This is a genomic window from Enterobacter sp. MEB024 (genome assembly GCF_030209635.1).
GTDB classification, from domain to species: domain Bacteria; phylum Pseudomonadota; class Gammaproteobacteria; order Enterobacterales; family Enterobacteriaceae; genus Enterobacter; species Enterobacter ludwigii.
Map to the genome: position 1 here is coordinate 1 of NZ_JARVRQ010000002.1, position 839,839 is coordinate 839,839.

At 54.1% G+C, this 839,839-nt stretch carries 792 protein-coding genes, 4 tRNA genes, 1 other RNA gene, 24 pseudogenes, 1 riboswitch and 2 other annotated features; of the genes and pseudogenes, 394 read left to right on the top strand and 427 right to left on the bottom strand.

Annotated elements, in window-relative coordinates; translation table 11 throughout:
* The first annotated feature begins 94 nt into the window (after positions 1-94).
* A complete protein-coding gene (locus tag QRN24_RS02195; protein ID WP_284942280.1) occupies positions 95-949 on the top strand; it encodes an aldo/keto reductase in 855 nt (284 codons plus the stop codon).
* A gap of 47 nt (positions 950-996) precedes the next feature.
* Here QRN24_RS02195 and QRN24_RS02200 read toward each other — a convergent pair whose 3' ends face one another.
* The gene (locus tag QRN24_RS02200; protein WP_014169640.1) at positions 997-1,881 is read right to left on the bottom strand and encodes a D-hexose-6-phosphate mutarotase; all 885 of its coding nucleotides are present in this window, start codon (positions 1,879-1,881) and stop codon (positions 997-999) included.
* Positions 1,882-1,955: 74 nt separating this feature from the next.
* On the bottom strand, positions 1,956-2,951 hold the full coding sequence (gene gapA, locus QRN24_RS02205) for a glyceraldehyde-3-phosphate dehydrogenase (protein WP_020884442.1): 996 nt from the start codon (positions 2,949-2,951) through the stop codon (positions 1,956-1,958).
* A 341-nt stretch (positions 2,952-3,292) separates the two neighbouring features.
* Between gapA and msrB the strand changes: the two genes are divergently transcribed.
* Both msrB and QRN24_RS02215 read left to right on the top strand, forming a co-directional pair.
* Positions 3,293-3,706, top strand: a complete 414-nt coding sequence (gene msrB, locus QRN24_RS02210) for a peptide-methionine (R)-S-oxide reductase MsrB (protein WP_020884441.1) — start codon at positions 3,293-3,295, stop codon at positions 3,704-3,706.
* A gap of 56 nt (positions 3,707-3,762) precedes the next feature.
* Positions 3,763-4,026, top strand: coding sequence for a YeaC family protein (locus tag QRN24_RS02215; protein WP_153852331.1), 264 nt, complete (start codon positions 3,763-3,765; stop codon positions 4,024-4,026).
* Positions 4,027-4,081: 55 nt separating this feature from the next.
* Here the strand turns inward: QRN24_RS02215 and chiD are convergent, their stop codons facing one another.
* The 4 genes from chiD to sppA all read right to left on the bottom strand — a co-directional run bounded on the left by chiD (position 4,082) and on the right by sppA (position 9,099).
* The gene (gene chiD, locus QRN24_RS02220; protein ID WP_284942281.1) at positions 4,082-5,341 is read right to left on the bottom strand and encodes a chitinase ChiD; all 1,260 of its coding nucleotides are present in this window, start codon (positions 5,339-5,341) and stop codon (positions 4,082-4,084) included.
* 170 nt (positions 5,342-5,511) lie between these two features.
* Positions 5,512-6,153 carry a bifunctional nicotinamidase/pyrazinamidase gene (gene pncA / locus QRN24_RS02225; protein ID WP_020884439.1) on the bottom strand — a complete coding sequence of 214 codons (642 nt, stop codon included), beginning with the start codon at positions 6,151-6,153 and terminating at the stop codon, positions 5,512-5,514.
* Between the two features lie 9 nt (positions 6,154-6,162).
* The gene (ansA, locus tag QRN24_RS02230; RefSeq protein WP_020884438.1) at positions 6,163-7,179 is read right to left on the bottom strand and encodes an asparaginase; all 1,017 of its coding nucleotides are present in this window, start codon (positions 7,177-7,179) and stop codon (positions 6,163-6,165) included.
* 63 nt (positions 7,180-7,242) lie between these two features.
* Entirely contained in the window at positions 7,243-9,099 is a 1,857-nt protein-coding gene (sppA, locus tag QRN24_RS02235) for a signal peptide peptidase SppA (protein ID WP_014169647.1), read from the bottom strand.
* A gap of 167 nt (positions 9,100-9,266) precedes the next feature.
* Between sppA and QRN24_RS02240 the strand changes: the two genes are divergently transcribed.
* The 3 genes from QRN24_RS02240 (at position 9,267) to QRN24_RS02250 (ending at position 12,890) form a co-directional block, all read left to right on the top strand.
* Complete coding sequence (locus tag QRN24_RS02240; RefSeq protein ID WP_014169648.1) at positions 9,267-9,818, top strand: NAD(P)H nitroreductase; 552 nt, start codon at positions 9,267-9,269, stop codon at positions 9,816-9,818.
* A gap of 116 nt (positions 9,819-9,934) precedes the next feature.
* Complete coding sequence (gene selD / locus QRN24_RS02245; protein ID WP_047744466.1) at positions 9,935-10,978, top strand: selenide, water dikinase SelD; 1,044 nt, start codon at positions 9,935-9,937, stop codon at positions 10,976-10,978.
* Between the two features lie 4 nt (positions 10,979-10,982).
* Positions 10,983-12,890, top strand: a complete 1,908-nt coding sequence (locus QRN24_RS02250; RefSeq protein ID WP_025204419.1) for a DNA topoisomerase III — start codon at positions 10,983-10,985, stop codon at positions 12,888-12,890.
* A 49-nt stretch (positions 12,891-12,939) separates the two neighbouring features.
* Here QRN24_RS02250 and gdhA read toward each other — a convergent pair whose 3' ends face one another.
* A complete protein-coding gene (gene gdhA / locus QRN24_RS02255; RefSeq protein ID WP_284942282.1) occupies positions 12,940-14,283 on the bottom strand; it encodes an NADP-specific glutamate dehydrogenase in 1,344 nt (447 codons plus the stop codon).
* A 228-nt stretch (positions 14,284-14,511) separates the two neighbouring features.
* Here gdhA and QRN24_RS02260 point away from each other — a divergent pair, with 228 nt between their 5' ends.
* Entirely contained in the window at positions 14,512-14,784 is a 273-nt protein-coding gene (locus QRN24_RS02260) for a YnjH family protein (RefSeq protein ID WP_032677956.1), read from the top strand.
* Here the strand turns inward: QRN24_RS02260 and QRN24_RS02265 are convergent.
* The gene (locus QRN24_RS02265; protein ID WP_025204417.1) at positions 14,744-15,160 is read right to left on the bottom strand and encodes a pyrimidine (deoxy)nucleoside triphosphate diphosphatase; all 417 of its coding nucleotides are present in this window, start codon (positions 15,158-15,160) and stop codon (positions 14,744-14,746) included. The genes QRN24_RS02260 and QRN24_RS02265 overlap by 41 nt on opposite strands.
* Before the next feature lie 75 nt (positions 15,161-15,235).
* Between QRN24_RS02265 and QRN24_RS02270 the strand changes: the two genes are divergently transcribed.
* Entirely contained in the window at positions 15,236-15,805 is a 570-nt protein-coding gene (locus QRN24_RS02270) for a carboxymuconolactone decarboxylase family protein (RefSeq protein ID WP_284942283.1), read from the top strand.
* Positions 15,798-16,415: a CDP-alcohol phosphatidyltransferase family protein gene (locus QRN24_RS02275; RefSeq protein ID WP_284942284.1), complete on the top strand. Its 618-nt coding sequence runs from the start codon at positions 15,798-15,800 to the stop codon at positions 16,413-16,415. The genes QRN24_RS02270 and QRN24_RS02275 overlap by 8 nt, the downstream gene beginning before the upstream one ends.
* On the opposite strand, the gene QRN24_RS02280 is transcribed toward QRN24_RS02275, so the two are convergent.
* The 6 genes from QRN24_RS02280 to xthA form a co-directional block, all read right to left on the bottom strand.
* Positions 16,412-17,719, bottom strand: coding sequence for a rhodanese-like domain-containing protein (locus QRN24_RS02280; protein WP_181216470.1), 1,308 nt, complete (start codon positions 17,717-17,719; stop codon positions 16,412-16,414). The genes QRN24_RS02275 and QRN24_RS02280 overlap by 4 nt on opposite strands.
* Positions 17,720-17,792: 73 nt before the next feature.
* The gene (locus tag QRN24_RS02285; RefSeq protein ID WP_025204414.1) at positions 17,793-18,413 is read right to left on the bottom strand and encodes an ATP-binding cassette domain-containing protein; all 621 of its coding nucleotides are present in this window, start codon (positions 18,411-18,413) and stop codon (positions 17,793-17,795) included.
* Positions 18,413-19,942 (bottom strand): ABC transporter permease family protein, encoded by a 1,530-nt coding sequence (locus tag QRN24_RS02290; RefSeq protein ID WP_284942285.1) that lies wholly within the window; start codon positions 19,940-19,942, stop codon positions 18,413-18,415. Before QRN24_RS02290 ends, QRN24_RS02285 begins: the two co-directional genes overlap by 1 nt.
* A complete protein-coding gene (locus QRN24_RS02295; RefSeq protein WP_502875264.1) occupies positions 19,915-21,075 on the bottom strand; it encodes an ABC transporter substrate-binding protein in 1,161 nt (386 codons plus the stop codon). Before QRN24_RS02295 ends, QRN24_RS02290 begins: the two co-directional genes overlap by 28 nt.
* Before the next feature lie 15 nt (positions 21,076-21,090).
* Complete coding sequence (locus QRN24_RS02300) at positions 21,091-21,750, bottom strand: TVP38/TMEM64 family protein (protein WP_502875259.1); 660 nt, start codon at positions 21,748-21,750, stop codon at positions 21,091-21,093.
* A gap of 30 nt (positions 21,751-21,780) precedes the next feature.
* Positions 21,781-22,587 carry an exodeoxyribonuclease III gene (gene xthA, locus QRN24_RS02305; protein WP_020884424.1) on the bottom strand — a complete coding sequence of 269 codons (807 nt, stop codon included), beginning with the start codon at positions 22,585-22,587 and terminating at the stop codon, positions 21,781-21,783.
* Between the two features lie 433 nt (positions 22,588-23,020).
* On the opposite strand from xthA, the gene astC reads away from it, so the two are divergent.
* The 7 genes from astC to ves all read left to right on the top strand — a co-directional run bounded on the left by astC (position 23,021) and on the right by ves (position 30,735).
* Complete coding sequence (gene astC / locus QRN24_RS02310; protein WP_284942288.1) at positions 23,021-24,241, top strand: succinylornithine/acetylornithine transaminase; 1,221 nt, start codon at positions 23,021-23,023, stop codon at positions 24,239-24,241.
* The gene (gene astA / locus QRN24_RS02315; protein WP_284942289.1) at positions 24,238-25,272 is read left to right on the top strand and encodes an arginine N-succinyltransferase; all 1,035 of its coding nucleotides are present in this window, start codon (positions 24,238-24,240) and stop codon (positions 25,270-25,272) included. Before astC ends, astA begins: the two co-directional genes overlap by 4 nt.
* Positions 25,269-26,756 (top strand): succinylglutamate-semialdehyde dehydrogenase, encoded by a 1,488-nt coding sequence (astD, locus tag QRN24_RS02320; RefSeq protein ID WP_020884423.1) that lies wholly within the window; start codon positions 25,269-25,271, stop codon positions 26,754-26,756. The genes astA and astD overlap by 4 nt, the downstream gene beginning before the upstream one ends.
* A complete protein-coding gene (gene astB, locus QRN24_RS02325; RefSeq protein WP_284942290.1) occupies positions 26,743-28,068 on the top strand; it encodes an N-succinylarginine dihydrolase in 1,326 nt (441 codons plus the stop codon). Before astD ends, astB begins: the two co-directional genes overlap by 14 nt.
* 10 nt (positions 28,069-28,078) lie before the next feature.
* Positions 28,079-29,044 carry a succinylglutamate desuccinylase gene (gene astE, locus QRN24_RS02330; RefSeq protein WP_059305971.1) on the top strand — a complete coding sequence of 322 codons (966 nt, stop codon included), beginning with the start codon at positions 28,079-28,081 and terminating at the stop codon, positions 29,042-29,044.
* A gap of 338 nt (positions 29,045-29,382) precedes the next feature.
* Positions 29,383-29,880, top strand: coding sequence for an ATP-independent periplasmic protein-refolding chaperone Spy (gene spy / locus QRN24_RS02335; RefSeq protein ID WP_020884420.1), 498 nt, complete (start codon positions 29,383-29,385; stop codon positions 29,878-29,880).
* Between the two features lie 297 nt (positions 29,881-30,177).
* Positions 30,178-30,735 (top strand): environmental stress-induced protein Ves, encoded by a 558-nt coding sequence (gene ves / locus QRN24_RS02340; protein WP_020884419.1) that lies wholly within the window; start codon positions 30,178-30,180, stop codon positions 30,733-30,735.
* Here ves and cho read toward each other — a convergent pair.
* Together cho and nadE are read right to left on the bottom strand one after the other, a co-directional pair.
* Positions 30,713-31,591 (bottom strand): excinuclease Cho, encoded by an 879-nt coding sequence (cho, locus tag QRN24_RS02345; protein WP_014169671.1) that lies wholly within the window; start codon positions 31,589-31,591, stop codon positions 30,713-30,715. The genes ves and cho overlap by 23 nt on opposite strands.
* Before the next feature lie 123 nt (positions 31,592-31,714).
* Positions 31,715-32,542 (bottom strand): NAD(+) synthase, encoded by an 828-nt coding sequence (nadE, locus tag QRN24_RS02350; RefSeq protein WP_284942291.1) that lies wholly within the window; start codon positions 32,540-32,542, stop codon positions 31,715-31,717.
* A 232-nt stretch (positions 32,543-32,774) separates the two neighbouring features.
* Between nadE and osmE the strand changes: the two genes are divergently transcribed.
* From osmE to chbG, 7 genes are all read left to right on the top strand, one after another.
* Positions 32,775-33,119: an osmotically-inducible lipoprotein OsmE gene (osmE, locus tag QRN24_RS02355; protein ID WP_014169673.1), complete on the top strand. Its 345-nt coding sequence runs from the start codon at positions 32,775-32,777 to the stop codon at positions 33,117-33,119.
* 281 nt (positions 33,120-33,400) lie between these two features.
* Positions 33,401-33,718 carry a PTS N,N'-diacetylchitobiose transporter subunit IIB gene (chbB, locus tag QRN24_RS02360; protein ID WP_008500676.1) on the top strand — a complete coding sequence of 106 codons (318 nt, stop codon included), beginning with the start codon at positions 33,401-33,403 and terminating at the stop codon, positions 33,716-33,718.
* 79 nt (positions 33,719-33,797) lie between these two features.
* Entirely contained in the window at positions 33,798-35,156 is a 1,359-nt protein-coding gene (gene chbC / locus QRN24_RS02365; RefSeq protein WP_014169674.1) for a PTS N,N'-diacetylchitobiose transporter subunit IIC, read from the top strand.
* Positions 35,157-35,203: 47 nt separating this feature from the next.
* On the top strand, positions 35,204-35,551 hold the full coding sequence (chbA, locus tag QRN24_RS02370) for a PTS N,N'-diacetylchitobiose transporter subunit IIA (RefSeq protein WP_032681213.1): 348 nt from the start codon (positions 35,204-35,206) through the stop codon (positions 35,549-35,551).
* Between the two features lie 8 nt (positions 35,552-35,559).
* Positions 35,560-36,399 carry a transcriptional regulator ChbR gene (gene chbR / locus QRN24_RS02375; RefSeq protein ID WP_014169676.1) on the top strand — a complete coding sequence of 280 codons (840 nt, stop codon included), beginning with the start codon at positions 35,560-35,562 and terminating at the stop codon, positions 36,397-36,399.
* Between the two features lie 110 nt (positions 36,400-36,509).
* The gene (locus QRN24_RS02380) at positions 36,510-37,865 is read left to right on the top strand and encodes a 6-phospho-beta-glucosidase (RefSeq protein WP_284942292.1); all 1,356 of its coding nucleotides are present in this window, start codon (positions 36,510-36,512) and stop codon (positions 37,863-37,865) included.
* A gap of 11 nt (positions 37,866-37,876) precedes the next feature.
* A complete protein-coding gene (chbG, locus tag QRN24_RS02385; RefSeq protein WP_284942293.1) occupies positions 37,877-38,635 on the top strand; it encodes a chitin disaccharide deacetylase in 759 nt (252 codons plus the stop codon).
* Between the two features lie 87 nt (positions 38,636-38,722).
* Here chbG and katE read toward each other — a convergent pair whose 3' ends face one another.
* Entirely contained in the window at positions 38,723-40,972 is a 2,250-nt protein-coding gene (katE, locus tag QRN24_RS02390; RefSeq protein WP_020884413.1) for a catalase HPII, read from the bottom strand.
* A 187-nt stretch (positions 40,973-41,159) separates the two neighbouring features.
* Here katE and cedA point away from each other — a divergent pair, with 187 nt between their 5' ends.
* Positions 41,160-41,414: a cell division activator CedA gene (cedA, locus tag QRN24_RS02395; protein WP_071605472.1), complete on the top strand. Its 255-nt coding sequence runs from the start codon at positions 41,160-41,162 to the stop codon at positions 41,412-41,414.
* A gap of 48 nt (positions 41,415-41,462) precedes the next feature.
* Here the strand turns inward: cedA and QRN24_RS02400 are convergent, their stop codons facing one another.
* The 4 genes from QRN24_RS02400 to hxpB all read right to left on the bottom strand — a co-directional run bounded on the left by QRN24_RS02400 (position 41,463) and on the right by hxpB (position 45,229).
* The gene (locus QRN24_RS02400) at positions 41,463-42,854 is read right to left on the bottom strand and encodes an L-cystine transporter (protein ID WP_014169681.1); all 1,392 of its coding nucleotides are present in this window, start codon (positions 42,852-42,854) and stop codon (positions 41,463-41,465) included.
* Between the two features lie 127 nt (positions 42,855-42,981).
* Positions 42,982-43,572, bottom strand: a complete 591-nt coding sequence (locus QRN24_RS02405) for a metal-dependent hydrolase (RefSeq protein ID WP_020884412.1) — start codon at positions 43,570-43,572, stop codon at positions 42,982-42,984.
* A 93-nt stretch (positions 43,573-43,665) separates the two neighbouring features.
* Positions 43,666-44,427 (bottom strand): 2-dehydro-3-deoxy-D-gluconate 5-dehydrogenase KduD, encoded by a 762-nt coding sequence (gene kduD / locus QRN24_RS02410; protein ID WP_014169683.1) that lies wholly within the window; start codon positions 44,425-44,427, stop codon positions 43,666-43,668.
* Between the two features lie 130 nt (positions 44,428-44,557).
* Positions 44,558-45,229, bottom strand: a complete 672-nt coding sequence (gene hxpB, locus QRN24_RS02415; protein WP_025204401.1) for a hexitol phosphatase HxpB — start codon at positions 45,227-45,229, stop codon at positions 44,558-44,560.
* A gap of 148 nt (positions 45,230-45,377) precedes the next feature.
* Between hxpB and QRN24_RS02420 the strand changes: the two genes are divergently transcribed.
* The gene (locus QRN24_RS02420) at positions 45,378-45,914 is read left to right on the top strand and encodes a YniB family protein (protein WP_014169686.1); all 537 of its coding nucleotides are present in this window, start codon (positions 45,378-45,380) and stop codon (positions 45,912-45,914) included.
* Positions 45,915-45,950: 36 nt separating this feature from the next.
* Here the strand turns inward: QRN24_RS02420 and QRN24_RS02425 are convergent, their stop codons facing one another.
* From QRN24_RS02425 to pfkB, 3 genes are all read right to left on the bottom strand, one after another.
* Positions 45,951-46,811: a fructosamine kinase family protein gene (locus QRN24_RS02425; protein ID WP_014169687.1), complete on the bottom strand. Its 861-nt coding sequence runs from the start codon at positions 46,809-46,811 to the stop codon at positions 45,951-45,953.
* 105 nt (positions 46,812-46,916) lie between these two features.
* The gene (ghoS, locus tag QRN24_RS02430; RefSeq protein WP_014169688.1) at positions 46,917-47,207 is read right to left on the bottom strand and encodes a type V toxin-antitoxin system endoribonuclease antitoxin GhoS; all 291 of its coding nucleotides are present in this window, start codon (positions 47,205-47,207) and stop codon (positions 46,917-46,919) included.
* Between the two features lie 105 nt (positions 47,208-47,312).
* Positions 47,313-48,245: a 6-phosphofructokinase II gene (pfkB, locus tag QRN24_RS02435; RefSeq protein ID WP_183516659.1), complete on the bottom strand. Its 933-nt coding sequence runs from the start codon at positions 48,243-48,245 to the stop codon at positions 47,313-47,315.
* A 295-nt stretch (positions 48,246-48,540) separates the two neighbouring features.
* Here pfkB and QRN24_RS02440 point away from each other — a divergent pair, with 295 nt between their 5' ends.
* Positions 48,541-49,299, top strand: a complete 759-nt coding sequence (locus QRN24_RS02440) for a DUF481 domain-containing protein (RefSeq protein ID WP_025204400.1) — start codon at positions 48,541-48,543, stop codon at positions 49,297-49,299.
* A gap of 272 nt (positions 49,300-49,571) precedes the next feature.
* Positions 49,572-49,805, top strand: a complete 234-nt coding sequence (locus tag QRN24_RS02445) for a YdgH/BhsA/McbA family protein (RefSeq protein ID WP_284942294.1) — start codon at positions 49,572-49,574, stop codon at positions 49,803-49,805.
* Positions 49,806-50,018: 213 nt separating this feature from the next.
* Here the strand turns inward: QRN24_RS02445 and yniD are convergent, their stop codons facing one another.
* Together yniD and yncL are read right to left on the bottom strand one after the other, a co-directional pair.
* The gene (yniD, locus tag QRN24_RS02450; RefSeq protein ID WP_008500658.1) at positions 50,019-50,126 is read right to left on the bottom strand and encodes a small membrane protein YniD; all 108 of its coding nucleotides are present in this window, start codon (positions 50,124-50,126) and stop codon (positions 50,019-50,021) included.
* Between the two features lie 99 nt (positions 50,127-50,225).
* A complete protein-coding gene (gene yncL / locus QRN24_RS22695; RefSeq protein ID WP_071843307.1) occupies positions 50,226-50,498 on the bottom strand; it encodes a stress response membrane protein YncL in 273 nt (90 codons plus the stop codon).
* A 143-nt stretch (positions 50,499-50,641) separates the two neighbouring features.
* Between yncL and thrS the strand changes: the two genes are divergently transcribed.
* From thrS to selO, 14 genes are all read left to right on the top strand, one after another.
* Positions 50,642-52,570, top strand: a complete 1,929-nt coding sequence (thrS, locus tag QRN24_RS02460; RefSeq protein WP_014169692.1) for a threonine--tRNA ligase — start codon at positions 50,642-50,644, stop codon at positions 52,568-52,570.
* Between the two features lie 3 nt (positions 52,571-52,573).
* Positions 52,574-53,116, top strand: coding sequence for a translation initiation factor IF-3 (gene infC, locus QRN24_RS02465; RefSeq protein ID WP_023616141.1), 543 nt, complete (start codon positions 52,574-52,576; stop codon positions 53,114-53,116).
* Positions 53,117-53,213: 97 nt separating this feature from the next.
* Positions 53,214-53,411 carry a 50S ribosomal protein L35 gene (rpmI, locus tag QRN24_RS02470; RefSeq protein WP_003030583.1) on the top strand — a complete coding sequence of 66 codons (198 nt, stop codon included), beginning with the start codon at positions 53,214-53,216 and terminating at the stop codon, positions 53,409-53,411.
* 50 nt (positions 53,412-53,461) lie between these two features.
* On the top strand, positions 53,462-53,818 hold the full coding sequence (gene rplT, locus QRN24_RS02475) for a 50S ribosomal protein L20 (protein WP_000124850.1): 357 nt from the start codon (positions 53,462-53,464) through the stop codon (positions 53,816-53,818).
* Positions 53,819-53,936: 118 nt separating this feature from the next.
* Positions 53,937-54,061 (top strand) — a sequence feature (Phe leader region).
* A complete protein-coding gene (pheM, locus tag QRN24_RS02480) occupies positions 53,942-53,986 on the top strand; it encodes a pheST operon leader peptide PheM (protein WP_001386830.1) in 45 nt (14 codons plus the stop codon). It overlaps the preceding feature by 45 nt.
* A gap of 62 nt (positions 54,062-54,123) precedes the next feature.
* Positions 54,124-55,107, top strand: coding sequence for a phenylalanine--tRNA ligase subunit alpha (pheS, locus tag QRN24_RS02485; protein ID WP_020884406.1), 984 nt, complete (start codon positions 54,124-54,126; stop codon positions 55,105-55,107).
* 15 nt (positions 55,108-55,122) lie between these two features.
* Positions 55,123-57,510, top strand: coding sequence for a phenylalanine--tRNA ligase subunit beta (gene pheT, locus QRN24_RS02490; RefSeq protein WP_284942295.1), 2,388 nt, complete (start codon positions 55,123-55,125; stop codon positions 57,508-57,510).
* 4 nt (positions 57,511-57,514) lie between these two features.
* On the top strand, positions 57,515-57,814 hold the full coding sequence (gene ihfA, locus QRN24_RS02495; protein ID WP_003857805.1) for an integration host factor subunit alpha: 300 nt from the start codon (positions 57,515-57,517) through the stop codon (positions 57,812-57,814).
* A 103-nt stretch (positions 57,815-57,917) separates the two neighbouring features.
* The gene (gene btuC / locus QRN24_RS02500) at positions 57,918-58,898 is read left to right on the top strand and encodes a vitamin B12 ABC transporter permease BtuC (protein ID WP_284942499.1); all 981 of its coding nucleotides are present in this window, start codon (positions 57,918-57,920) and stop codon (positions 58,896-58,898) included.
* Between the two features lie 33 nt (positions 58,899-58,931).
* Positions 58,932-59,483: a glutathione peroxidase gene (locus QRN24_RS02505; RefSeq protein ID WP_014169696.1), complete on the top strand. Its 552-nt coding sequence runs from the start codon at positions 58,932-58,934 to the stop codon at positions 59,481-59,483.
* Positions 59,483-60,238 carry a vitamin B12 ABC transporter ATP-binding protein BtuD gene (gene btuD / locus QRN24_RS02510; protein WP_284942296.1) on the top strand — a complete coding sequence of 252 codons (756 nt, stop codon included), beginning with the start codon at positions 59,483-59,485 and terminating at the stop codon, positions 60,236-60,238. Before QRN24_RS02505 ends, btuD begins: the two co-directional genes overlap by 1 nt.
* Before the next feature lie 74 nt (positions 60,239-60,312).
* Entirely contained in the window at positions 60,313-60,777 is a 465-nt protein-coding gene (locus QRN24_RS02515) for an NlpC/P60 family protein (protein WP_020884403.1), read from the top strand.
* A 294-nt stretch (positions 60,778-61,071) separates the two neighbouring features.
* A complete protein-coding gene (locus tag QRN24_RS02520) occupies positions 61,072-61,782 on the top strand; it encodes an EAL domain-containing protein (protein WP_020884402.1) in 711 nt (236 codons plus the stop codon).
* 64 nt (positions 61,783-61,846) lie between these two features.
* Positions 61,847-63,289, top strand: a complete 1,443-nt coding sequence (gene selO / locus QRN24_RS02525; protein ID WP_284942297.1) for a protein adenylyltransferase SelO — start codon at positions 61,847-61,849, stop codon at positions 63,287-63,289.
* A 59-nt stretch (positions 63,290-63,348) separates the two neighbouring features.
* On the opposite strand, the gene QRN24_RS02530 is transcribed toward selO, so the two are convergent.
* Genes QRN24_RS02530 through QRN24_RS02550 form a run of 5 tightly spaced genes read right to left on the bottom strand, consistent with a single transcriptional unit; the run spans position 63,349 to position 68,135 of the window.
* The gene (locus QRN24_RS02530) at positions 63,349-64,119 is read right to left on the bottom strand and encodes a 3-hydroxybutyrate dehydrogenase (protein ID WP_032681201.1); all 771 of its coding nucleotides are present in this window, start codon (positions 64,117-64,119) and stop codon (positions 63,349-63,351) included.
* Positions 64,120-64,129: 10 nt separating this feature from the next.
* Entirely contained in the window at positions 64,130-65,524 is a 1,395-nt protein-coding gene (locus QRN24_RS02535; protein ID WP_202815532.1) for a GntP family permease, read from the bottom strand.
* A 53-nt stretch (positions 65,525-65,577) separates the two neighbouring features.
* On the bottom strand, positions 65,578-66,759 hold the full coding sequence (locus QRN24_RS02540; protein WP_284942298.1) for an acetyl-CoA C-acetyltransferase: 1,182 nt from the start codon (positions 66,757-66,759) through the stop codon (positions 65,578-65,580).
* A gap of 9 nt (positions 66,760-66,768) precedes the next feature.
* On the bottom strand, positions 66,769-67,425 hold the full coding sequence (locus QRN24_RS02545) for a CoA transferase subunit B (RefSeq protein ID WP_014169704.1): 657 nt from the start codon (positions 67,423-67,425) through the stop codon (positions 66,769-66,771).
* 2 nt (positions 67,426-67,427) lie between these two features.
* Positions 67,428-68,135, bottom strand: a complete 708-nt coding sequence (locus tag QRN24_RS02550) for a CoA transferase subunit A (protein WP_284942299.1) — start codon at positions 68,133-68,135, stop codon at positions 67,428-67,430.
* A gap of 140 nt (positions 68,136-68,275) precedes the next feature.
* Between QRN24_RS02550 and QRN24_RS02555 the strand changes: the two genes are divergently transcribed.
* Positions 68,276-69,199: a LysR family transcriptional regulator gene (locus QRN24_RS02555; protein ID WP_020884395.1), complete on the top strand. Its 924-nt coding sequence runs from the start codon at positions 68,276-68,278 to the stop codon at positions 69,197-69,199.
* Here QRN24_RS02555 and QRN24_RS02560 read toward each other — a convergent pair.
* From QRN24_RS02560 to ppsR, 8 genes are all read right to left on the bottom strand, one after another.
* Positions 69,166-69,945: a heme ABC transporter ATP-binding protein gene (locus QRN24_RS02560; protein ID WP_041162550.1), complete on the bottom strand. Its 780-nt coding sequence runs from the start codon at positions 69,943-69,945 to the stop codon at positions 69,166-69,168. The genes QRN24_RS02555 and QRN24_RS02560 overlap by 34 nt on opposite strands.
* Positions 69,938-70,930: a FecCD family ABC transporter permease gene (locus QRN24_RS02565; RefSeq protein ID WP_196355659.1), complete on the bottom strand. Its 993-nt coding sequence runs from the start codon at positions 70,928-70,930 to the stop codon at positions 69,938-69,940. The genes QRN24_RS02560 and QRN24_RS02565 overlap by 8 nt, the downstream gene beginning before the upstream one ends.
* On the bottom strand, positions 70,930-71,751 hold the full coding sequence (locus QRN24_RS02570) for a heme/hemin ABC transporter substrate-binding protein (RefSeq protein ID WP_049022953.1): 822 nt from the start codon (positions 71,749-71,751) through the stop codon (positions 70,930-70,932). Before QRN24_RS02570 ends, QRN24_RS02565 begins: the two co-directional genes overlap by 1 nt.
* Positions 71,748-72,776, bottom strand: a complete 1,029-nt coding sequence (locus QRN24_RS02575) for a hemin-degrading factor (RefSeq protein WP_044867859.1) — start codon at positions 72,774-72,776, stop codon at positions 71,748-71,750. Before QRN24_RS02575 ends, QRN24_RS02570 begins: the two co-directional genes overlap by 4 nt.
* 47 nt (positions 72,777-72,823) lie before the next feature.
* On the bottom strand, positions 72,824-74,809 hold the full coding sequence (locus QRN24_RS02580; protein WP_284942300.1) for a TonB-dependent hemoglobin/transferrin/lactoferrin family receptor: 1,986 nt from the start codon (positions 74,807-74,809) through the stop codon (positions 72,824-72,826).
* Positions 74,810-74,885: 76 nt separating this feature from the next.
* Positions 74,886-75,074, bottom strand: coding sequence for a hemin uptake protein HemP (hemP, locus tag QRN24_RS02585; protein WP_020884389.1), 189 nt, complete (start codon positions 75,072-75,074; stop codon positions 74,886-74,888).
* Positions 75,075-75,240: 166 nt separating this feature from the next.
* A complete protein-coding gene (gene aroH, locus QRN24_RS02590; protein ID WP_025204385.1) occupies positions 75,241-76,287 on the bottom strand; it encodes a 3-deoxy-7-phosphoheptulonate synthase AroH in 1,047 nt (348 codons plus the stop codon).
* A gap of 152 nt (positions 76,288-76,439) precedes the next feature.
* Positions 76,440-77,273, bottom strand: coding sequence for a posphoenolpyruvate synthetase regulatory kinase/phosphorylase PpsR (ppsR, locus tag QRN24_RS02595; RefSeq protein ID WP_020884387.1), 834 nt, complete (start codon positions 77,271-77,273; stop codon positions 76,440-76,442).
* Positions 77,274-77,608: 335 nt separating this feature from the next.
* Between ppsR and ppsA the strand changes: the two genes are divergently transcribed.
* The 3 genes from ppsA to QRN24_RS02610 all read left to right on the top strand — a co-directional run bounded on the left by ppsA (position 77,609) and on the right by QRN24_RS02610 (position 83,999).
* Positions 77,609-79,987, top strand: coding sequence for a phosphoenolpyruvate synthase (gene ppsA / locus QRN24_RS02600; protein ID WP_020884386.1), 2,379 nt, complete (start codon positions 77,609-77,611; stop codon positions 79,985-79,987).
* 232 nt (positions 79,988-80,219) lie between these two features.
* A complete protein-coding gene (locus tag QRN24_RS02605) occupies positions 80,220-81,620 on the top strand; it encodes an MFS transporter (RefSeq protein ID WP_284942301.1) in 1,401 nt (466 codons plus the stop codon).
* A 3-nt stretch (positions 81,621-81,623) separates the two neighbouring features.
* The gene (locus QRN24_RS02610) at positions 81,624-83,999 is read left to right on the top strand and encodes a glycoside hydrolase family 3 N-terminal domain-containing protein (protein ID WP_284942302.1); all 2,376 of its coding nucleotides are present in this window, start codon (positions 81,624-81,626) and stop codon (positions 83,997-83,999) included.
* A gap of 5 nt (positions 84,000-84,004) precedes the next feature.
* Here the strand turns inward: QRN24_RS02610 and rprA are convergent.
* Together rprA and ydiK are read right to left on the bottom strand one after the other, a co-directional pair.
* An RNA gene (gene rprA / locus QRN24_RS02615) (antisense sRNA RprA) lies at positions 84,005-84,112 on the bottom strand.
* A 208-nt stretch (positions 84,113-84,320) separates the two neighbouring features.
* A complete protein-coding gene (ydiK, locus tag QRN24_RS02620; protein ID WP_020884383.1) occupies positions 84,321-85,436 on the bottom strand; it encodes an AI-2E family transporter YdiK in 1,116 nt (371 codons plus the stop codon).
* A 197-nt stretch (positions 85,437-85,633) separates the two neighbouring features.
* Between ydiK and ydiJ the strand changes: the two genes are divergently transcribed.
* From ydiJ to QRN24_RS02635, 3 genes are all read left to right on the top strand, one after another.
* A complete protein-coding gene (gene ydiJ / locus QRN24_RS02625) occupies positions 85,634-88,690 on the top strand; it encodes a D-2-hydroxyglutarate dehydrogenase YdiJ (RefSeq protein ID WP_284942303.1) in 3,057 nt (1,018 codons plus the stop codon).
* A complete protein-coding gene (gene menI, locus QRN24_RS02630; RefSeq protein WP_284942304.1) occupies positions 88,687-89,097 on the top strand; it encodes a 1,4-dihydroxy-2-naphthoyl-CoA hydrolase in 411 nt (136 codons plus the stop codon). The genes ydiJ and menI overlap by 4 nt, the downstream gene beginning before the upstream one ends.
* 85 nt (positions 89,098-89,182) lie before the next feature.
* Complete coding sequence (locus QRN24_RS02635) at positions 89,183-89,377, top strand: YdiH family protein (RefSeq protein ID WP_003857766.1); 195 nt, start codon at positions 89,183-89,185, stop codon at positions 89,375-89,377.
* Positions 89,378-89,428: 51 nt separating this feature from the next.
* Here the strand turns inward: QRN24_RS02635 and QRN24_RS02640 are convergent, their stop codons facing one another.
* Together QRN24_RS02640 and QRN24_RS02645 are read right to left on the bottom strand one after the other, a co-directional pair.
* Entirely contained in the window at positions 89,429-90,058 is a 630-nt protein-coding gene (locus tag QRN24_RS02640) for a winged helix-turn-helix transcriptional regulator (protein WP_044858819.1), read from the bottom strand.
* A 67-nt stretch (positions 90,059-90,125) separates the two neighbouring features.
* Complete coding sequence (locus QRN24_RS02645) at positions 90,126-90,785, bottom strand: winged helix-turn-helix transcriptional regulator (RefSeq protein ID WP_025204381.1); 660 nt, start codon at positions 90,783-90,785, stop codon at positions 90,126-90,128.
* A 451-nt stretch (positions 90,786-91,236) separates the two neighbouring features.
* Between QRN24_RS02645 and QRN24_RS02650 the strand changes: the two genes are divergently transcribed.
* The 7 genes from QRN24_RS02650 to fliB all read left to right on the top strand — a co-directional run bounded on the left by QRN24_RS02650 (position 91,237) and on the right by fliB (position 98,581).
* Complete coding sequence (locus QRN24_RS02650; RefSeq protein ID WP_020884377.1) at positions 91,237-91,767, top strand: fimbrial protein; 531 nt, start codon at positions 91,237-91,239, stop codon at positions 91,765-91,767.
* Between the two features lie 54 nt (positions 91,768-91,821).
* Positions 91,822-92,499, top strand: a complete 678-nt coding sequence (locus QRN24_RS02655; protein WP_020884376.1) for a fimbrial biogenesis chaperone — start codon at positions 91,822-91,824, stop codon at positions 92,497-92,499.
* A gap of 44 nt (positions 92,500-92,543) precedes the next feature.
* The gene (locus tag QRN24_RS02660) at positions 92,544-95,069 is read left to right on the top strand and encodes a fimbria/pilus outer membrane usher protein (RefSeq protein ID WP_284942305.1); all 2,526 of its coding nucleotides are present in this window, start codon (positions 92,544-92,546) and stop codon (positions 95,067-95,069) included.
* Positions 95,070-95,071: 2 nt separating this feature from the next.
* Positions 95,072-96,019, top strand: coding sequence for a fimbrial protein (locus tag QRN24_RS02665; protein ID WP_020884374.1), 948 nt, complete (start codon positions 95,072-95,074; stop codon positions 96,017-96,019).
* 8 nt (positions 96,020-96,027) lie between these two features.
* On the top strand, positions 96,028-96,543 hold the full coding sequence (locus QRN24_RS02670; protein WP_014169728.1) for a fimbrial protein: 516 nt from the start codon (positions 96,028-96,030) through the stop codon (positions 96,541-96,543).
* A gap of 47 nt (positions 96,544-96,590) precedes the next feature.
* The gene (locus QRN24_RS02675; RefSeq protein WP_214578801.1) at positions 96,591-97,253 is read left to right on the top strand and encodes a helix-turn-helix transcriptional regulator; all 663 of its coding nucleotides are present in this window, start codon (positions 96,591-96,593) and stop codon (positions 97,251-97,253) included.
* Between the two features lie 110 nt (positions 97,254-97,363).
* Positions 97,364-98,581 carry a flagellin lysine-N-methylase gene (gene fliB / locus QRN24_RS02680; RefSeq protein ID WP_014169730.1) on the top strand — a complete coding sequence of 406 codons (1,218 nt, stop codon included), beginning with the start codon at positions 97,364-97,366 and terminating at the stop codon, positions 98,579-98,581.
* Between the two features lie 37 nt (positions 98,582-98,618).
* Here the strand turns inward: fliB and fdhF are convergent, their stop codons facing one another.
* From fdhF to ycgZ, 4 genes are all read right to left on the bottom strand, one after another.
* Positions 98,619-100,769: a formate dehydrogenase subunit alpha gene (gene fdhF, locus QRN24_RS02685; protein WP_041162557.1), complete on the bottom strand. Its 2,151-nt coding sequence runs from the start codon at positions 100,767-100,769 to the stop codon at positions 98,619-98,621.
* A gap of 192 nt (positions 100,770-100,961) precedes the next feature.
* Positions 100,962-101,240: a biofilm development regulator YmgB/AriR family protein gene (locus tag QRN24_RS02690; protein WP_014169732.1), complete on the bottom strand. Its 279-nt coding sequence runs from the start codon at positions 101,238-101,240 to the stop codon at positions 100,962-100,964.
* Positions 101,241-101,269: 29 nt separating this feature from the next.
* On the bottom strand, positions 101,270-101,590 hold the full coding sequence (locus QRN24_RS02695) for a hypothetical protein (RefSeq protein ID WP_020884369.1): 321 nt from the start codon (positions 101,588-101,590) through the stop codon (positions 101,270-101,272).
* A gap of 4 nt (positions 101,591-101,594) precedes the next feature.
* Entirely contained in the window at positions 101,595-101,834 is a 240-nt protein-coding gene (gene ycgZ, locus QRN24_RS02700) for a regulatory protein YcgZ (protein ID WP_020884368.1), read from the bottom strand.
* A 341-nt stretch (positions 101,835-102,175) separates the two neighbouring features.
* On the opposite strand from ycgZ, the gene QRN24_RS02705 reads away from it, so the two are divergent.
* The 9 genes from QRN24_RS02705 (at position 102,176) to ldtE (ending at position 111,255) form a co-directional block, all read left to right on the top strand.
* On the top strand, positions 102,176-103,396 hold the full coding sequence (locus QRN24_RS02705) for a diguanylate phosphodiesterase (RefSeq protein WP_063156083.1): 1,221 nt from the start codon (positions 102,176-102,178) through the stop codon (positions 103,394-103,396).
* 188 nt (positions 103,397-103,584) lie between these two features.
* Positions 103,585-104,313, top strand: coding sequence for a MerR family transcriptional regulator (locus QRN24_RS02710; protein ID WP_020884367.1), 729 nt, complete (start codon positions 103,585-103,587; stop codon positions 104,311-104,313).
* 313 nt (positions 104,314-104,626) lie between these two features.
* On the top strand, positions 104,627-104,995 hold the full coding sequence (sufA, locus tag QRN24_RS02715; RefSeq protein WP_008500631.1) for a Fe-S cluster assembly scaffold SufA: 369 nt from the start codon (positions 104,627-104,629) through the stop codon (positions 104,993-104,995).
* A gap of 8 nt (positions 104,996-105,003) precedes the next feature.
* Entirely contained in the window at positions 105,004-106,494 is a 1,491-nt protein-coding gene (gene sufB, locus QRN24_RS02720) for a Fe-S cluster assembly protein SufB (RefSeq protein ID WP_032681183.1), read from the top strand.
* A gap of 9 nt (positions 106,495-106,503) precedes the next feature.
* Complete coding sequence (gene sufC, locus QRN24_RS02725; protein ID WP_014169738.1) at positions 106,504-107,250, top strand: Fe-S cluster assembly ATPase SufC; 747 nt, start codon at positions 106,504-106,506, stop codon at positions 107,248-107,250.
* Positions 107,225-108,496 carry a Fe-S cluster assembly protein SufD gene (sufD, locus tag QRN24_RS02730; RefSeq protein ID WP_040017285.1) on the top strand — a complete coding sequence of 424 codons (1,272 nt, stop codon included), beginning with the start codon at positions 107,225-107,227 and terminating at the stop codon, positions 108,494-108,496. The genes sufC and sufD overlap by 26 nt, the downstream gene beginning before the upstream one ends.
* Complete coding sequence (gene sufS / locus QRN24_RS02735; protein ID WP_284942306.1) at positions 108,493-109,713, top strand: cysteine desulfurase SufS; 1,221 nt, start codon at positions 108,493-108,495, stop codon at positions 109,711-109,713. Before sufD ends, sufS begins: the two co-directional genes overlap by 4 nt.
* 14 nt (positions 109,714-109,727) lie before the next feature.
* On the top strand, positions 109,728-110,144 hold the full coding sequence (gene sufE, locus QRN24_RS02740) for a cysteine desulfuration protein SufE (protein WP_025204370.1): 417 nt from the start codon (positions 109,728-109,730) through the stop codon (positions 110,142-110,144).
* A gap of 97 nt (positions 110,145-110,241) precedes the next feature.
* Positions 110,242-111,255: a L,D-transpeptidase LdtE gene (ldtE, locus tag QRN24_RS02745; protein ID WP_149376630.1), complete on the top strand. Its 1,014-nt coding sequence runs from the start codon at positions 110,242-110,244 to the stop codon at positions 111,253-111,255.
* A gap of 60 nt (positions 111,256-111,315) precedes the next feature.
* Here the strand turns inward: ldtE and lpp are convergent, their stop codons facing one another.
* The 5 genes from lpp to QRN24_RS02765 form a co-directional block, all read right to left on the bottom strand.
* Complete coding sequence (gene lpp / locus QRN24_RS02750) at positions 111,316-111,552, bottom strand: murein lipoprotein Lpp (RefSeq protein ID WP_001082307.1); 237 nt, start codon at positions 111,550-111,552, stop codon at positions 111,316-111,318.
* 310 nt (positions 111,553-111,862) lie between these two features.
* The gene (gene pykF, locus QRN24_RS02755) at positions 111,863-113,275 is read right to left on the bottom strand and encodes a pyruvate kinase PykF (RefSeq protein ID WP_014169744.1); all 1,413 of its coding nucleotides are present in this window, start codon (positions 113,273-113,275) and stop codon (positions 111,863-111,865) included.
* 7 nt (positions 113,276-113,282) lie between these two features.
* Positions 113,283-113,579 (bottom strand): protein YnhH, encoded by a 297-nt coding sequence (gene ynhH, locus QRN24_RS22765; protein WP_419145756.1) that lies wholly within the window; start codon positions 113,577-113,579, stop codon positions 113,283-113,285.
* A 73-nt stretch (positions 113,580-113,652) separates the two neighbouring features.
* A complete protein-coding gene (locus QRN24_RS02760) occupies positions 113,653-114,798 on the bottom strand; it encodes a trans-sulfuration enzyme family protein (protein WP_041162559.1) in 1,146 nt (381 codons plus the stop codon).
* Positions 114,799-114,809: 11 nt separating this feature from the next.
* A complete protein-coding gene (locus QRN24_RS02765) occupies positions 114,810-116,180 on the bottom strand; it encodes a pyridoxal-phosphate dependent enzyme (protein ID WP_014169746.1) in 1,371 nt (456 codons plus the stop codon).
* Between the two features lie 399 nt (positions 116,181-116,579).
* On the opposite strand from QRN24_RS02765, the gene QRN24_RS02770 reads away from it, so the two are divergent.
* The 4 genes from QRN24_RS02770 to fumD all read left to right on the top strand — a co-directional run bounded on the left by QRN24_RS02770 (position 116,580) and on the right by fumD (position 119,422).
* Positions 116,580-117,602, top strand: a complete 1,023-nt coding sequence (locus QRN24_RS02770; protein WP_020884357.1) for a methionine ABC transporter ATP-binding protein — start codon at positions 116,580-116,582, stop codon at positions 117,600-117,602.
* Positions 117,595-118,263, top strand: coding sequence for a methionine ABC transporter permease (locus QRN24_RS02775; protein ID WP_025204366.1), 669 nt, complete (start codon positions 117,595-117,597; stop codon positions 118,261-118,263). Before QRN24_RS02770 ends, QRN24_RS02775 begins: the two co-directional genes overlap by 8 nt.
* A gap of 28 nt (positions 118,264-118,291) precedes the next feature.
* Positions 118,292-119,104 (top strand): MetQ/NlpA family ABC transporter substrate-binding protein, encoded by an 813-nt coding sequence (locus QRN24_RS02780; protein WP_014169750.1) that lies wholly within the window; start codon positions 118,292-118,294, stop codon positions 119,102-119,104.
* A 108-nt stretch (positions 119,105-119,212) separates the two neighbouring features.
* Positions 119,213-119,422: a fumarate hydratase FumD gene (gene fumD / locus QRN24_RS02785; protein ID WP_014831602.1), complete on the top strand. Its 210-nt coding sequence runs from the start codon at positions 119,213-119,215 to the stop codon at positions 119,420-119,422.
* On the opposite strand, the gene QRN24_RS02790 is transcribed toward fumD, so the two are convergent.
* The 4 genes from QRN24_RS02790 to QRN24_RS02805 are packed head-to-tail and all read right to left on the bottom strand — an operon-like array spanning position 119,403 to position 122,466.
* Entirely contained in the window at positions 119,403-120,089 is a 687-nt protein-coding gene (locus QRN24_RS02790) for an amino acid ABC transporter permease (RefSeq protein ID WP_047357333.1), read from the bottom strand. The two genes, fumD and QRN24_RS02790, sit on opposite strands and share 20 nt — an antisense overlap.
* A complete protein-coding gene (locus QRN24_RS02795) occupies positions 120,073-120,819 on the bottom strand; it encodes an amino acid ABC transporter permease (RefSeq protein ID WP_284942307.1) in 747 nt (248 codons plus the stop codon). The genes QRN24_RS02790 and QRN24_RS02795 overlap by 17 nt, the downstream gene beginning before the upstream one ends.
* A complete protein-coding gene (locus QRN24_RS02800; protein ID WP_284942308.1) occupies positions 120,819-121,634 on the bottom strand; it encodes an amino acid ABC transporter ATP-binding protein in 816 nt (271 codons plus the stop codon). Before QRN24_RS02800 ends, QRN24_RS02795 begins: the two co-directional genes overlap by 1 nt.
* Before the next feature lies 1 nt (position 121,635).
* The gene (locus tag QRN24_RS02805) at positions 121,636-122,466 is read right to left on the bottom strand and encodes an ABC transporter substrate-binding protein (protein WP_284942309.1); all 831 of its coding nucleotides are present in this window, start codon (positions 122,464-122,466) and stop codon (positions 121,636-121,638) included.
* Between the two features lie 244 nt (positions 122,467-122,710).
* Between QRN24_RS02805 and QRN24_RS02810 the strand changes: the two genes are divergently transcribed.
* The 4 genes from QRN24_RS02810 to QRN24_RS02825 all read left to right on the top strand — a co-directional run bounded on the left by QRN24_RS02810 (position 122,711) and on the right by QRN24_RS02825 (position 125,484).
* Complete coding sequence (locus QRN24_RS02810) at positions 122,711-122,878, top strand: hypothetical protein (RefSeq protein WP_014169756.1); 168 nt, start codon at positions 122,711-122,713, stop codon at positions 122,876-122,878.
* A 107-nt stretch (positions 122,879-122,985) separates the two neighbouring features.
* Complete coding sequence (locus tag QRN24_RS02815) at positions 122,986-124,311, top strand: sensor histidine kinase (RefSeq protein ID WP_284942310.1); 1,326 nt, start codon at positions 122,986-122,988, stop codon at positions 124,309-124,311.
* Complete coding sequence (locus tag QRN24_RS02820) at positions 124,304-124,915, top strand: response regulator transcription factor (protein WP_014169758.1); 612 nt, start codon at positions 124,304-124,306, stop codon at positions 124,913-124,915. The genes QRN24_RS02815 and QRN24_RS02820 overlap by 8 nt, the downstream gene beginning before the upstream one ends.
* Positions 124,916-125,004: 89 nt before the next feature.
* Positions 125,005-125,484, top strand: coding sequence for a GlcG/HbpS family heme-binding protein (locus QRN24_RS02825; RefSeq protein WP_020884350.1), 480 nt, complete (start codon positions 125,005-125,007; stop codon positions 125,482-125,484).
* A 35-nt stretch (positions 125,485-125,519) separates the two neighbouring features.
* Here QRN24_RS02825 and QRN24_RS02830 read toward each other — a convergent pair whose 3' ends face one another.
* Complete coding sequence (locus tag QRN24_RS02830) at positions 125,520-125,660, bottom strand: hypothetical protein (protein WP_020884349.1); 141 nt, start codon at positions 125,658-125,660, stop codon at positions 125,520-125,522.
* A 125-nt stretch (positions 125,661-125,785) separates the two neighbouring features.
* On the opposite strand from QRN24_RS02830, the gene QRN24_RS02835 reads away from it, so the two are divergent.
* Entirely contained in the window at positions 125,786-126,568 is a 783-nt protein-coding gene (locus tag QRN24_RS02835) for an MBL fold metallo-hydrolase (RefSeq protein WP_284942311.1), read from the top strand.
* Positions 126,569-126,640: 72 nt separating this feature from the next.
* Positions 126,641-127,276 carry a carbonic anhydrase gene (locus QRN24_RS02840; RefSeq protein ID WP_014169762.1) on the top strand — a complete coding sequence of 212 codons (636 nt, stop codon included), beginning with the start codon at positions 126,641-126,643 and terminating at the stop codon, positions 127,274-127,276.
* Between the two features lie 28 nt (positions 127,277-127,304).
* Here the strand turns inward: QRN24_RS02840 and QRN24_RS02845 are convergent, their stop codons facing one another.
* From QRN24_RS02845 to mdtK, 4 genes are all read right to left on the bottom strand, one after another.
* The gene (locus QRN24_RS02845; RefSeq protein ID WP_284942312.1) at positions 127,305-128,900 is read right to left on the bottom strand and encodes an FAD-NAD(P)-binding protein; all 1,596 of its coding nucleotides are present in this window, start codon (positions 128,898-128,900) and stop codon (positions 127,305-127,307) included.
* Between the two features lie 118 nt (positions 128,901-129,018).
* Positions 129,019-129,095, bottom strand: a tRNA-Val gene (locus QRN24_RS02850).
* A gap of 4 nt (positions 129,096-129,099) precedes the next feature.
* Positions 129,100-129,176: transfer RNA gene (locus tag QRN24_RS02855), tRNA-Val, on the bottom strand.
* Between the two features lie 153 nt (positions 129,177-129,329).
* Positions 129,330-130,703 carry an MdtK family multidrug efflux MATE transporter gene (gene mdtK / locus QRN24_RS02860; protein WP_284942313.1) on the bottom strand — a complete coding sequence of 458 codons (1,374 nt, stop codon included), beginning with the start codon at positions 130,701-130,703 and terminating at the stop codon, positions 129,330-129,332.
* Positions 130,704-130,928: 225 nt separating this feature from the next.
* On the opposite strand from mdtK, the gene QRN24_RS02865 reads away from it, so the two are divergent.
* Positions 130,929-131,570 carry a riboflavin synthase gene (locus tag QRN24_RS02865; protein ID WP_020884345.1) on the top strand — a complete coding sequence of 214 codons (642 nt, stop codon included), beginning with the start codon at positions 130,929-130,931 and terminating at the stop codon, positions 131,568-131,570.
* 28 nt (positions 131,571-131,598) lie between these two features.
* Here QRN24_RS02865 and cfa read toward each other — a convergent pair whose 3' ends face one another.
* Entirely contained in the window at positions 131,599-132,747 is a 1,149-nt protein-coding gene (gene cfa / locus QRN24_RS02870; protein ID WP_284942314.1) for a cyclopropane fatty acyl phospholipid synthase, read from the bottom strand.
* A 299-nt stretch (positions 132,748-133,046) separates the two neighbouring features.
* Positions 133,047-134,246: a purine nucleoside transporter PunC gene (punC, locus tag QRN24_RS02875; protein WP_284942315.1), complete on the bottom strand. Its 1,200-nt coding sequence runs from the start codon at positions 134,244-134,246 to the stop codon at positions 133,047-133,049.
* A gap of 115 nt (positions 134,247-134,361) precedes the next feature.
* Here punC and punR point away from each other — a divergent pair, with 115 nt between their 5' ends.
* Positions 134,362-135,273 carry a DNA-binding transcriptional activator PunR gene (punR, locus tag QRN24_RS02880; RefSeq protein WP_284942316.1) on the top strand — a complete coding sequence of 304 codons (912 nt, stop codon included), beginning with the start codon at positions 134,362-134,364 and terminating at the stop codon, positions 135,271-135,273.
* Positions 135,274-135,289: 16 nt separating this feature from the next.
* Here the strand turns inward: punR and purR are convergent, their stop codons facing one another.
* Positions 135,290-136,315: an HTH-type transcriptional repressor PurR gene (gene purR / locus QRN24_RS02885; RefSeq protein ID WP_252068129.1), complete on the bottom strand. Its 1,026-nt coding sequence runs from the start codon at positions 136,313-136,315 to the stop codon at positions 135,290-135,292.
* Between the two features lie 297 nt (positions 136,316-136,612).
* On the opposite strand from purR, the gene cydH reads away from it, so the two are divergent.
* Positions 136,613-136,702 (top strand): cytochrome bd-I oxidase subunit CydH, encoded by a 90-nt coding sequence (gene cydH, locus QRN24_RS02890; RefSeq protein WP_032670423.1) that lies wholly within the window; start codon positions 136,613-136,615, stop codon positions 136,700-136,702.
* Positions 136,703-136,865: 163 nt separating this feature from the next.
* Positions 136,866-138,032 carry an MFS transporter gene (locus tag QRN24_RS02895; protein WP_284942317.1) on the top strand — a complete coding sequence of 389 codons (1,167 nt, stop codon included), beginning with the start codon at positions 136,866-136,868 and terminating at the stop codon, positions 138,030-138,032.
* A 38-nt stretch (positions 138,033-138,070) separates the two neighbouring features.
* Here QRN24_RS02895 and sodB read toward each other — a convergent pair whose 3' ends face one another.
* Both sodB and QRN24_RS02905 read right to left on the bottom strand, forming a co-directional pair.
* Positions 138,071-138,652 carry a superoxide dismutase [Fe] gene (gene sodB / locus QRN24_RS02900; RefSeq protein ID WP_020884341.1) on the bottom strand — a complete coding sequence of 194 codons (582 nt, stop codon included), beginning with the start codon at positions 138,650-138,652 and terminating at the stop codon, positions 138,071-138,073.
* A 122-nt stretch (positions 138,653-138,774) separates the two neighbouring features.
* On the bottom strand, positions 138,775-139,548 hold the full coding sequence (locus QRN24_RS02905; protein WP_284942318.1) for a C40 family peptidase: 774 nt from the start codon (positions 139,546-139,548) through the stop codon (positions 138,775-138,777).
* 339 nt (positions 139,549-139,887) lie between these two features.
* On the opposite strand from QRN24_RS02905, the gene grxD reads away from it, so the two are divergent.
* On the top strand, positions 139,888-140,235 hold the full coding sequence (gene grxD, locus QRN24_RS02910; protein WP_003832760.1) for a monothiol glutaredoxin 4: 348 nt from the start codon (positions 139,888-139,890) through the stop codon (positions 140,233-140,235).
* A 45-nt stretch (positions 140,236-140,280) separates the two neighbouring features.
* On the opposite strand, the gene rnt is transcribed toward grxD, so the two are convergent.
* The 5 genes from rnt to eptA all read right to left on the bottom strand — a co-directional run bounded on the left by rnt (position 140,281) and on the right by eptA (position 144,953).
* Positions 140,281-140,931, bottom strand: coding sequence for a ribonuclease T (gene rnt / locus QRN24_RS02915; protein WP_014169774.1), 651 nt, complete (start codon positions 140,929-140,931; stop codon positions 140,281-140,283).
* Positions 140,932-141,027: 96 nt separating this feature from the next.
* Positions 141,028-141,435, bottom strand: coding sequence for a lactoylglutathione lyase (gloA, locus tag QRN24_RS02920; RefSeq protein ID WP_020884340.1), 408 nt, complete (start codon positions 141,433-141,435; stop codon positions 141,028-141,030).
* A 100-nt stretch (positions 141,436-141,535) separates the two neighbouring features.
* On the bottom strand, positions 141,536-142,633 hold the full coding sequence (locus tag QRN24_RS02925) for an alkene reductase (protein ID WP_020884339.1): 1,098 nt from the start codon (positions 142,631-142,633) through the stop codon (positions 141,536-141,538).
* A gap of 53 nt (positions 142,634-142,686) precedes the next feature.
* Positions 142,687-143,286, bottom strand: coding sequence for a TetR/AcrR family transcriptional regulator (locus QRN24_RS02930; protein WP_014169778.1), 600 nt, complete (start codon positions 143,284-143,286; stop codon positions 142,687-142,689).
* A gap of 41 nt (positions 143,287-143,327) precedes the next feature.
* On the bottom strand, positions 143,328-144,953 hold the full coding sequence (gene eptA / locus QRN24_RS02935) for a phosphoethanolamine transferase EptA (RefSeq protein ID WP_032678018.1): 1,626 nt from the start codon (positions 144,951-144,953) through the stop codon (positions 143,328-143,330).
* A gap of 149 nt (positions 144,954-145,102) precedes the next feature.
* Here eptA and QRN24_RS02940 point away from each other — a divergent pair, with 149 nt between their 5' ends.
* The 3 genes from QRN24_RS02940 to sodC all read left to right on the top strand — a co-directional run bounded on the left by QRN24_RS02940 (position 145,103) and on the right by sodC (position 146,885).
* Positions 145,103-145,342 (top strand): DUF1289 domain-containing protein, encoded by a 240-nt coding sequence (locus QRN24_RS02940; RefSeq protein ID WP_020884337.1) that lies wholly within the window; start codon positions 145,103-145,105, stop codon positions 145,340-145,342.
* A 48-nt stretch (positions 145,343-145,390) separates the two neighbouring features.
* Complete coding sequence (locus QRN24_RS02945) at positions 145,391-146,287, top strand: aldo/keto reductase (protein WP_014169781.1); 897 nt, start codon at positions 145,391-145,393, stop codon at positions 146,285-146,287.
* Between the two features lie 79 nt (positions 146,288-146,366).
* Positions 146,367-146,885 (top strand): superoxide dismutase [Cu-Zn] SodC, encoded by a 519-nt coding sequence (gene sodC / locus QRN24_RS02950; protein ID WP_020884336.1) that lies wholly within the window; start codon positions 146,367-146,369, stop codon positions 146,883-146,885.
* Here sodC and QRN24_RS02955 read toward each other — a convergent pair.
* From QRN24_RS02955 to QRN24_RS02965, 3 genes are read right to left on the bottom strand one after another with little or no spacing between them, the layout of a single operon-like run.
* On the bottom strand, positions 146,864-148,897 hold the full coding sequence (locus QRN24_RS02955) for an FUSC family protein (protein ID WP_284942319.1): 2,034 nt from the start codon (positions 148,895-148,897) through the stop codon (positions 146,864-146,866). The genes sodC and QRN24_RS02955 overlap by 22 nt on opposite strands.
* Positions 148,897-149,757, bottom strand: coding sequence for an efflux RND transporter periplasmic adaptor subunit (locus QRN24_RS02960; protein ID WP_068794549.1), 861 nt, complete (start codon positions 149,755-149,757; stop codon positions 148,897-148,899). The genes QRN24_RS02955 and QRN24_RS02960 overlap by 1 nt, the downstream gene beginning before the upstream one ends.
* A gap of 2 nt (positions 149,758-149,759) precedes the next feature.
* Entirely contained in the window at positions 149,760-149,996 is a 237-nt protein-coding gene (locus tag QRN24_RS02965; protein ID WP_020884333.1) for a DUF1656 domain-containing protein, read from the bottom strand.
* A gap of 186 nt (positions 149,997-150,182) precedes the next feature.
* Between QRN24_RS02965 and slyA the strand changes: the two genes are divergently transcribed.
* Positions 150,183-150,623: a transcriptional regulator SlyA gene (slyA, locus tag QRN24_RS02970; RefSeq protein WP_014169785.1), complete on the top strand. Its 441-nt coding sequence runs from the start codon at positions 150,183-150,185 to the stop codon at positions 150,621-150,623.
* Between the two features lie 35 nt (positions 150,624-150,658).
* Here the strand turns inward: slyA and QRN24_RS02975 are convergent, their stop codons facing one another.
* Positions 150,659-152,020, bottom strand: a complete 1,362-nt coding sequence (locus tag QRN24_RS02975; RefSeq protein WP_138278257.1) for a sensor domain-containing diguanylate cyclase — start codon at positions 152,018-152,020, stop codon at positions 150,659-150,661.
* Positions 152,021-152,255: 235 nt separating this feature from the next.
* The gene (gene slyB, locus QRN24_RS02980) at positions 152,256-152,723 is read right to left on the bottom strand and encodes an outer membrane lipoprotein SlyB (RefSeq protein ID WP_014169789.1); all 468 of its coding nucleotides are present in this window, start codon (positions 152,721-152,723) and stop codon (positions 152,256-152,258) included.
* Positions 152,724-152,978: 255 nt separating this feature from the next.
* Here slyB and anmK point away from each other — a divergent pair, with 255 nt between their 5' ends.
* The 5 genes from anmK (at position 152,979) to pdxY (ending at position 157,560) form a co-directional block, all read left to right on the top strand.
* Positions 152,979-154,103 (top strand): anhydro-N-acetylmuramic acid kinase, encoded by a 1,125-nt coding sequence (gene anmK, locus QRN24_RS02985; protein ID WP_020884330.1) that lies wholly within the window; start codon positions 152,979-152,981, stop codon positions 154,101-154,103.
* 93 nt (positions 154,104-154,196) lie between these two features.
* Positions 154,197-154,520 carry a C-type lysozyme inhibitor gene (gene mliC / locus QRN24_RS02990; RefSeq protein WP_020884329.1) on the top strand — a complete coding sequence of 108 codons (324 nt, stop codon included), beginning with the start codon at positions 154,197-154,199 and terminating at the stop codon, positions 154,518-154,520.
* A 57-nt stretch (positions 154,521-154,577) separates the two neighbouring features.
* Positions 154,578-155,234, top strand: a complete 657-nt coding sequence (gene pdxH / locus QRN24_RS02995; protein WP_025204349.1) for a pyridoxamine 5'-phosphate oxidase — start codon at positions 154,578-154,580, stop codon at positions 155,232-155,234.
* Between the two features lie 125 nt (positions 155,235-155,359).
* Positions 155,360-156,634: a tyrosine--tRNA ligase gene (gene tyrS, locus QRN24_RS03000; protein WP_025204348.1), complete on the top strand. Its 1,275-nt coding sequence runs from the start codon at positions 155,360-155,362 to the stop codon at positions 156,632-156,634.
* 65 nt (positions 156,635-156,699) lie between these two features.
* A complete protein-coding gene (pdxY, locus tag QRN24_RS03005) occupies positions 156,700-157,560 on the top strand; it encodes a pyridoxal kinase PdxY (RefSeq protein ID WP_014169794.1) in 861 nt (286 codons plus the stop codon).
* Positions 157,561-157,619: 59 nt separating this feature from the next.
* Here pdxY and gstA read toward each other — a convergent pair whose 3' ends face one another.
* The 12 genes from gstA to blr form a co-directional block, all read right to left on the bottom strand.
* Positions 157,620-158,225, bottom strand: coding sequence for a glutathione transferase GstA (gene gstA, locus QRN24_RS03010; RefSeq protein ID WP_284942320.1), 606 nt, complete (start codon positions 158,223-158,225; stop codon positions 157,620-157,622).
* Between the two features lie 105 nt (positions 158,226-158,330).
* Positions 158,331-159,833, bottom strand: coding sequence for a dipeptide/tripeptide permease DtpA (gene dtpA / locus QRN24_RS03015; RefSeq protein ID WP_284942321.1), 1,503 nt, complete (start codon positions 159,831-159,833; stop codon positions 158,331-158,333).
* Positions 159,834-160,450: 617 nt separating this feature from the next.
* A complete protein-coding gene (nth, locus tag QRN24_RS03020) occupies positions 160,451-161,086 on the bottom strand; it encodes an endonuclease III (RefSeq protein WP_014169797.1) in 636 nt (211 codons plus the stop codon).
* On the bottom strand, positions 161,083-161,769 hold the full coding sequence (locus QRN24_RS03025) for an electron transport complex subunit E (protein ID WP_020884326.1): 687 nt from the start codon (positions 161,767-161,769) through the stop codon (positions 161,083-161,085). Before QRN24_RS03025 ends, nth begins: the two co-directional genes overlap by 4 nt.
* Positions 161,770-161,771: 2 nt before the next feature.
* A complete protein-coding gene (gene rsxG / locus QRN24_RS03030) occupies positions 161,772-162,392 on the bottom strand; it encodes an electron transport complex subunit RsxG (protein ID WP_020884325.1) in 621 nt (206 codons plus the stop codon).
* Between the two features lie 10 nt (positions 162,393-162,402).
* Positions 162,403-163,455 carry an electron transport complex subunit RsxD gene (gene rsxD, locus QRN24_RS03035; protein ID WP_014169800.1) on the bottom strand — a complete coding sequence of 351 codons (1,053 nt, stop codon included), beginning with the start codon at positions 163,453-163,455 and terminating at the stop codon, positions 162,403-162,405.
* On the bottom strand, positions 163,456-165,678 hold the full coding sequence (gene rsxC / locus QRN24_RS03040) for an electron transport complex subunit RsxC (RefSeq protein ID WP_284942322.1): 2,223 nt from the start codon (positions 165,676-165,678) through the stop codon (positions 163,456-163,458).
* Positions 165,671-166,249 (bottom strand): electron transport complex subunit RsxB, encoded by a 579-nt coding sequence (rsxB, locus tag QRN24_RS03045; RefSeq protein WP_014169802.1) that lies wholly within the window; start codon positions 166,247-166,249, stop codon positions 165,671-165,673. The genes rsxC and rsxB overlap by 8 nt, the downstream gene beginning before the upstream one ends.
* Complete coding sequence (gene rsxA / locus QRN24_RS03050; protein ID WP_284942323.1) at positions 166,249-166,830, bottom strand: electron transport complex subunit RsxA; 582 nt, start codon at positions 166,828-166,830, stop codon at positions 166,249-166,251. The genes rsxB and rsxA overlap by 1 nt, the downstream gene beginning before the upstream one ends.
* 76 nt (positions 166,831-166,906) lie before the next feature.
* The gene (locus QRN24_RS03055) at positions 166,907-167,347 is read right to left on the bottom strand and encodes a DUF2569 domain-containing protein (protein ID WP_025204344.1); all 441 of its coding nucleotides are present in this window, start codon (positions 167,345-167,347) and stop codon (positions 166,907-166,909) included.
* Positions 167,348-167,433: 86 nt separating this feature from the next.
* Positions 167,434-167,649: a transcription modulator YdgT gene (gene ydgT / locus QRN24_RS03060; protein ID WP_006174966.1), complete on the bottom strand. Its 216-nt coding sequence runs from the start codon at positions 167,647-167,649 to the stop codon at positions 167,434-167,436.
* A gap of 232 nt (positions 167,650-167,881) precedes the next feature.
* Entirely contained in the window at positions 167,882-168,007 is a 126-nt protein-coding gene (gene blr, locus QRN24_RS03065; RefSeq protein ID WP_168112406.1) for a division septum protein Blr, read from the bottom strand.
* A gap of 243 nt (positions 168,008-168,250) precedes the next feature.
* Here blr and QRN24_RS03070 point away from each other — a divergent pair, with 243 nt between their 5' ends.
* Positions 168,251-169,291, top strand: coding sequence for an oxidoreductase (locus QRN24_RS03070; protein WP_284942324.1), 1,041 nt, complete (start codon positions 168,251-168,253; stop codon positions 169,289-169,291).
* 45 nt (positions 169,292-169,336) lie between these two features.
* Here the strand turns inward: QRN24_RS03070 and add are convergent, their stop codons facing one another.
* From add to malX, 3 genes are all read right to left on the bottom strand, one after another.
* Positions 169,337-170,338, bottom strand: coding sequence for an adenosine deaminase (gene add, locus QRN24_RS03075; RefSeq protein WP_014169807.1), 1,002 nt, complete (start codon positions 170,336-170,338; stop codon positions 169,337-169,339).
* 96 nt (positions 170,339-170,434) lie between these two features.
* Entirely contained in the window at positions 170,435-171,607 is a 1,173-nt protein-coding gene (locus tag QRN24_RS03080) for a MalY/PatB family protein (RefSeq protein WP_284942325.1), read from the bottom strand.
* Positions 171,608-171,655: 48 nt separating this feature from the next.
* Positions 171,656-173,248 carry a maltose/glucose-specific PTS transporter subunit IIBC gene (gene malX, locus QRN24_RS03085; RefSeq protein ID WP_014169809.1) on the bottom strand — a complete coding sequence of 531 codons (1,593 nt, stop codon included), beginning with the start codon at positions 173,246-173,248 and terminating at the stop codon, positions 171,656-171,658.
* 177 nt (positions 173,249-173,425) lie between these two features.
* Here malX and QRN24_RS03090 point away from each other — a divergent pair, with 177 nt between their 5' ends.
* Positions 173,426-174,454, top strand: a complete 1,029-nt coding sequence (locus tag QRN24_RS03090) for a Mal regulon transcriptional regulator MalI (RefSeq protein WP_014169810.1) — start codon at positions 173,426-173,428, stop codon at positions 174,452-174,454.
* A gap of 69 nt (positions 174,455-174,523) precedes the next feature.
* On the opposite strand, the gene QRN24_RS03095 is transcribed toward QRN24_RS03090, so the two are convergent.
* Both QRN24_RS03095 and manA read right to left on the bottom strand, forming a co-directional pair.
* Positions 174,524-176,074, bottom strand: coding sequence for a YdgA family protein (locus QRN24_RS03095; RefSeq protein WP_284942326.1), 1,551 nt, complete (start codon positions 176,072-176,074; stop codon positions 174,524-174,526).
* A 99-nt stretch (positions 176,075-176,173) separates the two neighbouring features.
* A complete protein-coding gene (gene manA / locus QRN24_RS03100; protein WP_284942327.1) occupies positions 176,174-177,349 on the bottom strand; it encodes a mannose-6-phosphate isomerase in 1,176 nt (391 codons plus the stop codon).
* A 197-nt stretch (positions 177,350-177,546) separates the two neighbouring features.
* Between manA and fumA the strand changes: the two genes are divergently transcribed.
* The gene (gene fumA, locus QRN24_RS03105; protein ID WP_025204339.1) at positions 177,547-179,193 is read left to right on the top strand and encodes a class I fumarate hydratase FumA; all 1,647 of its coding nucleotides are present in this window, start codon (positions 177,547-177,549) and stop codon (positions 179,191-179,193) included.
* Positions 179,194-179,330: 137 nt separating this feature from the next.
* Complete coding sequence (fumC, locus tag QRN24_RS03110) at positions 179,331-180,725, top strand: class II fumarate hydratase (protein ID WP_020884315.1); 1,395 nt, start codon at positions 179,331-179,333, stop codon at positions 180,723-180,725.
* Here fumC and tus read toward each other — a convergent pair whose 3' ends face one another.
* From tus to rstA, 3 genes are all read right to left on the bottom strand, one after another.
* On the bottom strand, positions 180,726-181,655 hold the full coding sequence (tus, locus tag QRN24_RS03115) for a DNA replication terminus site-binding protein (RefSeq protein WP_284942328.1): 930 nt from the start codon (positions 181,653-181,655) through the stop codon (positions 180,726-180,728).
* 74 nt (positions 181,656-181,729) lie between these two features.
* The gene (rstB, locus tag QRN24_RS03120) at positions 181,730-183,028 is read right to left on the bottom strand and encodes a two-component system sensor histidine kinase RstB (protein WP_059306021.1); all 1,299 of its coding nucleotides are present in this window, start codon (positions 183,026-183,028) and stop codon (positions 181,730-181,732) included.
* 485 nt (positions 183,029-183,513) lie between these two features.
* Positions 183,514-184,230 carry a two-component system response regulator RstA gene (gene rstA, locus QRN24_RS03125; protein WP_025204337.1) on the bottom strand — a complete coding sequence of 239 codons (717 nt, stop codon included), beginning with the start codon at positions 184,228-184,230 and terminating at the stop codon, positions 183,514-183,516.
* 128 nt (positions 184,231-184,358) lie between these two features.
* Here rstA and QRN24_RS03130 point away from each other — a divergent pair, with 128 nt between their 5' ends.
* The gene (locus QRN24_RS03130) at positions 184,359-184,694 is read left to right on the top strand and encodes a GlpM family protein (protein ID WP_025204336.1); all 336 of its coding nucleotides are present in this window, start codon (positions 184,359-184,361) and stop codon (positions 184,692-184,694) included.
* Here the strand turns inward: QRN24_RS03130 and folM are convergent.
* The 3 genes from folM to ydgH form a co-directional block, all read right to left on the bottom strand.
* Positions 184,691-185,413: a dihydromonapterin reductase gene (folM, locus tag QRN24_RS03135; RefSeq protein ID WP_284942329.1), complete on the bottom strand. Its 723-nt coding sequence runs from the start codon at positions 185,411-185,413 to the stop codon at positions 184,691-184,693. The two genes, QRN24_RS03130 and folM, sit on opposite strands and share 4 nt — an antisense overlap.
* 39 nt (positions 185,414-185,452) lie before the next feature.
* Positions 185,453-186,835 (bottom strand): amino acid permease, encoded by a 1,383-nt coding sequence (locus QRN24_RS03140; RefSeq protein WP_020884310.1) that lies wholly within the window; start codon positions 186,833-186,835, stop codon positions 185,453-185,455.
* 185 nt (positions 186,836-187,020) lie between these two features.
* Positions 187,021-187,965, bottom strand: a complete 945-nt coding sequence (gene ydgH / locus QRN24_RS03145; protein WP_020884309.1) for a DUF1471 family protein YdgH — start codon at positions 187,963-187,965, stop codon at positions 187,021-187,023.
* Between the two features lie 535 nt (positions 187,966-188,500).
* Here ydgH and pntA point away from each other — a divergent pair.
* The gene (gene pntA / locus QRN24_RS03150) at positions 188,501-190,030 is read left to right on the top strand and encodes a Re/Si-specific NAD(P)(+) transhydrogenase subunit alpha (RefSeq protein WP_020884308.1); all 1,530 of its coding nucleotides are present in this window, start codon (positions 188,501-188,503) and stop codon (positions 190,028-190,030) included.
* A gap of 10 nt (positions 190,031-190,040) precedes the next feature.
* Positions 190,041-191,429 carry a Re/Si-specific NAD(P)(+) transhydrogenase subunit beta gene (pntB, locus tag QRN24_RS03155; protein ID WP_025204333.1) on the top strand — a complete coding sequence of 463 codons (1,389 nt, stop codon included), beginning with the start codon at positions 190,041-190,043 and terminating at the stop codon, positions 191,427-191,429.
* 50 nt (positions 191,430-191,479) lie between these two features.
* On the opposite strand, the gene uspE is transcribed toward pntB, so the two are convergent.
* The 7 genes from uspE to QRN24_RS03190 all read right to left on the bottom strand — a co-directional run bounded on the left by uspE (position 191,480) and on the right by QRN24_RS03190 (position 198,658).
* Positions 191,480-192,430, bottom strand: coding sequence for a universal stress protein UspE (gene uspE, locus QRN24_RS03160; protein ID WP_014169827.1), 951 nt, complete (start codon positions 192,428-192,430; stop codon positions 191,480-191,482).
* A 110-nt stretch (positions 192,431-192,540) separates the two neighbouring features.
* On the bottom strand, positions 192,541-192,693 hold the full coding sequence (locus QRN24_RS03165) for a hypothetical protein (RefSeq protein WP_223398027.1): 153 nt from the start codon (positions 192,691-192,693) through the stop codon (positions 192,541-192,543).
* A 176-nt stretch (positions 192,694-192,869) separates the two neighbouring features.
* The gene (gene fnr, locus QRN24_RS03170; protein ID WP_014070017.1) at positions 192,870-193,622 is read right to left on the bottom strand and encodes a fumarate/nitrate reduction transcriptional regulator Fnr; all 753 of its coding nucleotides are present in this window, start codon (positions 193,620-193,622) and stop codon (positions 192,870-192,872) included.
* Between the two features lie 183 nt (positions 193,623-193,805).
* A complete protein-coding gene (gene ogt / locus QRN24_RS03175) occupies positions 193,806-194,321 on the bottom strand; it encodes a methylated-DNA--[protein]-cysteine S-methyltransferase (RefSeq protein WP_020884306.1) in 516 nt (171 codons plus the stop codon).
* A 10-nt stretch (positions 194,322-194,331) separates the two neighbouring features.
* Positions 194,332-195,858: a p-aminobenzoyl-glutamate transporter gene (gene abgT / locus QRN24_RS03180; RefSeq protein WP_020884305.1), complete on the bottom strand. Its 1,527-nt coding sequence runs from the start codon at positions 195,856-195,858 to the stop codon at positions 194,332-194,334.
* A 44-nt stretch (positions 195,859-195,902) separates the two neighbouring features.
* Positions 195,903-197,348 (bottom strand): M20 family metallopeptidase, encoded by a 1,446-nt coding sequence (locus QRN24_RS03185; protein ID WP_251884760.1) that lies wholly within the window; start codon positions 197,346-197,348, stop codon positions 195,903-195,905.
* Positions 197,348-198,658, bottom strand: coding sequence for a M20 family metallo-hydrolase (locus QRN24_RS03190; protein ID WP_284942330.1), 1,311 nt, complete (start codon positions 198,656-198,658; stop codon positions 197,348-197,350). Before QRN24_RS03190 ends, QRN24_RS03185 begins: the two co-directional genes overlap by 1 nt.
* A 175-nt stretch (positions 198,659-198,833) precedes the next feature.
* On the opposite strand from QRN24_RS03190, the gene QRN24_RS03195 reads away from it, so the two are divergent.
* On the top strand, positions 198,834-199,745 hold the full coding sequence (locus QRN24_RS03195) for a LysR family transcriptional regulator (RefSeq protein WP_014169834.1): 912 nt from the start codon (positions 198,834-198,836) through the stop codon (positions 199,743-199,745).
* Positions 199,746-200,100: 355 nt separating this feature from the next.
* Positions 200,101-200,664 carry a DNA endonuclease SmrA gene (gene smrA, locus QRN24_RS03200; RefSeq protein ID WP_044866938.1) on the top strand — a complete coding sequence of 188 codons (564 nt, stop codon included), beginning with the start codon at positions 200,101-200,103 and terminating at the stop codon, positions 200,662-200,664.
* Between the two features lie 37 nt (positions 200,665-200,701).
* Here the strand turns inward: smrA and tcp are convergent, their stop codons facing one another.
* Complete coding sequence (tcp, locus tag QRN24_RS03205) at positions 200,702-202,363, bottom strand: methyl-accepting chemotaxis citrate transducer (protein ID WP_284942331.1); 1,662 nt, start codon at positions 202,361-202,363, stop codon at positions 200,702-200,704.
* Between the two features lie 144 nt (positions 202,364-202,507).
* On the opposite strand from tcp, the gene QRN24_RS03210 reads away from it, so the two are divergent.
* From QRN24_RS03210 to umuC, 3 genes are all read left to right on the top strand, one after another.
* Positions 202,508-203,374 (top strand): aldo/keto reductase family oxidoreductase, encoded by an 867-nt coding sequence (locus QRN24_RS03210; protein WP_284942332.1) that lies wholly within the window; start codon positions 202,508-202,510, stop codon positions 203,372-203,374.
* A gap of 233 nt (positions 203,375-203,607) precedes the next feature.
* On the top strand, positions 203,608-204,042 hold the full coding sequence (gene umuD, locus QRN24_RS03215; protein ID WP_014169838.1) for a translesion error-prone DNA polymerase V autoproteolytic subunit: 435 nt from the start codon (positions 203,608-203,610) through the stop codon (positions 204,040-204,042).
* Entirely contained in the window at positions 204,026-205,288 is a 1,263-nt protein-coding gene (gene umuC / locus QRN24_RS03220; RefSeq protein WP_113656715.1) for a translesion error-prone DNA polymerase V subunit UmuC, read from the top strand. The genes umuD and umuC overlap by 17 nt, the downstream gene beginning before the upstream one ends.
* A 7-nt stretch (positions 205,289-205,295) precedes the next feature.
* On the opposite strand, the gene QRN24_RS03225 is transcribed toward umuC, so the two are convergent.
* Positions 205,296-206,177 carry a LysR family transcriptional regulator gene (locus tag QRN24_RS03225; RefSeq protein WP_113656716.1) on the bottom strand — a complete coding sequence of 294 codons (882 nt, stop codon included), beginning with the start codon at positions 206,175-206,177 and terminating at the stop codon, positions 205,296-205,298.
* 97 nt (positions 206,178-206,274) lie between these two features.
* On the opposite strand from QRN24_RS03225, the gene QRN24_RS03230 reads away from it, so the two are divergent.
* Entirely contained in the window at positions 206,275-207,330 is a 1,056-nt protein-coding gene (locus QRN24_RS03230; RefSeq protein WP_193162000.1) for an SDR family oxidoreductase, read from the top strand.
* Between the two features lie 66 nt (positions 207,331-207,396).
* On the opposite strand, the gene QRN24_RS03235 is transcribed toward QRN24_RS03230, so the two are convergent.
* Positions 207,397-208,905: an aminotransferase-like domain-containing protein gene (locus QRN24_RS03235; protein WP_284942333.1), complete on the bottom strand. Its 1,509-nt coding sequence runs from the start codon at positions 208,903-208,905 to the stop codon at positions 207,397-207,399.
* 36 nt (positions 208,906-208,941) lie between these two features.
* On the opposite strand from QRN24_RS03235, the gene QRN24_RS03240 reads away from it, so the two are divergent.
* Complete coding sequence (locus QRN24_RS03240) at positions 208,942-209,709, top strand: arylamine N-acetyltransferase family protein (RefSeq protein ID WP_284942334.1); 768 nt, start codon at positions 208,942-208,944, stop codon at positions 209,707-209,709.
* A gap of 120 nt (positions 209,710-209,829) precedes the next feature.
* On the opposite strand, the gene QRN24_RS03245 is transcribed toward QRN24_RS03240, so the two are convergent.
* Positions 209,830-210,099, bottom strand: a complete 270-nt coding sequence (locus QRN24_RS03245) for a hypothetical protein (protein ID WP_014169844.1) — start codon at positions 210,097-210,099, stop codon at positions 209,830-209,832.
* Positions 210,100-210,155: 56 nt separating this feature from the next.
* Entirely contained in the window at positions 210,156-210,503 is a 348-nt protein-coding gene (gene yajD, locus QRN24_RS03250) for an HNH nuclease YajD (RefSeq protein ID WP_014169845.1), read from the bottom strand.
* 178 nt (positions 210,504-210,681) lie between these two features.
* Between yajD and QRN24_RS03255 the strand changes: the two genes are divergently transcribed.
* Positions 210,682-211,707, top strand: coding sequence for an LLM class flavin-dependent oxidoreductase (locus tag QRN24_RS03255; protein WP_014169846.1), 1,026 nt, complete (start codon positions 210,682-210,684; stop codon positions 211,705-211,707).
* Positions 211,708-211,803: 96 nt separating this feature from the next.
* Here QRN24_RS03255 and QRN24_RS03260 read toward each other — a convergent pair whose 3' ends face one another.
* Positions 211,804-212,847 carry an AI-2E family transporter gene (locus QRN24_RS03260; protein WP_014169847.1) on the bottom strand — a complete coding sequence of 348 codons (1,044 nt, stop codon included), beginning with the start codon at positions 212,845-212,847 and terminating at the stop codon, positions 211,804-211,806.
* A 133-nt stretch (positions 212,848-212,980) separates the two neighbouring features.
* On the opposite strand from QRN24_RS03260, the gene QRN24_RS22770 reads away from it, so the two are divergent.
* From QRN24_RS22770 to QRN24_RS03275, 4 genes are all read left to right on the top strand, one after another.
* Complete coding sequence (locus tag QRN24_RS22770) at positions 212,981-213,151, top strand: protein YdgV (protein ID WP_502875260.1); 171 nt, start codon at positions 212,981-212,983, stop codon at positions 213,149-213,151.
* 117 nt (positions 213,152-213,268) lie between these two features.
* The gene (gene mdtJ, locus QRN24_RS03265) at positions 213,269-213,631 is read left to right on the top strand and encodes a multidrug/spermidine efflux SMR transporter subunit MdtJ (RefSeq protein ID WP_025204323.1); all 363 of its coding nucleotides are present in this window, start codon (positions 213,269-213,271) and stop codon (positions 213,629-213,631) included.
* Positions 213,618-213,947: a multidrug/spermidine efflux SMR transporter subunit MdtI gene (gene mdtI, locus QRN24_RS03270; protein WP_014169849.1), complete on the top strand. Its 330-nt coding sequence runs from the start codon at positions 213,618-213,620 to the stop codon at positions 213,945-213,947. The genes mdtJ and mdtI overlap by 14 nt, the downstream gene beginning before the upstream one ends.
* An 85-nt stretch (positions 213,948-214,032) precedes the next feature.
* Positions 214,033-216,195: a bifunctional diguanylate cyclase/phosphodiesterase gene (locus QRN24_RS03275; protein WP_014169850.1), complete on the top strand. Its 2,163-nt coding sequence runs from the start codon at positions 214,033-214,035 to the stop codon at positions 216,193-216,195.
* Between the two features lies 1 nt (position 216,196).
* On the opposite strand, the gene QRN24_RS03280 is transcribed toward QRN24_RS03275, so the two are convergent.
* The 4 genes from QRN24_RS03280 to QRN24_RS03290 all read right to left on the bottom strand — a co-directional run bounded on the left by QRN24_RS03280 (position 216,197) and on the right by QRN24_RS03290 (position 219,348).
* On the bottom strand, positions 216,197-217,018 hold the full coding sequence (locus tag QRN24_RS03280; protein ID WP_020884292.1) for a trypsin-like serine peptidase: 822 nt from the start codon (positions 217,016-217,018) through the stop codon (positions 216,197-216,199).
* A 102-nt stretch (positions 217,019-217,120) separates the two neighbouring features.
* Positions 217,121-217,204 (bottom strand): small membrane protein YdgU, encoded by an 84-nt coding sequence (ydgU, locus tag QRN24_RS22775; protein ID WP_021241182.1) that lies wholly within the window; start codon positions 217,202-217,204, stop codon positions 217,121-217,123.
* Between the two features lie 92 nt (positions 217,205-217,296).
* Complete coding sequence (asr, locus tag QRN24_RS03285) at positions 217,297-217,683, bottom strand: acid resistance repetitive basic protein Asr (protein ID WP_025204322.1); 387 nt, start codon at positions 217,681-217,683, stop codon at positions 217,297-217,299.
* A gap of 177 nt (positions 217,684-217,860) precedes the next feature.
* The gene (locus QRN24_RS03290; protein ID WP_044866433.1) at positions 217,861-219,348 is read right to left on the bottom strand and encodes a carboxypeptidase M32; all 1,488 of its coding nucleotides are present in this window, start codon (positions 219,346-219,348) and stop codon (positions 217,861-217,863) included.
* A 155-nt stretch (positions 219,349-219,503) separates the two neighbouring features.
* Between QRN24_RS03290 and QRN24_RS03295 the strand changes: the two genes are divergently transcribed.
* Complete coding sequence (locus QRN24_RS03295) at positions 219,504-219,866, top strand: cell envelope integrity TolA family protein (RefSeq protein ID WP_044857725.1); 363 nt, start codon at positions 219,504-219,506, stop codon at positions 219,864-219,866.
* Between the two features lies 1 nt (position 219,867).
* On the opposite strand, the gene ynfM is transcribed toward QRN24_RS03295, so the two are convergent.
* Positions 219,868-221,121 carry a multidrug efflux MFS transporter YnfM/SxtP(Kp) gene (gene ynfM, locus QRN24_RS03300; RefSeq protein ID WP_284942335.1) on the bottom strand — a complete coding sequence of 418 codons (1,254 nt, stop codon included), beginning with the start codon at positions 221,119-221,121 and terminating at the stop codon, positions 219,868-219,870.
* A 121-nt stretch (positions 221,122-221,242) separates the two neighbouring features.
* Here ynfM and ynfL point away from each other — a divergent pair, with 121 nt between their 5' ends.
* From ynfL to bioD, 3 genes are all read left to right on the top strand, one after another.
* Positions 221,243-222,175 carry a multidrug efflux transcriptional activator YnfL/SxtR(Kp) gene (gene ynfL / locus QRN24_RS03305; protein WP_014169855.1) on the top strand — a complete coding sequence of 311 codons (933 nt, stop codon included), beginning with the start codon at positions 221,243-221,245 and terminating at the stop codon, positions 222,173-222,175.
* Positions 222,176-222,269: 94 nt separating this feature from the next.
* A complete protein-coding gene (gene mlc, locus QRN24_RS03310; RefSeq protein WP_044857727.1) occupies positions 222,270-223,490 on the top strand; it encodes a sugar metabolism global transcriptional regulator Mlc in 1,221 nt (406 codons plus the stop codon).
* A 130-nt stretch (positions 223,491-223,620) separates the two neighbouring features.
* A complete protein-coding gene (gene bioD, locus QRN24_RS03315) occupies positions 223,621-224,316 on the top strand; it encodes a dethiobiotin synthase (protein ID WP_014169857.1) in 696 nt (231 codons plus the stop codon).
* Here bioD and clcB read toward each other — a convergent pair.
* The 8 genes from clcB to QRN24_RS03355 form a co-directional block, all read right to left on the bottom strand.
* Positions 224,251-225,561: a voltage-gated ClC-type chloride channel ClcB gene (gene clcB / locus QRN24_RS03320; RefSeq protein WP_042866465.1), complete on the bottom strand. Its 1,311-nt coding sequence runs from the start codon at positions 225,559-225,561 to the stop codon at positions 224,251-224,253. The two genes, bioD and clcB, sit on opposite strands and share 66 nt — an antisense overlap.
* Positions 225,562-225,729: 168 nt before the next feature.
* Complete coding sequence (osmV, locus tag QRN24_RS03325; RefSeq protein ID WP_284942336.1) at positions 225,730-226,878, bottom strand: osmoprotectant ABC transporter ATP-binding protein OsmV; 1,149 nt, start codon at positions 226,876-226,878, stop codon at positions 225,730-225,732.
* Positions 226,878-227,525 carry an osmoprotectant ABC transporter permease OsmW gene (osmW, locus tag QRN24_RS03330; protein ID WP_014169860.1) on the bottom strand — a complete coding sequence of 216 codons (648 nt, stop codon included), beginning with the start codon at positions 227,523-227,525 and terminating at the stop codon, positions 226,878-226,880. Before osmW ends, osmV begins: the two co-directional genes overlap by 1 nt.
* Before the next feature lie 8 nt (positions 227,526-227,533).
* Positions 227,534-228,433 (bottom strand): osmoprotectant ABC transporter substrate-binding protein OsmX, encoded by a 900-nt coding sequence (osmX, locus tag QRN24_RS03335; protein ID WP_014169861.1) that lies wholly within the window; start codon positions 228,431-228,433, stop codon positions 227,534-227,536.
* An 18-nt stretch (positions 228,434-228,451) separates the two neighbouring features.
* Complete coding sequence (gene osmY, locus QRN24_RS03340; RefSeq protein WP_032678051.1) at positions 228,452-229,162, bottom strand: osmoprotectant ABC transporter permease OsmY; 711 nt, start codon at positions 229,160-229,162, stop codon at positions 228,452-228,454.
* A gap of 273 nt (positions 229,163-229,435) precedes the next feature.
* Complete coding sequence (locus QRN24_RS03345; RefSeq protein WP_032678052.1) at positions 229,436-230,179, bottom strand: YoaK family protein; 744 nt, start codon at positions 230,177-230,179, stop codon at positions 229,436-229,438.
* A 156-nt stretch (positions 230,180-230,335) separates the two neighbouring features.
* Positions 230,336-230,959: a glutathione S-transferase family protein gene (locus QRN24_RS03350; protein WP_032678053.1), complete on the bottom strand. Its 624-nt coding sequence runs from the start codon at positions 230,957-230,959 to the stop codon at positions 230,336-230,338.
* A gap of 106 nt (positions 230,960-231,065) precedes the next feature.
* Complete coding sequence (locus QRN24_RS03355; protein WP_032678054.1) at positions 231,066-231,356, bottom strand: DUF1330 domain-containing protein; 291 nt, start codon at positions 231,354-231,356, stop codon at positions 231,066-231,068.
* Positions 231,357-231,427: 71 nt separating this feature from the next.
* Here QRN24_RS03355 and QRN24_RS03360 point away from each other — a divergent pair, with 71 nt between their 5' ends.
* The 8 genes from QRN24_RS03360 (at position 231,428) to atzF (ending at position 241,833) form a co-directional block, all read left to right on the top strand.
* Entirely contained in the window at positions 231,428-231,880 is a 453-nt protein-coding gene (locus QRN24_RS03360) for a MarR family winged helix-turn-helix transcriptional regulator (protein ID WP_106504010.1), read from the top strand.
* 216 nt (positions 231,881-232,096) lie between these two features.
* Positions 232,097-232,195: riboswitch (guanidine-I (ykkC/yxkD leader) on the top strand.
* Positions 232,196-232,252: 57 nt separating this feature from the next.
* Positions 232,253-233,311: a putative urea ABC transporter substrate-binding protein gene (locus tag QRN24_RS03365; RefSeq protein WP_014169868.1), complete on the top strand. Its 1,059-nt coding sequence runs from the start codon at positions 232,253-232,255 to the stop codon at positions 233,309-233,311.
* Between the two features lie 17 nt (positions 233,312-233,328).
* Positions 233,329-234,144, top strand: coding sequence for an ABC transporter permease (locus QRN24_RS03370; RefSeq protein WP_014169869.1), 816 nt, complete (start codon positions 233,329-233,331; stop codon positions 234,142-234,144).
* Entirely contained in the window at positions 234,141-234,917 is a 777-nt protein-coding gene (locus tag QRN24_RS03375) for an ABC transporter ATP-binding protein (protein WP_032678056.1), read from the top strand. The genes QRN24_RS03370 and QRN24_RS03375 overlap by 4 nt, the downstream gene beginning before the upstream one ends.
* A 13-nt stretch (positions 234,918-234,930) precedes the next feature.
* Positions 234,931-235,638, top strand: coding sequence for an urea amidolyase associated protein UAAP1 (locus QRN24_RS03380; protein WP_032679675.1), 708 nt, complete (start codon positions 234,931-234,933; stop codon positions 235,636-235,638).
* An 11-nt stretch (positions 235,639-235,649) separates the two neighbouring features.
* Positions 235,650-236,282 carry an urea amidolyase associated protein UAAP2 gene (locus tag QRN24_RS03385; RefSeq protein ID WP_032678057.1) on the top strand — a complete coding sequence of 211 codons (633 nt, stop codon included), beginning with the start codon at positions 235,650-235,652 and terminating at the stop codon, positions 236,280-236,282.
* 152 nt (positions 236,283-236,434) lie between these two features.
* Complete coding sequence (uca, locus tag QRN24_RS03390) at positions 236,435-240,037, top strand: urea carboxylase (RefSeq protein ID WP_106504011.1); 3,603 nt, start codon at positions 236,435-236,437, stop codon at positions 240,035-240,037.
* Positions 240,034-241,833, top strand: a complete 1,800-nt coding sequence (gene atzF, locus QRN24_RS03395) for an allophanate hydrolase (RefSeq protein ID WP_284942337.1) — start codon at positions 240,034-240,036, stop codon at positions 241,831-241,833. The genes uca and atzF overlap by 4 nt, the downstream gene beginning before the upstream one ends.
* A gap of 18 nt (positions 241,834-241,851) precedes the next feature.
* Here the strand turns inward: atzF and dmsD are convergent, their stop codons facing one another.
* The 6 genes from dmsD to catA all read right to left on the bottom strand — a co-directional run bounded on the left by dmsD (position 241,852) and on the right by catA (position 247,736).
* The gene (gene dmsD / locus QRN24_RS03400; protein ID WP_020884270.1) at positions 241,852-242,466 is read right to left on the bottom strand and encodes a Tat proofreading chaperone DmsD; all 615 of its coding nucleotides are present in this window, start codon (positions 242,464-242,466) and stop codon (positions 241,852-241,854) included.
* A 42-nt stretch (positions 242,467-242,508) separates the two neighbouring features.
* Positions 242,509-243,363, bottom strand: a complete 855-nt coding sequence (locus QRN24_RS03405; RefSeq protein ID WP_284942338.1) for a dimethyl sulfoxide reductase anchor subunit family protein — start codon at positions 243,361-243,363, stop codon at positions 242,509-242,511.
* A 1-nt stretch (position 243,364) separates the two neighbouring features.
* Entirely contained in the window at positions 243,365-243,982 is a 618-nt protein-coding gene (locus tag QRN24_RS03410; protein WP_014169373.1) for a DMSO/selenate family reductase complex B subunit, read from the bottom strand.
* Between the two features lie 10 nt (positions 243,983-243,992).
* Positions 243,993-246,431 carry a selenate/tellurate reductase subunit YnfE gene (ynfE, locus tag QRN24_RS03415; protein ID WP_063925017.1) on the bottom strand — a complete coding sequence of 813 codons (2,439 nt, stop codon included), beginning with the start codon at positions 246,429-246,431 and terminating at the stop codon, positions 243,993-243,995.
* Positions 246,432-246,576: 145 nt separating this feature from the next.
* A complete protein-coding gene (locus QRN24_RS03420; RefSeq protein WP_014169881.1) occupies positions 246,577-246,870 on the bottom strand; it encodes a DUF1161 domain-containing protein in 294 nt (97 codons plus the stop codon).
* Positions 246,871-247,037: 167 nt separating this feature from the next.
* Complete coding sequence (gene catA / locus QRN24_RS03425; RefSeq protein WP_014169882.1) at positions 247,038-247,736, bottom strand: type A chloramphenicol O-acetyltransferase; 699 nt, start codon at positions 247,734-247,736, stop codon at positions 247,038-247,040.
* Between the two features lie 386 nt (positions 247,737-248,122).
* On the opposite strand from catA, the gene QRN24_RS03430 reads away from it, so the two are divergent.
* Entirely contained in the window at positions 248,123-248,869 is a 747-nt protein-coding gene (locus tag QRN24_RS03430) for a YnfC family lipoprotein (protein ID WP_032670404.1), read from the top strand.
* 16 nt (positions 248,870-248,885) lie between these two features.
* Here the strand turns inward: QRN24_RS03430 and speG are convergent, their stop codons facing one another.
* Positions 248,886-249,446, bottom strand: a complete 561-nt coding sequence (gene speG, locus QRN24_RS03435; protein WP_020884265.1) for a spermidine N1-acetyltransferase — start codon at positions 249,444-249,446, stop codon at positions 248,886-248,888.
* The gene (locus tag QRN24_RS03440; RefSeq protein WP_020884264.1) at positions 249,446-249,784 is read right to left on the bottom strand and encodes a DUF1283 family protein; all 339 of its coding nucleotides are present in this window, start codon (positions 249,782-249,784) and stop codon (positions 249,446-249,448) included. The genes speG and QRN24_RS03440 overlap by 1 nt, the downstream gene beginning before the upstream one ends.
* Positions 249,785-249,936: 152 nt before the next feature.
* Between QRN24_RS03440 and QRN24_RS03445 the strand changes: the two genes are divergently transcribed.
* From QRN24_RS03445 to QRN24_RS03465, 5 genes are all read left to right on the top strand, one after another.
* Positions 249,937-250,263 (top strand): YnfA family protein, encoded by a 327-nt coding sequence (locus tag QRN24_RS03445; protein ID WP_025204305.1) that lies wholly within the window; start codon positions 249,937-249,939, stop codon positions 250,261-250,263.
* 113 nt (positions 250,264-250,376) lie between these two features.
* Entirely contained in the window at positions 250,377-251,591 is a 1,215-nt protein-coding gene (gene rspA / locus QRN24_RS03450) for a starvation-sensing protein RspA (protein WP_032678062.1), read from the top strand.
* Positions 251,592-251,605: 14 nt separating this feature from the next.
* Positions 251,606-252,625 (top strand): Zn-dependent oxidoreductase, encoded by a 1,020-nt coding sequence (locus QRN24_RS03455; RefSeq protein WP_020884261.1) that lies wholly within the window; start codon positions 251,606-251,608, stop codon positions 252,623-252,625.
* 73 nt (positions 252,626-252,698) lie between these two features.
* The gene (locus tag QRN24_RS03460) at positions 252,699-254,078 is read left to right on the top strand and encodes an MFS transporter (protein ID WP_014169890.1); all 1,380 of its coding nucleotides are present in this window, start codon (positions 252,699-252,701) and stop codon (positions 254,076-254,078) included.
* A 220-nt stretch (positions 254,079-254,298) separates the two neighbouring features.
* On the top strand, positions 254,299-255,762 hold the full coding sequence (locus tag QRN24_RS03465) for a mannitol dehydrogenase family protein (RefSeq protein WP_284942339.1): 1,464 nt from the start codon (positions 254,299-254,301) through the stop codon (positions 255,760-255,762).
* Positions 255,763-255,805: 43 nt separating this feature from the next.
* Here QRN24_RS03465 and ydfZ read toward each other — a convergent pair whose 3' ends face one another.
* Positions 255,806-256,009 (bottom strand): putative selenium delivery protein YdfZ, encoded by a 204-nt coding sequence (gene ydfZ / locus QRN24_RS03470; protein WP_013096785.1) that lies wholly within the window; start codon positions 256,007-256,009, stop codon positions 255,806-255,808.
* A gap of 289 nt (positions 256,010-256,298) precedes the next feature.
* Between ydfZ and QRN24_RS03475 the strand changes: the two genes are divergently transcribed.
* A complete protein-coding gene (locus QRN24_RS03475; protein ID WP_014169892.1) occupies positions 256,299-256,730 on the top strand; it encodes a universal stress protein in 432 nt (143 codons plus the stop codon).
* 35 nt (positions 256,731-256,765) lie between these two features.
* Here QRN24_RS03475 and QRN24_RS03480 read toward each other — a convergent pair whose 3' ends face one another.
* Together QRN24_RS03480 and ydfG are read right to left on the bottom strand one after the other, a co-directional pair.
* Positions 256,766-257,452 (bottom strand): GntR family transcriptional regulator, encoded by a 687-nt coding sequence (locus QRN24_RS03480; protein ID WP_014169893.1) that lies wholly within the window; start codon positions 257,450-257,452, stop codon positions 256,766-256,768.
* A 91-nt stretch (positions 257,453-257,543) separates the two neighbouring features.
* Positions 257,544-258,290 (bottom strand): bifunctional NADP-dependent 3-hydroxy acid dehydrogenase/3-hydroxypropionate dehydrogenase YdfG, encoded by a 747-nt coding sequence (gene ydfG / locus QRN24_RS03485; RefSeq protein ID WP_020884259.1) that lies wholly within the window; start codon positions 258,288-258,290, stop codon positions 257,544-257,546.
* A gap of 142 nt (positions 258,291-258,432) precedes the next feature.
* Between ydfG and dcp the strand changes: the two genes are divergently transcribed.
* The 3 genes and pseudogenes from dcp to QRN24_RS03500 all read left to right on the top strand — a co-directional run bounded on the left by dcp (position 258,433) and on the right by QRN24_RS03500 (position 263,515).
* Positions 258,433-260,466, top strand: coding sequence for a peptidyl-dipeptidase Dcp (gene dcp / locus QRN24_RS03490; RefSeq protein ID WP_284942340.1), 2,034 nt, complete (start codon positions 258,433-258,435; stop codon positions 260,464-260,466).
* Between the two features lie 84 nt (positions 260,467-260,550).
* A pseudogene (locus tag QRN24_RS03495) lies at positions 260,551-260,841 on the top strand (DUF4113 domain-containing protein); the annotation flags it as partial.
* Between the two features lie 277 nt (positions 260,842-261,118).
* Positions 261,119-263,515 carry an AAA family ATPase gene (locus QRN24_RS03500; protein ID WP_284942341.1) on the top strand — a complete coding sequence of 799 codons (2,397 nt, stop codon included), beginning with the start codon at positions 261,119-261,121 and terminating at the stop codon, positions 263,513-263,515.
* A gap of 218 nt (positions 263,516-263,733) precedes the next feature.
* On the opposite strand, the gene QRN24_RS03505 is transcribed toward QRN24_RS03500, so the two are convergent.
* Both QRN24_RS03505 and QRN24_RS03510 read right to left on the bottom strand, forming a co-directional pair.
* Positions 263,734-264,240, bottom strand: a complete 507-nt coding sequence (locus tag QRN24_RS03505) for a P-loop nucleotide/nucleoside kinase family protein (protein WP_049022516.1) — start codon at positions 264,238-264,240, stop codon at positions 263,734-263,736.
* A gap of 288 nt (positions 264,241-264,528) precedes the next feature.
* Positions 264,529-265,431: a LysR family transcriptional regulator gene (locus QRN24_RS03510; RefSeq protein WP_040017377.1), complete on the bottom strand. Its 903-nt coding sequence runs from the start codon at positions 265,429-265,431 to the stop codon at positions 264,529-264,531.
* Between the two features lie 136 nt (positions 265,432-265,567).
* On the opposite strand from QRN24_RS03510, the gene QRN24_RS03515 reads away from it, so the two are divergent.
* Together QRN24_RS03515 and QRN24_RS03520 are read left to right on the top strand one after the other, a co-directional pair.
* On the top strand, positions 265,568-266,314 hold the full coding sequence (locus QRN24_RS03515) for an SDR family oxidoreductase (protein WP_284942342.1): 747 nt from the start codon (positions 265,568-265,570) through the stop codon (positions 266,312-266,314).
* A 79-nt stretch (positions 266,315-266,393) separates the two neighbouring features.
* Positions 266,394-267,068 (top strand): glutathione S-transferase family protein, encoded by a 675-nt coding sequence (locus tag QRN24_RS03520; RefSeq protein ID WP_232946668.1) that lies wholly within the window; start codon positions 266,394-266,396, stop codon positions 267,066-267,068.
* Between the two features lie 283 nt (positions 267,069-267,351).
* On the opposite strand, the gene QRN24_RS03525 is transcribed toward QRN24_RS03520, so the two are convergent.
* Both QRN24_RS03525 and QRN24_RS03530 read right to left on the bottom strand, forming a co-directional pair.
* Complete coding sequence (locus QRN24_RS03525) at positions 267,352-268,098, bottom strand: SDR family oxidoreductase (protein WP_279262183.1); 747 nt, start codon at positions 268,096-268,098, stop codon at positions 267,352-267,354.
* A 223-nt stretch (positions 268,099-268,321) separates the two neighbouring features.
* Positions 268,322-268,446, bottom strand: a pseudogene (locus tag QRN24_RS03530) (LysR family transcriptional regulator); the annotation flags it as partial.
* Positions 268,447-268,671: 225 nt separating this feature from the next.
* On the opposite strand from QRN24_RS03530, the gene QRN24_RS03535 reads away from it, so the two are divergent.
* From QRN24_RS03535 to asd, 3 genes and pseudogenes are all read left to right on the top strand, one after another.
* Entirely contained in the window at positions 268,672-269,124 is a 453-nt protein-coding gene (locus tag QRN24_RS03535; protein WP_284942343.1) for a cyclophilin-like fold protein, read from the top strand.
* 37 nt (positions 269,125-269,161) lie between these two features.
* Positions 269,162-269,356 (top strand): annotated as a pseudogene (locus QRN24_RS03540) (M3 family metallopeptidase); the annotation flags it as partial.
* A 234-nt stretch (positions 269,357-269,590) separates the two neighbouring features.
* A complete protein-coding gene (gene asd, locus QRN24_RS03545) occupies positions 269,591-270,709 on the top strand; it encodes an aspartate-semialdehyde dehydrogenase (protein WP_284942344.1) in 1,119 nt (372 codons plus the stop codon).
* 88 nt (positions 270,710-270,797) lie between these two features.
* On the opposite strand, the gene iraP is transcribed toward asd, so the two are convergent.
* From iraP to QRN24_RS03560, 3 genes are all read right to left on the bottom strand, one after another.
* Positions 270,798-271,133: an anti-adapter protein IraP gene (gene iraP, locus QRN24_RS03550; protein WP_014169912.1), complete on the bottom strand. Its 336-nt coding sequence runs from the start codon at positions 271,131-271,133 to the stop codon at positions 270,798-270,800.
* 135 nt (positions 271,134-271,268) lie between these two features.
* Complete coding sequence (locus tag QRN24_RS03555; RefSeq protein WP_014169913.1) at positions 271,269-272,174, bottom strand: alpha/beta fold hydrolase; 906 nt, start codon at positions 272,172-272,174, stop codon at positions 271,269-271,271.
* A gap of 51 nt (positions 272,175-272,225) precedes the next feature.
* Positions 272,226-272,834, bottom strand: coding sequence for a TetR/AcrR family transcriptional regulator (locus QRN24_RS03560; RefSeq protein ID WP_284942345.1), 609 nt, complete (start codon positions 272,832-272,834; stop codon positions 272,226-272,228).
* 219 nt (positions 272,835-273,053) lie between these two features.
* On the opposite strand from QRN24_RS03560, the gene QRN24_RS03565 reads away from it, so the two are divergent.
* Positions 273,054-274,250: an MFS transporter gene (locus QRN24_RS03565; RefSeq protein ID WP_284942346.1), complete on the top strand. Its 1,197-nt coding sequence runs from the start codon at positions 273,054-273,056 to the stop codon at positions 274,248-274,250.
* A gap of 38 nt (positions 274,251-274,288) precedes the next feature.
* Here the strand turns inward: QRN24_RS03565 and QRN24_RS03570 are convergent, their stop codons facing one another.
* Positions 274,289-275,278 carry a 2-hydroxyacid dehydrogenase gene (locus QRN24_RS03570; protein WP_014169916.1) on the bottom strand — a complete coding sequence of 330 codons (990 nt, stop codon included), beginning with the start codon at positions 275,276-275,278 and terminating at the stop codon, positions 274,289-274,291.
* 210 nt (positions 275,279-275,488) lie between these two features.
* Between QRN24_RS03570 and QRN24_RS03575 the strand changes: the two genes are divergently transcribed.
* From QRN24_RS03575 to QRN24_RS03585, 3 genes are read left to right on the top strand one after another with little or no spacing between them, the layout of a single operon-like run.
* Positions 275,489-278,128, top strand: coding sequence for a YdbH family protein (locus QRN24_RS03575; protein ID WP_284942347.1), 2,640 nt, complete (start codon positions 275,489-275,491; stop codon positions 278,126-278,128).
* Positions 278,125-278,316: a YnbE family lipoprotein gene (locus QRN24_RS03580; RefSeq protein ID WP_014169918.1), complete on the top strand. Its 192-nt coding sequence runs from the start codon at positions 278,125-278,127 to the stop codon at positions 278,314-278,316. Before QRN24_RS03575 ends, QRN24_RS03580 begins: the two co-directional genes overlap by 4 nt.
* Before the next feature lie 7 nt (positions 278,317-278,323).
* The gene (locus QRN24_RS03585; protein ID WP_014169919.1) at positions 278,324-278,641 is read left to right on the top strand and encodes a YdbL family probable chaperone protein; all 318 of its coding nucleotides are present in this window, start codon (positions 278,324-278,326) and stop codon (positions 278,639-278,641) included.
* Here the strand turns inward: QRN24_RS03585 and feaR are convergent, their stop codons facing one another.
* Positions 278,642-279,550 carry a transcriptional regulator FeaR gene (feaR, locus tag QRN24_RS03590; protein WP_014169920.1) on the bottom strand — a complete coding sequence of 303 codons (909 nt, stop codon included), beginning with the start codon at positions 279,548-279,550 and terminating at the stop codon, positions 278,642-278,644. It lies immediately after the preceding gene.
* Positions 279,551-279,791: 241 nt separating this feature from the next.
* On the opposite strand from feaR, the gene QRN24_RS03595 reads away from it, so the two are divergent.
* Entirely contained in the window at positions 279,792-281,291 is a 1,500-nt protein-coding gene (locus tag QRN24_RS03595; protein ID WP_252069521.1) for an aldehyde dehydrogenase family protein, read from the top strand.
* A gap of 41 nt (positions 281,292-281,332) precedes the next feature.
* Here the strand turns inward: QRN24_RS03595 and QRN24_RS03600 are convergent, their stop codons facing one another.
* The 4 genes from QRN24_RS03600 to paaZ all read right to left on the bottom strand — a co-directional run bounded on the left by QRN24_RS03600 (position 281,333) and on the right by paaZ (position 289,136).
* Complete coding sequence (locus QRN24_RS03600) at positions 281,333-282,439, bottom strand: GGDEF domain-containing protein (protein WP_025204287.1); 1,107 nt, start codon at positions 282,437-282,439, stop codon at positions 281,333-281,335.
* A gap of 74 nt (positions 282,440-282,513) precedes the next feature.
* The gene (locus QRN24_RS03605) at positions 282,514-284,487 is read right to left on the bottom strand and encodes an alkyl/aryl-sulfatase (protein ID WP_279259236.1); all 1,974 of its coding nucleotides are present in this window, start codon (positions 284,485-284,487) and stop codon (positions 282,514-282,516) included.
* A 167-nt stretch (positions 284,488-284,654) separates the two neighbouring features.
* Positions 284,655-286,931: a primary-amine oxidase gene (gene tynA, locus QRN24_RS03610; RefSeq protein ID WP_284942348.1), complete on the bottom strand. Its 2,277-nt coding sequence runs from the start codon at positions 286,929-286,931 to the stop codon at positions 284,655-284,657.
* A 165-nt stretch (positions 286,932-287,096) separates the two neighbouring features.
* Complete coding sequence (gene paaZ / locus QRN24_RS03615; RefSeq protein ID WP_151712612.1) at positions 287,097-289,136, bottom strand: phenylacetic acid degradation bifunctional protein PaaZ; 2,040 nt, start codon at positions 289,134-289,136, stop codon at positions 287,097-287,099.
* Positions 289,137-289,420: 284 nt separating this feature from the next.
* Here paaZ and paaA point away from each other — a divergent pair, with 284 nt between their 5' ends.
* From paaA to paaY, 13 genes are all read left to right on the top strand, one after another.
* Positions 289,421-290,350, top strand: coding sequence for a 1,2-phenylacetyl-CoA epoxidase subunit PaaA (gene paaA, locus QRN24_RS03620; RefSeq protein WP_014169925.1), 930 nt, complete (start codon positions 289,421-289,423; stop codon positions 290,348-290,350).
* An 11-nt stretch (positions 290,351-290,361) separates the two neighbouring features.
* Entirely contained in the window at positions 290,362-290,649 is a 288-nt protein-coding gene (gene paaB, locus QRN24_RS03625; protein WP_003857353.1) for a 1,2-phenylacetyl-CoA epoxidase subunit PaaB, read from the top strand.
* 8 nt (positions 290,650-290,657) lie between these two features.
* Entirely contained in the window at positions 290,658-291,404 is a 747-nt protein-coding gene (gene paaC / locus QRN24_RS03630; protein ID WP_020884245.1) for a 1,2-phenylacetyl-CoA epoxidase subunit PaaC, read from the top strand.
* 14 nt (positions 291,405-291,418) lie between these two features.
* Positions 291,419-291,916, top strand: a complete 498-nt coding sequence (gene paaD / locus QRN24_RS03635; protein WP_020884244.1) for a 1,2-phenylacetyl-CoA epoxidase subunit PaaD — start codon at positions 291,419-291,421, stop codon at positions 291,914-291,916.
* 7 nt (positions 291,917-291,923) lie between these two features.
* Complete coding sequence (gene paaE / locus QRN24_RS03640; protein WP_040017388.1) at positions 291,924-292,994, top strand: 1,2-phenylacetyl-CoA epoxidase subunit PaaE; 1,071 nt, start codon at positions 291,924-291,926, stop codon at positions 292,992-292,994.
* Positions 292,991-293,758 (top strand): 2,3-dehydroadipyl-CoA hydratase PaaF, encoded by a 768-nt coding sequence (gene paaF / locus QRN24_RS03645; RefSeq protein WP_014169929.1) that lies wholly within the window; start codon positions 292,991-292,993, stop codon positions 293,756-293,758. The genes paaE and paaF overlap by 4 nt, the downstream gene beginning before the upstream one ends.
* On the top strand, positions 293,758-294,546 hold the full coding sequence (paaG, locus tag QRN24_RS03650) for a 2-(1,2-epoxy-1,2-dihydrophenyl)acetyl-CoA isomerase PaaG (RefSeq protein WP_284942501.1): 789 nt from the start codon (positions 293,758-293,760) through the stop codon (positions 294,544-294,546). The genes paaF and paaG overlap by 1 nt, the downstream gene beginning before the upstream one ends.
* 1 nt (position 294,547) lies before the next feature.
* Complete coding sequence (paaH, locus tag QRN24_RS03655) at positions 294,548-295,975, top strand: 3-hydroxyacyl-CoA dehydrogenase PaaH (protein WP_183516388.1); 1,428 nt, start codon at positions 294,548-294,550, stop codon at positions 295,973-295,975.
* Positions 295,965-296,387 (top strand): hydroxyphenylacetyl-CoA thioesterase PaaI, encoded by a 423-nt coding sequence (gene paaI / locus QRN24_RS03660; protein ID WP_284942349.1) that lies wholly within the window; start codon positions 295,965-295,967, stop codon positions 296,385-296,387. Before paaH ends, paaI begins: the two co-directional genes overlap by 11 nt.
* Positions 296,387-297,592: a 3-oxoadipyl-CoA thiolase gene (gene pcaF / locus QRN24_RS03665; protein WP_040017391.1), complete on the top strand. Its 1,206-nt coding sequence runs from the start codon at positions 296,387-296,389 to the stop codon at positions 297,590-297,592. Before paaI ends, pcaF begins: the two co-directional genes overlap by 1 nt.
* Positions 297,593-297,618: 26 nt before the next feature.
* Positions 297,619-298,935 carry a phenylacetate--CoA ligase PaaK gene (paaK, locus tag QRN24_RS03670; RefSeq protein WP_148575735.1) on the top strand — a complete coding sequence of 439 codons (1,317 nt, stop codon included), beginning with the start codon at positions 297,619-297,621 and terminating at the stop codon, positions 298,933-298,935.
* A gap of 130 nt (positions 298,936-299,065) precedes the next feature.
* Positions 299,066-300,001: a phenylacetic acid degradation operon negative regulatory protein PaaX gene (gene paaX, locus QRN24_RS03675; RefSeq protein ID WP_044867798.1), complete on the top strand. Its 936-nt coding sequence runs from the start codon at positions 299,066-299,068 to the stop codon at positions 299,999-300,001.
* Between the two features lie 9 nt (positions 300,002-300,010).
* Positions 300,011-300,607 carry a phenylacetic acid degradation protein PaaY gene (gene paaY, locus QRN24_RS03680; RefSeq protein WP_020884237.1) on the top strand — a complete coding sequence of 199 codons (597 nt, stop codon included), beginning with the start codon at positions 300,011-300,013 and terminating at the stop codon, positions 300,605-300,607.
* A gap of 94 nt (positions 300,608-300,701) precedes the next feature.
* On the opposite strand, the gene QRN24_RS03685 is transcribed toward paaY, so the two are convergent.
* Both QRN24_RS03685 and QRN24_RS03690 read right to left on the bottom strand, forming a co-directional pair.
* Positions 300,702-301,640, bottom strand: a complete 939-nt coding sequence (locus QRN24_RS03685; protein WP_025204278.1) for an omptin family outer membrane protease — start codon at positions 301,638-301,640, stop codon at positions 300,702-300,704.
* A 193-nt stretch (positions 301,641-301,833) separates the two neighbouring features.
* Positions 301,834-302,739, bottom strand: a complete 906-nt coding sequence (locus QRN24_RS03690; RefSeq protein ID WP_014169938.1) for a LysR family transcriptional regulator — start codon at positions 302,737-302,739, stop codon at positions 301,834-301,836.
* A gap of 149 nt (positions 302,740-302,888) precedes the next feature.
* Between QRN24_RS03690 and QRN24_RS03695 the strand changes: the two genes are divergently transcribed.
* Positions 302,889-303,176, top strand: coding sequence for a DUF1330 domain-containing protein (locus QRN24_RS03695; RefSeq protein WP_014169939.1), 288 nt, complete (start codon positions 302,889-302,891; stop codon positions 303,174-303,176).
* Here the strand turns inward: QRN24_RS03695 and QRN24_RS03700 are convergent.
* Positions 303,173-304,567 carry an amidohydrolase family protein gene (locus tag QRN24_RS03700; protein ID WP_284942350.1) on the bottom strand — a complete coding sequence of 465 codons (1,395 nt, stop codon included), beginning with the start codon at positions 304,565-304,567 and terminating at the stop codon, positions 303,173-303,175. The genes QRN24_RS03695 and QRN24_RS03700 overlap by 4 nt on opposite strands.
* Positions 304,568-304,695: 128 nt before the next feature.
* Here QRN24_RS03700 and QRN24_RS03705 point away from each other — a divergent pair, with 128 nt between their 5' ends.
* Positions 304,696-305,676 carry a LysR family transcriptional regulator gene (locus tag QRN24_RS03705; protein WP_151887537.1) on the top strand — a complete coding sequence of 327 codons (981 nt, stop codon included), beginning with the start codon at positions 304,696-304,698 and terminating at the stop codon, positions 305,674-305,676.
* On the opposite strand, the gene QRN24_RS03710 is transcribed toward QRN24_RS03705, so the two are convergent.
* From QRN24_RS03710 to QRN24_RS03725, 4 genes are all read right to left on the bottom strand, one after another.
* Positions 305,599-308,658, bottom strand: a complete 3,060-nt coding sequence (locus QRN24_RS03710; protein WP_284942351.1) for an efflux RND transporter permease subunit — start codon at positions 308,656-308,658, stop codon at positions 305,599-305,601. The two genes, QRN24_RS03705 and QRN24_RS03710, sit on opposite strands and share 78 nt — an antisense overlap.
* Positions 308,655-309,764, bottom strand: a complete 1,110-nt coding sequence (locus QRN24_RS03715; protein ID WP_025204274.1) for an efflux RND transporter periplasmic adaptor subunit — start codon at positions 309,762-309,764, stop codon at positions 308,655-308,657. The genes QRN24_RS03710 and QRN24_RS03715 overlap by 4 nt, the downstream gene beginning before the upstream one ends.
* A gap of 74 nt (positions 309,765-309,838) precedes the next feature.
* Positions 309,839-310,453: a TetR/AcrR family transcriptional regulator gene (locus QRN24_RS03720; protein WP_014169944.1), complete on the bottom strand. Its 615-nt coding sequence runs from the start codon at positions 310,451-310,453 to the stop codon at positions 309,839-309,841.
* A 273-nt stretch (positions 310,454-310,726) separates the two neighbouring features.
* Positions 310,727-311,545, bottom strand: a complete 819-nt coding sequence (locus tag QRN24_RS03725; RefSeq protein ID WP_063924992.1) for an SDR family NAD(P)-dependent oxidoreductase — start codon at positions 311,543-311,545, stop codon at positions 310,727-310,729.
* Positions 311,546-311,641: 96 nt separating this feature from the next.
* Here QRN24_RS03725 and QRN24_RS03730 point away from each other — a divergent pair, with 96 nt between their 5' ends.
* Entirely contained in the window at positions 311,642-312,010 is a 369-nt protein-coding gene (locus QRN24_RS03730) for a MerR family transcriptional regulator (RefSeq protein WP_284942352.1), read from the top strand.
* Positions 312,011-312,050: 40 nt separating this feature from the next.
* Here QRN24_RS03730 and QRN24_RS03735 read toward each other — a convergent pair whose 3' ends face one another.
* Complete coding sequence (locus QRN24_RS03735; protein ID WP_284942353.1) at positions 312,051-312,986, bottom strand: LysR family transcriptional regulator; 936 nt, start codon at positions 312,984-312,986, stop codon at positions 312,051-312,053.
* Positions 312,987-313,085: 99 nt separating this feature from the next.
* Between QRN24_RS03735 and QRN24_RS03740 the strand changes: the two genes are divergently transcribed.
* The 3 genes from QRN24_RS03740 (at position 313,086) to QRN24_RS03750 (ending at position 315,530) form a co-directional block, all read left to right on the top strand.
* Positions 313,086-314,198, top strand: coding sequence for an alkene reductase (locus QRN24_RS03740; protein ID WP_250368865.1), 1,113 nt, complete (start codon positions 313,086-313,088; stop codon positions 314,196-314,198).
* Positions 314,198-314,917: an SDR family oxidoreductase gene (locus QRN24_RS03745; protein WP_284942354.1), complete on the top strand. Its 720-nt coding sequence runs from the start codon at positions 314,198-314,200 to the stop codon at positions 314,915-314,917. Before QRN24_RS03740 ends, QRN24_RS03745 begins: the two co-directional genes overlap by 1 nt.
* Before the next feature lie 73 nt (positions 314,918-314,990).
* Entirely contained in the window at positions 314,991-315,530 is a 540-nt protein-coding gene (locus QRN24_RS03750; protein WP_149376570.1) for an ester cyclase, read from the top strand.
* A 111-nt stretch (positions 315,531-315,641) separates the two neighbouring features.
* Here the strand turns inward: QRN24_RS03750 and QRN24_RS03755 are convergent, their stop codons facing one another.
* On the bottom strand, positions 315,642-316,109 hold the full coding sequence (locus tag QRN24_RS03755) for a nuclear transport factor 2 family protein (protein WP_014169951.1): 468 nt from the start codon (positions 316,107-316,109) through the stop codon (positions 315,642-315,644).
* A 103-nt stretch (positions 316,110-316,212) separates the two neighbouring features.
* On the opposite strand from QRN24_RS03755, the gene QRN24_RS03760 reads away from it, so the two are divergent.
* Positions 316,213-316,797: a TetR/AcrR family transcriptional regulator gene (locus tag QRN24_RS03760; RefSeq protein ID WP_284942355.1), complete on the top strand. Its 585-nt coding sequence runs from the start codon at positions 316,213-316,215 to the stop codon at positions 316,795-316,797.
* Between the two features lie 86 nt (positions 316,798-316,883).
* Here the strand turns inward: QRN24_RS03760 and QRN24_RS03765 are convergent, their stop codons facing one another.
* Together QRN24_RS03765 and QRN24_RS03770 are read right to left on the bottom strand one after the other, a co-directional pair.
* Complete coding sequence (locus QRN24_RS03765; RefSeq protein ID WP_014169953.1) at positions 316,884-317,654, bottom strand: hypothetical protein; 771 nt, start codon at positions 317,652-317,654, stop codon at positions 316,884-316,886.
* A 1-nt stretch (position 317,655) separates the two neighbouring features.
* A complete protein-coding gene (locus QRN24_RS03770) occupies positions 317,656-317,853 on the bottom strand; it encodes a hypothetical protein (protein WP_008502331.1) in 198 nt (65 codons plus the stop codon).
* 263 nt (positions 317,854-318,116) lie between these two features.
* Here QRN24_RS03770 and QRN24_RS03775 point away from each other — a divergent pair, with 263 nt between their 5' ends.
* Genes QRN24_RS03775 through QRN24_RS03810 form a run of 8 tightly spaced genes read left to right on the top strand, consistent with a single transcriptional unit; the run spans position 318,117 to position 323,991 of the window.
* Positions 318,117-318,551, top strand: coding sequence for a nuclear transport factor 2 family protein (locus QRN24_RS03775; protein ID WP_014169955.1), 435 nt, complete (start codon positions 318,117-318,119; stop codon positions 318,549-318,551).
* Positions 318,548-319,267 (top strand): SDR family NAD(P)-dependent oxidoreductase, encoded by a 720-nt coding sequence (locus tag QRN24_RS03780; protein ID WP_025204266.1) that lies wholly within the window; start codon positions 318,548-318,550, stop codon positions 319,265-319,267. Before QRN24_RS03775 ends, QRN24_RS03780 begins: the two co-directional genes overlap by 4 nt.
* Positions 319,264-320,523, top strand: a complete 1,260-nt coding sequence (locus QRN24_RS03785) for an NAD(P)/FAD-dependent oxidoreductase (RefSeq protein WP_151887541.1) — start codon at positions 319,264-319,266, stop codon at positions 320,521-320,523. Before QRN24_RS03780 ends, QRN24_RS03785 begins: the two co-directional genes overlap by 4 nt.
* Position 320,524: 1 nt before the next feature.
* Positions 320,525-321,247 carry a DUF1365 domain-containing protein gene (locus tag QRN24_RS03790; protein WP_284942356.1) on the top strand — a complete coding sequence of 241 codons (723 nt, stop codon included), beginning with the start codon at positions 320,525-320,527 and terminating at the stop codon, positions 321,245-321,247.
* Positions 321,244-322,464, top strand: coding sequence for an SAM-dependent methyltransferase (locus tag QRN24_RS03795; RefSeq protein ID WP_047744609.1), 1,221 nt, complete (start codon positions 321,244-321,246; stop codon positions 322,462-322,464). The genes QRN24_RS03790 and QRN24_RS03795 overlap by 4 nt, the downstream gene beginning before the upstream one ends.
* A complete protein-coding gene (locus QRN24_RS03800) occupies positions 322,461-322,946 on the top strand; it encodes a DUF2878 domain-containing protein (RefSeq protein WP_040017417.1) in 486 nt (161 codons plus the stop codon). The genes QRN24_RS03795 and QRN24_RS03800 overlap by 4 nt, the downstream gene beginning before the upstream one ends.
* The gene (locus QRN24_RS03805) at positions 322,943-323,467 is read left to right on the top strand and encodes a hypothetical protein (RefSeq protein WP_138613930.1); all 525 of its coding nucleotides are present in this window, start codon (positions 322,943-322,945) and stop codon (positions 323,465-323,467) included. The genes QRN24_RS03800 and QRN24_RS03805 overlap by 4 nt, the downstream gene beginning before the upstream one ends.
* On the top strand, positions 323,464-323,991 hold the full coding sequence (locus QRN24_RS03810) for a DUF3833 domain-containing protein (RefSeq protein WP_193162066.1): 528 nt from the start codon (positions 323,464-323,466) through the stop codon (positions 323,989-323,991). Before QRN24_RS03805 ends, QRN24_RS03810 begins: the two co-directional genes overlap by 4 nt.
* 2 nt (positions 323,992-323,993) lie before the next feature.
* Here the strand turns inward: QRN24_RS03810 and QRN24_RS03815 are convergent, their stop codons facing one another.
* Positions 323,994-324,464, bottom strand: coding sequence for a DMT family transporter (locus QRN24_RS03815; protein WP_244047963.1), 471 nt, complete (start codon positions 324,462-324,464; stop codon positions 323,994-323,996).
* A gap of 4 nt (positions 324,465-324,468) precedes the next feature.
* Positions 324,469-324,903: a DMT family transporter gene (locus tag QRN24_RS03820; protein ID WP_025204258.1), complete on the bottom strand. Its 435-nt coding sequence runs from the start codon at positions 324,901-324,903 to the stop codon at positions 324,469-324,471.
* Between the two features lie 99 nt (positions 324,904-325,002).
* Here QRN24_RS03820 and QRN24_RS03825 point away from each other — a divergent pair, with 99 nt between their 5' ends.
* Positions 325,003-325,935, top strand: a complete 933-nt coding sequence (locus QRN24_RS03825) for a LysR family transcriptional regulator (RefSeq protein ID WP_284942357.1) — start codon at positions 325,003-325,005, stop codon at positions 325,933-325,935.
* Positions 325,936-325,938: 3 nt separating this feature from the next.
* On the opposite strand, the gene QRN24_RS03830 is transcribed toward QRN24_RS03825, so the two are convergent.
* Together QRN24_RS03830 and QRN24_RS03835 are read right to left on the bottom strand one after the other, a co-directional pair.
* On the bottom strand, positions 325,939-326,967 hold the full coding sequence (locus tag QRN24_RS03830; protein ID WP_025204256.1) for a methionine synthase: 1,029 nt from the start codon (positions 326,965-326,967) through the stop codon (positions 325,939-325,941).
* A gap of 26 nt (positions 326,968-326,993) precedes the next feature.
* Positions 326,994-327,968, bottom strand: a complete 975-nt coding sequence (locus tag QRN24_RS03835) for a DUF1852 domain-containing protein (protein WP_151712626.1) — start codon at positions 327,966-327,968, stop codon at positions 326,994-326,996.
* 171 nt (positions 327,969-328,139) lie between these two features.
* Here QRN24_RS03835 and QRN24_RS03840 point away from each other — a divergent pair, with 171 nt between their 5' ends.
* Positions 328,140-328,679: a DUF2058 domain-containing protein gene (locus QRN24_RS03840; RefSeq protein ID WP_014169968.1), complete on the top strand. Its 540-nt coding sequence runs from the start codon at positions 328,140-328,142 to the stop codon at positions 328,677-328,679.
* A gap of 7 nt (positions 328,680-328,686) precedes the next feature.
* On the opposite strand, the gene QRN24_RS03845 is transcribed toward QRN24_RS03840, so the two are convergent.
* Together QRN24_RS03845 and azoR are read right to left on the bottom strand one after the other, a co-directional pair.
* Positions 328,687-329,370, bottom strand: a complete 684-nt coding sequence (locus tag QRN24_RS03845; protein WP_284942358.1) for an RluA family pseudouridine synthase — start codon at positions 329,368-329,370, stop codon at positions 328,687-328,689.
* Between the two features lie 96 nt (positions 329,371-329,466).
* The gene (gene azoR / locus QRN24_RS03850) at positions 329,467-330,072 is read right to left on the bottom strand and encodes an FMN-dependent NADH-azoreductase (RefSeq protein WP_284942359.1); all 606 of its coding nucleotides are present in this window, start codon (positions 330,070-330,072) and stop codon (positions 329,467-329,469) included.
* Between the two features lie 205 nt (positions 330,073-330,277).
* Here azoR and hrpA point away from each other — a divergent pair, with 205 nt between their 5' ends.
* Positions 330,278-334,180: an ATP-dependent RNA helicase HrpA gene (gene hrpA / locus QRN24_RS03855; protein WP_032678113.1), complete on the top strand. Its 3,903-nt coding sequence runs from the start codon at positions 330,278-330,280 to the stop codon at positions 334,178-334,180.
* Between the two features lie 43 nt (positions 334,181-334,223).
* Here the strand turns inward: hrpA and QRN24_RS03860 are convergent, their stop codons facing one another.
* The 4 genes from QRN24_RS03860 to QRN24_RS03875 form a co-directional block, all read right to left on the bottom strand.
* Positions 334,224-334,883 (bottom strand): O-methyltransferase, encoded by a 660-nt coding sequence (locus QRN24_RS03860; protein ID WP_020884214.1) that lies wholly within the window; start codon positions 334,881-334,883, stop codon positions 334,224-334,226.
* An 86-nt stretch (positions 334,884-334,969) separates the two neighbouring features.
* Positions 334,970-336,349, bottom strand: a complete 1,380-nt coding sequence (locus QRN24_RS03865; protein ID WP_138013814.1) for an efflux transporter outer membrane subunit — start codon at positions 336,347-336,349, stop codon at positions 334,970-334,972.
* Positions 336,346-337,428, bottom strand: a complete 1,083-nt coding sequence (locus QRN24_RS03870; protein WP_014169974.1) for an HlyD family secretion protein — start codon at positions 337,426-337,428, stop codon at positions 336,346-336,348. Before QRN24_RS03870 ends, QRN24_RS03865 begins: the two co-directional genes overlap by 4 nt.
* 31 nt (positions 337,429-337,459) lie before the next feature.
* Positions 337,460-339,112: an MFS transporter gene (locus tag QRN24_RS03875; protein WP_044866484.1), complete on the bottom strand. Its 1,653-nt coding sequence runs from the start codon at positions 339,110-339,112 to the stop codon at positions 337,460-337,462.
* Between the two features lie 202 nt (positions 339,113-339,314).
* Between QRN24_RS03875 and QRN24_RS03880 the strand changes: the two genes are divergently transcribed.
* Positions 339,315-340,118 carry a YdcF family protein gene (locus QRN24_RS03880; RefSeq protein ID WP_148575699.1) on the top strand — a complete coding sequence of 268 codons (804 nt, stop codon included), beginning with the start codon at positions 339,315-339,317 and terminating at the stop codon, positions 340,116-340,118.
* Positions 340,119-340,166: 48 nt separating this feature from the next.
* On the opposite strand, the gene gap is transcribed toward QRN24_RS03880, so the two are convergent.
* Positions 340,167-341,168, bottom strand: a complete 1,002-nt coding sequence (gap, locus tag QRN24_RS03885) for a type I glyceraldehyde-3-phosphate dehydrogenase (RefSeq protein ID WP_020884211.1) — start codon at positions 341,166-341,168, stop codon at positions 340,167-340,169.
* Positions 341,169-341,357: 189 nt separating this feature from the next.
* On the opposite strand from gap, the gene cybB reads away from it, so the two are divergent.
* On the top strand, positions 341,358-341,888 hold the full coding sequence (cybB, locus tag QRN24_RS03890; RefSeq protein WP_032678116.1) for a cytochrome b561: 531 nt from the start codon (positions 341,358-341,360) through the stop codon (positions 341,886-341,888).
* Positions 341,889-341,937: 49 nt separating this feature from the next.
* On the opposite strand, the gene QRN24_RS03895 is transcribed toward cybB, so the two are convergent.
* Entirely contained in the window at positions 341,938-343,005 is a 1,068-nt protein-coding gene (locus tag QRN24_RS03895) for an oxidoreductase (RefSeq protein WP_020884209.1), read from the bottom strand.
* 13 nt (positions 343,006-343,018) lie between these two features.
* Entirely contained in the window at positions 343,019-343,762 is a 744-nt protein-coding gene (locus QRN24_RS03900) for a DeoR/GlpR family DNA-binding transcription regulator (RefSeq protein ID WP_020884208.1), read from the bottom strand.
* Positions 343,763-344,498: 736 nt separating this feature from the next.
* Here QRN24_RS03900 and QRN24_RS03905 point away from each other — a divergent pair.
* From QRN24_RS03905 to QRN24_RS03920, 4 genes are all read left to right on the top strand, one after another.
* The gene (locus QRN24_RS03905) at positions 344,499-345,836 is read left to right on the top strand and encodes a TolC family outer membrane protein (RefSeq protein ID WP_020884207.1); all 1,338 of its coding nucleotides are present in this window, start codon (positions 344,499-344,501) and stop codon (positions 345,834-345,836) included.
* 120 nt (positions 345,837-345,956) lie between these two features.
* The gene (locus tag QRN24_RS03910; protein WP_284942360.1) at positions 345,957-363,962 is read left to right on the top strand and encodes an Ig-like domain-containing protein; all 18,006 of its coding nucleotides are present in this window, start codon (positions 345,957-345,959) and stop codon (positions 363,960-363,962) included.
* 76 nt (positions 363,963-364,038) lie between these two features.
* Complete coding sequence (locus QRN24_RS03915; protein ID WP_279259257.1) at positions 364,039-366,219, top strand: type I secretion system permease/ATPase; 2,181 nt, start codon at positions 364,039-364,041, stop codon at positions 366,217-366,219.
* Positions 366,216-367,391, top strand: a complete 1,176-nt coding sequence (locus tag QRN24_RS03920; protein ID WP_014169984.1) for an HlyD family type I secretion periplasmic adaptor subunit — start codon at positions 366,216-366,218, stop codon at positions 367,389-367,391. The genes QRN24_RS03915 and QRN24_RS03920 overlap by 4 nt, the downstream gene beginning before the upstream one ends.
* Positions 367,392-367,426: 35 nt before the next feature.
* Here QRN24_RS03920 and QRN24_RS03925 read toward each other — a convergent pair whose 3' ends face one another.
* The gene (locus tag QRN24_RS03925; protein ID WP_014169985.1) at positions 367,427-368,311 is read right to left on the bottom strand and encodes a MarR family transcriptional regulator; all 885 of its coding nucleotides are present in this window, start codon (positions 368,309-368,311) and stop codon (positions 367,427-367,429) included.
* Between the two features lie 291 nt (positions 368,312-368,602).
* On the opposite strand from QRN24_RS03925, the gene QRN24_RS03930 reads away from it, so the two are divergent.
* Positions 368,603-370,066 carry an EAL domain-containing protein gene (locus QRN24_RS03930; RefSeq protein WP_151712269.1) on the top strand — a complete coding sequence of 488 codons (1,464 nt, stop codon included), beginning with the start codon at positions 368,603-368,605 and terminating at the stop codon, positions 370,064-370,066.
* Between the two features lie 32 nt (positions 370,067-370,098).
* Here the strand turns inward: QRN24_RS03930 and QRN24_RS03935 are convergent, their stop codons facing one another.
* On the bottom strand, positions 370,099-370,371 hold the full coding sequence (locus tag QRN24_RS03935) for an ElaB/YgaM/YqjD family protein (protein ID WP_014169987.1): 273 nt from the start codon (positions 370,369-370,371) through the stop codon (positions 370,099-370,101).
* A gap of 119 nt (positions 370,372-370,490) precedes the next feature.
* Positions 370,491-371,159: an epoxyqueuosine reductase QueH gene (locus QRN24_RS03940; RefSeq protein WP_032681052.1), complete on the bottom strand. Its 669-nt coding sequence runs from the start codon at positions 371,157-371,159 to the stop codon at positions 370,491-370,493.
* An 801-nt stretch (positions 371,160-371,960) separates the two neighbouring features.
* Between QRN24_RS03940 and QRN24_RS03945 the strand changes: the two genes are divergently transcribed.
* From QRN24_RS03945 to QRN24_RS03990, 11 genes and pseudogenes are all read left to right on the top strand, one after another.
* Entirely contained in the window at positions 371,961-372,764 is an 804-nt protein-coding gene (locus QRN24_RS03945; protein WP_284942361.1) for a DUF6694 family lipoprotein, read from the top strand.
* Positions 372,765-373,130: 366 nt separating this feature from the next.
* Positions 373,131-374,162, top strand: coding sequence for a phosphoribosyltransferase-like anti-phage protein (locus QRN24_RS03950; protein WP_284942362.1), 1,032 nt, complete (start codon positions 373,131-373,133; stop codon positions 374,160-374,162).
* A gap of 493 nt (positions 374,163-374,655) precedes the next feature.
* Entirely contained in the window at positions 374,656-375,675 is a 1,020-nt protein-coding gene (locus QRN24_RS03955) for a phosphoribosyltransferase-like anti-phage protein (protein WP_284942363.1), read from the top strand.
* Positions 375,676-375,677: 2 nt separating this feature from the next.
* The gene (locus tag QRN24_RS03960; RefSeq protein ID WP_284942364.1) at positions 375,678-376,289 is read left to right on the top strand and encodes an NADAR family anti-phage protein; all 612 of its coding nucleotides are present in this window, start codon (positions 375,678-375,680) and stop codon (positions 376,287-376,289) included.
* Between the two features lie 105 nt (positions 376,290-376,394).
* Positions 376,395-376,649, top strand: a complete 255-nt coding sequence (locus QRN24_RS03965; RefSeq protein ID WP_284942365.1) for a hypothetical protein — start codon at positions 376,395-376,397, stop codon at positions 376,647-376,649.
* A gap of 114 nt (positions 376,650-376,763) precedes the next feature.
* Complete coding sequence (locus tag QRN24_RS03970) at positions 376,764-377,117, top strand: hypothetical protein (RefSeq protein WP_284942366.1); 354 nt, start codon at positions 376,764-376,766, stop codon at positions 377,115-377,117.
* A gap of 444 nt (positions 377,118-377,561) precedes the next feature.
* Positions 377,562-377,762: a hypothetical protein gene (locus tag QRN24_RS22780; RefSeq protein ID WP_502875261.1), complete on the top strand. Its 201-nt coding sequence runs from the start codon at positions 377,562-377,564 to the stop codon at positions 377,760-377,762.
* A gap of 160 nt (positions 377,763-377,922) precedes the next feature.
* Positions 377,923-378,102, top strand: coding sequence for a hypothetical protein (locus tag QRN24_RS03975; protein ID WP_284942367.1), 180 nt, complete (start codon positions 377,923-377,925; stop codon positions 378,100-378,102).
* Positions 378,074-378,538: a phage terminase large subunit family protein gene (locus QRN24_RS03980; RefSeq protein ID WP_284942368.1), complete on the top strand. Its 465-nt coding sequence runs from the start codon at positions 378,074-378,076 to the stop codon at positions 378,536-378,538. The genes QRN24_RS03975 and QRN24_RS03980 overlap by 29 nt, the downstream gene beginning before the upstream one ends.
* A 25-nt stretch (positions 378,539-378,563) precedes the next feature.
* A pseudogene (locus QRN24_RS03985) lies at positions 378,564-379,159 on the top strand (DUF4113 domain-containing protein); the annotation flags it as partial.
* A 143-nt stretch (positions 379,160-379,302) separates the two neighbouring features.
* Positions 379,303-379,962 (top strand): hypothetical protein, encoded by a 660-nt coding sequence (locus tag QRN24_RS03990; protein ID WP_284942369.1) that lies wholly within the window; start codon positions 379,303-379,305, stop codon positions 379,960-379,962.
* Between the two features lie 485 nt (positions 379,963-380,447).
* Here QRN24_RS03990 and QRN24_RS03995 read toward each other — a convergent pair whose 3' ends face one another.
* Both QRN24_RS03995 and QRN24_RS04000 read right to left on the bottom strand, forming a co-directional pair.
* Positions 380,448-380,900 (bottom strand): hypothetical protein, encoded by a 453-nt coding sequence (locus tag QRN24_RS03995; RefSeq protein WP_284942370.1) that lies wholly within the window; start codon positions 380,898-380,900, stop codon positions 380,448-380,450.
* Positions 380,901-381,035: 135 nt separating this feature from the next.
* Positions 381,036-381,707: pseudogene (locus tag QRN24_RS04000) on the bottom strand (SOS response-associated peptidase).
* A 345-nt stretch (positions 381,708-382,052) separates the two neighbouring features.
* Here QRN24_RS04000 and QRN24_RS04005 point away from each other — a divergent pair.
* The 3 genes from QRN24_RS04005 to QRN24_RS04015 all read left to right on the top strand — a co-directional run bounded on the left by QRN24_RS04005 (position 382,053) and on the right by QRN24_RS04015 (position 385,333).
* Positions 382,053-382,328 carry a metal/formaldehyde-sensitive transcriptional repressor gene (locus tag QRN24_RS04005; protein WP_014169989.1) on the top strand — a complete coding sequence of 92 codons (276 nt, stop codon included), beginning with the start codon at positions 382,053-382,055 and terminating at the stop codon, positions 382,326-382,328.
* Between the two features lie 33 nt (positions 382,329-382,361).
* The gene (locus QRN24_RS04010) at positions 382,362-383,480 is read left to right on the top strand and encodes an S-(hydroxymethyl)glutathione dehydrogenase/class III alcohol dehydrogenase (RefSeq protein WP_284942371.1); all 1,119 of its coding nucleotides are present in this window, start codon (positions 382,362-382,364) and stop codon (positions 383,478-383,480) included.
* Between the two features lie 161 nt (positions 383,481-383,641).
* Complete coding sequence (locus tag QRN24_RS04015; RefSeq protein ID WP_219372983.1) at positions 383,642-385,333, top strand: methyl-accepting chemotaxis protein; 1,692 nt, start codon at positions 383,642-383,644, stop codon at positions 385,331-385,333.
* A 56-nt stretch (positions 385,334-385,389) separates the two neighbouring features.
* On the opposite strand, the gene QRN24_RS04020 is transcribed toward QRN24_RS04015, so the two are convergent.
* The 4 genes from QRN24_RS04020 to QRN24_RS04035 all read right to left on the bottom strand — a co-directional run bounded on the left by QRN24_RS04020 (position 385,390) and on the right by QRN24_RS04035 (position 390,501).
* Complete coding sequence (locus tag QRN24_RS04020) at positions 385,390-387,771, bottom strand: glucose/quinate/shikimate family membrane-bound PQQ-dependent dehydrogenase (protein WP_284942372.1); 2,382 nt, start codon at positions 387,769-387,771, stop codon at positions 385,390-385,392.
* Positions 387,772-388,053: 282 nt separating this feature from the next.
* On the bottom strand, positions 388,054-388,977 hold the full coding sequence (locus tag QRN24_RS04025) for a LysR substrate-binding domain-containing protein (RefSeq protein WP_032681049.1): 924 nt from the start codon (positions 388,975-388,977) through the stop codon (positions 388,054-388,056).
* Positions 388,978-389,162: 185 nt separating this feature from the next.
* Positions 389,163-390,047, bottom strand: coding sequence for an SDR family oxidoreductase (locus tag QRN24_RS04030; RefSeq protein WP_284942373.1), 885 nt, complete (start codon positions 390,045-390,047; stop codon positions 389,163-389,165).
* A gap of 64 nt (positions 390,048-390,111) precedes the next feature.
* The gene (locus tag QRN24_RS04035) at positions 390,112-390,501 is read right to left on the bottom strand and encodes a YdeI family stress tolerance OB fold protein (RefSeq protein WP_020884197.1); all 390 of its coding nucleotides are present in this window, start codon (positions 390,499-390,501) and stop codon (positions 390,112-390,114) included.
* A gap of 138 nt (positions 390,502-390,639) precedes the next feature.
* Between QRN24_RS04035 and QRN24_RS04040 the strand changes: the two genes are divergently transcribed.
* The 4 genes from QRN24_RS04040 to QRN24_RS04055 are packed head-to-tail and all read left to right on the top strand — an operon-like array spanning position 390,640 to position 393,133.
* Positions 390,640-391,143 carry a hypothetical protein gene (locus QRN24_RS04040; RefSeq protein ID WP_284942374.1) on the top strand — a complete coding sequence of 168 codons (504 nt, stop codon included), beginning with the start codon at positions 390,640-390,642 and terminating at the stop codon, positions 391,141-391,143.
* Between the two features lie 9 nt (positions 391,144-391,152).
* Entirely contained in the window at positions 391,153-391,599 is a 447-nt protein-coding gene (locus QRN24_RS04045; RefSeq protein WP_020884195.1) for a DUF421 domain-containing protein, read from the top strand.
* Positions 391,600-391,610: 11 nt separating this feature from the next.
* The gene (locus QRN24_RS04050; protein ID WP_014169998.1) at positions 391,611-392,129 is read left to right on the top strand and encodes a 2-oxo-tetronate isomerase; all 519 of its coding nucleotides are present in this window, start codon (positions 391,611-391,613) and stop codon (positions 392,127-392,129) included.
* Between the two features lie 17 nt (positions 392,130-392,146).
* The gene (locus tag QRN24_RS04055; protein ID WP_025204235.1) at positions 392,147-393,133 is read left to right on the top strand and encodes an SDR family oxidoreductase; all 987 of its coding nucleotides are present in this window, start codon (positions 392,147-392,149) and stop codon (positions 393,131-393,133) included.
* Here the strand turns inward: QRN24_RS04055 and QRN24_RS04060 are convergent.
* The 8 genes and pseudogenes from QRN24_RS04060 to QRN24_RS04095 form a co-directional block, all read right to left on the bottom strand.
* A pseudogene (locus QRN24_RS04060) lies at positions 393,134-394,742 on the bottom strand (alpha-amylase family protein).
* A gap of 8 nt (positions 394,743-394,750) precedes the next feature.
* Positions 394,751-395,761, bottom strand: coding sequence for a cytochrome d ubiquinol oxidase subunit II (cydB, locus tag QRN24_RS04065; protein ID WP_014170001.1), 1,011 nt, complete (start codon positions 395,759-395,761; stop codon positions 394,751-394,753).
* Complete coding sequence (locus QRN24_RS04070; protein ID WP_284942375.1) at positions 395,761-397,164, bottom strand: cytochrome ubiquinol oxidase subunit I; 1,404 nt, start codon at positions 397,162-397,164, stop codon at positions 395,761-395,763. The genes cydB (QRN24_RS04065) and QRN24_RS04070 overlap by 1 nt, the downstream gene beginning before the upstream one ends.
* Before the next feature lie 68 nt (positions 397,165-397,232).
* Positions 397,233-398,105: a manganese catalase family protein gene (locus tag QRN24_RS04075; RefSeq protein WP_020884190.1), complete on the bottom strand. Its 873-nt coding sequence runs from the start codon at positions 398,103-398,105 to the stop codon at positions 397,233-397,235.
* 16 nt (positions 398,106-398,121) lie between these two features.
* Positions 398,122-398,628 carry a ferritin-like domain-containing protein gene (locus QRN24_RS04080; RefSeq protein ID WP_059305991.1) on the bottom strand — a complete coding sequence of 169 codons (507 nt, stop codon included), beginning with the start codon at positions 398,626-398,628 and terminating at the stop codon, positions 398,122-398,124.
* Between the two features lie 25 nt (positions 398,629-398,653).
* Complete coding sequence (locus QRN24_RS04085) at positions 398,654-398,857, bottom strand: hypothetical protein (RefSeq protein ID WP_062729560.1); 204 nt, start codon at positions 398,855-398,857, stop codon at positions 398,654-398,656.
* Positions 398,858-398,880: 23 nt separating this feature from the next.
* Positions 398,881-399,375, bottom strand: a complete 495-nt coding sequence (locus QRN24_RS04090) for a YciE/YciF ferroxidase family protein (protein ID WP_020884188.1) — start codon at positions 399,373-399,375, stop codon at positions 398,881-398,883.
* Between the two features lie 90 nt (positions 399,376-399,465).
* Positions 399,466-399,645, bottom strand: a complete 180-nt coding sequence (locus QRN24_RS04095) for a con-10 family general stress protein (RefSeq protein WP_020884187.1) — start codon at positions 399,643-399,645, stop codon at positions 399,466-399,468.
* A 624-nt stretch (positions 399,646-400,269) separates the two neighbouring features.
* Between QRN24_RS04095 and hglS the strand changes: the two genes are divergently transcribed.
* Together hglS and QRN24_RS04105 are read left to right on the top strand one after the other, a co-directional pair.
* The gene (gene hglS / locus QRN24_RS04100) at positions 400,270-401,613 is read left to right on the top strand and encodes a 2-oxoadipate dioxygenase/decarboxylase HglS (protein WP_284942376.1); all 1,344 of its coding nucleotides are present in this window, start codon (positions 400,270-400,272) and stop codon (positions 401,611-401,613) included.
* A gap of 42 nt (positions 401,614-401,655) precedes the next feature.
* Positions 401,656-403,161: a carboxylesterase/lipase family protein gene (locus QRN24_RS04105; protein WP_284942377.1), complete on the top strand. Its 1,506-nt coding sequence runs from the start codon at positions 401,656-401,658 to the stop codon at positions 403,159-403,161.
* On the opposite strand, the gene QRN24_RS04110 is transcribed toward QRN24_RS04105, so the two are convergent.
* Positions 403,133-403,990, bottom strand: a complete 858-nt coding sequence (locus QRN24_RS04110) for a LysR family transcriptional regulator (RefSeq protein ID WP_020884185.1) — start codon at positions 403,988-403,990, stop codon at positions 403,133-403,135. The genes QRN24_RS04105 and QRN24_RS04110 overlap by 29 nt on opposite strands.
* A 113-nt stretch (positions 403,991-404,103) precedes the next feature.
* On the opposite strand from QRN24_RS04110, the gene QRN24_RS04115 reads away from it, so the two are divergent.
* From QRN24_RS04115 to rimL, 4 genes are all read left to right on the top strand, one after another.
* Positions 404,104-405,273 (top strand): pyridoxal phosphate-dependent aminotransferase, encoded by a 1,170-nt coding sequence (locus QRN24_RS04115; RefSeq protein ID WP_014170012.1) that lies wholly within the window; start codon positions 404,104-404,106, stop codon positions 405,271-405,273.
* A 10-nt stretch (positions 405,274-405,283) separates the two neighbouring features.
* Positions 405,284-406,057, top strand: coding sequence for a transporter substrate-binding domain-containing protein (locus QRN24_RS04120; protein ID WP_025204230.1), 774 nt, complete (start codon positions 405,284-405,286; stop codon positions 406,055-406,057).
* Positions 406,058-406,299: 242 nt separating this feature from the next.
* Positions 406,300-407,955, top strand: coding sequence for a glucan biosynthesis protein D (locus QRN24_RS04125; protein WP_025204228.1), 1,656 nt, complete (start codon positions 406,300-406,302; stop codon positions 407,953-407,955).
* A 47-nt stretch (positions 407,956-408,002) separates the two neighbouring features.
* Positions 408,003-408,551 carry a 50S ribosomal protein L7/L12-serine acetyltransferase gene (gene rimL / locus QRN24_RS04130; RefSeq protein ID WP_284942378.1) on the top strand — a complete coding sequence of 183 codons (549 nt, stop codon included), beginning with the start codon at positions 408,003-408,005 and terminating at the stop codon, positions 408,549-408,551.
* Here the strand turns inward: rimL and ydcK are convergent.
* Entirely contained in the window at positions 408,546-409,526 is a 981-nt protein-coding gene (ydcK, locus tag QRN24_RS04135; protein ID WP_047366223.1) for a YdcK family protein, read from the bottom strand. The genes rimL and ydcK overlap by 6 nt on opposite strands.
* A gap of 122 nt (positions 409,527-409,648) precedes the next feature.
* Between ydcK and tehA the strand changes: the two genes are divergently transcribed.
* Both tehA and tehB read left to right on the top strand, forming a co-directional pair.
* Positions 409,649-410,650 (top strand): dicarboxylate transporter/tellurite-resistance protein TehA, encoded by a 1,002-nt coding sequence (tehA, locus tag QRN24_RS04140; protein WP_044867108.1) that lies wholly within the window; start codon positions 409,649-409,651, stop codon positions 410,648-410,650.
* Positions 410,650-411,243: a tellurite resistance methyltransferase TehB gene (gene tehB / locus QRN24_RS04145; protein WP_284942379.1), complete on the top strand. Its 594-nt coding sequence runs from the start codon at positions 410,650-410,652 to the stop codon at positions 411,241-411,243. Before tehA ends, tehB begins: the two co-directional genes overlap by 1 nt.
* Here tehB and pepT read toward each other — a convergent pair.
* A complete protein-coding gene (pepT, locus tag QRN24_RS04150; protein WP_284942380.1) occupies positions 411,240-412,469 on the bottom strand; it encodes a peptidase T in 1,230 nt (409 codons plus the stop codon). The two genes, tehB and pepT, sit on opposite strands and share 4 nt — an antisense overlap.
* A gap of 111 nt (positions 412,470-412,580) precedes the next feature.
* Here pepT and QRN24_RS04155 point away from each other — a divergent pair, with 111 nt between their 5' ends.
* On the top strand, positions 412,581-414,176 hold the full coding sequence (locus tag QRN24_RS04155) for an ABC transporter substrate-binding protein (RefSeq protein WP_284942381.1): 1,596 nt from the start codon (positions 412,581-412,583) through the stop codon (positions 414,174-414,176).
* A 135-nt stretch (positions 414,177-414,311) separates the two neighbouring features.
* On the top strand, positions 414,312-414,986 hold the full coding sequence (locus tag QRN24_RS04160; protein WP_020884175.1) for a DUF3313 domain-containing protein: 675 nt from the start codon (positions 414,312-414,314) through the stop codon (positions 414,984-414,986).
* 33 nt (positions 414,987-415,019) lie between these two features.
* Here QRN24_RS04160 and QRN24_RS04165 read toward each other — a convergent pair whose 3' ends face one another.
* Positions 415,020-415,916 (bottom strand): DMT family transporter, encoded by an 897-nt coding sequence (locus tag QRN24_RS04165; protein WP_284942382.1) that lies wholly within the window; start codon positions 415,914-415,916, stop codon positions 415,020-415,022.
* 173 nt (positions 415,917-416,089) lie between these two features.
* Between QRN24_RS04165 and QRN24_RS04170 the strand changes: the two genes are divergently transcribed.
* A complete protein-coding gene (locus QRN24_RS04170) occupies positions 416,090-416,962 on the top strand; it encodes a helix-turn-helix domain-containing protein (protein WP_032681026.1) in 873 nt (290 codons plus the stop codon).
* On the opposite strand, the gene QRN24_RS04175 is transcribed toward QRN24_RS04170, so the two are convergent.
* Positions 416,942-418,108 (bottom strand): benzoate/H(+) symporter BenE family transporter, encoded by a 1,167-nt coding sequence (locus QRN24_RS04175; protein ID WP_078774035.1) that lies wholly within the window; start codon positions 418,106-418,108, stop codon positions 416,942-416,944. The genes QRN24_RS04170 and QRN24_RS04175 overlap by 21 nt on opposite strands.
* Before the next feature lie 92 nt (positions 418,109-418,200).
* On the opposite strand from QRN24_RS04175, the gene QRN24_RS04180 reads away from it, so the two are divergent.
* Both QRN24_RS04180 and QRN24_RS04185 read left to right on the top strand, forming a co-directional pair.
* Positions 418,201-418,728 carry a helix-turn-helix domain-containing protein gene (locus QRN24_RS04180; protein ID WP_185791222.1) on the top strand — a complete coding sequence of 176 codons (528 nt, stop codon included), beginning with the start codon at positions 418,201-418,203 and terminating at the stop codon, positions 418,726-418,728.
* Between the two features lie 80 nt (positions 418,729-418,808).
* Complete coding sequence (locus QRN24_RS04185) at positions 418,809-420,773, top strand: peptidase U32 family protein (RefSeq protein ID WP_284942383.1); 1,965 nt, start codon at positions 418,809-418,811, stop codon at positions 420,771-420,773.
* Here QRN24_RS04185 and QRN24_RS04190 read toward each other — a convergent pair whose 3' ends face one another.
* Positions 420,774-421,004 carry a DUF2554 family protein gene (locus QRN24_RS04190; RefSeq protein ID WP_025204219.1) on the bottom strand — a complete coding sequence of 77 codons (231 nt, stop codon included), beginning with the start codon at positions 421,002-421,004 and terminating at the stop codon, positions 420,774-420,776.
* 242 nt (positions 421,005-421,246) lie between these two features.
* Here QRN24_RS04190 and QRN24_RS04195 point away from each other — a divergent pair, with 242 nt between their 5' ends.
* Positions 421,247-421,609 (top strand): hypothetical protein, encoded by a 363-nt coding sequence (locus QRN24_RS04195; protein ID WP_020884170.1) that lies wholly within the window; start codon positions 421,247-421,249, stop codon positions 421,607-421,609.
* Between the two features lie 158 nt (positions 421,610-421,767).
* Here QRN24_RS04195 and ftrA read toward each other — a convergent pair whose 3' ends face one another.
* Complete coding sequence (ftrA, locus tag QRN24_RS04200) at positions 421,768-422,769, bottom strand: transcriptional regulator FtrA (RefSeq protein ID WP_134179030.1); 1,002 nt, start codon at positions 422,767-422,769, stop codon at positions 421,768-421,770.
* Positions 422,770-422,842: 73 nt separating this feature from the next.
* Here ftrA and QRN24_RS04205 point away from each other — a divergent pair, with 73 nt between their 5' ends.
* From QRN24_RS04205 to zinT, 8 genes are all read left to right on the top strand, one after another.
* Positions 422,843-423,256, top strand: a complete 414-nt coding sequence (locus QRN24_RS04205) for a rhodanese-like domain-containing protein (protein ID WP_284942384.1) — start codon at positions 422,843-422,845, stop codon at positions 423,254-423,256.
* A 156-nt stretch (positions 423,257-423,412) separates the two neighbouring features.
* Entirely contained in the window at positions 423,413-424,516 is a 1,104-nt protein-coding gene (locus QRN24_RS04210) for a cobalamin-independent methionine synthase II family protein (RefSeq protein WP_047356507.1), read from the top strand.
* 203 nt (positions 424,517-424,719) lie between these two features.
* Positions 424,720-425,991 (top strand): urea ABC transporter substrate-binding protein, encoded by a 1,272-nt coding sequence (urtA, locus tag QRN24_RS04215; RefSeq protein WP_020884166.1) that lies wholly within the window; start codon positions 424,720-424,722, stop codon positions 425,989-425,991.
* 24 nt (positions 425,992-426,015) lie between these two features.
* The gene (gene urtB / locus QRN24_RS04220; protein ID WP_196087814.1) at positions 426,016-427,590 is read left to right on the top strand and encodes an urea ABC transporter permease subunit UrtB; all 1,575 of its coding nucleotides are present in this window, start codon (positions 426,016-426,018) and stop codon (positions 427,588-427,590) included.
* Positions 427,590-428,663 (top strand): urea ABC transporter permease subunit UrtC, encoded by a 1,074-nt coding sequence (gene urtC, locus QRN24_RS04225; protein ID WP_047744640.1) that lies wholly within the window; start codon positions 427,590-427,592, stop codon positions 428,661-428,663. Before urtB ends, urtC begins: the two co-directional genes overlap by 1 nt.
* On the top strand, positions 428,663-429,460 hold the full coding sequence (gene urtD / locus QRN24_RS04230) for an urea ABC transporter ATP-binding protein UrtD (RefSeq protein ID WP_014170037.1): 798 nt from the start codon (positions 428,663-428,665) through the stop codon (positions 429,458-429,460). The genes urtC and urtD overlap by 1 nt, the downstream gene beginning before the upstream one ends.
* A 9-nt stretch (positions 429,461-429,469) precedes the next feature.
* Positions 429,470-430,168: an urea ABC transporter ATP-binding subunit UrtE gene (gene urtE, locus QRN24_RS04235; protein ID WP_014170038.1), complete on the top strand. Its 699-nt coding sequence runs from the start codon at positions 429,470-429,472 to the stop codon at positions 430,166-430,168.
* A 52-nt stretch (positions 430,169-430,220) separates the two neighbouring features.
* Positions 430,221-430,859: a metal-binding protein ZinT gene (gene zinT / locus QRN24_RS04240; RefSeq protein WP_041162947.1), complete on the top strand. Its 639-nt coding sequence runs from the start codon at positions 430,221-430,223 to the stop codon at positions 430,857-430,859.
* A gap of 48 nt (positions 430,860-430,907) precedes the next feature.
* Here the strand turns inward: zinT and ydeE are convergent, their stop codons facing one another.
* Positions 430,908-432,101: an efflux MFS transporter YdeE gene (gene ydeE, locus QRN24_RS04245; RefSeq protein WP_059305981.1), complete on the bottom strand. Its 1,194-nt coding sequence runs from the start codon at positions 432,099-432,101 to the stop codon at positions 430,908-430,910.
* 247 nt (positions 432,102-432,348) lie between these two features.
* Here ydeE and eamA point away from each other — a divergent pair, with 247 nt between their 5' ends.
* On the top strand, positions 432,349-433,248 hold the full coding sequence (eamA, locus tag QRN24_RS04250; protein ID WP_020884160.1) for an O-acetylserine/cysteine exporter: 900 nt from the start codon (positions 432,349-432,351) through the stop codon (positions 433,246-433,248).
* 38 nt (positions 433,249-433,286) lie between these two features.
* On the opposite strand, the gene marB is transcribed toward eamA, so the two are convergent.
* From marB to marR, 3 genes are read right to left on the bottom strand one after another with little or no spacing between them, the layout of a single operon-like run.
* Positions 433,287-433,505 carry a multiple antibiotic resistance protein MarB gene (marB, locus tag QRN24_RS04255; protein WP_014170042.1) on the bottom strand — a complete coding sequence of 73 codons (219 nt, stop codon included), beginning with the start codon at positions 433,503-433,505 and terminating at the stop codon, positions 433,287-433,289.
* A gap of 32 nt (positions 433,506-433,537) precedes the next feature.
* Positions 433,538-433,918: an MDR efflux pump AcrAB transcriptional activator MarA gene (gene marA, locus QRN24_RS04260; RefSeq protein ID WP_008502237.1), complete on the bottom strand. Its 381-nt coding sequence runs from the start codon at positions 433,916-433,918 to the stop codon at positions 433,538-433,540.
* Positions 433,919-433,938: 20 nt separating this feature from the next.
* On the bottom strand, positions 433,939-434,373 hold the full coding sequence (marR, locus tag QRN24_RS04265) for a multiple antibiotic resistance transcriptional regulator MarR (protein ID WP_020884159.1): 435 nt from the start codon (positions 434,371-434,373) through the stop codon (positions 433,939-433,941).
* A gap of 256 nt (positions 434,374-434,629) precedes the next feature.
* Between marR and QRN24_RS04270 the strand changes: the two genes are divergently transcribed.
* Entirely contained in the window at positions 434,630-435,295 is a 666-nt protein-coding gene (locus QRN24_RS04270; protein WP_014170045.1) for a MarC family NAAT transporter, read from the top strand.
* A 58-nt stretch (positions 435,296-435,353) separates the two neighbouring features.
* Here QRN24_RS04270 and QRN24_RS04275 read toward each other — a convergent pair whose 3' ends face one another.
* Positions 435,354-436,550: a sugar transporter gene (locus QRN24_RS04275; RefSeq protein ID WP_020884157.1), complete on the bottom strand. Its 1,197-nt coding sequence runs from the start codon at positions 436,548-436,550 to the stop codon at positions 435,354-435,356.
* Positions 436,551-436,727: 177 nt separating this feature from the next.
* Here QRN24_RS04275 and QRN24_RS04280 point away from each other — a divergent pair, with 177 nt between their 5' ends.
* Both QRN24_RS04280 and QRN24_RS04285 read left to right on the top strand, forming a co-directional pair.
* Positions 436,728-437,516, top strand: a complete 789-nt coding sequence (locus tag QRN24_RS04280) for a PhzF family phenazine biosynthesis protein (protein WP_176587228.1) — start codon at positions 436,728-436,730, stop codon at positions 437,514-437,516.
* Between the two features lie 27 nt (positions 437,517-437,543).
* Positions 437,544-438,344, top strand: coding sequence for a PhzF family phenazine biosynthesis protein (locus tag QRN24_RS04285; protein WP_063924952.1), 801 nt, complete (start codon positions 437,544-437,546; stop codon positions 438,342-438,344).
* A 51-nt stretch (positions 438,345-438,395) separates the two neighbouring features.
* Here the strand turns inward: QRN24_RS04285 and QRN24_RS04290 are convergent, their stop codons facing one another.
* The gene (locus QRN24_RS04290; RefSeq protein WP_063924951.1) at positions 438,396-439,358 is read right to left on the bottom strand and encodes an NmrA/HSCARG family protein; all 963 of its coding nucleotides are present in this window, start codon (positions 439,356-439,358) and stop codon (positions 438,396-438,398) included.
* Positions 439,359-439,450: 92 nt separating this feature from the next.
* Between QRN24_RS04290 and QRN24_RS04295 the strand changes: the two genes are divergently transcribed.
* Both QRN24_RS04295 and QRN24_RS04300 read left to right on the top strand, forming a co-directional pair.
* Entirely contained in the window at positions 439,451-440,362 is a 912-nt protein-coding gene (locus QRN24_RS04295) for a LysR family transcriptional regulator (protein ID WP_236900304.1), read from the top strand.
* A 61-nt stretch (positions 440,363-440,423) separates the two neighbouring features.
* Positions 440,424-440,906: a GNAT family N-acetyltransferase gene (locus tag QRN24_RS04300; protein ID WP_014170050.1), complete on the top strand. Its 483-nt coding sequence runs from the start codon at positions 440,424-440,426 to the stop codon at positions 440,904-440,906.
* On the opposite strand, the gene ptrR is transcribed toward QRN24_RS04300, so the two are convergent.
* Positions 440,860-441,738: a putrescine utilization regulator PtrR gene (gene ptrR, locus QRN24_RS04305; RefSeq protein ID WP_014170051.1), complete on the bottom strand. Its 879-nt coding sequence runs from the start codon at positions 441,736-441,738 to the stop codon at positions 440,860-440,862. The genes QRN24_RS04300 and ptrR overlap by 47 nt on opposite strands.
* 99 nt (positions 441,739-441,837) lie before the next feature.
* On the opposite strand from ptrR, the gene sad reads away from it, so the two are divergent.
* From sad to QRN24_RS04350, 9 genes are all read left to right on the top strand, one after another.
* Positions 441,838-443,226 carry a succinate-semialdehyde dehydrogenase gene (gene sad, locus QRN24_RS04310; RefSeq protein ID WP_032681013.1) on the top strand — a complete coding sequence of 463 codons (1,389 nt, stop codon included), beginning with the start codon at positions 441,838-441,840 and terminating at the stop codon, positions 443,224-443,226.
* Positions 443,227-443,342: 116 nt separating this feature from the next.
* Positions 443,343-444,932: a methyl-accepting chemotaxis protein gene (locus tag QRN24_RS04315; protein ID WP_284942385.1), complete on the top strand. Its 1,590-nt coding sequence runs from the start codon at positions 443,343-443,345 to the stop codon at positions 444,930-444,932.
* Positions 444,933-444,994: 62 nt separating this feature from the next.
* The gene (gene glsB / locus QRN24_RS04320) at positions 444,995-445,921 is read left to right on the top strand and encodes a glutaminase B (RefSeq protein ID WP_025204200.1); all 927 of its coding nucleotides are present in this window, start codon (positions 444,995-444,997) and stop codon (positions 445,919-445,921) included.
* Positions 445,921-446,277, top strand: coding sequence for a DUF4186 domain-containing protein (locus QRN24_RS04325; RefSeq protein WP_047356499.1), 357 nt, complete (start codon positions 445,921-445,923; stop codon positions 446,275-446,277). Before glsB ends, QRN24_RS04325 begins: the two co-directional genes overlap by 1 nt.
* Before the next feature lie 113 nt (positions 446,278-446,390).
* Positions 446,391-447,836 carry a sensor domain-containing diguanylate cyclase gene (locus tag QRN24_RS04330; RefSeq protein ID WP_020884148.1) on the top strand — a complete coding sequence of 482 codons (1,446 nt, stop codon included), beginning with the start codon at positions 446,391-446,393 and terminating at the stop codon, positions 447,834-447,836.
* 109 nt (positions 447,837-447,945) lie between these two features.
* The gene (locus tag QRN24_RS04335) at positions 447,946-448,911 is read left to right on the top strand and encodes a sensor domain-containing diguanylate cyclase (RefSeq protein WP_063156410.1); all 966 of its coding nucleotides are present in this window, start codon (positions 447,946-447,948) and stop codon (positions 448,909-448,911) included.
* An 82-nt stretch (positions 448,912-448,993) separates the two neighbouring features.
* A complete protein-coding gene (locus QRN24_RS04340) occupies positions 448,994-449,521 on the top strand; it encodes a GNAT family N-acetyltransferase (RefSeq protein ID WP_284942386.1) in 528 nt (175 codons plus the stop codon).
* A 117-nt stretch (positions 449,522-449,638) separates the two neighbouring features.
* The gene (locus QRN24_RS04345; protein ID WP_284942387.1) at positions 449,639-451,090 is read left to right on the top strand and encodes a tagaturonate reductase; all 1,452 of its coding nucleotides are present in this window, start codon (positions 449,639-449,641) and stop codon (positions 451,088-451,090) included.
* A gap of 202 nt (positions 451,091-451,292) precedes the next feature.
* Entirely contained in the window at positions 451,293-452,207 is a 915-nt protein-coding gene (locus QRN24_RS04350; protein ID WP_014170060.1) for a bestrophin family protein, read from the top strand.
* On the opposite strand, the gene QRN24_RS04355 is transcribed toward QRN24_RS04350, so the two are convergent.
* Positions 452,195-452,743 (bottom strand): GNAT family N-acetyltransferase, encoded by a 549-nt coding sequence (locus QRN24_RS04355; protein ID WP_284942388.1) that lies wholly within the window; start codon positions 452,741-452,743, stop codon positions 452,195-452,197. The genes QRN24_RS04350 and QRN24_RS04355 overlap by 13 nt on opposite strands.
* Positions 452,744-452,886: 143 nt before the next feature.
* Here QRN24_RS04355 and QRN24_RS04360 point away from each other — a divergent pair, with 143 nt between their 5' ends.
* From QRN24_RS04360 to QRN24_RS04380, 5 genes are all read left to right on the top strand, one after another.
* Positions 452,887-453,327 carry a GNAT family N-acetyltransferase gene (locus QRN24_RS04360; protein WP_284942389.1) on the top strand — a complete coding sequence of 147 codons (441 nt, stop codon included), beginning with the start codon at positions 452,887-452,889 and terminating at the stop codon, positions 453,325-453,327.
* Positions 453,328-453,472: 145 nt separating this feature from the next.
* Positions 453,473-454,468: an alpha/beta fold hydrolase gene (locus tag QRN24_RS04365; RefSeq protein ID WP_032681006.1), complete on the top strand. Its 996-nt coding sequence runs from the start codon at positions 453,473-453,475 to the stop codon at positions 454,466-454,468.
* Positions 454,469-454,512: 44 nt separating this feature from the next.
* Positions 454,513-455,253, top strand: a complete 741-nt coding sequence (locus QRN24_RS04370) for a response regulator (RefSeq protein WP_025204193.1) — start codon at positions 454,513-454,515, stop codon at positions 455,251-455,253.
* Positions 455,250-456,548, top strand: a complete 1,299-nt coding sequence (locus tag QRN24_RS04375; protein ID WP_025204192.1) for an ATP-binding protein — start codon at positions 455,250-455,252, stop codon at positions 456,546-456,548. The genes QRN24_RS04370 and QRN24_RS04375 overlap by 4 nt, the downstream gene beginning before the upstream one ends.
* A gap of 137 nt (positions 456,549-456,685) precedes the next feature.
* On the top strand, positions 456,686-457,876 hold the full coding sequence (locus QRN24_RS04380) for a cytochrome c biogenesis protein/redoxin (protein ID WP_284942390.1): 1,191 nt from the start codon (positions 456,686-456,688) through the stop codon (positions 457,874-457,876).
* A gap of 6 nt (positions 457,877-457,882) precedes the next feature.
* Here the strand turns inward: QRN24_RS04380 and tam are convergent, their stop codons facing one another.
* Together tam and QRN24_RS04390 are read right to left on the bottom strand one after the other, a co-directional pair.
* Positions 457,883-458,641, bottom strand: a complete 759-nt coding sequence (gene tam / locus QRN24_RS04385; protein ID WP_020884139.1) for a trans-aconitate 2-methyltransferase — start codon at positions 458,639-458,641, stop codon at positions 457,883-457,885.
* A gap of 82 nt (positions 458,642-458,723) precedes the next feature.
* Positions 458,724-459,308: an NUDIX hydrolase gene (locus QRN24_RS04390; protein WP_025204189.1), complete on the bottom strand. Its 585-nt coding sequence runs from the start codon at positions 459,306-459,308 to the stop codon at positions 458,724-458,726.
* Positions 459,309-459,394: 86 nt separating this feature from the next.
* On the opposite strand from QRN24_RS04390, the gene QRN24_RS04395 reads away from it, so the two are divergent.
* Positions 459,395-460,168: a DeoR/GlpR family DNA-binding transcription regulator gene (locus QRN24_RS04395; RefSeq protein WP_020884137.1), complete on the top strand. Its 774-nt coding sequence runs from the start codon at positions 459,395-459,397 to the stop codon at positions 460,166-460,168.
* A 60-nt stretch (positions 460,169-460,228) separates the two neighbouring features.
* Here the strand turns inward: QRN24_RS04395 and QRN24_RS04400 are convergent, their stop codons facing one another.
* Positions 460,229-460,591 (bottom strand): TIR domain-containing protein, encoded by a 363-nt coding sequence (locus QRN24_RS04400; protein WP_079231031.1) that lies wholly within the window; start codon positions 460,589-460,591, stop codon positions 460,229-460,231.
* A 225-nt stretch (positions 460,592-460,816) separates the two neighbouring features.
* Here QRN24_RS04400 and QRN24_RS04405 point away from each other — a divergent pair, with 225 nt between their 5' ends.
* The 3 genes from QRN24_RS04405 (at position 460,817) to QRN24_RS04415 (ending at position 463,993) form a co-directional block, all read left to right on the top strand.
* Entirely contained in the window at positions 460,817-462,436 is a 1,620-nt protein-coding gene (locus QRN24_RS04405) for a mechanosensitive ion channel family protein (protein WP_284942391.1), read from the top strand.
* An 835-nt stretch (positions 462,437-463,271) separates the two neighbouring features.
* The gene (locus QRN24_RS04410) at positions 463,272-463,532 is read left to right on the top strand and encodes a protein L (RefSeq protein ID WP_204247281.1); all 261 of its coding nucleotides are present in this window, start codon (positions 463,272-463,274) and stop codon (positions 463,530-463,532) included.
* Positions 463,529-463,993, top strand: a complete 465-nt coding sequence (locus QRN24_RS04415) for a hypothetical protein (RefSeq protein WP_284942392.1) — start codon at positions 463,529-463,531, stop codon at positions 463,991-463,993. Before QRN24_RS04410 ends, QRN24_RS04415 begins: the two co-directional genes overlap by 4 nt.
* Positions 463,994-464,030: 37 nt before the next feature.
* Here QRN24_RS04415 and QRN24_RS04420 read toward each other — a convergent pair whose 3' ends face one another.
* Positions 464,031-466,400 (bottom strand): glycoside hydrolase family 19 protein, encoded by a 2,370-nt coding sequence (locus QRN24_RS04420; RefSeq protein WP_284942393.1) that lies wholly within the window; start codon positions 466,398-466,400, stop codon positions 464,031-464,033.
* Positions 466,401-466,494: 94 nt separating this feature from the next.
* On the opposite strand from QRN24_RS04420, the pseudogene QRN24_RS04425 reads away from it, so the two are divergent.
* Both QRN24_RS04425 and QRN24_RS04430 read left to right on the top strand, forming a co-directional pair.
* A pseudogene (locus QRN24_RS04425) lies at positions 466,495-467,047 on the top strand (putative quinol monooxygenase); the annotation flags it as partial.
* Positions 467,048-467,124: 77 nt separating this feature from the next.
* On the top strand, positions 467,125-468,327 hold the full coding sequence (locus QRN24_RS04430) for a serine hydrolase domain-containing protein (protein ID WP_284942394.1): 1,203 nt from the start codon (positions 467,125-467,127) through the stop codon (positions 468,325-468,327).
* A 155-nt stretch (positions 468,328-468,482) separates the two neighbouring features.
* Here the strand turns inward: QRN24_RS04430 and QRN24_RS04435 are convergent, their stop codons facing one another.
* The 5 genes from QRN24_RS04435 to QRN24_RS04455 form a co-directional block, all read right to left on the bottom strand.
* Positions 468,483-468,794 carry a PcoE/SilE family metal-binding protein gene (locus QRN24_RS04435; RefSeq protein WP_284942395.1) on the bottom strand — a complete coding sequence of 104 codons (312 nt, stop codon included), beginning with the start codon at positions 468,792-468,794 and terminating at the stop codon, positions 468,483-468,485.
* Positions 468,795-469,015: 221 nt separating this feature from the next.
* Positions 469,016-472,150 (bottom strand): Cu(+)/Ag(+) efflux RND transporter permease subunit SilA, encoded by a 3,135-nt coding sequence (gene silA, locus QRN24_RS04440; protein WP_284942396.1) that lies wholly within the window; start codon positions 472,148-472,150, stop codon positions 469,016-469,018.
* 10 nt (positions 472,151-472,160) lie between these two features.
* Positions 472,161-473,411 (bottom strand): efflux RND transporter periplasmic adaptor subunit, encoded by a 1,251-nt coding sequence (locus tag QRN24_RS04445; protein ID WP_284942397.1) that lies wholly within the window; start codon positions 473,409-473,411, stop codon positions 472,161-472,163.
* Positions 473,412-473,422: 11 nt separating this feature from the next.
* Positions 473,423-473,764 (bottom strand): cation efflux system protein CusF, encoded by a 342-nt coding sequence (cusF, locus tag QRN24_RS04450; protein ID WP_185791204.1) that lies wholly within the window; start codon positions 473,762-473,764, stop codon positions 473,423-473,425.
* A 33-nt stretch (positions 473,765-473,797) separates the two neighbouring features.
* Complete coding sequence (locus tag QRN24_RS04455; RefSeq protein WP_284942398.1) at positions 473,798-475,183, bottom strand: efflux transporter outer membrane subunit; 1,386 nt, start codon at positions 475,181-475,183, stop codon at positions 473,798-473,800.
* Between the two features lie 190 nt (positions 475,184-475,373).
* Between QRN24_RS04455 and QRN24_RS04460 the strand changes: the two genes are divergently transcribed.
* Together QRN24_RS04460 and QRN24_RS04465 are read left to right on the top strand one after the other, a co-directional pair.
* The gene (locus QRN24_RS04460) at positions 475,374-476,057 is read left to right on the top strand and encodes a copper/silver response regulator transcription factor (RefSeq protein WP_050736804.1); all 684 of its coding nucleotides are present in this window, start codon (positions 475,374-475,376) and stop codon (positions 476,055-476,057) included.
* Positions 476,047-477,507: a Cu(+)/Ag(+) sensor histidine kinase gene (locus QRN24_RS04465; RefSeq protein WP_284942399.1), complete on the top strand. Its 1,461-nt coding sequence runs from the start codon at positions 476,047-476,049 to the stop codon at positions 477,505-477,507. The genes QRN24_RS04460 and QRN24_RS04465 overlap by 11 nt, the downstream gene beginning before the upstream one ends.
* On the opposite strand, the gene QRN24_RS04470 is transcribed toward QRN24_RS04465, so the two are convergent.
* Complete coding sequence (locus tag QRN24_RS04470) at positions 477,494-478,417, bottom strand: LysR family transcriptional regulator (protein WP_044859325.1); 924 nt, start codon at positions 478,415-478,417, stop codon at positions 477,494-477,496. The genes QRN24_RS04465 and QRN24_RS04470 overlap by 14 nt on opposite strands.
* A gap of 116 nt (positions 478,418-478,533) precedes the next feature.
* Here QRN24_RS04470 and QRN24_RS04475 point away from each other — a divergent pair, with 116 nt between their 5' ends.
* Entirely contained in the window at positions 478,534-479,943 is a 1,410-nt protein-coding gene (locus QRN24_RS04475; RefSeq protein ID WP_284942400.1) for an MFS transporter, read from the top strand.
* 35 nt (positions 479,944-479,978) lie between these two features.
* Here the strand turns inward: QRN24_RS04475 and QRN24_RS04480 are convergent, their stop codons facing one another.
* The 3 genes from QRN24_RS04480 to QRN24_RS04490 are packed head-to-tail and all read right to left on the bottom strand — an operon-like array spanning position 479,979 to position 482,706.
* On the bottom strand, positions 479,979-480,974 hold the full coding sequence (locus tag QRN24_RS04480) for a DUF2891 domain-containing protein (protein WP_284942401.1): 996 nt from the start codon (positions 480,972-480,974) through the stop codon (positions 479,979-479,981).
* Between the two features lie 26 nt (positions 480,975-481,000).
* Positions 481,001-481,987, bottom strand: a complete 987-nt coding sequence (locus QRN24_RS04485; RefSeq protein ID WP_284942402.1) for a DUF979 domain-containing protein — start codon at positions 481,985-481,987, stop codon at positions 481,001-481,003.
* Entirely contained in the window at positions 481,984-482,706 is a 723-nt protein-coding gene (locus QRN24_RS04490; protein WP_014170091.1) for a DUF969 domain-containing protein, read from the bottom strand. The genes QRN24_RS04485 and QRN24_RS04490 overlap by 4 nt, the downstream gene beginning before the upstream one ends.
* 244 nt (positions 482,707-482,950) lie before the next feature.
* Here QRN24_RS04490 and QRN24_RS04495 point away from each other — a divergent pair, with 244 nt between their 5' ends.
* Entirely contained in the window at positions 482,951-483,499 is a 549-nt protein-coding gene (locus tag QRN24_RS04495; RefSeq protein WP_014170092.1) for a winged helix DNA-binding protein, read from the top strand.
* Here QRN24_RS04495 and glgX read toward each other — a convergent pair whose 3' ends face one another.
* The 3 genes from glgX to treZ are packed head-to-tail and all read right to left on the bottom strand — an operon-like array spanning position 483,500 to position 489,844.
* Positions 483,500-485,575, bottom strand: a complete 2,076-nt coding sequence (glgX, locus tag QRN24_RS04500) for a glycogen debranching protein GlgX (RefSeq protein WP_284942403.1) — start codon at positions 485,573-485,575, stop codon at positions 483,500-483,502.
* Positions 485,576-485,591: 16 nt separating this feature from the next.
* Positions 485,592-488,060, bottom strand: a complete 2,469-nt coding sequence (gene treY, locus QRN24_RS04505; RefSeq protein WP_284942404.1) for a malto-oligosyltrehalose synthase — start codon at positions 488,058-488,060, stop codon at positions 485,592-485,594.
* Positions 488,057-489,844, bottom strand: a complete 1,788-nt coding sequence (gene treZ, locus QRN24_RS04510) for a malto-oligosyltrehalose trehalohydrolase (RefSeq protein ID WP_284942405.1) — start codon at positions 489,842-489,844, stop codon at positions 488,057-488,059. Before treZ ends, treY begins: the two co-directional genes overlap by 4 nt.
* 132 nt (positions 489,845-489,976) lie before the next feature.
* Here treZ and QRN24_RS04515 point away from each other — a divergent pair, with 132 nt between their 5' ends.
* From QRN24_RS04515 to QRN24_RS04530, 4 genes are all read left to right on the top strand, one after another.
* Positions 489,977-490,504: a GNAT family N-acetyltransferase gene (locus tag QRN24_RS04515; RefSeq protein ID WP_020884118.1), complete on the top strand. Its 528-nt coding sequence runs from the start codon at positions 489,977-489,979 to the stop codon at positions 490,502-490,504.
* Between the two features lie 178 nt (positions 490,505-490,682).
* Positions 490,683-491,426, top strand: a complete 744-nt coding sequence (locus tag QRN24_RS04520; RefSeq protein ID WP_369797155.1) for a 5'-nucleotidase, lipoprotein e(P4) family — start codon at positions 490,683-490,685, stop codon at positions 491,424-491,426.
* Between the two features lie 142 nt (positions 491,427-491,568).
* Positions 491,569-492,555: an MBL fold metallo-hydrolase gene (locus QRN24_RS04525; protein ID WP_284942406.1), complete on the top strand. Its 987-nt coding sequence runs from the start codon at positions 491,569-491,571 to the stop codon at positions 492,553-492,555.
* A 13-nt stretch (positions 492,556-492,568) separates the two neighbouring features.
* A complete protein-coding gene (locus tag QRN24_RS04530; RefSeq protein ID WP_050736812.1) occupies positions 492,569-493,480 on the top strand; it encodes a LysR family transcriptional regulator in 912 nt (303 codons plus the stop codon).
* Here QRN24_RS04530 and QRN24_RS04535 read toward each other — a convergent pair.
* Positions 493,471-494,355 carry a LysR substrate-binding domain-containing protein gene (locus QRN24_RS04535; protein ID WP_063214437.1) on the bottom strand — a complete coding sequence of 295 codons (885 nt, stop codon included), beginning with the start codon at positions 494,353-494,355 and terminating at the stop codon, positions 493,471-493,473. The genes QRN24_RS04530 and QRN24_RS04535 overlap by 10 nt on opposite strands.
* Positions 494,356-494,470: 115 nt before the next feature.
* On the opposite strand from QRN24_RS04535, the gene QRN24_RS04540 reads away from it, so the two are divergent.
* From QRN24_RS04540 to QRN24_RS04550, 3 genes are all read left to right on the top strand, one after another.
* Positions 494,471-495,961: a UbiD family decarboxylase gene (locus QRN24_RS04540; protein WP_020884113.1), complete on the top strand. Its 1,491-nt coding sequence runs from the start codon at positions 494,471-494,473 to the stop codon at positions 495,959-495,961.
* A 153-nt stretch (positions 495,962-496,114) separates the two neighbouring features.
* Positions 496,115-496,402 (top strand): VF530 family protein, encoded by a 288-nt coding sequence (locus tag QRN24_RS04545; RefSeq protein ID WP_014170105.1) that lies wholly within the window; start codon positions 496,115-496,117, stop codon positions 496,400-496,402.
* Between the two features lie 7 nt (positions 496,403-496,409).
* On the top strand, positions 496,410-497,702 hold the full coding sequence (locus QRN24_RS04550; protein WP_025204161.1) for a glycoside hydrolase family 10-like protein: 1,293 nt from the start codon (positions 496,410-496,412) through the stop codon (positions 497,700-497,702).
* Positions 497,703-497,750: 48 nt separating this feature from the next.
* Here the strand turns inward: QRN24_RS04550 and dsbG are convergent, their stop codons facing one another.
* The 20 genes and pseudogenes from dsbG to QRN24_RS04650 form a co-directional block, all read right to left on the bottom strand.
* Positions 497,751-498,509 carry a thiol:disulfide interchange protein DsbG gene (gene dsbG, locus QRN24_RS04555; RefSeq protein WP_284942407.1) on the bottom strand — a complete coding sequence of 253 codons (759 nt, stop codon included), beginning with the start codon at positions 498,507-498,509 and terminating at the stop codon, positions 497,751-497,753.
* A gap of 42 nt (positions 498,510-498,551) precedes the next feature.
* Complete coding sequence (locus tag QRN24_RS04560) at positions 498,552-499,163, bottom strand: DsbA family protein (protein WP_020884110.1); 612 nt, start codon at positions 499,161-499,163, stop codon at positions 498,552-498,554.
* Between the two features lie 7 nt (positions 499,164-499,170).
* Complete coding sequence (locus QRN24_RS04565; RefSeq protein WP_284942408.1) at positions 499,171-501,204, bottom strand: protein-disulfide reductase DsbD family protein; 2,034 nt, start codon at positions 501,202-501,204, stop codon at positions 499,171-499,173.
* Between the two features lie 47 nt (positions 501,205-501,251).
* Entirely contained in the window at positions 501,252-501,623 is a 372-nt protein-coding gene (locus QRN24_RS04570) for a hypothetical protein (protein WP_284942409.1), read from the bottom strand.
* A gap of 87 nt (positions 501,624-501,710) precedes the next feature.
* The gene (locus tag QRN24_RS04575) at positions 501,711-502,268 is read right to left on the bottom strand and encodes an RNA polymerase sigma factor (RefSeq protein ID WP_284942503.1); all 558 of its coding nucleotides are present in this window, start codon (positions 502,266-502,268) and stop codon (positions 501,711-501,713) included.
* Between the two features lie 5 nt (positions 502,269-502,273).
* On the bottom strand, positions 502,274-502,693 hold the full coding sequence (locus QRN24_RS04580; protein WP_284942410.1) for a hypothetical protein: 420 nt from the start codon (positions 502,691-502,693) through the stop codon (positions 502,274-502,276).
* A 296-nt stretch (positions 502,694-502,989) separates the two neighbouring features.
* A pseudogene (locus QRN24_RS04585) lies at positions 502,990-503,104 on the bottom strand (phage tail protein); the annotation flags it as partial.
* A 56-nt stretch (positions 503,105-503,160) separates the two neighbouring features.
* Positions 503,161-503,589 (bottom strand): WapI family immunity protein, encoded by a 429-nt coding sequence (locus tag QRN24_RS04590; RefSeq protein WP_284942411.1) that lies wholly within the window; start codon positions 503,587-503,589, stop codon positions 503,161-503,163.
* 443 nt (positions 503,590-504,032) lie between these two features.
* Positions 504,033-504,263: a protein L gene (locus QRN24_RS04595; RefSeq protein WP_238460399.1), complete on the bottom strand. Its 231-nt coding sequence runs from the start codon at positions 504,261-504,263 to the stop codon at positions 504,033-504,035.
* A gap of 236 nt (positions 504,264-504,499) precedes the next feature.
* Positions 504,500-504,721 (bottom strand): DNA-binding transcriptional regulator, encoded by a 222-nt coding sequence (locus tag QRN24_RS04600; protein ID WP_284942412.1) that lies wholly within the window; start codon positions 504,719-504,721, stop codon positions 504,500-504,502.
* A 132-nt stretch (positions 504,722-504,853) separates the two neighbouring features.
* The gene (locus tag QRN24_RS04605; RefSeq protein WP_284942413.1) at positions 504,854-505,285 is read right to left on the bottom strand and encodes a phage tail protein; all 432 of its coding nucleotides are present in this window, start codon (positions 505,283-505,285) and stop codon (positions 504,854-504,856) included.
* A 10-nt stretch (positions 505,286-505,295) separates the two neighbouring features.
* Positions 505,296-505,909 (bottom strand): annotated as a pseudogene (locus QRN24_RS04610) (phage tail tape measure protein); the annotation flags it as partial.
* Positions 505,910-506,075: 166 nt separating this feature from the next.
* Entirely contained in the window at positions 506,076-507,626 is a 1,551-nt protein-coding gene (locus QRN24_RS04615; RefSeq protein ID WP_059306097.1) for a methyl-accepting chemotaxis protein, read from the bottom strand.
* A 97-nt stretch (positions 507,627-507,723) separates the two neighbouring features.
* Positions 507,724-508,740, bottom strand: coding sequence for a LacI family DNA-binding transcriptional regulator (locus tag QRN24_RS04620; protein WP_014170151.1), 1,017 nt, complete (start codon positions 508,738-508,740; stop codon positions 507,724-507,726).
* Positions 508,741-508,768: 28 nt separating this feature from the next.
* Positions 508,769-510,175, bottom strand: coding sequence for a sucrose-6-phosphate hydrolase (locus tag QRN24_RS04625; protein WP_284942414.1), 1,407 nt, complete (start codon positions 510,173-510,175; stop codon positions 508,769-508,771).
* The gene (locus tag QRN24_RS04630; RefSeq protein ID WP_182268598.1) at positions 510,175-511,545 is read right to left on the bottom strand and encodes a sucrose-specific PTS transporter subunit IIBC; all 1,371 of its coding nucleotides are present in this window, start codon (positions 511,543-511,545) and stop codon (positions 510,175-510,177) included. Before QRN24_RS04630 ends, QRN24_RS04625 begins: the two co-directional genes overlap by 1 nt.
* Positions 511,546-511,612: 67 nt before the next feature.
* A complete protein-coding gene (locus tag QRN24_RS04635) occupies positions 511,613-513,130 on the bottom strand; it encodes a carbohydrate porin (protein WP_284942415.1) in 1,518 nt (505 codons plus the stop codon).
* Positions 513,131-513,303: 173 nt separating this feature from the next.
* A complete protein-coding gene (gene cscK, locus QRN24_RS04640; protein ID WP_151887476.1) occupies positions 513,304-514,209 on the bottom strand; it encodes a fructokinase in 906 nt (301 codons plus the stop codon).
* Positions 514,210-514,298: 89 nt separating this feature from the next.
* A complete protein-coding gene (locus QRN24_RS04645; RefSeq protein WP_025204149.1) occupies positions 514,299-515,510 on the bottom strand; it encodes a diguanylate phosphodiesterase in 1,212 nt (403 codons plus the stop codon).
* A gap of 93 nt (positions 515,511-515,603) precedes the next feature.
* Positions 515,604-517,085 carry an alpha/beta hydrolase gene (locus QRN24_RS04650; RefSeq protein WP_284942416.1) on the bottom strand — a complete coding sequence of 494 codons (1,482 nt, stop codon included), beginning with the start codon at positions 517,083-517,085 and terminating at the stop codon, positions 515,604-515,606.
* Positions 517,086-517,351: 266 nt separating this feature from the next.
* Here QRN24_RS04650 and QRN24_RS04655 point away from each other — a divergent pair, with 266 nt between their 5' ends.
* The 7 genes from QRN24_RS04655 to QRN24_RS04685 are packed head-to-tail and all read left to right on the top strand — an operon-like array spanning position 517,352 to position 524,189.
* Positions 517,352-518,206, top strand: coding sequence for a MurR/RpiR family transcriptional regulator (locus QRN24_RS04655; protein ID WP_025204147.1), 855 nt, complete (start codon positions 517,352-517,354; stop codon positions 518,204-518,206).
* 12 nt (positions 518,207-518,218) lie between these two features.
* Positions 518,219-518,794, top strand: a complete 576-nt coding sequence (gene ddpX / locus QRN24_RS04660) for a D-alanyl-D-alanine dipeptidase (RefSeq protein ID WP_014170160.1) — start codon at positions 518,219-518,221, stop codon at positions 518,792-518,794.
* 15 nt (positions 518,795-518,809) lie between these two features.
* Positions 518,810-520,342 carry an ABC transporter substrate-binding protein gene (locus QRN24_RS04665; protein WP_025204146.1) on the top strand — a complete coding sequence of 511 codons (1,533 nt, stop codon included), beginning with the start codon at positions 518,810-518,812 and terminating at the stop codon, positions 520,340-520,342.
* Between the two features lie 23 nt (positions 520,343-520,365).
* A complete protein-coding gene (locus tag QRN24_RS04670; protein ID WP_014170162.1) occupies positions 520,366-521,388 on the top strand; it encodes an ABC transporter permease in 1,023 nt (340 codons plus the stop codon).
* Positions 521,385-522,281 (top strand): D,D-dipeptide ABC transporter permease, encoded by an 897-nt coding sequence (ddpC, locus tag QRN24_RS04675; RefSeq protein ID WP_020884090.1) that lies wholly within the window; start codon positions 521,385-521,387, stop codon positions 522,279-522,281. Before QRN24_RS04670 ends, ddpC begins: the two co-directional genes overlap by 4 nt.
* Entirely contained in the window at positions 522,278-523,264 is a 987-nt protein-coding gene (locus QRN24_RS04680) for an ABC transporter ATP-binding protein (RefSeq protein WP_020884089.1), read from the top strand. The genes ddpC and QRN24_RS04680 overlap by 4 nt, the downstream gene beginning before the upstream one ends.
* Positions 523,257-524,189: an ABC transporter ATP-binding protein gene (locus tag QRN24_RS04685; RefSeq protein WP_025204144.1), complete on the top strand. Its 933-nt coding sequence runs from the start codon at positions 523,257-523,259 to the stop codon at positions 524,187-524,189. Before QRN24_RS04680 ends, QRN24_RS04685 begins: the two co-directional genes overlap by 8 nt.
* 26 nt (positions 524,190-524,215) lie before the next feature.
* Here the strand turns inward: QRN24_RS04685 and QRN24_RS04690 are convergent, their stop codons facing one another.
* Positions 524,216-524,965: an SDR family NAD(P)-dependent oxidoreductase gene (locus tag QRN24_RS04690; protein ID WP_020884087.1), complete on the bottom strand. Its 750-nt coding sequence runs from the start codon at positions 524,963-524,965 to the stop codon at positions 524,216-524,218.
* 153 nt (positions 524,966-525,118) lie between these two features.
* Between QRN24_RS04690 and QRN24_RS04695 the strand changes: the two genes are divergently transcribed.
* The 3 genes from QRN24_RS04695 to QRN24_RS04705 all read left to right on the top strand — a co-directional run bounded on the left by QRN24_RS04695 (position 525,119) and on the right by QRN24_RS04705 (position 526,962).
* The gene (locus QRN24_RS04695) at positions 525,119-526,024 is read left to right on the top strand and encodes a LysR family transcriptional regulator (RefSeq protein WP_047955649.1); all 906 of its coding nucleotides are present in this window, start codon (positions 525,119-525,121) and stop codon (positions 526,022-526,024) included.
* Between the two features lie 148 nt (positions 526,025-526,172).
* Positions 526,173-526,565: a polymorphic toxin type 44 domain-containing protein gene (locus QRN24_RS04700; RefSeq protein WP_020884085.1), complete on the top strand. Its 393-nt coding sequence runs from the start codon at positions 526,173-526,175 to the stop codon at positions 526,563-526,565.
* Positions 526,543-526,962, top strand: a complete 420-nt coding sequence (locus QRN24_RS04705) for a hypothetical protein (RefSeq protein ID WP_020884084.1) — start codon at positions 526,543-526,545, stop codon at positions 526,960-526,962. Before QRN24_RS04700 ends, QRN24_RS04705 begins: the two co-directional genes overlap by 23 nt.
* Positions 526,963-527,039: 77 nt before the next feature.
* On the opposite strand, the gene QRN24_RS04710 is transcribed toward QRN24_RS04705, so the two are convergent.
* Positions 527,040-527,468 carry an OsmC family protein gene (locus tag QRN24_RS04710; RefSeq protein WP_014170171.1) on the bottom strand — a complete coding sequence of 143 codons (429 nt, stop codon included), beginning with the start codon at positions 527,466-527,468 and terminating at the stop codon, positions 527,040-527,042.
* 127 nt (positions 527,469-527,595) lie between these two features.
* On the opposite strand from QRN24_RS04710, the gene QRN24_RS04715 reads away from it, so the two are divergent.
* The gene (locus QRN24_RS04715; RefSeq protein WP_284942417.1) at positions 527,596-528,555 is read left to right on the top strand and encodes a hypothetical protein; all 960 of its coding nucleotides are present in this window, start codon (positions 527,596-527,598) and stop codon (positions 528,553-528,555) included.
* Positions 528,556-528,578: 23 nt separating this feature from the next.
* Here QRN24_RS04715 and QRN24_RS04720 read toward each other — a convergent pair whose 3' ends face one another.
* Entirely contained in the window at positions 528,579-529,454 is an 876-nt protein-coding gene (locus QRN24_RS04720) for a LysR family transcriptional regulator (protein WP_020884082.1), read from the bottom strand.
* Between the two features lie 111 nt (positions 529,455-529,565).
* On the opposite strand from QRN24_RS04720, the gene QRN24_RS04725 reads away from it, so the two are divergent.
* From QRN24_RS04725 to adhP, 6 genes are all read left to right on the top strand, one after another.
* Positions 529,566-530,417 carry a Vmh family MBL fold metallo-hydrolase gene (locus QRN24_RS04725; protein ID WP_025204138.1) on the top strand — a complete coding sequence of 284 codons (852 nt, stop codon included), beginning with the start codon at positions 529,566-529,568 and terminating at the stop codon, positions 530,415-530,417.
* Positions 530,418-530,648: 231 nt separating this feature from the next.
* Positions 530,649-530,864 (top strand): biofilm-dependent modulation protein, encoded by a 216-nt coding sequence (gene bdm / locus QRN24_RS04730; protein WP_020884080.1) that lies wholly within the window; start codon positions 530,649-530,651, stop codon positions 530,862-530,864.
* Between the two features lie 95 nt (positions 530,865-530,959).
* Positions 530,960-531,097: a stationary-phase-induced ribosome-associated protein gene (gene sra / locus QRN24_RS04735; RefSeq protein ID WP_013096533.1), complete on the top strand. Its 138-nt coding sequence runs from the start codon at positions 530,960-530,962 to the stop codon at positions 531,095-531,097.
* Between the two features lie 176 nt (positions 531,098-531,273).
* On the top strand, positions 531,274-532,971 hold the full coding sequence (locus QRN24_RS04740; RefSeq protein WP_020884079.1) for an NAD-dependent malic enzyme: 1,698 nt from the start codon (positions 531,274-531,276) through the stop codon (positions 532,969-532,971).
* A 322-nt stretch (positions 532,972-533,293) separates the two neighbouring features.
* Entirely contained in the window at positions 533,294-535,003 is a 1,710-nt protein-coding gene (locus tag QRN24_RS04745) for an ABC-F family ATP-binding cassette domain-containing protein (RefSeq protein WP_284942418.1), read from the top strand.
* A gap of 204 nt (positions 535,004-535,207) precedes the next feature.
* Positions 535,208-536,218, top strand: coding sequence for an alcohol dehydrogenase AdhP (gene adhP / locus QRN24_RS04750; RefSeq protein ID WP_020884077.1), 1,011 nt, complete (start codon positions 535,208-535,210; stop codon positions 536,216-536,218).
* A gap of 43 nt (positions 536,219-536,261) precedes the next feature.
* Here adhP and QRN24_RS04755 read toward each other — a convergent pair whose 3' ends face one another.
* Entirely contained in the window at positions 536,262-536,768 is a 507-nt protein-coding gene (locus QRN24_RS04755) for an RrF2 family transcriptional regulator (RefSeq protein WP_284942419.1), read from the bottom strand.
* A gap of 199 nt (positions 536,769-536,967) precedes the next feature.
* Here QRN24_RS04755 and QRN24_RS04760 point away from each other — a divergent pair, with 199 nt between their 5' ends.
* Complete coding sequence (locus QRN24_RS04760; protein WP_014170179.1) at positions 536,968-538,170, top strand: NAD(P)/FAD-dependent oxidoreductase; 1,203 nt, start codon at positions 536,968-536,970, stop codon at positions 538,168-538,170.
* A gap of 30 nt (positions 538,171-538,200) precedes the next feature.
* Here QRN24_RS04760 and araJ read toward each other — a convergent pair whose 3' ends face one another.
* Positions 538,201-539,379 (bottom strand): MFS transporter AraJ, encoded by a 1,179-nt coding sequence (gene araJ, locus QRN24_RS04765; RefSeq protein WP_040017569.1) that lies wholly within the window; start codon positions 539,377-539,379, stop codon positions 538,201-538,203.
* A gap of 166 nt (positions 539,380-539,545) precedes the next feature.
* Here araJ and ppk2 point away from each other — a divergent pair, with 166 nt between their 5' ends.
* On the top strand, positions 539,546-540,364 hold the full coding sequence (gene ppk2 / locus QRN24_RS04770; RefSeq protein WP_025204134.1) for a polyphosphate kinase 2: 819 nt from the start codon (positions 539,546-539,548) through the stop codon (positions 540,362-540,364).
* A 43-nt stretch (positions 540,365-540,407) separates the two neighbouring features.
* On the opposite strand, the gene fdnI is transcribed toward ppk2, so the two are convergent.
* The 3 genes from fdnI to fdnG are packed head-to-tail and all read right to left on the bottom strand — an operon-like array spanning position 540,408 to position 544,997.
* Entirely contained in the window at positions 540,408-541,061 is a 654-nt protein-coding gene (gene fdnI / locus QRN24_RS04775) for a formate dehydrogenase-N subunit gamma (RefSeq protein WP_284942420.1), read from the bottom strand.
* A complete protein-coding gene (gene fdxH, locus QRN24_RS04780) occupies positions 541,054-541,938 on the bottom strand; it encodes a formate dehydrogenase subunit beta (RefSeq protein ID WP_121339651.1) in 885 nt (294 codons plus the stop codon). Before fdxH ends, fdnI begins: the two co-directional genes overlap by 8 nt.
* Before the next feature lie 11 nt (positions 541,939-541,949).
* Positions 541,950-544,997 (bottom strand): formate dehydrogenase-N subunit alpha, encoded by a 3,048-nt coding sequence (gene fdnG / locus QRN24_RS04785; protein WP_229216828.1) that lies wholly within the window; start codon positions 544,995-544,997, stop codon positions 541,950-541,952.
* Positions 544,998-545,218: 221 nt separating this feature from the next.
* Here fdnG and yddG point away from each other — a divergent pair, with 221 nt between their 5' ends.
* The 3 genes from yddG to QRN24_RS04800 all read left to right on the top strand — a co-directional run bounded on the left by yddG (position 545,219) and on the right by QRN24_RS04800 (position 548,339).
* Positions 545,219-546,097: an aromatic amino acid DMT transporter YddG gene (yddG, locus tag QRN24_RS04790; protein ID WP_014170222.1), complete on the top strand. Its 879-nt coding sequence runs from the start codon at positions 545,219-545,221 to the stop codon at positions 546,095-546,097.
* A 630-nt stretch (positions 546,098-546,727) separates the two neighbouring features.
* Positions 546,728-547,801: a porin OmpD gene (gene ompD / locus QRN24_RS04795; protein ID WP_020884056.1), complete on the top strand. Its 1,074-nt coding sequence runs from the start codon at positions 546,728-546,730 to the stop codon at positions 547,799-547,801.
* 79 nt (positions 547,802-547,880) lie between these two features.
* Positions 547,881-548,339 (top strand): GFA family protein, encoded by a 459-nt coding sequence (locus QRN24_RS04800; RefSeq protein ID WP_020884055.1) that lies wholly within the window; start codon positions 547,881-547,883, stop codon positions 548,337-548,339.
* Between the two features lie 38 nt (positions 548,340-548,377).
* On the opposite strand, the gene QRN24_RS04805 is transcribed toward QRN24_RS04800, so the two are convergent.
* Entirely contained in the window at positions 548,378-549,865 is a 1,488-nt protein-coding gene (locus QRN24_RS04805) for an MFS transporter (protein WP_032680951.1), read from the bottom strand.
* A gap of 116 nt (positions 549,866-549,981) precedes the next feature.
* Between QRN24_RS04805 and QRN24_RS04810 the strand changes: the two genes are divergently transcribed.
* The 6 genes from QRN24_RS04810 to narI (QRN24_RS04835) all read left to right on the top strand — a co-directional run bounded on the left by QRN24_RS04810 (position 549,982) and on the right by narI (QRN24_RS04835) (position 558,869).
* Complete coding sequence (locus QRN24_RS04810) at positions 549,982-550,557, top strand: TetR family transcriptional regulator (RefSeq protein ID WP_020884053.1); 576 nt, start codon at positions 549,982-549,984, stop codon at positions 550,555-550,557.
* A gap of 206 nt (positions 550,558-550,763) precedes the next feature.
* A complete protein-coding gene (locus QRN24_RS04815; RefSeq protein WP_284942421.1) occupies positions 550,764-552,149 on the top strand; it encodes a NarK family nitrate/nitrite MFS transporter in 1,386 nt (461 codons plus the stop codon).
* A gap of 66 nt (positions 552,150-552,215) precedes the next feature.
* A complete protein-coding gene (locus QRN24_RS04820) occupies positions 552,216-555,956 on the top strand; it encodes a nitrate reductase subunit alpha (RefSeq protein WP_284942422.1) in 3,741 nt (1,246 codons plus the stop codon).
* A complete protein-coding gene (gene narH, locus QRN24_RS04825) occupies positions 555,953-557,497 on the top strand; it encodes a nitrate reductase subunit beta (RefSeq protein WP_020884050.1) in 1,545 nt (514 codons plus the stop codon). Before QRN24_RS04820 ends, narH (QRN24_RS04825) begins: the two co-directional genes overlap by 4 nt.
* The gene (gene narW / locus QRN24_RS04830; protein WP_025204126.1) at positions 557,497-558,192 is read left to right on the top strand and encodes a nitrate reductase molybdenum cofactor assembly chaperone; all 696 of its coding nucleotides are present in this window, start codon (positions 557,497-557,499) and stop codon (positions 558,190-558,192) included. Before narH (QRN24_RS04825) ends, narW begins: the two co-directional genes overlap by 1 nt.
* Positions 558,189-558,869 carry a respiratory nitrate reductase subunit gamma gene (gene narI, locus QRN24_RS04835; RefSeq protein WP_014170231.1) on the top strand — a complete coding sequence of 227 codons (681 nt, stop codon included), beginning with the start codon at positions 558,189-558,191 and terminating at the stop codon, positions 558,867-558,869. Before narW ends, narI (QRN24_RS04835) begins: the two co-directional genes overlap by 4 nt.
* Positions 558,870-558,911: 42 nt before the next feature.
* On the opposite strand, the gene nhoA is transcribed toward narI (QRN24_RS04835), so the two are convergent.
* A complete protein-coding gene (gene nhoA / locus QRN24_RS04840) occupies positions 558,912-559,757 on the bottom strand; it encodes an N-hydroxyarylamine O-acetyltransferase (RefSeq protein WP_284942423.1) in 846 nt (281 codons plus the stop codon).
* A 143-nt stretch (positions 559,758-559,900) separates the two neighbouring features.
* Between nhoA and QRN24_RS04845 the strand changes: the two genes are divergently transcribed.
* Positions 559,901-560,476 carry a flavin reductase family protein gene (locus tag QRN24_RS04845; RefSeq protein ID WP_063924912.1) on the top strand — a complete coding sequence of 192 codons (576 nt, stop codon included), beginning with the start codon at positions 559,901-559,903 and terminating at the stop codon, positions 560,474-560,476.
* A 42-nt stretch (positions 560,477-560,518) separates the two neighbouring features.
* Here the strand turns inward: QRN24_RS04845 and fusA are convergent, their stop codons facing one another.
* On the bottom strand, positions 560,519-562,618 hold the full coding sequence (fusA, locus tag QRN24_RS04850; RefSeq protein ID WP_223399179.1) for an elongation factor G: 2,100 nt from the start codon (positions 562,616-562,618) through the stop codon (positions 560,519-560,521).
* Between the two features lie 160 nt (positions 562,619-562,778).
* Between fusA and QRN24_RS04855 the strand changes: the two genes are divergently transcribed.
* Positions 562,779-563,078: an ArsR/SmtB family transcription factor gene (locus tag QRN24_RS04855; RefSeq protein ID WP_014170235.1), complete on the top strand. Its 300-nt coding sequence runs from the start codon at positions 562,779-562,781 to the stop codon at positions 563,076-563,078.
* 43 nt (positions 563,079-563,121) lie between these two features.
* On the opposite strand, the gene pptA is transcribed toward QRN24_RS04855, so the two are convergent.
* From pptA to QRN24_RS04905, 11 genes are all read right to left on the bottom strand, one after another.
* Complete coding sequence (pptA, locus tag QRN24_RS04860; RefSeq protein ID WP_020884045.1) at positions 563,122-563,352, bottom strand: tautomerase PptA; 231 nt, start codon at positions 563,350-563,352, stop codon at positions 563,122-563,124.
* A gap of 37 nt (positions 563,353-563,389) precedes the next feature.
* The gene (locus QRN24_RS04865) at positions 563,390-564,007 is read right to left on the bottom strand and encodes a glutathione S-transferase family protein (protein WP_284942424.1); all 618 of its coding nucleotides are present in this window, start codon (positions 564,005-564,007) and stop codon (positions 563,390-563,392) included.
* A 40-nt stretch (positions 564,008-564,047) separates the two neighbouring features.
* On the bottom strand, positions 564,048-564,935 hold the full coding sequence (locus QRN24_RS04870) for a transporter substrate-binding domain-containing protein (protein ID WP_014170238.1): 888 nt from the start codon (positions 564,933-564,935) through the stop codon (positions 564,048-564,050).
* Positions 564,936-564,944: 9 nt separating this feature from the next.
* Complete coding sequence (locus QRN24_RS04875) at positions 564,945-565,718, bottom strand: amino acid ABC transporter ATP-binding protein (RefSeq protein WP_014170239.1); 774 nt, start codon at positions 565,716-565,718, stop codon at positions 564,945-564,947.
* The gene (locus tag QRN24_RS04880) at positions 565,702-566,628 is read right to left on the bottom strand and encodes an amino acid ABC transporter permease (protein WP_047744704.1); all 927 of its coding nucleotides are present in this window, start codon (positions 566,626-566,628) and stop codon (positions 565,702-565,704) included. Before QRN24_RS04880 ends, QRN24_RS04875 begins: the two co-directional genes overlap by 17 nt.
* 9 nt (positions 566,629-566,637) lie before the next feature.
* Positions 566,638-567,147, bottom strand: coding sequence for a GNAT family N-acetyltransferase (locus QRN24_RS04885; protein ID WP_020884041.1), 510 nt, complete (start codon positions 567,145-567,147; stop codon positions 566,638-566,640).
* A 9-nt stretch (positions 567,148-567,156) separates the two neighbouring features.
* Positions 567,157-568,089, bottom strand: coding sequence for an ABC transporter substrate-binding protein (locus QRN24_RS22785; protein ID WP_020884040.1), 933 nt, complete (start codon positions 568,087-568,089; stop codon positions 567,157-567,159).
* A gap of 14 nt (positions 568,090-568,103) precedes the next feature.
* On the bottom strand, positions 568,104-569,420 hold the full coding sequence (locus tag QRN24_RS22790) for an LLM class flavin-dependent oxidoreductase (RefSeq protein ID WP_020884039.1): 1,317 nt from the start codon (positions 569,418-569,420) through the stop codon (positions 568,104-568,106).
* A 16-nt stretch (positions 569,421-569,436) separates the two neighbouring features.
* The gene (locus QRN24_RS04895) at positions 569,437-570,558 is read right to left on the bottom strand and encodes an amidohydrolase (protein ID WP_020884038.1); all 1,122 of its coding nucleotides are present in this window, start codon (positions 570,556-570,558) and stop codon (positions 569,437-569,439) included.
* Entirely contained in the window at positions 570,537-571,556 is a 1,020-nt protein-coding gene (locus QRN24_RS04900; protein ID WP_032678238.1) for an LLM class flavin-dependent oxidoreductase, read from the bottom strand. Before QRN24_RS04900 ends, QRN24_RS04895 begins: the two co-directional genes overlap by 22 nt.
* Positions 571,557-571,666: 110 nt before the next feature.
* Positions 571,667-572,206: an AAA family ATPase gene (locus QRN24_RS04905; RefSeq protein ID WP_025204120.1), complete on the bottom strand. Its 540-nt coding sequence runs from the start codon at positions 572,204-572,206 to the stop codon at positions 571,667-571,669.
* A 341-nt stretch (positions 572,207-572,547) separates the two neighbouring features.
* Between QRN24_RS04905 and QRN24_RS04910 the strand changes: the two genes are divergently transcribed.
* Positions 572,548-574,083, top strand: a complete 1,536-nt coding sequence (locus tag QRN24_RS04910) for a methyl-accepting chemotaxis protein (RefSeq protein WP_025204119.1) — start codon at positions 572,548-572,550, stop codon at positions 574,081-574,083.
* Positions 574,084-574,430: 347 nt separating this feature from the next.
* On the top strand, positions 574,431-575,927 hold the full coding sequence (gene ansP, locus QRN24_RS04915) for an L-asparagine permease (RefSeq protein ID WP_020884034.1): 1,497 nt from the start codon (positions 574,431-574,433) through the stop codon (positions 575,925-575,927).
* Between the two features lie 71 nt (positions 575,928-575,998).
* Here ansP and yncE read toward each other — a convergent pair whose 3' ends face one another.
* Complete coding sequence (gene yncE, locus QRN24_RS04920) at positions 575,999-577,060, bottom strand: 7-bladed beta-propeller protein YncE (protein WP_047366413.1); 1,062 nt, start codon at positions 577,058-577,060, stop codon at positions 575,999-576,001.
* A 241-nt stretch (positions 577,061-577,301) separates the two neighbouring features.
* Here yncE and pqqU point away from each other — a divergent pair, with 241 nt between their 5' ends.
* Positions 577,302-579,416 carry a TonB-dependent receptor PqqU gene (pqqU, locus tag QRN24_RS04925; RefSeq protein ID WP_284942425.1) on the top strand — a complete coding sequence of 705 codons (2,115 nt, stop codon included), beginning with the start codon at positions 577,302-577,304 and terminating at the stop codon, positions 579,414-579,416.
* Positions 579,417-579,549: 133 nt separating this feature from the next.
* Here the strand turns inward: pqqU and QRN24_RS04930 are convergent, their stop codons facing one another.
* The 3 genes from QRN24_RS04930 to QRN24_RS04940 form a co-directional block, all read right to left on the bottom strand.
* Positions 579,550-580,218 carry a GntR family transcriptional regulator gene (locus tag QRN24_RS04930; protein ID WP_020884031.1) on the bottom strand — a complete coding sequence of 223 codons (669 nt, stop codon included), beginning with the start codon at positions 580,216-580,218 and terminating at the stop codon, positions 579,550-579,552.
* A gap of 253 nt (positions 580,219-580,471) precedes the next feature.
* Positions 580,472-581,512: an NADPH-dependent curcumin/dihydrocurcumin reductase gene (gene curA, locus QRN24_RS04935; RefSeq protein ID WP_284942426.1), complete on the bottom strand. Its 1,041-nt coding sequence runs from the start codon at positions 581,510-581,512 to the stop codon at positions 580,472-580,474.
* A gap of 65 nt (positions 581,513-581,577) precedes the next feature.
* Positions 581,578-582,153 (bottom strand): helix-turn-helix domain-containing protein, encoded by a 576-nt coding sequence (locus QRN24_RS04940; RefSeq protein ID WP_044858780.1) that lies wholly within the window; start codon positions 582,151-582,153, stop codon positions 581,578-581,580.
* Positions 582,154-582,303: 150 nt separating this feature from the next.
* On the opposite strand from QRN24_RS04940, the gene QRN24_RS04945 reads away from it, so the two are divergent.
* Entirely contained in the window at positions 582,304-582,822 is a 519-nt protein-coding gene (locus tag QRN24_RS04945; RefSeq protein ID WP_284942427.1) for a GNAT family N-acetyltransferase, read from the top strand.
* Positions 582,819-583,268, top strand: coding sequence for a DMT family transporter (locus tag QRN24_RS04950; RefSeq protein WP_014170257.1), 450 nt, complete (start codon positions 582,819-582,821; stop codon positions 583,266-583,268). The genes QRN24_RS04945 and QRN24_RS04950 overlap by 4 nt, the downstream gene beginning before the upstream one ends.
* 14 nt (positions 583,269-583,282) lie before the next feature.
* Here QRN24_RS04950 and QRN24_RS04955 read toward each other — a convergent pair whose 3' ends face one another.
* A complete protein-coding gene (locus QRN24_RS04955; protein ID WP_049023144.1) occupies positions 583,283-583,516 on the bottom strand; it encodes a YdcY family protein in 234 nt (77 codons plus the stop codon).
* 51 nt (positions 583,517-583,567) lie between these two features.
* Positions 583,568-585,166 (bottom strand): ABC transporter substrate-binding protein, encoded by a 1,599-nt coding sequence (locus QRN24_RS04960; RefSeq protein WP_025204114.1) that lies wholly within the window; start codon positions 585,164-585,166, stop codon positions 583,568-583,570.
* Between the two features lie 283 nt (positions 585,167-585,449).
* Between QRN24_RS04960 and QRN24_RS04965 the strand changes: the two genes are divergently transcribed.
* From QRN24_RS04965 to QRN24_RS04975, 3 genes are read left to right on the top strand one after another with little or no spacing between them, the layout of a single operon-like run.
* Positions 585,450-586,802: an SrfA family protein gene (locus tag QRN24_RS04965; protein WP_284942428.1), complete on the top strand. Its 1,353-nt coding sequence runs from the start codon at positions 585,450-585,452 to the stop codon at positions 586,800-586,802.
* A gap of 4 nt (positions 586,803-586,806) precedes the next feature.
* Positions 586,807-589,788 (top strand): virulence factor SrfB, encoded by a 2,982-nt coding sequence (locus tag QRN24_RS04970; protein ID WP_063156463.1) that lies wholly within the window; start codon positions 586,807-586,809, stop codon positions 589,786-589,788.
* Positions 589,785-591,959, top strand: a complete 2,175-nt coding sequence (locus QRN24_RS04975; RefSeq protein ID WP_284942429.1) for a virulence factor SrfC family protein — start codon at positions 589,785-589,787, stop codon at positions 591,957-591,959. Before QRN24_RS04970 ends, QRN24_RS04975 begins: the two co-directional genes overlap by 4 nt.
* A 33-nt stretch (positions 591,960-591,992) precedes the next feature.
* Here the strand turns inward: QRN24_RS04975 and QRN24_RS04980 are convergent, their stop codons facing one another.
* From QRN24_RS04980 to ymcF, 9 genes are all read right to left on the bottom strand, one after another.
* On the bottom strand, positions 591,993-592,751 hold the full coding sequence (locus QRN24_RS04980; RefSeq protein WP_044857706.1) for an alpha/beta fold hydrolase: 759 nt from the start codon (positions 592,749-592,751) through the stop codon (positions 591,993-591,995).
* A gap of 86 nt (positions 592,752-592,837) precedes the next feature.
* On the bottom strand, positions 592,838-593,011 hold the full coding sequence (locus tag QRN24_RS04985; RefSeq protein ID WP_032670341.1) for a GhoT/OrtT family toxin: 174 nt from the start codon (positions 593,009-593,011) through the stop codon (positions 592,838-592,840).
* A gap of 155 nt (positions 593,012-593,166) precedes the next feature.
* Positions 593,167-594,591: an aminobutyraldehyde dehydrogenase gene (gene patD / locus QRN24_RS04990; RefSeq protein WP_044857707.1), complete on the bottom strand. Its 1,425-nt coding sequence runs from the start codon at positions 594,589-594,591 to the stop codon at positions 593,167-593,169.
* Positions 594,592-594,615: 24 nt separating this feature from the next.
* Entirely contained in the window at positions 594,616-595,422 is an 807-nt protein-coding gene (locus QRN24_RS04995) for an ABC transporter permease (protein ID WP_032680927.1), read from the bottom strand.
* A complete protein-coding gene (locus QRN24_RS05000; RefSeq protein ID WP_108648610.1) occupies positions 595,412-596,314 on the bottom strand; it encodes an ABC transporter permease in 903 nt (300 codons plus the stop codon). The genes QRN24_RS04995 and QRN24_RS05000 overlap by 11 nt, the downstream gene beginning before the upstream one ends.
* A gap of 43 nt (positions 596,315-596,357) precedes the next feature.
* Positions 596,358-597,371 carry an ABC transporter ATP-binding protein gene (locus QRN24_RS05005; protein ID WP_044859298.1) on the bottom strand — a complete coding sequence of 338 codons (1,014 nt, stop codon included), beginning with the start codon at positions 597,369-597,371 and terminating at the stop codon, positions 596,358-596,360.
* Positions 597,372-597,386: 15 nt separating this feature from the next.
* On the bottom strand, positions 597,387-598,532 hold the full coding sequence (ydcS, locus tag QRN24_RS05010; protein WP_044866723.1) for a putative ABC transporter substrate-binding protein YdcS: 1,146 nt from the start codon (positions 598,530-598,532) through the stop codon (positions 597,387-597,389).
* 273 nt (positions 598,533-598,805) lie between these two features.
* On the bottom strand, positions 598,806-600,215 hold the full coding sequence (locus tag QRN24_RS05015) for an aminotransferase-like domain-containing protein (RefSeq protein WP_044866726.1): 1,410 nt from the start codon (positions 600,213-600,215) through the stop codon (positions 598,806-598,808).
* An 82-nt stretch (positions 600,216-600,297) separates the two neighbouring features.
* A complete protein-coding gene (gene ymcF, locus QRN24_RS05020) occupies positions 600,298-600,486 on the bottom strand; it encodes a cold shock small protein YmcF (RefSeq protein ID WP_020884014.1) in 189 nt (62 codons plus the stop codon).
* A 394-nt stretch (positions 600,487-600,880) separates the two neighbouring features.
* Here ymcF and QRN24_RS05025 point away from each other — a divergent pair, with 394 nt between their 5' ends.
* The 4 genes from QRN24_RS05025 to hslJ all read left to right on the top strand — a co-directional run bounded on the left by QRN24_RS05025 (position 600,881) and on the right by hslJ (position 603,984).
* A complete protein-coding gene (locus tag QRN24_RS05025) occupies positions 600,881-602,281 on the top strand; it encodes a cytochrome ubiquinol oxidase subunit I (protein ID WP_284942430.1) in 1,401 nt (466 codons plus the stop codon).
* Positions 602,281-603,291 (top strand): cytochrome d ubiquinol oxidase subunit II, encoded by a 1,011-nt coding sequence (gene cydB / locus QRN24_RS05030; protein WP_108648208.1) that lies wholly within the window; start codon positions 602,281-602,283, stop codon positions 603,289-603,291. Before QRN24_RS05025 ends, cydB (QRN24_RS05030) begins: the two co-directional genes overlap by 1 nt.
* Positions 603,291-603,419: a DUF2474 domain-containing protein gene (locus QRN24_RS05035; protein ID WP_014170274.1), complete on the top strand. Its 129-nt coding sequence runs from the start codon at positions 603,291-603,293 to the stop codon at positions 603,417-603,419. Before cydB (QRN24_RS05030) ends, QRN24_RS05035 begins: the two co-directional genes overlap by 1 nt.
* Before the next feature lie 127 nt (positions 603,420-603,546).
* Positions 603,547-603,984, top strand: coding sequence for a heat shock protein HslJ (gene hslJ / locus QRN24_RS05040; protein ID WP_014170275.1), 438 nt, complete (start codon positions 603,547-603,549; stop codon positions 603,982-603,984).
* On the opposite strand, the gene QRN24_RS05045 is transcribed toward hslJ, so the two are convergent.
* Entirely contained in the window at positions 603,985-604,251 is a 267-nt protein-coding gene (locus QRN24_RS05045; protein WP_014170276.1) for a putative hemolysin, read from the bottom strand. It lies immediately after the preceding gene.
* Positions 604,252-604,524: 273 nt separating this feature from the next.
* Between QRN24_RS05045 and nifJ the strand changes: the two genes are divergently transcribed.
* The 3 genes from nifJ to QRN24_RS05060 all read left to right on the top strand — a co-directional run bounded on the left by nifJ (position 604,525) and on the right by QRN24_RS05060 (position 609,901).
* Entirely contained in the window at positions 604,525-608,049 is a 3,525-nt protein-coding gene (gene nifJ, locus QRN24_RS05050; protein ID WP_284942431.1) for a pyruvate:ferredoxin (flavodoxin) oxidoreductase, read from the top strand.
* A gap of 392 nt (positions 608,050-608,441) precedes the next feature.
* Positions 608,442-609,551 (top strand): porin OmpC, encoded by a 1,110-nt coding sequence (gene ompC, locus QRN24_RS05055; protein WP_284942432.1) that lies wholly within the window; start codon positions 608,442-608,444, stop codon positions 609,549-609,551.
* A 143-nt stretch (positions 609,552-609,694) separates the two neighbouring features.
* Positions 609,695-609,901: a hypothetical protein gene (locus tag QRN24_RS05060; protein ID WP_032678257.1), complete on the top strand. Its 207-nt coding sequence runs from the start codon at positions 609,695-609,697 to the stop codon at positions 609,899-609,901.
* A 58-nt stretch (positions 609,902-609,959) separates the two neighbouring features.
* On the opposite strand, the gene QRN24_RS05065 is transcribed toward QRN24_RS05060, so the two are convergent.
* From QRN24_RS05065 to QRN24_RS05085, 5 genes are all read right to left on the bottom strand, one after another.
* Positions 609,960-610,037, bottom strand: coding sequence for a hypothetical protein (locus QRN24_RS05065; RefSeq protein ID WP_223263916.1), 78 nt, complete (start codon positions 610,035-610,037; stop codon positions 609,960-609,962).
* A gap of 69 nt (positions 610,038-610,106) precedes the next feature.
* Positions 610,107-610,520 carry a GFA family protein gene (locus QRN24_RS05070; protein ID WP_047356426.1) on the bottom strand — a complete coding sequence of 138 codons (414 nt, stop codon included), beginning with the start codon at positions 610,518-610,520 and terminating at the stop codon, positions 610,107-610,109.
* A gap of 3 nt (positions 610,521-610,523) precedes the next feature.
* Complete coding sequence (locus QRN24_RS05075; protein WP_014170281.1) at positions 610,524-610,721, bottom strand: hypothetical protein; 198 nt, start codon at positions 610,719-610,721, stop codon at positions 610,524-610,526.
* A gap of 134 nt (positions 610,722-610,855) precedes the next feature.
* Positions 610,856-611,305, bottom strand: a complete 450-nt coding sequence (locus QRN24_RS05080; protein WP_020884006.1) for a hypothetical protein — start codon at positions 611,303-611,305, stop codon at positions 610,856-610,858.
* A 144-nt stretch (positions 611,306-611,449) separates the two neighbouring features.
* Positions 611,450-611,794, bottom strand: a complete 345-nt coding sequence (locus QRN24_RS05085; RefSeq protein WP_284942433.1) for a DUF1294 domain-containing protein — start codon at positions 611,792-611,794, stop codon at positions 611,450-611,452.
* 90 nt (positions 611,795-611,884) lie between these two features.
* On the opposite strand from QRN24_RS05085, the pseudogene QRN24_RS05090 reads away from it, so the two are divergent.
* Both QRN24_RS05090 and ttcA read left to right on the top strand, forming a co-directional pair.
* A pseudogene (locus tag QRN24_RS05090) lies at positions 611,885-612,001 on the top strand (hypothetical protein); the annotation flags it as partial.
* Positions 612,002-612,142: 141 nt separating this feature from the next.
* On the top strand, positions 612,143-613,078 hold the full coding sequence (ttcA, locus tag QRN24_RS05095; RefSeq protein ID WP_284942434.1) for a tRNA 2-thiocytidine(32) synthetase TtcA: 936 nt from the start codon (positions 612,143-612,145) through the stop codon (positions 613,076-613,078).
* Positions 613,079-613,120: 42 nt separating this feature from the next.
* On the opposite strand, the gene dbpA is transcribed toward ttcA, so the two are convergent.
* The 4 genes from dbpA to QRN24_RS05110 form a co-directional block, all read right to left on the bottom strand.
* Positions 613,121-614,494 (bottom strand): ATP-dependent RNA helicase DbpA, encoded by a 1,374-nt coding sequence (gene dbpA, locus QRN24_RS05100; protein ID WP_284942435.1) that lies wholly within the window; start codon positions 614,492-614,494, stop codon positions 613,121-613,123.
* A gap of 27 nt (positions 614,495-614,521) precedes the next feature.
* A complete protein-coding gene (ynaL, locus tag QRN24_RS22795; protein ID WP_020882481.1) occupies positions 614,522-614,704 on the bottom strand; it encodes a proline-rich small protein YnaL in 183 nt (60 codons plus the stop codon).
* A gap of 274 nt (positions 614,705-614,978) precedes the next feature.
* On the bottom strand, positions 614,979-615,962 hold the full coding sequence (zntB, locus tag QRN24_RS05105) for a zinc transporter ZntB (protein WP_014170313.1): 984 nt from the start codon (positions 615,960-615,962) through the stop codon (positions 614,979-614,981).
* Positions 615,963-616,162: 200 nt separating this feature from the next.
* Complete coding sequence (locus QRN24_RS05110; RefSeq protein WP_284942436.1) at positions 616,163-617,314, bottom strand: methyl-accepting chemotaxis protein; 1,152 nt, start codon at positions 617,312-617,314, stop codon at positions 616,163-616,165.
* Between the two features lie 457 nt (positions 617,315-617,771).
* On the opposite strand from QRN24_RS05110, the gene QRN24_RS05115 reads away from it, so the two are divergent.
* The 4 genes from QRN24_RS05115 (at position 617,772) to QRN24_RS05130 (ending at position 622,221) form a co-directional block, all read left to right on the top strand.
* Positions 617,772-619,901: a putative bifunctional diguanylate cyclase/phosphodiesterase gene (locus QRN24_RS05115; RefSeq protein ID WP_083599681.1), complete on the top strand. Its 2,130-nt coding sequence runs from the start codon at positions 617,772-617,774 to the stop codon at positions 619,899-619,901.
* 92 nt (positions 619,902-619,993) lie between these two features.
* Positions 619,994-621,226, top strand: a complete 1,233-nt coding sequence (locus tag QRN24_RS05120) for a sensor domain-containing diguanylate cyclase (RefSeq protein WP_014170316.1) — start codon at positions 619,994-619,996, stop codon at positions 621,224-621,226.
* Positions 621,227-621,299: 73 nt separating this feature from the next.
* Positions 621,300-621,440 (top strand): Ecr family regulatory small membrane protein, encoded by a 141-nt coding sequence (locus QRN24_RS05125; protein ID WP_020882478.1) that lies wholly within the window; start codon positions 621,300-621,302, stop codon positions 621,438-621,440.
* Positions 621,441-621,657: 217 nt separating this feature from the next.
* Entirely contained in the window at positions 621,658-622,221 is a 564-nt protein-coding gene (locus QRN24_RS05130) for a DJ-1/PfpI family protein (RefSeq protein ID WP_284942437.1), read from the top strand.
* A 69-nt stretch (positions 622,222-622,290) separates the two neighbouring features.
* Here QRN24_RS05130 and QRN24_RS05135 read toward each other — a convergent pair whose 3' ends face one another.
* A complete protein-coding gene (locus QRN24_RS05135) occupies positions 622,291-623,049 on the bottom strand; it encodes a hypothetical protein (protein ID WP_284942438.1) in 759 nt (252 codons plus the stop codon).
* Between the two features lie 115 nt (positions 623,050-623,164).
* Positions 623,165-624,781: a peptide ABC transporter substrate-binding protein gene (locus tag QRN24_RS05140; protein WP_086532461.1), complete on the bottom strand. Its 1,617-nt coding sequence runs from the start codon at positions 624,779-624,781 to the stop codon at positions 623,165-623,167.
* 185 nt (positions 624,782-624,966) lie between these two features.
* Between QRN24_RS05140 and mpaA the strand changes: the two genes are divergently transcribed.
* Positions 624,967-625,680 (top strand): murein tripeptide amidase MpaA, encoded by a 714-nt coding sequence (mpaA, locus tag QRN24_RS05145; RefSeq protein ID WP_020882474.1) that lies wholly within the window; start codon positions 624,967-624,969, stop codon positions 625,678-625,680.
* Here mpaA and ycjG read toward each other — a convergent pair.
* The gene (gene ycjG / locus QRN24_RS05150; RefSeq protein WP_284942439.1) at positions 625,671-626,636 is read right to left on the bottom strand and encodes an L-Ala-D/L-Glu epimerase; all 966 of its coding nucleotides are present in this window, start codon (positions 626,634-626,636) and stop codon (positions 625,671-625,673) included. The genes mpaA and ycjG overlap by 10 nt on opposite strands.
* Before the next feature lie 107 nt (positions 626,637-626,743).
* Between ycjG and tpx the strand changes: the two genes are divergently transcribed.
* Positions 626,744-627,250 (top strand): thiol peroxidase, encoded by a 507-nt coding sequence (tpx, locus tag QRN24_RS05155; RefSeq protein WP_014170323.1) that lies wholly within the window; start codon positions 626,744-626,746, stop codon positions 627,248-627,250.
* Positions 627,251-627,582: 332 nt separating this feature from the next.
* Positions 627,583-628,791 (top strand): aldose 1-epimerase family protein, encoded by a 1,209-nt coding sequence (locus QRN24_RS05160; protein WP_284942440.1) that lies wholly within the window; start codon positions 627,583-627,585, stop codon positions 628,789-628,791.
* 35 nt (positions 628,792-628,826) lie between these two features.
* Here the strand turns inward: QRN24_RS05160 and tyrR are convergent, their stop codons facing one another.
* The 3 genes from tyrR to QRN24_RS05175 all read right to left on the bottom strand — a co-directional run bounded on the left by tyrR (position 628,827) and on the right by QRN24_RS05175 (position 632,928).
* Entirely contained in the window at positions 628,827-630,368 is a 1,542-nt protein-coding gene (gene tyrR, locus QRN24_RS05165) for a transcriptional regulator TyrR (RefSeq protein ID WP_014170325.1), read from the bottom strand.
* Positions 630,369-630,481: 113 nt separating this feature from the next.
* Positions 630,482-631,534, bottom strand: coding sequence for a YcjF family protein (locus QRN24_RS05170; RefSeq protein ID WP_020882470.1), 1,053 nt, complete (start codon positions 631,532-631,534; stop codon positions 630,482-630,484).
* Positions 631,531-632,928, bottom strand: a complete 1,398-nt coding sequence (locus QRN24_RS05175; RefSeq protein ID WP_284942441.1) for a YcjX family GTP-binding protein — start codon at positions 632,926-632,928, stop codon at positions 631,531-631,533. The genes QRN24_RS05170 and QRN24_RS05175 overlap by 4 nt, the downstream gene beginning before the upstream one ends.
* A gap of 155 nt (positions 632,929-633,083) precedes the next feature.
* Between QRN24_RS05175 and QRN24_RS05180 the strand changes: the two genes are divergently transcribed.
* Positions 633,084-634,094, top strand: coding sequence for a LacI family DNA-binding transcriptional regulator (locus QRN24_RS05180; protein WP_059306831.1), 1,011 nt, complete (start codon positions 633,084-633,086; stop codon positions 634,092-634,094).
* 34 nt (positions 634,095-634,128) lie between these two features.
* Here the strand turns inward: QRN24_RS05180 and QRN24_RS05185 are convergent, their stop codons facing one another.
* The 15 genes from QRN24_RS05185 to pspA form a co-directional block, all read right to left on the bottom strand.
* Entirely contained in the window at positions 634,129-635,043 is a 915-nt protein-coding gene (locus QRN24_RS05185) for an OmpG family monomeric porin (protein ID WP_025204021.1), read from the bottom strand.
* Between the two features lie 66 nt (positions 635,044-635,109).
* Positions 635,110-636,192: an ABC transporter ATP-binding protein gene (locus tag QRN24_RS05190; protein ID WP_059305684.1), complete on the bottom strand. Its 1,083-nt coding sequence runs from the start codon at positions 636,190-636,192 to the stop codon at positions 635,110-635,112.
* Between the two features lie 2 nt (positions 636,193-636,194).
* A complete protein-coding gene (gene pgmB / locus QRN24_RS05195) occupies positions 636,195-636,872 on the bottom strand; it encodes a beta-phosphoglucomutase (RefSeq protein WP_020882465.1) in 678 nt (225 codons plus the stop codon).
* Positions 636,862-639,141, bottom strand: coding sequence for a glycoside hydrolase family 65 protein (locus QRN24_RS05200; RefSeq protein WP_284942443.1), 2,280 nt, complete (start codon positions 639,139-639,141; stop codon positions 636,862-636,864). The genes pgmB and QRN24_RS05200 overlap by 11 nt, the downstream gene beginning before the upstream one ends.
* Positions 639,135-640,193 (bottom strand): D-glucoside 3-dehydrogenase, encoded by a 1,059-nt coding sequence (ycjS, locus tag QRN24_RS05205; RefSeq protein ID WP_025204017.1) that lies wholly within the window; start codon positions 640,191-640,193, stop codon positions 639,135-639,137. The genes QRN24_RS05200 and ycjS overlap by 7 nt, the downstream gene beginning before the upstream one ends.
* 11 nt (positions 640,194-640,204) lie before the next feature.
* A complete protein-coding gene (gene ycjR, locus QRN24_RS05210) occupies positions 640,205-640,993 on the bottom strand; it encodes a 3-dehydro-D-guloside 4-epimerase (protein ID WP_121339617.1) in 789 nt (262 codons plus the stop codon).
* A 16-nt stretch (positions 640,994-641,009) separates the two neighbouring features.
* On the bottom strand, positions 641,010-642,062 hold the full coding sequence (gene ycjQ / locus QRN24_RS05215) for a D-guloside 3-dehydrogenase (protein WP_284942444.1): 1,053 nt from the start codon (positions 642,060-642,062) through the stop codon (positions 641,010-641,012).
* Between the two features lie 28 nt (positions 642,063-642,090).
* Entirely contained in the window at positions 642,091-642,933 is an 843-nt protein-coding gene (locus QRN24_RS05220; protein WP_284942446.1) for a carbohydrate ABC transporter permease, read from the bottom strand.
* On the bottom strand, positions 642,920-643,801 hold the full coding sequence (locus tag QRN24_RS05225; RefSeq protein ID WP_134178758.1) for a carbohydrate ABC transporter permease: 882 nt from the start codon (positions 643,799-643,801) through the stop codon (positions 642,920-642,922). Before QRN24_RS05225 ends, QRN24_RS05220 begins: the two co-directional genes overlap by 14 nt.
* A gap of 22 nt (positions 643,802-643,823) precedes the next feature.
* Positions 643,824-645,116, bottom strand: a complete 1,293-nt coding sequence (locus tag QRN24_RS05230; RefSeq protein ID WP_284942447.1) for an ABC transporter substrate-binding protein — start codon at positions 645,114-645,116, stop codon at positions 643,824-643,826.
* A 15-nt stretch (positions 645,117-645,131) separates the two neighbouring features.
* Positions 645,132-646,829 carry a sugar phosphorylase gene (locus tag QRN24_RS05235; RefSeq protein ID WP_284942448.1) on the bottom strand — a complete coding sequence of 566 codons (1,698 nt, stop codon included), beginning with the start codon at positions 646,827-646,829 and terminating at the stop codon, positions 645,132-645,134.
* 185 nt (positions 646,830-647,014) lie between these two features.
* Positions 647,015-647,239, bottom strand: coding sequence for a phage shock protein PspD (pspD, locus tag QRN24_RS05240; protein ID WP_014170342.1), 225 nt, complete (start codon positions 647,237-647,239; stop codon positions 647,015-647,017).
* A gap of 12 nt (positions 647,240-647,251) precedes the next feature.
* Entirely contained in the window at positions 647,252-647,611 is a 360-nt protein-coding gene (pspC, locus tag QRN24_RS05245; protein ID WP_014170343.1) for an envelope stress response membrane protein PspC, read from the bottom strand.
* Complete coding sequence (gene pspB, locus QRN24_RS05250) at positions 647,611-647,835, bottom strand: envelope stress response membrane protein PspB (RefSeq protein ID WP_025204011.1); 225 nt, start codon at positions 647,833-647,835, stop codon at positions 647,611-647,613. The genes pspC and pspB overlap by 1 nt, the downstream gene beginning before the upstream one ends.
* Before the next feature lie 54 nt (positions 647,836-647,889).
* The gene (gene pspA, locus QRN24_RS05255; RefSeq protein WP_014170345.1) at positions 647,890-648,558 is read right to left on the bottom strand and encodes a phage shock protein PspA; all 669 of its coding nucleotides are present in this window, start codon (positions 648,556-648,558) and stop codon (positions 647,890-647,892) included.
* 166 nt (positions 648,559-648,724) lie between these two features.
* Between pspA and pspF the strand changes: the two genes are divergently transcribed.
* From pspF to sapF, 6 genes are all read left to right on the top strand, one after another.
* Positions 648,725-649,702, top strand: a complete 978-nt coding sequence (gene pspF, locus QRN24_RS05260) for a phage shock protein operon transcriptional activator (protein ID WP_044857368.1) — start codon at positions 648,725-648,727, stop codon at positions 649,700-649,702.
* 88 nt (positions 649,703-649,790) lie between these two features.
* Positions 649,791-651,431 carry an ABC transporter substrate-binding protein SapA gene (gene sapA, locus QRN24_RS05265; RefSeq protein ID WP_020882454.1) on the top strand — a complete coding sequence of 547 codons (1,641 nt, stop codon included), beginning with the start codon at positions 649,791-649,793 and terminating at the stop codon, positions 651,429-651,431.
* Complete coding sequence (gene sapB / locus QRN24_RS05270; RefSeq protein WP_014170348.1) at positions 651,428-652,393, top strand: putrescine export ABC transporter permease SapB; 966 nt, start codon at positions 651,428-651,430, stop codon at positions 652,391-652,393. The genes sapA and sapB overlap by 4 nt, the downstream gene beginning before the upstream one ends.
* Positions 652,380-653,270: a putrescine export ABC transporter permease SapC gene (gene sapC, locus QRN24_RS05275; RefSeq protein ID WP_014170349.1), complete on the top strand. Its 891-nt coding sequence runs from the start codon at positions 652,380-652,382 to the stop codon at positions 653,268-653,270. The genes sapB and sapC overlap by 14 nt, the downstream gene beginning before the upstream one ends.
* On the top strand, positions 653,270-654,262 hold the full coding sequence (gene sapD, locus QRN24_RS05280; RefSeq protein WP_014170350.1) for a putrescine export ABC transporter ATP-binding protein SapD: 993 nt from the start codon (positions 653,270-653,272) through the stop codon (positions 654,260-654,262). The genes sapC and sapD overlap by 1 nt, the downstream gene beginning before the upstream one ends.
* 1 nt (position 654,263) lies before the next feature.
* Positions 654,264-655,070 carry a putrescine export ABC transporter ATP-binding protein SapF gene (gene sapF / locus QRN24_RS05285; RefSeq protein ID WP_014170351.1) on the top strand — a complete coding sequence of 269 codons (807 nt, stop codon included), beginning with the start codon at positions 654,264-654,266 and terminating at the stop codon, positions 655,068-655,070.
* A 147-nt stretch (positions 655,071-655,217) separates the two neighbouring features.
* Here the strand turns inward: sapF and QRN24_RS05290 are convergent, their stop codons facing one another.
* Positions 655,218-655,808, bottom strand: a complete 591-nt coding sequence (locus QRN24_RS05290) for a TetR/AcrR family transcriptional regulator (RefSeq protein WP_032678285.1) — start codon at positions 655,806-655,808, stop codon at positions 655,218-655,220.
* A 132-nt stretch (positions 655,809-655,940) separates the two neighbouring features.
* Between QRN24_RS05290 and QRN24_RS05295 the strand changes: the two genes are divergently transcribed.
* Entirely contained in the window at positions 655,941-656,336 is a 396-nt protein-coding gene (locus QRN24_RS05295; protein ID WP_134178754.1) for a RidA family protein, read from the top strand.
* A 72-nt stretch (positions 656,337-656,408) separates the two neighbouring features.
* Positions 656,409-657,233, top strand: a complete 825-nt coding sequence (locus QRN24_RS05300) for a helix-turn-helix domain-containing protein (RefSeq protein WP_134178753.1) — start codon at positions 656,409-656,411, stop codon at positions 657,231-657,233.
* A gap of 52 nt (positions 657,234-657,285) precedes the next feature.
* Here QRN24_RS05300 and QRN24_RS05305 read toward each other — a convergent pair whose 3' ends face one another.
* The 4 genes from QRN24_RS05305 to QRN24_RS05320 form a co-directional block, all read right to left on the bottom strand.
* Entirely contained in the window at positions 657,286-658,635 is a 1,350-nt protein-coding gene (locus tag QRN24_RS05305) for a sensor domain-containing diguanylate cyclase (RefSeq protein ID WP_134178752.1), read from the bottom strand.
* A gap of 182 nt (positions 658,636-658,817) precedes the next feature.
* The gene (locus QRN24_RS05310; RefSeq protein ID WP_032678287.1) at positions 658,818-659,102 is read right to left on the bottom strand and encodes a hypothetical protein; all 285 of its coding nucleotides are present in this window, start codon (positions 659,100-659,102) and stop codon (positions 658,818-658,820) included.
* A 107-nt stretch (positions 659,103-659,209) separates the two neighbouring features.
* Positions 659,210-659,446: a hypothetical protein gene (locus tag QRN24_RS05315; protein ID WP_284942449.1), complete on the bottom strand. Its 237-nt coding sequence runs from the start codon at positions 659,444-659,446 to the stop codon at positions 659,210-659,212.
* A 113-nt stretch (positions 659,447-659,559) separates the two neighbouring features.
* A complete protein-coding gene (locus QRN24_RS05320; protein WP_063214348.1) occupies positions 659,560-660,384 on the bottom strand; it encodes a helix-turn-helix transcriptional regulator in 825 nt (274 codons plus the stop codon).
* A gap of 317 nt (positions 660,385-660,701) precedes the next feature.
* Here QRN24_RS05320 and fabI point away from each other — a divergent pair, with 317 nt between their 5' ends.
* The 4 genes from fabI (at position 660,702) to pdeR (ending at position 666,972) form a co-directional block, all read left to right on the top strand.
* Complete coding sequence (fabI, locus tag QRN24_RS05325) at positions 660,702-661,490, top strand: enoyl-ACP reductase FabI (RefSeq protein ID WP_020882447.1); 789 nt, start codon at positions 660,702-660,704, stop codon at positions 661,488-661,490.
* Between the two features lie 156 nt (positions 661,491-661,646).
* Positions 661,647-662,633 (top strand): CMD domain-containing protein, encoded by a 987-nt coding sequence (locus tag QRN24_RS05330; protein WP_284942450.1) that lies wholly within the window; start codon positions 661,647-661,649, stop codon positions 662,631-662,633.
* An 88-nt stretch (positions 662,634-662,721) separates the two neighbouring features.
* Positions 662,722-664,656, top strand: coding sequence for an exoribonuclease II (locus QRN24_RS05335; protein ID WP_020882446.1), 1,935 nt, complete (start codon positions 662,722-662,724; stop codon positions 664,654-664,656).
* Positions 664,657-664,980: 324 nt separating this feature from the next.
* Positions 664,981-666,972, top strand: coding sequence for a cyclic di-GMP phosphodiesterase (pdeR, locus tag QRN24_RS05340; RefSeq protein WP_014170361.1), 1,992 nt, complete (start codon positions 664,981-664,983; stop codon positions 666,970-666,972).
* On the opposite strand, the gene QRN24_RS05345 is transcribed toward pdeR, so the two are convergent.
* Positions 666,969-667,835, bottom strand: coding sequence for a crotonase/enoyl-CoA hydratase family protein (locus QRN24_RS05345; protein ID WP_014170362.1), 867 nt, complete (start codon positions 667,833-667,835; stop codon positions 666,969-666,971). The genes pdeR and QRN24_RS05345 overlap by 4 nt on opposite strands.
* Positions 667,836-668,027: 192 nt before the next feature.
* On the opposite strand from QRN24_RS05345, the gene QRN24_RS05350 reads away from it, so the two are divergent.
* The 3 genes from QRN24_RS05350 (at position 668,028) to osmB (ending at position 669,488) form a co-directional block, all read left to right on the top strand.
* Positions 668,028-668,210 carry a YciZ family protein gene (locus QRN24_RS05350; protein ID WP_025204000.1) on the top strand — a complete coding sequence of 61 codons (183 nt, stop codon included), beginning with the start codon at positions 668,028-668,030 and terminating at the stop codon, positions 668,208-668,210.
* A 43-nt stretch (positions 668,211-668,253) separates the two neighbouring features.
* Positions 668,254-669,006: a DNA-binding transcriptional regulator YciT gene (gene yciT / locus QRN24_RS05355; RefSeq protein WP_020882444.1), complete on the top strand. Its 753-nt coding sequence runs from the start codon at positions 668,254-668,256 to the stop codon at positions 669,004-669,006.
* Between the two features lie 263 nt (positions 669,007-669,269).
* The gene (osmB, locus tag QRN24_RS05360) at positions 669,270-669,488 is read left to right on the top strand and encodes an osmotically-inducible lipoprotein OsmB (RefSeq protein ID WP_008501216.1); all 219 of its coding nucleotides are present in this window, start codon (positions 669,270-669,272) and stop codon (positions 669,486-669,488) included.
* Positions 669,489-669,592: 104 nt separating this feature from the next.
* On the opposite strand, the gene yciH is transcribed toward osmB, so the two are convergent.
* The 5 genes from yciH to pgpB all read right to left on the bottom strand — a co-directional run bounded on the left by yciH (position 669,593) and on the right by pgpB (position 673,242).
* Positions 669,593-669,919 carry a stress response translation initiation inhibitor YciH gene (gene yciH, locus QRN24_RS05365; RefSeq protein ID WP_014170365.1) on the bottom strand — a complete coding sequence of 109 codons (327 nt, stop codon included), beginning with the start codon at positions 669,917-669,919 and terminating at the stop codon, positions 669,593-669,595.
* A complete protein-coding gene (gene pyrF / locus QRN24_RS05370; protein WP_284942451.1) occupies positions 669,919-670,656 on the bottom strand; it encodes an orotidine-5'-phosphate decarboxylase in 738 nt (245 codons plus the stop codon). The genes yciH and pyrF overlap by 1 nt, the downstream gene beginning before the upstream one ends.
* Positions 670,657-670,841: 185 nt before the next feature.
* The gene (gene lapB / locus QRN24_RS05375) at positions 670,842-672,011 is read right to left on the bottom strand and encodes a lipopolysaccharide assembly protein LapB (RefSeq protein ID WP_014170367.1); all 1,170 of its coding nucleotides are present in this window, start codon (positions 672,009-672,011) and stop codon (positions 670,842-670,844) included.
* Between the two features lie 6 nt (positions 672,012-672,017).
* Positions 672,018-672,326, bottom strand: coding sequence for a LapA family protein (locus tag QRN24_RS05380; RefSeq protein WP_013096374.1), 309 nt, complete (start codon positions 672,324-672,326; stop codon positions 672,018-672,020).
* A 148-nt stretch (positions 672,327-672,474) separates the two neighbouring features.
* Positions 672,475-673,242 (bottom strand): phosphatidylglycerophosphatase B, encoded by a 768-nt coding sequence (gene pgpB, locus QRN24_RS05385; protein ID WP_020882442.1) that lies wholly within the window; start codon positions 673,240-673,242, stop codon positions 672,475-672,477.
* Positions 673,243-673,439: 197 nt separating this feature from the next.
* Here pgpB and ribA point away from each other — a divergent pair, with 197 nt between their 5' ends.
* Entirely contained in the window at positions 673,440-674,030 is a 591-nt protein-coding gene (gene ribA, locus QRN24_RS05390) for a GTP cyclohydrolase II (protein ID WP_003856813.1), read from the top strand.
* A gap of 44 nt (positions 674,031-674,074) precedes the next feature.
* On the opposite strand, the gene acnA is transcribed toward ribA, so the two are convergent.
* The 6 genes from acnA to topA all read right to left on the bottom strand — a co-directional run bounded on the left by acnA (position 674,075) and on the right by topA (position 681,564).
* Positions 674,075-676,750 (bottom strand): aconitate hydratase AcnA, encoded by a 2,676-nt coding sequence (gene acnA, locus QRN24_RS05395; protein ID WP_284942452.1) that lies wholly within the window; start codon positions 676,748-676,750, stop codon positions 674,075-674,077.
* Between the two features lie 163 nt (positions 676,751-676,913).
* Positions 676,914-677,012, bottom strand: a complete 99-nt coding sequence (gene ymiC, locus QRN24_RS05400; protein WP_032669830.1) for a small membrane protein YmiC — start codon at positions 677,010-677,012, stop codon at positions 676,914-676,916.
* 140 nt (positions 677,013-677,152) lie between these two features.
* Complete coding sequence (locus QRN24_RS05405; protein ID WP_032669764.1) at positions 677,153-677,323, bottom strand: YciX family protein; 171 nt, start codon at positions 677,321-677,323, stop codon at positions 677,153-677,155.
* A 2-nt stretch (positions 677,324-677,325) separates the two neighbouring features.
* Positions 677,326-677,466, bottom strand: a complete 141-nt coding sequence (locus QRN24_RS05410) for a YmiA family putative membrane protein (protein ID WP_214579162.1) — start codon at positions 677,464-677,466, stop codon at positions 677,326-677,328.
* A gap of 338 nt (positions 677,467-677,804) precedes the next feature.
* Positions 677,805-678,779, bottom strand: a complete 975-nt coding sequence (cysB, locus tag QRN24_RS05415; RefSeq protein ID WP_006175683.1) for an HTH-type transcriptional regulator CysB — start codon at positions 678,777-678,779, stop codon at positions 677,805-677,807.
* A gap of 187 nt (positions 678,780-678,966) precedes the next feature.
* On the bottom strand, positions 678,967-681,564 hold the full coding sequence (gene topA, locus QRN24_RS05420) for a type I DNA topoisomerase (RefSeq protein ID WP_020882439.1): 2,598 nt from the start codon (positions 681,562-681,564) through the stop codon (positions 678,967-678,969).
* Between the two features lie 399 nt (positions 681,565-681,963).
* Between topA and QRN24_RS05425 the strand changes: the two genes are divergently transcribed.
* Positions 681,964-682,215 carry a YciN family protein gene (locus QRN24_RS05425; RefSeq protein ID WP_020882438.1) on the top strand — a complete coding sequence of 84 codons (252 nt, stop codon included), beginning with the start codon at positions 681,964-681,966 and terminating at the stop codon, positions 682,213-682,215.
* 34 nt (positions 682,216-682,249) lie between these two features.
* Here QRN24_RS05425 and sohB read toward each other — a convergent pair whose 3' ends face one another.
* The gene (gene sohB / locus QRN24_RS05430; protein ID WP_049022540.1) at positions 682,250-683,296 is read right to left on the bottom strand and encodes a protease SohB; all 1,047 of its coding nucleotides are present in this window, start codon (positions 683,294-683,296) and stop codon (positions 682,250-682,252) included.
* Between the two features lie 250 nt (positions 683,297-683,546).
* Here sohB and QRN24_RS05435 point away from each other — a divergent pair, with 250 nt between their 5' ends.
* Positions 683,547-684,308 (top strand): YciK family oxidoreductase, encoded by a 762-nt coding sequence (locus QRN24_RS05435; RefSeq protein ID WP_020882436.1) that lies wholly within the window; start codon positions 683,547-683,549, stop codon positions 684,306-684,308.
* Positions 684,305-684,895, top strand: a complete 591-nt coding sequence (cobO, locus tag QRN24_RS05440; RefSeq protein ID WP_025203995.1) for a cob(I)yrinic acid a,c-diamide adenosyltransferase — start codon at positions 684,305-684,307, stop codon at positions 684,893-684,895. The genes QRN24_RS05435 and cobO overlap by 4 nt, the downstream gene beginning before the upstream one ends.
* Positions 684,896-684,930: 35 nt before the next feature.
* Here the strand turns inward: cobO and rluB are convergent, their stop codons facing one another.
* The 3 genes from rluB to rnm all read right to left on the bottom strand — a co-directional run bounded on the left by rluB (position 684,931) and on the right by rnm (position 687,413).
* Entirely contained in the window at positions 684,931-685,806 is an 876-nt protein-coding gene (gene rluB / locus QRN24_RS05445) for a 23S rRNA pseudouridine(2605) synthase RluB (RefSeq protein ID WP_008502809.1), read from the bottom strand.
* A gap of 96 nt (positions 685,807-685,902) precedes the next feature.
* Complete coding sequence (locus QRN24_RS05450) at positions 685,903-686,523, bottom strand: L-threonylcarbamoyladenylate synthase (protein WP_003856793.1); 621 nt, start codon at positions 686,521-686,523, stop codon at positions 685,903-685,905.
* A complete protein-coding gene (gene rnm / locus QRN24_RS05455; protein WP_106504174.1) occupies positions 686,520-687,413 on the bottom strand; it encodes an RNase RNM in 894 nt (297 codons plus the stop codon). Before rnm ends, QRN24_RS05450 begins: the two co-directional genes overlap by 4 nt.
* A 127-nt stretch (positions 687,414-687,540) precedes the next feature.
* On the opposite strand from rnm, the gene trpL reads away from it, so the two are divergent.
* The 6 genes from trpL to trpA all read left to right on the top strand — a co-directional run bounded on the left by trpL (position 687,541) and on the right by trpA (position 694,214).
* Entirely contained in the window at positions 687,541-687,585 is a 45-nt protein-coding gene (gene trpL, locus QRN24_RS22700; RefSeq protein WP_106993556.1) for a trp operon leader peptide, read from the top strand.
* Positions 687,562-687,656, top strand: a sequence feature (Trp leader region). (Overlaps the previous gene by 24 nt.)
* A 25-nt stretch (positions 687,657-687,681) precedes the next feature.
* Entirely contained in the window at positions 687,682-689,244 is a 1,563-nt protein-coding gene (locus QRN24_RS05460; RefSeq protein ID WP_025203978.1) for an anthranilate synthase component 1, read from the top strand.
* Positions 689,244-690,839 carry a bifunctional anthranilate synthase glutamate amidotransferase component TrpG/anthranilate phosphoribosyltransferase TrpD gene (gene trpD / locus QRN24_RS05465; RefSeq protein ID WP_014170382.1) on the top strand — a complete coding sequence of 532 codons (1,596 nt, stop codon included), beginning with the start codon at positions 689,244-689,246 and terminating at the stop codon, positions 690,837-690,839. The genes QRN24_RS05460 and trpD overlap by 1 nt, the downstream gene beginning before the upstream one ends.
* Positions 690,840-690,842: 3 nt before the next feature.
* A complete protein-coding gene (gene trpCF / locus QRN24_RS05470) occupies positions 690,843-692,201 on the top strand; it encodes a bifunctional indole-3-glycerol-phosphate synthase TrpC/phosphoribosylanthranilate isomerase TrpF (RefSeq protein WP_014170383.1) in 1,359 nt (452 codons plus the stop codon).
* Between the two features lie 10 nt (positions 692,202-692,211).
* The gene (trpB, locus tag QRN24_RS05475) at positions 692,212-693,405 is read left to right on the top strand and encodes a tryptophan synthase subunit beta (protein ID WP_020882431.1); all 1,194 of its coding nucleotides are present in this window, start codon (positions 692,212-692,214) and stop codon (positions 693,403-693,405) included.
* Entirely contained in the window at positions 693,405-694,214 is an 810-nt protein-coding gene (trpA, locus tag QRN24_RS05480; RefSeq protein WP_040017647.1) for a tryptophan synthase subunit alpha, read from the top strand. The genes trpB and trpA overlap by 1 nt, the downstream gene beginning before the upstream one ends.
* A gap of 43 nt (positions 694,215-694,257) precedes the next feature.
* On the opposite strand, the gene QRN24_RS05485 is transcribed toward trpA, so the two are convergent.
* Both QRN24_RS05485 and QRN24_RS05490 read right to left on the bottom strand, forming a co-directional pair.
* Complete coding sequence (locus QRN24_RS05485; protein ID WP_121339601.1) at positions 694,258-695,286, bottom strand: zinc-binding dehydrogenase; 1,029 nt, start codon at positions 695,284-695,286, stop codon at positions 694,258-694,260.
* Between the two features lie 25 nt (positions 695,287-695,311).
* Complete coding sequence (locus QRN24_RS05490; RefSeq protein WP_044858489.1) at positions 695,312-696,088, bottom strand: SDR family NAD(P)-dependent oxidoreductase; 777 nt, start codon at positions 696,086-696,088, stop codon at positions 695,312-695,314.
* A 176-nt stretch (positions 696,089-696,264) separates the two neighbouring features.
* Between QRN24_RS05490 and QRN24_RS05495 the strand changes: the two genes are divergently transcribed.
* The 8 genes from QRN24_RS05495 to QRN24_RS05530 all read left to right on the top strand — a co-directional run bounded on the left by QRN24_RS05495 (position 696,265) and on the right by QRN24_RS05530 (position 701,815).
* Positions 696,265-697,179 carry a LysR substrate-binding domain-containing protein gene (locus QRN24_RS05495; protein ID WP_014170388.1) on the top strand — a complete coding sequence of 305 codons (915 nt, stop codon included), beginning with the start codon at positions 696,265-696,267 and terminating at the stop codon, positions 697,177-697,179.
* Positions 697,180-697,395: 216 nt separating this feature from the next.
* Complete coding sequence (locus QRN24_RS05500; RefSeq protein ID WP_014170391.1) at positions 697,396-697,677, top strand: hypothetical protein; 282 nt, start codon at positions 697,396-697,398, stop codon at positions 697,675-697,677.
* Positions 697,678-697,715: 38 nt separating this feature from the next.
* Positions 697,716-698,060, top strand: coding sequence for a carboxymuconolactone decarboxylase family protein (locus QRN24_RS05505; RefSeq protein WP_014170390.1), 345 nt, complete (start codon positions 697,716-697,718; stop codon positions 698,058-698,060).
* A gap of 43 nt (positions 698,061-698,103) precedes the next feature.
* Positions 698,104-698,787 carry a cupin domain-containing protein gene (locus tag QRN24_RS05510; RefSeq protein WP_086532439.1) on the top strand — a complete coding sequence of 228 codons (684 nt, stop codon included), beginning with the start codon at positions 698,104-698,106 and terminating at the stop codon, positions 698,785-698,787.
* Positions 698,784-699,887, top strand: coding sequence for a flavin monoamine oxidase family protein (locus tag QRN24_RS05515; RefSeq protein ID WP_284942453.1), 1,104 nt, complete (start codon positions 698,784-698,786; stop codon positions 699,885-699,887). Before QRN24_RS05510 ends, QRN24_RS05515 begins: the two co-directional genes overlap by 4 nt.
* Positions 699,888-700,060: 173 nt before the next feature.
* On the top strand, positions 700,061-700,417 hold the full coding sequence (locus QRN24_RS05520; protein WP_223399141.1) for a cyclophilin-like fold protein: 357 nt from the start codon (positions 700,061-700,063) through the stop codon (positions 700,415-700,417).
* 112 nt (positions 700,418-700,529) lie between these two features.
* Positions 700,530-701,024 (top strand): (R)-mandelonitrile lyase, encoded by a 495-nt coding sequence (locus tag QRN24_RS05525; RefSeq protein WP_284942454.1) that lies wholly within the window; start codon positions 700,530-700,532, stop codon positions 701,022-701,024.
* Positions 701,024-701,815 carry a carboxymuconolactone decarboxylase family protein gene (locus QRN24_RS05530; protein ID WP_148576738.1) on the top strand — a complete coding sequence of 264 codons (792 nt, stop codon included), beginning with the start codon at positions 701,024-701,026 and terminating at the stop codon, positions 701,813-701,815. The genes QRN24_RS05525 and QRN24_RS05530 overlap by 1 nt, the downstream gene beginning before the upstream one ends.
* Before the next feature lie 75 nt (positions 701,816-701,890).
* Here QRN24_RS05530 and QRN24_RS05535 read toward each other — a convergent pair whose 3' ends face one another.
* Positions 701,891-702,790, bottom strand: coding sequence for a LysR family transcriptional regulator (locus QRN24_RS05535; RefSeq protein WP_014170396.1), 900 nt, complete (start codon positions 702,788-702,790; stop codon positions 701,891-701,893).
* A 266-nt stretch (positions 702,791-703,056) separates the two neighbouring features.
* Here QRN24_RS05535 and QRN24_RS05540 point away from each other — a divergent pair, with 266 nt between their 5' ends.
* The 3 genes from QRN24_RS05540 to QRN24_RS22800 all read left to right on the top strand — a co-directional run bounded on the left by QRN24_RS05540 (position 703,057) and on the right by QRN24_RS22800 (position 706,405).
* On the top strand, positions 703,057-703,821 hold the full coding sequence (locus tag QRN24_RS05540; RefSeq protein WP_284942455.1) for an SDR family NAD(P)-dependent oxidoreductase: 765 nt from the start codon (positions 703,057-703,059) through the stop codon (positions 703,819-703,821).
* A gap of 143 nt (positions 703,822-703,964) precedes the next feature.
* Entirely contained in the window at positions 703,965-704,834 is an 870-nt protein-coding gene (locus QRN24_RS05545) for an aldo/keto reductase (RefSeq protein WP_284942456.1), read from the top strand.
* A gap of 314 nt (positions 704,835-705,148) precedes the next feature.
* The gene (locus QRN24_RS22800; RefSeq protein WP_047356781.1) at positions 705,149-706,405 is read left to right on the top strand and encodes a mechanosensitive ion channel family protein; all 1,257 of its coding nucleotides are present in this window, start codon (positions 705,149-705,151) and stop codon (positions 706,403-706,405) included.
* A gap of 166 nt (positions 706,406-706,571) precedes the next feature.
* On the opposite strand, the gene cspE is transcribed toward QRN24_RS22800, so the two are convergent.
* Complete coding sequence (cspE, locus tag QRN24_RS05560) at positions 706,572-706,784, bottom strand: transcription antiterminator/RNA stability regulator CspE (RefSeq protein ID WP_014170400.1); 213 nt, start codon at positions 706,782-706,784, stop codon at positions 706,572-706,574.
* Positions 706,785-707,373: 589 nt separating this feature from the next.
* On the opposite strand from cspE, the gene QRN24_RS05565 reads away from it, so the two are divergent.
* A complete protein-coding gene (locus QRN24_RS05565) occupies positions 707,374-707,979 on the top strand; it encodes a transporter (RefSeq protein WP_284942504.1) in 606 nt (201 codons plus the stop codon).
* Between the two features lie 77 nt (positions 707,980-708,056).
* Here QRN24_RS05565 and QRN24_RS05570 read toward each other — a convergent pair whose 3' ends face one another.
* Together QRN24_RS05570 and QRN24_RS05575 are read right to left on the bottom strand one after the other, a co-directional pair.
* Entirely contained in the window at positions 708,057-708,710 is a 654-nt protein-coding gene (locus tag QRN24_RS05570) for a DsbA family protein (RefSeq protein WP_138013913.1), read from the bottom strand.
* Between the two features lie 129 nt (positions 708,711-708,839).
* On the bottom strand, positions 708,840-709,319 hold the full coding sequence (locus QRN24_RS05575) for a MarR family winged helix-turn-helix transcriptional regulator (protein WP_025203961.1): 480 nt from the start codon (positions 709,317-709,319) through the stop codon (positions 708,840-708,842).
* Positions 709,320-709,459: 140 nt separating this feature from the next.
* On the opposite strand from QRN24_RS05575, the gene QRN24_RS05580 reads away from it, so the two are divergent.
* Together QRN24_RS05580 and QRN24_RS05585 are read left to right on the top strand one after the other, a co-directional pair.
* Positions 709,460-710,281 (top strand): alpha/beta fold hydrolase, encoded by an 822-nt coding sequence (locus tag QRN24_RS05580; RefSeq protein ID WP_047356786.1) that lies wholly within the window; start codon positions 709,460-709,462, stop codon positions 710,279-710,281.
* Positions 710,282-710,356: 75 nt separating this feature from the next.
* Positions 710,357-711,124 carry an alpha/beta fold hydrolase gene (locus tag QRN24_RS05585; protein ID WP_020882412.1) on the top strand — a complete coding sequence of 256 codons (768 nt, stop codon included), beginning with the start codon at positions 710,357-710,359 and terminating at the stop codon, positions 711,122-711,124.
* Positions 711,125-711,229: 105 nt separating this feature from the next.
* Here the strand turns inward: QRN24_RS05585 and QRN24_RS05590 are convergent, their stop codons facing one another.
* Complete coding sequence (locus QRN24_RS05590) at positions 711,230-712,171, bottom strand: MBL fold metallo-hydrolase (protein WP_284942457.1); 942 nt, start codon at positions 712,169-712,171, stop codon at positions 711,230-711,232.
* 174 nt (positions 712,172-712,345) lie between these two features.
* On the opposite strand from QRN24_RS05590, the gene QRN24_RS05595 reads away from it, so the two are divergent.
* Positions 712,346-713,242 (top strand): helix-turn-helix transcriptional regulator, encoded by an 897-nt coding sequence (locus tag QRN24_RS05595; RefSeq protein ID WP_284942458.1) that lies wholly within the window; start codon positions 712,346-712,348, stop codon positions 713,240-713,242.
* A 39-nt stretch (positions 713,243-713,281) separates the two neighbouring features.
* Here the strand turns inward: QRN24_RS05595 and QRN24_RS05600 are convergent, their stop codons facing one another.
* The 3 genes from QRN24_RS05600 to QRN24_RS05610 form a co-directional block, all read right to left on the bottom strand.
* Positions 713,282-714,487, bottom strand: coding sequence for an NAD(P)/FAD-dependent oxidoreductase (locus QRN24_RS05600; RefSeq protein WP_284942459.1), 1,206 nt, complete (start codon positions 714,485-714,487; stop codon positions 713,282-713,284).
* Positions 714,488-714,624: 137 nt separating this feature from the next.
* Complete coding sequence (locus QRN24_RS05605) at positions 714,625-715,377, bottom strand: SDR family oxidoreductase (protein WP_502875262.1); 753 nt, start codon at positions 715,375-715,377, stop codon at positions 714,625-714,627.
* Between the two features lie 37 nt (positions 715,378-715,414).
* Positions 715,415-715,762, bottom strand: a complete 348-nt coding sequence (locus QRN24_RS05610) for a MerR family transcriptional regulator (RefSeq protein WP_020882407.1) — start codon at positions 715,760-715,762, stop codon at positions 715,415-715,417.
* Positions 715,763-716,010: 248 nt separating this feature from the next.
* Here QRN24_RS05610 and QRN24_RS05615 point away from each other — a divergent pair, with 248 nt between their 5' ends.
* On the top strand, positions 716,011-716,901 hold the full coding sequence (locus QRN24_RS05615; protein ID WP_284942460.1) for a GNAT family protein: 891 nt from the start codon (positions 716,011-716,013) through the stop codon (positions 716,899-716,901).
* A gap of 247 nt (positions 716,902-717,148) precedes the next feature.
* Here the strand turns inward: QRN24_RS05615 and QRN24_RS05620 are convergent, their stop codons facing one another.
* Positions 717,149-718,351, bottom strand: coding sequence for a sensor histidine kinase (locus tag QRN24_RS05620; RefSeq protein ID WP_086532427.1), 1,203 nt, complete (start codon positions 718,349-718,351; stop codon positions 717,149-717,151).
* Complete coding sequence (locus QRN24_RS05625) at positions 718,348-719,034, bottom strand: response regulator (RefSeq protein WP_020882404.1); 687 nt, start codon at positions 719,032-719,034, stop codon at positions 718,348-718,350. The genes QRN24_RS05620 and QRN24_RS05625 overlap by 4 nt, the downstream gene beginning before the upstream one ends.
* Positions 719,035-719,139: 105 nt before the next feature.
* On the opposite strand from QRN24_RS05625, the gene QRN24_RS05630 reads away from it, so the two are divergent.
* Positions 719,140-719,916 (top strand): MipA/OmpV family protein, encoded by a 777-nt coding sequence (locus tag QRN24_RS05630; RefSeq protein ID WP_284942461.1) that lies wholly within the window; start codon positions 719,140-719,142, stop codon positions 719,914-719,916.
* A gap of 46 nt (positions 719,917-719,962) precedes the next feature.
* Here the strand turns inward: QRN24_RS05630 and QRN24_RS05635 are convergent, their stop codons facing one another.
* A complete protein-coding gene (locus QRN24_RS05635; protein WP_350225034.1) occupies positions 719,963-720,841 on the bottom strand; it encodes a LysR family transcriptional regulator in 879 nt (292 codons plus the stop codon).
* Positions 720,842-720,987: 146 nt separating this feature from the next.
* On the opposite strand from QRN24_RS05635, the gene QRN24_RS05640 reads away from it, so the two are divergent.
* The 3 genes from QRN24_RS05640 to QRN24_RS05650 all read left to right on the top strand — a co-directional run bounded on the left by QRN24_RS05640 (position 720,988) and on the right by QRN24_RS05650 (position 723,342).
* Positions 720,988-721,593: an NADPH-dependent F420 reductase gene (locus QRN24_RS05640; RefSeq protein ID WP_032678321.1), complete on the top strand. Its 606-nt coding sequence runs from the start codon at positions 720,988-720,990 to the stop codon at positions 721,591-721,593.
* A gap of 18 nt (positions 721,594-721,611) precedes the next feature.
* Positions 721,612-722,493 carry a helix-turn-helix domain-containing protein gene (locus QRN24_RS05645; protein ID WP_284942463.1) on the top strand — a complete coding sequence of 294 codons (882 nt, stop codon included), beginning with the start codon at positions 721,612-721,614 and terminating at the stop codon, positions 722,491-722,493.
* A 102-nt stretch (positions 722,494-722,595) separates the two neighbouring features.
* Positions 722,596-723,342, top strand: coding sequence for an SDR family oxidoreductase (locus QRN24_RS05650; RefSeq protein WP_198922398.1), 747 nt, complete (start codon positions 722,596-722,598; stop codon positions 723,340-723,342).
* Positions 723,343-723,483: 141 nt separating this feature from the next.
* Here QRN24_RS05650 and QRN24_RS05655 read toward each other — a convergent pair whose 3' ends face one another.
* A complete protein-coding gene (locus QRN24_RS05655; protein ID WP_020882398.1) occupies positions 723,484-724,206 on the bottom strand; it encodes an SDR family oxidoreductase in 723 nt (240 codons plus the stop codon).
* A gap of 98 nt (positions 724,207-724,304) precedes the next feature.
* On the opposite strand from QRN24_RS05655, the gene QRN24_RS05660 reads away from it, so the two are divergent.
* Entirely contained in the window at positions 724,305-725,207 is a 903-nt protein-coding gene (locus QRN24_RS05660; RefSeq protein WP_063214319.1) for a LysR family transcriptional regulator, read from the top strand.
* Positions 725,208-725,367: 160 nt separating this feature from the next.
* On the opposite strand, the gene QRN24_RS05665 is transcribed toward QRN24_RS05660, so the two are convergent.
* Positions 725,368-726,267 carry a LysR family transcriptional regulator gene (locus QRN24_RS05665; protein ID WP_047955720.1) on the bottom strand — a complete coding sequence of 300 codons (900 nt, stop codon included), beginning with the start codon at positions 726,265-726,267 and terminating at the stop codon, positions 725,368-725,370.
* A gap of 161 nt (positions 726,268-726,428) precedes the next feature.
* Here QRN24_RS05665 and attM point away from each other — a divergent pair, with 161 nt between their 5' ends.
* Positions 726,429-727,220 (top strand): AttM family quorum-quenching N-acyl homoserine lactonase, encoded by a 792-nt coding sequence (gene attM, locus QRN24_RS05670; protein ID WP_252067984.1) that lies wholly within the window; start codon positions 726,429-726,431, stop codon positions 727,218-727,220.
* An 87-nt stretch (positions 727,221-727,307) separates the two neighbouring features.
* On the opposite strand, the gene QRN24_RS05675 is transcribed toward attM, so the two are convergent.
* The 4 genes from QRN24_RS05675 to QRN24_RS05690 all read right to left on the bottom strand — a co-directional run bounded on the left by QRN24_RS05675 (position 727,308) and on the right by QRN24_RS05690 (position 730,435).
* A complete protein-coding gene (locus tag QRN24_RS05675) occupies positions 727,308-728,327 on the bottom strand; it encodes an NADP-dependent oxidoreductase (protein ID WP_284942465.1) in 1,020 nt (339 codons plus the stop codon).
* The gene (locus QRN24_RS05680; RefSeq protein ID WP_138013927.1) at positions 728,324-728,734 is read right to left on the bottom strand and encodes a hypothetical protein; all 411 of its coding nucleotides are present in this window, start codon (positions 728,732-728,734) and stop codon (positions 728,324-728,326) included. The genes QRN24_RS05675 and QRN24_RS05680 overlap by 4 nt, the downstream gene beginning before the upstream one ends.
* A 4-nt stretch (positions 728,735-728,738) precedes the next feature.
* A complete protein-coding gene (locus QRN24_RS05685; protein ID WP_284942467.1) occupies positions 728,739-729,557 on the bottom strand; it encodes an oxidoreductase in 819 nt (272 codons plus the stop codon).
* 98 nt (positions 729,558-729,655) lie between these two features.
* Positions 729,656-730,435, bottom strand: a complete 780-nt coding sequence (locus QRN24_RS05690) for an SDR family NAD(P)-dependent oxidoreductase (protein WP_025203939.1) — start codon at positions 730,433-730,435, stop codon at positions 729,656-729,658.
* 240 nt (positions 730,436-730,675) lie between these two features.
* Here QRN24_RS05690 and QRN24_RS05695 point away from each other — a divergent pair, with 240 nt between their 5' ends.
* Positions 730,676-731,224 (top strand): TetR/AcrR family transcriptional regulator, encoded by a 549-nt coding sequence (locus QRN24_RS05695; protein WP_284942468.1) that lies wholly within the window; start codon positions 730,676-730,678, stop codon positions 731,222-731,224.
* Between the two features lie 243 nt (positions 731,225-731,467).
* Here QRN24_RS05695 and QRN24_RS05700 read toward each other — a convergent pair whose 3' ends face one another.
* Entirely contained in the window at positions 731,468-732,124 is a 657-nt protein-coding gene (locus QRN24_RS05700; RefSeq protein ID WP_158701866.1) for a helix-turn-helix transcriptional regulator, read from the bottom strand.
* A gap of 1,084 nt (positions 732,125-733,208) precedes the next feature.
* Between QRN24_RS05700 and QRN24_RS05705 the strand changes: the two genes are divergently transcribed.
* From QRN24_RS05705 to uspF, 8 genes are all read left to right on the top strand, one after another.
* Positions 733,209-733,766 carry a fimbrial protein gene (locus tag QRN24_RS05705; protein WP_236900307.1) on the top strand — a complete coding sequence of 186 codons (558 nt, stop codon included), beginning with the start codon at positions 733,209-733,211 and terminating at the stop codon, positions 733,764-733,766.
* Positions 733,767-733,832: 66 nt separating this feature from the next.
* On the top strand, positions 733,833-734,534 hold the full coding sequence (locus tag QRN24_RS05710; RefSeq protein ID WP_032678329.1) for a fimbrial biogenesis chaperone: 702 nt from the start codon (positions 733,833-733,835) through the stop codon (positions 734,532-734,534).
* A gap of 42 nt (positions 734,535-734,576) precedes the next feature.
* Entirely contained in the window at positions 734,577-734,909 is a 333-nt protein-coding gene (locus QRN24_RS05715) for a FimD/PapC N-terminal domain-containing protein (RefSeq protein ID WP_284942470.1), read from the top strand.
* Positions 734,854-737,127: a fimbria/pilus outer membrane usher protein gene (locus QRN24_RS05720; RefSeq protein ID WP_284942471.1), complete on the top strand. Its 2,274-nt coding sequence runs from the start codon at positions 734,854-734,856 to the stop codon at positions 737,125-737,127. The genes QRN24_RS05715 and QRN24_RS05720 overlap by 56 nt, the downstream gene beginning before the upstream one ends.
* A 36-nt stretch (positions 737,128-737,163) precedes the next feature.
* Positions 737,164-738,432, top strand: a complete 1,269-nt coding sequence (locus tag QRN24_RS05725) for a fimbrial protein (RefSeq protein ID WP_284942472.1) — start codon at positions 737,164-737,166, stop codon at positions 738,430-738,432.
* Between the two features lie 279 nt (positions 738,433-738,711).
* On the top strand, positions 738,712-739,923 hold the full coding sequence (gene yedE / locus QRN24_RS05730; protein ID WP_244047239.1) for a selenium metabolism membrane protein YedE/FdhT: 1,212 nt from the start codon (positions 738,712-738,714) through the stop codon (positions 739,921-739,923).
* Positions 739,920-740,153 (top strand): sulfurtransferase-like selenium metabolism protein YedF, encoded by a 234-nt coding sequence (gene yedF / locus QRN24_RS05735; protein WP_014170428.1) that lies wholly within the window; start codon positions 739,920-739,922, stop codon positions 740,151-740,153. The genes yedE and yedF overlap by 4 nt, the downstream gene beginning before the upstream one ends.
* A gap of 140 nt (positions 740,154-740,293) precedes the next feature.
* Entirely contained in the window at positions 740,294-740,728 is a 435-nt protein-coding gene (gene uspF, locus QRN24_RS05740; protein WP_025203936.1) for a universal stress protein UspF, read from the top strand.
* A gap of 334 nt (positions 740,729-741,062) precedes the next feature.
* Here uspF and ompW read toward each other — a convergent pair whose 3' ends face one another.
* Positions 741,063-741,695 (bottom strand): outer membrane protein OmpW, encoded by a 633-nt coding sequence (gene ompW, locus QRN24_RS05745; RefSeq protein ID WP_014170432.1) that lies wholly within the window; start codon positions 741,693-741,695, stop codon positions 741,063-741,065.
* A 282-nt stretch (positions 741,696-741,977) separates the two neighbouring features.
* On the opposite strand from ompW, the gene QRN24_RS05750 reads away from it, so the two are divergent.
* The 4 genes from QRN24_RS05750 (at position 741,978) to yciA (ending at position 744,243) form a co-directional block, all read left to right on the top strand.
* Entirely contained in the window at positions 741,978-742,382 is a 405-nt protein-coding gene (locus QRN24_RS05750) for a YkgJ family cysteine cluster protein (RefSeq protein ID WP_284942473.1), read from the top strand.
* Between the two features lie 25 nt (positions 742,383-742,407).
* Positions 742,408-743,151: a YciC family protein gene (locus QRN24_RS05755; protein WP_020882388.1), complete on the top strand. Its 744-nt coding sequence runs from the start codon at positions 742,408-742,410 to the stop codon at positions 743,149-743,151.
* Positions 743,152-743,203: 52 nt separating this feature from the next.
* A complete protein-coding gene (locus tag QRN24_RS05760) occupies positions 743,204-743,743 on the top strand; it encodes a septation protein A (protein ID WP_020882387.1) in 540 nt (179 codons plus the stop codon).
* A 104-nt stretch (positions 743,744-743,847) separates the two neighbouring features.
* The gene (yciA, locus tag QRN24_RS05765) at positions 743,848-744,243 is read left to right on the top strand and encodes an acyl-CoA thioester hydrolase YciA (RefSeq protein WP_014170435.1); all 396 of its coding nucleotides are present in this window, start codon (positions 743,848-743,850) and stop codon (positions 744,241-744,243) included.
* Positions 744,244-744,281: 38 nt separating this feature from the next.
* On the opposite strand, the gene tonB is transcribed toward yciA, so the two are convergent.
* Positions 744,282-745,010 carry a TonB system transport protein TonB gene (gene tonB, locus QRN24_RS05770; protein WP_284942506.1) on the bottom strand — a complete coding sequence of 243 codons (729 nt, stop codon included), beginning with the start codon at positions 745,008-745,010 and terminating at the stop codon, positions 744,282-744,284.
* 221 nt (positions 745,011-745,231) lie between these two features.
* On the opposite strand from tonB, the gene QRN24_RS05775 reads away from it, so the two are divergent.
* Positions 745,232-745,528, top strand: coding sequence for a YciI family protein (locus tag QRN24_RS05775; protein ID WP_014170437.1), 297 nt, complete (start codon positions 745,232-745,234; stop codon positions 745,526-745,528).
* Between the two features lie 35 nt (positions 745,529-745,563).
* Here QRN24_RS05775 and leuE read toward each other — a convergent pair whose 3' ends face one another.
* The 4 genes from leuE to QRN24_RS05790 form a co-directional block, all read right to left on the bottom strand.
* Entirely contained in the window at positions 745,564-746,199 is a 636-nt protein-coding gene (gene leuE / locus QRN24_RS05780; RefSeq protein WP_063214312.1) for a leucine efflux protein LeuE, read from the bottom strand.
* A gap of 67 nt (positions 746,200-746,266) precedes the next feature.
* On the bottom strand, positions 746,267-746,677 hold the full coding sequence (locus tag QRN24_RS05785; protein ID WP_284942474.1) for an Exc2 family lipoprotein: 411 nt from the start codon (positions 746,675-746,677) through the stop codon (positions 746,267-746,269).
* Between the two features lie 12 nt (positions 746,678-746,689).
* Positions 746,690-746,818: a KPN_01571 family protein gene (locus tag QRN24_RS22705; protein WP_014170440.1), complete on the bottom strand. Its 129-nt coding sequence runs from the start codon at positions 746,816-746,818 to the stop codon at positions 746,690-746,692.
* Between the two features lie 116 nt (positions 746,819-746,934).
* Positions 746,935-747,108 (bottom strand): YciY family protein, encoded by a 174-nt coding sequence (locus tag QRN24_RS05790; protein ID WP_086463573.1) that lies wholly within the window; start codon positions 747,106-747,108, stop codon positions 746,935-746,937.
* A gap of 144 nt (positions 747,109-747,252) precedes the next feature.
* Between QRN24_RS05790 and cls the strand changes: the two genes are divergently transcribed.
* Together cls and QRN24_RS05800 are read left to right on the top strand one after the other, a co-directional pair.
* The gene (cls, locus tag QRN24_RS05795) at positions 747,253-748,713 is read left to right on the top strand and encodes a cardiolipin synthase (RefSeq protein WP_014170441.1); all 1,461 of its coding nucleotides are present in this window, start codon (positions 747,253-747,255) and stop codon (positions 748,711-748,713) included.
* Positions 748,714-748,746: 33 nt separating this feature from the next.
* Positions 748,747-749,076 carry an HI1450 family dsDNA-mimic protein gene (locus QRN24_RS05800; RefSeq protein ID WP_006810881.1) on the top strand — a complete coding sequence of 110 codons (330 nt, stop codon included), beginning with the start codon at positions 748,747-748,749 and terminating at the stop codon, positions 749,074-749,076.
* Positions 749,077-749,107: 31 nt separating this feature from the next.
* Here the strand turns inward: QRN24_RS05800 and QRN24_RS05805 are convergent, their stop codons facing one another.
* The 7 genes from QRN24_RS05805 to QRN24_RS05835 form a co-directional block, all read right to left on the bottom strand.
* Positions 749,108-749,977, bottom strand: a complete 870-nt coding sequence (locus tag QRN24_RS05805) for an ion transporter (protein WP_050736912.1) — start codon at positions 749,975-749,977, stop codon at positions 749,108-749,110.
* Positions 749,978-749,991: 14 nt separating this feature from the next.
* Positions 749,992-750,996 (bottom strand): murein tripeptide/oligopeptide ABC transporter ATP-binding protein OppF, encoded by a 1,005-nt coding sequence (oppF, locus tag QRN24_RS05810; protein WP_014170444.1) that lies wholly within the window; start codon positions 750,994-750,996, stop codon positions 749,992-749,994.
* On the bottom strand, positions 750,993-752,006 hold the full coding sequence (locus QRN24_RS05815) for an ABC transporter ATP-binding protein (protein ID WP_014170445.1): 1,014 nt from the start codon (positions 752,004-752,006) through the stop codon (positions 750,993-750,995). The genes oppF and QRN24_RS05815 overlap by 4 nt, the downstream gene beginning before the upstream one ends.
* Positions 752,007-752,017: 11 nt before the next feature.
* Positions 752,018-752,926, bottom strand: a complete 909-nt coding sequence (gene oppC / locus QRN24_RS05820) for an oligopeptide ABC transporter permease OppC (protein ID WP_014170446.1) — start codon at positions 752,924-752,926, stop codon at positions 752,018-752,020.
* 14 nt (positions 752,927-752,940) lie between these two features.
* Positions 752,941-753,861: an oligopeptide ABC transporter permease OppB gene (gene oppB / locus QRN24_RS05825; protein WP_014170447.1), complete on the bottom strand. Its 921-nt coding sequence runs from the start codon at positions 753,859-753,861 to the stop codon at positions 752,941-752,943.
* An 83-nt stretch (positions 753,862-753,944) separates the two neighbouring features.
* Complete coding sequence (gene oppA, locus QRN24_RS05830; protein ID WP_020882381.1) at positions 753,945-755,576, bottom strand: oligopeptide ABC transporter substrate-binding protein OppA; 1,632 nt, start codon at positions 755,574-755,576, stop codon at positions 753,945-753,947.
* Between the two features lie 772 nt (positions 755,577-756,348).
* Positions 756,349-756,996, bottom strand: coding sequence for a YchE family NAAT transporter (locus QRN24_RS05835; RefSeq protein WP_014170449.1), 648 nt, complete (start codon positions 756,994-756,996; stop codon positions 756,349-756,351).
* Positions 756,997-757,475: 479 nt separating this feature from the next.
* On the opposite strand from QRN24_RS05835, the gene adhE reads away from it, so the two are divergent.
* A complete protein-coding gene (gene adhE, locus QRN24_RS05840) occupies positions 757,476-760,154 on the top strand; it encodes a bifunctional acetaldehyde-CoA/alcohol dehydrogenase (protein ID WP_032678337.1) in 2,679 nt (892 codons plus the stop codon).
* A gap of 65 nt (positions 760,155-760,219) precedes the next feature.
* Here the strand turns inward: adhE and tdk are convergent, their stop codons facing one another.
* Positions 760,220-760,834, bottom strand: a complete 615-nt coding sequence (gene tdk / locus QRN24_RS05845; protein ID WP_032669745.1) for a thymidine kinase — start codon at positions 760,832-760,834, stop codon at positions 760,220-760,222.
* A 549-nt stretch (positions 760,835-761,383) separates the two neighbouring features.
* Between tdk and hns the strand changes: the two genes are divergently transcribed.
* The gene (gene hns, locus QRN24_RS05850; protein ID WP_008502781.1) at positions 761,384-761,797 is read left to right on the top strand and encodes a histone-like nucleoid-structuring protein H-NS; all 414 of its coding nucleotides are present in this window, start codon (positions 761,384-761,386) and stop codon (positions 761,795-761,797) included.
* Positions 761,798-761,997: 200 nt separating this feature from the next.
* On the opposite strand, the gene galU is transcribed toward hns, so the two are convergent.
* From galU to rssA, 3 genes are all read right to left on the bottom strand, one after another.
* Positions 761,998-762,906: a UTP--glucose-1-phosphate uridylyltransferase GalU gene (galU, locus tag QRN24_RS05855; RefSeq protein WP_014170452.1), complete on the bottom strand. Its 909-nt coding sequence runs from the start codon at positions 762,904-762,906 to the stop codon at positions 761,998-762,000.
* Between the two features lie 200 nt (positions 762,907-763,106).
* Positions 763,107-764,120, bottom strand: coding sequence for a two-component system response regulator RssB (gene rssB, locus QRN24_RS05860; RefSeq protein WP_014170453.1), 1,014 nt, complete (start codon positions 764,118-764,120; stop codon positions 763,107-763,109).
* Positions 764,121-764,211: 91 nt separating this feature from the next.
* Entirely contained in the window at positions 764,212-765,114 is a 903-nt protein-coding gene (gene rssA / locus QRN24_RS05865; protein WP_032669742.1) for a patatin-like phospholipase RssA, read from the bottom strand.
* Positions 765,115-765,228: 114 nt separating this feature from the next.
* On the opposite strand from rssA, the gene QRN24_RS05870 reads away from it, so the two are divergent.
* From QRN24_RS05870 to QRN24_RS05885, 4 genes are all read left to right on the top strand, one after another.
* On the top strand, positions 765,229-765,687 hold the full coding sequence (locus tag QRN24_RS05870) for a YchJ family protein (protein ID WP_025203926.1): 459 nt from the start codon (positions 765,229-765,231) through the stop codon (positions 765,685-765,687).
* 48 nt (positions 765,688-765,735) lie between these two features.
* On the top strand, positions 765,736-766,578 hold the full coding sequence (purU, locus tag QRN24_RS05875) for a formyltetrahydrofolate deformylase (RefSeq protein ID WP_014170456.1): 843 nt from the start codon (positions 765,736-765,738) through the stop codon (positions 766,576-766,578).
* A gap of 157 nt (positions 766,579-766,735) precedes the next feature.
* Positions 766,736-766,820: transfer RNA gene (locus QRN24_RS05880), tRNA-Tyr, on the top strand.
* Between the two features lie 35 nt (positions 766,821-766,855).
* A tRNA-Tyr gene (locus QRN24_RS05885) sits at positions 766,856-766,940 on the top strand.
* 61 nt (positions 766,941-767,001) lie between these two features.
* Here the strand turns inward: QRN24_RS05885 and QRN24_RS05890 are convergent.
* Positions 767,002-767,445 carry an Lrp/AsnC family transcriptional regulator gene (locus tag QRN24_RS05890; RefSeq protein WP_014170457.1) on the bottom strand — a complete coding sequence of 148 codons (444 nt, stop codon included), beginning with the start codon at positions 767,443-767,445 and terminating at the stop codon, positions 767,002-767,004.
* A 107-nt stretch (positions 767,446-767,552) separates the two neighbouring features.
* On the opposite strand from QRN24_RS05890, the gene QRN24_RS05895 reads away from it, so the two are divergent.
* Complete coding sequence (locus QRN24_RS05895) at positions 767,553-768,449, top strand: DMT family transporter (RefSeq protein ID WP_284942476.1); 897 nt, start codon at positions 767,553-767,555, stop codon at positions 768,447-768,449.
* Here the strand turns inward: QRN24_RS05895 and narI (QRN24_RS05900) are convergent.
* From narI (QRN24_RS05900) to QRN24_RS05920, 5 genes are all read right to left on the bottom strand, one after another.
* Positions 768,446-769,123 carry a respiratory nitrate reductase subunit gamma gene (gene narI, locus QRN24_RS05900; protein WP_014170469.1) on the bottom strand — a complete coding sequence of 226 codons (678 nt, stop codon included), beginning with the start codon at positions 769,121-769,123 and terminating at the stop codon, positions 768,446-768,448. The genes QRN24_RS05895 and narI (QRN24_RS05900) overlap by 4 nt on opposite strands.
* A complete protein-coding gene (narJ, locus tag QRN24_RS05905) occupies positions 769,123-769,833 on the bottom strand; it encodes a nitrate reductase molybdenum cofactor assembly chaperone (RefSeq protein ID WP_040017698.1) in 711 nt (236 codons plus the stop codon). The genes narI (QRN24_RS05900) and narJ overlap by 1 nt, the downstream gene beginning before the upstream one ends.
* Positions 769,830-771,365, bottom strand: a complete 1,536-nt coding sequence (gene narH, locus QRN24_RS05910; RefSeq protein ID WP_014170471.1) for a nitrate reductase subunit beta — start codon at positions 771,363-771,365, stop codon at positions 769,830-769,832. Before narH (QRN24_RS05910) ends, narJ begins: the two co-directional genes overlap by 4 nt.
* Positions 771,362-775,105: a nitrate reductase subunit alpha gene (locus QRN24_RS05915; protein ID WP_284942478.1), complete on the bottom strand. Its 3,744-nt coding sequence runs from the start codon at positions 775,103-775,105 to the stop codon at positions 771,362-771,364. Before QRN24_RS05915 ends, narH (QRN24_RS05910) begins: the two co-directional genes overlap by 4 nt.
* A 381-nt stretch (positions 775,106-775,486) precedes the next feature.
* Positions 775,487-776,884 (bottom strand): NarK family nitrate/nitrite MFS transporter, encoded by a 1,398-nt coding sequence (locus QRN24_RS05920; RefSeq protein WP_020882361.1) that lies wholly within the window; start codon positions 776,882-776,884, stop codon positions 775,487-775,489.
* Positions 776,885-777,193: 309 nt separating this feature from the next.
* Between QRN24_RS05920 and narX the strand changes: the two genes are divergently transcribed.
* Together narX and narL are read left to right on the top strand one after the other, a co-directional pair.
* Entirely contained in the window at positions 777,194-778,990 is a 1,797-nt protein-coding gene (gene narX, locus QRN24_RS05925; protein WP_025203922.1) for a nitrate/nitrite two-component system sensor histidine kinase NarX, read from the top strand.
* Entirely contained in the window at positions 778,983-779,633 is a 651-nt protein-coding gene (gene narL, locus QRN24_RS05930; RefSeq protein ID WP_003856701.1) for a two-component system response regulator NarL, read from the top strand. Before narX ends, narL begins: the two co-directional genes overlap by 8 nt.
* A gap of 3 nt (positions 779,634-779,636) precedes the next feature.
* On the opposite strand, the gene QRN24_RS05935 is transcribed toward narL, so the two are convergent.
* From QRN24_RS05935 to nasR, 7 genes are all read right to left on the bottom strand, one after another.
* Positions 779,637-781,043: a YchO/YchP family invasin gene (locus QRN24_RS05935; protein ID WP_284942479.1), complete on the bottom strand. Its 1,407-nt coding sequence runs from the start codon at positions 781,041-781,043 to the stop codon at positions 779,637-779,639.
* A 75-nt stretch (positions 781,044-781,118) separates the two neighbouring features.
* On the bottom strand, positions 781,119-783,617 hold the full coding sequence (locus QRN24_RS05940) for a nitrate reductase (RefSeq protein WP_284942480.1): 2,499 nt from the start codon (positions 783,615-783,617) through the stop codon (positions 781,119-781,121).
* Positions 783,614-787,600: a nitrite reductase large subunit NirB gene (gene nirB, locus QRN24_RS05945; RefSeq protein WP_284942481.1), complete on the bottom strand. Its 3,987-nt coding sequence runs from the start codon at positions 787,598-787,600 to the stop codon at positions 783,614-783,616. Before nirB ends, QRN24_RS05940 begins: the two co-directional genes overlap by 4 nt.
* Positions 787,601-787,611: 11 nt before the next feature.
* The gene (locus tag QRN24_RS05950) at positions 787,612-788,400 is read right to left on the bottom strand and encodes an ABC transporter ATP-binding protein (protein ID WP_014170481.1); all 789 of its coding nucleotides are present in this window, start codon (positions 788,398-788,400) and stop codon (positions 787,612-787,614) included.
* 9 nt (positions 788,401-788,409) lie between these two features.
* Positions 788,410-789,291, bottom strand: coding sequence for a nitrate ABC transporter permease (ntrB, locus tag QRN24_RS05955; RefSeq protein ID WP_014170482.1), 882 nt, complete (start codon positions 789,289-789,291; stop codon positions 788,410-788,412).
* A gap of 2 nt (positions 789,292-789,293) precedes the next feature.
* Positions 789,294-790,541, bottom strand: a complete 1,248-nt coding sequence (locus QRN24_RS05960) for a CmpA/NrtA family ABC transporter substrate-binding protein (protein ID WP_025203917.1) — start codon at positions 790,539-790,541, stop codon at positions 789,294-789,296.
* 228 nt (positions 790,542-790,769) lie between these two features.
* On the bottom strand, positions 790,770-791,954 hold the full coding sequence (nasR, locus tag QRN24_RS05965) for a nitrate regulatory protein NasR (RefSeq protein ID WP_284942482.1): 1,185 nt from the start codon (positions 791,952-791,954) through the stop codon (positions 790,770-790,772).
* A gap of 72 nt (positions 791,955-792,026) precedes the next feature.
* On the opposite strand from nasR, the gene QRN24_RS05970 reads away from it, so the two are divergent.
* The 3 genes from QRN24_RS05970 (at position 792,027) to QRN24_RS05980 (ending at position 794,722) form a co-directional block, all read left to right on the top strand.
* Positions 792,027-792,380, top strand: a complete 354-nt coding sequence (locus QRN24_RS05970; RefSeq protein ID WP_020882353.1) for a DsrE/DsrF/TusD sulfur relay family protein — start codon at positions 792,027-792,029, stop codon at positions 792,378-792,380.
* Between the two features lie 106 nt (positions 792,381-792,486).
* On the top strand, positions 792,487-794,271 hold the full coding sequence (locus tag QRN24_RS05975) for a methyl-accepting chemotaxis protein (RefSeq protein ID WP_284942483.1): 1,785 nt from the start codon (positions 792,487-792,489) through the stop codon (positions 794,269-794,271).
* 211 nt (positions 794,272-794,482) lie between these two features.
* Positions 794,483-794,722, top strand: a complete 240-nt coding sequence (locus tag QRN24_RS05980; RefSeq protein ID WP_014170489.1) for a DUF1883 domain-containing protein — start codon at positions 794,483-794,485, stop codon at positions 794,720-794,722.
* Positions 794,723-794,762: 40 nt separating this feature from the next.
* Here QRN24_RS05980 and QRN24_RS05985 read toward each other — a convergent pair whose 3' ends face one another.
* Together QRN24_RS05985 and chaB are read right to left on the bottom strand one after the other, a co-directional pair.
* The gene (locus QRN24_RS05985) at positions 794,763-795,458 is read right to left on the bottom strand and encodes a gamma-glutamylcyclotransferase (protein WP_020882351.1); all 696 of its coding nucleotides are present in this window, start codon (positions 795,456-795,458) and stop codon (positions 794,763-794,765) included.
* Between the two features lie 177 nt (positions 795,459-795,635).
* Positions 795,636-795,866 carry a putative cation transport regulator ChaB gene (gene chaB, locus QRN24_RS05990; protein WP_032680829.1) on the bottom strand — a complete coding sequence of 77 codons (231 nt, stop codon included), beginning with the start codon at positions 795,864-795,866 and terminating at the stop codon, positions 795,636-795,638.
* A 269-nt stretch (positions 795,867-796,135) separates the two neighbouring features.
* Here chaB and chaA point away from each other — a divergent pair, with 269 nt between their 5' ends.
* Positions 796,136-797,230: a sodium-potassium/proton antiporter ChaA gene (chaA, locus tag QRN24_RS05995; protein WP_020882349.1), complete on the top strand. Its 1,095-nt coding sequence runs from the start codon at positions 796,136-796,138 to the stop codon at positions 797,228-797,230.
* Positions 797,231-797,322: 92 nt separating this feature from the next.
* Here chaA and kdsA read toward each other — a convergent pair whose 3' ends face one another.
* The 6 genes from kdsA to hemA are packed head-to-tail and all read right to left on the bottom strand — an operon-like array spanning position 797,323 to position 802,626.
* Complete coding sequence (gene kdsA / locus QRN24_RS06000) at positions 797,323-798,177, bottom strand: 3-deoxy-8-phosphooctulonate synthase (RefSeq protein ID WP_014170494.1); 855 nt, start codon at positions 798,175-798,177, stop codon at positions 797,323-797,325.
* 36 nt (positions 798,178-798,213) lie between these two features.
* Positions 798,214-799,023 (bottom strand): invasion regulator SirB1, encoded by an 810-nt coding sequence (gene sirB1 / locus QRN24_RS06005; RefSeq protein ID WP_014170496.1) that lies wholly within the window; start codon positions 799,021-799,023, stop codon positions 798,214-798,216.
* Between the two features lie 3 nt (positions 799,024-799,026).
* Positions 799,027-799,419, bottom strand: coding sequence for an invasion regulator SirB2 (gene sirB2, locus QRN24_RS06010; RefSeq protein WP_025203913.1), 393 nt, complete (start codon positions 799,417-799,419; stop codon positions 799,027-799,029).
* Positions 799,416-800,246, bottom strand: coding sequence for a peptide chain release factor N(5)-glutamine methyltransferase (gene prmC, locus QRN24_RS06015; protein ID WP_032678346.1), 831 nt, complete (start codon positions 800,244-800,246; stop codon positions 799,416-799,418). Before prmC ends, sirB2 begins: the two co-directional genes overlap by 4 nt.
* Positions 800,246-801,328, bottom strand: a complete 1,083-nt coding sequence (gene prfA / locus QRN24_RS06020; RefSeq protein ID WP_014170499.1) for a peptide chain release factor 1 — start codon at positions 801,326-801,328, stop codon at positions 800,246-800,248. The genes prmC and prfA overlap by 1 nt, the downstream gene beginning before the upstream one ends.
* A 41-nt stretch (positions 801,329-801,369) precedes the next feature.
* Positions 801,370-802,626 carry a glutamyl-tRNA reductase gene (gene hemA / locus QRN24_RS06025; RefSeq protein WP_014170500.1) on the bottom strand — a complete coding sequence of 419 codons (1,257 nt, stop codon included), beginning with the start codon at positions 802,624-802,626 and terminating at the stop codon, positions 801,370-801,372.
* A gap of 201 nt (positions 802,627-802,827) precedes the next feature.
* Between hemA and lolB the strand changes: the two genes are divergently transcribed.
* The 4 genes from lolB to dauA all read left to right on the top strand — a co-directional run bounded on the left by lolB (position 802,828) and on the right by dauA (position 807,183).
* Complete coding sequence (gene lolB / locus QRN24_RS06030) at positions 802,828-803,439, top strand: lipoprotein insertase outer membrane protein LolB (RefSeq protein ID WP_025203912.1); 612 nt, start codon at positions 802,828-802,830, stop codon at positions 803,437-803,439.
* Entirely contained in the window at positions 803,436-804,305 is an 870-nt protein-coding gene (gene ispE, locus QRN24_RS06035; RefSeq protein ID WP_040017712.1) for a 4-(cytidine 5'-diphospho)-2-C-methyl-D-erythritol kinase, read from the top strand. Before lolB ends, ispE begins: the two co-directional genes overlap by 4 nt.
* Positions 804,306-804,431: 126 nt before the next feature.
* Entirely contained in the window at positions 804,432-805,379 is a 948-nt protein-coding gene (gene prs / locus QRN24_RS06040; RefSeq protein ID WP_003856663.1) for a ribose-phosphate diphosphokinase, read from the top strand.
* 124 nt (positions 805,380-805,503) lie between these two features.
* On the top strand, positions 805,504-807,183 hold the full coding sequence (gene dauA / locus QRN24_RS06045) for a C4-dicarboxylic acid transporter DauA (protein WP_014170504.1): 1,680 nt from the start codon (positions 805,504-805,506) through the stop codon (positions 807,181-807,183).
* Here the strand turns inward: dauA and QRN24_RS06050 are convergent.
* A complete protein-coding gene (locus tag QRN24_RS06050) occupies positions 807,169-808,227 on the bottom strand; it encodes a MerR family transcriptional regulator (RefSeq protein ID WP_284942484.1) in 1,059 nt (352 codons plus the stop codon). The two genes, dauA and QRN24_RS06050, sit on opposite strands and share 15 nt — an antisense overlap.
* Positions 808,228-808,352: 125 nt before the next feature.
* Complete coding sequence (gene ychH / locus QRN24_RS06055) at positions 808,353-808,628, bottom strand: stress-induced protein YchH (RefSeq protein WP_014170506.1); 276 nt, start codon at positions 808,626-808,628, stop codon at positions 808,353-808,355.
* 274 nt (positions 808,629-808,902) lie between these two features.
* Between ychH and pth the strand changes: the two genes are divergently transcribed.
* Both pth and ychF read left to right on the top strand, forming a co-directional pair.
* Positions 808,903-809,487 (top strand): aminoacyl-tRNA hydrolase, encoded by a 585-nt coding sequence (gene pth / locus QRN24_RS06060; RefSeq protein WP_106504205.1) that lies wholly within the window; start codon positions 808,903-808,905, stop codon positions 809,485-809,487.
* 126 nt (positions 809,488-809,613) lie between these two features.
* The gene (ychF, locus tag QRN24_RS06065; RefSeq protein ID WP_014170508.1) at positions 809,614-810,708 is read left to right on the top strand and encodes a redox-regulated ATPase YchF; all 1,095 of its coding nucleotides are present in this window, start codon (positions 809,614-809,616) and stop codon (positions 810,706-810,708) included.
* A gap of 54 nt (positions 810,709-810,762) precedes the next feature.
* Here the strand turns inward: ychF and QRN24_RS06070 are convergent, their stop codons facing one another.
* The 4 genes and pseudogenes from QRN24_RS06070 to QRN24_RS06085 form a co-directional block, all read right to left on the bottom strand.
* Positions 810,763-811,056, bottom strand: a complete 294-nt coding sequence (locus tag QRN24_RS06070) for a YciI family protein (protein ID WP_284942485.1) — start codon at positions 811,054-811,056, stop codon at positions 810,763-810,765.
* 487 nt (positions 811,057-811,543) lie between these two features.
* Positions 811,544-811,924, bottom strand: a complete 381-nt coding sequence (locus tag QRN24_RS06075) for a hypothetical protein (RefSeq protein ID WP_284942486.1) — start codon at positions 811,922-811,924, stop codon at positions 811,544-811,546.
* 101 nt (positions 811,925-812,025) lie between these two features.
* Complete coding sequence (locus QRN24_RS06080) at positions 812,026-812,508, bottom strand: hypothetical protein (protein ID WP_284942487.1); 483 nt, start codon at positions 812,506-812,508, stop codon at positions 812,026-812,028.
* Positions 812,505-813,647, bottom strand: a pseudogene (locus QRN24_RS06085) (RHS repeat domain-containing protein); the annotation flags it as partial. The pseudogene QRN24_RS06085 and the gene QRN24_RS06080, both read right to left, overlap by 4 nt.
* On the opposite strand from QRN24_RS06085, the pseudogene QRN24_RS06090 reads away from it, so the two are divergent.
* A pseudogene (locus tag QRN24_RS06090) lies at positions 813,637-814,044 on the top strand (DUF933 domain-containing protein); the annotation flags it as partial. The pseudogenes QRN24_RS06085 and QRN24_RS06090 overlap by 11 nt on opposite strands.
* 76 nt (positions 814,045-814,120) lie before the next feature.
* Here QRN24_RS06090 and comJ read toward each other — a convergent pair.
* The 9 genes and pseudogenes from comJ to QRN24_RS06135 form a co-directional block, all read right to left on the bottom strand.
* Positions 814,121-814,603: a competence protein ComJ gene (gene comJ / locus QRN24_RS06095; protein ID WP_284942488.1), complete on the bottom strand. Its 483-nt coding sequence runs from the start codon at positions 814,601-814,603 to the stop codon at positions 814,121-814,123.
* 141 nt (positions 814,604-814,744) lie between these two features.
* Positions 814,745-815,176, bottom strand: coding sequence for an immunity 26/phosphotriesterase HocA family protein (locus QRN24_RS06100; RefSeq protein WP_284942489.1), 432 nt, complete (start codon positions 815,174-815,176; stop codon positions 814,745-814,747).
* Entirely contained in the window at positions 815,173-815,514 is a 342-nt protein-coding gene (locus tag QRN24_RS06105; protein WP_284942490.1) for a GIY-YIG nuclease family protein, read from the bottom strand. The genes QRN24_RS06100 and QRN24_RS06105 overlap by 4 nt, the downstream gene beginning before the upstream one ends.
* A 71-nt stretch (positions 815,515-815,585) precedes the next feature.
* A pseudogene (locus tag QRN24_RS22805) lies at positions 815,586-815,726 on the bottom strand (RHS repeat-associated core domain-containing protein); the annotation flags it as partial.
* A gap of 327 nt (positions 815,727-816,053) precedes the next feature.
* Positions 816,054-816,476 (bottom strand): annotated as a pseudogene (locus QRN24_RS06115) (DUF6386 family protein).
* A 159-nt stretch (positions 816,477-816,635) separates the two neighbouring features.
* Positions 816,636-817,106, bottom strand: coding sequence for an Imm26 family immunity protein (locus QRN24_RS06120; protein WP_284942491.1), 471 nt, complete (start codon positions 817,104-817,106; stop codon positions 816,636-816,638).
* 369 nt (positions 817,107-817,475) lie between these two features.
* Positions 817,476-818,282: pseudogene (locus QRN24_RS06125) on the bottom strand (RHS repeat domain-containing protein); the annotation flags it as partial.
* Between the two features lie 107 nt (positions 818,283-818,389).
* Complete coding sequence (locus QRN24_RS06130; protein ID WP_020882329.1) at positions 818,390-818,746, bottom strand: hypothetical protein; 357 nt, start codon at positions 818,744-818,746, stop codon at positions 818,390-818,392.
* Positions 818,747-819,107: 361 nt separating this feature from the next.
* Positions 819,108-819,539, bottom strand: a pseudogene (locus tag QRN24_RS06135) (RHS repeat-associated core domain-containing protein); the annotation flags it as partial.
* 111 nt (positions 819,540-819,650) lie between these two features.
* On the opposite strand from QRN24_RS06135, the pseudogene QRN24_RS22810 reads away from it, so the two are divergent.
* Positions 819,651-819,755: pseudogene (locus QRN24_RS22810) on the top strand (DUF933 domain-containing protein); the annotation flags it as partial.
* Between the two features lie 511 nt (positions 819,756-820,266).
* Here the strand turns inward: QRN24_RS22810 and QRN24_RS06145 are convergent.
* The 5 genes and pseudogenes from QRN24_RS06145 to QRN24_RS06165 form a co-directional block, all read right to left on the bottom strand.
* Positions 820,267-821,013 carry a macro domain-containing protein gene (locus tag QRN24_RS06145; RefSeq protein WP_047744796.1) on the bottom strand — a complete coding sequence of 249 codons (747 nt, stop codon included), beginning with the start codon at positions 821,011-821,013 and terminating at the stop codon, positions 820,267-820,269.
* Positions 821,014-821,415: 402 nt separating this feature from the next.
* Positions 821,416-822,228, bottom strand: a pseudogene (locus QRN24_RS06150) (RHS repeat domain-containing protein); the annotation flags it as partial.
* 91 nt (positions 822,229-822,319) lie between these two features.
* Positions 822,320-822,611: pseudogene (locus tag QRN24_RS06155) on the bottom strand (YciI family protein).
* 396 nt (positions 822,612-823,007) lie between these two features.
* Positions 823,008-823,526, bottom strand: a complete 519-nt coding sequence (locus QRN24_RS06160; protein ID WP_047744797.1) for a hypothetical protein — start codon at positions 823,524-823,526, stop codon at positions 823,008-823,010.
* A 452-nt stretch (positions 823,527-823,978) separates the two neighbouring features.
* Positions 823,979-824,746: pseudogene (locus tag QRN24_RS06165) on the bottom strand (RHS repeat domain-containing protein); the annotation flags it as partial.
* A gap of 3 nt (positions 824,747-824,749) precedes the next feature.
* On the opposite strand from QRN24_RS06165, the pseudogene QRN24_RS06170 reads away from it, so the two are divergent.
* Positions 824,750-824,870, top strand: a pseudogene (locus QRN24_RS06170) (DUF933 domain-containing protein); the annotation flags it as partial.
* Positions 824,871-824,940: 70 nt separating this feature from the next.
* On the opposite strand, the gene QRN24_RS06175 reads toward QRN24_RS06170, so the two are convergent.
* The 18 genes and pseudogenes from QRN24_RS06175 to QRN24_RS06255 all read right to left on the bottom strand — a co-directional run.
* Positions 824,941-825,138, bottom strand: coding sequence for a bacteriocin immunity protein (locus tag QRN24_RS06175; RefSeq protein ID WP_032678362.1), 198 nt, complete (start codon positions 825,136-825,138; stop codon positions 824,941-824,943).
* 8 nt (positions 825,139-825,146) lie between these two features.
* A pseudogene (locus QRN24_RS22710) lies at positions 825,147-825,221 on the bottom strand (hypothetical protein); the annotation flags it as partial.
* Between the two features lie 80 nt (positions 825,222-825,301).
* The gene (locus QRN24_RS22715; RefSeq protein ID WP_335253385.1) at positions 825,302-825,448 is read right to left on the bottom strand and encodes a hypothetical protein; all 147 of its coding nucleotides are present in this window, start codon (positions 825,446-825,448) and stop codon (positions 825,302-825,304) included.
* 49 nt (positions 825,449-825,497) lie between these two features.
* The gene (locus QRN24_RS06180) at positions 825,498-825,875 is read right to left on the bottom strand and encodes a hypothetical protein (protein ID WP_047744798.1); all 378 of its coding nucleotides are present in this window, start codon (positions 825,873-825,875) and stop codon (positions 825,498-825,500) included.
* A gap of 5 nt (positions 825,876-825,880) precedes the next feature.
* Complete coding sequence (locus tag QRN24_RS06185) at positions 825,881-826,111, bottom strand: TNT domain-containing protein (protein ID WP_073971027.1); 231 nt, start codon at positions 826,109-826,111, stop codon at positions 825,881-825,883.
* Between the two features lie 30 nt (positions 826,112-826,141).
* Positions 826,142-826,387, bottom strand: coding sequence for a hypothetical protein (locus QRN24_RS06190; protein ID WP_284942493.1), 246 nt, complete (start codon positions 826,385-826,387; stop codon positions 826,142-826,144).
* The gene (locus QRN24_RS06195; protein ID WP_047744800.1) at positions 826,384-826,812 is read right to left on the bottom strand and encodes a hypothetical protein; all 429 of its coding nucleotides are present in this window, start codon (positions 826,810-826,812) and stop codon (positions 826,384-826,386) included. Before QRN24_RS06195 ends, QRN24_RS06190 begins: the two co-directional genes overlap by 4 nt.
* A gap of 60 nt (positions 826,813-826,872) precedes the next feature.
* Positions 826,873-827,485: pseudogene (locus QRN24_RS06200) on the bottom strand (RHS repeat-associated core domain-containing protein); the annotation flags it as partial.
* 199 nt (positions 827,486-827,684) lie between these two features.
* On the bottom strand, positions 827,685-828,176 hold the full coding sequence (locus tag QRN24_RS06205) for a hypothetical protein (protein ID WP_073971053.1): 492 nt from the start codon (positions 828,174-828,176) through the stop codon (positions 827,685-827,687).
* Positions 828,136-829,554, bottom strand: a pseudogene (locus QRN24_RS06215) (RHS repeat domain-containing protein); the annotation flags it as partial. The pseudogene QRN24_RS06215 and the gene QRN24_RS06205, both read right to left, overlap by 41 nt.
* A gap of 456 nt (positions 829,555-830,010) precedes the next feature.
* Positions 830,011-830,493 carry a hypothetical protein gene (locus QRN24_RS06220; protein ID WP_032669712.1) on the bottom strand — a complete coding sequence of 161 codons (483 nt, stop codon included), beginning with the start codon at positions 830,491-830,493 and terminating at the stop codon, positions 830,011-830,013.
* Positions 830,494-831,253: 760 nt separating this feature from the next.
* Positions 831,254-832,252 carry a hypothetical protein gene (locus QRN24_RS06225; protein ID WP_284942495.1) on the bottom strand — a complete coding sequence of 333 codons (999 nt, stop codon included), beginning with the start codon at positions 832,250-832,252 and terminating at the stop codon, positions 831,254-831,256.
* Positions 832,252-836,640, bottom strand: coding sequence for an RHS repeat-associated core domain-containing protein (locus tag QRN24_RS06230; protein ID WP_284942497.1), 4,389 nt, complete (start codon positions 836,638-836,640; stop codon positions 832,252-832,254). The genes QRN24_RS06225 and QRN24_RS06230 overlap by 1 nt, the downstream gene beginning before the upstream one ends.
* Positions 836,641-836,643: 3 nt before the next feature.
* Positions 836,644-837,084, bottom strand: a complete 441-nt coding sequence (locus tag QRN24_RS06235) for a DcrB-related protein (RefSeq protein WP_020882307.1) — start codon at positions 837,082-837,084, stop codon at positions 836,644-836,646.
* A gap of 76 nt (positions 837,085-837,160) precedes the next feature.
* Entirely contained in the window at positions 837,161-838,237 is a 1,077-nt protein-coding gene (locus QRN24_RS06240; protein WP_079230878.1) for a hypothetical protein, read from the bottom strand.
* 3 nt (positions 838,238-838,240) lie between these two features.
* The gene (locus QRN24_RS06245; protein ID WP_228175274.1) at positions 838,241-838,795 is read right to left on the bottom strand and encodes a hypothetical protein; all 555 of its coding nucleotides are present in this window, start codon (positions 838,793-838,795) and stop codon (positions 838,241-838,243) included.
* Positions 838,796-838,870: 75 nt separating this feature from the next.
* A complete protein-coding gene (locus QRN24_RS06250; protein WP_232937565.1) occupies positions 838,871-839,347 on the bottom strand; it encodes a hypothetical protein in 477 nt (158 codons plus the stop codon).
* 10 nt (positions 839,348-839,357) lie between these two features.
* Positions 839,358-839,839, bottom strand: a 482-nt coding sequence (locus QRN24_RS06255) for a bacteriophage T4 gp5 trimerization domain-containing protein (protein ID WP_502875263.1), incomplete at its 5' end; no start/stop codon positions are given.

An 839,839-nucleotide genomic window follows, 5' to 3' on the forward strand; every position in this document is an offset into this window, starting at 1 on the left:
TTTGTTTAATAGGAATCAATGATTTAGGTTTAGTGTAGCGGGGCGCTTGCGCCCCGTTTGCATTGGTGTGGTGCAACGAAAAAGAGGGGATGATATGAGCGTAAAAACCGTGACCTTTTCCGCAGGGCGTCCACTTCCGGCTATTGGACAGGGTACCTGGTATATGGGAGAAAAAGCCAGCCAGCGTAAATCCGAAGTGAATGCACTGCGGGCGGGCATTGATCTGGGGTTAACGTTAATTGATACCGCTGAAATGTATGCCGAAGGCGGAGCGGAAGAGGTGGTCGGGGAGGCCATTAAGGGCCAGCGCGACAACGTTTTTCTGGTATCAAAAGTCTACCCGTGGAACGCTGGCGGTCAGAAAGGCCAGGCGGCGTGTGATGCCAGTCTGCGACGTCTCGGGACAGACCATATCGATCTCTACCTTCTGCACTGGCGCGGTAATTATGGCCTGGATGAAACCATTACGCTGATGGAAAGACTCCAGCAGCAGGGAAAAATTGGCCGCTGGGGCGTCTCAAACCTGAATTATGAAGATATGCAGGCGCTGTGGCGCGAAGAGGGCGGTTCCGCCTGTGCCACTAATCAGGTGCTTTATCATCTGGCGTCACGGGGAATTGAATTTGATCTGCTTCCCTGGTGTCAGCAACAAGCGATGCCGGTGATGGCTTACTGCCCGCTGGCTCAGGCCGGTCGCCTGCGTTCGGGGCTGATGAACCATCCGGTCGTGAATGCCATCGCGCATAACCACCGCGCCACTGCCGCCCAAATTCTGCTGGCGTGGGTTATCCGCCATCAGGGTGTTATTGCCATACCGAAAGCGGCCTCGATTGAGCATGTTAACGCCAACGCTGGAGCGCTGGAGATAACCCTCACCGCGGAAGAACGTCACAAACTGGATAATGCTTTCCCGCCACCCACCCATAAACTCCCGCTGGATGTCATTTAATCCTGACGCATGCCCCTCTCCTTTACAGGAAGAGGGGCGGTAGCGTATTAGCGCTTCACAATACTGATTGTCTGCCCTAAGCGAGACGGTTTTTCTTCGCTGGTTTTTTGTGGCGCAGTGACGCACGCCGTTTCCACACAGACGAAGGTTTTGTAACCGTCATCAGGCACGTCGGCCATACTGACAGAAAGTGCCGGGCCCGGGTTCCAGCCCACCACGTTGCTGTGATGGTGGTGTACCACTTCGATACCACGGTTCAGGGCGCTGTCGTGGATCACGTTGCACGCTTCCGGATGCAGGTAAACGCGGTCAGTACGGTCCGGGAACGTCTGAATGCCGTCGCTCAGTTTTCCTTCTTTCGCGTTATCCACTTTGTCGATAAAGGTATCGCCAAGGCCGCTCACCTTCACGGCGCTGATGTCACCAACGTTGAAATAGGTGTGCAGGGCGGAGGTGGTTTCAAATTCGCCGTGTGCTTCCAGTTCGATTTCGCAGGTTTTGCCCAGCTTGAAGCGTGCGTACAGGGTGAAATCGTGCGGCCACAGGGCGCGGGTTTCCTCATTCGCCTGCAGCTCAAAGGTCAGTACCGCACCGTTATCGTCTTCATTGTGCGCTTTCAGCGTCCACTGCTGGTTACGGGCAAAACCGTGAGAGGGTAGGCCTTTCTCAGCGGAAGGACCAAACCATGGCCAGCAAATAGGCACGCCGCCGCGAATCGCATCCCCTTTTTTAAAGGAGGTCGCGTCGCTCAGCCACAGTGCTTCCGTTTCGCCTTCAGGTTTCCAGGAGAGCAGGTGTGCGCCGTTCAGCGCCACGGAGGCTTTTACGCGCGGGTGGTCAACGACGATGATATCCGCACCATCAATCTGGCGGCGGGAGAGCACAGGGGTAAGTTGTTCGACTACCGGAAGTGCAAAAATTTTATTAATCATTAAGCAATCCTCTGTCTAAAAACAATAAAAAAGGCGACCGAAGTCGCCTTTTTGGATCAAGCACTCATCTCAACTTATTTGGAGATGTGAGCGATCAGGTCCAGTACTTTGTTAGAGTAGCCGGTTTCGTTGTCGTACCAGGAAACCAGTTTCACGAAGTTGTCGTTCAGTGCGATACCTGCTTTAGCATCGAACACGGAAGTGCACACTTCGCCGTTGAAATCGGTAGATACAACGTCGTCTTCGGTGTAGCCCAGAACGCCTTTCATTGCGCCTTCGGAAGCAGCTTTGATTGCTTTCTTAATTTCTTCATAAGAAGCAGCTTTTTCCAGACGAACGGTCAGGTCAACAACGGATACGTTAGGAGTTGGAACGCGGAACGCCATACCAGTCAGTTTGCCATTCAGTTCTGGCAGTACTTTACCTACAGCTTTAGCTGCACCGGTAGAGGATGGGATGATGTTCTGAGCCGCGCCACGGCCGCCACGCCAGTCTTTGTGAGACGGGCCGTCAACAGTTTTCTGAGTCGCGGTGGTCGCGTGAACGGTAGTCATCAGACCTTCGACGATGCCGAAGTTGTCGTTGATTACTTTCGCCAGCGGTGCCAGGCAGTTGGTGGTGCAGGATGCGTTAGAAACGATGTCCTGGCCAGCGTAAGTTTCGAAGTTTGCACCACGAACGAACATTGGGGTGTTGTCTTTAGAAGGACCGGTCAGAACAACTTTTTTCGCACCCGCGGTGATGTGTTTACGCGCAGTTTCGTCGGTCAGGAAGATACCGGTAGCTTCAGCTACAACATCAACACCGATTTCGTTCCATTTCAGGTTAGCTGGGTCTTTCTCAGCAGTAACGCGGATGGTTTTGCCATTAACAACCAGGTGGCCGTCTTTCACTTCAACGGTGCCGTCGAAACGACCGTGAGTTGAGTCGTACTTCAGCATGTACGCCATGTATTCAGCGTCCAGGAGATCGTTGATACCAACGATTTCGATGTCAGAACGTTTCTGAGCAGCACGGAAAACAATACGGCCGATACGGCCAAAACCGTTGATACCTACTTTGATAGTCATATATTCCACCAGCTATTTGTTAGTGAATAAAAGGTTGCCTGTAAAATTACAAAAACCTTACGCAGCGTCAAGCGGAATCGTGTCAATCATTGCGACAAATCAATCCTGTGACTAACGTTTGTGCGACTGACTCGCCTCACTTTCCCTTTGAGCTAGCAACCACATGGGGGCTGCGCGCGGCATTTTAAAGTCCTCGCAGGATAAAAATGTGAACATGATCACAATTGCCTGACCGCCTTTTCGCGACACATAAGTTTAGAACAAAAGTGCACGCAAGGGTGTTAATGTTTTGTTAGAATCCGGGTTAAAAGGTGTCTGTTTCTACAGCGAGATGTAAGCATATGTCGAACCAACGTAACCCTGACGATTTGAAAAAAAACCTCACCGAAATGCAGTTTTACGTGACGCAAAATCACGGAACCGAACCGCCTTTTACCGGCCGTTTACTGCACAACAAGCGCGACGGTGTCTACCACTGTCTGGTATGTGATGCCCCGTTGTTCAATTCCCAAACGAAGTTCGATTCTGGCTGTGGCTGGCCAAGCTTTTATGAGCCGGTCAGCGACGATGCGATCCGCTACCTGAGCGACACGTCGCACGGCATGGTGCGTACTGAAATTCGTTGCGGAACCTGTGACGCTCACCTTGGACACGTCTTCCCGGATGGCCCTCAGCCGACGGGTGAGCGTTTCTGTGTGAATTCAGCGTCGATGAGCTTCACCGATGATGAAAACGGTGACCAGATCAAAGGTTGAAAAAACGATTCAGCAAATTATTCCTTTGAAAGGAAGAGATCGTGAATATTGATGACATGATTAGCGGTATGACGCCGGAGGTGTATCAGCGCCTGGTGACTGCTGTTGAACTGGGAAAATGGCCGGACGGTGTCGCGCTCACGCCGGAGCAAAAAGAGAACAGTCTGCAACTGGTGATGCTCTGGCAGGCGCGTAACAATACCGACGCGCAACACATGACTATCGACACTCAAGGCCAGATGGTGATGAAGAGCAAGCGCGAGCTGAAAGAGGACTTTGGTATCACGCCAAAGCCGATCGCGACGATAAAGATGCAGTAACGGTGGGGCGGCAGTCCTGCCAGCGCCCTCTCTCCGGAGAGAGGGCGTGCTTACCTTACTCTTTGGGTTTAATTCCCAGCGACTCCGCCAGCTGTTTCGCTAACTGGTTATTGTCATCCGCGCCGTACTCCCAGAACATCGCCCCGGCGAGACCTTTCTCCTTGATGTAATCCGCTTTGATGGCGACGGAACGCGGGTTCTCATAGGAAAGGGCAAACAGCGCCTCGCCGTCCGCCGCATTCACTGAAAGCCACGGCACTTGCGCCCGTTCGTCCCAGTGTTCGGTAAAACGCTTCTGCGGATCGTTTAAGAGCTTTTTCACAATATCGTTGTACTTCACATACGTATCTTTGGTCAGGTCGTAACCCAGTGACGCGAACAAGCCGGTTTCCTGAGGCCCAAAGTAGGGCTGGGTCACCGGATGGTTTTGCGCATCGGGTTTTGTCCAGTCAATACCGGGCTCCACGGCGCGTTTCGGCACGCGGCCGTAAAAACCAATCCCGAGGTTCATCTGTTGCGGCTTCAGCCCGGCCGCCAGATAGTTGTTCACCACAAAATCCACGCTGTATTTGTCTGCGGCGGCCACCGTTGGCCAGTCGCTGGAGTCATACAGATTGGCGTTGAAATACTGTGTGCCATACGCCATGTCGTAGGTCATCAGGTTGATGTAGTCGAGCAGCGGGGCAATGGCTTTAACATCCACCCAGCTTTTCGGACTTTCTGCATTTGCCCCCACCGCGATGGTGACCAGCTTTTTATGCCCGAAGGCGGCGCGCAATTCTTTCAGCAGTGCGGTGAAGTTATCGCGATCGGCTGGCGTGCTGGCCACCAGTCCCCATGCGCCATTTACCGGGTATTCCCAGTCAAGATCGATGCCGTCGAGTGCATATTTTTCGACAATCTCCTGAGCCGAGCGGATAAACACCGCACGGCTCTCTTGGGTCGCGGCTGCGCCGGAGAAGCCACGCGCACCCCATCCGCCCACGGAGAGCAGCACTTTCAGGTTTGGATTTTGCTTACGCAGCGTCGGGATTAGCGCCAGATCGGCGGCGACTTTGGGCGACAGCCAGATCTGATGAAGTTTCGCCGGATCTTTCAGCGCAGCATGAGTTTCGTCTTTCTCATCGTTATAGACCAGACCAAATGAGTAGTTCAGGTGGGTAATCTGACGAACGTCGAGCGTATTGATATCACCACCGGGACCGGCGGTGACATCGCCACCGCCATTAAAATATCCCACAGACATCAGGGGAGTGGCGGAAGCAACTGACGCGCAAAGCAGGGGTAATGCTGCCAGCAAAGGCAAACGTTTCATACAAGTTCCTCTTTGACTTAACAAAAATAACCACGCCACGGAAAAGGCGTGGCGAAAAAACAGCCTGAAGAGAATAGCATTGCCGCTTCGCTGGTGATGCGAGGGAGTTCACTTTATGGGGAATGAGACGGGGCGTGCCGGGCAGCACTGTGGCTTGCCCGGCGAGAAGGTCAGGCGTGCGTTTCCAGCCAGTCTTCCAGGGTATACAGGGTGGCGCCTTCCGCGGCCATATCCATAAACGCCTGTGCGCTGTCCTGCGGTTGAATGTTCACCCCGCGACAGCCATCGGTGATGACGCTGACGGTATAGCCTAGCTGGAGGGCGTCCAGCACGGTGAACTTCACGCAGTAATCCGTCGCCAGACCCAGCACAATCAGTTCGGTGATTTCGTGATGGCGTAACCACCCGTCCAGCGCCGTTTTCTGGCGATGCCCGTTATCAAAGAAGGCGCTGTAGCTGTCAATAGACGGGTTTTCCCCTTTATGAAACACCGCGTCGATGGCCTTCTGATTCAGCAGCGGATGCAGCTGCGCACCTTCCGTCTGTTGCACGCAGTGATCCGGCCAGAAGGTTTGTGCCAGGCCGTCAAGTTCACCCTGCGTGAAGGGCTCAACGCCGTGCTGGCTGGCAAAACTGCCGTGGTCAGCCGGGTGCCAGTCCTGGCTTGCGACAACCGCCTCACCCCGCGTTTTGCACCACTCAATCAGCGTATTCGCCACGTCGACGGTGCTGTCACCTTCAGCGACAGCCAGTGCGCCGCCCGCACAGAAATCATTTTGCAAATCGACCAGTAACAGGGCGCGTTGCGTCATGGTGCCTCCTTATTCGTCCGGCGTCAGTTCGCCGCGCAGGTTTTGCATCATCGCGCTGCGGATGGACTGAATATCCAGATCCTGACTCAGTAAATAGTGAAGTTTAGTCAGCGTAGCTTCAACGGTCATATCGAATCCGCTGATAACGCCTGCATGCGCGAGGGCGTTACCGGTGGCGTAACCGCCCATGTTGACTTTACCGGACATGCATTGCGTCAGGTTAACCACCACGATCCCGCGCTCGCTCGCTTCCTGTAGCTCTTTCAGGAACTCGCCGTTCTGCGGGGCATTGCCCACGCCGTAAGAGCGCAGGATCAGCGCTTTCACCGGCTGGCGCAGGAAGTTACGCACCACATCTGCAGAGATACCCGGGTAAATCGTTACCACGCCAATCGGTTGCGGCGTGATCGGATGAACAATCAGTTCGCCCGCCGTGCTCGGCGCAGGCGGGGTGCCCAGACGACGAATATGGATGCCCGCCTCCAGCAGCGGCTGCAGGTTCGGTGAGGCGAAAGCGTCAAAGCCATCGGCGTGCGCCTTCGTGGTCCGGTTGCCGCGATACAGTCGGTTGTTGAAGAACAGCGACACTTCGTTAATCGGGTAATTCGCTGCCACATACAGGGAGTTGAGCAGGTTGATCTGCCCGTCAGAACGCAGCTCCGCCAGCGGAATTTGCGAGCCGGTGACGATGACGGGTTTGCCCAGATTCTCCAGCATGAAGGAGAGTGCCGAGGCGGTAAACGCCATCGTGTCGGTACCATGCAGGATCACAAAGCCGTCGTACTGGTCGTAATGGGCTTTAATGTCGTCCGCGATATGCTGCCAGTCTTCCGGCGTCATATCGGAGGAGTCCATCAGCGGCTCGTATTCGTGGATGGTGAAGTCAGGCATTTCAGGACGGTGGAATTCAGGCATCAGCGCGAGCTGGCGCTGAAGGTGGCCGGAGACCGGGATATAGCCGTTTTCAGAGCGCTGCATACCGATGGTACCGCCAGTGTAGGCTACATAAATCGATTTCTTCTGCATGGTAGTGAGTTCTTGTTCTTCAAAAGAAAAAAATCCCCTCTTCACGGGAAGAGGGGACGGTGTTTAACGGACGTTTGCACAGGTCAGACAAAACGCGTAACGGCTTTGTGGATCGTTAAAGGCCGCGAGTTTGTCGCTTTCCGCTTTCATCGCTTTAGCCGCCGTCGCGACTGGCGCAGGCAGATACGCCTGCAGCGCCTCAGGCAGCATGGCACGCACGGAGCCGGACATGCTGTTCATCACCAGGTCAAAGAACGACGGCTCGTCCTGGTAATACTCAACGTGCCACTGCTTGAGCTTCGCCAGCTCGGCGGCTTTCTTCACCGCGTCATCAAAGTCGCCCAGGCTGTCTACCAAACCATTATTCTTCGCATCCTGGCCGGTCCAGACGTGGCCCTGCGCAATGTCGTCGATCTGTTGCGGTGTCTTTTTACGGGACTCTGCCACCAGCGTAATAAAGCGCTTGTAGCCGTTCTCGATACTGAGCTGCATCATCTCAGAGACTTCAGGCGGCAGCGATTTGGTGACCGACACATCCGCCAGCGGTGAAGTGGCAACGCCATCGGTATGGACGCCCAGATAATCCAGGCTGTTTTCCACGGTGTTAATCACCCCAAAGATGCCAATCGAGCCGGTTAACGTGCTCGGGTTGGCGACGATGTAGTTAGCCGGGGTTGAAATCCAGTAACCGCCCGAGGCCGCCATTCCACCCATCGATACCACTACCGGCTTGCCGGCTGCACGTGCCGCGGCAAGTTCAGCGCGGATCACTTCAGAAGCGCTGACGCTGCCGCCAGGGCTGTTTACGCGCAGTACAATCGCCTTCACTTTCGGATCAAGGCGAGCATCACGGATTTGCGATGCGGTGGTATCGCCGCCCACGTTACCCGGCGTTTCCTCGCCGTCCATGATGGCACCATTAGCAAAGACCACCGCGACGCTGTCACCGCTGTCATCCGGCTTTTTGGTCGCATAATCGTACATGCTGATAGCGCTGAAGTTTTTATCCTCTTTGCTCCAGCCAAACTGTTTGCTCAGTGATTTTTCGATATCCGCGCTGGTGCCCAGCGCATCGACCAGTTTGTTATCCAGCGCATATTTTGCGGTATCACCATCAACCTTGCGCAGGCCCTCCAGCACGCCCTGCGCGCCAGGGAACACCTGTTCAGCGGTTATCTGGCGGTTAGCGGCCACGGTGCTCAGATAGTTCTGCCACAGCTCACCAATCCAGCGGCTGTCCGCTTCACGGGCTGCAGGGGACATATCATCACGAATAAACGGCTCCACGGCGGATTTATAGGTTCCGACGCGGAAGACGTGGGTGGTGACTTTCAGTTTGTCGAGCAGCGATTTGTAATACAGACCGTTAGTGGCGAAGCCATGCAGATCGACCGTACCCTGCGGGGAGAGCCAGATTTTATTGGCGAAGCTGGCCAGATAATACTGCCCCTGGCTGTAGCTGTCCCCGACCGCAATCACCGGCTTGCCGCTGTCGCGGAATTCGCGCAGCGCTTTACCAATGTATTGCATTGAAGGCTGGTCGCCGCCGGCAAAATCTTTCAGATCCAGCACGATGCCGGTAATGTTGCGGTCATCTTTTGCCTGACGAATGGTGTCGACGATATCGAACAGGGAGTTTTCCTGAAGACGGTCTGATGTCGCGCCAAACAGCTGACGGCCAATAACGCCCAGACGATTGCTGGTGGACGGCTTATCGACGATGACGCCCGTGATATCAAGTAACAGCGCCCCGCGAGTCGAATGCTGCGCCTGATTTGCGTTGCTGATATGCATCCAGACGCCTGCGCAAACCAGAACCAGGAGGATGAAGAAGATATTCATCACCAGGTTGCGGACGAAGTTGAGCAGTCGCCACGTCCATTTAAAGAAACCGGCAATGATTCGCCAAAGGGTTCGCATGTATTCTCCCTAACCAGAAAATGACTGTTTCCGTCGCCACGGGACGGCAATGTGCGGTTATCGTAATGACCCAACCGTCACTTGTCAGCAGGAATCGCCTGCTACGCTGTAACAAAATCTGCCGCCGTGTTAATTTTGTGAGTAAATTTCAAGAAAGGAGTTAACCAATGGACGCACTTGAACTGCTTGTTAACCGCCGTAGCGCTTCACGTCTCACCGAGCCGGCGCCGGCAGGGGAGCAACTGGAGAATATTCTGCGTGCCGGCCTGCGTGCACCGGATCATGGTACGCTGCAGCCATGGCACTTCTTTGTGATTGAAGGTGAAGGCCGCGATCGTTTCAGTCAGATACTGGAGCAGGGAGCGGTTGCCGCAGGTCAGGATGAGAAGGGTATTGAGAAAGCCCGCAGTGCGCCATTCCGTGCGCCGATGATCATCGCTGTCGTGGCGAAATGTCAGGCCGACCACAAAGTGCCGGTCTGGGAGCAGGAAATGTCTGCCGGCTGTGCCGTCATGGCAATGCAAATGGCCGCCGTGGCACAAGGGTTTAACGGTATCTGGCGCACAGGGCCGCTGACCAACAGCCAGCCGGTTCGCGACGGATTCGCCTGTGGTGAACATGATAAAATTGTCGGTTTCCTCTATCTCGGCACGCCTCAGCTTAAAGCCTCCGCCACCATTAATGTGCCGGACACCACGCCTTTCGTCAGCCGTTTCTGATAACGCGCGCTAAACTGTCTGGATTCTGAGCATCTGCCGAAGAATTCAGACAGTCATACTTACCTCTTTATGGAATGAGCGCTACCATAGCGCGATTGAGATGACAGGAGACGTCCATGAGCGAGCAAACCATTCGTTTAACGCAATACAGCCACGGAGCCGGTTGCGGTTGTAAAATTTCCCCGAAAGTGCTGGAGACCATTCTCCACAGTGAACAGGCGAAGTTTGTCGACCCGAACCTGCTTGTCGGTAACGAAACGCGTGACGATGCGGCAGTTTATGACCTGGGTAACGGCACCAGCATTATCAGTACCACCGACTTCTTTATGCCGATTGTCGACAACCCGTTCGATTTCGGGCGTATTGCGGCCACCAACGCCATCAGCGATATTTTCGCCATGGGGGGCAAACCGATTATGGCGATTGCCATTCTGGGCTGGCCGATTAACACCCTTGCTCCTGAAATTGCCCGTGAGGTGATTGAAGGGGGACGTTTTGCCTGCCAGCAGGCGGGGATCGCGCTGGCCGGGGGGCATTCTATCGATGCGCCGGAGCCGATCTTCGGTCTCGCGGTCACGGGCGTGGTGCCCACCGAGCGCGTGAAACGCAACAGCACCGCGCAGGCGGGCTGCAAGCTGTTCCTCACCAAACCGCTGGGCATTGGTGTCCTCACTACTGCGGAGAAAAAATCGCTGCTGAAGTCGGAACACCAGGGGCTGGCAACCGAGGTCATGTGCCAGATGAACCTCGCGGGTGCGGCCTTTGCGAATATCGATGGCGTGAAAGCCATGACCGACGTGACCGGTTTTGGCCTTCTCGGACACCTCTCCGAAGTGTGTCAGGGCGCGGGCGTACAGGCGCAGGTCTGGTATCAGGACGTGCCGAAGCTGCCGGGTGTGGAGGAATACATTGCAGCGGGCGCCGTTCCGGGCGGTACCCAGCGTAACTTTGCCAGCTATGGTCATCTGATGGGCGAAATGCCTGAAGCGTGGCGCAATCTGCTGTGCGATCCACAAACGTCCGGTGGTTTGCTGCTGGCGGTCACGCCAGACGCTGAAGCCGACGTCCAGGCGACGGCCGCAGAGTTTGGTATTACCCTGACGGCGATCGGTGAACTGGTGACCGCGCGCGGTGGCCGACCGATGATTGAGATCCGTTAATTCAATGCGGTTGTTTATTGCCGAAAAGCCGAGCCTGGCCCGTGCCATTGCCGATGTGCTGCCGAAGCCGCATCGCAAGGGCGACGGCTTTATCGAATGCGGTAACGGGCAGGTGGTCACCTGGTGTATCGGTCACCTGCTTGAGCAGGCGCAGCCGGATGTCTACGACAGCCGCTATGCCCGCTGGAACCTCAATGACCTGCCCATCGTCCCTGATAAATGGCGCCTGCAGCCACGGCCTTCCGTCACCAAACAGCTCAACGTGATTAAACGTTTTTTGCATGACGCGACGGAAGTCATCCACGCGGGTGACCCGGACAGGGAAGGGCAACTGCTGGTGGATGAGGTGCTGGACTATCTGGAGCTGGCGCCGGAAAAACGCCAGCAGGTCCAGCGCTGCCTGATTAACGACCTCAATCCGCAGGCCGTGGAGCGGGCCATTTCACGTCTGCGCGCGAACAGCGAGTTTATTCCGCTGTGCGTTTCCGCGCTGGCCCGCGCTCGAGCGGACTGGCTTTACGGGATCAACATGACCCGCGCCTACACCATCCTGGGGCGTAATGCCGGTTATCAGGGCGTCCTCTCCGTCGGGCGTGTGCAAACGCCGGTGCTGGGGCTGGTGGTGCGTCGTGACGAAGAGATTGAGAATTTCGTCGCCAAAGATTTCTTTGAGGTTAAAGCGCATATCGTCACGCCGAAAGACGAGCGCTTTACCGCCGTCTGGCAACCAAGCGATGCCTGCGAATCGTATCAGGATGAAGAGGGGCGGTTGCTGCACCGTCCGCTGGCGGAGCACGTGGTCAACCGGATTACCGGTCAGCCTGCTATTGTCACCAGCTATAACGATAAACGGGAATCAGAACCCGCGCCGCTGCCGTTCTCGCTTTCCGCGCTGCAGATTGAAGCGGCGAAACGCTTCGGTCTGAGCGCGCAGAACGTCCTTGATATCTGCCAGAAGCTCTACGAAACCCACAAACTCATTACCTATCCGCGTTCTGACAGCCGGTATCTGCCGGAAGAGCACTTTGCCGGCCGTCACTCGGTGATGAACGCCATTGCCGTTCACGCGCCGGATCTGCTGCCACAACCGGTTGTGAATCCGGACATTCATAACCGCTGCTGGGATGATAAAAAGGTGGATGCCCACCATGCGATTATCCCGACGGCGCGCGCCAGCAACGTTAACCTCACGGAAAACGAAGCGAAGGTGTATAACCTGGTGGCTCGTCAGTATCTGATGCAGTTCTGCCCGGACGCCGTGTTCCGCAAATGCGTGATTGAGCTGGAAATTGCCAAAGGGAAATTTATCGCCAAGGCGCGTTTCCTGGCGGAGGCTGGCTGGCGCACGCTGCTTGGCAACAAAGAACGTGACGAAGAGAATGACGGCACGCCGCTGCCGGTGGTCGCCAAAGATGACGAGCTGCTGTGTGAGAAAGGCGAAGTGGTTGAACGCCAGACCCAACCGCCGCGCCACTTCACCGATGCGACACTGCTCTCGGCAATGACCGGGATCGCCCGTTTTGTTCAGGATAAGGATCTGAAGAAGATCTTGCGTGCCACCGACGGACTGGGCACAGAAGCGACCCGTGCGGGCATTATCGAGCTGCTGTTTAAGCGCGGTTTTTTGGAGAAAAAAGGGCGCTATATCCACTCGACTGAACCGGGGCGCGCATTGATCCACTCGCTGCCTGAGCTGGCCGCAAGGCCGGACATGACGGCACACTGGGAATCTGTGCTGACGCAAATCAGTGAAAAGCAGTGTCGCTATCAGGACTTTATGCAGCCGCTGGTGGGGACCTTATACGAGCTGATTAACCAGGCGCGTAATACGCCGGTGAAGCAGTTCCGGGGGATGGTTGCACCGGGTGGTGCGCCGAAGAAACCGTTCAAAAAGAAAAAAAGCGCAGCCTGATGTGCTTTCGGTTGTCGCCCTCTCCCGACGGGAAAGGGCGACAGCGTGCTTAGATAACCCCTTGCCCAATCATCGCATCCGCGACCTTCACGAACCCGGCGATATTTGCGCCACGCACGTAGTTGGTTTGCGATGCCTCACCGCCGTACTCGACGCAGGCGTGGTGAATATCCAGCATAATGTGGTGCAGACGCGCATCCACTTTCTCTGCCTTCCAGCCGAGGCGCGCGGCGTTTTGCGCCATCTCCAGGCCAGAGGTCGCCACGCCGCCGGCATTCGCGGCTTTGCCCGGCGCAAACAGCACGCCGGCCTCAAGGAACAGATCGGTCGCTTCGATGGTGGTTGGCATATTCGCCCCTTCGGCCACGGCCTTCACGCCGTTGGTAATCAGGGTGCGTGCGGCCTCGGTATCCAGTTCGTTCTGGGTCGCACATGGCAGGGCGATATCGACCGGCACGCCCCACGGCTGTTTGCCTTCGAGCCAGGTCAGACCAAATTCACAGGCATAATCCGCCAGACGGCCGTCGCGGCTGGCTTTAATGTCGCACAGGCGTGCCAGCTTCTCGGCCGTAAAACCGGCTTCATCCACCACGGTACCGCGTGAATCTGACGCGGTAACCACGCGGGCGCCAAACTGCATCGCCTTCTCAATAGCGTACTGGGCCACGTTACCGGAGCCGGACACCGCCACGCGCATACCTTCAAACCCTAAGCCGTGGCGCTTCAGCATCGCCTCGGTAAAATAGACCAGCCCGTAGCCGGTGGCTTCCGGACGGATCAGGCTGCCGCCAAAGGAGAGCCCTTTGCCCGTAAAGACACAGGCGCTGTTATTCGAAAGCTTTTTCATCATGCCGGCCATAAAGCCCACTTCACGCGCACCGACGCCGATATCGCCCGCCGGAACGTCAGTATCGGGACCAAGATGACGATAGAGTTCGGTCATCAGCGCCTGACAGAAACGCATCACTTCGCCTTCGCTTTTGCCTTTCGGATCGAAATCACTGCCACCTTTCCCGCCGCCCATGGGCAGGGTCGTAAGGGCGTTTTTAAACGTCTGCTCAAAGCCGAGGAATTTTAAAATCGACAGATTCACGGAAGGGTGGAAACGCATCCCGCCCTTAAACGGGCCGATGGCGGAATTAAACTGCACGCGCCACGCGCGGTTAACCTGGACCTGATTACGGTCATCTACCCAGGTCACGCGAAACTGAATCACGCGCTCCGGCTCCACGAGGCGCTCAAGCAGTGACATCTGGCGATAACGCGGGTTTTCTTCAAGGAACGGCCATAACGTGGTCATGACTTCACGTACGGCCTGCGCAAACTCACTTTGATGCGGGTCGCGCTGTTGAACATAAGAGAGGAAAGCTTCCAGAGAGCGTGTCTGATCCATAGATATAAGAACCCCTTATATTATTTTATGTATATTGCTTATACGAATTGTGTTGTTTTTTTGACTATACCATCCGTACCGCTTTGTGAAGCAAGCAGAAATGTATGCCGAAAGGGAAATTAATCAGCGGGGCTGCGTCATAACCAAAAGCGATGACGAGATAAATTAAAGGTTCTGCGCCGGTTTACCGTTATAGTCTTTATCAGGGCACAACAGGAAGATAAGTCTATGAACCGTTACGTGATAACCGCGTTATGTTTGATGTTTACCGCAGGCGCGCAGGCAGACCGCATTCGCCCGGATGTGGACGTGAATGTGCCGCCGGAGGTGTTCAGCTCCAGCGGCCAGCGAGCGCAGCCGTGTAACCAGTGCTGCATCTATCAGGATCAGAACTATTCGGAAGGGGCGGTGGTAAAAGCGGACGGCATTCTGTTGCAGTGCCAGCGTGATGAACGCACCATTAGCACGAATCCGCTGGTCTGGCGTCGCGTAAAACAATAAACGCCTCCAGCAGCGGGATGTCCGCAGGCGCTAAGTTGAAACCAAATGCATCTTCGGGCGTACACCACACCAGCGCACTGTGGTAATGCGCCGTCAGCGCGCCGCTGAACGCCGGAACGTGCCAGGCGTGAAGGTTGATTAACCGCTGTGACACCTCACGCTGATGGCTTGCCACATACTCACCAGGCTGCGCGTGGATGCCGAGTTCTTCGTGCAGCTCGCGGACAAGCGCCTCGGGCTGCGTCTCACCGGCTTCTACTTTTCCGCCTGCGAATTCCCACATGCCCGGCTGGTCGGCATGAGCCGGGCGCTGGGCCAGTAAAATTTTGTTGTCTTTTTCGATGATTGCCGCAACGACATCGACTGTTTTTAGCATGGTCGTCAATACTTGTTAGCGAAAAACACCATATTATCGTGCCCTTTCTAAGAGTCCAGCCATCAGGAGAATCAGGTGAAAGAGACGTCCACCTGGGTAGATCCCATCGCCACCCTTCCGGTCAGCATAAAACCGATTGCCGCCATGCAGAAAAAACACTTTGGTGCCGTGCTTAACCCCACGCGCTGGTGGGGAAGGATGCCACGTCTTTTCTGGCTGGTGGCATTGTTCGTCGGTTTTCTCGAACGTCGTCACGCGCGCCTGTCGCCGGTGCTCCGTTCGCTGTTAATGACCCGGGTATCGCAGCTTTGTCACTGTGCTTTTTGTATCGATGCCAACAGTTTGCGCCTGGCGGAGCGCTCGGGCGCATTGGATAAGGTTCAGACCGTCAACGCGTGGCGTGATTCCGCACTTTTTAGCGAAGAGGAGCGTGCAGCGCTGGCCTATGCCGAGGCTGTCACCGCGACGCCGCCCCGCGTGGATGACGAAATCAAAAGTGAGATCACACGCCATTTCAACGAGGACGCGATCGCCGAAATGACGGCGCTGATTGCGTTTCAGAATCTCTCTGCACGCTTTAATGCCGCGCTGGACATCCCGGCGCAGGGGTTATGTGCCACGTTTAAAGAGGATCCCCATGCTTGATCGTCATCTGCACCCGCGGATTAAACCCACGCTCAACCGACTGGTGTCAGTACTGGATAAGCCGGGGGTTACGCCTGACGGATTAACCCTGACCGGGTTTGCCATAGGCGTGCTGGCCTTACCGTTTCTGGCCCTCGGCTGGTATCCGGCGGCGCTCGTCGCCATCGTGCTGAATCGCCTGCTGGATGGTCTGGACGGTGCGCTGGCGCGCCGGCGCGGGCTGACGGATGCGGGAGGCTTTCTTGATATCGCCCTCGATTTTCTGTTTTACGCGCTGGTTCCCTTCGGATTCGCGCTGGCGGCCCCCGCAGAGAATGCACTTGCCGCTGGCTGGCTGTTGTTTGCCTTTATCGGTACCGGGAGCAGTTTTCTGGCATTTGCCGCGCTGGCAGCGAAACACAACATCGACAACCCTGGCTACGCGCATAAGTCGTTTTACTATATTGGTGGGTTAACGGAGGGGACGGAGACGATCGCGCTGTTCGCGCTGTGCTGCCTCTTTCCGGCGCACTTCAGCGTGCTGGCGTGGATATTTGGCGCGTTGTGCTGGCTGACCACCACAACGCGCATCTGGAGCGGGTACGTGACGCTAAAGTCACTTACCCGTTAGCGTGAACTTTCTGGCCCGCGTTTTCCGCTGGAGACGGGGTTCTGTGGATGACTGCTCCACTCGTACCAGCCGCCGTCATAGACGGCGACATTTTTCCAGCCCATCGCCCGTGCGTACATAAACGTCTCGGACGCACGCCAGCCGGTGCCGCAGTAAAACGCGACGTGCTGTTCCGGCAGGATGTTCCAGGTTTTCCACATGGCGGCGATGTCGTCAGCGCTGCGCATGGTGCCATCCGGATTATGGAAATCTTCCATATGGGTGGCGTCGCTACCGGCATGACCCCAGCGGGCACCGGCAATTTCACCTTTTGGCTTGATGTAGCTGTAGCCGCTGGTTTCGCCGATGAACTCCGGCCAGGAACGAATGCTGACCAGCGACGCGTCCTGGCGATGCAGCATCCCGCGTGCTTGCGCCATATCCACCATCAACTGCGGCTGGCCAGGGATCGGTGCACCAAAATCGGGGGCGGGCTTCACGTCTTTGGGCATTCCCCGTTCAACCGGCAGACCCGCGTCAGACCAGGCTTTCCAGCCGCCATCAAGAATGCGGACGTCCTTCACGCCCGCATACAGCATGATCTGCGCCACGCGGGCGGCGGCATATACGTCACGGCCATACAGAATGACGGTCGTATCGTGACGGATCCCGTGCTTCGCCAGCATCGCTTTTAGCGTGTCATCAGAAACTTTATTCCACAGCGGTTCGCTTTCCACTTCGTTGGTATCAATGTAGCCGGCACCGGGAATATGGTTCAGCAGATAAAACTTCGGCGCGCCCCATGCGGCTTCAATGACTTTCCAGTCGCCCGTCGGCGCGGCAGTGACGGGTTTACCCTGCTGAAGCCGGTGGATCCACTCCGGGTAGACGAGTTGTTCAAAGTGCGGCAAACGCTGCAGACGCTCAGGTACCTGCAGGGCATCGTTGAGCACGGAAATCTGGTGGTAGCCGGCTTTTTCCAGCCGCGCTTTGACCGCCTGATTATCGGCGTCGCGACCGTAGAGCGCGATCGTCATGGCCGGCGTAAGCTGGTGCTGTCTGGCCCAGACGGCAATCTGGTCATCGCTCATCGCGCCAAGCCAGGAGGCGGAAAGGTTAAGTGCGGCGGGCTCATGCCCGGAGGGCGCGCTCAGCGTTTGCGGCCAGCCGTTGTAAAACGCGCTGGCGCGGGTGTCGATCACCGCGCCGTGTTGTGCCTGAAGTTGAGACAGCGTCATGGCGTGCGGCATATCAGCAGCCAGAGAGGAAAATGAAGCGAGGCCGCACAGCATGGCCAGCGCGGTCAGTTGAGAAACACGTTTCATCGAATAACCTGACGTCAGTAAAAGAGGGGGGCATTGTCGTCTCTCCTGAAAGGTAAAACATTGCGTTAGCACATTATTGCCAGCGAGAAATCTCAATCACTTCGCCGCCCGGGGGCACGTCTTCGTCGTCATGCGTGACCAGAACCACCGGAATATTGCGTGCGCGGGTAGTGTCAAATACCCATGCCCGAAACGAGGCGCGTAACGCATTATCGAGACGGCTGAACGGTTCATCCAGCAGTAACGCCTGCGGCTCTGCAAGCAGGGCACGCAGCAGACTGACCCGGGCACGTTCGCCGCCGGAAAGGGTCGCCGGATCGCTGGCGTAATGCCCGGCAAGCCCGGCAGAACCGAGCGCCTGCTCGACCGCTTCCCGCCGTGCTCGTCCGACAATCCGTTCAGGTAATGCCAGCAGCAAATTTTGTCCGACGCTGAAATGGTCAAACAGCAGGGCATCCTGAAAGAGGATCCCCAACCCGCGGGCCTCCACGGGCAGTCCGTCGCAGCGACGTTCATCAAGCCACAGTTCGCCCTGAGCCTCGAAGTCGTCTGACAGTGCGCCCACCATCCAGGCAAAAAGGGTTGATTTTCCGCTGCCGGAAGGGCCCATCAGCGTGACTATTTCGCCGCGTGGCACACAAAAATTGACCTCGCGGAAAAGCGGTTCAATGGTGAGATTGCTGACCTGCAGCATTAACGTAATCCTCGTCGGTAACGGCTTGCGAGCCGGGATAGCAGGGCGGCAAGGCCAAACACGCTCCCCGTGACCAACAGCAACCCCAGCGCCCGGTTAGCCAGAAGCGGAATGCTGCCTCCACTGCTGAGCGCCACGGTTTCAGTGGTCAGCGTCGCAAAACGGCCTGCGCCCAGCCAGAGGGTTGGCATGTATTGCGCCATGCTGACGGAAAACCCGGTCGCGAAAGCCAGCAGCGCCGGGCGTACCAGCAAGGGGCATTTCAGCCAGCAGAAGATTTTTCCCCGCCGCCAGCCGAGCGTTCTGGCGGTAAGGATCAGACGGGGATCGATCCTCTGCCAGGCTGGCTGGAGGACCAGCAACATCCACGGTAAAACCCACAGCAGATGGCTCCACAGCACGGCGGCATAGTGCCCGTCGATACCCAGTCGCAACGCGATAACATATTGTCCAGTAACGAGGGGCAGCGCCGGCAGCGCCAGCGGCAACCACACCCACTGTGTGCCTCGCTGCGGTCCCCACTCAAGCCAGAGAACAATTACCCCCAGCGAAATCAGGCTGGCGAGCAGGCCAAAGGAGAGGCTGGCGCCAACCGCACCGATGTCGTCCCGCTGCGCCAGCATGAGCAGCACGACCGCGCAAAGCACCCCGCAGGCGGGCAGAAATCCGCTGAGCAGACGCGCTGGTGGCGCGATAAGCGACATTCGACGGCGTCCGCTCAGGTCCGGTAACGTGCGACGCCATAGTCTCCATGCGCCGTAACCCAGTGCAGAAAGTGCGGCCAGCAGCAGAAGGAGAAGCAGGCACAGCAGCGTTCCCTTTGTCTGCTGCTGCGCATCGCCCTGACTGAGCCATTGCCACGCCAGTACGGCAAGCGTCGGGGGATTGCCGGGCCCGAGCACCATCGCCACGTCCACAACCGACAGGGACCAGGCCAGCACCGCCAGCATCACCGCGCCAAGAGCCGGCGCGATCGTTGGAAGGATGAGCCAGTTCAGCGCCTGAAAACGCCCGTAGCCGAAGGTATGCAGCACGACCTTTTGCTGCGCAAGGCGTTTTTCCGGCAGGACGGCGTAAAGGGCCCACAGCACAAACGCGCTCTCTTTTACCGCAAGCGTCAGCCCCAGCCCTGCACCGTATCGGTCAAGCGGTGGCGTACAGACGCTACACACCTGATACAACAGGCCCCCTTCGGCAAACAATAGTAAAGCGCTGGTGGCAAAGGCCACATGAGGAACGGCGAGCAGCCACGTCAGCCGGCTGCTGAGCCGTCGCCAGCGCTCGCCCGGCCACAGGAGGGCCACGAGCACCAGGGCGATAAACATCGACCCCAGCGTCGCGATAAGCGTTGAGACCAGCGTGGCGACCGTAGCCTGTGGCAGCTGCGGGTCGTTAAGCAGCAACTGCCAGTTGTTCAGCGAGAATGCCGGGGCAAACAGTATGGCGGCGGCGGGAAGCAACGGCAGATAGATGACTGCCATCGCCAGCCAGACGAGCCAGCTCAGCGGGTGCCGTAACGACGCAGCCATTCCTGCTCCAGCGCGTTAACCCAGGCAGCGTGCGGCTCGGGAAGCATTTTCGGCAGCCCTGCCGGCGTATGCGCAGCGAGCAGCTTCGCTTCTTTTTCGGGCAGTGTTTTCGCATCCAGTACGCTCGGGTCTCCCCAGATGGCCGGGTCGGCCTTGCGAATTTGCGCCTGCGGTGAAAGGAGGAAATTGGCGACCACCTTCGCGCCTGCGCTTGCACTGGCATTCGACGGAATGGCCACAAAATGGACGTTGCCTATCATTCCGTTGTCAAAACCAACGCTGTAGCTGTCGGCAGGCAGTTCACCGCTGGCCACTTTTTGCTGCGCATGTGCCGGGTTAAAGGTCAGGGAGAGATTGAGACTACCGCTGGCAAGCAAGGTATCCATTCTGGCGGGCGAGGGAGGAAAGTCCTCTCCCTTTCGCCACAGCAGCGGGTGTAATTTGTCCAGGTAGTGCCACAGCGGAGCCGTCACCTGGGCAAAGGTGTTATCAGGGGCTTTTTGCAGCGCCTCCGGGTGAGCGGTGAGGGTCAGGAGCAACTGGTCCAGAAATGCCGTACCGGTAAAATCGGGCGGGCGTGGGTAGCTGACTTTGCCCGGATGCTGCTGCGCATACGCCAGTAACGCCTGAGGATCGTTTGGGGGCGCAGGCAGGCTTGCGTGGCGGGCAATAAAGGTGAGCTGTGCACCGCCCCACGGGGATTCCGCGCCATCGGTGGGGACAGCAAAATCCTCCATAACCGGTTTGCGGGTATCGACATAGCGCCAGTTGGGCAAGGTCTGCGCCCATCCGGTTTGCAGCAGGTTAGCGGCTTTCAGGGTACGGAAGTTCTCACCGTTGACCCATAAGAGGTCGACTGACCCGTTCGTTTTCCGGCCTGCGGCGGCTTCTGTTTGAATACGTTTGACCGCATCGGCGGCATCTGCCAGTGGGACGATTTTAAGGGTTATGTCGTAATGCGTTTTCATCTCACCGCTTACCCACTCGAGGTAGCGGTTTACCGCCCGATCGCCGCCCCAGGCGTTAAACCAGACGGTCTGGCCTTTAGCTTGTTGTTGGATAGCCTGCCAGTTGTCCGCTGCAAACAGCGGGGCTGCCAGCAGCAGACCGCTCAGAAACGTGCAAAAACGCACACGGCGCATAATGCCTCACTTTTTTGATGAAGGGGTAAAACGGGAAAACAGCCAGCGCGTCGCCAGCGGCAATAACCCCAGTAGTGTAAAGGCGAATATCAGTCCCGGCGATAAAATATCGCGAAGCGAATTCACTTTCCCCAGCGTGCGTCCGGCGTTCAGAAAGATAATGGTTGCAGGCAGCATGGCGACCTGGCTCACCCACCAGTAGCGACTGACCGCAATACGGGTCAGCCCCATGAGCAGATTCACCAGAAAAAACGGGAACAAGGGCATCAGTCGCAGGGCAAAAAGATACCCTGCACCGTCCCGCGCCATACCGGCGTTCACCGTATTCATCTGCGATGTGAATCGCCGCTGTACCCAGTCGCGCAGCAGATAACGGCTGGCAAGCATCGCCAGCGAGGCGCCGAGGGTAGAAGCAAACGAGACCAGCAGGGTGCCTTCCCACAGCGTAAACAGCGCTCCCGCCAGCAGCGTCAGTATCGCCGCACCGGGTATCGACAGGGCGGAGACCAACACGTAGAGGGCGAAAAAGAAAAACGCGCTTTGCCACGGTGCCTGTTCCACGTGCGAGAGGAGCGACTGCTGGTGCGTTTTGATGGTTTCCAGGGAGAGCGTCCCCGGCGGAAGAAAGACGAAGGTCAGAACAAATGCGCCCAGAAGGGCGCACATCAGGAGTCTTTTTTGCGTGTTCACACGAGGTTACAGTTTGAATTTCGCCCAGACCGGCGCATGGTCAGACGGTTTTTCCATGCTGCGGATATCGTAGTCGATGCCGGTTTCGATGCAGCGTTCCGCCAGCGGCGGGCTGGCCAGCAGCAGGTCTATACGCAGACCGCGGTTGTCATCAAAGCCTTTTGAGCGGTAGTCAAACCACGAGAAGCGATCCTGCGTTTCCGGGTTGGCGGTGCGGAAAGTATCAACCAGACCCCAGCCGAGCAGGCGTTCCATCCACTCGCGTTCTTCCGGCAGGAAAGAACATTTACCGGTACGCAACCAGCGTTTGCGGTTCTCTTCTCCAATGCCGATATCGAGATCGGTCGGGCTGATATTCATGTCGCCCATGATCAGCACCGGATTCTCTTTTTTCAGTTCGGTGGTCAGGTAATCCTGCAGATCCTGATAAAACTTTGCTTTGGCCGGGAATTTTGTCTCATGGTCGCGGCTCTCACCCTGCGGGAAATACCCGTTAATCACCGTGATATTGCCGAGTGGTGAAGGAATTTCCGCCATGATGATGCGACGCTGCGCTTCGCCATCATCGCCCGGGAAGCCACGACGTACGGAAACCGGCGTCTCTTTGGTCAGCAGCGCCACGCCATAGTGACCTTTCTGTCCGTGATAGAAGACGTTGTAACCGAGCTTCGCCACCTCTTCGAGGGGGAACATATCGTCGTGAACTTTTGTCTCCTGCAGGCCGATCACATCTGGCTGATGTTGCTCAACAATTGCTTCAAGCTGGTGAGGGCGGGCACGCAGGCCGTTGATATTAAAAGAGACAAATTTCATAGTCGCTGCCAATGCAAGGTGAATAGTGCATGGATGGTAGCAGAATTTGCGTCAACTGTTACGGGGTTCGACCAATAACTGCGACAGATCATGCCAACGGTGCAATATTTGCACCATTCTGACGCGCATTGCCCCCCAACAGGGCGTAAAGAACCGATAAATTTCGCGAGTGATCACAATTCCAGAATTATATTTGGCTTCTGCATACTCTTTCTTATTTTCGTGTGGCAAAGCGCTGCTTGTCGTAAAAATATTCACTTTTTATGCAATAACAGTGAATAACTCCATATCGTAACTAATTGATATTCTGTAACCCTAACCCGTTTATGCATTTTTATCGCTGGCTGGCACGAAGGCTGCAATCTACATTCACAGTGCAAACACTCAATTATTTAACATCTAAATAACCTTTTATTTACCGGATGAGGTCGCTATGTCTCTGTCAATTACGCGTGAAAATTTCGATGAATGGATGATGCCGGTTTACGCTCCGGCGGCTTTTATTCCGGTACGGGGGGAAGGCTCACGCCTGTGGGATCAACAGGGCAAAGAGTATATCGACTTTGCAGGCGGGATTGCAGTAAACGCGCTGGGTCACGCGCACCCGGCACTGCGTCAGGCGTTAAACGACCAGGCGGCGAAGTTCTGGCATACCGGTAACGGTTTTACCAACGAGCCCGCTCTGCGACTGGCGAAAAAGCTGATCGACGCAACGTTTGCCGAAAAAGTCTTTTTCTGTAACTCAGGTGCGGAAGCAAACGAAGCTGCCCTGAAGCTGGCGCGCAAATATGCACACGATAAATTTGGCGTTCATAAGAGCGGTATTGTGGCGTTTAAAAACGCGTTCCACGGCCGCACGCTCTTTACCGTCAGCGCCGGCGGTCAGCCGTCATACTCGCAGGATTTTGCGCCACTGCCGCCGGATATTCGTCACGGCGTGTATAACGATCTGCAGTCCGCCAGTGAGCTTATCAACGACACCACCTGTGCGGTGATCGTCGAGCCTATGCAGGGTGAGGGCGGGGTCCTTCCGGCGCAAAAAGCGTTCCTGCAGGGGTTGCGTGAGCTGTGCGATCGTCGTCACGCGGTGCTGATTTTCGATGAAGTCCAGACGGGGGTGGGGCGTACCGGTGAGCTGTATGCCTATATGCACTACGGTGTAACGCCGGACGTGCTCTCTACGGCGAAAGCGCTGGGCGGTGGCTTCCCGATTGGCGCCATGCTGACCACTGATAAATTCGCCAGCGTAATGACCGTGGGTACGCATGGTACAACATACGGGGGTAACCCGCTGGCTACCGCCGTGGCCGGGCAGGTTCTCGACATCATTAACACGCCGGAAGTGCTCAAGGGCGTTAAACAACGTCATGACTGGTTTGTTGAGCGCCTGAACGCCATCAACAGCAAGACGGGACTGTTTAAAGAGATCCGCGGTCTGGGTCTGTTAATTGGCTGCGAACTCACACCTGAGTTTGCCGGAAAAGCTAAACTTATTTCACAGGAAGCGGCAAAAATGGGCGTGATGGTACTGATTGCCGGTGCCAACGTGGTGCGTTTTGCCCCTGCGCTGATTGTCAGCGAGGAAGAGGTGAGAACCGGTTTAGACCGTTTTGCACTGGCCTGTGAACATGTGAAGTCCGGGGTGTCATCATGATGGTCATCCGTCCCGTTGAGCGCGGCGATATCGCCGCGCTCATGCAGCTTGCCGGTAAGACGGGAGGCGGGCTGACCTCGCTTCCTGCCGATGAAAAAACGCTGTCGGCGCGCATTGAGCGCGCCCTGCAAACCTGGCAGGGGACGTTGCCAAAAAGCGAACAGGGTTATGTGTTCGTTCTCGAAGATACCGACACCGGTACCGTGGCCGGCATTTGCGCAATCGAAGTGGCCGTCGGGCTTAACGACCCGTGGTACAACTACCGTGTCGGTACGATGGTTCACGCCTCAAAAGAGCTGAACGTCTATAACGCGCTGCCCACGCTTTTTCTCTGTAATGACCACACGGGAGCCAGCGAGCTTTGCACGCTGTTCCTCGATCCTGCGTGGCGGAAAGAGGGCAACGGTTATCTGCTCTCCAAGTCGCGTTTCATGTTTATGGCCGCGTTCCGCGATCGTTTTAACGAAAAGGTCGTCGCCGAGATGCGCGGCGTAATCGACGACACCGGCTATTCACCTTTCTGGGAGAGCCTCGGCGAGCGCTTCTTCTCGATGGAGTTCAGCCGCGCGGACTATCTGTGCGGCACCGGGCAGAAAGCGTTTATCGCCGAACTGATGCCGAAACACCCCATCTATACCCATTTCTTAAGCCCCCAGGCGCAGGCGGTGATTGGCGAAGTGCACCCGCAAACCGCGCCGGCCCGGGCGGTGCTGGAAAAAGAGGGTTTCCGCTACCGTAACTATGTGGACATCTTTGACGGCGGACCTACCCTGGAGTGCGATATCGACCGCGTGCGTGCGATCCGTAAAAGCCGGCTGGTTGAGGTTTCCGAAGGCCAGCCTGCACCGGGTGAGTGGCCGGCATGTCTGGTGGCTAACGAGCAGTACAACAATTTCCGCGCCATGCTGGTGCGAACCAACCCGAAAAGTGAACGTCTGGTGCTGACGGCCGCGCAACTGGATGCCCTGAAATGTAACGCCGGCGACACGGTTCGCCTGGTGCGTCTCTGCCCTGAGGAGAAAACAGCATGACTTTATGGATCAACGGTGACTGGGTCACGGGCGAAGGCGAGCCGCGCATAAAGACCAATCCGGTCGGACAAGAAGTGCTCTGGAAGGGAAATGACGCCAGCGCCGGGCAGGTCGAACAGGCCTGTCATGCCGCCCGTCGCGCTTTCCCGGGATGGGCGAAACAACCGTTCTCCGTACGTCAGGGAATAGTCGAGAAATTTGCATCACTGCTGGAGGCCAATAAAGCCGAATTGACGCGCGTTATCGCTCAGGAAACCAGCAAGCCGCGCTGGGAGGCGGCCACGGAAGTGACGGCGATGATCAATAAAATCGCCATTTCGGTGAAGGCGTACCATACCCGTACCGGTGAGCAACATACCGATATGCCTGACGGCGCGGCCACGCTGCGCCACCGTCCGCACGGCGTGCTGGCGGTATTTGGCCCCTATAACTTCCCGGGGCATCTGCCGAACGGGCATATCGTGCCCGCGCTGCTGGCGGGCAATAGCGTGATTTTCAAGCCGAGTGAGTTAACGCCACTGACCGGTGAGGTGGTGGTGAAGCTCTGGGAACAGGCTGGTCTGCCGCACGGGGTGCTCAACCTGGTGCAGGGGGGACGTGAAACCGGCCAGGCGCTGAGTGCGTTGAGTGATATCGACGGCCTGCTGTTTACCGGCAGCGCCGGAACAGGCTATCAACTGCATCGCCAGCTGGCGGGGCAGCCGGAAAAAATTCTCGCGCTGGAGATGGGCGGTAACAACCCGCTGATCGTTGAAGATCCCGATGATATCGACGCGGCGGTGCATTTGACCCTCCAGTCAGCGTTTATTACCGCCGGACAGCGCTGCACCTGCGCGCGTCGTCTGCTGGTGAAACGGGGTGCACAGGGCGACGCCTTCCTCGCGCGGCTGGTGGAAATCAGCGCGCGTCTGGTGCCTGCGCAGTGGGATGCCGACCCACAGCCGTTTATTGGGGGGCTGATTTCCGAGCAGGCCGCGCTGAACGTGCTGAAAGCCTGGCAGGATCACGTGGCGCGCGGGGCGAAAACCCTGCTTGAGCCAAAGCAAATCAAGCCCGGAACATCGCTCCTGACGCCGGGCATTGTTGAGATGAGTGGCGCACGCAACGTGCCGGATGAAGAGGTCTTTGGCCCGCTGCTCTGCGTCTGGCGTTATGACGATTTTGACAGCGCCATTGAGATGGCTAATCACACCCGCTATGGACTGTCGAGCGGTCTGATTTCCCCGCATCGTGAGAAATTTGATCAGCTGCTGCTCGAAGCACGCGCCGGGATTGTGAACTGGAATAAACCGCTTACCGGTGCGGCGAGTACGGCACCGTTTGGCGGGGTAGGCGCTTCGGGTAACCACCGCGCCAGCGCGTGGTATGCCGCAGATTACTGCGCGTGGCCGATGGCGAGCCTGGAAACGCCTGCGCTGACGCTGCCGGAAACGCTGAGTCCGGGGCTGGATTTTACTCAGGGGGATCGTCATGAAAGCGCGTGAAGTCAACTTTGACGGGCTGGTGGGGCTAACGCACCACTATGCCGGCCTCTCGTTTGGTAATGAAGCCTCGACAAAGCACCGTTTTCAGGTCTCTAACCCGAAACTGGCGGCGAAGCAGGGGCTGCTGAAAATGAAAGCCCTGTCGGATGCCGGTTTCCCGCAGGCGGTGATCCCGCCGCAGGAGCGCCCGAACGTGGCGGTGTTACGTCAGCTCGGCTTTAGCGGCAGCGATGAGCAGGTTATCGAAAAAGCGGGTACGCAGACGCCGCACCTGCTTTCAGCGGCGAGCTCTGCCTCGTCGATGTGGGTGGCAAACGCTGCTACCGTTGCACCGTCGGCCGATACGCTGGATGGCAAAGTGCATTTAACGGTGGCGAACCTGAATAACAAATTCCACCGTGCCACTGAAGCGGAGACGACCGAGCGCGTTCTGCGTGCGATTTTCCGTGATGAGGCCCACTTTGAGGTTCATCAGGCGTTGCCACAGGTGGCCATGTTCGGGGATGAAGGAGCGGCAAACCATAACCGTCTTGGGGGGGATTATGGCGATCCCGGCGTGCAGCTGTTCATTTACGGGCGAGAAGAGGGCGGCCATTCGGCACCTGTCCGTTATCCCGCCCGCCAGACGCTGGCGGCAAGCCAGGCCGTCGCGCGGCTGAACCAGGTGAATCCCTCACAGGTGATTTTTGCTCAGCAGAACCCGCAGGTGATTGACCAGGGGGTTTTCCACAACGACGTCATTGCCGTCTCTAACCGTCAGGTGCTGTTCTGCCATGAACAGGCGTTTGCCCATCAGGAGAAGCTGCTCGCTACGCTGCATGAGCGGGTGCCGGGGTTTATGCCTATTCAGGTGCCGACCCAGGCGGTCAGCGTGCAGGACGCGGTTGAAACTTACCTCTTTAATAGCCAGCTGTTGAGCCGTGAGGACGGCAGCATGATGCTGGTGCTGCCGCAAGAGTCGCAGGACCATAAAGGGGTGTGGCGTTATCTGTCTGAACTGGTGAAGGCCGATAACCCGATCGATGAACTGCGCGTCTTTGACCTGCGCGAAAGCATGGCCAACGGCGGCGGTCCGGCCTGTTTACGCCTGCGCGTAGTGCTAACGCAGAACGAAATGCAGGCTGTTAATCCGGCCGTGATGATGAATGAGACGCTGTTTAACTCCCTGAATGACTGGGTGGAACGTTACTATCGCGACAGATTAACGCAGGCCGATCTGGTCGACCCTCAGCTACTGCGTGAAGGGCGTGAGGCACTGGACGCGTTAACAACAATCCTGCAGTTGGGATCGGTTTATCCGTTCCAGCGCTAAAGGAGTGGCTATGGAAAATTTACTGGCGTTGACACTGGCCGATGAAACCCCCGAACAGCATGAGGGGGAGGGCCCCTCATTTCACTGGCGGTGGCTGGGTCGCGGCGTCCTTGAACTGACACCGGCCGCGAAGAGTGAGTTATCGCTGCTGCTTTCAACCGGCATCCATGGCAATGAAACCGCGCCGGTTGAAATTGTCGACCTGCTGCTTCGCGCGTTGTATCGGGGAGATATCACCCTGCAGTGCCGTCTGCTGGTGGTGCTTGGCAACCCGCCAGCGCTGGCGCAAAACAAACGTTATCTTGAGAGCGACCTTAACCGCATGTTTGGCGGCCGCTGGTCACAGTTTGTGCCGGGCGATGAAACGTCGCGGGCGCAGTGGCTTGAGCACGTGGTTGCCACATTTTTCGCCGCGGCCGGTCCCGTGCGCTGGCATCTCGACCTGCATACGGCAATTCGCGCCTCTTATCATGTGCGCTTTGGTGTTCTGCCCCAGCGTAACCAGCCGTGGGATGAGGCGTTTCTGAGCTGGCTGGGCGACGCCGGGCTGGAGGCTCTGGTGTTTCATCAGTCGCCGGGGGGCACATTTACCCATTTCACCTGTGAGCATTTCGGCGCGCTGGCCTGCACGCTGGAACTGGGAAAAGCGCTACCGTTTGGCCAGAACGATCTCACGCGCTTCGCGCCAACACATCTTGCGCTTCGCGCGCTGCTCGGGGGATTGGCACCCGAGCCAACGCAACAGACTGTCGTGCGTTATCGGGTCGTACAGCAGATCACTCGCCGCAGCGAGGCCTTCCGGCTGCATATGGCCGCCCACACGCTGAACTTCACCCCTTTTCGCAAAGGCGTTCTGCTGGCGGAAGATGGCGACGAGCGTTACGAGGTGCAGAAAACCACTGAATATGTTCTGTTCCCTAATCCATCAGTAGCGTTTGGCCTGCGCGCCGGGCTGATGCTGGAAAAAGTGTCCTGAACATCTCCCCTCTCATTGCCTGAGAGGGGAACGTCAAAATATTTTTCTTAGCGATTAAAGCGCAATGACAACTATTGCAGAATATTCCTGGTGAATTGCTTTATTATTGGTCTTCACTTCGCTATACTTTTTTAAATTGCTTTGAAAATCATCATCTTGAATATTTTCGTTGCAACTCTCCATCCTTTATCCTTAATTCCTCCACATTTGGCGGTAATTTGTTTTTTACACTTTCATTGTTTTACTGTTGCTCTGATTAATTGACGATAAACCCCGTAAAGTTAATCTCGTCAACACGGCATAGCGCCGAAGAATAACTGAAAGTAAGGAAATAAATTATGCGTAAGTTTACTGCACTGTTTGTTGCTTCTACCCTGGCTCTGGGCGCTACCAGCATGGCGTTCGCTGCAGATACCGCGACCACCACCACTGCCGCGCCTGTCGAAGGCAAAATGATGATGCATCATAAAGGCAAGCCGGGTATGCACCACGAGATGATGATGTTTAAAGATCTGAACCTGACGGATGCACAGAAACAGCAGGTCCGCGACATCATGAAAAGCCAGCGCGACCAGATGAAACGTCCGTCACTGGACGAACGCCGCGCGATGCATGACATCATCGCCAGCGACAGCTTCGATAAAGCAAAAGCCGAAGCGCAGATCGACAAAATGGCTGAGCAGCATAAAGCCCGCATGCTGGCGCATATGGAAACCCAGAACAAGATCTACAACATTCTGACGCCGGAACAGAAAAAACAATTTAATGCCAATTTTGAGAAGCGTCTGACAGAACGTCCAGCAATGGAAGGTAAAATGCCAGCACCAACTGAATAATCGGTTCAACATCTTAAGACCGCCGGGATCCTGTCCACAAAAGCGCTAACGCTGTGGACAGGACCGGCGGTTTTTCTTTCCTGCCCTCTTGTCTGCCGCCGCCAGAGCGGTATTCTCCTGTAGTCGCTTCAGAGAATGTTTGCAGAGTCATGGCGTTATAATTTTTATTAACGTTCCGCTAAGGCCTGCCCGCTTTGCTGCCGATACTGTGTCTGTGAAAACCCAACGATAACAAACAAGACAGCAACGATAGCGATATCCTTGCCCTGGCACAGGTTGTGCCTTTCAGGAGTGGTGATGGAGTTCTTTGATATCCGTAAGATGCCGGTCAGCCTCTGGCGCAATGGCGCAGGCGAGACGCGGGAAATTTGTTGTTTTCCGCCCGCAACGCGCGATTTTTACTGGCGTGCCAGTATCGCGACCATCGCCAGCAATGGCGAATTCTCCTCTTTTCCCGGTGTCGATCGGGTGATTACCTTGCTTGAAGGGGGTGAGGTAACGCTGGATGCCGGTCAGGCGTTCTGCCATACCCTGAAACATCATCAGCCATACCATTTTTCCGGCGATCAGCCGGTGAAAGCGCTGCTTTCCGAAGGACGGATGTCGATGGATTTCAACATCATGACCCGGCGTGACCGTTGTCAGGCGAAAGTGCGTGTCGCTGACCGCACCTTTACCACGTTCGGCTCCCGCGGGGGCGTCGCGTTCGTGTTAAGCGGGGCGTGGCAGCTTGGCGATAAGTTGCTGACGGCCGATCAGGGCGCCAGCTGGGAGGAGGGCGTCCATACTCTCCGCCTGCTGGAGGCTCAGGGCACCTTATTATTCAGCGAAATTAACTGGCTGCCGGGGCACTAAGCTCTATGACCTCATACTTGCCGGTTAGCACGGGCTTGCAGAGAATTTTGTAGCCATCGTGGTCGAAACCGGCGGGTGTGCGCAGCAAGGTTGCCGCATCGTTTACATCGTCAACAGCACCCAGCCAGAGCCAGTTATTGATGATGTGATACTGGGTCATCGCGTCACCAACTTCTTTTAGCGCAACGGCACCCTCCCACGGCCAGCAGTTAACGCTAAGCGCTGCCAGCCCTGCGAGGAGCCGGGCGTGGTGTTCCTCAATGCTTTCTTTCCCGCAGCAGGCACCTGCGCAGCGCTTCAACGCTGAGCGGAAACAGGCACGCCCGCGGGTGGTTGCTTCGAGGCCTAGCAGGCTGTAGCACAGCTGTAACTCATCGGCCAGCGTTTGCAGAGCCTGCAGAGCCGCCCGTTTATTTGCGAACAGCCCGTAGAGATTGGGGGCGTGAGAAAAATCGACTTCGCGTGCGTAGACAACCTGCGGCTTACCGGCGTTTATCTGCAGGGAGCAGAGCTGCCGGTTGCGGCGCAGACGCTTATTGAACAGCGGCTGTTGCTCTTTGATCAGCCGGGCTTCCAGTAAGAGCGCGCCCATCTCTCCGGCGGTACGAAACCAGGTGATGCGTCGCGACTGGCGCAGCATTGCCGCCTCGTCTGGCGTACGCAGATGAGACATGACCCGGCTGCGAATATTTACGCTTTTGCCAATGTAGAGCGGAAGGGTGTCACTCTCACCGTGAAAGATATACACGCCCGGCTGTTTAGGCAGTTCCTCAAGCCAGGGGCGAAGATGTTCGGGATATTCGTAGATAGCCGCCGCTTCAAACTCAAGACGCGGGGCGGATTGACGCCTGCTCACATACTACTCCATATACTGTTCAGGCATACAGTGTAGCAGAGCCGGTTTGGTTAAAAAAGAGCCGGATGGCGCAACGGACGGTGCGGGAGAACACCCCCTCCCCAGAGAGAGGGTGCCAGAGTGTCACTTTTTCCAGAAATCATCGAACACGGTGATCGGTGGGCGACGCTTGTGCTCGGTTTTCAGATACCAGCTTTCAATGATCTTCGCGGTACCTTCATCCAGTTTTTTGCCTTCCAGATAATCATCAATATTGTCATAGGTGACACCCAGGGCCGCTTCATCCGGCAGGGAGGGGCGATCGTCTTCCAGATCTGCCGTTGGCGCTTTCCTGTAAAGGTGCTCCGGGCAACCCAGCGCGGCAAGCAGCTGCTTACCCTGACGTTTGTTGAGACGGAAGAGCGGGTTAATATCGGTACCGCCGTCGCCATACTTGGTGAAGAAACCCGTGATGGCTTCTGCCGCATGGTCGGTACCGACCACAACGCCTTTGGTCATCCCGGCAATGCTGTATTGCGCTTTCATACGTTCACGGGCTTTTTCATTGCCGCGGACAAAATCGCTCAACTCAATGCCTGCTTCGCGAAGCGCCTGCTCGCTGGCCAGCACCGATCCTTTGATATTGACGGTGAGCACGCGATCGGGCTGGATGAAGGCGATGGCATCCTGGCAATCCTGTTCATCGGCCTGCACGCCATAGGGAAGACGCACGGCAATAAACTGCAGCGCGTCATCACCCGTCTCTTCGCGGAGCTCTGAAATCGCCATCTGGCAGAGTTTACCGGCCAGGGTTGAGTCCTGACCGCCGCTGATGCCCAGCACCAGGGATTTCAGGAACGAGTGAGTTTTTAAATAAGACTTTAAAAAATCCACGCTGCGGCGGATCTCTTCTTGTGCGTCTACCGCGGGCTTCGCGCCCAGCGCCTGAATAATCTCTTGTTGCAGAGCCATCACGCCCTCCATATGCAGAACATAAACAGATTGTGTTAACTGTTAAAACTAACCCTTTGAACGAGAAACGACAAGGATCACAGTTTCGAGTGCGTTAAATTGCGGCGATTTAGCAGGTTATCGTTGTTTTATTAGAATTTTCCGAAATTCGTCTGGCGGAATTCACAAAGTTGAACAATAGTACTTTTTATTCCATGCTTAGATAACACGCTGATAAACAAGAGGACGGAATATGAACAAGAACGTAGCAGGAATTCTTAGCGCAGCGGCGGTACTGACTATGCTGGCAGGGTGTACGGCCTACGACCGCACCAAAGATCAGTTTACACAGCCCGTAGTGAAAGATGTCAAAAAAGGCATGACCCGTTCGCAGGTGGCTGCGATTGCCGGCAAGCCTTCTTCTGAAGTGACAATGATTCATGCACGCGGTACCTGCCAGACCTATATCCTGGGTCAACGTGATGGTAAGGCAGAGACCTACTTCGTTGCGTTGGATGAGACCGGTCATGTGATCAACTCCGGTTACCAGACCTGTACTGAATACGATACCGATCCGCAGGCACCTAAGGCGCAGTAACCCTTCTTGCCTGAGTATGTTAACAAACCGGCCGTTGGGCCGGTTTTTTTATACATACGTAAATCTTATTTCTTCTCGCGAATTATTTGCCTGAAATGTGAAGGTAGTCAACACGCCAGGTCAATGAGAGACAATTTGCCCCTGTGCAGAATTATCTCCTGTCTGTACCATTGCGTATACTCACTCCAACGACAAACAACAGTAAGCAAACTACCTGTCTGCCAGGATAGCGAGTCGAGTGATAGCGCGATGGCAGGTAGTCATACGAGAGGGAAGTTACTATGGAAAAGAAACATATCTATCTGTTCTGCTCAGCAGGCATGTCAACCTCGCTTCTGGTGTCAAAGATGCGTGCTCAGGCTGAGAAGTATGAAGTCCCGGTGGTAATCGAAGCGTTTCCGGAAACGCTGGCGGGCGAAAAGGGCCAGACAGCCGACGTCGTTTTACTGGGGCCGCAAATTGCCTATATGTTGCCCGAAATTCAACGTCTGTTACCCAATAAACCGGTCGAAGTGATCGATTCGGGATTGTACGGCAAGATTGATGGTTTAGGTGTATTGAAAGCTGCTGTTGCAGCAATTAAAAAAGCTGCTAATTAATTTTTATTTTTCCCGTCAAAGAGTTATTTCACACACAATACGCCGTAACCTGCGTTGCGGCATTTAAGGGTATTTTCCTATGAGTAAAGTCATCGCTTCACTTGAAAAGGTACTCCTTCCTTTTGCTGTTAAAATAGGAAAGCAGCCTCACGTTAATGCCATCAAAAACGGTTTTATTAGATTAATGCCGTTGACGCTGGCTGGGGCAATGTTCGTTTTAATTAACAACGTTTTTCTGAGCTTTGGTGAAGGTTCCTTTTTTTATTCATTAGGAATTCGATTAGACGCTTCCACAATTGAAACCCTTAATGGTTTAAAAGCCATCGGCGGCAACGTATATAACGGTACGTTAGGTATTATGTCGCTGATGGCACCTTTCTTTATTGGCATGGCACTGGCGGAAGAGCGGAAAGTGGATCCGCTGGCCGCAGGTTTATTATCCATTGCCGCCTTTATGACCGTGACGCCATACAGCGTCGGTGAGGCCTATGCCGTAGGGGCCAACTGGCTGGGGGGCGCTAATATCATCTCCGGTATCGTTATCGGTCTGGTGGTTGCGGAGATGTTCACCTTTATTATTCGTCGCAACTGGGTTATCCGTTTACCGGATAGCGTGCCGGCGTCCGTTTCTCGTTCATTTTCCGCGTTGATTCCAGGCTTCATTATTCTCTCCATCATGGGGATTATCGCCTGGGCGCTCTCTCATTGGGGCACTAACTTCCACCAGATCATCATGGACTCTATCTCAACGCCGCTGGCGTCAATGGGTAGCGTGGTCGGTTGGGCGTATGTGATTTTCACCTCCCTGCTGTGGTTCTTTGGCGTGCATGGTTCACTGGCACTGGCGGCGCTGGACAGCGGTATCATGACCCCATGGGCACTGGAAAACGTTGCACTTTACCAGCAGTACGGCTCCGTTGACGCGGCGCTGGCAGCCGGTAAAACCTTCCATGTGTGGGCGAAGCCGATGCTTGACTCTTATATCTTCCTGGGGGGTACCGGGGCGACGCTGGGTCTGATCATCGCGGTCTTTATTGTTTCTCGTCGCGCTGACCATCGTCAGGTTGCGAAGCTGGCGCTGCCGTCAGGCATCTTCCAGATTAACGAGCCGATTCTGTTTGGTCTGCCAATCATCATGAACCCGGTAATGTTCATTCCGTTCATTCTGGTTCAGCCACTGCTGGCGGCCATAACCCTGACGGCCTATTACCTGGGCATTATCCCACCCGTCACCAACATTGCGCCGTGGACCATGCCGGCGGGTCTGGGGGCGTTCTTCAACACCAACGGTAGCGTGGCTGCCTTCCTGCTGGCGATATTCAACCTCGGGATTGCAACACTGCTCTATATGCCATTCGTGGCGATAGCAAACAAAGCTGCAACCGTTATCGATGAAGAAGAGAGCGAAGAGGATATCGCCCTCGCACTGAAATTCTAAAATTGCACGGCGCGGGGCAACCCGCGCCAGCCAAAAGGAGCTTAAAAATGTTAGATTTGGACAGTATTGTCGCAGAAGAAACCGCAGAGAACGATCTGGAAGAGGTGGTGATGGGGCTTATCATCAATTCCGGGCAGGCGCGTAGCCTGGCGTATGCCGCGCTCAAGCAGGCCAAGCAGGGTGATTTCGCAGCCGCGAAAACCATGATGGCACAGTCCCGTACGGCGCTGAACGAAGCGCACCTGGTGCAGACAAAGCTTATCGAAAGTGACCAGGGTGAAGGCAAGATGAAGGTCAGTCTGGTGCTGGTGCATGCGCAGGATCATCTGATGACGTCGATGCTGGCACGTGAACTGGTGGCCGAGTTAATTGAGCTTCACGAGAAGATGCAGTAAGGCAGATTTTGCAGCAGGAGGTCAGCGCGATGGAAATAAAAACCGCACTTGAACAGCAACTGTTTAATGGCAAAAATTTTCACGTGATTATTTACAACAAGACGGAGAGCGCGAGCGGTCTGCATCAGCATGACTACTATGAGTTCACGATTGTTCTGACCGGTCGCTACTACCAGGAAATCAACGGCAAGCGCGTCCTGCTTGAGCGGGGAGATTTCGTCTTCCTGCCGATGGGGTCCCATCACCAGAGCTTTTATGAATTTGGTGCAACCCGCATTCTTAACGTAGGTGTCAGCAGACGCTTCTTTGAGAAACACTATCTGCCGCTGGTGCCGTTCTGCTTTGTGGCCTCGCAGGTCTATCGCATCAAAAACGAGTTCATGACCTGGATTGAAACGGTTATCGCCTCGCTTAACTTTCGCGAGAATGAATTTGATGAGTTTATTGAAACGGTGACGTTTTATGTGATGAACCGTCTGCGCCATCATCGTGAAGAGCAGCAGGTAAGCGATGATATTCCGCAGTGGCTGCGCAGTACGGTTGAACTGATGCACGATAAAGGACAATTCAGCGAAAATGCGCTGGAAAATATGGTCGCTTTGTCCGGTAAATCACAGGAATATCTGACCCGAGCAACTCAGCGTTATTATCGTAAAACGCCAGTTCAAATTATTAATGAAATCCGCATTAATTTTGCTAAAAAACAGCTGGAAATAACCAACTACTCGGTTACCGATATTGCTTATGAGTCAGGCTACAGTAGCCCCAGCTTGTTTATTAAGACCTTTAAGAAATTGACTTCGTTCACACCGAACAGTTACCGGAAGAACCTGACGGTAATTAATTAAATTTCGGCGGATTTACCCGCCACAAATATTGCCTTGATTGCTTGCCCACAGAGCGGGAAGAGTACGCTACACCTTGCAGGCGATTAACCTGATATGCTAAGGGAGATATTATGCAGAAGAAATTAAAAGTCGTAACCATTGGCGGCGGCAGCAGTTATACCCCGGAATTACTCGAAGGTTTCCTGAAACGTTATCATGAATTACCGGTCAGCGAATTATGGCTGGTGGACGTTGAGGAAGGTCAGGAGAAACTGAATATCATTTTTGAGCTCTGCAAGCGGATGGTCGCGAAAGCCGGTGTGCCATTGACCGTGCATAAAACCCTCGACCGTCGCCTGGCGCTGCAGGATGCCGACTTCGTGACGACTCAGCTGCGCGTCGGTCAACTCAAAGCGCGTGAAATGGATGAACGTATTCCACTGAGCCACGGCTATCTGGGGCAGGAGACCAACGGCGCGGGCGGCCTGTTCAAGGGGCTGCGTACCATTCCGGTCATTTTTGACATCATCAACGATGTGGAAGCGATCTGCCCCAACGCGTGGGTGATTAACTTCACCAACCCGGCCGGGATGGTGACCGAGGCTGTCTATCGCCACACCGATTTCAAACGCTTTATCGGCGTCTGTAATATTCCGATTGGCATGAAGATGTTCATCAGCGATGTGCTGGAGTTGACCGATACCGACGATCTTTCTATCGATCTCTTTGGCCTGAACCACATGGTGTTTATCAAAGATGTCATCGTGAATGGTCAGTCTCGCTTTAGCGAACTGCTTGACGGCGTAGCCTCCGGACGTCTGACCGCTGCGTCAGTGAAAAACATCTTTGACCTGCCGTTCAGCGAAGGGCTGATCCGCTCGCTTAATCTGCTGCCTTGCTCATACCTGCTTTACTACTTCAAACAGAAAGAGATGCTGGCCATCGAGATGGGTGAGTACTATAAGGGTGGCGCACGCGCTCAGGTGGTGCAGAAAGTTGAAAAGCAGCTGTTTGATTTGTATAAAGATCCGAACCTGAACGTGAAACCGAAAGAGCTTGAGCTGCGCGGCGGAGCGTATTATTCCGATGCGGCGTGTGAAGTGATCAACGCCATTTACAACGACAAGCAGGCCGAGCACTACCTCAATGTGCCGCATCACGGTCATATCGACAACATCCCGGCTGACTGGGCCGTTGAGATGACCTGCATTCTGGGACGTGATGGCGCCAGGCCGCATCCACGGATTACCTACTTTGATGATAAAGTGATGGGGTTGATCCACACCATCAAAGGGTTTGAAGTGGCAGCCAGCAATGCGGCGCTGAGCGGTGAACTCAATGACGTTCTTCTGGCGCTCAATCTCAGCCCACTGGTCCATTCCGATCGCGATGCCGAGCAACTGGCCAGCGAAATGATTCTGGCGCATGAAAAATGGTTGCCTAATTTTGCCGCCACGATTGAGAAGCTGAAATTCAAACAGCACTGAGAGGATGTGTGATGGAAAACCTGCTGATCGTCAATGCTGATGATTTTGGTCTCTCAAAAGGTCAAAACTACGGCATTATTGAAGCCTGCCGCCGGGGTGTGGTGACCTCAACAACAGCACTGGTTAATGGTGATGCGGTTGAACACGCAGCTCAGCTCAGCCGCGAGGTGCCAGCGCTGGGCGTCGGCATGCACTTTGTATTGACGCTCGGGATGCCGCTTTCACCGATGCCAGGACTGACGCGGGACGGACAGCTGGGCAAATGGATTTGGGAGCAGGCAGAGCAGGGCACGCTGCCGCTCGAGGAGATTACCCGCGAGCTGGACTGTCAGTTCAACCGTTTCGTCGATCTCTTTGGCCGTGAACCCACGCATATTGACAGCCATCATCACGTGCATATGATCCCGGCACTTTTCCCGTCAGTGGCGGAATTTACACAGCGCAAAGGCGTGGCAATGCGCGTGGATCGTGAGGTGCAGGCGCTGCACGGGCTGTCATTGTCTTCTGTGCCCACAACGGACGGGTTCAGTAGCGCGTTCTACGGCGACGAGATTAGCGAAGCGCTGTTCCTGCAGGTGCTGGATGAGTCCGCCACGCGCGGGGAACGGTCGCTGGAAGTGATGGCACACCCGGCGTTTGTCGATAACATTGTGCGTAAAAGTGCCTACTGCTGGCCGCGACTGGCGGAACTGGATGTGCTGACGTCGGCATCGCTGAAATACGCCATTGCCGAGCGTGGGTACCGTCTGGGCACCTTTGAGGATGTATGAAAATAGCCCGTAGGCGCGGTGCCTGCCGGGCTGAGTAAACGATGTCAATCAACGCCGGGTCGGGCAAAGCCAGACCCGGCTTTTCTTTTATGCCGGTATACGATCAATCTTACTGCTGCGTGACCACACACGGTGCGCTGCGAGCAGATCGAACAGCTTCGTCATAAACGCATCATCGACGTTATCGCCTTCGACAATACCATCTTCACCTTGCTCAGCCACCTTCAGGTGCGCTTTAAACTGTCGCGCATCGCCGGACAGGGCGATCGGCTTCAGGTGTTTATAGGCTTCCAGCAGATAATAAATCGCATCGCCATTGTTCAGCAGACTGTCGATGTCGCCGCACGGCACAATCACCGCATCAACGGTGAGCGATGGTGCTCCGGCAAAGGTGGCCGCAACCGGCAGCACTGAACCGTCGTCGGCGGTCACTTCCCCCATGCGGGAATAGAGCAGTTTGGCGTGAACGCCTTTGGTTTTCAGCGCCTGCATAATCCCCAGCACGTCGCTGGCACGGGTTTTGTCATTCAGCAGAATGGCCACTACCCGGCCTTTTATCGAGCCACCCGGCACCGCATACAGACTCAGGGACGGATCTTTCTTCAGGCCGTTAACGTCTTTCGGTGGGGCCGCATTGCGTTGCTCATCCGTCAGCGTAATGCCAAGGTTATCCGCCACGCTCTGGGCAAGCTGAATATCGATATGGGCGAGCTGATCGACCACGCGCTCGCGGATGTAAGTCCGCACCACTTTGCTCAGTTCAAAGCTAAAGCCGCCGATAATGTGCTGTTGCTCGATCGGCGTCTGGCTGTTCCAGAACAGGCGAGGTTGGGCATAATACTCGCCGAATGACGGGCTACGCTCGCGGATTTTATTGCCATCGATGCGCTCCTGGTACGACTCAAAACCACCGCGTTTCGGTCCCGGCGGCGTTTCGCGCGGCCAGTTATCGTTGATGGAGTTCGGCTCATAGTTAGCCGGATTGGTATCGATATCCTGGCGATGCATCCCGTCGCGCTGGAAATTGTGGTACGGGCAGGTTGGACGGTTAATCGGAATTTCGTGGAAGTTGGGCCCGCCAAGGCGACTGATCTGCGTATCGGTATAGGAGAACAATCGCCCCTGCAGGAGGGGATCGTTCGTGAAATCCAGCCCCGGAACGATATGCCCCGGGTGGAACGCGACCTGCTCATTTTCGGCAAAGAAATTGTCCGGGTTACGGTTGAGCACCATTTTACCCACCAGCTGAACCGGCACCAGCTCCTCTGGGATCAGCTTAGTCGGGTCGAGAAGGTCGAAATCGAAGTTAAACTCATCCTCTTCCGGGATCAGCTGTAACCCCAGTTCATATTCCGGGAAGTCACCGGCTTCAATCGACTCCCACAGCTCACGACGGTGGAAGTCTGGATCGCGCCCGGTCAGCTTCTGGGCTTCATCCCACACCAGCGAGGCTTTGCCCGCCACAGGCTTCCAGTGGAAGCGTACGAATGTGGCTTTCCCGTCCGCGTTGATCATCCTGAAGGTATGAATACCAAACCCTTCCATCGTGCGGTAGCTGCGCGGAATGCCCCGGTCTGACATCGCCCACATCACGTTGTGTAACGTTTCTGGTTGCAGTGAGACATAATCCCAGAAGGTGTCATGCGCACTTTGTCCCTGCGGTATGGCCCAGTGGGGCTCCGGTTTTACCGCATGGACAAAGTCAGGAAATTTATGCGCATCCTGAATGAAGAACACCGGGGTGTTATTGCCGACGAGATCGAAAATACCCTCTTCGGTATAAAATTTGGTGGCGAAGCCGCGGATATCACGCACGGTATCTGCCGAACCCGCGCCGCCCTGCACGGTTGAAAAGCGGACAAAGACCGGTGTGATTTTGTCCGGATCGGAAAGGAAATCCGCTTTGGTTATCTCTTTGAGGCTTTTGTAGGGCTGGAAGTAGCCGTGTGCCGCGGAGCCACGCGCGTGAACGATGCGCTCAGGTATACGTTCATGGTCAAAATGGGTGATTTTTTCCCGCAGAATAAAGTCTTCCAGCAGGGTCGGTCCGCGCGTTCCCGCACGTAGCGAGTTTTGATCGTCAGCAATGCGCACGCCCTGGTTGGTGGTAAGTGCAAAACCTTCGCCGCCTTTACGGTGGGACTCAAGGGATTTCAGCTTCTCGTTTCCGGTATCCGGGGATTTCATACTTCCCGGCGCGGTAGGCTGTTCGCCAGGTGCGGAAGGGCCGGGGGATGGGCGGTGAGAGCCATCCGCTGGGGCCAGAGAGTCCATGCCTGGTTGAGATTCTTCAGTGCCATGAATGGGTGATTGATGTGTTTTATCTTTGTTCGACATTGCACGCTTCTCCTTTATCCATTGCTAAAAACCTTGTTAACTATAGAACAATGTGGCGAAAGGGCGGGCGAACTAAGAGTTTTCAGATGACCTGGTTAAGGAATGCGCTATCAGAGCGATGCAGGGCGCGACGCGTGGGGGGAGGATCGGCTATCATAGAATTTTCCTGCTTCCAGAATGTGCTTTAGTGAACCCGTCGCTTATGAAACCTTTTCGTCAACAAAACCGCCCTGTCATTAGCTACGTGCCCCGCGTCGAACCCGCGCCGCCCGAACACGCCCTGAAGGTGGATGGTTTTCGTGATGTCTGGCAACTGCGCGGTAAATACGTAGCGTTTGTTCTGATGGGAGAACACTTCCGCCGTTCGCCCGCGTTTTCGGGGCCGGAGTCGGCCCAGCGATGGGCGAACCAGGTCCGCCAGGATGAAGAGATTGAAGAATAACAGCCAAAAAAAAACCGCCATCAGGCGGTTTTTTTTATTCATCCGTGATTAACGGTGCGCCAGTTCAGCGTCGTCTTCACTTTCCAGAATGGTTTTATCGGTCTGCTTCAGCCACTGGCTGGTCAACGTACCGGCGGTCATGGAACCGCTCACGTTCAGCGCAGTACGACCCATGTCGATCAGCGGCTCAACGGAGATCAGCAGGGCAACCAGCGTCACCGGCAGACCCAGGGCCGGCAGGACAATCAGCGCGGCGAAGGTTGCGCCACCGCCAACACCCGCAACGCCTGCGGAGCTGATGGTAACAATCCCGACCAGCGTGGCAATCCAAACGGGATCCAGTGGGTTGATACCCACGGTCGGAGCAACCATTACCGCCAGCATTGCAGGGTAGAGACCTGCGCAACCGTTCTGACCAATGGTGGCACCAAAGGAGGCAGAGAAGCTGGCAATAGATTCCGGTACGCCCAGACGACGGGTCTGCGCTTCAACGTTCAGCGGAATAGACGCGGCGCTGGAACGGCTGGTAAACGCAAAGGTCAGTACCGGCCACACTTTACGGAAGTATTTCAGCGGGCTAACGCCATTGACGCCCAGCAGGATACCGTGCACCACGAACATAATGCCCAGACCCAGATAAGAGGCGACGACGAAGCTACCCAGCTTAATGATGTCCTGCAGGTTAGAGCCGGCAACCACTTTGGTCATCAGCGCCAGAACACCGTAAGGGGTCAACTGCATCACCAGACGGACCAGCTTCATTACCCAGCTTTGCAAGGTATCGATAGCCACCAGCACGCGCTCGCCTTTCGGCGCGTCGTCTTTCAGCAGCTTCAGCGCCGCCACACCGAGGAAGGCCGCAAAGATCACCACGCTGATAATGGAGGTTGGGCTGGCACCGGTCAGGTCAGCAAACGGGTTCTTCGGCACGAAAGAGAGCACCATCTGTGGCACCGTCAGGTCAGCGACTTTACCCACGTAGTTGGTCTGAATCGCGGTAAGACGCGCCGTTTCAGCCGTACCCTGGACCAGACCTTCAGCGGTCAGCCCGAACAGGTTGGTGACCAGCACACCGACCAGAGCTGCAATCAGCGTGGTAAACAGCAGCGTACCGATGGTCAGGAAGCTGATTTTACCCAACTGGGTGGCGTTATGCAGACGGGCAACGGCGCTCAGAATAGAGGCAAACACCAGCGGCATAACGATCATCTGCAGCAGCTGGACATAGCCGTTACCGACGATGTTGAACCACTGAATAGAATCTTTCAGAACTGGATTATCGGAGCCGTAAATAGCCTGCAACGCCAGACCAAACACGACACCCATGGCCAGACCAACCAGCACTTTCTTCGCGAGGCTCCACTGTTTGTGGCGCGCCTGCGCGAGAAGCAATAGCAATACAACGAACACCACAATGTTCGCGATGAGTGGAAAATTCATCCCCGTTCTCCTGATTTATTATACGGTCGGTTTTTACCGATCCTGTTGGCGCAAGATTATCAGAAGTGTGATGTGGCGCTTATATCCAAATGGAATGGGTTATGACAAATGGAAATAATTTGTGTGCTTAGTGTTCAATCTGGTGATTAATGAACCGATTAAACTGAAATTGCAGCGAATTGATCATCTGGGATGACCAGCGCACTGCACTGTTTTCGGGCAAGGTTTGCGGCATCCAGACGGCGTAGGCAAAGAGCGCCATACACAACACACGCTCAAGCTGATTACCTTTCTGCGGCGCAAGAATGGGCAAACGGAAACGCCAGCGGCATGGCCAGAGCAGCGGCACGCCCGCAGGCGTCAGCATATCGGCAAGGATATGGCTTAAATAACCCAGCACCATTCCCTGGATAGCATCGGCGGGCACTATCCAGCTCTCAGGGACTTTTAAATAGAACAGGGTGAGCAGGCCGAATACGGCCAGCAGGCTGTGGGTAAACCCACGGTGACCAAACGCGCGGGCGATGGGTTTTGATATCCACTTTAGCCGCTGTCCCAGGAATGACTTTGGATGGTCGATATCGGGCAGCAGACAGGTCAACACGGCGGACGGGACAATATGCCACCAGTCCCCCTGTGCGAGCACAGGGGTAAGTTCAGCGTTTTTGGCAAAAACTGCGCACGCAATGGAAAAAAGCAGATGGCCTTCCGCCGTCATGATAAAACCCATAAAACTGTCAATTCATACAGTATAGGGTTTTTATACAGTAGACGAAAGAGGTGACGGTGTAACTGTATGTCACAAACGCGCCTAGCGCGCCAGCCAGCCCCCGTCGACGGCTAACGTATGACCGTTCACGTAATCCGAGGCGGCGGAGGCTAAAAAGACCACCGGTCCCTGCAGGTCTTCCGGAACTCCCCAGCGCCCGGCAGGTATCCGGTCGAGGATCTCCTGGCTGCGCTGCTGGTCATCTCGCAGTTGCTGAGTGTTGTTGGTCGCCATATAGCCCGGCGCGATGGCATTAACATTGATGCCGTGTGTCGCCCATTCATTCGCCAGCAGACGCGTGATCCCCAACACGCCGCTTTTGGACGCGGTGTAAGAGGGCACGCGGATGCCGCCCTGGAATGAGAGCATCGAGGCGATATTAATGATTTTCCCGCCCTGGCCCTGCGCAATAAACTGTTTAGCCACGGCCTGGGAGAGGAAAAAAAGCGATTTCAGATTCAGGTTGATGACGTCATCCCAGTCCTTTTCGCTGAACGCGAGAGCATCTTCACGGCGTATGGTCCCGGCATTGTTCACCAGAATATCGACTCGCCCCATCTCAGCAACCGCGCTGTCAACAACGTTCTGAAGACTCTCCTGCTGACTGAGGTCGGCCCGAATCGCCCTGAACCGCCTTCCGAGTGCGCTAATGCAGGCAGCCGTTTCCTCCGGCGCTTTGCGGTTAACACCCACGATGTCGCATCCCGCCTGCGCCAGCGCAATGGCCATGGCTTGTCCCAGACCGGTATCGCATCCGGTGACGATGGCCACTTTTCCTGACAGAGTGAAGTTATCCAGTATCATACGCGCCTCAGAAGTAAGGTTATTGTCATTCTGACGCTAAGGATAGAAGCGGGGGATAAGAAAAGCAAACAAAATGAAACGATGTTTTGTTTTTAAGGCAGGCAGCCTGACGCTGCCTGAAAGGGGCGGGTTACTCGCCGCGCAGGTGCTGCGCCGTCAGCTCAACCAGTGAGTTCAGCTTTACGTCGGCAAGGGCAAAACGGGGATCGTGTCGGCCTTCCTCCGCGGGAACAACAATCGAACGCATGCGCGCGGCCTTCGAGGCCACCATTCCGTTAACGGAATCTTCCAGCGCGACACAGCAGAGGGGATCAAGACCGAGCTTAGCGGCACAGTCGAGATAGACCTGCGGGTGCGGCTTGCTGTATGGCAACGTTTCCGCTGAGGCCAGCGCGTCGAAGCTGTCGCGCAGCTCAAACATGGTCAGCACTTTTTCCAGCATATGCAGCGGTGAAGCTGACGCCAGGCCAACTTTCAACCCCTGCGCTTTACACAGCGCGACGGCTTCACGCACCCCGGGCAGCAGGGGCTTGCTCTCTTCCACCAGTGAGATGGCGCGGCTGATAATGCGCGCGGTCACTTCGTCGCGATCGGGTCCTACCCACGGCTGCTGGGCATACCACAGGTCCACCACCATATCGATGCGCAGACCAAGCGTATCCGGAAGTTCATTACGGCGGCTGATATCAACGCCCAGGCTGGCGATAACGTCCAGTTCGGCGCGATCCCACAACGGTTCGGAATCGATCAGTAATCCATCCATGTCAAAAATTGCGGCAAGAATCTGGCGCGGTGTCGACATCACAACGTCTCCTTATCCAGGGTGTACGACAGACGATAAATGCTAAGTGCACTCTGCAATTTAGCATATTGCCTTTAAAGAGCGGGCGAAAATGATGGTCAGCAGGTAGACTTAGGCAGAAATAACGCGTCTTTATGAAGGGGAACTGATGACGTATCAACAAGCTGGACGCATTGCTGTCTTAAAACGTATTGCTGGCTGGGTAATTTTTATTCCAGCCGTCATTTCGACGCTGATCTCTGTGCTCAAATTTATGTACGATCACAGTGAAAAACAGCCAGGTATTAATGCGGTAATGCTTGATTTTGCTCATGTCATGATTGAAATGATGCGTTTTAACACGCCGTTTCTGAATGTCTTTTGGTTCAATTCGCCGACGCCGAATTTTCATCAGCAGTTGAATCTCGGGTTTTGGGTGATCTACGCGCTGATCTTTATTGGTATGGCGTTGCAGGCCTCTGGCGCACGCATGAGCCGTCAGACGCGCTTTTTACGCGAAGGTGTGGAAGACCAGATGATTCTCGAACAGGCGAAAGGCCCGGAAGGGATGAGCCGCGAGCAGATTGAGTCCCGCATTGTTGTGCCGCGTCACACCATTTTCCTGCAAATTTTCCCGCTGTATATCCTGCCAGTCATTATCATCGTGGCGGGTTACTTCTTCTTTTCGCTGTTGGGATTCCTGTAACCGATAAGGGTGGCGACATAGCCACCCGTCCCGCCATTACGCGGCAAGCACACGTTCAAGTGCCCTCTGGGCATTGACCAGATGCTCTCCGCCAAACAGAATGGCGCGGTTCATCAGTGTGTAGAGCTGATACACCGGCTGGCGCTCAAGAAAACCCTGCGGCAGAGGCAGCACGGACTGGTACCCGTCGTAAATTTGCGGCGGTTGCTCAGGGTGCAGTGGCAGCATCGCCAGGTCACACTCCCTGTCGCCCCAGTAACAGGCCGGGTCGAAGATATAGGGGCCGTCAGGACCCAGCGCGCAGTTATCTGACCACAAATCGCCGTGCAGCAGAGACGGCTGAGGCTGGTGGGATGCCAGACGCTGCTGAATGTGTTCGACGATGGCATCGATATTGCCAAACTCCAGACCTTTCTCCGCAGCCAGTTCCAGCTGCCAGCCAATGCGTTGCTCAGCAAAGAATGTCGACCAGCGTCGTTGCCAGGCATTAGGTTGTGGAGTGGTGGAGAGGTCGTTGTCAAAATCGAGACCAAACTGCGGCTGGTCGCTCCATTGATGCAGTCGCGCTAACTGTTGGCCGAGAATGAAGGCGTTATGGGCGTCTAACGGGCGGGCAGGAAGAAATTCCATGACCAGAAAACTGTAGTCGCGGTCGCTGCCCACGGCCCAGACCTGCGGGACCGTCACCGTTTTACTGCGCGACAACAGTTCCAGCTGGTCGGCTTCGGCGGTGAAAATCGGAAGCAGCTCTCGCTCATCGCATTTAACAAAGAGATCGCGCCCGGCGTAGCGTAAGTGCCATGCGGCGTGGATTTCTCCGCCTGGCAGTTCGTTCCGCAGTTCAATTTCACCTTCACCCAGTTGCTCACTTAAAAGATGACTGATAGCCTGCCACATGTTGTCTCTCCCATGTTGTCTGCCAGATCATAAAGTTAGCGCATAATTGCGGTAAAAAAATACGAACTAACGCACACCTGAGCGGTTTAAATTCATGCAGGGCACTTATTGTTCTTTTTTCTGCCAGCTTTCCCAGGTATCAAGATCAATTTCTGCCGCTTTGTCGGTCACGCTTTCGACCAGACTGGCCGCCAGAGCGTGAACCTCTTCTTTACTCAGGGCGCTGATCAGGCCAAACGTCAGGGTGCCTAAATCATGGATATTGCCCTCGTCATCCGTGAGTGTGAGCAGGAAATTGGCCCGGGTAAAGGCGTTGTTGAGCTCATTAAGCTCGGTCAGCGACGCTTGATGAATGTTGATGGTAACGACGTAGCGGGTGATGTCACCACTGCTCATAATTCACCTCATTGTTATCTTGGAAGTTTTCTTAGCATAGTCGATAGGCTGCGTTTGGCGACTATGCCGCGTATTTCCCCTTCACAGAGAAGGGGAAAAGGGGGATTAATTTCGGGACAGGTAATCGACGATTTTTTGCGTGTCGCTAAGCGAACAGAGACGTGTGCCCTGGTTGATGGTGGCAGCGCTACCCGCTGCGACGCCGTAGCGTGTCATCTCCAGTAGCGAAGCACCCTGAGCCAGTTTCAGGGTCATCGCTCCAACCATGCTATCACCTGCGCCCACGGTACTCTGGCTTTTCATCGGCGGCGGAACAACCTGAACGGACCCCGTTTCGTCCACGGCCAGGGCACCCTGCGGGCCAAGGGAGACCACGACCCGTCGCGCTTTGCCGCTGTGAACCAGCTCCTGCGCGGCGGTGAGGACATCGTCCGGCTGGTTCAGCTCGCGGTTCACCAGCGCGCTTAACTCTTTCTGGTTGGGTTTAACCAGCTCAAGATTGCCCGGCGTCAGGGCTGCCTGCAGCGCCTCGCCGCTACTGTCGACAATGCAGCGGATACTGCGTTGCTGCGCGGCCCGAATCAGCGCCGTCAGTTTTTCCGTGCTGACACCGGGCGGCAGGCTGCCGCTTATCACCAGCAGAGCACCGCTCTCAATGGCCAGCACCTTCTCTTCAAGCTGACGAAACTCATCTTCACTGAGTTTTGCACCCGGCATGACGAAACGGTATTGCTCGCCACTGGACTCCACGTGCACATGCAGGTTTTGCCGCGTCCAGTCTTTGGACTCGACGGACTGCGAGGCCACCTGTTCATCGGCCAGCAGAGAGACCAGGTGCTCACCGGTCGCGCCGCCTGCGGGGAAAATTGCTGTCGCCTTTCCACCGAGGTGCGTTATGGCTCGCGCCACATTGATACCGCCGCCGCCGGGCTCAAACACCGGGGCGCTGCAGCGCAATTTACCTTCCGGGTAAATCTGGGGCGTCAGGGTGGCGGAGTCGAGGGAAGGGGAGAGCGTCAGGGTGTAGATAGAAACCATCATTACCTCCTTTTAGCGTGGGTTCCTTTTAGTCTGGCACCATTTGTCAGGAAGGCAATGTAAATAACAGTATGATTTTAAATATGAATACTGACATAAAGTCTGCTGCGGCTTATATAAAATAAAACGCTTTTTGAGATCGTTCTTATTCAAAAAATGAAATAAGAAATCATTGCTATGTTATTTGCGGCTTTTTATAATTTGTTACCTTTCTCTGGACGCCTTGTCATTGATCCTCAAGAAAGTTTCCGGGACCGTGTGGTCTCTTTTTTTGTTGTACGGACTCCTTAATAAAATGAAGCTTTTGAAGACAGTACCCGCTGCACTGATGCTGGCGGGTGGCGTGTTTGCTGCAATGAACGCGACCGCAGATGATTCCGTTTTTACTGTCATGGACGATCCAGCCACCGCGCAAAAACCGTTTGAAGGTAACCTGAACGCTGGCTATCTTGCACAATCCGGTAACACGAAAAGCTCCTCTCTCACGGCGGACAGTACGCTGACCTGGTACGGTAATACCACCGCCTGGTCTCTGTGGGGAAATGCCAGTAACACCTCCGCGAATGACGAACGCTCTTCCGAGAAATATGCGGTTGGCGGACGTAGCCGTTACAACATGACCGACTTTGACTACCTGTTTGGTCAGGCCAGCTGGTTAACTGACCGTTACAACGGCTATCGCCAGCGTGATGTGTTCACTGCCGGTTACGGTCGTCAGTTCCTGAACGGTCCGGTACACAGTTTACGTTTTGAATTCGGTCCAGGTGTGCGCTACGACGAGTACACCGACGGCGAAACCAAAACTCAACCGCTCGGTTACGCTTCCGGCACCTATGCCTGGCAGATGACTGACAACACCAAATTTACCCAGGGGGTGTCTGTGTTTGGTGCCGACGATACGACGCTGAACTCAGAAACAGCGCTGAACGTGGCCATCAACGAACACTTTGGCCTGAAAGTGGCCTACAACGTCACCTGGAACTCTTCTCCTCCTGATTCTGCTCCGGATCATACCGACCGCAGAACCACGGTTTCACTGGGTTATAAAATGTAATATTCTCGGGCCGATTACGCTATCGGCCCGTTTTTTATTTTTTGAAACTGTGCTGTTTTATATTAAACACTGTTTTGAAATATCTGGTCTGCTGATATCTCCATAATTTCTTCATAATGCATTTTCATTAATTTGCGGCTTATTTGACACGAATTGATAACGTAACAGGCTAGGCAAAAGTGTGATCTGGATCTACACTCTTAGCACGGGCAGAATTCGGCCTTAAGGTATTTAGCATTATTAGTATTAAATGTAGAAAGAGAAAAAACATTATGAAAAAAATCAAAACTGCCGCAGCAGCGATGGTGCTTTCCGCACTGTCTTTTGGCGTATTTGCTGCTGATGAAACCACCCCGACAGCCAGTGAGACCCACAGCCAAATCGGCATTGCGAAAGCCGCTGACGTTGAAGTCGGGTCTAACATCGCGCCAGCCTCTCAGTCCACCGGTCAGTCTATGAATGATGCTTTTGACGTCCATAAACTGGTTGCAGGTGAATGGTCCTGATGGGTTTTGCCGTGTTGTTATTGACGTTTAAACGCTAATTCAACGCGCCAAAAAAACCGGATTTTGTGGTACCGGTTTTTTCGCGGTAAACCTATTTGACGTAAACCTATCGTCCGTATTTCGTCCTGGCGATGAATACCCGCAAGATGAATACCCGCAAAAGGGTATTACGGATAACGACGTTATTCCCTGCGCAGTTATTTATATCCCCGTTCAGCCCCAAATCATTGCCGCCCAACGCAGAAGCAGCATCGCGCCGCAGATGGCAATCAGCACCAGTACCATTTTCCAGTGTTTTACGGCAAATCGTTTTGTTGGCATAACCTGATCCTTGTAAGTTGATGCGAACAGTCTACCAAACAGGGCGGGGAAATGCCCCTTCTCCAGTGGTGAATCAGGTTATGCCTGCTTCCGGTTCGGTTAGAACCAGTGGAATCGTTCTGCAAGAATCAACAATAAACCGGTGGCTGAAAGGATGTTCAATATCACAACCGTTCTACTTGATACGTTCATTGTATGCACCTTTGGGTTTAAAGACTTGTTCAAGAGTAGCCCAGCATCTCTGGAATGCGAGCACCGGAGATATGCGCCCTGCAAATTCATGCGAAAGTGCCAGCGCAGCAATCTGTCCGCAAAGGGTGCAATCTCTCTTTTGTTAGTGTTACCATTGCAGGGCTTGCCGTAAATCCGCATTTATCTGATTTTCGGTGGGTGAATGATCGCGAGCCAATTTGACGATTGTTGGTCAGATGGTGTCGTAATCTATTGTCAAATCACGATTATTTTCTTTGTATATGCTCTTATGTGTGGGGCATCACTGCAAATAAGGATATAAAATGCCTGTAATTACTCTTCCTGATGGCAGCCAACGCCATTACGACCACGCTGTAAGCCCAATGGATGTTGCCCTGGACATTGGTCCTGGACTCGCGAAAGCAACCATCGCTGGCCGTGTTAATGGTGAGCTGGTTGATGCATCTGACCTGATTGAAAGCGATGCGCAGCTGTCTATCATCACAGCGAAAGACGAAGAAGGTCTGGAGATCATTCGTCACTCCTGCGCGCACCTGTTAGGTCATGCGATCAAACAGCTGTGGCCGAACACCAAAATGGCGATCGGTCCGGTTATCGACAACGGTTTCTACTATGACGTTGATCTTGACCATACCCTGACTCAGGAAGATATCGACGCGCTCGAAAAACGTATGCACGAGCTCGCCGAAACTAACTATGACGTCATTAAGAAGAAAGTCAGCTGGCACGAAGCGCGTGAAACCTTCGTGAAGCGTGGCGAGAGCTATAAAGTCTCTATTCTTGATGAAAACATCTCTCATGATGACAAGCCTGGCTTGTACCATCACGAAGAATACGTCGACATGTGCCGTGGACCGCACGTCCCGAACATGCGCTTCTGTCATCACTTTAAGCTGATGAAAATCGCGGGCGCCTACTGGCGTGGCGATAGCAACAACAAGATGTTGCAGCGTATCTATGGTACCGCGTGGGCCGATAAAAAAGCCCTTAACGCCTACCTGCAGCGCCTGGAAGAGGCGGCTAAACGTGACCACCGTAAAATCGGTAAGCAGCTTGACCTGTACCACATGCAGGAAGAAGCGCCGGGTATGGTGTTCTGGCACAATGACGGCTGGACTATCTTCCGTGAGCTGGAAACGTTCGTACGCTCCAAGCTGAAAGAGTACCAGTATCAGGAAGTGAAAGGCCCGTTCATGATGGACCGTGTGCTGTGGGAAAAAACCGGCCACTGGGACAACTACAAAGATGCAATGTTCACCACCTCTTCTGAGAACCGTGAATACTGCATTAAGCCAATGAACTGCCCTGGCCACGTTCAGATCTTCAACCAGGGTCTGAAATCCTACCGCGATCTGCCGCTGCGTATGGCAGAGTTCGGTAGCTGCCACCGTAACGAGCCATCAGGTGCATTGCACGGTCTGATGCGTGTTCGTGGCTTTACTCAGGATGATGCGCATATCTTCTGTACTGAAGATCAGGTTCGTGATGAAGTTAACGCCTGTATTCGTATGGTCTACGATATGTACAGCACCTTTGGCTTCGAGAAGATCGTTGTCAAACTCTCAACGCGTCCGGAAAAACGTATCGGTAGCGATGAGACCTGGGATCGCGCAGAAGCGGATCTCGCCGTGGCGCTGGAAGAGAACGGCATTCCGTTCGAATACCAGCTGGGCGAGGGCGCATTCTACGGTCCGAAAATTGAATTTACCCTGTATGACTGCCTCGATCGCGCATGGCAGTGCGGTACTGTACAGCTGGACTTCTCCCTGCCGCAGCGTTTAAGCGCCTCTTATGTTGGCGAAGACAACGAACGTCAGGTACCGGTTATGATTCACCGTGCAATCCTCGGTTCTCTGGAGCGCTTCATCGGCATCCTGACTGAAGAGTTTGCCGGCTTCTTCCCAACCTGGCTTGCGCCAGTGCAGGTCGTGGTGATGAACATTACCGATTCTCAGGCTGAATACGTTAAAGAATTGACGCAGAAACTACAAAATGCGGGCATTCGCGTAAAAGCAGACTTGAGAAATGAGAAGATTGGCTTTAAAATCCGCGAGCACACTTTACGTCGTGTCCCGTATATGTTGGTCTGTGGTGATAAAGAGGTGGAAGCAGGCAAAGTTGCCGTTCGCACCCGCCGTGGTAAAGACCTGGGGAGCCTGGACGTAAGTGAAGTGATTGAGAAGCTGCAACAAGAGATTCGCAGCCGCAGTCTTCAACAACTGGAGGAATAAGGTATTAAAGGCGGAAAACGAGTTCAAACGGCACGTCCGAATCGTATCAATGGCGAGATTCGCGCCCAGGAAGTTCGCTTAACAGGTCTGGAAGGCGAGCAGCTGGGGATTGTGAGTCTGAGAGAAGCGATCGAAAAGGCTGAAGAAGCTGGAGTAGATTTAGTTGAAATCAGCCCTAACGCCGAACCGCCAGTTTGTCGTATCATGGACTACGGCAAGTTCCTTTATGAAAAGAGTAAGTCTTCTAAGGAACAGAAGAAAAAGCAAAAAGTTATCCAGGTTAAGGAAATTAAATTCCGTCCTGGTACCGACGATGGCGATTATCAGGTAAAACTCCGCAGCCTGATTCGCTTTCTGGAAGATGGCGATAAGGCCAAGATCACACTGCGTTTCCGCGGTCGTGAGATGGCCCACCAACAGATTGGTATGGAAGTGCTTAACCGCGTCCGTGACGATCTGAGTGAACTGGCAGTAGTCGAATCCTTCCCTACGAAGATCGAAGGCCGCCAGATGATCATGGTGCTCGCTCCTAAGAAGAAACAGTAAGGCCTTCAAGCAGCAAAACCTGTGGAGCCTTCGGGTCTCATAGGTTTTGTTCGCCTATGTTTCGTTTATTTAACAATGCGAAGTGGAAGTAATTAAGATGCCAAAAATTAAGACCGTACGCGGTGCTGCTAAGCGCTTCAAAAAAACCGGTGGTGGTGGATTTAAGCGTAAGCACGCAAACCTGCGTCATATTCTGACCAAAAAATCTACTAAGCGTAAACGTCACCTGCGTCCAAAAGGCCTTGTTTCTAAAGGCGATCTGGGTCTGGTTATCGCGTGCCTGCCGTACGCATAAGCCGTTAACGTTTAATTTTTTACTAAGAATATAGATACAGGAGAGCACATATGGCTCGCGTAAAACGTGGTGTAATTGCACGTGCACGTCACAAGAAAATTTTGAAACAAGCTAAAGGCTACTACGGTGCGCGTTCACGCGTATACCGCGTTGCCTTCCAGGCTGTTATCAAAGCAGGTCAGTACGCTTACCGTGACCGTCGTCAACGTAAGCGTCAGTTCCGTCAACTGTGGATTGCGCGTATCAACGCAGCAGCACGTCAGAACGGTATTTCTTACAGCAAATTCATCAACGGCCTGAAAAAAGCCTCTGTTGAAATCGACCGTAAGATCCTGGCTGACATCGCAGTATTCGACAAAGTAGCGTTCACCGCTCTGGTCGAAAAAGCGAAAGCAGCACTGGCATAAGCCAGTTGAAAGAGGGGGCTTCGCTCCCTCTTTTCATTTAACACCATCAGAAGATTGACTTTTACCCGTGCAACCTTTTCAATAAGGTCTTAACGGTTTTTTACCACACAAGGTAACGCAAGCATGAATGCTGCTATTTTCCGCTTCTTCTTTTACTTTAGCACCTGAATTCAGGAGGCTAGCGCGTGAAAGATGAAACGAAAAACAGCGCCAGATAAGCCTCCTGATGGAGGCTTTTTTTGTGTCTAAATTCGAGAGAATAACTCCACCAAATCGGTGTCTGCACCGACATAATGAGGAAAATCATGTCACATCTCGCAGAGCTGGTTGCCAGTGCAACAGCCGCCATTAATCAGGCCTCAGATGTTGCCGCGTTAGACAATGTCCGCGTCGAATATCTCGGTAAGAAAGGGCATTTGACCCTTCAAATGACAACCCTGCGTGAACTGCCGCCAGAGGAACGCCCGGCAGCGGGTGCGGTCATTAACGAAGCCAAAGAGCAGGTGCAACAGGCACTGAACGCGCGCAAAGCTGAGCTGGAAAGCGCGGTGCTGAATGCGCGTCTGGCGGCAGAGACTATCGATGTCTCCCTGCCGGGGCGCCGTATCGAAAACGGTGGCCTGCATCCGGTTACCCGCACCATTGATCGCATTGAAAGTTTCTTCGGTGAGCTCGGCTTTACCGTGGCGACTGGCCCGGAAATCGAAGATGATTACCACAACTTCGACGCCCTCAACATTCCAGGCCATCATCCGGCACGTGCTGACCACGACACTTTCTGGTTCGACGCCACCCGTCTGCTGCGTACTCAGACCTCGGGCGTTCAGATCCGTACCATGAAGGAACAGGAACCCCCGATCCGCATCATCGCACCGGGCCGCGTGTACCGTAACGACTACGATCAGACCCATACCCCGATGTTCCATCAGATGGAAGGCCTGATTGTTGATAAGAACATCAGCTTTACCAACCTGAAAGGTACGCTGCACGATTTCCTGAACAACTTCTTTGAGGAAGACCTGCAGGTTCGTTTCCGTCCGTCCTACTTCCCGTTCACTGAACCGTCTGCGGAAGTTGACGTGATGGGTAAAAACGGCAAATGGCTGGAAGTGCTGGGCTGCGGCATGGTGCATCCAAACGTTCTGCGCAACGTAGGTATCGATCCAGAAGTCTACTCCGGCTTTGCGTTCGGTATGGGCATGGAGCGTCTGACAATGCTGCGCTATGGCGTGACCGATTTGCGTGCATTCTTCGAAAACGATCTGCGTTTCCTCAAACAGTTTAAATAAGGGCAGGACAGAACAATGAAATTCAGTGAACTGTGGTTACGCGAATGGGTGAACACCACGCTTGATAGCGAAGCGCTTTCCAACCAGATCACCATGGCGGGTCTGGAAGTTGACGGTGTTGAGCCGGTTTCTGGCGCTTTCAATGGCGTCGTTGTGGGCGAAGTGGTTGAGTGCGGTCAGCACCCTAACGCTGACAAGCTGCGTGTGACAAAAGTTAACGTAGGCGGCGATCGCCTGCTGGATATCGTCTGCGGCGCGCCAAACTGCCGTCAGGGCCTGAAAGTGGCCGTGGCGACCGTGGGGGCTGTACTGCCGGGCGATTTTAAAATTAAAGCAGCGAAACTGCGCGGTGAGCCGTCTGAAGGCATGCTGTGTTCGTTCTCTGAGCTGGGTATTTCCGACGATCACAATGGCATCATTGAGCTGCCGCTTGATGCGCCTATTGGTACCGACATCCGCGAATACCTGAAACTTGATGACAACACCATTGAAATCAGCGTGACGCCAAACCGTGCGGACTGCTTAGGCATTATCGGCGTGGCCCGCGATGTGGCCGTGCTGAACCAGACTGAACTGAACGTACCGGAAATCGTACCGGTTGACGCTACCATCAGTGACACACTGCCGATTCAGGTTGAAGCCGCTGAGGCGTGCCCACGCTACCTTGGTCGTGTGGTGAAAGGCATCAACGTAAAAGCACCAACCCCGCTGTGGATGAAAGAGAAGCTGCGTCGCTGTGGTATTCGTTCTATCGACGCCGTCGTTGACGTGACCAACTATGTTCTGCTGGAGCTGGGGCAGCCGATGCACGCGTTCGATAAAGATCGTATCGAAGGCGGTATTGTGGTGCGTATGGCGAAAGAGGGCGAAACCCTGGTTCTGCTCGACGGCAGCGAAGCAAAACTGAATGCTGATACGCTGGTGATCGCGGACCACGTTAAAGCGCTGGCGATGGGCGGTATCTTCGGTGGCGAACACTCCGGTGTAAACGATGAAACGCAAAACGTTCTGTTGGAGTGTGCGTTTTTCAGCCCGCTCTCTATCACCGGTCGCGCACGTCGTCACGGCCTGCATACCGATGCCTCTCACCGTTATGAGCGTGGCGTCGATCCGGCACTGCAGCACAAAGCGATGGAGCGTGCGACGCGTCTGCTGATCGACATCTGCGGCGGTGAAGCGGGCCCGGTTATCGACGTCACCCACGAAGCGACGTTGCCGAAGCGTGCGACCATTACCCTGCGTCGTAGCAAGCTGGATCGTCTGATTGGTCACCATGTTGCTGACGCACAGGTCAGCGATATCCTTCGCCGCCTGGGTTGTGACGTGACCGAAGGGCAGGACGAGTGGAAAGCCGTTGCGCCATCCTGGCGTTTCGACATGGAGATCGAAGAAGATCTGGTGGAAGAAGTGGCTCGCGTATACGGCTACAACAACATCCCGGATGAGCCTGTTCAGGCGGGTCTGGTGATGGGAAGCCACCGTGAAGCAGATTTGTCTCTTAAGCGTGTGAAAACCATGCTGAACGACAAAGGCTATCAGGAAGTGATCACCTACAGCTTTGTTGATCCAAAACTGCAGCAGATGATCCATCCGGGCCAGGAAGCGCTGATTCTGCCAAGCCCAATCTCCAGCGAAATGTCCGCGATGCGCCTGTCCCTGTGGACCGGTCTGCTGGGGACTATCGTTTACAACCAGAATCGTCAGCAAAACCGCGTGCGAATTTTCGAAAGTGGTTTACGCTTTGTACCGGATAATCAGGCAAATTTAGGCATCTGTCAGGATCTCATGCTGGCTGGTGCCATCAGCGGTAACCGTTACGAAGAGCACTGGGACCTGGCAAAAGGCACGGTTGATTTCTACGATATGAAGGGAGATCTGGAAGCAATTCTCGATCTGACCGGTAAATTATCTGAAATTGAATTCCGTGCAGAAGCGATCCCTGCGCTGCATCCAGGCCAGAGCGCGGCTATCTATTTAGACGGCAAACGCATTGGTTTCATTGGCGTTGTTCATCCTGAGCTGGAGCGCAAGCTGGACCTGAACGGCCGTACCATCGTGTTCGAGCTGGAATGGAGCCCGGTTGCAGACCGCGTCATTCCTCAGGCCCGCGACGTCTCACGCTTCCCGGCAAACCGCCGTGATATCGCGGTTGTGGTCGCGGAAAATGTGCCCGCAGCAGATATTTTGGCCGAATGTAAGAAAGTTGGCGTAAATCAGGTAGTTGGCGTAAACTTATTTGACGTGTACCGCGGCAAGGGCGTAGCAGAAGGTTTCAAGAGCCTCGCTATTAGCCTTATCCTTCAGGATACCAGCCGTACACTCGAAGAAGAGGAGATTGCCGCTACCGTCGCCAAATGTGTAGAGGCATTAAAAGAGCGATTCCAGGCATCATTGAGGGATTGAACCTATGGCGCTTACAAAAGCTGAAATGTCAGAATATCTGTTTGATAAGCTTGGGCTTAGCAAACGAGATGCCAAAGAGCTGGTAGAGCTGTTTTTCGAAGAGATCCGTCGTGCTCTGGAAAATGGTGAGCAGGTAAAACTCTCCGGTTTTGGCAATTTTGATTTGCGTGACAAAAACCAACGTCCGGGCCGTAACCCAAAGACGGGGGAAGATATTCCGATTACAGCCCGCCGCGTGGTGACCTTCAGACCCGGCCAGAAGTTAAAAAGCCGTGTCGAAAACGCAACGCCCAAAGCAGAGTAATATGAACTAACTAAAAAGGCCGCTCACGCGGCCTTTTTTCTTTGCGCTCTTTGGTAAACCCGCCGTAAAATCAATTACATCACACGCTACTAAAACCATGTCCATGCTTGATTATGCCCATCGCCAGCACCGTTTAGATCAACGACACCTGTTTTTGCTCGTGCTGCTGCTCATTGTTACCGCAGGCGTTAGCCTGTGCGCCGGGGAACAGTGGATAGGGCCTGAACACTGGTTTGAGCCTGAGGGGCAGCTTTTCGTCTGGCAAATCCGTCTGCCGCGCACGCTGGCGGTGATCCTGGTGGGCGCCGCGCTGGCACTGTGCGGCACCATTATGCAGGCATTATTTGATAACCCGTTGGCGGAGCCCGGGCTGCTCGGTGTGTCGAATGGCGCGGGCGTAGGGCTGGTGGCGGCGGTGATGTTGGGCGGGGGGGAACTCTCCTCATGGGGGATTAGCCTCAGCGCCATTATCGGCGCGTTGCTGATAACGGTAATCCTTTTGCGCTTTGCCAGACGGCACTTATCAACCAGTCGGCTGCTGCTTGCCGGGGTGGCTCTGGGGATCATCTGTAGCGCGCTGATGACCTGGGCGGTGTACTTCTCCACGTCCTTTGACTTGCGTCAGTTGATGTACTGGATGATGGGCGGCTTCGGGGGCGTAGACTGGCGCCAGGGCTGGCTGATGGCCCTGCTGATACCGGTCTTGCTGTGGGCATGCCTGCAGGCACAGCCGCTGAATATTCTCGCGCTGGGGGAAACCTCGGCCCGCCAGCTTGGCATGCCGATAGGCTTCTGGCGTAACGTGCTGGTCATTGCCATTGGCTGGCTGGTTGGTGTGAGCGTGGCACTGGCCGGGGCGATTGGCTTTATTGGGCTGGTTATCCCGCACATGCTGCGTCTGTGCGGGATCACCGACCATCGAACCTTACTGCCGGCCTCGGCGGTTGCCGGGGCGGTAACGCTGCTGGTGGCGGATATCATCGCCCGGCTCGCCCTGACAGCCGCTGAGCTGCCAATAGGCGTGGTGACCGCCACGCTGGGCGCGCCGGTATTTATCTGGCTACTATTAAAATCCGGACGTTAAATCACTACCCGTAAGATAACCTGAGGGAATGCTATGCAGTCTGATATTTTGAATACCGAAGTGACCACCATTGAGGGTGAGAAAACCACGCTGGAAAGCTATAAAGGCAACGTGCTGCTCATCGTGAATGTGGCCTCCAAATGTGGCCTGACGCCACAGTACGAGCAGCTGGAAAACATTCAAAAAGCCTGGGAGAAAGACGGTTTCACCGTGCTGGGCTTCCCGTGCAACCAGTTCCTGGGCCAGGAGCCGGGCAGCGAAGACGAAATCAAAACGTTTTGCAGCACCACCTACGGTGTGACGTTCCCGATGTTCAGCAAAATCGACGTTAACGGTGAACATCGCCATCCCCTGTATGCCAAGCTGGTGGCGGCCGCGCCGACCGCCGTTGCGCCGGAAGGTAGCGGTTTTTATGAGCGCATGGCCAGTAAAGGACGCGCGCCGCTCTATCCGGACGATATCCTGTGGAATTTTGAAAAATTCCTTATTGGTCGTGACGGACAGGTGGTGCAACGTTTTTCACCGGACATGACGCCTGAAGATCCGATTGTGATGGAGTCTATCAAGCTGGCGCTGGCGAAATAATGACGTTGCTGATGCAGCTCACGGACATCGCCGATACGGGGCGTCTGGAGCCGATAACCGGTGCCATCAATGCAGGCGAAATCCTGCATCTTGTCGGGCCGAACGGCGCAGGAAAAAGCACCTTACTGGCGCGCATGGCGGGGCTGACCGCCGGCGCGGGGGAGATAACCCTGCTGGAGCATAACCTTGCTGACTGGTCGCCAGTCTCGCTGGCGCACAGGCGCAGCTATCTGGTGCAGCAGCAGGTCCCGCCCTTTGCGATGCCCGTCTGGCACTACCTGATGCTGCATCTGCACGATAAACAGCATACGTCGCTGCTCACTGAGGTGGCGGCGGGATTAGGGCTAGAAGATAAACTGTCCCGGCATGCCAGCCAGCTTTCCGGGGGCGAGTGGCAGCGCGTGCGTCTCGCGGCCGTCATTTTGCAGATTCACCCGGCCGGCAATCCACATGGCAGACTGCTGCTTCTGGATGAACCGATGAGCGGTCTGGATGTGGCACAGCAGGCCGCGCTGGATACCCTGTTAAGCTCCCTGAGCAGAAAAGGGATCGGCGTGGTCATGAGCAGTCATGACCTGAACCATACGCTGCGTCACGCCCACCGGGTGTGGCTGTTGGCGCGAGGAAAGATGATTGCCAGCGGCACGCGCGATGCGGTATTGACGCCGCCAAATCTTGCCCGCGCGTACAATATGTCTTTCCGCAGGCTGGATATAGAAGGGCATAAGATGCTGATTTCTACTGCGCAGGAGTAACCGTTTCTTGCCTGTTAACGCCGTTGCACGCTAAATTACGAAAAGAACAAAAAAAGCAGAGGATTCGTCTGAAAATGCGATTCTGGTTTCTCCTGATGGCCGCGTTATTTCTTGCGGGATGCAGTAGCCATCGTGCGCCGCCGCCTAACCCGCGGCTTTCAGATTCTATTACCGTCATTGCCAGCCTTAACGATCAGCTGAGCAACTGGCGCGGCACGCCCTATCGTTATGGCGGCATGAGCCGTGGGGGCGTAGATTGTTCTGGCTTTGTTCTGATGACGTTTCGCGATAAGTTTGATTTACAGCTTCCGCGCGAAACACGCAAACAGGCGGAAATTGGCACGGAAATCGATAAAGATGATTTGCTGCCCGGCGACCTGGTTTTTTTCAAAACCGGCTCGGGTGATAGTGGGCTTCACGTCGGTATTTATGATACCGATAATCAGTTTATTCACGCCTCGACCAGTCGTGGGGTGATGCGCTCGTCGCTCGATAATGTTTACTGGCGTAAAAACTTCTGGCAGGCACGACGTATTTAGTCTGTCAAAGAGCAGTCTCTTATGATGGCATGATAACTAATAAATCATGCCATTTTTTCTCAAATAAGAGGTTTAAAGTTAAATTTACGAAAAATGACTTATCTCCTCAGGTGTCTGTTTTATCTAAAACTGGCTATTACTGAGCAACCAGGATAAGATTATTTTAGATTCAGGGATAAATCTGAAAAATAATACGGAACTAATGAAATTAATCTTATTAAAATCAAGACAGTGGAATTGTGTCGGCAATTGCTCCAGGATGTCCTCTCTCATCTTTAATGCGGGGCGAGTGCAATGATTATTACGCTAGATAATGCTTACCAGTCTGAACTGATGCTTCTGCCTGCCCGTAATAGCGCCGGCGAGCTTAAAGGTTTAGAGGTTCTGGTTAACTTTACTGGCGTCGGTACCCACGTTCGGATCCCCACCGAACTCGTTATCCCGCGGCTTTCGGCTGAAGAAGAGTTAGCGTTGTTTAACGAGAAATTGCAATTGCTTGATACCTGTAAACTGTTTTTTATTCAGCATCAGTTAATTGCATGGATCAATATTACACCTGTAATTGTTGAATTTTTATTAAGTAATGGGAACGCTGTTTCAATACTTGAACGTTATCCGTTTCTTGAGTTTACTGTTAATGAGAATTATCCAGGTTTAAATAACGGGAAGGACGATCTGCAACTGGCGAGAATGGCAATCCATTTTCCGCTGGTGCTGGCAAACTTTGGCGCAGGCGCAGCGTCGTTGAAAGCCGTTTATGATGGATTGTTTAAACGGGTCATTCTCGACAAGGGATTTATCCAGCAGCGTGCTTCTGAACTCTCTTTTGAGCCTTTTATGCGCGCAATCCTCTGGCAAATAACGCCTCACTGTCAGTCCGTGCTCGTCGGCGGCATTGATGACCACGGTTTATTGCAGCGCGTCTTGTCCTTTAACTTTGGCGCAATGCAGGGGGCGCTCTGGCCAGCCGTCTCTGCAGAGCACGTCACCACGCTCGTTCAGTGATAACCCTCTCTTTCGCCCGTGTTTAAGTCCGGGTAAACCCTCTACACTAAAAGCAGGAGGACCTATGACCCTGTCTTTTACTGCTCACTGGCATGACGAGTTGCCGGGTTTTTATACCGCACTCAAACCCACACCGTTACAAAATTCCCGTCTTATCTGGCATAACGATCGGCTGGCAGATGAGCTGGCTGTTCCACCTGAGATGTTTCAGCCCTCCGACGGCGCTGGCGTCTGGGGAGGCGAAGCGCTGCTTGCCGGTATGCAGCCTCTGGCTCAGGTCTATAGCGGACATCAGTTTGGCGTCTGGGCAGGACAACTGGGCGATGGCCGGGGGATCCTGCTGGGCGAACAACGGCTGCCCAACGGAGAGACGATGGACTGGCACCTGAAGGGTGCCGGCCTGACCCCTTACTCGCGAATGGGCGACGGGCGCGCGGTATTGCGTTCGACTATTCGCGAATGTCTGGCATCCGAAGCGATGCATGCGCTGGGGATCCCCACCACCCGCGCACTGTCGATTGTAACCAGTGACACCCCGGTGGCGCGTGAAACGATGGAAAAAGGGGCGATGCTCATGCGCGTTGCGCAAAGCCATCTGCGTTTTGGCCACTTTGAACACTTTTATTATCGTCGTGAGCCGGAAAAAGTCCGCCAGCTTGCGGATTATGCCATTCGTCATCACTGGTCTCATTTCCAGGACGAGGCCGATAAATACATTCTCTGGTTCCGCGATGTGGTAGCCCGTACCGCAACCATGATTGCCCGCTGGCAGACGGTCGGGTTTGCCCATGGGGTGATGAACACGGACAACATGTCGCTTCTCGGGTTGACCTTTGATTACGGTCCGTTTGGCTTCCTTGATGACTATCAGCCGGGGTGCATCTGCAACCATTCTGACTATCAGGGACGTTACAGTTTCGACAATCAGCCGGCTGTTGGCCTGTGGAACCTGCAGCGCCTTGCGCAAACTCTGTCGCCGTTTATCGATGTTGATGCCCTGAATGATGCGCTCGACAGCTACCAGGACATTTTACTGCGCGAATACGGCGTGCTGATGCGCAACAAGCTGGGGCTGGTGACGCAGGAGAGGGGCGATAACGACATCCTGAACGCTCTGTTTGCACTAATGGAACGTGAAGGCAGCGATTACACCCGCACCTTCCGGATGCTGAGCCAGACTGAGCAACACAGTAGTGCCTCACCGCTGCGCGACGAGTTCATTGACAGGCAGGGCTTTGACGACTGGTTTGCGCTTTACCGTGCGCGGTTGCAGCAAGAGCAGGTCGACGACGCAACCCGGCAGGCGCAAATGAACGCGGCGAACCCGGCGATGGTGTTGCGCAACTGGCTGGCGCAGCGGGCCATTGAACAGGCAGAGCAGGGGGAGTATGACGAATTACATCGCCTGCATGTGGCTCTGCGTACGCCGTTTGCTGACCGTGATGACGACTATGTCAGCCGTCCGCCGGACTGGGGAAAACGCCTGGAAGTGAGCTGTTCGAGCTAGCCTGGGCGGACAAAACCTGACACCTTGCGGTGCCAGGTTTTTTTATGCCGATACCGCGGTCACTGTGCGACCCATCCGCCATCCATATTCCAGGCGGCGCCGCGGACCTGTACGGCGCTGTCACTGCACAAAAACAACGCCAGCTCGCCTAGCTGTTCCGGCGTAACAAACTCACCGGCGGGCTGTTTCTCTGCCAGCAGTTGCTCACGAGCGACATCCGGTGCGACGCCATCGGCAATACGTCTGTCGATTTGCTGCTGCACCAGCGGGGTCAGCACCCAGCCCGGGCAGATGGCATTGGCGGTAATACCGGTGCGGGCGGTCTCCAGCGCCAGGGATTTGGTAAAGCCCACCACGCCATGCTTGGCGGCAACATAGGCGGATTTCTCTTTCGACGCGACCAGCCCATGCACGGAGGCGATATTAATGATGCGTCCCCAGTTTTTCGCCTGCATCGCAGGCAGCGCCAGCCGGCTGGTGTGAAAGACGGAAGAGAGGTTGATGGCGATAATGTCGTTCCATTTCTCCACCGGGAACGCATCAACAGGTGCGACGTGCTGTATACCGGCGTTGTTGATCAGAATATCGACTCCGCCATACCGGGTTTCGGCGTAGTGCATCATGGCTTCAATCTGCTGGACGTCACGCAGGTCCGCATCGTGATAGCCCGGCGTTTTACCCCGTTTCGCGATTTCGTCTCTTGCCGATTCACTGTCGCCGAAACCGTTAAGAATCAACTGCGCGCCAGCCTTCGCCAGCACGCCAGCGATCCCAAGTCCAATACCGCTGGTCGAGCCGGTCACCAGTGCGGTTTTACCGTTCAGATTCATTTTATTCTCCTTACACAATGCCGGTGAGATAGAACACGGCAATGACAAAAAGCACCGCCAGACTTTTGATGAGGGTGATAGCGAAAATGCCGCCATACGCCTGACGATGGCTCAGACCCGTAATGGCAAGCAACGTAATCACGGCCCCGTTATGGGGAAGCGTATCCATGCCGCCGCTGGCCATCGAGGCCACGCGGTGGAGAACCTCCAGAGGGATATTGGCTGCGTGGGCGGCCGCGACAAACGTATCGGCCATGGCCGCAAGGGCGATGCTCATCCCGCCCGACGCCGAACCGGTGATCCCGGCAAGCACGGTCACGCTGATGGCTTCGTTGAGCAACGGGTTCGGGATAGCGGCGAGCGCTTTGGATAAGACCAGAAAACCGGGCAGCGCAGCGATCACCGCCCCGAAACCGTATTCAGACGCGGTATTCATTGCCGCCAGAATGGCGCCGCTGACCGCCGTCCGGCTGCCTTCTGCCAGCCGTCCCCGGATATTGCGAAATCCAAAAAGCAGTACCATGACAATACCCGCGATCAGCGCCGCTTCCACGGCCCAGATGGCGGTGATTTTGCTGACCTCGGTGACAATCGGCTTCGCCAGCCCGGGCAGGATAAGCTCATGGCGCGTCCCGTACCAGCCGGGGATCCAGCGGGTAAACAGCAGGTTGAGGATCCCGACCAGCAGCAGAGGGGAAATGGCGATCAGCGGATGGGGCAGATTAATGTTGTCCGGCGTTTCAGGTTCATTTTTCAGATCGGAACCGTAACCTTCATTGTTGTTGAGCGCCTTTCGCCGCTGACGCTCCAGCCAGAGCAGGCCAAAACAGAGGATAAACAGCGAGCCAATCAGCCCAAGCCACGGCGCGGCCCAGGCGTTAGTGCCAAAGAAGCTGGTGGGGATAATGTTCTGGATCTGCGGCGTACCGGGCAGGGCGTCCATGGTAAACGAGAACGCACCCAGAGCCACGGTCGCCGGGATAAGACGTTTGGGGATGCCGCTCTGGCGGAACAGTTCGGCCGCAAAAGGATAGACGGCAAAGGCCACCACGAAGAGCGAAACGCCGCCGTACGTTAACAATGCACACACCAGCACAATGACCGGAATCGCATGGCGGCGCCCGAGGATCTGGATCGCTGCAGCGACGATAGCGCGTGAGAAACCGGAAAGCTCAATCAGCTTGCCAAACACGGCACCCAGCAGGAACACCGGGAAGTAGAGCTTGACGAAGCCGACCATCTTTTCCATAAACAGACCGGTAAACGTCGGGCCGACGGCCCCCGGATCGGTCAGCAGCACGGCACCCAGCGCCGCGATGGGGGCAAACAGAATAACGCTGTATCCGCGATAGGCCGCAAGCATCAGCAATGCCAGCGCCGCCAGGGCAATCAACACACTCATTATGACTCCTCACTATCATTGTTATATTCGGGTACCAACGAGATGTCCGGGCGCGGTTAGCGCGCAAGGGTTAACGCAATGCCTTGCCCACCTCCCACACATAGGGTGACGAGCCCTTTTTTCGCGTCGCGGCGTTGCATCTCATGCAGCAGCGTGACGAGGATCCGACAGCCAGAGGCGCCGATGGGGTGGCCAAGCGCAATCGCACCACCGTTAACGTTCACCTTGCGTTCATCCCAGCCGAGCAGTTTGCCAACGGCCAGCGCCTGCGCGGCAAAGGCTTCATTTGCTTCAATGACGTCCACTTCATCCAGCGCCCAGCCTGCCCGGGCCAGAGCCGTCTGGCAGGCGCTGACCGGCCCGATGCCCATCACCGAGGGATCAACGCCGGTCACGGCATAACTCACGATCCGTCCCAGGATCGGTAACCCGCTTTCCCGCGCTTTTTCACCGCTCATCAACAGTACCGCAGCGGCACCATCGTTCAGGGTTGAGGCATTACCCGCTGTCACCGTTCCATCTTCACGACGAAAGGCAGGGCGCAGCTGAGCGAGTTGCTCAGCGGTGGTTCCCGGCCGGGGTTGTTCATCACTGTTGACCAGGCGCGGCGGCTTTTTACCCTCGCTCACCGTGACCGGAGCCATCTCCGCGTTAAACAGACCGCGCGCAATGGCCGACGCCGCTTTTTGCTGCGACCGGGCGGCAAAAGCGTCCTGCTGCTCACGGGAGATGCCATACTGGCGGGCAACGTTTTCCGCGGTGATGCCCATGTGATAATCGTTAAATGCGTCCCACAGGCCGTCCGTTATCATGCTGTCCTGCAACCCTGTATGACCAAAACGCAACCCTGACCGCGCACCGTCCAGCAGGTAAGGGGCATTGCTCATGCTCTCCTGGCCGCCAGCGATAACCACGTCGGCATCGCCGCAGCGGATAGCCTGCGCGGCGAGCTGCACCGCTTTTAAGCCAGCACCGCACACCAGATTGACGGTTGTCGCGGGCGTACTGACGGGCAATCCGGCCGTGAGAACGGTCTGACGGGCAGGGTTTTGTCCGCACCCTGCCGTCAGCACCTGACCGAAAATCAGTTCGTCTACCTGATCTGCGCACAGCTGGCTGTTCTCAAGCAGGCGACGAACCGCTACGGCACCCAGTTCAACCGCGGAAAGGGAGGAGAGCGATCCGCGAAAACTGCCTACAGGGGTTCGCGTGGCCCCGACAATCATGACCTCATTCATGTTCACTCCTCAGTTGAAGCGCATCTCGCGCACGTCGTCCGCCACGATGATTTTCCCGGCTGTTTTACTGACGATGTCGTCAATACTGACGCCGGGGGCGTATTCCCGCAGAATGAACGCGCCGTCTTCAATCTCCAGCAACGCAAGGTCGGTTAACACCCGACGGATACAGCCAGCGCCGGTCAACGGCAGCGTGCAGCGCGGCAGCAGTTTTGACTCGCCGTTTTTTGCGGCATGGGTCATCACCACAATGATGTTCTGCGCCCCGGCGACCAGATCCATCGCGCCTCCCATCCCTTTCACCATCTTGCCCGGGATCATCCACGAGGCGATGTTGCCTTCGACATCCACTTCGAACGCCCCGAGTACGGTCAGGTCAACATGACCGCCCCGGATCATGGCGAACGACTGGGCCGAGTCGAAAATGGCGGCACCGATCCTCGCGGTGACGGTCTGCTTACCGGCGTTAATCATGTCGGCGTCAAGGCTCTGCTCATCCGGAAAGGCTCCCATCCCCAGCAGGCCGTTTTCAGACTGGAGCATTACGTCCATTCCCGCCGGAATATAGTTCGCCACAAGGGTCGGGATCCCTATCCCCAGGTTGACGTAGTAACCGTCGCGCAGTTCTCGGGCGACGCGCATGGCCATCTGTTCACGGGTTAACATCTTCAGACTCCCTCTGCGCGCAGCGTGCGCTGTTCAATGCGTTTCTCGAACTGGCCGACAATCAGCCTGTCGACGTAGATCCCCGGGGTATGAATGGCCGACGGGGGCAGTTCGCCCGGGGCGACGATCTCTTCCACTTCCACCACCGTTATCCGGCCCGCGGTGGCCATCAGCGGGTTAAAGTTTTGCGCGGTATGGCGATAGATAACGTTGCCGTACCAGTCCGCTTTCCAGCCCTTGATCAGCGCAAAATCGCCGGTGATGGCCTCTTCGAGGACATAATGCTTGCCGGCAAACTGGCGAACTTCCTTGCCAGCAGCCACGGGGGTGCCATAGCCGGTGGTCGTGTAAAACGCCGGAATACCCGCTCCGCCAGCGCGAACCTTTTCTGCCAGGGTTCCCTGCGGGGTGAGTTCCACTTCCAGCTCGCCGCTCAACACCTGTTGCTCGAACAGCGCGTTTTCGCCCACGTACGACGCCACCACTTTTCGTACCTGGCGCGTCTCAAGGAGTATCCCGAGACCAAAACCATCGACGCCGCAGTTGTTTGAAACCACCGTCAGCCCCTGCACCTGACGGCGTCTGACTTCGGCAATCAGGTTCTCAGGAATGCCGCACAGGCCGAAGCCGCCTGCCAGCAATGTCATTCCGTCCGTCAGCCCGTCCAGCGCCTGCGCATAGCTGCTGACGCGCTTATCCAGTCCCGCCATAATCATCCCTCCCGTTATCCGTGCCGGTATCATTAGGGGCGGCGACTCATTTGTTAATTTTGAATTTGTGACCCACTCATTTGGTTTTTTTATTAATTTCTTGTTAACTAAATTTTTTCAATTAGTTAACAAGGTGAAAAATGAGAATGAGTGTCAAACAGTTACGCGCGTTTTTAGCGGTAGCTCACACTCTGAATTTCGCGCATGCCAGTGAACGGCTGAATCTTTCCCAGCCGGCGCTCAGCCTGACGATCAAGGGTCTGGAGGAGGCGCTGGGGGGACCGCTGTTGCAGCGCAGCACCCGCAAGGTGGCGCTGACGCAGGAGGGGGAAACCTTTTTACCGATGGCGCGGCAGCTGCTGGCGGACTGGGATAACGCCGAAGAGGCCATGCATCAGTGCTTTACGCTGCAGCGCGGCAAAATCTCAGTCGCGGCGATGCCGTCATTTGCGGCGAATGTCCTGCCGGAGGTGCTCAAGGCATTTCGCGATCGCCACGCCGGGATCAACGTCACCGTGCACGATGTTATCAACGAGCAGGTAATTGAAATGGTGCGGGAAGGGCGGGTCGAGATGGGGATCGCGTTTGAACCGGCGCCGACCCATAACCTGCTTTTTACGCCGTTGGGTCTCGATCGATTTGTCGCCATTGTGCCGAAATCATCCGCTCTGGCAGCCAAAAAACGCCTTTCATGGGAGGCGCTACTGACGCTGGATTTCATTACCCTGCAGCGCCCTTCGGCCGTTCGTCTGATGATGGAAGAGGAGCTGGCCCGCAGCGGTCGTAAACTGGATGTGGCGCTGGAGAGCCATCAGCTGGTGACGGTGGGCAGAATGGTCGCCAGCGGTCTGGGCGGCAGTGCGGTCCCGGCACTGTGCGAGGCGCAGATGACCTCGTTAGGCGCGGTCTGTATTCCACTCGATAACCCGCCGATTGAAAAATGCATCGGCGTGATCCACCCCGGGCATACGCAGCTTTCAAAAGCGGCGCATGCCCTGCTTGAGACGCTGAAAGATTTTTATCAGCCCGGTCAGGGGGCGAGAAACACCTGCGGCGAGGCGTGAACCGGATGTGGGCCAACGTATACCTGAGCGCCATACCACCGGGCCAGCGCGTCGGCCTGTAAAACCATTTCCGGCGTGCCCTGAGAAACCAGCGTGCCGTTATGCAGTAGCAGGATCCGGTCCGCCCACAGCGCTGCCAGATTGAGGTCGTGCAGCACCACGCACACGTGAAAATCGCCCTGACGGGTCAGGGATTTCAACAGCCGCAGCAGATGCTGCTGGTGGTAAAGATCCAGCGCGGAAGTGGGTTCATCGAGAAACAGCCAGCCGCGTGGCCCGCCGTCATGCCAGAGCTGCGCCAGGGCGCGGGCGAGCTGGATCCGTTGTTGCTCGCCACCGGAGAGGGCCGAAAAGTGTCGGTCTGCGAGGGGCAGGCAGCCCGTTATCGCCATTACGGCTTCGACAACCGGGGCTTCCGGGTAACGCGTCCAGGGCGCGCGGCCCATACCCACCACCGCGTCGACCGGCCAGTCGAAACCGAGCTGCGTATTCTGGCGCATCACTGCCCGGCGGCGTGAAAGCTTTTGCGGGTGCCACGCCTCAAGCGGCGTACCCGCCAGGCTGCATTGCCCGCCAGAAGGCGTGAGATAGCCCGTGAGCAGGCGCAGTAACGTCGATTTTCCGGCACCGTTAGGCCCAATCAACGCCACCATTTCCCCCGGAGATAACGCCAGCGACACGTCGTTGATAAGTGTCCGTTGCCCGACCTGATAAACAAGACGTTCCGCGCAGTAACGTTCAGCCATGTGCGCCTCCACGACGAAAAATGAGCCACAGGAACCACGGCGCACCGAAGAGACTGGTCAGTAAACCGACCGGCATTTCAGCCGGTGCGACCAGCGTGCGCGCCACCGTATCGGCAACCAGCAGCAGCGACGCCCCGGCCAGTACGGAGCCGGGGATCACGGCCCGGTGATCGGCGCCCAGCCACATCCGTATCAGGTGCGGCACCACCAGACCGACAAAACCAATCACCCCGCTGACGGCAACCGCGGCGGCAACCAGTAAGGCGCTGCACAGCAACAGGATCCGCTGTACCGTCGCCACCGCCACGCCAAGGTAGTGCGCTTCTTCTTCACCCAGCTGCAGTAAATTGAGCGCGCAGGCAAGACGCCAGATAATCAGAACGCCTGGCACCATCAGCGAGGTGACGGCCAGCAGCGTAGACCACTGCGCCTGACCCAGGCTGCCCATGCCCCAGAGGGAGAGCTGGCGAAGCTGGGCATCATTGCTGAGCCATGACAGTACGCCGACTGCCGCACCGCACAGGGCATTGAGGGCAATGCCTACCAGTAACAGACGTGAAAGTGTGCTGTTACGCTGCTGGCTAAGGACAAAAATGACGAAGGTGGCCGCCAGCGCCCCCCCAAATGCCGCGATCATGGGAGCGTAAAGCATCATCAGCGCGGGGAGCGAGAGGGGAATAACCACCCACAATGCCACGGCCAGCGCCGCGCCGCTGCTGATCCCAAGCAGCCCCGGATCCGCCAGCGGATTACGAAAAAGCCCCTGCATTACGCAGCCTGCCAGCGCCAGCGAGCCGCCGGTGACCAGCGCCAGCAGGACCCGGGGGAGACGAATGGTCAGCCAGATCTGACGCAGGGTTTCATCACTGCCGCGCCACAGCAGACTGACCGGCAGATGCAGTGCGCCAGCCCCGGAGGCCGCCAGCGTCATGACCGTCAGGATGGCGGCCAGCATCCACAGCGACAACGCGATCCGTCTGGACATCAGGGCAGTTGCTCCGCCCGGGTGCGCAATTGCTGTATGGCCTGCGGCGTGCGCACGCTAAAGCCCAGCAGTGCCATATCGTCGATGGCCAGCACCTGCCTGTTCCGTCCCGCCGGCGTTTGCGCCAGGCCGGGAAGTGTCCACACATTCGCTTCGCCACCCAATGCCTTTACGCCATCCTGCGAAATCACCACAAGGTCAGGCTGGCTGGCAATCACGCCTTCCTGGGACAGCGGCTGATAACGGGTAAAGCCCTGCATCGCGTTTTGCAAACCCGCTGCGCGAATGGCAGCATCCGCGGCGGTCTGTTGTCCGGCAGCCATCGCGGTCATCCCGCCGTGGTTGAGGATAAACAGCACCCGTTTGTCGAGTGGCGAGGTGGGCAGGGCTGCCAGCGCCTGGCGCAGCGTAGCGCGCAATGCGTCCCCCTGTGCTTCGCGATGCGTCGCTTCGGCAATGACTCGCACCTTTTCGTCAATCACGCTCAGGTCATGACTGCCGGGAACGGTGACGACACTGACGTGACTTTCCTCGACCTGTTTTAACGCCAGAGAGGGCTGTGCCTGAGCACTGGCCAGCACCAGCGTCGGGCGCATGGATAAGATCCCCTCCGCGTTAAGCTGGCGCAAATAGCCGACGTCGGGCAGGGCGTTCGCCGCCTGCGGCCACTGGCTGGTACTGTCGCGGGCAACCAGTGACGATCCCGCGCCAAGGGCATAAACAATCTCAGTCACGTCACCCCCCAGGGCGACAATTTTCTGCGGTGTGGCCGCGAACGTCACCAGCGGCAGGGCGCAGAGCAGGGCGAGCCATTTTTTCATGCGGCCAGCCCTTTTCGGGTCAGGGCGTCGACCTGGCTGCGCCACTGACGCTGCTCTGGTTCACCTTCGCTGCGTTGACCGTACAGCTGAGCGATTTGCGTCCCGTCGGCGGCGAAGAGCTCCAGGCTGGTGACGTGCCCGTCAGCGGTGGGTTTACGCGTCACCCATGTTTCGGCGATGGACGTATCCCGCAGATGCAGGGTAAAGGTTGGGTTGAAGATGTTGAGCCAGCCTTTCATCGGGACGACATTTTCCACCACGCCGGTAAAGATCTGCACGCAGCCGCGGTTGCCGACGAAGATCATCATTTCATTCCCCTCCAGGCGGACCGTTTCCAGCAGCTGTGCCAGAGCGGTGTTGTCTACCCTGCAGGCCAGATCGTCGCCCACCAGACGAAACGCCTGCTGGCGGCTCAGATTGTGGCGCTTCAGCAGGCCGAAGAACTGATGCACGTCGGTCATGGCGCGCCACTCCTGGTCAACGAGGGCGGCATCAGCCTTTTCGTTGTGGGCAGGGACATCGGCATGCTTCAGCGCCAGTGGCGGATTATCGGCAAAGATAAAGCGCGTAAGCAGGTCGCCCCAGGCAGAAATATCGGTGTTATCGGTCGTGTAAACTTTCAGCAGGGCATCGCCCTGAAGGTCGAAGAACTGAATGCTCTGCCGCTCACCGCGGGCGGTGGTTTCACTGATGTGGAACGCGCTCGCCCACTGGTTGAGAAACAGGCGCAGATCCAGCGCCCGCGGATTCAGTACCAGCCCGGCGTGGCCGCCAAGGTGTTGATGCGTAAACGCGCCCACCTGCTCGTGAACTGCATAGTCGTTACGACAGATGCATTTGGTCTCGCCCACGGCTTCCAGCGCGCCGATGATTTCGCGGATGTCGCCGTGCAGGCGCCAGGCGTCGTGGCCCACGCGGGCGAAGGTCAGCTCTGCTTCGCTGATGTTCATTAAGCCTGCGATGTCACGTGCGTATTGACCCGGGTTTTCTTCTTTCAGCGCAAGCCAGCGTGTGTAGTGATTCATTGTCTCTTCCTTTCGAATAAGGGCCCCGGCAGGCCGGGGCGTGGGGATTACCACTGGTAACTCACAAAAATCTTACCGTTGCGTCCGTCCTGAGGAATGCCCTGAGGAGACCAGTACGCCTTGTCGAACGCGTTACCCAGCACCAGCGTCGTGGTTACCCCTTTGAGCTGCTCCTGGCCTTTATAGCTTACGTAGAAATCGTTAACCGCATAGCCAGGCTGTTCGCTGTAACTACTGCTGATATGGGTTGAGCGATCGACGAAGGTGCCGATCCAGCCGACGGAGAAACCGCTTTGCGCCACCGGGATATCCAGCTTGCTGGTGACGGTATCCGGGTTGATGCTGGAGATATACTCGCCCGTATCGGTATCTTTTCCCCGGGTGCGGTTATAGGCGACGTCGAGGTTGAACAGGTCGGCCGTGTATTTCGCCATCACGTCCCAGCCCCAGATTTTGGCGTGGGGAACGTTCATGGACATGGTGGTCGCAGCCGCAAAATCGACGCTGGTGGAGATGTAGTCTTTGGCTTTGGTGTCGAAGTAGCTGGCCTTGAACTCCAGCGCATCGTTAGCAAGCATGACGTTGTCAAAGCGCAGTCCGAAGCCAAATTCCTGCGTTTCATTGGTTTCCGGACGCAGGTTCGGGTTCGGTACCCAGTAGTTAGTGTAAAAGCGGCCGATGGAGAAGTGTTTGGCGTCGTTATACATTTCACCCATGGTCGGCGCACGGAAGGCCTGTGCGTAAGAGCCGAACAGCATCAGCCAGTCGGTCGGGCTGACGGTCAGTCCGGCACGGGAGGACCATCTGTCCGCGTTCACATCGTCGTATCCTTCACTGCTCCCGCGGTAATTATCGTAACGGGTACCGCCGAGAAGCGTGACCGGCAGGTCGCGCAGGGTGATCTCGTCCTGCAGCCAGCCGGAGCTGAAATCGATTTTAGCCTCCGGGAAGCCGGTGGTGGTGCCCCCCGGATGTTGCTCCTGACGGTAGTATTCGCCGCCATAGGTCAGAAGATGTGAGGCAAACGTGTCGCTGAACAGACGGGTGCGGTTTTCCACTTTGCCACCTTGGGTGGTCTGCTTGCGAAACTCGCCGGTGCCGTCAATGTTTTGGGCGTTAATGCGCGCTTCAGACCAGTAGAGTTTCGCATCGGCATTCAGCCAGTCGTTGCCCTGGGGAGCCAGGTGATAGCCCAGCTGAGCGTCTCGCTGAATGGTGGAGCGATCGGTCATGGGATTGCTGCTGGCGTCTGCGGCGGGGGTTTGCGGGTTTTTTGGCTCCTGCGCCGCGTTATTGTAATAGCGCAGGGATCCGCTCAGCGTCTGGGCCGGGTCGATGGCCCAGCGGCCTTTTGCCAGCATGTTGTTGATGGATTCGTCATTCGGTGCTGTTCCACCGTCGCTCTGGCGCAGATCGCCGCGATCGCGGCTCGACCAGGCAACCAGTCCGTCCAGGGTTTCGGTACGCCCGTAAGCGCTGGCCCCCATGCCCAGACTGTGATCGCCCGTCGCGCCCGTACCAAACACGCGGTAGCCGCTGTTTTTGCCCGGTTCCAGCAGGTCATTTGCATCGGCGGTGTCATACGCGATCACGCCCCCCAGCGCGCCGCTGCCGTACAGTAAGGCTGACGGGCCGCGAACCACTTCGATACGTTTAATCAGGGCCGGGTCGAGGAACGTGCTGTTCAGGTGGCCAGTGTCGGTCCCCTGGCGCACGCCATCCACCAGCACCAGCACGCCGCGACGGTCGTAACCGCGCAGGTTGACGTCCTGACCGTTGGTGCGCCCGGTGCCGTCAAGCATCAGGCCTGGGACGTAGCGCAGCAGGTCGGCGGCCGAGCTGGCGGTCTGGTTTTCCGGGGCCGCGGTGTCAATCACGCTGACCATCATCGGGGCTTCGAAGGCGCTGCGGGCGTTGCCGGTGGCGATAACGGTCATGTCATCTGTGGCCGCAAACGTGACGCCCGGCAGGGCGCTGACAACGGATAGCGCAAGGCAGGACGGGCGCAAAAATGCGGAATGCAGGTGTGGCATAGCAACTCTCCATAAAGAATCGAAAGCGCTGGCTGCCTGGGGATCACCTGGGTGGCTGGCGAAGGTATTGTGGTATTTATTTGGTGAGGATCAGCTTCCCGGCATGGGTCTGGCGCAACAGATAAAGCTGGCCGTCATGCTCGATGATCACGCGTCCCTCGTCCCCCAGCAGGCTTTTACTGTCGATCCGACGATCGGTGCGCGCTGGGGCAGGTGCTGTGTGTGTGTTTTCGGGCGTTGCCGCGTTGTTATCCGTACGTGACATAATGTTTATAAATAACAATCAATGTAACAATGATAATCATTATCAACAAAGTGAAAATTCACGGCAAGCGTTTTTGTGAAAAAACTGTGATGGGATCAAAACAGAAGAGGATGTGGCCGTGCGCGAACGTAGACCCTCTCCCGCAGGAGAGGGTAAAAGGCAAGGACTAAAAACGTGAATCGACCGCTGCCGCCAGTTTCTCCAGCAGCAGTTCGCTGTCTTCCCAGCTCAGGCACGGGTCGGTGATCGACTGGCCGTAAACCATTGGCTGTCCGGCTACGATTTTTTGCGTGCCTTCCCGGATAAAACTTTCGGCCATAATGCCCGCGATGGCGGTTGAACCGCTGACGATCTGCTGGCAGATCTCATCACACACATCCAGCTGGCGGCGATGCTGTTTCTGGCAATTGCCGTGGCTGAAATCCACCACCAGGTGTTCCGGCAGGTCGAACTCGGCCAGCGTTTCACACGCCGCAGCAATATCTTGCGCGTGGTAATTAGGCTTTTTCCCGCCACGCATGATGATATGCCCGTATGGGTTGCCGCTGGTCTGATAAATGGTCATCTGACCGCGCTTATCCGGCGACAGGAACATATGGCTGGCACGCGATGCGCGGATCGCGTCAACGGCAATTCGCGTGTTGCCATCGGTACCGTTTTTAAAACCAACCGGGCAGGAGAGGGCAGAGGCCATCTCACGGTGGATCTGACTTTCCGTGGTGCGCGCACCGATAGCGCCCCAGCTGATGAGATCGGCGATAAACTGTCCGGTCACCATATCGAGAAACTCGGTGGCCGTCGGTACGCCCAGCTCATTGACCTGCAAAAGCAGTTTACGCGCCAGCTCAATGCCATAATTAACACGGTAGCTGCCGTTCAGGTCCGGGTCGGAAATCAGCCCTTTCCAGCCCACGACGGTGCGCGGTTTTTCAAAGTAGGTGCGCATGACAATTTCAAGGCGATGCTGGTACTTGTCCCGCAGCCCCTGAAGCCGTTTTGCATAATCCATTGCGGCATCCAGATCGTGGATGGAGCAAGGGCCAATCACCACCAGAAGACGTTTGTCTTCGCCATTAAGGATTTTTTCAATGCGACGGCGGGATGCCGTGACATGTTCCGCTACACCCGCGGAAACAGGATGCCGCTGTGCCAGTTCAGCCGGTGTGACCAGGCTGTCAATGCGCGCAGTGCGGAGTTCATCGGTTTTATTCATGAAATGTCTCAGAAAAATTTTTGCTTCATCGGCAGACTACCGGGAAGTGATGGGCATCACCTTAAACCAATCCCTGCTGAATTCAAGTTCGGCGCGTCTGCGCGCCGAGGATGTGGTGATGATACCCGATTCTGAGTTGTTGTACTAGCATGTTAGTACATGCGGCGGTTGAGTCCCATGATATCGAGGATTTTGGTGGCGATCTCTTCTACCGAATAGTTAGTGCTGTTTAGCCACGGGATCTGGTTTTTGCGGTACAGCGCTTCCACTTCGGAAACCTCCATTCGACACTGGCGCATTGAGGCGTAGCGGCTGTTCTCTCGGCGTTCTTCACGTATTGCCGCTAGCCGTTCCGGGTTGATGGTCAGGCCAAACAGCTTGTGCTGGAGCGGCTTAAGGGCGGCCGGCAGCACCAGATTGTCCATGTCGTCAGCAATAAAGGGGTAGTTGGCGGCGCGGATACCGAACTGCATCGCCAGGTAAAGGCTGGTCGGGGTTTTCCCGCAACGCGAGACGCCAAGCAGTATCACCTGCGCCTGGTCGAGGTTACGCAGCGAAATACCGTCGTCGTGCGCCAGGGTGTAATCAATGGCGGCGATACGCGCATCGTATTTGGTCAGGTTGCCGGGGTTCAGCCCGTGCGTTCGGTGAGCGATAGGCGTCGGATCGAGTTTCAGTTCGCTCTGCAGCGGGGCCACCAGCGCCTGAACGATATCCTGACAGAACCCTTCACTTTGCAAAATAATTGCGCGAATTTCAGGGATCACGATGGAGTAGAAGACCAGCGGGCGGACCCCCGTCTGCTGGAAGATGGCGTCAATCTGGTCCTTCACCGCCTTTGCACGGCTCTCATTTTCCACAAACGGCAGCGTGATGCTGTTAATCGAAACGGGGAACTGCGACATCACCGCATGTCCCAGCACTTCGGCGGTAATCGCCGTACCATCAGAAATATAAAAAACGTGGCGATCGACAGCATTATCCATTTTACCCACCCTGAATATCGTACGTAATTGTCTGAAAGCATAAATTAAAAAAGTAAATTACACAGCAAAGAACTTATCCTAATTATAAATGAAACGGTGTTTTTGATTTTCCTGAAAAGTGGATTTCATTTTTCAATTAGCGACTTTATTTTTAGGGTTTTTGGCTGAATATATAGGAATCATCGGGTTAGCGGATGGTGGGAAAGTATCCGAAAAGTTGAAAATTTAAATTGCTTACACGATTCACCGTTTTTTTAGCGGAAATAATTATGCCAGTATAAATACGTAGTCAGGTGTTTCTTACTCCGATCAAATATCACAAAAGGATTGTTTCGATGTCCAACAATGGCTCGTCACCGCTGGTGCTTTGGTATAACCAACTCGGCATGAATGATGTAGACAGAGTTGGGGGCAAAAATGCCTCCCTGGGTGAAATGATTACAAATCTGTCGGGTATGGGTGTCTCCGTACCGAACGGGTTTGCCACAACCGCCGATGCCTTTAACCTGTTTTTAGACCAGAGCGGTGTAAACCAGCGCATTTATGACCTGCTGGATAAAACGGATATTGATGATGTGACCGAGCTTGCGAAAGCCGGTGCCCAAATCCGCCAGTGGATTATCGACACACCTTTCCAGCCGGAACTGGAAAAAGCCATTCACGAAGCCTACAACCAGCTATCAGCGGATGATGCCCAGGCGTCGTTTGCCGTGCGTTCTTCTGCCACCGCGGAAGATATGCCCGATGCGTCATTCGCCGGACAGCAGGAAACCTTCCTTAACGTCCAGGGTTATGACGCCGTGCTGGTGGCGGTGAAGCACGTCTTCGCGTCCCTGTTCAATGACCGCGCCATCTCTTACCGCGTGCACCAGGGCTATGACCATCGCGGCGTGGCGCTTTCTGCTGGCGTACAGCGCATGGTGCGCTCCGACGTGGGCTCTTCCGGCGTGATGTTCTCCATCGACACCGAATCCGGCTTCGACCAGGTGGTGTTCATCACCTCGGCGTGGGGTCTGGGTGAGATGGTAGTACAGGGCGCGGTGAACCCTGACGAATTCTACGTTCATAAGCCGACGCTGGCCGCAAACCGTCCGGCGGTCGTTCGCCGCACGATGGGCTCGAAAAAAATCCGCATGATCTATGCCCCGACGCAGGAGCATGGCAAGCAGGTTAAGATTGAAGACGTACCGCAGGAAATGCGTGACCGTTTCTCCCTGACCGATGCAGAAGTGCAGGAGCTGGCGAAACAGGCGGTACAGATCGAAAAACACTACGGCCGTCCGATGGATATCGAATGGGCCAAAGATGGCAACACCGGCAAGCTGTTTATCGTGCAGGCGCGTCCGGAAACTGTCCGCTCCCGCGGTCAGGTGATGGAGCGTTATACCCTGCACGCACAGGGCAAAATCGTGGCGGAAGGCCGCGCGATTGGTCATCGCATCGGTGCCGGTCCTGTCAAAGTGATCCATGACATCAGCGAGATGAACCGCATTCAGCCAGGCGACGTGCTGGTGACCGACATGACCGACCCGGACTGGGAACCGATCATGAAGAAAGCAGCGGCCATCGTCACCAATCGCGGTGGCCGTACCTGCCACGCGGCAATCATCGCCCGTGAGCTGGGGATCCCTGCCGTTGTCGGTTGCGGTGACGCGACCGAGCGCATGAAGGACGATCAGAAAGTGACCGTCTCCTGTGCGGAAGGTGATACCGGTTACGTGTATGCCGATATTCTCGACTTCAGCGTGAAGAGTTCAAGCGTCGATACCATGCCGGATCTGCCTCTGAAGATCATGATGAACGTTGGTAACCCGGACCGTGCGTTTGACTTTGCCTGCCTGCCGAACGAAGGCGTTGGCCTGGCGCGTCTGGAATTTATCATCAACCGTATGATTGGCGTTCACCCGCGCGCGCTGCTGGAATTCGACGACCAGGACGCGAAGCTGCAGAACGAAATCCGCGAGATGATGAAAGGTTACGACTCGCCAAAAGAGTTCTACGTCGGTCGTCTGACCGAGGGGATCGCCACGCTGGGCGCGGCGTTTTATCCGAAGCGCGTGATCGTGCGTCTGTCCGACTTTAAGTCAAACGAATACGCGAATCTGGTGGGGGGTGAGCGTTACGAGCCAGAAGAAGAGAACCCAATGCTCGGCTTCCGTGGCGCCGGACGTTATGTTTCCGACAGCTTCCGTGCCTGCTTCGCGCTGGAATGTGACGCCGTGAAGCGCGTGCGCAACGACATGGGACTGACCAACGTTGAGATCATGATCCCGTTCGTGCGTACCGTGGATCAGGCGAAAGCGGTGGTGGAGGAGCTGGCACGTCAGGGTCTGAAGCGCGGCGAAAACGGGCTGAAGATTATCATGATGTGTGAAATTCCGTCCAACGCCCTGCTGGCTGAGCAGTTCCTGGAGTACTTCGACGGCTTCTCTATCGGCTCGAACGACATGACGCAGCTGACGCTCGGTCTTGACCGTGACTCCGGCGTGGTCTCTGAACTGTTTGATGAGCGTAACGAGGCGGTGAAAGCGCTGCTGTCGATGTCCATCCGCGCGGCGAAGAAACAGGGTAAATATGTCGGGATTTGCGGTCAGGGTCCGTCTGACCATGAAGACTTTGCCGCATGGCTGATGGAAGAGGGGATTGACAGCCTGTCCCTGAACCCGGACACCGTGGTGCAAACCTGGCTGAGCCTGGCCGAACTCAACAAGTAACGCCATCAGCACCAGAAAAAGGCGAGGATATATTCCTCGCCTTTTTTTATTTCATGCCTTATTTGCTCCCCATCACAAATAAAGTAAAAAACCAAATATCATAATTTGTCTGTTAATTTAGACAATTGTTAGCGCGCAAAGCGTTGCTAATACTTGAGCCTTACCGCGCATTTCCCTCGCTGATGCGCAACTGGTTGAAATACGTTTTAACCTGATAAAAAGGCAAATAACAATGACAATCTCCTCTGTATTGCGTACCAAAGATAAAATAGGTTATGGCTTAGGTGATATGGCCAGTGCGCTGGTCTGGCAAACGGCAACCTTATTTCTCGCCTATTTCTATACGGATGTTTTCGGTTTGCCGGCGGCCATCATGGGTACCATGTTTTTAGTGGTGCGCGTGGTGGATGCTTTTGTCGACCCCTGCATCGGCGCGCTGGTCGACCGCACCCAGACGCGGCACGGTCGCTTTCGTCCCTGGCTGCTGTGGTTTGCCATCCCATTTGGCGTAAGCTGCCTTATCACCTTCTATGTGCCGGACGTCGGGCCGACGGCGAAAATCGTCTATGCCTGCGTCACTTACGCCATCTTAAGCCTTATTTATTCCGCGATTAACGTCCCGTATTGCGCTATGCCCGGGGCGCTGACGCTGGATCCGCGTGAGCGTCACTCGCTGCAGTCCTGGCGCTTCGGCCTGTCGTTCATCGGCGGGTTGATTGTGACGGTGATCGCCTTACCGCTGGTCTCGCTGTTAGGCCAGGGCAACGTTCAGAAAGGCTATTTCTATGCCATGAGCATGATGGGCCTGCTGGGTATTACTCTCTTCTTCTGCTGTTTCCTGATGACCCGCGAGCGTTATTCCCCGCGCAATGACACCTCGGGTTCGATGATCGGCGATTTAAAACTGCTGGCCGGAAATAGCCAGTGGCGAATTGTTTTCTTGTTTAATATTTTGCTGTTAACCGCAGTGGTGACGCGTGGTTCTGCCACCATGTATTACGTGAAATATGTGCTTCTGCGCCCGGAGCTGGTATTTGCCTTTATTGTTTCCGGGATGGTGGCGTCCTTAACGGGGGCATTATTATCTGAACGTCTGTTGGGGAAATTTGACCGCGTCCGTGCCTATCAGTGGACCATTATTTCCTTCGTGATTTTCGGCGCGCTGATTTTCTTTCTGCCGCCTTCGCAGATCTGGCTGATTTTTGGCCTCAACATTATCTTTAGCTTTATTCAGAACCTGACCACGCCGCTGCAGTGGACCATGTTCTCTGATGTGGTCGATTATGAGGAGCATCGCAGCGGCCGTCGTCTGGATGGTCTGGTCTTTTCTACCGCGCTGTTTGCCATCAAATTTGGTCTGGCGCTGGGCGGGGCGGTGGTCGGTTGGGTTCTCGGGATGGTGGATTATGCGCCCGGTCAGGCAACCCAGGCACCGCACGTGCTCTCTACCATTAATGCGCTCTTCACCCTCATCCCCTGCGTGCTGTTCCTCTGTATGGTCGCGCTGCTGACCATTTACAAACTCAACAGCAAGCTCGTCAATTCCATCGCCCGCGAGCTGGCCAGCAAACGCGAGGTGCGAGACGAGACAGGACAACTCACCCCGGCCACCCATTCCGCAATACAGGAGTAACACATGACTGCGATTTATAAGGACGCGGGACGTCCCGTGCATGAACGCGTCGCCGACCTACTGGCACGCATGACCCCGGAAGAGAAGTTCGCCCAGATGCATGCCTACTGGTTGATCCTCGATGAAAACGGTAACCACCGCGAACGCAGCGATCTGAGCGATGAATTCGCGGGTGTGAGCGAACAGGCTGCGCTTAGCGAACGGCTGAAACTGGGGGTGGGACAGATTACGCGTCCACTGGGCACCCATATCGTTGATGCGAAAACAGGCGTGCGTGCCGCTAACCGCCTGCAGCGCATGATGATGGAAGAGACGCGCCTCGGTATTCCGGCGCTGTTCCATGAAGAGTGCCTGGTGGGGCTGTTGTGCAAAGATGCCACGCTGTTCCCGTCGTCGCTGAACTACGGTTCGACCTGGGATCCGCAGCTGGTGCAGCGTGCGGCAGAACAGATTGGCAAAGAAGCACGTTCTGTTGGCTGCCAGCAGGGGCTGGCCCCGGTGCTGGATGTCTCTCGCGACGTTCGCTGGGGACGCACCGAAGAGACCTTCGGAGAAGACCCGTGGCTGGTGGGGGTGATGGCTACGGCATACGTGAAGGGTTTGCAGGGCGATAAGCGCGATCTTCTGGCAACGCTCAAACATTATGTGGGCCACTCCTTCAGCGAAGGGGCACGCAACCACGCGCCGGTGCATCTGGGCTTTAGCGAACTGAACGACACCTTCCTGCTGCCGTTTGAGATGGCAGTGAAGCTGGCCAATGCCGGTTCGGTGATGCCTGCCTATCACGATATCGATAACCAGCCCGGACACAGCGACCACTTCCTGATGACAACCGTGCTGCGTGAACAGTGGGGGTTCGATGGGATCATCGTTGCGGACTACGGCGGCGTGAGCCTGCTGCACCAGCATCATGGCATCTCGCACGATGCCGCCGAATCTGCAGCGCTGGCCTTCAATGCCGGGCTGGATGTCGAACTACCAAAAGATGACTGCGCGCGTCATCTGGCAGAAGCCGTTGAGCGCGGACTGATTTCCATGGCGAAAGTCGATGAAATAGTGGCACGCGTCCTGACCGAAAAATTCCGTCTTGGCTTGTTTGAAAAACCGTATGCCGATGAACAGGGCATCGATTTGCAAAATGAGGCAACGCGTCAGGTTGCAAGGGAAGTGGCGACCCGTTCGCTGACGCTGCTTGAGAATAACGGCATTTTGCCCCTCGGCGGCAACCCTCGCGTGGCGGTCGTCGGGCCAACGGCAGACGATCCGCTGGCGCTCCTCAGCGGTTACAGTTTTCCGGTGCACTTAATTATTAGCGACATGGTGGAAGAGACCTCGCAGGTCACGACACCGCGCGCGGCGCTCGAGCAGTATCTGGGGGCCTCGCGGGTACGTTATGCCAAAGGCTGTCACATTATCGAAAAACGGATGGCGGGTGCGCCGGTGTTTCCGGGTGACAGCGGCGGTAAACCCATGCAGCAATCTCCGGTTTCGCAGCGTACCGACCTGATCCCTGAAGCCGTGAAAGCCGCACAGGAGAGTGACGTGGTGGTGGCCTGCGTTGGCGATCTCGCCGGGCTGTTCCAGAGCGGAACCGTCGGGGAGGGCTCTGATACCGACTCTCTGAATCTGCCGGGCGTACAGCAACAATTGCTGGCTGCGCTGGTAGCCACCGGCAAGCCGGTTATCGTGGTCATGACCGGCGGGAGGCCTTACAACCTTCAGGGGCTGCAAGATAACGTCGCCGCGCTGATGATGGCCTGGGCGCCAGGGCAGGAGGGCGGCTGGGCGATTGCGGATGTATTAACGGGCCGCGCTGAACCGCAGGGACGTCTGGTGGTCAGCGTGCCGAAAAGCGCGGGAGCAATGCCCTATTACTACAACCACAAGCTCAAAAGTGGCGGCACACCGTTCGCTTTCCATTTTGGCTCCCGCTATCCCTTTGGCTTCGGTCTCGGCTGGACGCAGTTTAGCTGGGGAACGGCGCGCGTGGCTGAACCCCGCGTTCCGATCGACGGCGAGGTGGTTGTAAGCCTGGATATCACCAATACCGGTGAGCGCAGCGGCAGCGAGGTGGTACAGGTCTATGTCCGGGATAACGTCGCCACGCAGGTGCGGCCACTGCAGGAGTTGAAGGCGTTCCAGCGCGTCACGCTCTCACCGGGTGAAACCGCCACGCTCACCTTTACGTTGCCCGTTGAGATGTTCAACTTTACCCGTCGTGACGGCAAACGGATCGTCGAACCGGGTGAATTTAAGCTGCAGATTGGTGCATCGTCGGCGGATATTCGCGAGGTGGTGACGGTCAATGTGACCGGGGAAACCCGTGTATTGTCAACGGAATGGCGGATGCTCAGCACCTGTGACGTCAGCCGCGCGTAATCAGGATAAAAAAAAGCCCATCGTGGGAGATGGGCAAAGACTACACACAGCAATTCGTTGTTTCACTCAGGGGATTTCCATGCTTATAAATCAAGGTGTTGATTTATAACCGTGTCCTAATAGTAGGCATGTCAGCTTTTAGCGTCGATCAGATTCGTCTCAATAGTTAAAGAGACGTAAAGATTTCTTGAGGTTAATAGGGGACTTAGAGCCGTAATATCGGGTCTGACCAGTGCGCAACGAATAAATACTTTAGCAACGTTTAAGTATTGAAGGGGAATATGTAGGCCGGGTACGCGACTGCGTTACCCGGCCTGTCCATTACTGCTTGTTCTTATCTTCCAGCTCTTCCAGTTCGCTCAAAATCACGTCCGGGTCCGTTCCCGGAGGCGGGATTTCGTGCACCCAGGCGGAGAACAGACGCCAGGTCACGGCCAGAAGCACCGGACCAATAAACAGACCAATCATCCCAAAGGCAATCAATCCACCAATTACGCCTGAGAGAATAAGGATCAGCGGCAGGTCTGCGCCCATGCGAATAAGGATGGGACGAATAACGTTATCCATGGTGCCGACCACGCAGCTCCAGACCAGCAGAACGGTGCCCCACGTGGTATCGCCGGTCCAGTACAGCCAGATAATGCTGGGTACCAGCACCAGCAACGGACCCAGTTGCGCAAGGCAGGTCATCAGCATGACCACGGTGAAGACGGTGGCGTACGGCACGCCAGAAATCGCAAGACCAATACCGCCCAGCACCGCCTGAACCAGCGCCGTTACCACGACGCCAAGCGCAACCGCGCGCACGGCCTGCGCCGCCAGCAGAACCGCGGCATCACCCCGTTTGCCCGCCAGGCGAGTGGCAAAATGACGCACGCCTAAAGCTACCTGCTCACCGCGCCAGTACAGCAGGGCGCTAAAGACCAGCATCAGCGTACAGTGCATCATAAAGCGGCCAATGTGCGCCGCCTGACCCACAAACCAGGTGGTGGTAGTGCCAATATACGGGCGCACTTTCGCCATCAGCGCGCTGCCACCCATCTCCAGCAGGCCATGCCAGCCGCTGTAAAGTTTTGCGCCAACAACCGGAATGCTGTTAAGCCAGGCGAGATCCGGCGGCGTCAGATCGCCACTGGTCACGGCGCGAATCACCGGGCCGCTGGAGTCGACAAGGCTGTTGACCAGCAACGCAACGGGAATAATGAACAGCAGGAACAACAGCAACGTCATCACCAGGACCGCCAGCCCACGACGTCCGAAGAGCAGTTTCTGTAACCGTAACAGTAAAGGCCAGGTGGCAACCACAACGGTTGCAGCCCAGGCGAAGCCGAGAATGAAGGGTTGAACGATCCACAAACACGCAATAATCATGAGGGCCAGGAACAGCACCGACAGCAAAATTTGCGCAACATCCCTGGGCTGGCGAAGATTGACCATAAATGAAACTTTCCTTAATTGAACACCAGCGTGGCTGGCGGGAACGGAAAACCGCGATTCTCTAATCATTAATGATTTCAGCGATTTTTGACAGGCGAATTCTGCCTGTAATTCTGCAGAGCGTATAAGAAAAAAATGTGATAAAACTTTTACGATACACGCAAACGATTTCACACCTCTAATTAGGGTCGACAGTAATGATCCCACAGATTTCTCAGGCACCTGGCGTCGTTCAGCTGGTGCTTAATTTTTTGCAGGCACTGGAGCAACAGGGTTTTACAGGGGATACCGCCACACATTATGCCGACAGGCTGACAATGGCGACCGACAACAGTATCTACCAGCTTCTTCCCGATGCAGTCGTGTTTCCCCGTTCAACGGCCGATGTGGCGCTTATTGCGCGACTGGCAACGCAGGAGCGGTTTACCTCGCTGGTGTTCACGCCACGCGGCGGCGGCACCGGCACCAATGGTCAGGCGCTGAACCAGGGCATCATCATTGATATGTCGCGCTATATGAACCGCATCATTGAGATCAATCCCGAAGAAGGATGGGTGCGTGTCGAAGCGGGCGTCATCAAAGATCAGCTTAATCAGTACCTCAAGCCTTATGGTTACTTCTTTGCCCCCGAGCTCTCTACCAGCAACCGTGCGACAATCGGTGGGATGATTAACACCGATGCCTCCGGGCAGGGGTCGCTGGTCTACGGTAAAACCTCCGATCACGTTCTTGGCGTGCGCGCGGTGCTGCTGGGCGGCGATATCCTGGATACCCAGCCGATGCCGGTCGAACTGGCGGAAACGCTGGGTAAAGACAACACGGCCAACGGGCGGATTTACCGCACCGTGCTTGAGCGCTGTCGCGATAACCGCCAGCTGATCCTCGACAAATTCCCTAAACTGAACCGCTTCTTAACCGGCTACGATCTGCGTCATGTCTTTAACGATGACCTGACGCAGTTTGATTTAACCCGCGTGCTGACCGGCTCCGAAGGGACGCTGGCATTTATTACCGAGGCGCGGCTGGACATTACGCCGCTGCCGAAAGTGCGTCGGCTGGTGAACGTCAAATACAACTCCTTCGATTCTGCCCTGCGAAATGCACCCTTTATGGTTGACGCGCGGGCGCTGTCGGTGGAAACCGTCGACTCTAAAGTGCTTAATCTGGCTCGGGAAGACATCGTCTGGCACTCGGTGAGTGAGCTTATCACCGACGTACCTGATAAAGAGATGTTGGGTCTTAACATCGTTGAATTTGCCGGCGATGACGAAGCGCTGATTGAAAGCCAGGTCACCACGCTCTGTCAGCGGCTGGACGAACTGATTGCAGCAGGCGAAGGTGGGGTGATTGGCTGGCAGCTTTGCAGCGAACTCTCCGGCATTGAGCGTATTTACGCGATGCGTAAAAAAGCGGTGGGGCTGCTGGGCAACGCGAAGGGGGCTGCCAAACCGATTCCCTTTGCTGAAGACACCTGCGTCCCGCCTGAGCATCTGGCGGATTACATCGTTGAGTTCCGCGCCCTGCTGGACAGCCACGGTCTGAGCTACGGCATGTTCGGCCACGTGGATGCCGGGGTGCTGCACGTGCGTCCTGCGCTGGACATGTGCGATCCGCAGCAGGAGATCCTGATGAAGCAGATCTCCGACGATGTGGTGGCGTTGACCGCGAAATATGGCGGTCTGCTCTGGGGAGAACACGGGAAAGGGTTCCGCGCGGAGTACAGCCCGGCGTTCTTCGGTGAAGCGCTCTACGCTGAGCTGCGTAAGGTCAAAGCGGCATTCGATCCGGATAACCGTCTCAACCCGGGTAAAATTTGCCCGCCAGAGGGCGTCGATGCCCCAATGTTGCAGGTGGACGCCGTCAAGCGCGGCACCTATGACAGACAAATCCCGATTGCGGTGCGCGCCTCCTGGCGCGGTGCAATGGAGTGTAACGGTAACGGTCTGTGTTTCAACTTCGACGTGAAAAGCCCAATGTGTCCGTCGATGAAAATTACCAGTAACCGCATTCACTCGCCCAAAGGCCGCGCAACGCTGGTCCGCGAATGGCTGCGTCTGCTGGCCGACCGCGGGGTTGATCCGCTGAAGCTGGAACAGGAATTACCGGAAAAACGCGCCAGTCTGCGCTCGCTGATTGAACGTACCCGCAACAGCTGGCATGCGAACAAAGGCGAGTATGATTTCTCCCACGAGGTGAAGGAGGCCATGTCCGGCTGCCTGGCCTGTAAAGCCTGCTCAACCCAGTGTCCGATCAAGATTGATGTGCCGGAGTTTCGCTCACGGTTCCTGCAGCTTTACCATACCCGCTATCTGCGTCCAATGCGTGACCATCTGGTGGCGACGGTGGAGAGCTATGCCCCGCTGATGGCGCGTGCGCCGAAGACCTTTAACTTCTTCATCAATCAGCCGCTGGTGCGAAAGCTTTCCGAAAAACATATCGGGATGGTGGACCTGCCGCTGCTGTCAGTCCCTTCGCTACAGCGTCAGCTCGTGGGGCACCGCTCGGCGAACATGACGCTGGAGCAGCTTGAGGCGCTGACCCCTGAGCAGAAAGCCAAGGTGGTGCTGGTGGTGCAGGATCCGTTTACCAGCTACTACGATGCCCAGGTGGTAGCCGATTTTATCCGTCTGGTAGAAAAACTGGGCTATCAGCCGGTGGTACTGCCGTTCTCACCAAACGGCAAAGCGCAGCACATTAAAGGTTTCCTTACCCGTTTTGCGAAAACGGCGCGGAAAACCGCTGACTTCCTCAACCGGGTGGCGCAGCTAGGGATGCCGATGGTCGGTGTCGATCCGGCGCTGGTGCTCTGCTACCGCGATGAGTATAAGCAGACGCTGGGGGAGCAACGCGGTGATTTCCACGTCATGCTGGTGCACGAGTGGCTGCCGGCGGCGCTGCAACAGGCGACCGTGAAGGATGTGAGCGGTGAATCGTGGTATCTGTTCGGCCACTGCACGGAAGTGACGGCACTGCCGGGCGCACCCGCGCAGTGGGCTTCCATCTTTGCCCGCTTCGGCGCGAAGCTTGAGAGCGTCAACGTGGGCTGCTGCGGCATGGCAGGTACCTACGGGCACGAAGTGAAAAACCACGCGAACTCGCTCGGTATCTATGAGTTGTCGTGGCATCAGGCGATGCAGCGTTTGCCGAGGAACCGCTGTCTGGCTACGGGCTACTCCTGCCGAAGCCAGGTGAAACGGGTTGAAGGGAACGGGGTGCGTCACCCATTACAGGCCTTACTGGAGATAATTGGATGATCTGGAAACGAGCCGTGACGCTGCAGGCGCTGAATGCCATGGGCGAGGGGAGTATGGTAGGGCTGCTGGACATTCAGTTCACTCGTATTGGCGAGGATGAACTGGAGGCCACGATGCCTGTCGATCATCGCACGCATCAGCCGTTTGGTTTATTGCACGGCGGCGCATCCGTCGTGCTGGCCGAAACCCTGGGGTCCGTGGCGGGCTATCTTTGCACCGAAGGGGAGCAAAAGGTCGTCGGGCTGGAGGTGAACGCGAACCATATTCGCTCGGTGCGAAGTGGACGGGTGCGCGGCGTTTGTCGCGCGCTACACGCCGGTAGCCGCCATCAGGTGTGGCAGATTGACATTCTTGACGAGCAGGATCGGCTCTGTTGCTCGTCGCGACTGACGACGGCGGTCGTGTAAAGTTTTCAGATGTTTTGCCTTTGGTCAAAAACTAGCCAGCCTCTTGTGATATACTGGTCAGGTTTTGTACATAAGCGAGGACATCATGGATACTGAAATAACCCCAACACAGCTGGCAATTGAATATTTACGTCGTGATAAAAGCAACCTGTCTCCGGCGCAGTACCTGAAAAAGCTGAAACAGCTTGAACTGGAGTTCACAGATTTGCTGGCGCTCTCTTCAAATGAGCTTAAAGAAGAGATCTACTTTGCCTGGCGGTTGGGCGTTCACGTCCATTGATCGTGACAGTAAAAAAAAGGCCGCGTCAGCGGTCTTTTTTGTATCTGACATTCAGTACCGGGCAGGCAGTTTATTGATTTTAACGAGCCTGCCATCTTCTATCTCAATGAACCCGCCTGTTTTCAAATCCGCCAGAATACGCATTACCCCGCTGCGCGACAGCTGGGTTTTTTCGCGAATATACCGCTCTGCGGTGATGGCGTTGCGATAACTCTCATCTTCATCCATCAGCTTTATCAATTGCTGGCGAATCATCTCATAGGCCGTGGGCGCGCCCTGAGGCATCACATTATTGTATAGCCGGTTATAAACAAACATCAGGTGCTTAGACAACAACCCCCATAACCCATTCTCTTTGATAACGGCTTCCACCTGAGCGGTGGTAAGCATACCCGTCAGGCAGGGGGTCACGGTTTTAAGATAATCATTGAAGTAGATGTCTGTCAGATTGGCGAGGCCAAAAAGCGCCGGGCTACGTGCGGTGGTGAGCATCATGTTGTCGCTTCTGCGGTAGATAGCAACGGTGCCTTCGAGGATCAAATAGCACACGCTCTGGCCATTCACCTGGAGATCCAGCTGTTCGCCGGGAGCAACATTGCGCGTGGTACAGTAGGGTTGCAGGAATGAAATCAGTTCTCGCGCGTAAGGAGAACCACGATGCATTTTTTCAGTAGAGGACATAACCTATAACCCGTAGCGATAACCCCCCTGATTATAGCGTTACTCCTTATCGTAAACACGAGGCCAATCAGTATTTACGTGGTAAATGACGGATTTCCAGCAGCACGCCACGCTCCATCGTGATGTACTTTCCGGTACGCAGTTCCGCGAGAATACGCATAATCCCACTGCGTGAAAGGTAGGTTCGACTCTTGATATACGCTGCCGCCGTGATGTTTTTCCGTACGGCATCTGGCTCCTGCATCAGTTCGACCAGCTGGAACCGGATAATGTCATAGGCTGACATCTGCGATATTTGCGCGCAGTGCTCGTATACCCGGGAGGCGGTATAGATGAGTAGCTTTGAAAAATGTTCCCATAAGTTTTTTTCCGCCACGATCTTATTAAAATTATCCAGAGAGACATGCGCTATTTCTGAGGTTTCAAGCGCTCTGACGTACAGATGTTCAGAGGAGAACTGGCTGCTGACACCCAGAATAAAAGGTGAGGACTCTGAGTTTAAAACAATACCATCGCCACGACGATGCAGCGCAACGCTGCCGTGTAACAGCAAAAAACAGAGGCGAACATCATTATTGTGATACTGAATAATTTCGCCTTTCGCGAGAATATGCCTTTCCGTAAAAGGCAGCACAGTACTGATTAACTTATCAATATGGGCATACGGCTTTAAATCCAGTACGGTAGATTTTACATCGGTGAGGACCGCTGTCATTCGCGTGTTCATAAGGTGCTCCACTGCTTTCATTGCGATCATGGGTGACCGGCGTAGAGAATTATCTTAAAAAACAGCGACTACGGGAATATGCAGCACAGGTCTAAAAGTAGACTTTCAATATTATCCTGACTAACATTTTGAATTTAATGATCTTAACACTCCGGTCTATTAATAGACTGCCTGTTATATGCATAAGGCATTCCTTATTTACAATGTTTTATTTTTGTTAATTACGGGTCTACGGAAAGACTCCGAAAATGATTGTCGACGTCAACGGAGTTGTATAAATTTTATTTCATCGACAGCAAGTCATATGCGTCTTCAGACGTTTAATGAAATAAAGTTATTTCATTTTTTTCGCTGCTGTCTGTAAAAGGCAAAACATTAAGCGGGTGAAAAAACCGACGCGTCTTTTTGTCTGAATGTTAATAATAAATAAAGTGATACAGGATATAGCATGATGAAAAAAACACTTCTTCTGGCAACGATCGCAGCAGGTTCCGTACTGACAATGGCCAATGCGTTTGCCGCTGCAGGTACAGTTAATTTTAACGGAAATATTCTGGATTCTGCCTGTGATGTTGATGTGGCATCGCAGAACCAGGTGGTTGTACTTGGGGATTATTATAAAACAGAGTTTACCGCGACGGGGGCGAGAACCGCGGCAACGAAATTCGATATTATTTTGAAAAACTGTCCGGTCTCGGTCACGAATGCCAAAGTGCGCTTTGACGGTACTCCGGATGCGTCTAATAGCAATCTTCTGGCGATTGACACCTCCGTGGCGGGGGCTGCAACGGGCGTGGCGATCAACCTGATGACCGCGGATAAAGCCGACCTGCCTCTGCATGGCAGCAATGGTTACACCTACATGCTCAGCAGCTCCGCAGACAATACGCTCAATTTCTATGCCCAGTATATTTCGACCACGGCCAGCGTCACGGCAGGCCCGGCGAATTCTGTCGCCAACTTCTCGGTGGTTTATAACTAGCTCTTTTGCCTGAACGTCGGGGCCGCCCCGGCCCCCAATTTTATGAGGAACAGAATGTATTTTTTCAGAACCCCTTTACTGGCAACAGCGTTGTTATCTCTGATGCTGTCAACGGCTCATGCCGGCGTCATTATTGGTGGTACGCGCATTATTTTTGATGGCGCTAAAAAGGAAACGTCACTCAGTGTGAATAACCCTGATGGTACGCCGTATTTAATTCAGTCATGGATCGACGTGCAGGAAGGGGCGTCAGGCAAGGTGCCATTTATTATTACGCCGCCTTTGTATCGTCTGGATGGCGGGCAAAAAAACGTTGAGCGCATCGTGATGACGGGGGCACTGCCTCAGGATCGGGAAAGTTTATTCTGGCTGAATATTAAAGCGATTCCGTCTGCCTCAACGCAGATGAACGCATTACAAATTGCGGTTAAAACGCGCATCAAACTGATTTATCGGCCCGCTGAGCTGCACGCGTCCACGCCTGACGAACAGGCCAGTCAATTACGCTGGCGCAGAACCGGGAATGAACTTCAGGTTAATAACCCGACCGCGTATGTCATCAATTTTAATGAAATCACCCTTGGGGGTAAAAAAATCGATGACGTGTCGTATGTCTTACCCGGTGGCTCAGTCCGTTTCACGTTACCGCAGGGGGCCAGCGGCAGTGTACTGACGTTTAAAGTGATTAATGACTTCGGCAGCCCTGGGGGCGCGCATCAGGCAACCTTATAACCGGTGAAACGCGGGCATTGCCTGTCATAAATGAGTTAAAAGCGATGGCAATACACTATTTTCGGGCTCGACCTGCACCCCTGGCGACAGTGATCGGATTAATACTTGCAGGTTCATCGCAGGCGCTTTTTGCCGGTGAGACATTTAATGCCGAACTGGTTGAACTTGATAATCCAGGAAGAGGGAGAACGGATTTATCGGCATTTGAATCCGGATCGCAGGCACCCGGCACCTATCACGTCGATATTGTTCTTGATGACCAGCTAATGGCGACCCGCGATATCACCTTTACTGCAGTAAAAGACGAAAAGGGCAATGACGTCCTCCGGCCGTGCCTGAGCCTTGACCAGTTAAAACAGTGGGGCGTGAGAACCACGCTTTTCCCGCAGCTGGCGGCGAACAACGGTGAATGCGCAAACCTTCAGGCGATCCCGCAGGCCAGCAGCGATTTTCAGTTTGGCGCACAGCGGCTGGTGATCAGTATTCCTCAGGCCGCCATCGACCTGCCAGCCAGGGACGCGGTTCCGCCAGAGATGTGGGATGAGGGGATTAATGCCGCCATGCTTAATTACAGTCTGAGCGGCGCAAACGCGTGGGCGAAGAACACTCGCGGCAGCCAGAATGATAGCCAGTACGCCAACCTGCGCCCCGGGGTCAATATCGGGCCGTGGCGCTTACGTAATTACACCACCTGGTCACGGGATTCCACCGGTGAGGATCGGTGGGACAACGTGTATACCTATGCGCAGCGCGCCGTCATTCCGCTGAAAGCACAGCTGATTATCGGGGACAGTACCGCACCGGCGGATGTTTTCGACAGTATGCCATTTCGCGGCGGTCAGCTGGCCTCGGATGATGACATGCTGCCGGACTCTCTTAAAGGTTATGCGCCCGTGGTCCGCGGCATCGCGCGAACCAATGCGCAGGTGGTGGTCCGCCAGAATGGTTATCAAATTTATCAGAGCTACGTGGCGCCAGGCGCGTTTGAAATCTCGGACATGTATCCCACCGGCGGCGCAGGCGATCTGGATGTGACCATTAAAGAGGCTGACGGGAGTGAGCAGCATTTCACGCTGCCTTATGCCTCGCTGCCGGTCCTGCAGCGGGAAGGACGACTGAAGTATGCGGTGACGGCCGGTCAGTATCGCGCCTACAACAGCCGCGTGGAGAAAACGTCTTTTGGTCAAATCACCGGTATTTATGGGATTCAGCACGGCATCACCCTTTACGGTGGGATGCAGGGGTCTGATAAATACCGTTCAGTGGCGTTTGGCATCGGTAAAAACATGGGGGATATCGGCGCGATCTCTGCCGACGTGACCCAGGCCTGGTCAACGCCGAATAACACCGACAAAACATCCGGTCAGTCCTTGCGCGCGCGTTACAGCAAAAATATGGCGAAGACCGGGACAAACTTTTCAATTGCGGGATACCGATATTCAACCCGTGGCTATTACGGGATGCAGGACGTGCTGGATTCCTACGGCGACAGCAGTGCCCTGCAGGACCGGCGGCGTAACCGTGCTGAACTGACCATGAGCCAGACGCTGGGCGGCGCGCTGGGTTCACTGACGCTCAGCGCCGCACGCGAGGATTACTGGAATTCTGGTCAGGCGATGGCCTCCTGGAGCGTGGGCTACAACAATGACTGGAACAACGTCAGTTACGGTTTGACCTGGACCTACAGCAAGAATGGACGCGGGAGCGCGCAAAACGCGGACCACGATCGGTTGCTGGCCTTTAACGTCAGCGTACCGTTGGACAAATTCTTGCCGCGTACCTGGGCTAACTATGGCATGAACGCCAGTAAGCACAACGGCACGACGCACGTGGTCGGGCTGAACGGCGTGTCTCTGGAAAACAGCGCCCTGAACTGGAACGTGCAGCAAGGTTATGGCACACAGGGCACGGGAAATACCGGCAACCTGAACGGCGACTATAAAGGCACCTATGGCGAAATTGTCGCGGGCTACAGCTACGACAAACACAGCGAGCGCCTGAATTACGGGTTGCAGGGGGGCGTCATTGCTCACCGTGACGGCATCACGCTTTCGCAGCCGCTCGGTGAAACCAATATCCTGGTGAAAGCGCCGGGTGCACACGGTGTCGATATTCGCAATCAACCCGGGGTTCGTACGGATTACCGCGGGTATACGGTGGTTAATAATCTGTCGGTATACCGAAAAAACGACATCACTCTTGAGCCGGAAACTATGCCGAATGACGTGGAACTTGAGATTAATACGCGCACCGTAACACCGACCCGCGGGGCGATAGTGGAAGCCGATTATGTGTCTAAAATCGGGCGCCGGGTGCTAATGACCCTGTCCGACGGGCAATATGCCGTTCCGTTTGGTGCAGTTGTCACGCTCAAAGGCGACAGCAACAGCAGCTTTATTGTGGGCGACCGTGGTCAGGTCTATTTAACGGGACTGCCCGGACAGGGAGAAATCGTGGCAACCTGGGGAAATCAACCCGGTCAGCAGTGCCGCGCGCAGTTTAGCCTGCCTGCACAACCCACCTACGGCGGAATAACTGACGTTAACGCGCTTTGCCGCCAGGAAGGTTAAAAATGAAATTTGCTTTATCTCTGATCCTGCTCTGTTTACTGAGCGGGTGGAATAGCGCCCGTGCCGGCACCTGTACAACCATCACGCCGCAAATATCGACGATATCTGTGGGCACGATTAACGTGCAGCGTGATGCCCCCGTGGGCACCATTATTTTTTCTCGCGCCGCCTCATCAACGGGAACCTATTTAACGGGATGTTCTAACCCGCTGATGCTGGGATTCAGTATGCGATATAACAATGGGAACCTGAGCAGCTACGGTAACCATGTTTATGCCACCAATGTCAGCGGTATTGGTATTCGCTTTTCCTCGGGGAATTATTTTGAAAACCCGGCTTACACGTTTTCGTATAACGCGGTGACGTCGTATGTGGATTGGTTTGGTGGAAAAGTTGAGCTGGTGGTGACCGGCCCGGTAACGTCGGGCGCTTTAACGCCGGGGGTTATCGGAACCGTGGCGCTTCAGGGAAGTGACGGTGTTTATCGTGACGGTCTGACGGTCCAGTTAACTGACGGCACAATTAATGCGCTGGCATGCACGATAACGACGGCGCAGTTGACGTTCCCGATAGGCGATATTCCGGCCTCATCGTTTGGCTCCGTTATTGGAACCACGCCATCCGGCGCCCAAAATACGCAAAATCTGGGGTTAACCTGCAGTGCCGGCACCAATATCAGTGTGTCACTCAGCGGTATGCAAAATCCGGACAGCGCCAATACCAGCGTCATGGCATTAACCGGTCAGGGGAATGCCGGTACGGCAAAAGGGGTAGGGGTTCAGCTACTTTATAACGGTTCTCCTTTGGTAATGAACGGTCGCCTGTTATTAAAACAGTCTGCGGGAGGACAGGAGACGCTCCCGTTAACCGCGCGCTATTACCAGACGTTAACCACCGTGGAATCAGGCTCGGCAAATGCGTCAGCCACGCTCACGATAACCTATCAATAACCGGTGAGATGATGAAAATAATTCCCGCGGCGTTGCTTGTGTCGGGTTTACTGTGCGGCAAAGCGCTATGTGCAGACAGCGTAAATATCGGGGTCACCGGAAATATCGTGGCCTCACCCTGCCTGTTTAATAACGGCAATACGAATCTCGATATTAATCTGGGCAATATCCAGGCGAGTAATATGGTGACGCCAGGATCATCCTCAGACCCGGTTACGTTTGATCTGTTATTTACCCAATGTCCGGTGGGGACGCGTAGCGTCACCGCTACCTTTACGGGTACACCCGACCCTGTTGCCGGCGCCGACTATTACATTAACCGCGGTACGGCCACCCACGTGGCGATAGCAATGCGCGAGGCCGGAAGTGGCATACTGAAAGGGAACGGCTCCAGCATGACGGAATATGTCGCCTCAGACCGGACGGCGAAGATGGCCATGCAGGCTGCGGTTATATCCACCGGAGGCAGGGCGACGCCCGGCACCCTCAGCGCAGTGGTGGTCATTACGCTGCAATACAATTAAGTCGCGCGGGATTTCACGCGCATTTTTGCTTCCCGTCGGTGTGGTCTATGTTGAATATTTTAATTAGCGAGACGGATTCGTTATTTCAGTCTGGTCTGCAGTATTTTTTTATGGATTTCTTTTGGCGTAATTTTAATGACTGTATTCACTTTGATTATGAAATGACGCCGCATAACGTCAGCACGGCGGATATTATTGTCCTCTCTTTATGCCAGGGAGAAACCCTGACCTGTTTTCCGGAATTACAGTCACGGCAAAAAGGCATTGTGATCGGCTGGGTTGACGATGAGCAACGGTCTACGGCGTCGCAATCCTGTTATCAGGATATTATTTTCATCTCCCGCAGGGCCTCTCTTGACATGATTGGTGAGACGGTATGGTGCGCGTGGCGTAAAACGCAGTTGAAGGGGCATGTGCTGCAGAAAACGTCCTGTTTCGATTGCGAGCATAAAATATTATCACCGCAGCAAATACGCATCGTCATGAACCTGTATAAAGGCTTATCCGTTATGCAGACGGCAGACGCGTTACAGATCGGCTATAAGACCGTTTTTGCGCACAAATACATGATCATGCAAAAATTTAACCTGCGAAGTGATTATGAGCTTATCGCGCTGCTCAACAGGATGGTGAAGAAAAACGGCACCCCCAATATTTTTCGTGATTCTGTGAGACAGGGTTTCCAGGACCGCCCCTGTCTGGAGGCGTAAAGGCACTTTTATTGATGACAGGAATAACGGAAACAAGTGTTCGGTTATGAAACTTTAGAGTTGCATCTGCAGCATGTTATTTTTACGTTTTATATAACGATTAATTAGCGATGCAAATTCATAAAACCCTAAAGCCGATTTTTGTGACCAGGTTCAAGTGTGTGGGGCCGGAATGTTTAATTTCCTGCTGCCGCGGCTGGACAATTTCCATTGATAAAAAAACACATCAAAAATATCTTTCATCAACGCATCCCGGTATCGCTGCAATAGCCAAAGACAATCTGATTCTGCAGCGTAAAGGCAAAGTAAACTATTCCCGTATTAAACTGGATGAAAATGGGGAGTGTCCGTTTATCGATGAAAATAAGCTCTGTATGGTACACCGTGATTTAGGTGAAAGTGCCTTATCGCACACCTGCAGTACTTATCCCCGAAGCTCCACCCGCTATCTTGATGAAACTCGCCACAGCATGACCCTTTCATGTCCGGAAGTGGTCAGGCGGGTTCTCTTCGACCCCGATGCGATGTTATTGCAGGAGCAGGATGAACTGCTGGCCGTTTATAAAACCAATCTGATTGGTCAGCGCCAGTCTATGCCTCAAAGCAGCCAGGTCATTCATCTCCTTGCGTGGAAAATAATCCAGTCGCCAGCGAGGAATGTTGAAGAAAATTTGATGGCGCTGGCTCAGTTGATCCTGACCTTACAGCATGTGAACTTCGATTTGCACAATCAGTATGAGCAGGTTGAACGCTTTTACGAAGCCTTGCTGGAAGCGTTGCAGAGCGGTAAATCGCTGCTCTCTGAAAGCAATGTCGGGCGATCAAATGCGATGAAATATCTGGCGTTGTCGATCCTCGGCACGAACGTGGCGCGAGATTCTGCACGGGATGGGTATATCAACGAAGGGCATCGTCAAATTGCTAACTTTTTGAATTTCAGCCATGACAGCGATCCCGCCAGGCTGGCGCAGAAATTCGACGCGATTAACCAGCAGTGGGGGAAACTTTGCCAGGAATCCTGTCTGTCAGAGCCGTACGTATTACGCAACTATCTGTTGTACAAACTCTACAGCGGCTATTTCCCGGGTAAGAATACCGCCACCATTATGCGTCAGTTTTATCGCATCGTTCTGGACTTTTTCTACCTGAAAGTTTTCCTGAGCGTCAAATCAATGGATGAACAACTGGACCAGCAGATGGTCATGAAAACCATCGCCAGCTTCTCAGAAAAGACCCTGCACAATCAGACCATTGATGCCCGTATGGATTTTGCTATCGATAAGATTAACGGTGGGGACGACCTCTCGTGCCTGCTGCTGATTGGCTAACGTATAACGAGGCTCGCCGTGGCGAGCCTCTTTTTCCTCAGACGTTCACCGCCGTGATTAACCGCGTCTTCATGGTCTGATAAGACGACGCCGCAAAGTCTTCCGCCCAGCGTTGGTCTTCAATTGCCTCAAGCTTAACCGCACAATACTTGGTTTCTGGCGTTTTGGAGACCGGGTCAAGGTTATCCTGCGTCAGTTCGTTACAGGCACCAATCCACCACTGGTAGGTCATATAAACCGCACCGGCGTTGATGCGCTCGCTGATGCTGGCACGGGTAATGACTTTGCCCCGACGGGAATGCACCCACACCAGCTGTCCGTCTTTAATGCCCAGGTTGTCCGCATCAAGGGGGTTCATTTGTACACGGCCTGGCTCGTCGGCAAGGCTTTGCAGCGCGGCGCAATTGCCGGTCATTGAACGGCAGGAGTAGTGGCCGACCTCACGCACGGTGCAGAGCACCAGCGGATACGTTTCGTCCGGGATCTCGGCTGGCGCGCGCCAGGCTGCCGCAAAAAGCTGGCCTTTGCCGCTCGGCGTATCGAACTGGTTATCTTTATAGAGATACGGCGTACCCGGGTGATCGAGCGTTGGACACGGCCATTGCACATGGCCCATTTCACCCATTTTTTCATATGTCACGCCATAGAATAGCGGACAGAGCTCGCGCATCTCGTCCCAGATCTGCTGGTTGGATGTGTAATGCATCGGATAGCCCATTTCGGTAGCAAGCAGGCTGATGATCTCCCAGTCCCGTTTCACGTTGCCGCTGGCCTCAATGGCTTTACCGAAACGCTGGAAACCACGGTCGGCACAGGTAAAGACGCCACCGTGTTCTCCCCACGATGTGGCAGGTAACAGAACATCCGCCACTTCCGCCGTTTTCGTCATAAAGATGTCCTGAACCACCACGAAATCGAGTGCTTCAAAACCGCGGCGCACCAGCCCCAGATCGGCTTCAGTCTGCAGCGGATCCTCGCCCATGATGTAATAGGCTTTTACCTTACCTTCCAGCGCAAGGTGAGGGACTTCGGTGATACGCGTTCCAACCTCTTTGTCCATAATCCCGACATCGATTCCCCAGGCAGTGGCGAATTTCTGCCGGACCGCCGGGTCCGTAACGTCCTGATACCCCGGGAACATATTGGGCAGAACGCCCATATCACACGCGCCCTGAACGTTGTTTTGACCACGTACTGGCCCAACGCCGACGGCAGGTCGACCAAGGTTTCCGGTCAGCAGCGCCAGGCTGGAGAGACCTTTGACCACGTCTACAGCCTGACCAAACTGCGTTACGCCCATGCCCCACATGACGGTGGCGGAAGGCGCAGCCGCGAACGTCCGCATCGCCTGACGCACATCCCGGGCTGGAATGCCGGTGAGATGTTCGACGTTTTCGGGCGCGTAGTCTTTGACCGTTTCCCGATAAGCGTCAAGCCCTTCGGTAAAGCGCGCGACGTAGTTTTTGTCGTACAGCTCCTCTTCCAGAAGGACATAGCCAAACGCATTGACCAGCGCCATGTTGCTGCCGTTTTTCAGCTGCAGGTGCTGGTCGGCAATGCGTGCGGTTTCAATGCGACGGGGATCGCAGACGATGATTTTCGCGCCATTTTCGCGGGCTTTTAAGACCCGACGGGCGACGATGGGGTGCGAATCGGCGCAGTTATAGCCAAACACCAGCAGGCATTTTGAGTTTTCAATATCGTTAATGGAATTGCTCATTGCACCGTTGCCGAGGGTTTCCTGTAACCCGGCAACAGAAGGGCCGTGACAGACGCGCGCGCAGCAGTCCACGTTGTTGGTATTCAGCACCGCACGGGCAAATTTTTGCATCACATAGTTCGTTTCATTCCCTGTTCCCCGGGAGGAACCGGTGGTCATGATGGACCGTGGGCCATACTGCTCTTTTATGCTCCTGAGTTTATGGGCGGTATAGCGGATAGCCTCTTCCCAGGTGACGGGTGTAAAAGCCTCTCCCTTGTGGTAGCGGATCATGGGCTGAGTCAGACGGGGGGTAAGCAGACGCGTATCGTTCAGGAAGTCCCAGCCATAAAAGCCTTTCAGGCACAGGGTGCCCTGGTTTGTTACGCCTTCGGCCGCTTCGGCACGGAGGATACGGTTATTTTCGACGACAAGGTTTAATTTGCAGCCTGCACCACAGTAGGGGCAGACGCTGGCGATTTTTTTCATCAATAACAGACCTGTTAAGAAATGAAGCAAAGTTGACTGGGTAGCCCAGTCCCGTAAACGGGAGTAAGCAGGAACCATGCCATATTTACTTTGTAGGTTTTACAGGGTGTTATACGAGGAGGGAACGTGTCATCGTCAGCCCGATCGTCAGTTTTGACGATGACACGTTAGCCTTCACAGAGGGGAGGGTTTTTAGAGATCGTCCATGGTGTGACCCACAACGATTTCCAGGGTCTTACGAATGACATCTGCCTGCACAACGTCGTTTGTGGATTCCAGCGTCTGGATCAGCCACAAAATGATCGCTTTGTTGGACAGGTGTCCTTCAGAAGCCAGAACACAGCGTACTGCAGTAGAAAAAACAGCGGACTCTTCAGCAAAACGATCGCCTGCGTGACGGAAATATTCCGACAGCGCGCTTTCTAAAAAAGCGGAATGGTATTCGGGTTGAAGCTGAATATTTTGTCTCATTTGTTCTCACCGTAGCTGTAAAATTGCAGTCAATGTATTTTCCTGGGATCGGACGGTTTTCCATTTCCAAATAACGGCACTACATTGTCTCTTTTAACGTTGAGAGATCCCTCTCTATCCGTTCGTCCTTGCGCGGTTCTGCGACGTTTCAGGGCGATGTTGTTTGAACCGATGTCGGCAATCACCATCGCAAGTGTCTCCCGCCGCTGGGGATCCTTTTCATGCGCTTTCATATCCCGCAGACGCTGAACCAGAGCTTCGGTTGTGACGGGGCCTCGCTCTTTCAAGAGAGAAAGAACGGCTTCACCGATAAGCTGGTCAATCAGTCGGTCTGCATCACTGCTGTTCATAACATTACCGTTCGAAAAGCAGACCAAGCAGCATATGGTAATGCTGTTCCTCTTCAGGCCCATCGGCCTTTTCGAGGCGGCTTAAGAGTTTGGTACAGAGCGATTTGCGATTCAGATTTCGCCCGTCGCTAAGAATCTCAACCACGACCTGACCGAGCGTCTCCTGTTGGGTAGGAAGCGCGGCCTTCTCGAAGTAGTGCGCGATCGCTGCTGCTGAATCTGCGACATAATCCTTCTGCTGCATGTTTCGCTCCTGTAAAAAAATGTAATCACTAACGTTACATTTAAGGTATACACAATTTCCAAATCTGTACATAGAAAATGTACAATTTTTTAAAATAATTGTGATATATTTTATAAATTCTATGTTTATCAGGTGGTTGGGTCATGAAAATGAAGCATTTCCGTTACAGGATATATTGTACAATACGCACGGTGATGGATAAGTTGTACAACGCAGGAAACGGATGCGTTAGGTGCCGTAAATGGTTGAGATGTAAATTATTTGTCACGTAATTAATATGCTATAACAGATGTTTACCGACGTGTTTTTGTGGCCAACCCCTAACCCCCTTCAGGATAAGCATGCTTACAACCATCATATACCGCAGTCATATCTGCGAGGACGTTCCAGTGAAAGCGCTGGAAAACATGGTAGCTGCTGCAAATAGTAAAAACCGGCAATCCAATGTCACGGGGATCTTGCTGTTTAACGGCACGCATTTTTTTCAGTTGCTCGAAGGCCCAGCGGAAAACGTTTCATTCATTTACGAGCAGATTTGCCAGGACACCCGCCACCATAACGTGGTGGAGCTGATGCGCGATCACGGCCCCTCCCGACGCTTCGGCAAGGTTGGCATGGAGCTTTTTGACTTGCGTCAGTTCGACAGGGAAGAGGTGCTTCAGCAGGTTCTCGACAAAGGCACCAGCAGGTATCAGCTGACATATAGCGATCGCGCCCTGCAGTTTTTCCGCACCTTCGTGGAGGCCACGGAGAAAGCCAACTACTTTGAACTGCCCCCTGCAGATGCCTGGGATTTTATCCCGGAAGAGACACCTTTATCGGCGCAACCGGAGGTGGTGGCTAAAGGTGCGGATTGCAGCTTTGCGTTCCAGCCTATCGTGGATCCGTTTATGCAGCAGGTCGTCTCCTGGGAGGCCTTGATCCGCACGCCCACCGGTGAATCCCCCGGAACCTATTTTGCCCAAATTCCTCGTGAAGAGGTGTACGCCTCTGATTTGAAAAGCAAGCAGGTTGCGCTCTCCATGGCGAGCGCTCTGGGATTACAGGATCAGACATTATCCATTAACCTGCTGCCCATGACGCTGGTCAACGTGCCTGGCGCCGTGGATTTCCTGCTGACGGCCATTGACGCGAATGGATTTGTGCCGGAGCAGATTGTGGTGGAATTCACCGAGAGCGAAGCGATTTCCCGTTTTGAAGAGTTTACCCATTCGGTCAGGCAGCTAAAAAGTGCCGGTATCAGCGTAACCATCGATCACTTTGGTGCCGGTTTTGCCGGTCTGCAGTTACTGGCGCAATTCCAGCCTGACAGAATTAAGATTAACCGCGATCTGGTCGCGAATGTGCACAAAAGCGGCCCGCGGCAGGCCATCATTCAGGCGATTATCACCTGTTGTTCCTCGCTGGAGATCCAGTTCTGTGCCGTCGGCGTTGAGAAGCCTGAAGAGTGGATGTGGCTGGAGTCTGCAGGCATTTCCCAGTTCCAGGGGCATCTGTTTGCCAGCCCGCGTCACGGGGGAATTCCGGCGATCGCGTGGCCAGAGAAGAAGTTTGAATTTTGAGAAAGCTGTACATAAACCTGCAAGCTTGACTGTACGCGCGGCAAAATTTGTACAACAATACATTAACGGGTGAAGGAACTTGTATACCCTTCACCCGCTCAAAAAGAGGCCTTAGTTATACAAATGGTTTGTACAATCTGATAAGGTTGGTCTGGTTGGGTATGGAAGTTCTAAGCGTGAGGGAGTTAATGGCCTATTACAGTATCGGCGAAGTGGCCGAACGATGCGGTATCAACCCCGTTACGCTGCGTGCCTGGCAGCGCCGTTATGGATTGTTGAAGCCGCAGCGAAGCGAAGGGGGCCATCGTCAGTTTGACGATGAAGATATCCTGCGTATTGAAGAGATCAAACGCCTGATGAAAAGCGGCGTTTCGGTCGGCAAAGTCAAAGGCTTGCTGGAAAACAAAGAAGTGATGACTCAGGGTAACTGGGCATCAATCCAGGAAGAGATGATGACGGTTTTGCGTTATGCCAGCCCGGCAAAGCTGCGCGCCAAAATAGGCGAGTTCCGCCGCGATCACGCGATGGATGCGCTTATCGATAATATTATTTCTCCCGTTCGTCAGCGAATGAATCAGGATCAAAATACGGTGCGTCATATGGCGAGCCTGCTTGACGGTGTGCTGATAGAGTTTGCTGTCGCAAGCCTGGCGGAGTCACGTAAGAAAGCCGGTAAAGATGCTCTGCTTATTGGCTGGGAGTGTGATGACCGCACCCACTTGTGGCTTGAGGCTGCGCGTCTGGCACAAAAGGGGTGGCATATTGACGTGTTGGCCGACCCGATTGATTCCCCTCGTCCGGAGCTTTTTCCTGGGCAAAGAATTTTCGTCTGGACCGGTAAAGCGCCGACGCCGCGTCAGCAGGAACTGCTTGACCACTGGCGTGAACAGGGTTTTGTTGTCTCCTTTCATCATTAATTTCCGCAGGCCTTGAAGGCCTTTTTTTTTGCCCGTCGTTTCTCTGGATAAAATCTATCTTAAAAATAGGCATTTCCGATGCATATTTTACTTTTCCCCTTTACTCCACTTTTCTGATTCGATAACCCATTATTTTTCAAAGTATTGCACAATTAAATCCATCCCGCCCGCATCCGCTGACAGGGTCTATGCTTAATAAAAGTATGCAAAAAGGGCGATTTAGCCCAATGCCCCTGCTGACAGAGGGTTGAAGTGATAATCGTTATCACTAACATGGTGTTATGCCCTGGGGCTTATTAGATGAGGTGGACCTATGGAACTGCATTCAGAAACCTTCAATCCTGCCGACTTCGCCTGGCGTGGCTTAACGCTCACGCCAGCGGCGGCGGCACATATTCACGAACTTGTGGCGAAAAAGCCAGAGATCCTCGGCGTGCGCCTGGGGGTGAAACAGACCGGCTGCGCAGGATTCGGTTACGTGCTCGATACCGTCACAGAACCCGAGAAAGATGATCTGGTATTCGAAACTGACGGCGCAAAATTGTATGTCGCCCTGCAGGCCATGCCGTTTATTGACGGCACGGAAGTGGACTACGTACGTGAAGGTTTAAACCAGTTATTCAAATTTCATAACCCGAAAGCCCAGAACGAATGTGGGTGCGGCGAAAGCTTTGGGGTATAGGCGGTACTATGTCTCGTAATACTGAAGCAACGAGTGATGTTAACACCTGGAGTGGCGGCCACCTCAATTATAAAGAGGGGTTCTTTACCCAGCTGCAGACCGATGAACTGGCGAAAGGCATCAATGAAGATGTCGTCCGGGCGATCTCGGCCAAACGCAATGAACCTGAGTGGATGCTGGCGTTTCGTCTGAGCGCCTTCCGGGCGTGGCTGGAAATGGAAGAACCTCACTGGCTGAAAGCGCATTATGACAAGCTGAACTATCAGGATTACAGCTACTACTCTGCGCCATCCTGCGGGAGTTGCGACGACACCTGCGCCTCACAGCCTGGCGCGGTGCAGCAAACCGGTGCGGACAACAGCTTCCTGAGCAAAGAAGTGGAAGAGGCATTTAACCAACTGGGTGTGCCCGTTCGCGAAGGGAAAGAGGTGGCGGTGGACGCCATTTTTGACTCCGTCTCAGTGGCGACAACCTACCGTGAAAAACTGGCAGAGCAGGGGATTATTTTCTGCTCCTTCGGCGAAGCGATTCACGAGCACCCTGAGCTGGTGAAAAAGTACATCGGCACCGTGGTGCCGAGTAACGATAACTTTTTTGCCGCGCTAAACGCGGCGGTAGCGTCTGATGGCACCTTTATCTACGTGCCAAAAGGCGTTCGCTGCCCGATGGAGTTGTCGACCTATTTCCGCATCAACGCCGAAAAAACCGGTCAGTTCGAACGCACCATTCTGGTGGCCGATGAAGGCAGCTACGTCAGTTACATTGAAGGGTGCTCCGCACCGGTCCGTGACAGCTACCAGCTTCACGCCGCGGTGGTTGAAGTCATCATCCATAAAGATGCCGAGGTAAAATACTCCACGGTGCAGAACTGGTTCCCGGGCGATGGCAACACCGGCGGTATTCTGAACTTCGTGACCAAGCGTGCGCTGTGCGAAGGCGAAAACAGCAAAATGTCCTGGACCCAGTCGGAAACCGGCTCTGCGATCACCTGGAAATACCCGAGCTGTATTCTGCGTGGGGATAACTCGATCGGTGAGTTCTACTCCGTGGCGCTGACCAGCGGCCATCAGCAGGCAGATACGGGTACCAAGATGATCCACATCGGTAAAAACACCCGGTCGACCATTATTTCTAAAGGCATCTCCGCCGGGCACAGTCAGAACAGCTATCGTGGGCTGGTCAAAATCATGCCGACGGCCACCAATGCCCGAAACTTTACCCAGTGTGACTCAATGTTAATTGGCGCAGACTGCGGGGCACACACCTTCCCGTACGTTGAATGCCGTAACAATACCGCCCAGCTTGAGCACGAGGCGACGACGTCACGTATTGGGGAAGATCAGCTCTTCTACTGCCTGCAGCGCGGGATCAGTGAGGAAGATGCCATCTCAATGATTGTGAACGGCTTCTGTAAGGATGTGTTCTCTGAACTGCCGCTGGAATTTGCCGTTGAAGCCCAGAAACTCCTCGCCATTAGTCTTGAACACAGCGTCGGTTAAGGAAAGCAAATGTTAAGTATTAAAGATTTACAGGTTAGCGTGGAAGACAAAGAGATCCTGCGTGGTCTCAATTTTGACGTCAAACCGGGTGAAGTCCACGCCATTATGGGGCCCAATGGCTCCGGGAAAAGTACGCTCTCCGCGACGCTGGCAGGACGCGAAGATTACGAAGTGACCCACGGGGCGGTCGAGTTTAACGGCAAAGATTTGCTGGAGATGTCGGTGGAAGAGCGGGCCGGTGAAGGTATTTTTATGGCCTTCCAGTATCCGGTGGAGATCCCGGGGGTGAGTAACCAGTTCTTTCTACAAACGGCGCTGAACGCGGTACGTAAATATCGCGGACTGGAGGCGCTGGACCGCTTTGATTTCCAGGACCTGATGGAAGAGAAGATTAAGTTGCTGAAAATGCCGGAAGACCTGCTGACCCGCTCGGTCAACGTCGGTTTTTCAGGCGGTGAGAAAAAGCGTAACGACATTCTGCAGATGGCGGTCCTTGAGCCTGAACTGTGTATTCTGGATGAGACCGACTCCGGTCTGGATATTGATGCCCTGAAGATTGTCGCCGACGGGGTGAACTCCCTGCGCGACGGCAAACGCGCGTTCATCATCGTCACTCACTACCAGCGTATTCTGGATTACATCAAGCCGGATTACGTCCATGTGCTTTACCAGGGGCGTATTGTGAAATCCGGTGATTTCACGCTGGTTAAACAACTGGAGGAGCAGGGTTATGGCTGGCTTACCGAACAGCAGTAATGCGCTCCAGCAGTGGCACCGTCTGTTTGAAGCGCAGGGCAATACGCGCTCGGAACAGGCGCAACAGCACCTGCAGCAGATGCTGCGTCTAGGTTTGCCGTCACGCAAGCAGGAGAACTGGAAATACACGCCGCTTGATGGCCTGCTGAACGGCGAGTTTGTCACCCGCCTGGCAGACATCAGCCCGGCGCAGCGCGATGCTCTGGCATTGACCGTGGATGCCGTGCGTCTGGTCTTCGTTGATGGTCAGTTCCGCCCTGAGCTGAGTGACAGCACCCAGGACAGCGGGTTTGAGATTGCCATTAACGATGACCGTCAGAGCCTGAGCACCCCGGTACAGCCCGAGGTCTTCCTGCACCTCACCGAGAGCCTGGCGCGGAGCGTGACGCATATTCGCGTTAAGCGTAACCAGCGTCCGGTAAAACCGCTGCTGCTGATGCACATCACCCAGGGAGCAGACGGCGACGAGATCAACACTGCTCACTACCGCCACCATCTTGAGCTGGCGGAAGGGGCGGAGGCCACGGTGATTGAGCATTACGTCAGCCTCAACGAAGCCCGGCACTTTACCGGGGCGCGTTTGACAATGCATGTTGCCGCCAATGCCCAACTTCACCATATCAAACTGGCGTTTGAAAACCCGCAGAGCCACCACTTTGCGCATAATGACATGCTGCTTGGACAAGATGCCGCGGCATACAGCCACAGCTTTTTGCTGGGCGGCGCGGTACTGCGCCACAACACCAGCACGCAGCTTAACGGCGAGAATACAACGCTTCGCATCAACAGCCTGGCGATGCCGGTTAAAACGCAAGTTTGCGATACACGCACCTGGCTTGAGCACAACAAAGGCTACTGTAACAGTCGCCAGCTGCACAAAACCATTGTCAGCGACAAAGGGCGGGCGGTGTTTAACGGCCTGATTAACGTGGCGCAGCACGCGATTAAAACCGACGGGCAGATGACCAACAACAACCTGCTGTTGGGACGCCTGGCGGAAGTGGACACCAAACCACAGCTTGAAATCTATGCTGATGACGTGAAGTGCAGCCATGGCGCGACGGTCGGGCGAATTGATGACGAACAGATGTTCTATTTACGCTCCCGCGGTATCGACCAGCAGGCGGCGCAGCAAATGATTATCTATGCGTTTGCCGCTGAACTGACGGAAGCGCTGCACGATGGCCTGTTAAAACAGCAGGTGCTGGCCCGTATCGGGCAGCGTCTGCCTGGAGGCGAAGCATGAGTTTTCCCGTAGAGAAAGTACGGGCAGATTTTCCGGTTCTGACCCGTGAAGTGAACGGTCTGCCCCTGGCGTATCTGGACAGTGCGGCCAGCGCGCAGAAACCGAATCAGGTGATCGAAGCGGAAGCGGAATTCTACCGCCACGGTTATGCTGCCGTGCACCGGGGGATCCACACCCTGAGTGCGGAGGCGACCCAGCGTATGGAAAATGTGCGTACCCAAATCGCCGCTTTCCTCAATGCACGCTCGCCAGAGGAACTGGTGTTTGTGCGTGGTACCACCGAGGGGATCAACCTTGTTGCCAACAGCTGGGGCAACGCGCAGGTCCACGCGGGGGATAACATCATCATCACCCAGATGGAGCACCATGCCAATATCGTGCCGTGGCAGATGCTCTGTGAGCGTGTCGGTGCGCAACTGAGGGTGATCCCATTGAACGTTGATGGCACCCTGCAGCTTGAGCAACTTGACGCGTTGCTGGATGCGCGTACGCGGCTGGTGGCCGTGACCCAGGTTTCTAACGTGCTGGGAACCGAGAACCCGGTGGCAGCGATTATTGAGAAAGCCCACCAGGCCGGCGCGAAGGTGCTGATTGATGGTGCGCAGGCGGTCATGCACCACGCGGTCGACGTCCAGGCGCTGGACTGCGATTTCTACGTCTTCTCCGGGCACAAGCTCTATGGGCCGACCGGGATTGGCGTGCTGTACGTGAAAGAAGATATTCTGCAGGCGATGCCACCGTGGGAAGGGGGCGGCTCTATGATCGCGACCGTCAGTCTCTCTGAAGGGACCACCTATGCACGCGCGCCGTGGCGCTTTGAAGCTGGCACGCCAAATACCGGCGGGATTATCGGGCTGGGGGCAGCCATCTCCTATGTTACGTCTGTTGGCCTTGACGCGATTCAGGAGTACGAACACCTGCTGATGCACTACGCGCTGCAGGAGCTTGCCAGCGTACCGGCGCTAACCCTGTATGGCCCGGCGGACCGCCAGGGGGTGATTGCGTTCAATCTGGGTAAACACCATGCATACGATGTGGGCAGTTTCCTCGATAATTACGGCGTGGCCGTGCGTACCGGACACCACTGTGCTATGCCGTTGATGGCGTTTTACCAGGTGCCGGCAATGTGCCGCGCATCGCTGGTGATGTACAACACAATGGAAGAGGTCGACAGGCTGGTGGCGGGGCTTAAACGCATTCACCAGTTGCTGGGCTAACGGAGAGGCGAAAGATGGCAGATTTGCCGGATAAAGAAAAATTACTGCGTAACTTCGGGCGTTGCGCAAACTGGGAAGAGAAGTACCTCTATATCATTGAACTGGGTCAGCGTTTACCGCCGCTCAGCGAAGAGGCACACAACCCGGAAAATATTATTCAGGGCTGTCAGAGCCAGGTCTGGATTGTGATGGAGCAGACGCGCGACGGCGTGATCGAATTACAGGGCGACAGCGATGCCGCTATTGTGAAAGGGCTTATTGCGGTGGTATTTATTCTCTATCACCAGATGTCAGCGCAGGATATTGTCGCTTTTGATGTCCGCCCGTGGTTTGAAAAAATGGCCCTGACCCAACACCTCACCCCGTCCCGTTCCCAGGGGCTGGAAGCGATGATTCGCGCCATCCGCGCCAAAGCTGCAATCCTTAGCTAGACTTACAGAACAGCATTCATTCTGTTTCGCGAGGTGGTTCCCGCCTCGCTGGTTTTTCAGCTTTCTGGCATCCGGCCAGTGAATAAGGAATCTCAGCATGAAGCGCGCGTCTCTAATAACTCTATTACTCCTGGGTTCGCTCGGTGCTCTTAATTCGGCCCGCGCGATGGATTACCCGTTGCCGCCCGCAGGCAGCCGTCTGATTGGGCAAAATCAAACCTACACGATACAGGAAGGGGATAATAAACTTCAGACCATCGCTCGCCGGTTTAATACTGCAGCACAGCTTATCCTTGAAGCCAATAATACTATTGCGCCGGTAAACCCTGCGCCGGGGACGGTGATCACGATCCCTTCGCAGATGCTGTTGCCCGACACGCCCCGTGAGGGGATTGTCGTGAACCTGGCGGAGCTGCGGCTTTACTACTTCCCGCCGGGCGAAAACATCGTTCAGGTTTTCCCGCTCGGCATTGGGCAACTGGGACTTGAAACGCCGGTCACCACCACCCGGGTCAGCCAGAAGATCCCTAATCCTACCTGGACCCCAACACCGGGCATCAGAGCGCGCTCTCTGGAGCAGGGTATTAAATTGCCGCCCGTGGTCCCGGCCGGGCCAAATAACCCGCTAGGACGCTTTGCATTGCGTTTAGGCGTGGGGCACGGGGAATACCTGATACACGGCACCAGTGCGCCGGACAGCGTCGGCCTGCGGGTCAGCTCCGGCTGTATGCGCATGAACGCGCCGGATATCAAAGCGCTGTTTGAGCAGGTGCGGGTCGGCACGCGGGTGCAAATCATTAATGAGCCGGTGAAGTTCTCCGTTGAGCCTGACGGTAAACGCTATATTGAAGTGCATCGTCCGCTGGCGCAGGTTGAGGGTGAAAACCCCCAGATGACACCCATTTCGCATTCCGCAGACTTTGCGACGTTTGTCTCGCAGTCAGGAAGTGATAAAGCGCTTATCGATAAAGCCTTGTCACGCCGCGCGGGGATCCCGGTAGCCGTGTCGGCCGATAACGGCGCGTCAGCGCGTCAGAACGTGTTGTCAGTACAGAACAGTCGGACATCCGCTGTGGTCGCGGAAGATGACGGTGAGAAGGTGACGCAGTAGGGGTTTGACGCAGACAAAAAAAATGGCGCACAATGTGCGCCATTTTATTAACAGGTACTATTACTTACGGTATTTAGTAGCCTGGTTGTCCAGACGCTGGTTAGCGCGAGCTGCGTCGTCTTTAGCAGCCTGAACGTCGGAACGCATTGCGTTCACGTCGTTGCTCAGCTGGTCAACTTTAGCGTTCAGAGTCTGAACGTCAGAAGACAGCTGATCGATTTTAGCGTTGCTGGAGCAACCAGCCAGCAGAGTAGAACCCAGGATTACCGCGCCCAGTACCAGTTTAGTACGATTCATTATTAATACCCTCTAGATTGAGTTAATCTCCATGTAGCGTTACAAGTATTACACAAAGTTTTTTAGGTTGAGAATATTTTTTTGATGGGAATACGCCTATTTTTGATCGTTCGCTCAAAGAAGCATCGAATCGGCCCTTTTTTGGCAAAAAGCTCTGTAAAAAAAGGCATTTTTCATCGGATTCATCTTAGATAATTCGCAATTAAATAGAGAAACCCGATTTGCTTTTTGAATGACTTTGGCTAATGCATGAAATAAAAAAAGCGTCCCGGAGGACGCTTTTTATGAAAATTAATTCGTTCGGGAATTATTACAGCACGTGAACAGATGCTGTGTTGGTGGTTCCGCTTGGTACCAGCGCACCAGAAACCATGACCACAACGTCGCCTTTCTGTGCCAGGCCGCTTTCCAGCGCCAGCGCTTTACCCTGAATGTAGAAATCGTCGGTAGACGCGATTTCTTTCACCAGATGCGCAACCACGCCTTTGCTCAGCACCAGCTGACGGGCAGTGGTTTCGTTGGTGGTCAGCGCCAGGATCGTCGCGTCCGGGAAGTATTTACGGACTGCGCGAGCAGATTTACCGCCCTGGGTGGCAACCACAATCAGAGGCGCTTCCAGTTTCTCAGCGGTTTCTACCGCACCGCGGCAGACTGCTTCGGTAATACGCAGTTTACGGCTGTCGTTGTTGAAGTCCAGACGGCTGGTCATCACGCGGTCAGTACGTTCGCAAATGGTCGCCATGATGCCAACGGCTTCCAGCGGGTATTTACCTTTCGCGGATTCGCCGGACAGCATGACTGCATCGGTACCGTCGAGGATGGCGTTAGCCACGTCACCAGCTTCTGCGCGGGTTGGGCGTGGGTTTTTGATCATGGAGTCCAGCATCTGCGTTGCGGTGATAACCACTTTACGCGCGCGAACACACTTCTCGATCATCATCTTCTGCGCGAAGATAACTTCTTCAACCGGGATTTCAACACCCAGGTCACCACGTGCAACCATGATGCCGTCTGACGCTTCGAGGATTTCGTCGAAGTTGTTCAGGCCTTCCTGGTTTTCGATTTTGGAGATGATCTGGATCTTCTCGCCGCCGTGCGCTTTCAGGTGCTCACGGATTTCAACCACGTCGGAACGTTTACGGATGAAGGATGCCGCAACGAAGTCGACGCCTTGCTCGCAACCGAAGATCAGGTCTTGTTTGTCTTTTTCAGCCAGGGCTGGCAGCGCGATGGAAACGCCTGGCAGGTTAACGCCTTTGTTTTCACCCAGGTCGCCGTTGTTCAGCACTTTACAGATAACCTTGTTACCTTCGATGGCGGTCACTTCCATGCCGATCAGGCCATCGTCTACCAGCACGGTGTTGCCAACGGACAGGTCGCTGGTGAAACCTTCATAGGTGACCGCAACGATTTCGTTGTTACCGACAACAGTCTTGTCAGTGGTGAAGGTGAAGGTCTGGCCCGCTTTCAGAGAGACGTCGTTACCGCCTTCCAGTTTGATGGTGCGGATTTCTGGACCTTTGGTATCCAGCAGGATGGCTGCTTTTTTACCGGTCTTGCTCATCACGTTGCGCAAGTTCTGGATACGCTGACCGTGTTCAGCATAGTCACCGTGGGAGAAGTTCAGACGCATAACGTTCATGCCGGCGTCCAGCATTTTGCTCAGCATCTCTTCAGATTCGGTTTTCGGGCCGATAGTACAAACAATTTTCGTCTTTTTCATGACAGTCTTAGTCTTTAAGTTGGGAAGGATATGGAAATCTCGCTCCGGGGGCGCACCGCCGCGGAGTCAAACCTGTGTTGCAAAAGAGTATATGACACGCACTAAGGATAGGAGACATCAAATGAGCGTGCAGAAGAAAGTGTGCCTGAGTGACAGCCCAACGAAGGAGAGGAGTAGTTGTACGTTGTTTTTTGTATTCCAAGCGCTGAAACCATTCACCAGGGATTAGGCGCGCATTATACGCTGATTTTAAGATAAAAGGAAAATGAAAACAGCGTTTCAAAAATAATCTGTGCAGATCCACATGAGATTGTTATCAAGGCGTTAAGGTTAGATGACATCTTATCGCGGCAGGTGCGTGACCTGCCGCGTTTTGCTTAGTTTTTCAGCGCCTGGCTGAGGTCGGCAATCAGATCTTTGGCATCTTCAATGCCCACGGACAGGCGAATCAGCTGCGGTACTATGCCGTTGGCCAGCCGCTGTTCAAGCGGAATCGAAGCGTGAGTCATGCTGTAAGGCTGGCTGACCAGACTTTCCACGCCACCCAGGCTTTCGGCGAGGGTGAATAATTTCAGTGAGCGGATCACCTCTGTGGCCCGTTGCGCATCGCCTTTCACCACCAGAGAAATCATGCCGCCCGGCAGCGCCATCTGCGTGCGGGCAAGCGAATATTGCGGGTGTGATTCCAGCCCCGGATAAAATACCTTTTCGACCTGCGGCTGTTGCTCCAGCCATTGCGCAATGGCCAGCGCGTTGGTGCTGTGCTTTTCTACCCGCAGCGACAGCGTACGAATACCGCGCAGCGTCAGGAAGCTGCTAAACGGATCCAGTACACCGCCGACCGCGTTCTGCAGGTAGGCAAGCTTGTCCGCCAGCGCGGCGTTATTTCCCACAACCGCCAGTCCGGCGACCACGTCCGAGTGACCATTCAGGTATTTGGTGGCAGAGTGCACGACGATGTCGAAACCCGTTTCCAGCGGGCGATGGATGACGGGCGACGCGAAGGTATTATCGGCCACGCTGATGACGTGATGACGACGGGCGATGTCGGCGATAGCCGCCAGATCCGCCAGTTTAAGCAACGGATTGGTTGGCGTTTCAACCCATACCATTCGCGTATCCGGCCGGATGGCGGCTTCAAGACCGGCCAAATCGTCCGGCTTGACCCAGCTCACCTGCAGGCCGGTGCTACGTTTACGCACATTTTCAATCAGGCGCCAGGTCCCGCCGTAGACATCGTCAATGGCGACGATATGGCTGTCTTTATCCAGCAGTTCAAGCACGGTAGAGATGGCGGCGAGGCCGGAAGCGAAGGCATAGCCGCGGGTCCCGCCTTCCAGTTCGGCGATGGCGGTTTCCAGCGCATGGCGGGTCGGATTGCCGCTGCGCGAATATTCATAGCCGGTGTGCTCGCCGGGTGACGGTTGCGCAAACGTGGAGGTGGCGTAAATCGGGGGCATGACCGCGCCATGCCGATCGTTAAACTCACCGCTGTGTACGCTCAGGGTTGCCAGATTTTTCATCATGTATTCCTTTATTGCTGAAGACGGTTGCGCCAGGCGGTAAGAACATCGCTGCGCGTAATCAGGCCCAGGAAGCGGTCATTGTCATTAATGACCGCCACCAGACCGCGATCGAAAATGGCGTTCAGGGCGCTTTCCGGGGCGTTTTTATCGAGGAACTCCACCTGACGGGTCATTGCCGCGGTCACGGGAAGCGAGAAGCGGTCGCCATCGCCACCGATATGGCGCAGAAGATCCCACTCGTCGATGATGCCCACGACCTGGCCGTTCTCCAGGACCGGCAGCTGGGAGATGTCATACAAACGCATCCGCGCCAGTACGGTGGAGAGGGTGTCATCCGGCGCGGCGGTGACGGTTGCGCCTTCATCGTGGCGCAGGGCGATGTAGTCGGAGAGATCGCCAGCCTGCGGCCGGGAGATCAAACCCTGCTGGCGCATCCAGTCATCGTTGAACATCTTTGAGAGATATTTGTTGCCACTGTCACAGGCGAAGGTCACAACCCGTTTCGGGGTGGTCTGTGCCTGGCAATATTTCAGCGCAGCCGCCAGCAGGGTGCCGCTGGAGGAGCCTGCCAGGATGCCTTCCGTTTTCAGCAGCTCGCGGGCGGTGGTGAAAGCCTCGCGATCGGTGATGCGCCAGGCACGATTCACCCCTTCGATGTGTGCCAGCGGAGGAATAAAGTCTTCACCAATCCCCTCAACCAGCCACGAGCCAGCATCCTGATAGCGTCCCGTTTCTACCTGATCGGCCAGGACCGAACCGGCCGGGTCGGCCAGCACAAATTCAGTCTGCGGTGAGTGCTCAGCGAACCACGCCTGTAGCCCACCCAGCGTCCCGCCAGACCCCACGCCGACGACGATGGCGTCAATCTTACCGTCAAGCTGTTCATACAGTTCAGGCGCGGTGGTGGTGCGGTGCGCCAGCGGGTTGGCTTCGTTATTAAACTGATCGATGTAATACGCCCCCGGCAGTTCATTCGCCAGACGTTGCGCGTAATCCTGATAGTAGGCAGGGTGGCCCTTATTGACATCGGAGCGGGTCAGTACCACCTGAGCCCCCAGTGCCCGCAGGTGGAAAATCTTCTCGCGGCTCATTTTGTCTGGCACCACCAGGATCAGCGAATAGCCTTTCTGCGCGGCGATCAAGGCCAGGCCAAGACCGGTATTTCCCGCCGTCGCCTCAATGATGGTACCGCCTGGCTGGAGCTGGCCGTTGCGCTCCGCTTCGTTAATCATCGACAGTGCAACGCGGTCTTTAATCGAACCGCCCGGGTTCTGGTTTTCCAGCTTCAGAAACAACGAGCAGAGACCGGTATCAAGCTTATGCAGCTGGATAAGCGGGGTGTGGCCAATCAGTTCGGTGACGGAGTGGTAAATCGTCATGGTGTTTTCCTTTCAGGAGGTCATGACAGGATGATAGGGCGGGGGAATTAACCCCTTAAAGAATCCTTCACTCCGTTTTAGAACAGAAAAGAATATAAATGTCGTTTTTGGATGGAGGGATAGCAAGACGTAAAGTGCTCTGGATGTGAGGATGGCTATATCAGTCAAAAATGCTGCAAAATTAACCGTTTTCATCAGGTGATGAACCGCTGATATGCACATGGCAGATAATCATTTCTGAAATTGGTCTAAATGCTTGCCGGTACGAAAATCGCTATTTATTCCTGCAAGTTATAACAAATTCCTTTTTGTTCATTTAAAAGGTGATAACGCCTGTTTACTATCATTTGGACATCCATACTGCTAAACCGCCATGTGCGGGACGGATTACACATAAGAATGATTGTACTCAGCAATATTTCGAAGGTTTTTGACAACGGGAAGGTTGCACTCACAGCCGTTGATAACGTCAATTTGACGATAGAGCAGGGGCAGATATACGGCATTATCGGTTACAGCGGCGCGGGTAAAAGTACTCTTATTCGTTTGCTGAATGGACTGGAAAAACCCACTCGCGGAAGTGTGACCATCAACGGACAGGACATTTCTGCCGCAAAGGGCGAAGCACTGCGCCAGGCACGTCTGAAGATCAGCATGGTCTTCCAGCACTTCAATCTGCTTTGGTCGCGCACGGTGAGTGAGAATATTGCGTTCTCAATGCAAATCGCCGGTGTGCCAAAAGCCAACATTAAGGCCCGCGTGGCCGAACTGGTCGATCTCGTTGGGCTGAAGGGACGCGAGAACGCCTATCCCTCGCAGCTGAGTGGCGGGCAAAAACAGCGTGTGGGGATTGCGCGTGCATTGGCCAATAACCCCGACGTATTGCTTTGCGATGAAGCCACGTCAGCCCTCGATCCGCAGACCACCGATCAAATCCTCGATCTGCTCCTGGACATTAACCGCCGCTTCAGGCTGACCATCGTGCTGATCACGCACGAGATGCACGTGGTGCGCAAAATTTGCGACCGCGTGGCGGTGATGGAGAACGGCAAAGTGGTGGAGGAGGGGGAGGTGCTGAGCGTCTTTACCCGTCCGCAGCAGCCTATCACTCAGCAGTTTGTCCGCCAGGTGAGCCAGTATGCCGAGGAAGAGACGTTTAATACGGAGCTGGCAGCGGACCTTGAAGGTAGCGTCATCAGGTTGACCTTTACGGGCCACAGCACCCATAAGCCGATCGTGGGCGAGCTGACTCTGCGCTACGGCCTGCCGTTTAACATTCTGCACGGAAAAATGACCCAAACGGCCCACGGCGTATTTGGGCAACTCTGGGTACACGTCGTGGCATCGGATGAACAACTGAGCAATATCCTCGCCGACCTGAAGCACAGCGATATTGAAGGCGAGGTAATTAAACATGGCTGAGACGCTTTTTCCTCATCTGAAGTGGGAGCAACTCTGGGCGGCGACGCTGGAAACGCTGTACATGACTGCGCTTTCCGGCGTGGCAACCTTTGTTCTTGGGATCGTCCTTGGCCTGGCGCTGTTTTTAACCGCGCGCGGCGGGTTGTTCCACAACCGCGCGGTCTACAGCGTGATTTCAATTGTGGTGAACGTGTTTCGTTCTATCCCGTTCATCATTCTGATTGTGCTGTTGATCCCGTTCACGAAAACCCTTGTCGGCACCATTCTTGGCGCCAACGCGGCGCTGCCGGCTCTGATTGTCGGTGCGGCACCGTTCTACGCTCGCCTGGTCGAAATTGCCCTGCGTGAAGTGGACAAGGGGGTTATTGAGGCCACGCGCTCAATGGGCGCACGACTGAGCACCCTGGTGTTTCGGGTTTTACTGCCGGAGTCATCACCTGCACTGGTATCAGGTATTACGGTAACGCTGATTGCGCTGGTGAGTTACAGCGCCATGGCGGGGGTGATTGGCGCAGGCGGTTTGGGAAATCTGGCTTATCTGGAAGGATTCCAGCGCAACCATGGCGACGTCACGCTGGTGGCGACGGTGACCATTCTGATCATCGTTTTCATTATCCAGTTCTGCGGCGACGTCCTGACCTCACTGTTAGATAAACGATAATCTCTAATAACACACAGGAACCATCATCATGAAAAAAACACTGACACTGATCGCCGCAGCAACCCTGAGCGCCCTGAGCTTTGCCACCTGGGCTGATACCCTGACCGTGGGGGCATCCAACACGCCGCACGCCGAAATTCTGGAGCAGGCGAAGCCTATCCTGGCGAAGCAGGGTATCGATCTGGAGATCAAACCTTTCCAGGACTACATTCTGCCCAACACCGCGCTGGCGGGTCATGATATTGACGCTAACTATTTCCAGCATATTCCTTACCTGAACAGCGTGCTGAAAGATCACGCCGGTGATAAGGATTATGATTTTGTCAGCGCGGGCGCGATCCACATCGAGCCAATCGGGATCTATTCCAAAAAATACAAATCCCTGAAAGATCTGCCGCAGGGCGGCAAAATCATCATGCGTGATGCTGTATCTGAAGAGGGCCGTATTCTCTCTATCTTCGAAAAAGAGGGGGTGATCAAACTGAAGCCGGGCATCGACAAAGTGACCGCGCGTATCAGCGATATCGTGGAAAACCCGAAAAAACTGCAGTTTACGCCTAACGTGGAAGCCTCTCTGCTGCCACAGATGTACAACAACGACGAAGGTGACGCGGTCGTGATTAACGCCAACTACGCGATTGATGCGGGCCTTGATCCTGTACATGACCCGATTGCGGTAGAGAGTGGTGAAAATAACCCGTATGCCAACATCATTACCGTTCATCGTGGTGACGAGAAGAAGAAAGATATCGTCGCGCTGGTGAACGTTCTGCACTCCAAAGCGATCCAGGACTGGATCCGCACCAAATACAAAGGCGCAGTGATCCCGGTAAACAACTAATTTATTGATTTTACGAATGAAGCCCGGCGGGACTCTCGCCGGGCTTCTTTTTTGTATCCGGGCGATGAATCATTTAAGCTGAGAGTTTAGGGCAATGGAGTGATGACGATGGGTAATGTGACCAAAGACGAAGCGCTGTATCAGGAGATGTGTCGGGTGGTCGGGAAGGTCGTTCTGGAGATGCGTGATTTGGGGCAGGAGCCGAAGCATATTGTCATTGCGGGGGTGCTGCGTACGGCGCTGGCGAACCAGCGCGTAAAACGTAGCGAGTTAACCACCCAGGCGATGGAAACCGTGGTTAAAGCACTGGCCGGTTGAAGCGCCAGCGTTTCGCAAGCTGCTCAAGGGAGCAGCAGAGCAGGTAGTAGACCACACCCGTAAAGATAAAAATGGCTGCCGGGTAAATTTGCACCCGGTTGTTCACTTGGCCGGCCACCGTGGTGAGCTCAGGGACATTCACAATAAACGCCAGCGACGTATCCTTCAGCAGGCTGATAAAAATCCCCACCAGTGACGGCAGAATATTGCGCAGCGCCTGCGGCAGCAGCACGCGCGACAGCGTTTGCCGGGTACTGAAACCCTGAGACAGGGCGGCCTCGTACTGCCCTGACGGTAAGGCGCTGAGTCCGGCCAGTACTGAATGCATAACCGAAGCCGCGGTAAACCAGGCCAGGGCCAGCGTGACGGTGAGCGCCCCCGGGAGATCGCCGCCGGTGATGAGCGGCAGCAGATACCACATCCAGAAAATCACAAAGATTAACGGGATCCCGCGAATTAACTCCGCCCATACAAAGAGCGCCTTGCGCACAAGCCCCGTAAAACGCCAGGCCAGGCACGCGAGAGCAATTCCACCGGGCAGGGCGAGAGCCGCCGCGCCCAGCGCCATCAGCAACGAGAGCAAGACCCCGCCAGGCTCACCAACTGCCGCACGTCCCCAGAGCAGGTAATCCAGGTTATCGGTAATGACATTAAGTCCGGCAAGCATGGTTTCCCCTCCCTGAGATTGGGCCGAGGCGCACCAGCACCGTCCCCATCAGCATGCCGGTAAGCAGGTACAGGACGGTGCCGACGGTAAACGCCTCCAGCGCATGGGCGTTGTAGCTTTCAATCTGTCTCACCTGATAGGTCAGTTCGGCAAAGCCAATGCCGCTGGCGAGCGATGAGAGTTTCATCAGATTGAGATACTGCCCGACAACGGGTTGCCAGGCGTTGGCCAGCCCCTGCGGCAGAAGGATGTAACGAAACAAGCGCCACGCGGAAAATCCTTGTGCGAGCGCCGCTTCCCGTTGCCCGGCAGGGACTGAACGTAGTCCCGATGCCACTTCCTCAATCAAGAAAGCCGAGGTGAATACGCCTAACCCCCATGCAGAGCATAAAAACTCGGGGGTAAACCACCAGACGTCACCGGGCAAAACGGACCAGCGGTGATCCGCATTCACGGCATCCCGGAACGCCTGTGGTAACCCGTTCCAGGCGGCAAAATACCAGAACAGCAGTTGCACCAGCAGCGGCGTATTGCGAAACAGCGACACCCAGCTACTGACGACCGCGTTCCCGACACGTCCACCCGTCAGGCGCAGAAGCAGAAAAAGCAGCGCGAGCAGGGTTGCCAGCAGCATCCCCGCGAGCGTCACCCACAGGGTGGTGAGAAATCCGGATGCGATCCACTGCAGGGGCTGTCCGGTCAGCACGCCCTGCCAGTCAAGTGTGGGCATTAGAGATGCTCCTGATGCAGCGGGTTCAGGACTTTTTGCAGGAATCGCTGAGCGCGTGGGTGCGACGGTTGCCTGAAAAATTGCTCCGGTGGCGCGGTTTCAAGAACGTGCCCGGCGTCGATAAACACAATCCGGTCGGCAATTTCCCGGGCAAATTGCATCTCATGCGTCACCACAATCATGGTGATCCCGCTGTGCGCAAGCGCCTTCATCACGAACAGCACTTCGCCAATCATCTCCGGGTCAAGCGCGGAGGTTGGCTCATCGAACAGAATGATTTGTGGTGAAGAGGCCAGCGCGCGGGCAATCGCCACGCGCTGTTGCTGACCGCCGGAAAGCTCGGCAGGGAAATGGTGTGCTTTTTCCAGCATCCCCACTTTTTCCAGCAGTGCCAGCGCCCGCGCCTGAGCTGGCTGGGCCTTCCAGCCGTGAACATGCTCCAGCGCCAGAGTGATGTTTTGACTGGCGGTGAGGTGGGCGTAAAGATTGAACTGCTGAAACACAAACCCGACGCGGCTGCGCAACTGACGCAGCGCGGTACCGGAGAGCCGTCCGGTGGATTTGTTATCGATCAGGATCTCGCCACCGCTCAGGGTTTCAAGCTGATTGATAAGCCGGATCAGGGTGGATTTACCGGAACCCGAAGGCCCGAGAATGGCCACCACTTCACCTGGCGTGATGGTGAGGTTAATGCCCTTTAAGACCTGATGGTTACCGTAATGTTTCTGCACATCGCGAAACTCGACGCTGGCGTGTTCCAGATGTGAAAAATCCGCGGCACCGGCCGCGGAGTGTGAAAAAAGCGCTGAGAGCATATTACTGAGCTTCTATTTTAAAGGCACGAGGCTGTGGGGATGGGGTATCCGGACCGAACCAGACGTCATAGATTTTTGCCGCCTGACCGTTCTTCTCAAGGTTAACAAGCTCGTCGTTGACGGCTTTCAGCAGTGCGGTTTCGCCTTTTTTTACCCCCACGCCAATCTCTTCTTTGCTGAGCAGATCGGGCAGGATTTTGAAGTTCGCCTTGTCCGGCGCCTGCGCCAGCAGACCGGCCAGAATCGTACTGTCCTGAGTGATAGCCTGCACGTTACCGTTGCGCAGGGCCGTCAGCGCCAGCGGAATATCGTCATAAGAGAGCACGCGGGCGTGCGGGAAACGCTGGTGCAGCGCCTGTTCACCCGTTGTGCCTTTTACCGCGCCAATGCGCGCCCGGCTATAGGCATCAAGCGTATCGGCAGCTTTTACCGGTACCAGGAACTGCTGGCCGGTCACGAAATAGGGAAGGGAGAAATCAACCACCTGCGCCCGTTCCGGGGTAATGGTGATATCTGCCACAATCAAATCTGCCTTACCGGACTGCAGGAGGGGAATGCGGTTAGCCGGGTTGGTGGCGACCAGTTCAAGCTTCACGCCAAGTGCACTGGCAAGCGCTCTGGCGAAATCGACGTCGTAGCCGATAATCTCATGGGTCTTTGCATCGATGGAGCCAAACGGCGGATTGGCATCAAAGGTGGCAACTTTGACCACGCCTGCGGCTTTAATATCCGCCAGTTGATCGGCCTGCACCTGCATTGAGAACAGACCGCCTGCCGCCAGTAAGCCCAGCACCAGTGTCCTTTTTTTAAACCCTTTCGCGTTTGCTGCCATAGTGATTGTTCATCCCGTTGTTTTTGTTTTACCCCGTTACGCTCCCATAAGCGAAAGCTCTCGCCAAATAAGAAATCGTTCTTTGCTATAAGCAAAAAAGCATTAGTGAACAAGGTGTTAATGGCGAGTAAAAGAATGGAGGGCTATTTGCAAATCCTGCACATCGACAGTGGATTTTGGTATTTCCCCTGTGCGGGTGTTGGGTGTTTAACTTAGGGCAAGTGAAGCGAAAGGGGGAAAGACGATGAAAAAGTGGATAAACACGTTACGGCGGTTTTTTGCGACCCGACCAGCGAATGCGGAGAACAGCGCGCAACGTGTTCTTGAGTCCGTACTGCCTGTCGCCAGCCTGTATGGCGTGGACGTTGCCAACATTGATCCGGAGTGGTTCCATGATAAAACGTCACGCTGAACTGCGCCGCACGCGCGAAATGTACTGGAATGAGCTGTGCGAAATTTTGTTCTGACAACGGTTAACTGCTAATGTCGGCAGGATGAATCTCCTGACCCGTTAACGGAATGAATAACACTCTTTTCAGGCGCACGGTTATTGTCTGGCTGCTGGTGTGCCTCATCAGCGGCGTTTTGCTCTATGCCGAACAGATCCGCCGCCAGTTCTGGGAACGCGATCGTGAGTTTTCGACACGCTATTCCACCCTTAGCGCCGTGCTGACGCAAAATGAATCTGTTTTGCCGTTACTCAACGGCGAGGAAGACCTCGCGGCTCTGCGCAAAAAATTCCCGCACATCCTCGCCCTTGAGAAAACCTCAGGCCGTGCGCTGAACGCTGCCCGTGTGGAATCGACCCGCGATTGTCAGTACTGGCTGTATAATCCCTGGCGTCAGATCCGCGTACTTATCGATCTTGCGCCGCTGCTCAGCACCCAACATACCTTTGATGCACTTGCCATTCGCTTCAATGACGCAGATAACGCGCCCCCTGCCGGGGCTTTCTGGCACTGGCAGCGGACCTTCACGCAACCCACACAACCCTTTACCCTTATGGCCACGGCAAAGCCGCACTGGCTGGCCGTCTCCTGGTGGGTATATCCGTTCCTGTTCTTCGGCTGGGCGGTGCTTATCGCCGCGGCCAGCCTGCTGCTCTGGCAACGGCGGCAGCGCCAGCACGCCGAACAGCGCGCACACTATTACCAGCATGCAAGGCTCAACACCCTGGGAGAGATCACCGCTGGGATCGTGCATGAGATTAACCAGCCGCTGACTGCCGTTCAGACCTGGATTCAGGGTGCTCAGCGCCAACAACTGCAGGCGAATCCGCAGGCCGTATCGCAGGCGCTGGCTGCCGCGCTGGTACAAACCCAGCGTATCAGCGCGCTCTTAACCCGCTTTCGCGAACATGTGGTTCAGGAAAAAGTCACCTTGCGCGACATCGACCTGAAACCGTGCTGGCAGCAGGTGGTCGATCTCCTGGAACATGAACGCCGCTCTGAGCATATCACGGTGAGCCATGCGTTCGCGGCAGGTGCCACGCGGGTTCTGGCAGACCGACTCTGGCTTGAACAGGTGCTGCATAATCTGCTCAGTAATGCCATTCAGGCCCAGCAAGAGTGCGCGCAAGGGTGGGTGAAAATAACCAGCGAGAAACGGGAAAACTGGATTTATATCACCCTCACCGATGGCGGACCTGGCTTTAGCCCGGAGGCCTTGCAGAACGCCTTTATGCCGTTTTACAGCGGACGGACGGAAGGAATAGGGCTGGGAATGACGTTAACGGAGTCGTTGATGACGCGCATGAATGGATCAATCACGCTGGGCAATGCGCCCCAGGGCGGGGCGCAGGTCCGGTTACAACTGGCGAGTGGAGAGGTAAATACGCGTGGATAACACAGTCTGGCTGATTGATGACGATGAATCCATCCGTGAGTCGCTGGCCTTCTTACTCTCGGGAATGGGCTGGCAGGTCAATGGGTTTGAAAGCGTGGACGCGTTTACGTCAGCGCACGGTGGGCGCGCGGCGCTCGTCGGCTGTCTGCTGCTGGATATGCGCATGCCGGGAAAAGGCGGGCTGACCTGGCTGGAGGAGGGCAAATGGCCCTGGCCGCTGTTGCCGGTTATCGTCATGACCGGACACGGCACCGTTGATGCCTGCCGCCGCGCCTTTCGCAATGGCGTCTTTGAATTTTTCACCAAGCCGCTGGATGCCGATAAGCTCATTGAAACGGTAGGGCTCGCCTTCGAAGAGAGCCAGAGACGACTGACCCGCTGGCAGGAAACGTCGCGGATTAAAGCGCGTTTCGAACAACTGACGGCGCGTGAGCACGAGGTGCTGGCGGTGCTGATGGAAGGACGCAGCAATAAAGAGGTGGCCCTGCAGTTGAACCTCTCGCCCAGAACGGTTGAAGCGCACCGGGCCGCGGCGTTCGCCAAGCTTGGCGTGACCAGCCTGGTGCAGGCAATCCGCGATTACGACAAATTACAATCCGTATAACTACCAGGATAATTGCGTAATCAACCGAATTATGCTTCATCGCGCGTCTGAGTACGATCGAACGGTATTCAATCATTCGAGGACGTGCGATGAAAAAAGTAATGATGGCAGCCGCGCTTGTCGCCGGTAGCGTAAGCCTGACGGCACAGGCCGACGCATTGAACCAGAAAAATCTCTCCCTGGCGCAGGCCAACGCGCTGGCGACCTCCGCCATTCAGGCCTGCGTAGCGAAAAACTACCAGGTGACGGTAACCGTGGTGGACCGCGCCGGTGTGGTCAAAGCGGTGCAGCGTACCGACAATGCCGGGCCACACACGGTAAAAGCCAGCGAAATGAAAGCCTATACCGCGCTGAGTGCAAAAAATGCGTCAGGCAAGGTTATGGAAGCCGCGCAGAGCAATGCCGGCGCACAAAACATGCGTGATATTCCGGGCTTCCTGCTGCTGGCCGGTGGTCTGCCGGTGAAAGAGGGGGATGAGGTGATCGGCGCAATAGGGATCGGCGGTGCGCCGGGTGGTCATCTGGATGAAGCGTGCGCGCAGGCGGCGATTGACGGGCTGAAGAAATAATATAAAAAAGCACCGGGTTTTCCGGTGCTTTATCATCAGATCTTGCAGGCATCACCGCAGTCGTCATCGGCGATAATCGACTGCGCTTTTTTATCAGCGTCGTCGAGACGTTCCGCGTTACGCTCTTCAGCTTCATCCAGCCCGTTAAAGACCAAGTTTTCGAGATCAATTTCCATATGGCACCTGCTTTGTTCGGTTTTTGATACTGGCACAGTATAGGGCAAAAAGAGCCGGCAATGTACCGCGCAGCACATAACGATAATCCCTGCCATACTCAGTGCTTTATCGCTGAGGAGAGCTCATGATTACACTGTGTAAAACCTGCGGTACCTCTTATGACGCAACGCCGGCGCGATGCCCTGTGTGCGAGGATGAACGCCAGTATGTTCCGGCCAGCGGCCAGGCGTGGAGTGATTTTGCGACGGTGACGGCCACACACAGCAATAAATGGCAGCAGCTTGAGCCGCAGCTGCTCAGCATCAAAACGGTGCCCGCTTTTGCCATCAACCAGCGCGCGCTGCTTCTGCGTACCCCCCACGGCAATATCCTTTGGGATTGCATTGCGAATCTCGACCCGGCAACCAGAACCATCATCGCGGCGCTCGGTGGCATCAGCGCGATCGCGATTTCACATCCTCACTACTACACCACGATGCAGGAGTGGGCCGGGGCTTTCGATGCGCCGGTTTACCTGCACGCGAACGATCGCGAGTGGGTTATGCGCGACAGCCCGATGCTCCACTTCTGGCAGGGCGATACGCTGGACATTTTCCCCGCGGTAACGTTATTACGCCTCGGAGGACATTTCGCTGGCGGAACGGTGCTGCACTGGCAGGAGGGTGATGGTGTCTTACTGGCAGGCGATATTCTACAGGTCACGCCGGGCAAAGATGCTGTCTCGTTTATGTGGAGCTATCCGAATATGCTGCCGTTGCCCGCCCGCAGCGTCGAAGACGTGGCCGGGCGGCTGGTGGGGAAAAAATTCGCTCGCCTGTACGGCGCTTTTGAAGGGCAAAATATCCTGGCGAATGCGGATGAGATTGTGCAGCGGTCGGGCCAGAAATATATTGCTTGTCTGAAGTAAAGTCCGGTGGGTAAACTTTACTTGTGTGATCCCGATCATACCTAAACTAAAACAGATAAAAGAGAAATTGCTATGCAACATATCATTGAAGGTTTTCTCAGCTTTCAAAAAGAGATTTTCCCGCAACGTAAAGAGCTCTTCCGCAGTTTAGCGTCCAGCCAGAATCCCAAAGCGCTGTTCATCTCATGCTCTGACAGCCGTCTGGTCCCAGAACTGGTCACTCAGCAAGAGCCAGGACAACTCTTTGTCATTCGTAATGCTGGCAACATCGTGCCACCGTTCGGCCCTGAGCCAGGCGGTGTATCCGCAACGATTGAATACGCGGTTGTTGCGCTGGGCGTGACCGATATTGTTATCTGCGGCCACTCCAACTGTGGGGCGATGAAAGCCATTGCCGACAATGCGGACCTCGAACCTATGCCGGCGGTTTCTCATTGGTTACGCTATTCCGATGCGGCAAAAGCGGTGGTTGAGAAGAAAACCTGGGATAAGCCAATCGATAAAGTGAATGCGATGGTGCAGGAAAACGTGTTTGCGCAGCTGAGCAACATTAAGACTCACCCGTCAGTGGCGGTGGGCCTGCGCAACAACGCCATCCGTCTTCACGGCTGGGTGTATGACATTGAAAGCGGCAAAATTCTTGCACTGGATAAAGAGACGAAAACCTTTGTCTCTTTATCCGATAACCCGCAGGTTTACTTCGAGTAATCCCGCGTTGCAGGGCACGGATGCCCTGTCAGTCATCACTGTACGGTAATTTCCTTCTTGAACCCGATGCGGTTTTCTCTGCGGCTTTTGCCATCGCCTCTGCTATCTCTGCACATTCCGCCAGTCCCTGAACAAAAGGGTGATCGTGCATCAGCCACGGGATTGCGCCAAATGCAATGCGTCCGCGAAGCGTTTCCGGCGCTTTTAACGTGTAATCCTCGCCAATATCCGGGATCTCATCGCCCGTCGCCTGTAGCTGCTTGCGCAGCGTAGGGAAGGGCAGATCTTTTGTTTTAAGCGGCTTTTGCCCGCGGGCATCAATAAAGACGTCGAAACGGTAGGCCGTCTCTTTAGTGGCGATGACCGTCTGCGCGCTGCCAATATCCAGCGTGTAATCATCACCCAGCGCCACAACACTAATGATGCCGGCCTCACGAAGCGCGAGAAGCCTGCGAATGGACTGCGGGGGAATGGCGGCATAGTTGTCGATAAAGACGCGTGCCAGCCCGTTTTTAAAGCGTTCAGCGTCCTTTTCGGTAAGCTGAGGAACCATCTCCTGGACCACTTCATGCAGCCGAAGCACGGTGTAGCGCCAGGCCACCGTGCGCCGGTCACGTTTGTTCCGCTCGACCTCATTCAGGTTCTCTTCAGCCCAGGTAAACGGACCGTGCTGTTTTCGATCCTCAAACCACGCTTCGCGAAGGTTGTCCGCCGTCTGCATGCGCAGCGATATTTTCTCACACCAGGCCGGGTCGGCAAGTTCAAGCTCTTTCACCATAAGGGCGAAAATGCGGTCAAGCAGACCGTCTGATCCTTTGGCGATTTCGGCTTCGAGTACCGATTCGGTTAATACCGACAGCGGTTCGTACGGAATAGGACAGTAAAAATCGGCCTCTGGCAGAATCCCGGTCCTGGACATGAGTACAATTTTTAACGCTTCACTTCCTTTATCGAGGAGGAACGTGCCGTCGCGAAATTCACCGTGCTGCATGACCACGGCCATCGCCGCGTCCAGCCCGCTTAAGGATGTTCCCATAATACCGACGCGGCAGGGGCGGATGCGGGCATCCATCAACCCTGACCACGGGCTTGGGAAATACGCGCGCGTGGCTTCCTCTTCTTCTGGCCAGACATGCCCGGTGGCGATCACGGCGAGATCGAATCGTTCTGGAAACGGTGTGTCATTGACCGAAAGCGTCACGCCGGAGGAGGACGGGGCAACATCGGTGACGCTGGCAGACGTGTGGATCTCAACCTGAAATCCCCGCCTCTTAGCTTCCTGTACTATTGTCTGGAAACTGTCGCGAAAATACTCGCCCAGCAGAATACGGGGCAAAAACTGTCTGTCATGCAAGGTGGCTTTATCAACCTTAAAGCGCGCCAGATGGGCTTCACTCTGGCGCTTAAGCCAGTCGAGGTAGGTCATAAAAAGGGGCGGGATTTCAATGCTGGCAATGTTCGCCAGCATCAGGCGAGAGTTATCGTCGTCGTTGTAGGGCATTCCCACGCCAGCTTCGTCTGCCTGTTCAAAAACGGAGACAGAGAGCGGCGACGCGTTCTTAAGAAGAGAATAAAAGGTGTAAATCCCTGTAGGGCCGGAGCCGATAATGGCGATTTTCTTCATCGACAGTCTTCCTGTTTTTTTTCCATAAGAAAAGCGTAGCAGGAGAATAATGATGAAATTGGGGTATTAAGAAAAATCAGGGGTTAAGAAGAGGATTTGCACCATTTCAGGACTGAAATGGTGCGTCCGAGTGGACTCGAACCACCGACCCCCACCATGTCAAGGTGGTGCTCTAACCAACTGAGCTACGGACGCAGAATGGTGCGTTCAATTGGACTCGAACCAACGACCCCCACCATGTCAAGGTGGTGCTCTAACCAACTGAGCTATGAACGCAACGTGTTGTCGGTGACAACGGGGACGAATATTAGCGGCACAGCATCGTTGAGGCAAGAGGGAAAATGCATTTTTCTCTCTGATTTCACGCGATTGCTTTATTACCGCGCAAAGTGAAGAGAAAGTAGCCGCCAGCTGGCGGCTACTGCGTATTTAACGTGCAGCGCGTTGCAATATTACCGAGGATGACTGGCGTTGCAGGAAGCGCATGCGCAGCATCATCATAATTGCCGCAGAGGTTAAGCCGATGATAAAGCCCATCCAGAATCCTGCCGGCCCCATGCGGTCAACCACCAGATCGGTAAGCGCCAGGATATAACCACACGGCAGACCCAGCACCCAGTAAGCGATGAAGGTGATAAAGAAGATCGAACGCGTATCTTTATACCCACGCAGTACGCCGCTGCCAATCACCTGTATGGAGTCGGAGATCTGGTACACCGCGGCAAGCAGCATCAGATGGGAGGCCAGGGCCACCACTTCCGGGTTGTCGTTGTAAAGCAGGGCAATTTGCTCACGCAGCGTGATGGTAAACAGTGCCGTACAGATGGCCATACAGACACCGACGCCAAGCCCCGTGCGGGCCGCCGTTTGCGCATCCAGCGTCGAACCTTGCCCCAGACGAAAGCCCACGCGAATGGTCACCGCTGCGGCCAGCGACATCGGCAATACGAACATCAGGGAACTGAAGTTCAGCGCAATCTGGTGACCGGCTACATTCACAATGCCGAGCGGAGAAACCAGCAGGGCGACCACGGCAAACAGCGTCACTTCAAAGAACAGCGCCAGCGCAATCGGCAGGCCTAACTGCACCAGACGCGTCATGATGTTCCAGTCCGGCGTGCTGAACGAACGTTCATTGCGGATATCGCGCATTGAACGGGCACGTTTCACATAGGAGATCATACTGAAGAACATCACCCAATAGACGGCAGCCGTCGCCACGCCGCAGCCGACGCCGCCGAGCTCCGGCATACCGAAGTGACCATAGATGAAGATGTAGTTCACCGGAATATTCACCAGCAAGCCGATAAAGCCCATTACCATTCCGGGCTTGGTTTTCGCCAGGCCTTCACACTGGTTACGCGCGACCTGGAAGAACAGATAGCCAGGCGCACCCCACAGCAGGGCCCGCAGATAGCCGACGGCTTTGTCAGCCAGTGCCGGGTCAATATTATGCATGGTGCGGATGATATGACCGGCATTCCACAGCACAACCATTATCAGCACGGAGACAAATCCTGCCAGCCAGAACCCCTGTCGAACCTGATGGGCAATACGTTCACGTCGCCCTGAGCCATTTAACTGAGCGATAACCGGGGTGAGGGCGAGCAGCAGGCCGTGGCCAAACAGGATGGCCGGAAGCCAGATCGAGGTGCCTATTGCCACGGCGGCCATATCGGTGGCGCTGTAGCCACCCGCCATTACCGTATCCACAAATCCCATTGCGGTCTGGGCTACTTGCGCGATGATCACTGGTATAGCCAGTGCCAATAACTGGCGCGCTTCATTCATGTACTTCTGCACGTGAACACCTTTATATTCTAGTTATTTGAGAGACTAAAAAGGCCGCCGTAACTGGCAGCAAGAAGAAAATGCAGGGGGGTGCCAGCTATTGTAGCGGGGTTTAGCTATTTATCTAGTGAAAAAATCGCCACAAAATGCGCTCCGCTGGCAACCTGTTTTTCCAACTGTTATTGTGGTGGGATTAAACGGTGTCACCACCGTCCGGAAAAAACAGGAGTTGTAAGCATGTTTACTGGTATTGTGCAGGGCACCGCCAAAGTGGTGTCCATTGATGAAAAACCTAATTTCCGAACTCATGTGGTTGAGCTTCCGGAATATATGCTTGATGGCATTGAAACTGGCGCCTCGATTGCACATAACGGCTGTTGCCTGACGGTAACCGAAATTAACGGGAACCAGATTAGCTTTGATTTAATGAAAGAGACGCTGCGCATCACCAACCTGGGCGAGCTGGTGGTGGGGGATACCGTAAACGTAGAGCGTGCGGCCAGGTTCAGCGATGAGATTGGCGGCCATCTGATGTCAGGCCATATTATGACCACCGCGGAAGTGGCGAAGATTGTCACCTCGGAAAATAACCGTCAAATCTGGTTTAAAGTGCAGGATCCTTCATTAATGAAATACATCCTGTATAAAGGATTTATTGGTATTGATGGGATTAGCCTGACGGTTGGGGAAGTGACGCCGACCCGTTTCTGCGTGCATTTAATTCCTGAAACTCTCCAGCGTACAACCCTGGGGGCGAAAAAACTGGGGCATCGGGTTAATATCGAAATCGATCCGCAGACTCAGGCGGTTGTGGATACCGTTGAGCGGCTGTTGGCGGCAAAAGAAGCCGCAATAATAAAGACCGCAGAAGAAGAATAAAATGAACCCCGGAAATCCGGGGTTTTTTTTAGCGTGCGACCCGCAAACCGTGTTCTATCCCTCGGCTGAAAACAACCTGCCAAAGTTGAATATCACGCGCGCGAAAGGCGCCTGCGCAGGCATTGAGATAATAGCTGAACATCCGTTTAAACCGTTCAGAATAGTTGTCCGCAATTTCTGGCCAGGCTTCCTGGAAACGTGAATGCCATGCCATCAACGTGGTGTCATAATCCGCGCCAAAGTTATGCCAGTCTTCCATAATGAAATGAGGTTCACTGGCGTTAGCAATCTGGCGAACGGACGGCAAACAGCCATTCGGAAAGATGTATTTGTTGATCCACGGATCGACGTTATTGTCGGTGCGCTTAGAACCAATGGTGTGCAGCAGGAAGATGCCGTCAGGTTTCAAGTTACGGTCCACCACGCTGAAGTAGGTGTCATAGTTTTTCGGCCCCACGTGTTCGAACATGCCGACGGAGACTACGCGATCAAACTGCTCGTTCAGGTCGCGATAATCCTGAAGGCGAATATCCACATCAAGGCCCTGGCAGCGCTCCCGTGCCATTTTTTGCTGTTCGGCTGAAATGGTCACACCGACCACGCTGGCACCATAATGCTTCGCCATAAAATAGGCCAGACCACCCCATCCACAGCCGATATCCAGCACACGCATGCCCGGCTGTAGCTGCAGTTTTTCACAAATCAGACGCAGCTTCGCCTGCTGGGCTTCTTCAAGGGTTGAGGCCTCTTTCCAGTAGGCGCAGGAATATTGCATGAAAGGATCGAGCATGCGGCTGAACAGGTCATTACCGAGGTCGTAATGCTCCTTGCCGACGATCCATGCCCGTTTTTTGCTTTGCAGATTAAACAGCCGGGCGGAGGCGACACGTAATGTATCTTTCAGATTACGGGGGAGCTGGTTTTCCAGACCGGCGCGTAAAACGCTGGAGAAAAACATATCCAACCGTTCACACTCCCACCAGCCGTCCATGTAACTTTCCCCCAGGCCTAACGATCCCTCTCGCAATACGCGTTTAAAAAAGTCGGGATGCTTAACCTGTGGATCGGATGGCGAAGATCCATTAATAGTGATGCCTGCGCGACCTAACAGTTCACTGACGATCCGGGACCAGTTATCGTCCGGAACGCTGACTTCTTCTATACACGATGAACTCATAGCTTCTCCATCACCTTACTGTGATCAGAACCTTCAAACAGCGTAGACGCTTTTTATGGTTTGTGAGAAATCTCACGGTATTTCCCCGTGAGGCTAGTATCCGACGTAGAACAGAGGAAGGGAGATAACCCTTGCCGAAATGCCTTCCATGGTAAAACGGGAGCGCTCCGGCTCCCGTTAACACTTAATATTTATCGTATTTAATCGAACCAAATTTAGTATAGGCCTCAAAATTTGGTGATTCAATAGAAAATTCTTAGCAACCTAATCACTGATATTTAACATAATTTCTGGGGCGATTATGCATGCGAGGTTTTCACCTCTGTGCGGTCATCCTGCTCACGTTGTGCCGCTGACTGCATACGGTATCCCAGAAGGGCCAACGCAACCGTAACCAGCATGACGCTGGTGGTGGTCAGGAGCGGCGTGGCAATCAGCGCAGAGACCACCAGGCTTGCCAGGAAGCACAGACCCAGCTGCAGGGTATTCTGAAGCGCGGCCGCACGACCTGTTGCCTGTGGGAACGGACGTAACGCCTGGGCTACGACGATAGGGTAAATCGCACCGTTCGCCACGGCCATCACGCAGAATGGAATCAGAATTTCTGCCAGACCTGCGCCCGGGATAACGCCCACAGCCCAGGTGGCGATCACGCTCAGCGCGTAGAGTACCAGCAGCCAGGGCAGCATCTGCTGACCTTCCCATTTTTGCAGCGCCGCGCGACAGCCATAACCCCCGACCAGAAACGCGATGGTCTGCGGGACATAGCTCAGACCGATGGCGGCCGGGCTGTAACCCATATCGTGAAGAATGAACGGCGAACCGGTCAGCCACGCGAAGAAACTCGCCGAGCAGGCGGCATAAATCAGGACATTACCGCGGTACGCTTTGGTGCTCAGCAGAGAGGTGAAGGTCACCGGTGTTGTGTCAGCAGGCGTCTCTTTCTTATGTGCCGCTTTGAGTGTGAATGCCGGGATCATCAGGACCAGCGTGATGGCAAACAGCGTAGCGAAAATGGCCTGCCAGTCGAAATGCGCCAGGATCCAGCTCCCGAGCAGCGGGGCGAGGGCAGGCGAAAGCCCTACCAGCGGCATAATGGTGGCGAAAATGCGGTTTGTACGGTTGGCCGGATAGTAGTCGGTGACCAGCGCCTGCCAGGTCACCGCGGCAGCACAGACGCCAACGGCCTGCACGAAGCGTAGCACCAGCAGCCAGGTTGCATCGCGTACCCATAACATTCCCAGACAGCCGACGGCAAAGATAGCCAGCCCCAGCAACAGCACCGGTTTACGGCCAAAGCGGTCAGAGAGCGGCCCCCAGAGCAGCTGCGCGAAGGCAAAGCCCGCGAGGAATAAGCTCAGGCTGGCGCTGATGGCTGCCGCCGGGGTCTGTAAATCTTCCTGCATTGCGGCGAAGGCGGGCAGGTACATATCAGTGGCTAAAAAGCCCAGCACGCTTAAACCACCGAGCCAGACTAAAAATCCTTTCCTGGGTTGCATTGTTTTTTTCTCCTGAGGGAGGCAGGTCTATGTTTGCGCAGAGTGTAGGGAGTGCAAAGCAGCTTGTGAAACGCTAATATTTGGCGAGTGCATTCAAAATTTTTGCAGGCAGAAAATGTGGTCAGATTATTCTCTTGAAGTGGTCGATGCTGTTGCACGCAACGGCAGCTTTAGCGGTGCAGCGCAGGAGTTGCACCGCGTCCCCTCGGCAATCAGCTATACGGTGCGTCAGCTTGAGGAATGGCTGGCCGTTCCGCTGTTTGAACGGCGTCACCGTGATGTGGAATTAACGCCCGCCGGGGCATGGTTTTTGAAGGAAGGGCGTTCTGTTATCAAAAAAATGCAGATCACCCGCGAGCAGTGTCAGCAGATCGCTAACGGCTGGCGAGGACATCTTTCCATTGCCGTGGATAACATCGTAAAACCGGAACGTACCCGGCAGATGATTGTCGATTTCTATCGCCATTTCTCGGATGTCGAATTGCGGTTATCCCAGGAAGTGTTTAACGGCGTCTGGGATGCGCTGGCGGATGGCAGGGCAGAGATGGCGATCGGTGCCACGCAGGCGATTCCGGTTGGGGGACGCTTTGCCTTTCGCGACATGGGCATGCTCAGCTGGAAATGTGTGGTGGCAAGCGATCATCCGCTGGCTGACCTGGACGGGCCGCTCAGCGACGAAACGCTCCATAACTGGCCCTCGCTGGTGCTGGAAGATACCTCGCGTTCGTTGCCCAAACGCATTACCTGGCTGCTGGATAACCAGCGACGGGTGGTTGCGCCGGACTGGGAATCCTCAGCAACATGCCTCAGCGCCGGGCTGTGCGTTGCCATGGTCCCTGGCCATTTTGCACGGCCCCGAATCGACACCGGTGAATGGGTTGAACTGACGCTGGAAAATCCTTTTCCGGATGCGGCCTGTTGCCTCACCTGGCAACAAAATGATGTGTCGCCCGCAATGGCCTGGCTTCTGGATTACCTGGGAGACAGTGAGACGCTTAACCGGGAATGGCTACGGGAGCCAGTATAACTGGCCCCGTAAAAGATTAACGACGATAGTCGCGGAACGGACCATCCGCAACGGAACGGCGTTCGATAAGACGCGGGTGAACTTCAATGGACTGAGACTCTTCACGCTTGTTGACGATCCTGTCCATCAGCATATTGAAGGCCGTTTCACCCAGCGAGTCTTTTGGCTGGTGGATGGTGGTCAGCGCCGGGGTAAAGAAGCGCGCGTTGCGCACGTTGTCATACCCGATCACGGAAATGTCCTGCGGCACGCGCAGACCCAGTTCATCGGCGGCACAGAGAGCTCCCATCGCCATAATGTCACCGCCACAGAAAACGGCTGTCGGGCGATGCGACTGTGAGACAATCTGCTGCATTGCGCGGTAACCGGATTCCGGTTCAAAGTCACCCTGCACGATCCAGTTTTCCGGCACGGTAATCAGCGCCTCTTCCATTGCTTTCATAAACCCGGCCAGACGCCCGGCTCCGGTGTTGCGCTCCAGTGGACCCGGGATCACACCAATCTCACGGTGACCGCGTTCAATCAGATAACGGCCTGCCATATAGCCGCCTTCAAACGCGTTATCGATGACGGAGTCGGTGAAGTCTGCACGTGCTTCGCCCCAGTCCATGACCACCATAGGAATATGGCGGTACTCTTCCAGCATGGTAAGCACGGACTCCGGATACTCTGAACACATCACTAGCAGGCCATCAACACGCTTTTGCGCCATCATGGAGAGATAAGCGCGCTGTTTTTCAATGCTGTTCCACGCGTTGCCCAGAATCAGGGTATAGCCTTTCTGGAAGCAGTTTTTCTCGACCGCTTCAATGATCTCGGCAAAATAGGCCGCTTCACTGCTGGTTGCCAGCAAACCAATGGATTTGGTGTGATTAACTTTGAGGCTGCGCGCCACCGCACTCGGTGAATAGTGTAATTCTTTGATTGCCGCCCAGACGGCGTTGCGCGTCTCTTCCGCCACAAAGCGGGTTTTGTTAATTACATGTGATACGGTTGTAGTGGAAACGTTTGCGCGTTTTGCTACGTCTTTAATTGTTGCCATTAAATGTCACTCCAGACCATATCCCAAACTCCTGAAAAACTTGAAGGTAAACGTTTGCCTTCTCTCACCCTTATCACGCAATCTTGAATTGCGGCACGCCGGGAAAACGACACAGGACGTCAGGAGGGGGTCAATGGCCGGTACGCTAATAAATTTAGCGTGGAATTTTGTCCTATCTTGATGAAAAGGGGAAGAGCTAAAGTGGTTATCAGTTTAAATCCAGGAAGATTTTTGAACTAAACTGTGTAAAAATGAGCAGGCTCACTTTTCGTGGGGAGATTAAAAGGAGAAAAATTGATGAGCTACGATCTGAAGTTTTCGCTGGTGACCACCGTTATTGTACTGGCTCTGATTGTTGCGGCGGGTCTGACGGCTGCATTGCACTGATTTACACGGAGGGAGAGCTCTCTCCCTCTCAGTTTTCCTGATTGTTACGCCTGCGGCAAAAATCTTTTGCCAATTTGTTAACTTCTCATTTTTTGTGATTGATGTCATGCTTTCGGCTTCTTTGTTCTGTGTCACGACATGACACGGCATCCGGAGTTGACGCATGAAAATCAATTTTCCCCTGCTTGCCCTGGCGATTGGCGCTTTTGGGATTGGCACCACTGAATTCTCCCCGATGGGGTTACTGCCTGTTATCGCCCGGGGCGTGGATGTTTCTATCCCGGCGGCCGGGATGCTCATCAGCGCCTATGCCATTGGCGTGATGGTGGGGGCACCACTCATGACGCTTCTGCTTTCACACCGCGCGCGCCGCAATGCGCTGATTTTCCTGATGGCGATATTTACGCTGGGCAACGTGCTCTCCGCGATTGCTCCGGATTACACCACCCTGATGTTGTCCCGCATTCTGACCAGTCTTAACCACGGCGCGTTCTTTGGGCTGGGATCGGTTGTGGCCGCAAGCGTAGTGCCAAAACACAAGCAGGCGAGTGCCGTGGCAACCATGTTTATGGGTCTGACGATTGCCAACATTGGCGGTGTACCTGCCGCAACCTGGCTGGGTGAGGCGATCGGCTGGCGCATGTCGTTCCTGGCGACGGCCGTGCTGGGTGTTATCGCCATGGTGGCGTTGTACTTCTCCTTGCCGAAAGGCAGCGCTGGTGAACGTCCTGACGTCCGCAAAGAGCTGTCGGTACTGATGCGCCCGCAGGTGCTCTCCGCGCTGTTGACCACCGTACTGGGGGCGGGCGCCATGTTTACCCTGTACACCTATATTTCACCGGTGTTGCACGATATCACCCACGCGACGCCTCTCTTTGTGACCGCGATGCTGGTGCTGATTGGTGTCGGGTTCTCTATAGGCAACTATCTCGGCGGGAAATTCGCCGATCGTTCCGTGAGCGGGACGCTGAAAGGCTTTTTAACGCTGCTGATTGTCATCATGATCGCCATTCCGTGGCTGGCGCGTAATGAAGCCGGGGCGGCGATGGCGATGGTTGTCTGGGGGGCTGCGACCTTTGCCGTGGTTCCGCCGCTGCAGATGCGCGTGATGCGCGTTGCCCATGAGGCACCGGGTCTCTCGTCGTCGGTCAATATTGGCGCGTTTAACCTTGGCAATGCGCTCGGTGCCGCTGCCGGTGGTGCCGTCATTTCTGGTGGCCTGGGATACAGCTTTGTGCCGGTGATGGGGGCGATAATTGCCGCGCTCGGCCTGCTATTAGTGATGATGTCTGGCCGTAAACAGCCGGAAGCAGCGTGCGCTGCTGAATAATGAAAAAACGCAGAAGGGCAACCCCTTCTGCGTGTCTCTTACGCGGCGAAGTTCTTCGCCACAAACGCCCAGTTAACCAGTGCCCAGAAGTGCTCCAGGTAGTTCGGACGCGCGTTACGGTAATCAATATAGTAAGCGTGTTCCCAGACGTCCACGGTCATCAGCGGCGTTGCGCTGGTGGTCAGTGGCGTACCCGCGTTCGAGGTGGAAACGATAGCCAGTTTGCCATCCGCGTCTTTCACCAGCCACGTCCAGCCAGAACCGAAGTTCTTGACTGCAGCATCCGTAAACTTCGCTTTAAAATCAGCAAAGCTGCCAAATGCCGCGTTAATCGCGCCAGCCAGTTCACCCGTAGGTTCGCCGCCTGCATTCGGTGCCAGACAGTGCCAGTAGAAGGTGTGATTCCACACCTGAGCGGCATTGTTAAAGACACCGCCCTCTGAACTGCGGACGATCTCTTCCAGCGTTTTGCCTTCAAAATCGGTGCCCTTGATCAGGTTGTTCAGATTGGTGACGTACGTCTGGTGATGTTTGCCGTAGTGATACTCCAGGGTTTCCGCAGAAATGTGCGGGGCCAGGGCGTCTTTTGCATATGGTAGTGCAGGTAATTCGAACGACATTGCTTCTCTCCTTATTGTTTTTTATGTTGCCAATAACCACACAGACAACAGGGACAGAATAGCAAATTGAAAGGGTATGCAAAAGAGGAACTTACCCTGCCACGGCTGTGGCAGGGCAGGGGTTAGCGAATGGTTTTTGGCGTCATCACGCGGCGTGCGCCGACATAGTGACGTACCCAGTAGTCTTCACTGAGAGAGGTTATCTGGATGTCCTGGCCGCTACGTGGGGACTGGATAAATTTCCCGTTGCCTACATATACGCCAACGTGGTCAGCCGTGCCGCGCCCCTGAGTGCGGAAGAAGACGAGATCGCCATTCTCCAGTTCACCGCGGTTGACCGGTGACGCGTCGCGCAGGTGATACATCTCATTGGCGGTACGTGGAATTCGGAACTTCACCAGATCTTTGTAGGCGTAATAGACGAGGCCGCTGCAGTCGAAACCGGTACGCGGTGAGCTGCCGCCCCAGCGATAGGGTTTGCCGATCTGCCCCATCAGTTTATTCAACGCCGTTTTTTGCGCTTTCTGCACGCGAACCTTATGCACTTCCGCTATTTTCGTGACCTTCGTGCATTTCGCTTTATGACCTTTGCGGGGGATGCATTTTTCCGTCACGAGATTAGCTGCAGTTTGCGAGGCTTTACTTTTGGTTGCGTGGGCAGTGCGGGAAGGTTTTGTTTTCGTCTTGCTGGAGGTGGTCTTTTTAGTCTGGGTGGTGGTCTTTTTCTTGTCGTTCTTGCTGGTGGTTTTTTTCTTACGGTCTGTGGTTTTGGCCAGATGCGTTTTTTGTACAACAGAGTGCCGCGCCTGTTGAGAGGCGTTCGCCACTGGCGTGAAAGTGAGTGTTGTAAACAGTAAAGCACAGAGCGTGATCGAGATTTTATTTATCCGCGCCACTGGGCAGTCCCCTGATAAATGCAGGTCATCAATAATACCCGCGAATGATTTACAAAGCCCGTCGATTCTAATCTATAAAAACCCGATAAGTTAATAGCATTTTTCAATCTACAATCCTGTTTCGTTAGCAAGTGCAAAAAAATTCATCAATCTGTCGCACTATTGTTCACTCCCTAAACAAAACCCTGAGTGCCGCAGGGTTAAACACCATTTGCAATGCAACTTTTCATCACTCGCGGTAAAATAAGAAAGACGTGACAAAAATGTTATTTTCCGATGGCAGTCTGAACCGCTACAATGACAGACGAATGCCGTAACAGAAGTTAAAGGAAGCAAGACATGAGCACCACTATTGAAAAAATCCAGCGCCAGATCGCTGAAAACCCGATTCTGCTGTATATGAAAGGTTCTCCGAAGCTGCCAAGCTGTGGCTTCTCCGCGCAAGCGGTTCAGGCGCTGTCTGCCTGTGGTGAGCGTTTTGCTTACGTTGATATCCTGCAGAACCCGGACATCCGCGCTGAGCTGCCTAAATACGCTAACTGGCCGACGTTCCCACAGCTGTGGGTAGACGGTGAGCTGGTCGGCGGTTGCGATATCCTGATCGAAATGTATCAGCGCGGCGAACTGCAGCAGCTGATCAAAGAAACGGCTGCGAAGTACAAAACGGAAGAGCCAGACGCGGAGTAAGTTATCTGCGAAGACAAAAAAGCGACCTCATGAGGTCGCTTTTTTTTATTCTTCACTGTCACCCATCGGCAGTGGCCAGCCGCCCAGACGCTTCCAGCGGTTCACAATTTCGCAAAACAGCTCCGCCGTCCGCTCGGTGTCATAAAGTGCGGAATGCGCCTGCGTACCGTCAAACTCAATGCCTGCCGTAATACAGGCCTTTGATAATACCGTTTGTCCCAACGCCAGACCGCTCAGTGCCGCGGTATCGAAGGTCACAAACGGGTGGAAAGGGTTACGCTTGAGCGACGCGCGCTCGGCGGCGGCCATGGTAAAGGTGTGATCGAACGTGGCGTTATGCGCCACCATAATGGCGCGGCTGCAGTTGCTCTCTTTCATGCCTTTACGCACCATTTTAAAAATGGCGTGCAGCGCGTCATATTCACTTACCGCACCACGCAGCGGGTTATGCGGATCGATGCCGTTAAAGGCCAGCGCTTCGGGCTGTAAGTTGGCCCCTTCAAACGGTTCAACGTGGAAATGCAGCGTGGTGTCCGGTGTAAGCCATCCCTGTTCATCCATCTTCAGCGTGATGGCGGCAATTTCAAGCAGCGCATCGGTTTTAGCGTTAAATCCGGCTGTTTCAACATCGATCACAACAGGATAAAAACCACGAAAACGGTCGCACAGACCGCTAAATTGAGCGTTATCGGACATCAGGGTCTCTTACATGGGGAAAAAAGCAGTGCGCATTATGGCAAATTTTGGATGGGGATGCAGTAAAAGTACGGGCGCATGTTGCGCCCTGCGGGATCAGTTGCCCAGACCGCGACCAGCGTCTTTGGCTTCAATCAGTTCGATTTTGTAGCCGTCCGGATCTTCAACAAACGCGATCACGGTGGTGCCGCCTTTGACCGGGCCAGCTTCGCGCGTCACGTTACCGCCGTTGCTGCGAATACGTTCACAGGCTTCGGCTGCGTTGTCCACTTCCAGCGCGATATGACCATAAGCGGTGCCCAGCTCATAGCTGTCCACGCCCCAGTTGTAGGTCAGTTCGATGACCGCTTCGTCCGTTTCCGGGCCGTAACCCACAAACGCCAGCGAGTATTTATATTCCGGGTTTTCGCTGGTGCGCAGCAGTTTCATACCCAGTACGTTAGTGTAGAAATCGACAGAACGTTGCAGATCGCCAACGCGCAGCATGGTGTGAAGTAGGCGCATAATTTCCTCATTAACCAATGGAATAGAATATCTATTTGAACAGAAACGATGTTTTAGTATAGCGGCGAAAGGTCGCCGCTATCAATGAGCAATGAAGAGATTACAGGGTAGGGTAGTCGGTATAACCTTCAGCGCCGCCGCCGTAGAAGCTTTCCGGACGCTGAGGGTTCAGCGCGGCTTTCTGCTGCAGACGGGCGACCAGATCAGGGTTAGCGATAAAATCGCGACCAAATGCAACGGCGTCGATCAAACCTTTGCTAATCAGATCTTCAGCTTTCTCAGGGGTATATGCCCCTGCACCGATGATCACACCGTGGAAGCGTTCGCGTACTTTCTGACGGAAGGCTTCAGTGTAAGGCTGACCACCGGCCCAGTCTGGCTCGGACATATGCAGATACGCGATACCCCGTTTTGCCAGCTCTTCAATCAGATAAAGGGCATCCGCTTCTTCGTCCGGGCCGTTATCAACGTTCTGGAAAGAACCAATCGGGGACACGCGGATACCAATGCGATCCGGGCTCCACTCTTGACATACGGCATCCACCACTTCCAGCACCAGGCGCGCACGGTTTTCAACGCTGCCGCCGTACTGGTCGGTACGATGGTTAGAGGACGGTGACAAGAACTGGTGCAGCAGATAGCCATGCGCGGAGTGCAGTTCAACCAGGTCGAAGCCGGCTTCACGCGCATTCGCCACGGCCTGGCGGAAATCGTTAACAATCCCCGGGATCTCGTCCAGTTCAAGAGCGCGCGGCATAGACGTATCAACGCGGATCGCATTGCCGTTTTCATCACGCAGCGAGGTGCGGGTGTTCGCGCTCAGGGCAGAGGCGGAAACCGGTGCCTGACCGCCAGGCTGGATGCTGCTGTGAGAGATACGACCGGTATGCCACAGCTGGACGGCAATACGACCCTCTTCAGCGTGAACGCCAGCCGTGATTTTTTTCCACGCGGCAATCTGTTCCGGGCTGTGCAGACCTGGTGCGCCAGCGTAACCCTTAGCCTGAGCAGAAATCTGAGTGGCCTCGGTGATGATCAGGCCAGAGCTTGCGCGCTGACGGTAATATTCACCCATCAACGGGGTAGGGATATCACCCGGCTCAATGCTGCGCAGACGGGTAAGCGGGGCCATAAACACACGGTTTGGCGCGGTAACGGCACCCACTTTCAAGGGGGTAAATAATTTTTCAGCGGACATAAAGGCTCCTGAGTAGACCAGTCGTCTAGTAATTACGTAAATAAAAACGCCTGCTATACGCGAGGCGTAGTAATGCTGCTTTTTACATGTGCCAGTGCGCTTTCAAGCGGCACCGCACTGCGAGAAATCTTGGCCTGCAGGTTCGCGCCTAACCAGAGGGCGTATAAAACCTGCGCCTGGGTTAAAGGTTCGCCGGGAAAAGTCAGCGTTTTTTCATCGCGGCCTTTCTCCAGCGCCTGTGCCATGAGGGCGATAACCCCGCGTGCCCCTTTATCCATTGCTGTGCGCATATCTTCTGAAAGATCGCACACTTCGGCAGAAAGTTTTACCGTCAGGCAACCGCTGATGATGCCCTGCTGACAGAACTGGTTCAGCGTTTCCTGATAGAAGTGCAGAACACGATCGCGATAATTACCTTCGCCCGTGGCAAAGTGCGCTGCCAGGCGCTGATGGTAGCTGGCATAGTGCCGCTCCAGCATTGCCACGCCAAACGCCTCTTTGGACCGGAAGTAGTGATAAAACGACCCCTTCGGTACCTCAGCGGTTTTTAATAACTCGCTCAACCCCATACCGGTGAACCCGCGATGCATGCAAAGTCGCTCGCCGGTCGCCAGTAAATGTTCTCGGGTATCGTGTTCTGTATTTCTGCTCATGGCCGCACTCTAATAGACCGTTCGGTCTATTGCAAGCGTGTTCAGTGGCGACATGCGTTCAGAATATCCAGCTGTTGTTGATAAACCTTTGATTTAATGTCCATCATACCCAATACGGTAGAGAACAAATTGTCCTGCGAAACCGCATTTTTTGCTGCATGGTCACGTAAACACTGCGCGTTGACGCCGAAATTTTTCGCATAGTCTGGTGATAACCAGAACATAAACGGAATGTGCGTTTGTTGCTCTGGTGCCAGCAGATACGGCGTGCCGTGCAGATAAATCCCGCTTTCGCCCAGCGACTCCCCGTGATCCGAAAGGTAAATCAGGGCGGTATTCATGCTCGCCTGACGCGCTTTCAGGGCATCGATGGTTTTACTGACCATGCTGTCGGTATACAGGATGGTGTTGTCATAGGTATTCATTAGCGCATGGTGATCGCAATCCTGAATTTCATTGGTATCGCAGGTTGGCGTAAATTTGCGGAAATTATCCGGATAACGGCGATAGTATGCCGGGCCGTGGCTGCCCATCAGGTGGATGACCAGTACGGAGTCCTGCTTCAGGCCATCCAGAACATTGTCCAGACGGGTGAAGTTCACATCGTCAATGCAGGAGTTGTCTTTGCAGAACTGATCGAGTTTCCACTGGGTCATGTCGGTATGGGGAACGCGATCGCAGGCGCCTTTACAACCGCCATCATTGTCACGCCACAGCATATTGATCCCCGCATGGGCGAGCACGTCCAGCAACCCTTCCTGGTGATGGGCCAGGTCGGCATCGTATTTACTGCGCGTCATACCGGAGAACATGCAGGGCACGGAAACGGCCGTTTCGGTGCCGCAGGAGGAGGCCTGCGGGAAGTTAATCACATCCTGCTTTTTCAGCTCGGGGTTTGTTTCACGCCCGTAGCCATTCAAGGAGTAGTTCGCGGCGCGTGACGCTTCGCCGATGACCAGCACCAGAACGGTTTTCTTTTGTTGGCCTGCAATCAGCGGCCCTTTATGGGCATCTTCACCGATTCGGACCAGCGTTTGATCGCCTGCAAACCAGCGCATTTTGCTGTATTTGACCATCGCGCTGACATAGTTAGCGGGGGTCACCATTTTGACGATGCTTTTGTTATTGCGAAACAGCGACGCGTAGTCTTTATAAAACAGGGCGGCGATGAGGATGATAACCAGCAGGGCGCCGAGCATTGCGGCAAAACGGGTCAGCAGGGCGTACCACCATTTCCCGGTGCGAATGCGGATCATGGCCAGCACCACGGACGGAACAAGACCGGCAACGACAATCCACAGGATCATCTGCGGCGTCACCAGGGCAGTGGCTTCCTGAGAGTTGGTTTCGAACACGTTAACAATCATGTTCTGATCGATAACCGCGCCGTAGGTATACATAAAGTAAGTCGCGGCGGCGCATCCGACGGTCAAGACAATCAGCAGCGGCTTACGGATAAACGGGATATTAAGCAGACTAAAAACAATGACCCAGCCGCAAAACAGCACCAATGGAACGGACGCGGCAAAGAGGACGTCATGGATATGCGCGGGCGCGATAATTGCCCAGCTACGCTGAATAAACAGCGCGTTTAATACGGTAAAGAAAAGTGCACAGCCCAGAGTAAATTTTATATCGTTACATTGTAACTTTTTGATTAGCCACATCGATCAGAAAACCTGCAATTTTAATGATGGGGCGAGTATAGAGAACGAAGATTAGTGAAACCTTAATGCCACAAAACTGTGGTAAAGCCCTTGCACGTGGGACGTTTAGCGTCTTCACTGTAGGTGATAGTCGTTATCGGGAGGTGAGTGTGGCAGAGCAACTGGAGTTTTTCCCCATCCAGAGCCCGTGCCGGGGTATTTGTCAGGTGGATGAACGCGGATATTGCCGTGGCTGCATGCGCACGCGCGATGAGCGTTTTAACTGGCAACACTTCAGCGACACGCAGAAACAGGAGGTGCTCCGTCTCTGTCGGCAGCGACTTCTGCGCAAAATACGCGCAAACAAAGCCGGTGACACCGAAGAACCCCAGCAACCTTCACTGTTTTAACACGGTAATTGCGTATACTCATGACATCACGTCCTTGAGGAAAATGTTATGGTTCAGCGAATTACCCTTGCCCCCCAGGGGCCAGAATTCTCCCGCTTTGTGATGGGCTACTGGCGCCTTATGGACTGGAATATGTCCCCCCTCCAGCTGGCAAGCTTTATTGAAGAGCATCTCGACTTAGGGATCACCACGGTCGATCACGCTGATATTTACGGTGGCTATCAGTGTGAAGCCGCGTTCGGCGAGGCACTCAAACTGGTTCCTGCGTTACGCGAACGCATGGAGATCGTCACCAAATGCGGGATTGCCACGACGGCAAAACCGGAACATGCTCTCGGCCATTACATTACCGACAGCGCGCACATCATTAAGAGCGCCGAACAGTCGCTGGTTAACCTGGCGACCGATCATATCGATCTGTTGCTGATCCACCGCCCCGATCCGTTGATGGATGCCGATGAGGTGGCCGAAGCGTTTCTGAATCTGCATCAAAGCGGCAAAGTGCGTCATTTCGGTGTATCAAACTTTACCCCTGCACAGTTTGCGCTGCTGCAGTCTCGTCTGCCGTTTACCCTGGCCACCAACCAGGTTGAAATTTCTCCGGTTCATCAGCCGCTGCTGCTGGATGGCACGCTCGATCAGCTTCAGCAATTGCGTATCCGACCGATGGCGTGGTCGTGTCTGGGCGGCGGACGTCTGTTTAATGATGATGAATTCCAGCCGCTGCGCACTGAGCTTGAGACCATTGCCCGCGAACTGAATGCCGGGAGCATCGAACAGGTGGTGTACGCGTGGATCCTGCGTCTGCCGTCAAAACCACTGCCAATCATTGGCTCGGGCAAAATTGAACGCGTACGCGCCGCCATCGCCGCGGAAGAGTTGCAGATGACCCGTCAGCAGTGGTTCCGCATCCGCAAAGCGGCGCTGGGTTACGACGTACCGTAACCGGTAAAACGTGACTTTCCGGTGAAATCTTTGCCCCTGGTATAAACTTAAGTGGCAAAAAACAACCCGTGGAGGTCATATGAAGCGTTTTACTCTGGCTCTCGTCACGCTGGTGGTCTGTGCAGGTGCGCAGGCGGCCAGTGATGAAGTGGAAATGAATCTCGTCACCTCTCAGGGTGTAGGTCAGTCCATCGGCACGGTGAAAATCACTGAAACCGACAAGGGACTGGAATTCGCGCCCAATCTCAAAGCCCTTCCTCCTGGCGAACATGGTTTCCATGTCCATGCCAACGGTAGCTGTCAGCCCGCCTTAAAAGAGGGAAAAGCCTCGGCTGCGGAGGCGGCAGGCGGCCACCTCGACCCACAACATACCGGTAAGCATGAAGGTCCTGACGGTATGGGACATCTGGGCGATTTGCCGGTGCTGGTGGTGAATAACGACGGAAAAGCCACGGATCCCGTCGTCGCGCCGCGGCTGAAAAAGCTGGATGAAGTGAAAGGCAAGGCGCTGATGATCCATGTCGGCGGCGACAATATGTCCGATCAGCCAAAACCGCTTGGCGGTGGCGGGGCTCGCTATGCCTGCGGGGTGATGTGATCCCCAATTGTACCCGGAGCCGGTGCCTGTTCCAGCTGCGACAGCGAGCAGTGCAGGCGCCAGATTATCGAGGCTAAATCTCGTGCTGCAGGCGAGTGATGGTGCGCAAGGGTATCGCAAATTCGCTGAAGTTCAGCAAGCGTGGTTTCCAGTGGACGCTGCTGGACACCGCGTTCGCTCATGACATCGCGTAGCAGGGTGATGCAGACATCACGAACCTGCGACAGCGGGTCGGACCGTGTTTCCCATGCCCTAAGTTGCCAGACCACGTGAGAGCAGTTCAACAGCACCACGCCCCAGCGCAACAGCCAGCGGCGCGAAAGGGAGTCCTGGCTGTTATTGAGCTGGCTGACATAGTGATAGACCAGCGATTCATACTCACTTTCACGTAAATGCGGTTTTCGACTCAACTGGTCGACAAAACCTCTGCGTAACTCGCGGATATGCCGGCGACTCTTGCGCGCATCTGAACCCGGACGTAACACCGCAAATGCCAGCCATGCCAGCCCAACGCCAAGGATCTTCGCCAGATTGTCATTGAGAAAATCGGCGTAGTCATAAACCGGCGGGTTAGTGACGGAGATAAACGAGCCCATAAATACAATCAGCTGTCCCCACAGCCCCGCGAGTTTGGGCATTTGCAGCTTCAGCAGCTGCATGGTGGTTAACAGCGGGAACAGGAACAGAAGGAACTGCCACAGGTCGCTTATCTGCACCATCAACCCAAACTTCACGGCAAAACTAAACAGCGAGAGCAGCACCAGGGTGCGCAGCAGCAGCGTGAGGGAGTTGAACGGTGACGCGGCGACGGAGTACAGCACGCAGCTGATAGCAGCAAGCGTCAGGGCCGCAGGGCCTGACTCCCACTGGGTGGTGATACTCCACGCGCCAACCAGCGTGAGCGCGCAAAAGGTACGAAAACCGCTCCACAGTGCCTCCATCGAGTCTGTGTGTCGTGCCAGCGCCGGGCTACCGGGGACAGCGAACTCGGTGACCGGGGTGGCATTTTCCACGGCGTTAATCCAGCGGCTGCTGCGCAGATACAACCGGCAAAAATAGTTGAGACGCTGCCAGAAGGCGCGGTGACGGTAATCGTACTCATCAACCGGCGCGAGCGGGGCGATAATCTTCGCGACGGTGTAGATGTCGGCATCCGGGCGTGCAAGCGCCGCGAGCAGCGTTTCAATCACGGCGCGCGTATGTGCAGGGGGCGTGGGCCAGTTGAGCAGCATCCGGCGCAGGCTGGAGATTGAACTGGTCATACGCAACTGCTGATGCAACAGATAGTTCAGCAGGGTGTTCTGACGACGAAAGCGATAGTGGCTCCAGAAGGCCTGAATGCGTAACAGATTCATGGTCAGGATCTGGCCGATCACCTTTTCGTGCGCAAGACGGATGTCGTCGTTGGTATCCGGTTGCCAGAGCAGACTTGCGTGCTCCAGTAAACGGGTATGCATGGTCTTCAGGGCAGTAATAAGCGCGGTGCCATCGGAGGTGCTCGGCAGTATCATCATCATGAAACCGCCGCTCAGAATACCGACAATCACTTCACAGACGCGCGCCTGTGCGATGTCCCACAGCTCGGTGGTATCGAGCACATTCACCACCGGAAAGGCGATAATGGCGGCGGTATAGCCGGCCAGCTGGAAGGCATAGGCAACGTTATTCGTAAAGTGCGCGCAGGCCCAGGTACAAAAGCCCAGCCATATCGCCATGCTCAACAAAAAAAGCCACGGATCGTTCAGCGTATGACCTGCAATGATTAACGCTGCGGTGGCACCCAACAGGCTGCCGGCAATACGTCCAAGACTTTTGCTGATCACCCCGCCGACGGTGGGGAAACTCACCACCGCGGCAGAGGTCATTGCCCAGTAGGGCTGATCAAGGTTGAGGTAATAGGCGACAGTCAGCGCCAGACACATCGCAATGCCATTACGCAGCGCATAGCGCCACTGCGGACGTGTCGCTTTCATCCACGGCGTATTTCGCCAGGTGAAGGCCTGCAGGTTCATCAACGGGTCCCGATGGCGACGGTGCAGGTTGTGCCGGAGACCAGCGTTATGCCCTGCGGTAAATGGTCAAACTCCACACGAACCGGTACGCGCTGGGCCAGACGCACCCACGGCACGTTCGGTTTAATGTCCGGTACCAGGCCTGAATCCATTTCAACACTCTGATCGTAAATGGCGCGGCCAATACTGGAGACGTGACCCTGTAACCGCTGCGAGCCGCTGTAAAGCGTAAGGGTAGCGGGAGACCCTTCGCGAATATGGCGAAGCTTGGTCTCTTCAAAATAACCCACCACATAGAACGAGTGGCTGTCGACAAGGGCGAAAACGGGTTGCCCGGCGGTGGCATAATTCCCCACGCGGGCTGACAGGTTGGTGATCCATCCATCGACTGGCGCGGTAATAACGGTTTGTGTCAGCTCCCACTGCGCCTGTTTGAGCGTAGCCTCCGCGACGTTCACGCTCGCCTGCATGGCCTTAACGTTGATATTGGCAGTATCTAAATCTTCTGCGGAAATATAGTTGCGCGACAAATGCCGGCGGCGATTGGCTTCGTTATTGGCTTTTGCTAAATCAGACTGGGCCTTCGCCAGCTGTGCCTGGGCGTTAAGGATCGCAATATGATAGGGGGTGTCGTCGATACGGAATAACACGTCACCCTTTTTAACGTACTGGTTATCTTTCACGACAAGCGTCGTAATGCTGCCCGACACCTGTGGGGTAATGCTGACCTGCTCAGCCCGCACTTTGCCGTCACGTGTCCAGGGTGACTGCATATAAAAATTCCAGAGCCACCACCCGGCAACCAGGGCCAGGGCAAGAACAATCAGCGTGGAAAAGTACTTCAGCGTTTTCAGGGGCATATTCACCACACAATCAAGACAGCAAGGCCCAGACATACGGAAAGGGCAAACAGGGAGAGGTCCATTAACATGGGGTGCCAAATCTCGCCGGAGTACATCCAGTCGCGAAGCAGGCGATGGGCTATGAGCCAAATCATAAAGCCGACCAGGACGGCCTTAAACAAGGGCGGAAAGTAGACTGACGCACCGAAAATCAGGTCCTGAAGGGGGAGTCCCACGGAGCTTTGAAAAAACGTCACGGGCAGAGATCCTTTGCAGTGAACAAAATGCCGCGAGGGCGAGTCTTAATCTGATGGAACATCACAATTCAGTGTAAGTCATCCTTTTAAGTTCGATGAATGCAGTATTGCATTTGTTTTGCCAATACAAATGCTGCACACTATTCTAAAATCAGTATAATAACTTAGCAAGCTAATTATAAGGAGATGAAATTGGAATCGCCATTAGGTTCTGATCTGGCAAGGTTGGTACGCGTCTGGCGTGCTCTGATTGACCATCGCCTGAAACCTCTGGAATTGACACAGACGCACTGGGTCACGCTGCATAACATTCATCAGCTGCCACCCGACCAGTCACAAATTCAACTGGCAAAAGCGATCGGCATTGAGCAACCGTCACTGGTACGTACGCTTGACCAACTGGAAGAGAAAGGACTCATCTCCCGGCAAACCTGCGCCAGCGATCGTCGCGCTAAGCGGATTAAGCTCACTGAGAAAGCGGCCCCTATCATTACTGAAATGGAAGCCGTTATCACCAAAACGCGCGGCGAAATCCTTTCCGGGGTTTCACCCGCAGAGCTTGAACTGCTCATCAGCCTCATTGGACGCCTCGAGCAGAACATCCATGAGCTGCAGTCACGCGACTGACACCATCACAAGGCCTTGCTGCTGCAAGGCCTTTTTTACCTCGATACAACGACACGGTTACGCCCGGTCTCTTTCGCTTCATACATCGCCTTGTCAGCATTCTCCACGCACGCTTCAGCGGTCGTCGTCGGAGAGGTGGCGGTAAACACCCCCATGCTAATCGTGATGGATTCAGGTAACTGACCCCCGCTGCTGACCTTATCAAAACTGCTCAGCTTTAGCCGTATGCGTTCAGCCACCTGGTACGCTGCTTCCGACGAAGTATTGGTCAGCATCAGGACAAATTCTTCCCCGCCAATACGTGCCGCGATGTCCTGCGGGCGGACGGAATCCATCAGCAGGTTGGCGACAAACTGCAATACTTTGTCTCCCTGCAGATGGCCGTAGCAGTCGTTGATGCGCTTAAAACGGTCGAGATCGCTGACGATAACCGACACAGGGTGGTTGGCTTTGCTGATGCTGAGTGCCTGATTTAAGGCGTCGTAAAAATAACTGCGGTTGTAGAGGCGCGTCAGCGGGTCGCGGATCGAGTTCTGATAAGACTGCTGATACTTCATGTGCGAGTCACGATACAGGTTAAAGACGTCGTACAGCAGGACAAAAATAATCATCAGCGTCGCCACGGTTTCGAATAAGCGAGCGTGATACCAGGACGTGTCCTCAGCATGTCCGCCGGCTAACAGTAATGAGAGCGTCAGGACATAACAGACACATAAGAAATTACCGCCAACCCAAAAAAGATTCCGCACCCGGGTAATCGTCATTAACGTTGCTAATGCCACAACCCAGAGAAGAATCAAAAAGATATTTATGACCTGGCTCCAGAGAACCATAAATTGCCGGGTTTCATTATCCACCAGATCCAGCGTTATCAGTGCCGAGTGGCTGGAGCAGAACCAGGCCAGGGCGACCATAGAAACCGTAAACAGCAGTGTACCGATAACCACGGCAATATGCGCGGGGCGTGAAAGGGGATAATCCCGAATAGAATAGAGCAAGGCTGAGACTATTATCAGCACCGCCATAAGAATATGACGGAACATAAAGAAGATCATGGCGTCGTTATAGTCGACAACATTGAACTGATAGAGATCCAGCCATGATGGGAAGCTGGACAGGGTACCGGCCATCAGCATCGTCGAACCGGCGAAGGCCGAGGCGAGGGCGATAAGGTACAACCGCCGTCTGTCACACCAGTATTTCATGACCATGAAGCAGGCAATAAACAGGTGGAATACCAGCAAAAATATGGTTAGTGTCGGGAATAGCAGCGGTGAGAATGAAGGGACTAATTCGACCAGTTTTACAAAGAGACCTTGTAATATTCCAACGACGACGATGCATCCAAAACAGAATGTAATATAAGGGTTCTTAAAATATCGTTGTAGTGCAAGCATAGGGATTTGACGGAATAATAAAATTAAAAAATGTAAAGTAAGAAAGAGAGTAACAGGCGTGGAGGGTAAATACTTTGCGCAGGAACAAGATATACCGCGCTTAATGATTCATGGCGGGAATGTTTTTCGTAAATATATTGCTGATAATTATATTATATGTAAATAGATTTGTTTACTGGCTTCGCTAAACGGATTCGTTAAATGGATGTGGTCTGATGACCACATCCAGTTTGAATTAGCGTGGAGAAACGGTGACCTGGCTTCCGTTGCTCGCCAGAACAACGCGCTGGCCGGCAGAGAAACGGGTATTACCTTGTTTCTGTACTACCATGATGGTGCTGCCGTCATCTTTACGGATTTCCAGTTCTACGCCCTGGCTTTTGTTCATTGCACCCTGAACGCCCTGGCCTGCAACACCACCCGCAACGGCACCTGCTGCTGTGGCCAGCGAACGACCTGTGCCACCGCCTACGGTATTACCGAGGAAGCCACCCAGCACAGCACCGCCGATGGCGCCCATCACGTTGCTGTCATCGCCACCCTGAATTTGTACAGGACGTGCGTTAACAACGGTACCGTAAGTGACGCTCTGAACCTGTTTGGCTTCAGAAGCGCTGTACACGTCGCCAGAAAGTGAACTGTCATTCACACAGCCTGCAAGGGTTAAACCGATCAGCGAAACGCCCAGTACACGTAAAATCATTTGAATCTCCTGTTCACCAAAAACGCCCGATAGCGGGCATCCGTTATGGCTAAATTATATGGCATAAGGGGCCATAGTTCATATCTTTGCACTAACAATAAGAAAATTGTACTTGAATTTAACTTAACGAGACATAAACGGGCACCCGGCAGGTTACCTGTCTGAGATTGTTAAAAAATATTATCGCCGGATAGCAAAGCGGCGCTGTTTATGGTTGAGTGGAGAGCATTAGCCCACGCAACGTAAGGAAAGCGTATGAAATCGGGTCGCTACATTGGTGTGATGTCGGGTACCAGTCTGGATGGCGTAGACGTCGTTCTGGCCGCTATTGATGAAAACATGGTGGCACAGCAGGCGAGCCTGACTTGGCCTATCCCCCTGGCGCTGAAAGAGGACATTCTCAGTGTCTGTCAGGGGCAACAACTGACGCTTTCTCAGCTTGGTCAGCTTGATGTGCGGCTGGGGGCGCTGTTTGCCGATGCGGTACTGGCCCTGATGCATAAAGAAAAGCTTCGCCCGCAGGATGTCGTCGCCATCGGCTGTCACGGACAAACGGTCTGGCATGAGCCGGTCGGCGACGCACCGCATACCCTGCAAATCGGCGACAATAACCAGATTGTGGCGAAGACGGGCGTAACCGTAGTCGGTGATTTTCGGCGTCGCGATATTGCGCTTGGCGGGCAGGGCGCGCCGCTGGTGCCCGCTTTTCATCAGGCATTGTTGACCCATCCGACAGAGCGCCGAATGGTGCTGAACATTGGCGGTATTGCCAACCTGTCTCTGCTTATCCCGGATCAACCCGTACGCGGCTATGACACCGGCCCGGGTAACATGCTGATGGATGCCTGGATCTGGCGTCAGCGTGGTCAGGCGTATGATAAAGACGCGCAGTGGGCCAGCGAAGGCAAAGTGATCATCCCGCTGTTGCAGTCCATGCTAAGCGATCCGTACTTCGCTTTACCGGCGCCCAAAAGCACGGGGCGCGAATATTTCAACTATGGCTGGCTCGAACGTCAGCTGGCGCAGTTCCCGGCGCTTGCACCGCAGGATGTCCAGGCGACGCTCGCCGAGTTAACGGCGGTTTCGATATCGGAACAGGTTCTTCTCAGCGGTGGATGCGAACGCCTGCTGGTGTGCGGCGGTGGCAGCCGTAACCCGTTGGTGATGGCACGTCTTGCCGGGTTATTGCCAGGTACCGAGGTGACGACCACCGATGAAGCCGGCATCAGCGGCGATGATATGGAAGCGCTGGCCTTTGCCTGGCTTGCCTGGCGCACCATTGCCGGGCTTCCGGGCAATTTGCCGTCGGTGACTGGCGCACGTGAGGCCAGCGTCCTCGGGGCCATTTTCCCGGCGAATCCACGTCATAATCAGAGTTAACTGAAATTCAGCGCTGCGTGTGGTCGTTAGAATGGAATGAAACAGGAGGGCAGCCATGCCCTCCAGGACCAGGAAAGTCTTCGGAATACGCCCATGAAAAAACTTCTTCTTATTGCCGCGCCTTTATTGCTGTCAGGATGCAGCGTCTACAACCAGTTCCTTGATCGCATGCAGACCGATACCCTGGAGTATCGCTGTGATGAAAAACCGCTGACCGTTAAGCTGAACAATCCGCGTCAGGAAGCCAGTTTTGTCTACGACAACAAATTGCTCACCCTCAAGCAGGGCATTTCTGCCTCCGGCGCACGCTACACGGACGGAATTTATGTCTTCTGGTCGAAAGGCGACAGTGCCACCGTCTACAAACGCGACCGTATTGTGCTGAACAATTGCCAGCTCGAAAATCCGAAGCGTTGAGATTTTTACAGGGGCGGCGCACAATAGCGCCACCCAATGTCAATGTCAGCTAACGCCATGTCAGATAACGACGAACTGCAGCAAATTGCGCATCTGCGCCGTGAATACACCAAAGGCGGCCTGCGTCGCCAGGATCTTCCCGCCGAACCCCTCGTGCTTTTTGAACGCTGGCTGAAACAGGCCTGCGAAGCGAAACTCGCCGACCCAACGGCAATGGTTGTCGCAACGGTAGATGAAAACGGTCAACCGTATCAGCGTATCGTCCTGCTCAAACATTATGACGAGAAAGGCCTGGTGTTTTACACCAACCTGGGCAGTCGTAAGGCACACCATTTAGAAAACAATCCTCGTATCAGCCTGCTGTTCCCGTGGCATATGCTGGAGCGTCAGGTGATGGTCACCGGCAAAGCAGAGCGTCTCTCCACGCTGGAAGTGGTGAAGTATTTCCACAGCCGTCCGCGTGACAGCCAGATTGGCGCCTGGGTCTCAAAACAGTCCAGCCGTATTTCGGCGCGTGGCGTGCTTGAAAGCAAATTCCTCGAACTGAAGCAGAAATTCCAGCAGGGCGAAGTTCCGTTGCCCAGTTTCTGGGGGGGCTTCCGCATTCCGATCGAGCAGATGGAATTCTGGCAGGGCGGCGAACACCGTCTGCATGACCGCTTTTTATACCAGCGTGAAAATGGCGGCTGGAAAATCGACAGGCTGGCACCGTAATCGCCGAAATTTGTTGATTTAAGCGCTAGCGCAGGCCGCGCTTGCGCTTTATTCTATGTACCTTTCGCATCAGGCGAAAAGTCGTGTACCGGCAAAGGTGCAGTCGTTTATACATGGAGAATTTGATGGCAAGCAGTAACTTGATTAAACAATTGCAAGAGCGGGGCCTTGTGGCTCAGGTGACGGACGAGGAAGCGTTAGCAGAGCGACTGGCGCAAGGCCCGATCGCGCTCTATTGCGGCTTCGATCCTACCGCTGACAGCTTGCATTTGGGGCATCTTGTTCCATTGTTATGCCTGAAACGCTTCCAGATGGCGGGCCACAAGCCTGTCGCACTGGTTGGCGGCGCGACCGGTCTGATTGGCGACCCAAGCTTTAAAGCTGCCGAGCGTAAACTGAACACCGAAGACACCGTGCAGGAGTGGGTGGATAAGATCCGCAAACAGGTTGCGCCTTTCCTCGACTTTAACTGCGGTGACAATTCTGCGATTGCGGCCAATAACTATGACTGGTTTGGCGGCATGAACGTGCTGACCTTCCTGCGCGACATTGGCAAACACTTCTCTGTTAACCAGATGATTAACAAAGAAGCGGTGAAGCAGCGTCTGAACCGTGACGACCAGGGCATCTCCTTTACCGAGTTCTCCTACAACCTGCTGCAGGGTTATGACTTTGCTTGCCTGAATAAACTGCACGGCGTCTGCCTGCAGATTGGCGGCTCTGACCAGTGGGGCAACATCACGTCGGGTATCGATCTGACGCGTCGTCTGCACCAGAACCAGGTCTTCGGTCTGACCGTTCCACTGATCACCAAAGCCGACGGCACCAAATTTGGTAAAACCGAAGGCGGCGCGGTATGGCTTGATCCGAAGAAAACCAGCCCGTACAAATTCTACCAGTTCTGGATTAACACGGCGGATGCCGATGTTTATCGCTTCCTGAAGTTCTTCACCTTTATGGACATTGAGGCGATCAACGCTCTGGAAGAAGAAGACAAAACCAGCGGTAAAGCACCACGTGCTCAGTACGTACTGGCTGATGAAGTGACCAAACTGGTTCACGGTGAAGAAGGTCTGGCCGCGGCAAAACGCATTACTGCAAGCCTGTTCAACGGGACGCTGAGCGATCTGAGCGAAGCGGACTTCGAACAGCTGGCGCAGGATGGCGTGCCGATGGTTGAGATGGAAAAAGGTGCCGACCTGATGCAGGCGCTGGTGGACTCCGAGCTGCAGCCATCCCGCGGTCAGGCGCGTAAAACCATCGCCTCGAACGCTATCACCATTAACGGTGAAAAACAGGCCGACCCGGAATACACCTTCGCTGACAGCGATCGTCTGTATGGCCGCTACACGCTTCTGCGTCGCGGTAAGAAAAACTACTGTCTGGTCTGCTGGAAATAATTAAAAGTATCCAGGGGCGTGGGAAACCACGCCCCTTTTGTTTTTTCAGGGTTTGGTAAGTAAAAATGAAGAACATCCTCGCCATTCAGTCCCACGTTGTCTTTGGGCATGCTGGCAACAGCGCCGCGGAATTTCCGATGCGCCGCCTCGGTGCCAACGTCTGGCCCCTCAATACCGTGCAGTTCTCAAACCATACACAATACGGTCAATGGACCGGCTGCGTGATGCCGCCTTCGCACCTCACCGACATTGTGCAGGGCATTGCCAATATCGATCAGCTAAAACGCTGTGATGCGATACTGAGCGGATATCTCGGTTCGGCAGAGCAGGGAGAGCATATCCTGGGCATTGTCCGCCAGGTGAAAGCGGCAAACCCGGCGGCGAAATACTTTTGTGATCCTGTTATGGGGCATCCGGAGAAAGGCTGTATCGTGGCCCCCGGCGTGGCTGAATTCCATGTGCGTCACGCGCTGCCGGCCAGCGATATTATTGCGCCGAACCTGATTGAGCTGGAAATTCTCTGCGAGCATCCGGTGAATAGCGTAGAAGAGGCGGTAAGCGCTTCTCGCGAGCTAATAGCCCAGGGGCCGGAGATTGTCCTGGTGAAACATCTCGCGCGCGCAGGGCTGAGCAGGGACCGTTTTGAGATGCTGCTGGTGACGAAAGACGAAGCCTGGCATATCAGCCGTCCGCTGGTGGACTTCGGCATGCGTCAGCCGGTGGGTGTCGGTGATGTGACAAGCGGCTTGCTGCTGGTGAAATTACTTCAGGGGGCCACGCTGCGGGATGCGCTTGAGCATGTGACTGCTGCAGTGTACGAAATCATGAAGGCGACGAAAGAGATGCAGGAGTATGAACTGCAGGTGGTCGCGGCACAGGATCGTATCGCGAAACCGGAGCATTACTTCAGCGCGACCCGGTTATAACGATTCACGTTCCTGTCGGCCGGGTAGCGACAGCGCCACCCGGCAATACAGTGCGCCGGTCAGTTCAACCCTTCTGCTTTAAGCGCTGCAGCCACCGCAGGACGCGCGGCTATGCGATCCATGTACGATGCAATGTGGTCCAGCCCGTCCATGTTGAGCTTAATGGCCCGCGCCCAGCGCAGCACGGTGAACAGATAGGCATCGGCAATTGTAAAACGCGCGCCTCCAATCCACTGATCGTCTTTCAGCGATGCGTTAACGTACTGCAGTTTTTTCTCCAGCTGAGCACGTACGGTCGGTTTGTACTCTTCCGGCGTCTCCGGACGGAACAGCGGGGTAAAGCCTTTGTGCAGCTCGGTCGCAATGTAGTTCATCCACTCCAGCGTTTTGTAGCGAGAAACCGTGCTTACCGGTGCCAGCAATTGCCTGTCGGGCACGCTATCGGCGAGGAATTGCATAATCGCCACGCCTTCGGTCAGCAGGGTACCGTCATCCAGCAGCAGAGCCGGAACTTGTCCCTTCGGGTTAATAGCAAAAAAATCATCGCCGTTTTCCAGGCGTTTTTTCATCAGGTCAACGCCATCCAGCGTGAAATCTTTGCCGCTCTCGCGCAGGGTAATGTGGGAAGCAAGAGAGCACGCGCCCGGTTTGTAGAACAGTTTCATCGGTAACTCCTTTTTGCTGAGGTTTCAGCTATGTTAGTGCGCGAACGGGTAAAAAAAAAGCCGCTAATACATTAGCGGCTTCTGTTCAGTCGTTTCTCAGTGACATTATGCGGTTTCGGTCGCTTTCGCCGTCTTGTCGTCGTCCTGAGTCATGCGATTCAGTTTCGGCGCAGTCAGCATCATCAGAACCGCGATAACCGCAGTAGCAATACCAATCTGCATGAACACGGTACCGTAGACGTTCAGAGAGACCAGTGGGTCAGTCACGTTATCCGGCACGGCCATCAGGTTTGCAATTTTACCTGCGATGATGGCGGCACCCGCAGTGGTCAGGAACCAGCTACCCATGATGAAGCCCATCAGACGCTGAGGAACCAGTTGTGCAACCATCGCCAGGCCCAGACCGGAGATCATCAGTTCACCGATAGACTGCAGCGCGTAGCTCAGGATCAGCCAGTTAACGGAGACGATACCGGCATCAGTCGCAAATTTCGTACCCAGCGGCAGTACCAGGAATGCGCCAGAACACAGCAGCATACCGATAGCAAATTTGTGCGGCATCGGCAGACGGTCGCCCATTTTGTTATAGATAGCAGCCAGAATCGGGCTACCAATCATGATCCAGAACGGGTTCAGGGCCTGATACTGCTCCGGCTCGAACGCGATACCCAGGATTGAGTGTTCAACGTTACGGATAGCGAAGAAGTTCAGAGACGTTGGCATCTGGCTGTACAGAACGAAGAAGATAATCGCTTCCAGCATCAGGATGAAGGCCACAATCATCTTACGACGAGCGGCACCCTGCATGGCGAAGGCTTCTTTCGCGAAGATGATCACGATACCCAGCGCAACCACACCCAGAACCGCACGCGCGATGCCCTGGTTATGCAGCAGCCAGGTTGCGATTGCCGCGAGGATCACCACGCCGACAATGGTCGCCAGCAGTTTGCCAATGTGAACCGGTTCGAAGTCTGGTTTGGAGCCGTAGTCTTTTACCCAGCGTTTGCAGAAGGCAAAGTTAACCACGGTGATCAGCATACCGACAACGGACAGGGAGAACGCAACGCTCCAGCCGAATTTAGCGGCCAGCCACGGGGTTGCCAGCATGGAGAAGAAGGAACCGATGTTCACGGACATGTAGTACATGGTGAATGCACCGTCCAGACGCGGGTCATCTTTGTTGTAACAGGTAGAGAGCAGGGAAGACGGGTTCGCTTTGAACAGACCGTTACCGACGGCGATAGTCGCCATACCCATATACACCACAGCGGCATCGTGACCAGACCATGCAACCAGCGCATAGCCAACGGCCAGGACAATCGCACCCAGCATAATGACACGTTTAGTCCCGAGGACTTTATCACCCAGCCAGCCGCCGATAGCGACCAGACCGTACACCAGGGCACTGAAAGAGGAGAACAGCGTAATGGAATCTGCTTCGGACATACCCAGCTGTTTTACCAGGTAAACCGCCATGATCCCTTGCAGGCCGTAATAACCAAAACGCTCCCATAACTCGATAGAGAAGATGAGATAGAACGCTTTAGGTTGTTTAAAAGCGTTAAGACTTACGCTTTCATCTGTTGGTTTATTGTTTGCAGTCGACACATATACCTCTTTTTTTACATCCCATATTAACGGGGGTGTTCATCGCGTGATGGCCGTAGTCCATCCGCCTTATAGTTATATTGGGAGGAGAAACGGCGGGTAATGTTCACTATCCTGCACCGTCTGGCAATACGTTTGTAATAATCTGTTACATATAACTGGGCCGCTATAATCGGCGGTTCATACAAATGTTATTCAGCGTTAAATTTCATACGATCTGTAAAGGGAGTTTTTTTGACTGGCATTCACCCGTATTTTGCCCTCAATGGCGATATGTTCTGCTATTTGAGGTTTATTGCAGTAATATAGCCCATATTCTGAAAAATAGCTGGTCTTATGTGTTGCTCATGATGAGTTTGATCTTGTCTGGCAAAGGGTTTACGCCGCTTTTAACAACAAAAATTCAACACGAAGTTATCAGGGTGATCTTGATCACATATGTATAGAAATTTTCGGCTATGAAAAAAGTATTAACCTGTTTGAGCGTTAAAGGCTCGAACAAGTGATAAGGGAAGCGGTAAGGAAGGCGGATAAATTATGGTCAAAAGAAGGTCTTCTGGTAGACCCTCTCTTGGTAAGGAATTGGCGTTGCGTCAGAAAACGGAAAGCGGAAGATATCAGGGATACACTTTCTCTTTGTACTCGCAGAGATCTTCGATAATACAGGAGCCACAGCGAGGCTTACGGGCAATACAGGTATAACGGCCATGGAGAATGAGCCAGTGATGGCAATCCACCTTAAATTCGGCGGGAACCACTTTTAGCAGTTTCTCTTCAACCTGCTCGACATTCTTGCCCGGTGCGAAGTTCGTGCGGTTAGAGACGCGGAAAATATGGGTATCAACGGCGATAGTCGGCCAGCCAAACGCGGTGTTAAGTACCACATTCGCAGTCTTACGTCCCACGCCGGGTAATGCTTCCAGCGCGGCGCGATCTTCCGGCACTTCACCCCCGTGCTGTTCCAGCAGGATCCGGCAGGTTTTGATCACGTTCTCAGCCTTGCTGTTAAACAGACCGATGGTTTTGATATAGGACTTCACCCCGTCCACGCCCAGCTCCAGCATCGCCTTTGGCGTGTTGGCGACCGGATAAAGCAGGGCGGTCGCCTTATTAACGCTCACGTCGGTAGCCTGCGCAGAGAGCAGCACGGCGATCAATAGCTCGAACGGGGAGTTAAAATTCAGCTCCGTCGTCGGGTGTGGGTTCTCATCCCGCAGACGGGTCAGGATCGCAATGCGCTTTTCTTTATTCATGAGGCCTTCTCGGGTATCCCTTCCTGTACGCTGCGCTCAGCCGCGCGGCGCTTACGTTTTTCATCAATCAGATATTTTATCGCCAGCATCATGCCGAGGCCAATAAACGCGCCTGGCGGCAGCATGGCCAGCAGGAACGGCGTATCGGTGTGGAAGACTTCGATGCGCAGCGCTTTAGCCCAGCCGCCGAGCAGCGCATCTGCGCCATCAAACAGCGTTCCGTTACCCAGGATCTCACGCATTGAACCGAGCACGAACATGGCACCGGTTGCCCCCATACCAATAGAGAAACCATCCAGAGCCGACATCGCCGGGCTGTTTTTCACGGCAAAAGCTTCCGCGCGCCCGACCACAATACAGTTGGTTACGATGAGGGGAATAAAGATCCCGAGCGACTGATACAGACCGAACGCATAAGCGTTAATCAGCATCTGGACGATACTCACCACCGACGCGATGATCATGACGTAAATCGGAATACGGATTTCCGATGGCGTCCAGCGGCGCAGGGCAGAGATGGACAGGTTGGTCAGGGTGAGAACCAGCGTGGTTGCCAGCCCCAGACCCAGCGCGTTGGTGGCGGTGGATGTCACTGCCAGCAGCGGACACATCCCCAGCAGCTGTACCAGCGCGGAGTTGTTCTTCCACAATCCCTGGACGATAACCTCTTTAACCTGGCTCATGATTACTCCTCACAGGCCGGAAGATTGTTCATCTGCGCGGGCAGCGTTTCCGCATACAGCCCGGCTCGTTTTACGGCATTGACCACGGCCCGTGGGGTAATGGTTGCCCCCGTGAACTGGTCAAACTCGCCGCCATCCTTTTTCACAGCAAATGCAGGATCCGCTTCGCCGTGGATCACTTTTCCGGCAAAATGCAAAATCCAGTCGCTCAGACGGGTTTCAATTTTATCCCCCAGGCCTGGCGTCTCATGATGTTCCGTCACGCGCGTACCCAACACGGTACCGGAGAAATCGCTGCCGACCAGCAGTTGAATCGCCCCGGAGTAGCCATCGGGCGCCGTCGCTTCCATTACCGCGCCTACCGCGTTATCCCCCTTACGGGCAATAAAGACGCGGTGCGGGCCTTTGCCTAACTGAGGTGCCTGGACCACGAAGCAACTTTTCTGCAGGTCATTATCGTAGAAATCAGGGGGGATCACCTGATCGAACAGGGCTTTTTGCTGCTTCACCGCCTGTTCGTCGATGGTCGATTTGGTCAGGTTGTTCACCAGGGCCGTCAGTCCGGTGAGGACCGCGGCGAAAATGGCCAGCGTGACGCCGTGTTTTTGCATTGTTTTCAGCATCGCGAAACCCTTAACGGTGGCCGTACACGCGCGGACGCGTGTAGTAGTCGATGAGCGGAACGGTGATGTTTGCAAGCAGAACCGCGAATGCCACACCGTCCGGGTAACCGCCAAAGCTGCGGATGAGCCACACCAGCAAGCCGGCCAGTGCACCGAAGATCAGGCGGCCACGGTTCGTGGTAGATGCCGTTACCGGATCGGTCAGGATAAAGAACGCACCCAGCATGGTTGCCCCCGAGAGCAGATGCATCTGTGGGCTGGCGAGCGATTCTGGCGAGAACACCCATCCCAGTGTGGCGCAGACCGCCAGCGTCACGAGGAAGCTGACCGGAATATGCCAGCGGATCGCTTTCTGCTGCAGCAGGAAGAGCCCGCCCAGCAAATAAGCAAGGTTCACCCACTGCCAGCCCGCGCCCGCCAGCATGCCGCTGAAGATGGCAGATTTCATAATCTGATCGACGGAGTGCCCGGCATGCAGGGAGGTTTTAAACGTATCGAGTGGTGTGGCCTGGCTGATGCCATCCACGCCCATACGCAGCGCGTTCATATCCGCACCGAGCGCGGTATGGCCGGTAAAGATAACGTGCAGGGCATCCATAAAGCCGGGTACCGTCGCGGCAATGTCATGCGGCGGCAACCAGCTGGTCATCTGAACCGGGAAGGAGATCAGCAGTACGACGTAGCCAATCATCGCCGGGTTGAACGGGTTATGGCCCAGCCCACCATAAAGTTGTTTGGCAATAATGACTGCAAACACCGTACCGAGCACCACCATCCACCACGGAGCAAACGGTGGAATACTGATTGCCAGCAACAGGCCAGTCAGCAGTGCTGAGTTATCGGCAAGGATGCGGGAAACCGCCAGCTTACGCAGTTTAAGCACCAGGGCTTCTGCCCCTAAGGCGCTGGCACAACCCAGCACTATCTGGAACAGCGTTCCCCAGCCGAAAAACCAGCACTGAACGGCAATGCCCGGCAGCGCCGCCAGGCACACCAGCATCATGATGCGTGATGTCTGGCGCTGATTATGGGTGTAAGGGGAACTTGCGATTCTGAAAACCATTTAATCCTCGTTAACTGCTTGCTGTGCGGCTTTCTTCGCCTGAACGCGCGCAATGGCGGCGGCGACTGCGGCTTTACGTGGGTCGTCGTTTGCGGCCGGCTGCTGTTCTTCCTGCTGCGCTGCTTTACGGGCCTTGGCGCGGGCAATGGCGGCTTCAACAGCCGCCTTACGCGGGTCGACAGGTGCTTCAGGTTCAGCGGCTTCAGGCTGCGCCGCCGCTTTACGCGCTTTGGCACGGGCAATGGCGGCTTCGACAGCCGCTTTACGCGGGTCGACGGGGGCTTCAGGCGTAGCGGTTTCAGTCTGCGCCGCTGCTTTGCGCGCTTTAGCGCGCGCGATCGCCGCTTCAACAGCCGCTTTACGGGGATCTACGGCCTCCACTTCTTGCTCAACCACCACGTTTTGCTCGCCGACTTTGCGCGCTTTGGCGCGCGCGATCGCCGCTTCAACAGCCGCCTTACGGGGATCTACGGCCTCCGCGTCTTGTTCAACTACCACGTTTTGCTCGCCGGCCTTACGGGCTTTGGCGCGGGCAATGGCGGCTTCAACGGCGGCTTTACGCGGATCGATCTCAGCGTCAGAGGAGGCTGACTGTGCTTTTTCTGCCTGACGGGCGCGCGCAGCCGCTTTACGCGCTTCGCGGGCGGCAATCGCTTCGCTGTTATCCGGTTTTTCACCGGCCGGGATCACCACAGTCTGGGCTGCCGTCGCTTTTTTCTCCCGCACGCGTGCCAGTGCGGCATTAATCGCATCCTGGTCTTTTTCGCCGGGCTGAACTGCTGCCTGTTTGTGACGCGCCTGACGGGCCAGTTTTTCACGTTCCAGACGAGCCTGACGCGCTTCAAAACGTGCTTTCGCTTCGGCTGCGCGTTTCTCTTCCATGGAGATGGCATAAATCTCGGCCTTCTCCTGGCGGAAGTACTGCACCAGAGGAATGTTACTTGGGCAGACCCAGGCGCAGGCACCGCATTCGATGCAGTCGGCCAGGTTATGGGCCTGCGCTTTATCGTGCAGCTGACCTTTGCTGTACCAGTACAACTGTTGCGGAAGTAAATCCGCCGGACAGGCATCGGCACAGGCGCTGCAGCGGATACAGCCTTTCTCCTCCTGCTCTTCACCCATTTCGGTCGGGGAGGGGGCAAGCAGGCAGTTTGTGATTTTTACTACCGGGACATCGAGCCACGGCAGGGTAAAGCCCATCAGCGGGCCACCCATGATCACCATCTGGTCGCTGCCCGGGCAAAAATCAGCCTGTTCCAGCAGATGACGAACCGGCGTACCCAGACGCGCCCAGACGTTGCCCGGACGTGCGACAGATTCACCGGTCAGCGTAACCACGCGCTCGGTCAGCGGTTCACCGTCCACCACCGCACGTTTCACGGCGTAGGCTGTCCCGACGTTTTGCATCAGCACCCCGATGTCCGAAGAGCGTCCGCCATGCGGAACCTGCTTGCCGGTCAGAATTTGCGTCAGCTGTTTGGCGCCGCCAGAGGGGTACTTGGTTGGGATAACGCGCAGGCCGATATCGTGGCTGCCGTTGAGGACGGCGCGCAGCATCGAAATAGCCTGTGGCTTGTTATCTTCAATGCCAATCAGCACTTCGCGCGGCTGCAGAATATGGGCAAGAATGCGGATCCCTTCCACGACCTGCGCGGCGCAGTCCTGCATCAGACGATCGTCGGCGGTGATGTAGGGTTCACATTCTGCTGCATTGATGATCAGGGTCTGAATTTTATCGCCACCGCCGTGCAGTTTGACGCCGGTAGGGAACCCTGCGCCGCCCAGGCCGGCAACGCCGAATTGATGAATACGCTCGATAAGCGCTTCGCGGCTCCGGTTGCGGTAGTCGCTCCAGCCGTCACGGTCGATCCAGCGGTCTTCTCCGTCGGCTTCAATAATGACGCTCAGTTCGGAGAGCGCAGAGGGGTGTGCAACGGTATGGGGGGCGATCGCCACCACTGTACCGGACGTCGGAGCGTGGACCGGCAGCATACGTCCGCGACCGAATGTTAACGGCTGGCCGCGAAGGACGGTATCGCCTTCTTTCACGCACAGTTCACCCTCAGCACCGATATGCTGTTTCAGCGGCATGACGTAACGGGACGCCAGCGGAATTTGGCGCAGCGGCGTGCCGTTGGACTGGGTTTTCATTTCAGGTGGATGGATACCACCGTCAAAGTCCCAAATCTTCTCTTTTCTGAAAGCAGAAAATAACTTAAGCATGTTGTTCCACAGGAATGATGCGAACCGGAATGGTTTGAAGATCCCACTTCCAGCTTTCGGTAGTCGGTTCAACCGGGCGCAACGTTATACATTGCGTCGGGCAGGGTGCCACGCAGAGGTTACAGCCGGTGCACAGATCCGCCACGACGGTGTGCATGGCACGGGTTGCGCCAACTATGGCGTCGACAGGGCATGCCTGAATGCATTTTGTGCAGCCGATGCAGTTCGCTTCGTCAATCACGGCGAGGGCGCGAACCGGCTCCTGCACATCTTCATCGCCGTCAACAGGTTGCGGGTCAACGTTAAGCAGGGCGGCTATTTTCAGCATTACCGCTTCACCGCCGGGTGCGCAGCGGTTAATTTTTTCACCCTGCACGCCTACCGCTTCGGCATAGGGACGGCAGCCAGGATAGCCACACTGACCGCACTGGCTTTGCGGCAGAAGCTCATCGATTTTTTCTACAACAGGGTCGTCCTCTACCGCGAAACGGCGGGAGGCGTAACCCAGAATAAGGCCAAACACCAACCCCAGCACGCTGATAGAGGCGATGGCTATCCAGATAGTACTCATTACAACTTCACCAGACCACTAAAGCCCATAAAGGCCAGAGACATTAAACCTGCTGTCACCAGGGCGATCGCGTTACCGCGGAATGGCGCAGGGATATCCGCTGCTGCCAGGCGCTCGCGAATCGAGGCGAACAGCACCATCACCAGAGAGAAACCGACGGCGGCAGAAAAACCGTACAGCGCCGATTGCATGAAGTTATGCCCAAGGTTGATGTTCAGCAGCGCCACGCCAAGTACTGCACAGTTGGTGGTAATCAGCGGCAGGAAGATACCCAGCAGGCGATAGAGAGCCGGGCTGGTTTTACGCACCACCATTTCTGTGAATTGCACTACCACCGCGATGACCAGAATAAAGGACAACGTACGCAGATAGATTAAATCCAGCGGGATGAGGATCCAGCTATCAATCAACCACGCGCAGATAGACGCCATCGTCATCACGAAGGTGGTGGCCAGCCCCATGCCCATCGCAGTTTCCAGCTTTTTGGAAACCCCCATAAATGGACACAGGCCAAGGAACTTCACCAGGACGAAGTTGTTAACCAGCACAGTGCCGACAAAGAGCAGTAAGTAATCGGTCATTATTTAGCCTGAAATAAAAAAGCCGCCTATTATCGGACAAACCACCGCAGGCGACAACAGGTTATCTGTAAGGTTATTACGGGTTCACAAAGGTGTTCTTCACCCGCGTCGAACGCTTGAAATAGGGCACCAGCAGCGCCGCGGCCAGTAACGGGAAAAGCAGCTGGCGAACGGCCAGGGCATCAGAAACTGGCGAAAAAGCAAAGGCTTTCACCGCCAGCAGAACCGAAATCAGCAGCCAGATAATGTAGTGTTTAGGGACACCCTTACGGCGCTTAAAGAAGGCAATGGTCAGCCATAGCGTGTAGTACCACATCCCGATTGCAAAAACGAACGACACAAACCACATCGTAATATTAAGCACACTTTGCGACATCAGGGTCTGGATTGCATGAGGTGTAATCAGAGCGGTGGTATAAAGCAGCAGCGCAAGTGATGCGCTTAATAAGGCAACCAGCAGCCATGCCAGTGGGGCGATTAACCAGCCTCCAATTCGTTCTCCAGGCGTTGCGGTCATGAACTCTCCCATAATCTGCGCGAAATGTTGTACAGCCAGTTTGCAGGGCGGAGAGTATATAACATTTCGCGCGGATGGCTACTTTCTTATAAAACGTAGCGCCATACAGACTTAGGCACTTCACCGACGTTGAACAAACGGCCACCGGAGACCAGCTCCGCACGGCGGTGGTCAGCGGCGCGATACATATTGATGATTTCCTGATTATCCGACAGCGTGTAGTTCAGATGGTCAAACAGTTTTTCCAGGCTCTCAAGCGAATTGATCTTGCGAAATTTTAATAAATAGTCCTGAACTGTCATATTAATAAGTTTCCATATAAAAGTGAGTAATACCAGTTAAGGTAATTCGTCCGAATAATAAACGGATTAATAAAGACGTAAACAGCCCACTCAGATAACGCGACTAAATTAGGAGTTTTCTTTGCTGAAAGTACAGGCATCAGACGATGCCTGGAAGAGAAGGTTAACCGTGTTCACCAGGGCTGGCAATAAGTAACTGACATATTATGTCACTCTTTATTGCGGTAACCGGTTACTTAGGTTGGGCGACGGTGACAGGCTCCGGCGGCTGGTAGTTATCGATATGGCTGGCAACGCCAAGCAAAATGACCGATACCCCAAGGACAATCCATCCCGCTAATTCAATGATTCGATTAATAATTGACGTCATGACTGGTACGTGTAATTTATCCATAAATACAGGTTGCAAATGTTACAGCGCCGTTTCCCCCGCGGCAAGTGCTTTGGGAACGGTTCCCCTAAACAAAATCAGAACGTTAAATCTATGTAACAAAAACAACCGGCATAGCCTGCTATTTTACGTCATATGGCACATGATTAATCTGTAAGAACGTCAGAGTAGCCAGTGTGAAATAAGATAGTCATAAAAGAGGGCAACATTATGAGTGATAGCATCCGCGTCGGGCTTATTGGTTACGGTTACGCGAGCAAGACTTTTCATGCGCCTCTGATTGCCGGGACGCCGGGCATGGCGCTGGCGGCAGTATCCAGTAGCGATGCCACGAAAGTGCATGCCGACTGGCCCTCCGTGCCGGTTGTTTCTGAACCTAAGCATCTTTTTAACGACCCTAATATTGATCTAATCGTCATTCCCACCCCCAATGACACGCATTTTCCGCTGGCAAAGGCCGCACTGGAAGCCGGTAAGCACATTATTGTTGATAAACCCTTCACGGTGACGTTGTCACAGGCACGCGAACTGGATGCGCTGGCAAAAAGTTTTGGCAGAGTGCTTTCGGTATTTCATAACCGCCGCTGGGACAGTGATTTCCTGACGGTAAAAGCGCTCCTTAATGAAGGTACGCTGGGCGAAATCCTCTTTTTTGAATCGCACTTTGACCGGTTCCGCCCTCAGGTCCGAAACCGCTGGCGTGAGCAAGCCGGGCCGGGCAGCGGCATCTGGTACGATTTAGCGCCGCATCTTCTCGATCAGGCCGTAAATTTGTTTGGCCTGCCGGTCAGTATGACGGTCGATCTGGCCCAGCTCAGACCCGGAGCGCAAACCACCGACTACTTTCATGCCGTCTTGAGTTACCCGCAGCGGCGTATTGTACTGCACGGGACAATGGTGGCAGCCGCCGAATCAGCGCGTTATATCCTTCACGGTACGCGCGGGAGCTATGTGAAGTTTGGTCTCGATCCTCAGGAAGAACGCCTGAAAAACGGCGAGCGTTTGCCGCAGGAAGACTGGGGCTATGACATGCGGGACGGGGTTGTGACGCGGGTGGAAGGCGAGGAGAGGGTTGAAGAAACGTTACTGACGATCCCGGGTAACTATCCGGCGTATTATGCTGCTATCCGTGATGCGCTAAACGGGACGGGGGATAACCCGGTTCCGGCCAGCCAGGCGATTCAGATTATGGAATTGATTGAACTGGGGATTGAATCAGCCAAACACCGCGCAACGCTCTGTCTGGCGTGATTCTGGCAAAGCCGGGTAAGGGGACGACCCCACCCGGCAACGGGCTTAGCCGCGGGCGACCTTATCCCGCAGCGCCTGTTTCTCTGCTGGTGTCAGGAAGGCGATGTCCAGGCCGTTAATCTGCGCCTGGCGGATCTGATCCTGACTCAGGCCAGCCTGCGGTGCGGCGACGGTATACTCATGAATAATATCCACGCCCTGTACTGCCGGATCGTCCGTGTTCAGTGAGGCCAGAACACCGTGCTCCAGGAAGGTTTTCAGCGGGTGATGCGCCAGTGATGCCACTGTGCTGGTCTGAATATTGGACGTCAGACACGATTCAATACCAATACGCTGCTCGGCAAGGAAATCCATCAGGGCACGATCTTCAACGGCTTTGACACCATGACCGATACGCTCTGCACCCAGCTCACGGATGGCCTGCCAGATGCTTTCAGGGCCTGCCGCTTCACCGGCATGTACGGTAATGTGCCAGCCGGCGTCACGCGCGCGGTTGAAATGAGAAAGGAACAGACTGCCTGGGAAGCCGAGTTCATCACCCGCCAGGTCAACGGCAGCGATCGCATCACGATGCGCCAGTAACCCTTCCAGCTCCTGCAGACAGGCCGCTTCACCGAAGGTACGGCTCATAATGCCAATCAGGCGAGCCTGAACGTCGAAGGTTTTACACCCTTCGCGCACGCCGTCAATTACCGCTTCAACCACGCCTGCAACGGGCAGGTTGTGGGTCATCGCCATATAGCCTGGCGAAAAGCGCAGTTCAACGTAGTGCAGGCCATTACGGGCGGCATCTTCAATATTTTCGAAAGCAACACGGCGGCAGGCATCCAGCGAGGCCAGCATCTTCACGCCCCAGTCGAGTTTGCTCAGGAAACTGACCAGATCCGGTTCATTTGAGGTGACCTGAACGTGGGGGATTAGGGTCTCAATCGTTTGTGCAGGGAGCGTGAGATTGTACTGGCGGCCAAGATCGAGGATGGTTTGGGCACGAATGTTACCGTCAAGATGGCGGTGAATATCAGTTAGTGGCAGGCGTGTATCAATCATGGTCGCACTCTTTTCTGGTTAAAGTGCGTCATATTATAAAAACAAAACGAGGTAAAAAGCTATTTGCGCAAGGGAATATTCCGTTGCGCAATCTGATTACAGGAGCGTCGTTATGCCGGCGATCAGCCGCTGAACCCCTTGCTCAAGCTTGCTACGCGGGCATCCCGCATTCAGACGGACAAAACCGTTACCCTCTTCGCCGTAGGTGTATCCCGGCATGATGGCGACCTTTTGCTGCTCAATCAGGACTTTTTGTAGCATTTTGTCGTCAAGGTTGAGTGGACGTAAATCGATCCAGGCCAGATACGTGGCTTCGGGTGGCTGCCAGTTGAGCGTCGGAAACGCGCGGTGTAATTCGCGTGCAATGTACGCCAGATTTTCTTCCAGATACGCCCGCAACGCATCCAGCCATGGCTCTCCCTGCTGATAGGCAGCAATGTGGGCTGTCAGCGCCAGCACGGAAGGGGAAGAGAGCCCGTCACGACCTTTTAATGCGCTGAGGTAACCGTTACGGCTCTCTTTATCGCCAATCAGCCCCCAGGCACCGGTGAGCGCCGGTATGTTAAAACTTTTTGAACCAGAGCTCAGAAGTGCCCATTTGCCGCCTGCCACTTCATTCCACGGCGTATGGCGACGGCCTCCCCACACCATATCCATATGAATTTCATCGCTGATCACCGCCACGTCATAACGGGCGCACAGTTCTGCCATGTGACTCAGCTCTTCACGGGTCCAGACTTTACCCGTGGGATTTTGCGGGCTGCACAGCAGCAAAATTTTGTTTTCCGGTTTTGCCAGCGCCGCCTCAAGTGCGGCCCTATTTCCCTGCCAGCCCGTGGCATGTTTTTCCATCGCCACGCCGACCACCTGGCGGGCATTCCCCTCGATGGCCTTATAGAACGCATCGTAAGCGGGGGTATGGACCACCACGCCGTCGCCGGGAGTTGACCAGAGGCGAATCAGTTCGGACACCATATAAATAACGGAAGGCCCGTACACGAGCGAGTCGGTATCAATGTGGCTGTTAAAGCGCTGCCGGAACCAGTGCGCCACAGCGGCGAGAAACTCTTCATTTTTCCAGCGGCTGTAGCCAAACACCCCGTGATGAATACGCTGGTGCAGCGCTTCGGTGATGCAGGGCGCGGTCGCGAAATCCATATCGGAGATGGTGAAGGGCAGCAGATCGGCCGCGCCGAAGCGGTCGGCGACATAGTCCCACTGCGTGCACCAGGTGCCGTGTCGATCCACGACGGTTGAAAAATCGAACATGACTCAAGTCCTTAAAGAAAAACCCCCTCAGCGCGAGGGGGTGAGGCATCAGGCTTCCACTGTACGCATCAGGGTTGCCAGCTCATCTTTCACTGACTGAACCTGCGGGCCGATAACCACCTGCAAATTATGTTGATTTAACTGTACCACGCCGATGGCCCGGTTGGCTTTCAGGGCGTTGGTGTCCACTTTCGACATGTCCGCCACCGACAGGCGCAGTCGGGTGATGCAGTTATCCAGAGAGGTAATGTTATCTGCACCGCCCAGCGCCGCCAGAATAGCAGGGGTGTTATAGCCGGACTTACCCACGGTACCTGCAACAGCCTGCTCAACGCTGCTGGCGGTATCGGTATCCCGCCCAGGCGTTTTGAGGTTAAAGCGGGTGATGGCGAAGCGGAAAATGCCGTAGTACACCGCGAACCAGATAGCGGCGACCACCGGTACCAGGTACCACTTAGTCGACAACCCGTGCAGGATCCCGAACACCACAAAGTCGATGACGTTGCCGTCGGTATTCCCGATGGTGACGCCCAGCACCGCCATCACGGTGAAGCCCAGACCGGTCAGTACCGCGTGGATGAGATACAGCACTGGCGCGACAAACAGGAACAGGAATTCGATTGGCTCCGTTGTACCGCCCACGACGCAGGCGATGACCCCGGAAATCAGCAGCCCTTTAATTTTATGGCGGTTTTCCGGACGAGCACAGTGATACATGGCCAGCGCCGCACCCGGCAAGCCGCCGAGGAAGGCCGGCATTTTACCCTGTGACAGGAAGCGGGTCGCACTTTCAGAGAAGCCGTGCGTGGTCGGGCAGCTCAGCTGTGCCTGGAAGATGGTCAGCGCACCGCTCACATCGTGTCCGCACACCTCCATTGTGCCGCCCGCTTCGGTAAAGCGGATCAGCGCCACCAGAATATGTTGCAGACCAAACGGCAGCAGCAGACGTTCGCCGGTTCCGAAGATCATCGGACCAAAATCGCCCGCACCGTTGATGATGCGGCCAATCCCGTTAATCCCCAGCGCAAAGACTGGCCAGATCAGTGGAATAATAAGGCCAAACAGACCCATGACCACAAGGGTTACAATGGGTACAAAGCGGGTGCCCCCGAAGAACGCCAGCGCATCAGGCAGGCGGATATTGTGGAAGCGCTCATGCAGCATCCAGATAATCACCCCGGCGATCACCGCGCCGAGGATCCCGGTATCAATGGACTGAATCCCGATAACGCTCTGAATGTTGTTCGCTTTAAGCACGGCGGCATCGGTGGTGGGCAGAATGCCTTTAGCCGTCAGCCAGAAGTTCACCGCAAGGTTCATTACCGCATAACCGACAAACCCGGCAAAGGCGGCCACGCCTTTGTTCTCGCGTGCCAGACCCAGCGGGATAGCAATACAGAACATCACCGGCAGGAAGCTAAAGGCGAAGGAGCCGACTTTACTCATCCAGATAAAGATCGCCTGCAGCACAGGTGTCCCGAGGAACGGGATCAGCGTGATGACGTCCTTACTGCTCAACGAACTGCCGATCCCGAGCATGATCCCGCAGAACGAGAGGAGTGCCACGGGCAGCATAAAGGTTTTACCCAGTTGCTGGAAAAATTCCCACAGCGATATTTTTTGTGCTGCTTTCGCCGTCATAAAACGACTCCTTTATTGTTAAAATCAGTTTATCTGCTTCAATGCTGCGAGAAGATAAAACGTTTTATCAAAGTTTAGTGCGCTCTGAATCACATTCTCAGGCTTTGACTGGTAGTATAAAGATTACATATTGATAAAACGTTTTACCGATCTCATTTCAGGGAGTCACGCCGACACATGGCTGTAGCGAAAAAAATCACCATCAACGATGTCGCGCTGGCGGCGGGGGTTTCCGTCAGCACCGTTTCACTGGTGCTCAGCGGGAAAGGACGCATTTCTCCCGCGACCGGGCAACGGGTTAACGAGGCGGTTGAGCAACTGGGCTTTGTACGTAACCGCCAGGCATCAGCGCTGCGCGGCGGCCAAAGCGGTGTGATCGGTTTGATTGTGCGTGATCTGACCTCTCCCTTTTATGCCGAACTGACCGCGGGCCTGACCGAAGCGCTTGAAGCGCAGGGACGGATGGTCTTTTTGCTTCACGGCGGTCGCGAGGCCGATCAGCTCCTTTCCCGTCTGGATATGCTGCTTACGCAGGGCGTCGACGGGGTGATCGTCGCCGGCGCGTCGGGTGTGAGTAATGACTTGTGCGAGCGCGCCGCCGAAAAAGGCGTGCCGCTGGTGTTTGCCTCGCGCGCCAGTTATCTGGACGAAGCCGATACCCTGCGACCAGACAACATGCAGGCCGCACAAATGTTGACGGAGCATCTCATTCATCGTGGGCATCAGCGCATTGCCTGGCTTGGCGGAAAAAGCTCGTCCCTGACGCGAGCCGAGCGGGTAGGCGGTTACTGCGCGACGCTGATTAAATACGGCCTCCCGTTCCACAGCGAATGGGTGGTGGAATGCGAATCCAGCCAGAAGAAAGCCGCGGAAGCGATAAACGCGTTATTACGGAGTAGCCCGACGATAAGCGCCGTGATTTGCTATAACGAGGTGATTGCGATGGGAGCCTGGTTTGGCCTGATCCGCGCCGGGCGTCAGAGCGGCGAGGGTGGGGTTGAAACCTTCTTCGGCCACCAGGTGGCGTTAGGGGCATTTGCCGACGTCGGTGAAAACGCGCTGGACGATCTGCCCATTGTCTGGGCCACCACACCTGCCCGGGAGATGGGTTACACGCTGGCGGACAGGATTATGCAGCGCATCGAAAAAGCAGACGTGCAGGCCGGGCACCAGATTGTGTCGGCACGGTTAGTGACGGTGAAATAGTATTTCGTGGCACCAGTCTGAGTACCTGCAACCGGTAATAAAAAACCCCTCAGAGAGGGGTTTTGATGATTACTGCTGTGGTGCAGCGGGTGCAGCAGGTGCTTCAGGCACGGCCGGCGCTGCAGGTTCAGCCGGTTCCGGCATCCCCAGAGCAGGCATACCAAACATCCCGACAAAATCTTCCAGCGGCATTTTATCGCCGTTTAGCGTGACCTGACCGTTGGCATACTGCAGGCTGGTGGAAATGGTGTTGTCTTCCATCTTCGTGATGCGGAACATCTGGCCCATTGCCGCCAGGCCTTTCACCTGCTGGCTCGCCAGCTTGCCGGCATCTTCATCACCATACCCTTCAAGCTTCGCAATCTGGGTCATAAACTCGGTCGCCATATCCACAGGGATGGTCAGCTTGCTGTCGAGTGACTTCACGCTGCGATCCACTTCCTGCGCCAGGGTCTGAGGTTCACCCGTTGCGGTTGCCGGGTCTTTCATGAACAGGGACAGATTAAAGTTGGTTTCGCCTTTGCTGTTTTTCCAGCTCAGCGGGGCCACGGTGATAACTGGCTCGCCTTTCAGCAGGATGGGCAGGTTGTTCATCAGCACCGCCATGGCCTGCTGCTGGTAAACTTCCGGATTCTGCTGCAGCGCGGCATTGCTCAGCAGTGCCTGGCTCTCTTTGCTGTATTTCTGGCTAAATTCATGCCACGCCTGACCGTCGATATTGCCAATCTTCAGCGACAGTTTGCCGGTCCCGAGATCCTGGTTCTGCACTTTCAGGCTCTTCAGGGCGTAATCCAGTTGGGTATTGATGCTCTTACCGTCTTTAGACACGTCGGATTTGCCGTCCACCTCCATGCCTTCTAGCACGGCCATCTCTTTACCTTCAACCGCGATAGCAATCTTGTCGAAAGAGAGTGTCTGATTACCGATACGCTCTTTAAAATCGGTCATCTTGCTGTCGCCGTCGGCTTTCAGGTTATTGAACGTCAGCTGAACCTTTTGACCGTATTCATTGACGGCATTGATCAGGCCGCTCTCTGCTTCACCGGTCAGGGAGAAGACATTTCCATCGCGGTCAGCATCAACCTTGAAATTCCCCCCGCTAAAGGTCACTTTCTCGTTATCTTTCTCGTAGTTCAGTGCTTTCAGATCGATACTGGAACGTGTGTCACCGGCGTAGCTGATGCGGGTGTTAACCTCGAAAGGTGACTCATTCTTTGCCAGATCAAACAGCGGTTTGGTTAAGTCGTTATTCACCAGTACAGTATGAACGGACGCCATCGACGGGATCAGGTTAAAAGACGTTAACTGTGCCAGCGGGAACGGACCGTGGCTGACCACTTCATCCAGCACCACGCTTTGGCCCGGTTTCAGCCAGCCATTTTCATTACCGGCAACAGGCTTGACAACCACCTGCATATGGCTGGTAAAGATACCACGCTGATAATTCTGGTAGGCAAGCTCCACGCCTGCTTCCGGCGCACCACGCTTAAGCTCTCCGTTAGCCTGTGCCACCATCTCAGCCAGACGGCTTTCCAGCTGTTTCCCGGTAAACCAGGAGGCACCTGTCCAGACCACGCCTAACGCTACAATCACTCCTACCGCTACGACCGATTTTTTCATTGCGACTATCCCTAAAATGAAACCAGGCGGTAGAAACCGCCCGGTGATGTAAAGTCTTCAACTAGCTTAGCAAGAGTTGTTAAAAAATTCAGTAAGTGCTTATAGCTTATTAAAAACACGCGCCAGACGACCGGTACCGCTCACGCTCACCGGCGACTCGTTTGCCGCTACAAATGCCGATTCGCCTGGCTTGAGCACCAGACGCTCGCCACCTTTATGCAGCGTTGCTTCACCTTCAATGCAGAACAGGATTGCCGCGCTCTCCTGCGCGATGGCGGTTTCTGCCGGGCTCAGGTCATGCAGTGAGAAGGCAAAATCATCCACCGGGATGGGGAAGTCCAGCTTCGCACCCTGTTTAACAGGCTGAGTCAGCAGGAGATCCGCAGGCTTCGCCTCAAACTTCACGTTGGCAACCAGCTCAGGGATATCAATGTATTTCGGCGTCAGGCCTGCACGCAGTACGTTGTCTGAGTTGGCCATCACCTCCAGCGCCACGCCCTGCAGGTAGGCGTGCGGGGTTTCAGCAAACAGGAACATCGCCTCGCCCGGGTTCAGCTTCACCACGTTCAGCAGCAGAGGGGAGAACAGGCCGCTGTCGTCCGGGTAGAATTCAGAAATCAGGCGGATGGTATCCCACGGCTCACCGTGCTGGCTGTCCAGCGCCGCTTTCAGCACGGCCAGGGCGTGAGATTTCTCTTCTCCCTGCATGTTCAGCAGGCTGGCGAAAAGCTGGCTCAGGCCTGCTGCATTCGGGTTTTCCAGGAAGTGGGCAATAGCGTTGTTAGCACCCGCCACCGGCTGCAGCAGGGAGATAATTTCTGAGAACTCGCGAAACGCGTTCATCGCCAGGAAGGGGGTCAGCGCAAAGACCAGCTCCGGCTTGTGGTTAGGATCTTTGTAGTTACGCTCGGCGGCATCTAACGGAATACCGGCCGCGTTCTCTTTCGCAAAGCCCATCTCAGAGGCTTTTTTATTCGGGTGAACCTGGATGGAGAGCGGCTGGTCGGCGCACAGCACTTTAAACAGGAACGGCAGCTCACCAAAACGGCTGGCAACCTTGTCACCCAGCAGGGTGGCTTTGTCGGCATCAATCACGTCGCGCAGAGAGCGAACCTGGCCGCTTGCGTCTTCAATTTTTGAGCTGCTCTTCGGGTGCGCACCCATCCACAGTTCTGCCATTGGCAGGTTGTTTGGGTTCGCGATACCGTAGAGATCCGTTAACGCAGTTTTACTTCCCCAGGCGTAGTTTTGCACTGAGTTAATGAGTTTTTGCATTATCAAGCCCTGATTCAATGGTGGAATTAACTCTGGGTATTAAAGCAATAAACCACATGGAAGTAACCTGTGGATGTAAAAAGTCGTACTAGTCTCAGTTTTTGTTAAAAAATTGTGTAGGATAAGCTGACTCGCTTTTAAGCGGGCAGCGGAACATCTGCCCAAATAATCAGACTGAAGCAGTAAGTGAGAGAACAATGTCGAACAAACCCTTTCATTATCAGGATCCTTTTCCCCTCAGTAAGGATCAAACCGAATATTACCTGTTAACCCGCGATCACGTCTCCGTCTCTGAATTCGAAGGGCAGGAGATCCTCAAGGTCGATCCGCAGGCGCTGACGTTACTGGCGCAGCAGGCTTTCCACGACGCCTCGTTTATGCTCCGCCCTGCGCACCAGCAGCAGGTTGCCGATATCCTGAGCGACCCGCAGGCCAGCGAAAACGACAAATACGTCGCCCTGCAGTTCCTGCGTAACTCGGATATCGCGGCGAAGGGTATTTTACCTACCTGCCAGGACACCGGCACGGCCATCATTGTGGGTAAAAAAGGCCAGCGCGTCTGGACCGGCGGCGGCGACGAAGCGGCGCTGGCGCACGGCGTGTACAACACCTACACCGAAGACAACCTGCGCTACTCGCAAAACGCGGCGCTGGATATGTACAAAGAGGTCAACACGGGCACAAACCTGCCTGCGCAGATTGACCTGTATAGCGTGGACGGTGATGAATACAAATTCCTCTGCATCGCCAAAGGTGGCGGTTCAGCGAACAAAACCTATCTCTACCAGGAAACCAAAGCGCTGCTCACACCGGGCAAGCTGAAGAATTACCTGGTTGAGAAAATGCGCACGCTCGGCACCGCTGCCTGCCCGCCGTACCATATTGCCTTTGTGATTGGCGGTACGTCAGCAGAGAGCACCCTGAAAACGGTGAAGCTGGCGTCGACCAAATACTACGACGGCCTGCCTACCGAAGGGAACGAGCACGGCCAGGCGTTCCGCGATGTTCAGCTTGAACAGGAACTGCTGGAAGAAGCGCGTAACCTCGGCCTGGGCGCGCAGTTCGGCGGCAAATATTTTGCCCATGACGTGCGTGTGATCCGTCTGCCGCGCCACGGCGCCTCCTGTCCGGTCGGGATGGGGGTCTCCTGTTCTGCGGATCGTAACATCAAGGCGAAGATCAACCGCGAAGGTGTCTGGATCGAAAAACTGGAGAACAACCCAGGGAAGTACATTCCTGAAGCGTTGCGCAAAGCGGGCGAGGGTGAAGCCGTTCACGTTGACCTGAACCGTCCGATGAAAGAGATTCTGGCGCAGCTGTCTCAGTATCCGGTGTCGACCCGTCTCTCTCTTAACGGAACCATCATCGTTGGTCGTGACATCGCTCACGCGAAACTGAAAGAGCGTCTGGACAATGGTGAAGGGCTGCCGCAGTACATCAAAGATCACCCGATTTACTATGCAGGCCCGGCCAAAACGCCAGAAGGCTACGCCTCTGGCTCGTTAGGCCCGACCACTGCAGGCCGTATGGACTCGTATGTTGACCAGTTGCAGGCCAACGGCGGCAGCATGATCATGCTGGCAAAAGGAAACCGTAGCCAGCAGGTGACGGATGCCTGCCATAAACACGGTGGCTTCTACCTGGGCAGCATCGGCGGTCCGGCTGCCGTACTCGCGCAGGGCAGCATCAAGAGCCTGGAGTGCATTGAATACCCGGAACTGGGTATGGAAGCTATCTGGAAAATTGAAGTGGAAGATTTCCCGGCATTTATCCTTGTGGATGACAAAGGTAACGACTTCTTCAGGCAGATCCAGTCCTCACAATGTTCGGCGTGTGTGAAGTAATCTACTATAGCCGGGTGGCGTTCACGTCACCCGGCACATCAAAGAGCGCACAAAGCGCCATATCTTTTCTGTAAAGCAATCAATACTTATCTCTGAAGCATGTGAGCAATCCCGACAGTGTTATCAAGGAGAAAGTAATGACTACGGTACGCCGTGAGAAAGACTCTATGGGTGCGATCGATGTCCCGGCTGACAAGCTATGGGGCGCGCAAACCCAGCGTTCGCTGGAACATTTCCGTATTTCGACCGAGAAAATGCCCGTCTCGCTGATTCAGGCGCTGGCGCTCACTAAACGTGCGGCCGCTAAAGTGAATCAGGATTTAGGCCTGCTGGCGGCAGATAAGGCCACCGCGATTATCACTGCTGCCGATGAAGTGCTGGCCGGCAAGCATCCCGATGAATTCCCCCTCGCCATCTGGCAGACCGGTTCTGGCACCCAGAGCAACATGAATATGAACGAAGTGCTGGCGAACCGGGCAAGCGAACTGCTGGGCGGCGTGCGCGGTATGGAGCGTAAGGTTCACCCGAACGATGACGTAAACAAAAGCCAAAGTTCGAACGACGTCTTCCCGACGGCGATGCACGTGGCGGCGGTGATTGCGCTTCGTGAACAGCTGATCCCGCAGCTCAACGTGCTTAAAACCACCCTTGGTGAGAAAGCGCAGGCTTTCAGCGATATCGTCAAAATAGGACGCACTCACCTGCAGGATGCCACGCCGCTGACGCTCGGCCAGGAGATTTCCGGCTGGGTGGCAATGTTAGAACATAACCTCAAGCACATCGAGTACAGCCTGCCGCATCTTGCAGAGCTGGCGCTGGGCGGAACGGCGGTCGGTACGGGGTTAAATACCCATCCGGAATATGCGGTGCGCGTTGCCGACGAGCTGGCGGCCATCACCGGGCAGCCGTTTATCACGGCGCCGAATAAGTTTGAAGCGCTGGCCACCTGTGATGCGCTGGTTCATACCCACGGCGCCCTCAAGGGTCTGGCAGCGTCGTTGATGAAAATCGCCAATGATGTGCGCTGGCTGGCCTCGGGTCCCCGTTGCGGGATCGGTGAAATTAGCATTCCGGAAAACGAGCCGGGTAGCTCTATCATGCCGGGCAAAGTAAACCCGACCCAGTGTGAGGCCATGACCATGCTCTGCTGCCAGGTAATGGGTAACGACGTTGCCGTTAACATGGGCGGCGCATCCGGTAACTTTGAGCTGAACGTCTATCGCCCGATGGTGATTCACAACGTGCTTCAGTCCATACGCCTGCTGGCGGACGGTATGGAGAGTTTCAACGAGCACTGTGCGTCAGGCATTGAGCCAAACCGCGAGCGCATCAGCCAGTTGCTTAATGAGTCGTTGATGCTGGTGACCGCGCTGAATACCCATATCGGCTACGACAAAGCCGCCGAGATTGCGAAAAAAGCGCATAAAGAGGGGCTGACGCTGAAAGCCTCCGCTCTGGCATTGGGTTACCTGACGGAGGCTGAGTTTGATGCATGGGTACGCCCGGAATCGATGGTCGGCAGCCTGAAATAATCACTGCGCCACATACAGGTGCAGCCGCGGAATAATCAGCTGCAGCGGTTGCGCCTGAGGTCTGTAACGATGCTGGACATTTTCAGCATCGTAATTCAGCAGTTCGCCAATATCCGGCACAATGGCCCCCTGATCGGCATCATAAAGTGCGATCAGCGGCGTCGGGCAGGCATACTGTACCTGCTTTTGCTGGCCGGAATACCAGACGCGTGCGATAGGCTGCACCTTCACCGGGCGCTTAATCTTAAGCCGTGTATCCGCCGGCAGTGAGGCGATGCTGTGGTACTCCTGCTCAAGCCGTTCAATCCACTGCTCGCGTGACCACGGTGCGACAGTCCGCGGTGCCTTCAGACTCTTTTCCAGCTGCGCCAGAATGTCATCCCGGGTGAAGTTTTTAATGATGTGCTTGTTGGCCCAGCCGAAGCGAAGCGTGGCGGGATGACGCAGTACCGTGAGCGTACGGTAGGCATTCAGGGTGATTAATCCCGGTAGCTGTCGGTGTACCCATTCAAAACGGGCGGCAGGGGCCAGACCCGACTCTTCAGTGATGATCTTTTCAAACGTCGCCTTAAGCGTGTTGATATGCGCAATCTGGTTTTCCAGCGCTTCTCGCGTTGTTGCATCAGTTTGCAGGCAGATTACGCCCGGCAGACGAACGGCCGCCTTACTGCTGCGGTTTTCTGACTGCTGCTGGATAAACAGGCGACGGTAGTGCCGCAGCGTCAATTCCAGCGCCGCTTTGCCGATATGCTGCTGTACCTCTATGGTTTCCAGCGGGTCGTGTTCAGCGCCTTTCACCACATCCGGCAGGGTAAAGACCCGCGCGGCTAACAGACGGCAGGTCTGCAAACGTTCGGTCAGGTTCAGTAACTCGTGTTCAATGTCGCGGAACGTGCTGTTCAGCCTTTCGATGAGATCGTACGTCGCCATGATAACTCTTCATTAGTTACAACATACTTATCATATAGCACAGCACGCCGGGTCAGGCCAGCGTGCGATAAAGGTCAGGCAGGGACGGGAAGGGTGATGTTGTGATATACCGGCCAGCTAAAGCAGAAGCGCGCGCCGCCGAGCGCGCTCTCTTCACAATGCACCGTGCCGCCCATCGCCTGCGCGATGGAGTAAACAATTGCCAGCCCGAGGCCACATCCCCCCGTGGCACGATCGCGGCTGGGGTCGAGGCGTACAAACGGCTCAAACACCGTTTCACGCGCTTCCGGGGCGATGCCCGGTCCGTCGTCCTCAACCGTCAGACAGGCCTGACTACCCTGTAAATCTAAGCCAATCTGCAGCGTGCTCTCGCTATAACGCATGGCGTTGTTCATCAGATTATCCAGCACGCGTTCCATCAGACGCATATCCAGTGCGCCATAATCGCCGGGCGTGACGCGTGTCAGTAGCGTGCGTTGCGGGTTTACGCTCTGGACATCATCGATATGGGTTTGTAACCAGCCGGGCAGGTCCGGCGTACTGAGGTTCAGTTCGTTTTGCGGGCGATCGAGGCGCGCATAGGTCAGGAGCTCCTCAATGAGACCCTCAAGCTGACCAATGTCGCGGTTCAGCGCCTGAGACTCGGCCTCCGTCAGGTTTTCGCTCATCTCCAGCCGATAGCGCAGGCGTACCAGCGGCGTACGCAGCTCGTGAGCAATTCCGTCAATGAGCTGTTTTTTACTGATAATCAGCGCATTGATGTTATCGGCCATCTGGTTAAACGCCACGCCAAGACGTTCGAAGCTGGAACCGCTGTCGAAGTGAATGCGCTCGGTAAAATGCCCGTCACCAAAACGTTGCGCAGCTGATTCCAGTTTCAGCATGTCCTGCCAGTGTGGCCTCATCCAGATAAAGACCGGGAACGCGAGCGAAATGGCAATGAAAGCCAGCAGGGCAAGGTCCAGCAGGCGCATCTGGTGCAGATAATAGAGATAAGGTACCGGCCCCACGGCCAGAACGTAATGGCTCCGTGGAATGCGCTGGATAAAGGTATATTTCTCATCCAGCGCCACAATGTCCCCGTCACGCAGTCGCTGCATGGCGGGTGGCTCTAAATCGAAATCCTTCATCGGCTCGATGCGCAGATCAAACGACAGGTTCAGATCCAGCTCTTTTAAGGTCTTGGCCCAGTCGTGTGGCGGGATCTCTCGCAGCTCGCTGCGCATCAGGTAGAGCGAGCTTTTCATTAAATCATCCAGTGACTGCCTGCCCGCACGTTCGGCGGTGAATTTATAGACCAGCCCAACCAGCATGGTCATCACAAGGAAGCAGACAAACAGCAGGAGATAAAACTGTACGAACAGCTTTTTCATTCAATCTCACCGAAAATCAATACGTTAACAACCTGCGTCGAAGACAAACACGCAAACCCAAACTAGTTACACATACCGCTCGGTTTTTTACGGGGCCCGCATTGTGAGTAATCCCACAGAACGTACCCTTTTGATTTCATACAGTCTTCTATTTTCTGGATCCTGGAATCTTGCTGTTCTATCGTTTCGCCCGGCAGCAGGCGGTTACGACTGAAGTTTTCGTCCCATGAATTGAGCGAATACTTTCGATCAACGCCGCAGGCGTACAAATCCTCACGGCGTTGTTGCACATTGGTATGGCCCGGGGTCCAGGGATTCTGGATAGTCTGAATATACGGAACATAGTCATAATTACTTGAATCCATATCTGCGACAACGCATCCGGTTAACCCAAAACAGCAGATCAGGCTGAGTGTTCTTATTTTATGCAACTGTCAGACCTCGTCTGCGTAATGTTTTAAACAGTGTCGTTCGGGGAACCGGCATCAGGTTTCCCAGGCGTGAGGCGCGAACAGATAGCCCTTGTTACGCACGGTTTTAATGCGGTACGGCTCAGTGGCATTATCCTGCAGTTTTTTACGCAGGCGCGAAATAGCCACGTCAACGCTGCGATCCATTCCGTCGTAGCTGACGCCGCGCAGGTTTTTCAGTAATGCATCGCGATCCATGATCTGCCCGGCGTGGGTTGCCAGTTCCCAGAGCAGGTCAAAATCTGCGGTGGAAAGGGCGATAAGCTCGCCAGAAAGCAGAACCTGACGGTTAATCGGATCAATAGACAAGGTACCAAAACGCATCGCTTTGTGCGGGGTCAGCGACTGAGCAGGCGCTTCTCGTTCAACGCTGGCACGTTGGCGTAAATGGAGGCGCAGACGAGCAAGGAGGACGGCAGGGGGCGTGGTTTTCAGAATGTAGTCATTGGCACCCATTTCGAGTGACAAAATATGGTTCATGTCGCTGTCCAGCGAGGTCAGCAGCACGATAGGGCCCTCCCACCGGGCGCGCAGATCGCGGCAGACCGTCATGCCATCTTTGCCGGGCAGCATAATGTCCAGCAGCACCAGGTCCGGGTTTTCACGTAAGACCACCTCTTCGGCACGATCGCCACGAGGCTCAACAATGACGTCCATATCATGTTTACCCAGATAGGCGGCGATCAATTGTCCCACTTCGGGCTCGTCTTCAACATAAACAATCTTATTCATACAACGTCTGTTATCGTGAAAAAAGCCAACATACACCGCACAACCTTAACGTTCCATTAATCTTTCATAATTAACGCCAGTTCCGTTATTCTGGCTCATAGTGTTATTTGATTGTTATAGGGAAAAAGATGGGGCTGGTGATAAAAGCCGCGTTGGGTGCGCTGGTGGTGTTACTGATTGGTGTTCTGGCTAAAACCAGGAATTATTATATTGCCGGGCTGATCCCACTCTTCCCGACCTTTGCGTTAATAGCGCACTATATTGTCGCCTCAGAACGAGGCACGGAAGCATTGCGTACGACTATCGTGTTCGGGATGTGGTCGATCATCCCTTATTTTCTTTATCTGCTTTCGCTGTGGTACTTCACCGGTTTTATGCGACTTCCCCTGGCGCTGAGCGGGGCCGTTGTCTGCTGGGGGCTCAGCGCCTGGGTGCTTATCTTCTTCTGGAGCCGCTTTCACTAGCGCAGCGGTCGACCGCCGTCCACGGCAAAGGTTCTGCCAGTGACGTAGCAACTGGTGAGCAGATAATCGATAAGATCGATAACCTCTTTTTCACCTGGCGCAATTTTCATCAGCGATTTATTTAGCGCCTGCTGGCGATACTCCGCATCATCGTCTTCGTTAAATAAAATCATCGCCGGGGCGATGGCGTTCACCTTAACTTCAGGGGCAAGTTTACGCGCGAACGAGCGCGTCATGTTATCAAGTGCGGCTTTACTGGCCGCATAGGCGATGTGCTTGTCGCTGCCGCGCTCCACGACGTAATCGGTGAAATGAATAATATCACCTGCCGCATGTCCGTGACCGCGCAACAGGTCGAGCAGGGCATGGTTCAGCAGATAGGGCGCATTGACGTGGATCTGCAGCATGCAGGAGAGCGTATCGCTGAGTGGCGTACCGGATTTTTCGGGAAGCCAGGCGCTGGCATTATGGATAATGGCGCGCAGCCCGGGGGTGGTAGATTTTACTTTTTCAGCGAAGGCCAGAATACCGTCATCGGTTGAGAAATCGGCCTGAATGCAGATCGCACCGGCTTTGCGTAGCCCCTCAATCGAGGGATATTCGCTGCGGTAACTGATGATGACCGGATGGCGAAGATTGAGAAAGTGATGGGCAAGGGCGAGGCCGATACGACGGCCTCCACCAGTAATCAGTATTGGGCGTTGCTGCGCGTTTCCCATCGTGTTCTCCTTTTCAGTTCAACAATGGGAAAGGCGATTCTATCCCATTAACATCCAGGTTGCCGGTACGGCAGCAACCAGTAACAGCCCGATTAAGGCCATCTCACGGCGTCTAAGCGCGTTCTCTAACTGATGCGTGCGGCGGGCGTAGATAAACACCAGCAGACCCGGTGCATACAACACCACCGACAGCAGCAGATGCATAGGCCCGGAAGCATACAACAACCACAGGCCGTAAATACAGGCTCCGACACCCACCACATAGTGCGCCGGACGTGTGGCGATTTTTAACAGATATGCACCCACTAAGAAATAGGGTACCAGAATCATCTCCGAGGCGATGGTCAGCAGAGTGTTATAGTCTGAACCTGTGAGCCAGATCAGCACCAGACAGACCTGAACGCTGATGTTGGTCAGCCAGAGTGAGGCCGACGGCGCGCTGTTTTTGTTTTGACGAGCAAACAGGCGTGGAAATGCTTTGTGCGTTGCGGCCAGGAACGGCACTTCTGCCGCCATAATGGTCCAGCTCAGGTACGCGCCGCACACGGAGATAATCAGCCCCGCGGCAATTACCACGTCACCCCACGGTCCGAACATTTTCACCATCAGGCCCGCCATCGACGGGTTACGCATTTCGGCCAGTTCAGGACGCGCGACCACCCCCAGCGACAGCAGCGTCACCATCAGATACACGCCCAGCGCCGCCAGTACCGCCAGCAGCGTGGCGCGACCCACATCGCGCTTATTCCGCGCCCGGGCAGAGACCACGACGGCACCTTCAACACCGATGAAGACCCACAGGGTGATCAGCATGGTGTTTTTGACCTGCTCCCAGACCGGTACGCCCAGCGCGACACCGCTGAAATCGAGACTGAACACATCGAGACGGAACGCCATAAAGGCCAGCACGATAAACAGGCCAAGCGGAACCAGTTTGGCCAGGGTTGCCACCAGGTTAATGCTGGCCGCCGTCTGTACGCCACGTAGAATCAGCCAGTGAACAACCCACAGCAGTACCGAGGCGCCCACAATGGACTGCCAGGTATTGCCGTCGCCAAAGAACCGCAGTTCAGGGGTATCGGTAAAGAAACTGAGCGCAGAAAAGACGATCACCAGGTAGGAGACGTTTGCGATGACCGCACACAGCCAGTAGCCCCATGCGGAACAGAAGCCAATCAGTTCGCCGAAACCTTCACGGGCGTAAGTGAAAATCCCCCCATCCAGATCCGGGCGGATGCGGGTCAGCAGCAGCATTGCGAACGCCAGCAGCAAAATCCCGGCACCCGTGATGCCCCACCCTATAAGCAGTGCGGCAGGGCTGGCGACCGCCGCCATATTCTGCGGTAAGCTGAACACGCCCGCACCCAGCATTGAGCTCAAAACGAGTGCAGTCAAAGCACTCAGGCCTAGTTTCTTTTCCATTGGCTTCCTGTTATGAAAGGTCCAAATCCAGAATAATTATTTCGCACAGGCGCATAAAAATGGTGGATCACACTAAGGCGCGGGATTTTACGGAGTGTCACGAAAGCATGCAATGACGTGGGGCCGAATTTCAAAAAAAAGTAACAAAAAAGGCGGCATTGCGCCGCCTCGGGTCAACCGTTCTGTTACTTGTACAGGTCGGCGCTGATGGTCACGTTGTTACCACGTTCCTGCCACTGGCGGGTGATGTGGTAATACTTCGCCCCTTTCTTCGCCGCACGTTTCGCGACCTGATAAGAGACTTCCGTCATGTTGCCGTAGTTGCCGGTAAATTTAATGCTGTCGAACGGCACCATCTGCGCTGCAGTGGCTTTGTTCAGCTCTTCAATTTTGGTTCCGTCTGGCAGGGTAACGGAGTAACGGCCACCTTTGGTGGATTGCGTTTCGAAGAAACGGCCCACTTCAGCGCTTGGTGCGGCAGAGGTGGCTACGCCTGGAATTTCCACTTTCTTCGCTTCTTCGCCGCCTTTCGCTATTGCCGCACGACCCGCTTCGGAATCAGCAGGAATAGCGTCCGGGCTTTGCAGAACGCGTTTTTTCGCATCTTCTTTATAGATGAACGCAGTAATGCGCTGGTTGCCACCCTGGTTAGCATCGACCTGACGCACGATAAAGAAAGAGTACGCGCCTTTTTCTTTTGCGGCTTTGGTGATGGCATCATTCACTTCAGGCTGGCTGCGATAGAAGCCCTGCACGGTGACGGTGTCATAAGGTTCCAGCTCAATCGCCTGATCTTTCGGTAATTCAACGACGCCGTTAATCACGCGGTTTTTCGGTGCGTCAGCTTTCGGCGCATTGTCTTTATACAGCGCAATGGTCACGCGCTGGTTACCGCTGTTGCCGGAGTCAGACTGATCAACAACGTAAAACGAGGCCGCACCGTTTTTATCGGCGGCTTTTGATGCGGCGGCGACGGCATCGCCAATAGAATTATAACGACCCACAATGACCGTATGGTCAAAAGGTTTTAACGCTGCCGCTTGCTCCGGCGTTAACTCTGTCGCGGCATTCGCAGACAGGGCGGTCGCGGAGAGAAGTGCGGACGCCAGGAGTGTGTTCTTAAGCTTCATAAAAATAATCCTTCGCCTTGCGCAAACCATGTACTGGTATTGTTGTTAATTTGAGACGGTCCCGATTATGGCATTTAAAACCCGTCGCTGTCTGCGCCATTTTTCACAGCCTGTGCTCACTGAATCATCTGATTTGATAACATTTAGTGATATGTTGAAAAAACAGGCGTCTGACAAGCAAAACTGATAAAGCTTATGACTTTTACAAGTTAATTTAATGTTAATAAGTTGTTCTCTAATGGCGCTATATCATGTTTTTACCGCTTCGCTTGCGCTATTTATCGGTCTCAGCGATGAATTTAAGGTAAATATCACTGTCAGCGACGCAGATCACTTATTTTTCACAGATAAAGTAAGAAATAGTGTTTTCTGGCGGTAGATCACGGGCGTTATTTTCAGTAGGTTATAGAAAGTTTGTTACTGTTTTATTTTCTGGGGTTAATCATATGTCGTCGCTGTCCTGCTGGCGAAAGTTGATACAAACCGCGGGCATTTATCGACAAACCATCATCAAAAACCGATGGAAGGGAAAACTATGCGTATTGGGGTACCAAAAGAACGGTTAGCCAATGAAACCCGCGTAGCGGCAACACCGAAAACGGTGGAGCAACTGCTTAAACTGGGTTTTACCGTCGCAGTTGAACGCGGCGCGGGCAAACTGGCGAGTTTCGATGACGAGGCCTTTATTCAGGCTGGCGCGGAAGTGGTGGACGGTGCTGAAGTCTGGCAGTCGCCCGTTATTCTCAAGGTTAATGCGCCGGAAGAGAGCGAGATTGAACTGCTGAATCCCGGCACGACGCTGGTGAGCTTCATCTGGCCTGCACAGAATCCTGAGTTGATGGAGAAGCTGGCAGCACGTGGCGTGACCGTGATGGCCATGGACTCCGTGCCGCGTATTTCGCGCGCGCAGTCGCTGGATGCCTTAAGTTCCATGGCGAATATCGCCGGTTACCGCGCGATTGTTGAGGCGGCGCATGAGTTTGGTCGCTTCTTTACCGGTCAGATCACCGCGGCAGGGAAAGTGCCTCCGGCGAAAGTGATGGTGATTGGCGCGGGCGTGGCGGGTCTTGCGGCTATCGGCGCGGCAAACAGCCTGGGCGCTATCGTACGCGCTTTTGACACCCGTCCTGAAGTAAAAGAACAAGTACAAAGTATGGGTGCCGAATTCCTTGAGCTGGACTTCAAGGAAGAAGCGGGCAGCGGTGACGGTTACGCGAAGGTCATGTCCGAAGCTTTTATCAAAGCGGAAATGGAACTCTTCGCCGCGCAGGCCAAAGATGTCGACATCATTGTCACTACCGCGCTTATCCCCGGTAAACCCGCGCCGAAGCTGATTACACGTGAGATGGTTGACTCAATGAAGTCGGGCAGCGTGATCGTCGACCTGGCGTCGCAGAACGGTGGCAACTGTGAATACACCGTGCCAAATCAGGTGACCACCACTGCTAACGGCGTGAAGGTGATCGGGTATACCGATTTGCCGGGCCGTCTGCCAACCCAGTCTTCTCAGCTGTACGGTACCAACCTTGTTAACCTGCTGAAACTGCTCTGCAAAGAGAAAGACGGCAACATCACCGTTGATTTTGACGATGTTGTTGTGCGTGGCGTAACGGTGGTGCGTGAAGGCGAAATCACCTGGCCTGCGCCACCGATTCAGGTGTCCGCGCAGCCTCAGGCGGCACCGAAAGCGGCACCTGAGCCTAAAGAGCCTGCTAAACCGGCTTCTCCGTGGCGTAAGTACGCGATCATGGCGCTGGTCATTATTCTGTTTGGCTGGCTGGCAGATGTCGCGCCGAAAGAATTCCTCGGCCACTTTACCGTCTTCGCGCTCTCGTGTGTGGTGGGGTACTACGTCGTGTGGAATGTCTCCCATGCGCTGCATACGCCACTGATGTCGGTCACTAACGCCATCTCCGGGATTATCGTGGTCGGGGCGCTGCTGCAGATTGGCCACGGCGGCTGGGTAAGCTTCCTGAGCTTTATCGCGGTGCTGATCGCCAGTATCAATATTTTCGGTGGGTTCACCGTGACTCAGCGCATGCTGAAAATGTTTCGTAAAGGCTAAGGGGTAGCATATGTCTGGAGGATTAGTCACAGCCGCATACATTGTTGCTGCAATCCTGTTTATTTTCAGTCTGGCGGGGCTTTCCAAACACGAAACGTCTCAGCAGGGAAATAACTTTGGTATCGCCGGGATGGCGATTGCGCTGATTGCCACCATCTTCGGGCCGGACACCGGCAACGTTGCATGGATCCTGGTGGCGATGATTATCGGTGGCGCGATTGGTATTCGCCTGGCGAAACGCGTTGAAATGACCGAGATGCCGGAGCTGGTGGCCATTCTGCACAGCTTCGTGGGGCTGGCGGCGGTGCTGGTGGGCTTCAACAGCTACCTGTACCACACACCCGGTCTGGAACCGATTCTGGTCAACATCCATCTGACGGAAGTGTTCCTCGGCATCTTCATTGGTGCGGTGACCTTCACCGGCTCAATTGTCGCGTTCGGCAAACTGCGCGGTAAGATCTCTTCTAAACCGCTGATGCTGCCAAACCGTCACAAGCTGAACCTGGCGGCGCTGGTCGTGTCCTTTGTGCTGCTGGTGGTCTTCGTGCGCACTGAAAGCGTGGGCCTGCAGGTGCTGGCGTTACTGGTGATGACCCTGATTGCTCTGGCCTTTGGCTGGCACCTGGTGGCCTCCATTGGTGGTGCCGATATGCCAGTGGTTGTCTCCATGCTGAACTCCTACTCCGGTTGGGCCGCGGCGGCAGCTGGCTTCATGCTGAGCAACGATCTGTTGATCGTCACCGGTGCGCTGGTCGGTTCTTCTGGTGCGATCCTGTCTTACATCATGTGTAAGGCGATGAACCGTTCGTTTATCAGCGTTATCGCGGGTGGCTTTGGTTCTGACGGCTCCTCAACCGGTTCTGACGAAGAAGTGGGTGAGCACCGTGAGATCACCGCGGAAGATACCGCAGAGATGCTGAAAAACTCACACTCGGTCATCATTACCCCAGGCTACGGCATGGCGGTGGCGCAGGCTCAGTATCCGGTTGCGGAGATCACCGAGAAGCTGCGTGCGCGTGGTATCAAGGTTCGCTTTGGCATTCACCCGGTAGCGGGGCGTCTGCCAGGCCACATGAACGTGCTGCTGGCGGAAGCGAAAGTGCCTTACGACATCGTGCTGGAGATGGATGAGATCAACGATGATTTCACCGATACCGACACCGTCCTGGTTATTGGTGCCAACGACACCGTTAACCCGGCGGCGCAGGACGATCCGCGTAGCCCAATCGCCGGTATGCCGGTTCTGGAAGTGTGGAAGGCGCAGAACGTGATTGTCTTCAAACGTTCCATGAATACCGGTTATGCAGGGGTTCAGAACCCGCTGTTCTTCAAAGAGAACACGCACATGCTGTTTGGCGATGCAAAAGCCAGTGTCGATGCGATTCTGAAATCGCTGTAAATCAGCGACAAAAAAAACCGCCGTTTCCGGCGGTTTTTTTATGTCTGAACTTAGTCGTCTTCCGGGTCGTCCAGTTCAACCGGTGTCTGATACTCATCCGGCTTGATGACCAGCAGGTCACAGCGCAGATGGTCGATCACCTGTTCGGCGGTATTGCCCAGGAATGCGGCAGAAATACCGGTCCGGCCAATGGTACCCAGTACCACAATCCCCGCCTGCAGATGTTCTGCTAAATCCGGGATCACCTCTTCAGGCAACCCTTTTTCCACATGTGTCATTTTCTCATCGATGCTGAATTTCTGGCGTAACGCCTTCATGGCCAGCAGGTGCTGCCCCCGGATCGCATCGTTATACACGCTCGGGTCAAATTCAGGCAGCTCGATAGCAATATTAATCGGTGTTACCGGGTAAGCGCCCACCAGATGGACTTCAGTGTGGTTAACCTGCTCGGCAAGCTGGATCGTCTCCTTGACCAGCTTTTCATTGAGCGAATTGTGGTAATCCTCCTCGCTCGCCAGGTTGACAGCCACGACGGCCTTGCCGCCTTCTGGCCACGGCTGGTCTTTTACCATCCACACCGGGCAAGGGCATTTACGCAGCAGGTGCCAGTCGGTAGGGGTAAAGATCACGGATTCCAGCTTGTCATGCTGGTGCGCCATTTTCAGCAACAGGTCGTGCCCACCGGCGACCACTTCCTGGATAATGGCTTCGAAAGGTCGGTTATGCCAGACCACTTTAATATCGATAGGAACACCCGCTTCCAGGTAATATTTGGCCTGTTCACGGATCCACGCGGTACGCTGGCTGATCACTCCCTGACGCATTGCGGTGCGTTCGTCAGGCGACAGAAGGGTGGTCATCTCATATGAGAAGTCATAGATCGGCAAAAACGCTTTGATTTTGCCACCAATCCGTTGATGTAGATACACAGCACGTCGTAATGCCGGCTGATCGTCCTGGTTAGGATCGATAGCCACCAGCATGTTTTGATACTTTGCCATACAGGTCTCCTTACTACTGTCACCACAGTCTGTAATTAAAAGAGTAACCTATATATCTTGAATGAAACAGGGGGGAAGTTTTTGTCAGATCAATAAATCATGAAAATCTGTCACAGAAAAAGAACCGTTGTTGTTACCGCGATAAAGGCAATCAACAGCAGTACCATCACCGCAATCGCAAACGTCGTTGAATCCTGTACGTAGGTTTTTTCTTCACCCTTCATTGGCCCGACAAGCATGATCCAGATGAATATGAAGGTCACTGAGGCGATAACGACTGAAACGAAAAATAAACTTTCTCTCAATTCATAACCTCAACAAGAACCTTTCAGGGACTGAGTGGGGCGGTGCCAGGGAAACGTGGTGAAACGGAAGTGGTGACGTACCAGACCAATAAATCATAAAAATTTATCGGCCTGGCATCAATCATGCGGGGGCGTTATGCCACGTTGCGGGAGTGACCGGCAAGAACGGCCAGAGCTTCACCGTTTTCGATGGTAATGTATTTACCCTTAACGGCCAGCATTCCGCTTTTCTGGAAACGACCCAGCAGACGGCTGATGGTTTCCACGGTCAGGCCCAGGTAGTTACCGATATCGCCACGCGTCATGGTCAGACGGAATTCACGTGGGGAGAAACCGCGCTCCGCGAAGCGGCGTGAGAGGTTATAGATAAACGCGGCCAGGCGTTCTTCTGCATTCTTTTTGGAAAGCAGCAGAATCATGTCCTGATCGCCTTTGATCTCACCGCTCATCAGACGCATCATCTGCTGACGCAGATTGGGCATTTTGCCTGAGAGATCGTCCAGCGTTTCAAACGGAATTTCGCAAACCATTGAGGTTTCCAGCGCCTGAGCAAAGCTCGGGTGATGGCCAGTACCGATGGCATCAAAGCCAACCAGGTCACCCGCCAGATGGAAGCCGGTGATCTGCTCATCACCCTGTTCCGTGATGGTGTAGCTTTTGATGGTGCCAGAACGGATAGCATAGAGCGATTTCAGTTCGTCTCCCGCTTTAAACAGCGTCTGCCCTTTCTGAATAGGCTTTTTGCGCTCGATGATATTATCAAGCTGATCGAGTTCATGCTCATTCAGGGTAAACGGGATACAGAGCTGGCTGATGCTGCAATCCTGGCAATGGATAGCACAACCGCCAGACTGAATGCGTCGTATAATTCGCTTTTCCGGGATCATAGGTTTGCTCAAGCCTTAATTGATATTGGTCAATTTTAACATCTTTTTGGTAAGTACGTAAGCCTGCCAAACCATCAATAAGGACAAGAGACGGCAACCTGTTGCCATCTTCTTGAAATTCCACAGCTTGATTATGGATTTTTAGCCTAACCGGAAGAAAATTAAGCACTAAAAGCCTGGAAACTAGAGCAGGAGATACCCCTCGTGACGCAGTAACCACTCCTTGCGCTGCACGCCACCGGCATAGCCGGTCAGGGTGCCGTTGCGGCCAATCACGCGGTGGCAGGGGACCACAATACTGACGGGGTTAGCGCCATTTGCCGCGCCGACCGCGCGGGCCGCGCCGGCACGGCCGAGCTGCCCGGCGAGCTGGCCGTAATGCATGACCTGTCCGCACGGAATACTGCGCAGCGCCTGCCAGACTTCGCGCTGGAAAGGTGTGCCTGCCGTGGCGGTCGGCAGGGTGTCAATGATGCTGAGATCGCCCTCGAAGTACGCCGTCAGTTTGTCGCTCAGGCCGCCGGGGTTGGTGGCGCTGATACGTTCATAACCCTGCGCGCGATAGTGCACGTTGAGCAACGTGTCCATCCTGTCGCTGTGTTCTTCCCACTCAACGGCGCGCAGACAGAACTGCTCGTCTGCAATCACCCACAGTGGACCAAGCGGCGTGGCAATTTTATCTTCGAGTAATCTCAGCATCGATAATCCTTTAGTGCAGCCTTGGGTAAATCCCCGGCCCAATCGGCAGACCGACAAGATACCATGCCACCAGCATCACCAGCCATACCCCTAAAAAGATAAGCGGATAGGGTAAAACCAGCGAATAGTAGGTACCCAGTTTTGCCTCTGGTTTATAGCGCTGCAGGAAGCCTAAAAACAGCGGAACAAACGGTGAGACCGGTGCCAGGGGGATGACGGAGGAGTCTGCGATACGGAACAGGATCTGGGCAAACGCCGGGTGGAACCCCAGCATCATAAACATCGGCACAAAGATGGGAGCCAGAATCGACCAGATTGCCGAGCCGCTGGCGATAAACATGCACAGCAGTGACGACAGCAGCGCAAGGCCGACAAATGCCGGGACGCCGCTTAACCCCGCCGCTTCCAGCGCATCGGTCAGACCCACGGCCATAAATTTGCCCATGTTGCTCCAGTTAAACATCGCCACGAACTGCGCCAGCGGGAACACCATCACAATAAAGCCCGCCATCTCTTTCATGGGTTCGATCATCAGCTGCGGCAGATCGCCCTGACGGCGAATTTTGCCGGTGGCGATCCCATAGGCGAGCGAAACAACAAAGAAAAACAGAATAATCAGCGGCACAATGCCCTGAATAAACGGCGAGGGGAGAACGGTATGTTTAACCGGATCGCGCAGGATGCCGTTTTCCGGTACCACCATCAGCGCGACCGCGGCAATAAACGCCAGCGAGACCACGCCTGCCACGCGCAGGCCAACGCGTTGCTCTTTACTCAGCGTCTCCAGCTTCTCATCGCTTCGACCTTCCCATTTCCCTAAACGCGGCTCAATGAGCTTATCGGTAATCAGTCCGCCCACCAGGGTCAGCAGGACCACCGAGCTGGCCATAAAGTACCAGTTGTCGATGACGCTGACGTGCATCGCGGTGTCGATGGTTTTGGCCGCCTCCGTGCTGATGCCTGAGAGCAGGACATCGGTGGTCACGATCAGCAGGTTGGCGGTAAAGCCGCAGCCTACGCCCGCAATCGCCGACAGCAGACCCGCCACGGGATGGCGTCCGACGGCGAGGAAAATCAGAGCGCCCATGGGCGGCATGATCACCAGCGCGGCATCAGAGGAGATGTGGCTAAAGAAGGCGATAAACAGCACCATGTAGCTGGCGTAACGTGCGCTGACGTGGGAGGCCATTTTCACCATCAGCGCCGGTAACAGTCCGACACGCTCGGCAAGCCCGGCGCCCAGTACCAGCGCCAGAATGGCTCCCAGCGGGGCGAAGCCGCTGAAGTTTTTAACCACATTCGGTAAGAACCAGTGCAACCCTTCGACACTCAACAGGTTCTTGACCGCCACCATACTGCCATCGGCCGGACTGCGCACGCTGACATCAAAGGCGGACAGCACCGCTGTCGCCACCATCAAAACCACGATCAACCAGATAAAAAGCAGGAAAGGGTGCGGCACTTTATTGCCGATCCTTTCAACCCAGCCATAGAGCTTACCGGATGGGGAATGCGAAGGTATGGAAGACATACTCATGGGCGTTCCTCGGGACTGTTGTTGTGTTGTTGTGTTGTGTTTTATTATTTTAAAGGTGACGGTGTCACGCCTGCCGGAATCGGACACACGTACGGCTTTTCGGTGATTTGTTGTTCGAACTCTTCCCGGCATTGTTGCAGCAGCGTTGCATCCTGGAGCAGATTTAGCGCGGTTGCGCCCATCACTTTTCCGGCCAGCAGCATGCCCTTATGAGCAATCGAGGTTCGCCCCTGAGCCACGAGTTGCCAGGTATGCAAAGGCGTTCCGATGGTAAAGCAGGGGCTGAAACACTGTGCCACCGGCATTTTCCAGCTGACATCGCCCACATCGGTTGACCCGGCCAGTACGTTATCGGTAATGGCATAAGGTGCGACCTCATCTGTCAGTAACTTCTCCTGCTGACGGCGCGCAAAAGCGTTACCGGCTTCTCCCCCCGTCGCGGCAATGTTCTTCAGGCTGTTTTGCAGGTCATTTGGCGTTAGCGTGGCACGAATATCCTGCGCAAACTGGCGCTCCTCTTCCGTCCACTCCGGCGTGCCGTAATGCTGCAGGGCGCGATACATCGCCGCTTCGAGCGTGCGATTGGGCAGGTAGCTGGAACAGGCTTTATCAAAGCGACACGCAACGGTGGTTTCGGTCATCATTGCCGCGCCCTGAGCGATTTTCTCGATACGTTCGTAGATCTGCTGCGCATCGGCCATTTCCGGCGCGCGGATCAGGTACAGCACTTCAGCCTGCGCCTGCACCACGTTGGGTGAGATTCCACCGGTATCGGTGATAGCGTAATGAACGCGCGCTTTCTCAATGATGTGTTCGTTGAGGAAATTGGTGCCGGTGGTCATCAGCGTTACGGCATCCAGCGCGCTACGCCCCAGATGTGGCGAGTTAGCAGCATGTGCCGCCACGCCGTGAAACCGCCAGGCGGCCTGAATATTGGCCAGCGTGCTGACGTTAAACATGCCGGCAAATGCTTCAGGGTGCCAGGTGACGGCGGCATCAACGTCATCAAACAAACCTTCGCGCACCATAAAGGTTTTCCCTGAACCGCCTTCTTCACCAGGACAGCCGTAGAAACGCACGGTGCCGTTCCCCCCGTGCTGCTCCAGCCAGCTTTTCACCGCAATGGCACCCGCCAGCGCTGCCGTTCCCAGCAAATTGTGGCCACAGCCGTGGCCGTTGGCACCCGGCGTGGCGGACTGTGCCGTCGCGCAATGTGCCTGCTGGCTCAATCCGGCCAGAGCATCATATTCCCCCAGCAGGGCGATAACGGGTTTACCGCTGCCGAAGCTGGCGATAAAGGCATTCGGAATCCCGCCGGCTTCACGGGTCAGGGTGAAACCTTCCGCTTCCAGCGCGCCGGCAATCCGTTCCGCGGACCAGAACTCTTCAAAACGCGTTTCAGGGTGATCCCAGATGTCGTCGGCAATGTCGGTTAACAGCTGACATCGTGTGTCGATGGCATCGGCAATAAAAGCGTAGTTCTCCTGCATTACACACCTCGCGTCCACGGGAAATTAAGCGCAGTGCGCGCCAGCGTTTCGATAGCGAGGTTCATGACCTGCTCATCAAAATCAAATTTTTCATTGTGATGACCTGCGCTTAACTCGGTACCGAACACCATATACGACGCCATTCCGCCATTCTGCTGCACGCGGGCCATCATCAGCGTCGCGTCTTCGGAACCTGCGGGGGCGTTGACTCTGTCAATGGCCTGCACCACGCCGGTCACCTGGCTTGCCTGCTGGCGCAGATAATCTACCCAGGCCGGTGTAGGGGCACTGGCGGTGGCGGCGCCCATCAGACGCATCTCGACGCTCACGCCGTAGAGTGCCGCCGCACCGGTAATCACGGCCTGCGCGCGTTCAAAGACGTACTGGTTAATGGCTTCGCTTACGCCGCGGGTTTCAACCTTGAGCAGGGCGTTAGCCGGCACGACGTTGCGTCCGCTGCCGGCCTGCATCACGCCGACATTCACCCGCGATGCACCTTCGCTGTGTGGGGCAATGCTGTGAAGCGCGATAGCGGCCTGAGCCGCGGCGAGCAGGGCATTACGGCCGTCCTCCGGTTTACCACCGGCGTGTGCGGCAACCCCGGTAAAATGCACATCGAACTTGGTGGTGGCCATAAAGTTATCGCTGCCGCAGATCACCACACCGGCGGGCACACCGGTGCCAATGTGAATCGCGGTGAAGTAGTCCACATCGTCGAGCGCCCCGGCGGCCACCATGGCGCGAGCGCCTCGGGTGCCTTCCTCGGCAGGCTGGAAGATCAGTTTGATGGTGCCATTGAGTTGCGATTCATTCTGCTTAAGCACGTGCGCCAGCCCCAGACCAATGGTGGTGTGGCCATCGTGACCGCAGGCGTGCATCATCCCCGGGTTGCAGGAGGCAAATCCGTCGCGGAACGGGCGATGGCTGTCATCGAGTGCTTCGCTTAAATCCAGCGCGTCCATATCCACGCGAAACGCCAGCGTCGGTCCTGGGCGGCCGGTATTCAGGGTCGCCACAATGCCGGTAAATCCCCCTTCAAACGGGGCCAGCCATTTCTCTGGTGCGCCTTGCGCCCGGGCGCGGGCAAACTCTCGCGCCAGCGTGGCGTCATCGGGTAATCCCATACGGCTTTCGGCGTCCACCACGTCGCGGCCCATCGCCAGCGAATAACCCAACTGGTCTAAGATTTCCGCGACTTTCGCCGCCGTGCGAAATTCGAGCCATCCGGACTCCGCGAAATGGTGAAAATCGCGACGCCATGCGCTCAGTTGTGGGGCTAATGTCTGGATGTACTGCGCCAGTAATTCCATATCTCTTCCTGTCATCATTAAAATATGTGAACTGCTTCACGCTGTGATAGTTTTTACTTATCACTAAACGTTTTTTCACAGTTTTAACCGTTCAGGAATTACCCTCGCACATCCATTTCCATTAAAGTAGATGACAGTTTCTTTACTCTGATAAACAACGGTTATCGGTCGGGCTATGTCATTTCAGATTAAATTTCATCAAATCCGGGCGTTTGTTGAAGTCGCGCGTCAGGGCAGTATCCGCGGTGCCAGCAGGACGCTTAATCTTTCGCAACCGGCGCTGACCAAATCGATCAAAGAGTTGGAAGAGGGGATGGCGGCGCAGCTTTTTGTGCGCAGGAGTAAAGGCGTCGCATTGACCGAATGTGGGGAAGGGTTTTACTCGCGCGCCAGGCTGATTCTGGAAGAGTTACGCGCGGCGCAGGATGATATCCGCCAGCGCCAGGGGGAACTGGCCGGGCAGATTAATATTGGAATGGGAGCCAGTATTTCACGAAGCCTTATGCCCGCGGTGATCACCCGCTTTCATGCACAACATCCGCAGGTAAAAGTCCGGATTATGGAAGGGCAACTGGTGTCGATGATCAATGAATTACGCCAGGGCGAGCTGGATTTCACCATCAACACCTATTATCAGGGGCCGTACGATCATGAGTTTACGTTTGAAAAATTGTTTGAAAAGCCTTTCGCCGTATTTTGTCGGGAAGGGCATCCGGCGACGGGCGCGACATCCATTACCGAATTGCTGAATTATAACTGGACAATGCCGACGCCACGCGGGAGTTATTATAAGCAATTAGAAGATGTTTTTACTCATCGCTCGCAAATACCGCGCATTGACGTTGTTTGCGAAACGTTTTCTTCCTGCATTAGTCTTGTTGCACAAAGTGATTTTTTAAGTATCCTTCCAAAGGAACTGGGCTGTGACCCGCTGCTGGCGCACCGCCTGGTTATGCTGCCCGTTGTCGAATCGCTACCTAAAGCGGCCTATTATTTAATTCAGCGCCGTGATTCTCGTCAGACACCCCTGACCGAATCGTTAATTACGCAATTTAGAAGAGAGGCGCGGAAAATAGTATCGGAGTGAAGTGGGGAGTAAAATAAAAAAAACAGAGCCTGTCCGACATCAGACAGACCCTACAACACACAGCAATGCTTCCCTTCGCAGATCCTGAATGTTATATCCGTGAAGCAGGTTTATTTAATTATAACAGCCAACCCTCAAAAAGATATGTTTTAGCATCATTGATTCCACATTTTTTTAACCTAAACTTTCTGTTTTATGCGTGCTGAAATTTAAGTTAAGTCGCGTTTAACTTTTGCGGAGAAATAATTTTTATATTCATCAGGTTAATATTTATGCCCTCATCCTGGGGGGCGGTTATTGAGGCCCATGCCTGGCGCAGGTATAGTACAGGCTCAGATGTAGCGGGAGGATGTCCATGAACCCTGACGACAAATCACTTTTTCTTGACGCCATGGAGGGTATCCAGCCCCTGAAGCGCTGCACGGATATTCACTGGCAGCCGAGCCGCAACACGCGAACGCGTCAGGAGATTGATACTGAGCAACTGGATAACTTCCTGACCCTGGGCTTCCTGGAACTGCTGCCCCTGGATGAGCCGCTGGCGTTCAGACGGGAAGGGGTGCAACAGGGCGTTATTGATAAGCTCCGCTCGGGTAAATATTCCCGCCAGGCCAGCTTAAATCTGTTACGCCAGCCCGCCGAGCGTTGCCGGCAGATGCTGTTTTCCTTTATCCGCCAGGCTGGACGCGATGGATTACGTAACCTGGTGATCATTCATGGAAAAGGGCGGGAGCAGAACGCCCATCCCAACGTGGTACGCAGCTATCTGGCGCGCTGGTTAACCGAGTTCGAGGAAGTGCAGGCCTTTTGCGTGGCGCTGCCGCATCACGGCGGCAGCGGAGCATGCTATGTTTCGCTACGAAAGTCTGACGAAGCGAAACAGGAGAACTGGGAACGGCACGCTAAGCGCAGCCGTTAAGTGCTTCTGGCGGGCGAGACGTTCGCCCGCCTGTCACTCAGAAGGTTTCCCAGTTGCTGTCGGGGGCGGTGTTGGCCGTTGCCGGGCGTAACAGCTGTGGGGTTTTCACCGTGGCCGGGCGGGGTGCGGTGGCTTTTTCCTTTCCGTTCAGGCGAAACGCTGCCACAGCCTGGCGCAGTTGTTCCGACTGATCTTCCAGGGCCGCCGCCGCCGTGGCGGATTGCTGTACCAGCGCGGCGTTTTGCTGTGTGACGCTGTCCATCTGCGAAACGGCCAGGCTCACCTGTTCAATGCCGCGGCTCTGTTCATCGGACGCCGACGAAATCTCGCCCATGATATCGGTCACGCGGGTGACGGCAGCGACAATCTCCTTCATGGTTGCGCCCGCTTCGCTGACCTGCTCTGAACCGGTATTCACCCGGCTGACGGAGTTCTCAATCAGCCCTTTGATCTCTTTCGCCGCCTGCGCACTGCGGCTGGCCAGCGTGCGGACTTCACCTGCGACGACCGCAAAGCCACGACCTTGCTCCCCGGCACGCGCAGCTTCCACCGCCGCGTTAAGCGCCAGAATGTTTGTCTGGAAGGCAATGCTGTCAATCACGCCGGTAATGTGCGCAATTTGCTGCGAGCTGTCGGCGATTTCGGTCATGGTACGGACAACGTTATCCACCACGTGACCGCCACGGGCCGCCGTTTCTGAAGCGTTCTTCGCCAGTAGCGTAGCCTGACGGGCGTTGTCGGAGTTCTGTTTAACCGTTGCGGTCAGCTCTTCCATGCTGGCAGCCGTCTCCTCCAGCGAAGCCGCCTGTTGCTCGGTGCGGGCAGACAGATCGTTGCTTCCGGCGGCAATTTCACCTGCGCCTGTGTAAATGGAGTCGGTGCTACCACGCACGGCGCTGACGGTGGTCACCAGCGACTGCTGCATCTCATGCAGACCCGCCGCCAGTTGGCCCATCTCATTGCGGCCAGACAGGGCGATATCCTGCGTCAGATCGCCGCCCGCAATGGCGCGAATATGGTTCATAATCATGTGGAGCGGTTTTAACAGCAGGTGTTGTAAACCCTGCCAGATCACCACCAGCACCGCGATCACGGCCAGGAAGATCGCTGCCAGCGTCCATTGCATCTGGGTAAAGCTGCTCTGGTTCTCTTCGGTTGCGGCTTTCAGCAGGGTGTTGTTTTCGGCGCGCCAGCGGTTATAAACCCCTTCCATATCGTCCTGGGCCTGTTGGGCATCCAGATCGCCATAGGCCTGGTAGTTGTCGGCACGCAGATACGCAATGGAGAGACGCATCACTTCATGCATCTGGCTCCATGATTTCTGCATTTCGTCGGTTAATGCCGCGTTCTGGCCGTTAACCTGCGGCATTTTCTGCCACTCTTTGTTATAGGCTTCCGCTTTAGCCAGAGAATCAGTCGCGGTGCCAAGCAGTTTGTTGATCGCCGCAAGGGACGCCGGGTCGCGCTGGTTTTTCAGGTAGCGGATCGCCACGCGGGTGACGGTGACGCGCGTTTTGATCAGCGTGTTCACGCTGTCGCTCAGGCTCTCCTGCTGGGCATTGAGCACCCCGGAGTTCTGGAAGTTATGGCGGTCGTTGCTGACGGCAGAGTAGAACAACCCTCCCGTGACAACTTGCAACAGACAGAATATGGTGAGAGCAAAGATAATACCGGTAATCACGTGCAGATTTTTCAGCATAGCGGTCGTCCGTTAGAGAAGATGCAGGGTTACACAAATACTATCGTCGTAGAGAAATTAAACTTTAATTTAACTCGCGCTTAACTACGGGGTCTGTTAAGGAACTCTTTGTAAATCCGGATCATTTTTATGAGGAAGGTCGACATGAGCAGCATTGATAAAAGCGGGACGTACGCACTGGGGTCGCGGACGGTTAAACGGCTTGGCTATGGCGCGATGCAGCTTGCCGGGCCGGGCGTGTTTGGTCCTCCAAAGGACAAAAATGCCGCGCTGGATGTGCTCCGCGAAGCGGTGGCTGCTGGGGTGAATCACATTGATACCAGCGATTTTTACGGGCCGCATATCACCAACCAGCTGATCCGCGAGGCGCTTCATCCGTACCGCGACGATCTGACGCTCGTCACCAAGATCGGTGCCCGTCGCGGCAGTGATGCCTCCTGGCTGCCGGCCTTCTCCGCGCAGGAACTGACGCAGGCGGTACATGACAACCTGCGTAATCTGCAGCTGGATGTGCTGGATGTGGTTAATCTGCGCATCATGTTCAGCGCACACGGGCCAGCAGAAGGCTCAATTGCTGAACCTCTCGCCACGCTGGCCGAGTTACAACAGCAAGGTTTGGTGCGCCATATTGGCCTGAGCAACGTCACGGCCACCCAGGTTGCGGAAGCGCAGAAGATGGTGCAGGTGGTGTGTGTGCAGAACATGTACAACATCGTGAACCGTGGCGATGATGCGCTGGTGGATTCGCTGGCGCAGCAGGGGATTGCGTATGTGCCGTTCTTCCCGCTGGGCGGTTTTACACCCCTGCAATCATCCGGGCTGCAGGCGGTCGCTGATTCGCTGGGCGTAACGGCAATGGAGGTCGCGCTGGCGTGGTTGCTGCAACGTTCGCCGAACATCCTGCTGATCCCCGGCACCTCCTCCGTGGCGCATCTGCGACAAAATCTTGCGGCGGCGGATCTGGTGCTCCCGGCTGACGCGCTGGAAACGCTCGATTCGCTGGCGGATTAAGCCAGACAGGCATAAGCCCAAAGCAGTGCTTTGGGCTTTTTTGTCCCTCTTGAAACCTGAATGTCGCTGGCGCAGGCGTTATCTGGCTATTCTTTCGCCGATGCGCAGGATACGGCTGAATTAAATCCGCTCACACTTCAATGCGTTTGGGGTGACCTCCGTAAAGGACCTTGATCCTTGTCCATAATCCGTAATACTGTATTTATATACAGTATCTGGCGAGAAAGGCATTTATGGACACTCTCTTTTCTTATTATCCAAAGCAACCTCTTGAATTACCGTTATTTGTAGAACGCGTAGCGTGTGGTTTTCCAAGCCCGGCACAGGATTATGTGGAGGATCGTCTCGATCTTAACCGCCTGGCCGTCAGGCATCCCAGCGCGACCTACTTTGTGAAGGTGAGCGGAGACTCGATGATCGGCGTTGGGATCGGCGATGGCGATCTGCTGGTCGTCGATCGTTCGTTAAACGCCGTGCACGGGGATATTGTGGTGGCATCCGTCGCGGGTGAGTTTACGGTCAAAGAGCTGCAGACCCGCCCGATCCTGAGGTTAGTGCCGCATAACGTTCGCTATCAGCCGATCACGTTTCAGTCCGAAGAGGAACTGCAGATCTTCGGTGTTGTCACCCACACACTCAAAACGCATAAACATGTTCGCGCTGGTTGATGTGAACAGCTTTTATGCCTCCTGCGAGACGGTGTTTCGGCCCGATCTGCGGGGCAAACCCGTGGTGGTGGTCTCCAATAACGACGGCTGCATTATTTCGCTGTCGCGGGAGGCAAAGCAGTTCGATATAAAAATGGGCGAGCCGTATTTCAAATTCAAAGAGAAGCGCTTTCCCGCGCGGGTTTACGTCTTTAGCTCGAACTATGCGCTTTACGCCGATCTCAGCAGCCGGGTGATGCAGACGCTGACCGATTTCGCCCCGGCCATAGAGATTTACTCCATTGATGAGGCGTTTGTGAACGTTGCTGGCATCAGCAACTGCATGGCGCTGGAGGCGTTTGGTCATCATATGCGCACGCAGGTGTTTAAAAATACGGGATTAACCGTTGGCGTAGGCATTGCCCCCACGAAAACGCTGGCGAAGCTGGCCAACTATGCGGCAAAGCGGTGGAACAGCACGGGAGGCGTAGTGGATTTATCGGATCGCGAGCGGCAGCGTAAACTGCTGGCGCGCGTACCGGTAGAGGAGGTGTGGGGCGTCGGGCGGCGCATTACCAAAAAACTTAATGCGATGGGCGTCACCACGGCGCTGGATCTGGCACAAGCTTCCTCGTGGGTCATCCGCAAACATTTTAACGTTGTCCTGGAGCGCACGGCACGCGAGCTGCGCGGCGAGCCTTGTCTTGATCTGGAAGAGTTCACGCCCACGAAGCAGCAGATTATCTGTAGCCGCTCGTTTGGACACCGTATTACGCAATTCGAGGAGATGCACCAGGCCATTTGTGCCTACGCTGAACGGGCTGCGGAAAAGCTGCGCAGCGAGCATCAATATTGTCGCTTTATCAGCGTGTTTTTGCGTACCAGCCCGCATGCGGACAACGAGGTTTATTACGGCAATCAGGCGTCTGTCACCCTGATGACGCCCACCAATGACTCGCGCGATATCATCCGTGCCGCCACCGATGCGCTGGGGCGCATATGGCTTGACGGCTATCGCTACATGAAAGCGGGGGTGATGCTGGCGGACTTTTTCAGTAGCGGCGTCGCCCAGCTGAATTTATTTGACGATAACCGTTTGCGCGCCAACAGCGCGGCGCTGATGGCGCTGATCGACAGCGTGAATCATTCCGGGAAAGGGAAGATATGGTTTGCCGGGCAGGGGATTGAGAAATCCTGGGCGATGAAGCGCGAGATGTTGTCACCGGCTTATACGACGCGGTACGCGGATTTGCCGGTAGCGAAGTAGACGCCGGTTATTTGGCAAGCGACGGCAGGATTTGTTCGATCACCTGTATCACGCTTCTGACGCGTTGTGGGATAAAGCGGGCGTCGGGGTAGACGGCATAGAGATACCGGTCAGGTAACCGCCAGGCCGGTAATACCGGCACCAGCGTGCCGGCTTGCAACGCCTTTGCCGCAAGCGGCAACTGCATACCGCCAATCCCGAGGCCTGACTCCAGCGCCTGTAACAGGGCGTCACTGGTGTTGGCACGAAAAACGGTATGCACTTTCACGTCAATTGCTTCCTCACCGGCGATCAACCGTAGAGGCGCATCCCGCGGAATGCCGCTAAATCGCACATGGGGATGTGCCGCCAGTTCGCTGACGGAGTGTACCGCCTGAAAGCCGGGAGCAGCGAACAGCGCGGTTTCAATCCGCATCAGAAGACGTGCCGCATGCGATTGCGGAGGCTCAGCGCTAAGGCGTAGCGCGACATCCACCCCTTCGCTCACCAGGTCGGCGATGCGGTCATCCAGGGACAGCGTCAGGTGCAACGCCGGATGCAGGCGCTGAAGCGCCAGCAGAGGGGGCAAAACGATCTGCCCCAGACCGCTTGGCAACTGAACATGGACGCTGCCCTGAAACTGATGATCGGCAGGATTCAACCGTCTCTCCGCTTCCTGCATGGCATCCAGCAAAAGCTGCATATCACGGCGATAACGTTCACCCTGCTCGGTGAGCTTCATCATTCGCGTTGTCCGATGCAGTAATACCACCCCGAGCTCCTGTTCCAGGGCGGCAATCTGCTGGCTGACGGCAGACTGCTTCATTCCGCTCTGGCGAGCGGCTGCCGAAAAGGAACCCGCTTCTGCGACGCGCAGAAAGGTGGAAATGGCGTTGAGCTTATTGTTCATTTAATGTTTTTTCTTATAAGTGCCATCGAATTCAGGGGATATGTAGGGAAAAAATAATATATCACACTGTGTCTGTCACCCTAACTGGAGAAACACCGTGAATAAGATGCAGCCACAAAACGTCGCGCTGGTCGCTGGCGCCAGCGGGATCGTAGGCAGACAGCTCGTCAAAACGCTCCTGGACAATAAATGGCAGGTGATTGGCCTGAGCCGCCATGCCTTATCCCATCCTGATGCTATTTCGCTGATCAACGTTGATTTACTGGATGCGGAGGATAGCGCCAGGGCTTTGCAAGCCGCTGGCGAGATCACCCATATTTTTTACAGCGCCTGGATGAATGCCGGGAGCTGGGCGGAAATGGTTGAACCGAACGTCACGATGTTGCGTAACCTGGTCAGCAATATTGAAAAAACGGCGCCTTTGCAGACGGTAAGCCTGATGCAGGGATACAAAGTGTATGGCGCGCACCTGGGACCGTTCAAAACCCCGGCACGCGAAAGCGATCCGGGCGTACCCGGGGCAGAATTTAACGCCGCTCAGCTCGCGTGGCTCCGTGATTTTCAGCGGGGAAAACGCTGGCACTGGAATGCCATCAGGCCAGGCGTGGTGGGCAGTTCGGTGCCAGGCAATACCATGAACCTTGCGCTGAGCATCGCACTGTATGCGTCCCTGTGTAAGGCTCTGGGTTTACCTCTGCGTTTTCCCGGTTCGGAACAGACCTGGCACAGCATTGTTGATCATACTGACGCCGGATTGCTGGCGGAGGCAACGCTGTGGGCAGCCACATCACGTAGGGCTAACAACCAGGCTTTCAATGTGAATAATGGGGACATCTGGCGCTGGAGCGAGCTGTGGCCGCGCATCGCACGCTGGTTTGAACTGGACTCTGCGCCGCCGGTCAGATTGTCATTCCATCAGCTGTTTAAGGATTATCGTGCGTTATGGCGCGACATTGCCGGGGATCGGTTGGTGGAGGCGGATATTTTGCAACTGAACGACGGGCATTTTGCCGATTTTGTCTTTAGCTGGAATTACGACATGTTTGGCGACGGCAGTAAGCTCCGCCGGTCAGGGTTCACGCGAATGCAGGCAACCGATGAGATGTTTTTCAGCCTGTTCTCGCAGCTAAGAGCGGCACGTATTATTCCGTAAAAAAAGGGGAGTGCGTTTCTGACGGCAGTAAAAAACGCGAACCCGGAAGCAGGGAGTAAAGAGCGCTCAATGCTCACTTTCTGGAATAAGGCCAGAGGAGCTGGCCAGTTCATGACAAAGCGCGCCAATCCGATCCACCGCATTCAGCAGGAGGGGCGTGGGTTCGTTGGCACAATTTAATCGCAGGAAATTCGTTAAGTGTGCGCGGGGGGAAAACAGCGGCCCGGGGCTAACGCCAATGTTCAGTGTCAGCGCGCGGCGGTGCACCTCCAGTGCATTCACCTGGTGTGGAAGTTCAACCCACAACAGGAAACCGGCAGCCGGCACGTTAACGCGTGTGCCGGGAGGGAAGCTTGCCTTGACGCGCGCAATGACGGCACCAATCCCTTCTGCGATGCGCCGCTTTAGCCGCCGCAGATGACGATCGTAGTCGCCACTGGCCAGGATTTCGCTCGTTGCGGCCTCAAACAGCGGCGCGCCTGCCCAGTCTCCGGCCATACGCGCCTGCAGGACCTGGGCGTGGTAACGTCCGGCCGCAATCCAGCCGATGCGCCATCCGGGCGCAAGCGTTTTAGACAATGAACTGCAGTAAATGACATTCCCGCTCTGGTCGAACGCTTTACAGGCCGGAGGACGTTGCCCTTCGCCGACCAGATCACCATAAACATCGTCCTCAATTAACGGGATGCCTGCATCTTCCAGCAGGGCAACAAGTTCCTGCTTGCGGGTGACGGACATACTGGCGCCCAGCGGATTTTGCACGGTGGGCGAGGCCAGAACGGCCGCTGGATGATGGCACCGAATAGCATCGGCGAGCGGCGCCAGCAACAACCCTTCTTGAGGATCGGTTGGGATCTCCAGCGCCTTCAGGCCCAAATCTTCCAGCAACAACAGCGTACCGAAATAGGCGGGTTGTTCTATCGCTACCACGTCGCCAGGCTGGCACACAGCCCGCAACGCCAGACGCAGCGCCTGTGTCGCGCCAGCGGTGATGATGAGATCCTCTGCACCAAAACGGCCACCCCATTGCGCTGCCCGGGCGGCAATCTTACTGCGCAAATCAACCCGTCCCGGAGGCAGACTATAGCTTTGCCCACGTGCTTCCAGACGTCGACCTGCAGACTGCAGCGCACGTTGCAGGGTATCGCCTGGTAGCCACGCGGGGTCGGGCAAGGCAGCCCCCAGCGGTACCAGCCGGGCTTCTGCACTACTGAATAACGATCGCGCGACGGCTGACATTGTCACAGGCACGGGGCCGGGCAGGGAACGCGTGGGCTGCACGCATCGGGACTGGCGGGTCTGACGGACGTAGTAGCCCGAACGCGGACGTGCAACGATCAGGCCTTCGGCCTCAAGGCAGCGTAGTGCTTCCAGTGCCGTCGGGAGACTGACCTGTTCGCGCTCGGCCAGTTTACGTGCAGAGATCATCCGGTCGCCGATTTGCAACGCGCCTGAAGCCAGCGTAAGACGCAGCATCTCAGCAATCCGACGGTAATGGGGGGACGGGGCGGCCATGGGGATCTGTGCAGTCAAATTTTCGATAAAACTGACTATACAGCCAATGAAGTGCCCCATCTATAGTGTCCGGCATGTTCCAGACAAGGAGGCACTATGCACAGCGACAATTTCGATATTTCTGCCTATTTCAGGCGCATAAAATATACCGGTCAGGCGGCTGCCGATACTGCAACCCTGCATGCGCTTATGCGCCATCAGCTCTTTTCGATACCCTTTGAAAATGGGGATGTACAGGCGGGTAAAGTCGTTTCGCTGGTACCCGAAGACATTGCCGATAAGCTGTTGAGGCAGAAGCGCGGCGGCTATTGCTATGAGGTGAATGGGCTATTTGCGATGGCGCTGGAGGCATTGGGCATTCGCTGGCGTTTTGTCGCGGCGCGCCCGATGTTCTACCCGGTGCGTCGGCCTAAAACCCATATGGCACTCATTGCTGAGATTGACGGTCGTCAGTGGCTTTGTGACCTCGGGTTCGGTAGCTACGGCATCCGTGCGCCGATGGCGTTAGACATGCTTGATACGGATATCCGGCAGGATTTCGACACGTTCCGGCTGACCCGTAACGCGGAGGGTGAGTATCTGCTTCAGGCACGGGTGGAGGGTAAATGGGCCAGTCAGTACGGCTTTGACCTCTCTCCTCAGGAGTGGATTGATTTTGTGCCTGCCAACTACCTCAACTCCACGCACCCGGACGCCATTTTTGTGCAGAAGCTGCTCGTCGTACAGCATCGCCCGGAAGGACGCCAGATTTTGCTGGGTAATGTGCTGAAAACGATCACCGCGCAGGGCGTGGAAACGCAGCAGCTGGCAGAAGATGACATTGCCTCTGTACTGAAAAATTGTTTTGCGCTGACGGTTGAGTGATCCGCAGGGGGACGCTGGACTGTATCGAGTCTGCGCATGCGTCCCCGGCTTATCATCGACAATGCGGACTGTTAAATACAGAGGCTACCTGAGACGTCTTCAGGGCAGAAACCGTATCCGCTACGTAAAAAGCGTCGTAATAATCAACCCTATAATATACAGGGAAAGGATGCCCTGGATGCTACTTAAAGCCCACCGCAAGTAGCGCCACTGGTAGCGTTCTCTGGCATTGGCCTCGGCAATGGGGCCGGTAGCGTCAGGGGCTTCTTTTCTGAAGCGCTGCAGGGTTTGATGACACCACCACACCAGCAGTAATACCAGCACGGTTTTCGTGAGCAGTGAGCCATAAGCATTGAAAAAAACGTCCCAGTAGCAACGGAGTGTATCCATATCCTTTTACCTGTAACTGTGCGGCCCATATGACGAAGAGGGGCAATATTAGGGAATTATTTTTTCTTATTCATCATCGCTTTTAGATCGGCAAACGGGTTGAAAGTGGCCACGCCCATGTCTTTTTGCGCGTCTTCACCCGCCACAACGGTAGTACCGTACTGATCTGCTTCGGTGTATTTCGAGTGTTCATGGTCGTGGCAAAACAGGCACAACAGCTCCCAGTTGCTGCCATCTTCCGGGTTATTAGTATGATCGTGATCGATATGGTGAACCGTGAGCTCGCGCAGGTTTGAATAGACGAACTCGCGTGAGCAGCGTCCACAGACCCAGGGATAGATTTTTAATGCCTTTTCACGGTAGCCACTTTCCAGTCGCGCGTAGTTTTTAGGGATCAGAGCCATTGCCGGTTTTACCTGCCAGGGAAAAAGAAAGACGCACTATATCTCATTATGGGGCGTCATTGCGATCCGCTCAATTCTGTCAATTTATTTGAATTATTCCGTTAAATAAAGGGCATTTATTCTCCCCGGGTAATGCGTAAAGTAGAGATAACGCAAAGCATCATCAGGATATCTCGTTATGAAAAAGATCGGCTTTTTGTCATTTGGTCACTGGACACCGTCACCCCAGTCCGGCACGCGTTCCGCGGCGGACACCCTGTTGCAATCCATCGACCTGGCCGTCGCCGCTGAAGAGCTGGGCGCAGACGGTGCCTATTTCCGTGTGCATCATTTTGCCCGTCAACTCAGCTCTCCGTTCCCCTTACTGGCGGCGATCGGTGCCAAAACGAAAAGCATCGAAATCGGTACTGGTGTGATTGATATGCGCTATGAAAATCCGATGTACATGGCGGAAGATGCGGGCGCGGCGGATTTAATCTCCGGCGGACGTTTGCAGCTGGGGATCAGCCGGGGCTCTCCGGAGCAGGTCATTGATGGCTGGCGTCATTTTGGTTATGTCCCGCAGGAAGGGGAAAATGAATCAGATATGGCACGCCGACACACCGAGGTACTGCTTGAGGTGCTGCGCGGAGAAGGGTTTGCAAAACCGAACCCACAACCCATGTTCCCAAATCCACCGGGACTGCTGCGCCTGGAGCCACATTCCGAAGGTTTACGTGAGCGCATCTGGTGGGGCGCAGGGTCGAACGCGACAGCGGTATGGGCTGCAAAACTGGGGATGAACCTGCAAAGCTCAACCCTGAAAGATGATGAAACCGGTGAGCCATTCCATATTCAGCAGGCAAAACAGATCCGCGCTTACCGACAGGCCTGGGCGGAAGCCGGGCATACTCGTCAGCCGCGCGTCTCGGTCAGCCGCAGTATTTTCGCGCTGATGGACGATCGTGACCGTATGTACTTCGGCGCAAGCCGGAATGACAGCGATAGCGTGGGTTACCTTGATGAGAAAACGCGCGCAATTTTCGGACGCAGCTATGCCGCTGAGCCTGAAAAGCTGATTGAGCAGTTGAAACAGGACGAAGCGATTGCCGAAGCGGACACCTTATTGCTCACCGTGCCGAACCAGCTCGGAGTGGATTACAACGCGCATGTTATCGAATCCATTCTGAAGCATGTTGCACCGGCAATGGGATGGCGCGAGTAGCCATTTTGTTGTGCGCCGGGCGCCGCGCGCGAAGGCCGTAACGCCTGCCTGTCTCGTCACCCCCGGTAAGGGAGACGAGACAGGCATCTGCGGAGGTTATTCCACTGGCTTATGGCTCATATCGCTCAGCAGCACGGCGATACTTTGCCCGCCCGCCGTCTGTTCGAGGCCAATCTTCACAATGATGGTCAGCGGAACGGAGAGCAACATGCCGACCGGGCCGAGCAGCCATCCCCAAAATATAAGGGACAGAAATACCACCAGCGTGGACAATCCCAGACCGCGCCCCATCATGCGTGGCTCAAGAATATTCCCGAACACCAGGTTAATCACCAGATACCCGGCCAGCAGAATCAGCGCATCATAGAACCCACTGAACACCAGCACCTGCAGAATAGGGGGAATAGCGGCCAGTACCGAACCGATGTTGGGGATATAGTTGAGCGCAAAGGCCAGTAATCCCCAGACGAACGCAAACCGGACATCCAGCGCCATCAGCATTCCCCAGACCACGGCCCCGGTGACCAGGCTAATGGCGGTTTTCAGGACCAGATAGCGGGAGACGCTATCCAGCGCGCGTTGAATCGCTCCCATGCCTTCAACCGGACGGACCATTATTTGCTGCAGTTTTGCGGGCAGTTGCGGCACTTCCAGCAGCATGAACACCACCGTTAAAAACAGCAGGAAAATCGAGGTCATGGCGTTAGAGAGCTGCGCCAGCAGGCCGGTGACGAGGGTCATGGCGGCATTCGGATCAATGTACTTCAGCAACTCCTCAACGGACACTTCGATTCCCGCACGCTGCAGCCAGGGTTCAAGCTGCAACAGCGGTATCGCCAGCGACGAGCGGTATTTCGGTAACGTTCGCGTCAGTTCATTCAGGGAGGTGCCGAGATAAGCGACCAGCAGCACCATGGCAATAATAATGATGCTGATAAGCATCGTGATTGCCAGCACGCGCGGGATGCGGAACCGCGTCATGCGCTGTATGAGCGGGTTAAGGATCACCGCAATAAACAGGGCCAGAATAAACGGCACGATGATGTCGGCGGCAAAACGAACGCCCGTCAGTATGATCACCAGCATGCCCAGCATGATGACAATTTTTAGCCCGTTCAGGGTAATGATGGGTTTAGCCATGGGGGTTCCTGAATAATATTTTTATTTATAATAAAGGCGAAAGCCGTTTCAATAAACTAACCAAAATCAAACGGGATGGGTAAAGAATTGAAAAGACTTTGAGTAAAAGCCTTACTTATGGTACAAATTTGGCGTGTTCAACTACCGAGGACAATTTTCATCCGCAAAGACGAGAAGCAACAACGCGGATAATTGTAATTTTATGGACAATTTGTTCAGGATGTATTCTTCAAACAACACCGCTGTATTTTTCACTTCCTTCTGCCTTCTTTCTGGTGAGCAACACTGGCGCAACGCGCTATAGTCACATCTTCTGCCTGAGCTGGCGCTACGCGCTTAGCTGTCTGATTTAATTTCATATTTTTGGGTTTGCTGCACGCAGCAGGCCACGATGGATTATATTCTCAAGCAGGAGAAAAACATGTTTTACTGGATTTTATTAGCCCTTGCTATTATCGCTGAAATTACCGGCACGCTGTCTATGAAATGGGCAAGCGTCAGCGATGGCAATACCGGCTTTATTTTAATGCTGGTGATGATTTCACTTTCCTATATTTTCCTGTCGTTTGCAGTGAAGAAAATTGCGCTGGGTGTGGCCTATGCGCTGTGGGAAGGGATCGGTATTTTGTTGATCACCCTGTTCAGCGTCTTATTATTTGACGAAACATTATCAACAATGAAGATTGCCGGGTTAACGACGCTGGTAGCAGGTATCGTGCTGATTAAATCGGGTACACGCAAACCGACTAAGCAACCGAAGGAGCAGACCCATGCAGCAGTTTGAATGGATCCACGCGGCCTGGTTGGGGTTTGCCATCGTGCTGGAGATTTTAGCGAACGTCCTGCTAAAATTCTCTGACGGTTTTCGTCGTAAAATTTACGGACTGTTGTCGATTGCCGCCGTACTGGGGGCGTTCAGCGCCCTGTCACAGGCGGTGAAGGGTATCGATCTGTCCGTAGCCTATGCGCTGTGGGGCGGGTTTGGTATTGCCGCCACCCTGGCAGCCGGCTGGGTGCTGTTCGGTCAGCGTTTAAATAACAAAGGTTGGATTGGACTGATATTGCTGCTTGCCGGCATGATCATGATAAAACTCGCCTGATACACGTTAAGCCATTATTTACAGGCAGCGAAATTCGCTGCCTGTATTACTCTTAAAAAAAGCAAAACATTGAAGAGGATGGCTAATGTATCGCACATTAAGCTGGCGGAATATTCCCACCGCGAGAACATTGTTCGCCATGATCTTCATGGCGGGGATCGGCTTAATCATCTCCATTGTCGCGCTGCTCTATTTATCTCTGCACCTGATCAGCACCAAAACCAATGAAATTGACGAGCACCGCACCACGCTTTCCGTGCAGGGTGCGATACAAACGTCGGTTAACCGTGTCTCGACCCTGGTGATTGATAATGCCGTCTGGGACGATGCGGTACGCGAGGTCTACCGCCCAAAGCTCGATACCGAATGGTTATACAACACCTGGGGAGCGGGCTTTAAAGTCAATAACCTCTATGACGGCACTTTCGTGCTGGATGAGCATTTCAACGTCATCTGGGGATCGTTTCAAAGCCAGCCTTTTGCGGAAACGAATCTCGATTTTTTTGGCAAAGGCCTGCAAGCGCTTATTCAGCAGCACGGACGTGAATTACCCAGCCAGAAGAATATTTATGCCGGGATCACCCGAACGCGTCACGGCGTCGCGTTTGTCGGAATAGGGCTGATCCGACCGATGATCGGGCGATTGCAGGTTAACGACGGTACACGCCGCTATCTGGTGATTACCCGCCATTTAAATGGCGGCATATTATCCGATCTGGGGCAGACCTTTCAGATTGATAACCTCAACTTTACCCCGGATAAAATCAACAGTCTGAGTATGCCGCTGCGCAGTTCTGCAGGGGAGTTACTGGGGTACCTCAACTGGCAGGCACGCCTTCCTGGCGCGCAGGCGGCCCGGGCCGCATCATCCGATATTACGCAGATAGTGGTGCTGGCATCGGTGCTGATCCTGCTGTTCATTATGGTGAGCTGCGTGGGCCTGTACAAACTGGCCCGCGGAGAAAGCCAGGCGCGTCTGGTCGCCAGAACGGACTGGCTAAGCCATCTGCCGAACCGCCGCGCACTCATTGAAGCGCTGGACCGCGTGAGTTTGCGTGGCGATATTGACGTCAAAAGCGTGGTGTTTATCGATCTGGATGGCTTCAAGGACGTCAACGATATCTACGGCCACAGCGTCGGTGACGATCTCATTGTGACCATTGCCAAAACGCTGAATGAATGCGTTCCACCGGGCGGGATGCTGGCGCGCATGGGAGGCGATGAGTTTGCCATGACCATCGGCGGTGAAGGGGCAGAAGCGCTGGCGACCACCTTTGCTGAATCCGTACTGGATTTTCTCAATACCCCTATTCGTCTGGGGGAGCGCACCATTCATATCGGCGCCAGCATCGGGATTGCCAGCGGAACCCTGATTGAATGCACCAGTTCCGAGCTGTTTCGCCGCGCCGATATCGCCATGTACCATTCCAAAATTAGCGGGAAAGGGCGTGTCACCCACTATGACGCGGCGCTGAATAACGCCCGGGAACGCAAGCTTGCGATTGAAAACCAGATCCGTAACGGACTGGAGCGAGACGAGTTTGAGGTCTGGTACCAGCCGATTATTGACGCCCGCAGTCAGAAAATGAGCAGTGTGGAAGCGCTGGTTCGCTGGCCGCGTCGTCCGGAAGGTGAACTCGGTCCGGATACCTTCATTTCCATTGCGGAAACGAGCGGGCTGATTTACAAACTGGGCCAGTTTGTTTTGCAGCGTGCCTGCCAGGATCTGGAGCCGTACAGCGAATTAAAGCTCTCCGTTAATATCTCCCCGGCGCAGTTTCGCGACCCTGAATTCGAAGAAAAAGTGGCCTGGGTTCTGGAAAGCACCCGTTTCCCGGCCAGGCGACTCCAGCTCGAAGTCACGGAGACCTATGTGCTGGAAAACCCCGAGCGTGCCCGCACGGCGATAGCCAACCTTAAAGCGCTGGGCACCGCGGTGGCGCTGGATGATTTTGGCACGGGCTATTCGAGTATTGGCTATTTGCGGCGTTTTAATTTCGACACCATTAAGATCGATAAATCACTGGCCGGGCTGGTGGACAACGATGAGCAGGCGGCGGCGCTGGTGAGCGGCACGGTGAGGATCGCCAATGCCCTGGGCATGGCGGTGGTCGCTGAAGGGGTGGAAAACGAAAAGCAGATGAAATTGTTACGGCTGGCTGGCTGCGATCAGCTGCAGGGGTTCTGGTTCAGCCAGCCGATGCCGATTGAATCAATCAGGGCGTTACGTCAGGTCAGACAGTGCTGAGCTACTGCTGCGCCAGTGCTTCCAGCTTGTCACGAAAACCGGTCACGGCTAAGGCCCGGTTATCTGCACGCCATCTGTCTTTTGCCGCTGGCGCAGAGCTTTGAACACCAATCAGCTGCCAGCCGTTATCCGTTTTTAACATCAGCGGCGAGCCGCTGTCACCGGGTAACGTATCGCACTGATGTGAGAGCACGCTGTTTTGCGCCCATCCTGTGACAATACAGTCCGTGTGGGTGTAAAGCGCGTCCAGATGATCGACAGGGTAGCCTGATTGCGTCACCTTACGGTCGGCGGCTTTCAGTGCGGCAGTGAGCGCGGCTTTGTCTCCGTCAAATAACGGAAGCGGGGTAATGCCAGAAGGCGGGTAGCGCAAAATGATCAGGCCAAAATCCCAGGATGCCGCTGACGGAGGCACTATCCAGCCGTCACCGTCGGGCTTCAGACGTTTGCCGAGAGAAGCATCAACCCGTCCCTCAATACCGTGAATTTCATAACGCCACATCCCTTTTTGCGACACAAATCGCAGGGCAACGGCTTTGTCTGGCTTGCCGTCTGGCGGTGTCAGCAGGCAGTGGCCTGCCGTCAGGGCAAGTTGCGGGGTAATCAGCGTAGCGGTACATAAATTACCGCTGGCGGTTTCCAGTTGCCCGATAGCGTCCCAGGGTGCCTGGGTAGGATCGGCGACGCGCGTACGATCGTCATGACCGAAAAACAGCGTTTTAAGCTCTTTCGCGCTAATGGTTTCATCACCGCCATCATCCGCATGTGAGAATCCAGAAAAAAGACCAAACGTTCCCAGTAACAACACAACAGATTTACGCATATCACACTCTGGTGGGGGCAATTATGATTATTAAAAGTGAACCCTATGAAAATACTATAGACGGGACAGCGCTAAAGTGGGAGTAAAATCAGCGTGCTACGATCAGGAAAGATAAAAATGGCTTGCGATGAGCGCGCATAAAATAAGCAGGATAAGAATCAGCTCAAACCGATAGCGCCGCAGCATACGCCCTCCGGATAAAAAAAACGGCGCTGGACCTTTCCGGTTCAGCGCCGGTTTACCAACGTGCCCCGAAAGGCACGGTTAAGCTTGTACTCTTACGCAGCTGGCTGTGCAGCTGGTTTAGCAGCTTCGTGTTTTACTGCTTTTTTGTGATGCTTTTTAGCGGCCTGGGCTTTCTGTTCTACAGCAGGTTTGGTCGCTTTTTTGTGGTGCTTTTTAGCGGCCTGCGCTTTCTGCTCTACAGCCGGTTTAGCGGCATCTTGTTTAACGGCTTTTTTGTGGTGTTTTTTAGCAGCCTGGGCTTTTTGCTCTGCAGCAGGTTTAGCGGCTTTATGGTGTTTCTTGTGGTGTACGGTTTTTGCCGGAGCAGCAGTCGTTGTTGCAGCTGGAGCAGCAGCCGGTGCAGCAGTGGTTTCAGCAGCAAACGCAGCAGAAGACAGACCCATAGCAGCGGCAACAACCAGAGCTAATACTTTTTTCATGTTCATACCCTCGAATTTGGTTTTTCATTTAACCCCACTGCGGGGCCGTTGAAAGAACTATATCCCTGTAAATTCGGGGTTTCCGTGAGTGATTGGTATCGGCGTGTAACGGAATGTACAAAGGGCGGTACAGGGTGCGCAAAAGGAAAACGGCCGGAGCGTACTCCGGCCGCTGGATTACAGATAACGGGACGTCAAATGCTCGCGGAAGTAACGGATATTCAGGTCTTCACCCGTCGCCTGGGTAATCAGTTGCGAAGTGGTGAAGCGGCTACCGTGCTGCCAGATGTTCTGACGCAGCCAGTCAAACAGGGCGGAGAAATCGCCCTCAGCGATGGAGGACTGCAGACCCGGCAGCGCCGTTTTGGCCGCATGGAACAATTGCGCGGCGTACATCGCGCCGAGCGTGTAGGACGGGAAGTAGCCAAAACCGCCGTCGGTCCAGTGAATGTCCTGCATACAGCCGTTGCGGTAGTTATCTTTGGTTGATAACCCGAGCCAGGCCTGCATTTTCTCATCCCACAGTGCCGGAATGTCATCCACCTCGATATCGCCATTGATCAGCGCACGTTCAATTTCATAGCGCAGCACCACATGTGCCGGGTAGCTGACTTCGTCGGCATCGACGCGGATATAGCCCGGTTTCACGCGCTGGTTCCAGGCAATAAAGTTCTCTTCACTGAACGCCGCCTGACTGCCAAAACGGGCGTGAACCGCAGGGAGGAGATGTTTAAGGAAAGCGTCGCTGCGCCCCAGCTGCATCTCAAAGAACAGGCTCTGGGATTCGTGGATCGCCGTTGAACGGGCCAGCGCGACAGGTTGACCGGCCCACGTTCGTGGCAGGTTTTGCTCGTAGCGCGCGTGTCCGGTTTCGTGGATCACGCCAAACAGCGCGCTGAGCAGCTCGTCCTCATCATAACGCGTGGTGATGCGCACATCTTCCGGCACGCCACCGCAGAACGGGTGTGCACTGACGTCCAGGCGACCGCCGTTAAAATCAAAGCCGAGCATCTTCATGGCTTCAAGCCCAAGTTCACGCTGCGTTGCCGTCGGGAAGGGACCCTGCGGCGGAACGAACGACTGCTGAGCCTGTTTTTCCACAACGTTTGCCAGCAGGTCCGGCAGCCAGGATTTCATATCCGCGAACAGTACGTCCAGGCGCGCGCTGGTCATGTCCGGCTCGAAAATATCCAGCAGCGCGTCGTAAGGGCTGCAGCCTTTGGCTTCAGCACGCAGGCGAGCCTCCTCACGGCTCAGTTTGACGACCTCTTTCAGGTTGGCGGCAAACCCCTGCCAGTCATTGGCCGGGCGCTGAGTACGCCAGGCGTGCTCACATTTGCTGCCTGCCAGCGATTTGGCTTCCACCAGCGCTTCCGGCAACAGCGACGCCTGCTGGTAATGACGCGTCATTTCACGCAGGTTGGCTTGTTCAATATCATTCAGGTCCTCACCGGTCGCGGCGGACAGCCATTCACCCACCTTTTTATCGGTCAGGATCTGGTGTTGCAGAACGCTCATTTCGGCCAGCGCTTCACCGCGCGCGGCACTGCCTCCCGGCGGCATCATGGTAAACATATCCCAGCTGGCGATGGAGGAGAGGTGGGAGAAACGGGAGAGGCGCTGGAAGGTGCGGGTGAGTTGTTGGTAGTGGCTGTTTTCGCTCATTTCGTTTTCTCTTTGCAAGGCGATGTTTCAGGCATGAAGAGTGAGTAGTATCAAAATTCCCACCTGAATCCAAGCCATTACCCCTTAGAGTTTGGTGCTATTTCGTTCAGTAACGCTGTGTTATAACCCTAAAAAAAACGACTGCCGGATGGAAAATGAACAAGGTTGTGAGTGTAGGGATTGCAGTGTTGCTGACGGGGTGCCAGACACATCATCATGACGTGATCCCGTTCAACACCGAAGAAGACTCCGCGCACGCATGGGCGTTTGCGTATGTGGAAACAGTGAAACAAAGGATGACAACCACAGAGCAGTATGAAGGGAAGCTCTGCTCGTTAAAGATTCACCAGCCTAAAGGCGCGACCTATGTGACCGACATTCAGGTGGTAAAAGGCAGCGATCCTGAACTGTGTAAGGCCGCCATTGCGGCCTTACAGTCTGCCAGTGACGATCATGTGCTCCCAGTGGTACCTGATGAGCGTATCGGGGAAAACTACACGCTCGATTTCAAACCCTGAATCAGTGCAGCCGCTGGTGTAAACAGGTCCCTACCAACAGCGCCCCGCAGAGCATCAGCGCAATAAAACTGCCCACGCCGTTCCAGCCATAGTTATGCCAGAACACCCCACCCAGCGTCCCCGCAAAGCTGGAACCGAGGTAATAGCTGAACAGATACAAAGACGACGCCTGGCCTTTGGCCCGGCGAGCGCGCGGGCCAATCCAGCTGCTGGCCACCGAGTGAGCGGCGAAGAAACCGGCAGAGAAAAGCAACATTCCGGCGAAGATAAGCCACAGGGAGGCGAAAAGGGTCATCAACAGGCCGAGCAGCATGACGGCCGTAGAGACCAGCATAACCGGACCGCGTCCAAAGCGGGCCGTCATCGCTCCGGCTTTAGGTGAACTCCACGTGCCGGTGAGATACGCCACAGAGAGCAAACCCACCACCGCCTGGCTCATGTGCCACGGGGAGAGCATCAGGCGATAGCCGATATAGTTAAACAACGTAACGAATGAGCCCATCAGCAGAAAGCCGGTCAGGAACAGCAGCGGCAACCCTTTGTCACGCCAGTGCAGACGGAAGTTGATAAACAGCGTTTTCGGGCGCAGGGAGGTGGAACGAAAATGACGTGATTCCGGAAGGATTCTCCAGAACATCAGCGCAGACGCAAGGGCAAAGCAGCCGATCACCGCCAGCGCAATACGCCAGTTAAAGAAGTCTGTAAACACCCCGCTCAGCAGACGTCCACTCATTCCGCCAATCGAGTTCCCGCTGATGTACAGCCCCATAGAGAAGGCGACAAAGCTCGGGTGGATCTCTTCGCTGAGATAGGTCATCCCGACCGCCGCCACGCCACTCAGGGATAACCCAATTAACGCGCGCATGACCAGGATACCGTGCCAGCTGGTCATCATCGTGGAGAGTAACGTACAAATCGAAGCCAGCATCAGGGCGGTAACCATCACCTGTTTACGGCCAATGGCGTCGGAAAGTGGCCCGGTGAAAAGCAGACCAATCGCCAGCATGCCGGTAGAAATGGAGAGCGAAATACTGCTGCTGGCAGGCGATACGTCAAATTCATGGGAAAGAACGGGCAGGATCGGCTGAACGCAATAGAGCAGGGCGAAGGTTGCCAGACCCGCTGAGAAAAGCGCCAGCGTGACGCGCATGAACTGGGGGGTACCACGTTTAATGAACTGAACCGGCTGCGATGCTGCGGGTAAATCATCAATATCTCTGGCCGGATCGATATCAATGGTAGATGTACGACTCACACAATGTCCTTGCTTAAACATCCCCGTGGTTTCGGGTGACGGGTATGACCACACGATCAGAGTAGGAAAATGTAAATATTCTGTCTAATATATTAATAATCTCAAATGATACTTTAAAAATATGAATATCGAACTGCGTCATCTGCGCTACTTTGTCGCCGTCGCTGAAGAGCTTCATTTTGGCCGCGCGGCGGCAAGACTGAATATCTCACAACCCCCGCTAAGCCAGCAGATCCAGATCCTTGAGCAACAGGTCGGGGCGCGCCTTCTGGCACGGACCAACCGCAGCGTGAGCCTGACGGCGGCCGGGAAGCAATTTCTGGCCGACAGCCGACAAATTCTCAGTATGGTGGATGAGGCGGCAGCCCGGGCAGAGCGGCTTTATCTCGGGGAAACCGGAGAGTTGCGTATTGGGTTTACCTCGTCTGCACCGTTTATCAGCGCTGTTTCGCAGACCCTGTCGTCGTTTCGCCGGCATTTTCCGGATGTGCATATTCAGACGCGCGAAATTAATACCCGCGAGCAAATCGCTCCGCTGAATGAAGGTTCTCTTGATTTAGGTCTGATGCGTAACACCCAACTCCCGGATACGCTGGCGTGGCAGGTTATTCTGCGCGAACCGTTAATGGCAATGATCCCGCACGATCATCCGCTCGCCTCGCGTTCGGCGGTCACGCTGGCAGAGCTGGCAAAAGAGCCGTTTGTTTTTTTCGACCCGCAGGTAGGTACCGGTCTGTACGACGATATTCTGGGCCTGTTACGACGCTACGATCTTGCCCCGATCATTACGCAGGAAGTCGGGGAAGCGATGACCATCATTGGGCTTGTCGCGGCGGGGCTGGGTGTCTCTATTCTTCCGGCCTCGTTTAAACGGGTACAATTGCGTGAAATGCGCTGGGTTGCTATCGCCGAAGACGATGCTGTTTCGGAAATGTGGCTGGTATGGTCGAAACATCATGAGCAGAGCCATGCAGCGCAGCGGTTTAAAGCACAGCTGTTAAGCGCCTCTGCAGAACGATATTTAGAGGGAAAAGTGGGTAAAAATGTGCAGTAAATCACATGGCTAAGTAAATATTTGACGACGGCCATTGAAGTGCTTCACCATAGCCCACAGTTTATTTCGATGCTCGAAAATAAGGGAGTACGAGGTGGTTGCTGATAGTCAGCCAGGGCACATTGATCAGATTAAGCAGACCAACGCTGGCGCGGTTTATCGCCTGATTGATCAGCTTGGCCCGGTTTCGCGTATCGATCTTTCGCGCCTGGCACAACTGGCACCTGCCAGTATTACCAAGATTGTTCGTGAAATGCTTGAAGCCCACCTGGTCCAGGAGACGGAAATTCAGGAGCCGGGCAGCCGCGGCCGTCCGGCGGTCGGCCTGGTGGTGGAGACCGAAGCGTGGCACTACCTGTCACTGCGCATTAGCCGGGGAGAGATCTTCCTTGCCCTGCGCGATTTAAGCAGCAAGCTGGTGGTAGAAGACCGGCTGGAACTGCCGCTCAAGGCTGAACAATCGCTCCTCGATGTCATTGTCACCCATATCGATCACTTCTTTATTCGCCATCAGCAACGCCTTGAACGCTTAACGGCCATTGCGATCACCATGCCGGGTATTATTGATACCGAAAATGGAATCGTGCACCGCATGCCGTTCTACGACGATGTCAAAGAGATGCCGCTGGGCGAGGTGCTGAAAAATCACACCGGCGTGCCGGTCTATATTCAGCATGACATCAGCGCCTGGACGATGGCGGAGGCGCTGTTTGGCGCATCCCGCGGCGCAAGGGACGTGATTCAGGTGGTGATTGACCATAACGTCGGGGCGGGCGTCATCACCGACGGACGCCTTCTGCATGCCGGAAGCAGTAGCCTGGTCGAAATCGGCCACACGCAGGTCGATCCCTACGGCAAGCGCTGTTACTGCGGAAACCATGGCTGTCTGGAAACCATCGCCAGCGTGGAAAGCGTGCTGGAGCTGGCGCAGGTCAGGCTCAGCCAGTCCATGAGCTCTTCGCTGCACGGACAACCGTTGACCGTCGATTCACTCTGCGCCGCAGCGCGTCAGGGGGATCTGCTGGCAAAGGATATTATTACCGGAGTGGGGAATAACGTTGGCCGCATTCTGGCCATTATGGTGAATCTCTTCAATCCGCAAAAAATCCTGATTGGCTCACCGCTGAGTCAGGCGGCGGAAATCCTCTTCCCGGCTATCTCGGCCTGTATTCATCAACAGGCGCTCCCGGCCTACAGCAAAAATATTGCCGTGGAAAGCACCCAGTTTTCCAATCAGGGCACCATGGCTGGTGCAGCCCTGGTCAAGGACGCCATGTATAACGGCTCGCTGCTGATCCGCCTGTTACAGGGTTAACTCTTTTCCGCAGATGTACGAAAAATTGCGCTATCTCAAGCTGGGTAGCGCACGCATCCCGTAGACTTCCCCCACTGAATTATTTCTCTGGTTTATATTTTCGAAGCATACCCAAGAGGTGGAATGAGTCATGCTTAAGCGTTTCTTTGTTACGGGTACAGATACCTCTGTCGGCAAGACCGTTGTATCCCGCGCGTTGCTACAGGCTCTGGCAGCAAGCGGTAAACGCGTTGCAGGGTACAAACCGGTCGCAAAAGGCAGTAAAGAGACGCCCGAAGGATTGCGGAATAAAGACGCCCTGGTGTTACAAAGCGTCTCGTCACTGGAACTGCCATATCACGCGATCAATCCCATTGCCTTAAGCGAAGATGAAAGCAGCGTGGCGCACAGCGGTCTGATTAATTACACCCTGTTGTCCGACGGTCTGGCGAACCTGAGCGAGATGGCCGACCATGTCGTGGTGGAAGGTACCGGCGGATGGCGCAGCCTGATGAACGATCTGCGCCCGCTTTCTGAGTGGGTGGTGCAGGAGCAACTGCCGGTGATCATGGTGGTCGGTATTCAGGAAGGGTGCATCAACCATGCGCTTCTGACGGCGCAGGCGATTGCCAATGACGGATTGCCGTTGATTGGCTGGGTCGCAAACCGTATCAACCCGGGCCTGGCGCACTACGCTGAAATCATCGACGTGCTCAGCAAAAAACTGCCGGGACCGTTGGTGGGCGAGCTGCCTTATCTGCCGCGTGCCGAACAGCGTGAATTAGCGCAGTACATCGATCTCTCTTCCCTCGGTCGCATGTTGTCCGTAGATCGAGTCGTGGCGTAACGTCCGCGACAAGACGGACGCGATCACGCAGGCAATCAGCAAACCGGGCAGCAAAAAATACTGCCCGGTCATTTCACAGACCATCAACGCAGACATAATGGGCGCATGGGTCGTCGCGGCGAGTAACGTCGCCATGCCTGCCAGCCCCAGCAAAATCACCGTTTCAGATCCCGGAAACCACAGCCCGAAGAGTTGTGCAAACAGCATTCCTGTGGCCAAGCCGACAAACAACGTCGGTGTGAAAACCCCGCCCGGCGCGCCAGAACCGCTGCTTGCCAGTACCGCCAGCAATTTACAGATAAATACACCTGCTATCACGGACAGCAGCGGTGGGGCGAGCAGAAAAGCCTGAACCACGCTGTAGCCATTCCCCCACACGTCAGGCGTCAGGAGCGACAGCAGCCCGACGATCGCTCCGCCGAGCGCCAGTTGCCAGGGCGGCGAGAGCCTGAGACGCAGAAATAACGAATGGCTGAACGCCATAAGCCACATCAGCAGCGGTCCGCACAGTCCCGCCAGCAGGCCTGTCGCGACAAGCAGGCCATAATCTGCCGCACTGAGTAGGCCACTCAGATGGACGTCATAGAGCGTACCGGCACCGGGCGCTAAGAGTCGCGTGGTAAGCAGGGCTACCACCGCCGCAATCACCACCGGCCCGAGCGAGGCCAGCATCAGCGTGCCAAACAGAATTTCGGCAATAAACAGGCTGCCGGCCAGGGGCGCGTGATAGGCGCTGGCCATCCCGGCCGCGGCTCCGCAGGCAATCCATAATTTCCATTCGGATTTCGGCGTAAAGCGTTGGGCGAAAAAGGAGGCGGCCAGCGCCGCAAGCAGGATCATGGCACCTTCGCGGCCGATGGCGCTCCCGCTGGAGACAACCAGCAGTGACGCAAGGGATTTTACGAGGCTCGAGCCATAATCAAACTGGCCGTCGCCCGTCTCCAGTGCTTCCATATAATCTGTCGGCGCATGAGGACGTTGCGCCGTAAGCCGCTGCCATCCCCACAACAGTAACCCCGCCGCCAGCCCTCCCAGCGCGGGCGTCAACGCGCGACGCCACGGAGATAACGCCGCCGCGGCATTCACCAGACTGCCGCTGTTGTTACTGAGAAACAGCCACTCCAGCAGATACATGCTGTGGCGGAACACCGCGACGGCCAGCGCGGCCAGTATGCCGGTAAGGGTGGCAATCAGAAGTCTGCGAAACATCGCGCGGATGTCGGGATAAGCGTGAAGACGTTGCATGGGCCGCAATTAAACGTGGGAGATACAATATTGTGAGGGGAAATCGCGGGGTTAGCAAAAGGTATGCGTGCGATGAACCGTGTCGGCCTGAGCAAATGCGCTGTGGGGGAGCGTGTCGCCGGGCAGGTCAGCGCCATACGTCTGGCCCGCCCGGCGGAGTGTTTTCGCTTAACTCTCGCTGTGAATATTCAGCGCCCGGCGCGTACGGCCGGAGCTGAGATACTCGGCAATATAATCCTGTGAGATCTCGCCGTTATAGCGGCCCTCTTCGTCGACAATCGGCATCCAGCTGGTGTTGCTCTCATACAACCGTGAAAGCACCACGCGCAGGTTATCCTCCGCTTTGCCGGTCATACGGAACGGATGCAGGATATCGGCACAGGTGCCGCTGGCATTACGCGCTTCCCGACGCTTCACAAAGCCCAGCGGTTTACCCCGATCGTCCACGACGGTAATGGCGCGAATATCGTTGTCATCCATGATCGCAAAGGCGTCAGAAAGCAGGGTAGAGCCCCGCACGGTGAGGGTCGGTTGCTGGTCGGTGACATCACCTGCCGATACCAGCAGCAAACGCTTGAGCGTACGGTCCTGACCGACAAACGAGCCGACGAACTCGTTCGCCGGTTTTGCCAGCAGTTCGTCCGGGCTGGCGCACTGGACAATACGCCCCTGGCGGAAGACGGCGATACGATCCCCAGGCTTCAGGGCCTCGTCGATGTCATGGCTGACCAGCATCACGGTCTTTTTCAGTTTACGCTGCATCTCCAGGAACTGGTTCTGGATCACCTCGCGGTTTATCGGGTCCACCGCACCGAACGGTTCATCCATCAGCAGTACCGGAGGATCCGCCGCCAGGGCGCGGATCACGCCGATACGCTGCTGCTGACCGCCGGACATTTCACGCGGATAGCGGTTGAGAAATTTATGCGGGTCCATGGCCACCATATCCATCAGCTCTTCAGCGCGGGTTTTACATCGGGCTTTATCCCAGCCCAGCATGCGCGGCACCACGGTGATGTTTTCCTCAATGGTCATGTTTGGGAACAGACCAATCTGCTGAATAACGTAGCCAATATTGCGGCGCAGGGTCACGGTATCCATCCCGCTGGTGTCTTCACCGTTAATCAGGATCGTGCCGCTGCTTGGTGCGATCAGACGGTTAATCATCTTCAGGGTGGTGGTTTTCCCACAGCCTGACGGGCCGAGCAGGACGCACATTTCCCCTTCAGGCACGTTGAGGTTGACGTTGTCGACGGCCTTAACGCTCTGGCCGTGTTTCTGTGAAAATTGTTTGGTGAGGTTTTCCAGTTTTATCATTATCGTATCCCCTTTGGAGTCAGAACGACCTGCAGACGATGCAGCAGCCAGTCGAGCACAATCGCTAAAAGACAGATCATCAGCGCACCCGCAATTAACATACGAATATCGCTACCGCCGATGCCGTTAAGCAGCAGCAGGCCAAGGCCGCCAGCGCCAATCACTGCGGCAATGGCCATCACGCCGATGTTCATCACGACGGCGGTGCGGATACCGCCAAAAATCACCGGCAATGCCATCGGGATTTCAACCCAGCGCAAACGCTGCCAGAAGGTCATCCCGATACCGCGTCCGGCTTCACGCAGGCCCGGCGGCAGGCTGTCCAGCGCGGTATGGGTGTTACGCACAATTGGCAGCAATGAGTAGAGAAACACCGCCGTGATAGCGGGCAGGGCACCAATGCCCTGACCGATCAGCGAAAAGAGCGGGATCATCAGGCCAAACAGCGCAATGGACGGTATCGTCAGCACGATGGTGGCAATCCCCAGCACCGGCGTCGCCAGCCATTTGTGGCGGACAATCAAAATCCCCAGAGGGACGCCGATGAGTATGGCTAGCCCAACCGCCAGCGCCACCAGCCACAGGTGTTGCAGCGTCAGGGTTAACAGATAGTCCCAGTTATCCAGAATGTAGTGAATCGTCTCCATAGCGCCTCCTACAGCAACTGTTTGCTACGCAGGAAATCACGGGCGACCTGCTGCGGTGACTGATGGTCGATATCCACCTTCTTATTCAGTTCGGTGATAACGTCGTTATTGAGCTGGGCGGAGAGAGTATTCAGCGCCTCTTTCAGACCCGGATTGGCGTCAAGGGTATCTTTACGCACCACGGGAGTGACCGCATAGCTCGGGAAGAAGCCTTTATCATCTTCCAGCACCTTCAGGTCGAAGCCTTTTACCCGCCCGTCGGTGGTATAGATAAGCCCGGCATCGACGAAACCGTCCCGCACCGCGTTATAGACCAGGCCCGGGTCCATCTGGCGGATCTGCGGGCGATCCAGTTCCATGTTGTATGCCGCCTGCAGCGGTTTCATCCCGTCGCTGCGTCCGGCAAATTCGAGGTCCAGACCCAGCAGCCAGTTTTTATCCGGATCGGTTTTACGGATCTGCTCAATCTTTGCGACCATTTCAGACATGGTGTTGATGTGTTCTGCTTCGGCGCGTTTACGCTGCATGGCGAAGGCGTAGGTATTGTTCATATCGGCGGGGTTGAGCCATACCAGACCGTGCTTCGCGTCCAGGCGTTTCACCGTCTCGTAAGACTCCTGTGGCGACATGCGCTTGTTGATGTGGTTAAAAATGATTAACGACGTGCCGGTGTACTCCCAGGTCATATCAATTTGTTTGTTGATCATCGCGTTGCGGGAAATGACCGTGGCAATATTGGTCTGTGGCTGGACCTGAAACCCCTTTTTTTGCAGATACTGGACGGTCATGGCCGAGAGAATGTGCTGCTCGGTAAAGCTCTTGGTCGCCAGGATCAGCGGGGCCGCTATCGCCTGGCTGGTGAACAGTGCCGCGGCACACAGCGCCGTCAGGCTGGATATCAGTCTCATAAAAGCTCCTTGTTATTGTTATCGAGCGAGATGTGGACTCATCACGCGACCCAGCGCAGCCAGCAGGGTGTCGAGGATCAGAGCAAACAGGGCGGTGGCCGCCGCGCCGAGGATCAGCGTCGGGAAGTCGTTGAGGTAGATACCGGGAAAAATCAGTTCGCCGTAGCTGCTGGCACCAATCAGGAAGGCCAGCGGGGCGGTACCCACGTTGATGGCGGTGGCAATGCGGATCCCGGAGAGCATTACCGGCCAGGCGTTGGGAAGTTCGACCTGGCGCAGACGCTGCCATTTCGTCATCCCAATGCCATTAGCCGCTTCCAGTAACGACGCCGGAACCGAGCACAGTCCGGCATAGGTGTTTCGCACTATCGGCAGCAGCGAGGCGAGGAACAGGGCGATAATCGCAGGCGTATCACCGATACCAATCACCACCATTGCCAGCGCCAGAACGGCCAGCGGCGGCAGGGTATTACCAACGTTAAAGATCTGCATCACGTATTCAGCGATACCGCGTGCTGACGGGCGGCTCAACAAAATGCCGCTGGGAATGCCCATCAGCAGGGCAAAGAACATGGAGGAGAATACCAGGATTAAATGCTGTTGCCCGAGGTAAATCAGGTCAACCTGACGCGCCTTAATTGTATCCAGCCCAATTCCCCAGGTGAGGAGGGCAACGACCACAATAATGGCGCCGACAAAAAGCAGCGAACGTGTGAGTAATGGGTGCATTGCGATGTGTCTCCCTGTGCGCATGCGTTATAGCAACCACGGGTTGCCTGTTGTTATGCCATGTTTCGGCAGGGGTAGATGACCTATAGCAAGCGTTTGGGATGGGTTCCAGCGAAGGGGGAAAATCAGTAACCCTATGAAATTAGTGACAACCTTAGGTTAAGCCTTATGGAGCAAGGGCTGGCTGTGGGGCAGACAGAATTGTCCTAAAGCGTAATTTAAAATGTGACAGTGTCACATGGCGTGAGCGTCTCCTCACGCCTGCGACCCTCATTATCGGCTGAAGGCGGCGCGCACCCGGCGAACGCGCACTGAGGTGCTGATGATGGAAAAGGCGGCGACAACGACGAGCATCACCCCAAGCGCCAGCATGGCGTTAAACCCAATCCACCTGAACAGGATCAGCCCGGCGATACCGCCGGTAATAAACGAGAAAATGGTGGTTAAGTGGGTTTTGAGCTGACTTTTTTGCGCTGCCGTATCTTTGGAATAATCCCGGCGGAGCATCGCCACCAGGACCGAGGCCAGGGATATTCCCGCGTCCGTCAGCGTGCCGGTAATATGGGTTGATCTTACCCGGCCGCCGGAAAGCTGGGTCGACGTTGAATTATGAATCCCCATCAGACCACAAAGAAAGATAATAATTTCACGGTTAGTCGTGAGGGCATGGAAATACATCTCGTAACAGGAAACGCCGGTCAGTAATAATCCCTCGACCAACAGTATCTGGCAAAAAACCAGCCTGATATTATGGATAACCCCCCATAACACGATGATACGGGCCATGATTGCGCCGGCAACAAAAGACAGAATAATGGCGCCAAAGAACAAAATATCATTCAGATCGGTAGAGGAAACTTCGCTGGATAATTGGGAGGTATTGCCGGTCATATGGGAGGGAAAAAAGCCAAATGCCCCGAGGGCGATGGCGTTGAGCAAGCCTGCTGAGGTCGCCAGCCAGAGTGCGAGCAGGCGATCCTCCTGATGCGTTCGTTCTTTTTTGAGTTTAATCAGCAAGAATACCTCCGGGTTGAGCTTTGCCTGACTATTCAGGCTAGCAAAGCGGTGCAAGGGGCTGTCCAGGATATTGCTTAATTATTATTCCTGATAACCGCATTCAGGGTTTTGTAATTAAATAAAATATCCTTGCTGAATGTGTGTGGGCTGAAAAACTTACACCATACCGTTATTCCCGTGACGTAAAAATGCCGGTCGCAGATTAAGCCGTTCGAACCAGGCGTTAATTGCCGGCACATCAGGCTTATCAAATGGCGTCATTTTCCAGCGGTTCACCGAAAGACCAAGTACCACGTCTGCAAGGGTAAACACCTCGCCCGCCGTATAGGCTGCAGTGCGTTGCAACTGCTCCTCCAGAATAGCGATGCAGTGGTTCCACGCTTTAATTCCGGCGGCAATACGCTCCGGGTCGTTATAGTCCGGGTTATTGCGTCCCAGTGCCGGAAAGACATACCGCCAGGCATTGTTGAATTCGCTTGCCTGCCAGTCCATCCAGCGTTCGACGTTGGCGCAGGCCTGCGGTTCCGTTGGCAGGAGATCCTCACGGCCGGCTTTACGGGCCAGATAACGGCAGATTGCGTTAGATTCCCAGAGGACGAACTCGTCATCGAGCAGCACGGGAACCATGGCGTTGGGATTCAGGGCGCGGAAGGCAGCGGTTTGCGTGGAGGCAAAACCGCTGCCGTAGTCTTCCTGGTGATACTCGATACCCGCTTCTTCGCAGGTCCAGAGCACTTTACGTACGTTGATCGAGGTTGTCTTGCCCAGGATGCTTAACATGATGCCGGTGTCCTTTTAGAGATGCAGTGTTTAAAAACTCTACACCGGTTCTGGCGAACGGGTGGAGAAATCTGGAAACGATACCGCAGGCAAGGAAACGAAACGCTTAGTCAGTGGTGACAACGAACATTTTTGCCTGCTGTGCCAGCTGGCGTTCAGCTTTGATCGGGGCATATTTTTCCGAATGGTAAAACGCCAGCGCCTGCTGCAGTGAAGGGAACTCAAAAATGCCAGCAAAGGGTAGCGGTTCTTCATCGCCTTCAAGGAGTTCGACAACAGGACCAAAATGCAGAATTTTGCCGCCGGCCTCTTCAAGTGCCAGTCTGAAGCGAGGGGCAAGATTGGCCTGCCGTGCAGGGTCGATAACACGTAAATTGATATGGATAAATGCGGGCATCATGATACCTTGAATAGCGTTAATAGTGTATATACACTATTTTATCTCACCGTATCTGTCGAGCGTAAAGTATGAACACTGTTGATCTGGCGTTACTAAAAACCATCCCCGAGACCTGTCCGGCGTATCAGGCACGTGCAACAGCACGGGCTATTACGCGTTATTACAACGCCTGCTTCAGACCTTATGAATTGACGGCAGAACAGTTCAGCCTGCTGGTGGGGATCGGCGGTGGCGTAAATGAAACGGTGGCAGGGCTTGCATCAAAGGCCGGGGTGGATGCAACCACACTGAGCCGAAACATACGGATTATGGAGTCCCGTGGGGTTATTGAATCAACGGGGGGGCGCGGACGCCGTGGAAAACAACTTAGCCTGACCGCGCAGGGGTGGGCGCTTCTGACATCCGTGATCCCCGTATGGCAGTCCGCAAGAGAGGAATTGTCACGTAAAATGGGAAGCGAGCAGCTCAGCCTGACGACGACGATGATGAAAGACCTGGCAAAAACCAGCACATCATGTTGAGCCTTTCCTGCTGTCGCAGACACGTTCTGTGGGCAACGCAGTCAGCACCACGCGTCATCCCAAAGAGCACCAGCACGGTGCACTCAACTCGCAGTGTCTCACCAAAACGGTGAAACAGCCTGCACAGGCAGACTTAACAGTTTAATAATTAACATAAAAAATTCTGGCATATCCCTTGCAACGCTTAACACTGAAGGGCAGCACACCACAATTTGAAAAATAGCTGGCTAGGGTTCCGGTTCACTGCGGTGAATGACTGGTCCAAGAGCTGGCGACCTCTGAGAGGTTACACGGCGGGACAAAAGCCCGGGAGACAGCAGCACCTGAAGGTGTCGCGCTGCCCCCTAATTTTGTGCCACTCAGAGGTCAAGCATGAAGAAAACGCCATTATTCCGCACCCTGGTACTCTCCCTGGCGATGCTGGTCAGTCTCCCCACCTTTGCTGCGGTGAAGAAAGAGTTCAACGTCTGCTGGACCATCTACGCCGGCTGGATGCCCTGGGGCACCCTCAGCACTAGCAAAATCATCGATAAATGGGCCGATAAATACGGCATCAAAATCAACGTTGTTCAGCTCAACGACTATATCGAATCCATCAACCAGTACACTGCGGGCCAGTTTGACGGCTGCACCATGACCAATATGGATGCGCTGACCATACCGGCCGCGGGCGGCGTTGATACCACGGCGCTGATCCTTGGCAGCTATTCAGAAGGCAACGACGGCGTGGTGATGAAGGGCGAGGGCAAAACGCTCAACGACCTGAAAGGGATGAAAGTCTACCTGCCTGAGCTCTCTGTTTCCCACTATCTGCTGGTGCGCGGCCTGGAAAAAGCCGGCCTGGCCGAAAAAGACGTCACCGTGGTAAACACGTCTGACGCGGATATCGTCTCCGCCTTTGGCACGGCAAATGTGCAGGCGGCGGTAGCCTGGAACCCGCAGCTGTCGGTCATCAAAGGCACGCCAAAAACAACAGAAGTGTTCAGCTCCTCTCAGGTACCGGGTGAGCTTATCGACATGATGGTGGTCAACAGCGAAACCCTGAAAGACAACCCGGCGCTTGGCAAAGCATTAACCGGCGCATGGTACGAGATGATGGGGCTGATGAAAGCGCAGGATGCCACCGTGCTCAACGCAATGGCCGCCGCCTCCGGTACCGATCTGGCCGGTTATCAGGCGCAGCTGAAAACAACCCACCTGTTCTATACCCCGCAGGACAATATTGCCTTTTTAACGTCGCCGGAGCTGGCGAAAACCATGCAGCGCGTAGCCACGTTTTCGTTCGATAAAGGGCTGCTGGGCGATGGGGCGCAAAGCGCGGATTTCATCGGCATGCGCTTCCCGGGCAATGTCACCCAGGGCGATGCCAGCAACGTGAAGCTGCGCTTTGACGACAGCTTCGTGAAAATGGCCGCTGCCGGCACGCTGTGATAACGGACGGAACATCCATGCGACAAATTAATCGCCATCCCACGCCCGGCATGCGGCTGATGCTCGTGATGCTGCCTTTCGTCCTGCTGCTGGCCGCATACTTTTTCGGTTCCGCGGTCAGGCTGGAGGCTAACCCGCAGGACAAGCTGCTGCCTGGCCTGCAGCAGATGCTGGACGCGCTATCACGCATGGCGTTTACCCCGGATAAACGCAGCGGTGACTATCTGTTCTGGGTGGATACGCTGGTGAGCCTTGCCCGTCTTCTGACGGGGCTGGTCATCGCCTCGATCATCGGCCTCTGTGTTGGCGTCACCGCCGGTGTTTTCCCGCTGTGGCGCGCGTCGCTCTCGCCGCTGATGACGGTGCTGTCGATGATCCCGCCGCTGGCGATCCTGCCGGTGCTATTTATCGTTTTCGGGCTGGATGAATTGTCGAAAGTGATGCTGATTGTCATCGGCATCACGCCGATGCTGGCGCGCGATCTGGAGCATCGCGCGTGCGAAATCCCACCGGAGATTCTGATCAAAGCCCAGACGCTGGGTGCCAACAGCTGGACGCTGGTGTTGCGCGTGGTACTTCCGCAGCTGTTATCGCGGCTGCTGACCTCGCTGCGTCTGCTGCTGGGGTCGGCATGGTTGTTTCTCATTTCGGCAGAGGCCATCTCCTCAACCGCCGGGCTGGGCTATCGCATTTTCCTCGTGCGCCGCTATATGGCGATGGATGTGATCATTCCGTACGTCCTGTGGATCACGCTGCTGGCCTGGCTGATGGATCTGGCCCTGCGCCAGTTACATAAAACCTGGTTTCCCTGGGCGGAAGGAGGGAAGGCATGAGCTTTATCACCATCAACAATATCTGGCAGGAGTACGGCGACCACGTGGTGCTGGAGCGCCTCAATCTGCTGGTGAAAGAGGGCGAGTTCTGCTCAATGGTGGGGGCCTCTGGCTGCGGAAAATCCACGTTTTTGCGCCTGCTGCTCGGTCAGGAAGCGCCAAGCCGAGGGTCCATTACGCTCGACGGTAAACCGCTGCGCGCCGAGCCGGACAGCAGCCGAGGCGTGGTGTTTCAGCGCTACTCCGTTTTCCCGCATCTCAGCGTGCTGGATAACGTCACCATAGGGCTCGAACTGCCGCAAGCGCCGCTGTTCGGGCGCCTGTTTGGCGCAAAGAAACGGGCGGCGCGTGAGCGGGCTACCGGGATGCTGGAAAAAGTTGGTCTCGGGCATGCGATGCACAAATACCCGGCCCAGCTTTCCGGCGGTATGCAGCAACGTTTAGCCATTGCGCAGGCCTTCATCATGCAGCCGCGCGTGTTGCTGCTGGATGAGCCGTTTGGCGCCCTGGATCCGGGTATCCGTAAAGATATGCACGCCTTGTTGCTTCAGCTGTGGGGGGAGACCCGCATGACTGTCTTTATGGTCACCCACGATCTTTCGGAAGGCTTTAACCTCGGCACCCGCTTACTGGTGTTCGACAAAGTGCGCCTCGACCCGCAGGCGCCCAACGCCTTTGGCGCCCGTATTACCTACGACATTCCGCTCAACGAGACGCGGCTCTCCGCGCTGAGTGGAACGGCTCCCGATAACGTTTATGCATTAAGGGGTTAACACCGTGAATACCATGACCATGTTACGCGAAGAGATCCTGCCCGGCGGCGGTCACCTCTCGTTTGTGCTTAAGCGCGGGCAGATCCTGCGTATGACCGACATTGAAGGTGGAGCAAACGTCAGCCTGCTGATGCTGAATCCGCACGAGAAAAGTGAACGTCTGAACCTGCCCGACACCCTGAAAGGCCAGCACACCGCGCGTCTTACCGCCGGACACTGCTTTTACTCCGACATGGGACGCGTGCTGGCAGGCATCACCGCAGATACCTGCGGCTGGCATGACCCGTTTGGCGGCGTACTGAACGCCGCCGAGGTGACTGAAAAGTATGGCCAGGGACGCTATCAGGAACTGCGCAACGGGTTTTACCGAAACGGAACGGACAACCTGCTGGTGGAGATGGGGAAGTGGGATCTCAATCTCGAAGATCTGCTGATGGTGGTCAACTTCTTCAGCAAAGTCACCGTCGATGACCGCGGTCAGTTCACCTTCCACGGCGGCTATTCGCAGTCGGGCAGTTACGTGGAGCTGTACGCGCCCATGGACACGCTTGTGGTGATGACCGCGCTGCAGCATCCGATGGATCCGTCCCGGGAATATGCCCCACGACCGGTCGCGCTGAGCTGGCGACAGGCTGAGGATGAAGAGGGGGCCGTTAACGCGCTTCTGACGCGCCCGGAAAACGAACGCGCCATGACCAATACCCGGCTTTTCGCCCTGTAAGGAGCAGTAAAATGACCATGATCTCTGAAAAGCATGTGCAAGACGCGGTATTTCGCCACGTGATCCCGGCAGGTGAACCGTACCTGTTCGAGGTGAAACAAGGGCAGACGTTGCGCCTGCTCGACCTGGAAGGTAACCAGGCGGTCGACACGCTGTTCTACAATGCCGATAACCCGCGTGAACGTTACGATGCGCAGCGCACATTGCGCCGTCAGAACAACGCCTATCTCACGCGTGGCAGCGTCCTGTACTCCAGCCTCGGTAACCCCCTGCTGACCATTATCGACGATACCTGCGGGCGTCACGATACCCTCGGCGGGGCCTGCGCCCAGGAGAGCAACACCGTGCGATACGCCCTCGATAAACGCCATATGCACAGCTGTCGCGATAACTTCCTCTGCGCCTGTCTGCACGATGGCCGTATGCAAAAACGCGACATCACGGCCAACATCAATTTCTTTATGAACGTGCCGGTGACGCCAGAGGGCGGGCTGACGTTTGAAGATGGTATCTCCGCGCCGGGGAAATACGTCGACCTGCGCGCCGAGTGTAACGTCATTGTCTTGATCTCCAACTGTCCACAGCTGAATAACCCCTGCAACGGCTGGAACCCAACGCCTGCTGAGGTGCTGGTATGGAACTGACGCCCACCCGCTGGCAGCGACTGCGCCAGGCGCTGTACCGCCTGTTTGAAGTCCGTGCCGGACGCATTCTGCCGTAACCGCTTTTTCCCCCATGGACGACCATGGGTGAGCCGATTTTCGGCGGGACGACCCGCCACGATTGAGTCTGACCTATGTTGACGACACTCCTGATTGCGAACCGCGGGGCGATAGCCTGCCGCATTTTACGCACCCTGCGCACCATGAAAATCCGTGGTGTGGCAGTCTATTCCGAGGCGGATATCAGCAGCCTGCATATTCGCGAGGCCGATGAAGCGCTGAGTCTGGGCGATGGCCCGGCGGCGAATACCTATCTGGATAGCACGAAGATCATCGCCGCCGCGAAAGCCAGCGGGGCACAGGCCATTCATCCGGGGTACGGCTTTCTCTCGGAAAACGCCGCGTTCGCCGAAGCGTGTGACGCCGCGGGGATTGCCTTTGTGGGCCCCACGCCGGAACAGCTGCGTCTGTTTGGGCTAAAACATACCGCTCGCGCGCTGGCGAAAACGCACGGTGTTCCGATGCTGGAGGGCACCGACCTGCTGGCCGATGTTAACCAGGCCGTCAACGCTGCCGCCGGGGTGGGATATCCGGTGATGCTGAAAAGCACGGCGGGAGGCGGCGGTATCGGTATGCGCGTCTGCTATGACGCAGAAGCGCTGCGTGACGCGTTCGATGCGGTAGTGCGTCTGGGGAAAAATAACTTCAGCGACGCGGGTGTATTTATCGAAAAGTACATCGAGCGGGCGCGTCATCTGGAAGTACAGCTGTTTGGCGACGGCAAGGGCGAGGTGATTGCCCTCGGCGTGCGCGACTGCTCTGTGCAGCGGCGTAACCAGAAAGTGCTGGAGGAGACGCCTGCGCCAAACCTGCCGGCGGGCATGGTGCAGGCAGTGTGCGAGGCGGCGATAACGCTGGGTAAAGCGGTCAACTACCGCAGCGCGGGCACCGTTGAATTCGTTTATGACAGCGACGCCGCCCGCTTTTACTTCCTTGAGGTGAATACCCGTTTGCAGGTGGAGCACGGCGTGACCGAACAGGTGTGGGGCGTGGATCTGGTGCGCTGGATGATCGAACTTGCCGCCGGAACGTTGCCGCCACTGGCGACACTGCGTGACACCCTGAAACCGAAGGGGCATGCCATTCAGGCCAGGATCTATGCCGAGAACCCGGGCCGCCAGTTCCAGCCTTCACCGGGACTGCTCACCGACGTGGCTTTCCCGCCCGATGACCGCGTTACGCTGCGCATCGACAGCTGGGTTGAGGCCGGATGCGAAGTCCCGCCGTTTTTTGACCCCATGTTAGCCAAAATGATCGCCTGGCAGCCGACACGCGAAGCCGCCATCCGCGTGCTGCATACCGCGCTGGGGGAGACCCGTATTTATGGCGTTGAAACCAACCGCAATTATCTGCAGCAGATCCTGACCTTCGCGCCGTTTGCCGCAGGTGAGCCCTGGACCCGCTGTCTTGAGCACCTGATGTACCAGGCGTCCACGCTGGAGGTGCTCAGCGCCGGTACGCAGACCACGGTGCAGGATTACCCGGGACGCACAGGCTACTGGGCGGTTGGCGTTCCGCCATCCGGGCCAATGGACAGCCTGGCGCTGCGTCTGGGTAACCGTCTGCTGGGCAATAAAGACGATGCCGCCGCGCTTGAGATCACCCTCAGCGGCCCGACGCTGAAATTCAACTGCGATGCGCAGCTGGTGGTGACGGGCGCTGAAATTGCGCTCACGCTGGACGGTGAACCGCTGGCCAATAATCACGTTTTTCGCGTCCGTGCGGGCATGACGCTGCGTATGGGAGAGATCCGCGGTGCGGGCGTGCGCAGCTATCTTTGCCTGCGCGGCGGGTTTAACGTGCCGGAATATCTGGGCAGTAAAAGCACCTTCACGCTGGGGCAGTTCGGGGGGCACGCCGGACGGGCGCTCCGTACCGGTGACATTTTGCACCTGGCGCCGTTAATCGAGCCGGTTGCGGACGCGCCGCTGCCGCAGGCGCTGCACACGAGGCTGGACGCGGTGCGCGAACTGCGGGTGATTTACGGCCCGCACGGTGCGCCGGAGTATTTCACGCCGGATTACATCGCGACGTTTTTCGCCACCGAATGGGAGGTGCATTTCAACTCCAGCCGGACGGGGGTACGCCTGATTGGCCCGAAACCGGAATGGGTTCGCGACAGCGGCGGCGAGGCGGGCCTGCATCCGTCGAACATTCATGACAATCCGTATGCCATCGGCGCGGTGGATTTTACCGGCGATATGCCGGTGATCCTCGGCCCGGATGGCCCAAGCCTGGGCGGGTTTGTCTGTCCGGTTACCATCATCGAGGCCGATCTGCACGCGGTAGGGCAACTGAAGGCGGGAGATTACGTTCGCTTTGTGCCGGTGGATATTGCCACCGCGCGACGGCTGGCGCAGGCGCAGGAGCGCCAAATCGCCAGCCTGACCCCGCAACCTGTCATGTGGCAACCTGCCGGTCTGGACTCACCGATTGTGCTGACGCAGGGGACTGACGATAAACGTCTGGTGGCGAGAGTGTCGGGTGATACCCATCTGCTGCTGGAGATTGGCGAGCCAGAGCTGGATCTGGTGCTGCGTTTTCGCGGCCACGCGCTGATGCAGGCGCTGGAGGACCGGGCGCTGAAAGGCGTTATCGATCTCACGCCGGGGATCCGCTCCCTGCAAATTCATTATCAGCCGGAAACGCTGCGCCTGGATAGCCTGCTGGAGGTGATCGCCGGGCTGTGGCAGGGCGTTTGTGACCAGGACTCGCTGGACGTGCCATCGCGCATCGTCTGGCTGCCGCTCTCCTGGGACGATCCGGCGTGTCAGAAAGCCATCGACAAATACATGACCACCGTGCGCCGCGATGCGCCGTGGTGCCCGAGTAACCTGGAGTTTATCCGTCGCATAAACGATCTGGCTAACATTGATGAAGTGTATAAAACGGTGTTCGACGCCCGTTATCTGGTGATGGGGCTGGGGGATGTCTACCTCGGCGCGCCGGTGGCCACGCCGCTCGACCCGCGACACCGTCTGGTGACCACCAAATACAACCCGGCGCGCACCTGGACGGCGGAGAACTCGGTGGGCATTGGCGGGGCATACCTCTGCATCTACGGTATGGAAGGGCCGGGCGGGTATCAGTTTGTGGGGCGAACCCTGCAGATGTGGAATCGCTATCGCACGATAGAGGATTTCGGCGGCAAGCCCTGGCTGCTGCGTTTCTTCGATCAAATTCGCTTTTATCCGGTCTCAGCCGGGGAGTTGCAAACCATCCGCCGGGATTTCCCACTGGGGCGTTATCCGCTGCGTATTGAACACACCACGCTGAAACTGGCGGAGTATCAGCAGTTTCTGGCTGACGAAGCACCTGAGATTGAGGCATTCCGTGCGCATCAGCAGGCGGCGTTTAACGCCGAGCGTGAGCGCTGGATAGCGGGCGGGCAGGCGCATTTTGACAGCAGCGACGAAACGACGGATGACGGTGACGACGTGCCGTTACGGTCGGGAGAATCCGGTGTTGAAAGCCCGGTTGCCGGCAACCTGTGGCAGGTGAACGTTGAGGTCGGCAACATCGTGCGCGAAGGCGATGTGCTGGTGGTGCTGGAGTCGATGAAAATGGAAATCCCGTTAGTTGCCACTCAGGACGGCGTGGTCAGTCAGGTCCGTGTCCAGCCGGGGTCGTCGGTGCGGGCGGGCCAGTGCGTGGTCGTTCTGGAGAAAACAGCATGAAGCCTCTTTATGATTTACGTCTCTCTGTGCTGGCAGAGGCCTACCGTGAAGGCCAGATCGCCCCGCGTGAGGTGATAACGGCATTACGCGAGCGCGCGCTGGCGCTGAACCCGTCATTTAACGCTTTTATTTATCTGCTCACCCCTGAAGAGCTGGAGCCGTACCTTGCCGCGCTGGAGGGCGTAGCGCCGGACACGCTGCCGCTGTTCGGCGTGCCCTTTGCCATCAAAGACAATATCGATCTGGCAGGTATCGACACCACCGCCGCCTGTCCGGCATTTGCGTATCGGGCAGAGCAGGATGCAACGATAGTTTCGCAGCTGATTGCGCTGGGGGCGATTCCTCTGGGGAAAACTAACCTCGATCAGTTCGCTACCGGCTTAAACGGTACGCGTTCGCCGTATGGCTCATGTCGTAACAGCGTTCATCCGGATTACCCGTCCGGTGGCTCCAGCGCGGGGTCGTCGCTGGCGGTCGCCCTGGGTCTGGCGAGCTTCGCGCTGGGAACGGACACGGCCGGCAGCGGGCGCGTACCGGCCTCGCTGAATAATCTGGTCGGCCTCAAGGCAACCAAAGGACTCATCTCCACGGCAGGGGTTGTGCCTGCCTGCCGCACGCTGGACTGCGTCACGTTTTTCACCGCGACGGCAGCAGAGGCCAGCCAGCTGCTGGCACTCACGGCGCGACAGGATCCGCGTGACGAATACAGCCGGTCCAACCCGGCGTGGAACGGCCCGCAGGCTTTTGGTGTCCCTGCCGCGGGCTTTCGCTTTGGCGTGCCGGAGACGCTCGAGTTTCTCGGCTGTGCAGAAAGCGAGGCGCTGTATCACCGCGCAAAGACGGTGCTTATCGCGCTGGGTGGCGTGCCCGTGACTCTCGACTTTGCACCGTTTCTGGCGGCCGCGAAACTGCTCTATGACGGCCCGTGGGTCGCCGAGCGTTATCACCTCGCGGGTGCGCTGATTGAACGCCAGCCCGACGCGGTGCTGCCGGTTATCCGTGATGTCCTGCAAAACGCGCCTGCAGCCACTGCGGTGGCGGCGTTTGACGCGCAGTACAAACTCCAGCGGTATAAAGCCGAGTGCGATGCCATGATGGCCGACCTGGATTGCGTATTAATCCCGACGTATCCCCGCCCGGTGAGTCTGGCTGAGCTGGCCGATGAACCGGTTAAAAGCAACTCGGCGCTGGGCATCTATACCAACTTTATGAACCTGCTCGACTATGCCGCCGTAGCGGTTCCGGTCGGTGAAATGAACAATGGGCTGCCATCCGGCGTCACGCTGTTTGGCCGCGCGTTTACCGATCAGTATCTGCTCAGTCTGGCCGATGCGTTACAACGTCACACAAAATTAACGTTACCGGGCAATCGTGCCATGCTGGACGACGCGCCGACCTGCACCGCAACCCATGACCGCCTGCGGATAGTGGTCTGCGGTGCGCATATGGACGGTCTGGCGCTCAATGTTCAGTTACGTGAGCGCGGAGCACGCCTTGTAGACGCGACCACCAGCGCACCTTATTACCGTCTGTATGCGCTGGCGGACGGTAAACGTCCCGGAATGGTTCGGGTGGCAGACCAGGGGGCCGGGATTGCGGTCGAAGTCTGGGAGCTACCGCACAGCGAAGTGGGGTCGTTTCTCGCCGGGATCCCCGCACCTCTGGGGCTGGGAAAAATCGAGCTGCAGGACGGACGGTGGTTGACCGGGTTTATCTGCGAGGCGTATGGCCTGGAGGGGGCACGGGATATCACGGAATTTGGTGGCTGGAGAGCCTGGCTTGCCCGGAAACAGTGAGCAAGCCAGGTGCTGGCATTAGCGGTAGAGCGTTTTTTCCGCGACCGGAATAATTAACGTGTCCTGCCAGTCCGCGAGCGTCAGCTGTGCGAGTTTGCCCAGTGCGGTGTAGAACGGGTGCCCGGCGTTTTCAACAAACACGGACAGGAAGCGGGTACTCCACGGCAGCAGGTGCCACGCCAGAAGTTGGTCGCGTTCAGCGTCGCGGCCATTTTCGGCCAGCCACGCGGCCAGTAACAGCAGGGTACCGATGTGATCTTCCGGTTCGTTCTGCTTCATCTCGAAAGCAATGTTGTTTTCACGCATCCACTGGCGCAGCGCGAGGGTGGAGTCGCCGAAGAGCACGGATTCCCGATCCAGCCAGACGGAACCCCATGGCGGTGACGGCAGGGCGTAAGGGCCAATAAACAGACGTTGCCAGGCATCTTTCAACGCTTCATCTGATGGCGTTTTGAACGCATCTGCAACGGGTTGCAGCGTTTCCGGCGCCAGCGGCCAGTCCTGAATCCAGTCGCCTGCGGTGAGCGCCTGCACCAGCGGCGCAGTCTGCTCGCTATCCGGAGCAAAATAAAACAGCGCGCCCAGTACCCGGGCGCTGAACGCGAACGAATCACGCTGTGAGACTTCTTTCATGACTACCTTCCTTGCTCGCGCGGAGTAGCCCGCGCGACTGTGTTAACCCGCAATCGCCATACCTGCGGTCATGTGCAGACCATAGAAAAGACCACGGCCAATCAGTTCACCCACGACGACCAGTATCACGCCTGCAAAAAGAGCGAGGGCTTTAGGCTCCTGCCGACGCATCAGCGGGCACAACCAGCAGCCGAGTCCGGCGGCAAGCAGTACGATACGCCAGATTTGCAGCGCGCCATAGTCAGGCAGCAGGGCACTCGCCTGTTGAACGGAACTGTGGATTGTCGCCAGGTCATTACTCTGCAGCACGATGACCGCCACGCAGGCCAGGAGTGCCAGCACGCTGACAGAGGCCGCGAATGTGCTTTTATATGTCGTGTTTGCCACGCGCAGCAACAGGGCTGCAAACAGCGGCCCCCCCAATACCAGCGTCAGGAAAAAGCCCACCGTGGTGTAACCCGTGTACCAGGTCGGTACGGTATCAATTTGATAAACCCGGGTCATCGCCCAGACAAAGACAACGCCCAGGATCTGGCTAACGACCAGCCAGATTTTACCCAGTGCCGGGGGCATTTTACCGATAACGGATACCAGCCACCAGAAACCGCCAACGGCAAAGAAAACGGATCCCGCGGCAATTTCGTTACTGAGCGCCGAAGCACCCACGCGGTTGAGCGAGTTAAAGGCCCGGAGCGGGGAGCCAAGGTGCAGCACGGACGCCAAAAATCCGATGCCCATCACCAGCCACAGAAAGAACATACTGCGGACAAGGCGTGTTTTCACCGCGTCGTCTTTTTCAGTAAGCCAGACGAGCCCCATAACGATCAATGCCCCGGCGACGCACTGTCCGAAGACCGTGAAGATCATCAGCGGCCATTCATGCCATCCACTTCCCATCTCACACCTCTTTCGGGTTTGCCAGGTAGCCGGTGGTATCCCCTGTCGGGCGACTGTTGGCGTTAGGTTTAATCACGATGCTTGGCTTCGTGAAGTGCGCGGACGGCAGCGGCGCGACGGCCGCCAGCTGACCATGTTTTTTACGCAACTCGTCGATAGGACCGAAATCCAGCGCGCGCAGCGGGCAGGACTCCACGCAGATCGGCTTTTTGCCGTCTGCCACGCGGGTGTGGCAGCCGTCACACTTGGTCATATGGCCTTTGGCGGCATTGTATTGCGGGGCACCGTACGGACAGGCCATGTGGCAGTAGCGACAGCCGATGCAGACATCTTCATCCACCACCACGAACCCGTCGTCACGCTTGTGCATCGCCCCGCTCGGGCAGACCTTGGTGCAGGCCGGGTCTTCGCAGTGGTTGCAGGCAATCGACAGGTAGTAGGCAAACACGTTCTGGTGCCAGACACCGTTGTCTTCCTGCCAGTCACCGCCCGCGTATTCGTAAATACGGCGGAAGCTGACGTCCGGGGTTAAATCTTTGTAATCCTTGCAGGCGAGCTCGCAGGTTTTGCACCCGGTGCAGCGGCTGGAATCAATAAAAAATCCATACTGAGTGGTCATCACTTACTCCTTACGCCTTCTCGATCTGCACCAGATTGGTGTGCTGCGGGTTACCTTTGGCCAGCGGTGACGGGCGGTGCGTGGTCAGGGTGTTGATGCATGAACCGTGGTCGACACGATCGCCGTTCATATTGGCGTCATGCCAGGCTCCCTGGCCCATCGCGCTTACGCCGGGCATGATGCGTGGTGTGACTTTCGCTTCGATGCGCACCTCGCCGCGATCGTTAAACACGCGCACCGTATCGCCATTTTTGATGCCGCGTTGCGCCGCGTCCACGGGGTTAAGCCAGACCTCCTGACGGCAGGCGGCTTTCAGCACGTCGACATTGCCGTAGCTGGAGTGGGTGCGGGCTTTGAAGTGGAAGCCGAAGAGCTGCAGCGGGAATTTATGACGTTCCGGGGCGTCCCAGCCGTCGAAGGTCGAGGCGTAGACCGGCAGCGGGCTGATGGTTTCGTCGTCGGCGAGCTCCCAGGTAGCCGCAATCTCTGCCAGCTTGCTGGAGTAAATTTCAATCTTGCCCGAGGGGGTGTTGAGCGGATAAGCCTGCGGATCATCGCGGAATTTTTTATAGGCCACGAAGTGCCCGGCCGGATCTTTACGCTTATAAATACCCCTCTCTTTCAGTTCGTCATAGGACGGCAACTGCGGATCTTTTTCGAGCATTTTGGCATACAGATACTGCAGCCACTGCGCCTGGGTACGTCCTTCGGTAAATCGCTGATGAATATCCGGGCCGAGGCGTTTCGCCACTTCACTCATGATCCAGTAGATCGGTTTGCGCTCAAATTTCGGCGCGGTCACGGGCTGAAGGAAAATCAGGTAGCCCATGTTGCCTGCATAATCGTTAGGAATAATGTCTTCCTGCTCAACGGTCATTAAATCGGGCAGCAGGATGTCAGCATATTTCGCCGACGAGGTCATAAAGTTGTCGATCACCACGATGGTTTCGCATTTACTCTCGTCCTGCAGAATATCGTGGGTTTTGTTGATGTCGGAATGCTGGTTGATGATGGTGTTGCCAGCGTAGTTCCAGATGAATTTGATCGGCACATCCAGCTTCTCTTTTCCCCGCACGCCGTCGCGCAGGGCGGTCATTTCGGGTCCGCGCGCGATGGCGTCGGTCCAGCTAAAGCATGAGATTTGCGTTTTCACCGGGTTATCCGGCAGTGGCATACGCTCAATGGTGATCGTGTAGGTCGATTCACGCGCGCCGCTGTTACCGCCGTTGATACCGACGTTTCCGGTCAAAATCGGCAACATGGCAATGGCGCGGGAGGTCAGCTCGCCGTTGGCCTGGCGCTGTGGGCCCCAGCCCTGACAGATGTAGGCCGGTTTGGTACTGCCAATTTCCCGTGCAAGCTTGATGATGCGATCGGCCGGTATGCCTGTGATGCGCGAGGCCCATTCCGGCGTTTTGGCGATGCCATCATCACCCTGACCGAGAATATACGCTTTGTAATGCCCGTTAGCAGGCGCACCTTCCGGCAGCGTTTTTTCGTCATAGCCGACGCAGTACGTGTCGAGGAACGGCTGATCGACAAGGTTTTCGTCGATCAGTACCCAGGCGATACCCGCGACCAGCGCGGCGTCCGTCCCCGGACGAATCGGGATCCACTCGTCTTCGCGCCCGGCGGCGGTGTCGGTATACCGCGGATCGATGACGATCATGCGCGCGTGAGAGCGCTCGCGGGCCTGCTCGAGATAATAGGTTATCCCGCCGCCACTCATGCGCGTCTCTGCCGGGTTATTACCGAACATCACCACCAGCTTCGTGTTTTCAATATCTGAGGTGCTGTTGCCATCGTTGCTGCCGTAGGTGTAGGGCATTGCACAGGCTATTTGCGCGGTGCTGTATGTGCCATAGTGGCTTAAAAAGCCGCCGTAGCAGTTCATCAGACGCGCGACCAGCGAAGCATAAGGGGAGGAGCGGGTGATATTGCCGCCCACAATGCCGGAGGAGTAGTTAATGTAGACCGCTTCGTTGCCGTATTTTTCGACGACATCTTTCAGGCTGCGGGTAAGGGTGTCCAGGGCTTCATCCCATGAGATACGCTCAAATTTTCCTTCACCGCGTTTCCCTACGCGCTTCATGGGGTAGTTCAGACGATCGGGGTGATTGATCCGACGGCGAATAGAACGCCCGCGCAGGCAGGCGCGAACCTGATGATTGCCATAAATATCCTCACCGGTGTTATCCGTTTCGACCCAGTAAACTTCTTCATCACGGACGTGAAGGCGCAGCGCACAACGGCTCCCGCAGTTGACCGAGCAGGCACCCCAGACCACTTTGTCTTCAGCGGGCTTTACGGCGTTTTGTACCGCGGCAGCGGCGCTTTTGAGGCCAAAAGGCAGTGAAATCCCCCCGGCGGCAAGTGCCAGAGAGCCTATTGCAGTGGATTTAACCAACGTTCGACGGCTGATCCCGCCGTGATTTTCGACATCGGACATAACTCACCCCATCATTTTAATTGCGTATTATTTTCGCCCGTGATTACAACCGGGCTAATGATGGGGTGAATGTTACTTATTTGGAGGTATTAAATATTAATCCTCATCAAGTCAAAGGGAATTGGCCGCGAGAAAGTGATTAAAATCACTGAGGTTCGCCCTGACCATTATCCTGCATCCCTGATGCGGCACCGCTACCGGTGCGGGTATAGAGAATTTTAAAGGTATCGTTCGCACAATGACCGACAACCTGTGCATCCGGCTGGTCAGCCTGATCGTTTGGCACAATATTCAACGTAAAGCCGGACTCGGGCACGCCGTTATTGATGATTTTCTGTTGAATGTCGCTTTTTACGCGCTCGCAGGAATCCGGGGCAGCCAGAGCCGCTGTAGAAGCGCTCATTAACAGCAGGGCGGTAATCCAGGGTAACCGTTTCATCTGTAGCTCCTTTTCTCTGTGTGTCGGTTAAGCTTAGCAGGGTTCGTGTAAGCTTTTGTTATTGGGGATAACTTTCTGAACAATCTTATACAGGCTTCCTGCGCTCATTTTCCCCAATTTCCATCAACACGTCCTGCGGGCGGTTATACCCGCCCGGCATCGCGACGCTAAGCGCGGTGCGTTTTGCTCTGCACCTGTCGTTCGCCGGAGTGATGCCGTAAGTCATCACACATCGCCTGTAACTCATTGAACAATCTTGCCACATGGAAACCATCGCACACGGAATGATGGACCTGCACGGCGAGGGGCAACAATACTTTTCCACCCTGGTTGACGTATTTCCCCATAGTGAACATGGGGGCAAAAAAGTTCTGCATATTGGCTACGTTGATATTAAAACTGGTAAAACTTGACCAGGGGATCGCCGACACGAAAAATACATTTTCCCGCGACTCTTCCTTCGGCCAATAAGAAAGGGTATTACCATAGCGAGCAACATCTTCCGAATAAACGTTCTGGAAATGGTCAATATTGCCATCGAAGTGACTCCATAAAGAAGAAAAGGTCTCCGTTTCATTATGGAAAATGGTATAGCTTGGATGAATTTCATTCCATATGACAAGTTCATTGTTCTTCATGGCCATACGGAATTCCGAATGGTTGTTGACGATTTTAGAAAGGAGGGAAATCATCGTCGGATAAAATTTCCAGCCCAGTTCTTTTATATCCTTGAGCAATGCGGTGATGTCTATTTGAACAGTTTGATTAAATGTAGATTGAGCAAAGGACTGAAATACCTCGAAATGTTCTTTTCTGGCCCAACGTGATAAGTCAACAGGCGTATATTCAGGGATTGTTTTTTTCATTTTTTAACCTTTGATGAGCAATCAAAAATCAGCGTTTTGCCTACGTTTTTTCATGAATAAAGAAAGCATAGAGATTCCAGGCGGTTTTGGACGCGAACGCATTTGTGAGGGTAGCGCATCCTTATAGAGGAAGAAAGGGGATGGTAAACATTTAATATATCAAAGAATAAAGTTAGATGGCGCAATCTGCCGGCGTTTTCATGTTGTTAATATGTCACAGAATATCCGTCATGCGCTCAAAGCAGGTGTGTTTCCTGTTCAACAGCGGGAACAGCGCCTTCTCGTTCTGGCGAGGTTTTGCAGAGGGTAAGAGAGATTAATGCATTGATTGTACGTCTCTTTTCGCCTGACATTTTGCTATCGTGTGAACAACGGTATTTGCTAATATGATCGGGAATACTCTCCCTGATTCGGTAAATGATGTGAAGAACTACGCAGCGATAACGCTACTGGCAGCAACACTGGTGGGGTGCGACAACCCTTCCGCGCCGCTGTCGTTTACGCCCGAGATGGCGAGCTTCTCCAATGAATTTGATTTTGACCCTCTGCGCGGCCCGGTAAAAGACTTCACCCAGACACTGTTCAATGACAAAGGTGAAGTCTCCAAACGGGTAACCGGTACGATGTCGACGGAAGGGTGTTTCGATACCCTCGAACTGCACGACCTCGAGGCCAATACCGGCGTGGCGCTGGTACTGGATGCTAATTACTACCTTGATGCGGAAACCCAGCAGCGAAAAGTTAAACTGCAGGGGAAATGCCAGCTGGCCGAATTGCCGTCGGCGGGCGTAACGTGGGATACCGACGATAACGGGTTTGTGGTGGCGGCGCACGGCAAAGAGATGGAAGTGAAGTACCGCTATGATGCGGATGGCTATCCGCTGGGGAAAACCACCGTCTCCGGGGACCAGCATTTATCCGTCCAGTCGACGCCGTCTAAAGACCTTCGCAAAAGAATGGATTACTCCGCCGTGAGCATGCTGAATGACAAACCGCTGGGCAACGTCAATCAGAGCTGCGATTACGATCGACACAATAATCCGGTGAGTTGCGATCTGACGATCACCGACAACAGCGTGAAGCCCGCCGTTGAGCGCAAGTACACCATTAAGAACAGTATTGAATACTACTGAGAAAAAGCCGCGCAGGTTACTGCGCGGTGGGTTTCAGCAGGCTGGCGCCTGACGGTTTGTGTCCGGCCAGGTGCTGATGCTGGAAGATGCACATGCGAATGGTGTTGCGGTATTCACCGTTGATAAAGAACTCGTGAACCAGTTCGCCTTCCACCATAAAGCCCAGCTTGCGGTAGATATGGATCGCTTTCTCGTTCTCTTTATCCACGATGAGATAAAGCTTGTAGAGATTGAGGACGTTGAATCCGTAATCCATCGCCAGCTTCGCCGCCCGCGTGGCAAGACCTTTCCCCTGATGCTCAGGTGAAATGATAATCTGGAATTCTGCCCGACGATGAACGTGGTTGATCTCAACCAGTTCCACCAGACCGGCTTTTTCACCTTCACACTCCACGACAAAACGGCGTTCGCTTTGATCGTGAATGTGCTTGTCGTAGAGATCCGACAGCTCAACAAACGCCTCGTAAGGCTCTTCGAACCAGTAGCGCATCACGCTGGCGTTATTGTCGAGCTGGTGGACGAAGCGCAGGTCTTCACGCTCCAGCGGGCGGAGCTTAACGTCACACTGCACTGACATTATGGCGCGACCGTGCGGCCAGTACGACGATCCAGGCAGCGCAGGGTATTTGGCTCCCAGTAGGCGTTAACGTTGGCACTTTGCTGACACTTATCGCGCGCGTCGAAAGCGACATCTTCTTTGTCCCACTCTTTTTCAACACGTTTGTTCACCTTCTGGCGAAGGCTACGGGTGTCATTCCATTGTTCTTTGTCCATGGCGGCGTTCTGACGGCTTTGCGCGCTGTCGCCAGACTCAATAATGAGTTTGCTGGTTTCAGCGGTGGCAGAGGCGGCAAAGGCGAACGATGACAGCGCCAGCAGGGCTGTCAGACAAAGGCGTTTGCTTAATGTAGTCATAGCGTTTCCTTTTAAATGGGCGCAGATAATTAAGTTATCCCGTTCAGATTCTACACCAAAGAGAAATAACGGCATACCCGCGGCACGGGTATGGAAAAGTAAACGATATCATCAGGTATGATGTCTAAATAAATCATCACATGACCGTAAATATGCTCAAAACCACTCTGCTTTTTTTTGCCACTGCGCTGTGTGAAATCATCGGCTGCTTCCTTCCGTGGCTCTGGCTGAAGAAGGGGGCAACCGTCTTCCTGCTGATCCCGGCGGGCATTGCGCTGGCCCTGTTTGTCTGGCTGTTGACGCTGCACCCGGCGGCCAGCGGGCGCGTCTACGCCGCTTATGGCGGGGTTTATGTCTGTACCGCGCTGCTGTGGTTACGCGTGGTGGATGGTGTGAAGCTCAGCGCCTATGACTGGGCCGGGGCGCTGGTTGCGCTGTGCGGCATGTTGATTATTGTTGCCGGATGGGGGCGCGCCTGAGCGCCCGATTTTTTTGTGACCGTTCGCTGATTTTATGATCATTATACTTGTATGGTAGTAGTGCAGAAGAGTAAGTTTCCAGCATCACAATGAGCGATGTAAGGAAATGGATTATGAAGATTGTCGGGGCTGAAGTCTTTGTTACCTGCCCGGGGCGTAACTTTGTCACCCTTAAAATTACCACCGACGAGGGCATCGTCGGCCTGGGTGATGCCACCCTCAACGGACGTGAACTTTCGGTGGCCTCTTATCTGAAAGATCACCTCTGCCCGCAGTTGATCGGCCGTGATGCGCACCGCATTGAGGATATCTGGCAGTTCTTCTATAAAGGCGCCTACTGGCGTCGTGGTCCGGTCACCATGTCGGCCATTTCCGCCGTGGATATGGCACTGTGGGATATCAAAGCCAAAGCGGCCAATATGCCGCTCTACCAGCTGCTGGGCGGCGCATCCCGGGAAGGGGTGATGGTCTATTGTCATACCACCGGACACTCCATTGATGACGTGCTGGAAGATTACGCCCGGCATAAAGAGATGGGCTTTAAGGCAATCCGCGTCCAGTGCGGCGTGCCGGGTATGAAAACCACCTATGGCATGTCGAAAGGAAAAGGGCTGGCCTACGAGCCCGCCACTAAAGGTGACTGGCCGGAAGAGCAGCTCTGGTCCACTGAAAAATACCTCGATTTCACACCGAAGCTGTTCGATGCGGTGCGCAGTAAGTTTGGCTTTAATGAGCATCTTTTGCACGACATGCACCACCGTTTGACCCCGATTGAGGCAGCGCGATTCGGTAAGAGCATTGAAGCATTCCGTATGTTCTGGATGGAAGATCCTACGCCAGCGGAAAACCAGGCCTGCTTCCGTCTGATCCGTCAGCACACGGTCACGCCGATTGCGGTTGGAGAAGTGTTTAACAGCATCTGGGACTGCAAACTGCTTATTGAAGAGCAGCTTATCGACTATATCCGCACCACCATTACCCACGCGGGCGGCATCACCGGCATGCGGCGCATCGCGGACTTCGCCTCGCTTTATCAGGTGCGTACCGGCTCACATGGACCGTCGGATCTGTCGCCTGTTTGCCACGCCGCCGCGCTGCATTTTGACCTGTGGGTGCCAAACTTTGGTGTACAGGAATATATGGGTTACTCCGAACAAATGCTGGAGGTCTTCCCGCACAGCTGGCGCTTTGATAATGGCTATATGCATCCGGGCGACAAACCCGGGCTGGGTATTGAATTTGACGAAAAACTGGCGGCGAAATACCCGTACGATCCTGCCTATCTTCCGGTTGCCCGTCTCGAAGATGGCACGTTGTGGAACTGGTAAACGAGGAGCGAACGATGAAAAGCGTAGTGATTCAACAACCCAATGCACTGGTGATTGAAGATCGTCCACTCCCGGAACCCGCGGCAGGTGAAGTGCGCGTCAACGTCAAACTGGCCGGTATTTGCGGTTCAGACAGCCATATTTACCGCGGGCATAATCCGTTTGCCCGATACCCGCGCGTGATTGGCCATGAATTTTTTGGTGAGATTGATGCCGTTGGTGAGGGAGTTGACCCGGCCCGCGTGGGCGAGCGCGTCTCGGTTGACCCGGTGATCAGCTGCGGACACTGCTATCCGTGCTCCGTGGGCAAACCCAATGTCTGTACTTCTCTGGTGGTGCTGGGCGTTCATCGCGACGGAGGCTTTAGTGAGTATGCCGTCGTACCGGCAAAAAATGCCTGGGTTGTTCCGGACGCTATTCCAGATAAACACGCGGTAATGATCGAGCCGTTCACGATTGCCGCTAACGTGACGGGCCACGCACAACCCACCGGGCAGGATATCGCCCTGATCTACGGCGCAGGCCCCATGGGCCTTGTCACCCTCCAGGCGCTGAAAGGTGTCTATAAGGTGAAGCAGGTTATCGTTGTCGATCGGATCAATGAACGGCTGGCGATGGCGCAACGCAGCGGCGCGGACTGGGTGTTCAACAACGCGGAGCTGTCGTTACAGGCGGCGCTGGAAGAAAAAGGGATCAAACCAACGCTTATTATTGACGCAGCCTGTCATCCGACAATTTTACAGGAAGCCATCACCATTGCCTCTCCGGCGGCACGCATCGTGCTGATGGGGTTTTCCAGCGACCCAAGCCAGATTGTTCAGCAGGGGATCACCGGAAAAGAGCTGGCGATATTCTCATCACGGCTGAATGCCAACAAATTCCCCGTCGTCATCGACTGGCTGGAAAAGGGGCTGATCGACCCGGACAAACTGATCACCCACACTTTTGACTATCACCACGTAACAGACGCCATCGAACGGTTTGAAAAAGATCAGCGGCAGTGCTGCAAAGTCTTACTCACGTTCGGGCAATAATAATTCACGCGGTTAAGAGCCTGCGCAGACAGGCTCTGAGTGGTACGCATCTTACCTTGCAGAGATAGCCATTATGACGCAAACACAACCACAAAGAACGACTTCAGATCTGGTGAAAGCCGCCGTTTCCGGCTGGCTGGGTACCGCACTGGAGTTTATGGATTTCCAGCTCTATTCGCTGGGGGCCGCACTGGTATTCCATGAGATCTTCTTCCCGGAACAATCGGCCGCAATGGCGCTGATTCTGGCGATGGGGACGTACGGTGCAGGCTATATCGCGCGCATTGTCGGCGCCTTTATCTTCGGGCGAATGGGCGACAGCATTGGCCGTAAAAAGGTGCTGTTTATCACCATTACTATGATGGGGATCTGCACGACCCTGATCGGGGTCTTGCCGACCTACGCGCAGATTGGGATTTTCGCGCCCGTGCTGTTAGTGACGCTGCGTATTATCCAGGGGCTGGGGGCAGGGGCTGAAATCTCCGGCGCCGGGACCATGCTGGCGGAGTACGCCCCTAAAGGGAAACGCGGCATTATCTCCTCGCTGGTGGCGATGGGCACCAACTGCGGGACGCTAAGTGCAACGGCTATCTGGGCAATTATGTTCTTCGCCCTCGACCGCGAACAGTTGGTTGCCTGGGGCTGGCGTGTACCGTTTCTTGCAAGCGTGGTGGTAATGATCTTCGCCATCTGGCTGCGAATGAACCTCAAGGAGAGCCCGGTATTTGAAAAAGTGAACGAGGCTGAGACAACCGCACCGGTGACAAAACACGATTTATCATTTGCAGCGATGGTGAAGAGTAAGTCCTTCTGGCTGGCAACTGGGCTGCGTTTTGGTCAGGCGGGGAATTCGGGACTGATCCAGACGTTTCTTGCCGGGTATCTGGTTCAGACGCTGCTGTTCGATAAAGCGATCCCCACCGATGCGCTGATGATAAGCTCAATTCTCGGGTTTATCTCTATCCCGCTGTTGGGCTGGCTCTCCGATAAAGTAGGGCGTCGTCTGCCGTACATTCTGCTCAATATCTCCGCCATTATTCTGGCGTACCCGATGCTGTCGATTATCGTTGATAAGAGCTATGCGCCGGGCGTGATCATGCTTTCCATCATCGTTATCCATAATTTCGCCGTACTGGGACTGTTCGCCCTGGAAAACATCACGATGGCGGAGATGTTTGGCTCGCGTAACCGCTTTACCCGGATGGCTATCTCAAAAGAGGCGGGCGGGCTGGTGGCGGTAGGCTTTGGGCCAGTGCTCGCCGGGATCTTCTGCAATATGACCGGTTCCTGGTGGCCAATTGTCGCCATGATGATCGCCTACTCCGTGATTGGGCTGATCGCCGCCATCTGCATGCCAGAGGTCTGCGATCGTGATTTGAGCGTGGCGGAAGATGCGGCGGAGGGGCCGGCACGTGATTCCGTTGGCTATGGGGCGGTTTCATCGCGGCGGTAATGGTTTATATCTTTAGTGACCTGTCACACAACTTTATGTTCATGTCACACCACATGCGTAAAAGTTAATATAAATCAAAATCTCAAACTGCAGGATCAGTATGGTTAATGGCAGTTCTTTTTTACCCCGACTGCCATTCTAGTTGGTGTAGTCAGCAGGCGCTGCTGCTCGTTCAGAGCGGCAGCGAATCCCAGCGTACATAACTTAACGAGTCTTAATCATGGAAAACCGGTTATTACAGGCGAAAGCGACGCTTCCTCAGTACGATCGCGAACGCCTCAAGGCACGCATTGTTCATTTAGGGTTTGGCGCATTTCACCGTGCGCATCAGGCGGTGTACGCCGACATTCTCGCCGCGGAATATAATAGCGACTGGGGTTACTGTGAGGTAAACCTGATTGGCGGTGAACAGCAGATTGCCGATCTGAACGCACAGGATCATCTCTACACCGTGGCGGAAATGTCTGCCGATGCGTGGACATCGCGGGTGGTGGGCGTGGTCAGGAACGCACTGCATGCACAGGTTGACGGGCTGGAACGCGTGCTGGCCGCACTGTGTGAGCCGCAGGTGGCGATTGTCTCGCTCACCATTACTGAAAAGGGATATTGCCACTCGCCGGCGACCGGGAAACTGATGCTCGATCACCCGTTAATTGCCGCTGACCTGCAAAACCCGCATCAGCCGAAATCTGCGCCGGGTGTGGTGGTGGAAGCACTCGCGCGACGCAAAGCTGCCGGGCTGCCCGCGTTTAGCGTCATGTCCTGTGACAATATGCCGGAGAACGGTCACGTCATGCGTAATGTGACCTGCGCTTATGCCCGCGCGGTTGACGGCGAGCTGGCAGACTGGATTGAATCCAGCGTCACATTCCCGTCCACCATGGTGGATCGCATTGTTCCCGCGGTTACACCGGAGACGCTGGATAAAATTGAACAGCTGACCGGCGTTCGTGACCCGGCAGGCGTGGCGTGCGAACCGTTCCGTCAGTGGGTGATTGAGGACAACTTTGTTGCAGGCCGTCCGCAGTGGGAAAAGGCCGGGGCGGAGCTGGTTTCAGACGTCATTCCGTTTGAAGAGATGAAGCTGCGCATGCTTAACGGCAGTCACTCTTTCCTCGCGTATCTTGGCTATCTGGCGGGGTACCCGCATATCAACGACTGCATGGAAGACGAACACTACCGTACTGCCGCCCATGCGCTGATGCTGAACGAGCAGGCGCCAACCTTAAAAGTGAAAGGCGTTGATTTAGGCCACTATGCTGACCTGTTGATTGCCCGCTACAGCAACCCGGCGTTACGTCACCGTACCTGGCAAATCGCGATGGACGGCAGCCAGAAGCTCCCGCAGCGTATGCTCGATTCCGTGCGCTGGCATCTGGTGCATCAAAAAAGCTTCCCGCTGCTGGCATTAGGCATTGCAGGCTGGATGCGGTATGTCGGTGGTGTCGATGAGCAGGGCAACGCTATCGACGTGAGCGACCCGCAGCTGGCGGTCATTCAGGCGGCGGTGAAGGGAAGTGCTGAGGGCGAAGACCGGGTGAAGGCGCTGCTGGGCATTGAGGCCATTTTTGGCAAAGAACTCCCGCATGAAACCGTCTTTGTGGATGCGGTAATGCGTGCTTACCAGACGTTACTGCAAAAAGGTGCAAAAGCCACGATCGCAGAGTACGCGGCGAACTGCTAAGTCATCACATGCCGCCGCGTGCGGCGGCATGATGTCGCATGAATCAGTGCATACCCAGGCGAATCAGTTCAATCGGTTCGAACTTACCTTCGCAACCTTCCACTTCTACCGTTTTGCTGCGACGCACCTGCGCGGCATCCAGCCCTTCGCTGTGGATCGCTTTAATCACGCCGGTGTGTCCTGTGCCATTGATCATTACACGGCTGCCGGTGGTAATTGCGTTACGGTTACGGTCGTATGTCATCATGGTATTTTCTCCTCTCTCACTTATCCGTTACGGCGCTATTTCAGGTTTCACCGTTCACGGGGCACTATAAATACGCCTGTCTGCATCTCATTTTTTTGTTTTTGATCAAACTCACACTTTTTTCTCAATATTGGTGGGTGCTGACGGTTCACGACAGCAATTTACAAAGCCCACATTTATTTTCCTTTGTTGATAGTTTCTGCAGGCAAGCGTTTAGGGTTTGTTTATATTCCGACTGTCATTCTTGAAGCAGGGAATACCCCTTTCACAGGAATAAGGAGTCAGGCTTATGTATAAGAAGATTTTAATGCCTGTTGATGTATTTGAAATGGAATTGAGCGACAAAGCGGTTCGCCACGCGGCCAACCTTGCAAAGGCGGAAGGTGCGTCGATTACGCTGGTGAACATTCTCCCCAACAGCAGCCGCTCGTTGCTGCGCGGATTCAACGCCGATATCAAAAAGTTTGAAGCGTTTATGACCGCTGAATCCGGGAAGAAAATGAACGAGCTGAAAAGGCTGTTTGATCTCCCCGGGGAGAATATCCACAGCCTGGTCTGCTTTGGCAACGTGCGTGATGAAATTATCAAACTGAGCAAAGAAGGGGAATATGACGTGATCGTCATCGGGTCGAAAAACCCGAGCATCAGCACCCATCTGCTCGGTTCAAATGCGGAATCTATCCTGCGCTATGCGAGTATTCCGGTGCTGGTGGTTCGCTAATCTCTTCGCCGCAACCGAAACGGGGGCGGCGTATTTTACTCTTCGCTAAACCAGTCGCTGTTTTCCTGACGAATTAACTGTACTGATTCGCTGATTTCCTGCAGGTGCAGCGTCATCGCTTTTTCTACACCGTCCTGATCGCGTTTTTCCAGCGCACTGAAAATATCATGATGCTGTCGGAGCAACATTTCCGGTGGTGAGACGTGGTCGAGGCTCATATAGCGCACGCGGTCGATGGTGGCTTTGATGTTTTCAATCGTGTCCCAGGCCAGTTGACAGTCTGCAATTTGCGCCAGCTTCTGGTGAAACTCGTCATCAAGCTGGAAGAAGTCGTTGAGCTGTTTGCGGTCAATCGCAATACGCTGCTGATGCAGGTTTTGCTCCAGCAGGTAGCACTGGTTGTCATCAATCAAGGATGCGGCACGGCGCGCCACCGCGCACTCAATGGCCTGACGGACAAAACAGCCGTTACGCACCTGGGAGAGCGAGATTTTGTTCACATAGCTGCCGCGCTGCGGGCGGATCTGAATCAGACCGTTTTCTGCAAGCTTGATAAACGCCTCACGCACGGGCTGGCGGGACACGTCAAACCGCACGGACACCTCTTTTTCAGAGAGCGGCGTTCCGGGTGGGATCAGGCAATGGACAATATCACGTCGCAAAATGCGATAGATTTGCTGGTTTACGGGCTGGGTAGGATTGAGTTGCGATTCAGCGGCCATGAGTTGTCATTTCTCAGAGAGTTAGCCTGAACATACTACCATTCTTTTATGGCCTGAAACAGACCCGGCCCGCAGGCCGGGAAGGGCAATTTTAGCCACGATGGACGCTAAGTCCGCCAAAACTCTGGCTGACTGGCATCATTTCTACCGTGTTAATGTTGACGTGTTTTGGCAGCGTTGCCACCCACCAGACAGCTTCGGTGACATCTTCCGGCGTCAGGGCGTTCGCATTCTCGTAGGTTTTGTCTGCTTTCGCGTCATCACCTTTAAACCGAACGTTGGAAAATTCGGTTCCGCCTACCAGGCCCGGCTCAATATCGGTCACGCGAATGGCGGTGCCGTGCAGGTCGGTACGCAGGTTAAGGCTGAACTGACGCACGAAGGCTTTGGTCGCGCCATAAACATTACCGCCCGCATAAGGCCAGCTTCCGGCGGTCGAACCGATGTTAATAATGTGGCCGCGATTGCGCTCAACCATGCCTGGCAGCACGGCGCGGGTCATGTACACCAGCCCTTTGTTGTTTGTGTCGATCATGTTTTCCCAGTCTTCGACGCTGGCTTTGTGGGCAGGCTCCATACCGAGCGCCAGACCGGCATTGTTGACCAGCAGGTCAATGGCACGCCATTCGGCCGGCAGGTTAGCAATCATCTCTTCGATGGCGGCACGATTACGGACATCAAGCTGCGCGGTCAGGATGCTGTCACCCAGCTCATCTTTCAGCTCCTGCAGACGCTCCTGACGACGACCCGTCGCAATCACCTTATGCCCGTTGGCGACGAAGCGACGCGTGATGCTTTCACCAAAACCTGCCGTTGCCCCGGTAACTAAAATAATCATCTCACTGTTCCTCAACGCTTTTTGTGTTGTACTAACATAGCACGGCCGCGAAGGATGCGTTAAGGCAACATTTGTATGACGGCATTGCAGGCAGTGGCGGCCTGGCCTACTCTGGGAAGATAACCGTACTCAGGAGTGAAAGATGTCGGCCACTAATCCCTTTTTTGAAAGCAGCCTGTTGCCTTATCAGGCACCCCGATTCGACGAAATCAACGACGGCCACTACCGCCCGGCATTCGATGAAGCGATACGCCAGAAGCGAGCCGAAATTGACGCGATTGTCGCGCAAACGGCCGCCCCCGATTTCAACAATACCGTGCTGGCGCTCGAAAAAAGCGGTGCCATGCTCTCGCGTGTCAGCAGCGTTTTCTTCGCCATGACCTCTGCGCACACCAATGATGACTTACAGGCGCTTGAGGAGCAGATCTCTACCGAGCTTGCTGCCCTGGCGAACGATATCTGGCTTAACGACACGCTGTTCTCTCGCGTAGAGAGCGTCTGCCAGGATTGTGCTGCGCTGGACGCCGAATCCCGTCGGCTGGCAGAAGAGACGTACCAGCACTTTGTGCTGGCCGGTGCGCGGCTGAATGATGCAGAAAAAGCGCAGCTGAAAGCGCTGAATACCGAGGCGGCTACCCTCACCAGCCAGTTTAATCAGCGTCTGCTGGCCGCCACCAAAGCCGGTGGGCTGGTCGTGGATTATGCTCATCAGCTTGATGGACTCAATCCTGACGAGATTGCGACGGCTGCCCATGCCGCCGCGGAGAAAGGGCTGAACGATCGCTGGTTGATTCCGCTGCTGAATACCACTCAACAACCCGCACTTTCCGCGCTGCGTGACCGTCAGACGCGCGAAAATTTGTTTAACGCGGGCTGGACGCGTACCCAGAAAGGGGATGAAAACGATACCCGGGCACTGATCCTGCGTCTCACCGCGTTGCGCGCGCGTCAGGCAAAATTGTTGGGGTTTGAGGACTACGCAAGCTGGAGTATCGCCGATCAAATGGCGAAAACACCAGCCGCCGCGTTGGCTTTTATGCGCGGAATTGTGCCCGCCGCACGCACCCGAGCGATGCTTGAGCAAGCTGATATCCAAAAAGTGATTGATGACGAGCAGGGCGGGTTCACCGTGCAGGCGTGGGACTGGGCCTTTTATGCCGAGCGCGTGCGCCAGGCGAAATATGCCCTCGACGAGTCGCAAATCAAGCCGTACTTTGCGCTCAACACCGTATTGCAGGATGGCGTATTCTGGGCTGCAAGCCAGCTGTTTGGCCTCCGCTTTGTCGAGCGTTTCGATATTCCGGTTTACCATCCTGATGTCCGCGTGTGGGAAATTTTCGACCACACCGGCGAAGGGATGGCGCTGTTCTACGGTGATTTCTTTGCCCGCGAATCGAAAGCCGGTGGGGCGTGGATGGGGAATTTCGTCGAGCAATCGTATGAGTTTGCCTCGCGCCCGGTTATCTACAATGTCTGCAACTATCAAAAACCGGCTAACGGTCAGACGGCGCTGATCTCCTGGGACGATGTGGTCACTCTGTTCCACGAGTTTGGTCATACGCTGCACGGTCTGTTTGCCAGCCAGCGCTACGCCTCCCTCTCCGGCACCAATACGCCGCGTGATTTTGTCGAGTTCCCATCGCAAATCAACGAGCACTGGGCGAGCCATCCGCAGGTGTTTGCCCACTATGCCCGCCACTATCAGACCGGAGAGCCGATGCCGGAGGCGCTGCGCGATAAAATGCTTAACGCGACGCAGTTTAATAAAGGTTATGACATGACCGAGTTGCTTAGCGCTGCGCTGCTGGATATGAACTGGCACGGCATCAGCGAACCCGTGGACGATGTTGACACCTTTGAAGCGGCAGCACTGCACAAAGAGGGGCTGGATCTGCCCGCCGTTCCACCGCGCTATCGCAGCAGCTACTTCGCCCATATCTTTGGCGGCGGCTACGCGGCAGGGTATTACGCTTATCTTTGGACGCAAATGCTGGCAGACGATGGCTACCAGTGGTTTGTTGAGCAGGGTGGTTTGACTCGCGAAAACGGACAGAAATTCCGTGAAGCGATTTTGTCGCGCGGGAACAGCACTGATTTAGCTGAACTTTACCGGAACTGGCGTGGCCACGATCCGAAGATTGAACCGATGCTGGAGAATCGTGGATTGAGTGCTTAAGGGCTTTTTTAGTATGGGAACAGAACCGGGCGCGATGCCCGGTTTTTTGTCCGCTTTTGTCTTCCCCAAAATCATTAACGCCGCATAAAGTGCCTGGATAAAATCTGGAAGGATGGCCATCGTTACCAGAAAGCCGGAATAATGTTGGGTGACTTCTTCAGCCAGGGGGTGTCCCAGCTCAACCTTTTCGATGAGAACGCACTGTATGCTGGCAGCGAAAAGTTGATTGAGGTGCTCGATCACCTGAATGCGAAAGACGGGAAAGGCACGCTTTACTTTGCAGGGCAGGGCATATAGCAGCATTGGCAGATGAAACGTGAAATGCTGTCGCCGAGATATACGACCAGATATTCAGATCAGCTAAGGGTCCGGTGATTTCCCCAATTTCCAGGGCCGTTATGTGCCAGGATCGGACATAGCTAACGTTCTATGTTCTTCAACCAGGTGGGAGCAGGTCCCAGCTTCATTACCCAACCTCGACCTATGAACTTTTTGAGGGGCATTTAGATGGATGTTGAATTTCAGTTCATAAAATTATTCATCAAATGTATCAATAACCTATTCAAACATTCCTTAAACTCAGAGTAGACTAGATTAACAATCTGTTTCAATTGCAAATTGGCAACCTATAGCTAGCGCTAGGGGAGTGTTCATGTTTAGTCAGGTTGACATCGGTAGTTTCGGTAGTTTTACGGACCTCAGTTGGAAAAATAGCCTTAAAGATGCAGGCAACAACGTCCAGAATTTCAAGAGGCTCAACATCCTCTACGGACGGAACTACTCTGGTAAAACTACACTCTCGCGAATTTTCCGCGCTTTGGAAACGGGGCGCATTCCACACAACTACGTGGACCCAAATTTCACTATTCGTGGTGACAAAGGTGATGTGACACAGGTAGGCCTTGCCGGTCATGGCTACGATGTTCGGGTCTACAACCGGGATTTTGTGAGCGATAACCTAAGCTTCTTGGTCAATCAGACCGACGGCGAGATCAAGACGTTTGCTATTGTTGGTGAAAAGAACAAAGAAATCGAAGATGCCATTACTGCAATTCAAACTAGACTAGGCAGTGTTGAATCGAAGGCGGGCCTCCGACATGAGCTTGAAGCTAAAAAGAAAGAGCGAGATCGGACGAAAGACAATCATAAAACTGCGTCTGATGCTCTAGAGGGCAAACTTCGTTCTCATGCCAACAATAAGATTAAACAGAATCGCATCTACGGTCCTGCTGTCTACAACATAGAAAGCATCAAAAAAGACATTGGCTCAGTCAAAAAACCTAGCTTCATAGCTCTGACAACCGAAGAACAAGCAGCCAAGGTCAATCTCTTGAAGCAAGAGGCCCTACCTGATATTACCGATACAGTATCGATAAACCTCAACATCGAATCAATAAGCAAAGTAGCTGAAGAACACCTTTCAAGATTGATTAAGCCAACCCTGCCAATTCAGGAGTTGTTGAATGAGACGGCTCTCCAGATGTGGGTGAAGGAAGGTATACCGCTACACAAAGATAAGCGGGACACTTGCGCATTCTGCCGTCAGAATCTTCCTCATGACATCTGGCAGGTATTAGACTCTCACTTCAGTAAGGAATCCTCGGCTCTGGAGTCGAGTATCGATTCATGTCTGACTTCTATCGCCACCGAAATCCAAGCTATTCCTAACTTCTTGACTTTGACTGGCGATAAATTCTACGCAGAAGAAAAAATATTATTTGATACCAGCAAGATAGCACTTGCTGAACATCTGAAAGGCTACATGCAGGACCTCAAAGCTCTGCAGGCGGCGTTGGATAAGAGAAAGAACGCCATTTTTCAGCAGGTTCCCATGCCTGTCTATATTCATGATCCGACTGCAATTCAGCAATGCGTGGGCGACATCAATGATCTGATCGCCAAAAATAATGGCCGCACAATTTCGCTGGAGAACGATAAAAGCACAGCACGAGAATCTCTACGGCTTACCGATGTGGCGTCTTTTATCGCAGACATCACCTACGATACTGAATTAGCGCGTATTGCCAGTCTCAAGATAGATGCTGACACAGCCAACACTGCATTTACCGAAGCTGAAGCCGAAATTCTTGAACAAGAAACCGAAGTGACCCGTCTACAGGGTCAGCAGAAGGATGAACGCAAGGGCGCGGAGCGAGTGAATGAGTTGCTCAGCCACTTCTTTGGTCATGACGGCATCGAGCTTGAAGCCAAAGACAATGTTGAGAATACTTCGGTTAAGTTTGAAGTCAGCAGAGATGGCAAATCTGCCTACAACTTGAGCGAAGGCGAATGCAGCCTGATTGCTTTCTGCTACTTCATAGCCAAGTTGGAAGAGCCAGAAAGCAAAGGTAAGGATCTGATCATTTATATAGATGACCCGATTTCCAGCCTAGACGGAAATCACATTTTCTTCATGTTCAGCTTGATTGAAAGCCTGATTGCGAAACCCATCAAGAATGCAGATGGAACAAACAGCTATCGCTACAAGCAGCTTTTTATATCCACTCACAACCTAGATTTCTTGAAATATCTAAAGAAAATATCACTTCCTAATGAGAGGAATCACGGTGGATGCCAACATTTCATTGTTGAGAGAAATGGAGGGGCAAGTCAGATTTCCCTGATGCCTTCATATCTGCGAGACTACATCACTGAATTCAACTACCTGTTTCATCAGATTTACAAGTGCCGTAATCAAGGTGGAGCGAATGAATCTCATGAACCATACTATGGATTCGGTAACAACCTCCGCAAGTTCCTTGAGGCATTTCTGTTCTTTAAGTTCCCGCACCATGATGACAAGAACGATGCCTTTGAACGGATCAAGAAATTCTTTGGCGAAGAGGATCCGACAGCGATAGCTCTTGTGAATAGACTTAACAACGAGTTTTCACATCTCGAATCAATCCCTGATCGCGGATTCAAACCTGTGGAGATTCCAGAAATTTCCAAGGTGGCAAACTACGTATTGGATAAGATTTATGCGTCAGATCCGCATCAATACAACTCCTTGTTAAAAAGCATTGGCGAACCACCAAGGTCACCTTAGGAAAAAAGAGTATAAAGAGTTTTTTACGGTGAGCGAGGCGCTATTCGGATCTGGAATGCGCCTCTCAAACACGCCGGAAGAGTACTCACTGATGTATGGACAATCGGAACACTCAAAAGAGTGTGGCGCTAAACAGGTATGAATAGTAAATGTCCGCTCCTCGCTCACAGCGGACCTTGCGGCTCTTATGCCGGTCCGCTTTGTGCAGAAAGGTAAATTCAGCTGTATTCAATAATATCAAACCCTTCATCAGCCGTTGGCTCAGCGAAAAAGCGCGTTATGGTTTCAAATTGTTGATCTGAGGCTGTAAATTCATGCATTCCTTCTGCATTACGGGCGCGCAAGCGGGATTTACATACTTCATCAGTAACTTTCAGGTAATGCAGCCTGTTACTGGCACCTGACTCCTTAATGATGCTCATCATCCATTCACGATTGGTTTGTGTGTTTGCCGGAAAATCCAGAACTACGGATAAACCCGCTTTGAGTAGCGACACCAGATGAGGCTTCATAGCGTTTCTGAGTCTTGAGGAATACTGCACATAATCAGCTATGGATTGCATTTCATTGGCAAAGAGGGCAGCCAGCCAATAATCTTCACTGACAATTATGGTGCCGGGTAATGCACCTAACTTTGCTGACAATGTGGATTTGCCTGATGCAATTTTCCCACATAACAAGTGCAAAGTGGGTTTTTCTGACGTTGTTACTGAAGCGATATCCATTATTTACCTCACTGGATTGTTACCGGTAAGGCCCGCCTTACCGGCGGGAAAATGGCGAACGTTATCCCACCTGAGTCAGACAGGTGATAATAATCATTGAATGGAATAGGACAGAGTGTGTTTTCATTGTCATTCAAGTTAACAGGGCCTGAATGCAAAATCAGCAATTTTTTCCCTTATACATTGAATGTCCAATCCAGTGAGTTTGGCCGCTCTGTGCCAAGAGCGGAAGTTATTTACACCTTGCTATGCAATTTACGGCCAGCCGGTCAGTTCGTCATCTCAGTTTCATTTCAATGGGTTGTAAACTTTGAATCCGGGATTTTTTTCAAAAATCTCAGCAACAAAATCCATGAACACAATCGCGCGTTTTGGTAAAAGTCGATTTGCAACATAAACAGCCTGAATGGGAACGGGAGATGCAGTGTAATCCGCCAGTAATAATTGTAAGTTGCCATTTGCCAGTCCCTCCTCGAACAACCATTCTGGGCCCTGTGCGATCCCAACCCCAGCATTGACAAATTTCTGCACTGCTTCAGGTGAATTGACCCTGAGCCGGCCAGAAACAGGCACATCCATATCCCGAAATCTCCAGGTAGCGCCCGTTGATAACAGGGTATAGATCAAACAATCATGTTTTTTTAAATCCTCCGGGGTGTCAGGAATCCCATGTTCAGCCAGGTACTTGTGACTGGCAACACAGACTCGCTCATACATGCCAAGTCTGCGGGCACGCATTGCACTGTCCTCAAGGTGACCAATGCGGATTGCCAGCTCAGCGCCTTCATCAACGAGATTGATATAGCGGTCATTAATCTGTAGATCGAGTGTTAGCTCAGGGTAGCGTTCTAAAAAATCGGGTATGCGCGGAATCAAAAATGTGTGAGCCAGTGCAGTGGGACAAGCAACGCGCAGTAACCCTGTGGGCGTCACATTTTCTCTGAAAGAAGACTCTGACTCTTCGACCGCTTCCAGAATACGCCTTGCTTCCAGATAATAACGTTCTCCTTCAGGAGTCAGGGAAAGCTTGCGGGTTGATCGGTGGAGTAATCTGGTCTGCAAATGCTCTTCGAGGGTTGCAACATGACGACTCACGTTCGGTTGCCCTAAGCCTAAATCCCTGCCTGCTGCAGAAAAGCTGCCTGTCTCCGCAGTGCGGACAAAGCATGTCATCAAAAGTAATCTGTCCATCCTAAACCTATTTATGCTTTTAACGCATGGAACATATTCATAAATACAATCTTATCACCCTTAAAGCATGAGTATAGAGTGGCGATCAAATCGGTCATTTGCCGATCAGCTGTTAAAACTCACGGGAGATATGTTCATGTCCAGATTACAAGGTAAACGCGCACTCATCACGGGTGGAACAAGTGGTATTGGTCTTGCAACCGCGAAACTGTTTGTCGCAGAAGGTGCACGCGTAATGGTTACTGGTATTAACCCTGATTCTGTCGCAAAGGCGAAACTCGAGCTGGGTAAAGATGTGGTCGTCGTGAGCGCGGATTCTGCAGATGTGAATGCACAGAAAGCGCTGGCTCAGACGGTTCAGGAACATTTTGGTGAGCTGGATATTGCTTTCCTGAATGCGGGTATATCAATGTATATGCCAATTGAGGCATGGACAGAAGAAATGTTCGACCGCATTTATAATATCAACGTTAAAGGTCCTTATTTCCTGATGCAGGCGCTGTTGCCAGTGTTCGCAAACTCTGCATCAGTGGTCTTTAATACATCTATAAATGCGCACACGGGCCCGGTGAACTCTTCAGTTTATGGCTCCACCAAAGCCGCATTACTCAACATGTCGAAAACACTGTCTAACGAGTTACTTTCTCGCGGGATCCGTATCAACGCGGTGAGCCCAGGCCCGGTTGACACGCCGCTTTACGATAAGGCGGGGATCCCCGTGGAATATCATGATCAAGTGATGAAAGATATCGTTGCAACCATCCCTGCCGGTCGTTTTGGTAAGCCTCAGGAAGTCGCGCAAGCGGTGCTTTATTTTGCCTCCGATGCGTCTGCCTGGACCGTGGGTTCAGAAATCATCATCGACGGCGGCGTTTCAATCTAAGCCACCCAAATAAGATTTACAATTCATCAAGCACGCCACCTTTTATGGCGGCGGGCTATTATTTTATCTGGAGGTTGAGATGTCTACCCATGACCTGACACTGATTAGCCACCCATTGTGTCCCTTTGTGCAGCGTTCAGCGATCGTTCTTCTCGAAAAAAATGTGCCATTTGACCGTGTAAATGTAGATCTGTCGGCGAAGCCTGACTGGTTTTTTGCTCTGTCACCCACCGGCAAGGTACCGCTACTTAAAGTGCATCATGCAGAGGGCGAAGATGCCATTATTTTTGAGAGCATGGTGATCTGCGAGTATCTTAATGAAACGCAAGATGGTGATTCGCTGTATGCTGACGATGCATTAGAAAGGGCTAGACAGCGAGCATGGATCGAGTTCTCTACATTAATGCTTGGAAATGCCTGGCAATTTTTAAATGCGACTGATCAGGCCATGGCAGACAGCAAACGCGCTGTGCTCCGTGAGCAACTTGAATATATTGAATCTGAATTGAATTCAGGGCCTTATTTCTCGGGTTCCAAATTCAGTATGGTTGATGCGATCTACGCTCCTGTTTTCCGTTACTTCTCCATCATTGATGCATCAGTATCTGAGGCGATTTTTGAGGGACTTCCGCGGATTTCCGCATGGAAAACTGCACTTGCGAAAAGGGAAAGCGTAAATGCCGCTGTATCACCAGATTATGCAGAACTTTTCCAAAATCATCTTCGTCAGCATTCTGCAATTCTCGCTGCCTGAAGATATTTTTTGAGAAACCGTGACCTGCTCTTCTCCCTGTTGATTATCAGATGCCAATGATAGTCCCAGCTCCCGGTTGTTACGACAAATGCGAACTTCCGCTTTTCGCTCACAACAGACCTTCAGCCTAGCCATCTTGTCCGCTTCGTGCCAGAAGCGGACATTTCTCGCTGTTAGGTGCAGGAAAAATCGTTTTTTTAGGCTTAGGAAAAGGTATATGGGTATGCCGAATCTGAAAGCCTAAATCCTGATAGTTTTTCTCCAGTTGCCGCCACTAAACTAATTACAATTCCTGAGCCGTTGGTCTGAAAATAATTTCACTCACACCAACATCTTCTGGTTCATTAATTGCGAAGGCTACCATGCGTGCAAAGGTTTCTGCTGGCACGCCAACATTTTCAACGTAATCCTGGTTTGCAGCCTTAACATCTTTATCCGTTATATGCTCCAGCAGTTCTGTTTTAACAGCACCGGGGGAGACTAACGTGACGCGAATGTTATGTGCCGCCATTTCCTGGCGCAAACCATCGGTTAATGCACGAACAGCAAATTTTGTCGCCGAATAGACAGCAGAACTCTGGAAGACAAGGTGTGCAGCAACAGATGCGGTGTTAATGATATGACCTGTTTTTTGTGATTTCATATAAGGCAGCACCGCAGCAATCCCGTGTAGAACCCCGCGCAGATTGACATCAATCATCTGATTCCATTCATCGACATTTCCCTGTTCAAGGCGGGAAAGTGGCATCAGGCCGGCATTATTGATAAGAACATCTACACGACCGAATTTGTTGACCGCAGTCTCAATGAGGTTCTTTACGTCATCAAGTTTCGTCACATCGGTTGCGACGGCGATGGCTTCTTTATTCTGCTTTTGGAGCTCACTCGCAATGGCCTCAATGCGGTCTATTCTCCGCGCAGCCATTACAACCTTTGCTCCTTTTTCAGCAAGATAACGTGCAGCCGCTTCACCCATACCGCTTGATGCGCCCGTGATTACAATTACTTTGCCTATGATGTTATCTGTCATTTTTACTCTTCCTGGATAGGAGATGGGCTGTTGTCACCACTATCAGACTGAGATCAGGTTCAATCTCTTCAGACTTCAGTGACACATTCCTGAACAGGGATAATCTTAGCAGTAGAGCATTAATTCGATAATGCGTATAAACTTATATTGATTATGAGTACAGCTCATTAATTGGAGTTAGGTTACGGGTAGTTCGTGTGAGCAGGGGGATCTTCAGCCGTTATTCCCGCGTCGATATTGCCTGGCTGAGAGCCGGTTGCGCCCCCCTGGTTGAGCCTTCGCACGGGTTAAACTCCCTTCGCGGGTGACGGTAATGAAATAAAGGAGGTCATTCAGATTACGTTTCATCAGTGAAATACTCACAAAACATAACTATAGCTTATAAGCCCATTAAGCAATCATTAGCTAGTCAGCATACATCTATCGTGTAGAATTTCCAGTAAGAGAGGAGTCCGGAGATAAGCATACGGATCTGAACCCATTTGATAAATTGACTTCTTTTTCAAAGCTAACCATCAATAATCATTGATGCTGCACCTGAAAGGTGTAGCACATTTGCGGGAGAGAATCTGGATGAAAAAAATATTATTCCTGTTATTTATTATCATCATGAGCTTTTTATTCCCGGTTCGTGCCAGTAATTCTTTACAGACAGACAAGGAAGAAGTCGTGACCATTAAAATGACTATCAAACAGCAAACTTTTTACGTTGAACTTAAGAATAATCCAGCCGCAAAGGCATTTATTGAACAGCTTCCCCTGACTCTAACGATGGAGGAACTTAACGGGAAAGAGAAATTTGCTGATCTGCCCCGTCCCTTACCGACCCGCCAGGTCAAACCTGGAACCATTAATCAGGGCGATCTCATGTTATATGGCCATCGTACCCTGGTACTTTTTTATGAAACCTTTCAGACAAACTACGGATACACACCCGTTGGCAGAATAATAGCGCCAGAAAATCTTGGTAAAATTGCAGATGAAAAAGAAGTAATAGCAAGGTTTACCACAGATAAAAAAGGTTGATCTGTATTATCAAACACTGAATCTGGATTACCTATAGACGCAAATGCTGGCAGACGATGGCTATCAGTGGCTTGTCGAGCAGGGTGGTTTGACCCGCGAAAACGGACAGACATTCCGCGAGGTGATTCTGTCGCGCGGGAGCAGTAGTGATTGAGCTGAACTTTACCGGAACTGGCGCGGCCACGATCCGAGGATTGAACCGATGCTGGAGAATCGCGGGTTGAGTGCGTAGCGCTTATTCAGATCAGCCACAAAACCGGGCATGATGCCCGGTTTTTGTTTGATTATGTCTTACCCATAACTTTAATTATTTATGCCGTGTAAAAGGTATAAAAATTGCTGATGCCGTATGAAACATTTTAATAATGGCCGAATGTGATGCAATTCGTAATGACCATTAATGTGGGATGAGATATAACATGGTTTGAAAAATTAACATTCTCATAACGTCATTAAGGTTAAGCAAATGAAGCAGGTTGGTATTGTTGGTTGGCGAGGAATGGTGGGCTCTGTTTTGTTACAAAGAATGGTCGAAGAGAACGACTTCGACAATATTTCCGCGCATTTTTACAGTACTTCCAGTGCAGGGGCTGCTGGTCCCGTCATTGGTGGCGTCAACCACACACTCAAAGATGCTAATTCTATTATCGCTCTGGCCGAAATGGATATCATCATAACCTGTCAGGGCGGGGATTATACCAAAGCAATTTATCCTAAGTTGATTAGCCATGGCTGGCAAGGCTACTGGATTGATGCGGCCTCAGCGCTCCGGATGGATGAAAAAGCCTGCATTATTCTCGACCCGGTTAACCGCACAAATATCGATCGTGCCATCAAAGAGGGAATTAAACTTTTTGTTGGGGGCAACTGTTCCATTACGCTGAGTCTTATGGGACTGTCAGGCTTAATTAAAGCTGACCTGATAGAATGGATGAGTGTGATGACCTATCAGTCTGCATCCGGAGCGGGTGCTAAATATGTCCGGGAATTAATTGCTCAAAGCGCTTATATCAGTAAACATTTATCTTCTGATGAGCTGGAATCCTCAGGTTCAGTGCTTCCTTTAGTCAATAAAGTGAGTGAATTAATTAACAGTGCTAACATGCCTATCCAGAATTTCGGCGCGCCTTTAATGGGCAGTATTATTCCATGGATTGACAGCGATTTAGGGGATGGTAATAGCAGAGAAGAATGGAAGGGTGAGGCAGAAACGAACAAAATCCTTGGTCTTTCTCCGGGGACGATTGCAGTAAATGGCTTGTGTATTCGGGTCGGTGTGATCCGTTGCCATAGTGCTGCAATAACCTTGAAGCTCAAGCGTGAAGTCAGCGAAGAAGAATTTGCAGAGCTTGTGACGCATTCCCATCCATGGGTTAACTATGTGCCCAATAATAAGGATGACAGTGTCAGTAAATTGACTCCCGCTAACATTAGCGGTTCGCTGCAGGTGGGTATTGGCCGTTACAAGAAAATGTCGCTTAACAATGACCCCATATACTCGGTTCTGACGGTCGGCGATCAGCTGTTGTGGGGCGCTGCGGAACCCTTGCGACGGATGTTGAATATTCTGCCTGGCAAAGTCTAATCACGCTCACACGGTCATGGCGCGCTGCGCGTAAGGCGTGGGTTTAACGAGAAGCTGGAGACTTAACTCCAGCCTCAAGGAATGGGTTTCAATCTGAGGCCGTTTCGCCTGGGGCTTCCTTTAACGATTCGATACTTATCTCTGAGTCATTAGTTTCAAGTAGCTGGGTTAATAAAATCAGGTTATTGAATTCGTTCAGTAACATTTCAGCGTCGGATTTGAGCGGCGTATCTGCTGCTTCGAGTGCTGCATTGATCGCTTTTCTGACATTCTCGAGCATTTCGTTCATACCGCCATTTTTACCAATGGTCAGTAACAACGCGCCTATCAACAAAGACTGTGCTTCTACTTTGGCCGCCAGCTCTTTAGCTTCAGCGTCCATTTTGGAAATTTTTGCGATAACACTGAGTATCAAGTTTTTCATAATGCCCCCTTATTTTCTTTGCGAGATTAACTCCTTAGTAAATTTTGAGCGAGGTTTATTTTATGGCGACAGCAATTGTCTTTGTTGATGAAGCAGGGCACGGTGCCAGCAGTGATCAACACCGTGCGCTTCCGGTTAACGGAAGAAGTCTGCCAGGGCCTCACTCAGGGCCTGAGGTTGTTCATCCGGAATGAAATGACCGCAATGAGCAAGCGTAATGCCACTCACCGTCTCTGCAAACTGGCGAAGCGGGGCAGCCATATCGGCAATCGAACCCTGATCGGCACTGACGGCCAGCAGCGGCACCCGAAGTTTTTGCGTTTCAGCCAGCGTCCGGTTCTGAACAGCGGAGACCGCCGCTTCTCTGTAAGGGGCCAGCCCGGCACGCAGCGCGCCGTTTTGCTGCATCAGGCGGACATATCGGGCGATATCCGCATCGCTAAAGGCCATCGGACTGGCAGTTTTTCGCCGCAGGAACCATTCGAGGTAAATCTCTTCACGCCCGCTAATTAAGGCTTCCGGCAGGTCGGGGAGAAGATGAAACGCGAAGTGCCAGGTTTTCCAGGCTTTTTCTGGCGTCGCGGGCAGGGCGTCCGGCAAAGTAATACCCGGAATACCGGCATCAAGCAGAGCCAGCTTGATTACCTGCTGTTCATAACGCAGGGCATACGGCCAGGCAACCCATGCACCTACATCGTGGGCGGCCAGGTAATGTCTTGTGATCCCAAGTGCCTGCACCAGCCCAAAAACCGAACTGGCAAGCGTAAGGGTATCGTAGCCAGACTGTGGCTTATCGGAGTCGCCCTGGCCCGGGAGGTCGAGTGCGATGATATCGTAACGATCGGCTAAAAGAGCCATCACTTTATGCCAGGCAAACCCGCTTTGCGGGAAGCCTGCAAGCAGCACGATTGTTTCACCTTGCGTCTGTCCGCCTCTGACATAGTGCAGACGAACCCCATCGACCGTTGAGTAATAGTGCGCAAAACCGGGCAAGCCCGCGACAGGCTGCGACCACGGAAGGGGGATTGAATTCTCAGACATGACTACCTCCAGCTATTTAGGAAATGATCATTTCCTTTATGGGTAAATTTTTTAGGCGAGTTGCGCCATCACCGTCTCTACCAGCCGTTCGCGCGCCGGTAATTCTCCGGCTTTGCCCGCCACACGCATGCCCAGGACCAGGCACAGCAAAACGCCGCTCAATGCCTGCGCGTCATGTCGGGAATTTACCGAACCGTCCTGCATACCCTGTTCGATCAGCTGGAGGATCGCGTGTTGATTTCGCGCAAGCGCGCTCTGCACCAGCCCGGCAATTTCGCCGTCAAACTGGCTGAGTTCAAGGGTGCTACCGACCACCAGGCAGCCGCGGCGCCCTTCGACAGCGCTGGCCGATTCAAGATAAAAGTTCAGCAGCTCGGCTATTTTGGCCCGGCCATCAGGTTGTCGCGCCAGACGCTGGCGCAACGATTGATTGCGCAGGGAGGTATAACGCGCGAATACCTGCAGGAACAGGCCACGTTTATCGTGAAAGGCTTTATAAATACTGCCCGCAGTGAGTTGCATCGCGTCGCTCAGGTCACTTATCGACGCGCTGTGGTAACCCTTTTCTCTGAATACCGGCATAGCCAGATCCAGAGCCGCATCAAGATCAAACTGCCGCGGACGTCCGCGCTCGCGTGCGTTCTGTAGCTTCTCAGACATTGTGTTCATCATTTAGGAAACAATCGATTCCTAAATACTCCCATAAATGGGCGTATCTGGAAAGCGTGAAGTTCTATAAAAAGAGTTTGCCGCGGCAGAAGAGTGGAGTGGTCATTTTAGCTTCAACACGCTCCGGTATACTGCAACGTGATTTTAACAGGGCGTCGAACGTACAGGCCGTCGCTAACAGAGCCAGCCAATATGCAAAAGGCAGGAAGTATGTCTCTTCGTTCACTGCGGGCGTTGTGCCTGACAAGTTTTTTCATTGCTGATGTTCGCGATGGCCTCGGGCCCTTTCTCGGCATCTTCCTGACGGAACGTCACTGGACCCCGGATGATATCGGCATCCTGATGACCGCCGGGGGGCTGGCGGGATTACTGGCAACGCTGCCGGCGGGATTTATTACGGATACCTCCCGCAATAAGCGTTCGGTTCTGGCACTGCTTTGTATCGCCATTACGCTGAGTACGCTGCTGCTCTGGTTTAGTCAGCAGAGCGGCGTCGTCGCCGTCTCGCAAATTATCACCGGTATCTGCGCGGCGTTTGTGGGGCCACTGATTGCGGGTATTACGCTGGGTCTGACGGGCCCGAGCGGGTTTAGCGCGCAGATGGGGAAGAACGAGGCGTTCAACCACGCCGGCAATTTCCTGACGGCGGTGATTGCAGGCGGCATTGCCTGGTTCTGGGGCGTCGGGGGCATTTTCCTGCTGATGACCTGTACGACGCTTCTGACGTTGTGCGCGCTGCTTGCCATTCGTCATACAGATATCGACAACGATGCGGCGCGAGGGCTGACCTCTTCAGCCCGTCAACCGGTCCCCGGCGTCGCGGTGCTGATTAAAAACCGGGCGCTGTTGATAACCGGGCTGACCCTGCTGCTGTTCCATCTGGCCAATGCCGCACTGCTGCCGATGCTGAGCATGAGGGTTGCTGCGGCACCGGCAACAATCAATCCCGGATTATTTGCGGCGGCCACCGTCATCATTTCTCAGGCGGTGATGATCCCCGTCGCCATGGGGGTAGCAGGTCGAATTGAGCGCTACGGTTACTGGCGTTTCATCATGCTGGCCCTGTTGATCATGCCCGTTCGGGCGGCACTGGCAGCCTCCACAGACGCCCCGTTGATGATGATCCCGGTACAAATTCTTGATGGGCTGGCCGCGGGGATCCTGGGCGTTGTCGTGCCGTCGTTTATCGTGGTGCTGTTGCGCGGGAGTGGGCACGTGAATGCCGGGCAGAGTGTGGTCATGCTGATGCAGGGTGTCGGGGCAGCAATGAGCCCGGCGTTAACCGGCACAATTGCCGGTCATTACTCTTTTGCGACGGCCTTTAGTGTGCTCAGCGCCATTGCGCTGCTGGCTGTCGTGCTCTGGTGGCGCTTTGCTCACCGGAGCTGGACACCAGACCGGGCGTAGCTGGCCGGGCAGGGCAGAGCCGCACCCGGCACATAGGTTTACACGATAGCGTTAGGGCACTCTTCACCCTTTTCAAGCTGCTGCAAGTTCCCCAGCGTGGTTTCTGAAATGCTGATCAGCGCTTCGGCAGTCAGAAACGCCTGGTGTCCGGTGAACAGGACGTTATGGCAGGCAGACAGACGGCGGAATACGTCGTCCTGGATCACGTCATTAGATTTGTCTTCAAAGAACAGATCGCGCTCATTCTCATACACGTCCATCCCCAGCGCGCCAATCTTCTGGGTCTTCAGCGCTTCAATAGCGGCCTGGGAATCAATCAACCCGCCGCGGCTGGTGTTGATGATCATCACGCCATCTTTCATCTGGTCAAACGCCGCCTGGTTGAGCAGGTGGTAGTTTTCCGGCGTCAGCGGACAGTGCAGGGAGATAACGTCAGACTGTGAAAACAGCGTCGGCAGGTCGACATATTCCACGCCCAGATCCAGCGCGGCAGCGCTTGGGTACGGATCAAACGCCAGCAGACGCATACCAAACCCTTTCAGAATGCGCAGGGCGGCAACGCCAATCTTACCGGTACCGATAACGCCTGCGGTTTTACCGTACATGGTAAAGCCGGTCAGCCCTTCCAGAGAGAAGTTGGCGTCACGGGTACGTTGATAAGCACGGTGAATACGACGGTTCAGCGACATCATCATACCGATGGCATGTTCCGCGACCGCTTCCGGAGAATATGCCGGGACGCGGACCACCTTCAGCCCCAGCTCTTTTGCGGCATCAAGATCCACGTTGTTGAAGCCAGCGCAGCGCAGGGCGATATATTTCACGCCCTGTTTTTTCAACTCTTCCAGCACCGGACGGCTGCCATCATCATTCACAAAAATGCAAACGCCTTCACAGCCGTGCGCCGTTTTGGCGGTTTTTTCGGACAGAAGAAAGTCGAAAAATTCAAGCTCAAACCCGTAAGCCTCGTTAACATGTTGCAGATACTTTTTGTCGTACTGCTTTGTGCTATATACCGCGAGTTTCATAAGACTTTCTCCAGTGATTTTGCATTCACGTTAGCATGATTAAAATTATCTTACAATTTCTGAAATATTATTGAATTCAATAAGTTCTATCAATTATTTTAGAGCATCTATCCTTAAATTTGGCATTCTCTTCAACTGACTGGCTAAACATGCGACAATGATCGGCACTGTCGGCTTAATTCTTTCGCTAAATCAGGATATTAACTGCCCATGAGGGGTACATACAAAGCCGCAATTGCGCTCTTACTGCTGTTCATTCTGGTGCCGCTGACGCTGCTGATGACCCTTGCCCAGTGGGTACCAACCCTTGCCGGGATCTGGCTTCCTGTCGGGACACGCATCGCCTTTGAACAAAGTCCCAGACTCACGCGTCATGCCCTGATCATCCCCGATCTTCGCTATCTTGTGGATGACTGCGAAATTGCCCGAGTCGATAACGCGACCCTGTCGCACCCCAGCCGCTGGAAACTGGATGTCGGCGCGCTCGAACTGAACTCCGTTTGCCTCAATAAAATTCCTCAGTCCGCACCGTCCACGGTCGCGCCCAAAACGCTGGCGCAGTGGCAGGCGGTGTTACCGAATACCTGGCTTACTGTCCATCGTCTGACGCTCTCGCCCTGGCAGCAGTGGCAGGGAGAACTTCAGGCGTCGCTGACGTCCGCGCGTCAGGAGATTGCCTACAAAGGTGAGCAGGTCAGCATTAAAGGGATGCTCCGCGGTCAGACCCTCTCTGTCACCCAGTTCGATGTACAACTTCCCGACCAGCCACAGCCGATAAAACTGGTGGGACAATTCACCCTGCCGCTGGTGCCGGACGGCGTGCCGGTTAAAGGCCATGCGGTTGCGACCTTTAACGTGCCACAGTTAACCTCGCTGGTCGATGCCGATCTCGACTGGGAAGCCAATCAGGGGCAACTGGTGGTCATGGCGCGGGATAACCCCGATCCGCTGCTCGATCTGCCGTGGCAAATAACCGCGGAACAGCTGAATATCAGTGACGGACGCTGGAACTGGAACCTTTCCGGCATGCCGCTGAGCGGGCGCGTTGGCCTTCGTGTCGATAACTGGCAGGCGGGGCTTGAGAAAGCGACCTTGACCGGGCGTCTGAATGTGCTCACTCAAGGGGATGCGGGGAAGGGCAACGCGGTGCTGAATATCGGACCGGGCAGGCTCAGTATGGAACAAAGCGACATGCCGCTTCATCTGAGCGGCGAGGCGAAACATAACGACCTGGTGCTCTATGCCAGACTGCCGGCAAAACTGACCGGAAGCCTGTATGAACCGCAGCTCTCCTTTGAGCCGGGCGCGCTGCTGCGCTCACGTGGTCGCATTATCGATTCACTGGATATTGATGAAATTCGCTGGCCGCTGGCGGGCGTCAGGCTGACCCAAAAGGGTGTCGATGGACGCCTGCAGGCCATTTTGCGGGCGCACGAGAACGAGATGGGTGATTTTGAACTGCATCTGGATGGCCAGGCCAGTGACTTTTTACCCGACAACGGCCTGTGGCAGTGGCGCTACTGGGGCAAAGGGGGCTTCACCCCAATGAATGCGCGCTGGGATGTTGCCGGAAAAGGCGAATGGCGCGACAACCTTATTGAGCTGACCGCGCTTTCAACCGGTTTCGACCAGCTCAAGTACGGTGCCATGGAGGTCAGTAAACCCCGACTGGTGCTGGATAACCCGGTGCGCTGGTATCGCGATCCTGACAAGCCGACGTTCAGCGGAGCGCTGTCGCTGAATGCCGGGCAAACCCGTTTCAGCGGCGGCAGCGTATTGCCGCCGTCGGTGCTGACCTTCAGCGTAGACGGAACAGACCCGACACTGTTCCAGTTCAAGGGCGACCTGCATGCCGATGCTATCGGACCGGTACAGGTGAACGGACGCTGGGACGGGGAACGCCTTCGCGGGCAGGCCTGGTGGCCGAAACAATCGCTCACCGTGTTCCAGCCGTTGATCCCGCCAGACTGGAAAATGACGCTGCGTGACGGCGAACTGTATGCGCAGGTGGCCTTCTCGGCGGCCGCGGGTCAGGGCTTTGAGGCGGGCGGTCACGGCGTACTGAAAGCCGGTAGCGCCTGGATGCCAGACAACCAGATCAACGGCGTCGACTTTGTCCTGCCGTTCCGGTTTAGTGAGGGCACCTGGTCGCTGGGAACGCGCGGCCCGGTAACCTTACGGATTGGCGAGGTGGTAAACCTGGTGACCGCGCGGAATATCACGGCGGACCTGCAGGGTGACTACCCCTGGAGTGAGGCGAACCCGCTTCTGCTCACCAATGTGAAGGTGGAAACCCTCGGTGGAAAAATCACCATGCAGCAGTTGAGGATGCCGCAACACGATCCGGCGCTGCTGCGAGTAGACAATATCTCCTCCAGCGAGCTGATCAGTGCCGTTAATCCTAAGCAGTTTGCGATGTCTGGCCCGGTGAGCGGGGCGCTGCCGTTCTGGCTGGACAATGAAAAATGGATCATCAAAGATGGCTGGCTGACCAACCCCGGCCCGATGACGCTGCGTATCGATAAAGACACGGCGGACGCCATCGTAAAAGATAATATGGTGGCGGGAGCCGCAATTAACTGGCTGCGCTATATGGAAATTTCTCGCTCGTGGACAAGAATCAATTTAGATAATCTGGGTGAATTAACCATGCAGGCGACCCTTAAGGGAACCAGCCGGGTAGAGGGTAAAAGCAGCTACGTTAATCTGAACTATACCCATGAAGAGAATGTCTTTACCCTCTGGCGCAGCCTGCGTTTTGGAGACAACCTGCAAACCTGGTTTGAGCAACACGCGGCAATACCTGGTATCCGCAGTTCGACTGGCAAGGAAAGTGAGGAACAACAATGAAAAAGATGGCTGGTGTGCTCACCGTTGCCGTTGCCGCGCTACTGACCGGCTGTACGCCGCGCATTGAAGTCGCCGCGCCGAAGGAGCCGATTACCATCAATATGAATGTCAAAATCGAACATGAGATCCACATTAAGGTCGATAAAGACGTTGAAACCCTGCTGAAATCACGCAGCGATCTGTTCTGAGGATGCCATGAAACGATTAGCTCTGATGTTACTGGCGCTCGGCATGAACGTGCAGGCGGCAACGCTGACCTTAAATGACGCCCGGACGCAGGGGCGCGTGGGGGAAACCCTGAGCGGTTATCTTGCGCCAATCAAACAGGATGCGGAAACCCTGGCGCTGGTCAATCGCATTAACGCCGCGCGCACGGAAAGCTATCAGAAGCTGGCTGACAGCAACAATCTGCCGGTGGATGAAGTGGCGAAAATGGCAGGGCAAAAGCTGGTTGCCCGCGCCCAGCCGGGCGAGTACGTGAAAGGCATCAACGGGAAATGGCTGAAGAAGTAGTTAGCGAAAGCGCTTACGATATTCGCCAGGCGAGACGCCAAAACGTTGCTTAAAAGCGGTTGAAAAATGGCTGTGGTCGGAAAAGCCCCAGCTGTAGCCAATGCCCGCCAGCTTTTCATCATCGCTGGCGGAGCGCAACACTTGTGCGCACAGGTCGAGACGGCGGTTTTTAATGTACTGGGCGACCACCAGCCCCTTATCAGCAAACATGCGGTAGAGGCTTCGCACCGACATCCCGCTCTGTGCGGCAATCCATTCCGGTCGCAGTGACTCAGACTGAATATGATCGTCAATCAATGACAGCACATTGCGGAACAGGCGTTCTTTACGTGGCTGAGCCACGTCGCGCTGCTGGAACGCGGGGCGAAGCAGACAGATCATCGCTTCCAGCGCCGCTTCACTCTCCCGGTCACTCAGATCGGCATTCCCCATACTTTCCATCAGCAGGTGGTGGCTTAACTGAACGGTGGGCAGCGTGCGCGAAAGGGTGAGCGCGCAGCTTACCTCCTGAAAACGACACTGTTGCTCAATAATCTGGCGCGGAACCAGCAGCGAAATCTGGCGGGACTTTTCATGCCAGGCAATGGAGCACGGGCGGGAAGCATCAAGCAGCGTGATATCGCCGGTCTTCAGCACCGCGCGGCGGTCGTCCTGTTCAATCTCCGCGCTGCCCTCCAGCTGAAATACGGTGTAGAACCAGGCATCGTTACTGTCGTTAATCTCATGGCGGGAGCGGAACAGGTTAACGCCACCTGCGGTTACGGTGCTTAACTTCAGGCTACGGGCATAGCTGGTTTCCAGCTCGCCGACGAATTCCCCCTCCAGCGGGCGCGCATTAAAACGCCCGCAGACCTGGTTAATTTGTGCCAGCCACTGTTGATACTGTTCCTCTTCGCTTGCACACGCCATCGCTTATCTCGCTGCACCGTCAATGTTTTTGCATTGTTGCATTTGTGTTGCATTTTGTCAGAGCTATGAGGCTGACTATAGGAAAGAACACTCACCGGTAACAGCGTTATAAGACGGAATTATCACGATTTGCGGAGCCTGTCACAGGTGGCAAAGCGAATGTCACAGAGACAAAAGCGAGAATCCAAAACCCCTCTTAGACTGCATTAACACCCTGCGAATAAAAACGAAGGAGTACCCTATGTCTGAATCACAGGTAGCCGTTCAGCCTGCCGTACAGCAGTTTTTAGACCGACATCATGGCCTGTGGATTGAAGGGCGTCAGGCCGCGTCGGACAGTGAAAAGCGGCTCAATGTCTATAATCCGGCTACGGGCGACGTCATCGCCTCCACCGCCGATGCCAGCGTTGATGATGTCGACCGCGCCGTGATGTCCGGCTGGCGTGCATTTGTTGCCCGTAGCTGGGCCGGAAAATTACCGGCGGAGCGTGAGCGTATCCTGCTGCATTTCGCCGATCTGGTTGAGCAGCACAGCGAAGAGCTGGCCCAGCTTGAGACGCTGGAGCAGGGGAAATCCATTCATATCTCCCGCGCCTTTGAAGTGGGCTGTACCCTGAACTGGATGCGCTATACCGCAGGGCTTACCACGAAAATTGCCGGTAAAACCCTCGACCTCTCCATCCCCTTACCGCAGGGGGCCCGCTATCAGGCGTGGACGCGCAAAGAGCCGGTTGGCGTGGTGGCCGGGATTGTGCCGTGGAACTTCCCGCTGATGATCGGGATGTGGAAAGTCATGCCTGCGCTGGCGGCGGGGTGTTCCATTGTCATTAAGCCTTCAGAAACCACGCCGCTCACGATGCTGCGCGTGGCGGAACTGGCAAGTGAAGCGGGCATCCCCGACGGGGTGTTTAATGTGGTCACGGGAAGCGGTGCGGTGTGCGGTGCCGCGCTGACCTCACATCCGCATATTGCCAAAGTGAGCTTTACTGGCTCAACGGCGACAGGCAAGCAAATTGCCCGCGCGGCGGCGGATACGCTCACGGGGGTGACGCTGGAGCTGGGGGGTAAAAACCCGGCTATCGTGCTGAAAGATGCTGACCCGGCCTGGGTAATTGAAGGCCTGATGACCGGCAGCTTCCTGAACCAGGGGCAGGTTTGTGCGGCGAGCTCCCGTATCTATATTGAAGCGCCGCTGTTTGACACGCTGGTCAGCGGGTTTGAACAGGCGGTGAAATCCCTGAGCGTCGGGCCGGGCATGTCGCCGGAGGCGTTCATCAACCCGCTGGTCTCGCGCGCGCACTGCGATAAAGTGCAGACCTTCCTCGACGAGGCAAAATCGCGCAATGCGGAGTTGATCACCGGTAACCGGGGGCCGGATGGCAAAGGTTATTACGTGTCGCCGACGCTGGTGGTGAACCCGGATGCCGCGCTGCGACTCACCCACGAAGAAGTGTTCGGCCCGGTGGTCAACCTGGTGCGCGTCGCGGATGGCGAAGAAGCGCTGGCGCTGGCCAACGACACCGAATATGGGCTGACGGCCAGCGTCTGGACGCAAAATATCAGCAAGGCGCTGGAATACACCGACCGGCTGCAGGCGGGAACCGTCTGGGTGAACAGCCATACGCTGATCGACGCCAACCTGCCGTTTGGCGGCATGAAGCAGTCCGGCACCGGGCGCGATTTCGGCCCGGACTGGCTGGATGGCTGGTGTGAAACCAAATCGGTGTGTGTACGGTATTAAAACAAAGCGTGTCGGGCTGGCGCAACGGCCACCCGACACGGCTATCGTGACCAGCGGTCCCGTCCGGCCGCTTTCGCCCGGTACAGCGCCTCATCGGCGCGGGCGATAATCTCCGTCCCCGCCAGACCCTCTGCCATTCCTGCAATGCCCATGCTTACGGTGACGCGATCGCTGACTTTTGAGGCATCGTGCGCAATTGCCTCCGCGCGCAGGCCGTCCTGAATACGCATGGCAACTTTTTCGGCTGTGTTTTCCGGGCAATCAAAGAGGATCACCACAAACTCTTCACCGCCGTAGCGAGACACGACATCGTCAGGTGTTCGCACCGACTGCCGGAGCACCTGCGCCACGCGGGTCAAGCATTCGTCACCGGCCTGGTGACCATAGGTGTCGTTGTAAAGTTTGAAATAATCTATATCCAGCATAATCAGCGAGAAGGCTTTTTTCTGCTCAACGGCATTCTCCAGCACCACTTCCATCTTGCGACGGTTGGCGGTCTGGGTTAACGGATCCTGATGCGCCAGCGCTTCCAGCCGCGAAATCAACAGCTGGTTTTGCTGGTTACGTCGCCAGGCTTCATCAAACCAGCTTATCAGGATGAAACGCCCGCAGAGCAAAATCAGCGTAAAGACGGTCCAGACGGCGGCAAAGTGAAGGTTGACACCATCATTGAGTACCCAGCTTGCGACCGGTAGCGTGACCCAGAGCGGGATCACGAAGGAGAGTAACCCACGGGGGTAAAAGTAGAGCGCCGTCAACCCGGCGAGTAACAGAATCGCGCACAGGGGCCAGACGTGAGGCAGCAACAGATCGGTGATAAACCAGAAACAGGATATCGACCAGATGACGCTACAGAAAAAGAGCACCACGCTGATGCCGGCAATACGTCGCCAGGCCATGATGATTAACGCGGCTGACAGAATAATAATGCCGAACATCGAGGCATCGATAAACTTCAGCAGAGGCAGCGACCGGAGGTAGAGGGGGTCGTCGGGCTTAAGCGAGACGTGGCGCAGCAGGATCATCACGGCGAAGCTGATGTTGACGAATGCCAGCCACGGCAGGTTCATCGCCAGCCCGTGCATGACCATCGCCTGACGCGTCGGCCAGGCAGCCCGCTCTGGCGTCGTTTTTTTTCTTTTTTCCATAAATGCTCTTTACCCTTTCCTGGGAGCAAGTGAAGCAGGAACGGGCGGAAGGACCGCCCGTCTGTTTTGCACCGTTACGGTGTCACAATATTAAACCAGAAATCGAACTTATCCATATAGCCAAGCATAGCGTCCAGTTTGGCACTGTCGCCGCTGATCTTGATATCGCCACTGTCCTGCGCCTGTTTCAGCGTGACTTCTTTCAGGATAATTTTATTCAGGGTATCACGGTTCAGGGTAAGCGTAGCGTCAGCGTCTTTCGCTTCGGCATTTGCCGTGTGGTTCAGCACGCCGTTTTCCAGTTCAAGTTTGTATTTGCCGCCATCGCTGCCCAGATCGATGTTAAACACCGATTTGGCATCGCCGGCTTTTTGGCCATTGATATGAACGGCAAGGTAGTCGAAGAACATCTCTGGCGTCATCGCCCGCACGGTATCCGGGCTGGCGGTGTTCGGGGTCGGGCCTTTCACCACGCCGTTACGCAGCTCTTGTGCGCCGGTCAGGTAGAAGTTACGCCACGGGCCGGATTCCGCCTGATAACCCAGCTGTTCCAGCGCATCTGCTTCCAGATTACGCGCGGCCTGATTGTTCGGGTCGGCAAACACCACTTTACTCACGACCTGCGCCACCCAGCGATAGTTGCCCTGATCGAAGTCAGTTTTCGCTTTGTTCAGAATGGCCTCCGCGCCGCCCATATACTCAACGAATTTCTTCGCAGCCTCTTCAGGAGGCAGTTCATCCAGCGTGGCGGGATTACCGTCGAACCAGCCCAGATAGAGCACATAGGTGGCTTTAACGTCATGACTGACAGAACCGTAGTAACCGCGGTTAGCCCAGGTATGGGCGAGGGAATCCGGGAGTTTGAAATTAGCGGCGATTTCATCACGCGTCAGGCCTTCATTCGCCATGCGTAACGTCTGGTCGTTGATGTAACGGTAGAGGTCGCGCTGGCTCTTCAGCAGTGTGACGACATTATCATTGCCCCAGGTTGGCCAGTGATGCTGTGCCATGATGATGTCGGCTTTATCGCCCCAGCGCACAATCGCCTGGTTAATATATTTTGACCAGGGCAGCGGTTCACGAATTTTTGCGCCGCGCAGCGAGTAGGTGTTATGCAGCGTATGGGTCACATCCTCTGCGGATTCAATGATTTTTTTCTCTTCGATAAACCAGAGCATCTCTGAAGGTGCTTCAGAGCCGGGGGCCAGCATAAAATCGTAGGTCAGCCCGTCAATGACCTCTTTTTGTCCGTCTTTTTCAATGATGTCAGTCGGCGCGATAAGGGTGACGGTACCGGCGGACGTGGTCGTCCCCAGACCCGCACCCACTTGTCCTTTTGCATCAGGCTTCAGCAGGTTGCCATACATATAACTGGCGCGACGACTCATAACGTTGCCCGCCATGATATTTTCCGCAACCGCCGCCTCCATAAATCCGGAAGGGGCATAAACTTTTACCTTGCCAGCCTTCACGTCTGCTTCATCCACTACACCCCGCACACCGCCATAATGGTCAACATGACTGTGGGTATAAATCACCGCCACGACCGGTTTTTGGCCGCGATTTTTGTAATAAAGATCCATGCCGACTTTGGCGGTTTCTGCTGAGACCAGCGGATCGACGACGGTAATCCCTTCTTTGCCTTCGATGATGGTCATATTTGACAGATCGAGATTGCGGATCTGATATACCCCTTCGGTAACTTCAAACAGACCGCTGATATTAATCAGCTGGGATTGACGCCATAAACTGGGGTTTACCGAATCCGGCGATTTTTCACCTTCTTTAATAAATGAATACTGTTGGGGATCCCAGATGACATTGCCTTGTTCGCCTTTGATAACGTCCTGAGGAAGTGGAGCGATAAATCCTTTATGGGCATTGGTAAAATCAGTGTTATCGGAGAAAGGAAGCTGGTTAAAAAGGGCATTGTTGGCTTGTTGTGTTGCGGCAGACGCGTCCTTTGGTGCTTCCGCCGCATAAGAGGGACTGTTGGACATGATCATTCCAGCCAGCACGAAACTTCTGACAATCAGATTCAATTTCATTTAAAACCTCTCAGAGAAAGTACTACGTCGTTTGTGAAAACTTCGCGTCCTGGCTGAAAATGTTTCAAAAGATGCTATCGGAATGTGTGGAGTAAAATAACTATAATCAGGATGAGATATTCAGCAAATAAACGAATAAAAAACCGGGCATTACGCCCGGTCTGTTTTTATTTCTGCGCGTCTTTTTTCCTGCCGAGTGTCGGCGTTTCGTCGAAGAAGTTCCACGGTTTGAGCAGGGTATGCACCCATTCCGTTGGCATGATTGGCCACTCTTCGGCGCGCGCGACGTGGGTTGTGCCGGTGGTCATCCAGACGACGTCATCCTGATCGTTTAGCGACTCGTTATCTTTGCTGTATTTGCCAAGCCCCGTATCGTGGGTTGAGCGGTTTGGGAATTTGCCCTCCGGGTACATCTCATCCGGATGGTAACGCGTGACCCACAGCTGTTTATCCATAAAGCTCAGGCGGTGATAGATCCACTCGTCCGGGGCGAACTTCGCGCCGGTCGCCACCGGGTGCGTCCCCCCGGCGTAAGGGATTATCTGATACGAAATTGGGTTCCCCATGCGGTTCTCTTTACTGGTGTTGCTCAGCAGACGAATGGTGCCCGGGTCAAATTTCTGCGCCGCCTGCTGCTCGGTATCAATAGCGTACTGATTGATCTGCATGGTGCTGGTTCGCGGGCCGCCGGCGGTGTTCGGTTTCACCTGTGGATCCATTGCCACCAGCGTGTTGTTGATGCCATCCACATCCATATCGAGACGGAAGTTATAGATGTGCTGGTGGGTGGTCCCGACGATGTTGTGATCAATTAATGTGCCGTATCGGGTATCGTCTTTGGCAGTAGGGTCATGCATCGTTTTCGCCTGTACGCCTTTCACCGCCTCAATCCCCGTTGCACCGGCATCAATCCCGATGGTGCCATTTTCGTGGAATACCCAGTCGAAAATGTAGTCGTAGTTGCCAACGGTGCTCACCCAGCGAACCACCAGCTCGCGCCGCTCGGTACTGACGTTAGGCTGACCCATCTCCTGGTGTTTATATTCCGGTCCTGCGTAGCGTTCAAAAATGGCGATGGCGCGGGGGATCTCCATCGGCGCACCGGTGTAATCGGCAATGGTTTCATTGAGCATCACGGCGTTGGACGGCACGTCTTTGCCGCGCACCAGCGGAGAGGTCAGGGTGCCCATACCATAGTCGCCGGAATCCAGATAGGCTTTGAAGTACCAGCCCACGTCAGGGTCACCGTAAGGGACGATCATCCCGCCCAGGGAGCCCTGATACATAATCTGGCGTTTTTTGCCGTTATCATTGTAGGTGACGGTCGAAATCATTGGGCCCACGCGGGAATCCAGACTCAGATGGAAATCCCAGTTCTGCCAGTGAATCATATCGCCGGTAATGGTGTAGTTTTTGCCTTCCGGCTCAATGATGTCGAGCGGCTTTTTCGGCGTGTTAATGCGATCACGTCCATCATACGGACGCGGCGTCATCGGCACCGGCACAACGGCACCTTCTTCAATCTTCTGAATCTTCTTCTGCTCAAGGTCGACCACTGCCACCAGGTTCTCAATCGGGTGCGCCCAGTAGTTGCCGTCGCCCACGTCCAGATAGCTCACCACTTTCAGCAACCGGTCTTCCTGTTTCAGGCCATCTTTGCCGTCAAAATAGCCGACGGTCAGTGGCGTGGTGATCACTTTCTTCGTATCGGTAATGCCGCGCTTTTTCAAAACCTCGGCAAACTCTGCACTCTCGTTGATGATCTGCTGAACGGTCGCAAAATCATCCAGCAGCACCATGCCGTGGGCATCTTTAACGGCGTCCCAGCGCAGGATCTTTTTATCCTTCAGGTCCACCAGACTTTCAATAACGTGTTTCCCGTCCAGCATGGTGATGTTCGCCTGACGGGGAGAGTCCACCGCCGTGCCGTTGAGCACAAAGTCCCACACTTTGGCTTTCTCGGGTTCGGCCAGGGCTATCTGGGTGAAGCGGGTGTTCGGTTTAAAATCCGCAGAGCCTTTCACAATCTCCACGGCTTGCTTAATTTCGTCAGCCGTTAGCGCGTTTAACGGGTGAGGGCGTTTTTCAACCTGGAAGGTCTGGTCGAGACCCGACTGGAAAACGTCGTTGATGAAGGTCTCGGAGATGAACGCTTTTTTGCCTTTCATGACTACCGGCACCTGCAGCGTGAGGGTTTTGCCGTTCACAATAGCGGTTTTCGCGCCGGGCTTGACCTTCACATATGCCCCGTCCTTCGCAAGGGTGAACATCTGTGCGTAATCATCCCACTGCACATCGGCGCCAAACGCCTGCAGCGTTTTGTCCATCGGGACCATATGCGCCTCACTGCCGTGTGCGAAAACAGGTGATTGCCAGGCGCAACACAGCGCAACGGCCATAGCCAGTGCCGTTCTACGGGCAGAAAAAGAAGAATTGCTTCCCATCGTAGACCTCATCTTGTTGTGTTTATTGTGTTGTGACAGCCTTATCCTGACAGGCGCCCGAGAAAAGCGTTTGCCTGCATCTGCCAGGTTATTTGTTAGTCTTGCCAGGTTAAAAAAAGACCGGGGCGATATCACACCCCGGTCAACGTGCGAGAGAGGAACGTGTCAGAAGTCGCCGTGCTGGCGCGCCACCAGCGTCAGGATGGAGTAGAGCGCGACCGCCTGCTGGTGCTGGTTAAAGATTTCAACGGCCCATTCGACCACGCCGGTTGGCTTCTCATCGGCGGTCCGTTGTTTCTTGAGCGTTTTACGTTTACAGGTGAGGCGCACCTGAATGGTATCGCCCGGCTTAACCGGTTCGATAAAGCGCAGGTTTTCCATGCCGTAGTTGGCAATCACCGGCCCGACGCCGGCATCGACAAACAGACCCGCCGCGGCAGAGATCAGGAAGTAACCGTGCACCACCCGTTCGCCAAAGATGGATTCTGCCGCGCCGATTTTGTCCATATGGGCGTAGAAGTGATCGCCGCTCAGGCAGGCAAAGTTAACGATATCGGCTTCCGTCAGGGTGCGGCGCGGGGTCAGCAGGCTGTCGCCCGGCTGCAGTTCTTCAAAGTATTTCCGGAACGGATGAACGCGATCTTCCTGAACCGCAGCACCCCGTACCCACTGTTTGCCGATGGCGGCAAGCATGGTCGGGCTGCCCTGAATGGCGGTGCGCTGCAGATAGTGCTTCACCGCACGCAGTCCTCCCAGCTCTTCACCGCCACCTGCGCGGCCAGGACCGCCGTGCACCAGCTGCGGCAGCGGAGAGCCGTGTCCGGTGGACTCCCTGGCGGATTCGGCGTTAAGGATCTGAATTCGTCCGTGCGCCCGCGCCGCGCCGGCAATAAACTGGCGGGCGATAGCCGGGTCGGCGGTGACCAGCGTACCGGCCAGACTCCCGCCACCCGCCCGTGCCAGCTGCATCGCGTGGTCTGAATTGCGGGAGGGCATCAGCGTGGCGACCGGCCCGAAGGCTTCGGTGCAATGCACGGCGGGGGTTTCATCTGGCTGTGGGCAGAAAAGCAGCGTCGGCGGGAAGAATGCCCCCGCAGCCTGCAGATCGGCTTTTCCGCCGAGTCTGACCTGGCAACCCGCCGCAATCAACAGATCGACTTTCTCCTGCACGTCCGCGCGTTGCTCGCCGTTCACCAGCGCGCCCATCTTCACCCCGTCCTCTGCCGGGTCGCCGACGACCACGTTTTGCAGCCGCGCGATCAGCGCCTGGCTGACGGCATCCATCCGATCCTGAGGCACAATTATGCGGCGGATGGCGGTACATTTTTGCCCTGCCTTGGCGGTCATTTCGCGTACCACTTCGCGAATAAACAGCGCGAATTCTGGCTGTTCCGGCGTCACATCCTCACCCAGAACGCAGCAGTTGAGGGAGTCGGCTTCCATGGTAAAGGGAATGGAGTTAGCCACGATATTCGGGTGAATGCGCAGGCTCTGGCCGGTGCTGGCGGAGCCGGTAAAGGTCACCACATCCTGGCTGTCGAGATGATTCAGCAGATCGCCCGCGCCGCCGCAGACAAGGCTGATAGCACCGTCCGGCACCAGACCGCTCTCCACAATCGCTTTCACCATCGCCTGCGCGACCTGCGCGGTGGCGGTGGCGGGTTTGATAATGGCAGGCATCCCCGCAAGCCAGGTGGGCGCCAGTTTTTCCAGCATTCCCCAGCACGGGAAATTAAAGGCGTTGATATGGACCGCCACGCCCGATTTTGACGTCAGTACGTGACGCGCAGCAAAGCCGCCTTCCTTCGACAACGGGATCAGCTCATCTTCCGGCCAGAGTGTGTCATCAGGCAGCTCGCGGCTCCCCAGGCTGGCATAGGTGAACAGCGTCCCGATCCCACCCTCAATATCCACCCAGCTGTCTGCTCGGGTCGCCCCGGTCTGGGCAGACAGGGCATAGAACGTCTCTTTCTCACTAAGCAGATGTTTCGCCACCGCCTTCAGCATGGCGGCACGGTCGATAAAGGTCATGGCGCGCAGGGCTTCGCCGCCACGCGCGATCGCATAGCGACGTGCATCCGCCATGTCCAGACCTTCGCTGGTCACGGACCACAGCGCTTCGCCACTGATGGCGTGATGGATAGTACGTTCGCGGCCCCGGCCAGACTGCCAGGTGCCGGACAAGAAGCTGGCTAACTGCTGCATCGCTTATCTCCAAGTGTTACGTAATTTCACTATCAATAGTTTAATCATGAATCATAAAAAGCAAGCTGAGTTTTAATGAATTGTTAACATTGTGATCCAGCGTAATGAAGTGAAAGGCCGGAAGCCCCGTTGCGCAGGCCTTGTGCAAAAAGCCTTGCGAGCACCATCACAAAATTGGGAAACATTTCTTGGGGTTATATTTAACCTTTGTGTAACTTTTAAAAAATGAAGTGATTCAGTATTTCACTTTAGGTGGTAAATAATCGAATCATAAAGGTGATGACGTGACGCAAGAACAACGCTTTGAGCAGCGCATAGCGCAGGAGACGGCGATTGAGCCTCAGGACTGGATGCCTGATGCCTATCGTAAGACGTTGATCCGCCAGATTGGTCAGCACGCGCACTCCGAAATTGTCGGCATGTTGCCGGAAGGAAACTGGATCACCCGCGCGCCGACGCTGCGCCGCAAAGCGATCCTGCTGGCGAAAGTGCAGGACGAAGCCGGGCACGGTTTGTACCTCTACAGCGCGGCCGAGACGCTGGGCTGCGCGCGGGAAGACATCTACCAGAAGATGCTCGACGGCAAGATGAAATACTCCTCCATCTTCAACTATCCGACCCTGAGCTGGGCGGATATCGGGGTGATCGGCTGGCTGGTGGACGGTGCGGCGATTGTCAACCAGGTGGCGCTGTGCCGTACCTCATATGGCCCCTATGCCCGCGCGATGGTGAAAATCTGTAAAGAAGAGAGTTTCCATCAGCGTCAGGGCTTTGAAGCCTGTATGGCGCTTGCGCAGGGGAGTGACGCCCAACGCCAGATGCTGCAGGACGCCATTAACCGCTTCTGGTGGCCCGCTCTGATGATGTTCGGCCCAAACGATGACAACTCGCCGAACAGCGCCCGCAGCCTCGCCTGGAAAATCAAACGCTTCGGCAATGACGAACTTCGCCAGCGCTTTGTCGACAACACGGTTCCGCAGGTAGAAATGCTGGGCATGACGGTTCCGGATCCTGACCTGCGTTTTGACGAAGAGAGCGGTCACTACCGCTTTGGCGAGATTGACTGGCACGAGTTTGATGAGGTCATTAACGGGCGCGGTATCTGTAACCACGAACGTCTGGCTGCCAAACGTAAAGCCTGGGAAGACGGGGCGTGGGTGCGTGAAGCCGCACTGGCGCACGCGGAAAAACAACACGCCCGCAAAGTGGCTTAAGAGGAAACACGATGAGCAATGTCTACTGGCCGCTGTACGAAGTGTTCGTACGCAGCAAACAAGGGTTGTCCCACCGCCATGTGGGAAGTCTTCATGCCGCCGACGATCGCATGGCGCTGGAAAATGCGCGTGATGCCTATACCCGTCGCAGTGAAGGCTGCTCTATCTGGGTGGTGAAGGCGAGCGAGATTGTCGCCTCTCAGCCGGAAGAGAGCGGCGAGTTCTTCGACCCGGCGGAAAGTAAGGTTTACCGCCATCCTACGTTTTACACCATCCCTGATGGCATCGAGCACATGTGAGGTCAGGGATGAAAACATTATCCGCATATGCCCTGCGTCTGGGCGACAACGGTCTGGTGCTCTCCCAGCGTCTGGGCGCCTGGTGTGGTCACGCGCCGGAGCTGGAAATCGATCTCGCGCTCGCCAACATCGGTCTCGACTTGCTGGGGCAGGCGCGCAATTTCCTGACCTATGCCGCAGCGCTGGAAGGTCAGGGCGATGAAGACACCCTGGCGTTTGGGCGTGATGAACGCCAGTTTCACAACGTGTTGCTGGTGGAACAGCCTAACGGCAGTTTCGCCGACACGCTTGCGCGCCAGTACTTTATGGATGCCTGGAACGTAGCGCTGTATGAACGCCTGACCCACAGCAGCGACAGCCAGCTTGCCGCCATCGCCGCGAAAGCCATAAAAGAGGCGCGCTACCACCTGCGCTTCAGTCGTGGCTGGCTGGTGCGTCTGGGTGACGGAACGGAAACATCTTCACAGCGTATGCAGCAGGCGGTCGACACCCTGTGGCGGTTTACGGCCGAGCTGTTTGAAGCCGATGACGTCGAGCTGGCGTTGATTGCCTCCGGCGTCGCGGTTGATCCGCGCGAGCTTCGTCAGCCGTGGGAGCAGGAAGTGTTTTCCGGTTTGCAGGAGGCCACCCTGAGCGTGCCGTCGGAAGTGGCGTATCGCACGGGGGGCAAGCGCGGGCTGCATACCGAACATCTCGGCCCAATGCTGGCAGAAATGCAGTATCTCCAGCGTGCCCATCCGGGTCAGCAGTGGTAAGTACGGAGGTTAAGATGCAGCGTTTTGCCGGGATTGCACCCGCGGAGATCCCTCAAATCTGGTCGCTGTTAAGCCAGATCCCGGACCCGGAAGTGCCGGTGTTAACCATCACCGATTTAGGCATGGTGCGTAGCGTATCGGCACAGGGCGAAGGCTGGGTTATTGGCTTTACGCCAACCTATTCAGGCTGCCCGGCGACGGAACATTTGCTTGGCGCGATTCGCGAGGCGATGACCGCACACGGCTTTACGCCAGTGCATATTGTGCTTCAGCTCGAACCGGCCTGGACCACCGACTGGATGACGGCGGATGCGCGTGAACGCCTGCGCGCATATGGCATCAGCCCACCGGTGGGCCACAGCTGCCACGCGCATGCCCCGGCCGAGGTGAGTTGCCCACGCTGTGCCAGCACACATACCTCGCTTATCAGTGAATTTGGTTCGACGGCCTGCAAAGCGCTTTATCGCTGCAACGACTGCCGTGAGCCTTTCGACTATTTCAAATGTATTTGAGGTTGCCATGACAACGTTTCATTCATTAACAGTGGCAAAAGTGGAACCCGAAACCCGCGATGCGGTGACCATCACTTTCGCGGTACCGCAGGCGTTGCAGGATGCCTATCGCTTTCGTCCCGGACAACACCTGACCCTGAAAGCGAAGCTGGGAGAGGATGAGCTGCGCCGCTGTTACTCCATCTGCCGCAGTACCGCGCCGGGTGAGATCAGCGTAGCGGTGAAAGCCATCGAGGGCGGACGTTTTTCCCGCTATGCCCGGGATGAGATCAAACAGGGCATGGCGCTGGAGGTCATGGTGCCGCAGGGCCAGTTTGGTTACCAGCCGCGCGCCGACCGGGAAGGGCACTATCTGGCCATTGCCGCGGGTTCAGGCATTACCCCAATGCTGGCCATCTTGTCCGCCACGCTCGCCACCGAGCCGAACAGTCATTTCACCCTGATCTACGGCAACCGCAGCAGCCAGAGCATGATGTTTCGCGAGGCGCTTGCCGATCTGAAAGACAAATACCCGCAGCGTCTGCAGCTGGTCGCCATCTTCAGCCAGGAGGTGCTCGACAGCGATCTGCTGCATGGACGTATCGACAGTGAGAAGCTGCAGGCGCTGGCGAAAACCCTGATCAACTTCCGCCAGTACGACGAAGCCTTTATTTGTGGCCCGTCCGCCATGATGGACGACGCGGAAGCGGCGCTGAAAGCGCTGGGGATGCCAGAGAAATCGATCCACCTTGAGCGTTTTAATACGCCAGGCTCGACCGTCAAACGCACGGTCAGCGTGCAGGCTGAAGGGCAGAAAGTCACCGTGCGTCAGGACGGTCGCGACCGGGAAATTACCCTCACGGCAAACGATGAAAGCATTCTTGATGCCGCCCTGCGTCAGGGCGCCGACCTGCCGTATGCCTGCAAGGGCGGCGTATGCGCGACCTGCAAATGCAAAGTGCTGCGTGGCAAAGTTGATATGGCGACGAACTACAGCCTTGAGCCGGACGAACTGGCGGCCGGGTATGTGCTGAGCTGTCAGTCGCTGCCGTTAACCGCTGACGTGATCGTCGATTTTGACTCCAGGGGGATGGCATGAGCGAACTGATGGTCACCCGTCATGGTCGTGTCCTGCAGCTGACGCTTAACCGTCCGGCGGCACGCAACGCGCTGAATAACGCCCTGTTAGAGCAGATTGCTGACGCGCTCGACGCCGCTGCGGCCGATCGCGATCTCTCCGTTTGCGTGATTTACGGCAACGCACGCTGCTTTGCTGCCGGCGCAGATCTCAACGAAATGGCGGAGAAAGACCTGCCTGCCACCCTGAACGATATCCGTCCCCAGCTGTGGGCCCGGATCAACGCCTTCAACAAACCCCTGATTGCCGCCGTCAACGGCTTCGCGCTGGGCGCGGGCTGCGAGCTTGCGCTGCTGTGCGACGTGGTGATTGCCGGGGATAACGCCCGTTTTGGTCTGCCGGAAATTACGCTCGGGATCATGCCCGGGGCGGGCGGTACGCAGCGCCTGATTCGTAGCGTGGGCAAATCGCTGGCCAGCAAAATGGTGCTGACCGGGGAGAGCATTACCGCGCAGCAGGCGCAGCGCGCCGGGCTGGTCAGCGATGTGTTCCCGGCTTCATTGACGCTGGAATATGCCCTGAAACAGGCGGCGCTGATGGCTCGACACTCACCGCTGGCGCTCCAGGCGGCAAAGCAGGCGCTGCGCCAGTCTCAGGAGGTTTCCCTGCAGGCCGGACTGGTCCAGGAGCGACAGCTGTTTACGCTGCTTTCAGCGACCGAAGACCGGCGAGAAGGCATCGACGCATTCTTACAGAAACGTACCCCCGACTTTAAAGGACGCTAATCGTGGAATTTATTCTCAGTCATGTAGAACAAGGCGTGATGACCCTGACGCTGAACCGTCCGGAGCGTCTGAACAGCTTTAACGACGTGATGCATCAGCAACTCGCTGAGTGCCTGAAGCAGGCCGAGCGCGATGACACCATCCGCTGTCTGCTTATTACCGGGGCGGGGCGCGGCTTCTGCGCGGGTCAGGATCTTAATGACCGCAACGTCGATCCTAACGGTCCGGCGCCGGATCTGGGAATGTCCGTGGAGACGTTCTACAACCCACTGGTTCGCCGTCTTGCGACGTTGCCGAAACCGGTGATTTGCGCGGTCAACGGCGTGGCCGCCGGGGCCGGGGCCACGCTGGCACTGGGGTGTGACATGGTCATTGCCGCCCGTTCTGCCACCTTTGTGATGGCCTTCAGCAAGCTCGGATTAGTGCCGGACTGCGGGGGAACATGGTTCCTGCCGCGCGTCGCCGGGCGCGCCCGCGCAATGGGGCTGACGTTGCTCGGAGACAAACTCAGCGCCGAACAGGCACACGCCTGGGGGATGATCTGGCAGGTGGTGGATGACGAACACCTCTCCGCCACGGCCCAGCAGATGGCGCTGCACTTTGCTTCTCAGCCCACCTTTGGTCTGGGGCTGATTAAGCAGGCGATTAACGCGGCAGAGACCAACACCCTCGACGCCCAGCTTGACCTGGAGCGCGATTATCAACGTCTGGCCGGTCGCAGCGACGACTACCGGGAAGGGGTCAGCGCCTTCCTTGCCAAACGTGCACCGACATTCACGGGGAAATAAGATGGCGATCACGGTTCGTACTGTCGCCGTCATTGGAAGCGGCACGATGGGCGCGGGAATTGCGGAGGTCGCGGCGAGTCATGGGCATCAGGTTCTGATGTATGACATTGCTTCAGACGCGATTTCACGCGCGATTGACGGGATCCGCCAGCGTCTCGCCTCCCGGGTGACTCGCGGAAAACTTTCCGCCGATGCTGGCAGCCAGATTCTTGCCAGGCTGCTGCCGGTAACGGATATCGAAGCGCTTGCCGCGGCAGATCTGGTGATTGAAGCCGCTTCTGAGCGTATCGACGTCAAAAAAGCGCTGTTTGCGCAACTGGCTCAGATTTGCCCGCCGCAGACCTTGCTGACCAGCAATACCTCCTCCATTTCTGTTACGGCGATTGCGGCGGATGTTCACCATCCGGAGCGCGTCGCGGGGCTGCATTTCTTTAATCCTGCACCGGTCATGAAGCTGGTCGAGGTGGTGAGCGGGCTGGCGACATCGCCCGAAGTGGCCGATGCGCTGTGCGAGCTGGCGCTGAACTGGGGGAAACAGCCCGTTCGCTGTCAGTCAACGCCAGGGTTCATCGTCAACCGCGTTGCGCGTCCGTTCTATTCTGAAGCCTGGCGCGCCCTGGAAGAGCAGGTCGCCGCGCCAGAAGTGATTGATGCCGCCCTGCGCGACGGCGGCGGTTTCCCGATGGGACCGCTGGAGCTGACCGACATGATTGGTCAGGACGTCAACTTTGCGGTGACCTGTTCCGTGTTCAATGCTTTCTGGCAGGAACGTCGTTTCCTGCCGTCGCTGGTGCAGCAGGAACTGGTGCTGGCGGGGCGACTGGGCAAAAAAAGCGGGAAGGGCGTTTACGACTGGCACGGTGAGAAACCGGCTGTGCCGTGGCTTGACGCAGTAAACGACAGCTTTACCCCCATGCGTGTGCAGCGAAGAGGTGACGGTGTCACGGAAATAGATGAGCTCCTGTTGATTGAAACCCAGGGGGAGACCGCTCAGGCGCTGGCCCGGCGTTTTAACTGTCCGGTCGTGGTGATTGACCGCATCGAACGCGACGTGGCGGTGATCGCAGCCGCATCGGATAACCCGCATACCGCCACGCAAAAAGCCGTCTGGTACCTGCAACAGCAGGGACACCGGGTACTGCGCATTGCCGATTACCCCGGCCTGCTGGTCTGGCGGACGGTGGCGATGATCGCCAACGAAGCGCTGGATGCGCTGCAAAAAGGGGTGGCCAGCGAGAAGGATATCGACACTGCCATGCGCCTCGGCGTGAATTACCCGAACGGGCCCATTGCCTGGGGTGAGCGTCTGGGCTGGCAACGGCTGTTAACGCTGCTTGAAAATTTGCAACGCCATTACGGCGAAGAACGCTATCGCCCTTGTTCACTGCTGCGCCAGCGTGCGCTTCTGGAGAGTAGCTATGAGTCATAACGCCTGGCATAACGCCCGCACCATGTATGAACAGGACGCCTGCGCCCAGGCGCTGGGGATCGACATCATCGACATGGACGATGGCTACGCGGTAGTGACGATGACCATCACCCCGCAGATGCTCAACGGCCACAAAACCTGCCACGGAGGACAGCTGTTTTCACTGGCCGATACCGCTTTTGCCTACGCCTGCAACAGCCAGGGGCTGGCGGCAGTGGCGTCAGGCTGTTCAATCGATTTTCTGCGCCCGGGGTTTACCGGCGACACGCTGACCGCCACCGCGCGGGTTAAGCATCAGGGCAAACTGACCGGCGTGTATGACATTGAAATTCAGAACCAACAACAGAAAACCGTTGCCCTGTTTCGCGGAAAATCTCACCGCATCGGCGGCAGTGTGACAGGAGAAGCCTGATGCGTGACGCTTTTATTTGTGATGGCGTTCGAACCCCGGTGGGGCGCTATGGCGGGGCGCTGGCCAGCGTTCGCGCCGACGATCTCGGCGCGGTGCCGCTGCGTGCGCTGCTGGCCCGTTATCCGCAGCTCGACCTCGAGCGGATTGATGATGTGATCTTCGGCTGCGCCAACCAGGCGGGGGAAGATAACCGCAACGTGGCGCGTATGTCGCTGCTGCTGGCCGGACTGCCTCAGACGGTCTCCGGCACCACGCTGAACCGCCTGTGCGGTTCGGGTCTGGACGCGATTGGCTTTGCCGCACGGGCAATCAGGGCGGGCGATGGCGACATGCTGCTTGCAGGCGGCGTCGAATCAATGTCCCGGGCGCCGTTTGTGATGGGTAAAGCCACGGCGGCGTTCCAGCGTCAGGCGGAGATTTTCGACACCACACTCGGCTGGCGATTTGTGAATCCGCTCATGCATCAGCAATTCGGAACTGACAGCATGCCGGAAACGGCAGAGAATGTAGCTGAATTGTTAAATATCAGCCGGGCCGATCAGGATGCTTTCGCGCTGCGTAGCCAGCAGCGTACTGCTCAGGCGCAGCAGAACGGCATTCTGGCGCAGGAGATTGTGCCGGTGCAGGTGCCCGGCAAAAAAGGAACGGTTACGGAAGTTTCGGTAGATGAGCATCCCCGTGCTGATACCACGCTTGAACAACTTGCCGCGCTGAAAACACCGTTTCGCAAGAACGGTGTCGTGACGGCGGGTAACGCCTCCGGTGTAAACGATGGCGCTGCGGCGCTGATTATCGCCAGCGAGTCGATGGCGCACGCGCAAGGGCTTGTCCCGCGCACGCGGATCGTGGCGATGGCTACCGCTGGCGTGGAACCACGTCTGATGGGCTTAGGACCAGTGCCAGCCACCCGCAAAGTGCTGGAGCGTGCCGGGCTCAGCATCAACGATATGGACGTGATTGAGCTTAACGAAGCTTTCGCTTCTCAGGCGCTGGGCGTGTTACGTCAGCTGGGATTGCCGGATGACGCTGAACACGTCAACCCGAACGGAGGGGCCATTGCGTTGGGCCACCCGCTGGGCATGAGCGGTGCCAGGCTGGCGCTGGCCGCGAGCAATGAATTGCATCGACGCAACGGGCGCTATGCGCTGTGTACGATGTGCATCGGTGTGGGTCAGGGCATTGCCATGATCCTTGAGCGTGTTTGAGCGAATAACAGTGTGAGTACCCTACAATGACAAATACAACAAAGCTTGATCCGATCGAAACGGCCTCCATTGACGAATTACAGGCGCTGCAAACCGAGCGTCTGAAATGGACGCTGCATCACGCCTATAACAACGTTCCGATGTACAAACGCAAGTTTGACGCCGCGGGCGTTCACCCTGACGATTTTAAAACGCTGGAAGACATCCGTAAGTTTCCGTGTACCACCAAGCAGGACCTGCGTGATAACTATCCGTTCGATACCTTTGCCGTACCGATGGAGCAGGTGGTGCGTATTCACGCCTCTTCCGGCACCACCGGAAAGCCAACCGTCGTCGGTTATACCCAGCATGACATCGACAACTGGGCCAACCTGGTGGCCCGTTCTCTGCGCGCCGCGGGCGGCAGTGCGAAAGACAAAATTCATGTGGCCTATGGGTATGGCCTGTTTACCGGTGGGCTGGGCGCGCACTATGGCGCAGAGCGTTTAGGGGCGACCGTTATCCCGATGTCCGGCGGCCAGACGGAGAAACAGGCGCAGCTGATCCGCGATTTCAAGCCGGATATGATCATGGTGACGCCATCCTACTGCCTTAATCTGATCGAAGAGCTGGAGCGTCAGATGGGAGGCGATGCCAGCGCCTGCTCCCTGCGTGTGGGGGTGTTTGGCGCAGAGCCGTGGACGCAGGCCATGCGCCGCGAAATCGAGAAACGTCTGGGGATCACCGCGCTGGATATCTATGGGCTTTCTGAGGTCATGGGGCCAGGCGTGGCGATGGAGTGTATCGAAACCGCCGACGGTCCGACCATCTGGGAAGATCATTTCTATCCGGAGATCGTCAACCCGAACGACGGCACGCCGCTTAATGATGGCGAGCAGGGCGAACTGCTGTTCACCACGCTGACCAAGGAGGCGCTGCCGGTTATTCGTTATCGCACCCGCGACCTGACGCGCCTGCTGCCCGGCACAGCCCGTACCATGCGTCGTATGGACAGGATCAGCGGTCGCAGTGACGATATGCTCATCATCCGCGGCGTCAACGTCTTCCCGTCCCAGCTGGAAGAGGAGATCGTGAAGTTCGAACACCTCTCCCCGCACTACCAGCTGGAGGTCAACCGCCGCGGTCATCTTGATTCACTTTCCGTGAAGGTGGAGCTCAAAGAGAGCAGTCTGACCCTGACCCACGAGCAGCGCTGCCAGGTGTGCCATCAGCTGCGCCATCGGATTAAATCGATGGTCGGGATCTCCACCGACGTGATGATTGTCAACTGCGGCAGTATCCCGCGCTCAGAGGGCAAAGCCTGTCGGGTGTTTGATTTGCGTAAAGTTGCGGCTAACGGTTGAGTTTCCCTCACCCCCTCAACCTAACCTTCTCCCCGGAGGGGAGAAGGGACGTTGTCTCCCTCTCCCTTTGGGAGAGGGCCGGGGTGAGGGGAATATGCTATGATTCATCCAGACCAAAAATAACAACAGAATGAATCACATGAATAAACTCGATGCCTTTATCCAGCACGCGGTTAGCTCGGTTCCCGTTAGCGGAACGTCGCTTATCTCCTCATTATACGGTGACGCGCTTTCACATCGCGGCGGCGAGATTTGGCTTGGCAGCCTCGCCGCCTTACTGGAAGGGATGGGATTTGGCGAGCGCTTTGTGCGCACTGCGCTGTTTCGTCTTAACAAAGAGGGCTGGCTGGATGTGTCGCGCATCGGACGACGCAGCTTTTACCGGCTGAGCGACAAAGGGCTGCGTTTGACCCGCCGCGCGGAGAGTAAAATCTACCGGTCTGAACTCCCCGCATGGGACGGCAAGTGGCTGTTGCTTCTCTCGGAAGGCCTGGATAAAACCACCCTTGCTGACGTCAAAAAACAGCTGATCTGGCAGGGTTTTGGCACCCTGGCTCCCAGCCTGATGGCCTCCCCGTCGCAGCATCTGGCGGATGTGCAGTCGCTTTTACACGACGCAGGCGTGGCGGAAAACGTCATCTTCTTCGAGGCCCATTCGCCGCTGGCGCTGTCCCGCGCGGCGCTGCGTGCCCGGGTCGAGGAGTGCTGGCAGTTGACCGAACAGAACGCGATGTACGAGACGTTTATCCACTCGTTCCGTCCTCTTCTGCCGCTGCTGAAAGAGGCCGCGCCGGACGAATTAACGCCGGAACGCTGCTTCCAGATCCAGCTGTTGCTGATCCATTTTTACCGTCGCGTGGTGCTGAAAGACCCGCTGTTGCCGGAGGAGTTATTGCCTGCACACTGGGCCGGACAAAGTGCGCGACAGCTGTGCATTAATATTTATCAGCGTGTGGCACCGGGGGCGCTGGCGTTTGTCAGCGAGAAAGGTGAAACCTCCGTCGGCGAACTGCCTGTGCCCGGCACGCTCTACTATCAACGCTTTGGTGGTCTTACTATCGTATAAGGAGTGGAGATGCCCGTTTATCAAATTGACGGTCTGACGCCGGTGGTGCCTGATGAGAGCTACGTTCACCCGACGGCAGTGCTCATCGGCGACGTGATCCTGGGCAAAGGCGTGTATGTTGGCCCGAATGCCAGCCTGCGCGGCGATTTTGGCCGGATTGTGGTGAAAGACGGCGCGAACATTCAGGATAACTGCGTCATGCACGGTTTCCCGGAGCAGGACACGGTGGTGGAAGAGGACGGACATATCGGCCACAGCGCGATTCTGCACGGCTGTATTATCCGCCGTAACGCTCTGGTAGGGATGAACGCAGTGGTCATGGACGGCGCGGTGATTGGCGAAAACAGCATTGTCGGCGCGGCGGCCTTTGTGAAAGCGAAAGCCGAGATGCCCGCCAACCATTTGATCATTGGCAGTCCGGCAAAAGCGATACGTGTGCTGAGCGAGCAGGAAATTGCCTGGAAGAAGCAGGGCACGCGTGAGTATCAGGTGCTGGTGGATCGCTGCAAGCTGACCCTGCATCAGGTCGAACCCCTGCGCGAAGTGGAGCCCGGTCGAAAACGTCTGGAGTTTGACGAGGATCTGCGACCAAAATCGGCGTCATGAAGGGGCGCGCACCTGCGGAAGTAAAGCAGCACATCGAAAAAGGCCCCGTCAGGGGCCTGTGCATGTTTACGCTGGCCTGATGCGTTGCACGAAATCAGAACCGGTATTGCAGACCGGCGGTAACGGTATAGTTTTTGTTGGAAATGCCCGCCGCATCACCGCCAATTGACCCGGATTCGCCCGTGTTAGTATCAATAATCTGCGTGCCGCCTTTGCCCTCTTTGTAACGGCTATACGCGAACTCGGCAAAGACTTTGGCGTGTGGCGTGACGTAATATCCTGCATCCACTGACGCACCATAATAGCGAGAGTCTGAAGTTTTCTCGCGGAAGGTCAGGTCGCGCATATAGTGCTCGTCGTTATCATGAGCGCGCACCCAGTCACTGAATTTAAACAGGCCATTAAATTCGAAATTATTAATACGATACTGCCCCACAAGCCCAATATAAGGCATTGAGAAGCGCTGGCTATAACCAATGCCGCGTTCGCCCGCCGGGAAATTCCCCGTGTTGGTACCGTTATCATAATTATAAGAGCCACCGGTGGCCGTCCAGCTAAAACGGGTTTCCTGATAACCGGCAGTCACGCCCGCTTTATAGCTTTCGCCCTGCAATATCCAGCCTTTTACATTGAGATCGTATTCATTGGCATAATTGACGTTAGTTGCCGGATGCGTCGAATGATCTGTCCAGCTGGATTGTCTTTCGTTCATCCAGTCATAGTCATCCATATGACCCGACCCGGATGCCAGCGAGGTCCAGCCGCGTGCGTTCAGGGTCAGGAAAGGGTACGCATCCCAGGAAATATCGCCTTTCAGGATAGCGACGTTTTTAATTTTCCAGTCCAGCTGGCTGATTTTTCTGCCTGTGACGTCGTCATACACCATTTCATGGGATTTCCCGCTGAGCATCCCGCCCGAGGCTGAAACGGTGACGCTGTCAGGTGAGAAATTCGGCGTAAATTGCGTTTCCCCTGCGTATACTGCGCCTGAAAAGGCGGCCATCATTGTCAGTAAAAGCGTATTTCTTGTCATTTTTATGTCCCTAATTAAAATTTAATAAATACCTTGCAATTAAATTTTAAAAGCCACGCAAATAACAATCAACTGCCAGTTTTAGTCATTATTCGCATTTGTGCTGTATATTCCTTTCACAAGAAACGTCCCTGAACGAGATAATATTGCCGTCCGGCCTCCGACAATTAGCGTGAATATCTTTAGCAGGATATTAATCAAAGTACGGTTTTAAAATGACTTCCGTCCAGTGCATAAAAGCTCTGACACGCTGCGATAAATTACGCCGATGGGCGACCACGAAAGCGGCATTAAGCGGTTCAGGAGGCAAATGGGGAAGCACTTCAACCAGCGCGCCGCGCTGGATATGGGGCGCCAGCGCGGAATACCCGCCCTGAATTAGGCCCAGACCCGCCAGCCCGGCCTCATGATAGGCCGGTACGCTGTTGACCCGCGCGGCGCCGGGTAACATGACGGACCGGTAGCCATCACCGTCCGGGTACTGCCAGCCATCAGGCCGGGCACCAAAATTTCGCATGTAATGCACCATTCGGTGTCCCTGACGAAGCAGGTCGTCGATCGTCTCGGGCACCCCGACGCGCTCCAGGTAGCGTGGGCTGGCGGCGTTAATCATCCGTAGCTGACCGAGCGGTCGGGCAATGAGGGTCTCATCAACAATGGGCCCAAAACGAATGACGCAGTCAAAGCCTTCCTGAACCAGATCGACTCGCCGGTCTGTGCTTGAAAGTTCTATTTCAAGTTCAGGATGCGCGTCCAGCAGTTGTGGCAGGGCGGGAATCACTACGCTTTGGGCCAACACTGCTGGCATATCGACGCGTAAACGTCCCCGCAGTGACATGCCGCCAGGCGCAAACATGGACTGCAGATCTTCTGCATCTGACAACAAATCCCGGGCGCGGGAATAAAAAGCCCGACCGTCTTCGGTCAGCTGTACCGCGCGGGTAGTCCGGTGCAACAGCGTCGTCCCGAGGTCATGCTCAAGCTCACGTACGACCGTTGAAACACGGCCTTTCTTAATGCCCAGGCTCTCCGCCGCCTGAGTAAAGCTCTGCATTTCTGCGACGCGCGCAAAAATAGTCAGTGCATGCAGGTTTTTCATTGTTCACCTTCCGGGTAACAGTGCGTTATTTTTTGGGTGATTTATTCCCTTATTGATGACTAATAGAGTGTCTTCATACCGCGTAACGCTGTCAAACAGGTTGATGCGTTTTACACCACCGGCAACAGTCCTCAGGAAGGATAAAGAAGATGAATAAAGGTTATTTAATCGCCCACGTGACCGTCACAGATCCTGCTGCCTATGCAGAATATGCGAACGCTGCCGGGGAAGCGCTGCAGGGGTTCAACCCCCGGGTCATCGTCTGGTCAGGGGAATATGAAAATCTCGAAGGGGAGGCGCATGAACGCCATGTCGTTTTAGAGTTTGATTCGTATGCTGAGGCCAAACGTTTTTATAACAGTCCCGGGTACGTGGCCGCCAGAAAGCTGCGCGCGGGGGCGGCAACCGGGACATTTGTTGTGGTTGAAGGGGCTTAATCCTGCGCCAGCGGCAGGAAGGTGTCAGCAAATATGTCCGGCTCATACCCGGCTGAGGTAAAGAGATGATGACGTGATTCATCAATGGCCTCGCGAAGGCGGGTGATGTCGACCCCCAGCACGTTGCCGTCTTGCTTCACGATTCGTCCGGCAATCATGACGGTATGGATGTTGCTGCGCTCTGCCGCATGGACCACCGTGCCAAATGCATTGCCGGACGGATAGAGGTTGAGATCGCCGGCGTTAATAAGCACCAGGTCGGCCTGTTTGCCCGGCGTCAGGCTGCCGATGCTCTCCTGTAACCCTGCACAGGCCGCACCATCGACGGTGGCTGCTTTCAGGAGCTGTTGGGTATGAAGCGTATTTACGGTGTGCGCTGAACCACAGCAGTGCTGCTGATGCATGCCCATGACGCGCTGGAGGTAAAAAGCCACGCGCATTTCCATAAACATGTCGCCGCTGTACGACGTTTCATTGTCAACGCTGAGGCCGGGGCTGATGCCGTGGCGCAGCGCGGACTGAAGGGCAAACATGCCGTCTTCAATCCCATAGTGCGCATCGGAACGGGGGCAGACGTTCACGCGTACGCCCGCGTCCCGCAGGATTTTCCATCCGTCGTCCGGCAGTGCGGTGCAGTGATTAAAAATATTGTCCGGTCCCAGAAGCCCCTGCTGATGCAGCGCCTCAAGCTGCGACGCCATTTCACCCCCAAAGAATTCGGTCACGATTGGCAACCCCAGCCTGCGGGCCTCCAGCCATCTCTCCGGTTCCAGCTGGGCCATGACCGCCAGCGAAACAAGACTTTCAGGGTTATTCTGGAAATACTTTTCTTGCAGGCGCTGCCAGTTACCGGGCCAGTGCGCGCGATCCCATTCTCCGGACACCGGTGCACCGGAAGCGTGTACGGCGCGGATCCCCGCATCCAGCAGGGCCTCAACGGCCGCGTCCGAATGCGCAGCGGTGCGGCTGTTATGGGAATTATCAATCACCGTAGTGATACCGGCATCAATACACCCCAGGGCGGTGAGCAGGTTGCCGATATAAATATCGGCAGGGCGATAATACCTGGCGAATGAGAAGTGCGTGGCGTTGCAGTAATCTTCAAGCGTTTTGGCGTCGGGGTTAATGCGGCGCAGTTGTCCCTCCCAGGCATGGCGATGGGTATCTACCAGGCCCGGCATGGCAATCATATGTGTGGCATCTATTATGCTGGCGCCTTCTGCTGCCAGATTTTCACCAATGGCGACGATCTTTGCGCCTTCGATAAGGATATCGCCGCGCTCAAGATTACCCACCCTGTCATCCATGCTGAGCAAGGTTGCGCCCTTAATCAACGTGGCGGGTGGGGTTATGCTCTGATTGTTAATCATATTTCTCAGGTAATCGCTCATCTTCTTGTCCTTTGTCTCTTCATGGGTGAGAAATTACGCCACCCGATTACGGCGAAAAAGATGCTTAACGTGTTTTCATTATTCATAATCTACGAAGAATAATGTGAGCGACGGTCGGGGGAGAAAAAATGGATCGTATTCAGGCAATGCAGATCTTCATGCGGGTAGCGCAGGCCGGAAGCTTTGTCCGCGCAGCCGAAACGCTTTCTCTGCCTTCGTCAACGGTCACCAGCAGCATAAAAAATCTGGAGAATTACCTCCAGGTGCGCCTGCTTAACAGAACGACAAGGCGGGTGAGCCTCACCGCTGAAGGTGTGCAGTATCTGGCGCAATGCCAGGAAATACTGGCGCTAATCGATCATGCCGAAACGAGCCTGACGGCGTCAGTCCGGCGCCCGCAGGGACGCTTGCGGGTGGATATGCCGGGCGGGATCGCGGATTTCATCGTGATGCCTCACCTGAAAGATTTTTACCGGCTTTATCCGGATATCTACCTGATGTTGGGCGTCAACGATCGGCAGGTTGATCTGGTGCAGGAGGGGGTGGACTGTGTGATCCGAACGGGGGATCTGAATAACTCGACTCTTGTTGCCCGTCCTCTGGGCCGGTTTCGCTGGGTGACCTGTGCCTCACCGGACTATCTCAGGAAGTTCGGTACTCCCCGCTCGCCAGACGACTTATCACAGCATCGGGCGATACACTATTTTTCCGATCAGACCCGACGGGCGGATGCGTTACGCTTTGTCCGCGGGACAGAGACCGTCTCCATCCCTGTCCGCGGCGAAGCGGCCGTAAATGCCACCGGGCTTTATATCAACATGTGCCTTGAAGGTTTCGGGCTGGCGCAGCTGGCTGAGAGTATTGTCTCAGCGCATCTGCGGGAGGGAAGGCTGGTTGAGGTTCTGGCTGACTGGCAACCGCCTTCGGTGCCCGTCACGTTGCTTTATCCCCATCAGCGCTTTCTCTCTCCCGCAGTGCGTGCCTTTGCAGACTGGATTGCCGGGCTTATCCCGGACGCCAGCCCGGCACCGTCAGGCGGCGGGTTTGATCCGAAACCAGATCGCATACATCGCAGGCAGGAAGACGAGGGTAATAATGGTTCCCCCTAGCGTTCCGCCAATCAGCGTGTAGGCCAGCGTTCCCCAGAACACGGAGTGCGTCAGGGGAATGAACGCCAGCACGGCGGCCATGGCCGTCAGTAAGACCGGCCTCGCGCGCTGTACGGTCGCCTCAACCACGGCGTGGAACGGATCGAGACCGTCCTTCTGGTTGTGATCGATTTGACCAATGAGTATCAGCGTATTTCGCATCAGGATCCCCGAAAGCGCGATCAGGCCGACGAGGGCATTGATGCCAAACGGCTGATTGAAAAGCAGCAGCGTAGGAACCACACCAATAAGCCCCAGCGGTGCGGTCAGGAATACCATGACCATGGCCGAGAGTGAACGCACCTGCAGAATGATTATCAGCAGCGTCAGGGCAATCATGATGGGGAACAGCGGAGCCATGGCCTGGGTGGCTTTGCCGGATTCCTCAATCGATCCCGCCATTTCGATGCGATAGCCAGGTGGAAGCGAATCAATAATGGGTTGCAGCTGTTTCATGATGGCGGTTGACACATCCGGGGGCTGAAGGTTTTCGGCAATGTCTCCCCGCACGGTAATCGTGGGCGTACGATCGCGACGGCGTAACAGCGGATCTTCCATTCGGATCTCAATCTCCCCGATTTGTGACAGCGGAACGCGTTGTCCGGCGTTACCCACCAGGGTAAAGCCCTCTATCTTCGCCGGATCAAGGCGGATATCACCCGCGGCGCGGCCCGTAACCTGTACCGAGCGAATATCTTCCCGCACGGAGGTGATGGGAACGCCCGACAGCAGGAACTGAAGTTGCTGGGCAACGGCGTTCGACGTTAAACCGGTAGCCTGCAGGCGGTTCTGATCGAGGGTGAAATGCAGGGTCGGTACGCGTGAACCCCAGTCGGTATTGACGGTTCTCATCATCGGGCTGGCCTGCAGCACACCTTTAACGTTATCTGCAATGTCACGCAGTTTATTGACATCCGGTCCCATTACTCGCCAGGCGACCGGGAAGGGAGAATAAGGCCCGAACACCAGCTGCGTGACCCGCACGCGTGCCTCCGGAGCCAGCCCGCGGGCTACCGCTTCGCGAAGGCGGAACTTAAGCGCCTCGCGTGACTTCTCGCTGTCCGTCATGACGACAACTTTCGCGAAAGAGGGATCGGGCAACTCAGGGGCCATCGCCAGATAAAAACGCGGCGAACCCTGGCCAATGTAGGCGGTGACGATGCTTGCTTCAGGCTGTTTGCGCAGCCACGCTTCGATTTTCGCGGTGGCGGCGCTGGTTTGCTCAATCGATGTGCCATACGGCATCTGCACTTCCACCAGCACCTCGGGGCGGTCGGACGTCGGGAAAAACTGTTTCTTAACCAGCCCCATCCCCAGTACTGCGAGGGTGAAGATGGCCACGACGGACGCGGCGACGATCCATTTTCGGGCGATCACGCGGCTCAGGGTATGACGAAAACGGTTATAGCGCGGGGTGTCATAGATGGCGGCATGACCACCTTCGACTTTTGCGATGTCCGGCAGAATTTTGACGCCCAGATAAGGGGTGAACACCACCGCCACAAACCACGAAGCTATCAGGGCGAGGCCGACTACCCAGAACATATTGCTGGTGTACTCCCCGGCGGTTGACTGCGCAAAACCATTCGGCATAAACCCGATGGCTGTCACCAGGGTTCCGGCCAGCATTGGCGCGGCGGTATGGCTCCAGGCGTAGGCGGAGGCTTTGATTCTGTCGTAGCCTTCCTCCATTTTTACCACCATCATTTCGATGGCGATAATCGCATCATCAACCAGTAAGCCGAGGGCGAGAATAAGGGAGCCCAGGGTAACGCGGTCGAAGTTTATACCGGAGGCTTCCATCACGACAAAAACGACCGCCAGCGTCAGCGGCACTGCCGCCGCGACAACGATGCCCACGCGCCACCCCATACTGACAAAACACACCACCATCACCACCAGCAGGGCGACGAAGAACTTGATCATGAACTCATCGACCGACGAGCGGATATTCACCGACTGATCGGTGACTTTCGTCAGGGTCATCCCCAGAGGCATATGGGCATTGATGTTTGCCGTTTCAGCATCCAGCGCTTTACCCAGCGCCAGGCCGTTCCAGCCTTCACGCATGACAATACCGAGCAGGAGGGTGGGTTCTTGCTGGTTACGGATCTGCAGGGTCGGTGGGTCCTCATAGCCCCGTTCAACCGTTGCCACGTCGGACAGCCGGAGCGTTTTGCCCTGCGCGATAAGGGGCGTATCGCGGATCTTCTGCAATTTATCGAAAGCGCCGTCGAGGCGGATAAAGATTTGCGCCCCGCGCGTTTCAATCGAGCCCGCCGCGGTTAATGCGTTCTGGCTGTTGAGCGTGGTGAAAATATCCTGCGGCGAGAGTCCCAGTGTTGCCAGACGGTCATGCGAGAAGGAGATGTAAATCCGCTCGGCCTGTTCCCCGATGATGTTCACTTTCTTTACGCCCGGAACGTGCAAAAGCTGCTGGCGCAGGGCTTCGGCGTCACGCACTAACAGACGCTGTGGTTCGCCTTTCGCTTTCAGTGCAAAAAGGGCAAAGGTGACATCGGAAAACTCATCATTGATCATCGGCCCCATGACGCCTGCCGGAAGGTTTTTGGTTTCATCCCCCAGTTTCTTTCGCGCCTGGTAAAACTCTTCCTGAACCTGAGAAGGCGGGGTTTTGTCCTGCAATGACAACGTGATAAACGCCATACCGGGGCGGGTATACGTTTCCGTGCGGTCATACCATTTGAGTTCCTGCAGACGTTTTTCCAGCGGCTCGGCGACCTGATCCTGAATTTCCTGTGCGGTTGCCCCGGGCCAGACGGTGATAACCGTCATTTGCTTAACCGTGAAGGGTGGATCTTCCGCGCGGCCAAGGCCAAAAAACGAGAAAATACCGGCAAGGGTAACCAGAATAATCAAGAACAGCGTGACCGAGCGCTCGCGTACCGCAAGCGCTGACAGGTTGAAACGACCTCCACTCATGGTGTCATCCCCGCCTGAGTGGCATCGCGCTGTTCCGCCAGTCGGACCGCTTCGCCTTCGTGCAGAAGATGGACACCTAACGCAACAATCTTTTCTCCGGGCTGCACGCCGCCGGTTACTCTGGCGATATCATCCCCTACGCTAAGCACCCTGACAGGCTGCCAGACGACTTTTGTCGGCTGAGCGGAAATACGCCAGACGCCAGGCCCTTTCCCCGCATCGTAGAGAGACGCCAGAGGAACCTGCATTACCCGGCTGTCGCCTTTGCCGTGTTCGATGCTCAGCGTCACGGTCGCCCCCAGCGGCGCGTTCGCCAGCGCGCCATCCAGCACGTATCGGGCCTCAAAGGTACGGGTGGTCGCATCGGCTGAATCAGACAGCAGGCGCAGCTTCGCGCTAACGGGCTGCTTTTCGTTACCGTAGAGCGTTGCCAGGGCTGTACTTCCCACGGCAGGGCGCAGGGTTTCCGGCAACTGGACCAGCGCCTCGCGCTGCCCCGCGCGGGCCAGACGGATCACCGCCTGCCCGGCGCTGACCACCTGTCCAGGCTCGGCAAGCGTCTCCATCACCACGCCGTCTGAATCGGCAAGTAGCACGGCATAACCGGTGGCGTTTTGCGCCACGCCTGCCTGTGCCCGGGCAGCACTGAGCTCCGCTCTGGCGCTGTCGGCTGCGGCTTTAATCTGGTCGTATTCCGACGCCGACACTGCACCGGATGCCACAAGGCCGCGATAACGCGCCTCATCGCTGGAGGCTTTACGTGCGCGCGCCTGGGCAGCATCCACCGCTCGCTGCTGGGCCTGCGCCTGTAATTTCAGATCAACAGGATCCAGACGCATTAAAGGCTGGCCCTGCTTAACGGTTTGACCCGTATCGACAAGACGTTCGAGAATTTTGCCCTGCACCCTGAAGCCTAAATCACTTTGCGTTCTTGCCACCACCACGCCGGTAAAGGCGCGTGACGTCTCGTTCGCAGGGATCACGGACGCAGACCTGACAAGCGGTGGCTGTGTGCGCGGATCGTCACTGGCGTGGTTATCGCCGCATGCCACCAGGGCAAACGGCAGGAGGCATACGGCAAGGCGGGCTGAATGAAGCCTGAGCATGGGAACCCTTATTACATTAACAGGACAGTATCCGCATTCTCATTCTAGTGACCAATAAAGTCAATGGTCACTAATCAGGGGGCTAGGCTTCGCAAAATCAGAGAGGAGAGGACAACCGCCGCGGTCGGGGCGGCTTCGAGGTTGTACTGCAGCTGAACAGGGTTAATGAAAGGGCACATCACCATATAGATCGCCAGTGTAGCTTCGTCCAGAGGGGTTTTTCTCTCGAACTCACCGGCTTTTCTGCCCTCGACAACAATGCTCTCAATCAGCTTCAGCAGACGTTCTGAATACCTTTCGGTTGAAGGCCACTTGTCCCGCGCGGCAACGGCGGCAATGTCGTAGAGTTTACGCTCATGGAAAAACAGTTCACTTCCCGCCTCGGTGAGCGCCCTGAACAGACGACGCAGCTTTTCGCTGGCGGATGGCGCATCAGCGATGGCTGCATTGACCGCCGCCATGATCATATCAAGACGGTTCGCGCAGATGACCTCGCCGATTGCCTGCTTGGAATCAAAAAATTTATAGATATAGGCTTTTGAAAAACCGATGGCTTTCGCAAGTTCGGCGACGGTGGTTTTTTCATAGCCATAATGGCCGAAGTGCTCATACGCAGCTTCGACGATTTGCTCTCGGACCGTGTGATCGAGTGGACCACGTGTGGATGGGGTGTTCATGTCTTTAGTCATTATTTCAGCTTAGCGTGACAGGCTCCGATTGACAACGTGTGACCATTTGGTAATTGGGTCACATGGTTGAGTGGGCAGATGGCACATGCACAGTCGTCTGTGGAACCCGAGGGATAATACTCGTTAGCCCTGAGCCGTTAAGACTGCATCATCAACCAGGTCGGCTAAGTGTATCACTGTTTTTCGCGGGATATTGTCAGTCTTTGCGAGAGGTTGCGCGCGTTTCAGTGCAATTGCGCGGCACTGAAACGTCACGCTTTGGCCCGAACGGGATTATGCGTCTGAGCGCGTCCCCTGACCGGCGGGCTTAGGTCGTAATACTTTTTCAGCAATGATCGCCAGACATCGGCGGGTGACAAACCGGTGTAACTGGCCCAGCAGCCAGTTGCCGCAGCCGGGGATCAGCGTATTGCGTTGCGTATCCACGGCCCGTAACGCCAGCGCGACCACGTTCTGCGCTGGCATTCTTTTGCCCACTGACGCTTCCTCGGCGTTCACCACCTCAAAAAAGGCGGTATCCGTTGCGCCGGGGCAAAGCGCCAGCACGCGGATGCCGTGAGCGCGGTATTCTCCCCACAGCGCGTTCGAAAAGGAGAGTAAAAATGCCTTTGTTGCCCCATAAATTGCCATATACGGATCCGGTTGCATGGCAGCGGTCGAGGCCACGTTAATCATCACGCCTGAACCTTTACGCAGCATGGCGGGCAGCAGGGCGTGCGCGAGTGCCACGGGGGCGACGCAGTTGACGTTGATCTCTTCACGCTGGCGCGCCAGAGATAGCTTTTCAAATCGCCCGTAGGTGGCAAATCCCGCGCTATTAATCAAAATATCGGGATAAAGCCGTAACGCTTCCAGCCGTTCCACAATGTGGGTAATGGCCTCAGGCAGCGTTAAGTCCTGCACGATAACGGTGAGTGATACGCCGTGCGTTTTGTGTAGCTCAGCCGCAAGCGCCTGCAGCGTTGCCTCGGAGCGCGCAACCAGGATCAACCCCACGCCACGGGCCGCGAGCTGGCGGGCGAACTCCCGTCCGATGCCCGAGGATGCACCAGTAACCAGTGCTGTTTTTCCTGTATAATCAAAAGAATTCATAACATAAATCCCGTTTTCCCTGTCTGTGCGGCACAGGATAAACCGTGTACTCAGGTACACGGTCAAGCGTGATTTTTACAAGGTGAGAACGACGCGATGAGGATCGGCGAGCTGTGTGCCAGAACGGGGTTATCGAAAGAGACGGTGCGGTATTATGAAAGGGCGGGCTTGCTGGAAAAAATTCCGCAGCCAAACGGCAATAATAACTACAAAGTCTACTCGGCTGTGGATTTACAACGGCTGAAGCTGATCGGGCATGCCAAAATGCTGGGGTTTACCCTGGCTGAAATCGCCGATGTTCTGGCGGTCTGGGTTGATGACCGCTTTACCGCGGAGGAAAAACAGGCCGCTTTGCGGCGCAAACTGGCGCAACTGGCGGAGAAAGAAGCGGCGCTGAATGAACTTCGGACCCGCTTGACCGATGCCCTTCATAAAGTCGGTCAGCCGTGTGTCGATGTATTTTAATCGGCCGACGCGGGCCGTTTAACGCACGCACCCGGCGGCTTCACAACGTCATCAGCTCACCGCGTTCAGTCTTTTTAAGCCAGTCGATAAAAAACTGGCTAAATGCGGTGACCTGAAGCGGCTGGAGTTTCCGTTGCGGGTAGACAAACTGTAGCCCGACATCTTTGCGATCAAACCGGCTAAAGCCGGTGAAGCTCCCGGCAAGCAACACTTTCAACCTACCTTTCTCGACATCGTCCTTCACGTCCCACCACGATTTGCCCGCAATGCCAGCCCCGTCGAGGGCCCACTGACGAAGCAGCGCCCCGTCATCACAGACCATGGCAGGCTCTACGCGAACGACGCGCTCTTTCCCCTCAACCTCAAACCGCCATTCATTCATCACCACCCCTTGCGACTCCAGCGCCAGACAGCGGTGGTCCGTCAACGCGTCACAGGAGGCAGGGATACCCAGGTCGTTAAGATACGCTGCTGACGCGACCAGCACCCGGTGATTGGGACGGATATTTCTGACCACCAGGCTGCTGTCTGGCAGGTTGCCGAAGCGAATGCTCATATCCAGCCGGTTAGCGACCAGATCCTCTACGTGTTCTCTTAAGTAAACGAAAAATTTGATTTCCGGATGCAGGCGGGAAAATGCCATGACGGCGGGGCTGAGATACTGCCTGCCAAAGTCAGAGGGGGCGGAAAGACGAATGTTGCCGCTGAGCACGCCCTCTTTTTGTGCCAGTAACGACTCGGCATGATGCATCTCTTCCAGCACGCGCAGTGCAGCATGGTAAAACTCTTCGCCCGCCCGGGTGAGGGAGATAGCCCGCGTGGAACGGTGAAACAGGCGCGTCTGGTAGCGTTCTTCAATCGCCTTGAGGCGGGCGGTCATGGTGGCCGGGGAAAGAGACAGGCGGCGGCCAGCGGCGGAAAGTCCGCCAGCCTCGGCCACTTCAACCAGCAGCGCCATATCTTCGAGTTTACCCATTATTCATATTTACCGAAAAGTGCATCTGATTTTAGTGTAATTATCAAAATCAGATGCCGCCTGTAAAGTGATTTCATCGTAACCACAAGGGACGTCCAGATGAACCAGACCTCACTTTTTGAACGCTACAGGTTAGGGGATCTCAACCTGAAAAATCACATCGTCATGGCACCAATGACCCGTGCCCGCGCTCTTCAGCCGGGAAATATTCCCTCGACGCTGATGGCTGAATATTACCGACAGCGGGCCAGCGCGGGCTTAATCATCACCGAAGCCACGCAGATTTCGCCTCAGGGCCAGGGCTATTCATGGACTCCGGGGATCCATACGCCAGAGCAGGTTGCGGGATGGCAACTCACGACCGGCGCGGTCCATCAGGCGGGAGGGGTGATTTTTTCCCAGCTCTGGCACGTGGGGCGGATGTCTCATGCCCGTTTTCACGAAGACGGACTGCCCGTCGCGCCCTCCGCGCTGGCACCCGATGCGAAAGTATGGGTGGTGAATGAACATGGCGAAGGTCAAATGGTTGACTGCCCGACGCCACGCGTGCTGTCGCGAAAAGAGATCGCGCTCGTCGTCGAACAGTACCGACAGGCGGCGCTCAATGCCGTTCAGGCCGGGTTTGATGGCGTGGAGGTGCACGGCGGAAACGGCTATCTGATTGATCAGTTCCTGAGAACCACGTCAAACATCCGCACGGATGAGTATGGCGGCAGTCTCGTGAACCGGATCCGCTTCGCACAGGAGGTGCTCGATGCCATTGCGCAGGCCATTGGCGCTGAGCGCACCGGTATCCGGCTTTCGCCGTTTATTACACAGCGGGGAATGAACGATCCGCAGGTCATCGAAGCCATTCTCGCCCTCGCGGCCTGGTGCCAGCAACGAGGCATTGCGTTTATTCACCTGGCGGAAGCCGACTGGGATGATGCGCCACAGGTTCCGGAGAGTTTCCGCAAAAAACTGCGCGAAACATTCCGTGGCACCCTGATCGTGGCAGGAAATTATACCCCCGAAAAGGCGGAAAAAATCCTCGCAGCAGGGTATGCCGATTTAATTGCGTTTGGACGCCCGTTTATTGCCAACCCCGATTTACCACAGCGGCTGGCGCATCACTGGCCGCTGAATGACGTCAGCGATCCCGCCACGCTCTTTGGTGGTACAGCGGTGGGGTATACCGATTACCCCACTTACAACCTGAGTGAGGAAAAATGATGACCGGTAAAACGTTAATTATTGGCGGCGCGTCCGGTATTGGTTTTGCTGTAGCCCGTGCCCTGACAGAGCGCGGCGACGACATTATTCTCGCGGGACGCAATAAAGAGAAGCTGAACGCTGCCCGCGCGCGGCTCAGTCCATCTCCCGCTTCTGTTGAGACCCTCGTCCTCGATATTAGCAATGAAGCAGAGGTGATCGCGTTAAGCGAAACGCTGGGTGAGGTCGACAATATTATTGTCACGGCCGGCTCTCAGGCACCGGGAGGGCCGCTTTCGACCCTCGACCCTGACGCGGCGAGACTGGCTTTTGATACCAAATTTTGGGGCAGCATGTATGTCGCCAGGTATCTGAGCGGGAATATTTCGCCCCGCGGTACGCTGACGCTGACCAGCGGATTTGTTGCACGCCGCGTGGTAGCGGGTGCCATAGTCAAAACCACCATGAACGCCGCCATCGAGGCGGCAACAAAAGTGCTGGCAAAAGAACTTTCACCGCGTCGCGTAAACGTCATCAGCCCGGGTCTGACCGATACCGAAGCCCACGCCGGGATGGATGCGGCTGCGCGGGAAAAAATGCTGACTGTTGCAGCACAGACGTTGCCCGCTAAAGCGTGGGGACGAGCGGAAGACGTTGCTCAGGGCTATCTCTTTGCCATCGATAATGCCTTTGTTACGGGCTCGGTGATTGATATTGAGGGCGGGGCATTACTTAACTGACCCCGCGTTGATCCGAATTGATTCCGGCAGTGAACATGCTGGCGGAAAACGTAATCACAGGTTGTAAGCGTTTATGCAATATTCAACATATGCACGTCCAGCTGTGCTGGCGTTAATTCTGGCTGGCGTATCCGGCGTGGCTTATTCGGCCCAGAGCGACCGGGTGAAACCGAATCTTCTTATCGTGGATAACACGCTGTCGCAAACGCAATTAACGGCGAGCGAACATGCGGCCGTTACATATGCCACGTTCTGGGATACCGGGAAAGAGTCTCTGGCGCGGGAAGCGCTGGCGGTTAATTTTGTGGATAAAACCCCACCGGAAGGCCGTAAACAGGGGCCAGAGGGCGCCATTATGGCCTCGAGGGCATTTCGCACCGCGGTGCCGGATTTACACTGCGAGGTGGAACAAATGATCGTTACGGGTAATCGTGTCGTGTCCCATTTGCATTTCCACGGCCATTTCAGCGGGACATTTGGCAAAATAAAAGGGCAGGGTCAGAACGTTGATTTTATCGCGACGGATATCTATGAGATCGGCAACGGTAAAATAGTTTCCAACTGGCATATTGAAGATAACCTGACGCTGATGAAACAGTTGGGTGTGATTTAAATAATAGTCTGCCTCTTTTTCGTGGTGTAAAAGATAAGCCCGCCCGGGTAACCGAAAGGTTACCCGGAGCGTATAACCCCCCGTAATGGCGAAGCATGATCCTGACGAAACCTACAGCCCCAGGTCGCTCAGTGAAGGGTGGTCATCAGGACGTCTGCCCAGCGGCCAGTGAAACAGGCGCTCAGACGCTTTTATCGGCATATCGTTGATGCAGGCGAAGCGGCGCTTCATCAGACCATCCGGCTCGAATTCCCAGTTTTCATTACCGTAAGAACGATACCAGTTTCCTGAATCATCATGCCATTCATAGGCATAGCGCACGGCGATACGGTTTTCCGTAAATGCCCACAGCTCTTTGATCAGACGATAATCCAGCTCTTTTTTCCATTTGCGCTCCAGGAATGCCTGCGCTTCCTGACGGTTGGTGGCAAACTCCGCGCGGTTTCGCCACTGGGTATCCAGCGAATAGGCAAGTGCGATTTTGGCCGGGTCGCGACTGTTCCAGCCATCTTCTGCCAGTCTGACTTTTTCGATGGCACTTTCACGCGTAAAAGGCGGTAAAGGGGGGCGTGTGTTCATTTCGGCTACCTCTGGTTGGTATTAGGTAGACAGGTCTGTCTACTGGTGTTAATCTAGGCCTGAAAATTAACGCTGTCAACCTGTCAATTGAGGCCGTCGATCTGTGAATACAGTCAACTTGAATAACGATAAAATAATCAGTGTGAGGGAAAAAATATTGCTTACCGCGCACGATCTGTTTTATTCCAGCGGATTTAAAGCAACGGGCGTGGATACCATTATCAAGCAGGCTAGAGTCACTAAAGTGACGTTTTACCGCCATTTTCCTGGGAAAAGGTTACTGATTGTTGCCTATCTCCACTATCGACACGAAATATGGATTGACTGGTTTGAAAGCACGCTGCGTCGACATCTTGCTGCGGGCAAAACCCCGGCCAGTGCATTATCTGACACGCTGTATGAATGGTTTATTTCGCCGTTATTCCATGGGTGCGCCTTTATTAATGCCAGCGCAGAAGCAAAATCTGAAGAAAATGAACGCGAAATAAAAGATATTTGCCGCAATCATAAAACCGAAACAAAGGCAAAAATAGCGTCCCTGACCGGCATAACCGATGAGAAAACCGTTAATGAAATCATGATGCTGATCGACGGCGCGATTATTCATGCGCAAATGGGGATCGCAGCGGATGAGGTCATAAGCTCATTGAAAAAGGGAGTAGAACGGCTGACAGAAAACGCCGCCTGACCCGGGGCACGATCGGCCGCCGACGAAATACGCTTAGCATGGAGGGGCTGGCGCTGAGCCTGGCAGTGAATGCCAGGCTCCTGCCTTTAGTCATCATCTTCTGCCCGTTCAGCCAGCGCCAGCGAGCTGGCACTGGCCGGATCAAACAGGGAAATACTCTCAATCTGATTCAGCATGATCACCTTTCTGAAGTCCATCGCACTTCCGGGTTCTGAATCCAGAGTAATGTCGTGGCGGGCATACCATTTGCTGTAATTATTTTCGATGCAAATCCGCATTGTCTTTTCATCGCGGTAGCCGCTTAGCATGGGGATCAGCACGATATTGGCGGTTTTTTCATACTCGAGCGTTGCGGTGTGGATCATGCCGACATAAATCCGTCTCGAGCGCAGCGTCACCTGCGCCAGCTCCCCTTGCTCCATACACTGATACAGCAGTTGTTCGATACCGCTCGACTGCGCGAGACGTTTGTAGAGCTTCTTCCTGCCTTCTCCGTCCAGCCTGGCGCTGCCTGCCCAGTTAGAACGATAAAGACAAAACAGGATGGCGAAGGCCAGCATGACGACAACCGGTGCCTGAATACCTAAAAAGCTCCAGTTCATAAAATCTATTTGCCAGTCGGCATAGGTTTGCGCGGTGAAGTGGAAGGTGTTGTCGGCGGCAGAAAGTGCATAGAGCAACAGCCAGAGCAGCCCCGTGGCGATCACCCCTTGCAGAACGAAGATACAGCCATACAGGGCAACGAGAAAATAGACATCCCAGCCGAAAGATCGCTTGATTTTAAAACGGGTCGACAGGTCACGGCTGGTGTACCAGTACCCACAGACCATCAGCACCATAAAGATAGCCGTTCCCATATCAGGCCCTCTTCAGCGCGTTAACATGACGCAGGAAATCCTGTCGCACCTCGTTGCTCTTGTAGTTCACCGAGGCGTTCCCGTCCTGGTCGATGATGATGCGATCGCCATCCTCCACGGCTTCGATAATTTCCTGCTGGCTCATCACCTGGAGCAATGATTCTGGACTGGAGAAAAGTGACAGAAAGAAACGTTTCATCGCGGGGTTTCCTCATCCTTATGATTAAAAAGGATAAGTCTGGAAGAAGAAGGGGAAATTCGCCTTAAGGTAAAACTGAAAAGCAAAACGGGGAACAGGTGTGTCAGAAAAGGTGCTGAAAAAAGTATCGGCAAGAAAGGTGTAACTTTTTGAAAATTAATATAAATAAAAAATAGTTTTTCACAAACTTGGACAAATAACGTTAATTGTGTAAGTTTTAATTATGCGATTACGCCACGTTGTTTACCGCCAGGATGTGACCCATGAGCACTTTGCCCTCTGTCGTGAGTCGGTTTGTTGAGTACTACACCGCACTGGATAGCCAGCCGCCCTCAGCGCTGGTCGGGCTTTATCATTCGGATGCCACGCTTATCGATCCGTTCGGCGAGCATGACGGGATTTTCGCGCTCCAGCGCTATTTCACCCATCTGCTGGCCAATGTTGAAAATTGCCGTTTTACCATTGATCCTCCGCTGTTTGGTGACCGCCGTTTCGTTGTCACGTGGATTATGCACTGGTCGCATCCGCGCATTGCCGGAGGCGAGCCGCTCGACCTGCCGGGATGTTCGGTGGTGGAGACCGAACATGGGTTGATTACTCGCCAGCGTGACTATTACGACGCCGGAGAGATGATCTACGAACACCTTCCGCTGCTCGGTTGGGCAGTGCGCGGCGTGAAGCGGAGGGTGAACGCATGAGCACGGTTCTGATTACCGGAGCAAGTTCGGGCATCGGCGCCGGGCTGGCGAAATCCTTCGCTGCTGACGGCCACACGGTTATCGCCTGCGGGCGCGATCCGGCGCGTCTGGACGCCCTGCATCAGCACAGCCCCACTATCACGGTTCGCCTGTTCGATATGACAGACAGGGACGCCTGTCGCCAGGCGCTGACGGGCTGCTATGCCGACCTGGTTATTCTCTGCGCCGGTACCTGCGAATACCTTGAGCAGGGCGTGGTGGATGCAGCGCTGGTAGAGCGGGTGATGACCACCAATTTCCTCGGGCCGGTGAACTGTCTGGCCGCGTTACAGCCGCAGCTGGTTTCAGGCAACCGCGTGGTGCTGGTCAGCTCCATGGCGCACTGGCTGACGTTCCCGCGCGCAGAGGCTTACGGCGCGTCCAAAGCGGCGTTGAGCTGGTTTGCCGACAGTCTGCGGCTCGACTGGGAGCCGAAAGGGGTCGCCGTGACGGTGGTATTCCCGGGCTTCGTTGATACGCCGCTGACGCGAAAAAATGACTTTGCCATGCCGGGCAGGGTGAGCGTTGAAGAGGCCGTGCAGGCCATTCGGACCGGGCTGGCGAAAGGGAAAATGCAAATTGCGTTTCCTGTGGGGTTTGGCCTTATCTTGCGGTTGCTCTCAGGGCTTCCCGCGTTTCTTCAGCGCACACTGCTGCGCAGGATGGTGCGTTCATGAAGATTGCCATTATCGGCAGCGGCATCGCCGGGTTGACCTGTGCCTGGCGTCTTGCCGGTCATCACGAGGTGACGCTGTTCGAAGCGGGGGCCACTCCCGGCGGGCATACCGCGACGGTTGACGTGCCGACGCCACAGGGCACTTTCGCCATCGATACCGGTTTTATCGTCTACAACGACCGTACCTACCCACGATTTATGGGCCTGCTGAGCGAGCTGGGTATCAGCGGGCAAAAGACGCAGATGAGCTTTTCGGTGCATAACCCGCAAACCGGGCTGGAGTACAACGGACACACCCTGACCTCGTTATTTGCCCAGCGTCGAAACCTGGTGAACCCGTCGTTCTGGCGGCTGCTCGGGGAGATTGTCCGCTTTAATCGCCTGGCGAAACAGGCGCTGGAGAGCGAGCCAGACCCGCACGCGACGCTGCAGACGTTTCTGGAGAGACACCGCTTTACGCCGTTTTTCGCGCGTCACTACATTCTGCCGATGGGGGCGGCCATCTGGTCATCGTCGTTGCAGGAGATGAAACGTTTCCCGTTGCCGCTCTTTTTGCGTTTCTTTGACAATCACGGCCTGCTGGATGTGACGCATCGTCCGCAGTGGTACGTCGTGCCCGGAGGTTCGCGGGAATACATCCGCGCCATGCTGGATAAACTCGGTGATCGCCTGACGCTGCACCTCAACGCCCCGGTGCAGCGCGTGATTCGTCAGCAGAATGGGGTAACGATCCAGCTCGACAACGCGAGCCACAGCGTTGATCAGGTGATTTTTGCCTGTCACTCCGGGCAGGCACTGGCGATGCTTGACGCGCCGAGCGCGGCTGAGCAGGACGTGCTGGGCGATATCGGCTGGCAGCGTAATGAGGTGGTACTTCACAGCGATCCGCGCTGGCTACCGGTACGTCAGCGTGCCTGGGCGAGCTGGAACTACCGTCTGAGCCAGCAGGATCAGGCCAGCGCCTGCGTCACCTACAACATGAATATTTTGCAGGGGTTGCCTGCGGGTAGCCCGTTGTTCTGCGTCACCCTTAATCCGGACATCCCCGTGGATGAACGCTTCGTTCTGAAACGCTTTGTCTATGAACACCCGCTGTTTAACCCCAAAAGCTGGCGTGCACAGGCGCGTCGCGGTGAGATTAACGGCCACCAGCGTAGCTGGTTCTGCGGCGCTTACTGGTACAACGGCTTTCATGAAGATGGCGTGCGCAGTGCGCTGGACGTGGTGAATGCAATAGCCGCCGGGGAGGGGAACTGAAATGAACAGCTGCCTCTATCACGGTGTATTACGCCATCGTCGCTTCCGGCCGAAAGCGCACCAGTTCCGCTACAGCGTCTTTATGGCCTGGCTCGATCTTGATGAGCTGGAGACGTTGCCCGCGGTCGGGGTCCGTCGCAATCGCGTTGCCGCCGCCTCGTTCCATGATGCGGATTATCCGCTGGGCACGCCGCTTAAAGAGAACGTCCTCACCAGGCTTGAAAGCCTGATCGGAGAACGGCCGCAGGGGCGGGTTATGCTCCTGACGCAGCTGCGCTACTTCGGATTCCATTTTAATCCGGTCAACTTTTACTACTGCTATGACCGGGCGGAGACGCTGCGCTGGGTGCTGGCGGAAGTTCGCAATACCCCGTGGAATGAGTGTCATTACTACGCGGTGAATGGGCAGGATGCGCGTCCCACAGAAAAAGCGTTTCATGTTTCCCCTTTTAACCCGATGGACATGGTTTACCACTGGCGCTTTAACCCGCCTGACGACTCGTTGCATATGCACATTGAAAACCATCAGGAAGCGAAGGTGTTTGACGCCACGCTGGCGCTACGCCGGGAGCCGCTTACCCGGGCGGCACTGCGGTCGCTGCTGCTGCGCATTCCACTGATGACCCTCAAAACCGTTTTCGCTATTTACTGGCAGGCGCTGCGGCTGTGGCTCAAGCGCGTGCCGCTGTATAACCATCCCGTCAGCAGGAGTGAACGCTCATGACCGATCCCGTCTTTGCGCTTGAACCCGATATCCCGCGCAACGTCCGCATCGCGCGCTGGCTGCTGTTTCGTCTGTTAAGCGGTATCCGCGGCGGCTCGCTGACCCTGCGTGAGGGTGCGCAGACGTTCCATTTCGGCGAGACATCCGCTGCGCTGCATGCTGACGTTCAGATCCTGAGCCCGGGCGTGTACTGGCGTGTCTTAACGGGGGGCAGCCTCGCCGCCGCTGAGGCCTGGATGGATGGCGAATGGGAAACCACACAGCTCACGCCATTGCTTGAGATCCTGGCGCTTAACGGGCAGGTGCTTGGCCGGCTGGAAAAGGGATTTCGCCTGTTCAGCAGGCCGCTTGAACGGCTTCGTCACTGGACGCGGCGAAACTCACGCGCCCAGGCCCGCGAAAATATTGCCGCGCATTACGATCTGGGCAACACCTTTTATGCCCATTTTCTGGATAACGAGTTGCTTTACTCCAGTGCGCTGTTCACCGCAGATGAGCAGGATCTCACGGCGGCTCAACAGGCCAAAATGGCTCGCCTGTGCGATCAGCTGGCGCTGAACGCCAATGATCACCTGCTGGAAATTGGCACAGGCTGGGGCGCGATGGCGGAATATGCCGCCCGTCATTATGGCTGTCGGGTGACCACCACGACGCTGTCGCAGGAGCAGTATCTCTGGGCGAAAGAACGGATTGTCCGCGCCGGGTTGCAGGATCGCGTTGAGGTACTGCTGTGCGATTACCGCGATCTCACCGGAGAGTACGACAAGCTGGTCTCGATAGAGATGATTGAGGCCGTGGGGCAGCGCTATCTGCCAACCTTCTTCCGCACCTGTCAGGCCAGGCTGCGACCGGGAGGTCGTATGGCAATACAGGCCATCACCATTCAGGACCAGCGCTATCGCGACTACAGCAAAAGCGTCGACTTTATCCAGCGCTACATTTTTCCCGGCGGTTTTTTACCAAGCATCACCGCCATGAATGAGCTTATGACACGCCACACCGATTTCGTGATGCGCAATCTCTTTGATATGGGGCCCGACTATGCCCGCACGCTGGCTCTCTGGCGCCAGCGCTTCGTGCATGCATGGCAGGAGATTGAAAAGCTTGGGTTCGATGAGCGGTTTCGTCGGATGTGGCTGTACTACCTCGGCTACTGCGAAGCCGGGTTTAACGCCCGCACCATCAGCGTGGTGCAGCTGACCGCCGAGCGCGTATGAAACATTATTTACAGGTCTTTCTGCTGGCAATCGCGTTCGATTTTTACTGGGCGCTGGTGGTGCTCTTTCGCGAGCAGGGCCTGATTATCTGGATCGTGCTGGCGGTTGTGGCCTGCCTGCTGTTGCCGTCCGCGTACCGACTTTACGCCATTGCGCTGGCCGCGGCAGGGAGCCTGCTGGATGCGCTCTGGGCGTTGACGGGCCTGATTGCGTTTACGGGGGAGTCACTGATGCCGCTGTGGATGGTGGCACTGTGGCTGATGTTCGCCACCGTCTGGACTCAGCTGACGCGCACAACAACATTACCCGGCTGGCTGCTGACCCTGCTGGCAACCGTGGGCGGGCCTGTCGCCTATCTGATTGGCGAACGGCTTGGTGCCATTACTTTTCTGGAGCCGACCTTTATTGTCATCAGCTGGATGGCACCGGGCTGGCTGGTATTGATGCTGTTTTTCCATCTGCTGGTGGGGAGACAAAAATGAGAGCTGCGGCACTGCTTCTCTTACTGATAATCCTGTCCCCCGTGGCTCAGGCTGCCGACTGGCTGACCTGGCGCAAGGTCGGTGACGCCACGCTGACCTGGGGGCCGTTCACCGTCTATACCTCACAGCTTCGCACGCCGGAGGGGCGTTACAGCGGGGAGAACGGGGATCGGGCGTTGATCATCACTTACGCGCGTGAAATCGACCGTGACGACCTGGTTGAGGCAACGCGCGATCAGTGGCAGGCGCAGGGGATCCTCGAGCAGGAGCCCCAAAGCGAAACCTGGCTGCGTATGCTCCAGTCGCTCTGGCCCGATGTTGGGCCGGGCAGCCAGCTGGCGTTTGTGGTCACCGACAGGCAGGGGCAGTTCTGGTACCGCGCTTCGGCGGCGCAGAAAGACTTTATTCCACTGGGACCACGTCAGTCCGCCGCGTTCAGCACGCGCTTTCTGGCAATCTGGCTCAGTCCCCGCACGCAATATCCCGCGCTGCGTCAGCAGCTGACAGGAGGGCAACAATGAAACGTATTCTGGTCATCGCGCTGGCGGTAACGATGCTGCTGGCCGGCTGCAGTACAGAGGTGACGGAATACCGTCAGCAGCAGCCGAAGCTGGATATCTTCCGCTATTTTCAGGGGAAAACCGAAGCGTGGGGCATGGTGCAGGATCGCAGCGGTAAACAGTTGCGCCGGTTTCACGTTGAGATTGCCGGGGACGTTATCGGCGATACGCTGACGCTCAATGAACATTTCGTCTATGACGACGGCGAAAAGCAGCAGCGGGTATGGCATATCCGGCGGATAGGGGGCGATCGCTACGAAGGCACGGCAGGGGATATCGAAGGGGTGGCGACCGGGCAGGCGGCGGGAAACGCCTTCAACTGGCATTACAGCATGCAGGTGAAAGCCAATGGCAGCACCTGGCTGCTGCACTTTGACGACTGGATGTACCTGCAGGATGAAACCCATCTGTTCAATAAAACAGAGCTGAAGAAACTGGGCGTCACCGTCGCCACGGTGACGCTGTTCTTTACCCGCAAGGCGTGACGTTACTCGCTCCAGGGTGCCGGTTCGGCGGGGGTTTTGCTGCTGAGGTAGATGAAGATCAGCGCAATGGCCAGGCAGACGATGGCCCCGAGACGGCTCAGCGAAAACGGAATGACGGCGTTACCCAGCCAGCCAAAGCTGTCAATCAACATACTCATGGTGAGCTGGCCGAAGATCACCGCGACCGTGGCGACGGCGGTACCGATACGTTGTACCGCCAGTACCATTATCACAATGTAGGGCACGCCGAACAGGGCACCGAGCAACTGCCATTTGGGCACGTCCATCAGGGTAACGGCCTGTTTGGGTTCAAAGAAGAAGATCAGCAGGGCGGTGACCAGCGCACCAACGGAAAACGTCAGAAACGCGCTTTTAAAGACGCCCACGCTGCTTCCCAGCTGTCCGTTGATGGCGGCCTGGATGCTCAGCGTCGCACCGCCACACACTGCCAACATAATCATAATCAGTGTCATTTTGTTACCCCTGTGCAACCAGAACCAGCGCGGCAATGATGAAAAGCAGCGCGATGATGCGTTTACCGTTAATCTTTCTGGGCGTGGTGCCCAGCAACCCATAGTGGTCAATGATAAGACTCTTAAAGACCTGACCTGCCAGAATGCCAATCATCGTCAGGGCAATGCCGATGGCCGGCGTGGCGAGGGTCAAAATGACGACGTAAACGGGCCCGAGTACGCCGCCGAGCAGTTGCCATGCGGGCTGTGCGAAAAACGACGGGCTGTTACGCGGGCTGAAAAACAGCATCAGCAGAAACGTCAGCGCGGCACCTGTACCGAAAATACTGAACGTGGCCCATAAATCGCCGACTTCCCCACCCAGTGGCCCCAGCAAGCCAGCCTCTACGGAGAGGCCCATGCCGCCGAGAATAACCAGTAAAATTAACATCCATTGCATATTCATTATCTCTACGTTCTGAAGGCGAAACAGACTAGCCCTGAACATCGATGAGAAAAATGCCATAATGCAGGAAACACCTTTGCAGGAAATGCACTAATGGTTGATGCCGGAAATATGAATATCCGCTCGCTGCGGGTTTTTATTGCGGTTTACGAAGCGCAAAACTTTTCTTTGGTCGCCCGGCGGGAGGGGATGTCTGCCTCGCAGGTTTCACGCGTTATCCATCAGCTTGAGGACGCGCTCGGCCAGCAACTTTTCTATCGTAATACCCGGGCGGTGATCCCAACGGAAAGCGGCCACCTTTTTATCCGCTACGCCAGAGCGATGGTGGAAAGCCTGGAGGAGGCGCGTCGGGAGCTGGATGAGCGTTCGACGGAGCCTTCCGGGACGCTGCGCATAAATGGCCCGGTGTACTTTGGGCAGCGACACGTTGCCCCTGGCCTGCCTGCACTGGCGGCGCGGTATCCCCGGCTGAATATAGAGCTGACGCTGACCGATGACTTTATCGACCCGCACAAAGATGCCGCCGACGTTATCTTTCGCATCGGCATGCTGACGGATTCAACCTTTCACGCGCGGGTTTTTGGCCAGCAGCGTTACCATCTGGCCGCGTCGCCGGACTATTTGCGAAAACACGGCGTGCCAGACGGGCCGGATGACCTCAGTCGCCACCGGTGCCTGGTCTACCGCGGGTCGTCAGGTCCCAATCGCTGGCTGGTGCGAGGTCAGGGGGACGCCTGGGTGCATTACCCCGTAGTGCCGCTGATGACCTCCAATAATGCGGAGTCGCTGCTCATTGCCGCGCTGGGCGGGATGGGGATCGTGCTGTTTCCGGACTGGCTGATTGGCGACAGACTGCAGAAGGGGGAACTGGTCGCACTCCTCGCGGAACGGGAGTGCGCCATAAACACCGAGCCGCTGAACATTGCGGTGATCTATCCTCACGCCCGTCATCCGCCCCTGAACGTCAGGGCGGTGATTGATCATTACGTGGCGCTTTTCGGCACCCCGCCTTACTGGCAGACGTAGCGATTACGCGCCGAGTTCTTTACGGATAATGTCGGCGCCGGCGCTCAGGGCGTTGAGCTTTCCGTTGGCTACCTGACGTGAGAGCGGGGCCATCCCGCAGTTTGTTGATGGCCACAGCTTGTCGGCATCGACAAACTGCAGCGCTTTACGCAGCGTATCGGCCACTTCCTCTGGCGTCTCAATGGTATTGGTCGCCACGTCAATGGCACCCACCATCACCTTTTTGCCGCGGATCAGTTCCAGCAGGTCCATCGGTACGCGGGAGTTGTGGCACTCCAGCGAGATGATGTCGATATTGGACGTCTGCAGCTTAGGAAAGGCTTCTTCATACTGCCGCCATTCTGAACCGAGCGTTTTTTTCCAGTCGGTATTGGCTTTGATGCCATACCCGTAGCAGATATGGACCGCGGTCTGGCAGCGCAAACCTTCGATGGCGCGTTCCAGCGCGGCAATACCCCAGTCGTTCACCTCATCAAAAAACACGTTAAAGGCCGGTTCATCAAACTGGATGATATCAACGCCTGCCGCTTCTAACTCCCTCGCTTCCTGGTTGAGAATTTTGGCAAATTCCCAGGCCAGCTTTTCGCGGCTTTTATAGTGAGCGTCATAGAGGGTGTCGATCATGGTCATCGGGCCGGGCAGAGCCCACTTGATCGGTTTATCCGTGAGCTGACGTAAATACTTTGCGTCATCAACGAACACCGGTTTTTGACGCGCGACGGCATCCACCACGGTCGGCACGCTCGCGTCATAGCGGTTACGAATTCGCACGGTCTGGCGGTTCTCAAAATCAACGCCGCTGAGATGTTCAATAAAGGTGGTGACGAAGTGCTGACGAGTCTGTTCGCCGTCGCTGACAATATCAATGCCCGCACGGATCTGCTCATCCAGAGATAAACGCAGCGCATCCTGTTTACCGGCAAGTAATTCCTGATCCTGCAATTTCCATGGCGACCAGAGCGTTTCGGGTTGCGCAAGCCAGGTTGGCTTAGGCAAACTGCCAGCCGTTGAAGTCGGGAGCAATGTTTTCATAGTAGAAGACCTTTATTATTGATTAATTAAAGCGTGTTGTGACCTGACCACTGCTCAAGAAGAGGTTTATAGGGCTTGATGAAATACGCTTCCGTAAATTTGCCCTGTTCAATTGCCAGCCGGCTGCGTTCTTCGCGGTCATAAACAATTTTTGTTAATGAATGATCCTCATGATTCAGATCGGGCTGGTAGCATTCTCCGGCTGTCGAGTTCGCATTGTAAATTTCAGGGCGATAAATTTTCTGGAAAGTCTCCATGGTGCTGATGGTGCTAATCAACTCCAGATTGGAGTAATCCCGTAATAAATCGCCGGTGAAATAAAACGCAAACGGCGCTGCGCTATTCTCAGGCATAAAGTAACGAACCTGCAGACCCATTTTCCCGAAGTACTGCTCGGTTAAGGATGTACCGTCCGGACGATACTCGATGCCCAGTACCGGGTGCTGGTTGCCCGTGCGGCGGTAGGTGTCTTTGCTGGAGACGCTCAGGCAGATCACCGGTGCCTTTTTGAAGTTCTCTTTGTATTCAGGTGAGTTAACGAAATGCCGGAAAATAGTGCCGTGCAGCTCACCAAAATTATCCGGGATCGCGAAGCGGGACTGATTTTTATTGTGCTCCGGCAGCAAGACGCTGAAATCATAATCGCGGACATAGGACGAGAAATTATTTCCAACGATACCGTCGATGCGCTCATGGGTCTTTTTATCAACGATCGTTGTTTGCAATATTTCGATGGCCGGGAAGGGCTTCTCAGCGCCGATATGTAAATCCACAGAAATAATGTCCAGTTCGAGCGCATAGCGATCGGCTTTTGGGTTATCCCAGCGCGCTAACGCGTTAAAACGGTTATTCATCATCACCAGCGTATTACGCAGGTTTTGCTGGCGTTTTTCGCCACGGGCCAGGTTGGCGAAGTTGGTGGTGGTACGCGTATTTTCTGAAGGGTTATAATTTTCATCAAAGCAACTACGCTTAAGGCTAAATGTAAAAGCATTACTCATCGTCGTTATACATCCTAAGTTCTTGTTGCTAAGAAGTTACCAATGCATAATTTATGCCTGAGCCCGTGACGGAGGGGAAGTGACTTAATTTCACTGCAACATGAGCTATCTTCATGAACAGCGCCTTTCCAGGTATAATCCCCAAAATTTCAACACGGTTTAGAAACGATCATGACAAAACTCACCCTACAAGAGCAGATGCTGAAAGCAGGCTTAGTCAGCAGTAAAAAGATGGCTAAAGTTCAGCGCACGGCCAAGAAATCGCGCGTTCAGGCCCGTGAAGCAAGGGAAGCAGTAGAAGAGAATAAAAAAGCGCAGCTCGAGCGTGACAAGCAGCTGAGCGAGCAGCAGAAGCAGGCGACGCTGGCGAAAGAGTTTAAAGCGCAGGTCAAGCAGCTGATCGAAATGAACCGCATCACCGTGACCAGAGGCACCATCGCCTTTAACTTTACCGACGGCAATCTCATCAAAAAAATCGAGGTCGACAAGCAGACGCAGGCCCAGCTGATCAATGGCCGCCTGGCGATTGCGCGTCTGGTGATTAATGCCAATGGCGACTGCGACTATGCGATTATCCCGGCAGTGGTGGCCGATAAAATCGCCCAGCGCGATGCCGAGAGTATCGTGTTAAACAGCGCCCTGAGTCAGGAAGAGCAGGATGAAGACGATCCGTACGCAGATTTCAAAATTCCTGACGATTTGATGTGGTAAGTCGCGCTTAAAACGGTGCGGCGTGACGGGCGTTAATTGCCTCTGCGCTCACCGGATGCACAAAATCCAGCTCGCTGGCGTGCAGCATCAGTCGCGGTATCGGTTCGGTGCCCGGCAGTGCAAGACCGCCATACAGATCGCAGCCTAAAATAGGGTAGCCCAACTGCTGGCAGTGAAGACGCAGCTGGTGGGTTCGCCCGGTCTCCGGGGTCAGTCTGACCCGCGTCAACGGCAGTGCCGCATCATAAAACCGGTCCATCACCTGATAGCGTGAGCGTGCGGGTTTGCCGGTAATTGCACAAATCGACATCAGCGGGAACAGCGCCGGACCTTTAGCAATCGGGGCATCAATCACGCCCTCGTCGTGTTCCACATGCCCGCAAAGCAGGGCGCTGTATACCTTTCGCACGGCGCGCTGGCTAAACTGGTGACAGAGGGCGGCGTTAATCGCTTTATTGCGCGCAATCACCATCAGCCCGGATGTACCGAAATCCAGACGATGCACCAGCGTGCAGCCGGGAAACGTCTGTACCAGTCGATAATGCACTGAATCGCGGTTTTGCGGATTTTTGCCTGAAAGGCTGAGCAGACCGGAAGGCTTATTAATCAGGACCAGATGTTCGTCCTGCCAGAGGATCTCGATCTCGTCGTGACACGGTGGGGCAATAAAGGAATCTATAATCTCAGACATCAGACGGTCCGACAGAAGAGTGGGTGCGGATGATAGCGAATTTTTAGCGGCGGGGACAGAAAGAAACCCTCCCACCAGGCGGTGAGAGGGGGATGATTAAGCGGCTACGAGGCTGTCGATAGCGGCTTTCGCGTCGGTCTGCGCTTTGCTCGCAACTTCCGGGCCGTAGGCAATACCTTCAGCAAACACGAAATTCACGTCGGTGATACCGATGAAGCCCAGGAACAGAGTCAGGTACGGTGCAACCAGGTCAGTTGGGGTGTCTTTGTGAATACCACCACGGCTGGTCAGTACAATCGCACGCTTACCTTTCACCAGACCTTCAGGACCGTTTTCAGTGTAACGGAAGGTTACGCCGGCACGGGCAACCAGGTCGAAATAGTTCTTCAGCTGAGTAGGGATGTTGAAGTTGTACATTGGCGCGTTGATCACGATAACGTCGTGCGCCTGCAGTTCAGCAATCAGCTCGTCAGAGAGGGCCAGGGCTTCCTGCTGACGTGGCGTCAGGGGAGCGTCGCCTGGACGCAGCGCGCCAACCAGTTCGCCATCCAGCACAGGAATCGGGTTTGCAGCCAGGTCACGCACGGTGATTTCATCAGCAGAATGCTGTTCACGCCACTGTTCAACGAAGTAGTCAGAGAGCTGACCAGACTGTGAGTACCCTGCCAGAATACTGGATTTCAATACTAATACTTTGCTCATGGGTGATTCCTGTTTTTGCATTTGATTGAAGGGGGTTGCCCCGTTGCTTGTTGACACTCTATTCACAATCCTGTCGCAGGGATAGCGCAATATATCGAAGTCTATGTTCGAATTTTTTGAATAAGGCACTCAAAGCGCCAATGTGATACTCTATAGCAATCATTAAAAAGAGATTTTACCCGGCAGTGCACTGCCCGTTAACGCTATGACAGAACAACAAAAATTAACCTTCCCGATGCTCCTGCAACAGCTTGATTCACTGATGCTGCGTGATAAACAGCGGTTCGCCCGCCGTCTGCACGGGGTGAAGAAGGTTAAAAATCCTGATGCACAACAGGCCATTTATCAGGAGATGGCCAAAGAGATTGAACAGGCGGCAGGGAAAGTCGTGCTGCGCGAAGCCGCACGTCCGGAGATTACCTACCCGGAAAACCTGCCGGTCAGTCAGAAAAAACAGGACATTCTTGACGCCGTGCGCGACCACCAGGTGGTGATTGTCGCAGGGGAAACCGGTTCAGGGAAAACCACTCAGCTGCCGAAAATTTGTATGGAGCTGGGGCGTGGGGTGAAAGGGCTGATTGGTCACACCCAGCCGCGTCGTCTGGCGGCGCGTACCGTGGCGAACCGTATTGCCGAAGAGCTGCAAACGCAGCCCGGCGGCTGCATTGGGTATAAGGTGCGATTCAGCGACCACGTTAGCGATAACACCATGGTCAAGCTGATGACTGACGGTATTCTGCTGGCGGAAATCCAGCAGGATCGTCTGCTGATGCAGTACGACACGATCATTATCGATGAAGCGCACGAACGCAGCCTGAATATCGACTTCCTGCTCGGGTATCTGAAAGAACTGTTACCGCGTCGCCCGGACCTGAAAATTATCATCACCTCCGCCACCATCGATCCGGAGCGTTTCTCAAAGCATTTCAACAATGCGCCGATTATCGAGGTCTCTGGCCGAACGTATCCGGTGGAGGTGCGCTATCGCCCGATAGTGGAAGACGCGGACGATACCGAGCGCGACCAGCTGCAGGCCATCTTTGATGCCGTCGACGAGCTGGGAAATGAAAGCGCGGGCGACATTCTGATTTTCCTGAGCGGCGAACGGGAAATCCGCGATACCGCTGACGCCCTCAGCAAGCGCGATCTTCGCCATACCGAAATTCTGCCGCTGTATGCGCGCCTGTCAAACAGCGAACAAAACCGCGTGTTCCAGCCGCACAGCGGACGTCGTATTGTGCTCGCCACCAACGTGGCGGAAACCTCGCTTACCGTGCCGGGCATCAAATATGTGATTGACCCGGGTACGGCGCGTATCAGCCGCTACAGCTACCGCACCAAAGTGCAGCGCCTGCCAATTGAGCCGGTTTCTCAGGCTTCCGCTAATCAGCGTAAAGGCCGCTGTGGCCGTGTGTCGGAAGGGATCTGTATTCGCCTCTATTCCGAGGACGATTTCCTGTCGCGACCGGAGTTTACTGACCCGGAAATTCTGCGCACCAACCTGGCGTCGGTCATCCTGCAGATGACTGCGCTAGGGCTTGGCGACATCGCCGCGTTCCCGTTTGTCGAAGCGCCGGACAAGCGCAATATTCAGGACGGCGTGCGCCTGCTGGAAGAGCTGGGTGCCATCACCACCGACGAGCAGGCTAGCGCCTACAAACTGACGCCGCTGGGTCGTCAGCTCAGCCAGCTGCCGGTTGACCCGCGGCTGGCGCGCATGGTGCTGGAAGCACAGAAACACGGCTGTGTGCGTGAAGCGATGATCATTACCTCCGCGCTCTCGATTCAGGATCCGCGCGAGCGTCCGATGGACAAGCAGCAGGCGTCTGATGAAAAACACCGTCGGTTCCACGATAAAGAGTCCGACTTCCTCGCCTTTGTGAACCTGTGGAACTACCTCGGCGAGCAGCAGAAAGCGCTGTCGTCGAACCAGTTCCGCCGCCAGTGCCGCGTCGATTTCCTCAATTATCTGCGCGTGCGCGAGTGGCAGGATATCTACACGCAGCTGCGTCAGGTGGTGAAAGAGCTGGGCATTCCGGTTAACAGTGAACCGGCGGAGTACCGCGAAATTCACATTGCGTTGCTGACCGGTCTGCTCTCCCATATCGGGATGAAGGATGCCGACAAGCAGGAGTATACCGGGGCGCGTAACGCCCGTTTCTCCATCTTCCCGGGGTCCGGTTTATTCAAGAAACCGCCTAAATGGACCATGGTGGCCGAACTGGTGGAAACCAGCCGCCTGTGGGGCCGCATTGCGGCGCGCATTGATCCTGAATGGGTTGAACCTGTTGCCCAGCATCTGCTGAAGCGCTCATACAGTGAACCGCACTGGGAGCGCGCGCAGGGCGCGGTGATGGCGACCGAAAAAGTGACCGTTTACGGTCTGCCGGTGGTTGGCGCGCGCAAGGTTAACTACAGCCAGATAGATCCCGCGTTGTGCCGCGAGTTGTTTATTCGTCACGCGCTGGTGGAGGGCGACTGGCAGACGCGTCATGCGTTCTTCCGTGAAAACCTCAAACTGCGTGCCGAAGTGGAAGAGCTTGAGCATAAATCCCGTCGCCGCGACATTCTGGTCGACGACGAGGCGCTGTTTGAGTTTTACGACCAGCGTATCAGCCACGATGTGATTTCTGCCCGCCACTTCGACAGCTGGTGGAAGAAGGCCAGCAAAGAGACCCCGGACCTGCTCAACTTTGAAAAGAGCATGTTGATCAAAGAGGGAGCGGAGTCGGTCAGCAAACTCGATTACCCGAACTTCTGGCATCAGGGCTCTCTCAAGCTGCGCCTGACCTATCAGTTTGAGCCGGGCGCGGATGCGGATGGCGTCACCGTACACATTCCGCTGCCGCTGCTAAACCAGGTCGAAGAGAGCGGATTCGAGTGGCAAATTCCGGGGCTGCGTCGCGAGCTGGTGATTGCGCTGATCAAATCGCTGCCAAAACCGGTGCGTCGTAACTTTGTGCCTGCGCCAAACTATGCCGAAGCGTTTTTAGGCCGCGTAACGCCGCTGGAGTTGCCTCTGCTGGATTCGCTGGAGCGTGAGCTCAGGCGCATGACGGGCGTAACCGTCGACCGCGACGACTGGCACTGGGATCAGGTGCCCGATCACCTGAAAATCAGCTTCCGCGTGGTGGACGACAAAAACAAAAAGCTGCAGGAAGGCCGATCGCTGACCGAACTGAAAGAGGCGCTGAAAGGTAAAGTCCAGGAGACGCTTTCTGCGGTGGCTGATGACGGTATCGAGCAGAGCGGATTGCACATCTGGAGCTTTGGCGCGCTTCCGGAAAGCTACGAGCAAAAACGCGGCAACTACAGGGTGAAGGCCTGGCCTGCACTGGTAGATGAGCGTGACAGCGTGGCCATCAAACTCTTTGATAATCCACAGGAACAACAGCAGATGATGTGGCGTGGTCTGCGTCGTTTGCTGCTGCTTAATATTCCGTCACCGATTAAATATCTGCACGAGAAGTTACCGAACAAAGCCAAGCTTGGCCTCTACTTTAACCCGTACGGTAAAGTGCTGGATCTGATTGACGACTGCATCTCCTGTGGCGTAGACAAGCTTATCCACGAGGCGGGCGGTCCGGTCTGGTCAGAAGCGGAGTTTGCGGTACTGCATGAGAAAGTCAGGGCAGAACTGAACGACACCGTGGTCGACATTGCGAAACAGGTCGAGCAGATCCTCACCACCGTGTTCAATATCAACAAACGCCTGAAAGGGCGCGTGGATATGACCATGGCGCTGGGGCTGTCGGACGTGAAAGCGCAGATGGCCGGGTTAGTGTACCGTGGATTCGTTACCGGCAACGGCTTCAAGCGCCTTGGCGATACGTTGCGTTATCTGCAGGCGATCGAAAAACGTCTGGAGAAAATGGCTATCGATCCGCATCGTGACCGCGCGCAGATGCTGAAAGTGGAAAGCGTGCAGAAGGCATGGCAGCAGTGGCTCAACAAATTGCCGCCGGCGCGCCGTGACGATGAAGACGTGCAGGCGATCCGCTGGATGATCGAAGAGCTGCGCGTCAGCTTCTTTGCCCAGCAGCTCGGTACGCCGTATCCCATTTCGGATAAGCGTATTTTGCAGGCAATGGAGCAGATTTCGGCGTAACGTCGGGTGTTCGCCCTCTCTCTGTGAGAGAGGGCATCTGCGTTTAGCGATTCACCACGGCCAGGGTAAAGCCATCCCATCCTTTACTGCCCACCGTTTGTAGCGCGGTCGCCGTCAGGCGCGGGTTATCCCCGATCATCTCAATAAATCGTCTGACGCCCTGTACGCGGGCATCGTCGCTTTGCGCGTTAATCACTTCGCCGTCCCGAACCACATTATCCCCGACGATCAGCGTTCCCGGGCGTGAGTAGTACAGTGCCCACTCCAGATACCCCGGATTGTTTGGCTTATCGGCATCGATAAAAATCAGGTCGAACGGCGGAATATCACCGATGTGTTCAAGAGAGTACAGCGCCGGGCCTTCAATGAGCTCAATCCGATCGCTGAGCCCCGCCAATTGGATATTCTGACGTGCAACACGGGCATGGATGGGGTCCGCTTCGAGGGTGATCAACTTCCCGTCAGGTGGCAGCGCACGCGCCATCCAGATAGTGCTGTAGGCGCCCAGCGTGCCGATTTCAAGGATCCGCCGTGCCTGCGTCATGCGGACAAAAAGCGCCAGCAGCTGCCCCTGATTGGCCGCGACATCGTGTTCGGGTAAACCAGCTCGCTGGTTGTTTTCCAGCACCCGCTGGAGGATATCATCCTCGGGAATGAGTGAAGAGATCATGTAATTATCGACTGCAGACCACTGTTGTTGCATAGATTGACTCCTGAGTGGCAAACACCGGGTTGCGCTGCGATCCGGTTTTCGCCCTCTCCATGCCGGAGAGGGCCTGGGGTATCAGATCACGCGTTGCTCCAGCCTCCGCCCAGTGCTCTGTACAAATCAACCTGCGCCAGCAGCAGGTTGTTTTTGACCTGCACGACGCTGGTTTGTACCGAGAACAGCGTGCGCTGGGCATCCAGCACATCCAGGTACGACGAATAGCCGTTGCGATAGCGGTTTTGCGCTATGCGCAGCGTCTCTTGCGCCACATCTTGTTGGGCAAGCAGCTCCGTCAGTTGTTCCTGATAGCGCGTGATGGCATCAAGACTATTATTGACCTCGGCAAAGGCGTTACGGACGGTTTTTTCATAACTGTAAAGCGCCTGGTTGCGCTGGGACTGCGAAATATCCACCTGTGCGTTCAGCGCCTGGCGGTTGAGCAGCGGAGCAAGAATGCTGCCGCCGACGCTCCAGAGCTGCAGCGGGTTGTCGAGTAAGCCGGAGAGCGTGCGATCCTGTATTGATCCGGTTGCGGTCAGGTTGATCGACGGCAGCAGGCTGGCACGAGAGGCAGCAAGCGAGGCATCAGCCGCAACCAGTTGCTTTTCAGCCTGCACAATATCCGGACGGCGATTAAGCAGCGAGGAGGGCAGTTGCGAGGGCAATGTCAGGGGCGTCAGGGCCGCGAAGCTTTCACTGCGCGCGACCTCGCCCGGGTTGCTCCCCAGCAGCAGGCTCAGGGCGTTCTCCTGCTGTGCAATCTGATGCTGCAGCAGGGGAACCTGCGCCCGCGTGGAGCGCAGTTCGGAGTCGGACTGCATCAGCTCCAGGCGTGAACTGTAGCCCGTTTCAAACTGGCGTTTAGCGAGAGTGAATGCCTCTTCCCGGGACTTCAGCGTGGAGCGGGTGACGCGAAGCTGTTCATCGAGGGACAGCAGGGTGATATAGCCGGAGGCGACCGAGGACGCCACGGTAAGATCTGCCGCCGCCGCCGCGGCTTTCTGCGCGTCCAGCGAGGCTTCAGCCGCATTCGCGGTGCTGCGGTTTACGCCCCAGATATCGACATCATAGCTGGCGGTGAGGCTGCCTTTATACAGGCTGCTGTAGATCGGCAGACCGGTGGCAGCAGATTGTGTCCGCGCGCGGGTGCCCGTGACGCCAGCATCCAGCGACGGAAACAGGCTGCCGTCGGCCGCGTAGACCCGCGCCTGATACTCGTTAATCCGTTCGCGGGCAATCAGCACGTCGCTGTTGTTCTTAAGCGCCAGGTCCACATAGCGGTTCAGATTATTGTCGTGGAAATTACGCCACCAGAGCTGTTCTGCAGGGCTTGCCGGGCCTGCTGTTGCTCGCCATTGTGTGGGGATGTGCAGCGACGGCTGCGCCGGTTTCACGTCGACCGACTGGCAACCGGCCAGCACGGTCATGATCATCAGAACGGCTATCGGGCGAAGGGTCATTGCTTCGCCTCCCGCGTATCAATGGTCACCTGCACCGACATGCCCGGACGCAGAAGCTGATAGGCTTCCTGGTCACCCAATACTTCAATTCGCACCGGAATACGCTGGGCAATTTTGACAAAGTTACCCGTGGCGTTATCCGGCGTGATGGCGCTGAACTCAACGCCGGTTGCCGGAGAGATACTCTCCACGCGGCCCTGATAGGCCTTATCATTTAACGCATCGACGGTGAATTTCACCGGCTGACCCACCCGAAGCTCCGCCAGCTGCGTCTCTTTAATATTGGCGATCACCCAGTGCTGAGGCGGCACGAGGGTGGTGAGGTGGGTTCCGGCGGTAACGTAAGCTCCCAGACGAACGGCGATCTGACCAAGCTGGCCGTCGCGTGGCGCCACAATGCGCGTGTTTTGCAGGTCAATTTGCGCCAGCTCCAGCGCCGCTTTGGCGTTTTCCACATCCGCCTCCAGCGCGCCGCGATTGACGATCACCGTTTGCAGATCCTGGCGCGACATTTCCAGCGTGGCTTTCGCCTGATCAATGTCGGCGCTGCCCTGGGCTGCGCTTGCCAGCGCGGCGTCGCGCTCACGGATAGACAGTGAACCATCCGCCGTCAGGTCCTTCACGCGCTTCAAATCCGCCTGGGATTTCAGACTCTGGGCGCGGGCATTTTTCAGAGCCGCTTCGTTTTTGGCGATCACCGCTTCGGCGCTTTTGCGCTGTTGCAGGTTGTTGTTCAGGGCAGCAATCTTCATCGCCAGCTGCGCTTCGGCCTGATGCACCCGCTGGCGGTAGATACGGTCATCAATCTGCAGCAGCAGCTCGCCCTTTTTGACCCGGTCGAAATCCTGCACCTTCACCTCAGTGATATAGCCGTTAACCTGCGGGCTGATAAAGGTCGTCTGTCCGCGCACGTAGGCATTATCAGTAAACTGCGAGTGGCGGGTGAACGGGGGTAGCTGCCAGGCGTAGAGGATCACCAGTACGCCGACAATACCGATTGCCGCCGCGGTGAAAACCGAAACGATACGGACATTTTTACGGGTGTTGGCCTGCTCTTTAGCGGCATCCTGCTGACTCATAACATCTCCAGAGAAATCATTTTCATATTCATTACTTGTTGCCTGTTGCCTTCTTCAGGGCCATACGGGCAGTCAGGCGCAGGCGCAGCAAGCGCCATAAAATCCAGACCAGGGTGGCGGCGGCAATGCTCGCCGTCAGTAAATAAGTATCGTTATAAGCCAGAATATTTGCCTCAAGCGTTGAAACCGTTTGCAGCTGGGTGATGGCCTGGGTGCCCAGCAGCGAGCTGTCGCCAATCAGGTTCCGGTACAGCCCGGTGTAAGCCTGAATACGGTCATTCACCAGCGGGTTCAGGGTTGTGAGCTGATCGGCCAGCATGCTGGAGTGGTATTTCTCGCGCCAGGTCTGGAAGGTCCCCAGGATGGCAGAGCCGAGCAGGCCGCCGAGGTTCTGGCTCATGCCAAACATCACCGAGAAGCTCACCAGGTTGCGCGGATCGGCGATAACCCCGCCAATGGCGGCCAGCATGGCGGGCGCGAGGAAGAAGGCGCTGCCGAAGCCCAGCAGGAACTGGCTTAGCATCAGCTGGTCCGGGCGGGTCAGGTTGTTCGACTGGCTGTCCAGCAGGGAGGCAACAATCATAAGCGCCAGCGAGGTAATGATCGGCCACGCCAGTTTTGTGGGCTTGATGGTCAAACAACTGGTCACAATCCCGCAGACAATACCGGCAAAAATAGACCACGCCAGGTGGGTCATCTGCTCATTCTGCAAGCCGACATACTGCAGCCAGCCGATAACGCCGGTGTTTTGCTCCGCCAGCACGATGCGGATCAGCAGCATAATGAGCCCGAGACGCACGATGCTGCCGCTCGACAACCAGCGGGTATTCAGCAACGGGTTAGAACGGTTATGTTCAAACACGATCGCAGACACGATTAATACCAGCGCTAATGCCAGCGACCAGCCGATCCACGGCGCTTCAAACCACCAGTAAAGACGGCCTAAGGAGAGCACCGCGCAGAGCAGCGCCATCCCCGGGGCCAGTAAAAAGAAGGTGATGAAGTCTTTTTTCTCGAAGACCTTGCGCCGGTCGCCAGGAGGCAATTTCAACGCTATCACGCAGGCCAGTGAAATGAGCGCCAGCCCGAGCTCAAAGAAGTAAAGCCCGCGCCACTCGTCAAGCTGCAGCAGCTCGGTCGAAAAGAGGCGGGCGAGGGGGATGGCGAGCGATGACCCGGTAATCCCGATGGTCAGTGCCTTCAGACGGTGTTTCGCGGGCCAGGCCTGTATCTGGTAGTAAATACCGAGGGAGCTGAGCGCGGCGGCCACCATCCCGTGTGCGGCACGCACCATCAGCGCGGAGCTGAGATCGTTTACAAACAGGTGGAAAAAGGTGACCAGCACATACAGCACCAGAAAACCTTCCGTGAAGGCGCGCAAACCATACTGCTGGCGGAATTTCACCAGCAGCAGGTTGATGGAGATGTTGGTCATTACATACACCGCCGGGAGCCAGGCGATTTCTGTCGACCAGGCCCCGAAGGTCCCCTGCAGATTTTGCAGATTGGCGGTGACCACCGCATTACCCAGCGCCCCCGTCAGGCACACCAGCAGACCGACAACCCCGTAGGCAATCCGTTTTGGCGTGCTGTGTTCTGGCGTGGAGGGCGAACCCAACAGGGCGGGTTTCTCATGAGGCTGCCACTCGCGAGGAGCATAAGGGTCGCGTTCGGGCAGGCGCATAACGTCTTTTACCTTAGAAAAAATTGAATAATGAGTGGGCTAACGATTCTACGTTTGCCGCAAATGATAATTCAAGTGAATATGATTTTCGCAGGTTAATCAAATGTTGAAGAACAGGTTAAGGAAAAAGAGCGGCCCGGGAGGCCGTTGTTTTGTCGATCTGAAGTCGTTAATCTGAACCAGAGCAACTGAGGACATCACCATGGTTCAGACGCATTTTCCCCTTCTGCCGGAGTCAACCCTGGCGGCAATTAACACGGTCGGCCAGTGGCTGGCACAGGATGATCTGGGCGATACCCGCGACGTGGCGGCGGTTGACAGGGTTATTCTGGCCGGAAACGCGGTGATGCCGACCATCGACGCTGCCTGCCGTATTGCCGCTGAACACGACGTTCCGTTACTGATTAGCGGAGGGATTGGCCATTCGACCGCGTTTTTGTATGCGGCCATCGCTCAGCATCCGCTTTATCACACTGTCCCGGTAACCGGGCGAGCGGAAGCACGTATTCTGGCCGATATTGCCCGCCAGTTCTGGCAGATCCCAGATGCGCACGTGTGGGTTGACGATCAATCAACCAACTGCGGAGAAAACGCGCGTTTTAGCTGGAGCATGCTCAAACAGCATCAACAGACGTCCGGGCGCGTGCTGGTCGTGCAAGATCCGACCATGCAGCGCCGCACGATGGCAACCTTTGCCCGCGTGTGCCGTGACGAGTCTGTTTCCCCGCAGTGGGTCAGCCACCCGGGCTATACACCGGTGCTGAAAAACGGCGAAAACGGGCTGGTGTTCAGCGGGGAGAGCGCTGGCCTCTGGCCGGTAGAGCGTTATCTTTCGCTCATTTTAGGCGAGCTTCCGCGACTCTGTGATGACATGAACGGCTATGGCCCGGCCGGGCGTGATTTTATTGCACACGTTGAATTCCCCGACGAGGTGACTGCAGCGTGGGCACGGTTAAAGAAGGATCCTGTGCTTACAGATGCCCTGAACCACCGGTCGCTTCTCTGAGCAGAGGTCGTTTGCGGTATTCCCCTCTCCGCGGAGAGGGGACCGGCATTACAGCGAGGCGAATTTGTCCAGCGTGCGCACCAGCTGGGTGACGAAACCGTATTCGTTGTCATACCAGGCGACGGTTTTCACCAGTTGCAGATCGCCAGCCTCTGATACCTCGGTCTGTGTGGCGTCAAAGACAGAACCAAAGTGAGAGCCAATCACATCAGACGAAACAATCTCTTCATCGGTATAACCAAAAGATTTATTCCCCTGCGTCGCTTTTTTCAGCGCGGCGTTGATCTCCTCAACGGTGACCTTTTTACCCAGAATCGAGACCAGCTCGGTCACTGAACCGGTTTTCACCGGTACGCGCTGGGCGTGGCCTTTCAGCTTGCCGCTGAGGGCCGGAATCACCAGACCGATGGCTTTGGCCGCCCCGGTGGTGTGCGGAATGATATTCTCCGCCGCGGCGCGTGAGGCGCGAAGATCTTTCCCGCGCGGGCCATCCACCAGCGCCTGCGTGCCGGTATAGGCGTGAATGGTTGTCATGGTGCCCACTTTTATTTCAAACGCATCGTGCAGCGCTTTTGCCAGTGGGGCGAGGCAGTTGGTGGTACAGGAAGCAACGGAAATAATCGTATCACTGGCGTCAATGGTATCGTCATTCACGTTATACACGATGGTTTTCATCTCACCGGCAGGGGCAGAGATCAGCACTTTTTTGGCACCGGCCTCAAGGTGTGCCTGTGATTTTTCTGCCGACGTGTAGAAGCCGGTGCATTCCACGACGATATCCACGCCCGCGGCTTTCCACGGGATATGTTTTGCCTCTTTTTCGGCGTACACGGCGATAGTTTTTCCGTCAACAATCAGGGCGTCTTCGGTGAAGTCTACGCTCCACGGGAAGCCACCGTAGTTGGAATCATGCCTGAGCAGGTAGGCCAGCACTTTGGGAGAGGTGAGATCGTTGATGGCGACGACGGTGTTGCTGTCCTGGGTTTCAAGAAGGCGACGCAGGACAAGGCGTCCTATGCGTCCAAATCCGTTAATGCCAATTTTACTCATGGTGTACTCCTGTGAACGCGTCTTTGCGACAGTTTGAACTCATCCAGGCTTAGACCATCACGGACAGGGCGGCAATTGAAGAAGCTTCATGCGAGGGGAAGTATTTGAAAAACCATACAGAAAAATTAATGAATTTTTAAGGAAAGGGGATTATGTTGGCGCGATATCGGTTATTTATCAGGAAATCTCATGCGTACTAAATATACAAGCCTGCAAATTGCTATCCACTGGCTGGTGTTTTTGTTAATCATCGTCGCCTACTGCGCGATGGAGTTCAAAGGCTTCTTCCCACGCACCGCACGGCCGGTAATCAACATGATCCACGTTTCGTGCGGCATCTCTGTACTGGTGTTAATGGTGACGCGTTTAGTGGTTCGCCTTAAATTCCGCGCACCGCCGATTGAACCGAAACCAAAACCGATGGTGACCGGACTGTCCCATCTTGGCCATCTGGTGGTGTATCTACTGTTCATCGCGTTGCCGCTGATTGGTATTGTCATGATGTATAACCGCGGTACTGACTGGTTAGCCTTTGGTCTGGTGATGCCGCACGCGGCAGAATCGAATTTTGATCTGGTCGACGTTCTGAAAGAGTGGCACGAGACGCTGGCCAACGTGGGGTACGTTGTGATTGGTCTGCACGCGATGGCGGCGCTGATGCATCACTATTTCTGGAAAGACAACACCCTCCTGCGCATGATGCCAAAAAAACGCAAGTAACTCATAACAACGAGCCCTGCAGCAGTCTGCAGGGCTTTTTTTTAGCGTTTTATTGCAGTTGAGCGCGCTCTTCCGGGGTTAACTCCAGCGCCTGAGTGGTGCCCGTCTCTGAGGATTTCACGGCCGCTTCCAGTACCGCCATCACCGCCAGCGCCTCGACCGGATGAACCGGATTGGTGATTTTTCCGAGTAGCGCATCACGCACGTTGATGTAGTACTGACGCTGATCGCCTTTCGGCGTGGTAACGGTCTGCGGCTCACCGTTTGCACCAAAGAACACCATGCTGTCACTGTCCTCGCCCCAGGCCTCACTGCCGGGGATCACGCCCGCCAGCAGCTGCGCTTCCTGTTGGTCGATTCGGGCTTTCACCACGCTGCCTTTATCGCCGTGAACGGTAAAACGTGCCGTTCCGCCAGCCACCAGCATGCTGCAGTGCAAAATCACTTTATGTTGCGGATAATCTAAGACCACGTGTGCCCAGTCGTTAATTTCCGCGCCGTCACGCAGCGTGGCGATATTGCCCTGTACCGACTGTGGCAGTCCAAAGAGCTGCAGCGTCTGGTCAATCAGGTGCGGCCCCAGATCAAACCACAGACCGCTACCGGGCACGTTTTGCTCTCTCCAGCGCACGCGCACTTCCGGGCGGAAACGGTCAATGTGCGACTCAAGGTGTTTGACCTTGCCAAGGGTTCCTTGCTCAATAATCTGCTTAATGCCGAGGAAGTCGCTGTCCCAGCGGCGGTTATGGAAGACGGAGAGCAGCCGTTGCTTCTCTTGCGCCAGGGCAATCAGGTCGCGGGCTTCCTGCATGTCGAGCGTGAACGGTTTATCCACGACCACATGTTTGCCTGAATTCAGGGCAAGCGTTGCCAGCGGCGCGTGGGTGGCGTTAGGGGAGGCAATCACCACCAGATCGACATCGGGATGCTGAATTGCCTCTTCCGGGGTTGCCACCACCTGAACATCAGGAAGATCGCGTTTAACCTTCTCTTCATCACGAGACGAAACCACCGCCAGCTTAAGGCCGTCCACGGACTGGATCAGCGGGGCATGGAAGGTCTTGCCTACAAATCCATACCCGATCAGCGCAATGTTGATTGTCTTCTCTTTACTCATGACCTTCTCCACGTTATTTCGCGCAAACCGTAATGTGCATTGCGCCAGGGTCCCCAAGCTCAGGCCAGGGACGATCTAAAAAGAGGTGCTGGATGTTGGATAATCCGCTGACCAGATACGGTTCACAGCGGTTTAGTTTCAGATGGTCGGCGACAATCCAGCGCTCATGGCTGGCCGCGAGCATCGCCCGTTTGACCTCGGCATCGGCCTCTTTTCCGGCGCTCAGACCGAGTTCAGCATGGATAGCACAGGCTCCCAGAATGGCGATATCCGCGCGGTAGCGTGACAGCAGGGAGAGGGTGGCGCTGCCGGCAAACAGTCGCTGCTTGTGATCCCATTTTCCGCCGAGCAGGATCAGTTCGATATCGTCACGGTCGCTGAAGTGCCACGCGATATCCAGCGAGGTGGTGATGATTGTCAGCGGTCCCTTCAGGAACGAGGCGACAGCCATTACCGTGCTCCCCGCATCCAGAAACAGCGTCGAACCTGGCGGAACAGCCTGCGCCACCTGTTTACCAAGACGTTGTTTGGTTTCCGGCAGCAGTGTATTGCGCCCCTGACGATTCATGGCCGACAGATTCAGGGCAATTGCCCCGCCGTGGTTCTTTTGCGCCAGCCCCTGTTTCTCGAGATCGGTCAGATCCCGGCGGATGGTGTCCGCTGAGACCTGCAGTTTGTCCGCCAGTTCCGTAATGCTGGCCTGCCCGTGCTCACTAATGATATCAAGCACATATTTTTGTCTGGCCGTTTTGTGCATGGATCAATCCCGCAAAATGTCGCAATAAGTTGCATATTACAGCATTTTACCGCAGAGGGAAGGGTGTTGATCGACAGTGAGTATCAATGTCCGGTATTGTTCACATTGGTTATTATTAAAATGTTATTAATACGGTGTGAGTGATTCATTCCAAATGTTAACAGCAATGTTATTGTTGTGTTTTATTAAACACACTGGCGGATATAACCATTGTGATACCAATATGCAACCATTAATGCTTTAATAAAATTAATAAATAGCAATAAATTCTGTGTTTATTTATATACATAGATATTAATGTTGTATGTGGCGTTATGGTTACTTAAACTGACATTTCTTTGAAAATCTTTGTGTCTGACGCATGCTGAAATTAACGCAAAAATGTGCATCCGGCGATTCTAAAATTTTACTTAAATAACAAAGACTTTATTTGTTTCATTTGAAAGCCCCTTTTTAAGGTTTTGTCCAGAAACCCCATCTTTTTTCTTATCTGTAACACCACATTAACATTGTGGGTGTAGTTGCCTATAGCGCATTTTGTTATGCTGCAAACCAGTTATAGAAATAAGTAAATTCTTATTGTCATAAGTATATGGTCGGCTCTCATCTCCAATGGAAATGGGGTTGGGGAGCGTTTGTCCAATATTTATTCGGACCCAGGTAAGATATTTGTCGAATTATTTATACCCCTTTAGGGGTAAATATTTAAGTGTCATTCAGAGTCAGGGAGATAAAAATGACTATCATGCGAAATAATATGTTGCTGAGATTTCCAGTCGCCCTGGCATTAATTTCGCTAGCCTTTAATACGGCCTCTGCGAATAGCCGCCAGGTGGGGATTGCTCCGATTGCTGCGACAACATTAAAAGAGAGTATTCTTTTTGCCATCGATCGCGATCCGTCGATTAGCCAGCAGGCCGCGCAACTGGGAATAGGTCAGGCACAAATAGATGAAGCACGCAGCGGCTGGATGCCACAAATATCGTTAAACGGTAGCACCGGCCATAGCCAGACCACCGATTCCAGCGGCTCGCTGCGCAATTCTGCGGCCTGGGGATTGAGTCTGACGCAGCTGGTATACGATTTTGGCAAGACCAACAACAGCATCGACCAGTCCACGGCGCAGCGCGATAGCTATCGTTACCAGTTGATGAGCACCTTGTCTGCGGTGGCGGAAAAAACGGCGCTCAGCTACGTAGAAGTTAAACGCTATTCCGACCTGTTACAGGCCGCCAAAGAGAACGTTCAGGCGCTCAAAAACGTTGAACAACTGGCCAAGCTCCGCGCCGACGCAGGCGTCAGCTCAACCTCTGACGAGCTTCAGACGCGCACGCGCATTGCCGGTATGCAGGCCACGGTCGAGCAGTATAACGCAGCGTTAAACAGCGCCCGCGCACGGCTTGCGGTGTTGACTGGCATGGAGGCCGAGCGCTATTCACCTGTACCGGCGAAGCTTGCCGTTGAGCAAGACTCGCTTAATCGCATTGATTACTCGTCCATTCCCGCGGTCATGGCCGCGCAGAATATGGAGCGTTCAGCTCAGTATGGCGTGGCAACGGCAAAGTCTCAGCACTGGCCGACGTTAAGCCTGAAAGGAGGCCGCACCCGCTACGAGTCCGACAACCGTTCTTACTGGGATGACCAGATTCAGCTCAATATTGACGCACCGCTATACCAGGGGGGGGCCGTTTCAGCCCGCGTTCGCCAGGCCGAAGGGGCAAGGGCCATGGCATCGTCTCAGGTTGACCAGGCGCGGTTCGATGTCCTGCAAAAAGCCTCTGTCGCGCAGGCTGACTGGACCGGCGCGCAGGGGAGAATGCAGGCGGGGAAGCTGCAGCTGGAAAGCGCGTTACGCGCCCGGGATGTTTACAGAAATGAATATACCCTGAGCAAGCGGAGCATTAACGATTTGCTCAGCGTTGAACAGGATGTCTGGCAAGCCACCTCAGCCAAAATAATGGCTGAATATGATGGCTGGAGTTCGGCGATTAATTACGCATCTGCCGTTGATAATTTGATGCCGCTGATCGGCATAGAGAAAAACGCTGCCGCAAAATTACCTGATTTGAGTTAAAAAACACGCGTCTTTTTGTGCGAAATAAGTAAGAAAATAATGGGTGCTTTTTCCCAGGGATAGCTACATCCATTTGGTGGACATATCCACAGGAATCCGGACACCTGCAAGGAGAGGAAAATGAGTAACGTAAAAATTGTTGATGTCATCATTCGCAAAACGGCCGAGAAAACGAAATTAACCGGTGAGGGTAATTTGTCGGTTTCTATTTCTTCGCCAAGTGTGATTGAAATTCAGGGTTCTGCTCAGGATGTTGTGCGTTATGTTCGCCAGGGTAAAGACCTGCTTATTTATATGAAAGACGGCAGCGTTATTCGCTGCAATAACTATTTTGTTGAAGATCCACAGACCCATAATCAATCAGAACTGGTCTTCAACGATCAGCAGGAACTGACGCATATTTCTTTTGCCGATGCCGGGGAAGCGTCTGGCGTTGCTGTTACCGAGTTAACCGCGCAGGCTACGCCGGTTGCCAGCATTGAGCCTTTCCTTGAGCAGGGAAGCGTTCTCAATGACGCGCCATGGGGATGGATTGCAGGCGCTGCGTTGGGCGGCGGTGCCATTGGCGCACTGCTGGCGCACGGGGGTGACGGCGAAACCAAAACCAAAGTCATCGACAACACCAAAGATGTTGAAAGCGCGACGCCGACCTTTTTGCTGACGGACAACGCGGGTGATAAGCAGGGTGTGCTGAGTGGAAAAGCGATCACGGACGACAACACCCCAACCTTTAGCGGTACCGGGCAGCCGGGCGCGACCATTCAGGTTAAAGACAGCAGCGGAAGCACCATTGCCAGCACCATGGTCGGGAAAGAGGGTACCTGGACCGTAAAACTCCCGACTCAGGCTGACGGCGAACATACCTGGTCTGTCGTGCAAATCGACGGGAGCAAAACGACGCAGGCGGGCAGCATTACCGTCACAATCTCTACCGCTGACGCCAGCATCACGCTGGGGACAACGGCCGGTGACAACGTGATCAATGCCAGCGAACACTCCGCTGGCTTTACGCTGTCCGGCACCAGCAAAAATCTGGCGCAGGGAACCGGGCTTACCGTCACGCTGAACGGCAAAACCTACACGGCGGAAGTGGGGGCCGGCGGCGCATGGAGCGTGAACGTGCCTGCCGCGGATGCGCAGGCGCTGGGTGACGGCACCTGGACGGTGAACGTCAGCGGTAAAGACGCCGCGGGCAATACCGTGAGCGGCAGCCAGACGATAGGTGTGGATACCAACGCGCCAGCGCTTTCTGTTGATACGATTGCGCAGGACAACGTCATCAACGCGGCTGAGCACAACCAGGCGCTGACGCTCACCGGTAAAACCGATGCGGAAGCCGGCCAGATTGTGACGGTAACGCTCAACGGGAAAAATCATACCGCCACGGTGGGGAGCAACGGCACGTGGTCCGTTACGCTTCCCGCCAGCGAGGTGCAATCGCTGGCGAATGGCGACCATACGCTAACGGTGAACGTCAGCGATAAAGCGGGGAACGGATCTTCCACGACCGTCGATTTCACCGTGGATACCGCCGCCCCGGTCGTGACGATTAACACCGTTGCTGACGACAATATCCTCAATACCAGCGAGCAGGGCCAGGCGCAGATTATTTCCGGTACGGCGAGCGGCGCCGCAGCAGGGGATGTCGTGAGCGTAACCGTTGGCGGTCAGACCTTCACCGGTGTGGTGCAGGCGGACGGCAGCTGGAGCGTGGGGGTGCCTGCGTCCGTGGTGGGCTTGCTGGGAGAAGGCAACCACAACATTACGGTTTCCGTTACCGATGCCGCGGGCAATACCGGCAGCGCCACACACGGCATTACGCTGAGCGGTAACCCACCGGAATTTACCGTTCATGCCATCAGCCAGGATAACGTTCTCAATGCTCAGGAGGCTATGCAGCCGCTGAGCCTGACCGGCACCAGCACGCTGCCAGACGGCAGCGCCATCACCGTGACGCTGAACAACGTCAATTATCAAACCGTTGTCGAGAACGGGAGCTGGTCAGTTCAGGTACCGGTTTCCGACGTCCTGCAACTGGCGAACACGCTGTACACCGTCAGCGTCAGCGGTACCGACAGCGTGGGCAACAGCGGCTCAGCGGAGGCCACACTGCTGGTTGATACCGTGTTGCCACAGGTGGTCATTAATACCTTTGCCGGCGACAACCGGGTGAATAACGCCGAAGTGGCCGCCGATCAAACGATCAGCGGTCGTGTCACGGGTGCAGCGGCAGGGGATACGGTGTCTGTTTCCGTTGGCGGCAAGCATTACAGCGCCACCGTGGGTAGCGATCTGACCTGGAACCTCACTATCCCGTCTGCGGATCTCAGGGCATTCGGCGACGGCGACCTGACCATTACCGCGTCAGTCACCAACAGCCACGGCAATACGGGCAGCGGCGAGCGCGATATCAATATCAACGCGGCGCTGCCGGGTCTGCGCGTTAACACCCTTTCCGGTGATGACGTGATCAATGCCATTGAGCAGCATCAGGATCTTACCGTGACCGGCTCCAGCAGCCATCTGGCCGCAGGCACGCAGATCACCGTCACCATCAATAACGTCGACTATGTCACCGTGGTCAACGCCACCGGTGGCTGGCAGATTGGTGTCCCGGCGAGCGACCTCCAGTCCTGGACGCCGGGCCATATCGCGGTGCACGTCAGTGCAGAAGATGCGTGGGGCAATGCCGTTGCCGCTGAACATCCGATCGAACTCGACCTGAACGCCGTGGCGGTGACTGTTGATGTCATCTCCGGTGATGACCGGCTGAACGCGGCGGAAAAAGGCAGCGATCTCACGCTCTCTGGCCAGACGCAGGGCGTGGAAGCCGGGCAGACTGTGGTGGTGAAATTCGCCGATCGGACCTATACCGCGCAGGTGCAGCAGGACGGCTCCTGGAGCCTGACCGTACCGGCCAGCGCCATGGAAATGTTGATTGACGGCCGCGCGCAGGTGAGCGTCAGCGTGACGAACGTTAACGGCAACAGCGCCGATGCGTCGCGCATGGTGACGGTCGATACGCTGCCTCCGGACATCACGATCAATAATCTGACCGATGACAACATCATCAGTGCCGCCGAAGCACAGCAGGATATCGTGTTAAGCGGTAGCAGCACGGCGGAAGCGGGCCAGACGGTCACCGTCGCGCTGAACGGTAAAACCTACCAGACTACCGTTCAACATGACGGTAGCTGGCAACTGACAGTACCTGCTGCGGACGTCGGCGCACTGGCCGATGGCACCGTCACGGTAACGGCAACCGTGAGCGATGTGGCAGGTAACAGCAGCAGTACGGATCGCGTCGGGCTGGTGGATGCCACCGTACCGCAGGTGACCATTAACGATTTTGTCACCGATACCAATACCATAAACCAGCTTGCCCATACCCAGGCGCAGGTCCTCAGCGGCTCCGTGACCGGAGCGGCAGCGGGTGATTGGGTCACGGTGACCATCAATAACGTGGATTACACCACCGTGGTGGATGCGGCGGGCAACTGGAGCCTCGGCCTGCCTGCGTCTGTGGTACAGGGCCTGGCGGACGGAACCTGGACGATAACGGTCTCTGTGACCGATCAATCTGGCAACACCGGCAGCAGCACGCTGGAGGTGGTGGTTAATACCGTGACGCCGCAGATAGGTATTCACACTCTGGCGGCGGACGACGTGATTAACGCCACCGAAAAAGGCGAAAATCTGCTGCTTTCCGGGACCAGCAACCAGCCAGAAGGCACCTCGATCACCGTGGCCCTGAATGGCATTCACTACACCGCCATTACGGATGCCAGCGGTAACTGGCGTGTTACCGTACCGGCCTCCGCAGTAAGCGCGCTGGGCGAGGCGCACTATACGGTGACGGCGAGCGTCACGGACAGTGTGGGTAACAGCGCGTCGGCCACGCACGATGTGCTGGTAGACAGCTCGCTGCCGGTGGTCACGCTCAACACGCTGGCGGGCGATAACATCATCAACGCGGCGGAACTGGCGGCAGGCCAGACCCTGACGGGGAAAGTCGCCAACGCGGCGGCAGGCGACATTGTCACCCTTACCCTGGGCGGCCAGACGTATACCGTTGCGGTGCAGGACGATCTTACCTGGAGCCTGCCGTTAACCCAGAGCCAGTTAACCGCGCTCGGTAACGGTGAGTTGACGGTTACGGCCAGCGTGACGAATGCGCACGGAAACACCGGTTCTGCCGCGCTGGACTTCACCATCGACGCCCAGTTGCCTGGTCTGCGTATTGATACCGTGGCGGGCGACGATGTTATCAATATCATCGAGCACGGGCAGAATCTCATTGTTTCCGGTACCAGCACCGATCTGGCAGCGGGCAGCACCGTTACCGTGACCATTAACAACATTGAGTACGTCGCCACGGTCCTGGCCAACGGAACCTGGAAAGCGGCTGTGCCTGCGGCGGATGTCAGCCAGTGGCCGGACGGTCCTCTCAACATTACAGCCCGCGCACAGGATGCTTCCGCCAACCCGGTGAATATCGGGACCGTGGTGGATGTCGATCTCGCCCCGGTCGCGATAAGCGTTAACAGCGTGACCCCTGATAACGTGCTGAATGCGGCGGAGAAGGGACACGATCTGGCGCTCTCCGGCACCACGTCTGGGGTCGAAGCCGGTCAGACGGTGACGGTCACCTTTGGCGGCAAAAGCTACACCACCACCGTGGATGCGGATGGCAACTGGGCTTACACCGTTCCGGCTGCGGATGTAAGCGGCCTGAAAGAGGGCGATGCCCGCGTTCAGGTGAGCGTGAGCAACGTGAATGGCAACCCGGCCTCTTCGTCACACGAATTCAGCGTCGATACCACTGCGCCGGCGGTCACCATCAATACGGTCAGTCACGACAACATGCTCAATGCGGCAGAGGCGGCACAGGATCTCACCCTGAGCGGCACCTCGACTGCCGAAGCGGGGCAGACGGTCACGGTGACCTTTAATGGCAATCAATACACCGCACAGGTACAGGCTGACGGCAGCTGGACGCTTGACGTGCCGACAGCCGATCTGGCCGGTATCACCGACGGCACAGCCGTCGTTACGGCGACCGTGTCGGATAAAGCCGGTAACCCGGCCAGCACGGATGCGTCTGTGCTGGTGGACACCACCGTGCCGCAGATTACCTTCAACACCGTTGCCGGTGATGACATTCTGAATATTGCTGAACACGGTCAGGCGCTGATCGTTTCTGGCACAGTCACCGGGGCACAGGCAGGCGACGTGATCACCGTGACGCTGAACGGTAAAAATTACAGCGCAATGCTGGACGCGTCCGGCAACTGGAGTATGGGTATTCCGGCGGCTGACGCGGGCGCGCTGGGCAATGGCGACCATACGATGTCTGCGACCCTCACCGACAAAGCGGGCAACAGCACCACGCAGACGCATGAGATTGCGGTTTCCCTGACCGCACCGGTTATCGCTATCAATACCGTTGCGGGCGATGATGTGATCAATGCCATCGAGAAAGGCGAAGATCTGCAACTCTCCGGCACCAGCAACCAGCCGGACGGCACCACGATAGTCGTGACCCTGAATGGCATTAACTACACGGCCACGACTGACGCCAGCGGCAGCTGGAGCGTGACGGTACCGGCAGCAAACGTCTCGGCGCTGGGCGAAGCGAACTACACCGTTACCGCGAGCGTGACCGATACCGCAGGCAACAGCGCGAGCACCAGCCATCAGGCACTTGTCGACAGTGCGCTACCGGTGGTGACCATTAACGCTGTCGCCATTGATGATGTCATCAATGCGGCGGAAGTGACTGCGGGACAGACCCTGAGCGGACAAGTCAGCGGTGCCGCAATCGGTGACACTGTCACGATTTCAATGGGGGGCAACACCTGGACCGCCACCGTTGAGGATGATCTGAGCTGGTCGGTCAATGTGCCGCCTGAAGTCTTAAAGGCCATTGGCAACGGCGATTTGACCGTGACGGCAAGCGTCACTAACGGTCACGGCAATACCGGCTCCGGCAGCCGCGACATCACCATTGATGCCAATCTGCCGGGTCTGCGGGTCGATACCGTGGCGGGCGACGATGTGATTAACAGCATCGAGCATGGTCAAAACCTGATTATTAGCGGCTCCAGTGATGGGCTGAAAACCGGCTCCGCGTTGACGGTGACCGTCAATGGTAAAACCTATGCGGCGACGGTTCTGGCCGACGGGACCTGGGCGGCAGCGATCCCGGCCGCCGATGTCAGCGCGCTGAACGCAGGCAAGGTGACGGTAACCGTTGAGGGTCAGAGCACCGCAGGAAACCCGGTGACGATCGCGCATGACGTCACGGTCGATCTGGCCGCGGTGGCGATCAGCGTCAACGCGATTGCCACCGACGACGTGATCAACGCGGCGGAAAAAGGCGCGGATCTGGTCCTGTCGGGTACCACCACCCACGTCGAAGCCAACCAGACCGTGTATATCACCTTTGGCGGCAAGTCTTACACCGCGACCGTGGATGCCAGCGGTAACTGGACCGCTACCGTGCCTTCTGCAGATTTAGGCAGCCTGAAGGAGGGCGATGCCAGCGTGCAGGTTAGCGTCACCAACGTGAACGGCAACAGCGCGTCAGCGGGCCGTGAATACAGCGTGGATACGACCGCGCCGACGGTCACTATCGACATTGTCAGCGACAACAACATCATTAATGCGTCTGAAGCGCAGCAGGATTTGGTGGTTAACGGCATTACAAACGCGGAAGCGGGTCAGACCGTGACCGTGACGCTGAACGGCAAGGATTACACCACTACCGTGCAGGCGGATGGCAGCTGGAGCCTGAGCGTACCGTCAACCGACCTGAGCGGCATTACCGACGGAAACTACACCATCACCGCGGCGGTATCCGACAAAGCGGGTAACCCGGCCTCGGTGGATCGTGACGTGCTGGTGGATACCACGGTGCCACAGTTGACCATTCACACCGTTTCGGATGACGACGTCATCAACAGCGTTGAGCACGCGCAGGCGTTGATTGTCACCGGGTCTGTCACCGGCGCGGCAGCGGGTGATGTGGTCACCGTCACCATCAATAATAAATCTTACACCGCCACGCTGGATGCCGCGGGCAACTGGAGCGTGGGAGTGCCTGCGGTCGACGTCAATGCTCTGGCCGCCGGGGATCACACCATCACCGCGACCCTGACCGATAAAGCGGGCAACAGCAACAGTGCGACTCACGACGTGGCCGTCAACCTTACCGCTCCGGTGCTGACCATTGACACCGTTTCAGACGACGATGTCATCAATAGCACCGAGAAAACGCAGGATCTCACCCTCACCGGCACCGCGTCAGGTCTGGCGGCGGGCGCGATCGTCACCGTGATGCTGAACGGCAAAGCCTACAGCGCGACGGTGGATGATAACGGGCTGTGGAGGGCTACCGTTCCGGCGGATCAGGTCGGCGCACTGGGTGAAGCGATCTACACCCTCACCGCGTCTGCAACCGATGCTGTTGGCAACAGTACCAGCGTGACTCACACCGTGAACGTGGAGTCTGTCCTGCCGGGTGTCACCATCAACACCGTGGCTGGCGACGATATTATCAATACCGCGGAGCTGGCGACCGGCCAGACTCTCAGCGGTACCGTGGTGAACGCCGAGGCGGGCAACACCGTCACCGTGACCCTCGGCGGTAACACCCTGACCGCCACGGTGCAGGATGACCTGACCTGGTCCGTCAACGTACCGCAGTCCGTGTTAACCGCACTGGGTAACGGCGAACTGACCGTCACCGCCAGCGTGACTAACGGCGTGGGCAACAGCGGCACCGGCGAGCGCGATATCACCATCGACGCCAGCCTGCCGGGCCTGCGCGTGGATACCGTAGCGGGTGACGATGTGATCAACAGCATCGAGCATGGTCAGAACCTGATCGTGACCGGCACCAGCGAAGGACTGGCGGCAGGGACCGCACTGACCGTAACGGTAAATAATAAAACCTATCCGGCCACCGTGCTGGCTGACGGCACCTGGAGTGCGGCTATTCCGGCGGCCGATGTTGGCGCGCTGGCGGCAGGCACGGTAGCTGTCACCGTTGAGGGGCAGAACAGCGCCGGTACGCCGGTGTCTATTAGCCACAATGTGACGGTGGACCTTGCGGCGGTCGCCATCGGGATTGACGCCATTGCCACGGATGATGTGATTAACGCGGCTGAGAAGGGCGCGGATCTGGTGCTCTCTGGCACCACCTCCAACGTGGAGGAGAATCAGACCGTCAGCATCCTCTTCGGCGGTAAAACCTATACGGCGTCGGTGGATGCCGACGGCAAATGGACGGCGACGGTGCCGTCTGCTGACCTGACCGGTCTGAAAGAGGGCGATGCCAGCGTGCAGGTGAGCGTCACCAACGTCAACGGCAACAGCGGGTCTGCGGGCCGCGAGTACAGCGTGGACACCACCGCGCCGTCCGTAACGATTAACACCCTGGCGGCTGACGACATCCTGAATGCGACCGAAGCGAAAGCTGACCTGACGGTGTCCGGTACCAGCACCGCCGAAGCGGGCCAGACGGTCACCGTAAGCCTGAACGGGAAGAACTACACCACTACCGTGGGCGCAGACGGCAACTGGACGCTGGACGTTCCGGCAGCCGACCTGGCGGCGCTTACGGACGGCAGCGTGACCGTGACGGCCGCCGTCAGTGACAAGGCGGGTAACCCGGCCTCGGTGGCTCACAACCTGGCTGTTGACGTGACGGTGCCGGTCGTGACCATCAACACCGTGGCGGGCGACGACGTGATTAACGTGGCTGAGCATGCACAGGCGCAGATCGTCAGCGGCTCCGCCACCGGCGCGGCGGCGGGCGATAAAGTCACCGTGACCCTTGGCAGCCAGACCTACACCACCGTGCTGGACGCCGCGGGTAACTGGAGCGTGGGCGTTCCGGCGAACGTGATTTCTGGCCTCAGCGACGGCACCGTGACGGTCAGCGTCAGCGTCACCGATGCCGCGGGCAATACCGGATCCGGCACCCATAACGTGACCGTCGATACCGGGCTGCCTTCCGTGGGCTTCGATACCCTCAGCGGCGACAACGTGCTGAACGCGGTGGAGAAAGGTCAGGATCTGAGCGTCAGCGGTACCAGCGCTAACCTTGCGGAAGGTACCCTGGTCACCGTGACCCTGAACGGCAAACAGTACACCGCAACAACCGCGGCGGACGGCGGCTGGAGCCTGACGGTACCGGCAGCGGATCTGGCCGCGCTGGGTGAGGCGAACTACACCCTGAGCGCAACCGCGACGAACACCGTGGGGAACAGCGTCAGCAATACGGCGAACCTGCAGGTCGATACCGCGCTGCCGACCGTCATCATCAACACCGTGGCCGGTGACAACGTGATCAATGCGGCGGAAGTGGCTGCAGGCCAGACGATCGGCGGGAAAGTGGTGAACGCCGAAGCGGGCAATACCGTCACCGTTACGATGGGCGGTAACAGCTGGACGGCGACGGTACAGGATGACCTGACCTGGTCCGTCAACGTGCCTTCAGAGGTGCTGGCAGCGCTGGGTAACGGCGGACTGAGCGTGACGGCCACCGTCACCAACGGACACGGCAATACCGGTTCCGGCGAACGCGATATCACCATTGACGCCAGCCTGCCGGGCCTGCGTGTCGATACCGTGGCAGGCGACGATGTGATTAACAGCATCGAGCATGGCCAGAACCTGATTGTCAGCGGCTCCAGCGATGGGCTGGCAGCGGGCACGGCACTGACCGTCACCGTGAACGGCAAAACCTATGCGGCGTCCGTACTGGCGGACGGGACCTGGAACGCAGCCGTGCCGGCCGCAGACGTCAGCGCGTGGCCGGAAGGCACCGTGAAAATTACCGTTACCGGCGATAGCCCGACGGGCAACCCGATGACCATCAGCCACGACGTGACGGTGGATCTGGCGACCGTGGCGATCAGCATTAACGCCATCGCTACCGATGACGTGATTAACGCGGCGGAAAAAGGGACCGATCTGGTGCTGTCAGGTGCGACCACCAACGTGGAAGCCGGACAGACCGTCACCCTCGCCATGGGCGGTAAAATCTATACCACCACTGTCGATGCGAGCGGTAACTGGACTTATACCGTACCGTCTGCTGACCTGGCCGGTCTGAAAGAGGGCGATGCCAGCGTGCAGGTGAGCGTCACCAACGTCAACGGCAACAGCGCGTCTGCGGGTCGCGAGTACAGCGTGGACACCACCGCGCCGTCCGTAACGATTAACACCCTGGCGGCTGACGACATCCTGAATGCGACCGAAGCGAAAGCTGACCTGACGGTGTCCGGTACCAGCACCGCCGAAGCGGGCCAGACGGTCACCGTGAGCCTGAACGGGAAGAACTACACCACCACCGTGGGGGCAGACGGCAACTGGACGCTGGACGTTCCGGCAGCCGACCTGGCGGCGCTCACGGACGGCAGCGTGACCGTGACGGCCGCCGTCAGTGACAAGGCGGGTAACCCGGCCTCGGTGGATCATAACCTGGCTGTCGACGTGACGGTGCCGGTCGTGACCATCAACACCGTGGCGGGCGACGACGTGATTAACGTGGCTGAGCATGCGCAGGCGCAGATCGTCAGCGGCTCTGCCACCGGCGCGGCGGCGGGCGATAAAGTCACCGTGACCGTTGGCAGCCAGACCTACACCACCGTGCTGGACGCCGCGGGCAACTGGAGCGTCGGCGTTCCGGCGAACGTGATTTCTGGCCTCAGCGACGGCACCGTGACGGTCAGCGTCAGCGTCACCGATGCCGCGGGCAATACCGGATCCGGCACCCATAACGTGACTGTCGATACCGGGCTGCCTTCCGTGGGCTTCGATACCCTGAGCGGCGACAATGTGCTGAACGCGGTGGAGAAAGGTCAGGATCTGAGCGTCAGCGGTACCAGCGCCAACCTTGCGGAAGGTACCCTGGTCACCGTGACCCTGAACGGCAAACAGTACACCGCAACAACCGCGGCGGACGGCGGCTGGAGCCTGACGGTACCGGCAGCGGATCTGGCCGCGCTGGGTGAGGCGAAATACACCCTGAGCGCAACCGCGACGAGCACCGTGGGTAACAGCGTCAGTAATACGGCGAACCTGCAGGTCGATACCGCGCTGCCGACCGTCACCATCAACACCGTGGCCGGTGACAACGTCATCAATGCAGCGGAAGTGGCGGCAGGCCAGACGATCGGCGGGAAAGTGGTGAACGCCGAAGCGGGTAACACCGTGACGGTCTCTGTCGGTGGCAATACCTACACCACAACGGTACAGAGCGATCTGAGCTGGTCCGTTGACGTCCCGCAGTCCGTGCTGACCGCGCTGGGTAATGGCGACCTGACCGTCACCGCAACGGTTACCAACGGACACGGCAATACCGGTTCCGGCGAGCGTGATATCTCCATCGATGCCAGCCTGCCGGGCCTGCGTGTTGATACCGTGGCAGGCGACGATGTGATCAACAGCATTGAGCATGGTCAGAACCTGATTGTCAGCGGCTCCAGCGATGGGCTGGCAGCGGGGACCATGCTTACGGTAACGGTGAACGGCAAAACCTATGCGGCGTCCGTACTGGCTGACGGGACCTGGAACGCGGCTATTCCGGCGGCGGATGTAAGCGCGCTGCCGGCAGGAACGGTAAGCGTTACCGTTGCAGGCCAAAGCACCACGGGCAATCCGGTGACCATCAGCCATGACGTCACTGTTGATCTGGCGGCCGTCGCCATCAGCATTGATACCATTGCCGTTGACGATGTGATTAACGCGGCGGAGAAAGGGGCAGATCTGCTGCTTTCCGGCACCACCAGCAACGTGGAAGCCAACCAGACCGTCAGCATCACCTTTGGCGGCAAGCACTACACGGCCACCGTTGATGCCAGCGGTAACTGGACGGCGACGGTACCGTCTGCTGACCTGGCCGGTCTGAAAGACGGCGATGCCAGCGTACAGGTGAGCGTCACCAACGTGAACGGCAACAGCGCCTCAGCAGGGCGCGAATACAGCGTCGATGCGACCGCGCCTGGCGTGACGATTGATACGGTTGCCGGCGACAACGTGATCAACGCCAGCGAAGCGTCTGCAGGTGTGGCCATCACCGGCACCACCACGGCAGAAGCGGGTCAGACGGTCACCGTAACGCTCGGCGATAAGCAGTACACCGCGCAGGTTCAGTCAGGCGGCACGTGGAGTGTGAATGTGCCCGGGGCCGACCTGACCGCGATGGCCGACAACGGCTACACCGTACAGGTTAGCGTGAGCGATGCGGCCGGTAACCCAGGCAGTGCGGCTAAAGCCATTACCCTTGACACCACGCCACCGGTTATCAGCTTTAACGCGGTCGCCGTTGATGATGTGATCAACAGCGTGGAGCATGCGCAGGCGCAGATCGTCAGCGGTAGCGCAACCGGTGCAAACGTCGGCGACAGGCTGGTGATTACCGTCGGGTCTCATCAGTACACGACAACGGTAGATGCGAGCGGCAACTGGAGTGTGGGCGTACCGGCCAGCGTCATTTCCTCGCTGGCTGACGGCACTGCGACCCTCAGCGCAACCATTACCGACAGTGCGGGCAACAGCAGCACGAAGACCCATGATGTGGTGGTCAACACGGCCTCGGTGGCGCTGACCGTGAATACCATTGCCGGCGACGACGTGATCAACGCGGCAGAAGCTGGCACCTCGCTGGTGATTAACGGCTCGAGCGCACAGTTTGCCAGCGGGACGCAGGTCACGGTAACCCTGAACGGTAAAAGCTACACCGCCACCATTCAGAGCGACGGCTCCTGGACGACTACCGTGCCGGCTGCTGATGTGGGCGCACTGACCGATGGCGGACATTATCCTGTCTCCGTTGCTGCCCAGGACAGCGCGGGCAACAGCGCGTCGGCAACGCACAGCATCAGCGTGGATACCACCGCGCCGGTGATCGGCGTGAATACGCTCTCTGGCGACGACGTGTTAAATGCAGCAGAAGCACAGCAGCCGCTGACCGTGCACGGTTCTACCAGCGCGGAAGCCGGGCAGACCGTTACCGTAACGCTGGGGGGGAAAACCTACAGCGCAACGGTGGCGAACGATGGTACGTGGACGCTGGATGTGCCAGCCGCCGACCTGGCGGCCCTGAATGAAGGGGCGCTGACGCTGACCGCTTCAGTCAACGATAAAGCGGGTAACAGCGGACAGACCACTCACACCCTGACGGTGGATACCGTGGCGCCAACCGTAACCATCGGCACTGTGGCGGATGACGATATTGTCAATAACGCTGAGCAGTTGGCAGGCCAGACCATCAGCGGCACCACCACGGCGGAACAGGGCCAGACGGTGACGGTTTCCTTCAACGATCACCGCTATCAGGCGACCGTGGGGGCGGACGGCTCGTGGTCGGTCTTTGTGCCGGGGCATGATTTCCTCGGCCTGAGCGACGGGAATTACACCCTAACGGCGACGGTGAACGATAAGGCCGGTAACCCGGGCAGCGCGACGCACGACGTGACGCTGAACGGTGATGTTCCGACCATAACTATCCACACCTTTGCGCAGGACGATATCGTCAGCGCCGCTGAACATGGTATCCCTCTGGTGGTCAGTGGTACCACCGACGCGCCTGCGGGCCAGACAGTGACCATCACCCTGAACGGCAAAACCTACACCACAACCGTGCAGGCTGACGGTAGCTGGAACTACACCGTAGGCAGTGCAGACGTGACCGCGCTGGCAGACGGAGGATCGTATGTGATCCATGCCCAGGTGAGTAACACCATCGGTAACACTGCCAGCGACGATCACACCGTGACCGTGGATCTGACCGCGCCGTCAATGGGGATCAGTATCGACGCCCTGCAAAACGATACCGGGCTGAGCGCGAGTGATTTCATCACCAACGACAGCCAGATTATTGTTAACGGTTCATTGACCGCGCAGCTCGGCAATAACGAGAAAGCGCAGATCAGCGTGGACGGCGGGGCGAGCTGGATTGACCTGGCCGTCACGGGCACCACCTGGCGCTACACCGATGGCCGCACCCTGACGGACGGTACGTATCAGTACCAGGTCCGCGTGATTGATAACGCGGGTAACGTAGGGGCAACGGACAGCCAGAACGTGGTGGTGGATCTCACCGCACCTGCGGCGACGACCATTACGGTCGATTCCGTCAGTCAGGATACCGGTTTGTCTGGCAGCGACTTTATCACCAGCGATAACCAGATCAGCCTGAAAGGGACGCTCGGTGCGGCGCTGGGGAGTGGCGATCACGCGCAGATCAGCCTCGACGGCGGCGTAACCTGGACGGATGTCAGCGTCAGCGGACTGAGCTGGACCTGGGTTGATACCCGCACGCTGGCGGACGGCGATTATAACTATCAGCTTCGCGTGATTGACGATGCGGGCAATATCAGCGCCACCACCAGCCAGGTGGTCACCATTGATACCGTGGCACCCGATGCCAGTAAAACCATCGCCATTGACAGCATCAGCGATGACACTGGCCTGAGCAGCAGCGACTTTATCACCCATGATACCTCGCTAACGCTGCATGGCTCGCTCGGCGCGACGCTGGCTGACGGCGAATATGCGCAAATCAGCATCGACGGTGGCGTGACCTGGCAGAACGTGATTGTCACCGGTAACAGCTGGTACTACGTGGACGGCCGCACGCTGGGTAATGCCACCTATGACTATTATGTGCGCGTGGTGGATGCCGCAGGTAACGTGGGATCCAGTGCCCATCAGCAGGTGACTGTCGATACGGTCGCCCCGGATGCGGCGATTACGGTGACCGTGGATAACATCACCGTGGATACCGGCTTCGACCACAACGACTTCCTGACCAGTTCAACGTCATACACCCTGAACGGGACGCTGGGGGCGCAACCCGGTGCGGGCGAGTATGTTCAGGTCAGTATGGATGGCGGCACCACCTGGGTTAACGCGACGGTGAATGGCACACAGTGGAGCTATAACGACACGCGTACCCTGGCCGACGGTAGCTACAACTATCAGGTGCGGGTGGTCGATCTGGCCGGTAACGTCGGGGCAACCACGTCGCAGACGGTCACGGTTGATACCCACGCGCCTCAGTACGGCATCACCATTGACAGCATCAGTGAAGATACCGGGCAGTCCGGCACTGATTTCATCACCATGGACACCACGCTTACGCTCAACGGCTCGCTTGGCAGCGCGCTGGCCAATGATGAACGCGTGCAGATTAGCCTGGACGGCGGGAATACCTGGACAGATGCAACGGTAACCAACCAGCGCTGGAGCTACACCGATACCCGCGATCTGGCTGACGGTGATTACACCTATCAGGTGCGGATTATCGACCAGGCGGGCAACGTGGGCTCAACCTCATCGCAGGTGGTGACGGTGGATACCACGCCGCCAACCACCGTGGGAACCGTGGTGAGCTATACCGATGACGAAGGTGAGTGTCTGGGCTCCTTTGGCAGCGCGATGGCGACGGATGACAGCTCGCCGCTGATCAACGGAACGCTGAACCGCGCACCGGATGACGGTGAGATTGTGCAGCTTTATCGTGACGGGATCCTGCTGGGCCAGGTCACGATGAACGGTAGCGCAAGCTGGTCCTTCCAGGATAACGGCCTGAGCGATGGCAATCATACGTATATCCTGCGGGTAACCGATAAAGCCGGTAACTATACGGAATCGGACGGGTTTGTACTGAACGTCGATACCAGTATCCCGACCACCACGGCGGCAATTACCGCGCAGACAACATCGGATACCACGCCGATTGTCAGCGGAACGGTCTCCGCGGATCTGGTGAACGGCGAGTACCTGGTGGTGAATGTGAACGGTAAAACCTACACCTCGCAGACGGGCGGCGCGGTGGTGGTCGACCCGGATCACAACACCTGGTATCTGCAGATCCCGGACAGCGATGCACTGAGCGTTGCCAGCTATAACGTAACGGCACAGGTGAAGAGCAGCGCGGGTAACGGCAATACCACCGGGACGGCGAGCGGCAGCCTGGTGATTGACACCACCACGGTGAATACCAGTTGGGCCACCACGGCGGGTAACAGCGAAAACTCGACCATGACCGTCGGCATGAACAGCAGCGGCCTGTGGAATATCATTGCTAACGGACAGTCCTATTCCAGCAGTGATGATTCAACCTACGCGGCGAACGCGCTGACCAATACGCGTGGCTACCCTGCCGTTAGCCAGACCGCTGCCGATTTTGACCGTAACGGCACGCAGGACATCTTTGCGACTGAAACCACCTACGGCGGGTCTACACAGGTGATGTGGACCTACGATGGCAGCACTTACAACGCCAGCCAACTGGGTATGGGAACCACTATCTGGTACGGCGGTGTCATTGCCTACGATAAAACCGGTGACGGGTATCTGGACCTTGCGTATGGCGATGCCGGTGCGGACTCCATTACCTACCTTATTAACAACAAGGGGGTACTCACGCCGGATGGGAGCTATGGCGGCGCCGGATTCTGGGGACAATTCACCACCATGCGTGAAATCTCCGGCGTTGACCTGAATAACGACGGCACCGTGGATGTGGTTCAGCACACCAACCGCAGCGGCGCGTACTCGCTTACCGTGATTAACAACAACGGTAACGGGACGTTATCCCTCGGTCAGAACCTGACTAACGTGTTTGTGGCAAACGTGGCGAATACCACCACGGCGGCGTCGATGACGTGGGCGGATTTCAACGGCGATGGCTACATGGATCTGTACCTGGGCAGCAGCTATAACAACAACGGCGGGGTGATCTACTACAACGACGGTACCGGGAAACTCTCCACCACCAAGAGCGCGGTTGAGGCCTCTAACGCGTCAGCAGGGTATCTGTCGGTGGCGGTGGACTGGAACGCTGACGGCCAGATGGACGTCATCAAGCTCAGTACCTACAGCGGATCGCAGACCGCAACCCTGTTTACCAACAACGGTTACGGTTCAAGCTGGACATCAAGTCAGCTGGCTTCCGGACTGGCGAACGTCACCGGTGTGGCCGCCGTGGATTACAACTGGGACGGCGCGCAGGATCTGCTGGTGTCGCAGCAGAACGGCAAAGTGGTGCTGGTGCAAAACAGCAAAACCGTTGCCGACGGCACGGCGATGCATCTGCACATTGTCGACAGTGAGGGTATCAACGCCTACTACGGTAATACGGTCAATCTGTATAACGCGGCGGGCGTACTGGTGGCCTCGCAGATCATCAACGCCCAGTCCGGTATCGGTTCGAACGATACCTCTGCACTGGTGAGTTTCTACGGTCTGGATCCGAATGAAACTTACTCGGCCGAGATCCTGAAAATCACCAATGGCGTGTCGGATAACGTCACCTGGAGCGGTCTGGAAGCCGGCAACGGTAAAGAGGGCTACGTCCTCACTGCCGAAGCAGCAACCGGAGGGCACAGCGGGACGCTTACCGGTACCGGGTATAACGATACCTTTATCGCCGAGGACGGCACGTATACCTATAACGGTTCCGGCGGCTGGACGACCCACTCGGATCACGACACCTGGAGCAACACCGGGGGTATGGACGTGGTGGACTACCGCAATGCGACGTCCGGCGTGACCGTCGACCTGCGTCTTTCTACCGCGCAGGACACCGGGTTTGGTACCTCACGCCTGCTGAACATTGAGGGCATTAACGGCTCGGACTTTGACGATGTCATTACCGGTAACAGCGGTAACAACCAGTTCGAAGGCCGTGGCGGTAACGACACGTTCAATATTGGCAGCGGCGGTCACGATACGCTGCTCTACACGTTGATCAACGCCTCCAATGCCACAGGCGGTAACGGCAGTGATGTGGTGAACGGCTTTACGGTAGGCACCTGGGAAGGCACGGCGGATACGGACCGTATTGACCTGCGCGACCTGCTTTCAGGCAGCGGCTACACCGGTACGGGCTCAGCGAGCTATGTGAACGGGGTCGCCACGCTGGACGGCAGTGCGGGGAATATCACCGATTACATCCGCGTGGTGCAAAACGGCAGCAATACCGAAATCCAGGTTGACCTGGACGGTAGCGGCGGCCAGTTCTCACCCACAACGCTGGTCACGCTGAACGGCGTGCAGACCGATCTGGCTACGCTGCTGGCAAATCATCAACTGTTAATTGCGTAAAACTATGCCGCGAGGAGCGATCCTCGCGGCCTTTTGCGTGGCTACAACGAAGAGCGATAAAAGATTTCACAACATTATGAAGACACATCCACAGTACGAACCCTGGTTGCAGGGCATGCTCATCATCGCGAAGCACTATCGGCTGGACTTCTCGGCAGAGCATGTTCGGGTCACGATTAACCATGAAAGCCAGTCTCCACGCCAGCTGGTGCTGGAAGAGATGGCACGCCAGCTTGGGTTAGGGATGCGTATGGTGGCGGCCGACGCGGTCTCCCTCGACCCGTGGCGTTTACCTCTGCTTGCGGAATTTACCGGCGGGCAAATCGCGGTCATTAACCGCATGGACAGCGAGGGCAACGTGAGCCTGCAGTTCAGCGGTGACGGCGGCCTGGAGACGACGCTGACGCGTGAGGCGCTGTGCTCACGGTTGACAGGACTGCTGGTGCTGCGCCCGCTCGAGTCCACGCCGGATGCCCGGGTGGATGATTACATCAAACCGTATGAGAAAAACTGGTTCTGGCAGCTGGCCCTGAAGGACTGGCGACGCTACAGCGATATTATGCTGGTGGCGCTGGTCGCTAACGTCCTGGCCCTTTCCGGCATGGTCTTTTCCATGCAGGTGTATGACAGGGTGGTGCCCTCGCAATCGGAAGCCACGCTGTGGGTCCTGTTTGGCGGCGTGATGATCGCCATTGTTTTCGAATTCATCATGCGCATGCTGCGCGTGCACATTTCGGATGTGGTGGGTAAACGTGCCGACCTGCGTATTTCTGAACGCGTTTTTGCACACGCGCTGCGGATTAAAAACGGGGCGCGCTCTAAGTCAACCGGGTCGTTTATTGCCCAGATCCGCGAGCTGGAGTCGGTACGTGAACTGATCACGTCCACCACCATTGCGGCCATCTCCGATCTGCCATTCTTCCTGCTGTTTGTGTTCATTTTGTGGATGATTGGCGGTCCTCTGGTACTGGTTGTCCTGCTTGCCGTGCCGCTGCTGCTTATCCCGGGCCTGCTGGTCCAGCGCCCGCTGGGCAAACTGTCCAGCGAAGGGATGCGCGAGTCTGCCATTCGTAACGCCACGCTGGTGGAAGCGGTTCAGGGCATTGAAGACATCAAGCTGATGCGCGCTGAACAGCGCTTCCAGAATCAGTGGAATAACACCAATGATGTTGCCGCTAACGTCGGCATGAAGCAGCGCTGGCTGACCGGGCTGTTGCTGACCTGGACGCAGGAGGTGCAGTCGATTGTGTATGCCGTGGTGCTGTTGGTGGGGTGTTACCTGGTTATCAGCGGGGACATGACCACCGGTGCGCTGGTGGGGACCTCTATTCTCGCGTCCCGGACCATCGCGCCGCTGTCGCAAATTTCAGGCGTGCTCTCCCGCTGGCAGTCGGCGAAAGTGGCGCGTAAAGGACTCGACGATCTGATGCAGCGCCCGATTGACGATCCTCAGCAGGGCAAGAAGGTGCATAAAGCCCATCTGCGGGGGGATTATGCGCTGGAAGAGGTGGGGTTCTGGTACGACGATGAAGAAAAACTCACCGTTCTGAACATCAGCAAACTGCAGATTCGCGCCGGTGAGCGGGTGGCGGTGCTCGGACGCAATGGCTCCGGCAAAAGCACGCTGCTGCAACTGCTGGCAGGGATGCAGGAGCCTCAGCAGGGCAGCATTCTGCTGGATAATATCGCGTTGAACCACCTGGACCCGGCTGACGTGCGCCGCGACATGCAGCTGCTGAGCCAGCAGGCGCGGCTGTTCTTTGGCTCCGTGCGGGACAACATTCTGATGGGCAACCCGCTGGCCACCGACGATGAAATCCATCAGGCGCTGGTGAACAGTGGTGCGCTGGAGTTTGTCCGCAAACAGAAAATGGGGCTCAACTACATTATCAACGAAGGCGGCGCGGGCCTGTCCGGCGGGCAGCGTCAGGCGTTATTACTGGCCCGTGCTCTGATCACCTCTCCGAACATTTTGTTGTTGGATGAACCTACCGCCTGGCTTGACGAGATGAGTGAGAAGCAGTTTATCCAGCACCTTAAACCGTGGTTGGGCAAGCGCCGGACGCTGGTGGTCGCGACCCATCGCCTGCCTATTCTGGAACTGGTTGACCGTATCATCGTGCTGGAAAACGGCAAGGTGATCATGGATGGCCCGCGCGACGCCATCCTTCGCCAGCACGGTATGGCGCCGCAAAAAGCCTCACAGCGTACCGTGACCATGAAACCGACACCAGTAGTAGAGGAGGGCGTAGCATGACTGATTTCTCTCGCGTCAACAGCCGCCTGAAGGAGCCACGCTTGCCGCGATCAACCTGGGTCGCCTGGTCGCTGTTCGCCCTGCTGGCGGTATTTATCACCTGGGCAAGCCTGTTCAGCCTTGATGAGGTCACCACCGGTAGCGGCAAGGTGATCCCCTCTTCCCACGAGCAGGTGATCCAGTCCCTCGAAGGGGGCATTATTCACAGTTTGCTGGTGCGTGAAGGCGACATCGTTGAGCGTGGTCAGCAGCTGGCACAGCTTGACCGGACGAAAACCGAATCAAGCGTGCTGGAGAGTGAATCGCGCCTGAATGCCGCGCTGGCAACCGCCTCGCGTCTGAAGGCCGAAGTGAACGACACGGCACTGGCTTTTCCGGCAGAGCTGGATGATGACGTTGAACTGGTCAAACAGGAAACGGCGCTGTATCAGTCTCGTCGCGAAAGTCTTGAGAAAGGGCTGGCGGGGTTACGGCAGGGGGCCGAGCTGGTGCAGCGAGAGCTGTCGCTGACCCGTCCGCTGGTGACGCAGGGGGCAGCCAGTAAGGTGGAGGTGTTACGTCTTGAGCGTCAAAAAAATGAGCTTGAGAACAAAATCACCGAGATGAAAAACCAGTATTACGTTCGCGCCCGTGAAGAGCTGGCGAAAGCGAATGCGGAGATTGAAGCGCAACGTTCGGTGATGAAAGGGCGTGAAGATTCGCTGACGAGACTGACCTTCAATGCGCCGGTGCGCGGGATCGTTAAGGATATCGACGTGACAACCGTGGGAGGGGTGATTCCGCCAAACGGCAAACTGATGAGCCTGGTTCCGCTTGATGACCAGATGGTGATTGAAGCGAAAATCTCGCCGCGCGATGTCGCCTTTATTCATCCGGGACAAAAAGCGCTGGTGAAAGTGACCGCCTATGACTACTCCATTTACGGTGGGCTGGAGGGCGAGGTGACCATGATTTCGCCGGATACGCTTCAGGATGAGGTGAAAAGGGATGTGTATTACTATCGGGTCTATATCCGCACTGACAGTAACCATCTGACCAATAGACAAGGCAAAGCCTTCCCGGTGTTTCCGGGGATGATTGCGACCGTTGATATTAAAACAGGCAGTAAAACGATTCTGGATTATCTGTTGAAACCGCTTAATAAGGCGAAAGAGGCACTGCGGGAACGGTAAGCAAAGGGCGTTCGGGAAACCGAACGCCAGAAACATTATACCGTCGACGTTACGTTAACAACGTGGCGTCGTTCTTTAGGAACGACGTTGATATAGTGAGTCACATAGGCGAAGTATAATCCGGCATAGTTTTCGACCAGTTCTATAAACGCCGGGTAAATCGACATCTGGCCATCACCCTGATCTTTAAGATAACCCGCCTCTTGCGCCGATTTAATAATACGGTTGACGTGGATCCGTGAAACAAAAAATTCTTTAGCCAGTAAGTTGGCTGAATAAGGTATTACTGCGCCATGTGCGGTTTTATTTTTTATGGCCTGCAGGTAAAGATATAACATTATCATCCGCCCTCCGTCTTTATCAATAAACAATCCCACTTCAGGCAAAACCTTCCTGAACGTTAATCCCCTGAAAAGGTATTCCGCTGCGCGACGGAAAAAGTTATTTCGCAGGATGTCGTTATCCAGCAGATTAACGTTGATATTAAACTTTGGGAAAAGAATACTTACCGGCAAAAATGCGCCGGACATGTAGCGTTTAAGTTCATTAAGTCCCTTTTCAGTCGGTGCGATTCTCGTTTTGCGTCTGTCTTCACTGCAGCGCCAGGTCTTGATGCGCCCGGTGGTTCTGAGCAAGGTGATGATCGCAATCACACTGTTGGGGCTGGCTATTTTATAACGGGAACATAATTCTTTAATTTCTGATACTGACTCAGCCTGATTTCCAAAGATAAAACAACACATGGAAAGAATAATGTTGAACCGTGATTCCTGAAGCATCGTTTTATAGAACAAAGGTTGTTTTTTGTAGATGGCGTCATTAATGGTGTAGTGCTCTGTTATTGCCTCACTGAATCGCGGGTTGTTTTTAATGACATCCCTTCGATGTAGCAAGGCCCTGGATGAGATATGATTATCCATAGCGTTTGTCTCTTATATGAATGAGCCGATAGATGAAGTATCCAGTCTTCTTTCGGATTTTTCATTATACCTTGAGATTGACATATTTACCGTTATTATTTGATGCGAATTTTATATTTATACTGCATATGGATACAGGCGGTGATTAACACAAAGATGTTCTCGTTAGTCACGTTGATAACGGTTTCTTAACCTGATGGTGTACTGTAAAATTATTATCAACAACAGGGTTTTTTTATATTTTGTTACATTCACAAATGGGATATGTGTTTTTGTGCCCAGGAGCAGGTTATGACCCAAAATATTTCTTTCAGAAATGCTGCTTTTTATGAGCAAAAATTTGTCATCTCAACCTGCCATTTCACATTTCAGGGGTACAGTCTGTTACTCAAACAGTACGGTATAGACGCTTCGCACGTTCGTTTTGAGGGGGATGAACCTTCCCGGCAGGATCTGGAAAATATCCTTAGCAGTCAAAACGCTCAAATCTCGGTGTTTCTCGGCAAAGGTGTGGTCTCTCTGCTGGAGAGCCTGAAGCGACTCGCTTGCGTGCTAAATAAACTTCCTGTTATTCGAAAGGTAACCCTGTACGGGGAAATGCCGGATGGCTGGCTGTATCGAACGCTGGGGAATCTGTTAAATAATACTTTCCAGCTTTCATTGATTCGTATAGCCAGCGTGCCTGATGTTATGACCTGTTTTCGTATGCATAATGACGTATTTAAGGATAACTCACGTTCATTGCGTGACCAATACTGGGGGTTGTCTTATCAGGAAAACGTAAAAGGTTTAACCGAAAGAGAGGTAAGCGTTTTATTAAATTTTTATCGCGGAATGTCAGTAAAAGAGCAGTGTGAAAAAATGGGGCTGTCTAATAAAACGGTTTATACCCACCGTAAGGAAGGGGTGAAAAAATTACACCAGATCCGACGCTGGCTGAAAGATCCGCATGCCTTAAGAATGGAAGGAAGCACGGAACGGTTAACGCAAAAAGAAAGTCTCTCTGCCAAAGAGACGTCGGTTTATAATGCATTGCTAAAAAGAGAAATATTCCCTGCGTATCAAATCATAACCGATCGTTATAAGAAGGGGGTGGGGTTTGAGATACTCATTCGCTGGAATAATAATGGTAAAATTATCAAGCCAGTTAATTTTCTTACTGATATTTCAAGCCAGGAAATATGGCTAAAAATTACTGCGCTAGTGATTCATGCTGCGGTGTCGGGTATTAATAAATATAACGGTAAATATTATTTTTCCGTCAATATCCCCCCGCGACTTGCCTCGGGTAATGCACTTCCCGACATGGCCAAAAAGGCTGTGGCGATGCTGCTCAATCCGCAGTGGGCCGACAAACTGGTCTTTGAATTTGCCGAAGATATTGATGTGACCAAGGATAGGACGATCCCAGAAACCATGCGGCGTTTACGCAATACCGGGTGCCGGCTGTTTCTCGATGACTGCTTTTCCAACCATCAAACCATGTTCCCGGTAAGGCAGGTGCATTTTGATGGATTAAAGCTTGACCGGGATATCGTCGAGCATTTTGTGGCGAATGATAATGATTATAATCTTATTAAAGCGATACAGATATACAGCGATATGACCGGCACGGATTGTATTGCTGAAGGGGTGGATAGCGAAGAGAAGTTTGAGAAGTTAGTCGCCCTTGGGGTTAAAAGCTTTCAGGGCTATTATCTGTCGCGAGCGGTGAAAGAAGACGAATTAGATCGCATGGTCAGATTGTTTAGCTAAAGCGCAAAAATAAAGCCCCGAAGGGCCTTTATTTATTTTCGACCCAGTAACAGGCCGAGAACAATACCTACCGCCCCCGCAGCAATTAAACCCGTCAGGGGATTGTTTCTCACCGCTTCAGTGACATCGGAAACGGCGTCGCTGGCCTGTGCGGCATATTTCTTGGCAGCACCTTTAACCTGATGCTTAGGGGAGTCAACGAAATCGCCAAACTGCTGCTGGGCTGAGCCTGCCAGTTCATCGAGTTTATTTTTCGCTTTGTCTTCTGCAAACTGTGTATTTTTATCAGTATTGAAATCAGTCATTTTTGCCTCCTTGTGTTGATAGTATAAGGATAGCCTTTCTTTTGCGTTTTAAGGGACGCAGGGCGGAAATTGGCACAAAATCCTCCTGTTTTCGGATATATCTCTATGCCATAAACCCTTTATTTCTCATTCTCATCCTGACCGTAATACAGTTTCCCAATCCGGATAAGCGGGCGGCCCTGAGACTTACGGTGCAGGTTACTGTCCCTGAGCGAATACACGCACCCGCAATATTCCTGCTGGTAAAACTGTTCCCGCTTGCTTATCTCAATCATGCGCGAGGAACCGCCCTGTTTGCGCCAGTTATAGTCCCAGTAGACCATCCCCGGATAGCGCGCTGCCGCACGCTGGCCGCAGTCATTTATCTGCTGCATATTCTTCCAGCGGGAGATCCCTAATGAACTACTGATGACGCGAAAACCATTTTCTGCCGCATACAACGCCGTGCGTTCGAAACGCATATCGAAGCACATGGTGCAGCGGATGCCGCGCTCGGGTTCCCATTCCATGCCCTTAGCGCGTTCAAACCAGTTATCGGTGTCGTAATCGGCATCGACAAACGGCACGCCGTGTTTTTCCGCAAAGCGAATATTCTCCTCCTTACGGATGAGGTATTCCTTTTGTGGATGAATATTGGGGTTATAGAAAAATATGGTGTAATCAATTCCCGAGGCCTGGATGGCCTCCATCACTTCTCCCGAGCAGGGGGCGCAGCAGGAGTGCAGCAGCAGTTTGTCGGCACCGTCTGGCAGGTTAAGTTGAGGGCGGATAAAGGGGGTTGTACTCATCGTATCAACTCTATGTGAATGAAATTTATTGAATTGTAGTCCCGTAACCGAAGAAAGTGAACGTTCAGGGCAAACCCCGGCGAACATAAACATCCACGTTTCTTTTCTATGGCTCCGATCACGTCACCTCGTATTCCCCTGATCCTGCGACAACTCATAGCAATCATGCATTGACCGAAGGAATAAATTCGACATAATTTATTTCCGTGGTGAATCCTCTCTGACGAGAGGGCGTTCCATACTACTGCTGTCCGCAGGTATGTACGCATCTTTGCTTACCAGGGGAGAGTCACTGGGATGCACCCGACACCACGATTCTTCTTTAATTTTTTATCCCATTGGAAGGGTATAGAGTGCACAAGTTTAATTCCTCTCTTCTTGCGATTTTTTTGCTGACAGGTTGTAGTTCCGATCTGGTTCTCAGCCCACCTCAAAAACCTGAATACAAGGCTATGCCAGAGATAACCCAGTCTGTGACGCCATCCCAACAGCGTGCGATCATGGCTGGCGAGAGGCCTGATTGGTCAGAAAGGACGCCAGTCGGCACCATGAAACGATATTGATAAATACCTAACGACCAGGGCTGCCATTCGGTGGCCTTTTTTATTGTGATGAATGAGCGGGATGTGATGACCGCAGCCAAAACGCAGAAGGCATGGTGAAAACGCCCCTGCGCCTGGCGTTGATAATCACCAGACGTGTGGAATGCAACTGAATCAAGTTAATGTTCTATATGCTTATTTTATCAATACACCAATTCCTGATAAGATTGTTCCTAATTTTTACTGATGGAATAGGGACATGAAAAAAATTGTTGGCGTGATATTACTTTCCTGCTTACTTGCAGGTTGCGATAAACCTAAAATTGACTCATCAACTGATGATGCAATGAAATCGTCTATAGCTAAAGTCAGAGAGTCACTTCCGGAGAATAAGCGGGAGGAGTTTGATAGCGCTCTGCAAGTTGTGGCATTCAGTAACATCAACATGGCTGATCTCATGCATGCTTCATCAGACAATGACAAAGAAGACCTCAGCAAAAAGATGCGCGAACCCCTGTCGGGAAAGACTGCTGAGGAAGTCATTTCTTATGCTCAGAAAGTAACAGCTGAGAGAGAGCTTAAGCAGAAAGAACAGGCAATTCAGGAAATTAAAACGCTAGAAAAGAAAAAAGCTGACTCAGATATGGCTAAAGAAGAGCTGAAGAAAATCCAGGTTTTATCAGCCAGATTTACCAGGGAGCCTGAGGAAGACGGTGAGCCACAACCCGTAATTAGACTGGTTGTAAAAAACAAGAGTGAAAACGTTATTTCCAGAGCCTACCTGCATGGAGTGATAGCAAGCAATGGACACTCAGATCCCTGGTTGGAAAGTAAGTTCTTTTACGATATTCCTGACGGGCTTAAACCGAATGAAGAAGCTACATGGGCTCTGGCTCCGCCTAAAAATTCTGAATGGGGTCAATTTTATGCCCCAAGCGACGCTGTTTTCACTGTGACAGTCATGAGAGTAGACGGTACTGATAAGCGGGCGTTGTTTGATGCAACAATGTTTACAGAGGAAGACGGTAACAAGCTTGATGAATTGAAGAAAAAATACCCGTGATTTTTAGCTAAAAAAATGACCCGCTTAGGCGGGTTTTTTTACGTCCGAAGGAAACGTGGCGACAGATATATTAACCTGGTGAACCCAGATAAGGGCAGAAAGGGAAGGGAAGTTTAGCCACACGATTCGTTCTGCATCCTTTGGTCGTGGTTATGAGCAAATCGCAGGAGATGAATTAACCCTGGGCAGCAATTCTGGCGGATGACCCCCTCAGCTAAAAGACGCAAAGGATCAATTCAATGCAGAAGCAACAATTGTGATCGCTATCGCTATATTGAAAAAAATATAAGTTGAATGCACGGCATTTTCCTGAATAAATAAGAGCATTCTTATTTATTCAGGCCTTTTCCGTAAGAAGGAATTTTTATGTCCCTATATATTTTAACTGATGAAAATGCAATCGATAAAATCGTTGAAAAGTTGAGCGATTATAGATACCCGCCTGCTAAGGGAATGAGTTCCGAACATGTTAGTAAGTGGATCAAGCAATTCTCAGTTGATGATAGACGATTTATATTAGATGAAACCCTTTATTTATTAAGAGCGGGTTATCTCTCTGAAGACCTTTATAAAGCCCTTTTAAAAGCTATGGCTAGGAACGAGAAGAATACTAAATTTTTTAGATATGCAGGTTTTTTAGATATTCAAAAGAAGGGTAATAGTCAGAAGGAATTACTACATTCTCTTTATGAAATGGTGAATGTTAAGTTCAGTATCGTTACTAATTCATCTACAGAGGATGAGGTGAATAATTTTAAGAGATTTGTTTATATCGATGATACGTCTTTTTCTGGTGAAAAGGTTATTAAATCAATAACCGATTTTGTAATGAGTTTTGATTTAAGAAATATCAAAATAAATGTGTATCTATTCTCTTCTCATACGCTATCTGATTATAATATTAAAAGACGATTAGACGAAGTTTTTAATGGCAGAAATATTTTAATATACGTGCAGAATGGTGGTTTACGTAAAGTTGAAAACCGAAAGAGTCAGTCTGCCAAATCTGGGGTTTTCTGGCCCAAGATTGAAAGTGTGGATGTGCCGGAGGTGTTCGATGAGTTGGATGTTTATAAAGGAATATATAGGAAAGGTTATTTCACTACTGATAGTTTTAGGAATCAAGCTTCCAGGGATCGTTTCGAATCTATACTAACCAAGGTGGGCTTTGATATTCTTCAAAACAGAAAAACACCTAGTGAAGTTCTTAAACCTTTAGGTTTCTCTACTTTTGACGGTTTGGGTTTTGGTGGAACAACTTTTACTTACCGAAATTGCCCTAATAATGTACCCTTGGCTTTTTGGTGGGGAGCTTATGAACCAACAGGTCATGCCGCATTAGACTGCTGGTATCCACTTATGAGACGTAATGGATATAATGAGTTGGACGAACTATAGCTATATTAACTACAAAACACCGTTGTTGATGGGGTTCTACTGCACTGCGAAAAAATACGCGATGTTACTTTTCTCCACTACCGGTGGAATTAGGTCAAAGCTAATCACTTTTTTAATACGGCTTTTGCTTCTTTCAAGGTTGCTTCTGATCCTTAAACCCGCATCGGCGGTTTAGTTGGTAGTGTAGGATATCAGTTGGCAGTACATATGAAAATTGGTTACCTTAAGCATAATGCTGGCGATTTGTTGTACTCCCAAGCCGTCGCTTGATGTGCCTAAAGTCTCCGTCGCGTGCTGATTTAAGTTAGTCATTATAAAGAGATTCACATGGCACAGCACCCTACCCAAAACTGACAGACAAAACGGCGATAGGGGTGGAACAACTGACTCTGACTGAAAATATGATGTAACATTAAACTACATAAAAAAATGTCTTTTATTTTTTGTCAGTGAGGGTATTCTTGATTATAACTTTTGCAAATGGACTCATATTATGTGCCTAAATGTTATAACGGATGCTGATCTTAAGGCTAGCATTGCTGCAACACTTTCCGATTATCGACATGTTCCTCCGAATGGAATGAATAGTGAACATGTATCACGTTGGGTAAATCAGTTTCGTCAAGAAGATGTACGTTTTATCCTCGAGGAGACTGATCGTATTTTGAAACTAGGATATATAAACAGAGAAGATTACGGTCGGGTAATTATCGAGAACGCTAACGCACAAGAAAATCGAGAGCTTTTTGAAACGGCTGCCTTTCTAGATATACAGGATGAGGGATTCAGTCAGCAGGAAATTATACAGAGCTTATATGATCATTGCCCGGAAGAGATTAATGTCGTCACAAGGCGCTCATCTCAACGATATGTGAATTCGTTCGATACATTTGTTTATTTTGATGATGTTTGTTTCTCCGGGCTAAAAGCGAGTGAAGATATAGTTTGGTTGATCGAAAATTATAACTTACAAAATGTTTGCATTATAGTATATTTCATGGGTAACCATTCTTCTGCAACCTGGCAGATACAGCAAAAAATTGAAAGAGCTTTTCCTGATAGGGGGATAACACTTCGTATTGGCCCTGGTGATATAAGGCATCTAGAAAATCGATTGTCATATAATGCTAGATCCGAGGTGTTATGGCCTGATGTAGCAAATGCTATAATCCCGCCGGGTACACGCAATCCCGAAAATTACAATGGAACCTGCCGAAACGGTTTCATCATTAACGATGTTTTTCCCGATGAGCGGAGACGCAATCGGCTTGAAACCATATTTACTGAAGTAGGCTTCGCAATTTTATCTCATAGTGACGAACCAAGAAGAGGACTCAAGCCTCTGGGATTTTCTCCTTTTACAGGATTGGGTTTTGGTGGGACGATGTTTACATATAGAAATTGCCCTAATAACGTACCCCTGGCATTTTGGTGGGGAAACTATGAAATGGCGGGTGGGCCTGCTTTGGCATGTTGGTATCCTCTTATGAAACGTATTGTGTATAATCGATAACCATGAGCTACAGACTATACCTAAGACAGAACACTGTCCCATTCAAGAAAACCACCGAAAAATGGGGGGGGCTATCCAATATGGCTAAGGGCTACCCAGTCCTAGTCAACGATATTCCTATACAATCAAGTGAAATCCTCTATCAGGCATGTCGCTACCCAGACTACCCGGATATCCAAAAAGCCATTATAACCCAAGGAAACCCTTTCGAAGCTAAGCAAACCGCTAGATATTTCGAATCTAAAACTCGTACTGGCTGGGAAAAAAATCGTGTTTCGATAATGAAATGGTGTGTTTGCGTTAAGCTTTGCCAGAACTGGGAATCGTTCTTCGCCCTCCTTGATAGTACAGGTGAACATGACATCGTTGAACACTCAGAGAAGGATCAATTTTGGGGGGCGAGTAAAGACTCCGAAGGTAACTTTTACGGCATGAATGTGTTAGGCCGTATCCTTATGGACGCGAGAGACGTTGCAAGAAGGAAGGGGCACGCAGGTTTTGCTACCATACCCCCGCTGTCCTTGGATAAGTTTCTTCTGCTCGGGGAACAAATTCGCGACGTCACTTTCACTCCACCACCAGTAGACCCTGGGCATAGCTTATCGCTTTTTTAATATGGCCTTTGTTCCTCTTGTGGTCGCGGCTGATCGGCAAACCCGCTTAAGCGGGTATTTGTTATAATTTTGTGTGCGAATCACTTACTCAAGCTGGAGAATTCTATGCATGATTGCATTCTTGTCGAAGGTAATGGTCGTACCCGTTTGATGAAAATTGAAGAGGGAAGGCAGGAGATAACGATCGCCAATCCCGGTTCAGGTCACTACTTTGGATTTCGCGTGAGAGAGTATTCCATCGAGAAAGAGGGTCACTTAAAGATTTATCTTATCGCAAGCGAAGATCCGCAGGATCCTAACGATGTTGCTCATTTTGTAAACGAATTGTCACCAACACCTATCAGTGATCCTTCAGTTTAAAATATGAAAACCCGCTTCGGCGGGTTTTCTTTGACTTTTGTTATAGTATTGAGCGCCTTGGTGATATGGATATTGTTGGCTATATTAGAAGAATCTCATAAAAAGGTGCCCATAATGAGTAATGAAATTAAAGATGCAAAAATTGATGATTATTTCACCGTTTTAAAAGAAAAAAGTAGACCGCCAAGTAGGGGCGGTAACACAAAGGCGCGGCATGCACACTACATCAAGATTGAAGGAAAAATATACAGCTTTCTCGCCTTTGGTTCCAAACAATGGGTCTATAAGTCAGACCGGGTATCATTTGAATTTGAAATGAAGGGTGAATACAGGAATGTTCTCCCCGAATCTATTCGTACCACCGATAAGGATGGGAATGTTGTAATCAGAGGGTTACGTGGCTTTAGCAAGGAGTTACGAACTGCAAATACGCGTTTGCCTGGGTCCAGAAGGGAATGTAGAGACTAAACACAAAAACTGTTAGAGAAGCTAGAGCAACAGGCTACTACTACACAGGAAAAAGAAGAGATTGAAAAAGCGCTAGTTACATTACGTAGTAAGCTGGTCGCCAAATCTCTGAAAGATGTTGAGCATTCTATGTCCGTTCTTTCAAATGCCTTACAAGGCGATACTCACAAGACATGAGAACCCATGCATCTTAAACCCGCTTTGTCGGTTTTTTTATCTTCAAAAAAATGGATGCGTTAAATAAAACGCACTAATTCCTTAATCAACAAATATATAACATTATGAACAATTTGTTTTTTATATGAATTAATTCGTTTTAATTCATATAAATTATAATTTAAGTATAACTAATTAATCGTCTAAGCAATTTTAAATTACTCTGATGTCTCCAACGAATACACACTGTACAAATATACAGAATAGTAGTTACCAACGGGAGATATCATGCATATTTCTGACGATGTGATACCCGGCGCAGCTGGGTATACTGGCCCTGTATTGGTCTATATAGAATGTGGCCGGATTTGCGGCGGATTTGTTTTACGTACAGATGAGTTTGTTACCTCATTGACTGCCCTTAATGAAGCACGACAGCACGCAGGCCTTACTCCGTGCTCTTTTAGCCAACCAGTAAGTGATTTATAATAATCACTGCGAGCCTGAACAACTCGCGACTGAGTAAGAACTGTGCCAGGGGACTTAACCATGGCACAAACTGAATTAACCAACACACCTGCTCACTATCTCGCCCTGTTAACGCCGAAGCCCTGGCTACTCCAGATGAAAGGAATGAAAGGGCGGCGGCATGAGCAAGAAAAGCACATACAAAACCAAAGCCGAAAATAAGCATCTGGCCCGTGTTTCTGAGCTGGGTTGCATCGTCTGTAAAAACATCGGACATGAAGATACCCCGGCTGAAATCCATCACTGCAGCAAAGGCACCGGCTTAGCCGTTCATGTCAACGAAACAGGTTGTCGCCGGTGATGAAGTTGACGGCTGGCCACTTGATGTATCGAAAAAAGGGAAGGGCGAAGGGTCCCTGATTGAACTCGCCCTGGTACGTATTGAGGGCGCGTCTTACCCGAAGGCTATTTTCGGCTCGACTCCGACAGTGACCGGCAAAAGCCAGATTGAGATGCTTGAAGATGGCGCGGATCTGGTCTTCCGATTTTATCTGCCTTGCCCCCATTGCGGCGGTGAACAGGAGCTCAAATTCGGTTTTGAGGGCATCGAGTATGGTCTCAAATGGGATGACAGCCAGCTGACGCGCGAAGACAAAGGGCGTTCGGCGTATTATCAGTGCTGCCATTGCCCCGAACATTTCCATTACAGCGATCTGGAAAAAAATGGAGCTGGTCGGTCGCTGGATGGCGGAAGACTGCACGTGGACGCAGGAGGGCACCCACTTTTTCGATCATGATGGGGAACCAGTACGCGCCCCGCAGCACGCAGCAATCATTGTTAACGCACTTTATTCGCTCAACCTGGACGGTTGGGGCGAAATTGCAGCCAAGAAATGGCAGCGCCAGATAGGCGGGGTGGTCGATTTGTCCAATATCGACCGCCAGCGTCGGTTGTTGGCTATCGTGCCTGTAGAAGATGTATGGGGCGTAGGCAGGCGCATCAGTAAGAAGCTGAACGCTATGGGCATCAAAACGGCTCTGGACCTCTCAGAACAAAGCACCTGGATTATCCGGAAACACTTTAACGTGGTACTTGAGCGAACGGTCAGGGAGTTGCGTGGTGAGCCATGCCTCGATCTAGAAGAGTTTGCACCAGCAAAGCAGGAAATCGTCTGCAGCCAGTCATTCGGAGAACGCGTCACCGAGTACGAACAGATGCGCCAGGCTATCTGCAGTTATGCGGCCCGTGGTGCTGAGAAACTAAGATGATGGAGGTGCTGGATCACTTGAATGCAAAAGAGGGAAAAGGTACGCTCTTCTTTGCCGGTCAGGGCATACAACAGCAGTGGGAGATGAAACGAGAAATGTTATCTCCTCGTTACACGACGAGATACTCTGATCTCATTATAATACGTTAAATGATATTGGAATAATTATGTTCAAATCAAATAACGGATATGAAAGATAAGGTGTAATTTAGTTAATAGTATGATATGAAATGATCATCTTGCTCGTTTAGGATATATATTCTCTGTTAAACTTTAATTGTAATGGGGCCAAAATGGGAATTATGAGTGAGGTCAGTCTATTTTTAAATACTATACCTGAATGGTTATCATCCTTCATCACTGCTTTGATAGGAGCACTTATAGGTGGCTTGTTTACACTTCGAGGAGTTGATCGGGAGGCTAAAATCACACGAGCCGAAACTGAAAGAAGTGATTTAGAACTACAGCTATCTGTATTAAAAGGTGTCAAGGGAGAAATTTCAACCTTAATCAATATTTATAACAAGAGAATGCAAAAGCATATTGAAGAAATCAAGCCAGGCGAAATGTTATTGATTAGCTTTCCTATTGGAGATGATAACTTTACTTTCTATGAGCAAAATGCAAAATTAATCGCAAAGCTGGATGATGCAGCAAGAGATTCCATAATTAACATTTACACTTACGCTCGCTCTCTAGTACAATCATTTAAGGGGAATAATCAACTTGTAGCAGAGTACGAAAAGATTTTCTTTGATATGGCTGATAATAATAAAGATAAAGAAATGTATCAAAGGTTGTATGATGCTAAAATTGCAGTGATGATTGATTACGCTCAAGGTATTAAAAATATTGATAGTGAGTTGAGGGAGGTTATCGTTAATGGGTTCAAGGTTATTGATCGTCAAATAATAGTACTAAAATTAAAACTGGAAACTTTGCGTTCTAAATAATTATTATAAGCATGTAAACATCAAGTTTGTTCCCATTAGTCATCATTCTTATGCGAGTAGGGTTATACTGCTCGCATAATAATTAAAATAACAAGGCGTTTAAATTTTGATTTTTTCAACTGGTTTTGCGTCATTTTATTATCGGATAACTAACGCAAGTATGTCCATTACTCATGGCATACATCTGATTATCTTTTAGTCTAACAAAGGGGAATGTGGTATATTCATAATTAACAGAGGTCATATTAAATGTAAGGAATTTGTCATGAATATTTAATTTTGTTGAATGAGCAGGATACGTTCCTTCATTTTTTTAGTAATAATAAACCCTATTGGAAAAAAATGTAATGCGCAAATAAAAGCAATATGCCCATCATTCATAAATGCTACACTTTGGGCTGAGATATGCATTCTATGTGGATAAAACCAGTAATAAACGTCATGGCTATCTTCATAACTTGAAGTCTTTCCAAGTACATAATCCTTCAAAGGTGAATAGAAAGGGCTTTCAGTAGGTTTTTTTTACAATCCTCAACGGAAGTTGCTGATAATATATGGCCAATCATGGCCTTAGTAAAGGCTATACTTTCAAATGGGACATTAATGAATGGAGATGTTTTAAATCCAGTCATATATTGATTTAATTTTTCTTTAAAGTCTTTGGTGACCTTCTCAATTTCTTTATCGAGCCCACCCAAAACATAATTATTGCAGTTGCTACATATTGTTCTAAAGTAAGAGCCATTTTTAGCGTTTAATGGTTTTACTGGTTCTCGAGTGTTAAAAAACTCGCTAACAGTTTTCTGAAGAACTGGTCCTAACGTTATAGCACATTTGGGAGGGACATGATCTTTTGTTAATAAATCAAACTTCCCACATATATTACAATAACCCTTTGTGATTCCATTATGCTTCCATCTTTCACTTATTTTTGTCATGTTTAACCTCAGTCGGGTAAATTAATGAGCTTGTGTCATTCTTAATATATTTAGATATTTATCTAAATGTATATATAACTCTATGTTAATTAGTTTACCGCACTTAGCAGGAGGATACCTGATATTATTGCAAGGTTAAGGGAAAGCCTCGATTAACTCGGCTCCCTGATTTCTCGGATTTCCAACGGCGCGCGTCACAGCATGCCAGACAAACTTGTCGGCTGGCACTGAGCCGTCGGCGGCTATCTCTTCAGCTTCTTTTCCGCCTATATCCTGCCGCATCCACTCACGTGCCACTTCTGGCGACAAAACCAGCGGCCTACGATCATGAATGTCAACAAGACCTTTGTCGACTGTAGACGTCACAATGAGAAAACCTTCTGCCTAATCGCCACGTTCGAAAGGCGTGCTGCCGATAGCCGCCATAAATATTGGCTGTTCGTCGGCGCGGTGAATGAAGTAGGGCTGTTTCTTGTCTCCTTCTTTTTTCCACTCGAACCATCCATCCGCAAAGCAGATCGCACGGCCATGTTGCCAGAGAGGCTTGAACATTCGGTTGGTGGCCGCAATCTCGACACGAGCATTAATCAGTGGCGGCTTATCCCACCACCCGGGCGCGTAGCCCCAGAAAACAGGATCGAGGTGCAGTTGCTCATCGCGTTCGCTCAACAACAGTACTTTTGTTCTGGGCGCTACGTTGTACCGGCCAATTGGTTCCGGGTCATACGCGATATTACGATCGGCTTCATCGGCTAGGTAAGCCAGATATTCTTCGCGGGTTTGGGCTTGTGCAAAACGTCCACACATAGAAACCTCCAGCCAGATGTAAGACTGAAAGTATAGGGCAGGAAGAAAAAAATGTTGCGCACTAAAAGTCTATGATTTTGAAACATGGACATGATGATTGAAGCCAGCGAGGCGGTAAAGTGGGGCGTTTCGAAACTGGAAGGAGCTACGCAAAAGAGTGAATTTGGGGGCAAATGGGGGGGCGAAATTAGGTTTGGGAGCATTTGGGGGCAGTAAAAAGTCCTTTTATGTCCGATAGCGTCTTTTGCGCATACCGCGTAAGTTCCTGATAATAACATAAAACCTAATGTTTACATAAAGCTGTTTTAAAAGATACAATACCCCCCTATAGTATCAGGAGGGCGTATGCCGCATTCACCCGCAGATAAAAAACGTATTCTGACGCGCGTCCGCCGCATTCGAGGGCAGGTTGATGCTCTTGAGCGTGCACTGGAATCGGGCGACCCCTGTCTGGCCATCCTGCAGCAAATTGCCGCCGTGCGCGGTGCTGCGAATGGGCTGATGGGCGAAATGGTTGAAATTCACCTCAAAGATGAGCTGGTGACCGGGGAAACAACGCCGGACCAGCGGGCCGTTCGCATGGCAGAAGTCGGCCATTTGCTGCGCTCTTATCTAAAATAAACCCACAGACCTCACAATAAGGGAAGAGACATTATGAAATCTCGCGCTGCTGTCGCATTTGGCCCCGGCCAGCCGCTCAAAATCGTTGAAATCGACGTGGCTCCGCCGAAGAAAGGCGAAGTCCTGATCAAAATTACCCATACCGGCGTGTGCCATACCGATGCGTTTACCCTTTCGGGTGACGATCCTGAAGGCGTTTTCCCGGCGGTACTCGGCCACGAAGGCGGCGGGATTGTTATGGAAGTCGGCGAGGGTGTGACCAGCCTGAAACCGGGTGACCATGTGATCCCGCTGTACACGGCAGAATGTGGTGAGTGTAAGTTCTGTAAATCCGGCAAAACTAACCTCTGCCAGGCGGTTCGCGCTACTCAGGGTAAAGGTCTGATGCCAGACGGTACCACTCGCTTCTCCTATAACGGTGAACCGATCTATCACTACATGGGCACCAGTACCTTCAGCGAATACACCGTGTGTGCGGAAATTTCGCTGGCGAAAGTGAACCCACAGGCGCCGCTGGATAAAGTTTGCCTGCTGGGCTGCGGCGTGACCACCGGGATTGGCGCGGTGCATAACACCGCAAAAGTGAAAGAGGGCGACACCGTTGCGGTGTTCGGTCTGGGCGGTATCGGTCTGGCGGTAATCCAGGGGGCGGTGCAGGCGAAGGCGGGTCGTATTATCGCTGTCGATACTAACCCGGAGAAATTCACACTGGCAGGCGAAATGGGTGCCACTGATTTCGTGAACCCGAAAGACTACGATAAGCCGGTTCAGGATGTGATCGTTGAGATGACCGATGGCGGCGTTGACTTCAGCTTCGAATGTATCGGTAACGTTAACGTGATGCGCTCCGCGCTTGAATGCTGCCACAAAGGCTGGGGTGAGAGCATCATCATTGGCGTTGCCGGTGCGGGCCAGGAGATCAAAACCCGTCCATTCCAGCTGGTGACCGGCCGTGTGTGGCGTGGTTCAGCGTTTGGCGGCGTGAAAGGGCGCACCCAGCTTCCGGGCATGGTGGAAGATGCAATGGTCGGGAAAATTCAGCTCGACCCGTTCATTACCCATCGCCTGCCGCTGGAGCAAATCAACGACGCGTTCGATTTGATGCACGAAGGTAAGTCCATCCGTACCGTGATTCACTTCGGCGACAAGTAACTCTTCTGCCAGCGGTTTTTTTGCCGCTGGCGTTTCCTGCATAATCTTCTCTAAAGTGTGACCTGACTTGCGCTTTTAGCCGTAAGCTAATCTCCAGCCGTGCCGATGACTATTTTACAGGCGTGTTTTTACGCATCTTACCTACAAGAGAGTCGACGGTCATGGACAACACAACAACGATGCAGGCGCAGCGCACGCTGAGCTTTTTGCATCATATCAGGCTGGTTCCGCTGTTTTCCTCCATTCTCGGTGGCATTATTTTGCTGTTCGCCTTGAGCTCAGGTCTGGCGGGCTATTTCCTGCTGCAGGCAGACGCCGATCAGCAGGATGTCACATCAGAAATTCAGGTGCGTATGGGGCTGTCGAACAGTTCTAACCATCTTCGCACCGCGCGTATCAATATGATCCACGCTGGCGCGGCCAGCCGTATCGCCGAGATGGATGCAATGAAGCAGAACATCAGCGAGGCGGAAAAACGTATTAAGCAGTCTCAGGATGGCTTTAACGCGTACATGAACCGCCCCGTTCGTACGGCGGAGGATGAAGCGCTGGATGCCGAACTGAAAACACGCTTTGACGCCTATATCGCAGGCCTTCAGCCGATGGTTAAATTTGCCAAAAACGGCATGTTTGAAGCGATCATTAACCATGAAAACGAATCCGCGCGCCCGCTGGATGACGCCTATAACGCCGTCCTGCTGAAGGCGATTAAGATCCGTACCGACCGGGCCAATGCCCTGACGGCGCAGGCGCACAGCCGCACGCAGCTGGGCCTGATGTTTATGGTCGGGGCGTTTGCCCTGGCGCTGGTGTTGACCGCGCTGACCTTTATCGTGCTGCGCCGCACGGTCATCAATCCGCTTCAGCGTGCTGCTACGCGAATCGAGAACATTGCAAAAGGCGACCTGACGATGCCGGATGATGTCGCCGGGCGCAGCGAAATTGGCCGGCTGACGCGCGACCTGCAAACCATGCAGCACTCGCTGGAGACCACGGTTGGCACCGTACGCCAGGGGGCGGAAGAGATCTATCGTGGAACCAGTGAAATCTCGGCTGGCAACACCGATCTCTCATCCCGTACCGAACAGCAGGCGGCCGCCATTGAGCAGACTGCCGCAAGTATGGAACAGCTGACCGCGACGGTGAAACAGAATGCCGATAACGCGCACCATGCCAGCAAGCTGGCGGAAGATGCCTCCGGTAAAGCCAGCCGTGGCGGCCAGATGGTCTCCGGCGTGGTGAAAACGATGAGCAATATCTCCACCAGTTCGAAGAAGATCTCTGAGATTACTGCGGTGATTAACAGCATTGCGTTCCAGACCAATATCCTGGCGCTCAATGCTGCAGTAGAAGCAGCGCGTGCGGGTGAACAAGGACGCGGCTTTGCGGTGGTGGCGAGCGAAGTGCGTACCCTGGCGAGCCGAAGTGCAAATGCCGCGAAAGAGATTGAAAGCCTGATCAACGAGTCGGTTTCCCTGATCGATCAGGGTTCCGGTGAAGTGGTCGCCGCGGGCAACACCATGAACGACATCGTCGATGCGGTGAAACGCGTCACCGATATTATGCTGGAAATTGCCGCCGCCTCCGACGAACAGAGCCGCGGTATCGAGCAGGTCAGCCAGGCAATTTCGGAGATGGACAAAGTGACGCAGCAGAACGCCTCGCTGGTGGAGGAAGCCTCTGCGGCGGCGGCCTCCCTGGAAGAACAGGGCGCGCGTCTGACCGAGGCAGTCGGGGCATTTCGTCTGAGTGGCGCAAAGCCTGGCCGTTCAGTCTCGTCTGCGCCAGCGGCGAAAAACGCACCTTTACGTCCTGCGCCTGCGGTGTCGGGTGATAACTGGGAAACGTTCTGAGTCGTCCGGGGTAAACGGATAAAAAAAAGGGACCGTCAGGTCCCTTTTTTATTGCGTTACTGCTTATCCGGCAGTGCGTAGGCAATCACGTAATCACCGCGATCCGGTGACTGACGGGCACCACCCGCGTTGATGATGATGTACTGTTTACCGGTTTTCGGTGAAATATAGGTCATCGGTCCGGACTGGCTACCGACCGGCAGACGGTCTTTCCAGATCTCTTTTCCGGTGGCGGTATCAAACGCGCGCAGGTAGAAATCCTGGGTGCCGGCAAAGAACAGCAGACCGGACTGGGTAGCGAGGGACGCGCCCAGGGTCGGCATACCGATTGGGATCGGCATATGCATGCGAATGCCAAGCGGGCCAGTATCTTCCACCGTACCGACCGGAACCTGCCACACCAGCTTGCCTGATTTCAGGTCAACGGCTGACATGGTGCCAAACGGTGGCTTCTGACACGGAATGCCCAACGGCGACAGGAAGCGTTCACGCATAGCTCCGAACGGTGTACCGTCCATAGGCACAATACCCATCTCGATGCCGCTGGCGTTTTTCGCCACGTTGGCACGCGGTACCATGTAGTTTGCCAGTCCCAGGCGCATATCGTTAACGAACATCAGGCTGTTGTTCGGGTCGATTGAGACGCTGCCCCAGTTCATCCCGCCAAGGGAGCCCGGGAACTGTAGGGAACGGTCGAGACCCGGTGGGGTGAAGACGCCCTGGTGACGCATCTCTTTAAACTGAATGCGGCACAGCAGCAGGTCTACTGGCGTCGCCCCCCACATATCCGATTCGGTCAGCGTCTGGTTGCCAATCATCGGCATGCCAACAGAGTACGGTTGGGTCGGGGAGTAACGTTCACCTTCAACGTTACCGGCCGGTACCGGGCGCTCTTCCACTTTCGCCACGGGCTTGCCGGTTTCGCGGTTGAGCATAAAGATCATGCCCTGCTTGCTGGTCTGCACCAGCACCGGCGTGGTGCCACCTTTACCGTCGGGTAAATCGTACAGCAGCGGCTGGGAAGGGAGATCAAAGTCCCACAGGTCGTGGTGGGTGGTCTGGAAATGCCAGCGCACCTGACCGGTGGCGGCGTCCACCGCCACGATGGAGGAGCTGTACTTGTCATCCAGCGCCGTACGCTCACCCGCCCAGAAATCTGGCGTGGCGTTGCCGGTTGGCAGATAGATCAGGTTCAGTTTTGCATCGTAAGACATGGCAGACCAGACGTTCGGCGTGCCGCGTGTATAGGTCTGTCCTTCCGGTGGAAGGCCGGTCAGCTGCGGATTACCTGGATCCCATGCCCATGCCAGCTTGCCGGTATGAACGTCATACGCACGCACGACGCCCGGCGGTTCGCCGGTGGAGAAGTTATCCGCGATACGACCGCCGACCACCACCACATTCCCCGCGACCAGCGGCGTGGAGGTCTGCTGATAGTAACCCGGCTTGATTTCCCCCATCCCGATGCTCAGGTCAACGGTGCCACGATTGCCAAAGTCTTCACAGACCTTGCCGTTATCCGCATTGATGGCTATCAGTCGCGCATCGGTGGTCGGCAGGAACAGACGACGAGGGCATGCCGCAGGCTGTGCATCTGCCTGTGACGTTGTCACGCTGCTGTGATCTTCAAAATAGCCCAGACCGCGGCAACGCTGCCAGTTCGGTGCCGAGGCTTTCGCGTCGTAACGCCATTTCTCTTTACCGGAGTCGACGTCCAGCGCCAGGACTTTACTGTACGGCGTACAGACATACAGCGTGTCGCCAATTTGCAATGGGGTGTTCTGATCTTCCGCACCGGAGCCGTTGCTCTGAGGAATATCCCCCGTGTGGGCAACCCAGGCCACCTTCAGATCGTTCACGTTTTGTTTGTTAATTTGATCGAGGGCGGCGAAGCGGTCACCGTGGGTGGTATTGCCCCAGTGCGCCCAGTTTTTCTGCTCCTGACCCGGTGCGACCGGTTTTACCGGTACCGGCTCATTCGCCGCCACCAGCGTTTGCGGCTTGAACATCCAGCCGAGGCTCACCAGCATCACGACCGCCAGAACGGCCGCGACGCCAAACGCCGGTGCTTTGTTCGGGGCGTTGTGGTTTGCTGCGCGCATAAACGGCCAGACGATGGCACAGAGGAAGGCCAGCACGGCAAACGTAAAGAGGCGCGAGAAGAGCGGCCAGAAATCCCATCCGGCATCGCTGACGGCCCAGAACAGCGAGGCGATAAACGCGATGCCATAGAGGACGATCCCGCTGGTGCGGTTGATGAAAATCAGGACGGCGGCAATCACCATCGCCACGCCCATGATCAGGAAGTACCCACTTCCGCCTACGGTAACAAGCTTTAAACCTAAGCCGCCAACAGCCAGACCGATGAGCGTCATCAGTCCGGCAAGGAGCCACTGCAGGATACGGGGTATTCCACGTGGCGCGCTGCCAAATGCCATTTCTGTCTCCTTTAAATCCCCCGCGCTGCGGAACGGTGCAGAGTATGTACCAATTGGGTAATAATCGCGGAAGGGGATGAGGTTTTATACGGTTTATCCGCATCATTTGCGGTTGAATTCCTGTTTAACAAATAGCATGCGAACCATTTGGTGAATTCGTAGCTATGATAAAACTGTTAAATTGTTTTACGCAATTGTTAATGGATGATTTCGCATTTTTTGACCACAGAAACAAAAAACCCGTCGACAGGACGGGTTAGTGGTTGAGGTTGTAAAGGCGTCTCAGGCAGGCATGGATTTGCGGATGGCGCTGAGCAGCGTCTGCGCACCCGGGGAGAGCGGGGTATCCACGCGGGTTAATATACCGATAGGTTCGCCCGCACCTGGCGACGTCACCGGCAGTGCGGTAAGCGTGCCCTGGCGGAGATCATCTTTCACCGCGCCGGAGGGAACGAACCAGACGTAGTCATAATCCACCGTAAGCTGGCGCGAAAGCGAGGCCGACAGCGTTTCGATGCAACCTGAAGGCAGTGAGCAGCCCTGCATCTGCAGCAGTGTCTCGGCGTTCTGACGCGGAACGGTGCCTTTTGGGGATACCACCACCGGCCACTCCATCACGCGGCTTAACGTCACTGTATCCTGCAGCAGAGGGTGACCGGGACGCACGACCAGCTTCAGGGATTCCAGGAACAACAGCTCGTAGTTAAGCCCGCCCATAAGCTCGGGGTCGGACATGCGCCCGATACCGAGATCCAGTTCGCCGGATTTTAACCCGGCGAGCAGCATAGTGTTATTCATGGTGGCAACCTGAATAGTGGTATGCCGCTGATGTTTGTGGAACTGTCCAATGACCGGAGGCAGAATGCCGAGCGCCGCCGTTGGCAGGGCACCCACGCGCACAATCTCCGCGGCGTGCTCCTCTTTGCGGTTGAGCGACTGTCCGGCAGTATTCAGCGCATCGAGAACCTTGACGGCGTGCGTAAGAAATTGTTCACCCACGAGGGTGAGTTGTGCCCCCAGCCGACCGCGGTCGAAGAGACGGGTTCCGGTGAGTTGTTCCAGCTCGTTCAGCGTTTTGGAGAGCGCAGGCTGGCTTAGGTTGAGAGTTTCAGCCGCTCGCCCCAGCGTTCCCTGTTGAGCGACGGCCACAAATGTATGCAAATGGCGCAAGCGTATGCGCTGACTGAACAGACCATTTTTTTCCATAGGCGATGTTAAAAACAGAGCGATGCGGGTGACAAGCTAAGTTGTTTAATTTTGATAACTTGATAGCAAAATATTTTTAACATTTGATCTGTTTGAGTTACAACATGTTTTTTGGCAGGGGGAGAGGAAGAACGTCCTTGTTCTTTTCGTGCACATTGAGAGCGTTACGTCAGTGTATAGCCGGGTTAAATCACGCCATCACCGCCGTCAGAGCACCATATCTGACCGGAGGTAAATGAACATTCATCCGAGGCCAGCGTGACATAGAGCGGTGCGATTTCAACAGGTTGACCCGGACGCCCCAGCGGGGTATCACCACCGAACTCTTTCACTTTTTCCATCGGCTGGCCGCCGCTGGATTGCAGCACCGTCCAGTAAGGACCCGGGGCAACCGCGTTAACGCGTATTCCTTTTGGACCAAGCTGTTTCGCTAAGGATTTGGTGAATACCGCCAGACAGGCTTTTGTCTGGGCATAATCCAGCAGCACAGGGCTGGGCTTAACCGCCTGGACCGAGGAAGTATTAATGATAGAGGCCGACGGTTTCAGATGGCGCAGCGCCGCTTTGGTTATCCAGAAAGGCGCATAGACATTGGTTTTGAAGGTCGCGTCAAAATCTTCCGTGGTGAGCTCTTCAAGGGATTCCCGGTATTGCTGACGACCAGCGTTATTCACCAGAATGTCCAGTCCCCCCAGTTTGGCCACCGCCTCTTCTACCAGCTTCTGGCAGAACGTCTCGTCACGGATGTCACCCGGCAGCGCGACGGCAATGCGTCCTTCCGCTTTGATAAGCTCAATGACGTCAACCGCGTCTTTCTCTTCTTCAGGCAGATAGTTGATTGCGACGTCAGCCCCTTCACGGGCGTAAGCGATCGCGACTGCGCGACCAATACCGGAGTCGCCTCCGGTGATCAATGCTTTCTTGCCGGCAAGGCGGCCATGCCCTTTATAGCTCGTTTCCCCGTGGTCGGGTACGGGTTGCATTTCTGATGCCAGTCCCGGCGGCGTTTGCGGTTGCTCCGGGAAAGGGGGTTGCGGGTAAGCGTTCTGACGTTGTGTAGTATCACTCATAGCTGACTCCTTAAGCCAAGGGGTGAGATTTGATGGATAGTTGCAGCGTTAACGCTTCGCTGAATTATTTCTGCAAATGATCGACGCGCACGACAGGCGGCGATGATTTCTTATCAAGCGATCCGTTGATACTGATCATCTGATCGGGTTTTACTGTTCTGCCGTCGAATACTGCCTGGGGAATAATAACGTCTATTTTTCCGGTTTTATCCTGGAATACAAACTTATCGCCGCTACCGTCAATAAGGTTCCCGCGTAATGAAATAGTCGCACCATCATGCATTTCTTTTGCATGATCGATGGTCATAATTCGTGCGTCATCGGTTCCACGATAACCGCTATCCAGTGCGTGCGGCGGTGGCGGTGCTTCACCTTTTTGTAACCCGCCGTTATTATCTGCCCATGCGGCCGGTACCAGAAATATCAAAAAAGCGGAAATAAGCGATAATTTCATCTGATATCCTTCATTTTGTGTGTCTTGACTTATTAAGTATTGTTGCTATTCCTTTATGTGGCAAATGTGATAAGTCTTAAAAACATTCGCTTTTGAAATCAAAAATATCGGTTAATAAGCGAAACGGTGATAGCCGCCATGAAGCGTCAAAGTGATAAGTTACCTGGGATAGATGAGAATTACCGATTGCTGATGTTTGAATATGGATTTCGTCAGGTGGGTTTTATTGTCCTGCTGGCCATTATCGTTGCGGCGATAGCGGGCTTCTTTTCAAGCGGTGTGGTGAGTGATACGCAAAGAACAAACTCGGCAAAGTCGCTGACCATCAACTACGAACGCTTTGGCCGACGCCAGACGGAGTCGAAGATCCACCTTTCATTCCCGGTCAGAACAGAAGGGAAATACACCCTGAGTGTGACCAGCGAGAGCAACGATGTTTACGAGCCAGGAAGCGTTTGGCCGCAACCGGACAGCATGTTCAGTCGCGGGAATACGCTCTTTTTTGTTTATAACAACCTGAAAATGTCCGACAACTTCTCTGTCTTACTTTTCACGACCCCTGCACGCGCAGGTAAATGGGACAATGTCGTTCGCATAAACAACGAGCCGGAAATCCCTTTCTGGCAATTAATTTACCCGTAGGAGGCTGATATGGATATGGTCTTTCGTGCGCTGGCTATTTATCTGTTCCTCGTCGTGGTATTTAAAGTTGCCGGGCGGCGCGCTTTGCTGCAGATGACCAGCTTTGATCTGATTCTCCTGTTAATTATCAGTGAGGCGACGCAACAGGCGCTGCTCGGGGAAGATTTTTCGGTCACCGGCGCAATGATTACCATTACCACGCTGGTGGTAGTGGATATTATCTTTGGGATAATGAAAAAATATTTCTCACCGGTAGAAAATATTCTTGATGGTACTCCGGTGATATTGGTTGAGAACGGCGTGCCGTTAGCAGATAAACTCAAAAAAGTCGACGTTTCCTGTGATGATATTCTGGTATCGGCACGCCAGAATAATGGTGTTACGCAGCTGAGTGAAATTAAATATGCCATTCTTGAGCGCAATGGTCATATTTCAATCATTCCTTTTGAGAAGTAAGAGGCCACGAAATGAGCAACCTTCACCATGATAACAATTATACCGTCGCCGAACTGACCAAAAAAGTGGCGAGCAAATTGACAGATCTAGGGCTTCGCTTAACCACGGCAGAATCCTGCACCGGCGGAAAACTCTCCGTCGCCCTTTGTGCTGAAGAGAACACGGCCGAATTTTATGATGTCGGCCTGGTCGTGTTCAGTGACGGCGCGAAAGAGCGCATTCTGGGCGTGCGTCCTGAGACCCTTGAACGGTATACGGCCGTGAGTGAACAGACGGTGACCGAAATGGCCGCCCGGATCCTGGAGATTGCCCAGGCGGATGTCAGTATTGCCATCAGCGGTTATGCCGGGCCAGAAGGGGGCGACGATGGCACGGCGGCAGGGACCGTTTGCTTCGCCTGGAACCTTCGCGGACACACGGAAACCCGTACCGTCCTGTTTTCCGGCGACTGCCAGGATGTGGTTGAGAAGGCGGTGCAGTATTCATTGTCTGAATTAGTGACCAGATTATCAGGCTGGGATAACGAGTAAATTAACGCGGAGGTTCTATGGCTGTGATTGTCATTACCGGCGGTACGGCGGGTGTGGGAAAGGCAACGGCGCTGCACTTCGCAAAGGCAGGCTACGATGTGGGCATTATTGCCCGCGATGAGACAAGCCTGCACTCGACCCAGGAGGAGTTAACGCGATTTGGCGTCAAAGCCTGTGCGGTACAGGCGGATGTTGCCGACAGCCAGGCGGTGGTGGACGCGGCAAACGAGATTGAATATCGCCTCGGCGCGATTGATGTGTGGGTTAACAATGCGATGGGTGCTGTGCTGGCACCGTTTCGTACCCTGACGCCGGATGAATTTCGCCGCGTCACTGACGTGACCTATCTTGGCTTCGTAAACGGAACCCGCGCCGCGCTGGAATTGATGGTGCCACGCGATCGCGGCGTGATTATTCAGGTCGGGTCCGCGCTGGCCTACCGCTCGATCCCGTTACAATCGGCCTACTGCGGCGCCAAAGCGGCGATTCGGGGATTCACCGATGCGGTGCGCACGGAACTGATGCATGAGAACAGCCGGGTGCAGCTTTCAATGGTGCAGATGCCGGGGCTGAATACACCGCAGTTTGACTGGGCAAGAAACAAATTCGCCTGGGCTATGCGTCCGGTTCCGCCAGTGTTTGAGCCTGAAGTTGCCGCGAGCGCGATTTTTAAGGTCGCGCAAAAACCGGTGCGCGAACTGTGGGTGGGCAGCAGTACCATTCAGTCGATCGTCGGACAATTCCTCTTCCCGGGTTTCCTGGACCGGCTAATGGTGAAGAAGGCCTGGGAAGGTCAGATGACTGACGATCTGAATGACCGGGATCGCCAGGATTATCTCGACCAGCCGGTCAACGACCTGCACAAAATCCATGGGCGTTTTACCCCGGAAGCGAAAAACCGCGCCACGGCGATCACGTCAGGTGTGCCCGGGAAAGTCTTGTTAGGCTCCCTCGCGGTGGCGGGCGTTGTGCTGACGCGGCTGATGACCCGGCGTAAAAGGTAATCAGCGCAGCGCGCTACGGTTAGTCCAGAACCAGCGATAGCCGTAGCCGCTGAGGGTAAGCTGGACGGTTTTGCCACAGATCAGCGCGTCGTCATAGCGTTTATCCGCCAGGCAGGCGGTCCAGGTGGCGTGACGGATCCCGCGGGCGGTAAACTGGACCGGCTTGTCGCTAAAGTTAACGAAGGTCAGGATACTGCGCGCTTCGGCCTCGTAATAAATGCCCAGTACCGCGTCATCATCAATATTGATGAGACGAAACGGTGCGACAGCAATCTCCGGAAATTCAGAGCGCGTATTGGCCATGTCGATGATCCGGTGCAGCAGGGAATCGGCCACGTTGATTTTCTGATAACGCCAGGGACCGCGATCGATGATCGGGGCGATAAACCGCTCAGGATCCGCTGCTGAAAAGCCACCGCCTTCTGACCCCGCCCACTGCATTGGCGTACGCACGGCATAGCGCTCTTCCAGCGTCAGATCATCACCCATGCCAATCTCATCGCCGTAGCGCATGACCGGCACGCCCGGGAGTGAGAAGAGCACCGCGTGGCAGAACGCCAGCCGTTTTTTGATCGCCCTTTAACATCGGTGCCAGACGGCGTCGTATCCCGCGCTGGTAGACGTTCATCTCTTCGTCAGGGGCGAAGGTGTCGACCACAATCTGTTTCTCTTTTTTACCGATCCCTTCCAGATCCAACTCATCGTGGTTGCGCAGCCAGTTGGCAAAGCAGCACGAGTCAGGCGGGACAATCATCTTCTTTATGGCATTGCGCAGCGGTCGGGCGCTTTTCCTGGCAAGGCTGACGTAGAAATACTTATTGAGCCAGAAATTCAGCACCAGATTCAGACGGTTATTTTCGCCGAAATAGTCTTTATACGCCTCCACGTCGACGTCCACCTCACCGAGCAGGATCGCTTCCGGATTACGTGCTTCAATAAGGCGGCGCATATGCTCCAGGATCCATAACCCCTTTTTCTCGTCACCGCCGCCTGCCTGCGCGGTCAGGTGCGTTGCGGCATCGAGGCGAAATCCCGACACCCCGAGCTTGAGCCAGAAGAGGATAATATTTTCGATCTCGTTGAGCAGCGCGGGGCAGGTCAGATTCAGGTCGGGCTCGTGGTGATAGAACATATGTCGGTAGTATTGCCTGGCCTCGTCATCCCATGTCCAGACGCTCTCTTCCACGCCGGGAAACATCGGAGAGGTATCATCCTCGTTATTATCCGACCAGATGTAATAGTCACGAAAAGGTGAAGTTGGGTTGCGGCGAGCCTGCTGAAACCAGGGATGGGCGTCCGAGGTGTGCTGAATCAACAGCTCAATAATGACCTGCATACCCAGCTCCCGGGCCTGTTCAATAAAGGCGATAATGTCGGCCAGCTTTCCGAAGCGAGGATCAACCTGCAGATGGTCGCTGACGTCGTAGCCTTCATCCAGAAACGGGGTGAGGTAGAAAGGGGTGATCCAGATAACCGTCGCCCCCATGCGGCGAATGTAGCGCAACTTTGCGCCAATCCCGGCGATGTCCCCGCAGCCATCGCCGTTTAAATCATAAAAGAGTGCAGTATCAATCTGATAAATAATGGCTCGGGTATGCCAGTCTGCCATAGTTCACCTCAGTGATAACCTTCCGTGTCGGAAACTTTGCCCCGGAAAACGTAGTAGCTCCAGGCGGTGTACACCAGAATCACCGGAATAATCAGTAACGTTCCGACCAGCATAAACAGCTGGCTGGCCGGTGGTGCCGCAGCCTCCCACAGGGTAATGTGCGGCGGAATAATGTTAGGCCACAGGCTAATTCCCAGACCGCTAAATCCGAGGAAGATCAGCCCAAGGGTCAGCAGGAAGGGACGCGAGTGGCTGGCCGGGTTGCGCGTTAGTCGCCAGATCCACAGGCTAAACACGCCTACCAGCAGGGGAACCGGCAGGAACCAGATGAAGTTGGGGAAGGTAAACCAGCGGTCGGCAACGTACTGCCAGCCGAGCGGCGTCCAGATACTCACCACCGCGATCACCACCACCAGCGCCAGCAGCACGTGCCGGGTCAGCTCACGCATGCGGTTTTGCAACGCGCCTTCACTTTTCATGATAAGCCACGTAGTACCGAGCAGGGTGTAGGCCACTACCAGCCCGATGCCGCAGAAAAGATTGAAGGGCGTTAACCAGTCAAGGGCGGAGCCGACAAAGCGCCGGCCCTCAACGTCAAAGCCGTTAATCACTGCTCCCACCACCACCCCCTGGCTGAAGGTGGCAAGCAAAGAGCCGCCGGCGAAGGCGTAGTCCCAGAATTTGCGGTGCGAAGGCGTTGCCTTAAAGCGGAACTCAAAGGCCACGCCGCGAAAGATAAGGCCAATTAACATGGCGGTAAGAGGGATGGTCAGCGCATCGATAATCACCGCATAGGCCAGCGGAAACGCGCCGAATAACCCCGCACCGCCGAGCACCAGCCAGGTCTCGTTGCCGTCCCACACCGGCGCCACGCTGTTGACCATTACGTCACGCTCTCTGGCATCGCCCACGAAGTTAAAAAGCAGCCCGATGCCCAAATCAAAGCCATCCATGATGATATACATCAGCGTGGCGAATACGATGATGGCAAACCAGATAACTGAGATATCGACGCCCATCAGTTTCTCTCCTGTTCCGGAACAGACTCAGCGGCAGACAGCGGACGGGCAGGGGTGCCCGAGGTATTTGACGTCAAGGTATCAACGGGCTGCGGACCTTTCTTGATAAGCCGAATCAGGTAGACGTAGCCCACGCCAAACACCGACGAATAGACCACAAAGAAGGCCAGCAGGCTGATGCTCATCTGCAGCGTGCTGTGCAGCGAGACCGCGTCGATCGTGCGCAGATAGCCATACACTACCCACGGCTGACGACCCACTTCGGTGGTGACCCAGCCGGCCAGCAGCGCCAGTAGGCCCGCCGGACCCATGCACAGCGCGAACCAGTGGAAGGGCCGCGACTGGTAGAGTCGATGACGATAGCGTAGCCAGACGCTGACCAGACCCAGCGTGATCATCAGCAGACCCATGCCGACCATAATGCGGAATGACCAGAAAACAATCGGTGAGTTCGGGCGATCTTCTTTCGGGAAGTCTTTCAGTGCCGGGACCTGTTTATCCAGGCTGTGGGTCAGAATCAGACTGCCAAGGGCAGGAACTTCCAGCGCGTAGCGGGTGCGCTCCTGCTCCATATCCGGCAGGCCAAACAGCAGCAGCGGTGTCGCTTCGCCTGGCGGGTTCTCCCAGTGACCTTCGATGGCGGCAATTTTGGCCGGCTGGTGTTCGAGGGTATTCAGGCCATGCATATCACCGACGACGGCCTGAATGGGCGCGACCAGCAGGGCCATCCACATCGCCATGGAAAACATGGTGCGTATCGCGGGCGTGTCGTTGCCGCGCAGCAGATGCCATGCGCCCGACGCCCCCACAAACAGCGCGCTGCTCAGGAACGCGGCGATAGCCATGTGAATGAGACGGTAAGGGAAGGAGGGGTTAAAAATGATGGCCAGCCAGTCCTCTGGAATGACCTGACCGTTCTGAATACTGAACCCCTGGGGCGTGTGCATCCAGCTGTTGGAGGCGAGGATCCAGAAGGTGGACATCAGCGTACCCAGCGCGACCATACAGGTCGAGAAGAAGTGCAGGCCCGGGCCGACCTTGTTCCAGCCGAACAGCATCACGCCAAGAAATCCGGCTTCGAGGAAGAAGGCGGTTAAGACTTCATAGGTCAGGAGAGGGCCGGTGATACTGCCGGCAAACTGTGAGAATCCGCTCCAGTTAGTGCCGAACTGATAGGCCATGACCAGACCGGAAACGACCCCCATGCCGAAGTTAACGGCAAATATCTTTAGCCAGAAATGGTACAGCGAGCGCCACACCTCATTTTTGGTGCGAAGCCACATCCCTTCGAGCACCACCAGATAGCTGGCAAGACCGATGGTGATCGCCGGGAAGAGAATATGAAACGAGACGGTAAAAGCGAACTGGATTCTGGCGAGGTGAAATGCGTCGAGTTCGAACATGGTCCGTACCTCTGGAACTGTTGCGCACGAGGATTGCCAGGCAGTCCTGGGCTGCCTGGCAAAATCGGTTACGGTTTTTTCTTCCCGGCACCCAGTTCGGCGCCGGTCAGCGGGTCGGAATGTGGATCGGACTTCGTGCGGGCCGACATCGCTTTGACCAGCGTGGCCTGTTCGGTCGTCAGCGTCACGCTTGCACTCCCGTCTCCGCCGTCAACGGCAGGTTGGGGGGATTCAACGTAGTCGAAATGTTTATCGCTGTTCCAGCTTCCGCGAACCTCTCCACCTTCAGACATATTGTAGTACTTGTTGGTGTATTCCTCGATTGGCGGCAGTTTTCCCGGAGGGAAATTATTACGAATGGACTGAAGCGCCTTCTCAAAGGAGAGCTGATGCGCCGCCTCACGCGTCATCAGAAACGCCAGCGCATCCTTCACGCCCGGATCGTCCGTGACGTTAATCAGCCGTTCATAGATGATCTTCGCTCGGGCCTCGGCAGCCACATTCGAGCGCAGATCGGCGGTCGGCTCGCCAATGGTGTCGACATAAGCCGCCGTCCACGGCACCCCGGCGGAGTTGGTCAACGGAGTACCGCCACCGTAAAGCAGGGAGGTGATATGGCTGTCGTTACCGTTTTCGGTCATGGACCGATACAGCTCGGCTTCATTTTCCACGCCCTCCGCCAGTGCGCCTTTAGCCCCTTTATTAAGCATACCCACCAGGGTACCGATAATTTCAAGGTGGCTTAACTCTTCGGTCGCGATATCCATCAGCATATCTTTACGACCCGGGTCGTCATCACTCAACCCCTGAGTAAAGTAACGGCAGGCGGCGGCCAGCTCGCCCTGAGGACCGCCGAATTGTTCCAGTAATAAATTGGCAAGGCCGGGATTCGGTTCGGCAACCCGAACCGTATATTGTAATTGTTTGACGTGTCGAAACATGTCTTCTCTCCTGAGGTTATTTTTTTGCTTCGACACCGGATGCGTTTGAACGCAGCAGGAACTGTTCGGTGGTCTGTGGAATGTGGCGAATCAGCCAGTCGGCCATCTCGCGCTCTTCCGCCAGGATACTTTCGATGGCAGGCACGGAAGCCATGTCGCCCGCTTTTTTGGCCGCGGCCAGCAGGGAGGTGTAGCAGGCTATTTCAAACTGTTCGAAAACATAGCCGCTGATAGACCCTTTGACGATCTCATCAGAGGGGAACATCCCGCCAATGGACTGTCCGAGCGCCGCCATTTTACTCATCGAATCTTTTAAAACCGAACGAGAAATATCATTACGGTCGAGGATCTCTTCCAGTAAGGTAATTTGTCGCTTTGTTTCACTAATATGCTGCTCAATTCTGGCGCGAACATCGGGATAATTATCGATACGGCTGGCCATGGATTCCAGCATAGATTCGGCTTGCTTTTCCATCGCATGGGCATCGCGTAGCCAGTCATGGTAGTGTTCTACGTGATTCATTATAATGTCCTCATTATGGTGTCGCTTATTTGGTCTCACTCTCAGCAGCCTGATCGGCACGCGCAGCACTGTAGCCAGATAAATGGCCGACAATATTGGCGTAGATACTGATGATAATGACCCATAGCACGCTGTTCTTCCACCATAAAACGGAAGGGATAGCGAGTATGAACCATATTATTGCTGCCGTTAAATGGCACCGTTTAATAGTCCTGGGACTGATGCTCATTTTATTTAACCTTTGCTATAGCGTCATTTTTGCGCTTTTTGGTTAATATTTCCTACGGCCAGGTCGGTAAGTTTAAGATCGGTTTCTTTCTCTTCTTCCAGCGTTTCGGCCAGAAGTTTAACGGCTTTTTTATAGCCCAGTTGTTCTGCTAATGTGGCGAGGGTACCGTAACTGGCAATTTCGTAATGCTCCACTTTTTGTGCTGCGGCAATTAATGCGGCGTCACGCACCTCATTTTTCTCGGTGCTCTCGATGACCTCATTGGCCTCTTCAATCAGGCCTTCCATTGCTACGCACTTCATACGCTTGAGCTTAAGGCCAGATTCTTGCTCGATAATCTGGTCGATACGCTCAATCTGTCCCTGCGTCTCTTCAAGGTGTGCACTAAAGGCTGCGCTCAGTTTTTCACTGGAGGCAGCACGAGCCAGTTTGCCGAGCGCGCGGGTCAGCTGCTTCTCAGCGCTGTAGGTATCGGACAGGAGGTGAATAAACACATCTTCGACACTTTTCATATTCATCATTACGCTCCGGTAAAAAAAGAAGGGGTACTGCGAGCCTGGAGGCCCGCAGCATGCTCTCTGTTTTAAATAAAAGAGATTTACATCAGATCAGGAGTTTTTACGGCCACCACCGTGGCTGTTTTCTCCTCCTTTCTTACCTGCTTCAGATGCGCGTTGCGGATCGTTTTTAAAATTACCGCCGCTGTGCTGGCCACCTTTACGTCCAGCTTCTGATGCTTTTTCACGGTCTTGTGCGAAATTACCGGAACCACCACGATGCTCTGCCATATTAAACCTCATATATTGGTTATGTCAGTTAAGATACGAAAATATTCCGTATCACTCGTCGTTCGAATAATAACTTTAGTCGGTGTTTCATATTCGTCAAATATGTTTTGTAAACCATCGCTTCGTTGCTGAGATATTTCTGATGGTTAACGCTTCGGTTAATATGAATATATCCTTGATGGCTTGCGGTTAACTGCCTGTCTTCATGGAGTTAATCCGCGAGCCGCAGGGGATAACTGTTTTTCTTGCATTGTTTATGCCTGAAGCGCGTGCGGCAGTCTAAAAATTACAGATTAATCTTAAGGAGAAATATTGAAAATCCGCTTGTTGCGTTAACGAAACAAGATATATGCCACTGATATTTGTTTTTAATGAGATATTACCTCTTAAGATAATGCTATTTATTACCTCTTAATGGTTAAGCGATGAGGTTATTAATAATACAGTTTAATCAGAAAGCGCTTTATTTAGAGAAGGTGAATCTGCCAGGTCATATGGGTGTCAGGGGCAGGCCAGCACACGCTTTAACCACTCCTGTCTTAAGATCACAAATCGGAAATTCTTCCCCCCAGAGGGAACGGGTTTCTCTACACTCCAGGTAATATTCACTGGAGGCATGACATCATGGCGAACACCATCACGGCTGATGATATTCGGGAACACTTTTCGCAGGCTATGTCGGCGATGTACCAGCAGGAAGTTCCGCAGTACGGCACCTTGCTCGACCTGGTTGCGGACGTAAACCTGGCGGTTCTGGAAAATAACCCACTATTACATGAACAACTGGCGAACGCGGATGAACTGGCGCGCCTGAATGTGGAGCGTCATGGGGCGATCCGCGTGGGTACCGCGCAAGAGCTTTCGACCTTGCGTCGTATGTTTGCCATTATGGGGATGTACCCGGTCAGCTATTATGACCTCTCTCAGGCGGGTGTGCCCGTCCACTCCACGGCGTTCCGCCCGGTCGATGATGCGGCGCTGTGCCGAAATCCGTTTCGTATCTTTACCTCGCTGCTGCGCCTCGAACTGATTGACAACGTCGTCCTGCGTGAGCGTGCCGCGGAGATCCTGTCTCACCGCAATATCTTTACCCCGCGTTGTCTGGAACTTATCGCGCTGCATGAGGCAGAAGGGCACTTTACGGATGCGCAGGCGCAGGCATTTGTACAGGAGGCGTTAGAAACCTTCCGCTGGCATCGTCATGCGACGGTCGACCAGGAGACCTATCTGGCATTGCATAACGAGCACCGACTGATTGCGGATGTGGTCTGTTTCCCGGGGTGCCATATCAACCACCTCACGCCACGTACGCTGGATATTGACCGGGTGCAGGAGCTGATGCCGAAGTACGGGATTGAACCCAAAATTCTGATTGAAGGACCACCGCGTCGCGAGGTTCCCGTATTACTGCGCCAGACCAGCTTTAAAGCGCTGGAAGAGCCGGTGCTGTTTGCCGGGGAGCATACAGGAACGCATACCGCGCGCTTTGGCGAAATTGAACAGCGCGGCGTGGCGCTGACGCCAAAAGGTCGTGCGCTTTATGACAGCCTGCTTGCAGAGGCCGGTACCGGTAAAGACAACATGACGCACCAGCTCCATTTGCGCGAGATCTTCAGCGCCTTCCCGGACAGCGAATTGTTGATGCGCCGTCAGGAACTCGCCTATTTCCGCTATCGCCTGACGCCATCCGGGGAAGCGCATCGACATGCGTTTCGTCCGGGAGACGATCCACAGCCGTTAATTGAGCGCGGGTGGGTTGTCGCTCAGCCGATCACCTATGAAGATTTCCTCCCGGTCAGTGCCGCAGGGATTTTCCAGTCGAATCTGGGCAATGAAACCCTGGCGCGTAGCCACGGTAACGCCAGTCGCGACGCGTTCGAAGCGGCGCTGGGTTGCCCGGTGTACGATGAGTTCATGCTCTATCAGGAGGCTGAAATCCGCAGCAAACAGCGTTGCGGTTTGCTCTGAAATCGTTACTCTTCTGGGGTGTGATGGAAACAGAAGGTTGTTATGCAAAATCCCTCCGCCCCTGTGATTGAAACGCGCCAGGGCGCACTGTCTGGTTTAACGGATGAAAACGTACATCTCTGGTGTGGTATTCCCTATGCGGCACCTCCCGTTGGCAACTGGCGCTGGCGTTCGCCACTGCCGCCTGAACGCTGGGAGGGGCTGCGTCTGGCCACCGCTTTTTCGCCCTCAAGCTGGCAGAACAGTGAGTATTGCCAGGCGTTAGGGGGCGGCGATCCCGGCCGGTTCTCAGAAGATTGTCTGTATCTTAACGTCTGGTCACCCGTCGAGCGCCCGGCGCCGCTTCCCGTCATGGTCTGGCTACACGGCGGGGGGTTTACCATTGGCGCGGGTGGCCTGCCGCCCTATAACGGTAAGGCGCTGGCAACGCGCGGCGTGGTGGTTGTGACGATCAATTACCGTCTTGGTCACCTTGGCTTCTTTGCCCATCCCGCGCTGGAGGGAGAAGAAGACCGGGTGGTGCATAACTTTGCGCTGCTGGATCAGATTGCCGCCCTTGAATGGGTTCGGGAGAATATTGCCGCTTTCGGTGGCGATCCTGACAACGTCACCCTGTTTGGTGAATCCGCCGGCGCGCGCAGCGTGCTGTCGCTGCTGGCGTCTCCGCTGGCGAAGGGACTCTTCCACAAGGCGATTGTGCAAAGCGGATACACCCTGCCGGATACGCCGCGGGAACAGGCCCTGCAAAAAGGGGAAGCGCTGGCGGCGCATTTCGGCCTTGAGGAGGCGTCAGCAGAACAGTTACGTGCCATTCCCCCCGAAGCGTTCTGGCCGCTGGCCGCGCCGCTGAACATCGCCCCGGCACCCATCGTCGGAGACTGTGTTCTGCCGGAATCAATGCTCGATGTGTTCTTTGCCGCGCGTCAGCATCCTGTTCCGGTGATGATTGGGTCGAACAGTGACGAAGCCAGCGTGATGGCGGTATTTGGTATCGATCTCGCCGGTCAGATCCAGAAGCTTCGCCGTGAACGTCGTTTTGGACTGGGGCTGATCAAACTGCTCTATCCAGGTGTGAAAGGGGATGTGGAGCTTGGCAGGCAGGTGTGCCGGGATATGGCTTTTACCACCATGGGATATGTGGTGATGCAGGCCCAACAGCGCGTGGGCGGCTTGTGCTGGCGTTACTGGTTCGACTATGTGGCGGAAGCAGAGCACGCAACCTATATCAACGGTGCCTGGCACGGTAATGAGGTGCCGTACGTGTTTGACACCCTTGGTGAGATTGAGCCTTCCTGCCACTACGTTAATGCGCGAGACCGGCAATTCGCAGCGCAGGTTGCAGATTATTGGGTGAGTTTTGCGCGTGACGCCGGTCACCGGGAAAGTCTTCCTGGCCCGACGCACTGGCCGGCCTGTCGAAAAGGAAGGGACGTGCTGCTACGTATCGGCGTGAATAAACATGCAGGTTTCAGGCTTGAAAACCGCTTTATGCGCGCGCGCATGAGCCTCTTTAAGCGCGTTATGAAACACCATGTGAGCCTCGACTGAGCAGGCAGGCGCGAAACGCCGCCAGCCCATTTTCCTGGCCAGGCGATTCGCGCAGAACCAGTCTGTAGCTCGCACCCGTTTTGATGCTGCTCTCAAAAGGCCGCGCCAGCCTCCCGGCGCGGACGTCTTCTTCCACCAGCGTTTCGTCAGCAATGGCCACCCCCAGCCCCTGAATGGCGGCCGTGATGGCAAGGTCCATCGTGTCGAAGTGTTGATTTTTGTGCATAACAACCCCCGGGCCTTCCTGCTTCGCCAGCCACAATGACCAGTCTGTCTTATCCCGTGTCGGGTGAAGGAAGGTTAACGCACCCAGTTCGCAACCTGCTCGCAGGGGGCTCATTACCGGGGTTAACGCCTCTTCAAACAGCAGATCGCCCGCGCTCATATGGGTGCCAAATACAATGGCCGCGTCGTAAGATTCCGTTTTGAAATTGACGTTATGGTCGGTAGTGGTGGTCAATGCGATCTGCAGATCCGGCTGCTCACGCTCCACCTCCAGCAGACGAGGCACCAGCCAGCGCATGGCGCAGGTGGGTGCTTTGAGTCGGATCACGGTTTGCTGGGTACGGGCCCGATCGGCCAGGGTCAGCAGCGTTTCAAAAGTGGATTGCAATTCCGGAAGCAGGGCGCTGCCCTGTGGGGAGAGGCGCAGGCCGCGCGCATGGCGCTCGAACAGCGGAAAGCCGAACCACGCTTCAAGGGTGGCGATTTTGCGACTTACGGCTCCCTGCGTCAGACAGAGTTCTGTTGCGGCATGGGTCAGATTCAGATGACGCGCGGTGACTAAAAAGGCATCGATGGCATTAAGCGGGAGCGAACGGCGCGACATTAAACACCTCAGGTATGCGTTTTTCTCATGGCTATTATGACAACAATTCGATTGTCCCGACAACTGACTTGTTGTTTGAATAGTTATGCATTCATCATGAGAAAGGAAAGAGGATGACGTTACACACTCCGGTGCACACCCGTTCCAAATTACCCGATGTGGGAACCACGATTTTTACCGTTATCGGCCAGCTCTCCGCCCGGCATAACGCCATTAATCTTTCTCAGGGTGCACCCAATTTTTCCTGCGATCCCAAACTGGTCGCCGGGGTGACCCGGGCGATGGAGGCAGGGCACAACCAGTACGCGGCAATGACCGGCCTGCAGCCGCTTAAAGAGCGTATTGCGGATAAAATTGCCACCCTCTACGGCACGCACTATGACCCGGCCAGCGAAGTGCTGGTCACCGCCAGTGCCAGTGAAGGACTCTATTCGGCGATCAGCGGGCTGGTGCACCCGGGCGACGAAGTGATCTACTTTGAACCGTCGTTTGACAGTTACGCCCCGATTGTTCGCCTGCAGGGGGCCACGCCGGTTGCCATTAAACTGACGGTGCCGGATTTTGCCGTCAACTGGGATGAAGTCCGTGCGGCGATCACCCCGCGTACACGCATGATTATCATCAATACCCCGCACAACCCGAGCGGGCAGGTCTTCTCGGCAGAGGACCTTCAGCAGCTGGTGGCGGTGACCCGCAATACCGATATCATTATTTTGTCTGACGAAGTGTACGAACACGTCGTCTTTGATGGTGAACCGCACCACGGTATGGCGACACATCCGCAGCTGGCGGAGCGGAGCGTCATTATCTCTTCCTTCGGAAAAACCTATCACGTGACCGGCTGGCGCGTGGGTTACTGTGTTGCTCCGGCGGTACTGATGGATGAGATTTGTAAAGTCCATCAATTTCTGATGTTTTCTGCCGATACGCCAATGCAGCATGCGTTTGCAGAGCACATGATTGACCCGCAAACCTGGCTGTCGCTGGCGGCGTTTTATCAGCGCAAACGCGATCTGCTGCAAAGTTTGCTGGAAGCATCACCGTTCAGACTCTTGCCGAGCGCCGGTTCGTTTTTCCTGCTGGCCGACTACAGCCAGTTTAGCGATGAGCGCGACAGTGAACTGGTGAAACGGCTGATCGTTGAGTATGGAGTGGCCACCATTCCGCTGTCGGCGTTTTATGCGGATGGTACGGATAATAAATTGATTCGTCTCTCTTTTGCGAAAGATGAGGCGACGTTACGGGCAGGTGCCCAGGCCCTGTGTCGGGTTAAACCACGCTAAGGAGTTGGAGATGAAATTACGCGCGTTAGTTGTCGGCATGGGATTGCTGTGTACGTTTTCGTCATTCGCGGCTACCGAACTGCGGTACGGGCTGGAGGCGGAATATCCGCCGTTTGAAAGCCGAAATGCTGCCGGCGAACTGGAAGGGTTTGACGTTGAGCTGGGCAATGCCATCTGCAAAGCCGCAGCGCTGAAATGCACCTGGGTTGAAACCTCTTTTGATGCGTTAATACCGGGCCTGGTGGCGAAGAAATTTGATGCCATTAACTCGGCGATGAACATCACCGAACAGCGACGTAAAAGTATTGATTTTACCCAGCCGATTTACCGCATCCCGTCGCAGCTCGTTGGCAAGGCCGGTACCGCGGTAGAGGCAACGCCCGCGGGGCTTAAGGGCAAAACCATCGGTGTCCTGCAGGGCTCCATTCAGGAAACCTACGCGAAAGAGCACTGGGAAAAGCAGGGTGTCACCGTGGTGTCTTATAAAGATCAGAATATGGCCTGGGGCGATCTGCTGAATGGCCGTATCGACGCCTCGCTGGTTATGTCCGCGGCCGGGCAGGCAGGTTTCCTCAGCAAGCCGCAGGGGAAAGGGTTTGGCTTTATCGGCAAACCGGTGTCGGACGACACTATCCTCGGCAGTGGGATCGGCTTTGGGTTGCGTAAAGGGGACGAGGCCACCAAAAAGCAACTTGATGCCGCAATTGATAAAGTGCGTGCCGATGGCACGATCGCTAAACTCGCTGATAAGTACTTCCCAGGTATCGATGTCAGCGTAAAATAACCGCCTCATTTGCCCCGACTGACGATGTCCAGCCGGGGCATTTTTATACACGTCTTTATACCTTTCTTTACACCTTTTTCGGGTCGTTCTGGTCGACAGAAAATATTTCGCACTTTGTACAGATAATCGCCGCCCAACAATTGGATTCTTAACCATTTTTGTTTAGGCTGTGCGTTCTTTCTTGCCGTCATTTCGCCGAGTGCGAAACACATTCACACGACCATAAGGACGTTTTTCCAGGCATGAATCGCAGACGTTTTCTAAAAGGCTCGCTGGCAATGGCAGCCCTGAGCGGCACAACTGGCCTTGCTTCCCTGTTTTCCAAAGCGGCTTACGCTGCTGACTCTGACATCGCTGACGGTCAGAGCCGTCGTTTTGACTTCTCCGTACTGCAATCCATGGCCCATGACCTGGCGAAAACCCCGTGGGGCGGAGCACCGCGACCGTTACCGGACACGCTGGCGACCATGACGCCGCAGGCCTATAACGCCATCCGTTACGATGAAAAACAGTCACTGTGGAATAACATTGAAGGCCGTCAGCTGGATGTGCAGTTCTTCCATATGGGCATGGGTTTCCGTCGCCGCGTGCGCATGTTCTCGCTGGATCAGTCAACGTCACAGGCGCGCGAAATCCACTTCCGTCCTGAGCTGTTCAGCTACGGTGAAACCGGTGTTGATACGAAGCAGCTGGAAGGGCAAAGCGATCTTGGGTTTGCCGGTTTCCGCGCCTTCAAGGCACCGGAACTGGCGCGTCGCGATATCGTCTCATTCCTGGGGGCGAGCTATTTCCGTGCGGTTGATGATACCTATCAGTATGGTCTTTCCGCGCGGGGTCTGGCGGTGGATACCTTTACCGACACGCCGGAAGAGTTCCCTGACTTCACCGCGTTCTGGTTTGAAACCGTCAAACCGGGCGACACTACCTTTACCGTCTATACGCTGCTGGACAGCCCAAGCATCACCGGTGCGTATAAGTTCGTGATCCACTGCGAGAAGAGCCAGGTGATCATGGAGGTGGAAAACCATCTCTATGCGCGTAAAGACATTAAACAGCTCGGCATTGCGCCGATGACCAGTATGTTCAGCTGCGGTACAAACGAACGCCGCATGTGCGATACCATCCACCCGCAAATTCATGACTCCGACCGTCTCGCCATGTGGCGCGGTAACGGGGAGTGGATTTGCCGTCCGCTGAACAACCCGCAGAAGCTGCAGTTTAATGCGTTTGTGGACAAAAACCCGAAAGGGTTCGGCTTGCTTCAGCTCGATCGCGATTTCTCGCATTATCAGGACGTCATGGGCTGGTATAACAAACGCCCAGGCCTCTGGGTGGAGCCGCGTAACGACTGGGGTAAAGGTGCGGTTGGCCTGATGGAGATCCCGACAACGGGTGAAACACTGGATAACGTGGTCTGCTTCTGGCAGCCAGAAAAACCGGTGAAAGCGGGCGATGAGCTGGACTTTAAATACCGTCTTTACTGGAGCGCCATGCCGCCGGTCCGTTCCCCACTGGCGAATGTCTTCGCGACCCGCACCGGTATGGGTGGGTTCCCGGAAGGCTGGGCGCCGGGCGAAAACTACCCGAAAGTGTGGGCCCGTCGCTTTGCTATCGACTTCGTCGGGGGCGATCTGAAAGCTGCCGCGCCAAAAGGCATTGAGCCGGTCATTACCCTCTCCAGCGGTGAAGCGAAGCAGGTTGAGATCCTCTACGTTGAGCCGTTTGACGGCTATCGCATTCTGTTCGACTGGTATCCTACCTCGGATTCAACCGAACCGGTGGATATGCGCCTGTTCCTGCGCTGTCAGGGGGATGCGATCAGTGAGACCTGGCTGTATCAGTATTTCCCGCCTGCGCCGGACAAACGTAACTACGTTGACGATCGCATCATGCGTTGACCATTTATTCCCTCTCCCCGGCGGGGAGAGGGTGACGGGAAGGGACCATGACCGCCACTGAATCTGAAATAATCCCGGTGACTGACCATCTCGAGCTTCGCGCCGTCGAAGAGCGCTATACCGCCGATCTGCACAACATGGTCATCAGAAACAAAGCCTGGCTGCAAACCGCCTTTGACTGGGCGCAGCATGTGGGCACCGAAGATGACACCCGTCGTAATGTGCTGAGTAATCAGATGCTGCACCAGCGCGGCTACGCCAAAATGTTTCTGATTTTCAAGGATGAGGACATGGTCGGCGTGCTGTCGTTTAATGCGATTGAACCCGCCAACAAAGCCGGATACATCGGTTACTGGCTGGACGAGGCGCATCAGGGACAGGGCATTCTGTCGCAGGCGCTGCAGGCATTTATGCGCTATTACGTCGAGCGAGGCGAGATCCGCCGTTTTGTCATTAAGTGTCGGGTGGCGAATAAACACAGCAACAACGTTGCCCTGCGCAACGGTTTTACGCTGGAGGGGTGCCTGCGGGAAGCAGAGTTTCTGAATGGCCGTTATGACGATGTGAATCTCTACGGCAAAATTTACCCGCTATAACGCCCCCAACAGAGGCGTACGGGTGATGCGCTGGTCGCCGTTAATCACCTTTTCGCCGCGCAGGTGGATGTTCTCACCGGCAAAAGCCTCAATCACCGCATCGTCGGTGATTTCAACCCGATGCTCAATAAGCACATCGCCGCTGATACGCGCCCGCCCCTGGATCACGACCTTATCGTCAAGCAGGATAGGGCCGCCGCGCAACCAGGCCTGACCGCCAATCAGGACGTGGTGTTTAATGACACAATTTCCTTCCACCACCGCGTTTTCAGCCACCTGAGAGCTGTAGCGGACGGTAGGGATGGCATCGTCGTCAAAACCGGCAATGACGCGGGCGTTACCGTACACTTTTGCGCAGTCACATACCCAGACGTTATTGAGATCGTTGCCTTCGAGGATGGCGCTGTCGAAAACTTCCGCCCGGTGTTCAACGAAGGCATAATTAACCATTGCCTCGCCGTAGATTTGCGCCTGATGCACAATGCGTGACTGGCTTACCGTCGCCTTGTCATAAATTTTCAGGATCTGCTCATGGTCCGGCGTAAGCCCTTTGGCAGCAATCACCACGCTGTTATGAAGCACCCGCGCCTCGCCGAAAATATGGCATTCGCCGCGCACACAGGATTGCTGTATCGTGACGTTGTCACTTATGCGCGCGCCGTGACTGACCTCCGCGCCGTCCAGCCAGCAGTTGTCGCCAATCTGCGCGTCATGACTGACGATGCAAGGCAGGGTAAGGCGCGCGTTGCCGGACACCGTCGCACCGGCAAAGACGACGCTGTTTTCATCGTAGATCCAGCAGTCGCCTTCGTGCGCGAGGGCGCTCTCATCTTCAACCCAACCGCCTTTCGTGCCGCTCACGATGTCGTTAAAATTCGCCGTGGCAATAATCTGTCGTAACGACGTCGAGTGCGTTGTCTCGCCGTTTTTCCATTGCCAGAGGCGGGTGTCCTCGCTGAGCCTGTACTTTTTCATCATGGAGTCTCGGGTAAGCGTCTCCACTAAACGTAGCAAACTTTCGGTGTTTCGTAGTGCTGGCATCCGTCGCGGAAACCCCTTAAAATGGCATTTAAAATACATTTTAAAAATTCAAATTAATGAATAAAAATAACAACGCTCAACAAGTGCTTAACCTGCCCGCGGGTTACTTCGGTATGGTGCTTGGCATCATTGGGATGGGATTCGCCTGGCGATACGCCAGCACGCTCTGGCCCGTAACGCGCTGGCCGGGTGAGAGCCTGGTGGCCCTTGCGATTGTGATTTGGTTTTTGCTGACGGTGGCGTTTATCGCCCGGGCGATCCGTTTCCCGCGAAGTGTGCTGGCCGAGATGCGCCACCCGGTGATGAGCAGTTTTGTCAGCCTTTTTCCCGCCACAACGATGCTGGTCGCCATCGGTTTTGTGCCCTGGCTGCGTCCGGTGTCACTGGTGTTATTTAGCGTCGGGGTGGTGATACAGCTGGCTTATGCTGCCTGGCAAAGCGCCGGATTATGGCGCGGTAACCATCCGCAAGAGGCCACCACGCCGGGGTTATATCTGCCCACGGTGGCAAACAACTTTATCAGCGCCATGGCGTGCGGCGCGCTGGGGTTTAACGATGCCGGGCTGGTGTTTCTCGGGGCGGGCGTTTTTTCCTGGCTCAGCCTTGAGCCGGTGATTTTGCAACGACTTCGTAGCGCCGGGGAGTTACCTTCCGCGCTGCGAACCTCGCTGGGTATTCAGCTGGCCCCCGCGCTGGTGGCCTGCAGCGCCTGGTTTAGCGTCAATGGTGGTGAGGCAGATACATTTGCCAAAATGCTGTTCGGCTACGGCCTGTTGCAACTGCTGTTTATGTTACGGCTGATGCCATGGTATTTGTCCCAGCCGTTTAACGCCTCGTTCTGGAGCTTCTCGTTTGGCGTGTCGGCCCTGGCCACCACGGGGCTTCATCTTGGGCAGAGCAGTCCGTCGGGCTTTTTCCACGCCATTGCCGTCCCACTGTTTATCTTTACCAATGTCATCATCGGGATGCTGCTGGTAAGAACGTTTATCTTGCTGATACAGGGCAAACTTCTGGTGCGCACTGATAAAGCGCTGCTTATGCAATCTGAGGAAAAATAATGGCTGTTGATGAAAATTACTTCACAGAGAAATATGGCTTAACCCGTACGCACTCAGAAGTGCTGTACAGCGCGGGCATTGTGAAACCGGGTAAAACGCTGGATCTGGGCTGTGGTAACGGGCGTAACAGCCTCTATCTGGCAGCCAACGGTTACGACGTGACCGCGTGGGATAAAAATCCCCTGAGTATCGATAATATTGAGCGTATCAAAGCGGAAGAAGGCATCGTAAACCTGCAGACGGCAATCAAAGATCTGAACAACCTGAGCTTTGAGGGCGAATACGATTTTATTCTCTCTACCGTGGTGCTGATGTTCCTGGACGCGAAAACCATTCCGGGCCTGATCGGCAATATGCAGCGCTGCACCAGACCCGGCGGTTATAACCTGATTGTTGCCGCGATGGACACGGCGGATTACCCGTGCACCGTCGGCTTCCCGTTTGTGTTCAAAAGCGGTGAACTGAGCAACTACTACGAGGGCTGGGCGTTGCTCAAGTACAACGAAGAGGTGGGCGAACTGCACCGCACCGACGAGAACGGTAACCGCATCAAACTGCGTTTTGCCACGCTGCTGGCGCGCAAGCCCGCTTAACGGGCGGCCAGCAGGCAGAGCTGCAGGGCTGTGTTGTATGAGGCCTCGAACGACGACAGCGGCAAAAACTCAAACTTCGAGTGGAAGTTATGCGCGCCGGTGAAGAAGTTTGGCGTGAGCAGGCCTTTTGCCGAGAGCGCTGCGCCGTCAGTACCGCCGCGCATTGGCGTCGGTTTGGGCGTGATCCCAAGGGATTCCATGGCTTCAAACATCAGGTCGATAGCGCGACGATCCTCACCAATCGCATTGCTGATATTGCTGTAGGTATCTTCAATGCGATACTCCACCTTTGCCGTAGGATGCTGTCCGGCAATCAACGCCGCGACATCGGCAATCTGCTGCTTGCGGGTGGCAAACTGTGCTTTATCGAAATCACGGATATTCGCTTTTAAGACGGCCTCGTTTTGCCCCGCCTGAATGCCGTTAAACCAGATATAGCCTTCACGCCCCTCGGTGCATTCCGGGGTTTGCTGGCGGTCAAAATGGCTGATGAAGTCTGTCGCCATCAGCAGTGGGTTAACCAGCACGCCTTTGGCGGACATGGGGTGAGCCGTTACGCCGGTAAAGCGAATTTCTGCCGCCGCGGCGTTGAAGTTCTCGTAAACAATCTCACCCAGCTCACAGCAGTCGATGGTCCAGGCAAAATCAACGTCAAAACGGTTTAGATCCAGCGCCTTCGCGCCACACAGGCCGATCTCCTCATCCGGCACAAACGCGACCACAATGTCGCCATGCTGATGTTCTGGCGTCAGGTTTTCCAGCAGCGTCATGACCACGGTGACGGCGGCTTTATTATCTGCGCCTAATACGCTGGTCCCGTCGCTGAAAATAATCTCTTCACCCGGGTAAGCCAGAATTTCCGGATGCTCTTTTACGCGTAACCAGATTGATTTCTCTTTATTCAAACAGAGGTCTTCACCCGTAAATTTTAATATTTGTGGATGAATATCCGGTGATAAACCGACATCGACGGTATCAATATGGGTAATAAAACCGATGCGTGGCGCCCCGGCTACATTACCTTTTTTAACCGCAGTAACCGTCGCATATTCATCAATCACAATATCGTCTAAACCCAGCTGCGCCAGCTCCTGGGCCAGCTCACGCGCCATGTCGTGCTGGCCCGGCGTAGAGGGAAGGGTGTTCACTCTGGGATCGCTCTGGCTGGTGATGGCGAGATAGCGGAAGAAGCGGTGCGTTAATTGTCTGGAGAGTGCCGAGCCCATAGTGATTCCTTCTGTATTTATTTTTCAGGTGTTTGCTACATCACTTTAATGATATTTATGAAATGGCAAAAGAATTAATTAGCCGTCGAATTAAAAAGACAGGAATAAATGATGAAAAGCAAACTCACAATGTTAACGCTGGCACTTGCTGCGCTCACGGTCAGTTCCACCGTCGCGGCAAAAACGCTGGTGTATTGCTCTGAAGGATCGCCGGAAAACTTTAATCCTCAGTTATACACGTCGGGAACCAGCGTGGATGCCAGTGCCGTGCCGGTCTATAACCGGCTGGTCGATTTCAGGGCGGGTACAACGGAACTGGTCCCGAGCCTGGCGGAACGCTGGGAGGTGAGCGAGGACGGCAAGGTTTATACCTTCCATCTGCGTAAAGGGGTGAAATTTCAGAGTAATAAATTGTTCAGGCCGACGCGCGACTTTAACGCCGACGACGTGATTTTCTCGTTTATGCGCCAGAAGGATGTAAACCATCCCTATCACAACGTCTCTAACGGCAGCTATTCCAACTTCGAGAGCCTTGAGTTCGGTAGCCTGATCACGGCCATTGATAAAGTCGATGAGCACACCGTGCGCTTTACGCTCGCCCATCCGGAAGCGCCGTTTGTCGCCGATCTGGCGTGGTATTTCGCCTCGATCCTGTCGGCGGAGTATGCCGACGCGATGCTGAAAGCCGGCACGCCGGAAAAGGTGGATATGGACCCGATTGGCACCGGGCCGTTTAAGCTGGCGCAGTACCAGAAAGATTCGCGCATCCTGTTCACTGCGTTTCCGGAGTACTGGCAGGGCAAATCGAAGCTGGATCGACTGGTGTTTAGCATCACGCCCGATGCCTCGGTGCGTTTTGCCAAAATCGAGAAGAACGAATGTCAGGTGATGCCGTTTCCAAACCCGGCGGACCTGCCGCGCATGAAGGCTAACAAAGACATTAATCTGATGAGTAAAGCCGGGCTGAATACCGGTTTTCTGGCCTTCAATACGCAAAAACCTCCGCTGGATAACGTGAAGGTTCGCCAGGCGCTGGCAATGGCCATCAATAAGCCGGCCATTATTGATGCGGTATTCCACGGCACCGGCACGGCGGCGAAAAACCTGCTGCCACCCGGCGTCTGGAGCGCCGACAGCGAACTGAAGGATTACGACTACGATCCGGAAAAAGCGAAAGCGTTGTTGAAGGAGGCTGGTTTTGCAAACGGCATCAGCATCGATTTATGGGCGATGCCGGTTCAGCGTCCCTACAATCCGAACGCAAAACGGATGGCGGAGATGATTCAGGCCGACTGGGCGAAGGTTGGCGTCCAGACCAAAATCGTCACCTATGAATGGGGCGAGTATCTTAAGCGGGTGAAGGGCGGTGAACACCAGGCCGCGCTGATGGGCTGGACCACCGCAACCGGCGACCCGGATAACTTCTTTGGTCCGTTATTTACCTGTACTTCGGCTAACGGTGGATCTAATTCCGCCAAATGGTGCTACAAACCATTTGATAAAATTATCGCTGAAGCGAAATCGATAACCGATCATGATAAACGCGTGGCGCTGTATAAAGAGGCCCAGCAGATGATGCATGACCAGATGCCGGCAGTAATGATTGCCCATTCGACGATTTTTGAACCGGTGCGCAAGGAAGTCACGGGCTATGAAATCGATCCGTTCGGCAAGCATTTGTTCTGGCAGGTTGATATTAATCAGTAGTTTTTCTCTGCCCGGCGTTCAGTCGGGCAATCTTTTCGCAATTTGTGCTGCTTACATCATTTTTTGTCACAACAAACCCGCCAGACTTTTGCTATAACTTCAAATGCATACTTGCAGATAACATGGAATACCATCATGCGTACTCACACTTTTTTTAAAGTTGCAGTGCTTTCTGGTCTGTTGGCGTTAGCGGGCTGTTCGTCTAAAGTCGCCGCCCCCGAACAATATTCAGGCTTTTTAAAAGATTATTCTGGATTGCAGCAAACAACGTCCGCAACGGGTAAACCGACGCTGCGTTGGGTCGACCCGTCGTATAACGAGGCAAATTACGACAGTATTTTATGGACGCCAATCACCTATTATCCAGCGCCAAAACCAACGACCCAAATTGGTCAAAAAACGCTTGATGAGCTTCTGGCTTATACCAACACCAAAATGAAAGCGGCAATCAGCCAGCGTAAACCTGTTGTTACGACGCCAGGTAAACACAGCCTGATCTTCCGCGGCGCGATTACCGGTGTGAGTTCGCAGAAAGAAGGTCTGCAGTTCTATGAAGTAGTGCCCGTCGCGTTAGTGGTTGCAGGTACGCAGATGGCAACGGGGCACCGCACCATGGATACCCATCTCTTCTTCGAAGGCGAGCTGATTGATTCGGCGACGAATAAGCCGGTCATGAAGGTCGTGCGTAAAGGCGAAGGTAAAGAGCTGGCGAACGAAAACACGCCAATGGGCTTCGCAACGTTAAAACAGGTTGTGGATGACATGGCGACGGATGCCACCATGTTTGATGTTAAGAAAACCGCGAAATAATCAAAACGGCCTGCAGCAATGCAGGCCTTTTTTTTATGCCATACGCAAACGTCTGAACCAGGTTTCCGGTTTCGTAAACATCACCATATTCCCGCCCAGAATCATCAGTAATCCAATGATGCCGTTGAGATGCCACACGTAACCTTCATAGACCGTGGAGATGGACAGCGCCACCAGCGGGAAGAGCAGCGTACTGTATGCCGCTTTGCCCGGGCCAATGCGTCCCACCAGCGTGAAGTAGGCGCCAAAAGCGATGACCGAACCAAAAATGGCGAGATAAAGCAGCGCACCAATGTAACTCACCGTCCATTCGGGGATAAAACTGTCACCCCGGAACAGGGCAATGCAGCCCATAATGACCGTACCGTAAAACATCGCCCAGGCGTTGGTGGTCATGGTCTCCAGCCCTTTTCGCTGGTGGCGCATGCTGATCATATTGCCCAGCGAGAACCCGTAGGTCCCCAGTGCTGAAAGGCCAATCCCCGTCAGCAGGGAGGCACTCCAGCCACTCGCCAGCAGGTCGTCCCAGAAGAGGGTGATGATCCCGATAAGTCCCAGGGCCGCCGCCGTCCAGAAGCGTGCGGGTGGGCGCTGACCGAAGAAAATAAAACTGTTGATAGCGTTATACAGTACGGCCATTGAGAAAATGACCGACTCCAGCCCGGTATTGATGTGCGCGGCGGCGGTATAAAAACACCAGAAGTTGAAGCAAAAAACGCAGCATCCCTGCAGCATGCAAAAGAGATGGTCCCGCAAGGCCAGCTTACGAAGCCGGCGCAGGGCAATTAAGACGATCATTATCGTGGCGCAGGCCACAGCAAAGCGCCAGAAAATTGACACCGGGGCTGCGACTGGTCCCTGTTGCAGGAAAATGGCAATCCAGGTTGTTCCCCATATCACCACCACCAGTCCATAGAGTAATGCGTTCATTGTTGCTCTCTTCTCACATACTGAAAAGTGCAGTCTGGCGCGAGTGGCATGACATTGCTTTCACCGATTTGCGGTGGACTTGCATATTCTTGCGCTTTTTTGTGGCTGCAGATCTGGCATCGTGGCGCAACACTTCATAGACTGAGAGTCTGATTACTCACCCGTTAATAGCTATGTCTCGCGCTTACGATACCTTTGAAACGCTACGCCAGCAGAACGCCGTGCTGCGGGAAACCGTTGCACTGAATTCCGGTATTCAACTGGCAGCCTGGTACAACAAGCACGACACGATAACCGTAAAAAGTAATCACCATACCCTCAGCCTGTACGTGGCGGACGGTTATGAGAGCTATCAAAAAACGCCGGGCGGCTGGAAAAACGGCGGCGGCCCGGACCGTTTCTGTCTGATGCCAAAAGAGAGTGAATCGACGTGGGATATTCGCGATGACCTGTCTTTTGTCCATCTCTACTGCACCGATGAGCATCTGCGTGATGTCGGGGAAAAAATCTGGGACAAGCGCCCGCTGTCCCTGACGCTGGATGAAAAGATCTTCGGCAGCGACCCGAAAATTACCGCGCTTTATCGTCAGTTTTTGCTCGGCTGCGACTGGCAGCAAAAAGCTAACCAGCTCACCCTGAGTACCGCGTCTACGCTGTTGATGACCCACCTGTTACAGCATTACTCCAGCGTGCAGTGGAAACTGCCGGTGGTGACCGGCGGGTTGTCGCCGTTTGTGCTGCGTAACGTGCTGGCGTTTATCGAAGAGAACCTTTCACAGCCGCTGACGCTGGCGGAACTGGCCGAACAGGCCGCGCTGAGCGAGTATCATTTCGCCAGGATGTTCCGTCAGTCCATGGGGCTGGCACCGCATCAGTACGTGATGCAGCGTCGGATGGAGAAAGCCAAAGCGCTGGTGCAGCACACAACCACACCGCTCACCGATATCGCGCTGGCCTGCGGGTTTAACTCCGCCAGCCATTTCAGTAACCGCTTTCGCAGCATGATGGGCATAACGCCCTCGCAGCTACGCGCGGCGAAGGTGTGAAAAGACCGTATAACATACGCCGCCCAGCACCAGCCCCCAGAACGCAGAGCCAATACCCAGGATCGTGACGCCGCTGGCGGTCATCAGAAAGGTGACTATTGCCGCGTCGCGCTCCGTTTCGTTGTTCAGTGCCTGATACAAGCTCCCGCTGATGGTGCCCAGCAGCGCCAGGCCGGCGAGCATCTGGATCCAGCTCAGGGGAAGGGAGGCCATCAGCCCGGAAATGGATCCGCCAAAAATGCCCGCCAGCAGATAAAACCCGCCTGCGGCCATGGCGGCAAGCCAGCGTTTGCTGGCATCCGGGTGCGCATCCGGGCTCTGGCAAATCGCAGCGGTGATCGCGGCGATACAGATGGAAAAGACGCCGAACGGGGATAACACCAGTGCCAGCCCTCCGGTGACGATCATCAGCGGTGATACGGCCAGCGGATAGCCGGAAGCCTGCATCGTGGCGAAGCCCGGCGCATTCTGGGACGCCATGGTGACCAGGAAGAAGGGCACGCCAATGCTTATCAGACTGGTTAACGTAAAGGTTGGCGCGATAAACGTGGGCATCACCACGGAAAGGGTTAACTCTTTTGTGACAACGTCACCTCCCGCCCAGGCCACCATACTGCCCACCAGCAACGTGGCGACAATGGCGTAGCGGGGTGCCAGCGCTTTGGCGAACAGCCATGCCGCCAGCATGCTGCCGCACAGTAAAAAATGCCCCTCAAGATTGCTGAACGCCTGCAGTCCAAACCTGAGCAGCACCCCGGCGAGCATAGCGGCGGCAAGGGAATGCGGGATAAGCTTCATCAGGCGAGCAAACAACCCGGTTACGCCGCACAGCAGAATGAGCGCATTGGCAAAGATGAAAATCCCGATGGTCTCGGCAAGCGTTACCCCGTGCAGGCTGGTGGCTAACAGCGCCGCGCCGGGTGTAGACCAGGCGGTAAGCACTGGGGCTTTATACCACCAGGAAAGCGCCAGCGTGCTGACCCCCATACCTATCCCCAGGGCCGTCATCCAGCCGGCGATCTGCTGCGCGTTTGCACCTGCGGCGGCAGCGGCTTGCCAGATAATGGCGGCGGAACTGGCATATCCCACCAGAACGGCGACAAAACCGGCGAGAACGGCAGGAAAGAGTGAGGATGAAGGGCGCATAAAAACTCCGTTGTGCGTTATAACGTCCGCCCTAAGGTAACACTGTGCGTTATAGCGCACAAGTGGTATGATCGGTCGCATCAGGAGGGAACATGGACATCACACAACATCTTGCTTACATACTGAAAACCGAGCGTCAGGCGCGTGGCTGGAGCCTCGCCAGACTGGCGGAAGAGACCGGCGTTTCAAAGGCCATGCTCGGGCAAATCGAGCGCAATGAATCCAGCCCGACGGTATCCACGTTGTGGAAAATCGCCACGGGGCTGAACATCCCTTTTTCTGCCTTCATCACGCCGGCAGCTGACAGGCAGGCGGTATTCGACCCGGAACAGCAGGCGATGGTGGTGAAACCGTTATTCCCGTGGGATGAGACGCTAAAGTTTGACCACTTTTCGATAACCCTCGCTGCCGGCGCCCTGAGCGAATCCACGCCCCACGAGGCGGGCGTGATTGAACACGTGGTGGTGATCAGCGGCGAACTGGAGATGAACATCGATGGCGAGTGGCAGACCATTACTGCCGATTCGGGGGTGCGTTTTGCCGGGGATAAACCGCACGCCTACCGCAACAGCAGCGACCGGCCGGTGCATTTTCACTCCCTGATCCATTATCCCCGCTGAAGCGACGCAAAACTGTTTCGCTGCCGCATACTTCTGACTACAATAGCCGCCATTTTGACCATAACGGATAACGACGAAGTATGCGCCTGCAATCCCATCATCTCGAACTTTTAAGCCCGGCCCGCGACGCCACCATCGCCCGTGAAGCGATCCTTCATGGTGCTGATGCCGTCTACATTGGTGGACCTGGCTTTGGTGCCCGCCATAACGCCAGCAACAGCCTGAGCGATATTGCTGAACTGGTGCCGTTCGCCCATCGCTTTGGGGCGAAAGTGTTCGTGACCCTGAACACCATTCTGCATGATGATGAGCTGGAGCCTGCGCAACGTTTAATTACCGATCTCTACCAGACCGGCGTCGATGCCCTGATTGTGCAGGATATGGGCGTGCTGGAGCTGGATATTCCCCCCATTGAACTGCACGCCAGTACCCAGTGCGATATCCGCACGGTAGAGAAGGCGAAGTTTCTTTCTGACGTGGGTTTTTCCCAGATCGTGCTGGCGCGTGAGCTGAACCTGAACCAGATCCGCGATATTCACCAGGCGACCGACGCAACCATTGAATTCTTTATCCACGGCGCGCTGTGCGTCGCCTATTCTGGTCAGTGCAATATTTCCCACGCCCAGACGGGGCGCAGCGCCAACCGCGGCGACTGCTCTCAGGCCTGTCGTCTGCCGTATACCCTGAAAGACGATCAGGGCCGCGTTGTGGCGTTCGAAAAACACCTGCTCTCGATGAAAGATAACGATCAGACCGCCAACCTGGGTGCGCTGATTGACGCCGGCGTGCGCTCCTTCAAGATTGAAGGGCGTTATAAAGACATGAGCTACGTGAAGAACATCACCGCTCACTATCGTCAGATGCTGGATGCCATCATTGAAGATCGCGGTGACCTGGCGCGTGCGTCGGCCGGTCGTACCGAGCATTTCTTTATTCCGTCAACGGACAAAACTTTCCACCGCGGCAGCACTGACTACTTTGTGAATGCCCGTAAAGGGGATATCGGCGCGTTTGATTCACCGAAGTTTATCGGTTTACCGGTGGGTGAAGTGCTGAAAGTGGCAAAAGATCACCTCGACGTGGAAGTGACCGAGCCGCTGGCCAACGGCGATGGCCTGAACGTGATGATCAAGCGTGAAGTGGTGGGCTTCCGTGCGAATACGGTGGAAAAAACCGGTGAAAATCGCTATCGCGTATGGCCAAACGAGATGCCTGCGGATCTCTACAAAGCGCGCCCTAACGCGGCACTGAACCGTAATCTTGACCACAACTGGCAGCAGGCGCTACTGAAAACCTCGAGCGAACGCCGTATCGCGGTGGACATTGAACTGGGCGGCTGGGAAGAGCAGCTGATCCTGACCATGACCTGTGAAGACGGTATCAGCGTAACGCACACGCTTGATGGTCTGTTCGAGGTGGCAAACAACGCGGAAAAAGTCCTTAACAACCTGAAGGATGGCGTGGCGAAGCTGGGGCAGACCCTTTACTACGCGCGTCATATCGACGTTAACCTGCCGGATGCCCTGTTTGTTCCGAACAGCCTGTTGAATCAGTTCCGCCGCGAGACGGCAGAAATGCTGGATGCCGCCCGCCTGGCTAACTATCCACGCGGCAGCCGCAAGGCCGAAACCGTTCCTGCGCCGGTTTACCCTGACACGCACTTGTCCTTCCTGGCGAACGTCTATAACCACAAAGCGCGTGAATTCTATCACCGTCACGGCGTACAGCTGATTGACGCAGCCTATGAAGCGCATGAAGAGAAGGGCGACGTGCCGGTGATGATCACCAAGCACTGTCTCCGCTTCGCCTTCAACCTCTGCCCGAAACAGGCGAAAGGGAATATTAAAAGCTGGAAGGCCACACCGATGCAGCTGGTGAATGGCGACGAAGTGCTGACCCTGAAATTTGACTGCCGTCCGTGCGAAATGCATGTGATTGGCAAGATGAAAAATCATATTTTCAAAATGCCGTCGCCGGGTAGCGTTGTGGCCTCCGTGAGCCCGGACGATTTAATGAAAACCCTGCCGAAGCGTAAGGGTAATTAATTACCGAAAGTGCGTGTCAGGTTTGCGCGATTTCTGCCACAGGTGGTGTTCGCGCAAACCTTCCGCTGACTCTTCTGCAACGCTGCGTAATTCATCGCTATCCGCTTCATGGCGGAGCTGATGTTCCACATTCTTTACCCACACATATTCATGGCCTTTATGTCCTGCCATCAGCTGACCTGAAAATAACCCACACACCAGCAATATCAGCGTTAACCCTTTTCTCATCATTATTTCACCGTTGAATGCCATCGCGGGACTATCATGCCAATAATTTCTTCGGGAAATTATTCAAAAATTCAAATTAGCGCAAAGAGAGTGTCAAATTCTGTGCGGCGACAGCTGTGATGAGACTTTTCCTAAAATTAGCATCAAGTTTGTTAACCGCCAATTCTGGTACGTAATTAGCCACTAGCTTTAAGGATAAATCCTATATAATGGTTAAACTCTGGCTAAGGAATGGGTCTTGTTAAATGAAAAAAATGATAGCGCTTGCGCTGCTGGTGGTTGCTGTTGGGGCGGGTGCAGGTATTTACTCTATTAGTAATGACGAACCAGAATATATTCAGTCCGCGAAAGCGCGTGTTGGGTCATATTTAACCAGCGATTACGGACGCGTGGCCTGTAATAGCACCAAAATTGATGACCAGCGCTGGCAATTAGGCTGCACCAATCAGGCAAGAGGTAAAACATTCGAGTTCGCGGTTTATCCGTCTGAAAAAGCACCGTATGGTGTGTCGCGTTCGTTTTATCTGGAAGCCATCAATGATGATGCAAAACAGAGCGCGGAGCAGGGTCTGATGCGTTATTTGCAAATCAATACCAAAGCGGGTTAATCAGGCTGTTTACCTTTCATTGAGACTATGGATGTTAGTTTGTAAGAGATCCGCTGCCCGGCCATGGAGTGTCGGGACGTAGAGACCAAAATACAAATCTATCCATGCAAGCATTTACCGCCATATTATGGCGGTTTTTTTTGTCTGCAATCCGGCCACTAGCGGGCAGGACGCGAATAGTGTTTGCGATACTGGGCCGGTGAAAGGGCGAACTGCTGCCGAAAATGGTGACGCAGGGTCGATGCCTGACCGAATCCGGTCTGCTCCGCGATGCTGTCGATACTTAAACGACTGCTTTCCAGATAATCTTTTGCCCTCAGCAGGCGCTCATTGAGCAGCCAGCGCGCGGGCGTGGTGCCGGTCGCATCCTGAAAGCGGCGCAGAAAGGTGCGTTGACTCATGCCGACCCGACGCGCCAGTGAATCAACGCTGTGCGATACGGCAAGATGGGTGTGCAGAAAATCAAACAGCTGACCGAGACGTTGACTTTCGCGCAGTTGCGCCACCGGGCGGCTTAGCTGCTGCGGCTGTGAGCCATCCCGGTGCGGGGGAATGACCAGACGACGCGCTACGGTGTTGGCGATTTCCATCCCATAATCCCGCCGGACTACGTGCAGGCATAAATCAATGCCTGCCGCGCTGCCCGCCGAGGTAAGGATGTCGCCGTCGTCCTGATAAAGTACATCTTCAACCACCTCGATGGCCGGGTACCGGGCCTTAAGCGCCTCAATATAGCGCCAGTGCGTTGTGGCTTTACGCCCAGCCAGCAGCCCGGCAGCGGCAAGAACAAACACGCCGGAACAGATCGACAAAAGCTGGCATCCCCGCGCATTGGCCTTACGTAATGCCGCGCAGAGCGCGGGCGGAACCGGTGAATCCAGTCCTCGCCAGCCAGGCACAACGATCAGGTCGGCCGTCTCAAGCAGGGTTAAATCGCCGTCGGTGATGAGGCGAATCCCGCCGGTCGCCCGAAGTTCACCGCTGTCTACGCCCGCCACGGCAAAACGATACCATTCGTCTCCCAGCTCCGGACGCGGCAGACCAAAGATTTCCACTGCCACGCCAAACTCAAAGGTACACAAACCGTCATACGCCAGCACAATGACCTGAGGGCGGGAAATCTGTCTTAAGTTTGTCATCTTTTTGCTGTTTTCTGGCATAAGCGAGCGCATTCACGGGCTGAATTTGTGGATAGAGTAGTGTTAACACAAACGCCAAAGATGAGGAAGGATCATGAGTTATGTTACTGAATTTCCGGCTGCTGAACCCCAGGAAGCCGTAACCCATTTTCTGCGCCGCCTGAGCGTCGAGACCGATTGCGCCGATGTGAATCATGCCATCACGAATCACGAACAGGATTTCGTCCTGCTGTACGTCGTCGGGAGCCAGCAGCAGTTCGCCCGCCGTCACGTTCCCGGTGCGCTACATATGCCGTGGCGTCAGATCACCGCCGAACGCATGGCCCAGTGGCCTGACGGCACGCTGTTTGTGGTCTATTGCGCCGGGCCTCACTGCAACGGTGCGGACAGAGCCGCGCTGAAGCTGGCGCGTCTGGGGCTGCCGGTGAAAATTATGCTTGGTGGGATCACCGGCTGGGAAGATGAAAAGTTTGAATTTGCGAGCCAGGAATCGCTCTCCGCACTGTGAAGATGAATTTTTTTCAACACCCGTGAAATTTTCTCGTTTGCCGGCTGGCGGCAGGTATGACATCTTTTTTGGACATTTAGACATCCAGAAGTCTAAAGATTCAAATAATGAATTATCACTGCAGGCAATTATTGTCGGCAGATAGAGGAGATTTCCATGCAACGACACCATGCCCCATACCGCGCCGATGTAGTTGGCAGCTTTTTACGTCCGGATGCCATCAAACAGGCTCGCCTGAAATTCGCCAGCGGCGAAATTGATGCCGGGCAGCTTCGTGCGGTTGAGGATGAGGCGATCCGCCATGTTGTCGAGCAGCAGTGCGCCTGTGGCTTGCATGTGGTGACCGACGGTGAATTTCGTCGTGCCTGGTGGCACTTTGATTTCTTCGACGGTCTGCAGGGTGTTGAGCGTTACGATTCTCAGCAGGGTATTCAGTTCAACGGTGTACAGACCAAAGCCCACGGCGTGCGCGTGACCGGCAAGCTGGGCTTTGGCGATCACCCGATGCTGGAGGATTTCCGCTACCTGAAAAGCATTAGCGGCAATGCTCAGCCGAAGATGACCATTCCCAGCCCGAGCGTGCTGCATTTCCGCGGTGGACGCAAAGACATTGATGCAACGGTCTACCCGGATCTGAAGGACTATTTTGACGATCTGGCGACCACCTGGCGGGACGCGATCCGGGCGTTTTACGACGCGGGCTGCCGTTATCTGCAGCTGGATGACACCGTCTGGGCCTATCTCTGTTCGGACGATCAACGTCGTCAGATCCGCGAGCGTGGTGACGATGCCGACGAGCTGGCGCGTATATATGCCCGCGTTCTGAATAAGGCACTCGAGGGCAAGCCTGACGATCTCACCATCGGGCTGCATGTCTGTCGCGGCAACTTCCGTTCAACCTGGATTTCCGAAGGGGGCTATGAGCCGGTGGCTGAAGTGCTGTTCGGGACGGTCAACGTGGATGCCTTTTTCCTTGAGTACGACAATGACCGGAGCGGTGATTTTGCGCCACTGCGTTTTGTTCGCCCGGGCAAGCAGCAGGTGGTGCTCGGCCTTATCACCACCAAAAACGGCGAGCTGGAGAACCCGGAAGGGGTGAAGGCGCGTCTGGAGGAGGCGGCGAAATACGTGGCTAAAGAGCAGATTTGCCTGAGCCCGCAGTGCGGATTTGCCTCTACCGAAGAGGGCAACAGCCTGAGCGAAACCCAGCAGTGGGACAAAGTCCGTCTGGTGACGCAGATCGCCAGCGAAGTCTGGTAAACCTTCCGCCACAGCGCTGCATTATAAAAGTGCAGCGCTGTACCATTCTGAGTCGTTCTTTTTACATCCTTCGTTACCTCTCCTGTCATAGCGCTTTATCCATCCTGGCATCCTTTTTGCTCTCTCTAAGCTGACGTTTTTATTTTCTGCGTCCACGCCGTAACGGACGCCTTTGCACAGCTTTCTTTTTCAGGAGTGAAAATATGCACCGTCGTACCTTATTAAAAGCCTTCGCATTGTCCGCGTCTGTCGTAGCTATGGGGATGAGTTTTGGCGCTCAGGCGGCCGATACCATCAAGGTGGGGATCATGCATTCCCTTTCCGGCACGATGGCGATTTCCGAAACGCCGCTTAAAGATGTTGCGCTGATGACCATCGATGAGATTAACGCCAAAGGGGGCGTGCTGGGTAAGAAGCTGGAACCGGTAGTGGTTGACCCGGCCTCGAACTGGCCGCTGTTTGCCGAAAAAGCGCGCCAGCTGTTGAGCCAGGACAAAGTGGCGGTGGTGTTTGGTTGCTGGACGTCGGTGTCACGTAAATCGGTGCTGCCGGTGTTTGAGGAGCTGAACGGACTGCTGTTCTACCCGGTGCAGTATGAGGGTGAAGAGATGTCACCTAACGTCTTCTATACCGGTGCCGCGCCAAACCAGCAGGCGATCCCGGCGGTGGAGTACCTGATGAGTGAAGACGGAGGCAGCGCGAAACGCTTCTTCCTGTTAGGCACCGATTACGTTTATCCCCGCACCACGAACAAAATCTTGCGTGCTTTCCTGCATTCGAAAGGGGTGGAAGACAAAGACATTGAAGAGGTATACACCCCGTTTGGTCACAGCGATTACCAGACAATCGTTTCCAGTATCAAAAAATTCTCTGCCGGAGGGAAAACCGCGGTGGTTTCCACCATCAACGGCGACTCCAACGTTCCGTTCTATAAAGAGCTGGCTAACCAGGGTCTGAAAGCTACCGATGTTCCGGTTGTGGCCTTCTCCGTGGGAGAAGAGGAGCTGCGCGGGATCGACACCAAACCGCTGGTGGGCAACCTGGCGGCGTGGAACTACTTTGAGTCCGTTGATAACCCGACCAACCAGGCGTTTGTGGCGGATTACAAAGCGTATGCCAGGGCACACAAATTGCCGAACGCCGACACCGTGGTCACCAACGACCCGATGGAAGCCACCTACGTCGGGATCCACATGTGGGCGCAGGCGGTTGAAAAAGCAGGTACCACCGATGTCGATAAAGTTCGGGCGGCAATGGCCGGTCAGTCCTTCAAGGCCCCTTCAGGCTTTACGCTCACCATGGATGCCACCAACCACCATCTGCATAAGCCGGTCATGATTGGCGAAATTGAAGGTAACGGCCAGTTTAATGTGGTCTGGCAGACGGAACAGCCGGTGCGCGCGCAGCCGTGGAGTCCCTTCATTGCCGGTAATGACAAAAAGCCCGATCAGCCGATGAAAACCGCCAGCAACTAAGTTATCACCGCAGGGAGAAAAGTCATGAACGCCATACGCACGATCATCGCTATTGTGTGGCTTACCGGACTGCTGCCAGGGATGGTGCAGGCATCGGATGCCGACCAATTCGTGGCCGCCAGTCGCAGCCAGCAGGCAGAACTGTTGACACAGTGGGCAACCGCGCCGGAGGCGGCACGGTTGCCGCTGCTCCAGGCGCTGCAGAGTGAAAGTCTCTACACCGACAGCCAGAAACATGCGTTTGCACAACGCCAGGGGGCAATGGTTCCCTTGGGTGAAACAAAAGCCGCAGCAGGCCAAACCAAAGCCGTGCGTCTGACCAACCGGCTGCGCAATCTGGTGGCGACGGCAATGGCAACCCATCAGCTCGTGAGTGACAGTGTCACGGAAAGGCGTACGGCAGCCCGTCAACTCCAGCGGGATGCACAGCCTGAAATGCTTGATTTCCTGCAAAAACGGGTGAGCAGCGAAACGGATGATGTGGCCCGTCAGTCGCTGATGCTGGCGCTGGCGAACCTCCAGCTGGCAAGTCCGCAGGCTGCGGTGCGCCTGAACGCTGTGGCGCTGTTAGGGCAATCAGACGATCCGGACGTTCAGTCCCGGCTGACGCCGTATACGCAGGCAGCAACGGAGCCGGATGCTGGCGTGCGTGCTGCCGCTGCCGAAAGTCTGAAACTGATTGAGCATCGCCTGATGTGGGGCGATCTGCTTGGTCAGGCGTTTATGGGGCTCTCGCTGGGGTCGGTACTGTTGCTCGCCGCGCTGGGGCTGGCAATTACCTACGGCCTGCTGGGGGTGATTAACATGGCCCACGGGGAGATGCTGATGCTGGGCGCGTACGCCACCTGGATGGTTCAGCAGGTGATGGCCGGGCTCGCCCCACAGTGGCTGGCGCTCTACCCGATCGTTGCGCTGCCGGTGGCGTTTATTGTGACCGCCAGCATCGGGATGGTGCTCGAGCGTACCGTTATTCGTCATTTGTATGGCCGACCGCTGGAAACGCTGCTGGCGACATGGGGTATCAGCCTGATGATTATTCAGCTGGTACGCATGACGTTTGGCGCCCAGAACCTGGAGGTGGCAAACCCGGCATGGCTGTCCGGTGGCGTGCAGGTGTTTGCCAATCTGACGCTGCCGTGGAACCGCATTGTGGTACTGGGTTTTGTGCTGCTGGTGCTGTTCTTCACGTGGCTCATTCTGAACAAAACCCGTCTTGGACTGAACGTGCGCGCAGTGACGCAAAATCGCAGTATGGCAGCCTGCTGCGGGGTACCGACAGGTCGCGTCGATATGCTGGCCTTTGGGCTTGGCTCGGGGATTGCGGGTCTGGGGGGCGTGGCGTTATCGCAGTTAGGCAACGTTGGGCCAGAACTGGGCCAGGGTTACATCATCGACTCGTTCCTCGTGGTGGTGCTTGGCGGGGTGGGTCAACTGGCAGGTAGCGTGGCCGCGGCGTTTGGGCTGGGGATCTTTAATAAAATTCTCGAACCGCAAATGGGGGCGGTATTGGGCAAAATCCTGATTCTGGTGGCGATTATTCTGTTTATTCAGAAACGTCCGCAGGGGTTATTCGCACTGAAAGGGAGAGTTACTGACTGATGAGCCAGCCGCTTACCTTAACGCTGGCGCGCAAAGCGCCACGCACGACGCAGATAGCCGGTAGCCTGATCGTGGCCTGCCTGCTGGTTTTACCGTTTTTCGCCTTACTGCCCGCGACGCATCCGCTGGCGATCTCGACCTGGATGCTCACGCTCACGGGTAAGATCCTCTGCTATGCCATTGTCGCCGTGGCGCTCGATCTGGTGTGGGGCTATGCCGGAATGCTCTCCCTGGGGCACGGTATCTTCTTCGCGCTGGGCGGCTATGCGATGGGCATGTACCTGATGCGCCAGGCGGCGGGTGACGGGCTGCCCGCGTTTATGTCGTTTCTCTCCTGGAGCGAACTGCCGTGGTTCTGGTGGGGGACGCAGCACTTTGTCTGGGCACTGGTATTAATTGTGATGGTACCGGGGCTGCTGGCGCTGGTGTTTGGCTGGTTTGCCTTTCGCTCAAAAATCAAAGGGGTCTATTTTTCGATCATGACCCAGGCGCTGACGTACGCGGGGATGTTGCTGTTCTTTCGCAATGAAACCGGCTTTGGCGGGAATAACGGATTTACCGGTTTTACCACGCTGCTCGGGTTTTCCGTTACCGCGACCACCACCCGTATTGCGCTGTTTCTGGCTACCGTGATGCTGTTGCTGATAGCGCTGGGCACAGGCTTCGCGCTGGCGAAAAGTAAGTTCGGTCGCATTCTGACCGCGGTGCGTGACGCCGAAAACCGCCTGACGTTTTGCGGGTACGATCCCCGCGGTTTCAAGTTGCTGGTGTGGACACTATCAGCCGTACTTTGCGGTCTGGCCGGTGCACTGTATGTGCCGCAGGTGGGCATTATCAACCCGGGTGAAATGTCGCCAACCAACTCAATTGAAGCGGCCATCTGGGTCGCGCTGGGGGGGCGCGGCACGCTGGTCGGCCCGGTGATAGGCGCGGCGCTGGTGAACGGTGCGAAGAGCGTCTTTACCGTCGCCCTGCCGGAATACTGGCAGCTGTTTCTGGGGCTGATTTTCATCGCCGTGACGCTGTTTTTACCGCGCGGTGTCTACGGTCTGTTTCGTAAGGGAGAACACTAATGCAGCCAGCCGAAGGATTATTTACCCGCCAGTTACCCGGGGATCGCTATCGCGACCAGACCGATCCGGTACTGCAGCTTGAAGCCATCAACGTGAATTTCGATGGTTTTCAGGCGCTGACGGACCTCTCACTGAACATTGGCGTGGGTGAATTGCGCTGCGTGATTGGCCCCAACGGTGCGGGAAAAACGACGTTAATGGACGTGATTACCGGCAAAACGCGGCCTAAAAGCGGCAGAGCGCTGTACGATCAGTCCATCGACCTGACGGCGCTCGAACCCGCCGAGATTGCCCGCCAGGGCATCGGACGTAAGTTCCAGAAGCCCACGGTCTTTGAAGCGCTCACGGTGTGGGAAAACCTCGAGATTGCGATGAAAACCGACAAATCCGTCTGGGCGAGCCTGCGGGCCAGACTCAACGGCGAGCAGCGGGACCGTATTGACGAGATGCTGCTCTTGCTACGGCTTGGCGGCGAGCGCAATCGCCGCGCCGGGCTGCTTTCGCACGGGCAAAAGCAGTTTCTGGAGATTGGCATGCTGCTGGTGCAGGACCCGCATCTGCTGTTGCTGGATGAACCGGCAGCCGGAATGACCGACGCGGAGACCGACTATACGGCTGAGCTGTTCAGAACCCTTGCGGGCAAACACTCCCTGATGGTGGTCGAGCACGATATGGGCTTTGTCGAAACCATTGCCGACCACGTGACGGTGCTGCACCAGGGACGCGTGCTGGCGGAAGGGTCACTTCGCCAGGTACAGGCGAATGAGCAGGTCATAGAAGTCTATCTGGGACGCTAAGGAGCCGTCATGTTACAGGTGAACGAACTGAATCAGTATTACGGCGGCAGTCATATTCTGCGCGGGGTCAGTTTTGAAGCGGCGACCGGTGAAGTGACCTGCCTGCTGGGGCGCAACGGGGTGGGGAAAACCACGCTGCTCAAGTGTCTGATGGGCCTGATCCCGGTAAAAACAGGAGACATTATCTGGCAGGGAAAAAAAATCACCCACAGCAAGCCGCACCAGCGCGTGCAGTCGGGTGTGGCCTATGTTCCGCAGGGGCGTGAGATTTTTCCACGCTTAACGGTCGAGGAGAATCTATTGCTCGGGCTGTCACGCTTCCCCGCCCGCGACGCAAAGCGCGTCCCGGAGGATATCTGGCAGTTGTTCCCGGTGCTTAAAGAGATGAAGCATCGTCGTGGAGGCGATCTCTCCGGCGGTCAGCAGCAACAGCTGGCGATTGGTCGCGCCCTGGCGAGCCGGCCACAGCTGTTAATCCTCGATGAACCCACGGAAGGTATTCAGCCGTCGGTGATCAAAGAGATAGGCCTGGTGATCCGCAAGCTGGCGGACAGAGGGGATATGGCAATCCTGCTCGTAGAGCAGTTTTACGATTTCGCCGCTGAGCTTGCCGACAGCTATCTGCTGATGTCGCGCGGGACCATCATTCAGCGTGGACGGGGCGATACAATGGAACAAGAGGGCGTTCGCGGACTGGTTGCGATTTGAAATGTTATATTATAACATCCTCATTCTTATAAAACGGAGTGAGGAGTTTGTTTTGGCTGCACATATTGGCAAATTTGCAATGACTCTGGGGGCGCTGCTGGTAAGTGGTCAGCTGTTTGCCCATTCGCATGGACATCAGATGACGGAAGCGGAACAGAAGGCGGCAAACGGCGTCTTTGAGGATAAAGACGTCAAAGACAGAAAGCTGTCTGACTGGGATGGGACATGGCAATCCGTCTATCCGTTTTTGCTCGATGGCGCGCTGGATCCGGTTTTTAAACAGAAAGCGCAGAAGGACAAAAAATCCTTCGACGAGGTGAAAGCCTACTATCGCACAGGGTATGCGACGGACGTTGAGGCTATCGGCATCGAAAACAACGTGATGGAATTCCACAAAGGTAAGGCTATCAGTCGCTGCCAGTATGATTACAGCGGCTATAAGATCCTGACTTATGCATCAGGTAAGAAAGGGGTTCGCTATCTGTTCGAGTGTAAAGATCCGGACAGCAAGGCGCCGAAGTTTGTCCAGTTCAGCGACCATACCATCGCCCCAAAAGCCTCTTCCCATTTCCATATCTTTATGGGCAACACCTCCCACGAGGCGCTGCTGAAAGAGATGGATAACTGGCCGACGTATTACCCGAACGAAATGTACAAACAGCAGGTGGTCGACGAGATGCTGCACCATTAATGGCCTGCCCGATGCCGGGTGGGCGTCATGCCGCCCGGCGTTGAGGACTTAAGCCACTTTCGGCATTTCGCACCACGCCTTCACGCTCATCCCACGCAAAATCATCAGCCAGGCAATCACGATGGCAACCATCATGATCGCAAACAATGACCAGTGCGGCAGGTTGGTAAGGATAATACCGGTGATCATCGGGTTTGCCGCCGCCCCAAGCCAGCCCAGCGCCTGGGCAGAGAAGTAACTCGCTTTCATACCCGGCGGGGCAATATTGTCGATCAGCATATATTCGCCCGGTGCATAGATAATCTCACCCAGCGTAAACACCGCTGCCGCAATGCCCCAGTAGACCAGGTTTTCCCCGGAGAGCATAAAACCGCCCAGCCCCAGGACGAAGAAGAGTGTTCCCGCCGTCATCAGCGGACGTATATTGCTGGCGGAGATCTTGCGACCGATAACGTATTGCAGGGTGACGACCACCGCAGCATTCACCGGCAGCACCACGGCGACCACGTTTTGCGCAAAGTTGCTGTCGGCATTCGCAGCCAGCACGTACTGCGAAATACAGCTGGCGAATGACCCGCCCACATACGACGCCAGCAGGCCGGAAAGGGTGTACCAGAAGAGGGCGCGGTCTTTAAGCAGTACTGACGGTTGCCACGGCATTTTCTCTTCGGTGGCATCGAGCGCAACGCTTTTTTGCACGAAGAAATGGATAAAACCGAGCGGCAGTGCGGCACAAAAAGCGGCCAGCCAGAACGGCAGCTGCAGGCTGTACATCACCAGTAAGGTGCCCACCGGCGGCCCGATCGTCCAGCCAATGTTCAGGAAGCTATAGTTTAGCGAGAAAACGCGCGCTTTTTGGCTCGAAGTCAGCACATCGGCAAACCAGGCCTTCAGCACCGTTGAAAATACCGAATAGGCGCAGTTAATCAGGGAAAAGAAGAGCACCACCAGCGTGACGTTATCCACCAGCGGGATAGCAACAAACCCGGCAATAAAGGCGACGATAGAAATCAGCATGTAGCGCTTTTTATCAAACTTATCGGCGAGGATGCCAAACCCCATACTGAATACCACACCGACGGTAAGCGCAATGGTCAGGGCATAACCAATATTCTCAACGCTCATATTAAATACGCGCGTGAGATAGATAGTCATAAACGGCAGCGTTGCCCCACGACCAATGGTTAATAATAACGACGACGCCAGCAGCGCTGCGGTTGAGCGCCTGAGTGATGGTTTCATATTCCTGCCTGACAATTGCGTTTGTTTTTTTGAGCCGCAGAGATTCTGGCCGCGCTCGCTCGCCGCCATCCTGCAACGTGTATTATTTTAGGTATATATCAGGAGTATCACGACATAAGGGGCTTGTATAGCGCCTAATTTATCCGTAAGTGCTTCAGTTGACTGCCAGAAATAATGATCTTCTCGTGGCATGTTTTTTTCGTTACCTTGAAGTGTTTACAAAAATTTAATCATTCAGGGGCAGAGTATGACGCGAAAAGACGGGCTGCTGGCTTTGCTGGTGGTCATCGTATGGGGTCTGAATTTTGTGGTCATCAAGCTTGGGTTGCATAACATGCCCCCACTCATGCTGGCTGGTTTGCGTTTTCTGCTGGTGGCTTTCCCGGCGCTCTTCTTTGTCGCGCGCCCGAAAATTCCGTTCAGACTCTTACTGGGATACGGCCTGACCATCAGCTTTGGCCAGTTCGCGTTTCTGTTCTGCGCCATTAAGTTCGGGATGCCCGCCGGTCTGGCTTCTCTGGTGTTACAGGCTCAGGCGTTCTTTACCATCATTCTCGGGGCGTTTGTCTTTGGCGAGCGTCTGCAGGGTAAACAGCTGGCGGGGATCACTCTTGCGGTGTTCGGCGTGCTGGTGCTGATAGAAGCCAGCCTGAACGGGCAGCACGTGGCGTTACTGGGCTTTATGTTAACGCTGGCAGCGGGGCTGAGCTGGGCCTGCGGGAATATCTTCAACAAGCTGATTATGCAGCATGAGGCGCGCCCGAAGGTGATGTCGCTGGTGGTCTGGAGCGCCTTGATCCCCATTGTTCCGTTTATGGTTGCGGCGCTCATTTTTGATGGGCCGGACGTGATGCTGAAAAGCCTGGTGGAAATCGATCTCACCACCATTTTATCGCTGATCTACCTGGCATTTGTGGCCACCATTATTGGTTACGGGATCTGGGGATCGCTGCTGGGTCGCTACGAAACCTGGCGCGTGGCGCCGTTATCCCTGCTGGTGCCGGTGGTAGGGTTGGCCAGCGCCGCGCTGTTGCTCGATGAAAAGCTGAGTGCGCTGCAGCTGCTGGGGGCCGTGCTGATCATGGCCGGGCTGTACATCAACGTGTTTGGTTTGCGCGTGCGTCGGGTAACGCGGGCAAGAGGATAGGCATAAAAAAAGCCCCGCATCCGCGGGGCAAAAACGAATCAGAAGCTGTGCTGATTATAATAAGGCACGCCTAACTCGTCGGATTTGTCACTACCAGCACCCATGTGGTTGAAGTCATAAGGTGACTGGTCATGTGCTGACGGCAAAATCATCGTGTCACGATTATTTTGCTGCGTTGCACGAGGGGTTTGCTCCGCGAAGGTCTGGCTGGAAAACAGCACCAGCAAGGCGAGGGCGGCGGAGGCTGTAACTTTCATGATTTCCTCGGTTACGTCTTTACAGGCGATGATTAACTACAATGTTTTAGTGGATACAGGTATCGGGATTCACCCGGCACGCTGGTAATACGGTATTTGTGAGGCGGCACGTCGAAGTAGTTCTTAAACGTACGCGTCAGGGTTTGCTGTGATTCAAAACCGTAACGTTCCGCCAGATAAAGGATCGGCTCATTGCTTTCTTTCAGCTTCTGGGCAATTTCCGTCAGCTTGCGGCTGCGAATATATTGACCTAATGAATGGCCGGTCTCTTTTTTGAACATCCGTTGCAGGTGCCATTTGGAGTAACCTGAACGCTCTGACACTTTTTCAAGGGAGAGCGGCGATTCCAGGTTATCTTCGATCCAGTCCAAAATGCTATGAATAGTAATAGCGTCAGTATTGCGTCTGGACATCGTCATACCTCTTTTTCTGTTTACGGCAGTATTTTCTTAAGCAAAAGCTCAAGCGTTGCCACTTCATCTGCCGTTAAGTTTTTTGTTAGTTCCTGATGCAGTGTTTGTCCTACTAGTTGATGACATTGCTCGCACATAGCCGCGCCATCGCTGGTGAGTTTCACCAGGACGCCGCGTTTGTCATTCGGGTTAGGGCTTCGTTCTATCCATCCTTTGCAAACGAGACGATCGAGCATGCGGGTTAGCGCACCCAGATCGACAGAGAGCACCTTTTTCAGCTCAACCGGCGTGATACACACTTCGCAGCGAATGGAGCACAGCACTTTGAACTGCGTGGCGGTGATATCCAGCGGTGACAGATAGTCATTGAGCAGGCGATCTTTTTTCTGGTTAACCATATGAATAAGACGACCCAGCGGAATAATGTCGTTAAAGAGATCACTGGTGCTTTTCACAATGGTTGCCCTGGCAAGTAGTTTAGTCACGGCAGATATTATTGCTCAGGCAAGTATAAGTCAACTGAATGGATCAGCGGATGCCACGAATTGCTAAAACGTTTCATGAACTTTTTTTGCATGCTTTCAATTCAAATAGATAACGAAGGGTTATCGTTAATGACCGTAAATAATCGTTACGTTGAGCGAATGGCTGAACGTCACACTTTCACCCTATAATTGCGGTGATAAACATGGATAAGGACAACGACGCACTATGTTGGATTTGATTAAAGCAATTGGTCTGGGGCTGGTGGTATTGCTGCCGTTGGCTAACCCGCTAACGACGGTTGCGCTCTTCCTGGGGCTGGCAGGGAACATGAACAGCGCCGAGCGTAACCATCAGTCGATGATGGCCTCGGTCTATGTGTTTGCCATCATGATGGTGGCTTACTACGCCGGACAGCTGGTGATGAACACCTTCGGAATCTCCATCCCGGGTCTGCGTATTGCCGGCGGACTGATTGTCGCCTTCATCGGGTTCCGTATGCTGTTCCCTGCGCAGAAAGCGCATGAGTCACCTGAGGCCAAAAGCAAATCCGAAGAGCTGGAAACCGAGCCCAGCGCGAATATTGCTTTTGTCCCGCTGGCGATGCCAAGTACGGCGGGACCAGGAACGATTGCGATGATCATCAGCTCCGCGTCAACGGTGCGGGATGGTTCGACCTTCCCGGACTGGGTCATCACGGTTGCGCCCCCGCTGATTTTTGCACTGATTGGTATCATCGTATGGGCATCCTTGCGCAGTTCAGGCGCGATCATGCGCTGGGTCGGTAAGGGCGGTATTGAGGCGATTTCCCGCCTGATGGGCTTCTTACTGGTGTGTATGGGCGTGCAGTTTATTATCAACGGCGTGCTGGAGATTATTAAGACGTACCATTAATCACCCGCCCGGTAATGCAAAACGGCAACCTCGGTTGCCGTTTTACGTTGACTGCGGTCTACCCGTGATGGGCCTGTTCTTCCAGTGCGACCGGCCATTTACGGAAGATGAGCAGGGACCAGATGAGCGCCACCAGTGCCGGAATGGCACCCAGATAGCCAATCGCAGACATCGACACGTGAAGGCTAATCTGATTTCCCAGCAGCGCGCCCGCGCCAATACCAAGATTGAAAATCCCCGAGAACAGTGACATCGCCACATCCGTTGCGTCCGGGGCGAGGGCCAGCACCTTCACCTGCATACCCAGACCGATAATCATGATCGCCACTCCCCAGAACAGGCTCAGGACGGCCAGATGACCCTCGCTGCCCGCCGCTGGCATGAGTAACACCAGGCACGCCAGCAGTAAACCAATGGCGCTGCTGACCAGCGCCGACGCGTGCTGATTGCCGAGCTTACCAAACAGAATACTGCCAATAATGCCCGCGCCCCCCAGGATCAACAGCAGAACGGTGGCAAAGTTGGCGCTAAAGCCGGCCACGACCTGAACGAACGGCTCAATATAGCTGTAGGCGGTGTAATGCGCCGTGACCACAATGACCGTCAGCAGATAGATACTCAGCAATGCCGGACGACGCATTAACAGCGGCAGGCTTTTCAGCGAGCCGGAGTGTTCGCTTGGCAGCTTCGGCAGCAGTTTAATCAGGCAGACCAGGGTGATCATTGCCCCCATGCCGATAGCGAAGAACGTGGTTCGCCAGCCAAAGTATTGCCCAACGATACGGCCAATCGGCAGGCCCAGGACCATAGCCAGTGCCGTGCCGGTGGCGATCAGGCTCAGCGCCTGCGCGCGTTTACCCGCAGGTGCCAGGCGGATGGCCAGTGACGCGGTGATCGACCAGAATACGGCATGGGCAAAGGCGATACCGACGCGGCTGATGACCAGCACCGTAAAGTTCCACGCCAGAAACGACAGGACGTGGCTGACGATAAACAGGGCAAACAGGCCGATCAGCAATTTCCGCCGTTCCATCTGGCTGGTCAGCAGCATAAACGGCAGTGACATCAGTGCCACCACCCAGGCATAGATGGTCAACATAATGCCCACCTGCGCGGTTTCCATCTGGAAACTTTCAGCGATGTCAGACAACAGCCCAACCGGAACAAATTCTGTGGTATTAAAAATAAACGCGGCAATTGCCAGCGTGACCACGCGTAGCCACGCGACTCTGCGGGTAACTGTGTTCGTTGTCATAGCGATGTCGGAGATTCGTTGCTGAAAAGAAGAGGAGACGATCTTAAAACGTCAACCGGCGAAAACTCAACCATTATGTGATGTAGATCTCAAAATTCACCTGGTAAAAGCGGTAGCCGGGGGCATGGTTTTCATTGAATATAAAAGAACAACACGACAAAAACAGGCGGTAAGACAATGCAGGAGATTGATTTTTATCTGGTAGATGCGTTCAGCAATGCCTCTTTTGGTGGAAACCCGGCGGCCGTGTGCCCGTTAGACGCATGGTTGCCTGATGAGACACTGCTCAGAATGGCACAGCAGCATAATCAGTCGGAAACCGCGTTTTTCGTCTGCAGTAAAGCGGGAATTGAGTTACGCTGGTTTACCACCCTTACCGAAGTCAACCTTTGCGGACATGCCACACTGGCAGCCGCGTACGTCCTGTTTAATGAACTCAACTATCCTGACCCGCGTATCCACTTTGATACCGCCTCTGGCCAGCTGACGGTTAGCCGGGAAGGGGACTGGATGACGCTGGACTTCCCGGCATGCCCGACGCAGGAAGAGACGCCCCCGCCGGCGATGCTTGCAGCGCTGGGGATCGGCCATTACGTAGAAGCCCGTAAGGGGCGAGCCTGGGTGGTGGTTCTGGAAAACCGCCAGCAGGTTGAGGCGCTCTCGCCGAATATCTCGGCAATGACGCCTGGCGAACATAAGGTCAGCGTGACGGCGCGGGGAGAGGGGGATTATGATTTTGTGAGCCGCTTTTTCTCACCGGGAGTTGCCGTCTGGGAAGATCCGGTCACCGGATCCGCGCATACAATGCTTATTCCCTACTGGAGTGAAAAACTGGGTAAAACAGCGATGTTTGCCCGCCAGGTGTCGGCTCGTGGCGGTGATATGCGCTGCGAACTGAAAGGTTCACGTGTGCTGATGAGCGGGCAGGCCTCGCTTTATCTGAAAGGCACCGTCTTTCTGCGCTAAATAACCATAACAAAAGAGGAAAAGACAATGCAGGAAATTGATTTCTATTTGGTCGATGCCTTCAGCGACAGGGCGTTTGGCGGCAACGCAGCGGCGGTTTGCCCCTTGGAAGAGTGGCTGCCGGACGAGACGCTGCTCAACATGGCGCAACAGCACAATCAGTCTGAGACGGCTTTTTTCGTACGCACTGACGGCGGATTCGAGCTGCGCTGGTTCACTACCCTCGACGAAATTAACCTGTGTGGACATGCCACACTGGCGGCATCGCATGTCATTTTCGAATACCTTGATTATCCACACACGGAAATCACCTTCACCACCCGTTTCGTCGGCGAGCTGACGGTAAAACGCAGCGGTGACTGGTTGACGCTCAACTTCCCGGCCTGGCCGACGGTGGTCGTCGATAATCCGCCAGCGCTGCTGTTGAGCGCGCTGGGCATTGAGCGGGCAAAAGAGGTGCGTGTCGGGCGCGACTATATGGTGGTGCTGGAGAACCAGCAGCAGGTAGAGGCCCTTACGCCGGATATCTCAGCAATGATTCCGCTGGATAAGATGGTCTGCGTCACGGCACCGGGCGATGAATATGACTTCGTCAGCCGCTTCTTCTGTCCGGGAGAAGGGGTGCCGGAAGATCCGGTCACGGGGTCCACTCACAGCATGTTGATTCCCTACTGGAGCGAAAAACTGGGCAAAACCGTGCTGAACGCGCGCCAGGTCTCGCGACGGGGCGGGGATTTACGCTGCGAACTGGCGGGGGACCGGGTGTTAATCGGCGGGAAGGCCACCCTGTATCTGAAAGGGCATATCTATTTACGCCAGGCGATGTAAGCCAGGAATGGGCCACCGTCATTTCATCATCGGGAATGACGGTGGCTTGCGTTAATCAAACGTTCGTTTTTCCCCCTGCCAGCCAGACGTAATCAGAAATTCACGCCACGTTAAGGTGGCAGGGTTTATGGTTCTGCTCCAGGTAAGATCCCGGTCTTTTCCGTAATAGCCGTAGTTCACGGCATATTCCGTCATGCCGGTAATTTCACTGACCAGTGCCGCGTTGTCTGCGAAATCGGGGAAGTGGTGAAGGAGTGCTTCTCGCGTGTAGGCTGAGCGATACCGGGCTTTTATGCCGGTGACCTCCGTGAAGGTTTCCACCATCTCACGCGGCGAAAGACTCTCACCGACAACGGGTAACGTCATGCCGTTGTAGTGTTCGGGGTTATCGAACATCTCAAGCACCGCAGGGCCGGTTGCCGTGAGCGGATCGACAAAGGGCGCCCGAACGTCTTCCGGGAGATAGAGGGGAAAGATCAGCTCGTCGCCTTCTTTACGCGGCGGATAATATTCGGCCAGATTGGTGTAAAAGAACGCCAGTTGAATAAACGACGCGCTGACGGGGAGTGTGCGGATGTACTCCTCAATTCGGCCCTTATCGCTGAAATGAGGAGCCCATAGAGTTCCGGCCGTTATTCTCTCGACGTTTTCCAGACTGCTGAAGACAAGGTGTTTTACGCCGGCGTTGACGGCGGCATCTGCAAGCCTGTAACCCAGCGCCGTTTCACCCGTGGGCATCTGCGTCGATACGGGGATGAAACCCGGTGTCATCAGGAACGCTCCGTCTGACTCGGCAAACGCCCCGATCAGATGCGCATCATTGCCCGTCTTAAGGGTGATTTGTCTCAGTTCAGCACCCCGTTCCGCCAGCTGTTTCGCCGCAGGAGAGTCCGTGTTTTGCGTTAAGGCGCGCACCCGATAGCGCCCACTTTGCAGCAGGGTTCTGGTTACGCTACGTCCTTGTTTACTGGTGGCACCAAAAACTGTTATGAGTGGTTTTTTATCATACGACATTTCATTCTCGCTCTGTGTTGTTGCGGTAGTGCATTATCGGAATGCGGACGGCGAGCGTGAAATCGATTTATTTCTTACATGATATCCATCCTATGAATACCAAAAAGCCTGACGTAAACCTGCTGCTGACTCTGGAAGCGCTGGTCGCGGAGCAAAATGTCACCAGGGCCGCCAGCCGGCTTTGTCTTAGCCAGCCTGCCGTCAGCGCGCAGCTTAACCGGTTGAGGGGGATGTTTAACGATCCGTTATTGATCCCGGGGCGCAGGGGGATGACGCCAACCCCCAAAGCTCTTGAGCTGATGGCGACGCTTGGCGGGGCGCTGGCAAAAATACGGGATACGCTGCAATCACATGAGGACTTTGATCCGCTGCACGATTCGCTAACGGTCTCTCTGGCCTGTACTGATTACGTGCAGGCCGCGGTCATTATGCCGCTGATTGTGACCCTGCAAGAGATTGCCCCCGGCGTGCGTATTGCTGTCAGGAATTACGATCCGCATCAGCTGGCCCATCAACTGAGCTCAGGCGATGTTGATGCTGCCATTGCCACGCCAGACCCTGCGCAGGCGCAGCTCAGAACGCAACATCTTTATGACGAATCGTACGTGCTTATCGGGCGCCCTCAGCATCCTGAACTGAACGACCAACTGACAATGGAAGCGTTCGCAAAACTTGAGCATATTATCGTGTCCCCCTCGGGAGGCGGTTTTACCACGCCGCTGGATGTCATGCTGGCGGAGTCAGGGTTGCAACGTAAGGTTGCGGTGTCTGCGGCATCATTTCTGTTTGTTCCCGGCATGGTGCAGATGAGCCATCTGGTAGCACTGGTGCCCCGACGATTAATTATGGGAACCATTAACCCGCTCACCGTGGTGGAACTCCCCTGGCTGAAAGAGACGTTTGACGTCAGTCTTATCTGGCATGAACGCAGCCATAACCACGCCGGACATCGCTGGCTAAGAGATACCCTCGTCAGCCTGAACCGCAATGCTGATATAAGTTAACGGTATGAAGTATGTGTGCAGGGCTGCGCTATGTTGAAATAAAAACAACAAGGAGCCCGCCATGTATTCCATTACCGCTGAATCTGCACATCACCCTGATATTTTGCATCTGATTGCCGCGCTTGACCGCTATCAGAGCGAACTCTATCCCGCTGAAAGTAACCACCTGCTCGATCTGACCGAACTGCCGACAGCCTCGCTGATCCTGATGATTATTCGGGACCGGCAGCTTCATGCCGTCGGGTGTGGTGCCGTGGTGCTCAACGGCGACGGGACCGGTGAAATGAAACGGGTGTATATCGATCCGGCTCATCGCGGGCAACATCTCGGCGAGATGCTGCTGGCGGCGCTGGAAGATGAAGCCCTGAGCCGTCACTGCCACACGCTTCGCCTGGAAACGGGCATCCGGCAACATGCCGCCGTCCGTCTGTATGAGCAGTGCGGCTATGAGCAACGTCCGGCGTTTCCGCCGTATGTTGATGACCCGCTGAGCCTGTTTATGGAGAAGGCACTGGTGGTTGACGTTCGTTTAGCAGCGCTATAAAAGCCTCCAGCGGGCGGGTCATAGCCCCGCGGCGCCAGACCAGCCAGGTGGTAAGCCAGCGCCAGTTTTCTGCCAGCGGCCAGGCTTCCACCTGATGGTGGCCTGGCATACTTTCCAGCATCGAACGAGGCATCAGCGCGATACCGGCGCCCGCGATGACGCAGGCGAGCATGCCGTGATAAGACTCCATCTCATGAATACGCCCGGGCGTGGCTCTGTCGGCGTGAAACCAGCTTTCCAGATGTCGGCGATACGAACAGTTTGCGCGAAAGGCGTAGACGTCACTGCCGCTTACCTGCGTGGCGCGTGCCACTTCTGCATGCCCGGCGGGCGTGACCAGCATCATCTCTTCCCGGTAAACCGGCATGCCTTCCAGTTCCGGATGCGAAAGGGGGCCATCGACAAACGCGGCGCTTAAGGTTCCCTCCAGTACGCCGTCAATCATTGTGCCGGACGGCCCGGTAGAGAGGGCAAACTGGATACGTGGATAACGCTGGTTAAACTGCGCCAGGCTTTCCGGAATACGCACGGCGGCGGTACTCTCCAGCGCGCCAAGCGCAAATAATCCCTGCGGTTCATCACCGGCGACGACCATTCGTGCTTCATCGACCAGCGCCAGGATCTGCTTGCTGTAGCGCAGGAAGTTATGCCCGGCGGGAGATAAACGTAAACGCTGGTTCTCACGAATAAACAGCTCAACGCCAAGATCGGCTTCCAGCTGGCGGATGCGGGTGGTCAGGTTCGACGGAACGCGATGCACCTTTTGCGCCGCCTGGGTGATGCTGCCGGTGAGCGCCACGGCGTTAAACATTTCAAGCTGAGTTAAGTCCATGCCATTCTCGATTCGTGAACAAGGTGGTTAGTATTATTCATTTTTAAGAAATAGCAGAGTGCGCCACAATGAATCAACCGTTATTACGTGGAGACCATCATGACTTATTCATCTGCTACACATGCCCTCTCTGTTAACCCAGCCACCGGTGAGACGCTCGCGGCGTATCCGTGGGCGAGCACCGACGACGTTGAACGCGCAATTGCGCAGGCTGATGCCGGTTTTCGTCAGTGGAGACGCGTAAGCGTTTCAGACCGGGCGCAGAAGCTGCGCGATCTCGCCAGCGCGCTGCGAAACCGTGCAGACGAGATGGCCCGAATGATCTCCCGTGAGATGGGCAAACCCATTTTGCAGGCGCGTGCTGAAGTGGCAAAATCCGCCAGCCTCTGCGACTGGTATGCGGAACACGGCCCGGCAATGCTGCAGCCTGAACCGACCCTGGTAGAAAACCAAAACGCGGTGATTGAATACCGGCCGCTGGGACCTGTTCTTGCCGTCATGCCGTGGAACTTCCCGCTCTGGCAGGTACTGCGTGGCGCGGTACCCATCCTGCTGGCCGGGAACAGCTATCTGCTCAAGCATGCGCCAAACGTACTCGGCTCGGCTGACCTCATTGCGCAGGTATTTGCTGACGCCGGTTTTCCGCAGGGTGTCTTTGGCTGGGTGAATGCCACGAATGAGGGCGTGAGCCAGGCGATCAACGACCGTCGTATTGCCGCCGTAACCGTAACCGGCAGCGTGCGCGCGGGTGCGGCGATTGGTGCGCAGGCAGGGGCAGCACTCAAGAAATGCGTTCTGGAGCTGGGCGGTTCAGATCCGTTTATTGTGCTCAATGATGCTGATTTGGATCTGGCGGTGAAAGCAGCCGTGGCCGGACGTTATCAGAATACCGGACAGGTTTGCGCCGCCGCTAAACGCTTTATTGTGGAAGAGGGCATCGCTGATGCTTTCACCCAGCGCTTTGTCGAGGCGACGGCAGCCCTGAAGATGGGGGCGCCGGATAGCGAAGAAAACTTTATTGGCCCGATGGCGCGATTTGACTTGCGTGATGAATTGCATCAGCAGGTGCAGGCCACGCTGGCCGAAGGCGCCACGCTGCTGCTTGGCGGGGAGAAAGTCGCCGGTGAAGGTAATTACTATGCACCGACCGTGCTGGGGAATGTCACTGCCAGCATGACGGCATTTCGTCAGGAGCTGTTTGGTCCGGTTGCGGCGGTTAGCGTTGCGAAAGACGCGGAGCACGCGCTGCAGCTGGCTAACGACAGCGACTTTGGTCTGTCCGCAACCGTCTTTACCGCGAACGATACGCTGGCGGAGAAATTTTCCCGTGAGCTGGAGTGCGGTGGGGTGTTCATCAATGGTTTCAGCGCCAGCGATGCGCGCGTGGCCTTTGGCGGCGTGAAGAAGAGCGGTTTTGGTCGTGAGCTTTCCCACTTCGGTCTGCATGAGTTCTGTAACGTGCAAACGGTATGGAAGAACAGAGTCTAGTTCGCTCTCCGATGACGGCCTTCAGCACGAAGGCCGTTGTCATTTTCCTGCAATGGTTCTGTCATTTTCGTTTCGTAGACTCGCACGCGTCTAACGTCTTGTTACTGAAGAAAATTATGAACCTAACGCAAATTTTTCGCCGTATTGCGCAGCGCCTCATCCCTCGTCAGTTTGGCCTGCTGACCGGTATTTTCTGTATTATTGGTCTTTTCTCCGCACTGCAACTCTCCTCTTCATTTTTGCTCAATGCTTCCCTGAAGGACGCTCAGCGCAACGAGCAGCAAAATCTGCTGGCATACCAGCAACAGAGCAAACTGGATCTGGCCCGCGTGTCTCTGCTGGCAGCAAGCGATCTGCTTAACCGCTCCGGCGTCTGGTTTATGCAGGATAAAGAGACCGGCTCTGAAGGAAGCTGGCACAGCCTGATGGACGAAGCTCAGGCGTCGCTGACGGTTTCTCAGCAGGCCTGGAACGCCTGGCTGGCGCTCAATCCGCCAAAAGATGATGCCCTGATCACCAGCTACCAGCTTTTCTACGGTGCCATCAAGGAGCAGGCGGAAGGGCTCATCAAGACCAACACGATCGACGCCTTTTTTGCCGTACCTGCCCAGGCTTTTCAGACTGACTTCAACGAAAACTATGCCCGCTATCAGCAGGCCAGCGAGAAGCAGGCGATGCAGGGCCGCCAGAGTCTGATGGCGCAACTCTATGGCCTGCAAACGCTCTTCCTGACTGCACCGGTTCTGTTACTTGCCATCGCCATTCTGGTGTGGTTCGGCATGTCCCGCTGGGTCATTACGCCGCTGCGTCGGTTGATTGCTCACATTAACCAGCTGGCGGCAGGAGACCTGTCCGGTACACCGCCGGGCGTTCTGCGCTTTAACAAGGAGATCGGACAGTTAAGCGACAGTGTTTCCACCCTGCAACACGGACTGCAGGAACTGGTGACCCAGGTCAGCAATGCCACCCACGCAATGGTTGAAAATATAGGCTCGCTGGCGCAGGGCAACCAGAAGCTGTATCTGCAGTCGGCTCGTCAGGCGAAAGAGCTTGAGGATGTGACGACACACATTGCCGCGCTGGAAAACCACGTGGAAGGGAATACAGGTTATGCAAAGCTCGCCAGCTCCAGGGCGGACGAGGCGCGCCAGGTAGCCGCGGGCGGCGATCGGATGATGACAACCGTCAATGCCTCCATGCAGGCGATCGTTGACCGATCGTCAGAGATGCGCGGGATCGTGGCAATGATCGACAGCGTGGCGTTTCAGACCAACATTCTGGCACTGAATGCGGCCATCGAGGCCGCCCATGCGGGGAACCACGGGCGCGGTTTCGCCGTTGTCGCCCGGGAAGTGGGGCTGCTGGCCAGAAAGAGCAGCCACTCGACGCATACTATTCAGGCGCTGATCAATCACTCTTTGCAGGGCATCGAAGACGGTTCACGGGCCGTTAACCTGCTGGAAGATAATCTGCAGCAGGTGATCGGGCTGGTGGCTAATTTAAGCAGTCTGCTGAATGAGATCTCGGTCGCGACCCTGAGCCAGGGGGAGAGCATTCATCAGATGACGCGGCAGCTTCAGGCGTTGAATCAGGTTTCCCGTCAGACCGACATGCTGGTGTCTGACGCGTCGGATGCCTCTGAACGGCTGCATAAGCAATCCGATCTTTTATTGCAGGCGGTTTCGCGTTTTCGTCTTAGCGCCTGACGCAACATATAAGCCTCTGTTATACTCGCAGCCCGTTTTAGCCTGAGGGCAAGGAGCAAAGTGTGGCTGCGGTCATCCATAATGAGATGTTGGACGAGATTCTGTCGCAGGTTCGTCCGTTAATTGGAAAAGGGAAGGTTGCCGACTATATTCCGGCCCTTGCCTCGGTCAGCGGGAACAAGCTGGGTATTGCCATTTGTACGGTAGACGGGCAGCGTTACCAGGCCGGTGACGCAACCGAGCGTTTTTCAATTCAGTCCATTTCAAAAGTACTCAGTCTGGTTGCGGCCATGCGCCAGTATGAGGAAGACGAAATCTGGCATCGCGTGGGGAAAGATCCGTCCGGGCAGCCTTTCAACTCACTGCTTCAGCTCGAAATTGAACAGGGTAAGCCGCGTAACCCGTTTATCAATGCCGGTGCGCTGGTGGTTTGCGATATGCTGCAAAGCCGTCTCAGCGCCCCTCGCCAGCGCATGCTTGAAATTGTCCGCCAGCTCTCGGGCGTCGCGGATATTGCCTACAATGCGGTGGTGGCGCGCTCGGAGTTTGAACACTCCGCCCGTAACGCGGCTATCGCCTGGCTCATGAAATCGTTTGGTAACTTCCATAACGATGTCGCCACCGTGCTGCAAAACTATTTCCATTATTGCGCGCTCGAAATGAGCTGTGTTGAACTGGCACAGACATTCTTGTTCCTCGCCCATCAGGGGCATGCGCCGCACCTCGCGCAAGATGTTGTCTCGCCCATGCAGGCGCGTCAGGTGAATGCCCTGATGGCGACCAGCGGGATGTATCAGAACGCCGGAGAGTTTGCCTGGCGCGTCGGTCTTCCGGCCAAATCGGGTGTCGGCGGCGGGGTGGTGGCAATCGTGCCTCACGAAATGGCGATTGCCGTCTGGAGCCCGGAGCTGGATGAAACGGGAAATTCACTTGCCGGTGTGGCAGTTCTGGAGAAACTGACCCAACGTCTGGGACGTTCCGTATACTGATGTCGACCCTGGATCCGCTTTTTGTCCGCCTGGCGCGATCGCCTTTTCGTTCGCGCTTTCGCTTAGGCACGAAGGAACGGCAGTACTGCTGGGACAAAGGTGCCGAAACCATTGACCAGCACGCCGCCGATTTTATTGCCCGGCGTCTTGCACCGGCCCATCCCACCAATGACGGGAAACAGACGCCCATGCGCGGTCATCCGGTGTTTATCGCTCAGCATGCCACCGCCACCTGTTGTCGTGGCTGTCTGGCAAAGTGGCATAACATTCCGCAGGGTGTTCAGCTCAGCGCGCAGCAACAGCATTATATCGTCAGCGTGATCCACCACTGGCTGGTGCTGCAGATGAACGCCTAAATTTGACGAGTTATGATCCTGTTGTATTTGTGTTATAGATGCAGGTTAAGTTAGTTCAGATCCTGCTGACGATCGACATAATCGCCATAAGTTATTATACGGAATGATATTTAATGCGTTCTGCTCTCTCTGCCTTCAGGTTTTTTCAACCCGATACTCCGCTGCGTAATGCGTCGTGGATCTTTATTCTCACCACCTTATTCTATTTTGTGGGTGCTGAATTGCGTCTGGTTGAAGCGTTGTCGCTGTTCTGGCCACTGAATGGCGTTATGGCGGGAGTATTCGCCCGTTATGCTTATTTGAATCGTCTGCATAACTACGCGGTCGCGTATGTTGCCATGCTGATGTACGACGCGGTCACCACCAGCTGGGGAATGGCCTCGCTGGTGATTAACCTGTCGAATATGATTTTTATCGTCGTGGTCGCCATACTGGTTCTGCGTGATAAACGGCTGATGAAAACCCCCGATCCGCTTAATGCGCTGCGTCTGTTTAACTACTGCCTGATTGCTGCGCTGCTGTGTGCCTTGCTTGGCGCGGTGGGGTCGGTCGGTATCGACAGTCACACCTTCTGGCCGCTGTTTGCCGACTGGTTTAGCGAGCAGTTTTCAACGGGGGTGCTGATTGTGCCGTGTATGCTGACGATTAGCCTGCCCGTGCGTGATATTCAGTTACGTCTGGAGCAGCTGTTCCCGGTTATGGCGTTGATTGTCTCGGTGGTCGCATCGGTGGTGATTGGCGGCGCGGGGAGCCTCTGTTTCCCGCTGCCGGCGCTTATCTGGTGTGCGGTACGCTACCCGCTGCCCGTCACCTGTTTACTGACGTTTCTCACGGGCGCCGTTGAGATCATTCTGGTTGCCAACTCCATTATCAATATTGCCGTTGCGACACCGCTTTCGACCCCGATGATGTTCTCAGCCCGGCTGGGCATTGCCACTATGGCTATTTGTCCGGTGATGGTCTCCGTCAGCGTGGCGGCCATTAATTCACTGATTCGTCAGGTGTCACTGCGGGCAGATTATGATTTTCTGACGCATGTCTATTCCCGCTCCGGGCTTTATGAAGCGTTAAAGCAAGAAGAGGCGCACCGGCATTCGCGTTTTTTAACCGTCATGCTGCTGGATATCGATTACTTCAAAAGCATCAATGATAACTACGGTCACGAGTGCGGTGATCGCATACTGGCGGCCTTTGCCCGGCAGGTTCAGCAGGTTGTCGGTGAGGACGGTATGGTGGCGCGAATGGGCGGAGAAGAGTTCGCGGTGGTCGTGAACTCCGGGGATGCGCAGCACGGTTTTGAACTGGCTGAACGCATCCGAACCACCGTCGCACATCATCCGTTTACCTGGCGCCAGCAGACGCTGTATCTGACCGTCAGCATTGGCCTGGGCAGCGGTAAATCTGAATCATGGCAGTTGACGGAGGTCTTTAATAAGCTGATGGCTGAAGCGGACGATCATCTCTATCGTTCAAAGAAAGCGGGGCGAAATCGGACCAGCGCCCGGCTGTCGGATGAGCAGGTTACTGCAACCTCCGGCAGCGAAACATCACTGCATTAGTCGTCATGAGCCAGTGACGTTAACAAATAGCGTCTGAACAGGATATTCGTACACTGACAATGTCTCTGTTTAAGCTACGCTTTTAGTAAAGCTTGCGTCAGGAGACGTTATGAAAACACCTGCAACCCCTGAAAACGAAACGGAACGTCTGAACTCGCTGCGCGAATCAGGCCTGCTTGAAATCGACAGTTCGCCGGCCTTTGACCGCCTGACGCGTCTGGCAAAACGCTTTTTCCAGGTGCCGCTGGCGATGGTCAATCTTATCGATGAGCATTCGCTGATCGTGAAGTCAGCGGATGGCCAGGCACCGGACTCTGTCCCGCGCAATATCTCATTTTGTGGCCATACGATCCTCAGCGAAGCGCCGCTGGTGGTGGGGGACATGCGTCAGGATGACCGCTTTGCCGATAATCCGCTGGTGGCCGGTGAGCCCGGCGTTCGTTTCTACGCTGGTTTCCCGCTGCGTCTGCGCGACGGCGCGAGCGTCGGATCGCTTTGCCTGATTGATTATTCTCCGCGCGAGTTTACGGCGGCCGATCTTGCCGTGCTGGGAGACCTGGGCGCGCTGGCAGAAGATGAATTTGCCGCCGTCAGTGCGGCGACTACCGATGAACTCACCGGCTTATTCAACCGTCGGGGCTTTAATCAGCTCGTCCGGTTTACCCTGTCCGTCGCCCGACGCCGTGCAGAGCCGTTAACCCTCGGCTGGCTGGATCTGGATCGTTTTAAGGAGATAAACGATCGCTACGGTCACGAGGAAGGGGATAAGGCGCTGAAGGTGATGGCGCAACTGATGCGTTCCTCCTTCCGTGAGGCGGATCTGCTGGTTCGCTTTGGCGGGGATGAGTTTGCCGTGCTGTTCGCCGATACGGATGAGCAGGGGGCCTGGATTGCGATGCAGTATCTGGCCGAGCAGGTCGAAAATTATAATGCCCGCAAACTGCATCCGTGGTCGCTTCTGTTCTCGTGGGGCCTCAGTGAATTCGACCACAATGGCCATGACCTGCAACAGTGGCTAAAAGAGGCCGATGAAAAGATGTATGCCATGAAGCAGCAACGCCATCGCGAAAGATGACATAACAAAAGCCTATGATCGATCCGTTTGCGTTAATAAGATGTTAATTGCACAGTGACGGTATTCAACGTAAGGAAAAACAATGAATACCTCACTGCACATCAAAAACCTCACCCGGGAAGAGATCCTCACCCACCTCGATGCGTTGTCCGCGATCCTCGAAAACTGCGTTAACGGCGGCGCATCCGTCAGTTTTATGTTGCCCTTTAGCCCGGAGAAAGCGCGTGCTTTCTGGCACGGTATTGCTGAGAGCGTGGGACGCAATGAACGTCTTGTGCTGGCCAGTATCGATCCGCAGGACGGTGTTATCGGCACGGTACAGTTGATCACCGATCAGCCGGAGAATCAGCCGCATCGCGCGGATGTGGCAAAACTGCTGGTCCATGAAAAAGCGCGCCGTAAAGGGGCGGCAATGGCTCTGATGGAAGAACTTGAAGTTCAGGCCAGAGCCAGAGGCATTTCGGTCCTGGTACTGGATACGTCCGCCGGCAGCGGTGCCGAGACGTTCTACCAGCGTGCTGGCTGGCAAAAAGTGGGGGAGATCCCGCGCTATGCATTGATGCCGGATGGCGCGATGACCGCCACCTCCGTGTTCTATAAGTTCTTATAATTATTTTTCACAACTCCATCATGAATTGATCAAAACAGGGTTCCCGGTCGTAAAGTTTTGATAAGTTATCGTACCAATCTTATCAGGCTGTATGACTAATTATAAAAGGAACCCATTGTGAACACACTTAACCGTCATGATTTTCCCGGTCCACACTATCCGGAACGTATCATTCAGTTTGGTGAAGGCAATTTCCTGCGGGCGTTTATCGACTGGCAAATCGACCTGTTAAACGAACATACCGATCTCAACGCCGGTGTGGTGGTCGTTCGTCCCATTCAAAGTGATTTTCCGCCGTCGCTGAATACGCAGGATGGTCTGTATACCACGATCATTCGCGGCCTGAACGAGAAGGGCGACGCGGTGAGCGATGCACGTCTTATCCGTTCCGTTAACCGCGAAATCAACGTTTATAATGAATACGATGCGTTCCTCAGGCTGGCTCATAACCCGGAGATGCGCTTTGTGTTCTCGAATACCACGGAAGCCGGGATCGGTTATCACGCGGGCGACACCTTTGAAGATGCGCCTGCCGTCAGCTACCCGGCGAAACTGACGCGATTGCTCTTCGAGCGTTTCAGTCATTTTAACGGTGCGCCAGACAAAGGCTGGGTCATCATTCCGTGTGAACTGATTGACTACAACGGGGATGCGCTGCGGGAACTGGTGCTGCGCTACGCGCAGGAGTGGGCGCTGCCGACGGCCTTTACTGAATGGTTGAACGATGCCAACTGCTTCTGCTCGACCCTGGTTGACCGCATTGTAACGGGTTACCCGCGTGAAGAAGTGGCCGCCCTGCAGGCTGAACTGGGTTATCAGGATGGGTTCCTGGATACCGCCGAACACTTCTATCTGTTTGTGATTCAGGGCCCTGACTCCCTTGCCAGCGAACTGCGTCTTGATAAGTTCCCGCTCAACGTATTGATCGTGGATGACATCCGGCCTTACAAAGAGCGTAAAGTCGCCATTCTGAACGGTGCGCACACGGCGCTGGTACCGGTAGCTTTCCAGGCCGGGCTGGACACGGTAGGCGAGGCGATGAACGATGCTGAAGTGTGCGCTTTTGTCGAAAAAGCTATCTATGAGGAAATTATTCCAGTACTGGATTTGCCGCGTGATGAGCTGGAATCGTTCGCCAGTGCGGTAACGGGTCGTTTCCGTAACCCTTACATCCGGCATCAGCTGCTGTCGATTGCCCTCAACGGGATGACCAAGTTCCGCACCCGCATTCTGCCGCAGCTGCTGGCAGGGCAGAAAGCAACCGGGTCATTGCCTGCGCGACTGACGTTTGCTTTAGCGGCACTGATTGCGTTTTATCGCGGGGAGCGTAACGGGGAAAGTTACCCGGTTCAGGACGACGCGAACTGGCTGGCGCGTTTCCAGCAGCTGTGGACACAGCATCACGATCGCCAGATCACTACCCGCCAACTGGTAAAATCGGTACTGAGCGTGAGCGAACACTGGGAGCAAGATCTTACGCAGGTTAACGGCCTGGTCGAGCAGGTTACACGGGATCTGGATGCTATTCTGCTTCAAGGAATGCGTGCGGCGGTTAAACCGCTCTGCTAACACCGTTGCCCGGCTTCGGCCGGGTTTTAATGGGGATCTTATTAGTTACAACATACTATTTGCTCTGTTTTTAAAAAACACCTCTGACACCGTGCGGTTTAGGCTAGCCAGGTCAGAAAATTCAATGTTTTATTAACATGCTTGCAACCGTGAGGGGGATCACGTTTAATAGCCACGCTCTTTTTCTTTCCTGAAACTCACTATGATTGTTCGTCCTAAACAGCACTGGTTACAACTCATCTTTGTCTGGCATGGCTCGGTACTGCCAAAAATCTATACCCGCTTGCTACTCAACTTTTTGCTTTCTATCGCCGTGATCCTGATGCTGCCGTGGTACACGTCCCTTGGCATCAAATTTACCGTTGCGCCATTTAGCATTCTCGGTGTGGCGATCGCTATCTTTCTCGGTTTCCGAAACAACGCCTGCTATTCCCGCTACGTTGAGGCGCGCCAGCTTTGGGGGCAACTGATGATAGCGGCACGCTCTCTGTTTCGCGAGGTAAAAAACACCTTGCCGGACGATAAACATCTCGGCGAGTTTGTCCGCCTGCAGATTGCCTTTGCCAACTGTTTGCGCATGACCCTGCGCCGGGAAACGAACGCCGAACAACTTTCCCGTTATCTTCCGGAAGATGATTTACGCAAGGTGATGAACGCCAACTCGCCGGCGAACCGTATTTTACTGATCATGGGGGAGTGGCTTGCCGTCAGGCGCCGCAATGGCGAGCTCTCAGATATCCTGTTCCACAGTCTCAACAACCGGCTGAACGACATGTCCATCGTCCTGTCGGGTTGCGAGCGTATTTTGACGACACCCGTACCGTTTGCTTACACGCTGATCCTTCATCGTACGGTGTATCTGTTCTGCATCATGCTGCCGTTCGCGCTGGTCGTCGATCTGCACTACATGACACCTTTTGTGTCGGCGCTGATTTCTTACACCTTTATCTCGCTGGATACGCTGGCGGAAGAGCTGGAAGACCCGTTTGGTACCGAAGATAACGACCTGCCGCTGGACGCCATCTGCAACATGATGGAACGTGACCTGTTGCAGATGAACGATGAAGAAGAGATCCCCGAAAGACTGTTACCGGATAAGTATTATCAACTGACCTGACGGGCATTCCATTCGTCACGGGTGATTTCCCACAGTTCGGAATCCAGTATGCCGCTGACGTACGCTTTCTTTTCTGTCCTGATAAGCCGCATGCCGCTACTGTCTGAAATACGGCGGGAGCGGCTGTTAGCAGCCGCTTTTGGCGCACGCAACACCGGCTTGTTCAGGGTGTTAAACCAATAATCCGTCGCCGCAATACAGGCCTCACGCATGTATCCCTTACCCTGAAACTCCGGCGCCAGCCAGAACCCACGGTTGTTATCTTCGACATCGTACAGGCAGATAATCCCCATCAGCTCATCCGGCGCCTCGCGACGTCGAATACTCCAGAACCAGGCAATGCCTTTTTCCATATCCGGCAGTGCAACGTTATTAACATAATACTCCGCGCCGTTATCCGGGTAGGGCCAGGGCACTGAGGAGACCATATAGCGAACGATTTCCCAGCGTGGATAAAGCCGCTGTATCTGGGCGGCATCTTCCGCGACCAGGGGAATGAGTAACAGGCGGTCTGTCGTTAGCGTCGGTATTGTCATCCGTGGTTCTCCCTGTTTAAGCGTTATGTTTTTGTTCACCTTCTGATATTTTCATCTCTATCACATTCTTTTTCGGTGTGCTGGAATTCTTTACTACCAATAACTGCTTTTAAAAGGCTTTCGATTTGTAATAAGAGGAATATATGGCTGTTACGGTAAGAGCTTTACGCGCAGAAGATTATTCCCAGTGGCGTCCGCTGTGGGACGGCTACACCTATTTTTATGACTGTGTCCTCGATGAGTCCGTGACCGCCGCGACATGGCAAAGGGCGCTCGACGAGCGTTCATCGATGTTTTGCCGGGTTGCGGAAAGCGACGGCAACGTCATCGGCTTCGCCATGTGTATTTTGCACGAAGGAACCTGGTCGACAGCGCCCGTTTGTTATCTGGAAGACCTGTTTGTTGCTGCCAGCCAACGGGGAGCAGGGACCGGAAAAGCGCTCATTGACGCCCTGATGGACGAAGGCAAGCGCGAAGGGTGGTCAAAACTTTACTGGGTCACGCGGCAGAACAACCCGGCACGTAAACTCTACGACCAATATGGCGAAGCCGACGATTACGTTCGTTATCGCGTCTCGCTTTAAGACGCAATGACCTGTGTTTGTATCACATTGTATCAACGCCTCTGATACATACACAGGCTTGCAATAAAGGCCCATTCGCACATATCCGCTATACAAACCGATGTTGTTATATCCCCGTGAATCGTACTCAATCGGAGATAACAACATGTTCAGCAAACTCGCATACTCAACTCTCGCATTAACCGTTTCTCTTGGTACCGTCATGTCCTGTCAGGCCGAAGCAACCGGTACTGATTTCACGACGGCGTTTGATCATCCTCAGCAGATTAACGCCGGCGACCTTAACGTCGGTTATGTCGACATCGGCCCGAAAGATGGCCAACCGATCATTTTATTACACGGCTGGCCCTACGATATTCATAGTTATGCGCAAGTTGCTCCCGCGCTGGCTGCCAAAGGATATCGGGTGATTGTGCCTTCTCTGCGTGGCTACGGAACTACCCGTTTCCTCTCAGACAAAACGCCGCGTAACGGCCAGCCTTCGGCCATGGCGAAAGACGTTGTGAACCTGATGGATGCCCTGAACATCAAGCAGGCCGTTTTTGCCGGATACGACTGGGGTGCCCGTACGGCGGACATCGTCGCGGCGCTGTGGCCAGAACGCGTTAAATCGCTGGTCTCCGTCAGTGGATACCTGATCAGCAGCCAGCAGATTGGCAAACAACCCTTACCGCCGAAAGCAGAAGTTCAGTGGTGGTATCAGTTCTATTTCGCCACCGAACGTGGTGCTGAAGGCTACGCCAAAAACACCCATGACTTCGCCCGTTTGATCTGGTCGCAGGCATCACCTGACTGGAAATTTAGCGATGCAACGTTTAACGCCAGTGCCAAATCCCTTGATAACCCGGACCATGTCGCGGTGACGCTCAGTAACTATCGCTGGCGTTTAGGGCTGGAAAAAGGGGAGCGCAAATACGACAGTTATGAGCAAAAACTGGCAACGCTTCCGAATATTACCGTCCCGACGATCACCATTGAAGGCGGAAACAACGGGGCGCCACATCCTGCTCCACAGGCCTACGCCGGGAAATTCACCGGTAAGTATGAACACCGTACCTTTGGCAAAACCGTAGGTCACAATCCTCCGCAGGAAGATCCGCAGGATTTCGTCAACGCAGTTGTGGACGCAGATAAACTCTGAAATGTGCTATTTTCAATACGTTACCCTTCAGTCTGGAGATTTCTGTGGAGCATATTGATCATATCCTTGTCGTCGATGACGACAGGGATATTCGTGAGCTGATTGTCGATTACCTCGTTAAGTCCGGATATCGCGCCTCTGGCGCGGCGAATGGCAAAGAGATGCGAGTTGTGCTTGATAAACAGCATATCGATCTTGTGGTGCTGGATGTCATGATGCCCGGCGATGACGGATTAACGCTGTGTCGTCAGCTCCGAAGCGGTAAACATAAAGACTTGCCCATTCTGATGCTCACGGCGCGTAACGAGGAAACAGACCGGATCCTGGGGCTGGAGATGGGGGCAGACGATTATGTCGTGAAGCCTTTTGTTGCACGCGAGTTACTCGCGCGGATCAAAGCCATTTTACGTCGTTTCCGCACAATGCCCCCCAATTTACAGGTGACGGAAGCCGGGCGACTGGTCACGTTCGGTGAATGGCAACTGGACACCGTGGCCCGTCATTTAATCGACAGTGAAGGGATGGTAGTGGCGCTCAGCGGGGCGGAATATCGTCTGCTGCGCGTGTTCCTCGATCACCCTCAGCGCGTCCTGACCCGGGATCAACTGCTAAATCTGACCCAGGGGCGCGATGCCGAGCTTTTTGAACGATCGATTGATCTGCTGGTGAGCCGGGTGCGTCAGCGTCTGAATGAAGACGCCCGCACGCCGGCCTATATCAAGACCGTGCGCAGTGAAGGTTATGTCTTTACAATGCCGGTGACCATAAAAGAGGCCAATGAATGACGCTTTGGCCACGCTCGTTGCTGTCCCGGCTGTTGGTCATCGTGCTGGCTGGACTCTTACTGGCGAATACTCTCAGCCTGACGCTGGTGATGGTTGAACGCATGCACAGCGCCCGCACCGTAATGCTGGGTAATCTGGAAAACGATGTAGCCACTAGCGTGGCCATTCTTGACCGACTTCCCGCTCAGGAGCGGGCGGCCTGGCTGCCGCGGCTGGAGCGCGGTAACTATCGCTATATTCTCGGGCCTGGAGAACCGGGCGCACCGCCTGAGGATAAGCGTTCACGCGATGCCATTCGAACGCTAAAAGAGACCCTTACGGCTGACTACCCGCTCACGTTTACCGCCGTTCCCGGTCCCATTTCCCATATTCAGGCGCATCTCACCTTACGTGATGGCGCACCGTTGACCATCGATCTGACGCCACGCATGCCGCCGGTCGCCAGCTGGTTACCTGTTGTGCTGGTATTGCAGCTGCTGCTGCTTGCGGCCTGTGCCTGGATCGCCGTGCGTCAGGTGATTCGGCCTTTTTCTCAGTTTACCCGTGCAGTTGACGCGCTGGACCCGGCGGCAAACACACCAATGACGGAGAAGGGGCCGGTAGAAGTGCAAAGAGCCGCGCATGCCTTTAACGCGATGCAGGCGCGCATTCAATCCTATCTTCGCGAACGCGCGCAGATCCTGGCATCCATTTCTCACGACCTGCAGACGCCCATCACGCGCATGAAATTGCGCGTCGAGATGGCCGATCAACCCGAGTTACGCGACAAGTTATTGAACGACCTCGATAACATGACCCGTCTGGTGCGGGAGGGGATTGCCTATGCCCGGTCATCAGAATCCCTGGAAGAGACCTCGCTAAAGCTGGAGCTCAATGCCTGGGTAAACAGTATTGCCTGTGATTATCAGGACATTGGTAAAAACGTGCAGTTTCAGGCAAACGACGCCCGCCTGCCGATAGTGACTCGGCCGCAGGCGCTTCGCCGGGTGATGACCAACCTCCTGGATAACGCGCTTAAGTTTGGTGGCTATGCCGTTATTGAGATTGATGATTCTTCTGCCGGACACATTGCTATCCATATTCTGGACGGCGGGCCGGGGATACCCGAGGCTGAACTCGACGCGGTATTACAGCCTTTTTATCGGGTAGAAACATCGCGTAACCGTGATACCGGCGGAACCGGCCTGGGGCTGGCGATTGCCGCACAGCTGACCGCGCAGCTTGACGGGAAACTGCGGCTGGCAAACCTTCCTGAAGGCGGGCTGAAGGTCACGGTAACGCTGCCGCGTCGCTAATTGTACGGTTTTGTATCCGGTTGCGTGACCGATACGAGAGCAGACAAATCGTCCCCTTTTGCACACATCCCAAACACATCCGTACGATGAAATACCCTCACTGCAGCGTCGCAGGCCATCTGTAATGTGAGGTTTTTATGTTTTTGATAATCGCGTTTCTGGGCGGGATGATAAGCCTGCTCAGTCCATGTACGCTCCCGGTGATACCTCTTCTGTTTGCCGGTTTTCAGGGGCAGCGAAGACATATCCTGGCTCTGCTGGCAGGGATGATCGTGATGTTTACCGTGGTGGCGATGGTTGTCACGGTTGCCAGCGAATGGATCACGAATGCCACGATAATAGGGCGCTGGCTGGCACTCATTATTCTGGCTACAGCCGCGCTGGCCTTGATTTTCCCGTCCTTCGCCCAGCGTATAGCCGGGCCTGCGGTCAGCGCGGGCAATATCCTCAATACCCGCAGCGGACAAACGCGCGGAATGTTTTCCGCTTTCCTGGCCGGACTGGCCGTCGGTCTGCTCTGGTCTCCCTGTGCCGGACCGATCCTTGGGGCTATTTTCAGTATCAATATTGCGGGTCATTCGGCCATCACCACCGGCGCGCTGTTGGCGGCGTATGGCAGCGGATGTGCGCTTATGCTGGGCCTGCTTATGGCCGGCGGTCGGAAACTGATGGCACCGCTGCGGGCCAAATCAGCGCTGATGGAAAGGGTGCGCAAGGGGGCGGGCGTGGTGATGTTAGCGGCTGTGGCGTTCAACGCCACGGGGATGAACTCGGTGCTGAAAGGTGCAAATGGGGTGGCAGACCGTCTTGAAACGACGCTGTTAACCCTGGCGAAGCCCGCCACTGCGCCAGTAAAACTGCAGCCGGTCGTCATGACCGAACCCAGCAGTCAGTTGCCTTCGTTAAGTGGCGGAACCGGGTGGATTAATGGTGACCCTGTCACGTCTGAATCATTGCGAGGTAAAGTCGTCCTGATTGATTTCTGGACCTGGGACTGCATCAACTGCCAGCATACGCTCCCGCATGTCCGCGACTGGGCCACACGATATCAGTCCCAGGGTCTGGTGGTCATCGGCGTGCATACGCCTGAATATCCGTGGGAAAAACCGCTCTCGTCGGTGAAAAACGCGGTGAACAAATGGCAACTGCCGTATCGGGTCGTGACGGATAATAACTACCAGATCTGGAACGCCTTCGGTAACCAGTACTGGCCGGCACATTACTATTTCGATGCCAAAGGGCAGTTACGTTATACCTCTTTTGGCGAAGGTAACTATGAAGAACAGGAAAAAGTTATCCAGCAGCTGCTTAAAGAGGCCCGCTCATAACGTTGCTCAGGGCTGACGTTGAGCAATGATAAACAACCGTGGAAAAGCCAGCAGTATCTGCCCGTTTTCCTGGAGCGGATACTGCTCTTCCAGCATTTCATGGTAGCGTTTGAGAAAACGTTTCTGCTCGCTCTCATTAAGCTCCTGCAGCCACGGACGTAAACCGGTTGCGCTTACCCAGTCAATAATGGCCTGGTGTGAGCTCATTTTATGGAAATAGGTTGTCCGCCAGATATCCACATCACAACCGGCGTCTGTCAGAATGTCGTAATAGGCATGCACGCCGGGTAAGGCTTCACGCCCCCGGTCGGGATAGCCTTGTTCCCAGGCAACTTCACGCATCGCCACATGAGTGGGCTCAAGCCAGTTGTCAGGCATCTGAATGGCCAGTACGCCATTTAACGTGAGCAGAGAGACCAGGTGCGGCAGGAGATCGTAGTGGTCGGGCACCCACTGCAACGAGGCATTGGCGTAAATCAGGCTCAGCGGCTGGCCGGGCTTAAACTGGCGGATATCGGCCTCAACAAAGTGGCAATCCGGTAAGGCGCTGCGGGCTTCGTCGAGCATCGCAGGTGAGTTATCGACCCCTGTGACGTGCGCTGAAGGCCAGCGATGTTTTAACAGCGCCGTACTGTTTCCAGGCCCGCAGCCCAGATCGACGATGGATGACACGTCATCCAGGGGAATTCTGGCGAGCAATTCAGCGGCGGGGCGCGTACGTTCGGCTCCGTATCGCAGGTACAGGGAAGGGTTCCAGTCGGCCATCTTTGCATCTCCGTTGTGCATGCTTCAGCAAGAATAGCACACGCAGACACCTGCACTGCGGCAGGTGTCTGTCCTGCGGCAATTACAGAATGCCTTTCAGGGCAACATGATAAAGCAGCATGATGGTTTTCCCGTCGACAATCCTGCCCGTTTCAATGCCGCGCAGTGCCTCTTCCAGCGTCATTTCCAGTACGTCGATATCCTCACCCTCCGCTTTGAGTCCACCGCCTTCACTGGTTCTGTCTTTCGGCTGGTATTCGGCGAGATAAAAATAGAGTTTTTCAGTGACGGAGCCCGGGCTCATGTAAGCTTCAAAAATTTTCTCAACGCGGGAAACGCTATAGCCGGTCTCTTCTTCCGCTTCTGCTTTAATCCGGCTTTCCGGATCCATGTTATCGAGCAAGCCCGCAGCAGCTTCAATAAGGTCATCTTCGTGCCCGTTAATAAAGACAGGGAAACGGAACTGGCGGGTCAGAATCACCGTCTTTTTATCCCGGTTATAAAGCAGGATGGTGGCTCCGTTTCCCCGGTCGTAAACTTCGCGATTTTGCCGCTGCCATTCGCCATCGCGTCGCTGAAGATCAAAGGTATATTTTTTCAGGATGTACCAGTTATCAGACAGTGTTTCACTTTCTATGATGCGTACATCTGCACGTTTTGATTGCACGTTTGTTCCTCCTTACGTAGAGTAATTATCATAAACAGCATTGTCGTGCAGTTTCAAGATTAAACGTGCAATATCAGGAATTCCTTATGCTCACAACGCAGCGAAAACAATTGATCCTTGAAAAGCTCGAGGCTGAAGGTCAGGTCCAGTCGAAAGCGCTCAGCACGCTTTTCGCGGTGTCTGAAGATACCATTCGGCGTGATTTACGCGAGCTGGCGGCAGAAGGGCGTTTACAGCGTGTTCACGGCGGGGCGCTGCCGTCATCCTCGGCCATTGCCCCGTTTGCTGAGCGTAAATCGGTAAAGATGGATGCCAAGAAAAATGTCGCCCGTAAAGGTGCGCAGCTGATTTCTGACGGCCAGGTGGTGATCATTGACGGCGGCACGACCACGTCAGAGCTGATTACGTTTCTGCCTCCTGATTTGAAGATAACCGTGGTCACGCACAGCCCAGGCATTGCGCTGGGACTTGTCGAACATCCCTCCATTGAGGTTATCCTGATCGGTGGCCGTCTGTATAAACACTCTATTGTCGCGGTCGGCGCGGCTGCTATCGAAGGCATCGAAAAAATCCATGCGGACCTGTTCTTTATGGGAGTGACTGGCATCCATCCTGATGCGGGCCTGACGACCGGTGATTTTGAAGAGGCGAGTATCAAACGTGCATTTTCCGGCAGAGCCGCCGAAACGGTTGTGCTGGCTTCCCCCGAAAAAATCAATACCGCGTCATCTTTTGTGATTGGCGATCTGTCGCTGGTGAACACGATTGTCGTTGAAGACGATACCGATAGCGCCTGGATTAACGCGGTAAAAGAAAAGGGGGTTTCCGTGGTGATGACCTCTGAACCGGAAAAGGCATAACCCACGCGAAAAGCCTTTATGATCCGGCCTGTCGGTAAGCCGACAGGCTGGCAGGCAACATCAAACCTGAGGGATATCCTCAAGCGCAGTGTAAATCTCAAGTCCCAGCGTTTGCGCCACCTCAATGTCCATATCGGCCCCTTTGGACGCGCCGGCAATCCGGTAGAGAGCATCACATTTTGCAATGAGTCGGTGCGCGACGGGATACAGCATTGCTTCACTGATTTCATCACCCATCGATTTCGAGCCAGCCATTTTTGCCAACGGTAAGGCCAGCCATTCGCCAATAACCGGAACGTGGCCACGTTGATAGACGGCTAACGCCGCATTTTCAAGGCGAGCAAGGTTTTCATCAATGCGCGCCTGCACGCCATCGGTGCCGCTACGATAGGGGCCGGCGATTAAAATCAACTGTTGTGTCATATCAACCTCAGTAAGTAAAAATGCATGAGTTTGCACGTTTGTGCGTCTTTTGTTTCTGGCTTCATATTAATAGGCAATTTCGTGCAATTTCAAGTAATATTGTGCATTGTGAGTTTTTAAGACAGTTGCAGAAGAGTAGAGCTGGTCTATGCTCAAAAAGCAGAGATCAGCCATTCTCTGGGCGTATTGAAAAATAACAATAATCTTGCGTTTCAGGGGGGGGGAATGAAGAGGATCCTGCTCGTTACATTGTCATGCTTGCTCTCGGTAATCTCCTTTCTCAGCGTAGCCGCAGAGCCGCGCCAGGAGCCGACAGATCGGGAGCGCGCCAGAACGGTTTATATTTTCCATCAGCCGATTGTTATGCTACAGGCAAAATTCGGTCTGACCACGCCTGAAGAGCGAGTTTTGCGCATTCGTAATACGCTGCGCAATTTCTCTCAACAGGATGTTCGGGAACCCCTGAAAATTATTCCGGTTACTCGTTACAACCAACCGGGAAGATTGATTGTGATGAACGGCAAGCCGGTGATGTTACTGGCACAAGCCGATCTCGATGAGGGTGACGACCTGACGCTTGATGAAGCTGCTCAACGTGTGCTGACTCGAATGGAGGCACAACGTACGGCACTTCGCGATCAATATGACGCCGGGTGGCTGGCATTATCGGCAGGCAAAACGGCCGCAGGGCTGCTGGCACTGTTTGTTTTCTGGTACGGTACCTGGCGGTCATGGCGTGGAGTAAGGCGTTTTTATCGAGGCCGCATTCTTGAGAACCGCAGTATCATTCCACAAAGCTGGCGCAGGTTTGTCGGCGCGATTGAGACTCGTTTGTATGCTTTGCTGATGATTATTCTGGGTATTCTCGGGCTTTATATCTGGCTAAGTTGGGCATTCAGTCTGTTTCCCTGGACGCGCGTTTGGGGGGCATCGCTGGGTGACTGGACCATGCGTGTTCTGCGGGATATCGCACTGTCCATTGTCTCGGCTATGCCGGGCATTTTAATCGTCCTGATTATTTTTCTTATCACAGCCTTCATTCTAAAACTCCTTAAAGTCTTGTTAAATCAGGTAGAAGCAGGGCGTTTACACCTTCCCGGGATCCATCCTGAAACCGTCGGCGCGACGCGGAAGTTAATTTCTGTGGTGGTATGGTTATTTGCTCTGTCCGCGGCATACCCGTTTTTACCCGGGGCCAATTCACTGGCCTTTAAAGGTATCAGTGTGTTCTTTGGGCTGATGTTGACCCTGGGATCTGCCGGGGTGATGAATCATGCCATGAGTGGCCTGGTACTGATTTACTCGCGAGCCTTGAGAAAAGGCGACATCATTCGGGTCGCGGATAACGAAGGGTTGGTCACCGAGATAGGTATGCTCGCGACGAAAATCATTACGCGGGAGAATTACGTTGTAACCGTACCGAATGCTGTCGTAGTTAGCGGCAAAATCACTAATCTCAGCGCGCAAAATCCAGATGGTGGCGTGAACCTGACGACAGGTGTCACTATCGGATACGACACGCCATGGCGGCAAGTTCATGCCATGCTGGAGATTGCCGCCAGACGGGCGAAATGTATCGATCAGTCACAACAGCCGCTGGTAAGACAATTGAGTTTGATGGACTGGTATATTGCTTATGAACTTCAGGTGAAGCTGCGTGCCGGGCAATCACTGGCGGAGGCCCGCAATGAACTGCACAGCAATATTCAGGATGTCTTTAACGAGTTTAATGTACAAATCATGTCGCCAAACTTTGTGATGCAACCAGAAGGCGCGGTCGTCGTGACGGAAGATAACTGGTATGCAGCGCCGGCAGAGAAGCCAGAGAATAAACAGCGTGAGTGAAGATGGCTATGCAGGTTTAGAGGATTCGGAGCAGATAAGGTGCATTAGAGGATGTCAAACACCAGAACAAGGATGACCATAAAAAGCCAGATTCTGCCTTAATCTATGTAAGTGCGCATAATGTATATTATGTTAAATATTCTGGGTTTGAAGTTAAGTACATGAGGACCGCTCTTTCAGCAACTTACCGGCGAATCAGTCGTTTGCTAAAATTCAGTTGTGGCTTTACGATAACTTCATAACGCAACAATTATGGGGATATCGCTAAGTTCATGGCATATTCCATCTTACATTTATCCAGGAACAACCAGAGAACTCATCTCATGGTTGATACCGTAACTACCCTGCCCGTCATGTTCACCACAATTTAATGCAGACGACAAAGTCATTCAGGGTATGGAGCTTGATGCTTACATCAAGGCCGAGTAACTAGCTATGGTACATGAGGGGCTCGAAAAATCCCCCATTCAGCCTTCGACACTACATGCTCGACTTAAAGCAAAAGGAATTATGATTGAATCCGTTTTAAGGTTGGCTGTACTTTCAATGTAGAGATTTCATGGCTTTTGTCATACCATTAACACGCAACTGCGGAAGATTATGTGCAAAGTGGATGGCCATCTTTATACCTCACGTTTTCGAGAAGAAGCGCAATGAGCATGACGAAGCATACGTCGTGTTTGTTAAGTCAGCTGGCAACCGGGGAAATCTTATCTATGGAGTGAGAATCTCCACTGCTATCGGATCCTTCAACAATGGCTCATTCCTGTACATCACGTATTACGGGACTTTGGCGATAGTTGAGTATATGGATTGAGTTCAAAAAGGAAAAATAATGGCTGCATTTACAAGCGAGACAGAGCAATTTTTACAGCGCGTTGAGGGCGACAAAGAGCGCTGGACGTCACAGTACAATCCTGGTGACACAGTTCCTGTTTCAGGAATTTACCGTTGTACCGTATGTGGCAAAGAAGTGACCAGTAATAAAGATGATCCATTCCCGCCACAAAATCACCATCAACATAGTTCTCACCATGAAACGGATACGAAGAATTGTCCGCTTTGTGCGGATGAAACCCTAAGGAGAAGCTTGTGATAAAGACAATTACCATTCTTTTAGTTGGCTTGTTTTTTTCTGCATCAAACGTTTTTGCAAATACAGAATTAGTTTTTCAATGTATGACAAAAAGCAAAAAAATAATAAAAATAGAACGTACAGATGAAACCTTAAAGTACACATATGGCAATGATAAAAAAAATGATTTAACTCTAGAGACTCGACTTTTCAGCGAGAAAATTCCAACTATTTTTTCATCAGATGTTCAACTTGGAAACAAATCCGGACCTTATGTTTTTAACACTGTTACATTCCATAATGGAGAATATACATATTCAGTCTCCGCATTAAGTGACATCAATGTTCCATCAGACGAAACCTTTACAGGGGTTTACGTCAACGGAAACAACATAAAAACCAATAAAATCAAATGTATAGAGGGTACGATACAAGATAATTTTGAGTCGCTCTTTACTTTTAACAGCTCACGCAATAAATAAAAAATGGGCTTACCATTAGGTAAGCCCTTACATCGAATCAATAAATGTCAATAAATATTTTTTCGTCGACAAACGTAATCAAATTTTTGTATCGGGCATCTTTTGTATTAGTACCCGGATTTACTATATTCGTCACACTATGTGATGCACTCTCTGTTATACCACCATCAGCTTTTTTATATGCATCATAAAAATCCCAAAAGAACAATGCTGAACGAACCACTTGCTTTGTTGATGCGGTAATTAACTCTGGATTCTCTTCATAATCCACTGGATCGCCCCAAACCTTATTAGCATACTGAGTAAAGGCTCTATAATTATATCTCCCTGTGAGTTGTTTCATCCCCCTGCCCTTATAGCGCCATCCATCACCAGACTCTGTATTACCATTACGTCCGCCATAAGCTTTATTGGCAATTGCTTCCTGATTTGCTCTGTGTGCACCTGTTCGCCCATCAATTTGCTGTTCATCAGGATGTCTTCGATAATAGCTGAAGAGACCAGGGAGTGCTGTTGCCGCATAATTTAAATCCTCATCAATCATGAACGTAGCTCCCGTTTCCTGATAGACCTGAGCCATAAAATGATACAGTCGAACCTCGGTATTAAGGTGACAACGTTCCAGATTATCATTTAGTTCATCCGCCACCTGCTGGAGAACCTCGTCGCTGACCTTGCGACTATTCGTCCATATCTTCCGCAACATTGGCAGCGTGATTTTCCCGCCTGCGGGCTTAAGCATCTCCAGAAATTCAAGCGGATGAAAATGCCATACATACCGCTGACTGGCGAACGGCGGAACCTTATCCATCCAGCGCGTCGCATCCAGAAATCCCCCGTTAGCCAGCTGCACAACCGGACTTTCGTCCCTGTCCTTAAATACCGATGACCAGCGTGTATCATCGCGTGTACTGTGCCAGTCGCTGTCGTGTTTCACTATCAGCCGCCGCGCATATTCCGGAATGTTCATCTGGTATGTATGCAGTGCGCCGAACAGCAGTTCGTCCTGGGATTTATCAGGATACGGGTCGGGCGGTCTTCTGTTTTCAGCGTTGTGGATCAGGCTGTCATAAAACATTTTTGCCTGTGCCGATGCGGGGCCTTTTTCACTGTCAAAGTGCGAGCTGATGCTTTTCAGGGCATCAATAACCCAGTGTTCATCCAGCGTGCGGGTAAAATCGGTTGTGTGTTCAGCTTCAATACAGTGAAAATTTAGCCCGGCTAAATCATGCTGGCTGAGCTGTTCCACATCGTCCTGGTGCATCCACGTATGCGGGCGGATCTGAAAGTATGTGACCCCGGTTTTATCCGTAAACGGGGACGTGGCATCGCGTGGAATAATTTTCCCTGCATCAGCGCGGGTAATGGCGCTCATCTGCTCAAAGGAACTTTCCTCGCCCTCCCCGTTTCGCAGGTACAGCGGCCGTTTCAGCTTCAGCTTAATGAACTGTTTGCCCGTTTTAATACCCTTCACGTTGGCCACAATATCCGGCACATGGTCATCAAGGCTCAGCAGTTCGATATGAGTTTTATAGTCCGTGGTAATAACCTGCGGATAATTATCTTCGTCGGCCAGGTCCTGAGCGCCGAGGAACCCGACCGGATCCCCTGCCTTCACCGTGACTTTCAGCGGAACGGACGGCACCACCACGTCATCAAACACGCCGTGATTCAGTGCGCTGTGCATCCAGTCAGGCAGGCACACGTAACATTCGCCGTCAGGCTCCAGAAATTCCGGGCGCATCGAGACCCAGAACAGCTCGCCTGCGGGCTTACTGTCCAGAAGACGCTGCACCAGAGCGAACGGCTCCGGCTGTTGTTCCAGCAGAAACGATTTTTGTTGCAGAACGACCAGCGTTTCACCCTGCATCAGTCTTCTGGCGTGGCCGTGTTTATTTGCCAGCACGTCGGGCACGATTTCACGGCTGTCATCGTGGCGGGAGTGTTTGCGCATCCGCACCCCGTGACCTTTCTGTGTGACCCGGTAAAGCGGGCGTTTCGGAAATTCTGACAGTGGCGCGATGTGCATGTAAAGCTGGTACAGCGTCAGCCAGGAAGATTCATCCTGCTCGTCGGGTTTGTACACCGATTTGACCAGCACAAAGGTACCGGACTGGCGCAGGGGGCGTTCCTGATAACACTCGATAGCCGCGTAATCGCGGTTAACCCGCCATGCCACCACCTCGCCGTCCATCATGAACTGAAGCGGCACCGATTTTTCCGGCGAATCCGCATCCGGCACCGAGGCCGGAGATGATGACGTCCCGATGTGGATCCCCCCGTGCCAGTAACGACTGATGCCAAGTAACCACCAACCGTGCGCGTTTTTACGGATGTCGGTCAGCAGCTCGTCATAGTTCTTATACTCCCGTCCGTCGGCCTTCCGTACCGGGTAACGTATGTTCATCGTCTTTCCTTAAGTGAAATCCCTAAAACCTCAATCATCGCAGGGAGTTAAAACGAAGGGGAGTAAAATTTATGCAAATTTTATTACTCAGAAAGTGGGCACGCTGGCGATGTACGCGCTGAAACGCAGTGACAATGCGCGTCAGGCATATATGGTTGAGCTTTATGCAAGCGAGTTGGCCTACCGCAAACATCTGGATGCCTCTCCATATAAAGCGTTTGTTGCTCAAGCTCCTGATATGGATTGATCGGAAGCTGAAAATCACACTGGTGCCGCAATTTACAGGGGACAAACACATCATACCCGATAAGCGGACCATCAATAATCTGGTGGTAGTCGAGGTGAAGCCGGAATATCAGACTGAATTCAAAAACATTGTCCTTCCTGAAATGGCTCAGTCGCTCAACATAGAAAAAGGCGTGCTTGCCATGTATGCCGCGACAGACGTAGATGATCCCCACCGCTGGTATTTCTATGAGATTTACGCCAGTGAGGAAGATTATCAACTCCACAGACAGACGCCGCACTTTAGGGATTATCTAAAGCAAACGGCGCACATGAGTACCCGTAAAACGTCTATTCCTGTCAAACCACTATTTCTGCGTAATAAAGGCGGGATAACCGCAGAAATCGCCCCTGTCGGCTAAAGCGTAGAAAAATGGCGTTTACGCAGGCCAGGTGTGATACATTCCGGGCGCTCTAATGACCACCACACATGACAGGTATGCAGAACATAACTCAACATTTTCGCTGGCTTCTGCTTGTTATCCCGTCACTCAGCGGTTGTGGCACGCTCTCGCAAATGTCCTCACCGGCAGGAACACAGGAACTCCTCACCCATAAATCGCTGGACGGCGACGTTGATAGCGTGGTCCGTCACTATATGGCGCAAAAATCCGTTCCCGGGATGACGGTTGCGGTGATCCATAATTACGGTTCTCCGCAGTTTTACAGTTGGGGCGTAACCGATGCGGCCAATCGCTACCCGATCGGGTCCAATACCTTGTTTGCCCTCGGTTCGCTCAGCAAAGGGATTACGGCGGAAGTGGTGGCTTGTCTGGTGAACGAAGGAAGGCTGAGTTGGGACGATAACCTGGCGACATTGCTGCCACCGGGTACGCCCTTAAGCGCAGATGCACAAAAAATTACTCTACTGGAACTGGTGACCCACACCTCTGGCCTGCCCCGTCAGAATATGGATGTTCCGATGCTGGGAAAATTCATCAGCTATTTAAGCAGTGGCGATAACTTTTATGGCGAACTGGATAGCGATAACGTATTGCGCTATTTAGCCAACTGGCATGCACCGCAGCATAAAATGCCGCAATACTCTAATACCGGCTATGCCCTGATTGGCTATATCCTGAAACACAAAACCGGCGAAGATATTCAGAGTTTAGCCTCGCGCTATATTTTTCAACCGCTGCAAATGGCTAACAGTAGTTTTATTCCCCAGACGTTAAAGGGATACCCGCAGCGTGCGCTTGGCCACGCTGGCGATCAGCCCAAATTCATCCCGCGCGGTCAGCTGACGCCCGACTGGCATTTTTCCAACAACATGGTAGCGGCAGCGAGTTTATACAGTAACGCCGAAGATCTGGCCGCGTATGCCCGCTATCATGTGGCGACAACCGACAATCGCTTATTGGATAGCGTCTTTGCTGAAGTCAGTAATACCGATATTCAACGCGCCGACGGTGTACAGGGTATTGCCTGGACCACCGACTTTATCGGTCTGGAAAAAATTACTTATCAGGTAGGCTATATTGGCGGCTACTCAAGCTTTATCGGTTTCGATAAACAAAAAGGCAATGCGGTAGTCGTGCTTCAAAATGCTTTTAACTGGAGTAACTATATTGGTATCGCACTATTGATGGATATGGCGAAGAACGATAGCCAGAGAGAAGAATATTCTCGCGCGCTGTAACCTCGCCTGGTCATGTCTGCAAACCAACTGCAGCGCTTCTCCGTATCGGCATGATACTGCTCAGCGGTGGCTGCATCCTTAGAAGAACTTCTAAAAGATGCTGAAAACGCCCCACACTCGAGGGGCGTATACCCGTGACATCCACCACGCGCCAGTTAATTCGCCTGATTCATACGGCGATGTTTCTCTGCCTGTTGCTGGTGAATAACAGAAGACTGCCCATTGTTCACCGTTTCATGCACAACGGCGGCCATCTCATGCTCATTCATCGCGGAGAAAGACTTTGCCGATTCGGGAGTAGTATTACAGGGGCCAGCTTTGAGCATTTTCTTGTGCATCTCAGCCATGGTTTGATGCGCAGTTGCCTGAGCGTTATTAACCTGGTCGTGCATGTTGATCGTTTCTGCTGCCCAGCCAGATGAGGTGACAGCCATAATGGTGACAATGGATAACAGGATCTTTTTCATGGTCGAATCTCCTAAGTTTACATGCTCTGCAATATCGCTGAATGAAAAGTCAGAGATAAATGCATCGGCGTCTGAATTATCATTGATTATAAAAACCGACCTCTGTTTATCCCGTGACGGGCTGATGACATTTCTGTCACCGGGCCATACGGGGAATAACCCCCTGCCCCATACGCATAAAAAAGGACACTCCAGCGTGTCCTTTTAATATCGTCGCGCGTTTATTTATGTCTTCGCAGCCAGATTAATTTGTAGGCGGCCGGAATAATGAACAGGGATAACAGCGGAGCCGTAATCATTCCTCCAATCATCGGCGCGGCTATCCGGCTCATGACTTCTGAGCCCGCACCGGTTCCCCAGAGGATGGGCAACAGACCGGCAATGATAACCGCTACGGTCATCGCTTTCGGTCTCACGCGGAGTACCGCCCCCTGATAAAGGGCTTCATCGAGACCTTCCGCGGTAAAGGTTTCCCGCTGGGCAAGCGCCGGATGGGCTTCAATGGCATGACGCAAGTACATCAGCATCACCACGCCAAACTCTGCTGCCACCCCGGCCAGGGCAATAAAGCCGGTTCCGGTCGCCACGGACATATGGAAGCCCTGCCAGTACAGGAACCAAATTCCGCCGACCAGGGCGAATGGCAGACTCATCAGAATAAGCAGTGCCTCATCAACACGACGGAATGCCAGATATAACAAAATGAATATGATCATTACCGTCATCGGCACCATCAGTTTCAGTTTTTTATTGGCGTGCTCCAGCAATTCAAACTGTCCGGAGAAAGAGACACTGGTGCCCGGTCTTAATTTTACGTGCTGGCTGATAGCGGTTTTAATGTCGTTTACAACCGACACCATATCCCTGCCACGAGCATCAATATAAATCCAGCTGGCAGGACGGGCATTTTCCGTTTTCAGCATGGTAGGTCCGGAAACGACACGAATATCAGCGACATCGCCCAGGGTAATTTGCTGTTTCATGGGCGTCAGAATGGGCATCTGTTTCAGTGCCTGTGGGCTGTTTCGGTAATCCTGAGGGTAGCGGATATTGATCGGGTAACGGGCTACGCCCTCAACCGTCTCGCCGGTTGTTGCGCCACCGATGGCTGATGAGACAAACAGCTGCACATCACCCACCGTCATTCCGTATCGGGATGCTTTCTCCCGGTTGATATCCACGTCGATGTAGCGTCCGCCTTCCAGACGTTCTGCCAGGGCTGAAACCACGCCCGGCACGGTTTTGGCCACCGCTTCGATACGTTGTGCCGTGGCATCAATATCAGACAAAACGGTGCCAGACACCTTGATACCGATTGGGCTTTTAATGCCGGTGGAGAGCATATCTATACGGTTACGGATCGGCGGTACCCAGAGGTTAGCCAGGCCGGGCAAACGCACGGTCTTATCCAGTTCATCAACGATCTTGTCAATCGTCATTCCTGGTCGCCACTGATCTTCAGGTTTAAGCTGAAGGGTGGTTTCGACCATTTCCAGTGGCGCGGAGTCGGTCGCCGTTTCAGCCTTACCGGTCTTACCAAATACGGACGCCACTTCAGGGACGGTTTTGATTAATTTGTCTGTCGTCTGCAAGAGCGCGGCAGCCTCTGCCGGCGATACGCCAGGTAACGTTGAAGGCATGTACAGCAGATCGCCCTCATTGATCTTTGGCAGAAATTCCCCCCCGACCTGACTCAGCGGCCATATGACCGTAAAAATAGTTAACGCCGCAACCAGCAAGGTCGTTTTCGGCCAGTGGAGCACACGAAGCAGTAACGGGTGATAGGCATTAATCAGCAGTCGGTTCAGCGGGTTGCTGGTCTCCGCGGGGATTTTCCCTCTGATCCAGAACCCCATCAGTATAGGAATGACGATGATTGCCAGCGCGGCCGCGCCCGCCATGGCATACGTCTTCGTGAAGGCCAGCGGCCCAAACAGGCGCCCTTCCTGTCCCTCAAGCGTGAAAATGGGGATGAACGACAAGGTGATGATCAGCAGGCTGATAAACAGCGCCGGGCCCACTTCAACGGACGCATCGGTAATGACCTTCCAGCGGGTTGCGTTGTCTATCTGCTCCCCTGGGTGTTGATGATCCCACTCTTCCAGCCGTTTATGCGCATTTTCAATCATCACAATGGCGGCATCCACCATCGCCCCCACGGCAATGGCAATCCCGCCCAGTGACATAATATTGGCGTTTAGCCTCTGGAAATGCATGACGATAAAGGCAAAGCACAGGCCAAGCGGCAAAGAAACGATCGCCACCAGCGCAGAGCGGATATGCCAGAGGAACAGCGCACAGACGATGGCTACCACGATAAACTCTTCAAGGAGTTTATTACTCAGGTTATCAATGGCGCGGTCAATTAACTGGCTGCGATCGTAGGTGGTCACCACCTCGACACCTTCTGGCAGGCTGGCTTTCAGCGTCTCCAGTTTGTCTTTCACTGCGGTAATGACTTCACGTGCGTTTTTCCCCGAGCGCAGGATCACGACGCCACCAGCAACTTCGCCCTGGCCGTTAAGCTCTGCAATGCCGCGCCGCATTTCCGGGCCCGTTTGCACGCGTGCCACATCGCGCAGATAAACCGGCACGCCGTTCTCGCCCGTTTTCAGGACGATATTATTGAAATCATCAATGGACTGAAGGTAACCGCTGGCGCGGACCATGTACTCCGCTTCCGCCATTTCAATGGATGATCCCCCTGCTTCCTGGTTAGATGATTCGAGAGCCTGTTTAACGTCGGGCAGCGTGACACCGTACTGCGCCAGCTTCAACGGGTTAACCTGAATCTGATACTGCTTAACCACGCCGCCTACTGACGCAACCTCCGCGACGTTAGGGATGGTTTTCAGTTCGAATTTCAGGAACCAGTCCTGAAGGGAACGCAGTTCTGCAAGATCGTGTTTTCCGCTGTGATCCACCAGGGCATATTCAAATATCCAGCCGACACCGGTGGCATCTGGTCCTATTTCTGAGCTTACACCGGCAGGCAATTTGCCCTGCACCTGGTTCAGGTATTCCAGAACGCGCGAGCGGGCCCAGTACAGGTCAGTACCGTCTTCAAAAATGACGTAAACATAGGAGTCACCAAACTGGGAAAAACCACGCACGGTCTTTGCGCCGGGTACCGACAGCATGGTTGTCGTGAGCGGATACGTGACCTGATTTTCAACAATCTGCGGGGCCTGACCGGGATAGCTGGTTTTTATGATCACCTGTACATCAGAGAGATCGGGCAATGCATCAACAGGGGTATTGATGATAGTCCATGTTCCCCAGACGCTGAGAAACAAAGCGCCCATCATCACCAGGAAACGGTTGGCGACGGAGCGCCGGATAATCCATTCAATCATCATCGTCTCCTTAATGGCCCGAATGCGCGTCGTCAGTTTTTTCAGGATGACGCATGCGCTCCAGCGCACCGCTAATATTGGCTTCGGAGTCAATCAGGAACAGACCGCTGACCACGACAGCATCGCCTTCGTTCAGTCCGCTGCCAATCGCGGACTGTTGCTGAGATTCATGCAGAACATGAATGCTTTTCGGCACAAAACGCCCTTCCGCATCGACCACAATCACCCGCTGTTCTTTGCCCGTATCAATCACGGCCTGGGATGGGATCAGCAGCATCTCCTGGCTACTGGCGTTCAGTTTCAGGTAGGCGTTCATGCCGGGTTTCAGGCTTTCGTCTTTGTTGGAGACCTGCAGACGGACCTGCAGCGTGCGGGTAGTTTGATCCGTGCTGGGGAGAATGTTCCATTTTTCAATGGGAAACGATTTATCCGGATACGCGGGCACTGAAATTTCAAACTGCGAGCTGTCTTTGAGAAGATACGCAATGGATTCCGGCACGGCCGCACTGATCCAGACCGGATCCATCCCCTGAATCTGTGCCACCACGTTATCTTTGGTAATGTTCATGCCCGTGCGCAGGTTAAACGCCGTAATCACGCCATCTATGGGAGCCTTGATAGTAAAACGGGTCTGGATACTCCGGGTCGCACGCAGTCGTTGAACATCCTCTTCCGGCATGCCGGCAAGACGTAGTCGCTCCAGAACACCTTTTATCTGGGTAGGGGTTCCGCCGGTACCCGATAACAACAGGAACTCGCTTTGCGCTTCTACCCATTCCGGAATGGTGATATCGATAAGCGGCGTCCCTTTTTTGACATGATCGCCCACGGTCAGTGGGTACACTCTCTCAACGAAACCCTCAGAACGCGCCTGTACAATGACAAACTGATATTCGTTATAACTGACGTTGGCCGGTATGGTCTGGGCGTAATTCAGCGCTCCCCGCATCACTTTCTGCGTTTTGAGACCCAGGTTCTGAACCTGCGTCGGGTCAATTCGAATACCCTCACTGCTTTTTTCGTCATTTTCATCGGCATATTTCGGCACCAGATCCATATCCATAAATGGAGACTTGCCGGGTTTATCAAACCGGGTATCCGGCTTCATCGGGTCATACCAGAAAAGAACTTTTCTCTCCGTCGTGGTCTGTTCTGTTTTTTCTGCGGGATACACCGACTGCCAGGCGATAACTGAAATCAGCCCTCCTGCAATAAGGCTGCCGATGATGACGGCAGCAAACTTTATTCTTAAAGAGGCCATGCTTTTTCTCGCTATTTAATGCTCTTGAGTAAAGAGATATTGCCCTGCTGAACAAACGTAAAATTAACGTGGCTGCCGGCTTTTAAGGCGAGAATAGTTTCGTCTGCCTGGACAAAGGTGAAACGCATGGTCATGGCGGGCCAGCCAATCGCTGGAATAGCATCGTGCGCGATAGTGATTTTTTTAGTGCTCAGTTCAACCGCTTTCACCACGCCGGTTCCCACGATAACCTGCTCTGGCGTGGCTTGTGCTGCTGTGCTCATCTCCCCGTGCTGATGTGTTTCAGCATGCAGGCCTGCAGAAAATATAACGGAGAGTGCGCCCAGTACGACCGCGTTAAATAAACTGTTCATTTTTTGATTTCCTGATGGAGTAATTAAAAGAAATTACTCAACCCAACCGCCGCCCAGCGCGGTGAATAAGTTAATTTCATTCACCTGTCGGGAATAGATAAGGTCGAGAATGGTTTGTTGTGTTGCAAAAAGAGAACGTTCGGCATCAAGCACTTCAATGTAACTGACCGCGCCACTGGAATATAAACCTCTGGCTCGCTGCAGGGTGATGTGTAGCGAATCAAGATAACGTTGCTGGGCGTCGAGTTGCTGACTGATGCTGTCCCGCAATGCGAGCGCGTCGGCGACCTGTTTAAAAGCCGCCTGAATTTTTTGTTCGTAATTGACGATTGACTGCTGCTGGCGAATTTCAGCCAGTTTGAGATTGGCTTTATTCCTTCCGGCATTAAAAACAGGAATGTCAATTTTCGGAATAAAATTCCACATCCCGCTTCCTGCGGTGAAGAGGCTGGATAATTCCGTACTGCTTGCTGAAAGCCCGCTGGTTAGCGTAATGGACGGGAAAAAGGCGGCGCGCGCCGCGCCAATATTGGCATCAGCCGCTTTCAGTTGATACTCCGCTTCCATAATGTCCGGGCGCTGAAGCAATATTTCTGACGGCAGACGAGGCGGCAGTTTGACGGGTGAAATCTCATCGACGCTGCCTCCTTTCTCTGCCGGCAGCGCGCGATAGGTTCCCAGAACCTGCTGCAGGGCATTATTGGCCTGCGCCAGCTCGCCTTCTCTTTTCGCTATTTCTGCACGGGTACTTTCAATCTGCCCCCGGGCCTGTTCAAGTGCCAGAACGTTGGTGCTGCCCGTTACCAGCTGTTGTTCAACAAAAGCCCAGGATTGTTGATAGTTTTTTAGCGTATCGCGGGCAATACGACGTTGTTTGTAGGCCAGCTGCTGGCTGAAATAGCTCTGCGACACGCTGGAGACGAGCAGGATATGCACGGCACGGCGGGCCTCCTCGCTGGCAAAATAGTTCTGTCTGTCAGCATCACTCATATTCCTGAGTTTGCCGAAGAAATCGAGTTCGTAACTGAGGTTCAACCCTGCGTCGTACTGCTGTGTGGTCGGCTTGTCCGTTTTCAGCCCACCGCTGTAGGTCACACCTGACGAGGCATTCAGCTGCGGATACCGGTCGGCATCCGTCACGTTGAACTGCGCGCGCGCCTCTTCAACCTTAAGGGCGGCCATTTTTAAATCACGGTTGTTATTCAGGGTTTCGGCGATCAGTGCTGCGACCTGAGGATCGGTAAAAAAGCTACGCCATCCGCTGTCGTGATACCCCGCCACCACCGGCGTGAGGCTATTTCGGGATAACGAGAACTGCTGCGGAACCGGTGCTGGCGGGCGCGCATATTCTGGTGCCAGCGAGACGCAGCCTGCCAGGAAAAATATTGTGCTAATGCTAAGTCGTTTTAATGTGCACATCACGCTTCTCGTCCAGGCAGGCCTGGTAAATGTTTCAAATGAAGTCCAGAGTATTACCAGGGTTACTCTACAGCGTGCTTCCTGTTTGCCTGGTGACAGGATAATGACAATGTTGTCATTCTTAACGTAAGTCATTGATAACGGTTTGAGGCTCTCTAGAATGTCCTGAGCAGCCAGTCAGGGGAGCAACATGAAAATACTGATCGTTGAAGACGAGATAAAAACCGGGGAGTACCTCAGCAAGGGGCTGACTGAGGCGGGGTTTGTGGTGGACCACGCTGACAATGGCCTGACCGGATATCATCTCGCCATGACCGCCGAGTATGACCTCCTGATTCTGGATATCATGCTTCCCGACGTGAACGGCTGGGATATCATCCGCATGTTACGTTCTGCCGGGAAGGGAATGCCGGTTCTGTTACTCTCAGCCCTTGGCACTATTGAACACCGGGTGAAGGGTCTTGAACTGGGCGCGGATGATTACCTGATCAAACCCTTTGCCTTTGCGGAGCTGCTCGCCCGCGTCAGGACGCTTCTGCGACGGGGCAATACGGTGATCACGGAAAGCCAGTTTCAGGTGTCTGATCTGATGATTGATCTCGTGTCCAGAAAGGTGAGCCGCGCGGGGAACCGCATCCTGCTGACCAGCAAAGAGTTCAGCCTGCTGGAGTTTTTTATGCGACACCAGGGGGAAGTGCTGCCCCGCTCCCTGATTGCATCCCAGGTCTGGGACATGAATTTTGACAGCGACACCAACGCGATTGATGTCGCCGTCAAACGGCTTCGCGCGAAAATAGACAATGATTATGAGCCGAAGCTGATCCAGACGGTCCGCGGCGTGGGGTACATGCTGGAGGCACCGGATGCGCGTTAAATTACCCAGACGCCCTTTTTCATTAGCCCTCAGGCTAACGTTTTTTATCAGCCTCTCCACGATACTGGCATTTTTCGCCTTCACCTGGTTTATGCTGCACTCCGTTGAAAAGCATTTTGCCGAGCAGGATATCAACGATCTGCAGCAAATCAGTACCGCGATGCACCGTATCCTGCAGTCCCCGGCAGATCCTGACGAGAAGAAAATCAGTAAAATCAAAGAGTCAATTGCCAGCTATCGTAATGTTGCGGTTCTGCTTCTCGACGCGCGTGGGGAGGTGTTGTTCAGTACGGCGCAGGGGTCAGCGTTACGCCCTGCCGTGAACACGGCGGCGTTCAGCACGCACAGTCGGGCACGGGATGTGTTTCTCTGGACGGTAGATGCCCCCACCCTGCAGCGTCATTCCGGCGCTGAGATGAAAAGTGACACGTACCGGATTATCGCCTCGTCAGGCACGGCAACGCTGCAGGGAAAAGCGCAGAATTACGTTATGCTGATCGGGCTTTCTATTAATTTCCATCTCCATTACCTCGATGCGCTGAAAAAGAACCTGATTGCGATTGCCGTGGTGATCAGCCTGCTGATTATTCTTATCATTCGAATCGCGGTCCGTCAGGGACACCTGCCGCTGCGTAACGTCAGCAATGCCATTAAAAATATCACCTCTGAAAATCTCGATGCGAGGCTGGAACCGTCACGCGTTCCGGTTGAACTGGAGCAACTGGTGATTTCGTTCAACCATATGATTGAAAAGATTGAAGATGTGTTCACCCGCCAGGCGAATTTTTCTGCCGATATCGCCCACGAAATCAGAACCCCCATCACCAATCTGGTGACCCAGACTGAAATCGCACTCAGCCAGAACCGGACGCCGAAAGAGCTGGAAGATATTCTCTACTCCAGCCTTGAAGAGTATAACCGGATGACCCGGATGGTCAGCGATATGCTGTTCCTGGCGCAGGCGGATAATAATCAGCTGATCCCGGACAGGGTGATGTTTGATTTAAGCGCGGAGGTCGTTAAAGTCTTTGATTTCTTCGAGGCCTGGGCGGAAGAACGCGATATCACGCTGACGTTTCACGGGATGCCCTGCCTGATCGAAGGCGATCCGCAGATGTTCAGACGCGCAATCAACAACCTGTTATCCAATGCCCTGCGCTATACGCCGGAAGGCAAGACGGTGACCGTCTCAATCGACGAACGGGAAAACGATTTTGAGCTGATGATTGCCAACCCCGGGAAACCTGTCCCGCAAGAACATTTACCCAGGCTGTTTGACCGTTTTTACCGGGTGGATCCTTCAAGGCAGCGAAAAGGCGAAGGCAGCGGGATTGGTCTTGCAATTGTGAAGTCAATTGTCACCGCGCATCATGGCAAAGTCCGCGTCGAATCGGATGCTCAGTCGACACGCTTTATCTTGTCCGTGCCTAAGCGGGTTACTCAGCACTGAGTGGTTGCTGCACAGCCCGACACACGTCCAGCACTTTCTCTCTCAGCCAGCGGTGCCCCGGATCCCTTTCCATTCGCGGGTGCCACATCTGCGATACCGTAATGGTTCGGGTTTTAAACGGCAGTTCAAAAACATGCACACTCTGCGCCATCGGCTGGTTCAGCAGATACAATGCCGGAACCATGGCGATCAGATCGGACGCCAGCGCCACGGATAGCGCCGTCGGGAAACCGGGCACGACGCTGGCAATTTTGCGCTTCATCCCCACTTCTGCCAGCGCATCGTCGACAAAGCCGTGTAGCGACCCGTCGGGCGCGGCAACCACGTGGCCCCAGGAAACATAATCGTGAAGGCTGACCGTGGGGTGTGCCGCCAGCGGATGTCCCTTACGCACCGCGGCAATGAACCGATCCTGAAATAATCGCTGCAGGCGTATTTCAGGTCCCATGTTGCTCTGCACGCCAATTTCCAGGTCAACCAGCCCTTCCCGTAGATAGCGTGACGTTTTCTCGGGCTTCGGCGAGAACCGAATACACACATCGGGCGCAGCTTCGGCCACGGCGGCAATCAGCAATGGGCCAAATGCGACCACAAAACCATCATTGGCTCTGATGGTGAACAGCCGCTCGAGGTTTTCCACCTTCAGCGTTTCAGTGGAGGGCTGCAGTACGGCTCTTGCCTCATACACGGCCCCTCTGGCTCGCTCCCGGGTGGCCTCGGCCCAGGGCGTCAGCACCATATTACGCCCTGCCCGCACCAGGATCGGGTCGCCGGTCACCTCTCGCAGCCTGCTCAGGGTACGGCTCATGGCTGACGTACTCAGGTTTAAACGCCGCGCCGCGCCCGCCACGCTGGCTTCGGCCAGCAGGACGTCGAGGGCGACAAGCAAATTAAAATCCGGATCGGACATGATGCATCCTCAGATAAGGCGTTGTATGCAACTGAACAGTGCAACTGCTGCGTCTTCCGCCTTGTATATCCCATGATTATAGTTTCGTCATCAACATTCTTTCCGGAGTTACGACGATGACGCTATTTTCAAACCAGCCCGGCGACGAAGGATTGCCCGGCCATGAACGCGCCCGGGTGATGGCCGCGGTAATGACCACCACGCTGATGGGCGTTTTTGATGGCACCATGATCAACATCGCCTTGCCTTCGATGGCAAGCGCGATGCAGGTGCCCGCGAATGTAGCCGTCTGGTTCGCCAATGGGTATCTGTTGTCCGCGGCCATGACTCTGGCCATCTTCGCTGCCCTGGCGGCCCGGGTTGGCTACCGCCCGGTGTTTCTGACCGGACTTGCCGTCTTTACACTCACCTCGCTCGGCTGCGCGCTGGCCCGCACCCCGGACATGCTGATCGGGATGCGGATTTTGCAGGGGATTGGCGGGGCGGCCACACTGAGTATTGCTCCGGCGATACTGCGCGCCGTCTTCCCCGGTCGACTGCTTGGCCGCATTCTGGGACTGCACGCCCTGCTTATCGCCTCCAGCACGGCCATTGCACCCGTACTGGGCGGGACGATCCTGGACGTACTGCGCTGGCAGTGGTTATTCGCCATTAACCTTGTTCCCGGAACGATTGCCATGCTGTTGGCCTGGAAGGCATTACCACGACAACCGGCTTCAGATCCCTCTCCGTTCGATGCCCCGGGCGCATTGCTCTCCGCGGTCCTGTTGGGGGCGATGATCATGACGGCCAACAGTTTCCAGCATGCTTCGCACCACATCAGCCACGAGGCTATCAGCTGGGCGCTGCTCGCCACGATTAGCGCCATCACCTTTGTCTGGCATATTCGCCGCACCCGAAGCCCCATACTGCCTCCCGTTATTTTCCACAACGGACGCTTTACGCTCGCCGCGCTCACGTCGCTGGCCTCGTTTGTGAGCCAGGGCATCACCTTTATCGCCCTGCCGTTCCTGTTTCAGAGCGTGTACGGCTACAGTCCGGTGGTCTCCGCGCTGCTGTTCACGCCCTGGCCGATAGGCATCGTACTGATTGCGCCGCATGCGGGCCGCTGGGCAGACACAATTTCAGCCCCGCTGATATCTACCCTCGGGCTATTCGTGTTTGTGGTGGGGTTGATCCTGCTCGCGACACTGCCCGCCAGCCCTTCCGCATGGAATATCTGCCTGAGAAGCCTGGTGTGCGGGATCGGTTTTGGCTGTTTCCAGAGTCCCAATAACCGGGAAATGCTCTCTAACGTGGTGCGGGAGTATGCCAGCTACGCATCCGGTGTACTGGCTATCGTGCGGACGTTTGGACAATGCCTGGGGGCTGCCGTGGTCGGCGTTCTGCTGGCCACAACGCAGAATCAGCCAGCTTTTGACGATCGGGCCGTTCATTATGCACTGTGGATTGCGGTCTTTACTTCGGCGGTTTCTGTCGTGTTTAGCGTGAGCCGGCTGCGCGCCACGCGTCAGGCTACGGCATAAACACGGTGCAGTGCACTACGCGCTGCACCTGTGATTTACTCCAGCGCCAGCAGCGCAAAACTCGCCAGCCAGTGTCCGCCGCTGTAGTGGCTTCCCACCACATGCTCGACGCTTGCCGCCAGATGTCGGTTGACTGCCTCGCGCAGCGCCTGTTGTCCCGGATAGTTATCCGGCAACGCGCGGGCAATATGCTTCATGCACCAGGCGCGGCTGAGGTTTAGCCCATCCAGATGGGCAATTTTCGGGTCGGTACGATCGCTCACCTCTGCCGGGTGCATCAGGGCCGAAACAGACCCCACATCAGGAAGAAAGGCGTCAAACCACGTGGGGAAATGCTCCGCCACCTTACTCATCAACAGCGCTTCCGTCAGCGCGCCGGAAATGTACTCATCACCACCCGGTTCATAGTGAGCCGGGTAATGCGTGTCAGCCAGATAAAAGCGCGTCGCCGCCGTCAGAATAGCCTGTTCAAGGGCGTTATCCTGCACTGCCCGGGCGTAATCAATCCCCAGCGCCAGCGCAAAAGCGGTGTTGTAATGCGTACCGACACGGATCGGATAGGTGAGCTTGCTGAGGTAATCCACCAGCCTGTCGCGAATGTCCTGCGTTAACGGCTGCAGTGTCTGATACCAGCTGGCGGCTTGAGGTAACACGGACTGCTTCAGCTCCTGCGCCAGCGCCAGAAGCCAGCCGTAGCCATAAGGGCGCTCGAACGAGGCGCGAAACGGTGCATTGAAATAGACCAGCTCTTTCGCCACCTTCTCCTGCGTGATGTGTTCATCAAACAGGGCGACAATTTCATCCCGGCACGACAGTTCAGGGTAAAGCCGCACGCAGCGCAGCAGCAGCCAGTAGCCGTGCACCGCCGAGTGCCAGTCGAAGCAGCCATAAAAAATGGGGTGCAGTTCGCGAGGTGGCAGGACATCACCGTCATCATTAAGCAGGTGCATAATGTGGTTCGGATATTCCTGGCGTAAATAGGTCAAAGGCATGCGGGCAAACGCGTCGGCCTGGTGTTGCGTTAATTCCATATCAGCTCCTTAGATCGTTGCCGCGCTTAGCGAAAAACGAGGAAATACATTAAGAACACGTTGACCACCAGCAGGGTTATCGCCGTTGGGATCTGGATCTTGATCACCTGGTACTTATCTTTAAGCTCCAGCAGCGCGGCCGGGACGATATTAAAGTTGGCCGCCATTGGCGTCATCAACGTGCCGCAATAGCCCGCGTACATGCCAATCGCCAGCAGCGGTGCCGGGTTACCATGGTGAACGTTAATCAGGAACGGCAAGGCGATACCGGCGCTGAGCACCGGGAATGCTGCGAAGGCGTTGCCCATGATCATGGTGAAAAGCGCCATGCCCACGCAGTAAATCACCACCAGCATGAACCGGCTATCGGGGTTCACAAACAGGCTAACGACCTTCTGGACTGACTCGCCGGTGTTCGCCACCACAAACACCCCACCCAGCATGGCCAGCATCTGTGGCAAAATCACCGCCCAGCCAATGGTGTCGACCAGGCGTCGGGACTGGCGAATAGCCTGCAATGGTGTGCCTTTTGTCAACCACCAGCCGGTCAGGATCGCCGCCACACAGGCGACGCACAGTGCCGCCAGCGTGAGCTGTTTCTGGTCAAGAAGGAATACGCCCCCTATCGACACCCCTTTCAGGAATAATGTCCCGATCACCGTAACCACCGGGATCATCAGCGCAGGCAGGAAAAGCCAGTTTTTCAGCCGCGTTGACGAGGCTTCGCGCTCGGCATCGGTAGCCATTTTATAGTGCCCTTTGCCGACCAGACCAAAACCCGCCAGCAGAGCAATCACAATGACGCAGCCGCCGATAATTCGATAAGCAAGGGATTTGCCCAGCTCCTGCACCATCAGGTCGCCAAACAGGAAGATCCCGCCGAACAGGAACCAGAATAGCGCGGTGGTAAAACGTTTAGGATTCGCGCGATCGCGCAGGGTCATCACGACCAGCAGCATCACGACAAAGCCGATCAGGTAATACACGCGGTTAATGGTGATCAGGGTCATCATGGCGCGATCTCCTGTGTACCCTGCTCAGCGCGCCAGGACATAACGTCACGACGGATGCTGGCATCCAGACGCAACAGGCGCGTCATATGAATAATCAATGCCGCGATGGCGGTCGGAATGGCCCACAGACCGATATGCAACGGTTCAATGCCCTGTATCCCATTCTCTTTCAGGAAAGCGTCGATCAGCAGCACCGCGCCAAACGCGATAAAAATATCTTCGCCAAAGAAAACCGCAATGTTGTCGCACGCCGCGGCATGCGCTTTGATCTTGTCCCGGATATGTTGCGGCAGTTCGCCATACTCATTGAGCGCTGCGCCTTCGGCCATCGGTGCCAGCAGCGGACGAACGGTCTGAGCATGCCCACCCAGCGACATCAATCCCAGCGCGGCCGTCCCTTCACGCGCCACAAAATAGAGCATCAGAATACGTGCCGAGGTGGCGCTGGCAATCTTTGCCACCCACGCCTGCGCCCGCTCTTTCAACCCGTAATATTCCAGCAGGCCAATAACCGGCAGGATCAGAATAAAGGTTGCCAGGGAACGACTGTTGACGAACTTCTCGCCAAAGGTCTCCAGCAACATCCCAAAATCCATGCCAACCAGCAGTCCGGTAGCCAGCCCCGCCACCACAACCACCAGTAGCGGGTTGAAACGCAGAGCAAAACCAATAACCACCACCGGTATACCGATGAGCGGCAACAGTGTCGAACCGTCCATAAACGTTTACCCTATCCAAAGTGAGCGTTGCGCGCCGGCGGCTATTTTTTTAATACTTCGCATCATGGCGAAGCGGGATGCAGTGCGGCGCGCGATGTTGTGTTTTGCGTCAGGCTCCGCAGAACCTGCACTAAAAAGCTATATCTGAACCACAAAAACATGTAAACAATTTATCAATAAAATGTTCTTATTTTATCGATGAGTTTACATTTCCGGGCCAACGTCCCCCCCCGTAAGGAACGTTATGACTGCAAAGAAGAGTGCTGGATCATCAAATCACGACGATATAACCGATGGCCGTATCGTGTCCTCTCGCCATCTGGTATCGGAACGTTGCGCGGAATTATCAGAGCTGGAGTACGCGTTGATCATGACCAGCAACGCGTTTAACAAATGGATGGTGCGCTGCATGACCGCCGCCGGTGAGCCAGATATGGGCGCTTTTGATGTCTCGCTTCTGCATCACGTGAACCACCGCGACCGCAAGAAAAAGCTGGCCGACATCTGTTTTGTCCTGAACGTGGAAGATACCCACGTGGTGACGTATGCACTGAAGAAGCTGGTCAAGGCGGGCTACGTGACGAGTGAAAAAGCCGGAAAAGAGCTCTATTTCTCAACGACGGAGGAAGGGAAAGCGCTATGCATGAAATACCGCGACGTGCGGGAAGCGTGCCTGATCAATATCCATGCGGAGAGCGGGATTTCCGGAGCGTCTATAGGTGACACCGCGCAGCTGCTCCGGACCATATCTTCCCTGTATGACACCGCCGCGCGGGCGGCGGCATCACTGTAGTTAAGGGCGTCTGAAAAGCGAAATACTTCGTCCGGCCAGATTGTATTCCACGGCTTTGGTGATGACCGTCCCGGGGACAACGTCATCCGCCGTGGAGAGTTCCAGTACCCAGCCTCCTTCGCCAAACTGGGGGATCTGGAACGGCACGGTACCTTCAAACGGGTTAAACAGCATCAGCACATCGTGCCAGAGGCCCGGCTCCTGTCTGAGGTCCGGTCTGCTGATGGATACGCCGAGGGTGGAACCTTCATCCCACTGCTCATCCTGCTGCGGGCCGCCGCCGGCGTTAAACCAGCGGATCTCAAGTCCGTCGCGCCAGCTTTCTCGCCGCAGCAATGGCTGTTTCGCGCGAAGGGCAATCAGATGGCGGGTAAAGTCGCGCAGGGCGGTGTCGTTTTCCGATAACCCCTTCCAGTCGATCCAGGAGATCTCGCTGTCCTGGCAATACCCGTTATTGTTCCCCTTTTGCGTACGGCCAAACTCGTCCCCGGCCAGCAGCATTGGCGTGCCGTGAGAGAACAACAGCGTGGTGAGGAAATTACGCTTCTGCCGCTCCCGGGTAGCGATAATATCCGGACTCTCTGTCGGCCCTTCCTCTCCGTAGTTATACGACCGGTTATCGTTGTGCCCGTCGTTATTGTCTTCACCATTGTCAGCATTATGCTTTTCGTTGTAAGACACCAGGTCGTTCAACGTAAAGCCGTCGTGGGCGGTAATAAAGTTGATGCTGGCCCACGGACGGCGTCCGCGCAGGTCGTACAAGTCACCGGAACCGAGCAGGCGCGCGGCGAAGTCGTTAGACACGTTATCGCCCTTCCAGTACTCACGTACGGTATCGCGATATTTGTCGTTCCACTCCCCCCAGCCCGGCGGGAAGCCGCCGACCTGATAACCGCCAGGGCCGATATCCCAGGGCTCACCAATCAGCTTCAGACGGGATAACACCGGATCCTGCGTGACGGCATCGAAAAAGCCACCACGCGGATCAAAGCCTTCGGGCTCACGGCCCAGAATTGTCCCGAGGTCGAAACGGAAACCGTCAATATGCATCGATTCGGCCCAGTAGCGCAGTGAATCCATCACCATCTGCAGCACTCTCGGGTGGGAGGTATTCACCGTATTCCCCGTGCCGGTGTCGTTAATGTAATACCGGTGTTGATCGGGTAAGGTGCGGTAATAGCTGAAGTTATCGATGCCCTTAAACGACAGCGTAGGGCCGAGCTCATTGCCTTCTGCCGTGTGGTTATAGACAACATCGAGGATCACCTCGATGCCTGCGTCATGATAGGCGCGCACCATATCGCGAAAACCCTGGATCCCCGCCGGACCGTAATAGCGTGACGCCGGTGCAAAGAAGCCGAGCGTGTTGTAGCCCCAGAAGTTTTTCAGCCCCCTGTCGAGCAGGTGTTGATCGTCCGGGAACCAGTGAACCGGAAGCAGTTCAACCGAGGTGATGCCAAGGCTTTTGATGTAATCGACCGAGGCTTTGTGTCCCATCCCTTCAAACGTACCGCGCAGTTCAGGCGGGATCGCCGGGTTAAGCTGGGTAAAGCCCTTCACGTGGCTCTCATACACAACGGTATTCGGCCACGGAATGGTTGGCCGGTTATCATCCTGCCAGTCAAAAGCATTGGGGTCGATGACCTTGCATTTTGGCGTGAACGGCGCGCTGTCGCGGGTATCAAAACTGAGGTCGAGATCGTCATGACCCAGCTCATAGCCGAAATGGGCGTCGTTCCAGTCGATATCGCCCACCAGTTCACGGGCATACGGATCGATAAGCAGTTTATTCGGGTTGAAGCGATGGCCGTTTTCCGGGTCATAGGGGCCGTAAACACGGTAGCCGTACAGCGCGCCAGGCTTCAGATCCGGCACATAGCCGTGCCACACTTCATGGGTATATTCCGGCAGCTCCAGCCGGGCGATTTCGGTTTTTCCTGAAGGGTCAAACAGACAGAGCTCAACCCGCTCCGCATGTGCTGAAAACAGCGCAAAGTTGACCCCCTTCCCGTCATAATTTGCGCCTTGCTGCTGGCCATGACCGGCCCGAATTTCAAACGTATTATCCTTTGGCATTTTTTGTTCTCCACGATCATTCGCAGGTAAGCAGAACCATTAAGCATCCCGTTTCAGACGTTACATCCAGCGTCTCTTGCAGAACCCGGCTTTCACCGGTGAACAGATCCCGGTAGCGTTTTCCTGCCAGCGCATCGGGTATAGCAATAGTGGTATTGGCCCACAGTGCTTCATAGGTCGTCACGTCGAAGACCAGTCGCGGCACGGCAACAATCAGCGCCTCCTCGTCTTTCCCGCGTGCGTAAACAATCAGGTTCTCCGCCCGCTCGCCGCTCACCTTCAGCGGCAGCCAGTCACCGTAATGGAATAGCGCGGCATAATGCGGACGAAGCCGTAACAGCGTGGCGGTGACATATTGCTTAACGCTTCCGTCTCGCCAGCATTCCGGGCGGGCAAATACCCCGGCATCCGCCGTGCTGAGGTGGTGCACCAGCGCGGGGAAATCCGGTTCCCGTCGGTTATCCGGGTCGACAAGGCTAAAGTTAAGCGCTTCGCAGCCCTGATAGATGTCCGGTACCCCGGGTGCGGTAAGTTTGATCACCGTCTGGCTGAGGCTGTTCATCAGCCCGGCACGGATAAAGGGCTGCATCGCCTCACTGAAATCCTTCAGGAACAGCGTGTTGTCCGGTGAAAGCAGATGCCGGGCATAGCTCAGCACCACGCTCTCATAGCTTTCGTTGCTGTCTATCCAGTCTGTGCGTTGTTTGGCTTCGCGCAGCGCTTTCTCCAGGAAGCCGAGGAAGCGCTCTTCGAGTGATTTCAGCCCGTCGACATCGTCAGGTGACAGCGTGGCGGGCCAGACGCCGGCCAGAGCCTGATAAATCATCCAGGTATCGGCAGCGTTCGGCGCGGTACCGTCGCTCAGAAAACGCACGTGGGTTTGATTCATCTGCCGCCAGCGGGCCAGATTTTCGCCCCACTGTTCCGGCGCTTCCGTCAGGGTATAGAGGCGTGCCCGGGCATCTTCACCACGCTTCGTGTCATGGGTGGATGTCCCGAGTAAGGCGTCAGGCTGGCGGGCAAGACGGATGCGCATTTCCTGATGAAAACGCGATAGCGAAAAGGCGCGCGGCGTCGGGTCTGCCCCCACTTCGTTAAGCGCCAGCTCCAGGTTATGGCGAAAGAACAGCGTATCTTCCACGGATTTCGCCATCAGTGGCCCGGTGAGTTGCTGGAAGCGGGTTCTGAAACGTGCCGCGTCGTCGTGGCAATTTTCAGGAAGATCGCCAGTGAGAATGCACACGATCAGGCTCAGGGCCGCTTCAGAGGTGTTAACGCTTGCGACAACGCGATTGAGCAGCGCCACGTCAGAGGCGGTTAAGCCTTCAGGGGTGCCGTAGGTCCGATACACCGGAAACGCGATCATCAACTCGCGCAACGCATGGTGGATCTCATCGGGTTGCAGTTCAACCGCATTGCGTCGGGCAAGATCGGTGGCGATAGTTAACAGGGTAGTGAATTCGCCCTCAAAATTGCGATCGGTCATCAGCCCTTTGGCATCCCGTAACGCTGCAAACCGATCAACGGTTTCCCCGAGCGTGTCGTCATGGATTTTCTCCAGGCGGTCAAGGCGACTGTCGTCCACCAGAACTTCCGCCAGCGAGGCAATAAACTCGTACCCCGTGGTGCCAGAGACTGGCCATTCGACGGGCAGCTGTTCCCCTTTGGCGAGAATTTTTTCAACCGTGATATAACAGGCCGGTCCGGTTGCCTGGCGCAGACGCTGCAGATAGCCCAGCGGATCGGCCAGACCGTCGATATGGTCAATTCGCAGACCGTCAACGACGCCAGAATGAACCAGTTCAAGGATCAGTCGGTGTGTATCACTAAATACCGACGCGTCTTCAACCCGCACGCCCACCAGGCCGGTGATTTCGAAGAAACGCCGCCACGAGAGCTGTTTCGGGGCTTCACGCCAGGACATCAGCCTCCAGCTCTGGGCCTCGTGCAGCGCCGCAATGCTTTTACCCTCCACAAAGGTCCCGGGGTTAAGAGGATAGGCGGTGTCGTAGTAGACCAGCGCGGCTTTGTCCGTGACAGGGTCACGCTTTACAGTGATGGCGCCCTTCTCAAGCTCCGCCTCAAAGGTGTCGCCCAGCAACGGCAGCGTAAGCGGCCGTGACCAGTCAATATCGAAATAGCGTGCGTAGCGGCTCTGTTTGCCGTGCTCAATCACGTCTCGCCACCAGTGATTCTCCAGCGAGGTCGACATGTGGTTAGGCACAATATCCAGTATCAAGCCCATTCCCGCCTGCCTGAGCGCGGCCGCCATACGGTCGAATCCTTCTCGTCCGCCAATGGCGGGGTCAATTTCATTCGGGTCGGTCACGTCATAGCCGTGCGTAGAGCCGGTCGTGGCGGTAAACACAGGTGAGGCATAAAGATGGCTGATGCCGAGATCTTTCATATACGGCACCAGTTCCACGACACGGTCAAACGTCATGCCATTACGGAACTGAATACGGTAGGTCGCGGAAGGGATCATAACGATGCTTCTCCATCAGCAAAGCGAACAACAATACTGTTCGGCGGTAACACCTCGTTCACCTCCGGCCAGCTAAAGAGCGTTTCTCCTGTCAGTGCAGGCACATCAACAGCCTTATTGCCGGTATTGAACGCCAGAGACAACGTTCCGGTCGGGAATCGCCAGCTCACTGCAATCATGCCGGGTGCCGTCCTGATGACTTTGCTCTCCACCGTGACGCCCTTACGCAGTAACGGAACGATATGACGATGGCGCAACGTCAGCAGCGTTCGCGTGAAGCGCAGCCACGTTTTGCCGTCATCGGTGGCGACCTTATTCCAGTCAATTTTGGAGCGAACAAAGGTCTTCACGTCATTCGGGTCGGGGACGGACGCATCGTGCCCGGCATGGCCGGTAAACTCTTTTGCGCGCCCTTCCCGCACGGCTTTGGCAAGCTCACCGTGAAAATCGGTAAAGAACAAAAACGGATTGGTTTCACCAAACTCTTCCCCCATAAACAGCAGCGGAATATGGGGCGAAAGCAGCAGTGCAGCAAGCAACACCCGTGTTTTATCGGCCCCCGCAAGGGCGATCAGTCTCTCTCCCTGAGCGCGGTTGCCGGTTTGATCGTGGTTTTGAATAAAATCGACAAAAAACTGTGGCGGCTGCGTGTGACATTCCACGCCGCGCGATTTGCCGGTCTGGAGAGAAACCTCGCCCTGATAGACAAAACCTTCCGTCAGCGCACGGGCGAGTTTTTTCTCCGGTTCAAAGGCAAAATCCTGGTAGTACGCATGCGTTTCGCCGGTGGCAAAGACATGCGCGGCATTGTGAAAGTCATCGTTCCACTCCGCGGTAAAAAGCGGTGTCGCACCGTGTGCGTCACGCGGATGCAGGAAGATAACGTTACGGCTGTCTTCGGTGGTGAGATGGATCTGCCGCCCGGGAATAGCCTCGCGAATGCGTTCGGCAATCTCCTGCAGGATATGTTTATCCGACGCGTCTTCAATCTGGTCGATGGCATCAAACCGTAATCCATCAAGATGGTATTCCGTCAGCCAGAACAGCGGGGCTTCGGTAATGTATTGCCTGACCGGCTCAGTCTCGTAAGCAATCCCGTTGCCCCAGGGCGTCATTCGTTCCGCGTCGAAAAACGCGGGTGACAACACAGGCAGATAATTGCCTTCCGGGCCGAAGTGGTTAAGCACAATATCCAGCACGACAGAAAGCCCAAGCCCATGCGCAGCATCGATAAAGGCGTGGAAGTCTTCTGGCGTGCCATAGGCAGAGTGCGGTGCATACAGCAACACCCCGTCATATCCCCAGCCGCGCGATCCGCCAAACTGTGAGACGGGCATGACTTCAATCTGGGTAATGCCAAGTTCAGCCAGGTAAGGCAGTTTTTCAATGGCGGCCCGGAAGGTGCCCTCCGGGGTAAAGGTGCCGATGTGCAGCTCGTAAATCACCGTGTCTTCCCACGGACGCCCTGCCCACTCCCGGTTGCCGGGCGGATACCGTCTGGCATCGATAACAACCGAGGAACCATTAACATCCCCAGCCTGGGCGCGCGACGCCGGATCGGGTACGGCCATGCCGTCCTGCAAAACATACTGATATTCTGTGCCGTGCGTGACGCCGGGGACGTCAACCTGGAACCAGCCGTTGCCGACTGCCGTCATTGGCAAGTCGTTTTCTGCCAGACGTAGCGTAAGTTCTTTCTGTCCTTCTGCCCAGACGCGAAAACGTACAACGTCATTGGAAATAAACTCAGCACCCCAGTGTTTTTGAAATGTCCTGAATTCCATTCATTGTCCTCGAATGACCCACATTTTACGCGGAATGAAGTACAAGCTTAGTTCAGGATCAAAAGAGTGTTACGCCAGCGGTTTTAATGGCTTCATCTATTATTTATAAAAATATTCGCCACAAGGAATACCATGCAGATTCGAAAAGGATTAAATACCGACCTCGCACGTCTTGAATGCTGTGACTTTTCATTCACCGTCAGTCACGTTGCGCGGGAGCCTTTTATACATTGTGATTTGCATATCGACGCTGTCGCCGTGCCTTATCGTAAAACGTATGAGCTCGATATGCAGACCCTTGAAAATCATTGCGTTAATCCGGATGCCATATTTCTTGTGGCCGAAACAGATGAGGGAGAAATTGCCGGTTTTATCACCGCGTCAATGAGCTGGAATAAATTTATCGCCGTTGACTATATTGCCGTTGAGCGCACGAAACGCAGAGCTGGTGCGGCGCAAAAATTGATGGCGGCCGCACACGTGTGGGCGCGAAGCGTCAACGCGGCTGGATTAAGGCTCGAAACCCAGAATGTGAATGTTTCTGCCTGCCTGTTCTACCGCCATTATGGCTTTACGTTAGGCGGATACGATCGTTTCCTCTACAACGCCTTACCGGAAAAAGACGAAATCGCCCTGTTCTGGTATTACATGCTGATCTGACCCTGGCTCTAACGGATATTGGCGGACGAAAGCGATTAGTCTGAAAATTATCCACCCGGCGCGCAAGGGAATGTGCGTCAGAATATGACTCACCTGCCTCCCTTCATTTTTCTGTCACTTACTTTCAATACGCTTACATGATTTTGACAATGACGTTAAGGAAAGAAGAGTGAATTCAATGGCTAAGGCATTACTGCTGGCATTACCTGTTTTGAGCGCGACCGCCACGGCAGCCGACCACGATATCTGTGAGCCGAAAGCGTATGAGATGGCGCTGCGCTATCAACAGAAATCGGCAGAAATCATGGCACTTCAGCTGCAGACCTATCGTTTCGCCACCGAGCGTTTTAACGAAAAAATAAAAGGGCTGACTGCGCCTGAGAACTATGCCGTTGTGATGGATCTTGATGAAACGGTGCTGGATAACACTCCGTTACTGGCGCGTGATGCCGAACAGTGCCACGACTACACGAAATGGGACACCTGGAGTGACTGGGAAAAGCAGGGAAAACCGGGATTAATTCCTGGCGCGAAGGCGTTTCTTGATCGCGTGAATCAAAGTAAGGTCCGTATTTATTATGTATCTGACCGCATGCAGGAAAACAAAGCAGATACGCTCAATACGTTAAAATCCCTTGGCTTACCGCAGGTTTCAGAGGATAGCGTTCTGCTCGATACGGTCAGTAAAGAAGCCCGCCGCCAGAGCATCCTGAAGAAACAGCAGATAATCATGCTCTTTGGTGACAGCCTGCCTGATTTCGCCGCGCAATTTAAAAACAAAAAGCCGAGCGAAGCGCAGCGTGAACTCGTTGAGGCCAGCGCCGATCGCTTTGGCAGTGACTGGATCGTACTCCCCAATGCCGCGTATGGCTCGTGGTCAAAAGCCACGCTTGAGGGCTGGAAAGCCCCGCTGAAGCAATAACGTCTGGCTTGTCGGGTGGCACATTGCTGCCACCCGACATTTGACCCGACCTATCCATCCCGTTTATAGGTCCTATCATTATCAGGCGGGTTCATATAATTTTACGGAGAAGTAAGATGAGCTCTTTCTGAAGGAGACCCTTATGCTGACCGTAAAAAAACTTGCCCTGACAACGCTGATTTCCAGTTCGTTATTGTTCTACCCTGCGCTTCAGGCTTCGGCAGAAACGCCCCAGCACGTGGTTAAACAGCCTGCCGGGGGCTACAGCGTGCAGGTTGGCGACATTATGGTGACCTCGTTTACCGACGGTACCGTGGCGCAAGACCTGCACAAATTACTTCGTCGGACGACCCCGCAGAAAACCGATGCGTTGCTCACACAAAATTTCCAGACCAACCCGGTAGAGGCGTCCATTAACGCTTTTCTGATTGCGCTACCCGGCCACAAGATTCTTGTAGATACCGGCTCAGGCCAGCTTTTTGGCCCCGGTAACGGCGGGCGACTGATTGAGAGTCTGGCAACGCAGGGGATCGCGCCGCAGTACATCACCGAGATTTTACTGACCCATGCACATTCCGACCATGCCGGTGGCCTGGTCAAAGATGGCAAGGCGGTGTTTACCAATGCGCGCGTTTTTGTCGGCAAACCTGACATCGACTTTTTCTTTAACAACGATAATCAGAAAAAAACCGGCTACGACCAGAACTACTTCGATGTCGCGCAGAAAACCTTAAAACCGTATCGTGATGCCGGCAAGGTAGTTCCTTTTTCCGGAACCTCGCAGCTTCTGCCCGGGATAACCGGCACGGTTCACCCGGGCCATACGCCTGGCTCGGCCTTCTATACGCTGGAAAGTAAAGGCGAGAAAATCACCTTTGTCGGCGATATTATCCACGTCGCGGCGGTACAGTTCCCGCAGCCCGCCGTGACCATCGCCTACGACCAGGATCAGGATGGTGCGGCACGTGTCCGCCAGGATGCTTTTGCTGATTTTGTGAAAAACAGAGATCTTGTCGCAGCCCCCCACCTGCCGTTCCCGGGTATCGGTTACGTCACGAAAGGCGAGCACGGCGGTTACGCCTGGGTGCCCGTCACCTATACCAATCGCGACAGCCACAGCGCAAAGTAAAACGGATAACACGATGACGCCCGTTGCTGAGATGGATATCGACCTGATCCTGACGCTGGATGCATTGCTCCAGGATCAGAACATCACCCATGCGGCCGCGCGGCTCGGCATCAGCCAGCCCGCGATGTCCGCCCGTCTGGCGCGCCTGCGTTCGCTCTTTGGCGAACCGTTGTTTATCCCTTCCCCACATGGACGTGGGGTGTTGCCCACGCCCAGAGCGGAGGCGCTGCGACCGCAGGTCAAGACCGTATTGCGGGGCATTAATGCGATGTTTGCCCCCACCACCTTTGATGCGCAAACCAGCCAGCGGACATTTGTGATTGCCCTGCATGAAAATCCGGCCCTGATGCTGGGTGCGGAACTGCTTAATCAGTTCCGGGCCCATGCCCCGGGGATCCGCTTGCGGTTCGCGCTGCCAGAAATGGCAACCCTGCCACAGCAGCTGGAAAAGGGTGATGTGGATGTCTATATCGGTGTGAGCGCCGGCGCGCACGACGGCTGGGTCAGACGCAAACTTTTCGATGACCAGTTTGCAACAGCCCAGCGAAAAGGACACCCCCGCGGTGTCGGGCCACTGGATCTGGAGCACTATTGCGCGCTCTCTCATCTGGTGGTCTCTTCAGAGGGTGACCCGTTTACCGGCTTTGTGGATCAAACCCTGGGCGGACTGGGGTATCAGCGCAACGTGGTGATGTCCACGCAGAGCTACGCCATGGCACCTCCGCTTGTCGCCAGCACGGACCTGCTCTGCACCTTACCGGAACGTATGCTGCAACGCTTTGCCTCGACGCTGGATATCTTTCCCCCGCCGCTGCCGCTGCAGCCGATTACCATCAGCATGTACTGGCACCCGAAAAACAGTCAGGATCCGGCAAGCCTCTGGCTGCGCGAGCAACTGCTGCTGGCCGCGGGACGTCAGATGTGATCGAGGGTGTGCAGAAATTTCTTTAACACCTCTGAGCGAATGATCCGGTGGCACACCAGCTTCAGCTCGCTTTCCCTGAGCCTGTCAATGATGTCGACGTACACGACATTCTCCACGCTGACTGCCCTGGCCGAGGCCGGCAATAGCGCCATGCCAAACCCCGCAGAGACCAGGCTGATGACAGTAGGTACGTCGGTGGCGTTTTGTACCACCTCAGGCTGGAAACCTGCGACGTAACAAACGTCATAGAAGTACTGTTCGAGGCCCATTCCCTCCGGGTCGCGCAGGGAGATCCATTTTTCGTCTTTCACCGAGGCGAGCGTAAGCGCGGACGATTTTGCAAGAGGATGCTGTGAAGAGAGCGCCAGCACCGTTTTCTCGGACGTAAACGGGCGGCTTTGCAGGTCGTCAGGCAGAGACGGCAGCGGCGCCCGGATGATGGCCACATCCAGCTGGTTGCTTTGCACGGCGGTATAGAGCGTCTGCACATTCCCCGTCATTAGCGACATGGTGATGGCAGGCCACCGACTGTGCATCTGGCGCAGCGCGGCAGGCAGCCTGGTGTCAAACATGGCGCTCGATACGCACCCGAGATTCAACACCCCTTGCTCCCCCCTCGCCGTTTGCCTGGCGTCCAGTACCGCCTGTTCCGTCAGGGCGATGGCCAGCCTGGCTTTCTCCAGGAAAGCTTCACCGGCCGGCGTCAGGGTTAAACGGCGGTTCGCCCGGCTAAAGAGCGTAACGCCTAACCGTTCCTCTAACGTTTTAATCTGCTGACTCAGCGCGGGTTGTGCCATGTTCAGGCGCTCCGCAGCCCGGTGCATGTGAAGCTCTTCCGCAACGACAATGAAATTACGCATCTGACGAAATTGCATAACGCTTCCCCGGATTTTTTGATAACAAATTTATTATCAAAATAGCAGTAATGATGCAATTGATGCTATGGGCTATTGCCATAAAAATGGAGGCATGCAAACACGGGAGGAAAAAATGGAAAGCCCAGTCAACGATCTCAGAAGTGCCATCGCGTTACTGCAACGCCACGAAGGACAATATATTGAAACGGATCATCCGGTGGATCCCAACGCGGAGCTGGCGGGTGTTTATCGACACATTGGTGCGGGCGGCACGGTGAAACGCCCTACCCGAACGGGCCCGGCCATGATGTTCAATAACGTTAAAGGTTATCCGGATTCGCGTATCCTGGTGGGCATGCACGCCAGCCGGGAAAGAGCGGCACTCCTTCTGGGATGTGAACCCTCGACGCTCGCGCAGCACGTCGGTCAGGCCGTGAAAAACCCGATCGCGCCGGTTGTTGTCCCGGCATCGCAGGCCCCTTGCCAGGAGCAGGTATTCTACGCTGACGATCCTGATTTTGATCTGCGTAAACTGCTTCCGGCCCCGACCAACACGCCGATTGATGCTGGCCCGTTCTTCTGTCTGGGGCTGGTACTGGCAAGCGATCCGGAAGACAGTTCGCTGACTGACGTCACGATTCACCGTCTCTGCGTTCAGGAGCGCGATGAGCTTTCCATGTTCCTGGCCGCGGGGCGCCACATTGAGGTCTTTCGTAAAAAGGCTGAAGCAGCCGGAAAACCGCTGCCGGTGACGATCAACATGGGGCTCGACCCGGCGATTTATATCGGCGCCTGCTTTGAAGCGCCCACGACGCCATTTGGTTATAACGAACTGGGCGTTGCCGGGGCGCTGCGTCAGAAACCGGTCGAACTGGTGCAGGGCGTGGCGGTAAAAGAGAAAGCGATCGCGCGGGCTGAAATCATTATCGAAGGCGAACTGCTGCCAGGCGTGCGCGTTAGAGAAGACCAGCACACCAACAGTGGCCATGCAATGCCGGAATTTCCGGGCTACTGCGGCGAGGCAAACCCTTCTTTGCCCGTCATCAAAGTGAAAGCCGTCACCCTGCGTCACCAGGCAATCCTGCAAACGCTGGTGGGGCCAGGTGAAGAGCACACCACGCTCGCAGGCCTGCCAACGGAGGCCAGCATCCGCAATGCCGTTGAAGAGGCCATTCCGGGCTTCCTGCAAAATGTCTATGCGCATACCGCGGGCGGCGGTAAGTTCCTCGGCATTCTGCAGGTGAAAAAACGCCAGCCATCCGATGAAGGACGTCAGGGACAGGCGGCGCTTATCGCACTCGCGACTTATTCCGAGCTGAAAAACATCATTCTTGTCGACGAAGACGTGGATATTTTCGACAGCGACGACATCCTGTGGGCGATGACCACCCGCATGCAGGGAGATGTCAGCATCACCACTATTCCAGGGATCCGCGGCCACCAGCTCGATCCGTCGCAGTCGCCGGATTACAGCACGTCGATTCGCGGAAACGGCATTTCCTGTAAGACCATCTTCGACTGCACGGTACCGTGGGCGCTGAAGGACCGCTTCGAACGCGCGCCGTTTATGGAGGTTGACCCACGTCCGTGGGCACCAGATTTGTTTGACACAAAACACGACTAGCGCGTTCGCGATACAAAAGAGCGTATGGCTTTCGGGTCATACGCTCTTCTGTTTTTCATCGCAGGCAAAAAGGGAAATTGCCGCTTCCCCTGCTTTCTTGTACCCTTTCGTCGTTAACCCCAACCCCACAAGAACTGAGACATCCGGACGCTTATGACTGCACACCTTTCTAAAGACCCTTTACATGGCGTAACGCTGGAGATGCAGGTCAATGCCCTGGTTGCACGATATGGCTGGAGTGAGTTGGGCGATCGAATCAAAATTAACTGTTTCAGAAAAGACCCAAGCGTTAAATCGAGCCTGAAATTTCTGCGCCGCACGCCCTGGGCTCGCGCAGAAGTTGAAGCCCTGTATCTTGATTCCCTGAATGATGAGGGGATCGCAGAACCGGACGAACCCGCCTTTAACCCCTGGGCTAACAGTCGGATAACCAAGAGCTAAAACGCAAATGACGCGACATGTAAAACGGATTGGTGCGCTGACTGCCTGTGCACTTTTACTTGTTAGTTGCTCCTCAAAACCACCAAAATCACTGGTAACGCCTCTCCCAACCGCGAGCAAACCGACCCAGCAGGCTAACGAGCCGATGCGTGGGATCTGGCTGGCAACCGTCTCACGCCTGGACTGGCCTCCGGTGGCCTCAGTGAATGGCCGCGATGCGCAAGACCGCATCGCGATGCAAAAACAGGCCCTGACGAACAAGCTCGACAAGCTTAAGCACCTCGGTATCAATACCGTGTTTTTCCAGGTCAAACCGGACAGCACGGCGCTCTGGTCGTCTAAAATTCTGCCGTGGTCAGATATGCTCACCGGCAATATCGGCGAGTACCCGGGCTACGATCCGCTGCAGTTTATGCTCGATGAAGCGCACAAGCGCGGCATGAAAGTCCATGCCTGGTTCAACCCTTACCGCGTTTCAACCAATACCAAACCGTCGACCATTGCCGCGCTGAACCGCACGTCGTCATTGCAGCCTTCCAGCGTTTATGTCCAGCACCCGGAATGGATTCGTATTGCCGGCGATCGTTTTGTACTCGACCCCGGCATTCCGCAAGTGCGTGACTGGATAACGCAGGTGGTCACCGAAGTGGTTGCGCACTATCCCATTGATGGCGTGCAGTTTGACGACTATTTCTATACCGAATCACCGGGATCCGCGCTCAATGACGCGCAGACTTTCAGACAATACGGTCAGGGATTTGCCTCTAAAGCAGACTGGCGCCGCCACAATACGCAGCAGCTGATTGTGCAGGTCTCCCGGGCCATTAAGCAGACGAAACCTGGCGTGGAGTTTGGTGTCAGCCCGGCTGGCGTATGGCGTAACCGCTCATTCGACCCGGCAGGCTCAGACACGCGCGGTGCCGCAGCCTACGATGAATCCTATGCCGACACGCGTCAGTGGGTGCAGCAGGGTCTGCTGGACTATATCGCGCCACAAATTTACTGGCCTTTCTCCCGGGATGCGGCGCGCTATGACGTGCTGACGAAATGGTGGGCAGAGGTGGTGAAACCGACGCATACCCGCCTGTATATCGGCATTGCGTTCTACAAGGTAGGTGAACCGTCGAAAAATGAGCCGGACTGGACGGTTCAGGGCGGCGTGCCGGAGCTGAAAAAACAGCTCGATCTCAACGATTCACTGCCCAACGTGAATGGCACGATCCTGTTCCGCGAAGATTATCTTAATCAGCCGCAGACGCAGGAAGCCGTCAGCTACCTGCGCGGACGCTGGGGTAGCTGACCGGTCAACATCAGGCAGAAACAGCCTGTTTCTGCCTGTTTTTTTTTACTACGGCTTCGGCCCAAACATCGCCTCAAGCTGTTTCTCATCCGGCATGCCGACCACCTGCTGAAGCTCATTATCGGCATTCAGATAATAAATGGCGGGCGTAGCGTTCGCGCCCAGGTTGTCCATTAACGTCTGGTGTTTTTGCAGTATGTTGACGGTTTCACGGGATGCAGTGCCCTGCGGTTTTGGCAATTTTTTCCCGCCTGAAAGCTCGTAATCACGCCAGGCCGAAACGGGATCTTTCGCATTCAGGATAGCGGAGGCATTACGCCCACTGTTGGGGTAGAGAAACGCCACCAGCAGCGTATTAAGCTGCACCTTGCCCGCCTTCACCCAAGGCTGCGCCTCGGACCAGAATTGCTTACAGTACGGGCAGAACGGATCGGCAAAGACGAAGACTTTGCGCGGAGCGTTATCCGCCCCCTCTTTCAGGGGATGCGCCGCGTTCAGTTGCTTCCACATTTCGCGTCCCATCGGGGCGTAGATCTCTTTCTGGAAATAGCCTTCACTCAGGTTTTTTCCCTTTTCATCGTACAGATAGCCAGAAATTACGTGCTTGCCGTCAGGGGTTAAAAACAGCGTAACGCCCATATCCTGATACTGCCCCAGCCAGGCCGGCGCGCCCCCTGGTGCATCAATTTTCTTAATGATTTTGATATTCTGCTGCTCGCTGAAGAGCTTCACCACATCCGGTATCGCTTCAGCGGCCTGTGCCAGCCCTGACGTTGCCAGCACCGACAGTAACAGTAATTTTTTCATTTTCCGCTCCGGGATTATTGGGGGCGAACCGCCCCCTTCACGTTAACGATTTTTCAGTGCGTCACTGACCATTTCATCGAACTGTTCAAAAGGAACCCAGCCCGGGAGTAACCCTTCGCCAATCAGCGTGGCCGGTGTTCCCTGGATACCCATCTTTTCGGCGATGATCAGGCTGCGTTTGATCGTCACCAGGCTCTCATCATCAGGCGTTGTGACGTTCACCCCGGCCCGTTTTTGCGCCTCCTGAATGCTGGCGTCATCGTGATATCCCTTTTTGGCCATCAGGGTATGGTTAAATTTCATAAATTGCTCAGGATGCGCGCGCCAGACGGTTAAGGCATCGCGTGCTGAGGTCAGTGAACTTTCCGACCGAAAAGGCAAAAACTTAAATACCACCGCCACATCCGGGTGTTTTTCGACAATCTTTTCCAGGTAAGGATCGAATTTCTTGCAGTACGGGCAGTTGTAATCCGTAAAGACCACCAGGGTGAGCTTCGGATCCTTGGCGCCAATGCGCGGCGAGTCCGGGTCGTTAAACAGAAAGTCATAAACCATCTTCTGTGCACGTTGCTCCTGTTCCGGCGTCATGGTCTGCGCCGCCATCACCTGCGCTGAGGTCAACAGTAGCAGAAGCGTAATAAGGATTCTTTTCATAATACATTTAGCCTTTAGCGTTGTTCAGGGTGGCAATAAGCGTGTCTTTATCCAGCAGCGGCGAAAGCATCTCCCCCTCAGGGAAGCCCGGGCCGTACACCTCGTTAAACGGGATGGCGTAACGGTTTCGCTTTTCAAGGAATTCGGCGATAAACGCTGAAGGCTTGCTCCAGTCGCCACGCAGCGCCACCACGTCCGGCTGGCTAAGCGCGTCAATAACGTCAGGCTGATTCAACACCCGATGCTCGTTTACCTTGCAGGTAACACACCAGTCCGCGGAGATATCCACGAAGACCCGTTTGCCCTGCGCAAGGGCCCCCTGAATAGCGTCTTCACTTAGCGGTTGCCACGGGATTGCCTGAGCGACGTTTGCGGTGGGGGTTACAGGCGGTGAGGTAAGCAACCCGCGCAGCTGGTATCCGCCAAAGGCTGACAGCGCGATCACCACGCACCAGAACAGCGGCGAGGTTTTCTGCCCGGTCATCGCAAGCAGTGCGATAGCGACGACGATAAGCACTAACATCACGCTCTGGCTCACCGCCTCACCCAGATGCGGGTTAAGCAACGTCACCAGCCACAGGCTGGAAGCCAGCATCATCAGGCCGAGAATAATTTTCAGGCCGTTCATCCAGCGACCGGGTTTTGGCAGCAGCATGGCGGTTTTTGGAAGCAGCGCAACGAACAACCACGGCAAACTCATCCCCACGCCGAGCATCAGGAAGATAAGCCACAGGGAATGCAGCGGTGCGCCAAGGGCAAAGGCCACCGCCGTGCCGAGGAACGGCGCAGAACATGGTGTGGCCAGCAGCGTGGCAAACATCCCTTCGCAGAAACTGCCGGCAAGCCCAGTTCCCCCTGCCGTTGCCAGCCGTCCTGCGGCGGCAGAAGGCAGCAGCATCTCAAACGCCCCGAACAGATTGAGTGCGAAGAGGAAGGTCACCGCGACCATCAGGCCAATAAACCACGGATTCTGGAACTGAATACCCCAGCCCAGCGAGGCACCGGTCAGCTTAAGCGCGGTCACCATTGCGGCCAGCAGCATAAAGGAGACCAGGATCCCGGCACTGGTTGCCAGAAAGCGGAGCCTGATCATCCGTCTGTCTGAGCCCGCATGGAGCACGCTGTTGAGCTTCATGCCCATCACCGGCAGCACGCAAGGCATCAGGTTCAGGATCAAGCCGCCCAGTAGCGCAAAGAGCACCATTTTGCCGGTTCCCTCAGACACGCCCGCCGCTGACGGTTCCGCGGGCGTTGCCCCGACGGTCATCACGGTTTGCTGCGCTTTGTCGCCATTGGTGAGCACAAACGACAGCGCTTTTCCCTGCAGCGAAGTGGGTTTATCTCCCCACTCATCGGTCACGGGCACCGTTACCCGAAGCTGATTGCCATCGGCTTTGAGGGTCGGTTCACCGGGAAGAATGTCGCCTTCCAGCGGGTCAAAATAGATCCCTGGCTTGTCCCATTGCCCTTGTGTGGTTCCCGTAATGATCAGCTTGTCGTCTGATAACCAGGCTGACAGGTCTGCGGACACGCCAGATGTCGCGGGAATGGCCTGCATTGCGCGTTTAAACGCGTGGCTGAATCCCTCATCCACCGGCTGGTTAAAATCAAGGTGCAGCTTATAGTCCGTCAGCAAACAGACATTACTGCACGTGGAAAGGGTAAGCGTCCCGTCGAGCGCATCCCCCGCCGCACCGTCGAGGGTGATGGGGATGATGACCTTATCGTGATAGCCCTGGGTGGTCATCCCGGAGATATCAAAGCGCGAAGGCACCGGCCAGTGCCAGTCATCCATTACGCCAGCCGGCCAGGTGATTTTCGGGGCTACGCCGCCCTCGCCGGGTGAACGCCAGTAGGTTTTCCAGCCGGGCTGCAGCTCAACGGTGAGCAGCGCGAGGATGCGGTTTTGCTCCCTTTCCGCCTGAACGCGGATCCGGGCATGATCGTTTTGCGGGGAAACCAGCCAGCCTGTATCTGCCGCATGGACAATGCCGATGCAGGACAGCCACAGGAAAACGAATCCCCTGAAGAGGTTAAACATGTTTTACTCCGTGAATAGTGAAAATTATCGTGTGGTGACGATGATTTTCATTCACGGAAAACGCAGTTTTTGAGGTGTATTCGGGGAGGCGGTGCCTGAACGGGCTGTTCTCTCGGAATGCATGCCCGCCCTTGCGTAAGCAACTGAAGTAGCGCGAAGAAGATGATAATCGCCGGTAGCGCACCATCAAAGAACAGTGGCTGAGCACAAAGCAGCGAGTGTGCGCCTAACTGACACGGCGATGGCCCGGACGGCTCAGCGTCGCTGGTTTGAACCGGGGCATCAGCAATCAGGGTCGTTTGCGGATCCAGCCCCTGCAAAAAATGGTTGAGATAAACCGCACGCTGCACCAGGCAAATAGCCATCGCCAGACATGTGATTATCAAAAGCCATTTTCCCAGAAGCTGACGGTTGCGCATAACGTTCCAAATTTACCAGACGCCCCGATCATAAACGATAGTGATGAATCTACAAGTCCTGATAATGTAAGGTTTTGTCTGTCGGCGTTAGTCACCAGTCAGCGCATCATAGACGTCCCGCAGTCGCGTGCGCAGGAAAAGCACCGCCTTGTGCTTACGCGATAACAGCGCCTGCTCGCTGGCCCCGGTTTCCTCTGCCAGCATTTTAATGCTGTAGCCCTGGAGCTCCGTTTTTTCAAAAACCTCGCGCTGAGGCGGCGGAAGTTCAGACAGCGCCTGACCCAGTTCTTCCCACAGCAGCGTTTTGAGGTACTCCTCCTCCGGCTTATGCGGGACACCGAACAGGGTTTCCGACAGTTCATCTTCGGGGAAGTCCTCATCATCCCCGGTAAAATATCCTGAAAGAGAGACCTCACGTTTTTTCCGCGCCCGGTCGGTCATCTCATTACGTGCCGCGCGAAACAGCCAGGCGGCGACGTTTTCAACCGGCTGCTCCACTTTCATCAGCTGATAGGTGACTTCCTGCAAAATATCGTCGGCATCATCGCGCACGGACGTTCGTCCGCGGATAAAGGCTTTCAGCCGGGCGCGGCAGGCATTAAGCGCCGACATCAGCAATGACTCTCCCGCCAGCCCGGTTTTCATCTCGCTCACTCTGCTTCCGGCGTTTTCGGCGTGCTGTCGTCGCGTTTATCTTCGCGATGACCGTGCCAGCCGCAATGCCCGCGACCATGGCGACCAAAGCCTTCGCGACGCTGCTGAATAAACGCCTCACGCTGTTCGGGGGTCATGTTCATCCAGCGTTCGTGCATACGACGGTGCGCGCCGAACATCCCCGGGCGGAAACCCAGCCCACCGAACAGGATCCGGCTTAATACCAGAATCCCCAGCGCCTGCCAGAAACCGATGGCTTTCACGCCAAGAATGGCCGGGAGTAAGGCATTCCACAGGGTCATGACCACCAGTCCAAGCACAAGGACGATTACCGAGCCTATCACCAGCCCTTTACCCATACGGTGGCGGCCAAACCCGCGTCCGTGCCCTCTTCCGTGCATATCGAAATCTCTCATGGTATTTGCCTCATTTACAGTGATTGATTATGGCTTGTGATGAGGTAGACGGATGAGGCGGGGAAATATTGCTGGGGAGAATATAAAATTTTTTGTGCTTATGGATTTTAACGCATATCGCTCGCGACGGGTGGGCGCTATGCGTCGCCTCATAGCACATCATCTCATACGAAGTAATGCGGCGGCGATAACGGCCAGGATGATTGCCAACAACGCAAGGAAGATGAGTGAGGATAATAGCGGGTTTAGCATGCCACCTAAACGGGCGAAGTCGCTGGTCGTTAAAAGGCTTAAAGTCACTCATACCATATGCTTACCAGTTCGCCGTTGGTATAGCGCTCTTTTTGCCGGGTGACGGGCTCCGGCAACGGAGGCTCCAGCATAACTGACATGTAATGTGCCGTTTTCCTCTTAAGAAATAAAACGACCTGCATTTTAAGTGTCGGTCTTTTTGCTTAATCCAGGCATCAGTTTTGCCATGAAATGATGTCGTCCAGACCTGAGAGCATGTCGGGAAAGTAACTTTCATCAATCTCGAAGGAATCGTCAAGGGTAATACTGTCAGCATGGTTTTCAGGTTTCAGTACCATACTAACGCCAACAGCACCGGCAAAATGCGCCTGATGAAACTTAAGCATAACCTGCTCGAATGCCGAGGTTAAACTAATATCCTTAGACTTTATCCCTGTCTTTAAAGCCTGGTGGAGAGCATGTGTATCTTTCCTGAATTGCTCTAGCTGACCGACAAAAAACTCTGCAGCAAACTCTGTTTTTAAGACAGGGATTGAGAATTCAACCCATACCATAATACGGCTATAGGCAGGCATCTCCTCTTCAGTCAGCCTTTCATAGGGCGTTAATTTAAGGTGCCTGTCACCACTTGTGATATCTATCATGATCCCCTCTTCACGGCATGTACTGAAAATACATGATTGTCCAGTTAGTCTCCCTGAACAAAACCTCAAAACGATAAGACTTGTAACTGTAAGTGCCTTTGTTTTTCCTGTCTTCCTCAAGCTGCAACTTGCAACTTGGGTGCTGTCGCGATTTTCCAGTTACACCAGACATTAAAAAGGCTCCCTCAGGAGCCTTTAAAAACACCTCAAGACATTGAAATAAAAGGATTTATTTTTGAACATGTCCACACATTGACCACATCGGTAAAAAAGCCCCGTACGACAGAAGCTTTTAATCTAATTGAAGTATCATAGAGTCGAGCTTTTGGAATGAAATGAGTCTGATGCTTTTGTTGTTTGAAAGCGGGTATGTGATATTAAAATATTTAAATAAAAGATCTTTCAGCAGAACTGCTATGTTGTCAGATCACAACATGTCGCTGCTATTTCTGGATGGCGCAAACGAGCAATTTCCATTTGATGGGTTGCCCATTCGTATGTTGATGATGGTTTTGGGGAGGTAGAGTATGACCCTTAGCTATTCCAATTTCATCTCCGCAGTTAACACAACGATAGATTCCCGCGTTCACTGCCTGACTACCGGGCGAGAGTTCATCATCAAATGCTTGATGGTTATTTTGCGCTAAGTCATTGCTGTATTTATAAAGTGCCATAATTTTTCCTTATTGTGCATACCCGCTTTTCTTGTACCTAATTAATGTAGATAGAGAAATATGCACTTTCGAGGAACAAGGTTTTTTTCTTTTGATAATATGACTTTGATCATCAATACAGCTTTTGGCATGTTATTCACTACCATCATTTGAAACTTACCAGCTTTGTGAAAAATTTATTTTTCAGACGGTTATCACACAACTGATAACCCCGCACATGCAGGGTATCATTTTACTTATTGCCAGTGGATTTGTTGCTGACCCGATGATGTCGGGTGTGGTGCCGCTGGTACTACTACCCCCGGCGATACTATAAAACGCTCGACCGTTTCGGTGGTCACAAACGTCGTGCTGCAGTTGATGTTTGTGCACTGGTGATACCGCTCTTTGGTCGTGTCAGTAAAATAGCGACTTGTGCGGGCGTGAGCGGCAAAATGGCATTTTGGACAGTGAAACATGGCGAGGCACCTCAAAGCGTTATGATGCATCAATTTTAACCACTAAAACCTTATATATCAAACACATAAAACAAATTCATTGCGTTACATCTTCGCTTTCATACTCCACATCCGAAACCTTAACCTCAAGCTCTAAGCCCGTCGTGTAGCCGTTCCCGTTTTCAGGTCGCCGTAAATCGCCGCGAGCGACTCATCGACGCGTTTCAGCGACATGCTAAACTCGATTTTTCTGGCTGCGCCGTCGCTGAATAATTCGGTGTGCGTATGGCTCACCTTATCGATGACATACATGCCGTGGATCATGCCCGTTCCGTCAATCAGCGGCCACGCTCTACCCTCGTCGGCCATCAGCTCGATGGCAGTCAGTGACAGACGGCCGCCGGTGATTTCCGGGTACAGCACGCCCGAAAGCGCGCGCGAGGTTTCACCCTCCCCAAGAAACTGGTAGGCCGGGGGTTTGCCGATGCGGTCATTTGACACCCAGCGGTAATTTTTCGAATACTGCATTGACTGATGTGGCAGCGTGCGGCGCTCAAACACAAATAAACCTAAAACCATTAACATGCTTTAGCCCTCATCCATCGTGACGCATACTTGAGCGCTGATGCGCACGGTTTTGCTGGTCGAGTCTTTCGACGGCTTCGCGGAGCTGCCGGTCAAGGTCACTGCCCGGCGCGGTGCCACCATTCAGGTGAATGTTATATTCAGGCTTGCTCTGATCGACGTAAGTCTTACCAGTGGGCGCAGTTACTGGCTGATATGCCTGATAACCGCCATATGTTGAGGTTGCCGGAATATAAGACCCATTTTACGAGCCGGCGCTGGCTTTTGCTGCTTTCTGGTCAAGGTCGTTCGACTCTTTGTTGATAACCCCGAGCTTCTCCAGCAGCCAGTTAACGCCGCCGCGCAGTTTGTTAAAACTTTTGAGCGGTAACATCAGCGCGTCGGCCAGCAGTTTTCCAAACATCACACCCGCATTTTTGCAGCTGTCGAGCGTCTCCTGCGTCGCCTTAACCTGTGCGATCAGGCCTTTGAACCACTGCCAGACTCCGCGCACTTTATCCATGAATGAATCAAACACCGGCGCGAGCGGGGAAAAGATGTCAGCTACCGACGCAAAGGCCGCTTTAAGCCCTCGACTACACCCGAGAAGAAAGCGCTGATGTGCTCCCAGTATTTACGGATAACCCGCTGAAGGGTGAAAATGGTGGTCAGAGTGTCCACAAGGTGTCCACACCCTAGCCGCTTTTTATGGCTTTTGATTGCTAGTAGTAAAACGTGAAGCCTTGTCTGGCGCGGCTTTCCAGCCACGTCAGACATTAAAAAGGCTCCCTCAGGAGCCTCTCATTATCAATCACGCCTGCGCCGGCAAACTAAAGCTCGAAATACTCCTTGAGAGCTGCTGCGCCTGCTCTTCCAGGGAAGCGGCGGCTGCGGCGGATTGCTGAACCAGTGCGGCGTTCTGCTGGGTCACGCCATCCATCTCAGTCACCGCCTGACCGACCTGGCTGATCCCACGGCTCTGCTCTTCAGAGGCCACGGAGATCTGCTCCATCAACGTATTCACTTTATTCACGGAACTGATAATTGAATCAATCACCTCGCCTGAACGGTTCACCAGTTCAGCGCCGTTTTTGACGCTGGAAACCGACTGGGCAATCAGGCTTTCAATGTCTTTCGCGGCAACCGCGCTTTTCTGTGCAAGGGTGCGCACTTCACTGGCCACCACGGCGAAGCCGCGTCCCTGTGTACCGGCGCGTGCTGCTTCAACCGCGGCGTTGAGCGCCAGAATGTTGGTCTGGAAAGCAATGCTGTTGATGACGCTGGTGATGTCCTCGATGCGCTTAGAGTTCGCCGCGATGGTATTCATCGTTTCGATCACTTCGCGGGTCACGGCCTCACCGGTGTGCGCATTGTTCACCGCGTCCTGCACCAGTTTTCCTGCCTGGTGAACGTTATCGGTGTTATTCGCCACGGTCGCGCTCAGCTCTTCCATGCTGGCCGCCGTCTGGGTTAACGCGGAGGCCTGCTGCTCGGTGCGTGAAGCCAGATCGATATTCCCGGAAGCAATTTCCTGCGCGGCGTGAGTGACGGTATGGCTCGCGTCACGCACCTGGGCGATAGTCGACAGAAGCGCCTGGCGCATCTGCTCCATTGAGCCCATCAGGTGATCGATTTCATTGCCGGAGGTGCCTTTTACCGGCACTGGAATGTCCAGTTTACCGGCGGCAATCTGGCTGCAGTGCTCGCGTGCCAGGTTGACCGGCGCGAAAACAAAGCGCTTCATCAGCAGGCTGACGGCAACAATCACGATTACAAACAGCAAAGCAATCGCCGCAATGATCGCCAGACCGGAGATGAAATTACTGCTCGCATCCTCGTTCAGGGTTTTGGCATATTTCTGGTGAACGGCAAGTACCTGGTCGAGAACGATTTCATACTGACGGTCGAGGCGGGACACCTCCGGGATAAGCGCATTAAACTTCGCGACATCGTGCGCAGCGGCGGCATCAATCAGCGGTGCCAGCCCCTGGTTACGGTAGTTTTGCCAGGCATCCTGATACGCGCTCACCAGCGGCGCTTCATCCGACAGGCGCGGAGACGCCATAAACGCCGCAAAGGCGTGATCCGCTTTTGTGAGGGCCTCTTTAACCGCGGAAAGTTTCGCTGACTCGTCAGCCGAGTTCCCCGCTTCCACCATCTTCACGTACTCCATCACCCTGACGCGCAAGGTACGGCTGTGGTTGATGGGGTCAATGATCGACAGCACAACCTGGATTTCTTTGTTCACATTATCCAGGGAATTATTACTTTTAATGATGAGGCCAACGCTGGTAATGGTGCTGACGACAAAGAAGAAAAGCAGAGCAAAAAGGACAATCAGGGATGATTTTTTTAACGACATGGACCGATACCTCAAGAATAAACATTCCCTATCGTTATCGGCCGATCCAAAACTTAAATTAATTAAAGTTATTAACGTTTCCCTTCAGCAGCCAGGGCTATGCTTTCGCTTTATAGCGCCGCTGCAGGGTGGCATCCAGTTTTCGCTGTAACGGTTGTGGCGTTTCGCCGTCGATCAGTTTGCCAATCAGATCAAAGCAGTGCCACGCCAGCTGGCGGTTATCCTGGCGAATGGTATCAACCGGAATGGTGAGCGAGTCGTAGAGATAGTGATCGTCAAAGCTGGCTAACCGGATATCACTTTGCATCAGGTTATGCTGCCCCATATAGCGCAATACCCCTTCCAGCAGACCACAGGCGGCAGTGAACAAGGCTTTTGGCGGGCGTCCCAGGCGGGCGCACAGCTCGGCGAACATCTCGTAGCCGGAGCTCGGGTGATAGTTTCCGTGAATGATCCACTCCGGGCGCAGCGCCACATTGGCCTCCTGCAGCCCTTGCTTAAACCCTTCCAGACGATCGCGCGTCGGGGAAAGCCGCGGCTGCCCGCCAAGGAAGTAAATTTCATCAGGATGCTGGCGCGCAATGTCGGCCACCAGTTCCGCCGTCGGGGTAATGGAATCGGTGATCACCAGCGGCAATGTGCTGTCGTTCATATGGCGGTCAAAAAGGACGACCGGCAGCTGTTCGCTCAGCTTCTGGTAGTCGGCATCATTGAGCATACTTGAGGCCACAATCAGCCCGTCCACCTGACGCGCCACCATGTTATTAACCACCACCGTCTCCTGCCCCGGGTTTTCATCACTGCAGGAGATGAGCAGTTGAACGCCCGCCTCACGGCACAGCGTCTCCAGTTCGTGAGAAAACACCGCAAAGCCGTAGTTGGTGATCTCCGGCACCACCAGACCGATGGTGTGGCTACGGTTATCACGCAGCGAGCGCGCGTGAATGCTGGGCTGGTAGTGATGCTCTTTCGCAATCGCCAGCACGCGCTCACGCGTCTCTTCCGCCACGCGAAGCTCTTTGCTGCGCCCGTTCAGTACCAGGCTGGCGGTGGCTTTTGAAACCCCCGCCAGTTCCGCGATGTCTTTAATTGTGACGCGTTTTGTTTTTCTCACAACGACTTAGATCCGGCTGCCAAAACCCTTATTCTACCATGCAGCCGCGCAGCGACCAGTAGCGTAATGTGATGTCGGACCCACCTTCGAATCGCACCCGTGCCGGATGGTCAGGAAAATAGCGGCTGCTCATCACCCCTTCGCCATGATTGATGAAAATTTCAACGCTGGAGCTGTCACACAGAACGCGTAAATGATGAACGTCGCCCCGCCAGTAACGGGTCAATGTCTCCCCGGTTTTCAGGCTGGCGCGTTCCAGACGCAACCCGCTGTCCTCGACGATAAGGCGCAATGCACCGGCGAAATCCACGGTTACTGAAGATGAGGTGAGCTCGAACTCAAGGCGCGTCGCATCAAGAGCCGGGGCATCGCTGGCGTTACCCTGCAAGCGACATTCCTCTTCACGCAGTGCGTGCAGTTCGCGCACCGGCGTCTGCCACAGTTTGCCGTCACGGAAGTGTAATTCTCGCGGACAGGTCATCTGATGGATCCACCCCTGCGCCCGTGTGGGCTGAAGCATCTCTTCTCCGTCCGGCACGCCCATCCAGCCGATCAGGATCCGCCGTCCGTCTTCCGCCACCGTGGTTTGGGGAGCGTAAAACTCGAAACCGGCGTCCAGCTCGTGCAACTCGCCATGTTTAAACGTAGCGCGGGTATGGTCGAACGCCCCGCTCATCCACGTGGCCGGATAAGTATTGAGATAGCGATGCGGTTCGCGCGCCAGCCCCTGCGGGCAGCAGATCAGTACGTGTGTCCCGTCGAGGGCAAACAGGTCCGGGCACTCCCACATGTATCCCGCCTCGGTCAGGCCGTTCACGCCATGACCGGCAATCTCTCCGCAAGACGCCCAGTGGTGCAAATCGGCAGATGTGAACAGCAGCACCTTGCCGCGTTTTTGCAGATCCTGCGCCCCCAGTACCATGTACCACACCCCGTCGTGCTGCCACACTTTCGGGTCACGCACGTGGCCGGTATAGCCTTCCGGCAGCGCAAGAACCGGACCAAGTTTCTTGAACGTACCGTCAGCCTGTTGCGTGGCAAGGCACTGCCAGGCGGTGCGGCTGCCATCATCAAATTTCACGTTGCCGGTATAACACAACGTCAGGACACCGTTGTTATCGACGGCGCTGCCGGAATAGCAGCCGTTGCGGTCATACTCCTCATCGGGCATCAGCGCCATCGGTTCATGCTGCCAGTGCACCAGGTCTGCGGAGCTCCAGTGTCCCCAGCACTTATAGCGATGGTCGCAATCCAGCGGGTTCCACTGATAGAACAGGTGGTAACGCCCGGCAAACCAGATAAACCCGTTAGGATCGTTCATCAGCCCCGTCACCGGTGCCGGATGCCATTGCGGATAATGGCTGTCGGCGTACGCACGCGGCTGGCCTTTCATGACGGCCTGCAGGATTGCAGGCCAGCGGGAAGGTAACGTCATTATTCAGAATCCGTTTTATATTTCAGCAGCAGCGAGACGGTAAACGCCACGCCGAAGGCAATCACCATGCCGATAATATAGTTGAGCAGCGAGCTTGCCTGCACGATCGCCATGCCCGGGATGGCAGTCAGCCCGACGGCGGTCATATAAACATGCACCGAGACCACCCACGCCCCGCCTGCCGCACCGCCAATCAGCGCGGCGATAAACGGTTTCACGAAACGCAGGTTGATACCAAATATTGCCGCTTCGGTAATGCCCAGCATGGCCGAAAACGCAGACGGTAACGTAATGGCTTTAATTTTCGCGTCTTTGGTTTTAAACCAGACCGCCAGACAGGCTCCCCCCTGCGCCACGTTGGCCATCGCCCAGATAGGCAGCAGGAAGTTAACGCCAATCGACGGATTCCCCAGTAACCCGGCTTCAATGGCATGGAAACTGTGGTGAATACCGGTGATAACGATAACCGAGTAAAGCCCGCCAAATAACAGCCCGGCCAGCCAGCCCGCATGGGCGATCAGGGTGCTCAGAACAAAGGAGATACCATCCCCTAACGCACGCCCGGCCGGGCCAATGATCAGCAAGGCAATAAAGCCGGAGAGAATAACGGTGAGGAACGGCGTCAGGATCAGATCTAACGCATCCGGAATAATACGGCGCAGGTTTTTCTCCACGATACTCATAAACCAGACGGCCAGCAGCACCGGGAACACCGTTCCCTGATAGCCAATCATGGCGATCTCAAGGCCGAAGAAGTTCATGGTGTGGAAGCCAGACGCCACGCCCCAGGCGTTTGTCAGCGCCGGGTGCGTCAGAATGCCGCCGAGGGTCGCCCCCAGATAAGGGTTACCGCCAAATTCACGCGCGGCCGTGAAGCCAATCAGGATCGGCAGAATGATAAACGCCGCTGAGCTGCACATATCCAGCATGATATAGAGCGCGTTATCGGCATTGACCCAGCCGTAGGTTTTGACCATCCCGAGCAGGCCCATCAGTAAACCGGAGGCCACAATCGCTGGAATGATCGGCACAAAGATGTTTGAGAGCAGTCGGGCAATGCGCTGGAACGGGTTCAGCTTGCGTGCCGCCATGTCGGCCGCTTCGGACTTGCTGGATTCGGTAATCCCTGCCGCCTGGATAAACGCGGCGTAGACCTTGTTAACCACCCCCGTACCAAAAATCACCTGCATCTGCCCGGCGTTGCGAAAACAGCCTTTAACGCCGTCAACCTTGCCGATGGCTTGTTGATCGGCAAGCGTGTCGTCGACCAGCACCAGTCGAAGACGCGTTGCGCAGTGCGCCGCACTGGCGATGTTCTCTTTGCCACCGAGCAGCGGAATGAGCGCACGGGCGATATTATCAAAATCCATAGATACCTCTGCCTGACTGTATTTTTATGATGTGAGAAACGCTCCCGCACTGCGGGAGCGTAAAAGGTTAAAACCAGGTTTCCATCTGTACCCCAAAGTTCCATTCCCCGCCGGCGTTGAAACCACTGCTGCCAAAGGCATCATCGCTGGCGTAATTATCCAGTTTGCTGCTCCAGTCCATCCAGGTGGCGAACAGACGCAACTCAGGACGGCTGAAGAAATCGCCGATCTTGCCCGCTTTTAACGTTGGGGCAAAGGTCAGCTTGTAGAAACTTCCGTTGGCGGCGTTTCGGTCTTTATACCCTTCCGGATTTAAATCCATGTACTGATAGCTGCCCTCAAACGCCAGGGCAAAATTCTGCGTGACCTCTTTAATCAGGCGGGTATTGAGCGTGACCCACTCATAGCTGTCGCCTTTGACATAGCGGTCTTTACTGCTCTGGGCCAGAACGGCAGGCGCGATATGCCAGCCGCCACCAAGAGGCGTGACACCGTAACTTGCAAAGCGCCAGGTATCGGCCTCAGAGAGCAATGCGCCATCGGAACCGATGCTCTTCACCTCTGCCCCCAACCCGTGGCCGTACAGCAGCGCCGTTTTGGCTGAGCCTTCACGCAGGCCGTAGAAACTTTCATTGTGCAATCCGACCAGGGCATGAACGCCATTGTTGGCGGCGTCGGTTTTTATCAGATCGCCATTACTGTCTTTGCGGTCGTCGTTGTCTTTTGCCCGCAGGCCGCTCACCATCAGCTGGAACGGCCCGGCGAAGTGGTTCATGCTGAGGATGTAGTTCTGAACGTTATTGTCGATTTGCTCTTCGCTGCCGAAGTTACGCCCGTAAAGAGAGAAGTTGCTGCGCAGCGATTCATTCCATTTCACGTCATACACGCCACCACCGGTACCGGCCAGGAACACCACATCGGAATCCAGCCAGTGAATATCAAAGTTATCCCGGTCAAAGCGTTTACCGGCCCAGAAGGTACTGCCCTTCAGCGCGCCGGTAAAATCAGGCAGATTGCCCAGTTCAGCAAACGCCTGACGAATATTGAGATCGCTGGTGTCAGCGGACCAGTCGTTATAGGTTTTCTGACCATCCGCCAGCATGGCCTTGAAGCGCGTGGTCGCCCCGTTATCCAGGGTCTGTTTGTGTTCCACGTTCAGCTCAACATAGGTATCGGCTTCATTCCCCAGACGCCCGACCGCACCACCGGTTTCCCCGGCTGGCGTCAGATAAGGGCCGCTTTTACTGCTCGACGCCGCATCGTTCATCAGCAGGCCAGAACGGGCATAGCCATGAAACTCAAACCCACTGCTCTGATCGGCTTTCTTCTCCAGTGCGGCAGTACGCTGCGCCACTTGCTGGGTTGTTGTTTGCGCCTGCTGCTGGGCAGTCACCAACTGCTGCGTTTTTTGTTCTGCGTCGGTGGCGCGTTTCTCCGCAACCTGCGCGCGGGTTTCCGCAGCCTGAAGACGCTGCTCCAGAGCAGCAAGACGCGCTTCGATACTCGTCATATCCGTTTGGGCAAAAACAGAGGTACTCCCGGCCAGCATGCCTATCATCACGGCAAGTCTGCGTTTTTTATACATTTTGTCGCATCCCTAAAAGAAGTCATTGAAAGTGCTAAATTGCTAAACCGGTTTAGGTTGATGATACTAAACCTGCCAATTTTGGATCGGCAATCTTTTTTGCTAAACCGATTTAGTAAGTGTGATCGAGGCGACAATTCAGGCCGTCGACAGACGGCCCGTTGCGGGAGGAATTACAGTTGCGGGTGATAAGGCAGCGCGGTCATCGCCCCTTTAGCCGTGGTGGCTAACGCGCCGCAGCGCTGGGCTAATGCGATCACGCGTGGAAGATCGTGGCTGTCGATACTCCCAGCGGAAGCCAGTCCATAAAGCAGTCCCGCCACGAAGGCATCACCTGCGCCGGTGGTGTCCACGCATTCAACGGGGGTTGCCGGATAATGCTTCATCGTTCCGTCATGCCAGGCGATGACCCCATCTTTGCCCTGAGTGACCAGCACCAGCCGGGCCGGACAGCGGCGCATCAGCGCGGCCAGCCCTTCCGTGACCCCAAGGTCGGCGGTTAAAAAAGCCAGTTCTTCGACGGAGAGTTTGACGACGTCAGCGCATTGCAGCGCCTGTTCGAGACAGCGGCGCAGGTCGTCCTCATCCGGCCAGAGATCCGGGCGGATATTGGGGTCGAAACTGACATAACCCCCCGCTTCCCTGACCGCGTTCATGGCCTGAAACGTTGCAGAACGGCTCGGCTCAGCGCTCAGGGCAATGGAACAGACATGCAGCCACTCTCCTGCGCTAAAGGGCGGCAGGTCGGCTGACGCCAGAAACAGATCGGCGCTCGGGCGAACCATAAAGGTGAACGAACGTTCGCCCTGTTCGTCCAGATCCACGACCACGGTTGACGTGCGGTGTGCCGGGTCGAGGCGCATCCACTTTACGTCAACCTGCTCGTCAGCCAGCGTTTTATGCATAAAGCGACCGAAAGGATCGTCGCCGACCCTGCCGATAAAGGCGCTTTTCCCGCCCAGACGGGCAATACCTACCGCCACGTTCGCCGGCGCGCCGCCGGGGCATTGCAGCAACCGGCCTTCTCCCTCCGGTAATAAATCCACTACCGCATCGCCAAGTACCCAGATTTTTTGCATGTGATCCTCTCAGCTAAACAATATTAAACCGTTTTAGCTATTTAAGCACAGGCAGGACGAAGGGGAAATAATACGGAAGGAAAATTGGCTTAACGCACCAGGTGTGGCCAGCTAATATCGCCTACGCCATTCAGCGCTGGACGGGCAAACAGAAAGCCCTGAAAACGTCGGATCCCGGCAGATTCAAGCCAGCACCACTCTTCCAGCTTCTCGATGCCTTCCGCCACCAGGGTGATTTCTAGGTCGGTGCAGCAGCTGACTATCGAGCGCACAATCGCCTGTTTTGGCCCACTGAGATGAATATTGCTGACAATTTCGCGGTCAATTTTAATTTTATCCGGCTGGAATCGGGTCAGCAGTGAAAGTCCGGCGTATCCGGAACCGAAATCATCGATCGCCAGGCCAATGCCTTCAGCGCGCAGGTGTTTAATGGCGCTATTAAACTTGTTGAACCCGGAAATCATCTCGTTTTCGGTTACTTCAATGACCACCTGCTCCGGCTGAAGCCCATGTTGTTTAATCTGTTCAACCAGAAACTCCACGGCGCCAGGCACTTTCACCAGCGACATCGGGAGAAGATTTACCGCGATTTTATGGCTACCGATCCCCAGTTTGTCGGCCAGCGCAAAAGCCCAGGCCTTGGTCTGGAGATCGACTTCATAGATTTTGTCCTGATCGAGGCGGCTGAAAAAATGCTCCGGGCTTCCCCCGTCATTACCGCGGATAAGGGCTTCAAGTGAACTGATTTTCCCTTCCAGCGGTTCGACGATGGGCTGGAGGGCGAACTGGCAGGTTTGTTTGTCCAGCAGACCCAGACTCTCGCCAAACGGCGATTTCTCACGCGAGAGCGTCCATTTCTCCGGGGCAAAACGCGCCCCCGACGGGGCCGGTCGTTTGCCGGTAATAAACGTCTGAATAAATTTGAACACCCGATCATCAGATGTCAGATAACTGTCCAGTTTGCTGTAGTGCAGTACCGACTGCAGAACGTCTTTCGGCGACTGGTTCTGCAGGTCAAACAGCAGCATACCGACATTCTCAAAACGTCTGCGGGGGCCGTAATCCCGCATAAGCTCAACCACGCCGCTGTGCCGCTTATCCTCACGGATCTTCTGAAACAACCTAACCACACTCTCTTCCGAGCCTTCGAGGAGTTGCAGGACATCATCCCCTTTTGAAAGAAGAACGCCGGTAATATTCAACCCGGCATTGCGCGTCCTGGCCTGTTCAACCAGCGCCTGGAGTTCGGCGGATCGGCAGGATAAATTCAACTGGCTGCGGTAGATAAGAGTAGTCAGCACAAAAACGTGTTCCGATAAGAGGTATGCGTTGGACATTACTGTTTAACATACTTCATCTGCGCGACCTAACAGATTAACCCCTTGCGGGAGAGGCTACTTTTTCTCATCCCCGATGCGTCTGTCAATCTTCTCCTGCATGTAGGCATAAAACGGGTTCGAGGTCACCCGCATTAACGCGTCTTTGCCTACGCTCAGCACGGAGGTTTCCCCCCACAGCGCAATCGTGCCGAGGCTAATGCCATACCGGTTTTTCTCCGCAGGATGTCGGCCATAAAGATCGTCATCAGGCGGGAACGGCACGGCGACATGCGACAGTGAATAGACCTCCTGCGGCCAGGACATCGCCAGCGGTACCGCGGTCTCATCGGTGCCTCCCGCCGGGGTTATTTTCGCTACCGCGGCGAAACTGTCCGCGCTGGCATTGGTAATAATCGTGACACCGTAACGCCTTTTCGCCACAGGCAGTAACTCAGAGGTCGCCGCCCACGACGACGGTTTAAAGAGAGGACGGAAGCTGGCGGCCTGATTGATATCAAATACAACCAGCTCGCTGCCGTTCGCCGGAAGCAGGTCAAATAAGCCGGTGACCACGGCGCGGGTGCTGACCGTTGAATCCATCACCGACTGGAATGCGAGTACCGGCGGCAGCTGGTCCAGTCTGTGCTCCCGGGCATCCCGCCCCATTTGCTCCTGCAGGGCCTGGGTCAAGAGCCATGACTGGCGCGCCGCATTGACCGGGAAGGAATTGTATTTATACGGGTTATATTCCGGCGAGATGTTTAACCATGCCGCTTTGGCAAACGGCGGTAACATCGCCGGCAATCCGGCCAATCCTGCAAACCGGGCGAACGCCGTGACGCCAATCATTGGCGAGAGCAGGATGAGCTGTTGCGGTTTGCGAAGCGCAGGCGTGTCCAGCGCATCAAGGGCATATTTCATCGCCAGCGCCCCACCGTTGGAGTAACCCACCAGATGCAGGGGAACATTGTCTCCCGCCAGCCGCGTGGCTTCACGCACGGCAAGGCGCGTCGCTGCCAGCCACCTCTCCCAGTCAACGTTCGTCAGCGCGCCGGGCGCGGTGCCGTGTCCGGGCAGGCGTGGGGCCACCGCCACAAAACCGTGCTGCTGATAATCACGGGCAAGATGCCGGACACTGTAAGGCGAATCTGTTAGCCCGTGCAGCAACACCACCGCGCCGCGTGGCGTTCCGGCAGGCATCAGCACAAAGGAGCGGTTGGCATCGGGTGAAAATTTACCGGGCCAAACCAGGCTCTGACGGTAGTAACGGTTTAACGACGTGCGCTCCTCACCTTGGGTTTTGCGCGTTACCGCGTTATCCAGATCGGTGAAAATGGCGTTTTCCCGGGCGACATACTGGGCAAAATTCGCCTTATCTATCTCGCGTACGGACATCTCATCTGCCCGCCAGGTATGCCAGAGATGCAGTTCCGGCCCCTGCTGCGAGAGATAAACCCGAACCGCGAGCAGGACGATCAGTACCCCTCCTGCGATCATCGCCATTTTCTTTGCGAGCGCCATCAGGCGCACGCTGATACGCCAGGGCAAGTTCGCCATGCCGGGATCCCTTTCATATTTACGTTGTCTCTATCTTATCAAAAATGTGAAGACGCTGACGTATTCACGAAATTCATACCTCCCCACTCAGCCAGTGCACCAAAAGTGAACTACGCTGCACAAATGTTGATCATTGGTTAACTAAATATTGCATGAAGTTTGCAGCACAGCGGCGTCCCGTCGCTCTGTGGACATGGCACGCGTCATGCATTGTTAATCAAATAACACAAACCTGATGACTGACAGCCTGTTAACAGCGAGGCGGTATGACGACGAAACCCGAGGTGTTGAGCCGTATTGAAGCCACGTTCAGCCAGCTGACCCCCAGCGAGAAGCGGGTGGCAAGCTGGCTGCTGGCGCATGCCGCACAGATCCCGTTTGAAACGGCTGAAAGCGTGGGTCTGGCGACCGGCACCAGCGGCATTACCGTGGGACGCTTTCTGCGAAAACTCGGCTACCGCAATCTGGAAGATGCCAAAAAGAGCCTGCGCGACCCGCATCAGCCCTGGGGTATGAACGAGCGGCTGGACTCCTGGCAGCAGCAGTCCCCTCTGCCCAACCGCCTTCAGCACTCTCTGTCGCTGGAGGTGGATGCCATCACCCAGGTTTATCAGCTGGCGCACACCGACGCATTCCGCCAGGTGGTTCATCAGCTTGCCCACGCGGATGCGGTTTTTGTGCTGGGGATCCAGTCGACACGTGGGATAGCCAACGCCTTCTTCAGTCATCTTGAGTACCTTCGCCCGCGCGTCAGTTACGCCGAAGGCGCGTCCGGCAGCTGGGTTGAATCCCTGAACTCCGGTTTCGCCCACCCCTACGTGGTGCTGACCGATACCCGCACCTATTCCACCATTGCGCGGCAGTACTGTCGGGTCGCGAGCGAAAAAGGTATTTCGCTGGCCCTGATCACCGATATCTGGTGCCCGTGGGCGCGGGATTACCCGCTTGATTTACTGCAGGTGAAAACCGAAACCGGCCATTTCTGGGATTCGCTGGCACCTGTGAGCTGTCTGTTCAACCTGCTGCTGTCAGGTGTCGTGGAAGCGCTGGGTGATGCCCTTCCACAGCGGCTGGCGGTAAACCGGCAATTACAACAAGAGTTTGGTCAATTCGAACGCTAAAGGAGCGGAGCTATGCCCCCAGAGAGTGAACTGATTGATGTGGCGAAGACCTTCCCTGCGCTGCATATCGATCTGAAATACGCCACAGCCGACAACATCACGGGCCGTCCGATTTATCAGGAGGCGCTGTGCCTGCTGCATACCGATGCGGCCACCGCGCTGGCGAAAGCCATCAGCATCGCCGCACTGGCCGGGCTGAAGCTGGTGGTCTACGACGCTTATCGCCCGCAGGAAGCGCAGGCTCAATTGTGGGATGCCTGCCCGAACCCGGAATACGTGGTTGATGTGGCGATTGGTTCCAACCACAGCCGCGGGACGGCCATCGACGTTACGCTGATGGACGAACAAAACACCGTGCTGGATATGGGGGCCGGTTTTGACGAAATGCACGACCGCTCGCATGCCTGGCACCCGTCCGTGCCGCCGCACGCGCAGCGCAATCGCCTGCTGCTTAACGCCATCATGTCCGGTGGCGGCTTTGTGGGGATCAGCAGCGAATGGTGGCACTTCGAGCTGCCGAACGCGGCCAGCTATCCCCTGCTTGACGATCGTTTTGCCTGTTTCCCGTTGACGCACACCCCTCTTTAAAACTGGAGCACTGCCATGAAAACAACGCTTCTTACTACCCTGATCGCCGCCTCGCTGGCACTCAGCGCCCCGGTTGCGCTGGCTGCCGTCCCGAAAGATATGCTGGTGATCGGAAAAGCGGCCGACCCGCAAACGCTCGACCCGGCGGTGACCATTGATAACAACGACTGGACGGTGACTTACCCCGCCTATCAGCGTCTGGTGAAGTACAAGCCAGGCTCCACCGAGGTGGAGGGCGACCTGTCAACGGGCTGGAAAGCGTCAGAGGATCAGAAAGAGTGGACCTTTACCCTTACCGATAACGCAAAATTCGCCGATGGCACGCCGGTTACTGCCGAGGCGGTAAAACTCTCCTTTGAACGTCTGCTGAAGCTTAGCCAGGGGCCGTCTGAAGCGTTCCCGAAAGATCTCAAAATTGATGCGGTCGATCCGCACACGGTGAAATTCACCCTCAGCCAGCCGTTTGCCCCGTTCCTCTACACCCTGGCCAACGACGGTGCGTCGATCGTTAACCCGGCGGTGTTAAAAGCGAACGCTGCCGATGATGCACGCGGTTATTTAGCGCAAAACACCGCCGGGTCCGGACCATTCATGCTGAAAAGCTGGCAGAAAGGTCAGCAGCTGGTGCTCGTTCCGAACCCACACTGGGCGGGTGAGAAGCCGCACTTTAAGCGCGTTTCGGTGAAAATTATTGGTGAAAGCGCTTCACGCCGCCTGCAGCTTTCCCGTGGCGATCTGGATATCGCCGATTCACTGCCCGTCGATCAGCTTTCAGCCCTTAAGCAAGAAGGCAAAGTGGCGGTGGCGGAATATCCGTCCCTGCGCGTGACCTATCTTTATCTGAATAACAGCAAAGCCCCGCTCAATCAGGTGGATTTACGTCGGGCCGTCTCCTGGGCAACAGATTATCAGGGGATGGTGAAAGGCATCCTGAGCGGCAATGGTAAACAGATGCGCGGCCCGATACCGGACGGCATGTGGGGGTTTGACGCCACGGCAATGCAGTACAGCTTTGACGAGGCCAAAGCCAAAGCCGCGCTGGAGAAAGTCAAAGACAAGCCGACAAGCCTGACATTCCTCTATTCAGACAACGACCCCAACTGGGAGCCGATCGCCCTGTCCACGCAGGCGAGCCTCGGCAAGATCGGCATCAACGTGAAGCTGGAAAAACTGGCTAACGCCACCATGCGCGATCGTGTCGGGAAAGGTGACTATGACATCGCTATTGGCAACTGGAGCCCGGACTTTGCCGACCCGTACATGTTCATGAACTACTGGTTTGAGTCGGACAAAAAAGGGTTGCCGGGTAACCGCTCGTTTTACGAGAACAAAGAGGTCGACGCCCTGCTGAAGGCGGCCCTGAAAACCACCGATCAGGCGGAGCGTACCCACGATTACCAGCAGGCGCAGAAGGTGGTGATCGACGAGGCGGCCTACGTGTATCTGTTCCAGAAGAACTACCAGCTGGCGATGAACAAAGAGGTGAAAGGCTTCACCTTTAATCCAATGCTGGAGCAGGTCTTTAACATCGCCACCATGAGTAAATAACGGTTCTCGCCGGGGGAAAGTGTATGACGTTCTGGAGCATTGTGCGCCAGCGCTGCTGGGGGTTAATCCTGGTGGTGGCCGGTGTCTGTATCATCACCTTTATTATTTCACACCTGATCCCCGGCGATCCGGCCCGCCTGCTGGCCGGAGACCGCGCCAGCGACGACATTGTGCAAGGTATCCGCCAGCAGCTGGGGCTGGATCAACCGCTGTATATCCAGTTTGGTCGCTATGTGGATGCGCTGGCCCATGGCGATTTAGGCACCTCTATCCGCACCGGACGTCCGGTCGCGGAAGATTTGAAAGCCTTTTTCCCGGCCACCCTGGAGCTGGCTTTTTGTTCCCTGCTGCTGGCGCTGGTTATCGGCGTGCCGCTGGGGATTTTATCGGCGGTCTACCGTGACCGCTGGCTGGATCATCTGGTGCGGTTAATGGCGATGACGGGCATTTCAACGCCCGCATTCTGGCTTGGGTTGGGGGTGATAGTCCTCTTCTACGGGCATCTGCAACTTCTGCCAGGCGGCGGAAGGCTTGACGACTGGCTCGATCCACCGACGCGCGTTACTGGCTTTTATCTGGTGGATGCGCTGCTGGAAGGCAACGGGGAGGTCTTTTTCAATGCCCTGCAGCATCTGATTTTACCTTCAATGACGCTGGCATTTGTTCATCTTGGCATTGTAGCGCGTCAGGTTCGCTCGGCCATGCTGGAGCAACTCAGTGAAGATTACATACGAACCGCACGCGCCAGCGGATTGCCCGGCTGGTACATCGTGCTGCGCTATGCCCTGCCCAATGCGATGATCCCGTCGATTACCGTGCTTGGACTGGCGCTGGGCGATCTGCTGTATGGCGCAGTCCTCACCGAAACCGTCTTTGCCTGGCCGGGAATGGGCGCCTGGGTCGTCACCTCTATTCAGGCGCTCGATTTCCCTGCCGTCATGGGCTTCGCGGTAGTAGTCTCACTGGCCTATGTGCTGGTTAATCTGGTGGTCGATCTGCTCTATCTGTGGGTTGACCCGCGAATCGGGCGCGGAGGTGCCGAATGATGTTGACTCAGGAAACGCCCGTCCCGGTTAAAACAGCGAAAGCAGGCATCAACTGGGCAAAACTGTTCTGGATGCTGCGTAAAAGCCCCCTCACGCTGATTGGCGCCGCGATCATGATCCTGATGCTCCTGCTGATGGTGACATCACCGTGGATTGTGCCGCATGACCCCAATGCGCTGGATTTGACCGCGCGTCTGCAGGCTCCGTCTGCCGAACACTGGTTTGGCACCGATGAGGTTGGCCGCGATCTGTTCAGCCGGGTGCTCGCCGGCAGCCAGCAGTCGATCAGCGCGGGGCTGGCCGTCGTGGTGATTGCGGGCGGTATTGGCTCGCTGCTGGGCTGTTTGTCTGGCGTACTGGGCGGGCGCGGCGACGCCATTATTATGCGCATTATGGACGTGATGCTCTCCATTCCCTCGCTGGTGCTGACCATGGCACTGGCGGCGGCGCTGGGGCCGAGCCTGTTTAACGCAATGCTCGCCATCGCGATTGTACGTATTCCGTTTTACGTGCGTCTGGCACGCGGGCAAACCCTTGTCGTGCGCCAGTTTACCTATGTTCAGGCGGCCCGCACCTTCGGCGCATCACGCTGGCATTTAATCAGCTGGCATATTCTGCGCAACGCCCTGCCGCCGCTGATTGTGCAGGCTTCGCTGGATATTGGCAGCGCCATTCTGATGGCCGCCACGCTGGGCTTTATCGGTCTGGGCGCACAGCAACCCACCGCCGAATGGGGCGCGATGGTTGCCGTAGGGCGCAACTATGTACTTGACCAGTGGTGGTATTGCGCTTTTCCTGGTGCGGCCATTTTGATTACCGCCGTGGGCTTTAATCTTTTTGGTGACGGCATCCGCGACCTGCTGGATCCGAAATCAGGAGGGAAACAATCATGACCGACTCGGTTTTAACCATCGAGGATTTACATCTGAGTTTCCCGATATACCGCGGTGAGGTTCATGCGCTGAACCACGTCTCGCTGGAGATTAAACGGGGCGAAATTGTCGGCGTAGTGGGCGAGTCGGGGTCGGGGAAGTCGGTTACCGCCATGCTCGCTATGCGCCTGTTGCCGGAAGGCAGCTACCGAATTCATCACGGTCAGGTGACATTGCTGGGAGAAGATGTTCTGACCGCATCGGAAAAACAGCTTCGCCAGTGGCGCGGGGCAAAAGTGGCGATGATTTTTCAGGAGCCCATGACCGCCCTGAACCCAACGCGGCGGATTGGTAAGCAAATGGTGGAGGTGATCCGCCAGCATCAGCCGCTCGACCGTCGCGCGGCGCAGCAAAAAGCGATTGCCCTGCTGGAGGAGATGCAAATCCCGGACGCGAAAGCGGTGATGGCGCGTTATCCGTTTGAACTCTCCGGCGGCATGCGTCAGCGGGTGATGATCGCCCTTGCCTTCTCCTGCGAGCCTGAACTTATCATCGCCGACGAGCCGACCACGGCACTGGATGTGACCGTGCAGCTGCAGGTACTGCGTCTGCTGAAGCACAAGGCGCGGGCCAGCGGAACCTCGGTGCTGTTTATCAGCCACGATATGGCCGTGGTTTCCCAGCTCTGTGACCGGATGTATGTAATGTACGCGGGAAGCGTAATTGAGAGCGGTGCCACGCAAACGCTGATTCACCATCCCGTTCATCCCTACTCCATCGGTCTGCTGCAATGTGCACCTGAAAACGGTGCGCCGCGCGAGTTGCTTCCGGCCATTCCCGGCACGGTGCCTAATCTCAGCCAGCTTCCACAAGGCTGCGCGTTCCGCGAGCGCTGCTTTGCCGCCGGGACGAAATGCGGTGAGGCACCGCGCTTGCTTCCCAATGGTGCAGAGGGCCAGATGGCTGCCTGCTGGTACCCGCAACGGGAGAAACACCATGTCTGACATTTTGCTTGAACTGGATAGCGTGCATGTCAACTTTCCCGCGCGCAAAAACTGGCTGGGCCGCGTCACGGAACAGGTGCATGCCCTCAATGGGCTGGACCTGCAGATCCGTCGCGGCGAAACGCTGGGCATTGTTGGGGAATCCGGCTGCGGGAAAAGCACGCTGGCACAGCTATTGATGGGCATGCTCAGGCCCAGCACCGGCGACTATCAGCGGACGCATCACGCGGGCGGCATGCAGATGGTTTTTCAGGACCCGCTCTCCTCTCTCGACCCGCGTCTGCCGGTGTGGCGCATCATCACCGAGCCGGTGTGGGTGCAAAAACGCAGCAGTGAACGCGAACGGCGCCAGCTGGCAGAGACGCTGGCGATGCAGGTGGGTATTCGTGCGGAATATCTTGACCGGCTACCGCATGCCTTTTCAGGCGGGCAGCGCCAGCGCATTGCTATCGCCCGGGCGCTGTCGTCCAATCCAGACATCATCGTGCTCGACGAACCCACCAGCGCGCTGGATATTTCCGTGCAGGCGCAAATCCTCAACCTGCTGGTAAAACTGCAGCAGGAACGGAACCTCACCTATGTGTTGATCTCACATAACGTCTCGGTGGTCAGACACATGAGCGATCGTGTGGCGGTGATGTATCTGGGCCAGATCGTGGAGCTGGGTACCACCGATCAGGTCCTTGTCAGGCCGCGCCATCCCTACACCCGGCTGCTGCTTGATTCCGTTCCCAGAACCGGTGAACCGCTGGATGAAAACCTGGCGCTGCGTAAAACAGAGCTTCCTGGCAATCGTCACCTTCCCACCGGCTGTTATTTCCGGGACCGCTGTCCGCAGGCAGCGCAAGGATGCGAACATCCGCAGTCGCTACAGCCTTCAGTTGAGGGCTGTAGCGTGCGCTGCTGGCGCAACCTGAGCGAGTAGCCACGCAGGGTGGCGCTGTTTCACGTTTAAATTTGCGCCATTCCACCGTCGACAAACAGTTCGGTGGCGTTGATAAAGCTTGCTGCATCTGAGGCCAGAAACGCCACCGCTTTTCCCACTTCTCCCGGCGCGCCTAAGCGTCCCAGCGGCACCTGGGCGGCCAGCGCGTCATACAGCCCCTGACGATGTTCTTCCGGCACCAGGTCACCCAGACCTGGGGTTTTGATGGGCCCCGGGCTCACCACGTTGACGCGAATACCGCGCCCCTGCAAATCCAGCGCCCACGAACGGGCAAAGTTGCGCACGGCGGCTTTACTGGCGCTGTATACGCTAAAGTTTGCGGTTCCTTTAATGGACACCGTGGATCCGGTCAGAATGATCGACGATCCGGCAGATAACAGCGGTAACGCTTTTTGCACGGTGAACAGTACACCGCGAACGTTGGTTGCAAAGATGCGATCAAACTGCTCTTCAGTAATAGCGCCTAACGGCAGCATGTCGCCACCACCCGCATTGGCGAACAGAATATCCAGACGCCCTTCGTCTTTTGCAATCTGCGCATAGACTTTATCGAGGTCGGAAAGTTGAGAGACGTCCGCACGGATGCCGACCGCCGCGGTGGCAATTTGTGCAACGGCTGCGTCCAGCTCTGCCTGACGACGTCCGGTGATATAGACCTTCGCGCCCTGGGCCGCCAGTTCCTGCGCGGTGGCGAGACCGATACCTGTGCTACCGCCCGTAACCAGGGCAATTTTACCTGCGAGAGACGTATTCATGTTATTCACCTTTAATCATGTTTTCAGGATGCCCGCAAAAACGGTTGAAGAGGTTTTCGCTTGCGTTGAATAAACTCTATCGGTTGCAGGATTAATGAAAAACGGGCAAAAATGAAAATCACTATTCACAGGTGGAAATAATCCGGAGTACGAATGGACCAGCTCATGGCAATGCGCGCATTTACGCGGGTGGTGGAAACCGGAAGTTTTACGCGTGCGGCTGATTCTCTGAATATGCCTATCGCCACCCTGAGCAAGCTGGTGAAATCGCTCGAAGCGCACCTGGAGATCCGGCTTTTACATCGCACAACACGACGGGTAGTCACCACACCGGAAGGTGCCGGGTACTATGAAAAAGCGCTCAGGGTGCTGATTGATATTGAAGATATTGATACGTCGTTTCGCGTTTCTCGCGCGACGCCGAAAGGCCATCTGCGCGTGGATGTGGGCGGTTCAACCGCGCGCGACGTGCTGATCCCCCTGCTCCCGGATTTTATGCAGCGTTACCCGGAAATACGCATCGACCTTGGCGTGGCCGACCGGCCCGTGGATTTGATCAGCGGTAACGTTGACTGCGTGATCCGCGGCGGCCCTCTGGACGACTCCTCCCTTATTGCCCGCCATCTGGGCGACGCTGAAATGGTCACCTGCGCGACGTCCGATTATTTAAAACATCATGGCGTACCGGCCTATCCGCGGGAGCTGTGCAATGGCCATAAGCTGATTAGCTACCTTTCTCCCGTCACCGGTCGGGCCTTTCCGTTTCGCTTCAGGGAAAAGGGAGAAAAGCTGGAGATAAGCATTCCGCACTTCCTTGGTGTCAATGAAAGCAACGCTCATCTGGCGGCGGCGGTGGCAGGTTTAGGCATTATTCAGACGTTTCAGTATTCGGCAAAAAGGCATTTACAGGCGGGGACGTTAACTGAAATTCTTAGTGACTGGCGACCTGACGCTTATCCGTTTCATGTGGTTTATCCGCAGAACCGGCATCTGACACATCGACTGAGAGTGTTTATCGCCTGGCTGGCAGAGGTGTTTCCTGCCGCGCTGAAGGGATAGCCGGAGCAAAATACGGATGGACTTTATAGTCCATGAAAATCCGGTGCTAATGCATTTATTTCTATCCTTTAATTCAGCGTTTTTTTATTGACCTGGTGCGGATAATGGGTTGATATCTACCCAAAAATCAAACTTTAAGGATGACGTTATGGCTGTATTGCCACAAATGCCGAGTGGAGGCACAAGGTTAATTGATAGCAATATGCGTGAAGCTAGCACGCATGGCGCAGGGCGGAATATGGCGCTACCGCAAACCTATTACTGGTTCTATCAACAGGTCAAAAATCGTGGCCCGTGGGATTACAAACAGCAACGCCGTGACCTGGCTAATTTTGGTAATTTTAATTATGGGGCCACCGGGTTTGCAGCAGGGATACCAGAAGCAACCTTGTATATGGGCGCGGGTTTTGCACAAAGCCGGGCGGGAACGTCGAAGCCGCAATGGGGAACATGGTACGGTGAGTTACCTTATGGGGATGACCCTCATGACCAGTTTTGGATTAAACAGGGAATAGATTATGCCAAACAGCACGGTTATTAAGTGGCTGCACAGAGCGCTAACTGCCGCGCTGCTGGTTTTTGTAGGGTTTCAGTATTTTGCAAACCAGCCACCGGATGATGACCTTTACTCACAACAACAAATTACACCCGAGGTCTATTTGTACGTTACAAAGTACAAAGGCGGGGGTGCGACGGTTTCAGATGTTTATCGCTATTACCTGGACACAAAACTGCAGGATAATCTGTTGGAGCACCTGAAGAAACGCTCACCCTTTATGGTAGCTGACACTGGCGACGCCAAAATCTCTGGCTACGGCTCTCACGTCAATGTAAACCTCACCGGGCGTGTTTATTCGTTTACGAATTCAGATCTCTTTTACGCAGGTAATGTGGCCATCATGCCCATTATCAGCCTTAACGCAACCGGCACGCGTTAAGGTTCTTTTTGCTACCCAAAATACACCTATCCTCATGCGCACAGCTGCGCGCATGAGGGCTTTTAATGAGCTTTGGTTTAATTGAGCGTGTAATCCAGCGTGATTTCCGCGTTCAACAGCTGGGAAACCGGGCAGCCGGCTTTCGCTTTTTGAATAACGCCATCGAACTGCTGAGGGTCAATGCCAGGGACAGTAACCTTGCTCTGCAGTGCGACCTTCGTAATGGCGAAACCGCCCTCTTTTTTATCCAGTGACACGTCGGCGGTGGTATCAATGGAATCGGCGGTGTAGCCTGCTTCACCCAGCATCAGCGACAGTGCCATCGAAAAACAGGCTGCGTGTGCGGCACCAATCAGTTCTTCCGGGTTGGTCCCTTTTTCGCCTTCAAAACGGGTGTTGAAGCCGTAAGGCTGTTGATTGAGAACGCCGCTCTCGGTAGAAACAGTTCCTTTTCCGCGTTTAATATCGCCAGACCAGTGTGCTGAACCGTGCTTATGAATTGTCATTCTTGCTCTCCTTTTGGCTTACAAAGGGTTAAGTATAGACCAGAGATCTGACGCGTCCTGGAACACAGAGTATTCTGGTTGGCGTTGATGCGATACATCACTTCGAACCATCAAAAGGGAAAGGCCTATGATGCTAAACACCAGGATTGTCGTGGCGCTGGCCACGCTCGCCGTGACGTTCCCCCTCTTTGCCAGCACGCCGGAGAATTTTATCTATACCAGCTCGGGCGACCTTGATGCCGCCGCCGCGCTTATCGCCCGTCGTGATATCGGTGGCGCGCAGATCGTTTATAACTGGCGTGCACTGGAGCCGGAGAAAAACAGATATGACTTCTCATCCATAGAGCGAGATCTGGCGCGCCTGAAGGCCAGCAATAAAAAGCTGTTTATTCAAATTCAGGATCGCTTCTTCGAAAAAGATGCCCGGTATGTCCCTGATTATCTGATGGCAGACACGAAGTACAGCGGCGGTATTTCTCCGCAGTTTGACAACCCTGGTGAAGGGAAACCAACAGGTTCAGGCTGGGTAGCCCGTCAGTGGGATCCTGCCGTGCGTGAACGGTATCAGGCCTTACTGGCAGCCCTGGCGAAGCGTTTTGATGGCCAGGTTTACGGTGTGAACTTACCTGAAACCGCCATTGACCTTGATGAGAAAAAGCCGCCGACAGGATTTTCGTGCGACAACTATTTTGCCGGAGAAATGGAAAACCTCGCCTTTGCGCGAAAGGTTTTCACGCAATCCCATGTCGTACAATATGTGAACTTCTGGCCGTGTGAATGGAACAATGATCATAATTACATGGGGCGGCTGTTTGAATACGCCAGTGCCCATAATATCGGGCTTGGCGGACCGGATATTGTTCCCAACCGCAAGGCGCAAATGAAAAACGCCTATCCGTTCTTTAACCAGTATAAAAACAAACTGCCGCTGGTCGCCATGGCCGTTCAGGAGCCCACGCTCACCTACCGAAACCCGGCTACCGGCAAGCCCTTCACCAAAGATGAATTTGTTCAGTTCGCAGAAGCGTATCTCGGCGCAGATATTATTTTCTGGAGCACGACGTCGCCCTGGCTGACGACGAAATAAGCCACAGGCTCACTGCGCGGGCATCAGTTCAGATGCCCTGCAATTTCATCAAGAAAGACGCGCAGGGCCGCAGGCTGATATTCCCGCGACTGGTAAATCCCGTGAATGGCGAGCGGCTTAGGCACTAAGTCTGTGAGCACCGGGACCAGCAGTCCTTGCTCGAGCGCCCCTTGCGCTTCGTGCTCGGGCAGCATTGCAATACCGCAATGTTTAACCGCCGCGTCCATCAATAACGACGAGATGCTGGCGCTAAGATTGCCGCTCACCGCGACGCTCACGCTTTCGCCTTCCAGCGTCACAAAATGCCACGACTGACCCGCGAAGAAGCTGTAATGCAGGCAATTGTGCTGCGCCAAATCCTCAGGCGTCACGGGCGTGCCGTGCTGCGCAAGATAGTCCGGCGAGGCGCAAAGCACCGAACGGCACTCACCCAGCCTGCGGGCAATCATCCCCGGCTCCGGGTTATCGGTAATACGCACGGCTACGTCAATACGCTCGCCCACCAGACTCACGGGATGGTTATTCACATCCAGTTCAATTCTGAGCTGCGGATAACGCGCCAGCAGCCCGGGCAGTACCGGCGCAATCATGTGCATGGCGGTAAAGTGCGCGCAGGCTACCCGCAAGGTGCCGGAAGGTAAATCTTTCTCCGACTGGCCTTCAATCTCCTGCGACAGTTGCGAAAGGGTACGCGTTTTCTGCAGTACCTTTTCCCCTGCTGCGGTCAGTGTCAGCTTGCGCGTTGAGCGGTTCACCAGCCGGGTCCCCGCCCACTTCTCCATCTGCTCAAGATAACGGCTTACCATAGGCCGGGAAATGCCCAGCGCACGGGCTGCGGCACTCAAACTTCCCAGCTCGCAAATCCGGTTATAGACCTGTGCGGCAATAACGCGATCCATATAACGCTCCATTTGCTCGATTTATGAAACTAAGCATGTCTTGTTTCAGGAATTCTGGCAAATGGAGAGTTCGGTACAATAGAGTCTTTCCTGATAAAAAGAGACATGATGATGAAGCTTACTCGCCTTGCACTGCTATGCACCCTCTTCACGCCGGCGGTCTTCGCCGCACCGTTGACCATTGATACCTGGAACCCGCAGGAGAAAGGTATTTTTGCGGTCTCGTCGACGCTGGTGTCCGGCCCGAAAGAGGCCGTCCTGTTTGACGCGCAGTTCAGCGTGAAAGACGGTGAAGCACTGGTGGAGAAAATTCGCCGCAGCGGTAAAACCCTGAACAAGATTGTGATCACCTCCGGCGATCCGGACTTCTACTTTGGTCTGCAACCGCTGGTAAAAGCATTCCCGAATGCGAAAGTCGTGGCGACTCAGCAGGTGGTTGACCATATCAAGGCCACCAAAGATGCCAAGCTGGCCTTCTGGGGCCCACAGATGAAAGACGGCGCGCCAACAACGCTGATCGTTCCTCAGGTGCTGACCTCCACCACGTTTATGGTTGATGGTGAGAAAATCGATATTGAACAGCCAGACAGCTACGCGGCTTATGTCTGGATCCCGTCGGCGAAGACGATTCTTGGCGGCACGGGCGTTTCATGGGGCATCCATCTGTGGACGGCCGATACCCAGACCCGGGCGCGTCGCCAGCAGTGGCAGGACACGCTAGAAAACATGGCGGCGCACAAACCTGAGCGCGTGATCCCGGGTCACTATCTGGGGACGCCACCGTCAGGTACCGGCGCTATCGATTTTACCCGCGAATATCTGCAGCGGTTCGAGCAGACGCTGGCTAATCACAAAGATTCTGCTGGCGTCATTAGCGCCATGAAAAAAGCGTATCCGGGCCTGGCCGAAGAGAGCTCGCTGGAATTAAGTGCGAAAGTGAATACCGGCGAAATGAAATGGTAAATTAATCTCTGTTCCTGCTATTTTCTCGGATAGCAGGAGCAGCATCAAAATATTCCCCCTCGCCCCCTGTCATTATTCCTCCATTTCTAAAAGTGTCTAAAAGCATGCACTTATGTCATTTTTATTTCTAAGATGAATCTTAGACACAGCAAGGAAAATATTTGCCATTCTGTTTGTGAATTACATTTTTTGCGAGCCGTACCATTACACAGACAACGACACGGAGGCAGCATGTTTACTTATTACCCGGCAAATACTGCAGCAGCACAACCTGAACTCGTTAACGCGATCGCACAGGGTCTTCACGCCGAACACGGTGCTGTGACTGAAGATGACATTTTGATGGAACTGACCAAATGGGTGGAATCCACAGACAATGACATCCTCAGTGACATCTACCAACAGACCATTAACTACGTGGTCAGTGGACAGAATGCCTCTTTGTAAAAACCTGCTAAGCTGGATCTGCAACCTAAGGGGTTACATTTCGTTTGCGTAAGCAAACTTGTCCTTAAAACTATCAACAGGATTGAGGAGTAAAGATGAAATCGAACCGTCAGGCACGCCATATTCTGGGACTGAACTACAAGCTTTCTAACCAACGTAAAGTGGTGATTGAGGGCGACAGTGAAACGCAAGTCACCCATGCCACCGGCAGAAAACGCCACGCTGGCAAGTAAGTTCCAGTAAGAGATCCTGAACACCATCGGCAAAACCGATGGTGTTTTTGTTTATGTGTTGCGGTAATTAACATTTAGCTCCTTTATAATACCGCCTGACCGCACCCCACCGCACAGGCCAGAAAGATGACAAACAGCAGTGTCAGGGACGGATCTTCAAAAAAAGAGTGAGTGACATGGACAACAAACTGAAAAAACATCGTTCCTTATATATCCCTTATGCCGGTCCGGTTTTACTGGAATTCCCCCTGCTCAACAAAGGCAGCGCCTTCAGCATGGAAGAGCGCAGCAGCTTCAACCTGCTTGGTCTGCTGCCCGAAGTGGTGGAAACCATTGAAGAACAGGCTGAACGTGCGTGGATCCAGTATCAGGGTTTCAAGACCGAAATCGACAAGCACATCTACCTGCGTAACATTCAGGACACCAATGAAACCCTCTTCTATCGCCTGGTTCAGAACCACCTCGAAGAGATGATGCCGGTGATCTACACCCCAACGGTGGGTGCGGCGTGTGAACGTTTCTCTGAGATCTACCGTCGCTCCCGCGGCGTATTCATCTCTTATCAGAACCGTCACAATATGGACGATATTCTGCAGAACGTGCCGAACCACAACATCAAGGTCATTGTTGTGACTGACGGGGAACGTATTCTCGGCCTCGGGGATCAGGGTATTGGCGGAATGGGGATCCCAATCGGTAAGCTCTCCCTGTACACCGCTTGTGGAGGTATCAGCCCGGCGTACACCCTGCCGGTAGTGCTGGATGTGGGTACCAACAACCAGCAGCTGCTCAACGATCCGCTGTACATGGGCTGGCGTCATCCGCGCATTACCGACGATGAGTATTATCAGTTTGTTGATGATTTTATCCAGGCCGTTAAGGCACGCTGGCCGAACGTGCTACTGCAGTTTGAAGACTTTGCGCAGAAGAACGCCATGCCGCTGCTGAACCGCTACCGCGATGACATCTGTTCATTCAACGACGACATTCAGGGCACCGCCGCCGTGACCGTTGGGACGCTGATCGCCGCCAGCCGTGCGGCAGGCAGCCAGTTGAGCTACCAGAAAATCGTCTTCCTGGGCGCAGGCTCTGCGGGCTGCGGTATTGCCGAGCAGATTATTGCTCAGACGCAGCGCGAGGGCTTGAGTGAAGAACTGGCCCGTTCCCGCGTCTATATGGTTGACCGTTTCGGCCTGCTGACCGACGGTATGCCTAACCTGCTGCCGTTCCAGACCCGACTGGTTCAGAAACGCGAGAACCTGAAAAACTGGGATACCGACAACGAGGTGCTCTCCCTGCTGGACGTGGTGCGCAACGTGAAGCCGGACATTCTTATCGGCGTTTCCGGGCAAACCGGTCTCTTCACCGAAGAGATTATTCGCGAAATGCACAAACACTGTGAACGCCCTATCGTGATGCCGCTCTCTAACCCGACTTCCCGTGTAGAAGCAACGCCGCAGGACATCATCGCCTGGACCGAAGGTAACGCACTGGTGGCAACCGGCAGTCCGTTCGACCCGGTGGTGTGGAAGGATAAAACCTATCCGATCGCGCAGTGCAACAACTCCTACATCTTCCCGGGGATTGGTCTGGGGGTTATCGCGTCCGGTGCGTCACGCATTACCGATGAAATGCTGATGTCAGCCAGCGAAACCCTGGCGAAACACTCACCGCTGGTGAATAACGGTGAAGGCCTGGTGTTGCCAGAGCTGAAAGACATTCATAAGGTGTCCCGCGCGATCGCTTTCGCAGTAGGAAAAATGGCACAGCAGCAAGGCGTGGCGGTGAAAACCTCCGCCGATGCGCTGCAGCAGGCCATTGACGACAACTTCTGGATGCCGGAATACCGCAGCTATCGCAGAACGTCTATCTAAAGAACAGGCCGGGTCAGGCAATCATGCCTCCCGGCCTGCCATTCTGCCCGCGCTTGCCGGGCCGTAAAATCCCCGCTACACTGCCTTCATCCATTAACCTACTGAATATATAAGGAGGCCAATTATGCTGTACTGTGAAATTTTCAATGTTTCACATACATTTGGTGATCGCACCAGCTCAAGCGTTATCGGTATCGTGCTGCGATAACTTCTGCTTGAGCGAAGACACCAACCCCTAAATCCCTTCTCTCGGGCTTACTGAGTTATCGTCAGCGATGTTTGACGAGGCATAAACATGCCTGTAACTCTTGGGTAAGCAACAATGAGCACTTTACTCACTGCACAATCTCTTCGTGTTGATACGGCGTTTGGTACGCTCTTCGACTCGCTCTCCTTTACGCTGAAAAAAGGCGATCGCATCGGTCTGCTGGGCGACAACGGCTGCGGTAAAAGCACGCTGCTGAAGGTGCTGGACGGTACGGACACGCCCGCCGCCGGAACGGTCGCGCTGGCCGGGCACTGCATCATGGCGCGCGTAGAACAACACCTGCCGGACGGGATTTATCCCCTGAGCATGCTGGATGCCGTGCTGGCACAACTGCCTGCGGTTGAACGCGAGAGCCTGCGCTGGAAAGCGGAAACGCTGCTGGCGAGTATGGGCTTTACGCCGCAGGACTGGACATTAACCTCGGCAACGTTGAGCGGCGGGCAACATACGCGTCTGCTGCTGGCGCGGGCTTTGATTAATGCGCCGGACCTGCTGCTGCTGGATGAACCGAGTAACCACCTCGATTTACCCACCATGCTCTGGCTGGAGCAGTTTTTACAGGCCTGGTCAGGCAGCTTTGTGCTGGTTTCACATGACAGGCAACTGCTGGATGCCGTGACCAACGGCAGCTGGATCCTGCGCGATAAGATGCTGCATTACTTTGCCCTTCCCTGCACCGCCGCACGCAAAGCGCTGGATGCGAAAGACGAAAGTGATGCGCAGCGCCACAAGGCAGAACAAAAGGAGATCGACCGCGTCGCGGCCAGCGCAAAAAGACTGGCGACCTGGGGCAAAGTCTACGACAACGAAGACCTGGCCCGCAAAGCGAAACAGATGGAAAAGCAGGTTGAACGGCTGAAAGAGAGCCAGACGGAGGTCACGGCGGGAAGTCAGTGGACATTAACCCTGCGCGGCGACGCGCTACGGGCCGATCGTCTGCTGGAGCTGGAAAACCTCGCGGTGCCGCCGGCGCCCGGACTGCCTGCGCTGTTTAGCATTGACATCGCGCGTCTCAAAAGCGGCGATCGCGTGGCCATCGTTGGACGTAACGGCTGCGGTAAATCATCCCTGATGAAGCTGATCTGGCGGCATTTTCGCGGCGAGCAGGCTGACGATGGGCTGAAACTCCACCCACGCGTATCGCCTGGCTATTATGATCAGACGCTGAACCAGCTCCCGGACGATGCATCGCTGTTTGACGCACTGGAGCCGTTTGCACCCGATCCGCAGAATCGCAAGATGGCCCTGATCGGTGCCGGCTTTGCGTGGCCACGTCACGGTCAGAAAGTCAGTACGCTCAGCGGTGGAGAACGCTCTCGCCTGCTGTTTGTTGGCCTGACGTTAGCGCGCTATAGCCTGCTGATGCTGGATGAACCGACCAACCATCTGGACATGGAAGGCAAAGAGGCGCTGACGGAAACCCTGCAGCAATTTGAAGGTGGCGTGCTGCTGGTCAGCCATGATCGCCAATTAATCAGCCAAAGCTGCAACCGTTTCTGGCTGATTGAGGACGGCAGGCTGAGTGAATGGCATGACGCCGAAGCGGTCTTTGAACGGCTGCGTGAAAGTGCGGGCCTGATAACATCGCCGTGTTCACCGAAACAACAGCACGATCGCCCTTCGCAGTTTGACGACCTGCTTGAACGGCTGATCGCGCTGGAGACATTGCTGGAGGAAGACCTGGCCCGCAAACCGAAGCACCAGAAGCCGCAGTTGCAGGCGCAATGGCGCCAGGAGATTGAGGCGATAGAAGCAAAACTGTAAGTCCGCGCCCGGCGAGCGTCTCGCCGGGTCGCTCTGCCCCTGAACGCCCCCCTGAATATTAGAGGATCGCTGTATTCTTAATCCGAAATCGAATCAAATGATGACATTATGTTGCTGCCACCTTGCATTAACGCGCCTAAGTATTAATCCTTAAGAAGTAGTACACCTGCTATGCAGAATCTCATCATGAACAAGGAGAAACATATGAAGGCTGCTGTTGTCACTCAGGATCATCAGGTCAATGTCACCGAAAAATCATTACGTCCGCTTAAGCATGGAGAAGCCCTGCTGAAGATGGAATGCTGCGGCGTATGTCATACCGATCTTCACGTGAAGAACGGTGATTTCGGAGATAAGACCGGGGTGATCCTGGGTCACGAAGGAATAGGGATCGTTAAAGAGATTGGCCCAGGCGTCAACTCGCTGAAAATTGGCGACCGTGCGAGCGTGGCATGGTTTTTTGAAGGCTGTGGACACTGCGAATACTGTAATACCGGCAACGAAACCCTGTGCCGGGATGTGAAAAACGCGGGTTATTCCGTGGACGGTGGGATGGCTGAAGAGTGCATCGTGACCGCCGATTATGCGGTAAAAGTGCCGGACGGTCTGGATTCCGCAGCGGCGAGCAGCATCACCTGCGCGGGGGTCACCACCTACAAAGCGGTAAAAGTGTCCCACATTAAGCCGGGCCAGTGGATTGCGATTTACGGTCTTGGTGGTCTGGGTAACCTTGCGCTGCAGTACGCTAAAAACGTATTCAACGCCAAGGTCATCGCCATTGATGTGAACGATGAACAGCTGAAACTGGCCGCGAGCATGGGGGCAGATTTAACCATTAACTCTCGCAGCGAAGATGCAGCGAAAATTGTTCAGGAGAAAACCGGAGGCGCACATGCCGCGGTGGTAACTGCCGTGGCAAAAGCAGCCTTCAACTCAGCGGTGGATGCCGTGCGTGCGGGTGGCCGCGTGGTCGCCGTGGGCCTGCCGCCGGAAGCGATGAGCCTGGATATTCCACGCCTGGTTCTGGACGGCATTCAGGTCGTCGGTTCGCTGGTGGGAACCCGTCAGGACCTGATGGAGGCATTCCAGTTTGCGGCAGAGGGCAAAGTGGTGCCAAAAGTGACAATGCGTCCGCTGGAAGATATCAATGCCATCTTTAAAGAGATGGAGCAGGGTCAAATCCGTGGTCGTATGGTGATTGATTTACGCTCTTAATCGCCGGTTGCCGGGGGGCGGTTTTGCCTTACCCGGCATTTCACTACGACGATCGCCGGTCAGAAATCCACTCCTGAACCTCAACCTGAAAGGTATCCGGCGCTTTGCGGTACATCTTGCGCGCCAGATCGAGAATGGTATGTCGCGCTAACTCCTCTTCCATCCGTTGCTGTGCGCTGTCCATGACCGAACGTACGCCACACGGGCCATTGCACACCCAGGCAGGAGGCGTTTTATTAAACACCGCCAGCCGCTGACGCACCTCGCGACACTCAAACATGTTCTTCTCACCGTCAATGGCGTGCGCCACATCCAGTACGGTGATCAACTCAGCCGGGCGCGCCAGTTTAAACCCGCCGCCCTTACCTTCCGTGCTGCTCACCAGCCCGGCACGTGACAAACGGGTGAAGATTTTTCCCAGGTAATCATACGGCACACCCTGCAGGGCGGCCATTTCCCGGACGCTCATCTCACGCTCATTGCCTTTTGCATCCACCATGCACATCAGGCTGTGAATGCCGTATTCCACACCGGAACTGTAAAACGCCATGGTTAACTCCGAAGTTATTTATCTGGGTCATTATAACGGCGTTATTGCCCACAATCACAACCACCCTCCCCTTTTTCATTAACATGCTGATTTTATGCAGCATTAAAATTTAACTCAGAAAGAAGTTGTCGCAGTTAACTGCGACAAGTATAGTTGCAGTTATGTCAGGTATACAGCGTGATGATCAAAAGGATCGAAGATGAAGAAGCAGATTTTAATTGTGGGCAGTGGTTTTTCCGGCATGTGGGCTGCAGTCAGTGCCGCGCGTCTGAATGCGCTGGAGGGCAATAACAGCCTGAAGATCGCCGTGCTGGCACCCGCCCCCGAGTTGCGTGTTCGCCCGCGCTTCTATGAAGAGAACGTGACGTCACTGGTCTCTCCGCTGACCGGACTATTCGCTGAACTGGGTATTGATTTTATCGCAGGGAAAGCAGAATCCATTGATATAAAAGGGAAAAGTGTTTCCTATCGTGATGCGAATGGCGTAACTGCCGCAGTGAGTTACGAGCGGTTAGTGCTGGCCACCGGCAGTCAGAGCAAGCGTCCACCGATTGCCGGGCTGGCTGAGTACGCCTTTGATATCGATCAGCTTGAATCCGCACAGACCTTTGAGCAGCATCTTGACTCCCTGGTCTCGCGCCCTTCCACCGCTGCGCGCAATACCGTGGTTGTCTGTGGCGGCGGTTTTACCGGCATTGAACTGGCAACCGAGCTTCCTGCCCGACTGCGCGCTCGCTTCGGTGATGATACAGCGACAAGAGTTATCGTAGTTGAAAGGGGTCATGTCATTGGCGGACGATACAGTGAAGCATTGCGTAACACCATTGAAGACGCGAGCCAGGAACTGGGGATTGAGTGGCGTCTGAACAGTGAAATTGAGGCCATCGATGCGAACGGCGTAACGCTGAAAAACGGCGAACGTATCCCCGCTGCAACCGTAGTCTGGACGGCAGGCGTTGAAGCAAACCCGCTTGGACAACAGATTAACGGCGAACGCGATAACCAGGGGCGTCTGAAAGTGACAGAAACGCTGCAGGTTCCGGCTCATCCGGACGTGTACGCGACGGGAGATATGGCCTACGCCAGAACGGACGAGATGGGGAACACGGCGCTAATGACCTGCCAGCACGCGATCCAGTTGGGTAAATTTGCCGGCCACAACGCGGCAGCCAGCCTGTTGAATCGCACGCCTTATCCTTACCGCCAGGTTAACTACGTGACCTGTCTGGACCTGGGTGCCTGGGGTGCCGTTTACACTGAAGGGTGGGACCAGGCCGTCAAATCGGTGCGTGATGACGCAAAGAAAATTAAAATCGCCATCACCAATGAACTTATCTACCCGCCAGCAGCGGACAAAGCCGTGGCGTTTGCCGCTGCCGATCCGTTGGCGAAATTTGTCTAATGCCCTTCTACCGCGCCTTACCGGCGCGGTTCAACGTGCGGAAGCGAGCGAACCGGCGTCTGCCTTTCTGGCCCGAAGGTGCGCGTAGATCAGCAGTGAACTCATGGCTGAGAAAGAGAGCACAGCCGCTGGCAGCGTGACATAGCTCCAGCTAAAGCCAAGCGTGATCATCATCCCGCCAAAATACGCCCCTATCGCACTGCCGAGGTTAAATGCCATTTGCCCGCCTGCGGCACCCAGCATCTCACCGCCCTTCGCATTTTGCAGGAGAAGGATCTGCAGCGGCGCAGAGAGTGCAAACAGTCCGGCGCAGCAGATAAAGCCCATCACCAGCGACGCCGTTTTATGTTCCCCAAAGGCGAATAGCAACAGCAGTGACGCGACAATGACCATGTCGGTGGTGGCGGCAATACGCAGCGGACTGAAGCGACCCGATAATTTCCCGCTCAGGAGATTACCTAACACCATACCCAGCCCCATCAGCATCATGATGACCGTCATGACGCCTTCGGAGAAGCCAGAGACGTTGACCATAAACGGTTTGACGAAGCTGAACCACGCAAACACGCCAGCATTGCCAAACATGGTGGCGGCAAAAATAAGCCACGGCTCCGGTTTTTTCAGAAAGGAAAATTGCGCGGTCAATTTGATTTCGGAGCGATCATGGATGTGCGGCACCCAGACCAGTACCGAGATGATCACCAGAGCATCAAACAGGGCAATCAGGAAAAAGGTATAGCGCCAGCTGAATTCATGACCCAGCCAGGTGCCAAGCGGTACGCCCACCAGATTGGCAACCGTCATGCCGGCTATCATGCCCGCCACGGCGACCGTCACCTTCCCCGGAGGCGCAATTCTCGAGAGAATAATCGCCCCGACGCCAAAAATGGCGCCGTGCGGAAAACCGGAAATCAGCCGCCCTATCGCCAGCCAGGCATACGACGTTGAAAAGGTAAAAATTGCATTACCGACGGCACACAGCACCACCAGAAACAACAGCGTGGATTTTAACGAAAATTTGCCTGAGAACAGCGCCACAATCGGGGCACCAATCACCACACCAAAGGCGTAAAACGAAATCATATTCCCGGCGGCGGGAATTGAAATTCCGGTGTCATGGGCCAGTTCAGTTAATACGCCCATAATGCCAAATTCAGCCATTCCCAGGCCAAACGTGCCAAGTGCCAACGAAAAAATTGTCTTTTTCATACCACAACCACTGGTTAACAACGCGCGACGGGCATTATTGAACAATCTTGTATGGTGAGCCAGTTCAAATCAGCTGGCTGACACGTTAATCCATTAATTCAGGTGGATTACACTTCATAGTGCGGCCCCGCTTTTTCCCGCGCCGGACAACCTGAGGATGACAATCATGGGAAGCAAGAAGAAAACCAGTGTCGCAGTTGATGTCATAAAGCATGAGCCGTTAAAAACGAAAGAGTATGAAAAAGAGCTTCGTCGCCTCCACGTTGAACTGGTTAAGCTCCAGCAGTGGGTCGTCGCAAAGGGTTTAAAGGTCTGTATTGTCTTTGAAGGGCGCGACGGTGCCGGTAAAGGCGGAACCATTAAAGCCATCACTGAACGCGTTAGCCCACGCGTCTTCCGGGTTGTTGCGCTCCCCGCCCCGACGGAAAAAGAGAAGACCCAGCTCTATTTCCAGCGTTATGTCCCCCACCTGCCAGCCGCCGGCGAAATCGTCATTTTTGACCGCAGCTGGTACAACCGCGCGGGCGTTGAACGGGTGATGGGATTCTGTACACCGGAGCAGGTCGAGAAGTTTCTTGATGGCACGCCGGTGATGGAAAAAGCAATGGTGGATGCCGGGATCATCCTGCTCAAATACTGGCTGGAGGTCACGCCGAAAGAACAGGAGCGTCGTCTGCGCGATCGTATTAACGACGGGCGAAAGACCTGGAAATTATCGCCAATGGACATTAAGTCTTTCAATTTGTGGGATGAATATACGGTGGCGCGAGATGCGATGTTTGCTGCCACCGACACCGCCTGGGCGCCGTGGTTTGTCGCCCGTTCGGAAGATAAAAAACGCGTGCGCCTGAACATTATTTCGCACCTGCTGGCGCAAATCCCGTACAAAGCCATTCACATCGAAGCGGTGAGTTTGCCGAAGCGTAAGATTGGTAAAGTGAAGCCGACCCAATACCCGTTCCGGTATGTTGAAGAGCGTTTTTGACTGAAGCGTTCGCGGGTCATTCGCTGACCCGCGAACGCGGGACTTACGGTATCCCTTTCGTACTGTCCTGTTTCGCTTCCAGCCGCTCAACGTCACGGTACCAGCGCGGGTGGTGTTTCTGCGCCCAGCGGCGGCTCACCTTCCCTTCAATCATGCCTTTAATCGACCCTTTGACCCAGAAGGCCATATACATGTGGATCAGGATGGCGTGGATCAGAATGATGGCTGACGTCGCGTGAATGAGCAGCGCGTAGCGAATCATCTGAATGGGGAAGTAGTGCGCAAAGTACGGCCGCCAGATAATGACGCCGGTGACCAGCAGAACAAAAATCATGCTCATGATGGTCCAGAACATCATCTTCTGCCCGGCGTTGTATTTCCCGACCTTCGCAACCTTATGCTCATTGCCCTTCAGAACCTCAATAATCCCCTTCAGCCATGGAATGTCATGCTTATCCGGAATATTGTGATGTACGAAGCGCGCAAACATAAACATCAGCACCACGAAAATCAGCACGCCGAAGAACGGATGCAAAATACGCCCCATCGGTGGCGTCCCGAAGGTTTCCGTCAGCCACTGCAGCGTCGGGAAGAAGAAGGAGATCCCCGAGACCGCCACCAGGAAGAAGCAGATCACTACCGTCCAGTGACAGGCGCGGTCGACAAACTTCGTGCGCACAATCCATGACTTACTCATGAGGTTCCTCCTCATCGTCATCCACCTCTTTGTTGGGTCCGATACCGATGTAGTGATAAATCAACCCGGCGAAAGTAGCGATAAAGCCCGCCGCAGAGAGCGGTTTGAGCGCCCCTTTCCACAGGTTGATCGAGGTATCGATCGCAGGATCTTTCGGCAGATTGTGGTACAGCTCCGGCTGGTCGTTATGGTGCAGAACATACATCACGTGCGTTCCCCCCACCCCCTGCGGGTTATAAATGCCCGCACTGGCGTAACCGCGCGCTTTCAGTTTGTCCACGCGCTGCTGGGCTACCTCCAGCATCTCTCTTTTTGTCCCGAAGTGGATAGCCCCGGTCGGGCAGGTTTTCACGCAGGCAGGCTCCTGCCCGACGCTCACGCGATCGACGCACAGGGTGCATTTGTAGACCCGGTTATCCTCTTTATTGAGGCGCGGAATATTAAACGGACAGCCCGCAATGCAGTAGCCGCAACCGATGCAATTATCCTGCTGGAAATCGACAATCCCGTTGGCGTACTGGACGATGGCCCCGGCTGACGGACAGGCCTTCAGGCATCCCGGATCTTCGCAGTGCATACAGCCGTCTTTACGGATCAGCCACTCCAGCTTGCCGTTCTGATCGGTTTCGCTAAAACGCATCACCGTCCAGGATTTGGCACTCAGGTCCGCCGGATTATCGTAAACCCCGACGCAGTGTCCTACTTCATCGCGGATATCGTTCCACTCCGAGCAAGCCACCTGGCAGGCTTTACAACCCACGCAGGAAGTGACATCGATAAGCTTGGCGACTTCTGCCTTATCATCCCGCGCACGAGGCGCGGGGGTGATGGAGTTGGTCGCGGAGCGTTTAATAATGTCCTGTGTTTCCATTGCCATGTATTCGCTCCTTACGCTTTCTCGATGTTGACCAGAAACGCTTTGTACTCCGGCGTTTGCGAGTTGGAATCGCCGACGTTTGGCGTCAGGGTATTGGCGAGGTAGCCTTTTTGCGCCACCCCTTCAAAGCCCCAGTGCAGCGGAATACCGACGGTTTCCACCTGCTGACCATGCACGTTCAGCGCCTGCAAACGACGCGTAACCACCGCAACCGCGCGAATAAAGCCGCGCTTGCTGCTCACCTTCACGCGGTCACCGTTGGCAATACCCTTCGCTTTCGCCAGCGTTTCGCTGATCTCCACAAACTGTTCCGGCTGGGCAATGGCGTTAAGCCGTGCATGCTTGGTCCAGGTATGGAAATGCTCGGTCAGGCGGTAGGTTGTCCCGACATACGGGAACCTGTCCTTCTTGCCTAAACGCAGGACGTCCTCTTCATAGATACGCACCACCGGACTTGATATGACGTTCGGGTGCAGCGGGTTGGTGCCGAGCGGCGTTTCCATTGGCTCGTAGTGTTCCGGGAATGGCCCCTCCGCCAGCTTATCGAGGGCAAACAGGCGTCCCAGCCCTTCCGGCTGCATGATAAACGGCCCGGTCTCACTGCCCGGTGCGGCGGTGCTGAAGTCCGGAATATCGTTACCCGTCCATTTGCTGCCGTTCCATTCGATCAGCATCCGTTTCGGATCCCACGGTTTGCCGTTGATATCCGCAGAAGCACGGTTGTACAGCACGCGACGGTTCAGTGGCCATGCCCACGCCCAGCCCAGCGTATTGCCCAGCCCTGACGGGTCGGCGTTATCGCGGTTCGCCATCTGGTTACCCTGCTCCGTCCAGCAACCGGTGTAGATCCAGCATGACGACGCGGTCGTGCCGTCATCCCGCAGCAGCGCGAAGCTGTTGAGCAACTGCCCTTTCTTCGCCAGCAGCGTGCCGTTCGCGTCATACAGATCCGCCAGCGCAATGCCGTTATTCTCTTTGGCGACCTCTTCTGATTCAGGATGGTCCGGCTGTTTGTAATTCCAGCTCATCCTCAGCAGCGGTTCAGCGCCTTTCCCCCCTTCGGTGCGATACATTTCACGTAGACGATGGTAAATCCCGGCCAGGATTTCGCCGTCGTTACGCGCTTCACCCGGTGCATCCTGGCCTTTCCAGTGCCACTGCAGCCAGCGGCCGGAGTTGGCAATCGACCCGTCTTCTTCTGCAAAACAGGTGGACGGCAGGCGGAACACTTCGGTCTGAATCGATGCAGGATCGACGTCGTTCATCTCGCCGTGGTTCTGCCAGAAGTTGGAGGTCTCGGTCACCAGCGGATCGATAACCACCATGTATTTCAGTTTGCTCAGGCTGCGAACGACCTTGTTTTTGTCCGGGAAAGACGCCACCGGGTTAAAGCCCTGGCAGATGTAGCCCGTAACGTTGCCCTTATCCATCATGTTGAAATACTTAATGACGTCGTAGGCCTGGTCCCATTTCGGCAACCACTCGAAGCCCCAGTCGTTTTCCTTCTGCGCGGCATCGCCATAGAACGACTTCATCAGGCTAACGAAGAACTTCGGATAGTTACTCCAGTAGTTCACCTGATCGGCACGCGTCGCTTTTGGCGTGTTGGCCGCCAGATAGCTGTGCAAATCAGTCTGCTTTTCAGACGGCAGCGTCAGATAGCCTGACAGGCTGGTCGACAGCAGGCCCAGATCGGTCAAGCCCTGAATGTTGGAGTGTCCGCGCAGGGCGTTCACGCCGCCGCCGGCCATCCCCATGTTTCCGAGCAACAGCTGGATCATTGCCATGGTGCGGATGTTTTGCGCACCGACGGTATGCTGCGTCCAGCCGAGCGCATACAGGAACGTCGTGGTTCTGTCGGCGGCGCTGGTAGAGGCCAGTACATCACACACCTTGAGGAAATCTGCTTTTGGCGTACCGCAGATATTCTCCACGACGTCCGGCGTATAGCGGGAAACATGCTGTTTCAGCAAATTCCATACGCAGCGTGGATGGCTCAGGGTCTCATCGCGTCTGGCGTAGCCGTTTTCATCGAACTGGTAGTTCCAGGACGATTTATCGTACTGCCGTTTTTCCGCGTCATAACCGCTGAACAACCCCTCTTCAAAGGCAAAATCATCCCGTACCAGGAGGCTGGCGTTGGTGTAATGCTTAACGTATTCAGCGTTAATTTTGTTGTTTTCAATCAGATACAGCAGAACGCCCGAGAGGAACGTAATGTCCGTACCGGAGCGAATAGGCGCATAGATATCCGCCACCGATGCCGTACGCGTAAAGCGCGGATCGACAACGATCAGCGTCGCATCGTTATTGTTTTTCGCTTCCATCGCCCAGCGGAAACCCACCGGATGGGCTTCAGCGGCATTACCGCCCATCACCATCACGACGTTGGCGTTTTTAATATCAACCCAGTGGTTGGTCATCGCACCGCGACCAAATGTTGGAGCAAGACTTGCTACCGTTGGTCCGTGTCAGACGCGCGCCTGGTTATCTACCGCCAGCATGCCGAGGGAGCGCACAAATTTTTGCGTCAGCATGCCGGTTTCATTACTTGCCGCGGACGCACACAGCATGCCGGTCGACAGCCAGCGGTTCACCGTAACGCCCTGCGCGTTCTTTTCGATAAAGTTGGCGTCGCGGTCAGCTTTCATCAGTTTTGCGATTCGGGAAAACGCCTCATCCCAGGAGATACGCTGCCATTTGTCAGATCCTGGCGCACGGTATTCCGGATAGCGCAGACGGTTTTCGCTGTGGACATAATCCAGCAGACCCGCCCCTTTCGGACAAAGTGCGCCACGGCTCACCGGATGATCCGGGTCCCCTTCAATATGATAAATCGCTTCTTTGGCGTTCTTCGCGCCATCGCCCAGGCTATACATTAAAAGCCCACAACCTACGGAACAGTATGTGCAGGTGTTACGGATCTCTTTAGCGCGCAGCAGTTTATAGTTGCGTGCCTGAGCCAGCGCCATTTTTGGTGCAAATCCCAGCATTGCGGCTGTTGTTCCGGCCATACCGCCCGCGCAGATTTTAAAAAATTGTCTGCGGCTGACGTCCATTGTTGTCCTCGTTTTCATTTAAGACTTCGCGCCGCAAACTAGCAGTAAAGCCCCTGTTTTTTTTGCGTCAAATCAAGGTCACTTGTCTTCACCCCCTTAATAGTCACCCCCACGGAGTTTAAATACCTCTTTTTGATTAAAGACTTAAGAGAATAATTCGCGATGGCAGGAGGATTAATGCTATAAATTTTTCCTTTGATTTTTATAGCGATGGCAGGGTTATGGACAGAAAGAGAGCAACGCTCACGGGACTGGCGGCGATACTGTTGTGGAGCACCATGGTTGGCCTCATTCGTAGCGTCAGTGAGGGGCTGGGACCGGTGGGAGGCGCAGCAATGATATACACCCTCAGCGGATTACTATGCCTGGTGACGGTAGGATTTCCTGATATCAGACGGTTTTCACCCCGGTATCTTATTGCCGGCAGCGTGCTGTTTGTCAGCTATGAAATTTGCCTCGCCCTGTCGTTAGGCTATGCCGCAACGCGCTCCCAGGCTATCGAAGTGGGAATGGTCAATTATCTCTGGCCAAGCCTGACGATTGTGTTTGCCATTTTATTTAACGGCCAACGGTCCACCCTGTGGGTGATCCCGGGCTTAGCCGTCTCATTGCTGGGCGTCTGTTGGGTATTAGGCGGAGAACAAGGGCTACATCTTGATGACATCATGCGTAATGTCATCTCAAGCCCGCTCAGCTACGCGCTGGCGTTCGCCGGGGCTTTTATCTGGGCGGCATACTGCACCGTCACCAGTAAGTTTGCCAACGGGCAAAACGGGATAACGCTTTTCGTGCTGCTCACCGCGCTCAGTCTGTGGGTGAAATATGCGTTCAGCGAACAGCCGCAAATGGTGTTTACTCTCCCGGTGGTCGTAAAGCTCATCATGTGCAGCGTCGCACTGGGGTTTGGCTATGCGGCATGGAATATCGGTATTCTTCATGGCAACGTCACGGTACTCGCAGCGGTATCCTATTTCACGCCTGTACTCTCAGCAGCACTTGCTGCCGTATTGCTGAATTCCCCCCTCTCGTTTTCTTTCTGGCAAGGCGCATTAATGGTTTGTGCCGGGTCATTGTTGTGCTGGTACGCCACGCGAAAATAATATCGCTCTTCTCTGCCGGGTCCATAATCGCCCGGCGGGAATTAACATAAATTTAATATGTGATCGCGCGTCAAAATAATGATCGGCGCGTTAGAAAAGCCGTTTAGATTCTGTTTATATTACCGCCCTTTCGTAAATCCCCGTCGTCTTTTATTGACATAACTTGACACCGTTACGTTATTAATCCCTTGCGAATATTAACAATGTATATAGCACAAAGTGCAATAGTGTGTTTCTGTGTGTTTCATGTCCAACAACGTTTATCCCGTACAATTGAATAGTTAACCCATTGATTTTAAACAACTGGAATTTATATCAAACGAGCAAAAAGACAGAAAATACCGACAATTAACAAAAGAAACTAAAACGGCCGAAAACTATATTGCGGCCAATGGTTTTGTTGAATAATTCATCAAAAAATGCACAAATCCCCACCATCTCATTCGTTACAGCCGCAATTTATCCGATCCGGATCACACTAATTGAAATTATTGCTAATATTTTGAAACTTATTATTGAAACCCTACTACAAGATTCTTAAAAATAGCATGCCATTGATGATTAGCCTCGTTTAGAAATCGTTCAAAGTGGCTCAGGAAATACTGAAGAAAATTATAAGGAATATTTAAGATGAAACTTAAATTAGTTGCAGTGGCAGTGACTTCCATGTTGGCAGCAGGCGTTGTAAACGCGGCTGAAGTTTTTAACAAAGACGGTAACAAACTGGATCTGTACGGCAAAGTAACAGGTCTGCACTATTTCTCTGATGACGCTGGCAACGACGGCGACAAAACCTATGTTCGTCTGGGCTTCAAAGGTGAAACTCAGATCAACGACCAGATGACCGGTTACGGCCAGTGGGAATACGAGTTCAAAGGCAACCGCTCTGAATCTCAGGGTTCTGACGGCAACAAAACCCGTCTGGCATTCGCGGGCCTGAAATTCAACGAATTCGGTTCTTTCGACTACGGTCGTAACTACGGTGTTGCTTACGACATCGGCGCATGGACTGACGTTCTGCCAGAATTCGGTGGTGATACCTGGACTCAGACTGATGGCTTTATGACTGGCCGTACGACTGGCGTTGCAACTTACCGTAACACCGACTTCTTCGGTCTGGTTGATGGCCTGAACGTAGCTGCTCAGTACCAGGGTAAAAACGACCGTAACGACATCACCGAAGCGAACGGTGACGGCTGGGGTCTGTCTTCTACTTATGAATTCGAAGGCTTCGGTGTAGGTGCTACCTACGCGAAATCTGACCGTACTGACCGTCAGGTTGCTGCTGCAAGCAATCTGAATGCAGGCGGCGAAAACGCGGAAGTATGGGCTGCGGGTCTGAAGTACGATGCCAACAACATCTACCTGGCAACCACCTACTCTGAAACCCGTAACATGACCAACTTCGGTAGCGGTTTCATCGCTAACAAAGCGCAGAACTTCGAAGTGGTTGCTCAGTACCAGTTCGACTTCGGTCTGCGTCCATCCATTGCTTACCTGAAATCCAAAGGTAAAGACATTGGTACTTACGGCGACCAGGATCTGGTTGAATACGTTGACGTTGGCGCGAGCTACTACTTCAACAAAAACATGTCTACCTACGTTGATTACAAAATCAACCTGGTTGACGACAGCAGCTTCACTAAAGCAGCTGGCGTTTCTACCGACAACATCGTTGCTGTTGGTCTGACCTACCAGTTCTAAGATTTGTTAGTATAAAAAAGCCAGCCTTCGTGGCTGGCTTTTTTTATTCGGTTTGACTGGCGTAATAAAGGAGCACGCCATGCATATTTTCAAAGGACGCTGCCTGTGTGGGATGAGCCAATTCAGCGTTTCCCTCAACAACTTCGACGTCTATGCCTGCCACTGTACCCAGTGCCAGAAATGGTCGGGGGGAATGGCCATGTATCTGGAAGCGCAGGGTCAACCGCTTGTGGAAGAAGAGTCGATAGCCCCTTCTCATTTCACGTCATCTGCGCGCGGCGAACGCTGGTTTTGTCCCGGATGCGGTTGCCCGCTGTGGTTCACACTGACCGCACGCTCAACGACGCGCTATTTCATTCCCTGGACACAGCTTGAGATGAGCGAAGACGAACGTCGCCGTCTGATACTTGCCGCTGAAATCTATACAGAAACGCAACCCGCATTCTTCGGCCTGACCGGGCAATACGCGCGCTTTAGCGGCACCGAAATTGAAGCACACGACAAGCGCTGCCTGCTGACTCCCCATGACGCACACTGAGGGTTGCCCGGTAAGCATTGCACCACCGGGCCTGTTTTTTACTGTTTCGGTACGTTTGCCAGGCTAAACCAAATCCCGACCGCCAGCACCAGTAACATTGCGCCGGCACTGCCTAACGCCACGCTGTGTGACGTGATAAAGGCCGTTTTTGCCGCTGCAATTAACGACTCCGCCAGCCCTGGAGTCAGGCTCTGCGCCACGTTTACCGCTTCGCCAATCGATGACGAGGCCTTATCGGCCAGCGTCGCGCTCAGTCCCTGCGGCAGGACAATTGACGCCGAGAAGCTGCGGGTTAACAGCAGACCAAAAATGGCAATGCCCAACCCTGCGCCCAGCTCATAGGACATGGTTTCAATCGCCCCTGCGGCAGCCGCTTTCTCTTTTGGCGCAGCCGCCATAATTGCCGAGGTTGAGGCCAGCAGCGCACTGGCGGCACTGAAGCCCAGCAGCACCATCAGACTCCATGCCTGCCAGTGCTGCGTGCTGAAGTCGAGCATCGACAGACCGATAAAGCTGACGGCACTCAACCCCATTCCGCCTGCCGCCACCAGCCGCAGCCCCAGACGACCGACCAGCACACCGGCAATCGGCCCGCTAAACCCGCTGGCAACCATCAGCGGCAGCATAAACATCCCCGCTTCAAATGGCGTAAAGCCATGCACAAACTGCAGCTCCTGGGCCATCAACAGCTCAAACCCCACCAGCGCGATCATGGCGGTCATCGCCATCACGACACCGCTTAAAATAATGCGATGACAGAACAGGCGCATGTCGATCATCGGCACGCGGGCGCGAAGCTGGATCCGCACAAAGATCATCAGCATCACCGCTCCGGTGAGCAGCGTCATTGCCACCAGCCACGGAGAAAGCACCCCTTTGAGCGCGGTTTTCGCGCTGTAGACCAGCAGCAATATCGCCACAATCAGCATGACTGCATGGGCAATATTCAGCGGCTGTTCCGGGCGTCCCTGTTGACGAGGCACCAGACGCGCGGCAAGGGAAACAACGATGACCACGATCGGCACGTTGATCAAAAAGACCGATCCCCAGTAAAAATGCTCCAGCAACATACCGCCAATCAACGGACCAAACGCCGCACCGCCTGAACCGACGGCGGCCCAGACCCCAAGCGCGATGTTGCGATCGCGCGCATTAACGAACAACGTGCGGATCCCCGCAAGCGTGGCCGGGATGATCATCGCCGCCCCAATCGCCAGCGAGGCGCGGGCAGCAATCAGCCATCCTGCTGAAGGCGCAAACGCAGCTGCCAGCGATGACAAGCCAAACAGCGTACTGCCAATTATCAACAACCGTTTAAAACCAATGCGGTCACCCAGTGCGCCCATCGGCAGCACCATCCCCGCCATCACCAGCGAGTATATGTCGATGATCCACAATAATTCGTTACCGCTGGCACCCAGCGTCATACTCAACGTCGGCGCCGCTACGTGCAGTACCGTCGCGTCGATCGCCACCGGGATATACACCAGCACGATAATGACTAACGCTAACCACTGACGAAACATAAATTTCCTTTTCTTTTAAATCATGGACACATGTCCAGCTTGCGATCCTACGTAAAGTTGAACGAGTGTCCAGCTTTTTGTTACACTTGTTTCAGTCCCATTAAGAGTGAGTGAAAATGCGATATCTGAGCAAGGATGAAAGGCGGGAAGAGATTTTACAGGCCGCTATGCGCGTGGCGCTCTCTGACGGACTTTCCGCAATGACGGTACGGCGAATTGCCGCCGAAGCCGGCGTCGCCACCGGACAGGTCCACCACCATTTCACCTCTGGCGGGGAGCTAAAATCGCTGGCTTTTGTGCGGTTAATCCGTGAACTGCTGGATGCGGATGTGGTCGGCAAGCAGGCCAGCTGGCGACAGCAGCTGCATGCCATGCTCGGCAGCGATGATGGCCGGTTTGAGCCCTATATTCGCCTGTGGCGTGAGGCGCAGATCCTGGCAAGCCGGGATACGGACATCAGGGGCGCATATGTACTGACCATGGAGATGTGGCACCAGGAGACCGTCGCCCTTATCAAAGCAGGCACTGACGCGGGAGATTTTACCCCGGGCGATCGGCCAGAAAATATTGCCTGGCGTTTAATTGGTCTGGTGTGTGGCCTGGACGGCATTTATATATTAGATATCCCAGAGATGGACGACGCTGCCTTTAATAACCATCTTGATAAATTAATCTCTCTGGAATTGTGTTAATACTCACTTATGAGTATTAACAGCCCTCACTTACAATTCGTAACACATTAAGCGAACCCTTATTTCCCCTCCCGGCTCAGGGATTCGCTTTTTTATCTATCCTTTCAGATGTATCCCAAACCATCCAATAATTCCAGAAACACACTGTCAGACATCCACCTGTTTTTACTCCATTTTTTCTTTTTATGGTTAAGCAAGAGGGCGACATGTCACAACAAAGTGAGAAGAATAATCCTTATCTGCTGAGCAACTGGAAACCCGAAAATGCGCAATTCTGGGAGAATAAAGGAAAACATATTGCCCGAAGAAATCTTTTAATTTCTGTGGCTTGCCTGTTATTAGCGTTTTGCGTATGGATGTTATTTAGTGCCATTGCGGTCAATCTGAATAAAGTTGGATTTAATTTTTCCACCGACCAGCTTTTTATGCTAACAGCCTTACCCTCCCTGTCCGGTGCGATATTGCGCGTCCCCTATTCGTTTATGGTTCCTCTCTTTGGTGGACGCTACTGGACGGTGTTAAGCACGGTGATCCTGATTGTTCCCTGCGTCTGGATGGGGATCGCGATTCAGGACACTGCCACGCCCTACTGGATCTTTATCGTCATCGCGCTGCTGTGTGGTTTTGCCGGCGCTAACTTCGCCTCCAGCATGGGCAATATCAGCTTCTTCTTCCCGAAAACGAAACAGGGTAGCGCCCTGGGGATTAACGGCGGGCTGGGGAACCTGGGCGTGAGCGTAATGCAGCTGGTCGCACCGCTGGTGATCTTCCTGCCCATGTTCACCTTTCTTGGCGTAAACGGCGTGCCGCAGGATGACGGCTCAACGATGTGGCTGGCCAATGCCGCGTGGATTTGGGCGCCCCTTCTTTTGCTGGCCACGATTGCGGCGTTTTTCGGCATGAATGACATCGCGAGCTCTAAGGCCACGATTGCCAGCCAGCTACCGGTGTTAAAACGTTTTCACCTGTGGCTCCTGAGCCTCCTCTACCTGGCAACCTTCGGTTCGTTTATCGGTTTTTCAGCAGGCTTCGCCATGCTGTCGAAAACCCAGTTTCCTGACGTCAATATCCTCCATCTGGCTTTCTTTGGCCCACTGATTGGCGCGCTGGCCCGTTCTGCGGGCGGGATGATCTCAGACAAACTTGGCGGCGTACGCGTCACCCTGATTAACTTCGTCTTTATGGCGCTTTTCAGCGCCCTGCTTTTCCTGACGCTTCCCGGTTCCGGGTCGGGCAGTTTTCTCGCCTTCTATCTGGTCTTTATGGGCCTGTTCCTCACCGCCGGACTGGGCAGCGGGTCAACGTTTCAGATGATTGCCATCATTTTCCGCCAAATCACCCTCACCCGCGTGAAGCAACAAGGGGGAAGTGACGAGCAGGCGCAGCATGAAGCAGTGACCGAAACCGCGGCAGCGCTGGGCTTTATCTCCGCCATCGGTGCCGTCGGCGGGTTCTTCATTCCGAAAGCCTTCGGCACGTCGCTGGCCATGACCGGCTCGCCTGTGGGTGCCATGAAAGTTTTCCTCGTGTTTTACATCATCTGCGTCCTGGTGACCTGGCTAGTTTATGGCCGCAAATCTTCACAACAATAACAATTACACATTCGCCTGAGAGTGGGCAGCCCTCTCCGAAAAGGCTATCGAAGCAGGAGAAATGTCATGAGTAAACTGTTGGATCGCTTTCGCTATTTCAAACAAAAAGGCGACAGCTTCGCCAATGGACACGGGCAGGTGTACAACACCAACCGTGACTGGGAGGACAGCTACCGACAGCGATGGCAGTTCGACAAGATTGTGCGGTCCACCCACGGCGTGAACTGTACGGGCTCCTGTAGCTGGAAAATCTACGTCAAAAACGGCCTGGTTACCTGGGAAACCCAGCAGACCGACTACCCGCGTACCCGCCCCGACCTGCCTAACCACGAGCCGCGCGGCTGCCCGCGCGGTGCAAGTTATTCCTGGTACCTATACAGCGCCAACCGGCTGAAATACCCGCTGGTGCGCCGCACGCTGATCGAACTGTGGCGTGACGCGCTGTCGCAACACAGCGATCCGGTGCTGGCCTGGGATGCCATTCAGAACGATCCGCAGAAGAGCCGGAGCTACAAGCAGGCACGCGGACACGGCGGATTTATCCGCTCCAGCTGGAAAGAGCTGAACCAGCTGATTGCTGCCGCCAACGTCTGGACCATTAAACACTACGGTCCCGATCGCGTGGCCGGTTTTTCACCGATTCCGGCGATGTCGATGGTCTCGTATGCCGCCGGGACGCGTTATCTCTCTCTGCTGGGCGGCACCTGTCTCAGCTTTTATGACTGGTATTGTGATTTACCGCCCGCCTCGCCCATGACGTGGGGCGAGCAGACCGACGTGCCGGAATCCGCAGACTGGTATAACTCCAGCTACATCATTGCCTGGGGGTCTAACGTTCCGCAGACGCGTACGCCAGATGCCCACTTCTTTACCGAGGTCCGCTACAAAGGCACCAAAACCGTGGCCATCACCCCGGACTTCTCCGAGGTCGCCAAACTGAGCGATCAGTGGCTGGCACCCAAGCAAGGCACCGACAGCGCGCTGGCGATGGCAATGGGCCATGTGATCCTCAAAGAGTTCCATCTCGACAACCCCAGCGAGTACTTCCTCAACTACTGTCGCCGCTACACCGACATGCCGATGCTGGTGCTGCTGGATGAACAGGCCGATGGCCGCGTGGTGCCGGGGCGGATGCTTCGGGCCTCTGATCTCACGGACGGGCTGGGAGAAGCCAATAATGCTGAGTGGAAAACCGTCGCCTTTGATATCGCCGGCGATCTGGTGGTGCCGAACGGGTCCATTGGTTTCCGCTGGGGCGAAAAAGGCAAATGGAACCTGGCGCCGCTGGCGGCAGATCATGAAACTGAGCTCACCCTCTCGCTGCTGATTACCCACGACAGCGTGGCAGAGGTGGCATTCCCCTATTTTGGCGGCAATGAAAATCCACACTTCCGTAGCGTCAAGCAGGAGCCGGTCCTGACGCGCCGTGTACCGAGTAAAACGCTGACGCTGGCCGATGGCAGCCAGAAACGGGTGGTCAGCGTCTACGATCTGATTCTCGCTAACTACGGCCTCGATCGTGGTCTGGAAGACAGCAACGCGGCGGGCAGCTATGACCAGATCAAAGCTTACACTCCCGCCTGGGGCGAACAGATCACCGGCGTCCCGGCTTACCTGATAGAGAAAATTGCCCGTGAGTTTGCCGACACGGCGCACAAAACGCACGGCCGGTCGATGATTATCCTCGGTGCCGGGGTGAACCACTGGTACCACATGGACATGAACTACCGTGGGATGATCAACATGCTGGTGTTCTGCGGCTGCGTGGGTCAAAGCGGCGGCGGCTGGTCACACTATGTGGGTCAGGAGAAGTTGCGTCCGCAAACCGGCTGGCTGCCGCTGGCGTTTGCGCTGGACTGGAACCGTCCCCCGCGCCAGATGAACAGTACGTCGTACTTCTACAACCACGCCTGTCAGTGGCGTTATGAAAAACTGACCGCGCAGGAGTTACTCTCTCCGCTGGCGGACGCGACAAAATTCACCGGTCACCTGATCGATTTTAACGTCCGGGCAGAGCGTATGGGCTGGCTGCCCTCGGCACCGCAGCTAAACCTCAATCCGTTGCACATTAAAGCCCGGGCCGACGCCGCTGGCATGACCCCGCAGGAGTACACCGTGCAGGCATTAAAATCGGGCGATATACGTTTCGCCTGCGAACAGCCTGACAACGGTAAAAACCACCCGCGCAATCTGTTTGTCTGGCGGTCTAACCTGCTCGGCTCTTCGGGGAAAGGTCACGAGTACATGCTCAAATACCTGCTCGGTACCGAAAGCGGCATCCAGGGCGAGGATTTAGGGTCGACGGATGACGTTAAGCCCGAAGAGGTCGAGTGGCAAACTCAGGCCATCGAGGGCAAGCTTGACCTGCTGGTGACGCTCGATTTCCGCATGTCCAGCACCTGCCTGTTCTCCGATATCGTGCTGCCCACCGCGACATGGTATGAAAAAGACGACATGAATACGTCGGATATGCATCCGTTTATTCATCCGCTTTCAGCTGCCGTCGACCCGGCCTGGGAATCCCGCAGCGACTGGGAGATTTACAAAGGTATTGCCAGTGTTTTCTCAGAGGTGTGCGTCGGTCATCTTGGCACCGAAACGGATGTGGTACTGCAGCCGCTGCAGCACGACTCCCCGGGGGAACTGTCACAGCCGTTTGATATTCAGGACTGGCGCAAAGGCGAATGCGATCTCATTCCGGGTAAAACGGCGCCGACGATTGCGGTGGTCGAACGGCATTATCCGGAAACCTACGAGCGCTTTACATCACTCGGCCCGCTGATGGACAAACTCGGCAACGGCGGAAAAGGCATTTCATGGAATACCCAGAGCGAGGTCGATTTCCTTGGCAAGCTGAACTACGTCAAGCTCGATGGCCCGGCAAAAGGACGCCCGCGTATTGAAACGGCGATTGACGCCTCTGAAGTGATTCTCGCCCTCGCCCCTGAAACGAATGGCCAGGTGGCAGTGCGAGCCTGGCAAGCGCTGGGCGAACTGACCGGTCGCGATCACACCCATCTGGCGCTGAACAAAGAAGATGAGAAAATCCGCTTCCGCGATATTCAGGCCCAGCCGCGGAAAATTATCTCCAGCCCCACCTGGTCGGGCCTTGAGAGTGAGCATGTCTCCTATAACGCCGGTTATACCAACGTTCACGAGCTTATTCCCTGGCGCACCCTTTCCGGTCGTCAGCAGCTGTATCAGGACCATCCGTGGATGCGCGCGTTCGGGGAGAGTCTGGTGGCCTATCGCCCACCGATTGATACCCGAAGCGTTAGCTATATGCGCGAAATCCCGCCGAACGGTTTCCCGGAGAAGGCACTGAACTTCCTGACGCCACACCAGAAATGGGGCATTCACTCGACCTACAGTGAAAACCTGTTGATGCAGACGCTGTCACGCGGGGGGCCTATCGTCTGGATCAGCGAAACCGATGCCAGAGAGTTAGGCATTGAGGATAACGACTGGATCGAAGCCTTCAACGCCAACGGGGCCCTGACCGCCCGGGCAGTGGTGAGCCAGCGCGTCCCGCCGGGCATGACCATGATGTACCACGCGCAGGAACGTATCCTGAATATTCCGGGTTCAGAAGTCACCGGCCGTCGCGGCGGGATCCATAACTCGGTGACGCGCGTCTGTCCCAAACCGACACACATGATTGGCGGCTACGCCCAGCTGGCGTACAGCTTCAACTATTACGGCACCGTCGGCTCTAACCGCGACGAGTTCATCATGATCCGCAAAATGAAAAACATTAACTGGCTGGATGGCGAAGGTCGGGATCAGGTACAGGAGGCGAAAAAATGAAAATACGCTCACAGGTTGGAATGGTGCTGAATCTCGACAAATGCATTGGCTGTCACACCTGCTCGGTCACCTGTAAAAACGTCTGGACCGGGCGTGAAGGTATGGAATATGCGTGGTTCAACAACGTCGAAACCAAACCGGGGATTGGCTACCCGAAAAACTGGGAAGATCAGGAGGAGTGGCAAGGCGGTTGGGTACGCGGGATCACCGGCAAGCTGACGCCGCGTCTCGGCGGGCGCGTGGGCGTGCTGTCGAAAATCTTTGCCAACCCGTCCCTGCCCGGCATTGATGATTACTACGAACCCTTCACGTTTGATTACCAGGATCTGCACCGTGCTCCACAAGGCGATCACCTCCCGACGGCCCGCCCGCGCTCGCTGATTAGCGGCAAACGGATGGACAAAATTGTTGGCGGCCCGAACTGGGAAGAACTGCTTGGCGGCGAGTTCGAAAAACGCGCCCGCGACCGCAACTTCGACAAGATCCAGAAGGAGATGTACGGCCAGTTTGAAAACACCTTCATGATGTACCTGCCGCGCCTGTGTGAACACTGCCTGAACCCGAGCTGCGTGGCCACCTGCCCGAGCGGTGCCATCTACAAGCGTGAAGAAGACGGCATTGTGCTGATTGACCAGGACAAATGCCGCGGCTGGCGCATGTGCATCAGCGGTTGCCCGTACAAGAAAATCTACTTCAACTGGAAAAGCGGAAAGTCGGAGAAATGCATCTTCTGCTACCCGCGCATTGAGTCCGGCCAGCCAACCGTCTGTTCTGAGACCTGCGTCGGGCGTATTCGCTATCTGGGCGTGCTGCTGTATGACGCGGATCGCATTGAAGAAGCGGCCAGCACCGAACATGAAACCGACCTCTATGAACGCCAGTGTGACGTGTTCCTTGATCCGCACGACCCGGCGGTCATTGAAGAAGCCTTCAAGCAAGGTATTCCGCAGAACGTGATTGACGCCGCCCAGCGTTCCCCGGTTTACAAAATGGCGATGGACTGGAAGCTGGCCCTGCCGCTGCATCCGGAATACCGCACCCTGCCGATGGTCTGGTACGTTCCGCCGCTGTCACCGATCCAGTCTTACGCAGACGCGGGCGGCCTGCCGCTCAACGACGGCGTGTTACCGGCGGTCGAAAGCCTGCGCATACCGGTGCAGTATCTGGCCAACATGCTCAGCGCGGGCGATCCTGCTCCGGTGCTGCGCGCCCTGAAACGCATGATGGCCATGCGTCATTACAAACGCTCTCAGACCGTTGAAGGCGTGACCGATACCCGCGCCATCGAAGAAGTGGGCCTTAGCGTCGAGCAGGTCGAAGAGATGTACCGCTATCTGGCGATTGCCAACTACGAAGATCGTTTCGTGATCCCCACCAGCCACCGCGAAATGGCGCGCGACGCCTTCCCGGAACGCAACGGCTGCGGCTTCTCCTTTGGCGACGGGTGCCACGGTTCCGACACCAAATTCAACCTCTTTAACAGCAGCCGCATTGATGCCATCAACATCACCGAAGTGCGCGACCACGGGGAGGGAGAGTGATGCAGATCCTCAAAATCATCGCCCTGCTGATTGAGTATCCCGATGAAACATTATGGGAAAATCGCGAGGAAGCACTTTCCCTGATAGAACAGGATCTCCCTGCGTTACTGCCCTTTGCCCGCCAGCATCTGGATGCCGCGCTGCTGGATAAGCAGGCCGAATGGTGCGAGGTGTTTGAGCGGGGTCGTGCGACCTCGCTGCTGCTGTTTGAGCACGTTCATGCTGAATCCCGCGATCGCGGCCAGGCGATGGTCGACCTGATGAGCCAGTACGAAAAAGCCGGCCTGCAGCTGGACTGTCGCGAATTGCCGGACTATCTGCCGCTCTACCTGGAGTATCTCAGTCTCGTCACCGACGACGAGGCCCGCGAAGGGCTACACAACGTTGCGCCGATCCTGGCGCTGATTGGCGGTCGCCTGAAGCAGCGCGGCGTAGCGCATTATCAGCTGTTCGATGCGCTCCTGACGCTCGCAGGCACGCGTCTGACCAGCGACAGCGTGGCGAAACAGGTTTCCACCGAGAAACGGGATGATACCCGCCAGGCGCTGGACGCCGTCTGGGAAGAGGAACAGGTCAAGTTTATCGAGGACAACGCCACATCGTGTGATACCTCACCGATGCAGCAATATCAACGACGCTTTAGCCAGGACGTTGCCCCGCAGTATGTCGACGTCAGTGCGGGAGGCCCAAAATGATCCAGTTTCTGAACGTCTTTTTCTACGATATTTACCCCTACCTGTGCGGCACGGTTTTTCTGGTGGGAAGCTGGCTGCGTTACGATTACGGGCAGTATACCTGGCGCGCCTCCTCCAGCCAGATGCTGGATAAGCGCGGCATGGTGCTGTGGTCAAATCTGTTCCATATCGGGATCCTGGGGATCTTCTTCGGACATCTATTCGGGATGCTGACGCCGCACTGGGTTTATTCGTGGTTTCTGCCGATGTCGCAGAAACAGCTGATGGCGATGATTCTGGGCGGCGTTTGCGGCGTGCTCACGTTGGTAGGCGGTGCGGGATTATTGATTCGCCGGCTGACGAACCCGCGTATCCGGGCGACCTCCTCCACGGCAGATATCCTGATCCTCTGCATTTTGCTGGTGCAGTGTATTCTTGGGCTCACCACCATTCCGTTCTCCGCGAAATATCCCGACGGCAGCGAGATGCTCAAGCTGGTGGACTGGGCGCAGTCGGTAGTAACCTTCCGCGGTGGCTCGTCCGAACATCTGGCGGGCGTGGCGTTTATCTTCCGTGTCCATCTGGTGCTGGGCATGACCATTTTCCTGATCTTCCCCTTCACCCGACTGGTGCACGTCTGGAGCGCGCCGGTGGAGTATTTAACGCGCAGGTATCAGGTGGTGAGATCGCGCCGCTGAGTGTTGCCGGGTGGCGCTACGCCTGAGCGCAGCGCCACCGGTCTATTTCCCGGCCTGAGGATGTGTATCAAACCCGGCCATCACCGCCGTCAGCGCGTCCAGCGAAAACCCGTGTTTGGGATCGTCAACGCCCAGTCCAAACCGTGACTGCATCACCTGATACAGCGCGTTCGCGTCGGGAAGATGGACCTGCTCTTCCGCATGCCCCTTCTGCCAGTGAGTAAAGTTAAAGTTGGTCAGGGTCAACTTTCCGCCGTCAGGCAGATGGCGACACATCAACAGATGGTGGCGAAAATGGGATTGCGGCCAGTGCGCCGACCAGAAGTTGCCCATCACGTAATCGCTGAAATACTGTGTTGTCAGATCAAAATGGTACATCGACTGCCAGTGATCGTGGTGGCTGAACTGCAGGATCCAGTCGTTGCCCTCGCTCAGCAAACGGTACAGCCCGTGCGGTGTCTCCTGCTCCTCGTTGGCGAGCAAACGAATCGGCGCCGTCAGCGTTTGTCCGCCAAAACCGACGTCGGCAATCCAGCGCTCGCCGTTGAGTTCAACCAGCAGCAGACGATGCGTACGCGGCGGCATCTGTGGCGGACTGGCTAAGACCACGCGGCCCAGCACGCTGCGAACCGTAAAGCCCACTTCACGCAAAACGCGTTCGAACAGGCCGTTCTGCTCAAAGCAATAGCCTCCACGACGCGCCGTCACCAGTTTGTCGACCAGGCACTGATCTTCCAGATGGATCTCGCGCGGCATCACGACGTCAATATTCTCGAAGGGGATCGCGCAGTTGTGGTGTAGATGCAGCGCCCGCAGGGTGTCGATGTCAACCTGAACAGGCTGTTGCCAGTCCGTACGGGCAAAATAAGCACTCAGAAATGGGGACATGATTCGCTTCCATGATGTGATGTTCCCTGTTTATAAACTATTTTCCGGCCTCCATATGCGCAAAAGTGCTTTTTGCGGGTGCATCTTGATTTCGGCTACCCATCAGACGTTTAATGCCAGAATACCTGCTGAGAGGAATGTTCATGAGCGCGTTTCGTCCCGTTGAATTAAAGCATGCCAGCCGTCTGCTGAACCATGGCCCTACGGTACTGATTACCAGCCGCGATGAGTCTATCGACCGTCGTAACGTCATGGCTGCGGCCTGGTCGATGCCGGTAGAGTTTGAGCCACCGCGTATCGCAATTGTGGTGGACAAAAGCACCTGGTCGCGCGAACTGATTGAGCGCAGCGGGAAGTTCGGCATCGTCATCCCCGCCGTGGCAGCGGCTAACTGGACTTACGCCGTCGGCAGCGTGAGCGGGCGCGACGAAGACAAGTTCAACTGCTACGGGATCCCGGTTGTGCAAGGTCCGGTACTCGGCCTGCCGGTAATTGAAGAGAAATGCCTGGCGTGGATGGAGTGTCGTTTACTCCCGGTTACCGCAGCTGCAGAAAAATACGATACGCTGTTTGGTGAGGTTGTTTCGGCAGCCGCAGATGAACGCGCGTTTGTCGCCGGACGCTGGCAGTTTGACGACGATAAGCTGAACACCCTGCATCATCTGGGGGCCGGGACGTTTGTGACCAGTGGGAAAATGGTAAAGGCGCTGGAAAAATAGCCTATAAAAAAAGCCCTCTCCGCGAGGGAAAGGGCTTTTAAATTACTTCGCGCGCCGTGCAATAATTTCATCCGCAACATTACGCGGAGCTTCCGCGAAATGATGGAATTCCATCGTGTAGGTCGCGCGGCCTTGCGACATCGAACGCAGCGTCGTGGCATAGCCAAACATCTCCGCCAGCGGCACATCCGCGCGAATAATCTGGCTACCGTACTGCTCTTCCATTCCCTGCACCATGCCGCGGCGGGAAGAGAGATCGCCCATGATGTTGCCGGCGTACTCTTCCGGTGTTTCCACCTCGACATGCATGACCGGTTCAAGAATCACAGGGTCCGCTTTACGAGCGCCCTCTTTAAAGCCGAGGATCGCCGCCATGCGGAACGCCATTTCCGAGGAGTCGACCTCGTGATAGGAGCCAAACGTCAGGGTCGCTTTCACATCGACAACCGGATACCCCGCCAGGACACCGCTGTTCATGGCTTCGCGCAGGCCTTTCTCCACAGACGGAATATACTCGCGCGGGACAACGCCGCCCTTGGTGGCATCTTCAAATACAAAACCACTGCCGGGCTCTAACGGTGCCAGACTGAGCACCACATGGCCGTACTGCCCTTTACCGCCGGATTGTCGGACAAATTTCCCTTCGATATCCTTCACCGCTTTACGCAGGGTTTCACGGTACGTGACCTGTGGGCGACCAATGTTCGCCTCAACGCCGAACTCACGCCGCATGCGGTCAACGATAATCTCAAGATGTAACTCACCCATCCCGGAGATAATTGTCTGGCCGGACTCTTCATCGGTGTGCAGACGAAACGAAGGGTCTTCCGCTGCCAGGCGCTGCAATGCAATGCCCATTTTCTCCTGATCGCCTTTGGTTTTCGGCTCGATCGCAAGCGAGATAACCGGGTCCGGAAACTCCATCCGTTCCAGCGTGATGACGGCATTCGGGTCGGTGAGCGTGTCACCGGTTGTCACATCTTTCAACCCAACGCAGGCCGCGATATCGCCTGCGCGCAGTTCATCCACTTCGTGGCGATCGTTAGCATGCATCAGCACAATGCGCCCAATGCGCTCTTTCTTCCCTTTCACCGGGTTGAACACCGCGTCGCCTTTGCGCAGCACGCCAGAGTAAACGCGGATAAAGGTCAGCTGTCCGACGTACGGGTCGCTCATCAGTTTAAAGGCCAGCGCAGAGAACGGCTCGTTGTCGTCTGGATGACGCTCGGCATGCTGCCCATTCTCATCCACACCATCAATGGCGGGCACGTCCAGAGGCGACGGCATCAGTTCAATGACCGCATCGAGCATGCGTTGCACGCCTTTATTTTTAAACGCGCTGCCGCACAGCATCGGCTGGATTTCACCGGAGATGGTCCGCATACGCAGCCCCTTGATGATTTCCGCTTCCTCTAAATCACCCGTTTCCAGGTATTTATCCATCAGCTCATCGCTGGCTTCCGCCGCCGCAGAGACCATTTTTTCCCGCCATTCCTGCGCAGTACTCACTACGTCATCCGGCACAGGAGCATAGGTAAACACCATGCCCTGGGTGGCATCGTCCCACAAAATGGTACGCATTTTGATGAGATCCACCACGCCGGTGAAGTGTTCTTCTGCCCCCACCGGAATAACAATCGGGACCGGATTCGCTTTCAGACGCTCCTGCATCATTCGCACGACGCGGAAGAAGTCCGCACCCGGGCGGTCCATTTTGTTGACGAAGGCCAGCCGCGGGACATGATATTTGTTCGCCTGACGCCAGACGGTTTCCGACTGCGGCTGCACGCCACCGACGGAGTCATACACCATGACAGCGCCGTCGAGTACACGCATGGAACGTTCCACCTCAATGGTGAAATCCACGTGGCCCGGGGTGTCGATAATGTTGATCCGGTGCGGTTCAAAGCCCCGGTCCATACCTGGCCAGAAACAGCTGACTGCCGCAGAGGTAATGGTTATCCCGCGCTCTTGCTCCTGTGCCATCCAGTCGGTAGTTGCCGCGCCATCGTGTACTTCACCCAGTTTGTGGCTCATACCGGTATAAAACAGGATGCGCTCGGTGGTGGTCGTTTTACCGGCATCGATATGCGCGGAGATACCGATGTTGCGATAACGTTCGAGAGGGATGGGTCGGGGCATAATATTTCCTTAGTCATTAAGACTGCGTTGTGACGACCGGGATGGTCGCGTATTCGTTCGTTTGCTATAATAGTCCTATTGTACGAGTATTATCGAACTATTTTTTTACGGTTGACCTATTGTTGATATAGCTCAATCTGACACCAGACGCAGGAAAACGATGATCCCGAACCACCCTGAAACTGAACAAATACTGCTGGAAAATGTACTTTTTGCCCTCGGTAACCCGCTCCGGCTGTCGATTATCCGCAGGCTGGCCGATGGCAGCGAACTGAGCTGTAACGCACTGCGCCCGGACGAGGTGGTGAAATCGACGATGACCCATCACTGGCGCGTCTTGCGCGACAGCGGCGTGATTTGGCAGCGCCCGCAGGGGCGAGAAAATATGATATCACTGCGCAGGGACGATCTTGATGCCCGCTTTCCGGGGCTGATGGCAATATTGCTGCAGACGAAGTAACGCGTGTGTCGTGTCGGGCGACTCCGCGCCGCCCGACCCTCTCTCACATTGAATAGCCGGGTTTCTTAATTAAGTGATCCAGGTTGGGTTCAATTTCGGTATCCCAGACCTGCGCTTTCCAGTCGGCTTCCTGCACTTCATTCAGGGCGACCGAAATAGAGCGATCTTTACTGTTCAGATGACGGGTAATCACCTCGGCAATATCCGCCGCCAGCGCGGTTTTTTGGTCGTCGTTCAAATCACGGGGAAAACATTTGATATCTACGTGTGGCATATGCAGGCTTCCAGTTATGAATGTGAGTTCCACGTTATCAGATTATCTCGTTTGCCTTTAACACCTTGTGCAGTTCCGGCAGCTGGCACACGGTATCCGCAATCGCCGTTATCTTCGGCGTATTCGCCGCAAACCATGCATGGCGAGGCCCCCAGGTGCGTGCAACCGTGATGTAGACGTCAAGCAGCGTCAGCCGTTCCCCGAGCGCAAAAGGGGTGGCACTGAGCTGGCTGTCGAACCACAAATAGAGTGATTTTCGGTATTCAATACAGCTGTTTTTCAACTGCTCCGGCGCATCCGGCACCCAGCGTTCAGGGTAGTCGGCGTAGGTAAAGGTGGGATAAATGTTCGCAACAAACCAGATGAGCAACCGCTGAAACTGCTGCCGCTCAGCCTGCCCGACGGCAGGCGCAAGATCGGGACATCTGTCCAGCACCATCAGGGCAATCGCCGCCGTTTCGGTCATGATCGCCCCGTTTTCCAGTTCTAGCGTGGGTACCTGACACAGCGGATTGCGTGCTTTCAGCAACTCACGCTGCGGACCGGGCTGGTCAAACCCGTCCACGTTGATAAATTGATAAGGGATGTCTGCCAGAGTCAGCATCACTTCACTGATTGCCGATCCCCAGCCGGGTACGCCATAGAGTTTAATCATGTTGCCCCCTCCGGGATGAAAACCCTAAGTGTAGACATGACTAATAGGTTATCCCAGGCGGGTTCACGTCGGATTGCGTCACCGCTTCGCCCTCTTCTCCCCAGCGTGCCAGCACCCGCTGGTACTCTCCACGCGTAATAGCGCCCTCCAGCGCAGCCTGCAAAGCATAAACCAGCCCATTGCCCTTTTTGGTCGTCGTGGCGACATAGGCTCTCTTCGGCCCGAGCCCCACTACGCGCGTTTTGCCGGTCAACGCCGCTTTATAGGCGGATACGGATTGAGGCCCGAAGAACACATCCGCCCTGCCGGACTGAATATAGAGGTTGCCGGAAGCATCATCGGTCAGATAGACCGGCAGCGCAGGCTCACGACCGGCTTTTTTGTTCTCTTCATTCCAGCCCAGCAGAATGCGCTCCTGATTGGTCCCGGAACCGACAATCACCTTTTTGCCTGCCAGATCTTTTGCGCTGTTAATCGCCTGGACCGCACTGGTGGATTTCACGGAAAACGCCAGCGAGTCGACGCGATAGGTCGCAAAGTCAAATTTCTCTTTTCGCTGTTCGGTCACCGCAATATTCACCAGCGCCACGTCATAGCGTCCGGAGCTGATCCCCAGCGGCCAGTCTTCCCAGGCCGTGGGAACCAGCTTCAGCTTTAACCCCAGACTGCCCGCCAGCAAGCGGGCAATATCCGGATCGCTGCCAATCCGCGTCCGGTTATCGCTGGCAAGCAGCGCCAGCGGTGGAGAGTTAAGCGCTGAGATCGCTACCGTGAGCGTGCCCGGCTCAACAAATTTATAGTTCGCGGGGATCTTCGCGACGGCCTGCCGATCTACCGTCACCGGCAGCGGTTGCTCGTTGGCGTGTAAATCGATACCCGCATGGCTCGCGGTCGTAAAAGCCAGACCGGCCAGAAAAGCATATTTCATCTGCGCTCCTTACAGCACTTTTGACAGGAACTGGCGCGTTCGCGGGTGCGACGGACGGGTTAATACGTCGTCACTGCTGCCCTGCTCCACAATTTTGCCGTCGACCATAAAGACCACTTGATCCGCCACTTCCCGGGCAAAGCCGATCTCGTGGGTGACCACCACCAGCGTGGTACCCGAGCGGGCGAGCTTTTTAATCACATCCAGCACTTCGCCAACCAGTTCCGGGTCGAGCGCTGAAGTGGGCTCATCAAACAGCATTACCCGGGGACGTAACGCCAGCGCGCGGGCAATGGCAATACGCTGCTGTTGGCCCCCGGAGAGATGGCGCGACCAGGCGTCGGCTTTATCGCGCAGCCCGACCACATCCAGCAGGCTGTATGCCCTTTCAACGGCTTCTTTCTTACTCAGTTTTTTATGGGCGATGGGCGCTTCAATCAGGTTTTCCAGCACCGTGAGATGCGGAAAGAGATTAAAGTTCTGGAAGACATAGCCCACATTGACGCGCTGTTTGAGGATCTCTTTCTCTTTCAGCTCGTAGAGTTTGTCACCCTGACGGCGATAACCGATGTAATCACCGTCAATCTGGATAAACCCTTCGTCGACGCGTTCCAGATGGTTAATGGTGCGCAGAAGCGTCGATTTACCCGATCCGGAAGGCCCGAGGATCACCGTTACCGATCCGGGCGGGATCTCCAGCGAGACGTTATCAAGCGCTTTATGGCGGCCAAAAAACTTACTGACGCCGGTAATCGAAATATGCCCTTCAGGAGAGGTTTGCATGGATGGGCTCCTGTACTGATGCGGTGGATACGGAACGGACGCGACTGGCTACCCGGTTTTGATTAACGGCTGAACGACGTTCGCTGCGGGCAAGCCCGCGCTCCACAACATGCTGAATGGCAGACAACACGGTGGTAATCACCAGATACCAGACCGCACCGACCATCAGCAGCGGGATAACCTCCTGCGTGCGGTTATAGATCATCTGAATGGTATAGAAGAGTTCCGGCATCGCCAGGACATACACCATCGCCGTGCCTTTCGCGAGACTGATAATTTCATTAAATCCGGACGGCAGAATCGTGCGTAGCGCCTGCGGCAAAATGATACGCACCGTGCGACGCCAGGCTGGCAGACCGAGCGCCGCCGCCGCTTCATACTGACCATGATCCACCCCCAGAAAACCGCCGCGAATGATCTCGGCGGTATACGCGCTCTGAACCAGCGTCAGCCCCACCACGGCGGTGGAAAACTGTCCCAGCACGTTGATGGTTTCGAAGCGACCCCAGGTAATGGCGGTGAAGGGTACGCCGAGCGAGAGCGTGTCGTAGAGATAGGAAAAGTTATAGAGAATGATCAGAACCACAATCAGCGGCAACGAACGAAACAGCCAGATATACCCCCAGGCCAGGCTGCTCAGCAGCCAGGATGAAGAGAGCCTCGCCAGCGCCAGCAGGCCGCCGATGACCACGCTCAGCGCAGTGCCGATCAGGGTCAACAGCAATGTCTGCCCTACGCCTTCAAGGATAACCGGATCAAAGAACCAGCGGGCAAAGACAGACCACTCCCAGCGCGGGTTAAAGGCCACGGACTGAATGACCACCGCAAGCACAAACAGCGCCACCACGGCACCGACAGTCCGCAGCGGATAACGCGCCGGGACCACCTTAATGGTTTCAACGTTGCTCATCGTCATTCCTCATGCTGTTTTACTGAACGCTTCACTGATCAGCGTTTTGGTGAAACGCAGCCGGCCATCAAACGGCGGCTGGCTGTACTCTTCCGGATCGCGGTTCAGATCGAACTGCGGCTGATAACCCTGGCTGATATACAGCCTGACCGCTTCCGGCTGACGAAAACCGGTGGTGAGGTAGATCTGGCTGTAACCGGCCTGTACCGCCCGACGCTCCAGCTCCTGGACGACGCGGGCCGCCAGCCCCTGTTGACGCAGCGCCTTGTGCGTCCAGATTCGTTTGATTTCAGCGGTGCGTTCATCAAACGGTTTATACGCGCCGGTGGCGATGATGTCGCCGTCACGCTCAAGGACAATAAACAGCCCCTGCGGGGCCAGGTACCACTCCGTGAGCTCCACTTCCGCGTCTTTAGAGAAGTAGTCGCCATAGCGGGCGGCATATTCACCGAATAATCCGTCGATAATGGGCTGAAGATCGGCGTCTTCCGGTGACACGTCCCGAAATTGCTCGCGCATAGCGCCTCCTTAGTCACCCAGTCCTGCCGGGTTCACTTCTGATTGAGGGATACGTTCTACCCCTTCCCCCCAGCGGTTCAGCACTTTGTCGTAATCGCCGTTTTTGATGACCCCGTTAAGTGCAGTCTGTACCGGCTCGACCAGACCGCTGCCTTTTTTCAGCGTCACCGCAATGTGCGCCGCCTTCGGCCAGCCGCCGTCGACAATCCCAACCCGTTTCGTTTTCCCGGTCAGCGCCGCTTTCCATGCGCCAGTCACGTTCGGGCCAAAGAACGCATCTGCGCGGCCTGACTGGAGAGACAGGGTTTGTGATGCATCGTCTTTGGTGTAGATCGGGGTAAACGGCTTCAGGCCTTTCTTCACGTTCTGCGCATTCCACGCCAGCAGGATAGCCTCCTGGTTGGTCCCGGAACCTACGATGATGCGCAGCCCGGCGATGTCCTCCGCCTTCTGCAGCGAGGTAATCGGGCTGGTCGATTTCACATAGAAGCCGAGGGAATCTTTACGGTAAGTGGCAAAATCAAACTTCTCTTTGCGTTCTCTGGTCACGGTGATGTTGCTGATCGCCGCATCGTATTTCCCGGAGGCGACGCCGAGAGGCCAGTCCTCCCAGGAGGTTGGCACCACATTCAGCTCCAGCCCAAGGCTGTCGGCCACCAGACGGGCAACGTCCACCTCGCTTCCGAGCAGCGTTTTATTGTCGTCGGAAAAAACGGTCAGCGGCGGTGAGTTAAGCGCGGCAACCGCCACGGTGAATTTGCCCGGCACGGCGAAGCGATAATCTTTCGGCAGTTGCGCGATGGCGTCGCTGTTTTTGGCGGTGTTGACGGGCGTTTTGTTGGCTTCCAGGCTCACGCCAGTGCCATTAATGTTCACATTCTCTGCCCAGACGGCAGGGGAAAAGGCCAGCGCAAGCGCCAGAATAAGCGATGATTTCTGCATAGCGAGGTTCTCTATTATTGTTGTGTGAACTGGTTTTTCGGTTCGTCTAAACCCAGACTGTCGCGCAGCGTAGTGCCGGGATAGTCGGTGCGGAATAACCCGCGGGCCTGTAACACCGGGACAACCTGGTCAACAAAACGCGGGAACGTGTCCGGCGTTCCACCCTGAATAATGAAGCCGTCCGCGGCGAATGCCTCAAACCAGCCCTGCAGACCGTCTGCCACCTGCTCCGGCGTACCGGAAAAGCGCGGGCGCGGGGATGCCGCTTCGAGTGCAACCTGACGCAGGGTTAAGTTGCGTTCGCGAGCATTACGCTTAATTTCATCGGTCGTGCTGCGAAAACTGTTTTTGCCCAGTTCACCGATGTCCGGGAACGGCTCGTCGAGCGGGTACTGGCTGAAATCGTGATGTTCGAAATAACGGCCGAGGTAATTCAGGGCATCGTTAATCGACACCAGAGCCGCGGTTGTCTGATACTGGTTCTCCACGTCCTCCGCGTCTTTGCCAACAATCACGCTGACGCCCTGAAAAATATGTAAGTCCGATGCCCTGCGGCCATTCGATTCAAGCTGGTGTTTCACGTCGCGATAAAACGCTTTGGCTTCCTCTAACGTTTCATGATGGGTAAAAATGGCGTCAGCATGTTTCGCGGCCAGTTTTTTTCCGTCATCCGATGCACCTGCCTGAAAAACAATCGGGCGTCCCTGCGGCGTGCGGCCAATATTGAGCGGGCCGGCCACCTGGAAGAAATCGCCGTGATGATCAAGCGTATGCAGTTTTGCCGGGTCAAAGAACTGCCCGCTCTCTTTGTTGCGCACAAAGGCATCCCCCTCCCAGGAATCCCAGAGTCCTTTCACCACGTCGAGGTATTCATCCGCTATCCGGTAGCGCAGCGCATGTTCAGGGTGTTTCTCGCGCGAGAAGTTTTTCGCCGACCCCTCGAGCGGTGAGGTCACCACGTTCCAGCCTGCGCGTCCGTTGCTCAAATGATCCAGGCTGGCAAACTGGCGCGCCACGGTAAACGGTTCGCTGTAGGAGGTCGATAAGGTACCGACCAGACCGAGGCGCGACGTCAGACTTGCCAGTGCGGACAAGACCGTTAACGGCTCAAACCGGTTTAGGAAATGCGGAATGGATTTCTCGTTAATATAGAGGCCGTCGGCGACGAATAAAAAATCAAGCTTCCCCTCTTCGGCTTTTAACGCCGTGGCTTTTACAAAATCAAAATTAATGCTGGCATCGGCGACCGCCGCCGGATGGCGCCAGGCAGACATATTTCCAGAAGCACCATGCAAAATGGTTCCCAGCCGCAGTTGTCGGGTTGCAGACATATTCACCTCTTCAGAATTAAACGTGTTGCAGGGCTTTTTCCGCAAGCTGTGCAAAATAGCGGGCAGCGGGCTCAATTAATGCTTCATCCGGGTTGAAGGCCGGGTGATGTAAACCGAACGGACTGGCGCTGCCGATGCTGACAAACGCCCCGGGGATCTGCTGCAGATACACCGCGAAATCTTCCCCGCCCATATGCAGCTCGGCGTGCTGCGTTTCATACCCAGATTCTCTTGCAACGGCGGTGGCAAATTCGGCCCAGTGCGCGTCATTGACCAACGCGGTAGGCCCGGCGTACCAGGTGATGTCGATCTGCGCGCTAAACGCGCTGGCAAACCCGGCGGCAATTTCGCCGACGCGTGCTTTCACATTCTGCTGCACTTCCACGCGGTGGGTGCGAAGCGTGCCTTCCAGTTCAACGCTTTCCGGCAGGACGTTCCAGGTATTGCCCCCGGTAATGCGCGTGACGCTAAGCACCACGGAATCAAGCGTGTTGACGTTGCGGCTGGCAACGCTCTGCAACGCCGTTACCAGCTGGCTCGCCAGCACGATGGCGTCGTTACCTTCATGCGGACGTGCAGCATGCGCGCCTTTACCGGTAATTCGGATAACAAACCGGTCGACGTTGGCGTAGAACGGCCCACCGCGGGTGGCAAATTCCCCGACCGGCAGCCCCGGCTCGTTATGCATCCCGAAGATGGCACTGACATCACGTAAGGCACCGGCCCGCACCATACTTTTCGCGCCGCCAAAGTTCTCTTCAGCCGGCTGAAAGAGGATCCGCACGCGCCCGTTTAAAGACGCTTCACGCTCTTTAAGTTTTAACGCCGCCCCGAGGATCACACTGGTATGAATATCGTGTCCGCAGGCATGCATCACACCCGCACGCTGTGAACTAAACGGCACGCCGCTGCGCTCTTCAATGGGCAAGGCGTCAATATCGGCCCGCAGCGCGATCAGCTTTTTCCCCGTGCCGATTTCGGCCACCACACCGGTCTGAAGCGCATAAGGCAGCGGCGTAATGCCAGCCGTCGTCAGCCACTGACGCAGGCGAGCGGTCGTTTCGACCTCCTGGCCGGACAGCTCCGGGTTCTGGTGCAGCTCCCGGCGCCAGGCAATCAGTTGTTCGTCAAAACGCATACGGCGACCTCCTTGTTAAGCTTCGCCTGCGCCAGCAGACGCAGGGACTGTAGTCGCGTTACGCCATCCGCAACGGGGGTATCAATAATGAATTCATCAATGCCCCATTTTTCGTGCAGGGCGTTCAACTGTTCCAGCACCGATTCGGCTGTTCCCGCCAGCAGCGACTGTGCCCGACGGGCAATGCGCACCGGCTCGCTGCCGGCCTGTCGGGCAAAGGCATAGGCCTGCTCTTCGCTGGCCACGGTGACGCGCTGCCCATTTGCCAGTTCGACGCCCCAGACTTCAACCTGTTGTGCCAGTGCCTCCGCCTCAGCCTGCGACTGGGCGACGATGACCTGCACCGCCACAATCGCATCCCGGGCGCTGTGGTTACGCCAGGTGGTGATGACTTCACGCAGCAGCGCCGGATCCCCATTCAGGTGAGCAGCAAAGACAAAATGCCAGTCAAGTTTCGCGGCCAGCAGCGCGCTTTCGGTACTGGCCCCCAGCAAGAACCCCTGCGCCGGAACCGGCGGCAGCGGCGTCGCGCGAACGGCCTCGTCCACCGACTGATTTTCCGGCTGGATCCAGTGATGAAGCTGTGTCAGCTGTTCGGCAAAACTGCCTTTTTGCTGTTGATCGAGGCCCTGTTGCAGCGCCCGGGTGGAGAGCGGCAGGCCGCCTGGGGCTTTCCCGACGCCCAGATCCACGCGTCCGGGAGCAAGCGCGGCCAGGAGGTTGAAATTTTCTGCGACTTTGTAAGGGCTGTAGTGCTGGAGCATGACGCCACCAGAGCCCACGCGGATACGCCGGGTTTGCCCGAGGATCCAGGCGATTAACAGTTCGGGTGAAGGGCTGGCCAGCTGGGGCGTGTTGTGGTGTTCGGCAATCCAGAAACGGTGATAGCCCAGATTTTCTGCCTGCTGTGCCAGCGCCAGGGTTCGCGCCAGTGCATCGGCAGCCGTTTCGTTTTCAGCGATGGGGCTTTTATCCAGAATACTGATTCGCCAGGACATGTTGCGTTCTCGTTTGACTTAACATGTCGTCATTATTAAAGGCGTATTTCACCTCTGAGAAACAATTAATTTACATTTGGTTTGCCGGAAATCAGATATATAAATCCATGCTACGCGTGTGACTTAAGCGATGAAATGAGGTTTTCCACCTCACTGCGGCGGGTAATGCGGACAAAATGAATATGGGCGTATTGCGGGTCTACCATATCGCGTGCATAACGTGCGCGGTTGCTGCGCCAGGTTTTGATTGTCCAGATAATAATGGACTCACGGCTCAAGAATGAGCGACGAAAACTCTCACAGTTTCCCGTACCGGGCCACAGTTCCTGTTTGTGCCAGGCGCGCGTGAACGCTCGGGTGACAGCCTGATACAGGGTTCGGGCGAACCCATAATCCACCCACACCACCCGATCCACGTCTCGCCATTTCACAGGACGCGTACGGTTATAGTTGCCATCAAGCACCCACTCCGCTGACGCCTTTAGCGTCGTCTCCAGTTTTTCCAGCAAGATAGCGTCCGGTGTGCCCTGCCAGTCCGGACACCAGTAAAGTCGGTCCATTTCAATGTAAGGAATATCCAGTTCTGCGGCGATACGCTTCGCCAGAGTGCTTTTTCCACTCCCGCTGGTGCCAATCACATTTACTTTCACCCTGCTGCCCCCTGTTGAAGAAAAACCCTTAAAGCATAGCGTTTTCATCTTGTTAACGAAACGCTATTTCGGCGGGTCAGTTTACGTCGAAGAGTGATCTCCCGCTTTTAATTTGCCTTATGGCGTTTATTTGCAGGGTGCTACAAAAACGCACCGATAAATATTTTCATTTTTATTACATCGAACGCAATTTAAAAATAAAAAATACTAAACACAGGGTATTCCGGAACGCATAACTTTCGTAGAGAATATGCCGACAGTAAAAATAAAAACAAACCTTTCAATCTTGCCTGAATGTTTAACGGGCTCTTTTTTATTGATATATGACCATGGGGTTACTGATGCGGAATAACACTCCCGTTACACAAAACGAGTATTTACTTAACGAAGGTTCGACGCTCATGTCGACCACCAATACGCACAGCCATATTACCTATGCGAACTCTGCCTTTATTGACGCCAGCGGCTATAAAGAAGAGAGTCTTCTCGGTGAGCCGCATAATCTTATTCGCCATCCCGACATGCCTGCCGAGGCGTTTGGCGACATGTGGTTTACCCTGCAACAGGGTGAGACCTGGACGGGGCTAGTCAAGAACCGCCGCCAGAACGGCGATCACTACTGGGTGCGCGCAAACGTCACCCCGGTTTATCAGAATGAAACGTTAACCGGCTATATTTCTGTGCGGAATATTCCTTCGCGTGAAGAGATTGCTGTCAGTGAAAAACGGTATGAGAAAGTGCGCAATAATGAATTAAAACATCACCGCTTTTATAAAGGCCTGTTTGTTCGCCACGGTCTGTTCTCTTTTACGTCGCTGTTTAAACGCCTCAGCACCAGTAAAAGGATCCATCTTGGTATTGCGATAACCGCCCTGCTCGCCTGTCTGCAGCTGTTTATATTTGCCGATCGTATTGTTGAGACTGTAGGTCTGGCTCTGCTATTTATTGCCCTGGCCGTTTATCTTCATGCGCAAATTGCAAAGCCGGTTAAATCCATTGTCCAGCAAATGCAGCGGGTGGTTTCAGGACGTAAAGCGGACTATTACCATTTTGACCGCGTCGATGAAATCGGCCTGATGATGCGCATGGTGAATCAGTCGGGTCTGAACCTCCATTCGCTGGTGGACGATGTCGGTGCGCAAATCAGCGGTATAAGTACAATCAGCCAGCAGGTGGCGAAAGAAGGTATGGCGTTACAGACACGTACCGAAGAAACCGCAGACTTTCTGCAGCAAACGGCCTCAGCCGTGGAAGAAATTGCCAGCGCGGTTCAGCAGACGGCTGAAACGGCGAAAGACGCGATCCTGATGGCAGATCGCACCCGCACCAGCGCTCACCGCGGTGAAGCAATGATGAAAGAGACTATCGGCATGATGCAGTCCGTGTCGCAGGATAACAGCCAGATCGTCGACATCATCAGCGTCATCGATCGTATCGCCTTCCAGACCAATATTCTGGCGCTGAACGCGGCCGTTGAAGCGGCGCGTGCGGGTGATGCCGGACGCGGTTTTGCGGTCGTGGCGGCCGAAGTCCGCAACCTTGCCCAGCACTCTGCCACCGCGGCCAAAGAGATCAAAACGCTTATAGAGAAAAACGTTTCCAGCGTGAACGCCGGCGTGGAGAAGGTCGAGCAAACTGAATCGCAGCTGACGGTGATGATTGGCAATGTCATGGAGATGTCTTCTCTGATTAAGGAGATAGGCCACGCCACGCAGGAGCAAACGCAGGCGCTGACCCTGATTAACGCGTCCATCTCCCGCATCGGTACAATGACCCAAAACAATACCGGTATGGTGGATAACGTGACGGACGCCGCACACCATCTGACGCAGCGCACGACCCGCCTGCAACAGGCGATTGCCGTTTTTGGCGGTTGAGAAAAGGCGCCGTTATGCGCTGGTTGCTTTGCGCAATCATTAAGCGAAACTGATGATTAAAGCACCACTTCATTAATGGATTTGTCTAAAAACTCACCGCTATTCAGCGTGTTGTGATCCCCGTCTGCTCTGACCACACGATTTCCTTCGACGTGCATCACTTTCGGCACGGTTATATTTTGCGTCGCTTATGAATTGCAGGTAGGATGCCTCGCCATGTTTCGCCTTATCCATACGCAGAATGACTGGGAAGGCAACATGTGTTTGCGCAGAAGCAATCGTTTGTATTGCACTCTGCCAGGCAGGACTATCACGATAATGGTTCAGACAGGCAAACAGGTAACTCAATGAAAACAAGCAATAAAAGCGCAGCCGATCATCACGCTGCTAAACGTCGCTGGTTAAACTCCCATGAAGAGGGCTACCACAAAGCGATGGGCAACCGTCAGGTTCAAATGATCGCCATCGGCGGCGCTATCGGAACGGGTCTGTTTTTAGGTGCTGGCGCTCGTCTGCAGATGGCTGGCCCGGCTCTCGCCCTGGTCTATCTGGTGTGCGGGATCTTCTCTTTCTTCATTCTTCGTGCATTGGGCGAACTGGTACTGCATCGCCCTTCCAGCGGCAGTTTTGTCTCTTACGCCCGTGAATTCCTCGGTGAAAAAGCGGCTTACGTTGCTGGATGGATGTACTTCGTCAACTGGGCAATGACCGGTATTGTCGATATCACCGCCGTCGCGCTTTACATGCACTACTGGGGCGCGTTTGGTGATGTGCCACAATGGGTGTTTGCGCTGGGCGCACTGGCCATTGTCGGCACCATGAACATGATCGGCGTGAAGTGGTTCGCGGAGATGGAGTTCTGGTTCGCGCTGGTAAAAGTGCTGGCCATCGTGGTGTTCCTGGTCGTGGGTACAGTGTTCCTCGGTAGCGGTAAACCGCTCGATGGCAATGCCACCGGTTTCCACCTGATCACCGATAACGGCGGTTTCTTCCCGCATGGCCTGCTGCCTGCGCTGGTGCTGGTTCAGGGTGTGGTGTTCGCCTTCGCGTCCATTGAGCTGGTCGGCACCGCGGCGGGTGAATGTAAAGACCCACAGACCATGGTACCTAAAGCCATTAACAGCGTTATCTGGCGTATCGGTCTCTTTTATGTTGGTTCCGTGGTGCTGCTGGTTCTGCTGCTGCCGTGGAACGCCTATCAGGCGGGTCAAAGCCCGTTTGTGACCTTCTTCTCTAAACTGGGCGTGCCTTATGTTGGCAGCATCATGAATATCGTGGTGCTGACGGCTGCGCTCTCCAGTCTGAACTCGGGTCTTTACTCTACCGGTCGTATCCTGCGCTCCATGTCGATGGGCGGTTCGGCGCCGAAATTCATGTCGAAGATGAGCCGTCAGCATGTGCCTTACGCGGGCATTCTGGCGACGCTGGTGGTGTATGTCTTCGGCGTGTTCCTGAACTACCTGGTACCGTCTCAGGTATTCGAAATCGTGCTGAACGTTGCCGCGCTCGGCATCATCGCCTCCTGGGCCTTTATCGTGGTCTGCCAGATGCGTCTGCGCAAAGCGATCAAAGAAGGCAAAGCCGCTGAAGTCAGCTTTAAGCTGCCGGGCGCACCGGTGACCTCCTGGCTCACTCTGCTGTTCCTGTTCAGCGTGCTGGTGCTGATGGCGTTTGATTACCCGAACGGTACCTACACGATTGCCACCATTCCTCTGCTGGCCGTATTGCTGATTGCCGGCTGGTTTGGCGTGCGTAAACGCGTACAAGAAATTCACAGCACGGCGCCGGTTCATCCTGATGATGCCAAACACGACGCCCCGCTGGTTGAAGAGACGTCGCGTTAATATCGACCTGCTGGTTAATACAAAGGGAAGGCATTGCGCCTTCCCTTTTTCTTTGTGTTGAGGAGCGAAACTTAGAGCGTGATACGAATCACGTCATCAGGCTGGGTGGCTTCCTGCTGACGGGTCGATTTTTGTTTTACCGTCACATACAGGGTTTTGCCATCCGCTGAGAGCGCCAGACTGTTCGGGTAGACCGGGGTGTCGAAGGTTTTGGTAACGTTGTAGGTTTTCGCGTCGATTACGCTCACCTTACCCGCTTCACGGTGTGTCACATACGCTTCGTTGCGCGCCGGGTTAAACAGAACGGCCAGCGATTCAGGCACGGCAATTTTCTTGATGACGCTGCCGTCCTTCAGATTCACCACCAGCACTTCCGGCTGCTTTGAGTCGGTTACGAACGCACGCTGTCCGGCGGTATCCAGGCTCAGATTCAGGTAGAAGTGCTCCTTACCGTCGTCCTGCACTTTTTTACGGCTGAGGATTTTATGGGTTGCCGTATCAATCGTCACCAGTTCGCCATCAGCATTGGTGGTGTAAAGACGTTTTGCCTTCGCATCCAGCGCCAGGCCGGTGCTGAATTTACCGGTGCTGCCGATGGTCTCTTTCAGCTTCAGCGTTGCACCATCCACCACCCAAATCGCGCTCTCCTGGCCTACGCCGGTGATGTAAACGGTGTTTGTGCTGTCATCGGCCACCAGCTGGCGTGGCTGCAGCGGTTTGACGGTTTCACTGCGCTGACGGTTATCCAGCACCAGTCGCCCTTTCACCTCACCCGTTTTGGCATCAATCGCGGTTACCGCGCCGTTGATGGTGTTACCAAACCACAGCGTCTGGGTGGCATTATCAAGGGTGGCACCGAAGGGTTTGAGATCGTTATGAATGACCTGCGTCACGTCCAGCGTGACCGGGTCAAGGCGATAGACAATCCCGCCTTTGTCCGTTTTGCGGCTCTGCGATGTCGCGACCCACAGCGCATTCTCCTGCTGGCTCACGGCCATTTCATATGCGCCTTTCCCTACCGCTTTGCGCAACATCTCTTCGGCAGCATGAACCTGGAAGGTTCCGGCAAACAGTAACGCCCCTGACAGCAGAGACATACTCAGGCGCGGCGAGCACAGATGACGTAAAGACATAACAATTCCTTTTTTGAACACAGGGTTTACTGCTGACATCACTTCCGGCAGGCAACGTCATGGCATTGCCTTCTTTATAATGAGAATAGTAATCATTTATGAGTTAAATGTGGAGTTTTTCTTTCCTCCCCGGCCTTTCATTAACGCAATGTGCGGTTATAGTTTTCAAAAGATTTACAAAAGATTTAACATATATGGACATGTTCCATTTGGTACGTTTTTTCCATAACCGGTCTATTTCATGAAAATCATTTCTGCCCGTAAGGCAACGCTTCCACTGCTGCTGGTTCCTGTTATCTCTGCGCCTCTCACTGCGATGAGTGCCGATGAACAGACCATGATCGTCAGCGCCACGCCGCAAACCATCTCGGAGCTCGATACCCCGGCGGCGGTCAGCGTCGTGAATGGCGATGATATGCGTCATGCTGCGCCACGCATTAACCTGTCTGAAGCTCTTGGCAGCGTGCCGGGGCTGCAGATCCAGAACCGCCAGAATTACGCTCAGGATCTCCAGCTTTCGATGCGTGGGTTTGGTGCCCGCTCAACCTTCGGCGTGCGCGGTATCCGTATGTATGTCGACGGTATTCCGGCAACCATGCCGGATGGACAGGGACAAACCTCCAATATCGATCTCTCCAGCGTGGACAGCGTAGAAGTGCTGCGCGGCCCCTTCTCTGCCCTTTATGGCAACGCCTCTGGCGGCGTGATCAACATGACGACCCAGACCGGGCAGCAGCCGCCGACCATCGAGGCCAGCAGCTATTACGGCAGTTACGGTACCTGGCGCTATGGAATGAAAGCCACCGGCGCGATGGGTGACGGGACGCATGCCGGGGATGTGGATTACACCGTTTCCACTACCCGTTTCACGACCAAAGGTTATCGCGACCACAGCGGCGCGCGGAAGAATCTCGCCAACGCTAAACTGGGTGTTCGTATTGATGACGTGAGCAAGCTGACGCTGATTTTCAACAGCGTGGACATGAAAGCTAACGATCCGGGTGGACTGAGTGCCCAGGAGTGGCATGACAACCCTCGCCAGTCTCCGCGTGGCGATCAATACAATACGCGTAAGACCATCAAGCAGACCCAGGCTGGCCTGCGCTACGATCGTCAGCTCAGCACCCAGGACGATCTCAGCGTCATGATGTACGCCGGCGAACGTGAAATGACGCAGTACCAGTCAATTCCTTATCAGCCTCAGCTGAGACCTTCCCACTCCGGCGGCGTGATTGATATGCAGCGCCGTTATCAGGGGATCGATACCCGCTGGACGCACCGCGGCGAACTGCTGGTTCCGGTCACCTTTACCACCGGTCTGAACTACGAAAACATGAGCGAAGATCGTCGCGGATACGAGAACTTCGTGATGAACAACGGCGTGCCGGAGTACGGCGTCAAGGGCGACAAACGTCGTAACGAACGTAACCTGATGTGGAACGTCGACCCGTACCTGCAAACCAGCTGGCAGTTAACGCAGAAACTCTCCGTGGATGCCGGCGTCCGTTACAGCTCGGTCTGGTTTGACTCCAACGACCATTACGTGACCCCGGGCAACGGAGACGACAGCGGTGACGCAAGTTATCACAAGTGGCTCCCGGCCGGTTCGGTGAAATATGCCGTGACCGATGCGTGGAATCTCTATGCTGCGGCAGGTCGCGGGTTTGAAACGCCAACCATCAATGAGCTCTCTTATCGTGCGGATAACCAGGGCGGCCTCAACATTGGCCTGAAACCTTCCACGAACAATACCTATGAAGTGGGCAGCAAAACCCGTATCGGTAATGGTCTGCTGACGGCAGCGCTGTTCCGCACCGATACGGATGATGAGATTGTCGTCGATGCCAGCGCTGGCGGTCGTACCAGCTATAAAAACGCCGGTAAAACCCGTCGTCAGGGGGTTGAAGTTTCCCTGGATCAGCAGTTTGCTGAGAACTGGAAGCTGAAAATGGCGTGGACCTATCTGGACGCCACCTATCGAACCAACGTGTGCAGCACCGGCGACTGTAACGGCAACCGTATGCCGGGCATTGCCCGCAACATGGGTTATGCCTCGTTTGGCTGGCAGCCGGAAGAAGGCTGGTATGCGGGATCGGATGTGCGCTACATGAGCGATATCATGGCGGATGACGAGAACACGGCGAAAGCCCCGTCCTACACGGTGGTTGGGCTGAATACCGGGTATAAATTCAACTACGGTAACTGGGGAATGGACGTCTTTGGTCGCGTCGATAACCTGTTCGATAAAGAGTATGTCGGATCGGTTATCGTGAATGAATCCAACGGGCGTTATTACGAACCTGCACCGGGCCGTAACTACGGCGTAGGTCTGTCGGTCTCTTATCGCTTCGAGTAAGCAAAAAGCATTCTTTTTTGCTGAATATTATTTTTATAAATGGAATAACGCTCCTGATGGCAATAAGCCATCAGGAGTATTTAACCAGGAATATAATTCGCGGCAGGATATAGTCGCTCTGCTAAATAATCTCTCAGTTAAAATATTGTCGCTGTAAAAGCGTGTTCGCTTCGTCAATCAACGTCTCTATCGCCTTCTGACTGCCATCAACATCTCTTCGCTCAAGCGCGGACAGGAGCTCGGCGTAGTGATAAGTCGACACCTTGATGTCGTTAAGCTCCTGATGCAGATAGTTCATGCAAGGTCCAATACGCACCCATAGCTGCTCAATTAAGGCGCTGAGTGTCGGCATTTCCGCGTACTGATAAAGCGTAAACCGAAAGATGCGGTTAGCATGCAGCGCCTGCTGAACGTGCCCGTTGCGCATGGCTTCATGGAATGTCTCTGATAGCTTGCGCAACACCTCCAGCTTATTTTCCGTCATATGCTGACAGGCGGCAGCTACCGCCATAGGCTCAAGCTGTTTTCTGATGGCGTTAATCTCGTTATAACGCTCAAGCGTGACCTCAGGAACCAGAAACGCCTGGGCTGGCGTGGCGTGTAATGCCCCAGACGACACCAGACGCAAAAGCGCCTCGCGGACCGGGGTAATACTGGTTCCTAATTTATCAGCAATTTCTTTGGTAATCAGTCGAGCGCCAGGTTTCAGTGAGCCTGTAATTAACGCGCCTTTCAAACTGAGTTCGACTTGCATGGTAAGACTGATCCTTTGCGCTTTTTCTAAATGGTCCAAATCAAGCATGTTCAATTCCTGTAGCTAATACTTAATGCTATTTTTAAACGCCGTTTTTTATAAACGACGCTGTTCCGATATATCCTGTATCGTCATGCCTGGTGATGGGAAGTCTGTAAAAATGTCAAGAAATGCAAAATTTATTTTTTTCGTTTTCGTGCTCATCTGAACGGAAGGCGCGAAAAGCCATGTCCAGTTAATTAAAGACAATATATCGTATCTTCACAAATAAATATGGCGGGAAACCCCGCCATATTTTAGATTATTTATTGTCACCCGCGACGCGAATCACGACTTTGCCGAAGTTTTTTCCTTCAAGAAGGCCAATCAGCGCATCAGGCGCATTCTCCAGGCCATCTGTAACCTGCTCACGGTAGTGAATTTTGCCTTCCTGCACCCAGCGCCCCATCTCATCCTGGAACTCCTTGATGCGATGGCCGTAGTCCTGAGCGATGATAAACCCCTGCATACGAATCCGTTTCTTCAGAATCGTCGCCATCAATAACGGCAAACGATCCGGCCCTTCCGGCAGACCCGTCGCATTGTAACCGCTCACCAGACCACATACCGGTACGCGCGCCGAGGTGTTCAGTAAGGGCAACACGGCGTCAAAAACTTTCCCGCCGACGTTTTCATAATAGACATCAATCCCTTTCGGGCAGGCCTTTTCCAGCTGGGCCGCGAAGTCATCGGCATGGTGATCCAGGCACTGGTCAAACCCGAGCACCTCGACGGCATGGCGGCATTTTTCTGCACCACCGGCAACGCCGATCACCCGGCAACCTTTGATTTTACCGATCTGCCCGACCGTCGCACCAACCGGCCCCGTCGCCGCCGCAACCACCAGCGTTTCACCGGCTTTAGGCTGGCCGATGTCCAGTAGCCCCATATAGGCGGTAAACCCTGGCATACCCAGAATGCCCAGCGCCCACGATGGATGAAAAATATTATCGCCCAGTTTCACCAGGCCGCTGCCGTCTGAAATTTCATACTCCTGCCAGCCGCTGTAGCCCAGCACCCACTCACCCGGCGTATAGTCCGGATGGTTTGACTGCTCAACGCGACTGACCGTTCCCCCCACCATGACCGCCCCAATTTCCACTGGCGGTGAATAGGAAGGTGCATCACTCATGCGCCCACGCATGTAAGGATCAAGCGACAGCCAGACCGTGCGCAGCAAAAGCTGTCCTGCCTGAGGTTCAGGAACAGGCTGCTCTTCCAGACGAAAATTCTCCGCGACCGGCGCACCGTGCGGACGAGAAGCCAGAACCCAGCGGCGATTTTGCGAAACAGATTGATTCATCAGGAACTCCTTCTGGTACAAATGTCATTAGAGCCTGGCTCATGATCGGCGTAAACGCTTTAACTTTACGAGCCAGACTGGTTAAGCCGCACAACCAGATAGATACAGGTTTCATTCGTCTCATTAATGAACCGGCAGTCGTTGGGCGGCCCCAGTTCCAGGCAATCACCGGCGCGCATTTCATGACGGGTATCGCCCTCCTGGAAAACCAGTTCGCCAGACTGCAGCCAGATAAGCTGGCGCGCCAGCGCATACGACGAGGCGGGCATAGGGACATCGCTTCCCGCCGGCAGCTCAACCTGAACAAGATCGATGGGCAGATCGGTGCGGGGTGAAACGTGGCGGCGGAGGTAGTGTGTCTGAGGGTCACGCCAGACGGGCTGGTTTTCCAGACGCAGCAGCTTTCCTTCCTGCATTTCGGCCCTGGCGATCAGCGTTGACATGCTGATGCCAAACGCGCCGGATAACCGCGCGAGCAAGGTCGCCGTCGGGCTGCTGTCCCCGCGCTCTATCTTGTGGATCATGGCGCGCGAGACGCCGGCCCGGTCAGCAAGCTCGCTTAATGACCATCCTCGCGACTCGCGTTCAAGGCGAATTCGCGCGCTAATCCTTTGATTCATTGTGTCTGTCATAGTATTCATGACGTCATACTATAGTGTATGAACGGCATTTCAACGCGGTTTTGATAACAAAAAAATCTGGCTTATGTCATAGCCATCCGTCTGTACAGTTGTGTAATATCGTAATCGCAACGTAATACTATAGTGAACAACACACTCAGAGGTTCAAACATGATCGTTCGTCATGCCTGCAAAGAAGACTGCGCCGCTATTGGGGAGATTTACAACCACGCGGTGTTGCATACTGCCGCGATCTGGAATGATAAAACCGTCGATACGGATAACCGCATTGCCTGGTTTGAGGCGCGTGCCCTCGCAGGCTACCCGGTGCTGGTGAGTGAAGAGAATGGCGTTATCACCGGCTACGCCTCGTTTGGCGACTGGCGCACCTTTGACGGTTTCCGGCATACGGTAGAGCATTCTGTCTACGTTCATCCGGATCATCAGGGCAAAGGTATTGGCCGCACGCTGATGAACGCGCTGATTATTGAAGCGCGAACCCTCGGCAAACACGTCATGGTGGCGGGCATTGAGGCGCAAAACCAGGCCTCTATTCATCTTCATGAGACGCTCGGTTTTGTGACCACCGGCCAGATGCCGCAGGTGGGCACGAAGTTTGGCCGCTGGCTGGATCTGACCTTTATGCAGTTGCAGCTTGATGAGCGCAGCGATCCGGACGCTATCTCATGAATCAGTCTCTGACGCTGGCTTTTCTGGTGGCGGCGGGAATTGGCCTGGTGGTGCAAAACACCTTAATGGTGCGCATCACTCAGTCCTCCTCGACCATTCTTATCGCGATGCTGCTAAATTCGCTGGTCGGCATTGTGCTGTTTGTCAGCATTCTGCTGCTAAAACAGGGCTTCGCCGGATTTAGCGAGCTGGCCTCAACGATCCGCTGGTGGACGTTGATTCCGGGGCTGTTAGGGTCGTTTTTTGTTTTTGCCAGTATCAGCGGCTATCAAAATGTTGGCGCAGCGACAACCATCGCCGTGCTGGTGGCAAGCCAGTTGATTGGCGGGCTGGTGATGGACGTACTCAGAAGCAATGGCATCCCCTTGCGCGCGCTGATTGGCCCGGTGTGCGGTGCCGTAATGCTGGTGGTCGGGGCGTGGCTGGTCGCGAGACGCCAGTTCTGACCCCCGGCTCACCGCTACAGTATCGTACCGCCTTTGGTCAGCAATTCCTGACGGGCGTCCATCTCTTCTTTATGTTGCTTACCGTGATGTGCAATCGCGGTACGCAGACGCTGCTGCTGACTGTAGCGATCTTCACGGCTTAACGCTGTGTCATCGCTCAGTTCGATCAGCAGTTCATTCATTCGGCTAATCACTCCCTCTTCGATGGCGGTATCGACACGGGCGATAACTTCATTTAAATGTGACATTGTCACTCCTTGTCAGATGCCCGGCAGGCGCGGTGCCTGCCGGGAAAAATGTCAGTTCAGTTTCGCTTTGGAGAAATCGCTGCCCATCAGGCTCACGCTGTAACCCGTTACGTTGCTGCGGGTGGCGTAGAACGTTTTGCCGTTCGCCAGCGCAATCCACGGTGCCTGAGCATAGAAGATCTCCTGCGCCTGGCTGTAGAGTTTCGCACGCTCACCCGGGTTGCTGGTCAGTTTGGCTTTCTTGACCAGATCATCATACCCCTTATCGCACCAGCGCGCGGCGTTCGATCCGGTTTTGATGCTGTCGCATCCCAGCAGTACATCAGCAAAGTTATCCGGGTCGCCGTTATCGGACATCCAGCCAAACAGCGCGGAATCATGCTCCCCTTTACGCATACCGGATAGATACTCGCCCCACTCGTAAGAGACAATTTTGGCCTTCACGCCGACTTTCGCCCAGTCGCTCTGGATCATCTCCGCAATACGCTTCGAGTTAGGGTTATACGGACGCTGCACAGGCATTGACCACAGCGTCACGTCCGCGCCCTTCTCCAGACCGGCCTGTTTCAACAAAGCTTTCGCTTTTTCAGGATCGTAGCTGTAGTCCTTCAGATCGTTATTAAAGCCCAGCATATTCGGCGGAATGGGTGATTTCGCCACCGTACCGGAACCCATAAAGACCGCATTCACGATGGCTTTTTTGTCCGTCGCATAGTTCAGGGCCTGACGCACCAGCACGTTATCAAACGGTTTTTTCTCGGTATTGAACGCCAGATACCCCACGTTCAACGCCTCCACGGCGTGCAGCTTCAGGTCTTTATTTTTGTTAATAACATCAAACTGAACCGGTGACGGCGCCGGAATGATCTGGCATTCGTTGGTCTGCAGCTTCGCCAGACGCGTTTCTACGTTTGGCGTGATGGAGAAAATAAGATGTTTCGTCGGAACCGCACCTTCCCAGTAGTTCGGGTTAGCGACGTAGCGGATCAGCGAATCCACTTTGTACTGCTGCAGAACGTACGGCCCGGTACCAATCGGCCAGGTATCGACATTCTCAGGCGTCCCTTTTTTCAGCATCGCGTCAGCGTATTCAGCGGAAAGAATAGAGGCGAAATCCATCCCCCAGTCAGCAAGGAATGCGGCGTTTGGTTCGCTCAGCGTAAACTGCACGTGATAATCATCAACCTTTTTGACGTCCTGAATCAGCTTGTCCAGGCCTACGTCATTAAAGTATTCGTAATTACCTTGCGAGACATTGTGATAAGGATGCTTAGGGTCTTTCTGACGCATGACGGAAAAAATAACGTCATCCGCATTAAAATCACGGGTCGGCTTGAAGTATTTATTGCTGTTGAACTTGACCCCTTTACGCAGCGTAAAGGTATAAGTCTTACCGTCCGGGGAAATTGTCCAGGACTCTGCCAGCGACGGTACCGGAGTGTTTTTCACCGGGTCGAAATTGATCAGGCGGTTATACAGGACCTGAGAGCTGGCCACGAATGACGGGCCTGAGCTGGCGATCTGCGGGTTGAAAGACTCCGGTGATGCTTCAGAGCAATAAATGATGGTGTCATTATTCGCCGCCCATGCGGCACCTGCTGGTAAGAGAGTGCTCAGTGCGAGAGCGAGCAGCGTTTTCCCTGTAGACATGGTTATAACCCTGGCAGTTTTATTATATTGGACTGTAATAACAGCACAGCCGCTATAACCTGGCAAATAACGAATCACTATCAGGTTATTCTAAAGCAACGTTTTCCGCTGGTTTTACAGCCAGTGTGCCAGAGGTTGATTTGCCTTAAGTGCCATTATTCGTCAAGCACAACCGCACCTTTCTATGCCACAAGAAATCGTCCCTTTTGGCGTCTCTTCCTCCGTTTGGTTGCTTCCCGATTTCGTTAAAGTAAAGGTGTGAAGAAGTATATGGGATCAAATCGTGGCAAAAACTCTTTTACGCAGCGGTAATCTGGATGACTTTCAGGCCGTTGGCGGCGGCGGACAAGCCGTTTTTGAATCAGCGTTACAAATCCGGGAAGCGCTCCGGTTACGCAAACAACAGGCGATTGTCGACTGTCTGGCTATTCCGCAGGTCAATGATGGTGGCGACCGTGTCGACTGGTATTCGCCGGTCGACGGTTGTGTAACCAGCTGGAAAGCGGCGAACGAAGACGATCGTTATCGCGCCCTTCGCTATCTGGAAAATACGCTGGCCAGCGTTGAATCGCTGAGTAAGAAATGCCTGCAGTCGCCAAAAACAACGCAACAGCTTTTCGGCTCCCTGCTGTCGAAAGCATTTCAGTTTCCCGGCGAAAATTTCCTTTTCCTGGTTGATGGAAAGCCGGTCATAAGCTTCTGGGGGTTTGTAAACCTCAATGAGAATGCACGTGACGACGTACTCGACTGTTTACGTGAATCGCTGATCCCTGAGCCAGCCCCGATTGTCATTGAAGACCCTGAACCCGAGCCGGAACCGACCCCAGTCCTGACCTTTGAACAGGCCGATGAGCCGCTGATCGCCCCGGCCACGGTGGTGCGCATCACGCCGGACGAACTGTATACGCCTGAGCCTGCGCCGGTCATTGTGCCGCCTGTGGAAGAACCCGAGCCAGAGCCTGCGATCGTAGCCAAAAAACGCCGCGTTCCCCTGTGGACGCTTCCGGTTGCCGCCGTGATCGTTGCCGCGATTGCCACCCCGTTGCTGTGGCCAAAACAGGCCCCTTCTGCCGAGCCAGTGGCTGTCGTTGCCCCTGAACCTGTCGCCATTGCGCCAAAGCCGATTAAAGCCGTTGAGCCACTGCCGATGAAATTACCGCTGCATCAGGCAGAGGTGGTCGCGAGCAAAGAAAAAGAGCCGGCATCCGTTGCCGCCCCAGCGCCTGCACCGGTTGTGATTGCGGCGATCCCGAAAGACGCCATGGTCATGGAAGCAAACCAGGTGAAAGCGGGGTCGACGCGTTTTCTGAACGGAACATGGCGTGCGATCCTCGACGTGAAAGATCCGATTACCGGCAAACCACCGTCGCTGCGCTATCAGATCCAGAACAATAAAGGCTTCGCTCGTGTTGTTCACGGTGACAATGTTGTCTGCCGCGTGGAGGTTTTCTCCGGGCTGCACAGCAATGGCGAACTGATGATTAAGAGTCGCGGTAATGCCCGCTGCACAGACGGTTCACGCTACCCGATGCCGGAAGTTGCCTGCAAAGCAGGTACCAGCGATGTCGCTGAATGTAATGCCCGTTATGATGCCAAAACCGTCGTTCCACTGACGTTCAAGAAAGCAGGTGCCTGACCCTATGCTGGTAAATCTTTGCGACTATAAACAGAGCGTCACGCTTATTGCCAACAGCGGCGTGCAATTCCTCGATTTTGGCCTGACTCCGCAGGACACCGCCAGCAACGGGCGCTTCGTACGTAAAACCGCCAACGGTCCGCTTCTGCGTCTCGATTTCGATCTCGTCAACGGGCGTTACACGCTGCCGGGATTGAACGGCGGACAGCCTGAAGTGGTGAAACCGGAAACCACGATCCCACTGCATCAGTCCCTGACGGTGCTGGATGGTGTCTGGCTTCCCATTCCCTTCCTGCGCTTCAATCCGCCACGTACCTTTGTTGACGGGCCGGATAACTGGGCGCGCGTCCAGGTGCGTAAACTTGAAACGCCTGATGCGGCAGGTAATACACACCGCGTCACGCTCGCTCTCGACAGCCAGATTGCAGAGCATGCTACTGCCGCGCTGTCCCCGGTTGAAAATGACATTCTCAACGGCACCCGTTTCGGACTGGCATGGCGTGACGATGAGGTGGAAAGCTTCCTCGACCAGACCTGGATTGACGGCTGGCTGCGCGAGGCGTTTACCCACTATGCGACCGACGTTGAAAACCGCGCGGAACGCGACCTGCAGCAGGCAATGCGCAGCTTTGAGTACCAGGCACACTGGCTCAACCTGCTGTCCATGCTCGGTGAACAGCTTACCGTGCCGGAAGTGAAATTTGTCACCCATACCCTCAGTACGCCGGCTATTCCGGTCGACCTGATCCTCGACGTCGGGAATACCCATACCTGCGGCGTTATTATTGAAGATCACGGTGATGCGAACGACGGTCTGCGCCAGACGGCCGAACTGCAGGTGCGCTCGTTAAGCGAACCACAGTTCCTCAATGAGCCGCTGTTTACCAGTCGTCTGGAGTTTTCAGAAGCGCGTTTTGGCAAGCAGCACTTCTCGGTGGAAAGTGGGCGTGAAGATGCCTTTGTCTGGCCGTCTATTGTCCGCGTGGGCGATGAAGCCCGCAAACTGGCTACGCGCCGTCTGGGCACGGAAGGTAACAGCGGTATCTCCAGCCCGCGTCGCTACCTGTGGGATGAAACCCCGGTGGTCCAGGACTGGCGCTTTAGCCAGATGAACAGCAAAACCCAGCGCGAACCGCTGGCGACCGCGTTCCCGCTGATGAACCTGATGAACGATGACGGTGAACCGCTCTTTACGCTGCCGCAGGACGAGCGACTGCCGGTTTTCTCCCCGCAGTACAGCCGCAGCACGCTGATGACGCATATGCTGTGCGAACTGCTGGCACAGGCGCTGGGGCAGATCAACAGCGTTGCCACGCGCCTGCGTCTGGGCTTTCCGGCCTCGCCACGCCAGCTGCGTACGCTGATCCTGACCCTGCCCTCGGCGATGCCGAAGCAGGAACGCGAGATCTTCCGTCGCCGCATGTTCGAAGCGATCGCTATCGTCTGGAAAGCGATGGGCTGGCACCCGCAGGACGACGATTTTGCCACCCGTAAGCACCAGGAAAAAAGCGTGGTGCCGGTACCTGCAATCCAGATGGAGTGGGACGAGGCCAGCTGTGGTCAACTGGTGTGGCTGTATAACGAAGCAATCTCACATTTTGGTGGTCAGACGGAAGCGTTCTTCGCCTCCCTCGCCCGCCCGGATCGTGAACCTGAACCAGGCGTTCAGCCGGGGCGCTCGCTGCGTGTCGCCTCTATCGACATTGGCGGTGGCACAACCGACATGGCGATCACCCATTATCAGCTGGATGACGGCTCCGGTAACAACGTCAAAATCACGCCGCAGCTGCTGTTCCGTGAAGGGTTTAAAGTGGCCGGTGACGACACCCTGCTGGACGTCATCCAGCGCTATGTGTTACCCGCCCTGCAAACCCAGCTGCAGAAGTCCGGTATCGCCGATGCCTCTCTGCTGATGGCCTCGCTGTTTGGTGACTCAGGACGTATCGATACTCAGGCGGTATTGCGCCAGCAAACGGCGCTTCAGCTCTTTATGCCGATTGGTCACGCCATCCTTGCCGCGTGGGAATCCAGCGACATCGACGATCCGATGGCAGGCTTGCATGCCACCTTTGGCGATTTGCTGTCGCAGAAACCGACCCGCAACGTGATGAATTATCTGCAACAGGCCGTCGATCATGCCTTGCCGGCAGGTTCAGAGGCCTTCGATCTGTTTGCCGTTCCGCTGCACGTGAATTTCCGTGAAATGCAGGATGCGATGCTGGCAGGCCAGTTCACGCTGGCGTCACCCCTGCATGCGGTGTGCGAGGCCATTTCACATTACAGCTGCGATATTCTGCTGATCACGGGGCGTCCGGGCTGCCTGCCTGGCGTTCAGGCGCTTATTCGCCACCTGCAGCCGGTGCCGGTTAATCGCATCGTCTGGCTGGATAAATACCAGGTTCATGAATGGTACCCGTTCAGCCAGCAAGGACGCATTGGTAATCCAAAATCGACCGCCGCCGTCGGCGCGATGCTTTGCAGCCTGGCGCTTGACCTGCGACTGCCGCGCTTTAACTTTAAAGCCGCGGATATCGGTGCATATTCGACTGTTCGCTATCTGGGCGTCCTGGATAACACAGTAAACACCCTGCGTGAAGAAAACGTCTGGTATCAGGATATCGACCTGGATAAACCGGGTGCGAAACTCGACGCCCGTCTGCACTTCCCGCTGCGCGGAAATGTGACGCTCGGTTTCCGCCAGCTGGCGAACGCGCGCTGGCCGGCAACGCCGCTCTATACGCTTAGCATCAACTCGGCCGAACTGGCCAAAGCGATTGCGGGTGACGGCGTGCTGAACGTGCGGCTCAAACTTTGCGGCGGCAATAAGCATGAAGGGCCTGAATCCTTCGCGCTGAGCGATGCCTGGTTGCAGGACGGGACGCCGGTTCCGCCTGATGCTTTAACCTTCAAACTGAATACTCTGGCCGATCGCCGTCATAGCGGCAGCCACTACTGGATCGACAGCGGGAGCGTATACCTGAAATGACTGCGACGATGACCACCACTCAGGCCTTAATCGGGTGGATAAATGAGACGCGCCTGAACGCCCCTGTGCTGGATAACGAGGCCGATGCCCTTCTTGCGCGCATCAACGCGACGCAGGCACGGGAGCAGACCATTGACCGCGCCCTGTCACGCCCGGGCAGTATTGGACTTTACGGTCATTCTCAGAGTGCTAAAGCGCATCTGCTTTTATCGCTGTGCGGCAGCGGTAATGGCCGCCTGAACGTTACGCCAGGCCAGCGTACATTTGACTATTTTTCGCACATTAATCCGGGACATGCCCTGACCAACATGGCCGTGCGGTTCACCCGCGGAAATACAGAGGTGATGGATGAGGCGTTCCCGCTGCGCCTGAGCCTGGTGACAGAGGCAGAGCTGGTGCAGCTGTTTATCGCCCGCACCACGCTGCAGCCGGAAATCCGCGCCGTGGATAAAGCGGTCATTGAGACGCGCCTGGAGAAGTGGCGTGGCCTGCGCCAGCCGCAGGGCGTTCCTGGTATTACGGCTCAGGACGTGGGTGCCATCGCCCGCTTCTGGCAAAGCTCAGTACCTGCCGCGAAACAGCAAATTGATGATGCCCTGTGGCATCAGTTTGCACAGCTGGTCCCTTCGCTCGATCTCAGCACGCGAGCCAGCGTCTGGTCGCTGCTGTGGGGTGAGCAACAGGAGTTGACCCAGCAGTGGTTAAAGCTCGCTCATGTCCTGCATCAGACCAGCCATGCCGGAGAACTCGCCGCCCCGCTCAGCCTGCTGGTCGATAACTTCGGGCTGCCGGGCGAAGGGTTCCTGACTCACGGCACCTTTTCCCTTCCGGAGGCCCAGGAGACGCTGCTTCATCCGCTGAACAACGGCGAGATGCTTAACGCCATCAGTATCCCTGTCGATACGCTCGCCTTCCTGACGCGTGAGCTGGTCTTGCCGGTCGAAAGCAGCGCCCTGGATAATGTCGATATTATTGATATTCCGGTCTTTTCAGATAACAGCGCCGATACACTGAACCAGGCTAAATGCCAGTGGTTGCTGGAGCATTATCGCCAGCAGCTGCAACCGGACGTGCTTGTTATCTGCAATGCGACAGCCCAGCACGAGCAAACGGCTAAAAAAGCCCGGGTACTGATGAACTGGGTGAAAGAGACTCAGCCTGTTGAAGAATCCGCCCTGCCGGGGCTGGTGTGGGCGATTACGCCTCACGACGCACGTTTTACCACCCGTCAGAACCTTGATGAAACGGTACAGCACCTGTTGGGCAAACCGGGTGTGCGCTGGGGGACACTGCAGGCGCTGGACAGCCACAGCATGCAGCGCGTGATCGAGTGGTTGTCTCAGGCCACGTTACCCGCTCAGCGGCAGAAGCGTCTTAGCACGCTGAAAGCAATGCTGCGCCAGGAACTCTCGGCCCTGATGAAGGGGTATCTGGCACCGCTGGTTGAGGAACCCGGCGCCAGACGAACTCAGGCCGAAAACATGGTGCGCGTTCTGCAAAGCTCCGCCGCCCGCCACGGTGAACTGCTTGAAGGTCTTCTGCCACCGCTTAAAGCCTTTGAAACCCTGCTAGCCGTTCAGCAGCCCCGCGAGGAGCAGGTGAACGGACTGTTTACGGATACCATTGACCTGTTTGCCGAGCATGCCCAGGAGAACGCCAGCCCATTCCAGACCAAAGACAAAGCTCGCCTGGCACATAAAGTCTGGATAAACCATCTGCGCCAGTGGAGCCGCAACGATGCCACTGCCGCGCGCCTTGGGCTGGAACCCGCTGTTTTGCAGCAAATTGCCGACGTTCTGGTGGTGGCCAGCTACCGACTGAACCTGCCACAGCAGCTACAGAACATTGTTGAAACCGACAAGAGCAGCGCTGCTCAACTGCATGCCGTAATGGGCAACTTCATTGGCTGGCTGGGCTACGATCGGACACCCGCAGAGGCACGCCCGGCGAGCCGCATCCGTAAAGGCCAGGCAATCTTTGTTACGCCGGTGGTCAACAGTACCGCGCCGCGCCTGACGCGTCTGGGAGAACAACCCGTACATGCGGCAACGGTGTATGTCTATGACTGGCTGGTCGCCCTCTATAGCCGGGCAATAGAGAACATCGATTTCCGCCACCCGCACGATGTACAGCCTGCCGCACGCCAGGCCTTACAAGATTTGTTACGATAGCGTTCCTGGCCCGCAGAGATGCGGGCTATCCTTTCAGGTCGTGGTCATACACTCTGCTAACGTCTGCGCCAGTGCCGACGGATTTTCCCAGGACATGGAGTGTCCGGCCGCTGGGATGATTTTCACTTCAACGCCCCGCTTTTGCAGAGAGTCCACATCATCATCAGGCAGGGACCACTCGCCGAAAATCAACGTCACCGGGCAGCGCAGAGACAAAAACTGAACCTCCCATTCCGGCTCTACCCCTTCCACCAGGCTGGACGCGCCACGCCACACGGCATACGGCGCATTGCTTTGCAGACTGCCCGCCCAGGGTGAGGTTTCCGCACTGAGCAGCGCATCATACCCCTGCGCCAGGAACTGTTGTTCCGTCTGTGCAGCAATAGAGCGGCTGAACATGCCACCCCCGGCGTGAAAATTGGGTTCCGACACCATCAACCCTTTTACGCGTGGCGCCATCAGTCCTGCTGCCTCGATAGCAATGCTGCCACCCATACTATGACCATATAGCCAGAAGCTATCGAGTTTGAGATGGTCCAACAGTTCAGCCACCACTCGCGCCTGCTCGCTGGTGCGATAACGATACTGCACGGGTTTGTCGCTGTAACCGCTGCCCGGGAGATCGATAAGAATGGCTCTGCGCGCACCAAACCGGGCGTCAGAGACGATACGAGGATATTCATAAGAAGAGGCGCAGCCTAACCCGTGAATAAACACCACAGGATCGCCAGAGCCGGGAAGATCGTGCCAGCGCACAACGCAGCCGGCCTGCTGCGAGTAAAAACTGTTCATAAGCACTCCTTTAACGATTCACTGTGTATTTATACAGTCTTCGTGTCTGGAATGCTATGTTCATCTTTTAAAACGGGAAGCGTGCTTCAGAAAAGCGAGATCAACAGCGCAACGGGAAAGCTCATTGGCCAGGTTGACCCCACCAGAAAAGCACTGAGCAGTCGGATACGTTTGCGGTCTTTAGAGAGGAACCAGGTAATTAATGCACAGACAGAAGCCATGATTGCGTAAAAAACCAACATCTTTTGATACAACGTCATTCTGTTTACCAGAGCCGAAAAAATAACCGCACGCAATATGCGTCATATGTTGATACAGATCAAGTTTTTTCGTTACAGAATAACCATCTGAATACTATGGACAATGTACTGAAAGGAGAGAATGCCCGGCGCTGAATGCGACCGGGCATGGGGGCTTAGTGCTTTATCATCACGTGGCGGACAACGGTATAATCTTCAAGGCCGTACACCGACATATCTTTGCCGTAGCCGGATAACTTCATCCCGCCGTGCGGCATTTCGCTCACCAGCATAAAATGGGTATTAACCCAGGTGCAGCCGTACTGCAGACGCGCGCTCATCCGGTGGGCACGCCCTACATCGCGGGTCCAGACCGATGACGCCAGGCCGTACTGCGAATCGTTCGCCCATGCCAGCACCTGCGCTTCGTCATCAAACTCGGTGACACTTACAACCGGGCCAAACACTTCACGCTGAACGATAGCATCGTCCTGTTTTGCCCCTGCCAGAAGGGTTGGCTGGAAATAGTAGCCTGCCCCCTCTTTTTTGCTGCCGCCGGTCACCACGCGAATATGGCTCAGGGCTTTAGCCTCATCAACCGCCTTACAGACGCGTGAAAGATGGGCTTCGGAACTGAGCGGACCCAGCTCGGTGGTTTCCTCCTCCGGCGCACCCATCTTCAGGCTCGCCACCGCGGCACCCAGTTTTTCCACCAGCGCGGCATAAACGCCTTTCTGCGCATAAATACGACAGGCTGCCGTACAATCCTGCCCCGCATTGTAGAAACCGAAAGTACGTACCCCTTCAACAACCGCATCAAGATCGGCGTCGTCGAAAACGATAACCGGGGCTTTGCCGCCCAGCTCCATATGGGTGCGTTTAATCGAGGACGCCGTGTGTCCAATAATATGTTCGCCGGTGGCAATAGAACCGGTGAGCGACACCATACGCACCTTTTCGTGGCCGGTCAGCGGATCGCCGACCGTTTTTCCGCGGCCAAACAGAACGTTCAGAACGCCTGCCGGGAAGATGTCTTTCGCCAGTTCCGCCAGCTTGAGGGCCGTCAGTGGGGTAATCTCCGAAGGTTTGATCACCACACAGTTACCCGCGGCCAGCGCGGGTGCCAGCTTCCATGCCGCCATCATCAGCGGATAGTTCCATGGCGCAATGGAGGCGACCACGCCCACCGGATCGCGGCGTATCATCGATGTGTGACCGTCAAGATATTCGCCGGCGGCCAGCCCGTTCAGGCAGCGGGCGGCGCCGGCAAAGAAGCGGAAAACGTCGACCACAGCCGGAATTTCATCTCCCAACGCACAGTGCAGCGGCTTACCGCAATTGAGCGATTCGAGACGGGCAAATTCTTCGCCGTGGGCTTCAATCACGTCAGCCAGCTTCAGCAGACACTCGGCACGCGTTTTAGGCGTGGTTTGTCCCCATTCAATGAATGCGCGATCGGCGGCCTGAACCGCCGCGTCGACCTGCGCTGCTGACGCTTCAGCAATCTCCCGAAGTACCTCTCCGGTGGCAGGGTTATAGACCGGCTGTTTTTCCCCGTCCCCGGCGACCAGTTCACCATTTATCAGCAGTTGTGTTTGCATAGCATTGTCCTGTTGAAATCAATGTTATTTCCCGCTTCCGGCACTGTTTTCGCCGTCGCGGGTTAGCCACCAGGCTCCCAGAATGGGTAGGGTTGTGACCAGCATCACCAGCAGTGCAACGACGTTGGTGACCGGCACGTCGCGCGGACGCCCGAGCTGATTAAGCAACCACAGCGGTAACGTGCGCTCGTGTCCCGCGGTAAATGTTGTGACGATGATTTCGTCAAACGAGAGTGCAAACGCCAGCATCCCCCCGGCCAGCAACGCCGAACCGAGATTCGGCAGGACCACGTAACGGAAGGTTTGCCAGCCGTCGGCCCCCAGATCCATTGACGCCTCGACCAGACTCCAGGAGGTGCGTCTGAAACGGGCAATCACGTTGTTAAACACCACCACCACGCAGAACGTGGCGTGACCGACCACGATGGTGAAAAAACCCGGCTCAAGGTCAATGGTTTTAAATGCCGTCAACAGCGCCAGACCGGTGATAATCCCCGGTAACGCAATCGGCAACAGCAGCAACAGCGAGATCGCATTTTTGCCAAAAAACGCGCTTCGCCACAGCGCCGCTGCAGCAAGCGTGCCAAGCACCAGCGCGATAGCCGTTGACAGCGCAGCGATTTGAAGTGACAACGTCACTGATTCAATGATGTCGCCACGCCCTGCTGCCACGGTGAACCACTTCAAGGTCAACCCCTGCGGCGGAAAACTGAACGCGGCGTCTTCGGTGTTGAAGGCGTAGGTCGCAATAATCAGCAGCGGGAAATGAAGGAAGATAACGCCTCCCCAGGCTGCCACTTTCAGGAACAACGGTGCGCGTTCAGAGTGCATCGAATGCTCCCAGACGTTTCACGAACGCCAGATAAAGCGAGATGAGGACAATTGGTACCAGGGTGAAGGCCGCGGCCATGGGCATATTGCCGATAGCGCCCTGCTGGGAATAGACCATATTGCCAATAAAGTACCCCGGCGGCCCCACCAGCTGTGGAACAATGAAATCGCCCAGCGTCAGGGAAAAAGTGAAGATTGACCCTGCGGCAATGCCCGGGATTGCCAGCGGCAAAACGACGTAACGAAAAGTCTGGCGTGGTCGCGCGCCGAGATCGGCTGAAGCCTGCAGTAACGACGCGGGCAGCCGCTCCAGCGCCGCCTGTACCGGCAGGATCATAAACGGCAGCCAGATATAGACGAACACCAGAAAACGCCCCAGCCCGGAGGTGGAAAGCGTGTTTCCGCCAATGGCCGGTAGCGTAAGGATCGCGGTCAGGATCGGCTCCAGCCCCAGGTGGCTCAGAAACCACTGCGCCACCCCGTCTTTCGCCAGCAGCAGCGTCCAGGCATAGGCTTTAACAATATAGCTGGCCCACATTGGCAGCATCACGGCAATATAGAAGAACGCCTTCCACTTGCCGCGGGTGTAACGTGCCATGTACCAGGCCATCGGAAACGCGAGGATAGCGCTGGCGATGGTCACCGCAATGGCCATCATCAGCGTACGCAGGATGATGTCATAGTTTGCCGGATTAAAAAGCGCCAGGATATTGGCAAACGTCAGTTCCGGCGTGACCGCCATGGTGAAATCGTCAAAGGTATAAAACCCTTGCCATAAAAGCGTGAGAAGCGATCCCAGATAAACGATGCCAAACCACATTAGCGGCGCGAGCAGCAGCAGGAACAGCCCAAGCGATGGCTTACGCCAGAACAGTGCGGTAAGGCGGCTCATGCGGCTACGGTGGGCGGGAGGCGGCGCGACACGCGTGTTCATGTCACCTCTCCTCTTGCAGGCGAACCATGGCATCACGTGACCACGACGCCATCACCGCCTGTCCCGGCGTCACGCCGCCCAGCGTTGCGGCATCGCTAAAATTGGCCTGGCTGACCAGCAGTTTTGCACCGTCAGCGAGTTTTAGCTCAAGACGCGTTGCCGCCCCCTGATACTGTACTGCCTGCACCACGCCCTCAACCTGAACCTCACCGCTCTCATTGAGGCGAATATGTTCCGGTCGTAAAGAATAGATGCCTTCCATCCCGCACACGTTGTGTGCCATACCGGCGTCAAACACGTTCGAGGTCCCGACAAAGCTCGCCACGAAGGGCGTTCCTGGACGCATATAGAGATCGCGCGGGGTGTCCACTTGCTCAATGCGGCCATTATTGAAAACCGCGACCCGGTCAGACATCGACAGGGCTTCCCCCTGATCGTGAGTGACGAAAATAAAGGTGATGCCGAGCTCCTGCTGCAGCTTTTTCAGCTCGAACTGCATCTGCTCACGCAGTTTAAGATCGAGCGCGCCGAGCGGTTCATCCAGCAGCAATACCCGGGGTTCATTGACCAGCGCCCGCGCGATGGCGACACGTTGACGTTGCCCGCCGGAAAGCTGCGAAGGCTTACGCGTGACAGCAAAGCTTAGCCCCACTTTTTCCAGCGCTTGACGCGCCTGCGCATGCCGCGTTTTCTTGTCGATACCTTTGACCATGAGTCCGTACGCGACGTTATCGAGGATCGACATATGCGGGAACAACGCATAATCCTGGAACACGGTATTCACATCACGTTCCCATGGGGGAAGTGCGCTCGCCTCTTTACCGAAGATTTTGATTGCGCCGCCTGACAGCTGCTCAAAACCGGCTATCAGACGCAGGCAGGTAGTTTTGCCGGAGCCCGAAGGCCCCAGCATGGAGAAAAACTCTCCGTCATGAATAGCAATGGTGACCCCATCCACCGCCCGCACGTCACCGTACAGACGGGAAACGTCATTAAACTCTACTGCGTACGTCATGTTCTGCTCCTGCGATTAACGGCCGCCCATGATGGCGATGTAATCCTGTGTCCAGCGGCTGTAAGGAACGAATTTGCCGCCTTCTGCAATCGGGGTTTTCCAGAACATGATTTTGTCGAAATAGTTGTAGCCGTTCGTTTCGCAGCCTTTATCGCCGAGCAATGTGCTGGCTTTACACCCTTCCGGCACTACGGGCAGCGAGCCAAACCAGGCCGCCAGATCGCCCTGCACTTTAGGCGTCAGCGACCAGTTCATCCATTTGTAGGCGCACATCGGGTGCTTGGCCTGCGCGTGCAGCATGGTGGTGTCCGCCCAGCCGGTTACCCCTTCTTTCGGGAAAACAGTGGCAACAGGCTGGTTCTCCGCTTTCAGGGCATTGGCCTGATAGGGCCAGGCGCTGGAGGCCACTACGCCTTCATTTTTAAAGTCGCTCATCTGAACGGTGGTGTCATGCCAGTAGCGGTGGATCAGCGCATGCTGGTCACGCAATACCTTCAGTACGGCGGCATACTGTTTTTCTGTTAGCTGGTACGGGTCGGTGATACCCAGCTGCGGCTGTGTGGCTTTGACAAACAGCGCCGCATCGGCGATGTAAATCGGGCCATCATAGGCCTGCACGCGGCCCTGATTGGTTTTACCGTCAGGTAAATCCTGTTTCGTAAAGACGACGCTCCAGCTGTCCGGCGGCGTCGGGAACGTTTTGCTGTTGTACATCAGCAGGTTTGGCCCCCACTGATACGGCGTGCCGTAGACATTGCCGCCGACGTTAAACCATTCACCTTTGACGATCCGCGGGTCGAGGGTTTTCCAGTTTGGGATAAGGTCGGGGTTAATCGGCTGAACGCGTTTCCCCATGATCAGGCGCAGTGAGGCATCCCCCGAGGCAGTGACCAGATCGTATCCGCCTTTCGCCATCAGGCTAACCATTTCATCCGAGGTGGCCGCGGTTTTAACGTTCACCGCGCAGCCGGTCTCTTTTTCGAACTGGGTGACCCAGTCATAATTTTTATCGGTTTGTCCCCGTTCGATGTACCCGGGCCAGGCAATAATATCCAGTCGTCCTTCCCCGTCGCCGATAGCCTTCGGTGGCTCTGCGGCGTGCGCTGTCATGAGGGTCATGCCGAGCGCGCACAGGCTGCTGCGGGCAAATTTTTTGCTCATAAGAATTACTCCTGTCGCAATGAAATTTAGCGGCAGCCGTGCCGTAAAAATATCTCCCTTATTAAACGTAGACCGCGCAAATGCGCCGCACCGTGCGGCTTAAAGAAATTTCATCAAGGTGTGACCGAGGGCGCATTCCCCGTTAACTGGATTATAGACAAGGAGTTAGCGTTGAGAGGCTGTATGCAGATTTCCTATGATGCGGTACTGCGGAATATTCGCCGTACCGCCATCAGGATAAGGAATGATTATTTTAGAAAGGTGCGGAGATTATTATTCGAGCATGCTGCTAATTAATTTCCCTAACTGAATCACAGCCTGTTCTTCCCGCTCCCCCCACGCCCAGGAGGTATTAAACCGGAAGAATGGTGTCCAGGCGTCAGAGGTCGAAAACATCTTACCGGGGGCAATACTGATGTGGTGCATTAGCGCTTTCTCACTCAGCAGCCCGGCATCCAGCTGCGCCGGGAGTTCCAGCCACAAAAAATAGCCGCTGTCGTTGTGATGAATTTTGACGCCTGCCGGCATGTGGCGCAAAAGCGACTGCCACGCCTGCTGTTTGCGTTCGGCCAGCGTGCGGCGCAGGCGGCGAAGATGGGCGTCATAGCGTTTTGTCGCCAGATAATCCACCAGCGCCAGCTGCATGGGTGAACTGGTCGATAAGGTGCTCATCAGCTGTAGCTGCTGAATGCGTCGCGCATGTTTACCTGCCGCCACCCAGCCGATGCGAAACCCCGCCACCAGACATTTCGAGAAGGACGAGCAGTGCAGCGTCATATCGTCACGATCCCAGGCTTTCGCTGGCAGGGGTTTCTCCCGGCCAAAATAGAGTTCGCTGTAGACATCATCTTCGATCAGGGTGACGTTGTGCCTGGCGAGAAGCGAGACCAGGTGCGCTTTTTTCTCTGCGCTGAGCGTGAAGCCGAGGGGATTTTGACTGTTGGTCATGAGCCAGCAGGCTTTGACAGGATACTCATTGAGCGCCTGCTCAAGCGCATTCAGATCGATCCCTTCGCGGACGTCCGTCGCCACCGACAGCGCTTTGAGTTTCAGGCGTTCCAGCGCCTGCAGTGCACCATAGAAACAGGGGTTTTCGACAATCACCCAGTCACCAGGCTCGGTAACGGCCTGCAGGCTAAGATTCAGGGCTTCGAGTGCGCCTGCGGTTATGACAATCTCATCCGGCGAGATATTCATTCCCTGCTGCGCATAGCGGCGGGCAATGGCGTGGCGAAGGTCAACGTTACCCGGAGGCAGGTTTTCAATCACGCTCATTGCTGTGGCGGTTTTACTGACATTGGCCAGCGAACGGTTAAGTTGCTGCAACGGGAAAAGCCGGGGGTCGGGGAAAGCAGAAGCGAAAGGAACAACCGACGGGTCGCGGCTGGCCTGTAATACGTCGAAGATATAGGTGTTGATATCTACCACTTCGTCCCGCATCACCTGGGCAGGCGGCGCAGGTTGTTGGGCGGTCGGGCGCGAGGCAACGTAATAGCCCGACTGCGGCCTGGCGACGATACGCCCCTGGCTTTCCAGCATCTGATACGCGTGGCCCACGGTCATAAAACTCATGCCGCTGCTCGCGACCTGCTCTCGCAGAGAAGGCAGCTTATCGCCCGGCAACCATACGCCAAGCTCGATCTGCGAGATAATTTGTTGCGCCAGACGCTGGTATTTTTTCATCAGATTCTCCTTATGACCGACAGTGTATATCAGCAGGAGAAAAAGAGAAGATTTTGCTAACTGTTATAGTTAGCCAGATGCATTACTTACGCAGTTCGGTGACGTTACGCTGAGCGTGACGGGCAGCGGCCAGATGATCGAGGGTAATCATCGACGATTTGCAAAAAATGCATTTTGCACCGAACGGGTTTTTCTCAGACACATCAAAAGCTGAGGTACGGTACTGCGAACCATGGCAGCATGGGCAGCGGAAATGGATATAAGAAGTCATAGGATTCTCCTGTAAACGTAAAAACGTTAATTGCTTAATGGGCCCTTCAGGCGATAGTGGTTTGAAACAAAAACTAATCGGAGTGTAGAAAAAGACCCAAGAGAGGCTGCGGAGAGGCACAACGTGATGAGAACTGCTTTATAAAACTACGTCAGATGTTTATTTGGACTCAAACCCAGAGGGCCATTAACGCATGTTGTTGATAACAAGGCAAGCTGTTTAATGCATAAATTTCATAAAAATAATTTTTTTATTCTTTCATGCAAGCTATATCAGATGTGCAAAGCGTGATGTTTTCATGAACTGTTATAGGTAAATTTCGCTTTTCTGCGTCTGATACTCGTTATTTCGCCCCTATACCATAACAGCACACCGTTTGACATTGAGGTTGTGCATGTTTGGTTTAGATGCTTTTCATCTTGCACGGATACAGTTTGCCTTTACCGTATCCTTCCACATTATTTTCCCGGCAATCACCATCGGTCTGGCGAGTTATCTCGCTGTGCTAGAAGGCCTGTGGCTGAAAACCAAAAACCCGGTCTGGCGTTCGCTGTACCATTTCTGGTCGAAGATTTTTGCCGTTAACTTCGGTATGGGCGTGGTCTCCGGGCTGGTCATGGCCTACCAGTTTGGGACCAACTGGAGTGGGTTTTCACAATTTGCCGGCAGTATTACCGGCCCGCTCCTGACCTACGAAGTGCTTACTGCCTTCTTCCTCGAGGCAGGATTCCTCGGCGTTATGCTGTTCGGCTGGAATAAAGTCGGGCCGGGTCTGCATTTCTTTGCAACCTGCATGGTGGCGCTGGGGACCGTTATCTCAACCTTCTGGATCCTCTCATCAAACAGCTGGATGCAGACGCCACAGGGCTTTGAAATCGTCAACGGACAGGTAGTGCCGGTAGACTGGTTTGCCGTGGTGTTTAACCCCTCCTTCCCGTATCGCCTGCTGCATATGTCGATAGCGGCCTTCCTGAGTAGCGCCCTGTTTGTCGGCGCATCCGCAGCCTGGCATTTGCTGCGCGGAAACAACACCCCCGCTATCCGCGCGATGTTTTCCATGGCGCTGTGGATGACCCTGATTGTGGCCCCCCTTCAGGCGATGGTGGGTGATATGCACGGGTTGAACACCCTGAAGCACCAGCCCGCCAAAATAGCAGCCATTGAAGGCCACTGGGAGAACCCACCGGGTGAATCCACTCCGCTGCTGCTGTTTGGCTGGCCGGATATGGAACAGGAGCGCACCCGCTTCGGGCTGGAGATCCCGGCGCTTGGCAGCCTTATTCTGACGCACAGCCTCGACAAACAGGTTCCGGCACTGAAAGAATTTCCAAAGGAAGACCGGCCAAATTCCACCATCGTCTTCTGGTCATTCCGCATTATGGCGGGCTTAGGCATGCTGATGCTGCTGCTTGGGGTGACGGCACTCTGGTTACGTTATAAAAAGCGCGTGTACGCTTCGCGTCCCTTCCTGTGGTTTGCCCTCCTGATGGGCCCCACTGGGCTGATTGCCATCCTGGCCGGATGGGTCACTACTGAAGTGGGCCGCCAGCCGTGGGTCGTCTACGGGCTTCAGCGAACAAAGGATGCGGTTTCTGCGCATGGTGACTTGCATATGAGCGTGAGTCTGCTGGCCTTCTTCGTCGTCTACACCTCCGTATTTGGCGTGGGTTACAGCTATATGGTCCGCCTGATTAAAAAAGGACCTCAGCCTCATGAATCGTTTGCCACCGAGTCCGATGGACGTCCCGCACGCCCGCTTTCTGCCGTTACTACTGAACATAAGGAGCAACCATAATGGGTATCGATCTTTCCATTATCTGGTTTGTTATCATCGTCTTTGCCACGCTGATGTATATCGTGATGGATGGTTTTGATCTGGGGATAGGTATCCTGTTCCCGGCTACGCCTGATGCCGACGATCGCGATGTGATGGTGAACAGCGTTGCGCCGGTCTGGGACGGCAATGAAACCTGGCTGGTGCTCGGCGGTGCAGCGCTGTTTGGCGCGTTTCCGCTGGCCTATGCGGTCATTATTGATGCCCTCACTATTCCGCTGACGTTAATGCTGATCGGACTTATTTTCCGGGGCGTGGCATTTGAGTTTCGTTTTAAAGCCACGCCGGCACACCGCCCTTTCTGGGACAAAGCGTTTATTGGCGGTTCGATCCTGGCGACCTTTACCCAGGGCATGACGGTGGGCGCAGTGATCAACGGCTTTAGCGTCACCGGGCGTGCCTACAGTGGCGGACCGTTCGACTGGCTGACCGTTTTTAACCTGTTCTGCGGCGCAGGTCTGGTGGTGGCCTACGCGCTGTTAGGCTCGACATGGCTGGTGATGAAAAGCGAAAACGCGCTGCAACAGCGAATGCGACGGGTATCCAGAACGCTCCTGATCCTGCTTCTGGTATTCATTGCAGCAATCAGCCTCTGGACGCCACTGGCGCAGCCGGCCATCGCCGCGCGCTGGTTTACCCTGCCGAATCTCTTCTTCCTGCTGCCCGTGCCGGTGCTGGTGGTGATCCTGAGCCTGTATCAGTGGCGTTGCCTGAATAATCCCGACAGCCATCATCTGCCGTTTATCCTGACGTTAGGGCTGATTTTTCTCGGCTTTAGCGGACTTGGGATCAGCATCTGGCCGCATATTATTCCCCCGTCAATCACGCTCTGGCAGGCGGCGGCTCCGACACAAAGTCAGGGCTTTATGCTGGTGGGCGCGTTGTTGATCATTCCCGTGATTCTGGTCTACACCTTCTGGAGTTACTACGTGTTTCGCGGAAAAGTACAGCATGGAGAGGGTTATCACTGATGCAACAACCTTTCTGGAAAAGAGTCATGTGGCTGGCCATTATCTGGGGCGGCAGCGTACTGGCACTGGCGGCGGTCAGTATGCTCTTTCGCATGTTAATGACGGCCGCAGGGTTTAAGTCGCACTGATCGTATTGCGGGCAACGCCAACGTTGCCCGGTACCCGCCCGCACTTTCAGATAAACCCCATTAACGCACGGCAGAGTATCGTTACACTGAAAAAAAGATTCACAGTATCTATCGTCTGAGAAGAAAAATGAAAAAGCTCATTGCGTTAAGTGTTATCAGTCTTGTCCTCACCGGGTGCGTTAATCCTGGTAAAGCCTCCGTTCAGCCGGACCAACTTAAGAGCCACCGTTTTGTGCTGGAGAATGTGGACGGGAAAGCCGTTAAGGCCACGACAACGCAACCAGAGATCAGCTTCAAAGCCCTGTCTGATATCAGTCTGGTTAATAACATTAGCGTTTCCGGCGTGATGTGTAACACGTTTAACGGACAGGGGAAATTGTCCGAAGGTGAGCTCAAGGTCAAAACGCTCGCCATGACGCGCAAGCTCTGTACCGAACCACAGTTGAACGAACTGGATCAGGCCATTGGCGACATGCTGCGCAAAGGGGCGCAGGTCGACCTGACTGAAGACCAGTTAACGCTGGCGACAGCCGATAAAACGCTAATGTTTAAGCGTGCGGAGTAATCAGTAGTTTCCGCAGGATCCTACGGCAAGCGACTGTTCACTGCAGCGTTTGCCGTTTGGCAATGCGCACATCCCGATAGCTGAGCCGTCAAGCTGGCGGGCAACAGACAGCGAGCCGCCAATCATCGCGCAGTTGGCTTGTCCAGAGCTGGACATCGCCGCTTTCATTCCCGGCGTTACGTGTGCCGCCGTTGCCTGCTGAACAGGTTCACTGCTGCATGCCGATAATAATAACGCGGCACACCCGACCCAAAATGCTGAACGCATGCTCTCTCTCCCCCATTAATAATGCGAAACCTATGCATAATAGGCATCACATGCCGTGTCGTCGAGAGCGAAAGTGCGTATTTATGCGCTCCTGAAACAATTTCTCGCAATTTTTTCGCCAAAAGATTGATCTACTCATTGATGTCGAGAATACCGAGGACACAAAAGCGAAAATCGTAAAATCCGACCTTTGCTAAACTAAGGGAATAATATTCAAAGCCCGTTGTGTTTTTTTCGGGCTCCTTTTTTTGCGCAATGTAAGGGTGTTGTCCTATGCAAACTATTGACGGTAATGGTGCAGTCGCGTCCGTCGCGTTTCGCACCAGTGAAGTTATCGCCATCTACCCAATTACGCCAAGTTCTACGATGGCCGAACAGGCCGATGCCTGGGCGGGCAACGGACTGAAAAACGTCTGGGGCGACGTCCCAAGAGTCGTGGAAATGCAGTCTGAGGCTGGCGCTATCGCGACCGTCCACGGGGCGCTGCAGACCGGTGCTTTGTCGACGTCATTCACGTCGTCGCAGGGATTATTGTTGATGATCCCGACGCTCTATAAACTGGCAGGACAACTTACCCCGTTTGTGCTTCACGTTGCCGCACGAACCGTTGCGACACACGCCCTCTCCATCTTTGGCGATCACTCAGACGTGATGGCCGTCCGCCAGACCGGTTGCGCCATGCTGTGCGCCAGCAGCGTTCAGGAAGCACAGGACTTCGCGTTAATTTCGCATATGGCGACGCTGAAGAGTCGCGTGCCCTTTATTCATTTCTTTGATGGTTTTCGTACCTCTCACGAAATCAATAAAATCGTTCCGCTGGCAGACGACACGCTCCTCAATCTTCTGCCGCAAGCGGATATCGACGCGCATCGCGCCCGTGCGCTGAACCCGGAACACCCGGTGATCCGCGGGACATCGGCCAACCCGGATACCTATTTCCAGTCCCGGGAAGCAACGAACCCGTGGTACAACGCCGTTTATGATCACGTTGAGCAGGCGATGGATGATTTTGCCGCGGCCACCGGACGTCAATACAAACCGTTTGAATACTACGGTCATCCGCAGGCGGAACGGGTCATTGTGCTCATGGGGTCAGCCATTGGCACCTGTGAAGAGGTAGTGGATGAACTGCTGACCCGTGGTGAAAAAATCGGCGTGCTCAAAGTGCGGCTCTACCGACCGTTTTCCGCGCGACATTTGCTCTCCGCCCTGCCGGAAAGCGCGCGCACCGTGGCGGTGCTCGATCGCACGAAAGAGCCTGGCGCCCACGCAGAACCTCTGTATCTGGACGTCATGTCCGCGCTGGCTGAAGCGTTTAATTGCGGTGAGCGCGAAACACTGCCGCGCGTGATCGGGGGTCGCTATGGGTTGTCCTCCAAAGAGTTTGGCCCGGACTGTGTGCTGGCGGTGTTTAATGAGCTGAGCGAGGCTAAACCAAAACCGCGCTTTACCGTCGGTATTTATGATGACGTGACCAACCTCTCTCTGCCCCTGCCGGAAAACACGCTGCCTTCCACCGCAAAACTCGAGGCGCTGTTTTATGGACTGGGCAGCGACGGAAGCGTCTCCGCGACCAAGAACAACATTAAGATTATCGGGAACTCCACGTCGTGGTATGCCCAGGGGTATTTTGTCTACGACTCCAAAAAAGCAGGCGGGCTGACCGTTTCCCACCTGCGCGTCAGCGAGCACCCTATCCGCTCGGCGTACCTTATCTCGCAGGCTGATTTTGTGGGCTGTCACCAGCTGCAGTTCATCGATAAGTACCAGATGGCAGAGCGCCTGAAACCGGGCGGTATTTTCCTGCTCAATACGCCATATAGCGTGGATGAAGTCTGGTCGCGACTGCCGCAGGAAGTGCAGGCGGTGCTGAACCAGAAAAAAGCCCGCTTCTACGTCATTAACGCTGCAAAAATTGCCCGCGAGTGTGGCCTTGCCGCGCGAATCAACACCGTGATGCAAATGGCCTTCTTCCACCTGACGCAGATCCTGCCGGGAGACAGCGCGCTAATGGAACTGCAGGGGGCGATTGCCAAAAGCTACAGCAGTAAAGGTCAGGAGCTGGTCGAGCGTAACTGGCAGGCGCTGGCGCTGGCGCGCGAGTCTTTATTTGAAGTACCGCTGCAAGCGGTTGATCCATCCAGCCCGAACCGTCCACCGGTGGTTTCTGACGCGGCACCGGATTTCGTGAAAACCGTGACGGCAGCCATGCTGGCCGGGCTGGGTGATGCCCTTCCCGTCTCCGCGCTGCCGCCGGATGGCACCTGGCCGATGGGCACCACGCGCTGGGAAAAACGCAACATCGCCGAAGAAATCCCCATCTGGAAAGAGGAGCTGTGTACCCAGTGCAACCACTGCGTAGCAGCCTGCCCGCACTCGGCCATTCGTGCCAAAGTGGTCTCCCCGGAAGCGATGGAAGACGCCCCGGCCAGCCTGCATTCACTTGATGTGAAATCCCGTGATATGCGCGGACAGAAGTATGTTCTGCAGGTCGCTCCGGAAGACTGCACCGGATGTAATCTGTGCGTTGAGGTCTGTCCGGCGAAAGATCGTCAGGATCCGGACATCAAAGCCATCAATATGATGTCGCGCCTCGAGCATGTCGAAGAAGAGAAGGTAAATTATGACTTCTTCCTGAACCTGCCGGAGATCGACCGCAGCACGCTGGAGCGTATTGATATTCGTACCTCGCAGCTCATTACTCCGCTGTTCGAGTATTCAGGCGCCTGCTCCGGCTGCGGTGAAACGCCGTATATCAAGCTGCTCACGCAACTGTACGGCGACAGAATGTTGATCGCTAACGCCACGGGCTGTTCATCAATCTATGGCGGTAATCTGCCTTCCACGCCGTACACCACCGACGCCCATGGCCGCGGTCCGGCATGGGCGAACTCGTTGTTTGAGGATAACGCCGAGTTTGGTCTGGGCTTCCGTCTGACCGTTGACCAGCACCGCGCACGCGTGATGCGGTTACTGGAACAGTTTGCTGGCCACATCCCGGCGGAGCTGAATGAGGCGTTGCACGCCGATGCAACGCCAGAACGTCGTCGTGAGCAGGTTGCGGAACTGCGCAACGCTCTGCAGGGCGTGGAAGGTGCCGGGCAGCTGTTGGCCGACGCTGACGCGCTGGTGGAAAAATCAATCTGGCTGATTGGCGGTGACGGCTGGGCGTATGACATCGGCTTTGGCGGGCTGGATCACGTGTTAAGCCTTACCGAAAACGTCAACATTCTGGTTCTGGATACGCAGTGCTATTCCAACACCGGTGGCCAGGCGTCAAAAGCTACCCCGCTTGGCGCAGTCACTAAGTTTGGTGAACACGGCAAGCGCAAGGCGCGTAAAGATCTCGGCGTCAGCATGATGATGTACGGCCACGTGTATGTCGCGCAAATCTCGCTGGGCGCGCAGCTGAACCAGACGGTGAAAGCCATTCAGGAAGCGGAAGCCTACCCGGGTCCGTCGCTGATCATTGCCTACAGCCCGTGTGAAGAGCATGGCTACGACCTGGCACTCAGCCACGATCAGATGCGCCAGCTGACCGCAACCGGCTTCTGGCCGCTCTACCGGTTCGACCCACGCCGCGCCGATGAAGGTAAATTGCCTCTGGCGCTGGATTCACGCCCGCCTTCCGATGCGTTGGCCGAAACGTTAATGCAGGAACAGCGCTTCCGTCGCCTCAACGCGCAACAACCAGAGGTGGCCGAGCAGTTGTGGAAAGATGCCGCCGCCGATCTGCAAAAACGGTATGATTTCCTGGCGCAAATGGCCGGAAAAGCGGAAAAACCCACCCGCGACTGACTCTCCCTCTGCCCGGCTTGTCCGGGCATTTTTTTGCCATAAAAAAAGCCCGATGTATTCACACCGGGCGAGTCCAGATAATTAATGAATATCACGTTAATTCACTAAATGACATTCACATAAATTATGGATGAAAAATCTTAAAGGCATATAACGCCGCTGAGATTATCTGATTTAATGGGCAATTAATAATTTTTATTTAATATGATTAGCTTTAAATCATTCATAAAACCAATGACTATTTCCGCCGCATAATCCAGTTAAGAATTAACTTAACTCGTAACAATTATATTTTATTGTTCTTGGTCAGGAGTGATTTAGCATGAGACAGCTTTCTCGTGCGGAAAGTTCAATACGTAATTAAATAAAAACAACTGCAAAGGAATTCCAAAATGCAAAGAAAAGTACTGGCCCTGATGATTCCAGCGCTGTTAATGGCTGGCACTGCGCATGCTGCAGAAATTTATAATAAAGACGGCAATAAATTAGATCTGTACGGAAAAGTAGATGGTCTGCATTACTTCTCCGACGATGCCTCTAAAGATGGCGATCAAACTTATATGCGTCTGGGCTTCAAGGGTGAAACCCAGATCAACAACATGATGACCGGTTACGCCCAGTGGGAATACAACATCCAGGCCAATAACACTGAAGGGTCCGATAACCAGTCATGGACGCGTCTGGCCTTCGCCGGTATTAAAGTCGGTGACTATGGCTCCTTCGATTACGGTCGTAACTACGGCGTTCTGTACGACGTGGAAGGCTGGACCGATATGTTGCCTGAATTCGGTGGTGACTCTTACACCAATGCAGACAACTTTATGACTGGCCGTGCCAACGGGGTCGCAACCTACCGTAACACTGACTTCTATGGTCTGGTACAGGGTCTGAACTTTGCCCTGCAGTATCAGGGTAAGAACGAAGATGCCAGCAACAACCAGGAAGGCACCAACAATGGTCGCGACACGCGCCATGAGAACGGTGACGGCTTCGGTATCTCCACCACCTATGACTTTGGCATGGGTATCAGCGCGGGTGCTGCCTATACCTCTTCTGACCGTACCAACGAACAGGTGATGAATACCACTGCCGGTGGCGATAAAGCGGATGCCTGGACTGCAGGCCTGAAATATGACGCCAACAATATTTATCTGGCGGCAATGTATTCTGAAACCCGCAATATGACCCCTTATGGCGATAATACGGATGCCGTGGCCAATAAAACGCAAAACGTTGAAGTGACCGCGCAATATCAGTTCGACTTCGGCCTGCGCCCGGCAATTTCTTATCTGCAGTCTAAAGGTAAAGACCTGGCCAACGGTCAGGGCGATCAGGATCTGGTTAAATATGCTGACGTAGGCGCAACCTACTACTTCAACAAAAACATGTCCACCTACGTTGATTATAAAATCAACCTGTTGGATGAAGATGACAGTTTCTACAAAAATAACGGCATTAGCACGGATGATGTCGTTGCATTAGGTCTGGTTTACCAGTTCTGATCCCAAGAGCCCGCATCGTGATGCGGGCTCGTTATTTTCGTTGCGACGCCTGAAGCCAGCCCTCCTCTTCTCTCCCATCATATTTCCCTCTCTTCGCGCCTGTCGGCTCAGTGAATGTGTGAATCATCTCAAAAGGAAAATTTATGACGATGTCGTTAAGGGTAAGTTTAAAGAAACCCGTGTACACTCACCTTATAGACTTTGCTTCATTAAGGATAACTGCATTGTTTGGTCGTGTATCAGTTGCCGTACTTACCCTTCTGGCGATTATATGGATGGCGTTAATTTTTGATTTTGGTGGTGTCGTTGGGCATCTCGGCGCGCTGTTGAACCATCTGGATGGCAGTTAAGGTTTCCCCCAAACAATACGCCACCAGCAGGGCCGGTGGCGGGAAACGTATCAACGGACTATTTTTTGACCGGCTGAGGCTTTTTATCACCTGACTCAGGCGCCTCACGCGGATCGTCTTTCTCAACATACAGCATATTTCTCTCCTATTTCGGATACCCACTCCCCACTATAGGCCGCATTGTTAAAATCTGGCCAGGCGGCAGTTATGCTTCTTTTTGACGAAAAGAGAGGTAGCCGAAAACCCCGCTGTCGCCATCCGCGGGATGATTAACGCCGTCCATCACCGTCACTTCGGCAAAATCAAAGGGGGTCACATTTTCAAAACAGGCCACATTCACGCCGTATTCGTTGGGATTTGAACGCCGCTGATGGAAGGTATAAATCCCGCAGACCGAGCAGAAGAAATGGCGGGCTGTTCCTGTGTTAAAACGATATTCCGTGAGCTTATCCGCCCCTTTTGTTACGGTAATGCCTGACAGCGGTGCCGAGACCACCACGGCGCCCCGCATCCGGCAAAAAGAGCAGCTGCAGCGCCGGGCGGTATTTAATCCGTCTGAAAGTTCAACGGTAAACGCCACCGCGCCACAATGGCACTGTGCATGACGAATATCAGCCATCGGTTACACCCCCTTTCTCACGAGCTCGGCAGCCTTAACGAAAACCTCATCTTCAACGCCATCGCCTTTCTGTCTGCCGAGTCTGACCAGTTCACTCACAATACTGTCGCGATGGATGGGTTGCTGTGCTGAAACAAGACCGATAACGGCGGCACCAATTGCCAGTCCCACTAATCCCGTTTGTTCATCTTTGTTCTTCATGTTTGTGCTCCCTTGTACAACACAAAAAGCGTAGCAGGATTGTGGTAAAACGTGGCGTTGTCACGGATGCTATTTATGCTGTGATACAGGGCGTAACCCCTCCGCTAACAGACGATGAGGTCGAGGTGTACGTGTCAGAATCGCGGCGCGAGGCCGTATTTGGGCGCATTAATGTTCGCGGCCCAGACCTTGATGTCGTTTTGAAGAAGTAAGGTAAAATCCGATTTCAGATGGTTAACCATGCCGTTAACGCTCTGTGCATCTTTCACCGAAAAATGCTCTATCCGGTTCTGCCCGACCTGAACACAATAATACGTGGCCGGAAGCACTTTGCCATTCACGTTAAGTTCTTGTCGGGTCCCGCCACAGCGCCCTTCGGTGATATAGGAGACCAGCAAATTTGCTGATTTCCGCTCAGGCTGAGAGATGCTCAACATGACCGGGAAACCGTCTGAAGTCTGGGTCATATCGTAAAGAACAGCATTTTTTATATACCAGGTATTATATTCCCGCTCCTGAAAAGCTGACCTCGAAGGCGCAGAAACGACCACCAGCATTGCCAGTGTAATAGTTTGAATTTTCATGAGATGTTTTCATCCGTGTCGTTGCACACATTATTCAGATCGTGCAAAAAACAGCAACACCTCAAGAATATTCCTACTACTATTGGCAGTCGTTTTTAGTTATCTACCGTGGTCAGCGCGTTATTGCATTCCGTTTGTACACACTCAGTACGTTAAAACAGGAAAGAGTTGGTACACCGCCACCATCGCTGAAATACTGACGATGACACTGACAATGAAGTAGGTTTTGAAGGGTTGCTTTTGCGTTTTATGGCGAAACAGTTGCTGACCTATAATCGCCCCGGGCCATCCGCCGATAAGGCCAAACACCAGCAGTGTGGCTTCCGGCACTCTGCGCATGGCCCTTCGCGCCGCCATTTTGTCGGCGCCATACATCGCTAACGTCAGTACGTTGATAAACAGGAGCCACAGGATAAACGGATGCGAGGTGAATAGACTTCCGATTGCGGCGATCAACAGAAGCAAATAACAAAAGCGATTGAGGGTCATAGCACAAGCCACTGGAATGTTCAGAGTATGTCGAAGCCGCATTATACGCGATATCACAAAGCAAGGTTGCTGCCGTCCACAATTCAAAATCCTGTAAAACGTGCTGGCATTCGGCGCAACAATCCGTACCATACACGGCACACTTTCGCATGCTGGTGGTTAACCGCAGGCGCTGACCCGTCTTTTATTGCCAGTCAGATGGGGCACTAAAATGCGCAGAGGGTGTTTGAAATATAAGCTTCATAGAGTGAAGAGATGAACAGCAAAGAGAGGGCAATGCGGAAAGAAGCTGCCCCTCTAAACCGTTTGCCCCACTGGTGCCCCATTTGAAATTTGAGTACAGATTAAATGCAACAAAATCAAGATATTAATAAGAAAGAGCAATACAACCTGAATAAACTGCAAAAGCGTCTGCGACGTAACGTTGGTGAAGCCATTGCAGACTTCAATATGATTGAAGAAGGCGACCGCATTATGGTCTGCCTGTCAGGGGGTAAAGACAGTTACACCATGCTGGAGATCCTGCGTAATCTTCAGCAAAGCGCGCCGGTGAAGTTTTCCCTGGTGGCGGTTAACCTCGATCAAAAGCAGCCTGGTTTCCCGGAACACATTCTGCCGGAATACCTCGAAAAACTGGGCGTTGAGTACAAAATCGTAGAAGAAAATACCTACGGGATTGTGAAAGAGAAGATCCCGGAAGGCAAAACCACCTGCTCACTCTGCTCTCGTCTTCGCCGCGGCATCCTGTACCGTACCGCGACAGAACTGGGTGCAACCAAAATCGCACTCGGCCATCACCGCGACGATATCCTGCAGACGCTGTTCCTGAATATGTTCTATGGCGGCAAGATGAAAGGCATGCCGCCAAAACTGATGAGCGATGACGGCAAACACATTGTGATCCGCCCGCTTGCCTACTGCCGCGAGAAAGATATCGAGCGGTTCTCTCAGGCCAAAGGGTTCCCGATCATTCCATGTAACCTGTGCGGCTCTCAGCCGAACCTGCAGCGTCAGGTGATTGGTGACATGCTGCGTGACTGGGACAAACGCTACCCGGGCCGTATCGAAACCATGTTCAGCGCGATGCAGAACGTAGTGCCTTCTCACCTCGCGGACGTTGAGCTTTTCGATTTCAAAGGTATCAACCATGAGTCGGAAGTGGTGAATGGCGGCGATCTGGCGTTTGACCGGGAAGAGATCCCCATGAAACCTGCTGGCTGGCAGCCAGAAGAAGATGACAATCAGTTTGAAGAACTGCGCCTGAATGTCGTGGAAGTGAAATAACGCAAACGCGTCTCAGACGGTGGTCTGAGACGCGTTTAAATCTTATTTCAGCAGACGAACGCGACAGGTTTTACCCTTGATTTTCCCGTTCTGCAGCTGTTTCCAGGTCTTATGGGCAACCGACTGGCGAACAGCAACATAAACATGTGCAGGATGTACCGCAATCTTGCCGATATCCGCCCCATCCAGCCCCACGTCTCCGGTCAGCGCACCGAGCACATCACCCGGACGCATCTTGGCTTTTTTACCGCCATCAATACACAGCGTTGCCATTTCTGCTTCCAGCGGAACGAGACTGACGTTGCCCGGTGCATTCACCCAGTTAAGCTTAATCTGCAGCATTTCAGACAGAATATTGGCGCGCTGCGCCTCTTCCGGTGCGCAGAAGCTGATGGCCAGACCGCTGTTTCCGGCACGCGCAGTACGGCCGATACGGTGAACGTGTACTTCAGGATCCCATGCCAGCTCGTAGTTCACGACCAGCTCAAGCGATTTAATATCCAGACCGCGCGCCGCCACGTCGGTGGCAACCAGCACGCGGGCGCTGCCGTTGGCGAAACGGACCAGCGTCTGATCGCGATCGCGCTGTTCCAGATCGCCATGCAACGATAACGCGCTCTGCCCTGCGGCGTTCAGGGCGTCACAGACCGCCTGACAATCTTTTTTGGTGTTACAGAACACCACGCAGGAAGCGGGCTGATGCTGACTGAGCACCTTCTGCAGGAGCGCGATTTTTCCATGCTGGGACGTTTCATAAAACTGCTGCTCGATAGCAGGCAGCGCATCAACACTGTCAATTTCGATGGTGAGCGGATTTTTCTGCACGCGGCCACTGATTGCGGCGATCGCTTCAGGCCAGGTCGCCGAAAATAACAGCGTCTGACGGTCTGCAGGCGCGAAACGGATCACTTCATCGATAGCATCGCTGAAGCCCATATCCAGCATCCGGTCTGCCTCATCCATGACCAGCGTGTGTAATGCATCCAGCGAGACCGTACCTTTTTGCAGGTGGTCGAGCAGTCGGCCAGGCGTCGCCACAATGATGTGAGGTGGATGCTGAAGCGAATCACGCTGCGCGCCAAACGGTTGTCCGCCACAGAGGGTTAAAATCTTGGTGTTAGGCAGGAATCGCGCCAGACGACGCAGCTCGCCCGCGACCTGGTCCGCCAGTTCGCGGGTTGGGCACAGCACCAGAGACTGCGTCTGAAACAGCGCAGCATCAATATGCTGTAGCAGACCCAGACCGAAAGCCGCCGTTTTTCCGCTCCCTGTTTTAGCCTGAACGCGTACATCACGCCCCTCAAGAATGGCGGGCAATGCGGCCGCCTGAACAGGCGTCATGGTGAGGTATCCCAACTCGTTGAGGTTATCGAGTTGGGCGGCGGGCAGTACATTCAGGGTTGAAAAAGCGGTCACAATAGTCTCTCGTGGTCATCTTTGCGGTCAGATGGCGCGTATCCTCGCAGATCTCGGGGTTCGATGCGACAATTTAATCGGTTCTTCATCGGGCGGCGGGTCAGGCATGGGTTGCGGACGCGGAACAGGATCGGGCATCGGTGTCGGATCGGTGGGGATCGGATCGGACTGACGTGAATACTGCAGTTGCAGAGCGAGTAAGATGCTCATCATTCCCTCCAGGTTTTACTGACGTCCCTTTTAGGGTAGACGCTGGGGAACAGGAGGCAAAAAAAAGCCGACTAGTTAAGTCGGCGTCGTACGAATCAATTGTGCTATGCAGTAATTCAAAAAAGGAAGTAAGACAATATGGAGCGCAACGCCCATCGCTTGACGTTGCATTCACCTGCGGGAGTAATATTGCACCTTACGGGGTCATTGTTTATTGACTTCGCTCAATTAAAAGAGCGTTTTGATCTCCGTAAAAGCTGAAAAAAGCGTAAATTTACAGCCATTTACTACGATGCAACCACCATGCAACACCACCGATCAAAACAACTAACATGACGCAAAATGCGGTAAAGCCATAATGGGCCGCGCCGCCGGGAATTCCGCCCAGGTTCACGCCAAACAATCCCGTCAGGAATGTGCTCGGCAGAAAGACCATTGCCATCAGCGACATCGTATAGGTTCTTCTTGCCAGCGACTCCTGCATCACCTGCGCGATCTCATCCGCCATGACGCCCGTGCGGGCAATACAGGAATCGATTTCATCAAGTCCGCGGCCCAGCCTGTCGGCAATATCCTGCATTCGGCGTCGCTGATCGTCATTCATCCAGTTGAGCCTTTCGCTGGACAGACGCGCGTATACGTCCCGCTGCGGCGTCATATAGCGGCGCATGACAATTAACTGCTTACGCAGGAGCGCCAGAAAACCGCGCGGCGGGATCTGCTGATCGAGCAGGTTATCTTCGAGGTCGATGATTTTATCGTGCAGCTCTTCGATAAACTCACTCGCATGGTCAGTCAGCGCGTCGCAGACGTCCACCAGCCAGCTTCCGCAATCGGTCGGTCCGGTGCCCTCTTTCAGATCGTTCACGATATCATCCAGCGCCAGAACTTTACGCTGACGGGTGGAGACAATCAGACCATCGTCCATATAAACACGCATCGCGACCAGCTGGTCAGGACGTTCATCGGTGCTGCCGTTAATGCAACGCAAAGTGATGAGCGTGCCGTCCCCCATTCTGCTCACACGTGGCCGCAGGCTTTCACCCGCCAGCGCATCACGCACGTTGTTCGGCAGGAGCGGCGTCGTGGCCAGCCAGTCGGCACTGTCCGGATGGGTATAGTTAAGGTGTAGCCAGCAGGGATGCTCATTATCAATGACATCGTTGTCTTCCAGCGGTCGGGCACCGCCACGACCATCCAGCACCCAGGCAAAAACTGCATCAGGAACGTTTAGTTCTGATCCTTTTATACTCTCCACCGCGCCTCCCCCTTTTCAGCTCTTTCGTTGTCAGTCTAGCTTTCATCAGGGGTTAAGCAACAACTATGTTTCGCATCGCGCTGAATTCGCTCAGGAAATAACCGTATTCCGCCAGGAGCCTTTTCAGACCGCACAGGAGGGTAATTCAGCGGCGAGAAGCCGGGATAAAAGAGCCCGGTTAACCGGGCTCTTTTCGTGCATCAGAGGGAGTGACCGGGACGCGAGTGGAATGACAGCGGGCCAGCATGAGAAGGCGTGGATTCAGCCTGATATCCCTTTTCGAGCCGGAAGTTACGCGTTCGCGCCTGCAGTTCACTCACCTGATTACGCAGTACATCAGAGGATCCGTTGAGTTCTTCTGCCATCGTAACGTTACTTTGCGTGACCCGTTCCAGCTCAGATAAGGCCAGCGTAATCTGGGAAATGCCTTTCTCCTGCTCTGACGTCGAGGTGAAAATGTCATCCATCAACTGGCTGACATTGCCGGAGCCGGTCACAATTTCTTGCATATTCTTTTCAGCTTCGGACACAACGGTCACGCCCTGAGTAACGTTATTGCTGGTCACTTCAATCAGCGTTTTGATGTTTTTGGCGGCATCCGCACTGCGGTGGGCCAGGTTTCGCACCTCTTCTGCCACCACCGAAAACCCTTTTCCGTGGTCACCGGCTCTGGCCGCCTCAACGGCCGCGTTTAGCGCCAGGATATTCGTCTGGAAGGCAATGCCGTCGATCATTGAGATAATCTCCGTCATTTGCTGTGCACATTCGGTAATGGATTGCATATTGGTGGCCACCTGCCCCATCAACTCGCCACCTTTACGCGCCTGCAATGTCGCCCTGTTTGCCTGCTCGCTGGCCAGTCGGGTGTTATCTGCATTATTTCGGGTACTTGCTGCCATCTGCTCCATGCTGGCAGCCGTTTGCACCAGCGATGCAGACTGCTGCTCTGTTTTCACCGAAAGCTGCGCGCTACGCGCGGAGAGTTGATCGGACAAGGTCATGGCGGTTTGCGACGAGGCCCTGATCTCGCGTACCAGGGTCGCGATGTTGCTGGAGAGGCTGTTAATCCCGGGGATTAAACGCCCTGCACAGTTATTGCCAAATTCAGGGATAATCACGCCAAGATTGCCTGCAGTCACTTCTTCAATACTTTTTTTCACCGTATTGATCGGCGTCACAAGATACTTAGTCATGTAGCCCCAGAGCAAAAATAGCGCAACGAAATTAACGATATTGAGTGAAATAAAGAGAGAGGATTTGCTGGAAAATAGAACAACGACACCTGCATCAACCAGGAAAAGACATAAAAGGAACCCGGCAATGAAGGTTCTGACACTAATATTTCTTAGCATGATTATATCCACGATTTTATATTTAGGTCGGCATTAAGATTTATAGCATTCGTGTTGTTGTTTGTCCTGATGAACAACGCTGGTTTCACCTTTCGCCGTTAGCCACCTGAGATTTAACTTAAGTCAGACAAAAACAGGGTATTAGTGAAAATGTTATATGCAGCATCCTGTGATACTGGTTTCCTGCCACTTTAAGCGATACCATCGCCTGCGATGAGACAATATGGCCGCGCTCATATTTAAGGAGCTTTGCTGCAATTATTCGCCTTTGTTTAGCAATGCTTAATAAGTGCCGGAAAGAATATATTTTATATTCACCGCCAGCCTTACCGTTTTAATATGACCGGTCGTTTTGCACGATACCTAACTCATATTATTTGAATGCGCATGTACGTTGCCAGTTAAAGACGTGCCCGGCAGGCGAAATCGGTAACCCTCTTTGGCGTGGGATTGCATAATGCTCAATATATCGTGGGACCCTGTGTTAATAGCCCTCTCGTATCTGGTGGCCTTTATCGCCTCATTTGTGGCCCTGGACAGCGCCGGAAAAATCCCGCTTTCCAGCCGTAAAACGGCGATGTTCTGGCGTATCGCCGGAGGCGTCACGCTTGGGATCGGGATCTGGTCAATGCACTTCATCGGCATGCTGTCGATGCAAATGCCGATGATAATGAGCTATAACCTCTGGTTAACCCTCGCCTCACTGGGCGTGGCGGTGGTTGCATCCACGGTCGCCATCAATATTGCCGTAACGGGTAAAACCCTTTCCCCTTTTCGATTGATCGTTGCCACGGTGCTCCTGAGTGCTGGTGTGGTCTGTATGCACTTTATCGGTATGGCCGCACTGATGCTGGACAGCCATATTCTCTGGGATCGACGCATTGTTGCCGTGTCCGTGTTGATTGCCGTTATGGCCTCCGGCGCGGCGCTGTGGCTGGCATTTCGCCTGCGGGATATGCGCAAAGGGGTGTTTATCAATCGTATTCTCGCGGCCTGCGTGCTGGGTGTCGCCATCTGTGCGATGCACTACACCGGCATGCGTGCTGCCCATTTTCAGGAAATGACGCATACCCTGCCCGGCGGTATCAGCGAGTTGGGGTTATCGGTCTGGGTTTCTGTCACCACACTGTGCCTGCTCGGCGGTATGTTAATGATTTCGCTCATCGACTCGCACCGGCGGACGAACCGACTGACCGACAACCTACGCCAGCTTAATCGTCAGCTTGAACTGCAGGCGCGGTTTGATGCGCTCACCGGTCTCGCTAATCGCCACCAGATGGACATTCGGATGCAGGATTGCCTGCGCAGCGCATTGCTCAGCAAGAAGCCATTCGCCGTGATTTTCCTCAACGTCGATCATTTCAAACGCATCAACGATACCTGGGGCCACAACACCGGGGATGAGTTGTTAATCTCTCTCGCGCAGCGCATTACCGCCCGCCTTACCCGCGAGATGACCCTCGCCAGGCTTGGCGGCGACGCCTTTATCCTGCTGGTTCCCGAGTGTGACGACGATAGACTCAACGCGCTGCTCACGACATTGCTGGAGGATATGCGCCGCCCGTTTTCACTTTGTGGACACACGCTGAGCACAACAATCAGCGCGGGGGTCAGCCTCTACCCGCAGGATGGCGAGACGCTGCATGAGCTGAAGCTAAAAGCCGATGCGGCCCTGAATCGCGTCAAAGAGGATGGACGAAACGGCTGGGCCGTCTACCGGAACGAGATGTCAACGGCCATTCCGGCTAACCCCGGCTTCCTGCAGGAGTTAACTCAGGCGCTGGAACGCGATCAGTTTGAACTGTGGTATCAGCCGACCTGGCATGCAAAAGACACCACTATTCACGGTTTTGAAGCCCTTCTGCGCTGGCGGCACCCTGAGCAAGGGGTGTTGCTGCCTAATCTGTTTTTACCGTCGCTGGAACAAACGGGGCTGATCATCCCGGTGGGGAACTGGGCGATTGAAGCGGCATGCCGTCAGCTTCATTTCTGGACAGAACAAGGTTTCAGCCAGTGGACATTGTCCTTTAACCTCTCCCCCGTCCAGTTCGAACAGCCGGATATCTTCCACATCATTTCGTCGATGTTGCATAAATATAATCTGTCGCCCTCCCGGCTTATCCTTGAGGTGACGGAAAGTACCGCACTGAAAAATCTCGACCGCAGTATTGAATTACTCAATGCGTTCAATCAAGCCGGGATTACCGTCTCGATTGATGATTTTGGCACCGGCTATTCCAACCTGTTGATGTTGAGCGTTCTGCCCGCTAAAGAGCTAAAAATCGACAAGAGCTTTGTGCACTCGATGCTGGTAAATGAAAAAAGCCGCAAGCTGGTGGAAACCATTATTAATATCGCCAGGACCATGGAAATGAATGTGGTTGCAGAAGGGATCGAGACGCAAGAACAACAGGTGGTGCTGACGGACCTCGGCTGTGATTACCTGCAGGGGTTCCTTTTCTCCCGTCCTTTACCTGCCGAACAGGTTCCCTGGCTGCTGCTGCAAAAAAACTCAGACAAACAAATTATACCCATTGGTAAAATTCACGCGGAACCCGCATATATTTCACAAAAAAATCATGCCTGACCGGGTTAAGTAGAGTATGTTTCAAAGGAGTCCACTCCCGTTAATTCTGTCATGATCCTCAGGCACATGGTGCCGATGTACAGGAATACGCTATGTCGCAAAATTGTTTTGATGCGCTGAATTTAATTAAAACCCCCGTGTGGCTCATTTCACCTGCTTCAGAACAGATCATTTTTGCAAATGTGGCCGCCGCTCAGATCATGGGCGATAAAACCCTGGATGACCTACGCAAAGGTACCTATTCCGCCAATGCGCATCACGTGCTGTCGATGTATGTGCCTGAACTGAAGAGTGAGCAGGAGATCGTCGAAATCTGGACCATCTCGCGCGATGGACATGAAACCGCGCTGAGCTGCCGTCTCTCGCTTGCCCATTTCGTGCCCCAGGGGAATGTTATTGTTTTTGAAGGGCTGACGCAGCAGGTTCTCTCCGGGCTTAAGGCCAGCCGCTCCGCGACCTACCAGCGCAAAAAACAGGGATTTTACGCGCGCTTTTTCCTGACCAACAGCGCGCCAATGCTGCTTATCGATCCGTCCCGGGATGGCCAGATTGTGGATGCCAATCTGGCGGCGCTGACTTTTTACGGTTATGCGCATGATGAAATGTGCAGGAAACATACCTGGGAAATCAATACCCTGGGGCGGGATGTGATCCCCGTAATGACGGAAATTGCCGCGTTGCCGGGCGGCCATAAGCCCCTCAACTTTATCCACCGTCTGGCCGATGGCTCCACCCGCCATGTTCAGACCTATGCCGGGCCGATTGAAATTTACGGTGACAAATTGATGTTGTGCATTATCCACGATATCACCGAGCAAAAAAGGCTGGAGCAGGAGCTGGAACACGCGGCACTGCGTGATTCCATGACGGGCCTGCTCAACCGGCGTCAGTTCTATATCATCACCGACCAGGCCAATACCCATCATCTTCCCGCGCAGCAGCAATTTAGCCTGCTGCTGGTGGATACCGATCACTTCAAAAATATCAACGACCTCTTCGGCCACCTGAAAGGTGATGAGGTACTGATCTCGCTCTCGCGCACGCTGGAAGCCTGTAGCCGCAAAGAGGACCTGGTCTTCCGCTGGGGCGGTGAGGAGTTCGTCATCCTGCTGCCGCGCACCCCGCTCGACACCGCCCTGCAAATCGCCGAAACTGTGCGCGATGCGGTCGCCCGCATCACGATCCCGGGTTTACCTCGTTTCACCGTCAGCATTGGCGTGGCGCGACATAATCCGGGCGAGAGTATGGATGAGCTGTTTAAACGTGTGGACGATGCGCTTTATCGCGCCAAAAGTGATGGGCGCAATAAAGTCCTGGCGGCATGAAACTGGTGTATCTCCGTAAGCCCCGTTACAATGCCCCTCTCGAATAAATGGACCACAGGTGGGTAGATGTGCAATGGGAAAAACAGAAATAATACTCACCATAATTATTTTATTCGTTATTATATTCGGCTTCTGGTTTATTTTCAGCGGTGAGATCTGGTTTCTGGTGGAATACCTTGAGAACAGTATCTACCCCACCTTCGATGCGCTATGACGCATGTTTAATTCCTTGTTTCACCTACCGAATTTGTCAGGTATCAGCACCGGTAAGAGGTGCGTAAAATACGCAACGTTATCCTCCAACAAGTTGATAACGAATCATTAAATCATTTGCTTATTTCGCCCGTTCTCTGACGGGCTTTTTTTATTTCCGGCAATTCAGCTGTGCCAGGCTATATCTTAAACATCGTTAAACCTAAAGGTGAGAAATGATGAGCAAGAAGATCCTGATGTTGGTCGGCGATTACGCCGAAGATTATGAAACAATGGTGCCCTTTCAGGCTTTACAGATGATTGGCCATCAGGTGGACGCCGTCTGCCCGGACAAATCCCGTGGCGACTACATCATGACGGCGATCCATGATTTCGACGGTGCCCAGACCTACAGTGAAAAGCCGGGCCACCGTTTTATCCTCAATGCCGATTTTTCCGCCGTAAAAGAGCAGGATTATGACGCGCTGCTAATCCCGGGCGGACGAGCCCCTGAATATCTCCGGCTAAATGATGACGTGCTGAAACTGGTGCAGGCCTTCGACGCCGCGCGCAAACCGATTGCTGCGGTTTGCCACGGACCGCAACTGCTCGCTGCTGCCGGCATATTAAAAGGACGAACCTGTAGCGCCTATCCCGCCTGTGCGCCTGAAGTCCGCCTCGGCGGCGGGCACTATGCCAATATCGGTATCGATCAGGCGCACATAGACGGTAATCTGGTCACTGCTCCCGCCTGGCCTGCGCATCCGCAATGGCTGGCGAAATTCAGTGCATTGCTAGAATAACGTTGCCCTGCTCCCGCCAGCAGCGCCTGGCGGGAGCAATCCGCGGGGAATAATGTGTCGCCCGGCGATTTAGCGATCCTGCCGCTCCCACTGCGCTTCCCGCTCACGCGCTTTTCTGCGGGCTTCCTCTTTTTCACGATACAGTGGCGGATAGTAGATGTTCCCCCAGTCCCATTTACCGAACCAGAGACTCATCAGCGTACTAAAGATGAGTATAAGCACGGTATAAAACAGGACGGTTCCGCTTTCACCGCCGTGGCTGAACAGATCGATGACCAGCGAATGCTGCGCGTCGCTAAACCACTGCGGTTGGTCATCAAGCATCATGAAAAACAGGATCCCAAAGAGTAAATCCCCGACTTTAAATCGCTCATGAAATTTCGTGCGCCAGTTTGCATTATGTTTTTCATAATAATTCAGCAGGAACTGGTTGTTTTCCTTCAACGCTAAATCAAGTACTTCGCCTGAAGGAACTTCACCCGACCTCTTCTGATAATCACTCTGCGCGCGCAAGAAATCCGGGAAGATTCTGCTGTAGATGAGCTCATTAAGTAATAGCCTGACGATATTGGCTATAAAAGGCATCAGGGTGGTGGCAATCAAACCTAAGGCAGCGAGCGCCACGCAGAAAAAACCCAGATGTTCGGTCCAGTTAAGTGTCTGAACAGGCCAGGTCAACATTCCTTGCCCGCTGTATACCAGCAGCGCCAGATCGGCGAAAAGGACAATATAGATGAAGCGGATAATCCATTGCCATTCCCAGATTTTATCCATAATCCCTAACCCTGCCGGGAAAGACGCTTTCTCTTTCTTTTCATCCGTCATCATTTACCTCCCCTTTGACTCACGGAACAAACATCCCTCGTTCAATAAAGAAAAACTGGCGCAAATGCGCCAGCTCTGAATTTAACGTTCACAACGAAGACCGGCGGTTCCCGGCTCGTCAGTGTTTCTCAATATACATCGTCCGGCTATAAGCCACGTCTTCCGGGTTATTAATGGGGTAACCTTTCACCCATGGTTTGATCAGGCGGCCGTTGGTGTACTGGTAAATAGGTGCGATTGGCGCTTTTTCCGTGAGGATTTTCTCCGCCATGTTGTAGTCTGCGTTGCGGGCTTTCGCCGTGTTTTCGAGCGTCGCCTGATGGATAATTTTATCGTACGCCGGATCGTTGAAACGCGAGATATTGCCGCTGTGGGTTGAGGTCAATAACGACAGGAAGGTCGATGGCTCATTGTAATCCCCGACCCATGACGCGCGGATCACATCGAAATTACCGGTATTACGGCTGTCGATGTAGGTTTTCCACTCCTGGTTCTGCAGTTTGACGTCAACGCCGAGGTTTTTCTTCCACATCGAGGCCACCGCAATCGCGATTTTCTGATGGTTTTCTGACGTGTTGTACAACAGGTTCAGCTTCAGCGGGCGCTGAGGGCCATAGCCCGCGGCCTGAAGCAGCGTTTTCGCCTGGGCATTAAGTTCCTGCTGTGACATTTGCTCAAACGGCGAGGTTTCTGGCGTAAACCCTGCCGTCACGTCTGGCGTGAAATGCCAGGCGGGCTTCTCACCGGTTCCTAACACTTTGTCCGCCATGATGCGGCGATCGATGGTCATGCTCAGGGCGAGGCGTACACGGGCATCGGCCGTGGGTCCTTTTTGCGTATTAAACGCATAGTAATAGGTGCCCAGCTGAGGCGGTGTATACACCTGTCCCGGAATGTCCTTGAGCAGCTTCTGATACATGTTTTTCGGGAACGATTCGGTGATATCAATATCATCCGCCAGATAGCGTTTAGTGGCCGAGGATTCCTGGTTAATCGGTACGAACGTCACTTTTTGCAGGACGGTTTTGGCGTTATCCCAGTAGTGTGTATTCGGCACCACAACCAGTTTTTCATTCACCACGCGATCTTTCAGAACGTAGGCGCCATTTCCGACCAGAGCCCCCGGACGCGTCCACTCTTTTCCGCTCTCCACATTGGCCTTTTGCACCGGATAGAAGGCAAAGTTTGCCGTCAGATTGCTAAACCACGGCAGCGGTTTATCCAGCTGCACACGTAAGGTTTTTGCATCTACGGCCGTCACGCCCAGCGTATCTGGCGCGGCTTTACCATCAATTATCGCCTGTGCGTTATGGATACCCGCCAGCGCCGCAAACCAGGCAAACGGAGACGTGGTTTTCGGATCAACCAGACGCTGCCAGCTGTAGACAAAATCCTGAGCGGTAACCGGCGAACCGTCAGACCATTTCGCGTTATCACGTAAGGAGAAGGTCCAGATACGGTTATCGTTACTCTGCCAGCGCGTCGCCACGCCTGGGGTCAGTTCACCTTTCTCATTCTGATTAACCAGTCCTTCAAAAAGGTCGCGAATGACCTGTATCTCGGGTAATCCCACGGCTTTTGCCGGATCAAGGGAAGCCGGCTCATCTTTAATGTGTCTGGCCAGCTCCTGTTTTTGCGCCAGTACCGTGCCCTGTGGCACATCAGCAGCGTACGAGAGTGAAGAGAGTCCGCACAGCAACAGTGCAGTACAGAGACGCGAAACAGGATGCTTCATAAGATCCCCTTTTATGAATTCAGGTAATAAGCAGATGCGTAATTATTTGTTTCGACAATGAGAATTGCAAATACCTTCCTCCGGAAAGTTGATATCCGGCAATTTTCCCGCCATACGGAAACTATTTGATTAACCGCGAGTTTTGCACAACACTGCCAGTAGAGACTTCTTTATCAGGATTTCCTATGGCAATCACCCGACCCAGAGCGGAACGCGGCGCCTTCCCGCCAGGTGCAGAGCAGTATGGCCGTTCATTTTTAGGCGCATCGCTGATTTGGTTTCCGGCCCCCGATGCCGATCGCAACAGCGGTTTGATCATTGCCGGCACGCACGGCGACGAGAACTCTTCTGTCGTCACGCTCTCGTGCGCGCTGCGCACGTTGACGCCCAGCTTACGACGTCATCACGTGATTCTGGCCGTCAACCCGGATGGGTGTCAGCTTGGGTTACGCGCCAATGCGCGGGGCATCGATTTAAACCGTAATTTCCCTGCAGCAAACTGGCGCGCCGGTGAAACGGTTTATCGCTGGAACAGCTCCGCTGAAGAGCGTGACGTTGTCTTACTGACCGGCGACACGCCGGGCTCGGAGCCGGAAACACAGGCGCTGTGCCAGTTAATCCATAAGATCCACCCGGCCTGGGTTGTCACCTTTCACGATCCGCTGGCCTGCATCGAAGATCCGCGGCACACCGAGCTGGGCGAATGGCTGGCGAATGCTTTCGCCCTGCCGCTTGTCTCCAGCGTGGGCTATGAAACCCCTGGCTCATTCGGCAGCTGGTGTGCCGACCTGGGATTACCTTGCATCACCGCGGAATTCCCGCCGATATCGTCAGATGAAGCCAGCGAAAAATATTTAAAAGCCATGGTGGAGCTTCTGCGCTGGCAACCTCAAAAATGAAGGACGCCGCTGGTAAACGTGAGTGCCGGTGAAACGTCAACCGCCAGCCATGTCGGGCCATCAAGATCGGCAAAACTGACATGATTTACCAGCGGCAGCGCCGCGTTGATCGCCCGGGATGTACACAGCATGCATCCCAGCATGATTGAAAACCCCTGAGCCTGCGCCTGTTCTGCCAGCGACAGCGCCTCTGTTAGCCCGCCGGTCTTGTCGAGTTTGATATTGACCATCTCGTAACGGCCCTGCAGTTCAACCAGGCTATCGCGCGTATGGCAGCTTTCATCCGCGCAGATGGGCAGCGGGTGGATAAAATTCTTCAGCGCCGCATCATCCTGTGCCGGCAGAGGCTGTTCCAGCATGGCTACGCCCAGGTCGGCCAGCAGCTGACATCGTGCGGCAAGGCCTTCGGGATGCCATGACTCATTCGCATCCACAATTAACGTGGCTGTCGGGACTGCCGCGCGGATAGCGACCATACGCTCGCTGATCAGACGATCGTCAAGCTTCACCTTTAACAGCGTCGCCCCGGCATCAAAGAGTGCTTTTGCGCTGGCGGCCATGTGTTCAGGCTCGCCAATCACCACCGTTTGCGCCGTGACAACCGATGTCGGCAACGTGACGCCTAGCAGCGTCGTCAGCGAGGTTTGCTGTTTGGCAGCCTCCAGGCTCCAGAGTGCGCAGTCAATCGCATTACGCGCCGCGCCGGCGGGTATACGCTGCTGTAACGCCTCGCGGGTGAGCCCTTTTTCCAGATCGGGAACGAGTGTCATGATAAGTGCCATTACCGACGCCAGACTTTCGCCATAGCGCGGGTACGGCGTGCATTCGCCGACGCCCTTAATGCCGTCCTCTTCTATCTCCACCACGACCACACTGGCTTCGCTTCGACTGCCGCGGGAGATCACAAACGGGGTATGCAATGGCCAGGTTTCTTCATAGACCTTAACGCTTCTCATCACTGACTCCTTGCGGCCCGGAAAGGCGAAAAAATTGGTTTGCCGTGTTATCCGCTGATGGCATACACTAGCCCCGACGTTAACTATATGTAAACAGGAAGATATCTATGTCACAACTCGTTCATTTCCAGGGCAACCCGGTTGCTGTTGCAGGTTCCATTCCACAGGCTGGCAGCAAAGCACAGGCTTTTACTCTGGTGGCTAAAGATCTGTCTGACGTCACACTGTCTCAGTTTGCTGGCAAACGCAAAGTCCTGAACATTTTCCCAAGCATCGACACCGGCGTCTGTGCTGCATCCGTGCGCAAATTCAACCAGCTGGCGACGGAAATGGATAACACTGTTGTGCTGTGTATTTCTGCCGACCTGCCGTTCGCCCAGTCCCGTTTCTGCGGTGCTGAAGGCCTGAGCAACGTCATTACCCTCTCCACCCTGCGCAGCCCGGATTTCCTGGAAAACTACGGCGTGAGCATCGCGGAAGGCCCACTGAAAGGCCTGGCAGCGCGCGCTGTACTGGTTATCGATGAAAATGACAACGTCGTGTTCAGCGAACTGGTTAACGAAATCACCACCGAGCCGGATTACACTGCCGCGCTGGACGTGTTGAAAGCATAATGAATGCTTAGCATTCTATATAGCTTAGCAATCTAATGAAATAACAGGGTTTATTTCTCTTTGCAGGCTCTGGAAGACGACACATGACAAACCTCGCACTGGCGGGGTTTTTTATTCCCTTTAAGCTGAATCGTTAAAGCTAAACCCTTCACCGTTCACATTTACTGTGCAATTAATTGTATTAAAGTTAACTTAATTGCGATCTTATTCTCATATTAGACCTTAAATATTCATATTTTCTTCCCCAGTGAAGCACATCACATTTCCCTTCAGGTCAAAACATTAGATTTGCTGACGAAAGCAAATAATCGTTTCAGCAAAAAGGAAAGGATATGAAAATTAAACTGGCTATTACGCTCCTTGCGGCTTTGATTTCGGGTCATGCTGCGGCGAAAACCTGGGTGCTGACAAGCGCTGAAAGCGGCGTGGAGAAAGGAAACTGGAAAATAACGAGCAATGAGCTGAAGGTAAAAGATCAGGCGTTCAGCATTGAACAAAAAGTGTTGCACGGTGGCAAACAGGAAGGCAGCAAAATCCTTGTTATCAGCAGTAAAAGTGGCCTGACCATTACCTTAAGCCCCTCTCGCGGCATGAACCTGCTCCATGTGGAAGGCTTCGGCACCAGAATGGGCTGGGATTCCCCGGTAAAAGAGGTCGTGAACCCGGCATATATTAATCTGGAAAGTCGCAACGGGCTTGGCTGGCTGGAAGGTTTCAACGAGATGATGGTGCGCTGTGGCTATGAGTGGACGGGGCATCCGGTCACGGCTGACGGCCAAATCTACACGCTTCACGGCAAGGCGGGCAATACGCCTGTATCGCAGGTAGAAGTTGAGGTGGCTGACGCCGCCCCCCATGAAATTCGAATTCGCGGTTTGCTCAAAGAGAGCACGTTCAAAAAAGCAGATTTGCAGACCATGACCGAACTGCGTTACGTCCCAGGAACCAACCAGTTCAGTTTGCATGATGTCCTGACAAACCATGCCGATTACCCGCATGATTATCAAATCATCTACCACAGCAACTTTGGTACCCCGATCCTCGAAGAAGGTGCACGCTTCCTTGCCCCGGTCGCGAGCGTCAGTCCATTCAATGACTACGCGAAAGCTGGTGTCAACGACTGGCAGACCTATGCCGGGCCAACGAAAGGCTTTGATGAGATGGTGTTTAACCTCAAACCGCTTGCGGATAACAACCACGAAACCCTCGCGGCCGTGGTGAATAAAGCCGGTGATAAAGGGGCGTCCATTCAGTTTGATACCCGCCAGTTGCCGGTGCTGACCTTATGGAAAAACACCGACACCCTGAAGCAAGGTTATGTCACCGGTATTGAACCGGGTACCAGCTACGCCTACCCGGTCACCATTGAGCGCGAACAAAAACGCGTTAAGCAACTGCAACCGGGAGCCAGCACACAGTTTGATCTGACCTATACCCTGCTCCATAACCCGCAACAGGTGAAAGACGTGGAGAACCGAATTGCATCGATTCAGGGAGAGACAAAGGTCGACATTAATAGCACCCCTATCGCAAAAGAATGAGTAAAAAAAAGCCTCTTTACAGAGGCTTTTTACCGTTATTCGTCACCCTTCTTCTGATTCAAACCATACTCTCGCAACTTATTGGCAATCGCGGTGTGTGAAACGCCAAGGCGTTTTGCCAGCTTACGGGTGCTTGGATAGCTACGGTACAGTTGCGTCAGCACGGAGCGCTCAAAACGGCTGGTAATGTCATCCAGTGAACCTTCCATCGCCTCTTCACCTACTGACACCGTCCCGGCATCGTAATCCGGTAACAGAATATCCTGCGGGCGCAGTTCATAACCTTCCAGCTGCGTCAGTGCGCGGTAAACGGCGTTCTTAAGCTGGCGAATGTTGCCCGGCCAGCCGTAGCGCATGAGCACCGTGCCGAGATCGGCTGAAAGCTTCGGACGCGGTACCCCCTGCTCGTCGGCAAAGCGCGCCACAAAGAGTTCGGTCAGCGGCATGATATCCTGCGGGCAATCGCGCAGCGGTGGGATATTCAGGGTCAGGACATTCAGGCGGTAGTAGAGATCCTCGCGGAATACCCCTTTTTGCACCAGTTCGACCAGGTTTTTCTGCGTCGCACAAATCACACGCACATCCACATGAACTTCATGATCCTCGCCTACGCGGCGGAACGTGCCATCATTGAGGAAGCGCAGCAGCTTGGCCTGCATGCGTGGCGACATTTCACCAATCTCGTCCAGCAGCACGGAACCGCCGTTAGCCTGCTCGAAGAACCCTTTTTTACCTTCCGGCGCGTGACCAAATAATTCGCTTTCGACGGCATCTTCCGGAATCGAGGCGCAGTTCAGGGCCAGATACGGTTTTGCCGCTCGCGGGCTGGCCAGGTGCACAGCGTGCGCCAGCAGGTCCTTCCCGGTACCGGTATCGCCGGTAATCAGCAGTGGCGCGGTCAGACTCGCGAGTTTGCGCGCCTGGTCTACCACATGCCGCATTTTCGGGCTGACGGCAATAATCTGGCTGAATGCCCCCACATCCTGGCTGGAGATATTTTGCAGCTGACGGCCCATGCGCACGGTAGAACGCAGCATGATCACGGCGCCGGTCAGAACGCGCGTGTCGGCCTCGCCTTTCAGATAGACCGGCGTTATCTCCATTAAGAAATTCTGTCCGTGGATAACCACATGCTCGCTGTGGGTGTTCTGCGGGTTGCTGTCCAGCCAGCGCTGGAAGTTAAAGCCGGGAATCAACTGTGCTGCATTGTGGTTGCTGAGTTTTTCCTGACTCTGCGCGAACAGCTGACAGCTGGCATGGTTAACACGCTCAACCTTACTTTTTAAATCCAGGGAGAGGAAAGGTTCTGGCATGGCTTCAAGCAATGCGCTCAATGCCAGATGCTCGCGCTCCGACGGCATCCAGGGGATGGTGCGTACATCCGTAACGCCAGCGATACGGCGTATTTCTGCCATCAGGCTACTGAACGTATTAAATTCAATTTCGGCAAAATTGAGGTAAATTCGCCCGACAGGATCGATCTCAATGCCACGTAAATCAATGCTACGTAAAACAAGAAGATCGAGTAATTCGCGGGTCAGACCGAGACGGTCTTCACAGAAGACTTCAAGACGCATGGGAAATTCACCGTTTTAAGCCAATAACATTAAAATGATATGTCAGAACACGGTGATCGGGAAGATGGCTGTCAACAAATATTGACAGCCAGCACGATTAATGACCAAACCGGCTACTGAACCGGTTTTTTATTGAGCGTCTCTTTGAGCTGACCGATTAACTCACGTCGGAAATCCCCCAATCGCGGCTTATCGCCATCAATCCACGGCAGTGGACGGCACACTTCCATCGCTTTGATGCCCAGACGGGCGGTCAACAAACCGGCACCAATACCCTGCGCGGCACGGGCAGAGAGACGCGCCGCCAGATCCTGCGACATCCAGTCCATCCCCACTTCCCGCACCAGCTCGCTTGCTCCGGCAAAGGCGATGTTGAGCAATACCAGACGGAACAAGCGAAGGCGGCTGTAGTACCCCAGCTCAATACCGTATAAAGCAGCAATCCTGTTAATCAGACGCAGGTTACGCCAGGCGATAAACGCCATATCCACCAGCGCCAGCGGGCTGACAGCAATCATCAGGGTTGATTCCGCAGCAGAGCGGCTGATTTCGCGCCGCGCCTGGGCATCCAGCACCGGCTGCACCATGTGGGAATACAGCGTCACCACTTCACGATCGTTCTGGGTTTCATGGATAGCGGCATACCAGCGCTGAAGCGCCGGGTGTGACTGGTCAATACCCGCCTGACTGGCCAGCTTTTCACAAAACGCGCGGCCTTTGCCGGTTCCGTGACTGTGGAGCAGATCCCGCGCTTCATCACGCTCATGGGCGCGCTGTCGCAGGCGCCACAGGCGACGCCACTCGGTCGCAACAGACCCGACACCCGCCCCCACAATCAGAGCACCGGCAGCGCAGCCGCCCAACGCGACCCAATCCTGGGTTTGCCAGGCGTTGACTGCCCACTGGACGCCTTGCCCAACCACGCTGACGCCAAACAACGCCAGCCCGGCAGTCACCATCTTTCGCCACAGGCTGCGTTTTGGGCGTAGCGCGGCTTCCACGACCGCTTCAGCCGGCCCCTCTTCAACAAGCAGCTCTTCGGTCAGCGCCGGGGCAAAATTATCTGCCTGCGGGCCATTAAACGTCTGCGCAGTTTTAAACGCCTCCGGGTGCTCTTGCTCAAGCGTTCCGGTAAAATCAATGCGCGGTTTTAACGGTTCCGTCATCGCAATTTATCTCCAATCAAAAACTCCAGCGCCGCATCCAGACGGATATGCGGTAACGGCTGATCGACCGTCATGGCCTGCGGGCGGAAGGCTTCAAACTGGAAGCCCTGGTTCTGCCAGAAGGCCGGCCCCGGAAGGCGGGCGGGCACTTCGCCCGGATAGACAGTAAGCGGTTCGCCGTCGCTAAGACGATTCCCGCGCAATGCCGGTATTTTCTCGCCATTAAGGTCAATCAACCCACTCTGTGTCGCCTGTACGGAAGCCAGTCCGAGGCAATCCATGCTGATCCCTTCGAACGCGGCATTCTGCCAGGCGTCCTGCACCAGTTGCTGCAGCAGCGACACCATATTGGCATGCTGATCGACCGTCACGTGATCGGCTTTTGTGGCCGCAAACAGCAGCTTGTCGATAACGGGTGAGAAGAGACGGCGAAACAGCGTGCGCTGCCCGTAGTGAAAACTTTGCATTAACTGTGTCAGCGCCAGGCGCATATCGTTGAAGGCCTGCGGCCCGCTGTTCAGCGGTTGCAGGCAATCCACCAGCACAATCTGGCGATCAAAACGTAAAAAGTGGTTTTTATAAAAACCTTTCACCACTTTTTCACAGTAGTAATTGTAACGCTCGCGCAGCATTCCGGCGTTAGTGTGTTTGTCCGCCTGGGCCAGTTTTGACTCCCCGATGCCATCCACGTCCAGCCACGGGAAAAACTGCAGCGCAGGTGCGCCCGCCAAATCTCCCGGCAGAACAAAACGGCCCGGCTGGATGAAATGCAGCCCTTCCTGCTTACACTGATGCAGATACTCCGTCCAGGCCTCGGCAATCGCCGCCAGCCGGTTTTCATCGGCAGGCGCCAGCGGATCCAGGCCTTCGCACAGTTTTCGCCATTTCGTCGACCACTCGGCGCGGTTGCCCTGCAACAGCCCCGTCATCTGCCGTGACCAGCTGAGATAATCCTGTGCCAGCATAGGTAAATCGAGCAACCACTCACCGGGGTAATCCACAATTTCCAGATACAGGGTGGAGGTATCCTTGAAGTGGCGCATCAGGGATTCATTAGAGCGAAAACGCAGCGCGAGGCGAATTTCACTCACCCCGCGCGTCGGCGTCGGCCAAGTGGGCGGTTCACCATAAAGCTGAGTCAGCCCTTCATCATAGGTAAAGCGGGGAATGCCAAAATCGCGCTGAGGCACACGTTTAACCCCCAGCAGGCGCTCTTCCCGCACGGCGCTCAGCAGCGGCAGCCGCGCCCCACTGTGCAGGTTAAGCAGCTGGTTCACCATCGCGGTGATAAACGCCGTCTTGCCGCTGCGGCTCAGCCCCGTCACCGCCAGACGCAGATGACGGTCAACGCCACGGTTCACCAGTGAATTGAGTTCGTTCTTAAGTCGCTTCATCGCCGTCCTTCATTGCCCGGAAGCCTCAAATACATTGCTTCAGAATACAATAAATGGGGGCAGATCGTTGATTATCAATTCTTATTTATTGCTATTGCCGTTTTCTCTCCAGTAAGATGAACGACATTGCTGTTAGTCAGGAGTGAGTAAGGTGTATGTCACCCACCATCTATGATATCGCACGGGTTGCCGGCGTTTCGAAATCAACCGTCTCCCGCGTTCTGAATAAACAAACGAATATTTCTCCTGAAGCGCGTGAAAAAGTGTTGAAGGCGATTGACGAATTAAATTATCAACCCAATAAACTCGCCCGCGCCCTGACCTCTTCTGGCTTCGACGCCATTATGGTTATTTCGACACGCTCGACGAAAACCACCGCCGGCAACCCTTTTTTCTCTGATGTTCTGCATGCCATTACAGCCAAAGCTGAAGAGGAAGGTTTTGACGTTATTTTGCAAACCTCGAAAAGCAGTGAAGACGATCTGCTGAAATGCGAAAGTAAAATAAAACAAAAAATGATTAAAGGGATCATCATGCTGAGCTCACCGGCAAATGAATCCTTTTTCACAACGCTGGATGCTTATGGCGTACCGGTGGTCGTCATCGGGAAAGTCGAAGGTGATTTTCAGAATATTTACTCGGTCGACACGGATAATTTTCACGACAGCGCCACGCTAACAGAAACCTTTATTAAAAATGGCCGACGTAACATTGCCTGTCTGCATGCGCCGCTCAATTATCATGTTTCGATTGATCGTCTTGCCGGTTATAAAGCCAGCCTTGAAAAGCACGGCATCGCCATTAACCCGGCGTGGATCATCGACGGCGGATATACCCATGAAAGCGCGCTTGCCGCGGCCACAGAATTGCTCTCCTCGGCCACGCCACCTGATGCGGTATTTGCCACCGACAGCATGAAGTTACTCAGCCTTTATCGCGCGGCGGATACTCTGGATCTGAGGATCCCCGAGCAGGTTGTGATTGCAGGATACAGTGACCCGATGCTCTCCCTCATTTTAACGCCAGCACCCGGGGGCTTTGATATCCCAACCCGCAAGCTGGGTGAAGAGAGCTGCAATCTTCTTTTCAGGCGTATCGCCGGTCAGCCTGCGCCACAAAAAGTGCTTGTCGATACCCGCTTTACGTTAGCGCCCTCTCTTCGCTAAAACCAGGGGCTGAAAGCCCCTGGCATCCGGTCTGTCAGAACGCGTAATTAACGCCAACACCCGCGTAGTGGAAACGGTCGCTGTCGCCTTCGTCATGGTTTTCCCATTCGTAGGCGTATTCCAGCGTCATGGATAATCCATTGTTGAAGTCATACGCGTACAGTAAACCCAGTCGGTTGAAATCGTGTCCTTCACGATCGGGATCGTCCTGCCAGTCCCAGTTCGACCAGCGATCCAGCCCCAGACGGGTATATGGCGTGAGCGTCGTCTGGCCTAATGAAACAGGCAGATACGCGCGAATTTCCTGCGTTGAAAACTCGCCGTTATTACGTGAACTGTCCATATTGAAACCGCGCTCAAGATAATAGTTCACTTTTGCAGAGAAGGTTTCATTAATGGTCCAGGTAAAACCCGTTTCCGTTTCTACACGGCTGTCGGCATAACCGGTTTTTTCCAGGTCATTCGCAAACTGATACATGGCAAACCAGCCACCAAAACGCCAGTCGTCGGACAATTTAATATCCCAGTCGGGCTGAATTTTGTAACGCTGCATATTTGCGCTACCGTCTTTGGCACCGTGTTCATCTTTAAAGTGATAACCGTAATTACGGAAACCGCCGGTCAACCCGAGTGTAAAATCATCGGTGCCAATAAAGCGATAGCGTAATTCAAATTCCGGACGGTCAAAATAGGTCCCACGGGTCATGCTGCTGTAATCAACCGGTCCTTCCTGATACATTGCCAGCGAAAGGGTCCAGGCATCCCACGTGGCATTAAACCACACAGAGGGTTCATATAATCCATCTTTATCGTCGCCCTGACCTTCGACGTTTTCAATTTCATACATGGCACCGATATTAAATTCCCAGTGTTTTGCTGATTCCGTTGCGTGCGCGCAGCTAACCCCTGCGCACAGAACGAGCGCAGCACTTCTTAGTAGAGTACTCATTTAAATGTTCCCTTTATAATTAACTCAAAAAAAACCGGAAATTTGCATTTCCGGCGAACGCCTTTCTTATCTAATAGCCACTTCAGTATCAGCGTCGAAGAAATGACATTTATTCATATCGAACTGGATGCCGATATTATCCCCCGCCGCATAATCATTTACCGCTCCTGCACGAACGACCAGCTCATGCCCGCCCACGGTGGCATAGAGCATGAACTCAGCCCCGGTCAGTTCGGCCACGCTGACTTTTGCCGCAATATCATCCCCACGGTTTTGCAGCGTCAGAATATCTTCCGGCCGGATCCCAAAGACCACGGCTTTACGCTGATATCCGGCGGCATTCACCGCCGCCAGCGTGTCTTCAGGTATCTCCAGACGCAGCGTTTCCGTCACGAAATAGCGATCGTCTATCGCGCCCCGAATAAAATTCATTGCCGGTGATCCGATGAAGCCCGCCACAAACATATTCGCCGGTTCGTTGTAGACCTGCTTAGGTGCCCCCACCTGCTGAATAACGCCATCCTTGAGGATCACAATGCGGGTCGCCATCGTCATCGCTTCCGTCTGATCGTGGGTCACGTAAATCATTGTGGTGTTGAGCTTCTGGTGCAGCTTGCTGATTTCAGCGCGCATTTGCACACGCAGCTTGGCGTCGAGGTTAGAAAGCGGTTCATCCATCAGGAAGACGCCGGCTTCGCGCACAATCGCCCTTCCTAACGCCACGCGCTGACGTTGCCCACCCGACAATGCGCCAGGTTTACGCGTGAGGTAATCACGCAACCCCAGGATTTGTGCCGCCCAGTTCACGCGCTCTTCAATGACCGCAGGGGCAATTTTCTGCATCTTCAGGCCAAACGCCATGTTGTCGTAAACCGTCATATGCGGATAAAGCGCATAGTTCTGGAAAACCATCGCAATGTCGCGGGACTTGGCGGGCACATCGTTCATACAGACACCGTCAATCACCAGCTCACCGGCGGAGATCTCCTCCAGCCCGGCAATCATACGAAGCGTCGTCGATTTACCGCACCCCGAGGGACCCACAAAGACGATAAACTCCTTGTCCTCAATTTCGAGGTTAAAATCCTTAACCACATGGACCTGGTTATCGTAGATTTTCTGAATATGTTTCAGAGACAGTTGAGCCATTTTTAATTCCTTATCATTACCGTTCGGGATGCCCAGAAATCCGTCAGGCATTTCCAGGTCAGTTCCTGCGTTGAATGAAGTTGTAATCCCGCATGGTTCAGGCCAGGTCCAATCCCGACCGAGAGCATTCCCGCCGCGTTGATTGCCTCAACGCCGGCTGCAGCATCTTCGATTCCAATAGCCTGCTCGGGGCGCACGTTCAGCCCGGCGCAGGCCGCAAGAAAGATCTCCGGGTCCGGTTTTGAGCGGGCAATGCGCGAGGCATCGGCGCAGAAATCAAAAGCCCTCTCAATGCCCAGCGCCTGCAAAATACCGGGGGCGTTAAGGGACACTGAGGCCAGCCCGATTTTGACGTTCGCCGCACGAATTTCCGCCAGCACCTCGCGGATGCCCGGAAGCAGAGAATCCTGCGTCAACGACGCCAGAGACCCGACGTAGCGCGCGTTCTTTTTATCCGCGAGCGCCTGCCGCTGCTGGTCGTTAAACTCCCCCTCTTTTCCGCCATGGCGCAGGATCCGTTGCAGCGATTCCATACGGCTTATCCCTTTCAGCTCGTCGTTGAACGCCACGTCGAGCGAGATGCCAATTTCCTGCGCCACGGCACGCCAGGCCAGAAAATGCAGATGCGCGGTATCGGTGATCACACCATCAAGATCAAAGACAACGGCCTCAGGCTTCATGATTTGCTCCTGTGGTAGCGGTCCCACCAAGAGATGTAAAAAAATCCCTGAAAGAACAGACCTGCCGATCCGTTATGCACAGGGTTTTACCCCACAGCGTTAAGGTCACCGGTGCAGTGGTTTCAATCGTTAAAACATCATTTTCAAACGTGAAGTGCATGCGCGCGTTTCTCCATCGCAGCGGGAAAGCCAGTTTTCGCCAGTGGGCAGGCAGCTTCGGGGCAAGATGCAATTCACCCTGGACGATCTGCATGCCGGCAAATCCCTGAATAACGCCGGACCAGATAGCCCCGGTGGCGGCAGCATGAATCCCGTCATCGCAGCTGTGCGGATCGTCGCCCAGATCGATGGCGACACCCTCGCGCCAGAAGGCGTAGGCCCTTTCCGTATCGCCACACCGGGCAGCAACAATTCCATGAATCGCTTTGCTCAGCGAAGAGTCGTGTATGGTACGCGGCTCGTAGTACGCCAGGTTGGCAGCACACTGCTGTGGGGTAAACCGTTCCGGCAGCAGGTAGTTGAGCATCACCACGTCGGCCTGTTTAAGGATCTGCATCTCGTTCACTTCCGCGCGGGAGTAATCGAGCAGAATGGTCTGTTTACCCGCTTTCGCCTTATAGCGGATCAGATCGATAGCCGGTTTCGCCATGAAGGTATCATCCTGAGGAAGGACCCCTTCTGCGTTGGCTTGCGGTAACCACAAACGGGACATAAACCGGCTGGCATTCTCCATGAAGCCATCATCTTCACGATTGAACATCGCCATAAACTGGCGCGCACAGGCGACATTGTGCCAGGCCAGATAGTTGGTGTAGGCATTGTTATTGACGTGCTCCGTGTACTCATCCGGCCCGATCACATCGTGGATTTCCAGGCGATCATTGACTTCCGTCGCCCGCCCCATCCAGAACGTTGCCGTCTCTATCAGTAGCGTCAGCCCTTCGTTACGCATAAAAGCGTCATCATGTGTCGCCTGCCAGTAGGCCACGACAGCCCAGGCAATGTCCGCCACAATGTGATGTTCTGCCAGCGCAGAGGCCACTTTCTGGCGCGTGCCCGTGCGGATGTTGATTGCTGCATATTCCGGCGTTTCCTCCTGACCGCTCGCGGCGCTCTCCCAGGGGAAAAGTGCGCCAGGCCAGCCGTTGCGACGCGCTTTTTCACGAGCCCCGGCCAGGTTGAGCCAGCGATAACGCAGCAGACTGCGGGCGACCTGCGGACGCGTAAAGAGATGGAAAGGCAGCAGGAAAATTTCGGTATCCCAGAAGACGTGGCCTTTATACCCTTCGCCGGTCAATCCTTTCGCGGCGATACTGCAGCGCTCATTGTCGGCAGGCGTCATGGCGGTCAGATGCCAGACGGTATAATCCAGCGCGAGCTGATCCTGCGGTTCCGCAGACGTTACCGCTACCCGCGCATCTCGCCAGACGTCTTCCCAGGCGCAGGCAGAGCTCTCCAGCAACGATGCGTAGCCTCGCGCTGCGCACACCTTGAGTTCGGCCAGTGCGTTACGCGCAAACGACGCCTGCGAAAGGGCTTTGTCACTGCGGTGGGCGACCCAGACGATCTTTTCAAGCGTGACAGTGTCACCCTGCGAAACGTTCAGGGCGTAATGCGCACTGATGCGACGATTTTTAGCGGTAAAGCAGCTTTCGCTACCCGCTGAAAGCCGGCAGAACGCGGATATAACGACATCAGAAACCCGGTCCTGCGTTTCATACACGCCCTGCATACAGTTCTGGTCGAACACCCGGACTGAAATCTCATCCAGATGCTGCCTGCCGCTGTTGGTTTGCGTCGCATCGATTCCGGTTTTCAACACCACCTGCGAGGGCCCATCAAGGGGAGTGATGGCGAGTTGCATTGCCACTAACGGCAGCTGAGCGAGAGAAACGAAACGACGGCTCTCCAGGCGATAGCGTTTCCCGTCGGGCGAGCGCCAGAGCACGCTGCGACGCAGTTCACCATTGGCAAACGCCAGCTCGCGCTGCCACTCAAGAAGCGCCCCGGAAAGCAGGGTAAAATTCACACCATCCAGTTCAACCTCAATACCGGTAATATCCGGCAGGTTGATTAACTCCGTGGTCTCATTGCGACCTGCGCGATGATAAAGCCCGGCGAGATACATGCCCCTGGTTTGCTGGGTGTAATCCTCTTCGTGTGCCGCGCGAATGCCCATGTAGCCATTGCCGCAAGCCATGATGGAGGCGTATTTATTCAGACTGTGGGGAGAGAAGCCCGGTTCGGTTAAAACAGACACATTCAGCATAACGTCACGCTTTCCCCTGTATCCGCCGATTCATAAAGCGCGGCAACAAGTTGCTGGATAACCAGCCCCTGTTCCGCATCTGCGATCATAACCGGCTCTCCCAGCACATGGCGTACAAACGCCTCCATGCTGCGCAGGTGACGCTGGTCGTCTGCCTCATCACGCTGCATGAGGGTCTGTAAAACGCCCGCCTCATCGTGGTAAATGTGAGCCGGGAAGAGCGTGGCCCCCGCCTTTTCGCCACAGAATGAAACATTCATGATCGACTGCTCACGGATATTCAGCGCAAACGACGTATCCAGGCGCAGAACGCCGCCATTGCAGAATTCAATTGTGCCAAACAGAGCATCTTCAACGGTAAACCGGGCGGGATCCCACTCGCCAAACTGTCCACTGTTTTTACGGTTCCCCAGCTTCTGGAAGCTGTGGGCGGTCACCCTTTTTACCGCCGGGAAACCCAGCACATACATCGCGGCATCCAGCATATGAATACCGATATCGATCAGCGGTCCGCCACCCTGTAGCGATTTGTTCGTAAAGACGCCCCAGCCCGGCACGCCGCAACGACGCAGCGCCTGCGCCGACGTAAAGTAGATCTCACCTAACGCTCCGTTTGTGACAGCGTCACGAAGCAGCTGCGTGTCGAGCGCAAACCGATGGTGAAAATCATACGCCAGTACTTTTCCCGCTTTACGGGCCGCCCTGCGCATCTGGTCAGCCTGTTGCGGCGTCATGGCAGGCGGTTTTTCGCACATCACATGACATCCGGCCTCCAGTGCCGCCATGACATGTTCAAAATGGAACCGGTTTGGCGAGCAGACGCTGACCACATCAGGTTTTACCGCCTGCAGCATTTCAGATGCATTCTGCCAGACCGAAGGAATTGCATGACGTTCCGCAAACGCCTGTGCCTGTTCAAGGCCGCTGTCCATGACAGCGACCATTTGAACATCACTGCGTGTGGCGTAATACGAGGCATGCACTTTGTCCGCGACCTGCCCGGCGCCAATAATGGCGACGCGCAGAAGCGAAGGTGTTGAAGCACTCATCACGCTCGTCATCCTTAGCATTCACGCAGATACGTGAGTGAATCCTGGTAAGCCTGGGCCGGATCGTCGGCGCGGACACGGCACTCATACACCACGTAGCCCTGATAGTTGTCCGCACGAAGCTGCCCGAACAACGTGGCAAAATCCAGCGTCCCGCTGCCAGGCTGATAGCGATGGTTATCGGCGATATGCACATGACCCAGCAGATCCCGGTTGCGATGCAGCGCCTCTGTTAGCGAATCTTCTTCGATATTCATGTGGTAAAAGTCGCCGATGATCTGCACATGTCTGAGCGCGTTTTCTTCGATATAGCGACGCGCATCCGCGAGCGTGTTGATCATGTGATCCTGGTAGCGGTTGAGCGGCTCAAGGTAAACGGTGGTCCCGGTACGCGCCGCCACCTCATCCAGATAACGCAGCGAAGCACTCACCGCTTCGCGGTCACCCGCCAGGCTGCGTGGAGAGGTCATCGGCGGCAAACGGAAGGTAAACATTCCCCAGGCAGCGGGCACAATAATCCCCTTTCCACCCACTTCAGCCAGTGCTTCCAGGATGCGTTCGATCTGTTTTAATCCGTTCAGACGACGTTCTTCAATGAAGTCACCAATCCAGCCGTCATATCCCCCGCAGGCGGTGGTCACCGGCAGGCCCGTGGCGGTGATTGCGGCTTTCACTTCATCGAGATTGTCCACCAGCAATTTGCCGTCAATTTCATAGCCATCAAAACCCATCGCTTTGATGTACTGGAATTTCTGCAGAATAGAAGTCGGGAAAAAGGCCTGGTTTTGCGTTGCGATTTTCATTGATGCTCTCCTTAGCTTAAAAAGTGACGCCCATCTTGATGCTCAGTTCCGGATGCTGATCGACATACTTCATGTAGCTCTCAGCGCTGGTGGTAAAGGTGACAACCGGGTCAATCAGATCTTCGCAGTTCAGATAACCGTTCATCAGCAGTTCCCAGCAGGTCTCTTCAATACGCTTGCGGCTCCAGCGCGGGTAATCCGGGTTGGGTTCGCTGCAGGCGCGCGAGAAAACGATTTTCGCGTTATTGAAGTGGGCTTCACGCCCCAGATTGAACCCTTCTGCGAACGGTTTCGCGAAAGCCACGTAGGAGATCGTTCCACCGTAGGCGAGCCCGCGCAGCGCAGACTGCAATGCATCGGCAAAACCGCTGGTTTCGATAATCACGTCAGCGCCCTGCTTTCCGGTCAGTTTTTTAATCTCCAGACCGATATCGGTGCCAAACGGATTGAGGCAGTAATCGGCCCCGTGACGGCGGGCAATTTCGCAGCGATGTTCGATAGGATCGACACCGATGACGATGGATGCACCGGCTTTTTTCGCCAGCTGAATCGCAATCTGCCCAATGGCACCCAGTCCGACCACAACGACAAAATCCCCTACCCGCACGTTAGCATCACGCACGCCGCTCATGGCGAACTGCGCAGGGTCGTAACAGACGGCATTTTTCCAGGAAGACCCTTGCGGCATTTTGCGCAGCTTGTAGTTATTAACGGCATTCACGATGACCGTCTCCTGCAGCGGCCCATAGCAGCAGACACGGTCGCCCGTCTGGTACTCCGTCACGTCATCGCCGCATTCGATAATGTCGCCAACAATCATGTTGCCCAGCTGGAACTTACCAAACTCAATGCCCCGCGCCGCGCCCTCTTCACGCGGGGTAAACATCTGCCACTCCGCGTTAAACTCCTCATCAATGAAGGGACTTGCCGCACGGAAATCTACCACTTCGGTGCCGTGTTTTGGCGCGCCGAAGCGCGCACGAATTTTCACTTCATGGACGGCAACAGGACGATCTTCATATTCCACCAGCGCCGCTACACGAGGCGCTGTCGCAACTAACTTTTTCATGACTGACTCCTAGTTAAAACTGGCCGCCTCAGCCCTTAACGCCACCGGCGGTCAAACCACTTTTGATAAAACGTTCAGACAGTGCGTACATGATGACCACCGGAAGCGCTGTCACCAGCGATGCCGCCATCATCCGACCCCAGATATAATCTGGCGTGCTAAAGAGCGTGTTCAGCCCAACCGGCAAGGTGAAATTGCTGGCGCTGGACAGGAAAATGGATGCAAACAGGTAGTCGTTCCATGCCACCATGAAGCAGTAGACGAACACCGACACGAGGCCGGAAATCGCCAGCGGAACGGTAATGCGGAAGATAATTTGCAGGCGGTTAAGCCCGTCCATCATCGCGGCTTCTTCTATTTCATCCGGAATGGTGTCGAAATAGCTGCGCAGCATAAAGACGGCTGTCGGCAGCGTCTGGGTCACCATGGTGATAATCAGCGCCAGCTCCGTGTCATAGATCCCCAGCGCGGTGATGATTTTGAACAGCGGCACCACCAGCAAAATCCCCGAGAACATATAGACGGTGTAAAAACTCGCATTGATTGTCGTGCGTCCTTTAAAACGCAGTTTGGATAACGCGTAAGCCCCCAGCGTGCCGAGAAAAACGGCAATTACCGACGAGGTCAGCGAGACCACCATGCTGTTTCTGAAGTAGTCCACAAACGGGAAGATCAGCGGATTAAAGATGTCGATGTAATGCTGCAGCGTCCACGCCTGCGGCAGGATGGTCGGATGGAGCGATATCGCCTCTTTCGCGCTCTTGAGCGAGGTCATTAACATCACAAAGAACGGGAACAGCGTGATGATCAGAAATACCGTCAGCCCCAGATAAAAACCGAGACGGCCCAGTACGCGTTTATTTGTTGCCATTGAGGTTTACCCTTTTTCTGGTCAGCAGAATGACGGCGAAGATGATCACGAACAGCACCACGGAGATGGCAGCGGCTTTCCCGAGGTCATTGAAGGCAAATGCGGTCTTGTAGAGATAGACGCCCAAAATATCGACCTTGGTGGTCAGGAGATAAACATCAGCGAACATATAGAACATCCAGATGGTTCGCAGTGTAATCACCGTGGCCAGCACCGGCATAATGGCGGGCAGCGTGACGATACGAAAACGCTGCCAGGCATTTGCCCCATCCATTTCCGCGGCTTCGTACAGCGATTTATCAATGGTCTGCAATATCGCGAGGAACGAGATAAACGCGTAGGGGAAGTAACGCCAGATGGCGAACAGCACCACCAGCACAAAACTGCTGCCCGGGTTGTCGAACCACAGCGGCGCCTGGTCATACAGGTGCAACAGATCGACACCCAGATAGTTCACAATGCCGTAGCCGTTGTTGAACATGTATTTCCATGCAAACACCAGCGAGATGGATGGTGTGACGTAGGACAAAATCACCAGTGAACGCGCCGTTTTCCGCAGGCGAAATTCCCGGTTAAAAAAGAGGGCAACGGCCAACCCCAGCACCGTGCTGCCCATCACCACCAGGGCGGTGTACCAGAACGTCATCCACAGGGAGTGCCAGAATGCGCCATCGCTGAGGATACGAACATAGTTATCCAGCCCGACAAACACGGCGCTAATGCGCGGGTTAAGCGGCAAACGTAAAAAGCTGATTTCAATATTGGAAATCATCGGCCAGGCCACCAGGCCCCCCAGCAAAATCAGGCTGGGGGCCAACAGCAGCATGGCGAAAGGCATATCTGAACGACCAGAAAACAACGTCTTCATAATTTCCTTCCGCAGAGCGCTCCTATCGTTGTGAAATCAGGTCAGTCAGTCGCTTCTGGCTTTTGCTTAACGTTGCACTGAGATCCTGTTGACCTACTGTGACGTTATGCACCATGGAACTGATGATGCCGGACCCCGTTACATCACCCATGCGGGTAAAGTTTTTGTCGCCCACGGCGCCAAATACCTGCACATTCGGGAACTGGGCGATAAGCTCGTAGGGAAGTTGACCAAACGCTTTAATGACCTCGTTGTCTTTCCAGGAGTCCGTGCCGACAACCAGTTTGTTCACCGGTAGCGCGGCCCCCGGGGACATCATCACCCAGTCAGACGCGTTCTGTGCCTGCTCCATCCAGGTGACAAACTTCTGTGCAGCCTGGGTTTCATCTTCTGTTTGACCGGAGGTGATCGTCAGCGATGTGACCATGCCGTAGACCGCTGAAGACGTTTCAGTCGGAACGACAAAGCCCAGGTTGGCTGGGTTGCCGTCTTTATAGACCGCCGGCAGGATATAGGTGGAATACACCGCCATCGGTGCCGAACCATTCATAAAGGCATCTTTAATCTCCATGACATCGTTCGAGCCCGGCATGGTGGTCGCGGCCAGTGCTTTATAGAACGCCAGCGCGTTCACCATTTCCGGGGTATCAATGTTGATTTTCCCGTTGGCGTCAAAAACGTTCGCGCCACCGGAAAGCGCAAACTGAGAAAACGCCTGCTCGGTCATCACGCTTTCCGCCGTGGGTAGCGCAATGCCATAGCGTTTTTTAGCCGGATCGTTGAGGCGTTGGCTGGCTTTCAGCAGCTGTTCCCAGTTATGCGGCTCCTCAATACCCGCCGCAGCAAGCACATCTTTGTGATACCAGACGCCAGACAGCCAGGCGCTGATTGGCACCCCCGTCCAGGCTGAGCCGTCTTCCGTGCGAACGACACGTAAAATTCCGTCATAGAAGGTGTTTTCGCCCACCGCTTTGATGGCGGCGTTGATCGCATCCCGGTCCAGCAGCTGCTCTTTATCCATGACTTTTGCGTAGTCATGGCTGACCTCAATGACCTCGGGCAGCGCACCGGTGCGGGCCAACGTAATCACTTTGGTGTTGTAGGCATCCTCTTCTACCGGTACCTGTTTCACCGTAATCGTCGGGTTCTCTTTCTCGAATTTTTCAATCAGTTTTGTAATTACCGCCTGACGCTCCTGTTCAACTGAGGAGTGCATAAACTCAATGGTGACAGCAGAGGGTTTGTCATCTTTACAGCCTGACAACAAGGCGCACGAAACCAGTGCTGATATCAGCACAATTTTGGGCATATTCATGTTTAAGGTCCTTTTTTAGTTTTCTTTAATCCACAACACCTGCCATGGATTAAGGGTCAAAGTCGTACCAGAAATATCTTTCCCGGCGATCAATTCCCTGCCGGATGGAATATTCGACTCAAGCGTTTGAACGCGATCGCTGAAATTAAATAACGCGGTAACTTTTTCGCCACTTTGCGCAATACGCATTATTTTTAATACATGCTCGCCTGCCGTACTAAAACAAGCCTGACTGTCAGGGTGGAATGCTTTTTCTGCACGCCTCAGGGAGATTAATTCACGCAATCTATAATAGACTTTCTGCCGCAGACTATTTTCGTTCTCAAGCTCACTGTCGATTGCACCGGCGAGGTATTTTTTGCGGTTAATCGCACGGTTATATCCCAGGCGCTCCACGCCCTCATAATCATTACGCGAGCCAAGAATACTTTGAATATAGACGGCAGGCACACCGGGGAAACTCAGGAGTACAGCATGAGCCAGAATAAACCGGGAAATACGGTGATTATCATCGCAGTCCCTTGTGCTTAACGCATCAAGATAAGTGACATTGATTTCATACGGGCTTCGCGTTCCATCCGGATTGTTTTTCCAGTTGACCAGCGCCCCCTCGGCCTGAAGTTTCTCAACCAGCGAGAGGATCTCAGACTCGGGTAAAATTCCGCGTAACGGATTGAGGCCAATCCCATCATGCGAGGCCAAAAAGTTAAACCAGGTGGTTTTCGTGGAAGGAAGCGTCAACGACGACGCCCACTGACACAGCGCCCGGACATCCTGACGGTGTACCGCATGCAGCACAAGCGGCGGCAAGGAGAACTGATACACCATCTGCGCTTCATTGTTGCCATCACCAAAATAGGCAACGTTGTCTTTATGCGGGACATTGGTCTCAGTGATTATCACCGTACCCGGCGCGACAGCCTCGGTAATGGCACGGAAAAGCTGGATAAGCTGATGGGTTTGTTCCAGATGGATACAGCTCGTTCCGGGTATCTTCCACATAAACCCAACGGCATCCAGACGAATGTAGCGCGCCCCTTCAGTCAGGTAGTGCAGCAGCACGTCTACCATCGCAATCAGGACCTGAGGAGAGGCAAAATTGAGATCGACCTGGTCGCTGCTGAAGGTGGTCCACAGGTGGCGTACGCTGCCATCGTGAAGCGTAAACGGCGTGAGGAGGGGCAAAGCACGCGGTCGCGTGACGGCCGACAGATCCGTTTCAGGGTCAACAGAAATGAAGAAATCGTTATACCCCGGCATTTGCTTAAGGTAATTCGCGAACCATTGACTTTGCGCCGACATGTGATTGCAGACGAAATCAAACATCAAACTGGCTGATTGTTTTAATTCGGCGATGTCCTGCCACGTTCCTGTTTCTGGTGCAACTTCGTGGTAATCAATAACAGAAAAACCGTCGTCAGAAGACCACGGATAAAAAGGTAAAAGATGAACATGTGAAAAGGAGTGAGAGAGCCACTTATTATAAAACCGTGTGAAAACCGGCAGGGCTTTCTCCCCTTCTGCCGAAAACTGATCGGCATACGTAATCAGGACAACATCTTTTTCATCCCACCCCACCTTACGCTTATCTGTAATAACAGAAATCGCGTTATCAATCTTTTCCAGCAACACCGAAAAATGGGTATCGGAAAATGATTCCCCGTAAACAAGATTAATGATTTCTTTAATTTTAGCCTGCATTTTATTTTCCATGGTAGCGGTCCCACGGAACGCAATCTACTCCCATGAAAAATATCTGTCAACGGACCGGGACGCAGAAAAAGGCGATTGCAAAGCAGCTCAACGCAGTATTGTGAGCTGCCGCAAAGAAAGAAAGGGAAAGCGAAGAAGTATCGCTAGCCTGCCCCGAAAACGAGAAAGGCTAACGTACGCAGGAATTATTGGGGAAAGTAGCGGCGTGAAAGCCGTTTTGCCACTTTTTGCAGCAGAGGTTCGAGCGCCACAGCCAGCAACATTCTTACCGGCTTGCGGGCAACAGATTTTATCGCCCAACCCGCCACACCTGCCGGGCCGAAACGTAATGCCGTCAGCAGGACCAGTTTACCTGCGATTTTCAGGCCGGGTTTTACCTTCTGACCGGCCTGTTGCCAGTTTTGCTTCATGTATATTCTCTCTTAAAGCTGACGAAAACGGCTTCTCAGCGTGAAGGTGTCAGACGTGACATAGCGCTCCATCTCACGTAACCGCTTCTCCCCAGCGGCGAGTTGATCGTCAACCGCGTTGAGAAGATCGTTGCTGGTCGGTGCGCCTTCTGCGGCCAGTTCACCTTCCGGCATCGGGTCGAGTACAAACGACAGCACGATGTACGCCACCAGGGTGATAAACGCCAGACCGAAGAAGATCGACAGCACCGTTACCACGCGAACCAGTTTGACCGGGACATCAAGATAATGGGCCAGTCCGGCACAGACGCCGCGTACCATTCCCTGCTGCGGAATACGCCACAATTTTTTGTTCAGGTTCAGTCCAGCCATTAACGGTCCCTCCAGTTTGGATGTTCTGCATCGAGGATATCTTCCAGCGCCTGAATGCGTTCGCGCATTTTATTCGCCTGTTCGGTCAGCTGTACGAGACGCTGTTGTTCACTCTGGGAAAGTTCACCACGTGAAGAACGGTTGCTGTAGTGCAGCCATAACCAAATCGGCAGAACAAACAGCACGAAAATGGTCAGGGGAATAGCCAGAAAAAGCGCGCTCATGTGTACTCCTTGTCTTACGATGCGTGGCGGCACGCTCAGGTGCCGCACAAATTATTATTGGTTGTCTTGCTTCATTTTGGCTTTCAGCGCAGCAAGTTGCTCGCTGATTTCATCGTCCGCTTTCAGGTCAGCGAACTGCTGATCCAGTGACTTTTGTTTACCAATGCTGTGACTTTCCGCTTCCGCTTCCATATGGTCGATACGGCGTTCAAACGACTCAAAACGTGCCATTGCTTCATCCAGCTTACCGCTATCCAGCTGGCGACGTACATCGCGGGATGAGCTTGCCGCCTGGTGGCGCAATGCCAGCGCCTGCTGACGCGCACGCGTTTCGTTCAGTTTGTTCTCAAGCTCACCAATCTCTTTCTTCATACGCGAAAGCGTATCATCGACCAGTGTGACTTCATGCTCGAGCGTCGCGACCATGTCTGCCAGCTTCTGTTTTTCAATCAGCGCGGCGCGGGCCAGGTCTTCTTTATCTTTACGCAGCGCAAGTTCTGCTTTTTCCTGCCATTCGTTAAGCTGAGCGGTCGCCTGCTCAATGCGGCGCGTTAACTGTTTTTTCTCAGCCAGCGCACGGGCGGAGGTAGAACGCACTTCAACCAGCGTATCTTCCATTTCCTGAATCATCAGGCGCACCAGCTTCTGCGGATCTTCCGCTTTCTCAAGCAGTGAGTTGATATTGGCGTTCACGATGTCGGCGAAACGAGAAAAAATACCCATAATGTGATCCTCATAGTTCTGTTATCGGGCGATGCCCTGCTACATAGCTAATACAAATACCGTGCCAAGTTTTTATCTTGTTGATTTTACTTGATGTGGTTGATTTCCAGGCATCGGCACACTATGCTCATTTGGTGAATATCACTAAGGAGTGGTTAATTTCATCATGGCTGGATACAAAGACAATTTACTCGGCGAAGCCAACAGTTTTCTGGAAGTCCTCGAACAGGTCTCCCGTCTCGCGCCGCTCAACAAGCCAGTGCTTATTATCGGTGAGCGCGGCACGGGTAAGGAACTGATTGCTAACCGTCTACATTATTTATCCGGACGCTGGGATGGCCCCTTCATTTCGCTTAACTGCGCAGCGTTGAATGAAAATCTGCTCGACACGGAGCTTTTCGGTCATGAAGCCGGTGCTTTTACCGGTGCCCAAAAACGCCATCCGGGTCGTTTTGAACGCGCCGATGGCGGCACGCTGTTTCTTGATGAACTGGCCACCGCGCCCATGCTGGTACAGGAAAAGCTGCTGCGCGTGATTGAATATGGCGAGCTGGAGCGCGTCGGCGGTAGCCAGCCGCTGCAGGTCAACGTGCGTCTGGTGTGCGCGACCAATGCCAACCTCCCGCAAATGGTGGCAGAGGATAAATTCCGTGCCGACCTGCTCGACCGGCTGGCCTTTGACGTCGTTCAGCTCCCGCCGCTGCGCGAGCGAAGAAGCGACATCATGCTGCTGGCAGAGCAGTTTGCGATTCAGATGTGTCGCGAGCTCGGCCTGCCGCTTTTTCCGGGGTTCAGCGAGTATGCAAAGGAGACACTCCTCGCTTACCACTGGCCGGGAAATATCCGTGAGTTAAAAAACGTCGTGGAGCGTTCTGTCTATCGCCACGGCAGCAGTGAGACCGAGCTGGATAACATTATTCTTGATCCTTTTCAGCGTAGCCCGCAGCCAGCTTCCGCCCCGCCCGTGTCCGGGGCTTCCCCTTCACTTCCCCTGGATTTGCGGCAGTTCCAGCATGAACAGGAACAACAGCTGCTTGAGCAGAGCCTGAGGGTGGCGAAATATAACCAGAAACGGGCGGCTGAACTCCTGGGTCTGACCTACCATCAATTAAGGGCATTGCTCAAAAAGCATCAAATGCGCTGACAATATCAGCACTTACCCGCAGACATTTTTACGAAGCAGGCGTAAGTGCGATACACTTTGCAGATCGAACCTAAAAACCTTAAAAATTATGCGTCTGGTTTTATCGTCCTTCTTTGCACTTGGTCTGTTCAGCAGCCTGGCGTTTGCTGCGCCCGAACCCGCTACGCAACCTGATATTCGCGACAGCGGCTTCGTCTATTGCGTAAGCGGTCAGGTTGATACATTTAACCCGCAAAAAGCGGGCAGCGGCCTGATTGTGGATACCCTTGCCGCGCAACTCTATGACCGTCTGCTTGATGTGGATCCCTACACCTACCGTCTGGTGCCAGAGCTTGCCGAAAGCTGGGAAGTCCTGGATAACGGCGCGACCTACCGTTTCCACCTGCGCGATGATGTCGCATTTCAGCACACGCCATGGTTTACCCCAACGCGCAAACTGAACGCGGATGACGTGGTCTTTACGTTCCAGCGTATCTTTAACCGTAATCACCCGTGGCATAACGTTAACGGCAGTAACTTCCCCTACTTCGACAGCCTGCAGTTTGCCGATACCGTTAAAAGCGTTCGCAAGCTGGATAACCGCACGGTGGAGTTTTCGCTGAAGCGCCCGGATGCCTCTTTCCTCTGGCACCTGGCCACCCACTATGCGTCCGTTATGTCTGCTGAATACGCTGCGAACCTGAGCAAAATCGATCGTCAGGAGTTAATCGACCGTCAGCCAGTCGGTACCGGTCCGTTCCAGCTGGCCGAATATCGCTCCGGACAATATATCCGCCTGCAGCGCCATGCGCATTTCTGGCGCGGCACGCCGCTAATGCCACAGGTAGTGGTCGATCTTGGCTCTGGCGGGACGGGGCGTTTATCAAAACTGCTGACCGGGGAGTGCGACGTGCTGGCGTGGCCTGCTGCCAGCCAGCTCACCATTTTGCGCGACGATCCGCGTTTGCGCCTGACGTTACGCCCCGGCATGAACATCGCCTATCTGGCGTTTAATACCGATAAGCCGCCACTGAACAACCCTGCCGTACGCCACGCGCTGGCGCTGGCCATCAACAACCAGCGTCTGATGCAGTCGATCTATTACGGTACGGCAGAAACCGCCGCCTCTATTTTGCCGCGAGCCTCGTGGGCCTATGACAGTGAAGCTAAAATTACGGAATACAACCCGGCAAAAGCGCGTGAACAGCTGAAAGCGCTGGGGGCAGAAAACCTGACGCTGCAACTCTGGGTACCGACCAGCTCTCAGGCCTGGAACCCAAGCCCGCTGAAGACCGCCGAGCTGTTGCAGGCAGATATGGCGCAGGTGGGGGTGAAAGTGATCATCGTGCCGGTTGAGGGTCGTTTCCAGGAGGCGCGCCTGATGGACATGAACCATGATTTAACCCTGACAGGCTGGGCGACCGACAGTAATGACCCGGACAGCTTCTTCCGTCCGTTGCTGAGCTGTGCGGCGATTAACTCCCAGACCAACTACGCCCACTGGTGCAACCGGGAATTTGACGGCGTGCTGCAAAAAGCGCTGGCGTCCCAACAGCTGGCGTCACGCATAGACGCCTATGATGAAGCGCAGAAGATCCTTGCCGAAGAGCTGCCCGTGCTGCCGCTGGCCTCGTCCCTGCGCCTGCAGGCCTATCGCTATGATATTAAAGGCCTGGTGTTGAGTCCGTTCGGCAACGCCTCCTTCGCTGGCGTGTCTCGCGAAAAAGAACAAGAGGTGAAAAAACCATGATCATTTTTACCTTGCGCCGCCTTCTGCTGCTGTTGGTGACGCTCTTTTTCCTGACCTTTGTTGGTTTCAGTCTGAGCTATTTCACCCCGCACGCCCCGCTTCAGGGGTCGTCGCTGTGGGATGCGTGGCTCTTCTGGTTTAACGGTCTGCTGCACTGGGATTTCGGTGTTTCAAGCATCAACGGACAGCTCATCTCTGAGCAGCTGAAAGAGGTTTTCCCGGCGACAATGGAGCTGTGCATTCTGGCGTTCGGTTTTGCCTTAATGGTTGGTATTCCGGTAGGGATGCTGGCAGGGATTTATCGCAACAAATGGCAGGATAAATTTATCAGCGCCCTCGCCCTGCTCGGCTTCTCGATCCCGATCTTCTGGCTGGCGCTGCTGCTGACGCTTTTCTTCTCCCTCAACCTGGGCTGGCTGCCGGTTTCTGGCCGTTTTGACCTGTTGTATACGGTAAAAACGGTGACCGGGTTTGCTATCGTTGACGCCTGGCTGTCTGATTCAGCCTGGCGACATGAGATGATCGTCAGCGCCGTACGCCATATGGTCTTGCCGGTACTGACGCTGGCGGTGGCACCGACAACCGAAGTGATCCGCCTGATGCGCCTGAGCACCATCGAGGTGTTTGATCAGAACTATGTCAAAGCGGCCGCCACGCGCGGCTTATCGCGCCTGACTATCTTGCGCCGTAATGTGCTGCATAATGCCCTGCCGCCTGTGATCCCGCGACTGGGGCTCCAGTTTTCCACCATGCTCACCCTGGCGATGATTACCGAAATGGTCTTCAGCTGGCCGGGGCTGGGACGATGGTTGATCAATGCTATCCGCCAGCAGGACTACGCCGCCATTTCGGCGGGCGTCATGGTGATTGGCTCTCTGGTGATTATTGTTAACGTGATTTCCGATATTTTGGGTGCTATGGCCAACCCGTTGAAGCATAAGGAATGGTATGCCCTACGATAACGTATACAGTGAAAAGCGCACGCCCGGTGCGCTGCGTACCGTGTGGCGTAAATTCTATGGTGACACCACGGCAATGATTGGCCTTTATGGCTTCGCCGGGCTGGTGTTGCTCTGCGTTTTTGGCTCCTGGTTTGCGCCCTACGGTATTGATCAGCAGTTCCTTGGCTATCAGCTGCTGCCCCCATCCTGGTCGCGCTACGGTGAGGTCTCTTTCTTCCTCGGTACGGACGACCTCGGGCGTGACGTATTGAGCCGCCTGTTGAGCGGCGCGGCGCCGACGGTCGGCGGTGCATTTGTGGTGACGTTTGCTGCCACCATCTGCGGTCTGGCGCTCGGCATCTTTGCCGGGTCGACGCATGGCCTGCGCTCGGCGGCACTGAACCACATTCTCGACACCCTGCTCTCTATTCCGTCCCTGCTGCTGGCCATTATTGTGGTGGCGTTTGTCGGGCCACACCTGTCGCATGCCATGTTCGCGGTCTGGCTGGCGATCCTGCCCCGCATCGTGCGTTCGGTATACAGCATGGTGCATGACGAGCTGGAAAAAGAGTATGTCGTCGCAGCTCGCCTGGACGGTGCAACAACCTTAAACATCCTTTGGTTTGCCGTACTGCCGAACATCGCTGCCGGGCTGGTCACGGAGATCACCCGCGCCCTGTCGATGGCGATTCTGGACATCGCGGCGCTCGGTTTTCTCGATCTCGGCGCGCAGCTGCCGTCGCCTGAATGGGGCGCGATGCTCGGTGACGCGCTCGAGCTTATCTACGTTGCGCCGTGGACGGTCATGTTACCGGGCGCAGCCATTATGGTGAGTGTGCTGCTTGTTAACCTGCTGGGCGATGGTATACGCCGTGCAATTAATGCGGGGGTGCAATAATGCCGCTTCTTGATATTCGCAACCTGACCATCGAGTTCAAAACCGGTGAAGGCTGGGTGAAAGCCGTCGATCGCATCAGTATCACCCTTGCTGAGGGTGAAATTCGCGGGCTGGTGGGTGAATCCGGTTCAGGGAAAAGCCTGATCGCCAAAGCCATCTGTGGCGTGGCGAAGGATAACTGGCGCGTCACCGCTGACCGTATGCGTTTTGATGATATCGACCTGCAACGCCTCTCTCCCCGCGAGCGTCGCAAGCTGGTCGGCCATAACGTATCAATGATTTTCCAGGAGCCGCAATCCTGTCTTGACCCTTCCGAGCGCGTGGGCAAACAGCTGATGCAGAACATTCCCGGATGGACCTATAAAGGCCGCTGGTGGCAACGGTTCGGCTGGCGTAAGCGTCGTGCAATTGAGCTGTTGCACCGCGTCGGGATCAAAGATCATAAAGATGCCATGCGCAGTTTTCCGTACGAACTGACCGATGGTGAGTGTCAGAAAGTGATGATTGCCATCGCGCTGGCCAATCAGCCGCGTCTGCTGATTGCGGATGAACCGACCAACGCGATGGAACCGACCACGCAGGCGCAGATTTTCCGCCTGCTGACGCGTCTGAATCAGAACAACAACACCACCATTTTGTTAATCAGTCACGACCTGCAAATGCTCAGCAAATGGGCTGATAAGATTGATGTGATGTACTGCGGGCAGACGGTCGAAACCGCTCCGAGTGAAGACCTCATCACCGCGCCGCATCATCCGTATACGCAGGCGCTGATCCGCGCCATTCCAGATTTTGGCAGCGCCATGCCGCACAAGAGTCGCCTGAATACCCTGCCCGGGGCTATCCCGCTGCTGGAGTCCTTGCCGATTGGCTGTCGTCTGGGGCCGCGGTGCCCGTATGCGCAGCGTAAATGTATTGAGACGCCACGCCTGACAGGGGCTAAAAATCATCTATATGCCTGTCATTTCCCGCTGAACATGGAGAGAGAGTGAAATGGTCGAAACCTTACTGGAAGTCCGTAACCTGAGTAAGACCTTTCGCTACCGTACCGGACTGTTCCATCGTCAGACCGTTGAAGCCGTGAAGCCGCTCAGCTTTACCCTGCGCGAAAAACAGACGCTGGCAATCATCGGTGAGAACGGTTCCGGTAAATCCACGCTGGCGAAGATGCTGGCAGGCATGGTTGAACCTTCCGGCGGCGAAGTGCTGATAGATGACCATCCGCTGGAATTCGGCGATTACTCTTTCCGCAGCCAGCGTATCCGTATGATCTTCCAGGATCCGTCGACATCGCTCAACCCGCGTCAGCGTATTTCGCAAATCCTCGATTTTCCGCTGCGTCTGAATACCGATCTCGAGCCAGAAGCGCGACGCAAACGCGTTTTTGAAACCCTGCGGATGGTTGGGCTGCTGCCCGATCACGAGAGCTATTACCCGCACATGCTCGCCCCCGGCCAGAAACAGCGTCTTGGGCTCGCGCGTGCGCTGATATTGCGCCCGAAAGTGATCATCGCCGACGAAGCGCTCGCCTCGCTGGATATGTCGATGCGATCGCAGTTAATTAACCTGATGCTCGAATTACAGGAAAAACAGGGTATCTCGTATATCTACGTGACCCAACATCTGGGGATGATGAAACACATCAGCGACCAGGTGATGGTCATGCATCAGGGTGAGGTCGTTGAACGTGGCAGTACCGCAGATGTTATGGCCTCTCCGCTTCATGAACTGACTAAGCGATTGATCGCCGGCCATTTCGGTGAAGCATTAACCGCGGACGCGTGGAGAAAAGACCGCTAGCGCGTTGGTGCAAGGGGCGGATTAACAACGCTCACCACACGCGAAATCCTCGCGGCGTTTTAACGCCCCTTATCCGACAAAAATGCCCCCGGCACACCCGTTCCTTTAAGGGTTAAATAGCAGCTCGCGCGCGTTAACCCTTTCCTTTCACTGATGGCGTAACCCGCTTGCAAGCAGGACAAACACCTCAATCGCATGTGGCAACGTCTTCTGCGGATCGTCACTGGCGGCTATCAACAGTGCAGCATTGAGCGCAGCGCCATTTAACAGCTGTGCAGCGACGTTTGCATCCATGTCTTTCAGGACCTTGCGTTCAATCATTTTTTCTATGGTCTGACGGGTAGATTCCAGGCAGCTATTCTGGCTGGGCCAGTGGGCCGGGTCACCCAGAACAGCCGGACCATCACGCAGTACAATACGCTGCACTTCCGGATCGAGCGCCATTTTGATGTAAGCGACGCCTTCCGCCAGCAGTCGTTCCCAGTCATTCTCGGCGCTGGCGGCAATTTCCTTCGCCTTTCGTGCCATTTCGCTGTCTATCTGGGCGACCACCGCAGCCAGCAAGCCTTTCTTGTCAGTGAAATTATGGTATAGCGCTCCACGTGTTAACCCCACGCTTGCGGTCAACTCATCCATGGAGGCTGCGGCATAGCCTTTCTCGGCAAAAGCTTTGCGCCCTGCCTGTATCATTTTTTCGCGATTTTCCTGGGCCGTTTCGGCACGGCTTTTTGCAGCCATAAGACGTCCTTGGTTACGTTGTGTTTTTCCGTTTGACATACGTGGCGTATGTGGTTTAGATTTTGACATACGCCGCGTATGTTAATACGACCGCGTGATCTCAACAATACCCCCAATCGAAAAGGAAATGCCATGCACCCACGTGAACCTGTATTTCCCGCTAATCGTCATGCCCTCTATGAAGAACATGGCTATTCTGCTGCCATTCGCTCTGGCGATCTGTTATTTGTCTCAGGCCAGGTTGGAAGCCGCAGCGATGGCACACCTGAAACGGATTTCGTCGCTCAGGTACAACTGGCTTTTGATAATCTCCAGGCTACGCTTTCTGCCGCGGGATGTACGTTTGATGATGTGATCGACGTGACGACGTTTCATACCGATCCTGAAAATCAGTTTTCAACCATCATGGAAGCCAAAAAATTAGCGTTCCCCCGCCCCCCTTATCCGAACTGGACGGCCGTGGGGGTAAACTGGCTTGCGGGCTTTGATTTTGAAATTAAGGTCATTGCCAGAATCACACCGCAATAAAGCAAGTATTTGGCATAAGCCCCACCGGCAATTTATTAATTACGTCATGACGCCACACGCTGTAGATATCGAATGAAAGAAAGTATTAGTAAATATATTCTCACCTGGGTAGAGGAAAATAATTTTTCTATTTTACATATTGATCAATTGGTTAAAGATACCGGGTATAGCAGAAGAACCATGGAAACATGGTTTAAAGAGAAATATCACCTCTCTTTAGGTGAGTACATCCTAAGGAGAAGGCTGAGCCTTGCAGCCATCATGCTCAGAATGACGTCGCTTCCCGTTACGGACATTGCTTATTTATTTCACTACCAAAGCAGCCAGGGGTTTTCAAGAGCCTTTAAAAAGATGTCGGGACTCACCCCTTCTGAATACAGAAATGCAAAAGAGTGGGATTTTGATATCCTTCAGCCCTCATTTTTATTAGACGATCTTAAAACACCCGAAATAACACTCTGTGAACTCAATGAGATTTTTCCGTATACCCATGAGATTATAGAGCACGATCATCTTTTTGATACAGCGGTGCACGATGTCACTAAAAAAATCAAAAAACTCCTGCTTGAGAATCGCGATCGGATCCAACAGCTTGCCATAGTGCCGCGCCGACCAGAACGTCTGGGTAAAAGCCGTTCCTATCTGGTAGAAGTCTTAATTTCATATTGTTTAGACAGCACTAAAACAACAAAGAAAGACACACTTTTACTTACCGGAAAATATGCAAAAATGTCCTTTGAAGGCAGCTGGGAATGTTATAGCGCCTATAACAAAATTGCGTTTGTTAAGGCAATGGTGACGAACCGCCTGACGTTGCGCGATGGCATTCATTTAATGCGTTTTAACGCCTGCAGCGATGAGTGCGTTAACTTTGATATTTACATCCCTGTGTTATAACCCCGTTTTTTCTTGCGCGTAAATCACACCGCGGGAGGCGCGCAACGCCGGTTCAGACCGACCCTGCGGCCTGTCTGCACACGGTTCTGTTTTTACCACCGTGCTTGGCCTCATACAGTGCTTCATCCACATCACGAATGATATCGCTACTGTTGACGTTTTCCTGAATGGCTGAGCACACGCCAATACTTAACGTTACCGTCAGGGGCACCGCGTACAGGTTACCCTGCCCGGTGCGTTGCTCAACATTCTTGCGAATACGTTCTGCGACGGCTACGGCCATACTCCTGTCCGTGTCGGGCAACAGCAGGCCAAACTCTTCACCTCCCAGTCTGGCAAAGACGTCATTATCACGAATACTGTCTTTAATAATATCCACGACCGCCAGAATGACGCGGTCCCCCACAGGATGTCCCCAGGTGTCATTAATGGTCTTAAAGTTATCGATATCCAGCATCATAATGCTGGTGCCCTTTTCTGTTCTGAGCATGCGGAGCCGCTGAAGTGCCTCAAAAAAATACTTGCGGTTGAAGATCTGCGTAAGGGGATCGCGGTTAACCCGATCGCCAAAAAATCTCAGCAAGCTGAAGACATGTAACAGTAAGGTACAGATAACAAATAGTTTACTGAACACTTCTACCGCCCGGCTGATATACCAGAGCGACAGGTTATACGTATCGAGTAAGAGCAGGAAAAAGTTATAGGTGATCGCAGAAAGGCACACCACGATGATGCTGTTCCAGACGCCAGATGAAAAGCGTGTCACGTAAGTCATGTAGCAGGCCAGGGCCGACCAGAGAACTATCAGAGCGTTAACGTAGCGGACATCCCAGACAGGATGATACTGATCGGGGCGATACGCGGCTATCGTTAATGTCCAGGTTGGATTGTAGCTGCTCAAAGCATGGGCCAGCACCGGGAACATAACCAGGGGGATTAACGATATTAGCGCCAGCCAGACCTTATTCCGTAATGTGAACCGTCGCCGTGCCGTGTGTTTCTCCACCCATACAGCAAGCCCCAGCAAAAAAATCAAACTTAACTGGCGGAAAAAATAAAATACCGCCGTATCGTTAGTTTTTAGCGTATGGGTTAACCCTGCGTCTTCAGGAAGCTGAATGACGATAATCGTTTCTATGAAATAGATGAGACCGCTCAGAAACGCCATGCTCAGGATTAACAGGGATAAATGAGATCGGTCAGACGCATACTGCATCTGGATAAAAATAGAGATAATGGTATCCAGAAAAAATAGCGCAATCATGACGATCAAATAGGTTGTCATGGGTACCCTGAAACCTGGATTATCATTAACAAAAAAGGAGTTCACCGCGATCATCAGTGCAAACAGCAGCGCACCGGACAGCACGATCATTTTCTCAGCCAACGTAATGTTATTCATGTTCATTAATACCGCATAAATAAAAGACGTGAAACGGCAGAGCGATTTACACCATTCTCTGCTTAACATCGATGGGCAAACCGGTCAGGCTTGCCACCCTCTTTTCAGATGCTTCAGTTAACCGACCTCAGTCTGTTGAAGTGGATTATCCCGGTCGATGTCGTACCGAACCGGGATATTCCCTACTGCGCTTTACTCACCAGTGAGATCACTCTTACCTGCTTGTTGCGATAGGCTATCGCCAGCGCTGAATAGGCCCTCGCCGGTAACGTATGATGTTTGTATTGTGAATAGACGTTGATAACCTCATTATCTTTACCGGCCCACAGGGCGATTTGCATCCAGTCGGCGACCTGAGACTCATCAAGCCGATGGTGGCCTGAAAACCAGGACAAGGCTGGTTCCGTATTGCCTTTTCTCGCCTCGATAATCAGAGCGTCATACTGACTATGTTCCGCTGGTGTCATGGCCGACACCGTCGCGTAAGGAAAAGAAACCGTTCCGACAATTAGCGTCTTAACTAATAACTGTGCAATCCTCATGCATGCATTCCATATATCCGTATATGTTAAACTCAGTGATGCGTTTTATTCTGTAAAAGAAAATGTGAAAAATACTCCTCCCCTGAAGCATATTGAAAGAAATGGCGAAACTCCTCTAACTTTCGCTCATATTCCCCCCTATCCTCCTCCGAAATTCTTGTCAGGGCACAATCCTGCAGATTATCGATACCGAGCCATTCGCTAAATGCGACGGAATAGGCAATTGAGTCGATATCATCATCATCGAATCGATACAATTCTTCTTTCATCGTTCACAACTTCATTTGTAAAACATCTGTTTTGCGAGGAATATATAGCGTCAGGGCTCACAGATGAGAGCCCGTACTGACTGATTCGTTTTAATTACGAGACGGTGCCAGACTCAGACTATGGGTATATAAATATCAAATACGACCTTATCTTCGGAGCAGGAATGGAACGTCATTAAATGGGTTTCATTACGCAGCCTGAATTGATGATAAGACATTACCCACAAATAGTTCTTTTTGCTGAGCTTACCGTAGGCGCACCAGCTACCGTCATACCGCATAACGGCATATTTACCGGAAAAATGATATTCCTGTTTTTGGTGCGACGTATTATCCGGTGACAGATAATCAATTATGACTTCAGCCATGTTTTCCCGGCTTTTATCCAGGCCTTCTGGACGCCGTCCCCTGATGGCGATTTCTTTTACCTCCCCACGATGATCAAGCAAAAGTTTTCTCAGTCTTTTGGTCACATCCTGTATCGCAGGATTAAAAATATGATCATATTCCGTCAGGGTATCGTTATAGGAAAACGTCCGCGCCAGCCGACATATCTTCACGTCAGGTTTACGGAGCCCTTCTAATAACAGTGAAGGATGGTAACGCTGGAAGTCCCATATTTCATCGCTTCGATATTGAGACGGTGTTTTCCCGGTCAATTTCTTAAACGCGCGGGCAAAACCCTGTCCACTATGATACTGAAAAATGTGAGCGATTTCGGTGACCGGCAGCGACGTCATCCTTAATAAAGACGCGGCATAGCTCATTCGTCTCCTGAGCATATACTCACCCAGCGACTGGTGGAATTGGTGTTTAAACCAGATTTCGAGCGTCCTTCTGCTGTAACCCGTTTTTACGACCAGCCGATCGATATGCTCCAGAGATAAAATATTATCTTCAACCCAGTCTATAACGTGTTTGTTAATGATTTCTTTCATGTTTTGACTCTAACTGGATTGTAATACGTAAAATCCACTGAACGGATCATTTTGCGCAAAAACGCCCGCCTCTGGTTGGATGAGGCGAACCGGTCGTGCAGTGATATAATGGACGGATGCCTGTGAAACAGCGTGATAACGCGTTCGCTCACCCCCTTCCATGACATACGTCACGGGCTTTGAGCGAGAAATAGCGTGACACAAGGGGCACTGAGTGGGATATAATTTCGAGCTAATTTCGAATGACTTTGAAATGTTGCCTGTAATGCTATGATTTACAAGGCAAAAAATAAGCAATGAATATAAGGATTAAATCTATGGGTTTTCTTTCCGGTAAGCGCATTCTGGTAACTGGCGTTGCCAGCAAACTGTCCATCGCATACGGCATCGCACAGGCTATGCATCGCGAAGGCGCTGAGCTGGCGTTCACCTACCAGAACGACAAGCTGAAAGGCCGTGTAGAAGAGTTTGCCGCGCAGCTGGGTTCCAGCCTTGTTCTGGAATGCGACGTTGCACAAGACGAAAGCATCGATGGCATGTTTGCTGAACTGGCAAAAGCATGGCCGAAATTCGACGGTTTCGTTCACTCCATCGGCTTCGCTCCTGGCGATCAGCTGGACGGCGACTACGTGAACGCGGTAACCCGTGATGGTTTCAAAATCGCTCACGACATCAGCTCCTACAGCTTCGTGGCAATGGCTAAATCTTGCCGTGCGATGCTGAACCCAGGCGCAGCTCTGCTGACCCTGTCCTATCTGGGCGCAGAACGTGCTATCCCTAACTACAACGTTATGGGTCTGGCTAAAGCGTCTCTGGAAGCAAACGTCCGCTACATGGCGAACGCGATGGGTCCAGAAGGTGTGCGTGTGAACGCTATCTCCGCGGGTCCAATCCGTACCCTGGCAGCTTCCGGTATCAAAGATTTCCGTAAAATGCTGGCGCACTGCGAAGCGGTTACGCCGATTCGTCGTACCGTTACCATTGAAGATGTGGGTAACTCTGCAGCGTTCCTGTGCTCTGACCTTTCCGCGGGTATCTCCGGCGAAGTGGTTCACGTTGACGGCGGCTTCAACATCGCTGCAATGAACGAGCTGGAAATTAAATAAGCTGTGACTCTCTTCCCTCACGGGAAGAGAGTTTTCCTTCCTCCGCCCGACCCCGTCGTTATTCCGTTCAGCTATTTGTTATCACCTAACAATATTTTTCCCCACATCTGCCTTACGCCAGGATATTGATCGCCATTTTGAGATCAAGGAACGCCCATGGAACAACGCCGTTTTTCCGGCAAAGGCCACTGGTACCACGAAACCCAGTCAAACCACGCGCAGACGGATGTTCTGCCTCTGGTGCCCGAAGCCGCTAACGTCGACGATCGTTTTTTGCTCGATTTAGCCCTGCCTGACGAGATTGTCGCCGCCTGTACCGGCTGGCTCACCCCTGCCAGAACCTTATGCCACCTGTTGTTTCCGCTCTCAATCTCCGTTAACCGACTGCATACGCTCAGCGCCTACGACAGATTGAGTACTGCATTAACTGTCGCGCAGGCCTGTGGCGTCCAACGGTTGTGTAACCACTATGCCGCCCTCCTCGCTCCGCTTCCCGGTCCTGACTCCTCACGCGAAAGTAACCGCCGCCTGGCACAAATCACCCAGTACGCCCGTCAGCTCGCCAGCTCACCTGATGTCATCGATGATAAAGCACAGCAGCAGCTTGATGAGGTGGGCCTGACAACCTACGACATGGTGCTTATTAATCAGATTATCGGCTTTATCGGTTTTCAGGCACGCGTGGTGGCCGTCTTTCAGGCTCTGCTGGGGCATCCTGTACGCTGGCTACCCGGCCACCATATTCAGCCGCACACGCTGCCAGCCGCTCCTGAGTCCTGGGTGGCGCTTTTACCTGTCGTTGAACTGCGTTATGCCAGCGCGCATCAGCTTGAATCGCTTTCCCGCTGGCAGGCCGAACCCGCCCTTGAAGCGCTGACGCCGGTACTCAGCCATGAGCCCATCCTGCTCGACCTGACGGGTGAGATCCTGGTAAACAGCCATGATGATATTTCTCTTGATTCGCCGGCGCTTTCGGCGGCAATCGACTTGTTGACGCGTTCTCCGGACCGCTTCAGTGCCGCACAGTTCACCCCGCTCACTGAACAAGGACTGCCTGCGGTACGGGCGATAAAACTGCTCACCCGGAGCGCGATGGATGGCTGGCTTGAACGCCTGAAAGTCGCGTTTGGCAAAAGGGAATAACCATACTAATTACCCAAAGACCGCTTGCTGTGACAGTGAGAATCGCGTAAAACTGTCAGCCGCTCAATGGCTACGAAAATAGAACATTATGTTTCAGGACAACCCGCTGCTAGCGCAGCTTAAACAGCAACTGCATTCCCAGACGCCGCGTGCAGAAGGGGTCGTAAAAGCCACGGAAAAGGGCTTTGGCTTCCTTGAAGTTGATGCGCAGAAAAGCTACTTCATTCCGCCACCGCAAATGAAGAAAGTGATGCATGGCGACCGCATTACGGCCGTCATTCATACCGAAAAGGAACGTGAGTCCGCCGAGCCGGAAGAACTGATCGAACCGTTCCTGACCCGCTTCGTGGGCAAGGTCCAGCGAAAAGACGATCGTCTTTCTATCGTGCCGGATCATCCCCTGCTGAAAGATGCCATTCCTTGCCGCGCCGCCCGTGGTGTTGAGCATGATTTCAAAGAAGGTGACTGGGCCGTAGCTGAAATGCGCCGTCATCCTCTGAAAGGCGATCGTGGCTTTTATGCTGAACTGACCCAGTTCATCACCTTTGGCGACGACCATTTCGTGCCATGGTGGGTGACGCTTGCACGCCATAATCTTGAGAAAGAAGCGCCAGACGGCGTAGCGACTGAAATGCAGGACGAAGGCCTGACGCGTCGCGACCTCACTGCCCTGGAGTTTGTCACTATCGACAGCGCCAGCACAGAAGATATGGATGATGCGCTGTATGCGGAAGAGAGCGCTGATGGCAAATTGCATTTGACCGTCGCCATTGCCGATCCCACCGCCTGGATCGTTGAAGGCAGCAAGCTGGACGATATGGCAAAAGTCCGATCGTTCACTAACTACCTACCGGGCTTCAACATCCCCATGTTGCCGCGCGAACTGTCAGATGACCTCTGCTCACTGCGTCCAAATGAAGTGCGTCCGGTCCTTGCCTGCCGCATGACCATCGCCGCCGATGGCGCGATCGAAGACGATATTGAATTTTTTGCCGCAACCATCGAATCGAAAGCCAAGCTGGCCTACGACAATGTTTCCGACTGGCTTGAGAATACCGGCACCTGGAAACCGGAATCAGACGCGATTGCCGCACAGATCCGCCTGCTGCACCGCATTTGTCTGAACCGCGGCGAGTGGCGTAAAACCCATGCGCTGGTCTTTAAGGATCGTCCGGACTATCGCTTTGTGCTGGGTGAGAAAGGCGAAGTGCTGAATATCGTGGCTGAACCGCGTCGCATTGCGAACCGCATTGTTGAAGAAGCGATGATTTCTGCCAACATTTGTGCCGCTCGCGTCCTGCGTGACAAGCTGGGCTTTGGTATTTACAACGTCCACACCGGTTTTGATCCGGCCAATACCGAAGCGCTGGCGGCCCTGCTGAAGAACCACGATGTGCACGTTGACCCTGAAGAAGTGCTGACGCTGCAGGGCTTCTGTAAGCTGCGCCGCGAGCTGGATGCACAGCCATCCGGTTTCCTCGACAGCCGTATCCGTCGTTTCCAGTCCTTTGCTGAAATCAGCACCGAGCCGGGTCCACACTTTGGCCTCGGCCTGGAAGCCTACGCGACCTGGACGTCACCTATTCGTAAGTATGGCGACATGGTCAACCACCGTCTGCTGAAGGCGATCATTAAGGGTGAGTCCATTGCGCGTCCGCAAAATGACACCACCCTGCAGATGGCCGAACGACGTCGCCTGAACCGTATGGCGGAACGTGACGTGGGAGACTGGCTGTACGCACGCTACCTGCAGGATAAAGCGGGTACAGATACTCGCTTCGCCGCAGAAATCATTGATATCAGCCGGGGCGGTATGCGCGTTCGCCTGGTGGATAACGGTGCCGTCGCCTTTATCCCTGCCCCGTTCCTGCATGCTGTCCGTGACGAACTGGTCTGCAGCCAGGAAAATGGTACTGTGCAAATCAAAGGTGAAACAGTTTACAAAGTCACAGACGTGATTGACGTAAACATCGCTGAAGTTCGCATGGAAACCCGCAGCGTTATCGCGCGCCCGGTCGCCTGATAACCGCTTAAATTGTCGGCCGTTTCCCTTCGGGAAGCGCCGACAATTTTTCTTTTGAACCCCCGCCGCAAAATCATTATTTTTTCGTACTATTTTCAGCGCCTTCCCGCCCAAAATTGCCATAATTATCTACAGTAAAAGAGTGCCGTTATATTCGGTTACGTGAATTTTTATACAATAAATACCCTTTTTCGCCAGACGCGTTTTTTATAAGAAAACCGGGAAAAAACACGACGTTCATTTTGGGGTTGCCGCTGTTTCACAACGGAAAAGTCGACGGCAAATGAATAATTTGTGCGCTAATGAGCAGCTGCGGGAGAAAACATGATGGACGATCTGGAGCAGAATTTGCTGTTTCGTTACATGGGTACGCATAGCCCCTGGTGGCGAATGACAGCTGACAGCAATGCTCTGCACCTTGCCGCCAGCGAAAATGCCGATGTGACTGAGGTGGTGGCGCTGGATGATGAACAAGCCGAACTCATCCGCCAGTTAACCGTCATTACCTCCAGCATCTCCATGACGCTCTCGTTGTACGGGGAAGATGTCCCGGTTCATCTTGTGGGGCGCAAAATAACCCGAAATGAATGGGCCGGCACCGCGTCAGCGTGGAACGATACGCCCTCCGTGGCTCGTGACCTGGCTCAGGGCCTCTCTTTTGCTGAACAGGTTGTCTCTGAAGCCAACTCCGTCATCGTTATTCTCGATCATAACGGCAATATTCAGCGTTTTAACCGGCTGAGTGAAGAATATACCGGGCTGAAAGAACAAGAAGTTATTGGTCAGAACGTGTTCAAGCTGTTTATGAGCCGTAGCGAAGCGGCAGCCTCGAAGCGCAATATCACCGGTTTTTTTCGCAACGGCAGCTCCTACGAGGTCGAACGCTGGATCAAAACGCGTAAAGGGCAACGACTGTTTTTGTTCAGAAACAAGTTTGTTCATAGCGGCAGCGGCAAAAATGAAATTTTCCTTATCTGTTCCGGCACCGACATTACTGAAGAGCGCCGCGCCCAAGAGCGTCTGCGCGTGCTGGCCAATACCGACACCATTACCGGTTTACCAAACCGTAACGCGATCCACGAACTGATTTCAGATGCCATCGCCAGCCGCGGTGAAACGCAGGTAGGCGTGGTGTATCTCGACCTGGATAACTTTAAAAAGGTCAACGATGCCTACGGGCATATGTTTGGCGACCAGCTATTGCAGGCTGTCGCTCTGGCCATTCTGAGCTGTCTGGATGACGGTCAGGTGCTGGCGCGACTCGGCGGTGATGAGTTTATTGTCATGGCCACAGATACCTCTCAGGGCGCTCTGGAAGCCATGGCGTCGCGGATCTTAACCCGTCTGCGCCAGCCGTTCAGAATCGGCCTGATAGAAATTTACACCGGTTGCTCGCTCGGTATCGCCCTCGCCCCGCAGCACGGTAACGACAGGGAAAGCGTCATCCGTAATGCCGATACCGCCATGTACACGGCGAAAGAGAATGGCCGGGGCAAGTTCTGCGTCTTCTCACCCGAGATGAACCAGCGCGTATTTGAATATCTCTGGCTGGATACCAACCTGCGTAAAGCGCTGGATAACGATCAACTTCTGATTCACTACCAGCCTAAAATTACCTGGCGGGGTGAAATCCGAAGTCTTGAAGCGCTGGTGCGCTGGCAGTCGCCGGAACGCGGTTTGATCCCGCCACTGGAGTTTATCTCTTATGCCGAGGAGTCGGGATTGATTGTCCCGCTGGGCCGCTGGGTGATGCTTGATGTGGTGCGCCAGGTGGCTAAATGGCGCGATAAGGGGATTAATCTGCGCGTGGCGGTCAACGTCTCCGCACGTCAGCTGGCCGACCAGACCATTTTCAGCGATTTAAAGCAGGCGCTGAAGGATCTGGATTTTGAATACTGCCCTATCGACGTTGAACTCACGGAAAGCTGCCTTATCGAAAACGAAGAGCTGGCGCTTTCTGTGATCCAGCAGTTCAGCAAGCTTGGCGCGCAAATTCATCTTGATGATTTCGGTACCGGCTACTCGTCTCTGTCGCAGCTGGCGCGGTTCCCTATCGACGCCATTAAACTCGATCAATCCTTCGTCAGGGATATACATAAACAATCGATCTCCCAGTCTCTGGTGCGGGCCATCGTCGCGGTGGCACAGGCCTTAAACCTGCAGGTCATTGCTGAAGGGGTCGAGAGCGCGAAAGAAGACGCCTTTCTGACCAAGAACGGCGTCAACGAACGGCAGGGCTTTCTCTTCGCTAAGCCAATGCCCGCTGCCGCATTCGAGCGATGGCTAAAGCGATATCAGTCGCGAAAACAACGTTAACTGGCTTTGCGTAATGCCCCATGATGGCGGTTTTGCAGCATCACCAGACGCTCCATGTAGGCGATATCTTTTGGCTCGAGGCAAAACGCCGCATCAACCCAGTCTTCCGTGATATCCATCAGTTCACTGCGCGGCAGTTGCAGTACCCGGGTTCGGGCGCGCAACATCGCCCTTACCCCGTTCAGCTTCGGCCGCAGCGTGTCGATGAAGGTTCTGACGGAGACGTAGCTCTGCCCGGGCTCAAACAGCACATCGACCAATCCATGTTGTTCGTACCATTCTGCCGTATGCGACTCCCCCTTGTAGATGAGTTCTTCCGCCAGTTTCATGCCTGCCCGACGTGCGACCAGCGAATATGCTCCCATGCCCGGGAACAGGTTGAAGGCAATTTCCGGGAAGCCCAAACGGGCATCGCGCTGAGAGAGAACAAAATGGTGTGCCAGCGCAGCCTCAAACCCACCGCCTAGCGCACTGCCTTCAACCATCGCCAGAGAGACCGCGCCCGTATCAAACCCCCGCGACGCTGCGTGGACACAGTCGACGCAGGCACGTGCATACGCGCGTAACGCTTCACGCCGTCCATTTTGAATGCACTCTACGAAGAACTGTAAATCGCCTCCCGCATTGTACATTTCAGGAACCAGTGACCCGGTTACCCAAAAATCGACAAGATACCCGGACTGGCGAACCAGCCAGGAGAGGTTCATGATCTCCTCAATTAACGCATGATTAAAACAAGGACGAGGTTGCGCCCGCAGCATCATCCAGATGGTGTGCCGCTCTTCCTCGTAGTAGGCTGACAACTGTGTGAAACGTTCAGTATCGGTAAACAGGGTGCAGGTAGGCTGGTTGATAACTGTCATAGTCTAATTCCTCACAGAAAAAGCGCCTTGCGCGCAGTTTTAGACTAATCCACTCATTAAGCCCGCAGCATGTGGGGGAATAAATTTATCACTTTCATTTATGTGATTTAGTTATTGCATTTTTTCCCTTCTCTTTTGATCCCATTTTCTGCATCATTGAAAATATTACCTTTTCACACCTGGGGTGAGATTATGTCTACTATTGATGCACAAGCTGTAGCACAACGTATTGATACCGTGCTGGATATCCTGGTGGCAGGCGATTATCACTCGGCGATCCGTAATCTGGAGATCCTGAAGTCTGAACTTCTTGCTCAGAAGGGTGCTGAAAACGCGCCCGAGAACGGACAGCCAAAAGCGCCGTGGGAAGTTTGATCCTGCTGTTTTCGAACCTGTTTCGCTTTATTAATTGGATGCTATGAATTCCCGACAACAAATCATTTTGCAGATGGTCATTGACCAGGGACGCGTCAGCGTAGTCGATCTCGCTAAAACCACCGGCGTTTCAGAAGTCACCATCCGCCAGGATCTTAACCTGCTGGAGAAACAGAGCTACCTGCGTCGTGCGCATGGGTATGCGGTCCCGCTCGATAGCGAGGACGTTGAGACGCGCATGATGAACAACTACGCCCTGAAGCGTGAGCTGGCGGAGTTTGCCGCGTCTTTAGTTAACAATGGCGAGACGGTGTTTATCGAAAACGGCAGTAGCAATGCCTTACTGGCGCGCACGCTTGCCGAACAGAAAGATGTTACTATCATCACGGTCAGTAGCTATATCGCGCACCTGCTCAAAGAGACCCGCTGCGAGGTGATCCTGCTGGGCGGCATTTACCAGAAAAAAAGCGAAAGCATGGTTGGCCCCCTGACCCGCCAGTATGTTCAGCAGGTCCATTTCAGTAAGGCCTTTATTGGTATTGATGGCTGGCAGCCAGAAACGGGCTTCACCGGCCGCGATATGATGCGTTCTGATGTGGTGAATGCGGTGCTGGAAAAAGAGTGTGAGGCCATTGTGCTGACTGATAGCTCAAAATTTGGCGCCGTTCACCCTTATACCATGGGGCCAGTCTCTCGCTTTAGCCGCGTAATTACCGACGAACGTTTGAGCGATGAGCATCGTATTAAACTGGAAGATGACGGTCTTATCGTCAATATTATTAAAAAGTCGTCCTGAGTCCTTTAAGCGCCCGAATGTCGGGCGCCTATGTCCCTACTGTCTGAGATGATTCCTAACCCTCCTTTAAGAGTTTTTACCTGTTTAACCCGCCTTAAAGTCGTAAAATTAATGTTAGCGATATAACAGGAAGTGACTATCACCTGCGTGATTACGTAACGCCTGCGCGACCAGCTTTCACGGAAAACAGTTTTTAGGTATTCAATTCGTCTATACTTAAAGCGTAGCTCTTTCCGTGAATCGATAATTCAGGAGAAAGTATTATGACCTTAACCAGCAAAAAATTAGCCGCCGCTGTTCTGGCAATCACTGTAGCAATGTCCCTGAGCGCTTGCTCTAACTGGTCTAAACGTGACCGCAACACCGCAATTGGTGCCGGTGCTGGTGCTCTGGGCGGTGCGGTATTAACAGATGGTAGTACGCTGGGTACATTAGGTGGCGCTGCTGTCGGTGGTATTATCGGTCACCAGGTTGGCAAATAATTATTAAATAAGCCTCCACCGGTACTGCGATATTAGAACGCATTTCAGGTCTGACTTACGCACGTAAAAAAAAGAGCCACGGCAAATGCCGTGGCTCATCAATTTTAGCCGCCCGCCAGTTTCACTTTCATGCCTTTGGCTTCGAGCAGGGATTTAATTAAATCACGTTTATCGCCCTGGATTTCGATAATGCCGTCTTTCACGGCACCACCGCAGCCACATTTCTTTTTCAGATCGGCGGCCAGCTTAACCAGTTCCGCGTCGTCAAGATCAATGCCGGAGATAAGGCATACGCCCTTACCTTTGCGTCCACTGGTTTGACGCTGGATACGAACAATACCGTCCCCCTTCGGGCGCTCGGCTTTCGCTTTTGGTTCGTCTATACGCCCACTTTCTGTTGAGTAGACCAGACGACTGTTGGAATCAGTCATTACCCCCCCTTTTTCAGTGATGCGTTGATCGCCTTGAGCGTCTCTGACGGGTTAGCCGATTGCGTCACAGGACGCCCAATGACCATATAGTCTACCCCTGCCGCCAGCGCCTGTTCAGGCGTCATAATGCGACGCTGATCGCCTGCCTCGCTGCCGGCCGGGCGGATACCTGGGGTAACAAGTTTGAAAGCCTGGCCCAGTTCTGATTTGAAACGCACGGCTTCCTGCGCGGAACAAACGACACCATCAAGCCCGCAATTTTGCGTCAGGCGCGCGAGACGCTCTGCATGCTCAGCAGGTGACAACGTCACGCCGAGATCGCGTAAATCACTCTCATCCATACTGGTCAGCACGGTAACCGCAATCAGCAACGGTGCGTCGCTGCCGAACGCCAGGAGCGCTTCGCGGGCCGCGGTCATCATTCTTGCCCCACCCGATGCATGCACATTGACCATCCATACCCCCAGTTCTGCAGCAGCAGCCACGGCGTGCGCGGTGGTATTTGGGATATCGTGAAATTTAAGGTCGAGGAAAACGTCAAAACCGCGCTGTTGCAGGTCGCGTACGATTTGCGGTCCAAACAGCGTGAACATCTCTTTGCCAACTTTCAGACGGCAGTCGCGAGGGTCTATACCGTCGACAAAGGCCAGTGCCGCGTCACGTTTATTGTAATCAAGCGCAACAACAACAGGAGAATCAGTAATTACGCGGGAAGCGGAGGAAGTAACAGACGTCATGACCAGCCCTTTTCGTCTATGGGCGCGCAGCGGCGCGGAACAGATAAACGGCGAGCATTCTACCTGCCAGCGCTGCAAATTGACAGGATCGATTTACTCTCCTGCCTGGCCGGCAAACTGCACGGACTCGATGGGTTCTGAAAACTCATCAGTATGTTGTAACTAAAATAGATCGTTTTTAAAAATTACTGCCCATCAAGGCCACGGATTGGCTTGATGGTCGACCATGCCCGGCATGAAGGACAGTGCCAGTACAGTGTATACGCCGTAAACCCACACTTCTGGCAACGATAGCGCGGTTTGCTTCGTACCTGCTCGCCTACCATGTCGCGCAGTACCATCAGGCTCTCTTTGGCGCGCCCTTCCTCTGCATCGTTGAGGTGATAGTCCATCAGCTTATGGAATACCCGCATGGTCGGATGACGCTGCAGCTGGCGCGTAATATAGACCTGCGCGGTATCACTGCCCTCATACTGCTCAACCACGTCCGAGAGCATCAGCTCGGCAGTCGCGCCGGTGTTCTCTTCCACGCAACGACGCAGGAAGGCTACCCATTCATCCTGCTTATCCAGTTGTTGATAGCAGGTTTGCAGCATGTCGAGGGTTTCACTGACCAGCTCTTTATCCTGGTCGATAACCCGCAACAGGCTCTCTACAGCTTTGGCATAGTCGCCGTTCGCCATAAAGACGCGCCCCATCATGATGGAGATACGCGCGCTGTTACGGTCAGCGGCGGCACCCTTTTTAAGCAACGCCATGGCTTTGTCCATGTCGTCGTTGCCCATTTGCTGAAGGGCCAGTTCACAGTAGAAGTGGGCTATCTCAACTCGCTGCTTATCTTTGCCCAGCTTCACCAGACGCTCGGCCGTATCAATGGCTTTCTGCCAGTCACTGGTGGCCTGATAAATCTGCAGCAGCTGCTGCAAGGCACTGACGCGGAAATCCGTTTCATCCACCAGCTGCGAGAACATGTCTTCTGCACGGTCGTACAGCCCCGCCGCCATGTAATCACGGCCCAGCTGTTGTACCGCCAGCAGGCGTTGATCGTAGGTCAACGAGGCGCTTTCCATAAGGGTCTGGTGAATACGAATGGCGCGGTCAACCTCGCCGCGCGAGCGGAACAGGTTTCCCAGGGTGAGATGCGCTTCAACGGTGCCCGTATCCTCTTTGAGCATATCGAGGAACAGATCTACTGCTTTGTCCTGTTGATTGCTCAGGAGGAAGTTCACCCCAGCAACGTAGTCGCGGGAGAGTCGGTTAGCCTCATCCTGTTTTGTTTGTTGCGCACTTCTGCGGCCCATATACCAGCCATAGGCTGCGGCTACAGGCAAAAGCAGAAACAACAACTCCAGCATAGTCGATTATTCCTTGACGACCGGCACACCAGAGCTTTCCGGAATGTCGGACGCAGGCGCAATTTGATGTTCGAGTCGTTTAATTTTACGTTCAGCGCGCGCAAGTGAAACACGAACTTTCAACCAGAAAAGACCGCATACGAGCCAGCCAATCGCAAAGCCCGCGGCGAATAAAACCGCCAGAAGGCTCGATACACGATACTCGCCCTGCGCCAGCAGATAGTTAAACGTCACCTGTTGATCGTTTTGTGCACCCAATGTGACTGAAATGACAAAAATCGCCAATACCAGTAAGAAAATGAGTAAATATTTCACATTACTTCCCGTTATGTGGTTCAAGCGAATAAAGTGTGTTCAACTCACCGCAATCAGCCTTATAAACTACCATTTTAGTGACGGGCGCGAAACGGAAAAAGTGACGCGCCAGTCATGGATTTATGGGCAAAACACGGAATATCAACCGTCAGGCGTCGCTTTGGTCCCTTTCGGCGATCTCTTCTTCCTCGACCGGCGGTGGCGTTAACGGACCGCAGATGCGTTCAGCAAGCCATGTTGCCAGCGTCACAAGCAGCCATGAGATCAGCGTAGCCACCACCAAATCCCGCGGCCAGTGCATCCCCAGCAGCAAACGACTGCCCATCACCCCTGTGGCCCAGACCAGTAAAATCGCGATCGTGACCGTACGTCGCCGTGGCCAAAGCAGCCCTACTCCCAGTAACGCCCAGCTGGCGGCAAACATGGTATGGCCGGAAGGAAAAGCAAACCCGGTCTCTTTTTGCCAGTGTTTACGTAAGAACTTCGGGATATCCTGCTGTTCCGCAAGCTGTTCTTTGACCAGCGCACCACGATCTTTACGTTTTAAATTGTAGAACTCATCCACCGGAACATGGTGCGCTTTTTCCAGCCAGACGACAAAAGGACGCGGCTCCTGGACATGATCTTTAACCCAGGACTTCACGCCCTGACCGATGAGGATCGCCCCACCGAGTATCGCAAAGAGCATCAGCGCCGCACGCAGACGAAAGCGCAAACACCACAGAAACCAGGCGCAAAGGATCACATGCGTGATAATTCCCCACGGCTGGGTGACCGTCTCCGTTATCCAGTATAATGTTTTCAGCCATGTGGCGTTCTGCCCCGGCTGCCACATCCAGCCTGAGACCCATACGGCCAGCGGCATAATAAGTAGAATGGCCGCACCTGCTGCCGTACGTCTGGCGATTGAAAGCATGTCTTCTCCTTTTTCGCTAAGCACCACAATCATAACTGAAATTCATCTGTTGGGTGGATATGTCGGATCGTGCGTTTAACGTCCATATAGCATGGCGCCCATTAGGCGAACGTGCTGAGCTTGTGGCAAAATGAACAGATACAGAAAGCCAAACAGGCGAAAGGCACGAAACGTGTCAGCCTACTCTGGAGAATCACATGCAGCTTAAACGTGTGGCAGAAGCCAAACTGCCAACCCCATGGGGCGATTTCCTGATGGTGGGATTTGAAGAACTGGCAACCGGACAGGATCATGTCGCGCTGGTGTTCGGTGACATTTCAGGACAGACGCCGGTACTCTCTCGCGTACATTCGGAGTGTCTGACTGGCGATGCCTTGTTCAGCCTGCGCTGTGATTGCGGTTTCCAGCTTGAAGCAGCCCTTTCTCACATCGCTGAAGAAGGTCGTGGGGTGCTGCTTTATCACCGTCAGGAAGGTCGTAATATTGGCCTGCTGAATAAAATCCGCGCCTACGCGCTGCAGGATCAGGGATACGATACGGTTGAAGCGAACCACCAGCTCGGGTTTGCCGCCGATGAGCGCGACTTTACCCTGTGCGCCGATATGTTCAAGCTTCTTGGGGTAGATGAGGTCCGTCTGCTGACCAATAACCCGAAAAAGGTGGAAATCCTGACCGAAGCGGGGATCAATATCGTCGAACGTGTTCCGCTGATTGTCGGCCGTAACCCGAAAAATGCCCACTATCTTGATACCAAAGCCGCCAAAATGGGTCACCTCCTGAGCGAGTGATCGCGAGATGCCCGGCATCGCCATCGCGAGCCGGGCTGACTGCGTCAATCCAGCATTTTACGAATCACGTAATGTAATATGCCGTCGTTCTGGTAGTAGGTCAGCTCGGTTGACGTATCAATGCGACACCGGCATTCAAGCACTTCCGTTTTACCGTCTGCTCGCGTTAACGTCACCGGAACCGTTTTACCCGGCTGCAGGTTTTGCAGACCACTAATATCAATCTGCTCTTCCCCGGTCAGTCCCAGCGTTTTACGGGTGACGCCCTGCGGGAACTCTAGCGGCAGGATCCCCATCCCGATAAGATTCGAACGGTGAATACGCTCGAAAGATTCGGCAATGACCACGCGTACCCCAAGCAGGCGCGGACCTTTCGCTGCCCAGTCTCGACTGGAGCCGGAGCCGTACTCTTTACCTGCAATCACCGCCAGCGGCGTGCCTTCCTGCTGGTATTTGACGGCGGCATCATAAATCGAAACCACTTCCGTGCCAGGTAAATGACGCGTCATGCCCCCTTCCACACCCGGAACCATTTCGTTGCGGATGCGAATGTTGGCAAACGTCCCGCGCATCATCACTTCGTGGTTACCACGACGCGATCCGTAGGAGTTGAAGTCCCGGCGTTCCACCCCACGGCTTTGCAGATAGCGCCCTGCCGGACTGTCGGCTTTGATACTGCCCGCCGGCGAGATGTGGTCCGTGGTAACGGAGTCGCCCAGCATCGCCAGAATACGCGCCCCGTGGATATCCTTAAGCGGAGCAGGTTCAGCCAGCATGTCATCAAAGAACGGTGACAGACGAATATAGGTCGAATCATCCTGCCAGCCATACGTATCCGAGCCCACGACGTTAATTGTTTTCCATTCCGGTGTGCCTTCAAACACTTCCGCATATTCTTTGCGGAACATTTCGGTTGAGACCTTTTCAACGGCTCGCGCGATGTCGCGTGAAGACGGCCAGATATCTTTCAGGTAAACAGGCTCGTTCTTGCGATCGTGACCAATCGGGTCTGTGGTGAGATTGATATTCATGTTTCCCGCCAGCGCGTAAGCCACAACCAGCGGCGGCGAGGCCAGCCAGTTGGTTTTCACCAGCGGATGAATACGCCCTTCAAAGTTGCGGTTACCGGAAAGAACCGCACCCACGGTAAGATCGCCCTGCTTGATCGCCGTTTCAATCGGCTCAGGCAGCGGACCGGAGTTACCGATACAGGTAGTACATCCGTAACCCACGAGGTTAAAGCCCAGCTCGTCAAGGTACGGGGTGAGTTTTGCCTGCGCCAGGTAATCTGAAACCACTTTAGAGCCCGGGGCCAGCGAAGCCTTAACCCACGGCTGCGGTTTCAGGCCAAGCTCAACGGCTTTTTTGGCCAACAGCCCCGCGGCCATCAAAACGCTTGGGTTCGAGGTGTTGGTGCAGGAGGTGATAGCGGCAATAACCACCGCGCCATCCGGAAGTTGATACTGATGTCCGTTCAGGACATAGTCTATTGGACGGTGATCTTTTTTCGCGACATTGACTTCCAGTTCATTGCTGGCGGCAAAAGCTTTTGGAACGTCCGGTAACGCGACCCGATCCTGCGGGCGTTTTGGCCCGGCAAGGCTCGCCTCGACGCTTCCCATATCCAGCTCAAGCGTGCTGGTAAATACCGGCTCATCACCCGGGTTTCGCCACATCCCCTGCGCTTTAGTGTAGGCCTCGACCAGCGCGACCTGCTCTTCACTGCGACCACTCAGGCGCATATATTCCAGCGTGACGTCATCGATGGGGAAGAAGCCACAGGTCGCGCCATATTCCGGCGCCATATTGGCGATCGTGGCGCGATCGGCCAGCGGCAGCGAATCCAGTCCGTCACCGTAGAATTCAACAAATTTACCCACCACCCCATGCTTACGCAGCATCTGGGTGACGGTTAACACCAGGTCGGTCGCGGTAATGCCTTCCGACAGCTTACCGGTGAGCTTGAAGCCCACCACATCAGGAATGAGCATCGACACCGGCTGACCAAGCATAGCCGCTTCCGCTTCAATACCCCCGACGCCCCACCCCAGCACACCGAGGCCGTTAATCATGGTGGTATGTGAATCCGTCCCGACCAGCGTATCCGGATAAGCCACCCACTCTTTATCCTGCAATTCACTCCAGACGGCTTTGCCCAGATATTCGAGGTTAACCTGATGGCAAATACCGGTTCCAGGCGGAACCACGCTAAAGCGGCTGAACGCCTGTTGCCCCCATTTCAGGAAGACATAGCGCTCGTGGTTACGTTCCATCTCCAGACGTACGTTTTCACCAAAAGCGTCATCATTACCAAAGTGGTCAACGGTCACGGAGTGGTCAATCACGAGGTCAACGGGAGAAAGCGGATTCACTTTTGCCGTATCGCCCCCGAGGCGCTTAACGGCTTCGCGCATGGCGGCTAAATCAACCACGGCAGGAACACCGGTAAAGTCCTGCATCAGGACCCTCGCCGGGCGATAGGCTATTTCTCTGTCGGCATGGGCACTCTTCAGCCACCCCGCCAGCGCCTGGATATCCTCAAGGGTGACGGAATCGCCATCCTGCCAGCGTAAGAGGTTTTCCAGCAAAACTTTCAAGGACTTGGGTAAACGCGAAATGTCCCCAAGCGTTCTGGCAGCCAGTGGCAGGCTATAGTAATGCCAGGTTTTGTTTTCTGCCTGTAATGTGTCCTTACTGGCTTCGCGTAGGGTTAACGACATAAGCTCCTCCTTAATTACAGAGATGTCCTGACAATCATCAGGGCTGTAATTAAAGATAACACAAAGATGTCGTAACGTTTTGATAACAACCCGAATTGATAAATTTAGGAATGGTCCAGTGAAGTGCGAAAACAAAAAACCCCGCCGCAGCGAGGTTTTGGATTTACAGGAAGGCCAGCCAGATGAGCTGAGACCAGAACAGGATCGACACAGAAAAAACGCCGAGCCATGACCAGTATTTGTGAGACATCATGTTATTCATCATAGGGTACACCAGGCATTATTTTTAAAAAGGCTCCGAGGTTAGCCCTCAGTTCTATATTGCTGATGTGTATTTATTAAAGAGTACAAAGGTGCAGAGTCTTTATTCAGACTATTTGCATCATTACGCAATTAACTAAATTATTGTTTTTTGGGTTCGTCTTCTGCGAACACATCAATAAAGGCTTGCTGCTGTGGCGTCAGTTTCCAGGACGCGGGGACAACGGTCGCAGGTGCTTTGCGTCCTTTGTGACCACTGTCACGATGCTGACACATCTGTTTTACCGTTTCTGTACGTACCGTCACTGCCATATTCAACCCCAATATTTCCAGGCAAGGAGAGCAACCACTACCCAAAACAGGGCGGAGACGAGAAAGACCGCCAGCCAGGCTTTACGCTTGAGCGCAGGATCCCTTTGCGGTTCTTCACTTCCTGAAGGCATTGCTAACCTCATACAATCGATATCGCTTATCATTTAGGACCAAACAATTGGTACAATTAATCATCTGTTGAGATAAATCCTAAAGAAACTTTAGCCGAAAAGCCAGTGAATTTACGCATCAATAGGTGGGAAATATTCAATCTTTTGACCAGAAATAAATAATTGAAAAGAAATATTTGCGTAGCCGTAAATTAGTTTCTACTTTTGTCGCCAATTCACGACATTAAAACCATACAGATTAAATGGGTAATGACATTATATGGCAGGGAAAATGTAGATGATGATAATTATGATTTAGCTTTAAGGAGTTAATTCGGTATCTTTCCGTGAGGGAAAGATACCGGGAGTGATTATTTTGCCGGAAGTTTGATGTCTTTAAACATCTCTTCAATATCTTCATTTGAACGTAATGCAACCGCCGTATCGACCACGTCACGCGTTAAATGCGGGGCAAAGCGTTGAATAAAATCATACATATAGCTGCGCAGGAAGGTGCTGCGACGGAAACCAATTTTGGTCGTGCTGTGGCTGAAAATATCGTGCGCATCAAGACGAACCAAATCCGGGTCTGAAACCGGGTCGACGGCCATGCTGGCAATCACCCCAACGCCCAGGCCAAGCCGCACATAGGTTTTAATGACATCAGCATCCGTGGCGGTAAAGACAATGCGCGGCGTTAAACCCGCCCGGTTAAAGGCTGTATCAAGCTCAGAGCGTCCGGTGAAGCCGAAGGTGTATGTCACTAAAGGATATTGCGCCAGCTCTTCAATAGTCACCGACCCTTTCCCCGCCAGCGGATGATCCGGGGTAACTACAATAGAACGGTTCCAGTGGTAGCACGGTAGCATAACCAGATCGTCATACAGGTGAAGCGCTTCTGTCGCGATGGCAAAGTCCGCGTTGCCCTTTGAAACCGCTTCAGCGATTTGCGTGGGCGAGCCCTGATGCATATGCAAAGAGACGCGCGGATAACGTTCTATAAAGCCCTTAATAACGCCTGGCAGCGCATAACGCGCCTGAGTATGCGTTGTGGCAATATAAAGCGAGCCTTTATCCGGCCAGGTATGTTCACCCGCCACGGATTTAATAGCGTCAACTTTGGAGAGGACTTCCCGGGCAATACGAATGATTTCCTGCCCGGCGGGTGTCACCTGCGTGAGGTGCTTACCGCTGCGAGCGAAAATCTGGATACCTAATTCGTCCTCCAGCATACGAACCTGTTTGCTGATGCCCGGTTGCGAGGTATATAACCCCTCAGCGGTAGAAGAGACGTTAAGGTTGTGATTTACCACCTCAACGATATAACGAAGCTGCTGTAATTTCATGCCAGACCATCCGATTTAGCGCACGCGGTCAATCGCTTAAGACGATTTGATAATAAGAAAAGGGTTAACTATAACCACTATATCATTTATAGCCTGACTGTATAGTACGGAACAAAAAATAATAACAAGGTAATAAAAAAGGGCCGGAAGTCCGGCCCTTTTACAGGTAAGTTACGGTAAGGGAAGATTATTTCTTGCCTTCAACCCATTTTCCGTCGACAAAGAAGGCGGACCAGCCGGTCGCTTTCCCCTCTTTCTCAGCCGCAACGTACTGCTGTTTTGTTTTACGGCTAAAACGTACCACCGTTTTATTGCCTTCAGGATCCTGCTGTGGCGCATCGGCCAGATAACGCAGTTTCTCAGGCAGACGGTCGCGGAAGCGATGCAGCTCTTCCACCAGCGGCGCGCGGGTTTCACGCGATTTCGGGAAGGTGTTGGCCGCGAGGAAGACCCCGGCAGCACCGTCACGCAGCACGAAATAGGCGTCAGACTTCTCACACGGCAATTCTGGCAGCGGAACTGGATCTTCCTTCGGCGGCGCGACTTCACCGTTACGCAGAATCTTACGGGTGTTCTTACACTCGTCGTTGGTGCACGCCATGTATTTCCCGAAACGCCCCATTTTCAGGTGCATTTCCGAGCCACACTTCTCGCACTCAACGATAGGGCCGTCATAGCCTTTGATGCGGAACTCACCCTCTTCGATCTCATAACCATCACACGTTGGGTTATTCCCGCAGACGTGCAATTTGCGTTTCGGATCGATCAGGTAGCTGTCCATCGCCGTGCCACATTTCTTACAACGACGTTTGGCACGCAGGGCATTGGTTTCTGCATCGTCACCTTCCAGCACGTTAAGAACTTCGTTCTCAGGTACCAGGTTGATGGTGGTTTTGCAGCGCTCTTTCGGCGATAACGCATAGCCGGAGCAACCGAGGAAGACGCCTGTTGTCGCAGTACGGATCCCCATCTTACGGCCACAGGTTGGGCAATCGATGCTGGTCAGTACCATCTGGTTAGGCAGCATGCCGCCCTCTTCAGGATCTTTCTCCGCTTTTTCAAGCTGGTTGGTAAAGTCGCTGAAGAAGCTGTCGAGCACTTTCTTCCATTCCGCCTGATGGCTGGCAACCTGGTCAAGGCTGTCTTCCATCTGTGCGGTAAAGTCGTAGTTCATCAACTCGCGGAAGTTGGCTTCCAGACGGTCGGTTACGATCTCACCCATTTTTTCAGCGTAGAAACGGCGGTTTTCAACACGCACATAGCCACGATCCTGAATGGTCGAAATGATTGACGCATAGGTTGACGGACGACCAATACCGCGTTTTTCCAGCTCTTTTACCAGCGATGCTTCGCTAAAGCGCGCAGGCGGCTTGGTAAAGTGCTGAGCTGGCACGAGGTCAACCAGAGAGAGTTCATCCCCTTTGTTCACCGCCGGCAGCGTTCGGTCTTCGTCGCCTTTACGCAGTGCAGGCATGACTTTCGTCCAGCCATCGAAACGCAGGATACGGCCACGCGCTTTCAGACGGAAATCACCCGCACCAACGGTAAGCGTAGTGGAATCGTACTGCGCGGGTGTCATTTGACACGCGACGAACTGGCGCCAGATAAGCTGGTACAGCTTCTGGGCGTCGGCTTCCATATCCTTCAGCGATTCCGCTAACACAGAGACGTCAGAAGGACGAATGGCTTCGTGCGCTTCCTGTGAGTTCTCTTTGCTGGCGTACTGGTTAGCGCTTTCCGGCAGGTATTTCTTACCGAAATTGTCACCGATATAGCCGCGCACCATGTTAACCGCATCCTGACTGAGGTTAGTCGAGTCGGTACGCATGTAGGTGATGTAACCCGCTTCATACAAGCGCTGGGCCATCATCATGGTTTTCTTCACGCCATAACCCAGACGCGTGCTTGCAGCCTGTTGCAGCGTAGAGGTAATAAACGGTGCACCAGGCTTACTGCTGGTCGGTTTGTCTTCACGCTCCAGAACCTGATAGCGTGCTTTTTCCAGCAGCGCCACCGCGGCCATGGTCTGGTCACGGTTTTCAGGACGGAAAGGCTTGTCGTTCTGATGGCTCACCTGCAGCGGCAGAGCATCCCCGCCCGGCGTGGTGACATTCGCGTCGACTTCCCAGAACTCTTCTGGCACAAACGCTTTAATTTCGCGTTCACGTTCAACGACAAGACGCACGGCAACGGATTGCACACGGCCTGCGGACAGACCACGGGCAATCTTTTTCCACAGCAGTGGAGACACCATGTAGCCCACAACACGGTCCATAAAGCGACGTGCCTGCTGCGCGTTTACACGGTCAATGTTCAGTTCGCCCGGCTTTTCAAACGCCTGACGAATCGCATTCTTCGTAATTTCGTTAAACACTACACGGCTGTAGCGTTTGTCATCACCACCGATAACTTCCCGCAGGTGCCACGCAATGGCTTCCCCTTCGCGGTCAAGGTCGGTTGCGAGATAGATGTGGTCTGCTTTTTCAGCAAGCTGCTTCAGCTCATTAACGACTTTTTCTTTCCCGGGCAGCACTTCGTATTGTGCATCCCAGTTGTGCCATGGGTTAACACCCATGCGGTTGACAAGCGCGCTACGTTCATCCTTTTTAGGCTTTTTAGCCCCTTTGGTGGAGGTAGAGTCTGCGCTCTTTTTGCTGGCTGAGCCACTGGTCGGCAAATCGCGGATATGACCCACGCTGGACTTAACCACGTAGTCATTACCCAGATACTTATTGATCGTTTTGGCTTTTGCCGGGGACTCAACGATGACGAGAGCTTTACCCATATTCACCTTTACCTAATTTAATTCTTCCAGGAATACGCCGCACGTTGATTTCCCTTCCACTGACGACGCGTCATTGATATTGCGACTGCGTCAGGGGATATCAACCCCTTTGTCTTACCGAACGTCAGAGAAAAGACGCCCAGGTGATTGAGTTTTCGGGTATTTTTCTCACGCCTCATATGATTCGTGACGAATTACCGGTCGAATGTCAAGCAATTCTGTTGCCAGAATGACGAAAGCGCACACTCTACCTGATAAAATCCGTTACGCAACTTTATTAGCATGCAAAAGCAAATCACGCCAGCCAGGCTCCTGCGCCTTATCCCCTCAGATTACAGGGAAAATTTGCCCCCAAAGCGCCCTCGGCGTAGACTATTGTCACTGTTTAAGGAGTGGATTATGCACAATACGACCCAACCAATTGACCGAGTCTCTCTGCTTATCGAAGCAAACAAGCTTATCCGTGATCATGAAGATACTCTGGCGGGCATTGAAGCCACCGGCGTAGAACAGCGTAATGGCGTGCTGGTTTTCAGCGGCGAATACTTCCTTGACGAACAGGGGCTACCTACCCCGAAAAGCACCGCCGTGTTTAACATGTTTAAATACCTGGCGCATACGCTTTCAGAGAAATATCACCTGGTTGATTAATGCAAAACGCGAGGCCTGAGCCTCGCGTTTTTGTTTACAGCAACGGTTTTTGTCCGCGCTGTAGCCAGCGGAGCAACAGCCGATCGGCACTTTCTGCCGCACTGTTGGTAAAGCGATCGAGCAGACGCTTGCGCTGCGTAAAGCGCACGCCCACCAGCTCACGGCCATCCATCAGGCTCAGCAGCAGGTCATCGCTGGTGCCCACTTCATCTACCAGTCCTTTCTCCTGGGCCTGGATCCCGTACCAGTGCTCCCCCGTGGCAACCTGCTCAATATCGAGCGATGGGCGCATACGGTGCACAAAGTCTTTAAAGAGGTGGTGCGTTTCATTGAGATCTTCACGGAATTTCTGACGCCCCTCTTCCGTGTTTTCACCCAGCAGCGTCAGAGTGCGTTTGTACTGCCCGGCCGTGTGCAGTTCAATGTCGATCTCTTTGTTTTTGAGGAAGCGGTTAAAGTTAGGGATTTGCGCAACCACACCGATTGAACCAATAATAGAAAACGGTGCCGCCACAATTTTATCCGCGACGCAGGCCATCATGTAGCCACCGCTCGCAGCGACTTTATCCACCGCAACGGTCAGCGGGATCTGTTTTTCACGCAGGCGCTGCAGCTGTGACGCAGCCAGTCCATAACCGTGTACCACACCGCCCGGGCTTTCAAGACGCACCACCACCTGATCCTGCGGTTTTGCCACGGCAAGAACGGCAGTGACCTCTTCGCGCAAAGAAGAAACTTCATGCGCATCCATGCTGCCTTTAAAGTCGAGCACATAGACGCGTGGCTTTGCCTCATCCTGCGGTGCATTGAGCTTTGCTTTCGCTTTTGCCGCTTTGGCTTCCTGTTTATGCTTTTTCTTCTGCGCTTTAAGCCACTGCTTCTGTTGATGGCTATCGAGCAGCGACAGAGACATATCTTCCTGCATCTCTTTATACTGCTCACTCAGGCGGGTAATGCGTAACTCCCCACGCTGACGCTTACGCTGCGTCAGGTTTACAATCAGAACGGCAATCACCGCAATGGCAATCACCACCGTTGCGATTTTGGCCAAAAACAACCCATACTGAGAAAGTAATTCCACGCGTTCCACCTTGTTTAACCACGATTCTTTCACGGCAGTGTACAACAGCCCTGCCCATGCGTCTCGCTCGTGACATTACCTCTGCGAGCCTGCTTCAGGAATCCCCTCATGGGGGTTTAAATATTTGCAAATTGTTAATTTTACAGTAATGCCTCCTGTAGACTGATTGAATTCTCATGCTAATTCGGGCATAAAGCCGAAAAGTCATAAAGAAGGCGTCATTGCGTCACTGCGCGCCAGAGGAGTCCCCGTGCATTATCAACCGCAAAAAAATCTGCTGCAAAATCGCATCATTCTGGTCACCGGTGCCAGCGACGGAATTGGTCGCGAGGCGGCCCTGACCTACGCTGACTATGGCGCGAGCGTTATTCTTATTGGTCGTAACGAAGAGAAACTGAAAAGCGTCGCGCAGGAAATAGAGGCGGCAGGCGGCATTCCGGCCCCGTGGTATACCCTCGATTTACTCACCTGCACGCCAGCAGTGTGCCAGGAGCTTGCTCACCGTATTAGCGCCCACTATCCGCGGCTGGACGGTGTCTTGCACAATGCGGGTTTGCTGGGAGAAGTCCGTCCTATGGATGAACAGGATCCCGATATCTGGCAGCAGGTGATGCAAGTCAACGTCAACGGTACGTTTTTCCTGACGCAGGCATTGCTTCCTTTATTACTTAAATCCGAGTCCGGCTCGCTGGTCTTTACCTCCTCAAGCGTAGGCCGCGAAGGTCGAGCCAACTGGGGGGCATATGCCGTCTCGAAATTCGCGACTGAAGGGATGATGCAGGTGCTGGCGGAAGAGTATCAAAGCCGCCATCTGCGCGTAAATTGCATTAACCCGGGAGGAACACGCACCAAAATGCGCGCCAGCGCCTTCCCGTCGGAAGACCCGCAGAAACTAAAAACACCCGCAGACATTATGCCGCTCTATCTCTGGCTGATGGGCGACGACAGCCGTCGTAAAACGGGGATGACCTTCGATGCCCAGCCGGGCCGTAAACCAGGGATTTCGCAATGAGTGAAGAACGTCATCAACAACGCCAGCAGCGTCTGAAGGAACAGGTCGATGCGCGCGTTGCGGCCGCACAGGACGAGCGCGGGATAATTATCGTCTTTACCGGTAACGGCAAAGGTAAAACTACCGCGGCATTTGGCACCGCCACGCGTGCTGTCGGTCACGGGCAGAAAGTGGGCGTCATTCAGTTCATCAAAGGCGAATGGCCGAACGGCGAACGTAATCTGCTTGAACCGCATGGCGTTGAATTTCAGGTGATGGCGACAGGTTTTACATGGGATACGCAGAACCGGGAAACCGATACTGCAGCTTGTCTTGCAGTCTGGGAGCACGCCAAAAGAATGCTGGCAGACCCCGCCCTGAATATGGTTCTGCTGGATGAGATAACCTATATGGTGGCCTACGACTATCTCCCGCTGGATGTGGTACTGGAGGCGCTACAACAACGTCCGGCGCACCAGACGGTTATCGTCACGGGGCGTGGCTGTCATCGGGAAATACTGGAGCTTGCTGATACCGTCAGCGAACTGCGTCCGGTCAAACACGCGTTTGACGCGGGAATCAAAGCGCAAATCGGTATTGATTACTAAGAAAAAAGCCCGGTGATCATCACCGGGCTTTTATGTTAACCGTTGTTGTTACGGCTGCCAGAGCGGCGGTTGCTGCTCACCTGGCTATGGCGTTTCACCGCACGACGGATCTGATTCGCCTTCATACGACGACGATCTTTTTCCACCGCCACTTTAGAGGTGGTTTCTGGCGTCAGGCCAACCAGTTCACGCAGGTAGTTAGTCTGTGTCAGATCCAGCTCGGTATAACCACCCCGTGGCAGACCTTTTGGCAGCAGGATGTCGCCATAACGGACACGGATCAGACGGCTCACCTGAACGCCTACCGCTTCCCAAAGACGACGCACTTCGCGGTTACGGCCTTCAGTCAGGGTAACGTTGTACCACTGGTTAATGCCTTCGCCACCGGTGAATTTGATGGTTTTAAATGCCGCAGGACCGTCTTCCAGCTGAACGCCGCGTGACAGATCGCGCAGTTTATTCTCATCAACCTGGCCGAAGACACGCACGGCGTATTCGCGTTCCACTTCACGGCTAGGGTGCATCAGACGGTTTGCCAGTTCACCATCAGTGGTAAACAGCAGCAGGCCGCAGGTATTCACGTCCAGACGCCCCACGGCAATCCAGCGAGCACCGCGCAGTTTAGGCAGACGATCAAACACCGTCGGGCGACCTTCAGGGTCGTTGCGCGTGCACAGCTCGCCTTCTGGCTTGTAATACGCCAGCACGCGGCAAATCTGCTCAGCGGACTCTTTCACGGAGATAAGATGACCGTCGATGCGGATCTTCAATCCCGGTACGATTTCTACGCGGTCACCCAGCGTGGCGATTTTACCGTCCACACTCACGCGACCCGCTTCAATAATGGCTTCGATTTCACGGCGTGAACCGTGGCCGGCACGCGCCAGCACTTTCTGTAACTTCTCGCTCATTGAGCTTCCTCAGGTGTCGCCTTCACAGGCGTCGAATCAGGTCAAAAGAGGGCTCAGCCCTGCTTTGATGGCCGCGTAGTATATCTGCTTACACCCTTACAAGAAAGGCTTAACATCACCCACGCCTTCACGAATGACTTCTGGCGCATCTTCGGTTAAGTCAACAACGGTGGTTGGCTGCTGACCAAGGTAGCCGCCATGAATAATCAACTCGACCACCTTTTCCAGACGGTCTTTAATCTCTTCGGGATCGGATTCGGTGAACTCGCTGCCAGGCAACATTAAAGAAGTCGAAAGCATCGGCTCGCCGAGGGTTTCCAGCAGCGCCTGCGCAATCGGGTTGGACGGTACGCGCATCCCGATGGTTTTACGCTTTTCCTGTAACAGTCGGCGCGGCACTTCCTTGGTTCCTTTAAGAATAAAGGTGTAGTTGCCCGGCGTGTTATTTTTGATCAGACGAAACGCCACGTTATCGACATACGCGTAGGTCGACAGTTCAGAAAGATCGCGGCACATCAGGGTAAAGTTATGGCCGTCCGGCAGCTGACGAATGCGGCAAATGCGCTCCATCGCCCCTTTGTCTTCAATTTTACAGCCCAGCGCGTAGCCAGAATCGGTCGGGTAGACAATCACGCCGCCTTTGCGAACGATCTCCACGGCCTGATTAATTAAGCGTGGCTGCGGGTTATCCGGATGAATATAGAAAAACTGACTCATACTTCCCTCTCTTCAATTTTCTGCGGCTGTTCCCAGAGCTGCCAGACAGGCTCAACGCCTGCGGGCAACCAGAGCTTGCGTCCCAGCTCGATCCACGCACAGGGTTGATGGAAATCCGACCCTTGCGAACCCAGCAGACCGAACTGACGCGCGTAGGTTGCGAGCTGTGCACGCTCATTGGGCGCCTGCTGACACTGGGCGACTTCCATCGCCTCACCGCCACATTCGGCAAAGTGTGCCAGCAGTCTTTTCAGCCACTTAGCAGAAAGATTATACCGCCCCGGATGGGCGAGCACGGCCTTACCGCCAGAATGATGAATGACATCAATAGCTTGTTCTATTGTACACCACTGTGGCGGAACGTAACCGGTTTTCCCGCGTGCCAGATATTTTTTAAACACGTCCGCCATCGTCGTGGCTTTGCCCGCCTCAACCAGAAAACGGGCAAAATGGCCGCGCGTCACCGCCCCACCGTTTGCCAGTTTCTGTGCACCTTCCAGCGCTCCGGGAATATGCGCTTTTTCCAGTCGCTCACCAATCATTTCGGCGCGTTCGTTGCGGCGCGATTTTTGTTCTTGCAAAAACGCACGCATTGCCGGATGTTCAATATCGATATTGAGGCCAACAATGTGTATTTCGTGATTTTCCCAGACTGTCGAAATTTCGACGCCGGGCACCAGATTCAGCGCCAGTCCGCTGCGGGCAATTTCGGCGCGCGCCGCGGGAATAGCATCTGTCGTATCGTGATCGGTTATCGCCAGCGTGCCGACACGCATTTCAACGGCGCGATGAACCAGGGCTTCGGGTGTCAGCAGGCCATCAGAGGCCTGAGTATGGCTGTGTAAATCATAAATTACGGCGTAGGTGGTATCGCTCAAAGCACTTCCCATAGCAGGTTAAAGACATCCGAAACCCCTATGATAACGGCTTGGCGCGAAATTCTGAAATCAAGGGTTGACAACTTGCCATCGAACTAGTTAACTAGTACGCAAGTTCACACGAGAAAGGTATCTGAAAATGACAGCACATTTCACTCTGCACGGTTGGTGGCGCACATCCTGATTATCGGGCAGTGTCACACGTCTGCAAAATGCAAACAGATACCCAGCCCGCGACTAAGCGGGCTTTTTTTTGAACAGAATAAATGAGAACAACATAATGCAAACAGCCAAACCACACCTCGAATTGCTGACCTGCGAGGCGGTCTATCGCCACAACCCAACCGCGCTGTTTCATCAGGTCTGCGGTGCGCGTCCGGCAACGTTGCTGCTGGAATCCGCGGATATTGACAGTAAAGACGATCTTAAGAGCCTGCTGCTGGTCGACAGCGCATTGCGCATTACCGCGCTGGGTGACACTGTCACGATTAAGGCGCTCTCTGAGAACGGTGCCGCGCTGCTGCCACTGCTGGACGCCTCCCTCCCAGCGGGCATCGAGAATGAACGTCACCCGGAAGTGCGGGTACTGCATTTCCCGCCTGTCAGCCAACTGCTGGACGAAGATGCACGCCTCTGTTCTTTGTCAGTCTTCGATGCCTTCCGCCTGCTGCAAAACCTGGTCTCGGTACCAGAAGATGAACGCGAAGCGATGTTCTTTGGCGGGCTGTTTGCTTACGATCTGGTCGCCGGTTTCGAAGACCTGCCGGAAACCGAACAGGGCAACCGCTGCCCTGACTACTGCTTCTACCTGGCCGAAACCCTGCTGGTGATCGACCATCAGAAAAAATACACCCGTATTCAGGCGAGCCTGTTCACGCCATCCGTGACCGAGAAAACACGTCTTGAGCAGCGCATTGCTCAGCTGCAACAGCAAATGACCGAAGCGCCACCCGCACTGCCGGTTCAGCATGTAGAGAAGATGACCTGTGAGGTTAACCAGACCGACGATCAGTACGGTGCCGTGGTGCGTCAGATGCAAAAGGCGATTCGCGCCGGGGAAATTTTCCAGGTCGTCCCGTCCCGTCGTTTCTCACTGCCCTGCCCGTCGCCGCTGGCGGCCTATGACGTGCTGAAAAAGAGCAACCCAAGCCCGTATATGTTCTTTATGCAGGATAACGAGTTCACCCTGTTTGGTGCGTCACCGGAAAGCTCCCTGAAATACGACGCCACCAGCCGCCAGATCGAGATCTACCCGATTGCCGGTACACGTCCGCGCGGGCGTCGCGCCGATGGCTCTCTGGATCGCGATCTCGACAGCCGTATCGAACTGGAAATGCGCACCGACCACAAAGAGCTCTCCGAGCACCTGATGCTGGTTGACCTGGCGCGTAACGATCTGGCCCGCATTTGTACTCCCGGCAGCCGCTATGTGGCTGACTTAACGAAAGTCGACCGTTACTCCTTCGTGATGCACCTGGTCTCCCGCGTGGTGGGTGAACTGCGCAACGACCTCGACGTGCTGCACGCCTATCGCGCCTGCATGAATATGGGCACCCTGAGCGGTGCGCCGAAAGTCCGTGCGATGCAGCTTATCGCCGCCGCCGAAGGGCGTCGTCGTGGCAGCTATGGCGGTGCGGTGGGTTATTTCACCGCGCACGGTGACCTTGATACCTGCATCGTTATCCGCTCTGCCTATGTTGAAGACGGCATTGCCACCGTCCAGGCGGGCGCCGGGGTGGTTCTTGATTCTGTTCCGCAGTCTGAAGCTGACGAAACGCGCAATAAAGCTCGCGCGGTATTGCGCGCCATCGCTACCGCACACCATGCACAGGAGATTTTCTGATGGCTGACATTCTGCTGCTCGATAATATCGACTCCTTTACCTATAACCTGGCAGATCAGCTGCGTGCGAATGGTCACAACGTCGTTATCTATCGTAACCACGTGCCGGCGCAAACCCTGATTGAGCGTCTGGCAACCATGCAAAACCCGGTGCTGATGCTCTCTCCTGGCCCCGGCGCCCCCAGTGAAGCGGGCTGTATGCCTGAACTTCTGACCCGTATGCGCGGCAAGTTGCCTATTATCGGCATCTGCCTGGGGCATCAGGCGATTGTTGAAGCCTATGGCGGATACGTCGGCCAGGCGGGTGAAATCCTGCACGGTAAAGCCTCCAGCATTGAACATGACGGTCAGGCGATGTTTGCCGGGCTGCCGAATCCGCTGCCGGTGGCGCGCTACCACTCGCTGGTCGGCAGCAACATCCCGGCAGGCCTGACCATTAACGCCTCGTTCGAAGGCATGGTGATGGCCGTACGTCACGATACCGATCGTGTCTGTGGGATGCAGTTCCATCCGGAGTCAATCCTCACCTCTCACGGCGCGCGTCTGCTGGAACAGACCCTGGACTGGGCGCTGCAGAAACTGGAACAGACCAACACCCTGCAACCTGTTCTGGAAAAATTGTATCAGGCACAGACCCTGAGCCAGCAGGAGAGCCACCAGCTCTTCTCCGCCGTGGTTCGCGGTGAACTGAAGCCTGAACAACTGGCGGCCGCGCTGGTGAGCATGAAAGTTCGCGGTGAAAGCCCGCAGGAAATTGCCGGTGCGGCAACGGCGCTGCTGGAAAATGCCGCCCCGTTCCCGCGCCCGGACTACATGTTTGCGGATATCGTCGGTACCGGTGGTGACGGCAGCAACAGCATCAATATCTCCACCGCCAGCGCCTTCGTGGCGGCTGCCTGTGGTTTGAAAGTGGCGAAGCACGGTAACCGCAGCGTCTCCAGCCGGTCGGGATCGTCGGACCTGCTGGCCGCATTCGGCATCAATCTCGAGATGAACGCCGAACGTTCGCGTGAAGCCCTGGACGACCTGGGCGTCTGCTTCCTGTTTGCGCCGAAATATCACACCGGTTTCCGCCATGCGATGCCGGTTCGCCAGCAGCTTAAAACCCGCACGCTGTTTAACGTGCTCGGCCCGCTGATCAACCCGGCCCATCCGCCGCTGGCGCTGATTGGCGTCTACAGCCCGGAGCTGGTTCTGCCGATTGCAGAGACCCTGCGCGTGCTGGGTTATCAACGTGCCGCGGTGGTTCACAGTGGGGGAATGGATGAAGTGTCGCTGCATGCGCCAACGCTGGTGGCCGAACTTCGCGACGGTGAAATCCTGAGCTATCAGCTGGAGGCGAGCGACTTTGGTTTAACGCCTTACCATCAGGAAGCGCTGGCGGGCGGCACGCCTGAAGAAAACCGTGACATTCTGACGCGCTTATTACAAGGTAAAGGTGAGGTCGCCCACGAGGCCGCCGTCGCTGCCAACGTCGCGATGCTGATGCGTTTGCACGGCGAGGAAGACCTCAAAGCCAACGCACAAAAAGTTCTGAACGTACTGCGCTCAGGTGCAGCTTACGATCGCGTTACCGCACTTGCGGCAAGAGGGTAAAGAATGCAGACCGTTTTAGCGAAAATCGTTGCCGATAAGGCCATCTGGGTGGAAGCACGTAAAGCACAGCAGCCGCTGGCCAGCTTCCAGAATGACGTTGTCCCGAGCAGCCGTCGTTTCTATGATGCTCTGCAGGGCGCACGCACCGCGTTTATTCTTGAGTGCAAAAAAGCGTCCCCGTCGAAAGGCGTTATCCGTGACGATTTCGATCCGGCGCGAATTGCCGGTATCTACAAACATCATGCGTCAGCCATCTCCGTGCTGACGGATGAGAAGTATTTCCAGGGCAGCTTCGATTTCCTGCCTGTTGTCAGCGGGATCGCGCCACAACCGATCCTGTGCAAAGACTTTATTATCGACCCGTATCAGATCTGGCTGGCACGCTTTTACCAGGCCGATGCTTGCCTGCTGATGCTCTCAGTGCTGGATGACGAACAGTATCGCCAGCTCGCTGCGGTTGCGCACAGTCTGAATATGGGCGTGCTGACCGAAGTGAGCAACGAAGAGGAGCTGGAACGCGCCATTGCGCTGAAAGCCAAAGTGGTCGGCATCAACAACCGCGATCTGCGTGACCTGTCGATTGACCTGAACCGCACGCGCCAGCTGGCGCCGCGTCTGGGCTCTGGCGTCACCGTGATCAGTGAATCCGGTATTAACAGCTACGCACAGGTCCGCGAGCTGAGCCATTTCGCCAACGGTTTCCTGATTGGTTCAGCAATGATGGAACATGACGATCTCAATGCCGCGGTGCGCCGCGTACTGTTGGGTGAAAACAAAGTGTGCGGCTTGACCCGTGAAGAGGATGCCCTGGCCGCGTATGAAGCCGGTGCGATTTACGGCGGGCTGATTTTTGTCGCCTCCTCCCCTCGCGTGGTGACCGAAGCGCAGGCGCGTCAGGTGATGACGGCAGCGCCACTCAGCTATGTGGGGGTCTTTCGCAACGCGGATATCGCCGACGTGGTAGCAAAAGCCGAAGCGTTATCTCTGCATGCGGTGCAGCTTCATGGCAACGAAGATCAGGCCTATATCGATGCCCTGCGCAGCGCACTGGCACCTCAGGTGCAAATCTGGAAAGCGCAGAGCGTGGGCGACAGGTTGCCTGAGCGTAACCTGAATCATGTTGATAAATACGTACTCGATAATGGCCAGGGCGGCACGGGACAGCGTTTTGACTGGTCCCTGTTGCACGGCGAAGTGCTGGACAATGTTTTGCTGGCGGGTGGACTTAGCCCGGATAACTGCGTGGAAGCCGCCAAAGCGGGCTGCGCGGGCCTCGATTTCAATTCAGGCGTAGAGTCGCAACCGGGCATCAAAGATGCCAGTAAGCTGGCCTCGGTATTTAAAACTCTGCGTGCATATTAAGGAAGAGAAGATGACGACATTACTAAACCCCTATTTTGGTGAGTTCGGCGGGATGTACGTCCCGCAAATCCTGATGCCCGCCCTGCGCCAGCTGGAAGAAGCGTTCGTGAGCGCGCAGAAAGATCCGGCGTTTCAGGCTGAGTTTACCGACCTGCTGAAAAACTACGCTGGCCGTCCAACGGCCCTGACGAAATGCCGTAACCTGACCGAAGGCACCAAAACTACGCTGTATCTTAAGCGTGAAGATTTGCTGCACGGCGGCGCGCATAAAACCAACCAGGTGTTGGGTCAGGCGCTGCTTGCAAAACGGATGGGTAAAACCGAAATCATCGCTGAAACTGGCGCAGGCCAGCACGGGGTGGCATCAGCCCTTGCCAGCGCCCTTCTCGGTCTGAAATGCCGCATCTACATGGGCGCAAAAGACGTTGAGCGCCAGTCACCTAACGTATTCCGTATGCGTCTGATGGGCGCTGAAGTGATCCCGGTGCACAGCGGCTCCGCGACGCTGAAGGATGCGTGTAACGAAGCGCTGCGCGACTGGTCTGGCAGCTATGAAACCGCGCACTATATGCTTGGCACCGCTGCAGGCCCGCACCCGTTCCCGACGATTGTGCGTGAATTCCAGCGCATGATTGGCGAAGAGACCAAAGCGCAGATCCTGGAAAAAGAGGGTCGCCTGCCGGATGCGGTGATCGCCTGCGTTGGCGGTGGCTCTAACGCTATCGGCATGTTCGCTGATTTCATCGACGAAACCAGCGTCGGGCTGATTGGCGTTGAACCTGCAGGCCACGGAATTGAAACCGGTGAGCACGGCGCACCGTTGAAACATGGTCGCGTTGGGATCTACTTCGGTATGAAAGCACCGATGATGCAGACCGATGACGGCCAGATTGAAGAGTCATACTCTATCTCGGCAGGCCTGGATTTCCCTTCCGTTGGGCCTCAGCATGCCTTCCTGAACAGTACCGGTCGTGCGGACTACGTTTCCATTACCGATGACGAAGCCCTGGAGGCGTTTAAAACGCTCTGTCGCCACGAAGGGATCATTCCTGCCCTGGAGTCCTCTCACGCCCTGGCGCATGCGCTAAAAATGATGAAAGAGAACCCGGAAAAAGAGCAACTGCTGGTGGTTAACCTTTCCGGTCGCGGTGATAAAGACATCTTCACCGTTCACGATATTTTGAAAGCACGAGGGGAAATCTGATGGAACGCTACGATAACGCATTTGCATCACTGAAATCTCGCCAGGAAGGCGCGTTCGTTCCCTTCGTGACGCTGGGTGATCCGGGTCCTGAGCAGTCGCTGAAAATTATCGACACCCTGATTGAGGCCGGTGCCGATGCGCTGGAGCTGGGTATTCCGTTTTCCGATCCTCTGGCCGATGGCCCGACTATCCAGAACGCAACGCTGCGGGCATTCGCGGCTGGTGTCACCCCGGGGCAATGTTTTGAGATGCTGGCCGCTATCCGCCAGAAGCACCCGACCATTCCGATTGGCCTGTTGATGTATGCTAACCTGGTCTTCAGTCGCGGTATTGATACCTTTTATGCAGAATGCGCGCGCGTGGGCGTTGACTCGGTGCTGGTGGCAGACGTACCGGTTGAAGAATCTGCGCCGTTCCGCCAGGCGGCGATGCGCCATAACGTGGCACCTATCTTCATCTGCCCACCAAACGCCGATGATGAACTGCTGCGCCAGATTGCCTCTTATGGTCGCGGGTATACCTACCTGCTCTCCCGTGCGGGTGTAACCGGCGCGGAGAACAAAGCGGCGCTGCCTCTGCATCATCTGGTCGAGAAGCTGGCTGAATACCACGCGGCCCCTCCGCTGCAGGGCTTTGGGATTTCATCTCCCGATCAGGTCACCGCGGCAATTGACGCTAACGCAGCCGGTGCAATTTCAGGCTCCGCTATCGTTAAAATCATTGAGAAGAACGTGGACAAGCCAGAGCAAATGCTGGCTGAGCTGAAAACGTTTGTGAGCGCAATGAAAGCGGCAACGCGTAAAGCGTAACCTCTCCACCGTCTGGCTCCCCGCCAGACGGTGTTTCTGCCGATCAGTTATCCGGGTTCATCGTAAGCACTATCCGGTAGCGCGCCTTTCCCTGCCGTAATCTGTCGAGCGCCTCATTTGCCTGTTCAAAGGGCATCAGCTCTGTGACTGGCAGCGTCTGAAAGAGGTGGCTGAAACGCAGCGCGCGTTCGGTTTGCGACGGGGTGCTGACAAATGAACCTGTCAGGGTGCGTTCCGCGCCAATCATCATACCCGGCATGACCTGCAACGGTGTGCGTCCGGCACCCAACAGGATCGCTTTTCCTCTGGGGGCCAGGGCTGGCAATAACGCTGAAACCGCGTCTGCATCCGGGGCAGTGGCCACAATAATCTCGACGCCGCCTTCCGCTCTCAGCCGTTCCGCCGCGTTTTCCGTCTGCGCATCGATATAGTGATGGGCGCCCAGCTGTAAAGCGTCATGCGCCTTTTCACTGCCGCGCGCAATCACGATAACCTCAAACCCCATCCTCCGGGCGTACTGAATCGCCATATGGCCTAAGCCACCAATACCGAGAATAGCCACCCTGTCTCCCGCGCTGGCACCGGATTGACGCAACGCGTTAAAGGTTGCCGTACCGGCGCATAAGATCGGGGCCGCGTGAACGGAAGTGAGCGCTGAAGGAATGGCAATCAGCGCGGTATGGCGGATAACAACATACTCGGCGTAACCTCCGTCACAGCTCAGCCCCGGCGTTAGCTGATTTTCACACAGGTGAAAAAGCCCGTTACGGCAAGGCGGGCAATGCTGGCAATATCCCCCAAGACGCCCGACGCCCACGCGCTGACCGGTGTGCCAGATCCCGGGAACTGCATCTCCTTTCCGGGTAATGTGGCCCACAATTTCATGGCCCGGAATGCGCCCGGGCTGCCCCGCTTCCGGTACCTTCTCCGCATCCTGAAGATCGGCACCACAAACCCCGCATACCTCAATTTTAATCAGTACGTCCTCGGGACCCGGCTCGGGCAACGGTCTGACGACCATTTCAAGCACGCCCGGCGAGGAAACCTGCATAGCACGAAAAGTTTTATTCACGGTATCACCTGTGATGAGCGGTGTATTAGGCGTTACGGCCAGCCATGACGCCGCCGTCAATGTCCCAGATTGCGCCGGTGACCCAGCCTGTCTTGTCAGAAAGCAGGAAGGCAACCGTTTCAGCCACATCGCCCGGCGTACCCACGCGGCCAATCGGATGGAAGCTGTCGAAGCTGTTCATCACCTCTTTTACATCGTCTTTCGGGATGAAGCCTTCATAAATTGGCGTGTGAACAACGGCCGGAGACACGGCATTGACGCGAATGCCTTTCCCGCCCAGCTCAATAGCCAGGTTTTTGGTCCACGCATGCAGGCCGGCTTTCGCCATGGAATATGCGGAAGACGGCGTGGCCCCGATGGCCTGCTGTGCCCACATAGAGCCGATATTGACGATGGAGCCTTTAATACCGGCATCAACCATATTGCGCACCACATCACGGGTGATGAAGAAGGTCGCGCGGTTGATGCTCATGTACATGTCGTAATCTGACGCTTCATGTTCAGTAAATGGTTTCGGGAAGAACACGCCAGCGGCATTGACCAGCAGGCTGATGTCTTTATGTTCAGCATTGATGGTATTCATCACGTGCTGCATACCCTCTTCTTTCATCAGGTCGGCCACGATGATGGATACCGGCCCGTCGACCGCCAGCGCCTGACGAGCCTGCTCCGCTTTGTCCTTGCGGTTCCCCACCAGCACCACGCTGCCACCGTTTTTCAGAACCCGCTTCGCCGTTTCGAAGCCCATACCGCTTGTACCACCGACCACTAACAGCTTTTTACCGGCAAAAGATGCGTTCATCGCTAACCTCTTTTAGAACATTTGGTTGTCATTGATGAAAAGCCTCGCTCCTCATCGTGTGCATCCAGAATGCCACCCTGCATCAGGGTTGACGACTGAGAAGAAATTGCGACACAGGAAAGAAAATCTTCTTCGCTCAGGTATACTGAAAGAAAGAATAAATCGGAGTACCTGCAATGCGTTCCCTGAACAGACTTAAATGGCTACATGCTTTTGAAGCGACCGCCCGTCACGGCAGCTTTACCGGTGCAGCGCAAGAGCTTGGCGTGACGCCTGCCGCAGTAGGCCAGCTTGTTCGTTCGCTCGAAGACTGGGTAGGCCACCCGCTGCTTCGCCGTACGCGGTCGGGTAAGGAGCGCCTGACGCTGGTGGATGAGGCTCAGGATGCGCTGCAGGACATTACGCAGGGCCTGGACAAGCTGGAAAGCGGGTTAAACAAACTGCGCGGACGTCGCGCACGTTCTGTCGTGGTCGTCACCGCCTCTCAGGTGCTGATGATGAACTGGCTGATGGAGCGTCTTAACCGGTTCTCAGAAACGCATGACACAATCGATCTGCGGCTTAACGTCACGGAAAAGCTGATGGACGTATCGCACGGCGAGGCGGATATCGGCATTCGCTGCGGACAGGGAGACTGGCCCGGCGTGAATAAAACCTGGCTGATGGATGAAGAGGCGGTGCTGGTCTGTAGCCCCCGCCTGGTGCCTCCGGAGAAAATTGCCTGTGGTGACTGGCTCGCCACGCAGAAGCTGATCCACGATGACACGCCGCACCCGGGCGCGAATTTTCCCTCATGGGACGACGTTCTCCGTACCGTCAATGCCCCTGGCGCGCTGGAAAGCAGGCTGCATATTAACTCCACCTCCGCCGTGATTCTCTCGGCCCTGAGCGGCCGGGGGGTGGCGATTGTACGTCACGCGCTGGTGAAACAGCTGATTGAAACCGGGCAATTGGTTCAATTGCACCCAGACCATCGCTGGCCGTTAACATGGTCTTACTACCTGGTGACCCCGCAGCACACCGCCATGCGTGAAGAAGTAAAAATATTTCACGACTGGCTTCTTCATGACGTGGTCTCTGACAATCCATAACTCCCCCTTTTTTAAGCATCATGCAGCAAGGGTCATCGCGTACCGGCATGATGCTTCCTTCCTCAGACGACCGACATAGTTTTTCTTTTCTGCAACGCAAGATTAACTGATTTGTTGAAGATAACCGGCTTTCTCATAATCGCCCTCAACGAACGGTAAAGCAGACCGGTACCTTATCTGGCCGCCTTGCCTTAACCCTGAGCGAAGGAGAGAACGATGGCTTATCTGCAAATCAGCCTTGATATCAGTAATGAAAACCGTGCGGCAGCCGCCGGGGTCTACCAGCAATACAAAACCCCGTTCCTGACCACCATCGACGGTGCCACCTCTAAAGAACTGCTTGTTCGTGACGAGGACGTACAGGTCCTGCACGGATTTAAAACCGTGTCCCAGGCACAGGCGTATCTCAGCAGTCCGCTTTTCACCCAGGACGTCGTTGAAGCACTGAAACCATATCTGAACAGCGCGCCTGAAATCCGCATTTACGACGTCCTGTAACGGGCATTTTCTGAAACCTACACGTACCGGAGCTATGAATGTTTTTAAACTGGAATGAATATCGCACCAGCCTGCTGGCCACCGTCGGGAAATTTGCCAGACTGCAGCCTGAATTTATGAAAGGCTTACAGCAGATGGATAAAGGGGCTTCTGAAAATCAGCACCTTGATCCCAAGACCCACGAACTGATTGCGCTGGCTGTTGCCGTTACCACTCGCTGTGATGGTTGCCTGGCGGTACATGTGGAAGCTGCGGTTAAGAAAGGCGCAACGCGTGAAGAGATAGCTGAAGCGCTTTCCGTTGCCATCAGTCTGAACGCCGGTGCTGCGTTAACCTACACCGCCCGGGCTCTGGATGTTTTTGACAACCTGCCAACAAAATAAACCTGCATACGGCACCGCCTGCGGTGCCGTTTAATGACTGACTATGATGTTACTGAATTCTGATTTTTCACAGCGAGCCATCATTACTCCTGATGACTACCGCTGGGTGCCCTCCCCGCAACCCGGTGTGGAGCGCGTCATGCTTGATCGCATTGGCCGCGAGCAGGCCCGCGCAACCAGCCTTGTCAGGTATGCCCCTGATTCTGTGTTTCCTGAGCACACCCACCCCGGCGGAGAAGAGATCCTGGTGCTGAGCGGTACCTTTACGGAAAACGGAACCGATTATCCAGCTGGCTGGTATCTGCGCAGCCCGGACGGCTCGTCGCATCGACCGTCCAGTCGTGACGGCACCACCCTTTTCGTTAAGCTGCGCCAGTTCGCCGCCGAAGAACAGGAACCGGTCAGGATCAATACCAACGAGGCGAGTCGCTGGCACGGCCAGCCGCACAGACTCATTTGTCCCCTGTTCGCAAGCGTAGCGGAAACCACTCAGCTTCAGAGGATCGCACCGGGTGAACGACTCTTCTGCGCTCCGCTCGCCGGAGGAGCCGAGCTCCTGCTTCTCGAAGGGGAAATCAGCGCACCGGAAGGTCGTTACCTGAAAGGAAGCTGGCTCAGATTTCCTGAAGGCGATTTGCCGGCGCTGACGGCCGCCGCCTCTGGGGCACTTTTTTATCTTAAAACGGGACATCTCAGCCCGACCACACTGACCGGAGCGATACCATGAAAGGCAGCGTTATTATCATTGGTGCGGGTGTCAGCGGCCTGTATGCGGGCACACTGCTTGAAAAAGCGGGAGTGGATTACGTGATACTGGAAGCGAGGAAAAGAACCGGCGGTCGCGTACTTTCAGGTCAGGCGTTAGCAAACACGCCTGATGGGGTTCATGTGGACATGGGCGCGACCTGGTTCTGGCCGGAAATTCAGCCTGACTTCGCACACCTGGTTCATCAACTTGGATTAACGCCTCTCCCTCAGGGGCGACCGGGGGATATGCTTTATGAACGCCAGACGACGACCCCTGCGCAACGTTATCCTGCCTATGTGACATCACCGGAGTCGTTCAGGCTTCAGGGTGGAATGCAGGCGCTGACGAGCGCATTAACACGCCAGCTCCCGGCGCAGAAGATTAAGTCAGATCATCAGGTGGTTTCCATTTCCCGTCTCGGCGAGGGTATGCAGGTCGCGACGCAGTCCGAAACGGGCGAAGGCTCACTTTTCACCGGTGAACACGTTTTCCTCGCCCTGCCTCCCGCGCTGGCAGCAAAAATGACGTTCGAGCCGGCATTGCCGGAGCAAGTACTTTCACAGTGGCGTAAAACGCCGACCTGGATGGCGCCTCACGCAAAATATGTCGCCCTGTACCAGACCGACTTTTTGCAGGCACAGCATCTCTCCGGTGATGTAAGCAGCCGTGTGGGTCCGATGGTTGAAATTCACGATGTGTCAGAGCCCGATACCGGCAAAACGGCTATCTTTGGTTTTATTGGCGTACCGGCAAAATCGCGATGGACGGTGAGCGAGGCCGAACTCAAGCGACTGTGCCGGGAGCAACTGGTGCGACTCTTCGGAGAAGACGCGGCAGAGCCTGAAGCCGAGTGGATAAAAGACTGGGCCGCCGATCCGTTTACGACGACAGAATTTGACCTGCAGCAGGACGTCGGGCACGCACAGCCTCAACAGGTTCCGGCGCAGGAAGAATGGGCTGATAAATTAACCGGGATTGCCAGCGAATGGTCACCGCAATTTTCGGGTTATCTGGCCGGCGCAATTGACGCTGCTGCTGAAGGCGTTGGGCACTGGTTACGCCACGTTGCCAGACCCTGAGGCCTGTATCTGCCGATAACAAACATTTTGCTTCCCGGACCGGATTAATGAAATTTATTCATTTTTCTATTCTGATAACGCCTATTAACACGCGGTTTATTTCTGTTAAGAATAGTTGCCAATGACTGCAGACGAATGCCGGCTGGCGCAACGAACTCATACAGGAAAACCCGATGAAGATAAAAATTATACTCAACGACAAGACGCTGACCGCAACGTTAAATAGCAGCCAAACCAGTCGTGACTTTATCGCACTGTTGCCCCTCACGCTGCAGCTGAAAGATTATGCCGGGGAAGAGAAAATCGGCAATCTTCCTCGCCGCCTGTCCACGGCCGGCGCACCTGCGGGTACCGCGGCCGCTAAGGGTGATATCACGCTATATGCCCCGTGGGGAAATCTGGCGATTTTCTATAAAGCACACGGATATGCGTCGGGATTAATTACGCTGGGGCAATTAGACGAACCGGATGCCTTGCCCGTATCACCTGCTGAATATACTGCCCGATTTGAGCTACTGACGGATAAGTAGACGCCCGAATATGTATTTCCGGCACAGCCGGCAAATCTCATCACAACACATTTATCCCCTTCTCTTTTTCCCGGTACCGGGTTTGCCGTTTCATTCACAACAGGAGAGTATGATGATCCGTTTCACCTCTGTAGCAGCATCACTATTGGTATTTGCCGGTATGTCCGCACACAGCGAAACCACCCCTTCAGCTCAAATGACCGTGTCTGAAACGGGCAGTCGCGCGACGATTGCCGAACCCGCTGACCACTTTACCGGACGTGCTTACATTGACCCCCTCTTCTCACCTGTCGCCCCGCAAAGAACAGGCGCCGCGTATGTCACCTTCGTGCCCGGCGCACGTTCCGACTGGCATACCCATCCGCTTGGGCAAACACTGGTGGTCACGTCCGGGACGGGCTGGGTGCAGGAGTGGGGGCAGGAGCGAAAAACCGTGCACACCGGGGATGTCATTCAATGCCCGCCAGGGGTTAAACACTGGCACGGCGCAACGGATAAAACCACGATGGTGCATATGGCCATTCAGGAATCGAATGAGCAGGGGCAAAACGTGAACTGGCTTGAAAAAGTCAGCGATGCGCAGTACCTGCAGGCGGGAGGGCATTAATGCTGAACAGAACCGCCCTGCTTATCGTTTCACTCTTATTGATTAACGGATGTGTCTCCCAGACTACTCAAAACAGGAGTTCGACAATGAAACCGGAAGACTCACGGGACGCTGTAACCCAGGTCGCGCCAGCAATGGCTGCCTATTCAGAACAGTTTATTGAAAAAGATCTCTGGAATCGCCCGGAACTGTCGCGACGCGATCGAAGCCTGGTGACGGTTGCAGCGCTGATCAGCCGCAATGATACGGCGGAACTTCCCCACTACCTCAACGTGGCGCTGGACAGCGGCGTAAAACCTGCGGAAATCTCAGAGACAATCACCCACCTGGCTTTTTACGCCGGCTGGCCGAACGCCACCTCTGCGGCGCTGATCACGCGTCAGCTGTTTGCTCAACGCCATATCGATACCGCTTCCTTGCCAGGCGGAAAGGTGGATTTCCTGCCGCTGGATGAAGAGTCGGAAAACAAGCGTGCCACGCTGGTTGAATCAAACTTTGGCAAGGTCTCGCCGGGCGTAGTGAAATACACGACCGACGCGCTATTCCAGAACCTGTGGCTCAGGCCCGGACTGGCGCCTCGGGACAGAAGTCTGATCACCGTCAGCGCGTTGGTCACTGCCGGCCAGGTGGCCCAGGTTCCTTACCATCTCAACCGCGCCATGGACAATGGTTTAACCCGGCCCCAGGCGTCCGAAGTCCTGACGCAACTGGCCTTTGTTGCGGGCTGGCCCAATGTTTTCTCGGCGATGCCGGTCTTTAAAGAGGTGTTTGCCGGCAGGGATAATGCCTGACATTTAGCCACGCAACTGTAAACGCCAGGCACCGGATGAGGGGCCTGGCTTTGCGTTGCTGACAAACGTCTCTCTTCAGGGATGTTTGTAATGGCGTAGCGCGTCGACCACCAGCTGGAATGCTTTCGATAGATTTCGGTTCTCGGGATAGTAAATATAATAGCCATCCCAGTAGGGGCACCAGTCGTCGAGCACGCTAATAAGCTCCCCACGGGCAATATGCTTTTCTGCGATATCACGCGGAACATGCGCCAGGCCGTACCCTTCCACTGCAGCCTGAAGGCACTGATAGATCCGGCTAAAGACCAGCTGACCAGTGACTTTCACGTTCAGGCTTTTACCCTCTTTTTCAAATTCCCAGACGTATAAATTGCCATGCGTAGGAAACCGCAGGTTGATGCAGTTGTAATCAATCAGATCGTTAGGGTGCTGCGGCTGAGGATTGCGGGAAAAATAATCAGGTGAGCCGACCACGGCAAAACGGACATCCGGGCCAATACGCACGGAAATCATGCCGTTGGAGATCTGTTCCCCCAGACGGGTTCCTGCATCAAACCGCCCGGAAACAATATCCGTCAAGGCATAGTCATCAATCAGCTCCAGACTAATGTCAGGATATTCTTTAAGCAGCGGTTCCAGCTTCGGCCAGATAACAGACCCGATAGCATAATCTGACGTTGATATGCGCACCGTACCCGCGGGTTTGCTGTTGAGATCTTTCAAGGACTGCAAACGACCCTGAATACCATCGATGTAAGGCCCCAGGTCATCCAGCATGGACTGACCAATATCGGTTAACGCAATACTGCGCGTGGTGCGAGTCAGCAGTTTCATCCCCAGCCGAGATTCGAGGGTACGCATAGTATGGCTCAGGGCTGACTGCGATACGCCTAATTGGGCCGCAGCTTTGGTGAAGCTTTTTTCGCGCGCAACGGCAATAAAAGCCATTAAGTCATTAAGATTTTCTCGTGCCAATCTGGGCCTCTGATATCCGGAAAAAAGGGGTGGCTGATTCATCCCAATACACTGTCTCTTCAGACGAAAAGCGTTCTGGCGGTATGGCGTTCATTATAAATGACGGCCGCCTGCGCTGTACGAGAAACAGTCTATCTAATTTATGAAAATTCCTCATTACTGCATTTTGATTTAGTCAGTTTTAACAACATCACATTTCCCGCAGAATACTTTTACACAACGTGAGACGTCTTCATTGCACGTGATTCCACGATAAGAGGTATCAAATGGTTAAGTTTGATTTTAGTGGCAAGGTGGCGCTGGTCACCGGCGCGGCTTCCGGTATGGGGCTCGCGACCGTCAGGGCATTTTGCGAATCTGGCGCAACGGTGGTGATGGCAGATATTCGCGAGGATGCGTTATCTCGCGAAGCGGATGCGCTACTGGCCGAAGGGTATACCGTTAAACCCGTCGTCTGCGACGTGACTGACGAAGAGCAGGTCAGACGCATGATCGAGAATGCAGTACAGGCGTTTGGTCAGCTCGACGCCGCCTATAACAACGCCGGTATTCAGAGCCCCATTGCAGAAACCGCAGATGCCAGCGGCGAAGAGTTTGATCGCGTCAACGCGATTAACCTGCGGGGTATCTGGAACTGCATGAAATATGAGCTGCAACAAATGCGCCGTCAGAAAAGTGGCGCTATCGTTAACTGTTCGTCTCTGGGCGGGCTGGTCGGCATTGCCGGGCGCGGCGTTTATCATGCGACAAAGCATGGCGTCCTCGGGCTGACCAAAAGCGCAGCTCTGGAATATGCCGCGCGTGGAATACAGATCAACGCCGTTTGTCCCGGCATTATCCGCACGCCAATGGTCGAAAATATGCTGAACAGCGAGCCTGACGCGATGGCCGAGCTCATGAAGCTGCAGCCAATTGGTCGCCTGGGCGAGCCCGAAGAGATCGCGCGCGCCGTCTTACGGTTGTGCAGTTCCGATGCCAGCTTCGTCACCGGACAGGCTCTGGCAATTGATGGCGGTTATACGATTCAGTAATCAGATGTCATTCTGGTTTATTCCCGACAGGGTGTAGACCAGCGTTTTCAGCGATTTGAAAGAATAAAGACGATTACCACGGGTTCGTCGTGGTTCTGTTTATACTTTTGAATGGTGTCTAAACAGGGTGGAGGAACTCTTCAGTGGAATATACAGTATTAAGCAACAACCTCAGAATGCCGATGGCGGGTTTTGGTGTTTTTCAGGTCACCGATAAAGAAGAATGTAAACAGTCAGTGCTGAGCGCCATTCGTACAGGCTATCGCCTCATTGATACCGCAGCAGTGTACGGCAATGAAGACGCCGTGGGCGATGCCGTTCGTGAAGCCATCGCTGAAGGTCTGTGTACCCGCGAGGAGTTATTTATTACCTCTAAGCTGTGGGTGCAGGACATGGCAAGCTACGAGACGGCCAAAGCAGGTATTGAGGCCTCGTTAAAAAAATCGGGATTAGACTATTTCGATCTCTACTTATTGCATCAGGCAATGCGCGATTATTTCAGCGCGTGGCGGGCTTTGGAAGATGCGTATGATGCCGGAAAGCTAAAAGCGATTGGCGTGTCTAATTTCTACGCCCACGTGCTCACCAACTTCTGTGAAACGGTCAGAATTAAGCCCATGGTAAATCAGGTGGAATTACACCCTTACTTTGCGCAATCTGACGCGCTCGAGACCATGAAATATTACAACGTTCAGCCAGAAGCCTGGGCACCACTTGGCGGCGGAAGGCACAAACCGTACGAAAATGAAATGCTCAAGGGGATTGCCGAAGCGCATCAAAAAACCATCGCTCAGATCATTCTGCGCTGGAATGTGCAACGTGGCGTTACCGTCATTCCTAAATCCACGCACCAGAACCGGATTGAAGAGAACCTGGCTATCTGGGACTTCTCCCTGAGCGATGCCGAAATGGCGCAAATCAGTTCGCTCGACTTAGGCTATGTTGGCGATGCGGTTAAACACTTTAACCCTGAGTTTGTTCGCGGGTGTCTGGGTGTAAAAATCCGCGACTAAGCGCGACGCGGCGTGCCACCCTCTTCCACTTCTGCAGAGAATGTAATGCCCCTCTCCCTGCTTCGGTACCGAACAGGGAGAGGATATATGTTTTAGCGATCCAAATGCTGAAGGTGGGCATCGTCTGCTTTTATTGCCTGGAACGGTTCTGGAAATAAAGTTACCGACCGAAACAAAATAGGTCTGTGCGACTTAGGATTCAGGCCGTGGACTTGTCTGTACCGGATATGCCATTATATGATTTGGTTAAATCTTTGTATTTATCTTTTGAATAAGGTTAATACAAAATGGCATACTTATTCAGGCGATAAGCGATGGTGTACTTGGATTATTTATTAACATTTATAGAAAGCAATCCGGCTCTGGCCATTGGATTTAATCTTATTCTGTTGGTCATCTCAGGTTTCTTTGCGCACCTGATGTGCAAATTCCTGCTCATAAAAATCGTTCGTAAAGTCTTCTTTGCCAGCCATAAACAGGATGTCCCGCTGGAAAAAGATCGCCGCATAGCCGAAAAGCTGTCGAATTTCATTCCGGTTATTATCGTTTATTACGTCCTGCAGTTTATGCCCAATATGCCTGCATCGCTGGTGACGGCAATAAATACCATTTGTGGGATTTTATTCTTTATTTTTCTGTCGGTTTTCTTCAATGAGATGCTGGATATTGTCAACAGCTCATATTTACGCAAGACGAAGCGTAAAAATCACTCTATCAAAGGCTATATTCAGATAGGGAAAATATTTATTCACGTCATTGCCGCGATCATGATCCTTGCCGTCATGTCGAATAAATCCCCCGCGATTATTATTTCCAGCCTCGGGGCCGTGGCGGCCGTGCTGATGTTAGTCTTTCAGCATACCCTGCTTTCGCTCGTTGCCAATATCCAGCTTTCGTCAAATGACGTTCTGCAGTTGGGGGACTGGATTGAAATGCCCGATAAAAACCTGAGTGGCGAAGTGACCGACATTGCGCTGCACACCATTACTATCCGTAACTGGGATAACACGATCTCGCGTATCCCGACCAAAAACTTTCTGACCGAAACGTATACCAACTGGCAGGCCATGTTTTCGTCAGGCGCACGCCGGATTATGCGCAGCACCACGATCGATCAGCACTCCGTTACATTTCTCACGCAGGAAACGCTGGCCCCGATGCTGGCCCTGCGCGGCACGAATGAACCGCTGGCAAAACTCATCGACGGGCGTGACCCCATGGGCATACCGGACAGTTGGTTTATGGATAATGGCCTGACAAATTTAACGCTCTTTCGGCACTACCTGATGGCCTGGCTCGCCGATCGGCCTGATATTATCAAAGATATGTATATTGTGGTGAGAACGCTGAAGCCTACGCCGTCGGGTATTCCCCTGGAAATTTATTGCTTTACCTCTTCCGTACTGTGGATGGAGTATGAAAATACTCAGTCAGCGATATTTGAATACATCACCGCTGTCGCCGGTCAGTTCTCGCTCCGCTTATATCAGTATCCGGCAGGACATGATTTCTGGCGTTTATCACAGGAACACAGCCTTCGGGACCGCACTCCACCTCCGGGTGAAGGTTAAGCTTTTTTGAAAACAGGCCGGTAACACGGAATAATAGACAGCCAATCACCATCCTGAAGCCATAAAAAAACCCGCCGAGTGCGGGTTTTTTTATTATCGGTGAAGCTTAACTGCTCAGACTCGCGTCTTCATCGCTATCGTAAGGCTCACCGACAATGTGCGCGACTTACAGCGGAGAAACGTTACCCGCTGCTGGGCCTTTAGCGCCATTTTCAATGGTGAAGGACACTTTCTGGCCTTCATCAAGAGATTTGTAGCTGTCGCTCTGAATAGCAGAGAAATGTACGAATACATCTTTGCTGCCGTCGTCAGGAGTGATAAAGCCAAAACCTTTATCAGAGTTAAACCATTTTACTAAACCAGTCATTTTATTAGACATAGATAATTCCTTATTTTTTGAGCCACTAAGCGCGGCGATGATGGCCTGTATTTAGAGAGTAACTTATTTGGCACTTAGGAGGAGGCTCACGAAGAAGAGTATCTATTGATAACACCTGAACTGAGGACTGCTTTACTAAACTGCTTTAATAAGGTCTGTATTCCAAACCGATGACGCTATTTAGGCACAGAAAAATTTTTTAAGCAAAGTTTTTATTTTTTATTATAACCACTTAAACACCCGGACGGCTGAATGGCTATGGAAATTAAGGCGCTGGCGCAGCGTATTCACGCCCTGTTTAGCTAAAGCATACCGCCCCTTTTGAGGGTGGATACCCGTCTGATGATGGGTCATCGTATGCGCGTGACTGCTCAACCAGAGGCTGATCTCGTGTGGCATGGGGTTACATCGCGCAGACGACTTACCACCTGGATTTCTGATGCAAGGCTGAAGTCTGATGTGAAAAGGTAATACGCCCTCGCTAAGTAGCTCATAATGCTTAAAATTCATGCCTATAGCGCACAAAGTGAAATAGATTTTCGTTCGAAGCCACTTATCATAGGTGTTTTGAATGAAAGTGGTGGTGTTAATGTCTGTGCTCAAAAGCTTTTTCTTCTTTCTCTTCGCGTCAGCAGCCTGCACTGTGCCCGTGCTTTGCCTGTGGGCGGATATCTATTTATTTAATCTGGATATACCGGAGATATCGCTGACCGAAATTGTGCAGGAAACAGTTTTAGGGGGCATCGTATTTATACACTTCCTGCTGGCGAAGAAATGGGCATTCATGCGCTATTGCAACATCCTGATTGGCGGCTTTTTCCTCTCCATGCTGATTAGAGAACTGGATGCATTTTTCGATCTTCTGGCTCACGGAAGTTGGGTATGGTTTGCACTGCTTTCCGCCGTTTGTGCTTTGCTTTATCCCGTTATCCATTATCGTCTTACCCTTACGCAACTGACAGACTATACCCGTACCCCGTGGTACGGCGTGATGCTCAGTGGTCTGTTGGCAGTCCTGGTCTTCTCCCGGCTGTTTGGAATGCACGGGTTATGGTACGCGATACTTGATCAAAGCTACGTCAGGGTGGTCAAAAATGTCGTGGAGGAAGGCAGCGAGTCATTCGGGTATATGCTCTGCCTTACAGCATCTGTAGGGTACTACTGCTCTTTCCGGTCGCTCCCCCGCCAGAAATGATTCTGGTATTCGGAGGAGAGATAAACACCACTGGTAAACGAAGCACCGGGGTGTAAAACCGGAAACCTCGATGTGGGCTATGCAAGCTTTGCCAGCGCCTCGCTGATGCTTTTTGCTCCGCCGTAAAGATCGTGGCCGCTAATAATGTGCTCAGTGCTGTCAACCGTAACCAACAGCAGTGGAACCCCTCTGAAACCTTTTTGATTCATAAGACGCTTTACGTCAGCGATCCTGTCGTCTGTCAGGCTGCGAAGCCCGTCATCGGCATCAAGCCGCCCGACAAAGTCGTTAAGGTCAAGGTTATTTTCCCGAGCCCAGGCAATGCCGATCTCTTCCACTACGTTACTTTGCGCGGTATCACGCCCCAGTACATAGCGGGCATGTTGCAGTGCACGAAGCAGCCCTGCTTCTGCCGCCGGGCTGATTTCATGGAAAGCCGTGAGTGCCCGGTTCATAAACGTCGAATCAAAGCGCGCACCTGAGTTCAGGAGCTGGTGATAACGCTCACTGAATGGCTGGCCGGTCAGCGAAGCAATCCGCTGATCGTTTGTCCACGCATAGTCTGCCCATTGGGGGGTGATGTCCCTGGCTCCCTCATCACAAAATAGACCACTGGGCATTAACGTGAGTTTTTCGCTGTAATGTTGCGCCAGGTAGTTCAGGGCAGGCGAGCTGGCATAGCACCAGCCGCAAAGTGGGTCAAAAAAATACTGTAGATTGTCAATGCGCATGCGGTATCCCCTGGTAAGCATCAGCGCTCATCATAATGAGATTCCTCAATGCGAAAAACAGCCCTCCAGTAAATTCAGTGTTTCATAGAGCGGACGAATGGACAGAATGTCCCTGTCCGCCCCCCTCAATCAGGATAGGTCATCGGCGTCCGGTTTCTGCGCACGGTGGATCTTGTCACGGATCTTATCAACTGATGCTTTGATGTCAGCAATGATGTCGGCATCCATCCCAAGGGTATCCACGATACAGCGCGTGATAGTGCTGGTCTCGCTTTTCAGCGCCTCACCCTTCTCCGTTAGGTGGATAAGCACTTCGCGCTCATCCTTCGGATTGCGTGTCCGGGTGATCAACCCCGCAGTCTCCAGCCGTTTCAGTAAAGGGGTCAGCGTGCTGGACTCAAGAAAAAGAATTCCACTCAGTTCCTTCACTGTTCGCCCATCCTGATTCCACAAGGTGACCATCACCAGATACTGGGGATAGGTCAGGCCAAGCTTATCGAGCATGGGACGATAGAGCTGGGTAAAAGCATGTCCCGCTGAGTAAAGAGAGAAACAGAGCATACCGTGCACATCGGGCAGGGAATCCTCGGAAGTAGTGTGTTTAGTCATATGTCCTCCAGTCCCCCTAAAATAATTTGCATACGATTTAATTGCAAGCGATTGACAAAGGCAAAAAGGGCTGCCATATTCATTTGCACACAAACAAGTCGCACACAAACTAATAGCACAACACATGACAGGAGAACGAAATGACAACTTTCACCACCACAGACGGAACAGGCATTTTCTACAAAGACTGGGGTTCAGGCCAGCCTATCCTCTTCGCTCATGGATGGCCGTTATCGTCTGATGCCTGGGATCAGCAGATGCTGTTTTTCAGCCAGAAGGGTTTCCGGGTCATCGCACACGACCGTCGCAGCCACGGGCGTTCGGACCAGACTTTCCACGGCAACAATATGGATCAGTATGCGGACGATCTCGCTGAGCTGATTGAGGCGCTGGATCTGAAGGATCTGATTTTAGTGGGTCACTCAACAGGGGGCGGCGAAGTTGCACATTATATCGGTCGTCATGGTACCTCACGTGTGGCTAAAGTCGTTCTGGTCGGCGCAGTCCCTCCTCTGATGCTCCGGACGGATGCCAATCCTGACGGCACCCCGATGGAGGTGTTTGATGCCATCCGCGAAGGCACGGCCAAAAACCGCTCACAGTTTTTCTTCGACCTGACGGTTCCGTTCTATGGCTTCAACCGTGACCATGTCCCCACCAATGACGGGTTGCGGGAAAACTTCCGCAGAATCGGCCTGCAGGGCGGTATTAAGGGGCAATATGACTGCATCCATGAGTTCTCTGAAGTCGATTACACACACGACCTGCAACAGATTGATCGCCCTACCCTGATTATTCATGGCGACGACGACCAGATTGTCCCCATTAAGGCATCCGCACACCGCGCCGCTGAGATCGTCGCGAATGCGACGCTGACGATATATGCCGGCGGTTCACATGGACTGGCGGAGACAGAAGCCGATCGCTTTAACGCTGACGTACTGGCCTTTATTCGCAGCTAACAAGGTGGCCTGTTCCAGACAGGCCGCAACCATCATACGCATAGCCTTTAAACTGAATCGAAAAGAGGAACGATCATGTCCAAATTTGCTGCCTCCCTTGCCGTTGCCACCGTTTTGCTGTCTGCCAGCGCTATCGCAGAAACCGCTAAGCCGACTGTTGTCCTGGTTCATGGTGCCTTTGCCGACTCTTCTAGCTGGAATGGCGTTACCCAAATCCTGCAAAAGGACGGGTATAACGTCGTCGCTGCGGCGAATCCGCTGCGCAGTGTTTCGACTGATGCGGCTTACGTCTCTTCCGTGGTGAACAATATTAAGGGACCGGTCGTCCTTGTCGGCCATTCCTATGGTGGCCAGGTCATTACGAACGCGGCCCGTGATACAAACAATGTGAAATCGCTGGTGTATGTCGCCGCATTTGCTCCGGATGCCGGTGAAGCGGCGGCCGACCTGGCCGGAAAATTCCCTGGCGGCACGCTTGGCCAGGCGCTCGCCGCACCGGTGAAACTGGCTGATGGTAGCGTCGATCTCTCCATCGACCAGGCGAAGTTCCACCAGCAATTCGCACATGACGTTTCAGCTAAAGAGGCGGCGCTGATGGCCGCAGGGCAAAGGCCGATTACCGAAGCGGCTTTAACTGAAAAGTCAGGTGCGCCTGCCTGGAAAAAACTGCCCTCTTACTTCATTTACGGTGACGGCGACAAAAATATCCCCGCCCAGGGTTTGCGATTCATGGCTGAACGCGCGGGCTCAAAACACACCGTGGTGATCAAGGGCGCATCCCATGTCGTGATGGTTTCTCATCCGCAGGACGTTGCCACACTTATTGAGGAAGCGGCGAAGTAAACATCGCTCTCCCCCTGAACGCCATCCCTCGTCTGAGGGATGGCCGTATTAGTAATGCCTCTTATGTTCCTGCCGGTATCCGTGAAAATGACGTCAGCGGTATTCTTAATAATCCCAGGGACCCGGAATGCAACGGAACGTATCGCCGTCGACAGCAACATGGCAGACAGACGGGAATGAGAGATGAGTAGCGATCAATGACTCCCTGTTATCTGCCAGTTCCTGCAGCAGACGAATGCGAATCTGTGCCGCTTCTTCGGGATAATGGTCGAAACCATTGAACCAGTCAGGATGTTCAAACCCAACCTGGAAAATAGCATCGCCGACAAAGGTGAGTCGTTCCCCCTCAGAGGCCAGCCTTACCACGCTGTGTCCGGGAGTATGCCCGCCTGTACGAACGACACGCACGCCGGGAGCAACCTCGTATTCCTCTTCGAATGTGTGCAGTTGAGTCTGGTACGCTTGCAAAAATTGGGTAGCGGTTTGGCGCAGTGCTTCCGGGAAACCAGGCGGCATGGAAACCTGTGAAAAATCGGGGTCACGCCAAAATTCCACCTCAGCAGCAGCGACATGAATGCGAAGGTCTGACCGCATGCGCGCTTTCACCCCCTCAATAAGCAGCCCACCAACGTGATCCATATGCAGATGCGTGATAATCACATCCGTGACGCTGGCAAGATCTATCCCCGCTGACGCCAGGCGGTTAACCGTTCGCCCGGCACGGGGTAAATCAGGGAAAGCCTCCCCCATCCCTGCATCAACCAGGATCGTCCGGTCACCGCTATGCACGAGAACCACATTTAATGCCCAGTCGAGAAAATCGGCAGGCAGAAACTTATCTTCAAACCAGTGGGTACGTTCGGAGGCCTCCGCGTTATGACCCAACATGGGTCCAGGTAATGACAACACGCCGTCACTGATCACCAGAACATCAATCTTACCGACCTGTAGTGCATAACGTGATGGCACCTTTTCATAAACGGCTTCCACATGCGAGGTACCATTAACAGATGCTAACGACGCTGCATCATTCTTAGATATCGCCATATTTCCTCCAGACAACATAATTAATCGATATAAGGGTATACACACCGTAGAAATGACTTTTTCCCCTCTGTTATTTCCCATCATCAAAAATAAACATGCAGACAGAACACAATGAAACAGGGTTAAAACATCGCTATACTCTTATGATGCCCACTGTTATTAACAGGTATACTCATGAAAAATCATGACATTCCTCTTGACGATGCCGTTCATAAAATGGCTCAGGTATTAAAGAACCGACCTGAATTAGGCATAGACAGTGGAGATGCGCTGCAAATTCGCTGTTATCACTGGCCGCATGGGCCATTGCATGAAACTATCCCGCCACTCGATCAACATGTGATTATTGCTCACGTTGGACATATGCAGCGTGTTGAGCGAAAAACAGAAAATAAAATCGTTAAAAACACGATCCGGAAAGGCGCCATCACGACAATTCCTCAGGGAAGTACATCTCGCTGGGATATTGCTGGTCTTGTAGATGTTATGCATTTATATATTCCTGATAATATTTTCGCCGATCTTCTGAATCAAATGGAGATACCCACTGCAGAGTTAATCTTACGCACAGCGCATTTTGATGAGACGGCATCAAAAATTACGCTGGCCGTTGCGGAAATCATTTCGGACAATAACAAAATTAACCAACTGCTCTGCGAGCACTTAACACTGTCATTAATATTACAGTTAATAAAAAACCACTCCAACACGCTGACAGCCGCAGGCCAGTCGCAAGGAGTATTGTCTTCGCGCGCATTAAAAATGGCGCTGGAAAAACTGGATAACAGCCCGATAGGTGATGTCACGATTAAATCACTGGCCCTTGAGCTGGGAGTTTCCTCAGCTCATTTCTGCCGTGCCTTTAAAAACAGTACCGGCTTAACCCCGTACGGGTGGCTTAAGCAGCGCGTAATGGAACGCGCTTTCCACGAGTTACAACACTCCGATAAACTGATTACAGAAATTGCCATTGAAAGCGGCTATGGCTCGCAAAATGCATTTACCCAGGCCTTCAGAAAAATAACAGGCTTGACCCCCGGTCAATGGCGTGAAAAAAAGAACACGCGTTGATGCTGCCAGCCGCCAGGCAGCATCAATAGAGATGGCCTGTTACGGAACAATAATATAATCAGGGTTAGCAACAGAAAACATTTTCTCTCTGTCGGGTTCTGGCGGATAGATCCACTGAGTATTAATTTCCTGCTTTATTTTTTTCGCTTCCATGCCCTGGTACATAACCTGATGATCCCAGCCTTCCGTGTAAACCGCCCCCCATTTGCCCAGATCAAGACAGGTAACATATTTTGGCTGGCTGTAAGGATGCAGCGGTAATCCCAGTATTTCTGCTGCCGCGTTATGACCGGCGACGCGCCCCAGGCTCATCGCATGCTGGCAGGACATGACGTTATAATTACCTTCATCATCCGTAGGGACTTTTACGGTATCGCCGGTAACGAAGATACCCCTGGCGGCAGGTGCCCGCAGATACGCATCCCCAATAACACGGCCCAGATTATCGTGGTCGCCCGGGATGAGCCCGGCTAACGCGCTGGCCCGCATTCCCGCCGTCCATATCACCGTTTTGCTGGGGATAAATTCATCGTCCGAAAGCATCACCCCCTCAGCGTTGATTGCGCGCACTCTGACGCCCGTTCGCACAGTCACGCCATTACTGGCCAGCGCCTGATTGATGATCTCACAGGCATCCTCGCCCATCGCCAGACCAATTTTGTTCGAACTGTCCACAATAATAACCTGCAAATGGCGCTCCGAACCCAAGAGGTCTCTGAGGCGTTCCGGCATTTCAGTGGCGGTCTCAAGCCCGGTCAGGCCCCCACCGGCGACAACAACAGTATTTCGTGCGACAGAATCAGGCTCTGAAGCTAACGACATGAGGTGTTGCTCCAGTTCATGAGCAGCATTCAATGAGTTCACGTCAAAACTGTATTCCGTGATCCCCGGCAGTTCAGGGTGAAATGCCTGGCTTCCGGTGGCCAGCACAAAACTGTCAAAATTAACTGAGGTTTCGCCACTCTCTTTTTTTACCGTGATAGTTTTATTTTCTGCATCAATACCGGTGACATAACCGGCAATATAGTGCACACCCGCAGCCTCAAGAACATGCAGAATAGAGGGTGCCATATTTTCAAGTACGGCTTCATACAATCTTGGACGAATGGTTAATGCAGGTTCCGGTGAAACCAAAAAAATCTCAATCCGATCATTTGCCTTTTCCATATGTACCAGCCTTGCTGCTGAAATGGCGGCCCACATACCTGCAAAACCCGAACCGGCAATAATAATACGTTTTTTCATAGCGATACCTGTTAACAGCGGATGATGAAAATGTCGTTACCGCACCAAGAGTAGTGAAAGTCAAACCTGCCTGCTCTAGCAAAATTGATGTGCTTTAATCAAATTTGATGTTTTTTTTATCAGCGCTGCACGCGCCGCTAAATTTGCCCCATCCCGCCATCGACAGACAGGTCGATACCCGAAATAAAACTGCTTTCATCCGATGCAAGAAACAGCGCTGCCGCGGCCACCTCGTCAGGTTTGCCTAAACGACCTAACGGAATACGACTTGCGATGCTGGCGTCAAAAATCTCGCGATCGCTCAGGGAAACGCCCATTTTACTGATAATCGGTGTGGCGACGGGTCCTGGGCTCAGGCAATTCACGCGGATCCCACGGCCTTTAAGGTCGGTCGTCCAGCTGCGGGCAAAAGATCGCAGCGCGGCTTTTGAGGCGGCATAGATATTGTGTCCATCGAACCCTTTATAATGCGCAATGGAGGACGTTAATATTATCGAGCCACCGTCGGACATTAACGGGAGGGCCTGTTGCACGGTGAAAAACGTCCCTTTTACGTTGATATCAAACTGCGTATTAAAATCATCTTCGGTGGAGGCCGGGAAATCGGAAAGCACAATAACGCCGGCATTTGCAAACATCACATCCAGCTTGCCGTACTTTTCGTTAATAATGCGAAACAGGTTTTCATGGCTTCGTATGTCACCGATATCATGTTTTATTGACAGTGCATTATCGTCACCGAGCTCATTCATCGCCTGCTGCAGGGTTTCTGCATTCCTGCCAGTGATAATCACCTTTGCACCTTCTTCACTAAACCGTTTAGCCGTGGCCAGCCCGATACCGCTACTGCCTCCGGTAATTAACGCGACTTTATTGTCTAACTGTTTCATGATGATATTTCCTGTTATTACTGCTCAGACAGAGCGATCACTCGTAGGCGTGAATACGCGTGGCAAGTGTATTTCTGCGTTCATTAAGTAATTCGATAAGCGTGTCCAGTGCCCGAAGTTTTTCTCTGTGCTGCGCCAGACACTGGATAAAACGCGCATCATCCATGTCGCTTACCTGAGAAAACTTTTCCAGCTCTGCAATCTGTCGGGTACTGAACCCACATTTTAAAAGCGAGATTATCCATCTCACTTTCTCGACGTCTTTCGCGTCGTAATTCCGATAACCGTTGTCCAACCGCTGAGAAACAATCAGTCCTTTAGCTTCATAATGTCTTAGCACTCGGGTGCTGACGCCAGTGAGCGCCGCCAGTTCAGATGGTCGCATACCTTTCTCCTCGTCATAGATGCACTCTACAACATTGACACTAGTGTCAATGTAAAGAGCATAGCGTTAGCTGGAATGTAAGCAGATATTTCCTGAGACAGGCAAAATTAACTCCGCCAACGAAGATTGCAGCAATCTTGATTTTGCCTTGACCGTTTATTGATTAACGGTCGGGATAATCAGCCTGTTCAGACAGAACTGCCCGGCGCTGACAGCGCCCTCTGATGAGATTGCAAGGAGAAACAATAATGGGCTTCAGACATTCGCTTTTTGGATGGGAACGTTCAAACTTCACGCATTACCAGGCGGCTTATTATAAGTACGGCGGCAGTGTTAATACTCACCCCGACATTATCAATTTCTTTATGCAGAAGAAGGAAAAAGATTTCGCATTCTGGCATTACCGACGCGATGGTGAGATCACCGCAGCGTACTTTACCAGTGATGAAAATACCTTCGGCCTGAATGTCTGGCGCGATTACCCGGTATCTTATGATGAAATTATTATCCCCATGGCTGCCGATCAAAAAATCGTTCTGCCAGTAAAAACAAACCGGCTGTCTTCATCGCTGCGTGGGAATATAATAAATGCCACCTATGCTTTTCGTGAAAAACGTAAGGTTTGCCTGATTAAAACGTCTTTCTCAGGTAAAACGGTGAAAAAAAGAAATGGAGAGCTAAAAAAAATGCTGGCTGCGGGCGGAGAATGCATACCGCTCAGAGAGATGTCACCGGCGGATATTGCTGATATTTACGTGCATCTTTTCAGGCTGCGTTTTGCTGACAGCGTCAGATGCTATAACAGGAAAAACATCACTGAACTGTTAACCGCCCTGCCACATATGGTCACCGGCAATGTACTTTTCTTTGAAGGTGCCCCCGTTGCGATAGATCTCGTACTGTGTGCCCGTAGTGAAAAAAGCCTGTATTTTGATGTTCCTAACGGAGGGATTGACCCGTCGATCACCGCATTCAGCCCAGGAAGTCTGCTCATGTGGAAAAATATTGTTGATGCACGAGAAGTGTGTCGCAATGAAAATAAGGCAATGCAATTTTCAATCGGATTGTACGATAAAAAATGGGACTATAAACTGCTTTGGGCCGAAACCCAGCCTACAGGTAAATCATTGGTTCTTTGAACTGTATTCGCCGCCCTGCCCTCAACAATTATTTATCTCCTTTCGGCGCATCCAATAAAACAATAATGATAACCTGAAATATGACAATCACCGGTGCGATGTACAGTAAAAAACATCCACATCGTACCATTTTACGAAAGGCAGAAAGCAGAGAGAGAAGTAATTCAGGTGACATGGTAAACCCCCGTTTACCATGTATTTAAACTCAATTTTTACAAGATTCAGTTCACCCTTTGTTAAGGAACCGTCAATGCTGTTCCTTTTCGCTTAGCGGTATCGTCATCGTAAACGATAGCCCTCCGCTGGCATTCCGTTCTGCAAAGACAGTACCGCGATGCGCCTCGCATATCGCTCGGGCAATAGAGAGCCCAAGCCCGGACCCACCGGTATGTCGTGAACGGGACTGCTCCTCACGCACAAACGGTGAAAATATGGTTTCAAGCAGTGCGTCCGGGACTGCCGGACCGTTGTCGCGGAAAATAACAGATATCTTTTTATCGCTGACATGATAACGAATATCCAGGATGCCCCCTTCCGCAGCGTAGCGCAGAGCATTGTCCATCAGGATCAAAAAGACCTGGCCTATCCGGTACGGATCAACCCGACAGGTCACAGATTCCCCCTCATGGTAGATAATGTTCACTCCCACCCTTTGGGCTGAAGGCATCGTCCATGCCACTTTCTCACGGATTATCTGGTCCAGGCTGGTTGATACCAGGCTCAAATTCAGCTGGTTGGCATCAGCCAGTTTTAACAGATGCAGATCGTCAACCAGTCTGTTTAAATCATTCATCTGCTGCATGATCATGTTCAACTGGGCCTGACTGGGTTCAAATACGCCGTCCATAATGCCCTGCAGGCGACCGATGGCAGCCGTCAGCGGCGAGCGCAATTCATGTGCCATGATCACATGCGATTTTTTCAAATCTTTCTCGTAGCGTTCCAGCTGCATCGACATCCCGTTAAAGTTCTCGCTGAGGCTTCGCAATTCAAGCGGCAGATTGTCCGGGACGGGCACGCGGGTCCCAAACCCGCCTTCAGCAACAGACCGTGCCGCACCGGCAAGCCGGCTAATATGATGGGATATGGGGCGCGCTGTTTTCAGCGTAAGCATAAAAATAATCGGTATGAATATCAGAACCAGGATGCCAAGAATGACCCAGTCCTTAATCCCCATCGTCGGATCTGAGTAGGACAGCCCATACCAGGTGTCGATAATTTCATGATAGCGGTTGATGTTCTGTTCAGGGTGCTTGCTCAGAACTGAGAGTTCAGCCCTGACGGCCTCTGGCATCCGGTAGGCGTGCCATTTGTTTTCAACAAAAAATCGCACCCACATAAAAAAGGCAATAAGAATAATACTTCCGACTGCCAGGGATATCAGCCGCTTGCATATCCAGTTCCACAGCGTACTCGGTTCGCCTCGTGGAGATAACGTAAACTTTTTCATGCATTTGCAAATCGGTAACCGATCCCTCTTACGTTTATCAGCAAATCAGTCTGCCCCGCTGACTCGAGTTTTTTTCGCAAGTTATAGATATGCGTGTCCACAACGCGCTCCAGGGCTTCACTTTCTGGGAGACACGCTTCAAGAAGCGCCTGACGGGTGAAAGCCTTATTCGGTGACTTAAGAAATGTCATCAGCAGCAGCAGTTCCGTCGGCGTTAAATCCAGCGCTGTCCGTTGCCCGTTCTCGCTCTCAACGCTTACCGTCATGGACTCTGTATCTGCCTGCAGTCCCCGGTACTCAATAAGCGTGCTGCTGCGCTCGCCGGAATAACGACGAAGTACAGCATGGACTCTGGCGACCACCTCACCCGGGTTATAGGGCTTCACCACATAGTCATCCGCGCCAAATCGCAGGGCACTGATTTTGTCGCTGCCGTCGCGGATGGCGGTGATCATAATCACGGGAATATCACTGCGCCGGCGCAGGGCCAGCAGAACATCGTTCCCGCTCATGCCGGGCAACATCACATCCAGCAAAATAATGTCGGGCTTCCAGCTGAATGCCAGTTCAAGCCCCCGGTTACCGCTGCTGGCCGATGAGGTCTGAAACTGATCGCGCTTAAGGTAAGCCTCAAGCACATTCGCGGCATCCAAATCGTCTTCAATAATTAAAACACGTTTCACATTCGCACCTTGATGGAATCTTGATTAAATCTTGCAGGAATATTGATTGACCGCCCGCATACTCCGCAATTCATAGATATAAGCATAATTCATTCAGGAAGTTTTATGAAGGAAATAAAAATCGCCTTAGTAACACTCATCGCAGCATCGTTCGCTTCACAGGCATCATCAGATAAAAAAGCATCTTATGTCACGATTGGCGTGGGTTCACAATATGCGCCTGAATATACCGGCTCGAATAAATATGATGTCAATACGCTGCCGTATTTCGGATGGACTTACGATGACTGGTCCGTCAATACTGACAAAGGTATCGTCTATTCCCATCAGTTCAGTAATGGCGTTTACCTAGGGCAAGCTCTGGGGTATTCCCTTGGCCGCACGGATAGCGGAAACGCCTGGCTTCAGGAAGGCTCTGATAAACTTAAAGGTATGGGTAAGATTAATACCGTAATGAATACCACCACCACGGCAGGATGGTGGATGGCACCCTGGATAGGCTTTGAGGGAAATATTACGGCACCGCTGACGGAAAGCCAGGGAATGCAATATAAAATTAAACTTAATGTCGTTCTTTTTGCTAACGACACAGATACTCTGCTAATCAGTACCGAAAGAAAATACGGCGACGCACGGTATAATAATACCTGGTTTGGGGTGAATGAAAACCAGAGTAACCATTCCGGATATAGGTCTTTCAACGCGGATAGCGGATTAAACAGTGTGAATTACGATATTAACTGGCAACACACATTTAATGATAACTGGTCCGGCTATGCGGATTTAGGGTATATCACGCTTGCAGACCGTGTAAGCAGCAGCCCCATTGTGCAAAAGGATGAATATCTTCTCTTTACCGTCGGGGCATTTTATACATTCTGATGCAGGATATCGGTTATCTGGTGCTCTGACCGCCAGATAACCTGGTTTACTGCGTTTTAAGCTTATTAATAAACCAGCGTCCGGCTGGCCCTGGAGGATATTGCGTCATATGTACCGCATGCATGGAAAAACCAGGGCCAACATCGGGCTGCATCTCCAGGTTCAGGATAACCAGTCTGCCATTAGCAAGATCGTCCTCAACCATAGGCAAAGGCATATAACCCCAACCGAGGCCCGCACGCAAGAATGCATGTTTTGCCCCCATGTCACCCAAACGCCACGTCTTAGCCGACATCACGCCAAAGTTGCGCCCCGCCGTGAGTGATGAGCGGTCAGCCAATACAAGCTGCACAGCGTTCTCCATAACCGGCCGAAGAATTGGGCCAGCCATTTTAGCCAAAGGATGATCGGGTGAGACCACAGCTACGGCAGGAACACTGAGCAGGAACTCAGAGGCACACCCGGTCGGAACATCCGGTAGCGAGCCGATAATCGCGACCCGACAGTTGCCGGCCAGCAACGGCTGAAGTACCGCCCCCAGCGCCTCAACATAAAGACGCAACGGTGTGCCGGGAAAGGCCACATGAAATTCCTTCACGACTGCGGTCAGGACCTCTATCGGAAACATCACATCCACAGACACGGCGAGTTCGGGTTCCAGGCCTTCTGCCAGGATACGCGCCTTAGCCTTAAACGCGTCCATTCCCGCAAGCGTATGGCGTGCGGCCTCCAGTAAGGCTGCCCCCGCCTCCGTCAGTTTCGGGTAACGTCCCGTTCGCACAAATAAAGGAAAGCCTACCTGAGATTCCAGATTTGCCAGCGTAGCGCTAACGACGGACTGCGCCCGGCGAAGTTTGCGACCTGCGGCCGAGAAACTGCCTTCATCAACCGCAGCAATGAAAGTACGCAGTTGATCAATCGACATACCATCCAGCATGTATCGTTCCTTTAGATGTATACCATCTAATTATATAGGCTACACAGATAGATTGGTGAGCACTATTCTCCTTTCATGTTCTTAAGCAACCTAGCCAAACACATCAACGCATCTGTTCATTTAAGGAATAAACTATGAAAACAAATACTGTCGGCATTATTGGTGCAGGCGCTATCGGACAAGCCTTTGCCCACCAGCTGGTCAACGCAGGCGTGAATGTCATCCTCAGTAACAGTCGTGGCCCGGACAGCCTGGCTGAAGTGATTGAGGCATTAGGCGACAAAGCTCGCGCCGGAACGGTACAACAGGCTGCCGAAGCCGAAATCGTTTTTATAAGTACCAACTGGAACAGAACCGAGGCCGCATTAAGTGGGGTGAACTGGGAGGGTCGTATTCTGATTGACGCGACTAACCCGGTACTTTTGCCGGGCTACACCCTTGCAGATCTGGGGGGTAAAAATTCATCCCAGCGCGTTTCAGAATGGGCAGCGGGAGCCCGGGTCGTCAAAGCCTTCAACACGCTTCTGGCAAACGTTCTTGCGCAAGATCCGTCCCAATCTGGCGGGCGCCGCGTGGTCTTTATCTCCGGCGACCACGCTGATGCAAAAGCAGACGTTGAAGAATTAGCCACCCGAATGGGCTTCGCCAGTATAGACTTAGGGAGTCTTGAGATTGGGGGATATCTGCAACAATTCCCGGGTGGTCCCCTTCCCGCGCTAAACCTTGTGAAACTGGCTTAAGAGACGTTATTGACGAATATGGCTCAACGTACTTCCGCTGAATCATTCGAAGCGTACATTCCGGGCGAATTGCTCAAGGAACATCGGGCACAATCTTCCCGGGATGTCTTCATTCAAATTCTGGCGCGCCGGCAGAGACAGGACAACGTTATTATCCCGGCTGTGCCAGAGCCCTTTATTGTCTGGATACTCTCTGGACGGGCCGTCGTGGAAGAACGGCCTCTGGGCGGAGAGTGGTCAGAAAACCACGTTACCGCAGGTGATTTTTTTCTCACGACCGACACCTCTCCGACAGAGATGAGATGGCAAGCCGAGCCAGACTACCCTTTCATCGTTATGCACGTCTATATTGGTGTGTCCATGATGCAGGATATTGAGCTGCGGGAAGTGTCGGGCGAACGCGATGAAACACTGTCAGCCCTGCTGGAACTTATGCGCGCAGAGCTTTATTTTCAGCACCCACCCAGTGGACCTTACATCCAGGGTATCGCTCAAGCCCTTGCCGTACATCTCTCCCGTGCTTACCGGACATCGGCAAAGCGACACCACGGCGGGTTGCAGGCATATAAATTACACCGGGTATTTAAGGCGATGCATGAAGAGCTGGCTCACCCCTTTGACTTAGCACGTCTGGCTGGCCTTGCCGAGCTTAGCGAATTCCATTTCAGCCGGGTCTTTAAACAGTCTACCGGGCTTTCGCCTTCCCATTATTTTATCCGCTTGCGAATGGAAGCGGCGCGCCGCCTGTTGTCCGAGACAGAGGATTCGATGATCAGCATTGCCCTGACCGTGGGCTACAACAGCCCCAGCCATTTTGCTGCCATATTCCGCAAGCACACCGGTATTTCGCCCTCTCAGTATCGCCACGAAAATATGCGTAGCAAAACACCGACAGTGTGAGCAAACCACCGCGCGAAGAGAGTGCCTTTTGCAGACATGATTGACCCGAACTTCAGATGTTCTTTGCTGAAGCGCTGAAACAAACGCATAAGAGGATCAATCATGGAACTCAACGGTAAATCAGCCATCGTGACCGGTGCATCAAGCGGTATCGGCGCAGCCACCGCCATTAAATTGGCCAGAGAGGGGGTCAAAGTGGGACTCGCGGCCCGCCGCCGGGATCGTCTCAAGGCGCTGGTGTCAGAAATCAAGACCTTCGGCGGAGAAGCCATTGCGCTGGAAATGGATGTGACTGACCAGGCGTCAGTCTTCGACGGCGTGAAGAAACTGCACGACGCCTATGGCCACATTGATATCGCCTTTAACAATGCCGGACTCATGCCCATTTCAGACATCGCCAGTCTCAAACTGGAGGAGTGGCATCGTATGGTTGATGTCAATATTAAGGGCTTAATGAACACGGTTGCCGCGGTACTACCGGTGATGCAAGCGCAAAAGTCAGGGCATATCATCAATACTTCCTCGATTGCGGGCAGAAAAACGTTCGCTGGACTCGGGGTATATTGCGCGACGAAACATGCGGTAGCCGCATTTTCAGATGTATTACGCATGGAGCTTTCGTCTCAATACAATATTCGCGTAACCTCACTTCAGCCAGGCGCGGTTGAAAGTGAATTATTCGAGCACATTACTGACGAAAACTACCGTGCACAGATGGAAAACCTGAAGGAACACATGACGTTCCTGAAGTCAGAGGATATTGCTGATTCCATCCTTTATGTGCTGCGCGCGCCGGACCATGTCGACGTGGCAGAATTGTTCATCATGCCCACAGAGCAGCAGTGGTAAGTTTGTCATGCGGGCCAAACCGGTTGTCTGGCCCGCGTTATGACCTTTTCAATACACATACAATTTTCACCCTGCACTCTGTGACGCGACAAAAAAAGCTGCCTTACAGGCAGCTTTCGTGGTGAATATGCGTTAGCCAGTTCAGTTCGCAGACGCGGTAGGTCGAATCGTGATTTCTGTTGTATCAACATTTTCAGGCGCTTCAATCACTTGCCGAACAGCGCGGGCAATATCAGCCGGCTGGAGTGCAATGGAACGGTATACCTCCATTGCCGCCTGCGTTTCCGGATGAGTAATGGTCGAGGCAAGTTCGCTTTCCACCACACCGGGGTTGACGCAGGTGACACGGATGCTGGCGCTTTCCTGTCGCAAGCCATCTGAAATCGCCCGAACGGCGAACTTTGTGGCGCAATAGACGGCGGCTGTCGGCACCACAGAGAGAGCACCGATAGAGCCAATATTGATTATCTGACCGGAGCCCTGCGCTTCCATGGTGGGAAGCACGGCGCCAATCCCCCATAGCACGCCCTTGATATTCACATCAATGGTACGTTCCCATTCATCATATTTACCCGCTGCCAGCGGAGAAAGGGGCATTATTCCCGCGTTGTTGATCAGAACGTCTATACGCCCCCACGTAGTCAGTGCCGCCTGCACGAAATCAGACATCGACTGGCGATTTGTGACATCCAGCTCGCAGGCTTCCGCATGCCCGCCTGTACTGCGGATTTCTGCAGCGATAGCTTCAATACAATCTTTCCTGCGTGCCCCAAGTAATAACTTCGCGCCTGCATTGCCAAGCTCTCGTGCAATACCCTCTCCGATACCGCTGGATGCACCGGTGATCAAGATGACTTTATCCATGATTTACTCCTTCAGTTGAGTTCAGAGGGATAATAGAACGAGGGTATTGTTTCGTGTATCCTGCCACTGGTGTACACACTGGTTAGCAAACCTGAACAATGAAAATCGACCTTAATCTTTTACCTCTGTTTCTGGCTGTCGCAGAGGAACGTAGCTTCAGCGCTGCCGCCGAACGTCTTGGCGTGACGCGATCGGCGGTCAGCCAGGGGATCAGACGCCTGGAGGATACGTTCGGGACCCTGCTTGTCATGCGCACCACGCGTTCGGTAAACCTGACTGAAGCGGGAGAACGGCTGCGAAAATCGTTGTCCGTACCGCTATCAACGATTGACGCGGCGTGCGAAGACGTTCTCTCTGACAACGGGCCGCGAGGGCATCTGAAAATTGCTGTCACCTCAATTGCAGAAGAATTTCTTTCAGGCCCTCTGCTCGCGTCCTTTGCAGCCGCTAACCCTGCCGTCACCATCGATATCGTCGTGTCGGATGACGAATTTGATATCGTGGCAGCGGGCTTTGATGCCGGCGTAAGGCTCGGTGACGTGATCGAAAAAGACATGATTGCTGTCCCTCTGACGGGACAGCAACGGGAAGTGGTGGTGGCATCACCAACGTATCTGGCGGCCCACAGCGCACCGCGCCATCCGCGAGAGCTTATCCGCCATCGCTGTATCGGCTGGCGCCCATCGCCAGACGTCGCGCCCTATCGCTGGGAATTTGAGGAAGCGGGAATACCTTTCGACGTGGCGGTTGAACCGCATATCACCACCAACGATCTCCGTCTCATGCTCAGGCTCGCGCTTGCGGGGGGAGGAATTACCTTTGCAACCTATGAAACGTTCAGGCCATTTATTGAAAAAGGACAGCTTGTTTCATTACTGGATGATTTTCTTCCGCCTTTTCCTGGGTTTTATCTGTATTTCCCGCAACGTCGAAATATGGCCCCCAAGCTGCGGGCTCTGATTGAACACGTCAGGCAGTGGGGGAAGACGTCACTGCAGTAGTTTCAAACCCGCGCAGAATATTTAGCTTCCGGAGAGTTGCCGCGCCGTAGCAGCGAATGACGCATGCTCGACTGGGCAAGCCATTAACCGGGGTGTACCTCAGGCAGGCAAGAAATTTTGTTCAACGTTCATCTAACAGCCTCGTATTCCAGCTTGAGAACTATGGCTGCCCTTTTGTTACCGAGCGCGTAAGGCTTGTGCGAAGTTCGTTTTCAAGGAAAGCGACACATGCTCGTGTTTCAGCGGAGATGATATTAGCCGGGGGATAAAGTAGATATGCAGGGAATGAAGGAACAAGGTAGTCGGGTAACACAGGTACGAGATGCCCGTCGGCAATCTCCTGTCGGCAAACCGGAGACTGCAATACCCCGATTGCCTTTCCTGCCAGAAGCACAGTACGTAACGGCCGCCAGTGGCTGGAAGTGAATGTTATTCTCACAGGGACGGTGAGTAATGCGTTGTCAGGCGCGATCAGCGTCACATGGTTATTCATAAACAGGCCCGAAACACGAGCAAACGCATGTCGGGCGAGCTCATCCGGTGTACGGGGCATATCATAACGCTGCAAATATTCGGGAGAGGCCACCAGCAACCGCGCAATTTTCCCCAACGGGCGGGCAACATAATATCCTTCCCCCGCCTCACCAAGACGTAGCGAGATATCCACACCTTCGGTGACCGGGTCCGTCACTCTGTCACTGAGCACCAGATCTATGTTTATGCCCGGATAGGCCAATTGCAGTTTAAGCAGGGCGGGCATAAGTAACTCTTCCCCGGCACCATAGGGTGCGGCAATGCGCAGGGTTCCACTAATTGCCTCACCATTATCCGCGATTGCCAGCGCATGGTCAGCCGCTGCAACGGCGCTTTTGCTCCGTTCATAGAACAGCGTCCCGCTATTGGTGAGAGACATTCGGCGCGTGTGACGTCGCAGCAGGCGGGTATTAAGATGAGCTTCCAGACGCTCTATCCTTTCACTGACCGCCGGCTGTCCGATGCCGAGATCGCGCGCAGCGGCAGACATGCTTCCGCGCTCAACCACCCGAATGAAAATACGCATTGCCGTAAGTAAATCCATTCACTGATTATATTGGTAAAACCGATAAATGAAAGTGGTCCCGCCCCTCTACTGCCAGGCCCTTCTGTTAATGAAAATCTGTGCGTCCACGGCTGTTCTAGCTATGGCGTACAGAAGATTTCATTTTTTACGGGAAAAGAAGCATGTCAGATATCAGGCTTTATATGTTCCAGTCGGGCTATCAGCGTTGTAAATATCACGATATCAGGATGAATCAGGGTGAAGGCGCCGACTACATTATACCTGTCCCCTGGTTTTTACTGACGCATCCGCAGGGGAATGTTGTTATTGACGGTGGTCTTGCAGTGGAAGGGCTGAAGGATCCCCGCGCCTACTGGGGACCGACTGTTGACCAGTATCAACCCATCATGGATACAAACCAGGGCTGTAGAAGACAACTGGCAAATCTCGGAATAAGGCCAGAATCGGTGCGTTATGTTTTACTCTCCCACCTCCACTCTGACCATACCGGCGCGATTGGCCGCTTTCCTGAAGCCACTCATCTTGTACAGCGTGCTGAGTACGACTATGCCTTTTCACCGGACTGGTTTACCGCCGGGGCCTACTGTCGGAAAGATTTTCATCGCGAAGGTCTCAAATGGCAGTTTCTGGCAGGAGATGCCGATGACGGTTTTGATCTGTATGGCGACGGCGTTCTGAAAATCATTTACACGCCAGGCCACTCCCCGGGTCATCAATCTTTTGTCGTCTCCCTGCCGAGTGGAAAATCATTCACCCTGGCGATAGATGCTGCCTATACGCTTGACCATTTTCAGGATAAGGCCCTGCCTGGCTTGATGACATCGGCCAGTGAGGTGGCACGATCGGTGGCAAAACTAAGAGTGGTTACCCAGATGCATAATGCGGAAATTATTCCCGGGCACGATCCTGATATCTGGCCGCGTTATGCGATGAAGACGGAAGGCTATAACTGATACGAACGGTGATAGTGACTATACCTCTTCCCTGAGGCGATAACTCTGGTCATTTATGCTTAGCGCAAAGGCAAGCCTTCGTTGCTATCACTCATGAATTTTAACCACCACTTTCCCCTTTGCATGCCCGCGAGCCAGATAGGCGAAGGCGTCGCCAGTTTCGTCAAAGGGGAAAACGTTGTCGATAACAGGCTTGATGCGTTGAGCGTCCATGAGTTCAGCGATTTGGCTAAGCTGGCTGCCATCAGGGCGGACAAAGAGAAACGAATAGGTTAATCCTCGTTTTTTGGACAGTCGCATGATTTTGCGGCTCAACAGTCCTAATACAAAACGCAGGAAAACATTGAGGTGTCTTTCCCGTGCGAAAGCCGTATCTAACGGCCCGATCAGGGAAACTATCTTCCCTCCCGGTTTAAGGATTTGGGTGGATTTCTCAATCGCGTCACCTCTGATAGTCCCGAGGACAATATCGTAGCCGCTCAGCACTTTTTCGAATTCCTGCTTTTTATAGTCAACCACCTCATCTGCACCAAGGCGGCTCACCCAGTCAATGTTGGCGGTGCTGGTTGTCGTCCCTACCGTTGCGCCAAGGTGTTTTGCCAGTTGGATAGCAAAACTGCCAATTCCACCGGAGCCGGCCGGGATAAATACTTTCTGCCCCGCTCGCAGCTTCGCGCGTTCCGTCAGCGCTTGCCAGGAGGTGAGACTGACCATCGGAAGCGACGCTGCCTGTACGAAATCCAGGGTGGCGGGTTTTAACGCTGCAAGGTTTTCTGGCACCCGCACAAATTCAGCAAGCGAACCCGTTCCCCTGTCAAAAATACTGGCAAACACCTCGTCGCCTGCTTTGAAACGCGTCACGCGACGTCCTGTGGCAACGACAACGCCGGACACGTCACTGCCCAACGTCGTGGGGAGACTGAAATGCAGAACGCGTTTGAACATGCCGGTCGGGATCATGTTATCGATCGGGTTCAGACCTACTGCATACACTTTGACCAGAATTTCATCATCACCAGGGGACGGAAAATCGACGTCGTCGAATCCCAGTTCAGGGGATTTACCATAGCGTTTGAACGTAAATGCTTTCATCGTCTTCTTATTCATTTGTCTTTTACTCTGCCGGGTTTGCCGGTGGCGTGTTTCTTACCAACGCTGTTGCTGAGTAAAAAAGCGATACCCAGGAATAGCTCGATAAATACTGCAATAACGATCTGCCCATTAACGTGTCCTGCATACCACTCAACAACGCCGGACACGGCTAAAATCAAACATAACGTACCGATCCCTGCTGCCAGGGCATAGCGTGCCAGCGAGGGCTCTGCGTGCCTGGCGAATAAACACATCACCCCCAGGCCCGCGTACAGGGCGGCAGAGCGATGGCCGAGCACATCAGTTCCCGGTGTCGGCGTGATTCCCCACTGCGTTAACAGCAGTTGCGGGAAGAACATCCATATCGCCGTCAGGATGAAAAACAACCCGGCAGTCAGAATAGCCAGTTGAGAAAATTTCATATTCTTATTCTTTCGCGTCGAGCTGAAGACTGTTGCGTACTACCTTGTCCAGAAGTGAAGCAGGCGCAAAGCGGCGAATGAAATTCAGTTTCCCCGCCAGCGTGCCCGCCGTATAACGCACCTTAGGCCGTAAAGACTGGGCAGCCTTTACCACCACATCAGCCACCACTTCCGGACGTTCCGCCTCGTCCATTGCCTTGCTGACGACGTTGTTCAGCTTAGCCCGGAGCGGTTCATATTCTTCTAGCTTCGCGTCAGGTTCTAAATTGTTTACGTCGAACTGTGTCTTTATATAGGCCGGCTCGATCACGGAAACCCTGATACCCTGTGCGCGCAGTTCATGGTCCAGCGCGCCCGTATACCCTTCAACCGCATGCTTACTGGCTGCATACAGTGCCACGTACGGTAGCGGGACAATCCCTAATATCGAACCAATGTTGATGATGCGGCCACTGCCCTGACGGCGCATGTGCGGGATCACTGCCCGCGTCATTCTGACCAGGCCAAGAAAGTTGGTGTCGAAAATACGCCTGGCCTGATCAATCGAACTTTCTTCCGCGGCCGCAGGAGCAACCCCAAAGCCCGCATTATTCACCAGCAAATCTATCCGCCCTTCCAGGTCCAGTAACGCCTCAATGGCGGCGCTCACGGACGCATCGTCCGTCACATCAAGCGTTAATAACGCAAAGGGATGTGTACCTGCCTGCGCACCGCGCCGGCTGGTGCCATAGACCGTATACCCCGCGGCCAGCAGTTTTTTAGCCGACGCCTCACCGATCCCCGAAGAAGCTCCGGTCACCAGTGCTACACGTTTTTTTGTCATTCTCACTACGCTCTCTTGATGGAGTCCTGCTCACCCTACAGCGCAACAACACGCTGCAGGTAAACAACGCGGCATAGGGTTATGCCGAATCCCCGTGGCTACACTGTGTACCGTTCTGCCGCTTTAGCCTGATTGATATCCGCCAGCAGAGCCTGACGCGCCGTCTCCAGGTCATCCCAGTGGGCAGCATTTTGTAAAGGAGGGATGGTGACGAGTTCGCGACGATCAAAGCCGGCCAGGGCTGCGTCAACTAACTGACCCACTTCCATCATCTCGGGTGCCTTACTGATATCAATACCTGCACGCTCCCAGATTTCGGTGTAAGTGCCGGCCGGAAGTACTGCCTGGACGTAAACGCCCGCGGAGGACAGCTCAAGATGCAATCCCTGCGACAGGAAAAGCACAAAGGCTTTGGTGGCACCGTAAACCGTCATGGCAAATTCCGGGGCGAGCCCAACGACGGAACTGATATTGACGATTGCGCCTTCTCCGGTTTTGACAAACCGTGGCGCCGCGGCACTGGCAAGCCTCGTCAGCGCAGTGACGTTCAGGGCGATAAGACGCTCAATTGCCTCAGGCGTCTGGCCGGTAAAATTGCCCGACTGTGCCATGCCTGCGTTGTTAATCAGCACCCCTATTTTTTCGTCTTCACGAAGACGAGCTTCCACCGTCGCTAAATCCGCTGCCTGAGTGAGGTCGGCTGGCAGAACATCTACAGAAACGCCCTTCTCCTGTCGCAGACGCTCGGCGAGTGCGTCTAATTTTGTTTTATCGCGGGCAACCAGAACCAGGTCATGTCCACGGCTCGCAAATCTTTGCGCATAAACAGCACCAATACCCGTCGATGCGCCTGTAATGAGAACTGAAGTTTTCGTCATATGTGATCTTCTTTATTAAATGTTGAACAGAATCTGCACTGTTCGATGCAGGTAAATCCGGGGATATGTCCGGCTCTCTTTGCTGATCTCAGTCAGACTGACGGAGCGCGCATAACTCTGCGAAGCACCGTCGGGAACATGGATTTAATGATGATGATCATAATCTATAAAGTCAACTGGTTTGATTATGATCATCATCAATGTATAATTGAGCCTTGTTTTGTATGGGGGCAGGAAAGCATGAAAGTGTCAAAAGAGCAGGTTCGGGAAAACCGGATGCGCATTGTTGAAACGGCATCAGAACTTTTTCGTGAGCGCGGCTATGACGGCGTGGGCGTGGCGGAGCTGATGTCTGCGGCGGGTTTAACCCACGGCGGGTTTTATAAGCACTTTGGTTCAAAGGCTGACCTGATGTCAGAAGCCATGAACTGTGGTTTTGTACACGCCGCGGAAAACCTGGCGGGTGTGGACAGAGAAAAATTCATTGAATATTACCTCTCCCGACAGCATCGCGATGATATGGCCAGGGGTTGTGTGATGTCTGCCCTGGGCACCGACACCGCCCGTCAGTCCGGGTCCATCAAAGAGACCTTTGCAGCCGGGGTTGAACGTCAGCTGGCAATGTTAAGTGACGAAAATGTCTCACGTGCTGACCTGATAGACACCTTTGCACATCTTGTCGGGGCTCTGGTGTTGTCCCGTGCCTGCCCGGATAATTCTGCGCTCGCTGACGAAATTCTGGATGTCTGCCGCTCGCGTATTCTGCGTGAGGAGCCGCGAAAGGATTGAATTCTATACAACCTGAGATATTGCCCGGCAGTGCGCCCTTTTGTATCAAGGTACCGGTGCGAATGGCAGGGTGTGTTAGGTTTAACGAATTTTACGCATCCACTAAAATATAGGGTGGCTCAGAATTAATTATCGTTTTCCTCAGATTACACCCAGGCTGAAAGCGTTATGGTGAGAACTTTGAATTTAAGTTGTCTGAGTAAGTTTGAGCCACCCGCTGAATTTCATACTTATTTTAAGGCCTCAGGCCTTTGGCCAATCGATCTCCGGTGTTAGCAACCCTTCATGCTGAAACAGCCCCTGAAGATTACGCACTCCAACCTTCTGATAAATACGTGTCCGGTGCGCATAGATCGTTTTGGGGCTCACTTTCAATGTTTTTGCAATACTATCAACACGCTTACCTTTTAATATCATTCGAATGATCTCGTGTTCGCGAGATGTAAAACGCGACAGCAAATGGTTGCTATCCATATTTTTTGATACTGGCGTTCGCAAAATAAAGTCCCGGAGAGTGTTTTTAATCTCATCAACTGACAAACCTTTAGACAGGCAACCATCAACACCAGCCAGAGGAAGTTCCTTGTGAATGACCAGCATTATTGATCTGAAGATTTTCATTCCCTGAATTAATTTAAGCACATGAGAATTCCCAATCAATCGCACATCGTAATCTGCGATAAGCAATCTTTCTGGACATTGTAATTCATTTTGATAATTCATATGAAATACACTCTCGCAATGGGCAACATTATAGAGAATACCTTTTTCATTAAGAATTTCGGGCAACATAGAATTGATTAAATACTTTAGCGCTAAAAAGAAGTACTTATCCTGAGTAATAATAGTAATTGTAGATTCCCGGCATGAGCCTTCAGCAACATTCAATTTTTTTCCCATAGCATTCTCCATAACGTGTCAAGTCATTCTCCTTCCCTTAAGTCCGAACATTTCGATAATTCATCACCAGTTACAAAGAAGCAATCTTTGTTTTAAGTGGAAAAATCCTGGCATAAATCGATTAGAAATTCTTAAGATTTACTCTAAAATGCAAAGCTGGGTACATGCTTTCGTCTTTTACATAAAAAGAATGATATTTACCTGTAGTATTTGGCGAACGTGTAATTATATGAATTTAATTGTATTTATTTAAAATATATTTTTACATTATCGTTACTATCACTCATGGTAATTATCGAGCACCAACACTTGATGGCGCGTATAACGATTATTCAGAATTAAGAATAGTCTCATTTTAATGCGGACTTCTCGTTCTTTAACCGCAACTTCGCTTTCATAAAAGGTTATTTATTCGTCAAAAAAACACTCTTAACATAAATATAAAGCATTATTTGACAAATTTTATCCACAAACAAACAACTAGATAACAAAAAAGCAACATAAAAGTTTTCCAGCTATTTTTTTACTCTTGACAGTAGCGCCCCAGGATGAATGTCGTCCTGGCATCTACGCTATCGAATAGAGCTCCAGAGTATCAAGACGCGGACCCCCTTACCGTAAAGAATAAATCATTGAAAATATTCACTACCTTAGAGTTTCTCATTTTCGTAGCAGGAGACATTACATAAAGTAAGAATTTTTTCTTATATAATGTCAGGATAACAAATAATTATTACGGATATAACTGATAAATCTAATACAGTTTCAATCACTTGAAACATCCTCGGTTCAATTACATTTCTAAGATAAAACTCTTAACTTAAAAAGTGAGCGCACATAAAAACCAAGAATTTTGTCCTATTTTTATCGCCAATTTGGATTTTGGCTTTACTGAAATAAAAGTCAGCATTACCATTTAATTATCGAAGGCATATATAACTCTCGAACAAAAGCACCTCCAGGAAGATTGGATGTAATTTGAGATTATATTTTCCTTCGTGAAAACTGGGTATTGAAAATTTTGATGCTCATACTTATGCCAATTTAACGGCATGAGTATTTTAACATACATGGAGTTTGTAAAATGAACATGAAAAAAACCTTTATCGCTGCCGCATTAGTATCTGGGTTAGTTGGCATGCAGGCTCAGGCATCCGATGGCACTATTTATTTTCAAGGTAAGTTGACCAACACCACCTGTGATATCACCGTTGACGGCCAGGCTTCACCAGCAACAGTTGTACTGCCAGAGGTAAGTACCTCGCTGTTGCAGACTCCAGGTGCGACGATAGGTGATACTGGTTTTAGCATTGAGCTTGCCAACTGTACTGGCGTAACCAGCACCTCAACAGCTGCGGCCTTCTTTGAAAATGGATCTACGGTAGACAACACAACTTATAACCTGCTGAACACTGACGAAGGCATTGCAGACGGTGCGACCAACGTACAGTTACAACTGGTAGACAAAGCAACAGATCTCCCATTACAGGTGGGCAACACCAGTCAGACCACAAACACTACCCGCAACGATATGAGCAGTGGTTCCGCAAGCCTGCCGTATACCGTGCGTTATTATGCCTTAGGGGCAACCACGCCAGGTACTGTTAAAAGCCAGGTCAATTTCAGCATCGATTACGAATAATAACAAGATTATTTATTTGTTATGACCACAGGCGAGCATTGTGCTCGCCTGAATAAGGAGTTTGTTATGAATATGAAACTACCCTCTTTCATAATACTTTTATCCTCTGCCTTTTTAGCTTTCTCTGTTCAAAGTGCAGTGATTATTTCTGGTACGAGGATCATATATCCAGAAAAAGACAAAGAAGTCTCCATTAAAATGACAAACAATGGTAAATCACCTGTCTTAATTCAGTCATGGATTGATTCTGGTGATCCAAAGTCCCGTCCTGACAATGCGCAAGCCCCCTTTACGCTGACCCCGCCTATCAACCGTGTTGACCCCGGTAAAGGTCAATCGTTACGTATACGTTATACCGGCGAAGCGTTACCGCAAGATAAAGAGTCAATTTTCTATCTTAACGTGCTTGAAATTCCTGCCAGGGTGAATAACACAGAAGGAAAAAATCTGCTTCAGATGGCTTTCCGCTCTCGTCTGAAACTTTTTTTCCGCCCATCAGGCTTATTAACTCACGCCAGCGATGCACCGCAGCAAATGAAATGGGCACGAAATGGCACCACGATAACGGCCACCAACCCAACGCCCTACTTTATCAATATTGCCTACTTCTCAGAAGATCGAGACGGTAAAGTCAGTATCGGCAGCGGTGGGATGATAACCCCAGGCGCAACAAAAACCTTTACGCTCAGCCGCAACACACAAAATTACTATCCATTCATTATTAATGACTATGGCGCTATGCGTCTCATTGAAACCGAAAAGAAATAATGCTGCAAAACAGATTATAAAATGTAGTTACAGGAAGATATGATGGAACGGAACCTTAATTTTAAGATCAACAGCACGCTTAAGCTTTGTCCATTAGCGATTGCCATTGCTACGGCGTTTTTTCCTGTTGCTCAAGCAGCCAATACCTCTTTTGTTGAATTTAATACTAACTTTATCAATCCAACAAGCAAAAACAGCATTGATATCAGCCGTTTTCAAAAAGGCGTTCCGTTGCCCGGTAAATACAACGTTGAGGTCATTATAAATAGCAATCCAATGGGGCAATACGATCTCCAGGTTGCAGATGGATCGGGTGTGAATGCTGAGGGTTCAATATGTCTGGCCAAAAAAAAACTATGTTCAGCTAGAGTTTAATACTACCAAACTCACTCAAGAGTCACTTAAATTATTCAACAGCGCGAGCGATGATGAATGCCTGCCGGTTGACAAGATTTTTCCCGAAGCTTCATTCGAGCTGGATACCGGCGAACAGACACTTAACATATCGATTGCCGAAATTTATCTCATCAAACGTCCCCGGGGTTATGTTAATCCAGAAATATGGGATCAAGGCATTACAGCCGGAATACTAAACTACAATACCAACTTTTATCGTAATGTGGCTCATCATAATCAAAATGATGCGCTTTATGCAGGCATCAATGGTGGTATTAATTTATCAGGATGGCATTTTCGCCATAATGGCAGCCTGAACTGGCAGAATGATTTCGGTCGCCACTATCAGTCACTTGAAACCTACGTTCAACGCTATCTCCCAGATTTTGGGAGCCGTTTTACGTTGGGAGATACACAAACCACCGGCGAACAATTTGATACGCTTGCTTTTCGCGGTATCCAAATTGTAAATGCTGAGCAAATGCTACCAAATTCCCAGCGCGGATACGCGCCTTTAATTACCGGCATTGCCAGAACCAATGCCAAAGTGAAAGTGATGCAGCAAAATCGTTTGTTGCTGGAGACGACCGTAGCGCCGGGTGCATTTGAAATTAACGATCTCTACCCCACCGGTTACGGTGGCGAACTTGAGGTCATTATCGAAGAAGCAGACGGCTCGGTACAGCGCCAGAGCGTGCCCTTTGCCTCAACCAGTAACCTTCTGCGCCCGGGCATCACACATTACAGTGCCACCGTGGGTTCTCTGCGTAAAGGCTGGGTAGAAAATGAACCGTTACTGGCAGAGTTTACATGGCGTCGGGGGCTTTCCAATCGTTTTACGGCTTATACCGGCATTCAGGGTAACGAGGATTACAAAGCGGCACAGCTAGGGCTCGCTGTTGGCACGCCTGTAGGTGCTTTCTCATTCGATGTCACGCACGCCAGAACTGAGCTGCCACATCAATATCAGCAGTATGGCCGAATGATGTCCGGGGAAAGTTATCAACTGAAATACAGCCATATGATTCAGCAGACCGGCAGTAATATCAGCGTGGCGGCCTATCGTTTCTCTACTGAAGGCTACATGGATTTCATTTCGGCCATGCAACTGCGTGAGGCTCTGGAACAAAATAGTAGACAGATCGAGCTATACAGGCCCAAGAGCCGTCTGGGGCTGACGGCTAACCAGCGATTACCTGAGGGTTGGGGAAACATCTATGCCAGCCTGTTCCAACAAGACTACTGGAATCAACATGGTAGCGATCATCAATACCAGTTTGGTTATAACAACCACATTGGCAAAGTCAATTACAGTTTGAGTGCGAGTCGCAACCGCAATGGTGAAGGTGGAAATGAAACTCGCTATATGCTGAGTATGAGCATTCCGTTCTCAAGCGAAAACGTATTTAGCCAGATGTCGGTTAACCTGAATCGTGATAATGAAGGCCGAATGCGTGAGCAAATGGGGCTGAGCGGTACCGCACTGGAAAGCAATGCACTCAGCTATAGCGTGAGTGCCGCGAACGCGAATAAGGGTGGTTCCAGCAGCGGTACCTTTAACAGTTCGCTACGCACGTCTTTAACTACGCTTCAAGCTGCAACTGGGGCAGGTAAAAACTATCACAATTACTCACTGGGCATGAACGGCACGGCCGTACTTCACAGTGGTGGTATCACCTTCTCGCCTTATACCGCGAACACAGTGGCCCTGGTTGAGGCTAAAGGCGCCAAAGGCGCTGCCGTCAGTAGTTATCCCGGAGTCAGCATTGACCGTTTCGGCTATGCGCTGGTGCCCTACCTCAATGCATGGCAAATGAATGAGGTAAGCCTCGATCCGAAAGGTTTGCCAAATGATATTGAGCTGAATTTGACCAGTCAAAAAGTGGCACCGTACAGCGGTGCCGTGGTTAAGCTCAGCTATGGCACAACCTACGGGACACCCGCATTGATTATGCTTGACGAAAATACCGACGTACCGTTCGGCGCTGACGTCTATGACAGCAATCATAGCGTTGTGGGTGTCGTCGGCCAGGGAAGACGCATCTTTGCTCGCCTACCGGAGCAAAGCGGACAGTTGAACGTTCGATGGGGCAAAGCGCGTCATCAGCAATGCTTGCTTAATTACCAATTACCGAACCACGATAAAGCAAACAACAGTGACATCGTAACCCTTAATAGCCGATGCGTGGCACATTGAAACGCACTGTTTGAAATTGTTTGAAGGATAAACTCTATGCAGAGACAACACGGATTTTTACATCTGATTAGCATGATGAGCGCACTGATAGCGGGTACCCTACTCTGTAGCTTCCCTGCGCGCGCGCTGGTAACGTGCACCAGTGCCCAGGTGAATAACGTCATCGTACCGGTGGCCCCTGAATTCAGAAATATCAATATTCCGATCCTCTCCGGCGGTATCACCGTCAGCGCACTTCGCGACTTACCCGTGGGCGAAGAGCTTTTTGTCCAGCAGATCTCACGTACCACCATCAATCAGGCCATGCGTTACATGGACTGCATTTCTTCTGATTCAACCGCTACGGGCACATTCTCCACTCTATCTAAAATAGAATTCGAAGGTGGTCCGCCAGCATCGACTACGACTATCAATGGAAGAACGATTTACGAAACAGGCATCCAGGGCATTGGCTATTCCTTAACATATGGTGATAACGGTAGCACTGCTGAGAACCTTCCGGTAACAAAGGAATTTGCTGTGAACACCTCTGTTGCCTTTGGCGGAATATCACTGACAGGAATCAGTCGCAACTTATATTTCCGACTGGTGAAAACCGGTGATATCCCTGCAGGGACATGGACTGTCCCGATAAATATCCCAGCCATCATTACTTATGCCGAACCGGGTCAGAACATGGCGGCAAATTTTAACCTTAATAGCGATCGTATCCATATCTCTGGAACGGTTAATGTTGTGGCTGGAAGCTGCCAGACTCCGGATGTTTATGTACATCTTGGTGAGTATGAAATAACCGATATGATGCAGAGACCTAACTGGAACTCACCGTGGAAAGAATTTAATATTCAGCTTATCAACTGCCCAGTGATGGCTGGTCGGCATGAGAGTGTTGGCTCGAACTGGGCAGGGGAAGGCAGCAGCAATACCTATGTTAAAGTTCCAGACTATCCTAACCTCATCGCCTACCGGTTGGATTTTATCAACGAAAAAGGATTCACCTATATGGGAGAATCCTGTTTAAAAACCGAATCTGCCCCTAATGCTTCTGAAGGCGTTTGTGTTGAGGTTGACGATCCATCGATTTCAAATGGGATTTATACAAACGCCCTCGATAGCGCTTTTTATAGCTGGCGAGACAAAGCTTTTTTAAATCAATATTATGCAGGTAGTTCCGCCACCAGTTATACGATCCCACTTCGTGCCCGGTATTCCCGCGTTCGCGCAACCGCAGAAAATGGCGCCGTCGTTCCACTTAAAGCCGGCCCAGCTAACGCCGCAGTAGAATTCACTATCATTTATGAATGATTAATTTGTCGTACGTAGGCTAACAACGTAAACCTGACTGGTTATAAAACCAGTCAGTAGCAGACTGGCATAACGACGTGCACGGGAAAGAATGACTCAAGCTTACCCTTGCGTTTTTCCCATGAATGGTATTCGTAAGAAAGAAGATTTGATGACGGAGGTCATAAAAAATGGAGCTATTCTGGATAAACGGTCTGGAGAGGTTTTGGAGAAAGAAAAAAAGTTATATATTCCAGCCCGTTAAATCCAAATATACCTTCTGAGTTCAGAGGCTTACTCATGTCATGGCAATACTTCAAACAGACTTACCTGGTTAAGTTCTGGTCACCTGTACCCGCGGTTATCGCAGCGGGGATCCTGTCTACTTACTACTTCGGCATTACCGGTACGTTCTGGGCTGTAACCGGCGAGTTTACCCGCTGGGGTGGACAGCTGCTGCAGCTTGCCGGTGTGCATGCTGAAGAGTGGGGTTACTTTAAGCTCATTCATCTGGAAGGCACTCCGCTGACCCGCATCGACGGGATGATGATCATCGGCATGTTCGGCGGCTGTTTTGCCGCCGCGCTGTGGGCAAACAACGTTAAGCTGAGAATGCCAAAAAGTCGGATCCGCATCGTACAGGCGGTCATCGGCGGCATGATTGCCGGTTTCGGTGCGCGCCTGGCGATGGGCTGTAACCTTGCCGCCTTCTTTACCGGTATCCCACAGTTTTCGCTACATGCCTGGTTCTTTGCCGTCGCTACCGCCATCGGTTCTTACTTTGGCGCAAAATTTACCCTTTTGCCGCTGTTCCGTATTCCCGTCAGGATGGTTAAGGTCAGCGCCGCATCGCCGCTGACGCAAAAACCGGCTCAGGCACACCGTCGTTTCCGCCTGGGGATGCTCGTCTTTTTCGCCATGGTGGCATGGGCACTGTGTACAGCGCTCAATCAACCTAAACTGGGTCTGGCAATGCTGTTTGGCGTGGGCTTTGGTTTGCTTATTGAACGCGCGCAGATCTGCTTTACTTCAGCGTTTCGCGATATGTGGATCACCGGGCGGACAATGATGGCAAAAGCGATTATTGCCGGGATGGCGGTGAGTGCTATCGGCATCTTCAGCTATGTTCAGTTAGGTGTTGAACCGAAAATCATGTGGGCTGGCCCGAATGCGGTGATTGGCGGCCTGCTGTTTGGCTTCGGGATTGTGCTGGCTGGCGGTTGTGAAACCGGCTGGATGTACCGCGCCGTTGAAGGTCAGGTGCATTACTGGTGGGTTGGCCTGGGGAACGTGCTCGGGTCAACTCTCCTCGCGTACTACTGGGATTCCCTTTCTCCTGTCCTCGCGACAAACTGGGATAAGGTCAACCTGCTCAGCACGTTCGGCCCGCTCGGTGGCCTGTTGGTCACGTACACCCTGCTGCTGACCGCTTTTTTACTGGTGATTGCGCAGGAGAAACGGTTCTTCCGCCGTGCTGCTGTCAAAAATGAAACGCAGGAGAATGCCGCATGAAAGAGATCGTGCCTGACTATCGTCTGGATATGGTGGGCGAACCCTGCCCTTATCCCGCTGTCGCCACGCTGGAAGCCCTGCCTCAGCTCAGGAAAGGGGAAATTCTGGAGGTGGTGAGCGACTGCCCACAGTCCATCAACAACATTCCTCTGGATGCTAAAAACCACGGTTACACCGTGCTGGACATTCAACAGGATGGGCCAACCATTCGTTATTTGATACAGAAATAATCCCGCGAAAGACGCTCCTTAACCGGGGCGTTTCCTGCCCCAAAAATCCGCCTTACGTCCCACTTTGGCGGTAAATACAACCCCCTGTTCTCCCCCGGAACTACACTTAAAGTGGATAAAAAACAAACAGGAGGTGTGGCATGTTTGCGTCAATTCTTGTTCCTGTCGATATTTCAGAGCGTCGCCTGACCGAACAGGTGATTCCCTATGTTCAGGCGAACGCAGCAATCAGTAACGGCAAAGTGCATTTTCTGACTGTCGTTCCTTCTTTCCCCTACTATTCCTCTCTTGGGCTGGCCTATTCCGTTGAGATGCCAAAACTGGAAGAAATGCAGCAGGAGGCGCTGGCGAAATTGAATGAGATCGTTAAGCAGTTCAATTTACCGGCCGACCGCATTCAGACCCACGCCATTTCTGGCACGCCTAAAGATCAGATCCTGAAACTGGCTGAGAGTATCAATGCAGACCTGATAATTATTGCGTCTCATCGACCTGATATTTCGACCTATCTGTTAGGCTCTAACGCTGCGGTCGTCGTGCGCCACGCAAAATGCCCGGTGCTGGTGGTGCGTTAGCGTGCCTGCGAGGAAAGATAAGCCCCGTGCTATCGGGGCTTATTATCGTATCCTGGGCCACAGGCCTGCGCCATTGAGCAATCACTGGACGCCGCCCTGACCGATCCTCACGCATGAAGCGGTAAGCGGTGCAACCTGAACCTCGACTTTAGGAATGGTGTGAATAGGTTATGGTCAGCCGTTGGCTGACGCGGCTAAACGGGCAGTATTTCCGCCGTTTACGGTTCAGCATGTATTTGATGAGATGAGTTCAGCACGCTGGAATATGGAGGGGCAACCTTAATCGCCCCCCGAAGCAAGACTGGCCATAACCAGGCCAGTCTCAGGGGATAAATCAGAAACGATAACCCGCGGAGAACATAAACACCCACGGATCGAGGCGAGTGCTGATACTTTGCTGCTCACCGCCCGCTTTAAAGCGAACGTCGGTATCAATGTCCATGTACCAGACCGAGGCGTTAATTAACCAGTCACGGTTAATCAGATAATCCAGCCCCACCTGCCCCGCAACACCCCACGAGTCTTTCAGGCTGAGATCGGTAAGCCCGGCTTCTTTACCGGTATCGTTAAATTTCTCGTCGAAGAAGGTGGTGTAGTTCACCCCTGCGCCAATATACGGACGCACCTTACTGTTAGCATCACCAAAGTACCACTGCGCCATCAGTGTTGGCGGTAAATGGTGCACCGTCGCGATATCCCCGGTTGGCCCTAAACCGACGCGATGACGGAATGGCGTTGCTGCCAGAAGCTCAACACCAATGTTCTCCGTCGCCATATACGTAAAGGTCAAACCGAGCTGGGTATTGTTGCTGACGTTAAAACCGCCCATACCCAGTACGCTATCAGAGCCTTCTGTTGGACGCACCGTTGCCGAACCGGCACGAATAAAGAATTCACCTGCTTCATGCGCATACGCGCCGCCAGAGAGACTGCTTAATACAAGGGCTGCCACCGCTAATTTTTTCATATCCGCTCCATCGTTGTGGTTTTAGTCGCGGAGGAGAATATACTCACAAATGAGTAATAAGTGATCTGCTACAGATCACATTAAAACCAGTAAGTTAACATTCATTGATCTGGGTTAATTTTTGGTGACACGCCGTAAAGCGATAAGTTGTCGTCAGGTCAATTTCTGGCATTTCGGCGTTACAAAATTTTCTCTTTTCACCCTCTTGCTCTTCCTCTCGCGGCTGGATAATTTAGCGCTCTCACAAGTTGATTTGATGCGTTCTTCTTTTGCAGGTGTGCCATGAGTGATGTTAACCCGTGCATGAAGTGCGGAGCCTGTTGTGCGTATTTTCGAGTCTCTTTCTACTGGGCCGAAGCCAGCGATGGCGGCGGTACCGTTCCGGTTCATCTCACTGAACCGTTAACGCCTTTTCTGCGCTGCATGAGCGGCACCAACCAAAAACCGTGCCGATGCGCTGCGCTTCAAGGTGAACCTGGGGTGTCCACCCGGTGCTCTATCTACGAGCACCGCCCCAGCCCGTGCCGGGAATTTTCCATGTCAGGTGAGGATGGGCAGGTCAATGAAGCCTGTAATCGTGCCCGTGCGCGCTTTGGATTACCGCCGCTTTACAAAGATATGCTTTTCCATACAAGCCTTGATGCTGCCACGACAGTGTTATCCGGTGTACAATTGCCGGCTAATTAACACCTGCAATACTCAAGGAGAGTGCATGTCTATCACGGCGAAGTCTGTCTACCGTGACACGGGAAACTTTTTCCGCAATCAGTTCTTAACCTTTTTACTGATCGCGTTGCTATGCGCCTTCATTACAGTGGTGCTTGGCCATGCGTTCTCGCCAAGTGACGAACAGATTGCCAGCCTGAGCCAGGGCGACAACCTTGCAGATAGCGTGGGGTTGTTTGAACTGGTACAAAACATGACGCCGGAGCAGCAACAAATCCTGCTGCGGGCTTCCGCTGCTTCGACATTCTCTGGTCTTATCGGCAATGCGATTCTGGCAGGTGGCGTTCTGCTGATGATTCAGCTGGTTTCCGCCGGTCAGCGCGTCAGCGCCCTGCGGGCGATTGGTGCCAGCGCGCCGGTATTACCGAAGCTGTTTATCCTCATCTTTTTAACCACCATGCTGGTGCAGATGGGGATTATGCTGGTCGTCGTGCCGGGTGTATTACTGGCTATCGTGCTCTCCTTCGCGCCGGTAATGGTCGTGCAGGATAAACTGGGGATCTTTACCGCGATGCGCAGCAGCATCCGGCTCGCCTGGGCAAATATACGCCTGGTGGCACCGGCTGTTATCGGCTGGCTGTTGGCGAAAACGCTCCTGCTGCTGTTTGCCCCGAATTTTGCGGTACTCACGCCAAATGTTGGCGCGGTGGTGGCAAATACGCTGAGCAACCTCATTTCAGCGGTACTGCTGGTCTATCTGTTCCGCCTGTATATGTTAATTCGTCAGTAATCCTGTGGCCGGGAACGTCAGCCCGGCCCTACACAGAAGATGGAATCACAGAATGAAGCAGTTTCTTGATTTTTTACCGCTCGTGGTCTTTTTCGCTTTCTACAAGCTGTATGACATTTATGCCGCCACGACTGCACTGATCGTGGCCACAGCGGTTGTGCTGATCTATAGCTGGGTTCGCTACCGTAAAGTTGAAAAAATGGCGCTGGTGACCTTCGTCCTGGTCGCGGTGTTTGGTGGACTCACTCTGTTCTTCCACAACGATGAATTCATCAAATGGAAAGTCACGGTGATTTACGCTCTGTTTGCGGGTGCGTTACTGATTAGCCAGTGGGTGATGAAGAAGCCGCTGATCCAGCGCATGCTGGGCAAAGAGCTGACGCTGCCTCAGGAAGTGTGGTCCCGACTGAATATCGCCTGGGCGATCTTCTTTATTCTCTGTGGTCTTGCCAATATCTATATTGCTTTCTGGCTGCCGCAGAATATCTGGGTCAACTTCAAGGTCTTTGGCCTGACGGCTCTGACGCTCATCTTCACGCTGTTAAGTGGCGTTTATATCTATCGCCACATGCCACAGGACGACCAGCACTGATCGTTCACCGACCAGAACGTGTGCAGCAGGCGTTCTGGTCTATTCTCTCCAGCCTGAAATCATAGTAGCATCCCGCCTGAAGTCTTCAGTTACGAGTTAAAACAATGACAACAAATAACGCCCCTCAGGGCGAACTGGTTTTACGCACACTGGCAATGCCCGCTGACACCAATGCCAATGGCGATATTTTTGGCGGCTGGCTGATGTCGCAAATGGATATGGGCGGCGCTATTCTGGCAAAAGAGATTGCACATGGCCGGGTAGTGACGGTGAGAGTGGATGGCATGACCTTCCTGCGCCCGGTTGCAGTGGGTGATGTGGTTTGCTGTTACGCGCGTTGCGTAAAACGTGGCAATACCTCCATCTCCATTAACATCGAAGTGTGGGTGAAAAAGGTCTCGTCCGAACCCATTGGACAGCGTTATAAAGCGACAGAAGCGCTGTTTATTTATGTGGCCGTGGACAACGAAGGTAAACCCCGACCGCTTCCTCAGGCCTGATTGCCCGGTAAAAAAAGCCTCCTTGCGGAGGCTTTTTTTTATTCCATCTGTGCCCCGCCATTCAGGCGGAATACAATATTCACGATCAGTCCGTTGCCCGGTTTACCGGCTTCATAACGCCATCTGCGCATCGCCGTTTTCACTTCTCTCTCGAACATATTAGACGGCTGCGCGGACAGTATTTCCACGTTCTCAACACGCCCTTCCGGCGTAACATCGAATTTCACCCGTACACGGCCCTCAATACGTAATGCCTGAGCACGGGCCGGATACTGCGGCTGATTACGGCTGACCGCACGCGGTCCCGCGGGTGCGGTGACTGTCGGTTTGGCTGTCGTCGTGGTGTTATTCATCACCGGACGCGAAGGTGCTGCGTTTTCTACCGTCTGCGTGGCGCGGGGTTCAACCGGACGCGTTTCGCGTTTTGGACGTTCTTCTACCTTTTTCACCGGTTTTGGCTTCGGCTTAGGTTTCGGCTTCGGCTTCGGCTCGGGTTTGTGGATCACCACCGGAGCTTCTTTTGGCGGTTCCGGCACAGGTTCAGGTTCGGGTTCCGGTTCGGCGACGGGCTGTGGCGGCGGAGGCGCAACCTGCGGCGGTTCGAGATCCGCTGGCGAGACCATCGTCACAGAAATAGGCTGTGCGGGCGCTGGCATTTCAACAACCTGATGAACCGAGGTATAAAGCAAACCCGCCACGACAGCACCGTGAATAACGACAGAAAGCAGCGTCGGCCAGGGAAAGCGGCGAGGTAAATCAAGGGTCATCGAAGTCATAATCATCAACGTTAAAAAACCGAACACTGATTTTAAATGCAAATAGCAATCATATTCAATAAGACACTTTGTCCTGGCGCAATTTAAGCGCAAGAGAGGCCAAAAAAGGCGCATTCAGATCAGGGTTTTAACATTGTTTTTATCTTTACATTGCAGTCAGTTGCCCTTTCACATAACGTTACTGACACTTTTAATGGTTAAGGAGCTTCACCGTGCTTTACGTGATTTACTCTGAAGATGTCGCTGATTCCCTCGAAAAACGCCAGTCCGTTCGCCCTGCCCATCTGGCGCGTTTACAACTGCTCCAGGATGAAGGTCGATTACTGACCGCGGGTCCAATGCCTGCGGTAGACAGCAATGACCCTGGCGCTGCCGGTTTCGCGGGCTCCACGGTGATCGCCGAGTTTGAATCCCTGGAAGCGGCTCAGGCCTGGGCTGATGCAGACCCGTACGTTGCCGCAGGTGTCTATGCGAAGGTGACGGTTCGCCCGTACAAGAAAGTGTTTTGATGCAAAAGTGGCTCCGAAAGGAGCCACTCATCTCTTCAGTGCAGTGACGCTAAGCGCGCCGCAAATCCGACAAACAGCAGCCCAATCAGCCCGTTCCCCAGCTTTGCCAGTTTCTTTTTGGTTTTCAGATAACGCGTGACAAACGCACCAGAGAAGATCAGGAAGCTCATATACATAAAGCTAATCAGCTCCAGCGTGGTCGCGAGGATCAGGAAAGACGTGCCCGTGTTTTTCGCATTCACATCGATGAACTGCACAAAGAACGAGACATAGAACAAAATAGCCTTTGGATTCGTCAGGCTCAGCACCAGCGAGCGTTTCATGATCATGCTCGCAGGCTCGGTTCCGCTCTCATGGGTATTCTTCTGACGGGTGATGACTGACCAGAGCATTTTGCCGCCGAGCCACAGGAGATAGAAAGCACCGAGGTAGCGCACAATATTAAACAGAACCGGGGTCGCCTGGATTAATGCTGCGACGCCCGCCCAGGCCAGAAACATCAGCACTGCATCGCCGATAAACACGCCAGTGGCGGCGAGATACCCTTTTTTTACACCGTGCCCAATACCGGTTTTCAGTACAAACAATGTGTTCGGTCCAGGCACCAGCACGATAAAAAATGCCCCTACAACATAGGTCCAGAAATTAAGTACACCAAACTCCGCAAACACCTCTCCCTCCTTTTGCTAAAAAACGACGCGAATATCGCTGCAAATACGATATCCTCAAAATCAGACGCTATTGTACGCCGTTATAGCCATCAAGATAAGTCGCAGACAGTTCGTTACCAAATAAAACGGCGTCCTTCTCTTCCATTTGAGACGTCCATTTATCCGCGGTATTACCGTCGAAAGCATGCTCCGTTTTCGCCTGATTCTTCAGTTGATCGCGAATGCTTTGCGCGTACTGGTTTGCCTCAGACTGTGCGCGTCCTGCAGCGCGATCGGTTTTCCCCTGCTCATACAGCTCACGGAACTGAGGGACATTCAGACGATAATTTTGCGATACACTTGACGTAAAATTGCCGCCAGTAAAATTGGTTTTATGCGACACGAAATAATAAGCATGCCTTTCCGGTGACGTTTTACTGCTGGCACAACCGCTCAACACGGCAATCCCAAGAAGGGCTGCAACCACTTTTCCGTTCATCTCTTTTCCTTTTTAGTTTATCCAGTGCGATATCCCGCTGAGCAGTAAATTAATCAACGCGGATAATGACGATAATCCTGCGTTTTCCCTGATCGCATCCAGCGCAAGCAGCACAATAAATACCCAGAGATAAGGATTCATCTTTGAAATGCATAAGATTAAGAGGGCGGAGTATATCGCGGAATGAATCGGGGGAGAGACTGCGAAAAATGATAGCCTGAAAATCAGTGGGCACCTTAACGGTGCCCTGATGGTTCTCAGATAACCTGTGTAGCGAACAGCAACGCGTTACGGTGTCTGGTCATTCCACATTTTCTGATGGCGTGTATACGCATATTGCGGCGGGATTGTGCTTCCAGCCAACGAGCCTTGCGACGACTCACCTGTCGCAACATGCGCCAGCGCCCTACTTCTGTTCTACTGCGCTTCATGTTTACAACTCTTTCTCTAACAGAAACCCCATTATAAACCCAACCCCGCAGCAAACCAGCGCTTTTAACTGGCGTTTTTATTTGCCAGATGATTCCTGATGCGTACACTCATAACAATACGCTTTCAAAAGGATTTTTTTACCTATGACAACCTTCTACACCGTGGTGAGTTGGCTGGTCATTCTGGGATACTGGCTGTTAATCGCGGGTGTGACTTTGCGCATCCTGATGAAGCGCAGAGCCGTACCCTCTGCCATGGCCTGGCTGCTGATAATCTACATCCTGCCGCTGGTGGGGATTATTGCCTATCTCTCTTTCGGTGAGCTTCATCTGGGTAAACGCCGTGCCGAGCGTGCCCGCGCCATGTGGCCTTCAACCGCCAAATGGCTCAACGATCTCAAAGCCTGCAAACATATCTTTGCCGAGGAGAACAGCAGTGTTGCCTCCTCGCTGTTTAAGCTGTGCGAACTCCGTCAGGGTATTGGCGGCGTTAAGGGCAACCAGCTCCAGTTGCTGACCTCCTCGGATGACGTCATGCAGGCCCTCATCCGCGATATTCAACTGGCTCGCCATAATATCGAGATGGTGTTCTATATCTGGCAGCCTGGCGGCATGGCCGATCAGGTTGCTGAATCGCTGATGGCCGCTGCGCGTCGGGGCATTCATTGCCGCCTGTTGCTGGACTCCGCTGGCAGCGTCGCCTTCTTCCGTAGCCCCTGGGCGGGCATGATGCGTAATGCCGGTATTGAAGTGGTTGAGGCGCTGAAGGTCAATCTCTTGCGTGTGTTTCTGCGCCGGATGGACCTTCGCCAGCACCGTAAAATGATCATGATCGACAACTATATTGCCTATACCGGCAGCATGAACATGGTTGACCCGCGGTTCTTCAAGCAGGACTCGGGTGTCGGGCAATGGGTAGACCTGATGGCGAGAATGGAGGGACCCATTGCCACCTCGATGGGTATCGTTTATTCCTGCGACTGGGAGATAGAAACCGGGAAACGTATCCTGCCGCCACCACCGGATGGCAATATCATGCCATTTGAAGAGGCCAGCGGGCACACCATCCATACTATCGCTTCCGGACCGGGCTTCCCGGAGGACTTGATCCATCAGGCGTTGCTGACGGCCACTTACGCAGCGCGTGAATATTTGATCATGACCACCCCCTACTTTGTTCCCAGCGATGACCTGCTGCACGCCATCTGTACCGCGGCACAGCGCGGTGTCGATGTGAGTATCATCTTGCCACGCAAAAATGACTCGCTTCTGGTGGGCTGGGCCAGCCGGGCATTCTTCAGTGAACTGCTGGCTGCGGGGGTGAAAATCTACCAGTTTGAAGGCGGATTACTCCATACCAAGAGCGTGCTTGTCGACGGCGAGTTAAGTCTGGTGGGTACGGTTAACCTGGATATGCGCAGTCTGTGGCTGAACTTTGAAATCACACTGGTGATCGATGATGCCGGCTTTGGCGGCGATCTGGCCGCGGTCCAGGATGATTATATCTCCCGCTCGCGACTGCTGGATGCCAGACTGTGGGTTAAACGCCCGCTATGGCAGAGAATTACCGAACGACTGTTTTACTTCTTTAGTCCGTTGCTGTAAAACGTGCCCAACGATGTTAAACAGGTAGTCATCATGGAAATGGATCTGAACAATCGCCTGACCGAAGACGAAACGCTCGAACAGGCCTATGACATTTTTCTCGAACTGGCGGTTGATAACCTCGATCCCGCAGACGTGATCCTCTTTAATCTCCAGTTTGAAGAGCGCGGGGGCGCCGAGTTGTTCGACCCTTCTGAAGACTGGGCTGAACATGTGGATTTCGACCTCAATCCTGACTTCTTTGCCGAAGTGGTGATTGGTCTGGCCGATGAAGATGGCGGTGAAATTAACGACATCTTCGCCCGCGTCCTGCTGTGTCGCGAGAAAGACCACAAGCTGTGTCATATTCTCTGGCGCGAATAATAAAAAAGGCTGCGATTGCAGCCTTTTTTATTTAATCCGGTAACTCACTTCCGCACTGATTACAAAACCGCGCGCTGTGTTCATGTTCACCCTGGTGACATTTCGGGCATTTTCGTTGCGCCTTACGGTTCTGAAAGGCGCTGCTCATGTGCGTAGTAATGAGCCCTGTCGGGACCGCAATCACCGAATAACCAATCAGAATCAGTACCGAGGCGACAATCCGTCCCAGCGGAGTGTGAGGGGCTATATCACCATAGCCAACGGTTGTGACGGTCACAATCGCCCAATAAACAGAAGCATTCAGCGTTGAGAAGCCATTCTTCGGCCCTTCTATCAAATACATCAGCGCGCCGAATATCACCATGACGATGGCAATAAATGAATAAAACAGGATCAGCTGATGCCGCGCGCTGACGATGGCACTCCAAAATATCCGCAATGACGGCATAAACCGCAGCAGTTTAAGAATGCGTAACACCCGAATAACGCGCATCGCTCGCCAGGCAAAAACATAGCTCAGACCGATTTCCGGCCATAGCCACATGACATAGAGCGGCAGGATCGTGGCTAAATCAATAAATCCCCAGAAGCTGAAGACATATTTGGCCGGGTCAGGCCAACAGAATACCCGCAGGAAATATTCAGCGGTAAAGACCAGCGTAATGACCAGCTCCAGCCAGACAAAGAGATGCCATTCTTCCAGCGTCAGGTGATACTGCGTTCCGACGCCCGATTCGATAAAAATGATCACCACACTGAGCAGCGCAAACAGGGCGCAGAGGGCTTCAAAACGCCTTCCGGTTACCGTTTCAGGATCGAATAAAAGATGATAGAGCCGCCGACGGGCTGAGGTGAATAATCGCGACACATTAACCTCGCAAATAATAAGGGCTGACATCATGTCAGCCCTTGCGATTATAACGGGTCTACTTTCAGGCAGGAAACCGCATGTCGGAAACTGCCCTCCAGAACCGGACGTGTTTTTGCACATTCCGGCCCGGCCATCGGGCATCGCGTACGGAATACACAACCGGACGGCGGGTTAATCGGGGACGGTAATTCACCTTCCAGAAGCTGGATGGTTTTATTTTTTTCCAGATCCGGATCGGGAATCGGTACCGCAGACATCAGTGCCCGGGTATAGGGGTGCAGTGGGTTATGGTACACCTCATCGTAAGTCCCTAATTCCACCGCATGGCCCAGATACATCACCAGTACGCGGTCAGAAATGTGTTTCACCACCGCGAGGTCATGCGCAATGAAGATCAGCGACAGCCCCATTTCACGCTGCAGTTTCTGCAGCAGGTTAACCACCTGCGCCTGAATAGAGACGTCCAGCGCCGAGACGGGCTCGTCACAGATAATCAGCTTCGGCTCAAGGATCAGTGCGCGGGCGATACCGATACGCTGGCACTGACCACCGGAGAATTCGTGCGGGTAACGGTTGACGAGGTTAGGCAACAAGCCCACTTTCATCATCATTGCCTTCACACGGTCGCGTACTTCCTGACGCGGCATCTTCGGATGATAGGTCCGCAGTGGCTCAGCAATGATCTCCCCGATGGTCATACGCGGGTTCAATGAGGCCAGCGGATCCTGGAAAATCATCTGGATGTCGCTACGCACATCGCGCCACTCGTCTGGCTTCATGCCCAGCAGATCTTTACCCAGCCAGGCAACTTTGCCGTCGGTGGCTTTCACGAGGCCTATGATGGCACGCGCAAATGTGGATTTACCGCAACCGGACTCACCCACCACCCCCAGAGTTTCCCCTTCATACAGACGAAGCGTTACGCCATCGACCGCTTTCAGGGTTTTCGGCGGCTGCCAGAACCACTGTTTTCCGTCTTTAATGTCGAAATGCACCTTAAGGTCAGCAATTTCGAGCAGGACATTTCTTTTTTCATCTAATGCGTTCATACCAGATCCTCCTGCGGCTTAAAGCAGGCGCGCAGACGGCCTGGTGCAAACTCTTCCAGCGGCGGCGCGGTATTGCAGATTTCCATCGCGTGCGGGCAGCGTGGCTGGAACGGACAGCCTTTCGGCAGGCGCAGCAGGTTTGGCGGGTTGCCAGGAATGGTCAGCAGGGATTCCCCTTCTGCATCGAGGCGCGGCACCGCATTCAGCAGACCAATGGAGTAAGGGTGTGCAGGCTGGTAGAACACGTCGCGCGCCTTACCATATTCCATGGTGCGGCCTGCATACATCACCAGTACCTTGTCACAGATACCGGCCACTACGCCCAGATCGTGAGTGATCATGATAATCGCGGTGTTGAACTCACGCTTAAGCTCGTTCAGCAGCGTCATGATCTGTGCCTGGACGGTCACATCAAGCGCGGTGGTCGGTTCATCGGCAATCAGCAGTTTTGGCCGGCACATTAGCGCCATCGCAATCATGACACGCTGACGCATACCGCCGGAGAACTCATGCGGGAACATGCGCATACGCTTGCGCGCTTCCGGCATTTTCACCGCGTCGAGCATTTTGACGGACTCCTCAAAGGCTTCCGCTTTGCCCAAGCCTTTGTGCAGCATCAGCACTTCCATCAGCTGCTCGCCGACACGCATATACGGGTTCAGCGAGGTCATCGGGTCCTGGAATATCATCGAAATCTGCTCAGCGCGCAGCTTGTTCAGCTCGTATTCCGGCAGGTTGAGGATCTCACGCCCGTTGAATTTGGCGGAACCGCCAATGACACCGTTAGACGCCAGCAGCCCCATCAACGCAAAGGCAGTTTGGGATTTACCGGAACCCGACTCGCCCACGATCCCCAGCGTTTCACCCGCACGCAGGTTGAAGTTGAGATCGTTCACGGCGGTCACATCGCCATCCGGCGTTTTAAAGGTCACGCGGAGGTCTTTTACGTCCAGCAGAAGGTTACCCTGCTGTTGCGCCTGTGGCGCAGTGGCCGTTTCAATAATCGTCATGACGGCGCTCCTTAACGGTCTTTCGGGTCGAGGGCATCACGCAGGCCATCGCCGATAAAGTTGAAACAAAACAGGGTGACGACCAGGAAGCCCGCCGGGTACAGAAGCAACCACGGTGAGACTTCCATTGAGTTTGCACCATCACTCAGAAGCGCGCCCCAGCTGCTCAGTGGCTCTTGTGTACCCAGACCCAGGAAGCTCAGGAAAGATTCAAACAGGATCATGCTTGGTACCAGCAGCGAGGCATATACCACCACCACGCCGAGCACGTTAGGAACGATATGGCGAACCACAATATTACCGGTGGAGACACCGCCCACCTGCGCCGCTTCGATAAACTCTTTACGCTTAAGACTCAGCGTCTGACCACGAACGATTCGCGCCATATCCAGCCAGGACACCATCCCGATTGCCACGAAGATCAACAGGATATTCTGGCCAAAGAAGGTCACCAGCAGGATAACGAAGAACATGAACGGGAAGGAGTTTAAGATTTCCAGCATACGCATCATGACGGAGTCCACTTTACCGCCAAGATAGCCTGATAGTGAGCCGTAAAGCGTACCCACGATCACCGCCACCAGGGCGGCAGCAATACCGACCATCAGCGAAATGCGGCCACCGATAGCGACACGCACCAGCAGGTCGCGCCCTGAGGAATCCGTACCAAAATAGTGCCCGGACGTCATATCGGGTGCGCTGGACATCATGCCCCAGTCGGTGTCGAAATAGGTAAATTGCGACAGAATCGGCGCCAGGGTGACAAACAGCGCGATGAGCACCAGAACAACCAGACTGGCGACCGCGGCGCGGTTATGCATAAAGCGACGACGGGCGTCTTGCCAGAGGCTACGACCTTCTACTTCCAGTTTTTCACTGAAGTTTTCCAGCGCCTCGCTGTTTTTCTTACTCAACATCATGGCGTGCTCCAGTATCAGTAACGGATTTTCGGGTCGATAACGGCATACAGCACATCGACGATAGCGTTAAACAAAATGGTCAGTGCGCCGACGAGGATTGTCAGGCTCAGTACCAGTGAATAGTCGCGGTTCAGCGCGCCATTAACGAACAGCTGACCAATGCCCGGCAGACCGTAGATGGTTTCGATAACCATTGAGCCGGTGATGATCCCAACGAATGCCGGCCCCAGGTAGGAGAGCACGGGCAGGAGCGCAGGCTTGAGTGCATGGCGGAATATAATCCGGCGCATCGGCAGCCCTTTCGCACGCGCGGTACGGATGAAGTTCGAGTGCAGGACTTCAATCATGGAACCGCGGGTGATACGCGCGATACTGGCGATATAAGCCAGGGAGAGAGCCACCATTGGCAAAATCATGAACTTCAGTGCCCCGCCATTCCAGCCGCCCCCGGGCAGCCATTTCAGCGTAATGGCAAATATCATCACCAGTAATGGCGCGACAACGAAGCTGGGTATAACCACCCCGGTCATCGCCACCCCCATTACGGTATAATCCCATTTGGTATTTTGTTTGAGCGCGGCAATAACGCCCGCGGTGACGCCGAGAACGACGGCAAGGATGAATGCCGCAGCACCCAGTTTCGCCGATACAGGGAAGCTGGACGCCACCAGGTCGTTAACGGAATAGTCTTTGTATTTGAATGACGGCCCAAAATCACCGTGCGCCAGTTGCTTCAGATAGTTGAAGTACTGCGTGGAGATAGGATCGTTTAAGTGATACTTCGCTTCGATATTGGCCATCACTTCCGGTGGCAGCGTACGTTCACCGGTAAACGGACTTCCCGGCGCGAGACGCATCATAAAGAAGGAAATCGTAATTAGAATAAATAACGTTGGTATCGCTTCTAAGCAGCGACGCAGGATAAATTTCAACATTGCCCGTACCTTCTGGCGTGTGCCTGATGAATGTTACAAAGTAGACACAGTGGGGCAAGCCAGGCCTGCCCCACGTATTGCCATTAATGCTTGATAATATAAAGATTCTTAACGGAAATATTATCCAACGGGTCTTTACCGGTATAACCCCCTACCCACGGTTTCACCAGGCGGGCGTTAACGTAGTAATAGACCGGTACAATTGCAGAGTCTTTATCGAGCTGCTCTTCTGATTTCGCGTACAGATCAGCGCGCTGCGCATCGTCTGTGACTTTCAGCGTATCAGTAATGATCTTATCGAATGCCGGGCTCTTATAGTGCGCGGTGTTATTCGAACTGTCACTCAGCATGGTGTTCAGGAAGGATGTTGGTTCGTTATAGTCCGCACACCAGCCGGCACGCGCCACGTCGAACGTCCCCTGATGGCGGGTATCCAGGAAGGTTTTCCACTCCTGGTTTTCCAGCTTCACGTTCACGCCCAGGTTTTTCTTCCAGATAGACGCGACGGCGATAGCCAGTTTTTTATGCAGGTCAGACGTGTTGTACAGCAGGTTAAACGTCAGCGGCTTGTCAGCAGTATAACCGGCTTCAGCCAGCAGTTTTTTCGCTTCTTCGTTACGTTTTTCCTGTGACCACTTGAACCACTCAGGCTCAACCAGTTTCATACCGTCGGTATAAGGAGGGGTATAGCTGTATGCCGGCAGGTCGCCCTGGTTTTTCACTTTGTTCACGATAATATCGCGATCCAGTGCCAGCTTCAGCGCTGTACGCACGCGCACATCAGTGAATGGTGCTTTCTGGTTGTTGATTTCGTAGTAGTAAGTGCAGAGATACGGATCAACATGCACTTCTTTCGGGATCTCTTTTTTCAGCTTCTGGAACAGTTCAATCGGCATGTTGTTATAGGTCATGTCGATTTCGCCGCTGCGGTAACGGTTAACGTCAGTAACTTCAGAAGAGATTGGCAGGTAGGTTACCTGATTAATGACGGTTTTCGCGTTATCCCAGTACTGCGGGTTACGCTCCAGAACCATACGTTCGTTGACCACCCAGTCTTTCAGTTTATAAGCACCGTTGGTCACGATATTGGCAGGCTGGGTCCATTTTTCACCAAATTTTTCCACCGCGGATTTTGGTACCGGGGAAACGGACGGGTGAACCAGTAATTTGTAGAAGTACGGAACAGGCTCGCTCAACGTCACTTCAAAGGTATTGGCATCAATCGCTTTCACACCCAGGTCGGTGACCGGTTTTTTACCGGCGATGATGTCATCAATATTGGCGATGTGGCCATATTGCAGGTAGCTCGCATACGGAGAGGCGGTGGTTGGATTCGCCAGACGCTGCCAGCTATATACGAAATCTTCGGCGGTAACCGGCGTACCGTCGGACCATTTCGCATCTTTACGCAGATGGAAGGTCCAGACTTTGAAATCTTTATTTTCCCATTTTTCCGCCACACCCGGTGCCGGGTGGCCGTCTACGTCGGTCACCAGCAAGCCTTCGAACAGGTCGCGGTTGACGTTAGACTCCGGAACACCTTCAATTTTGTGCGGGTCAAGAGACTGAACTTCCGCACCGTTGTTACGAACCAGCGTCTGTTTCTCAGCCAGTTGAACGCCTGCAGGAACGTCCGCAGCCATTGCAGCGTTGCCCGCGATTAGCGCAGTTAAAATCCCCGCCGCTACCAGATTTTTTTTTGTGATGATGGACATTGTGTTGGTACTCCACTCATTATAATTACTGGCCTTCGCCAGCTGTGTAATCCCCTGTTGGGGCCTGTACAGCGCAGGAGTTTTTTTTGCTGCTGTCAGGTTCTTCTTTTTACTTCTTGCTATCACCGACTTTTTTATTACTGACCGCTCGTATGGCCGTCTTGCGTCGATTCTTCACAGGTCTCCCCTGTCTGAGGCCTGCGCTGGATATCTGAGAAGAGGACTATATGAAAATAATTCTCATCTGCTTGTTTTATGCTGCAAAATATTAGGCCGGAAAGTATCAAATGGCGTAAACGCTCGCCAATACATTTTGCAAATTTGTTAAGCAATTCTCTTTTACGGTGAGTACCGTATCTCGGGGGGCAGCCCTGCCTGACATCAAATACCGAATAAAAACATTGGTATTCAATATGATAGAGAAAACATTCTCTACAAGCGCGTCGCTGCGCTATCATCGAGTGGTTTTGTACAAAAATTTAACAACTGATTATTATTTAGCACATTCCTCTAGGGGAACGTTGAAATTACTAATATCATTTCGGTTATGACTCAGCAAGCCCCAGAGTATCATGTGAGTAAAATAACAGATCGATTGAAGGTTTTATGCGCAGAGAGGCACGAGGAAAATTGATAACTTATTGAAATATAAGAAAAGCGGATTATTAGTAGAATTTATTATGATATGTGAGCATTTCAACTTTAGTTATAGGATTTGCTGATAATCACGTAAAAAAACGGAGCCTCAGGCCCCGTTCTTTCATTTGAAATATTAGTGCAGTAAGCCGGGGAAAATGCTTTTAATACCGGTGACAATAAATTCGATGCCTAACGCCATCAACAACAGCCCCATGATACGCGTAATAACGTTGATGCCCGTTTGCCCCAGCCAGCGCACCAGCCAGGGTGCCATGCGGAAAACACCCCAACAACACAGTGCGAAGATAGCGATGGCGACAGAAAAGCCAATCAGGTGCATCAGGCTATGGTAACGTGTCCCCCAGACAATGGTGGAACTGATCGCACCAGGCCCTGCCATTAAAGGCAACGCAAGCGGGACCACGCCGATACTTTCGCGAATGGCGGTTTCTGATTTCTCCTGTTTGTTCTGCTTATCCTCACCCAGCTTACCGCTGATCATCGACATGGCAATGGTCACCACCAGGATGCCACCCGCGATGCGGAAAGAATCAATTGAAATGCCGAACAGCTGGAGAATGGCATCACCCAGGAAAAGCGAGGTGAGCAAGATAATGGCCACTGACAGGTTAGCGGTGAGGTTGGTTTTGTTCCTGGCCGCCGCCGTCTGGTAACTGGTCATACTAATGAAGACAGGGATGATCCCTACCGGGTTGACCAGGGCAAACAGACCAATAAAAAATTTAAAATACGTTGGAAAATCAAAGAGCGTTTGGATCACGTTTTGCTCCGCTTATGCACATGCCCGGGACTGACACTTTGTCATGAAAAATCGCGCTGAAGATACGCTTTTTATGAGCATACTTCACCAGAAATCTGTGCCTAAACGTTATCCTTTCAGGATGTTAAACAGATGTAGAATCAGTGATAGCATCACTTCCAATAGTTACTTAATTATTTAACACTGGAAATATCTACAATAAATAACCCTGCTGAAAGGTATCAGCTTGGGGAAAAATTGACGCAGATCATGATTTTCGTACTCAGAAGTGAGTAATCTTGATTACGCCCCCCAGGAAGGTCACCTGTCACAAAGGGATGATGTTAAGGTAAGGCTCTTTTAGTAAGTTAGCGCGCCAGAGCATAAAGTAACTCTTTGTTTTACTTTATCTAACGCAAGTCGTAGTGGCTCTGTCTATACTGTCAGACGTATCGAGCGCTGGTTTACTAAAAGAGTTTAAACATTATCAGGAGAGCATTATGGCTGTTACTAATATCGCTGAACTGAACGCACTCGTCGAGCGCGTGAAAAAAGCCCAGCGTGAATACGCCAATTTCACCCAAGAACAGGTTGATAAAATCTTCCGCGCGGCCGCTCTGGCTGCTGCAGATGCTCGAATCCCTCTCGCTAAAATGGCCGTTGCTGAATCCGGCATGGGTATCGTTGAAGATAAAGTGATCAAAAACCACTTTGCTTCAGAGTATATCTATAACGCCTATAAAGATGAGAAGACTTGCGGCGTCCTGGCTGAAGATCATACCTTCGGTACCATCACCATTGCTGAACCTATCGGTATTATTTGCGGTATCGTTCCAACGACTAACCCAACGTCTACTGCCATCTTCAAATCGCTGATCAGTCTGAAGACCCGTAACGCAATCATCTTCTCCCCTCACCCACGTGCTAAAGATGCCACCAACAAAGCAGCGGATATCGTGCTGCAGGCTGCTATCGCTGCGGGTGCGCCAAAAGATCTGATCGGCTGGATCGACCAACCGTCTGTTGAACTGTCTAACGCCCTGATGCACCACCCGGACATTAACCTGATCCTGGCAACCGGTGGTCCTGGCATGGTTAAAGCAGCATACAGCTCCGGTAAACCGGCTATCGGTGTAGGTGCGGGTAACACGCCTGTTGTTATCGACGAAACGGCCGATATTAAACGTGCTGTTGCATCTGTACTGATGTCTAAAACCTTCGACAACGGTGTTATCTGTGCGTCTGAACAGTCCGTTGTTGTTGTAGATTCCGTCTATGATGCGGTTCGCGAACGTTTCGCCAGCCACGGCGGCTACATGCTGCAGGGCAAAGAGCTGAAAGCCGTTCAGGATATCATTCTGAAAAACGGCGCGCTGAACGCCGCCATCGTTGGTCAGCCAGCCTATAAAATCGCTGAACTCGCCGGCTTTACCGTTCCGGCAACCACCAAGATTCTGATCGGCGAAGTTAAAGTTGTCGACGAAAGCGAACCGTTCGCTCACGAAAAACTCTCGCCTACGCTTGCTATGTACCGTGCGAAAGATTTCGAAGACGCGGTAGTAAAAGCGGAGAAACTGGTTGCAATGGGGGGTATCGGTCATACCTCTTGCCTGTACACCGACCAGGATAACCAGCCAGAGCGCGTTGCTCACTTCGGTCAGATGATGAAAACTGCGCGCATCCTGATTAACACCCCGGCTTCTCAGGGTGGTATCGGTGACCTGTACAACTTCAAACTCGCACCTTCCCTGACTCTGGGTTGTGGTTCCTGGGGTGGTAACTCCATCTCTGAAAACGTTGGTCCAAAACACCTGATCAACAAGAAAACCGTTGCTAAGCGAGCTGAAAACATGTTGTGGCACAAACTTCCGAAATCTATCTACTTCCGCCGTGGCTCTCTGCCAATCGCGCTGGATGAAGTGATTACTGATGGCCACAAACGTGCGCTCATCGTGACTGACCGTTTCCTGTTCAACAACGGCTACGCAGACCAGATCACGTCTGTTCTGAAAGCGGCTGGCGTTGAAACTGAAGTGTTCTTTGAAGTTGAAGCTGACCCAACCCTGACCGTAGTACGTAAAGGTGCTGAACTGGCGAACTCCTTCAAACCCGATGTGATCATCGCACTGGGTGGTGGTTCCCCAATGGACGCCGCGAAAATCATGTGGGTTATGTACGAGCACCCAGAAACACACTTCGAAGAACTGGCGCTGCGCTTTATGGACATCCGTAAACGTATCTACAAGTTCCCGAAAATGGGCGTAAAAGCGAAAATGATCGCCGTTACTACCACTTCCGGTACAGGTTCAGAAGTCACGCCGTTTGCCGTTGTAACCGACGATGCAACCGGTCAGAAATACCCACTGGCTGACTACGCGCTGACGCCAGATATGGCTATCGTTGATGCCAACCTGGTCATGGAAATGCCGAAATCACTCTGTGCGTTCGGTGGTCTGGATGCCGTGACTCACGCCCTGGAAGCTTACGTTTCCGTACTGGCTTCTGAGTTCTCTGACGGCCAGGCTCTGCAGGCTCTGAAACTGCTGAAAGAAAACCTGCCAGCGTCTTATAATGAAGGGTCTAAAAACCCGGTTGCCCGTGAACGTGTTCACAGTGCAGCAACCATCGCCGGTATCGCGTTTGCTAACGCCTTCCTGGGTGTTTGCCACTCAATGGCACACAAACTGGGTTCACAGTTCCACATTCCTCACGGTCTGGCGAACGCCCTGTTGATCAGCAACGTTATCCGTTATAACGCGAACGACAACCCAACCAAGCAGACTGCTTTCAGCCAGTACGACCGTCCACAGGCACGTCGTCGTTACGCTGAAATCGCAGACCACCTGGGTCTGAGCGCACCGGGCGACCGTACTGCGGCGAAGATTGAGAAACTGCTGGCATGGCTGGAAAGTCTTAAAGCTGAGCTGGGTATTCCTAAATCTATCCGTGAAGCGGGCGTTCAGGAAGCTGACTTCCTCGCGCATGTTGATAAGCTGTCTGAAGATGCATTCGATGACCAGTGTACCGGTGCTAACCCGCGCTACCCGCTGATCTCTGAGCTGAAACAGATCCTGCTGGATACCTTCTACGGCCGCGAGTTTAAAGAAAATGACACTGTTGCTGTGAAAGTAGACTCACCTGTCATTAAAGCTGACAAGAAAGCGAAGAAAAACGCGTAACTGACAGCCTGATAAAAAACCCGCCTCTGGCGGGTTTTTTTATGTCTACATTTTACTGTGAAGGATTATTTGCGGTTGTCAGGCTGAAGCGCCGTCAGTGAGCCGACAATCAACGCTTCCTTATAATGCTTACGGCACACTGATACGTAGCGTTCATTGCCACCTATCACTACCTGCTCGCCATCAGCATAGGGTTTTCCGGCCTGGTCGAGGCGAAGCACCATGCTGGCTTTACGGCCGCAAAAACAGATGGTTTTAAGTTCAACGAGTTTATCCGACCACGCAAGTAAATACTGGCTGCCGGCAAATAGCTCACCACGAAAGTCAGTGCGCAACCCATAGCACAGAACGGGAATATCAAGCTCATCGACAACCTCTGAAAGCGCATGAACTTGCTCACGCGTCAGAAACTGGCTTTCATCAACCAGAACACAATGGATGGGCTGTGAAGCATGCGCTGCGCGGATATCCTCCAGCAGGTCGGTTTGCGGGTTAAACAGCCTTGCAGGCGATGAGAGGCCTATTCTGGAACTCACCTTCCCTGCACCAAAGCGGTCGTCAATTTCAGCCGTATAAACAACGGTACGCATCCCACGTTCCTGGTAATTGTATGAGGATTGCAGTAGCGCTGTCGATTTCCCGGCATTCATTGCCGAATAGTAGAAATAAAGTTGTGCCATTGGCCGTAAAACCCTAATCAATGTGTAATATTACCGATGATTCATTGTACCATATTTTGTCTGGTTATCAGCGATACGACGCACAGACTATGCGGTTCAGCGCGAGGTTTACCGCCGGCATTTTGCAAAAATACTGCGTTAAAACATGAAGTAAACGCATCCACCCCAGCCAATATGTTATAGGGCCAGCCAAACATAACACTTCATTTTATAGTGGAATCATCGTTCATTAAAATTCACTATTTATTAACTATTTCTGCCTTAACATACCCGGTGTAAACTAATACAAAAGGCTGATATTTATCCGCCGCAACTATAATTCCTGAGGCAAATGTCACAAAAAAAAGATGCAATCGACTGCGTTAAGCCACTTTACGTGATAACAAGCGAGACTGGCGGGTTATGAAATTTAAGTTAGCGTAATTAATAATAGCGGCAATATTCACTATTTTTTGAATTCCTTACATTCCCAGCTATTGCACAACTGAATTTATCGCTCTATTATTAGGACAACAAACCACCCCCCATTATAAGTTTGAGATTACTACAATGAGCGAAGCACTTAAAATTCTGAACAACATCCGTACTCTTCGTGCGCAGGCAAGAGAATGTACCCTCGAAACGCTTGAAGAAATGCTGGAAAAATTAGAAGTTGTAGTTAATGAACGTCGCGAAGAAGAAAGCGCTGCTGCTGCTGAAATCGAAGAGCGTACTCGTAAACTGCAGCAATATCGTGAAATGCTGATTGCTGATGGTATCGATCCAAATGAATTGCTGAACAGCATGGCTGCAGCTAAAACCGGTACCAAAGCAAAACGCGCTGCTCGTCCTGCTAAATATAGCTATGTTGACGAGAACGGCGAAACTAAAACCTGGACCGGCCAGGGTCGTACTCCTGCTGTTATCAAGAAAGCAATGGACGAGCAAGGTAAACAGCTGGATGACTTCCTGATCAAGGATTAATCATCTCGCTTCCAGAAAAATCCCGCGTAATGCGGGATTTTTTTTACCCGCAATTTACCGCAAACATCCCCTTACACTCTGTCATAAAGCGTTATTTGGCTATTTAGTTTGCCTTACAATCGGACGTGATGACGGCGTGTTATGGGCATAAAAAAACCGGTGGGCAGAGCCTCACCGGTTCAGATCAAATGAAGCCTGAGTTATTTCTTAATACCCGCGCTCTCTTTGAGCCAGGCTTTAAATTCTTCACCGAGCGTATTGTGGCGAATGCCATATTCTACAAACGCCTGCATATAACCGAGCTTATTACCGCAGTCATGGCTCTTACCTTTCATATGGTAAGCTTCAACGGTCTCTTTCTCGATCAGCATATCAATGGCATCGGTAAGCTGGATTTCATCACCCGCTCCTGGAGGCGTTTTCGCCAGCAGAGGCCAGATTTCAGCACTCAGGACATAACGACCTACAACCGCCAGATTAGAAGGCGCTACGTCGGCCTTAGGCTTCTCAACCACGCCAATCATCGGCACGCTCTCACCCGGTTCAAGGTTAACGCCTTTGCAGTCAACAACACCGTATGCGGTAACGTCATCCACAGGTTCAACCATGATCTGGCTGCTGCCTGTTTCATCGAAGCGTTTGATCATCTCAGCCAGATTGTCCTGAGAAAGATCTGATTCATATTCGTCCAGAATAACGTCAGGCAGGATCACCGCAACAGGCTCATCGCCTACTACGGGATGCGCACACATGACTGCGTGGCCAAGACCTTTAGCCAGACCCTGACGCACCTGCATAATGGTGACGTGTGGCGGGCAAATAGACTGAACTTCTTCCAGCAGCTGGCGCTTAACACGTTTTTCCAGCATGGCTTCGAGTTCAAAACTTGTATCGAAATGGTTTTCGATAGAGTTTTTTGATGAATGTGTAACCAGCACAATTTCAGTAATGCCGGCCGCGATACATTCGTTAACGACATACTGAATTAATGGCTTATCAACCAGAGGCAGCATCTCTTTAGGAATCGCCTTAGTTGCTGGTAACATCCTGGTCCCCAATCCCGCTACCGGGATGACGGCCTTTCTGACTTTCGAATTTAGGGCAGCCATTCAAATTCTCCTGAGCTGTTCAAGTTTTGAACTTTTATGCAATAAATAACGCGTTAAGTATATCAGCCTCATCCCGCAGTCCGGGTCTGAAAAGAACGCGTTGCCGATCAATTAGGACAAATACGCATGATTCCGGGCAGCGATAGTAGCACTCCCCATAAATCACAGGTAAAGCAATCTTAAAATTAAGATCCAACTGCTTATTCCGTGGACAACATTAAGCGTAGCCGTCCCCCGGCACCCCAAATTTGGCACTGCCAGGAGGAACAGCGATGGCTAATTTGATTAAGATAAGCCGTACCCAATGTTCCAAGCGGGACACCGTTACTGACCTGAATATGATGTTCCCCGGTATTCAGCGAGGCATTAAGCCCCGCGGAAACGAGGATAAGATTTTTCAAACCGCTGTGGTAATAACCTACCAACAGCGGAAACTGTCCGGGTAAATTGGCCTGACGAAAAAGCTGGTTTACCTGTTTGAGTAAACTGCCTAACTCGGGAAGCCGCTGTCCCTGATGGGAGAGTTGTTCCTGCAGCAACCCGTTAAATAGCGCGCGAAGTAATAACGCGGCTAATACACCATTATCCCCTGCCCGGGTGACATCAAGACAATAAAATGCAAGGTCTGAATCCGATAATGGCGCAATATCGAGCACCAGCCCTGGCTGGTCAGCGGCCACCAGCTGGCGATAATTCACACGACAGTGAGAAATATTTTGTTGCACCGGCGGTTGAAGTTCTTGCAACAGTTTCGCCGCCGCAGGGGGATTACTCACTAAGGCGTCCCAGTCCTGGAAAAGGCGTTCCTCTTCCTCAACCCGGGAATTAAACATATTGGGATAAAGACAGGCTAAGACGGTTTCACGAAGCCGGTTAAGATCTTTAACCGGTTTAAGCAGAATATCCTGAACCCCCAGACGCAAGGCTTTGGCTATATCCGCCATGTTCTCTGTGGCGGAAATCACCAGTATCGGCATCTGGTTGGCTTCATTGCGCAGATGTTCGACCAGCTTCAGTCCATTCATCCGTGGCATCTCAAGGTCACAAATCATCAGATCAGGCGTGATATTGACCATTTTTTCCAGCGCGTCGATGCCATCGTCAGCCAGTGAAGTGTTTGCCCCCAGTGATGATAACCACGAATCCAGTAGCGATCGGAAAACGGGCTCGTCTTCAACAATCAAAATGTGTTTTCCGGCCAATGGCTTCGTCATGGTTCCTCCCCTGGCTGACAGTAACTACATAGTGGCATGCTATCGGCACCGTCGCCTGTCAGATTTTGCTGAAGTAGTCAAAAAAAGGTGCTTAACGTGCTGTTCGCACAAAAGGCAGCAACTCATCTATTTTCTTTTCGACGGCTAACGAGCCCGCTGCGATGGCGGCCTCAGCCCGATGGAAATCAAGGGTAGAAATTTGCGGACAATACGGCTGAAGCAGAATATCCGGCGGGTCGCCAGCCATGCGGTTGCGCTTGAGGCGGTTCTCCAGGACCTGGATTGAGGTCGTCATAATTTCAATCGCCGTGGGTGCAGTTACCGCACGCCGGGCGGCCATCCGCCCGAGACGTCCGCGCAGACGCTCATGCCAGGCCAGTTTTTCGCCCTCGGCATCTTCACTCTGAAGATTGACTGGCATCAGGTCTTGTTGCATCAGATGAGCGTCGTGCTGTAAATCCACAGCAATAACGATATCGGCACCCATAGCGCGGGTCAGGGAAATGGGGACCGGGTTAACAACGCCTCCGTCGACAAGCCAGTAACCGTTGTGTGGAACAGGGGCCATTAAGCCCGGCATGCTGCAGGACGCGCGAACGGCAAGATGGATATCCCCTTCGGTAAGCCAGAGTTCGCGGCCGGTACTGAGGTTCGTCGCAACGGCACCGAAGGGTAACTGACAATGACTGAAGTCATCGAGAGGCATAATCTGACGGAACTGGTTAAAGACCCGTTCACCGCGCAGCAACCCACCGCGCTGCCACGAGAGATCCATCAGGCGCAATACGTCCCAGTAACTGAAGGAGCGTACCCAGGTTTCAAGTTCCGGAAGCTTTCCGCACGCGTATGCGGACCCCACAAGCGATCCGATTGAACACCCTGCAACAATATCAACGTCAATGCCCATCTGCTTTAAGGCATTTATCACGCCGATGTGCGACCATCCCCGGGCTGCACCTGAGCCCAGCGCCAGTCCAATTTTAACCTTTCTCATTAGCCCTGTTTTACGTCCCCTGGATTCCTGACATAGCATCAACGCAACTGCTCAGTTAACATGGTGCTACCCGAAGCGTTTAACGCCCTTATTTTTTGTTCCAGGAAGAGAATCGTGTCTCAACTCTGCCCTTGTGGTAGCGCTCTGGAGTATAGCCTATGTTGCCAGCGATATCTGTCTGGCGATCAGGTTGCACCAGACCCGTCACACCTCATGCGTTCACGGTATACTGCTTTTGTGATCAAAGACGCAGACTACCTGATTAAAACCTGGCACCCATCCTGCCACGCTGCCGATTTCAGACAGGATATTGAAGCCGGGTTTGCTAATACCCAATGGCTCGGCCTTACCGTCTATGAATCGTCAACGGGAAGTGATGCTGATGAAGGTTATGTCAGCTTCGTTGCCCGCTTTATCGAACGCAATAAGCCCGGTGCCATTATCGAACGTTCCCGGTTCTTAAAGGAAAGCGGGCAATGGTATTATATTGACGGAACGCGCCCACAGTTTGGTCGTAACGATCCCTGCCCTTGTGGTTCAGGTAAAAAATTTAAAAAGTGTTGCGGGCAGTAATGCCTGACAACCCAGACTTCGCAAATACTCAAACAGGATTTCCCGGCGATGCAATCACTACAACGTAAAGTTCTGCGCACCATCTGTCCCGATCAAAAAGGGCTGATCGCACGAATTACCAACATTTGTTACAAGCATGAACTGAATATCGTGCAGAACAACGAGTTCGTTGACCACCGTACCGGACGCTTCTTTATGCGTACCGAACTCGAAGGGATTTTCAACGACACTACCCTGCTTGCCGATCTCGACAGCGCGCTGCCTGAAGGCTCCGTGCGTGAACTGACACCCGCTGGCCGTCGTCGCGTGGTTATTCTTGTGACGAAAGAAGCCCACTGTCTTGGCGATCTGTTGATGAAAGCAAACTACGGTGGCCTTGATGTTGAAATCGCTGCCGTTATCGGTAACCACGAGACGCTGCGCACGCTGGTTGAACGTTTTGATATTCCGTTTGAACTGGTCAGCCATGAAGGCCATACCCGTGAAGAACATGACAACCTGATGGCAAATGCTATCGAAGCGCATAACCCGGATTACGTGGTACTGGCGAAATACATGCGTGTGCTGACCCCATCCTTCGTGGCGCGTTTCCCGAACAAGATCATCAACATCCATCACTCATTCCTGCCAGCCTTTATCGGTGCACGTCCTTATCACCAGGCGTACGAACGCGGTGTGAAAATCATCGGCGCCACCGCGCACTACGTGAATGACAACCTGGACGAAGGCCCAATCATTATGCAGGACGTGATTCACGTGGATCACACCTATACCGCAGAAGATATGATGCGCGCCGGGCGTGACGTAGAGAAGAACGTACTCAGTCGTGCGCTCTATCAGGTGCTGGCGCAACGTGTGTTCGTTTACGGTAACAGAACGATTATTCTTTAATCGACAAGAAAATGAACTGGTTAGCTTTACAGCTTAACGCGTAAAATTCAGGCAACCAGTTTATTTTTATTGTGGTAACGCTTTACAGGGGCGTCTCATTTGATATGATGCGCCCCGCTTCCAGCAGGAAGCAGGCCAGTAAATAGCATTACCCCGTGGTGGGGTTCCCGAGCGGCCAAAGGGAGCAGACTGTAAATCTGCCGTCATCGACTTCGAAGGTTCGAATCCTTCCCCCACCACCATCTCTCAGCATTACCTCAAAATTTGAATTACCCCTGGTGGGGTTCCCGAGCGGCCAAAGGGAGCAGACTGTAAATCTGCCGTCATCGACTTCGAAGGTTCGAATCCTTCCCCCACCACCATCATCTCAAAGCTAATCCAGTGATGTATTTCAAACGATGTGTCATGCATAGCAACAGACGATCACATTGGTGGCAACCGACGCTTCACCGGTGAACTTTTCACGATCGACGTATTACACTGAGCATGTTCCGCCAGACCATCAAGCAACGCATCCAGTTGCTCAATCGACCGCACGACCAGCCTGATAACAAAGCAGTCTTCACCGGTGACTTTATCGCTCTCAATACATTCCGGCATGGCCTGAATGTACTTATCTACTTTTTGCAGCAACCCCGGTAAAGGACGAACCCGCACCAGCGCCTGCAACGTATACCCCAACGCCGTCAGATTGACGCGCGCGCCATACCCTTCAATCACCCCGCGCTCTTCCAGTCTTTTCAGACGCTCTGCTGTACTGGGAGATGTCAGTCCAATACGTCCGCTGAGTACCTTTAGCGACATGCGCGCATCCTCAACCAGACAGGCCAGGATTTGGCGATCGATATCATCGAGAAGGTTTTCCATCGTTTTTACCTAATTTAAAAAAGCCATCACTGTATTTCACCTTATATCAGCCATGTTATTCCCGACAGCGGTATTCGACAATATCGTCATTAATCAGGAGGTGAACAATGGGTGATGTACAAAAAGGCGTCTGGCAGATGAGCCTGGCGATGTTAATTTCCGGCTCGATTGGCGCGTTTGTTCTGCTTTCCGGCCTGCCGGTGACGGAAGTGGTTTTCTGGCGATGCCTGATCGGGGCGATGGCCCTTTTTATTTTCATCCGAATAAGTCGAAAACCATTTAGTCCGCTCACCCGGGTCACGCTACTGCTGGCAATTCTGGGCGGTGTTGCGTTAGTGGTGAACTGGTTGCTGCTGTTCGCGGCTTATGAACGTATTTCAATCGGCCTTTCTACCGTGGTCTATAACACTCAGCCGTTTATGCTGGTGTTGATGGGGATGTTTTTAGGAGAACGCGTGAGCCTGGTGAAATGGGGTTGGCTCGTTCTCGCCTTTGGCGGCGTGGTCATCCTGCTCTCCAGTGAGCTGAATGGCGCACAGGGCGAAGGCTGGCTCGCAGGAATCGCTCTGGCGATGGGGGCCGCTTTCTTCTACGCACTGACAGCCATAATCGCCCGCAGACTGAAATCAGTTGCGCCCCAGCATATCGCCTTTATTCAGGTACTGACCGGCGTGGTCATGCTGTTGCCCTTCGCCCACCAGCCGGCATTTTCAGCTGATTTCCCATGGCCGATTTTACTGACGTTAGGTGTCGTCCACACCGGGATCATGTATCAGTTGCTGTATAGCGCGATCCAGAAGCTCCCGACGCCCGTTACCGGTTCTCTGTCTTTTATCTATCCCGTGGTGGCCATAATTGTCGATAACGTGGTGTTCGGACACTCGCTGAATATCACGCAACTGGCAGGGGGTGCATTGATACTGTTTGCGGCGGCAGGTAATAACCTGGGCTGGGGCGAGAAAAAACCCCGCGAGTGCGGGGTTGGGATCAAATCAGCACATTAGCGACGGGCGCGAACAATCTGATATTTGCGCGTCAGATACTCCACCGGTGCGCTCCAGATATGCACCAGACGAGAGAACGGGAACAGCACAAACAGCGTCATCCCGAGCACCAGGTGCACGCGGAAGATAAACGCCACACCGTCAAGGTGCTCAGACGCCCCACCGTGGAAGGTCACCACAGACTGCGCCCAGCCGACCAGCTTCATCATTTCGCTGCCATCCATATGCTGAGCCGAGAACGGAATGGTCAGCAGACCCAGCGCACACTGCACCATCAGCAGGGACAAAATCAGAATGTCCGCACCGGTGGTGGTCGCGCGAACGCGCGGGCTGAACAGACGGCGTTTGAGCAGCAGTAAACCGCCCACCAGCGTCATCACGCCGCAGGCTCCGCCGGCAATCATCGCCATTTTCTGCTTCACCTCAATCGGCAGGAATGACTCATACATCCAGTGCGGCGTCAGCATTCCGAGGAAGTGACCCGCAAAAATCCCCAGGATCCCGATGTGGAACAGGTTAGAAGCCAGGTTCATCCCTTTGCGATCGAGCATCTGGCTGGAGGCAGCACGCCAGGTGTACTGGCCGTAGTCATAACGCAGCCAGCTTCCCACCAGGAACACGGTGCCCGCGATATACGGGTAAATGTCAAAGAAGAACATATTCAGGAAGTGCATTATTGCTGTCCTCCGTTAGAGATATTCAAATATTGCGGGGCAACGGCTCCGGCAAAACGACGTTGGTGAGCAGAGATTTCAGACTCACCGCAGTTCTGGTCAGCCATGAATTTCACCTGCTCTTCCTCCCAGACCGCATCCAGCGCCTGTGGCGTATCATCGCGGGCTTCATCGGCGATCTTCTCCGCAACTTTTTCACTGTCGACCGATGCGTTGGCGAGTTTCACCAGCAGGTCGAACAGCACCGCGTAACGGCTCTCGCGCTGCTGAAGTCGTGCGCCGAGCAGCGCCAGGATCGGCGCGATGTCCTGCAGACCACCCAGCGCCTCCTCTTTAGGCAACTGCGCCAGATACTCAAGATAGAGCGGCAGGTGGTCCGGCAGCTCGCGGCTATCGAGCTGCAGGCCGTGTTGCTCGTACTGTCCCATCAGGTCAACCATCGCCTGACCGCGGTCACGTGACTCACCGTGAACATGTTCGAACAGCAGCAGCGACGTCGCGCGTCCGCGGTCAAACAGCTGGCTGTAATCCGCCTGCGCATCCAGTAAATCGCGCGCTAACAGGTCCCGGAGGAAAACGGCCAGTGTCTGGGCATCCTCTTTCTCAAGATTTTCAGATGACGCGAGTGCATCAAAGAGCTCCTGCTGATGCTGCGCAAGCGCAGCATCCGGGTACTCGAGCAGACGCGAAACAATGACAAGTTCAATCATTGGTGCGGCTCCGTTTTGCTCGTCACATCCAGGGCATCGATGCGGCGGCTGTTGAAGAGATTGAATTTCGTGTCTGAACCGTGGCAACCGTCGCCAAAAGTAAAGCCACAGCCATTTTTCTCCGGGAAGGCTTCGCGAGCCAGTTCACGGTGGCTGCTCGGCACCACGAAACGGTCTTCGTAATTGGCAATCGCCAGGTAACGGTACATCTCCTGCGCCTGGGCTTCGGTCAGACCTACCGCTTCCAGTGCACGGGTATCGTTAACACCGTCAACGGTTTCAGCGCGTTTGAAGTGGCGCATCGCCAGCATACGTTTCAGCGCCAGCAGGACCGGCTGGGTATCCCCTGCGGTTAACAGGTTTGCCAGATACTGAACCGGGATACGCAGGCTTTCCACGTCTGGCAGAATGCCGTTGCTGCCCAGCTCACCCGCATCCGCAGCAGACTGGATCGGAGACAGCGGCGGCACGTACCAGACCATCGGCAGCGTGCGGTATTCCGGATGCAGCGGCAGCGCCAGCTTCCAGTCCATCGCCATTTTGTACACCGGAGACTGCTGCGCCGCGTCAATCACGCTCTGCGGAACGCCGTCTTTCAGCGCCTGCTCAATCACTTTCGGATCGTTAGGATCAAGGAAAACGTCCAGCTGACGCTGATAGAGATCTTTCTCGTTCTCGGTGCTGGCTGCATTTTCAATCGCGTCCGCGTCGTACAGCAGCACGCCGAGGTAACGAATACGGCCCACGCAGCTCTCAGAGCAGACGGTTGGCATACCGGCTTCAATACGCGGATAGCAGAAGATGCACTTCTCAGACTTGCCGCTCTTCCAGTTGAAGTAGATTTTTTTGTACGGGCAACCGGTAATACACATACGCCAGCCGCGGCACTTATCCTGGTCGATCAGCACAATGCCATCTTCTTCACGCTTATAGATGGCTCCGCTCGGACAGGTCGCCACGCACGCCGGGTTAAGGCAGTGCTCGCACAGACGCGGCAGATACATCATGAAGGTGTTTTCGAACTGGCCGTACATCGCCTTCTGCATGTTCTCGAAGTTCTGGTCTTTGGCGCGTTTTTCGAACTCGCCGCCCAGAATCTCTTCCCAGTTTGGACCGCTGGTGATCTTATCCATACGCTGTCCGGTAATGAGCGAGCGTGGACGTGCGATCGGCTGATGTTTGCTTTCCGGCGCGTTGTGCAGGTTCTGGTAGTCGTAATCAAACGGCTCGTAGTAATCATCGATGCCCGGCAGATGCGGGTTGGCGAAGATTTTACCGAGCAGCATCGCACGGTTACCCATGCGCGGCTGCAGTTTACCGTTGATTTTACGGATCCAGCCGCCCTTCCATTTCTCCTGGTTTTCCCAGTCGGTTGGGAAGCCTGTGCCGGGTTTACTTTCCACGTTATTGAACCACGCGTACTCCATCCCTTCGCGGCTGGTCCAGACGTTTTTACAGGTGACTGAGCAGGTATGACAGCCGATGCATTTATCCAGATTCAGCACCATGCCGACTTGTGAACGAATTTTCATTTTACGCTCTCCTGTACCTGGTCATTACCTTCGCCGTCTAACCAGTTAATATTCTTCATCTTACGTACCACCACGAACTCATCGCGGTTAGATCCTACCGTGCCGTAGTAGTTAAAGCCGTAGGCCAGCTGCGCATAGCCGCCGATCATGTGCGTCGGTTTTGGCGTAATACGGGTCACGGAGTTGTGAATGCCGCCGCGCTGCTCGGTGATTTCAGAACCCGGCAGGTTAACGATACGTTCCTGCGCGTGGTACATCATGGTCATCCCGGCCGGGACACGCTGACTGACAACCGCACGCGCCGTCAGCGCACCGTTGCTGTTGAACACTTCGATCCAGTCGTTATCTTCAATGCCCAGATCTTTGGCGTCCGTCTCGCTCATCCACACAATCGGGCCACCGCGGGACAACGTCAGCATCAGCAGGTTGTCGCTGTAGGTGGAGTGAATGCCCCACTTCTGGTGTGGCGTCAGGAAGTTCAGCGCCTTCTCCGGGTTACCGTTCGATTTCGTACCCATTACCGCTTTCACGGAGCGGGTATCGATTGGCGGACGATATACCAGCAGGCTCTCACCGAAATCGCGCATCCACTGGTGATCCTGATAAAGGGACTGACGACCGGACAGGGTACGCCATGGGATCAGTTCGTGAACGTTGGTGTAGCCAGCGTTGTAGGAGACGTGTTCATCTTCCAGGCCAGACCAGGTCGGGCTGGAGATAATTTTGCGCGGCTGAGCCTGAATATCGCGGAAGCGGATCTTCTCTTCCTCTTTATTCGTCGCCAGATGGGTATGATCGCGACCGGTAAACTCACTCAGTGCCGCCCATGCTTTCACCGCCACGTGACCGTTGGTTTCCGGTGCCAGAGTCAGGATCATTTCTGCAGCATCAATGGCCGTGTTCAGCATTGGCTGGCCTTTGGCCGGGCCGTCCGCTTTGGTGTAATTGAGCTTACGCAGCAGGTCCATTTCGCTCTGGGTATTCCACGCAATCCCTTTACCCCCGTTACCAACTTTTTCCATCAGCGGGCCGATAGAGGTAAAGCGTTCGTACGTTGCCGGGTAGTCACGTTCAACGGGAATAATGTGCGGCGCTGTCACGCCCGGGATCAGGTCACACTCGCCTTTTTTCCAGTCCTTCACGTCCAGCGGCTGCGCCAGTTCGGCTGCAGAGTCGTGCTGAATCGGCAGGGTCACCACATCGGTCTCTTTGCCCAGATGTCCTACGCACACTTCGGAGAATTTCTTCGCGATATCTTTGTAGATATCCCAGTCGCTTTTGGATTCCCACGCCGGGTCAACGGCTGCAGACAGCGGATGAATAAACGGATGCATATCCGAGGTATTCATGTCGTCTTTTTCATACCAGGTAGCGGTTGGCAGCACGATATCGGAATACAGGCAGGTACTGGACAGACGGAAGTCCAGCGTCACAACAAGATCCAGCTTGCCGTCCAGACCGTTGTCTTTCCACTCCACTTCTTCTGGTTTCACGCCGCCCTGCTTGCCCAGATCTTTCCCCTGAATACCGTTTTCAGTACCCAGCAGATATTTCAGCATGTACTCGTGGCCTTTACCGGAGGAGCCCAGCAGGTTAGAGCGCCAGATAAACAGGTTACGAGGATGGTTTTTGCCGTTTTCAGGCTGCTCGGCCGCAAAGCGAATGGTGCCGTCTTTCAGTGCCTTGACGGTGTAATCCGCCGGGGTCATGCCCGCTTTCTTCGCCTCGTCAGCAATGCGCAGCGGGTTAGTCCCTAACTGAGGTGCAGACGGCAGCCAGCCCATGCGTTCAGCGCGGACGTTGAAGTCGATCAGATGGCCGCTGTAGCGGGATTTATCCGCCATTGGCGACAGCAGTTCCTGGGCCGTTACCGTCTCGTAGCGCCACTGGCTGGAGTGGTTGTAGAAGTAAGACGTACTGTTCATATGACGCGCCGGACGCTGCCAGTCGAGGGCAAACGCCAGTGGCTGCCAGCCCGTCTGCGGACGCAGTTTTTCCTGACCCACATAGTGCGCCCAGCCGCCGCCGCTTTGACCCACACAACCGCAGAAGATCAGCATGTTGATCAGGCCACGATAGTTCATATCAAGGTGATACCAGTGGTTCAGACCGGCACCAACAATGATCATTGAACGGCCATGCGTCTTGTCAGCATTTTCAGCGAATTCACGGGCGATACGGGTGATGTGTCCACGCGGCACGCCGGTGATCTGCTCTGCCCAGGCCGGGGTATACGCTTTGATGTCGTCGTAGCTGGTTGCGCAGTTTTCATCATTCAGGCCGCGCTCCAGGCCGTAGTTGGCCAGCGTCAGGTCATACACGGTGGTCACCAGCGCCGTCGACCCATCCGCCAGCTGCAGACGTTTGACCGGCAGCTTATGCATCAGGATGTTCTGCAGCTCAACTTTGTTGAAATGCTCGGACCCTTCGCCGCCGAAGTACGGGAAGCCCACATCAGCAATTTCGTCCTGGCTACCCAACATGCTCAGACGCAGTTCAGTCTCTTCACCGGTGGTACCGTTACGCTGCTCGAGGTTCCACTTGCCCTTCTCGCCCCAGCGGAAACCGATAGAGCCGTTGGGTGCCACCAGCTCGCCGTTATTGTTATAGGCGACCGTTTTCCACTCAGGATTGTTTTCCTGACCCAGCGCATCCACCAGATCGGCGGCACGCAGCGTACGGCCCGCTGCATAGTAGCCCTCACGCTCTTCCAGCATGACCAGCATCGGCATGTCGGTATAGCGACGAACATAGTCAGTAAAATACTGGCTGGGTTTATCGAGGTGGAACTCACGCAGCATCACGTGGCCCATCGCCAGCGCCATCGCGGAGTCGGTACCCTGTTTAGGTGCCAGCCACAGGTCGCACAGCTTGGCAATTTCCGCATAGTCCGGGGTCACCGCAACGGTTTTGGTGCCTTTGTAACGCACTTCCGTGAAGAAGTGGGCATCCGGCGTACGGGTCTGTGGAACGTTAGAGCCCCAGGCAATAATGTAGCTGGAGTTGTACCAGTCAGCGGATTCCGGCACGTCGGTCTGCTCGCCCCAGGTCTGCGGAGAGGCTGGCGGCAGGTCGCAGTACCAGTCGTAGAAGCTCAGACAGGTTCCGCCGATAAGCGACAGATAACGAGCACCTGAGGCGTAAGAGACCATCGACATTGCCGGGATAGGCGAGAAGCCCGCGACGCGGTCCGGTCCGTAGGTTTTAACGGTATAAACGTTTGAAGCGGCAATCAGTTCGTTGACCTCTTTCCAGGAAGAACGAACAAAACCACCGCGACCGCGCGCCTGCTTAAAGCTTTTTGCTTTGTCGGCATCTTCGATAATGGATGCCCAGGCATCAACTGGATCGCTGTGCAGCACTTTCGCTTCACGCCACATTTTCATCAGGCGTTTGCGCATCAGAGGGTATTTCAGACGGTTGGCGCTGTACAGATACCAGGAGTAGCTTGCACCACGCGGGCAGCCACGAGGTTCGTGGTTTGGCATATCCGGACGGGTACGCGGATAGTCGGTCTGCTGCATTTCCCATGTCACCAGGCCGTTTTTAACGAAAATCTTCCAGCTACATGAGCCAGTGCAGTTCACGCCGTGGGTCGAACGGACGACTTTGTCATGCTGCCAGCGCTGACGGTAACCGTCTTCCCAGTCCCGGTTGGTCTCCAGAACCTGGCCGTGCCCATCGGCAAAAGTTTCACCCTTCTGTTTGAAGTAGCGAAACCGGTCCAAAAATTTGCTCATCGGGTATCTCCTGTGTGGAGCCTGTGGCTCTCTAAATCGACATTGCTGATTTGCAGCGAAGGTAACGCTCTGATAGATGGCGAGAATTGATAACGATCAAGGCGGAGAGGGAGTTTCAGGTGGGGTATTAGATCGGATACCCCTAAAGCGGTAGATTTTTAATTTTTATAAGCCATTAATTTATAATGATATTTATAATTTATCGTACAAAAAGCAGGGCTAAATTTAACATCTCAGGTATTAAGGGGTAGAACGCCCTGTAAAGCGATGGCGATCACAGTGTTACCCGCAGGCATTGTTCCTCAAACGCCATCAGTATGTTGTAACTACTGTAGTAATAAAAAAACGCGGCCCGAAGGCCGCGCAAACGGATAATCACACTTACTTATTTTTCTTGGTATTACGGCCATATACCAGCCACGTAATCACTACGCAGGCGATATAGAAAACGAGGAAGACTTTCATTGCCCCTGCCGGAGAGCCGGTCAGGTCCAGAGAGATACCGAACGCTTTCGGAATAAAGAAGCCGCCAATTGCGCCGATGGCAGAGATAAAGCCCAGTGCAGCAGCCGTATCCGTCGCGGCTTCACGCATGGCCTGCTCTTCGCTTCCGCCCTGCGCTTTAACGCGATCCATCGTCAGCTTGCGGAAGATAACGGAAATCATCTGGAAGGTCGATGCGCTACCCAGACCGGCCGTCAGGAACAGCACCATAAACACGCCGAAGAAGGCGGTAAAGTTCCCACCCTGGCCATTGGCTGGCAGCGTCAGGAACAGCAGCGCACAGAAAACAGCCATGATCACAAAGTTCACCAGCGTCACGCGTGTTCCGCCCAGACGGTCAGACACCATACCGCCCAGTGAACGCGCCAGGGCACCGATGAACGGACCAAAGAAGGCAAACTGCAGGATCTGCACTTCCGGGAACTGTGTTTTGGACAGCATGGCAAAGCCTGCGGAGAAACCGATAAACGACCCGAAGGTTGCCAGATAAAGCAGCGCCATGACCCACAGGTGGCCGCGTTTCAGCACCGGCAACTGCTCGCTCAGCGAAGCCTTAGATGCCGACAGATCGTTCATAAAGAACCATGCCGCCAGCGTGAAGACCACCAGGAACGGAACCCAAATCCACGCCGCATTTTGCAGGTACAGGGAAGAACCATCCGCCTGCTCGACGCCACCGCCGCCAAAGGCTGCAAAAATGGAGACAGAGATTGCCAGCGGTGCAATTAACTGCATCACGCTTACGCCCATGTTTCCCAGACCGCCGTTAATACCCAGCGCACCGCCCTGCTTCGCTTTCGGGAAGAAGAAGCTGATGTTCGCCATACTGGAGGCGAAGTTAGCGCCAGCAAAACCGCACAGCAGGGAGATAATCACGAACACGCTGAAAGGCGTGGAGGTATCCTGCACCGCAAAACCCAGCCACACGCAAGGTACGATCATGATGCCCGTACTGAACGCCGTCCAGCGACGACCGCCAAACACCGGCACCATAAACGCGTAAGGGACGCGCAGCAGCGCACCGGACAGTGACGGCAACGCGGTCAGCATAAACAGCTGATCGGTCGTAAAGGTAAAACCCACTTTTGGCAGATTGACTGCCACTGCACTAAACAACATCCATACGCAAAACGCTAACAGCAAACACGGAACGGAAATCCACAGATTTCGGCTCGCTATACGATGGCCGCGCTGTTGCCAGAACGCCGGATCCTCTGGACGCCATTCAGTAATAACGGCACCATTTTCCCTTTCGGGAGCGGATGAGTGACTCATAGACACCTCTGATTCTCGAATGATGCTGCAAACATTAGGGTTTTAGGGCGGAGGTAAGTTGATATAAATCAAAGGAAAAGTGGGAGGTTTTACAGCGCAAAAAAAGCCCTTATCCTTAGTGAGTAGGCTATTTCAGTAAAAAAGACGTGGTTTTTCACGGCACTGAAGCGTCTCCGATACCGCCTCCTCCTGCCGCTTACTCCGTTGGCAATTTAGGGGTAATCCTTTATTGGTATGGGTATACTCCTGGGTATGCACCAGAATAGCGCCATTCCTGCAAGCAGGCCACGTCAGGAGCCCGGCAACTCTATGTTAAAAAGATGTTTATCTCCGCTAACACTGGTTAACCAGTTGGCACTGATCGTTATGCTGTCCACCGCCCTTGGTGTGACCGGTATGGCGATTTCTGGCTGGCTGGTACAGGGCGTACAGGGTAATGCGCATGCCATCAACGAGGCAGGCTCTCTACGCATGCAGAGTTATCGCCTGCTGGCGTCGGTACCGCTGACGGAAGACGATCAGCCTCTGATCGACGAAATGGAGCGTACCGCGTTCAGCCCGGAGCTGGAACGTGCCGCCATCCGTGACGGGCAGGAATCACAGCTTAAGTCCCTGCAAAACTACTGGCACACCCAGCTTCAGCCTGGTCTGAAACAGGCGCGCAATACTGAGACCGTGGCACGGGACGTCGCGGGCTTTGTGTCGCGCATTGACGCGCTGGTCTCCTCTTTCGATCAGACCACCGAATTGCGTATCGACCGGGTGCTGATGGTTCACCGCGCCATGGCCTTGTTTATGGGGCTGCTGCTGATTTTCACCATCCTCTGGCTGCGCGCCCGGCTGTTGAACCCCTGGAAACAGCTGCTGGCGATGGCCCGCGCGGTGACCGCACGTGATTTTACCCAGCGCACGCATATCAGCGGGCGGAATGAAATGGCGATGCTGGGCCAGGCGCTCAATACCATGTCGGAAGAACTCTCCGAAAGCTACGCCGTGCTGGAAAAACGCGTGCAGGAGAAAACGGCAGGGCTGGAGCAGAAAAATGAAATCCTCTCCTTCCTGTGGCAGGCCAACCGTCGTCTGCATATGCAGGTGCCGTTATGTGAACGCCTCTCGCCGGTGCTGAATGGCCTGCAAAATCTGACCTTGCTGCATGACCTGGAGCTGCGGGTCTACGATGTTGAAGATGAAGATAATCATCAGGAATTTACCTGTCAGTCCGACATGTCCTGCGATGACAAAGGCTGTCATCTTTGCCCGCGAGGCTTGCCGCCCCTGACCTCCGGCGGTACGACGCTGAAGTGGCGACTGACGGACAGCCATACCCAGTACGGTATCCTGCTGGCCACGTTGCCCGCCGGGCGGCATCTGAGCCACGATCAGCAGCAGCTGGTCGATACGCTGGTCGAGCAGCTGACCGCTACGCTGGCGCTCGACCGCCATCAGGAAAAGCAACAGCAGCTGATCGTCATGGAAGAGCGTGCGACTATCGCTCGCGAACTGCATGACTCCATCGCCCAGTCGCTCTCCTGTATGAAAATGCAGGTCAGCTGTCTGCAGATGCAGGATGCGGAGATGCCGGAAAGCAACAAACAGCTGCTGAGCCAGATCCGCAACGAGCTCAATACCTCATGGATTCAGCTTCGCGAGCTGTTGACCACCTTCCGCCTGCAGCTGACCGAGCCTGGCCTGCGCCCCGCGCTGGAGTCCAGTTGCCATGAATTTAGCGCCCGACTGGGGTTCCCGGTGAAGCTTGATTATCAGCTGCCGCCGCGGTTTGTCCCCTCCCATCAGGCGATTCATCTACTGCAGATCGCCCGTGAAGCCCTGAGCAACGTGCTCAAACACGCTGACGCGACGGCGGTCACCGTTACCGTCAGCCAGCACGATAATCAGGTCAGGCTCACGGTTCATGACAACGGCTGCGGCGTGCCGGAAAATGCCGAAAGAACTAACCATTATGGTTTAATTATCATGCGAGACCGCGCCCAAAGCCTGCGCGGTGATTGCCAGGTTCGCCGGCGAGAGACAGGTGGCACGGAAGTCGTGGTCACCTTTATTCCCGAAAAACCGCTCACAACTGCTCAAGGAGAAACCCATGACTAATCAGGAACCGGCATCCATCCTGTTGATCGACGACCATCCGATGCTGCGTACTGGCGTTAAACAGCTGGTCAGCATGGCACCCGATATCACCGTCGTTGGCGAAGCCAGCAATGGCGAACAGGGCATTGAGCTTGCCGAATCGCTTGATCCCGATCTGATCCTGCTCGATCTCAACATGCCGGGCATGAACGGTCTGGAAACGCTCGACAAGCTGCGGGAAAAATCGCTCTCCGGACGCGTAGTGGTCTTTAGCGTCTCGAACCATGAAGAGGATGTGGTGACGGCGCTCAAGCGTGGCGCGGACGGCTACCTGCTGAAAGATATGGAGCCGGAAGATCTGCTCAAGGCCCTGCAACAGGCCGCCGCGGGTGAGATGGTACTGAGCGAAGCCTTAACCCCGGTGCTGGCCGCCAGCCTGCGGGCAAACCGCGCCACCTCGGATCGCGATGTCAGTCAGTTAACGCCGCGTGAGCGCGATATTCTAAAGCTGATTGCCCAGGGCCTGCCGAATAAAATGATTGCGCGTCGCCTGGATATCACCGAAAGCACGGTCAAAGTGCATGTGAAACATATGCTGAAGAAAATGAAGTTAAAATCGCGGGTTGAAGCCGCGGTATGGGTACACCAGGAACGTATTTTTTAAGCATTACTCATCCGGCAGCAGCTTCCAGCGCGGATCGTCGGCGGGTAATCCCACAAGCGGTTGCGCCACAGCCAGCGTGATCTCATTGGACGAGACGCGCTTGCCATCATTATCTTCGACCACCACCGAAAGCCGCCAGCGGTTGCTCGCGCCTTCACTGTCATCCCAGGCAGGCATAATCACGCTCCAGCCGTCTTCGCTGGTATTGTTGGCCGGCGATGTCAGACTCAGCGCCTGCGTATCTCCCTGCCAGTGAAGCTGGCGAATCCCGTGCTTACTGCGGATCTGCAGCTTAAGCATCACGGTTTCGCCCCCTTTAAGATCCCACGGCGGTGTCGCCAGGTAGACGGACAACGTTTTGCTCTGGCGGAACTCCATCACCGGCAGGTTATCCCGCTCTGGCGAATCATAGCGACTGCCGCGCAGAGAACGGGTGACGGCGACTTCACTGGCAGAAAGTTGCTTCACCAGCGGCACGCCAAAGCGGTAGTTGAGTTTGAGGCCAAGATTATTCTGGCTCACCCCACTCTCCCCTTGCTTATGCCCGGCGGTGAGGGTCACCAGCGGAACGGGGGTATAATTCAGCCCCAGATTGACCGCCACCGGGTTGTGATAACCGGTACCGCTGTTGAACAGGTCAACGTTATCACCAAAATATTGCTCAAAACTGACGCTGGTATTCAGGTGATGGAACCACGGCAGCCACGCTTTAGCGGTCACGTCGTACCCCCGGGCCATGCGCTGCTCCTGAATGTCAGAGCGATCGCGCCAGCCGGCAAAGGGCTGATAATAGTTCGCAGACAGACGCAGGTTCTCGCCCCACACTTCCGCACCTAACCCGGCACGCTGCAGGTTTTCATCCAGCAGGTTGTCGTAAAAGGTGTTGTAGCCGAGCAACCATTTTCCGGCAACCCAGCGCTGCCCAATGCCGGCATTGCTCACCAGACCGTCAGTCTGCTGCGTCAGGCCAAGCTGGCTCCAGCTCAGATAACGGTTGTTATCGTTCCACGGAATAAACCAGCTGCCGCTGCTGCCGTTAAATTTGCCGTCGTCATCCACCAGCAAGTTCACGCTGGCGTTCCCCCACGGCGAAAGCCAGGATTCAATATGCTGGTTCACTTCGCCGCTCACCGCGTCACGCACCTTGCCAAAGGCAAACTGACGCGCCTGCTCGCCTGTCGTCAGGCCGTTATCGGTCATACTGGCTTCGCCAAACGCTTTCGCCATTTCTGCCAGATGTTTTTCGCCCTCGGTCGTGGGCGCCGCCATGCCGAGATCGGGCAGATTATCCCCGTTGTTATCAAAGGGGTTCTGTGCCTGTTGCACAAAGGAATTCGGCGCACCGTGAACGGCTCCGACCGGAATGAGGGGGAGTAAAGCAAGCAAACGAAGATGAGATGAAACAGCCATTAACGTCGTAAGAAATACCCGATGCTTACGTGAGAACACCGGGTACCTTACCGTTATTCCTCACGTTTTGCAGCCTTAAGAGGAATTTTCCGGAATATCCTGAAACATTGTTTTTAGTTCAGGCACACAGGAGCCGCAGTTCGTTCCGCAGCGCAGCCTGGCACCCAGCGCCGCGACGGAATTACACCCTCCCCCAATCGCCTCGCGTATGACGGTTTCCCCCACGCTGAAACAGCTGCAGATGATCCGACCCGGATCGACACTGTCCCCGGTTCCCTGTCCATTCAACAACGCGTGGCGCTCAGCAAGCGTCACGGGAGGTGAACGAAACGCGGCTTCAATTACCGCGTGCGCCAGTGTCGGTAACGCAGTGCCTTCCCAGAACCCGAGCATCAGTTGTCCGTCATGCCAGGCCAGCACGCTGCTGCGCTCGCTGGTCTGCGCGACCTGCAGCTGCCAGCCCCGTTCACTGGCGTACTGCATAACCCACGCCAGCAACGGCTTATCCCCCGCCACCGTCAGACGTGAGACTTTACGCCACCAGCAGATAGCGGGTGGAAGCTCCGGCAGTTCACGGGCATAAAGCTCACCCTGCCAGCCCGGCTGCCAGGGCATAATCCTGACGGCCGTCTGTTTACTCTCGGGCTGACCGGACAGCGGGTCACAGCGCCCTTCCACCAGCGCATTCACCTTCCCCTGGCGGGCAAACTGGGCATTCCAGTGCATTGGCACAAACAGCTCACCTTCTCGCAGCCCGTCAGTGATACGCACTCTTGCCAGCATCACCCCACGCGGAGAACTGATGCGCGCCAGCTGTCCGTCGTACAGTGAGAAGCGCATGGCATCGGCGGCGCCGATCTCAACACAGGGCTCAGCACTATGCTGCATCAGTTTCGGGACGTACCCCGTCCGGGTCATGGTGTGCCACTGATCGCGGATACGTCCGGTATTGAGAATCAGCGGGTATAGTGCGTTTATTGCCGCACCGTGTGGCTGAGGCTCTACCGGCACAATTTCCCGGCGCGCAAAGGCCCCCGCTGGCCACTGATAAGGCTCAAGTCGGTCCCATTCCTCACGGGTAAGTGACGCCAGTTCATGAAGGTTAAACGCCCGCGCGCCGTCATTTTCAAAGGCCGAGAGCGCTGCATGCTCACAAAAAATTTGCTGCGGATGTTCCCAGGCGAAGGCTTCACCATAGCCCAGCGCCTGTGCCACCCGGGCGATGACCCACCAGTCCGGTTTGGTCTCGCCTGGCGCCGGCAGAAAGGCGCGCTGGCGCGAAATACGCCGCTCGGAATTGGTTACCGTACCGTCTTTCTCCCCCCACGCCTGCACCGGGAAGCGGATATGGGCATAGCGGCTGGTGTCGGTCTCCTGCATCACCTCGGAGACAATCACCAGCGGGCAATGTTCCAGCGCCTGGCACACTGCGTGGCTGTCCGGCAGCGAGACGGCAGGATTGGTACCCATGATCCACACCGCTTTCACTTCGCCGCGGGCGATCGCATCAAACAACTCCACCGCCATCAGGCCCGGCGTCTGGGCCAGTCTTTCCGTACCCCAGAAACGCGCCACCCGCGAAAGAGACTCCGGCTCGAAATTCATGTGAGCGGCAAGCTGGTTCGCCAGCCCACCCACCTCCCGCCCCCCCATCGCGTTAGGCTGTCCGGTCAGCGAAAACGGTCCGCAGCCCTGACGGGCGAATTTTCCGCTGGCCAGATGAACGTTGATGATGGCATTACACTTGTCGCTGCCGCTTGAGGACTGATTAATGCCCATGGTGTAGAGCGTGATGGCCCGCGGCGCAGTCACAAACCAGTCGTAGAAGGTCCCCACGTCCTCGGTTGAGAGGCCACAAAACTCAGCCACCCGGGCGATGGGCCACGCGTCGGTTCCCTGAATCAGATTGAGTAAACCGACAAACAGCCCGGCGTCACTGCCGGGCGTAAGCGCCAGATGCAGGTCAGCAATATCGCAGGTGGCCGTTTTGCGTGGGTCGATAACCACAACTTTCATCGCAGGATTGTTCTGGCGCGCCTGTACCAGCCGCTGATACAGCACCGGATGGGTCCATGCCGCATTTGACCCGACCAGCACCACCAGATCGCTGTTTTCCACATCCTCATAGCTGCACGGCACCACATCTTCACCAAACGCGCGCTTGTAGCCTGCCACCGCGGACGACATACAGAGCCGCGAGTTGGTATCAATGTTTGCCGCACCGATAAACCCTTTCATCAGCTTATTGGCGGCGTAATAGTCCTCAGTCAACAGCTGGCCGGAGGCGTAAAATGCCACCGCCTGCGGTCCCCAGGTGTCGATGATGGTCTGCAGCCGTTCACCTGCCGCCGCCAGCGCCCGGGGCCATTCCACCTCCTGCCCGTCGACCACCGGGTGCAGCAGTCGCCCCTGCAGACCAGTCGTTTCGCCTAATGCCGAGCCTTTAACGCACAGGCGTCCAAAACTGGCGGGATGGCGTTCATCTCCGCGCACGGTAACCTTCTCACCCTCAACCGTTGCGATCACGCCGCAGCCCACCCCGCAGTAAGGGCACGTCGTTCGGGTTTCATTCATGACGCCTCCGCACGCAAGATCTGCGCGTCGTTCCCGACCCACACCTGACCATTTTCTATTTTCACCGGCCAGGCGCGCACCGCAGGTTCCCCGTTATCGACCTGACAGCCGTCGCGCAGACGGATACGCTGCTTATAGATCGGAGAGATGACCACCGGCTCGCCGGCAGCATCGCCGAGAATACCGCGTGAAAGCACGTTTGCTGTGCTGCCCGGCTCGAGGTCGTCGAGGGCATAGACAGATTGACCAAAGCGGAAAAGCGCAATCGGTTTTCGCCCCAGCCGGGCGCCGATCCCCGCCTGCTCAGGGATCTCATCGATAGCGCAGACCGCTTGCCAGCGTTTATTCTCCTCCACCGGCTGACGGTTCACTTCGGTACGGAACAGCGCCAGACGGCTCGGATCGTTAAGCGTGGTCTGCCATTCACACTGGTAGGTTTCCACCACGCGGGCCATCTCCTGTTCCAGCTCGTGCGCAATGCCCAGGCTGTCGTGAAGAATCACCTCGCGCAGGTAATCGATCCCCCCTTCCAGATTGTCCATCCACGTACTGGTACGCTGCAGGCGATCCGCCGTGCGGATGTAGAACATCAGGAAACGGTCGACGGTGCGGATCAGCGTCTCGTCATCCAGATCGCTGGCAAAGAGGTCCGCATGGCGCGGTTTCATGCCGCCGTTACCGCAGAGATAAAGGTTCCAGCCTTTGTCGGTCGCAATGACGCCCACGTCCTTGCTCTGAGCCTCCGCACATTCACGGGTACAACCGGACACAGCCATTTTAATTTTGTGCGGCGCGCGTAAGCCTTTATAGCGGTGCTCAAGCGTGACCGCGAGACGCGTGGAATCTTGCACGCCATAGCGGCACCAGTTCGATCCGACGCAGGATTTCACCGTGCGCAGGGATTTACCGTACGCGTGACCGGTCTCAAATCCGGCCTCCACCAGCGCCTGCCAGATCGCCGGCAGCTGGTCGAGCGTGGCGCCAAAGAGGTCGATACGCTGCCCGCCCGTGATTTTGCTGTACAGCTGGTAGCGTTTGGCAATCTGGCCGATAGCTATCAAGCCGTCGGCCGACACTTCCCCTGCAGGCATCCGGGGCACGATGGAGTACGTCCCGTCTTTCTGAATATTGGCAAAATAACGGTCGTTGGTGTCCTGCAGCGGCAGATGTGCCGGTTTCAGCAGGTACTCATTCCAGCAGGAGGCGAGCACTGACCCCACCAGCGGTTTACAGATTTCGCAACCGTGCCCCTGCCCGTAACGGCTGATAAGCTGGTCGAAGGTACGAATATGATTGACGCGCACCAGGTGATAGATTTCCTGACGCGACCACGGGAAGTGTTCGCAGATGTCCTTTTTTACCTCCACGCCCTGCTCCGCAAGCTGGTACTCCATCACTTGTTTCACCAGCGCGCTGCATCCTCCGCAACCGGTCGCGGCTTTGGTGCACTGTTTTATGGCTCCAATATCCGCGGCACCGGCACTTACCGCCTGGCAGATATCACCTTTGCTGACGTTATGGCAGGAGCAGATCTGCGCACTGTCAGGCAGTGCCGCCACGCCGAGGGCTTTTGGCGCGCTCCCGGCGAAGGAAGGTAAAATTAGCGTTTCAGGCTCTTTGGGCAACGCTATGCCGTTGAGCATCATCTGCACCAGGGTCGCATATTCGCTGGCATCCCCCACCAGTACGCCGCCCAACAGGGTTTTATTGTCCTCACTGACCACGATCTTTTTATAGATTTGCTGCGGACCATGCGTCCATTGATAGCTAAGCGCGCCGGGTGTTCTTCCATGGGCATCGCCAAACGAGGCCACATCTACCCCCAGCAGCTTCAGTTTGGTGCTCATGTCAGCCCCGGTAAAGGCGCTCGCCTCTCCCGCCAGCGTGGCCGATGCCACCCGCGCCATCTGATAACCCGGGGCGACCAGGCCAAAAATTTTACCCTCCCACAGCGCACATTCGCCGATAGCGAACACGTCTTTATCGGAAGTCTGGCACTGGTTATCAATGCAAATCCCGCCGCGCTCTCCGGTCACCAGGCCACTGCTGCGCCCCAGTGCATCCTGCGGGCGAATACCTGCAGAGAAGACCACAATGTCAGTTTCCAGCTGTTCGCCGTCCGCAAAGCGCATCACCAGCCCGCCGTTCGCAGAGACGATGTCGGTGGTGGCTTTGCTGGTGTGAACGCCCACGCCAAGCGCTTCGATCTTTTTGCGCAGCATGGCCGCGCCGTCGTTGTCGAGTTGTACCGCCATCAGGTGTGGCGCAAACTCCACGACGTGCGTTTCCAGGCCCAGCTGTTTCAGGGCATTCGCGGCTTCCAGTCCCAGTAGGCCACCGCCAATGACCACCCCGCGACGGGATTGCTTTGCCTGCGCGGCGATGTTATCCAGGTCGTCCAGCGTACGGTAAACAAAGCAGCCCGGCAGCGTGCTGCCCGGTACCGGAGGCACAAACGGGTACGAGCCGGTCGCCAGCACCAGTTTGTCCCAGTGGGTTTCATGCCCACTGGCGGTACGCACGACGTGTGCGTCGCGATCGATACTCACAATTTGCTGCGAGAGGCGAAGCTCAATGCCGTGTTCAGCAAAGAAATCACCGTCCACCAGCGAGAGCGATTCTGCGCTTCGTCCGCCAAAATACTCTGACAAATGCACACGATCGTAGGCGGCATAGCGCTCTTCGCCAAAAACGATAATCTGGTACTGCCGGTGCAAATTGCGCTTCACACAGTCTTCGAGAAAATGATGGCCGACCATACCGTGTCCAACCACCACCAGCGTAGGTTTTGTCATAGCGTTTTGTCCTGCAACCTGCGGTTGCGTAGTGAATCGATTGAACAGCCAGTCCGCGTGGGCGGGCGCAGCCGTTGCCAGTAAATCGGTGAATGTTGCCGCGTTGCGGCAATCCCCCATCAGCAGCACGCCAGCAAGCGCACCGCGATGCAGTAACAAACGGCGATAGTGACGGGTCAGCGGATCCCAGGCGCTCCAGACCACATCGTCCGGCAGAACCTCTGCTCGCCCGGCGCTGAACAGCTCCACACCGGGTACTTTGAGGCGCATGCCGCTGTCGGTCAGGGCAAATGGCGTGCTAGCCCCCCCAGCCAGCCGGGCGGCGAGGATATCCGCCTGCGCCAGGCAAGGTGCGACCAGGCCGAACGTCTGGCCGTCGATTTCGCAGCACTCACCGATGGCGCTGATCGCCGGGACTGAGGTCTGCATCTGGTGGTTAACCACAATGCCGCGGGCGCAGTGAATGCCGCTGGCTTTTGCCAGTGCGACATTGGGCTGCACGCCGGTCGCCAGCACCACGCGAGAGGCGTTAATCTTGCGTCCGTTGTGTAACGTCACGGCATCCGCCGCAATGGCGGTCATTCCCGATGACAGTTCGCAGCGAACGCCGCGCTCCGCCAGCGCCTCTTCAAGCAAAACGCCTGCCTGCCGATCGAGCTGCTGTTCCATCAGCCACGCACCACGATGCACCAGCGTGACGTTGTCACAAGACCGGGCCAGTGCCGCAGCGACCTCGACGCCGAGCACCCCACCGCCCAGCACTACAGCTGGCCCCGGGTTCTCCTGAATCGCGCGGATATCGGCCAGCGTACGAAAGGTGAAGACATGCGGAGCGTCACCGCCCGGAATGGGGGGTACAAAAGGCGTCGACCCGGTGGCAAAGACCAGTTCGTCCCAGGCCAGCGTGGTTGCTGTGGTACGGACCTCGCGTTTCTCAACATCCACGGAGAGCACCTTTTCGCCTCGTCGTACCGTCACACCCCGTGCGTGATACCAGGCGTCATCCTGCAGGCGGATCTGCTGCGCCTGTTTTTCCCCGCCCAGTACCGGCGAGAGCATGATGCGGTTGTAAGCGTGTTCCGACTCCTCGCCAAACACGGTGATCGTAAAGCGACCGGGCACACGCTCGGTCAGCGAGGCAATCAGCCGTGTTGCGGCCATCCCATTACCGATAACGATCAGTCGCATCACCGCCTCCGTTACGCCGCTTTAGGCTGTTTTTCATAGAGGAAATGGAGGATCTGCTGGCGCATATGGTGATAGCGGCTATCGTCCGCCAGTTGAACCCGATTGCGCGGGCGAGGCAGGTCAACGTGCAGCACCTCGCCGACGGTGGCCGCCGGGCCGTTAGTCATCATCAGTACCCGGTCAGAAAGCAGCACAGCCTCATCCACATCGTGGGTGATAAGCACGATGGTGGTGTTCAGCGCCTGCTGGATTTGCATCACCGAGTCCTGCAGATGCGCGCGCGTGAGCGCATCCAGCGCGCCAAACGGTTCATCCATCAGCAGGACCTTCGGCTTCATCGCCAGCGCACGGGCAATGCCAACGCGCTGTTTCATGCCGCCGGAGATTTCCGAAGGCCGTTTATGCAGGGCATGCCCCATCTGGACGCGATCGAGGTTGTGTTCAATCCACTCCTTGCGCTCCGCCTTGCTCATGGTGCGGCGAAAGACCTGATCCACCGCCAGCGCAACGTTGTCGAAGCAGGTGAGCCACGGCAGCAGAGAATGGTTCTGAAACACCACCGCACGCTCCGGTCCTGGCCCGGCGATTTCGCGGTTATCGCAAATCAGCCCACCTTCGGTCGGCAGGGTGATCCCGGCAATCAGGTTCAGCAACGTCGATTTGCCGCACCCGGAGTGGCCAATCAGGCTCACGGTTTCGCCTTCGTGAATATCAAAAGAGACGTTCTGCAGCGCCAGAAACTCGCCGCTGGCGGTAGAAAAACGCTGGCTCACGGCCTGGACCTGAATTAATGGTTTCATCTTCGCTCCTTATTTTTCCTGCCAGCTAAAGCGACGGGCGATCAGCATCAGCCCCTGCTCCAGCAGCAACCCGACCACGCCAATGATGACGATGGCGATGAGAATGTTTTCGACGTTGAGGTTGTTCCACTCATTCCAGATCCAGAAGCCGATCCCCAGCCCACCGGTGAGCATCTCGGCGGCGACAATGACCAGCCAGGCGATGCCAATAGAGAGGCGAACCCCGGTCAGCACCGCGGGCAGCACGGCCGGGAAGAGGATCCGCCGCATGATGGTCCACTCGGAGAGCTGCAGCACGCGGGCAACGTTGAGGTAATCCTGCGGAATACGACGTACCCCTTCGGCGGTGTTAATCACCATTGGCCATATTGAACAGATAAAAATGGTCCAGCTGGAGGCGGGCTCCGCTTTCTGGAACAGCAGCAGGCCGATAGGCAGCCAGGCTAAAGGACTGACCGGGCGTAACAGTGCAATCAACGGGCTGAACATGCGCGAGCAAAAGGTGAAGCGACCGATCAGGAAACCGAGCGGGATCCCCGCGAGCGCCGCCAGACCAAAGCCCACCGCCACGCGCTGCAGCGAAGCGAGCACGTTCCAGCCGATACCCATATCGTTTGGCCCGTCGCGGTAAAACGGGTCAGCGAAGAGCGTTAATGCGGAATCCAGCGTGCTGAGCGGCGTCGGGAATCCTTTGCTGTTGATCGCGGCCAGTTGCCAGAGCAAAACCAGTAACCCGAGTCCCAGCAGCGCCGGGATCACGCGCTGCAGAAGGTCATTCATCCGTCGCGTGAACGTCGGTGCGCGCCGGCGAACCTGCACCGGAGGGAGGGTAATCACTTCCCCGCTCGCCGGCGTCTCGTCTTTCGATTTCGTGCTGTGCAGATGCTGCATAATCAGGCCCCTTTACGGTGAATAGCGAAGCGGTTGGCGTAACCGTCCGGATCGGTACCGTTCCAGACGGTACCGTCCATCAGGGTGCTGCTGCGATACGGTGATGACGGGGTGGATATGCCTCCCACCGCCGTGGCGGCATCCTGCCAGACCGAGGTCTGGTTAATGCGCTGCGCGATGGCGGCATAATCCGGCGCCGATTTGAGCAAGCCCCAGCGGCGGAACTGGGTTAAAAACCACATCCCGTCGGAGAGGTACGGATAGCTGACGGCACCCTCGTTGAAGAAACGGATCGGATGCGCATCCTGCCAGCGCTGGCCAAGCCCGTTGTCGTACTCTCCCAGCATCCGTCCGGTGAGATACTGCTCTTTGGTGTTCAGCCACGCCCGGCGAGAGAGGATTTGGGCGGTCTCACGTTTGTTGTCTGGTGATGCATCGATCCAGCGTGCGGCTTCCAGTACCGCACTCACCAGCGCCCGCGCGGTGTTCGGGTTTTTCTCCACCCAGTCGCGACGTGTGCCAAGAATTTTTTCCGGATGATCGGCCCAGATCGACTGGGACGTTGCGGCGGTAAACCCGATGCGGTCGTTTATGGCGCGCGCGTTCCACGGCTCACCAACGCAAAAGCCGACCATGTTGCCAATCCGCATGTTCATCACCATTTGTGGCGGCGGCACAACCACGGTCCGGACGTCATCGAACGGATTAATGCCCGCGCTGGCCAGCCAGTAGTAAAGCCACATCGCATGCGTACCGGTCGGGAAAGTGTGTGCGAAGGTGTAAGTGCCGGGTGCCTGCTGCCCAATCAGCGTTTTCAGCCCGTCGAGATCGCGAACGCCCTTCTCTGCCAGATCGCTGGAGAGCGTGATGGCCTGACCGTTCTGGTTCAGGGTCATCAGGTTTGCCATCTGCTGTGGCTTACCGGCAAGCCCCAGCTCCAGCCCGTACAGCAGGCCGTAAAGAATGTGGGCGGCGTCCAGTTCGCCGGCCACCAGCTTATCGCGCACGGCTGCCCAGCTTGCCTCTTTGGTTGGCACGATGGTGATGCCATATTTTTTATCAAACCCCTTCAGCGCCGCGATAACCACCGGCGCGCAGTCGGTTAACGGTATAAACCCAATGCGCACCGTCTCCTGCTCCGGTTTATCCGAGCCTGCCGCCCACGCGGCCTGCATGACACCCGGTAACAACATGGCGCCGCTCGCCAGCATGCTGGCCTGTAAAAACCGCCGTCTCGACAAATCCGCCATGACCACTCCTGAAAAAAAGACAAAAAAAAGCGCCCACCCGTGCCGAAGCACCGCTGGACGCCTTTATCCCGAAGACAGATGCACCGCCGTTGGCGCACCGTCAAAAATGGTTAATCAGATAATGCAAAGGGAATGCCAGGTTTTACTGCCCTGTTTTCCGGGCGTTTACCGGGAATTCCTCACAACTGCGCACCTCAATCAGGCACTAAATGCCCACTGATTGTGCAGCTACTCCTTAGGGGTTACCTGCCACAAGCTCTTCACGGTGAGCAGCGCGCGGGCGATATCTACCATGCGCTGGTTTTTGTCCATCGCCATTTTACGCAGCGCCGTCCATGCCTGTTCCTCACTCATCTTTTGATGGGTCATCAGTACGCTTTTCGCTTTATCGATGGTTTTGCGCTCTTCGAGCGTATCGCGCAGTGACGCAAGCTGACGGGAAAGCTGTTCTATCTCGCGCGCCTGTTGGCGAACCAGGGTTAACAAGGGCTTATCCGGATAAGAGGCCAGCGGATCGTCCTGCTCCTCAGCCGGTAGCATGTACTCCTCCTGGCGATGGATACGCTCGTCCACCGCGATCATCAGATCGGCGATAACCATCTCCTCCAGGGTGCGCAGATGCTCAAGGCGTGCCGTTTGCAGAGCAAACCAGGCCAGCGCGGTATGGCCATTGTCAGCGGCTGGCTGGCGGGTACAGGCCAGGCGCCTCAGTTGCTCCGTCTCACGGTCAGGCTGGCAATTCTGGGAAAAGGTGGTTTGCACATCCGCCGTGCTGTGGGTCATGAAAATCTCGAAGCAGGCCTGCTGTCCGTCAATCCGGTCCACCAGCTGCTGACGGATGCCATCGTCAAAATAGCCCTGCGTGAAGCCAATGGCGCCCAGCGCCCGCTCTTGTCCCGCCAGCTCTTTACCCTGCATCAGGCTATAAAGCGCGACAAAACGGCCTGCGATTTGCGGATCGTCAATGCTGTCATTAAGCTGCGGTACGATACTGAGCAGATGACGCAGGATGCGACAATAGTGATCCATCGCCTGCGGGGCCGTGATGGTTTGCTGAATAACGCCGTCACGAAGGGCTGACAGGTTATCCAGACTGAGCAGCGCGGCGGCTATACGTTCGCACACGCCGCTGCCCTGGAACGGGGAGTGATTATCCAGAACGTCATAAAGCGCAGTGAGGTTTTCATTCACCAGCGCCCGGCTCGCTTTGCATTCGGCAGCGTACAGCTTACCCTGTGAGCAGAGCCAGACGTTAGAGGCTCCACGCTCGCACTGCAGCATATGCACCAGCAGACTGATGGCGTTAACCAGCACGCCAAGCTGTGCCAGCCTGCTCAGTTGCTCCCGGCGCATCGACCTTGCACGCTGGAGCCATTCGGTCGCACCTGGCGAAATGCCAGCCATTAATGTCATGCTTACTCTCCCGGACAGCGAAACCCTGGATAGCTAAGCAATATTCGTGCCTTTAAAAGAACAGGAGTCAACATGCAAAAGATTGTTATCGTCGCCAACGGTGCGGCTTACGGCAGCGAATCCCTTTTTAACAGCCTGCGTCTGGCGATCGCGCTACGCGATAAAGAGAGTGAACTGGAGTTACGGCTCTTTTTAATGTCGGATGCGGTCACCGCCGGGCTGAAGGGGCAAAAACCGGCCGAAGGCTACAACATCCAGCAGATGCTGGAGATCCTGACCGCGCAAAACGTTCCGGTCAAACTGTGCAAGACCTGCACCGACGGGCGCGGCATCACCGGATTGCCGCTGATTGAAGGTGTGGAAATCGGCACGCTCGTTGAACTGGCCGAGTGGACTCTGCGCGCCGATAAAGTATTAACTTTTTAATAATAAACCCGTAAAAATATTATTTTCTTATGGACGCGGTTTCAGCATCAAGTTTACCTGCAGGGTTGCCGATAGGCATGGAAACAACACAGCAGGTATTTCACTTATGTTCAGATCCATTCGTGCACGCATCATTGCCGCGACGACAGGTTGTCTGGTCGTCGCCCTTCTTCTTAATACTGTCATCAATTTTCAGGTCACACGCCAGGATAACCAGCAGTCACAGCGCGACATCCTGACCAGCACCAGCGCCAGCCATAACATGGCGATTGCGGACTGGGTGAAGAGCAAAATGACGGTTATCGCCTCCGCACAAACCGTTGCGCTCAGTGACGATCCGGTTCCGGTCTTTAAACAGCTTGCCCAGGCGGGTGGGTTCACTAACGTCTATGTTGGCTATGCCAGCAAAACGGCGAAATTCTCTGAACCAGCGGGCGTACCGGCGGATTATGACCCCACGATCCGTCCCTGGTATCAGCAGGTCGTAAGCCAGGATAGCCCGGTCGTGACCGCGCCATATGTTGACGCCGGTAGCGGAAAACTGGTGGTGACGTTTGCCGTGCCGGTGAAAGAAAACGGTACCCTGAAAGCCGTGGTGGCTGGCGATGTGGCGATGGACAGCGTGGTTGCTAACGTGCGCGGGATCCACCCAACCCCGGCAAGCAGCGGGCTGCTGCTGAATAGCGATGGCACCGTCATTGCCGCCAGCGACCCTGCCCTGACGCTTAAACCGTTCGCCGAAACCCTCAAAGGCATCGACTTTGCGGCGCTGAAAAGCGGAAACCCGGTAAACGGGACCTTCAATGGCGCCGAAAAAACCTTCGTGGCAACCGCCGTGCCGGGTACGAACTGGATGCTGGTTGTTGCCCTGGACACAGGCGATGCCACCTCCGGAATGCGCTCGCTGCTGAAAGCCTCGGCCATCTCGCTGGTGATCCTGGCCTTACTCAGCGGCGCCATTGTTCACTTCCTGATTGCGCGTCTGCTGAAGCGCCTGTCTGACATTCGCGATGCGATGCATAACATTGCGAACGGCACTAACGATCTGTCGCAACGCCTGCCGGACAGCGGCGATGACGAAGTGGCGCAGATAGCGCAGGCGTTTAACGCCTTCAGCGACAAGCTCTCGATGGTGATGGTACAACTGCGTGATGCCAGCGCATCGGTGAAAAACGCCGCGCGGGAAATTGCGGCAGGTAACCAGGACCTCTCAGGGCGTACCGAGCAGGCCGCCTCCAGCCTTCGCGAAACGGCCAGCGCCGTAGAAGAGATCACCGCGTCAGTAACCCAGTCGAACGAGTCTGCGGCTGAAGCCAATGACCAGGCGAGTAAGGCCTCTGCGGCGGCGGCTCGCGGCGGCGAGGTGGTATCTCAGGCCATCAGCACCATGCAGTCCATTGAAGTGGCTTCCGCGAAGATTGGCGACATCACCAGCGTGATTGACGGGATTGCCTTCCAGACCAATATCCTGGCGCTGAATGCCTCGGTGGAAGCCGCACGCGCCGGAGAGCAAGGCCGTGGGTTTGCCGTGGTGGCCGGCGAAGTGCGTAATCTGGCCAGCCGCAGCGCGCAGGCGGCGAAAGAGATTAAAACGCTTATCGATTCCACCACCAACAGCGTGGCCACCGGCTCCCGCTACGTTCATCTGGCCGGGGAAAGCATGAACGAAATCCGCTCCAGCATCGGTAGCGTGTCGGGCATCATGCGTGAAATCTCCATCGCCACCAGCGAGCAGATGAAAGGCATCCAGGAGATTAACCATGCGGTGACCCATCTGGACAGAATGGTTCAGCAGAACGCCGAACTGGTGGTGCAATCTGCCGCTGCAGCCGGCGCGCTGCAGAGCCAGGCGGGCGACCTTGCTGAAACTGCCGGGCATTTCCGCATTTAATTTTAGGGTGGCGCGCGTTCACCGGGCAAAACGCGCGCCAGAGTAAATTTTCAGGAATTTTGTCATTTTTGTTTAATCGTTACGCCATTTTTTGATCAAAGTCAGCATCCTCACCCTCCCCCTTTGGTGTTATGCCATGAGTGAATTGTGAACAATATCACGCTCGGATATGGCAGCAGGGAGAGCGTTGTTTAAGACTACGGGGTAAAAAATGGCACTGGTAAAAACAAGTTTGAAATTGTTTGGCGGGGATACGGTCGTGGTGCGGTGTTCTGAGCGCTGCCGCATTCATTTGATGAGTTCGAAAGCACAACAACACTCGCAGGCGGATATCCTGACCGTGCAGGATGACAAGGCATGGCTTACCGTGCCGTACACCGGCACGTGGGATGTCCTGATTGACAGCCATAGTCAGTCACTGGAGCATTCCGTAAGCTACGTTGCTGCATAAGAGACAAACGCCCGGTCTGCTCACGCAGCCGGGCGCATTCTCAGGCAAAACCGGGACGCAGCGTATTATTCAGCGGGTTCCCTTCCAGCAGCGCTTTCACCTTCACCACCAGCTCATTCAGACAATCGTCCTTCATGCCGAGGCGCGTCAGCTCCTGGTCGAGCGAAAAGAGATACTGCGCGTTGGTGCCCAGCGGTCCACTGGCGGCAGCGATCAACGGGGCAATAACCTGCGTGCGGGTATCCGCTTCATACAGCGGATGGCGCGGATCCATAATAAACACCAGCGCGTTAACGGTACGTCCGTCATCGAGTTCCAGCTTGCACCAGCTCGGCATATAGCAGCCGGTGATCATCTCGCGCTTCCACAGCAGCGTCAGTTCGTCTTCCAGAGTTGCATCCGGCAGGCGGTAGGCCACCCCCGTGGTGCGTCCGCCCTCTTTTAGTGCAAGCATGCGTCCAGGCTGACATGCGCTACCTCGACCGGCCGTCAGGCGCAAACAAAATGCGCGATGCCAGCCAGGAAGTGTGCCTGTTGCCGATTCGACAAATTCGAGAGCCGGGTTCCACATCAGCGAACCGTAGCCAAAAATCCATACCGGGCCATCATCCGGGCGGCACGCCAGCGTGGCAGCAAGCGACGCCGCACGTTGTTCAGCTGACCAGAGAAGCGATTCCTCAATAGCACCAAATGCCGTCTTACAATCTGCCTTCATTAAGAAATCACGCGTTAACACTTTCCACCTCCGCCACTGCATGCTTCCTTGCGACATCTGTAATCCGCCTTCCCGGCATTGTGTGCTGGTCATTTTGCCAGCAGTTGAGTAACGATAAGCAATTCACGGGCCAGTTGCAATACAACGGAAGTTCAACCGCCTGAAAAGTCAAAACGAAGGCTGCAAATGATTTCACGACTATTTCTTTTTATGCCATTTATCGTCGTCTCCTTTCTCATATTCATGTTTTACTGCGGCCCAGGCGACTTTATGCGCGGTCTCTTCACGGCTGGCATCATCACGTCGATCTTCTTTATCTTTGTACTGATCCCAGGCGCTGTTAAAGGCCTCTTTGTAGATATCCTGCGCGTGCGCGGGCAATACGTGTTGCACGCTGTCTGGTAATTCGCGTTTCGTTTTATATGGCATCGCTAACCCCTCTTTTGGTTAAAAAGATAAGTGTGGACGACGATACGGCATGGTGCCAGTCAATTAAGAATTATGCGTAAATGATAATTTTAATATTATGTTATTAAAGGATTAATTACAGAACACGTTCCATTATCGACACCACAAAGCCAAAACATTACAAACCGTAAAATTGAGTAAAAAATCAAGGGTATTTAACAGAGATCTGTTAAGTTAATGACCGAAAATTCTATCTATAATTACAAGCACCTGCATTGATGGAGAAGCACATGACAGCAGCACACGAGGCGGTGAAGACCCGCCACAAGGAGACATCACTCATTTTCCCGGTCCTGGCACTGGCTGTGCTGCTCTTCTGGGGAAGCAGTCAGTCACTGCCAGTGGTAGTTGGTATCAATATTCTTGCTCTGGTGGGTATCTTAACCAGCGCCTTTAGCGTTGTTCGCCATGCGGACGTATTAGCCCATCGCCTGGGTGAGCCTTACGGCTCGCTAATTCTCAGCCTTTCGGTGGTTATCCTCGAAGTCAGTCTGATTTCCGCGCTGATGGCGACCGGTGACGCCGCACCGACCCTGATGCGTGACACCCTCTACTCCATCATTATGATTGTGACAGGTGGTCTGGTGGGCTTTTCACTGTTACTGGGCGGCCGAAAATTTGCGACCCAGTACATGAATCTGTTCGGCATAAAACAGTATCTGATTGCCCTTTTCCCGCTGGCAATTATTGTGCTGGTCTTCCCGATGGCATTGCCGGGGGCCAATTTCTCAACCGGGCAGGCGCTGCTGGTTGCGCTGATTTCCGCAGCCATGTACGGCGTATTCCTGCTGATTCAGACCAAAACGCACCAGAGCCTGTTCGTCTATGAACATGAAGATGACGGCGACGACCCGCATCACGGTAAGCCGTCGGCTCACAGCAGCGCGTGGCATACGGTTTGGCTGATCGTACATCTGATTGCGGTTATCGCCGTGACCAAAATGAACGCCAACCCGCTGGAGACGCTGTTAACCGAGCTGAATGCTCCGGTCGCGTTTACCGGTTTCCTGGTGGCGCTGCTTATCCTGTCGCCTGAGGGTCTGGGGGCGCTGAGAGCGGTGCTGAACAATCAGGTGCAACGCGCAATGAATCTGTTCTTTGGCTCGGTCCTGGCGACAATCTCACTCACCGTGCCGGTGGTGACGCTGATTGCCTTTATGACCGGTAACGAGTTGCAGTTCGCGCTGGGTGCGCCAGAGATGATTGTGATGGTGGCTTCACTGCTGCTGTGTCAGATATCCTTCTCGACCGGGCGCACCAACGTGCTGAACGGCGCGGCGCACATGGCGTTGTTTGTGGCCTATCTGATGACGATATTTGCCTAAGCGTTGTTCGGTGAGGCTCTGAGGCCACACCCGACACCTCTTCCATCGGGAGAGGAATAGCCCAAAAAAACCCGCCGAAGCGGGTTTTTTTATTAGTGGCTGGTATCCAGCTCGTCGAAACTCTTCACCAGATCGTCAATCGCCTTGATCTGTTTCAGGAACGGCTCCAGTTTAGCCAGCGGCAATGCGGACGGGCCGTCGCACTTCGCGTTGTCCGGGTCCGGGTGTGCTTCAATGAACAGACCGGCCAGGCCAGTCGCCATACCGGCGCGCGCCAGCTCGGTGACCTGCGCACGGCGGCCGCCAGAAGCTGCACCAAACGGGTCGCGGCACTGCAGCGCATGGGTCACATCGAAGATGACCGGAGACTGGTTGGACACGTTCTTCATCACGCTGAAGCCGAGCATATCAACGACCAGGTTGTCGTAACCGAAGTTTGCGCCACGGTCACACAGGATCACTTTGTCGTTGCCGCCTTCGATAAATTTATCGACGATGTTACCCATCTGGCCAGGGCTCACGAACTGAGGTTTCTTCACGTTGATGACCGCGCCGGTTTTCGCCATCGCTTCCACCAGGTCCGTCTGACGCGCCAGGAACGCCGGCAGCTGGATAACGTCGACAACGTCCGCAACAGGCTGCGCCTGAGAAGCTTCGTGCACGTCGGTGATCACTTTCACGCCAAAGGTCTGTTTCAGTTCCTGGAAAATTTTCATCCCCTCTTCCAGGCCCGGGCCACGGTAAGAGTGAATGGAGGAACGGTTGGCTTTGTCAAAAGAGGCCTTAAACACGTACGGGATACCCAGTTTTTGGGTCACGGTCACGTAGTGCTCGCAGATACGCATCGCGAGATCACGGGATTCCAGCACGTTCATACCGCCAAACAGCACGAACGGCAGGTCGTTTGCCACGTTGATATCACCAATGCTAACCACTTTTTGTTTCATAGGATCGCCTTATTCAGGTGTGAATCGGAATTTAGATTAATGCAGTGTAATTTGTTTGTGCGAGATCGCGTTGATCTGCGCACGAATCATTTCGCTAATCGGGTCTTCCGGGCATTGCTCAACGAAATAATTCAGATCGTTCAGCGCCACATGCTCGCAATCAAGCTGGGCATAAATCAGCCCGCGATCGCGGATTTCGTACGGATCTTCCGGATTAAACTGCAGCAGCACTTCACTGGCACGTAATGCCAGCTCCATCTGACGCTCTTCCATCAGCGCAGATTTCAGCGTATCCAGCAGTTTACGGATCACCTCGGCGTTATCCGCCTCGTCGAGATCTTCATTAAAGAGCTCGGCAACCGGGCTGATATTGCCTTTTAACCAGACGTCCAGCGTATGCTCATCCAGCGTATCGCCGTTAAACGGATTGATGAGCCACATCTCACCGTCCAGCCACTCCGCTCGCAGGATCATCTGCGTCGGGAAAATGACCGGCACCAGTGGAATATCCAGACGATGCGCGACCCACAGCAAAATGGAACCCAGCGCAACCGCGCTGCCCTGACGATTTTTCAAGACCTGATCCAGCCATAGTGCGTCAGACAGACGATACACGCCACGCGTGTCGCAGAAACCCCATTCGCCGTAGAAAAGCTCAAGCAGCTTCTCTAATTGCCAGTCCTGCGGGCGCGCCTGATTGATCTCTTCACGCGCCAGGCTGACCAGATTCTCCAGCTCTTCGTAGACGTATTGCGACGTAAAATCGTCGCGGATCATCTCCGAAATCAGGATCATGCCATCGCAAAGCGGCACTTTATTAAATTCGAAATCGGCTAAGGACCTCATGACTTACCCCAGTAACGGTATTCTTGTGGTGGCGAGTTTAATGATGATGTACAGCACCACCAGCCCCAGCAGAAAGGCGATAAAACCGGTCTGCTGGCTGCGCGGACGACGACGCCCAAGCGCGATAAAACCCAAAACGATGTAGATGATAACGCCAAACAGCTTTTCAGTCAGCCATGCGCCTTTATCAGTAAATGGCAGATAGCCGGTCTTCCACATTAATCCGGCCCCCGAGAGAAACAGCACCGTGTCAATACAGTGCGGCGCAATACGCACCCAGCGGGCGTCAATCAGCGGATTATTGCTGTAACGCCACCAGTAACGGACGATGAAAAAGCTGATGGTCAGGGCAACGGCTATCAGGTGGGCCGTGATCAGCACGGTAAAGAGACTCATGCCCATTGTCCCAGCGTCAGACGGTCGTTGCCGCCATAGTCGCGACAGGTTTCCACCGCACGATAACCTGCAGCGATGAACACGTCACGCACCGCGTCCCCTTGCGTCCAGCCGTGCTCGACCAGCAGCCAGCCGCCGGGGAGCAAATGCTGTCGTGACGTTGTCACAATATGCACAATATCCGCCAGCCCTTCGTTGGCAGCGACCAGCGCCGTCAGCGGTTCGAAACGCACGTCCCCCTGCGTCAGGTGCGGGTCATGCTCGTCGATATAGGGAGGGTTGCTGACAATCATCCCGAACGTGCGGTTATCCAGCGCACTAAACCAGCTGCTTTGCAGAACGGTGACGTTCGGGAAGCCCAGACGCGCCACGTTACGCTGCGCCAGCGCTACCGCATCGGGCATCACGTCAACCGCTGTCACCTCGCAGTCCGGACGCTCGCTGGCCAGCGCCAGGGCAATTGCGCCAGTGCCGGTTCCAAGATCGAGAATTCGGCAGGCTTGTGCGGGTAAACGCGACAGCGCCTGCTCCACCAGACACTCGGTGTCCGGACGTGGGATCAGGGTCGCTGGGGAGACGTACAACGGCAGTGACCAGAACTCACGCTCCCCGACCAGATGCGCCACCGGCTCACCGGTTTTGCGTCGGGCAAGCAGCGTAGCGAGCTGCGCTTCCTGCTCAGCGCTCAGCTGGGTCTCGCCGAAAGCCAGCAGGTAAGTGCGGGCTTTCCCCGTCACAAACTCAAGCAAAATTTCGGCGTCACGTTTAGGGCTTTCGCTCGCGGAAAGCTCACTGGCGGCCTGCCGTAACCAGTGCTGAAACTCCATTATTCCTGCTCGGACAGTGCTGCCAGCTGGTCGGCCTGGTATTCCTGCACGATAGGCTCAATCAGCATATCCAGCTTTCCTTCCATCACTTCGTCCAGACGGTACAGGGTCAGGTTGATTCGGTGGTCGGTAACACGGCCCTGCGGGAAGTTATAGGTACGGTTACGGTCGCTGCGATCGCCGCTGCCCAGCAAGTTACGACGCGTGGAGGCTTCCGCCTGTTGACGTTTTGCCATTTCAGCCGCGTGGATACGCGCGCCCAGCACGGATAAGGCTTTGGCTTTGTTCTTGTGCTGTGAACGTTCGTCCTGGCACTCCACCACGATGCCGGTTGGCAGGTGGGTAATACGAATAGCGGAATCGGTGGTGTTAACGTGCTGACCACCTGCCCCGGAGGAGCGGAAGGTATCGATACGCAGGTCCGCCGGGTTGATGTCCGGCAATTCTGCTTCAGGCAGCTCTGGCATCACCGCAACCGTACAGGCAGAAGTGTGAATTCGCCCCTGAGATTCGGTGGCAGGTACGCGCTGCACGCGATGACCGCCGGATTCAAACTTCAGACGACCGTACACGCCGTCACCGCTGATTTTAGCGATAACCTCTTTGTAGCCGCCATGTTCACCGTCGTTGGCGCTCATGATCTCAACGCGCCAGCGACGCGCTTCGGCGTAGCGGCTGTACATACGGAACAGATCGCCGGCAAACAGTGCCGCTTCGTCACCGCCGGTCCCGGCGCGGACTTCGACAAAGGCGTTACGCTCATCGTCCGGATCTTTTGGCAGCAGAAGCACCTGCAACTGTTGCTCCATCTCTTCAGAACGCGCTTTTGCGTCCAGCAACTCTTCCTGCGCCATCTCGCGCATTTCAGGGTCATCGAGCATCATCTGCGCGGTTTCAATATCTTCCTGGACCTGTCGCCAGTCGGTAAAGCATTTTGATACATCACTCAACTGCGCGTATTCACGCGAGAGCGCGCGAAAACGTTCCTGGTCAGCAATGGTCCCGGCATCGCCGAGCAGCGCCTGTACTTCTTCATGGCGCTCGTGCAGAGCTTCCAGTTTAGCGACGATAGAAGGCTTCATAGGCGTAAATGCACCTTGTAATAGAAAATGGGTATAGGGCGCTATTCCAGCCCGAGGCTGTTGCGCAGAATAGTCAGGCGTTCATCATCCCCGTCACGGGCGGCCTGCTGAAGAGATTTGGTTGGTGCATGGATCAGGCGGTTGGTCAGTTTCCAGGCCAGATCCTGCATAATGGCTTCTGCGTCGCCGCCCTGCTGAAGGGCGGCCAGCGCTTTGGCGGTCAGGTCATCACGCACCTGCTCCGCCTGACCGCGGTACTCGCGGATAGTCTCGCTGACGCTTTGCGCGCGCAGCCAGGCCATAAACTCACTTGTTTCCTGCTCTACAATGGTTTCCGCCTGAACCGCCGCCGCTTTACGCTGGGCAAGGTTATGCGAAATGATGCTTTGCAGGTCGTCCACGCTGTAAAGGTAGGCGTTCGCCAGTTTACCGACTTCCGGTTCGACATCGCGCGGGACGGCAATATCCACCAGCAGCATCGGTTGATTACGGCGGGATTTCAGCGCTCGCTCGACCATCCCTTTACCGATAATCGGCAGCGGGCTGGCGGTAGAGCTGATGATAATATCTGCCTCTTTCAGGCGCTCATCAATGTCGCTCAGCGCAACCACCTCGGCACCCACTTCGTCCGCCAGTACCTGTGCACGTTCGCGGGTACGGTTAGCGATAATCATCTTTTTAACTTTGTGTTCGCGCAGATGGCGCGCCACAAGTTCGATGGTTTCGCCCGCCCCGACCAGCATCACAGTGACGGTCGACAGGGATTCAAAGATTTGACGGGCCAGGGTACAGGCCGCGAAAGCAACAGAAACCGCACTGGCACCAATGTCGGTTTCGGTTCGCACACGCTTCGCCACGGAGAATGACTTCTGGAACATACGCTCCAGTTCACTGGCTTTCAGATGCCCTTTTTGCGAATCGGCAAACGCCTTTTTCACCTGACCGAGAATTTGCGGCTCGCCGAGCACCAGCGAGTCCAGGCCGCTGGCCACACGCATCAGATGGCTGACTGCATCGTTATCCTGATGCCAGTAGAGGCTATTACGCAGCTCTTCTTCGTTGAGGTTGTGGTAATCACATAACCAGCGGATCAGCGCTTCATGCAGGTTGTCCTGCTCTTCAACGCTTAGGTAGAGTTCAGTACGGTTGCACGTCGAGAGCACCACGCCACCCTGCACCATCGGCTGTGCAAGCAGGCTGTCCAGCGCCAGGTCAAGCGTATCCGGCGAAAACGTGACGCGTTCTCGCAGCGAAACCGGGGCTGTTTTGTGGTTAATACCGAGTGCTAATAGGGTCATGTTGAGCGGGAGTAGTACCAGCGTTAATAAGGTTAGCAGAACGCATCATACAGGATGCGCGAGATCAATAAAAGAGACTGCCCCCTTTCGGAGTAATAGCTTATACAATGCTTTGAGATAATTTGAACGTAGACGGTGGCACCCTTCGACGCTAGCATTAACAGTCATAACTGCAACGTATCTCAAGGATTTGTCCTCATTATGACCCGACTGATTCGCCTGCTGCCCCTGGCGGCACTGGTTCTGACCGCATGTACCGTCACCCAACCTAAAGGCCCGGGCAAAAGCCCTGATTCACCGCAGTGGCGTCAGCACCAGCAGGACGTCCGCAATTTGAGCCAGTACCAGACCCGTGGCGCCTTCGCTTATCTCTCTGATGAACAAAAAGTGTATGCGCGTTTCTTCTGGCAGCAAACCGGGCAGGACAACTATCGCCTGCTGCTGTTAAACCCGCTGGGCAGCACCGAACTGGAGCTTATTGCCAAACCGGGTGAAGCGCAGATCACCGACAACAAAGGCCAGCACTATACCGCCACCGACGCCGAAGAGATGATCGGCAAGCTGACCGGAATGCCTATTCCGCTGAACAGCCTGCGCCAGTGGATCCTGGGCCTGCCGGGTGACGCGACCGACTACCAGCTTGACGACCAGTACCGTCTGAGCCAGGTGAACTACACCCAGAACGGCAAAACCTGGAAAGTGGTGTACAGCGCCTATGACAGCAACACCAGGCCTTCCCTGCCATCCAACATGGAACTGACCCAGGGTAGCCAGCGCATCAAGCTGAAAATGGACAACTGGATCGTTAAATGATGACCCACTGGCCTTCTCCGGCAAAACTGAACCTGTTTTTATACATCACCGGACAGCGTGCTGACGGATACCATACCCTGCAGACGCTGTTTCAGTTTCTTGATTACGGCGACACGATCGCGATTGGCCCGCGTCAGGACGGCGAGGTTTGCCTGCTGACGCCGGTTGACGGCGTGGCGCATGAAGATAACCTGATTGTGCGCGCTGCACGTCTGCTGATGAAAGTGGCGTCGGACACCGGTCGTCTGCCGGCAGGAAGCGGCGCGGATATCCGTATTGAGAAGCGTCTGCCGATGGGCGGTGGACTGGGCGGTGGCTCATCAAATGCCGCCACCGTGTTGGTTGCCCTGAATCACCTCTGGGGCTGCGGATTATCTCAGGATGAGCTGGCAGCGTTAGGCTTAACGCTGGGGGCGGACGTCCCGGTCTTTGTGCGCGGTCATGCGGCGTTTGCTGAAGGGGTGGGCGAAATACTTTCCCCGGTCGAGCCGCCGGAAAAATGGTACCTGGTGGCCCACCCGGGCGTCAGCATTCCGACCCCGGTCATCTTCAACGATCCTGACCTGCCACGGAATACCCCGGTGCGGTCAATAGAAACGTTATTAAATTGTGAATTCAGCAACGATTGCGAGGTTATCGCAAGAAAACGTTTTCGCGAGGTTGATGCGGTGCTTTCCTGGCTGTTAGAATACGCGCCGTCGCGCCTGACTGGCACAGGGGCCTGTGTCTTTGCTGAATTTGACACCGAATCCGCCGCTCGTCAGGTGCTTGAGCAAGCGCCGGTTTGGCTGCATGGTTTTGTAGCACGTGGGATGAACACCTCCCCCCTACAGCAAGCCATTCTGGCGCAGACTGAGTTTCGGTGACAACGTCACCCTGTTCCAGACGTTGCATCGCGCTCTTTAATACACCGCCTGGATAGCATTTCGCCTGGCCCGCACAGTTTGCGGCGAACGCTATCCACCACTGGACGCATGCCTGAGGTTCTTCTCGTGCCTGATATGAAGCTTTTTGCTGGTAACGCCACCCCGGAACTAGCACAACGTATTGCCAACCGCCTGTACACTTCCCTCGGCGACGCCGCTGTAGGTCGCTTTAGCGACGGCGAAGTCAGCGTACAAATCAATGAAAATGTACGCGGTGGTGATATTTTCATCATCCAGTCCACCTGTGCTCCAACAAATGACAACCTGATGGAACTGGTTGTTATGGTCGACGCCCTGCGTCGCGCTTCAGCAGGCCGTATCACTGCTGTTATTCCTTACTTCGGCTATGCTCGTCAGGACCGTCGTGTCCGTTCCGCGCGTGTGCCAATCACTGCCAAAGTTGTCGCTGATTTCCTCTCCAGCGTTGGCGTTGACCGTGTTCTGACCGTTGACCTGCATGCAGAACAGATCCAGGGCTTCTTCGACGTTCCGGTTGATAACGTATTCGGTAGCCCAATCCTGCTGGAAGACATGCTGCAGCTGAATCTGGATAACCCAATCGTGGTTTCTCCGGACATCGGCGGCGTGGTACGTGCTCGTGCTATCGCTAAGCTGCTGAACGATACCGACATGGCAATCATCGACAAACGCCGTCCACGCGCTAACGTTTCTCAGGTGATGCACATCATCGGTGACGTTGCTGGCCGTGACTGCGTGCTGGTTGACGACATGATCGATACCGGCGGTACGCTGTGTAAAGCAGCAGAAGCGCTGAAAGAGCGTGGTGCCAAGCGCGTATTCGCCTACGCGACTCACCCGATCTTCTCCGGCAATGCAGTAAACAACCTCCGCAACTCCGTTATCGACGAAGTAGTGGTGTGCGATACCATCCCACTGAGTGACGAGATCAAAGCGCTGCCAAACGTGCGCACCTTGACCCTGTCCGGGATGCTGGCCGAAGCGATTCGTCGTATCAGCAACGAAGAATCTATCTCAGCAATGTTCGAACACTAATCGAACACGGCCGAAAAACCCGCTGCGGCGGGTTTTTTTGTCTCTGATATTTATTTGTATGATCAATGCCTCCTTCACCTGCCATTCATATGACAGATGATGCGCACACGGATGAGAGATAATTGTGAAACACGTAACCTCCTCACATGTTCTTCCCTTTCGCGCCCTCATCGACGCTTGCTGGAAAGAGAAATACACCGCTTCACGTTTTATGCGTGACCTTATTGCCGGTATCACCGTCGGGATTATTGCCATTCCGCTCGCCATGGCACTGGCAATTGGCAGCGGCGTAGCACCGCAGTATGGGCTTTACACGGCGGCCGTCGCCGGGATTGTGATTGCGCTAACGGGCGGGTCTCGCTTCAGCGTTTCCGGCCCGACAGCCGCATTTGTGGTGATCCTCTATCCCGTTTCTCAGCAGTTTGGCCTGGCAGGCCTGCTGGTCGCCACCCTGATGTCCGGCGTCTTTTTGATCCTGTTTGGTCTGGCCCGTTTTGGCCGGCTGATTGAATACATTCCCCTTTCCGTGACGCTGGGGTTCACCTCCGGGATTGGCATTACCATCGGGACAATGCAGATCAAGGACTTCCTCGGCCTGCAGATAGCCCACGTCCCTGAACATTACCTGCAAAAAGTCGGGGCGCTGTTTATGGCGCTCCCCACCGCCAACCCGGGCGATGCCGCCATCGGGATTGTTACCCTGGGCACACTGATTATCTGGCCTCGTTTAGGCATTCGTCTGCCTGGCCACCTGCCCGCCCTGCTGCTGGGCTGTGCCGTGATGGCCATCGTTAATCTCTTTGGTGGCCACGTCGCGACCATTGGATCTCAGTTCCACTATGTTCTGGCTGACGGTTCACAGGGAAGCGGTATTCCTCAACTGCTACCGCAACTGGTACTGCCATGGGATATGCCGGGTTCCAGCTTCACCTTAAGCTGGGACTCCCTGCGCGCCCTTCTGCCCGCGGCCTTCTCAATGGCGATGCTGGGGGCCATTGAATCCCTGCTCTGTGCCGTCGTGCTGGACGGCATGACCGGCACCAAGCATAAAGCCAACAGCGAACTGGTTGGGCAGGGTCTGGGCAACATCATCGCCCCGTTCTTTGGCGGTATTACGGCAACAGCAGCCATCGCCCGCTCTGCGGCAAACGTACGTGCCGGGGCGACGTCGCCGGTATCGGCAGTTATCCACTCAGTGCTGGTGATCCTCGCCCTGCTGGTCCTCGCCCCGCTGCTCTCCTGGCTGCCGCTTTCAGCCATGGCAGCCCTGCTGCTGATGGTGGCGTGGAACATGAGCGAAGCACATAAGGTGGTCAATCTGCTGCGTCGCGCACCGAAAGACGACATCATCGTGATGCTGATGTGTATGTCGCTGACCGTGCTGTTCGATATGGTTATCGCCATCAGCGTCGGGATCGTGCTGGCCTCCCTGCTGTTTATGCGCCGTATTGCGCAGATGACGCGCCTTTCCCCGGTTAACGTAGAGGTACCTGACGATGTGCTGGTGCTGCGTGTGATTGGCCCGTTGTTCTTTGCTGCCGCGGAAGGTCTGTTCAGCGAACTGGAAACCCGTATCGTGGGCAAACGCATTGTTGTGCTGAAATGGGATGCCGTGCCGGTGCTGGATGCGGGTGGTCTGGATGCCTTCCAGCGCTTCGTTTCGCGTCTGCCGGAAGGCTGTGAACTGCGGGTGAGTAATCTCGAATTCCAGCCGCTGCGCACCATGGCGCGCGCTGGCGTGCAACCGATCCCTGGCCGCCTGGCCTTTTATCCCAACCGTGAAGCCGCGTTAGCGGATCTGTGAATGCCCTGATGCAGAGAAACGTCTCTGCATCATCACGGCTATCGCCTGCTGGAGCCATGCAAGCACGGCAGGCGTCATCCATGTTCCTTTCATCAGATGCGGCTCCTGCTGCATGGCAACGCGAAACTTTTGCTGGGTTTCAGGATTCGTTCCCGCGTATGACTGGAACAATACCCGCCAGTGTTCAGCGAGCATTTGCGCCTCACCGGAAGACGGGTCGAGGTTTTCCCGCTGCGCCTGATGCAATTTCGCTACCAGTGGCGGCCACTCCATCATGCGATCAAAATAGTGTGCGCGGGTAAAGGCCATCTCTTCTGCAGAGAGATACTTTTCCCAGATGGCAAGCTTCGATTCGGCAAACGCCCGCGTAATGTAGTCAGTCATTTCCGCCGTAATACCCGTCTGCTCACGCATCTGCGGCTCGACGCTGTACATCTCGTTCAGCCGGGTGAGAAATTCCGGCTTACCTGCCGTATCCTGCTCCAGGCGTGACATCCAGCGCGTCGCCAGATCCCTGGCACGGGGATCCGAAACGTCGATATTATGCTTCAACAGGTTATTTGCCTCAGCAACCAGACCTGACCAGATATCCGCAAGTGCCTCCTTCTGTACGGCAAACGGCAACTGCTGTAACTCCTCTTTGCTAAACCAGCGTTCGTACATATTCATTAACTCCAGAGTCTGTAGCCAGGATTCCAGATTAGGTGCCGCATCGTTGGTAAGCCCGGTACGCAATTCCACCAGCCTCTCGCGCAGCGTCAGCATGCTGCGCAGTTGCTTATCCAGCAAACTGATTTGCGCATCGAGTAATTCGGTTAACGACAGCGACTCCTGTTTCAGAAAATCCCTGATTTCAGCAAGTTCCAGCCCGGCTTTTGCCAGCACCTGAATCATATGCAGACGTTGCACATCCGCCAGATTATACAGCCGGTAACCTGCCGCACTTCTGGCAGAAGGCAGTAACAACCCTGTTTGCTCATAGTGATGCAATGTTCGCACGGTGATCCCGGCACGTTTCGCGAGTTCACCCACCTGAATCAACATAACTGCTCCTTTTACTTTGCCAGTGGCACCACTCTGAAGCCTTACGTTACGTGAGGGTCAACCTTTCATGCAAAAAAAAAACGACTCCATAAGGAGCCGTTTCGGTGTTCTTTCGTCGTAGCACGTTAGCTGTGTTTGTGCTGGTCCCTGCGGCAGCGCTTATCGTAATGGCGCACCCACCAGTATTTGTCGCAGACTTCTTCATGTCCACTCACGCGCGCACCGGCAAGCCATAGCACTGCACCAAGGAAGATACTCAATACCGCGCCATGCGCGAAGTATTGCGGAAGGTCAAGCTGCGGCAATTGGTTTAAAATTGAATAACCCACGCCAGCGACCATCACAAACAGTCCCAACCCCATCAGCACATTACCGAGTATCGAAGCGTTTTTGCGTTTCATATGTCACCTCCGGAACTTTGGGTTGTAAGGGGAAAAGCCCCTGATCCTTGTGTGTAAAGTATAGACAACGGCTCTTTTATGAGTTGCGTGAATGATCACATTTACAGATAACTCCCAGACAAAAGTTTACAAATAAGACATTGAACAGCTTGAAATTCTAATTGTTCAGATAAGTAATTATTCATATCTCGCGGTTCGGGCAGCAGAATTTTGTCAAGCGGCGCGTCAGACAGTAAACTACGCGCCAGATCTGGAACCCATTAGGAATTGAATCGTGACGATTAAACTGATTGTCGGCCTCGCGAACCCAGGCGCAGAGTACGCGGCGACCCGCCACAATGCCGGTGCCTGGTACGTTGATCTGCTGGCCGAACGGTTACGTGCTCCCCTGCGTGAAGAACCAAAATTCTACGGGTATACCTCACGTATCAATCTTGCTGGCGCAGATGTCCGTCTGCTGGTGCCCACCACCTTTATGAACCTGAGCGGCAAAGCTGTTGCAGCCATGGCGACGTTTTATCGCATTAACCCGGATGAAATTCTGGTGGCCCACGATGAGCTGGACCTGCCCCCCGGTGTGGCAAAATTCAAACTGGGCGGTGGTCATGGCGGTCACAATGGTCTGAAAGACATTATCAGCAAGCTGAGCAATAACCCCAATTTCCACCGTTTGCGCGTGGGAATCGGCCATCCGGGCGATAAAAACAAAGTTGTCGGTTTCGTACTGGGTAAGCCACCGGTTTCTGAGCAGAAACTGATTGACGAAGCGGTTGACGAAGCGGTGCGCTGCACCGAAATCTGGCTGCAGGATGGCCTAACCAAAGCGACAAACCGCTTACACGCTTTCAAAGCGCAATAATCCGCCCGATACGGCATTTTTACCGCGCGTGGTGCGGGTTACGTGTATAATAGGCGTAGTTATTTACTTTTCATCAATCGGTTATCGTTAACGGATTGATTATCAAGATATTAAGGTGATTTAGAAATGGGATTCAAATGCGGTATCGTCGGTCTGCCAAACGTGGGCAAATCCACCCTGTTCAACGCGCTCACCAAAGCAGGTATTGAAGCGGCGAACTTCCCGTTCTGTACCATCGAACCGAACACCGGCGTAGTGCCAATGCCCGATCCGCGTCTGGACCAGCTCGCGGAAATCGTGAAGCCGCAGCGCATTCTGCCGACCACCATGGAGTTCGTGGACATCGCGGGCCTGGTGAAAGGTGCATCCAAAGGCGAAGGCCTCGGTAACCAGTTCCTGACCAACATCCGTGAAACGGAAGCAATTGGTCACGTTGTGCGTTGCTTCGAGAACGACAACATCATCCACGTTAACAACAAAGTGGACCCGGCTGACGACATCGAGGTGATCAACACCGAGCTGGCACTGTCTGACCTCGACACCTGTGAACGCGCTATTCACCGCGTGCAGAAGAAAGCCAAAGGTGGCGACAAAGACGCGAAAGCAGAACTGGCTGCGCTGGAAAAATGTCTGCCACAGCTGGAAAACGCGGGCATGCTGCGCGCGCTGAAAAACCTGACTGAAGAAGACAAGGCGGCGATCAAATACCTGAGCTTCCTGACCCTGAAGCCAACCATGTACATCGCCAACGTTAACGAAGACGGTTTCGAGAACAACCCGTACCTGGACAAAGTGCGTGAAATCGCGGCGGCTGAAGGTTCAGTGGTTGTAGCGGTTTGCGCTGCCGTTGAATCCGACATTGCAGAACTGGACGACGCTGACCGTGACGAATTCATGGCCGAGCTGGGTCTGGAAGAGCCGGGCCTGAACCGCGTGATCCGCGCAGGCTATGAGCTGCTGAACCTGCAGACCTACTTCACCGCTGGCGTGAAAGAAGTGCGTGCGTGGACGATTCCTGTCGGTGCGACTGCGCCTCAGGCGGCCGGTAAGATCCACACCGACTTCGAGAAAGGCTTCATTCGTGCGCAGACTATCGCGTTTGAAGATTTCATCACCTACAAGGGTGAGCAAGGCGCGAAAGAAGCAGGCAAGATGCGTGCGGAAGGGAAAGATTACATCGTTAAAGATGGCGACGTGATGAACTTCCTGTTTAACGTTTGATTTGTTTTGAATGAAAAAAATCCACGCTTTGGCGTGGATTTTTTTATTCCGGGGTTAAAACACATTTTCCAGGAGTTCTGTTTTCATGCTGGGTTCAAAGGGAATGATTTCAACAGTCGCAAGCTTTAACTTCTGAAAAGGATCCTCGCGTAAGCGCTCTTCAAGAGAGGCAAGACTCTCGCACTTAGCGAGAATGACACCGCCGTTTCTTGGGATCCGTCTACCGGACGCCAGAAAAATCCCCTCTGCATACCCCTTTTTTAGCCACTCAACATGAGCAGGCATCGCTGCGTCGATTTCATCGAGTGGTTTTATATAGGTCAAAATGACAATGTAAACCGTGCTCATCCTTTGCCTCTTAACTCTGTTTTTTCAAATCGCTTGTTGGAACTGCTGATACAGTCCCTGTTTTGCCACCGGTTATAGTTATCATTTTTTTTAGCGCTTTTGATCTTAATATGCAGGGCCCGATTGAGACAACGCGTTACGCTTCATATCCCAGGAATAAAACCAATCATGCCAACCATTTTGTTTTGCTGGATAGCTACAGAAAACGACCACTTCCTTTGACAGATTGAATGTTAAGTAATAGAAAGTCGCACCTTCAGGAGGTGCAGATCAAAATAATTTTTCGCCCTGAGTATCGAAGATGGTCAAAACGGTTGGTAATGGCTTAGACTCGCTTAACGCAAAGACTAACTGGCGTGTTGAGTCGACCATTGCATGGTCTAAAAATGGCATACTAACCACTCTGTTACTTTCACCACTAGCCCAATGAAGCAGGTTATTTTCTTTAAAATAAATGAGATTTTCAATCCTTCGTAAACCTCAACTTTTAAAGTTTGATCTTTTTCAAATAACCTTCAAAAAGCCCCACAAGATATACCCGGTATCGTGCTGGTTGCACTTCTTTATACGTTAATACACTAGAAAAATCTTTCAAACACTTTGAACATGTATTTTTCGAAACATCTAATTGGCTATCGTCGTAGCTATATTTCTTATGTTCACTAACAAGCTTCACACCTCTCATTTTCTTAACCAAAAAGCTTTTTACCTCTTCAGTAAGCGTGTCAAACTCATATGAGTTTACGATAGAGTAGACTATTACCCCGTCACATTCAGGGCATGATATTTCCTTTCCATACTCTATGAAATCATTGTCAATGCCATCGAGGACTAATAACTTCTTTTTAAGTCGATTAGTTATTTTCATTTCCTCTATAACCTTTAACTCCAATAATAACAAGTAAGATTAAAAGTAAATGAATGATGTTATTAGTCAATAACTTAATTTAGGCAAGCCTTGGTTATTGATTATATTGAATTCCAAACTATATATATACCATGGTTGAATGACTTTGTCTCATACGAGACAGAAATTCGACCCCATTCATAATCCCATCTAATCATTTCTGTTTTCGTAACATCAGGAACCCCTAAATTCAGAGAAAGGCTTAGCCAATCAGACAAGCTTTTCACTGAGTTATTTAGCATATTAATATTAGTTCTCGCATCCCAGTCCTTTAGGGAATTATAATATTCACTATCTTTATCGACAAGATGAACTATAAAAGGAAAACCAAAACATATTGGCCGTATGTTAATTTCAAATTCTTTATCGCAAAAAAACACCGGATCAATAAGATAGTGATAAGGCATGTATTTCTTTACAGCATTAAACGTATTTAGTTTGTGATAAAGTTTACTGTTGCAAAATCCTTCTTCAGTATCAATCTCTAAAGTTAGACCATCGAAAATTAGCTTTCCCGTTTTCGCATTAAAATTTAAGTTTATCATATATCTATAATCTTTCCTGGGGTTAAAAGATGTCTCGATTCCTCTGGGATTAAGAACTGAAGTCCTCCCCCATCTCCATACAACTTATTGGCTGCAGCTCTACCGTAAGCAACATCTATGTCTTCGCTTACATAGAAAGCCCTTAATTTCGTACGTACAGGCCATCGAGGATCTAATTTTACCTGTAACGCTTGATGATAACCCAAAGGATCGCCTCTATATTGATTGACTGTTGGGAATGTCACAGTATATGAGGGTTGTTGATTCCCATTCGGGTAAAGAGCATAAAGAATTGTACCTTTTTTCAGCTTCCTATTCTTATAAACATCAATACCGGGATAATCATCATTTCCAGGGCCTTGCCACTTCGTTGCTTCTTTAGATGGATCCTTACATTTACGACTCAACCCCCACGGATCCACCCACCCCAGCGCATTAGGCGCATACTGGTAAAGGTTTATCCCCCCCGCCAGCCCTATCGGGTCCTGCTGCGTAAACCGCCCGCAGTTCGGGTCATAATACCGGAACAGATTGTAGTGCAGCCCTGTCTCACGGTCCAGGTATTGCCCCTGCATCCGCAGGTTCTGGGAATATCCTGATAACTGCGTCTCGCTTTCCCGCAACAGCTTGCCCCAGGCGCTGTTCACCGCGTCCCAGCGCACCTGCCCTTCGCTATCCGTCATCCGCTCCGGCGTGCCGTTCGGCTGACAGTGGAACCAGAAGATCTCCGGGGCATCCACGCCATCAATGCGCGCCAGCGGGTCGTAGCTGTCCTGATCGCTTTAGACACAGGTCAGCGGCACGTCCCCGTGCACCTCCTGCAGCAGGCGGACCCCCTCCCAGACGAACCGGGTAGTGACCGGCTTGACGGTTGGCTGTCCGCCCTGCATCTGGCGTCGCGTTTTGCTGATGCGTCGCCCGAGTGGCTCCTAGCGGAAGCTGACCTGCGTCTGCGGTTTGTTGCGGTCCCGCGGCTGTCTAATCACTTCCGTCAAGCGATGCTCCCCGTCGTAGCAGTAGTGCCAGCGGGTCTGGCCGTTATCCTTCTCCACGGTGCGGCCGTGGATATCATAGCGCCAGCGAATGCCGTTCAGCTACGTCAGACAGTTGTGCGTGACTTTCTCAGCAGAACCTTCGAGCAGTGAAGGTTCTGTAGTGGTAGCGGTTTGCGCCGCGGTGGAATCCGATACCGCTGAAATGGACGACGCCGACCGTGAAGAGTCCATGGCCGAGCCGGGCCTGAACCGCGTGATCCGCGCGGGCTATGAGCTGCTGAACCTGAAAACCTACTTCACCGCTGGTTTAAAAGAAGTGCGTGCGTGGACCATCCCTGTCGGTGCGACTGCGCCTCAGGCGGCCGGTAAGATCCACACCGACTTCGAGAAAGGCTTCATTCGTGCGCAGATTATCGCGTTTGAAGACTTCATCACCTACAAAGGTGAGCAAGGCGCGAAAGAAGCGGGCAAGATGCGTGCGGAAGGGAAAGATTACATCGTTAAAGATGGCGATGTGATGAACTTCCTGTTTAACGTTTGATTGGTTTTGAATGAAAAAAATCCACGCTTAGGCGCGGATTTTTATTCCGAGATAAATTTCCCAGATAGTATTAAATTTAAAAAATACCTTCTTTGAGAGGATGGTCTTTTATTCCTCCCCAAGGGTCATCTAGCAAAAACTTAGCAGCAACAGCTTCTTTTGCCGGTACAAGAGTGAAATTATAGTAAATTTCATCGCCTTCACAAATCTCATAAAAGAGTGAATAAACTTTATCGTTCACATCTATATTTAAATCTAATTTCTCAGTTGCAGAAGCGATTTGCAGCTTATGTTTATCCGTAATGAAAAATGGTACAACAATACAGCGCTGAGCATTTTCATCCAATTTGAAAGCATACTCTATTTTGATATTGACGATTGCTCCAAACGCGTCCTCTGGTAATGGATCGAATATAACATAATCCTTATGAAGAACAGCACCTTGAGAAACATTACCCTTTCCCCACTGACTCAGCTTTTCGTCATAGTCTCGGGATCGTAACACTATTTGACTATGTGAAATCAGTAGATCAACTACTTGTATTTTTTTATCATTCATTACATTACCTCGATTTTTATTATCGTTCTACCAATAATGTGAGGTCAGGCCATCAAAAATAAAATACCTGTGATATTTTTAAGGTGTTAATGAGTGGCGGTAATACGAAATCTGACAGGGGAAGCACCCTACCCCTGATGCTCAAATATTGGTCAGGATATTATCGACAAGCTCAAACCCTGATACCCCCATTGTTGTGTAATTAGGGTATTCGGCAACAGATAACCGTCTGATTTCGTCCTCTCCATTATATAAACCACCAGCATAATTAAATATTTTCAATTGTTTTTTTTCTGCTGTAAGATCAGTGTGACCAATAATTTGCCAAACGCCCTTGCTGATATTTTGGTTGCCGGTAAAGATAACTTTCGTCTCTTTACCAAACTTTTCAAAACTTAGCGGTGTTAATGAACCGCCATCAATAAGTTCTTCAGCCTGCTGGATTGATAATATGCAGAACCCTATGGCTTGCTGAAATTTTTTGCTTAGAGCAAAAACAATATGACAAATCGCATATTTCCCATTGCTCAATGGAATGACAAAGATGTCACCCTCTTTGTATTTTACTTTCATAAACCATTACCTTTCAGAATTGATAACGCATCATTCAATACTTTTCCACCCCAATCACTGCTATGACCCACAATATCATATGTGCTAGCCTTTGGGTTATTAGGACTATACGATCTGATTTTATTGAGGAGATTTGTTAAAAAATTCGTTGACTTAGCTCCACCATTAAGATCCATAATTCTTTGTTCCAAGTATTTAGCTTCAGCTTTGGTCGAATTATTATCAAATATGGTCAACTGTTCCAAAAGAGATTTACCCTGTGTATTCACATGGCTATTCAAACGCGTTGGTGCATCCCCATGTCCTACATAGATAATATTCTTTCCATCGTGTAGCACATACAAGCCTTGTCCATTTACAGGATCATAATGTTTACCTGCCCCCCACCCCTACGTGTAGAAGGTAAAACCTTACAAGGTGTTAGACCTAAAGGATCCGTCCAGATTATAGGATTAGGAGCATAGCTGTAAAGATTTAACCCGCCATTTAACCCTATCGGGTCCTGCTGCGTAAACCGCCCGCAGTCCGGGTCGTAATACCGGAACAGATTGATTAGAATCATTAAATTGGATACCATTGATAATATTCATTGCCCTTTACACCTTTTTTTACTTTGTAACGATCAAACACGGTTGCAGCTTTATTTAAGAAAATAGCAAGCTGTGAACCTATGGGCTTAGCCTTTCCTCCTTTTTTTTACAGCACCAGGGTTTGCTAACATTGGCTCACTTACAGCATCATAACTATGTGCAAGTGTATTGGCTCTACCCTGAATTACAAATTTAGCCCATTCATTATCAGCAGACTCAAATACTTTTATATTTAGTTTATTCAGTTCTCAATTCTGCCCATTTAATAGCCGGTGATTTATCAGTATTTAGAGATAAATACCCTCTTCTAATGCATTTTCAGTAAACGCTGCTTTTGTAAAGTAAATGAGAACATCCGCACCTTGTTTTGTATATTTAACTTCATAATTACCAGGTTCTAAAGTAATAAACTCATCTGACATAGCTTCGGAGTCATCAGGATCAAGGGCGCCGCCCGTAACATTCTCCCCCGCCCCGATGAAAACTTTCCCAGAAGATACGCTTAAGAATTATGCAACTGTATACTCACCAACATCGTATCTAATATTGACATTATAGGTTCCGTCACCACCAAGATTGGAGATAACATATTGCATTTTTATTTCTTCATCTTTTGGTAGACTGCACCAATCTACATCCTCATTAATTCTATGCTTTAATAGCATCAAATCATAAATAACTAATACGGCAGTATCGGTTTCTATAGTTATAAATTATCAAGTAATAAATGAAGGGATTAGGTTAAAAATAGGTATAAGCCCACCTGGCACTCAAAAATATAACAATATGTTTTTTATAAGCTAATCATCATAACATGCTGCGGTAAAAATAAAAGACCGAAAAACACAAACTACTCACCGACCTGCATATTAGTTAATTATACTTTCTATAGATTTTACAACGCTTTTATAGAATTGAATCGACTCTTCACCGATTAGTATATTCTCAATCGGCGAGTCTACTTCCACGCCATGATGATCATATATTTTATTTCTAACAGGGTTTTTAAAATAATGTTGAGGTAAGACATCCACTTCACGCATGCCGATAGTTTTAAACGTTACGAAATAACCGTTTTTCCAACATGAATTATCAGTAATAATTGGCGACAGCAGCAAATTATCTTTTGCCAATACAGCATCTTCTTGAAGCGAAGATGTAAAATAGTTATATATATATATAACTATGGCATTCTTGAACGGGCCGACATCTATTTTACCCAAAGAGACCATGCCATAGCCTAACCGACCATCATTTAACTGAAAGTAAAAAACATCGCCTTCTTTAGGCCATTTTTTTTGATTTTCTTTTGCTGGCACTATAGTAAGTCTATCGACCATTTTCCATTAACCCTATTATTTAAGCCAATTTCCGCCACACATAATAGCATCCGAGTATAACTTTCTTGTCGGACTTATGCTATTGATAGAATTTTAAAAGTGGGGATTATTGTGAATAATTTCTGGTTCTCTGATCCACGCATGACCGCAATTTAACAGTTCTTCAGTAATTCTAACTATTTTATCGAACATTTCACCAAGCCACCAAGCTGTACAGCACGGATATCTACATCCTTAGTGATCCCTACATAGATAGGTCTGACATCTTTATATCTTAAATACACATGGGTATTATTTCCACTTTTTTCTTTTAATCCACTCAGCAAAAGACATGTTTCTCATTGATCGTTTAGGGCATCCGTTTTTGCAAACGGTTAAACCAACAGGATCCACCCACCCCAGCGCATTCGGCGCATACGGGTAAAGGTTTATCGCCCCACCAGCCATATCGGCCCCTTTTGCGTAAACCGCCCGCTGTCCGGATCGTAATACCGGAACAGATTGTATGCAGCCCGGTCTCACAGCCCAGGTATTGCCCCTGCATGTGCAGGTTCTGAGAAAATCGTGATACCTGCGTCTCAGCTTCCCGCAACTGCTTTCCCCAAGCGCTGTTAACCCCTTCCCAGCGCACCTGCACTTCGCTATCCGACGTCCGCTCGGGCATGCCGTTAGGCTGGCAATGGAACCAGAAGATCTCCGGGGTATCTACGCCGTCAATTCGTACCAGCGGATCGTTGCTGTCCTGATCGCTATAGACATAGGTGAGCCGCACATCCCCATGCACCACCTGCAGCAGGGGGAACCCTTCCCAGGCAAACCAGGAAGTGACTAGCTTGCCAGTTGCCATCCAGCATCTGGTATCGCGTTTACACCAGCGAATGCCATTCAGTTGCGTCTTACAATTATTAACGACCTACTACTTAGCAGAATCTTCGAGCGGGTTATCTGCTGCATGACAGCGGCGCTGGCGACGGGCATTGCCGACAAAGACGTCCCGGCTATACAGTTGGCCCATGCGATCGTACTCGCTGCGGGTGGTCAGAAGCCTTGCGTACGGCTGATCTCACGGTGGAGTACGTCGCGAGTATACTCACCGCTAATCGAGAGCAAGGCGCAAAAGAAGCAGACAAGGTTCTTGCCGAAGGGTAGGATTATATCGTTCAGATGGTGAAGTGCTGAACTTCTTGTTTAACGTTTAATTTGTTTTGAACAAAAGAAATGCACGCTTTGGCGTTGATTTTTATTGATATTAAACAAGTAGTCCATAATTGAATCAGAAACTCTTATAACATAAATATAGTATTACTTTCTTTAATCATATCCAAGCTTCCTAACGCACCAAGTTCTAAAGAATAAACCTCATCAGTACCTCTACACAAATTAAGGAAATACCCTAGATCGCCATCTTGACCAATCAATAAAAATTCAGGTTCAACCTCTTGAATTGTGTATGTAATATTTCTTTCAAGTAAATCGAAACAATTGAATACATATAAATGTTCACCATTCGCTCTTTTAATCTCATAAGAGTCAGTGTCTCTAACATTCTCAACCATAAATCGCTTATATTCAGCAGGTAAAGATTTGTGCACTAGTTGTTCAATTTTATCCAACTGATCGATTAAATCCTGCTTTACCATATGTGTTTACCGATATAAGAACAAGCCATATTAAAAACAAATGTCATTGCAATGAGACTAGCATTTGTTAGTGAATTAGTAGAAATTAACAATGCGGAAAAGTGTTGTTAATTGCCTACAGATAATTAGTTGTTAATTGTTTTTATAGAATCCATGCAAACTACACCTCTTCCCAAACTTTTATTAATGCCGATATGTTTCTTCAGCGTTTAAGATTATAAACTTCAAAAATATTTTTTCAAAATAAATTTCGCACCCAATAATGAGCATCAAGTCCAGTGTGGCCATCATTAACTATATCTCTCAAATAAGGATAGCTTCCAATTTCATAAACACTTAATCTATAATGACCTATCCACATCGGTGCATACTGGTAAAGGTTTCCCCCCCGCCAGCCCTATCGGGTCCGACTGAGTAAACCGCCCGCAGTCCGGGTCGTAATAACGGAACAGATTGTAGTACAGTCCTGTCTCACGTTACAGGTATTGCCCCTGCATACTCAGATCCTGGGAATAACATGATATCTGCGTCTCGCCTTTTCGCAGCAACTTGCACCAGGCGTTGTCTACCCCTCTCCAGCGCACCTGCCCTTCACTATCCATCATTCGCTCCGGCATGCCGTCTAGGATGGCAGTAGAACCAGGAAATCTCAGGTCAGCAACGCCATCAATACGCGCCAGCGGATCGTAGCTCTCCTGATGGCTGTAGACATAGGTCAACGGCACATTCCCCGCACTTCCTGCAGCAGGCGGAACCCCTCTCAAGCAAACCGGGTGGTGACGGGCTTACCGGTTAGCTTTACGCCAGCGAAGACCATTCAGCTGTGTCAGCCAATCTTACTCGCTACGGATGGTCAGCAGCCCTGCGTAAGGCTGGTCTCACGGTGGAGTACGTCGTGAGTATACTAACCGCTAATCGAGAGCAAGGTGCAAAAGAAGCAGACGAGGTTCGTGCGGAAGGGAAAGACTACATCGTTAAAGATGGCATAGTGTTAACCTATTTTTTAAATTGTAAATTCTATAAGTTAACTATCTTATACCCTCTTGCGCTTAGAGAACTTAAGGTATTTTTAGGCCGATCCTGAAAAGCACGCTGTTTTCCATAAACATAAGCATCGTTAAAATATTTATTCGCTTCCTCGAATAATTCCACTCGTAACGGACCGTACCGAGGTCGATAAATGGCGCAGTACCTATATTCGTTCGACGTGTGCGTAATGTGGTCTCACCCCATTTCTTCGCCTTATCATACTCCGCGAGATCGAAGTAAGGGCTGTACAAGCATACAAATATCCAGTTGGCAAGTTCCAATGCACCTTTCAGCTAAGATAGCGCTTTCTGGACTTGTTGTTATTGCTCAAAGTCTCGATGTAGTTCTTGTTATCGTGTAACTCGTTTCCTTTTCAATAGTATTTATTATAGATATTTGCATACTAAAGTCCTTGCCTATGTCAATAATGCATTTATTTTAGAGCAGCAAATAAGCCTTACTAAAAAACCGTATCTAAATTTAACTTAAAATTATAAAGTCAACACAGTACAATCAATCATCTTATAACAAATATTTTTTAATATTAATGACTCTATAATACTCCAATCACCACCACCAAGGCCAGCTCCTATTCTTGGCATTTGTACTGAAAGACGATTCACCAACGCAAAGTCAGACAATTTTGCGAGACAAACATCTAAGAATTCATAGCATACATATTGATTATCATCATTGTTATTTTTCTTGATCCCATCCTGTGCAAACATATTAGCAACAAATATCCTTTTTTGATCATCAACCATAACAAAATCTACCGTACCTAATTCTGGAACGCCGTTATCTTTAAAATTGTTGTGATAGTTTTCCTTCGAAGCAGGATATTTTTTCGAAAGAGACAAAACAAATCCCTTTCCCCATTTGCCTTTGTTATTTACAATGTGAGCAATGATTGTGGATTTGTTCAAACACTTTACAGCATCTCCGGATAAATACTTTATTCGGTTTTTTTCTTTAAATGAATCGAGTGAATCCATCCAGACACTTTCAAATTCTTCATTTGAAATCTCTTCAGAGTCACTTAAGTCTAAGTCGCTTTTCTTACCATCATAAAGCAGGAAACCTACTTGTTCGTTTTTATCTAACAAAGAGGAAGAAGCATAATACTCACCATCAACAATATTTATTTGACGTGTCGCGACATCTCCTATAAATTCACTAAGAATGCACCCTTGCCCAGAGATAAAATCAACATTTCCTTTAAAATATTTTTTCTCCAACTACAATCCCTCCCTCTTTTAACAATTCTTTTAGAATCATCAAAATCTTTTATATACAAGATCAAAAGTGTATTTTCTCGTGATTCAATTACCATCTAAGCCAATAGCAGCTATTTCGGCAAAATGGCTTATTCCTTTTAATTTTCTTGCATTACCATATCTATCAGCTTCTAATTGGCCTAGTAACATTTTCACAATTGCATCAATATCTTTGAAGTGTTAGTCCGCCAATCATTTCAGGTATGATATTAATGAAGTATTGTCCATCCTCGAAGCGGACAAGTATATCTCCTGTTGAAGGTCTTATTACACCACTCTTCGTGATATCTTTCATCTCTTCTTCGGCTGTATCATGAATCAATGTGTAAGAAGTCAACCCCACCCAATCGCATTCGGCGCCTACGGGTTTAGGTTTATCCCCCCCGCCAGCCCTATCGGGTCCTGCTGCGTAAATCTTCCGCAGTCCGGGTCATAATACCGGAACAGATTGTAGTGCAGCCCTGTCTCACGGTCCAGGTATTGCCCCTGCATCCGCAGGTTCTGGGAATATCCTGATACCTGCTTCTCGCTTTCCCGCAGCAGCTTGCCGGTTGGCTGTCCGCCCAGCATCTGGCGTCGCATTTTGCTGATGCGGCGACCGAGTGGATCGTAGCGGAAGCTGACCTGCGTCTGCGGTTTGTTGCGGTCCCGCGGCTGGCTGATGACTTCCGTCAGGCGATGTTCACCGTCGTAGCGGTAGTGCCAGCGGGTCTGGCCGTTATCTTTCTCCACGGTGCGGCCGTGGATGTCATAGCGCCAGCGAATGCCGTTCAGTTGCGTCAGGCGGTTGTGCGTGACCTTCTCAGCAGAACCTTCCAGCGGGTTACCGGCAGCGTCCCAGCGCCACTGCTCCTGGCCAGGCAGCGTGCCGTCCTGAACGAGCAGACGTCCGGCGCTGTCGTACTGCCAGCGGTACCAGCTGAACGGGTTATCGTCCCGCTCTTCCCGCACCAGGTTATTGCGGTAGTCGTAATCCCAGCGGCGAGACCAGCGGCGCGGCGACGGACGCTGGGCATTGCCAGTGAATACATCCCGGCGATGCAGTCGACCAAGACGGTCGTACTCGCTGCGGGTGGTCAGCAGCCCCTGGGTGCGGCTGGTCTCACGGTGAAGTTAGTCGCGGCAAAAATCTGAGACCGACAGCTTATTGAGAGCAGGGTGAACAAGGGGCGAAGAAGCAGGCAAGATGCATGCGTAAGGCAAAAATTACATCGTTAAAGATGGCGATGTGATGAACTCTTGTTTAACGTTTGATTTTCTTACGGGGTCAAAATACATTTTCCAGGAGTTCTGTCTTCATACTGGGTTCAAAAGGAATGATTTCGGCAGTCGCAAGTTTTAACCTCTAAAAAGGATCCTCGCGTAAGCGCTCTTCAAGAGAGGCAAGACTCTCACACTTAGCGAGAATGACACCACCGTTTCTTGGGATCCGTCTACCGGACGTCAGGCCCCCCCTCTACGTATCCTTTTTTAAGCCACTCAACATGAGCAGGTATCGCTGCGTCAATCTCTTCGAGTGGTTTTATATAGGCTAAAATAACTATGTAAACCGTGCTCATCCTTTGTCTCTCAGTTAGGTTTTTACGCCGATTGTTGGAACTGTTTATGCAGCTCCTCTTTTGCCACCCGGTATTGTTATAACGTTTATGTGTATTTTAATCTTAATACGCGGGTCCGGATTGGGAAAATACGTTATGCATCATATGAAAAAACCAATCATGCCAGCCGTTTTTTTTCCGCATAACTACAGACAATGACGACTTCCCTTGGAAGAGTGAATGTTAAGCAATAAAAAAGTCCCTTGGGGGAGGTGCAGACAAATATACTTTGTCACACAGTGCATTGAAGTTTGTCAAAACGGCTGGTAACGGCTTTTGTTCATTTAATACAAAGACTAATTAACGTGTTGAATCTAACATTGCATAGTCTAATAATGATATGCCGAAAGTATATTTTTACCGTTTAGCGATCACAAAGCTTCTATAATCTGTTTCATTTTTTATCCAGAATATTTCATCTTGTGGTAACGTTCCATCACTGCAGAAATCAACAAGTTCACCTAACCATCCATCAGGAACATATTTGTGATAATGCATATTCTCAACATATTCAGAATATAGTCGCTTACTATCAAAGTCTATAAATAAATCCGGCATAAGATCATATATATCCCACCAGGTTGTTTTTTCTGAAAGCCTATTGTAAAACGCAACAGCCATATCATCCTTATCGTATAAATAACTCTCTTTAATTAAGTTATCAATGAATATCTGTACGTTTTCTTCATTTACTACAGGCATGTCATATCTTTCCTTATGGATATCCTGTAAGTTAATTTCTACCCCGTTTTTCACAAAATCGTCTACCCATTTAACTCTGTCCAAAACCCACATTTCTTTAAAGGCAACGAACCAATAAAATCTTCCTTCGTTCTTTACTATTACAAGGAGTTCATCATCTTTATTAACATTCATATAGTAACCTATTTTACATTCCCCGAGCCTGGAATCGCTACTTCTTCAAGCCATTCTGCCCATATTGATGGTAATTCATACGATCTACCTGGCGTTGTCGGATCGACACACTTAGGAGCTCACCCACCTTGATTTAATGGATTAGTACGATAACCGGCCTGAGGTATTGCACTTTCTTCTATGAAATCCGCCATCCACTTAGGAAGTTGAAAGGAAACAATTTCTGTATTACCACCTCTAATATCAAGGAAATGCTGAGCATGCGAGCTATCTCCAATACTGATATTTAAGGTTCCACTATTTAAAGGTCCACGCTGAATTTTGGGGTTATTAGCAGAATCTAATTTGATTCTGACCCGACTTGCATTTGGTGGAATTCCCGCTTGAACCCTAAATATAGACTCAGTTGCATTGGGATCCCCTCTCTTGCATAGACCCAGCGGAGCTATTCAACCTAATGGATTAGGAGAATAGCTGTAAAGATTTAACCCGCCATATAGCCCTATCGGGTCCTGATGCGTAAACCTACCGCAGTCCGGGTCGTAATACCGGAACAGATTGTAGTGCAGCCCTGTCTCACGGTCCAGGTATTGCCCTGCATGCGCAGGTTCTGGGAATATCCTGATACCTGCGTTTCACTTTCCCGCAGCAGCTTGCCCCAGGCGCTGTTCACCCCTTCCCAGCGCACCTGCCCTTCGCTATCCGTCATCCGCTCCGGCGTGCCGTTCGGCTGACAGTGGAACCAGAAGATCTCCGGTGCTTCCACGCCATCAATACGCGCCAGCGGATCGTAGCTGTCCTGACCGCTGTAGACACAGGTCAGCGGCACGTCCCCGTGCACCTCCTGCAGCAAGCGGAACCCTTCCCAGACAAACCGGCTTGCCGGTTGGCTGTCCGCCCAGCATCTGGCGTCGCGTTTTGCTGATGCGTCGTCCGAGCGGATCGTAGCGGAAGCTGACCTGCGTCTGCGGTTTGTTGCGGTCCCGCGGCTGTCTAATCACTTCAGTCAAGCGATGCTCCCCGTCGTAGCAGTAGTGCCAGCGGGTCTGGCCGTTATCCTTCTCCACGGTGCGGCCGTGGATGTCATAACGCCAGCGAATGCCGTTCAGCTGCGTCAGGCGGTTGTGCGTGACCTTCCCAGCAGAACCTTCCAGCGGGTTACCGGCAGCATACCAGCGGCACTGCTCCTGGCCAGGCAACGTGCTGTCCTGTACAAGCAAAATATTGAGGGTAAGGGTCAGCAAGGTGCGTAAGGAGGAAGCCCGAATGCCTGTTGAAGGTAAAGATTACATCGTTAAGGATGGCGACGTGGTGAACATCTTGTTAACGTTTGATCTGTTTTGAATGGAAAAAATCCACGTTTTGGCATGGATTTTTTTCATATGGGAGGCTCATTGCGCCACCAGAATAATATTTATAGTTGGATTGGTTTGTAGTTTATAATTTTATCAGCAATTTCTTCTGCGCTAAGTTCTTCATAATAAATGTAATTGGCTGCCTGAGGGTCTGCGACACTTCTACAAAGTAGGTCAATGTTGTTATCAGCTTCCTCTTCTGTACCTTCACTACGTTGGATTTTTTTTATCAGGTCAATAAGCTCTTGTCTTTGCATATTACTCCTTAAAAATGATAAGCACGGTCTAGTGTGTCAAGGTGATATCTTGGCGTAATAATTACTAGATTATCAACATCATATACACCGCCTCCATGTTGGGCAGGGGTTCTATGGTGTAGTACAAATTATCTATTTTTCACGTTCCATTGCATAGCATGCGCTATTGGAGCTTTCCGCCCCGCATTCTGGTAACATTTGATGAACAACATTGCTTTGAAAGATGCGAATCGAAACATCCTCCTATACAGAAGTTCTCGCCAAAATCATCAAAGGATTTTACTTCCCGGCCTCGTAATTTATCGACAATAGAAGATGGGAATAAACTTGCATCACCATGCTATTTCGCTGAAATAGCGTTAATTGCAGTCAGTTAATACAAACCCTAATAATATGATTTTATATCTAGCAGCCTGACTTTCACCCTCAGCTAATACTATATGCAAAACATTGCCTGCAAACAAACTGGAATAAACATAAATATCTAAATCGTTATATTTATAGGAGGGACTTAGATCATCGCTATATGTTTTAACCTTTATCCCAGAGATATTTTTCAAGATTTGTTTTTTTAAATCATCATGTATACCCCAAAGAGGTTTGGCATCTTCGTTTTTGAAAACAATCTCACAATCTAACTTTGGTATGGATATTTTTTCTGAATAATCATTAAAATCATCATCCTTTCCATCATATATTGTTCTCTTGGGTTTAAAATTATAACTTCCCAGACTCATGAAATTTATTTCTCTCTAATTTTTTTATCAGCCAATAGTTGTTTTATTGATTTAGATAGTGCATATTGAGCACCCCCTCCTGGTTGTTCAAACCAAGGTATCGCGGGTCCTGCATATGCATGTACTGGAGCAACCACTTCGTAGGTTTTATATGTTTTATCTAGCATATCCAAAGGCAAGGCTCGGCTTTCGAAAGATGCTCCAGCAGGATATTCACGCTGGTTTGTAAGAACCATTTACAATGGAATCTTTGTGACAATAAAACCTTATTGCCAATCGTTCAATAAATTAATCCACATTTCTTTTTCTCCAGCGATGACTTTTATATTTTCTCTATTTTCTTTTACATACTGCATGTACGTTTCATAAATACCTCTTATTGTCACAGTTTTTTCAGAGCGAGAAGCTTCAATCAAAGTTATTAGCTTTTCTAAATAACGTGCGGACTCTACTCTTGACTTAAAAAACTCCTTGAGATAGTCGAGCACCTCATTGTAAGAATCGTAATTCATTTTTCCTCCGGAAAAATATCAATTTTGTCGAAAGTAATTTCCCGTTTTTCTGCGTGCATTTGTTCTACGCCCCCTTTCCCATACTGCGGATAAGCATTTGTAAATTGTTCTAATGGTGCACCAACTTCATCCCCAAACATTCTTGGATGCCTCACTTGAGGAGTACCATTTTCATAAAGTTGCAATGTATCAAATGTTCCTCTAATTCTTGCATCACTCCAAGAAACATCCGCTGGTAAAGTCGGATCAACTTTATCAGGACCTTTTATCTGAAACGCATCACGAGCCGCTTTACCCGTATAAAATTTTTCGAATCCAAAATACGTTACAGGCACTTTTTTAGTTTCGAGAAGACCAGGAACCCATTTATCTAAACTGCCATCGTCATTCAAATATCGGACATAACGATAAGCAGTTGAAGGCATTGTAGCGCCTGGACCAGCAGGCCCAACATAGAAATCAGGTTTTGTTTTACCGCTACACTCACGACTCAACCCCCACAGATCCACCCATCCCAGCGCATTCGGCGCATACTGGTAAAGGTTTATCCCCCCCGCCAGCCCTATCGGGTCCTGCTGCGTAAACCTACCGCAGTCCGGGTCATAATACCGAAACAGATTGTTGTCAGTCCTATCTCACGGTCCAGGTATTGCCCCTGCATACGCAAGTTCTGAGAATATCCTGATAGCTGCGTCCCGCTTCCCTGCAGCAGTTTTTCCCAGGCACTATTCGCCCCTTCCCAGCGCATCTGCTCCTGGCCAGGCAGCGTGTCGTCCTGAACAAGCAAACGCCCGGCGCTGTCATACTGCCAGCGGTACCAGCTGAACGGGTTGTCGTCACGCTCTTCCCACACCAGGTTATTGCGGTAGTCGTAATCCCAGCGGCGGGACCCGCATCGCGGTGCCGGACATTGGCATTGCCGGTAAAGACGTTCCGGCAATGCAGTCGGTCAAGGCGGTCATATTCGCTGCGGGTGGTCAGCATCCCCTGGGTGCGGCTGGTCTCACGGTGAAGTTCGTCGCGGCTAAAATCTGAGACCGACAGCTTATTGAGAGCAGGGTGAACAAGGCGCGAAGAAGCAGGCAAGATGCTGCGTAAGGAAAAGATTACATCGTTAAAGATGGCGATATGATGAACTCTTGTTTAACGTTTGATTTTCTTAGGGGTAAAACACATTTTCCAGGAGTTCTGTCTTCACACTGGCCTCAAAAGGTATGATTTCAACAGTCGCAAGCTTTATTTTCGACACCCCATCATTAAATAACTGCGAGGTTTTTTACACCAATACGCATTCAATTCATGATTTTATATTATTCCATTTGCAATAATCCCTCCAGGATTTTTCATCTCTGAAACCAGAACGATAATTACAATAAATTGCACCTGAACAATTCCAATGGTCATATGCCGCATTAATATGGCCCCATGCACCATGAATTGGGAGGTCAACATTAGTTTTTTCTTTGAACCAATCCCTTAATTTATTTGTGACTTTCCCCTCTGGATTTTTTTGCTCCCCATCGATTAATTTATAAGGTGCGAAACTCCAACTACCTATAATAGCATTTCCATCATTAGGTTGAATAAAGTTGACTATCAAATAAATATCACCATGCGTGTTTCCTTTTATGTTAAAAATAGCTCTGTAAGAGACTGTATCACATCCCTTATCTGGCCAAGGCTCCCAATTTAAATTATCATTATTCATTATTTCTTTTTTGGTTATAAGTGGTGTCAGCATCAGCATTTTATTGAAGGAAAAAGCGCCTGTATCTATAGCAAGATTCATATTCATATTCCGATATCAAAAGGCTTGCCAATAGGCTCAAGCACAATTTTATAATTTGAAAGGAAAATTGTGTTCCTCCTCCCTGACCAAAAACAACAGGATCTTGTGATAATGCTTGTCCCGTTCCAGCAACTGCATCTCGTTTTACACGGTACGCCTGAATTTTGCTACGGAATCCTAATATTCTATGTGGCTGTACCTGCAAACTCTCCCATAGTTTTTGTCTACTACCGCCAGCGGCATCGAGAGTTGCCTTATCAAAATAAAAACCAGATTGTCCAGGAGCACCACCGTAGATGACATCACCTTCTTTTAACATTGTGTTAGACCATAAGTCGCGTCCTTTGTACTCCCCATGACCTTGCCACTGCCTGCCGAAAGCAGCCTGATTATGGTCATTTGCTTTCGTCGGTGCACATCTTGGTTTCAACCCCCACGTATCCCCCCATCCCAGCGCATTCGGCGCATACTGGTAAAGGTCTATCCCCCCGCCAGCCCTATCGGGTCCTGATGCGTAAACCGCCCACAGTCCGGGTCGTAATACCGGAATAGAATGTAGTGCAGACCTGTCTCACGATCCGGGTATTGCCCCGCATACGCAGGTTCTGAGAATATCCTGATAACTGCGTCTCGCTTTCCCGCAACAGCTTGCCCCAGGCGCTGTTCACCCCTCCCCAGCGCACCTGCCCTTCGCTATCCTTCATCCGCTCCGGCGTACCGTTGGGCTGGCAGTGGAACCAGAAGACCTCCGGTGCATCCACGTCATCAATACGCGCCAGCGGATCGTAGCTGTCCTGGTCGCAGTAGACACAGGTCAGCGGCACGTCCCCGTGCACTTCCTGCAGCAGGCGGAACCCTTCGCAGACAAACCGGGTGGTGACAAGCTTACCGGTTGGCTGCCCGCCCAGCATCTGGTGTCGCATTTTGCTGATGCGGCGACCGAGCAGATCGTAGCGGAAGCTTACCTGCGTCTGCGGTTTGTTGCGGTTCCTCGGGTTTGGCCGTTATCCTTCTCTACGGTGCGAGCATGGATATTATTATGCCAGCGAATACCATTCAGCTGCGTCAGGCGGTTGTGCGTAACCTTCTCAGCAGAACCTTCAAGCGGTTTACCGGCAGCATCCCAGCGCCACTGCTCCTGCCCGGGTAGCGTGCCGTCCTGAACAAGCAAACGCCCGACCCTTTCGTATTGCCAGCGGTACCAGCTGAACGGGTTATCATCCCGATCTTCCCGTACCAGGTTATTGCGGTAGTCGTAATCCCAGTGGCGGGACTCGCATCGTGGTGCCGGACGCTGGGCATTGCCGGTAAAGACGTCCCGGCGATGCAGTCGACCAAAATAGTCGTACTCGTTGCGGGTGGTCAGCGCCCCCTGCGTGCAGAATGGAAAAATTGCACTGTTAAAGATGGCGACATACTAAACTTCCTGAGTAAAGTTTAAATAGTTTCAGTTGTGTCTTGAGACTCTCTTTACCTTATGGCATTTACAAATAACCAACGCCATATCTTGATTTTTTATTGAAAGATCAACTAAGGTGTATATAGTGAATCCTGAAAGTGAGTAATTCATCTCGCCATAAATCCAATTTTTACAAAATTATTATCTAACTATTCTTTATGCATTTCATTATACATTTCTCTTTTTTAGACTCATTTTTAAAAGATGTACAAAGAAGATTATTATTTCATTTAGAAAAAAGGGATTAATCCGAGTTTTTATCTCGTATACCAAATAAGGCAGTCATCTATAATAAATTTAAATATCACTATTGGACAATATGACTTCCGTTACATGAATGGATAACTCATATATGTAATGTACGATTTATTACCATCAGAGATTAAGATCCCATCCAATATATATCCCACAATTAAAGGATCTTTCATTTGATTGCACTGTTATCTCTCCCCATTCATAAGTCCATTTTGTTCCATATGGAGGCTTATTTATCTTTCCCATATTGTTTCTGGAAAATTTATTTTGAACCCATTCTGTCAATCGTCTTTCTTCCTCTTCTAGATTTTTTAACGATGCCCTCTTATCCCAATCTTTGAGTGATTGATAAAAATCTCCGTCTTTACTTGTAAGAAAAAGAGATGGGTTAAATGAGAAAATTGCTGGTCTGAACTCTACGATAAAGTTCTGCCCTTCCCATTCAATATCATTTTTCGAAAAATAAAATTTACCTATCTTAGTGAATTGCGGATGGGTTTTGTAAAATTCAGATGAAGTGAATGTTTCAAAAGAGCTAAGTTCAATAGGATAACCATCAATTTTAACATTCCCATTTTTAACATTAAATGTCATCTTCTTCATATATCTATAATCTTACCAGGAATTAATTTACCTCTTGCTTCTTCAGGTATGTAAAACTGCCCCCCCTTTCCGGATTGAGGATTCGCCGTTGCACAACCCCTAGAAACAAATATATCCTTAATACATAATATTCCCTAACTTTGGTTCCTATAGGGAAATCTGAGTTAAGTGTCACTTGTGACACCTCATGATATCCTAATGAATCACCTTTAGATTGCCTAACTGTAGTATGAGTTATGGTATATGCAGGTAACTGATCACCATTTGAATGCAATGCATAGAGGATCGTTCTTTTTTAAGCGTTCTGTTCGAGTAACTATCAATACCTTTATAATCTTTATTATGAGGTCCTTGCCACTTACCACATTAGCACCATCAACTTCGCGATAAACATTCCAGTATTCATTACCATGAATATGAGGTTGAGAGGAAATCTGGACGTTATCTTTCAACACATTCGGTAAGTTTATGGAGCCATAGCGCCAGCGAATGCCACAAAGTCGTCTGTGGTTTGTTAGCATAACCTTAAATACCGAACATCAATAAAATTTATATGATACTTTTTGTTAAGAAAATAATCTGTAATCTTTATAGCAGCGTACACTAATGCACTATAAGAGGTATATATATTGTTCTATTGACAACATGCGTACCGTAAAGTTATTAACAGTCCATAACCTGGTTTTTTAGAATCGAGGGTTCCACATCGGATTCATTATTCAAATCCTAACACCCTCGATTGTGGTCGAACATTAAAATTTTAAATCGAATATATTAAATTAAATAATTTCCGATCTTCACCTTCAGGTCCGAATTTATATTCATCACCAACTAACCTCAGTATTTTTTCTTCATCTACAAAGAAACCTCTGTATACTATAGCGGAAATTATCCTTCCAAATATATCTGAAGAAACGTGTCTTCTCAATGTTTTAAGATCTGCTAAATTATCTCTAAGAATATAATAAGCGTAATTCATTAGAATGAAGTTGGATATTAATAAATTTTTTGTAGATTGATACTTATCAAAACACTGCTCCAAAGCTTTATATATTATTTTTTTAGATTTTTTATATGCATTAATAAAATTGCCAGGATCGATAAGATAGCAATTTTTATCATTAAACAACAGGTGATTATCTTCGTTATTCGCAACAAACAAAAAATTCAATACCGATGATTGATAGTGTTTTATAGCCTTAATATCTCCAAAGTTTTTCTTTTTTTCAAATTGTGCATAAAATTGCTCAAGCAATGATAATACAGTTACATTGCCATGCTGAACAGTATTTATACAGAGCCCATCATTAGTAATGCATAGTAAATTATAAGAGTCATCATCCATGCCCATTTCAAAACACAAAAACCTTAAAAAAAAGTCTTTTGCTTTTATTGCGTAATCTTCTTTGCTGTTTTTTAAGGAAAGAAGTTGATATATATAAAATAATATAACGATATCTTTATCTATACGCTGTCGATTATCTATTTGAAACAGATAACCTAATCGAGAAAGAAAAACTTCAAATGCATATTTCCCTTCTTCACTTAGGCCTAGCTTCTTTAATGCACGCTGTAACATAACCTTAGGAAAGCAAGTTTGCCAACGACTCAACTCTGCATACTTCCCATTTTCTTTTTTAAAATAAACGGGAAAAAGGTCTGGTTCATCTTGAACATAGACATAATTTCCAAAACTTTCAATCTCTGCTCTCGCATTAGTGAAGTGTTCAATTTTATGTAGGTACATTTCAAAAATCATTAAGTAATCCTCTTACCACATTTCTTCCAATTACCTTTAGCATCTTTCTTTTCAATCTGGAATGAAGTGATTTTATCATTAAAACGAGAAAGGATATTTTTACCGATGCCCCTTGCTCCAGGTTCATTTCTCTTTGATAGAACTCCATCTTTCAGCCCGGTTTCTTTGTAATCAACTTTTGATATATCACTATGTTGATTAAGAAGCTCAACCCCAGAGTCATTTACGGTCATAACGGCACGATACTTTTCATTTCCAGGGTTAAACCCTGGTCGGCTATCATGATTAACCCATATGGCTTTTTCACCACGATTATTAGGAACCAATCCGCCTTTACCATCGCGTTCAGAAGCTGATGCAATCGCTTCATCTTTACTCATATAGCGTATAACTTCCTCTTGTTTTAATCCCAGAGGGTCTATTCGGGTTAAACTATTTGCACCATACTGGTAAAGGTTTATCCCCCCCGCCAGCCCTATCGGGTCCTGCTGCGTAAACCGCCCGCAGTCCGGGTCGTAATACCGGAAGAGATTGTAGTGCAGCCCCGTCTCACGGTCCAGGTATTGCCCCTGCATCCGCAGGTTCTGAGAATATCCTGATACTTGCGTCTCGCTTTCCCGCAGCAGCTTGCCCCAGGCGCTGTTCACCCCTTCCCAGCGCACCTGCCCTTCGATATCCGTCATCCGCTCCGGCGTACCGTTGGGCTGGCAGTGGAACCAGAAGATCTCCGGGGCATCAACGCCGTCAATACGCGCCAGCGGGTCGTAGCTGTCCTGATCGCTGTAGACGTAGGTCAGCGGCACATCCCCGTGCAGCTCCTGCAGCAGGCGGAACCCTTCCCAGACAAACCGGGTGGTAACCGGCTTGCCGGTTGGCTGTCCGCCCAGCATCTGGCGTCGCGTTTTGCTGATGCGTCGCCCGAGTGGATCGTAGCGGAAGCTGACCTGCGTCTGCGGTTTGTTGCGGTCCCGCGGCTGGCTGATGACTTCCGTCAGACGGTGCTCACCGTCGTAGCGGTAGTGCCAGCGGGTCTGGCCGTTATCTTTCTCCACGGTGCGGCCGTGGATGTCATAGCGCCAGCGAATGCCGTTCAGCTGCGTCAGGCGGTTGTGCGTGACCTTCTCAGCAGATCCTTCGAGCGGGTTACCGGCAGCGTCCCAGCGCCACTGCTCCTGGCCGGGCAGCGTGCCGTCCTGAACGAGCAGACGCCCGGCGCTGTCGTACTGCCAGCGGTACCAGCTGAACGGGTTATCGTCCCGCTCTTCCCGCACCAGGTTATTGCGGTAGTCGTAATCCCAGCGGCGGGACCAGCGGCGCGGCGACGGGCGCTGGGCATTGCCGGTAAAGACGTCCCGGCGATGCAGTCGCCCAAGACGATCGTATTCGCTACGGGTGGTCAGCAGCCCCTGAGTGCGGCTGGTCTCCCGGTGGAGTTCATCGCGGGTAAAATCGGAGACCGACAGCTTATCGAGAGCAATGCTGAGCAGATGCCCGCTGCCGTAGTAAAACTGCTTCAGCTCGCGGCCATCGGGCAGCGTGACGGAGGTGCGGTTGCCGAGAGCATCATACTCCCATGTCAGCTCACCGTGCTCGCCCACTTCACGCGTGACACGCCCCAGGGCGTCATAGTCAAAGGCAAGTTCCTGTTCTGCCTCTGCACTCCAGGCGTCAACGGAAAGTGCCGGATGAAGTCCAATACGACTCAGCAAACCTGACGGTGTGTAGTGATAACGGGTCTGCCCTTCCGGCGTGGTGCGGGCAACCAGCTGGCCACTGGCGCTCCAGGCGAAGGCATGGGTGATGGCTTCCGGATGACCGGCGGCAAACGTGCGCGCTATCGTACGCCCGCAGGCGTCATAGCGATACTGTGAGGCCACGCCATCGAGCCCCACCTCTTCCAGCAGCAGCGAGTCCGCGCCCCAGCGGAACTGGTACGCTTCGCCGTTTTCATTTTCCAGGGCAATCAGTCGCCCGCGGCTGTCCCAGCGGCGGCGGACCTCTTCACCCTGAGTATTACGCGTAGCGGTTAATCGTCCTGCCTCGTCATATTTAAACTCACTTTCTTTGCCATCAGCGCCCGCATGCGTCACCGGCAGGCCGCGTTCGTTCCATGCGAGCGACTCTGTCCAGCCTTCCGGTCGATCGAGTTGCACCGGACGCCCTGCGGCATCGTAGCGATAGCGCGTCTCTTCGCCGTCAGCGCCGATCTCAGTCGTTAACCAGCCCAGCGGATGATAGGTATAGCGGGTTATTCGTCCTGAACAGTCTGTGGCTCGAATGACCTGCCCGGCCTCGTTGTACTCCTGGTAGCGACTGTTTCCCGCGGCATCAACTTCTTCAACGACCTGACCAAACTCGTCCCGGCGCAGCAGTGTTGTCTGCCCCATCGGGTCTACCACACGCTTCAGCCCGTGATGTTCGTCGTACCAGAAACGGGTCGCACTGCCGTCGGCTTCAATGATGGCTGACGGCAGCGCGCGGTGCTCCAGCCAGGTGGTGGTGCGGGTATTGCCGTCGGCGTCGATTTCCTGCACCCGGTTGCCCATTTCGTCGTAGACGAAGGTGACGGCGTTCCCGAGGGGATCGACGCGACGGGTCAGAAGTTCGTTTTCATCCCACTCGTAGCACCAGTTTTCACCGCGCTCGTCAACGTAGCGGACAATCAGATTTTGCGCGTTCCAGTAGTGCTTACGCGTCTGGCCATCGTAGTGCTCGACGGTCGTCAGCCCGGCGGCTAAATCGTAGGTGAAGCGGCAGCCGTCGCCGGTGCTGGTGCGGTTTTCCACCACGCGCCAGTGGTCGAATTTTTGCCAGCGGTATTCGCTCTCCAGCCCGCCTGGCAGGCGGTGCCAGACCATCAGGCCGTGGTCGTTATAGCGGTATTCACGCGTTACTACGCCAGAGGCATCCGTCACACTCGCCAGCTGGCCACGCGCATCGTAACCCCACTGCATCAGCGGCCAGGTACGGTTGCCGTCAAAATGGCTGGCAGAGGTGGCGCGCTGTGGGAAACGCTCATCTTCATAGCGCAGGGTGACATCAATCGCCCGTGGCTCATCGTGAAGATTGACCAGCCTGCCGTGTTCATCCCACTCCGTCAGCAGCGCGTTACCGTATTCGTCGCTGAGGGAGGCCAGACGCAGGATGGTGGGATTCGCCCGGGTCGGTTTATACAGACGCCATACCGCGCCGTCATCGTCGGCAATCGCCACGTCGCCGCTCTCATTGCGGCGGATGATGATGCCTTCGCTGATGCTGTAAAACGCGCGATCGACGGGCGGCAGCTCAAAGGTCAGCTCACGGCCGGTTTCGTCGAACCAGGTCGCGTTGTTCTCTTCGAGCGTCAGATAGCTGTCAAAGGTTGTCGCCCAACCCAGACCAAACAGCCCTTCACGGGTGGTCAGGCTGTTGTAGCTGCGCTGCCAGCGCAGCGGGAAGCGCCCCGGCAGCGAGAAATCGAGTTCATCGTCATCATTCAGCACCTTCACGCCGGTTGCAGCATGTACCGGATGCGATGAGCCAAACACAGCATTAACGGCCATATCGGCCAGCATGCCACCGCCGGCTGCCGCCAGCGCACAGGGCATATTTTTCAGGATTTTACCCGGACGCCCGCGCAGCAGGGAGAGCGCAATCATCCCCAGCGCCAGACCCGGCGTTTTACCGCTTTTGATATCGCGGACCGTGAGCGTGTCCCCGCCGATGATCACATTCGGGGAGACATCGTCGGAAACGGTGCCTTCGCAGGTGGTGCGATCTTTTGCACGTACCGCGGGCTGCCCGTTAATGAAGACGCTTTTAGAGCCTTCCGCCAGATACTGCGGCCCGGAGTGCTTTTCGCACGCCACCTTGTCTTCTTCCAGCGGCGAGGTTCCCGCGGCGGCAGAAGCCACGCTCGGCTGCCACATCTCGCTGCCAAACTGTCCGGCGGCGGAAAGCAGCATACCCGCGTAATCGGCAAAGCTGCCCGGAGACTGTGGCTCAGGTGACGGTGTGTCAGCGGGCGTAAGCGTCCCGGCCGCTCGTGCAGCGGGAATTGCGTTCGTCAGAACGTTATCAGACCCAGTGGTAATTTTGCCCGCTGGTGACGGCGGGAACAGCGCGTTGCCTAAGCCTTCGGCGGCGTTGCTGATATCGTCAGTTATACCTGCCACGTTTGCCAGTACGCCGCCAATGATCCCACTTAACAGACAGCTGGATCCAATCGCCGCCACGCCCGCGGCGGCGGCACCCGCCCCCAGCAGCGGAGCAGCAACGGTTGCCGCCGCGCCTACGGCAGCGCCGATAACGGCATAGGCCGCACCTTCCGCCACAATACTGGTGATATCCGCAAAAATGCTGGAGTGAATGATCTCGTCGCCCTGACGGGCCGCGTTGTTATCGCTCATGCCTTACACATTCCGGTTGTCGTTTAGCGTCAGACTCTGCTTAAGCGCGCTCCAGCGCACCTCATCCTCTGCGGTGAATGCTCTGAGCGCCGAGAGGGTAAAAATCATCAACACCGGCTTGCCCGGCGTTTGTACGGCCAGCTGTTTTTGCCAAATGCGCTGTCCGTTACTGTCAAAAGTCGTCTCGACTTCCAGCGCGTTAATTTTTCCGTCAGGCCCGACCTTTACGCCCTGGAATGCGCTTTGGGCAATCTCGCCCATCTGCGGACGTAGTAGTTCCCACTGGCGGTGAAACTCTTTCTCATAGTCGCTGCCATCCGGGATACCGCCGCGGCTGACCACGACGGACAATCCGCTTTCGTCATCGCGAATAATATTCATACTGTTGTCCTGCCAGGCAGCAGGAAAAAGGGAAAACGAACCTTCCTGGAGGGTGTATTTCATAAGTGAACTCGGGATGATTAATAGTGTGAGAAATAAAAGGGGCCAATCCATGCTGGCCTTTGGGCTGACGAATGCATTATTTAAGCCACTGACCTGACTGTTCAACTAGCACATGGCTGCCTTTGCTCACGACCAATTTCACGGGTGAGTAAGTCACGGTGTAAGCGATCTCGCCATTCTTATAGGTAGAACCAATTATTTTACCTGCAGGATCGTGCAACGTTTTCCCCTTAAGGGAGATCGTACTATTATCACTTTTGCGCACGCCGAGATAATACATCTGGTCACATTCACTAGTAAAACGCCCGCATTTATTGACCAGAGAAATAGCGAACTTTTCAGTATCGAGTTTTCGGGTTTCAACTGTCTGAGCCGAAGCAGCTTTATGTAACGTATAACGCTGCGGAGCATAATAATTTCCTTTTTGAGGAGGAGTAACTAAACGCCATTCCATTTCACTCCCCTTAATTTCCAGAACAGCCCGTCCGCCTATACCGCCAAACGAAGAGTTGAACTCAACATTGGCACGATTGCCCGCGATCGTACCGCTAAGATTACGCTCATCATCTTCCGGGCAATCAATGCGGTTTCCTCTTTGAGAAATATAGCAATAAGATCCGGAGATACGGCCACCTGATTCAGCTAACCGCAGAGTTAACGTCGAGTCGTTCGCGTACTCGCCTGACCATACTCCGCCAAATGCGGGACCAGATTGGCTTATCGTTTCAAAATGCAGTGTGCCAAATCTTGCAGCCCATTTTTTAATATCGCCGTTAATATCCTGACGATGTTCAGAAGACTGATAATGAATAACGTCAGACTCGGGTATGACCCAGGCAGCGTAGATTTTGCCATCTGGTTCGATAACCAAAGCAGAGGCGTTTTCCAGATAAAGATCTTTTAGCCAGCCTTCAATCAACAATCCTCCGTCAGCCGTGGAATGCGGTTCACCAAATACATCAAAATTGTTGATAAACGTCTGGTAATCGCTTCCCAGGGCCTTTCTGAGGAGGTCTGTCACTTCGCTATCGTTAACGATGCGACTGACCGTATTGAGCTTATTGTATTGTGATAACTCTAGCGCAGTTGCAGTTTCAGTTGCATCTGCCAAGAAAGCGGTGAGCAATACGGCTGCCAGATATTTCCTTTTCATAAATTACTCTGGATTTCCATTGTCGTAATTCATTGTTATCTTAACAATTTTACTGTCTTTGATCTCAAAAGAGAGGACCTTTTTACCCAACTCATAGGTAATCCATTGTTCTCCAGCATCCTTTGCGACCTGACCGTCACCGTATGCTGTGTTCAAGTCCGTTCTCGTTGAACCAACATGGACACCACGCGGCGTTGCGACATCTGTAGCAGTCAGCGTGATCTGCGACACGATATAATCATCAACGCTTCGTTCCGCTTTATCCCACCAGAGATTGGAACTGAAAATGTCTAACCCAGACTTATGATGCTGGAAGAATTTATAGTTAGCTCCGTCAAAAGGAACCTCACCGGTAAAACTGCCTTCCACTGGCACGTCAATTCTGCGCGCAACGTCAGGAGTCCATCTGTCACCCAATTCGACAGGCTGGCTTTTTATCTGCACAGAAAAATCGTGATTTGTCAGAACGGGCGGTATAACTTGAGCCAATACCGCACTGCTGCACAGACAGGTAAGCATCAGAACAAAACAAAGATATGTCGGAGTCTGTTTTTTCACGTTAATCGTCATTTTCTCAATCTAAATTACGCTTCTCACCGATGTGGGAAACCGCGAGTCATGGAAGCTGTTTTCTTAGTCAGCGCTAATAACAACAGAGCTCAGACAGTCAGGTTTTTTTACGGTGAAACTGAAACTCACTTTTTGCCCATTCATATCTTTTGGTGCTGTATAACTGGTCACTTCATTCTCCGAGCGGCCTCGGGGATAATCAGTTAACGTCAGTTGTGGGTAATGCTTTTTAACGGTTTGAAGTGTGATGCACTGGCCTGATGGTGAAAAATTCAGTAATGGAGCCATGCCATCATTTTCTTTGCTTACTCGTAAATCAATGGTAGTAATGCTCGTACCCTCCAAAAGCTTGAAATCATCAGCATGGTAGAGGTTCATATATGCATTATTTTTCATGTAGGTAAAATGCAACGGCATGTCATTTAGACTCGTAACGGATAACGTTTTGAGTGAGGCGCTCATTTGTGAAATGAACGCCCAGAGATCCTTTTTCTCTGAATTTCCCTCAGCCATTCCCGTCGTTAATAATGCAATAAGCACTGCTACGACCTTACTCACCTTTAGTCGTAAATTTCTCCTGCACCGCCGCATCAATATCCCCTTTATGCCCGGAACCCGGCGCCGTGGTGCCCGGTTGTGTGCCAGACGTATTCAGGTGCAGCTTACCGCCGGTGGTGATATGACCATCCCCTTCAACGAAGAAATTAAACTCTTTGCCGATGAGGTTAATCTTGCCGTTAGCGTTCAGCTCAATTGCGCTTTCACCAGAGACCAGCCGTAGCTTCGTACCGGAAGCAATGACATATTGCTCCACCGCCGCATCCAGCTTGCCTTTGCCCGTCAGGATCTCTGTTCCGCCTTTCACCGCCTGGATCTGATTCGCTTCCACCCGATGCAGTTCATTTTTCTTCACATAATGGCTGCGCTCGCCACCGACGCTGTGCGTTTCATCGTTCTTAATGCTGGTGTCCATGTTGCGCTCAGCCTGGATCCACACCTGCTCTGCACCCGCCTTGTCCTCAAAGCGCAGGG

Coding starts and splice junctions, on each gene's coding strand:
- QRN24_RS02195 (WP_284942280.1), top strand. CDS start 95: ATGAGCGTAAAAACCGTGACCTTTTCCGCAGGGCGTCCACTTCCGGCT.
- QRN24_RS02200 (WP_014169640.1), bottom strand. CDS start 1,881: ATGATTAATAAAATTTTTGCACTTCCGGTAGTCGAACAACTTACCCCT.
- gapA (WP_020884442.1), bottom strand. CDS start 2,951: ATGACTATCAAAGTAGGTATCAACGGTTTTGGCCGTATCGGCCGTATT.
- msrB (WP_020884441.1), top strand. CDS start 3,293: ATGTCGAACCAACGTAACCCTGACGATTTGAAAAAAAACCTCACCGAA.
- QRN24_RS02215 (WP_153852331.1), top strand. CDS start 3,763: ATGATTAGCGGTATGACGCCGGAGGTGTATCAGCGCCTGGTGACTGCT.
- chiD (WP_284942281.1), bottom strand. CDS start 5,341: ATGAAACGTTTGCCTTTGCTGGCAGCATTACCCCTGCTTTGCGCGTCA.
- pncA (WP_020884439.1), bottom strand. CDS start 6,153: ATGACGCAACGCGCCCTGTTACTGGTCGATTTGCAAAATGATTTCTGT.
- ansA (WP_020884438.1), bottom strand. CDS start 7,179: ATGCAGAAGAAATCGATTTATGTAGCCTACACTGGCGGTACCATCGGT.
- sppA (WP_014169647.1), bottom strand. CDS start 9,099: ATGCGAACCCTTTGGCGAATCATTGCCGGTTTCTTTAAATGGACGTGG.
- QRN24_RS02240 (WP_014169648.1), top strand. CDS start 9,267: ATGGACGCACTTGAACTGCTTGTTAACCGCCGTAGCGCTTCACGTCTC.
- selD (WP_047744466.1), top strand. CDS start 9,935: ATGAGCGAGCAAACCATTCGTTTAACGCAATACAGCCACGGAGCCGGT.
- QRN24_RS02250 (WP_025204419.1), top strand. CDS start 10,983: ATGCGGTTGTTTATTGCCGAAAAGCCGAGCCTGGCCCGTGCCATTGCC.
- gdhA (WP_284942282.1), bottom strand. CDS start 14,283: ATGGATCAGACACGCTCTCTGGAAGCTTTCCTCTCTTATGTTCAACAG.
- QRN24_RS02260 (WP_032677956.1), top strand. CDS start 14,512: ATGAACCGTTACGTGATAACCGCGTTATGTTTGATGTTTACCGCAGGC.
- QRN24_RS02265 (WP_025204417.1), bottom strand. CDS start 15,160: ATGCTAAAAACAGTCGATGTCGTTGCGGCAATCATCGAAAAAGACAAC.
- QRN24_RS02275 (WP_284942284.1), top strand. CDS start 15,798: ATGCTTGATCGTCATCTGCACCCGCGGATTAAACCCACGCTCAACCGA.
- QRN24_RS02280 (WP_181216470.1), bottom strand. CDS start 17,719: ATGAAACGTGTTTCTCAACTGACCGCGCTGGCCATGCTGTGCGGCCTC.
- QRN24_RS02285 (WP_025204414.1), bottom strand. CDS start 18,413: ATGCTGCAGGTCAGCAATCTCACCATTGAACCGCTTTTCCGCGAGGTC.
- QRN24_RS02290 (WP_284942285.1), bottom strand. CDS start 19,942: ATGGCTGCGTCGTTACGGCACCCGCTGAGCTGGCTCGTCTGGCTGGCG.
- QRN24_RS02300 (WP_502875259.1), bottom strand. CDS start 21,750: ATGTGCGCCCTTCTGGGCGCATTTGTTCTGACCTTCGTCTTTCTTCCG.
- xthA (WP_020884424.1), bottom strand. CDS start 22,587: ATGAAATTTGTCTCTTTTAATATCAACGGCCTGCGTGCCCGCCCTCAC.
- astC (WP_284942288.1), top strand. CDS start 23,021: ATGTCTCTGTCAATTACGCGTGAAAATTTCGATGAATGGATGATGCCG.
- astA (WP_284942289.1), top strand. CDS start 24,238: ATGATGGTCATCCGTCCCGTTGAGCGCGGCGATATCGCCGCGCTCATG.
- astD (WP_020884423.1), top strand. CDS start 25,269: ATGACTTTATGGATCAACGGTGACTGGGTCACGGGCGAAGGCGAGCCG.
- astB (WP_284942290.1), top strand. CDS start 26,743: ATGAAAGCGCGTGAAGTCAACTTTGACGGGCTGGTGGGGCTAACGCAC.
- astE (WP_059305971.1), top strand. CDS start 28,079: ATGGAAAATTTACTGGCGTTGACACTGGCCGATGAAACCCCCGAACAG.
- spy (WP_020884420.1), top strand. CDS start 29,383: ATGCGTAAGTTTACTGCACTGTTTGTTGCTTCTACCCTGGCTCTGGGC.
- ves (WP_020884419.1), top strand. CDS start 30,178: ATGGAGTTCTTTGATATCCGTAAGATGCCGGTCAGCCTCTGGCGCAAT.
- nadE (WP_284942291.1), bottom strand. CDS start 32,542: ATGGCTCTGCAACAAGAGATTATTCAGGCGCTGGGCGCGAAGCCCGCG.
- osmE (WP_014169673.1), top strand. CDS start 32,775: ATGAACAAGAACGTAGCAGGAATTCTTAGCGCAGCGGCGGTACTGACT.
- chbB (WP_008500676.1), top strand. CDS start 33,401: ATGGAAAAGAAACATATCTATCTGTTCTGCTCAGCAGGCATGTCAACC.
- chbC (WP_014169674.1), top strand. CDS start 33,798: ATGAGTAAAGTCATCGCTTCACTTGAAAAGGTACTCCTTCCTTTTGCT.
- chbA (WP_032681213.1), top strand. CDS start 35,204: ATGTTAGATTTGGACAGTATTGTCGCAGAAGAAACCGCAGAGAACGAT.
- QRN24_RS02380 (WP_284942292.1), top strand. CDS start 36,510: ATGCAGAAGAAATTAAAAGTCGTAACCATTGGCGGCGGCAGCAGTTAT.
- chbG (WP_284942293.1), top strand. CDS start 37,877: ATGGAAAACCTGCTGATCGTCAATGCTGATGATTTTGGTCTCTCAAAA.
- katE (WP_020884413.1), bottom strand. CDS start 40,972: ATGTCGAACAAAGATAAAACACATCAATCACCCATTCATGGCACTGAA.
- QRN24_RS02400 (WP_014169681.1), bottom strand. CDS start 42,854: ATGAATTTTCCACTCATCGCGAACATTGTGGTGTTCGTTGTATTGCTA.
- QRN24_RS02405 (WP_020884412.1), bottom strand. CDS start 43,572: ATGACGGCGGAAGGCCATCTGCTTTTTTCCATTGCGTGCGCAGTTTTT.
- kduD (WP_014169683.1), bottom strand. CDS start 44,427: ATGATACTGGATAACTTCACTCTGTCAGGAAAAGTGGCCATCGTCACC.
- hxpB (WP_025204401.1), bottom strand. CDS start 45,229: ATGTCGACACCGCGCCAGATTCTTGCCGCAATTTTTGACATGGATGGA.
- QRN24_RS02420 (WP_014169686.1), top strand. CDS start 45,378: ATGACGTATCAACAAGCTGGACGCATTGCTGTCTTAAAACGTATTGCT.
- QRN24_RS02425 (WP_014169687.1), bottom strand. CDS start 46,811: ATGTGGCAGGCTATCAGTCATCTTTTAAGTGAGCAACTGGGTGAAGGT.
- ghoS (WP_014169688.1), bottom strand. CDS start 47,207: ATGAGCAGTGGTGACATCACCCGCTACGTCGTTACCATCAACATTCAT.
- pfkB (WP_183516659.1), bottom strand. CDS start 48,245: ATGGTTTCTATCTACACCCTGACGCTCTCCCCTTCCCTCGACTCCGCC.
- QRN24_RS02440 (WP_025204400.1), top strand. CDS start 48,541: ATGAAGCTTTTGAAGACAGTACCCGCTGCACTGATGCTGGCGGGTGGC.
- QRN24_RS02445 (WP_284942294.1), top strand. CDS start 49,572: ATGAAAAAAATCAAAACTGCCGCAGCAGCGATGGTGCTTTCCGCACTG.
- yniD (WP_008500658.1), bottom strand. CDS start 50,126: ATGCCAACAAAACGATTTGCCGTAAAACACTGGAAAATGGTACTGGTG.
- yncL (WP_071843307.1), bottom strand. CDS start 50,498: ATGCGGATTTACGGCAAGCCCTGCAATGGTAACACTAACAAAAGAGAG.
- thrS (WP_014169692.1), top strand. CDS start 50,642: ATGCCTGTAATTACTCTTCCTGATGGCAGCCAACGCCATTACGACCAC.
- rpmI (WP_003030583.1), top strand. CDS start 53,214: ATGCCAAAAATTAAGACCGTACGCGGTGCTGCTAAGCGCTTCAAAAAA.
- rplT (WP_000124850.1), top strand. CDS start 53,462: ATGGCTCGCGTAAAACGTGGTGTAATTGCACGTGCACGTCACAAGAAA.
- pheS (WP_020884406.1), top strand. CDS start 54,124: ATGTCACATCTCGCAGAGCTGGTTGCCAGTGCAACAGCCGCCATTAAT.
- pheT (WP_284942295.1), top strand. CDS start 55,123: ATGAAATTCAGTGAACTGTGGTTACGCGAATGGGTGAACACCACGCTT.
- ihfA (WP_003857805.1), top strand. CDS start 57,515: ATGGCGCTTACAAAAGCTGAAATGTCAGAATATCTGTTTGATAAGCTT.
- btuC (WP_284942499.1), top strand. CDS start 57,918: ATGCTTGATTATGCCCATCGCCAGCACCGTTTAGATCAACGACACCTG.
- QRN24_RS02505 (WP_014169696.1), top strand. CDS start 58,932: ATGCAGTCTGATATTTTGAATACCGAAGTGACCACCATTGAGGGTGAG.
- btuD (WP_284942296.1), top strand. CDS start 59,483: ATGACGTTGCTGATGCAGCTCACGGACATCGCCGATACGGGGCGTCTG.
- QRN24_RS02515 (WP_020884403.1), top strand. CDS start 60,313: ATGCGATTCTGGTTTCTCCTGATGGCCGCGTTATTTCTTGCGGGATGC.
- QRN24_RS02520 (WP_020884402.1), top strand. CDS start 61,072: ATGATTATTACGCTAGATAATGCTTACCAGTCTGAACTGATGCTTCTG.
- selO (WP_284942297.1), top strand. CDS start 61,847: ATGACCCTGTCTTTTACTGCTCACTGGCATGACGAGTTGCCGGGTTTT.
- QRN24_RS02530 (WP_032681201.1), bottom strand. CDS start 64,119: ATGAATCTGAACGGTAAAACCGCACTGGTGACCGGCTCGACCAGCGGT.
- QRN24_RS02540 (WP_284942298.1), bottom strand. CDS start 66,759: ATGAATGAGGTCATGATTGTCGGGGCCACGCGAACCCCTGTAGGCAGT.
- QRN24_RS02545 (WP_014169704.1), bottom strand. CDS start 67,425: ATGTTAACCCGTGAACAGATGGCCATGCGCGTCGCCCGAGAACTGCGC.
- QRN24_RS02550 (WP_284942299.1), bottom strand. CDS start 68,135: ATGGCGGGACTGGATAAGCGCGTCAGCAGCTATGCGCAGGCGCTGGAC.
- QRN24_RS02555 (WP_020884395.1), top strand. CDS start 68,276: ATGAGAATGAGTGTCAAACAGTTACGCGCGTTTTTAGCGGTAGCTCAC.
- QRN24_RS02560 (WP_041162550.1), bottom strand. CDS start 69,945: ATGGCTGAACGTTACTGCGCGGAACGTCTTGTTTATCAGGTCGGGCAA.
- QRN24_RS02565 (WP_196355659.1), bottom strand. CDS start 70,930: ATGTCCAGACGGATCGCGTTGTCGCTGTGGATGCTGGCCGCCATCCTG.
- QRN24_RS02570 (WP_049022953.1), bottom strand. CDS start 71,751: ATGAAAAAATGGCTCGCCCTGCTCTGCGCCCTGCCGCTGGTGACGTTC.
- QRN24_RS02575 (WP_044867859.1), bottom strand. CDS start 72,776: ATGAATCACTACACACGCTGGCTTGCGCTGAAAGAAGAAAACCCGGGT.
- QRN24_RS02580 (WP_284942300.1), bottom strand. CDS start 74,809: ATGCCACACCTGCATTCCGCATTTTTGCGCCCGTCCTGCCTTGCGCTA.
- hemP (WP_020884389.1), bottom strand. CDS start 75,074: ATGTCACGTACGGATAACAACGCGGCAACGCCCGAAAACACACACACA.
- aroH (WP_025204385.1), bottom strand. CDS start 76,287: ATGAATAAAACCGATGAACTCCGCACTGCGCGCATTGACAGCCTGGTC.
- ppsR (WP_020884387.1), bottom strand. CDS start 77,273: ATGGATAATGCTGTCGATCGCCACGTTTTTTATATTTCTGATGGTACG.
- ppsA (WP_020884386.1), top strand. CDS start 77,609: ATGTCCAACAATGGCTCGTCACCGCTGGTGCTTTGGTATAACCAACTC.
- QRN24_RS02605 (WP_284942301.1), top strand. CDS start 80,220: ATGACAATCTCCTCTGTATTGCGTACCAAAGATAAAATAGGTTATGGC.
- QRN24_RS02610 (WP_284942302.1), top strand. CDS start 81,624: ATGACTGCGATTTATAAGGACGCGGGACGTCCCGTGCATGAACGCGTC.
- ydiK (WP_020884383.1), bottom strand. CDS start 85,436: ATGGTCAATCTTCGCCAGCCCAGGGATGTTGCGCAAATTTTGCTGTCG.
- ydiJ (WP_284942303.1), top strand. CDS start 85,634: ATGATCCCACAGATTTCTCAGGCACCTGGCGTCGTTCAGCTGGTGCTT.
- menI (WP_284942304.1), top strand. CDS start 88,687: ATGATCTGGAAACGAGCCGTGACGCTGCAGGCGCTGAATGCCATGGGC.
- QRN24_RS02635 (WP_003857766.1), top strand. CDS start 89,183: ATGGATACTGAAATAACCCCAACACAGCTGGCAATTGAATATTTACGT.
- QRN24_RS02640 (WP_044858819.1), bottom strand. CDS start 90,058: ATGTCCTCTACTGAAAAAATGCATCGTGGTTCTCCTTACGCGCGAGAA.
- QRN24_RS02645 (WP_025204381.1), bottom strand. CDS start 90,785: ATGAACACGCGAATGACAGCGGTCCTCACCGATGTAAAATCTACCGTA.
- QRN24_RS02650 (WP_020884377.1), top strand. CDS start 91,237: ATGAAAAAAACACTTCTTCTGGCAACGATCGCAGCAGGTTCCGTACTG.
- QRN24_RS02655 (WP_020884376.1), top strand. CDS start 91,822: ATGTATTTTTTCAGAACCCCTTTACTGGCAACAGCGTTGTTATCTCTG.
- QRN24_RS02660 (WP_284942305.1), top strand. CDS start 92,544: ATGGCAATACACTATTTTCGGGCTCGACCTGCACCCCTGGCGACAGTG.
- QRN24_RS02665 (WP_020884374.1), top strand. CDS start 95,072: ATGAAATTTGCTTTATCTCTGATCCTGCTCTGTTTACTGAGCGGGTGG.
- QRN24_RS02670 (WP_014169728.1), top strand. CDS start 96,028: ATGATGAAAATAATTCCCGCGGCGTTGCTTGTGTCGGGTTTACTGTGC.
- QRN24_RS02675 (WP_214578801.1), top strand. CDS start 96,591: ATGTTGAATATTTTAATTAGCGAGACGGATTCGTTATTTCAGTCTGGT.
- fliB (WP_014169730.1), top strand. CDS start 97,364: ATGCAAATTCATAAAACCCTAAAGCCGATTTTTGTGACCAGGTTCAAG.
- fdhF (WP_041162557.1), bottom strand. CDS start 100,769: ATGAAAAAAATCGCCAGCGTCTGCCCCTACTGTGGTGCAGGCTGCAAA.
- QRN24_RS02690 (WP_014169732.1), bottom strand. CDS start 101,240: ATGAGACAAAATATTCAGCTTCAACCCGAATACCATTCCGCTTTTTTA.
- QRN24_RS02695 (WP_020884369.1), bottom strand. CDS start 101,590: ATGAACAGCAGTGATGCAGACCGACTGATTGACCAGCTTATCGGTGAA.
- ycgZ (WP_020884368.1), bottom strand. CDS start 101,834: ATGCAGCAGAAGGATTATGTCGCAGATTCAGCAGCAGCGATCGCGCAC.
- QRN24_RS02705 (WP_063156083.1), top strand. CDS start 102,176: ATGCTTACAACCATCATATACCGCAGTCATATCTGCGAGGACGTTCCA.
- QRN24_RS02710 (WP_020884367.1), top strand. CDS start 103,585: ATGGCCTATTACAGTATCGGCGAAGTGGCCGAACGATGCGGTATCAAC.
- sufA (WP_008500631.1), top strand. CDS start 104,627: ATGGAACTGCATTCAGAAACCTTCAATCCTGCCGACTTCGCCTGGCGT.
- sufB (WP_032681183.1), top strand. CDS start 105,004: ATGTCTCGTAATACTGAAGCAACGAGTGATGTTAACACCTGGAGTGGC.
- sufC (WP_014169738.1), top strand. CDS start 106,504: ATGTTAAGTATTAAAGATTTACAGGTTAGCGTGGAAGACAAAGAGATC.
- sufD (WP_040017285.1), top strand. CDS start 107,225: ATGGCTGGCTTACCGAACAGCAGTAATGCGCTCCAGCAGTGGCACCGT.
- sufS (WP_284942306.1), top strand. CDS start 108,493: ATGAGTTTTCCCGTAGAGAAAGTACGGGCAGATTTTCCGGTTCTGACC.
- sufE (WP_025204370.1), top strand. CDS start 109,728: ATGGCAGATTTGCCGGATAAAGAAAAATTACTGCGTAACTTCGGGCGT.
- ldtE (WP_149376630.1), top strand. CDS start 110,242: ATGAAGCGCGCGTCTCTAATAACTCTATTACTCCTGGGTTCGCTCGGT.
- lpp (WP_001082307.1), bottom strand. CDS start 111,552: ATGAATCGTACTAAACTGGTACTGGGCGCGGTAATCCTGGGTTCTACT.
- pykF (WP_014169744.1), bottom strand. CDS start 113,275: ATGAAAAAGACGAAAATTGTTTGTACTATCGGCCCGAAAACCGAATCT.
- QRN24_RS02760 (WP_041162559.1), bottom strand. CDS start 114,798: ATGAAAAATCTGGCAACCCTGAGCGTACACAGCGGTGAGTTTAACGAT.
- QRN24_RS02765 (WP_014169746.1), bottom strand. CDS start 116,180: ATGACGATTTACCACTCCGTCACCGAACTGATTGGCCACACCCCGCTT.
- QRN24_RS02770 (WP_020884357.1), top strand. CDS start 116,580: ATGATTGTACTCAGCAATATTTCGAAGGTTTTTGACAACGGGAAGGTT.
- QRN24_RS02775 (WP_025204366.1), top strand. CDS start 117,595: ATGGCTGAGACGCTTTTTCCTCATCTGAAGTGGGAGCAACTCTGGGCG.
- QRN24_RS02780 (WP_014169750.1), top strand. CDS start 118,292: ATGAAAAAAACACTGACACTGATCGCCGCAGCAACCCTGAGCGCCCTG.
- fumD (WP_014831602.1), top strand. CDS start 119,213: ATGGGTAATGTGACCAAAGACGAAGCGCTGTATCAGGAGATGTGTCGG.
- QRN24_RS02790 (WP_047357333.1), bottom strand. CDS start 120,089: ATGCTTGCCGGACTTAATGTCATTACCGATAACCTGGATTACCTGCTC.
- QRN24_RS02795 (WP_284942307.1), bottom strand. CDS start 120,819: ATGCCCACACTTGACTGGCAGGGCGTGCTGACCGGACAGCCCCTGCAG.
- QRN24_RS02800 (WP_284942308.1), bottom strand. CDS start 121,634: ATGCTCTCAGCGCTTTTTTCACACTCCGCGGCCGGTGCCGCGGATTTT.
- QRN24_RS02805 (WP_284942309.1), bottom strand. CDS start 122,466: ATGGCAGCAAACGCGAAAGGGTTTAAAAAAAGGACACTGGTGCTGGGC.
- QRN24_RS02810 (WP_014169756.1), top strand. CDS start 122,711: ATGAAAAAGTGGATAAACACGTTACGGCGGTTTTTTGCGACCCGACCA.
- QRN24_RS02815 (WP_284942310.1), top strand. CDS start 122,986: ATGAATAACACTCTTTTCAGGCGCACGGTTATTGTCTGGCTGCTGGTG.
- QRN24_RS02825 (WP_020884350.1), top strand. CDS start 125,005: ATGAAAAAAGTAATGATGGCAGCCGCGCTTGTCGCCGGTAGCGTAAGC.
- QRN24_RS02830 (WP_020884349.1), bottom strand. CDS start 125,660: ATGGAAATTGATCTCGAAAACTTGGTCTTTAACGGGCTGGATGAAGCT.
- QRN24_RS02835 (WP_284942311.1), top strand. CDS start 125,786: ATGATTACACTGTGTAAAACCTGCGGTACCTCTTATGACGCAACGCCG.
- QRN24_RS02840 (WP_014169762.1), top strand. CDS start 126,641: ATGCAACATATCATTGAAGGTTTTCTCAGCTTTCAAAAAGAGATTTTC.
- QRN24_RS02845 (WP_284942312.1), bottom strand. CDS start 128,900: ATGAAGAAAATCGCCATTATCGGCTCCGGCCCTACAGGGATTTACACC.
- QRN24_RS02865 (WP_020884345.1), top strand. CDS start 130,929: ATGTTTACTGGTATTGTGCAGGGCACCGCCAAAGTGGTGTCCATTGAT.
- cfa (WP_284942314.1), bottom strand. CDS start 132,747: ATGAGTTCATCGTGTATAGAAGAAGTCAGCGTTCCGGACGATAACTGG.
- punC (WP_284942315.1), bottom strand. CDS start 134,246: ATGCAACCCAGGAAAGGATTTTTAGTCTGGCTCGGTGGTTTAAGCGTG.
- punR (WP_284942316.1), top strand. CDS start 134,362: ATGTGGTCAGATTATTCTCTTGAAGTGGTCGATGCTGTTGCACGCAAC.
- purR (WP_252068129.1), bottom strand. CDS start 136,315: ATGGCAACAATTAAAGACGTAGCAAAACGCGCAAACGTTTCCACTACA.
- cydH (WP_032670423.1), top strand. CDS start 136,613: ATGAGCTACGATCTGAAGTTTTCGCTGGTGACCACCGTTATTGTACTG.
- QRN24_RS02895 (WP_284942317.1), top strand. CDS start 136,866: ATGAAAATCAATTTTCCCCTGCTTGCCCTGGCGATTGGCGCTTTTGGG.
- sodB (WP_020884341.1), bottom strand. CDS start 138,652: ATGTCGTTCGAATTACCTGCACTACCATATGCAAAAGACGCCCTGGCC.
- grxD (WP_003832760.1), top strand. CDS start 139,888: ATGAGCACCACTATTGAAAAAATCCAGCGCCAGATCGCTGAAAACCCG.
- rnt (WP_014169774.1), bottom strand. CDS start 140,931: ATGTCCGATAACGCTCAATTTAGCGGTCTGTGCGACCGTTTTCGTGGT.
- gloA (WP_020884340.1), bottom strand. CDS start 141,435: ATGCGCCTACTTCACACCATGCTGCGCGTTGGCGATCTGCAACGTTCT.
- QRN24_RS02925 (WP_020884339.1), bottom strand. CDS start 142,633: ATGTCCGCTGAAAAATTATTTACCCCCTTGAAAGTGGGTGCCGTTACC.
- QRN24_RS02930 (WP_014169778.1), bottom strand. CDS start 143,286: ATGAGCAGAAATACAGAACACGATACCCGAGAACATTTACTGGCGACC.
- eptA (WP_032678018.1), bottom strand. CDS start 144,953: ATGTGGCTAATCAAAAAGTTACAATGTAACGATATAAAATTTACTCTG.
- QRN24_RS02945 (WP_014169781.1), top strand. CDS start 145,391: ATGGTTCAGCGAATTACCCTTGCCCCCCAGGGGCCAGAATTCTCCCGC.
- sodC (WP_020884336.1), top strand. CDS start 146,367: ATGAAGCGTTTTACTCTGGCTCTCGTCACGCTGGTGGTCTGTGCAGGT.
- QRN24_RS02955 (WP_284942319.1), bottom strand. CDS start 148,897: ATGAACCTGCAGGCCTTCACCTGGCGAAATACGCCGTGGATGAAAGCG.
- QRN24_RS02960 (WP_068794549.1), bottom strand. CDS start 149,757: ATGCCCCTGAAAACGCTGAAGTACTTTTCCACGCTGATTGTTCTTGCC.
- slyA (WP_014169785.1), top strand. CDS start 150,183: ATGAAATTGGAATCGCCATTAGGTTCTGATCTGGCAAGGTTGGTACGC.
- QRN24_RS02975 (WP_138278257.1), bottom strand. CDS start 152,020: ATGCTTGCACTACAACGATATTTTAAGAACCCTTATATTACATTCTGT.
- slyB (WP_014169789.1), bottom strand. CDS start 152,723: ATGATTTTACGTGTACTGGGCGTTTCGCTGATCGGTTTAACCCTTGCA.
- anmK (WP_020884330.1), top strand. CDS start 152,979: ATGAAATCGGGTCGCTACATTGGTGTGATGTCGGGTACCAGTCTGGAT.
- mliC (WP_020884329.1), top strand. CDS start 154,197: ATGAAAAAACTTCTTCTTATTGCCGCGCCTTTATTGCTGTCAGGATGC.
- pdxH (WP_025204349.1), top strand. CDS start 154,578: ATGTCAGATAACGACGAACTGCAGCAAATTGCGCATCTGCGCCGTGAA.
- tyrS (WP_025204348.1), top strand. CDS start 155,360: ATGGCAAGCAGTAACTTGATTAAACAATTGCAAGAGCGGGGCCTTGTG.
- pdxY (WP_014169794.1), top strand. CDS start 156,700: ATGAAGAACATCCTCGCCATTCAGTCCCACGTTGTCTTTGGGCATGCT.
- gstA (WP_284942320.1), bottom strand. CDS start 158,225: ATGAAACTGTTCTACAAACCGGGCGCGTGCTCTCTTGCTTCCCACATT.
- nth (WP_014169797.1), bottom strand. CDS start 161,086: ATGAATAAAGAAAAGCGCATTGCGATCCTGACCCGTCTGCGGGATGAG.
- QRN24_RS03025 (WP_020884326.1), bottom strand. CDS start 161,769: ATGAGCCAGGTTAAAGAGGTTATCGTCCAGGGATTGTGGAAGAACAAC.
- rsxG (WP_020884325.1), bottom strand. CDS start 162,392: ATGCTGAAAACAATGCAAAAACACGGCGTCACGCTGGCCATTTTCGCC.
- rsxD (WP_014169800.1), bottom strand. CDS start 163,455: ATGGTTTTCAGAATCGCAAGTTCCCCTTACACCCATAATCAGCGCCAG.
- rsxC (WP_284942322.1), bottom strand. CDS start 165,678: ATGCTTAAGTTATTTTCTGCTTTCAGAAAAGAGAAGATTTGGGACTTT.
- rsxB (WP_014169802.1), bottom strand. CDS start 166,249: ATGAGTACTATCTGGATAGCCATCGCCTCTATCAGCGTGCTGGGGTTG.
- rsxA (WP_284942323.1), bottom strand. CDS start 166,830: ATGACCGATTACTTACTGCTCTTTGTCGGCACTGTGCTGGTTAACAAC.
- QRN24_RS03055 (WP_025204344.1), bottom strand. CDS start 167,347: ATGACCGCAACGCCTGGAGAACGAATTGGAGGCTGGTTAATCGCCCCA.
- ydgT (WP_006174966.1), bottom strand. CDS start 167,649: ATGACAGTTCAGGACTATTTATTAAAATTTCGCAAGATCAATTCGCTT.
- QRN24_RS03070 (WP_284942324.1), top strand. CDS start 168,251: ATGAGTGATAGCATCCGCGTCGGGCTTATTGGTTACGGTTACGCGAGC.
- add (WP_014169807.1), bottom strand. CDS start 170,338: ATGATTGATACACGCCTGCCACTAACTGATATTCACCGCCATCTTGAC.
- QRN24_RS03080 (WP_284942325.1), bottom strand. CDS start 171,607: ATGTTCGATTTTTCAACCGTCGTGGATCGACACGGCACCTGGTGCACG.
- malX (WP_014169809.1), bottom strand. CDS start 173,248: ATGACGGCGAAAGCAGCACAAAAAATATCGCTGTGGGAATTTTTCCAG.
- QRN24_RS03090 (WP_014169810.1), top strand. CDS start 173,426: ATGGCTGTAGCGAAAAAAATCACCATCAACGATGTCGCGCTGGCGGCG.
- QRN24_RS03095 (WP_284942326.1), bottom strand. CDS start 176,074: ATGAAAAAATCGGTCGTAGCGGTAGGAGTGATTGTAGCGTTAGGCGTG.
- manA (WP_284942327.1), bottom strand. CDS start 177,349: ATGCAAAAACTCATTAACTCAGTGCAAAACTACGCCTGGGGAAGTAAA.
- fumA (WP_025204339.1), top strand. CDS start 177,547: ATGTCGAACAAACCCTTTCATTATCAGGATCCTTTTCCCCTCAGTAAG.
- fumC (WP_020884315.1), top strand. CDS start 179,331: ATGACTACGGTACGCCGTGAGAAAGACTCTATGGGTGCGATCGATGTC.
- tus (WP_284942328.1), bottom strand. CDS start 181,655: ATGGCGACGTACGATCTCATCGAAAGGCTGAACAGCACGTTCCGCGAC.
- rstB (WP_059306021.1), bottom strand. CDS start 183,028: ATGAAAAAGCTGTTCGTACAGTTTTATCTCCTGCTGTTTGTCTGCTTC.
- rstA (WP_025204337.1), bottom strand. CDS start 184,230: ATGAATAAGATTGTTTATGTTGAAGACGAGCCCGAAGTGGGACAATTG.
- QRN24_RS03130 (WP_025204336.1), top strand. CDS start 184,359: ATGGGGCTGGTGATAAAAGCCGCGTTGGGTGCGCTGGTGGTGTTACTG.
- folM (WP_284942329.1), bottom strand. CDS start 185,413: ATGGGAAACGCGCAGCAACGCCCAATACTGATTACTGGTGGAGGCCGT.
- QRN24_RS03140 (WP_020884310.1), bottom strand. CDS start 186,835: ATGGAAAAGAAACTAGGCCTGAGTGCTTTGACTGCACTCGTTTTGAGC.
- ydgH (WP_020884309.1), bottom strand. CDS start 187,965: ATGAAGCTTAAGAACACACTCCTGGCGTCCGCACTTCTCTCCGCGACC.
- pntA (WP_020884308.1), top strand. CDS start 188,501: ATGCGTATTGGGGTACCAAAAGAACGGTTAGCCAATGAAACCCGCGTA.
- pntB (WP_025204333.1), top strand. CDS start 190,041: ATGTCTGGAGGATTAGTCACAGCCGCATACATTGTTGCTGCAATCCTG.
- uspE (WP_014169827.1), bottom strand. CDS start 192,430: ATGGCAAAGTATCAAAACATGCTGGTGGCTATCGATCCTAACCAGGAC.
- fnr (WP_014070017.1), bottom strand. CDS start 193,622: ATGATCCCGGAAAAGCGAATTATACGACGCATTCAGTCTGGCGGTTGT.
- ogt (WP_020884306.1), bottom strand. CDS start 194,321: ATGCTGAGATTACTCGAAGATAAAATTGCCACGCCGCTTGGTCCACTG.
- abgT (WP_020884305.1), bottom strand. CDS start 195,858: ATGAGTATGTCTTCCATACCTTCGCATTCCCCATCCGGTAAGCTCTAT.
- QRN24_RS03185 (WP_251884760.1), bottom strand. CDS start 197,348: ATGCAGGAGAACTACGCTTTTATTGCCGATGCCATCGACACACGATGT.
- QRN24_RS03190 (WP_284942330.1), bottom strand. CDS start 198,658: ATGGAATTACTGGCGCAGTACATCCAGACATTAGCCCCACAACTGAGC.
- QRN24_RS03195 (WP_014169834.1), top strand. CDS start 198,834: ATGTCATTTCAGATTAAATTTCATCAAATCCGGGCGTTTGTTGAAGTC.
- smrA (WP_044866938.1), top strand. CDS start 200,101: ATGAACCCTGACGACAAATCACTTTTTCTTGACGCCATGGAGGGTATC.
- tcp (WP_284942331.1), bottom strand. CDS start 202,363: ATGCTGAAAAATCTGCACGTGATTACCGGTATTATCTTTGCTCTCACC.
- QRN24_RS03210 (WP_284942332.1), top strand. CDS start 202,508: ATGAGCAGCATTGATAAAAGCGGGACGTACGCACTGGGGTCGCGGACG.
- umuD (WP_014169838.1), top strand. CDS start 203,608: ATGGACACTCTCTTTTCTTATTATCCAAAGCAACCTCTTGAATTACCG.
- umuC (WP_113656715.1), top strand. CDS start 204,026: ATGTTCGCGCTGGTTGATGTGAACAGCTTTTATGCCTCCTGCGAGACG.
- QRN24_RS03225 (WP_113656716.1), bottom strand. CDS start 206,177: ATGAACAATAAGCTCAACGCCATTTCCACCTTTCTGCGCGTCGCAGAA.
- QRN24_RS03235 (WP_284942333.1), bottom strand. CDS start 208,905: ATGGGGCACTTCATTGGCTGTATAGTCAGTTTTATCGAAAATTTGACT.
- QRN24_RS03240 (WP_284942334.1), top strand. CDS start 208,942: ATGCACAGCGACAATTTCGATATTTCTGCCTATTTCAGGCGCATAAAA.
- QRN24_RS03245 (WP_014169844.1), bottom strand. CDS start 210,099: ATGGATACACTCCGTTGCTACTGGGACGTTTTTTTCAATGCTTATGGC.
- yajD (WP_014169845.1), bottom strand. CDS start 210,503: ATGGCTCTGATCCCTAAAAACTACGCGCGACTGGAAAGTGGCTACCGT.
- QRN24_RS03255 (WP_014169846.1), top strand. CDS start 210,682: ATGAAAAAGATCGGCTTTTTGTCATTTGGTCACTGGACACCGTCACCC.
- QRN24_RS03260 (WP_014169847.1), bottom strand. CDS start 212,847: ATGGCTAAACCCATCATTACCCTGAACGGGCTAAAAATTGTCATCATG.
- mdtJ (WP_025204323.1), top strand. CDS start 213,269: ATGTTTTACTGGATTTTATTAGCCCTTGCTATTATCGCTGAAATTACC.
- mdtI (WP_014169849.1), top strand. CDS start 213,618: ATGCAGCAGTTTGAATGGATCCACGCGGCCTGGTTGGGGTTTGCCATC.
- QRN24_RS03275 (WP_014169850.1), top strand. CDS start 214,033: ATGTATCGCACATTAAGCTGGCGGAATATTCCCACCGCGAGAACATTG.
- QRN24_RS03280 (WP_020884292.1), bottom strand. CDS start 217,018: ATGCGTAAATCTGTTGTGTTGTTACTGGGAACGTTTGGTCTTTTTTCT.
- ydgU (WP_021241182.1), bottom strand. CDS start 217,204: ATGCTGCGGCGCTATCGGTTTGAGCTGATTCTTATCCTGCTTATTTTA.
- asr (WP_025204322.1), bottom strand. CDS start 217,683: ATGAAAAAAGTATTAGCTCTGGTTGTTGCCGCTGCTATGGGTCTGTCT.
- QRN24_RS03290 (WP_044866433.1), bottom strand. CDS start 219,348: ATGAGCGAAAACAGCCACTACCAACAACTCACCCGCACCTTCCAGCGC.
- QRN24_RS03295 (WP_044857725.1), top strand. CDS start 219,504: ATGAACAAGGTTGTGAGTGTAGGGATTGCAGTGTTGCTGACGGGGTGC.
- ynfL (WP_014169855.1), top strand. CDS start 221,243: ATGAATATCGAACTGCGTCATCTGCGCTACTTTGTCGCCGTCGCTGAA.
- bioD (WP_014169857.1), top strand. CDS start 223,621: ATGCTTAAGCGTTTCTTTGTTACGGGTACAGATACCTCTGTCGGCAAG.
- clcB (WP_042866465.1), bottom strand. CDS start 225,561: ATGCAACGTCTTCACGCTTATCCCGACATCCGCGCGATGTTTCGCAGA.
- osmV (WP_284942336.1), bottom strand. CDS start 226,878: ATGATAAAACTGGAAAACCTCACCAAACAATTTTCACAGAAACACGGC.
- osmW (WP_014169860.1), bottom strand. CDS start 227,525: ATGGAGACGATTCACTACATTCTGGATAACTGGGACTATCTGTTAACC.
- osmX (WP_014169861.1), bottom strand. CDS start 228,433: ATGAGACTGATATCCAGCCTGACGGCGCTGTGTGCCGCGGCACTGTTC.
- osmY (WP_032678051.1), bottom strand. CDS start 229,162: ATGCACCCATTACTCACACGTTCGCTGCTTTTTGTCGGCGCCATTATT.
- QRN24_RS03350 (WP_032678053.1), bottom strand. CDS start 230,959: ATGTTAAGCATCCTGGGCAAGACAACCTCGATCAACGTACGTAAAGTG.
- QRN24_RS03355 (WP_032678054.1), bottom strand. CDS start 231,356: ATGCCCGCATTTATCCATATCAATTTACGTGTTATCGACCCTGCACGG.
- QRN24_RS03360 (WP_106504010.1), top strand. CDS start 231,428: ATGAACACTGTTGATCTGGCGTTACTAAAAACCATCCCCGAGACCTGT.
- QRN24_RS03365 (WP_014169868.1), top strand. CDS start 232,253: ATGAAGAAAACGCCATTATTCCGCACCCTGGTACTCTCCCTGGCGATG.
- QRN24_RS03370 (WP_014169869.1), top strand. CDS start 233,329: ATGCGACAAATTAATCGCCATCCCACGCCCGGCATGCGGCTGATGCTC.
- QRN24_RS03375 (WP_032678056.1), top strand. CDS start 234,141: ATGAGCTTTATCACCATCAACAATATCTGGCAGGAGTACGGCGACCAC.
- QRN24_RS03380 (WP_032679675.1), top strand. CDS start 234,931: ATGACCATGTTACGCGAAGAGATCCTGCCCGGCGGCGGTCACCTCTCG.
- QRN24_RS03385 (WP_032678057.1), top strand. CDS start 235,650: ATGACCATGATCTCTGAAAAGCATGTGCAAGACGCGGTATTTCGCCAC.
- uca (WP_106504011.1), top strand. CDS start 236,435: ATGTTGACGACACTCCTGATTGCGAACCGCGGGGCGATAGCCTGCCGC.
- atzF (WP_284942337.1), top strand. CDS start 240,034: ATGAAGCCTCTTTATGATTTACGTCTCTCTGTGCTGGCAGAGGCCTAC.
- dmsD (WP_020884270.1), bottom strand. CDS start 242,466: ATGAAAGAAGTCTCACAGCGTGATTCGTTCGCGTTCAGCGCCCGGGTA.
- QRN24_RS03405 (WP_284942338.1), bottom strand. CDS start 243,363: ATGGGAAGTGGATGGCATGAATGGCCGCTGATGATCTTCACGGTCTTC.
- QRN24_RS03410 (WP_014169373.1), bottom strand. CDS start 243,982: ATGACCACTCAGTATGGATTTTTTATTGATTCCAGCCGCTGCACCGGG.
- ynfE (WP_063925017.1), bottom strand. CDS start 246,431: ATGTCCGATGTCGAAAATCACGGCGGGATCAGCCGTCGAACGTTGGTT.
- QRN24_RS03420 (WP_014169881.1), bottom strand. CDS start 246,870: ATGAAACGGTTACCCTGGATTACCGCCCTGCTGTTAATGAGCGCTTCT.
- catA (WP_014169882.1), bottom strand. CDS start 247,736: ATGAAAAAAACAATCCCTGAATATACGCCTGTTGACTTATCACGTTGG.
- QRN24_RS03430 (WP_032670404.1), top strand. CDS start 248,123: ATGATCGGGAATACTCTCCCTGATTCGGTAAATGATGTGAAGAACTAC.
- speG (WP_020884265.1), bottom strand. CDS start 249,446: ATGTCAGTGCAGTGTGACGTTAAGCTCCGCCCGCTGGAGCGTGAAGAC.
- QRN24_RS03440 (WP_020884264.1), bottom strand. CDS start 249,784: ATGACTACATTAAGCAAACGCCTTTGTCTGACAGCCCTGCTGGCGCTG.
- QRN24_RS03445 (WP_025204305.1), top strand. CDS start 249,937: ATGCTCAAAACCACTCTGCTTTTTTTTGCCACTGCGCTGTGTGAAATC.
- rspA (WP_032678062.1), top strand. CDS start 250,377: ATGAAGATTGTCGGGGCTGAAGTCTTTGTTACCTGCCCGGGGCGTAAC.
- QRN24_RS03455 (WP_020884261.1), top strand. CDS start 251,606: ATGAAAAGCGTAGTGATTCAACAACCCAATGCACTGGTGATTGAAGAT.
- QRN24_RS03460 (WP_014169890.1), top strand. CDS start 252,699: ATGACGCAAACACAACCACAAAGAACGACTTCAGATCTGGTGAAAGCC.
- QRN24_RS03465 (WP_284942339.1), top strand. CDS start 254,299: ATGGAAAACCGGTTATTACAGGCGAAAGCGACGCTTCCTCAGTACGAT.
- ydfZ (WP_013096785.1), bottom strand. CDS start 256,009: ATGATGACATACGACCGTAACCGTAACGCAATTACCACCGGCAGCCGT.
- QRN24_RS03475 (WP_014169892.1), top strand. CDS start 256,299: ATGTATAAGAAGATTTTAATGCCTGTTGATGTATTTGAAATGGAATTG.
- QRN24_RS03480 (WP_014169893.1), bottom strand. CDS start 257,452: ATGGCCGCTGAATCGCAACTCAATCCTACCCAGCCCGTAAACCAGCAA.
- ydfG (WP_020884259.1), bottom strand. CDS start 258,290: ATGATTATTTTAGTTACCGGGGCAACGGCAGGTTTTGGTGAAAGCATC.
- dcp (WP_284942340.1), top strand. CDS start 258,433: ATGTCGGCCACTAATCCCTTTTTTGAAAGCAGCCTGTTGCCTTATCAG.
- QRN24_RS03500 (WP_284942341.1), top strand. CDS start 261,119: ATGTTTAGTCAGGTTGACATCGGTAGTTTCGGTAGTTTTACGGACCTC.
- QRN24_RS03505 (WP_049022516.1), bottom strand. CDS start 264,240: ATGGATATCGCTTCAGTAACAACGTCAGAAAAACCCACTTTGCACTTG.
- QRN24_RS03510 (WP_040017377.1), bottom strand. CDS start 265,431: ATGGACAGATTACTTTTGATGACATGCTTTGTCCGCACTGCGGAGACA.
- QRN24_RS03515 (WP_284942342.1), top strand. CDS start 265,568: ATGTCCAGATTACAAGGTAAACGCGCACTCATCACGGGTGGAACAAGT.
- QRN24_RS03520 (WP_232946668.1), top strand. CDS start 266,394: ATGTCTACCCATGACCTGACACTGATTAGCCACCCATTGTGTCCCTTT.
- QRN24_RS03525 (WP_279262183.1), bottom strand. CDS start 268,098: ATGACAGATAACATCATAGGCAAAGTAATTGTAATCACGGGCGCATCA.
- QRN24_RS03535 (WP_284942343.1), top strand. CDS start 268,672: ATGAAAAAAATATTATTCCTGTTATTTATTATCATCATGAGCTTTTTA.
- asd (WP_284942344.1), top strand. CDS start 269,591: ATGAAGCAGGTTGGTATTGTTGGTTGGCGAGGAATGGTGGGCTCTGTT.
- iraP (WP_014169912.1), bottom strand. CDS start 271,133: ATGAAAAACTTGATACTCAGTGTTATCGCAAAAATTTCCAAAATGGAC.
- QRN24_RS03555 (WP_014169913.1), bottom strand. CDS start 272,174: ATGTCTGAGAATTCAATCCCCCTTCCGTGGTCGCAGCCTGTCGCGGGC.
- QRN24_RS03560 (WP_284942345.1), bottom strand. CDS start 272,834: ATGTCTGAGAAGCTACAGAACGCACGCGAGCGCGGACGTCCGCGGCAG.
- QRN24_RS03565 (WP_284942346.1), top strand. CDS start 273,054: ATGTCTCTTCGTTCACTGCGGGCGTTGTGCCTGACAAGTTTTTTCATT.
- QRN24_RS03570 (WP_014169916.1), bottom strand. CDS start 275,278: ATGAAACTCGCGGTATATAGCACAAAGCAGTACGACAAAAAGTATCTG.
- QRN24_RS03575 (WP_284942347.1), top strand. CDS start 275,489: ATGAGGGGTACATACAAAGCCGCAATTGCGCTCTTACTGCTGTTCATT.
- QRN24_RS03580 (WP_014169918.1), top strand. CDS start 278,125: ATGAAAAAGATGGCTGGTGTGCTCACCGTTGCCGTTGCCGCGCTACTG.
- QRN24_RS03585 (WP_014169919.1), top strand. CDS start 278,324: ATGAAACGATTAGCTCTGATGTTACTGGCGCTCGGCATGAACGTGCAG.
- feaR (WP_014169920.1), bottom strand. CDS start 279,550: ATGGCGTGTGCAAGCGAAGAGGAACAGTATCAACAGTGGCTGGCACAA.
- QRN24_RS03595 (WP_252069521.1), top strand. CDS start 279,792: ATGTCTGAATCACAGGTAGCCGTTCAGCCTGCCGTACAGCAGTTTTTA.
- QRN24_RS03600 (WP_025204287.1), bottom strand. CDS start 282,439: ATGGAAAAAAGAAAAAAAACGACGCCAGAGCGGGCTGCCTGGCCGACG.
- QRN24_RS03605 (WP_279259236.1), bottom strand. CDS start 284,487: ATGAAATTGAATCTGATTGTCAGAAGTTTCGTGCTGGCTGGAATGATC.
- tynA (WP_284942348.1), bottom strand. CDS start 286,931: ATGGGAAGCAATTCTTCTTTTTCTGCCCGTAGAACGGCACTGGCTATG.
- paaZ (WP_151712612.1), bottom strand. CDS start 289,136: ATGCAGCAGTTAGCCAGCTTCTTGTCCGGCACCTGGCAGTCTGGCCGG.
- paaB (WP_003857353.1), top strand. CDS start 290,362: ATGAGCAATGTCTACTGGCCGCTGTACGAAGTGTTCGTACGCAGCAAA.
- paaC (WP_020884245.1), top strand. CDS start 290,658: ATGAAAACATTATCCGCATATGCCCTGCGTCTGGGCGACAACGGTCTG.
- paaD (WP_020884244.1), top strand. CDS start 291,419: ATGCAGCGTTTTGCCGGGATTGCACCCGCGGAGATCCCTCAAATCTGG.
- paaE (WP_040017388.1), top strand. CDS start 291,924: ATGACAACGTTTCATTCATTAACAGTGGCAAAAGTGGAACCCGAAACC.
- paaF (WP_014169929.1), top strand. CDS start 292,991: ATGAGCGAACTGATGGTCACCCGTCATGGTCGTGTCCTGCAGCTGACG.
- paaH (WP_183516388.1), top strand. CDS start 294,548: ATGGCGATCACGGTTCGTACTGTCGCCGTCATTGGAAGCGGCACGATG.
- paaI (WP_284942349.1), top strand. CDS start 295,965: ATGAGTCATAACGCCTGGCATAACGCCCGCACCATGTATGAACAGGAC.
- pcaF (WP_040017391.1), top strand. CDS start 296,387: ATGCGTGACGCTTTTATTTGTGATGGCGTTCGAACCCCGGTGGGGCGC.
- paaK (WP_148575735.1), top strand. CDS start 297,619: ATGACAAATACAACAAAGCTTGATCCGATCGAAACGGCCTCCATTGAC.
- paaX (WP_044867798.1), top strand. CDS start 299,066: ATGAATCACATGAATAAACTCGATGCCTTTATCCAGCACGCGGTTAGC.
- paaY (WP_020884237.1), top strand. CDS start 300,011: ATGCCCGTTTATCAAATTGACGGTCTGACGCCGGTGGTGCCTGATGAG.
- QRN24_RS03685 (WP_025204278.1), bottom strand. CDS start 301,640: ATGACAAGAAATACGCTTTTACTGACAATGATGGCCGCCTTTTCAGGC.
- QRN24_RS03690 (WP_014169938.1), bottom strand. CDS start 302,739: ATGAAAAACCTGCATGCACTGACTATTTTTGCGCGCGTCGCAGAAATG.
- QRN24_RS03695 (WP_014169939.1), top strand. CDS start 302,889: ATGAATAAAGGTTATTTAATCGCCCACGTGACCGTCACAGATCCTGCT.
- QRN24_RS03700 (WP_284942350.1), bottom strand. CDS start 304,567: ATGAGCGATTACCTGAGAAATATGATTAACAATCAGAGCATAACCCCA.
- QRN24_RS03705 (WP_151887537.1), top strand. CDS start 304,696: ATGGATCGTATTCAGGCAATGCAGATCTTCATGCGGGTAGCGCAGGCC.
- QRN24_RS03710 (WP_284942351.1), bottom strand. CDS start 308,658: ATGAGTGGAGGTCGTTTCAACCTGTCAGCGCTTGCGGTACGCGAGCGC.
- QRN24_RS03715 (WP_025204274.1), bottom strand. CDS start 309,764: ATGCTCAGGCTTCATTCAGCCCGCCTTGCCGTATGCCTCCTGCCGTTT.
- QRN24_RS03720 (WP_014169944.1), bottom strand. CDS start 310,453: ATGACTAAAGACATGAACACCCCATCCACACGTGGTCCACTCGATCAC.
- QRN24_RS03725 (WP_063924992.1), bottom strand. CDS start 311,545: ATGAATTCTTTTGATTATACAGGAAAAACAGCACTGGTTACTGGTGCA.
- QRN24_RS03730 (WP_284942352.1), top strand. CDS start 311,642: ATGAGGATCGGCGAGCTGTGTGCCAGAACGGGGTTATCGAAAGAGACG.
- QRN24_RS03735 (WP_284942353.1), bottom strand. CDS start 312,986: ATGGGTAAACTCGAAGATATGGCGCTGCTGGTTGAAGTGGCCGAGGCT.
- QRN24_RS03740 (WP_250368865.1), top strand. CDS start 313,086: ATGAACCAGACCTCACTTTTTGAACGCTACAGGTTAGGGGATCTCAAC.
- QRN24_RS03745 (WP_284942354.1), top strand. CDS start 314,198: ATGACCGGTAAAACGTTAATTATTGGCGGCGCGTCCGGTATTGGTTTT.
- QRN24_RS03750 (WP_149376570.1), top strand. CDS start 314,991: ATGCAATATTCAACATATGCACGTCCAGCTGTGCTGGCGTTAATTCTG.
- QRN24_RS03755 (WP_014169951.1), bottom strand. CDS start 316,109: ATGAACACACGCCCCCCTTTACCGCCTTTTACGCGTGAAAGTGCCATC.
- QRN24_RS03765 (WP_014169953.1), bottom strand. CDS start 317,654: ATGGGAACGGCTATCTTTATGGTGCTGATGGTCTGTGGGTACTGGTAC.
- QRN24_RS03770 (WP_008502331.1), bottom strand. CDS start 317,853: ATGAAACGTTTCTTTCTGTCACTTTTCTCCAGTCCAGAATCATTGCTC.
- QRN24_RS03775 (WP_014169955.1), top strand. CDS start 318,117: ATGAGCACTTTGCCCTCTGTCGTGAGTCGGTTTGTTGAGTACTACACC.
- QRN24_RS03780 (WP_025204266.1), top strand. CDS start 318,548: ATGAGCACGGTTCTGATTACCGGAGCAAGTTCGGGCATCGGCGCCGGG.
- QRN24_RS03785 (WP_151887541.1), top strand. CDS start 319,264: ATGAAGATTGCCATTATCGGCAGCGGCATCGCCGGGTTGACCTGTGCC.
- QRN24_RS03790 (WP_284942356.1), top strand. CDS start 320,525: ATGAACAGCTGCCTCTATCACGGTGTATTACGCCATCGTCGCTTCCGG.
- QRN24_RS03795 (WP_047744609.1), top strand. CDS start 321,244: ATGACCGATCCCGTCTTTGCGCTTGAACCCGATATCCCGCGCAACGTC.
- QRN24_RS03800 (WP_040017417.1), top strand. CDS start 322,461: ATGAAACATTATTTACAGGTCTTTCTGCTGGCAATCGCGTTCGATTTT.
- QRN24_RS03805 (WP_138613930.1), top strand. CDS start 322,943: ATGAGAGCTGCGGCACTGCTTCTCTTACTGATAATCCTGTCCCCCGTG.
- QRN24_RS03810 (WP_193162066.1), top strand. CDS start 323,464: ATGAAACGTATTCTGGTCATCGCGCTGGCGGTAACGATGCTGCTGGCC.
- QRN24_RS03815 (WP_244047963.1), bottom strand. CDS start 324,464: ATGACACTGATTATGATTATGTTGGCAGTGTGTGGCGGTGCGACGCTG.
- QRN24_RS03820 (WP_025204258.1), bottom strand. CDS start 324,903: ATGCAATGGATGTTAATTTTACTGGTTATTCTCGGCGGCATGGGCCTC.
- QRN24_RS03825 (WP_284942357.1), top strand. CDS start 325,003: ATGGTTGATGCCGGAAATATGAATATCCGCTCGCTGCGGGTTTTTATT.
- QRN24_RS03830 (WP_025204256.1), bottom strand. CDS start 326,967: ATGAAAACATTGCTCCCGACTTCAACGGCTGGCAGTTTGCCTAAGCCA.
- QRN24_RS03835 (WP_151712626.1), bottom strand. CDS start 327,968: ATGAGTAATGCTTTTACATTTAGCCTTAAGCGTAGTTGCTTTGATGAA.
- QRN24_RS03840 (WP_014169968.1), top strand. CDS start 328,140: ATGACAAAACTCACCCTACAAGAGCAGATGCTGAAAGCAGGCTTAGTC.
- QRN24_RS03845 (WP_284942358.1), bottom strand. CDS start 329,370: ATGTCTGAGATTATAGATTCCTTTATTGCCCCACCGTGTCACGACGAG.
- azoR (WP_284942359.1), bottom strand. CDS start 330,072: ATGAGCAAAGTATTAGTATTGAAATCCAGTATTCTGGCAGGGTACTCA.
- hrpA (WP_032678113.1), top strand. CDS start 330,278: ATGACAGAACAACAAAAATTAACCTTCCCGATGCTCCTGCAACAGCTT.
- QRN24_RS03860 (WP_020884214.1), bottom strand. CDS start 334,883: ATGCAACAACAGTGGTCTGCAGTCGATAATTACATGATCTCTTCACTC.
- QRN24_RS03865 (WP_138013814.1), bottom strand. CDS start 336,349: ATGACCCTTCGCCCGATAGCCGTTCTGATGATCATGACCGTGCTGGCC.
- QRN24_RS03870 (WP_014169974.1), bottom strand. CDS start 337,428: ATGAGTCAGCAGGATGCCGCTAAAGAGCAGGCCAACACCCGTAAAAAT.
- QRN24_RS03875 (WP_044866484.1), bottom strand. CDS start 339,112: ATGCGCCTGCCCGAACGCGACCCTTATGCTCCTCGCGAGTGGCAGCCT.
- QRN24_RS03880 (WP_148575699.1), top strand. CDS start 339,315: ATGGTTCAGACGCATTTTCCCCTTCTGCCGGAGTCAACCCTGGCGGCA.
- gap (WP_020884211.1), bottom strand. CDS start 341,168: ATGAGTAAAATTGGCATTAACGGATTTGGACGCATAGGACGCCTTGTC.
- cybB (WP_032678116.1), top strand. CDS start 341,358: ATGCGTACTAAATATACAAGCCTGCAAATTGCTATCCACTGGCTGGTG.
- QRN24_RS03895 (WP_020884209.1), bottom strand. CDS start 343,005: ATGAGTAAAGAGAAGACAATCAACATTGCGCTGATCGGGTATGGATTT.
- QRN24_RS03900 (WP_020884208.1), bottom strand. CDS start 343,762: ATGCACAAAACGGCCAGACAAAAATATGTGCTTGATATCATTAGTGAG.
- QRN24_RS03905 (WP_020884207.1), top strand. CDS start 344,499: ATGACTATCATGCGAAATAATATGTTGCTGAGATTTCCAGTCGCCCTG.
- QRN24_RS03910 (WP_284942360.1), top strand. CDS start 345,957: ATGAGTAACGTAAAAATTGTTGATGTCATCATTCGCAAAACGGCCGAG.
- QRN24_RS03915 (WP_279259257.1), top strand. CDS start 364,039: ATGAAGACACATCCACAGTACGAACCCTGGTTGCAGGGCATGCTCATC.
- QRN24_RS03920 (WP_014169984.1), top strand. CDS start 366,216: ATGACTGATTTCTCTCGCGTCAACAGCCGCCTGAAGGAGCCACGCTTG.
- QRN24_RS03925 (WP_014169985.1), bottom strand. CDS start 368,311: ATGGATAATCATATCTCATCCAGGGCCTTGCTACATCGAAGGGATGTC.
- QRN24_RS03930 (WP_151712269.1), top strand. CDS start 368,603: ATGACCCAAAATATTTCTTTCAGAAATGCTGCTTTTTATGAGCAAAAA.
- QRN24_RS03935 (WP_014169987.1), bottom strand. CDS start 370,371: ATGACTGATTTCAATACTGATAAAAATACACAGTTTGCAGAAGACAAA.
- QRN24_RS03940 (WP_032681052.1), bottom strand. CDS start 371,159: ATGAGTACAACCCCCTTTATCCGCCCTCAACTTAACCTGCCAGACGGT.
- QRN24_RS03945 (WP_284942361.1), top strand. CDS start 371,961: ATGAAAAAAATTGTTGGCGTGATATTACTTTCCTGCTTACTTGCAGGT.
- QRN24_RS03950 (WP_284942362.1), top strand. CDS start 373,131: ATGTCCCTATATATTTTAACTGATGAAAATGCAATCGATAAAATCGTT.
- QRN24_RS03955 (WP_284942363.1), top strand. CDS start 374,656: ATGTGCCTAAATGTTATAACGGATGCTGATCTTAAGGCTAGCATTGCT.
- QRN24_RS03960 (WP_284942364.1), top strand. CDS start 375,678: ATGAGCTACAGACTATACCTAAGACAGAACACTGTCCCATTCAAGAAA.
- QRN24_RS03965 (WP_284942365.1), top strand. CDS start 376,395: ATGCATGATTGCATTCTTGTCGAAGGTAATGGTCGTACCCGTTTGATG.
- QRN24_RS03970 (WP_284942366.1), top strand. CDS start 376,764: ATGAGTAATGAAATTAAAGATGCAAAAATTGATGATTATTTCACCGTT.
- QRN24_RS22780 (WP_502875261.1), top strand. CDS start 377,562: ATGCATATTTCTGACGATGTGATACCCGGCGCAGCTGGGTATACTGGC.
- QRN24_RS03975 (WP_284942367.1), top strand. CDS start 377,923: ATGAGCAAGAAAAGCACATACAAAACCAAAGCCGAAAATAAGCATCTG.
- QRN24_RS03980 (WP_284942368.1), top strand. CDS start 378,074: ATGTCAACGAAACAGGTTGTCGCCGGTGATGAAGTTGACGGCTGGCCA.
- QRN24_RS03990 (WP_284942369.1), top strand. CDS start 379,303: ATGGGAATTATGAGTGAGGTCAGTCTATTTTTAAATACTATACCTGAA.
- QRN24_RS03995 (WP_284942370.1), bottom strand. CDS start 380,900: ATGACAAAAATAAGTGAAAGATGGAAGCATAATGGAATCACAAAGGGT.
- QRN24_RS04005 (WP_014169989.1), top strand. CDS start 382,053: ATGCCGCATTCACCCGCAGATAAAAAACGTATTCTGACGCGCGTCCGC.
- QRN24_RS04010 (WP_284942371.1), top strand. CDS start 382,362: ATGAAATCTCGCGCTGCTGTCGCATTTGGCCCCGGCCAGCCGCTCAAA.
- QRN24_RS04015 (WP_219372983.1), top strand. CDS start 383,642: ATGGACAACACAACAACGATGCAGGCGCAGCGCACGCTGAGCTTTTTG.
- QRN24_RS04020 (WP_284942372.1), bottom strand. CDS start 387,771: ATGGCATTTGGCAGCGCGCCACGTGGAATACCCCGTATCCTGCAGTGG.
- QRN24_RS04025 (WP_032681049.1), bottom strand. CDS start 388,977: ATGGAAAAAAATGGTCTGTTCAGTCAGCGCATACGCTTGCGCCATTTG.
- QRN24_RS04030 (WP_284942373.1), bottom strand. CDS start 390,047: ATGAGTGATACTACACAACGTCAGAACGCTTACCCGCAACCCCCTTTC.
- QRN24_RS04035 (WP_020884197.1), bottom strand. CDS start 390,501: ATGAAATTATCGCTTATTTCCGCTTTTTTGATATTTCTGGTACCGGCC.
- QRN24_RS04040 (WP_284942374.1), top strand. CDS start 390,640: ATGAAGCGTCAAAGTGATAAGTTACCTGGGATAGATGAGAATTACCGA.
- QRN24_RS04045 (WP_020884195.1), top strand. CDS start 391,153: ATGGATATGGTCTTTCGTGCGCTGGCTATTTATCTGTTCCTCGTCGTG.
- QRN24_RS04050 (WP_014169998.1), top strand. CDS start 391,611: ATGAGCAACCTTCACCATGATAACAATTATACCGTCGCCGAACTGACC.
- QRN24_RS04055 (WP_025204235.1), top strand. CDS start 392,147: ATGGCTGTGATTGTCATTACCGGCGGTACGGCGGGTGTGGGAAAGGCA.
- cydB (WP_014170001.1), bottom strand. CDS start 395,761: ATGGGCGTCGATATCTCAGTTATCTGGTTTGCCATCATCGTATTCGCC.
- QRN24_RS04070 (WP_284942375.1), bottom strand. CDS start 397,164: ATGTTCGAACTCGACGCATTTCACCTCGCCAGAATCCAGTTCGCTTTT.
- QRN24_RS04075 (WP_020884190.1), bottom strand. CDS start 398,105: ATGTTTCGACACGTCAAACAATTACAATATACGGTTCGGGTTGCCGAA.
- QRN24_RS04080 (WP_059305991.1), bottom strand. CDS start 398,628: ATGAATCACGTAGAACACTACCATGACTGGCTACGCGATGCCCATGCG.
- QRN24_RS04085 (WP_062729560.1), bottom strand. CDS start 398,857: ATGAGCATCAGTCCCAGGACTATTAAACGGTGCCATTTAACGGCAGCA.
- QRN24_RS04090 (WP_020884188.1), bottom strand. CDS start 399,375: ATGAATATGAAAAGTGTCGAAGATGTGTTTATTCACCTCCTGTCCGAT.
- QRN24_RS04095 (WP_020884187.1), bottom strand. CDS start 399,645: ATGGCAGAGCATCGTGGTGGTTCCGGTAATTTCGCACAAGACCGTGAA.
- hglS (WP_284942376.1), top strand. CDS start 400,270: ATGGCGAACACCATCACGGCTGATGATATTCGGGAACACTTTTCGCAG.
- QRN24_RS04105 (WP_284942377.1), top strand. CDS start 401,656: ATGCAAAATCCCTCCGCCCCTGTGATTGAAACGCGCCAGGGCGCACTG.
- QRN24_RS04110 (WP_020884185.1), bottom strand. CDS start 403,990: ATGTCGCGCCGTTCGCTCCCGCTTAATGCCATCGATGCCTTTTTAGTC.
- QRN24_RS04115 (WP_014170012.1), top strand. CDS start 404,104: ATGACGTTACACACTCCGGTGCACACCCGTTCCAAATTACCCGATGTG.
- QRN24_RS04120 (WP_025204230.1), top strand. CDS start 405,284: ATGAAATTACGCGCGTTAGTTGTCGGCATGGGATTGCTGTGTACGTTT.
- QRN24_RS04125 (WP_025204228.1), top strand. CDS start 406,300: ATGAATCGCAGACGTTTTCTAAAAGGCTCGCTGGCAATGGCAGCCCTG.
- rimL (WP_284942378.1), top strand. CDS start 408,003: ATGACCGCCACTGAATCTGAAATAATCCCGGTGACTGACCATCTCGAG.
- ydcK (WP_047366223.1), bottom strand. CDS start 409,526: ATGAAAAAGTACAGGCTCAGCGAGGACACCCGCCTCTGGCAATGGAAA.
- tehA (WP_044867108.1), top strand. CDS start 409,649: ATGAATAAAAATAACAACGCTCAACAAGTGCTTAACCTGCCCGCGGGT.
- tehB (WP_284942379.1), top strand. CDS start 410,650: ATGGCTGTTGATGAAAATTACTTCACAGAGAAATATGGCTTAACCCGT.
- pepT (WP_284942380.1), bottom strand. CDS start 412,469: ATGGGCTCGGCACTCTCCAGACAATTAACGCACCGCTTCTTCCGCTAT.
- QRN24_RS04155 (WP_284942381.1), top strand. CDS start 412,581: ATGAAAAGCAAACTCACAATGTTAACGCTGGCACTTGCTGCGCTCACG.
- QRN24_RS04160 (WP_020884175.1), top strand. CDS start 414,312: ATGCGTACTCACACTTTTTTTAAAGTTGCAGTGCTTTCTGGTCTGTTG.
- QRN24_RS04165 (WP_284942382.1), bottom strand. CDS start 415,916: ATGAACGCATTACTCTATGGACTGGTGGTGGTGATATGGGGAACAACC.
- QRN24_RS04170 (WP_032681026.1), top strand. CDS start 416,090: ATGTCTCGCGCTTACGATACCTTTGAAACGCTACGCCAGCAGAACGCC.
- QRN24_RS04175 (WP_078774035.1), bottom strand. CDS start 418,108: ATGCGCCCTTCATCCTCACTCTTTCCTGCCGTTCTCGCCGGTTTTGTC.
- QRN24_RS04180 (WP_185791222.1), top strand. CDS start 418,201: ATGGACATCACACAACATCTTGCTTACATACTGAAAACCGAGCGTCAG.
- QRN24_RS04185 (WP_284942383.1), top strand. CDS start 418,809: ATGCGCCTGCAATCCCATCATCTCGAACTTTTAAGCCCGGCCCGCGAC.
- QRN24_RS04190 (WP_025204219.1), bottom strand. CDS start 421,004: ATGATGAGAAAAGGGTTAACGCTGATATTGCTGGTGTGTGGGTTATTT.
- QRN24_RS04195 (WP_020884170.1), top strand. CDS start 421,247: ATGAAAAAAATGATAGCGCTTGCGCTGCTGGTGGTTGCTGTTGGGGCG.
- ftrA (WP_134179030.1), bottom strand. CDS start 422,769: ATGCCAGAAAACAGCAAAAAGATGACAAACTTAAGACAGATTTCCCGC.
- QRN24_RS04205 (WP_284942384.1), top strand. CDS start 422,843: ATGAGTTATGTTACTGAATTTCCGGCTGCTGAACCCCAGGAAGCCGTA.
- QRN24_RS04210 (WP_047356507.1), top strand. CDS start 423,413: ATGCAACGACACCATGCCCCATACCGCGCCGATGTAGTTGGCAGCTTT.
- urtA (WP_020884166.1), top strand. CDS start 424,720: ATGCACCGTCGTACCTTATTAAAAGCCTTCGCATTGTCCGCGTCTGTC.
- urtB (WP_196087814.1), top strand. CDS start 426,016: ATGAACGCCATACGCACGATCATCGCTATTGTGTGGCTTACCGGACTG.
- urtC (WP_047744640.1), top strand. CDS start 427,590: ATGAGCCAGCCGCTTACCTTAACGCTGGCGCGCAAAGCGCCACGCACG.
- urtD (WP_014170037.1), top strand. CDS start 428,663: ATGCAGCCAGCCGAAGGATTATTTACCCGCCAGTTACCCGGGGATCGC.
- urtE (WP_014170038.1), top strand. CDS start 429,470: ATGTTACAGGTGAACGAACTGAATCAGTATTACGGCGGCAGTCATATT.
- ydeE (WP_059305981.1), bottom strand. CDS start 432,101: ATGAAACCATCACTCAGGCGCTCAACCGCAGCGCTGCTGGCGTCGTCG.
- eamA (WP_020884160.1), top strand. CDS start 432,349: ATGACGCGAAAAGACGGGCTGCTGGCTTTGCTGGTGGTCATCGTATGG.
- marB (WP_014170042.1), bottom strand. CDS start 433,505: ATGAAAGTTACAGCCTCCGCCGCCCTCGCCTTGCTGGTGCTGTTTTCC.
- marA (WP_008502237.1), bottom strand. CDS start 433,918: ATGTCCAGACGCAATACTGACGCTATTACTATTCATAGCATTTTGGAC.
- QRN24_RS04270 (WP_014170045.1), top strand. CDS start 434,630: ATGTTGGATTTGATTAAAGCAATTGGTCTGGGGCTGGTGGTATTGCTG.
- QRN24_RS04275 (WP_020884157.1), bottom strand. CDS start 436,550: ATGACAACGAACACAGTTACCCGCAGAGTCGCGTGGCTACGCGTGGTC.
- QRN24_RS04280 (WP_176587228.1), top strand. CDS start 436,728: ATGCAGGAGATTGATTTTTATCTGGTAGATGCGTTCAGCAATGCCTCT.
- QRN24_RS04285 (WP_063924952.1), top strand. CDS start 437,544: ATGCAGGAAATTGATTTCTATTTGGTCGATGCCTTCAGCGACAGGGCG.
- QRN24_RS04290 (WP_063924951.1), bottom strand. CDS start 439,358: ATGTCGTATGATAAAAAACCACTCATAACAGTTTTTGGTGCCACCAGT.
- QRN24_RS04295 (WP_236900304.1), top strand. CDS start 439,451: ATGAATACCAAAAAGCCTGACGTAAACCTGCTGCTGACTCTGGAAGCG.
- QRN24_RS04300 (WP_014170050.1), top strand. CDS start 440,424: ATGTATTCCATTACCGCTGAATCTGCACATCACCCTGATATTTTGCAT.
- ptrR (WP_014170051.1), bottom strand. CDS start 441,738: ATGGACTTAACTCAGCTTGAAATGTTTAACGCCGTGGCGCTCACCGGC.
- sad (WP_032681013.1), top strand. CDS start 441,838: ATGACTTATTCATCTGCTACACATGCCCTCTCTGTTAACCCAGCCACC.
- QRN24_RS04315 (WP_284942385.1), top strand. CDS start 443,343: ATGAACCTAACGCAAATTTTTCGCCGTATTGCGCAGCGCCTCATCCCT.
- QRN24_RS04325 (WP_047356499.1), top strand. CDS start 445,921: ATGTCGACCCTGGATCCGCTTTTTGTCCGCCTGGCGCGATCGCCTTTT.
- QRN24_RS04330 (WP_020884148.1), top strand. CDS start 446,391: ATGCGTTCTGCTCTCTCTGCCTTCAGGTTTTTTCAACCCGATACTCCG.
- QRN24_RS04335 (WP_063156410.1), top strand. CDS start 447,946: ATGAAAACACCTGCAACCCCTGAAAACGAAACGGAACGTCTGAACTCG.
- QRN24_RS04340 (WP_284942386.1), top strand. CDS start 448,994: ATGAATACCTCACTGCACATCAAAAACCTCACCCGGGAAGAGATCCTC.
- QRN24_RS04350 (WP_014170060.1), top strand. CDS start 451,293: ATGATTGTTCGTCCTAAACAGCACTGGTTACAACTCATCTTTGTCTGG.
- QRN24_RS04355 (WP_284942388.1), bottom strand. CDS start 452,743: ATGACAATACCGACGCTAACGACAGACCGCCTGTTACTCATTCCCCTG.
- QRN24_RS04360 (WP_284942389.1), top strand. CDS start 452,887: ATGGCTGTTACGGTAAGAGCTTTACGCGCAGAAGATTATTCCCAGTGG.
- QRN24_RS04365 (WP_032681006.1), top strand. CDS start 453,473: ATGTTCAGCAAACTCGCATACTCAACTCTCGCATTAACCGTTTCTCTT.
- QRN24_RS04375 (WP_025204192.1), top strand. CDS start 455,250: ATGACGCTTTGGCCACGCTCGTTGCTGTCCCGGCTGTTGGTCATCGTG.
- QRN24_RS04380 (WP_284942390.1), top strand. CDS start 456,686: ATGTTTTTGATAATCGCGTTTCTGGGCGGGATGATAAGCCTGCTCAGT.
- tam (WP_020884139.1), bottom strand. CDS start 458,641: ATGGCCGACTGGAACCCTTCCCTGTACCTGCGATACGGAGCCGAACGT.
- QRN24_RS04395 (WP_020884137.1), top strand. CDS start 459,395: ATGCTCACAACGCAGCGAAAACAATTGATCCTTGAAAAGCTCGAGGCT.
- QRN24_RS04400 (WP_079231031.1), bottom strand. CDS start 460,591: ATGACACAACAGTTGATTTTAATCGCCGGCCCCTATCGTAGCGGCACC.
- QRN24_RS04405 (WP_284942391.1), top strand. CDS start 460,817: ATGAAGAGGATCCTGCTCGTTACATTGTCATGCTTGCTCTCGGTAATC.
- QRN24_RS04410 (WP_204247281.1), top strand. CDS start 463,272: ATGGCTGCATTTACAAGCGAGACAGAGCAATTTTTACAGCGCGTTGAG.
- QRN24_RS04420 (WP_284942393.1), bottom strand. CDS start 466,400: ATGAACATACGTTACCCGGTACGGAAGGCCGACGGACGGGAGTATAAG.
- QRN24_RS04430 (WP_284942394.1), top strand. CDS start 467,125: ATGCAGAACATAACTCAACATTTTCGCTGGCTTCTGCTTGTTATCCCG.
- QRN24_RS04435 (WP_284942395.1), bottom strand. CDS start 468,794: ATGAAAAAGATCCTGTTATCCATTGTCACCATTATGGCTGTCACCTCA.
- silA (WP_284942396.1), bottom strand. CDS start 472,150: ATGATTGAATGGATTATCCGGCGCTCCGTCGCCAACCGTTTCCTGGTG.
- QRN24_RS04445 (WP_284942397.1), bottom strand. CDS start 473,411: ATGGCCTCTTTAAGAATAAAGTTTGCTGCCGTCATCATCGGCAGCCTT.
- cusF (WP_185791204.1), bottom strand. CDS start 473,764: ATGAACAGTTTATTTAACGCGGTCGTACTGGGCGCACTCTCCGTTATA.
- QRN24_RS04455 (WP_284942398.1), bottom strand. CDS start 475,183: ATGTGCACATTAAAACGACTTAGCATTAGCACAATATTTTTCCTGGCA.
- QRN24_RS04460 (WP_050736804.1), top strand. CDS start 475,374: ATGAAAATACTGATCGTTGAAGACGAGATAAAAACCGGGGAGTACCTC.
- QRN24_RS04465 (WP_284942399.1), top strand. CDS start 476,047: ATGCGCGTTAAATTACCCAGACGCCCTTTTTCATTAGCCCTCAGGCTA.
- QRN24_RS04470 (WP_044859325.1), bottom strand. CDS start 478,417: ATGTCCGATCCGGATTTTAATTTGCTTGTCGCCCTCGACGTCCTGCTG.
- QRN24_RS04475 (WP_284942400.1), top strand. CDS start 478,534: ATGACGCTATTTTCAAACCAGCCCGGCGACGAAGGATTGCCCGGCCAT.
- QRN24_RS04480 (WP_284942401.1), bottom strand. CDS start 480,974: ATGGAATTAACGCAACACCAGGCCGACGCGTTTGCCCGCATGCCTTTG.
- QRN24_RS04485 (WP_284942402.1), bottom strand. CDS start 481,987: ATGATGACCCTGATCACCATTAACCGCGTGTATTACCTGATCGGCTTT.
- QRN24_RS04490 (WP_014170091.1), bottom strand. CDS start 482,706: ATGGACGGTTCGACACTGTTGCCGCTCATCGGTATACCGGTGGTGGTT.
- QRN24_RS04495 (WP_014170092.1), top strand. CDS start 482,951: ATGACTGCAAAGAAGAGTGCTGGATCATCAAATCACGACGATATAACC.
- glgX (WP_284942403.1), bottom strand. CDS start 485,575: ATGCCAAAGGATAATACGTTTGAAATTCGGGCCGGTCATGGCCAGCAG.
- treY (WP_284942404.1), bottom strand. CDS start 488,060: ATGATCCCTTCCGCGACCTACCGTATTCAGTTCCGTAATGGCATGACG.
- treZ (WP_284942405.1), bottom strand. CDS start 489,844: ATGGAATTCAGGACATTTCAAAAACACTGGGGTGCTGAGTTTATTTCC.
- QRN24_RS04515 (WP_020884118.1), top strand. CDS start 489,977: ATGCAGATTCGAAAAGGATTAAATACCGACCTCGCACGTCTTGAATGC.
- QRN24_RS04520 (WP_369797155.1), top strand. CDS start 490,683: ATGGCTAAGGCATTACTGCTGGCATTACCTGTTTTGAGCGCGACCGCC.
- QRN24_RS04525 (WP_284942406.1), top strand. CDS start 491,569: ATGCTGACCGTAAAAAAACTTGCCCTGACAACGCTGATTTCCAGTTCG.
- QRN24_RS04530 (WP_050736812.1), top strand. CDS start 492,569: ATGACGCCCGTTGCTGAGATGGATATCGACCTGATCCTGACGCTGGAT.
- QRN24_RS04535 (WP_063214437.1), bottom strand. CDS start 494,355: ATGCAATTTCGTCAGATGCGTAATTTCATTGTCGTTGCGGAAGAGCTT.
- QRN24_RS04540 (WP_020884113.1), top strand. CDS start 494,471: ATGGAAAGCCCAGTCAACGATCTCAGAAGTGCCATCGCGTTACTGCAA.
- QRN24_RS04545 (WP_014170105.1), top strand. CDS start 496,115: ATGACTGCACACCTTTCTAAAGACCCTTTACATGGCGTAACGCTGGAG.
- QRN24_RS04550 (WP_025204161.1), top strand. CDS start 496,410: ATGACGCGACATGTAAAACGGATTGGTGCGCTGACTGCCTGTGCACTT.
- dsbG (WP_284942407.1), bottom strand. CDS start 498,509: ATGAAAAAATTACTGTTACTGTCGGTGCTGGCAACGTCAGGGCTGGCA.
- QRN24_RS04560 (WP_020884110.1), bottom strand. CDS start 499,163: ATGAAAAGAATCCTTATTACGCTTCTGCTACTGTTGACCTCAGCGCAG.
- QRN24_RS04565 (WP_284942408.1), bottom strand. CDS start 501,204: ATGTTTAACCTCTTCAGGGGATTCGTTTTCCTGTGGCTGTCCTGCATC.
- QRN24_RS04570 (WP_284942409.1), bottom strand. CDS start 501,623: ATGCGCAACCGTCAGCTTCTGGGAAAATGGCTTTTGATAATCACATGT.
- QRN24_RS04575 (WP_284942503.1), bottom strand. CDS start 502,268: ATGAAAACCGGGCTGGCGGGAGAGTCATTGCTGATGTCGGCGCTTAAT.
- QRN24_RS04580 (WP_284942410.1), bottom strand. CDS start 502,693: ATGAGAGATTTCGATATGCACGGAAGAGGGCACGGACGCGGGTTTGGC.
- QRN24_RS04590 (WP_284942411.1), bottom strand. CDS start 503,589: ATGATAGATATCACAAGTGGTGACAGGCACCTTAAATTAACGCCCTAT.
- QRN24_RS04595 (WP_238460399.1), bottom strand. CDS start 504,263: ATGGCACTTTATAAATACAGCAATGACTTAGCGCAAAATAACCATCAA.
- QRN24_RS04600 (WP_284942412.1), bottom strand. CDS start 504,721: ATGTTTCACTGTCCAAAATGCCATTTTGCCGCTCACGCCCGCACAAGT.
- QRN24_RS04605 (WP_284942413.1), bottom strand. CDS start 505,285: ATGTTAATGGTTTTAGGTTTATTTGTGTTTGAGCGCCGCACGCTGCCA.
- QRN24_RS04615 (WP_059306097.1), bottom strand. CDS start 507,626: ATGTCGTTAAAAAAATCATCCCTGATTGTCCTTTTTGCTCTGCTTTTC.
- QRN24_RS04625 (WP_284942414.1), bottom strand. CDS start 510,175: ATGACGTTACCTTCCCGCTGGCCTGCAATCCTGCAGGCCGTCATGAAA.
- QRN24_RS04630 (WP_182268598.1), bottom strand. CDS start 511,545: ATGGATTTTGATAATATCGCCCGTGCGCTCATTCCGCTGCTCGGTGGC.
- QRN24_RS04635 (WP_284942415.1), bottom strand. CDS start 513,130: ATGTATAAAAAACGCAGACTTGCCGTGATGATAGGCATGCTGGCCGGG.
- cscK (WP_151887476.1), bottom strand. CDS start 514,209: ATGCAAAAAATCTGGGTACTTGGCGATGCGGTAGTGGATTTATTACCG.
- QRN24_RS04650 (WP_284942416.1), bottom strand. CDS start 517,085: ATGGCGAACTTGCCCTGGCGTATCAGCGTGCGCCTGATGGCGCTCGCA.
- QRN24_RS04655 (WP_025204147.1), top strand. CDS start 517,352: ATGACGACGAAACCCGAGGTGTTGAGCCGTATTGAAGCCACGTTCAGC.
- ddpX (WP_014170160.1), top strand. CDS start 518,219: ATGCCCCCAGAGAGTGAACTGATTGATGTGGCGAAGACCTTCCCTGCG.
- QRN24_RS04665 (WP_025204146.1), top strand. CDS start 518,810: ATGAAAACAACGCTTCTTACTACCCTGATCGCCGCCTCGCTGGCACTC.
- QRN24_RS04670 (WP_014170162.1), top strand. CDS start 520,366: ATGACGTTCTGGAGCATTGTGCGCCAGCGCTGCTGGGGGTTAATCCTG.
- ddpC (WP_020884090.1), top strand. CDS start 521,385: ATGATGTTGACTCAGGAAACGCCCGTCCCGGTTAAAACAGCGAAAGCA.
- QRN24_RS04680 (WP_020884089.1), top strand. CDS start 522,278: ATGACCGACTCGGTTTTAACCATCGAGGATTTACATCTGAGTTTCCCG.
- QRN24_RS04685 (WP_025204144.1), top strand. CDS start 523,257: ATGTCTGACATTTTGCTTGAACTGGATAGCGTGCATGTCAACTTTCCC.
- QRN24_RS04690 (WP_020884087.1), bottom strand. CDS start 524,965: ATGAATACGTCTCTCGCAGGTAAAATTGCCCTGGTTACGGGCGGTAGC.
- QRN24_RS04695 (WP_047955649.1), top strand. CDS start 525,119: ATGGACCAGCTCATGGCAATGCGCGCATTTACGCGGGTGGTGGAAACC.
- QRN24_RS04700 (WP_020884085.1), top strand. CDS start 526,173: ATGGCTGTATTGCCACAAATGCCGAGTGGAGGCACAAGGTTAATTGAT.
- QRN24_RS04705 (WP_020884084.1), top strand. CDS start 526,543: ATGCCAAACAGCACGGTTATTAAGTGGCTGCACAGAGCGCTAACTGCC.
- QRN24_RS04710 (WP_014170171.1), bottom strand. CDS start 527,468: ATGACAATTCATAAGCACGGTTCAGCACACTGGTCTGGCGATATTAAA.
- QRN24_RS04715 (WP_284942417.1), top strand. CDS start 527,596: ATGATGCTAAACACCAGGATTGTCGTGGCGCTGGCCACGCTCGCCGTG.
- QRN24_RS04720 (WP_020884082.1), bottom strand. CDS start 529,454: ATGGATCGCGTTATTGCCGCACAGGTCTATAACCGGATTTGCGAGCTG.
- QRN24_RS04725 (WP_025204138.1), top strand. CDS start 529,566: ATGAAGCTTACTCGCCTTGCACTGCTATGCACCCTCTTCACGCCGGCG.
- bdm (WP_020884080.1), top strand. CDS start 530,649: ATGTTTACTTATTACCCGGCAAATACTGCAGCAGCACAACCTGAACTC.
- sra (WP_013096533.1), top strand. CDS start 530,960: ATGAAATCGAACCGTCAGGCACGCCATATTCTGGGACTGAACTACAAG.
- QRN24_RS04740 (WP_020884079.1), top strand. CDS start 531,274: ATGGACAACAAACTGAAAAAACATCGTTCCTTATATATCCCTTATGCC.
- QRN24_RS04745 (WP_284942418.1), top strand. CDS start 533,294: ATGAGCACTTTACTCACTGCACAATCTCTTCGTGTTGATACGGCGTTT.
- adhP (WP_020884077.1), top strand. CDS start 535,208: ATGAAGGCTGCTGTTGTCACTCAGGATCATCAGGTCAATGTCACCGAA.
- QRN24_RS04755 (WP_284942419.1), bottom strand. CDS start 536,768: ATGGCGTTTTACAGTTCCGGTGTGGAATACGGCATTCACAGCCTGATG.
- QRN24_RS04760 (WP_014170179.1), top strand. CDS start 536,968: ATGAAGAAGCAGATTTTAATTGTGGGCAGTGGTTTTTCCGGCATGTGG.
- araJ (WP_040017569.1), bottom strand. CDS start 539,379: ATGAAAAAGACAATTTTTTCGTTGGCACTTGGCACGTTTGGCCTGGGA.
- ppk2 (WP_025204134.1), top strand. CDS start 539,546: ATGGGAAGCAAGAAGAAAACCAGTGTCGCAGTTGATGTCATAAAGCAT.
- fdnI (WP_284942420.1), bottom strand. CDS start 541,061: ATGAGTAAGTCATGGATTGTGCGCACGAAGTTTGTCGACCGCGCCTGT.
- fdxH (WP_121339651.1), bottom strand. CDS start 541,938: ATGGCAATGGAAACACAGGACATTATTAAACGCTCCGCGACCAACTCC.
- yddG (WP_014170222.1), top strand. CDS start 545,219: ATGGACAGAAAGAGAGCAACGCTCACGGGACTGGCGGCGATACTGTTG.
- ompD (WP_020884056.1), top strand. CDS start 546,728: ATGAAACTTAAATTAGTTGCAGTGGCAGTGACTTCCATGTTGGCAGCA.
- QRN24_RS04800 (WP_020884055.1), top strand. CDS start 547,881: ATGCATATTTTCAAAGGACGCTGCCTGTGTGGGATGAGCCAATTCAGC.
- QRN24_RS04805 (WP_032680951.1), bottom strand. CDS start 549,865: ATGTTTCGTCAGTGGTTAGCGTTAGTCATTATCGTGCTGGTGTATATC.
- QRN24_RS04810 (WP_020884053.1), top strand. CDS start 549,982: ATGCGATATCTGAGCAAGGATGAAAGGCGGGAAGAGATTTTACAGGCC.
- QRN24_RS04815 (WP_284942421.1), top strand. CDS start 550,764: ATGTCACAACAAAGTGAGAAGAATAATCCTTATCTGCTGAGCAACTGG.
- QRN24_RS04820 (WP_284942422.1), top strand. CDS start 552,216: ATGAGTAAACTGTTGGATCGCTTTCGCTATTTCAAACAAAAAGGCGAC.
- narH (WP_020884050.1), top strand. CDS start 555,953: ATGAAAATACGCTCACAGGTTGGAATGGTGCTGAATCTCGACAAATGC.
- narW (WP_025204126.1), top strand. CDS start 557,497: ATGCAGATCCTCAAAATCATCGCCCTGCTGATTGAGTATCCCGATGAA.
- narI (WP_014170231.1), top strand. CDS start 558,189: ATGATCCAGTTTCTGAACGTCTTTTTCTACGATATTTACCCCTACCTG.
- nhoA (WP_284942423.1), bottom strand. CDS start 559,757: ATGTCCCCATTTCTGAGTGCTTATTTTGCCCGTACGGACTGGCAACAG.
- QRN24_RS04845 (WP_063924912.1), top strand. CDS start 559,901: ATGAGCGCGTTTCGTCCCGTTGAATTAAAGCATGCCAGCCGTCTGCTG.
- fusA (WP_223399179.1), bottom strand. CDS start 562,618: ATGCCCCGACCCATCCCTCTCGAACGTTATCGCAACATCGGTATCTCC.
- QRN24_RS04855 (WP_014170235.1), top strand. CDS start 562,779: ATGATCCCGAACCACCCTGAAACTGAACAAATACTGCTGGAAAATGTA.
- pptA (WP_020884045.1), bottom strand. CDS start 563,352: ATGCCACACGTAGATATCAAATGTTTTCCCCGTGATTTGAACGACGAC.
- QRN24_RS04865 (WP_284942424.1), bottom strand. CDS start 564,007: ATGATTAAACTCTATGGCGTACCCGGCTGGGGATCGGCAATCAGTGAA.
- QRN24_RS04870 (WP_014170238.1), bottom strand. CDS start 564,935: ATGAAATATGCTTTTCTGGCCGGTCTGGCTTTTACGACCGCGAGCCAT.
- QRN24_RS04875 (WP_014170239.1), bottom strand. CDS start 565,718: ATGCAAACCTCTCCTGAAGGGCATATTTCGATTACCGGCGTCAGTAAG.
- QRN24_RS04880 (WP_047744704.1), bottom strand. CDS start 566,628: ATGAGCAACGTTGAAACCATTAAGGTGGTCCCGGCGCGTTATCCGCTG.
- QRN24_RS04885 (WP_020884041.1), bottom strand. CDS start 567,147: ATGCGCGAGCAATTTCGGGACGTGTCACCGGAAGACGCCGATCTTCAG.
- QRN24_RS22785 (WP_020884040.1), bottom strand. CDS start 568,089: ATGCAGAAATCATCGCTTATTCTGGCGCTTGCGCTGGCCTTTTCCCCT.
- QRN24_RS22790 (WP_020884039.1), bottom strand. CDS start 569,420: ATGTCTGCAACCCGACAACTGCGGCTGGGAACCATTTTGCATGGTGCT.
- QRN24_RS04895 (WP_020884038.1), bottom strand. CDS start 570,558: ATGCGTTTTGACGAACAACTGATTGCCTGGCGCCGGGAGCTGCACCAG.
- QRN24_RS04900 (WP_032678238.1), bottom strand. CDS start 571,556: ATGTCCTGGCGAATCAGTATTCTGGATAAAAGCCCCATCGCTGAAAAC.
- QRN24_RS04910 (WP_025204119.1), top strand. CDS start 572,548: ATGCGGAATAACACTCCCGTTACACAAAACGAGTATTTACTTAACGAA.
- ansP (WP_020884034.1), top strand. CDS start 574,431: ATGAAAACAAGCAATAAAAGCGCAGCCGATCATCACGCTGCTAAACGT.
- yncE (WP_047366413.1), bottom strand. CDS start 577,060: ATGTCTTTACGTCATCTGTGCTCGCCGCGCCTGAGTATGTCTCTGCTG.
- pqqU (WP_284942425.1), top strand. CDS start 577,302: ATGAAAATCATTTCTGCCCGTAAGGCAACGCTTCCACTGCTGCTGGTT.
- QRN24_RS04930 (WP_020884031.1), bottom strand. CDS start 580,218: ATGCTTGATTTGGACCATTTAGAAAAAGCGCAAAGGATCAGTCTTACC.
- curA (WP_284942426.1), bottom strand. CDS start 581,512: ATGAATCAATCTGTTTCGCAAAATCGCCGCTGGGTTCTGGCTTCTCGT.
- QRN24_RS04940 (WP_044858780.1), bottom strand. CDS start 582,153: ATGAATACTATGACAGACACAATGAATCAAAGGATTAGCGCGCGAATT.
- QRN24_RS04945 (WP_284942427.1), top strand. CDS start 582,304: ATGATCGTTCGTCATGCCTGCAAAGAAGACTGCGCCGCTATTGGGGAG.
- QRN24_RS04950 (WP_014170257.1), top strand. CDS start 582,819: ATGAATCAGTCTCTGACGCTGGCTTTTCTGGTGGCGGCGGGAATTGGC.
- QRN24_RS04955 (WP_049023144.1), bottom strand. CDS start 583,516: ATGTCACATTTAAATGAAGTTATCGCCCGTGTCGATACCGCCATCGAA.
- QRN24_RS04960 (WP_025204114.1), bottom strand. CDS start 585,166: ATGTCTACAGGGAAAACGCTGCTCGCTCTCGCACTGAGCACTCTCTTA.
- QRN24_RS04970 (WP_063156463.1), top strand. CDS start 586,807: ATGCTGGTAAATCTTTGCGACTATAAACAGAGCGTCACGCTTATTGCC.
- QRN24_RS04975 (WP_284942429.1), top strand. CDS start 589,785: ATGACTGCGACGATGACCACCACTCAGGCCTTAATCGGGTGGATAAAT.
- QRN24_RS04980 (WP_044857706.1), bottom strand. CDS start 592,751: ATGAACAGTTTTTACTCGCAGCAGGCCGGCTGCGTTGTGCGCTGGCAC.
- QRN24_RS04985 (WP_032670341.1), bottom strand. CDS start 593,011: ATGACGTTGTATCAAAAGATGTTGGTTTTTTACGCAATCATGGCTTCT.
- patD (WP_044857707.1), bottom strand. CDS start 594,591: ATGCAAACACAACTGCTGATAAATGGTGAACTGGTCGCCGGGGACGGG.
- QRN24_RS04995 (WP_032680927.1), bottom strand. CDS start 595,422: ATGCACTCTGAACGCGCACCGTTGTTCCTGAAAGTGGCAGCCTGGGGA.
- QRN24_RS05000 (WP_108648610.1), bottom strand. CDS start 596,314: ATGAGCCGCCTTACCGCACTGTTCTGGCGTAAGCCATCGCTTGGGCTG.
- QRN24_RS05005 (WP_044859298.1), bottom strand. CDS start 597,371: ATGACGTACGCAGTAGAGTTTAATGACGTTTCCCGTCTGTACGGTGAC.
- ydcS (WP_044866723.1), bottom strand. CDS start 598,532: ATGAGCAAAAAATTTGCCCGCAGCAGCCTGTGCGCGCTCGGCATGACC.
- QRN24_RS05015 (WP_044866726.1), bottom strand. CDS start 600,215: ATGAAAAAATACCAGCGTCTGGCGCAACAAATTATCTCGCAGATCGAG.
- ymcF (WP_020884014.1), bottom strand. CDS start 600,486: ATGACTTCTTATATCCATTTCCGCTGCCCATGCTGCCATGGTTCGCAG.
- QRN24_RS05025 (WP_284942430.1), top strand. CDS start 600,881: ATGTTTGGTTTAGATGCTTTTCATCTTGCACGGATACAGTTTGCCTTT.
- cydB (WP_108648208.1), top strand. CDS start 602,281: ATGGGTATCGATCTTTCCATTATCTGGTTTGTTATCATCGTCTTTGCC.
- QRN24_RS05035 (WP_014170274.1), top strand. CDS start 603,291: ATGCAACAACCTTTCTGGAAAAGAGTCATGTGGCTGGCCATTATCTGG.
- hslJ (WP_014170275.1), top strand. CDS start 603,547: ATGAAAAAGCTCATTGCGTTAAGTGTTATCAGTCTTGTCCTCACCGGG.
- QRN24_RS05045 (WP_014170276.1), bottom strand. CDS start 604,251: ATGCGTTCAGCATTTTGGGTCGGGTGTGCCGCGTTATTATTATCGGCA.
- nifJ (WP_284942431.1), top strand. CDS start 604,525: ATGCAAACTATTGACGGTAATGGTGCAGTCGCGTCCGTCGCGTTTCGC.
- ompC (WP_284942432.1), top strand. CDS start 608,442: ATGCAAAGAAAAGTACTGGCCCTGATGATTCCAGCGCTGTTAATGGCT.
- QRN24_RS05060 (WP_032678257.1), top strand. CDS start 609,695: ATGACGATGTCGTTAAGGGTAAGTTTAAAGAAACCCGTGTACACTCAC.
- QRN24_RS05065 (WP_223263916.1), bottom strand. CDS start 610,037: ATGCTGTATGTTGAGAAAGACGATCCGCGTGAGGCGCCTGAGTCAGGT.
- QRN24_RS05070 (WP_047356426.1), bottom strand. CDS start 610,520: ATGGCTGATATTCGTCATGCACAGTGCCATTGTGGCGCGGTGGCGTTT.
- QRN24_RS05075 (WP_014170281.1), bottom strand. CDS start 610,721: ATGAAGAACAAAGATGAACAAACGGGATTAGTGGGACTGGCAATTGGT.
- QRN24_RS05080 (WP_020884006.1), bottom strand. CDS start 611,305: ATGAAAATTCAAACTATTACACTGGCAATGCTGGTGGTCGTTTCTGCG.
- QRN24_RS05085 (WP_284942433.1), bottom strand. CDS start 611,794: ATGACCCTCAATCGCTTTTGTTATTTGCTTCTGTTGATCGCCGCAATC.
- ttcA (WP_284942434.1), top strand. CDS start 612,143: ATGCAACAAAATCAAGATATTAATAAGAAAGAGCAATACAACCTGAAT.
- ynaL (WP_020882481.1), bottom strand. CDS start 614,704: ATGAGCATCTTACTCGCTCTGCAACTGCAGTATTCACGTCAGTCCGAT.
- QRN24_RS05110 (WP_284942436.1), bottom strand. CDS start 617,314: ATGCTAAGAAATATTAGTGTCAGAACCTTCATTGCCGGGTTCCTTTTA.
- QRN24_RS05115 (WP_083599681.1), top strand. CDS start 617,772: ATGCTCAATATATCGTGGGACCCTGTGTTAATAGCCCTCTCGTATCTG.
- QRN24_RS05120 (WP_014170316.1), top strand. CDS start 619,994: ATGTCGCAAAATTGTTTTGATGCGCTGAATTTAATTAAAACCCCCGTG.
- QRN24_RS05125 (WP_020882478.1), top strand. CDS start 621,300: ATGGGAAAAACAGAAATAATACTCACCATAATTATTTTATTCGTTATT.
- QRN24_RS05130 (WP_284942437.1), top strand. CDS start 621,658: ATGAGCAAGAAGATCCTGATGTTGGTCGGCGATTACGCCGAAGATTAT.
- QRN24_RS05135 (WP_284942438.1), bottom strand. CDS start 623,049: ATGATGACGGATGAAAAGAAAGAGAAAGCGTCTTTCCCGGCAGGGTTA.
- QRN24_RS05140 (WP_086532461.1), bottom strand. CDS start 624,781: ATGAAGCATCCTGTTTCGCGTCTCTGTACTGCACTGTTGCTGTGCGGA.
- mpaA (WP_020882474.1), top strand. CDS start 624,967: ATGGCAATCACCCGACCCAGAGCGGAACGCGGCGCCTTCCCGCCAGGT.
- ycjG (WP_284942439.1), bottom strand. CDS start 626,636: ATGAGAAGCGTTAAGGTCTATGAAGAAACCTGGCCATTGCATACCCCG.
- tpx (WP_014170323.1), top strand. CDS start 626,744: ATGTCACAACTCGTTCATTTCCAGGGCAACCCGGTTGCTGTTGCAGGT.
- QRN24_RS05160 (WP_284942440.1), top strand. CDS start 627,583: ATGAAAATTAAACTGGCTATTACGCTCCTTGCGGCTTTGATTTCGGGT.
- tyrR (WP_014170325.1), bottom strand. CDS start 630,368: ATGCGTCTTGAAGTCTTCTGTGAAGACCGTCTCGGTCTGACCCGCGAA.
- QRN24_RS05170 (WP_020882470.1), bottom strand. CDS start 631,534: ATGACGGAACCGTTAAAACCGCGCATTGATTTTACCGGAACGCTTGAG.
- QRN24_RS05175 (WP_284942441.1), bottom strand. CDS start 632,928: ATGAAGCGACTTAAGAACGAACTCAATTCACTGGTGAACCGTGGCGTT.
- QRN24_RS05180 (WP_059306831.1), top strand. CDS start 633,084: ATGTCACCCACCATCTATGATATCGCACGGGTTGCCGGCGTTTCGAAA.
- QRN24_RS05185 (WP_025204021.1), bottom strand. CDS start 635,043: ATGAGTACTCTACTAAGAAGTGCTGCGCTCGTTCTGTGCGCAGGGGTT.
- QRN24_RS05190 (WP_059305684.1), bottom strand. CDS start 636,192: ATGGCTCAACTGTCTCTGAAACATATTCAGAAAATCTACGATAACCAG.
- pgmB (WP_020882465.1), bottom strand. CDS start 636,872: ATGAAGCCTGAGGCCGTTGTCTTTGATCTTGATGGTGTGATCACCGAT.
- QRN24_RS05200 (WP_284942443.1), bottom strand. CDS start 639,141: ATGCTGAATGTGTCTGTTTTAACCGAACCGGGCTTCTCTCCCCACAGT.
- ycjR (WP_121339617.1), bottom strand. CDS start 640,993: ATGAAAATCGCAACGCAAAACCAGGCCTTTTTCCCGACTTCTATTCTG.
- ycjQ (WP_284942444.1), bottom strand. CDS start 642,062: ATGAAAAAGTTAGTTGCGACAGCGCCTCGTGTAGCGGCGCTGGTGGAA.
- QRN24_RS05220 (WP_284942446.1), bottom strand. CDS start 642,933: ATGGCAACAAATAAACGCGTACTGGGCCGTCTCGGTTTTTATCTGGGG.
- QRN24_RS05225 (WP_134178758.1), bottom strand. CDS start 643,801: ATGAAGACGTTGTTTTCTGGTCGTTCAGATATGCCTTTCGCCATGCTG.
- QRN24_RS05230 (WP_284942447.1), bottom strand. CDS start 645,116: ATGAATATGCCCAAAATTGTGCTGATATCAGCACTGGTTTCGTGCGCC.
- QRN24_RS05235 (WP_284942448.1), bottom strand. CDS start 646,829: ATGGAAAATAAAATGCAGGCTAAAATTAAAGAAATCATTAATCTTGTT.
- pspD (WP_014170342.1), bottom strand. CDS start 647,239: ATGAAGCAAAACTGGCAACAGGCCGGTCAGAAGGTAAAACCCGGCCTG.
- pspC (WP_014170343.1), bottom strand. CDS start 647,611: ATGGCTGGACTGAACCTGAACAAAAAATTGTGGCGTATTCCGCAGCAG.
- pspB (WP_025204011.1), bottom strand. CDS start 647,835: ATGAGCGCGCTTTTTCTGGCTATTCCCCTGACCATTTTCGTGCTGTTT.
- pspA (WP_014170345.1), bottom strand. CDS start 648,558: ATGGGTATTTTTTCTCGTTTCGCCGACATCGTGAACGCCAATATCAAC.
- pspF (WP_044857368.1), top strand. CDS start 648,725: ATGGCTGGATACAAAGACAATTTACTCGGCGAAGCCAACAGTTTTCTG.
- sapA (WP_020882454.1), top strand. CDS start 649,791: ATGCGTCTGGTTTTATCGTCCTTCTTTGCACTTGGTCTGTTCAGCAGC.
- sapB (WP_014170348.1), top strand. CDS start 651,428: ATGATCATTTTTACCTTGCGCCGCCTTCTGCTGCTGTTGGTGACGCTC.
- sapC (WP_014170349.1), top strand. CDS start 652,380: ATGCCCTACGATAACGTATACAGTGAAAAGCGCACGCCCGGTGCGCTG.
- sapD (WP_014170350.1), top strand. CDS start 653,270: ATGCCGCTTCTTGATATTCGCAACCTGACCATCGAGTTCAAAACCGGT.
- sapF (WP_014170351.1), top strand. CDS start 654,264: ATGGTCGAAACCTTACTGGAAGTCCGTAACCTGAGTAAGACCTTTCGC.
- QRN24_RS05290 (WP_032678285.1), bottom strand. CDS start 655,808: ATGGCTGCAAAAAGCCGTGCCGAAACGGCCCAGGAAAATCGCGAAAAA.
- QRN24_RS05295 (WP_134178754.1), top strand. CDS start 655,941: ATGCACCCACGTGAACCTGTATTTCCCGCTAATCGTCATGCCCTCTAT.
- QRN24_RS05300 (WP_134178753.1), top strand. CDS start 656,409: ATGAAAGAAAGTATTAGTAAATATATTCTCACCTGGGTAGAGGAAAAT.
- QRN24_RS05305 (WP_134178752.1), bottom strand. CDS start 658,635: ATGAATAACATTACGTTGGCTGAGAAAATGATCGTGCTGTCCGGTGCG.
- QRN24_RS05310 (WP_032678287.1), bottom strand. CDS start 659,102: ATGACACCAGCGGAACATAGTCAGTATGACGCTCTGATTATCGAGGCG.
- QRN24_RS05315 (WP_284942449.1), bottom strand. CDS start 659,446: ATGAAAGAAGAATTGTATCGATTCGATGATGATGATATCGACTCAATT.
- QRN24_RS05320 (WP_063214348.1), bottom strand. CDS start 660,384: ATGAAAGAAATCATTAACAAACACGTTATAGACTGGGTTGAAGATAAT.
- fabI (WP_020882447.1), top strand. CDS start 660,702: ATGGGTTTTCTTTCCGGTAAGCGCATTCTGGTAACTGGCGTTGCCAGC.
- QRN24_RS05330 (WP_284942450.1), top strand. CDS start 661,647: ATGGAACAACGCCGTTTTTCCGGCAAAGGCCACTGGTACCACGAAACC.
- QRN24_RS05335 (WP_020882446.1), top strand. CDS start 662,722: ATGTTTCAGGACAACCCGCTGCTAGCGCAGCTTAAACAGCAACTGCAT.
- pdeR (WP_014170361.1), top strand. CDS start 664,981: ATGATGGACGATCTGGAGCAGAATTTGCTGTTTCGTTACATGGGTACG.
- QRN24_RS05345 (WP_014170362.1), bottom strand. CDS start 667,835: ATGACAGTTATCAACCAGCCTACCTGCACCCTGTTTACCGATACTGAA.
- QRN24_RS05350 (WP_025204000.1), top strand. CDS start 668,028: ATGTCTACTATTGATGCACAAGCTGTAGCACAACGTATTGATACCGTG.
- yciT (WP_020882444.1), top strand. CDS start 668,254: ATGAATTCCCGACAACAAATCATTTTGCAGATGGTCATTGACCAGGGA.
- osmB (WP_008501216.1), top strand. CDS start 669,270: ATGACCTTAACCAGCAAAAAATTAGCCGCCGCTGTTCTGGCAATCACT.
- yciH (WP_014170365.1), bottom strand. CDS start 669,919: ATGACTGATTCCAACAGTCGTCTGGTCTACTCAACAGAAAGTGGGCGT.
- pyrF (WP_284942451.1), bottom strand. CDS start 670,656: ATGACGTCTGTTACTTCCTCCGCTTCCCGCGTAATTACTGATTCTCCT.
- lapB (WP_014170367.1), bottom strand. CDS start 672,011: ATGCTGGAGTTGTTGTTTCTGCTTTTGCCTGTAGCCGCAGCCTATGGC.
- pgpB (WP_020882442.1), bottom strand. CDS start 673,242: ATGCTTTCAATCGCCAGACGTACGGCAGCAGGTGCGGCCATTCTACTT.
- ribA (WP_003856813.1), top strand. CDS start 673,440: ATGCAGCTTAAACGTGTGGCAGAAGCCAAACTGCCAACCCCATGGGGC.
- acnA (WP_284942452.1), bottom strand. CDS start 676,750: ATGTCGTTAACCCTACGCGAAGCCAGTAAGGACACATTACAGGCAGAA.
- ymiC (WP_032669830.1), bottom strand. CDS start 677,012: ATGAATAACATGATGTCTCACAAATACTGGTCATGGCTCGGCGTTTTT.
- QRN24_RS05405 (WP_032669764.1), bottom strand. CDS start 677,323: ATGGCAGTGACGGTACGTACAGAAACGGTAAAACAGATGTGTCAGCAT.
- QRN24_RS05410 (WP_214579162.1), bottom strand. CDS start 677,466: ATGAGGTTAGCAATGCCTTCAGGAAGTGAAGAACCGCAAAGGGATCCT.
- cysB (WP_006175683.1), bottom strand. CDS start 678,779: ATGAAATTACAGCAGCTTCGTTATATCGTTGAGGTGGTAAATCACAAC.
- topA (WP_020882439.1), bottom strand. CDS start 681,564: ATGGGTAAAGCTCTCGTCATCGTTGAGTCCCCGGCAAAAGCCAAAACG.
- QRN24_RS05425 (WP_020882438.1), top strand. CDS start 681,964: ATGCACAATACGACCCAACCAATTGACCGAGTCTCTCTGCTTATCGAA.
- cobO (WP_025203995.1), top strand. CDS start 684,305: ATGAGTGAAGAACGTCATCAACAACGCCAGCAGCGTCTGAAGGAACAG.
- rluB (WP_008502809.1), bottom strand. CDS start 685,806: ATGAGCGAGAAGTTACAGAAAGTGCTGGCGCGTGCCGGCCACGGTTCA.
- QRN24_RS05450 (WP_003856793.1), bottom strand. CDS start 686,523: ATGAGTCAGTTTTTCTATATTCATCCGGATAACCCGCAGCCACGCTTA.
- rnm (WP_106504174.1), bottom strand. CDS start 687,413: ATGGGAAGTGCTTTGAGCGATACCACCTACGCCGTAATTTATGATTTA.
- QRN24_RS05460 (WP_025203978.1), top strand. CDS start 687,682: ATGCAAACAGCCAAACCACACCTCGAATTGCTGACCTGCGAGGCGGTC.
- trpD (WP_014170382.1), top strand. CDS start 689,244: ATGGCTGACATTCTGCTGCTCGATAATATCGACTCCTTTACCTATAAC.
- trpCF (WP_014170383.1), top strand. CDS start 690,843: ATGCAGACCGTTTTAGCGAAAATCGTTGCCGATAAGGCCATCTGGGTG.
- trpB (WP_020882431.1), top strand. CDS start 692,212: ATGACGACATTACTAAACCCCTATTTTGGTGAGTTCGGCGGGATGTAC.
- trpA (WP_040017647.1), top strand. CDS start 693,405: ATGGAACGCTACGATAACGCATTTGCATCACTGAAATCTCGCCAGGAA.
- QRN24_RS05490 (WP_044858489.1), bottom strand. CDS start 696,088: ATGAACGCATCTTTTGCCGGTAAAAAGCTGTTAGTGGTCGGTGGTACA.
- QRN24_RS05495 (WP_014170388.1), top strand. CDS start 696,265: ATGCGTTCCCTGAACAGACTTAAATGGCTACATGCTTTTGAAGCGACC.
- QRN24_RS05500 (WP_014170391.1), top strand. CDS start 697,396: ATGGCTTATCTGCAAATCAGCCTTGATATCAGTAATGAAAACCGTGCG.
- QRN24_RS05505 (WP_014170390.1), top strand. CDS start 697,716: ATGTTTTTAAACTGGAATGAATATCGCACCAGCCTGCTGGCCACCGTC.
- QRN24_RS05510 (WP_086532439.1), top strand. CDS start 698,104: ATGATGTTACTGAATTCTGATTTTTCACAGCGAGCCATCATTACTCCT.
- QRN24_RS05515 (WP_284942453.1), top strand. CDS start 698,784: ATGAAAGGCAGCGTTATTATCATTGGTGCGGGTGTCAGCGGCCTGTAT.
- QRN24_RS05520 (WP_223399141.1), top strand. CDS start 700,061: ATGAAGATAAAAATTATACTCAACGACAAGACGCTGACCGCAACGTTA.
- QRN24_RS05525 (WP_284942454.1), top strand. CDS start 700,530: ATGATCCGTTTCACCTCTGTAGCAGCATCACTATTGGTATTTGCCGGT.
- QRN24_RS05530 (WP_148576738.1), top strand. CDS start 701,024: ATGCTGAACAGAACCGCCCTGCTTATCGTTTCACTCTTATTGATTAAC.
- QRN24_RS05540 (WP_284942455.1), top strand. CDS start 703,057: ATGGTTAAGTTTGATTTTAGTGGCAAGGTGGCGCTGGTCACCGGCGCG.
- QRN24_RS22800 (WP_047356781.1), top strand. CDS start 705,149: ATGGTGTACTTGGATTATTTATTAACATTTATAGAAAGCAATCCGGCT.
- cspE (WP_014170400.1), bottom strand. CDS start 706,784: ATGTCTAATAAAATGACTGGTTTAGTAAAATGGTTTAACTCTGATAAA.
- QRN24_RS05565 (WP_284942504.1), top strand. CDS start 707,374: ATGTCTGTGCTCAAAAGCTTTTTCTTCTTTCTCTTCGCGTCAGCAGCC.
- QRN24_RS05570 (WP_138013913.1), bottom strand. CDS start 708,710: ATGCGCATTGACAATCTACAGTATTTTTTTGACCCACTTTGCGGCTGG.
- QRN24_RS05575 (WP_025203961.1), bottom strand. CDS start 709,319: ATGACTAAACACACTACTTCCGAGGATTCCCTGCCCGATGTGCACGGT.
- QRN24_RS05580 (WP_047356786.1), top strand. CDS start 709,460: ATGACAACTTTCACCACCACAGACGGAACAGGCATTTTCTACAAAGAC.
- QRN24_RS05585 (WP_020882412.1), top strand. CDS start 710,357: ATGTCCAAATTTGCTGCCTCCCTTGCCGTTGCCACCGTTTTGCTGTCT.
- QRN24_RS05590 (WP_284942457.1), bottom strand. CDS start 712,171: ATGGCGATATCTAAGAATGATGCAGCGTCGTTAGCATCTGTTAATGGT.
- QRN24_RS05595 (WP_284942458.1), top strand. CDS start 712,346: ATGAAAAATCATGACATTCCTCTTGACGATGCCGTTCATAAAATGGCT.
- QRN24_RS05600 (WP_284942459.1), bottom strand. CDS start 714,487: ATGAAAAAACGTATTATTATTGCCGGTTCGGGTTTTGCAGGTATGTGG.
- QRN24_RS05605 (WP_502875262.1), bottom strand. CDS start 715,377: ATGAAACAGTTAGACAATAAAGTCGCGTTAATTACCGGAGGCAGTAGC.
- QRN24_RS05610 (WP_020882407.1), bottom strand. CDS start 715,762: ATGCGACCATCTGAACTGGCGGCGCTCACTGGCGTCAGCACCCGAGTG.
- QRN24_RS05615 (WP_284942460.1), top strand. CDS start 716,011: ATGGGCTTCAGACATTCGCTTTTTGGATGGGAACGTTCAAACTTCACG.
- QRN24_RS05620 (WP_086532427.1), bottom strand. CDS start 718,351: ATGAAAAAGTTTACGTTATCTCCACGAGGCGAACCGAGTACGCTGTGG.
- QRN24_RS05630 (WP_284942461.1), top strand. CDS start 719,140: ATGAAGGAAATAAAAATCGCCTTAGTAACACTCATCGCAGCATCGTTC.
- QRN24_RS05635 (WP_350225034.1), bottom strand. CDS start 720,841: ATGTCGATTGATCAACTGCGTACTTTCATTGCTGCGGTTGATGAAGGC.
- QRN24_RS05640 (WP_032678321.1), top strand. CDS start 720,988: ATGAAAACAAATACTGTCGGCATTATTGGTGCAGGCGCTATCGGACAA.
- QRN24_RS05645 (WP_284942463.1), top strand. CDS start 721,612: ATGGCTCAACGTACTTCCGCTGAATCATTCGAAGCGTACATTCCGGGC.
- QRN24_RS05650 (WP_198922398.1), top strand. CDS start 722,596: ATGGAACTCAACGGTAAATCAGCCATCGTGACCGGTGCATCAAGCGGT.
- QRN24_RS05655 (WP_020882398.1), bottom strand. CDS start 724,206: ATGGATAAAGTCATCTTGATCACCGGTGCATCCAGCGGTATCGGAGAG.
- QRN24_RS05660 (WP_063214319.1), top strand. CDS start 724,305: ATGAAAATCGACCTTAATCTTTTACCTCTGTTTCTGGCTGTCGCAGAG.
- QRN24_RS05665 (WP_047955720.1), bottom strand. CDS start 726,267: ATGCGTATTTTCATTCGGGTGGTTGAGCGCGGAAGCATGTCTGCCGCT.
- attM (WP_252067984.1), top strand. CDS start 726,429: ATGTCAGATATCAGGCTTTATATGTTCCAGTCGGGCTATCAGCGTTGT.
- QRN24_RS05675 (WP_284942465.1), bottom strand. CDS start 728,327: ATGAATAAGAAGACGATGAAAGCATTTACGTTCAAACGCTATGGTAAA.
- QRN24_RS05680 (WP_138013927.1), bottom strand. CDS start 728,734: ATGAAATTTTCTCAACTGGCTATTCTGACTGCCGGGTTGTTTTTCATC.
- QRN24_RS05685 (WP_284942467.1), bottom strand. CDS start 729,557: ATGACAAAAAAACGTGTAGCACTGGTGACCGGAGCTTCTTCGGGGATC.
- QRN24_RS05690 (WP_025203939.1), bottom strand. CDS start 730,435: ATGACGAAAACTTCAGTTCTCATTACAGGCGCATCGACGGGTATTGGT.
- QRN24_RS05695 (WP_284942468.1), top strand. CDS start 730,676: ATGAAAGTGTCAAAAGAGCAGGTTCGGGAAAACCGGATGCGCATTGTT.
- QRN24_RS05700 (WP_158701866.1), bottom strand. CDS start 732,124: ATGGGAAAAAAATTGAATGTTGCTGAAGGCTCATGCCGGGAATCTACA.
- QRN24_RS05705 (WP_236900307.1), top strand. CDS start 733,209: ATGAACATGAAAAAAACCTTTATCGCTGCCGCATTAGTATCTGGGTTA.
- QRN24_RS05710 (WP_032678329.1), top strand. CDS start 733,833: ATGAATATGAAACTACCCTCTTTCATAATACTTTTATCCTCTGCCTTT.
- QRN24_RS05715 (WP_284942470.1), top strand. CDS start 734,577: ATGGAACGGAACCTTAATTTTAAGATCAACAGCACGCTTAAGCTTTGT.
- QRN24_RS05720 (WP_284942471.1), top strand. CDS start 734,854: ATGCTGAGGGTTCAATATGTCTGGCCAAAAAAAAACTATGTTCAGCTA.
- QRN24_RS05725 (WP_284942472.1), top strand. CDS start 737,164: ATGCAGAGACAACACGGATTTTTACATCTGATTAGCATGATGAGCGCA.
- yedE (WP_244047239.1), top strand. CDS start 738,712: ATGTCATGGCAATACTTCAAACAGACTTACCTGGTTAAGTTCTGGTCA.
- yedF (WP_014170428.1), top strand. CDS start 739,920: ATGAAAGAGATCGTGCCTGACTATCGTCTGGATATGGTGGGCGAACCC.
- uspF (WP_025203936.1), top strand. CDS start 740,294: ATGTTTGCGTCAATTCTTGTTCCTGTCGATATTTCAGAGCGTCGCCTG.
- ompW (WP_014170432.1), bottom strand. CDS start 741,695: ATGAAAAAATTAGCGGTGGCAGCCCTTGTATTAAGCAGTCTCTCTGGC.
- QRN24_RS05750 (WP_284942473.1), top strand. CDS start 741,978: ATGAGTGATGTTAACCCGTGCATGAAGTGCGGAGCCTGTTGTGCGTAT.
- QRN24_RS05755 (WP_020882388.1), top strand. CDS start 742,408: ATGTCTATCACGGCGAAGTCTGTCTACCGTGACACGGGAAACTTTTTC.
- QRN24_RS05760 (WP_020882387.1), top strand. CDS start 743,204: ATGAAGCAGTTTCTTGATTTTTTACCGCTCGTGGTCTTTTTCGCTTTC.
- yciA (WP_014170435.1), top strand. CDS start 743,848: ATGACAACAAATAACGCCCCTCAGGGCGAACTGGTTTTACGCACACTG.
- tonB (WP_284942506.1), bottom strand. CDS start 745,010: ATGACCCTTGATTTACCTCGCCGCTTTCCCTGGCCGACGCTGCTTTCT.
- QRN24_RS05785 (WP_284942474.1), bottom strand. CDS start 746,677: ATGAACGGAAAAGTGGTTGCAGCCCTTCTTGGGATTGCCGTGTTGAGC.
- QRN24_RS22705 (WP_014170440.1), bottom strand. CDS start 746,818: ATGAATCCTTATCTCTGGGTATTTATTGTGCTGCTTGCGCTGGATGCG.
- QRN24_RS05790 (WP_086463573.1), bottom strand. CDS start 747,108: ATGAAGCGCAGTAGAACAGAAGTAGGGCGCTGGCGCATGTTGCGACAG.
- cls (WP_014170441.1), top strand. CDS start 747,253: ATGACAACCTTCTACACCGTGGTGAGTTGGCTGGTCATTCTGGGATAC.
- QRN24_RS05800 (WP_006810881.1), top strand. CDS start 748,747: ATGGAAATGGATCTGAACAATCGCCTGACCGAAGACGAAACGCTCGAA.
- QRN24_RS05805 (WP_050736912.1), bottom strand. CDS start 749,977: ATGATGTCAGCCCTTATTATTTGCGAGGTTAATGTGTCGCGATTATTC.
- oppF (WP_014170444.1), bottom strand. CDS start 750,996: ATGAACGCATTAGATGAAAAAAGAAATGTCCTGCTCGAAATTGCTGAC.
- QRN24_RS05815 (WP_014170445.1), bottom strand. CDS start 752,006: ATGACGATTATTGAAACGGCCACTGCGCCACAGGCGCAACAGCAGGGT.
- oppC (WP_014170446.1), bottom strand. CDS start 752,926: ATGATGTTGAGTAAGAAAAACAGCGAGGCGCTGGAAAACTTCAGTGAA.
- oppB (WP_014170447.1), bottom strand. CDS start 753,861: ATGTTGAAATTTATCCTGCGTCGCTGCTTAGAAGCGATACCAACGTTA.
- oppA (WP_020882381.1), bottom strand. CDS start 755,576: ATGTCCATCATCACAAAAAAAAATCTGGTAGCGGCGGGGATTTTAACT.
- adhE (WP_032678337.1), top strand. CDS start 757,476: ATGGCTGTTACTAATATCGCTGAACTGAACGCACTCGTCGAGCGCGTG.
- tdk (WP_032669745.1), bottom strand. CDS start 760,834: ATGGCACAACTTTATTTCTACTATTCGGCAATGAATGCCGGGAAATCG.
- hns (WP_008502781.1), top strand. CDS start 761,384: ATGAGCGAAGCACTTAAAATTCTGAACAACATCCGTACTCTTCGTGCG.
- galU (WP_014170452.1), bottom strand. CDS start 762,906: ATGGCTGCCCTAAATTCGAAAGTCAGAAAGGCCGTCATCCCGGTAGCG.
- rssB (WP_014170453.1), bottom strand. CDS start 764,120: ATGACGAAGCCATTGGCCGGAAAACACATTTTGATTGTTGAAGACGAG.
- rssA (WP_032669742.1), bottom strand. CDS start 765,114: ATGAGAAAGGTTAAAATTGGACTGGCGCTGGGCTCAGGTGCAGCCCGG.
- purU (WP_014170456.1), top strand. CDS start 765,736: ATGCAATCACTACAACGTAAAGTTCTGCGCACCATCTGTCCCGATCAA.
- QRN24_RS05890 (WP_014170457.1), bottom strand. CDS start 767,445: ATGGAAAACCTTCTCGATGATATCGATCGCCAAATCCTGGCCTGTCTG.
- QRN24_RS05895 (WP_284942476.1), top strand. CDS start 767,553: ATGGGTGATGTACAAAAAGGCGTCTGGCAGATGAGCCTGGCGATGTTA.
- narI (WP_014170469.1), bottom strand. CDS start 769,123: ATGCACTTCCTGAATATGTTCTTCTTTGACATTTACCCGTATATCGCG.
- narJ (WP_040017698.1), bottom strand. CDS start 769,833: ATGATTGAACTTGTCATTGTTTCGCGTCTGCTCGAGTACCCGGATGCT.
- narH (WP_014170471.1), bottom strand. CDS start 771,365: ATGAAAATTCGTTCACAAGTCGGCATGGTGCTGAATCTGGATAAATGC.
- QRN24_RS05915 (WP_284942478.1), bottom strand. CDS start 775,105: ATGAGCAAATTTTTGGACCGGTTTCGCTACTTCAAACAGAAGGGTGAA.
- QRN24_RS05920 (WP_020882361.1), bottom strand. CDS start 776,884: ATGAGTCACTCATCCGCTCCCGAAAGGGAAAATGGTGCCGTTATTACT.
- narX (WP_025203922.1), top strand. CDS start 777,194: ATGTTAAAAAGATGTTTATCTCCGCTAACACTGGTTAACCAGTTGGCA.
- narL (WP_003856701.1), top strand. CDS start 778,983: ATGACTAATCAGGAACCGGCATCCATCCTGTTGATCGACGACCATCCG.
- QRN24_RS05935 (WP_284942479.1), bottom strand. CDS start 781,043: ATGGCTGTTTCATCTCATCTTCGTTTGCTTGCTTTACTCCCCCTCATT.
- QRN24_RS05940 (WP_284942480.1), bottom strand. CDS start 783,617: ATGAATGAAACCCGAACGACGTGCCCTTACTGCGGGGTGGGCTGCGGC.
- nirB (WP_284942481.1), bottom strand. CDS start 787,600: ATGCGACTGATCGTTATCGGTAATGGGATGGCCGCAACACGGCTGATT.
- QRN24_RS05950 (WP_014170481.1), bottom strand. CDS start 788,400: ATGAAACCATTAATTCAGGTCCAGGCCGTGAGCCAGCGTTTTTCTACC.
- ntrB (WP_014170482.1), bottom strand. CDS start 789,291: ATGCAGCATCTGCACAGCACGAAATCGAAAGACGAGACGCCGGCGAGC.
- QRN24_RS05960 (WP_025203917.1), bottom strand. CDS start 790,541: ATGGCGGATTTGTCGAGACGGCGGTTTTTACAGGCCAGCATGCTGGCG.
- nasR (WP_284942482.1), bottom strand. CDS start 791,954: ATGACATTAATGGCTGGCATTTCGCCAGGTGCGACCGAATGGCTCCAG.
- QRN24_RS05970 (WP_020882353.1), top strand. CDS start 792,027: ATGCAAAAGATTGTTATCGTCGCCAACGGTGCGGCTTACGGCAGCGAA.
- QRN24_RS05975 (WP_284942483.1), top strand. CDS start 792,487: ATGTTCAGATCCATTCGTGCACGCATCATTGCCGCGACGACAGGTTGT.
- QRN24_RS05980 (WP_014170489.1), top strand. CDS start 794,483: ATGGCACTGGTAAAAACAAGTTTGAAATTGTTTGGCGGGGATACGGTC.
- chaB (WP_032680829.1), bottom strand. CDS start 795,866: ATGCCATATAAAACGAAACGCGAATTACCAGACAGCGTGCAACACGTA.
- chaA (WP_020882349.1), top strand. CDS start 796,136: ATGACAGCAGCACACGAGGCGGTGAAGACCCGCCACAAGGAGACATCA.
- kdsA (WP_014170494.1), bottom strand. CDS start 798,177: ATGAAACAAAAAGTGGTTAGCATTGGTGATATCAACGTGGCAAACGAC.
- sirB1 (WP_014170496.1), bottom strand. CDS start 799,023: ATGAGGTCCTTAGCCGATTTCGAATTTAATAAAGTGCCGCTTTGCGAT.
- sirB2 (WP_025203913.1), bottom strand. CDS start 799,419: ATGAGTCTCTTTACCGTGCTGATCACGGCCCACCTGATAGCCGTTGCC.
- prmC (WP_032678346.1), bottom strand. CDS start 800,246: ATGGAGTTTCAGCACTGGTTACGGCAGGCCGCCAGTGAGCTTTCCGCG.
- prfA (WP_014170499.1), bottom strand. CDS start 801,328: ATGAAGCCTTCTATCGTCGCTAAACTGGAAGCTCTGCACGAGCGCCAT.
- hemA (WP_014170500.1), bottom strand. CDS start 802,626: ATGACCCTATTAGCACTCGGTATTAACCACAAAACAGCCCCGGTTTCG.
- lolB (WP_025203912.1), top strand. CDS start 802,828: ATGACCCGACTGATTCGCCTGCTGCCCCTGGCGGCACTGGTTCTGACC.
- ispE (WP_040017712.1), top strand. CDS start 803,436: ATGATGACCCACTGGCCTTCTCCGGCAAAACTGAACCTGTTTTTATAC.
- QRN24_RS06050 (WP_284942484.1), bottom strand. CDS start 808,227: ATGTTGATTCAGGTGGGTGAACTCGCGAAACGTGCCGGGATCACCGTG.
- ychH (WP_014170506.1), bottom strand. CDS start 808,628: ATGAAACGCAAAAACGCTTCGATACTCGGTAATGTGCTGATGGGGTTG.
- ychF (WP_014170508.1), top strand. CDS start 809,614: ATGGGATTCAAATGCGGTATCGTCGGTCTGCCAAACGTGGGCAAATCC.
- QRN24_RS06070 (WP_284942485.1), bottom strand. CDS start 811,056: ATGAGCACGGTTTACATTGTCATTTTGACCTATATAAAACCACTCGAT.
- QRN24_RS06075 (WP_284942486.1), bottom strand. CDS start 811,924: ATGAAAATAACTAATCGACTTAAAAAGAAGTTATTAGTCCTCGATGGC.
- QRN24_RS06080 (WP_284942487.1), bottom strand. CDS start 812,508: ATGATAAACTTAAATTTTAATGCGAAAACGGGAAAGCTAATTTTCGAT.
- comJ (WP_284942488.1), bottom strand. CDS start 814,603: ATGAATGATAAAAAAATACAAGTAGTTGATCTACTGATTTCACATAGT.
- QRN24_RS06100 (WP_284942489.1), bottom strand. CDS start 815,176: ATGAAAGTAAAATACAAAGAGGGTGACATCTTTGTCATTCCATTGAGC.
- QRN24_RS06120 (WP_284942491.1), bottom strand. CDS start 817,106: ATGGTCGATAGACTTACTATAGTGCCAGCAAAAGAAAATCAAAAAAAA.
- QRN24_RS06130 (WP_020882329.1), bottom strand. CDS start 818,746: ATGGTAAAGCAGGATTTAATCGATCAGTTGGATAAAATTGAACAACTA.
- QRN24_RS06160 (WP_047744797.1), bottom strand. CDS start 823,526: ATGAATGTTAATAAAGATGATGAACTCCTTGTAATAGTAAAGAACGAA.
- QRN24_RS06175 (WP_032678362.1), bottom strand. CDS start 825,138: ATGCAAAGACAAGAGCTTATTGACCTGATAAAAAAAATCCAACGTAGT.
- QRN24_RS06180 (WP_047744798.1), bottom strand. CDS start 825,875: ATGAGTCTGGGAAGTTATAATTTTAAACCCAAGAGAACAATATATGAT.
- QRN24_RS06185 (WP_073971027.1), bottom strand. CDS start 826,111: ATGGTTCTTACAAACCAGCGTGAATATCCTGCTGGAGCATCTTTCGAA.
- QRN24_RS06190 (WP_284942493.1), bottom strand. CDS start 826,387: ATGAATTACGATTCTTACAATGAGGTGCTCGACTATCTCAAGGAGTTT.
- QRN24_RS06195 (WP_047744800.1), bottom strand. CDS start 826,812: ATGCCTTCAACTGCTTATCGTTATGTCCGATATTTGAATGACGATGGC.
- QRN24_RS06205 (WP_073971053.1), bottom strand. CDS start 828,176: ATGAATCTTGCTATAGATACAGGCGCTTTTTCCTTCAATAAAATGCTG.
- QRN24_RS06220 (WP_032669712.1), bottom strand. CDS start 830,493: ATGAAGAAGATGACATTTAATGTTAAAAATGGGAATGTTAAAATTGAT.
- QRN24_RS06225 (WP_284942495.1), bottom strand. CDS start 832,252: ATGATTTTTGAAATGTACCTACATAAAATTGAACACTTCACTAATGCG.
- QRN24_RS06230 (WP_284942497.1), bottom strand. CDS start 836,640: ATGAGCGATAACAACGCGGCCCGTCAGGGCGACGAGATCATTCACTCC.
- QRN24_RS06235 (WP_020882307.1), bottom strand. CDS start 837,084: ATGAAATACACCCTCCAGGAAGGTTCGTTTTCCCTTTTTCCTGCTGCC.
- QRN24_RS06240 (WP_079230878.1), bottom strand. CDS start 838,237: ATGAAAAGGAAATATCTGGCAGCCGTATTGCTCACCGCTTTCTTGGCA.